Source organism: Pseudomonas sp. GL_135 (assembly GCF_057834665.1).
Genome location: NZ_CM174408.1, coordinates 2645208 through 3567953, shown reverse-complemented (window position 1 = coordinate 3567953; position 922746 = coordinate 2645208). Strand labels below are relative to the sequence as shown.

Sequence of the window (922746 nt, the reverse complement as noted above, 5' to 3'; positions counted from 1 at the left end):
CCTGCCGGGTTCGGCCCATATGGTTCCGCGCCTGACCTCCATCCGAACCCCGCGCGAACAGGTCGGCCAGCGCGCCGCGCAACTGTTGCTCGGCTTGCTGGACGGCACGGTCCACGTAGCACAGGTGGATCTGGGGTTTGAACTGGTGGTGCGGGAGAGCACGTAGGAACTTCGTGAGCAAGGTGGAACGCCACCCCGGTCACCCCGACAAATCCAGGATCAGCTCCGAAGCCTGAGTCGAATGCTGATCGTGTGGGAGCGAGCTTGCTCGCGAATGCTGACTTCCAGCCGGTAGAGATGCAGCGGCTGGACTGGCCCCTTCGTGAGCAAGCTCACTCCCACAAGTCCTCCATCCACCCCAAAGCTTGAGTCAGACGCTGAACCTGTGGGAGCGAGCTTGCTCGCGAAGGCATTCTGTCAGCCAGCCTGAGTGCTGCTGACCCAGCCCATTCGTGACTAAGTCACCTCCACTTCAAATCCCCAGCGCTTCCGCTCGATCAATGCTCCTTCTTGAACGCCAAGCGGAACTCGTGCAACAGCGGTTCGGTGTAGCCGCTCGGCTGTTCGCGGCCTTTGAACACCAGCGCGCTGGCGGCCTGGAAGGCCACTGATTTTTCGAAATTGCCGGCCATTGGCGTGTAAGCCGAGTCCCCGGCGTTTTGCCGGTCGACAACCTTCGCCATACGTTTCAACGCATCTTTCACATAGTCCTCAGAGATCACACCGTGGCGCAGCCAGTTGGCGATGTGCTGGCTGGAAATGCGCAGCGTCGCGCGGTCTTCCATCAGGCCGACGTTGTGGATGTCCGGCACTTTGGAGCAGCCAACGCCTTGCTCCACCCAGCGCACCACATAGCCCAACAGACCCTGAGCGTTGTTTTCCACTTCTTCGCGAATCTGATCCTCGTTCCACTCCGCCTTTTCGACGACGGGGATGCTCAGCAGGTCCAGCAGAATGTCTTCGCTGATGCTGTCCAGATCGACCTGTTCCAGCTCCTGCTGCACCGCTTTCACGTCCACTTTGTGGTAGTGCAGCGCATGCAAAGTGGCCGCGGTAGGGGACGGAACCCACGCCGTGGTTGCGCCGGATTTCGGGTGCGCGATCTTCTGCTCCAGCATGTCGGCCATCAGGTCCGGCATCGCCCACATGCCTTTGCCGATCTGCGCTCGCCCGCGCAACCCGCACGCCAGGCCCACCAGCACGTTGCTCCGCTCGTAGGCCTTGATCCACGGCGTGGCTTTCATGTCGCCCTTGCGCAGCATCGGCCCGGCTTCCATTGAGCTGTGCATCTCGTCGCCGGTGCGATCAAGGAAACCGGTGTTGATGAAGGCCACCCGAGAGGATGCGGCGTCGATGCACGCCTTGAGGTTGACGCTGGTGCGCCGCTCCTCGTCCATGATCCCCATCTTCAGGGTGTTGCGCGGGATTTTCAGCGCGTCTTCGATGCGGCTGAACAGGGTGTTGGCGAACGCGACTTCGTCCGGCCCGTGCATCTTCGGTTTAACGATGTAGACGCTGCCGGCGCGGGAGTTGGTGCGGTTGTGCAGGTCGTGCAGGGCAATCAGGCTGGTGATGACGCCATCAAGAATGCCTTCGGGGATTTCCTTATTGCCGTCGTAGAGGATCGCCGGGTTGGTCATCAGGTGGCCGACGTTGCGGATGAACAGCAGCGAGCGCCCGTGCAGGGTAATCGCGCTGCCGTCGGCCGCCGTGTATTGGCGGTCGGCGTTCAGGCGACGGGTGATGGTCTTGCCGTTCTTGACCAGCGCTTCGGTCAGGTCGCCTTTCATCAGGCCCAGCCAGTTGCGGTAGATCACCAGCTTGTCGTCGGCATCGACCGCGGCGACCGAGTCTTCGCAGTCGATGATGGTCGACAGCGCGGCTTCCAGCAGCAGGTCCTTGATTCCGGCCGGGTCAGTGGCGCCGATCGGGCTGGCGGGGTCGATCTGGATTTCGATGTGCAGGCCGTTGTTCTTCAGCAGGATTGCATTCGGCTGGCGCGGCTCGCCCTGATAGCCGATGTATTTCTCGGGCTGTGCCAGGCGCGACTGGCTGCCGTCGGCGAGGGTGACCAGCAATTCGCCGCTGTCCACCGCGTAGGCCTTGGCGCCGACATGGGAGCCGGACGCCAGGGGCGCGGCTTCATCGAGCAGAGCGCGGGCGAAAGCGATGACTTTCTCGCCACGCAGCGGGTTGTACCCGGCCTTGATTTCGGCGCCGTTGGCCGAGGAAATGGCATCGGTGCCGTATAGCGCGTCGTACAGCGAACCCCAGCGCGCATTGGCCGCGTTCAAGGCGTATCGGGCGTTGGCGGCAGGCACCACCAGTTGCGGACCGGCCTGTTCGCTCACTTCGATGTCCACCTTGTGAGTGGAAACCTTCACCTGCGCCGGCACCTGCTTCAGATAGCCGATGCTGTCGAGAAATGCGATGTACGCCGGCATGTCGGTGACCGGGCCAGGGTTGGATTTGTGCCACTTGTCCAGTTGAGCCTGTATGCGGTCACGCTCTTTCAGCAACTCGCGGTTGACCGGGGCGAGGTCGTGGACGAGCGAATCGAAATCGGCCCAGAACAGTGCCGGGGTCAGGCCTGTGCCGGGAATCACTTCCTCGTCGACAAAGCGCTTGAGGTTGGCCGCCACTTTAAGGTTGTGGCAATTGACGAATTCGGTCATCAGGGGTCTCCATCGTGAATAGGTGTTGGCACCCTTGGGCGCCGGCGCGTAGAGCGTTATCGCGGGTGGCGTTATTGCGCGCTCACCGCCGCCACCCCGGCCTTGGCCACTTGCGCATCCTGGTCGGCCTTCACGCCGGACACACCCACGGCGCCGATGGTCTGGCCGTCGATGATCACCGGTACACCGCCTTCCAGCGAGGTCAGCAGCGGGGCGGTGACGAATGCGGTGCGGCCGCCGTTGACCATTTCCTCATAGCCCTTGGATTCGCGACGCCCCAGCGCCGAGGTGCGGGCTTTTTCGATGGCGATGTAGCCACCGATGGGCGCGCAGCCGTCGAGGCGCTCGAAGCCCAGCAGGTGACCGCCGTCGTCCGTCACGGCGATGGACACCGCCCAACCGTTGTTCTGCGCCTCGGTACGGGCGGCAGCGAGGATCTGGGTGACTTCGGTCTGGGTCAGTACGGATTTGGTTTTCATGCAGTTCTCCTGAAGGGCAAAGGGTGTCATGCGTGTCGGTCTGATACGGAGCCAGGGCGCCTGCAATCAAATTGGAGGCAACGCGTCCTCGATGAGTTCGATCCAGTGTTTGACCGGCGTGCGGTTGGCGCTGGCCAGATGGGTCTGACAGCCAATGTTGGCCGTCGCGATCACGTCCGGGTTGCCGCTTTCCAGCGCGTTCATCTTGTTGTCCCGCAGCTGTTTCGCCAGCACCGGTTGGGTGATCGAATAGGTGCCGGCCGAGCCGCAGCATAAGTGACTGTCGGGCACCGGTGTGAGATTGAAGCCCAGCCGGGTCAACACCGACTCGACGGCGCCGCCGAGTTTCTGCGCGTGCTGCAGCGTACACGGGCAGTGGAAGGCCAGGGTCTGGCGGGTGCAACCGCCGAGCTGCTCCAGGGGTTCGGCGCGAAGCACTTCGACCAGGTCCTTGGTGCGTTCGCTGATGGCCGCGGCTTTTTGCGCGTAAGCCGGGTCGTTGCGCAGCAGGTGGCCGTAATCCTTGACGAAGGCGCCGCAGCCGCTGGCGGTCTGCACAATGGCTTCGGCACCGGCCTGAATGCTCGGCCACCACGCATCAATGTTCCGCCGCGCCCGCTGCAGGCCTTGTTCCTGGGCGTTCAAGTGATAATCCACGGCGCCGCAGCAACCGGCCTGAGCGATGGATGTGACGCTGATGCCCAGCCGATCCAGCACACGCGCCGTGGCCGCATTGGTGTTGGGCGACAAACCGGGTTGCACGCAGCCCTCGAGGATGAGCATCTGTCGCGCATGCTGACGGGTCGGCCGCGCTTTGGCCGGGCGGATGTTGCCGGGCAGCTTGGTCTTCAATGCGCCGGGCAGCAGCGGCCTGAAGGAGTTGCCCAACTGGGTCAGGGATTTGAACAGCCCGGCATTGGGAACAACGGCGCGCAGGCTGTCGCGCAGTAATCGTTGGCCCAGCGGGCGCGGTACGGCGGCGTCGACCACTTCCCGGCCAATGTCCAGCAGGTTGTGGTAGTCGACGCCGGAAGGGCAGGTGGTTTCACAGTTGCGGCAGGACAGGCAGCGGTCCAGGTGCAGCTGGGTTTTCTCGGTGACTTCCTTGCCTTCCAGCACTTGCTTGATCAGGTAAATGCGCCCGCGTGGCCCATCCAGCTCATCGCCGAGCAACTGATAGGTCGGGCAAGTGGCGTTGCAGAAACCGCAGTGCACGCAACTGCGCAGAATGCTTTCCGCCTCTTCGCCACGGGGCAGGCTTTTGGCGTGTTCGCTCAGGGTCGTCTGCATGGTTCAGATCTCCGCGTACATTCGGCCCGGATTGAACATTCCGTGCGGATCGAGTTGCGCCTTGAGCTGGCGGTGGTAGCGCAGCAAGGGCGTGGCCAACGGCTGAAAAGGACTGTCATCGAGGCCGTGGCTGTAGCAGGTGGCGTGACCACCTGCAGCGCTGGCGATGCGCCGAATCTCGCTGCCGCTGGCGTCGGATTTCAACCAGCGTTGCGCGCCGGCCCAGTCGATCAATTGATCCCCCGGCAGGTCCAGCGCCGCCGTGCTGACGGGCAATGACACGCGCCATAGCGGCCGGCCATCGGTGAAGAAATCCAGGCGGTGTTCGTTCAGCGCGCGCCAGTAAGCCGGGTCGATGGATTCGCCGCCGAGGCGGTCATGGGCCGCCGCGACTGAACCTTCACCGCCTTCAAGGCGCAAGCGCAGCACGCGGCCGTCGTGGCTGGCGGCGCTGATCGGCAGCGGTTGCTGACCCCACTGCGCGAGGCGGGCGAGGGCGGTGCTGCTGTCCATCTCCAGTGCGATGCTGGTGCACAGCCTCGGTTTGGGCAGGACTTTCAATGAGACTTCGGTGATCAGGCCAATGCAACCGAAACTGCCGGCCATCAGGCGTGACAGGTCGTAGCCGGCGACGTTCTTCATCACCTCGCCGCCGAAGCGCAGATGCTTGCCCAGGCCGGTGATCACCCGCGTGCCCAGCACGAAGTCACGCACCGAGCCTGACCATGGCCGGCGTGGGCCGGACAAGCCTGCGGCCACCATGCCGCCGACGGTTCCATCACCTGCGCCGCCATCGCTGTAGCTGGGTGGCTCGCAGGGCAGCATTTGACCGGCGTCTTCCAGCGCGGCGTTCAGCACCGACAACGGCGTGCCGGCGCGGGCGGTGATCACCAGCTCGGTCGGGTCGTAAGTGACGATGCCGCAGTGGAGGCGGGTGTCGAGCACCTCACCTGCCACCTCGCGACCCAGAAATGCCTTGCTGTTGGCACCTTGAATGCGAAGCGGCAGGGCGGATTGAATCGCCCGGTTGACCTGTTCCAGCAGCGCATCGCTGGCATCGCGCTCCTGGGCCACGAAGGGCGGCTGACGTTGGGCATCCATCAGAAACGCTCCAGTTCAGGGAAGGGCAGCTTGCCCATGTGCACGTGCATGGCACCGAATTCGGCGCAGCGGTGCAGGGTCGGGATGTTCTTGCCGGGATTGAGGGTGCCGGCCGGATCGAAAGCGGCTTTCACCGCATGAAACAACGTCAGCTCGTCACTGTTGAATTGCGCACACATCTGGTTGATCTTTTCGCGGCCTACGCCGTGCTCGCCGGTGATGCTGCCGCCGACTTTCACGCACAGCTCCAGAATCTTCCCGCCCAACGCTTCGGCGCGATCCAGTTCACCGGGTTGATTGGCATCGAAGAGGATCAACGGGTGCATGTTGCCGTCGCCGGCGTGGAAAACGTTGGCGACGCGCAGGCCGTATTCTTCCGACAGCGCGGAAATGCCCTTCAACACGCCGGGCAATTCCCGACGCGGAATGGTGCCGTCCATGCAGTAGTAATCCGGCGACAGCCGACCGACTGCCGGGAAGGCGTTCTTGCGCCCGGCCCAGAAGCGCACGCGTTCGGCTTCGTCCTTCGCCTGACGGATTTCGGTCGCCCCGGCGTTTTCCAGCACCGCGCGAACCCGGTCGCAATCGGCGTGGACGTCGGCTTCCACGCCATCGAGCTCGCACAGCAGGATGGCTTCGGCGTCCACCGGATAGCCGGCGTGAATGAAGTCTTCGGCGGCGCGAATGGCAAGGTTGTCCATCATTTCCAGCCCACCGGGGATGATGCCCTCGGCGATGATGTCGCCGACCGCGCGCCCGGCTTTTTCCACCGAGTCGAAGGCGGCCAGCAACACCCGTGCGACTTGCGGCTTGGGCAACAGTTTGACGGTGACCTCGGTGATCACGCCGAGCATGCCTTCGGATCCGGTGAACAGCGCCAGCAGGTCGAAGCCCGGCGAATCCAGCGCGTCGGAGCCCAGCACCATGTGCTCGCCCTCGACCGTCAGGATGTCGACCTTGAGCAGGTTGTGCACGGTCAGGCCGTACTTCAGGCAATGCACGCCCCCGGCGTTTTCCGCGACGTTGCCGCCGATGGAGCAGGCAATCTGCGACGAGGGATCAGGGGCGTAATAAAGGTCATAGGGCGCGGCGGCCTGGGAAATGGCCAGGTTGCGCACGCCAGGCTGCACGCGGGCAAAGCGCCCGGCGGGGTCAATATGCAGAATTTTGTTGAAGCGCGCCATCACCACCAACACGCCTTTTTCCAGGGGCAGTGCGCCGCCGGACAGTCCGGTCCCGGCACCACGGGCCACCACCGGCACGCCGCGCTCGTGGCAGACCTTCAGCAGCGTCTGCACCTGCTCGATGCGCTGGGGCAGCACCACCAGCATCGGCGTCGTTCGGTAGGCGGAGAGGCCGTCGCATTCGTAGGGGCGCAATTCTTCCTCCCGATGGAGGATGTCCAGATCGGGCAGGCGGGTTTGCAGCGCTTGGAGCAGCTGTTGTTTGTCGATGGCCGGCAGAACGCCGTCGACGCGTTCGTCGTACAGGATATTCATGGTGGGTTCGCAACCCTGTCTTGTTTTTATAGGAGGCCCGTTCCGTGACGGAACGTGAATGGCTGGCTTGCATCATTGGCTCAGCCGGGCTTAGTGTCTACCGGGTGGAGCAGTGGTCGAACCAGTTTCGCCATGAGGGAACAGCAAATTTTCCGCTAATACACATGAATATCAGTTAGATAGCGCCAGTCACGCTCTCTGCTGTTCAGGTTGATATCCGCGGTCATACCAGTGCGACGCCCGTGGCAGCAGTCGGCTTGCTGGCAAACCGGGCAATCCAGCTTGTTGGAACGCGACTGAAAAAATGTGTTCGCCAGCAAGCCGGCTCCTACCGATCGATTCGAGCGAACGGACTGGACCCAGCGCTAACCCGAGGAGCACTTAGTCATGGAAACTGCCCAAACCCAGCGCCCGCAGCAAGTCGCCGATGTCGTCAGCGAGCGCATCGAGCGGCTGATTGTCGACGGGGTGCTCAAAGTCGGTCAGCTGTTGCCTTCCGAACGGCGGCTGACCGAAAAGCTGGGGGTATCGCGCACTGCGCTGCGCGAAGGGCTGCAACTGCTGCGCGCCAGGGGCATCATCGAAACCCGTCATGGCAAGGGCTCGTTCGTCGCGCAGATGGGCGGGCTCGGGCTGACCGCTGCCTCGCCGCTGATGCATTTGTTCGCTTCCCAGCCGCGCACGCTGTACGACCTGTTCGAGGTGCGCAGCCTGCTGGAGGGGGAGTCCGCGCGGCTGGCAGCGTTGCGTGGTACCGACGCGGATTTCGTGCTGATCACCCGGGCCTACAACGCGTTGGTGGCCGGCCATGACCACCCGATGCCGGCGTCCGAACACGCTCGGCTCGACCATGCGTTTCATCTGGCCATCTGTGAAGCGTCCCACAACCCGGTGCTGGTGCAGACCCTGCGTTCGTTGACGGATCTGCTGCTCAACACGGTGTTCGCTTCGGTCAACAACCTCTATCACCGTGACGCCCAGAAGCGGCAGATCGACCGTCATCATGCCCGGCTGTACAACGCGGTCACGGGGCGCTTGCCCGAGCAGGCGCGCAAGGCGGCTGTGGCGCACATCCAGAACATCTGCGACAACCTGCGGGAGATCGAAAGCGAGGAGCAACGGCTGGTGCGCGCCACTCTGCGGCTGGAGGGCTGGGCTTGAGCCAGCTGGAGCTGAACTTGACAGCCATCCCGCATTGCCGCAGTTTACGCATTGCGTAAGTCGCTTACGCCGTAGTGAAAACCAAAACAACAATAACAGGCCATTCCCGTGGATCTTTTCACCTACTACCGATCGACCTCGAGCTACCGGGTGCGCATTGCCCTGGCGCTGAAAGGTCTCGCGTTCGACGCACTGCCGGTCAACCTGATCCGCGACGGCGGTGAACACCACCGGCCCGACTACCTGGCGATCAACCCCCAGGGCCGCGTTCCCGCTTTGAGGGTGGATGGCGGTGAGGTGATCATCCAGTCCATGGCGATCATCGAATACCTCGAAGAATTATCCCCCGAATTCCCATTGCTCCCCGAAGCGCTGCTCGCCCGCGCGGGCCATCGGCAGGTTGCCGCCCTGATCGGCTGCGACATTCATCCGTTGCACAACGTGGCGGTGCTGAATCGCCTGCGCGGCATGGGTCACGACGAAGGCGATGTGACGGCGTGGATCGGCCACTGGATCAACGAAGGCTTCGCCGCAGTGGAGGCCCTGATTGGCGACGCTGAGTTTTGTTTTGGCGCGGTTGGCCTGGCCGATGTGTATGTGCTGCCTCAGGTGTATGCGGCGCGACGCTTCAACGTCGACATGAGCCCGTACCCGCGTATTTGCCGGGTCGAAGCACTGGCGTTGCAGCATCCGGCGTTTCAGACCGCCCATCCCGATGCGCAATCGGACAAGCCGGAGTAATCTTTCCCCCATGAAAAGCTTCGGTCTGCAATTGATCTTCGGCGACTTCCTCGCCCGCAGCGTGCGGGGGATTTCCTGCGCGCCACCCGCTGAATCGTGATCCGAGCCGCTGTGCCTCTCACTTTTCAGCAGGAGCAAGACCGTGACTGATCTCTACGAAAATCCAATGGGCCTGATGGGCTTCGAGTTCATCGAATTCGCCTCGCCGACCCCCAACGTGCTGGAGCCTGTTTTCCAGATCATGGGCTTCACCAAAGTCGCCCAACACCGTTCCAAGAACGTGTCGCTGTACCGCCAGGGCGCGATCAACATCATCCTTAACAACGAGCCCAACAGCGAAGCGTCCTACTTCGCGGCGGAGCATGGTCCTTCCGTGTGCGGCATGGCATTTCGGGTCAAGGACTCGCAACTGGCCTACAAGCGCGCGCTGGAACTCGGCGCGCAGCCTGTCGAGATCGGCACCGGGCCCATGGAATTGCGTTTGCCGGCGATCAAGGGGATTGGCGGCGCCCCCCTGTACCTGATCGACCGTTTCGGCGAAGGCACCTCAATCTACGACATCGATTTCGTGTACCTCGAAGGCGTCGACCGTCACCCCAAGGGCGCCGGCCTGCAGTTCATCGATCACCTGACCCACAACGTATATCGCGGGCGGATGGCCTATTGGGCGAACTTCTACGAGAAGCTGTTCAATTTCCGTGAGCTGCGCTACTTCGACATCAAGGGCGAGTACACCGGCCTGACCTCGAAAGCGATGACAGCGCCGGACGGCATGATCCGCATCCCGCTCAACGAGGAATCGTCCAAAGGCGCCGGGCAGATCGAAGAGTTCTTAATGAAGTTCAACGGCGAGGGCATTCAACACGTCGCGTTCTTCACCGAAAATCTGATCGACACCTGGGACCGGCTCAAGGCGCTGGGCATGCGCTTCATGACACCGCCGCCGGACACCTATTACGAAATGCTCGAAGGCCGGCTGCCTAACCATGGCGAACCGGAGCACGAGCTGAAGGCGCGGGGGATTCTGCTGGACGGCAATTCCGAAGGCGGAAACAAGCGTCTGTTGCTGCAGATCTTCTCGGAAACCCTGATGGGGCCGGTGTTCTTCGAATTCATCCAGCGCAAGGGCGACGACGGCTTCGGCGAGGGCAATTTCAAGGCGCTGTTCGAGTCGATCGAGCGCGATCAAGTGCGACGGGGGGTGTTGGCAGTGGATTGAAGTAGGTGCACGCGCGCTGTTAGTGGGACCGGCTTCAGCCGGGAAGGGGCCAGTTTGAGCACCATCAAATGTGTGGCGTAAATGCCGACGCTTTCCCGGCTAAAGCCGGTCCCACCAGATGTACTCGGTCCTACAGTCGGGCTCACCGCTCATTTTCTGGGTGCATGCGATGTTTTAGTAGGACCGGCTTCAGCCGGGAAGAGGTCGGTTTGAACGCCATCAAGTTTGCGGTGTAACCGCCGAAGCCTTCCCGGCTAAAGCCGGTCTTACTATTTCCCCACCCATCCGCGCGCTGATCGCCTGGGCCGTCTGCAGCAGTTCCTGTGCCGCAAGGGCCTGACGCTGATCGGTAAACACCGATGCCGAGCCCACCACCGTCACCACACCCACCAGCTTGTTGCCCATGGCAAACACCGGTGATGACACCGCGTTGACCCCGGCCATCAACATCCCATGAATCTGATGCACCCCGGTGCTGCGGATTTCGCAGACGTGCCGGTCGATCTCCTGCAATTGCGCCGCGTTCAACGAGGCCGATTCCGCCTCCCTCAACCGGGCGGTTTCAGTCGCAGACAGAAAGGTCTCGAACACCAGCCCGGTGGACGAACTGAGCAGCGGCAGCACCGAGCCGATCTGCGTCACCAGCGTGACCGCGCCCAGCGACTGCTCGACGTACACCACCGTCGGGCCTTTGTTGCCCCACACCGCCAGAAAGCAGGTTTCGTTGAGTTCATCGCGCAGTGCGATCAGGGCTGGGGCAGACGTTTTCAGTACGTCCAGTTGGCTCAGTGCGGCCAGGCCGACCTGTAATGCCGAACGGCCCAGACGGTAATGATTGTTGGCCGGGTCCTGCTCGGCAAAGCCGCTGTCCACCAGCGCTTGCAGGTAGCGATGCACCTTGCTGGCGGGCATGTCGACGTACTCGGCGAGTTTCGACAGTGACGTGGCGGGGGCCAGTTCGGCCAGCGCCTTGAGGATGCCGACGCCGACTTCAGCCGACTGGACTTTCTGCTGGCGTGGCGCGGCGGCGGGGGTGGAATCGTCGGTCATGGCAAGGGAGGCCCCCGGTCTGGAAAGGCTGCTTTATAGCTTGACCCTTCTGCAAACTCAAATTACGTTATGCGTAACACGCTTACGATAAAAACAATAAGAGGTCGTCATGTCGACAGCACCCCGGTCCGACTCCTTGCGCTACCAGTGCGGCTTCGGCAATCAATTCAGCAGCGAGGCGATGCCGGGCGGATTGCCCCGCGGGCAGAACTCGCCTCAGCGTCATCCGCTGGGCCTGTATGCCGAGCAATTCTCCGGCACCGCATTCACCGTCCCCCGCGCCGAAGCCCGGCGGACCTGGCTCTACCGTATTCAACCGTCTGCCGCGCACCCTCGTTTTCAGCGACTCGAGCGGCAGATTACCGGTCAACAGCAAGGCCCCGTCACCCCCAATCGCCTGCGCTGGAATGCGTTCGACATCCCCGCCGAACCGACCGATTTCATCGACGGCCTGCACGCGCTGGCCAGCACCTCGTCTGCCGCGCAGGCCGAGGGCGTGAGCGTCTACGTCTACACGGCCAACCTTTCTATGCAGCGCGCGTTCTTCAACGCCGACGGCGAATGGCTGATCGTGCCCCAGCAGGGTCGCCTGCGCATCACCACCGAATTGGGCCTGCTAGACCTTGAGCCGCAAGAAATCGCCGTGCTGCCGAGGGGGCTGAAATTCAGCGTCGAGTTGCTCGACGGCGCCGCGCGAGGTTATATCTGCGAGAACCATGGCTGCGCCCTGCGTCTGCCTGACCTGGGTCCGATCGGCAGCAATGGCCTGGCCAATCCCCGGGATTTCCAGGTGCCCCACGCCTGTTTTGAAGACAGCGTGCAGCCCACCGTGCTGGTGCAGAAATTTCTCGGCGAACTGTGGGCGACCACGCTGGGTCATTCCCCCTTCGACGTCGTTGCGTGGCACGGTAACAACGTCCCGTATAAATACGACCTGCGCCTGTTCAACACCTTGGGCACGGTGAGTTACGACCATCCCGATCCGTCGATCTTCACCGTGCTGACGTCTCCGGGCGTTGTCGAGGGTCAGGCCAACGTCGATTTTGTGATCTTCCCACCGCGCTGGATGGTGGCGGAAAACACCTTCCGGCCGCCGTGGTTTCACCGCAACCTGATGAACGAATTCATGGGCCTGATCGACGGGGCCTACGACGCCAAGGCCGCAGGGTTCATGCCCGGCGGCGCCTCACTGCACAACTGCATGAGCGCCCATGGCCCGGACAACGCCAGCGCCGAGAAGGCCATGGCCGCCGAGCTCAAGCCGCACAAGATCGAACAGACCATGGCGTTCATGTTCGAGACCGGCAAGGTCCTGCGGCCCAGCTACCACGCGCTGGAAAGCCCACAGCTGCAAAGCGATTACGATGCCTGTTGGGATGGCATCGCCAGAACGTTCAAGCCTTTCGACACGGACAGCCAACGATGAGCACTTCACAGCACCTGCGCAGCTGGGTTGCCAGCGCCAACGACCATCCCGACTTCCCCCTGCAGAACCTGCCCCTGGGCGTGTTCAGCCGCCCCGGTTTCGGTAAGCGCGGCGGCGTTGCCATCGGCGATTTCATTCTCGACCTGCAAACAGCCCTTGAGGCCAGCCTGTTCAACGGCGCCGCGCGCGTGGCCGTCGAAGCCGCCTGTCGCGGGCAGTTGAACGATTTTTTCGCCCTGGGCGGTTCGTCGCGGCAGGCCCTGCGCCACGAATTGCTGCACCTGCTCGACGAAAAAACCTTGCAGCGTGAGCGCTTGCAAGCCATGGGGGATCGTTTGCTGGTGCCGATGGCTGACTGCCAGATGCACATGCCGGCACAGGTCGGCGACTACACCGATTTTTACGTCGGCATTCATCACGCGATGAACGTCGGCAAGCTGTTCCGCCCGGACAACCCGCTGTTGCCGAACTATAAGTACGTACCGATTGCCTACCACGGGCGGGCCTCGACGCTGGGTGTGTCCGGGATGCCGGTCAAGCGCCCCAGCGGGCAAACCTTGAAGCCGGGTGCCGAGGCGCCGGATTTCGGGCCGAGCAAACGCCTGGATTACGAACTGGAAGTGGGCGTGTGGATCGGGCAGGGCAACGAGGCGGGCGAGCCCGTCGCCATTGGCAGGGCGGGCGAGCACATCGCGGGTTTCTGTCTGTTGAACGATTGGTCGGCCCGGGACCTGCAAGCCTGGGAATACCAACCGCTGGGGCCGTTTCTGTCGAAGAGTTTTGCGACGAGCATTTCGCCGTGGGTGGTCACGGCCGAGGCCCTGGCGCCGTTTCGCGCGGCCCAACCGGCGCGCCCCGAGGGTGACCCGCCGCCGATGGCCTATCTGTTCGATGAGCAGGATCAAGCCGGCGGCGCGCTGGACATCGAGCTGGAAGTGCTGCTGCTCACCGCGCGGATGAAAGAGCAGGGTATCGCGCCCCAGCGTCTGTCCCTGAGCAACACGTTGAACATGTACTGGACCGTCGCGCAGATGGTGGCCCACCACAGCGTCAACGGCTGCAAGCTGCAAGCCGGCGATCTGTTCGGCACCGGCACCTTGTCAGGCCCGCAGCCCGGCCAGCTTGGCAGCCTGCTGGAAATGACCGAAGGCGGAAAGCGCGCCGTCGAGTTGCCCAACGGCGAGACGCGAACCTTTCTGGAGGCCGGCGATGAGGTGATCCTCAAAGCGCGCTGCCGCAAGGACGGAGAAGTGAGCATCGGGTTTGGCGAATGCCGTGGGGTTGTGATTGGGTGAACCCAGTCCTACGGACACAGCGCATGCTTTTAGCAGGACCGGCTTCAGCCGGGAAGAGGCCCGTGTGTACAGCTCAGATTTGCGGTGTGCCGCCCGACGCCTTCCCGGCTAAAGCCAGTCCTACGGACCCAGCGCATGCTTTTAGTAGGACCGGCTTCAGCCGGGAAGAGGCCAGTGTGTACAGCTCAGATTTGCGGTATGCCGCCTGACGCTTCCCGGCTAAAGCCAGTCCTACGGACACAGCGCATGCTTTTAGTAGGACAGGCTTCAGCCGGGAAGAGGCCAGTGTGTAAAGCCCTGATTTGCGGTGTGCCGCCTGGCGTCTTCCCGGCGAGCGCCAGTCCTACAGAGATTAGCTAAACCCACCCACCAGCGATCCGCTTCGCGGCAAGAACCGTCCTTGCCGTTCCCCGTGAGGCTTGCCCTCGGCATAGCTCAAATGCCCGTTGACCCACACTGCATCAATCCCCTCCGCCGGGCGCTTGGGCTCTTTGAAATCCGCCACATCGCGCACGGTGTCAGCGTTGAACAGCACCAGGTCTGCGCAATAGCCTTCGCGCACAAAACCGCGATCCGTGAGCCCGAAGCGCGTTGCGGTCAGTCCGGTCATCTTGTGCACGGCGGTGTGCAGCGGGAAAAGCCCTACGTCCCGACTGAAATGCCCCAGCACCCGAGGGAACGCACCCCACAGGCGCGGGTGCGGGAACGGGTCTTCCGGCAGGCCGTCCGAGCCGATCATCGACAGCGGGTGTTTCATGATGCGCTGCACATCCTTTTCGTCCATGCCGTAATACACGGCGCCGGCCGGTTGCAGTTTGCGCGCGGCGTCCACCAGTGAAAGGCCCCAGTCGGCGGCGATGTCTTTCAGCTCGCGGCCGCCTTGGTCCGGGTGCGGCGTCGACCAGGTGATGGTGATCGGAAACGCATCGGTCACCTGTTTCAAATCCAGCGTCGAAGAACTGGCCGCATAGGGGTAGCAATCGCAGCCCACCGGGTGGGTCAGCGCGGCGTTTTCCAGGGACGCCAGCAGCTGCGGACTGCGACCCCAATTGCCGGCGCCCGCGCATTTCATGTGGGAAATCACCACCGGCGATCTGGCGTGACGGCCGATCGCGAACGCCTCGTCCATCGCCTCCAGCACGGGCTCGAACTCGCTGCGCAAGTGCGTCGTGTACACCGCGCCGAACGCTGTGAGCTCCTCGGCCAGTTGTTTGACCTCGTCGGTCTCGGCGGAAAAAGCCGAGGCATAGGCCAGACCGGTGGAAAGCCCCAGCGCGCCGTCCGCCAGGCTGTCACGCAATTGCTCGCGCATGGCGCTGATTTCATCAGCGCGCGCCGTTCGAAAAAGATCGTCCATGTGATTGCTGCGCAGGGCGGTGTGACCGATCAGCGCCGCCACATTGACCGCCGGTCGCGCCGCGTCCACTGCGTTGCGGTAGTCGATGAAGCGCGGATAAACGAACGCGGAGGCGGGGCCCAGCAGGTTCATCGGATCCGGTGGATCCCCCGCCAGGGAAACGGGTGAGGCGCTGATGCCGCAGTTGCCGACGATCACCGTGGTCACGCCCTGGGTGATTTTCGGCAGCATCGCCGGCTGGCGAATCACCACGGTGTCGTCGTGGGTGTGCACGTCGATGAAACCCGGGGCCAGCACGCGGCCCGCGGCGTTGATTTCTTCGCGGGCGGAGACGTCGTGCAGGTCGCCGATGCGCTGGATGCGGCCGTCGCGCAGGGCCACGTCGGCGCGGTAGCCCGGCGTATTGCTGCCGTCGATCACCAGCGCGTCGCGAATGATCAGGTCGTAAAGCATGGGGTCAGTCTCCAAGGGGCAGGCCGTCGTCGCCGCCGCGGTAGTCATCCAGGGCGAGCTTGATCCGCCTTAGCCGTTCGCGGTTGGCGTCGGGCGCCGTCAGCGCCAGTTCGGTGGCCAGCACGTCGATGGTCAGCAGCATGCCGTAGCGCGCGGCGGTGGGTTTGTAGATGAAATGGGTTTCGGCGATCTGCAGTGGCAGCAGCACATCTGCGCGTTCCGCCAACGGTGAGCCGGGCAGGGTGATGGCGAGAATCTTCGCGCCATAGCTGCGGGCCAGATCCACTGCGTCGAGCAGTTCAGGGGGGCGCCCGCTCAGGGAGCAGACGATCACACTGTGCTCGGGCCCGAGGGTCGCGGCGATGAGCCGCATCATCACCGGGTCGCGGCTGGCGGCAATCGGATAACCGAGCCGCACCAGCCGGGTCTGCAGTTCTTCGCTGCACAGGCTGGACGCGCCGCCCATGCCGAAGCTGTGAATCATCCGGGCCGGCGCCAGCAGGGCCACCGCCGCCTGAAAGCGCGACTCGTCAAATCCAGCCAGGTGCTGCCGCAGGGTCGACTCGATGTCGCCAACGATCTGGCTGAAAAACGCTGACTGTTCCGGCGCCTGCTCCGCGGTCAGGAAGCGGTTGCCCACGGCGCTGGCCTGGGCCAGTTGCAAGCGCAGGTCGCGCAAGTCCTTGCAGCCCACGGTGCGGGCGAAGCGCGACAGCGTGGCACTGCTGACCTCGGCGCGGGCGGCGAGGTCGTCGAGGCTGGCGCTGGCGGCAAACGCCACGTCGCTGAGCACCAGCCTGGCGATGCGGCCTTCGCCGGCGCTGAACGACTCTTGGCGGGCACGGATCTGGTAAAGAATGTCCACTCAGATCACCTGCGCCAGCCCGAGGGTCAGGACGAAAGCGATCACCGAAATCAGCGTCTCCAGCACCGTCCAGGTCTTGAAGGTCTGTGCCACGGTCATATTGAAATACTCCTTGATCAGCCAGAACCCGCCGTCATTGACGTGGGAAAAAATCACCGAGCCGGCGCCGGTCGCGAGCACCAGCAGCTCCGGATGGGGATAGCCCAGACCCAGCGCCACGGGGGCCACGATGCCGGACGCGGTGGTCATCGCCACCGTGGCCGAGCCGGTGGCGATGCGCATCAATGCCGCAAACAGCCAGCCCATCAGCAGCGGCGACAGGTGAAAGTCCTGCGCCAGGCCGACGATCTCGTTGGTCACGCCGCTGTCGACGAGAATTCGGTTCAGACCGCCGCCTGCGCCGACCAACAACGTAATGCTGGCCGTTGGCGCCAGGCATTCCTGGGTGAATTTCAGGATTGAATCGCGGGAAAAGCCCTGGGCGATACCCAGTGTCCAGAAGCTTAGCAACGTGGCGAGCAGCAGCGCGATCACCGAGTTGCCGATGAACAGCAGGAAGCTGTTGAAGCCGCTCCCTGGCGTGGAAATCAGATTGGCCCAGCCACCCAGCAGCATCAGCACCACCGGCAACAGAATGGTCGCCATGGTGATGCCGAAACCTGGCAACTGGACGCGGGGTTCACGGTCGAGAAATTGTTTGGCGAGCGGGTTTTCGTCGGGCAAATGAATGTGCGGCACGATGAAGCGCGCGTAGACCGGGCCGGCAATGATCGCGGTGGGGATGCCGATGAGGATGGCGTAGAACAGGGTCTGGCCGACTGACGCCTGGTACGCCTGCACCGCCAGCATCGCCGCAGGGTGCGGCGGCACCAGGGCGTGGACCACCGACAGGCCGGCGACCATGGGCAGGCCGACCATCAGAATAGACACGCCGACCCTGCGCGCAATGGTGAAGGCGATCGGCACCAGCAGCACGAAGCCCACTTCGAAGAACAGCGGCAGCCCCACCAGAAACGCGATGCAGACCATCGCCCAATGGGCGTTACGCTCGCCGAAGCGGTCAATCATCGTGCGCGCCACCTGCTCGGCGCCGCCGGACTCGGCCATCATTTTGCCGAGCATGGTGCCCAGCGCCACGACCAGCGCGATGTGCCCCAGCGTCTTGCCGACGCCGCCCTCATAGGACGCGACGACGGCATTGGCCGGCATGCCGGCGACCAGCGCGAGGCCGACGGACACCAGGGTGATGACGATGAACGGATTGAGGCGAAAGCGCGCGATGAGCACGATCAGGGCGATGATCGCGACGGCGGCGTAGACCAAGAGAGACAGGCCGGTTGACGGAGGCATGCAACGGATTCCTTGCTGAGAATGAGGAGGTCAGGGCTTGGTGGCGACGGGGCTGGCCCGCTAGACGGGGTTAATCCCGGTGGATTAACCGGTGCGCAACCAGGCGGTGAAGACGAACTCGGCAGTGGGTGTTGCAAGCGCCATCAGCGGCGAAAGAGAAGCGGGGGCGGGACGATCACAGGCAGTCATTATTGTTATCTCTGATTTCGTGATGAAAATTAAATTACACGAAGCAGGATAAAAAGATCAATTCATGAAAATTAATTTCGCTCTGGTGTTTGTCTTCCGACCAGTCAATTTCGTGGGAGCGAGCTTGCTCGCGAAGGCGGTTTATCCGCAGCTGCTTCATGCCGCAGTGAACCGCTCCCGATACGCCTGGGGCGTCACTGATACCGCGCGCATAAAGCTGCGCCGCAACGTTTCTTCCGTACCAAACCCGCAGCGGTCGGCGATGCGCTTGATCGGCAGTGCACTGTCCCCCAACAGACGCCGCGCCGCTTCGACGCGCAATTGCTCGATCGCGCGCGCCGGCGTGTTGCCGGTGTGGGCGCGGTAGTGGCGCACGAAACTGCGCTCGCTCATGCCGACCTGCGCCGCCAGCGTGCCGACTGACAGGTCACTGGCCAGATTGTCGAGAATCCAGGCGTGCAGGTCGCCAAAGCGGCTGCCTTGATCGCGGGTCTGGTGCTGCATCGACAATGCCGTGCTGAACTGCGATTGCCCGCCCGGGCGCTTGAGAAACACCACCAGATCCCGCGCCACCGCCAGCGCGATGTCCCGCCCCAGGTCCGCTTCAACCATCGCCAGTGCCAGATCAATCCCCGCCGTCACCCCGGCGGACGTCCACAGTTGGTTCTCGTTGATGAAGATCGGGTCCGGATCGACGCGCAGGTGAGGAAAACGCCGCGCCAGTTCATCGCAACTGTCCCAGTGGGTGACCACCCGATGGCCGTCCAGCACGCCAGCGGCCGCCAGCAAAAATGCGCCGGTGCACACCGACGCTACGCGCCGGGCACTGAGGGATTGCGTTCGCACCCAGGCCACCAGAACCGGGTCGAGCAGCGCGGCATGGACCCCGCCGCCACCGGCGATGATCAGCGTGTCCGAAGGCGTGGACGGCAGCGGGTGAGTAAGCAGGCCGAGCCCGGCGGAAGACACGATGCTGCCGGGTTCGCTGGCAATGACTTCGGGCCGGTAGGGGATTTTTTTCAGGCCCGCTTCGTGCGCCATGACGTTGGCCGAGGCAAACACCTGCAGCGGTCCGGTGACGTCGAGCAACTGAACGTTGGGAAAGGCCAGAACATGAACCGGCCGGGGCTGATGAGGCATGGCGCCCTCGCTGTAAAAAATTGGCGTGAATTGTTGGCTTTATGGCGTATCCGCCAGAGGCTAGCTCGCTACAGTGGTTTCGTCCAGGCGCTGGCCCGAGTCCCATCGGCAGCGTCACTTCATACCGTCAGATGAATCACTTCTCGTACAAGGAAACACACCATGACCCTGCATATCGGCCTGCTGGTATTCCCCAACGTCCAGCAACTGGACCTCACTGGCCCTTACGATGTTTTTGCAACCATGCCTGGCGTGGTCGTGCACCTGGTCTGGAAGAACCTCGAGCCGCTGCAGTCCAGCACCGGCCTGACCCTGGTACCGACCGCGACCTTCGCCGACTGCATTGACCTCGATGTGATCTGCGTGCCGGGCGGGGTAGGCGTCGACGTATTGATGGAAGATGCGCAAACCCTGGCGTTCATTCAGCATCAGGCCGCCACGGCGCAGTACGTGACGTCGGTCTGCACCGGCGCGCTGGTGCTCGGTGCGGCAGGGCTGTTGAAAGGCCGCCGCGCCACCACTCACTGGGCGTCCCATTCGTTACTGGAGCAGTTCGGCGCGATTCCGGTACGCGAGCGCGTGGTGCGCGACGGCAACCTGATGACCGGCGGCGGCGTGACGGCGGGGATTGATTTTGCCCTGACGCTGATCAGCGAAGTGTTCGATGCCGATACCGCCCGGACCATCCAGCTGCAGCTGGAGTACGCGCCGGCACCGCCCTACGATTCGGGCCGCCCGGATTCGGCACCCGCCAATATCCTTGCCATCGCCACTGATCGCGCCATGCAGGGTTTGCTCGCACGCCGGCAGATTGTCGAGCGCGTTACGGCGGCCATGGATAACGGGACGGTTTAGGTCGAGGATTTATCCAGCGGGATTTCATACCAGCAGAGGAACAGGTCCAGCGCAGACTCGACCACTTCGCGCTGCTTGTCCGGCGCGAGCAGGGGTTCGTTGAGGGTGACTTGCGGCCAGAAAGCAAAGGCCTTGAGCAGCGCATGAATCTGCGACGCGGCGAACACCGGCTCGACGGCCTTGAGGCGGCCGTCCTGTTGGGCGCCGCGGACCCACACGGTGAAGGTTTCTTCCCGCTGATTGAGCCGGCTGACCCAGATCTGCGCGCGGTCGGGGGAGTGGATGGTCGCGCCGATGGCCACGCGAGCCAGGTCAATGAAGTTGCTGTCGCCGAGGGTCTTCATCTTCGCGTCGAGCAATTCGCGCAGTTGATCGCGCAGGGGCACCCCAGGCTTGTACACCGCATCAGTCTGCGTCGCGGCACTGGACCACAGGCGGTGAAGCATTTCGGAGAACAGTTCTTCCTTGCTGGGGAAGTGGTTGTAAACCGTGCGCTTGGAGACCTCGGCCCGTGCTGCAATCCGGTCCATGCTCGTGACCTCGAAACCGTTATCGCGGAACTCGGCTATCGCCGCCTGAACAATGGCTTCGCGTTTACGGTCGGTCAGTCGCAATGGGGCAGTCATGGGGTCTCTTCTGTGAGGTGAGCCGGGCAACCACGTCACCCCGCAAGAAAATTACACCGCGCAGTTTACTTCTCTTTGCCCATCGTGCAAGCTTGAAACTACACTGTGTAGTGTAGAAGCAGCCAAGAGCTTCAAGCTGTAAGCTTCAAGTCGCAAGCTTACGGCGTACGGCATGCTCTTTTTAGCTTGCAGCTTGCAGCTTGCAGCTCGCGCAACGCCACCTTCACCCGTTTTATGGAGTCAGCACCCCCATGGCCTCGATCGAAAAAAACCTGGATTCAAATCCTGCGCTGCCTGTCCTGACTCGGCGCGAAGGTCGCTATTTCAACATCAAGCCAATGGCGCGCTCAAGCGTTGGCAAGACCTTGCGTATCTTCTGGAACGCTTTATTCAACAAACCTCATCACACGCGCCCGGCCGGGGAAATCCCGGTGCAGCCGCTGTCACGCCAGCAGCTGTTTGCCGCGCCTGACAACACGGTGTACCGCCTCGGCCATTCCACGGTGCTGCTCAAACTGCGTGGCGAATATTTTCTGACTGACCCCGTATTTGCCGAGCGTGCGTCGCCGTTTCAGTGGGCCGGTCCCCAGCGCTTTCACCAGCCGCCGATCCTTCTGCAAGACCTGCCGCCACTCAAGGCGGTGATCCTTTCCCACAACCACTACGACCACCTCGATCACATGACCATTCAGGTGCTCAAGGACAAGGCCGAGCATTTCATTACGCCGCTGGGGGTAGGGGATACGCTGATCGAGTGGGGCGTGCCGGCGGCCAAGGTTCAGCAATTGAACTGGTGGCAGTCGACGGACATTCACGGCATTCGCTTTGTGGCGACCCCGGCGCAGCATTTTTCAGGCCGCACGCTGCGGGACGGCAACCAGACCCTGTGGGCGTCGTGGGTCATCCTCGATGGCGAGCAGCGGATCTTCTTCAGTGGCGACACCGGCTATCACGACGGTTTCAAGTTAATCGGTGAGCAGTACGGTCCGTTCGACCTGACCCTGATGGAAACCGGCGCGTATAACGAAGATTGGCCCGACGTGCACATGCAGCCTGAAGAAACGCTGCAAGCGCACATCGACCTGCGGGGCAAGTGGCTGCTGCCGATCCACAACGGCACCTTCGACCTGGCGATGCACGCCTGGCACGAGCCGTTTGACCGGATTCTCGCGCTGGCGTGGGACCGCAGCATCTCCATCACCACGCCAGAAATGGGCCAACCGTTTTACGTTCAGTACCCCAGCCGAGGCGAGGCGTGGTGGCTGAAAGTGGACAAGGCTGCCGAGCCGGCGGCAGGCCGCTGCGCTAAACAGCGGCACGATCGCCAGCAGGCCACCAGCCAGGGCTAGAGCGGCTGCCTCAAGGTTTGGCGTCCGTAGGATCTGCCGGGTGCTCGGTTTCCGGTGGTCGCTGTTGTTCACCACTTTGATTGGCTTGTTTGTGTTCCTCGCCGACCTTGCCTGCGTTTTCAGGCTTGTGGTCGAGGTCTTCGCGGTTGGATTCTTTATCAGGCATGGTGCCCTCCGGTGTGCGGGTGAATAAGGGATTTTCGTCGTGCATCTCAATCGTCGATCTGATTAATCAGCATGAGCGCTTCGTCTTTGAACAGCGGTTGTTTCATGCGTTCGGCGAGCATCGCCATCGGCCTTTCACGTTCACAGCTGACCACGGCCGCGACGACGCCTTGCTTGCAGATGAGCGCCAGGAAATCAAATCGCTCCGGCTCGCCGAGGTAGACGATGTCGTCCCAGTCTTCGGCGTGGCCGAGGTAGTCCAGACGCTTTTCGAAATGGTAGGTCCAGAAATACGGCACGTCGGCGTAGTGCAGGTCATCGCCGAGCATGTTGCCCGCTGCGATGCGTGCTTGCTGTTGGGCAAGGCGCCAGTGCTCGATGCGCCGTGGCTGATGACTAAGGGGGAAGGTGGCAATGTCGCCCGCCGCCCACAGATCCTTGCCCGCGCGCATGCCGTCGTCGACCGCCAGTGAGCCATCGTCTTCCAGCTGAAGACCGTCGATGAAATGCGTCACCGGGCTCACGCCGACGCCAACCAGGGCCAGGTCCACTTCCACCCGTTCGCCATTGCTGAGTACGGCTGCTCGCAGCACCTGCTGGCCATCTTGTTCATCACCCTCGAACCGGCTGACGTCGACGTGGGTGCGGAACAGCACGCCGTTTTGCTCATGCAGCGCGCGCAAGGCTTTGCCGACGCGCTCGCCTAACTGGCTGGCAAACGGCACCTCGTGATGGGCCAGAACGGTCACGTCGACACCCTGAGTGCGCAACGCCGACGCCGCTTCCAGCCCGATAAAACTGTCGCCGACGATCAGCGCGTGGCTGCCGGGATGGACTGCTGCCAAAATTCGGCGCGCGTCATCACGGCTGCGCAGGGTCAGCACTTGCGGCAGATCGGCGCCTTCCAGGGGCAACCCACGCGGCTCGCCTCCGGTGGTCACCAGCGCCGCGTCGTAGTCAAAGCGGCGCCCGTCCGCCAGGGTGACGCGCTTGTTGACGACGTCCAGTTTCATCACTTCGCCGTGCACCCGTTCGATGCGGTTGCTCAGGTAGAACCCGTCGTCGCGCAGGGCAGGGATCTCATCGGTTTCCATCTCGGCGGACAGCACAAATTTGCTCAGCGCGGTGCGGTCGTAGCCGGGCGCGGCGTCCCGGTCGATCAGCAGCAACCGACCGTTGAAGCCCTTTTCCCTGAGCGCGCAAGCGGCAGCTGTGCCCGCGGCGCCGGCGCCGATGATGACGAAGCAGCGGCTGTCTTCGGCCAGCGTCGGCGTGTCAGCGGTGACGGGCTGGTCATCGACGTGCACATGGCCATCGATGACGTGGACGGGGTAACGAGTCAGGGCATCCAGCGCAGGCGGTTCGCAGAGATGGCCGTCGTCGATGGAAAATTCGGCCTTGTGCCAAGGGCAGATGAGATGACCGTTGCAGATGGCGCCGTCGGCCAATGGCGCGCCGGCATGGGGGCAGAAGGCTTGAAACGCGCGGACTTCGTCGCCGTGCAGAACCAGCAGCGCCTTGGTTTCGCCAAACTCGACCTGGAGACCGCGATCTCGCTGAATGTCGGTCAGGCTGGCGACTCGATGCAGAGGCATGTGCGCTTCCTCGTGGGCTTTTTTATTGGGCTTAGGGGCTTTTAGTTCGGAGTCGGCGCTCAGGGAAGAGGTTCAGGGAATTATCGGGTGGTCGGTTGGGCGGGCGCTCCATCTGCATTAACTGCAGAAGGAACGCCCGGCGGCCCTGGTGACTTCACCCGGCCAGGCTACCGGGTCAATTTCAGCCGCTCATGCCAGTCGGCGATCGACTCTTCAGGGAATTCCTCGAACTGCTGGTCATTCGGCCCTGCGGCCACTTCCACCCAGGGCGCCTTGGAGTTCAGCAGCAAGTGCGTGTGCTCTGGCGGGATTGGCAACGGGGTGTCGATGGCGGATGCGAAGGGATGAATCAGCTCAGGCCACTCGGGGCTGAACAACCACAGCCCGCTGCCGCACCGTTTGCAGAAATGCCGTTCGGCACTGCTGGTGTGGGTTTGGTGACCCTCATCGTCGCGCATCTTCGCGTGGTAGATGGCGATGCTGTCCTTGCCTTTGACCTTGAGGCTTTTGGCATCGCCGCCCAGATTGATTGCGTAGCCACCGCCGCCTTGGGTCTTGCGGCAGATCGAGCAGTAGCAGCGTTGATAAGGGTAGGGATGGGCGCTTGTCAGGCTGAATTCGACGGCGCCGCAATGGCAGGAACCTTCCAGATGCATGATTCACCTCCGCTTAAATGTGTGATCGGGCTTAAGGGTCTAGACCGCTCAAGCGGGCGGGGTTCGATGTTTTCTCGAACGGGCGTTCGGATTCTTCACGTGCGGTTGGCTAAAGAAGCCTGCGGCAGCGTCGATAAGCGGTAGTCATCTGACGACTTTGCGTCCCGACCCTACAAGAATGAGCCGACCGTTATGAGCCTACGCAACCTGACCATCGCCCGCCGCGCCGGCCTTGGGTTTACCCTGATTTCCCTGTTGGTCGCGTTGCTCGGCTGGTTCGCCCTGAGCCAGATGTCGACGATTCGCCAGAGCGAGGTGGCCGTCGAAAGCAACTGGATGCCGAGCATGCGGCTGGTCAACGACATCCGCGAGGCCATGCTGCGCATTCGCACGATCTCGCTGCGGGTTGCTCTTGATGCCGATCCGAAAAACGTCAGCGTCTACAAGGGTCAGATGGACGCGCGTGCGAAGATCCTCGACGAGAAACTCACCAGCCTCGACGCCTTTATCGACACCCCGGAAGAGAAGGCGCTGTACGTCAAATTCCGCGCGACGCTGGTCGATTATCAGCGGGGGTTGACCCAGTCTTTTGTGCTCGCTGAGAGCGGAGACCTCAAGGCGCTGAACAAGCTGTTGCTGGTGGACATGAAGACGGCGGTCGACAACTCCGGCGCGCAATTGGGCGAACTCGGTGACTTCTATTCCCATCAGGTCGAGCTCGAAGGCGCCGCCGCAGAAACCCAATACGGCAACTCCCGAAACGTGGTGCTGGTGTTCGTGCTGATCGCGGCACTGGCCACCGTGGTGCTGGCGGTGTGGCTGACCCGCAGCATCGTCCGCCCGCTGCAGGAAGCGGTTGATGCCGCCGAATACGTGGCCAAGGGCGATTTGACCCATGACATTCGCGTCGAGGGCAATGACGAAGTCACTCGCTTGCAGAGCGCGTTGCAGCAGATGCAAACCAATCTGCGCTCGACCCTGAGCCTGATCGGTAACTCGGCAAGCCAACTGGCGTCGGCCGCCACCGAGCTGAATTCGGTGACCGAAGACAGCCATCGCGGCCTGCATCAGCAGAACGCCGAAATCGAACAGGCCGCCACGGCGGTGAACGAGATGACTTCGGCCGTCGAGGAAGTCGCACGCAACGCCGTGTCGACGTCCCAGGCGTCGAGCGAATCGACCACCGCGGCCCGCGACGGACAGAGCCGGGTCATCGACACGGTCAATTCGATCCAGACCCTGTCCGGCAACGTGCAGCACACCTCGGAACTGGTGCAGAACCTCGCCGATCAGTCCCAGGACATCGGCAAGGTGCTGGACGTGATTCGCTCCATTGCCGAGCAGACCAACCTGCTGGCGCTGAACGCCGCCATCGAGGCGGCGCGGGCGGGTGAGTCCGGACGCGGCTTTGCCGTGGTCGCCGATGAAGTGCGCGCACTGGCCCACCGCACCCAGCAGTCGACCCTGGAAATCGACAAGATGGTCACGACCATGCGCAGCGGTTCTTCCGAGGCGCTGGAATCGATGTCGATCAGCCGCACCCGCGCGACCGAAACCCTGGGACTGGCCCAGGGCGCCGGCGAGTCGCTGAACCGGATCACCACGTCGATCAACGAGATCTCCGAGCGCAATCTGGTGATCGCCAGCGCGGCTGAAGAGCAGGCGCAAGTCGCCAGGGAAGTGGACCGCAACATCGTCAACATCCGTGACCTGTCGATGCAATCGTCGTCCGGCGCCAACCAGATCAGCGCGTCGAGCAACGAGCTGTCCCGGCTGGCGGCGGAGTTGAATCAGGTGGTCACGCGGTTTAGGGTTTGATTGCAAAACTATGGTTGCTTGCTGCTTGCTGCTTGCTGCTTGGCGCTTGGCGCTTGGCGCTTGCAGCTTGCAGCTTGCAGCTTGCAGCTTGCAGCTTGCAGCTTGCAGCTTGCAGCTTGCAGCTTGCAGCTTGCAGCTTGCAGCTTGTAGCTGGCCAACCCTTTCACCTCATTCACTTGCCTGTCGCTGCCCTCGGCTTGCATGATTCGCCCCGACTAATAATTCCTGGCGGGCCGAACCTGCCGACGAGATAGGTGAAGGGCAATGGATGACGTGAATCGCGATTTCAGCAGTTGGCTGCGCTCCCCGGGTCACACGGCCTGGCTGATGCAGGAGGGCAATCGGCTGCTGGCGTTTGCCAAGGCCTCGAAGCTGCCCCAGGGCTTCGGCAATCTGGATGACCTCGGCCGGCTCCCCGCCGATGCCGTCGCCGAAACCATGAACACCGCACGCATGACCCACAGTTTTGCCATGGCCCACATCAACGGCATTCCCGGTTGCGCTGCGCTGGTTGATCACGGCATCGCGGCGCTGGCCGGGCCGTTGCGCGATGCCGAGCATGGCGGCTGGTTCGCCAGACCTCTGGAGCACAGCGCCGACACCGGCAAGAACGCCTACCTGCATGCCTTCGTTGCATTGGCGGCCAGCTCGGCAGTCGTCGCTCGACGCCCCGGCGCACAGGCGCTGCTGGAAGACGCGATTCAGGTGATCACCGGGCGTTTCTGGAGCGATGAAGAAGGCGCCATGCGCGAGTCCTTCGACCGCGACTGGCGCAACGAAGAAAGCTATCGCGGCGCCAACAGCAACATGCACAGCACCGAGGCGTTCCTCGCCCTTACCGACGTCACCGGCGATGCGCGCTGGCTGGATCGGGCGCTGAGCATCGTCGAGCGGGTCATCCATCAGCACGCCGCTGGCAACAACCATCAAGTGATCGAGCATTTCACCCTGCAGTGGCAGCCGATGCTCGACTACAACGTCGACAAGCCCGACGACGGTTTCCGCCCTTATGGCACCACGCCCGGCCACGCCTTCGAGTGGGCGCGGCTGGTGCTGCACCTGGAAGCGGCGCGGCGCAAGGCCGGGCTGGAAACGCCGGCCTGGCTGCTGGAAGACGCTCGCGGTTTATTCGAAAACGCCTGCCGCTATGGCTGGGACGTCGATGGCGCGCCGGGGATCGTCTACACCCTCGACTGGGAAAACCGCCCGGTGGTTCGCCATCGTTTGCACTGGACCCACGCCGAAGCGGCTGCTGCCTCTGCCGCACTGCTGCAACGCACCCACGAGCAGCAATACGAAGACTGGTACCGGACGTTCTGGGAGTTCAGCGAGACGCTGTTCATCGACTACGAAAACGGCAGCTGGCGCCACGAGCTCAACCCTGAAAACAAACCCAGCGCCGACATCTGGGCCGGCAAGCCGGATTTGTATCACGCCTATCAGGCGACGCTGTTGCCGGTGCTACCGCTGGAGCAAAGCCTGGCGACGGCGTTGGCGAGCCGGGCCTAGTTCGCGGGATCCTGCGCTCTCTGAAGGCCAACGCGACCTTTGTGGGAGCGACCGGGGTGGCGCTCCACCTTGCTCGTGAAGACGCCAGTACATCCGCTATATCTTTAGCGCCTGAACTGCCGCCTTCGTGAGCAAGCTCACTCCCACAGGTTTGTGCGGGTGATTTCTGTTGTGCGTCCGCCACAAAACCGGTGGTGCGCGCCACCGCCGCTACTGGATCAGGCGCAGTTCCATGTGGGAGCCGGGCTTGCTCGCGAAGGCGGTGTCTCAGCCGCTGAAGATGTAGTGCATGTCCCGGTCTCTTCGCGAGCAAGGTGGAGCCCCACCCGGGTCACTCCTGCAGGTTATGTGTTGTTTGAGGATTTGCGCATCTCGGTCAAACCTTCAACTCAATCCACGTCGGTGCATGGTCGCTGGCGTGGGGCAGGTCCCTGACCCAGCGGTCCACCCCCGCGTTTTTAAGCGTGGGCGCCAGGTCCTTGCTCAACAGCAGGTGGTCAATGCGCAGGCCTGAGTTGGTTTTCCAGTGGTTGCGGAAGTAATCCCAGAACGTGTAAATCCGCTCGTCCGGGAATTTCGCGCGCAGGGCGTCAGTCCAGCCTTGCTCCAGCAAACGCTCGAAGCACGCGCGGCTTTCCGGTTGCAGCAAGGCGTCCTTGAGCCATGAGCGGGTGTTGTAGATGTCGTTGTCGGTAGGGATGACGTTGTAGTCACCGGCCAGCACCACCGGATGCTCGCTCTTGAACAGCGAGTCGGCGTGTGTGATGAAGTGCTCGAACCAGTCCAGTTTGTACTCGAACTTCGGCCCGGGCTGCGGATTGCCGTTGGGCAGGTACAGGCAACCGACGATCACGCCCTGCACAGCCGCTTCCAGATAGCGGCTGTGTTTGTCCTTCTCATTGCCCGGCAAACCCCGGCGGATCTCGAGCGGCTCACTGTCCCGGGACAGGATCGCCACGCCGTTCCATGACGGCTCGCCCTGCCAGATCACGCCGTAGCCGGCATTGCGGATGTCGTCGGCGGGGAAAGCTGTGTCGGCGGCTTTGAGCTCCTGCAAACAGACGATGTCGGGCGCTTCCTTTTCCAGCCATTGCAACAGAATGGGCAAACGCGCGCGAATGCCGTTGATGTTGAACGTGGCGATTTTCAACTTGGCCATGGCGTTCGCCTCCAATGAGTGTGCAGCGTTGGAGGTCGCCGGCTCGCTGAAGATTCCATCGGCGTGCGTGCCGCTGGATTTGGCTGCGTGCTTTCAGGCGAAGCGTTGCGACACACGAATCACTTGCCGGGCGATGTACGCGCCCGTCACGATCACAGCGAACAGCCGCAGGGTCTGCATCGCCAGCACGAAACCGACGTCCGAGTGGGTGTCGATGGCAATGATCGCCATGGCATCAAGGCCGCCGGGGCTGGTGGCCAGATACACCGAGAGAAAGTCCTTGCCCATGATTTCCGCGATGCCCCAGGCCGACAGGGCGCAGAGCAGAATCAGCACCAGCGCGCCAGCGATCATTGCCGGCAGCCGCCGCCAGACATAGCTGATGGTCACCCGATCAAAGCGCAAGCCGATGTAACTGCCGATCGCGCCGTAGGCAATCGCCAGTACCCAGGTGGGCAGGGTGATCTGCAGCACGCCGCTCAGCTGCAACGCGCCGCCAAGCAACAAGGGCACCAGCAACGCCCCGGCTGGCAAGCGACTGCCGAGCGTCACGCCGACCCCGATCACCAGCAGGCTCAAGCCCAGATTGAGCAGGTTCATCCCGTGCAGCAGCGCATCGGTGCTGTGGGCCTCCGAACCGCCAGCATCGGCGCCGAGCAGCCGACTGACCAGCGCGCCGACCATTACCACGCAGACCACCCGCACGTATTGCATGGTGGCGACCACCCGCGAGTCGGCGCCGTAATCCTCGGACATCGCGACCATCGCCGACGCCGCCCCCGGCGAAGTGCCCCACGCCGCAGTGCTGCTCTGAATGCCGCCCCACCGCGCCATGGCAATCCCGACCACCGCGCTCAGCGCAACGGTGAGCAAGGTGGCGAAGACCATGACGTGCCACGACTGCATCGCCGCCAGCAGAACGCCGACCGTCATGGAATGGGCGACCAGCACCCCGACCGTGCCCTGACCGAGACGGAACACGTGCTTGTTCAGGCGAATGCTGGCCCCGGCGACGCCGAAGCCGATCGCCACCAGCATGGGCCCGAGAAACAGCGCGGCGGGTACGTGAAAGTATTTGAACAGTTGGCCGGCGCTACCGGCCATGAGGATGAGCAGCAACCATTGGATGAGCGGGTGCTGGTGGGCGAGGGCGAACGAGGTGGGGCGTGGCAACGCGGATCTCCAGAGCATTGGCGTTTCCTGGTAGGTGTTTTCCAATGACGCCCAGTATCGACAGCGCAATCGATCAAGTCTATTTTCTAATAATCATGAATTGATAACTTTGGTTGATATATGGACCTGCGTGACCTGACCTATTTCGAAACCATCGCCGAGCTCGGTCACCTGGGGCGCGCGGCGGAAAAGCTCAATCGCAGCCAGCCGGCGTTGACCAAAAGCATCCAGCGGCTGGAGGAATCCTTCGGTACCAAACTGTTCCAGCGCGACGGCCGCAGAATCAAGCTCACCCCCGTGGGCGAACTGCTGCAGGCGCGGGGCAAGGTGTTGCAGCAAAGCATCGCCCAGACCCAGCGCGAGGTGCGGGATTTTGCCAGTGGCGCGGTAGGGGATATCCGTCTGGGCTGTGCGGCGACCATGGCCGAGTACCTGCTGCCGGAACTGACCAGTGCACTACTCAAACGCTCGCCGCAGGTCACACTGAAGCTGGTGATCGGCCAGGACGACATGCTCCGCGAGCAACTGCGCTCCGGGCACCTGGACATGATCATCTGCGCCCAGCGCAGCGCCGAAGAGGAATTCACCTACTACCCGATCCTCACCGACGAAGCGGTGGTGATCGCCAGCCGCAATCATCCGATCTTCACTGCGCCATTCGAGATGCGCGACTTGAGTCGGTACCGTTGGGTGTTGCCGCCTGCGGGGGTGTCGTCGCGGATCTGGGTCGACGACGCCTTCGCCCGCCACGACCTGCCGCTGCCGGAAGTGCAGATCGAGTCCAACTCGATTTCCCTGCTGCCTCGGCTGATCGCCCAGACCAGCCTGCTGAGTTTCATCGCCCGGGAGACGCTGGAGTTCGGCAAGAACATGCAGGACCTGCGCGAGGTGCCGCTGGAACAGACCACCATGACCCGGACCATTTGCGTGATGCTACGCCGCGAGGGCTATTTGTCGCCTGCCGCCCACGCCATGGTGCAGATGCTGCGCGATGATGGCGGATCTTTCCTCAATTGGTCCTGAGCTGTGCTTTTAACCCGCCGGTTGGGTTAGCCTGCGTGGAGCCATTCACTTTCGGAGCGTCAATGATGCAGGTACAGATGCAAGTACAGACCCGCCAGCCAGACACCCAATCAATGGCCTATCTGGCACACGATGGCGATCATTTCGGCGGTGACCAATCGCCCCTCAACGACGCCGACTCCGACGAAGACCGCGATCCCGAGGGCGAGCTGGATTTAAGCGAACTGGACCTGGACGAGTTTGCGGACACTGACAAGCTGGACATCAGTTCGTCGAACCTGGAATAGAAGAGGGCGTCAGCGCTCGATTGTCGGATATCTCCAGTCTTAAACTGCTCCGCGGTCTCGCAGCAGATGCAAACCTTGTGGGAGCGAGCTTGCTCGCGAAGAGGCCAGTACATCCGCTGGATATTCAGTGGTAAATACGACGCCATCGCGAGCAAGCTCGCTCCCACAGGGATCTGCATTCAGCCAGGCAAATACGCTGCCAATGCTTCAACCGCCTGTTCCGCCGTCTCGCTACTGCCAGCCCAGGTACACGCCAGCATCAAATTGCGCGGCAGACCGAAATCTTCTACCTGAAACCCCTGCGCATCGAAGCCCGCCGCGTCATGTTCGATCTGGTCGCGTAGCGACCCGTTTGCTTCAAAATACGCCCAGACCGGCTTGCACAGCGCGACGGCCATGCCCACTTCGAAGGCGGTGCCTGAATCCGGCTCGGCACCACGAAATGCGTTTAGATTCGCCAGCACGCCGTCGCAGCGTTTGATCATTGCGATATTGGCCTTGCAAATGACCGCGGCCGCTTCTTCAGGCGTAAGCCCTTGGGGCACGTCGTTATCGAAAGGGTACAACCCCTCCAGACCGTGCTGATCGCACAACGCTTTCAACCTGCGGCCGTGGTCGATGGCATCAGCACGAAACACGTCGAAGCCCGCGAGATAAACAAGGGGTTTGCCGGTGGAAGGCATGGCGATCTCCTGAAAATACGTTGAGGGAGTGTAGCGGGTGGACAGGGCCCTTTGGTCTGCGCCGTTGATCGGGCCGGCGCCATCCTACAGCAGGCAAGGCTGGAATCTGTACGGATAACCAGTATCCTGACGCTCTTCCGTCAGCCTTTACGTGACCTCGCCGTGAGCCTTTCTCCCCTCGACAATCCGTTTTACTACCTGGAAAACTTCCGCCAGGTGCTGAACTGGATCGCCCAGCGCTACGACGACCTGCTCGATGAAGACGAGCGGCGTTTCATCAACGATTTTGCCCAGCTGCCGCAACCGGCACAGGCGTTGCTGGTGCGCATGGTCATGCGCAAAGGCACGCTGTTTCGCGCCAGCAAGCTGGATTACGCAGAAATCGGCGATGTCCGACTCGCCGCCGCGCCGTTGCTGGAAACAGGCTGGGTCGACGGCCAACCCCATTTGGACCTCCACGCCCTGTTCGCATTGCTGCGCAAAGATGAGCTGGGCGAGTGTTTCAAAGCCCACGGCGTCAAAAGCGCCGAGAAAAAATCCGACCTCTTGCAGCGCCTGTTGCCGATCTACGAAGCACCCCAGCGCCTGGAGCACTGGTTTGCCGGGTTCGAAGAAGTCATCTTCGCCCTCCAGGTCATGCCCCTGTGCGACCGGCTTCGCCTGCTGTACTTCGGCAATCTGTATCAGGAATGGTCGGAGTTCGTCCTCGCGGACCTGGGCATCTATCGCTACGAGACAGTCGAATTTTCCGTCGAGTCCCGCGGCATCAATCAACGCGCCGACATCGACATCTGCCTGCACCTGCACAACTGCCGACAGGCGCTAGACGACGGCATGGCACTGGCCGACCTGGCGCCTCAAGCGCTGGCGGTCGAGACCGACAACCCCTGGCTGGCCATGCGTCGCGCCAAGCTGTTGTTCAAGATCGGTCAGCAAGCCGAGCGCGAGCAGGACTGGCCGCTGGCGCTCAGTGTCTACGCGCAGTCCAGCTACCCCGGCGCCCGTGTGCGCAGGATTCGCGTGCTGGAACGCAGTGAGCAATTCCTCGACGCAATGACGTTGCTGCTGCAAGCGCAATCGGCACCGGAAAACGATGAGGAAACCCAGCACCTGCTGCGCATTCAGCCGCGTCTGAAACGCAAGCTGGGCGAAGGCAGTGTGCAGAAGAGATTGAAGCGTACGGTCAGCCGGCTTGATCTGAGCGTGCTGCCGCTGCCCGATCACAGCGTCGAACGGCTGATTCAGCAGCACCTGGCGGAAGAGGGGAGCGAGGTGCATTACGTCGAGAATGCGCTGGTCAATTCGCTGTTCGGTCTGCTCTGTTGGCGGGCGATTTTTGCGCCGTTGCCGGGGGCTTTTTTCCACCCGTTCCACAGCGCCCCCAGCGACCTCTACAGCCCGGACTTCTATCAGCGCCGCGCGGCCCTGTTCGACGAATGCCTGGCGCAACTCGACAACCAGCGCTACGAAGCGGTGATCCGCGACACCTACGCCAGCAAGTTTGGCCTGCAATCGCCCTTCGTGTTCTGGGGCACCCTGACCCCCGAATTACTGGACCAAGCGCTGCACTGCCTCCCGGCTCAACACCTGAAACGCTGGTTCCGCCGCCTGCTGCAAGACATTAAAGCCAACCGCACCGGCATGCCCGACCTCATCCAGTTCTACCCCGAACAACGCCGCTACCGAATGATCGAAGTCAAAGGCCCCGGCGACCGCCTGCAAGACAACCAACTGCGCTGGATCGACTTCTGCGCCGAACACAACATGCCAGTGGTGGTGTGTTACGTGAAATGGGCGGGAGAAGACGTGCGGGCGGCGGGGTGAGCGAGTGGCTGACGCGGGGACAGATTAATTGACGGTGAAGCGCTGTAAATAAATCAGTCCCCTTCAAACAGATCCAAAAAATCCAGCGCCTCAGCTGGCCTCTTCCCGGCTAAAGCCGGTCCCACTAAAAGCGCGCGTTGCATCAGTGAGACCGGTGACGCGGAGCGTCAGGGGATGCATCCCCACGCAGAGCGTGGGAACGATCAAATCAAAGGCTTCCCGGCTAAAGCCGGTCCTACTAAGCGTAAGCGCGCTTTTGATCTTCGTACGAAAGAAGACCAGTCACCGCCAATCGCGACTTTGGTGCAGGCCGAACGCAGACGACGCGGAGTGGGCCGAGCCGCATGGATGCGGCGAGAGCGCCGTCAGGACATGGATGTCCGTTCGGCGCGGGCCCACGGAGCGTCGTCGGAGTGAGGGTACCCTGACGAAGGAAGGGCCCAACCGAGAGCAAGCACCCTTGGTTACTTGGGGATGGTGCGACTTTCGACTTTTCCAAGTAACTCGCCGAAGGCGAAACAGTCTGCCCCCAGGCAGACGCTCTTGATCTTGATGTCCTTAGCGCTTCACCTTTTTGGCCACCACCGGCAACGGCGCAAACAACGCCGCAATATCCTCATCCTGCAACTTCCAGTCCCCGGCCTTGCGCCCATCCAGCACACCGGCCGCCAGCGCCGCCTTCTCCTGCTGCAAATGCTGAATCTTCTCCTCCACCGTCCCCCGCGCAATCATCTTGTACACGAACACCGGCTTATCCTGACCAATCCGATACGCCCGATCCGTCGCCTGATTCTCCGCCGCCGGGTTCCACCACGGATCGTAGTGAATCACCGTATCGGCCGCCGTCAGATTCAGCCCCGTGCCGCCCGCCTTCAGACTGATCAGAAAAATCGAATGCTTGCCGCTCTGGAAATCCTGCACCGGCACCCGCCGATCCCTGGTCTTCCCGGTCAACAGCGAATACGCGATCCCACGTTGCTTCAACTCCGCCTCGATCAACTCCAGCATCGAGGTGAACTGCGAGAACAACAGAATCTTGCGGTTCTCCGCAAACAACTCCTCCAGCATCTCCATCAGGCTATCGAGCTTGCCCGAACTGGACTGCCGCGGATTGACCGGCGTACTGTTGACCAGCCGCAAGTCGCAGCAGACCTGCCGCAGCTTGAGCAACGCTTCAAGAATGATGATCTGGCTGCGCCCCACGCCCTTACGGGTGATCTCGTCGCGGACCTTCTTGTCCATCGCCAGACGCATGGTTTCGTACACATCGCGCTGGGTGTCGTTGAGCTCGACCCAATGCACGATCTCGGTCTTCGGCGGCAGCTCGGTCGCCACCTGCTCCTTGGTCCGGCGCAGCAGGAACGGCTTGATCCGCGCGTTGAGGTGCTCCAGGCGCTGCTCGTTGCCCAGCTTCTCGATCGGCGTGCGGTAATTGCTGTTGAACTGCTTGGCATCCCCCAACCAGCCGGGCATCAGGAAATGGAACAGCGACCACAGCTCGCCCAGGTGGTTTTCCAGCGGCGTGCCACTCAGGCACAGACGCTGCCGGGCGTTCAACTGACGCGCCGCCTGGGCCGCTTTGCTGTTGGGGTTCTTGATGTATTGCGCTTCATCGAGCACCAGCACATGCAGCAGTTGCTGGCTGAGCACCTCGACGTCGCGGGGCAGCAGCGCGTACGTGGTCAGGATCAAGTCGTACTCCTGCAAACGCTTGAAGTCCTGATGGCGCTGGGTGCCGAATAGCGCCAGCACGTTGAGTTGCGGCGTGAAGTGCTTCGCCTCGTCCATCCAGTTGGGAATAAGGCTGGTGGGCATCACCACCAGCGCCGGCCGGTCCAGTCGCCCGGCCTGTTTTTCCAGCAGCAGGTGCGCCAGGGTTTGCAGGGTCTTGCCCAGGCCCATATCATCGGCGAGCACGCCGCCGACTTCCAGCTCGCGCAGTGCCTGCATCCAGCTCAAGCCCTCCAGCTGATAAGGCCGCAACGTCGCGTTGAGGCCTTCCGGCACCTCGCCGCGCACATCCTTGATGTTCACCAGTCGCTCGGAAAACTGCCGCAGCCGGTCGCCGCCTTGCCACACCAGCGGCAGGTCATCCAGCTGCCGGAGCCGCGTGGCGTCGGCGGTGCTCAGGCGAATGGCGTTGTTGCCGTCCTCGCGCCAGTAGAAATCGCCGAGGGTCGCCAACACCGGTTTCAGCCGGCCATAAGGCAGCGCCACCTGAATCGGCACGCCGCCACGCTGGGTGAAATGATTGAGTTGAACCAGCAACTGCTCGTCGTCTCGACGCTTGGCAATACCGCTGGCGGTCATCAGCTCGGGGTGGGTGCGCAGCAGGTTTATCAGGATCGGCAGCAGGCTCAGCCGCTCGCCGTTGACGATGATCCCCAGCTCCAGATCGAACCAGTCGCGCTCCGGTTCGTCGTCGACCACGGCGTACCAGTCGTCCACCGGGGTCACGTCGAAGCCGAAGTCTTCGCTCATTTCGATCTGCCAGCCTTCGGCGCGCAGCCGGGGCAACTCGTCGAGAATGAAGCTCAGCCAGGCCTTGTCGGTGGGCAGCTCGAACATTTCGCCGGCGCTGTCGGGCAGCGCCTTGCTCTGCCGGGTGGCGATGCGAAAGCCCAGCTCCTGCAGCTGCTTGCGGTACTCGCCTTCACGCTCCGGATGGCGGCGCGTGCGCAATATTTCGTCCGGCAGATGCCAGAGGATGTCGCCGCCACGGCCGGGTGCGGGCACGCCGGACACATAGGACTCGCGGTAACGAAACGCCAGGGCCGCGCGGTGCTGGATGTGCCGCTGCATCTTGCCGTTGCGCGGCTCGTAGGCGCTGTACTCGAAGCTGGCGAGAATCAGCCGCGGTTCGGGCTTGATGTTTTTTTCCAGGCGCTCGGGCAGCTTGGGTTTTTGCTCGACGACTTTCGGCCGGCGCGCAACCGATTCGCCGTCGACCGCTGCCAGAATCCCGGGGCTGTTTTCCGGGTCCTGCAAAAAGAACAGCGCCGCCGCACAGTGCTTGCAGTTGTTTCTGACCGGGCAGGTGCATTTGCCGACGATGAAATTGCGCGTGCGCTCCGGGTCCTTGAACAACAGCGTCTGGGTATAGATCTCCAGGCTCGAGCCCCGGCAGACCGTGCGCACGACGTCTGCGCTCAAGTGTTCGAGCATGACGCGCTGCTGCCGCGCGTACTCCAGACCGCGCTCGACCGACTGCGTTTTGAACAGCGGTTCCCACGGCAGGGCGAGGGCTTTTTCCAGGTTGGACGCCACGTCTAGGCCTGCGTCAACGGGGTGGCTGGACGGGAGAAACCTTGATCAGCATGGCGAGGCTTCCGTTGTCCATATAAGTAAGTTCTCCGTTTCTGACCCGGGTCGCCTGACGCATGCGCTCGCTGGTCACCAGCACGCCGTGGCTGTCCAGCTGATTGACCCAGAAGTTCGCGTCGATGTCGGTAAAGCGCGCCAGACCCAGGCTCACGGTTCCCTCTATGGGGAAGTGGCCGAACTGCTCCTGGCCGTCGCTGATCGCCACCTTGCTCGGCGTAGCACTGAGGTCCTGTTGCCAGGCTTTGTGCAGCAGCACGTTATAGCCGTCACTTGATTCCAGCTTGTTCGCCAGACCGTCCAGCGCTGTGGGCGTCTGGCTGTCCGTGCCCAGCTGTTGCGCCCCGGCGGCCCAGTCTTCCGGCGCGGGTTGATTGGTCGCCGCCGGTTCGCCGTTCTGGCGGAACAGGATCAGTTCAACCTGATAGGTGCCATCGGCGAAGGCCGCCGGGGCAAACAGCACCAGCAGCAGGGTGAAGGAGCGGATCAAACCCATGGTGAATCCTTAAGCCGATTTTTTGGAAGGCGGTGGGGTCAAGCGCTCGAACAGCGCCTCCAGCGTGGCGAAACGTTCCTCGGGGCGCTCCATCGGCACCATGAATTTGAACAGCGTTGCGCCTTCGAACTTGTAGCGTTTGGGCTGGCTCTGGATCAGCTTGATCAGCGTCAGCGGGTCGACCGGGGTTTCCGCCGCGAATTCGATGCGTCCACCCTGGGGCCCGGCGTCGACTTTCTTGATGCCCAGTTGCTCGGCCTTCAACTTCAGCGACGTCAGGCGCACCAGATTCTTGGTCGGCTCGGGCAACAGACCGAAGCGGTCGATCATCTCGACCTGCAGGTCCTTGAGACCCTCTTCGTCGGCGGCGTTGGCAATGCGCTTGTACAGAATCAGGCGCGTATGAACGTCCGGCAAATAGGCCTCGGGAATCAGCCCCGGCACTCGCAGATTGACCTCGGGACCGCCACCCAGCGGCTGGTCGAGGTTCGGCTGCTCGCCCTTGCGGATCGACTTCACCGCGCGTTCGAGCATTTCCATGTACAGGGTGAAGCCCACCGCCTGAATCTGCCCGCTCTGGCCGTCGCCGAGCAGTTCGCCGGCGCCCCGGATTTCCAGGTCGTTGGTGGCGAGCACGAAGCCTGCGCCGAGGTCCTGGGTGTTGGCGATCGCCTCCAGACGCTTTTCGGCATCCGGGGTGATCTGCTTGCGCGGCGGCGTCAGCAGGTAGGCGTACGCCTGGTGGTGACTGCGCCCGACCCGGCCGCGCAACTGGTGCAGCTGGGCCAGACCGAACTTGTCGGCGCGCTCAATGATGATGGTGTTGGCGCTCGGCACGTCGATGCCGGTCTCGATGATGGTCGAAGCAATCAGCACGTTGAAACGCTTGTGGTAGAAGTCGCTCATCACCTGTTCGAGATCGCGCTCGTGCATCTGCCCGTGGCCGATGCCAATGCGCGCTTCCGGCACCAGTTCGGCCAGGTCCGCCGCGCATTTTTCGATGGTCTTTACGTCGTTGTGCAGGTAGTAAACCTGACCGCCGCGCAGCAACTCACGCAGCAACGCTTCTTTGACGGTCGGCTTGTTCTGCTCCATGACGAAGGTGCGCACCGACAGACGACGCGCCGGCGGGGTAGCGATGATCGACAGGTCACGCATGCCGGCCACGGCCATATTCAGGGTGCGCGGGATCGGCGTCGCGGTGAGGGTCAGGATGTCGACCTCGCTGCGCAGGGCCTTGAGCTGTTCCTTCTGACGCACACCGAAGCGGTGCTCTTCGTCGATGATCACCAGCCCCAGGTTTTTGATCTTGACATCGTCCTGCAGCAATTTGTGGGTGCCGATGACGATGTCGATCTTGCCCTCGGCCAAGTCGGCCACGGCGGCGTTGATCTCTTTCGCCGATTTGAAGCGGCTCATGACTTCGACCGTCACCGGCCAGTCAGCGAAGCGGTCGCGGAAACTGTTGTAATGCTGCTGAGCGAGAAGGGTGGTCGGCACCAGAATCGCCACCTGGCGGCCGCCGTGCACGGCGATGAACGCCGCGCGCATGGCCACTTCGGTCTTGCCGAAACCTACGTCGCCGCAGACCAGACGGTCCATGGGCTTGGGCGCAAGCATGTCAGCGCGCACGGCCTCGATGGTGGTCTGCTGATCCGGGGTTTCTTCGAACGGGAAGCCGGCGCTGAAGGTGTCGTAGTCAAGCTTCGGATCGGCGAAGGCATACCCTTCGCGTGCCGCGCGGCGGGCATAGATATCGAGGAGCTCGGCGGCCACATCGCGCACCTGTTCGGCGGCCTTGCGCTTGGCTTTCTGCCAGGCTTCGGAACCCAGACGGTGCAGGGGCGCGAGCTCGTCATCGCTGCCGGTGTAGCGAGCGATCAGGTGCAGGTTGGCCACCGGCACGTACAGCTTGGCCTCTTCGGCGTAGGCCAGCATGAGGAACTCGGCGACCTGGTTCTCGACCTCCAGCGTAGCCAGCCCCAGGTAACGGCCGACACCGTGGTCGATGTGCACCACCGGGGCGCCTTCACGCAGCTCGGCCAGGTTCTTGATCACGGCATCGCTGGCGTGACTGTCGGCGCGCTTGTCGCGACGACGACGCTGCATCACCCGCTGGCCGAACAACGGGCTTTCCGCCACCAGCGCCAGCGCCGGCTCTTCCAGCACCAGGCCTTCGTCCAACGGCCCGATGGTAATCGCCAGACGCTCCTTGCTGTCGACGAACTCCTGCCAGCTGTCCAGGGTTTTCGGGCGCAGCTTCAGGCGTTCGAGCAGCTCCAGCAACACTTCACGGCGACCGGCGGATTCGGCCGTAAACAGCACGCGTCCCGGGAACTCGCCGAGGAACTTCGACAGCGCCGCGAGCGGTTGATTTGCCTTGGCTTCGATGGCCAGATCCGGCAGGACCTGCGCCGGAAAACGCTCGCGACCGACGCCGCTTTCGACGTCATCCTGGCTCGCGACCACTCGGGGCCAGTTTTTCAGGCGGGCAAAGCAATCGTCCACCGGCAGGAACAGCTCCGCCGGCGGCAGCAACGGCCGCTCGGGATCGACCCGGCGTTCTTCATAGCGGTTGCGCACGTCCTTCCAGAAGGTCTCGGCCGCCGCTTCGATCCCTGGCATCGAGAACACCTGGGTGTCCTGGGGCAGGTAGTCGAACAGCGTGGAGGTTTCTTCGAAGAACAACGGAATGTAGTACTCGATACCGGCCGGCGTGATGCCGCTGTTCAAGTCCTGAAAGATCGGGCTGCGCCGGAAGTCGACGTCAAAGCGTTCGCGGAAACGCGCCTTGAAACGCGTCACCGCTTCCTTCTGCAGCGGGAATTCTTTGGCCGGCAACAGACGCACCGAATCGACCTTGTCGATGGAGCGCTGTGTTTCCGGCTCGAAGGTGCGCAGGGTTTCGATCTCGTCATCGAACAGGTCGATGCGGTAAGGCAGTTTGCTGCCCATCGGGAACAGGTCGATCAGCGCGCCACGGACGGTGAATTCGCCATGCTCATACACCGTGTCGACATAGCGATAACCGCTGGCTTCAAGGCGGGTGCGCATGGCGTCGACGTCGAGCTTCTGGCCCACGTCGAGGACCAGGCTGCTGCCCAGCAGGAAACTGGTCGGCGCCAGGCGGTGCAGCGCGGTGGTAATCGGCACCACCAGCACGCCGTGCACCAGCTCCGGCAGCCGGTAAAGGCTGGCGATGCGCTGGGAGATAATGTCCTGATGAGGAGAGAACAGGTCGTAGGGCAGGGTTTCCCAATCGGGGAAATGCAGGACCGGGAGCTCGGGGGCGAAAAACTTCAGTTCCTGTTCCAGGCGCTCGGCGCTCTGGCTGTCTGCGGTGAGCAGCAGGGTGAAGCGTTTCGCGGCGCTGGCAGCCTCGGCAATGGCGAGACTCAGGGCGGCACCGGGGAGGTTACCCCAATGTTGTTTGCCTGCTGCAGCAGGCAGAATCGGAAGGCGCAGAACGGGCACGGAAGTTAAAGCTCCAGGCGTTGCGGCAAAGCCGGGGAGTGTAACTAATCCGCAGAGACGCTGTCAGTTTTGTGCGCTCGCAATTATGTAGTGCTCCAGGTCGTGGAAAGTCTGGATTGCTCATAAACAAAGGCCTGTGCATAATGTAGTCCCTTTTTTCAGCCCCTACATGTGGAAGGTTCCCGTGACTCAGAAGCCCGACCAGTGTCTTGGTGAATGGATCGATCGTGAAGCCCTCGCCGAGGCGATGATCCCGCTTATCGGTCAGCTCTACCGCAATAATAATGTGGTGAGTTCGATCTATGGCCGCAGCCTGATCAACCGTTCAGTCATCGCGATTCTCAAAGCACACCGCTTTGCGCGTCACCGCCAGGCCGACGCCAGCGAGTTGTCCGTACACGAGACGTTCCCCCTCGTCAAAGCCATGAGCGAGCTCAAACTGGGCGCCGCTTCGGTGGACCTGGGCAAGCTGGCGGTCAAGTACAAGGCCGAGGCCAATGGCCGCACCCCTGAAGAATTCATCCGCGAAGAAATGGCCGAAGTCATTGGCCAGCAGAATTCCGGCGAGCGCAAGGGCACTGACGTCGTCCTGTACGGCTTCGGTCGCATCGGTCGTCTGCTGGCACGCATCCTGATCGAAAAAACCGGTGGCGGCGACGGCCTGCGTCTGCGCGCCATCGTGGTCCGCAAGGGCGCTGAAAACGATCTGGTCAAGCGCGCAAGCCTGCTGCGCCGTGACTCGGTCCACGGTCCTTTCGACGGCACCATCACCATCGATGAAGCCAACAACACCATCTGCGCCAACGGCAACCTGATTCAGGTGATCTATGCCAAGAACCCGGCCGAGGTGGATTACACCCAATACGGTATCAAGGACGCGCTGCTGGTCGACAACACCGGCGTATGGCGTGACGCCGACGGCTTGGGCCAGCACCTGCAATGCCCGGGTATCGATCGCGTGGTCCTGACCGCACCGGGCAAGGGCAAGCTGAAGAACATCGTGCACGGCATCAACCACCAGCAGATCACCGCCGATGACAAGATCATCTCCGCGGCATCCTGCACCACCAACGCCATCGTGCCGGTGCTCAAGGCAGTCAACGACAAGTTCGGCATCGTCAACGGTCACGTTGAAACGGTTCACTCGTACACCAACGACCAGAACCTGATCGACAACTTCCACAAGGGCGATCGCCGTGGCCGCAGCGCCGCGCTGAACATGGTCATCACCGAAACCGGCGCTGCCACCGCTGCAGCGAAGGCGCTGCCTGAGTTGGCTGGCAAGCTGACCGGCAACGCGATCCGCGTTCCAACGCCAAACGTTTCGATGGCCATCCTCAACCTGAACCTGGGCACGGCCACCACCCGCGAAGAGATGAACGAGTACCTGCGCCACACCGCGCTGTATTCCGATCTGCACAAACAGATCGACTTCGTGAACTCCCTGGAAGTGGTCTCCACCGACTTCGTCGGCTCGCGTTACGCCGGCGTCGTTGATGCCGAAGCGACTATCGCCATGGATAACCGCGTTGTGCTGTACGTCTGGTACGACAACGAGTTTGGCTACAGCTGCCAGGTGGTCCGCGTGATGGAAGAAATGACCGGGGTCAACCCGCCGGCTTTCCCGAAGTAGGTTGAAAGCAGCGGTAAGCGGTAAGCCTCAAGCTGCAAGCTGCAAGCTGAACTGCGAAGTAAAAAAACGCCCCGACTGGTTCGGGGCGTTTTCATGTGCGAGCAAGTCCAGCGAACCGGCCGAAATCTCAGGCGCCGCACGATCCTGTGGGAGCGAGCTTGCTCGCGAAGGCTTAGTGTCACTTGCCAGAAAAGTGGCTGGCTGTCCTGGCCTCTTCGTGAGCAAGCTCACTCCCACAGTTCCAGCGAACCGGCCGAAATCTCAGGCGCCGCACGATCCTGTGGGAGCGAGCTTGCTCGCGAAGGCTTAGTGTCACTTGCCAGAAAAGTGGCTGGCTGTCCTGGCCTCTTCGTGAGCAAGCTCACTCCCACAGTTCCAGCGAACCGGCCGAAATCTCAGGCGCCTCACGATCCTGTGGGAGCGAGCTTGCTCGCGAAGGCTTAGTGTCCCTCCCCAGAAAAGTGGCTGGCTGTCTTGGTCTCTTCGTGAGCAAGCTCACTCCCACAGTTCCAGCGAACCGGCCGAGATCTCAGGCGCCCCACGATCCTGTGGGAGCGAGCTTGCTCGCGAAGGCTTAGTGTCCCTCCCCAGAAAAGTAGCTGGCTGACCTGGCCTCTTCGTGAGCAAGCTCACTCCCACAGTTCCAGCGAACCGGCCGAAATCCCGAGGCGACCCACGTCATCTGGAAATAAAAACGCCCCGAATCAATCGGGGCGTTTTGTTTGCTTGAGCTTATGGCTTGAAGCTTGAAGCTTACTGCTCTCGGCGATCAGCCAACCGCTGTCACGCCTTGAATCCGCGTCTGACCCTTGCGGAACAGCACGAGCGTGGCGATCAGGCCCAGCACTGCAGCGCCGCTTAGCCAGATGCCCGGTGCGGCTTTGTTGTCCAGCACATGAATCAAGTACGTACAGGCCGCCGGCGTGAAACCGCCGAACGTCGCGGTCGCCAGGCTGTAAGCAAGGGAGAAGCCGGTGGTGCGCACTTCGACCGGCATGATTTCGGTCAGGGAAACCACCATTGCGCCGTTGTACGAGCCGTACAGGAAGGACAGCCACAGCTCGACCATCAGCAGGTTGCCGAAGCTCGGGTTGGCAGTCAGCCAGGACAGGGCAGGGTACGCCGTGATGATCGCCAGAATGGTCGCCGCCAGCAGCAGAGGCTTGCGGCCGATCCGGTCCGACAGTGCGCCCATCACCGGCAGCCAGATGAAGTTGGAAATACCCACGCAGACCGTGACCAGCAGGCTGTCCAGATCAGACAGGTGCAGCTCGTTTTTGCCGAACGTCGGGGTGTAAGCGGTAATCAGGTAAAACGATACGGTGGTCATGACCACCAGCGCCATGCCCGCGATGACCAGACCGAAGTTCTGACCGATTGACTTGACCACTTCGCCCAGGCTTGGGCGGTGGTGTTGGGCACGAGCTTCGAACTCGGGGGTTTCTTCCAGCGAACGGCGAATCACGAAGATCGCCGGAACGATCAGGCAGCCGATCAGGAACGGCACACGCCAGCCCCATTGACCCATGTCTTCCGGGCTCAGCCAGTGGTTCAGGCCGACACCCAAAAGACCGGCGAAAACCACTGCCGCCTGTTGGCTAGCCGACTGCCAGCTCACGAAGAAGCCCTTGCGGCCCGGCGTGGAAATCTCCGCCAGGTACACCGACACACCGCCCAGCTCAACCCCGGCCGAGAAGCCTTGCAGCAGACGCCCGATCAGCACCAGCAGCGGCGCGGCGACGCCCAAGGTCGCGTAGCCCGGCACGCAGGCGATCAATACCGTACCCATGGCCATCATCGCCAAGGTAATGACCAGGCCTTTTTTCCGGCCGTGGTGGTCGATGTACGCGCCGAGGAAGATGGCACCCAGCGGGCGCATGAGGAAGCCGGCGCCGAAGGTGGCCAGCGACAGCATCAGCGATGCGAATTCACTGTCAGCGGGGAAAAAGGTTTTGGCGATAGCCGTGGCGTAGAAGCCATAGACCATGAAGTCAAACATTTCAAGGAAGTTGCCGCTGACAACGCGAAATATCGCCTTGCCTTTGCCTGGGGTCGAGGCCATCTGGAATTACTCACTTAAGCTGTCTAGCTGGGGGGATCCGTTGTATTTATGCGTCCTCTGCTGCGGCGCCCGAGCCTGGCCTCGCGTGCCGCAGATTTGTAACGATATGTGTAAAGCTGGCGGTTGGCAATCAGAACGCCCCGCCCATCGACCACGGACTTCCCGCTGCGCCCGCGTGAAAACAATATTTATGTATCCCATCGGTGCGCTCATTCCCGGTTTAACTCCTCGCAAATTCTCTCAGTGCCTGACAGGCCCCTGAGCGATCCTCAATCCATTGCACGAGTTAACTGGCCAATGAGCTCAACCCTTCATCTGATCGCTGGGGTTTCCCTGCGACCTACGCTGCATGACGTTGCAATCAAGCAGCTGCGTTCCGCACTGCAACAACAATTCCCGAACCTTGAAATCGATCCCGAGATTTGCGTCATCACCCGAGCCGGTTCTGACGGCAGTCAGCGCGCGGAAACGCTGTTCAGAAATCTGCAACAGGTATTCCTGACGGGCAAGACGCCACGCTGGCGCTCCGGGGTCAACACGCTGATCATCGATCCCGCCGCTCAAGGCTCGACCCCGACCCCGATCGATTTTGATCAGTTGAACATTCTGGTGGATACGGTTGCTCTGGAGCTGAACGAGCAGTTTCAGCAGGCGCTGGTGGACTTCTGGGGTACGCCGGCGGCAGATGGACAAACCCCATGGGCGCGACTGTCTGACGCACTGAAGAAAGGCTACCTGCAAGCGTTGAACGACACCCCCGCGCTGCATGACAACGAGCGCGATTTCCTTCGTCCCATCGCTTATTTTCCCGACCAGACCCAGCGCAATTTCATGCTGAGTATCAACGAGGCCCATCCGCACCCTGTCATTCGCGCCTGCATCCCTGAGGCGGTGGACGCTTCGAATCCGCTATCAGTGCTGCCCGTGCTGGCGGCGACCGGTGTCTGGGGCGGCAAGGAGATGTTTTTCACTTGGCAGACGCCGGGTGTCATCGTCAGGCATGGTTCGCTGGCTGATCTGATAGCCAGCCTCGGTACGTCTCCATCAGCCACCCAAGCCGAGGCCTGGACGCTGCGCGAGGTTGAGGGTGACCTGTTCAATGCGCTGGCCCAGTCGATGCTGGCCCTCCAGCTGCAGCAGGTTGCTCGACTGGACCACGCCGACGCGGAGGATTTTGCCGAGCTCGATCGCCGTATGGCCGCTGCCACCGACATCACGCCTTTTCTGCTCCCCGTCGTTCCGGGCCTGGAAAGCCCCGAAACGCTTCCAGACTGGTTGCGCCAGGCCAGCGTCGCCGACCGCATGGATATCAGCCGTCGAATGATTGCGTTGGCGGGCGCTCCAGCGGGCGCAGAGAGCACGTTCAGCGAGGACATTCCGCCGTTGCTGGATTACGCCAGCCAGCAACTGCAGCGCGAAATGCTCGCCGATCACCCGGAGGCGGCGGATCTGCTGATCGCCGATCTGGACGTGGTTATCCGTAAAGTGGTTGCCGCCGCGATTCCCGGCGGTGGTCAGGTGTTCGCCTCGGGCCTGGTCGAACCGATACGCATGAGCCTCGCCGAGTTCGCCCTGGAAAACCTGTCCGGCGAGCCAGCCGGTGCGCTGCACATCGTGCACAGGGACGGCACCCCGGCGCCGGACTGGTTCAGCGCCGATTACCTGCGGCTGCTGGTGTGTCAGGTCGACATCGGGCGCCACTACCCGGCGCTGCTGAAACGGACGCTGCTGACTGACCCCGTAGAGTCCGCCAAGCGTCAGGCGGCGTACATCGACCAGCTTCGCGCTCAACTGCCACTGCAGGCGCTGGTGCTGAAAATGCGTAGCGAGGGGCATTTTTGTGACAGCGCCTATCAGCGTGTTGCCGCCCTTGTTCAGCCGCTGGAGCGGCGCCCTTCAGCGCTGCGCAACACGACCCTGCGTCCGCTGGCCTTCCGGGCCACGGTTGGGGCGCAGGCAGATGAAGTCACCAATATGTTTGTGATCAGTGATCGCGATACGTCCAGGGGGCCGGTGGTGCTGTACCGACCGTTTTCCGCTCAGTCGCTGGTCGAATTTGAATCCTGGGCAGCCCTGCGCGCGGCCATCGTCGAACCCGGTGAGCTTCAGGACGAAGTGCTGATCTGGATGGCCGACCATGCACGCCAGGTGTATGCCAATGGCGGGTTTGATCAGCCCCATGTCGTGCGCTTCGGCCAGGGTTCTGACTTCGCGCCCCTCGAAATCCCGTCGCCTGCGCAGCTGGTGGTCGATGAAGCAGTGGGTGATCCACTGATTGCGCTGTTCAGGGCCAACGCGTCCGCGCTGATCCAACTGGCGGAGAGGCAGTCCACCTCCAACGCCGAAAGCCGCTGGGCATTGCTCAAACGCGGCGGCTGGCTGGCGCTGGAGTCGGTCATGCCTTTCATTTCGGGCCCGGTCGGCCACGCGCTGTGGCTGGTGCAATTCCTGAGCGAAGCCCAAGGGGCGCTGGCCGCAGACGGCGCCGGCGGCGCACGGGAAAGCACGGAATCCATGGGCAATGTGCTGCTGACGGTGGCGATGCTGTTGTTGCACAGCTCGCTGGGCGAGGGTGCCCGATCCGGTCGCCAGCACGCTGCCCAGCTGGCGCGCCGCAGGCTGGCTGATCTGCTCAAGGCACCTTCGACGCCTTCGATCACCTCGACCCCGATCATCCCGGTCCCCGCGCCTGATCCTGTTGTCATGACGGTCAACCTCGAAAGCCGCCTGGACTTCACGTGGTCGCGACCCGATCTGAACCTGACCGCCCAGCAGACCCTTGCGCTACGGTCGTTCGAAATCCTCCCGCCGCCCGAGCTGCCTGAGCCTTCGAACGCCTTCGGCACGCAAGGTCTGTATGAGCGGGACGGCGCCTGGTATGCGCGCGTCGACAACGCCGTATTCATGGTTCGTGTCGGCGAGGGTGACGTGCAGATTGTTCATCCCCACAACCTCGAGCGCACCGGGCCCTGGCTGACGCGCGAGGGTAAGGTCTGGCGTCTGGACCTCGGTCTGCGGCTACGAGGCGGAGGCCCCAAGCGCAGCGCCCGGCAGCTGGCCCTGGAAAATGCTGCCCGGCTTAAACTCGTCAACGCCGAGAAGTCCGAGCTGCTCAAGCGCCAGAACGACCTGTACATCCGGATAGTGGAAAACGACAACCGTATCGATGCCATGCCGCTCGAACGGCACCATGAGGTCATTGCGCTGCTTGAGACAGACATCCGCGCGGTGATGGAAATCGTCGACCGCAGAAACGCGCTCGACCTGTCCCTGCGTCCTGCCGACCGCACCCCTGACAAAACCTATGCCAGGGACCTGCAAGGCATCGCCCGGCGGATCTGTCTGCTGGAGGGCGTGCTGCTTCGCGACATGCTGATTGTCGCCAGAGAAGAGGTGGCACGGATGCGCGCGGTGTCCGGTGGAATTGCCTCCGAAAATGTCGGGATCTACTTGGGGGTGTTCGAGAAGTCACTGGTGTTGCAGGAGAGCGGGGTGCACTGGGCGCTGATCAGAGAAGGGTTGTGGCAAAGGCTGCGGGAGGTGCCGAAAGTCGGTGAGGCCTACTGGCGCACGGAAGCGCTGGAATTTTACAACAGCCGGATGTACTCCCTTGTCGATTGGCGCGCCAGTCGAATGTGGTCGTCACTGGAATTGTGTTTGAGTGCCGAGAGCATTCTGGATGCCCGCAAAGCGGTGGCGCTGAAGCGTCTGCTCAATGATGACCCTCTGCATGCCGCGCTGACGTCTCAGGCGGAGTTGGAAAAACCGCACGATTACACCATTGCCGAACAGATCGATGTGCTCGAGAGCTCGCTCAGACAGTATGACCGGGCCTCGATCGTCGCCCTGGCTGCCCTCGAGAGCGAGCCTGAGGTGGTCAATACTTCGCACTTTCACCGCTTTTTCGAAGACCTGTCGGCGATTTCCGACCGTGCCGAGCACCGGCTTTCGGACCTGATACGCGAGAGCGAGGAGCCTGCCGAGACGCCTGCGGAATATATCCCGAGGCTCAAGCAGACACGCAAGCGGTTAATCAAGACTCGAGGTCAGCGCACGTTGATCGGCCGGCTGCGTGAAGGCGAGGAGCCTTCACTGGGTGAAGTCGTTGAGGTCAAGGCGGCCACCGGTGATCGGGTCGTTGGCGCGTACCACCAGCACGCGGAGGGGGAATGGGTCGAAATCGAGGAACAGCCACGCAAGCCGGTCAATCGCGACAGCATCGTCCCACTGGCAGAGCTCATGCGTCGAAGCCGCGCCCTGCTGGATCGTGTGGAGCCCGAGATTGCCAGCGCGGTGCGCCAGTCTCGCCGTGCCAATGAGCCCGAGGACATGGAAGACATCCTGGTGCAAAAGGCCGACAAATTAGGTGAGCTGGCGGAGAAGCTGCAGATTCACCTTGAAGATCCCGATGGGGGAGGCAGCAAGGGTGAATCCGTACAGACCTGGCTGGACGAGTTGCGCGCAGCCGAGCAGCGATTCCGCGAGCAGGGACGTCAGCTGCGTATCGAGATGATAAAGCGCCAGCCGCCGACCGCCAGCCGGGTCAGCTATCTGGATCGACAGCAGGAGGTGCACATCGCCCGGGTTGAGGGGCGGAAAAACATGTCGGGTGCCCGCCGCAATGACTTCGTGCAGGAATATGCGATCAGCGACAAGGATGACCACCTGCTGTGGTGGGCGCATTTTCACTACGCCAGCGAGGACGCGGCGGCGGATGCCTTCACCGCCGCGCACCTTAAACTCCCGGAACAGCGGCTGATGGGTTACAGGGCGATGCTCAAGGCGGCCAAGGACAACAAGGAAGTGGTGAGCATTTATCGCAGCGCCATCGGCAAGGAACTCGCGCAACGTCTGTTTCTGCATCTGGCCGAGTGAATGCCTGGGGCCGCCGTAGAGACAGATGCCTGGGCGTGCGATTTTTTTAGGAATCGTCACGCAAGGGATTTATCATCCGCAGCAATTCTCTAGTCGAGTGAGGTTTCCAGCACTCGACCTGCGGCATAGCAGAGAGGTCTGCCGAGGGACGCGACCAAGGGTTAATGGTCGTTTGCCCTCGGTGAGACTAGACTGCGCCGCGAGTTTCGATCCTTCATGCCGCCCGGGCGGCATGATTCAGCCGGAGACACCAGAGTGGTGTCTCGGCCAGTTCTGAGGAGTACGCATGGCTGTCTACAACTACGACGTGGTAGTGCTGGGTTCGGGCCCGGCGGGTGAGGGCGCGGCGATGAACGCTGCCAAGGCCGGGCGTAAGGTGGCAATGGTCGACAGTCGTCGGCAGGTCGGCGGCAACTGCACACACCTGGGCACGATCCCGTCGAAGGCCCTGCGTCACTCGGTTAAACAGATCATCCAGTTCAACACCAACCCGATGTTCCGCGCCATCGGCGAGCCACGCTGGTTCTCGTTCCCGGACGTTCTGAAGAACGCCGAGAAGGTCATCAACAAGCAAGTGGCGTCGCGCACCGGTTACTACGCGCGCAACCGTGTCGACGTCTTCTTCGGCACCGGCAGCTTCGCCGACGAGCGCAGCATTGACGTCGTGTGCAACACCGGCGTTGTGGAAAAACTGGTTGCCAACCAGATCATCATCGCCACCGGCTCGCGGCCTTATCGGCCCGCCGATATCGACTTTTCCCACAAGCGCATCTACGACAGCGACACCATCCTCAGCCTGGGTCACACCCCGCGCAAACTGATCATCTACGGTGCAGGCGTCATCGGCTGCGAATACGCGTCCATCTTCAGTGGCCTCGGCGTCGAGATCGAACTGATCGACAACCGTGACCAACTGCTGAGCTTCCTCGACTCGGAAATCTCTCAGGGCCTGAGCTATCACTTCAGCAACAACAACGTGATGGTTCGCCACAACGAGGAGTACGAGCGCGTTGAAGGGCTGGACAACGGTGTGATCCTGCACCTCAAGTCCGGCAAGAAGGTCAAGGCCGACGCCTTGCTGTGGTGTAACGGCCGTACCGGCAACACCGACAAGCTGGGTCTGGAAAACGTCGGCATCAAGGCCAACGGTCGCGGTCAGATCGATGTCGACGAAGCCTACCGCACCAGCCAGCCGAACATTTATGGTGCAGGCGACGTGATCGGCTGGCCGAGTCTGGCCAGTGCGGCCTATGACCAGGGTCGGTCGGCCTCGGGCAGCGCGGTGGACAACGGCGCGTGGCGCTTCGTCAACGACGTGCCGACCGGGATCTACACCATCCCCGAGATCAGCTCGATCGGTCAGAACGAGCATGACCTGACCGTGGCCAAAGTGCCGTACGAAGTGGGCAAGGCGTTTTTCAAGAGCATGGCCCGTGCGCAGATTTCCAACGAGCCGGTCGGCATGCTGAAGATCCTGTTTCACCGGGAAACGCTGCAGATTCTCGGCGTGCACTGCTTCGGCGACCAGGCATCGGAGATCGTGCACATCGGTCAGGCGATCATGAACCAGCCGGGCGAGGCGAACACCATCAAGTACTTCGTCAACACCACGTTCAACTACCCGACCATGGCCGAGGCCTATCGGGTAGCGGCATATGACGGCCTGAACCGGCTTTTTTGAGCGGCTCCGGCCGGTGGCCTGAGCCGGCCGGGGAGACCGATTTCAGTACTTCCCAAGGGTGGCGCTGGCCAAACCGGGAAAGTCTGTAATCAGGCTGTCAACGCCGAAGTCGGCGAGTCTGCGCATGAGCGCGGGCTCGTTGACTGTCCACACCGACACATGCAGCCCTTGGTTCTGGGCTTTCTTCAAGCGCTCGGGCGTGCACAGCGTCCAGTTCAGCGCGAGTATTTCGCAGCCATACCCTTGAGCCACTTTCAGCGGGTCAAGCCAGGCGTATTCCGCCACCAGCCCTCGCGAAATATCCGGTGTCAGCTCCAGCGCCGCGCGCAGCACTTCCCGGGAACTCGACGTGATCGTCACTTTATCCAACAGTCCGTGGCGCTGAGCCATTTCACGAATGGCCAGCACGGTGGTTGCCGCGCGGGTGCGTGACGCGCTTTTGACCTCAAGCTGCCAGTGATCGAAGGCGCATTTCTCGAACAGTTCTTCCAGTCGGGGAATGGGGCAGGGCTGCACCCAGCCGGGTCCGCCCTTGCGCGCGTCGTAGGTCATGAGATCGGCGGCGTCGTGCTCGACGACCTTGCCGCGGCGGTCGGTGGTGCGCTTGAGGGTCGGGTCATGGATCACCATCAGCTCGCCGTCGCGGGACAGGTGCAGATCCAGTTCGCAGCGTTTGACGCCGTGTTTGAGGCATTCCTGAAAGCTGGTCAGGGTGTTTTCCGGTGCTTCGCCCTTGGCGCCGCGGTGGCCGTAAATAATGGTCACAATCACTCCTTGGTACGCATGGCGCTGGAATAGGTCGGGCTGAAATAAGGGGTGCCGGGGTCAGGTTGGCTTGGTGTCGGGGTCTGCCTGCTCACGGGCCAGCCGCCGCTGCGCGGCTTGTCGTTGCAGGATGTGTCGGGCGAGCAATTGGCGCTGGGCGTCAGTGAGGTCGATCCACTCCGCGCCGACGTCAAAATCGCCGATGGTCAACGCATGACACTGCGTCACCCGGGCCCGCAGCATCATCCCCGACGCCTGGGGCATCAGCACCATCTTCACCGACAACAGGGTGCCGGGCTGGAAGGGTTGAGGGGTTTCGAATTGCAGGCCACCCTCGGACATGATCACGCGCTGCGGCGCGCCCAGCTTGCCCAGTGCGGTGTGCGCTACCACTTGGCCGAGCAAGTCGATGCGCTTGCTCATCGCTCGAAGGAAGCTGTTGGTAGTGCGGTCTCGATCATCCAGCTGGCGGAGCAGGTGCTGGGATTCAAACTCGGCGACGTGCAATTCGCTCAGCAGATCGAAGAGCGTGGACGTGTCGTGATGGCCAGGTTCCTCTCCCGTGCCAGGCTCGGCGATGCGGTTAATTTCCAGTGCGACGCTGTCCTCGATACGGTAGTATTCGCGGCGTTCTTCTTCATCTAGTGTCGGCATGGCGAACCCATGGTAGCGGCGGTTGTCAGAGTGATTGCTCAAAATCATAGCTCAGCTTTTCGAGCGTGATCCGGTGGTGATCCGAGTGTAAAGCCGCTTGCCCAGGCCCGCCACAAGGACGTTCCCATTCCTCCGAACAAGCCCCTAAATGTTCAGACCTCTTTTTGTATTCATCGGCACGCGCTACACCCGTGCAAAGCGCCGTAATCACTTTGTCTCCTTCATTTCCCTGACGTCGATGATCGGCCTCGCCCTGGGCGTCGTCGTGATGATCGTCGTGCTCTCGGTCATGAACGGCTTCGACCACGAGATGCGCACCCGCGTGCTGGGCATGGTGCCCCACGCTACCATCGAGTCCGGCGAGCCGATCAATGACTGGCAGGCCCTGGCCTCCCGGGTCAAACAGAACAAACAGGTCGAGGCCGTTGCGCCGTTCACTCAGATGCAAGGCCTGCTGACCAACAACGGCAATGTGCAGAAGATCCTGCTCAATGCCATCGACCCGGCGCAGGAGCGCAAGGTGTCGATCATCGACGGTTTCATGAAGCAGGGCAGCCTTGACGACCTGGTCGCGGGCGGCTTTGGCGTGGTGATCGGCGACAAGGCCGCGACCAAGCTCGGTGTCGGCATGGGCGACAAAGTCACGTTCGTGTCCCCCGAAGTCACCGTGACCCCTGCCGGCATGTTCCCGCGCATGAAGCGCTTTACCGTGGTCGGCATCTTTCATGTCGGCGCCGGCGAGCTGGACGGCTACCTGGGCGTCACCAATCTGCAGGACCTGGCGCGGCTGCACCGCTGGAAGCCGGATCAGGTGCAGGGCTTGCGTCTGAAATTCACCGATCTGTTCAAGGCGCCACGCACGGCGTACGACATCGCCCAGAACCTCGGCGAGCACCAGTATTACTCCCGCGACTGGACCCGCACTCACGGCAACCTGTATCAGGCGATCGGCATGGAGAAATCCATCATCGGCCTGTTGCTGTTGCTGATCGTGGCGGTCGCGGCGTTCAACATCATTTCCACGCTGGTGATGGTGGTCAACGACAAGCGCGGTGATATCGCCATTCTGCGTACCCTGGGCGCGACCCCGGGCCAGATCATGGCGATCTTCATGGTCCAGGGCACGGTCATCGGTGTGGTCGGGACGTTGATCGGCGCCGGTGTCGGCATTCTTGCGGCACTCAACGTCAGTTCGGCGATTTCGGCGCTGGAAGGTCTGATCGGTCACAAGTTTCTCAACGCGGATGTCTACTTCATTGACTATCTGCCTTCGCAATTGATGGCCCAGGACGTGCTGCTCGTATGCGGCGCGGCGCTGGTCCTGAGTTTTCTCGCCACCCTGTATCCAGCCTGGCGTGCTGCGCGCACCCAGCCGGCGGAGGCGCTACGTTATGAGTGAGTCGGGCATGAGTGATAAAGCTGTACTGAGCTGCCGCAACCTGGGCAAATCCTACGAGGAAGGTCCGGAATCCGTGGTCGTCCTCTCGGGCCTGCAACTGGAGTTGCACCCGGGCGAACGCGTAGCGATCGTCGGCAGCTCGGGCTCGGGCAAAAGTACCTTGCTCAACCTGCTTGGCGGCCTCGACACGCCCACTGAAGGCAGTGTCTGGCTGGCGGGCGAAGAGCTTTCGGCGCTCAACGAGAAGGCCCGCGGTCTGCTGCGCAACCGTGCCCTTGGCTTCGTCTATCAGTTCCACCACTTGCTGCCCGAGTTCACCGCGCTGGAAAACGTCTGCATGCCGTTGCTGATCGGCAAGACGCCGATTCCGGAGGCCCGTCAGCGGGCAACCGCGCTGCTGGAGCGGGTAGGGCTCAAGCATCGACTGGCGCACAAGCCGTCGGAGCTGTCCGGCGGCGAACGTCAACGGGTGGCGATCGCCCGCGCGCTGGTTAACCAGCCGGGTCTGGTCATGCTCGACGAGCCCACCGGCAACCTTGACTCTCACACGGCGCAAGGGATCCAGGACCTGATGCTCGAGCTGAGCACGTCGTCGCGCACTGCGTTTCTGGTGGTGACCCACGACATGACGCTGGCCCGGCAAATGGACCGCGTGTGGCGTCTTGAAGAAGGCCGTCTGGTCGAAGCCTGACCCGTACGACCGGTGTCTTCAGGGCATCGGCTTTTTACTTTTAGCTGCTTAGTTACGGTGCTCCACGAATGTTCAGACCGTTATCCATCTTTATCGGTACGCGCTACACGCGGGCCAAGCGTCGCAACCACTTCATCTCGTTCATTTCCATGACCTCGATGATCGGGCTGGCGCTGGGCGTGCTCGCGATGATCGTGGTGCTGTCCGTGATGAACGGTTTCCAGCAGGAAATGAGTTCGCGGATCCTCGGCATGGTCCCCCATGCGGTGATCTCTGGCGTCAAGCCGCTCGACGACTGGCAGCCGGCGGCCAGGGCATCGCTCAAAGACCCACAGGTCACGGCCGCCGTGCCATTCACTGAAATGGACGGCATGCTGTCGTATAAGGGCTCGATGCAGCCGATACAGATCAACGGCGTCGATCCGGCCCTGGAATCCAAAGTCTCCATCGTGACCCAGCACATCGTGCAGGGCCGCCTGCAGGACTTGAAGGCGGGCGAATTTGGTGTGGTGATCGGCGAAATCACCGCCCGGCGCTTTCGTCTGAACGTCGGCGATAAACTGACGCTGATCGTTCCGGAAATCAGCAGTGCCCCCGGTGGCATCACCCCGCGCCTGCAGCGCTTGACGGTGGTGGGCGTGTTCAAGGTCGGTGCCGAACTGGACGGTTCAATGGCGCTGGTCAACGTCGCCGATGCCGCCGTCATCCAGCGCTGGCAGCCCAATCAAGTGCAGGGCGTACGCCTGGCGCTGACGGATTTGTACGCCGCGCCGCAGGTTTCAACGGCCATTGCCGCCGGACTCGGTGCGGACTACAAAGCGGATGACTGGACCCACACGCAGGGCAGCCTGTTCAGCGCGATGAAGATGGAAAAGACCATGATCGGCCTTCTGCTGCTGATGATTGTCGCCGTGGCGGCGTTCAACATCATCGCCACGCTGATCATGGTGGTGAATGACAAGGGCGCCGACATCGCCATCCTGCGCACCATCGGCGCCACCCCGAGCCAGATCATGACCATCTTCATGGTGCAGGGCACCGTTATCGGCATCGTGGGCACCGTGATCGGCGGCGTACTGGGGGTGATCGCAGCGATCAACGTCAGTCAGATCGTCGGCTGGGTCGAGCGCGTAACAGGCCAGCACATTTTCACCTCGGACGTTTATTTCATCAGCAATCTTCCGTCGAAGCTCGAAGGCAGCGATGTGGCGCTGATCTGCAGTGCCGGCTTTATCCTCAGCTTTCTGGCAACGATCTACCCGGCTTACCGTGCCGCGCAGATCCAGCCGGCCCACGCCTTGCGTTACGAGTAGCAGATGGATCAGGGGCCGACGCGCTGTGGGGAGTACGGCTCGGAACACGGCACCGCGGCCATGAAGCACGATGATTCCACTAGCGGGCTGTGCGAGCCGGGCATGGTCGGCGAGGTGGCGATCAGTCAGTAAACGCTGAAAACCCTGCGCGAACCCGATAAACTTCGCGGCCTTGGTTTTAACAGCCGCTTTTTTCAGGTCCAGGTCCCGCCATGCATCCCGCAGCCGAACACTCGCCGCTGGGCAAGTCCAGCGAATACATCGCCACGTACACCCCGTCTCTGCTGTTCCCTATCCCACGCGCTGCCAAGTGGGCGGAACTGGGACTGACCGCCGAGACCTTGCCTTATCAGGGTGTCGATTTCTGGAATTGCTATGAGTTGTCCTGGCTGCTGCCGTCGGGCAAGCCGGTGGTGGCCATTGGTGAGTTCAGCATTGCGGCGGACTCGGCCAATATCATCGAATCCAAGTCGTTCAAGCTCTACCTGAACTCGCTCAATCAGACCGCCTTTGCGTCTGAAGCCGAGCTGATCGCCACACTGGAGAAGGACCTGTCGGCGGCGGCTGGCAAGCCGGTTGGCGTCCGCATTCGCAGCCTGAAGGACATCGAGGCCGAGGGAATTGTTTCGGTGCCGGGTGTGTGCGTCGATGACCTCGACGTGACTATTTCAAGCTACGACCGCCCTCAACCCGAACTGCTGCGCTGCGATGAGTCGCGAGTGGTGGACGATGCGCTGCACAGCCATCTGCTCAAATCCAACTGCCCGGTGACGAGCCAGCCGGACTGGGGCAGCGTGGCGGTTGAATACCGTGGCGCGGCGCTGGATCACGCCAGTTTTCTGGCCTACATCGTCAGCTTCCGCCAGCATTCTGATTTCCATGAGCAGTGCGTGGAACGCATCTTCATGGACCTGCAGCGTTTGCTGAAGCCGGAGAAGCTGACGGTGTATGCGCGTTACGTGCGCCGCGGCGGGCTGGACATCAACCCCTACCGCAGCACGGAAGCGCTGACCCTGGAAAACGGGCGTCTCGCGCGGCAGTAAGGCATTGCTGCCCCATCTGTAGGTGCCGGTCTGCAGGTGAGCCCGAATGTTCAGACGATAGGGGTCACTGACGCACTGCGTTAGCCGGCAAGCCGGCTTTCAGAATCGAGCCGGCTGCTTCAATGAGGTGGGCCAGCAGACGCCTGAATCAGATCCCCATGCTCCCCAGCGTTACCAGGACATTGCGCAGCGTACCGGCGATGGTCGGGTGATCGACCTCAAAACGCTCGACCGCCAGGTTGACGCCATCGGCAATGCTCGGGTCTTGGGAGACGGTCTCGAGTTCGATCTGCGCCTGGATTTGCTCCATGACCTCGGTCAGGTTCGAGCGATCCTCTGCGGTCAGATCAGGATTATGCTCCAGCTGCTGGTTCAGGCTGTCGAGTTGTAGTTGCAAGTCACTGACGGACATGGGGTCTTCCTTAATCTGATTGGTCTCACGATGGACCGCAATACGCAGGCAAAGGTCCTTTACCGCTCTAGACTAATCCACTCCAAGCCACTGTGCATGACCTCAGTCAGCTCAAGGCTTCTCCGACTTCTGCCGGCGCAGAGTGATATCCGCCAGGCACGACTCCAGCTCGCCCAAGTGATCAATGACTGAATGTGCGCCGGCCGCATACAGCTCGAGGGTGGCTCGGCCGCGACGGCGCTCGCGATCCAGATCGCTCAATGCCTCCCATTGCTCAGGCGACACACCGCACAGCGGGCCGCAAGACGCCAGCCCCACCGTCCACAGCCCTGCGTTGATGCCCGCCATGAGCAGACGCGGATCGCCGCTCACCAATACGCAGCCGTCCAGTTGCTTCACGCCAAGGGTCATCAGCGCTTGCCAGCACGCATCAGGTGCAGGCCAACGGTGGGTCGGCGCGGGAGTGGGCAGAATCAGATTGCTGAGCGGTGCCGCCAGCTGATCGGTAATCGAGGAGGGGTATTCATCGAGCCAGGCGCAGGGAATGCCGTGCTGTTTGAGATGCTTCAGGGCGTTGATTGCACCTGGCGCGAGCGTCGCGAATGGCTGGGCGTCCCGGGAAGCCAGTGACCTGCCATCGCTGCCCAGCAGCGTGCGCGCCTGGGCGCCGAAGTCGACAAGGCAACCGCTCAGTCCGAACAAAACGGCAGTGAACGACGGAGCAGCGACGGCGACCGGGGCGAGCATGGCATTCCCTCTCAAAGCCGTTGACGCTAAGGGATTGCCATGACAAATCGATGACCGAACGATGACAGTGGTTCCAGATGTTTAGGGCCCTACAAAACACCCACCATTTCAGCGACGTAAATAGTCACAGAACGCTTTATACTCCCGCCTTTGGTTTGGGGCGTAGCGCCCGCTTGATTACTTTGACTGGGAGTCTCAGCTATGCCCGAGAACGGTGCTGGCATTATCAATCGTCTGGTTCGAACGTGCGTGTGGGCCAGTCTGGCCGTGGCGCCGATGGCTGCTAATGCGGCGGACGAAGATCCGTGGGAAGGCGTCAACCGTGCGATTTTCCGTTTCAATGACACCGTCGACACCTACGCGCTGAAGCCCATCGCCCAGGGCTATGAGTTCATCACGCCGCAGTTCCTTGAAGACGGCATCCACAACATGTTCAAAAACGTCGGCGAAGTCACCAACCTTGCCAACGATGTGCTTCAGGTCAAACCTGAAGCCGCGGGCGTCGATACCGCACGCCTGATCTTCAATACCACCTTTGGCCTGCTGGGCTTCTTCGATGTCGGCACCAAGATGGGCCTGCAACGCAACGACGAAGATTTCGGCCAGACCCTCGGTCATTGGGGCGTTCCAAGCGGCCCGTTCGTGATGCTGCCGCTATTTGGTCCGAGCACCGTGCGTGACACATTCGCTAAATACCCGGACACCTACACCCAGCCTTGGCGTTACATCGATCACGTCCCGACGCGTAACACTGCGCTGGCCGTGAGCGTTGTCGACACCCGGGCCAGCCTGCTCTCAGCCGAAAAGCTGATCAATGGCGACAAGTACATCTTCATCCGCAACGCTTACCTGCAAAACCGCGAGTTCAAAGTCAAAGACGGCAAAGTCGTCGACGACTTCTGATCCCGCTGCGCTGGAAAGCGATGCAAAAAAAGGCGACCTGAGGGTCGCCTTTTTATTTTCGCTATTTTTCGAAAATGTGATGGAGTTCCGGACTGACGTCACTTCATCGCCAGGATCGTCAGCCCCAGTTTTTGCTCGCCGCCCTCGATGTCGGCAATCCACACCACCTCGGTGTCGGCCTCCAGGCCCTTGAGCGCGGCATGCTCGGAATCAATCGTGACGCTGATCTTGTCGCCCACCTGGAACGAGCGGGGCGCTTGTATCTGCATGCCAGAGCTGGATAAATCCACGCAGACGGCCGGGATAATCTGGCCGGCGTAGATCAGGCTGATGTCCGCATCGACCCGCATGCGAATGTAATCTCGTTTTTCTTCGTAATCGCGATCGAGCTGGCCCATGACGCATCCTTCGTTTTGATTGCTGATTTAACGGTTCTTATAACTCCGGGCGATTTGCGATGTAAAGACGCCGTTCGGCAGCGGGGCCGCGCTTGAAACGCCAGGCGGATGGGAGTACCGTCTGCGCCTTGAAGGGCAGCTCTGTCATGTGAAGCGTTTGACCAAAAGTCCGCTACCTGAGCCAGAGAGGCTAGAAGCGAATCCAGTACGCGGGCTGACTGCAACCAGCCGCCTACGCCAACCTAATCTGGCGCCGTTTGCCCACATGCAAAAAACCAGTGCCACGCTGCTGATCATCGATGACGACGAAGTCGTGCGCGCGAGTCTCGCGGCCTATTTGGAAGACAGCGGGTTCAGTGTTCTGCAAGCCGGTAATGGCCTGCAGGGTCTACAGACTTTCGAGCGGGAAAAGCCCGATCTGCTGATCTGCGACCTGCGCATGCCGCAGGTGGGCGGTCTCGAGCTGATCCGTCAGGTCACCAGTCTTGCGCCGGAAACGCCGGTCATCGTGGTGTCTGGCGCGGGTGTGATGAGTGATGCCGTCGAAGCACTGCGCCTTGGCGCTGCCGATTACCTGATCAAACCCCTCGAAGACCTTGCAGTGCTTGAGCATTCGGTCCGACGAGCGCTGGACCGGGCGCGCCTGCTCCACGAAAACCAGGAATACCGGCAGAAGCTGGAGACCGCCAACCGCGAGCTCGAGGCCAGCCTGCACTTGCTGCAGGAAGACCAGGACGCGGGCCGTCAGGTGCAGATGAACATGCTGCCCATCAGCCCCTGGGCCATCGACGCGTTCGAATTCGAACATGAGATCATCCCGTCGCTGTACCTGTCGGGCGATTTCGTTGATTATTTTCGGGTCGATGAGCGACGCGTCGCCTTTTACCTGGCGGACGTGTCCGGTCATGGCGCGTCGTCTGCGTTCATCACCGTGCTGTTGAAATTCATGACCACGCGCCTGCTGTTTGAATCCAAGCGAGGCGGCAGTCTGCCGGAGTTCAAGCCGTCAGATGTGCTGGGCCACATCAATCGCGGGCTGATCAGCTGCAAGCTGGGCAAGCACGTGACCATGGTGGGTGGCGTGATCGACGAGGTCACCGGGCAACTGACGTACAGCGTCGGCGGCCATTTGCCGCTGCCGGTGTTCTACACCCCGGGGGACACGCATTACCTTGAAGGCCGTGGTCTGCCTGTCGGGCTGTTCAATGAAGCGACTTACACGGATCACGTCATCGATCTGCCTGCGTCCTTTAGTCTCACCCTGCTGTCCGACGGCATTCTGGACCTTCTGCCAGGTGATACACTCAAAGAGAAAGAAGCCAACTTGCCCGAACTGGTCAAGGCGGCGGGGGGCAGCCTGGATGGTCTGCGCCAGACGTTTGGATTGGCCACGCTAGGGGAGATGCCGGATGATATCGCCTTGTTAGTGTTGAGCAGGAACCTTTAATGAGTACCGGTAGAATCCAGTTCGCCGAGCAAGACGGCACATTCGTCCTCAAGTTTGTGGGTGAAGTGCGTCTGACGCTGTGCTCGGCGTTGGATGCGACAATTGAGCGGATCTTCACCTCGATGAATTTCTCGACGGTGGTCATCGATCTGACCGAAACCCGCAGCATCGACAGCACAACCCTGGGTCTGCTGGCCAAGCTGTCGATCCTCTCGCGCCAGAAGGCCGGGTTGTTGCCGACGGTCGTCACCACCCATGAAGACATCACGCGGCTGCTGCAGTCCATGGGCTTCGATCAGGTCTTCAACATCGTCGGGCGTCCTGTTCCGCGTCCCGAGGCCTTGAGCGATCTGCCGACCCAGGATCAGTGCGAAGACGTGGTGAAGGCCAAGGTGCTTGAGGCCCACAAGATCCTCATGGGCTTGAACGACTCGAACCGCGAAGCCTTCCGTGACCTGGTCAACGCACTCGAGCACCAGTAGTAGCGTCAGCAATATCGCCAGTCACATGCTGCGGTCCTGAACCGAGGCATAAAAAAGGGCGGCCCCTGTGAGGAGGCCGCCCTTTTTACATGCCTGACGATTTAGGCTTTGGCCGACAGCATCTTTTCCAGTGCAACCTGGTCACGGGCGAACTGACGAATGCCTTCGGCCAGTTTCTCGGTGGCCATGGCGTCTTCGTTGGAAGCCCAGCGGAACTGGCTTTCGTTGAGAGTCACGCGCGGCTCGCCGCCATTGCCTGGCTTGAGTTTCTGCTCAAGTGTGCCGTTGTCTTCCGACAGCTTATGCAGCAGGTCAGGGCTGATGGTCAGACGGTCGCAGCCGGCCAGTTCTTCGATCTGGCTGAGGTTACGGAAGCTGGCGCCCATGACCACGGTCTTGTAGTCGTTAGCCTTGTAGTAGTTGTAGATGCGGGTCACCGACTGCACGCCCGGATCCTCGGCACCGACATAGTCTTTGCCTTCGGCTTTCTTGTACCAGTCGTAGATGCGGCCCACGAATGGCGAGATCAGAAAAACGCCGGCGTCGGCACAGGCCTGGGCCTGAGCGAAAGAGAACAGCAGGGTCAGGTTGCACTGAATGCCTTTCTTTTCCAGCACTTCAGCGGCCTTGATGCCTTCCCAGGTCGACGCCAGCTTGATCAGGATGCGGTCGCGGCCGATGCCGAAATCTTCGTACAAACCAACAATGCGGTCGGCGCGTTCGATGCAGGCCTGGGTGTCGAACGACAGGCGTGCGTCCACTTCAGTGGAAACGCGGCCCGGGACCACTTTCAGAATTTCACGGCCGATGGCGACGGCGAAACGGTCGCTGGCGACGTTGATGTCGTTGTTGCTGCCGGTGAACGCCTCTTTCAACCGGTCGCTGTTGCTGTCGCTGGAAGCGGCCTTGAGCAAGAGGGAAGGGTTGGTGGTGGCGTCGACGGGCTTGAGTTTTTCGATGGCAGCGAAATCGCCGGTGTCGGCAACGACGGTGGTGAATTGCTTGAGTTGTTCCAGCTTGGAAGTCATGAGCGTGCTCTGTCCTGTGGTTGTGCTGACATTACCCGAGCGCCGCCGGTCACTCAAGGGCGTCAACCGCGACACACGCACCGGTTTAGACGCCTGCGTTTGCGCAAACGGCGTGCCTGCGTGTCAGCCATGATCCGGGCGATGCGCGCTTTTTAAAAGAGCGGCGCGGGGGCATGGTCTGTCGGTTCCCGAGGAGGGCGGATACTCGATCCAGACTGGTTGGAGCCCGGACCGGCCGGGATGTTCCCGGGCGCTGACATCTTATCCGCCGACGGTCTGCGACGGCCCGCAGCCATGTGCCCGATACGTGAATCCGCGCGCAGTGGTGTGGCCACAATCAACGAGTGGGCGTCTCGCCGCAGTCGCTGTCGACTGATTTGATCAGCGTGGTCCGATCGAAGACTTCCAGATGAACCTGACACGTCGCCTCGGCCGTGAGGCTCAAGCTCACGCTGTTCGCCGCGACCCCGCTCTGCAGATCGCCCTGTTGGTCGATGGCCGACGTGCCCTGGGCGCTGGTCTGCCTGACGGTCATTCGGTAGTGCAGCGTCAGCGGCGCCGGATTCTCGAGGTGGGGGCGGATCACCACCGTCGAGCCGCTGCGCTGGGCGTCAACCGTCACAACGAGCTGCGTGAAGTCCATCATCGTGATCACCGTTGGGTCGCGCTGGCTTTCATGTTGTCGCCGAACTGTTTGATGGACACGGCACCGCCGAATCCGGCCTGGGTGACGCTGGCCTGATTAGCCTGACCGTATTGCCCGACGAAGGCCTGGTTGTAGGCGCCGGTCTGCACCACGCTCGCGGCGTTGTCAGTGCCGTGCTGCGTCACGCCGGTCTGGTTGTTGGTGCCCGATTGGCTGACCTGCGCGGTGTTCGCCGTGCCGTTCTGCTGCGCGGTGACCGCGTTGTTCACCCCGCTCTGGTTGACCACCGCCTGGTTGCGACTGCCGGTCTGACTCACGGCCTGATTCTGTCGCGCACCGCTTTGATCGACGCGCGCGTTGTTATAGGCGCCGATCTGCAAGATGGTAGCGACGCTGTTGCCGACAGTGATGTCCGCATAGCGTGCCTCGCGCACCAGATCCTGGGCCTGTGCCTGGGCAAGCGTGCCGGTGAGCAGCAGTGCGGCGGCGACCCAGGCGAATCCTTTAGCGTTGCGTTCCATTCTTTTCTCCTGTCGTAACAATGTCCTGGTCCGCCTCAGCCAGCGGCAAGGTGGTCATTTGTTCGTCGTAGCTCTGCAGGTAACTCTGCAGCAGCGGCTTGTTCAGGTCAGCGGGGTTTTTCAGGTTCCAGCTACCGTCCCGGGCGCCTTGCGCAATCATGTGGATCAGCGCCGTTTCGATGGCTTCGCGCACGCATTGCTGCACGGGTTCGTTGCGCGACACGCCGGTCTCGACCTCCAGCAGGTGCTTGAGGGAGACGAAGCGGAAGATGCCGAAATCGACCTGAATCGAGAATATGGTCTTGGTGGTCGTGATGCTCTGGATGATGTCACCGGTGCGGATGTCCACCGCCCTCAGGTTGACGGTCACCTGATCCTGGCGGTAAAGCTCGGATGGCCCGACACCGAGATAGCGAACGCCGATGCCGCCGGTGCGCACGTTGCTTTCGTAGGCGACGATGGCGCCTTCGATGATCATGTTCGCCGGCCGCAGCGCAGGCAGTTGCACCTGGGCCTGATCCTGGGGCTGTTCCAGTGCGCGGATGATCTTGCGTTCGGTGAGCAGGTCTTGAAGGTTTTCGCGCTCCACCGGCTTGAACCAGCGTGAGTCGCGCAGGGCGCTGATCAGCAGCGACGCGGCGCCTTGGGTCACCGAGGTGGAAAACGAGCTGTCGGGGGACGGTTTGTACTGCCCGGTCTGGTCCCGCAGGCCGTAGACCGCGACGCTGATGGGACCCGCGGGCGGCGGCAGGTGGGTCAGGTCACGCAGGCTCTGGGTGGCAGGCGACAACGTGGCCGGGGAAATGGTCGCCGCAGGGCGAGACGTGGTGCAGCCGGCAAGCAGCATGACGGCAGTGAACATCAACATGAGGGGACGGACGCGCATACTTTCTCTTCCCGCAAGAAAACCCCGCCAGACCCTGGCGGGGTACATCATCTTAGTGTTGGTAGATCGTTGCCACGTTGCCGCTGCCGCCGTTCTGGCTGACGTTGGCGACCATGTTGTTGCCGGACTGGGTCAGGCCGACGATGTTGGAGGATGTGTAAGTGCCGGTGCCGGTCTGGCTAACGACCGCGCGGTTGTTGTTGCCGGTCTGGAGCAGGGTTTCTTCGTTGTTGACGCTGGTCTGGGTGCTGGACGCGTAGTTGTTGTTGCCGACCTGCTGGACGTCTGCGGTCAGTGAAGTGCCGTTCTGGGAAGCGCTGACGGTGTTGAAGTCGCCGCGCTGTTGCACGTTGGCGCTGGTGAAGATGGAGCCGGTCTGCTGTATCGAGCCAAGGTTGTTGTTGCCGTTCTGTTGCAGAGTGGCGACGGTCTGCGCCTGGTTACGCTGTTGCGAAACGGTGCCGGTGTTGCTGTTGCCCGCTTGTATGACTTTGCCGCCCACGCTGTTGCTGTTGCCTTGCTGCGAGACGCTCGCCAGGTTGTAGCTGCCGGCCTGGGAGATAGTCCCGCTGGAGCTCGAGTTAGCGGTTTGCGAGACGCTGGCGGTGTTGTTGTTACCGCCGCCCTGGGTGATGCTGGCGCTGGTGCTGTAGCTGCCCTGTTGATCAATGGTCGCTTTGCTGTAAGCGCCGGACTGATTCAGGCTGGCGATCTGCGGTTGAGGGCCGCCGGCATTCTGCGTGATCGAGCCGGTGTTGTTGTTCCCGGCCTGTTTGGCGCCGGCGATGTTGTAGTAGCCGGTCTGATTGATCGTCAGGTTGCTGTAGGTCGCGCTCTGGCTGACAGGAATGCCATTGAGGCTGGCGCCAGCGGTGTTACGGCCGCCGTTCTGATTGACCGTAACCGTCGACTGGGTGGCGCCTTGCTGCTCGACGCCCAACTTGTTGTCAGTACCGGCCTGGGTGGTGTTGACGGTGCTTGAGTCGGCCATGGCCGCACCGGATACCGCAAACAGGATAGCCAGAGACAGTAAGGATTTGCGTGCTTGCATGATGATCTTCCTTATTCAGTGTTGTTGTGGGGTGTTGCAGATATCGGATGCGACGGGTCTTACGGTTGATTCACTTGGAACTGGGTGGTCTGGCCGGTGTTTTTGTCGGTCGTGACGATCTGCAGCAGGCCGCCTTGCAGGTTGGTGATTGCGATGCGGAAATCAGTGGTTTCGACGGTGCCCGGAACCAGTTGGCCGTTGGCGCCAACGATGCTGGACGTCACCGCCGACGACACCCGGCTGAGGATGGCGCTCTGCAACATGCTGTTGAACTGGGTCAGCGCGGTCTGCCCGGAGTAGGCGCCGGACGATGAGGACTTTTCGACGTAATGGTTTTGCGCCTGGGCCTGATTGAGCAGCACCGGGCCGTTCAACGGGTTGCCGCCAAACGACGGGTTGTTCGGGACATAGGCCAGTTCGCTGGCCTGGACGCCTGAACACATGCCAGCCAACAAGACAAAGCTGGCGACAACCAACACGCGGCGGTTAATAGTGGGTGCTTTCATAGCTCGTCTCGTCCCATGTCCGGGTCGCCAAAGAATTGTGCCAATTGATAATCAAGAATGGCCTGGTACACCTGACCGGCCGCGTCGGCGGCAATGGCCGGAATAAGCGTGCGGTTGGGCGGGAGGAACATTTGAAACAAGCGGCGATTACCGTAATCCACGAAGACCTGACTGCCTAAACGCGCAGTGGGGCGCTCGGTAATGGTGACGGTAAACGTTTCCGCTTCATCTTTCTCGCGCCAGGTATTGGCGAAACTGTCATAAAACGTCCGGCCTGCCAGGGTCATGGTCTGCCCGATCACAATACCGCCGACGTCACGGTGGTTGAGCGTCCGGTGCTGCTCAACTGTCGCGGAAGTGTTCACGCTGGGCTGAGCAAGCGCCGTGGTTGCGGCGCACAGAGGCAGCAGCCATAGGCCAATAACGTTAAGGGTTTTCATGTGTGTACGATTATGGGTACGGGGTGTTACTTGTTATATCTCATTCAACTTGCTTTGCCAGTGGTTAATTAAAATAAAGTTCATTTATTTTGTTGGCGTCAACTTCCATTCTTATTTAAATACTCCTGTTTAAAAAGTAAGGGCGTAACAAGGCTGCGAATTTATGGCGTCAAATAATCTGCCGGAAAAAGGCTTAATAAAGCCAGCGCCTATGGATATGTTTAAAGCGAGCGTCTTGAAAGAGGGTTGTTAGCTTGCTAATGCTTAGGGTGGTCGTGAAGTTTAAGACCCTGTGGCAGTGATGAAGTTGTTTATAAGTTTCAAGCGACTGCTTCATTACTTACCGTATGAGTTCGGCTCTGCAGAGCGCGCGTGTTTTCACCATGACCCGCTTCAGCCGGGCGTGCGAGCTGTTAGAATGCGCGTCCTCTTCGCCCGACCTGCTCATTGCTGCCATGTTGCCTACCACAGAACCCCGTACTGACCGCCTTCCGTTCGAGCCTTCACGGCGTTTTTCCGTGGCCCCGATGATGGACTGGACGGATCGTCACTGCCGTTTTTTCCTGCGGCTGCTGTCGAAAAACGCGCTGCTGTACACCGAGATGGTCACCACCGGCGCGTTGCTGCACGGCGATACCGAGCGCTTTTTGCGCCACGACGAGACGGAGCATCCGCTGGCCCTGCAATTGGGCGGCAGCAACCCGGCTGACCTCGCCGCCAGTGCGCGTCTGGCTCAGGCGGCCGGCTACGATGAGGTCAATCTCAACGTCGGTTGCCCGAGCGATCGCGTGCAGAACAACATGATCGGCGCCGTGTTGATGGGGTATCCGCAACGGGTGGCCGATTGCGTCAAAGCCATGCGCGACGCGGTGACGATTCCGGTGACAGTCAAGCATCGCATCGGCATCAACGGCCGCGACAGTTACGAGCAGCTCTGCGAGTTCGTCGGCACCGTGCGCGACGCCGGCTGCACCAGCTTCACCGTGCATGCCCGCATCGCCATTCTCGAAGGCCTGTCGCCGAAGGAAAACCGGGACATCCCGCCTCTGCGCTATGACATCGCCGCGCAGTTGAAGCAGGACTTCCCCGAACTGGAGATCATCCTCAACGGCGGCATCAAGACCCTGGAGCAGTGCCAGGAGCATCTGAATACCTTCGATGGCGTGATGCTCGGCCGTGAGGCGTATCACAACCCGTACCTGCTGGCAGGCGTGGACCGCGAACTGTTCGGCAGCACCGCCCCGCCGATCACCCGCGCCGACACCCTGGCGCTGATGCGCCCCTACGTGGAAGCGCACCTTCGCGACGGCGGCTCGATGCACCACATCACCCGCCATGTGCTGGGCCTGGGCACCGGTTTCCCCGGCGCACGGAAGTTTCGGCAGATGCTCTCGGTGGACATTCACAAGACGGACGACCCGCTGGGTTTGCTGGATCGGGCAGGGGAGTTGTTGGAAGGGCGGTGATGTTCAGGGAGTCGGTGGGCTCCCTGATTGCTGGATGATCGGCAGTACCGGCGCGAAAGCGGCCGCTGCTTGAGTTGCAGCGACCGCTTTCGATTCACACCTTCATCGTCGGCGGCAACTCCATCAATTTGTCCAGGGTGATCGGCAGGTCGCGGATGCGTTTGCCGGTGGCGTGCGAGACAGCATTGGCCACCGCAGCCGCCAGGCCGGTGATCCCGATTTCTCCGATCCCGCGCGCGCCGAACTCATTGAGCTCAAAGTCGGGGTAATCCAGCAGGATCACGTCGATCTCTGGCTGATCGGCATGCACCGGCACCACGTATTCGGCGTAGTTGTTGTTCACCGGCATGCCGTTGCGCTCATCGAAATCGGTGGCCTCAAACAGCGCCATGCCGACGCCCATGACGATCGCGCCTTCGACCTGATTGAGGGCGGTTTTCTGGTTGATCACCTTGCCCACGTCAATGGCACTGACCACCCGCGATACCCGCAGCCGCGAGATGCCCGGGTCCCAGCGCACTTCGACAAAGTGCACGCCGAAGGAGCGGAACGAGTGCTTGCTGGTGTCGTTCATGCCGGTCTTGGCTTCACCGAAAGCACTGGCCTGCTTTTGCGCCTTGAGCACGTCAGCGATGGCGAACGTCTTGTCGCCACTTTTCAACTGGCCCTGCTCGAAGCTCACCTGATCGGCCTTGGCCCCGGCAAACACGCCCTTGGGCGCGGTCGCAAACGCCTTCAACTGATCGACGGCCTGGCGGGTGGCCTCGGCGATGGCGGGCAGTACGCTTGCGGTCGCCCAGGAGCCGCCCGACACCGGCGCCGGCGGGAACGACGAATTGCCCAACTCGACCTCGATCTTGTCCAGCGGGATGCCGGTGATGCTGCTGACCACCTGAGCAACGATCGTGTAGGTGCCGGTGCCGATGTCCTGCACACCGCAAATGGCCCAGGCCGTGCCGTCGGCGCGCAGCGCAACCTGCGCCTCTGCCGGCGTGCGATAGGCGTCCCAGTTACAGGCGGCCATGCCATAGCCGATGATCTCGGTACCGTCCTTCATCGAGCCCGGCGCCGGGTTGCGTTTGCTCCAGCCGAAGCGCTCGGCGGCCTTGTCGATGCACTCTTGCAGATGATTGCTTGACCACGGCAGGTTCTGGCTTTCGTCGCGCTCGGAGACGTTGAGCTTGCGGAACTCCAGCGGATCCATGCCGATTTTTTCGGCCATTTCATCCATGGCCGATTCCAGGGCGAACAGCCCCGGCGCTGCACCCGGCGCACGCATGGACGTCGGCGTGCCGCGATTGACCTCGATGATCTTGTGGGTCACCAGCACGTTCGCGCAGCTGTAGAGGCTCTTGGTCGAGGTGCCGCAGTTTTCCTTGTACGGGTCGGTAAACGACGTGGTGTTGATGGACTCGTGGCTCACCGATACCAGCTTGCCTTTGTCGTCGGTGGCCAGCCGCATGCGCTGACGGGTTTCCGGGCGATGGCCGGTGGTGGTGAACATCTGCTGACGCGGCACCACCAGTTGCACCGGGCGCTTGAGCACCTTGGCAGCGCCACAGGCGGCGACCGAATGGGGCCAGATCCACAGTTTGCTGCCGAAGCCCGAGCCAATGAACGGCGCGCGCACTTCGACCTTCTCCGGGATCATGCCGAAGATTTTTGCCAGGGAATTGCGGTGGGCGACCACGCCTTGGGTCGCCTCGTAAACGATCAGTCGCCCGTCTTCCCAACTGGCGACGGTGGCATGCATTTCCATCGGGTTATGGGTTTCGACCGGCGTCGAATAGGTGGCGTCGATGCTGTGGGCGGCGCTGTCGAAAGCAGCGGCGGCGTCACCCCGGCTGTGGTTCGGGCTGCCATCCTGCAGCGCGCCAGCTTTCAGGCCTTGTTCGAGGTTGGCCACGGCGTCGGTCTTGCTGTAACTCACTTTGATCTTGTACGCCGCCGCCCGCGCGTGCTCGAAGGTATCGGCCACCACCAGGGCGACGAACTGGCCGGCGTAATGCACGGTGTCGTCTTCGAACGGCAGGCGGCTTTCGTCGGACTTGGCTGCCTTGAGGATCTGGGCGAACGACATCGGCAGTGTCGAGTTGTGATAGAGCGCCGGGAAGTTGCCGTGGTGCAGAATCTCCAGAACGCCCGGCGATTTGCGCGCGGCGTCCAGTTCCAGGCCGGTGATCTTGCCGCTGGCGACGGTGCTGAACACGCCGTAGCCGTAGGCCATATTCTTCAGGTGGTGGTCGGACGCGTACATCGCGCTGCCGGTGACCTTACGTTGGCCATCGATGCGACGGGGTGCCGAGCCAATCATTGCGTCAGTCATGGTGAATCCTCCGGTCAGGCATTCAAGGTGCCGAGGTTGCGCACGATGGCCTGCTGCCCCAAGGCGATCTTGTAGGCGTTGTGGCGATAGGCTTTGGCGCCCTTGAGGGCGATGGCGGCGACCTTATCGAGGGTCTGCGGGCTCAGGCTCTGGCCCTTCAACGCCTGCTCGGCCTCAAGCGAGCGCCAGGGTTTGGTTCCCACGCCGCCCAGGGCGACCCGCGCGTCACGCACGGTGTTGCCGTCCATGACAACGATCACCGCGCTGGACGCCAGGGCGAACTGGTACGAGGCGCGATCCCGCAGCTTCAGATACGCGGACTTATTGCCGGCCAGCGGCGCGGCCAGCACCACATGGGTGATCAGCTCATCGTCCAGCAGCGCGTGTTCTTTCCACGGCGTCGCCCCAGGCAACAGGTGGAAGTCAGCGAAATCGACACTGCGCTTGCCCTTTGGGCCCTGCACCTCGACCGTCGCGCCAATGGCGATCATTGCCACGCACATGTCCGAAGGATGGGTGGCGATGCACTGGTCGCTGGTGCCCAGCACCGCATGCACGCTGCGATTATGGCCGTCGATGGCGGCGCAACCCGACCCCGGCTCACGCTTGTTGCAAGGTGAATAACCGTCGCGGAAATAGTTGCAGCGCACCCGTTGCATCACGTTGCCAGCCGTTGTGGCTTTGTTACGCAATTGAGTCGTGGCGCCGGACAGCAGCGCCTGGGACAGCACGGCATAGTGCTCGACGATGTGCGGGTGATGAGCGAGTTCGGTATTGCTGACCAGCGCGCCGATGCGCACGCTGCCATCCTTCTGCACCTCGATCTGCTTGAGCGAGAGGTGGTTGACGTCGATCACTTGGTCGGCCGGCATGATGTCGAGCTTGACCAGGTCGAGCAACGTTGTGCCGCCGGCGAGGAAGAAGGTCGTCGGGCTTTTCGCGTGGGTCGTCACGGCCTGTTCGACGCTGTTGGCGCGCACATAATCAAAGGCTCTCATCAGCTCACCTCCTGGACCTTGATGCGCGCCGACTGGATCGCCGCGAGGATGTTCTTGTACGCGCCGCAACGGCAAATGTTGCCGCTCATGGCTTCGCGCACGCTGTGATCGTCGGTGCCGATGTTTTTGTCTTTCAACAACGCCGCCGCGCTCATGATCTGCCCGGAGGTGCAGTAGCCGCACTGGTAGGCATCGTGTTCCCAGAAGGCTTCCTGCACCGGGTGCAATTTGCCGTTCTGCGCCAGACCTTCAATGGTGGTGATGTCGTCGCCTTCGTGCATCGCCGCGAGGGACAGGCACGAATTGATGGCCACGCCGTTGACGTGAACCGTGCAGGCACCGCACTGGCCGTGGTCGCAGCCTTTCTTGGTGCCAGTGAGTTGCAGGCGATCGCGCAGCACGTCCAGCAGCGCGGCGTTGGCCGGCAGGTTCAGGGTGTGGGCCTGGCCGTTGACCTTCAGGGTCATGCGCCGCTCGTCAGCGGCGGGCGGGTCGATGTCATCGGCGACAGCGGCCTGGGCTTCGAGCGCTTGCGTCCAGATCGGCGCCGTCGCGGCAGCGAGGCTGGAGACGCCGATGGACTTCAGGAAATTACGGCGGGAAGGGACGGTGAAGGCCTTGAGGTCACAAGACAGTTCTTCTTTGATGGGGCGATCAGGCTGATCGGTCATGAGCAGGTTCCTCGTCAGCATCGGGTCAGACCTGGCGGCCGACGGTGGGCGGACGCGCGGGCAGGGACGGCAGGTGGAGCGGCATGCGGTATGGCCAGTGGCAACGGCAATTTTCAAAGCGACGGCAGTCTTTAACGATAACCAATGCGCAGGCACTGCATTTCGTTGGATTTGTTCATGCACTTGTGAGTCGCGCTCTCTAATCCGCGGCGCTGGTGTCAGCAGCGAAGGCTGGTGCCTTATCGGGATCAGCATAAGCGGGCGGTGCTGGCCATGGCTCAAGGGTTGTGACCGAGGCACCGGAGGATGGTTGCGGATATTTCTCGAGCGGAAAAATCACAGAATGTTACGAGTGCCAGGGCCGGCGAAACCGGCCCCGGAACCCTCAGCGTCAGGCAGCCGACGCTTGTTCTTTCAATGTCGCCATGTCGATGACGAATCGGTACTTCACGTCACCCTTGACCATGCGCTCGTAGGCTTCGTTGATGTCCTTCATGTGGATCATCTCGATGTCCGAGACGATGCCATGTTTGGCGCAGAAATCCAGCATCTCCTGGGTTTCCTGAATGCCGCCGATAAGCGAGCCGGCGAGGCTGCGGCGTTTGAAGATCAGGTTGAACACGCCTGGCGACGGGTGCGGCTGATCCGGCGCGCCCACCAGGGTCATGGTGCCGTCGCGCTTGAGCAGGTTCAGGAACGGATCAAGGTCGTGCGGCGCCGCCACGGTGTTGAGCATGAAGTCGAGCTGATTGGTCTGGGTGGCCATTTCATCCGGGTTTTTCGAGACGATCACTTCATCGGCGCCGAGGCGCAGGCCGTCTTCCCGCTTGTTCGGCGAGGTGGTGAACAGCACCACGTGGGCGCCCATGGCGTGGGCGATCTTGACCGCCATGTGGCCGAGGCCGCCCAGCCCGACGACGCCGACTTTCTTGCCCGGGCCGACTTTCCAGTGGTGCAGCGGCGAGTAGGTGGTGATCCCGGCGCAGAGCAGCGGTGCCACGGCGGCCAGGTTGTCGCTGTGGGAAATCTTCAGCACGAACTTCTCTTTCACCACGATCTTGTCGGAGTAGCCACCGAAGGTGTTCTCGCCGCCAAACACCGGACCGTTGTAGGTGCCGGTGAAGCCGTTCTCGCAGTATTGCTCTTCGCCTTCCGCGCAGGACGCGCAGTGCTGGCAGCTGTCGACCATGCAGCCGACGCCGGCGAGGTCGCCGACCTTGAAGTGGGTGACGTTGGCACCGACGGCGGTGACCTTGCCGACGATCTCGTGGCCCGGCACCGACGGATACAGGGTGTTGTTCCATTCGTTTCGGGCGGTGTGCAGGTCCGAGTGGCAGACGCCGCAGAACAGGATGTCGATCTGCACGTCATCGGCGCCCGGGTCACGGCGCTCGATCTGAAACGGAGCCAGTCTGTCAGTGGGTTTTTGCGCGGCGTAGCTGTAAGTCTTGATCATTGCGTGATCATCTCCAGTGGGGCAAAAAGACGGGTAACAGCAATCAGTGACAGGCGAGGGCGCGCAAAGGTCAATGCCTAAGGATGAAACCTTCCCAGCCGGGCTGTTTGACGCGCTGTGTGAAGCGGGCTGCTTAAACAGAATGCCGGGTTAAATCTTTCGATTTGCAGGCCGCTATAGGGCCGTACGGCGGGTAATTCCAACAAATGTCGTGGAATTCGGTTTTTTCGTCGCGAATAGACCGCAAATGCGAATATCCCGCTTGCAACCTTCTGTCACACCCCATGAAGATAGCTCAGTCCGACGCTGGCAATGGAGCGCCTATGAATTCCCCACTTCTTACCCCCAGCGGGTACACGCCGATTGCCGACGAGCGGATCTCTGCACCCGACGATGACAGCGCGCTGGTCATGGGTGGGTTGACCGGGGAGAGTTCGCTGGACGCCTTGCTGCGCGCCGCCCGGCAGACCGCGCCGACGTTGAGCTGGGCCGCATACCGTGCCGGCCAGCAAATGCACTTGCTGGGGCAAGGCTGTTCCGCCACGGACTGGCCGACATTGATACCCCGTGAAGCATTCGATGGCTACTGCCGCCAGCATCATCTACAGCGCTGGGTGACCGGCCATGGCGAGTCAGCCCTCGGCTGGCTGTTAATGCCGGATGCCTATTCAAACGATCCATTTTTCGCCGAGCTGGCAGGGCGTCTCGGCCTGCGCCTGCAAACCGATGCGCTGGCGCGGGCCCAGGCGACCCAGCGGGTGCTTTATGAAATCACCTACCTGGCCAGCTCGACCCGTGACCGCGCGGCATTTTTGCAGGGCGTGCACAAACAGCTCTCGACCTTGATCGACGCAGAAAACTTCTACCTGGCGCTGTACGAAAGCCACAGCGGCAAAATCACTTACCCCTATTACATCGACATCACCGACCTCGACGCCCTTGAAGCGGAAACCTACGAGTTTCTCGATCCCGAGCGGCTGTCCATGACCGGTTATGTGCTGACCACCGAGCAAGCGCTGTTCGTCGATGCTGCCGGGATCGAGCGGGCACGGGCGCTGGATCGCTTTCATTGCGTGGGCCATCGCCCGGAATTCTGGATGGGGGCGCCGCTGAAAAACGCTTCCGACGACGTGTTCGGCATGCTGGCGATGCAGGTCTATGACGTCGAGCGGGTCTACAGCGTCGAGGATCAAGAGCTGTTTCTGGTGGTGGCCCGTCACGTGGCCATGGCCCTGGACCGCATTCTGCACCGCGCGCAACTGGAAGAAACCGTCGCCCGCCGGACCCTTGAGCTGTCTCGCCTCAATGACGCCCTGCGCAATGAAGTGGCCGATCGCGAACGCGCCGAGCACTTGCAGAGTGCGCTGTTCCAGATCACCGAGCTGTCGAGCCAGCCCGGCGACATGGCCGACCTGTTCAAAAGCCTGCACGGCATCGTCGGCGAGCTGCTGTTTGCCCTTAACTTCTACATTGCGCTGTTCGACGATGCCACCGCCGAGGTGACCTTCCCGTATTACGTTGACGAGCGCCTGACCCGACGCCCCGACCCGCGCCGTGGCGAGCGCGGCTTTACCGAATACGTCATCCGCCAGCGCCGGCCGTGCCTGATCGACGGTGCCGAGGCGCGCTGGCTGGAAAGCATCGGCGAGATCACCCTGCAGAACGAGGTCAACCGCTCCAGCTCATGGCTGGGCATTCCGTTGTTCGACGGCGACGTGGTGCGCGGTGTACTGGCGGTGCAGAGCTATTCGTCCCACGTCAGCTATTCCCTGCGGGATCAGGAACTGCTGACCTTCGTTTCTCGCCACATCGACACCGCGCTGTCCCGGCGCAGTGCCGCCGAGGCCATTCACACTGCCAATCTGCGCCTGGAAGCGCGGGTTCAGGACCGCACCCGGGAGCTGGACTACGCCAACGCCAAGCTGCAACACGAGAACGCCCACGACGCGCTGACCGGGCTGCCCAACCGCAGCTATCTGCAGCAGCGGCTCAAAGGCGCGTGGCAGGATTTCTGCGAGCGGGGCGAGGATCTGGCGGTGATGTTCATTGACCTGGACCGCTTCAAGATGGTCAACGACAGCCTGGGTCATCACTCTGGGGATCTGTTGCTGGTTCAGGCCGCCGAACGGCTGCGCCATTGCATGCGCGACAACGATTTGCTGGCGCGGCTGGGCGGCGATGAATTCGCAGTGCTGGCCTACGCGGCGCCGCCGGACGTCACTGTGGCCATCGCCGAGCGCATTCTGCTGGCCTTCGACGTGCCGTTCTTCATCGACGGCCACGCAGTATTTTCGTCGTGCAGTATCGGCGTTGTCGGCGCCGACCTGCAGTTTCACAGCGAGCCGGCCGACCTGTTGCGGGATGCCGACACGGCCATGTACCGGGTCAAGAATGCCGGGCGCGACAGTTACGCGGTATTCAACCAGGAAGTGCGCCGCGAGGTGTCCGACCAGATGGAGCAGGAGACGGCGCTGCGCAACGCCCTCAAGCGCACCGACGAACTGCTGCCGTATTTCCAGCCGATCATCGACGTGGCCAGCGGCCGGATACTGGCCCTCGAAGCGTTGATCCGCTGGCGTCAGGCCGATGGCCGGATCGTCGCGCCGGGGCAGTTTCTGCCGGCGCTGGAAGGCCTGCGCCTGATTGGCCGGCTGGACCTCTACATGCTGCAGCAGGTGGTGGTGATCCTCGCCCATCCCGACCACGCGCACTGGCCGACGGTCCACGTTAATTGCTCCAGCTACAGCATCACCCGCCCTGAATTTTCCAGCGAAGTCCTGGGTTTGCTGAGCCAGCACGGCGTGGCGCCGTCGCGCATCTGCCTGGAACTCACCGAAGGCGCGCTGGTGGCCGAGCCCGAGCTGGCGCGTCAGGCCATGAAGCATCTGGCCGACAACGGCGTGTCGGTGGTCCTCGATGACTTCGGTGCAGGTTTTTCATCCCTCAGTTACGTGCACCAGTACCACTTCAGCGGCCTGAAAATCGACAAGTCATTCACCCTCGAACTGACCACCAGTTCCCGCAGCCGGGCCATCGTTCGCGCCATTGTGCGCATGGCCGAATCCCTGGGGCTGACGGTGGTAGCGGAGGGCGTGGAAGACGCCGCGACCCTGGAACTGTTGCGGGACATGGGCGCGGGCCAGGCCCAGGGCTACTACTTCTCGATGCCGGTGCCCCAGGACAAGCTGGATTTGAGCGCGTTGCTTTAGAAAACCGCCCCGCAGGACGGATCATCGCCCCAGCATTTTCCTCAGCGCGCGGACGACATCCGTCTTGCACTGCTCTGTCACGCCGCCCGGGTGCAGATCGAACATGTGCGGCACGCCGGGATAAACGTGCAGCTCGACGGGCACGCCGCTGCGAGAGAGATGGCCCGCGTAGGCCATGTCTTCATCCACGAACAGGTCCAACGCACCGACAGCGATGAAGCTCGGCGGCAGGTGGCTGAGGTCAGTGGCCAGCGCGGGAGAAAACAGCGCCGCCTGCTCATCGTTGCAGAGGTACTCGCCGCGGTAGCACTGCCAGCAGAATTGGTTGGCCTCCCGTGACCAGCTGAACGTACCGGTGCCGGGGTTTTGCACGGGTGCATCGGCGGTGCCGGTGCGAGGGTCGAGCATGGGATAAATGAGCACCGAGCCGGCGACGGAAATCTCGCCACGGTCCCGGGCAAGCAGTGTCAACGCCGCAGCAAGTCCGCCGCCCGCGCTGTGCCCCATGATTGCGATGCGGCCAGCATCGACGCTCAGCGCAGCATGCTCTCGGTGAAGCCATTCAAGTCCGCGATAGCAGTCCTCCAGCGGCGCGGGAAACGGATGCTCCGGCGCGAGCCGATAATCGACGGCGACGATCACAGCGCCCAGCTCAATCGCCAGATCCGCCAGGTAGTCGTCGGCCATTTCCGGGCAACCCAGCACGTACCCGCCGCCATGCACGTAGAGAATCGCGGGGAGGTCGTGGGCATCAGCGCTTTTCCCAGGTCGGTGGAGGCACAGCCGCAGTGTGTGGGCGGCTGCGGGCTGACTGACCCAGCGCTGTTCACCGCGAGCAAGTCCGGCGGGTTTAAAGGTGGCGTGGATACGTGTGCGAATGTCGGCGAGATGGCTCAGCGTCCATTCGCTGGACACCTCGTCGCGGAAGCAGCCGTACTCGGGATCCAGCAGTTGGTCGGGGTCCACGAATAATCTCCTGGGCGAAGAGGGGGGACTCGAAAAGCCCCCCCGATGTTCTGCGCTTACAACCACGCCTTGATACGCGCGCACACCGCCGGGGTGGAAATCCCGTAGCGATCATGCAGTGTCGGCAGGGCGCCGGCGTCGAGGAAGGCGTCGGGCAGGGCGATCTGCCGGAACGTCGGCGTCACGCCGTTGCGCAAGAGCACCGTCGCTACCGCTTCACCCAGCCCGCCGATGATGGAATGGTTTTCCGCCGTCACCACCAACCGTCCGGGTTTGCGCGCTTCGGCGAGAAGGGTCTGCTCGTCCAGCGGCTTGATGGTCGGCACGTGCAGCACTGCCACATCGACGCCATCGGCTTGCAGTGCCTTCGCCGCTTCCAGCGCGCGCATGGTCATCAGCCCCGTGGAGATGATCAGCACATCGTTGCCGGTGCGCAGGGTCTTGGCCTTGCCGATCTCGAAGGTGTAGCCGTATTCGTCGAGTACCAGCGGGACATTGCCGCGCAACAGGCGCATGTACACCGGACCTTGATGGGCGGCGATGGCCGGCACTGCCTGTTCGATTTCCAGCGCGTCGCATGGGTCGACGATCATCAGGTTGGGCATGGCGCGGAAGATCGCCAGATCGTCGGTCGCCTGGTGGCTCGGGCCATATCCAGTGGTCAGGCCGGGCAATCCGCAGACGATCTTGACGTTGAGGTTTTCTTCGGCGATGGCCATGCAGATAAAGTCATAGGCCCGACGGGACGCGAACACCGCGTAGGTAGTAGCGAAGGGCACGAAGCCTTCTCGGGCCATGCCGGCCGCTGCGCTCATCAGCAACTGCTCGGCCATGCCCATCTGGTAGAAGCGCTCCGGGTGGGCCTTGGCGAAAATGTGCAGATCGGTGTATTTCGACAGGTCGGCGGAGAGCCCGACGATGTCCGCGCGTTGCTCGGCGAGGGCCGCCAGCGCGTGGCCGAATGGCGCCGGGCGTGTGGCCTGGCCTTCGGACGCAATGGACGCAATCATCGCCGACGTCGTCAGACGTTTTTTGCCGGGCTCGTTGTGGGTCAGTGCGCTCATGCCGTTCTCCCGATTTGCAAATTTTCCAGTGCCAGATCCCACTCGTTCTCATCGACGCGAATGAAGTGGGTTTTCTCGCGGGTCTCCAAAAAGTCCACGCCTTTACCCATTTTGGTGTCGCAGATGATCACCCTAGGTTGCGCCCCGGTGTGGTTGCGCGCGGCGTCAAAGGCGCTGACCAGGGCGTCGATGTCATTGCCGTCGACACGCTGGGTGAACCAGCCGAAGGCCTGCCAGCGGTCAACGATGGGTTCGAACGCCAGCACTTCACTGGAATGGCCGTCGGCCTGCTGGTTGTTCACGTCGATGATCGCGATGAGGTTGTCCAGCTTCCAGTGGGAGGCCGACATCGCCGCTTCCCAGGTCGAGCCTTCGTTCAACTCGCCGTCCGAGAGCAGGTTGTAAACGAACGAGGCGGAGTGCTTGCGCTTGAGGCCCAGGCACGCGCCGACGGCAATGCCCAGTCCGTGTCCCAGCGAGCCGCCGGTGATTTCCATGCCCGGTGTGTAAGCGGCCATGCCCGACATGGGCAGGCGGCTGTCATCGGAGCCGTAGGTTTCCAGCTCGTCGAGCGGAATGATCTCGGCTTCGATCAACGCGGCGTAAAGCGCGATGGCGTAGTGACCGATGGACAGGTAAAAACGGTCGCGATCTTCCCATTCGGGGTCCTGCGGCTGATAGCGCAAGGCATGGAAATAGGACACCGCGAGCAGATCGGCCGCGCCCAGCGCCTGACCGACATACCCCTGGCCCTGAACCTGCCCCATGCGCAGGGCGTGGCGACGAATATTGAAGGCGCGCTGGGCCAGCGACAAAGCGGCGTGTCCCGATGGACTGATGTTCATGTGAGTGGCTCCTTTTATTAGCGATTGACGGACGCGGCGGGGATGCGCAGCACCAGCAGGGCGCCGATGCACAACACGCCGGTGATCAGGTACATGCCGATGGCGCTTGAGCCAGTTGCGGTGGTGATCCAGCCGATCAGGTACGGCGAGCAGAAGCCGGCGAGGTTGGCGAAGCTGTTGATGCCGGCGATCCCTGCGGCGGCGGAAACCCCGCCCAGCAGCGTGGTCGGGAGCATCCAGAACAGTGACGATGCCGAGAGCACACCGGAGGCGGCGAGGCACAGGCTGAGCACCGACAGCAGCAGATTGCCCCCCAGCAACGCCGCCAGCGACAGGCCAATGGCGCCGGCGATCATCGGGGCCACCAGGTGCCAGCGCCGCTCGCGGTGCTTGTCGCCACTGCGGCCCATCAACAGCATGGCCGCGATGGCGCACATGTACGGCAGGCTGGTCAACAGGCCGATGTGCAGCGGGTCGGCGACGCCGGCGTTGCGGATCAGCGTCGGCAGCCAGAAGGTGATCGCGTACTGACCCATGACCACGCAGAAATAGATGCACGCCAGCAACCACAGGCGCCGATCACGAATGAACTCCCCGACTGACGCGTGGGTGACTTTCTGGCTGTTGTCCTCGGCAAGCTCCTTGTTGACCAGCTCCTTTTCCTCGTCGTTGAGCCAGGTGGCCTGGTGCACGCCGTCCTTGAGGTAACTGAGCACCAGCAGCCCGACGATCAGGGTGGGAATGGCCTCGATGACAAACATCCACTGCCAGCCGGCCCAGCCGTGCACGCCGGCGAACTGGGTCATGATCAGCCCGGACAGCGGCCCGCCGATCATTCCCGACAGCGGAATGGCGATGAACCACAGCACAGTCATTCGCGCCCGGCGGTAAGACGGAAACCAGTAGGTCAGATAGAGCAGCAGGCCCGGTGCGAGACCGGCTTCGGCGATGCCCAGCAGAAAGCGCAGGCCATAGAACTGCCAGGCGGTTTCAACGAAAGCGAAGAGGGCAGAGATAATGCCCCAGGAAATCATGATGCGGGCGATCCAGCGGCGAGCGCCGACCCGGTGCAGGATCAGGTTGCTCGGCACCTCGCACAGGAAATAGCCGAGGAAGAACATGCCGGCGCCGAGCCCGTACACCGCTTCGCTCAGGGCCAGGTCGTTCATCATCTGCAGCTTGGCGAAGCCGACATTCACCCGGTCCAGGTAGGCGCACAGGTAGCACAGCATCAGAAACGGCATCAGCCGCCACGCGGTTTTGCGGTAGGCATTGGTGCGGACGGAAACGACCGCATCCATAGAGAGGGTAGTCATGATGGTCTGATCTCTTGTTTTTATGGTCAGCTGCGGCTGAAACGTCGATTCAGAACAGCGCCGGCGACCTCGGCCGGCGCAGAAGGCATCAATGAATGAGCATGCCGCCGTTCACGTCCAGGGTGATGCCGGTCAGGTAGGACGACAGGTCGCTGGCCAGAAACAGCGCAGCGTTGGCGACATCCTGCGCCGCACCCAGGCGACCCAGAGGAATGCCGTCGATGATCGCGTGGCGGCGCTCGTCCTGCATCAGGCCGCCGGTGATGTCGGTGTGAATCAGGCCCGGCGCGATGGAGTTCACGCGCACATTGTCCGGCCCCAACTCCCGCGCCATCGCTTTGGCCAGGCCCAGTACGCCGGCTTTTGCTGCGCTGTAGTGTGGCCCGCCGAAAATGCCGCCGCCACGTTGCGCCGAGACTGACGACATGCAGACGATGCTGCCGGTCTTTTGCTCGCGCATCAGCGGAATCACCGCCTGGGACATCTGCAAGGTGCCGCGCAGGCTGACGTCGAGCACTTTGTCGTAGTCGCCGGGGCGAATGTCGAGGGTCTTGAGGGGCTGGGTGATGCCGGCGTTGTTGATCAGCACGTCGATGCGGCCGAAGTGTTCGATGACCCGCGCGACGGCTTGTTTGACCTGCGCTTCGTCGGCGACGTTGGCGGCGAGGCCCAGGTGACCTTCGCCCAGGGAAGCGGCGGCGTCGCGGGCGGCGGATTCGTCGAGGTCGAGGATCACCACGCGGGCGCCCTGTTGAGCGAAGGTGGCAGCGGTGGCGCGACCGATACCGCGAGCGGAGGCGGCGCCGGTGATGATTGCGATTTTGCCTTGAAGGAGCATGGGCGTGATCTCGTGTGATTATTGTTATGGGCTGGATCCGCGGGAAGCGAACCTTTTCGCTGTCCGAAGTCTCTGGCCGGATCAGCTTGAGCTCCGTGCAAGGGTCGAGCAATGACGCAAAAGTCATTGGATGCTGAAAAAAATTCAGCACTCGTCACGCCTCGTTCGGGGTGATTGAATGGCGGTTACCGACATAACAAGAACTCACCCGGAGCCGGCCCATGAGGCGTATCGACGAAGCACCTGCCAGCGTGCCACCGCTGAAAGCCATTCAGGCCTTCGAGCAGACCGCGCGCTTTGGCAACGTCGCCCGGGCGGCGGAAGTGCTGGACCTGACGCCCTCGGCAGTCAGCCATCAACTCGCCAGGCTGGAAGCGATGATTGGCCGCCAGCTGTTTGTGCGTGCGGCGCGCGGGGTCACGCTGACGCCGGTGGGCGAGCAGTACCTGAAGGATATTTCCGGGTTGCTGCACAGCCTGGCCATCGCCACGGAGCGGGCGGGCAGCGACGTCAGCCTCGACTGCCTGCGGCTGCATTCCTCGCCCAGCTTCGGGCTGCTCTGGTTGATGCCGCGACTGGAGGCCTTCCGCCTGAGCCACCCCGACATTCAGATCAATCTGTCGTGTTCCTATGAGTCGCTGCATTTCAGTCGCGACAAAATCGACGTCGACATTCGCCACGGCGAGCCCAACTGGCCGAGCTTCGAAGTGCGGACGGTGCGCAACGAAACCTTCGCCGTACTGGCTTCACCCAAGCTCGTCGCCCAGCGTGCGGTCGCTCAGGCCTCCGACTTGCTGGACCGGGATTTGATTCTCTCGGAAGCCACGCTGCTGCGCTGGCCCGCCTGGTTTGCCCAGCATGGTCTGGCGCGCCCGGAAAAACCTTACGCGCTGAGTTTTGACCGCTCGTACATGACGCTCGAGGCCGCCAGCCACGGCCTGGGTTTTGCACTCGAAAGCACGTTGCTGGCGCAGAAATACCTGGCAAGCGGAGCGCTGGTCGAGGTGGCGCCCGAAGCGCTGTCAGCCCCGGTCGCGGCTCATCATCTGGTATTCCCGAAAGCGCACTCCGGATTTCCCCGAGTGCGGCGCTTTCTCGAATGGATGGAGGGCGAGTTGGGGCATGGGTTTGTGTTCTAAGGGGCAGTCGGCGGAGGTGGATCATGTCTGTCATCACAACGCGTCATCCCAAATCGTGAAACATTCCGCAACATTTCCCGCCGTGGTGAGTCAACGCTACATCTCCCTGCAAAGAATTCTTCATGAAGACCCCTCGACCCACCGCCCGTATCAAGCCGCTCAATGAATTACGTAATCTGAAGATGGCCCGCTCGGCCCACGCGTATGTACGCGGCAGCACGGTGCAGTTTTACGAATGGCTGCACAGTCAATCCGGCCGACGTCTGCCCAGCGGCCCGCCGGTGTGGATCTGCGGCGACTGTCATGCGGGCAACCTCGGCCCGACCGGCGATTCGAAGGGTCGCATCGATATTCACATCCGCGATCTGGATCAGACGGTGATTGGCAATCCGGCCCATGACCTGGTTCGGCTGGCGCTGTCTCTGGCCACCGCAGCCCGGGGTTCGGATCTGCCGGGCGTCGCCACCGCGAGAATGCTCGAAGAGATGATGCAGGGTTATGAGCTGGCGTTCGAAGACGGCGCCGATGAGGAGCCCGCGCGCCCGGCGCAGGTGAAGGCGGGCATGCGCAGCGCGGTGCAGCGGACCTGGAAGCACCTTGCTCAGGAGCGCATTGAAGACACGCGGCCGACCATTCCGCTGGGCAAGCATTTCTGGTCGTTGTCCCGCGACGAGCGTCATGGCTTGAAGGACCTGTGCTCGACGCCGGAAATTCATGCGCTGGTCACCTCGTTGAAAGGCCGATCCAGGGATGACCGCGTCGAGATGCTCGATTGTGCTTACTGGGTGAAAGGTTGCAGCTCGCTGGGTCTGCTGCGTTATGCGGTCCTGTTGAGCGTGGGCGATGACGAAGATCAGGAATTTTGCCTGCTCGACGTCAAGGAAGCCGTCGCTGCCGCCGCACCGCGCACCCCGCGCGCGGGCATGCCCCGGGACAACGGCAAGCGCGTGGTGGAAGGCGCCCGACATCTGTCTCCGGGCCTCGGCAACCGCATGATTGCGACGCGCATGCTCGATCACGGTTTCTTCGTTCGGGAGCTGCTGCCCCAAGACATGAAGCTTGAGCTCGATCAACTGAGCGAACGCGAAGCCATGAAAGCGGCGGGTTACTTGGCTCGCGTCGTCGGTCTGGCACACGCCCGGCAGATGGACCTCGCCACGCGCACCTCGTGGATGCGCGACCTGCAGCTTAACCGCTCGCAGACCCTCGATGCGCCGTCGTGGCTGTGGAGCAACGTCGTGCATTTGGTCGGCAGCCACGAGCAGGGCTATCTGGAGCATTGCCGGCGGTATGCGCTGGAGAATTGATTCAAACGTCAGCGCCTGCTTGACCTCCACTTAGGTGGAGGTTCGAGACTGGGCGCCCTCACGTTCAGGATCACTGCCATGACGCAAACCCCCGCTGCTCCCTTCACGTTGTACAACCCACAAGGTTTGTACGATCCCGCCCCCAATGCCTATTCCCACCTCGCCGTCGTTGCCCCAGGCGCCGAGTGGCTGTTCGTCGCGGGGCAAGGCGGGGAGGATGCTCAAGGCCAACTGTCACCTGTCTTTGCCGATCAGGCAGCGCAAGCCATCGCCAACGTCCGCACCGCCCTGCAATCTCGCGGGGCCGACCTTCACCATCTTTTCAAGCTGACGCTGTTGATGGTTGATCACTCGGAAGAACGGTTGCGCGCATGGGTCGAGCAGGCTGATCTCGCATGGGCTGGCAATATGAAGCCGGTGTGCACACTGATCCCGGTCCCGCGCCTGGCGCTGGACGGAATGTTGATCGAGATCGAAGCGGTGGCGGCACTCATGCCCAGACACTGATGGGTTTTCAGTGGGACTGGCTTCAGCCGGGAAGAGGCTAGTGCGTGCGCCATCAATTCCGCAGCGTGACTGCCGACGCCTTCCCGGCTAAAGCCGGTCCCACAGTCGAGGTTTGCCAGTCCCACTGGGGGCACGCGGTCAATCAGTGGGACCGGCTTCAGCCGGGAAGAGGCCAGTGTGAGCGCCATCAATTTTGCAGTGTGACTGCCGACGTTTTCCCGGCTAAAGCCAGTCCTACAATGCGTACGCGGTCCTACTATGGGCACGCGGTCAATCAGTAGGACCGGCTTCAGCCGGGAAGAGGCCAGTGTGGACACCATCAATTCTGGATCGTGACTGCCGACGCCTTCCCGGCTAAAGCCAGTCCCACAGTCGAGGTTTGCCAGTCCCACTGGGGGCACGCGGTCGATTCGTAGGACCGGCTTCAGCCGGGAAGAGGCCAGTGTGAGCGCCATCAATTTTGCAGTGTGACTGCCGACGTTTTCCCGGCTAAAGCCGGTCCCACAGTTGAGGTTTGCCAGTCCCACTGGGGGCACGCGGTCGATTCGTAGGACCGGCTTCAGCCGGGAAGAGGCCAGTGCGTGCACCGTCAATTTTGCAGCCTGACTTCCGGCGGCTTCCTGGCTAAAGCCGGTCCCACAGTCGAGGTTTGCCAGTCCCACTGGGGGCACGCGGTCGATTAGTGGGACCGGCTTCAGCCGGGAAGAGGCCAGTGCGTGCACCATCAATTTTGCAGCGTGACTGCGGAAGTTTTCCCGGCTAAAGCCAGTCCCACAGTCGAGGTTTGCCAGTCCCACTGGGGGGACGCGGTCGATGAGTGGGACCGGCTTTAGCCGGGAAGAGGCCAGTGTGGACACCATCAATTCTGGATCGTGACTGCCGACGCTTTCCCGGCTAAAGCCGGTCCCACAGTCGGGGTTTGCCAGTCCCACTGGGGGTGCGCGGTCGATTAGTGGGACCGGCTTCAGCCGGGAAGAGGCCAGTGTGAGCGCCATCAATTTTGCAGTGTGACTGCCGACGTTTTCCCGGCTAAAGCCGGTCCCACAGTCGAGGTTTGCCAGTCCCACTTGGGGTACGCGGTCGATGAGTGGGACCGGCTTCAGCCGGGAAGAGGCCAGTGTGGACACCATCAATTCTGGATCGTGACTGCCGACGCCTTCCCGGCTAAAGCCGGTCCCACAGTCGAGGTTTGCCAGTCCTACTATGGGCACGCGGTCAATCAGTGGGACCGGCTTCAGCCGGGAAGAGACGCTTCACCTGCGCACCGCGGAAGTCTCACCGTGAAGGTTGTGCCTTCTTCCGCGTCGGACACCACGGATACATCACCGCCATGGGCCCGGGCGATTTCGCGGACGATGAACAGCCCCAGACCCACGCTGCGCAGGTCCGCATGGACGTCCGCGCCGCGGGTCAGCGGCTCGAAGAGGCGGGTGCGTTGCGCCTCGGGGATGACCGGGCCGAAGTTGTGCACGCTGATCGACACCGTCCCGACGTCCAGCGCAGAGGTAATGGTCACGGGTCTGGCATTGTCCCCATACGCCACGCTGTTTGCCGTGAGATTGCCGATCACCTGAAACAGACGGTCGTTATCCAGGGCCACCAGCCCGCTGCCGTTGGAGTGGTGCGCCAGCTCAGCACCCGGGAAGGCGACGCGCAGTTCATCAACGCAATGGCCGATGAAGGTGCGCAGGTCGACCTCTATAGAGTTGACGCTGATGCCGCGCCCGACCCGAATGACTGTCAGATCGAGCAGGTCGGCGATCATCCGGGTGGCGCGCTGCACCGAATCCCCGACGTGCTGCAACAGTCGGCTCTCCTGCGCCGTGCGTTGACCACGAGCGAGAAGGTCGGTGGCCATTTTGATCCCGGTGAGGGGGTTTTTCAGGTCGTGACTGACGATCGCCACCATCTGCTCGGCAAACGTCGCGCGCCGTTGAGCGGTTTCGTAAGCCTCGCTGAGTTCCGCCTGAGCCCGACGCAATGCTGCCTCGGCGGCGATTTTTTCCTGCAGCAGGTCCTCCGCCGCCTTGCGCGCCTTGAGCAGTTCGCGCTCGTATTTGTCTCGGTCAGCGGTGCCGAAAAAGGCCAGCTCGTTGTAGACCTTGCCTTCATGCTCCCGGCGCACGCCATTGAGCAGCATGATGATCTGGCGACGGTCGCGGTGAACGATGCTTAATTTCACCTCCGCCACCGAGCCCTGCAAGCGCATCAATGGCGCCCAGTGGGTCTGGTGGAAAATGCGCCCGCCGACCGTGAGCAGATTCTGGAAAGGCATGCCGCTCAACTCGGCGTCGGTGTAGCCCAGCCAGTCACAGAAGGTGCGATTGGCGCGCAGAATGCGCCCGTCTTCGTCGGTGACGACCAGCCCGCAAGGGGCGCCTTCGAACAGCTCGACGAGGTCCGGCGCTGCGACGACGTCACTCGCCACGGACGGTCGCCCACGGCCTGAGGAAGTCATCCATCGAGTCTGAACAGGCCGCCGGCGCACTCAGGTGCGGACAGTGCCCGACGTTGTCCACCAGACTCAGCGTGCTGTTCGGCAACGCAGCACGCAGGTATTCACCCACTGCAACGGGGGCGATCATGTCATCGGTGGATTGCAGGATCAGCGTCGGGGTGGTCAGGCCGTCAACGTCCCTGCGGTTGTCCGAGAGGAACGTGACGCGGGCAAACTGCTTGGCGATCTCCGGATCGGTGCGGCAAAAGCTGTTGGTCAGTTCTTCGCCAAGCGCCGGTTGACCCGGTGCGCCCATGATCACCGGGGCCATGGTGCTCGACCAGCCGAGGTAATTGCTGTCCAGCGTATCGAGCAGCGAATGCACGTCCTCTTCGGAAAAACCGCCGATGTAATCGCCGGAGTCAACGTAGCAAGGGGAGGGGCCGATCATCACGTGGGCGGCGATCAGCCCCGGGGTCTGGCGGTCCGCCAATACGCCAATCATTGCGCTGACCGAATGGCCGACGATGATCACCGGCCCGGTGGCAAATTCGTGGATGAGTTCGGTGAGGTCGTGGGCGTACCCGTTCAGCGTGGCGTACTTGTCCCGGTCGTAAGCCTCGATCGCCGAATTGCCCGCCCCCACAAGATCGTAGAGCACGACGTTGAAGCGGTCAGCGTAATGGGGGCTGAGCAAGCGCCACATGGCCTGATCGCAACCAAAGCCATGGGAAAAAATCAGGGTCGCCCGGCCTTCACCCATGACGTGCACGTTGTTGCGCTGCTGAAGGTTCATTGAGTGTCCGGAAAATAGCGATGGGCGCGAAAGGTGCCGAGCCTATAGGGTTACAGGGGATAAATCACCTGCAAAACCCATAACAGGCGAACCGCTTCAACCGCTTGCTGGTAAATTGGCGCACGCTTCATGTGTTGAGCCATCATGGGCGCCAGAAAGGCAGATTCGGGCAGGCACTCCAGCCCTTATCCTCGACGCTTGTTCTTGTTCAAACTCTCCTGCTAAAGGGATTTAAACCATGCGGCAATTTGCGGCCCTCGCTCTGTTTCTCAGTCTCAACGCCTTCGCCCAGGACGCACCCCAGCCGGTGGCCAAGTGGACGCTGCTGGATCAATTCGACAAGGCCTACACGCTGGACGACCAGGCCCAGGTGTTGTTGATCGCCCGCAGCATGTCGGCGGCGAAGATGGTCAACGCCGCCCTTGAAGAGGGGCCCGAGGGGTATCTGGAGCAGCGCCACGTCGTTTACGTGGCGGACATCGAGAAGATGCCGTCGCTGGTGAAAATGGTGGCAGTGCCCGCCATGCGTTCGGCCAAATACCGCATCTTGCTCGACCGCGACGCCCGGGTCGCCTCGGCCTACGACGGCGACCGCGACACGGTCCAGTGGCTGACGCTGAAAAACGGCGCGGTCGTGCGTCAGGAGCGCTTCTCCGACGGCGAACAACTCAAGCAGGCCATTGCCAAACTGGGTTCGCAGTCCGCTAGCCGTTGAGCGCGGCTTTCTCGAAGATCAGCCGCAGGTAGCCGGCGATGGTGGAGTCGTCGCCGTATACCTCACGCAGGGCCTGCTCGGCGCTGGACAGGTGCAGGGCCAGTTGCCGCTTGACCTTGTCCTCGCCGTACAGCGAAACGAAGGTGGATTTGCCATCGTCCTTGCCTTGATCCTTGTCACTGTCGGCGCATCGGTCGCGCAAATCGTCGTACATCTGGAAGGCCTGGCCCAGCTCCATGGCGAAGTTCTGCAGCAGCGGCCGCTGATCCTCCCGCGCGCCGCTGATCAGCCAGACCATGTCCATGATTGCGCCGAACAGCACGCCGGTTTTCAAGTTATTGGTTAAAGCGATCTCGTCCGCGTTACGGCTGCGCTGGCCGTCGCGCAAGTCCTGGAACTGCCCGCGCACCAGGCCCTGCATGCCAACGGTGTTGGCCAGCACTTCGACCAACTCGGTACGAGTGGTCGCGGCCAGATCACTGATGGTGGCAACGACACCGAACGCCCGGCTGAGCAGGGCGATGGCAGTCAGAACCGCCACGTCTTCACCAAACTTCAGATGGACCGTGGGCTGACCGCGCCGCAGCGCTGCGTTGTCCATGCAGGGCATGTCGTCAAGCACCAGCGACGCGGCGTGGATCATTTCGACAGCGCAGCCCAGGTCCACGGCCTGACGCCTGATCGTGCGGCTGTTTTCACGGCCGTCCTCGACCAGCCCTTCGGCAGCGAGCACCAACAGCACCGGGCGCATGCGCTTGCCCGGCGCCAACGTCGATTCGCGCATGGCCAGCGCCACCAGGTCACGCTCGTTGCCGGATTCGGGCAGAAGCTCCGAGAGCCGCGTTTCGATGGCCGCCCGGACGTCTCCCAGTCGCCCGGCAAAGCCCGATTTGATTGTTGTGTCGACGTTACCTGCCATCGGTCTTTCCCTATGCTTTAGCGGTAATACTGTTCGTCGCGGACCGGTGAGGGGGTGCGGGGTCGGTCGTCACGGAACAACTGCTGTTTCTAAATGCCTCAAGATACGGCAAAGTTGTACAGGAAAATCGGTTTTGTACAAGATTGCGTCTGCAGAAGACCGTATAGCCGGTTCAATAATTCAGCTGCATGGAGCGAGTATGACTCACAGCGATATGGGTCGTCGAAAAGACGATCACCTCGATATCGTGCTGGACAGGCGCGCCAGCGTGCGTTCCTCCTTCTCCGGACTGGACGACATCCGCTTCGAACACTGCGCGCTGCCAGAGTTGAATCTGGACGACGTTGACGTGAGCAGCTCGCTGCTGGGCATTGCCTTGCGCGCGCCGCTGCTCATCAGTTCCATGACCGGCGGGGCCGACCGGGCCACCGCGATCAACCGTCATCTGGCCGAAGCTGCCCAGGCGTTGGGCATCGCCATGGGCGTCGGCTCCCAGCGGGTAGCCCTGCAAAGCGGCGGTGATCAGGGCCTGACTCGCGAACTGCGGCGTCTGGCGCCGGACATCGCGCTGCTGGGCAATATCGGCGCGGCGCAGCTGATCGAGCCTGACGGCCTGGACATGGCCCGCCGTGCGGTCGACATGCTTCAGGCCAACGCGTTGATCATCCACGTAAACCCTTTGCAGGAAGCGGTTCAGGCCGGCGGCGACCGGCGCTGGCAGGGCATTCTCGAAGCGATCCATCGTGTGGTGCTCGACGTCGGTGTGCCGGTGGTGGTCAAGGAAGTGGGCGCTGGCCTGTCCGCCGATGTTGCACTGGCGCTGGTGAATGCCGGGGTGCAGGTGCTGGACATCGCCGGGCTTGGCGGCACCAGTTGGGCCGCCGTCGAGGCCGAGCGCGCCGAAAACCCGGCCGATCGCGAAGTCGCCATGGCGTTTGCGCAGTGGGGCATCCCGACCGCCGTCAGCCTGGCCATGGTTCGCCAGGCCTTGCCGGATACGCCGCTGATTGCCTCCGGCGGTATTCATAATGGCATCGACGTGGCCAAGGCCATTCGGCTGGGCGCGGATGTTGTGGGACAGGCGGCGGGCGTGCTGCGTAACGCAACGCTGTCCACTGCTGCCGTCATTGAGCATTTCGACATCGTTATCCGCCAGCTGCGTATCGCCTGCTTCTGCACCGGTTCGGCTGATCTTCGCGCGTTGCGCAGTGCCCGCTTGCTGGCGCCCAATACCCTGCAGTCGTTGCTGTCATGACGCATTTTGCCGTCGTGGCGCCGGCGTTCTACAGCCACTTTCAGGCGTTTCAGGCCCTGGCCGGAACGTTGATCGACCGGGGTCATCAGGTCACGTTTTTCCAGCAGGCCGATGCACGCCGCTGGCTGACCGATCCGCGCATCGGCTTCCATGCCCTCGGCGCCCTCAGTCATCCGCCGGGCAGTCTTGAAGCGGCGCTGCGCCGTGCCGCTTGTTCCAATAACCCGCTGCGCCTGCGCCGGGTGATCCGCGACCTGTGCGACACCACGCGCATGCTCAGCGCCGAGCTGCCCGCCGCGCTGGCGCTGCGGCAGATCGAGGCCTTGCTGTGCGACCAGATGGAAGCGGCGGGCGGGATGGTCGCCGAAGGGCTGGGCCTGCCGTTTGTCTCGGTGGCCTGCGCCTTGCCGGTCAACCGCGAGCCGCAATTGCCGCTGCCAGTGATGCCGTTTGCCTACGCCACCGATGAACGCAGCCGGCATATGTTCGAAGGCAGCCGCAAGGTGTACGACTGGCTGATGGGGCCGCTGAGCAAGGTGCTGCGCGACGCATCACGCCGCCTGGCCATCGAGCCCCGCGACGGGCTGCATGAATGCCTCTCACCCTACGCGCAGATCAGCCAGACCATCCCCGGTTTCGATTTCCCCCGACAGCATCCGCCCGCGAATTTTCACGCGGTAGGGCCACTGCGGGCGGCTCAAACCGAACAACAGGGCGAATGGCCGATTGACCCAAGCCGGCCCTTCATCTTTGCCAGCCTCGGCACGCTGCAGGGCAGTCGTTTTGACATGTTCAAGCGCATCACCACGGCCAGCCGACAGCTGAATGCGCAGCTGCTGGTCGCCCATTGCGGTGGGCTCGACCGCCGGCAGGAGCAGCGTTTGATTAAAACCGGCGCGACCTGGGTGACCGATTTCGCGCCGCAACAATGGGCGCTGCAACACGCTGATGCGGTGATCACCCACGGCGGCCTGAATACGGTGATGGACGCGATCGTCGCGCGCACGCCGATGCTGGTCATGCCCATCGCGTTTGATCAGCCGGGCGTCGCTTCGCGGGTTACCCACGCCGGGATTGGCCTGCAACTGCGTCGCGGCGCCGGGGCGGGGCAGATCCGCGAAAGGCTGACGCAGCTGCGCGGGTTGTCCACCGAGCCTTTTGATCGCCTCGCAACGGAACTGGCCCGGGCCGGCGGCACGACCCGCGCTGCCGACATTGTCGAAGCCGTGGTGCGCACGGGCGAACCGGTGCTGGCGGGGTTGGTGCCATGACCTATGACCTGATTCTCGCCGGCGGTGGCCTGGCCAACGGGCTGATCGCCTGGCGTCTCAAACAGCGGCGGCCAGAGTTGCGCGTGCTGTGCATCGAAGAGCAGACGTACCTCGGCGGCAACCACACCTGGTCCTTTCACGAAGGCGACCTCACCGCCGAGCAGCATCAATGGCTGCAGCCGTTGGTGGTGCAGCGCTGGGCGACCTATGACGTGCACTTCCCGCAACGCTCGCGACGGTTGAACAGTGGCTATGCCAGCATCACGTCGGAACGCTTTGCCGAGGTCATCGAGCCCGCATTGGGCGACGCGCTGCTGACCGGCCGACGTATCACCGAACTCACCCCGAACGGCGTCGTGCTGGACAGCGGCGAGCGGCTTGAGGCCCGCGCGGTGATCGACGGCCGCGGCGTGCAGGCCACGGCGCACATGGTGTTGGGCCAGCAGGCGTTTCTCGGACAGTTGCTGCGTTTGAAGGCGCCCCATGGCTTGACCGCGCCGATCATCATGGACGCCCGGGTCGCGCAAAGTGAGGGCTATCGCTTCGTCTACGTGCTGCCATTCTCAGCCGACACCTTGCTGGTCGAGGACACCCATTACGTCGACCAATATTCATTTACTTCTGACCAGCTTCGTCAGCACATCACTGATTACGCCGGGGCTCACGGTTGGGAAATCGCCGAGTGCCTGCGCGAAGAGCAGGGCGTGTTGCCGATCACCCTGGCCGGGGATTTCGCCGCGTTCTGGCGCGAAGCTGCAGGCCAGCCGCGATCGGGTTTGCGCGCCGGGCTGTTTCATTGCACTACCGGCTATTCACTGCCCCATGCCCTACGGCTGGCGGAGTGGGTTGCCGCTCAGCCAACGCTCCATTGCGACTCACTGGACGCAGGCATCCGCGCCATTGCGCAGCGTGCGTGGGAGTCCCAGCGTTTCTATCGGCTGCTCAACCGCATGCTGTTTCTAGCCGGGCGGCCGTCCAATCGCTGGCAGGTGATGCAGCGGTTCTATGGCCTGTCCGAAGGCCTGATCAGCCGTTTCTACGCAGGCCGCAGCACCCTGGCCGACAAACTGCGCGTGCTCACCGGCAAGCCGCCCGTACCGATCAACGAGGCGGTCAAAGCCGCGGTCCGTTACCTGCCCAAGCATTACCAGGCCAGGCATCACCTGCCTAAGCACAACGAGAATTGAAATGACTCAAGCAAAAAGCGCAATTGTGATTGGCGCCGGTTTCGGCGGCCTGGCCCTGGCCATCCGGCTTCAGGCGGCGGGCGTGCAGACGACGCTGCTGGAAAAACGCGACAAACCCGGCGGCCGCGCCTACGTCTACGAAGACGAGGGTTTCACCTTCGATGCGGGGCCGACGGTGATCACCGACCCGACGGCCATTGAGGAGCTGTTCACCGCCGCCGGCAAATCCATCAAGGATTATGTCGAGCTGCTGCCGGTGTCGCCGTTCTATCGGCTGTGCTGGGAAGACGGGACGAAGTTCGATTACGCCAACGATCAGCAGTCTCTGGACACCCAGATCGCAGCGATGAACCCCAAAGACGTCGCCGGTTATCAACGCTTTCTGGCGTACTCCAAAGCGGTGTTTGAAGAGGGTTATCTGAAGCTCGGCGCCGTGCCGTTCCTGTCGTTCCGCGACATGGTTCAGGCCGGGCCGCAGCTGGCGCGGCTGCAGGCGTGGCGCAGCGTGTACTCGATGGTGTCGGAGTTCATCGAGGACGACAAACTGCGCCAGGCGTTTTCCTTTCACTCGCTGCTGGTGGGCGGCAACCCGTTCGCGACGTCCTCAATTTACACACTGATTCATGCTCTCGAACGTCAGTGGGGCGTGTGGTTTCCCAAGGGCGGGACCGGTGCGCTGGTGCAGGGCATGGTCAAGCTGTTCCAAGACATCGGCGGGCAGTTCGAGCTGAACGCCGATGTCGCCAGTATTGAGACCAGTGGCCAGCGAGTGACCGGCGTGCGGCTCAAGGACGGTCGGCAGATCAACGCCGATTGTGTGGCCTCCAACGCCGACGTCATGCACACCTACGCCGAACTGCTCGGCGGCCATCCGCGCGGGGTCAAGGAAGGGGCGCGATTGAAGGGCAAGCGCTTCAGCAATTCGCTGTTCGTCATCCACTTCGGACTCAAGCGTCCGCAGCCTCAGTTGCAGCACCATACGGTGTGCTTCGGGCCCCGCTACAAGGCGCTGATTCAGGAGATTTTCAAGGGCGCGGCGCTGGCCGAAGATTTCTCGTTGTACCTGCACGCGCCCTGCATCACTGACCCGAGCCTCGCGCCGCCGGGCTGTTCCAGCCATTACGTGCTGTCGCCGGTGCCGCACCTGGGCAACGCCGATATCGACTGGGAAGTGGAAGGGCCGCGCTACCGCGATCGTATTTTCGAGTACCTGGAGAAGCACTACATGCCCGGTCTGCGCGAGGACCTGGTCACCAGCCGCATCTTTACGCCGCAGGACTTCAAGGGCGAGCTCAACGCGCACCTCGGTTCGGCGTTTTCCCTTGAGCCGATCCTGCGCCAGAGCGCGTGGTTCCGCCCCCACAACCGCGACGCGAGCCTGAGCAATCTGTATCTGGTCGGCGCTGGCACGCACCCGGGCGCTGGCGTGCCGGGCGTCATCGGTTCGGCCAAAGCCACGGCCGGACTGATGCTGGAGGAGCTGCACTCATGAGCGTCGCCGATCAGGCGCTGCTCGACCACGCCACCCAGAGCATCGAAGTCGGCTCGAAAAGCTTCGCGGCCGCGTCACGCCTGTTCGACCCGGTGACCCGTCGCAGCGCGGTGATGCTCTATGCGTGGTGCCGGCATTGCGACGACGTCATTGACGGTCAGGAAGCCGGGCACTCGGCCTCGGTGGTCAGTCAGCAGGAGGTCACCGAGCGCCTGCAACGGCTGATCGCCCAGACTCACGCCGTGTACGCCGGCACGCCGACCCACAGCCCGGCGTTCGAGGCGTTCAGGGAGGTTGTTCTGCGCCATGGCATCGAGCAGCGTTATGCCCTGCAGCATCTGGACGGTTTTGCGATGGACGTCAGCCAGCGCGAGTATCGGCGCATCGACGATACGCTGGAGTACTGCTACCACGTGGCGGGCGTCGTCGGCTTGATGATGGCGCAGATCATGGGTGTGAGCGATGAAGCGACCCTCGACCGTGCCTGCGATCTGGGTCTGGCGTTTCAGCTGACCAACATCGCGCGGGACATTGTCGAAGACGCGTCGGTGGGCCGCTGCTACCTGCCGGGTGACTGGCTGGATGAGTTGGGGATCCCCAGGGATCGGCTCGCGGATCCGCAGTATCGATCGCAAGTGGCCGTGCTTGCCCAGCGGTTGGTGAACATGGCAGAGCCGTATTACGAAAGTGCCAACGCGGGCCTGACCGCGTTGCCGTGGCGATCGGCGTGGGCGGTGGCGACGGCGGGCTGCGTCTATCGCGAGATCGGCGTGAAGGTCAGGGCGCGCGGCGCTCGGGCGTGGGATGCGCGGGTGTCGACCAGCAAGCTGGACAAGCTGCGACTGGTGTTGGTGGGGGCGTGGAAGGCTAGCGTGACTCGTGGTCGGCAGTGGCCCGCGCGGCCTGCGAGCCTGTGGCAACGTCCGGGTCGGATTTCTGCAACGGACCGTCGTGCAGGCGTCGAAGCTGGGCGCGCAATCGAGTGACGCTCGGCGCATAGAGAAAGCCGAACGACACACAACGCTCTTTGCCCGGCACCGCGTGGTGCATCAGATGCGCCTGGTACAGGCGCTTGAGGTAGCCATTGCGCGGCACGTATTTGAACGGCCAGCGCTTGTGCACCAGGCCGTCGTGGGCAATGAAATACAGGAAGCCGTACGCGGTCATCCCGGCGCCAATCCATTCCAGCGGGTGCGCGCCCTGGGTGCCGAGCGCGATCAGCACGATGGCGAAACCGGCGAACACCACGGCATACAGATCGTTCTTCTCGAACCAGCCGGTTCTCGGTTCATGGTGCGACTTATGCCAGCCCCAGCCCCAGCCGTGCATGATGTACTTGTGCGCAAACACGGCAAAGCCCTCCATGCCGATCACGGTGGCGAAAAATACGAGGGCATTGATCATCGGGTTCATCCGCGAGAGAGTCTCTACGTCAGACCGTAAAAGGGCCGACGGTGTTCGGTGCGTGATTGTCGCATGCCAGTGGCTGGAGGCGGAGGTCGGTTTGTCAGTTGCCGGTGGGGCGTGGCTGTCCGTTGTTTTGTAGCGTGACATCTGACGCCTTCCCGGCTAAAGCCGGTCCCACTATGAGTACGCGGTGTGCCAGTGGGAATGCAGTGCGGTCCTACTATGTGTACGCGGTGTGCCGGTGGGAATGCAGTGCTGTTCGTGGGACCGGCTTTAGCCGGGAAGAGGCCAGTGTGAGTACCATCAATTCTGCAGCGTGACTGCCGACGCTTTCCCGGCTAAAGCCAGTCCTACAATGCGTACGCAGTCAATTAGTGGGACCGGCTTCAGCCGGGAAGAGGCCGGTATGGGCGCTATCAATTCTGCAGCGTGACAGCCGACGCCTTCCCGGCTAAAGCCATTCCTACGGGTCGAACGCGTTGCTTTTAGTGGGACCGGCTTCAGCCGGGAAGAGGCCAGTGTGTGCGCCCTCATTTTGACGGCATGTTGTGGACGCACTGCGCCGAGCAACGGTATCTTCGCGCACTTTGTTCTCTGTCGTTCAAGGATGATCGATGTTGTCTACTCTCCCTGTCTCACGCCTGTTATTGATTCGCCCAATTTCTCCTTGGCTACGCTTGACCGCAATCCTCGGCGTTGCCTGCGCGCTGCTGGCCTGTCAGTCCCGGCAAGTGACGTCTCCTGCCGCTGCCCCGGCCGTCCCGAGCCCGGAAGACATCAAAAAGCAGCAATTTCACACCTTCGTCGCACGTTTCCAGTCCATTCTCGGAAACAGAGGCCTTGAGGCCAACAGCGAAGGCCTGACGGGTGAGGTTCGCCTGCGCATCAAGATCAATCGCAGCAATGAGGTGTTCAGCTGCGAAACCCAGGCGACGGGCCTTGCCACGGCGAATGCACGGCTTGCCGACCTTTCAAAAAAGGTGTGTTGGAGCGCGGTGTTCCCGGTCGTACCCGCAGACCGGTTAGACAAAGACGGCAACGTCGAAGTCGTCGCCCCTTTGATCTACCTGCCCATGAATGATACCCAGCGGTTGTCCATGCAGCCCCTTTATCAGCACTACGCGCAGAGCCGCTATTTTGCCGAGCGGACACTGCTGAAAGCGCCGCCGGATAGCATTGGCGTGGTCACGTTCGAGTATCTGGCGAACAAGCAGGGCAAGGTCGAGGCGTGCGTCGTCAACCTCCAACGCCATCGCGAACGCCCTGAGGCCTTCACCTACGACAACGTCTTGCAAAGCCGGCTGACCGAGCAATGCAAGCACTTGGACCTTACGCAGATGCCGGGTTTCTCCGTGGATGAAACCGGCGTGTCCAGAGGCGCGGTTGCATTCGAATACAGTCCCTGGATGGCCGGGCCAGGCTTGCGCTAACGACCTTTTTGATCCTGGCGTTGGGCACCGTGGGTCATAACCGACTGAACTGTGCGCGCCTCCTGCGGCCTCAGACTTACACCCGTTAAAGGAGGCCAAGGCCATGAACAACGACGAGTTCAATCAATACGACACAGAACGCTTTCACGGTCAGGTCGCCGAGCAGCTGGGCATCAGCGTGGAAGAGCTGAAAACCTGGATGATCAACGACATCGAGCGTGTCACCGAAGGCGGTGAAGAGGTGGGGCACATGGTGGTGTTCCGCGAGTCCACGCCGGATGAGGTGCTCGACAAGCTCAAGAATCCGCAGAGCCGTTTTACCGCGATGACCGGTGTGATCCATACCGAATAAGACCCGGGAGGTCGGTTCGGTTATCTCCGGCCGATCCCATCATCCCCATTCCAGCTATCCCGGCCGTGGTGTTCACTTAATGTTAAGTGGGCACCAGCGGTTGCCTGTCAGCAAGGCCCGTGTCCATCAGCGCCGCGCCGTCCGTACCCCTCGCGACACACCCATTTTGCCTTTCTCGCTCCTTTCGATTTATCGGTGGAGAAATAAGCCGTCATTCCTGTGGGTCAATCAATAATCGGTCTTAAATAACCGTTGGTAAGCGCCGATAAGATTTGCAGGGTGGCAATTTCTCCATCGATGAGCTGAGGCCTGATGATGTCAATAAAACTACGTCTTTTGCTTTTGACTGGCACCAGCGTGCTCGCGGTTCTGTTAATCAGTCTGGTCAGTTATTTGAGCAACGCGCGAACGGAAGCCTCGATGATCGACAGTGAGGTCAGCATGATTGCCCTGAGCAATCATCTGGAAGCCGACATGATGCACGACGCGCTGCGTGCTGACGTGCTGTTGGCGATGCTGGTCGGTCTAGGCAAAAGTGATACCGACCGGGATCAAGTCGTGGCGGGTCTGGCCGAACATGCTGCAGATTTTCGCAAGGTCCTTGCTGATAACCGTGCACTGCCCCTCAACCAAAGCCTCAAGTCAGCGTTGGAGAAAATCAAGCCCGGTTTGGACGCCTATATTGCCGCAGGCGAGCGAATTGTCGATCTGGCACTCAACAGTCCTGAACGGGCACAGCAGGAGCTGGCACAGTTCAGCAGCGCCTTCACCCGGCTGGAAGGTGAAATGTCCAGTTTGAGCGAGCTGATAGAGACTAATTCCAAGGCCAGTGGCGAGGGGACCCGTAACGCCAGCCGCAGTGCCAACATCGCCTTGGGTGTTGTGCTGTTGATCAGTATGCTGCTGCTGACCGCGCAGGGCTTTTGGGTGATGCGAAGCATCATGACGCCCTTGCATAATGCGCGACGGATCGCCGACAGCATTGCCCATGGCAACTTGAGCGAACCTATCGCTCAACCTGGTAACCGCGATGAAGCCAGCCTGCTGATCCTTAGCCTGGCAGCCATGCAGCGGGACTTGCGCGGGATGATTGAGGCGGTGCGCAATAACGCTCAAGGCGTCAGCACGATCAGCCAGCAGTTGGCGGGCAGCTGTCACGAAGTCGCCGGGAGCAGCCTGCAGCAGAGCGCCGCAGCCGGCGCCATGTCTGCGGCCACCAGCGAAATGACGGCGAGCATCGAGGAAATCACGCGGCATGCGGAGCAGGCGCTGGCCATGGCCAATCAGGCCGAAACCCTGGCCAAGAATGGCGGCCGTGTGATTCATCAGGTGGTCAGCGACATGGATGGCATCGCCCGATCGTCTCAGCAGTCGGCGCAAGTGATTCGTCTGCTGGACAAAGAGTCTGAAGGTATCTTCAACATTATTCAGGTGATCAAGGGCATTGCCGACCAGACCAATCTATTGGCGCTGAACGCTGCTATTGAAGCGGCCCGTGCCGGTGAGCAGGGGCGAGGTTTTGCGGTGGTTGCCGATGAAGTGCGCAGCCTTGCGGGACGCACCAGCGCCTCTACCCAGGAAATTGCCAGTATGGTGGCACGTATCCAGCAAAGCACTCGCGACGCCGTGATGAGCATGGAAGCGGGTGTTGCTCAGGTCGATAAGGGTATGGCTGTGACTGCCGAAGTGGAGCAGGCCATAGGCGAAATACTTGAGGCAACGCTGGGCACCACTCAGTTGGTCAATGACATTACCCGGACTATTGGTGAACAAAGTCTGGCCAGCAATGAGATTGCTCATCAAGTGGAGATGATCGCCAGCATGTCGGCTGGTAATAGCCAAGTGATTGGCCAGACGGCCAGTACCACCGATCAACTGGCAGTGCTCGCAGGCCAGCTCTCCCAATCGGTGGACCGTTTCCGGCTTTGAAGCAGGCGTCGGTTTACAAAGCACCGACCACCGCCATGCTTGAATGGCAGGCAACAAAAAGCCCGATCACTCGGGCTTTTTGTTGTCGCTCAGCCGCTGATTATCTCGACGGCAGGGCGTAGGCGATCAACGAGTCGCCCATCTTCGTGCCAAACGAGCCATGCCCGCCGGCCATGATCACAATGTACTGCTTGCCATTGCTCTCGTAGGTCATCGGCGTGGCCTGGCCGCCCGCTGGCAGGCGTGCTTCCCAGAGCAGGTCGCCGTTGGTGACGTTGAAAGCGCGCAGGTAGTTGTCCTGGGTACCCGCAATGAACATCAGGTTGCCGGCTGTGGAAATCGGACCACCCAGCATCGGTACGCCGATTTTCAGCGGCGGCAGTTGAATGCCCTTCAGGCTGTCGCGGATGGTGCCGATGCGTTTGCGCCACACCACATCGTGGGTCTTCATGTCCACGCCAGCCACATAACCCCAGGCCGGCTCTTTGCACGGCAAGCCCAATGGCGAGAGGAAGGCGTTGATTTCGACGCCATAAGGTACGCCGTACTGGGGCTGAATGCCCATTTCGGTACCGGAGCCGGTGGCACCTTCTTTAGGCCACAGCGGGTTGTTCGGGCCGCGTGGGATCAGCTTGGACACGAACGGCAGCGCCATCGGGTTCATCAACGCCACCTGACGGTCGGCGTTCACCGAGATACCACCCCATTCGAAAACACCCAGGTTGCCCGGGAACACCAGCGTGCCTTGCTCGGACGGTGGCGTGTACTGGCCGTTGTAGGACAGCTGCTTGAAGATCACGCGGCAGACCAGTTGGTCGAACATGGTCGCGCCCCACATCTCCTTGTCGGAGAGTGTCTGAATGGACGTCAGATTGAGGTCCGAGCGCGGCTGGGTCGGGCTGACCCGATCGCCTGGCGCGGCTTCACCGGCAGGCACCTGCATTTCATGGACGGGCACGATCGGCTTGCCATCGCGACGGTCCAGCACAAACAGGTTGCCGGCCTTGGTCGGCACGTACACCGCGGGGACGGCGTCGCCGCTGCCGGTCTTCACGTCAGCCAGGGTCGGCTGAGCCGGTACGTCCATGTCCCACAAGTCGTGGTGGGTGGTCTGGAAGCTCCATACCAGCTTGCCGGTGGAACCGTTCATCGCGACGATCGAGCTCGCATAACGCTCCATCACCGGAGTGCGGTTGCCGCCCCAGATGTCCGGTGTCGGGTTGCCGGTTGGCACATAAACCACATCGGTCTTCGCGTCGTAAGCCAGCGGTGCCCAGGCATTAGGCGAGTTGTTGACCAGGGTCTGGCCATCACCCGGAATTGCGTTCGGGTCTTCGGCACCGGTGTCGAAGATCCACTTCAGCGCACCGGTGTTGACGTCGTAGCCACGGATTGCGCCGGACGGCTCATGCACGGACAGGTTATCGGTCACCGAGCCACCGATGATCACGGTGGTACCTGTCACAACAGGCGGAGAGGTGGGTTCGAGGCCGCCCGGATACGGGTAGGGCTGCAGGTGCAGCAGATCGAGCTCACCGTTTTTGGCGAAGTCGGCGCAGGGTGCGCCGGTGTCAGCGTTGATGGCGAACAGGCGACCATCGTTGACCGGCAGGAACACTTTGCGCGGGCAGCTGGTGGCGACCGGCTGCGTGCCTTCCAGGCTTTTCGCAAACTGGGTGGTGTCCGCCTGATCGAAGTAGGCGACGCCACGGCAGGTCAAGTGCTGGAAGGACGGGTCGGATTTGAGCTTGGGATCGAATCTCCACTTCTCTTTGCCGGTGGCCGGGTCCAGCGCCACCAGAATCTGGTGGGTGGTGCAGATGTACATGTTGTCGCCGACCTTGATCGGCGTCAGTTCGTTGGTGGTTTCACCGGAGTCATTGGCGGTTTTCGATTCACCGCTGTTGAAGGTCCAGGCCACCTGAAGGTCTTTAACGTTGCCTTCGTTGATCTGGGTGAGCGGTGAATAGCGCGTGCCCGACTGTGTGCGGCCATAAGCAGGCCAGTCACCGTTGGCGATGCCCTCGACAGGCTGATGCTGGGCAGGTTGCGCCGTCGCCATGCTGCCGTTGATTTCCTGGGGGTCGTTGAAGATGGCGTAAACCATCACCACAATGGCCAGTGCCAATGTCGCGGATAAAAAGGTTTTGCCCGGCTTCAGACGCTCAGGGATATCACGGGTGACCCCCGGGATCAGCAGCCACAGACCCAACACCCCGAGGATGTCGAAACGCGGCACCAACGCCCAGAAGTCCGTGCCTGCTTCCCACAGGCCCCAGACCACAGTGATCAGCATCAGCGCGCCATAAAGCCAGAGCGATGCCGCGGAACGTCGCCACAACAGGACAGCGAACGCCAGCAGCGCGACGCCCAGGAACAGATAATAAAAAGAGCCGCCCAATGAGAGCAGCCAGATACCGCCCGCCAACAGAAACAGGGCAAAGATGCCTGCAATGATGGAAGTGAAACGCCTCAACCCTGAAGCTTTTGATAAGTCATTCATCGATGTTCCCCCTTGGGATGTAGTGCATGGACTGTGCGCGGTATAGGGGGTTCAACCCTCGGACGTGCCGTTTGGATGAAATTTTTCAGCACCACTACCACCCGCTCTTGCCAAGCATAGGTCGAGTTTATGATCTGATCCCGAGGGAAATGCATACACACGGCCAACGATGCGGCGTTCGGCCCATTCTTGCCATGGGCATATGACGGGAAGGGAGGGTGGGAAGCGCCCGTGCGGGCTGCCGCTGTTTTTGAAGGTTGCGAGGGCAATGGCTGCGTACTAGAGTCAAACCCACCCTGTTCGACGTCGCGTCAGGCAATGACATGCAGGCGCTTATGCGCATCGGTCTGCCAGTCAACCACGCGCTGGAAGTGTAGGTTCACTATGCAAAATGGAATGAGCGTAACGCGAGCCACGGCGTTGCTTATCGTGGCGGCTGCTGTCTCATGCGCGTCTGGCTGCGCGAGCAAGCATACGAGCAACGTGTCGCTGGTGGATTACCCGTCGGTGAGCGCCACGCCGCCGCCGGCCAGACATACAGGTCTGTGGGCCGGCCCCCATGCGGGGGGCGTGTTCTTTGTCGAGATTTTCGAAGACGGCAACTTGCGCACATGCCTGAGCGCGCCGCCCTATTACCACGCAATGGAGGGAAAATACACGGACCAGGCGCTGCACCTGGAGGATGGCACCCGAATCGAGTTTCGCCCCGTCGGCGCCCAGCGCATCACAATCTACTCGCCTCCCGGCAAACCGGTGACCACCCTGGAGCGCAAGGATCCGGGCGCCACGGCTGCGCAGTGCCTGACAGGTGCCGCTGACGGGCGGCGGCAAGTCTCCCATTGGGCCGCGCATTAGCTTGCCAGGTGTTGTCCGGTTGCTGACCGACGAGGGTCGACGCTCAGCCGTTATGTCGAACGCTACGGCGACCCGGACACGGACGGGTCCGGCATCACTGTGTACCGGTGGCGTACATGATTCGCTGGATGATCAGACAGAGTATTGCGGGATAAGCGGTGCTACTGGGGACGAATCTGCCCGAATGCCTGGCGCAGGAACCGGGCAATCAGAGCATCAGCGCTGCACCGCCACGCACTTGATTTCCACCAGCAGGCCGGGTTTGGCCAGTTCACTGACGCCGAGGCAGGTCCAGGCGCAGGTGCCTCTAGGGAAGACGCTGTCTTTTACCGCCCTGAACACCGGCATGTGACGGTGCAGATCGATGTGATAAGTCGTCAGGTCGACGACGTCTTCGAAGGTGCATCCCCCAGCGGTCAATACGAGTCGCAGGTTTTCCCATGCCGCGAGGAATTGCTGCTCCGGGTCTTCGATGACGGCCAGCTCATGGGTGCGCCCGACCTGACCGGCACAGTAGAGCGTTTTACCGACCTTGACGGCAGGGGCATAGCCCGCGCGCTCGGCGAGCAAACGCATTTCGTCCGGGACGATGAGTTGACGGTCGGTCATGGAGGGAGGCCTGGAAGTGGGTAGGAGCCGCACGCTATCTCAGGCGCGGGTATCCGTCCAGATCAAGGGCCTGAACGTGCGGTGGAGCGTGGTTGGCGCGCGGTTGGAATCGGCGGGGACAGAGTAATTTACGGTGAAGCGTTGTAAATAAATCAGTCCCCTTTCAGCGGAGGCTGCGCTCAAGACTCACATGCGCCGAATCAATGCACCGCCCACGAACGGGGTGCCGGGGTGTGGCTGAACTTAGAGATCCCTTTGACCCAGAAACGACGATGGGCCGTCTGGTCCGGTGGCAGCAGTGGCTCGCTCGACCACTGATGACGACGCTTGGCTTCATCGCGATACGCTTTCCACTCCATGGCTTCGGCGGTGTCCTGTGCGGCGCGTTCGTCATCGAACCAGCCCAACACAGACACTTCACCTTGATCGCGGCCATGCTCTACCAGCAGAAAAATGTTCGTGTACATACTTTTGCCTTTCACTGATCCGGTCCGACCCGACATTTCGGGCTCTACGAATAGCGTATCGACAGCAGCGGTCGAAAATTTAGCCTCGGGTTTGTCTGCCCGGTTTTGCAGTGCGTTGCCTGACGCTTTCCCGGCTGAAGCGGTCCAACGGATCGCCGCCATCCCACTGGAGGACCGGCTTCAGCCGGGAAGAGGCCGGTGTGATCACACTCAATGTCACTTCGGCAGCGGCGTGAGGATGTCGGCCTTTTCGTCCAGCAGGATGAACACCAGCAATTTCGCAGGCTTTGTCGCGCTGGCGTTTCGCGATTCGTAGTGCTTTGATCCGGCCGGCTCGTACCATGTCTGGCCCGTCTTGTAGGTAATCGCCTTGCCCTCGTTGACTCTCGAAATCACCTCGCCTTCCAGAACATAGGCAATCGCGCTGCCGCTGTGACTGTGGGCGATGGAGGCTTGGCCCGGCAGGTAATCGACGGTCAGCACCATGGCTTTTTTCCCGGGCGCATTGAGCATCGGGTGTTGTTCCAGCACGGTCACCTTTTCCTGTTGCGCAGCATGGGCCTGGGCGCTGCCGACAGAGATAAGGCCAGCGAAGGCCAGCCAGCATAGCAGGGAGGGGAAGTGATTGAGCGGTTTCATAGGCGGGTCATCCGGCGGCGATTGATGACTGCTACGCTAAGGCCGCGGAGGTACGGGGGCTACGTCCAATCGCCCGGAAGATGGGGAGGCCAATCGCCGCCCGCGCGACGGCTCCAAAATCCATTGGGTCAATCAAATGCCCGAAACGAAAAAAGGGCCGAATCAGATTCGGCCCTTCATCGTATTCAGTGCTGCCCCGGCGCGCTCGCGCTCAGGCAAACACGGTCATTACATCGCGTTATTTGCTACCGCTGGAGCCGCTCGCGCCACCACCCGTGCCGCCGCCGCTGCCGCCCATGCCGCTGCCGTTGGTCATGCCACCGCCGTCAGCGTCGCCACGGGTGGTCCCGTTAGTGCTGCCCATGCCTTTGGTGCCTGGAGTTGACGTGCCTGGGGAGCTGCCGTCGTTATTCTGACCGCTGGTAGACGTGCTTGGCTTAGGGCCGTTTTTGTCGACCGGATCGGTCGGGCCTGTGGAGCCGGCAAATGCAGAGCCCGTGGCAACAGCCATCAGGCCAGCGAGGGTCAGGGCAGTCAATTTTGTCTTGATCATGATGTGAATCCCTTTGTTGTCATGGATACCTATTGGTCAATCGCGCGACGCTAGAGGTGCATTCCACCCGACGAACGGTCATTCCATGTTCGACAAGGTTCAAGGGGGGGCGAACACTGCAGGATTCTCCTCCCGCCGAATCCCACGCCGCCATAAATACAAAAAGCCCCTGCAACGTTAGGCTCGTCGCAGGGGCTTTCTTCCCTCTGTTTGACTATTTCGCGTGCAGCTCGTATCCCACCGCCAGCGTCTGCAGATCGAAACGGTCCGAGATGCTTGAGCAATAACTGGTCCGCGCGAGGAAGGCGCCAGGCCCGCTGAGATAGGACTCGATGTCCTGCGCACCTTCGCACAGCGCAATGGTTCGCCCCTTGAGCAGCCCGCTGGCTTGCGCGGAACGCAATGCGCCGTTGGGCGTCCAGTCGGCAACGATCAGCGCGCCTGGCGGGGCCGATTGTTCGTAACTCTGGACGAAGGCCTCCGCCGACCGATCACGCAGGTACGGTGCCATGAAATAATGGATATCGTCACGGAAAGGCAGCGCTTCCTTGTGGGTCGGCAGCGCGACGACGCCACTGGTGTAAATCGCGTACACCGCGAGGATCGTCACCGGGCCGCTGAAGGGCAGGGCGTAGGCGACCACGGCGGCGTTGTGTCGCGCCAGCCACGCCTGCACATGAATCACGCCGATGATGCTCAACAGCACCGCCCCCGGCAGAAAAAAAGTGAAGCGGTCGGTGACGTTGTAAGACACAGCAAAGATGAAGTTCAGCACCGCCGCGCACCACAACAGTCGCAGGCGCCGGCTTTTTGGAAACAGCACCAGTGCCACCAGTTGCGGGCCGAGCAGCGACAGCATCAGCAGCACCACCGAGTTCTTCTCGTGCCACATGTCGTCGAAGCGAAACAGCGAGCCCTGCCAGCTCTGCTCGGTGGTTTTGTCGGGAATGCCAATCAGGTAACGGTGGCCGATGTCGATCAGGCTCAGGCCGTTCTGCAACTCCTGCAAGATGCCGGGGATCGCCACCGCAAAGCCCAGCACAAAGCCCGGAATCGTCAGCAGGACCCGCGCCCTGTGCTGCCAGACCAGTTGCACGTACAGCGGAAACAGCACGATGAACGTCAGTTGATGAATGGCGGCGGCAAGGCCCGTGAGCATGCCGATGACGAACAGCGCGGTGAGCAGACCCAAGCGCGATTTATCGCGAAAATGCACCATGTACGCCAAAGTCACCAGCAGCGTGTGCAGCAGGTACACCTCCGCTTTGGTCGAGACCCAGAACACGCAATGGCACAGCAGCGCGGCGGCAATCGCCAGCAAGGCTTGCTGCGACGTGGCGCCGACGCCCTTGGCCAGGCGGAAAATCGCCCAGCCCAGTGGAATCAGCAGCATCGAGTTCATGAAACTCAGCACCAGCGGCCCGAAATGAGCGAACAGCGCGGTGGTGACGAACAGGTACAACGGGTGATCCAGCGGCCCGAGGGTGTCGCTGAAATAGCGGCCCTCCGAGGCGTCGGCGATGAAGATCCCGTTGTCCATCCATTGAATCGGTCCGCTGGATGCCAGAAAGCTCCAGAGAACGGCGGCCACCGCCAATAACAGAGGAATGCCAAACAACGCTCGATAACGTACTGCTGCCACCATGACTTGCACTCCTGTCCCTTTAATCCCGTCGAAAAGCGTTATTGAATCGGTTGAACCCGAGGCGTCGTCGCCTCGCCTTTGAGTTTGATCAGCATCACCGCGCCAATGGCCACGGCGAACCACAGGGTGGCCAGACGAATCAGCACGGTGGCGGCCACGGCGTCGGCGCCGTCCATGCCTTTCCAGACCAACAGCCCGACCATCACCGCCTCCGCGCCGCCCAGTCCCCCAGGCATGAAACTCACCGCGCCGGCCAGCATCGCCAGGGCGTAGACGAACACCGCAAAGGTCAGCGGGATGTCGGCGCCCATCCATTTCAGAATCCAGTCGAACGCCAGGGCTTCGGCGCTCCAGGCGACAACGCTCAGCGCGGTCAGGCCGAGCATCAGGCGCAGACGATGGCATTGCTGCGCATGCATCAGCACCTGCAGCAGATGGCGAAGCAGCCCGAGTGCCTTGCCGCCACCGGCCGGCACCGTTTCGGTGATGCGCTCCAGCAGCCGACGTTGCGACAGCACGACCAGCCCGACCGCCACCAGCGCCACGCCGACCACAATCATCGGCCACGCCTGGGGGTACAGCGACAGGCCGAACAGGGTCAGCAGCACCACCGCAAACAGGTCCGACAGGCGCTCGCTGAAAAACGCCGCGAAACTCTGCGGGTAGGGCACGCCCCAGCGTTTCAGCAACACGCCGCGCAGGGCTTCACCGGCCTTGCCGGGTGTGGTGGTCAGGGCAAAGCCGGCCAGGTAAATGTTCAGGCTCGGGCGCCACGGCATCGGATGGCCGAGCACCTTCAGGTAGGTCTGCCAGCGCACGAAGCGCAGCCCGTAATTGACCGATGACATGAACAGCGCGATGACAATGCCGATCAGCCCGACCTCGCTCACCGCAGCGCCCACTGCTTGCCAGCCGCCCCACAGCGAAAAGGCCAGATAGCCCAGCGCCGAACCGACCACCGACAGCAGCACCGCGCGGTAGCGCCAGCCGGACAGGTGTGAAGTTTCGGGCACGGCTTCGCTCACAGGTTCAGCCTCTTGAACACCGGCTGCGGGATCGAACGGATGACCAGCATGATCAGCGCCCAGAAACCCGGTGCGTACAGCGTCGGCACCTTGTTGGCGATGCCCTTGACGATGCGCTGGGCGACCTGCGCCGGTTGTGCCAGCAAGGCCGCCGGCAACGACAGGCCCTGGGTCATCGGCGTATCCACGAAGCCCGGCTTGATGGTGGTGACGTGCACGCCGACCTTGAACAGCCGCGCCTGCAAGCCTTCGCAGTAGGTTGACACCGCCGCCTTGGCGCTGCCGTAGAGGTAGTTGGAAGGGCGGCCGCGATCAGCCGCCACCGAAGAAATGATCGCCAGACTGCCGCAGCGCTGGGTCTCGAACTGCATCGCCAGCACCGTCAGCAAGGCGATCACCGACGTGCAGTTGTTGGCGAATTCCTTCAGCGCCATGTGCACGTCACGCTCGCAGGCCTTCTGGTCGGGCAGTGTGCCGTGGGCGATCAGGGCGATGTCGATCTGGCCCAGGGCGGTCAGGCAGCGGCCCATCATCAAGGGGTGCGCCTCGATATCGTTGGCGTCCATCTCGTGCAGCGTGACGTTGGTCGCGCCACGCGCCTTGAGGTCGGCGGCGGTCTGCTGCAGCTTCTCGACGTTGCGTGCCACGAGGAAAAAATCGCTGCCTTCCGTGGCCCACAAACGCGCGCACGCACTGGCGATGGCGGAGGTGGCGCCGATGATCAGGACTTTCTTCACTGCAGTTTTCATAAGATCACACGGCTCCAGAAACGGGACATCAAAGAGGGATCGCGCAGCGCTTCCAGCTGCTCCCAGGCGGGGTAGGCGCGGCGGAAATCGGCGCCAGTCATGTGGGCGTCCTTGGCCGGATACAAGCGCCCGCCGGCGGCGCGAACGATGTCGTCCAGACGCGGGAACAGCACCTTTTCCAGGGCCTCGCTCTGGGCAAAATCCAGGGCCAGGGAAGTGCCTTCCATGGGGAATGACAGCAAGCCTGGCGAGGCCATATCGCCGCAGCGCTTGAGCACGGCGAGAAACGAACCCTGACCGGCCTCAGCGATGGTGCGCAGCAGTTCGCCCATGGCCGCTTCGGCATTCGCCGCAGGCACCACGCATTGGTATTGCTGAAAACCCCGACGACCGTAAATCCGGTTCCAGTGCAGGATTCGGTCGAGGGGGTAAAAAAAGGGTTCGTAGGCGCTGCGGCCCTGTTTGCGCTGGCTGGGGTGCAGGCGCCAGTACAGGCTGTTGAAAGCGCTGAGGGAGACGTTGTTGATCAGCGACACCGGCGGCGTCAGCGGCACGCTGAGCTTCTTGCGTTGAACGACGTCGAGGGAGCCGTATTGCGCGTGATCGCCGACGATGAATACGCCGCGTCCGGTCTCCGCGCCTCTGGCCAGACAGTCGACCCAGGCGACGCTGTATTCATGACCCGCGTCGAGTTCGGCAGAGAGCGCAAAGAATTCGGCCAGATTGGCGAAGCGCACCGTGGTGGTGTCAATCTGGCTGGCACGGATCGGCATCAACTGAATCTGCGCCCAGTGAATCACCCCGGTCAGGCCGAGGCCGCCGATGCTCGCGGCGAACAGCTCAGGGTGGACGTCAGGCGAGCAGATCACTTCCGGCTCGCCGTGGCGCAGCAGGCCGAAGCCCAGCACATGACGGCCAAAGGTGCCGCGCACGTGATGGTTCTTGCCGTGAACGTCGTTGGCGATGGCGCCGCCCAGCGTCGCGAACTGGGTCCCGGGCGTCACCGGCAAAAACCAGCCCTGGGGGATGGCCACGGCGAGCACTTCAGCGAGGGTAATACCGGCCTCCGCCTTGATCACCCCGGTGCTCCAGTCGGCCTCGATCAGCCGATCCAGCGAGCGCATGTGCAGCACCTGATCGCTGGCGGCCAGGCAACTGTCGCCGTAACTGCGGCCGTTGCCGTAGGGCAGGCTGCTGCGGTGGGCGCCGATCACGCGGTCCATCTGCGCAGGCAATTCGTCGAGCCACACACAGCCATGACCGCGTTGCGGGTGGCGGGGAAAACGTCCCCAGGAATACAACGGCGTGCTCATGCGGCGATCCAGAACATCATCAGAAACGCAGCGCCGATCAGCTGGCTGGTGCGGTCGCGGATGGCGAACACCACCGGGTCTTCATTCATCTGCCCGCGATGGGTCAGCATCCACACCCGCGTCACCCAGAACAGCAGCAGCGGGCAGGCCAGCCAGATGATGTGTGGCGTGACGTACAGTTCGGTGGTTTTCGCGTCCTGGATGTACAGCGCCAGCACCATTACCGCGAGGTAGCCCGAAGACGCCCCCAACGAAGCGATCATGTCCAGATCGCCCGGGTGGTAACCACGGCCGCGAGCGAGGGTATTGACCTCCCGGGCGCGGGCGTCACGCAGCTCGGCGTAGCGTTTGACCATCGCCAGGCTGAGGAATATGAACATCGAGAACGCGAGGATCCAGAAGGTCAACGTCAGGCTGAACGCCGCCACGCCGGCGATGATCCGCGCGGTATACAGCATCGCCAGGGCGATCACGTCCCAGGCCATCAGGCGTTTGAGTCTCAGCGAGTAGGTCAGGGTCAGGCCGTAATAGGCGGCCATCACCGCCGAAAATTGCCACGGCAAGAGCAAGAGCGCGGCGCCGAAGGCCATCGCCAGTAACGTCGGCACCATCACCAGACCGGCCTTGATGGACAGACGCCCGCTGGCGAACGGCCGATTGCATTTGCTTTTGTGATGGCGGTCGTCGCACAGGTCCAGCAGGTCGTTGAGGATGTAGACGCTGGAGGCGCACAGGCCGAAGCACAGAAACGCAATGACGCCGTCACGCATCAGTTCGAACTGGGCCAGCCGGTGGGACGCCAGCAGCGGCACGAAGATCAGCGCGTTTTTCAGCCACTGGTGCATGCGCAGGGCCCTGCGCCAGTCTCGCAAGCTCGGCGTGTTGCTGCGAATGGTTGGCTCAACGCGGACTTGCGCTTTTACGTTGGCTTCCACTCCGCGGTCGGGATTGACCACATAGGCCTGCCGAGACACGTTCCATATCGGCAAGTCATCTTTGGAGTTGCCGATGTAGTCGAAACCGCCCTCGCCGAAGTGCGCCACCAACAGGTCCCGCTTGTTGTGGCCGGACAAGTTGCGGTTGGCGTTGGACGCCAGCACAAGATCGAATAACTGAAGGTGATCGGCGATGCGCTCGGCGAGACTTACATGACTTGCCGTCGCCAGCACCACCATGCGTCCGGCGTCTCTTTCGCGCTGGATCATCTCGATGATCTGCGGATCGTAGGGCAGCACGGAGACGTCTATTTCGGTGTTGAGGGCCAGGCCTTCCTTCAGCGCGGCTTTGCCTTTGAACAGCCAGCCGAGCATTTTCAGGGCTTTCAGCGGCTGGCCGCGAATAAACGCCATGGCCGTTTCCATGAGCAGGTCCGAGCGCAATAACGTGCCGTCGAGATCAACTACCAAGGGAGGGGAAGTTTCAAGAACTCGTCCCTGAATTCTGGCCATAGTGAGTGCTCCTTTAGGGTCAACGGACTATAAACAAAATAAGATTTTCACCACTTTCATTTAAATTAAAGGGCTTGGATCAATACGTCGGTAGGGTGGCGTCAGAATGACGGGGGACATCTTTTACAAAAGTCCGCGGGGGTTACTTTTGATTGTTGGGACTGCCGCCGCCGTAGCGTTGGCGACCAACGAATGACTTCTAGAGAATGACGGTTTAATGCCGTCTTTAATCCGGCGATCTTTGCCTGGCGCTGTTCAGACCGCCCTCCATAGCGTCGGCAGGGGTAAGATCGGCCAGGGTGTTGTCGTTTAGACTCGCCCCGCCGTCATAATGACCTGCCCACCGCGCCTCCTTCCCATGACATGACCGGGAGCTTTGATGACTCATCCTCTACTGCTGGCGCTGATTCCGCTGGTCGCCGACCTGTCCCGGGACCTGCCGGACGATGAGCGCTATCGCCGGCTGCTGCGCTCGTTGCGACAGTTATTCCCCTGCGACGCGGTGGCGTTGCTCAAGCTGGAGGATGAGGCGCTGGTGCCGTTGTCCGTCGAGGGACTGAGCCCGGACACACTGGGGCGACGATTCCGGCGGGGGGAGCACCCGCGGCTGGACATCATTCTGCAAAACCGCGAACCCACGCGCTTTTCCACCGATTGCGATTTGCCAGACCCGTACGACGGCCTGGTCGAGGGCGTCCATGGCGATCTGGAAGTGCACGATTGCCTCGGCTGCCCGCTCTATGTGCAGAACACGCTGTGGGGCGTGATTACGCTGGACTCCCTCGATCCGGCGCGCTTTGGCCGGGTCGATCTGGGCGATCTTCAGGCGTTTTCCAGCCTCGCCGCGGCGACGGTAATGGCCAGCGAACGGATCAGCCAACTGGCGCGCAGTTTTGAGGATCAACGCCTGTTGGCAGAGGTTTACAAGCGCGCCGCAGGCGGACGCGGGCCCCGGGAGCTGATCGGGCAGAGCCCGGTGCACAAGCGTTTGCAGCAGGAAATCCAGTTGGTGGGCAACAGCCCGCTGACGGTGCTGATCACCGGCGAAACCGGCGTCGGCAAGGAACTGGTCGCCGAGGCCATTCACGTGCAGTCGCCCCGGGCGCAGAAGCCGTTGATCAGCCTCAACTGCGCCGCGCTGCCGGAGCTGTTGGTGGAAAGCGAGTTGTTCGGTCACGTCAAAGGCGCGTTTTCCGGGGCGGTCAGCGGCCGCAGCGGCAAGTTCGAGCTGGCCCATGGTGGTTCGCTGTTCCTCGACGAGGTGGGCGAGCTGCCGCTGCCAGTCCAGTCGAAGTTGCTGCGGGTGTTGCAGAGCGGCCAGTTGCAGCGGGTAGGCTCCGATCAGGAGCATCGCGTGGACGTGCGCATCATCGCCGCGACCAACCGTGATCTGGCAGAAGAAGTGCGCGCCGGTCGGTTCCGCGCGGATCTCTATCACCGCCTGAGCGTTTACCCGTTGGTGGTGCCGCCGTTGCGCGAACGGGGTCGCGATGTGTTGCTGCTGGCGGGGTATTTTCTGGAGGAGAACCGGGCGCGGATGGGGCTGCGCAGTTTGCGCATGAGCTCGGCGGCGCAGGCGGTGCTGTTGGCGTACCCATGGCCGGGGAACGTGCGGGAGCTGGAGCATCTGATCAGCCGCGCGGTGCTCAAGGCGCTGTCGGTGCATCGCGAGCGGCCGCGGATTTTGACGATCGAGGCGGATGCCTTGGGGCTGGATGAGTTGCGAGTGGCTGCGCCTGCTGTGTTGCAGGTGAGCGACGATATACCGGCGATAGAGCCGGGCGAGGGGCTGAAGGGGGCGGTGGACGGGTTTCAGAGGCGGTTGATTGGTGACGCACTGGAGCGGCATGGCGGGAAATGGGCGGATGTGGCGCGGGAGCTGGATGTTGATCGCGCGAATCTGAGTCGGCTCGCCAGGCGATTGGGGATTCGGTAGGTTTTTTCGGATCAAGATCCTTAAGATCAAGATCCTTAACGTCAAGAGCGTCTGCCTGGGGGCAGACTGTTTCGCCTTCGGCGAGTTACTTGATAAAGCCCCAAGTAACCAAGGGCTTGTGCTCCTGGTTGGGCTCCTCCTTCGTCGGAGTACCCTCACTCCGGTCCCGCTCCGTGGGCCCGCGCCGAACGGGCATCCATGCCCTGACGGCGCTCTCGCCGCATCCATGCGGCTCGGCCCACTGCGCGAGACCTGCGTTCAGCCCGCACCAAAGTCGCGATTGGTGGTGACTGAACTTCTTGTGTATGAAGATCAAGATCAGATGCAGATGCAGATGCAGATGCAGAGCGAAAGCTTCCCGGCTAAAGCCGGTCCTACAGTTGAGGTCGCCGCCACTTTTACTGAATACATGCGCTGTTGGTTAGTGGGACCGGCTTTAGCCGGGAAGAGGCCAGCCCAGGCGCCGACAGTATTGCGGATCAGCCACACTTCCTGTGGGAGCGAGCTTGCTCGCGAATGCTTTATCTCAAACACCAGATATCCGTCTGATCGTTCCCACGTTCAGCGTGGTAACGCCGCCTCGGACGCTCCGCGTTTCGTAAACAACGCGCATTCAGGCCTTGGGAGATGACGCGGAGCGTCACGGGATGCATTCCCACGCAGAGCGGGGGAACGATCAATTTCAAACACCAGATATCCGGTGGATGTCCTGACCCCTTCGTGAGCAAGCTCACTCCCACAAGTCCTCCGCGATTCATCTGCCCTTGACCTGCTCCTGATCTGCTTTTGATCTTCATACCCAAAAAGTCCAGACACCACCAATCGCGACTTTGGTGCAGGCTGAACGCAGACGACGCGGAGTGGGCCGAGCCGCATGGACGCGGCGAGAGCGCCGTCAGGACATGGATGTCCGTTCGGCGCGGGCCCACGGAGCGTCGTCGGAGTGAGGGTATTCCGACGCAGGAGGAACCTAGCCAGGAGCAAGCACCCTTGGTTACTTGGGGTGCTTTTCCAAGTAACTCGCCGAAGGCGAAACAGTCTGCCCCCAGGCAGACGCTCTTGATCTTCTCTCAGCCGCACCGCGAACCCTAGCGATGAGCAATATCTTCGAGCGCCAGATTCCGCGTCTTCGGCCCAAACCCGCCAATCGTAATGATCACGATCAACATACTCATCACAATAAACGTCAGCACCCCCGGCGTGCCGAAGTGATCCAGAAACAACCCGATCAACAGACTGCTGAACACCGTCGACAGGCGACTGAACGAATAACAGAACCCTACCGCCCGGGCGCGAATATTGGTCGGGAACAACTCACTCTGGTACGAGTGATAACTGAAACTCAACCACGCATTGCAGAACGTAATCATCACCCCGCAAAAGATCAGACCGGCCGCCGTCGTCTGCTGCGCGAACAGCGTGCCAAAAATCATCGAGCCCAGGGCCGAGCCCACAATTTGCCACTTGTTCTCGAAACGGTTGGCAAACTTCACGAACAGCAGCGGCCCGAGCGGATAGGCGAGGGTGATCACGAACGCATACGCCAGACTGTGGGTCACGCTCACGCCTTGACCCGAGAGCAACGCAGGCAGCCAGTTGCCGAAGCCGAAAAAGCCGATCGCCTGGAACACATGAAACACAATCAGCATCAGCGCGCGGCGACGATACGGCGGTTGCCAGATGTCGGCGAAGCGGCCTCGGCCTTCGACGGCCACATTGTGGGTTTCCGGTTCGTCCAGCGCCTGGCCGTGGTCCTTGACGCAACGGGCTTCGAGGTCATCCATGATCTTTTCCGCCTCGCTGAAGCGGCCGTGTTGCGCCAGCCAGCGCGGCGATTCGGGCAGGCGCGAGCGCAGCCACCAGATGAAAAGCGCGAACACCGCACTGGCCAACACCACCCAGCGCCAGCCGGCGACGCCGAACGGGTCCTGGGGCACCAGCCACCAGGACATCAATGCCACCGACGGCACTGACAGGAACTGCACGAAAAACGCGAAAGCGAACGCCGAGCTGCGCATGCGCTTGGGCACCAGTTCCGACAGGTACGCGTCGATGGTCACCAGTTCGATGCCAAGGCCGATGCCCACCAGAAAGCGCATGCAGATGATGCCCAGTGCGGAGGTCTGAATGCCCATCAGCACGGTGGCGACGGTGTACCAGATCAACGCGAAGGTGAAGATCGCGCGGCGGCCGTAGCGGTCGGCGATCGGGCTCAGCAGGCTGGCGCCGAGGAACAGCCCCAGGAACGTCGCCGACGCAAACGCCGCCTGGTCGGAAAAGCCGAAGACACCCTGCGCGCCGGTGGCAAAAAGCCCGTCGCGAATCAGGCCGGGGCTGATGTAAGCGGTCTGGAACAGATCATAGAGTTCGAAGAAACCACCAATGGACAGCAGCGCCACCAGCTTCCAGATCGTGGCGACGGCGGGCAGTCGGTCGATGCGGGCGGAAATTCGCGCAGCGCGTATCGGGTCGATTCCGTCCTGGGTCGGGCGGGCGTGATCAGGGCTATCAGAAGCGGCATGCATTATTGTTTTTTCCGAATCGGTGAGACGCAGCATGTTAGTGCCCCAGAGATTCAAGACAAAACATTTCTGCGCGTTTAAGCTCCGGGGCTGACCGCCACCACGTTTCGGATTCCCGTGAAGTACACACTCCCGACCACCGCCACCGCGCCATTCTGCCCGTCGGCGACCACCGACAGCGTCGCCATTCCCGCCAATGCGTCTTTCCTGCGCAAGCTGATGCTGTTCGTCGGCCCCGGGCTGTTGATTTCCATCGGTTACATGGACCCCGGCAACTGGGCCACCGCCATCGAAGCCGGTTCGCGCTTTGGGTATGCGTTGTTGTTCGTGGTTGTGCTGGCCAGTCTGTCGGGCATGGTGCTGCAGAATTTGTGCTCGCGCCTGGGCATCGCCACCGGCCGCGATCTGGCGCAGCTGTCCTCCGAGCGCTACAGCCACCGGGTCGGCATGGGGCAGTGGGTCCTTGCCGAGCTGTCGATCCTCGCCACCGATCTGGCGGAAGTGCTGGGTGCGGCGTTGGCGTTCCACTTGCTGCTGGGCGTGTCGATCACCACCGGCGTGGCGCTGACGGCGTTCGATACGGTCATCGTGCTCGCGTTACAGGGCGCCAATTTCCGGCGTCTCGAAGCCATCGTACTGGGGCTGATCGCGACCATCGCGACGTGCTTCTTTATCGAACTGGTGCTGATCAAACCGTTCTGGCCGGACGTCGTCGCGGGTCTCAAACCGTCGTGGGAGATGCTCAGCAATCAAGAGCCGCTGTACATCGCCATCGGCATTCTTGGCGCGACGGTGATGCCCCATAACCTGTACCTGCATTCATCGGTGGTGCAGACCCGCGTCAACGGCACGTCAGTCGAAAGCAAGGCCAGCGCCATTCGCTACGCCCGGGTCGACACCATCGCCTCCCTGAGCCTGGCGCTGGTGATCAACGCCGCCATCCTCATCCTGGCCGCCGCGGCGTTCCACGGCACCGGTCACACCGACGTCGTGGAAATTCAGGACGCGTACCATTTGCTCGACCCGCTGGTAGGCGGCGCCGTGGCCAGTGTGCTGTTCGGCGTTGCGCTGCTCGCGGCGGGGCAGAGTTCAACGTTCACCGGGACCATCGCCGGCCAGGTGGTGCTGGAAGGGTTTCTGAAAGCGAAGATCCCGTGCTGGCAACGCCGCCTGGCGACCCGTGGGTTGGCGCTGATTCCGGCGCTCATCGGCGTGATCTGGTTCGGCGATGGCGCGGTGGGCAAGATGCTGGTGCTCAGCCAGGTCGTCCTCAGCCTGCAACTGCCGTTCGCCCTGTGGCCGTTGATTCGCTTCACCAGTGACAAACAATTGATGGGCCCGTTCGTCAACAGCCGCCTGACCAAAACCCTGGCCTGGGGGCTGTTCGGACTGATCTCGGGCGCGAACCTGACCCTGATGTTCTTCTGGGTGACCTGACCGCTGGAGGTCTGGGCATCGGCTCAGGCCTCAACTCAGCAATATCCCCCGCGCCATGCCCGTGGCGGCGATGACGATGATGACCATCAGCAATGCCTCCATGTGGCTGATCCGTGCGAAGCGGCGCGACAGGGACGTATCAATGGGCTGGTTCTTCTTGAACGCGATGCGCCACTTGATCAGCGCAAACATCGGCACCACTTCCATCGCCAGCATGGCCACGAACGCTGCCATCTTCAGGTGAAACAGCGGCTGATGCAGGTAGTAATAGGAGCCTTTCTCCAGCCCGCCGAACGCCCGGAACGCCCCGGTGATCAGCAGAATCCCGGCCGAGACGCCCCAGATATTGTCGACCACGAACACATCCCTGAAGGATCGCGGATCGTCCGTGCGTAACCGTCGCAATGCCCGTCCTCTCGCCAGCACTGCGGCTATCGCAAAACCGAACGCCAGCAGGTGCAACGCAGCCAGTACCCATTTGATGAGCATGTTTGAACTCCCCCGAGCAATGTGCAAAACCAGCGTCACCTGCACAAGCTTAGCGGGTCGTTGGCGTTACGCCTTTGCCGAGCAGGCGCGGCGAAAAAATAATCCGTCGGGCGCGCCACCTGTCATTTCTGCGGGTTTTTGCGTTTGCGGTGGGGATGAACAAAATCAAAGTAAAACGCGGAAGCGCCAAACAGCGCGATCGCTGAAAGAATCATCACACCGATCACCGAGTTATCCATCACGCGTCATCCTGCTAATTGCCCAAGGGCCGAACGCCTATTCATTACGATCGCCTGTTCAACTGCAATCAATACGACGGGATCTTTACGCCAACAGCGCTTTGCCTGACGCCGTTTATATAAGCGACTGACCGTGTCGATATAAAACAACGGCCGCGCGAAGTTTGTCGGCGCCAAAACAACTCATGCCGGCGAACTCTTTATGACTGACCGGCATGTATTGGCAATCCATGGCCTGACGCTGTTGGCTGTGATCGATATCGGGGTCGTGCAAGTACACGAAGTCGTCATCGCAACCGGTGACCAACACCCAGTGCGGTGCTTTGGAACGAGTCAGTCGGTAGCTGCTGATCAACACCAGTGCCAGGCCATTGTCCTGTTGCAGTTGCCGGAGATTGAGCGGCGCACTGCCCAGCTGACGGACCGTGCTGTCGGCCAGTTCGCGGCTGAACTCCTCATGCACCAGGCGCATGACTTCGCGCTTTTCTTCGCTGCGCACGCCAGCCAGAAACAGCGGCCCGCGCACCGACACCTGCAGGCCGACCTCGAATCCCCGGCGCAACGCGGCCAGCGCCAGGCCCTGCGGGCTGCAACCGCCATGGCCGGAGGTCATGAACACCGTGGTCGCCTCGCGCCAGATCTGCAGTTCTTCGTGGCGCTGCATGGCGCGCGGCGGTTGCAGGGCTTTCATCGCCATCAGCAGGCACGCCGGGCCACAGCTGAAGTCCAGCGTTTGCGGGTAGTAGGGCACATGCCGGGCGACGCCGGTGGCGTGTTCGCGGATGCGTTTTTCGTAGCGCAGCGCCGGGGCGTGGTCTTCGTAGTAGTCGTCGATGCGGTCGAACAGGCGATAGCCGTTGCGCTCGTACAAGCGAATCGCCGGGGCGTTGTCCGGACGGACTTCGAGCCGCAAATAGGCACACTCACGCTCAAGGGCATGCTGTTCGGCCTGGGCCAGCAGTTGCTGCCCGAGGCCCTGGCCCCGGGCAGCGTCGCTGATCGCAAGGGAATAAAGCCGGCCCAGGGATGTGCCGCGATGAAACAGTACCAGCGCGTAACCGGCCAAGCGTTGTTCGGGCTGATCGCCCAGCGCCACGATCAATCGCGCATTGGCCCGCGTGACCATCCAGTGAAAGCTGCGGGCATTCAGGCGGTCGGATTCAAAGCACTGGTTTTCCAGCACCAACAGTTCATCCACATCGGCAGGCTGGGCGAGGCGATATATAAAGTTCATGTCCGACACCGTAAAGAGTGAGTAACGAAACGGGACATTTCTACAAAGCCATGTTTTATAGAAAGGACTGTTTCCCGAAGGATCAACTCATGAATGCGGTGCCGGTGAAGACCGACGAAGTATCAGCACAACCTCAGCGTTCGGCAACTTTTAATGTCAATCCGCTGAAACCTGTTTCAACCCGAAGCCAACTGTTGATTGTTGTGGAGCGGCTCGAAGACTGGTCGTCTTACTTGCCCAGCGAACACCTGATCAGCGCCCAGGACTACCTGGAAAACCCGCCCCAGAACACTGCCGGTCAGCGGGTGCAAGTGATCAACCTGTGCCGCAGTTACCGCTATCTGGGCCACGGTTATTACTGCTCGCTGCTGGCCGAAGCCCGGGGTCACCATGTGATTCCGTCGGTGAAAACCATCAGTGAGCTGACCCGCAAGTCCCTTTACGGCCTGGCCCTGGATGACCTCGACAAGCGCCTCGAACATGCGCTGCGTGACCATCCGTATGACGAAACCGAGGGGTTCACCCTGAGCCTGTATTTCGGTCAGACCGATCTCGCGCCGTTGCAGGATCTGGCCCGTCAGCTGTTCGAAGCGTTTCCGGCGCCGATCCTGCTGGTGGAGTTTCGCAAGCGCGACAACTGGCACATCGTCGGCATCAAGACCGGCGCCTTGACCCGCCTGCGCGATCACCAGCAGGACCAGTTCGCTCAGTCCCTGGACAGTTTCAGCCGCAAGATCTGGCGCCAGCCGCGCTCGCGCCGCACCTATCGCTACGACCTGGCGATTCTGCATGACCCCCAGGAAGCGTTGCCGCCGTCCAACCGCAAGGCGCTGGACAACTTCATCCGCGTCGGCCAGCAACTGGGCGTGGACGTTGAACTGATCGAGAAGAAGGATTACTCGCGGCTGGCCGAATACGACGCGCTGCTGATCCGCGAGACCACCAGCGTCGACAACCACACCTACCGCTTCGCCAAGAAAGCCGAAAGCGAAGGGCTGGTGGTGATGGATGACCCCGCGTCGATCCTGCGCTGCACCAACAAGGTCTACCTGACCGACCTGCTCAAAAGCCACAAGCTCGGCATGCCGGCCACGGAAATCCTCTACAAGGAGCGACCGGATGACCTGGAGCACGTCGCGGCACGACTGGGCTTTCCGCTGGTGCTGAAAATCCCCGACGGGTGTTTTTCCAAAGGCGTGATAAAGGTGCAGGACGCGCAGCAGTTGCAGGACGCGGCGCGGGAGCTGTTCGAGCACTCAGTGCTGCTGCTGGCCCAGGAATACCTCTACACCGAATACGACTGGCGCATTGGCGTGCTCAACCGAAAGCCGGTGTTCGCCTGCCAGTACTTCATGTCCAAGGGGCATTGGCAGATTTACAACCACAAGGCCATCGACGCGGAGATCAACGGCGAGTGCCGCACTCTGGCGGTTCATGATGCGCCGCGGGCCGTGGTGGACCTGGCGGTGAAGACCGCCAACCTGATCGGCGACGGCCTGTATGGCGTCGACCTGAAGCAGTCCGGCGACCGCGTGGTGGTTATCGAAGTCAACGACAACCCCAACCTCGACGCTGGCATCGAAGACGCCTGGCTGCAGGACGATCTGTACGCGCTGGTGCTGGAGGAATTCATTCGCCGCCTCGACATCAAACGTCGCGGTCTGGCGGGTTAGGCCGGTGATCAAAGGCCACCGCCTGGAGGCGGGCAGGTTATGGGAATGTTCTGAGGCCGAGGCGAGCGTGCTGTGGTTCAGCGACCCGGATGCGGCGGAGAAGACGCTGCTGCTGGAGCGCTTCAATCTGGACGACCACGCCCTGGCCTCGGCGCTCGACCCCGACGAGGTGTCGCGTATCGAGTTTCATCCGGACGCGCTGTTCATGATCTGGAAACGGCCGGAGAACTACTCGGGCAAAGACACCTTTTCCTTTGACGTGTCATCGTTCGGGGTGCTGCTCAGCCCCCATCACATGGTGCTGATCTGCGCCGACGAGAGACAGTTCGGCGACCTGGGACAGCATCGGCCGATGCACACGCTGCTGGACGTGTTGCTGGAGGTGCTGTTCCACAACATCCATCATTATCTGGGTCACCTGAAGGTGATCAAGATGATCGCCCGGGAATTGCAGCAGCAGTTCAATGCGTCGATGGACAGCCGCCATCTGGTGCAGATGTTTAACCTCAGCGAAAGCCTGGTCTATTACATCAACGCCATCGACAGCAACGGCTCGGTGTTGACCCGTCTGCGCAATCACGCCCACAAGCATCAGTTTTCCGGCGACAGCCTGGCGCTGATCGAAGACATGATCATCGAGAACGAGCAGTGCCACAAACAGGCGAATATCTACTCGACGGTGTTCGCCAGCCTGATGGATGCGCGGGGCAATCTGGTCAACAACAACACCAATAACCTGCTCCGCAAGCTGACGCTGATCAACGTGGTGTTCCTGCCGTTGAATCTGGTGGCGGGCATTGGCGGGATGTCGGAATACAGCATGATGACCACGCCGATTCCGTGGTGGATCAGCTACCCGGCGTTGCTGGTGGGCATGGCCGGGCTGGGCGTGGGGATGGTGGTGATACTCAAGCGCATGGCAAGGGCAAATCATTGATCAGTGGGCGCCCGGCGGGTGCCCACTGAATGCGGCGCGAAGGCTTATTCCGACGCCTGCAAACCCTTCTGCCGCATCACCTGGTTCTTCTCTTTCTTGTACTGTAGCGCGACTTCCGGCGCCGGACCGCTCTTGCCGGTTTCCATCCACAAGCGCATGCGGCTGGCATCGGCAAAATGGGTGTATTTGCCGAAGGCGTCGAGAATGACTACGGACACCGGACGATTGGCCATGCTGGTCAGCAGCACCAGACAGTGCCCGGCCTGGTTGGTGAAGCCGGTCTTGGTCAGCTTGATGTCCCAGTTGGATTTACGCACCAGATGGTCGGTGTTGCTGAAGCCGAGGATGTAGTTCGGCTTGCGGAAGGTCACGGTTTTTTCCGGAGTGGTGCTCAGCTCGCGCAGCATCGGGTAGTTGCGTGCGGCGAGGGCCAGCTTGGTCAAGTCACGGGCGGTGGAGACGTTGTAGACCGACAACCCGGTGGGCTCCATGTACACGGTATGGTTCATGCCCAGCGACTTGGCCTTGGCGTTCATCGCCCGGATAAACGCCGGATAGCCGCCCGGATAGCTGTGGGCAAGGCTCGCCGCGGCGCGGTTTTCCGATGACATCAGGGTGATGAGCATCATGTCATGGCGATTCAGCTCGCTGCCCAGCTTGACCCGGGAGAACACGCCTTTCATTTCGGGCGTTTGCGAGATATCGACCTTGATCATCTCGTCCATGGGCAACTTGGCGTCGAGGGTGACCATCGCAGTCATCAGCTTGGTCACCGAGGCGATCGGCACAACGATGTCGGGGTTGCTCGCGTACAGAACCTGACCGGTTTGCAGGTCGGTGATCATGGAGCTGCCGGAGGCCAGATGCAGATTGGCCGGGTCGCGCTTGAACGCCGCCGGCTCATTGGCCAGCGCCGTCGCGGAGAATGCGACAGTGGAAAGTGCGCAGCCTGTAAGTGCAAATAATAGGCCGATGACGGTTGGGCGAATTTTCAAGAGCCAAGCTCACTAATGATGGAAATAGCGTGGAACGTCGGACTTTTTTCAAGCACGACAACAAGTTCGGCGCATTTTAGGAGCAAGTTTCTGAAGTTGTCGATGGGGTGGTGCGGGGTTTCGGTAATAAACCGCGATTGTATAGCTCAGGTTCAGGTGGCGGATCCAAAAAGCCTGTATTTAAAAGGGTCAAATTGCCTTTCATGGCGCACCTGCCGAACAGGGTTTCGCATCAAAACCGGATCACCGCGCAAAAAAAAAGCCCGCGTCATTAAAGAGGCGGGCTAAAGGGGTGTGCGGAGCAACGCACGATTCACAGGGAAGAGCGAATAGGGTTTCAGCTGTTGAGCGAGCGGCATTCAAGTTGCTGGGACAGGGCCTGCGCTGCCGGCAGTGAAGGCAAAGGACCACTCACGGGCTCGCCGTTCTGCATCAGGTACCAGCACGCCAACAGCCCGCGCTCACGAAGCTGAGGGGGAACTGCGCTGCCGACAACCGACATGATTTGAACCTTGGTCATAAGTGCCTCCATCAATCTATGGCGCTACTGTACGGCGCGATCGCTTGAGGCAAAAATCACCGCTCTCGATAGTTGTCATTGATGAGCGGGTAGGGACGCTGATGGGGTGATGTGCGCACACCGGGCGTTCCGGCCTGAACGCCCCGGAAACAAAAACCCCGCCAGGGAGGCGGGGTCAGTGGTGGGTGAGGGCTGGCGACCACTGATCGACAGCCCTGCTGGCCGGAGCAGACCGCCGTTACCAGCGACCGCCACCGTGGTAGCCGTGGTAGTAGCCCGGTGGTGGGCCGTAATAACGTGGCGGACCGTAGTAACGCGGTGCGTAGACAACCGGGCGTTCAACGACATAAGCCGGCTGGTAGTAAACCGCCGGTGGCGGCGGTGGCGCGTAATAAACAGGCGCCGGGGCCGAGTAGTACACCGGCGCGGGCGATGCGTAAACCGGACCGGACGCCACTGCCGCGCCGACGACACCGCCGACGACCGCACCGATCACGGCGGCTCCACCCCAGCCCGGGCCGCCGCCATGGGCTTCAGCCTGGCCTGCGAGGGCGAGGGCGCCTAACAACAAGGCAACTTTGGGGATCTGACGAATCATGACTGTTCCTCGGTGTTCATTCCCGTTGTCGCGAGCCTGCGTTACGCTCAGGCACTGCCACGGGATAACTTCTCAGACAACGGTTTCGGAATTATCTGCGAGGCCGTTGGGTAAATTTTGTGTAAGGTATTCGACAACTTTCATGACAAGGGCTGGCGCCGTTGTAACGCGGTTATAAACGTGTAGCGCCAGAACGCCGCGATTCTACGCCTTTCCCCAGGCGTCTTCTAATACCACTCGGGAGATTTCATGTTGGTCACTGCCAGTAAGGAAACGCTGTTGTGCATATCGCTGGCCGGACGTCCGGGCAACTTCGGCGTTCGCTTCCATAACCACCTGTATCAACAGTTGGGTCTTAACTTCTATTACAAGGCCTTCTCGCCGAACGACCTGCCCGCCGCCATCGCCGGCATGCGTTCTTTGGGCATTCGCGGGTGCGGCGTGTCGATGCCGTTTAAAGAGGCCTGCATTGCACTCGTCGATGAACTGGACGCGTCCGCCGCCGCCATTCAATCCATCAATACCATCGTCAATACCGATGGCCACTTGAAAGCGTACAACACCGATTACATCGCCATCGCCCAACTGGTCGACACCCATGAAGTGCCGCGTACCCGCTTCGCCCTGCGCGGCAGCGGTGGCATGGCCAAGGCTGTCGCCTGTGCCCTGCGCGACGCAGGCTTCACTGACGGGCTGATCGTGGCCCGCAACGAGCAGGCGGGCAGGGCGCTTGCACAGACTTGCGGCTTCGAGTGGCAAGCCGAACTGGGCAGTGAGCGTCCGCCGCTGCTGGTGAACGTCACGCCGTTGGGGATGGCAGGTGATCAAGCCGAAGCGCTGGCCTTCGAGGTGTCCGCCATCGATCAGGCCGATACCGCGTTTGACGTCGTCGCCACGCCGGCGCGAACGCCGTTCGTTGTCGAGGCCGAACGGCTCGGCAAGCGCCTGATCACCGGCGACCAGGTGGCGGCGATACAGGCCTTGGAGCAGTTCATTCTCTACACCGGCGTGACGCCGAGTGAGGCGCAGTATCAGGCCGCGGCGGCGTTCGCCCGGGGTTGATGCTTGCGCTTGGGTAACGCCAGGGTGGGCCTGGCTACCGATCTTCAGGCAGCACGCTGTCGCGCGGCAGGGGACATGTGTGAGTGAGCTTGCTCACGAAGACGGCGTATCAGCCACCGGATATGTAGCGGATGTACCCGCCTCTTCGCGAGCAAGCTCGCTCCCACAGGTTTTGCACCAGGCTTAGGATTCCTCGGAGCCGCTCTCAACCTTCCAGCATTGCCAGCCGCTCTTCCAGGGCGGCGATGCGGGCTTCGAGGGCTTCGACCCTCTCCGCCATCGCCGAGCTGCCCGCGCTGCCCGAATTGCCGCTACCGCTGCGCTCCGCCGGGTTCGCGCGGGCGGCGAGGATGCTCTCCATGTCGGCCGGATCACCCAGCGCATGCAAGTAGCGGTCTTCGCGCTGGCCTGCCTGTTTCGGGATCAGCACCGCCAGCCTGCGCCCGATCAGCCGGTCCAGCTGATGCACGACTGCGTCAGTATCTTCGAAGTCGTGCATGCGGTGGCTGCGGGTCAGCAGCTCGTTGGCGGTTTGCGGGCCGCGCAGCAACAGCAGGCCGGTGAGGATGAGTTGCGCCGGCACCAGCTCCAGGGTTTTGTCGACGCGGTGTTCCCAGCGGTCGGCCCGGCTGCCCATCACCAGGCGTGTCAGTTGCAGGCTTTCCAGCGCGCGCAGGCTCTGGCCGACCTGGCCGGGCGTCAGGTTCATCACCGGCTCGCGACTGGTTTTCTGGTTGCAAGCCAGCACGAGCGCGTTGAGGGTGAGGGGATAGGTCTCGGGATGGGTCGCCTGCTTTTCGATCAGGCAGCCCAGAATGCGCACTTCGGTGCTGTTCAGCTGCAGCGCACCCGAGGCTTCAACGGTGTTTTCGGAATCCAGCTCGTCAGACATGACCCATTTCCCAGGCGTTGAAAAGGCTATGAGGGTAGGGGGTGGATGAGGTAAAAGACAAGCCGCGTCCGCCTCCGTGCGACTCATTTCCCCAGGAACTGCCATGACCCTTTCTCTTTACGCTGCCTCGATTCCTGTCTTCAAGCAAATGCTCACCGCCCTCAGCGCCGTTCTGGCGAAAGGCGAAGCCCACGCCACCGCCAAGAACATTCAGCCGGATGCCCTGCTGCAGGCGCGTCTGTTCCCCGACATGTTCCCGCTGGTGCGTCAGGTGCAGATCGCCGTTGATTTTGCCAAAGGCGCCGGCGCACGACTGGCCGGCCTTGAGCCGCCGAAGTATGAAGACACCGAAACCACCTTCGCCGACCTGCAAGCGCTGCTGACCAAAGTGCTGGCGTTCCTCGATGAGATCAAAGCCGAACAGGTCGATGGCAACGAAGCGCGCGAGATCGTGCTGCGCCCTGGCACCGAAAAAGAAAAGCGTCTGAGCACCCAGACCTACCTGCTGCATTACTCGCTGCCGCAGTTCTTCTTCCACGTCACCACGGCCTATGATCTGCTGCGCCACAACGGTGTGGAAGTCGGCAAGCGCGACTACATGGGCGCTTACTGACAGACCTCGCTGCCCGGCTCAGCGCGGGCAGCGACACGTGGCTCGTCCGGCGCCTGGCTCCCAAGCGCCTGGTTCTGATACCCTCCGCGTCCTGATTCAAGCCACATCCGGTCGACCGCTCCGCAAGGACCGGTCGTTTCGTCGTTCTGGAGATTTCATGTTTTTCCCCATCTACCTGCTGTCAGCTGCGGGCTTTACCGTGCTGACCACAGAGTTCGTCATCGTCGGCCTGTTGCCCGCCATCGCTCGCGACCTGGCCGTTACCATTCCTCAGGCCGGCCTGCTGGTCACGCTGTTCGCCTTCACGGTGGCCTGCTTCGGGCCGTTTCTGACCGCGTATTTTTCGCGCTTCGAGCGCAAGCGCCTGTTCATTTCGGTGCTGATCATGTTTGGCGTTTCCAACGCCGCTGCAGCGCTGGCGCCCACTATCTGGGTCATGGCGGCGGCGCGGCTGATCCCGGCGCTCGGGTTGCCGGTGTTCTGGGCGCTGGCCAGCGAAACCGCCGTGGACATCGTCGGCCCTGATCATGCCGGCCGTGCGATCGCCAAGATCGGCTTCGGCATCGTCTGCGCCACGGTGTTCGGGATCCCCGTTGGCACCTTGATCTCGGACGCCATCGGTTGGCGCAGTGCCTTCGCCATCCTCTCGGTGGTGGCCTTCGCCAAGGCGCTGCTGCTGTTCATCTATTTGCCCCATAGCGTGCACAAGGACCAAGCCTCGTTCCGCAGCCAGTTTCGGATTCTGCGCAGCCCGTTGATGCAGGGCCATGTGCTGCTCTCGGTGCTGGTGTTCAGCGGCATGTTCACGGCCTATACCTACCTGGCGGACATGCTCGAGCGCCTCGCCGGTTTCAACGGCACCGTGGTCGGCTGGTGCCTGATGGGCTTCGGTGCGGTGGGCCTGTTGGGCAATTCACTGGGCGGGCGGCTTGTGGATCGCCATCCGCTGATCGCCAGCCTGACCTTCTGCACCTTCATGATCGGCGGCATGGTCATGGTGGTGCCGAGCATGCACTCGCTGCCTGCGCTGGCCCTGGCGCTGGCCGTGTGGGGCGCGACCCAGGCGGCGCTGTTTCTGGTCAGCCACGTGCGGCTGATGAAAGCCGCGCCACAGGCCCCGGCCTTTGCCGCCTCGCTGAACATCGCCGGTGCCAACCTGGGCATCGGCATTGGCGCGATCATCGGCGGACGGGTGATCGACCATCTGGGCCTTGGCAGCCTGGGCTTCGCGGCGGCCGGGATTATCCTGCTGTCGATCCTGCTGGCCCTGCTGCTGATGACAGTCCGCCCACACCCGGCAGCCTGCAACGCCTAATCCGGAAACAACTGGCGGCGTGCCCCCTCGGTGATCGCAACGATGCCGGGGTGCTTGACCTTGCGCTCGACCGAGATCGCGTAGAACGACTCGGTCACGGCGTCGGTATGACCGATCAGCTCGACGTCGTATTGCTCGATCACTTCATCGGCGATGACGCTCGGCGCAATGAAAATCCCGCTGCCGGACTTGCCGAAGGCCTTCATCAGCGCGCTATCGTCGAACTCCCCGACAATCTTCGGCTGGATATTCTGCTCGGCGAACCAGCGCATCAGGCGGCTGCGCACCACCGTTTGCTGGCCGGGCACCAGCAGCGGCGCCCCTTGCATGCCGTGGGGAAAGTTCTTGCCGTACAGGGCAGCGAGGGCGCGGGTGGCAAAAAAACTCACGCCGCATTCGCCCAGCTTCTGGCTATAGCCTTTAATGTCCAGATGAGAGGGCATCGGGCTGTCGGAAATCACCAGGTCCAGGCGCTGAATCGCGAGGTCGGCCAACAAGCGTTCGAGCTGGTCTTCCCGGCAACTGATGCGCACCAGCTCGTTGAGGGCCATGCTCGGCGCGATGAGCCGATAGACGATAGATTTGGGCACGACATCGGCGACGCCAACGCGAAAGAGGATTTGCTGTTCGTCGGGCTGCGCGCGCAACACCGCTTCGAGCTCGCCACCGAGCTGGAACATCTGTTCAGCGTAGGGGAGGGCGACGCGGCCGGTTTCGGTCAGTTCCAGTTGGCGGCCGACACGCTTGAACAGCTCGACGCCGTAGGTCTGCTCCAGCAGGCTGATTTGTCCGCTGATCGTCTGTGGCGTGAGGTTCAATTGCTCGCAGGCCCGGACAATACTGCCGGTCTTGGCCACGACCCAGAAATAATGCAGCTGTCGATAATTGAGCATGGGGGACGTCACTTCGGGAAAACCGAAGTATACGCCTGAAAAATACGAATTTTACTGAAGTGTTTCCGTCCCTAAAATGCCGCCCTATCCCCTGAACTGATCCTGGACACTCGTTATATGGAATACCTTCTGGAACTGGCCGCAAGCCCAACGGCGTGGATCGCTCTGGCGACACTGGTCGTCATGGAAATCGTGCTCGGTATCGACAACCTCATCTTCATTTCGATTCTTACCAACAAACTGCCGGTTCATCAGCGCACCAAGGCGCGCCGGATCGGTATCAGCATGGCGCTGATCCTGCGTCTGGGCCTGCTGACCACCGTGGCGTGGATTGTCCAGCTGACCGCGCCGGTGGTCGAGGTGTTCGGCCAGACGTTCTCCTGGAAGGACATGATCCTGATTGCCGGCGGCCTGTTCCTGGTCTGGAAAGCCACCACCGAGATCCACCACAGCGTCGACATCAAAAGCGAAGCCGAGAAAGCCGCGTCGAACACCGTCACCCTGGGCATGGCTGCCGCTATCGGGCAGATCCTGATGCTCGACCTGGTGTTCTCCATCGACAGTATCGTCACCGCCGTTGGCATGACCGAGCACTTGCCGATCATGGTGATCGCCGTGATTGCTGCCGTGGTCGTCATGCTGGTGGCGTCGGAACCCCTCGCCAAGTTCATCAACGATAACCCCACCGTGGTGATGCTGGCGCTGGGCTTCCTGATCATGATCGGCATGACGCTGATCGCCGAAGGCTTCGGCGCCCACGTCCCGAAAGGCTATGTATACACCGCCATGGCGTTCTCGGCCCTGATCGAAGTGCTGAACATGCTGGTTCGTCGGTCCCGCCAGCGCCGTCTGGACGCCGAGGCGCAGGGCCAGAAGGTCTGACACTGAAGTAAGCTCCGCCTGCCGTTGAGGGCGGAGCAGGAACCGCGAAGCAGTCAAAGGCAGGGCAATAAAAACCGGTCGGGAATGGGATGCCATTACCGACCGTTTTCATTTGTACGGTGATTGATCAGTCCACAGCGGTATCAGTGCGCTGTGGCATGACGGAGCTTGCGTTGTGCACGCTCTACGGACTTCGCGGCTTCGGTTTCCCGATAATGCGGATGATGGCGACGCGAAATCCGCATCACCCCCCACAACATGGCGGCCGCAACGGCCATCCAGGCAGCGATCAACATCACAATGGTCATTCCGAGGCTCATGGCTTCCTCCGGCTCTTCTCTTCGTCTCTTAGTAACCGACAGTCTAGTCTTCCTGTTGTTGCCAAAAATTGACCGGTGGTAGGAATCTCGTGACCGTTTTGTTCTATCCACTCGCATTGACAGCGTTTCGGGCTATACCGCAACCAGTGACGGCTCTATCATCAGCCTTCCGGCCGGATCTCGTGATCCCTCGCCATCAGTCAAGTGAGTGAAGAACGTGCGGGCATTGACGCGATTGGATAGCGTTGCAGGTCGACGCAAATGGCTGGCGCTTGCGGCCGTGCTGGTCTTGGCAGGCTGCTCGAATGCCCATAACTGGAAGCCCGGCTACCCGCCGATGTACAAGACGCTGCCTGACCGGGTGGAAATCAACGCAGTGCCGTCGTTCCGGGGCAAGGATTATCAAAGCGCGCCATTCGCGCTGGCCAGTATGCTGACCGTGCATGGCGTACAGACGACGCCGGGCCTTCTGGAAAAACCGCTGAAACTGCCCGGCGCCGAAGACAGGCTCGAGCGCAGCATGCTGAACCTGGCGCGCGAATACGGGTTTGTGGTGTACCCCGTCGACCCTGGTCTGCCTGATCTGCTGGCCCAGGTGTCGGCGGGTTATCCGGTCATGGTGCGGTTCTCGGACGGTTCCATGTTCTGGAAAGAGCAGCGCTACGGCGTGCTGGTCGGGTTCGATCAGAACAAACGTACGGTGCTGATCTACACCGGGCCGGGGCGCGTGACGACGAGTTTTGATTCGTTTACTTCGGACTGGAATGACGCCGGCAACTGGGCCGTACTGATCCAGGGGCCACGACAAGTGCCGGTGCCGGTGGATCGTGAACGCTGGTTGAAAGCCGCCAATGATCTGGCCCAGGCCGGGCAGGAACAGGCGGCGGGCGAGGCGGTCAAGGCGCTGAACAATCCAGCTGCCCGTTAACGGTTGGCCGTTCATCGCCTCTGATTCAGAACCCCAGCTTGTCCCGCAGGCTGTAATACCAGGCACCCAATGCCGTCAGCGGCGTGCGCAATAGTTGCCCGCCGGGGAACGGGTAATGGGGCAGGCCGGCGAAGGCGTCGAAACGTTCTGCCTGTCCGCGCAACGCTTCGGCCAGCACTTTGCCCGCCAGGTGGGTGTAGGTCACACCGTGGCCGCTGCACCCTTGGGAATAGTAGATGTTGTCCCCCAGTCGCCCGACTTGCGGCAACCGCGACAAGGTCAGCAGGAAGTTGCCGGTCCAGGCGTAATCAATCTTCACGTCCTTCAGTTGCGGAAACGCCTTGAGCATCTTCGGCCGGATGATGGCTTCGATGTTGGCTGGATCGCGCGCGCCGTACACCACGCCGCCGCCGAAGATCAGACGTTTGTCGGCTGAAAGCCGGTAGTAGTCCAGCAAGTAGTTACAGTCCTCGACGCAGTAATCCTGGGGCAGCAACGTGCTCGCCAGTTCTTCGCTGAGAGGTTCGGTGGTGATGACCTGAGTGCCGCAGGGCATCGATTTGGCCGCCAGTTCCGGCACCAGGTTGCCCAGATAGGCATTGCCCGCGACGATGACGAACTTCGCCCGAACCTTGCCCTCGGCGGTGTGCACCACCGGGCTGGCACCGCGATCAATGCGCGTTGCCGCTGACTGCTCGTAAATGACCCCACCCAGCGACTCGACTGCCGCCGCTTCGCCCAGCGCCAGGTTCAGCGGGTGGATGTGACCGCCGCTCATGTCGAGCAGGCCGCCGATGTAATGGTCGCAGGCCACCACTTCACGGATGCGACGCTGGTCCATCAGCTCAAGCTGCGTGTGGCCGTAGCGTTCCCAGAGACGTTTTTGCGATTCCAGATGGCTCATCTGCTTAGGGGTGATCGCCGCAAAAACGCCGCCGTCTTTCAGGTCACACTGGATCTGGTACTTGGCGACTCGGTCACGAATGATCTGCGCGCCTTCGAAAGCCATGTGGCCGAGCAGTTGTGCCTCCCTGGGCCCGACGGTTTTTTCGATGGTGTCGATGTCGCGGCTGTAACTGTTGACGATCTGCCCGCCGTTACGGCCCGAGGCGCCGAAACCGACTTTGGCGGCTTCCAGTACCGTGACCTTGAAGCCGTGTTCGAGGAGAAACAGCGCGCTCGACAAGCCGGTGTAACCTGCACCGATGATGACCACGTCGGTTTCGACGTCCCCTTGAAGCCGAGGCCGAACCGGAACCGGATTGGCGGAAGCGGCGTAGTAGGAATGGGGGTATGGCGTGTTCGTCATCCTGGAAGCCCTGTTTTATATTTTTTACGAATGGGCGGATCCTACCTGAGATGAAATTGGCCGACCAGCCGAGGTCGCAGGTTGGAAGCGCTACTGGCGCTGGCGAGGCGCCGGTTGTTGAGGCATACACTCGATCCTATTCGCTCCCGTCGGCGCAAATAGCTTGGGCATTCAGAGGCTTAGGGATGAATCGACGTTGACAGCAATTCGATTCCCGGTAGAATGCCGCCCCACAGCAGGCACGTAGCTCAGTTGGTTAGAGCACCACCTTGACATGGTGGGGGTCGTTGGTTCGAGTCCAATCGCGCCTACCAAACAAATCCGCTCTGCTGGGCGGTAACGAAAAAGGGTGGCCCGAGAGGGTCACCCTTTTTTGCTTATGCATGTCTGAATACCTTAGGCGTTCGGTCATCCACCGCCCGTGTCACTCGGCCTTGGCGCGAGTAATGCGGCCCGCTCTGATCTCGTCCACGTAGGCGCGCAGGCGGTCAGCGTCCTTGTACTGCTGATTCATCAAGTGCAGCACCGCGACCACGTCCACATCGTTGACCCGTTCGGCCAGTCGGCTGATTTCCCCTGCGGTACTCTCCAGATTCGCCGCAATCGTACTCAGGTCACGCTTGAGTTCCAGCGCTGATTTCTTCATGCCCACGGTGCCGCTCTCCACTGTTGATGACGCCCGGTCCCGAGACCCTGGTTCAGGCGCGGCGGCGGCGCACTATATCAAAACACCACGGCCAGCCACGACATCCAGGCACGAAAAGGGCGCTGTTCAAGCGCCCTTTCATTTCTAAGATGTACGAGAGGCTTCAACCACCTGCGCCGCCCGCGCTCGACGAACCCGAGCCTTTGCTACCGCCACCATTGGTGGTGTCGCCACCGGGCAGGTCGGCATCGTTGTTATTGCCGGTGCCATTGCTCATGGACGTACCGCCGCCAATGCTGATGCCCTTCTTGGTTTGCGTGTCCACATCGGCGCCCTGGCGAGCGGCGTCACTGCCCTGGACGCGCGGGTCGATGCCGGTCTGTGACGGTGGCGGCCCCATGTCTGGCGATGTCGCGCCCGCCAGCGCCGCGAGGGAAGTGCAGGTCAGGGCGCAGCCGAGCGTGAGTGCAGCAAGTGATCTGTTCATCGAGTGATCTCCGTGTCGTGATTCCTTGTCATCGTTGGGCATCTGAAGTTCGTCCGAAGTGCCATGATGGCGACAGGCGGCATGTCGGTGCGCAAGTCGAGGGCCCTCATTGATTCACCCAAGCATCCGCTGGCGATCGGGAGGCCGGTCATGGCGTTCACCGCCCGAATCTCGCTGATCGACGGCGACGCTGTAGCTTGATCCGCCCATGTCGATGCTACGGGGAAATAATTTGCATATTCATAGGCTTAGTGGGCGAAAAAGACGTTGACAGTCATTTGAATATCCGTAGAATGCCGACCCACAGCAGGCACGTAGCTCAGTTGGTTAGAGCACCACCTTGACATGGTGGGGGTCGTTGGTTCGAGTCCAATCGCGCCTACCAAACAAATCCGCTCTGCTGGGCGGTGAAAAAAAGGGCTAATCGAAAGATTCGCCCTTTTTTATTGCCTGAAATTCCCTCGTCAGACCAGCCTTCCTCAATCCCGCCTCAGCCCCTATGGCCGGACGTTTTGACCCCATTTGATACCCGCGAGCCTCTGCGCGCCGCGAAATAAATCCGGTTTTTTCCCGCTACCGTCTGGACCTTTTCCCATGATGCGCGATCATCAGTGCATGGAAAACCAGAGGAGGTGTGTATGTTGAGCCGGTCGTTGACCCTTGCCGTTTTGTTCGCCGTGTCGAGCCCCTTGCTGGCTGCCGACGGTGATGGCCCACTTTCCCAGGAGCGCGGCAAGACCCGTCCACTGATCGTTATCGCGTCGAGTTCGGTGGACCCGACGCTGGTGAGTCTGAAGAAAAATCTGGACGAACCCGCCAACAAGGAGGGTTTCGCCAAGCGCGACATGGTGCTTTACACCATCATCAATACCGTGGGGCAGCGTAACGGCAAAGACCTTGATGCCCAGGCCACCATGGCCCTGATCCGCGAACTCAAGCTTGGCGCTCAGACAGAAAAGCAGGCGCAGGTGATTCTGGTGGGCAAGGACGGTGAGAAGAAAATGACTCACAACGGTCCCATCGATCCGAAGGACATTTTCAGCACCATCGACCAGATGCCGATGGCCGAAAAAGAAGCGGCCGCCGCTGCCCCACCTGCGCCGGTCGCCGAGCCGAAGGCCGCCACCCAGTCGGGCAAACCGGCCAAGCCCGGCAAGGCCGCTCCTGCTGCACCACCTGCCGGGCTGGATGATTAAGCGCTCAGACGGCTTAGCCATGGGGCTCGCTTGACGTTGCTGGTAACATCCCTCCTTTTTTAAGGAAGAGGGCGTTTGATGAACGGGACTGGCATGAAACGTTGGGCGGGCGCTGTGGCGCTGCTCCTGTTATCGGGTGGGTTAACGGGCTGCATGAGCTTGAATCAGACGCGCTCGGCACGGCCGGCGCAGGTTTACACCAGCCAGAAACCAGCAGTCGCCGTTGCCGAGTGCATCAAGGTCACGTGGGCCAACGTGCAACTGTTCGGTGACGTGGCCGACGTGTTCATGGCCAAAGGTGACCTTGGCGCGTTCACGGTCTATACCACCGAAGGCGAGTATTTCGCCGATGTCGCTGGCAAGGCGGGCATGACCAAGGTCAATTTCTACGCCAAGCCCGGCGCGAAGGCCATTGAGCAGCGTGGCGCGGTGCTCGCGACCTGTCTCTGAATCAGCCCTGCATTCATTGACCTGCGCGTGCTGACCGGTGCTGTTTCATCTACCGGCGCCACGCAGGTTTTGAACGCTACAAGCCCTGCACATTGGCCGCTTCACATTGGCGGCGTCACGCCATTTTCCCCCGCAGAAATCGACAGCGCCGTCAGCGCGTTGTCCGAACCTTTCTGCGCCTGCAGCACCACCTTCACACCGGGCTTGAGCAAGCTGCGATCGCCTGGCACCAGGTTGACGATCGGCACGTCATCAGGGATGACGATCTTCTTCTGCCCGCCCTTGTAATTCACCGTGATGGTGCGGCCATTACTGGCGACCAGATCGCCGACCGATCCGTTGGTCATCGTGCTGTCCGGCGTGAGGTCAAAGGCCCGATGGCCATCCCCCGTGCCCGCCATTTCCGGCGGGAACACATGCACCTCCAGCGCCTTCAACGAACCGTCCGGCAGCGGCACCGCGGCGGAGCCGATGTAGCTGCCTGGTTTGATTTCCGACACTTGCGCCAACGTGACGCCGCGAATCTGCGTGTCAGGGGTCAGTACGACTTGAAAGTCCTCCCCGCGATTGCTGTGAATCTTCAAAGCGTCCCCCTCGACCGCTGTGATGGCGCCGCGCACGCGGGTGGGTTTGCTGTCTTCGGCGTGGGCTGGCACGGCTGCCGATAGCAGTGCGCTGAGCAATCCCGATAGGAGGAGGGCGTGGCGGACGGTCTGGGATCTGGAGGTCTTCATGGGCGGCGCGAATCCGGTGATGGGTCGAGCACGCAGCATAGCGGTAGTGCACGAGGCGGTGCATGACATTGCCGTCAGCACGCACCCACTAGAAGCGTTGACGTTGTTGGGGATGCATAACAGTCACTATCGATAGATAGACTATTTGCATAGTCATATAGAACAAAAATGAATTTAATTAATTAAAAGGTCGGTGCTAATGTTTTAAGCAGTCGGCGAAACCCCAGAATTTGGTTATTAAAATTCTTGTTCGGCGACGACCATTTCACTCACCGGGTAAGGGAACACCATGGCCGTTTTCGATCAACTGAGCCGTCGGCGGGTGCTGGGCCTTGCCGGCGCCGCGCTGGCGTCACCACTTCTGCTGTCATTGCCGCGCGGCGTCTGGGCTGCGGACGAACACGCAGAGCATGCCGGACATGGGACCGACGCCAGTGGCGGGGCGAGCGAGCCCGCGGGCACGGGGGAGTTCATCAAACTCGATCAGCCCAGGGCATTGAAGCTCGCGATCAACTTGAACGCCGTGTGCCTGGCACCCGTGGTCATCGCACACGGGCAGGGCTTTTTCAAGAAGCACAATCTGGACGTCGAACTGGTCAATTTCGGCAATTCAACAGAGGTGCTGCTGGAAGCCATCGCAACGGGCAAGGCCGACGCCGGGATCGGCATGGCATTGCGATGGCTGAAAGCGCTGGAGCAAGGTTTTGATGTCAAGTTGACGGCCGGAACCCACGGCGGTTGCCTGCGTTTGCTCACGGCGGCCAGTGGCAACGTGGAGACCCTCGAAGACCTCAAAGGTAAGGCCATCGGCGTGACCGACATGGCCAGCCCTGACCGCAACTTCTTTTCCATCCTTCTGAAGAAACATGGCGTCGACCCGGTGCGCGACGTCGAGTGGCGCCTGTATCCGGCCGACCTGCTGGGCACGGCGCTGGAGCGTGGGGAGGTGCAGGCGGTCAGCGGCAGCGACCCGTTCATGTACCGATTGATCAACGCCGGCAAGGCCCGCGAGCTGTCGTCCAACCTGGTGGAGGACTACGCCAACCTGAGCTGCTGCGTGGTGGGCGTGACCGGCAAACTGGCGCGGGACGACAGACGCGTGGTGGCCGCGCTGACGCAGGCGATTCTTGAAGCCCACGATTACTCGGTCAAGCATCCGGAGGAGGTGGCCAAGGGATTCCAGGCGTATGCGCTGAACACCACGACCGAGGAAGTCGTCGCCATCCTTCACGATCATACCCATGGCCACCACGCCGTCGGCGCGGCGTTGACTGCGGAGATCGCCACCTACGTGCGTGATCTGAAAACCGTCGAGGTCATCCGTCAAAGCACCGATGCCAACGCCTTTGCTGCGGAGATCACTGCCGATGTCTTCAGTTGATCTGGTTGTTGAACTCGAACGGTCGAAACCCTCTGCAAGAATATTCTGGCTGCAGGGTGTGGTGGCGGCTGTGGTCTGGTTCGTGGCGGCGCTGTTGATCGTGTATCTGCCCAACGCTACTCGTCTCTGGCCGATGACCCAGGGCCTGGCGAATCTGTGCCTGATCATGACCGGGCTGATCCTGTTGGCGGTGGTGGCGGGGCGCTGGTCTCAGCGCGTTGTCACGCGTACGCACACACTCGGGCCCTGGCTGATCGCGCTGCCGATTCTGCTCACGATCTGGGAGCTGCTCACCGCCAAACTCGGCGTGTTGCCAGTGCCGTTTTTCGCACCGCCCCAGGCGTTACTGGACGTCTATGTCGAAGACTGGCCGCGCCTGGCCGACAGCCTGTTTCATTCGGCCATTCTGCTGGGGAGCGGGGTTGCAGTGGGTGCGCTGACGGGGTTCATCGCCGGCGTCGCCATCGGCTGGTCGCGCAGCATCGGCTACTGGCTGCACCCGGTGTTGAGAATTCTCGGCCCGGTGCCGTCCACCGCGTTGTTGCCGCTGTGCTTCTTTCTGTTTCCCAGCAGCTGGAGCGCCAGTGTGTTTCTCATTGCTCTGGCGACCTGGTTCCCGGTGACGGTGCTGACCTGGTCAGGGGTATCGAGTGTGGACAAGGCCTACTACGACGTGGCCCGTACCTTGGGCGCAAAGCAGGGGTTTCTGATTTTCAAGGTGGCGATTCCAGCAGCGCTGCCTCACGTTTTCGTCGGCTTGTTCATGGGCCTCGGCGCCTCGTTCTCGACCTTGGTCGTGGCCGAAATGATGGGCGTGAAGTCCGGCATCGGCTGGTACCTGCAATGGGCCCAAGGCTGGGCGGCGTACGCGAACATGTACGCGGCGTTGTTGATCATGGCGCTGGCCTGTTCAGGTCTTATCTCGGCGCTGTTTCTGATTCGTGACCGTCTGCTGGCCTGGCAGGAAGGAGCAATGAAATGGTGAATGCAGCCAGAGCGGCAAGCGCAGAGCCGAGTCGTGGCCTGGCGCTGCGGATCGATAATCTGAGCCACGGTTTCTCCCTCGAAGGGCACAAATTGCCGGTGCTGGAGCGGGTGTCGCTGGAGATTGAACCGGGGGAATTTGTTGCCCTGCTGGGCCCTTCCGGTTGCGGCAAATCTACCCTCCTGCGGCTGGTCGCGGGGTTGGAAGGTGCAGACAGCGGGAGCCTTACCGCGGACGGCGCTGCGATCACCGGACCGGATCCCACTCGGGTGGTGGTGTTTCAGGACCCGACCCTCTACCCGTGGCGTCGGGTGTGGGACAACGTTGCCCTCGGGCTGGAAGCCCAGGGCCTGCTCAAAACCACCAAGGGCAAAGTTGATGAGGCGCTGGCGAAGGTCGGCTTGAGTCAATTCGCGCGGGCCTATCCGCGACAGTTGTCGGGCGGCATGGCGCAGCGAGTCGCGCTGGCCCGGGCGCTGGTCAACGAGCCGCGGCTGCTGATTCTCGATGAGCCGCTGGGCAAGCTTGATTCGCTGACCCGGATCGCCATGCAGCAGGAGTTGATCGATCTGTGGCAGCGCCAGGGTTACACGGCGCTGCTGGTCACCCACGATGTCGAAGAGGCATTGCTGCTCGCCAACCGCGTCATTGTCTTCAGCGACCGGCCCGCGCAGATCAAGGCCGAGCTGACCATTGATCGTCCCTATCCACGGCACCGTGACGACCCGTATCTGGTCGACCTGCGCAAGCAGATTCTCGGTTTGTTGGGGTTGGGCCAGAGCTGGTAGGCAGAATGGGTATGCAGGATTGGCGGCCGGGCTGTGCGCATGTCGTCGACCGACGTCGCACAGCCCGGCGCAGGCCGTTACTGCTGAAGCGAAATGGACGTGTTTGCCAGTTTTGGCTGGTTGTACAGGCTGACCAGCACTTCATCCAGTACCGAAGAGGCTCCCCACGGCCGCGGGTCGTTGAGGATCGCGACCACCACCCAGGTGTTGCCATTGCTGTCGCGGCTGAACCCGGAAATAGCCCGTACGGTGTTCAGGGTGCCGGTTTTGATGTGGGCTTCACCGCGCAGCGCCGTACGTTTCAGCCGTTTGCGCATCGTGCCGTCCATGCCCGCCAGCGGCAGCGAACTCATGAACTCGGCTTGAAACGGGCTGTTCCACGCGGCCTGGAGCATCTGCGCCATTTCCCGCGCGCTGACCCGTTCGGCGCGGGACAGGCCTGAACCGTTTTCCATCACCAGGTGCGTCGCGATGATGCCTTTCTTCGCCAGCCATTGGCGCACGACACGCTGTGCGGCCTTGGCGTCGTCACCGTCTGCCTCGTTACGGAACTCCGACCCCAGGCTCAGGAACAGCTGTTGGGCCATGGTGTTGTTACTGAATTTGTTGATGTCGCGGATGATCTCCGCCAGGTCCGGCGAAAAGGCCTTGGCCAGCAGCTTGGCGCTGCCGGGCGTCACGTCCAGACGGTCTTTGCCGAGAATCGTCCCGCCCAGTTCCTGCCAGATGGCGCGCACGGCGCCGGCGGTGTAGGTCGGGTGGTCGAGCAGCGACAGATACGTCTGGGAATTACAGCCGTCGCCCAACTGACCGGACACGGTGACGGTGATGCCGCCATCGGCTGCCGGCACCGGGTTGTACAGCACGTCACCGGTGCACTTGCTGGACGACAGCGCCTTCACCTGGTTGTTGATGTGGATGGCGGCGATGGGCGGCTCCACCGAAACCAGAATCCTGCCGCCGTCGTTGCGGGTGACGAAACGCAGTGCCTTGAGATTGACCATCAAGGAATCGGGGCGCACCAGGAACGGCTTGTTCTTGTCGTTGCCATCGTCATCAAACACCGGCAGTTGCGGTTGCACGAAATGGCTGCGATCCAGCACCAGATCGCCGGTCACCTGCTGCACGCCGTTGGCCCGCAGGTCGCGCATCAGCAGCCACAGGCGTTCCATGTTCAGCTTGGGATCGCCGCCGCCCTTGAGGTACAGGTTGCCACGCAGAACGCCGTTGCTGAGGGTGCCGTCGGTATAAAACTCGGTTTTCCACTGGTGGGTCGGGCCGAGCATTTCCAAAGCGGCGTAGGTGGTCACCAGCTTCATGGTCGAGGCCGGGTTGACCGACACGTCAGCGTTGAAAACCGTAGGGGTGCCGGGGCCGCTGACCGGCAGCATCACCAGCGACAGCGCATCGTTCTGCAGCTTGCTGGCTTTAAGTGCTTCCTGAACCTTGGGCGGCAGGGCGGTGTTGATAGGGGCGGCGGCGATGGAGAACGAGAGGGGCAAAAGCAGGGTGGCGATAAATAGCGGACGCAAAGACTTGATCATTCAATAAACCCTACTGCAGCAAATGCGGAGATGAAGAGGGGGTGAATTCCCTCGCACGGTGAACGAACCACCAGAAATGCCCGATGGCAGGGCGTGACACTGGCGTTTCGGTAAAGCGGCATTATGCCCCAAGCTTTCGTGACTTGCGCCGGGGCACTGCCGTCAAACGGCGCTATTTTTTGCGCTTGTCCCTTCAAAGTCACGTTAAACCGTGATTTTTGCGGTTGGATCGGGCGCTTTAGGGGACTCGGCTGTTTAGTTCCGCAGATCTGGCTGAGGTTTGCTGGGGCGAGAAACGCCAAGCCTTGAATTTCAGGCACAAAAAAACCATCCCTGAGGATGGCTTTTTTGAGGGTATCAGCTTGGCGGGAAGGCCCGCCCGCTGATCAGACAGCCGCGTTGATCGGCTTTTCCGGGTACCAGGCGTCCTGCAGAGGGCTGACTTCAACTTCAGTCAGCTCGCTACGGCCTTTGAGCCATGCTTCGACAGCAGCACGTTGCTCTTCGCTGACCGAACCACGGTTCGCCAGGCAAACCAGGCCGAAATCGTCGCCGCCGACGTAGTCCAGACCGTTAGCGTCCATGGCCTCGGTCAGGAAAGCGTCGAGGAAGGCGTCGATGGCCTCGTCATCCAGGTCTTCTTTGAAGCCAAGCTTCAGCTCGAAGCCCAATTCCTGGAACTCGTCGACACAGAGTTTTTTGCGCAGACGTCGGGAGCGGTTAGTGGCCATGAAGCGTTCCTCTTAAGTAATTTCGGGGCGCAGTCTACCAGCTTCGTCCCGGCGGTGCCTGCTTCGTCGCTGCCTGGGGTGAGCGACGATAAAGCGAGAAAGGGGACAGATTAATTTGCGATGAAGCGTGTCAATAAATCAGTCCCCCATCAGCCCTCAGCGTTTACGCATCATCAGCAGCGCAACCACAATCGCCAAGGCCGCAATCCCGGTCGCAATCCATCCCAACGACCCGAGTCCGAGGTGTCCAATCCCCAGGCCGCCAAAAATCGCACCCAGACCAATCCCGGCGTTAGCCGCCGAGATGTTCATGGTCGCGGCCAATGCCTGTGCCTTGGCGCCGGCTTGCATGACCCGCACTTGGCACACCGGGAACAGCGCGGTGTACGCGACGCCCCACAGCACCAGCGCGGCAATCAGCCAGACGTGGTTGGTGGCAAGCGGAATCGCAGCGGCCATGCCGACACTCAGAATCACCAAAAACAGGACCATAGCCCCCAGCGGGCTGCGATCAACCAACGCGCCGCCCCATTGGTTGCCGATCATGCCCACGGCACCGAAGCCCATCAGCCACCAGCCCACTTGATTGGTCGGAACGTCAGCCAGGGTCTGGAGGATATCAGCCAGGTAGGTGTAGGCCGTGAACATGGCGGTGAACGCCAGCACTGACAGCAACACGTGGGCGAGAAAGCGCGGCTGCTTCAGGATGTCGGTCTGCTTTGCGCCGTGCTTGGCAGGCGAGGAAGGCAAGGTGCGCATGCACAGTTGCATCAGGATGGCGATCACCAGCGAGATGACGGCCAACACCCAGAAGCTGCCGCGCCAGCCGAGGGTGTCGGCGGCGACGGTGCCCAGCGGCACGCCGAATACGAGGGCGGCGGAGATGCCCAGGTACACCCGCGACACGGCCTGACCCGATTTGCCGGGCGCTGCCAGCTGCCCGGCGGTTTCGCTGGCGGTGCCCCAGAATACGGGCAAACCGAGCGCCGGGATGAAACGGGCGAGGGCCATGACCCAGATGTTGGTGGAAAGCGCTGCCAGCACGTTGGAGGCCGCGAACACCAGCAGGATGATGGTGAACAGCTTTTTGCGTTCCACACCGGCGAGCTTTGCGGTGAGGAACGGCCCGAATAACATCACGGTAAAGGCGAACAGTGTCACCACCTGGCCAGCCACGGCGATCGATACACCGAGGTCCTTGGCCATGGCCGGAAGCAGTCCGACGATCAGGAATTCGGTAGTGACGATGATAAAAGCAGCGACCGCCATGATCAGGATCTGAACACCTGATCGAGAGGTGGCATCTGGCGCGGACGCCGTTGCCGAGTGTGTAGGTTGCATAGAAGAAGCTCCAAAAGACGTAGCCATAGCCTATTGGAGATTTGCGTTCTCATCCGCGACATAAATGACTTACTATCGCGAATTCAGTTCATTAGTGGTGATCGCGATGTTTTCATCCGAACGGCTCAAGGGCATTGACGTGTTTGTGGCCGTGGCCGATTTCGGCAGCTTCGCCAGCGCCGCACTGAAGTTGAACCTGACGCCGTCGGCGGTCAGCAAAAGCATCGCCCGGCTGGAGCAGCGATTGGGCCAGCGCCTGTTCAATCGCACCACACGCCGCTTGGCCCTCACCGAAGCCGGTGTGAAGTTCTACGCCACCTGCAGCGGCGTGCTGGCTGACCTCGAAGAAGCTGAATTGGCGCTCGCGTCGGAGCGGCATGAGCCCCATGGCCGGGTGCGAATTGATTTGCCCGCCTCCTACGGGCGCCTCCATGTGTTGCCGCTGATTCTCAATTTCGTCAGGGAGTACCCGCTGCTGCAACCGCACATTTCCTTCTCCGACCGGTTCATCGATCCGGTGCATGAAGGCATTGATATCGTAGTGAGGATCGGCGGCCGCGACGCCTGGGCGGCGGGGCTGGGGCATCGGTTCATTGGCGCCCAGCGACTGGTGTTCTGTGCCGCACCGAGTTACATCGCCGAACACGGTCGGCCTGAAAATGACGCTGATCTGGAGGATCATCATTGCATCGCCTACGGCCAGTCCGACGGGCAGGTCCAACCCTGGTACTTTCGCGGGCGCGTGCCGGGGGATCAGGAGCGGCGGGTCATTCATCCGCGCATTGCGGTGGGGGACGGCGAGGGTGAAGTGTCGGCCACGCTGGCCGGGCATGGCATCGCACAGTTGCCAACCTGGCTGGTGCAGACCCATCTCAACGAAGGCCGGCTGGTGGAAGTGCTGCCGGAACTCGCCACCGACGGACTGCCGATGAACCTGGTCTGGCTGAAGACCAGGGAGGCGCTGCCGAAGGTGAGCATTTTACTGAAATACCTGAGCGAACACCTGGCGCCGTACGGCAGCGTTGATTCTGCTACCGCGCCGGCATGACCGCCGACGCATTCCGGCAGACTAGAAATCCTTGCCCATGGTCACTTCACTGACAGCCAGCCCCGACGTTTCGTACAGCTTGCGCGCCCCATGGTTGTCAGCGAAGACATTCAACTCCAAGCGCCGTATGCCGCGCTCGATGCCCCATGATTCGACGGCGCGCAGTGCTTGCCGGCCCAGGCCCTGACGCCTGAAGGCTTGATGAATCTCCAGGTCATAGATGAACAGTTTGGCCGGCAACGGCTGATCTTCCACAACGCCTAGCCAGAGGCTGCCCACCTCAACGCCTTCATCGGTGCATAAGCAGTAGAAGTCATGCCCCTCTGTCTCCAGGCCCTGCGGAACCAGATCATTGAAGTCAGCGCTGGCGCTTTTGAAGGCCAGCACTTCAGGCAGCCCGTAGGTGCGAACGATGTCCCTGGCGTACCCGGCGACCGACCGGGCAGCAAAAGCCTGAAAATCGGCAGCGCTCATTGGAATCAGCCTCATGCCAGCGGCCTCGCCTTTGGCGCTGGCGTCTTCCCACGATAAGCCACCAGTGCCTGCTCCAGGACTTCCATCGCTGCATCAAGCGCTGACTGCCGTTCGCCGACAGTGGCGTCCGGTGCGGCGGCTTCACAGGCAGCTTCCAGCGCTTCGCACGCTTCGATGACAGCCGTCGCGGAAATAATATTCGCCGCGCCGCGGACCTTGTGGCCGATGTCTTTCAACTGCTCCGGGAGCGTGCAGGCATTCAGCTCGACGCGATCCTGGCGAATGCTGTCGATAAGTTGATCGAGCAGCCGCGCATTCATGTCGGCCCTGCCACCGGTCAGCGCTTCGATGGTAAGCGGGTCGAACACTTCCTGCGGCGGTTTAGCGGTCCCAGTCGCCACCGCAACCACCGCGCCTTGCGCCGACGCAACCCGCAGCGGCATGACTTTGCTGAGGCGGTCGTTCAGTGCCGTCAGGCTGATGGGTTTGAACAGGCAGTCATCCATGCCTGCATCCTGGCAGCGTTGCTTTTCCTCCGGCTGGGCATTGGCGGTGTAGCCCAGCACGGTGCAGCGCGGACGTGCCTCACTTTGCTCCAGCTGGCGGAGGGCTCGGGTCAGGTCGTAACCGTTCATGACCGGCATGTTGCAGTCGGCGATGACCAGATCGAACCGCTCAGCCTGCCAGCGCTCCAGGGCTTCGGCGCCCTGTACCGCCATGTCGCAGCGATGCCCGAGAAAGCACAGTTGCTCGAATAGCAACAAACGGTTTGCCGGGTGATCGTCGACGATCAGGATGTGCAATTGGGCTGACGCGTGCGGCGCGGCTTCACGGGCGACGCTTTTTGCATCCAGCGGCTCGAGGGTGGTGAACTCGAAGGTCATCTCGATCCGCGTGCCATCCCCGGGACGGCTGCTCAACGTCAGGTGTCCGCCCATCATTTCGCACAGGCTGCGACAGATCACCAGGCCAAGGCCGGCGCCGGTTCGCGCCAGTTGCCCGGACTGGTCCACCTGAGCAAAGGGCGCAAACAGCCGCTGCTGGTCCTGCTCGGTGATCCCGATGCCGCTGTCGTGAATCACCACCTGCACGCGCATTTGCTGCGGGTTGCGCCCGGCTTCAGTCTGAAGCGTGATCTTGACCTGACCCCGTTCGGTGAACTTGATGGCATTGCTGATGAGATTGGAGAGAATCTGCTTGAAACGCAGCGGGTCGATCAGCACATCCGTGTTGGTCCGCGCGTCCAGATCCAGCGCCAGCGTGAGGCTCTTCTGTCGGGCCAGGCCGTCGAACACCCGCACCACGGATTCGACCAGCTGGCGCAGGTTGGCGCGCTCGGGACTCAGGCTCAAACGGCCTGACTCAATGCGGGCGATGTCGAGAATGTCACCGATCAGCTCCAGCAGATCCTTCGCCGAGCTGTAGGCCACTTCGATGGCCGGGCGGTCCAGGTGGCCGTGGTCGGCGCGCTTCAGGGCCAGTTCGAGCATGCCGATGACCGCGTTCATCGGCGTGCGGATCTCGTGGCTCATGGTTGCCAGGAAGGTGCTTTTCGCGCGGTTGGCATCATCGGCGAGGTCCTTGGCCGTCTGCAGTTGCTCGATCAATTGCCGCCGTTCGCTGATGTCGATCCAGCCGCCGATGATGCCTTGCACTTTGCCGAGGGAGTCGCGGAACGGCAGAATCCAATGGTAGATCGTCAACTCGCGACCGCCGATGTGCAGCGAGCGGTCGAGAATCAGCGGCTCGTTTTCGGCCATGACACGTTTGTAATCCTCGACGTAGCCCAGGGCCTCTTCGGTGTCGCTCAGTACACCGTCCAGAATGCTTTGTCCGATCACGTCCTCGCGGCGAGCGGCAAACGCGGCGAGGTAGCTCTCGTTGCACATTTTCAGCAGGCCGTCGCGGTCGCGGACATAGATGGGATGCGGCGTGCCATTTACCAGCGCGCTCATGAATTCGAACTGATCGTTGAGCGCCCGCTCGGCGCGCTCGCGCTGTTTGATCTGCCGACGCATCCAGGCATTCCAGGCCAGCGAGCCCAGCAGCAACAGGCTGGCGCCGCCGATGATCTGGTAGATCAGCAATTGATAGTCGTGCCAGGCGCCGCTGCTCGGCGGCGTGTAGGTGCGCCAGCGGTTGTTGATGGCTGCCAGGTCCTCCGGGGCAATGCTCGACAGCGCCTTGTCGAGGATCGAGGTCAGCTCGGTCGCGTTGCGTGACGTGGCCATGGCGATGCGCGCCGGTTCCTGCCCGACGGTGACGCGCATCTGCAGCGTGTCGTTCAGCGCCCGGGAGGAAAGGAAATAACTGGCGCTGAACAATGAGGTGATGGCGCCCTCTGTCCGGCCGTGGGCGAGCAGGTCCAGGGCTTGGGCGGGGTTGTCGACCTCCACCGGATAAATGCCCGGGTGCCGTTCGCGCAGGAAGGGCAGGATCGGGCTGCTGAGAGTGAGCGCCACCCGCTTGCCGTCCAGTTGATCGAGATTGGAGGGCGCCGAGGTTTCCTTGCGCGTGACCAGTACGAACACGTTGTCCATGTAGGGCCGGCTGAAATTGAAGCGATTCTGCCGCTCCTCGCTGGGGATCAACGCGCCGATCAGGTCGGCCTGGCCCTGGCTCAGCTGGTTGGTCATGTCGTTCATGCTGGCGGCGTGGCTGACCTTAAAGGTAAGCCCGGTGCGCAGACGGATGAGTTCGAGCAAATCGGCGGTGACGCCGCTGAAATTGCCGGCCCCGTCAAAAAAAGTCAGCGGTGCATAGGCCTCGTTGAACACCACGCGAACGGTCGGATGCTGAGCGATCCAGCGTTCTTCCCGCTGATTGAGCTGCAGCTTCTGGTCGGTGAGCATGAGGTCACTGCCAGCGCCCCAGCGTTTGGAAATGGCGATGCGCTCTTCAACCGGAATGCCTTTGAGCACCTGGTTGACGATGTCCAGCAGCACGGGGTTGGTAGCCTCTACGGCGAAGCTGAAACCGTTCGCCTCATGCTTGCCGAAATTGGCCATCTGCACGTTGTTCAGATAGCCCTTGTTGATCACGTAATGGGTGGAGATCGTGTCGCCCAGAAACACGTCAGCCTGGTTGAACGCCACGGCGTTGATCGCGCTTTGAAACGAGGGAAAGGTTTGCAGGCGCGCCTTGGGATAAAGCGCGGCAATTTCGTCGGGGGGCAGGTAGTGATAAACCATGCTCAGGCGCAAGCCGTTGAGGTCGCCGTTCAGCGGCCGCGCCTCTCCGGTGCGGGTCACCAGGACAGGCTGGTCAACGGCGTAAGGCGTGGACAGCATGATCCCGCGCGACGCCGCCTCGTAGCCATTGGCGCTGCCCAGCAGGTCGATTTCGCCCCTGCTCAGCGCTTGAATCGCTTCGTCGCGGCTGGCGAAACGCAGCACCTTCACCGGCAGGTCAAGCACGCGTCCGAGGATGCCGACGTAATCGGCGGTAAAGCCTTCGTAGTCACGCCCGGTCAGGGTCATGTCGAACGGCGGATAGTCCGGCGCGGAGGTGCCGACCACCAGCTCGCGTTTGTTGCGCACCCATTGCCACTGGGCGCGGTCCAGCGTCACGTCCATGTGCGCAGGGTTGGAGCGGCTCAGCAGCGTGTAGCGTTCGGGCGTCAGCGGGCCTGCCTGGGTATCGAAGCCAAGGCAGACAATGACGGCTGCTATGCAATAGTCCTTTAACGCCTTTGGCATCCTGTCTCTCACACTAGCGAATTGCGTTTTGCCATCTCGATAAGTTCTACCAGAGTCTTGGCCTTGAGTTTTTGCATTAAACGGGTTTTGTAAGTGCTGACCGTTTTGTTGCTGAGAAACATGCCCTTGGCTATTTCCTTGTTTGTCCGCCCTTGGGCAAACAGTTGCAACACCATCAGTTCGCGGTCATTGACGAGTTTGAAGCGCTCAAGCTCGTTTGGGTCACCTTCTTTTTTGATCGTCGCGGCAAGGGCCTGGCTGGGAAAGTAATTGTAGCCGGATAATACGGCCTTCACCGAGCTGACAAGTTCGCTGAGGTCTTCCTGCTTGCACACATAACCCGAGGCGCCCGACTGCATGCAACGGATGGCAAACAGGCTCGGCGCCTGGGCGGTCAGTACGAGAATCTTGGAGGGCAGGTTCATGGCGTTGAAGCGGGCGAGTACTTCGAGCCCGTCCAGCTTGGGGATACTGATGTCGAGGATGATCAGGTCGGGCATGCATTCGCGGACCATCTGCATGGCGTCGACGCCGTTGTCGGTCTCTCCGACCACCTCGTAATTTTCGTTCTCCAGGAGCATACGTATGGCCATGCGTATGACCGGGTGGTCGTCGATAATAAAAATAGAGTTCATGATCAGTCCATAACGGGTGGCAAGAAAGCGCGCACCTTATCCCAGATGTTCAAAGGCGCACATAAAGAGATCATGCCCGAAGGGCTATATAGGAATGTTCCTACAGAAATAAGCGTATGTGCGTACATGGATGCACACGGCGGTCATGAATGTTTAATACGTAACAGCGTTTACCGCTGATTTAATGCTATGTAGAAACGCGTGTTTATTTCGAATCGGAATAACCCTACGCATTTTTGAATCATGGCCTACCTGTTTAATGTCAACGGTTGCGCCGATAACAACAGGCCTCATGAAAAGCATACTCGGCAGCGCCCTGGCTTATTAAGGGTTATGCCCGGAAAGGACGCACGCGGGTGATGTCAGGCGGGCGCAGAGAGCAGGCTGATCAGCTCCAGAGTGTTGAGCGGTTTGCTCAGGCATCCCAGCAGCGGCAGACCCATCGCTCTGGCTTCGGACTCAAGGTTGGCCAGCGGATCTGCATCGAGGCCGCTGAGCAACACGGCGCGCTGGATCAATCCGCGCCGGTTCGCCGTCTGTATCAGCTCCAGGCCGCACATGCCTGGCAAACGCTGGTCGCAGAGCAGCAGGTCATAAGGCTCGGCGCTGCGCTCCATGGCGCCGAGTGCTTCGCTGGCATTGAGCGCCGGCGTGACGCGGTACAGCCCATGATTGTTCAGCAGGATCTGCAAGGCGATCAGCTGAAACGGATGATCCTCTACCAGCAGGATTCGGAAATCTTTAGTGAACATCGGCGGTTCCAGACGTAGGGGAAGTGAGCGCCGCTGTTTGAAGGCGGGCCGGCGGCGCGCTCGCAGGGCGGGCGGTGTCTTCGGGAGGTAATGGGTCGGGTTGTCCCAAGGCTCGGAAGGCGCGGATTATTCGGCAGGGATGTACGACCAGCGATAAGGGCATTCCGACGGTTGTGTAGGAAATATCCGAACTTGCTGTTGGATTGCCTGAAGCCCCAATGTGAAAAACCCGAATCCGGGCCCTGATTCAGGGCCGGGTTCGGGCTTTTGCCAAGGCCTTCGAAAAGGCGCGAGAGCTAAAAGGCGCCGCTAGACAGGGTTGGAATGGCCGGTCATTTCACGGGCCATTTCGCTGGCGTAGCTGTCGGTCATGCCGGCAATAAAATCGATGACCCTGAGAAAGGACGTGTGCAGCGGCCAGCTCGGGTCGGGTGCGTTATTGCCCAGCAGATCGAGAATCCGTCGGCTCTTGAACGACGGCTCATGCCCGCCGAACTGTTCCAGCGCCGCGCCGCAGAAGGCGTTGAGCAAAATCTCCAGCGTGGTGTAGGCACCGATTTCATGCAGCGTCTTGCGCTTGTCCTGAAAGATCTTCTTGCGCGCCATGTCCTTGGCATTGAGCACACAGCGCTTGGCCGGCCCGTGCATGTGTTCGACCAGATCGCCCTGCAGCGTGCCCGCCAGCAACGCGTCCTGCTGTTCAACAAAAGCGCGCGCGGCGGCGTTGGTCAGGTGTTCGATGGCCTTGCCCCGCAGAATCGCCAGCTTGCGACGGCGCGAGTCATTGGGGCCCAGCTGGCGGTAGGTCTCCGGCAGGTCATCGCCCACCAGACCCAGCAGCAGCGACTCCACTTCGTCGTAGGTGAGCAACTCCATTTCCAGGCCGTCTTCGAGATCGATCAGCGCGTAGCAGATGTCGTCCGCAGCCTCCATCAGGTAAACCAGCGGATGACGTGCCCAGCGTTGATCCTCGATCTGCGGCAGGCCGAGTTTGCCGGCGATCTGCTCCAGGATCGGCAGCTCGCTCTGGTAGCAGCCGAACTTGTGCTTCTTGTAGCCCAGCGAGTCGGCGTGACGGGCCGTCCACGGGTATTTCAGGTAAGTGCCGAGGGTGGCGTAGGTCAGCCGCGTGCCACCCTCGAACTGGTGGTATTCCAGTTGGGTGAGGACGCGAAAACCCTGGGCATTGCCTTCGAAATTGAGGAAGTCATTGCGCTCGACCTCGCTCATCGCGTCCAGCCAGCCACGGCCTGCCGCCTGTTTGAACCAGTTGCGAATGGCGTCTTCCCCAGAGTGTCCGAACGGTGGGTTGCCGATGTCGTGGGCCAGGCAGGCCGATTGCACGACCATGCCCAGATCGCTGGGGTCACACCAGTCGGGCAGGGCACTGCGCAGGGTCTCGCCGACGCGCATGCCCAGCGAGCGGCCGACGCAGCTGACCTCCAGCGAGTGGGTCAGGCGCGTGTGAATATGGTCATTGCTGGTGACCGGGTGAACTTGAGTCTTGCGGCCGAGCCGGCGAAATGCACCGGAGAAGATGATCCGGTCGTGGTCCTTGTGGAAAGGACTGCGCCCCAGTTCCTCAGGGCTGTGGAGGGTCTTGCCAAGGCGCTCGCGGGTAAGCAGGGTTTGCCAATCCAAGGCCGGTACTCCGTAGAATGATTACCACGCTAGCTTCCCGGTTCACCCCGTACGCTGCAAGCACAAGATCGCCGAAAGGGTATCCACAGACAGCCTCAAAACCCGGCCGCGTCGACATCGATCAGCAACAGTCGCTCGCCGTTGTCGAAGAACTGCCCGGCCGTCAGGCAGTACTGATTGCTGGTGGCGTCGCGGTAGGTGCTCGACAGCGTCAGGCGCCGCTCGTGCCAGCCTTCGGCCAGCAAGTGATAGAAATAGGGCCGCCAGGACCAGTTATGGCCCAGATACCGAGCATCCGGGCTCCACGCGCCGTTGCGCCATTCCAGATTGGGCGTCAGCTGCGTGCCGTGGCGGTCGCATTGATAAAAGCGCAGCAACCAGGGGAATTCCGTGACCTGGGGCAAGTCGCTCAGCGGGGCATCGTTCTCGGCCCAGCTCTGCAGCCGGGACATCAGTTGCGTGACCTGCTTGCGCAGCGTCATCAGCCGTTCACGCTCGGCCACTTTTTTCATCACGTAACGATCGCGCAGGGCAGCGAAGCGCTCGACGAACGCATCGGCCTCGAAGAAAGCCAACTGCGCCGGCGCAAACAGATAGCCCTGAACGTAGCGCGAGCCGCACTCAAGAGCGAAGTCCAGTTCGGCCTCGGTCTCGACACCTTCAGCGATGATCCAGCAGCCGGTTTTCTCGGCCATCTGCGCGAGGGCTTTGACCACATCGCTGCTGGGGCCGCCCCGCGCCGCGGCTTGAAACAGACGCATGTCGAGTTTGAGGATGTCGGGTTGCAGCGCAAGCACCCGGTCCAGCTGCGAATAGCCGGCGCCGAAATCATCGATGGCAATGCGTGCCCCGGCGTCGCGGTAGCGAGCCACGACGTCCTTCAGCCGCTGGCCGTCGCCGCTCAATTCGGTGATCTCAAAGACGATACGTTCTGCAGGAATGCCGTAGGTCTGCAGTTGTTTGAGGCTGGGCGGCGATTCATCGTGGCGCAGGCGGGTGATCCATCGTGGCGAGATGTTCAGGCTCAGAAACCAGTCGCCCGGCGCTTCGTGCAACCGGCTGAGGGCGTTGTCGCGAATCTGACGATCCAGCCGACGCAGTTGCACGGCCGGGCGTCGCGGATCCGCAAACAACGGACCGACCGATTGCAGACCGCCGTCTGCCTGGCGCAGGCGGCCCAGTGCTTCAACGCCGGCAATGCGGCCTGTCGCGGTGTCGATGAACGGCTGAAAACAGGCGAGCGGTTGCCCATCGAACACGGGGCCTCCTTAGTGACGATTGATGGAAGCGGTGCTGGCGAAGGCTTGGCTGTGGGATTTTCGCTCGACAAACACCGACGCCTTGCCCGATACGAATATCGGGCAAGGCGCGGATTGTTAGCAAGAATGCAGCCAGAAGGCTTTAGCGACGGCGGGACGAGTTCTGCAGGGCCATCTTGATTAACGGCAAAACAGTTGCGCTGAATTTGATCAGGCGGGTAACGCTGCCGGTTTTTTTGCTGCGCGTGCCCTTGCCAGTGAGAAACCCCAGCAAGGTGACAGCTCCGACGCCCCACAGCGGCCCGTGCTTGATGCCGAGGGAGCCAGGCAGGTCGGAAGCCATGCCGCGCATGCGTTGCAGGGGATGCATCAGGCGCGAGGATTCCTGACGGATTTCTTGCCGGTGCATCTCCATGCGCAGCCGGATCAGCGCCTTGCGCAACTCGCGACGGTTGTGGGTCTGGGGCAATTGAGGTGCGCTCATGGCATCAGTCGCTCGCGGTCGTTTGCCAGTTCTTCCAGTGTCGAATGGAAGGGTGAGGACTCATCGAAAACAGCTGCCTTGAGCCGCATTGCGCAGAACAATGCCGCCAGGGTGTATAACCCGCACAGGCCGATGATTCCGTAGAGGCGATAGCTGTCCCAGACCAGAATCAGCAGCAACGCGGACAGGCCGATGAGCAGCAGCAACGCGAAAACCAGCGCCAGGCCGGCGAACAGCAACAGCCTGACCGTACGGGCTTTCTGTTCCTGAAGCTCGATGCCGAACAGTTCGACATGGGTGTGCAACAGCCCCAGAAAAGCCGCACCCAGCCGCCGCGGCGAAGAGGATTGATCGGTCCCGGTTGGACCTGTCGGCTGCGTCATGGCCGTTAGCGCCGGGTGGCCAACAGGCCCAGCAGGAAGCCGACGCCAGCTGCGATGCCTACCGATTGCCATGGGTTGCTCTGCACATAGTCCTCGGTGACGATGACCGCTTCCTTGCCGCGGGCGCGGAGGGTTTCTTCGGTCAGTTTGAGGGTTTCGCGGGCACGGACCAGGCTTTCGCGGATCTGCTCGCGCAGTTCGTCGGCCTGTTCACCGGCCAGAGAGGCCGTGTGCGCCAGCAATTTTTCCGTATCGGCAACCAGCGTCTGGAAGTCAGACATCAATATGTCCTGGGCTTTGTCTGCTGTAGGTCGAGCCATGGTTTTCTCCTTAGGGGATGACGATATGGGGTTTCGAGTATGGCGCATTCCTGAAGGTTCATTCCAATCGCGTCAACAGGTCTGCCGTTTCGCTTGAAGCGGTTTTTGCGCTGTTCCGGTGCGCCCGCCGGACGTCGCGCTCCAGTGTGGGTGGGCGACGGGAGGGGGGCGGGAAGCCTGCGCAGGCTCGACGGTATTCGCGGCCAGCTCTAGACTTCCAGATCAAACCCTTGGAATCACAGCCACAGAGGGGCCCGGCCATGCCATCGGAATGTCAGCTGTTTGGAACGTTGGGGTGTCATGTGTGCGAGGTGGCCGAAGCCGAACTGATGCCGCTGGTGGAGCACGGCTTGATGGTGGAGCTGGTCGACATCGCCGAGAGCGAGGCGTGCTACGAAACCTACAGCCTGAGGATTCCCGTGCTGAGGCGGGCAGACACCGGTGCCGAACTGGACTGGCCGTTCGACACCGATCAGGTCGTGCTGTTTCTGAGCGACTGACGCGCGTGGGATGAGTGCATAACCGCGCGCGTCTTGACTGGCTTCAGAGGTATTGCGTGTCGACCACCATGGCTTGAGCGACGGCGGCTTTCTGCTCGTCGGTCATGCCGTCCCAGACGTGCACTTTGGCGTAGTAGCCAAGGCCGGCGACGATGTACAGGCTCAGGGTGAGTACGATGAACACCGACATGAACGTCCAGCGACCCACGTCATGGTCCTCGTTGGAAAACGACTGGGAGTAGTTTTCGTCGTTCTGCGAAGAAGTCCCGGTGGAGAGACGTTTGATCCATTGGAAGAATTGAACCAGCATGGGCGTAACCTCAAAAAGTGGCGAAAGAAAAAAGTCGTGGGCACTGGCGCTCTACGCGCGACACAAACGCTGAAAACGAAAAAAGCCCGTCGATGACGGGCTTTCTTTTTATGGGTTTCAGGTCTGGCAGGCGTTTTCGATTTCAGTCACGTAGAAGTTCGTGTCCGCTCGGATTCGCGCCTGCTTGCCGATTTCGAAACATTTTAGGACAAATCATTTTGCGCATCCAGCGCCGGACCGTGGTTGTCAGACAACTGGCGCCGGTTTTCCGTGCGGCATAACGTCGCGCACTTCTGTATCGCCCGGGCTAGAGCCCTCCGGCAAAGCCGTTATCTACGCGGTCGCGCAAAGGTTCTTCGGCGTAGATAATGCCAGCCTTGCTGCTATCACCACTTTTATTCTGAGCTGTTTATGTCCGCACCTGTATTTACCGCTGCCCACCGTCAAGCCAGCACGTTGTATCTGCCGCCCGGACCGTGGCTGACGGTGCTCGATTGCCTGTGCGAGCGCTTCAGTGCCATCAGCCGCGAGCAGTGGCTGGACCGGATCGCGCGGGGCAAAGTGCTTGATGCCGACGGCCAGCCGATCGCCGTGGACCTTAAGTACCGCGAAGGCCTGCGCATCCATTACTTTCGCGAAGTGCCCAACGAGACGCCGATCCCGGTGCAGGAGTCGATCCTGTATGCCGACGAGCATCTCGTGGTCGCTGACAAGCCGCATTTTCTGCCCGTCACACCGGCGGGCGGGTACGTTGAGCAGACCCTGCTGCGACGGTTGATCCGTACCCTCGACAATCCCGATCTGGTGCCTTTGCACCGCATCGACCGGCATACGGCAGGGCTGGTGCTGTTCTCGGCCAACAAGCAGACGCGGTCGGCCTATCAGGCGCTGTTTCCGACCCGGCAGATTGAAAAGCGCTACGAGGCGATAGCGCCTGCGCTCCCGGACATGGCGTTTCCGCGTGTTCACAAAAGCCGCCTGGTCGATGGCGAACCCTTCTTTCGCATGCAAGAGGGCGAGGGCCCGAGCAACACGGAAACCCGGGTTGTGGTCAGCGAAAAAAAGGGCGGGCTCTGGCGGTACGCGCTGTATCCGGTGACGGGGAAAAAACACCAGCTACGCGTGCACATGGCCGCCCTGGGCGCTGGCATCTGCAATGACCCGTTCTATCCCGACGTGCTCAAGGACGCCGTGGACGACTACGCCAACCCGCTGAAACTCCTTGCCCAGGGATTGCGCTTTGTTGATCCGGTGACGGGGCAGGAGCGGGTATTCGAAAGCCGGATCACGTTGGATTGGTAGCGCGCTAGATGGGGCTGCGGGTGATTGAAGGCAAAAAAAGACCCGCTCGATTGGCGGGTCTTTTGCTCTCTGCGACGGTGTGTTCAAACCCTCGCGATCAAGCCGGGATCACAGTTCTTTAACGGTGCGAACCTGATCCTTGTTGATGCGGGTTTCTTTGCCGTCCAGCTGCTTGAACTCGTAGAAGCCCGACTCTTCATCGAACTTCGGCTCGTCGGTTGCCTGGATTTCACGGCCGTCGTTCAGCGTGATCACGGTGGGCGACGAGCAACCGGCAAGACCGGCAAGGCTCAGCGCGAGCAGAAAGGCGGCAGGAAGAGTCCGTTGTTTCATTGCTGTGTCTCCGGGAATTTTATTTAGTGATGTGTCTGACGCAGAGTGTAACGGCAAAGTTCCATGAAACCTGCCCGCTGCGCTCAGGCCTTGATCTCGGTCAATAGATCCGGCGTGTTGAGGTTGGCGAGGCGCGGGTCGTCGGCCTCGCACTGCAACCCGACGGCGCGCAACTCTGCCAGGGTCCGGCGCGGGCTGCGCTGTCCTTCCCGCCAATGCTGTTCGAACACCTGTGCGTGGCAGGTGGGAATGCAACACAGAAGCGGTTCCCACTGCTCGCCCTGGCGGACCATGACTGGCGTTCCGGAAGTGGCCGCGCTCTGGCGCAGGCCGTCGAGAATCTCACGATCCAGCAGCGGCATGTCACAGGGGATGACCAGCAGATAGTCATGTCTGGCCACGGCAAGACCGGCGCGAATACCCGCGTAAGGGCCGGGGAAGTCCTGTTGCTCATCCTCCACCAGTTGGTCGGCGTAGCGCGCGTACTGCTCGCGGTTGCGGTTGCACGACACGATCACATGGTCCGTGAGCGGTCGCACCAGCCCGTATAAATGCTCGATAAAAGGCTTGTCGCGCCAGGTGATCAGGCCTTTGTCACGCCCGCCCATGCGCCGACCCTGGCCTCCGGCAAGCAGCAGGATAGAGCAGGGCGGGAGGGCTTCGGAAGGGGTCATGATCAGCTCGGTTGGCGCGGAAAAAAGCAGGTGCTGTGATATAACACCGCCCTGTTTCCTCTACAACCGGACCTCGCCATGAAAGCCAAGGCAGACTCGCCTTTCGTACCCCTGAACATCGCTGTTCTGACGGTCAGTGACACCCGTACTTTTGAAACCGATACCTCCGGCCAGATGTTCGTCGACCGCCTGACCGCTGCAGGTCATGGCCTGATCGAGCGCGTGTTGCTCAAAGATGACCTGTACAAGATCCGCGCCCAGGTGGCGACCTGGATCGCCGACGATGAAGTACAAGTCGTGCTGATCACCGGCGGCACCGGCTTCACCGGTCGCGACAGCACCCCGGAAGCCGTGGCCTGTTTGCTGGACAAACAGGTGGATGGCTTTGGCGAGCTGTTCCGCCAGATTTCCCTGCCCGACATCGGCACCTCGACCATTCAGTCCCGCGCCCTTGCCGGTCTGGCCAACGGCACGCTGGTCTGCTGCCTGCCGGGCTCGACCAACGCGGTGCGCACCGGCTGGGACGGCATCCTCGCCGATCAGTTGAACAACAGCTTCCGCCCGTGCAATTTCGTGCCGCACCTGAAGAAGGCCGAACCCTGCGCGACCCGCGGGTGAGCCTCCATGAGCGCAACTGAAATGAGTCGCCTGATGCCGGTCGAAGAGGCCATGCAGCGGTTGATGGATCTGGCCGCCAACGCGCCGATCAGCGAGCGTGAAACCGTGGCGCTGGCCGATGCCCAGGGGCGCGTGCTGGCTGAGGATCTGATTTCGACGCTGGATTTGCCGCCGTGGCCCAACAGCGCCATGGACGGATACGCGATGCGCGTGGCGGACTGGACCGGCGAGCCGTTGCCAGTGAGCCAGCGGATCTTCGCCGGGCAAGCGCCCGAGCCGTTGCAGCCGGGCACTTGCGCGCGAATCTTCACCGGCGCGCCGGTTCCTGAAGGGGCTGACTGCGTCGAGATGCAGGAAAATGCCGAGGTTCAAGCCGACGCGACCGTGCGCTTTCTCGAACCGTTGAGCACCGGTCAGAACATCCGCCCCAAAGGCCAGGAAACCACCGTCGGCGACAAGGTGCTGGATGCGGGCACGGTCCTGAACCCGATCGAACTGGGCCTCGCTGCGACCATGGGTTTTGGCCAAGTGCAGGTTGTGCGCCGCGCCCGGGTGGCCGTGCTGTCCACGGGCGATGAGTTGATCGAGCCGGGGCAGCCGTTGGGCCCGGGGCAGATCTACAACAGCAATCGCGTGTTGCTGTGCAGTTGGCTGGCGCGACTGGGCTGCGAAGTGGTCGATGCGGGCATCCTTCCCGACAACCTCGAGAAAACCCGCGCGGCGCTGGGCAGCCTCAACGACGTCGACCTGATCCTCTCCACGGGCGGCGTGTCCGTCGGCGAAGCGGATTTTCTCGGTCACGCGCTGCGTGAAGAGGGCGAGATCGCTCTTTGGAAACTGGCGATCAAACCGGGCAAGCCGCTGACATTCGGCCATTTCCGTGGCGTGCCGGTGATCGGCCTTCCGGGCAATCCGGCCTCCACGCTGGTGACCTTCGCACTGCTGGCCCGGCCCTATCTGCTCAGACGCCTCGGCGTGCAGGCCGTCAAGCCGCTGCAATTCCAGGTGCCTGCTGCGTTCGTCTGGACCAAACCTGGAAGCCGGCGCGAGTACTTGCGCGGACGCCTTGAACAGGGCCGCCTGGTTGCCTACCGCAACCAGAGCTCGGGTGTGCTGCGCAGCGCGGCCTGGGCCGACGGGCTGATCGAGATCGTGGAAGGCACGACGGTGGCGGAGGGCGACCTGCTCAACTTCATTCCGCTGAGCGAGGTCATGGGCTGAAGAGGTGAGCCTTCTTCAGAAGGCTCAATCTCACGAGCGGGGAGTTGGCGGAGTTTTCACCTGCACTGCATAACGTGTGGGAGCGAGCTTGCTCGCGAATGGGCCGTGTACGCTCCACCTTTCCGGAGGCTGAAACACTGCCTTGGTGAGCAAGCTCACACAGGAAGTGTCCGCAATACTGTCAGCGCCTGGGCTGGCCTCTTCCCGGCTAAAGCCGGTCCCACTAAACAGCAGCGCATGTATTCTGTGGGACCGGCTTCAGCCGGGAAGCTTTTGATCTTGATCGTTCCCCCGCTCTGCGTGGGAATGCATCCCGTGACGCTCCGCGTCACCTTCCCCGGCCTGAATGCGCGTCGTCTGCGGGATGCAGAGCGTCCGGGGCGGCGTTACCACGCAGAGCGTGGGAACGATCAAAAGGGGGATTTTGGCTTGATGACAACCATAGAATCTCCCACAGGTCCCATGCGCCGGTGATCGTGGCATGGGCCTGATCTTGCACGTCGATCCGCCGCTTAGCCTATTTCCTGGCCTTGGCGGCAGGCTGCGCGTCACTCGCTTCCTCATCGATCCGGTCGGATTCGAACAGCTCGGACAATTCAGTCCGGGCTTCCAGCGCGCTTTGCATGACCTTCGCGGCATCATCGTAGATCAGGTGCTGGCGATTCAGCACTTGTTCGTCGTGGCGCTTGAACCGATCAATGCGCGCGGCCGCCTGGGTTTCACTCAGGCCCAGGCCGATCAGCGTACGCCGGGTCATTTCCAGGCTCGAATAGAAGGTTTCCCGCACCGCCTCGGCATCCAGGTCCAGCAAGCGGTGAACGTGCTGGCGGTTACGAGCGCGAGCAATGATCTTCATGTGCGGGTAGAGCCTGCGCACCAGCTCGGCGGTCTTGATGTTGGTGTCCGGGTCGTCCGTGGCGATGACGAAATATTCGGCCTGGTCCACCTTCGCGGCGCGCAGGATTTCCGGACGCAGCGGGTCGCCATAGAACACCGGCACATTACCGAAACTGCGGGTGAACTCGATGGTTTCCACCGAGGTGTCCAGTGCAATGAACGGGATGTTCTGCGCGCGCAGAATACGCGCAACGATCTGCCCCATCCGGCCCATGCCCGCGATGACCACGCGCGGGTTGTCCGATTCGATTTCCTTGTACTCTGCCGGCACTTCCTTGATCACGGGCTTTGGCTTGAGCCAGCGCGACAGGGCCAGCAGCAGCAATGGCGTCAGCGCCATCGACAAGGTGATCGTCAGCACCAGCGTGTCGTACAACGCGGCATCGAACAGGCCCTGATCACGGCCGATCTTGAACACCACGAACGCAAATTCACCGCCCGCCGCCAGGACCAGCCCCAGGCGCAGCGCGCTCTGCTTGCCGAGGCCGCCCGCCAGACGTCCGACGAAGAACAGCAACGGCAACTTCAAGCCGATCAGCAGTAGCGTCAGGCCCAGCACCGTCAGTGGCGAGTTGATCAGCAGGCCGATGTTGGCGCCCATGCCGACGCTGATGAAGAACAGCCCCAGCAGCAGGCCTTTGAACGGTTCGATCTGCGCTTCCAGCTCATGACGGTATTCGGAATCCGCCAGCAGCAGGCCGGCAAGAAATGCGCCCAGCGCCATGGACACGCCCACCAGGTCCATCAGCCACGCCGTGCCGATCACCACCAGCAGAGCGGTCGCCGTGGAGACTTCCTGCAGTTTGGTTTTGGCGACGATGCGAAACACCGGCCGCAGCAGGTAACGACCGCCGACCACGACAATGGCGATGCCGCCGAGCACTTGCAGGCCGTGACGCAGGGAATCGCCGGAACCGGCATCGTGAGAACCGCCTGCCAGCATCGGCACCAACGCGATCAGCGGAATGGCGGCGATGTCCTGGAACAGCAGAATGGCGAAGGCCAGGCGACCGTGGGGTGCGTTGAGCTCCTTGCGTTCGGCCAGGCTTTGCAGACCGAAGGCGGTCGATGACAACGCCAGCCCCAGGCCGAGCACCACGGCGCTGTTCAGCGGCTGATTGAAGCCCAGCAACGCGACCGCGCCAATGACCACCCCCGTTAGCAGCACCTGTGCCATGCCGACACCGAACACCGATTTGCGCATGGTCCAGAGGCGTCGCGGCGACAACTCCAGGCCAATGATGAACAACAATAGCACCACGCCCAGCTCGGAGATGTGCGCGACGCTCTGCGGGTCGCCAATCAGGCCGAGGCAAGACGGGCCAATGATCACACCCGCGATCAGGTAGCCGATCACGGCGCCCAGTTGCAGACGTTTGGCCAGAGGAACCGTGAGAACGGCGGCGAGCAGGAACACGACTGCGGCCTGCAACAGGCTGCCTTCATGGGGCATTGGGGACTCCTTGTTGAAAGAGGGGGGAGGAAAAATCTGCGTTGTTGGCAGACACGTCCTACAGCCCTGAAATGCTTCAGCGACTAAAAAGTGCGCGTATTAAACCACGTGAAAGTGACGGAAATCAGCGGCCGAGACGCTTCGCCGCAGCGGGGACGTAGCCTGGCACAGCCCTGGCGCGGGCGGTGGCGTGCCAGCGCCGACCCGAGCAGGTACCATGTCCGCACATTTGCACTGCGGCCCACATCTCGACCCGTTTTCAGGAATCCCGTAATGACCAACAAACAGCGTCTGATTTATTCGATCATCATCGCCTTGAGCGTTCTGGCGATCATGCTTGGCCTGTCCCACCTACAGACCACTGGCGTGCTCAGCGAGAAGACCTTTCAATACATCGCGATCTTCGTTGCTGTTGTCGTGGTGGTGTTGAACGGTGTGCTGCGTCGCAAGGTCAAGCGCTGATCCGCGTTCGCGCAGTGTTAAACCGCTGTCTGCGGTGGTATCCATTCGGCAGCATCAAGCGGTTACAAAACCTCGGATGAACTTATTTTCCGGTCACGAACTCCAAAATTTCGCATTCAAAAAGCCCGCAAAGGGAAATGGAGTTCAATCATGATCAAGAAACTTACCGCTGCCGTTCTCGCCACCGCTGCCCTGACCACCGCACAGTTCGCCCTGGCGGACAAACCGGGCGCTGGCTGGATCACCATCGAAAAAGCGATCGAAAAAGCCAAGTCGGCGGGTTACACCGAGATCTACAAGATCGAAGCCGACGACAATGGCTACTGGGAAGGTGAAGGCCGCAAAGCTGACAGCCTGACCTACGAATTCCGCATCGACGGCACCTCCGGTAACGTCCTGCGCGATCAGAAGGACTGATCGACCCAGCGCTTTAGCGCATGTGGAGGCCCCCGGGGCTTCCACATCCCTTCTCACTGATTCCCTCTAGTCCGTTGCTTTAACCTCTCGCAGCTTTACTCCCTTCCGCATATCCGACAACCTTGGCGTCCCCATTTCCGTCAGCAGGAAGCGACGCATGAGTGTCCGTATCGAATTCAAATCCAACCCCTCCGAAGAAGAACGCCTGCAGATCCTTGAACCACTGAGGGCCTACAACGCGGCCATGGCAGGCGACGGCAAGCACGAAAAGTTTGCCTTGTTTGTCCGCGACGAACAGACCGACGCCGTGCTCGGCGGCCTCCACGGCCGTATTCTTTACAGCTGGCTGTTCATCGAACTGCTCGTGGTACCTGAACAGGCCCGGGACCAGCGCATGGGCAGCCAGTTGATGGCGATGGCCGAAGACCTCGCCCGCGAGCGGGGCTGCGTTGGCGTCTGGCTCGACACCTTTGATTTCCAGGCGCCGGAGTTCTACCGCAAGCATGGCTATGAACAGTTTGGTCGGCTGGATGACTATCCGCCCGGGCACCAGCGCCTGTTCTTTCAGAAGCGGTTGCAGGGGGAATAGTCAGCGGCGCGCCGAGGTTTACCCGAATCGGTCCGGGCTGTAAGGCGCGGGATCGGTAAAGGGCTTGGCGCCGCTCATCATTTCCGCCAGCAATCGACCGGTGACCGGGCCCAGAGTCAGACCGTGGTGCGCGTGCCCAAAGTTGAACCACAGCCCTTTGTGCGACGCCGCCGGTCCAATGACAGGGCGCATGTCCGGCAAACAGGGCCGACGACCCAGCCAGGGTTCAGCGTCCAGCCGCTCGCCCAACGGATAAAGCGTTCGGGCGATGGCCTCGCAGCGGCGCAGCTGGATCTCGTTGATGGGCGCGTCGGGTGCGGCGAACTCGACGCCGGTGGTCAGTCGGATACCCCGCGCCATGGGCGCCAGCACATAGCCCGCCTGGGCATCGATGATCGAGTGTTGCAACGGCGCATCCGGTTTTGCTGCGTAATGCATGTGGTAGCCGCGCTTGATCCCCAGGGGAATGCGGTATCCAAAGCGGGCGGTCACCTCCGTTGATTGCGGCCCCAACGCCACCACTGCGTTTTGCGCCCGCACCAGCCCCTCGCGGGTCTCTACCTGCCAGCTGCCGTCGTGCTGACAAAGACTGCGCGCGTCACCTTTGAGCAACAGGCCGCCGCGCTCAACGAACAACGCCGCATAACCGCGAACCAGTGCACCGGGATCGCTCACGCTTTTCGGGTCGAGCCAGTGGATGGCGCCCAATGCCCCGCTCAGATGCGGCTCGCGATCGCGCAACTGGCTTGCATCAAGCACCTCATAACGCAGCCCGTGACGGTCGTAAGTGCGAGCATCGGCCACTGCCAGATCAAATTCCCCCCGGTCGTGATAGAACTCGATCCAACCCTTGGCGCGGATCAGCGAGGTCATGCCTGAGGCCTCGGCCAGCAGGTCATGCTCACTGACGCAGCGTTCGATCAGCGGCAGCATTGCGCGGCTCGCGCTGGCCAGTTTGTCGGGCGAGGAGTTCTGCCAGTACTGAAACAGCCAGGGCGCGATCGTTGGCAGCCAGGCCGGGCTGAACCGCAGGGAAGACTGCCGGTTGAGGGCATAACGCGCCAGCCGCGACCACTCACGGGGAAAGGCGTACGGGACGATGCTGGAGCGCTCGATCAAGCCGGCATTACCGTGACTGGTGCCAGCTCCTGGCTCATCACGGTCCAGCAAGACCACCCGCTGGCCTGCCGCTTGCAGGTGCAGCGCAGAACAGACGCCGATGATACCGGCGCCGAGGACGACGGTCTGGCAATCAATGGTTGGGGAATCCATGGTGAGATCCTTGTTCGGTTGAGGGCAGGGCAGCCACTGCAGCAGGCCCGCAGTTTACCGGCTTGTTGCTGGGCATTACTCTTCAAACGAGCGTCTCCAGACACCTGTCTTTTCTGTTCCGCTTCCACATCCAATAATCACAAAGGAGCTTCAGATGCCTTCGATGCACGACAGCCAGACCACCCGGACCATTTCCTTTGCCGATCTGACAGAGCTGCTGCGGCAGATCTTCCTGCTCCATGGCACCTCGCCCGAGGTGGCGCGGGTACTGGCCGCCAATTGCGCGGCCGCCGAGCGCGACGGGTCCCACAGCCATGGCATCTTCCGCATCAAGGGTTATCTGTCGTCGCTGGCGGCGGGTTGGGTCGATGGTCAGGCTGAGCCAAAGGTCGAGGACGTCGGCGCGGCGTTTGTGCGCGTCGATGCCATGGGCGGCTTTGCCCAGCCGGCGATGCAGGCGGCGAAAGCCCTGGTGATCGAAAAAGCGCGGAACGCCGGGATCGCCATTCTGGCCATCCGCAACTCCCATCACTTCGCCGCGCTGTGGCCGGACGTCGAGCCGTTCGCTCAGGAAGGGCTGGTGGCCTTGAGCGTGGTCAATAGCATGACCTGCGTCGTGCCCCACGGTGCGCAAAAACCCTTGTTTGGCACCAACCCCATCGCCTTCGCCGCGCCACGCGCTGACGGTCAGCCCATCGTGTTTGATATGGCCACCAGCGCCATCGCCCACGGCGACGTGCAGATTGCCGCCAGAGAGGGGCGCATGCTTGCGCCGGGAATGGGCGTTGATCGCAACGGCGTGCCGACCGAAGACCCGAAAGCCATTCTCGACGGTGGCGCGTTGCTGCCATTCGGGGGTTACAAGGGTTCGGCGCTGTCGATGATGGTGGAGCTGCTGTCCGCTGCACTCACGGGCGGCAATTTCTCGTTCGAGTTCGACATGTCCATGTCGCCCGGCGCGCAAACCCCGTGGACCGGCCAGGTCATCATCGTCATCGATCCGGACAAGGGCAGTGGTCAGGCATTCGCCGAACGCAGCGAAGAACTGGTCCGGCAGATGCACGGCGTCGGCCAGCAGCGCATGCCGGGTGATCGCCGCTACGGCCAGCGTGAACAGTCATTGAAGGAGGGGATTGTGTTGTCGGCAGATGACCTTGAGCGGCTCGAAGCACTGGCACGCGTCTAAGCGTCTGGCTTCGGTTTCGGCCCGCGTGGCGCCAGGCAGGCAGCCATGAGTGATGACACTGTCGAGCCTGATCGCCATGACCATTCGTCGCGACAGGCCTTGCGCTCGGGGTTCGTTGAAAATACTGTATGTTTAAACAGTATCGAGAAGAAGAGAGCGCTCATGCAAACCAATCACTCCAATACCCGCCCGGAATTCGCTGCGCAAAAGAACGAGTCGTCGTTCAGCAGCGTTTGGGGCAACGAGATGCAGCGTGAGGATTTTCTTGCCCTGGCATCAGGGCTTCGCCAGTTCAGCGCCAGTCAGGCCGACCTGGCATTCGCGCCATCAAGCGCTGGCTACGCAACAGGCTATGCAACGGGCCACGCAAGTAGCTATGGAACTGAGCAGGGTCAGCTTGCGGGGGAGTGATGTGAGGGCGCGTGCTCCACGCAACACGGCCACAATCGATTCAGGGTTTGAATCGCACCAGAACCGGGACGGGCGTTTGACCGCGCACTGTGTCGTCTGCGTCAGGCTGGCGTGATTTACCGGTGCGAATCATGGCCAGCGCAATCAAGGTGCCGACGGCCGATAGCGCCAACCAACCCAGTAAGAAAGAAATCATCGTCTGGTTCTCCGAACTACAGAAATCGGGCTGCCATTCGAAAGGAATAGCGGTACATCAGAACCTATCGGCCATGGTGGGGATTCCTTGAGCCGTCAATTCGGAAGATTGACCAAATGGGCTCAAGGGCGCAACTCCCTCGGACCAATGGGGTCTTGCTCTTTGAACACAGTCAATTTCAGGACCCTCATTTATGAAAGATCTCGGCTCACGTCTGAAAGAAGAACGCAAACGGCTCGGGCTGTCGCAACAGGACTTCGGTTCCATCGGTGGCGTAGAGGCCAATGCCCAAGGCAAGTACGAGAGCGGTGAACGCATTCCGCGCTCCGATTACCTGGCGGCGCTTGGCAAAAAAGGCATCGACGTCATGTACGTGTTGTCGGGTGAGCGGACGCCCATCGCCACCGATACACTGAACGAGGCAGAGCGGGCGGTCATTACTCATTACCGGGCGCTTAGCGAAGACGACCGCGAGGCGATTTCGCAATTAGCCACGTCGCTTTCCGAGTGCGCGACCGAGTTCTCCCAATCCCGCTCAGCGTAAGGACGTTTGTCTTAAGAGATGCCCGCAGCGGTTGCGTGAAAATATATGAAACGTATATGCTCCGTATATTCTTCGCGAGGTCGCTATGGGACTGGTAAAAATTTCCGAACAGATGCACGCCAACATTCGCTGCGCCAGCGCGGCCCTGAGCCGCTCAATCAATGCTCAGGCTGAGCACTGGATGCGGGTGGGCATGCTGGCCGAACTTCATCCCGGTCTCAATTACAGCGAGATCTGCCAACTGCTGATTCGCGCTGAAACGTCCGGCGGCGCCGTGTTGATCCTTCAGGCCTGCGACCTCGTACCGGATCTGGCTCCGGCCAAGGCGGTGTCCCAGTGAGCATTACTATCAAGACTGAAACCGATCTGGTCGGCCTGCGTGTGGCAGGGCGTCTGGCCGCAGATGTATTGGCGATGATCGCAGAGCACGTCAAGCCAGGCATAAGCACCGAGGCGCTGGATGACATTTGCAACGCCTACATCGTCAACGAGCTGAAAGTGATCCCGGCCAACGTCGGTTACCACGGGTTCACCAAAACGACCTGCATCTCGCCCAACACCGTCGTCTGCCACGGCATTCCTTCGGCGGATGACGTGCTCAAGGATGGCGACATCGTCAATATCGACGTCGCGGTCATCAAGGATGGCTGGTACGGCGACACCAGCCGTATGTACTACGTCGGCGAGGTCAGCCCGCTCGCCCGGCGTCTGGTCGAGACCACGTACGAGGCCACGCTGGCAGGCATACACGCAGTGAAACCCGGTGCGACGTTGGGCGACATCGGTCACGCCATTCAGAGCGTGGCATACCGCGAAGGCTTCAGCGTGGTGCGCGAATACTGCGGGCATGGCATCGGTCGCAAATACCACGAAGAGCCTCAAGTGCTGCACTACGGCGCAGCGGGCAAGGGACTGAAACTCAAAACCGGCATGGTCTTCACCATCGAGCCGATGATCAACGCCGGCAAGCCGGGCACTTATGTGCTGGAAGATGGGTGGACAGTGCTCACCCGGGATCAGTCATTGTCGGCGCAATGGGAACACATGGTGGTGGTGACCGAGACCGGCTTCGAGCTGCTGACCCCATGGCCGGACGGCACAGGCGATTATCCGGCGGTCTGAGCGCAGGCGTTGGGCGCAACACCAGGCATCAGGGTCTGGACGCATGAAGTCACAAAAGCGGGCGTGACGAAAACAAGACTTGGCTTGTAGGCTTGTTCTCGTTCCCCTGTGGTGCTGCTTCCTGACAGGCTTAGGATGATCAGTGCAGGTAGCGCCAGGGGAGAACACCACTTTATCGGACACCTGAAAAAACCGGCCTTGGCCGGTTTTTTTGTTGCCTGCGCAAAACTTACTGTTTAGAAGGCTCAGCTTCCAGTTGCTTGGCAGCCACGACTCCGGAGGAACTCAGTTTTACGGGGTACTTCAGCGTGCGATCCCCGTCGGCAGGGCGGTTAACGCAACCGTCATGAATCAACCCGGCCTGTTGCAAATGCTCAAGGGTGTCTGCAACGGCGTTCTCCCCTCGGTAGTTGTCCAGAATTTCCTTACCCAGGCCTGCCGGGTGGGCATGCAGCAATCGGGTCAGGACTTCCTGCTTGAGTGCGTTATCGATGGTCATGTTTACCTCGCTTTGCTGGTGTAATGAGCGCTGCTTGTAAATTCCGACCACGTGAATCCACGTTTGTTTGCAGTTTTCCCGGATCAGGTGCGTTTCCATTGCACCTGTGTGACGCCCAGTCCCTCGGCGTATAGCAGCGCGCGTTTCACCGGGCCCGCGCAGATGTGGCCCTCGACCGCGCCCACCCCTGCATGCAAAGTCGCGAAATGCAGCGCGTCACTGTCGCAAAGATGGTTTCCCTGGTGGTTGAAACGCCGCGGCTCACCTTGAAACCAGTAATGAATTTCAAAATCCTTATAGTCATTCATTTGTCTCAGCCTGTGGGGGCGTGCGGTGACGCCGGTTGAGTGAGTACTTCCTTCACGTGCCTGACAGCATGGAGGTCGACTGCATCGTCGGTACCTTCACTTCAAGATGGATACAGGCTGATCAAATCCCGATGGCGTTGAATCCTAATGCCTTTTGACCGGGGCGGGACGTCCGCCAACAGGTTGCGGAGCGGCTGGCCCGGCAGAGAATTACACACCTTTGTGAGCGTTTAAAATCGCTCGCCGATGGGCGGCGATGTGCCATATCGATATGGATATTGGCCATGCATCCAAAAGCGTTGAATGAATAAAATGAGTCCCCTCGAAGCCTGAATTTACCCACCTGAGGAAGAGCTTGCACGAGGGCTGGATCCTGCAATCCGGTGCGTGAATGACTCAAGCGGTCATTCGGTTTTCGAACAGCTTTTCGTCGCCTGCCACTGTGTGTCTGGCGACGGAAACATGGACTCGTGTCTGCCGCTGCGGATCAATGGCAGTTGCCGGCCAAGTGGTAATGCTGCGCTTCGGCTGCCGCCGGGCTATTGAACTCAACCCGATTTTTCTCGGCGATCGCGTTGTACGAGGGGCAGTCCGGACGGTGGTAAACCAGGGTCTTCTTGTTGCCGCGAATCGCCAGCGTCAAGTTAGCTGCGCTGCCGCCGGCACTGGCAACGGGCTTTGTTGAATTGCTCGCCGTGGGCCGGGCCTGCGCCGTGATGGCAGACGCGCTGGCCGTCCCGTGGCCGCCGCTCAAGCTGGCGCTGAGAAAAATCGGAGCGTGGTCGGACACGCTGTTACGGCCCTTGGCGTGTGTCAGGCCGAGGAATTTCGGGTAATCGAACACCTCGACCTTGTTCACCCGGATCGCCGACTGCTTGCTGATGAAGATGTTGTCGTAAAGGTTGGCAAATTTGCCATCCTTGGTAGACAGCGTGCTGGCGCCATCAAGTACCAGCGGCCTGGCGCTGCTGTCGAGCTTGTCCCACGCGGGCGAGTTGGGCGGGGTGTTGAAGTCGCCCATCAACATGATCTGGTTGTTGCCGGGGTAGGTCTCCTGCAGCCAGGTCCAGTAATTGGACAGGGCGACGATCTCCGAAGCGCGATCCGCCTGGTTCTTGCCGTACAGGATGTGCACAGTAGCAACGACAAAGGTCTTGCCGTCCTTGAGCGACCGGAACTGCGCGGAGTAAGGCTCGCGTTCGAAGGTGTCGGTGCGGTCGAGGTAGCTCACGGCGCCGTCCTCATAGGCAACGGCGTCATCCCGCCAGACGAATCCGTACATTTCCTTGTAGGAAGAGCGGCCGACGGCATGGGAAGCCATCGAACTCCAGTGCTTGCCCGTCTGCCGAGTCAGCTCCTTGGCCAGCGCCTCCAGCGCGTCTTCGCTCATCAGCTCCTGAACGGCGAGAAAGTCGACCTTCTGCGCGACCTTGGCGATGCCTTGGAAGTCCTTGTTCGGGCGCACACTCAAGTGCTCCAGGTTCCAGGTGCCAATGTTGACGTCAGCAGAAGCGGTTTGCAGGAAGGTAAAAGCCAAAAGCAGTGCGACACAAAATCTAAGCATGTTTTCCAACTGGGTAATTCATCAAGGGGGTGGGGCGGTTTGCAGGTCAGTCTTCCTTGGGCACTGTCCAGAAAATCTGCACACCGCCGTCGTCTCGCCAGGCCAGGGTCACGTTGTCGTTCTCGTCGATCTCTTCCAGCAACTGTTTCCAGTCGTCCTCAAGCTCGTCCGCCAGCCGAAAAATCAGTGCCGCGCGGGCTTTCTGCGCGCTCTGGGAATTGATGATTTTCTGGACCCGCACCGCCATGCGCTCGTAGTGCCCTGGCGATGCTGCGGTTGCTGCATGGGTGTCAGACACGAAGTGACCCTCCTGTTCGCTGTATGCGCATACAGTATTTGAGTGTCGGACGTTTCGCAACTACGGATCAGACAAAAACCGTGATTGACTCAAGTCGCTGATTTTTCGTCTGATTGTTCGGGCCGCGAACCAAAGTCGATCCGGCTGATCTGATCTGCTACACGACGATTCAGCGCTCAAGCGCACTGCGCACGAGTCATGCAAACCAGGAGGCTTTATGAAGATTCAATCATTGCTGATGCCGGTCGCGTTCGCCTGCTGTGCAGCGTTGGCAGGTTGCTCCACGTCCACCGTGGTCACCCTGCAAAACGGTACCCAGTACGTGACCAAGGATGCGCCAAAGACCAAGAGCAAAGACGGCTTTTATGAGTTCGAAGACATCTCCGGCAAAACCATCCGCGTTCGCGCTGACGAGGTAGCCACCGTCAAAGAAGAGGATTGAGCCACGCCAGGGCCCGACTGGCATGGCCACCGGGCCCGGCTGTATGCAAAGTCGTGCCAATCTGAGTGGAACATATTCGCATTAACGTCGCTCTAAACGAGGCTATCTGCTCACGATATTTCCTGTCAGGCCCTAATTATGGATACCCCACCCAACACCGGGTTCAGCGCAGCACCCCTGCGTTTCCTTGCCAACGGCGGTGCGGTCGGTGATCTGCTTCAGTCCTCATTGCTGGACGGCTCGCCCCTCGGCCTGCCCTCTGACTGGCCGGACAGTCTAAAAGCCCTGATGGGCACGATTCTCCCTGTGCAGGCGCAGATCGTGCTCTTCTGGGGGCCCGATTTCGTGGCGCTCTACAACGACGCCTATGCGCCGAGCATCGGCGAGAAACATCCCCGCGCCCTCGGCCGTCCCGCCATCGAGAATTGGCGCGAGCTATGGGACGACCTCGAGCCGCTGCTGCGTGGCGTACGGGAAACCGGGCAAACCTTTGCTGCCAAAGATCGCCCGTTCTATATCGAGCGGCACGGTTACGGTGAGACCGTCTACTTTGACGTCTCTTATTCTGCGGTGCACCAGAACGATGGATCCGTCGGCGGTGTGCTTTGCATTGTCACTGAAACCACCGAGCGCGTTCATTTCGAGCGTCGTCAGGCGCTGCTGCTTGAGCTGGGCCAGTCTTTTCCGTCCATTCACGACCCAGAGCAGATCGAAGCGGACCTCATACGGCGTATCGGTGACGAGCTGGGCGCCACCCGTGTCCATATCGCAGAGGCTGACGAGGTCGGTGACTTCGGCGTACGCCGTGAATACCGGCAAGGTGAGGTGACGGCTCGATCAGGGCTGATCGTCGTCGGCGATGACACCTGTTCGGCGTTGCGTCAGGGTGTCACCGTGCAAGCGGCGGCAAGTGCCGATCCCGATCTGGCCGACTCGTACGCCGGCGCTCTTCAGCCAGACGGCACGGCGAGTCTGGTCGTGCATGTCCCGCTGATGCGCCATGACACGTTGGCCGGGGTGTTTACGGTCGAGTTCGAAGGGCTGCGGGTATGCAGCCCCCATGACATCCATATTATCGAAGAAGCGGCCAAGCTGGGCTGGCAGTGGATCAACCACATGCGGTCCGAAGCGGCGCTACACGCCAGTTCAGCGCAACTTGCCGGAATGTTCGAGCAGGCGGGTGCCGGGATTGCGCTGTGTGATCACCGAGGCGTCTTCCAGCAAGTCAATGATCGCTACTGCGAGATCATGGGGCTGCAACGTCAGGCGATTGCCGGCCGCTCGATCCTCGAGTTACAGAAAGACTTGCCGGCCAATTCGCAGCCGATGTTCTACGAGACATTCCTGACCGCCGAAGCGCCCTTTGAGCTGACCCAGCACCATGTCCTCGCAGACGGCTCCGTCGTCTGGGTGCAGACCCACGTGACGCCGCTGCTCGACGCGCAACAACACCTCAGCGGCTTGCTGTTTGTTTGCGTCGACATCACCGCCCGGGTTGGCGCCGAACATCAGTTGATCGAACTCAACGAGAGTCTCGAACAGCGCGTTGCCACGATAGTGGCCGAGCGCGAGGCGGCCATTTCTCTGCTCCACGAGTCGCGCAAGATCGAAATGGTCGGTCAGTTGGGCGGCGGCATCGCCCATGACTTCAATAACCTGCTGACGCCGATCATGACATCGCTGGAGTTGCTGCGGCGCCAGCCTGTCAGCAACGACCGCTCCCATCGGTTGATCGACGCTGCGCTGCAAGCGGCGGATCGCGCGCGAATCCTGGTAGGTCGTCTGCTGACCTTTGCCCGCAGGCAGACGCTCAAACCTCAAGTCGTGGCGCTGGACAGTCTTGTCAACGATATGCGCGACCTCATCCAGCGTTCGCTGGGGCCGACCATTGAAGTCATCGTCGAGATCCCGCCAGGATTGCCGAACATCCTCATCGATCCCCATCAGCTTGAGTTAGGCGTGCTCAATCTTGCGGTCAACGCGCGTGACGCAATCGCCGAACGCGGCTACCTGAAGATCAGTGCCTGCTCCGAGGTGGTCGCCGACGGTGCGGGCCTGGGTCCATCGCCGGCGCACGGTTGCTACGTCAGGCTGACGGTAACGGATAACGGCGGCGGCATGAGCGAGGACATATTGCAGCGCTGCGTTGAACCATTCTATTCAACCAAAGGCGTCGGCAAGGGCACCGGCCTGGGGCTGTCGATGGTGCAAGGGCTGGCCCTGCAATCCGGGGGCGGATTTGACATTCAGTCGGCGCCGGGTCTTGGTACGCGGGTCGACATCTGGCTGCCGATTTCCAGCGCCGATCTACAGACACCGGCAGCCGGCGATGTCGATGCAGACCCGGCGCCTGGCGCGGATCATCCCTTTCACGTGCTGGTGGTGGATGACGAAGAACTGGTCCGCTACACCGTTGCACTGCAACTGCGTGACCTGGGCTATCGGGTGACCGAAGCGGCGTCGCCCTCTGCTGCCGAACAGATGGTCAGCGCAGGCTTGCGGCCGGACGTACTTGTCACCGATCAACTGATGGCGGAGAAAAGCGGCACGCAGCTCGCCCTGAGTCTGCGCGAAGTCCTGCCTGCGCTGCCGGTGCTGATTGTCACCGGTTACACCAGCGAATCGTCCAAGCAGATTGCCGGTTTCGAGATGCTGGCCAAGCCGTTCAGCCGTGCCGATATCGCGACCAAAGTGGCGCAGGCGATCAGCGATCGGCGGGTGCCGGCGTTGATCAGGGAGCAGGCCGGTCACGCCTCTTGATGGTTTGAGCCCTTCACGCTGAGCCCTTCATGCCAGATACCGCATGGCATGAAGGGCGGCTGCGTCGTCTAGATGGCTCGGCCGATGGCCTGCTCGTAGCACGACAGAAAGTACTGCCATTGGGACTCATCCCAGAATGAATGCCTTCTGAGCTGCGGAATGTCGTGACGGGCAGCACCCATCGCGGTGATTCGCCCGTGGGATTTTTCCAGATCCAGCAGCGCCAGTTCGAAATCAAAGCGCGTGTCAGTGACGGTCGCCTTGATGAAAATGTGCTTGGAGCGCATGCAGCCGTGCTGCCACTTGCCCATGTGCATCTTAGCCAGCGTTTCAGCCAGACGCTTGAAAAGTCGCTGATGTTGCTCGGTGCTCAGCGTGGCGGCGCCGCCCTGTGCGTACCAGGTGTCGAGATCGATGAAGCCACCCAGATCCTTCGTGACCAGCACGCCTTGCCAGACTCCGGCAACCTTGCGAGTGCCATAGAACACCGGACGTGGCGCGTTGATGCCGAGTTCCTCGAGTTTTGTCAGCGCGATGCCTTCACGCAGTGCAGTCGGACGCCCGGTGGGGTAGCGCAAACTGCGAAACAGATGGCCGGTCTGGCGTTTGACATAGAACGTCTTGCCATCGTGAACCACGCGCTGCACGCCACTGGTCCCGCTGCGGCGTACATTCGGCGGCTCGACCCACGGGCCTGACGTGCCCCACCAGAACTCAAACTCGTTGTTGCCCCGACCCATCTTGCGCTCCAAATACTGTAGAAAGCTTGCTTGTGCAGCGACTGCCATGTTGCAGTGCGAGCCCCTCTGGCCGCCACGCGCGTAATTAGTTCACTGCCGCGCGACGATATTGGCTAATGGCCATTTCCGAGGCGCTCAGCTTACTGATTTGTTTCCTGCATGACGCCGTCAAACCCGTGTTATTTACGCCATCCAACCGGCTGAAACCGCAGCATTCAGCGGCGCGTTGTCGCGACAGCAATCCTCTTGAGAATTCAGGGGACGCATACTCGGTGATCTGCGTCATGTCCGTTCGTCCCATTCATGACAAACTCGTGGAATTGCTGGCACCGGTCGACATCCACCGTGCATAACTAAATAAGGAAATTTGCCATGATCTCCACACTTGAACTCTGCCATATCGTCGAATCAGGCTTCCTGCCTGCCAAATGCAAGTGCACCATCGATGCCAACGATCAAATAATGGTGCAGATATTTGATCGCGAAAGGGGCCACGCCGACCTCCTGGCCGGAGGTATTCCGGTCAGTTCGCTCAACTCCAGCCGCGCCATCGCCAATCTGATCGCCACCCTGAAAGAAGATCTGAAGCTCCACGCTGCCGGTCGACGTCCAACCGCCCGTCAGGAACGTGCGTGACTTAATCTGCACAATTGATCGTTCCTTTCTATCCTCCGATTCGGGGTGCGGGTCACCAGCGTCGCCACGGCAATCGGAGGAGCAGGGCGATACCTGGCCCGCTCTAAAATTCCTGCTTTACTGAGTTGACAAACGTCCCGGCGCTTCCCATAGTTTCGCTCACGCAAACGTTTGCGATTCCGTCTATCCTTCCCCTGACGCGTAAACGCTGCCGATAACAACAATCATAATGTCGGAGTGATCCATGAAGCTGCCATTCGCTGCACGTCTTCTTGCTGTTGCCATGCTTACCGCTTCTGCTGCATCCCTGCCTCTCTCATCTGCCTTTGCCGACGACGCGAAAAAGCCGACCGTTGCGCTGGTGATGAAATCCCTGGCCAATGAATTCTTCCTGACCATGGAAGACGGCGCCAAGGTGTATCAAAAAGAGCATTCCGCTGACTTTGATCTGATTTCCAACGGCATCAAGAACGAGTCCGACACGGCCGCGCAGATCGACATCGTCAACCAGATGATCGTCAAGAAAGTCGACGCGCTGGTCATTGCCCCGGCCGATTCCAAGGCCTTGGCGTCGGTCCTGAAAAAGGCCATGGACGCGGGCATCAAAGTCGTCAACATCGACAACCAGCTGGACGCCGACGTGCTGAAAAGCAAGGGCATGGAAGTGCCTTTCGTAGGCCCGAACAACCGCAAGGGCGCCAAGCTGGTGGGCGACTACCTGGCCAAGCAGCTGACGGCGGGTGCTGAAGTCGGCATCATCGAAGGCGTGCCGACCACCACCAACGCGCAGCAACGCACCGCGGGCTTCAAGGACGCGATGGACGCTGCGCAGATGAAGATCGTTTCCACGCAGTCCGGTAACTGGGAAATCGACAAGGGCAACGCGGTGGCGTCCGCCATGCTCAACGAATACCCGAACCTGAAAGCGCTGCTGGCGGGCAACGACAGCATGGCGCTCGGCGCGGTATCGGCCGTTCGTGCGGCAGGCAAGGCGGGCAAGGTTCAGGTCGTCGGTTACGACAACATCAACGCCATCAAGCCGATGCTCAAAGACGGCCGCATTCTGGCCACCGCTGACCAGTTCGCGGCGCGTCAGGCCGTGTTCGGTATCGACACCGCCCTGAAAATGGTCAAGGGCGAGAAGCTCGAGATCACCAACGGCGTGATCGAGACCCCGGTCGAGCTGGTGACCAAGCCGCAATAAGCCGGCCTGGTCTCTCAGTCAGTACATTCCAAACCCACCGTTTCCAAATATGTACCGCCTGCCCGTGAGGGCAGGTGCGTGGAGATCGTTATGTCAGCGTCTGCTCAGGCCGCTGTTCTATCTGTCAGTGGTATTGGCAAAACCTACGCCCAACCCGTACTCGGTGACATCGACCTGACGCTCATGCGTGGGGAAGTGCTGGCCTTGACCGGGGAAAACGGCGCGGGCAAAAGCACGCTGTCGAAAATCATCGGCGGGCTGGTCACGCCGACCACCGGCCAGATGCAATTTCAGGGGCAACCCTACCAGCCTGCCAGTCGCACCCAGGCCGAAAAGCTCGGCGTGCGCATGGTCATGCAAGAACTCAATCTGCTGCCGACGCTGTCGGTGGCGGAAAACCTGTTTCTCGACAACCTGCCCAGCCGCGCCGGTTTCATCAATCGTCGCAAGCTGCGCGAAGAGGCGATCAAGGCCATGGCCCAGGTCGGCCTCGAGGCCATCGACCCGGACACGCTGGTCAGCGAACTGGGCATCGGCCATCAACAGATGGTCGAAATCGCCCGCAACCTGATCGGCGACTGCCATGTGCTGATTCTCGACGAGCCGACGGCGATGCTGACGGCGCGTGAGGTGGAAATGCTCTTTGAGCAGATCACCCGTCTACAGGATCGCGGCGTTTCCATCATTTACATCTCCCACCGCCTGGAAGAACTGGCCCGCGTCGCCCAGCGCATCGCCGTGTTGCGCGACGGCAAGCTGGTCTGCGTCGACTTCATGGCCAACTACAACAGCGAGCAACTGGTCACGTTGATGGTTGGCCGTGAGCTGGGCGAGAAGATCGATTTGGGCGAGCGCAAGATTGGCGCAGTGGCGCTGTCGGTCAAAGGCCTGAATCGCGCCGACAAGGTCCGCGATGTTTCCTTTGATGTCCGGGCCGGTGAAATCTTCGGGATTTCCGGGCTGATCGGTGCCGGGCGTACTGAGCTGCTGCGGCTGATCTACGGCGCGGACGTGGCCGACAGCGGCAGCATCGAAGTCGGCAGCCCGCTGCGCAGCGTGCAGATCAAATCGCCGGTGGACGCCGTGGGTCATGGCATCGCCTTGATCACCGAAGACCGCAAAGGCGAGGGCCTGCTGCTGTCGCAATCGATCAGTGCCAACATCGCGCTGGGCAACATGGAGGCCATTTCCAGTGCCGGCGTGGTCAACGGCAATTCGGAGATCGCTTTGGCTCAGCGTCAGGTGGGCGCCATGCGCATTCGCAGTTCGAGCCCGACGCAACTGGTGTCGGAACTGTCGGGCGGCAATCAGCAGAAGGTCGTGATCGGCCGCTGGCTGGAGCGCGATTGCCAGGTGATGTTGTTCGACGAGCCCACGCGCGGCATCGACGTCGGCGCCAAGTTCGACATCTACGCGCTGCTGGGTGAACTGACCCGGCAGGGCAGGGCGCTGGTGGTGGTCTCCAGTGATCTGCGCGAGCTGATGCTGATCTGCGACCGCATCGGCGTGCTGTCTGCCGGGCGCCTGATTGACACCTTCGAGCGCGACACCTGGACCCAGGACGAACTGCTTGCCGCTGCCTTCGCGGGCTATCAAAAACGTGACGCGCTGCTGTCTGAAGCCGCGCCCAGGATCGACTGATGAAAACTTCTACTTCTCCTGCCGCGCTGCCGTCTCCGGGCAAGCGCAGCGGCAATTACTTCGGCCTGGGCACCTACCTCGGGCTGGCAGGCGCACTGCTGGCGATGATCGTGTTGTTCTCGTTGCTCAGCGATCATTTCCTGTCGTACGAAACCTTCAGCACGCTGGCCAACCAGATTCCCGACCTGATGGTGCTGGCGGTCGGCATGACCTTCATCCTGATCATCGGCGGCATCGACCTGTCGGTGGGTTCGGTGCTGGCGCTGGCTGCTTCGGCGGTCAGTGTGGCCATGCTCGGCTGGGGCTGGGGCGTGTTTCCGTCGGCGTTGCTGGGCATTGCCTGCGCAACGGCGGCCGGTACGCTGACCGGCTCGATCACCGTGGCGTGGCGCATTCCTTCGTTTATCGTTTCCCTCGGCGTGCTGGAAATGGCCCGCGGCGTGGCATACCAACTGACCGACTCGCGCACTGCGTACATAGGTGACTCCTTTGCGTGGTTGTCCAATCCCTTCGCATTCGGTATTTCGCCTTCGTTCGTCATTGCCCTGATCGTCATCTTCGCCGCCCAGGCCGTGCTGACCCGCACCGTGTTCGGCCGCTACCTGATCGGCATCGGCACCAATGAGGAAGCCGTGCGTCTGGCGGGGATCAATCCCAAGCCCTACAAGATCCTCGTATTCTCGCTGATGGGTCTGCTGGCAGGCGTCGCGGCGCTATTCCAGATTTCACGCCTTGAAGCCGCTGATCCCAACGCCGGTTCCGGCCTTGAGCTGCAAGTGATTGCAGCAGTGGTTATTGGCGGCACCAGTCTGATGGGCGGGCGCGGTTCGGTGATCAGCACCTTTTTCGGCGTGCTGATCATTTCGGTGCTGGCGGCAGGGCTGGCGCAGATCGGCGCGACCGAGCCAACGAAACGTATCATCACCGGCGCCGTGATCGTCGTCGCGGTGGTCCTCGATACCTACCGCAGCAATCGCGCGCGGCGGCGCGGCTGACATGGCAACCATCAAGGATGTAGCGGCGATTGCCGGGATTTCCTACACCACGGTGTCCCACGTCCTTAACCGCACCCGACCGGTCAGTGAAGAGGTGCGCAAGAAGGTCGAAGCCGCCATCGTGCAGCTGGATTACGTGCCCAGCGCCGTTGCGCGGTCGCTCAAGGCCAAGGCCACCGCGACCATCGGCCTGTTGATTCCCAACGGCATCAACCCGTACTTCGCCGAACTGGCCCGGGGCATCGAGGATTACTGCGAGCGCAACGGCTTCTGCGTGATCCTCTGCAATTCCGACGACAACCCCGACAAGCAGCGCAGTTATCTGCGTGTGCTGCTGGAAAAACGCGTCGACGGCCTGATCGTCTCGTCGGTGGGCGGCGGTGACAGCCTCGTCGAGGGCTTGTCCGCAGTTCGCACGCCTTTGGTTATCGTCGACCGGGACCTGGACGGCGTGACGGCTGATCTGGTGCGCATCGACCACGAGCTGGGCGCGTACCTGGCGACGTCGCATTTGCTGTCCCTCGGCCACCGGCACATCGCCTGTATCTGCGGCCCGGCCCAAACCAGCGTGGCGAAGATGCGTCTGGCGGGGTATCACCGGGCGATGCAGGAAGCTTCGGTCGACGTGCCGGAAAGCTGGGTGGTAGAAAGCGATTTCACCGGCCCCAGTGGCTATCTTGCTGCGGTGAAACTGCTGGAGCGGGATCCGCCGACCGCCATTTTCGCGGCCAACGACATGGTCGGCATCGGTGTATTGCGCGCCGCCGCCGAGCGTAACGTGCGGGTCCCGGCCGATCTGTCGGTCATTGGCTTCGACGACATCCAGATGAGCCAGTACGTTTACCCGGCCCTGACCACCGTCGGCCAATCCATTCTGCAACTGGGCGAGCGCGCTGCCGAGATGCTGCTGCGGCGGATCTCGTCGCGGGGCGAAACCGCTGTCGAACACTTGGTTGTTGCGCCGAGTATTGTGCTGCGCGAATCCACAGCGCCTCCACCCCAGGTATTTACCGAATTTCGTTAAGCCGAGCGCTCCGCGCGGTCTGAAAAGTGTTCTGAAGAGTAGACGTCATGCAAGCAAAAGTAGTGATAGTGGGCAGCCTGAACATGGACCTGGTGACGCGCGCGCCGCGTTTGCCCCGGGCCGGAGAAACACTGGCCGGGCAGTCGTTCGTCACCGTGCCGGGCGGCAAGGGCGCCAATCAGGCCGTGGCGGCGGCGCGACTCGGCGCCAGTGTCGCCATGATCGGTTGCGTCGGCGATGACGCCTACGGCGAACAACTTCGCACCGCGCTGCTTGCCGAAGGCATCGATTGCCAGGCAGTCACCCGCGTCACCGGCGAGTCCACCGGCGTCGCGCTGATTGTCGTCGATGACAGCAGCCAGAACGCAATCGTCATCGTGGCGGGCGGCAACGGCCACGTCACCGCCTCCGTGGTGGACAGCTTCGATGCGTTGCTGTCCGGTGCCGACGTCATCATCTGCCAGCTTGAAGTGCCGCTCGACACGGTCGGCCACGTGCTCAAGCGCGGTCACGAACTGGGCAAGACCGTCATCCTCAACCCGGCGCCGGCCAGTGGCCCGCTGCCGGCCGAATGGTTCGCCTGGATCGATTACCTGATCCCGAATGAAAGCGAGGCCACCGCGCTGACCGGTTTGCCAGTCGACAGCACCGCCAGTGCAGACGCCGCTGCATCGGCATTGCTGAAAGCCGGCGTCAGCAAGGTGATCGTCACGCTGGGCGAGCAGGGTGCCCTGTTTGCCAGCGCGTCTCGCTCCGAGCACTTCCCGGCGCCAAAGGTCCAGCCCGTTGACACCACGGCGGCCGGCGATACCTTTGTCGGCGGCTTCGCGGCGGCGCTGGCCGATGGCAAATCCGAATCGGACGCCATTCGCTTCGGTCAGGTCGCTGCGGCGCTCTCCGTTACCCGTTCCGGCGCCCAGCCTTCCATTCCGACGTTCGCCGAGGTTCAGGTCTCTGCGGCACACTCCGCCGCACAAGGGCATCAATCATGAAAAAAACACCGCTGCTGAATATCGCCCTGTCCCGCGCCATCGCGTCCCTGGGGCACGGTGACATCCTGATGATCGTCGATGCGGGCATGCCCGTGCCGGCCGGCGTCGAGCTGATCGATCTGGCCCTGACCCACGGTGTGCCCGATTTCCTCAGCGTGCTGAATGTGGTGCTGACTGAAATGCAGGTCCAGAGTCATGTCCTCGCCGAAGAGATGCTGTCGAAACAGCCGCCAGCGTTGGCCACCGTTTCGAGCTTGCATGCTTCGGGCAGCCTCGGTGAGCAACGCCTGGTGACTCATGACGCATTGAAACAGCTGAGCCGTGGTGCTCGGGCTATCATCCGCACCGGCGAATGCCAGCCATACACCAACATCGCGCTGGTGGCGGGCGTGGTTTTTTAACGCCGTTTTTTCATCTTTAGCCGTCAGGAACAAGGAGTTCCCATGAACACAACCCGACATTTTTTCACCGGGCTGATCAGGAGTGCCGCGCTGTTGGCCATTTTATCCGCCACGTCCGTGCATGCCGCCGAGAAGCGCAACGTGATCATCGACACCGACCCGGGCGCCGACGACGTCGTCGCACTGCTCCTGGCGCTGGCGTCGCCGCAAGAACTCAATGTCATGGCGATCACCACCGTGGCGGGCAACGTGCGCATCGACAAGACCTCCCGCAATGCCAGGCTGGCTCGGGAATGGGCCGGCCGCGAAGAAGTGCCGGTGTACGCCGGTGCGGGCAAACCGCTGGTGCGTACGCCGATCTACGCCGAAAACATTCACGGCAAAGAAGGACTGCCGGGCGTGGAAGTGCATGAGCCGAAGAAGCCGCTGGCTGAAGGCAATGCCGTGCAGTACCTTGTCGATACCCTGAAGAAAGCTGCGCCCCACAGCATCACCATCGCCATGCTCGGGCCGCAGACCAACCTGGCGCTCGCGCTGATTCAGGCGCCGGAAATCACCCAGGGCATCAAGGAAGTCGTGGTCATGGGCGGCGCCCACTTCAACGGTGGCAACATCACCCCGGTGGCCGAGTTCAATATCTACGCCGATCCCGACGCGGCGAAGGTTGTCCTGGCCAGCGGTGTGAAGCTGACCTATGTGCCGTTGGACGTCACCCACAAGATCCTCACCAGCGAAGCGCGTATCAAGCAGATCGATGGCTTGAACAATCAGGCCGGCAAGCTGGTCAGCGGTATCCTCAACGAGTACGTCAAGGCTGACATGGTCCATTACGGCCTGCCCGGCGGGCCGGTGCATGATGCGAGCGTGATTGCCTGGCTGATCAAGCCGGAGCTGTTCAGCGGCCGGCAGGTCAATCTGGTGATCGATAACCGTGAGGGTGTGACCCACGGCCAGACCATCGCCGACTGGTACGACACCCTTGCTCAGAACAAAAATGTGTTCTGGGTGGAAAATGGGGATGCCCAAGGCTTTTTTGATCTGCTGACTCAGCGCCTCGGTCTTCTGAAGTAAATCCGCCGTGCTGCGCCGTGTGGCATCCCGATGCTCGGCGCAGAGCAATCAAGGTGCAAAACCGTGTCTATCGATCTCAATAATTCCGATTCCCTCACCCTCGACGCCGTCCGGCAAATGATCGCGGCTGCGCAGGATGGCGTGCATACCCAGTTGCGCGTCAGCCGGGACGGTCGCGCGTGGATTTCCAGCGACGCGGTGGGCGGCGTGGACATTGGGGGACTGCTGTTTCGTCTGGAGACCTGGGCGGCCGGTTCCGGTTGCGTGGGCCCGGTGGCTGCCAGCGATGCCGTATGGGTGACGCAGATCTACAATGCCCTTCGCGACAACTGGGCCAACCCCACCACGGATTACGTGGACGTCTACTGAGCCGCGCCCATCCTGCTCAATGGGTCCTGCGGGCGCTGTTTTAAACGTTTTGTCACGATTGAATGCGCCGGGCGAGTGACGCTTGGGGCAGACTCCTGCGCTGTCCTCGACAGAGGAGGTTTGCTCGCCCTGGTTTATCCATGGCGAAACGAAGCGGCTGGACCGCTGTCGCAGAGGTTCTGCTTTAGTTAAACGTTAGGAGGTTGTATGCCCTGGAAATACGCATCATCGGGTCTGGTGCTCGCCGCAGCGCTGCTGGCCGGTTGCAGCAGCACGTCGGAGTCTACGAGCCAGCCTGAGGAGAGCGTCGCCAGTTCCCCGGCCAGTTCCGCTGGTGGTTATGCCCGTTGTGACGCGGCAGCAGTGCAGTTCGCTGTTGGCAAGCCGGCGTCAGCGGCATTGCTGGATCAGGCGAAGGCCAAGGCCGGCGCGCAGACCGCCAGAGTGCTCGGGCCCCATGACATCGTCACACTGGAATACCGCTCGGATCGTCTGAACCTGAACACTGACGATTCAGGGAAGGTGAACCGCGTCAATTGCGGTTAACGCCGGCGCACCACGAAATTGCAGGCATAAAAAAACCCCGTCAGTGACGGGGTTTTTTCAGATCGCTGGGATTACTCCGCGCGAACCTGAGCAGCTTGCATGCCCTTTTGGCCTTTCTCAGCCACGAAGGAAACAGTCTGGCCTTCTTTCAAGCTCTTGAAACCGTCGGATTCAATGGCTTTGAAATGTACAAAAAGGTCGTCGCCGCCACCCTGTGGGGTGATGAAGCCGAAGCCTTTTTCATCGTTGAACCATTTTACGGTGCCGGATTGGCGATTAGACATGGTGTATCTCCAGGAACATAATTTTCAGTAGTGCTGTGTTGCTCAGGCCAACTGGGCACACGAGCGCTATCATAGTCGAATTGTGTGAATGCTGGACTTTTTCGATTAGAACTTTGCGTCAGCATCCTCGATATAACGCCCCAAAGGCGCTCCAGAGGCCTGTTTTCCATCATCAAAGGGTGCATCGGCAAACCCTTCTGGTATGCCTGAAACCCGCAGAATTCGTGGCCTTCAGCGTGTCAGCCTTGACCCGCTTCTTTACGCCCCGGTGTGGGGCATCAAGGAAATGTAAATTTTTTATTTTTTGCCGTTCAGGCAATTTTTGCTCACCGCAGCCTGCAGGCGAGAGGTCATATCGGTACTGGGAGGCGTCGTTTTGTCATTCAGCGACGCAATCTCCTTGTCGGAGAAGTTCTTGTCAATTTGTTGAGCGCCGCACTCGCAGTGCGCTTTAACTGCACTGGCGTCCATCGATGGATTGCTCTGGGTGGCTGCGGTGGTGCATTCGTTCATGTAGCTGGTCTTGGTTTTCGCATCCATCGCGGCATGAGCGCTGAGGGGCAGTGTCAGGGCCAGCGGGGCGAGAAGGGCGGCAACGCGTAGAAGCTTCATGGTGATTTCCTTTTTGTCGGTGGCCGTCGAGGTGTCAGGCCTTGAACAGGTACTACGGATAATCTGAGGTCCTTGAAGCGCACCAGTTCCGTGGCGCTGCTGCGGCTTGGTTCAATTGCTGATCCGCGTGCGACGCCAGCCACCGTTTAGCTGACCCTGCCGAAACGCTGTGATAGCATGCGCGCCTGCAGATTAGCTCGCGTCTCGCGGGGCCCCGGTGCCCTGCTGCAAGTTCTGTCGATTTCGTAAGTTCCAGTCACTCTGGTTCGGTCTTCAGGTTGGCCTTCGGGCTCCTGCCACTGTGAGGCAGGCATACCACCGAATCGCGTACTGGCTCTATCCCACCCACGTGACCTTTGGTAGGGGTCACCACTAGGAGAGGAGGCGCCATGCCAACTATTACTCTTCCCGACGGCAGTCAACGTTCTTTCGATCACCCGGTATCCGTTGCCGAGGTCGCAGCATCCATTGGTGCGGGCCTGGCCAAAGCCACCGTGGCCGGCAAGGTCAACGGTCAACTGGTTGATGCCAGCGACATCATCGACACCGATGCGAGCCTGCAAATCATCACCCCCAAGGATCAGGAAGGCCTGGAGATCATTCGTCACTCCTGCGCGCATCTGGTCGGCCACGCCGTCAAGCAACTCTATCCGACTGCAAAGATGGTGATCGGCCCGGTCATCGATGATGGCTTCTATTACGACATCGCCTATGAGCGTCCTTTCACGCCGGACGACATGGCGGCGATCGAGCAGCGCATGCAACAGCTGATCGAAAAGGATTACGACGTCATCAAGAAGGTCACGCCGCGCGCGGAAGTGATCGACGTGTTTACGGCCCGTGGCGAAGACTACAAGCTGCGTCTGGTCGAAGACATGCCAAACGAGCAGGCCATGGGCCTGTACTACCACGAAGAATACGTCGACATGTGCCGCGGCCCGCATGTGCCGAACACCCGTTTTCTGAAGTCGTTCAAATTGACCAAGCTCTCCGGCGCCTACTGGCGCGGCGATGCCAAAAACGAGCAATTGCAGCGCGTTTATGGCACGGCCTGGGCCGACAAGAAGCAGCTGGCGGCTTACATTCAGCGCATTGAAGAAGCCGAAAAGCGCGATCACCGCAAGATCGGCAAGCGTCTGGGCCTGTTCCATACCCAGGAAGAAGCGCCGGGCATGGTGTTCTGGCACCCGAACGGCTGGACGCTCTATCAGGTTCTTGAACAGTACATGCGCAAAACCCAGCGCGAGAACGGCTACCTGGAAATCAAGACGCCTCAGGTCGTCGACCGCTCCCTGTGGGAGAAGTCCGGGCACTGGGCAAACTACGCCGAGAATATGTTCACCACCGAGTCGGAAAACCGCGACTACGCCATCAAGCCGATGAACTGCCCTTGCCACGTGCAGGTGTTCAATCAGGGCCTGAAAAGCTACCGCGAGTTGCCGATGCGTCTGGCCGAATTCGGCGCTTGCCACCGCAACGAACCTTCGGGCGCACTGCACGGCATCATGCGTGTCCGAGCGTTCACCCAGGACGATGCGCATATCTTCTGCACCGAAGAACAAATGCAGGCTGAATCCGCCGCGTTCATCAAGCTGACCATGGCCGTCTACGCCGATTTCGGTTTCAAAGACATCGAAATGAAGCTGTCGACCCGGCCGGAGAAACGTGTCGGCTCCGATGAATTGTGGGATCGCGCCGAGTCCGCACTGGCTGCAGCCCTTGACAGTGCTGGCCTGCCGTACGATTTGCAACCGGGCGAGGGTGCGTTCTACGGTCCGAAGATCGAATTTTCTCTCAAGGATTGCTTGGGTCGCGTCTGGCAATGCGGTACTCTGCAGCTCGATTTCAACCTGCCGATCCGTCTGGGCGCCGAATTCGTGTCGGAAGACAACGGTCGCAAGCACCCAGTCATGTTGCACCGCGCAATTCTTGGCTCCTTCGAGCGCTTCATCGGAATCCTGATCGAGCATTACGAAGGCGCGTTTCCTGCGTGGCTTGCTCCAACTCAAGCAGTGATCATGAATATCACTGATAAACAGGCTGATTTTGCCCTTGAGGTGGAAAAAACATTGGCGCAAAGCGGATTCCGTGCCAAGTCCGACTTGAGAAATGAAAAGATCGGCTTTAAAATCCGCGAGCATACGTTGCTCAAAATTCCGTATCTCCTCGTGATTGGGGATCGGGAGGTTGAAACACAAACTGTCGCTGTGCGTACACGTGAAGGCGCAGACCTTGGCTCGATGCCGGTCGCCCAGTTCTCGGAGTTCCTTGCACAAGCGGTTTCCCGGCGTGGTCGCCAAGATTCGGAGTAATTATTATTAAGCGTGAAATGAGACAAGATAAACGAGCTGCACCGAAAGCCCCGATCAACGAGAATATCTCGGCACGTGAGGTTCGTTTAATTGGGGCTGAGGGTGAGCAGCTTGGGATTGTGTCAATTGAAGACGCGCTTCTTAAGGCTGAAGAGGCCAAACTGGATCTGGTGGAAATTTCCGCCGATGCAGTACCCCCTGTTTGCAAACTGATGGACTACGGCAAATCGATCTTCGAGAAGAAGAAACAGGTTGCTGCCGCCAAGAAGAATCAGAAGCAGATCCAGGTTAAAGAAATCAAGTTTCGTCCAGGGACGGAGGAAGGGGATTACCAGGTAAAACTACGCAACCTGGTACGTTTCCTGAGTGACGGGGACAGGGCCAAGATTTCCTTGAGATTTCGCGGTCGTGAGATGGCCCACCAGGAGCTGGGGATGGAACTGTTGAAGCGGGTCGAAGCTGACCTGCTCGAATACGGTTCGGTCGAACAGCATCCTAAGATGGAAGGACGCCAGCTGATCATGGTCATCGCCCCGAAAAAGAAGAAATAACCACCAGGGCACGGCAGGCCTTGCGGTTATGTTTATCAACTGAATGCGGAGTATCCGAACATGCCAAAGATGAAGACTAAAAGTGGTGCAGCTAAGCGGTTTTTGAAAACCGCGAATGGCATCAAGCACAAGCACGCTTTCAAGAGCCACATCCTGACCAAAATGTCGACAAAGCGTAAGCGTCAATTGCGTGGAAGCAGCTTGCTGCATCCGTCCGACGTGGCAAAAGTCAAGCGCATGCTGCGCCTTTGCTAATTTTGATCAAGAACAGAGGAATTAACTCATGGCTCGTGTAAAGCGTGGCGTCATTGCCCGTAAGCGTCACAAAAAAATTCTGAAACTTGCTAAAGGCTACTACGGCGCGCGTTCACGCGTATTCCGTGTTGCCAAGCAAGCGGTAATCAAGGCTGGCCAATACGCCTACCGTGACCGTCGTCAGAAAAAACGTCAGTTCCGCGCTCTGTGGATCGCTCGTATCAACGCTGGTGCGCGTATCAACGGTCTGTCCTACAGCCGTTTCATCGCTGGCCTGAAAAAAGCGTCGATCGAGATCGACCGTAAGGTTCTGGCTGATCTGGCAGTGAACGAAAAAGCGGCGTTTGCTGCGATTGTCGAGAAAGCTAAAGCCACTTTGGCCTAAGTCCCCGGCAATCACCGGACCCCGCTCGGGGTCTGGTGTTAAACGTCATAAATAGGGGAAGAGCCTTGTAAGCTCTTCCCCTATTTTGTATCTGGAGTCTGTACATGGAAAACCTGGACGCGCTGGTCTCTCAAGCACTTGAGGCTGTGCAAAGCGCCGAAGATATCAATGCCCTGGAGCAAATCCGGGTTCTGTACCTTGGCAAGAAAGGCGAATTGACTCAGGTGATGAAGACCCTGGGGAATATGCCTGCCGATGAGCGTCCGAAAGTCGGCGCGCTGATCAACGAAGCCAAGGAACGTGTCACAGAGGTTCTCAATGCGCGGAAGGCATCGTTTGAGGAGGCCGATCTTGCGGCCAAGCTCGCGGCCGAATCCATTGACGTGACCCTGCCTGGCCGTGGCCAGACCACTGGCGGTCTGCATCCGGTTACCCGCACTCTGGAACGAATCGAGCAATTCTTCACCCACATCGGCTACGGCATCGCCGAAGGCCCTGAGGTGGAAGACGATTACCACAACTTCGAAGCGCTCAACATCCCAGGCCATCACCCGGCCCGGTCGATGCACGACACCTTCTATTTCAATGCGAACATGCTGCTGCGCACCCATACCTCGCCGGTTCAGGTCCGCACCATGGAATCGCAGAAGCCTCCGATCCGCATCGTCTGCCCCGGCCGTGTGTATCGCAGTGACTCCGATATCACCCATTCCCCGATGTTCCACCAGGTCGAAGGCCTGCTGGTGGACCGCGATATCAACTTCGCCGACCTGAAAGGCACCATCGAGGAATTCCTGCGCGTGTTCTTTGAAAAAGAGCTGGCAGTGCGTTTCCGTCCTTCGTATTTCCCGTTCACCGAGCCTTCGGCCGAAGTCGACATGGAGTGCGTGATGTGCAGCGGCAAAGGCTGCCGCGTGTGCAAACAGACCGGCTGGCTTGAAGTCATGGGCTGCGGCATGGTCCACCCGAACGTGCTGCGCATGTCGGGCATCGATCCGGAAGAATTCCAGGGCTTCGCCTTCGGCATGGGCGTAGAACGTCTGGCGATGCTGCGCTATGGCGTCAACGACTTGCGCCTGTTCTTCGACAACGACTTGCGGTTCCTCGCGCAATTTCGCTAGGTCGCCCGTAACGAATTCTTTAGGAGAGCAGGATGAAATTCAGTGAACAATGGCTGCGTGGCTGGGTAAGCCCGCAAGTGTCCCGCGACGAGCTGGTTGCTCGTCTGTCGATGGCCGGCCTTGAAGTAGACAGCGTCACCCCGGCAGCGGGCGTTTTCAGCGGTGTTGTGGTGGGTGAGGTGCTGAGCACCGGACAGCACCCGGACGCTGACAAGCTGCGCGTTTGCCAGGTCAATAATGGCGCTGAGACCTTTCAGGTTGTGTGCGGCGCGCCGAACGTGCGCCCAGGTCTGAAGATCCCGTTTGCCATGATCGGCGCCGAGTTACCGGGCGATTTCAAGATCAAGAAAGCCAAGCTGCGGGGCGTCGAGTCCAACGGCATGCTGTGCTCGCAGGCCGAGTTGCAGGTGGGCGAGGGCAATGACGGCTTGATGGAGCTTCCGGCCGACGCGCCGGTGGGCCAGGATGTGCGCGGGTATCTGGAGCTGGACGACGCGAGCATCGAAGTCGACCTGACGCCCAACCGTGGTGACTGCCTGTCGGTCGCGGGTCTGGCCCGTGAAGTGGGTGCACTCTATAACGCAGTCGTCACGCGTCCTCAGGTTGCCGTGGTGCCGGCCGTGCACGATGAAGTTCGTCCGGTTGAAGTGCTCGCGCCTGCGGCGTGCCCTCGCTATCTGGGCCGCGTTATCCGCAATGTCGATCTGTCACGCCCTACACCTTTGTGGATGGTTGAGCGGCTGCGTCGCTCGGACGTGCGCAGCATCGACGCTGCAGTGGACATCACCAATTACGTGATGCTTGAGCTGGGTCAGCCGCTGCACGCGTTCGACCTTGCCGAAATCAACGGCGGCATTCGTGTGCGCATGGCGGAGGAGGGCGAGAAGCTCGTCTTGCTGGACGGTCAGGAAGTCAGCCTGCGCGCCGATACCCTGGTCATCGCCGACCACCAGCGTGCCCTGGCCATCGCCGGTGTCATGGGTGGCGAGCACAGCGGTGTGTCCGCGACCACCCGCGATATCTTCCTCGAAAGCGCCTTTTTCGATCAGATCGCCGTTGCCGGCAAGGCCCGTTCGTATGGCCTGCACACTGACGCTTCCCATCGCTATGAGCGTGGCGTTGACTGGCAGCTGGCCCGCGAAGCCATGGAGCGCGCCACTGGCCTGCTTCTGGAAATCACCGGTGGCGACGCCGGTCCGGTCATCGAGACTGTCAGTGACCAGCATTTGCCGTCCATTGAGCCGATCATCCTGCGTGCCGAGCGTATCGAGCAGATGCTGGGCATGAAGATGGACGCAGCGGAAATCGAGCGTCTGCTCACAGCGCTCGGCCTCACCGTCGCGCCTCACGCCAGTGAGCAATGGCGCGTTGAGGTGCCGAGCCACCGCTTCGATATCACCCTCGAAGTCGACCTGATCGAAGAGCTGGCCCGCCTCCACGGTTACAACCGTCTGCCGGTTCGTTACCCACAGGCGCGCCTGGCACCGCAACCGCGTGCCGAGGCTCGGAGCGATCTGCCGGCGTTGCGTCGTCTGCTGGTGGCTCGCGGTTATCAGGAAGCGATCACCTACAGTTTCATCGACCAGAAATGGTTCGAGCTGTTCAGCCCGGGCGTTGAACCGCTGTTGCTGGCCAATCCGATCTCGGCTGACATGTCGGCGATGCGTTCGTCCCTGTGGCCGGGTCTGGTGAAGTCTCTGCAACACAACCTCAATCGTCAGCAGGACCGCGTGCGTCTGTTCGAGAGCGGGTTGCGTTTCGTCGGTCAGCTGGAAGGCTTGAAGCAAGAGCCGATGCTGGCCGGTGTGATCTGTGGCAGCCGTCTCCCGGAAGGCTGGGCGCAAGGCCGTGATGTCGTCGATTTCTTCGACGTAAAGGCCGACGTCGAGGCCGTGCTGGGCTTCGCCGGTGCGCAAGATGACTTCCGTTTCGTACCCGGAAGTCATCCCGCGTTGCACCCGGGTCAGACCGCACGTATCGAGCGTGACGGGCGTGAAGTCGGCTACATTGGCGCGCTGCACCCGGAACTGTCGAAGACCATGGGCCTTGATCGTCCCGTGTTCGTCTTCGAGCTGGTTCTGGCTGAAGTGGCGACAGGCCGCCTGCCGAAATTCCATGAGCTTTCTCGCTTCCCGGAAGTGCGTCGCGACCTGGCGCTGCTGGCCGATCGTGATGTTTCTGCGACTGCCGTGCTGGACGTTATTCGAGAGAATGCAGGGGAATGGCTCACAGACCTCAGGCTGTTTGATGTTTACCAGGGTAAAGGCATTGATCCGCTTAGAAAAAGCCTTGCAGTCGGCTTGACCTGGCAACATCCATCGCGCACTCTTACCGACGATGAGGTAAACGCTTCGACGCAGCAAATTCTCACCTCGCTAGAGGCAAGGTTAAACGCCACGTTAAGGATGTAGCGTATGGGGGCTCTGACGAAAGCTGAGATGGCCGAACGTCTGTACGAAGAGCTAGGCCTGAACAAACGAGAAGCCAAGGAACTGGTCGAGCTGTTCTTTGAGGAAATCAGGCACGCTCTGGAAGATAACGAGCAGGTCAAATTGTCCGGATTCGGCAATTTTGATCTGCGCGATAAACGCCAGCGACCGGGCCGAAATCCCAAGACAGGGGAAGAAATCCCGATTACCGCTCGCCGTGTGGTCACCTTTCGCCCAGGGCAGAAATTGAAGGCCCGAGTTGAGGCTTATGCTGGAACCAAGTCATAACGACGAGCTACCGCCTATCCCCGGCAAACGCTACTTCACCATCGGTGAAGTCAGCGAGCTCTGCGCGGTCAAACCGCACGTTCTGCGTTATTGGGAGCAGGAGTTTCCTCAACTCAATCCGGTCAAGCGCCGTGGAAACCGCCGGTATTATCAGCGACAGGACGTGCTGATGATCCGCCAGATCCGCGCGCTGCTTTACGATCAGGGCTTCACCATTGGCGGCGCGCGTTTGCGCATGTCCAGCGATGAGGTCAAGGATGATTCACTGCAGTACAAGCAGTTGATCAAACAGATGATTGTCGAGCTGGAAGATGTGCTGGTGGTGCTGCGCAAGTGACATCGCGCGGTGCGTCGAAATACTTCCATCATTCAAAAGCTTAGGGTATATTCCTCGACGCTCTCGCAAGATAAGCGACGAAGAAGTAGCACAGAGTAACGCCTAGTCGGGGCGTAGCGCAGTCCGGTAGCGCACTAGCATGGGGTGCTAGGGGTCGAGTGTTCGAATCACTCCGTCCCGACCATATTTTGTAAAGGGAATCAGCCACTTACCGGTTTGATTCCCTTTTTCATTTCTGGCTTGCGCAAAACCCGCGCAAAACTATCCGGTGATTTCGCTGATATCGAATTCCGGAATGACCCCCGACCAGATCGCCTCGGCGTGCTCCTTTTGGTAGTTTTTGGTCATCTCCTTGCTGGAGTGCTCAGCGATCTTCTGCCCATCTTTCCCGGCTTTCTTGTACAGGTGCAGCGACAGTGCCCTGACTTTGTGGAATCCTGGCATCTCTTCTTCCTTCCATCCGTTGTAGCAATCCGCCGCCACCCTGGCGTCCTTAAATGCGCGCGTCAGGTACCGCTACTCAACCTTCTTGGTCCAGTGCTCTTTGGTCTCAGACTGCTTTTGCCTCTTCCGATCAGGTCTGCCCGGACACAAAGCGACACATCGAAACCGATTGCTCGCAAAACACCCAAAATATGTACGAATCCCATTGCTGGCTAAGCTGTCACTTCTTGCAACGCGTCTGCGGAGGCGCATCAGGCTCCATTCGTTTAGGTATCACGATCTTAGTACCAGGGAGAGATACGAGCTCGGCAATTCCGAATACGCAAGTAGGAGCTGGCGCTCCGTTTGCGTTAATGCTGAACCGGAGCCCTATCAATGCTTCGTAGTCCTTCCCAGGCTCCAGATGGTAAATGAGGGCCTGGCCAGGGCATGACGAGAAAGAGCGGCCATTATTACCAAAAGTTGCGCCCCTAGTTGCAAGCTGGAACGGCAGATCAGCTCTGACCCGATACTCGGTCACGATCTCCTTGTGGACGCCTTCAGCCATTCGAGTCGCAGGAACGTACTCAGAAAGTTCGGGTGCAACTCTTCCGGGTATCCCTATTTTTTTCGGGTTTAACGGGTATTGCACATAATTGATGCTGGGCTGTCCGTCACGCCCAAAACGCCCGGCCCGAGCCATTTCATGACGGATAGCCGGAGCGCAACTGCCGATGACGCTATCACCAAACGCATCTGAATTAGTGATGACCCGAACTCGAGCCAAGTTCTCAGTTTGAGAGGGTTCGTTGTAGGGGACTGAAGGTATTCCAGAGCAGCCGGAAAGTGCCCCAGCTATAAAACTTGCGAAAATGACCAGCCGCATGCCCATGTCCTTATGTTTTCCGAACTCTAAAAAAAACCCGACGAGATGGTCGGGTTGTATGTCGTTGGTCGCTGCGTATCACCGCACGCAAGATCGACATGTTGGGGCCAAATTACGGCCAACCGGCCATCATGGTCAAGCGGCATCGATGAATATTTGTTCGGCGTCGAAGACGTGGATCGCATGAATGACTGCCGACTCTTCCAGCTGTTCAAGGCGCTTGTGGATGCCGCCTCTACAATTGCGGCGGGTACGCTCCGGGGTGTTTATTTCGTAGAACTCGGCGGGCAGCACGATCATGTCCGTGGAGCGCTTGCCAGATCTTTGTAGATGCGTTGGAAGTGGTCGGCGTCCGCGTCGTATCAATCCTCGCGATAATTGGCGAGACAAATTCCGCCGCGACATACCCGCCAGATCACTCGCTTGGGTTGGGCCTCGGCGGCGGTTATCTTTTCGCTCATCAGCTCGACAGCGCGACGCATCTGGTCGAGGGTGAGCGGCTCAATCCACTGCGGCGTGCTGACATGAGTAGCGTGGCCGTAGCCTCCGTTTATTTCGAGCATGGAATTCCTCGCCCGCCGTATGCAGGCTCGCTTCAACGTGGAGGGGTGGACGGCGGCGGTGACAATGCACTACCGTCAGAAACGTAATTGAATTCGGTGGGTTGCGATGTTCGTGCTGCTGGGGGTTGCGCTATGGGCGATGGCTCTCTACTTGCTGTCCCTTGACCTGGAGGGTTCAGCGGCAGCCCTGTTCCTTTTCGGCCTGGCCATGATTTGGCCAAGCATTTTCTACGGTCGCGCCGGTAATTCCCGCTTCGTAAGCTGGTACGAGTCTTTGAAAATAATTTTGAGGGGCTGGCTCTGAGGACCGGTGCGCCAGGGTCTCTACCTGGCCGTACACCGGCAGGCATGTGGATAGATGGGAAGGGGTGGCTGAGCCTGGACGGCATGGTAGATTCCAGAGCATCAAATCTATGGATGGAGTCGACCAGTGTTTCTTTTGAGAAAGCGCGATATTCAAATCGCGAAGTGGTTCTTAGTTGCTGTCTTTATCGCCGACCTTACGGCTGCGTTATTTTGGGACCCGTCGAAGATGCCGGGTATCGCAATGAAGGCCGCATTTGTGTTTGTGCTTCTCGGTGGTGCAAAGATTGCGAACCGGCGCAGAGGCGAAGGGGACTGAGCCTCTGCCCACCGGGTCCGCAAATGCCCTTGTCCGTTTGAACTCGACGACCCAGACCCATGGGGACGCATCCCACGCGCCAGCGCCGTTGATTGATTCCCACCGCCCAGCGAATCAACAGCTTAGAAAATCGTCAATCATGGGGTGCCAGGGGTCGAGTGTTCGAATCACTCCATCCTGACCATATTCAGTTAAAAGGGAATCAGCCACTTAGCGGCTCGATTCCCTTCTTCATTTTCAACCTGCGCAAAAGCCGCGCAGCGCTGTCCTGAAACTGCGCTATCACGAAGTCGTTGAAGCCCTATTACTACAACATTCCAGCGTACATGGTCGAATCCCTGACCAAACTTCTCAACTCACCGCCATACTCGCCCTCAAATGACGGCCAATGGCTACCGCCCGTCCGGCCTTCGTGGCGTTTCGCAATGAAGCGTCAATTACGGGGTCAGAGTTATCCCTTCGTAACGAGCAAAGATATGCTTGCCTCAGATATGATCGCCGAAGATAGCGGGCGCCTGCTGGATGAGCTCAACCGAGCCACGGCAGAGCTGATGTCCATGGACAGTGCCGCTTTCGGGCGTGAGCAATGGCAGCTGGCGCATCGTCGTCAGCAAGCTGCATTTGCCGCGTGGCTGCTGTACATCAGAAAAGACCCTGTATTTCAGCACCGGTCAAACAGCATGCCGACAAACCGCTCATCAATCACCCGGCACTAATTCCCCTCAACCCACCTCTGTCCTATAAGCGCAGATTTCCTGCGTCTCGTATTGGAGATGATCATGGGTATCGAAGACAACGGGCCAGAGAACGCGTATCCAGGCCCTGCCGAGCCGGGTAGCGAAGAAGAGGTCTATCCCGACGCAAGCGCGGACTCGGCTGAAGGCATCGACAATGAAGAGGACGCAGCCATCGCCGCCCGCAACAAAGGGCTGGATGAGGTGGAGCTCCCTGACAATCCTGCCGTCGATGAGGATGAAGAGCCCTCTCCTGGCAACAGCTAGCGCCTGGCGTCACACCAAACCCCACCCCGTGTGGGGTTTTTTCTGCAACATGGCAAATGTGTAACATAAATGAGCCACTCGTCGGAACGCGCGCACTATCAACGAGTTGGCTACTCCATTCAGTAGCCAAAAAAAACGGATCGATTATGCGACCTCAGACTTTCGATATTCCTAACGCCCTCGACCTGATCAGCGAGCTGGATCAGGCTACCGAGCAAATGATGTCTATCCCTGTTGAGCACGTCGGAGGAACGCAGTGGGAAGAGGCGTTTGTCAGGCAGCAGAGCGCCTTCAGAAAGTGGCGCGACTATTTGTACTGCAAGGCTGATGAACGTCCCGCTGTCCGGCTGATGAATATCGCCTGACGCGCGCCTTTCTGGTGGGCGATCCTGCTCGCTCTTAGCTGCGCAGCTCGGGCGACTCTCTACCGACGCCCGGCAATACGCTCCACCGCAGCCAGCACCTTGGGCCGCTGTGTTTGCCATTCGGTTTTGGTGATGCCCAACAGCACCACGCCGACGCGTTTGCCGTCGCGAATGATGTTTTCACGTCGAACCCCCTCGATCACAAAACCGAATTTCTGATGCATCTTGATCACGGCCGGATTGATCTCCAGCACTTCGCAGTTGAGTTTCTCCAGCGCTGCGGCGCCGAACGCATGGTCGAGCATCCATAACTCCACCTGGCTGCCAAGGCCTTTGCCCTGCAGCGTGGTGTCGAGATAGAAGGCCCAATCTGCTGTGCGGTGGGTGGTGTTGATGGCGCTCAACGAGACAACGCCCGCCGCCACGCCCTCAATCAGCACGACGAACACTTGCTGGCGAGAACTGGCACGAAGCCCTTCTAGCCAGTTTAGATGCTCGGCCTCGCTGATCTCATGGTCGGTGTACATGAACTTACGCACGTCGGGTTGATTGCGCAGTTGCCGGACGTGGGCTTGCTGGTCAACGGGCAGCTCAAGGATCGGCACGATGTTCATGGAGTCTCTTTTTAAACAGATCATAAGGCTATTGAGTCCCGCCCCATGCCGGTCGGCGAGCGATGCTCATCACGCCAGGCGTTGCGAAAGGCGGTTTTTTAAAAGTCACTGGAACGAATCGATTCGCGCTTCAGTCAACCTTTCTCACACCCAGGAGGCAGAATTATTATGGCAAGCGATATCACTGAACAACTTCGTGAAGATCTTTATCAGAAAACCCGTTCCGAGCTGAACACTTTTCTCGATGAGACCAATGCCTTGCTGGCGGCAGGGGATGCCTTGAACGAGGATCGCACCACCCAGGCCCATGAGCGGCTCAAGGATTTCCTTGCCCGTGGCACCACTGCGGTGAGCGAAATCGAAATGGACGCCCAACCCGCGCTGACCCGAGCGGTGGGCAATGCCAAATCCTACGTGACGACCCATCCATGGGCCGCCGTCGGTGTGGCTGCGGGACTGGGCCTGGTGGCCAGCCTGCTGCTCAAACGCAACAGGGATTGAGGAGGCCATCGTGGTTCGCCGTCGATTTCCGGTGGATCCGTTAAGTCCGACCAGCGGCCGGCTGGCGTTCGTCGGCCTCTGCACGCCCGTCATTTACCCTCGTTACCGGCTGGTACTGTTCATGGCGGGTACCGTAGCGGACGATGGATTCGGCACCGCCTTGGCGCCGGCCAATGTCTTGCGCAAGCATAAATGGGGGATACGCATGAATGTCGACGAAGACACTGTTCGTCAGTTGGCCCAGTTGATCTGGGAGACCGAAGGCAAGCCGGAAGGGCAGGAATCCCGTCACTGGGAAATGGCCACGCGCCTGGCGGAGTCCGCCGCCATGGCCCCGGTCCGCACTTCCAGCAAGCATAAGGTCGATACCTTGTTCCCGTCGCCCGACGAGTCAGGCCCCGACGCATGAGAGGTCCAAAGCGCGCCCGGGCGCAGTGTCAGGGCGACGCTTGGATCAACGTCACAATCGGGCACCAGCGCTCAGCATCAAACTGACCCGGTCGGTTGCCTGACAACGCGGCGCTCGGCGTGCCGCGCATCCATCAGTGCCCAATACCACATTCCCAACCCGCCAAGGGTCAGCGCCGCTGCCGCATAGCCCGTGGCCGGCAGACCGTAGCCCGCCGCAATCACCAAACCACCCACCAGTGGCCCGATGGCGTTGGCCACGTTGAATGCGCTTTGCACCAGTGCGCCCGCCAGGGATTGCGCGTGGGGGGCAACGTCCATCAGGCGGGTTTGCAGAATCGCTGCCAGGCCCACACCGCACCCGATGAAAAACACCAGCGGAATGAGCAGCCACAGGTTACCGGTGGCCGACGGATAGAGCGCCAGCACCAGCGCGGTGAAGCCCAGCGAGACGCCCGCGGCGAGCATGGTTACGCGGTCGGCGGCCCATCCGCAGATCAGGTTGCCCACCGTCGTGCCCACGCCGAACACGGCCATCACCACCGGGATCATGAAATCGGAAGCGTGGGTGACCTCGATCAGCGTGGCCGCCAGATAGGTGTACACGCAGAAGATCCCGCCGAAGCCGATGCCGGCGATGCCCAGGGTCAACCAGACTTGCCGCGAGCGCAGGGCGTTGAGTTCGCGCAACGGGCTGGCGTCAGCTTCGGCAGGTGACGCGGGCGCGAGGCAGCGGATCAGTACCGCCGTGATCGCGGCGAGTCCGGCGACGATGGCCAAACCCCAGCGCCAGCCGAGGGTCTGGCCGATCCAAGTGGCGAACGGCACGCCGATGATAGTGGCGATGGTCAGCCCCAGGAACACGCGGGAGACCGCCTGGGCGCGACGGTTCTTCGGCACCAGCGAAGCGGCCAGCAGCATGGCGACGCCGAAATACGCGCCATGGGGAAAGCCGCTGAGAAAGCGGAAGAACACCAGCCATGGCAGCGAAGGCGCAATGGCACTCAGCGCGTTGGCGATTCCGATGAAGGCGGCGAGCGCTACCAGCAAGGCTCGACGGGGCAGGCGCACGCCCAGGACCATGATCACCGGCGAACCGATGACCACGCCCAGCGCGTAGGCGCTGATGGCATGTCCGGCGAGGGGCTGGGTCACCTGGAAGTCATTGGCGATAAAAGGCAGCAACGTCATTGACGCAAATTCGGAGGTGCCGATGGCAAACGCGCCCATGGCAAGGGCGAACAGCAGCCAGCCCATATTGAAGGCCGGGGGAGTGTAGGAGGTAGTCATGGGAGATCGAGGAGGGTTTCCGGGAAGAAGCATGCTGTGATGCCTGAAACCGATTTCAGTTCAACCCGTGACACACGCCGGCTGATGCGGGTGGCGCATCAGTCGGCGGTTCAGCTTGGTCAGTCCTTTGGTTTGGCGTCGGGCAGGGCGGCGCCCTTGGGCCACAGCATCCAGATCTGGCCTTGCTGCTTCATGTTGCCCGCCAGCTCGCCAGCCGCATCGCCGGTGCCCCAGAACATGTCAGCGCGGACTTCGCCGGCGATGGCGCCGCCGGTGTCCTGCGCCGCGACCGGGCGCACCAGCGGCGTGCCGTCGGGGCGGGTCGACGACAGCCACAACAAGCTGCCGAGGGGGATGACCTTGCGATCAATCGCCACGCTGTAGCCAGCGGTCAGCGGCACATTCAGCGAGCCGCGCGGCCCTTCGGTGCTGTCCGGGCGCAGGGTGAAGAACACGTAACTCGGGTTGCTGCCCAGCAGTTCATTCACGCGTTCGGGGTGCGCGATCGCCCAGTCGCGGATGCGGCCCATCGACACTTCGTCCTTGGTCAATTGCCCTTGCTCCACCAGCCAGCGGCCGATCGGCTTGTAGGGGTAGCCGTTTTGATCGGCGTAGGCGATGCGCAACTGACGGCCATTCTCCAGCTGAACCCGACCCGAACCCTGGATTTGCAGGAACTGCAGGTCGATGGGGTTTTCCAGCCAGGCCAGCACGGGGGCATTGGCGCCCTTGTTGCCGATGGTTGCGGCATCGTCGTAGGGACGCAGCACGCGGCCGTCAAGCCGCCCGCGCAGGCGCTTGCCCTTGAGTTCGGGATAGATGCTGTCGAGGTTGACGATGATCAGGTCATCGGGCACGCCGTACACCGCCACCGGGTGTGCGTCGTTGCGTTGCTCGGTGCCTTTGTAGATCGGTTCGTAATAGCCGGTGATCAGCCCGTTGGCGCCGTGCTCGGAGGAGCGCAGGCTGTAGACCTGCAGTTGATTCTTGAGAAAGTCGCGCACGGCAGCCGGGTTCTGCGGCACCTGGGCGGCGAGGGCGCAGGTGCCGCCCCAGACCGCGTCCTTGGCCAGACGCTTGCACGCCGAGAACCAGCTGTTGTAGCCGGCCATCAGGTCGGTGTCGTTCACCGCCGGCAGTTTGTCCCACTCGACGCTGACGTAGGTCGTCGCTTCGGAAGGCTTGGTCTTTGGCGCGCCGCCGTCGCAGGCAGCGAGCAGAGCGATCAATGGAGCGAGGCAGAATACGAAACGGCGCCAGTGCAGGCTTGTGGTCATCACGCGGGGTGTTTCCTGAAAATCATGCGAAGGCGGCTAGCTTGGTGAAAGCCGAGGGCTGCGTCAAATGGATGAGGGAATGATTTGCATGAAAGCTCACGTGACGGCGCAAGCGCCTTGAATGTGCGGTGGATTTGCGCGCGAATGCTTTATCTCAACCCCCGATATTCGGTGTGTGTACCGACCCTTAGGTGGACATATTCACTTCACCCTGTGCGTCGCACCTCATCCGCCCTTGATCGGCTTTGAAGGTTTTTAAAAAAAGACTAACCACTTCGCGCCCTTATTCGTCTTTCAGATAAGGCGCGCTTACCTGCGCCGTTCCAACACCATGAGGGTTTACACATGAGCTTCGACAGCGAAAGCACACAGTTCCGGGTCGTCATCAACCACGAAGAACAGTACTCCATCTGGCCCGACTACAAAGCCATCCCGGACGGCTGGAAAAGCGTCGGCGTCGAAGGCGACAAACAGACCTGCCTCAACCACATCGAAAGCGTCTGGACCGACATGCGTCCCCTCAGCCTGCGCAAGGCGATGGCCTGAATCCAACCCTTCAGCCACATCAGGAGCGTACCGCCCATGAACATGCGCATGCTCACCCCCGAACGCCTGCGCCTCGAAGCCGGCTTTCCCCTGCGCGTCCAGCCCGGCCAGGCCGGGGTTTCCCTGGCCGTGGAAATCGACGCCCTGCGCAGCATCGTCAACCAATCCCTGGAGCGCGACGGCGCCATCCTCTTCAGCGGATTCACCCCTGAAGGGGTCGAAGGCTTCCAGCGATTTGCCGCCGCCTTCGGCCACCCGTTGCTCAACTACGAATTCGGCTCCACCCCGCGCAGCCAGGTCGATGGCAAAGGCGTCTACACCTCCACCGAATACCCGGCCCACCGCTCGATCCCCCTGCACAACGAACAGGCCTACACCACCGAATGGCCCATGCGCATCTTCTTCTACTGCGCCAAAGCCGCTGTTAGCGGAGGCGAAACGCCGATTGCCGACAGCCGCCGCGTGTTCCAGCGCATCAGTCCGGCCCTGCGCAAACGCTTCGAAGAGAAGCGGCTTATGTACGTGCGCAACTACGGCAACGGCCTCGACTTGACCTGGCAACAGGTCTTCAACACCGACCGCCACAGCGACGTCGAGGATTACTGCCGCCCTCGGGGCATCCAGTGCGACTGGAACGAGGACGGCGACCTGCGCACCCGGCAGTTGGTGCAAGGCGTCGCTCAGCATCCGCGCACCAAAGACTGGGTCTGGTTCAATCAGGCACACCTGTTTCACCTGTCGAACCTGGATGAAGAGATGCAGGAAATCCTCCTCGACACCGTCGGTGAAGAAGGCCTGCCGCGCAACGTCTACTACGGCGACGGCAGCCCGCTGGAGGCCGACGCGCTGGCGGAAATTCGCGGCGTGCTGAGCGAATGCGAAGTGGTCTTCCCGTGGCAGACCGGTGATGTGCTGATGCTCGACAACATGCTCACGGCGCACTCGCGCAAGCCGTTCAGCGGCGAACGAAAAGTCGTGGTCGCCATGGCTGAAGGCGTCAGCGGCAACACCCTGCACACCCTTTCCTGAGTCCGATATTCATGCAGAAAACCAAGCTTGTTTACGTCTGGTCGTTGCGTAACGCAGCGGCGGACAAGGCCGGTCAATACGTCGATTACCACGGCGAACAGCGTTACATGACCTCGCCGCTGGAGTACCTGGTCAAGGCGCTCAATGAGACTGCCCTCGGCGATCACTTCTCCCTGGAAGCAATCATCTACGACGAGAACCCCGAGTCGGCACGCGATCGCGAGAGCATCAAGGATTACGGTTTCGCGCCAGGGCAGGGCGCCCACTGGTTCTACCCGCCGGGCCTGACGGTTCAAGGACGCAAGGTCGATGACCTGCTTGAAAACGTGCCGTCGAGCTACCGCGCCTTGCCCCTGGACCACAGCGCACGGCCGGCCGGCAAGTCGGATTTCGAACGACGTCTGGGCGAGCGGCTGCACGCGTTGGGCGCCGACATCGTGGTGCTCGACGGGCTGCTGGTGATCCTCGATGAACTGGTGCGTGAAGGCGCTGATTTCCATCGCCGCATCTTCAACGTGCACCCGGGCATCACGCGTCTGGAATCGCCTTACGAGCGGCGCGGCGCCTATGCCACCCTCGACGCGCTGTACGGCGCCCGGGGCAAGAAAGTGGTCGACTGGATCACCCGGGAGATGGTCGACATTCCGGTGGTGAACATGACTGGCGCGTCCTTCCATTACGTCGACACCGGCATCGATTCCGGTGAAGTGGTGTTCGACGTGCTCGATACGCCCATTGCGGCGGACGACACCATCCTCGAACTGCGTTGGAACAACTTCAACAACAGCCTGTTTCCGGCGCTGGAGCAGGGGTTGTGGGTGCTGGCGCGGCAGCGGTCCCATTGATCGTATGCGGGTGAACAGGTCGCCAGCGCAGCGAGTCGCCCCATGATTCCTGCGCTGGCGCCTTTGTTCATTGCCGATTTCCAGCACTATCGCGACGTCCTGGTGCTGACCGACGATCCCCGCGCCGGCGTGCCGTTGCGTACGATTCTGACCGGCGACGGTTTAAGCGACGTGCTCACGCGCTTCGGCAGCGCCTATCCGCCCAGCGACCCTCGAGGGCTGGCGTCGCTGTGGAGCAAGCACTATTTCATCAAGCTGATTCCTCCGGTGGTGGCGGCGTCGCTGATCCTCAACCGCCGCCTGCCACTGCACCTCGATCATCTGCAATTGATCCTTGATGACAATGGCCTGCCTGCGGCCTTCAAGCTGCCTCACTCGGGTCAGCAGTGGCTGCCCGCTCCAGTCGATCCCTTCGAGCGTTTTGATGATTTGCTGGAGCAACACCTCAGGCCCTTTATCGACGCCATCGCCCGCCATGTGCACCTGTCCCCGAAAGTGCTGTGGAGCAATGCCGGCAACTATTTCGAATGGCTGTTGGGCGTGCTCGCCAACGCAATGCCTCACGCCGATGTGCGTCACGGTCACCAGCTGTTGAACGCCCGACACCTGTCGGACGGACGTCGTAATCCGCTCTATCAACCGGTGCGCTACATCAACCTCGACGGCCAAGACAAACCAAAGCGCGAACGCCGCGTGTGCTGCATCCGTTATCGCGTCGACGGCCTCGACTACTGCTCCAACTGCCCGCTCTCCTGACTGACTGCGAACCCAATGTAGGACCGGCTTCAGCCGGGAAAACGCCAATGGTCACACCGCGAAAATGAGGGTGCTGCCACTGGCCTCTTCCCGGCTAAAGCCGGTCCTACTAAGGTTTCGCGTGCAGCCAGTGGGACCGGGTGGAGCCGCGATTTCTGATCGTTCCCACGCTCCGCGTGGGAACGCCGGGTCGGGCGCTCTGCGGCCCTGGGACGACGCACATTTCGGCCTTTGCGCAAGGCGACGCGGAGCGTCACGAGATGCGTGCCCACGCAGAGCGTGGGAACGATCATTAATAGCTGGATGCCCGATTTGTGGGACCGGCTTCAGCCGGGAAAGCATCGGTCGCCACACCGCAAAAGCCCGATCACGCCTCCCGTCCGCGTAACCCGCTGCGGCCATAAAACGCCACCACCACAAAACACCCCAGCGGCAGCAGGTACGCCAGCGACGTGGAGAAGTGATCCGCCACCAGGCCCATGAAATACGGCATCAGCGCGCCGCCGACGATGGCCATGATCAGGAACGAGCTGCCGCGTTTGGTGTGCGGGCCGAGGTTTTTCACGCCCATGGCGAAGATCGTCGGGAACATGATCGACATGAAGAAGAACACCGCGACCAGCGCCACCACCGACACGCTTTGCACGCCGCTGACCACCACCGCACACAGCGCAACGTTGATCCAGGCGTAGACCATCAACAACCGCTGTGCCGGGATGCGGCCCATCAGCCAGGTGCTGAAAAAACGCCCGCACATGAAGCAGATCATCGCCACCGACAGCAGATACGCGGCGTTCTGGCTGGTCATGCTGGCCCAATGCTCTGTGACGTAGTTGATGAAGAACGCGCCCACGCCGACTTGCGCCGCCACGTAGAAAAACTGCGTGACCACGCCGCCGACGAATTCTCTGTGCTGCCAGAGGGTCTTGTTGTCGTGGCGTTGAATGCTCGATTCCTGCTCGCGCAGATCGGGCATCGGCGTGCGGGCGAACAGCGCCGCCACCAGCAAAACGATCACTGCGATGACCACGTAGGTGGTTTGCAGCGAGCTGTTGTCACTGCCGGCGTTGCTGCCGCCGAAGAACAGCGCGCCCCCCAGCAGCGGCCCAACGAACTGGCCGAGGCCGTTAAACGACTGCGCCAGATTGAGCCGACGCTCCGCGCCTTTCGCATCGCCCAGGACCGTCGCGTAGGGATTGGCCGCCGTCTCCAGGCAGCCCAACCCTAAGGCGATGACGAACAGCGCAAACAGGAAAAACGGGAAGCTCGCCGCATTGGCCGCCGGCATGAACAGCAACGCACCGGCCGCATACAGGCACAGGCCCAACAGGATCCCGGCCTTGTAGCCGAAGCGGTCCATCAAGAAGCCGGCGGGCAGGGCGATGATGAAATACGCGCCGAAGTACGCGGCTTGCAACAACCCGGACTGGGCCTTGCTGACGTGCAGCGTTTCCTGAAAATGCTTGTTCAGCACATCCAGCAGCCCGTACGACAGGCCCCAGAGGAAAAACAGGCTGGTCACCAGCATCAATGCCACCCGCACCGACGGCTCAGCGTGTCGGTACACCGTGGTCTGGACTTTGCTTTGTTTGGTCAACATAACGCTCTCCTTTTTTGTTGTTGTTCAAGCGTGCAGCGTGATGAAGCAGATGTTCGGTCGCGCAGGGATCGAAGCCTTGCACTCGTACCTGTGGGAGTGAGCTTGCTCACGAAGACGGCGTTTCAGGCGGTGAAGATGTAGGAGGTGTTTCGGCCCCTTCGCGAGCAAGCTCGCTCCCACAATTGAAGGGCTTCAAGGCGGCTGATCCGACAGGCTGAAAATCTGCGCCATGGGCTGCCACTTATTCCCCGGATCCGTCCACGGCGTCGGTCTCTGAAACCGCCACATCAACGCCTCCCATTCCTGCACCTTGGGGTTGGCCGCCGACGCCTGGTCCATCGCGTCGGCGCTAAAGCCCGGGGCGGTGTCCATGACCATGAACAGCCGCGTGCCCAGTCGCCAGATCTGCATGTCCAGCACGCCCTGACTGCGCAGGTGTTCGGCAATCTCCGGCCAGATGCGCCGGTGCAGTTGCTCATACTCGGCAATCAACGCCTCGTCATCGGCAAGGTCCAGGGCCAGACAGAACCGCTGCGCGGCCATGCCGGTACTCATGTCAGCGCGCTCATGTCAGTGCCCGATCCAGATGCGTGTAGCCGCCGTCGACCACCAGCCACTGCCCGGTGGTGTGGGACGCGCGCGGGGACAGCAGAAACAGCACGCTGTCGGCGATCTCCGTCGGTGTGGTCATGCGCTGGCCGAGGGGGATCTTTCCGACGATCTTCGCCAGCTTCGCCTCAGGGTCGTCGAAACTGGCAATCCAGCGCTCGTACAGCGGCGTCATGACCTCGGCCGGGATCACTGCATTCACGCGCACGCCATCACTCAGCAGCGACGCCGCCCACTCCCGGGTCAGCGACAGTTGCGCGCCTTTCGACGCGGTGTAACCGCTGGTACCGCCCTGGCCGGTGAGGGCGGTTTTCGAGCCGATGTTGACGATGGCGCCCTGGCTGGCCTTCAGCGCGTCAACGCACACATGCGCCATGACGTAGTAGTGAATGAGGTTCTTCTCCAGGGACTCGATGAACGCGCTGCGACCGGCGTCCAGCCCAACGTTGTCGTTGACCCCGGCGTTATTCACCAGCCCGTCGATGCGCCCGAAACGCTCCAGCACATGGCTCACCGCCGCCGTACATTCGGCCTCGTCACGGAGCTCGACCTGCACGAACAGGGTTTGCGGCTGGCGTCTGTCCAGCTCGGCGGCCAATTTGGCAGGCAGCGGCTGATTGGCGAAGATCACCGGGATCGCGCCTTCTTCGGCCAGCCCCAGCGAGATGGCCGCGCCAATCCCCGAGCCGCCGCCGGTGACGATGATGATTTTGTCTTGCAGGTGCAGATTCATGGGCAGTTTCCTTGCAGGCCATAGAGGCGAATGGCGGTGCCGCCGCGCAGCGCGTTTTGCTCATCGACGGCGAGCGTGCTGATGGCGGATTCAAACAGCTGGTGAACGTCGCTGTAGCTGCCGGCGACCTGACAGACCGGCCAGTCGGAACCGAACATCAGTCGCTGCGGCCCGAACAATTCCAGCGCCAGATAGAAATACGGCAGCAGTTCCACCGGTCGCCAGCGCTGCCAGTCGGCTTCGGTAATCAGCCCGGAGAGTTTGCAGGCGACATGGGGCAGGGCCGCGAGGGGGGCGAGGCGATCGGCCCAGGCGATGGGGTCTTCTTGGGACAGGTCCGGTTTACCGAGGTGATCAAGGATCAGGTGATGCTGGTCGTGGCGTTGGCAGAAGTCAGTGGCGGCGTGCAGGTCTTTGTCTTTTATCAGCACGTCGTACGTCAGGCCGAGGGTTTGCAACTGACGCATGCCACGGGCAAAGGCCGGGTCCTGGAGGAACAGCGACGGCGCGGGTTCGTCCTGAATCAAGTGGCGAATGCCAACCAGTTTGGCCGCGTCGGTCCAGCGTGCCAGCTGGGCGTCGAGATCATGCGCCCGCAGATCCGCCCAGCCGACCACGCCTAGAATCCATGGGTGATTGGCGGCATGGCTCAGCAGAACGTCGGTTTCATCCAGGCTGTGCCGCGCCTGGACCGCGATGCAGCCGTCGATACTGTGCTGATCGAGCAGAGGCTTCAGATCGTCCGGCAGAAAGTCCCGTTGCAACACGCCATGGCGCTGGTCAATCCACGGGTAGTCCTGCGGGGTGTAAGTCCAGAAATGCTGATGGGCATCCACCCGCAAGGGCGGTGCCGGAACGCTTGAGTGTCGGGACGACATTGTTGTTGTACTCCGTCCGTTTCATGACCTGGCGCAATCTCTGCGGCGCGTGCATTTGTAGGAGCCGGCTTGCTGGCGGACTCGATGTGTCAGGCGAGTCAGCAGCGTCTGGACGGACGCATTCGCGGGCAAGCGTGCTCCTACGAGGGGCCGGCAGTGTGCTCAGCCCTTGTACGCGTACTGCTCCCGCGAAGCGGATTTCATCTGAATCGAGAACCCCGGCGCGGCCGGTGGCAGATACGCGGCATCGCGAATCACGCAGGGGTCTTCAAAATGCTCATGCAGGTGATCGACGTACTCCACGACCCGACCTTCATGGGTCCCGGCGATGCACAGAAAGTCGATCATCGACAGGTGCTGCACGTACTCGCACAGCCCGACGCCGCCGGCATGGGGGCAGACCGGCAGCTGGTATTTGGCGGCCATCAGCATCACCGCCAGCACCTCGTTGACCCCGCCGAGGCGGCAAGCGTCGATCTGCACCACGTCGATGGCCCCGCGCATGATCAGCTGCTTGAAGACAATGCGGTTCTGGCACATCTCGCCAGTCGCCACCTTCACCGGGTGCACGCCGAGACGAATGGTGCGATGGCCCTCGACGTCGTCGGGGCTGGTCGGTTCTTCAATGAACCAGGGCTTGGCGAACGCCAGCTCGCGGACCCAGTCGATGGCCTCGCCGACCTCCCAGACCTGATTGGCGTCAATCATCAAATGGCGGTCCGGCCCCAGCACTTCCCGGGCGATACGCACACGGCGGATATCGTCCTGCAGGTCGCGGCCGACCTTCAGTTTGATGTGGGAAAACCCGCCGTCGACCGCTTCCTGACACAGCCGACGCAGCTTGTCGTCCGGATAACCGAGCCAGCCCGCCGACGTGGTGTAGCAGGGGTAACCGTCGGCCAGTAGCATTTGCAGCCGTTGCGCCTTGCCCTCTGCACGCTCGGTTAGCAGGGTCAGGGCTTCGTCCGGGGTGATGCAGTCGGTGATGTAACGAAAATCGATGCAGCGCACCAGTTGCGCCGGGGTCATTTCCGCCACCAGTTGCCACACCGGCTTGCCCTCGGACTTGGCCCACAAATCCCATGTGGCATTGACCACAGCGCCGGTCGCCAGATGAATCGCGCCCTTGTCCGGGCCGATCCAGCGCAACTGGCTGTCGCTGGTGACGTGGCGCCAGAAACGGCCCATGTCTTCAGCGATCCATTCCAGTTTCAGGCCGATCATTACGCCTGCCAGCGCCTTGATCGCGGCACAACAGATCTCATTGCCGCGCCCGATGGTGAACGTCAGGCCATGTCCCTGGAGGGTCGGGTGATCGGTTTCGAGAATGACGTAGGCCGCCGAGTAATCGGGGTCTGGGTTCATCGCGTCGGAGCCGTCGAGAAATTGCGAGGTGGGGAAACGAATGTCTTCAACGCGCAAGGCGGTGATGGTGGTCATGGCGGGTCCCTTTGGCATTGTTATGGGCAGCGCGGCTTGCTTGGGAATTCGGTTAAAACTTTTCAGCTTGGCACCACAGTGATCTCAGTCCGGCGAAACCCTGTGATCTCAGGCACCCCATGATCTCAACTGGATGGAGATCTTAAGGGAGTTGAAATCCTGTGTTTTCAAGTCTCACATGATCTCAAGCGGATGGAGATCTTGTGGGAGTGAGCTTGCTCGCGAAGGCGGCATCTCTACCCACAGAAATTCAGTGGATGTACTGGCCTCTTCGCGAGCAAGCTCGCTCCCACAGGAACGGTGTTTGCTGCCTCAGGCGTCGACAGTCAACTGCTGCTGTTCGCCCAAGCCTTCGATGCCCAGACGCATGGTCTGGCCAGCGCGCAGGAACACCGGCTCCGGTTTGATCCCCAGGCCCACGCCCGGCGGCGTACCGGTGGAAATCACGTCGCCCGGCTGCAGGCTCATGAACTGGCTCAGGTAGCTCACCAGTTTGGGAATCTGGAAAATCATCGTGCGCGTGTTGCCGTTCTGATAGCGCTTGCCGTCGACTTCCAGCCACAGGTTGAGCTGATGGGGATCGGCGATTTCATCGCGGGTCACCAGCCACGGGCCGATCGGGCCGAAGGTGTCGCAGCCCTTGCCTTTGTCCCAGGTGCCGCCGCGCTCGATCTGGAACTCACGCTCGGACACGTCGTTGATCACGCAATAACCCGCCACGTGCTCCAGCGCATCGGCCTCGTCGATGTAGCGACCGCCCTTGCCGATGACCACGCCCAGCTCGACTTCCCAGTCGGTCTTCTTCGAATTGCGCGGGATTTCCACGTTGTCGTTGGGGCCGACGATGGCGCTGGTCCACTTGTTGAAAATGATCGGTTCTTTTGGAATATCCGCGCCGGTTTCAGCCGCGTGGTCGGCATAGTTCAGGCCGATGCAGATGAACTTGCCGATCTTGCCCACGCACGGGCCCAGGCGCGGATTGCCCTCAACCAGCGGCAGGCTGTTGACGTCCTGGGACTGCAAGTGCGCGATGCTTTCCGGGCTCAGGGCGGTGCCCGAAAGGTCGCCAATCAAATCGGTCAGGTCGCGAATGCGGCCGTTGCTGTCCAGCAGGCCAGGGCGCTCTTGACCGGGTTCGCCGTAACGCAGCAATTTCATGGGGTGTCCTCTAGAGGTGATTGATCAGAATTTGGTTTGATGTCGAAGCAAGGCTTGGCAGCCTCAGTTGCTCCAGCCGCCGTCGATGATCTGCGCGGTGCCAGTGGTAAAGCCGCTGGCGGAAGAGCCCAGGTACAGCGCCAGTTGAGCGATTTCCTCGGGCGTGCCCAGGCGCCCCATGGGCTGGCGTGCTTCGAACGCCGCGTAGACTTCCGCCTCTTCGCGGCCCTCGCGCGCCGCCTGATCGGCCACCCGCTGACGCAGGGAAGGGGATTCCACCGTGCCGGGGCAAATGCAGTTGCAGCGGATGTTCTGTCCGACGAAATCGGCCGCGACCGAACGGGTGATGCCGATCACGGCGGCCTTGCTGGCGCAGTAGGCGAAGCGGTTGGGCACGCCTTTGATGGCCGAGGCGACCGACGACATGTTGATGATCGAGCCGCCGCCATTGGCCAGCATCGCCGGCAGAAACGCGCGGATCATCTTGTACATCGCCGTGACATTGAGGTCGAAGGCGAAGCGCCAGTCGTCGTCGGAGCATTCGAGGATGTTGCCGCTGTGCACCACGCCCGCGCAGTTGAACAGCACGTCCAGCGCGCCCACTTCGGCGGCCAGCCGTTCGATGGCGGCGTGATCGGTGACGTCGAGGACACGCTTATGCACGCCTTGCAGGTGATCCAGCGCTGCGCCGTTGATGTCCACGGCAAAGACTTCCGCGCCGGCCTTCAGATAAGCCTCGACGCTGGCTTGACCGATGCCCTGGGCGGCGGCTGTGATGAGCACTCGCTTACCGGTGAGGTCCATGTTGATCCCTTGTTTTTATTGTTGAGACGACCCGGCTGTGGGGTCTGTTGATCTAACCGAGGCCGCGCGATGAGCTGGATTCGATGCACGCGAACCCTCGTGGGTTTGCTATGCTCCGCTCACTGCAGCGCTCCAATGGTCAGGCCATTGGTCCTGTTTTTAGCACTTGTCATGGACCGCAACAAGGTCATTTTTCGATCCGGTGCGCTGTAATTTTCCGAGCCGATTTCCGATGCCAATCCAAGTAATTGATAACCAGAGACTTTATCGTCAGATCGCCGATCAGCTCCGCGCGCTGATCGACAGCGGCGAATTTCCACCGGGCAGCCGGCTGCCGGCCGAACGTGAACTGGCGAAGATGCTGGGCGTGAGCAGGGCCTCGGTGCGCGAGGCGATGATCGCGCTGGAGGTGATCGGGCTGGTGGATGTGCGCGTCGGTAATGGCGTGCTGGTCTGCGAACCGCCGGTGCGGGTGCTGTCCGATGAACCGGTGATGACCCAGGTTACCCGGGACCAGTGGAAGGACGTCGACCCCGAGCTTGGCATTGAAGTGGATTTCAGCGCGGAAATCCCGCCCTTTGCCTTGCTCCAGGCAAGACGGCTGATTGAACCGGAAGCGGCGGCGCTCGCCGCGCATCACGCCAGCGATGAAGAGCTCGAAGCGATCCGGGAAGCCTTCGAACGCAATGCGCGGGACAACCGCGAGCATTCCCACACCCATCCCGGCGATCGCCTGTTTCACATCCGTATCGCCCAGGCCTCGGGCAATCCGGCGTATGCGCTGATGATCAAGCACCTGCTCGGGCATCAGTACGGCAGCATGTTCCAGCGCTTACAGGCGCACTACACCTCCGACGACATGCCGTTCCGCTCCGAGCACGAACACCGCCTGATCCTCGACGCCCTGCAAAACCGGGATGCAGAAGCCGCGAAGCAGGCGATGGCGGGGCATCTGGATGAAGTCATCCGTATCTTCAGCCGGGGCGGGGTGTAGCTTTCCAATCAGCCCCACATTTTCCCGGCTGCCGCCCAACCTATGGCGACCTTGTCTGGACACTGCAAATGAGCCTGATGACGGAGAACCTGTGGGAGCGAGCTTGCTCGCGAATGCTGACTTCCAGCCGCTCAAGATGCAGTGGCTGGACCTGAGCTTTCGTGAGCAAGCTCACTCCCACCAGACCGCGCATGGCCCACCTTTCCATGACGCTTCACCCATCCGTCGAGCGCGACACCTCTTCCCATTCCGCAAACTCGGCCTCCAGCTGCGCCAGCTTTTCCCGCACCAGCTTTAACGCATCGCTGCCGAGCAACAGATGCGCTGGCGGATTAGGGCTGTCGATCAGTTTGAGCATCGCATCTGCCGCCTTGACCGGATCGCCCGGCTGTTTGCCGCTGCGTTCTTCGCGGGCCTTGCGGATCGGGTCGAAGCTGGCGTCGTAATCGGTGATCTGCCGTGCAGTCCGTTGCATCGAACGGCCCGCCCAATCAGTGCGGAACGAGCCCGGCGCCACGGCCGTGACAAACACGTTGAACGGCTTCAGCTCCTTGCTCAGCGACTCGGAAATGCCTTCCAGCGCGAACTTGCTGCCGTGGTAATACGCGATGCCCGGCATCGTAATGAAGCCGCCCATGGAGGTCACGTTGAGGATGTGCCCGTTTCGACGCTGGCGGAACAGCGGCACGAAGGCCTTGATGATCGCGACCGCGCCGAACACATTGACGTCGAACTGACGACGCAGCTCATCCAGCGGCGACTCTTCCACAATGCCCTCATGGCCATAACCGGCATTGTTCACCAGCACATCGATGGGCCCGAATGCGTTGTCGGCCTCGGCCACCACGCGGTCGATGGCGTCGAAGTCGCTGACGTCCAGCAGCACGCCGTGGGCGCGGCCGGGTGCCTGGGCTTCGAATGTCTGAACGGCGTTTTCATTGCGTAGCGTGCCAATCACGGTGTGACCCGCGGCCAGCGCCTGTTGCGCCAACGCCTGGCCGAAGCCGCTGCTGACACCGGTGATGAACAGGGTTTTGGTTTTGCTCATTGCGCGTTTCCTCTCGGGGCCGAAGCCGTTGATCGATGGTCGATGCTTGAAGTTCCCCATGGTAGGAACCCTGCGCGCCAAACCGATCACCCAGTTCTACGCGATGATTGCCTGATCCTGCCTTGGCTCGGTGCTGCCAAGGCGTAACTGCTGTTCAACCTGTAGGAATGAGCGTGCTCGCGATCGCGGTATGTCATTGATCGGTGAATTCATTCACACACCGCGATCGCGCTCAAGCTCACGCCTACAAGGTGCAGACCGCCTGCTCACATCCGAGGATTGGCCGTGTTCTTCGTCACCAACCGCAAGCCGCTCGCCACACTGCCCACCGCCGCGAAGCCCGCGCCGATGCTCAACGCCAGCACCGGGCCGTGGGTGCTGGAAATGCCGAAACTCAAGGCTACCAACGCCGCACCCGTGGCCTGACCGATCAGGCGAGCGGTCGCAATCGTGCCGCTGGCGCCGCTGGAGCGTTCCTTTGGCGCGCTGGTCATCAGCGCTTTCTGATTCGGCGCCTGGAAGAACCCGAAGCCGATGCCGCACAGCATCATGCGCGCGATGATCGACATTACGCTGGCGTCAGCCGGCATGCTCGCCAGAGAAATCATCCCCAGGCACAGCATCGCCAGGCCGATCCCGCCCAGCAGCCCCGGCGGATAACGGTCAGACATGCGCCCGGCAAACGGCGCGATCATCGCCACCACCACCGACCACGGCGTCATCAGAAATCCGGTCTGGATCGGGTCGCGGCCCAGGGTGCTTTCAAAAAAGAACGGCAGCGACACGAACGCCAGACCCTGGGTGGCGAACGAACAGAACGCCGTCAGCGCCGACAACGCAAACATCGGCCGCTTCAGCAGATCCAGGGGGAACATCGGCGCAGGGTGCCCGACCTCGCGCTTGAGCATCAGCACGCCCCCCACCAGAAAGATCGCCAGCGCGATCAGCACGCTGGCCATCGAACCCAGCTGCGCCGCCTGACTCAGGGCGAAGATCAGGGCGCCGAAGGTGATGACGTTGAGCACGGCGGTGACGCGGTCGAAGGTCAGCGTGCCGAGGCGCGTCGCGGGCAGCGAATTCCAGGCGAACACTAGCGCGAACAGGCCGATGGGCAGGTTGATCGCAAACAGCCACGGCCAACTCGCCACCGACAACACCAGCGACGCGACGGTCGGGCCGATGGAGAACGATGTGCCGACCACCAGCGCGTTCATGCCCAGCCCGCGCCCGAGCCGTTCATGGGGGAAGATCGAGCCGATCAGCGCGGCGTTGACGCTCATGATCGCACTGGCGCCGATGCCCTGCAGCACGCGCGCTACAGTCAGCGTGGGCAACGACCAGGCGAGCGCGCACAACGCCGACGACACCACAAACAGAATCAGCCCGCCCAGATACACCTTGCGATGGCCAAGCACACCGCCCAGCGCCGCAAACGGCAGCAGTGTGGCGACGGCAGCGAGCTGATAGGCGTTGATAATCCACACCGACGCGGCGGGCGAGGCGTGCAGATCGGCAGCGATGGCGGGGAGGGCAGTGTTGGCGATGGCGGTGTCGAGGGTGGCGAGGGCGATCGACATCAAAATCGCCGCCATGCCGCGAAACTCGCGAGGGGTGAGTTTATTGCCGACGCGCGGCGCATCCTGAGTGGCGGGCTGGACCATTATCGACAACGCTCCGGGGGGATGAACTTCAGGCGGGTCTGCAGGCGCAGACGAAAGCGTGATGGTGCCGTTTTGGTAGGGGGCTATGCAATGAAAGATCCGCGAGAGTGAGCGCCGGGTGCCGCCTTCAAGTGCGAAGCTGCAAAATGGATAACGCTGAAATCTCCGTGGAGCGAGCTTGCTCGCGAAGACTTAGGCTAAACCCACGGAGATTCAGCGGCTGTAAGGACTTTTTCGTGAGCAAGCTCACGCCCACAAAGACTCATGAAAGTCGGACCCCGTGATCAGAGCAGAAACCTGATCGGGTATCCGACCTCAACCTCCCGCCGTATCAATATCCTTATCCAGCTCGCCGGTCTGCCGTTCCTCCTTGGTCGTGTCCGGCGACTCATGCTCCTCGGGCTCAAAATCAGGTGTGAAACTGTTCTCGCCCGTCAGGTTGCCGTTGTTCTCCTGACTTTGCGCGCCGTCCTCGGACTGGCTCTGCGACTCGCCCTGGTTCTTCAACGCATCGTTCTGCGCCAGGCTACTGTCCGGCGTCTCTGGATTAATCGCCGGGTCGTTGCGGTTGACGGTTTGATCAATGTTCTGGGTAGCCATATGCACCTCTTCTGTCATATCCCGTTTGCAGGACTTACAGATATCGAGGGCAACTAAGGGCAAGGGTTCGATCAAAGTGCTAACTGGCAGCGCGGCGGGGGAACGATCAGCTACGACAACAGCATTCGCGAGCAAGCTCGATCCCACAGGAGGGTGTCCGGTCAGCAACAATTTCGAGCGCCCACACCGGCCTCTTCTCGGCTAAAGCCGGTCCTACTAAAACGCCGCATACAGTCAGTGGGACCGGCGGCAGTCCGTAGGACTGGCTTCAGCCGGGAAGCCTTTGATCTGCTTTTGATCTTCAACCACCAAAAGTCCAGACAACACCAAACGCGACTTGGGTGCAGGCTGAACGCAGGTCTCGCTCCGTGGGCCGAGCGGCATGGATGCCGCGAGAGCCGCCCCCCGCCATGGATGGCGGATGGCGGCGGGCCCACGGAGTGAGACCGGAGTGAAGGAACCCGACGAAGTCGGGCCCAACCGAGAGCAGGCACTTTTGCTTACTTTTGGTGCTTTTCAAAAGTAAGTCGCCGAAGGCGAAACGGTCTGCCCCCAGGCAGACGCTTCTGATCTTGATCTGAAATCATAAGCGGCTTAGATAACCGCCAGGATCGCCTCAGTAACCGCCCCGATATTCCCCTGGTTCAACGCCGCCACACAAATCCGCCCGGTATCCAGCGCATAAATCCCGAACTCATTGCGCAACCGATGAACCTGCGCCGTCGTCAGACCCGAATACGAAAACATCCCCCGCTGCCGCGCGACAAAACTGAAATCCTGCCCCGCCGCATTATTCGCCAGACGCTGGGTCATCTCCTCACGCATCCCACGAATCCGCAGGCGCATCTCACCCAGCTCCGCCTCCCACTTGCCACGCAACTCAGGGCTGCTCAACACCGCCGCCACAATCGACGCGCCGTGGGTCGGCGGGTTGGAATAGTTCGTGCGGATCACACGCTTCACCTGAGACAACACCCGCGCCGTTTCCTCCTTCGAATCCGTCACGATCGACAGCGCGCCGACCCGCTCGCCGTACAGCGAAAACGACTTCGAAAACGAACTCGAGGCAAAGAACGTCAGACCGCTGTCGGCAAACAGACGCACCGCCGCCGCGTCCTCGTCAATGCCGTCACCGAAGCCCTGATACGCCATGTCCAGAAACGGCACATGACCCTTGGCCTTCAGCACCTCAAGGACCTTCTTCCAGTCTTCCAGGGTCAGGTCAACGCCGGTCGGGTTGTGGCAGCAGGCGTGCAGCACGACGATCGAGCCGGACGGCAGGTTCTGCAGATCTTCCAGCATGCCCGTGCGGTTCACGTCATGGGTGGCGGCGTCGTAGTAGCGATAGTTCTGCACCGGGAAACCGGCGGTTTCGAACAGCGCGCGGTGGTTTTCCCAGCTTGGGTCGCTGATCGCCACAACGGCGTCGGGAGAAAGCTGCTTGAGGAAGTCAGCGCCGATCTTCAGAGCGCCCGTACCGCCGACCGCCTGAACCGTCATCACCCGGCCCGATGCCAGCAGTGGCGACTCGGCGCCGAACAGCAAGGCTTGCACGGCCTTGTCATAAGCGGCAATGCCGTCGATGGGCAGATAGCCGCGGGGCAGGTGTTGGGCCACCCGGTTTTCTTCCGCTTCGACAACGGCGCGCAGCAGCGGAATTTTCCCTTCTTCGTTGCTGTAAACACCGACACCCAGATTGACCTTGGTCGTACGGGTATCGGCGTTGAATGCTTCGTTGAGGCCCAGGATAGGATCGCGTGGTGCCATTTCGACAGCGGAGAACAGGCTCATTGTGCGGGGGCTCTGAGTGGGGAGTGAATGGGTCGCGTCGCTCCAGCCGATTGCACTAGAGCGGTGCACAAACGGGGAGCTAGTATAAAGACCCGGGCCAGTGCGGGCGACAGGCAGGGGCGGGTTTTTCCCGTTTTTTGGCAAAATTTTTCGACCGTTAGTCCCGTGCTGCGGACTAATCTCGGGAGGGTGGCTTGAAAGGTGGCGCAGTCGACTCCACTTGTAGTCCCATCACTTCTTTTATGTACGTCTTTTCCCTGACGGGATCAGCCGTCCGTGCTCAATTGCGTTGCTGCAGGATTTATCTGGCAGTGGCCCCTCCAGAGGTACCTTATGTCCGAGTTTCAGCTCGTTACCCGTTTTGAGCCGGCCGGTGATCAACCGGAGGCGATTCGTCAGTTGGTTGAAGGCATCGACGCCGGCCTGTCGCACCAGACCCTGCTCGGTGTAACCGGTTCGGGCAAAACTTTCAGCATCGCCAACGTCATTCAGCAAGTGCAGCGCCCGACCCTGGTGCTGGCGCCGAACAAAACCCTGGCCGCGCAGCTGTACGGCGAGTTCAAGGCGTTTTTCCCGAACAACTCGGTCGAATATTTCGTTTCCTACTACGACTACTATCAGCCCGAAGCCTACGTGCCGTCATCGGACACCTTCATCGAGAAGGATGCGTCGATCAACGACCACATCGAACAGATGCGCCTGTCCGCGACCAAAGCGTTGCTGGAGCGCAAGGACTCGATCATCGTCACCACGGTGTCGTGCATCTACGGTCTGGGCAGTCCGGAAACCTACCTGCGCATGGTTCTGCACGTGGACCGCGGCGACAAGCTCGATCAGCGCGCCTTGCTCCGTCGCTTGGCCGACCTGCAATACACCCGTAACGACATGGATTTTGCCCGGGCGACCTTCCGTGTCCGTGGCGACGTGATTGACATCTTCCCGGCTGAATCGGACCTGGAAGCCATCCGCATCGAGCTGTTCGATGACGAAGTCGAGAGCCTTTCGGCGTTCGACCCGCTGACCGGCGAGGTCATTCGCAAACTGCCGCGCTTCACCTTCTATCCGAAGAGCCACTACGTGACCCCGCGGGAAACCCTCCTGGAGGCGATGGAAGGCATCAAGGTCGAGCTGAACGAGCGTCTGGAATACCTGCGCGGCGCCAACAAGCTGGTGGAAGCGCAACGTCTGGAGCAGCGCACCCGTTTCGACCTGGAGATGATTCTCGAACTGGGTTACTGCAACGGGATCGAAAACTACTCGCGCTACCTGTCCGGCCGTCCGTCCGGCGCGCCGCCGCCGACGCTGTACGATTACCTGCCAACTGACGCGCTGCTGGTGATCGATGAGTCCCACGTCAGCGTGCCCCAGGTCGGCGCTATGTATAAAGGCGACCGATCGCGCAAGGAGACGCTGGTGGAATACGGTTTCCGCCTGCCGTCGGCGCTGGACAACCGGCCGATGCGTTTCGATGAGTGGGAAAACGTCAGCCCGCAGACCATTTTCGTCTCAGCGACGCCGGGTAACTACGAAGCTGAACACGCAGGTCGCATCGTCGAGCAAGTGGTGCGGCCAACCGGGCTGGTCGACCCGCAGATTGAAATCCGTCCGGCGCTGACCCAGGTCGACGACTTGCTCTCCGAGATTCACAAGCGCGTGGCGATCGAGGAGCGGGTGCTGGTGACCACGCTGACCAAACGCATGTCCGAAGACCTTACCGATTACCTGGCCGACCACGGCGTGCGGGTGCGTTACCTGCACTCGGACATCGACACCGTTGAGCGCGTCGAGATCATCCGCGATCTGCGCCTGGGCACTTTTGACGTGCTGGTAGGGATTAACCTGCTGCGCGAAGGTCTGGATATGCCGGAAGTGTCGCTGGTGGCGATTCTCGATGCCGACAAGGAAGGCTTCTTGCGTTCCGAGCGTTCGCTGATCCAGACCATTGGCCGCGCCGCGCGTAACCTCAACGGCCGGGCGATTCTGTACGCCGACCGCATCACCGGCTCCATGGAACGCGCGATCGAAGAAACCGACCGTCGTCGCGAGAAGCAGATCGCGTTCAACCTGGCCAACGGCATCACGCCGAAAAGCGTGATCAAGGACGTCGCCGACATCATGGAAGGCGCCACCGTGCCCGGCTCGCGCAGCAAGAAGCGCAAAGGCATGGCCAAAGCTGCCGAGGAGAACGCCAAGTACGAAGCCGAACTGCGCTCGCCGAGCGAAATCACCAAGCGCATTCGTCAATTGGAAGAGAAGATGTACCAATTGGCCCGTGACCTGGAGTTCGAGGCGGCGGCACAGATGCGTGACGAGATCGGCAAGCTGCGGGAGCGGTTGTTGGCGGTTTGATCCGCGCAGGGGCTTGAATACTGGAGCCGCGCAGGCCGCGCCTGTTAACATTCGCGGCTTGTTCGACCTATCCGGGATTTTCCATGACCACCGTTCGCACCCGCATCGCGCCATCGCCCACCGGCGACCCCCACGTTGGCACGGCGTACATCGCGCTGTTCAACTATTGCTTCGCCAAGCAGCATGGCGGCGAATTCATCCTGCGCATTGAAGACACCGATCAACTGCGCTCGACCCGCGAGTCCGAACAACAGATTTTCGACGCTCTGCGCTGGCTCGGCATCGAATGGAGCGAAGGCCCCGATGTCGGTGGTCCCCATGGTCCGTATCGCCAGAGCGAGCGCGGCGACATCTACAAGAAGTACGTGCAGCAACTGGTCGACGCCGGTCATGCCTTCCCGTGTTTCTGCACCGCCGAAGAGCTCGACCAGATGCGCGCCGAGCAGACCGCCCGTGGCGAAACCCCGCGCTACGACGGCCGCGCGCTGTTGCTCTCGAAAGAAGAAGTCGAGCGCCGCCTGGCCGCTGGCGAGCCCCATGTGATCCGCATGAAGGTGCCAAGCGAAGGTGTTTGCGTGGTGCCGGACATCCTCCGTGGCGAAGTCGAAATCCCCTGGGACCGCATGGACATGCAGGTCCTGATGAAGACCGACGGCCTGCCGACCTACTTCCTGGCCAACGTCGTCGACGACCACCTGATGGGCATCACCCACGTGTTGCGCGGAGAAGAATGGCTACCGTCGGCACCGAAGCTGATCCTGCTCTACGAATACTTCGGCTGGGAAAAACCGGCACTGTGCTACATGCCGCTGCTGCGTAACCCGGACAAGAGCAAGCTGTCCAAGCGCAAGAACCCGACGTCGGTGACGTTCTACGAGCGCATGGGCTTCATGCCCGAAGCGATGCTCAACTATCTGGGCCGCATGGGCTGGTCAATGCCGGACGAGCGCGAAAAGTTCTCGCTGGACGAAATGGTCGAACACTTCGACCTGACCCGCGTCTCCCTAGGCGGCCCGATCTTCGACATCGAGAAGCTCTCTTGGCTGAACGGCCAGTGGCTGCGTGAGCTGCCGGTGGAAGAGTTCGCCAGCCGCGTGCAGAAATGGGCGTTCAACAGCGACTACATGATGAAGATCGCGCCCCACGTTCAGGGTCGCGTCGAAACCTTCAGTCAGATCGCGCCACTGGGCGGCTTCTTCTTCGCGGGTGGCGTGACGCCGGACCTGAAGCTGTTTGAGCACAAGAGGCTGTCGCCGGAACAGGTGCGTCAGGTTATTCAACTGATCCTGTGGAAGCTGGAATCCCTGCGGCAGTGGGAGAAGGACAAGATCACCGGTTGCATTCAGGCCGTGGTCGAGCACCTTGAACTGAAGCTGCGCGATGCCATGCCGCTGATGTTTGCCGCCATTACCGGTCAGGCAAACTCGGTATCAGTGACCGATGCGATGGAGATTCTTGGTCCGGACCTGACCCGTTTCCGTCTGCGCCAGGCGCTGGACCTGCTGGGCGGCGTGTCCAAGAAAGAGAATAAAGAGTGGGAAAAGCTGCTCGGCGCCATTGGCTGAACGACGCCGGGCCATGGGGCATTTGCCGGATGGCCCGGCGTGGGGCATTTTTGCGGGAGGCGGTAAGTGATTGTTATCCCGGAAAATTCTTTTGGAATTGTTTGAAAAAGAGTTTGACAGCTTTGTGGGTCGCACTTAATATGCGCCCCGTCCACACGGCAACGCAGAAACACGCGGTAACGCAGCGTTCTCTGCAAGTGTAATGTGGGGCTATAGCTCAGCTGGGAGAGCGCCTGCATGGCATGCAGGAGGTCAGCGGTTCGATCCCGCTTAGCTCCACCAAATTAGAAGCTTCAAGGGTCGCTTTACCGCCTTGAAGCTTGTACCGCTTCGGAACCAGCACCGATGCGGTACGCAAGGGTTACGTCCCCTTCGTCTAGTGGCCTAGGACACCGCCCTTTCACGGCGGTAACAGGGGTTCGAGTCCCCTAGGGGACGCCAGTTTCACCGAGTGATGCGTTAAAGCTGATCTCCGCCGAGAGGCGTAAAGTCGGGGCTATAGCTCAGCTGGGAGAGCGCCTGCATGGCATGCAGGAGGTCAGCGGTTCGATCCCGCTTAGCTCCACCAATTTCTGCCAGGGTTCGTCATGTTGTCACCGACGAATCTGCTCGAAGGTTTTGCGTCCCCTTCGTCTAGTGGCCTAGGACACCGCCCTTTCACGGCGGTAACAGGGGTTCGAGTCCCCTAGGGGACGCCACGATTTCTCGCTCTGCGAGACCAAGGGTCATTCGATTATTGAATGGCCCTTTTGTTTTTTTGGGGTCTGGTTCCAGACCTTGTCCTTAATATGTCTCTCCAGTCGTTCATCCACCGGTCGTTGATCTCAAACATCGGTTGCGTCCTTGCCAACGCACATGATGAGGATAATATTATCGCCATCATCCCGGAGGCGGTCATGAACGACAAAAAAGCACAGACCCGCGAACGCATACTCACTGCTGCAAGCACCGCGCTGATCGCGCGCGGCCCGATCGAACCCAGCGTCAACGAGATCATGGGCGCAGCGGGGCTAACCGTGGGTGGCTTCTACGCGCACTTCGACAGCAAGGAAGCGCTGATGCTGGAAGCCTTCAGCCAGTTGCTGGCCGAGCGCCGAGAGATGGTTGCGACGATCGACGATCAGTTACCGGGCGATGAGCGGCGCGCGCTGCTGGCGGCGTTCTACCTGTCGCGCAAGCACCGTGACGCGCAACAGCATGCATGCCCGTTGCCGACGGCGATCGGGGAGATGGCGCGTCTCTCCGCCGATTTCCGCAACGTCCTGGCGGAACATGTCGAACTGATGGTGGCGCAACTCGCTGCAAGCCCGGAGGAGGCCGACAAGACCCTGGCCGACATCGCCTTGATGGTCGGTGGTCTGGCGCTCGCCCGGGCCCTGGGCCCCGGCGAACTGTCGGATCGAGTGCTGAGGGCGGCGAAGTCGGCGGTGGTCTGAGTCAGGCAGGACATCCTTTGTCGCCAGCCTTTCCAGTAGTAGGACCGGCTTCAGCCGGGAAGGGGCCAGCATAAGCAACCTCAATCTTGCGGTGTTACGTCCGACGCCTTCCCGGCTAAAGCCAGTCCCACTAAATGTACGCGGTCAGTCAGTGGGACTGGCTTCAGCAAGGAAGAGGCCAATGCAGGCACCCTCAATTTCGCGTTGTGACACCCGACGCATTCCCGGCTAAAGCCAGTCCTACAAGATGCGCGCGGTCAGTCAGTGGGACCGGCTTCAGCCGGGAAGAGGCCAGTGCAGGCGCCCTCAATTTGCATTCTGACACCCGACGCATTCCCGGCTAAAGCCAGTCCCACTAAACACGCGCGGTCAGTCGTGGGACCGGCTAAAGCCAGTCCCACTAAATGCACGCGGTCATTTAGTGGGACTGGCTTCAGCCGGGAAGGGGCCGGCGGGGACACCTCAATCTTTGGTCAGGCAAGCCCGCCATCAGCTTTGTCCGATGCTTTTGGTTACACTGCCCGCAGGATGAACCGAGGAGGCAGGAAGAAATGGTCTGGGATCTGGCAACGCCGTTCGTCATCGATCTGCAGGTGGGCGAGGAGGACATCGATGGCTTGGGTCACGCCAACAACGCTGTGTACGTCACCTGGCTCGAACGCTGCGCATGGCGGCATTCGCAGCAACTTGGGCTGGACCTGACCGAGTACCGCCGACTCGACCGGGCCATGGCCGTGGTGCGTCACGAAATCGACTACCTGGCCAGCGCGTATCAGGATGACGAGCTGCAATTGGCGACCTGGATCGTCGACTGGGACCAGCGTCTGAAAATGACCCGGCGCTTCCAGCTCAAACGTCCCAGTGACGGCATGACATTGCTGCGGGCGCAAACCACCTTTGTCTGCATTGAACTGTCGTCGGGCAAACCCAAGCGCATGCCGAGCGAGTTCATCGACGGCTACGCCGCGGGGCTGCACAGCACAGTCTCCTGACGTCCGGCACGCTTGACCCGTATCCAATCCGCCGGCCTCTGCGTAAACTGCCTGACTTTTTTCCGAGTGTGACCCATGCAAATTGCCCTGGCACCCATGGAAGGCCTGGTCGACGACATCCTGCGCGACGTGCTGACGCAGGTCGGCGGCATCGACTGGTGCGTGACCGAATTCATCCGGGTGACCGAGCGCGTGCTGCCGGAGCATTACTTCCACAAGCTCGCATCCGAGTTGTTGCAGGGCTCGAAAACCCGCGCCGGCGTGCCGCTGCGTGTGCAATTGCTGGGTTCTGACCCGGTGTGCCTGGCCGAGAATGCAGCCTTCGCGGCCGAACTGGGCGCCCCGGTCATTGACCTGAATTTCGGCTGCCCGGCCAAGACGGTCAACAAGTCCCGGGGCGGGGCGGTGTTGCTCAAGGAGCCGGAGCTGCTGCACACGATTCTTAGCCACGTACGTCGCGCCGTGCCGGCACACATTCCGGTCACCGCCAAGATGCGACTGGGCTATGACAGCACCGAGCCGGCCCTTGATTGCGCCCGGGCGCTGGAAGCAGGCGGCGCGGAACACATCGTCGTTCACGCACGGACCAAGGTCGACGGCTACAAGCCGCCAGCGCACTGGGAGTGGATTGGCAAGATTCAGGACGTGGTGAAGATCCCGATCATTGCCAATGGCGAGATCTGGACCGTTGACGACTGGCGCCGCTGCCGGGAAATCTGCGGGGCCCGCGACATCATGATTGGTCGCGGTCTGGTGGCGCGTCCGGACCTGGGCCGGCAGATTGCCGCCGCGCAGGCCGGGCGTGAGGTCATCCCCATGACCTGGATCGAGCTGCAGCCTCTGCTGCGAGACTTCTGGCTGCAGGCCATGGCCAAGATGACCCGCGTTCAGGCACCGGGCCGGCTCAAGCAATGGGTGGTCCTGCTGACCAAAAGCTACCCCGAAGCGACGGTGCTGTTCGATGCCCTGCGCCGCGAAACCGACTGCGAGCGGATCAGCCAGATGCTCGGTGTGAGCGTGCCGGAAGCCGCCTGAAAATTTTTTTTGAGGACTCTTGAAACGCAAATGGCCGTCCCTATTTTGGGATGACGCGATGCCGAAGTCGGGTCGCGGAGATAACCACTTGCTGATTTATCAGGAGATTTTCAGATGACTACTGCATTTTCCCTGGCTCCACTGTTCCGTCACTCCGTTGGCTTCGACCGCTTCAACGACCTGTTCGAGTCGGCGGCGCGCAACGAGTCCGCCAGCAGCTACCCTCCCTACAACGTCGAGAAACACGCTGATGACCAATACCGCATCGTCATCGCGGCGGCGGGGTTCCAGGAGGAAGATCTGGAGTTGCAAGTCGAGAAGGGCGTATTGACCGTCACCGGCAACAAGCGCGAGAACACCGCGGAAGGCGTGACCTTCCTGCACCAGGGCATCGCCCAGCGTGCATTCAAGCTGTCGTTCCGCCTGGCTGACCACATCGAGGTCAAAAACGCTGCTTTGGCCAATGGCCTGTTGAACATTGACCTGCTGCGTCTGGTGCCTGAAGAGGCCAAGCCAAAACGCATCGAAATCAATGCTCAGAAAACCCTGACTCACTGATCCCGAGTCAGCGTAAGAAGGCGCCCTGCGGGGCGCCTTTTTTTGTGCGCGCTCATTGCGTTTGCAATGGCGTCAACCCGTAAGCCTGCGCATCCAGCAGCGCCATGAACGCCCGCGCGGCATTTGAAAGCGTGCGTTCGGTGTGGACGATATACCCCAACTGCCTGCGCAACTGGATTCCCGGCAGCGGGATGGCCGTGACTTGCTCGTCGAGCATCGTGCGCGGCAGCACGCTCCACGCCAGTCCGATGGACACCATCATCTTGATCGTCTCCATGTAGTTGGTGCTCATGGCGATATTCGGCTTCAGACCCTGGGCTTCGCAGAGTCCGCTGACGATGTGGTGAGTGAAGGTGTTCTCGCCCGGAAACACCGCCGGGTAGCCTGCGATGTCGGCCAGGCTGACGTTTTTCTGATTGGCCAGCGGGTGCTCGGGTGCGGCGACGAAGTCCAGGGGGTCGTCCCAGACCTTCACGGCTTTCACCAGCGCGTGGGGCTCGGGCGCCAACGTGATCACCGCCAGCTCCGCACGGCCATGGAGGATTTCTTCGTAGGCCACTTCCGAATCGAGAAACTGAATGTCCAGCGCAACGTCCGGATAAGTCTTGGTAAACGCCCTTAACAACGTAGGCAAACGGTGCAGGCCAATGTGGTGACTCGTCGCCAGGGTCAGGCGCCCGGTCACTTCGCCACTCAGGTTAGTCAGCGCACGACGGGTGTCGTCCAGCACATTGAGGATCTGATAAGCGCGGGGGAGAAGGGCGCGACCGGCTTCCGTCAGGCTGACTTCGCGGCCCAGCCGATCAAACAGTCGAACGTCGAGCTGCTGCTCCAGACCGGCGATGCGCTTGCTGACGGCGGGCTGAGTCAGGTGCAGTCGCTCTCCGGCCGCCGAGAAGCTGCCCGTCTCGGCGATGGCAATAAAGGCATTGAGGTTGGCCAGATCCATCTCGAATTCCTGTTGGTTATGCAAAGCATGAAAAATATGAATTTGAGTTATTTAATCATATTCCATAGCATCACCCCCACAAGCCAAGGGTCTTTACGGTGTCATTGCGACATCGGCGGCCGGGGCATAGAAATACGCTGATGAGGAACCGTCTGATGGCCGGCAAAACGCTCTACGACAAGCTCTGGGATTCGCATTTGGTCAAGCAGCGCGACGATGGCTCTGCGCTGCTCTACATCGACCGTCACATCATTCACGAAGTGACTTCGCCTCAGGCTTTCGAAGGCTTGCGCCTGGCCCGTCGCAAACCGTGGCGCATCGACGCCAACGTTGCGACCGTCGATCACAACGTGCCGACCACCCCTGACCGCAAGGACGGCGTCGACGCCATTGTCGATCAGGTGTCGCGCTTGCAGGTCAAGACCCTGGACGACAACTGCGACGAGTACGGCATCACCGAATTCAAGATGAACGATGTGCGTCAGGGCATCGTTCACGTCATCGGCCCGGAGCAGGGCGCGACCTTGCCGGGCATGACGGTGGTCTGCGGCGACTCGCACACCTCGACCCACGGCGCATTCGGCGCATTGGCCCACGGCATCGGCACTTCCGAGGTCGAGCACGTCCTCGCGACCCAGTGCCTGGTCGCCAAGAAGATGAAGAACATGCAAGTGAAGGTCGAAGGCAAGCTGCCGTTCGGCGTCACCGCCAAGGACATCGTCCTGGCCATCATCGGCAAGATCGGCACCGCCGGCGGTAACGGCCATGCCATCGAGTTTGCCGGCAGCGCCATCCGCGACCTGTCCGTCGAAGGCCGTATGACCATCTGCAACATGTCCATCGAAGCGGGCGCCCGTGTGGGTCTGGTGGCGACCGATGAAAAGACCATTGCCTACGTGAAGGGTCGTCCTTTCGCACCGACTGCCGAGCAGTGGGACGCAGCCGTCGAGGCCTGGAAAGACCTGGTGTCCGACGACGACGCGGTGTTCGACACCGTGGTCGAGCTCGACGCGACCCAGATCAAGCCGCAAGTCAGTTGGGGCACGTCGCCGGAAATGGTCGTGGCCGTGGATCAGAACGTGCCGGATCCGGCGCAGGAAGCCGATCTGGTCAAGCGTGGCTCCATCGAGCGCGCCTTGAAGTACATGGGCCTGAAAGCCAATCAGGCGATCACCGATATTCAACTGGATCGCGTGTTCATCGGCTCGTGCACCAACTCGCGGATCGAAGACCTGCGCGCCGCAGCGGACATCGCCAAAGGCCGTAAAGTGGCGTCGACCGTCAAGCAGGCGATCGTCGTGCCGGGCTCGGGTCTGGTGAAGGAACAGGCCGAAAGGGAAGGGCTGGACAAGGTGTTCATCGAAGCTGGTTTCGAATGGCGTGAGCCGGGCTGCTCGATGTGCCTGGCGATGAACCCGGACCGCCTGGAGAGCGGCGAGCACTGCGCGTCCACCTCCAACCGTAACTTCGAAGGCCGTCAGGGCGCCGGTGGGCGTACTCACCTGGTCAGCCCGGCGATGGCGGCAGCGGCAGCGGTCAACGGCCGTTTCGTCGACGTTCGCACCATGAGCCAGGCATAAGGAGCCCCGCATGAAGCCTTTTACCCAACACACCGGTTTGGTCGCTCCGCTGGATCGCGCCAACGTCGACACCGATCAGATCATCCCCAAGCAGTTCCTGAAGTCGATCCGCCGGACCGGCTTTGGCCCGAACCTGTTTGACGAGTGGCGCTACCTCGACGTGGGTCAGCCGTATCAGGACAACAGCAAGCGTCCGCTGAACCCGGATTTCGTGCTCAACGCCGAGCGCTACCAGGGCGCCAGCGTCTTGCTGGCCCGGGAAAACTTCGGCTGCGGCTCAAGTCGCGAACACGCCCCGTGGGCGCTGGAAGAGTACGGTTTTCGCAGCATCATCGCGCCGAGCTACGCGGACATCTTCTTCAATAACAGCTTCAAGAACGGCCTACTGCCGATCATCCTCAGCGAAAGCGAAGTCGATGAGCTGTTCAAGGTGGTCGAAGCCACACCGGGCTATCAGTTGAACGTGGACCTGGAAGCGCAGACGGTTACCCGCGAAGATGGCAAGGTGTACCGCTTCGAGATCGATGCCTTCCGCAAGCACTGCCTGCTCAACGGCCTGGACGACATCGGCCTGACCCTGGTGGACGGCGAGGCGATTGCAGCATTCGAGAGCAAGCATCGGGCTTCGCAGCCTTGGCTGTTTCGCTGAGGGGCAATTATCAGCTTCAAGCTTCAAGCTTCAAGCTTCAAGCTTCAAGCGACAAGTTGACCGCGGTGTGACTGCTGATTCTTGCCGCTCCCCGCTTGGAGCTTGCCGCTCCCGAGTTGGCACCATCTACCGGCTCGACGCATATTCTGAAACGAGGGTTTTATGAGCAAGCAGATTCTGATTCTTCCAGGTGATGGCATCGGTCCGGAAATCATGGCCGAGGCGGTCAAGGTGCTGGAGCTGGCCAGTCAGAAATACCAGCTGGGTTTCGAACTGAGCCACGACGTCATCGGCGGCGCGGCCATCGACAAGCACGGCGTGCCGCTGGCAGATGAGACCCTTGAGCTTGCCCGCTCTGTTGACGCAGTGTTGCTCGGCGCCGTTGGCGGCCCGAAATGGGACGCCATCGACCGCGACATTCGTCCGGAGCGCGGCTTGCTGAAGATCCGCTCGCAACTGGGCCTGTTCGCCAACCTGCGTCCGGCGATTCTTTACCCGCAGCTGGCCGATGCGTCGAGCCTGAAGCCCGAGATCGTGGCGGGCCTGGACATCCTCATCGTCCGCGAGCTGACCGGTGGCATCTATTTCGGTGCTCCCCGTGGCACCCGCGAACTGGAAAACGGCGAGCGTCAGTCCTACGACACGTTGCCCTACAGCGAAAGCGAGATTCGCCGTATTGCCCGTGTCGGCTTTGACATGGCCCGCGTGCGCGGCAAAAAGCTCTGCTCGGTGGACAAGGCCAACGTGCTGGCGTCCAGTCAGTTGTGGCGCGAAATCGTCGAGCAGGTCGCCAAGGATTACCCGGACGTCGAACTCAGCCACATGTACGTCGACAACGCTGCCATGCAGCTGGTCCGCGCACCGAAGCAGTTCGACGTGATCGTCACCGACAACATGTTCGGCGACATCCTTTCCGACGAAGCCTCCATGCTCACCGGTTCCATCGGCATGCTGCCGTCGGCATCGCTGGACTCGAACAACAAGGGCATGTACGAGCCTTGTCACGGTTCGGCGCCGGATATCGCCGGCAAAGGCGTGGCCAACCCGCTGGCAACGATTCTGTCGGTGTCGATGATGTTGCGTTACAGCTTCAGCGAGCACACCGCTGCCGACGCCATCGAGAAAGCCGTCAGCCTGGTGCTGGATCAGGGTTTGCGCACCGGCGACATCTGGTCCGAAGGCACTGCACGGGTCGGTACGCAGGAAATGGGCGACGCCGTAGTCGCCGCGCTGCGCAATCTGTAATATCTCGGGCCCACGACTGTCAGGTTGAGCCCGTTGGCTCTCTGCGGTCGGGGCCCCACTTTTAATTAAGGTGTAGTTGCGATGAAACGTGTAGGTCTGGTCGGTTGGCGCGGGATGGTCGGTTCCGTGCTCATGCAGCGCATGCTGGAAGAGCAGGATTTCGATCTCATTGAGCCGGTTTTTTTCACCACCTCCAACGTCGGCGGCCAAGGCCCGTCCGTGGGCAAGGATGTCGCGCCGCTCAAAGATGCCTACAGCATCGACGAGCTCAAGACCCTGGACGTGGTGCTGACCTGCCAGGGCGGCGACTACACCAGCGAAGTATTCCCCAAGCTGCGTGAAGCAGGCTGGCAGGGTTACTGGATCGACGCGGCGTCGTCCCTGCGCATGCAGGACGATGCGGTGATCATCCTCGACCCGGTCAACCGCAAGGTCATCGACCAGCAGCTGGACGCCGGCACCAAGAACTACATCGGCGGCAACTGCACCGTCAGTTTGATGCTGATGGGCCTGGGCGGGCTGTTCGAGGCCGGTCTGGTGGAGTGGATGAACGTCATGACGTATCAGGCGGCTTCCGGCGCCGGTGCGCAGAACATGCGTGAGCTGATCAAGCAGATGGGCGCGATCAATGCGTCAGTGGCCGACGAACTGGCAAACCCTGCCAGCGCGATTCTGGACATCGACCGCAAGGTGGCTGAGGCGATGCGCGGCGAGGGCTTTCCGACCGAGAACTTCGGCGTGCCCCTGGCGGGCAGTCTGATTCCGTGGATCGACAAGGAGCTACCGAACGGTCAGAGCCGCGAGGAGTGGAAAGGGCAGGCGGAGACGAACAAGATTCTGGGCCGTTTCAAGAGCCCGATTCCGGTCGACGGCATTTGCGTGCGCATCGGTGCGATGCGGTGCCACAGCCAGGCGCTGACCATCAAGCTGAACAAGGATGTGCCGATTGCGGACATCGAAGGGATGATCAGTCAGCACAACCCGTGGGTGAAGCTGGTCCCGAACAACCGCGAATCGAGCATTCAAGAGCTGAGCCCGACGTCGGTGACCGGCACCTTGAATATCCCGGTAGGGCGTTTGCGCAAGTTGAACATGGGGTCGCAGTATCTGGGCGCGTTCACCGTGGGTGACCAGTTGTTGTGGGGTGCGGCCGAGCCGTTGCGTCGGATGTTGCGCATTCTGCTCGAGCGTTGATTTTGCGGTGACTGCAGCTCTTCCTCGCGGCAGAGCTGCACCGCCTTCGGCGAGTTGCTTTTCAAAACCGCTGCACAGCCGGGATACCTCGTTTACACCGGTTCAAACACTTCGTTTACACATCATCAGTCATCGTCCGGGGCAGCCGATGGCAGACGCGGATCTTGAACAGCTCTTCGCTCTACGGGTTGGCTGGTATGGCGATTTCCTAGCCGTCGCGACCTGTAACGATGCGATGGCAACAGCCCTGTTGAATCGCAAGATGGCCTTCTGAATCCATCTGCCAGAGATCCTTCGGCGGTCAGGCCGCCCCATCCTCAGCCCCCACAGGCCCTCATCAAATAACTGATGATCCGCGCAACCTCCGGCGCGGCCCATGGTCGTATTGGCAGCTATCTATAAGATCAAAGGCGTTCAAATGAGCTCTGATGCAGAAAATGTCGTACTCATCGTCGAAGACGAGCCGCTCATTCTGATGCTGCTGTCCGATTACCTCTCGGGCGAAGGCTATCGGGTGTTGCAGGCGGAGAACGGGGAGCAGGCATTCGAAATTCTTGCCACCAAACCCCACCTCGATCTGATGATCACCGATTACCGCCTGCCGGGCGGGGTGTCGGGCGTGATGATCGCTGAGCCCGCCGTCAAGCTGCGACCGGAGCTCAAGGTTATCTTCATCAGTGGCTACCCGGCAGAGATCGTGGATTGTGGTAGCCCGATCACCAAAAAGGCGCCGATCCTGGCCAAGCCGTTCACCATGGAAACGCTGCATTTGCAGATCCAGACCCTGCTCAACTGAGCCTGCCACAACAAACAACAAAGCCGGCAATCGCCGGCTTGTGTGTCTAAACCCGTCCTGCTTCAGATCTCGATCATCTCCCGCACCTTGGCCGTCAGTTGGTCAAAGGCAAATGGCTTGGTGATCATCTGCATACCTTCCTCGAGAAAGCCCGAGCGGGCGCTGGCGTTTTCCGCGTAGCCGGTGATGAACAGCACTTTCAGGTCAGCCCGCAGCTGTCGGCCGATGTCCGCCAATTGACGTCCATTCATGCCGGGCAGGCCGACATCGCTGATCATGAGGTCGATACGCTGGCTCGATTCCAGAATCGGAATCGCCCCGACCGCATCACCGGCTTCCACGTACGCATAACCCAGTTCGCTCAGCACCTGGCTGACCAGCGCGCGCACGGCCGGATCGTCTTCAACCAGCAGAATGGTTTCGCCCTCACGGGCCTGGGGTGTGTCGCTGGGAAGGGCGGGGGCCTCTTGCTGTTCGGCGCCCTGATAACGCGGCAGGAACAGCTGCACCGTGGTGCCATCGCCCACTTGGCTCTCGATCGCGACGTGACCGTGTGACTGCTTGCTGAAGCCGTAGATCATCGACAAGCCGAGACCGGTACCCTGGCCGATGGGTTTGGTGGTGAAAAACGGATCGAACGCCCGGCTGATGACGTTCTCTGGCATCCCGCAGCCCGTGTCGCGGACGCTGAGCACCACGTAGTCGCCCGGCAGCAGGTTCTCGTAGGCGTTGGTGAACTCGCGGTCGAGATGGCGGTTGAAGGTCTCGATCATCAGCATGCCGCCGTCTGGCATGGCGTCACGGGCGTTGAGCACCAGGTTGAGCAGGGCGCTTTCCAGCTGGTTCGGGTCGGCCTCGGCGGTCCACAGTTCCGGGTCCAGGCACATGTCGAGGCGGATGCTCTCATTGACGCTGCGATTCAGCAGTTCGCCCATGGAGTTGACCAGGTCGTTCATCAAGACCGGCTTGGGGTCGAGCGATTGGCGCCGCGAGAACGCCAGCAGGCGATGGGTCAGGGCCGCAGCGCGGTTGGCCGACGTCACACCGAGGTCGATAAGGCCATCGAGATCGTCGGTGCGACCCCGTGCCAGACGCCGCCTCAGCAGCTCGAGGCTGCCGATGATCCCGGTCAGCATATTGTTGAAGTCGTGGGCGATACCGCCGGTCAGCTGGCCCACGGCTTCCATTTTCTGCGACTGACGCAGGACTTCTTCGTTATGACGCAACTGCGAGGTGCGTTCTTCGACTTGCTGCTCCAGCGTTTCGTTGAGGCGGCGCAGCTGGTGTTCCGCCAGCTTGCGCTCGGTGATGTCCGACGTCACACCGGAAAGCAGGCTGACGCGGCCGTTCTGCGCCCGAATCGCCCGTGCGCGAATATCGATCCAGTGCACCGACCCGTCCGGCCAGACGTTGCGAAACTCGATGATGAAGTCTGCGCCGCTGTCCAGGGTGTGCTGCAGAGCCGACTGCATGCGCGGCTGATCTTCGGCATGCACCGAACTCAGCCAGTCGTGGTAGGAGAGTGGGTCGCGCTCGGCCCTGCCAAAATGCGCCTTGGTGATGTCCGAGCACTCCAGCGCCAAAAATTCGGTGTCCAGCTGCCAGGAACCCAGGCGTCCAGCCTTCAGTGCATGCTGCAGCCGTTGTTCGCTTTCCAGCAGTTCTTCCAGGCGCGTGCGGGCTTCGTATTGTCGTCGACGGCCGCGCACCGCTGTGCTCACCAGACTGATAAGCGTCGCAGGATGAAACGGGCGCTCCAGAAATGTGACGTTGCCAAGCATTTTGCCCAAGTGGGCTGACGGATTCTGCTTCGGGCCTCCATGGTGGGTCAGCAACACGATAGGGAAGTCCGACCAGGCCGGCTGATGGGCCAGCAGCCTCAGCAGCGGGTTGATGTCCGCATTGCGCAGGGCCTCGTCGGCGATGATTGCCAGACCGGCACCGGCCATCAGCTCACTGCACAGCTGCGCAAGGTCACCGGTAATCATCGCCGGGTAGCCGGCTTCCTGCAGCATCGTCAACGCGATCTGGCTGTCCCGCCCAAGGGGGGCCAGGATAATGGCCCGCTCCGATAGCTGTCCCGGCGTGCTCACGCGTCAGTGTCCCGCAGCAGCGGATTGTTCTCACCGTGATACTGAGGGATGCCACGCAATACGCCCTGAAAGGCTTCCAGTGGTTCGCCGATGGTCATGCCGGACGAACTGATGCGATATTCACGAATGGTTGACTCATGGGTGCCTGTGCGTTTTTTGATGACAGAAATGGCCCGACGGACCTGACCCAGCGCTTCGAAGTAACGCAGCAGGATCACCGAATCGGCGAGGTAGGTGATGTCCACCGGGGTCTGCATGTCGCCGACCAGGCCGTGCTGGGCGACGGTCATGAACGTCGAGGCGCCATGACGGTTGAGGTAGAGCAGCAATTCGTGCACGTGCAGGACCAGCGCGTTCTCTTCAGGCATCGCGGCCTGGTAACCGTTCAGGCTGTCGATCACCACGGTCTGGATGCCCAGTTCGTCAACACAGCGGCGAACGCGGTGGGCAAATTCACCCGGGGACAGTTCGGCAGCGTCGACTTGCTCGATCAGCAGATTCCCGGTGGCTTCAAGGGCGCGCAGATCAATGCCGAGGTTGCGCATCCGCGTGTACAGCAGGCCCAGTTCTTCATCGAAAATAAACAGCGCTGCCTTCTCGCCGCGCGCTACTGCCGCCGCGGCAAATGTCAGAGAAATCAGTGATTTGCCGGTGCCTGCAGGCCCCAGAATCACCGTGCTGGAGCCGCTGTCCAGTCCGCCCCCGAGCAGGGCATCGATTTCCTTGATGCCGCTGCTGAGCTGTCGGCTGACATACCCGGCGCGGTGCTCGGCCGCCACCAGGCGAGGGAATACCTGAATGCCGCCATCCATGATGTTGAAGTCGTGATAGCCCCCGCGGTATTTCTGGCCGCGGTACTTCACCACCCGCAGGCGGCGGCGCTCGGCGCCGTAGGTCGGCGTCAGGCCTTCAAGGCGGATGACGCCGTGGGCCACACTGTGCACGGTTTTATCCAGGGACTCGGTGGTGAGGTCGTCGAGCAGGACAACTGTCGTGTCGTAGCGCGCGAAATAGTGCTTGATCGCCAGGATCTGCCGGCGGTAACGCAACGAACTCTGTGCCAGCAGACGAATTTCCGAAAGGCTGTCGATGATCACCCGGGATGGTTTGACCTTTTCCACAATTTCGAAAATCTGCTTGGTCGCCTCGCCCAGCTCAAGGTCAGAGGAGTACAGCAAACTCTGCTGATGGGCAGCGTTCAACAGGTCTTCAGGGGGCGTCAGCTCGAACACCGAAATGTTCTCGTCCAGCTCCCAGCCGTGGGAACGTGCGCCGTCGCGCAATTCGCGCTCGGTTTCAGACAACGTAATGTACAGACCCCGTTCGCCCGCTGCTGAACCCGCCAGCAGAAACTGCAGCGCGACGGTGGTCTTGCCGGTGCCGGGCTCTCCTTCCAGGAGAAACACGTGGCTGCGTGAAAGACCACCCGCGAGGATGTCGTCCAGGCCCACGATACCGGTTGCCGCTTTTGATGTAGTCAAGAATCGCCCTCTTGCGACCTGAGAAAGTGTCGGGCGCCAAAGCAGGTTCGGCTGCCCAGGCCGTCAGGGTCGTGAAAATCCGATCCCGTGTAGCCAACACTCTGGACCGTTACCGGGTAAGACCGTTCAGTTTTCTTACTGGCCGATCAGTGGCATCTGCTGGGGTTTCCGCCATATTCGCCGTCCGGCAAATGGCGCAACCGTGGCCTGCGAGCGCACATACTGACTTGCTATGATCCGGCGTCAAGGAATAAACCTCGTCTGACCCCGGAAGGATCAACATCGTGTCTGACTACAGTGCGTTCAAGGTCGAACTGGCCGACCACATTGCCCATGTGCAAATCAATCGCCCGGAAAAAATCAACGCGATGAACGCGGCGTTCTGGCAGGAGATCGTCAAGATTTTCCGCTGGATCGAGGACACCGACGACGTCCGCGTGGTCGTGCTCAGTGGCGCCGGCAAGCACTTTTCAGCCGGCATTGACCTGACGCTGCTCGCGTCGGTAGCCAACGAGCTGGGCAAGGACGTGGGCCGCAACGCGCGCCTGCTGAGGCGCAAGATCCTGCAGATGCAGGAATCCTTCAGCGTTGTCGACCGCTGCAGCAAACCGGTGCTCGCGGCCATTCAGGGCTACTGCATCGGCGGCGCCATCGACCTGATCAGCGCCTGTGACATGCGCTATGCGGCAGACGATGCGCTGTTTTCCATTCGCGAGATCGACATGGGCATGGCGGCAGACGTTGGCACGTTGCAGCGCCTGCCGCGCTTGATCGGCGATGGCATGATGCGCGAAATGGCCTACACCGGGCGTAACGTCGGTGCCGAAGAAGCGCTGCGTATTGGCCTGGTCAACCGCACGTTCACCGACCTGCCGCAGCTGCTCGACGGCGTGTTCGCCATCGCCCGTGACATCGCAAGCAAATCACCCATCGCCATCAGCGGCAGCAAGCGCATGATCGGCTACATGCGCGATCACAGCGTGGACGACGGCCTCGAATACGTTGCCACCTGGAACGCTGCCATGTTGCAATCGGCCGACCTGAAGCTGGCAATGGTGGCTCACATGAGCAAACAAAAGCCGGTCTTCGACAATTGACTGACCTATTTGAATGCATAACTGCCTGCCGCTTCTGAGCGCTTCATCAAGCTGCAGACGGTCAGGTCGGTGATCAGAGGAGTTGAGGCATGACACGCCCGAAGCGTTGGACCACCGCTGTGCTTGATGTTCAGGCACCCGGCGGTTGGGCTGTGGTTCAGAGTGACCAGGGCTTTTTGAAGGACAGCAACGGCGTGCTGTTCCCGCGCGAGTGGCTCAAGCGGCAGGATTTGTCCTTGATGCATGAGCACGGCATTGGCCATTTTGACGGCGAGCCGGTGTACGTGCAGACACTTCGAGATGCGCAGGCGTTGGATGTAGAGGGTGCGCAGTGGCAAACCCTGCGCCAGTTCATGCTCGCCGACGACGCCGAGGTGTTCCAGATGCTCGGTTACGCGGCGCAGATCAGCACCTGGGCCCGTGAACATCGTTTTTGTGGCAGTTGCGGCCAGCCGGCCCGGCAGGTGCCGGGGGAGCGGGCGATGTATTGCCCGCATTGCGATCTGCGTGCTTATCCGCGGATCTCGCCGAGCATGATCGTACTGATCACCCGCGGCGACGAAGTGCTGCTGGCGCGTTCACCGCGTTTCGTGACCGGGGTGTACAGCACGCTGGCCGGATTCGCCGAGCCCGGAGAGTCGGCCGAGGATTGCGTGCGCCGCGAGGTGATGGAAGAGGTGCAGGTGACGGTCAGGAACATCCAGTACAAGGGCAGCCAGTGCTGGCCGTTCCCGCACTCGATGATGCTCGGCTTTCACGCCGAATACGCCAGCGGCGAGATCGTGCCCCAGGCAGACGAAATCGAAGACGCCCAGTGGTTCAGCATCCACGACCTGCCGCCATTGCCGGCCAGTCGCTCGATTGCGCGCTATTTGATCGATCTTTACCTGGCCCAGCGCTCAGGCTCAGTTGAACCAGTGTTGCCAGGCCAGGCGGACGGTTAACCCCAGCACCACGGTGATGAACACCGGGCGGATGAACTTGGCGCCGCCCTTGATCGCGGTTCTGGCGCCCATGAAGGCGCCGGCCATCACCGCCACGCCCATCGTCAATCCGATCACCCAGTCCACCGAGCCATTGATGGCGAAGATCATCAGCGCAGCGGCGTTGCTCACGAAGTTCATGCTGCGCGCCACGCCGCTGGCTTTCACCAGATCCACCGGGTAGATCAGCAGCGTGCTGACGGTCCAGAACGCCCCGGTGCCGGGCCCGGCCACCCCGTCGTAAAAGCCCAGCCCGAGGCCTTGGGGCACCTGCCATTTGGTCTTGATCGGCGCGTTGCTGTCCAGCGGTGCTTTGGGCGTGCCGCCGAACAGCAGGTAAAGCCCGCAGCCGAACACGATCACCGGGAGCATCTGATTCAGCAGCTCGGCAGGCAGATAATGTGCGACGACCGCGCCGATCAGCGCTCCCACCGCCGTACCGATCAACGCGCGTTTCCACTGCGCCGGGTGAAACAGCTTGCGGCGATAAAAGGTGTAGCTGGCGGTCGCCGAGCCGAAGGTCGAGCTGAGCTTGTTGGTGCCCAACACCAGATGCGGCGGCAGGCCGGCAGTGAGCAGGGCAGGTGTGGTCAACAGACCGCCGCCACCGGCGATGGCGTCGATGAAACCGGCGACAAAGGCAACGACAGCCAGCACCAGCAGGGTGGTGGGTTCAACGGTGAGTTCGAAAGGCATGGGAAGGTGCTTATCGGGCAGATGGGCAGAATGGCTGCCCGGAAGCGCAGCATTCTACCTGCAAGGCGGACGGTGGAGTAGGACTGGCTTCAGCCGGGAAGAGGCCGGCGTGAACACAATCAATCTCGCGGTGTGGCACCTGACGCCTTCCCGGCTAAAGCCAGTCCCACTCACAGCGAGCGCGGTGTGTCAGGGGGTGCACGCTCTTGTTGTGGGACCGGCTTCAGCCAGGAAGAGGCCGGCGCGAACGCCCTCAATCTCGCGGTGTGCAGCCTGACGCCTTCCCGGCTAAAGCCAGTCCCACTAACAACGTGCGCGGTGTGTCAGGGGGTTCACGCTCTTATTGTGGGACCGGCTTCAGCCGGGAAGAGGCCGGTGTGAACACAATCAATCTCGCGGTGTGGCACCTGACGCCTTCCCGGCTAAAGCCAGTCCCACTCACAGCGAGCGCGGTGTGTCAGGGGGTGCACGCTCTTGTTGTGGGACCGGCTTCAGCCAGGAAGAGGCCGGTGTGAACACAATCAATCTCGCGGTGTGCAGCCTGACGTCTTCCCGGCTAAAGCCAGTCCCACTCACAGCCCGCGCGGTGTGTCAGGGGGTGCACGCTCTTATTGTGGGACCGGCTTCAGCCGGGAAGAGGCCGGTGTGAACACAATCAATCTCGCGGCATGACACCTGGCTCAAATATCCGAAAGACTCACCCAGCGCATCTCCTTCGCCGCCACGCGAATCGCTGTGGCCAGGCGCTCGACTGCCATGGCTTCGGCAAAATCGGTCCCGTTTGAACCCTGCCCACCCAGCGCCTGAATCAGTTCGTGCACTTCCAGCGTCTTGAGCTCGTTGTACCCCAGCTGATGTCCCGGCGCCGGGCAGAAAGACGCATACCCCGGTTGCGCGGGCCCCGCCAGAATTCGCTGAAATCCGTCGCGTCCGGGGGATCCTGCCCGGTACAACCGCAGCTCGTTCAAACGTTCTTGATCAAACGACAACGTGCCTTCGGTGCCGCCGATCTCGAAGCTCAAGTGGTTCTTGTAGCCGTGCTTGAGCCAACTGCTGCCGAACGTACCCCGCGCGCCGTTGGCAAAGCGCAGCAGGGCGTAAGTCTGGTCATCGATGCTGATCGCCCGTTGCTCTTCACTGCCGCGGGTGGCCGGGCGTTGTGGGTGCACCGTTTGCGAGTCCGCGCACACCGCGTCGACGTCGCCGAGCAGGTACCGCGCCATCGCCAGCAAATGGCTGCCGAGGTCGGCCAGGGCGCCGCCGGCATGGGACTCCTCGCAGCGCCAGGACCACGGCGACAGCCCATCGCCCATGAAGTCCTCGCTGAACTCCCCCTGAAAACTGACGATCCGCCCCAGCTCACCGCTTTCGATCATCTGCTTCGCCAGCCCGATGATCGGATTGTGCTGGTAGTTGTAGCCCACCCTCGTCACGACGCCGGCCTTGCGCGCCGCCGCCTGCATCTCCCGCGCCTGTTCCAGACTCACCGCCAGCGGCTTCTCGCAATACACCGCTTTGCCCGCGTCAAGGGCCGCCATCGCCATGGGGAAATGCAGCAGGTTCGGCGTGGTGATTGCCACCAGGTTCACCGCCGGATCACTGATTAACTGTTGCCAGTTGCCATGACTGCGTTCGAACCCCCAACCGGTTGCGCACTGTTCCGCGCGCACAGCATCCGCATCGGCCAGCGCGACGAGCTTGAGGTTGAAGGGAAGATCGAAGGTGGTGCGTGCGTTGTGGAACGCCAGGGCATGAGCCCGACCCATGAAACCCGTGCCGATCAGGCCGACGCCCAGTTCTGGAAGAGAATTCCCGCGCATGACAGCGTGTCCTTTGAGACCTGTTGTTGTGCGGAAAATGTAGGCGGTTGGAGGTTCCTGATGGAATCTTTATTCCATCAGGAACACCTCAGTTCACCTCAGCGGCTCAGGTGTGCTCAAGAGGCTCAGGACAGGAAACCGCCATCCACATTCAATGCCACGCCTGTCGTATAGCTCGACGCATCGCTGGCCAGGTACAGCACCGTCCCCGCCATTTCGCTCGGCGCCGCCACCCGCTTGAGCGGGATCTGCGCCAAAGCAGTGTTGAGGATCTTCTCGTTGCTCACCAGCGCCGAGGCGAATTTGGTGTCGGTGAGGCCGGGTAGCAAAGCGTTGCAGCGGATGCCGAACTGCGCGCACTCCTTGGCGAAGACCTTGGTCATGTTGATCACCGCCGCTTTGGTCACCGAATAGATGCCCTGATACACGCCCGGCGACACGCCGTTGATCGACGCGACGTTGATGATGCTGCCGCCGCCGTGCTCGCGCATCAGCTTGCCGGCTTCCACCGACATGAAGAAATAGCCGCGGATGTTCACGTCAACGGTCTTCTGAAACGCGCCGAGGTCGGTGTCCAGCACGTTGCAAAACTGCGGGTTAGTGGCTGCGTTATTTACCAGAATGTCCAGGCGGCCAAACTGCTCGCGGATCTGCGCGAACACTGCCGTGATCTGTTCCATTTCACCGATGTGGCAGGCGATGGCCGTCGCTTGACCGCCCTCGGCGAGAATCGCGTCCGCCACCTGCTGGCAACCGTCGATCCGGCGGCTCGAGACGATGACATGGGCGCCTTGTTGGGCCAGCAGTTTGGCGATCGCCTCGCCGATGCCACGGCTGGCGCCCGAAACGAAAGCGATCTTGCCATCGAGGTCGAACAGTTGAGTCTTGGACATTGTTGTTTTCCTTGTCGTGTCGCAATCAGAGGCTGGAACGCTCAATCACTTGCAGAGCCATGCGCTCCAGCAGGGCGTTCATGTGAATGAACTGGGCGAAGCGCTTGTCCTGGGTCTGGCCGTGGAAGAAGCGGAAGTAGATCTGCTGGACGATGCCGGCCAGACGGAACAGCCCATAGGTGTAGTAGAAGTCGAAATTGTCGATGGCGATGCCCGAGCGCTCGGCGTAGTACGCCACGAACTGCTCGCGGGTGAGCATGCCCGGCGCATGGCTGGGCTGACGCCGCATCAGTTGCACCGGCGCCGGGTCGTCCGCCTGAATCCAGTACGCCAGGCTGTTGCCCAGGTCCATCAGCGGATCGCCCAGGGTGGTCAGCTCCCAGTCCAGCACGCCGATGATCTGCATCGGGTTGTCGGGGTCGAGGATCACATTGTCGAAGCGGTAATCGTTGTGCACCAGGCTGGAAACGGGATGGTCCTCGGGCTTTTTCTCGTCCAGCCAGCGGGCGACCTTTTCCCAGCTCGGTGCGTCGGCGGTGCGCGCTTTCTCGTAGCGCTCGGTCCAGCCGCGAATCTGCCGCTCAACGTAACCTTGTGGCTTGCCCAGGTCGCCCAGCCCACAGGCGGTGTAATCCACCTGGTGCAGCTCGACCAGCCGATCGATGAAGCTCTTGCACAGGGCTTCGGTTTGCGCGGCGTTGAGGTTCAGCTCGGCGGGCAACTCCGAGCGCAGGATGATGCCCTTGACCCGCTCCATCACATAGAACTCGGCACCGATCACGCTATCGTCGGTGCAATGCAAGTACGCCTTGGGGCAGTAAGGGAAGGCGTCCCGCAGCTGATTCAGGATGCGAAATTCGCGGCCCATGTCGTGGGCGCTTTTTGCTTTATGGCCAAAAGGCGGGCGGCGCAGGACGAATTCCTGCTCCGGATACTTCAGCAGGTACGTCAGGTTCGACGCGCCACCGGGAAACTGGCTGACCTGCGCGCTGGCGCTCAGGCCGGGGATATGGGCTTTCAGATAAGGGTCGATCAACGCAGCGTCGAGTTCTTCGCCGGATCGAACCTGGGTGGACTGGTCGGTGAGCGGCATGCTTATCCCTGCAGATTATTATGGTTGGCCAGGATCATTGGCTAATCTAATGCGCTCCGGCGCCGGCGAACAAGGGCTATTGGCGTGGGTGTTACGGGGCAATCAGCCACCCTGATTCACGGCTTTCGCGAGCAAGCTCGCTCCCACAGTGTGCCGTGCTACACAGAATATGCACGCGGACACGCACCACGCTTTCGCGCATAAACACGGTCCCGGTGGGAGTGAGCTTGCTCACGAAGACGGCATTTCAGTCGCTGAATACTTAGCGGCCGTTCCCCTGTCTTCGCGAGCACAGTCCGGGCGAAAAAAAACCGAAGCCGGGCAGCTTCGGTTTTTGCAAGAACGGTGCGTTCTCAGGAAGGGAACAGCTCGCTCAGTTTCATCGCCAGCATCATGTCGCCTTCAGCGCGCAGTTTGCCGCCCATGAATGCCTGCATGCCGTCGGTCTCGCCGCTGACGATGCCTTCCAGGGTTTCGCCGTCCATCACCAGCGTGACCTGGGCGTCCGGGTTTTCGCCTTCCTGCAATTCGCAGGCGCTGTCCTTGACGATCAGGGAGAAGTTCTTGGTTTCGTCGATGCGAAAACCGAACACCAGGTCCAGGCCTGCAGCGGCGGCTGGGTTGAACTTGGCTTTCATGGCTTGAACGGCGTTTTCTACGGAGCTCATGGTGTGATCCTTTTATATGAGTGATGACGAGCACTTTGCGGGTGCGGTTGGCCGGGCTCAGCGGTAGGTGATGAGCTCCGGCGCCTTCATCAGTTGCAGGTGCGCGTAACTGTTGAAGGAAGCCAGGGACACCTCGCGCTCACGGAACTTCAGGTGGTTGAGCGAGGTGTTGACGATGTGCCAGTTGAGTTCGAAGGCCTGGGTGGCCGGCATTTGCGAGATCAGGTGGAGCAGGGCAGTGATGGTGCCGCCGGAGGTGAACACGGCGATGCGATCGCTTGGCCCGGCGCTGTCTAGAATCCCGCTCAGGCCCGCTTCAACCTCCTCCACGAACGCTTGCCAGCTCTGCAGCGCGGCGGCGTCGTGATCGCCCACCAGCCAGCGGCGAATGATCGCGGCAAACAGCCGCTGAAACTCGGCGCGGTTGTTGGCGGCGTCGCGCATGATCTCGAAGGCATGGGGCTCGTCATCCAGCATGGCCGGGAGCAGCGCACGGATCACGCCTTCGGCGTTGAATTCATTGAAGGCGATGTCGGTTTCAAGTTCGGGGGTGGGGAGGCCGGCGGCGTTGAGCTGGGCAATCACCGTTTCAGCCGTGTGGCGCTGGCGGTACAGGGCGCCGCTGATGCAGCGGTCGAAGGTCAGGCCGAGCTGCGCGAGGTGTGCGCCGAGGATTTCCGACTGGCGAAAACCGGTGGGCGACAAGACGTCGTAATCGTCCGCACCAAACGAGGCCTGGCCATGTCGTATGAGATAGATGCTGCCCACGACCGCGTCACCCTGGCACGTTGAAAGTGCTGGGAGGTTATGAGGACGGCCCGCGGTCTGTCAATGAAAAAACATACGCTCGTTTGAATTGGCCGATCTGTCCCGTATTCGCCCGTCTCGTCACTGGCCCGGCCACCGGCGCACCGGTATGCTTGGCCCCATTCGCGATCCTCTGCCGAGGATCTGCTGTACCGGTAAGGAGTTTCTGTGGAGTTCATTTTCGATTACGCCAGTTTCCTGGCAAAGACCGTCACCATCGTGATCGCGATCATCGTGGTGCTGGTGGTCATCGGCTCGATGCGAGGTCGAGGGCGCCGCGGTGCAGGCGGTCAGTTGCACGTCACCAAGCTCAATGACTTCTACAAAGGGCTGCGTGATCGCCTCGAAGGTTCGCTGCTGGACAAGGCGCGGCTCAAGGCGTTGCGCAAGTCCCAGGCAAAGGAACTGAAGAAGGACAAGAAGTCCACCGAGGTGAAGTCGCGTGTCTACGTGCTGGACTTCGACGGTGACATCAAGGCCTCGGCCACCGAGAACATGCGCAACGAGATCACCGCGCTGTTGACCCTCGCCACCCCCAAGGATGAAGTGGTGCTGCGCCTGGAAAGCGGCGGCGGCATGGTGCACAGCTATGGTCTGGCATCGTCGCAACTGGCGCGGATTCGTCAGGCGGGCATTCCGCTGACCATTTGCATCGACAAGGTCGCGGCCAGCGGCGGCTACATGATGGCGTGCATCGGCACCCGGATCATCAGTGCGCCGTTCGCGATTCTTGGGTCGATTGGCGTGGTTGCCCAGCTGCCTAACGTCAATCGCCTGCTGAAGAAGCACGACATCGATTTCGAAGTGCTGACCGCCGGCGAGTACAAGCGCACGTTGACGGTGTTCGGCGAAAACACCGAGAAGGGTCGCGAGAAATTCCAGGAGGACCTGGACATCACCCACGAGCTGTTCAAGAACTTCGTCGCCAGTTACCGCCCGCAGTTGCAGATCGACGAAGTCGCCACCGGCGAAATCTGGCTGGGCATCGCCGCCAAAGACAAGCAACTGGTGGATGAGCTGAAGACCAGCGATGAATACCTGTCGGAGAAAGCCAAAACCGCCGAGGTGTTCCATCTGCACTACGCCGAGCGCAAAAGCCTGCAGCAGCGTGTGGGCATCGCGGCGAGCACCTCGGTCGACCATTTGGTGACAGGGTGGTGGGGCAAGCTGACGCAACAGCGGTTCTGGTGATTGATCGCTTGAACGCGCTGCGCGAAGGTTGCAGGAACCCATTGCAGGAACGGCTTTAGCCGGGAAGGGGCCAGAGCAGGCGCGACGTGGATAGTGTTCAGACTGACCTCTCCCCGGCTGAAGCCGGTCCCACTCAATGCAGCCCGTGCAGCTGTTGAGAATTTGAGTTAACACGAATGTGGGACCGGCTTTAGCCGGGAAGGCGTCAGGCGCCACACCGCAAAAGTGAGGGTGTTTGCACTGACCTCTTCCCGGCTGAAGCCGGTCCCACTCAATGCAGCGCTAGCAGAAATTAAAAAGCCCCGACTTCTCACGAAGGCGGGGCTTTTTGTTCAGCATCTTTTAACGTGGAGTCAGCAGCAGCGACTTAACGGCGCCGGAACAGCGGCAGCGGCTCGTCGGTGGCAGCTTGATACGTCACGGAAAAGTCCCTCAGACCTTCCAGCGCTTCGTACGGGTCTTTGTCCGCACGAATCGCGAACGCGTCGAACCCACAGCGGTGCAGGTAGAACAGTTGATCCCGCAGCACATCACCGATGGCCCGCAACTCGCCCTTGTAACCGTAGCGGTCACGCAACAGGCGGGCGTTGGAGTAGCTGCGGCCGTCGGTGAACGCCGGAAAGTTCAGGGCGATGACCTGAAACTGATCCGCGTCGTCGCCGATTTCCTCGGCTTCCTCATCGCTGTCCAGCCAGACACCCAGACCGCCGTCGCGGGCCTTTAGCGCATGGGCATGCTCGCGCCACAGGTTCAGCGGCACGATCAGGTCGTCGCAGTTGGACAAGCTGTCGAAGGTCGTGTCCTTGGGCAGCAGGTGCCAGGTCTCGTCGATGACCGCGTTGTTCTTAATGATTCGCTGCATAGACGCGCTCCTTGAAAGGGTCGATGCCAATACGCTGGTAGGTATCGATGAAGCGCTCGTCTTCGTTGCGTTTCTCGACGTAGACGTTGATCAGCTTCTCGATCACATCCGGCATGACGTCCTGTGCGAACGACGGGCCGAGGATCTTGCCCAGGCTGGCGTCGCGGCTGGCGCTGCCGCCCAGCGACACCTGATAGAACTCTTCGCCCTTTTTGTCCACGCCGAGAATACCGATGTGGCCAACGTGGTGGTGACCGCAGGCGTTCATGCAGCCGGAGATGTTGAGGTCCAGCTCGCCGATGTCGAACAGGTAATCAAGGTCGTCGAAACGGCGCTGGATCGATTCGGCAATCGGGATCGACTTGGCGTTGGCCAGCGAGCAGAAGTCGCCGCCCGGGCAGCAAATGATGTCCGTCAGCAGGCCGATGTTCGGCGTCGCGAAGCCTTGCTCGCGCAGCTCGCCCCACATCGTGAACAGTTGGCTCTGCTCAACGTCGGCCAGGATTATGTTCTGCTCGTGGGACGTGCGCAGTTGACCGAAGCTGTAGCGGTCGGCGAGGTCGGCGATGCCATCCAGTTGCTTGTCGGTGAGATCGCCCGGGGCAACACCCGTGGGTTTCAGCGACAGCGTCACCGCGGCGTAACCCGGCTTTTTATGGGCCAGGACGTTGCGCGAGCGCCAACGGGCAAAACCGGGGTGCTGTTTATCCAGCTCAGCCAGTTCGGCGCTGTAATCGGTCAGCGGCTTGTAGTCCGGGTCGACGAAGTGTTTGGCGACGCGATGCACTTCGGCCTCGGTCAGCGTGGTCTGGCCGCCGCGCAGGTGGGCCATTTCGGCCTCGACCTTCTCGGCGAACACTTCAGGTGTCAGGGCCTTGACCAGAATCTTGATGCGCGCCTTGTACTTGTTGTCGCGACGGCCGTAGCGGTTGTACACACGCAGGATGGCATCGAGGTAGCTCAACAGGTCTTGCCACGGCAGGAACTCATTGATGAACGCACCGACCACTGGCGTGCGGCCAAGGCCACCGCCGACCAGCACGCGGAAGCCCAGTTCGCCAGCAGCATTCTTGACCGGCTCCAGGCCGATGTCGTGCACTTCGATGGCGGCGCGGTCGGACGTCGAACCGTTGATCGCGATCTTGAACTTGCGCGGCAGGTAAGCGAATTCCGGGTGAAAGGTCGTCCACTGACGGACGATTTCACACCAGGGGCGCGGGTCCACCAACTCGTCGGCTGCCACGCCGGCGAACTGGTCCGTGGTGACGTTGCGCAGGCAGTTGCCGCTGGTCTGGATCGCGTGCATCTGCACGGTGGCCAGCTCGGCGAGAATGTCAGGGATGTCTTCGAGTGCCGGCCAGTTGAACTGCACGTTCTGGCGGGTACTGATGTGCGCGTAGCCCTTGTCGTAATCGCGGGCGATCTTCGCCAGCATCCGGGCCTGGCGTGAAGTCAGCTGGCCGTAGGGCACAGCGACGCGCAGCATCGGGGCGAAGCGTTGGATGTAGAGGCCGTTTTGCAGGCGAAGCGGGCGGAACTCTTCTTCGCTGAGCTCGCCGGCCAGATAGCGGCGGGTCTGGTCGCGGAACTGCTTGACGCGGTCCTCGACGATCCGCTGATCGTACTCGTCGTATACGTACATGGTGGTCCTGTCTCAGGCGGTTCACTGCTGCTGGGCCAGCCGGAAAGGCGATGCGTTGTCGTCTGCTTTCAGGCTACCGAACAAATCTGCGCGCACGGCCGCGCACTCCTTGCGGAGCCGGGGGAGGTTACCAGTTTGCAGATATGCGCAAAAGTGATGTTTGAGTATATGCACAGAACCGAAAGTGCTAAGCAGCACGTCGGCTAGGCATAGCCTCACTTGTGATAAGGGCATCCCTGAACTTTACTGAGGCGATGGCTGACGACGTCCGTCGTTGGCACGCGAGTTTTGCGATCACCCATAAAACAGACAAAAGGCGATGCAATGCGAAATCACCCGAAAGTTGCCAAATCCGAAAGCCATGTGGATGCATGGGCCATTCTTTTCATCATTGTGCTGGTTGTGGGGGCGGTGGCGTTCTGGGTGACGCACCAGTAGTGGACATGGCCTGCTCGGCGAAGAGTGCCGATGCCGCGGGAGCCCCGCCATTGAAGGTGGCGGGTCCATGTGCCAGACCGGACCGGACTGAGGGTACTCGGTGAAGTCGGATTAAACCGAGAGCAGCGCCCTGGATCCTGCTCTGCCCTCAGCCATTGATGCGAGAAGCATCATCGGTCCGCCGACCACGAAACAATCCCCGCCCCAAGCGCTCCCCAAACCGCACCCCAGGCACCTCGATGTAGCGATGAACCAACATCGAAAGGACCACAACCGCCACCACCACCAACAGCAACAACAGATTGTCGTTCAGGGCACTGCCTGTACTCAGATAACGCACCAGCGACCCCGGCATCTCGCCGGGCCTGTCCACCAACAGCGGGTAACCGCCGAACTTGGCCGCCACCGTCAGCCCGGTGGCGACCACGAAAATCACCGCCGCATGGGTCAGGTAAATCGACAGCCACAGCCTGCCCAGCGCCGGAAAGGGCCGCGGCTGCAACAGCCGCGAAACCGCTCCGGCTTCCCACGCAAACACCAGAATCGCCAGGCAAAACAGCAGCGCCAATTCAATCGTCAGCGGGGGCTCGCCGTCCACCATCACCCAGCCGATCGTCGCCAATATCCCCAGTTCAAGCACGCTGGCCAGTGCCACTCCCGGCACGAAATTCCGCAGCCGCGCATACAGCCTGTACGTCACCGTGCCCGCAAAGAAACACGCCGCGCCCCACAACACATAACGCGTCAGCAGACCGGAATCCGCGAACAGCCCGACAAACGCCAACCCGCCCAGCAGCGTGAACAGCATCCGCGCCATTCTCGGCAACGCGTAGCAGATCAGCCCGAAGATCAGCCACAGATAAAACACTACGCTGACCCACCACGACGGGTAGTTGAACGACAACGCATTGAAGCCCGGCCACCACGCCTGGATCAGCAGCACATTGGGCAGGATCTCCCCGGGCGCCCGGTCACCACTGAACGCCGGGAAATTCAACAGCAGCCCGTAGCGCTCCATGACTAGCTTCAAACACTCGAAACCGATGAAGAACAACAGTACCGCCAAGTGCAGCGGCATCACCCGGCAGGCGCGGGCCATCGTGAAGTCGCCGAGCTGGCGCGCAGTCGTAAGCGTGCCGACGTAGCGGCGGTACATCAGAAAGCCGCTGAGGGCAAAAAACAAACCGGCGAACTGGCTGGCATTACGGAAAAACGCCAGCTCTGTGATGCTTCGCTCGATGTGCGAGTGATGAACAATCAGGGTCAGGGCGCAGAGACCGCGCAGGCTGTCGAGCACGACGAATCGCTTCATCTTGAGGATCCTTTTTCAGATGAGTCAGGCGTGCGGGCACGCGAACAGGCGCCAGCAGGCGTGCAGGGCAGAGCAAACAATGAAAGGGTGCGACAGGCACGAAAGTTACCACCTTCGACACTGAGGCCGATGAGTGGGCAGGGCACATAAAAAACCGGTGAAAGGCACGGCGTGAGGCGAAGCAGACCCAAGGTCAACAAGCGTCGAGACGAATCCGGGTCTTCGTATAAGTGTCGCCAGCGACGGGCAGCAGTATGCCGAACCGCAAACCCGGACGGAACAGGCATTTATCGAATTTGCTTGCCGATCCGTTCGTCATCCCAATATGTGGGATCATCCGTTATATATTGAGATATCGCCATCAACCGGTTTATAGTCCGCCCCGCATTCACTCATTAATAACAATCAGGTGAAGCCATGCAGGCGCAATTGATCGCGCTCGATTGGGGGACGACCTCCCTTCGCGCGTATCGACTCGGCGAACACGGCCGGGTACTGGAACAACGTTCGCTCAGCGCGGGCATCATGCAGTTGCCATCGACACCCCGTTCGATCGGCGGGCAGCAGGTTTTCAACGGCTTCGAACTGGCTTTTGACGAAGCCTGCGGCGACTGGCTCGACGCCGAACCGACGCTGCCGGTGATCGCCTGCGGCATGGTCGGCAGCGCTCAGGGCTGGCGCGAAGCCGTCTACCAGCAGACGCCCGCCAGCGTCGCGGCCCTCAGTTCCGCGCTGGTCACGGTGCGCAGCGTGCGCGGCGTCGACGTTCACATCATTCCCGGCATCCTGCAGCGCTCCGAGCTGCCCAACGTGATGCGCGGCGAAGAAACCCAGGTCCTCGGCGTCCTCGACTCGCTGCCCGCCAGCGAAGCCGCCAAACCCCTGTTGATCGGCCTGCCCGGGAGCCACTCGAAGTGGGTGAGGGCGGTGGACGGTCGGATCGAGCATTTCGACACCTTCATGACCGGCGAGGTCTACGCGGCGCTGTCCAGCCACACCATTCTCGGCCGTACGATGCAGCGCAGCGAGACCTTCGACGCTGAAGCGTTTGACCGGGGCGTGGCAGTGTCTCGCTCGGCCAGCGGTGCGGCAGGTCCCCTGTCGACCATCTTCAGTTGCCGAACGCTCGGCTTGACCGGCGTGCTGTCCGGTGCCGCCCAATCCGATTACTTGTCCGGCCTGTTGATCGGCCATGAAATCGTCGCGCTGGCACAGCTGCTGCGCCAGGCCGATGCGCAGCTGCCTGCCGTGATCCTGATCGGCAGCGACGCGCTGATCGCCCGCTATCAGCGCGCCCTCGATGCCAACGGTTTTGCCAGAGTGACCCTGGCGGAACAGGCCACCGAGCGCGGTCTGTGGCAGGTCGCGGTGCAGGCCGGTCTGATTCAATCCTCCTCTTCGGCCGCTGCCCGGCCCCTTCACGTAGAGAACTGACATGCTCAAGCAAGCCCTCGTGCAAAACGGTCTGGTCGCGATTCTGCGCGGCCTGCGCCCCGAAGAAGCACCGGCCATCGGTGACGTGCTGTACACCGCCGGTTTCCGCGTCATCGAAGTGCCGCTCAATTCCCCGCAGCCGTACGACAGCATCCGTCTGCTGCGTCAGAGCCTGCCCGCCGATTGCCTGATCGGTGCGGGCACGGTGCTGACCCCGGAACAAGTGCGTCAGGTCAAGGAAGCCGGCGGTCAGGTCATCGTCATGCCCCACAGCGATCCGAAGGTGCTGCGCGCAGCCAAAGCCGAAGGCCTGTTTCTCTCCCCGGGCGTAGCGACACCGACCGAAGCCTTCGCGGCGCTGGCCGAAGGCGCCGACGTGCTGAAGATGTTCCCTGCCGAGCAAATGGGCCCGGCGGTGGTCAAGGCCTGGCTGGCGGTGTTGCCGGCCGGCACGGCGTTGATTCCGGTGGGCGGCATCACCCCGGACAACATGAAAGTCTTCCTCGATGCCGGCGTGTCCGGTTTCGGCCTGGGTTCGGGGCTGTTCAAGCCGGGCATGAGCGCCGAGGACGTCGCCAAGAGCGCCAAGGCCTACGTTGAAGCCTGGAACCAGCAAAAGCCTGCAAACAAGTGACCCACCCGCTCGTTGCGCCATCGAGGCTGTATTTTTTAAACAAGTGCGCCAACAGCATGTGTTTTTGAATAAGAGAGACAAGACATGAAAATCACCAAACTCACGACGTACATCGTTCCGCCGCGCTGGTGCTTCCTCAAAGTCGAGACCGACCAGGGCGTCACCGGTTGGGGCGAGCCTGTGGTCGAGGGCCGCGCCCACACCGTGGCTGCAGCGGTTGAGGAACTGTCCGACTATTTGATCGGCAAAGACCCGCGCAACATCGAAGACATCTGGACCGTGCTCTATCGGGGCGGCTTCTACCGCGGCGGCGCCATTCACATGAGCGCGCTGGCAGGCATCGACCAGGCGCTGTGGGACATCAAGGGCAAGGCGCTCGGCGTGTCGGTCAGCGACCTGCTCGGCGGCCAGGTGCGCGACAAGATTCGGGTGTATTCGTGGATCGGCGGCGACCGTCCGGCGGACACCGCCCGTGCGGCAAAAGAAGCGGTGGAGCGAGGCTTCACCGCGGTGAAAATGAACGGTACCGAAGAGCTGCAGTTCCTCGACACCTTCGACAAGGTCGATCTGGCCCTGGCCAACGTCGCTGCCGTGCGTGATGCCGTGGGCCCGAACGTGGGCATCGGCGTCGACTTCCACGGTCGCGTGCACAAGCCGATGGCCAAGGTGCTGATGAAAGAGCTGGACCCGTACAAGCTGATGTTCATCGAAGAGCCGGTGCTCAGCGAGAACTACGAAGCGCTCAAGGAGCTGGCGCCGTTGACCAGCACGCCGATTGCCCTGGGCGAGCGCCTGTTTTCCCGCTGGGATTTCAAGCGCGTCTTGAGCGAAGGTTATGTCGACATCATCCAGCCGGATGCTTCCCACGCCGGCGGCATCACCGAAACCCGCAAGATCGCCAACATGGCCGAGGCCTATGACGTCGCGCTGGCGCTGCATTGCCCGCTGGGCCCGATCGCTCTGGCCGCATGCCTGCAACTGGACGCCGTCTGCTACAACGCGTTCATTCAGGAGCAAAGCCTGGGTATTCACTACAACGAGAGCAACGACCTGCTCGATTACATCAAAAACCCGGAAGTCTTCGATTACGACAAAGGCATGGTGAAGATCCCGAACGGGCCGGGCCTGGGCATCGAGATCAACGAAGAGTACGTCAAGGAGCGCGCCGCCATCCTCCACCGCTGGCGCAACCCGATCTGGCGCCATGCCGACGGCAGCTTTGCCGAGTGGTGATTGACCTGCAAGTTTGACGTCGATTCGGCGTCAAGCCCATTCGCGAGCAAGCTCGCTCCCACAGGCACTGTGCATGACCCTGATATCGAGGGCGCTGACCATCCTGTGGGAGTGACCGGGGTGGCGCTCCACCTTGCTCACGAAGCTTTTGGCTACTCGTCCACACACGAAACACATAACGCCAGACCTCAGATAACCATAAAAAGAGGCACCTCCCTTGCGCACACAGACCGCAACCCAGGCGCGGGCGACCACCGCCACGCCGACCCGCAAACGCTTTTTCATCATGGTGCTGCTGTTCATCACCGTAGTGATCAACTACCTCGACCGCAGTAACCTGTCCATCGCCGCGCCCGCACTGACCAGCGAGCTGGGCATTGATCCGGTGCGCGTCGGCCTGATCTTCTCCGCGTTCGGCTGGACCTACGCCGCCATGCAGCTGCCCGGCGGCTGGCTGGTGGATCGCGTGCCGCCGCGCATCCTCTACACCGTGGCGCTGGCGCTGTGGTCCATTGCGACCATTTTTCTCGGCTTCGTTGGCAGCTTCATCGGCCTGTTCGTCTTGCGCATGGCCGTCGGCGCGCTGGAGGCCCCGGCGTACCCGATCAACAGCCGCGTCGTCACCGCCTGGTTCCCGGAAAAGGAACGCGCCACCGCCGTCGGCTTTTACACCTCCGGCCAGTTCGTCGGCCTGGCGTTCCTGACCCCGGTGCTCGCCTGGCTGCAAACCCGCTATGGCTGGCACATGGTGTTCGTGGCCACCGGCGGCGTCGGCGTGCTCTGGGCGGCGATCTGGTACATGGTTTACCGTGAACCCCGTGATTTCAAAGGCATCAATCAGGGCGAGATCGACTTGATCAAGGACGGCGGCGGACTGGTCGACATGCAGACCGACGCCTCGAAACGCAAGAGCGGTTTCAGCTGGCAGGACCTGGGCATCGTGCTGACCAAGCGCAAGCTGTGGGGCATCTATCTGGGCCAGTTCTGCCTGAACTCGACGCTGTGGTTCTTCCTCACCTGGTTCCCGACCTACCTCGTCAAATACCGCGGCATGGACTTCATCAAGTCCGGCCTGCTGGCGTCGCTGCCGTTCCTCGCGGCCTTCGTCGGCGTGCTGTGCTCGGGGTTCTTCTCCGACTGGCTGATCCGTCGCGGTTACACCGTGGGCTTCGCCCGTAAAACGCCGATCATCGCCGGTCTGCTGATCTCCACCTCAATAATCGGCGCCAATTACGTCGACTCGACCCCGCTGGTGATCGCCTTCCTCGCCCTGGCGTTTTTCGGCAACGGCCTGGCGTCGATCACCTGGTCGCTGGTGTCGACCCTCGCACCGGCGCGGCTGTTGGGACTGACCGGCGGGACGTTCAACCTGATTGGCAATTTGGCAGCAATCGCCACACCGATCGTCATCGGCTTCCTGGCGTCGGGTGATTCCTTTGCGCCAGCGATCACCTACATCGCCCTTCTGGCGCTGCTCGGGGCGCTGTCTTACATCCTGTTGGTGGGCAAGGTGGAACGCATCGAGTTGTGATGACCCTTTCGATGCGTAATGAGGGACGTCAATCACTTGCCCGGTGACGAACGTTTCTTGAGGAAGGCATGGCAGCCGCCAATGCCTTGTTAAGAGCGTGCCTGAGAGGTTGTCTACATCAAAGAGAGCAACCTTTCGAGCACGTGCTCAGGCGCTCCACCGGATAACTGCTGAACCGTTTGGAGGGACAAAATCGACCCTTCAAACGGTTTTTAGTATCTGGCGAGAGCTCGCAAGCTGGCGCAGGCTTTCAGGCAGCGCTAGAGGTTAGAAATCCCAATTCAGCGACAGCCCCACGCCGTGGGTTTTATCCCGGGCACCCAGCAGCCCGTTGTAGTCCAGGTTGATCCGCGCATCCCGGTTCAAGGCAAGGCTGGCGCGGGCGCCCACCACGGCTGCGTCCCGGTCCATGGACACGCTTTGCACGCCAAAGGTATTCGCCCCGCTGGCAAAGGCCAGGTGCTGCTCGGCCGAGGTATCGCTCAGGTTATGCTGCCAACCCAAGGTGCCGGACACGTCCAGCTTCTGAGTGTCGGTGAGGTTGAAACGGCTACCGGCGCGTACGCCAAGGGTGGAAAGCACGGTGTCGCGGGTGTCGTCATCACCCTTGAGCGCCGTGGCGCCTCCCTTCTCGGTAAAGCTGTCGCTGTCGAAGTGCACATACGCAAGGTTGGCGAAGGGTTCCAGCGCCAGAGGCTGCATGTTCAGGCGATAGGCCGCTTCGGTGAAGACCTGGGTCGATTGCGCGTCGCGCTTGACCTTCAGGCGGTCGGCCGAAGTGCCCAGTTGCAGGTCTCGCTTGACGTCAATGCGGTGCCAGCTATGGGATGCACCTGCGGTCAGGCGCAACGCCCCTTCCTCGTGGCCAATGTAGGCACCCAGGTGGTAGCTATCGGCCGAGGCGCTGGAATGGGTGTCGTCACCCATGCCTAACGAGGTATCGCTGTAACCGACCATGGCGCCTAACCGGGTGTGCTCAGCCACCAGGCCGTCCACACCGGCGAGCAGGCCGCCCAAGGATGAGGTTGAACTGGCGCTGTCGCTGCTGCCGGCGTTCTTGCCCCAGGCGCCCAGGCCTTTCACCCACAGGTTGTTGCCTTCAACACCCTCCGCAGGCTGTTCGTACAGCCCTTCGACGCGCAGGCGATCACCTACGGCATCGCGTAGCTGGCGGCTGTCGTTGATCAACTGAGTGGCGATGGCCGGATGCACTTCGCCGGACAACTGGGTATAGGCACGCCGAGCGGTAGCCGTATCAGGGCTCAACAGCAGCTCTTCGTACACCGCATTACCGGCCCCTAATTGCTCGGCGGCGGCCGCTACGTTGGCTTGGTTGGCGGTCTGCGCGGCGCTGGCGAAGCTGTCCCCGTTGCGCTCCAGGGCCAGGGCAACGCCCGTACCGCTGTAGGCCAGGTTGCCATCCAGAAAGGCGTAGTTATCCAGCACCGACCCGAACTGGCCCTGCACGCCGCCAGCGGCTTGCAGCACGTTGAACTGCCGGCCGATCAGGCTGTTGACCTCGCCTGTGGTGAAGCCGGCGCCGTTTTCCAGCGAGAGGGCCATGGTCGCACCGCTCACCGTAGCCTGTCCGCCGGCGATGATGCGGTCGCTCCCAGTGGGCGACAACTCCACCGCATAAACAGCGCCGGGCGCCAGGTTAAGGTCGCCCGCCACCTGTAAGGTGCCCACGGAATTGCCCGGCGCTACGGTACCGCCACGGTTGGCGGTAAGGGACGCGACCCGGCCGTTGCCGCCAAGCATGCCGGTGTCGTTGACGGTCACCGCCGAGGCCAGCGAACCATTGACCGCCAGGCGCCCCTCATTGACCAAGGTTGGGCCGCTGTAGGTGTTGGCGCCGGTCAGCACCAAGGTGCCGATACCTGTCTTGGTCAAGCCGCCATGCCCGGAGATGTCATTGCTCCATGTGTCCCGCCCGCACTGTGGCCCGCTGCAGAGGCGCTGGGTTGGTTTACCGGCATCGACCACCGCGCCTATGCCTGGCAGGTTGGCCACGAACTGGCTGTCGCCATAGGCGCCGCTGATACGAAACTCAGCAGGAATATCCGCTTCGGTGACGAACATGCTCGGGCCGTTGACGGCCTTGCCCAGGTTGATCATGCCCCAGCCATAGAGCGCGTCCACGCCAGGCGCGCCGAGGTCGGTGGCGGTGGTTTTCAACACGTCGGCCACCTGTGCGCCTGTCATGTAGGGGAAGCGCTCCATCAGTACCGCCATGCTGCCCGCCACATGGGGCGCGGCCATGGAGGTACCGTTTTTGTTGGCCCAGCCCACGGTCAGGTCTTGCAGGCTGGTGCCGTTAAGCACCGAGCTGTAGATCCGCGTACCTGGCGCCGACACGCAGAAGCTGGCCGTGTAGCCGCAGCGAGAAGAAAAGGTGCTTAAGGTGTAAGGCGTGGCGCCAGCGGCCGTGGCGTTGGGGTTTTGCTGCAGGGCAGCAACCGTCAGCCAGTTGGGGGCGATCTCTGGCACGAAATACCCGAGTCCGGCCATGGCGTCCGGGTTGTTCAGGTTGTAGTCGTTGCCTGCGGCGAAAATGGTCACCACGCCGCTGCGCGCGGCATCGATGGCGCCCTGGTAAGCGCCCCCTGGGCGAGTGCCGAGGATCTGTTGGATCTGATTGAACTGCAGCTGCGCATCCTGCACGGTAAAGTGCGGAAAGGCCGGGTCGCGACCGCCCTGGTCAAAGCGGTCGGTAATGCCAATGCCCCAGCTGTTGTTGATGATGCGCGCGCCACTGCTGACCAATGCGTTCCAGCCAGCCTGGTAAACCGCGCCATCGTTGCCCAGCACAATACCGTCTTCCGGGCCTGGGTCGCCGTTGTCGGCGCTGATGATCTGGGCGTTGAAGGCCACGCCGTGCATGGGCCCGCCGTCTCGGTTGCCGCCAGCGATGCCACCTACGTGAGTGCCATGATTGCCCAGCCGGCCGTTGGAGTCAGGGGTAGGGGTGCCATCGTAGCGGAAGGCGTCGCCGGCCTTTACCGGAATATAGGGGTCGGTGTACTCGCGAATGCCACTGGTAACCAGATTGATCACCTTATCCGGGCTGGCGAATTCCGGGTGCGGTGCGTATACCGGCTGATCGAAAATCCCCAACTTCACGCCCTTGCCGGTGTAACCGGCCGCGTAGGCCTGGTCGGCGTTGATCGCGCCCAGCCCCCATTGGGCCGTGAACTCCGGGCTGCGCCAACTGGCGACATTCCCGGCCTGGCCGGCTTCTACGTAAGGCGCAGCCTGGGCTACACCGAGGGTGGCCAGGTAACAGGCGAGGGCGCCGCAAGAAGCGCGATTGGCTTGCCGAATAGCGTGCCGAATGGAGCTGACAGTAACCTGTCGAGTGGTGGATAGCTCTTTCATAGATATAACTGTCCTTAGTTAGCGCACACAAAACCCCGCGCGAATGCCGTCTTGGCATCCACGTCGTTCTTTTTCCAACAATGGGTAGGTTGAAACATTCAGCTTTATGCAAGCGGCGGGCGATGGCCTGGCTCGCCCTGCCGCTTTGCGTTTAGAACTGCCAGTTAAGGCTCAAGCCGATGCCGTGGCTTTTTTCACGGCTGGCCAATTGGCCGTTGTAGTCCAGGCTAACGCTGGCCTCACGGTTGAGCGCCATGCGGGCGTGGGCACCCACCAGGGCCGCGTCACGCACCAGGGGTGAACTTTCGATGCCAAAGCTGCTGCCGCCTGCCGCAAAGGCCATGTGCTGCTCTGAATCGGTGTCGCTCAGGTTGTGCTGCCAGCCCAGGCTGCCGGAGAGATCCAGCTTCTGACGATCAGTGATTGCGATGGTTTTAAGCGCCCGTACACCCAGCGTGCCGAGCACGGCTTCACGGGTATCGCTGCCGGACGCAAGCGCTGCGGCATCTCCCTTCTCGCTGAAGCTATCCGTGCCAAGGTGCACATAGGCCAGGTTGGCGAAGGGTTCAAGCACTGCGGGCTGCAACTGAATACGGTACGCCGCTTCGGTGAATACCTGTGCGGTTTGCGCATCGTGTTTGGTTTTCTCCCGGCCACTGGCGCCGCCGACCTGTACATCGCGCCTGCCGTCGATCCGGTGCCAGCTGTAGGCACCGCCGAAGGTCAGGCGCCAGGCGCCGATCTCATGGCCCAGGTAGGCGCCCAGATGGTAGCTGTCTACCGATGCACGGGAGTGGGTGCCCGAGCCCATATTGACCGAGCTGTCGCTGTAGCCGCCTATCAGGCCAAGGCGCGTGGCTTCACCTACGTCGCCGTCGACACCCGCCAGCATGCCGCCAATGGATGAGGTATAGCCAGCCGTATCGCTACGGGAATCGGTTTTGCCCCACGCGCCCAAGGCCTTGAACCACACATTGTCTTGCGCTGCCGTATTGGCGTCGGCACCGAACACGCTGGCGCCCAGACGCTCGCCAACGGCATCACGCACATAGCGGCTGTCGTTGATCAACTGGGTGGCGACTGCCGGGTAGATCTCGCCCGACAGCTGCTGGAAACTTTCCCGGGCCGAGGCGGCACTTTGAGCGAGCAGCAGGTTTTCATACACCGCGTTGCCCGCCCCCAATTGCTCGGCGGCCGAGGCCACGGCTGCCTGGTTAGGGGTTCGCGCCACGCTGTCGAAAGCCGCCGTGCGCTCGATATTCAGCGCAACGCTGTTAGCGGCGTAGTCCAGTTGGCCGCCGAGGAAAGCATAGTTGGAGGTGACCGCAGCAAACTGCCCGTTCACACCGTTGGCGGCTTGCAATACGTTGTACTGGCGACCGACCAGGGTTTGGCCAGGCGTTGCATTTAATGGTAGCGGCGTTGGGTCCAGGGCTAGGGCCATGTTGGCCCCCGACACCGTGGCACTGTCGGTGGCCACAATACGGTCACTGGCCGTTGGCGAAAGCTCTACCGCGTAGGTTGAGCCCGGCGCGAAGGTTAAGTCACCGTTCACCCGCAAGATGCCGATGGAGTTGCCCGGCGCAACCTGCCCGCCGTTCAACGCGGTGAGGTTACCGACCTGGCCATTGCCGCCCAGGGTGCCACCCGCATTGACCTGCACGGCGGACGCCAGGGAGCCATTGACCGACAGCACACCCCCGTTGACCTGGGTATCGCCGCGATAGGTATTGTTCCCTTCTAGGATCAACCGGCCCGCGCCGGACTTGATCAGGCTGCCCTGGTACTGGCGCTGAGCCGCTGCCGCTGCACGGGCGGTGCCTACGGCGTAGTCGGTCTGGTCCTGTTGGCTGGCGGTGCTGGCCACGCCGTTCTGCCAGCCTCTGCTGACCAGGGTTTGCTGCCAGGCGGTCTGTTCAGCAGCGTCCTCGGCCTGACGCTGGATCAACGCCTGATCAGAGATACCGTTACTCCAGACATCGGTTTGGCCAGCGCTCAGGTTGGCGTTGAAGGTCCCCAGCAACTGGCCTGGGCCGCGCATGGCCCGCTCCAGGTTGACCACACCCCAGCCCACAGTGCCATTGGGCGCCTGGGTGACCGAACCATCGAGCTGGGTCGCGGTGGTGAGCAGCACCTGCAAGGCCTGCTCGTTGTTCATGTACGGGTAGCGCTCCATCACCAGCGCCAATGCGCCCGTGGCATGGGGCGCGGCCATGGACGTACCGGACTTGAGCCCATAGCCGCCGCCAGGCACGGTGCTGTTGATCAGCCTCCCGGGCGTGGTGATGCACCAATATTTGGCAATGCCGCAATGGTTGTAGCGCTGGGTATTGGCGCTGTCCAGGCCAGACACCGCCAGCCAGTGGCCTTCCAGGTCTGGCTCGAAATACGGCAGCGCAGAACGCACACTGGCGTTGGCATAGCCGGTATTGCCAGAACTGAAGACGTTGATCACGCCCTTGCGCGACACGTTAGCCGCTTCATCCAGCCAGGTGCCCCGGTTGTAATGCTGGGCATAGGCAGCCTGTACGCCTTTCAACGTCGCGTAGGTCACATCCGGCGGCTGGCTACCCCAACTGTTGTTGATCGCCCGCACGCCGGCATCGGCCAGCGCGCCATAGGCCGCTTTGAAATACTGCGGATCCGGGCTCGGGCCAAACAGGAAGCTGTCGCTCTGGTTGGTGTTGGCGACATAGATTTGCGCGTTGTACGCCACGCCATGCATGCCAACGCCATCCCGGGCCGCGCCCATGGTCCCGGTCACGTGCGTGCCGTGGGTGTCGTTATTAGGGTTGATGGCACCCGTGATGCTAAAGGGCGAACCATTTACGTAGGTGCCGTTGGCCGTTACCGCATGGTAGCGGGATGGGCTGGCTTCGGGATGAGAGGGGTCGAATCCTGAGTCCATTGCGCCAATTTTTACCCCGCTGCCGGTGATGCCGGCAGCATAGGCCTGGTCAGCCTGGATACGGCCCAATCCCCAGTCACTCTGAAATTCTTCCGAGCGCCAACTGGCCGCGTCACCTAACTTCCCCTGTTCTGCATAATCGGCATAAGTCGAGCAGCCAAAGGTTAAAGACAACGCGCAAAGTGCGGTCGTGGTTGCGGGTTTAACGGAATAACGGACAGCATTGGACGGCTTGAACCTTTGCATCCCTGCACACCTTTTTTATTTGTTAGCTCCCTAGTGAGCGCCGTAAGAAAATAGTCCGCTCCACAGGGGATGGCAACTTATTTGTTTCAAATTTGATACAAAGCCAATAGCAAGAAAACAAGCGGATGATAAGGCACAAGGCGCTGTGATGAGGCATCCGGACGGAGCAGGCACAACTAAGGTGCGATCCGGAATAGTGGCATTCTAGTTCCACTGTAGAGAAGGTAGCGCGTCTTTAGTTGGTTCAGCGTGGGGCTTGGCGACCTCCGCAGTCGCATGACTACGCGGGATGAGTAATAGAGAGGTATTCAAGTAACAGATCGCGGGAACTTGAGCTGCGCCACTACTTAGCCACGACGCAAGATAGACTTGTGGCTCGTGGGACTTCGCGCTTACCCCGCGGCACGTTTGAATTTACAGAAATGGTCTTTAAGTGAAAGAGTGCCAAAGACTTCGCTGGCGCGATGATGACGTTCGCGCAATTTCCCGCAGTGCTGTTCACGGCAAACGATACTTCGTATGCAACCAGCGAATACACCGCAAGCGAATGGCTAATACACCCTGGATTATGGGGTAGCGCCCCATTGTTATGCTGACCGAGCAATCACAAGACGCGCCACCATGTTCAACGAGTTGTGGCGTGCAAGGTCAGCCATCGATGATCCATCACCTGTTCCAAGTCATCAGTCCTGCCCCCGGATACTGTCGGGAAGCAACAGCGCTCGCGTTTAGGAGAACAGCCTGTTCAGTAATCCTTCTATGTGGGTTCCTTGGTATGCAGACCGTAATTCTTTTAGCTTCATGACCCTACGCTCCCCGCCAAGCAGGCTGAGCCCGTGGAGCTCATTCAAGAGCTTCTGAGACGCTTCGACCTCAGGCTGCAGTGCAAGCCAGGCAGTATTCGCCCGACCCGCTAAACCTTCAGCCTTACGGCTCAGGCGTTGGGATTCGATTAGCGTGCCAGCACTCAACGTGTTGTTGAGTTCTGCCTGCGTGCGCTCTAGATCGTTAAGCAACTCCGTGAAAACTTCAGCTTGGTCAAGCGCCACGGAAAGACCGTCGACATAGAGGGTGTCGTCCTGGACGCAGTAAATCCCCAAAGGCCCGTCGCCGCCTCCGGTGCAATCCAGCGCGAGCACGTTGCCGAGGCGTAACGGCTCTGGAATCCATGTGTGACCCGTGCAAACACGCCAAACGCCGGCGACGCCTTGACGGTAATGTTTTTTGATCCGCTCTCGCCCCCAAAGGGCTATTTCTTCGACTTGCGCGTTGTCGATATCGTTGACGAACCGCTGCCAGGACAAGCCTCTCGGTACATCCCCGTGTATAACGCCCACGACCCCGAGGGGTGATTCGATCTCGATGAGGGTAGGGAGGGTCTCAAGCTTGACGATGATCATCTCTTTCGACTCATCGGCGACGGTTGCCCACCAACCCGCACCATGAGAGCCATAACGAGCGTCCGGGTTTTCACGGTAAGCCCGAATCAGCATCTGTTCATGGTTGCCCATTACGGTGAAAAACCACGGCTCGCCCAAAAGCTTAAGCCCATCGAGCACGCCCGGGCCGCGATCAATGAGGTCGCCGACGCCGATGACTCGGTCAGTCTTGCTGTCAAAGCCGAGTTTGCGCAGGCCTTTGTACAAGTCGGTGGTTTTGAAGTGAATGTCACCTACGACAAAGTCACGGCCAAGGTGATTTTGCGAAAGTCTCAGAACCTTTTGCCTCATGCCTGTGGAATCCTTCTTCAGCGAAACTGCTTGATTATCTGCCCTGGGAAGCGTGCTACCAAGGTGAATCTTGGGGAAAATGCGAGGGTCTTCGAGCGTGCGTACGGCGCGTTGTCCGACATGCTGTTGGTGGGCAAGGTCGAACGCATCGAGTGGTCATGACCCTGCGCCGACGCAGAGCAAATTCTGCACAACGCTGGCAGGCTTCAAGGCTGACGACGATAATGACGCCGGTTTTCTGATTCGATAAGGCGCGCCATGCAAGATGCACCCGACACCGCCGTCACTGGCAAAGACCCTGCACCCACCGGCACGCAAACGCTGATTCGCGGCCTGGGCGTGATTCATGCGGTCGCCAGCGGCGCCCGCGACCTCAAGGAAATCGCCCGGCTCATCGGCACCACCCGCAGCACCACGCACCGGCTTGCCAGCTGTCTGGTGGAGGAGCGCTACCTGCGAGTGGTGCCGCAAACCGGCTATCTCCTGGGGCCCAGGTTGATCGAACTGGGGTTCCAGGCCCAGGAAGAAGTGCCGCTGCTGGTGCTCGCCAAACCCTTCCTCGACGAATTGTCGGCGCTCACCGGCGACACTGTGCACCTGGCAATGCGCGATGGCGACGAGGTGCTGTACCTGCACAAGAATCCCGGCCGCAATGGTCCGGAGATGCGTTCGCGGGTGGGCCATCGCATGCCGCTGGCGCGCACCGGCATCGGCAAGGCGCTGCTGCTGGACAGCCCGGAAAGCGAATGGCAACGGCTGTATGAGATCAGCGTGCCAACCACCGGCAAAAATCCGCTGTGGCCTGCCCATGAAGAGCAGACCTGGGAGCAGGTGCGGGCGCGCATGCGTGAGTACGTGCAGGGCGGTTATGCGTTTGATCTGGAAGACAACGAACCGTCGATCCGTTGCGTGGCTGCGCCCGTGCGTGACGCCAGCAAACAGATCGTCGCTGGCATCAGCATCGCCAGCACGGTGCCGTACATGCCATTGGAAAAGATGGCCGACCTGGTGCCGGTGATCAAGGACGCCGCGGCACGGTTGTCTGCGGAGTTGGGTGGCTAGCGTGTAGATGAGCAGAGCAGGGAATAACGGGCGAAACGTTGACGCAATGGACGGCAATCACCCCTGTAGAAATCCTGGAAAGCGCCTGCTGGTGAAGCGATCGATGAAGCGGCTCGTGATCGACCCAACCATAACCCCGACCCGCGGTCTTAACTGTTCAGACGCCATTGGCCGACCGGCCAGGGCACAGGCGATTCGGGAAGGGGAGGCTGGTATGGCGAATAAACAAAAAACTGAGCTCACACCACTGCAGCTGCTTCAGGAGCTGGCCACAATCTTGCTGGAGCATTTTGAGCACGCCTGTGGGCAAGCCCTCGCCGGGGCGGAAAAAAAGCTCGCCAAGCTCGAAAAGAAACACAGCAAGGTGGAGAAGAAGCTTGGCAAGCAGCGGGACCGTCTCGACTCCGCGCCAGCCGGAAAACGCAAAAAACAGATGAAGCTGCGGGCCACTATTGCACTGCTGGAGACAGCTTTGGTTGACATGCAGCGTCAGGCTGATGAAACCCGGTACTACCTCCGCGACTTCAAGCACGACGTCCACGTAAGCCTGGCGTTATTGCAGGGCGTGGGCGAGGTGCGTGCAGCTGCCAGCGAAATGCTGCGCCAGCGCGAGCTCGGCCAACTCGAAATCAGCGGAGCTACCTCGCCAGCCGTACAAACGGAGGCGACCGCCAGGTCTGCCGTGAAGCCTTCGGCTGCGGCTCGCCGCGCCACGAGGGAGGCCACGGCACTGAAAGCCATGGCTAATGCGGTGGTCGCCACGCCTACGGTGACGGTGGTCAAGGGACGAAAGCATGCACCCAGCGAGGTTGCACCATTGGCCCACGGGGTCGCCGAGGCCAGCGCTGCGCCCGAGCCGGATGAGGCGCCTCATGCTGAATCAGCGCTCCAGCCGGAGTGGCTTGAACGCTCGCGGTAGGGGTGTCGCCGTTCGCCCCGCATTCCGCGGGGCGAACCGATGGATCAGGCCTTCAACGTGGCCATATCAATCACGAAACGGTATTTCACGTCACCGGCGATCATGCGGCTGTAGGCCTCGTTGATGTGCTTGATATCGAGCATCTCGATATCGCAGGTGATGCCGTGCTCGGCGCAGAAATCCAGCACCTCCTGGGTTTCGGCGATGCCGCCGATCAGTGAGCCCGCCAGCACGCGACGCTTCATCACCAGATTGGCGGCATGCAGCGCCGGGTCCACGGGTTCGATCAGGCCGACCAGAATGTGCACGCCGTCAAATCGCAGGGTTTCGAGGTAGGGATTCAGGTCGTGCTGCACCGGAATGGTGTCCAGCAGGAAGTCGAAATGACCGGCAGCCGCTTTCATCTGCTCGGCATCCGTCGAGACGATGACGTGGTCAGCACCCTGACGACGACCTTCTTCGGCCTTGCTCGCCGAGCGGGTGAACAGCGTCACTTCCGCGCCCATGGCCTTGGCGAACTTGATGCCCATGTGGCCCAGACCGCCCATGCCCAGCACACCCACTTTATCGCCGGCCTTGACGCCGTAATGCTTGAGCGGCGAATAGGTGGTGATACCGGCACACAGGATCGGTGCGGCAGCGGCCAGGTCGAGTTTCTCCGGGATACGCACGACGAAGTGCTCGCTGACCACGATGCTGTTGGAATAGCCACCCATGGTGTTGCTGCCGTCGACGCGGTCCGGAGTGGCGTAGGTCATGGTCGCGCCTTCGAGGCAATACTGCTCGAGGTCGCGGGCGCAGGCTTCGCACTGGCGGCAGGAATCGACCATGCAGCCGACGCCGACCAGATCGCCGACTTTGTGCTTGCTGACGTTGGCGCCGACTTCGGTGACCTTGCCGACGATCTCATGACCCGGCATGAGGGGGTAAACAGCGATGCCCCACTCGTTGCGCGCCTGGTGGATGTCGGAGTGGCAGACGCCGCAGTACAGGATCTCGATGGCCACGTCGTCCGGCCGCGGGCTGCGGCGGCTGAACGTCATGGGGGCGAGGGGGGTGGTGGCGGACTGGGCGGCGTAACCGATGGCTGTGTACATGAAGAACCTCGCAAAAACGATAACGGTTGAGGCGATGTATTGTCCTCAGGCAGGGCATCGGCGGCCATGGTCATTCCTCCGTCTGTCATGCCTGATCCTCCGGATTTCACAGATCGGGTAGGGCGTCACGCTGCTGATCTGCGATGATAGCGGTGTCAAATCCTCCGTATGGCTGCCCATGTCTCCTCTTTCCCATTCCGATGCCAACACTGCGTTGGTCTCCCTCATCAAGCCACTGGCACCGCGCCCGGGTTTCGTCGACACCCTCGTCCCGGGCGTGCAGGCGATGTCGTGGGATTACTACGTCGCCAGCAGCCCGCAGATCTACGAACCCAGCCTGGTGATCATTGCCCAGGGCAGCAAGCTCGCGCGCCTGGGCCCGCGAACCCTGGAATACGGCGCCGGTCATTATCTGGTGCAGGCGTTGTCCGTGCCGTTCATGTGCGAAACCTTCGCGACGGCCGAGGCGCCGATGTATGGCGTCGCCGTATCAATTGATCGGGCTCTGTTGGGTGAGCTTGTTCAGGCCATGGGCGAGGCGCCGAACGTCAAGGTCAGGGCGCAGACGCCGGAGTCCATGACGTCCGCCGAGCTGGATGCGCCGATGCGCGAGAGTGTCGAGCGGTTGTTGCGCTGTCTGCACGATCCACTCGACGCGCAAGTGATGGGCCAGGCCCGGGTTCGGGAAGTGGTGTACGCCGCGTTGCGCGGTCCGCAAGCCGGTGTGCTGCGGGCGTTGGTCGAGCAGACCGGTCACTTCGCCCGTATTGCGGCGGCGTTGCACTACCTGCGCGACCATTACGACGAGGCATTGAGCGTCGAGGATCTGGCTCGCTGCGCCAACATGAGCGCTTCAACCTTCCATGAGCATTTCAAACGCAGCACGCTGCTGTCACCCGTGCAGTACTTGAAGCGCGTGCGGCTGCTCAAGGCTCAACAGATGCTCATCGGCGAAGGCATGGGGGTGGCGCAGGTCGCGCACAAGGTCGGGTATCAGAGCACCTCGCAATTCAGTCGCGAGTACAAACGCTACTTCGAGCGCAATCCGGGGGATGAGGGCGAGCGGTTGAAGATATCGGCGTGAGGGTGGTTGCTGAACCTTAAAAGCTTCCCGGCTAAATCCGGTCCTACAAGGGTACGCGGTGTCTTTGTGGGACCGGCTTCAGCCGGGAAGAGGCCAGCGTGCACACCATCAATGGTGCGATGTGGCCGCCGACGCCTTCCCGGCTAAAGCCGGTCCCACTGAACACGCGCAGTGTCAGTAGGACCGGATTCAGCCGGGAAGCTTGCAGCTCAAAGCTTGAAGCTTGCCGCTTCCCTTACATATTGGGATAGGTCGGCCCGCCTGCGCCTTCTGGTGCTACCCACGTGATGTTCTGCGATGGATCCTTAATGTCGCAGGTCTTGCAGTGGACGCAGTTCTGCGCGTTGATCTGGAAGCGTTTTGTGCCGTCTTCCTGGGTCACCACCTCGTAAACCCCGGCCGGGCAGTACCGCTGAGCAGGCTCATCCCACTTGGGCAGGTTGACGCTGATCGGGATGCTCGGGTCCTTCAGCTTCAAGTGGCAGGGCTGTTCTTCTTCGTGGTTGGTGCCGGAGATGAACACCGAACTCAGCTTGTCGAAGCTCAACTTGCCGTCGGGTTTCGGGTAGTCGATCTTCTTCGAGTCGGCCGCCAGCTTCATGCAGGTGTAGTCCGGCTTGGTGTCGTGCAGGGTGAAGGGGATCTTGCCGCCGAACAGGTTCTGATCGATGAAGTTGAACGCGCCACCGAAGATGGCGCCGAACTTGTGAACAGCCGCGCCAAAGTTGCGGCTGGCGAACAGCTCTTCGTGCAGCCAGCTGGCTTTGAAACCTTCAACGTAGTCGTTCAGCGCGTCGCCACCCTCGCTGCCGGCAAACAACGCATCCGCCACTGCTTCAGCGGCGAGCATGCCGGACTTCATGGCGGTGTGGCTGCCCTTGATCTTGGCGAAGTTCAGCGTGCCCAGGTCGCAACCGATCAGCGCGCCACCGGGAAAGATCATCTTCGGCAGCGAATTCAGGCCGCCCTTGCAGATGGCCCGCGCGCCGTAGCTGATGCGCTTGCCGCCTTCCAGGTATTGCTTGAGGACCGGGTGGTGCTTGAGGCGCTGGAATTCATCGAACGGCGACAGGTACGGGTTGGCGTAGGACAGATCCACGATCAGCCCGACCACGACCTGATTATTTTCCAGGTGGTAAAGGAACGAGCCGCCGGTGTTTTCAGTGCCCATGATATCCAGCGGCCAACCGGCGGTGTGCACCACCAGTCCTGGCTGGTGTTTGGCCGGATCGACTTCCCAGATTTCCTTCAAGCCGATGCCGTAATGCTGGGCGTCGGCCTCACTGTCGAGGTTGAAGCGGTTGATCAGTTGCTTGCCGATGTGACCACGGCAGCCTTCGGCGAACAGCGTGTACTTGCCGCGCAGCTCCATGCCGGGGGTGTACAGGCCTTCTTTCGGATTGCCTTCACGGTCAACGCCCAGGTCGCCAGTGAGAATCCCGCGCACCACGCCGCTTTCATCGATCAGCGCTTCCTGAGCCGCGAAGCCCGGGTAGATTTCGACGCCCAGGTTCTCGGCCTGCTGCGCCATCCAGCGGCACAGGTTGCCCAGGGAGATGATGTAGTTGCCTTCGTTGTGCATGGTCTTGGGAACGAGTGCCCCCGGGACTTTCTGGCTGGCGTCGGCACCGGTCAGCACGTAGATGTCGTCGCCTTTGACCGGGGTGTTGAGCGGGGCGCCGAGGGCTTTCCAGTCAGGGAAGAGTTCGTCGAGGGCTCGGGGTTCGAACACGGCGCCGGAGAGGATGTGGGCACCGACCTCGGAGCCTTTTTCCACGACGCAGACGCTGATTTCCTGACCGGCGTCAGCGGCTCTCTGTTTCAGGCGGCAAGCGGCAGACAGCCCGGCGGGCCCGGCTCCGACGATGACGACGTCGAACTCCATAAATTCGCGTTCCACAGGCTATCTCCTACTCAAGGCTCAACGGCGTATTTTTAGACGTATTTTTATAGATGGCTAAAACCGACACCGGGAAGGTCGTTCACCCGGGCGTCATTGTGAAGGCGCGCATTATATCTACACCACCTCGCAGGTCCAATACAAACGTTTGTTTGAATCGGCCGAAACCCTGATAAATCATGGTGAGGCGGCTTGTGACTGGCGTTTATGTCGTATTGACCCGACCAGACGTTGCGGTCAAGATACGGGCGGTTTTGCACTCGCCCCAGCTGGCTGTTCGCCTCGGCTGCCGGTACAAACCCGTTGGCAGCAGAACACCGCTAAAAGCAACGTGAGCATCGCCTCCGCACCACCTTCAGCCCCACGCTGGCGGCGCGCTGCAGTTTACACGGGCGATCAACGTCTGGCTTGGATTGCCGCCGTAGCGTCGCCGCTTTTGCTGACATCCGCATTCGGCAACCGCGAATACGTTGTTTTCACAGGTGTTCTTTACACTGACGAGTACCCATCGCCGGGCATGGCCTGGCGATTTTCTTTTCACCGGAGAGAAACGAGGAATCCATGAAGGTTCTTGTAGCTGTCAAACGAGTGGTCGACTACAACGTCAAGGTTCGCGTCAAAGCGGACAACTCCGGCGTCGATCTCGCCAACGTTAAAATGTCGATGAACCCCTTCTGCGAAATCGCTGTAGAAGAAGCCGTGCGCCTGAAAGAGAAGGGCGTTGCGACCGAGATCGTTGTCGTTTCCATCGGTCCGACCACGGCTCAGGAGCAACTGCGCACCGCGCTGGCACTGGGTGCCGATCGCGCCATCCTCGTAGAATCCGCTGACGAACTGACCTCCCTGGCAGTGGCCAAGTTGCTCAAGGCCGTTGTCGACAAGGAGCAGCCGCAGCTGGTCATCCTCGGCAAGCAGGCAATCGACAGCGACAACAACCAGACCGGCCAGATGCTGGCTGCGCTGAGCGGCTATGCTCAAGGCACGTTCGCCTCGAAAGTCGAAGTCTCCGGCGACAGCGTCAATGTCACCCGTGAAATCGACGCGGGCGCGCAGACCGTTTCCCTCAAGCTGCCGGCCATTGTCACTACCGACCTGCGCTTGAACGAGCCGCGCTACGCGTCGCTGCCGAACATCATGAAAGCCAAGAAAAAGCCGCTCGAAGTGCTGACCCCTGATGCGTTGGGTGTTTCGATTGCGTCCACCAACAAGACCCTGAAGGTTGAAGCTCCGGCTGCCCGCAGCGCAGGCATCAAGGTCAAGTCGGTTGCTGAACTGGTTGATAAACTGAAAAACGAAGCGAAGGTGATCTGATGACGACCCTGGTTATCGCTGAGCACGAAAACGGCGCAATCGCTCCCGCCACCCTCAACACCGTTGCCGCGGCTGCCAAGATCGGTGGTGACATTCACGTTCTGGTCGCGGGCCACAATGTCGGTGCCGTTGGCGAAGCTGTTGCAAAAATCGCAGGCGTGTCCAAGGTCCTCGTGGCTGACAATGCGGCCTACGAACACCAACTGCCGGAAAACGTCGCCCCGCTGGTCGTCGAGCTGGCTTCGGCCTACAGCCACGTGCTGGCCGCTGCAACCTCCAACGGCAAGAACATCCTGCCGCGTGTTGCCGCCCAGTTGGACGTCGACCAGATCTCCGAGATCATCTCGGTTGAAAGCGCTGACACCTTCAAGCGCCCGATCTATGCGGGCAACGCCATTGCGACCGTTCAGTCGTCGGCCGCCGTGAAGGTCATCACCGTTCGGGCTACCGGCTTTGACGCCGTGGCAGCTGAAGGTGGTTCTGCGTCTGTTGAAGCCGTCAGCGCAGCTCACGATGCGGGCAAGTCGTCTTTCGTCAGCGAAGAGCTGGCCAAGTCCGACCGTCCGGAACTTACCGCTGCCAAGATCGTTGTTTCCGGCGGCCGCGGCATGCAGAACGGCGACAACTTCAGGCACCTCTACACCTTGGCTGACAAGCTGGGTGCAGCGGTCGGCGCTTCCCGCGCGGCCGTCGACGCAGGCTTTGTGCCCAACGACATGCAGGTCGGCCAGACCGGCAAGATCGTCGCGCCACAGCTGTACATCGCGGTCGGCATCTCCGGCGCGATCCAGCATCTGGCAGGCATGAAGGACTCCAAAGTGATCGTCGCGATCAACAAGGACGAAGAAGCGCCAATCTTCCAGGTGGCGGATTACGGTCTCGTCGCGGATCTGTTCGAAGCGATCCCCGAGTTGGAGAAGCTGGTTTAATCCACTTCCCTGACTTATAAAGAGAACCCGTTCGTTCGGGCTGCCGCAAGCGTGTTCACTTGATGAACCAGCGCTCAGGCAGTCGGATCTGACGGGTTTTTTTATGGGCTGAAAAAAGGACGTCGTCATGTTGTCGCCAAAGCAGACGCTGGCTTCACTGCTGGGCGGGTTGCTGTTGCTGCCGTCGCTGGCCTGGTCTGCGGGCAAGTGTGACCGGCTGATTGTCACCGGCAGCCCGGATGCGCCGCCGTACCTGTGGCGCGACCCCCAAGACCCCAAACACCTGATGGGCGCCAATGCCGACTTGCTCAAGGAGGTCGCGCAGCAGGTCGGCGTCAAGGTCGAGCTGTTGTATGGCGGCAAGCGCAGCCAGGCCCTTGAGGAAGTGCGCACCGGGCGCATGGACATGCTCGCCGACACGCCGTTCAACAGCGCCGAGCTGGAATCCCTGGACTTTATCCACCCGCCCATCGCCCAGAACGACATCATGGTCTGGACCCGCAACGGCCACGAGCAACCGTTCAACTCACTGGCCGATCTGCAGGGCCATCCTGGGGCCATGTCAGAGAAGACCCGGGTGACCGCCGAATTCGATCAGGCAATCAGAGCGCAGTTGACGCTGGAGAAGCAGGCCAGTCTCGTTCAGGCCTTTCAGAAACTGGCGGCGGGGCAGGTCGAATTTGTCCTGGCCGGCCGCTACGCCGGGATGGCTGTGACCCAGGCGCTGGACATCGCCAAAGACCTGCAAGCCCAGCCCGCGGTTCTCGATCATCCGGGGTTTTATCTGGCGTTGTCGTTCAATTCGGCTTGCAACGATCCATGGCTGCGCGGACAGCTGGCGAAAAAAATGACAGAATTGGCGGCTTCCGGTCGCTCCGGTGAAGCCGTAACGCGCAATCTGGACCTGTGGAAAAACCAATTGCAGCAGTCCGGCAATGCCCTCCATCAGTAGGAATGTGTTTTGAGCTTTCTCTTGAAAATCCAGCCTGTATTCGGCGCTGTTGTGCTCGCCGCCCTCGGCGGCTGTGCCAACGACCCGGCGCCCACCGAACAACTCAAACTCACCGAACAGGCGGTCGCCCAGGCCACTGCAGTCGGTGCTACAGATGAAGAACCGGACTTGGTGACAGCCCAGGCGAAGCTGACCCAGGCCCGCGCCGATATGGCGGACAAGTCCTACAAGGATGCGCGCATGCAGGCCGAACAGGCCGAGCTGGACGCGCGTCTGGCCGAGGCCCGAGTGTTGACCCAGAAGAGCGAAGCGCAGGTGGCTCAGGTCAACACCCGCCTTGAGCGCCTGCGCAAGCAGTTGGGGGCTGGCCAATGAATACCGTTGCGCGAAGCCTCAGTGTCGGTCTGTTACTGGCCAGTGCCGGTCTTGCTGGCTGTGCCGGCCACCAGAGCAGTGAGCAGTCGTTGCAGGGTGCCATTGCCGATTACCAGACGGTCAAGGAAGACACCAATGTCCTGCGCAGCGCGCCGAAGGATGTCATCCGCGCCGGCGAATTGCTCGGCCGGGCCGAGCGCCTGTCGAGCTACATCGGCAGCGCTGACGACGTCAGTCATTACGCGTACTTGAGCAGCCGTTACAGCGCGATCGCCCGGGAGCACAGCAAGCTGCTGTTGAATCAGGAAAAGCTCGCGCGACTGGAACTGGAGCGTCAGCGCCTGCAGCTGGCCTTGCGTGAAGCCAAGCTGGCCGGTGCCCAGCAACAAGGCAAGTGGGCGGAAGATCAGGTGATCAGCCTGTCGACACAGCAGAACGAGCGCGGGCTGGTGATGACCCTCGGCGACATGCTGTTTGATACCGGCCGCGCCGAACTGAAAAGCTCGGCCAACCGCACGGTGCTGAAGGTCGTGCAGTTCCTGCAATTCAATCCCAAACGTGTGGTGCGCATTGAGGGCTACACCGACAGCACAGGCGATGCTCGGGAAAACCTTGCGCTGTCGAAGGACCGCGCGCAGGCCGTTGCTGACGTGCTGTCTGATCTGGGCATCGAGGAAGACCGCATGCAGGTCGAAGGTTACGGCGATCAGTACCCGGTGGACGCCAACACCTCTGAAAGCGGCCGTGCCCAGAATCGCCGTGTCGAAATCGTCTTCTCGGACGACAAGGGACATTTGAGCGCGCCTCGCTAAGGCGCAGAGGAATGTCGGAATCCGAGTGATTCAAACGCCGCGCCCTCTAGCCGGAACAGGAACTGTCACCGTACACTTCCGAACTGTTCCGGTGATCCTGCTTTTTGATCAGCGGATGCGAGATCAAAGCACAGGATCGAGGGACGCGAAATGACCAGTCTGTTGCTGTACCAACGCATCGCCCAACAGCTGGCCGAAGACATTCGCCGGGGTGTGTATCAGCCAGGCGAACGCGTGCCGTCCGTGCGCAAGATGAGCTCCCAGCTCAACGTCAGTCATGCCACCGTCCTGCAGGCCTACGCCAACCTTGAAGACCAGGGTTTGATCCGCGCGCGGCCGCAGTCCGGTTACTACGTGCACCAGACCCCGGCCCTCACGGCGGCGACTCCCGATATCGCTCGGGTGGAGCGCCCCGGCCTGGTCACCCGCGCCAGCATCATTCAACAAGTGCTGGTCGAGGCACGGCGGGAAGGGGTGTTCGCGTTCGGCGCAGCGGTCCCGCACATTGATTACCTGCCCCTGCGCGCGTTGCACCAGCAACTGGCCAAGGTCACCCGCTTTCAAAGCCCTCGGGCATTCAATTACATGTTCAGCCCCGGCTTCGAGCCGCTGCGCCGTCAGGTGGCGATTCGCATGCGCGACGCAGGCGTGGTGATCGACCCGTCTGAAGTCGTGATCACCCATGGCTGCGTCGACGCGCTGCAAATGTCACTGCGGGTGCTGACCAGTCCGGGCGACCTGATCGCCGCAGAATCCCCGACCTACTACGGCCTGCTGCAGCTGGCTGATCTGCTTGGCCTGAAAGTCATCGAAATTCCCAGCGACCCCAACACCGGCATCAGCCTTGAAGCCTTGCAGCTGGCTGCCAATCAATGGTCGATCAAAGCGCTGGTGATGACCTCCCGGCTGAGCAATCCTCTGGGTAGCACCATGCCGGAAGAGCGGCAGAAACACCTGCTGCGCCTGGCGTCGGACTTCGACATTCAAATCATCGAAGACGACATCTACGGCGAGTTGATGTACGAGCAGAACAAGACCAAGGCCTTGAAGGCCTTCGACCGGCTGGGCCATGTCATCTACTGCTCCAGCTTCTCCAAGACCCTGTCGCCCGGGGTGCGTATTGGCTGGATGATCGCCGGGAAATACCAGGCTGAAATCCAGCGTCTGCAAACCTTCAGCACCCACTCAGCGTGCAGCGTGACGCAGATGGCGGTGGCGTCTTATCTCGAAAACGGCGGGTATGACCGGCACTTGCGCTTTATCCGCCAGGAGCACCGCAAGAATCTCAGCGCGTTTCAGCTGGCGGTGCAGCAGATGTTTCCGGAAGGCACGCAGATCAGTCGACCTGCGGGCGGGTTCATTCTGTGGATCAGCCTGCCGGGGCGGGTGAACACCCAGGAGTTGCACGTGCGTGCGCTGGAACAGGGCATCAGCATCGCACCCGGCCTGATTTTCAGTAATACGGAGCAGTTCAATCACTGCATTCGCCTCAATTGCGGTCTGCCGTGGAACCGTGAAGCGGAGAGGGCGTTGATGACAGTGGGCATGCTCGCCAAGCAGCTGTGCCAGGATGCCGGGCAATCCTGGTGAACTCGTAAGGTTGCCAGCTTTCCATACGTTACAGGGGGAGGCAGACAGGACCAACTTGTCAGTCGCCATGCAAAGGGCCAGCATATGGCCCTGTCTTACTTACTGCCGTTCAGACTATGAAATCACTGCGTTGTGTAAGTGTGATGTTGTTGGTGATGCTTAGCGCTTGTGATGCCGACAAAGCGCCCACGCCACCGGCGAAAGCCACTGCGTCGACGGCCGGCGCCCGTGCTGATGCGCGGGCTGTGTCGCACGAGTCCCCCGAGCCAGCGAAGCCTGTCTCTGGAGCTGAGCCTTCGTCTGCAGTGCCGGACAAGCCTGCGGTTGAAGCGCCAGAGGTCCACGCCCTTACGCCGAATATCAAGACCGTGCCGGTTGTCGCCTCGGGCAAGGCGTCGGTTGAAGCGCCGCGAGCGATTACCAACGCTAAGACGACTGACGATAAGGCAGCGGGCTCCAACGCCAAATCCGCCAAGGTTAAAGCGGACAATGCCGAAGTGGCGCGGCGTGCCCCAGTGGCCAGCAAGAGCAAATCGGCGTCCCAAGTGGTGAAAGAAACCAAGCTGAACAAAGTGCCGCTGGACCTTAGCCTGCCCCCTGAGATGGTCAAGCAGCTGACCCCGCCGGCTAACGTGATCAGCTCCGCGTCGAAGGCCAAGGCGCCCTCAGCTGGTGCCAAGCCCCTGCTTCCGAAAATGTTTCCTGACGCGAACGCTGACCCTGACTTCCAGATGCAAGGCCGTCTGCTGAGCAACGAAATGGACTTGCAGTTGCGCAATGAGGCGCGCAAGGACGTGGAAGGTGCTGCGCTGGATTTCACATTCAAGAAGTGATGAACCCGTGACCCGGTCTCAGCGCCCGATTTCAAACGTGTGTTTTAGCGCGTAAGATCCTGCCATCGTTCTCACCGCCACAGCAGGTTCTCTTCATGGAATGCCGTCCAGGCTGCGGCGCATGCTGCATCGCGCCGTCCATCACCTCACCGATTCCCGGCATGCCCAACGGCAAACCTGCGGGTGTGCGCTGTCTGCACCTGTCGCTGGACATGCTCTGCGGCATTTTTGGAAAGCCGGGAAGGCCGGCGGTGTGTGACCAGTTCGCGGCGGAGCCTGAGGTCTGTGGTACCAGTCCGCAGGAAGCGATCCGACTGATCGGCTGGTGGGAAGAGATGACATCGGTGGCATGAAGCGCGACCGGTCGTGACTGAACTTCAACAATAAGGAACAACCTATGAGTTCTCTGTACCGCATTGCTTTCGGGCTGGGACTGACTGTATGGGTCGCAGCGTCGGCCCAGGCTGAAGAGTGGAAAGTCGCGAAGAACGAGGAGGGCATCAAAGTCTCCCTCAGCGATGTGCCCGGATCGCAGTACAAGGCCTATCAGGGCGTGACCACCATTAAGGCGAGCATCGGCAAGCTCCGTGCTTTGCAGGAAGATGTGGCCAGCGCGTGTGCCTGGATTCACGAATGCAAGCTGCAGAAGATCCTCAAGCACGACGGCGACAAGACCTGGACGTACTCCCAGTTCAACACGCCGTGGCCGGTCACGCCTCGGGACTCGGTGCTGAAAGTGACGACGGTGGAAGGCGCCGATGGCAGTGTGACCCGTGAGCTGGAAGGCGAGCCCAAGTACATCCCGGAAGAGAAGGGCTTCGTGCGGGTCGCGCAGGTCGAAGGGTTCTGGAAGTTCGCGCCCAAGGGCGACAACCTGACCGAGGTCACCTATCAAGTTCACACCGAGCCCGGCGGCAGCGTGCCATCCTGGCTGGCGAACAAGTTCGTGGTGGACGCGCCGTTCAACACTCTGAAAGCGCTGAAGGATCGAGCCGAGAAGAATTGACCGGTTCGCTTGTCATGTTAAAGCCACACACTAAAAAGGCTGCCTCAGGGCAGCCTTTTTTGCGTCTTCGAGGTGGCTGTCGAGTTACTTGCGCTCGGCCAGCGGAACGATGTCGCGCGACACTTCACCGGTATACAGCTGACGTGGACGACCGATCTTGTACGGGCTCGACAGCATTTCTTTCCAGTGAGAGATCCAGCCGACAGTTCGCGCCAGGGCGAAAATCACGGTGAACATACTGGTCGGGATGCCGATTGCCTTGAGGATGATGCCCGAGTAGAAGTCGACGTTCGGGTACAGCGAGCGTTCGATGAAGTACGGGTCGGTCAGGGCGATCTCTTCGAGACGCATGGCCAACTCGAGCTGCGGGTCATTGGTGATGCCCAGCTCTCGCAGGACTTCGTCGCAGGTCTGTTTCATCACGGTGGCGCGCGGGTCGCGGTTCTTGTAAACGCGGTGACCGAAGCCCATCAGCTTGAACGGATCGTTCTTGTCCTTGGCCTTGGCGATGTAAGTGTCGATGTTGGACACATCGCCGATTTCATCGAGCATGGTCAGCACGGCTTCGTTCGCGCCACCGTGGGCAGGGCCCCAGAGTGCAGCAATACCGGCTGCGATGCAGGCGAACGGGTTGGCGCCCGAGGAACCTGCCATGCGCACGGTGGAGGTCGAGGCATTCTGTTCGTGGTCGGCATGGAGGATGAAGATCCGGTCCATGGCCTTGGCCAGCGTCGGGCTGATCGGTTTGATCTCGCACGGCGTGTTGAACATCATGTGCAGGAAGTTTTCCGCGTAGCTGAGGTCGTTGCGCGGGTACATCATGGGTTGACCCATGGAGTACTTGTAAACCATCGCGGCCAGGGTCGGCATCTTGGCGACCAGACGGATCGCGGAGATTTCACGGTGCTGCGGATTATTGATGTCCAACGAGTCGTGGTAGAACGCCGACAGGGCGCCGACCACACCGCACATGACGGCCATCGGGTGGGCGTCGCGACGGAAACCATTGAAGAAGGTCTTCAGTTGCTCGTGCACCATGGTGTGATTCTTCACGGTGACGACGAATTCGGCTTTTTGCTCGGCGGTCGGCAGTTCGCCGTTGAGCAGCAGGTAGCAGGTTTCCAGGTAGTCCGACTGCTCGGCCAGCTGTTCGATCGGGTAGCCGCGATGCAGGAGAATGCCGTTATCACCGTCGATGTAGGTGATCTTCGATTCGCATGAAGCGGTGGACATGAAGCCTGGGTCGAATGTGAAGCGTCCGGTGGCAGTCAGGCCGCGTACGTCGATAACATCGGGACCAACGGTGCCGGTCAGAATGGGCAGCTCGACGGGGGCTGCGCCCTCGATGATCAACTGCGCTTTTTTATCAGCCATGTGGCCTCCTAATTATGCTTCAAATCATCAGACAGACCCCCCACGCAGGGCCCGCATCACTATAGTGAGATAAATTCTAAAGTCAATTTGCCAAAAGTCTTGTAGCAGAAGGCTTTAACGGGGGATTTTCGTCGAAATTACGGGCCATTTACGCCAATTATCGGGCTAAAGCAATCCACCCTTGGGACGGGGTCTGCGCGTTGTCATTAGTTGGCTAACTGTCTATACTCGGCGTCCGACCGCCAGGGGCTTTCAGGCCCGATTCAACGGGGTTGGTCACTTCCTGGGTAGTGGGTACCTGACCAGTACACTTCCCAACAACTTGCCCTGAGTGTTAGGGCTCTTCAGTGTGAAAAAAAGCCGTGAAAAGCCAACGACCTGTAAACCTAGACCTAAGGACCATCAAACTCCCTATCACTGCTTACACGTCCATCCTTCATCGTATCTCCGGTGTCATCCTCTTCGTCGGCATTGCCATCATGCTCTATGCATTGGACCTGTCGCTCGACTCCGAGGAAGGCTTCGCGTCGGTGAAAGCAGGGCTGACCAGTCCGCTGGCCAAGTTTGTGATCTGGGCTCTTCTGTCCGCGCTGCTGTATCACCTGGTGGCGGGCATCCGTCATCTGATCATGGACTCGGGCATTGGCGAGACGCTGGAAGGCGGCAAGCTGGGCTCTAAAATCGTTATCGCCGTGTCTGTGGTGGTGATCGTTCTGGCAGGAGTGTGGATATGGTAACCAACGTCACCAACCTTTCTCGTTCGGGCCTGTATGACTGGATGGCGCAACGCGTCTCCGCCGTCGTACTCGCGGCTTATTTCATTTTCCTGATCGGGTACCTGATCGCTCACCCTGGCATCGAATACGCCACGTGGCACGCGCTCTTCTCCCATAACGCAATGCGCATCTTCAGCCTGTTGGCCCTTGTAGCCCTGGCGGCTCACACCTGGGTTGGCATGTGGACCATCGCGACCGACTACCTGACGCCGATGGCGCTGGGCAAGTCCGCGACAGTGGTGCGTTTCCTTTTTCAGGCGGTGTGCGGCATTGCGATGTTCGCTTACTTCGTCTGGGGTGTGCAGATTCTTTGGGGTATCTGATTCATGGCTAACATTAATACGCTTTCATTCGACGCCATTATCATTGGCGGCGGCGGTGCGGGCATGCGTGCCGCATTGCAGCTGGCTCAGGGCGGCCACAAGACCGCTGTCGTCACCAAGGTCTTCCCGACTCGCTCCCACACCGTTTCCGCCCAGGGTGGCATCACCTGCGCAATCGCCTCGGCCGATCCGAACGATGACTGGCGCTGGCACATGTACGACACCGTCAAGGGCTCCGACTACATCGGTGACCAGGACGCTATCGAATACATGTGTTCCGTGGGCCCGGAAGCCGTGTTCGAGCTCGAACACATGGGTCTGCCGTTCTCCCGTACCGAGCAGGGCCGCATCTATCAGCGTCCGTTCGGCGGTCAGTCGAAAGACTTCGGCAAGGGCGGTCAGGCTGCACGTACCTGTGCGGCCGCCGACCGAACCGGTCACGCGCTGCTCCACACCCTGTATCAGGCTAACCTGAAAGCCGGCACCGTATTCCTTAACGAGTACTACGCAGTTGACCTGGTGAAGAACCAGGACGGCGCGTTCGTCGGTATCATCGCCATCTGCATCGAAACCGGTGAAACCTCCTACATTCGCGCCGACGCGACTGTACTGGCCACCGGCGGTGCCGGCCGCATCTATTCCTCCACCACCAACGCCCTGATCAACACTGGCGACGGCGTGGGCATGGCGTTGCGTGCCGGTGTACCGGTTCAGGACATCGAGATGTGGCAGTTTCACCCAACCGGCATCGCCGGCGCAGGTGTACTGGTCACTGAAGGTTGCCGTGGTGAAGGCGGCTACCTGATCAACAAGCACGGCGAGCGTTTCATGGAGCGCTACGCACCAAACGCCAAGGACCTTGCTGGTCGTGACGTTGTGGCTCGTTCGATGGTTAAAGAGATCATCGCCGGCAACGGTTGCGGTCCTGACGGCGACCACGTAATGCTCAAGCTCGATCACCTCGGCGAAGAAGTGCTGCACAGCCGCCTGCCAGGGATCATGGAACTGTCCAAGACCTTTGCACACGTTGACCCGGCCGTTGCGCCGATCCCTGTCGTACCGACCTGCCACTACATGATGGGCGGCGTGGCCACCAACATTCATGGTCAGGCGATCACCCAGGACGCTGCCGGCGTCGACACCATCATCCCCGGCCTGTTCGCGGTCGGTGAAGTGGCGTGCGTCTCGGTACACGGTGCCAACCGTCTGGGCGGCAACTCGCTGCTCGATCTGGTGGTGTTCGGTCGTGCTGCCGGTCTGCACCTGGAGCAGGCGCTCAACGACGGCGTCGACTACCGTCGGGCTTCCGAAACCGACATCGACGTCGCGCTGGCTCGCCTCAATGGCTTGAACTCGCGTACCGATGGCGAAGACGTCGCAACCCTGCGCAAAGAGCTGCAGAGCTGCATGCAGAACTACTTCGGTGTGTTCCGTACCGGCGAATACATGCAGAAGGGTATTGCCCAGCTGGCTGACCTGCGCACGCGTATTTCCAATGTCAAGATCAACGACAAGAGCCAGGCGTTCAACACTGCCCGGATCGAAGCGCTGGAGCTGCAAAACCTGCTGGAAGTCGCTGAAGCAACGGCGATCGCCGCAGAGCATCGCAAGGAGTCCCGAGGCGCTCACGCCCGCGAAGACTTCGAAGATCGCGACGACGAGAACTGGCTGTGCCACACCCTGTATTTCCCGGGTGACAAGCGCGTAGCCAAGCGTGCCGTGAACTTCTCGCCGAAAACTGTTCCGACTTTTGAACCTAAGATTCGGACTTATTAAGGGTGACCGCCATGTTGCAAGTCAGTGTTTATCGCTACAACCCTGATCAGGACGCCGCGCCGTTCATGCAGGATTTCCAGGTCGACACCGGTGGCAAAGACCTGATGGTGCTGGACGTCCTGGCTCTGGTTAAAGAGCAGGACGAAGGCTTCTCGTACCGTCGTTCGTGCCGCGAAGGCGTGTGCGGTTCCGACGGCATGAATATCAACGGCAAGAACGGCCTGGCCTGCATCACGCCGCTGTCGGCGGTGGTCAAGGGCAACAAGCTGGTGGTTCGCCCACTTCCTGGTCTGCCGGTCATCCGTGACCTCGCCGTCGACATGAGCATCTTCTACAAGCAATACGAGAAGGTGAAGCCATTCCTGCAGAACGATACGCCGGCTCCGTCAATCGAGCGCCTGCAGACCCCGGAAGAGCGGGAAAAACTCGACGGCCTGTACGAGTGCATTCTGTGCGCTTGCTGCTCGACGTCCTGCCCGTCCTTCTGGTGGAACCCCGACAAGTTCCTGGGTCCTGCTGCGATTCTGCAAGCCTATCGTTTCCTGGCCGACAGCCGTGACACCAGAACGCAAGAGCGTCTGGCATCCATGGACGATCCGTTCAGTGTGTTCCGCTGCCGCGGCATCATGAACTGCGTCAACGTGTGTCCGAAAGGCCTTAACCCAACCAAGGCTATCGGTCACGTGCGCAACATGTTGCTCAAAAGCGGTGTCTGACTTCGCCACACCTGTAACATCGCAGCACCCGCTACTGCAGCACCCGTAAACGCTGCGGCGCAGGCTTCAACCGGCGCCGTAGTTTTAACCTGAGCAGTTGTCGTATGGCTTCAGCTCTTATTTTGAAGAAATGAAACCAGCAGGGGCATCCGGGCTGGTACCCGGACTATCTGCGTGATTCCTAGTGACTTGAAGTCGCTGCACATGGACTTTTCAAGTTTGCGCTGGCATCGACGCCGATGGTGTCCCCTAATCGAGGGTGACCAAGCATGCAAGAAAGCGTGATGCAGCGCATGTGGAACAGCGCCCACCTTTCCGGTGGTAACGCTGCCTATGTGGAAGAGCTCTACGAGCTCTACCTGCACGACCCTAACGCTGTGCCAGAAGAGTGGCGCACCTATTTTCAGACGTTGCCGGCTGACGGCAGCACTGCCACCGATGTATCGCACTCTACGGTTCGCGATCATTTTGTGTTGCTGGGGAAAAACCAGCGCCGCGCCCAACCGGTCTCTGCCGGCAGCGTGAGCAGCGAGCATGAAAAGAAGCAAGTTGAAGTGCTGCGACTTATCCAGGCATTCCGTATGCGCGGCCATCAGGGTGCGCAACTCGATCCTCTGGGTCTGTGGAAGCGTACTGCGCCAGCTGACCTGTCGATCAACCATTACGGTTTGACCAACGCTGACCTCGATACCACATTCCGTGCCGGCGACCTGTTCATCGGCAAGGAAGAAGCGAGCCTACGCGAAATCGTCGAAGCGTTGCAGCAGACATATTGCCGCACCATCGGCGCCGAGTTCACGCACATCGTCGATTCCAACCAGCGCAACTGGTTCATGCAGCGCCTCGAAAGCGTGCGTGGCCGTCCTGCCTATTCCGCCGACATCAAGAGCCATCTGCTCGAGCGTGTGACGGCGGGCGAGGGTCTGGAAAAGTACCTGGGCACCAAATACCCGGGCACCAAGCGTTTCGGTCTGGAAGGCGGCGAAAGCCTGATCCCGATGCTCGACGAGCTGATTCAGCGTTCCGGCTCCTACGGCACCAAGGAAGTTGTCATCGGCATGGCCCACCGCGGCCGTCTCAACGTGCTGGTCAACACCTTCGGCAAGAACCCGCGCGACCTGTTCGACGAGTTCGAAGGCAAGAAGAAGGTCGAGCTGGGTTCCGGTGACGTTAAATATCACCAGGGCTTCTCGTCCAACGTGATGACCACCGGCGGCGAAGTCCACCTGGCGATGGCGTTCAACCCTTCCCACCTGGAAATCGTGTCCCCTGTGGTCGAAGGCTCGGTGCGTGCCCGTCAGGATCGTCGCAACGACGCCACTGGCGAGAAAGTGCTGCCGATCTCTATTCACGGTGACGCTGCGTTCGCAGGTCAGGGCGTGGTGCTGGAAACCTTCCAGATGTCGCAGACCCGTGGCTTCAAGACGGGCGGCACGATCCACATCGTGATCAACAACCAGGTCGGCTTCACCATCAGCAAGCAGGAAGACTCGCGCTCCACCGAGTACGCGACCGACGTTGCCAAGATGATTCAGGCGCCGATCCTCCATGTGAACGGCGATGATCCTGAGGCTGTGCTGTTCGTGACCCAGCTGGCGATCGACTACCGCATGCAGTTCAAGCGTGACGTGGTCATCGATCTGGTTTGCTACCGTCGTCGCGGCCACAATGAAGCCGATGAACCGAGTGGCACCCAGCCGCTGATGTACCAGCAGATTGCCAAACAGCGCACCACCCGTGAGCTGTATGCCGATGCACTGGCCACCGCTGGCATTCTCAACGCCGAAGCCGCCCAGGCCAAGGTCGACGAGTACCGCAACGCGCTCGACAACGGCATGCACGTGGTCAAAAGTCTCGTCAAAGAGCCGAACAAGGAATTGTTCGTCGATTGGCGTCCGTACCTGGGTCACGCGTGGACCGCACGTCATGACACCAGTTTTGACCTCAAGACCTTGCAGGAGCTGTCAGCCAAGCTGATGGAAGTGCCGGAAGGTTTCGTGGTTCAGCGTCAGGTCCAGAAAATCTACGAAGACCGCCAAAAGATGCAAGTCGGTGGCCTTCCGATCAACTGGGGTTATGCCGAAACCATGGCCTACGCAACGCTCGCATTCGAAGGCCATCAGGTGCGCATCACCGGGCAGGACGTCGGTCGCGGTACGTTCTCGCACCGTCACGCCGTGCTGCACAACCAGAAAGACGGCGCGACCTACGTGCCTCTGCAGAACCTGTACGCCGGTCAGCCTCGTTTCGACCTGTACGACTCGTTCCTGTCGGAAGAGGCCGTGCTGGCGTTCGAATACGGTTACTCGACCACTCAGCCCAATGCGCTGGTGATCTGGGAAGCCCAGTTCGGTGACTTTGCCAACGGTGCGCAGGTCGTGATCGACCAGTTCATCACCAGCGGCGAGCACAAGTGGGGCCGTCTGTGCGGTCTGACCATGCTGTTGCCCCATGGCTACGAAGGGCAGGGCCCGGAGCACTCATCGGCACGTCTTGAGCGTTACCTGCAATTGTGCGCCGAGCACAACATTCAGGTCTGCGTACCGACCACCCCGGCTCAGATCTACCATCTGTTGCGCCGTCAGGTGATCCGTCCGCTGCGCAAGCCGCTGATCGTGTTGACGCCGAAGTCGTTGCTGCGCCACAAGCTGGCCGTGTCGACCCTGGAAGATCTGGCCCATGGCTCGTTCCAGACCGTCATCCCGGAAATCGACACCCTCGATGCCGCGAAAGTGACGCGTCTGGTGCTGTGCAGCGGCAAGGTCTACTACGACCTGCTGGAAAAACGCCGTGCCGAAGGCCGCGAAGACATCGCTATCGTGCGTCTCGAGCAGCTCTATCCGTTCCCGGAAGACGACCTGATGGAGGCCATCGCGCCTTACACCAACCTGACCAACGTGGTCTGGTGTCAGGAAGAACCGATGAACCAGGGCGCCTGGTACAGCAGTCAGCACCACCTGCGCCGCAGCATCGGCAATCACAACCGCAACCTCGTTCTCGAGTATGCCGGCCGTGATGCTTCCGCTGCCCCAGCTTGTGGATACGCTTCGATGCACGCCGAGCAGCAGGAAAAACTGCTGAAAGACGCGTTCTCCGTTTAACGCCTTCGCGCACTAGAAACCGAATTAAAGGAATTACAGATAATGGCTATTGAGATCAAAGCCCCCTCTTTCCCGGAATCCGTTGCCGACGGCACCGTTGCCACCTGGCACAAGAAACCGGGCGACGCCGTCAAGCGTGACGACCTGATCGTCGATATCGAAACCGACAAGGTCGTGCTGGAAGTATTGGCCGAGGCTGACGGCGTACTGGGCGCAATCGTTGCCGAAGAGGGCGCCACTGTCCTGTCGAACCAGTTGCTGGGCTCGATCGAAGCGGGCGGTGCTGCTGCCGCTCCTGCTGCCGCCGCTCCAGCCGCTGCTGCATCGGCTCCGGCTGCTGCGCCGGCCCAGGCTGCCGCTGCACCTGCTGGTGCCGGTGACGAAGACGCCATCGGCGCTCCGGCTGCCCGCAAGCTGGCCGAAGAAAACGGCATCAACCTGTCCAGCGTCAAAGGCACGGGCAAAGACGGCCGCGTGACCAAGGAAGACGTGGTTGCCGCCATCGAAGCCAAGAAATCCGCGCCGGCCGCTGCACCTGCCGCCAAACCGGCTGCTGCCGCTGCGCCTGTGGCTGCCGTTGGCGACCGCACCGAGAAGCGCGTGCCGATGACCCGTCTGCGCGCCAAGGTGGCAGAGCGTCTGGTTGAAGCTCAGTCGAACATGGCGATGCTGACCACCTTCAACGAAGTCGACATGACCGAAGTCATGGCGCTGCGTTCTAAGTACAAGGACCTGTTCGAGAAGTCCCACAACGGCGTACGCCTGGGCTTCATGTCGTTCTTCGTCAAGGCCGCGACCGAAGCGCTGAAACGCTACCCAGCGGTCAACGCTTCGATCGATGGCACCGACATCGTTTACCACGGTTATGCCGACGTCGGCGTCGCCGTATCGAGCGATCGAGGTCTGGTGGTTCCGGTGCTGCGCAATGCCGAGCAGATGAGCCTGGCTGAAATCGAAGGCGGCATCGCTACCTTCGGCAAGAAAGCCCGCGACGGCAAACTGTCCATCGACGAGATGACTGGCGGTACCTTCACGATCACCAACGGTGGTACTTTCGGTTCGATGATGTCGACCCCGATCGTCAACCCGCCGCAAGCGGCCATCCTGGGCATGCACAACATTCTGCAGCGTCCTATGGCGATCAACGGTCAGGTCGTCATCCGTCCGATGATGTATCTGGCGCTGTCCTACGATCACCGCCTGATCGACGGTAAAGAAGCCGTGACGTTCCTGGTGACCATCAAGAACCTGCTGGAAGACCCGGCTCGTCTGTTGCTGGACATCTGATTCAAGGACAGCTGCAAGCCGCAAGCGCCAAGCTGCAAGTTACAGCAGCCTGGCGCCAACGCTTGGGTCGTCGCAACATCCTAATGAACAGGCTGCAACTCGTCTGTAAAGCATCACGGATCAGCTTGCAGCTTGTGGCTTAAAGCTCGCAGCTAAAGAGGAACTCTTTTCTATGTCCCAGAAATTCGACGTGGTAGTGATTGGCGCAGGCCCTGGCGGCTACGTGGCCGCTATCAAGGCCGCGCAACTCGGTCTCACGACTGCCTGCATCGAGAAGTATCAGGATAAGGAGGGCAAGCTGGCCCTTGGCGGTACCTGCCTGAACGTGGGCTGCATCCCTTCGAAGGCGCTGTTGGACAGCTCCTGGAAATTCTACGAAGCCAAGAACCAGTTCGGTGTTCACGGCATCTCGCTCAGCGACCTGAAAATGGACATTGCTGCCATGATTGGTCGCAAGGCTCAGATCGTCAAAGGCCTGACCGGCGGCGTCGCCAGCCTGTTCAAGGCCAACGGCGTCACTTCCCTGCAAGGCCACGGCAAACTGCTGGCCGGCAAGAAAGTCGAGCTGACCAAGCCAGACGGCACCACCGAAGTCATCGAAGCCGAGAACATCATTCTGGCGTCCGGTTCGCGTCCGATCGACATTCCGCCGGCTCCGGTCAATCAGGTCACCATCGTCGATTCGACAGGTGCCCTGGAATTCCCGGCCGTGCCTGAGCGTCTGTGCGTCATCGGCGCTGGTGTCATCGGTCTGGAACTGGGTTCGGTCTGGGCTCGCCTGGGTGCCAAGGTAACTGTCCTCGAGGCCCTGGAGAAATTCCTGCCAGCCGCTGACGAAGCCGTTGCCAAAGAAGCGCAGAAGACCTTCACCAAGCAGGGTCTGGACATCAAGCTGGGCGCACGCGTCACCGGTTCCAAGGTCAATGGCGACGAAGTCGTCGTGACCTACACCGATAAGGACGGCGAGCAGAACATCACCTTCGACCGCGTGATCGTGGCCGTGGGCCGTCGCCCGGTGACCACCGAGCTGCTGGCTGCCGACAGCGGTGTCGACATCGACGAGCGCGGTTTCATCTTCGTCAACGAGCAGTGCGAGACCAGCGTTCCTGGCGTGTACGCGATCGGTGACGTGGTTCGTGGTCTGATGCTGGCGCACAAAGCGTCCGAAGAAGGCATCATGGTTGTCGAGCGCATCAAGGGTCACAAGACCCAGATGAACTACGACCTGATTCCGTCGGTTATCTACACCCACCCGGAAATCGCCTGGGTCGGCAAAACCGAGCAGACGCTCAAGGCTGAAGGCGTTGAAGTCAACGTCGGTCAGTTCCCGTTCGCGGCCAGCGGCCGTGCGATGGCAGCGAATGACACCGGCGGTTTCGTCAAGGTCATCGCTGACGCCAAGACCGACCGTGTACTGGGTGTACACGTCATTGGTCCGGGCGCTGCAGAGCTGGTACAGCAGGGCGCGATCGGTATGGAGTTCGGCACCAGTGCCGAAGACATCGGCATGATGGTCTTCTCCCACCCGACGCTGTCCGAAGCGCTGCACGAAGCGGCACTGGCTGTGAATGGCGGCGCCATCCACATCCAGAACAAGAAAAAACGCTGAAAATAACCACGACGGTCCGCCCGTCGTAGGCCCTGCTCGCAGGGCTTACCGCGGAAGGTCCGTTGGACTCGAACTCCTGGCAGCACAGGGCAGGCTTGATGCCTGACCGGCGTTCTCCGGGAGAAGCGGTCACAGGTGGTGCGGCACGCTTTGACGAGCAGCACCGAATGCGCAGTACCTAACGAAGACGGTAATAAGCATGAATCTTCACGAGTATCAGGGTAAGCAGCTGTTTGCTGAATACGGCCTGCCAGTTTCCAAGGGCTATGCAGTAGACACCCCGGAAGCAGCAGCAGAAGCGTGCGACAAGATCGGCGGAACCGAGTGGGTCGTCAAAGCCCAGGTTCACGCAGGTGGTCGCGGTAAAGCGGGCGGCGTCAAGCTGGTTCGCAGCAAGGAAGACGCCGCTGCGTTCGCTCAACAGTGGTTGGGCAAGCGTCTGGTCACTTACCAGACTGATGCCAACGGTCAGCCGGTCACCAAGATCCTGGTTGAATCGTGCACTGACATCGCCAAAGAGCTGTACCTGGGCGCTGTAGTCGATCGTTCGAGCCGTCGTATCGTGTTCATGGCGTCCACCGAAGGTGGCGTGGACATCGAGAAAATCGCTCACGACACGCCTGAGAAGATTCTCAAAGCCACCATCGATCCACTGGTCGGCGCTCAGCCATTCCAGGGTCGCGATCTGGCCTTCCAGCTGGGTCTGGAAGGCAAGCAGGTCACTCAGTTCGCCAAGATCTTCACCGGTCTGGCCAAGCTGTTCCAGGACCACGATCTGGCCCTGCTGGAAGTGAACCCGCTGGTCATCAAGGCTGACGGCGATCTGCACTGCCTCGACGCCAAGATCAACATCGACGCCAACGCCATGTACCGTCAGCCAAAGCTGAAGGCTTTCCACGACCCATCGCAAGATGACCCACGTGAAGCCCACGCTGCCAAGTTCGAACTGAACTACGTGGCACTGGAAGGCAACATAGGCTGCATGGTCAACGGTGCCGGTCTGGCCATGGGCACCATGGACATCGTCAACCTGCATGGCGGCAAGCCAGCCAACTTCCTCGACGTAGGCGGCGGCGCAACCAAAGAGCGCGTTACCGAAGCGTTCAAGATCATCCTGTCCGACACCAACGTCGCTGCAGTACTGGTCAACATCTTCGGCGGCATCGTTCGTTGCGACATGATTGCCGAAGGCATCATTGGCGCCGTGAAAGAAGTCGGCGTGAAAATCCCGGTGGTTGTTCGCCTTGAAGGCAACAACGCTGAGCTGGGCGCTAAAGTACTGGCAGAAAGCGGCTTGAACATCATCGCAGCTACCAGCCTGACCGACGCTGCTCAACAAGTCGTCAAAGCTGCGGAGGGCAAATAATGAGCGTCCTGATCAATAAAGACACCAAGGTTATCTGCCAGGGCTTCACCGGCTCCCAGGGTACCTTCCACTCCGAGCAAGCCATTGCCTACGGCACCAAAATGGTTGGCGGCGTGACCCCAGGCAAGGGCGGCACCACGCACCTGAACCTGCCCGTGTTCAACACGGTGTCCGAAGCAGTAGAAAAAACCGGCGCAACCGCTTCGGTCATCTACGTTCCGGCTCCGTTCTGCAAGGATTCCATCCTTGAAGCAGCGTTCGGCGGCATCAAGCTGATCGTCTGCATCACCGAAGGCATCCCGACCATCGACATGCTCGAAGCCAAGGTCAAGTGCGACGAACTGGGTGTGGTCCTGATCGGCCCTAACTGCCCAGGCGTCATCACCCCGGGCGAGTGCAAGATCGGCATCATGCCAGGTCACATTCACTTGCCAGGCAAGGTCGGTATCGTGTCGCGTTCCGGCACCCTGACTTACGAAGCTGTGAAGCAGACCACTGACGCCGGTTTCGGTCAGTCGACCTGCGTCGGCATCGGTGGTGACCCGATCCCGGGTTCGAACTTCATCGACATCCTGAAGCTGTTCCAGGAAGACCCGAAGACCGAAGCGATCGTCATGATCGGTGAGATCGGCGGTTCGGCTGAAGAAGAAGCGGCTGCCTACATCAAGGCACACGTGACCAAGCCAGTCGTTTCCTACATCGCTGGTGTGACTGCTCCTCCGGGCAAGCGCATGGGCCATGCGGGCGCGATCATCTCTGGCGGCAAAGGCACTGCAGACGAGAAATTCGCTGCGCTGCAAGACGCAGGCGTGAAAACCGTGCGTTCGCTGGCAGACATCGGCAAAGCCCTGGCTGAGCTGACCGGTTGGGAAGTGAAGAAGGCTTAATCCCTTCGTCTCACTGCTTGATCAACAAAAGCCACCTTCGGGTGGCTTTTGCGTTTCCGGCGTTTCGATTTGCGCTGATGCTTTGACCTTAATTCTGTAAGACATTTCTGATATGCGACACGAACGTGCGTTGAGTGGTCGCACCGCCCTGTATCGGTGCGCCAAATAGGGTAGGCTAGCCGCCGTTTTGTGCAGTCGGCTCCCACAAGGAGCGGCAGCGCGCTCAGGGTCTGTCTTAAAAGGGCGGGCAGCATTTCCCCCACCCTCAGGGAAATCCTCTTCTTAATTCCGATTCAGCAGTGTGGTTTCCTTAATGAAAGTGTTGAAAGGCCAGGACATTCTGGCATTGGGTTTCATGACATTTGCGCTGTTCGTGGGCGCTGGCAATATCATCTTCCCCCCGATCGTAGGCCTCCAGGCCGGCCCCAACGTATGGATGGCGGCCCTGGGCTTTCTGGTCACGGCCGTCGGCCTTCCGGTGGTGACGGTCATCGCGCTCGCCAAGGTGGGCGGCGCGATGGACGCGTTGAGCAGTCCGATCGGCAAGGTCGCCGGAACCATCCTTGCTGCCGTGTGCTATTTGTCGGTGGGCCCGTTGTTCGCCACGCCGCGCACGGCGACGGTGTCGTTTGAAGTCGGCCTGGCCCCGCTGACCGGTGAAAGCCCGCTGGCGCTGTTCCTCTATAGCCTGGTTTATTTCGTCCTGGTGTTCTGGATCTCCCTTTATCCGGGTCGTTTGCTCGACACCGTGGGCCGGTTCCTTGCGCCTCTCAAAATTATCGCTCTGGCCATCCTCGGCATTGCCGCCTTTGTCCTGCCAGCGGGTGAGGTTGGTATCGCCGAACCTGCCTATGTTGCGGCGCCGTTTTCCCAGGGTTTCATCAACGGCTACCTGACCATGGACACGTTGGGCGCGCTGGTTTTCGGCATCGTCATCGTCAACGCGATTCGCTCGCGCGGTGTCGAGTCGCCCCGGCTGATTACCCGTTACGCCATCATCGCCGGCCTGATTGCCGGTGTCGGTCTGGCGCTGGTCTACATCAGCCTGTTCCGCTTGGGCTCGGACAGCCATGCCGTTGCCGCCGGTGCAACCAATGGCGCCGCGGTGTTGCATGCTTACGTCCAGCACACCTTCGGCACCTTGGGCAGCAGCTTCCTCGCTGTGCTGATCTCTCTGGCCTGTCTGGTCACTGCGGTTGGCCTGACTTGCGCCTGCGCCGAGTACTTCAGCCGCGTGCTGCCGCTGTCCTACAAGACGTTGGTGATCCTGCTGGCGGCGTTTTCGCTGCTGGTCTCCAATCTGGGCCTGACCAAGCTCATCCAGTTCTCGATTCCGGTGCTGACCGCTATTTACCCGCCATGCATTGCGCTAGTGGCGTTGAGTTTCTGCAAGGATTTCTGGCACGAGCAAGGACGGATCGTCGCGCCGGTCATGCTGGTGGCGTTCCTGATCGGTGCGGGGGATGCGGTCAAGGGTTCCGCGCTGGGTGTGTACCTGCCGGATGCGCTGGCTCATCTGCCGTTGAGCGAGCAAGGCCTGGCCTGGCTGATCCCGTCGCTGATCACGCTGTTCATCGCGTTCGTGGTGGATCGTATGCTGGGCAAGCGCAGCGAAGCGCTGGCCTGATGAGGAGGTCGGCGCGTCGCAGAATAAACGCGCCGATCTTTTTCAAGCAGACAAAACAAAGCCCGCTAAATGCGGGCTTTGTTTTTTGAAACTCTGGAAACTTACTGCTTAGTTGCAGGTGCTGCCTGGTTCGCTTCTTTAGCGCGCTCTTGAGCGGCTTCAGCGTTCTTTTGAGCGGCTTCCTGACTTTCTTTGGCAGCGTCGTTCACTTTGTCTTGCGCTTTTTGCATCGATTCTTGCGACTGCTCGGCAGCCTTGTTTGCATCTTGCTGTTTATCTTCGGATTTTTTGTCACAGGCGGCGAGGCCCAGAGTGGCAGAAAGCATCAGGGCAATAGCTAAAGATTTACGCATGGGGTGTTTCTCCTTATTGGTCATCAACGTGGCTTCGAGCACTTGGTCGCAGGGTTAGTTCCATGTTCCTACGGGATTAATACATTGGCGTCTCAGCGGTGTAACACCTCAGCAGATCCAACGAGGCTAATCGTTAATGTTCCGTCGTCAGTCATCAGATCTATGGCCTTGGTGGTTTCGATGAGGAAGATTCTTCACTGACAGGATGTCTCTCCCTTGAAATCGTCTCCTCAGCCCCCACCTTGATGACAACCCGCTGCTCGGAGCCGTCCTCGGCGTTTCGCGCAGCAACCCCTATTTGTGTGGACTGATTGGAGTTTGATGACCATGAGTGTGGAAACTCAAAAGGAAACCCTGGGCTTCCAGACCGAGGTGAAGCAGCTGCTGCACCTCATGATCCATTCCCTGTACTCGAACAAGGAAATTTTCCTTCGCGAGCTGATCTCCAACGCATCCGACGCGGTGGACAAGCTGCGTTTCGAGGCGCTGTCCAAGCCCGAGCTGCTGGAAGGCGGCGCCGAGTTGAAGATCCGTGTCAGCTACGACAAGGACGCCAAGACCGTTACCCTGGAAGACAACGGCATCGGCATGAGCCGCGAAGATGTCATCACCCATCTGGGCACCATCGCCAAGTCCGGCACCGCCGATTTCATGAAGAATCTGTCCGGTGATCAGAAGAAAGATTCCCATCTGATCGGTCAGTTCGGTGTCGGCTTCTATTCCGCCTTCATCGTGGCCGACCAGGTTGAAGTGTTCACCCGTCGCGCCGGCCTTTCCGCCAGCGAAGGTGTGCACTGGTCGTCGAAAGGCGAGGGCGAGTTCGAAGTCGCCACGGTTGAGAAAGCTGATCGTGGTACCCGCATCGTGCTGCACCTCAAGAGCGGCGAAGACGAGTTCGCGGATGGCTATCGCCTGCGCAACATCATCAAGAAGTACTCCGACCACATCGCTCTGCCCATCGAGCTGCCGAAGGAGCAGGCGCCTGTCGAAGGCGATGCCGAGCCTGTTGAAGAGTGGGAAACCGTCAACCGCGCCAGCGCGCTGTGGACCCGTCCCCGTGCCGAGGTCAAGGACGAGGAATACCAGGAGTTCTACAAGCACATCGCCCACGATTTCGAAAACCCGCTGAGCTGGAGCCACAACAAGGTTGAGGGCAAGCTGGAATACAGCTCGCTGCTGTACGTGCCGGCCCGCGCACCGTTCGATCTGTACCAGCGCGAAGCGCCGCGCGGCCTGAAGCTCTACGTGCAGCGGGTGTTCGTCATGGATCAGGCCGAGTCGTTCCTGCCGCTGTACCTGCGCTTCATCAAGGGCGTGGTCGATTCCAACGACCTTTCGCTGAACGTGTCCCGCGAAATCCTGCAGAAAGACCCGATCATCGATTCGATGAAGTCGGCGCTGACCAAGCGTGTGCTGGACATGCTGGAGAAGCTGGCGAAAAACCAGCCGGAAGAATACAAAGGCTTCTGGAAAAACTTTGGTCAGGTGCTGAAAGAAGGCCCGGCCGAAGACTTCGCCAACAAAGAGAAGATCGCGGGCCTGTTGCGCTTTGCATCGACCTCCGACGACAGCGGCGAGCAAAGCGTTTCGTTGGCCGACTACCTGTCGCGAGGCAAGGAAGGTCAGGACAAGATCTACTTCCTCACCGGCGAAAGCTACGCCCAGGTCAAGAACAGCCCGCACCTCGAAGTCTTCCGCAAGAAAGGCATTGAAGTGCTGCTGCTGACCGACCGCATCGACGAGTGGCTGATGAGCTACCTCAGCGACTTCGACGGCAAAGGCTTTGTTGACGTGGCGCGCGGTGACCTGGACCTGGGCAAGCTTGATTCCGAAGAGGACAAGAAAGCCCAGGAAGAAGTCGCCAAGGACAAGGAAGGGCTGATCGAGCGCCTGAAAACGGCGCTGGGTGATGCCGTCAGCGAAGTCCGCGTTTCCCACCGTCTGACCGATTCGCCTGCGATTCTGGCGATTGGCGAGCAGGACCTGGGTCTGCAGATGCGTCAGATTCTGGAAGCGAGTGGTCAGAAGGTCCCGGATTCCAAGCCGATCTTCGAATTCAACCCGTCGCACCCGCTGATCGGCAAACTGGACCACGAGCAGAATGAAGACCGCTTCGGCGACCTGTCGCACATCCTGTTCGACCAGGCTGCGCTGGCGGCCGGCGACAGCTTGAAAGATCCGGCGGCTTACGTGCGCCGTTTGAACAAGTTGTTGGTCGAGCTCTCGGTTTAACATCCGCGTCACGGCAGAACCCGCTCCGGCGGGTTTTGTCATTTAATCTCCCTCCATCCTTGTCAGCAGGAGTTCGCTATGAGCAATGTGACTGTGCAGTCAATCGTCTATGAAATCGACGGCGTCAGCTACGAGAGCCGTCTGGCCTTCAGCGAAAGCGCTCAGGCCGCACCGGGTCTGGTGATGGCGCCTAACTGGATGGGTGTCAGCGTAGACGCCGAGCAGATTGCCAAAGATGTGGCAGCGAAGGGCTACGTGGTGTTATTGGCGGATTTGTACGGCCAGCAGGTGCGCCCGTCCAATGGCGATGAAGCGGCGGCTGCCATGATGCCGTTGAAGAATGATCGCGTGCTCTTGAACAAGCGCATGAAGGCCGCCCTGGATCAACTGACCGCGCAGACCATTGCCGCCGTCGACACGTCCCGGCTCGCGGCATTTGGCTTCTGCTTCGGCGGTTGCTGCGCGTTGGAGCTCGCACGTACCGGTGCGCCGTTGAAGGCTGCGGTGTCCTTTCACGGCACACTCGACACGCCGACCCCGGCTGACGCCAACAACATCAAGGGCAAGGTGCTGGTGATGCACGGCGCTTCCGACCCTTTGGTGCCAAAAGAGCAGCTGCCGGCATTTGAAGCCGAGATGAACGCTGCCAACGTCGACTGGCAATTGCTGAGCTACGGCGGGGCGTTCCATTCCTTCACCGACCCGCACGCCAACAACCCGGGCGTGCAGATGTACAATCCGACCGTTTCCAAGCGTGCGTTTACCTCGATGCACAACCTGCTGGACGAGGTGTTTGCAGGCTGATCACCTGAAGCAGGAGGCTGCTGACCGCTTGAGTTCCAATGTCAGCAGTTGCCTCGACTGAAGGGTTCGCCAGCAAGCCGGCTCCCGCAGGGTGTGTGACCCTGCGGCTATTTCCGGGGCGTTGGCAGTTCAATCCGCTCCACTTCCCCCGGCACGGTCGGCCAGTCCCCGGCCGCCCATTTTGCTCTGGCCTGTTCAATCAGCGCCGGGTGGCTGGCTACGAAGTTCCAGTTCATCCTTCTCGGCCCATCCAGTGGCGCACCGCCAATCAGCACCGCGTGACATTCGCTTTCCGCGCAAAGCGTCGGCTCGCTTCCAGCATCCAGTACCACCAGACTGCGCGCCTGCACCGGCTCGCCATCCAGCAGCAAATCGCCTTCGATGACGTACAACGCGCGCTGTTCGTGCTCGGCGGGTACACACAGCGTCGTGGCGGTCTGCAGGTTCAGTTCGGCGTAAAGCGTGGGTGACAGCACCGGCACCGGCGACTTCAGGCAGAAGCCTTCGCCGGCAATCAGGCGGATACGAATGCCCATGCCATCACTGACCGGCAGTGTATCGGCAGGGTGATGGCTGTAATGACCTTCGCCCTGCTCATGGGAGGTGGGCGATGCCAGCCAGACCTGCAAACCATGCAGGCGCGAGCCGATGGCGTGCAGGGCTTCGGGTGTGCGCTCGATGTGGGCGATGGCCCGGCCGGCGGTCATCCAGCTGACTTCGCCGGGTCTTACGTGCTGATCGCTGCCGAGGCTGTCTTTGTGTCGGATCTCGCCTTCAAAGAGGTAGGTCAGGGTCGACAGACCGATGTGTGGGTGCTGGCGGATGTCCATGCCGGTGCCGGGCGCATAGGTGGTTTCCAGCATGTGATCGAAAAACACGAAGGGCCCGACGCTCCGGCATTGCGCAGCGGGGAGGGGGCGCAGGATGGGTTGGCCTTCGACGTCCTCGGCGCGGGGAATGATGGTCAGCATGATGGCGCTCTCCTCTGGATAGGGCTCACAGGATATAGATCACTCGCGTACGTGGCTGGAATGCCGGTGCTACGCACTCTGTAATGAATTATTACGAAGTGCTCAAGGAATTGTCCTACAGAGCTTCATCTCTGAGCCGACATCACGAGCAACTGCTCTCTTCAGAGCGGAGTCTTGGGAAGGGACAAGGCATGACCGTGAGAAACATGAATATCGCACCCCGGGCCGCCCTCGGTTTCGGCGTGCTGGCCTTACTGGTGTTCGGTCTTGGCGCCTTTGCATTGATGCAGATGTCCAGCATGCGCAAGGAGTCTGACCAGGTCGAGAGCAAGTGGCTGCCCAGCGTCATGGAGCTTGGCACCATGGGCCAGGACCTCATGCGGATTCGCACCCTCACGTTGCGTCTGATGCTCAACCGCAGTCCAGAGGCTCTTCGCGAGAACACAGCCAAGCTCGATCAGCTCAAGGCAGGCCTGCAAACCACGCAGCAAAACTACGCGGCTCTGATCGGCTCGCCCCGCGAGCGTGAGCTGTACGAAAGCTTCTCCAGTGCGCAACAGGCTTATTTCCAGCGCCAGAACCGGGTCATGGAGCTCTCCGCTGCCAATCAGGTGGAGGGCGCAATGCAACTGGTCAATGGCGAGATGAACCAGTTCGCCGACAAGATGACCCTCGCCCTGACCGAGCTGACGGCGTTGAACAAGGAGGGCGCAGGACAGGCGAGTCATCTGGCGCGGGCGGTCTTCTCGAATGCGTTCGGCTGGGTCGTGGGCATGATGCTGTTGACGGCGTTGATTACGCTACTGCTGGCGTGGGGATTGACCCGCAGCATCGTCAGGCCGATCACCCAGGCGCTGGGCATTGCTCAGGTGGTGGCGGCGGGTGATCTTACCGCCGACATCGTCGTGCAGGGCCGTGATGAACCGGCCCGATTGCTGGAAGCGCTCAAGTCCATGCAGCAGAGTTTGCGCAGCACGATCATGCGCATCGCCGATTCGTCGAACCAGTTGGCGTCGGCGTCAGAGGAATTGAGTACCGTCACTGAAGACGCGACGCGCGGCCTTCACCAGCAGAGCCTGGAGATCGATCAGGCGGCAACGGCGGTCAATCAGATGACCGCCGCTGTCGAGGAAGTGGCGCGCAATGCGGTGGCCACCTCAGAGGCGTCCGGGGAGTCTGACCGGATTGCGCAGCACGGTCGTCAGCAGGTTCAGCAGACCGTGGCGTCCATTGCCCATCTGGCCGAAGACGTGACCGACGCCGGCGAGCAGGTACAGACCCTTGCGCAGAAGGTGTATGGCATCAGCAAGGTGCTGGACGTGATTCGCTCGGTTGCCGAGCAGACCAATCTGCTGGCGTTGAACGCAGCCATTGAAGCCGCGCGGGCAGGGGAGGCGGGACGCGGCTTTGCGGTGGTGGCGGATGAGGTTCGAGCTTTGGCCCATCGGACGCAGTCGTCAACCCTGGAAATCGAACAACTGGTGGGCGACATCCGTCAGGGCACCGATCACGCCGTGGCCGCCATGCAAGGCAGCAACAGCCGCGCCCAGACCACGCTGGAGCTGGCACAGTCCGCCGGGGTCGCGCTGGACGACATCGCTGCTGCCATTACGCTGATCACCGAACGCAACACGGTCATCGCCAGCGCCTCCGAGGAGCAGGCGCAGGTCGCGCGTGAGGTGGATCGTAATCTCACGAACATCCGCGACATCTCCCTACAGAGTTCGGCGGGGGCCAATCAGACCAGCGCCGCCAGCCACGAACTGTCGCGACTGGCGACAGACCTGAATGGCATGGTTGCAGCGTTTTCTGTGTGACCCCGGACGCCGTTCCACGGAATGCATGCGGTGCTTCTGTGGGACCGGCTTCAGCCGGGAAAAGGCAGGTTTGACCGCCATCAATCCCAATGAATGCACACGGTGCTTTTGTGGGACCGGCTTCAGCCGGGAAGGGACCGGTTTGGCCGCCATCAATCCCAATGAATGCACGCGGTGCTTTTGTAGGACCGGCTTCAGCCGGGAAGAGGCCGCTGTGGTCGTCATCAATTTTGCGGCGTGACGCCTGACGCCTTCCCGGCTGAAGCCGGTCCTACAACAATCGGGTCCGGGCCAATGCATTTACTTCGCCCACAAAAAAGGCGCCCCGAGGGGCGCCTTTTTTCTGCAACTGACTGGATTACTTACCAGTCCAGCGCTTCATCACCAGCGTGGCGTTAGTACCGCCGAAGCCGAAGCTGTTGCTCATCACCAGATTCAGCTCGGTGTTTTCGCGGGTCTTGGTCAGAATCGGCATGTCGGCAACGGCGGGGTCCAGCTCGTCGATGTTCGCCGAACCCGCCATGAAGTTGCCTTCCATCATCAGCATGCAGTAAATCGCTTCGTGAACGCCGGCGGCGCCCAGGGAGTGACCCGACAGGCTCTTGGTGGAGCTGATCGCTGGCGCCTTGTCACCGAACACTTCACGCACGCCTTCCATTTCCTTGACGTCGCCGACCGGAGTCGAGGTGCCGTGGGTGTTCAGGTAGTCGATGGTGCCGTCTACGGTGGACAGCGCCTGCTGCATGCAGCGGATGGCGCCTTCGCCGCTCGGCGCGACCATGTCATAACCGTCGGAAGTTGCGCCGTAGCCAACCAGTTCGGCGTAGATCTTCGCGCCACGGGCCAGAGCATGTTCCAGCTCCTCGACTACCACCATGCCGCCGCCGCCAGCGATGACGAAACCGTCACGGTCGGCGTCGTAGGCACGGGAAGCCTGTTCCGGCGTGTCGTTGCGCTTGCTGGACAGCGCGCCCATCGCATCGAACAGGAACGACTGGCTCCAGTGCTCCTCTTCACCACCGCCGGCAAACACGATGTCCTGCTTGCCCATCTGGATCTGTTCCATGGCGGTACCGATGCAGTGAGCACTGGTGGCGCAGGCAGAAGCGATGGAATAGTTCAGGCCCTTGATCTTGAATGGCGTCGCCAGGCACGCTGAAACAGTACTGCTCATGGTGCGGGTGACGTAGTACGGAAGAACCTTCTTGATGCCTTTCTCGCGCAGAATGTCCAGCGCTTCCATCTGGTTCAGGGTCGACGCACCGCCAGAGCCGGCAATCAGACCGGTGCGCGGGTTGGAGACCTGCTCTTCGGTCAGCCCGGAGTCTTCCACGGCGCTCTTCATGGCCACGTAAGCATAAGCTGCCGCCTGACCGACGAAGCGCAGGGTCTTGCGGTCGACCAGTTCCTTGAGCGGCAGATTTGGATCGATAGAGCCCGAGACCTGACTGCGCAGACCCATTTCGGCGTATTCCGGATTGAAACGGATGCCAGGGCGACTTGCACGCAAGTTGGCGGAGACGGTGTCTTTGTCATTGCCCAAGCAGGAAACAATGCCCAGACCAGTGATAACGACGCGGCGCATGCGAATACCCTTAGAAATTGTCAGTGGAAGTGAAGACGCCGACACGCAGGCCTTCAGCGGTGTAGATTTCGCGGCCGTCCACGCTGACCGAACCATCGGCAATCGCCAGGTTCAGCTTGCCTTTGAGGACGCGCTTGATTTGGATGTTATAGGTGACCTTGCTGGCGGTCGGCAGTACCTGACCGAAGAATTTCACTTCGCCCGAGCCCAGTGCGCGACCGCGGCCCGGCAGGCCTTGCCAGCCCAGAAAGAAGCCGACCAGTTGCCACATGGCATCGAGTCCCAGGCAACCTGGCATCACCGGGTCACCTTCGAAGTGACAGGCGAAGAACCACAGGTCCGGGTTGATATCGAGTTCGGCGACCAATTCACCCTTTCCGTACTTGCCGCCTTCTTCGCTGATATGAGTGATGCGATCAACCATCAGCATGTTGGGGGCGGGCAATTGCGCGTTACCTGGGCCGAACAGCTCGCCGCGACTGCAGCGCAGCAGATCTTCCCGGGTAAAGGCGTTTTGTTTGGTCATGCGAGCTCCTCGATAATCCTGTGCGGCAGGGTGTGGCGTTACTTACCCAATCTGGCCAGCGGGAAATCCCTCGGCTGGCAGCCTACTCATAGACTATTGCGTTGTAGTGAAAGTCACAGCACGGGTGAAATGAATGTACACCTGTGCACTGAAATATTTCGTCCGCGCGTTGGCGTGGGTCAAATCTGCGCACAAGACTGCCGCAATTTATCATTTACCGCCAGTCGCAGATGGCTTAATGGTCAGCCATCGCTGCAAAACCTGCTGTAAATCAGTACGTTTGAACGGCTTGGCCAGGTAATCGTTCATTCCGGCTTGCAGACAAATATCCCGGTCGCCGTGCTGGGCATTGGCGGTCAGGGCAATAATGGGCAACGTCGCCAGCCCCGGCAACAGCCGGATTCGGCGTGTCGCTTCGTAGCCGTCCATGACCGGCAGTCGGCAGTCCATCAGAATCAGCGCGAAGCTTTCCCGACTGGCCATGCTCACTGCTTCAACACCATCCGCCGCCACACTCACCTGCAGGCCCAGACTGCGCAGCATTGCGTCGACCACCGTGCGGTTCACCGGGTTGTCTTCGACCAGCAGCACGCAGGCGTCGCGGCTCTGGGGCAGCTCACCGACGGCGCCGGGCGCAGGCTCGATCACCGGCTGCTGAACCCGCTGCAGCGGGATTTGCAGCTGGAACACCGAGCCGAGTCCTTCGCTGCTCTGCGCCTGGAGCGACCCGCCCATGCGTTCGGCCAGATTGCGCGCGATGGGCAGTCCCAGCCCGGTGCCGCCGTAGCGCCGGGAGATGGAGTTGTCCGCTTGCTGAAATGCATCGAACATTGACTCCAGCAGATCCGGGGAAATGCCGATGCCGCTGTCGCGGACTGCACAGGTAAACAGGACGTGCTGCGGGTCGGGGCAGGTGAAACCCGCTTCGACGCGCACGCTGCCAAACTCGGTGAATTTCAGCGCATTGCCGATCAGGTTGACCAGAATCTGCCGGATTCGCGTCGGGTCGCCCTTGACCTGCAAGGTCTCTATCGAAGGCGGCGTATCCAGTTCCAGTGCCAGACCGCGCTGTTGGGCGTTGTGGGCAAACGCCTGAACCGAGGTGCTGATGAGGTCGGCGAGATTGAATGAAATGCTCTCCAGTTCCAGCGCATCGCGTTCGAAACGTGAGAAATCGAGGATGTCGTTGATGACCCGCAGCAGATGCTCGGTGGATTCCATGGCCAGCGCAGCGTATTCCGCTTGCTCGTCGGTCATCCTGGTGGTTTCCATTAACTGCAGCATGCCCAGCACGCCATTCATGGGCGTGCGCAGCTCGTGGCTCATCATTGCCAGAAATTCGGACTTCGCGTTGTTGGCGCGTTCGGCTTCTTCGCGGGTGCGGATGAGTTCGTCCATCGCCTGCTTCTGCTCGCGGCTCGCCTTTTCCAGCCCCAGGGCCAGATTGTTGATGTGCCGCGCCAGATCGCCCAGCTCGGCATCATCCGCAACCGGCAGCGGCGCTGAATAGTCACCGTGCTGGATGGCCTTCACCGCTGCGCTCATGGCACTGATCGGCTGGGACAGGCTTAGCGACAAGCGCCTCGCCAACATGTAGGTGAACAGAAGGGCGAACATCGCCAGCACACCGGCCTTCAGCAATATTTCCTGTTCTCGCTGGTTGAACGCATCACTGGACATGCCCACCAGCACCCGGCCCAGGTAACCTTCGACCGGCACGCTGGGATCGTCATCGGCACGTGCCGTATCGGCGTTTTCGATTAGCCGGGAGGACCTGTCAGGCTGTAGGCGAATCGGTGCCTGAAACACTTCCATCTGCCGCGAACGCCCCTGCTCCTCGGCAGGCTCGACATGCACCAGCACCACACCAGCGCTGTTGCGAACCTCGAGAAAACGCACGTGGGGCGTGTTCATCGTGGCCTTCATGAGGTTTTCCAGAACGGCATTGTTGCCGACGATGACGCCATATTCCGACGCGGGGGCCAGTTGGTTGGCGATGAGCTGCCCGGTGTGATTGAGCTCCTGTCGCAGGTCCTGAATGCGCACCACAGTAAAGAAGCTGATCAGCAGCAAAGTCAGCAACAGGGCCGGGCCCAGGCTGAGGATCTGCGTCCGGGTGCTGATGTTCCAGCCGCGCTGAGCTGTCACGAGGCGGTTCCGGCTGTCAGGGCCCGGAGGGTTTGCCGATGTTCAGGCATGGCGAAGCCTGACGGGGCACGGGAGGTGGACGCTTGGTGTCATGTGACGAATCTCTTCGGGAGCGACCTGACGATAGCTCATCGGCGCCGTTGAGGAATTTTCATTTCGGGTGCGCATCTTAACTGAGCTGTGGGCATTTTCCTCGGCAAGAGTGGGGGATCGGCTATAAGTTCGTGGGGGCAACGTTTGCCGCTGGCCGCGAGCCTGACGCTCCGTATAATGCCCGCATCGCCAGATGTGATGGCCCTGAATGGATTGTTTTATGACCCAGCAGCAACCAATAGCGGTCCTTGGCGGCGGCAGCTTCGGGACCGCAGTGGCCAATCTGTTGGCCGGCAACGGTCATCGGGTGACGCAGTGGATGCGCGATCCGGAGCAGGCCGAGGCGATCCGCGTCAATCGCGAGAACCCGCGCTACCTCAAGGGCATCAAGGTGCTCGAAGGCGTCGAGCCGGTCACTGATCTGCACGCTACCTTGCAGGGCAGTCAACTGGTCTTCGTCGCGCTGCCGTCCAGTGCGCTGCGTGGCGTATTGACGCCGCATGTCGATCTGCTCACCGGCAAGATGCTGGTCAGCCTGACCAAGGGCATCGAGGCCGACACCTTCAAGCTCATGAGCGAGATCCTTCAGGACATCGCACCTGCCGCGCGAATCGGCGTGCTGTCCGGCCCCAACCTGGCCCGCGAAATCGCCGAACATGCCCTGACCGCCACGGTCGTCGCCAGTGAAGATGAAGGCCTGTGTCAACAGGTTCAGGCCGCGCTGCACGGCCGCACCTTCCGCGTGTACGCCAGCGCTGACCGTTTTGGCGTGGAGCTGGGCGGCGCGCTGAAAAACGTCTACGCCATCATCGCCGGCATGGCAGTGGCGCTGAACATGGGCGAGAACACCAAGAGCATGCTGATTACTCGGGCGCTGGCGGAAATGACCCGTTTTGCGGTCAGTCAGGGTGCCAATCCGATGACCTTCCTCGGGCTGGCCGGGGTCGGCGATCTGATCGTCACCTGTTCCTCGCCGAAGAGCCGCAATTACCAGGTCGGTTTCGCCCTGGGCCAGGGCCTGAGCCTGGACGAAGCGGTTACCCGGCTGGGCGAGGTCGCGGAGGGCGTCAATACGCTCAAGGTGCTCAAGACCAAGGCGCAGGAACTGCAGGTTTACATGCCGCTGGTGGCCGGGCTTCACGCGATTCTGTTCGAGGGCCGTACGCTGGAGCAGGTCATCGAGCTGTTGATGCGCGCCGAGCCCAAGACCGACGTCGATTTCATCTCAACCAGTGGTTTCAACTGATCTTCACACGGAGAAGCTCTTGAACGAATCAAAACTCAAGCAACACGAACCAATCCTGCTGCGCATCCTGTGGATGGTGCTGTTTGTGCTGGTCTGGCAGGTGGCGGAGGTCGTGCTGGGCGTGGCGGTCCTGGTGCAGCTGGTTTACCGCCTGTTCAACGGCGCGCCGAGCCTCAGCGTGATGTCGTTCGGTGACAGCCTGAGTCAGTACCTGGCGCAGATCGGCCGCTTTGGCACCTTCCACACCGATCAGAAACCGTGGCCTTTTGCCGATTGGCCAACGCCGCGTGCACCGGAGGGCGAGGCGCCGCATGTTGTGGTTGATAAGCCGCAACCCGCGCCTTCTGCTCCGCAATCCGCTGCAGCCACGCCGCCACCGGCGCCTGTTACCCCGCAGCCGGTGCCTGCTGCGACGCCACCGGTTTCCGAAACCACATCACCGGTCTTCGAAGCGCCGTCGGTGGTTGCCGACACGTCGCACGGGGTTGCCGACGTACCGCCCTCTGCGCCGGTTACGCCGCCGTCCACGCCGGGTGAGGAGCCGAAACCGTGAAGGTCTGGATTCTGCGCCACGGCGAGGCGAAACCTCAGGCGCGTATGGACGCCGAGCGCGAGCTGACCGCCAAGGGCCGCGAAGAGGTCTTGCGCAGTGCCGCTCACCTCATGGGTCAGCCGTTGCAGCGGATCTTTGCCAGCCCGTATGTGCGTGCCCAGCAGACCGCCGAACTGGTCCGTCAGGCCCTCGGGTTCACCGATGCCATCGTGACCGTGCCGTGGCTGACGCCGGACGGCAATCCGCACAAGGTGCTGGAGCAGCTGGATGCGTACAGTGCAGAGAATGTCTTGCTGGTCAGTCATCAACCTTTGGTGGGCACGTTGATCGGGCTGGCGGTGCATGGCTCTTTGCAGCAAGCGCAACCGATGCACACCGCCAGTCTTGCTTATCTTGAGGCAGATCTGCCCCTTGCCGGCGCGATGCAACTGGTGGATGTTCGGCACGTTGAATGATTAAGCGGCGAGCGTTACTGCGTTCCCGGCTGTGGTGTGAGATGCAGTGCAAACCCTCAAATAACAAGGAAGAACCATGAGTGTATGGCGTAGCCCTCCAGACCTTGATGCGCTTAATGCGAAGCAGAAGAACACCATCGGTGAGGTGCTGGATATTCGATTTGAAGCCGTCGACGATCAGTCGCTGACGGCGAGTATGGCGGTGGATGAGCGAACTCATCAGCCCTATGGTTTGTTGCATGGCGGCGCCTCGGTGGTGCTGGCGGAGACGGTGGGTTCTACGGCCAGCTATCTGGTGATCGATACTGACCGGTTTTTTTGTGTAGGGATCGAGGTCAACGCGAACCATTTGCGCGGGGTGCGCAGTGGGCGGGTGACAGCGGTGGCGCACCCGGTGCACATCGGGCGTACGACCCATGTCTGGGATATCCGGCTGACGACGGAGGATGGCAAGGCGTGTTGTATTTCCCGGTTGACAGTGGCGGTGGTGCCCCATGGAGAGCAGCCGCCCGGTCGCTGAGCGAAGATCAAGAGCGTCTGCCTGGGGGCAGACTGTTTCGCCTTCGGCGAGTTACTTGGAAAAGCACCCCCCTCTCTGTTTTAAAGAGCAGCCAAGGGTGCCTGCTCCTGGTCGGGCCCGACTTCGTCGGGTTCCTTCACTCCGGTCTCGGTCCGTGGGCCCGCGCCGAACGGACATCCATGTCCTGACGGCGCTCTCGCCGCATCCCTGCGGCTCGGCCCACTCCGCAAAACCTGCGTTCAGCCTGCACCCAAGTCGCGAATGGCGTCGTCTGGGCGTTATGTGTGTGAAGATCAAGATCAAGAGCTTCCCGGCTGAAGCCGGTCCCACTGACGGCACGCGGTGTGCTTTTTAGTGGGACCGGCTTTAGCCGGGAAGAGGTCAGCCAAGGCGCCGACAGTTTTGCTGATCGGACCCCTCCCTTTGGGCGCGAGCTTGCCCGCGAATGCTGTAGCTGTGCCTCTTGATATTCGTACATAAAAAATTCGGACGACGACAGTCGCGACTTGGTCCCGCGAAGCGTCGTTGAGTGGGGGAACCCGACGTAGAAGGGGCCAGATAGGGAGCACGCACTTTGGTCGCCTTTAGCCTGATTGGGTGGCTTGAACATCCATCCTTACTGCTGCGTGATGGAGTTCATCACCTTGAGACAAACGTCAGAAAGTTAAGTTGGCCTTTATGGTCAAGACCTCGGCCGGCAGGGTCGGCCGAGGTCTTGAGGATGTCAGCTGAAGTTAGCCAGCAACCGGAGAGCGCCAGTCATCGGAACCCGAGGTGCCACACACTTCATGGGTCCAGGTGATTTTACGATAGGTGAACTCTACGTCTTCCAGATGAGTGAAGTGCGAGTTCGACGGGTCTTGGCAGTTATGCATGTAGTCTTTGATGTCGACGATAATCGCGTCTTCAAGTTTGGTGGTGTAGTAATGCTCCTGTGTACCCGCTGCGGAAGTGCGATACCACTGGATGGTAATTTCGGTCAGACGTTCGCCCGATGTCAAAGCTGCCAGTAACAGGGGTGAAGACTTGTCGAACACCTTGGTGATCTTGACCGGCTTGTGCACACGCTGACCGGTTGGCTGGCCGGATTGCGGGTCGCGGGGAATGATCATCTCATGCTGGAACCCTTGCACCATGACCTGGTCTTCGTGACCTTCCTGGTAAGTGTTGCCGACCGAGTCAGCAGTAAAGGCGCCTGCGGTGATCAGACCCTGCTTGGTGCCCGTGATGGACATATATGCTGGTGTCGCCATGGAGATGCTCCTTGCCTCATAAATAGAAATACCCGAGAGCCTATTCGCTCTGGGTGTATGAGGTATTCCAAACTTCGTGCCAATTTCAGAAATACTATATAAATCATATGCTTGCTGTGAAATTTAATGGTCAGGTCGTCATGAAGCCAGGCTAGCAGCTGTAATGTGCGCAAGAAGTTGCGCAGTAGTGCGCAACTTCTTGCGCACTCGCAGCAAAGGCCCGTCCGACAAGGCCGGGGGAGCATTATTTGCCGTTTCATGAGATCGAGAGTGCGCAACTTATTGCGCATAATGGCTGGATGCTATTCCGCAATTGCTGTGGCGCCAAGACCTTTTGAAGTTCAGCAGCCTTCGTTAGGTGCTGTGTGTGGCAGCGTGAAACTCTCTTTGACTACTCTTATATCTAGCTTTACGCGTTAGTGATCAGGAAACCGGATCGCTGGAACTCAACAGATAACTGTGAAGTCTGTGGAAATTTCCTACAGAGCATATGGAATTATCGCGTTCATGGATGGCTTGATAGTGATAAACACGCTGAGTATTATCTGCGGCCTCAGAAGGGTAGACGTTTTGTTACATATCAACCCGGCAGCAGTTTCTAAAATAATTCCGTTACATCAGCAGCTTTATTCGCTGCATTGACGGGGTTTTATATCGAAGATTATGCATGTCCTATTCAAGCCAGCTCTCCGCTCATTATCTTGAAGTCGCTCACGCCCCTATTTCCGTCGGAAGCTTTGCGGGCGAAGACGTTCGATTTTCAAATGAATACGAAGCGCTGGAAAGCGAGCTGAATAAAGCTCAATCCATGCATGTACAAGGTCAGCTCGACTGGCTGAAAGTGCGCGATCAATGTGAAAACCTGCTCCGCAACCTGTCCAAAGATCTGCGCGTTGGGGCATGGCTTGCCTGGGCCTTATATCAGCGTGAGTCGTTTCATGGGCTGTTGGCAGGACTTGAACTTCTTCACTATCTTTGCGTGCATCATTGGGCCGAAGTCCATCCCGCCAAAGCCCGCACGCGTTCCGCAGCCATGGGTTGGCTGATTCCCCGTATTGAACAAGTGCTCAACGACATCGTTTCGGTCGATGAGCAATCACTGCTATTCAGTCGCCTCGTTGAAATTCTTGAAGACCTTGATGCGGTATTTACACAGCACATGGGCGATGACGCGCCCTTGCTCCTGCCGATCTCCCGCCGCTTGAAGAACATGGCCCAGCGGGCGACCGACAACCTGCCGAACGCCGGGGCAGGGGCCGTTGGCGTGGCTGTACAGCAGGTCACGCAGGCTGCTACCCAGTTATTCGCCCCATCGGCAGTGATCAGCGATGAGAGAGACGCGCACAAGTCCCTGCGTCTCCAGCAGGAGAGCGCGCGTGCGTTGTGTGCCTGGTGGCTTAGTCAGAAACCTTGCGACCTGCGCGCGTTGCGCCTCAATCGCACAATGCTGTGGTTACCAATCGAGACGCTGCCCGAGCGCAACTCAGAGCAAATCACTGCGCTTCGTGGACTTCCTGCAGACAAGCTCAAGGGCTATCAGGACAAATTTGATCAGGGCAGCTACGCCGATTTGCTCCTTGAGCTGGAGGCGAGCCTGGCAAAGGCGCCATTCTGGTTCGATGGCCAGCGAATGGCCTGGGAGTGCCTGCAGGGGATAAGCGCTGAGACAGCAATGCGCGAGGTAGAACTTCACCTTGCGCTGTTGATTCAACGATTGCCAGGTGTGGTCGAGCTGCGTTTTCACGACGGCGTCCCTTTTGCGGATCAGGCAACCCGGGCCTGGATCACCGCTAGCGTCATGCCTCGCCTGCAGGCCGCCAGCGCGCCCCGCAAAGTAGAAATGGCCGACACGCAACCTGCCTGGGAGTTTGCCCTGGAAAACGCGTCGTCGGTGTTGCGCAAGGATGGCCTCAGAGCGGGGGTGCAATTTCTCAAGCAAGGCATGCACAGCGCCCAAGGCGGTCGCGCACGATTTTTCTGGCACTTAGCTCTTGCCCGGCTGTGTTTCACCGCCAGGAAATACGAACTCGCCAAGACCCAACTCGAAACCCTCGACCAAACCCTGCAGGACTCAGGCATCGATGCCTGGGAGCCTGAGCTTGCGCTGGAAGTGATGCATCTCTTGCACAGCTGTTTCGAGTTGCTGCCTCAGGATCACGGAGCCCGGCAGCGCAAGGAAGAGGTGTATCGCAGGCTGTGCCACCTCGACCTCGAAGTCTTACTTGAATAGGCCTCAGAGCCTTAATTAACAGGAGAACGGCCATGGCCAAAGAAGGATCGGTAGCGCCCAAAGAACGCATCAATGTCACGTTCAAGCCCGCGACGGGTGGTGCGCAGGAAGAGATCGAGCTGCCGCTGAAGCTGCTCGCCATCGGTGATTACACCCTGCGTAAAGACGAGCGAAAAGTCGAAGAGCGCAAGCCCATCAGCATCGACAAGATGACGTTTGACGAGGTGCTGGCCAAGCAGGCCCTGAGCCTCACGCTGAGCGTGCCGAACCGTCTTCAAGACGATGAAGGCAATGAAGAAATGGCGGTGCAACTGCACGTCAAGTCGATGAAGGACTTCAATCCCGCCTCGCTGGTGGACCAGGTACCCGAACTGAAAAAACTCATGGAACTGCGCGACGCCCTTGTGGCGCTCAAAGGACCGCTGGGTAACGCGCCCGCTTTTCGCAAAGCCATCGAAAGCGTCCTCGCCGATGACGAGTCCCGCGGTCGCGTGCTCGGCGAGCTGGGTTTGAATGCCGCCGCCCAGGACACCTGAGTCCATCCGCCAAGGAGCCAATATCATGAGTACCACACCATCGCAGCAGCAGAGCAAAGCGTCCGGCGAGCTCAGCATTCTCGACAGCATCATCGCCGAAACCCGTCTGCCTCGAGATGAGGATGCCTATGGCATCGCCAAGCGCGGCGTGTCCGCGTTTATCGAAGAGCTGCTCAAACCGCAAAACGTGGGTGAGCCGGTCAAGAAGGCTATGGTTGACCGCATGATTGCCGAGATCGACGCCAAGCTCGGCCGCCAGATGGATGAGATTCTGCACCACCCGGCCTTTCAGTCTCTGGAGTCGTCCTGGCGTGGACTCCAGTTGCTGGTCGAGCGGACCGACTTCCGCGAGAACATCAAGATCGAAATTCTCAACGTATCCAAAGAGGACTTGCTGGAAGATTTCGAAGATTCGCCCGAAGTCATGCAGGCCGGGCTCTACAAACATATCTACACCGCCGAGTACGGTCAGTTCGGTGGGCAGCCGGTAGGGGCGATCATTGCCAACTACTTCATGTCCCCGAGCTCGCCAGACGTGAAGCTGATGCAGTACGTCTCCAGCGTTGCCTGTATGTCTCATGCGCCGTTCATTGCCGCTGCGGGCCCCAGGTTCTTTGGCCTGGAAAGCTTCACGGGCCTGCCAGACCTGAAAGATCTGAAGGATCACTTCGAAGGCCCGCAGTTCGCCAAATGGCAGAGTTTCCGCCAGTCGGAAGACGCCCGTTACGTTGGCCTGACGGTGCCGCGTTTCCTGCTGCGCAATCCGTACGACCCGGAAGAGAACCCGGTCAAGTCGTTCGTCTACAAGGAAACCGTTGCCAACAGCCATGAGCACTATCTGTGGGGCAACACGGCGTACGCTTTCGGTACCAAGCTGACCGACAGCTTCGCCAAGTTCCGCTGGTGCCCGAACATCATCGGCCCGCAGAGCGGCGGCGCGGTCGAAGACCTGCCTCTGCACCACTTCGAAAGCATGGGTGAAATCGAAACCAAGATCCCTACCGAAGTATTGGTGAGCGATCGTCGTGAATACGAGTTGGCGGAGGAGGGATTCATTTCGCTCACCATGCGCAAGGGCTCAGACAATGCGGCGTTCTTCTCCGCCAGCTCGGTACAAAAGCCGAAGTTTTTTGGCACGAGCGCAGAAGGCAAGGCGGCGGAGCTGAACTACAAGCTCGGCACACAGCTGCCGTACATGATGATCGTTAACCGTCTTGCTCACTACTTGAAAGTCCTGCAACGCGAGCAGCTAGGTTCGTGGAAAGAACGCACCGACCTCGAACTGGAATTGAACAAGTGGATTCGCCAGTACGTCGCAGACCAGGAAAACCCGAGCGCGGAAGTCCGTGGTCGTCGTCCGCTGCGTGCCGCGCAGATCATCGTCAGTGATGTGGAGGGCGAGCCCGGCTGGTACCGCGTCAGCCTGAACGTGCGCCCGCACTTCAAGTACATGGGCGCCGATTTCACCCTGTCGCTGGTGGGCAAGCTGGACAAAGAGTGAAGGGATTCAACCCATGACTGGATACGGCACCCTTTTCGAACGCCTGGGTGGCGACGCAGGCAAGCGCGTCGGCTGGAGCCCCGAAGACTCTGCCACGGCTTCGGTGGCCGCCCATCTGGCCAAGATGCTCAGTACGCGGGCGGGCAGTGTTCAGACGCTTTCCGACTACGGGCTGCCGGATCTCAATGACATGCGCTTGAGCCTTCATGACGCTTTAACGAAGGCGCGGCTCGCCATTGAAGTCTTCATCGAAACCTACGAGCCACGCCTGAGTCGTGTCCAGGTCACCGCACTGCCCCATGACGGCGATCAGCTTCGGCTCGCCTTCCGTATCGAAGGGCTGCTGCAGGTTCAGGGCTTCAAGCGTCAGGTCACTTTCGCCGCACGCCTGGAGGGTGGCGGTCAGGTACAGGTCAACCACAGGAAAACCTGATGTCGGGAAAACCCGCCGCTCGTGGTTGCACCTGACGTCATAAGGCGCCAGCAGGCAGTGTTCCGTAACGCTCACCCTTGAATCAAGCAGCTCCACTCGAAGGTAAAACCATGTCCTTTAATCACTACTACCAAAGCGAACTCACCGCGCTTCGCCAGTTAGGTCGTCGATTCGCCGAGCGTAGCCCGGCATTGGCGCCCTTTCTGGGGCAGGCCGGTCGGGATCCGGACGTGGAGCGGTTGCTGGAAGGTTTTGCCTTTCTGACCGGACGCCTGCGCCAGAAACTCGATGACGAGCTGCCTGAGCTCACTCATTCGCTGATGCAGCTTCTCTGGCCCAACTACATGCAACCGCTGCCGGCCTTCAGCATTCTCCAGTTTGACCCGTTGAAGCTGGCCGCGCCTGCGCTGAGGGTCGAGCGCAATACGCCGGTGGACAGTGTGCCGATCGATGGCGTGCAGTGTCGCTTCCGTACCTGCTACCCAACCGACGTCCAGGCGCTGGGTCTGGTTGCGCTGACGTATTCGGTCAAGGGGGACGGCTCGCTGTTGAGCTTGCGTCTGGAAGTAAATGGCGAAGGCCATTTCGGCGAGTTGGAGTTGAGCCGGTTGCGGCTGCATTTTGCTGGCGAGCGCTACATAAGCCAGATGCTCTATCTAAGCCTGCTGCGTAATCTGGAGTGTGTCGAGCTGGTACCGCTAGACTCGGACGGCAACCCCCTGCACGGCGTCAACGGCACGCCCATGGCGTTCAGAATGCCTGGCGATCGTATCCAGCCCGTGGGTTTTGCCGAGGACGAAGCGTTGATTCCGTATCCGCTGAATACCTTCCGCGGTTATCGCTATTTGCAGGAGTACTTCGCCTTTCAGGACAAGTTCCTGTTCGTCGACGTAACCGGCCTCGACCTTCTTGCCGCATTGCCAGAAGACACGCTCAAGCAAGTGCGCGGCCTTGAATTGCGTTTCGACATTCGCAAAAGCGACGTCCAGCGACTGCGTCCCACGCTGGACAACGTGAGGCTGCATTGCACGCCGATCGTGAACCTGTTCAATCACGATGCCACGCCTATCCGCCTTGATGGCAAACAGGACGAGTACCTGCTGATGCCAGCGCTCTACGCCCCGGAAAACTGCGGCGTGTTTTCGGTCGAATCCGTGATCGGCTGGAAGCCCGGCGGCTTGGGTTACGAGACGTACGTGCCGTTCGAATCGTTCGAACATGACCCTAGTTTCGATGTGCCTGACCGCCAACCCCATTACAGCATTCGCCAGCGTTCGTCATCGCTTCACGATGGCCTCGACACCTACCTGAGCTTTGGCATCCGTCCCTCTGAAGCATCAGAAACGCTGTCGATCGAGATGATGTGCACCAACCAGAATTTGCCGCGCAAGCTCAAGTTGGGTGACATCTGCATTGCCTGCGAACAGACGCCGGAATTTCTGACCTTCCGCAACATCACCCCGGCCACAGCGTGTTACGCGCCGCCGCTGAATCAGGACTTCCTCTGGAAGTTGATCAGCAACATGTCGCTCAACTACCTGTCCCTCGCCGACGTCAATGCGTTGAAGGTGATCCTCGAAACATACGACCTGCCGCGCTATTACGACCCGCACGCCGCAAAGGTCAGTGAGCGCCTGCTGGGCGGACTCAAATCGATCCGGCATCAGCATGTCGACCGGCTGCACAGAGGGTTGCCGGTACGCGGGTTGCGCACCGAACTGACCATCGATCCTCAGGGCTATATCGGGGAGGGCGATGTGTTCGTGTTCGCCTCTGTTCTCAACGAGTTTTTCGCGCTTTACGCCAGCCTCAATTCGTATCACGAACTGCGCGTAAAAAGCACACAGGGAGAGGTGTACCAATGGACACCCCGTATGGGCCTGCAGCCCCTGCTTTGAGCGGGCTGACCCAAGGCATACGCGAATACTCGCTGTTTCAGGCCGTTTTGCTGGTCATTGAGCGACTGCGCACTGCACAGCCGCATCTTAACGATGACGACTTGTACGACCAGCTGGAATTCCAGGCCAACCCGAGCCTGGGCTTTCCGGGCAGTGATGTTGACTGTGTGGAGTTTTTTGAAGAGTCCGGGCTGATGCGTGCACGCCTGCGCTTCAACCTGCTGGGGCTTGTCGGGTCTGGATCACCCTTGCCGGCGTTCTACAGCGAGCAAGCCCTGGGTGACAGCGAGTCGGGCAATCCCACTCGCCAGTTTCTCGATCTGTTTCACCATCGCCTGCATCGGCTGATGCTGCCGATCTGGAAAAAATATCGCTACCGCGCGCGCTTTGAAAGCGGCGCGATCGATCCGTTTTCGTCGCAGTTGTTCGCGTTGATCGGACTGGGCAGCGAGGAAATTCGAAGTGCACGAGAGCTGAACTGGAAGCGACTGCTGCCGTACCTCGGTTTGCTCAGCTTGCGCGCGCATTCGGCAGCGCTGATTGAGGCGGTGCTGCGTTACTACTTCAAACACGCAGAACTGACGATTGAGCAATGCATGGAGCGTCGCGTGGAAATTCTCGAAGAGCAGCGCAACAGTCTTGGCCAAGCCAACAGCCAGCTAGGCGAGGACCTGGTGCTTGGCGAACACGTCCGCGACCGCAGTGGCAAGTTCCGCATTCATATTCGAGAGCTTGGCTGGCAGCGTTTTCACGAGTTCCTGCCGATTGGCGCGGGTTACCAGCCGCTGTGCGCATTGGTGCGATTCGCGTTGCGTGACCCGCTTGATTACGACGTTCGCCTGGCGCTGCGTCAGGACGAAATTCGCGAACTGCGCCTGGCCGAGCAGAACGCGTGTCGCTTGGGATGGACCAGTTGGCTGGGCCGCGAACGCGCGGACGGCGTGGTAACCCTGGCCAGCAAATCACTAAGGACAGCCGGATAATGAGTAACGTCAACCTGCAACAACTTATTCAGGCCCTCGACGCCGCAAGCCGTCGCGACCTGGAGCACGCCGCTGAACACTGTGTGGGACGCGGCGGTAGCAAGGTCCTTGTCGAAGATCTTTTGCTGGGCTTGCTGGAGCGCCCGCAGGGCCTGCTTTCTCGAGCGCTGCAGGATGCCGATGTGGACGCGGGTGAATTCCGCGCGGCGCTGCAGATGCGGGTGGAAAACAGCGCGTCACGCAACCCGGTATTCGCGCCGGAACTGGTGCAGTGGTTGCAGGACGCTCTGCTGGTGTCCAACCTCGAATTGGGCCAGACCCAGGTTGAGCAGGGTGCGTTAGTGCTCGCGCTGTTGCGCAACCCCATGCGTTACGCAGGCAGCCGGTATCAGGCATTGCTGGCCCGCCTGAATACGGAGCGACTGAAAGCTTTCGCCTTGTCGCAGCGGGAGCATTCCGACAGGACGAAGCCCGGTGCGGCCGACGAGTCATTGCTGGCGCGCTTCACCCATAACCTCACCCAACAAGCGCGGGACGGCAAACTCGATCCGGTGCTGTGCCGTGACGAGGCCATTCGGCAAATGGTGGATATTCTCGCCCGACGGCGGAAAAACAACCCGATTGTCGTGGGTGAGGCCGGCGTTGGGAAGACGGCGATCGTTGAAGGGCTGGCGTCGCGCATTGCCGCCGGTGAAGTGCCCCAGGCAATAAAAGGCGTTGAGCTGCTGTCGCTGGACATGGGCCTGCTGCAGGCCGGCGCCAGCGTCAAAGGGGAGTTTGAGCGTCGCCTCAAGGGAGTGATCGACGAGGTCAAAGCGTCGCCCAGGCCGATCATTTTGTTCATCGACGAGGCCCACACCCTGATCGGGGCCGGGGGGGAAGCGGGTGGTTCCGATGCAGCCAATCTGCTCAAGCCGGCACTGGCGCGCGGTGAACTGCGCACCATTGCTGCAACCACCTGGTCCGAGTACAAAAAGTATTTTGAAAAAGACCCGGCGCTCGCCCGTCGCTTTCAGCCAGTGCAGCTGCTCGAACCGACCGTTGATGAAGCGGCGACTATTCTCCGTGGCCTCGCGCAGGTCTACGAGCGAAGCCACGGCATCTATTTGCGTGACGATGCAGTGGTGGCCGCCGCCGAGTTGTCTGCTCGCTATCTGGCTGGCCGGCAGTTGCCGGACAAAGCCGTTGATGTGCTCGACACGGCGTGCGCCCGCGTTCGCATCAGCCTCGCTGCCGCGCCGCGAAGTCTTGAGCGTCTGCGCAGCGAACGGGCTGAAGGCAGCCGTCAGCGTCATGCGCTGCGACGCGACGCAGAAGCCGGTTTGCCCATTGATCTCCACGCACTGGATGCGCTGGAAGACCGTCTGCACGCTGCGGACGAAGAAAGCCATGCTCTCGAGGCTCTCTGGTCCGAACAGAAGGGGTTGGCCGAGCAACTGCTGGACCTGCGTCAGCGACTGGCGCTAGCGCGTGATCGGGCGAAGGTCGAACAGCACGTTACCGTTGAGGAAGGTACCGAAGGTGCTGCGATCGAAAACCGGTCCATCGATCAAGCGCAAAGTATCGGAGACCTGCAAGTCGAGCTCAACGAGACTCACCGCGCTTTGACTCAGGCCCAGGCCACAGAGCGGCTGGTGAGCTTCGAAGTGTGCCCTCGGCTTGTTGCCGAAGTGATCAGCGCCTGGACCGGCGTGCCCTTGGCGCAATTGGCGCGAGAACACAACGCCAGGGTCGCCAGCTTTGCCACTGACCTGGGCGCCCGCATCCGGGGTCAGGAGCCGGCTGTTCACGCCCTTGATCGTTCAATGCGCGCGACTGCTGCCGGCCTGAACAAAACTGACGCACCGGTCGGCGTATTCCTGTTGGTCGGACCGAGCGGGGTCGGCAAGACCGAGACAGCGCTGGCCCTCGCCGACTTGCTGTACGGCGGCCAGCGGTTCATCACCACCATTAACATGTCCGAGTTTCAGGAGAAGCACACCGTCTCGCGTCTGATTGGCGCGCCACCGGGTTATGTCGGTTATGGCGAGGGCGGCATGCTCACCGAAGCGGTGCGGCAGAGGCCGTATTCCGTGGTCCTGCTCGACGAAGTCGAAAAGGCTGACCCGGACGTTCTGAACCTGTTCTATCAAATCTTCGACAAGGGCGTGGCCAATGACGGGGAAGGGCGGGAGATCAACTTCCGCAACACGCTGATCCTGATGACCTCGAACCTTGGAAGCGACCTGATCAGCCACCTCTGCGCCGACGGCTCGCGTCCCTCTGCGCAGGTGCTTGAGGAGCATCTCCATCCGGTTCTCGCGCGGCATTTCAAACCGGCGTTGCTCGCACGCATGCGCGTCGTCCCGTACTACCCGGTGAGCGGGTCGGTGCTGCGTGAGCTGATCGAGATCAAACTGAAAGGTCTCGGTGAGCGTTTGAACAGCCGTCAGTTGGCGTTCACCTTTTCCGAGGCGCTGGTCGATCAACTGGCTGAACGCTGCAGCCAGGGCGACAGCGGCGCACGTCTGATCGACCACTTGCTGGAGCTTCACGTTCTGCCGCAGGTGGCTGACCGGCTGCTCGACGCCATGGCCGCAGGCCAACGTCTTACATCGGTGCACGCAACACTTGATCATGGCGGCGCCGTGACCTGCGAGTTTGCCTGAGATGGGTGCCATGTTCCTACAGGTGCCACAGCCGCTGGCTTATGCCGAAGTGTTGCTGGATCAGTTCACTCGCCTCGCACGTGCTGCAGACGATGCTGCACTGCTGGGCGGCCTTGTGCTGGGACTTGCCGAGTTGAGCGGGTGCGAGCTGACCCAGCTTTATCTGCTCGACGCGACACACACGAGTTTGGGCATGACGGCCGAGCGTCTTGAGGGCAGCGTGCAACCCCGTGGGGCACACAGCCTCCCAGCCGATTACAACGGCGAGCAACTGCTGCAGTTTGCGCTGTGCCAGAACCGCGTTGTGTGCATTGCCGATTTGCCAGGCAGCCTCCACGAAACCAGCTTCCTGCCGATCAGGGCGGCGCCCTGGCAGTCGCTGCTGTGTGTGCCCATCGTCAATGAGCAACAAACGGTCGAAGGCTTGCTCGTTTGCGCAAGCAGTCGACACCTTGAGCTACAGGCCTTTGCCGACTCCCTTGGTCGACTGGGCGCGTTCGTGCTGAGTCAACTGCACCTGCTCCACCGCTTGAGACGACGCGTCGATGATTCGCATCCGGTGCGCGTCAACGTGCCAAGCATCAGCGCCTACGGATTGATCGGCAAAAGCGCGCCAATACGTCAGACCTGTTCGATGATCAGCAAAGTCCTGCACAGCCCCTACACCGTTCTGCTGCGCGGGGAGACGGGCACCGGCAAGGAAGTGGTGGCCCGTGCCATCCATGACTATGGTCCGCGCCGCTCCCAGCCCTTTATCGTGCAGAACTGCGCGGCGCTGCCCGAAAGCCTGCTGGAAAGCGAGTTGTTCGGCTATTGCAAGGGGGCATTCACGGGGGCTCTGCGCAATCGCGCCGGGCTCTTCGACGCAGCCAACGGCGGCACCCTCTTGCTCGATGAAGTCGGCGACATGCCGATGTCGCTGCAGGCCAAGCTTCTGCGCGTACTCCAGGAGGGAGAGATCCGTCCACTGGGTTCCAACGACACGCACAAAATAGACGTACGCATCCTGGCAGCAACCCACCGGGATTTGTCAGTAATGGTCAGTGAAGGCACGTTTCGCGAGGACCTCTACTACCGCCTCTCGCAATTCCCCATCGAGCTGCCCGCCCTGCGCCAGCGCGGCGATGACATCGTTGATCTGGCCCGTCATTTTGCCGACAGGGCCTGCGCATTCCTACAACGGGACGCTCTGTGCTGGTCCGACGCAGCACTCGATCATTTGTCCGGTTATGCCTTTCCCGGCAACGTGCGCGAGCTCAAGGGGCTGGTCGAGCGCGCCGTTCTGCTGTGTGAAGGCGGCGAATTGCTTGCCGAGCATTTCACCCTGCGCGCGGATGTCGTGCCTAAACGCGCACGCCTGGACCTGCGCGAACGCCTTGAGCAGGTCGAGCGCGCCTTGCTGCTCGACTGCCTGCGCAAAAACCAAGGCAATCAGAGCCTGTCGGCGCGTGAGCTGGGCCTGCCCAGGCGCACGCTGCTGTACCGCCTTGGACGCCTCAACATCAATCTGGGTGACGTCAATGCGTAAGACAAACCGCCTTGTTCCCCGCTCGCTTTCCATAGCGCCCACTGTCGGAGCCTTGCGCTCACTTCTGGAGATCCTCTGATGTTTGCTCGTCACCGGCAAGCCGTTCTGCTGACCTTTGTTCTTCTCTGTGGCCTGTCGGGTTGCAGCGGCAATTACACGTTCAACGACAACACCTATCGCCCTCTGGGTGATCCGCAGGCGGTCAACCGCGGCAACTGACCGTAAGGAGCATCACCATGGAACTGGTTTTTGAAATGCAGAGTGCCCGGCAATTCGTGCCGGCGGACCTGTGCCAGAAGACCTTCATGCAGGCCGGTGGCGTGATCGGACGTGGCGCCGATTGTGATTGGGTCATTCCCGACCACAATCGGTATGTGTCCCACCACCACCTCACGATCAGCTACCGCGATGGCAGCTATTTTCTCACCGACACCAGCAGCAACGGCGTACTGAGTGGAGAGAGCGGGGCGCGGCTGCCCAAGGGCCAGGCCGTGCGCATCGAGCACGGCAGCCGGTATGTACTGGGCGATTTCGAGCTGCGTGCGCGATTCATGGGGGACCCGGCCTGCGTTGACGGTTTCGTGGGCCGTGCGCAGGCGGCCGGCAGCATCATCCCGGACGACTCGTTTCTGGACCTCGACCCGCTGACTGCGCTCGACCAGCAGGAGCGCGTCCACTCGGACATCGACGAGCTGATTTCGCCAGTTACCGTCATCAAGGACGGCCAACAACGCGCTGACTATGCCCGGGTGGAGATGGACAGCCTGCGCGTACCCGAGCTGGTTGCAGATCCAGCAGCACAATCCGCGGCGCCTGCTGCACCCACGCCCGCAGCGTTTGAAGTCGAGCACCAGGACGACGATTTCTGGACCCGGTTTGCCGAAGCGCTGGGCATCGAATTCGATGAGCTTGATCAGGATGCCCGGGAAACGCTGGCGCTCAATGCCGGTCGTTTACTCAGGCAGTGTGTCGGCGGGCTCCAGCAAAACCTGCACACGCGGAGCGAGCTGAAAAATGAATTGCGACTTTCCCAGACCAGCGTGCAGGGCGCTCAGCGCAACCCGCTGAAATCAGCTGTCGATGCTGGCGAAGCGCTGTCGGCGTTGTTGCGACCTGGCAAGCCCGGGCAGTTGCCGGCTGAGGGCGCGGTCACTCGAGCATTCCATGACGTGCAGGCGCACCAGGTGGCCCTGCTGGCCGCCAGTCGCGCAGCCATTCGCGCGACGCTGGAGCATTTTTCTCCGGAGCAACTCACCCTGCGGTTCGAGCGCGACAACCCGCCACTGCTCGCAACCTCCGGCAGTCGCTGGAGAGCATTTGGCCGTTATCACCAGGCGTTGCGTCAGGACAATGACTGGAGCGAGCGCCTGCTGGCGCGAGACTTCGCCCACGCCTATGAAGAGCAAATTCGTCTGATTTCCACCCTCCACACGGATCACCGGGGATGAAGCCCATGTTTCGCCGCTCAACTGTATTTCCCCATACGCTGACTGCGTTGATGGCCGTGCTGATGCTGGCAGGTTGTTCGACGTTTTCGCCGTTCTCACACCTGACCAAACTCAACCTCAGGCTCACGGCCAGTGATCAGCTGAATCCCGATCTGAATGGCCGTCCGTCACCGATTGTGGTGCGGCTGTACGAGCTCAAGCATGCGGTGGCCTTCGAGAATGCTGATTTTTTCAGCCTGTATGAACGAGCCAAAGAGTCCTTGGCCCCAGACATGGTCGCCACCGAGGAGCTTGAGCTGCGTCCGGGCGAAACGGTCGAGCTCAAGCTCAGTGTGCAGAAGGGCAGTCGCTACGTCGGCGTGGTCGCAGCGTACCGCGACCTGTCACAAAGCTCCTGGCGCTCCACGCTTTACCTCGCGCCGAAAACCGCTACCGAAGTGGATCTGACCCTTGACGACAGCGGCATTCACCCCTCACGCCAAGAGCTCGCCGAGGCGGTTGACCAGCCATGAACGCGCACAAAGTCATCTGGCAGGAGGGCATGTTGCTGCGCCCTCAGCATTTCCAACACAACGACCGCTATTACGACCACCAGCTGAAAATGCGCACTCGGTTAATGGGTGGCTACGCCTGGGGATTCCTTACGCTGGAGATCGACCTGCAGTTTCTCAACATGGGCAAACTGGTGATCAGCCATGCTTCCGGCATCTTCCCGGACGGCAGCCTGTTCGAACTGATCGGCAATACGGAGTCGTTGGCGCTTGACGTACCGCCCAATACCTGCAACATGCCTGTCTACCTGGCGTTGCCGTTGGTCACTGGCAATCTCGTGGAGGCGCGGCGACCGGAGCAGTCCGACGTGCTGGCCCGTTACACCGCCTATGAAGCGCAAGTCGCCGATTCAAACGCGGGCGATGACGCAGCGTGTCAGGTCAGCTGCGGTCGTCCGGATTTCAGATTGCTGCTGGGCGAACAGCAGAGCGATCACGCGTACGTGAAGCTGAAAATCTGCGAGGTGCTCGACACCAGCCCTGACGGCGTGGTCAGCCTCGCTCCGGATTTCATACCCACCTACCTGCAGTCCCACGCTTCCAGTTATCTGCTGTCGTGCTTGAAGGAAGTCATCAGCATGCTCAGTCACAGGGGCGACAGCATTGCCGAGCGTATTCGCTCAAGTGGCACGGTCGCCGGCACGGAAGTGGGGGATTTCATGATGCTTCAGCTGATCAATCGTGCCGAATTGCTGCTGCGTCACTACCTCGGCCTCGAACATGTGCATCCGGAAGAACTCTACCGCGCGCTGCTGACGCTGCTGGCCGATCTGGCGACCTTCTCGAGTGACAGCAAGCGCCCGCGGCTGGACAGCCGCTATCGGCACAGCAATCAAGGGGAGTGCTTTCGCAAGGTGATGGAAGCGCTTCGGCACATGCTGTCGATGGTGCTGGAACAACACGCCATTGAGCTGGTGCTGCAGCCGCGCCAATACGGCATCACTGTCTCGCCGCTGCACGATCGCACGCTGCTGGGTTCGGCCTCTTTTGTATTGGCGGCGAGTGCCCACTGCGACGCCGAGGAACTGCGCCATCGTCTGCCCGCGCATTTCAAGGTTGCACCGGTGGAGCGAATCCGCCAGTTGGTGAACCTGCACCTGCCCGGAATCAAACTCACCCCGTTACCGGTGGCGCCTCGGCAGATTGCATTCCATTCGAAAAAAACTTACTTCCTCCTCGAACTCAGCTCCGAGGACCTGGAGCAGCTCGAGCGTTCCGGCGGTTTCGCGTTCCACGTGTCCGGAGAGTTCGCCGAGCTTGAGCTCAATTTCTGGGCCATCAGGAACTGACCGCCATGATCCAAAATAACGACTACCGCCAGGACGACAAAACCGTCCTGGTCAGCCGGCACGGCCATGGCCCGGCGTCCAGGCCGATGACGGATTCCACGCCGCCGCCGCGCTTCGAGCAACTGGAAGAACGCATGGTCTACGCCGCGCGCCTGCAACCGGCGCAGACGTTCAATGTCGGCATGAACCCGCTGGTGGCAGCTGCATCGGAGTTGCTGTCCGAAGTGGTACGGCTCAAGAACGGTGACATCCCCCAGGACATGAGCGCGCTCCATGGGCATCTGGCGCAGGTGCTGAAAACCTTTGAAGCGCGCGCGCTGCACAATGGCGCCGAGAGCAGTCAGGTCGCGGGCGCCCGCTATGTGCTCTGTACTGCGCTGGATGAGGCCGTGGTAACGAGCGGCTGGGGCAATGAAAGCGAATGGTCGCAGATGAGCCTGCTGAGCCGCTTTCACCAGGAAACCTTCGGTGGCGAGAAATTCTTCCAGCTGCTGGATCGGCTCTCGAAAAACCCGGTCAAGCACCTGCCGATGCTGGAGTTGATGTACCTGTGCCTGTCTCTGGGGTTCGAGGGCCGCTACCGGGTGCAGACCCGTGGCGTGCAGGAACTCGAAAACATTCGCGACGCGGTTTACCGGCAAATTCGCCAGCTGCGGGGTGATGCGCCTCGCGAGCTGTCACCCCATTGGGAAGGCCTGAGCAATCAGCGCCGCAGCCTTGTTCGCATCGTGCCCACCTGGATGGTGGTGGGCTTCACCCTGGTCTGTCTGGTCGTGATGTATTCGGGCTTCGCCTGGGTGCTGGGTGAGCACCGCAATGCCGTTCTGCAGCCCTATCAGCCGTCTGATCAGCTTGCCGTTCACCCCCGATCGCAGCCCCAGCCCCAGCCGTAAACAGAGACGTGTGATGAAAAAACTTTTCGAGAAAACCCGCGCGCTTTTGCGTCAGACGTGGGTGTGGACGCTGCTGTTCGTATTGCTCGTGGCACTAATGATCTGGTTCTTGGGGCCGGCCCTGGCGGTTGACGACCGGAAGTTCTGGGAGGGTTCAACCTCTCGGCTGTTGACCATCAGTTCGCTGTTCCTGCTCTGGGGCCTTGCGATGGTCTATGTCAGCTGGCGCGCCGGGGAGCGCAGGAAGGCGGTCGAAGGCAGTGAAGAGGGTCAGGCACGCATCCTGCGCGATGATCAGATTGATGAGGAGCAGGCTGAACTGACGACGCGTTTCAAGGACGCGCTGAAAACGCTGAAGACCTCGAGCCTGTATCGCGGCCGCAGTGAGCACTGGCGCACCGAGCTGCCGTGGTACCTGCTGATCGGGCCCGAAGGCAGCGGCAAGACCAGCCTGCTGGACTTTTCAGGGCTCGAGTTTCCGCTCAACGGCGTCGAGCGCAAGCTCACCCGAGACACCCGGGGCACTCGCCACTGCGATTGGTATTTTGCCAACAACGCCGTACTCGTCGACACCGCAGGGCGGTACCTGACCCAGCCGAGCGCCGACATCGACCGCAGCGCCTGGTGCACGTTACTGGGTCTGCTGGGCAAATATCGCCGCAAACGTCCTCTGAACGGTGTACTCGTCACCCTCCCGGTCGACACGCTGCTCCACGCCAGTGACCCCGAACTCGAGACCCTCGCCGGACAGGTGCGTGCGCGTTTGCAGGAGCTGCGTCAAAAGCTGCACCTGGAGGTGCCGGTCTATCTGGTGCTGAGCAAGGCCGACAGCCTTGCGGGCTTCGACGCGTTTTTCGATCAACTGACCCGTGAGGAAAGCGATCAGGTCCTCGGTACCAGTTTCCGTAAAGGCCAGAGCGGCACCGATGCCGACGCACTGCGCAACGAGTTCGCCGAACTGTTGGTTCGGTTGAACAGTCAGGTCATCACTCGCATTCATCAAGAGCGTGATGCGTCGCGCCGTGGCAGCATTCTGGATTTCCCTCATCAACTCAGTCGCATCGGCGAGCGCGTATGCGTGTTCGTAGAACTGGCGTTCACAGGCAATCGCTATCAGTCGGCCAGCCAGCTGCGGGGCTTCTACCTCACCAGCGCAGCGCACCTTGATCAGGACATGCACGTGTCCGCTGTCGGCAGGGGTATGGGGCCGGGTATCAGCACAGAAACGCGGCCGACATTGGGCAGTGGGCGATCCCGATTCATCAACCACCTGCTCAGCAGAGTCATCTTTCCGGAGGCGGACCTTGCAGGCCTGGACATGCGCGAGCGTCGCCGTATCCATTGGGCACAGCGCGCACTGTATGTGGGGGCGCTGGCGTCGTTGGCGTTGTTCGGCACGCTCTGGGCCGTGAGTTTTTCCGGCAACTATGAAAGGCTCGACAGTGTGAGTGCGCTTGCCAGAGTCCGGGCCGAGCAACGGTCGGCGAACGAGGCCCCGAATGACCTGCTCGCAACGCTGAACGCTTTGGATACCCGCTATGCGGCGACCCAGGTCTTCCCTGACGAGGGAGCCGTAGGTTACCAGGTGCGTGGTGGCCTTTATCAAGGTGACGTGGTCAGTCCAGTCGTCGACACTGCCTACGAGCGCGAGCTGGAACGGCTGCTCTTGCCCCAGGTGGCGATGATGCTGGAGGGCCAGATTGCCGCCAACCTGGAGAACCGCGAAGGTTTGCTCAAAAGCCTGCGGGCCTATTTGATGATGGGCTTGAAAGACCGGCGCGATGCGGCCTGGCTCAAGGAGCGGGTCGCCGCTGACTGGTCTGAGTTGTACCCCGGCAACGTCGCCGTGCAAAACGGTCTGAACAGCCATTTCGAACGATTGCTGAAGCTGCCCTTCGTCCATGCCCTCAATGATCAACGCGTGGCGCAGGCACGGCAGGTGCTGCGCGGTGAGTCCCTGGCGAACGTCATCTACCGGATGCTGCGTGAGCAGGCGGATGCCTTGCCGGACTACAGTTTTGACCCGCACCTCGGCCCGAAGGCGGGGTTGTTCGTCGGTGCCGATTATGTGATACCGGGGTTCTACACCCGACACGGCTACGAGCAGTATTTCTCGGTGCAAGGCTCCCGGGTGGTGACCGATATCCTGCGGGACAATTGGGTACTGGGCGAAGGCGCCGACCTCAGCGACATGGACATGCGGCGTCTGATGGTCGAACTGGAACAGCTCTATTTTCGCGATTACGCCGACTACTGGGGCGAAGCGGTCAGCGCGGTCGAGCTGCCCGGGCCTTTCGATTTTTCCGACAGTGCGGAACAGCTGGCCAGCCTGACGTCGGCTCATTCTCCGGTCATCAACCTGCTCAGGGAGGTTCGAGAGAACACCCGTTTAACGCCTGTCGTTGCGCTGACAGATGCTGTCGATACCACTGCGCAGCTCGCGGAAACGGGCGCGAAGGCGGCCAAACTGGCAATCGCCGCATCCGGTAAAGCCTCTGAAGCGCTCAGTGCATCGGTACCGGTTACCGCACGCAAATCACTGCAGAACCGTTTCGATCCATTGCACCGCCTGCTTGACGACAAGGACGGCCCGGCCGCGGATCTGATCCCCGTTCTGGCCGCACTCAACGAGCTGCAAATGCAGATGGCCAGCCTCGGTCGAGCCAGTTCGCCCGAGCAGGCGGCATTTGACATGGCCAAGTCACGCATGGGCGGCCAGCGTGATGCCTTGAGCAGTGTGCGCGGTGCATCCTCTCGCCTGCCGCCTCCAGTAAGCGCGTGGTTCAACGCCTTGGCCGAGGACGCGTGGCGGCTGGTGCTTCACGACGCCTATCAGCACGTGAACCAGCACTACCAGAGTGAGGTGTACGGGTTTTACGCCAGGGCGATCAGCAAGCGCTACCCGTTCAACGCCGACAGTGCCAGCGATGTCGCGCTCAGTGATTTTCGCGAGTTCTTCAAGGTTCAGGGCGTTGCCGACCGCTTCTTCGACGGATTCCTGCGGCCGTTCGTGGTTGGCGAGAAGGGCAGCCATCGTCTGCGCAGTATTGACGGGCAAAGCCTGCCGATCTCCCGGGCGTACCTCGAGCAGATGAATGCGGCCCGGGTCATCCGGCAGGGGTTTTTCGCGGACAATCCGGGCGAGCCTCAAGTGCAGTTCAAGCTCGAGCCTCACACCCTGGACCCGTCGGTCAGTCGTTCCGAATTCAAGCTGGGTGACAAAACCCTCGAATATCGGCATGGCCCGATCGTTCCGGTGTCCTTCAAGTGGCCCACGGACGCCGAGGCCGGTCGAACAAGTCTGGTGCTCGACAGAATGGTTGGCCGACCTTTGGGCATCGAAGAAAGCACAGGGCCGTGGTCGCTGTTCCGTTTGCTGGATTCGCTGCAGCGGGAAGAACTGACCGGCCGCGACGTGCTGGTGCTGAAGGCCGATGTCGGCGGGCTGCGGGCCAGCTACCTGTTGACCAGTCAGCGCTCGCCAAACCCATTCGACATGACCGTGCTGCGCAGCTTCCGCATGCCGGCACAACTGTGATGGCGATTGCCGGCCCCTGGCGCAGCGCTGCCCGGACCCACAGCGGCAAGGTCAGGGCACGCAACGAAGATGCATTTCTGGCGCGTCCCGAGCAGGGACTGTGGGTGGTCGCCGATGGCATGGGCGGGCATCAGGGAGGTGATATCGCCAGCCAGATGATCGTCGCCAGTCTGGCGGAGCTCCCCGTCCATGAAGATTTCGATGACCGGCTCATCCGCATTCGACAATGCCTGCACTGGCTGAACCGTCGATTGGGCCAGGAGCTGACTGTCAGCGCAGCCCGACACGACAACATCATCGGCAGCACCGTGGTTGCGCTCCTGGCAGAGGAAAACCGGGCGGCGTGCGTCTGGGCGGGTGATAGTCGCTGCTATTTGTGGCGCGGTCAGCGCTTGTATCAGCTGTCCCGGGACCACTCGCTGCAACAGCAATTGATCGACGAACAACAGATGAACGCTCGGCAGGCCCAGGCGCATCCCGGCGCGCACGCCTTGACCCGCGCAGTGGGCGCTGCCGAGCAACTGACGCTGGAGGTGCTGGAACTTGAGGTGTTTCCGGGCGATGCCTTCTTGCTGTGCAGCGACGGTTTGTACCAAGGGTTGAGCAGTGATGCATTGGGCCACGCGTTGAACCACGCGCTGCCGGAAACAGCGCTCAAGCGTCTGTTCGATGACGCGTTGCGCGGCGCCGCCCGGGATAACCTGACTGCCGTGGTGATTCGCGGATGACCGATCCCGTGCACTCGAACCCGGACGGGCAGGCAGTGATTGATTCTCCCCGCGATGAACCGCCTGCCGACCTCACCTATTTCGCCTTTGCCCCCTCTGAGAAACCTGAACCGGCTCGGGTGCTCACTTCAGCCGGACTGAGCGCAATGCCCGATATTCTGGCAAATCGTTATCGCATCGAGCGCCTGCTCGGTGCCGGCGGTATGGGCGCGGTCTACCGCGCGCGCGATCTGCTGGCCGAGCAATACGGAGATCCCGATCCTTACGTCGCGCTCAAAGTCCTCAACCCAGACTTCGTCGAGTCGCCGGACGCCAGCGCGGTGCTCTACAGCGAGTTCTGCCTGACCCGATACCTGCGCCATGACAACGTGCTGCGTGTACATGGGTTTCACGTCGACACCTCATGCCAGCGGGCCTTCATCACAATGGAACTCATGCGAGGCCTGACGCTGGACAAATTACTCTGCGAGCGGCCGCTGGGACTGCCGTGGAAAGAGCTGCGGGAGATCGTTGTGCCGCTGTTGGACGCACTGGCATACGCCCACGCTCGCGGCGTCGTTCACGGCGACATCAAACCCAGCAACATCATGCTCAGTGAAGAGGGCGTGCGGCTGTTCGACTTTGGGCTCGGAAGGGCCGAGGAGGGCGTTCTCTCCAGCCTGCCGCACCTGAGCCGCGAGCGTTTCAACGCCTGGACCCCGGGCTATGCCTCACCTGAACTCCTTGAAGACCGGCAGCTTTCGGCTTGCGCTGACATCTACGCGGTGGCGTGTGTGATCTACGAGCTCGCTAGCGGCAAACATCCCTTTCGCCACCTGCCCTCGACCCAGGCCCGTGATGAGCATCTCGACTGCGGGTTGCAGGTGCCAGCCTGTTTACCAAACCCTTGCTGGCCGGCCTTGCGAACCGCGCTCGCTTTTGACGCCGGTGCACGCGCGACAACGGCCGGGCAGATGCGTCACGCCTTCGTCTCCCCATCGTCCTGGCCATGGGTCGGGAAAATCCCCAAGCCCTGGTGAGGCTGTCACTGGTGCAGTGTGAGACCCAGCGCCTTCCCGGCTAAAGCCGGTCCTACCAAGAGCTCGTGGAGTTGTCGCGGTCACCTGTGGCTTAAATCCGCCCGAGTTTTTCCAGCGCCGCATCCGCCAGGAACGAAGACCGGCTTTTGACGTTGTGGTCGCGAACATAACGGTCGATCCGCTGTATGACAAATCCCGGCAAGGTGACATTGACCTTCTCGGTCTTGCCCAGATAAGGGGTAATGTCGATCTCGACCATACCCCAGCCCATGCGTACGAAGTCGTCATGACCGTGATAAGCCCGAGCAGACGACGGCATGGGCACGGGTTGACCGTCGGCAACCAGCTCTTCAAGGCAGATGTGGGCAATTTCGACCGCCGCGTTGTAAGCCTCTTCAAACGTGTCACCAGCCGTCACCGCGCCGGGAATGTCCGGAATCTGTATGCCGATGGCCGTCGTATCGTCGCCCCATTCAATGGCGATTGGATATTGCATGGTGCGCTCCTGCATTGGGATTGATTGGGTTTCAAAAAGGTGCAACGAACCCCGCATCCTGTCACCGCGCCATGAAAGCCGCCAGCTCCTCGGGCGCGCCGTTCGGAAACGCTCGTCTCAGATAATCGAGAAACGCCGAGACCCGCGCGCTCAATAATCGTCGCGACGGATACAGGGCCCACAGTGCGACTGGCGTTGCGTCGATGTCGCCCCAGTGCACCAGCGTTCCATTGCGCAGGTCCTGACCCACCAGTGACACCGGTAAGCGGCCGGCGCCTACGCCCGCCAACACAGCGTCGCGGACCATGACCAGCGAAGACAGACTCAGCACCGGGTCTATTGCCATAGCGGTTTGGCCTTTGGGAGTTGCTACAGCCCACACGCGCTGACGGTCGCCGGGCCCTCTTGTCACCGCCGCTACCGGTACGTCCGGCTTGGGGCTGGCAAGGTGTGGACTCGCGACGACGACCAGTCGGTCGTGCAGAAAGATGCGACCGATCAGGCTTTCGTCGACCTCCGGATTGACGCGAATCACCAGGTCATAACCTTCTTCGATCATGTCGACAGCGCGATCTTCCGTCGTCACCTCGAGCCGTACTTCCGGATGCTCAAGGGCAAAGCCTGCTGCCAGCTTGCCCATGGCGGTCTGGGCAAAGAACAGTGGGGCGCTGATGCGCAATTTACCCCGTGGTCGCGCTCCGCCGGACGCGATCGCCGCAGCCGTCTCATCGAGCTCGGTCAGTAGCGCTCCCGTGCGTTCAAACAGCGCGCGGCCTTCCTCGGTGAGCTTTAGGGTACGCCCGCCGCGCTCGAACAGGCGCAAATCCAGGCTGCGCTCCAGCTCTGCAACCCGACGTGACAACGTTGCTTTGGGCCGCTCGGCGGCACGTGCCGCGCGGCCGAACCCGCCATGCCGGGCGACGAGATTGAAATCAGCAAGGGCAAGCAAATCCATGGTTCACCTGAAAACAAAGCAACGGTTGCGAATGAGCGATAGCGCCGGCCGCCGAGCGACAGGGCTGATGCTGGAATGAGACTGTTCCATACATGGAACGCCGTGTCTAATATCGGCGTCTAGCGGTTCATTCATGATCCACCGATAGTGGCGTCTCCAGTTAAATCCACCACGGTGAACCACCATGACTATCCTCGTAACGGGCGCTACCGGCCGAGTTGGCAGCAAAGTCGTTGAACAGCTCCTCAAGCGCGATGCCCACGTACGTGTCCTTGTACGTGACCCTTCGAGCACACATTTCCCCACGCAAGTGGACGTCGTCCAGGGCGAAATGCTCGACATCGAATCCCTTCGTCGTGCGTTCGTGGGGGTTTCCACGTTCTTCCTGCTCAACGCCGTAGCGGCCGATGAGTTCACCCAGGCGCTGATCGCGCTCAATATCGCGAGGGAGGCCGGCGTCAACCGCGTGGTTTACCTCTCGGTTATTCACGCCGACCGCTTCGTCGACGTGCCGCATTTCGCGGTGAAATCAGGCGCTGAGCGGATGATTGAGCAAATGGGCTTCAATGCCACGATCCTGCGTCCGAGCTACTTCATCGACAACGACGAAATGGTCAAGGAAGCCATCTTCGAGCACGGTGTCTATCCGATGCCGATTGGCAGCAAGGGCCTGGCCATGGTCGATGCCCGGGACATCGCCGAAGTGGCGGCCATCGAGCTGTTGCGGCGCGATCAGACCTCGGACGACCTGCCCAACGGAGTCATCAATCTGGTTGGCCCGGATACGCTGACGGGCGAGGGGGTTGCCGCGATCTGGACGCAAGTCCTCGGACGTCCGGTCGTTTACGGGGGCGATGATCCGTCGGGTTTCGAGCAAAACGTCGCGACGTTCATGCCCACGTGGATGGCCTATGAGATGCGCCTCATGGCCCAGCGTTTTGTCAGCGACGGAATGATTCCGGAAACCGGCGATGTGGCACGCCTGACGCAAATCCTGGGACGCAAGCTTCATTCCTACCGAGACTTCGCGACCCGATTGGCGCGGCGGGTCTGACCAGGCGGTCAACGATAGGCTGCTGGACGACGTTGATCGGCATTTCGCTGGCCGTACCCTCGGTAGCTTCTGCATCAAGCGCGGCGCCGTACTCATGGAACCTCGCTGAGATGATTGGAATAGAGCCATCTCACGAAAAAAATGTGTTTATTTTCATCCACAACCTGCGATACCCGAGCGCCCAGTTCCTCTACCCCGCAGACGATACAACCGGGCACGTTGTCGCACCTTTAGCAACGTTGGCCGGTTGTGATTAATCGTTTCATCTGGCATAAAAAGCGGGCTACGGGCTCGAAAATCTAGAAAAACATAGATTAATGGGTCGACGATAGCGGCTGCACATCCGACCCCCGCGCGCTACTCGTCAAGCCAGTTTTGCTCGCTGCCCGAAGCGGAAATCTGTGCCACCCCCTCTGCCTTTCAACCTCATCGAGGCCACTCATTGGCGCGCCCAAGCGTCCTGCATCAAAAAGGAACGGAAAATTGAGCGATCAATCCACTCCGAACACTCCACTCTCACGATTCTGCGACAAAGTAGGCATTCCCTATCCCATGTTCTGGGGCTTTGTCGGCCTGCTGATCTTCATGATCGGCGATGGCGTAGAACTCGGTTACCTTTCGCCCTTCCTCAGCGAACGCGGCATGCCCGGCGATGAAGTCGCCATGATCTTCACCCTCTATGGCGTCACGGTCGGGATTTCATCCTGGCTCGCCGGCGCGCTCTCCAACATCTGGGGCCCGAAACGGGTGATGTTCCTGGGCTTGGTCATCTGGAGTGTGTTTGAGGTGCTCTTCCTGATCTATGGACTGCAGGACCTGAGCTACTCAATGATTCTGCTGACCTACGGCCTGCGCGGCTTCGGCTATCCATTGTTCGCTTACGGCTTTCTGGTATGGATCGCCGCGTCCACGCCCTCTCGCAAAATGGGCATGGCCGTGGGCTGGTTCTGGGTGGCTTACGCGGCGGGCCTGCCGATGCTGGGCTCTCTGGTGGCAAGTGTCGCTATCCCGCTGATCGGCGCATTGCAGACCTTCTGGCTGTCCTTTGCACTGGTGGTGGTCGGCGGCGCGATTGGTCTGATCGGGATGCGTGAAGCCCACGGCATGCGTCGGCTGGCGCCCGAGGGTGAGCGGCCGCTCGTGTCGATGGCCAAGAACATCACCATCATGTGGACGCGTCCCAAAGTGTCGCTGGCCGGTATCGTTCGGGTGATCAACACCTCGTCGATGTTCGGTTTTCTGGTGGTCATGCCCGGGTTCTTTATGCACACCGTCGGGTTCACGCTAGAAGAATGGCTGCGCCTGCTGACCATCGTCTTCGTGTTCAACATCATCGGTAATCTGGGCTCTAGCGTGATCAGCACGAAGATCGGTTATCGCAACACGATCCTGTGGTTTGGCGCGGTGGGCAGCACGATCAGCACCCCGTTGTTCTTCTTCATGCCGCAGGCGTTTCCCCACGACTTCCTGATCGCCTCGATCTTCGGCGCCTTCTACGGCCTGACATTGGCGTGTTTCGTGCCGCTCTCGGCGCTCGCACCCGCATTGGCGCCGAACAACAAGGCCGCTGCATTGTCGGTGTTGAGCCTCGGGGCAGGGGCGTCGACCTGGGTGGGCCCGGCGGTGGTCGCGATCTTCAATGACAGTTACGGGATTGAAGGCGTGGTCTGGGCCTTTTGCGGGCTGTACGCGCTGAGTGCCGTGCTGACCGTCTTCCTGAAAGATCCGGAGCCCGTGCATGACCCGATCCTGATCAAGATCAAACGCCGGATCAAAGTGTTCGCGCCGCGTCTGGATTATCGTTGGGCCCATGCCGAAGACCCGAACAAAAACGTAAGCTGAGTCCGGTGGTCGCGCGGCGCGACAGTCATGCAACGGTCGACTGCCGCGCCGCGTGTCTCAACGGGGCGGGGTGATCACTCCGCTGCCGCCGGCGGCTGTTCCTTGCCCAGCCCGTCGTTGATCAAGACCATGCTCTGCGGTGCCGACAGGGCGATGCCCATTTCCCGCAGGCGACCCAACACGGTGAACAACAGGTCGCTTCGCGCACCGCCCACCGAGCGCGGGCTGTTGACGTAACCCGTGGCGCTGATGATAAGGCCGGTGTTGGTCAGGTCTTTGAAGGTGACCGAGGGCGCTGGCGTATCCAGGACGGCTTCGTGCTCGGTAAACGCCTGCAACAGCAGTTCGCGGATCTGCAAGACATCCGTTTCCAGCGGCAACGTCAGGGAAATCCCGACCACGCCGAGTGCGTTGCCCATGGTCACGTTGCGTACGTTCTGGGTAATGAACTGTGAGTTCGGCACAATCACCGTGGAGCGGTCGGACATCTGGATCTCGGTGGCACGCACGTTGATCCGGCGAATGTCGCCCTCGACCCCCGCCAGACTCACCCAGTCTCCCACCTTGACTGGCCGCTCGGTCAGCAGGATCAGGCCGGAGATAAAGTTCTGCACGATGGCCTGCAAACCAAAACCGATCCCCACCGACAGGGCGCTCACTACCCAGGTCAGGTTCGTCAGGCTGATGTGCAGCGTGGACATCACCACCGCAATCACCAGCACAAACCCGATGTAGCCGATCAGGGTCACCAGGGACGCCTGCATGCCGGCGTCCATGTTGGTTTCCGGCAGCAGGCGCTCGCCGAACCATTCCTTGAGCACGCGCACGCCCAGCATGCCAAGTACCAGGCAACCCAGCGCCATGAGGATGTCGCTTGGAACGATGTTCAGGGCGCCCAGGGATTTGTCGGTCACTTCCATCCGGGTGAAGCTTTCGAGCAACTCGCCCGGGCTTGAACCCGAGGGCAGAAAGGCCAGCAGCACGGCGGCCAGCAGCAGCAAACTGCGGCCAACGCCCGCCAGAATGGTGCTCGCCTGGGCCTGATGGCGCGGCGACAGGCCGAGTGCCGAACCCAGTGCCATGCCACCCGGTTGCTTGGGCGACAGGAGGGTTTCGCAGACGTCGCCAAAGAACGCCACCAGCAGATAGGCGGTCGAGGCCACCACGCTCATCCACAGCAGCTTGACGGCGAGGAAGTAGGCCAGCGTCAGGTAGCCGCTCAACAACGCCAGCAGGCTCAATCCGACCCAGACCGCGACGACGAAGGGGATCAACCCGGCGAGGCCGCCGGGACGTTCGATGGCAAAGCGGCGGCGGGTGCGGCGGTAGCGCACCAGGCCGAAGAAGAACATCAGCGAAACGGCCAGTGCGGTCAGGCCGTTGACCGCGACGGTCAGTGCCAGGCTGCTGGCGATGACGCTGTTGATGCGTTCCTGGGTGCCGATGACCATCAGCGCCAAAGCCAGCACGGGCGGGAAGCGGCCCATGGCGGTGGCAATTTCATCCGGAATTTTCGGCAGGCGCCACGAAGGGTGCGGCAGCATCAACAGCGCGCGGCCCAAGCCGACGATGAAGGCGCAGAAGGTGATCAGCGTCTGCAGTTGGTCGAGCAGGTTGACCACGTCGTTGCTGAGCACCGCATTGCTGACGATGCCCCAACGCAGCAAGGACGTGGCGGCGGTGATGGTGACCACCGTCGACAGCCCGACGGCCAGTGCGAGGGCGCTGCGACGCAGACGGCCTTCGGGCAACCAACGGACCATCAGGCGGATCAGCAGGCTCTCCAGCAGGCGGCGCACCACCACCCAGATCAGCAGCGCGCCGATCACCACGCTGGCAAACAGCATGCGGTTGCCGGGCGCCAGTGCGCTGATGAACACGCTGCGGACGTCGTCCAGCAGCCCGTTCATGCGCCGGAGGTCGTCATCGGTCGGGCGAATCAGGGTCGACCAGAACGCCGAACTCAACGGGCTTGCCGTACGGGTGCTGATTTGGGAATCGAACAGGCTGCGACGCAGGCTGAAGATCTGGGTGGCCAGGTCCCGTGCCGACTGACTCAACGTATTGGTCTGCCGCTCGTCGCTGACCAGCGCGTTTTTCTGGGCCGTCAACGCCTTGCGCTGGCTGGTCAGGGCAGGCGCTTCGTCGGGTTGCACCGGGCCAAGGATGTTCAGCTGATCGTTCAGGTGCTCGATGTCAACGGCCTGTTTGGCGATAAGCTCATCGGCTTGCTTCTGCACCTGCAACGCGGCCTGACGCAGGCTCGACAGCAAGTCGTCATTGGCACTGACGGTAACTTTTTGCCGGATCTGGTCAAGCTGCTCGTTCAGATCATCCAGGCTCGGTGCCTCGACTTCAGGCGCTGCATCGCCTTGGCTGGCGGCCTGCGGCGCGGCCTTTGGGGCCGGCGCGGCCTGAGCAAACGCTGGCAGGGTCACGCACAGCAGCAACAGGGCCAGCAGTCCAGCATGGAAACGGTTCAACGTAGCGTGCTGCATTCGGGTTCCTTCGGGGCGTTAACCGGTTTTGCGACCTGATCATGTGGCGCAGTCGTCGAAAGACAGGCGGGGGGCTCGACCCTTCGTGTGCGCGGGGGCGGATGATAGCAAGGATTGTGGCGGGACAACTTACGCTCGATGTCCATTGCCGGCAGTGGTGCGGCTGATGGGAGATCAAGGGCGAGACTGGTTCGCTCCACCCAAGTCGCGATGGGTGTCGTCTGGACTTTTTGTGTACGAAGATCAAAAGCGCTGCGCAGATCAAGGGCTTCCCGGGTACCACCGCTCACCGATACCCACCATGCTCTCAGGTCATGTGATATTCACACTCAGCGGCACATGATCGTGTTCGTTGTATCAACAGGGCCTGCGAAGGGCCTTCTTCAATCAGGAGGTAGCAGGATGCCGACACATAACCCTCAGGTGGATCTCGCCTATCGCCCCCGTCTGGCTGATCTTCATCCCGTCACGACCGAACCGTCATCCCATGCCACCGCCCTGCGGTCAGCCTCGCAGGCGCGGATCACGCCGGCAGCGCAACTGGAAGGTCGATCGGGCTATAGCGGTGATTTTCTCGGGGAGTTCGTCGTGCCCTGGCCGACCACCTCGACGCCGGATGACGTATTTCCGGTGGGAAATCCCGGCAACCGTCTGGACTACACCCATTTCTCCATCAGCATGTCCCGGAGTCGGCGCATTGCGCTGTACGTCGGCGTGAACATCGAGGGTGGCAGCAGCGTCGAGATTGTGCGGCGCCAGGACATCTGGGCCTATGACGGCCGCCTGCCGGTCGAGGCGCAGCTTGGCGAGGATTTGTACCGCGACAATTTGCTCGATCGCGGTCATCTGGTGCGGCGGCAGGACCCCAACTGGGGTAACGAGGCGCAGACCGCCAATCAGGACACGTTTCATTTCACCAATTGCTCGCCGCAGATGTCCGCCTTCAATCAGAAAACCTGGCTGGAGCTCGAAGACTTCATCCTGGAAAACACCCGCCGCTGGAAAGAGCGCGCAACGGTGTTCACCGGACCAGTGCTGCGCAGTGACGACCCGCTGTACCGAGGGGTGCAAATCCCCAGAGCGTTCTGGAAAGTTGTCGCGTTTCTCGGCGATGACGGCAAGCCTTCGGCCAGCGCGTACGTGATTGACCAGACCCGCGAGCTGGGCAAACTGGAGCTGGTATTTGGCGCGTTAAGGACGTATCGACGCAGCGTCACGCAGATTGAGGCGCTCACGGGCATCAGCTTCGGGGAACTGGCGCGGTATGACGGTTTCTCCAATGAAGAACAGATCACCGGCACACGGATCGAAGCGTTGATTCAGCGCCCCGAGGATATTCGTCTCTAAGCCCATGACGCCAAGGCTCAGCGCCGAGCCTGGGCATCACGCTCTGGCCCGGCCTGATCCCGACGGCAAGTGAGCGGTATCGCGCAAAACCGCAAAATAACGGGATCCAAACGGAATTTATGGGCGCGCCAGCTATCTAGCATCACGCGTACAAACGGTGCAGCGGCATCGGCAAGCTGCCGACTGAACCCGCACGCCGTACCACCGTGAGGCACGATTTCTCTGCCAACGGCGTTTTTTCACTTCCTGGAGATCCACCGACAATGACCGTCTCATTCAGCCGCCACTGGTTACTCGCCCTCGCACTGCCGCTGCTCCTGACCGCCTGCGGCAGCAGCGAGCCTGACCAGCGCGCCGCGTTCAAGCAGTTCCTGCAAACCCGCATCATCGACAAGCCGGGTGTCCACGTCCCCACACTGACGCCGGATGAATCGAAGTCCTTCGGTGATTACACCCAGCACTACGCCGTGATCACTGACTTCAACAAGGGTATGGACGCCAGCACCCAACCCCTGAACGGTTTCGTGCAGAAAGGCGCGTTCCGCTCATTGGGCGACGTGATCGCGCGCCGCGATGATCTCAAGACGGTGCAAGCCGGCGTGAACGACCTCGTCGTGCAGCTCAAGCAAACGTTGGCGAAAGCTGATGCAGCCCATGCCCAGCTCAAACAGCCGGACGATCTGAAAGCCGTGTATGACAGCGCCTATGATCGCACCGTCAGCGTACCGGCCAACACGCTCCTGACCGTCATGCCGCAAGTCAACGGCACCTTCGAATCGGGCCTGAAAGTGGCGGACTACGTCGACGCTCACAAGGCGCAGATCCAGATCAATGGCTCGGTGGTTCAAGTGACGGACCCCAAGGTGCAGGCTGAGTTGAACACGCTGTTGCAGGACCTGAATGCCAAGGCCAAGGTGGTTCAGGAAGCGCAGACACGCATGCAGGCGGTGTTGCTGGGTCGTTGAATCCACACCTGACAACGGCACTCGGCGCAGTAAAGTTTCGCTGACGCCTTCCCGGCTAACCCGGTCCTGCAACGTGCATGCAGTCAGTAGGACCGGGTTTGGCCGGGAAGCGCCTTGATCCTGCGGCGGAGGGACACAGGCAAAATCCAGGCGTGATTGCCCACCGCCTGTCTTATATCCCGTCAGATAACCCGCTTTTCACACGACATCCCCATACTTCCCCCCGTCTTTTCAGTTGAAAACGGAGCACGTTATGACACTGCAATTCAATGTCCGGGATTTCGGCGCTGTGGGTGACGGACATACGTCTGACACCGCAGCCATTCAAGCCGCCATCGATGCTGCGGCCAAAGCCGGCGGCGGCGATGTGTATATTCCCGCGGGCACCTGGACCCTGACCCCGGCCGGAAAGCCTGCCGACGGCGCGCTGATGCTCAAAAGCAATGTGTTCATCAAGGGCGAGGGCATGGGCGCCACGGTGCTCAAGCTGGCCGATGGCACCGACCAGGCGGTCACCGGCCTCATCCGCTCGGCGAGCGGCGAGGCGACCCACGATTTCGGCGTCAGCAATCTCACCCTCGACGGCAACCGGGATTCGACCACAGGCAAGGTGGATGGCTGGTACAACGGGTTTCTGCCAGGCCAGCCGGGTCAGGACAGCAACGTCACGCTCTCCGGCGTCGAGATCCGCGACTGCTCGGGCTATGGCTTCGATCCCCACGAGCGCACGGCCAACATGCTCATCGAAAACAGCGTGTCCCATGGCAACGGGCTCGACGGTTTCGTTGCCGACTACCTGATCGACAGCACCTTTCGCAACAACCTGGCGTACGACAATGACCGCCACGGTTTCAACGTTGTCACGACCACTCACGACCTGGCGCTGCTGAACAACGTCTCCCACGACAATGGCGGCGGCGGCATCGTCGTCCAGCGCGGCAGCGAAAACATCCCCTCGCCGCATCACATCACCATCGAGGGTGGCGAGGTGTACGGCAATGCGGCGGAAGGGGTGTTGGTGAAACTGTCCAACGGCGTCGATATCAGCGGCGTGGACATCCACCACAACGGCACCTCCGGCGTGCGTGTCTATGGCAGCACGGACGTTGAAGTGCGCGGCAATCTGATTCACGAGAACGCGCAGAAGGCCGGCATTCCTGAAGTGCTGATCCAGCCATTCGATGATCGCGGCGGCGTTTCCGGGAAGCTTCATCCGGCTGACCACAACACCTTCGCGGACAACATCATCACAGGCGGCGACAAAAGCACCTTCGGCGTGGCCGAGGAGAGCGGCCAGTCAGGCAGCAACTCCGTTTACGGCAACACCTTCGCTCATCTGCAGCAGGGCGCCGTATCGCTGCAAGGCGCGGGTGACCACGTCGGGACCAACCCGATGCTGAACGCCATCGACGGCGGGAATGGCAGCGATGTCCTCGTCGGAACGGCCAAGGCCGACTCGCTCAACGGCAAGGACGGAGCAGACACATTGAACGGTGGGTCGGGGGCGGATCTGCTCTGGGGCGCCGCCGGCCATGACCGCTTGCTCGGCGGCAGCGGCAACGACACCCTGATCGGCGGCGCCGATGCCGACGTGCTGTTCGGCGGCGCAGGTTCTGATCTGTTTCTGCTTACCTCGGTGTCCGACAGCTACCGGACGGCGACTGCCAGCCATGCAGACCGCATCGGCGACTTCGATGCCGCCCACGACACAATCGACGTCTCGGGCCTCGGCTTCACCGGATTCGGCGACGGCCATGACGGCACCCTGAAGTTCACCGCCAACGCCGAGCACACCCGGGTCTACCTGAAAGACCTTGATCCTGATGTGCAAGGGCATCGCTTCGAACTGGTGCTGGACGGTGATTTCAACGGCGGTCTGCCTTCAAAAGCCATGGTATTTGCCGACGCCCCAGCGTTGCTGGCCAACACATCAACGGCAGCGGATGCCGTGTCAGTGGAGCTGGTAGGCGTGGCTCAGGATCATCCGGAGATGGGGCTGGTTTGACGTAACGTCAGGACCGTCCTTGCCCCTGCGCGAGCACGGGCGGTGAACCGAGGGTTGCACGCGCCGTGGGGCAATACTCACGGCGCGATGCCGTTCAATTCTGGGACCCAATTCCCGCGCCAACCTTTGCATCCTCAAGACCTTCCCGCTAAAGTCGGCCTCCGGGCGTCTGCTGCGCCTGCGGTCCGCGCGAAGGGGTTCCCCAAGGCAAGCGTTTCCCCAATCATTCATTCCAGCTCCCGGCTTGTCGGCGGACCGAGCCCTGTAAGGAGTTGGCATGCCTGCCATTAATGCGTCCCGTCAACACGGTCTGCTCGATCTGCCTGCGCTGCGTAAGCACGCAAAACGTCTGCTTAAATCACTTAAAACCGGCGAAGCCGATGACGCCCGGGCGCAACTGCGCGCAATGGGCCTGCCCGGGCCCGACTACCGGCTCGCCGACGCCCAGTGGCTGGTGGCCCGCGAGGCAGGTTTCGCCAGTTGGCCCAAATTGATCGCCCATGCCGACGCCGTCGCGTTTGCCGCCCGCCATCCGGATTTTGCGGCGACGGGGGAAGCACAGGTTCAGCACTGGCGCTGCGGCAACGACATCGAGCGCAGCCTGCGCGTTGTCGGCTTCGCAGGCTCGTTCCAGATGTTCGACGACCCGATGGTCATGGGACCGGTGCCTGCGCTGCCCGACGATGAGTACTGGGCGGTACGTGCCGCGTTTGCCGAGCAGGCGTTTGGACTGTCACCCCGTGACGTTCAGCAACGCCAGGCGATTCAGCGTGAGGCATTGGCACGCCTGAATGCCGACAGTGAACTGGTCCTGTGGTGCGAGGCCGATGCGTACGATCAGCTGTTTCTGGTGCGTTTGCTGGCGAGTCTGCCTACCGTGCCGCGCAGGCTGGAGCTGATCGAGATCAATCGCGTGCCCGGCGTCGAGCGATTCATCGGCATCGGGCAACTGAACCCGGACGTGCTCGCCTGGCTCTGGCCCCAGCGGCGCGCTATCGGTGAAGACGCTCTGGCACTGGCCCGGCAGGTATGGGCCGCCTACACCGCAGCGGACCCGACGCGCTGGGCCGAGCTCGCGGCACAGCACCATTGCGCGCTGCCGCTGCTCGGTCCCGCGTTGGCGAGACAACTGCAAGAACTGCCCGGCGCAGAGGATGGCCTGGGCCTGACTCAGCGACTGACCCTGCGCATCCTTGCGGAGAAAGGCGAGATGGCGGCCGGCAAGGTCTTCGGCCATCTCATGCACACCTATGAGCCACTGCCGTATCTGGGCGACATGATGTTCAACGCGCTGCTCAGGCCGCTCATCGAGGCGCCCCGGCCGCTGGTTCACGAACAGCCGGGCAGTGAATGGCCCAGGCGCCTTGTCCGGTTGACCGCGCTGGGTGAGCGCGTGGTGCGTGGCGAGTTGAACTGGCTTGAGCTCGGGCCGGCAGAGCGCTGGGTCGGTGGGGTGCAGATTGTTGCCGATCGCTCGCCCTGGGTGGTCAGTGCAGAAGGCCGGGTGTGGCGTCGCTGACTAAGCCGGAGATATCAGCGACTTCTCCATGATGATCGTCCGCTCCTCGCCGTGGTATTCATCCCGAACGGTCGAGTAGCCCAGTGATCGGTAGAAGCCCTCTGCCGTGATGGAAGAGGGCACGCGCAACTGAAGGACGCCGTGGGTGGCGGCGGCTGACTCAACCGCCGCTATCAACGCGCGCCCGGCGCCCTGGCCCTGGTGTGTCGGCGCGACGAATACGCTTCGGACCGTGGCCTGATCGAGGCTCGCCGTTGCAATGATCTCTTCGCCGAGAGTCGCCACGTACACCTGCCGCTGCGCCAGCAAGCGCAGGATCGCCGGCGGGGAAAAACTCAGCTCAACCTGCGCGATGACGGCTGCTGAATAGTCCTGGCTGTTGGACTCGCGCAGCGCCGCCACGATGACCTCGCTGATTACGGTGGCGTCCTTGTCCGTTGCCTGGCGGATCAGGTAGTTCATGGGGCTGTGCTCCTGCATAAAACTGATAGTCGCGACGAGTCCTGCCGCCTGAAGTGTGCACTGGACGTCATCGCGAAAATTCCTTGATTGCTCCCATGGCCGGGCAATTTTCTTTAAGTCCACCCAAAAAATATTGGGTTTGGGCAGTTTTGCCGAATTTCTTTTAATTGGGAGCACACCTTTGCGCGGCCTTCAGTGACAGGAGGGCGCGCCTGGCCCCTGCGGTTACGCCGCGGACAAGTGCTCGTACAGGATCGTCGCGCCAACCAGCATCAGCACGATGCCTCCAATGATTTCCGCGCGTTTGCCCACCACGGTCCCCAGCACGCGGCCCAGCATCACGCCAATCGTGACCATCACCGTTGTCGCGACGCCGATGGCCGCGGCAGCCACAAGGATATTTACATTGACGAAGGCCAGGCCAACGCCCACGGCCAGCGCATCAATGCTGGTGGCGAAGGCCGTCACGGCCAGTATCAGGAACGAGTGCTGGTTGGGTTTTTCATCTTCGGCGTCCTCATGCTTGAGGCCGTTGTAGATCATGTGCACGCCAAGCACCACCAGCAGGGTGAAGGCGATCCAGTGGTCCCAGTTCTTGACGTAGGACGTGGCGGCCTGGCCGATGCCCCAACCGATCAGCGGCGTGATGCCTTCGATCACGCCAAAGATAACGCCGGTGCGCAGCGCTTCGATAAAACGAGGCTTATGCAGGCTTGCGCCTTTTCCGATGGCCGCTGCGAAAGCGTCTGTGGACATGGCCAGAGCAAGAAGGATGAGGGAAATCGGGTTCACGGTTATGTTCCAGTCGGGCTGTGAGTCAACGACGCAACCACACGCCCGACTTTAGGCATGGATGCATCGTTGGTCTCGCCAACCCGAAGGTGTTCGTGCCACGGCAGGCCGCCGAGAATGTTGACACGAACGCTCTGGGACAATGAGTCCAGAGCAGGCTACTCCCCAACAAGGGCCGCCACTATAGCGCTTGAATGTAAAAGAAATGTCGTCGCGTATGATTTTGCTTCGGCCGGGCAGGGGGCGGACCTGTGTACCGCCACGTACAGGACAAATCGTTACGGGCCGAAGCGGCACGCTTGCGCATGCGATGTGATGGCGGCTATACCGCTTCCGATGTCGCGATACAGCCCAGGATTCTCAGGTACAGGCTCACGGTCGTACCGGCGCCGGGCGCTGTGTCGATGCGCGCATCGCCGCCAGATTTGATCGCAAAATCCCTGACTTGGGCCAACCCCAGCCCCGTACCTTCGCCAACCGCTTTGGTCGTAAAGAAGGGCTCGAACACCTGGTGGGCGACTTCGGCAGTCATGCCGGGGCCGTTGTCCCGAACACTGACGACCAGGTAGTCGCCCTGCTGGAGCGACAGATCATCTTCCACGTGCACCCATCGGGTAGACACATGAACCTGACCGGAACCCTTGAGCGCATCGCGCGCATTGGTGAGCAGGTTCATGACCACGGCGTGGAGTTGGGCCTCCATGCACAGCACACCCCAACCCCACTCAGCGAAATCGAAGCTCAGATCGATGCGTTCGCTCATCGAGTGGCGCATCAGCGACTGCGCCGCGTGAAGGCGTGCGGTCACGTCGATACAGATGAGCTCAGGCCCGTCACCGCGTACGCTGGACATCAAATAACTGATGAGCTGCCGACCTTGCTCTACGGCTTGCAGACCGGTCTCGGCGAAGCGCTCGACGTCGGTAGGCCGGCGGGAACGCAGGCGGGTCATTTGAAACGCAGCGCTGACGCTCTGCAGCAAGTTGTTGAAGTCATGGGCAATGCTTGCGGTGAGCATGCCCAGCGATGAAATGCAGCGCGAGTTCTGCAGCAGCGGGGTCACTTCGCTGGGGTTCTGCTCGGCTTGCTTGAACTGTTCCTCAAACTGCGCGAGCTGCCGTGCGCGCTGCTTGCCCAGCAACCGGGCTTCCAGCAAGGCAGCGGCTTGCCGGGCCAAGGCCTGCAACGCAAGGGATTGACGTTCGCTCAGCTGCCGGGTCTGGGTATCGATCACGCAGACAGTGCCGAGGGCGACACCGCTTTCCGTAACGATAGGGGCGCCTGCATAGAAACGAATGTAGGGCGGGCCGAGCACCAGCGCGCTGGAAGCGAAGCGAGGGTCCAGGGCGGCGTCTTCAACCACCAGCACCTGCGCGGGGTCGAGAATCGCATGGCCGCAGAAGGCCAGATCCCGATGGGTCTCCTGCACGCCGAGGCCGATGCAGGCCTTGAACCACTGGCGATCTCGATCCACCAGGGACACCAGCGCAATGGGCGCGTCGCACAGGGTGGTGGCCAGTAGAACGATGTCGTCGAATGCCTTCTCGCTGCCGGAGTCCAGCACATCCAGGTGCTCGAGGGACAGGGCGCGCTCTTCCTCGTTGAAAGGAAAGGGGGCGGGATGATGGGACATTGATAATCTGCGTGGAGAAAAAAGGGATCGTGCATCATGCGCTGTGCCTCTTCGCCCCGCAAGGGGACCGCTCTGTCGCTGGTCGGCGCGGTCCAGAGGCTTTGTGCTCAACCACGCTCGCAATCGCCCGCCGTTTCAATGTCGGGCGGCGTGCGTGGTGTGTACATGACAGGCGACACCGGGCGCCCGAGGGACGTCATCACTACGCAAGCTGTCCTTCAAAGCCCCGCTGCCACCGATTCGATCATGCCGCGCAACCATTCCTGAGCCGGGTTCCCATTGCCACGACGATGCCAGATGAGATGAAAGGTGATCTCCGGCAGGGCTACCGGCGGCGGGAACAGGATCAGTTTTCCTCCCGTTGGCGAGCTGAGGGCAATGCGTTTCAGGACGGTGGCGGTCATGCGGGAGGACGCGACGATCGCCGGCACTGCAAACATCTGTGGCAGCGTCAGTGCCAGGGTGCGCTGTTTGCCCAACTGAGCCAGCGCCTGATCCACCAAGCCGTGTCGTTCACCCTCGGGCGAAACCAGTACATGGGGCAGCGAGAGGTAAGTGTCCATGTCCATGCCGCTCCGGGCTGCCGGATGGCCATGGGCGATGAGGGTGACGAACACGTCACGCAGAATGGGTCGCGTGAAAATGCGACCGTCTTGATGGCTCGGCAATACACCAATTGCCGCATCAATCACTCCCGCATCCAACATGTCCACGGCATGGTCGCGGTCATTCACTGCGTGAACGTTGATCGACAGGTGTGGCGCGTGTTCGCTCAAGGTCTGCAGCAGCGTGGGAAGCAGCACGAAGGCGGGATAGTCCGACAAGCCGAGATTCATTGTGAGCACGGCGTCGGCCGGAACAAAACCAGGCATCGTCAACAGCGCAGCTTTGATCTGGCTCAGCGCCTCGGCGACAGGTTGGGCCACCTCACGGGCACGGGGCGTTGGAAGGAGGCCGTCAGGGCTGCGCAAAAAAAGCGGATCGCCCAACAGCTTGCGCAAGCGCGAAAGCGCCGCACTCATGGCCGGTTGGCTGACGCCGACCTGGGTGGCGGCGCGCGTGACGTTGCGCTCGTCCATCAGGGCATTGAATGCGGCAAGCAAGTTCAGATCGATGCCATGAAAATCCATAAATCAAATAAACCTATATACGAGCCATTTGTTATACGGATGGTAGCCCTGCGCTCACACTCTCGCCACACCCCACGACGAGAGCAGCCTCATGACAAACGCAGAACTTGCCACCCGCCTGCACACCGAACGCCAGGCCGTTGAAACCCTCTACCGCGCGTTCAGCGAGAACAATCCCGACCTCGTCGACAGCGTGCTGGCTGCCGACTGGGATGACATCCCCCTGGCACCCGGGCAAGGCCCAGGCCCCGAGGGCATCAAACCAATTATCCGCAGCCTTGCCGACGCGTTTCCCGATGTGCGTATCGTCATCCACGACATGGTTCAGGCCCCCGGCCAGATCGCCGTGCGCGCTGAAATAACCGGTACCCACCTCGGCGAATTATTTGGCATTGCCGCCACCGGCAAACAGGTGAGCTTCCGACTGCATGAGTTCCATGCGCTGGAGAACGGCCGCGTGGTCACCACGTGGCACATGGAGGACTGGTTCGGCCTGTTCCTGCAACTCGGTCAATTCCCTCAAGCCTGAAGACCACGAGAAAGCCATCATGAAATCAGCCTCAATTTCTGTATTCGGCGGCCCCGAGGTCGTCACGTTGCACAACCACGAACTGAGCAAGCCAGGCGCGGACGACGTCCTCGTGCGGGTCGAGGCGGCGAGCGTCAATCCGCTGGACCTGAAGATCATCGCCGGGTACATGCAGCCGGTGTTTCCCATTGAGCTGCCTTACATCCCGGGCACCGATTTCAGCGGCATCGTCAGCGGAGTAGGCGAGCAGGTAACGCACCTTAAAGCCGGTGATCGCGTGTTCGGCCGCAGCACCCCCACGGCAGGTGGCGCCTTTGCCCGGCAGCTGGTAATCGCTGCCACCGAGCTGTGTCTGATCCCGGCTGCCATGAGCTTCGAGCAGGCGGCGGCGTTGCCGACGTCGTTCGGTACCGCCCGGCAGGCGTTGTTTGAGGTGGGGCAACTGAAGCCCGGCCAACGCGTCTTGATTCATGGTGCAGCGGGAGGCGTCGGCAGCATGGCGGTGCAGTTGGCGCACCTGGCGGGCGCTTACGTCATTGCCACGGCTTCCGCACGCAACATCGAACGGGTGAACAGCCTGGGCGCGGACGAAGTGATCGATTACCGCACTCAGGATTTCACCAGGCTGCGTGACATCGACCTGGTGCTCGACACGGTGGGCGGCCCGACACTGGACAGCTCCTGGTCGGTGCTCGGGAAGGGCGGACGGATTGCGACCCTCGTGGAGTTCGACATCGAATCCCGCGAAGACCATGCCGGGGAGGCTGTGTTCTTCGCCAGCGCCACCCCGCATCTGCCGGCTGCCGTCCGGCAGTTCAGTGCAGGGCAGTTGCAGATCGTCACGGACTCGATTTTCGCCCTGGACGAAACCCGCGCCGCGCTGGAGAAAGTCGCCACCGGGCACGCCTGCGGGAAGGTCATCATCCGTACCGCCTATTGATCCGGGGAGCCGTGTCCTGACTCGCACCGCTTCGTGATGAAGACCCGAATGTCGGCTGCGAGCGTCCTTCCTTGACAAGCGGGTCGACGCTCCGCATATTCGGAGCGGCGTTCCGTTCGTGCGGATTTACTCTCAGGCAGGATGAAAACGATGACCTTTTCTACGATGAAAGCGGTTCGACAGCACGCCTATGGTGGCCCTGAAGTGCTGCGCTACGAGGATGCACCGGTGCCGACGCTTATGCCGGGTGAGGTGCTGGTTCGCGTGCATGCGGTGGGCATCAATCCACCTGACTGGTACCTTCGCGACGGCTACAAGGCCCTGCCGCCCGAGTGGCAGCCGCACGTGCCGTTTCCGATCATTCTGGGGACAGATATCTCTGGGGTGGTTGAAGCCCTCGCCGACGACGTCACGGGGTTTGCCGTCGGCGACGAAGTGTATTCGATGGTTCGCTTTCCAAGCTTCGGACCGAGCAAGGCCTACGCAGAATATGTCAGCGTCCCGGCGTCGGAGATCGCCCTAAAGCCACGTGCCATCGATCACGTGCACGCTGCTGCGGCGCCCATGTCGTTGCTGACTGCCTGGCAATTCATGATCGAACTGGGGCATGACGAACCGAACCCGCTTCAACCCTACAGGCACGAGCCGGTGCCCCTCGAAGGCAAGACCGTGCTGGTAAACGGCGCGGCAGGCGGCGTCGGCCACTTCGCCGTGCAACTCGCGAAATGGAAGGGCGCGCGGGTCATTGCGGTCGCCTCCGGCGCGCATGAGGCGTTCCTGCTGGGCCTCGGTGCCGACGCGTTCATCGACTACAGCAAGACGACACCCGAGGATGCTGTGAAAGACGTCGATCTGGTCGTCGATTCCGTCGCCGGGCCAACCACTGGGCGGTTCCTCAAGACACTCAAAGCCGGAGGCGCACTTTTTCCGGTGTTTCCGTTGGGTTTCTCCGACGCCGAGGAGGCCGAGAGACGGGGCGTCACGGTGTCTGCGACACAGGTGCGCTCAAGTGGCGCTCAGCTTGCGGTACTCGCAGGCCTGCTTGATGCGGGGACGATACGCGTGGAAATCGACAGCGTTTATGCACTTGCCGATGCGCGTAAGGCCCACGAGCGAGCCGCCCATGGGCACATCCGCGGCAAGCTGGCGCTTACTGTTCGCTGACCGGAAAGCCACGTGGTCACTGCGACCGCGCTAACAGGGAAGCTTGAAGAAGAGGGGCAGGCACCAGCCCGTCCCCTCATTCAAAGTGCATGAATAATACGGTGACACCGTTGGCGGTTGATGGAACATCCGACAGCGTCAGATCGCCGCCTCAGGATTCGTCGGTTTTCTGATGAGCCCGCTCGCACACCCAGCCTGTCAGCCGTGCGTGACCTCGCTCGCCATGCCCACCAGGGTCACTTCCTCCGCTTGCGCAAAGATCATGTCGGAATTGCCCAGGTCCTGGGTCCAGTCGCCGGTCAAGCCGATTTCGAACCGGTGGCCCTGAGCGTCGGCTTCCACATCCTTGAGGTAGGTGCGGTCCAGGTCGTGGTTGTAGACCACCTTCAGCGTAGTCCCGGTACCGTCACCGAAACCGGTGTAGCCCAACGCCGACACGTCGATTTTGTCGTTGTTGTTGGCGAACCGGACAATGAGGTCCACAAAACTCTGGCTGTCCGTGCGGTAGCTGTCCGTGGCCGCCGTGTAGCGGAACACGTCAGCGTCATTGATGCCGTTACGGCCATAGACCGAGAGGTTCGGGTCGTCGCCACCGCTCAACTGGTCGGCACCTGCTCCTCCGATGATCACGTCGGAGCCTCGGCCGCCGTCGATCCGGTCGTTACCCGCCAGACCGTAGATCACTTCCGACAGGGCGGTTCCTGTGATCACGTCCTTGCCTGCAGTGCCTTCGACGGTGGGGGCGGTGAACAGCACATTGGTGCTGTTCAATTGCCCGGTCAGATTGCCTTCGAATGCCAGTTCAAAACGCTGCCCGTCAGCGTCGGCGTCGAAGCTTTTCAGGTAAGTGCGGGTGCCGTCAGCATTGGCCTGGATCGCCAGCGTGCCATTGTGGCCGTCGCCAAGGCCGGTGAAACCCAGTGAAATCAGGTCTACACGGTCCTGGGAGACGTCGAAGTCCAGAATCCGGTCGCTGCCGGTTTCAGTCGCGGTACGGTAGCTGTCGCTGATCTGGGTGAAGCGGAATATGTCCGAGCCGAGTCCGCCTGCCAACACGTCACGGCCACCGGCGCCTTGCAATACATCGTCACCACCCAGGCCACGGATGATCTCGGCCGTGTCGTTGCCAATGAGGTAGTTGGCATCACTGGAACCATCGACATGGTACTGGCCGTCCTGGCTGCCGAAGGTGGTGTCCAGGCTGCCATCGGCGTTCAGCCGGGTGATCACGTCGCCAGCGATGAGGATTTTGCCATCGGGCTGAACGATCGCCGAGTGGGCATAGTTCTTCTCGCCTTGGGGCACCTGAATCGTGAGCTTGCCGTCCTCGCTAAAGGAGGTATCGAAGGAACCATCGGCATTCAGCCGCAGTACGTTGAAGGCGGTGTTGTCAGAACTCTCGCCGGCAATGATGATCTTGCCATCGGCTTGCACGGTTACCGCAGCGCGGTAGTCCAGCCCCAGCGCGGCATCGAAGTACACCACGCCGTCCGCCCCAAACGCGGTATCCAGGTTGCCATCTGCGGCAAGTCGCTGAACGGCATAAACCGGATCGCCCGGGTCGTGGGGCCCGTCGGAGCCCACGTACAGCCAGCTGCCGAGCAATACGCTGCCGTCGGGCTGCACAACGGTGGCGATATTGCCGGTGCCGTAGTGCCCGGTCGGGTTGAGGACGAGTGTGCCGTCGACACCGAAGTTTTCCGCCGGCGTACCGCTGCTGTCCAGCTTGAACACCACGGCTTGCGAGGTGCCGCGGAGGCTGACGAATATCGAGCCATCTGCTGTGGCGTAAATCGCCATGCCATCGGTGCTGATCGGTACATCAAGGGCAGCGGCGCCGCCTTTGCCGAACGTGGTGTCCAGGGTGCCATCGAGGTTGAAGCGTTCGACTTTCAAACCCCCAAGCCCTGGCTGCGCCGACAGCACTTTACCGTCGGCCTGTACTGCCATGACGTAGTAAGCCTCGTCTTCCGGGTCCAGGCTGGCAGGCACGAGGGCGATCCCGTCCTGGCCGAAACTGTTGTCCAGGCTGCCGTCACTGTTGAGGCGCACCGCCGTAAAGCTGCCGCGTGTGCCATAGCTTTCATCGCCCGGCGAGCCCGGATAACCAATGGCGGTCTGGAAGCTTTCGCCGCCGACGATGATCTTGCCGTCAGGCTGGAGAACGATGCTCCAGGTTTGATCGCCCCCGGTGGAGGGGTCCACCTGCACGGTGCCCGGACCGGTTCGTACGGTGTAATCGATGGTGGGCTTGCTGTCGGTTGAAGCCATGACATTTTCCTTTTGACATGGAGGATTAAGGGTTTGAAGGCGTGACACCCTGGGTGTGTTGACCGTGGCGGCATCCATAAATGCCAACGATTTTCCCGTCGGCAGAAAGCCATCAAGGCTGTGCTAGAGGGATCGCTCGACAGACCTGCATTGCGCTGGTCGAACGTCTGGCGGGCCTCACGCGATGTGACGTCAACCCTGTTCACATTGCTTAAATATTGCTGTGACACAGTTTCACGTCGCTTGATCAAGCATCCGACAGAATCAGCTGTGCAGCCCTGAGCTCCGGGCGGTTGGCGGGTTCTGTAACAAGGACTCATGAAATGAACGTCACGGTCTCACGCTCAGGGTATGCAGGACTCAATCAGGCTGCTCGCCGCCGGCCGGCACTCGCGCAATGACGGTGCTGATCACCGGGGTAGCGGGGTTTATCGGCTTTCACATGGCCAGGCGGTTGTGCAGCCAGGGCGTTCAAGTGGTCGGCATCGACAACGTGAACGACTACTACAGCGTTGACCTCAAGCGTGCCCGGCTGGCGCAGCTTGAACACTTCCCCTCTTTTCAGTTTCAGCCCATCGACATCGTCGACCCGCAGGCTTTGCTCGGGCTGTTCGGTGCGTCTGGCTTCAGCGAGGTCATTCATCTGGCAGCCCAGGCCGGTGTCCGGTATTCCATCGATAACCCGAGTGTGTACGCCGATGCCAACCTGGTCGGGTTTCTCAACGTCCTGGAAGGCTGCCGGACGTACCCCGTGAAGCACCTCATTTATGCGTCGAGCAGTTCGGTCTACGGCGCCAACACCAAGATGCCGTTTGCCGTGGAAGACGCCGTTGAACAGCCCGTTTCCCTGTACGCCGCGACCAAGCGCGCCAACGAGCTCATGGCCTACAGCTATTCGCATCTGTACCGGATTCCGGCGACGGGGCTGCGTTTTTTTACCGTGTACGGGCCATGGGGACGGCCGGACATGGCGCTGTTCAAATTTACCCAGGCCATCCTCCAAGGCGAGCCCATCGATATCTACAACGACGGCGAGATGGCGCGGGATTTCACCTACGTCGACGACATCATCGAGTCGATGACCCGGCTCCTGCCGCGGCCCCCGCCGCTCATGGACGGGGTCGCGCCGTGTCAGCTGTTCAACATCGGGCGAGGCGCGCCGGTGAAGCTGCTCGACTTTGTCCACTGCCTGGAGTCGGCGCTGGGAATTCAGGCCCGGCGCAACTACCTGCCGCTTCAGCCGGGCGACGTGCTGCAAACCTGGGCGGATGTCTCCGGCCTGGCGAAATGGATCGACTTCAGCCCGCAGGTGGGGCTGGAGCAGGGCGTGGCTGAATTCGTGCGCTGGTATGGCGATTTCTACCCGGGCACACAAGCGAAACAGGCCAGTCAATCAAAACAAGAGAAGCGGTGGGCGTGATGAGTGAATCGGTGTTCGTGTCGGTGTTGATCCCGGCAAAAAATGAAGCGCAAAATCTGCCTTCATTGCTCAATGAAATACGCACCGCGCTGGCTGGAGAGCGATACGAGGTGTTGGTGGTCGACGACGGCAGCACCGACGACACGCTGCGGGTTCTGCAGCAGATCAAGGCTTCAGGTTTTGAGCCCCTTCGAATCCTCCACCACGGGGTGTCCCTCGGACAGAGCACCTCGATCTGGCATGCCGCCCGCGCTGCCCGCGGTGAATGGCTGGCAACGCTGGACGGCGACGGCCAGAACGACCCTGCGGACCTGCCCGGCATGCTGGCGCTGGTGCGCAATACGGGGCAGGTCAACGACCGGACCCCGGGCCAGCCGGTGACCTTGGTCGCAGGGCACCGCGTCAACCGCCGAGACACCGCGAGCAAGCGCTGGGCGTCCCGCTTCGCCAATGCCTTGCGCAGCCGCATGCTCAAAGATGCCACGCCCGATACCGGTTGCGGGCTGAAACTGATCCAGCGAACGGCGTTTCTGCAACTGCCTTACTTCGACCACATGCACCGCTTCATTCCCGCGTTGATCCAGCGCCATCACGGCCGAATGATCGTCCACCCGGTCCACCACCGTCATCGCCAGGCGGGCGTTTCCAACTACGGCAATCTGGACCGCGCGCTTGTCGGCATTCTCGACCTGTTCGGCGTCTGGTGGCTGGTGCGCCGCACCCGACTCAATACGCAGCCCGAGGAGATGAACGGATGAATTTCACGCGCGAAGCGCTTTGGCTCACGGTCGGGTTTCTCGGTCAGGCGGTCTTTACCGGCCGCTTCGTGTTGCAGTGGCTGTACAGCGAAATCAAGAAACGCAGCGTGATTCCGGTGGGTTTCTGGTACCTGAGCATGGTCGGCAGCGCGTTGTTGCTGCTCTACGCCATCTACCGCGAAGACCCGGTGTTCATCATCGGTCAGTCATTTGGCTTTGTGGTTTACCTGCGCAACCTGCAGCTGATTGCCAAACACAAAGACCTGAAGGAATAGCCGGTGGGACGTTTTCAATCTCCCGCGTGGCAGTGCCTGGCGCTGGTTGCGCTTGCGCTGATTCTGGTCGGCGCCGGCTTTGGCATCCGGCAGCCGCTCAATGTCGACGAAGAACGCTTTCTGGGCGTCGCCCTGGAGATGCTGCACAGCGGCAGTTGGCTGATCCCCCATCGGGCCGGTGAAATCTACGGCGACAAGCCGCCGTTGTTCATGTGGACGGTGGCGTTCTTCACCTGGCTGACCGGCTCGCCGTCACTGGCACTCTTCATCCCGGGCCTGCTCTCGGCAGCGACCGCTACGGCGGTGTTGTACGACCTGGGCCGGCGCCTGTGGTGTCGCCGGGTGGGCCGCATTGCCGCGCTGCTGTTTCTGGCGACTTACCAGACCTACAGCATCCTGCGCACCGGCCAGATCGACAGCTTCCTCTGTCTATGGGTCGCGCTTGGTTTCTACGGCATGGTCCGGCACCTGCTGCTGGGCCCGGCGTGGGGCTGGTTCTACCTTGGGTGTCTGGCCATGGGCCTGGGCATCATCAGCAAGGGGGTGGGTTTTCTGCCGGCGCTGATGCTCGTGCCCTACGCCTATGCCGTGCGAAAGGGATGGCCGGGCGTGGCCGTCATGCCGGGGCAGGGGAGACGCTGGGCGACCGGTTTTCTGGTGGTGCTGGCGGGCTGCGCGGTCTGGGTTGTCCCGCTGCTCGCCACCTCCTGGCTCAAGGGTGGCGCTGACGAAGTGGCGTACCTGAAGGAAATCCTGTTTCACCAGACCGGTGGCCGCTACGCGTCGGCCTGGGATCATCGCGAACCGTTCTGGTATTTCCTGACCGTCATTCCCCAGTACTGGCTGCCGCTGGTGCTGACGTTGCCGTGGCTGGTACCCGCCTGGCGTCGCCAACTGCGAAAGCACGACGCACGGATATTGCTGTTGCTCGGCTGGGTGGTTCTGGTGGTGCTGTTTTTCTGCCTGAGCACCGGCAAGCGCAAGATCTATATCTTCCCTGCGCTGCCCGGCCTGGTGCTGGCCGCGGCGCCTTTGATTCCCTGGTTGCTTCGACGCTGGTTCGGCCATCGTCCGAAGGCCCGCGCCGTGTTTGGCGTGGCGGTGGTGGCGTGGTTTTGCCTGTGGTTCGGCCGTGGCTTCGTCGAGCCATTTACCGACGGCCCCAATCCCCACAAGGTGCTCATGGGCGAAGCGGCCCGGCTGACCGACGGCGCCGAATTGGTGCTGGTCGGCTGGCGAGAAGGCCACTGGCTGTTCGCCCGCCAGCCGGTGGTGCATTTCGGGTTCGCCGATCAATCGGCCGCCGAACACGCGGCGCTCTGGCTGCGCACCCATCCATCTGCCTTTGCTCTGGTGCCCGCTGCCGAGCTTGAGCGGTGCTTCGTGGTGGACAAGGCTCGCCGGTTGGGGTCGACGTCCAGGGCCGAATGGTTGATTGTCGGGGCCGATGCGGACAATGGTCGCTGCCAGCCGCCGGCGCCTGTGCGCGTTTATCGCTTCTCATGGGGTTCCGACGCGCTCTAGGCCCGTTTCGCGCACGGGCCTTTCGTTAGAAGCGGCAGCTCGGCGTCTCTACGGATCATTCACCGTCGTTCAAAACACCCTTTGAGATCCTCAATCAAACCCGGCCCGGTCGGCACCCAGCCCAACCGTTCACGGGTTTTGCTGCTATGGCTCGCCATGTCTCGCCCGACAAAGCTCGACAGCCAGCCGAACCTTGCCATCGCCTCGTCCGCCGGCACCGACACAACGGGCAGTTCCAGGCCTTCACCCAGGGCTTCGGCGATGAGGTGGAAGGGGACGTGGCTTTCGGCGGCCGCGTGATAGCGAGCGCCCGGTTGGTGTTTGTCCAGCGCGAGTCGGTACAGCTGAGCAGTGTCTGAAATGTGCGCGGCGGACCAGCGATTCCGGCCTTCATCGACGTAAGCCGAGACGCCTGTTGACACCGTGCGCGTCCTGTAGGACCGGCTTCAGCCGGGAAGGCGTCGCAAGTCACGCTGCGAGATTGGTGGCGTACGCATTGGCCTCTTCCCGGCTGAAGCCGGTCCTACTGACACCCCGCGCGTCCCGTAGGACTGGCTTTAGCCGGGAAGGCGTAAGCAGTGGCGCTGCTAACTGAGGGCGTTCAGACCGGCTCGGAAGGGCTGGCCGCTCCGGGCGCGGATTCGGTTGTGGCTTCAGCGCTGGATTCAGCATTAGCCTCAGCCAGCTTCAACCGATCGGCCTTGCTGACGTAGGTGTCTTTGTTCTTCGGCGCCAGTTTGGCACTCGCCTTTTTTGCGTTGGCTCTGAGTATCTGGTTAAGTTTCTTGCGACGGTTCATGCCTGTTTACCCGGTGTGCAGAGGCTGGACGGTGAAAAGGCAGGCAGTGAATCAGATCGCCGCTCAATCTGCCACATGCGTCGGGCACTATTGCCCCTAACGGGCATGAAGCGTCACTGCATTCCGACCCTTTTCATTCAAGAAGAAACCGCAGAGAACCACGATGGATCTTGAAGACAGCTCGAACGTGACAACCGTGCAGGCGCTGGAAGCAATTTATGGCCCGATCGCGCCGCCGTCGCTGGTCAAAGAAGTCGACCACATTCATCCGGTTTACCGGCCGTTCATCGAAGCGGCGTCCTTTCTGATTCTCGCCTCGTCGGGGCCTGGGGGACTGGATGCTTCGCCCCGGGGCGATCAGCCAGGCTTTGTGCACATCGAAGACAGCAAAACGCTGTATTTGCCGGACCGACGCGGCAACAACCGCATCGACACCCTGCGCAACATCGTCGAAGACCCGCGGGTCGCGCTGCTGTTTCTCGTACCGGGCGTCGGCGAAACCCTGCGCGTCAACGGCACGGCGCAGATCTCCATCGCGCCCGACCTGTTGGAGCGTTTTGCCGTGGACGGAAAGCCGCCGAAATCGGTGCTGCGCATCAACGTCACCAGCGTGTATTTCCAGTGCAGCCGGGCGGTGATCAGGGCAGGGCTGTGGGATGCGTCAAAGCAGGTACCGCGCAGCGCACTGCCGACGGCGGGGCAGATTCTCAAAGAGGTGTCCCAAGCGGCCATCGACGGCGAAGCGTATGACAAAGCGCTGCCGGGCCGGATCGCCGACACGCTGTATTAAATAATCCGTTCCGATCCACGCCAGCGGTGCGCCATCAGACTCGCCCGGGGGATGGCTCGCGAATGGGTTGCGCCTTACCATTGATGCCCGTCTTCGATCAAAGCGACGCCTTGCCGTGAACATTAATTTCGACCTCAATGACCTCCAGGCTTTTCGCGCAGTGGTTGAAAACCAGGGATTTCGCCGGGCCGCCGAGTCCATCCGCATCACCCAGTCGGCCCTGAGCCGCCGCATCGAAAAGCTCGAGTCCGCCCTGGGGGTCAAGCTGTTTGAGCGGACCACGCGAAAGGTCTCGTTGACCAACGTCGGGCGGGCGTTTCTGCCTCAGGTCGAACGTCTGCTGGATGACCTGGATCTGGCCCTGCTCAGCATCGGCGATGGCGGCGCGAACCGCCGGGGCACGTTGACCGTGGCCTGCGTGCCTTCAGCGGCCTACTACTTCTTGCCCCATGCGATACGCAGCTTTCACGGGCAATACCCGCTGATGAAGATCAGACTGATCGACGTGTCGGCCAATGAGGTGAGTGCGGCGGTGGCTGCTGGCGAGGCCGATTTCGGAGTGAGTTTCACCGGCAACCTCGCGCCGGAAATCGAGTTCAGCCCGCTGCTCGAAGAGCACTACGTCGTTGCCTGCCGCCGCGACCATCCGCTGGCGACCCTCGACGCCGTCACTTGGGCTCAGGCGTGCGAGCACGACTGCATCACGCTGGACAAATCTTCGGGCAATCGCCTGGTGCTGGATCGCGCGCTTTCCGGGCTGCAGCCGGGCAAGCACAGCGTCTGCGAAGCACGCCACGTGACCACGGTGCTGGGGCTGGTCGAGGCGGGGCTTGGCATTGCGGTGGTTCCGTCCATTGCCATGCCGATCTCCGCCCACCCGATTCTGGCGAAAGTGCGGCTGGTGGAGCCGGAGGTGGTCAGGCAGATGGGGGTGCTGAAACGCCGCGGACGCACATTGACGCCCGCGGCACTGGCGCTGGAGCAGCGCATTCGCGCGCTGCCCGGGACGTTAACGCGGGACTGAGTCCAGGCCGGTTTCGCGAATGCTGGCCTGGGCGTCGGGGGACGACAAAAACTTCAGCAGCTCCTTCGCTTCAACGGGGTGATCGGCATTTTTCGGAATGCCGGCGGCATAGCGGGTCACCGACTGCACGTCTTCCGGGATCTTGCCGACGAAAGTGACCCCCGGGATCGGCAACAGCTCGGCGACCTGCTGGAAGCCGAGCTGATAGTCACCCTTGGCCACAACGGAGGCCACCGGAATGCGTTCGATCATCTTGCTTTTGGGCGCCATCTGCGGCTGAACGCCGAGTTTCTTGAACAACTCTTTCTCGATGTAGACGCCGCTTGCGCTGTCTGAATAGGCCACTGAACTGGCCGCCAGCAAGGTGTCTTTCAGCTCCGCCTCCGTGGTGATGGCAGGTTTGTCTGCGCCGGCCTTAACCACCATGCCGATGCGCGAGTCCGCCAGTTCGACACGCGAGGCGGCGTCAACCTTGCCTTGCTTGATTAAGTCATCCAGGGCGTAGCCCACCATGATCACCACGTCGGCGTGCTCGCCGCGACTCAACCGGTTGGGGATGGCCTCCGCCGCTTTGCCCATCGACGGGCCGAGTACCGTTTTCAGCGTGTTACCGCTGTGCTCGGCGTATTGCGGTCCCAGGTGTTGATAGGCGGCAGTGAAGCCGCCCGAGGTCATGACGGTCAGCTCTTCGGCGTGCACGAGGTTGCCGTAGGCGCAGAGAGTCAGCGCCATAACGCAGAGGGGTTTTACTACGGAGTTCATGACAGGGTCCTTCAAGCAGTGGCAAGTGACTGAGTGGCGAGACGGCGGTACAGCACCAGCGTCGCGGTAAAGGCGCACAGGGCGGCGAAGATCATCCAGTAGGCCGGCGCTGCCTTGTCGCCGGTCAGGTGAATGAGCCAGGTGGAAACAGCCGGCGTGAAGCCGCCGAAGATCGCCGTCGCCAAGCTGTAGGCGAGGGAGAAACCGGCCACGCGCACCTCGACGGGCATCATTTCGGTGAGGGCGGGAATCATTGCGCCGTTGTAAATGCCGTAGAGAAATGAAAACCACAGCAGCACTTCGAGCATGTGGGCAAAGGTCGGCGCCTGGGCCAGAAATGACAGCGCCGGATACGCCGTGACCAGCGTCAGCAATGACATCGCCAGTAGCAGCGGCTTGCGCCCCAGGCGGTCGCTCAGCGCGCCGCCGATGGGCAGCCAGCAGAAGTTCGACACGCCCACCAGCAGGGTCACGATCAGCGCATCGCTGGTGCTGAGCTGCAGAACCGAGCGGCCGAACGTCGGGGCGTAAACGGTGATCATGTAAAATGCGGTGGTGGTCATCGCCACCATCAACATGCCGAGGATGACAACACTGGCGTTGCCGAGCAGTGTTGCGAACACTTCCTTCATCGTCGGGCGGTGTTTGCGCGTGGTGAACTCAGCGGTTTCTTCGAGGCTGCGGCGCAGCAGGAAGATGAACGGGATGATCAGGCAGCCGACGGCAAATGGAATGCGCCAGCCCCACGCCGACAGCTCGGCCGGGGCCAGCCATTGATTGAGGCCGTAACCCAGGGCGGCGGCGACAACGATGGCCACCTGCTGACTGGCTGATTGCCAACTGGCGTAGAAACCTTTGCGCCCCGGCGTTGCCATTTCGGCGAGATAGACGGACACGCCGCCCATCTCTGCGCCTGCGGAGAATCCCTGCAGCAGCCTCCCGAGCAAGACCAGCGCCGGTGCCCACAGGCCGATCGTGGCGTAACCCGGCACCAGGACAATCAGCAAGGTGCCACTGGCCATGATCGCGAGGGTTACGATCAGGCCGCGGCGGCGCCCGACATCATCGATGTACGCGCCCAGCAGCACAGCGCCCAGTGGCCGCATCAGAAAACCTGCGCCGAAGACAGCGAAGGTCATCATCAACGAGGCGAACTCGTTGCCGGCGGGAAAGAAGGCGGAGGCGATCTGGGTGGCGTAGAAGCCGAAGAGGAAGAAGTCGAACTGTTCAAGAAAGTTTCCGGAGGTGACCCGGAAGACCATTCCTGCCCTGGACTTCCCGGAGGAGGTCTGGCTTGGCGGCTGATGCATATTGTTCTCCAGCGTTTTTTTTGAGTTTGTAAGCGCTTGTAACTGGAGATTCTGTGGCAATTTTCAGACGACGATAATCGTTATTTTTTCATCCTTTGATGCATGGATCAGATCAATCCTGAGGCGGCAGGGGGTGCTCCAGGTCATGAAATTGTCGGCAGCCGTGAGCCACGGCCACCGACAGCAACCACTAGCGGGCCTGGGTGCCTTTCAGCATCAGCGCTTCAACATCGGGCTGAACCTGGTTCACCGCCCCCAGGTATTCGATCAGCTCGGCTGCCCGACTGCCGCGCAATCCTGCGGTGGTCAGGGACTTGTCGCGCACGTAGGTGTAGAGCCCGGAGACGGCGAACGTCTTGAGCTGGGCAATGTGCTTCGACTGCTCAGGCAAGGTGTTCTGGAATACGTCACTCTGGAAAAAACGACGACGCGCCAGCGGCGAGGTAAACGCGATTTCCAGCACGGCCAATTCCGCGCGCGCCTTGTTGGCGAAGTGCGCAACGTTCGGCGCAGGTGGGTGCTGGCCATCGTTTTCGAAAGGCTCGCACAGGTGCAGACAGACTTTAACTACCCCTTCAGCGCTTGCCAGAAGCGGGCCCAGGTTCGACTTCAAGTAGGCATGCAACTGCGGCAGTGTTTCGCGGGGACTGAAGTGCACGTGAATGCGGTCGAAGGTGTCGGTGCCGTTGAAGCGCTCATCCTCCAGCGCGTTGGTCAGGGTCAGCGAGCCTTGGGGCAGGGCGTAGGCCAGGGTTTCGTCGAACATGTTCTGCTCGTCCGAAAACAGGATCGGGCTGGCTTCCTGAAACTGCTTCTGGTCCGCAGCGGATTCAAAACCGATCTCCACCCCACCGTCCAGTTCGTAATCCTGAATCTCGCTGATGCCATCGGCAAGGGGCCAGAGGTGCGCATCCTGCTGCCGGGAGAAATGGTGCTGGATGTACAAGCCCAGGCCAGGCAGTCGCGAGCACAGCGGGCCATGGACATCGCGCCAGTAGTGGGCGAATACATCATGGGGCACGCGCTCCCGGCGTTTCACGGTGGTGTAGCTGTTGATCTCGATCATGGGGCACCTGTCAGTCGGGAAATGTTCAGTCGTAGTGATCGGATGCAGGTGCCGCTGCAGGGTTCAACGTTTCTACACGGCGTCGTCGTTCGCCGTTTGGGTGACGTGAATGTCCGTCAGCCCGAGCTGGCCGGCCAGCTCGATGATCTCATCTGGCAGGGCATCGGCATTGGGCATGATCAAGCTGTTTTCGCTGTCGCCGAAATGCAGCTCAAGCAGGTGCATCGCGGCTTCGCTCACCGACAGCTCAGGCTGATTCAGCTCGAAGCGGTGGTGGCGGGGTTGGTCTTTGAAGCGATAGTCGACTGAGAAGAGGGGCATGGAAGTCTCCATAAATGAAAAAAACGCGGATTGGGTTATTTACCGTTTTGTTTGTGCCTGACGTACATCACCGCTGTGCCACTGGACGCCGGTCTGCCCTGCAGCTCGAACGCTTGCGGGTAGCCCTTGATCAGGTCGCTGAGCTTTTTGTAGCCGTGGGTGCGCGGGTCGAATTCCGGCCGCAGTTTGGTGATGTTGGTGCCCAGGGCGCCGAGCTGGACCCAGCCGTCTTCGTCGGCGATGTCGTCGAGGATTTTCGCGATAAATCCGATAGGTGCTTTGGGACGTTTCGGGGTTTCTGCCGCTGCGGGCTTCGCCACATCTGACTGCGCGGGGGCATCGAGGGTTTGCTCTGCGCTGGCGGCGGCGATTACCTCTTCGCGCAGCAGTTCGATGTAGATGAATTTGTCGCAGGCCGCCACGAACGGCCTGGGCGTTTTCTCTTCTCCAAAGCCGATCACGGTCAGGCCCTCTTCGCGCAATCGCGAGGCCAGGCGGGTGAAATCGCTGTCGCTGGAGACCAGACAAAAGCCGTCGAAGCGCCGCGTGTAGAGCAGGTCCATGGCGTCGATGATCAGCGAGCTGTCGGTGGCGTTCTTGCCCTTGGTGTAAGCGAACTGCTGGATGGGCTGGATCGAGTGGTCCAGCAGGACCTTTTTCCAGCCGCCGAGCTGCGGCCCGGTCCAGTCGCCATAGATGCGCTTGACGCTGGCGACGCCATATTTGGCGATTTCTTCGAACAAGCCTTCGACGATGGCGGCGGGGGCGTTGTCTGCATCAATGAGAACGGCGAGGTGCTTTTGAGCGTGGCTGGAGGGATTCGTGGCCATGGATCTTCCTTGGCAGGGGAAAGCCCACACCATACCGCCAAATTCTCACTGCCAACAGGCAACGAGTGCCGTCTTCTGCGACTGGTTTTTCAATTCAGCCAGCCGCTGCCGACATCGGCTTATCCCGGTACGGGGGTGGGCAAGTCTGCGCCGCTGTGCCAGGCGTGGAGGTTGGCCATGACCAGATCGGACATCGCCTGCCGGGTGTCCCACGTGGCGCTGGCCATGTGCGGGGTGAGCAAGACGTTGTCCAGATCAAGCAGCGCAGCGGCGGGGTGCGGCTCGTTTTCGTAGACGTCCAGTGCCGCGCCCGCCAGACGACCCTCGGCGAGGGCTTGGGCGAGGGCATTTTCATCAACCACGCTGCCACGGCCGACATTGATCAGATACCCCTTCGGACCCAAGGCTTCGAGCACCTCCGCATCCACCAGATGGTGGGTGCTGGCGCCGCCGCCGACCGCGACCACGAGGAAATCCACCGCTGCGGCCAGTTCTACCGCCGACGCGTAATACGTGAACTCGACGTCCTGAGGCCGTCGCCCGGTGTAGGCGATCGACATGTCAAAACCCTGGGCCCGGCGGGCGATGGCGGCCCCAATACGGCCCAGACCAATGATGCCCAATCGCGCCCGGCTGACTTTGCGACTGAAGGCGATGGGGCCGCTTGCCCAGGCGCCCGAGCGAGTGAAACGGTCGGCCCCGCGCAGGTTGCGGGCGATGCCCAGCATCAAGGCGATGGCGAAATCCGCCACGTCCTCGGTGAGTACGTCGGGGGTGTGGGTGACACGAATGCCCCGATCACGGGCCGCCGCCATGTCGACGCCGTCGTAGCCCACGCCGAACACGACGATGACTTCCAGCGCAGGCAGGCTGTCGATCAACTGACGGCTGACCGTGGATTCACCATTAGCGACCATGGCGCGGATGTCGGCGGTGGATTGGCCGACGCCAGTGCCGTCCTGATCGGCTTCCACCACGTCGTAGGTCGCGTTCAGCGCGTCGTTGAGCATGGCCGGCAAGCGGGCGATTTTAAGGAGCCTTGGCTTCATCTAGACCTCTTGGGACAGGGGCAGCAGCGGGAGCTGTTGCGCGGGCGGTGACGGGTGCGGCACGGGGCGCCCGGGCCAGAAACAGCCCCAGCACACCGCCGGCCAACAAGGCTGCGGAAACCAGCAACAGCGCGTAGTCGTAACTCTGCGTGGCGTCCTTGATCCAGCCCATGACGGGCGGCAGGCCAAGGCCGGCGATGTTGGCGATGGAGTTGATCAGCGCGATGGACGCCGCGGCCGCAGCACCCGAGAGGTATTCGGTCGTCGTCGCCCAGAACACCGGCGTGGCCGCCCAGTTCAGGCCGACCGCCACCACCAGCAATCCGTACGCCAGCCACGGGTTGCTGGTCCACACCGCCAGCGCCAGCAACACGCCGGCGGCCATCAACGGCAGCGCAAGGTGCCAGCCGCGTTCGCCTTTGCGGTCGGAATGGGTGCCATTGAAGTACATGAACACGCAGGCAAACAGGAACGGCAGCGCCGACATCACGCTGACGGTGAAAGACTCCTGGCCCGACACCGACTTGACGATCAGCGGTAGAAACAGCGTGATGCCGATGGTGCCGAACGCCTGCAACAGCCAGAACAGACTCAGCAGCCAGACCTGACGGCTGCGAAACGCAGTCTGCCAGGCGGCATGGTGGGAAATCGGCGAGTTCGCCTGTTCAGCCGCGATGGTGCGGCTCAGCCATTCCTTCTGATCAGCCTGCAGCCAGTGTGTGCTTTGCGGCGAATCCGGCAGGTAACGCAACACGACGATGCCGAGGATCACCGCCGGCAGGCCTTCCAGCAGAAACAGCCAGCGCCAGCCGCTGACGCCGAAATACCCGTCCAGGTGCAGAAACGCCCCCGACAGCGGCAAGCCAATCACTGACGCCAGGGCGGCGCCGATGTAGAAGAACGACATGGCTTTGGCCCGATCGGTCTTCGGGTACCACTGCGACAGGTAATAAATGATGCCCGGGGTAAAACCCGCCTCGGCGGCGCCCAGCAGCAGGCGCATGCCGTACAGCTGATTCGCGCTCTGCACGAACGCCATGCCCGCGGCGACGATGCCCCAGGTGATCATGATCCGCGCAATCCAGCGCCGCGCGCCGACCCGCGTGAGGATGACGCTGCTGGGGACTTCAAGAAGGATGTAGGTCAGAAAGAAAAGCCCCACGCCGATGCCGTACATGCGTGCGGTTAGGCCCAGCTCGGCATTCATCTGCAATGCGGCAACGGAAATGTTCGACTTGTCGATGTACGCGACCATGTACAGCAGCATTAGGAAGGGGATCAACTTGAGGTTGAGGCGCTTCATGGTGCTGGCGTGCAGGCCCGAATCCAGAGATGGCGTGGGCATGGGACTTCCTGTTGTTTTTATAAAGGGAGCTGATAGGGAGCACTGGCGTCCACCATAGACGACATGTCCTGATACCTCAATATGTGATTGCCAGTCCCACATAGTGGGATTTTTCGAGGTGAGGCTGACTCGAGATCTCGAGCCACGCCCAAAACGTGCGGGAGTGAGCTCGCTCACGAAGGGGCCGGGACATTTGGCCACTTTCTCCGCGGACTGAAGATGGCCTTCGCGAGCAAGCTCGCTCCCACGGGATCGAGGAACGGCTCGAGATTTCGAGTGATGGGCAAGGCGTGTGGGAGTGCTTCCACGGGATCGCGGAACGGCTTGAGCTTTCGAGTCATGGGCAAGAGGTGCGGGAGTGCTCCGACGGGATCGCGGGACGGCTTGAGATTTTAAGCAATGCGCAGGACGTGTGGGAGTGAGCTTGCTCACGAAGACGGCATTTCAGCCGCTGAAGATTTATCGGTTGTTGAGGGCGTTCTTGCCCAGGAAGCGATCGGGGTGATCCGCAGCGGGCAAGCGACACGTGTCGTAACGGCCAAACAGCTGGTAGCGGTTCAGCGCGATCTTGTCGTACAGCCAGTCCCGTAAGACCCTCGGGAATAGCCGTGCCAGAAGCAGCCAGTGCCATCGCGCGGGCAGGTGGGCAAGGATCTTGAACATCGCGTCCGAGCGCACATAGAAGCGGTCGTTTTCCACCAGCACGATGGTGTTGAACTGATCCTGGGGCAATCCCGCCCATTTCAGCAGCGCCTGACCCTCGGGCGACTGCACGGCGGCCAGCGTCAGTCGGTGCTCGCGGTCCTGGCGGATGATGAAAGTCGCCCAGCCATTGCAGAGCTTGCAGGTGCCGTCGAACAAGACGACGGCCCGGCCGGTGGCAAGCCCGGAATGACCGTTGGGCTTCACGCGAAGCCCGTCACGGCGTGAGGAACGTAGGGCGCCTCAAGGCGTTTCACTTCGTCATCGCTGAGGACCAGCTCCAGCGCCGCGATCGCATCGTCCAGATGGTGCGGCTTGGAAGCCCCGACTATTGGCGCCGACACGCCACGCTGGGCCAACACCCACGCCAGCGCGACCTGCGCCATGGGCACGCTACGCTCGCCGGCAATCTGCTCGACCACGTCGATGACGCGACCATCCTCGGCTTCCGTCCCCTCGTAAAACGACTGGCCAGAGATGTCGGTCTTGGTGCGTTCGGTCTGCTGACCGTGGGGCCGGGTGAGTCTGCCACGGGCCATCGGGCTCCATGGCATCAGGCCGACGCCCTGATCCAGGCACAGCGGAATCATTTCGCGCTGTTCTTCGCGGTACACCAGATTGAGGTAGTTCTGCATGGACACAAAGCGGCTCCAGCCGTTGGCCGCCGCGACCTGCTGAGCCTTGGCGAACTGCCAGGCGAACATCGACGACGCGCCGATGTAGCGCGCCTTGCCGGCCCGTACCACGTCGTTCAGCGCTTCCATGGTTTCTTCGATGGGGGTGTGATAATCCCAGCGATGAATCTGGTACAGGTCGACGTAGTCGGTGCCCAGCCGCGTCAGGCTGGCGTCGATGTTGGCCATGATGGCTTTCCTCGACAGTCCCTGTTCGTTGGGCCGTTTGGAGCCTTCCCACATGTTGGCCGGAAAAAACACCTTGGTCGCGATGACGGTTTCTTCGCGACGGGTGAACTCCTTCAGCAGCTTGCCAACGATGACTTCCGAGGTGCCCGCCGAGTAGCTGTTGGCCGTGTCGAAGAAGTTGATGCCTTGCTCGACCGCGTGCCTGATGATCGGACGGCTGGCGTCCTCATCCAGCGTCCACGGGTGCGTGCCGGCGTCCGGGTCGCCAAACGTCATGCACCCCAGGCACAGCCTCGACACGTCCAGCCCCGTGGAACCCAGCTTCACAAACTTCATGCTTTCACCTCCGAAATCGTTTGATGCCGCAAACAGACGGCTCAGAGGTGCGATCACTCCCGTCCGATTAAGTTCTGAATTGCATCACCAGACCGTTCAGGCCCACCGCCAGTTGTGACAGCTCGTTGCTCGCTGCGGAAGTCTGATTGGCACCGGCAGACGTCTGCAGCGACAGGTCGCGAATGCTGGTCAGGTTGCGATCCACTTCCCGCGCGACCTGGGCCTGTTCTTCCGTGGCCGTGGCGATGCTGACGTTGCGCTCGTTGATCAGCACGATGGCGGTTTTGATATCGGCGAGGGCACGCCCGGCGGCACCGGCAACGTCCAGGCTGACCCGCGCGCGTTCGCTGCTCTGGCCCATGGCCGTGACCGCCTTGTGGGTGCCGCCCTGAATCGAGGCGATCATCTTTTCGATCTCGGCGGTGGACTGCTGGGTGCGGTGCGCCAGGGCGCGGACTTCATCGGCCACCACGGCAAAGCCGCGTCCGGCTTCGCCCGCGCGAGCGGCTTCGATGGCCGCGTTAAGGGCGAGCAGATTGGTCTGATCGGCGATACCGCGAATCACATCCAGCACGCCGCTGATGTTCTGCACCTGGCCGGCCAGCCCGTTGATTTCATCCGCAGTGGCGCCGACCGAGTCGTGCAACTCGTTGATCGCCGAAATGGTTTCGTTGACCCGCAGACGACCCTGTTCCGCCGAGTCGCTGGAATCGCGCGCCGCCGTCGAGGCCAGAGAGGCGTTATGGGCGACTTCTTCCACCGCGGCGCTCATCTGGTTGATGGCCGTAGCGGCCTGATTGATTTCGTCGTTCTGACGCTGAACCCCGCGCAGGGATTCCTCGGTCACGGCGGTCATTTCTTCGGAGGTCGAGGCCAGTTGATTGGACGAGTGGCCCAGCTCCGAGAGGGTGTGGCGCAGGTTCTGCTGCATTATCGACAGCGCTTGCAGCAGGCGACCCGGCTCATCGGAACCGTCCACCTGAATTGGCTTGCTCAAATCGTTGGCAGCAATGTTTTCCGCAACGGCCAGGGCTTTGGCGATCGGCGCCACCAGGCTGCGGGTGAACAGCGCGGCCAGGGCCAGGGTAGCGGCCAGCGCAATCACGATCGCGGCGATGATGACATTGCGGGCCTGATCGTAACTTTCCTCTGCTGCGACATCCGAGGCGTGCATTTTCTCGTTGGCCAGCTCGGCGATGGTGGCGATGTCTTTCGCGAGCGTATCGGCCGCGCGGGTCTGTTCGCCGGACGGCTCGGTCAATGAGACGATAATGTCATCGCGCTTCTGCGCCACAGCGTCGAGAAAGCGCGCGTGCACCGCGAGGTAAGCCTGCATGTCGCGCTCCATCTGCGCGTAGGCATTCAAGCCTCGCTCGCTGATCAGCAGTGATTTGAGGCGCTTTACATCATTCTCGAGATCACCGCGGCCTTGGCTGACGCGCTTCATGGCGGACTCGTTACTCGCGGCACTTTGCGCAGCACGCAGGCTGGTGTTGCCAAGACGGATGGTCAACAGGTCGTTTTTGATGTCGGCGATGGCGAGAAGGGTGGGGAGCACGTTGTCCTGCAGGGCATCCCGGGCGTCTTTGAGGCGGGAGGATTGCATCAGTGAGAACAGGCCGACGGCAGCGATCAATACGGCAAAAAAGCCGAAGCAGATCAGCGAGCGGGGGGCGATGTTGAGGCGTCTAAGGTTCATGTCGGGGCTGTCCATAGGAAGAGAGATCACCGGGATATCGACCTGAATCGGTTCAGCTTGATGACGAATTAACCTCTTTCTTGGCAGAAATGCACTGCTCGACGGTTGGGTGAGGTCGACTTGCCCCAATTGGCACCCCGGATTCGGGGTGCCAACGTCAGGGATTCAGCCTTGGGCCTGGCCTGCTGCGACCATCGCCTGCCAGGTCTGGACGCTGGGACGTTCATTCATCCGTGCGTGCCAGGCCCGCAGCGCCGTGCATTCTGCGGGCACCGCGAGATCCACCAGCGAAGCGAAGATCATTCCGCCAAAGACCGCGATATCGGCCATCGAAAACGAATCGCCGGCCACAAAGGGCTGCGTCTTCAGCACACTGTCGAAATAGCGCATGCCTCGGACCGCCTTGTCGCGCATTCGGTTGCCCCATTCGGCGTTCTGGTACAGCTCGACCTCTGGGCCAAGACCGGGCGTGCCGTGATGGAAATAAGTGCTGACCGCGTCGAGAAACTCGATCTCTGCGCGCTTGGTCATCATGTGAATGCGGCCTTTCTCCAGCGGCGTTGCGCCGGTGAGGTCGGGGCTGCCAACGAGAGCGTCCAGGTACTGGGTGATGGCGGTGCATTCGGCGATCAGCGTGCCGTCTTGCAGCTCAAGCACGGGCAACGTGCCGGAGTAATTGATGGCGAGAAACTCAGGTTTCTTGTGCTCGCCTTTCCACAGGTTTACCGATACGAATTCGATTCGCGGGAGCAGGTTTTTCTCTGCCAGGGCGATGCGCACTCTGGCCGGGTAAGGGCCATTGAACCAGTCGTGGATTTTCATCATGGGAAGAGCGGAGGTATCGGATTGCAGTATGGAGGAGGTCATAATGTGTCTGCCTGTCAGTTGGTAGGCAAACTTTGAGCGCGTTCGAAGGCGCTGTCAACCCCTACCTGTCAATTGGCAGGTTGAAGTGTTTAGGAGTAGGATGCGTCCCCTCAATCGACCCTTGGAGGAGTTCAGCGTGAGCGAAAATGCGCGCGAGGCCATTCTGGCCGCTGCGAAAACGGCGGCGCAGTTGCACGGGTACAGCGGCATCAATTTCCGCAGCATCGGCGAAACGGTCGGCATCAAAAATGCCAGCATCTACTACCACTTCCCGAGCAAGGCCGAGCTGGGCGCTGCGGTGGCGGCACGTTACTGGCAGGACACCACCAGCGCGCTTGAGGCGATCCGCGAGGCGAACCCGGACCCGCTGCGCTGCCTGGAACTGTATCCGTCGATCTTTCGCGACTCCCTGCAAAACGGCAACCGGCTGTGCCTGTCCAGCTTCATGGCGGCTGAGCACGAGGACCTGCCGGAAGAAATCCGCCGCGAGGTAAAAGCCTACGCCGATGCCAGCGTGGCCTGGCTGACCGACAGGCTGATGGAGGCGGGAGTGGGCAGCGCAGAGCAGTGCGAGCGGCGGGCGCTGGCGATATACACCGCGGTGGCCGGGGCGCAGTTGATTGCCCGCACGCGTTCGGACATCGAGCTGTTTGATGCGCTGATTCAGGACTACCGCGACGCCGGGCTGATCCCGACGGTCTCGCGCCGGTAACGTCCTGGCGATTGGCCGTGCACGCGGCGGAAGGCCACACCAAACGCCGCATCGGACAAATAGCCCAGCGACGCAGCGACTGTCGCGACACTGTCCACGCTGTCGAGCAAGCGTGTGGCCGCGACCTGCATGCGCCAGCGCGTGGCGTATTCCACCGGTGCCTGGCCCACCACGTTTTTGAACAGGGCCGCGAAGCTGGAGCGCGACAGGCACGCCAGGCTCGCCAGTTCAACCAGAGTCCATGACCTTTCCGGCGCGCGGTGAATCGCCCTCAGTACGGGGGCGATCGACGGGTGGCGCAGCCCGCCCAGCCATTTCAGCTCGGCTGCGTTGGCCGTCGAGATGTGGTGACGCAGCGCATGGATGAAGATCAGTCGGAGCAGGTCGTTGCACATGGCCTGGGCGCCCGCCAACCCTGATTGCCATTCCCGGTCCAGCTCGTCCAGCAGCCAGCCAAACGAGGTCGCGGCGCCATTTTCGGCGTGAATGATCAAAGCGGGCGGCAGGATGTCGAGCAATTCGACGGCGCCGGGGCTGACCAGCGAGACGCTGCCGCCGAGCAGCTCCACCTCATCACCGACACCGAAGCGCGCCGACTCGCCCGACGCCGAAAACACCTCGGCGGCGTCCAGCGCCTCCACCTCCGGCCCGCTCGCCAGGACGAAGGGCGTACGCGACACCACGAAGCAGTCGCCGGTGCGCAGCCGTCGGGGTGGCGCGTCGTCCATCCGCAGCCAGCATTCGCCCCGGCGCACGACGTTGAACTTCAGCTCAATAGGCCTGAAGCGCAGCGCCCAGGCGCCACCGGCCTGAAGCCGAACGGAACAGGCCGCGCGCAAACCGGCCAATGCCAGTACGTCGGAAAGAGGATCAGATTCAGGTTTTTGGATGATCACGACAGAAAACCGGATTCAGGTGACTGGTTCGTCCTGGGAGCTTAGCCAAGAATTCCCTCTCGCGATACTCATCCGGGAGAACAGCATGTCCACGCCTCAGCAACCCATCGACACACCCTTCAATGCCGCCAGCACCGCCGACGAAGTCATGGCGGGCATCGACCTCACGGGCCAGCTCGCCATCGTCACCGGCGGTCATTCCGGTCTTGGCCTCGTCACCACCCAACGTCTGGTCACCGCAGGCGCTCGGGTCATTGTTCCGGCCAGAGACCTGCAGCGCGCCCGTGTCGCGCTGGCTGCGATTGCTGGCGCCGACCTGGTCGACGTTCGCGAGATGGACCTGTTTCACCCCGATTCGGTGAGCGCCTTCAGCCGTCTAATCGTTGGGGAAGGCCAGCCCGTCGCGCTGTTGATCAACTGCGCCGGCGTGATGGCCTCGCCTCTGTCACGGGACGTCGACGGCCACGAGAGCCAGTTCGCGACCAATCACCTCGGGCACTACCGGTTGACCTGTGGGCTTTGGCCTGTGCTGGTGGCCGCCGGCGGCGCGCGGGTGATTTCGGTGTCTTCACGGGGGCACCAGATTGCCGGGATCGATTTCGATGACATCGATTTTCAGCACCGACCCTACGACAAATGGATGGCCTACGGTCAGTCCAAAACCGCCAATGCGCTGTTTGCCGTTGCCCTTGATGCCCGTGGGAAAGATCACGGCGTGCGCGGGTTTTCGCTGCATCCGGGGCAGATACTGACTGACTTGGGCCGCCACCTCAGCACCGAGGAGATCGCAGCGTTCGGCGTGCTGGACGAGCAGGGCAACCAACGGCTGGACCCTCACGCGGGGCTCAAAACAATAGAGCAGGGCGCCGCGACGGGATTGTGGTGCGCGACCAGTCCCGTGCTGGACGGCAAGGGCGGCGTGTATTGCGAAGACTGCAACATCGCCGCCCCGCATGACGCGCAAGCGGGCCGCGCCGGTGTGGCGAACTGGGCGAGCGATGCCGGACTCGCTGAACGCCTGTGGGTACTGTCTCAACAATGGACGGGACTGACCGTGCCGGAGTGATGCCATCAGTGGGACTGCGCATGCTGGGTGGGACCGGCTTTAGCCGGGAAGGCATCATTTGTCAGGCCGCAAAATTGAGGGAGTTTGCGCTGGCCTCTTCCCGGCTAAAGCCAGTCCTACAGGAAACCGCATCCAGTCAGCGGGTTTTGCGGTGATCCCACCGACACGACGCATGCTTGGTGGGACCGGCTTTAGCCGGGAAGGCATCATTCGTCACACCGCAAATTGAGGGTGTTTGCGCTGGCCTGTTCCCGGCCAAAGCCGGTTCCACACAACAGCAGCACGTGTATGCTTTCGGCCGCGCCCTGATCGAGTACGTCCCATGCTGCACAAAAACCTCATCCGCCGACTCGACCTGATTACCCTCAAGCTGTTCGTGGCAGTGTACGAAGAAGGCACCCTGACCCGGGCGGCGGCGCGGGAGGCGATTGCGGTGTCGGCTGCGAGCAAGCGGCTGATGGAGCTGGAAGAAGTGCTCGGCATTGGCCTCTTCCTGCGCAATGCCAAGGGCATGCTGTTGACCGCAGCAGGCGAGACGATGCTGCACCATGCCCGGCGGATGCTCTCCGATCTGGAAAAAATGGGCCTTGAACTCGACGAGCACCTGCAGGGCATGCGCGGTTATGTGCGCATGTTGGCCAACCTCTCGGCCATCATTCAGTTCTTGCCGGAAGACCTGCACGCCTTCGTCGCCACTCATGAGTTGGTCAAAGTCGATCTCGAAGAGCGGCCCAGCAACGGCGTCGTGCAGGGCCTGGTCGACGGTGTCGCGGACATCGGCATCTGCTCTGAAGACACCGACACTCAGGGCCTTCACAGCGCACCGTATCGCCGCGACGAACTGGTCGTCGTGATGCGTGACGATCACCCGCTCGCCGGGCATCAGCAGGTAGCGTTCGAGGACACACTCGGCAGCGACTACATCGGCCTGCACGCCGCCAGCTCCATCAACATGCGTACCCAGAACGCCGCCCGCGCCCACGGCAGGCCGCTGCGGGTGCGCATCCACGTGCCGGGTTTCGATGCCATGTGCCGGATGGTCCAGGCCGACATGGGCATCGGCGTGCTGCCACGCAAGGCGTTCGATCTGCTCGGTCCGTCGCTGGGCCTCAGGGCCGTAGGCTTGAGCGATGAGTGGGCCCGGCGCACGCTGATTCTGGTGATGCGCGACACCGCCGCACTGTCGCCGGTCAGCCAGTTGCTGTTCGATCATCTGCAGAGCCACGGAGGCTGAGCGTTCGCGTTTTGCGAACGGTCGTTGCCAACTGACGGTTGGATTTGCCCAACCCCGTTCCTCTAGTCTTGGCGACAAATTCCAAGAAAGACTCGAGGTAACCGCTATGACAGGCCCCCTTCAAGGCGTGCGCGTCATTGAAATCGGCACGCTGATCGCTGCACCCTTTGCCGCCCGCCTGCTGGGCGAGTTCGGTGCCGAGGTGATCAAAATCGAATCCATGGGGCAGGGCGATCCGCTTCGTAAATGGCGAAAGCTGCACGAAGGCACCTCGCTGTGGTGGTACCTGCAGTCGCGCAACAAGAAGTCCCTCTCCCTGAACCTTAAATCTCCCGAAGGTATCGACATCGTCAAGCGGCTGGCTGAAAGCGCCGACGTGCTGATCGAGAACCTGCGGCCCGGAGCCCTCGAAAAGCTGGGTCTTGGCTGGGAGGTGCTCCACGCGCTGAACCCCAAACTCACCCTCGTGCGAATTTCCGGCTACGGTCAGTCCGGCCCGTACCGCGACCGCCCCGGCTTCGGCGCCATTGGCGAAGCCATGGGTGGCATCCGCTACACCACCGGCACGCCGGGTTCGCCCCCGGCGCGGGTCGGGGTCAGCCTGGGGGATTCGCTGGCGTCGATGCACGCGGTGATGGGCGCGCTGATGTCGCTGTTGCGGGTCAAGACCGGCCAGGGCGATGGTCAGGTGGTCGACGTGTCTCTGGCCGAAAGCGTGTTCAACGTCATGGAAAGCCTGGTGCCGGAGTACGACATGCTCGGCCACGTCCGTGAGCGCAGCGGCGGCGCGCTGCCGGGCATTGCGCCGTCCAACACTTACCCGACTGCCGATGGTGCCTATGTGGTCATCGCCGGCAACAGCGACCCGATCTTCAAGCGCCTGATGCAGACCATTGGCCGCGCCGATCTGGCCGAGGATCCCGAGTTCGCTCACAACGATGGCCGCGCCGCCCAGAGCGATATGCTCGACGGGGCGATCAGCGCGTGGTCGTCGGCCTTGCCCATTGATGACGTGCTCAAGGCGCTTGAAGCGGCCGAGGTGCCGGCGGGACGGATCTACAACGTCGCGGACATCGTTGCCGATCCTCACTACCAGGCGCGCGGAATGATTCTTGACGCCGATCTGCCCGGCGGGGCCAAGGTGAAGATGCCGGGCATCGTGCCGAAACTCTCGGAAACCCCAGGCTCCGTGAACTGGCAAGGCCCTGCGCTGGGGCAGCACACTGACAGTGTGCTCGGCGAGCTGGGCATGAGCGCCGATGACATTGCGCAGCTCAAGCACAGTGGGGTGGTGCAATGATCACCGACTTCTCCCAGCGCCTGATCGTGCAGGAAGTGTCCCCGCGCGACGGTTTGCAGATCGAGCCGACCTGGGTGGACACCGCTGACAAGATCGCCTTGATCGACCAACTTTCTCTCGCCGGTTTCAGCCGCATCGAAGCCGGTTCTTTTGTTTCTCCCAAAGCCATTCCAGCCTTGCGTGACGGGGATGAGGTGTTCCGCGGCATCCGGCGCCAGCCCGGTGTGACCTACGTCGCCCTGATTCCCAACCTGCGCGGTGCCCAGCGGGCCATCGAGGCGGGTGCCGATGAGCTGAATCTGGTGATGTCCGCCAGCCAGACCCACAACCTGGCGAATATGCGCATGGGTTGCGAGCAGTCCCTGGCGGGCTTCGCCGAGGTGGTCTCGCTGGCCTCGGGCACTGGGCTTAGCCTGAACGGCTCCATTGCCACCACGTTCGGTTGCCCGTTCGAGGGCCGCATCGATGAGGACCGTGTGCTGCGGATCGTGGATGAGTATTTAGCGTTGGGCATGCACGGCATTTCCCTGGCCGACACCACTGGCATGGCCAACCCCCGCCAGGTGTTTTCGCTGGTGCAGCGCGTGCTGACCCGTGTCCCGGCATCGGCGCTGACGCTGCATTTTCACAACACCCGCGGCCTGGGGCTGAGCAATGTGCTCGCTGCTTACGAAGCGGGGGCGAGGCGCTTTGATGCCTCGCTGGGCGGGCTCGGTGGCTGCCCGTTCGCGCCGGGCGCCTCGGGCAATATCTGCACCGAGGACCTGGTGAATATGTGCGATGAGATGGGCATCGAGACGGGCATTGACCTGGAGCATCTGCTCGTCCTGTCGCGCGGTTTACCGGGGCTGCTGGGCCATGAAATGCCGGGGCAGGTGGCCAAGGCCGGGCGCAACCGTGATCTTCACCCGGCGCCGGAAAACCTGCCCGGCTAACACGCCGCCTGTCCCGGTTTCCCACACAAACGCGCGCGCTCCGCTGCGTGCGCGTCCAGACAACAAAAACAATAGGGCTCTCTCAGGGAGTCGATCTGGAGTATCGCAATGACTGTCTCTGTTCTGACCCCGAACAGCAGCCTCGCCGAGGTTGTGAGCGCCGAAAAGGCACTGATCCGCAAGGTCGCGTGGCGCTTGATGCCGTTGATCATGGTTTGCTACCTGTTCGCGTTTTTTGATCGCATCAACATCAGCTTTGCCAAGTTCCAGCTGCAAACCGATCTGAGCCTGAGCGACACCGCGTACGGGCTGGGGGCGAGCCTGTTCGTCATCGGCTACGTGCTGTTCGAAGTGCCGAGCAACATCATGCTGTACAAGGTGGGTGCGCGGCGCTGGATTGCCCGCATCATGATGTCGTGGGGCGTCGCCACGGCGCTGATGGTTTTCGTCACCGCCGAATGGCAGTTCTATGTGCTGCGTTTCATCATCGGCGCCATGGAAGCGGGTTTCGCGCCGGGCGTGCTGTTTTACCTGACGCTCTGGTTCCCGCAGACCTACCGGGGTCGCATCACCTCGATTCTGTTCCTGGCCTCGGCCTTCGCCGGGCTGCTGGGTGCACCGGTCTCGGGGCTGGTGCTCGGCCATATGGACGGCGTGATGCAGCTGCGTGGCTGGCACTGGCTGTTCCTGCTCGGCGGCCTGCCGTGTATCGCCCTCGGTTTTGCCGTACTGAAGATCCTCAAGGACCGTGTCGCGGATGCGCACTGGCTGACCGATGCCGAGAAGACGTATCTGTCGAGCCGCATCGCTCAGCATGAGCCGAACAAGCATGGGGGCTCCCTGCTGACCGCGCTGAAAATGCCGGGTTTCCTGATGCTCGGGCTGATTTATTTCCTGATTCAGGTGGCGTCCTACGGCCTGAACTTCTGGGCGCCGCAGCTGATTCGCAGCGCGGGTGTCGAAAGCCCGGTGATCATCGGGCTGCTCACGGCCATCCCGTACATCTTCGGCGCCATCAGCATGATCGTTGTCGGGCGTCTCTCGGATGCCAGCGGCGAACGCCGCAAATTCGTCTGCGGGCTGATGGTGCTTGGGGCTATCGGCTTCTTCAGCGCCGGATTTTTTGCCCAGCACACCAGCCTGTTGATCGTCTCCCTGGCCATGCTCGGTGGCGGGATTGTCGCCGCCATTCCAGCCTTTTGGACGCTCCCGCCCAAGCTGTTGGCGGGCGCAGGTGCCGGCGCGGCGGGCGGTATTGCGCTGATCAACACGTTGGGGCAGTTCGGCGGCATCGTCAGCCCGGTGATGGTCGGCGGGATCAAGGACCTCACCGGCACGACGACGCCTGCGCTGTACGTCATCGGCGTCAGCAGCCTGATCGCGGCTGGCCTGTTAATGTGGGCATTACCGCAGAAGTTGAGAACGCTGGACAAGAACGAACACTGAGGTCGGTGCCGAAAGACTGCCTGACGGTCGACCTCATTAGCCCACGGAGCGCACGCAAATGATTGATCACCTTGACAATCTGGTCCTGACCACCATCGATATTGAGGCCTGTAAAGACTTCTACGTGCGCGTGATGGGCATGGAATTGCAAACCTTCGGCAGCGGTCGTCTGGCGTTTCGCTATGGCAACCAGAAGATCAACGTTCACGAGCGCGGTCACGAATTCGAGCCCAAGGCCCACCTCCCGGTGCCGGGCGCGCTGGACCTGTGCTTCATTGCCAGCCAGAGCCTTGACGCGGTGATCGCGCATTTGCAGGCCGAGGCGTGGCCGATCGTGGAAGGGCCGGTTGAGCGCACCGGCGCGACGGGGCCGATTCGGTCGGTGTACGTGCGTGATCCCGATTTAAATCTGATCGAGATTTCAGAGCTGCGGTGACAGTATTCCTGCCGCTGAAGACATGCGGATGGACCGGAGTCTTCGCGAGCAAGCTCGCTCCCACAATTACCTCGTTCGCCTGTAACAGCTGCAGTGCCGGCATGTTTGATGAGTGACCGGGGTAGCGCTTCACCTTGCACACGGAAAGGACGTCAGATTTCCCGCTGCTGATCGACGTGCAAAGATTTGTAGCGCGCCATCGCATCGGTAAGCCGGCGATTCAAATAGTCATTGGTAGGCCCGAGCGCCGCCAGAATCTGCGCAGATTCCTCGTAATAAGACGCGCGCTTTTCCAGGGACCACGTCGATGGCGCGGACTGGAGGTTGGTGATCCGGTCACACAACTTGATCGCCGCCGCTTCCCGGGAATGCGCCGCGATCGCCTGGAAATAGCCCTCGTCCGAGAAGGGCACGATCAGGTTCTTGCTCAGGCAGGCGACGGTCGAGGCGACAGCGGCGCCGAACACCTCAGCCAGTGCCTCTTCCGAGGTCCCCGTATCCTCGATTACGTCGTGCAGAAGCGCGGCGGGCATCGCGATGGTCAGGTCACCAATGTCACTTTCCCGATCCGCGAAAATCAATTCGTTCGCCACCATCGCGACATGGGTCGTGTACGGCAGATCTGCCCCCTTCATCGTCTGCCCGACGTGGGCGTGGGAGGCGAACAGCCAGGCTTTGTTGTAAAGGCGCTGCAGATCGGTTGAAGTCAAGCGTTTCGCTCCTGAAGTGGGTGTTTGCTAATTAGGGATGCATCGCTTTTGTATCAGTTCTGCCAGTCCAGACACAATCAACCCAGAACCGTCCCCTCCAAACCCTCATGCCCCTGCACAATCAATTCCCTGACCAATCCCTCAAATTCCGCCTCAGTCCCGGCTTCCCGCACTTCGAACCCAGCACTCCAGCGCACCACACAACGATCGACCAACCCCGCAACCTCATCCACGCGAATCTGCGCCCGATACCCATCCACCGGCAACGGCGACTCCTCAAACACATAAGCCAACGCCCTGAGCCCATCGTCAAACTCAGTCAAATGCTCACGCAACACGGCACCGTCCGCAAGCTCTAGCCGCCTGATCGCACCTACCCGCAAACCCCCAGCCTCACCCTCAAGATGACTCTTCACAATCGCCGGATGCCAGTCCGCGATTCCGCCAAACCCCCGCAGCACCTTCCACGCCTCATCCGCACTGCACGGCAAACCTGCGCTGTATTCAACTAAAACCATCACGTCTTACTCCAAAAATAAACACCGCTACGACTCAAAAAACGCTCAATACCCAACTGCTAGAACCCGGCACGCAAGCCCGAGATCGAAACCCCGAGGCCTACGTCCAAAACAATCGCTGTAAAACCTACCCCTCAAACTGGTGATAAACCTTGGCAATCACCTTCCAGTCGCCATTGATCTTGATCAACGTCAGGTAGTCGTTGTAATCAGCGCCAATGGCGTCCTTCTCCATGTCCACCCGCACCACGGCCGTGGTCGGCGTAATCGCCAGCACATCCAGCCGCGTCGTGATGTCCGCTGCTTTACCGTTGCTTTCAACAAAGTCATACAAGTTGCTGATGTGCCCGCCCAGCAATTGGCCGTTGGTGAAACCGTACATCACCGCCTCTTCATGAAAGGCCTGCTTGATCGTCGTAACACTGCCTTCCCGCAGCCCTTCAACGTAGCGGCTGGCGGTGTCGATCACGGCGTTGTAGTCGTGGGTGGCAACGGCTTTGATGTTCTTGTTCATGTCTGTGTACTCCAGGTTTTGAGTTCGATAGGGCAAAGCGTCGAGCAGCAACAGCCGCGCACTCACCAGTCCTGTCGGGTAGGTGAAATGATCAGGTCATTGACGGTGACGTTGGCCGGCTGATTCAGCGCGTAGATGACGGCGCGGCTGATGTCTTCTGGCGCGATGGCAATTTCGTTCAGCGCTTGTGCCGCTTTGCGGCCGGCGGGGTCGGTGACTTTGTCGGCCCAGCCCGTGTTGATGACGCCGGGGCTGACGGTGTTGACGCGGATGCCGTGGTGCACGCCCAGCTCCTTGCGCATGGATTCGGTCATGGCCTGCACGAAGAATTTGGTCGCGCTGTAGACGCCGGCGCCGGGGCCGACTTGATGCCCGGCCACCGAATCCATGTTGAGGATCTGCCCGGATTTCTGTTCGAGCATGAAGGGCAGGGTGGCGGCGATGGTGTTCAGGTAGCCCTTGATGTTGACGTCGATCATGGCGTTCCAGTCCTGGGTCACGAGGTCAACCCAGTGGGAGAACAGCATCAGGCCGGCGTTGTTGACCAGGATGTCGACTGAGCCGTAGGTGTCTTTGGCGAACTGCGCCAAAGCGCGCGTCTGTTCAGCGTCGGTCACGTCGGTGACAAAGCTGGACGCCTCAAATCCCGCTGCGCGGAGTTCGCTGACCAGCGCGGCAAGGCCTTTCTCATCCAGCGCGGCAGCAACGACGTTAACCCCTTGGGCGGCCAATGCTCGGGCGGTTGCAGCGCCGATGCCTGACGACGCGCCGGTGACGATGGCGGTTTTCTGGTCCAGATAATTCATCTTCATGTTTCCTCAAATTCAAGGCGTGCGGGCAGCGTCGGCTTTCCTGAGAAAGCCTTGCCGTTCAGCCGTTAGTGAATGCGGTGTCTGAAAGCGCTGCGGTTGCCGGCGCTGTTAGTAAGTGCCCAGCGGCCAGTCGGTGTAGCCCTTGGCGCCTCCGCCGTAATAGCTTTCACGCGGGGCGATGGTCAGCTCGGCGCCGTGGCGCAGCCTCGCGACCAGGTCCGGGTTGGAGATGAACAGACGACCGAACGCGACGGCGTCGATCTTGCCCTGGGCGCGGCGCTCGACGGCCATGTCCAGGTCGTAGTTGTTGTTGCCAATGAACGGACCGTTGAACTGGGCACTCAAGGCATCCATGTCGACGCCTGCCGGCACTTCACGGGAGGTGGCGGTCGCGCCTTCGACAAAGTGCAGGTACGCCAGATTGAAGCGGTTCAACTGCTGAATCAGGTAACCGTGCAATGCCATGACGTTGCTGTCCGGCGGCGTGTTACCCGCATCCGGCGTGACGGGCGACAGGCGAATCCCGACGCGATCGTGGCCCCAGATGTCGACGATGGCCTGGGTGACTTCCAGCGTCAGTCGCGCGCGGTTTTCAATCGACCCGCCGTATTGATCGGTGCGCTGATTGGTCGAGTCGCGCAGGAACTGGTCGAGCAGGTAGCTGTTCGCCGAGTGAACCTCAACGCCGTCGAACCCTGCGCGCTTGGCGTTCTCGGCAGCGAGTTTGTACTGCTCGATGATGCCGGGGATTTCGTCGGTCTCCAGTGCACGGGGCATCGACACCGGGACGAAGCCGTTGGCTGTGTAAGTGTTGCCCTCGGCCTGAATGGCGGACGGCGCGACCGGGGCTTCGCTGTTGGGCTGCAGGTCCACGCTGGAGAATCGGCCCACGTGCCAGAGCTGGCTGACGATCTTGCCGCCGGCCGCGTGCACGGCGTCGGTGACTGTGCGCCAGCCGGCGACCTGCTCTTCGCTCCAGATCCCGGGCGTCGCTGCATAGCCGCGTCCCTGGGCCGAGATGTTGGTGGCTTCGGCCACGATCATCCCGGCGGTGGCGCGCTGGGCGTAGTAGGTGGCGTGCAGTTCACCCGGCACGCCGTCTTCTTCATAGCGGCTGCGGGTGACGGGGGCCATGACGATGCGGTTGGCCATTTCGATGGCGCCCATTTGCACGGGGGAAAACAAGTCGGTGTTATTACTGATATCGCTCATTGAGAATTCCTCGCATATTTGACCGGTCGTCTACCAGTCTTTGAAAAAAAAGCGCCTGCTACCGCAGCAGGCGTTGGGTCAGGCTCATGGCCGTGTCGAAGGACGTGGTGGACTTGTTGACCTTCACCAGAAGGGAAGCGCCCAGCCACAGTTGGTACAGGGTTTCGGCGAAGGCTTCGCTGCCTTCTTCGATGTGCAGACTGCCGTCTGCCACGCCCATGTTCACGCAGGCGGTGATGCGCTTGATGATCTTCGCCGTACCAGCCTCCAGTACCGTGCGCATGTCTTCGGACAGGTCGCAGACTTCCGGGCCCAGCTTGACCACCAGGCATTTGCCTTCTGGATGATCGGTGCCCTGGGTCTCGATCCAGTAGTCGAAGTAGGCCAGCAGCTTTTCAGCGCCGCTGCCTGATCGTGTCATGACGGTGTCGACGCGGCCCAGGTACTCGGAGAAGTACTCATCGAGCAACGCGGCGCCGAACTCTTCCTTCGATTTGAAGTAGTAGTAGAACGAGCCCTTGGGCACGCCCGCCGCGCTCACCACTTCAGCCAGGCCCACGGCGGTGTAGCCCTTATGGGTCATCAACGACTTGGCGACGTCGATGATGTGTTGGCGCATTTCCAGGTTGGGTTTCTTCATAATGCGCAGCACCTTAAAACAAAACTGACCGGTCGTCTACAAAGTGGCAGGTGCCCGCGATGAACGGTGCTCATGTCAGGCGCATGCCCATTTCAAACGCCCGCGTCTCGAAGCCAAGCTCTTCATACAACCGCCGCGCATGGGTGTTGAAGCCCCACACCGACAAGCGAATGTCCCGCGCGCCGCGCTCCTGCGCCCACCCTTGCACTCGCTCAATGAGCCCACGGCCCAAGCCTTTGCCCCAGAAAACCTCGGCCACGCACACCGAACCGATCCGCGCGAATGCCATCGGCTGCAGCAATGGCCCGCCCGCTGAAAACATCCCTGCGCTGACAAAACCCGCCGCTCGATCCCCGACAAACGCCAGGAAAATAACCTGCTCTGGATTGTTCAGAAACCCGCTCCAGTGAGGGGCATCGCGCAGGTAATCCCGGCTTTCAGCCGCATAAATATCAGGACGTTCTGCATGGTGAATGGCGTTAAGTAGCTGCCCCAGTTCGCAGATCGTCGCCACGTCCTCGACCGTGGCTTGTCGGTAACTGATCACTTCATCCATTGCGCGTCGCTCCTTGTACAACCGTTGCGGAAGATCGGCTTTTGTACCCGTCGCCCATCAACTCCACAACCCAGTCGATGAACACCCGAAGCTTGAGGCTGATATGCCGGTTGGGCGGGAAGGCCACGTACATGGGCATCGATTCCAGCTGCCAGTCCTCGAACAACGCGATCAACTCACCGCTATGCACGGACGGCTGAGCCATGTACTGCGGCAGCCAGAGTGCGCCCATGCCGGCAAGACCTGCCGCGAGGTAGGCGTTGCCGTCGTCCACCGTGAGCAAGTAGCGGCTTAGCACCTGAACCCGTTCGCCGTCCCGTTGCAGCACCATCGGGAACGGCTGCCCGGTGCGCGCCCAGCGGAAACCGACGATGCGGTGCTGAAGTGCTTCGAGGTCACGGGGATGAGTCGGCGTGCCCGCGCGCTGCAGATAAGCAGGCGACGCGTAGACGCCCAGCTGCAAGTCGGTGATGTGCCGGGCCATCAGCGATTGGTCAGTCAGCTCGCCGCCGCGCACCACGCAGTCGACGTTCTCGCCGATGAGGTCGATCATCCGGTCGCTCACGCCCAGGTCGATCTGGATGTCGGGGTAGCGGGCGTTGAAGTCCGGCAGCGCCGGGATCAGCACCATGCGCGCGAACGGACTGGGCACGTCCACACGCAACCGCCCACGTGGCGCAGCGGAGGCAGCGGAAAGGCCGGTCTCGGCGTCGTCCAGATCCGCCAGCACGCGCAGCGCACGTTCGTAGAACACCGCGCCGTCGGCCGTGACATTGACCTTGCGCGTGGTGCGGTTGAGCAGCTTGACCCGCAGCCGCGCTTCAAGCTGCTGCACCAGTTGCGTCACCGTGGTTTTGCTCATGTGCAACGTACCGGCGGCCTTGGTGAAGCTGCCGGTTTCCACGACTCGGACGAACGCCTGCATCGCGTCGAAACGGTCCATCGCGTCACCTGATTGTTTGGGGAATGCAAACAGTCTTGATCAAGGCTGCTGGTTTATCCAGCGAATCCGCCGCCCTACAGTCTGCCCATCGAAACGACGGAGCATCCCGCTCCGCTGAAGGAGAAGCACATGACTGTTCGTGACGTTGTATTCCCGCCCGGCCGCCACGCGTTGTATGAGCGCAATCGCTACTCGCCGGCGATCAAATCCGATGGCCTGCTGTTTGTCTCGGGCCAGGTCGGGAGCCGCGAAGACGGCTCGCCCGAGCCTGATCTGCGCGCTCAGGTCCGGCTGGCATTTACAAATCTGAATGCCATCCTCAACGCCGCCGGCTGCACCTTCGATGACGTGATCGACGTCACCGTGTTCATGGTGGATCCGCAGTCGACCTTCGAAAAAGCCTGGGAAGTGGTGCCGGAGTTCTGGGGCCAAGCGCCGCACCCGACCATCACGGCCGTCGGCGTCACCTGGCTGTATGGCTTCGATTTCGAGATCAAGGTCATCGCCAAGCTGCCTTAGTACCCGCAGCGCAATCTGCCGGCCACTCGCCAATGCAGTTGAAATCCTCGCCACCGCCCGACAGACTCACGCCCCGTTTCGGCAGGTCGTGCCGGGCGGTGGCGAGAGAAGGGGCTGCAAACGTTGAACGAACACACATTGTCCAGGCGTCTGGAGCGGGTGGCGGCGCTGGTGCCGGCCGGCGCGCGACTGGCCGACATCGGCTCCGATCATGCCTATCTGCCGGTGGCGTTGATGCGCCGTGGGCTCATTGCGATGGCCGTGGCGGGGGAGGTGGCGGCGACGCCGCTCAGGGCGGCCGAGCGCACGGTGCGCGAGAACGGCTTCGAGGAACGAATCCGCGTGCGCCTGTCCGATGGCCTTGCTGCGATTGAGGCGGAAGACCGCATCAGCGCAATCAGTATCTGCGGCATGGGCGGCGAGACGATTCGCGACATCTTCGAGAAGGGCAAATCGCGTCTCAATGGAAGCGAGCGCCTGATCCTGCAGCCCAACGGCGGCGAGCCTGAGCTGCGCCAGTGGTTGATGGACAACGGTTACCGCGTCGTCCATGAAGAAATCCTGCGGGAGAACCGCTTCGACTACGAAATCATCGTTGCCGAACGCAGCGGGCCAGTGGTGTACAGCCCTGAAGCGCTGTACTTCGGGCCGCTGTTGATGCTCGAACGCAGTCCGGCGTTCCTCGACAAATGGCGGCGCCTGCTGCGTTTCAGGCAGCGCACGTTGGCCAACTTGCAACGTGCGCGGCACGCGGTGTCAGAGCAGAAACTGCACGACACCGAGCAGCAAGTACGCTGGATCACCGAATTGCTCGGCTGAATGTGCGCGGTCTCAGCCCTCTGGTCTTAGCCACTCGGTTTCAAAGTCCCGGACGCAAGGCCCGGCACTCGAAACCTCGTCTCACAGCTCCTTCTTCATGTGCTTCTCGATTTGCTCAAGGGACTTGCCCTTGGTTTCCGGCAGGCACAGGAAGACGAAGATCAGCGAGCCGATGTTGATCGCCGCAAACACGTAGAAGGTCGGGTTGCCGAGGGTGTCCACCGCGATCGGGAACAGGAACGCGACGGTTGCGTTGAACAGCCACTGCATCGACACCGCCGTGCCGGTCAGCAAGCCACGGACCTGCATCGGGAACAGTTCGGACATCAGCAGCCAGTACACCGGCGAGATGCACATCTGCATGAACAGCAGGAACACCAGAATGCAGGCCAGCGCCGCATAGCTCTGGGTCAGGTTCTGCGGCATGAACATCAGCACGCTACCCAGCGCCGCCTGCATCATGATCACGATGACCAGACCGGTCATCAGCAGGTGCCGACGCCCGTAACGGCCGATGGCCCAGATGCCCAGCAAGGTCGCGATAACCGAGACGATGCCGTTGCCGATGGTCGCGGTCAGCGCAGCGTTGGTGCCCATGCCGGTGTGTTTGAGGATGATTGGCGTGTAGTACATGAACGCGTTGACGCCGGTGAACTGAGCGGTAAAGCCCAGCCCGACACCGATCAGCAACAGCTTCAACACCCATGGCTGGCGCAGCAACTCGCGAGCGGCGACGTGCTTGTGGGCCTGTTTTTCCTGGGTTTTCATTTCCTCGACTTCGCGCTTGGCGGCGTCTTTGGTGTCACGCAGTTGCTCAAGCACGTGCTGCGCTTCATCGAAGCGGCCTTTGGAGGCCAGCCAGCGCGGCGAGGGCGGCACGAAGAACGTACCGATCAGCAGCAAAACGCCCGGGACCATGGCGATGGCCAGCATGTAGCGCCAGATGCCGGGGGTGTGCAGCAAGGCCGCGAGCACCGCGCTCAGCACGTAGGCCAGCAACTGCCCGCTGACGATCATCAGCTCATTGCGGCTGACCAGTCTCGCGCGACGGGAAGGCCCGGCGATTTCGGCGATGAACACCGGCACCGTGGCCGACCCACCGCCAACGGCGATGCCCAGCAGAAAGCGCGCGGCGACCATGAACGGCACCGACGGCGCAGTGGCTGTACCGAGGGCGCCGACGATGAACAACAGCGACAGCATGCGCAGGGTCACGCGTCGGCCAAAACGGTCGGACAGGTAACCGCTGGCCAGCGAGCCGAAGGCGGCGCCGACGATCAGCGATGCAGTGATCAGCCCTTCGCTGACAGGGTTCAGGCCTAGACCGCCCTGATCGAGGGGCAAAGTCATGAAGGGCAGGGCGCCCGCGATGATGCCCGTGTCGTAACCGAAAGCGAGTGCGCCCATGGTGGCGACAAGGACCGAGATGAAAATCAGACGACGCGGCGACGTGCGCTGCTCGTCTGGTTGGCCTATGGCGGCGGATGGGGTGCTGGAAGACATGGAAACCTAAACCTCTCGTGGAACCGGCGTTTTGCCGGATCGCTGACGTCGTGGTTAGGGGCATGCCGGCCCTGTGAGTTCCGTGGCAAGGCGAAAAAAACTGACTGATTGGTCGGGGGCGGATACGCCGGGCCAAAGCCCTGCATTCTCCGTGCGACGGGCGCTATCGGATGACCTTGCCCGGGGCCGACCGGATTCAGCAGCCGTCCACGACATCGCAGGTGGCTTGGGTGGTGTCCCGGGGCGCCGCTGCTGCGAGGATTTCGCCGACCTTTTGCGCGAACCTGTCCATCCCGAACGGCTTGAGCAACACGGCCATGCCGGACTCCAGTTGATCGCCGCCCACCGCCGAATTTTCCGCGTAACCGGTGACAAACAGCACATCGAGGGAAGGCAGCAGGGCGCGGGCCGCGTCGGCGACCTGTCGACCATTCATGCCGCCGGGCAGGCCGACATCGGTCACCAGCAGATCAATCGATGCCATCGAACGGAGCATGTGCAAGCCCGATGGCCCATCCATGGCTTCGCTGACCTGGTATCCGCGTTCGCGAAGGGCGTCGCACATCAACATGCGCACGTGGGGCTCGTCGTCAATGACCAGCACCGTTTCGCCGCGGCTGCGGGTTTGCGACGGGCAGCGCGCCGGGGTCTGCTGGCGGTCACCCAGGTAGCGCGGCAGGTAAAGCGAGATCGTCGTGCCGGCGCCTTGGGTCGAGCGCACCTGAATAGTGCCACCGGACTGGTGAACGAAGCCGTGGATCATCGACAGCCCCAGGCCTGTGCCCTGGCCGATGGGTTTGGTGGTGAAGAACGGGTCGAAGATCCGTTCGAGGATGCTCGGGGCAATGCCGGTGCCAGTGTCGCTGACGCTGATTTCGACGAAATCGCCAGCGGGCAGCTGCGCCGCCACCCCCGGGACGCTGTCAGCCGAAACGTTGCGGGTCTGCACGGTGAGTTCGCCGCCGTTGGGCATGGCGTCGCGGGCGTTGAGCGTCAGATTGACCAGCGCGCTTTCGAGCTGCGGTGCGTCGATCTTGCTGAGCCACAGGTCGCCGCTGGCGATGGTCCTTATGCTGATGGAAGGGCCGATGGTGGAGGCGATGAGCTGACCCATGCCTGCCACCAGCCGATTGACGTCGGTAGGCTTGGCATCAAGGGTCTGACGACGGGAGAACGCCAGCAGCCGTTGGGTGAGGGTGGCGGCGCGACTGGCCGAGTCGTGGGCGGCGTTGACGTAGCGGTCAAGGCCATCGACCCGGCCGTTGGCGATACGTCGTTCGATCATTTCGAGGCTGCCGATGATACCGGCGAGCAGGTTGTTGAAGTCATGGGCGATGCCGCCGGTGAGCTGTCCCACGGCTTCCATCTTGTGCGCCTGACGCAGTGCCGAATGGGCTTCGGACAATTCCTGGGAACGGGCCAGCACCCGCTGTTCCAGGGTTTCGTTAGCGCTCTGAACCTGTTGAAACAACGTGGCGTTATCGATGGCGATGGCAGCCTGCGCGGCCAGGGCCGACATCAATTTTTCATGGCGCGGGGTGAATTGGCCGGCCTCGGGATGGCCGTAAAACAGGCCCCCCAGCACGTCGCCGGAGCGAGACACAACCGACACCGCCAGATAACTGCGCAGCGGCACATGCCCTGTCGGCAGGCCGAAATGCGGGGAAATTCGCCCATAACGCGGGTCCAGCAGTAGGTCGTCGGAACGCATGACGCCGGCGGTCAGGAATGCCGGCGAGAACACCGGGCTGGCGCGCGGGCCCGGCAGCCGCGCCAGTTCCGGCGACTGGGCACCAGACAGTATGAACAGCTCAAAATGATCGCTCGCGGCGTTGTGAAAATACCCGCCGATCTCGGCGCCGGTCATCTCGCGGCCGGCATCGGTCACCGTTTGCACCAGCCGCTTGAGGTCCAGCTCCAGGGCCAGCTCCGCATTGACCCGGTTCAGCGTTTCCAGGGTGCGGGTTTCCTCGCGCAGCGCGGCCTCGCTGGCTTCCAGTGCTGCACGGGAGAGATGCGCTTCGGTGACGTCGTAGCCTTCGCAGAAAATCCCCGTGACCTGGCCTGCGTCATCGTGCAGCGGCTCATAGATGAAATCCAGATAACGCACCTCGCACGGGGCGTCGGGATGACTGAGCTGGATCGGCGTGCGCTGATGCACCAGGCGCTCGCCGGTGGTGTAGACCGCATCGAGCCACTCGTAGAACCCCTGGCCGCCCAGCTCCGGGAACGCCTCGTAAATGGTTTTGCCGATGTAGTCACGTTCGCCGAACAGCCGGGTGTAGGACTGGTTGACGAACTCAAAGCGGTGCTCGGGGCCGGCGAGGATGGTGATGAAACCGGGCGCCTGCTCAAACATCTTGCGTTGGCGAACGAGTTCTTCCGCCCGACGACGCTCGGCCAGAATCCGGTCAGTGACCTCGTGGCCCTGATTGAGGATGCCCGCGATGCGGCCGTTTTCGCCGCGAATGGGCGTCAGGCTGTAGTTCCACCAGCTTTCCTGCGCCCGCCCGCCGCGTTCCATCATCAACAGTTGGTCGAACGTCGAGAAGCCTTCAGCGTTTTTGTAGGCCGCGTCGAACTGCGGCCCGACGACGTCCCAGATGGCAGACCAGACTTCCCGCGCCGGGCGCCCAAGCACTGCCGGATGCCGGTCTGCCGGAATCGGCGCCCAGGCGTCGTTGTACAGCAGGCAGAAATCCGCGCCCCAGTAGATGGCCGTCGGGAAGCTTGAATGCAGGCAAATGCTGATGGCTGAGCGCAGCGACTGCGGCCACGATGCCGGTTCACCCAGAGCCGTCGACGCCCAGTCGAAATCCCGGATCAATTGCCCCATTTCGCCGCCGCCAAGGAGAAAATCCAGGGCGCCGATTTGTACGTTGTCCGACTTCATAGGCGACTTCTCGACGCTGTCATTCGAAAAAAGATGGACTTGGCGCGACGGGATAGATGTCGGCGACTGGATAAACGGCAGCGAGTACGCAGCCATTGCTGCCGCGTCGGCAGCGTATGGCAGGTCCTTTACCGGGCCGCCTGAGTTAAACGGATATATAGCCCGAAGCCATCATTTTGCTCGGCGGTCGCCAGTGTGACAGTAATGCGAAGGGATGTGTGGCCTATCGAGCGACGGCCGCGATGGGTGAGGCTGTTTGCGCGACGGAGCCTGCAAGTTGGCGCCAGCCATAGAAGGCAAGGGCGGTGAGCAACGCACCGATCCACACAATCACGCCGGCCCAGAACGTGTGCGACATGAAATGCCAGCCCTGCAGGACCCGCGTCGTGCCGTAGATCGCACCCAGAACCATTGATGCGTAAAGGATCACCCGGGCGTGGCGCCACTGATGACGCCGCGCGACGAAGTACAGCGCGACCATGGTGAAGCCACCGGAGGCGTGCCCACCCGGCCAGCAGCGACCGGCGCCGGCTTCATGGAAGAGGCTGAAATTCTCGAACCACTCCTTTTTCTCCAGGGTCCCGCCGTACAGCGTGGTTTCGACCGGGCAATAGATGCTGGTGTGGCTTTTGAAGAAATGGATCATGCCGGTGATGACCGCAAAGGATACGACGATGTACAGGAAGTCCCGCCGGTGGCGAGTCGTGAAGCGCAGCAGCGGGGCGATGCGCAATGTCTCCAGCGACCTGATAAGACGGTCGTGTTGCCCCGGTTTCAACAGCGGCCAGGCAAACGACAGGATTGATCCGGTGATGGCCGCTTCCCCGGTCAGGTCAGGAATGATCCGAGGCCAGCGGTGGGTCAGGTTTTCGAACAGACGATTGTGGCCATAGGGAAACGCGTGGTCAGGGTAGTACAGCCAGTTGCTGATCATCTCGTCCAGGGTCGTAAGGTCAAAGACCACGAAGATGGCCAGCGCAATCGCCAGCGGCAAACCCAGGTTCCAGGCATAAAATCGTGATCGTTCGCTTAGCACGTTGGCGTGTCCCGTTAGGCATGAATTATCAACTTCGCCGGGCTGTGGCCGGCCGCTGACGGAACTTAGACAGGCCCAGGTCAAGCGGCAGTGAAGGCCATGTGAAAACTCTATTTGAAGTGATTGTTGTTAGTTGTTTATTGAGGCGTGTCTTTTTGCAGGGTGAAACATATGAAGCATTACGCATCCGGCGAGAATGTATGACAGTCACCGCCACTGTTTTTTTCACGCACCGTTTACCAAATAATCATGCATCGCTGATTACGCTTGTCGTTATTCAATGACACAGACTTCCATCTGCCGATGGGCTCATAGTCGGAGCAACACGATGCGCGATTATTCCAATGCCCTGCTTGCACTCTGGGCGGGCACGTTACCTCGAAACCGTCACACATTTAGAGTGCTGCTGACCGCTGCGGCCATGGGCGTTTCGCTCCTGTTGTTGACGGGTTACACGTACTGGCCCCGTTCGCCCATTGAACTCGCCAGCGGGCAAAACATGAGCAGGGCGGGGCTTTACGCGAGCTGGAAGAAAGGCGAGGTGGTTGTGCTGGTGCGCCACGGCGAGCGCTGCGACCGCTCTGACAATGAATGCCTAGGGCCAGAAGACGGGATCACGCGCAACGGCAACCAGGTGTCTGCCCAGGTGGGACGATCATTAGGCCAGCTCGGGCTGGGCCAGACCGATGTCATCGCCAGCCCGTCCACGCGCACGGTGCAAACCGCCGCAGCCTTGTTCGGCCATCCGGTGGCGTCCCAGGACTGGTTGTTTGACTGCGGGAAGATGAACCTCGGCCAGGTCATGGCGCACAAGGCAAACGACCGTAATCTGGTGGTGGTGACCCACAGCGGTTGTATCGGCCAGATAGAAAGTCAGCAGGGTTATCCCCATGCCGAAATGAGCGAATACGACAGTGCGGTATTTATATCGCTGGATAAACGCAGTCGGCCTGTTATCCGAGGTGTGCTTAATCCCGAGGACTGGAAGCGGTTGGCGATAAAGGGCGGTAAGTAAGCCGACGTGTGCGGCTATTTACACAGTTGATAGCCGACGCCATACACCGTATGTACCAGCGGGAAGGCAAAACCGTCGTCGACTACTTTTCTGATTTGATGCACGCGAGTCCCGAGGCCGGTGCTCTTGTGAGTGCCTTGTTCGCCCCAGAGCATTTTGGCGATCTCTTCCTTGCTGACAATAGCGGGACTTCTGAGCATCAGCAGCGCCAGTATGTCGATGTTGGTCGGATTGAGTTTGAGGTGTTTGTCCGCGCGGAACGCCCGGTACTTCCCGGTATCCAGCACCAGATCTTCAACAACCAGCATATAAATGATCCCACCCTCGCGACAGTGGCGGGATAGTAGGGCCGCGATTGTCAAAAATTGGTTTGAGGGGTGTGAAGAACTCGTGGGACTGACGCCGGAATTAATTCTGGACTGGCGCCGTACTCAATGATGGGACAGGCACTGAACACCTTGTGGGACCGGCTTTAGCCGGGAAGGCGTCAGACGTCACACCGCAAATCTTGTGGCGCGAACGAGGGCCTCTTCCCGGCTGAAGCCGGTCCCACTAAAAGCATCGAGTGCATCAAATGGGACTGGCGGCGTACCTCATTGTGGGACCGGCTTTAGCCGGGAAGACGTAAGGCGTCACACCGCAAATCTTGTTGCGCGCATGCGGGCCTCTTCCCGGCTGAAGCCGGTCCCACTAAAAGCATCGAGTGGATCCAGTGGGACTGGCGGCGTACCTCAGTGTGGGACCGGCTTTAGCCGGGACGGCGTCAGACCTCACACCGCACAATTTATGGCGCGAACGAGGGCCTCTTCCCGGCTGAAGCCGGTCCCACCAAAAAGCATTGTGTGCATCCAGTGGGACTGGCGGCGTATCTCATTGTGGGACCGGCTTTAGCCGGGAAGGCGCCAGCGGCTACACCATCGACCCCCCCGCGACGTTTTTGTACGGCAGCCACTGCTTTTGCGGGATCGGCAGTTCGCAGGACTCCCCGCGCCCGATCGGGAAGTAGTGGAACCCGCTGCGCGCCAGCCGTTCGGTGTCGTACAGGTTGCGGCCGTCGAAGATCACCGGCGCGGCGAGGCGTTGCTGGATCAACTCGAAATCCGGGGCCTTGAACTGTTGCCATTCGGTGCAGATGATCAGCGCGTCCGCGTCGTTCAACGTCGACTCCGGCGTACCCATCAAAATCAAATCCCTGCGGTTGCCGTAAAGGCGCTGCGTCTCTTGCATGGCCTCGGGGTCGAACGCGCGCACGGTGGCGCCGGCGTCCCACAAGGCTTCCATCAGCACCCGGCTCGGCGCGTCGCGCATGTCGTCGGTGTTCGGCTTGAACGCCAGGCCCCACAGCGCGAATGTCTTGCCGCGCAGGTCACCCTCGTAGAACGCCTTGACCCGTTCGAACAGTTTGTTCTTCTGCCGCTCGTTGATCGCCTCGACCACCGCCAGCAGGTCGTTGGAGCAATGGGCTTCCCGGGCGCTGTGGATCAGCGCGCGGATGTCCTTGCCGAAGCACGAGCCACCGTAACCGCAGCCGGGGTAGATGAAGTCGTAGCCGATCCGTGAATCCGCGCCGATGCCCAGCCTGACCGACTCGACGTCTGCGCCCAGGTGCTCGGCCAGTTCGGCGATCTGGTTGATGAAGCTGATCTTGGTCGCCAGCATGCAGTTGGCCGCGTATTTGGTCAGCTCGGCACTGCGCAGGTCCATGAACATGATCCGGTCGTGGTTGCGGTTGAACGGCGCGTACAGCTCACGCATGACCTTGCGCACGGCGTCGTTGTCGCAGCCGATGACGATCCGGTCCGGGCGCCGGCAGTCATTGACCGCCGAACCCTCTTTGAGAAACTCGGGATTGGAGACGATATCGAACTGCAGCAAGCGCCCGGCCTGGCGCAGGGCTTTGTCTATGTGTGCACGCAGGGCGTCGCCACTGCCCACAGGCACCGTGGACTTTTCAACGATGATCAGCGGTTCGGAGCGGTAAGTGGCGATGGCTTCGCCGACCGCGAAAAACCCCCTCAGGTCCGCGGAACCGTCGTCGCGGGACGGGGTGCCCACGGCGATGAACAGCACCTCGGCGTGCTCGACCGCAAGCCGGGTGCCGGTGGTGAACTGCAGGCGTTTGTTTTCCAGATTCTCCCGCACCAGGCTGGCCAGGCCCGGTTCGAAGATATGCACCTGACCCTGCCGCAACTGCTCGACCTTGGCCTGATCGATGTCCATGCAGACCACGTCGTGGCCGACTTCAGCAAGGACGGTGGCTTGCACCAGCCCGACATACCCGCTACCGAAAACGCTGATTTTCATGAAGAAAAGCCCTGTGGAGGAGTGCTGGAAAGGCGCCGAAGGTTGATGGTCAGCACGCCCATCACGATCAGCATGACGCCCAAAGTTTTCGATACCGTGAACGTCTCGTTGAAAAATGGCAGCGCTGCGGCGAGGGCTTATGCCAGCACGTCGGTCAGGCTGAGCAGGGCATAGGCTCAGTGGCGTTTGGTCGAGCGATTCCAGCGAGCGACTCCAGCGAACGCCGCGCGTTTTTGCGGATACCGCACCAAATGTCGACATCAATGCGCTTGTTGCCCCCCGACAGCGTCAGCCATTGCGGACACCTGCGTCCGAAGAGAGCGGATCCACGCCCCGTTTTTCCTCCTGGGCCATTGCCTTAACGTGGCGCCAGATACTTAATCGGAGCTGAACATGAAGCACCCAATGTTGTTTTCCCCTCTTCACATCGGTCCCCATTCACTGTCCCACCGCGTGGTCATGGCGCCGCTGACGCGCATGCGTTCCGAGCCCGGCGACCGGCCCGGGGCGTTGATGGCCGAGTACTACTCCCAGCGCGCGACCCCCGGTGGGCTGATCATTTCCGAAGCCACGGTGGTGTCGGAAACGGGCAACGGCTATCTCGGCTCGCCCGGCCTGTACGACGACGCGCAGATTCCCGGCTGGAAAACCGTCACCGACGCCGTGCATGCCAAAGGCGGACGAATCTTCCTGCAGCTGTTCCATGCCGGGCGTCAGTCCCACAGCGACATGCAGCCCGGCGGCGCGCAACCGGTGGCGCCGTCGGCGGTTGATTACGACGGTGTGGCTTACACCGCCAACGGCTGGGTGCCGAGCACGCCCCACCGAGCCCTTGGCGAAACCGAAGTCGAGGCGCTGGTGGAAGACTTCCGCCGCGCCGCTGAACGGGGTCTGCTGGCGGGATTCGACGGCGTGGAGATCCACGGCGCCAACGGTTACCTGATCGACCAGTTTCTCCAGGACGGCAGCAACCTGCGCACGGATGCGTATGGCGGCAGCATTCCCCGGCGCGCGCGGTTTCTGCTGGACATCACCCGCACGGTGAGTTCGGTCTGGGGCAGCGAGCGGGTGGCGGTGCGGCTGGGTCCGAGTGGTGCGTTCGGCGACATGAAAGACAGCGACCCACAGGCGTTGTTTATCTATGTGGCAGAGCAGTTGGCGACCTTGAAGCTGGCGTATCTGCACCTCATCGAACCGCGGGTGCTGGGTAACGCCATCGACGTCAGCAAAGACCAGAATCCGGTGGCGGCGCAGTTGATCCGCGAGCATTACGACGGCCTGATCATGGCCGCCGGTGGCTTCGATGGGCAGTCCGCCGAGGCGATTCTTCAGGCAGGGGATGCGGACCTGGTCGCCTTCGGCCGCGACTTCATCGCCAACCCCGACCTGCCGGAACGCATCCGCCGCGGCCTGCCGCTGAATGCCTACGACCGCGACACGTTCTACGGCGGCACGGCGGCGGGGTTCACCGACTACCCGTTCTACTCGCAAAGCGCCTGACGCGAATCCGCACCGCGCCTCCTACTGAAAACGCCGCCATCGTGAGCACCACGTTGGCGGCGTTTCTGTTTTCAATCCAATTTCATTGGATGCATGCAGTGCTTTTAGTGGGACCGGCTTCAGCCGGGAAGAGGCCAGTGCATTCACCCTCAATTCTGCAGCGCGCTACCCGACGCCTTCCCGGCTAAAGCCGGTCCTACAATTCCCTGCGCACCCAATTGCACTGGATGCATGCAGTGCTTTTGGTGGGACCGGCTTCAGCCGGGAAGAGGCCAGTGCATTCACCCTCAATTCTGCAGCGCGCTACCCGACGCCTTCCCGGCTAATGCCGGTCCTACAATTCCCTGCGCACCCAATTGCACTGGATGCATGAAGTGCTTTTAGTGGGACCGGCTTCAGCCGGGAAGAGGCCAGTGCATTCACCCTCAATTCTGCAGCGCGCTACCCGACGCCTTCCCGGCTAAAGCCGGTCCTACAATTCGCGGCGCATCCAATTGCACTGGATGCATGAAGTGCTTTTAGTGGGACCGGCTTCAGCCGGGAAGAGGCCAGTGCATTCACCCTCAATTCTGCAGCGCGCTACCCGACGCCTTCCCGGCTAAAGCCGGTCCTACAATTCGCGGCGCATCCAATCTCACTGAATGCATGCAGTGCTTTTAGTGGGACCGGCTTCAGCCGGGAAGAGGCCAGTGCATTCACCCTCAATTCTGCAGCGCGCTACCCGACGCCTTCCCGGCTAAAGCCGGTCCTACAATTCGCGGCGCATCCAATCTCACTGAATGCATGCAGTGCTTTTGGTGGGACCGGCTTCAGCCGGGAAGAGGCCAGTGCATTCACCCTCAATTCTGCAACGCGCTACCCGACGCCTTCCCGGCTAATGCCGGTCCTACAATTCCCTGCGCACCCAATTGCACTGGATGCATGAAGTGCTTTTAGTGGGACCGGCTTCAGCCGGGAAGAGGCCAGTGCATTCACCCTCAATTCTGCAGCGCCCTACCCGACGCTTTCCCGGCTAAAGCCGGTCCTACAATTCGCGGCGCATCCAATCTCACTGAATGCATGCAGTGCTTTTAGTGGGACCGGCTTCAGCCGGGAAGAGGCCAGTACATTCACCCTCAATTCTGCAGCGCGCTACCCGACGCCTTCCCGGCTAAAGCCGGTCCTACAATTCGCGGCGCATCCGAGAACACACCGTGCGGCGATAGCAGTCCTGCTGCATGTCCGCGATACTCCAGCGGAATAACCTCTAGCTTCAGCCCCCATCCACCCAAGAGCACACCCCCCATGATGGACAGTCTCAGCGGCATCACGGCGTTCATGACCGTGGCGGAAACCCGCAGCTTCACCGAAGCGGGGCGTCTGCTGGAAATCTCCGCATCCGCCGTGGGCAAGAGCGTGGCGCGCATGGAGGAGCGCCTGGGCGTGCGCTTGTTCCATCGCAGCACCCGCAGCGTGACCCTGACCACCGAAGGCGAGCTGTTTCTCGATCGCTGCAAGCGCATCGTCAGCGAGGTCGAAGCGGCTGAGCTGGAGCTGCTCGAACTGTCCGCCACCCCGCGCGGCAAAGTGCGCATCAGCGTGCCGATTCAGAACGTGCTGATCATGCCGGTGCTGGCCGGGTTCATGCGCGCGTACCCGGACATCGAGCTGGAAGTGGACATGTCCGACCGCATGGTGGACGTGATCGAGGAGGGTTTCGACGCTGTGATCCGCACCGGCGCGCCCCAGGATTCGCGGTTGACCGCACGCAAGCTCGGCGGCTTCCGGCTGCAACTGGTGGCATCGCCCGCGTACCTGGAACGCTGCGGAGAACCGGCGCACCCCGACGAGTTGATTCGCCACACCTGCCTGCTGCACAAGTTTCCGGCCACCGGGATGATCGAGCGCTGGCCGTTGCGCGTCGGCGACACCCATATTCAGCCGAACCTTTCGCGGGCGTTGACCTGCACGACCACGGATCCGCTGGCGCATCTGGCGATTGACGGCGTCGGAATCGCCTGCCTGCCGGACTTTTCCATCCGCGCGCCGCTGGCGGACGGCAGGCTGAAGGTGGTGCTTGGGGACTACACCGACCACACCGGCAACCTGTGGATGCTCTGGCCTGCGTCGAAGCAGACGGCACCCCGGTTGCGGGTGTTGATCGACTATTTCAAGGACAACATTCTCAAGGACTGACTCAGCGCTGCAACGCCTGAGCGATGGGCGCCCGGGCGACACCGAAGCTGAGCATCACTGCCAGGCCCAGCAACCCCAAACCCGCGCCCAGCCACAGCGCCGCCGAGACGCCCTGGTGATCGACCATCAGCCCGCCGAACAGCGAGCCCGACGCGATCGCCACCTGGAACGTGGTCACCAGCATCGCCGAACTGGCTTCCGGCAATTGCGGCGAGGTCAGTTGCATCCAGCTGCTGACACCCAGGGGAATCGCGCCATAGGCCACGCCCCACATCAGCACCGCCAGTATTACGCCGAGACCTTGCAGATGGGGCAACGCCAGTTGCGCCAGCACCATCAGCACAATTACGGCGCCCAGCGACGCGCGCAAATGGGTGGTGAGAGTCCCGGCCATGGCGAAGTTCGCCAGCATGCCCACCAGCCCGAAACCCAGCAGCACCCCGGTGATAGCGTTTGGCGAGAACCCGGCGTACTGGCCAAGAAACGGCGCGACGTAGGTGTAGGCGGTGAAGTGCGCGGCGACCACGGTGCCGAGCAACAGCATGCTGCGCCGGGCCGTGCCCCGGGACAGAAATACCCTTAGCGCGCGGGCGTTGAGCCCCTCACTGGAAGGCAGCGAGGGCAGGGTGTACGCCTGCGCCGCCAGAGCGATAAGGCCCAGGCCGGCGGTGACGACGAAGGACATCCGCCAGGAAAAGGCCGTGCTGACGAAGGTCCCGAACGGCACCCCGAACACCGTCGCCAGTGTGATGCCGGCGAAGATCAGCGCCGTGGCTTTCGCTGCCCTCGACTGGCTGACCAGACGCCCGGCCGCCGCAATCGCCACGGCCCAGAAACCGCCGAGGGAGATCCCCAACAAACCGCGACCCAGCAGCATGATCGCCAGCGACGGCGCCACCGCGCAGATCAGGTTCGAAAGCACCAGTAACAGGCTCAACAACAACAGCAGAAGCCGGCGGTTCATGCGCCCGGCACCGAGCATGATCGCCGGCGCCGAGATGGCCGCGACGATGCCCGGCACGGTAACCATCAGCCCGGCCACGCCGTCGGTCACGTCGAGGCTGTCGGCGATCTGCGGCAGAACGCCGACGGGCAGGTACTCGGAGGTGACGAAGGCAAACGCACCCAAGGCGACGGAATACACCGAGAGCCAGTCGCGCCAGGAAGAGGACGCCGCAGGTGCGGGCGCCGCGGGGGTCGAAACAACGTGCGAATCGTGCATGGGCAAAGCTCCACCGTAATGAGTGGAGCCATGCTAGGGAGCGGGCGCGTGGGGAAAAACAGGCTGAGGTTCCGATCACTGCGGATCAGTCAGTCCTCAATCAACGAAGTGGGCGGGGCGTCACCCGACCTGAGTCCAGTGGGTTTTCGGCGGCTCTGAACCGGGGACGTGTTCGGGCAGGCGCACGAAAATGCTGTAGTGGGCCTTGTTGTCGATGGCCTCGAAGGCCGCCAGCTTTTCGATCAGCGCGGCGTTGACCACTTTGCCCGCATTGAGCAGCAACATGCCGTTGTCCGCATTCAAGTTGCGCACCAGGGTCATGCCCGGCACCAGCTCTCGGGTGGTGACGGCCTTGACAGTCGGGTCGTTGAGCACCGCGTCGTCCAGGTACGCCGCGCAGGCCTTGGCGAAGTCTTCGATCAACTCCGGGTCGTAGAGCTTGCCGGCGTAGCGGCGGATGAACAGCAAGGCCTCGCCGCTGCTCAGGTGCCGTTCCAGAATCAGCCCGCGCTGCAGTTCGATGAAGTCCACAGCCAGCTTGAGCAGCCGTGCGCCGTAGGGAATCGCTACACCCTTGAGGTGCGCCGGAAAGCCGCTGCCGTCCCAGCGCTCCTGATGATGCAGGATCAGACTGGCGGCGTCCTGGATGGGTTCGAGGGTCATTAGCAACGATTCGCTCTGCCGCGGGTAACTGCGCCAGGTCTCGCGGTCGGCGTGGCTGACCATGTCCGACGGGGTATTGATCAGCGCGTCGCTCCAGCCCAGTTTGCCGATGTTGTACAGTGCGGCGGCCATGCACAGGTCGCGGCGGGTCGACTCGTCCAGATTGAGTTGGCTGCTGCACGCGTTGATCAGGTCGATGACGTCGCGATTGGTCTGCTTGTCCACGGGCAGGCGCTGATTGACCAGCATCGAAAACACCTCGGTGCCGGTGGCGTAACTGTGCTTGAGCTCGTCGTAGGCCAGATCGAGCATGTCGGCGGTCTGCCGCAGCTCCGCGGTGCGCGCCAGCACGCGTTTTTCCAGGGTGGCGTTGAGGCTTTTCAGCTCGTCGTTCTGCCGCTGGGTGAGCTGTTCGAGGCGCTGTCTTTCGCGTTCGGAAAACTGGAATGCCAGGGACTGACGCAGGGTCAGCACCAGCTCTTCGTCGGTCCAGGGTTTGGCGATGTAGCGATGCACATGGCCTTGGTTGATGGCTTTGACGATGGTTTCGAGGTCGGCGTAACCGGTCAGCAGGATGCGCGTGGTGTCCGGGTACAGGCTGTAAACCCGCGCCAGCAACGCCGCGCCGTCCATGCCCGGCATGCGCGCATCGCTGACGATCAGATCGACCGGCCGTTCGGCCATGATCGCCAGGGCCTGTTCGCCGCTGGTGGCCAGCAGCACGTCATAAGGCTGCTCGCGGAGCAGGCGGCGCAGGCTGTTGAGAATCGATTCTTCGTCGTCCACCAGCAGGACGGTGGGGCGGTGCTGCAACGAAACACTGGTTGAGGCTTCCATGATTGACCCTCTCGTCGTCGCCATCGTGACCGACACGGACCGCTGAATGCCGCAAGATTAGTTGAGATATCGCCACTCTTCGCGGCTTTCGCGCAATATAAATCGCCCCTCAACTTCACCTTCGGCAGGCCGACACAAGGGCATGAGTCTACGGATTGAGGCGCTTGGTCGATCATGTTGCTGCTGCAGATATTCTCGATCATTTCCGTCTGCCTGCTGGTGCTGTTGGGTCGCTGGCTGCTGCACAGCTATCAGGTGATCAACCGGGTCAACGAGGACCTGCAGGCGGCGAACGAAAGTCTCGAACAGCGTGTCGAGGAGCGCACGCGGGCATTCAAGCAGGCCAGTCATGCGTTGCAGGTCGAGATCGACGAGCGCAAGCAGCTGGAGAGCCAGTTGATCGGCGCTGAAAAGCTCGCCTCACTGGGGCAGATGGCGGCGGGCATCGCCCACGAGATCAACAACCCCATCGGCTTCATTTCGTCGAACCTTGGCACGCTGGCGGTCTATTTCGCCAAGCTTGAGGAGATACTGGAGGCCTACAAAGCCGCCGAGGATCAGTTTGGATCGGCTGAGGTTCTCCAATCGCTCACGGCCTTGAAAACCCGTCTGGACCTGGCCTTCGTCGAGGCGGAAATCCCCTTGCTGATTCAGGAATCAAGGGACGGGGTGGCCCGTGCCGCGCAAATCATCAAGGACCTCAAGGAGTTCTCCCGGGCCGACCCCAACCCGCAATGGCAATGGGCAAGCCTGCAGCGTGGCATCGATTCGACGCTGAACATCGCGACCAATGCGGTCAAGTACAAGGCCGACATCGTTACGCATTACCAGCCACTGCCCGACATCGAATGCCTGCCGGCGCAGCTCAATCAGGTGATCATGAATCTGCTCGTCAATGCCGCCCAGGCCATCGGCCCGGAGCGCGGCACCATTACGCTGCGCAACGGCGTGCAAGGGGACAGCGTGTGGCTTGAGATCAGCGACACCGGGGCCGGCATTGCCCCGGAGGTGCTGCCGAAGATTTTCGATCCGTTCTTCACCACCAAACCGGTGGGCCAGGGGACCGGGCTGGGGCTGTCGCTGTCGTACGGGATCGTGCAAAAGCATCGCGGTACGATCAGCGTGCGGAGCCTGGAAGGGGTGGGTACGACGTTTCGTGTGGAGCTGCCGATTCAGCAGCGCTCTGACCAGAGCGCCGTCTGTTGAGACTCAGGCGCGGGCCATGCCGGGTACGTCCATGTTGATCCGGCGCCACGCCGCCTCGGCGAAGCTGTACACCGAAAACGCGATCAGGCCGAGCGCCATGACCATCAGCACCACGCCGCCGGCGGGCAGGTTTTGCAGGGCGTTGAGCGCGTCTTTCAGACCGGGCGGGTGCATGGCCTGATAACTCGAACCGCTGATGGCCAGCAGCACGCCCATTTCGACGAACGCCACGCCGCGCGCGATCAGGCCGAAGCGGGACACCGGGGTCACGTATCTCATGACCTCTTCGTCGGCCTCGAAATACTTCTCGAACGAGGCTTTCCAGCCCTTGAAGAAGTGCGCGATACCGACGCCGAGCGGCACCAGCGCAACGAGGTAGACGACCAGGTTGGAGTGTTTCCACGACAGCAGTTGCGCGAGCAGGTCTTGGGTCTGACCGCCGCCGGACCCACCGGAACTGCGCAGGCCATCGATCAGCAGGCCCAGCGCAAAAAACGCCAGCGCACCGTTGACCAGCCCGCCCGCGAGCAGCCCGCCACGGATCACCAGGCCCTTGAATTCGTTGCCGTGATGGTCGACGTCCCGCGTTGCCTGCAACACGCGCCAAGCGGCGAATGCAAGCAGGCCCGCGACCACCAGACCGACCAGAAAGTGGCCGAAGGGCTGGCTGAACAGGGCTTCGAGGCTGCTGTGGCTGTCTTTGGGGCGTGATGAATCACGGGCGGCGAGCAAGGCGAAAATGCCGATGATCAGGTACAGAACGCCGCGGGCGGCGTAACCCGATCGGGCGAGCAGGACAAGGGTGTGGTGCGGCGACATCGAGTGTTCTCCGGTTAAGCAATAGATCAGCAGACCCGGGAGCGCGCGAGGGGTTCGATCGGGTTGCTTTTTGCAGGACCGGCACCACCGGAAATCCCAATCGCTGCACGCGACGCTTTTTAGTGGGACCGGCTTTAGCCGGGAAGAGGCCGGTGCATACACCATGATCGTTCCCACGCTCCGCGTGGTAATGCATCCGCCGACGCTCCGCGTCGCAGCGATGGACGCGGAGCGTCCGGGGCGGCATCCCCACGCGGAGCGTGTGGACGATCATCAATCCATTTTGCGGTGTGGCTACCGACGCCTTCCCGGCTAAAGCCGGTCCCACTAGAGAGCCATGTGCAGTCAGTCGAATTCGGTCAACCCGCAGCAGATTGAATGCGCTGACGAATCCAGGCGCGGCTGTGCTCCAGCACGCGGTCGGCCATCATGGTGGGGAAATGGATGAAGCCGTGGGGGGCCTCGGGCAACAGGTGCACTTCAACCCCGGCAGTCTTCGCCCAGCGATCGGCCAGTTGCAGCGTGTCATCGCGCAGCGGGTCCAGCGCGCCGACCCACATGAGTGCCGGCGGGAAGCCTGTGAAATCGCCATACAGCGGTGACAGCGGCGGCGCCTGACGCTGCACGTCGCTGATGTCCGGCGTCAGCATGCGCAGGGCGTCGACCATGCCCGGGCCGTCCAGTACCAGCGTATCGGGCCCCGCCGTACGCACGCTCGGTGTGCCGGTCAAGTCGTAAACCCCGTAATACAGGAGGGCGCCGCACACGCGCTTGAACAGCTCCGGCCAGACCTTGAGCTGCAACAGCGTCGTGCCGGCCAGATGCCCGCCCGCCGATTCGCCGACGACCATCACCGGCAGCCCGGCAAACTCCGGGCAACCGTCACCCAGCAGCCAGCGCGCTGCAACCAGACAATCCTCCATCAGCCCTTGCACAGGCGTCGACCCGGCGAGCCGGTAATCCACCGAAACAACGGCCACATCGCACGCCCGGACCATGGCCATGTTCAGGTCGTCGTTCATCTGCGCGTTGCCGATCACCCAGCCGCCGCCATGAATGTCCAGCACCACGCCTTTGGCCTTGCCCTTGGGCCGGATGATCCGTACCGGCACGCGGTGACCGTCGACACTCACCGTGGTGGTTTCAGCGTGCAAACCATGGCGGGCCAGCTTGGCCGCGCCATTCAGCTGACCGACGCGCAACAGCGACTGAATCAAAAGAGGGGTGAAGCGGTTGCGGATACGAAATCGCGGCAGCCAGGCCAGCTTCTTGTTAAAGCGCCGCGCCTGCGCCAGTTCGTCGTCGTGAAAATGCAAACCGTCGTTGCTGTCCAATTGAGTGCTCTCTCTCGGGCTCACACCCGCCAGTGTTGGGTACTGTCTTGGTGTGCGCGGGCGGCCCAGAGTTTCACGTGCGCGAGTAAAGCCATTTGAGGCCGGCCGTGGCGTAAGCAACCGCGCGATCGTGCATGCCCACTGTGTATCTGATCGTGCCCACGCTCTGCGGGGGCACGCATCCCGTGACGCTCCGCGTCGCCTCGCCCGCAATTCTATTACCGAGTGAGGGGGGAACGCGGAGCGTCCGGGGCGGCATTCCCACGCGGAGCGCGGGAACGATCAACACACTACCGGGCACTCATCGGCGGCGTGGGTTTGATCAACTGCAACTGCTGACGGTAGTCATCGGTCACTTGCCGCGCCTGGCTATTACTGGTGATGACCCGTGGGGTGATCAGCACGACCAGTTCGGTGCGTTTCTTGCTCTTGGTGGTGTTGCCGAACAGCCAGCGCAGGCCGGGAATGGCGCCCAGGTAAGGCACGGCAGACACGGTGTCGGCGTTGTCCTGTTTGATCAGGCCGCCCAGCAACACCGTCTGGCCACTTTGCACCGCCACCTGGGTTGAGACGGAACGCGTCGAGATGCGCGGATTGCCGTTGGCGTCTGTGGACGTGTCGTTGGCGTCGCTGACCTGCTGCTGAATGTCCATGTACACCAGACCGCCCGGATTGATGCGCGGCGTGACGTCGAGGATGACCCCGGTCTGCACGTATTCAACGCTGCTCAGGGTGGCGGTGGTGGCCGAAGTGTTGACCGTGGTCTGGCTGATCGGGATGTTGTCGCCGACCTGAATCTGCGCCTGCTGGTTGTTCATCACCACCAGCGACGGCGCCGACAGCACCTGCGTGCGGCCGCTGGTTTCCAGGGCGTGAAGGGCGACCTGCAGGTTGTTGCTGACAAACGAATAAAACAGCGACTCGGCACCAAGGCTTGCGCCGCCACCGCCCAGAGCGCCCTGACTGCCAGGGGTGTTCGCCACGGTAGTGCTGGTGGAGTTGCCGGCCAGACGGCCGAGGTACCACTGCACCCCAAGGTCCAGCTCGCCGGTCAGGTTCACTTCGAGAATCCGCGTCTCGATCTGCACCTGCATCGGTGCGTTGTCCAGACGCTTGATGGCCGATTCGATCTCGGCCCACTGGGCCGGGCGCGTGCGGATCAGTAACTGGTTGCTGCTCTGCTGGGCGGTGATCCGCGTGCTGTCGTCCAGGCGCTTGCTGGCGCCCGAGCCGCTGGCTGCGGCATCCAAACTGTCGCCCTGAGTGCTGCTGTCAGCGCTGTCCTCAGAGGATTCGCCGTCCTGCTCCTCTTCACCTTGCTGAGAGCCGTTCTGCAAACCTCCGTTGGCGCCACCCATGCCCGAACCCAGGCCGCCGCCCATGCCGCCGCCCATCCCCGAGCTACCGTTGAGGCCCTGACCGCCCACGCCCATGCCGCCGCTGCTGCCGGTGCCACTGCCGTTGAGCGATGACAGCGAGCGCGTGCGCAGGCCCGGCGCCACCTTGGCGGCGCTGTCGTCTTTGATCTGGCCGTTGCCGTAGATCTGACGCAGGTATTTGGCCAAGTCCGAGGCTTTCATGTTGCGCACGTCGTAGACGTACATCTGCGGCTCGTTGCCGCCGCCTTCGTCGATGGTGTGAATCCAGTCACCGACTTCGCTCAAGTAGCGCGGCTGGGAAGAAATCGCCACCACCGAATTGGTCCGCTCAATGGGCAGAAACTTGACCATGCCGGCCAACGGCATGCCGCTGTCCGGGCCGAACATCTTCTGAAGTTCGGGCATCAGCTCGCCGACGCTGGCGCGTTGCAGGCCATACACGGCGATGGACATGCCCTTGAGCCAGTCGACGTCGAAGGTGTCGATGGTGTCCTGGTAGTTGGCCAGTTCATCCGGCGTACCGGCCAGGCTCAACACGTTGCGCGCCGGATCGACCAGCAGGAACGCGTTGTCACGGGCGAAAGGTTTGAGCAGCTTTTGCATCTCGGTGGCCGAGATAAAGCGCAGCGGGAACAGCCGCGCCGACAGCCCGGTGGACGGTCGCGCCACCGGCATTTCCGGCACCAGCTTGCCGGCCACGGCCTGATTGGCCGGGAGGATCACATAACGGTCGCCCTGGCGGATCATCGCGTTGTCGGTCCACGACAGCAGCGTTTCCAGAATCGACAGCGCCTGCTGCTTGTTCACCGGTTGCGAGGTGGAGAAGCTGACGTCGCCTTTCACGCCCTGATTGATGCTGTAGTTCTCGTGCAGCAAATCGCCGAGCACGGTGTTGATCACCGCTTCGATCGGCTGATTGGCGAAGTTGAAGGTGATGTCACCGGCGGCGGCCGACGCACCTTTCGCACCCGCGCCAGTCTGCGCCGGTCCCGCACCGCGCACGAACGTCTGGTTGCCGCGAATGATCTGTTTGCGCGCAGGCGCAGGCCTGGCGCCAGGGTTGTTCGGGCTCGGCGTTTCGACCGGATCGCTGACCGGGCCGCGCTGCGAGCCGGTGCCATTGAGTGCTTCCTGCATCAGGGCCGGATCGTTTTCGAAACGTTCCGGGGTGGACGCGCATCCGGCCAGGGCCACGGCGGTGGCCAGGCACAACAACGGGCTGCGTAAACGGAAAAACTCAGAGGTGCGATTGTTCATGGTGTGGGTACGTTTGGAAGAGTAATAGGGGGCACTTTCGACGGCGGCGGAAGGCGCAGCAGGGGCAGTCGCAATTCGCGGGTCTGGCCCTGATGGCTGAAAGTGGCGTTTTGCGGCGTGACCGACTCCAGGGTCCAGCCGTTGTCCAGCGTGCTGCCGACGGCCAGCTTGAGGCGACGCTTCTGCGGCAGTTGCAGCAGCACCCAGCGCGAAGCGCCGTCGATGATCACGCCGTTCAGGCTGATGCCATCCAGGGACGAGGCCTGGGATTTACCGGTGACCAGATCAGGCTTGCGGTCCGGGCTGAACATCGATTGCTGCCAGGTTAGCGTGAGCGCCTGAGCCGGCAGCGCCGGCAATGCGGCGGGCCTGGCGGTTGGCGCGGCTTCACGGGCTTCGCCGGGCGGCAACCAGTCGATGTCCTGACCGGCGCCCATGCTCAGGCTGACGGCGACGGCGGCGAGGGCAACCGTGGCCGCGCCGAGCGCGAGAGTGAGGGCGTCGAACTTCATGCGTCAGGCTCCTCGGACGGTGTCGGTGGTTCAGGTTGCTCATCCAGATCGGCTTGCTCGGCGGGATCAGGTGGCTGCCGGGATTCGGTCTCTGGCTCGGCGGCGGGGTTGGACGGCTGCGACTTGTGCGGCGCGGCCTGTTGCAGATACCCGCGCAACAGCAGATGAACCTGCAAGCGTCCGGCGCCGCCAGTGGCGGGCGCCGAGGTGGCGCGGCGAATGCTCAGGTTGTCGATGAACAGAAACGGCTGGCCGTATTCCAGTTCGTGCAGCAAAGCCACCAGCGGCTCCATGGCGCAGTCCAGGGTCAGGCTGACTTTGACCTGACGATACGGCTCGGCACTGTCGCGCTCGGGGGTGATCGGCATGCGCTGGGTGACCTGGCAGCCGGGGCCTTGATCGGCGTGGGCCTTGACCAGATCGAGGCTGCGTTGCATCAGATCGGCGGCCACGGCGCTGGGGTCTTCGCCGGGTAACAGGCTGCTGCGGCTCGACGGGTCGCGGCGCGCCGCCTGCAACTGCTGCTCAAGGCTCTCGCGCTGGGCGAGGGCGCCGGCATAGCGCTGCTCCTGGTGGCGCAGGGTGTCGGCCTGATCTTGCAAGTCGCTCAACGGGTCGAGAAACCAGCTTTGCACCAGCAGCCACCAGGCCGCCCACAGTACCAGGGCCAGGGCAATCAGCGCGGCGCCGCGACGTTCACGGGGTGTCAGTTCACGGCGCATCGGCGGCCTCCTTGCGCAATTGGGCCCGCAGGGAAAAGCGCTCTTTACCGGTTTGTGCGTCGGGCTGAATGATCCCCTGGAACTGCGCGTCGGTGAGGGTGCGGCAGTCTTTCATGCGGCTGATGAGGGCGCTGGCCTTGGCGCTCTGGCCGGTGATCGACACGCTGCCGCCCTCGGCAATCTCCAGCTGCTCGACCCAGGTGTCGGCGCCCAGGCAGCCAGTGAGGTCGGCGAGCACGCTGGAGGTGGTCGGCTGCGCGGCCTTTTGCTGAGCGAGGTAACGCGCGGCGCCCTGGGTATTGATCAGTTCGCGGCGCAGGTTCTGCACGGCCTGCACCTGGCTGCGTTGCTCGTCGACGTGCTGTTGCATCGCCTCGACCTGTGCCGTGCGCGCGTCCAGCCACAGCACCATGCAGGTCAGCAGCAAGGCGCCGCAGATCATGGCAAGGAAACGCGGCAAGCGTGCGGAGCCTGCCACCGCTGGCTTCAGCTGGGCGGGCAGCAGATCGACATTCAGCCGCTCGCCCTTGGCGTTGCGCGCATCCACGGCGTACAGCGGCAGGCCGCGTGCCGTGCAGGTGTCGATGACCGGCTGCAAACGCTCGCGCAGCACCGCCACCAGCAGCACCTGCGCTTGGGTTTTGCCCTTGGCGGTGACGCGCGCGACGTACTGCATCTGCTCGCGGGGGTAGGGCGTGTACTTGTCGAGCTCGAAACCCACCACGCTGTGCAGATCGCGCAGCGCCGCCAGCGGCAATTGCAGCGGTTGCGCCAGGACCATGCCGGCGGGAAGCATCAGGATCAGTCGCTCGCCGGTCTCGTGGGCAATGTGCTCGGGCAAGGGCCAGTCGATCAGCCGCTCGCGCACCTGGGGCATCAGCCGTGCGCGGACGCCGGCGGGCAGCAGGGCCTGCAATTCGTCCAGCCAGGCCTGCCACAGAGGCTGCGCCGGGCTGTCGCGCCACTGACTGCGCACCCGGGCCTGCAAGGGCGCCAGCTGCTGTAAAAGTGATTGCTTCATTCTTGCCAACGCAGAACGCGATACGGTCGCGCTCCCTCCTTCGATGGGTTCAATAACAACGTGACGTTGAGCGTCGTGGTGTAACCGCCGGGCAATGTCGCCTGGCTTCGAATACTGATGACCGGGCCTGCTTCTTCGGTCGCGGGCCCGGCCTGAGGCAAACCCAGCGCTTGCCGCAGCCAGGGCGAGGCCATGCGCGGATCGGGCGCGCTCATGCCGCTCCATAACGTGACGTGTGAGCTGACGCACTGGTAAAGCGGCTGGCCGATGCCCGGCAGCTCGCGCACTTCCTCGACCATCCGCAGCGGCGCTCGACCGCCGCCGCGACGCTGTTCCAGGCCTTGCGCCACTTGCCGCGCCAGGTCCGGATTCGCCCCGCACGCCACCAGCAGGCGGGCGAAGGATTCCGCCGGCGCCGCGTTAAGGTCGAGCTTGCCGGTCTCGCTGCCCAGACTCACTGCCAGCGCGGCCTCGTCGAAACGCAGTCCGTGGGGCTGGTTGTCGGCTTTCCAGTGTTGCTGCGGGTCGCGATCCAGCTGCGCCAGCACCGCCATGCCGATCCCGGCTTCTGCCGCGAGCACCGCCTGGGTGTGCTGGCGTTGCCACAGGGCCTGGCGGTTCTGCAAATGCACCCAGCCAAGCAAACCGGCGAGCAGGGTGCTGAGTAATGCCAGCACCCACAACACCAGCAGCAACGCCACGCCGCGCTGATTTTGCCGACCGCCGTTCATAACGTGTGCGCCTCGCCGGACAGGTCCAGGCGCAGGTTGATGCTCTGCAACGGCCACGGCACGGGGCCGGCCAGCTGCGCGTCGATGCGCACACTGACGGGCAGGCGTCCCGGCCACGGCCAGTGATCAAGCCACGCGGTGGATTCACCGGTGGGCGACACCCCGCGGTAACTCAACTGCAGCGAGCGCACCTGATGCAGCAGCACCTGAGGCTCTTCGGCCGGCAGCAGCGCCTGACCGCGCAAGCGCTCCAGGCTGACCTGCAAACGCTGACCGGCCGCCAGCGTCACGCTGTGCCGGTACAAACCGCCGCCCAACGTCGCGGGCAGCGGCGCATAAAAGCTCATGGCCTGGGCGTCGCCCTCAAACACCGGCGCCTGACCGGGCTCGGCACCGCTGGCCGCCAGGGGCAGCGCCTGCGCGATGGCGCTGCGCAGAAAATTCTGCGTCGATCGTATTTCGTCGAGCCGCGTGCTGTAGCGCTCGGCCTTGGCCATGGCGCGGTTGGCCCCGGTGATCGCCGCGCCGACCATGGTCAGCAGCACGCCGAGCAAACTCAGCACCACCAAAACTTCGAGCAGCGTGAAACCTTGGCTTCGGCGCGTCATTGCCCGGCTCCGGAGTCGGCACTGCGCACTTGCAGGCTGCTGTAATGGGCGCGGCGCGCTCCGTCGCTCACCTCAAGGTCCAGCCGCCAGGCCGTGGCCGGCGCATTGCCGCGGGGCAGCGCGCTGACCTCCATCTGCCAGGTCACGCCGCTCCACTTGCCCTCGGTGCGACCCGGCTGCAAGCGGCCGGCGCTGGCTTCATCGATCAGCGAACGCGCCGCCAGACTCAGCCGGTCGCTGCGTTGCGCCTGCTGCAAGGCCCGCGCGCTCTGCCCGAACGCCACCACCAGCACGCTGCTGCACACCGCCAGCACGGCGAGGGCGGCAAGCATCTCCAGCAGTGTGAAACCGCGCTGACGCCTCAATTGAGCGTGCGCAACTGAACGTTGCCGGTCAGCCAGTTGATGTCGACGCGCCAGTGTTTGTCGCCCCGGGCCAACAGCAGATGGCCGCCGCTGGAACCGCCGTCCGGGTAGAACTCGAACGCCGGGCCCAGGCCGTCAGCGGTCTGCAGTTGCACGCGCATGTCGGTGGGCAGCTGCACCGGTTTCAGGTGCGGGCCCTGAAGGCGCCCATGACCCAGATCAAAGCGCGTCTGGGCCGGTTGCCCGGTGACGATCGCCTGCACCCGCGCCGCCCGCAGCGACTGAACCACTTCGCTCAGCGCGCGACGTTCACTGGCCGCGTGCAAACCCCGACCCACGCCAAAGCTCACCAGGCCGACGCTGATGCCGATCAGAACGATCACCACCAGCAATTCGAACAGGGTGAAGCCGCGGGCGCGGGGCAGGGCGTGCATGTTATTCCCAGTTACCGATGTCGGCCTTGTAGCCGTCACCGCCAGGCTGGCCGTCCTGACCGAAGAAGATCAGGTCAAAGCTGCCGTGCTCGCCCGGGTAGCGGTAGCCGAACGCGTGACCAAACGGGTCTTTCAGGTCCGACGGCTTGGCGTACGGGCCGGCCCAACCGGTCGCATTGGCCGGCTTGGTCACCAGCTGCTGCAGATTGGCCGGCGGCGTGCCGACGTCCAGGCCGTAGCTTTCGACCTTCATGCCGAGGCTGGCGAGTTGCGCCTTGCCTGCGCCGTATTTGCCCTTGTCGACGTTGCCGCCGACCTGACGCACGACGATGGTGGCGACGATGCCCAGCAGCACGATCACGGCGAGCATTTCCAGCAGGGTGAAACCGCCCTGGCGACGGCCTCGGGCAGCGTTGAATCGGGACATGTGTATTTCCTCAAATGTTACTGGTAAGGCTCATCAGCGGCAGCATGATGGCGAGCATGATCACCGCCACCATCACCGCCATGACAACGGTCAGGCTCGGCACCAGCGCGGCGAGCAGACGGTCGATGCCGCGCTTGGCCTCGACGTCGAATACGTCGGCGACCTTGAGCAGCATGCCGTCCAGGTTGCCGGCCTGTTCGCCGACTTCGATCATCTGCAGGGCCAGTTCCGGCAGCAGCGGTTGCTCGCCGAACGCCTGGGCCAGCGTGCCGCCACCCTTGACCCACTCGGTGGCTTGCTCGACCTGGGCGCGCAGGGCGTAGTTGCCGCAGACCTGACGGACGATGGTCATCGCCTGCAACAACGCGACACCGTTGCTCAGCAAGGTGCCGAGGGTCCGCGCCAGACGCGCGGCTTCGATCCGCTGCAACAGCGGGCCGATGACTTTGATAAACAGCAGGCGCTGGTCATGGCGCTGGCGTCGTTGCGGATCCCGGCGCAGGACCGCGACGGTCCAAATCAGGCCGACGATGGCGCCGAGCAACAGCAACCCATAGGCGCTGAGGAATTCCCCCAGCCACAGGATCGCCTGCGTAATGAAGGGAATCGGCACGCCCAGGTCACGAAAAATCGGCACGAACTGCGGCACCACGTAGGCCAGCAGCAAGGCCAGCGAACCGAGCACGCCGACCACCAGAAAGATCGGGTAGATCAGCGCGTTAATGACTTCGCCGCGCAGCATCTGACTGCGTTCCAGGTATTCGCTGAGTTGACGCAGGGTGTTTTCCAGGGAGCCGCCGGCTTCGCCTGCGCGGACCATGCTGATGTACAGGCTGGAAAACTGGCCGTGCTCTTCTTCCAGCGCCTGACTCAACGGCTTACCGGCCTTGACCTGTTCACGAATCCGTTCAAGCAGCGCCTGGCGCTTGGGCTCGTGGGTCTGCTTGAGCAGGATGGTCAGGGCGCGCTCCAGCGGCTGGCCGGCACCGAGCAGGGTCGCCAGTTGCTGGGTGAAACTCACCAGCGCCGCGCCGTTCATGGCACCCCGGCGCATGGCCGCGCGCAGGCCGCTGTTGGCACTGGCTTCAAGGCTGAGCAGCAACAGACCACGCTTGTGCAGGGCCGCTGTCGCCGCGTTTTGATCGGCAGCTTCGAGGGTGCCGTGTTGGGCGACGCCGTCGGCATCCAGCGCACGGTATTTGAAATGGGCCATGGTCAGTCGCCGCGCGTCACGCGCAGCACCTCTTCAAGGGACGTCACGCCGGCCACCGCCTGGCGCAGGCCTTCCTCATATAAGGTGCGCAGGCCACCGCGACGGGCGGCTTGCTCCAGCGTTGCCGCGTCGGCCTGGCGCATCAGCAGGCCGCGCAGTTCTTCATTCATCACCAGCAATTCGGTGATGGCGCTGCGGCCGTGATAACCGCCGCCGGGCAACTCGCTGGCGGGGCGATACAGGGTGATCGGGCGCTGATCGGTGAAGCGCTCCAGACCGTGCTCGGCGACCAGTTCCGGCGGCGCTTCGAAGGCGATGCGCGTGAGCGGATCGAGCCTGCGCACCAGGCGCTGGGCCAAAATGCCTTTGACGGTGGAGGCGATCAGGTAGCTCTCGACGCCCATGTCCAGAAGACGCGTGATACTCGCGGCGGCGCTGTTGGTGTGCAGGGTCGAGAGCACCAGGTGACCGGTCAGCGACGATTGAATGGCGATGCGGCAGGTTTCCAGGTCACGCATCTCGCCGATCATGATCACGTCCGGGTCTTGGCGGACGATGGAACGCAGGGCGCCGGCGAAGTCCAGGCCGATGGCCGGCTTGACCTGAATCTGGTTGATGCCCTCGAGCTGGTACTCGACCGGGTCTTCAACCGTGATGATCTTGCGCTCGGCGGTGTTGAGCCGTGACAGCGCGGTGTACAGCGTGGTGGTTTTGCCGGAACCGGTGGGGCCGGTGACCAGCAAAATGCCGTGGGGGTTCTCCAGCACGTCGAGGAAGTTCTGCAGGCGCTCGCCGTCCATGCCCAGGCTGGGGAAGTCGAAGCTGACGGTCTGCCGATCGAGCAGACGCATCACCACCGACTCGCCGAAACTGGTGGGCACCGTGCTCACCCGCAAGTCCAGCTCTTTACCCTGAATGCGCAGCATGATGCGGCCATCCTGGGGCAGGCGACGCTCGGCGATGTCGAGCCGCGCCATGATCTTCAGTCGCGAAATGATCGCCGCCGATGAACTGGACGGCGGCGCTTCGGCTTCGTGGAGCACGCCGTCGATGCGGTAACGCACTTTCAGCTGGCTTTCAAACGGCTCTATATGAATATCGGAGGCGCGTTGCTCGACGGCACGTTGCAGGATCAGGTTGACCAGTCGAATGACCGGCGCCTCGGACGCGAGGTCCTTGAGGTGCTCGATGTCTTCTTCGGCGCCGCCGTGTTCGTCGAGGGTCTCGATCAGGGAGCCCATGGCCGAACGGCCCTGGCCGTAATAACGCTCGATCAACCCGTCGACCTCACTGCCCGCACCGACCGACACGTACACCGGCGCCTGGCAGGCGTAGGCCACGGCATCCAGCCCATAGGCATTGCCCGGATTGGCCGCCAAGACATGCACGCCATCGGCATGGGTGCCGATGGGCAGCAGGCGATAGTGCCGCAGGAAGCGCTCGCTCAACTCCGGCAAAGGATCGCCGGACAGCGTCACGTTTTCCGCCAGCAGCAACGGCGCTTGCAGCGTCGAAGCCCATGCCTTTGCCAGGTCCAGTTCAGAGACCAGGCCCAGGCGAGTCAGCAATTCCGTCAGCGAACTGCCTTCCGATTCCTGGGCCAGTCGCTGTGCCCGCTCCAGATCACCTGTCTTCAGCCCGGCATTGGCCAACAGCCAGGCACACAGCGCTTCGGCCGAGTGCGCGGTGAGTTGTTGGCTATTGATAGGGGACAGATGAATGGACACAGCACCGGTTCAAATAAGAGAGGCCTCTGACGAGACCTCTGGGGTGAATACATAATGTGCAATAACAGTATGCTGCTTAACAGCAACTAAACGGCAGTGCGTTAGTTTGTCGCAGACGAAGTGTTGGCGGTTGGACGACCGCGCTTGTTTTCATCGGCCTGATTCTGTTTGGTGGCTTTCTTTACGGCTTTTGTATCTTGTGTCTGGGTCATGACAGTGGAATCTGCTGCGCCAGAAATAGTTTCCTGAGTGTCGGAGTCAGCGGCCATAGTTGCAGTTGCAAACGACAGAGTCAGTGCAGCGATGGCGCCCAGTGCTGGCAGTTTCATGTGATGTTTCTCCAATGTTTGTCATGTGTTTGAAATGATCCCGACGCCGGTGTCCAGCGCTGGCTCACCGCCTTCCCCATGACTGAAACCCTGTATTTACGGGGTTTAAAGGGTCCAGCGGTGAAAATTGCTAAACCTACAGACCTGTAGGTTTAGCAAGAGTTCAGATGATGTATCAAAAAATGTCGAGTTTGTTCGAGATTGATTTTTTTGTTTGACATCACTTGAAAACAATTGCCTTAATTTAAACGTCTCGGGCAACGCTCGTGCAGTTCGGTGGCTCATCGCCATTAACGTTAGTTACAGAAGATCAAATTGCCCACACTCATCGTCACGTTGTAACGCCACTTTCCCGTTCACCGATGTTCTTTCGAGAACTTCGGTATAGGCCGAGTCATGCCTGAAACAAAGGCTTGTGGCGTGTCAACTGCGACAAATGAGCGCGGGTGATACTTGGAGAGCGTCCCCTATGCGAAACCGTAAAACTTTCGGTGCCCACTCGGCACTGGCTTTGTTGAGCCTGGCCATCTGCCACGCCAACGCAGCCGACACCACGACCCAAGAGCAACTGGCGGCCAAGGAACTGCGCGCTGACAAAGCGGCAGAAAAAACCCTGGCGAAGATGACTCAGGAAGAAAAGCTGGCCTACATCGGCGGCATCGGTGGTTGGGACGTCAAGCCGCTGACCCAGTACGGCGTGCCACAGATCCACGGCGCCGACGGTGGCGCGGGCATCCGTTACACCAGCGAAGGCAACGATCCGGGCGTGGTCTATCCGTCCGGCCCGAACCTGGCGGCCACCTTCAACCCGCGTCGCGCCATCGATTTCGGTCGCGCCCTGGGCTACGACACCGCGAGCGGCGGCTACCAGTTCGTCACAGGTCCAGGCATGAACCTGTACCGCATGCCGTGGAGCGGCCGTGCGTTCGAATACCTCTCCGGTGAAGACCCGTTCCTCGGCGCCAGCCTCGGCCCTGCGGTGATCAACGGTATTCAGCAGCGTCGCGTCTGGGCGGAAGCCAAGCACTACGCCGGTAACGATCAGGAAACCAACCGCTTCATCCTCAATCAGGTCATGCCTGAGCGCGTCCTGCGCGAGATGACCCTGCCGCCGTTCGAATCCGCCACCAAGAACAGCGCCGTGGCGATGATGATGTGCTCGTTCCAGAAAGTGAACGGCGAGTACGCGTGCGAGAACAAGCACCTGATCGCCGACATCCTGAAGAAGGAATGGGGCTTCAAGGGCCTGGTACAGAGCGACTACAACGCTGTCGTGCACGGTCTGCCAGCAGCACAGGCCGGCACCGACCTGGACATGATGGGCGGCCAGATGAACAGTTCGGTGCTCAAGCCGTACCTGGACAGTGGCGAGCTGGACATGGCGACCATCGACGACAAGGTCCGCCGCATCCTGAAGAACATCTACCTGTACCAGTTCGACAAGTTTGCACCGCTGACCACGCACAACATGAACAGCGCCACCAGCAACAAGGTCGCCCTGAACATCGCTCGCGAAGGTATCGTGCTGCTGAAAAACCAGGGCGACGTGCTGCCTCTGGACAAGAACAAGGTCAAGCGCATCGCCGTCGTTGGCGACCTGGCCAAGTACGCACCACCGACCGGTTTCGGCAGTGCTCACGTTGACGCTACCCGTTACATCAGCGAGCTGAGCGGTCTGCGCCAGATCGCTCCGGGTGCTCAGGTCGAGTTCCTTGACACCCTGTCCCTCGACCCGACAGCCATGCACTGGACCACCACCGACAGCAAAGGCAACAGCGTCGCTGGCATGAAGACCGAGTACTTCAACAACGCCACCTGGTCCGGCGACCCGTCGGCCACCCAGATCGACACTTACGTCAACCTGGACTGGTCCAGCGACAAGGTGCCGAGCAACGGCGACACCGCCAACACCTCGATTCGCTGGAGCGGTCAGGTCACCCCGACCATCAGCGGCGACCAGGTCTTCAAAGTCCGTGCCGACGGCGCCGTGCGTCTGTGGGTCAACGGCGAGAAGGTCATCGACAACGGCGACGGTGAGAACATCACCAACAAGAGCATTCCGCCGACCATTCCTGTTTCCGGCAAGATCAAGCTGGAAGCCGGCAAGGCTTACGACGTGAAGCTTGAGTACTCGCGCCGTGACGGTTACCTGTCGACCATGGGCGGCCTGGTGGGCGTGCAGATGTCGACCGCTTCGCTGACCGCACCGTCCGACCTGTCGCAATACGACGCGGTCGTGGTTGCCGTGGGTAACAGCGCTGAATACGAAGGTGAAGGTTTCGACCACAGCTTCGATCTGCCTGAGTACCAGAACGAGCTGATCCAGAACATCGCCAAGGCGAACCCGAACACCGTGGTGACCATGCACGGCGGTACCGCGCTGAAAATGAGTGACTGGATCGACCAGGTGCCGGCTGCGCTGCACGCCTTCTACCCGGGTCAGAACGGTGGTCAGGCCCTGGCCGAGATCCTGTTCGGCAAGGTCAACCCGTCGGGCAAGCTGCCGATCAGTATCGAGCGCAACATCGAAGACAATCCGCTGTACAAGGATTTCCCGAACTTCGATAACACACGCACCAAGGTCAAGGAAATCAGCTACGCCAACGACCTGACCATGCTCGGCTACCGTGGCTACGACAAGACCAACACCAAACCGCTGTTCGCGTTCGGTCACGGCCTGTCGTACACCCAGTTCACCTACAACAACATCTCGGTCACCCCGGGCGTTGCAGTGGGCAACACGCCGATCAAGGTCTCGTTCGACCTGACCAACAGCGGCAAGCGTGCCGGTTCCGAAGTCGCCGAGCTGTACGTCGGCCAGCAGAACCCGAAAGTCGAACGTGCCGTCAAAGAGCTGAAAGGCTACAAGAAGGTCTTCCTGCAGCCGGGCGAAACCCGTCACGTCACCATCGAACTGAACGACCGTTCGCTGGCGTACTTCGACGAGGCGAGCAAGCAGTGGGTGATCGATGCCGACACCTTCAACATCAGCCTGGGCGCGGCCTCGGACGACATCCGTCTGAATGCCAAGCTGGTCAACTCGTTCCGTCAGGAACTGTCGACCACCACCAGCAACCCGCTGCCACGTTCGGCGCTGAACTCGGTCAAAGTGACCCTGCCAGCGGTGAAGACCGGCGGTGTGCTTGATCAGGCCGAAGACACCGACGCAGCCAATGGCAACACGGACTACGACGGCAACACCGAGTACTGATTGATCACAGCGGGAAAGGGCTGAGCAGTGGGCTGGCGTCGGGCGTTTCCGCGGCGCTGGCCAGGCCCGGCCCCCGAGTGACCATCCGAGCTTGAGTAACAGAGAATGAGGCGATCCGGCCAGCCCGGATCGCCTCATTTTTTATGCGCGGATGTCGCGCTCGACCTGAGCCATGTAACTGTCGAAACGCTGCACCAGATCCACCGTCTCCGGGAAGCGCAGCCATTGCAGCTGCAGCCCGTCCATCATCGCCAGAATCTGGTGAACGATCGCGTCCAGATCCACATCCCCCCGCACTTCGCCGGTCACGACCAGATGATCGAGCCGTGCGCGCATGCGCCCGTGAATCGTTACGTAGCGGGACTGAAACCACTCCCACCCCGGGTGACTGTCCACCAGGCTTTCGGCATTGAGCATGCTGAACGCGCGAATCACGCCGGGCGCTGTTGCGTTGGAACGGTTGATCTGCCGCAGGCCGCTGACGAAGCCCTGTAGCGTCGGCTCGCTGTGCAAGCTGCTGATCACTTTGTGATTGACCTCGTCGCGGCGCGCGAGCACGCCCATCAGCAGGGCGACCTTGTTCGGGAAGTGATGCAGCACGCCCGCCACCGAGATGCCGACGATGTCGGCGATGCGGGCAATGGAGGCGCCGGTGTAGCCTTCCAGTGAAAACAGTTGCAGCGCGGCGTCGAGCAGTTCTTCGCGGCGCTTTTCACCCTTGGGTGCGCGACGGGTGCGGGGGAGTGTGTCTGACGTATTTCCTGTCATCGGGTTTACCTGGCGTCTCCATGCTTTGCAGGTGTCTGGGCGTTTCGGCAGGCCTGTTACGACGCCGGATTGCGAGGACGCAATGGGCAGAAAACGCGTGGCACGTCGTCGCAGGTGCTGAAACGGCACGCTCTGTTTAAGGGGGCAACCGGATTTTGGCAAGCGAAAACTGATATTCAGGCGCCCCGGCATAAGGGTTCCACCGTTCGGAGGAGCCCGGTCCAGAAAATGGGAACTCCCGCCGCGCCTGCCTCTCCTTTGAAGTAACTGACCTACAAGGAGGATCCATTGTGAACGAACAAGCCAGTCCCGGAATTGCCTATCTGATCGAATGCGCCGAGGAGACGACGATTGATTCGCGGCTGTTTGCCATTTACGAAGCCTTGGCCGAAGCGGGCGGGCTTATCCCTCAGGAATATTTGATCAAGGTGGCCCGCGAGACCACGGCAGGCCCCAAGCAGCAGTTGTTGATCAGACTGATTGGCAGAGCCAGCCGCGCGCAGGTCCATTGATCAGTCGTCGCGCCCCGTGTGTGCCCACCGATGCTGAATAAACCCTTTCACGACTCGGAGCCCTTGCCCCGTCGGCAACGCTCCGAGCAGTAACGCACCTCATCCCAGCAGCGCGCCCATTTCTTTCTCCAGGTGAACGGCAGCCCGCAGACGGCGCAGGTTTTCACCGGCAGTTCACTCTTCTTCAAATCGCCTCTCCGGCGTCGAGCTTGCTCAGAAGCGACTCGCCCCTTTGCCACAGCGCGTCCTGTTTCGCTTCGGTCATCCGATCAAGATTCTTGTAGACCATGCCCATGCGTTGATTGGCACGCAGCAGGTTGCTGTGGCGCATCACGAAATGCCAGTACAGCGAATTGAAGGGGCAGGCATCTTCGGTTGTGCTTTCCTTGACCTTGTACGCGCAGCTGCCGCAGTAGTCGGACATGCGCTTGATGTACTGGCCGCTGGCGCAATAGGGCTTGGAGCCGAGGTAGCCACCATCGGCATGCATGACCATGCCGAGGGTGTTGGGCAGCTCGACCCACTCGAAGGCGTCCATGTAAATTGCCAGGTACCACTCGCAGATCTGCTTGGGCGCGATGCCGGCGAGCAGGGCGAAGTTGCCGGTGACCATCAGCCGCTGTATATGGTGGGCGTAGGCGTGCTCAAGGCTCTGGCCGATGGCCTGGCGCATGCAGTTCATGTTGGTTTGCCCGGTCCAGTAGAACGCCGGCAGAGCCCGGGTATTGCCGAACGAGTTGCCTTCGGCGTAGTCCGGCATCTTCAGCCAATAGACGCCGCGCACGTATTCCCGCCAGCCGATCAGTTGGCGGATGAAGCCCTCGGCGGCGTTCAGCGCGACGCCGCCCGACCAGTAGGCTGACTCGACGTCGCTGCACAGCTGGCGCAGGTCCAGCAGCCCGATGTTCAACGCCGCACTGATCCGCGCATGGAAGAGGAAGGGCTCATCCATCGCCATGGCGTCCTGATAATCACCGAACGCGCCCAGCCCGTAATCGAGAAAGTACTGCCACAGGGCCTGGGCGTCGGCGTGGGTCACCGGGTAGTCAAAATTGTCCAGCGAACCGTAGTGACTGGCGAACCGCTCACCTACCAGCGCCAGCACATCGCGTGTGATGGCGTCCGGTACGAAACGCGCCGGGTAGGGCGCCGAGACCTTCTTCGGCAGCGCCTTGCGGTTGTCGGCGTCGAAGTTCCAGGCACCACCCACGGGCGTACCGTCGCTGTTGAGGAGCAGGCGTTGCTTGCGGCGCATCTCGCGGTAGAAGAATTCCATGCGCAGCTGAACCTTGCCGCTGGCCCACTGGGCAAATTCCTCCCGGGAGCAAAGAAACCGCGTGTCGCTGTGCCAGATCAGCGGCAGTCCGCATTCCCTGACCGAGTGCTCCAGACGCCAGTCGCCGCACTCGGTGGCGTGGACTTCTTCGGCCTGCAACGAGGCGTGCCAGCGCTGTAACTCGGTCGGCACCGAGCCGGTGTTCAGCGGGTCGTCCAGCGTTACGTACTGAACGATGATGCCGCGCTCCTGCAGCGCCTGGGCGAAATGGCGCATGGCGCTGAAGATCAGGGCGATTTTCTGCGGGTGATGGGCGACGTAGGTGGCTTCTTCCATGACCTCGACCATCAGCACGGCGTCGCGCTGGGGGTCGAGGTCGGCAAGAGAGGCCAGGTCGAAGGACAACTGATCGCCCAGGACCAGGCACAGGCGGCGGACAGGCATCATCGGTCCGTGCCCTGTGATGTGCAGGCAGCGCCTGCTGTGAGCGTGGACCGAGGAAAGAGAGATGAGAGAAGGTTGGGCACGGGATTCCTGATGGGCAGGGAGTGATGGCGCCGAGCTAGCGGTGTGCCCGGCGCGCGGTCATGGGGCTAGCCGGACACGTGCCGCCTGACGCATTGCATCAGGCCCTGCAGCGGGCCGGATTCCACCGGGGCCGGGACGCATACCGTGCGCTCCCGGTCGCCTTCGCTGATGGTCAGCGTGTAATGCTGCATGCCGCGCAGCGCACGGGCCGGGCGCCGACCTTCAGGCAGCGCGAAGAACCGGGACGCGTCGACCAGCTGCCGCAGCTCTTGCTGATCGGGTTCGGGCAGGGCGTCCACTTCAATGGTGTTGGGCTTGCTCAGCCCGGGAAAAAACGCGACCCCGCCGCTTTCGCTGAATGAGATACGCATGTTCGTGGCTCCTTCTTTTGCCAGATGGCCATGGCGGATCATTGCGCGTTGATGCCCACGGCCGCCCAACCTTCTTTTACCGCGATTTGAGCGTCTTGGCCTACACCGTACAGCCGGCCGGCCACATCGTGGGTGATCCGCGCAAAGCGCACGAAGCCGGCATTGGGGCGCAGACGTGAATCGCGCAGCGCGTCGTACCAGATGCGCCCGGCTTTTTCCCAGGCATGACCGCCAATGCGCGTCGCCACTTGATAGAACGCATGGTTGGGGATGCCTGAGTTGATATGCACGCCGCCGTTGTCGTCGTAGGTATGGACGAAGTCGTCCATGTGCCCGGGTTGCGGGTCCTTGCCCAGCACTTTGTCGTCAAAGGCGGTGCCGGGGGCTTTCATCGAGCGCAGGGCGCTGCCGGTGATCTGGTCGGTGAACAGCCCTTCACCGATCAGCCAGCTGGCCTGCTTGGCGGTTTGTTTCAGGGCGTACTGCTTGATCAGTGAGCCGAACACGTCGGACATTGATTCGTTCAGGGCGCCGGCCTGGTTGAAGTAGACCAGGCCCGCTTCGTCTTCGGTGACGCCGTGGGCCAGTTCGTGGCCGATCACGTCCAAGGCAATGGTGAAGCGGTTGAACAGTGACTGATCGCCGTCGCCAAAGACCATCTGGGCGGAGTTCCAGAAGGCGTTGTTGTAGCCCTTGCCGAAGTGCACGGTGGCGTCGAGCGCCATGCCGGCGTCGTCGATGGAGTTGCGGTCGAAGACGTCGAAGAAGAAGTCGAAGGTGGCGCCGAGGCCGTCATAGGCTTCGTCGACGGCGATGTCGCCGCTGACGGACTGGCCTTCGCCGCGGACGAGGGTGCCGGGCAGGGTTTCGCCACCGTCGGCGGTGTAGATCGAACGGCGTTTGCCGGTGGGTGCTGCAGCGGCCAGGTGCACGACGCGTCGGTCGGGTTGCGCGCTGAGGCGCAGGGAGCGAAAGGTGTTGTCTTTGGCCCGGGTGCGCAGGGCGGCTTCGCGCTGGGCCTTGTTGCCGTTGCGGGCGATTTGATCCAGCAGGTACGGCGGGATGAGGCAGAGGATGGGGTTACGCGTGTGGTTCCTGCACATAGGCAATACTCCAGGGTGGCGTCGTTCAGTTGAGCGACGCGTCGCGGTCTCGTTTTAATCGACAAGCGGAGGTGATCTCGCGTTCCCCACAGCGACACTGCGGTGCGGCTGAGATGGGTCTGCCTAATGGCAGACATTTCGCCTTCGGCGAGTTACTTGGAAAAGCACCCCAAGTAACCAAGGGTGCTTGCTCCTGGTTGGGTTCCTCCTTCGTCGGAATACCCTCACTCCGACGACGCTCCGTGGGCCCGCGCCGAACGGACATCCATGTCCTGACGGCGCTCTCGCCGCATCCATGCGGCTCGACCCACTGCGCATCGTCTGCGTTCGGCCTGCACCAAAGTCGCGATTGGCTGTGACTGGGCTTTTTGCGCAGGAAGATCAAAAGCAAATCAAAAGCAAATCGAGAGCAGATCTAGGGCAGATCAGGGGCAGATCAGTCGTCAGGGACTTGTGGGAGTGAGCTTGCTCACGAAGGGGGCGGTACATCCAACAGATATCTGGTGTTAGTGATAAAGCATTCGCGAGCAAGCTCGCTCCCACAAGGAGGGGGACTATCAGCAAAAATGTCGGCGCCTGAACTGGCCTCTTCCCGGCTAAAGCCCGTCCTACAAAACACCGCGTACACTTGTGGAATCGCCTCCGACTGTAGGACCGGCTTCAGCCGGGAAGCCGTTGATCTGCTTTTGATCTTGATCTTCATATGCAAAAGGCTCAGTCACCGCAAAACGCGACTTGGGTGCAGGCTGAACGCAGGTCTCGCGCAGTGGGCCGAGCGGCATGGATGCCGCGAGAGCCGCCCCCCGCCATGGATGGCGGATGGCGGCGGGCCCACGGAGCGAGACCGGAGTGAAGGAACCCTGACGAAGGAAGGGCCAAACCGAGAGCAGGCACTTTTGCTTACTTTTGGTGCTTTTCAAAAGTAAGTCGCCGAAGGCGAAACAGTCTGCCCCCCAGGCAGACGCTCTTGATCTTCCCTCAGTCCCCTCCAAACCGATGCCGCGCCGGGTTTTTCAGCCACAGTTGCAGTTCGGCCTCGGCCTGTTCCAGCGCGGTGCGGTTGAGGAGGCGGCGGAGCAGGGCGACGTTGACGGCGCGGGCGCGGAGGTTGAAGGCGGTGCTGCGCTCGCCGGCCGCATCGGGCTGGTAGACGCCGAGTTTTTCGTAAAGCTGCTGCAGCCGGTTCTGCACGCTGCGCAGCGACAGGTTGCGGCGGGTAGCGATGGTGCGGTCGGTCAGGCCGAGGGCGATGTCCTGCAGCACTTCGTATTCGCCGTCGCTCAGCCCGGACAACTGATCGTGGGCCTTCAGTTGCACGCCACGAATCTCGCGGTCGATCACGCACTGCTGCTCAATGAACAGCCCCCGCAAGGCCAGACGCAAGCGCTCTTCCGAGGCGGTTTTGAGGATGTAACCGTAAGCGGCCCCCTGGGGCACGATCCGCGCGATGCCGCGCACATAGGCCTCGTCCGAGTAATTCGACCAGAACAGAATCGACGTGTCGGGCTGCAACCGCCAGATCGTCTTGGCCGCTTCGACGCCGGTGCGGCAGGGCATCTGCAGGTCCATGACCACGGCATCCACCGGGCTCTCGGTGAACAGCCTCTCGCCGATCTGGCCGTCTTCGGCCTCCAGCAAACGGGTGCATTCCGGCAGGGCCACTTCGATCACTTCGCGCAGGAACGCCCGGTGCACCGGGTCGTCTTCAATCAGCAGGACGTGCATGGCGTCTCCGTTAAACGCGCAGGCCCGGAAACACCCGCCGCCTCATCCACTACAGCGAGGTCAGCCAGCGGCAGGCACACCCTGACCCGGGTGCCTCGCCCGTGTGGACCGCGTTCGATGGTCAGCTGCGCCGCCATCAGTTGCGCGCGCACCTGCATGTTCTGAATACCGCCGCTGTTGAACCGATGCCCCACATCCAGCCCAAGGCCGTCATCGTCGATGGTCAGCTGCAAAAGACCGCAGGTGTGGCTGATGTGGATGACGATGCTGTCGGGCATGGCGTGCTTGATCGCGTTGTTCACCGCTTCCTGAATGATGCGGAACACCGCGACCTTCACCGACTCCGGCAAGCGATCGCCCATGCCGTTGGTGCTGTCCTGCAACCGCGTTTCGATGCTCAGGCCGCTGTCGCGCACGCTGCGCCGCAACAGGTCTTCCACGCCTTCTTCAAAGCCGAACAACTGCAGCACCGTCGGCTTGACCGCATCAATGAGCTGCCGCAACTCCTGCATGCTGTCCTTGAGGGCGCGGGCAATTCCGCGCAGGTCCTCGCCCGGCACGCTGGGCAGGGTTTGCAGGCGGGCGATGCGCCGGTGCAGGCGGGTCATGTCGGCGAGGGTCTGGTCATGCAGATCCATGCCGACCCGCTGACGTTCACGCTCCAGTTCCTCGGTCAGGCGCAGCGCGCCCTGGCGCAGGCCTTCTTCTCGGGCACGCACTTGGGCCTCGGCGATTGCCAGTTGTTTGGCCTGTTCGGTCTGGCGCAGGGCGTACACGTACGAGGCGAGCAGGTCGGCGACGTGCTGGGTGTGGCGCACGTCGTCCAGGGTGTAGAAATGCTCGGTGTGTTTGGAACAGCTCAGCGCGCCGATGATTTCGCCACGGGCGCGCAAGGGCACGTGCAGGCGGCTGCGCAAACGGGCGTCGAAAATCGGGTGGTTGATGGCGCCGGGGAAGGCGAAGCGTGCGTCGTTCATGGCGTCGTGGGTCAGCAGAAAAGGCTGCTCGCCCAGCAGCACCGTGCGAATGGGGCTGGTGTGCACCGGCATCGGCTGGGCCACGTCGCCCCATAGGGTGTGTACGCCGCTTTCATAGGTAATGTGCTCGCGTCTGTCGAGGACGAACAGGCACACGTCGAGGTGGTCGTGGGGCAGGATCGGGCTGATTTCCCGGGAGACGGCATCGATCATCGACTGGAAATCCAGCTGGCCGGCAAGGGCGCGGGAAATGCCGAGAAAGTGATGCAGCACGTCTTCGGCGAGGGTGTGCGGTCGCTGTGCCATGGGCTCCAACCTGTTTTTATTTTTGGGATCGAACACGTTCTCGAACTGAGCATTTTTTGAAACTGCAGGAAGCAGTCGGGTCATTATGGGCCCTGCGTGGCAAAAAGAACGCACGTTCCAGCAGGTCGCTTGCGGGATCCCGCATCAGGTCTGCACGATTGACCACTGACGCTCCGCACCGGCCAGTGCAGACTCGCCGCGTACTGTTCGTAATAAGGTGCGACCGACGCCGTCGGCCACCCTGCAGCCCCCATAAAAATAACAAGGGTTCAACTATGAAAAGTCGTCGTCACCCGCTACGCCGTTCGTTGCTCTGTGCCGCACTGGCCGTGGCGCCCCTGATGGCTCTGCCCGTCGCTTCCCACGCCGATACGGCCGACAAGAAAATCGCACTCTCGAACAATTACGCCGGCAACTCCTGGCGCCAACTGATGCTCGCCAGCTGGCAGCAGACCACCGACAAAGCCGTCAAGGACGGCGTGATCGCGGCGGCCGACAGCTTCACCACGGCGGAAAACCAGGCTACCGAGCAAGCCGCGCAAATCCAGAACCTGATCCTTCAGGGTTATGACGCCATTGTCATCAACGCCTCATCGCCGACGGCGCTCAACGGTGCGGTGAAGCAAGCGTGCGACGCCGGCATCATCGTTGTCTCCTTCGACGGCACCGTCTCCGAACCCTGCGCCTATCGCATCTCCATGGACTTCAAACAGACCGGCATCGAGCAGATGGATTATCTGGCCGGGCGCTTCCCTCAGGGCGCCAATGTGCTGGAAGTCCGCGGCCTGGCCGGCGTGTCGGTGGACGAGCGTATTCACTCCGGTATCACCGCCGGCGCGCAGAAACACCCGAACCTGAAAGTGGTCGGCGAAGTGAACGGCAACTGGTCCCCGACCGTGGCGCAGAAAGCCGTTTCCGGCGTGTTGCCGAGCCTGCCGAAAGTCGACGCCGTGGTGACCCAGGGCGGCGAAGGTGTCGGCATTGCCCAGGCCTTTGTCGCGGCGGGCCGTCCGTTGCCGGCGATCATCTTCGGCAACCGCGAAGAAGAGCTGAGCTGGTGGAAAAAGCAAAGCGACACTCAGGGCTATCAGAGCTTCTCGATCAGCAGCGGGCCGAGCATTTCCAGCCTGGCATTCTATGTCGCCCAGCAGCTGCTCGACGGCAAGCAGATGCCCCATGACCTGCTGTCGCCAGCGGTCACCGTCACCCAGCAGACCCTCGACGCCAGCCTGAAGGACCTGCCCAAGGGCGGGATCGTCAGCGAGACCTACAGCGTCGACGACGTCGCCAAGCTCAAGCCCGCCGCTTCCCTGTGAGCTTCTTCCAGTAAGCATCGCGGGCCGCACTGTCTGCGGCCCGCCAAGGAATTTCGACCATGAACGCAAATGGACCTGTGCGGGTGGCCTTCGCTGGCGCCGGCAAATCGTTCGGCGCCGTGCGTGCCCTGAGTGACGTCGACCTGAGCGTGCGCGCCGGCGAATGCCTGGGGCTGATCGGCCACAACGGCGCGGGCAAATCGACCCTGATGCAAGTGCTCGCCGGCACCCTGGCCGCCGACTGTGGCCAGTTGCTGATTGAGGGCCGCGACCTGCGTGAAGGCTATTCAGTGCAAGTGGCGCGTCAGCACGGCATTCGCTGTGTGTTTCAGGAGCTGTCGCTGTGCCCGAACCTCGACGTGGCAGAGAACACCCGGTTGATGTCACCGGCTCTGCGCGGCTTCGGCTGGCGGCGTCGGGCCGGGGCGCTGATCGAAGCGATGCTGGAGCAGATTTTCCCCGGCCACGGCATCGACGCCGATGACATCGTCGCTGACCTGTCCATCGGCAAGCGGCAGATGGTGGAGATCGCCCGGGCGTTCATCAACGTCGACGAGCGCCTTGACCTGATCATCCTCGACGAACCCACCTCATCCCTCGACGCCCGCGTCGCCCAGCAGTTGCTGCAGCATGTGCGGCGGTTCGTCGAGGGCGGCGGCAGCATCGTGCTGATCAGTCACATCCTCGGCGAAATGCTCGGCACCTGTGACCGCATCGCGGTGATGCGGGACGGCAGAATCGTCGAAACCCGCGCCGCGCGAGACTTCACCCATGATTCGCTGGTGGAAGTCATGGGCGGCACGGCCCGCGAACAGCAACAGGCCACACAGGCATTTGCGTCCCGCCGTGAGCAAGGCAGCCCTCGCGTGCAGCAGCGCCCGGCGCGTCAGGCGGATGGCCGCTCGGTACAGGCCTTTGCCGGCGAGATCGTCGGGCTCTCCGGCTTGGCGGGCCATGGTCAAAGCCAACTGCTGACCCAGGTGCTGCGCGACTGTGTCAAGCACGGCACCGGCGCCAGTTTCGTGGCCGGTGACCGCCAGACCGACGGCGTGTTTGCGCTGTGGTCCATCGGCGAGAACATCACCATCGGCTCCCTCAACCAGCTCAAGCGCGGCCTGTTGCTGGACCCTGATGCCGAGCAAGCGATGGCCAATGACTGGATGAAGCGCATGAGCATCCGCACCCCGGACATGGGCAATCCGATCCTCTCTTTGTCCGGTGGCAATCAGCAAAAAGCCTTGTTTGCCCGGGCGCTGGCATCCGACAGCCAGATCATCCTGATGGACGACCCCATGCGCGGCGTCGACGTCGGCACCAAGCGCGAGGTGTATTCGATTCTGATGGAGGAGGCGGCCCGTGGCCGCACCTTCATCTGGTACACCACGGAGCTGGAAGAGCTGACCTATTGCGATCACGTGTATGTCTTCCGCGATGGGCAGGCCGTGCTCGACATGCCGCGCAGTGAATTGAGCGAGGAGCGCATCCTGCGCAGCTCCTTCGCCGAGGAAACCCCATGAATGCCCCGCTGAATTCCGTTGCCCGCGCACCCGTTGCGCCGCGCAACAACGCCGCGCGCCGTGCCCGTATGCTCCGCGCTGCCTTGCCGGCGGTGTCGCTGGTGGTCTTGCTGGCGACTATTTTCATCATGCAACCCCGGGCCATGAGCTACATGGGCCTGAACCTGATGCTCAACCTGGCGGTGCCCATCGCCCTGGCGACCATCGCGCAGATGCTGATCATCAGCGTCAACGACCTCGATCTCTCGATGGGCAGTTTCATCAGCTTCGTCGCCTGCGTGGCGGTGACGCTGCTCGATCAACACCCGTTCCTCGGCTGGCTGGCACTGGCCGGGTGCGTGGGCGTGTATGCGCTGCTCGGCGCGTTGATTCACAGCCGCAACCTGCCGTCGATTGTTGTCACCCTGGGCATGTCGTTCATCTGGGTCGGCGGCGCGATTCTGTTGCTGCCGTCGCCGGGCGGGACGGCGCCGCAGTGGCTGCAAGCGTTGGTGCGAATCAAGCCGCCGCTGATTCCGCTGGCAATCATCGTGTGCCTCGTGCTCGGGCTGGCGATGCACTTTTTCCTGATGCGCTCCACCGTCGGCGTGGTGTTGCGCGGCGCCGGCGGCAATCCGCTGGCGATCGCCAAGGCCGGCTGGTCGCTGCTGCGCATCAAGGTGGCAATGTACGCCATGGCCGGCAGTTTCGGCGTGCTGTCGGGGCTGTTTCTGGTGGGGCTGACCACCTCGGCCGACGCCAACGTGGCGCTGCGTTACACCCTGTTGTCCATCGCCGGGGTGATTCTCGGCGGCGGCGAATTCGTCGGCGGGCGCGTGTCACCCATGGGCGCAGTGCTCGGCGCGCTGACCCTGGTGCTGGCCGGTTCGCTGCTGTCGTTCATCCGCATCTCGCCTGACTGGCAGATCGGCGCCCAGGGCGCGATTCTGATTTTCGTGCTGGCGCTGCGTGCGGCGGTCAATCGTCTGGAGGTACGCCCGCTATGAGCACTTCAACTGTCGCAGCGCTGCGCGGCAAGCCGTGGCTGTGGTCCTTCCTCGCCGCATTATTGATCTGGGTAGCGACGCTGGTGTTTACCGGCGGGCAGGGCGCAGGCGCTTTACTGTCTGGCGCGCTGGCGTTCTCGACGTTCTTCGCGATTGTCGGCATCGGCCAGATGTTCGTGATCAGCACCGGGCCGGGCAACATCGACCTGTCTATCCCGGCCAACATTGCCCTGAGCGGCGCGCTGGGGATGAAGCTCATGGACGGTCAGGACGCGAACATCTGGCTGGGCGTGCTCGGCGTGCTGGGCATCGGCGTGCTGGTGGGCTGCGGCAATTTTGCGCTGATCCGCCTGCTGCGCATTCCGCCGATCATTGCCACGTTGTCGGCGAGTTTTATCCTGCAATCCCTGGCCATTGCTTATGGCCGCAGCGTGCGGGTGCCGCCGCCGGAGGGTTTCTACACCTTCGCCACCGGCAGCGTGTTCGGCGTGCCGTATCTGGCCCTCGTGGTGATCGCCGTGGCGGTGCTCATGGGTTATGTGCTGACCCGCACCCGCTACGGGCGTTCGGTGCTGGCCATCGGGCAAAACGCCCGCGCCGCCGAACTGGCCGGGATTCGTGTCGGAAGAATGCGTTTCGCCACCTACGTGCTCTGCGCGGTGTTCGGCAGCCTGTGCGGGCTGACACTGGCCGGGTTTTCCGGCGGTGCCTCCCTGGGCATGGGCGAGGAATACCTGCTGGCGTCCATCGCCGTGGTGGTAATCGGCGGCACCTCGGTGGCCGGCGGGTTTTCCAACGTGCCGGGCATCTGGGGCGCATCGCTGTTTCTCTACCTGCTGGTGAGCATGCTCAACACCTTCGGCGCCAGTGCCGGGGTGCGGCTGATCCTCACCGGCCTGATCATTATCGCGGTAATTACCGCTGTCAGCGGACGCAAAAATGCCCGCGCCTGAAGCAAGGATCGACCCCGTGTCCGACGACCTCTATGAATGCCATGACAAGCGTTTCCACCGCCTGATCCTGCCCAACGCCCAGCTTGAGCGCCTGTACGATCAGTGCCGCTGGGCCGAGGGGCCGGTGTGGTTCAACGACGGCGGCTATCTGCTGTGGAGCGACATCCCCAATCAGCGCATGTTGCGCTGGACCCCGGAGCAGGGCGTGTCGACGTTCCGCACCCCGTCGAATTTCGCCAACGGCAACACCCGCGACCTCCTTGGCCGGCTGATCACCTGCGAGCACGGCACCCGCAGCGTCACCCGCACTGAACCGGACGGGTCGATCACCGTGCTGGCCGAGCGCTTTGAAGGCAAGCGCCTGAATTCGCCGAATGATGTGGTGGTGCACCGTGATGGCGCGGTGTGGTTCACCGATCCCAGCTACGGCATCCTCACTGATTACGAGGGTTATCAGGCCGAGGAAGAGCAGCCGGGCCGCCACGTCTATCGCATCGACCCGGACAGCGGCGAGGTCGCCTGCATGGCCAACGATTTCGTGCAGCCCAACGGCCTGGCGTTCTCTCCGGACGGGCAGACCTTGTACATCGCCGATTCCGGTCGCTCCCACGATCCTGACGGGCCCCATCACATCCGCGCATTCGAGGTCATCAATGGACGTGAATTGGGGCAGTCTCGGGTGTTTGCGGTGATCGAGCCGGGCGTGCCGGACGGCATGCGCGTGGACGTGCAAGGGAATGTATGGACCAGTGCCGGCGACGGCGTTCAGTGTTTCGCCGCCGACGGTACATTACTGGGCAAGATTCGCCTGCCGGAGAAGGTCGCTAACCTGACCTTTGGCGGCCCGCGCCGTAACCGCTTGTTCATCACCGCCAACACATCGTTGTACTCGGTGTACGTGGCGGTGGCGGGGGCTCAGGTCCCTTGAGCGATGCAGGGCAGGGCGTGTGTCGTTTTACGGAACGCGCCCCGGTGCTCAAAGCTTGAAACGACCGACCACAGTGCGCAGTTCGCCGGCCAGCAGCGACAGTTCGTCCGCCGTTACCGCGTTGTCCTCGATGCCTTCCATCAACATGAAGGTGCCATTGCGGATCTCGGTGACATTGCGGTTGATGTCTTCGGACACGGCGTGCTGCTGAACGGCAGCGCTGGCAATCTGGGTGTTCATGCCGACAATCGATTCCACGCCTTCGTTGATCGCGTTCAGGCTTGAGGACGTCTGATCGGCCGACGTCAGGCAATCCTGCGCCCGGTCCTTGCCCGCTTTCATCTGCTCCACGGCAGCGCCGGTCGCCAGTTGCAATTGCTGGATGATCCGCTGGATTTCGGCGGTGGAGTTCTGCGTCCGTGAAGCCAGGGTCCTCACTTCGTCGGCGACCACGGCAAAGCCACGGCCTTGCTCACCGGCGCGGGCGGCTTCGATGGCGGCGTTGAGGGCGAGCAGGTTGGTCTGGTCGGCGATGTTACGGATCACTTCAATGACCCCGCCGATCTCCTGACTGTGCAGCGCGAGCGCTGCGACCTTTTGCGCGCTGAGGTCGACTTCGCCGGCCAGTGCCTCGATGGTCTGGCGGGTCTGCTGCATGACGACCAGGCCTTTGCCTGACGCCTGACTGGCCTGTTCCGCTGCACGCGCTGCGCCTTCTGTGTTCTGGGCGACGTCGGCGACACTGGCGGTCATTTCGTTGATGGCGGTGGCGACCTGTTCGGTTTCGCCTTGCTGGGCGTTCATCGACACTTTGGCGCGGTCGATGGACGCAGTCAGGCGAGTGGCTGCGTCGGACACCGAACTCGAGCTGCGCTCGACCTGAGCCAGGGATTCACCAAAGGCCTGGACCATGTGATTCAAGCCGGTGCCGATGTCGGCCATTTCGTCTTTGCCGACCACATTGACACGGGCAGTGAGATCGCCCTGAGCGATGCGGCGGGTGGCGCTCAACATGTCTTCCATGGCCCGGCGCATGGCGCTGTAGATCCCGCTGAAGGCGTAGATCAGCAACAGTCCGGCGATGGCGAACATGGCCAGCATGGCGGCGCGGTCAGCCGATTTGTCCTGAAGGCGCTGTTCAAGCTCTGCGGACAGCGCTGCCTGCAAGGCGTCCTGTGCCTTATACAGCTCGGCGACCACGGCATTGCCTTTCGCTGGCAGCCCCTGCATGCCGGTGATGGTGGTTTCCGGTGAGGTGACCAGGGTTTGCAGGTCGCTGCGAAAGCTGTCGAGGCTGGAGAGCGCGCTGCTCACAGGAGACTGAATGCGATCAGTAAGGGTCGGTTCCTGACGCCGTAGCAGGCTGAGACTCTGCAGCAGCTCCTGGCGAATCTGCGCTTCTTGCTTGAGCAGCGATTTGATCGTGCCACGCAGGGTGTCCGTGAGCGGCTGACCCTCGTGCAGACCGCTGGCCAGGCCGCGCAACTGTCCGACCACGTTGATCTGGCGAGGCAGACGCAGGGTGCTTTGATCGATCAGGAACAGCGAGGCGTAGTCTTCGTCGAGCACCATCCCGGAGGTGGCGGAGACGAAGTAGATAAAATTCAGCGTCTGGGTCATCTGATCGCTCCATGCGTCAAACAGGGTCGCCTGATCGGCCCCGGTTTTAGTCTGGCTGATCAGCCCTTCGGCACCGGAGCGCAAGCGCTGCACCCGATCTCCGGTTTCAAGCCCCGCACCCAGCTGTCGGTCGGTGGTCTCGAGTCTGGTGTACGCCTCCAGCAGTTTGGCCTGGTTGGCGGCGAGGTCAGGTTGGGCGGTCTGATCCCCGCTGAGCAAGCGGTTGGTCAGAGCGCGTTGAAGCATCGACAGGCGCAGCACGGGGGTAACGTCCGTCAGATAGCGCTGGCCGACTTGTTCGGAATGGATGTTATCGATGCTGGCGTTGAGTTGATTGAGCAAGCGCGCGCCCAACAGGGCCAGCGGCAGCAGAACGATGATGGCAAGCACCGCGAACTTGGCGGGAAAGCGCAGGCGGTTGGTCAGGTACACGGCAGGGGCAAGAATATTCATGGGGCTCTCACAGCCCCTAAGTGGGGCGATTAGGATTTTGTCGGTGAGAACGGTCCTTTTTCTCGGAAGTCAGTGGCGCTGACGACTTTTCTGCAGGAAGCGTTATGGCTGCCTGCGGGTCGCTCTGATCCATCTGTCGGCGCCGATCGTATTAACTTTACTAAAACTTGTACAAAACTTTATTTCTGTATAGCTTTGGAACTGAAACGATTAGCTGATGTCTTTGTGATATCACTTTTCTCAACTCGGCCGAAGTCTGTTTTAAGGCTGTTATCACCGCTTCGCACCTTCCGTCATGAAGCAGTGTCAGCAGTAGTGGCCATGAGATATCATTCAATCCGTATTTTTAGAACCGAGGGCGCAGGTCATGAACTGTTCGCTGCAAATTGAGCAGAAGCGCCTGTCCGCGGTTCATGCTTTGCAATGGCTGGAAACCGCACACAGTGAGGATTTCGACCGCCTGTGTCGCCTGGCTGCTGCGCACTTTCGCGTACCGACGGTGTTGGTATCGCTGGTGGAAAAAGACCGCCAGTGGTTCCCCGGTCGGGTAGGTTTCGACGCGAGTCAGACGCCTATCGAGCAGTCATTCTGCCGCTACACCATTCAGAATTCCGGCGTCATGGTGGTCAATGACGCCACGCTTGACGTGCGCTTCGCCGACAACGCGCTGGTTACCCGACCTGATGGCATCCGTTTCTACGCCGGGGCGCCGTTGTGCAATCAGCACGGCGATGTGCTCGGCAGCTTTTGCCTGATCGACACAGTTCCCCGCGAGCTCCAGCCCGACGAAGTGGCTGTCCTCGAAGATTTTGCGCAACTGGTCATGGGGCAGGTCGAACAGTGCCAGGTGATGCGTTACCGCCACCCTGTCAGCCGCCTGCCCAACTTGCAGCAGTTCCTGCTGGACACCCAGGGCGTTGAGGTGACCGCAAGCCAGGTGAGACTCATGGTGGTAATCCGCACCCAGCCGGTGATGAGCGTTGCGGATATCAGCGTGAGCAGCAATCTGGATGCGCAGCAGACGCGTCGCGACATGGCTCGCTGCCTGCGTCGTCGCCTGGATGGCATCGCCGAGCTGTACCACGTCAGCGACCAGGATTTCTGTGTGCAGATGAGCTGCGACCGGTCTCGCCGCGACGACCTGGTTCGCATGCTGTTGGCCCTGATCACAGAGCCTTTTACTCATCAGCAGATTGCCGTGGGGCTGGCCTGCTGTGACGACGGTCAGAACTCCGCCGCTGCACTCATGGGCAAAGCGACTCACGCGGCGGGGAGGGCGGTCTATCGACAGGTGCCGTGGGCGGCGTATGACGAAGCGGAGGATTGCGCCCAGCGGCGCGCCTTGACCCTGCTCAACGAACTCGCCGAGTCGTTGGTCAGTGGCGACATCTATCTGGAGTACCAGCCGCGTTTCAGCCTGCAGGATGGCCGTCTGCTCAGCGTCGAGGCGTTGATTCGCTGGACCCATCCGATGCTGGGCAAGATCTGGCCAAGCGAATTCATTCCGTTGATCGAGAGCGCTGGCAGGATCAGCACGGTGACCCGATGGGTCATTGATCGGGCGCTGAGCGACCTCAGCGGCTGGATCGATGAGGATGTACGCCTGTCGCTCAACCTGTCGCCGCTGGACTTCGCCGATCTGGACATCGCTTTGACGCTGCAAAGCGCCTGCGACCGGCACGGCGTGAAACCGGCTCGGCTGGAAGTCGAGATCACCGAAGGCGAGTGGATTCGTGCCGACAAGCGCGTCATTGCCCAGCTCACTCGTATTCGCGAGTTGGGCGTTGACGTGGCCATCGACGATTTTGGCGCGGGGTACAGCAACTTTGCCTACTTGCACGAAATCCCGGCCAATATCCTCAAGCTGGACAAATCCCTGGTCACGGACCTCGAGAGCAACCCGCGCAACCGCATCATTGCCCGATCCGTGCTGCACCTGGCCCGCGAGCTGGGCTATCGCACCGTCGCGGAAGGCGTCGAAACGTTCCGTTGCATGAGCCTGGTGCGTGAGTTCGGCTGCGAAGAAGCGCAGGGGTATTTCCTCAGCCGGCCGCTGAAGCTGCAACAGCTCAGAGAGCAGTGCCAGAACATTGCGCTGACGTTCACCCCTGAGCCGTCGAACGCGCAGCTTTATGCGGATCTGGCTGATACGGATCAGGTGATAGAAGCAGCGTGACCCTTGCCGGGTTCCAGAGTGGGACCGGCTTCAGCCGGGAAGAGGCCGGTGTGAACACCCGCAATCCTGCGGTGTAACCCCCGACGCCTTCCCGGCTAAAGCCGGTCTACGGGACGCGCGCGGTTTCATAGTGGGACCGGCTTTAGCCGGGAAGAGGCCGGCGTGAACACCCACAATCTTGCGGCATGACGCCTGACGCGTTCCCGGCTAAAGCCGGTCCTACAGAAGACGTCAAAGCCGGTCCCACGGTTGGGGTCAATGCCGGTCCTGTCCCGATCAAGGCAATCCCTACTGATCGAGCGAGATTACTCGCCCGATACCGGCGTCGGCTGGATGATTTCGACCCAGTAGCCATCCGGGTCCTTGATGAAGGCCAGGCTTTTCATGCGGCCGTCAGTCAGGCGTTTCTGGAAGTCGACGCCCAGTTCCTCAAAGCGCGCGCAGGCAGCCTTCACGTCGGGCACCGAAATGCAGATATGGCCGAAGCCACGCGGGTCGGTGTTGCCGTTGTGGTAGGAAAACGCGGGGTCCTTCTCGGTGCCGTGGTTGTGGGTCAGTTCGAGCACGCCGGGGATACCTTTCATCCAGACGTTGCGCGCGGCGTCGTCCTGTGGAATCTGCGCCTTGTCCACCAGCGCCAGGAAGTAAAGGCTGAATTCGGCTTCCGGGAAGTCGCGTTTTTCCACCAGGCTGAAACCCAGCACGCGGGTGTAGAAATCCAGGGAAGCGGTGATGTCCTTGACCCGCAACATGGTGTGGTTGAAGACGAATTTTGCGGTCGATGCGTCCGGGGTGGCCGTGACGCCGGGGAAGGTGTTCAGGTCGTGCAGACTCATGGTTGTCTCCGGGTTAACGCTAAAATGTTGCGTAATGATACGGACTCATGAACGACTCGCCAAACCGAAGGCGCATAAATCGCGGCTTTCGGCTTGTGGGCAATGGATGACCGGCTCACACTTCGCGGCTCGACCTTCAGGTACCGCCCATGCATCTCTCATTGCGCCCATGCGCCCGCGTTGCTTTCTGTCTTGTGCTGATGATTCCGGGCGTCGCGTCTTCGGCTGACGCCATGATCATCTGGCCCCAAGGCTGGGAAGTGGAAGCGCTGCCCCAGCCGCCGGCGAGCGAAGGGCAGCCCGCCGTGCAAATACGACAGCGTGCGGTTAAAAACGATCAGAACGGTGATCCGGCCATGGTGGTCGAGCTGACCCAGACGCAGCTGCAGCCCGGTCACTCCGTCAATGTGCAGAGCGTGCTGCTGGAGATGCGCAAGGCGGTGCAGGTCAATTTCGCCCGCGGCGGTTTTCAGAGCGTCTGCACGCGGATGAAAGACAGCACGCTGAGCGACATCCCGGCAATGGAGACCACGTGCACGATCACCCAGAACGGCAACCACGTCATGACACAGACACTGGTAGCAGCGGCGAGTCCGCAATTGGCGTGGTCGTTGTCGTATGCCGGCTCGGCGCAGGGCTATGCAGCCCATAAAGACGAAGTGCTGCGAATCAGGGACAGTCTGCGCCTCGGATCGGCGCAGTAGGGTCGAGGCAGGGTATACACAAATCGCGGGCATAAAGAAGCCCGCCGAAGCGGGCATTGGGGCACTAATCCTTTAGTAGCCTCCATCCTCTACAACCCGGTGTGAAAAAAATGTGAAGCTCACGAGCCGTTCAGCCGCGGAGGGAAAATTCGTCTGTCGATGCATGAAGGCTCATGGCCAGCCTCAACGCCCCTCACGTCCATATTTAGCGTGATAAATAACGCGGGTGAAACTCGACGATCAAGCATGCTATAAGCCAACCGTGTATTGAAAGCGGTATATCCCTTTAATACGAATCTGTTCAGCTAATTGTCAGGTTTGATATTCAAAGCGTGCCTGCGCCGGCTTGCATTATTTAAAATACCTCACCGTTGGCTGGCTGTTATCAGCGCTGAGCGCACATGTTTCATTGCCATACAGACCGACTTGCAGAGAAGCCCCGCGAGCAGAGCTTCCTCTCAATGTTGCAGGCCAATGTTTAAGGGCGCAGTGGATTAGCGGCCGCGCAACCACGAATCAACGGTTTCGGCACCGTATTGTATTTTCCAGTTTTTCAAACCACGATGGTTGCCGCCTTTGGTCTCGATCACTTCGCCGGTGTGCGGGTTTTGATAGACCTTGACGACCCGCGGACGGCGGCGTTTCGGAGCTGCTGGTGCGGAGGTGGAGGCGCCGGTGTGGGGGTCGAGGATGGCAATGATGTCGCGCAAGGTCTTGTCGTACTTGCTCATCAGGGCCTGCAACTGCTGCTCGAACTCGATTTCCTTCTTCAATCCGTCGTCGTTCTTCAGGTACTCCAGCTGGGCCAGCTGCTCCTGAAGGGCTTTTTCTGCTGCGCGATATTCGGCAAGTCTGGACAAAATGATACTCCGGCAATTAATGGCTGTTGTCAGCTCAATGCAAGCAACCTTCCACGCACTACGATGCGCATCGGGTTCTGCTGCTTTTGGTTTCACCACGTTCTACCGTGTCCTTGACATCAGGATCGGCCGTCGACACTAACTTCTGAGGATGAGCGTTGGTATCAAGACGGGTAGTTCAATTGTGGCGCGAGTAAATAATGCACGTTTTTTACGCTTTGTAAAATAGCGGATTTACTCATCGCTAAGTGAAACACCTCGGAGACGATAAGCGGGTCTGACAAAAAAACAATAATAGGCGCAAAGCGTTGTAAGTAATTTCTTATACTTTAGCGCCGTTGGAAACAGTCCCGTCTTAAAGGCCTTGCTGCAGGGCAGGATCATCGGCGTTGAGCTGCTCCAGTTCCGCGAGCAGCACCTGCACCTTCTGCAGCTGCCCGGTCTCGGTCCAGTAACGAATCAGCAAAATCCGCGCGCGGCGGTCGGCGGGTGCGCGCTGCAGGATGTCCTCCAGCTGACGCTGCGCGGCTTCGAGCTGGTCCAGGTCGTGAAGCGCCACGGCAAGGTCGTAACGGTAGCCGGTATTCTCCGGGTCCAGCTCAATGGCCCGAGTCAGCGGGAGCAGGGCGTATTCGTTCTGTTTGTGACGCAGCAGCCATTGGCCGAGTGCGTGTTGCGCCAGGGACGACTGGGGCTGTTTCTCCAGCCATTGGGCGAGCAACTGGCGCGAACGATCGGCCTGACCCTGACCGTCGAGCAACTGCACCAGCGCCAGGCCGGTGTCGAGGTTGTCCGGCTCCAGTTTTGCGGCCAGTTCCAGCGCCTCGATCGCCTTTTGCGGCGTGCCGTTGTTGAGGTAGAGCTGCGCGAGCGCGAGCTGACGTTGCGCGCTCGGCGGCTGGGCGGTCAGCGCCTGCTCATAGTGCTGAGCGGCCTCTTGCAGCGCGCCGTAATACAGGCCCAGTTCATCCGGGCTCAGCGGCAGCAAGGCGCGCACCGCGCTGAAGCGCACCTGATCATCGGCGGCGTCCAGCAGCGGGCCGATCAGCGTGCTGCGTTGATCTTCAGGAAGCATGGCGGTGACTGCCTGGATGGCCGCCTGCTGAACCAGCGGCGCGGGGCGCTTGAGATCGCCGCGCAGAATTTTCAGGGCCTGGGGGCCCGGGTAATTGACCAGCTCAGCCAGCAGGCCGGCGCGGCGAATATCCGACAGGTCAGTGCGGGTGAATTGCTGATAGAGCACGCGCGCGGCGCCGGGCTTGCCACCGTGGGCCTGCTCCAGTGCTTCGGCATAGCTGTGATTGACCTGCGGTGCGGCCGGCGGCGCGTGCCAGTTTCGCACCAGCATCGCCATGGCGATGATCAGCAGCAACAGCGCCAGCGCAATTGCCACCTGCCAGCGACGTCGAGCCTTGAGCTGGGCGGGTGTGCGCCGGGAAGACGACTCAGACATATCGGTTTCCGTGTGGGCGTGTGCAGCAGCTTCGGGGAGAGACCGCCGAGTGTCAAACGCTGTGGGGAGTGATGGCCCCCTCGGGCGCTCGCTGGTTGTTTATCAACGGTCCAGAAAAAAGCCCCGAACCTTGTGGGTCCGGGGCCTCGTACAGCGGCGGAGGGTGGCCGCAGATCAGCGCTGCAGATCCGCCGCCGCTTGAGCAATCCCGCCGTTCATCCCATGACCTCAGGCGTTCGGCTGCCAGCCGCCGCCCAAGGCTTTGTAGATGGCGACGATGCCGCGATACAGATCGATTTCGGCCAGGGCCTGGCTGTCTTCGGCGGCCAGACGCTCACGTTCGGCGTCCAGCAGGACGAGGAAGTCGGCCGTGCCTTCGCGGTACTGGATGTTCGCCAGATTGGCCGCCGATCGACTGGCTTCACTCTGCCGCACCAGCGACACCAGACGCTGCTGACGCTTGTCGTAGTCGCTGAACGCGTTTTCTGTTTCTTCCAGGGCCAGCAGCACTTGCTGCTCGTAATTGGCCAGAGCGCCTTCGGCATCGGCATTGGCGCCGCGAATCCGCGCCCTGACGCTACCCAGGTCAAATGCCGCCCAGGTGATGCTCGGGCCGAGGCCCCACGCTTGTGCTGCGCCGGACCCGATCTGCGAACCACGGCTGGCGGTAAACCCGAGGAAACCGCTCAGGCTGACCCGCGGGAACAGGTCGGCGGTCTGCACGCCGATTCGCGCGGTTTGCGCCGCCAGTTGCCGCTCGGCGCTGCGCACGTCCGGACGGTTTTCCAGCAGCTTGGTCGGATCACCGATCGGCAGAGCTTTGGAGATCGCCGGCAGCTTGGCCGGAGCGAGGGTCACGGTCATGGCGTCCGGTCGCTCGCCGAGCAGGGTGGCGATGCGATTGCGTTGGCGCACCTGCTCGGCCTGAAGCTGCGGAATGGTGGCTTCCACCGCCGCCAGACGCGCGTCGGAACGCACGACATCAAGCTCATTGCCCACGCCTTCATCACGCAACTGCGCGGTGACGCTGCGCGACTCCTGCTGATTTTTCAGGTTGTCCCGGGCGATGTTCTCGCGCAATTGGGCGCCGCGCAGCTGACCGTAGGCGTCGACCAGTTCGGCGATCATCGTCACCTGCAGCTGATAGAGGTTGGCTTCGGCAGCCTGCTGGTCGGCGTCACTGGCTTCCAGCTCCCGCTGGATGCGGCCGAACAGGTCCAGTTCCCAGGCCATGTCCAGGCCGAGGTCGTAACGTTCCTGGTTGACCCTGTGTTCGGTCTCACCCGGTACCTGCGAGCGGCCGATCTGGCTGCTGGCGCGGCTGGTCACGACGGGCATCGCGTCGTTGCTGATGTCGTCACGAATCGCGCGGGACGCCTTCAGCCGGGCGAAGGCGACGCGCAACTCGCGGTTGCCCTGCAGCGATTCGGCGACCAGGTTGTTCAGGGTCGGGTCGTCGAACTGCTGCCACCAGACGGTTTCGATGTGGCTGCGGTCATAGGCCCGCTGGGTGGCGGCCTGGATGTTGGCCGCCGCGGTTTCCGGCTTCTTGTAGTCCGGGCCGACGGCGCAGGCCGCCAGCGCCAGCACCAGCAGGCTCGGCAGAAAGAGTTTTGCAGCTTTCATCAATGAGCCTCCGGGGCGGTGGTCTGAATGCGTTGAGCCTTGGCCGCCTGGCGTGCCTCTTTGCGTCCAACGTAGTTACGAATCAGTACATAGAAGACCGGCGTCAACAGCAGACCGAAGAAGGTCACACCGAGCATCCCGGAGAACACCGCCACGCCCATGGCATGACGCATTTCGGCACCGGCACCGCTGGACAGCACCAGTGGCACCACACCCATGATGAACGCGAAGGAGGTCATCAGGATCGGCCGCAGACGCAGGCGGCAGGCTTCAAGCACAGCTTCCAGCGGGGTTTTGCCCTTGTCCTGCTCATCCTTGGCGAACTCGACGATCAGGATCGCGTTCTTGCACGCCAGGCCCACCAGTACGATCAGGCCGATCTGGGTGAAGATGTTGTTGTCGCTCCCGGCAATGATCACACCGGCAATGGCCGACAGCAGGGTCATGGGCACGATCAGGATGACTGCGAGTGGCAGGCTCCAGCTTTCATACAGCGCGGCCAGTACCAGGAAGGCCAGCAATACGCAGAGCGGGAAGACCAGCAAAGCGGTGTTGCCTGACAGAATCTGCTGGTAGGTCAGGTCGGTCCACTCGTAGGTCATGCCGTTGGGCAGTTCTTCCTTGAGCAGTTTCTCCATCGCTGTCTGCGCCTGACCCGAGCTGTAACCCGGTCCCGCGGCGCCGTTGATCTCGGCGGTGATGAAGCCGTTGTAGTGCATGACGCGGTCCGGGCCCGAGGTGTTGGTGACTTTCAACAGCGTCGCCAACGGGATCATTTCGCCGCGGTTGTTGCGCACTTTCAACTGACCGATCTGTTCAGCGTCCTGGCGGAACTGCTGCTCAGCCTGCACGTTGACCTGATAGGTCCGGCCGAAACGGTTGAAGTCGTTGGCGTACAGCGAGCCCAGGTAGACCTGCAGGGTGTCGAAGATGTCGCTGATCGGCACGCCAAGGGTCTTGGCTTTTTCACGGTCGATGGCGGCATCGACCTGGGGCACGTTCACCGTGTAGCTGGTGAACAGCGCCGCCAGTTCCGGCACGCTGCGGCTCTTGCCGATGACGTTCATCGTTTCTTTGTACAGCTCGTCGTAACCCAGGTTGCCACGGTCTTCGATCTGCAGGCGGAAACCGCCGATCGTGCCCAGGCCTTGTACCGGCGGGGGCGGGAAGATCGCCATGTAGGCTTCCTCAATCCCGGCATACTTGGCGTTGAGGGCACCGGCAATGGCGCCCGCAGACTCACTGGCCTGCTTGCGCTCATCGAAGGACTTGAGGGCGACGAAGACAATGCCGGAGTTCGGGCTGTTGGTGAACCCGTTGATCGACAGGCCAGGGAAGGCGATGGCGTTCTCCACACCCGGCTGTTCCAGGGCGATGGACGACATCTTCTTGATCACGTCCTCGGTGCGATCCAGGCTCGCGGCATCCGGCAGTTGCGCGAAGGCGACCAGGTACTGTTTATCCTGTGCCGGTACGAAGCCGGTCGGGGTGTTGGAGAAACCCAGCCAGGTCATCACGATCAGGCCGGCGTACACCACCAGTGCCACGCCGCTGACGCGGATCACTCGGCCAACCGTGCTCACGTAGCCGTTACTGGCCTTGACGAAGAAACGGTTGAACGGGCGGAACAGCCAAGCGCCAAACAGCTTGTCGAGGAACCGCGAGAAGCCGTCCTTCGGTGCATCGTGGGCGCGCAGCAGAACAGCGGCCAGCGCAGGCGACAGGGTCAGCGAGTTGAAGGCCGAGATCACCGTCGAGATGGCGATGGTCAGCGCGAACTGTTTGTAGAACTGCCCGGTCAGGCCGGAGATGAACGCCGCCGGAATGAACACCGCACACAGCACCAGGGCCGTGGCGATGATCGGGCCGGTCACTTCTCGCATCGCAATTTGCGTGGCCTCCATCGGCGGATGGCCAAGCTCGATGTTCCGCTCGACGTTCTCCACCACCACGATGGCGTCGTCCACAACGATACCAATCGCCAGTACGAGCCCGAACAGCGACAGCGCGTTGAGGGAGAAGCCGAACAGGTGCATGACCGCAAACGTACCGATCAGTGACACCGGTACGGCGACCAGCGGAATGATCGAGGCGCGCCAGGTCTGCAGGAACAGAATCACCACGAGTACGACGAGGATCAGCGCTTCAAACAGCGTGTGAACCACCGCTTCGATGGAGCCGCGCACGAAGATCGTCGGGTCATAGACGATGCTGTAGTCCATGCCTTCCGGGAAGTTTTTCTTCAGCAGTTCCATCTCGCCGCGCACTTCGTTGGAAATGTCGATGGCGTTGGAGCCCGGGCGCTGGAAGATCGGGATCGCCACCGCTGGCTGGTTGTTCAGCAACGACCGCAAGGCGTACTGGCTGGAGCCCAGTTCGACGCGAGCGATGTCTTTGACCCGGGTGATTTCGCCGTTGTCGCCGGCGCGAACGATGATGTTTTCGAACTCTTCCTCAGAAACCAGACGGCCCTGGGTGTTGATCGACATCTGGAAGCTGGTGGCGCTCGGGGAGGGCGGTGCGCCCAGTTGACCGGCGGCCACCTGACGGTTCTGCTCGCGAATGGCGTTGACCACGTCGGTCGCCGTGATGTTGCGCGATGCGGTCTTGTTTGGATCGAGCCAGACCCGCAGCGAGTAGTCGCCCATGCCGAAAAGCTGAACGTCGCCGACACCGCCCAGGCGTGCCAGCTCATCCTTGATGTTCAGCACCGCATAGTTGGACAGGTACAGCATGTCGTAACGCTGATCCGGCGAGGTCAAGTGGACCACCATCGTCAGGTCAGGCGAGGCCTTGTCCACGGTAATACCGATGCGCGTCACTTCTTCCGGCAGCTTTGGCTCGGTCCGGGTGACCCGGTTCTGTACCTGCACCTGCGCGGTGTCGAGGTTGGTCCCCAGCGCGAAGGTGATGGTCAGGGTCAGCTTGCCGTCGGCGGTCGCCTGAGAAGACATGTAGAGCATGTTCTCGACGCCCGTGATCGCCTGTTCCAGCGGCGCGGCGACGGTCTCGCCGATCACTTTCGGGTTGGCGCCGGGGAAGTTGGCGCGCACGACAACGGTCGGCGGCACGACTTCGGGGTATTCACTGATCGGCAGCTGGAACAGCGAGATCGCGCCGGCGATCAGGATCAGCAGCGAAAGCACCGCCGCGAAGATCGGTCGCGTGATAAAGAACTTGGAGAAATTCATCGAGTGTGTCCCTTAACCGCGTGGCGTGGCGGAAGCAGCAACCTTGGCGTCCAGCTTGGACTGCGCCTTGGGCTGGTTGCTGGCTTCGAGCGCCTGGCGTTGTTGTTGCAATGCGGAGAGTGTTTCGGGGCTGGCCATCGGCGTGTCCTGCGGGTCAACCGGTGAGCCCGGACGCACGCGTTGCAGGCCGGTGACGACGATGCGGTCGTCTTTGCTCAGGCCGCTGCGCACGATGCGCAAGCCTTCAAGCTTCGGCCCCAGATCGACGCTGCGGTAGATCGCCTTGTTGTCCTTGTCGACTACCAGCACGAATTTCTTGCCCAGATCGGTGCCCACCGCTTCGTCCTTGATCAGCATGGCTGAGTAGGTGCCGCTGCCGACCAGCTTCAGGCGCGCATACAGGCCCGGGGTGTATTCGCCCTTGCTGTTGTCGAATACGGCGCGGCCACGGATGGTGCCGGTGCGCGGATTGACCTGGTTGTCGACGAAGTTCATCTGACCCAGGTGCGGGTTTTCCGCTTCATTGGACAGACCCATGTACACCGGTGTGGTCGCGCCGCGTTTGCCGTCGCGAGCCAGCTGGTTGTACTTGAGGAACACGCGCTCGTCGGCGTCGAAGTAGGCGTAGACCTTATCGGTGGATACCAGGCTGGTGAGGATGGTCTGGTCGGCAGTGACGATGTTGCCGGCGGTGATTTCCGCACGGCTGACGCGGCCGGTGATCGGCGCCGTGACGCGGGTAAAGCTCAGGTTCAGGCGCGCCAGATCAAGCTGTGCCTGGATGGCAGCAACGGCAGCTTTGGATTCCTGGGCGGTGGTGGTACGAGAGTCGGCGAGTTCGGCGGAGATCGCATTGTTGGTGCGCAGACGTTCGCCGCGCTGGGCTTCATTGGTGCTGCGCTGGGCCGCGGCCTTGGACTGTTGCAGTTGCGCTTCCAGACGGTGGACTTCCGCTTCGAACGGGCGGGGGTCGATCTGGAACAGCAGGTCGCCTTTTTTCACCAGCTCGCCGTCAGTGAACGCAACCGAGTCGATCTGGCCGGAAACGCGCGGGCGAACCTGAACGGTTTCCGGCGATTCAAGGCGGGCGGTGACTTCGTCCCACTCGTTGACCGGTTGCTCGATCACCTTGGCCACGTTGACTTTCGCCGCCGCCGGCGCAACCGTCGCCTCAGGCGTCCGGCCGCACGCGCCGAGGACCACAAGGGTCAACGCGGCGAGGGGATAGCGCAAAGGAGTTAAAGACTGAAGCATGGGAGAATCCGCCGATGTTATTGAGATGGGCGGATAATGTTCTCGGGGGTGTTATTGCACGAATCGAATGACGCGAAGGTAACTATCAGTCGTAATGATGTTCGGCGTAATAAAAGGTCTGCAATCAATACCCTGCACCGTCATGTGGCATCTGTTCATGAAGCCACGTGGCTTTGAGCTATTGCGCAGAGACGTCCTTCAATCGACCTAAGCTTCCCGGTGTGACGTCTGGCGCTTTCCCGGCTAAAGCCAGTCCCACTGGGACGCAGGGTGCTTTTAATGGGACCGGCTTCAGCCGGGAAGAGGCCGGTTCATACGCCTCAAAATCTTCAGCAACGTTGCACAATCAGAAATGGTGAGTTGAGTTTACTGGTGATTCACGGCCTTCGCTGCGGCCAATAGCATTGAGCCTGAACCCACTCATGAAGGTCTCCCAATGACTCGTTCCGATTCGGTCAATTCCTCGAACAGCCAGCCCGGCTTCAGCCGCCGCGGTATCTTGCAGGCGTCCGCGGTGGGAGCGGCGTCTGCCGTGGCTGCATCATTTGCCAGCACGGCCTCAGCCAGCTCACCTCCTTCCGGCCGGCACAGCAACGCCGAGTTCGACGATGCCTTCCGTGTCAGGTTCCACACGCAAAAGGTCGGCGACGTCGAGGTGTTCTACCGCGAAGTCGGCGCGAAGGATGCGCCAGTACTGTTGCTGCTCCACGGCTTCCCGAGCGCAAGCCACATGTTCCGCACCCTGATGCCGCTGCTGGCCAGTCAGTACCGCCTGATCGCGCCGGACTTGCCCGGTTTCGGCAACACCCTGGCGCCGCCGCGGGGTCAGTTCGATTACACCTTCGACAACCTCTACAAAGTGGTCGAGGGTTTCACCGAAGCATTGGAGCTGACCCGATACGCGCTGTACATCTTCGACTACGGGGCGCCCACCGGCCTGCGCCTCGCCGCCGCCAACCCGGAAAAGGTGACAGCCATCATCAGCCAGAACGGCAACGCCTACCTTGAAGGTTTCAGCGATCAGTGGGACCCGTGGCAGGCTTACTGGCGTGATCCTTCGTCGGCCAACCGTGAAGCCTGTCGACCGTCGCTGTCGCCCAAGACCATCCGCGACTGGCAGTACGGCACCGGTGCGGATCCCGAGAAACTCTCGCCCGACGGCTACAACCTCGACATTTTTTACATGGCCCGGCCCGGCGCGGAGGAGATACAGCTGGACCTGATTCTCGACTACCACACCAACGTCGCAGCCTATCCCGCGTTCCAGGCGTATCTGCGCAAGCATCAACCGCCCTTGCTCGCGGTCTGGGGCAAACACGACCCGGCCTTCATTCCGCCGGGCGCGCTGGCGTTTCGCAAGGACATCCCCAATGCCGAGGTGCATCTTCTGGACGCCGGGCACTTTGCGCTGGAGACCCATGCGCCCGAGATTGCGCAGTACATCCGGGACTTCCTGTCACAGAAGCTACAGCGGTGACAACACCGTTTTACCTGACTGGATGAGCTTTGAAGCGGCTGCCGACGATGCCGTGTCTCACGTGCAATCAACGGAGGGCCTGGAGGATTACTTCTGCGCCGCCAAGGCTTTCCTTTGGGATTTCTCAGTTTTCATCGCGGCGATCTCGCGCTCGCAGGCCTCGACGTCGAAGGAGTTGTCCCACTTGGCGATGGCGATGGTGCCGATTCCATTGCCGATCAAATTGGTCACGGCCCGCGCTTCGTTCAGGAACCGGTCAATGCCCAGCAGCAAAACAAGCCCGACCAGAGGAATGGAGTGGATGGTGGTCAGGGTCGCCGCCAGCGTCACGAACCCTGCACCTGCCACCCCTGCCGAACCTTTGGACGTCAGCAGGAACACTCCGAGCAAGATCAACTGATCGGCAAAGGTCAGCGGGGTATTGGTCGCCTGGGCGATGAAGATGGCGGCCATGGTGAGGTAGATGCAGGTGCCGTCGGCGTTGAACGTGTAACCGGTCGGTAGCACCATGCCCACCACCGATTTTTTGCAGCCCAGTTTTTCCAGTTTTACCATCATGCGTGGCAGCACCGCTTCGGTCGAGCAGGTGCCCAGCGTGATGAGAATTTCATCCTTGAAATAACGCAGAAATTGCATCAGCGGCATGCCCGACCACCGTGCCACGGAACCCAGCACGACGACGATAAAGATCAGCGTGGTGAGGTACAGGGCGATCAGCAGCTGACCGAGCGAGAGCAGGGTGCCGATGCCGTACTTGCCGATGGTGAAAGCCATCCCTGCACCCGCACCGATCGGCGCCAGTCGCATGACCATGGCAACGATCTTGAACAGGCCTTGCAGAAACAGATCAATGGTGTTGATCAGCGGCTTGCTGGTTTCGCCCATTTGCACCAACGCGATGCCCATCAACACAGAAAGCAGGATGACCTGAAGCATGACCCCGTTGGAAAAGGCGCCGAGGAACGTGTGAGGAATGATATTGAGAAAGAAATCAATGGTCCCGCCCTGTTCACTGGCAGCCTGGCTGTACTTGCTGATAGCACTGCCATCAAGGGCGCTGACGTTGATATTCATGCCGACGCCCGGCTTGACGATATTTACAACGACAAGGCCGATGACCAGCGCGATGGTGGACAGAATCTCGAAGTAGAGCAGGGCCTTCACACCGATTCGGCCCACCTCTTTGATGCTGCCCATCTTCGCGATACCCACGACGACGGTCCCGAAAATGATCGGTGCCAACAGCATCTTGATCAGTTTGATGAAACCATCGGCGAAGGGCTGGAGCTTGGCACCGATGTCTGGCAAGAAGTAACCGATGGCGGCGCCGATCACGATGCCGATCAGCACTTGCACATACAGCTGGCTATACCAGCGTGATTTGGACGTTTCCACGGAAGCACCTCATTTTATTGTTGTGATGGGCATGTGGCGTGGCGTCAGGAATGACGCGTGTGTCTGCGGCCTCTTTCAAAAAGGGCCGCAGACGCGGTCTGATCAGCCCTCACCCAACTCGCGCATGACGGCGTACAAGGCGGACTTCGCTTCAAACCCGACACCTGGAATATCCGGTAATCCGACGTAGCTGTTTTCCACCTTGATCCCGTCGGCAAAACCGCCGAAGGGCTGGAACACGTCCGGGTAGGATTCGTTGCCGCCCAGGTGCAGGCCGGCGGCGATGTTCAAGGACATCTGGTGACCACCGTGGGGCACCACGCGGCGGGACGACCAGCCCATGTCTTCCATTACCTTCAGCGTGCGCATGTATTCCACCAGCCCGTAGGACAGCGCGCAGTCGAACTGCAGAAAGTCGCGATCAGGGCGCATGCCGCCGTGGCGCAGCAGGTTGCGGGCGTCCTGATGGGAAAACAGGTTTTCACCGGTGGCCATGGGCAGCTCGTAGTGATTGGCAAGCTCGGCTTGAAGCGCGTAGTCCAGCGGGTCCCCGACCTCTTCGTACCAGAAGAGGTTGTACTTCTTGATGGCTTCGGCGTAAGCAATGCCGGTTTCCAGATCGAAACGGCCGTTGGCATCCACCGCCAGACGACGTCCGTCCCCGACCACCTCTAGCACTGCCTCGATGCGGCGGATGTCTTCGTCCAGGGGCACGGCGCCGATCTTCATTTTGACCACGTCATAGCCGCGATCCAGGTAGCTCTGCATTTCCGCCTTGAGCTTGGTCTGGTCCTTGCCTGGGTAGTAATAGCCGCCCGCGGCATAGACCCAGACTTTGTCGTCGGCCACGCCGTTGCGGTAACGATCAGCCAGCAGGCGATACAGCGGTTTGCCTTCGATCTTGGCGACCGCGTCCCAGACCGCCATGTCAATGGTGCCGACGGCGACCGAGCGCTCTCCGTGACCGCCTGGCTTTTCGTTGGTCATCAGGGTTTTCCAGATGGCGAACGGGTCGAGGTTGTTGTTTTCATGATCGACAAGGGTGTCGGGGTCGGCTTCGGTGATGCGCGCCAGGAAGCGATCACGCATCAGCGCGCCCTGGCCGTAGCGACCGTTGGAGTTGAAGCCATAGCCGATAACAGGTTTGCCGTCGCGGATCACATCGGTGATCACCGCCACGACCGAGCAGGTCATTTTGGAAAAATCGATATAGGCGTTGGCAATGGGCGAGGCAATGGAAACGGTTTTTTCACGGATGTCCACGATGCGCATGACGGGTTCCTCTTGTTGTTCGTGGCCCCACGTTAGGCTTTGCGACGACACCCGCCCAATGCTATTAATGCCGCACCCTATGCACAGGAGGCATGGCCCCGTGGAACTCGTCTGGCTTGAAGATCTCTCGGCGCTTGCGGAGTACGGCAGCTTTGTCCGTGCCGCCGAGGCACGGCACGTTACCCAGCCGGCCTTTAGCCGCCGGGTTCGCTCGCTGGAGAACTGGATGGGGGTGGAACTGTTCGTGCGTACGCCTCAGGGCGCAACGCTGACGGAGGCGGGAAGGCAAATTCTACCGAGCGCTCAGGAGGCGGCCCGGCACCTGTACCGGATGCGCAACGAGGCCCAGGAAGTGGCCGGAATGGCGGCGCGCTCACTCAAGTTCGCGGCCACGCATTCCCTGTCGTTCACTTTCTTTCCCAAGTGGCTGCGAAGCTCGGAAAACGCCGCGCTCATCGAGGCCGTGCAGCTGCACTCCGACAGCATGGCCGTCTGCGAGCAGATGCTGATCCACGGCCAGGTGCAGTTCATGCTCTGCCATCGCCACCCCGACGTGCCGCCGCTGCTGGCGCCTGATCAGTTCATCAGCAAGAAGGTCGGTGAGGACGTGCTGGTGCCCCTGGCGAGCACATCGACCCGCTTTGGCACCACGCCGGCGGCGTTGCCGTATCTGGCGTACACCCATGAATCCGGGTTGGGGCGTATCGTCGCCCACCGACTGCGGGGCAAGGAAGATTACCTTCACCTCAAACCGCTCTTCAGCAGCCACCTTGCAGCCGTACTCATGTCCATGGCCCTGGAAAGCAAAGGCGTGGCGTGGCTGCCGAAAAGCCTGACCGAGCAGGAAGTGCTGGAAGGGCGACTGGTCCGAGCGCTGGATGAAAGCTGGGACATTCCGCTGGAAATTCACCTGACCCGGCCGAAGGCGCAGCTGAGTCAGGCGGCGGAGGCGTTTTGGGGGGAGGCGGGCGGTGGTGGCGGGTTGGCTTTGGGCGGACGGGCGGGTTGAATCGATCAGCCTAATGGACCGGCACCTGGCGTTTTAAAAGACCGAGACATCAGGTTGAAGATCACTCTTCGCTGCGGCCCGATTCTCGTTCTTCGAATGTCAGTCTGCCCAAGCCTCCATCAAGACTCCGTATGCGGCTGGAAGATTTTGCTGACCACCGCCCACTTGCCTTCCACTTTCAGCAGTTGAAAGAAGTCAGTGAAAGAGAGGCCCGACATGTCATTTGCATCTATCCGTGCGCTGGCGGCAGTCCCGACGATTTCGATACGGGTTATAGCGGCCTGGGCGTTCGGTGACGGACGAAAGTCTTCGTCGATTCCCTTGAACAGAATTGAAATCGCGCCGCCTGCGAGTTTGCCATCGGCGCCGACGCTGTACATCGTCGCATGTTCGTTGAACGCGGGTTTCATGATGCTACTGTCGGCCTGCCTGCAGCCCTCGATGTATTTATTCAGCACGTCGGTGATGGCTTGGTATTCATCTACGTAGGTAGGTTTATTCACGATCGTATGACTCACTTGTTTGTCATGGGGTTGGGTATCTGCCTGGGCAATCGTGCCCAAACTGGAAATCAGGGCGACCAAAAGCCAACGCTTCATGGAAGTCATTTTCATGTCTCAACTCTTATCAATTAGCAGTGGTATCCAGCCAGACAGATCCATAACGAGTGTAGGCGACAGGAATCTCGATCATTTCTTTTAGATCATCTGCAGCGCTACGAACCCAAAATGGATCTCGCAGCATTTGCCGGCCTACAAACACCAAATCAGCCTGGCCGTTTTGCAAAATTTCTTCGGCCTGACGTCCGTTCTGAATCACACCGACAGCACCTGTCGCGATATGCAGTTCTTTGCGCAGCAATTCAGCGGCCGGTACCTGGTAACCCGGGTAGGTCTGGACCTTGACCATTTTGATACCGCCGGAACTGCAGTCGATCAGGTCAACACCTTGCTCTTTCATCCAGCGACCGTACTCAAGGAACGACTCGGGCGTGTTGCCGCCTTGCGCGTAATCAGAGCTGGATATGCGGACAAACAGTGGGCGATCCCCCCAATGGATTTTGACTTCCTCCAGCACTTCCCGAAGGAAGCGATAGCGTCGCTTGGGATCGCCGCCATATTCGTCGTCGCGGGTATTGGCCAGCGGCGAGAGAAACTCGCTCAACAAGTAGCCGTGGGCGGCATGAATCTCGAGGACATCGAAACCGGCGTCGCGGGCACGTCGTGCGGCATCGCCGTAAAGTTTGACCAGACCCGGAATTTCATCCGCCGCGAGTGCGCGTGGAACAGGGCTGGTATCCGTGAAGGGTATGGCGGACGGCGCGATGTGAATCAGATTGGGCAGATCAGCGTTGCGTCCGGCATGGCCGATCTGGGCGCCTGCTTTTGCGCCAAAGCCATGAAGCAGCTCAACCAGCGCTTTCAAGCCACCAACGTGTTCATCGCTCCAGATGCCGAGGTCGCCTGGGCCGATACGGCCGTCAGCGTGGACAGCCAATGTTTCTGGAAAAATCAGCCCTGCCTGACCCAACGCGCGAGCGCCGTAATGAACGCGATGCCAGTCAGAGACGAAGCCATCGTCCGCTGCCATGTGCATGCACATAGGGGACATGACAACGCGGTTTTTCAGTGTGAGGCCTTTGATTGTGTGGGGGGACAGCAACAAGCTCATCTGGCGGATTCCATAGTGGTTAATATGGAATGATGCTAGCGTACGCAGCACTGGCGAGTAAGTACGCACAATAATGTGCTGTAGGCACACTTTTTATACCGTGGTGATCACCGTGAAGAAATGTAATCCCCAGGATGAACTCGAAGCGTTCGCGTGCCCCGTCGCGTTTACCGTCGATGTCATTGGCGGAAAGTGGAAGTCGCTCATCCTCTTCCACCTGATGTCAGGAACCCAACGGTTTAATGAGCTGCGGCGCTCGATACCTGACATCACGCAGAGGATGCTGACATTGCAGTTGAGAGAGCTGGAAACTGATGGGGTTATTCATCGCGAGATCTATCGCGAAGTGCCGCCTAAAGTTGAGTATTCGCTCACGCAACTGGGCAACTCTCTGGTGCCTCTGGTGAGTGCCATGCGCGAGTGGGGAGCTGTGCATGAGCGCACGATTCTGGAACTGCGGCGATCTGCAGTCGATGTTGACAAGCTCGAATCTCTGGCTTGAGTCTGCGCAGTAGCCCGTGCGGTGCCGGGCCCGCGCTAGCCCCCTACAGGCTATCCGGATCCCCAAAAAACATCTGAATCCGCGACCTTAACCATCTCTCCCCCGGATCATTGTCCTGCGACCCCCGCCAGGCCATGTGCAGCTCAAACGTACGCGATTCAATCGGCAACTCTTCCGAGCGAACACCCCCCGCAGCAGTCAGCACCGCGGCGGCGTAGTCCGGCACGGTCGCGACAATGTCGGTCCCGGCAATCAGCGTGGCCAGACCGTTGAACTGCGGAACCGCCAGCACGACGTGGCGTTTGCGGCCGATTTTTTCCAGGTGTTCGTCGATGAAGCCGCCGAGGTCGCCGGCGAAGGACACCAGGGCGTGGGGGCGGGCGCAGAAGTCGTCCAGGGTGATCGGCCCCGGCATGGTGTCGGCGCGCAGCAGTTTGGGTTTGCTGCGGCGCAGCACTTTGCGCTTGGCGTTGGCGGGGAGGTCGTCGGTGTAGCTGACGCCGATGGAGATTTCACCGGAGGAGAGCAGCGCCGGCATCAGGATGTAGTTGGTGCGGCGCACCACCAGCACGATGCCCGGGGCCTCCGAACGCAGGCGCTTGAGCAGTGACGGCAGCAGGGCGAACTCGACTTCGTCGGACAGGCCAATGCGGAATACGGCGGTGCTGGTGGCCGGGTCGAAGTCGGCGGCGCGGCTGACGGCGGTGGAGATGGAGTCCAGGGCAGGGGACAGCAGGCCAAAGATCTCGATGGCCCGCGCGGTGGGCTCCATGCTGCGTCCGGTGCGCACGAACAGCGGATCGTCGAACAGCCCGCGCAATCGCGACAACGCCGCACTGATCGCCGGCTGACCGAGGAACAGCTTCTCCGCCGCGCGGGTGACGCTGCGTTCGTGCATCAGAGTTTCGAAAACGATGAGCAGATTGAGGTCGACGCGACGCAGGTCGTTGCGATTCATGACGGGGGTCTCGGGGGCATTGGTCGATACATTGGCGGCCCAGACGCGCGCCACGTGTTCAGCTCAGGCAGGGATATTACGGGTAAATACCGGTTGTCTGCATTGTTGAATTTTCCGGGACCGCTGTAAATGTGCTCCGAGGCGCACCCAATGGTGGTAGCTGATGAAACCTTGACCCGCAAAAACACACCAATGGCAACGTGCTGGCCCTTTGTAATCCGGTGCGTCGCAGCCAGCGCGTAGCACGGGATGCATCGATCTTCAGGCTTCGGGTTGCAATGTCGCGGTGAGCACCCAACAATGTGCGCCCAGCAGGCCCGGGACGGCGGCGCAAGATTCAGCAGCTGCCTGCGCCATCAGAATCGATGGCAGGCATGTCGACTATTAATAGCCACTGATAGTGTTACCGGCGGCGCCCGGATAGAGTTCATGGCATCAAGGTTCATAAGGCGAGGTTCGAAATGTCCCGCACGATCCGTTTTCATCAGTTCGGTCCGGCCGAGGTGCTCAAAGTAGAAGAGCTGCCGGTCGCGTTGCCTGCACCCGGTGAGGTGCAAGTGCGCGTTCAGGCGATCGGCGTTACCTGGTACGACGTGCTGTGGCGACAAAATCTGGCTTCATCCCAGGCTCGCCTGCCGGCCGGTCTGGGTTCCGAAATGGCGGGCGTCATTACGGCCATCGGCGATGGCGTGACCGATCTGAAAGTGGGCGACAAGGTTGCCAGCTTTCCTTCGGCAGACGTCAATGTGTACCCGGTCTACGGCGAGCTGATTCTGCTGCCCCAGACTTCCGTGACCCGCTATCCAGACGTGCTGACCCCCAATGAGGCGGCCGTTCATTACACACCGATGCTGGTGGCGTATTTTGCGTTCGTTGAACTGGCGCGGGCAAAATCAGGGCAAACGGCACTGGTCACCGACGCTAGCCATTGCGCGGGCCCTGCGTTCCTGCAACTGGGCAAGGCGCTCGGCATCAAGGTGATTGCCGCGACCAAGACCGAAGCGTGCCGCGACTACCTGCTGAAAATGGGTGCGGACAAAGTGATCGTTACCGAAGAAGAGGATTTGCTTCTGACGATCAACCGCTACACCGACAACCGCGGCGTGGACATTGTCCTCGACGGTCTGGGTGGCCCGCAGATGTCGATTCTGGGTGATGTGTTGGCACCCCGTGGCAGTCTGATTCTTTATGGCCTGCAGGGTGGTAACCAGACGCCGTTCCCGGCGTGTGCAGCGTTTCAGAAGAACATTCAGTTCTTTGTGCACTGTGTGGGTAACTTCACCGGCAAGCCGGAGCTGGGCATCAAGCAGGACGAAGAAGCGATCAAGCGTGCCTTGCGCGACATCAACCAGATGACGGCGGACGGCATGCTGTTACCGCAGATCACCAAGGTGTTCCCGTTTGATCAGTTGGTCGAAGCCCACCGTTTGATGGACGGTTGCCCGGTAGGTGGTCGTGTAGTGGTTGAGGTCGATCCATCCTGAGCGCAGACCATCGCGCTCGTTGAATGCCCGACGCTTTTGACCTGGCGTCGGGATTGAGGTGCCGGAGACCGGGTTCCAGGTATCCGCCCTGTCAGTCACCGGTCACGTTGTATCACTCAAGCCTTCCCGAATGTTCTGGAAGGCTTTTTTGTTTATTGGGTGTTTAATTTATTGATCAATCCTCCCAGGGTGTGTGGTTGATAAGTCTTTTTGAATCAATGGACTGTTCGTTTTAATAAACTTTTATTTAAACGTCCTCGTTTAATTGCTGTTCGGATTTGTCGAAAATAGAACCTTCACGTGTCGGTAGTGGCTGGCTTGTAATTGTTTCGCATGCGTCGATAATAGTTTCAACAATTACATGCTCAAGGAACGAGTCGATGCCTGTTGACCTGCCGCCCTCTGCTTTGCGTGATAACCGGTCTGCTGCATCCATCACTAGCGGAACTGCCTCATGTATGGATATCAAGCCGCCAATAGGGAACAGTGCTACCGCGCTGATAAGTCGCCGGGTATTGAAGCCATGAGTTCAATGCACGAACAAGCCATGAACTACGTCTATCAGCAAGTGCTGCAGCGGCTCTCGGGTTATTTGAATCGAAACGAACGAACAGCGTTGCAGTTGTTGATACAGCGCTTGATCGTTGCAGCGGGCGGGATTGAAAGGATCGGCGGCTACAAAGTGCTGGTCCCGTTCAGCGGCGGTAAGGACAGCGCCTATACCGTCGCCATGTTGCGTGCAGCTCAACTGAGTATCGCCGCACGGGGGCCGGCAACGTTCAGACTACGGGTCGCGAATATGCGCCATGCGGGTATTACGTCGGCGGTGATGGGCAACATTGATCGCTGCTATTCGGCGCTGTTTCTGCACGACGACCCGAGGGTCGAACTGCTGGTGATCGATCATCAGTACGTACAGATTTTCGAGCCCGACTTACCGTTTTCGACGGCGGGTCGTGAGCAGAATCGCTCCGACGTGCTGCTGGGCGGGCATCTGACGGCTGGCGATGCGCGGACCACTTTCTGCAACAGCTGTTATCTGGGCATGGCGGATTTTCTGGTCCGTGCCGCCTGCTGGGGAGACGGCGTCAATGCCGTGATCAGCGGCGACTCGCTCAAGGAGCAGAAGCAGTACGCGACCTGGATCATGCGTCTTGCGCGGCACGGGGGGCAGAAAATCGAGCCCTGGCACACCCTGGGTTTCAATGGGGCATTGAGCGTCATCGACAGCCTCGGGCGCGCCTATTACGAAGAGCTGTACGGCGAATCCGCAGAACCGTCGGGCTACAGCCGGCCACCGGTGTACCCGAACCGAACCATCGCCCCGACCTTGCTGACCGCTGCGGACCTCATCGGCTACCGCGCGGAGGAACACTGGGGGCTGCTGACTGACTTCCTGGGCTTCCGGTTTGATGACCTGGCGTTCAGCTTCAGCGAGTCGGACTGCGCCAATCCGTTACTGATGGCCCACCTGCGCGGGCTTAAGGCCGAATTCATCGAAGGTCGAGCATACGCCGACGGCATCGCAGAGTACCTGGAACTGGCAGCCGTCATGATGCGCCGCAAACGCATGCCTGTACGCCTGATCAAGCAGGCGCTGGCAGCCTACGACAGCCCGGAGAAAATCGCGGATCGCCGTCAGCTTGCCGAGGGCTATGGCCAGGAGGCATTTGGCCTGAGCGAAACGCAGTGGGTTTGCCTGCTGTTTTCGCCGTTTGTCGACGCCGGCGCGCGGCTCGAGGATTTCCTGCGCCGCTATCACCCCGGCATGCTGGTCGGGCTGAGCGATCTGCACAAGACGCTTGCCGGGCAGTTGGCCCCGGACCTGGTGCCGCACTGGCTGGTGGAAGTCAGCGGTCTGAGCCTGAAGGGGCTGCAATCGCTATACGCCAAGCGCCATGTGGACTTCAACGACGAGCGTTCGATCATCGCTCGGGTTCGCGCAAGCGACCCCGACAAACGGCGGGTGACGACAGTCGATCCGCACACCGGCGCCCTGACGACGGAACTGATTTCGGGGCGTTGAACGCTGTGAGGTGAACTGACGCGCAGTGATGCGCTGAGCCTCGGGCGGTCCACGCGGCGCTTTTTCAATGACCCTGCGCCTGGCGCACGGATGGGGTATTCGATGAATAACAACAAGACTGATTTTGCCTACCAGATGGTGTATCGCTACCTGCTCAGGTTGACCAACGAGCTGTCCGCCGGGCCCGCCGCGCGCATGCCCTCGTTGCGGCTCCTGGCACGACGGCTGCGGGTGTCGATTTCCACGGTGCAGAATGCCTATAGCCTTCTTGAGAAGGAAGGGCGAATCTGCTCCGTGCCCAAGTCCGGCTATTTCGCGCTGCCCAACCCTTGCAACGACATGCCCCTGGAAGGTGATGACGTGTTCACGCGTTTTCATGCCAGTGCCCGGCGTCCGGACATGTTTGTCTTCGGCGCCGATGAGCCCACCCTGCTGGTGTCGCTTCACGGTGCGCTGCTCAGTGTTGAACGCGACCTCATGCGTCACTATCCCTGCCAGCCCGATCCGCGCTTTGAACCCTTCGGCGATATCGAGCTGCGCACGGCGCTGGCCGGCCACTACACCTCATCGACCGAGCATTGCTGGCACCCGGACAATGTGTTCATCGGGCCGGACAAGACCGGCGTCTTGAAGACCGTCATCGAAGCGCTGCAGCTACGCGACTGTGCCGTGCTGGTGGAGTCGCCATGTGGCTGGAGCATTCTGCGTACGCTGCAGACATACGGAATTCGGGTGATTGAGGTTTGCACGGATGCGCAGGGTGGTATCAACCTTGATGAGCTGGGTGCGTTGATCCGGCGCGAGGATGTGAAACTGGCGATTGTGTCGTCGCGGATGGACCCGATTCGCGGCCAGAGGATGCCTTACGCCCAGCGTGCGCGGATGGCGGAGGTGCTGAACCTGCAGGGGGTGTGGGTGCTGGAGAACGATACCCATGGCGCTTTGTGTTTCGAGGACGACAGTTCGCCGTTCCGGGATTTGATTGATCCGGAGCGGCTGTTGGTGGTGGGTGCTTTTGACAAGATGATCGGGCTGGAGGCGCCATTCGGGTATCTGTTGAGTCGGCATTCACGGGCGCTGTTGCATCAGCAGTGGGTGTTGCGCTCGTTTCGCCTGCCGCCCGTCCGGCAGAAGGCGATTGCGCGGTTGTACGCTTCGGGGCAGTTCGATCGGCACTTGCGGGAGTTGCGTGGTTGTCTCGAGCAGCGGGTCGGTGAGTTGGCGAGCGGGGTGGAGCAGTATCTGGGTGATGAGGTGCAGTTTGAGCTGCCCCGAGGCGGGGCGTCGATCTGGCTGGAGAGTGTGCATCGGGTGGATACGGCGCGGGTGTTCAATCGGTTGCTGGAGCAGCGGATCGTGGTGGCGCCGGGGGAGTTGTTCAGTGTGCGGGGGTTGCATCAGCAGTGTTTGCGGATCAGCGGGTCGGTGGATTGGGGGCAGAATATTGAGTCGATGCTGGTGATTGTTCGGAATGCTTTGGTGCAGGAGCGGTTGGGGTAGGGTTTTTTTTCAGATCAAGATGGAGATCAAGATCAAGATCAAGATCCTTAAGATCACAAGCGTCTGCCTGGGGGCAGACTGTTTCGCCTTCGGCGACTTACTTTTGAAAAGCACCAAAAGTAAGCAAAAGTGCCTGCTCTCGGTTGGGCCCGACTTCGTCGGGTTCCTTCACTCCGGTCTCACTCCGTGGGCCCGCCGCCATCCGCCATCCATGGCGGGGGGCGGCTCTCGCGGCATCCATGCCGCTCGGCCCACGGAGCGAGACCTGCGTTCAGCCTGCACCCAAGTCGCGATTGGCGGTGACTGAGCCTTTTGCGTAGGAAGATCAAAAGCAGATCAAAAGCTTCCCGGCTGAAACCGGTCCTACGGGGCGTGCGCGGTGCATTTGTAGGACCGGCTTTAGCCGGGAAGGCGTCAGTGCTGACACTCCCCCATTTGATCGTCCCCACGCTCGCGCCGAAATCCGGCCGCCAATCCATTTCCGTTTGCCTCGATCGCGTTGAGCTGTTATCTGTACGTCCGTCCAGTGTTCCGATTGACGGCCAGCCTTTTCAGTGACTTCCATTTCCACTATTTCCCCCGATAACCGCGCAGTTTCTGTCGAGACTGTGGCGGTTGCGGCTGTCGATCCTGAAACGGGTTATCGGGTCGCGGTGCGGGAGTTGTGTGAGTTCACGGCGAAGGCGGGGGATCTGGATTTGCGCTTTACCCCGTCGCCCACGGCGCAGGAGGGGATTGCCGGGCATCGGACGGTGGCGGCGCGGCGGGGGCCGCAGTATCAGGCTGAGGTGGCGTTGAGCGGGGTGTTTCATGAGCTGAGGATTCGGGGCAGGGCGGATGGCTACGATGCGGCGCTGAACCAGCTCGAAGAGATCAAGACCTATCGCGGCGACCTGAGCAGCCTGCCCGCCAACCATCGGCAGCTGCACTGGGCCCAGGCCAAGGTGTATGGCTGGTTGCTCTGCCAGCAAATGCAGTTGGCCGAGGTCAATCTGGCGTTGGTGTATTTCAACATCATCAGTGAGCAGGAAACCCTCATTCAGCAGCGTTTCACGGCCGCCGAGTTACAGGCGTTTTTCGAAATTCAGGCGGGAATCTTCCTGCAGTGGGCGCGGCAGGAACTGGCCCATCGCGACGCCCGAGACCGTGGGCTCACCGCCCTGAAGTTTCCCCACGCCGGTTTTCGTACCGGGCAGCGAGTGTTGGCCGAGTCGGTGTACAAGGCGGTCAGCACCGGACGCTGTTTGATGGCCCAGGCGCCCACCGGCATTGGCAAGACCATCGGCACGGTGTTCCCGATGCTCAAGGCCGCGCCGACGCGCAAACTGGACAAGGTGTTTTTCCTCACTGCAAAGACGCCGGGACGCAAGCTGGCGCTGGATGCGCTTAGCGTGATTGGGCGAAGTGCCCCGGAGCTGAGCCTTCGGGTGCTGGAGATGGTGGCGCGGGACAAGGCCTGCGAATACCCGGACAAGGCCTGCAACGGCGATTCATGCCCGCTTGCCAAAGGTTTTTACGACCGGCTGCCGGCGGCGCGCAGCGAGGCGATGATCAAGCCCTGGCTTGATCAGGCAGGCGTGCGTGAGATTGCGCTGGGCCATCAGGTCTGCCCGTATTACCTGAGCCAGGAGCTGGCGCGCTGGTCGGACGTGGTGATCGCCGACTACAACTACTATTTCGACCTCAGCGGCATGCTGTTCGGGCTCAGTCAGTTCAATCAGTGGCGCGTCGCGGTGCTGGTGGACGAGGCGCATAACATGGTCGAGCGGACGCGGTCGATGTACAGCGCAACCCTCGATCAGTACAGCATGAATCAGGTGCGGCAGAGCGCGCCGGAGCCGGTGAAAAAAGCCTTGCAGCGGCTCAACCGCGACTGGAACGCCCTGCACAAGGAGCAAGTCGCGCCGTATCAGGCCTACGCCGCCACGCCCGGCAAGTTTCTGAACAGCCTCAATCTGTGCATCACGGCGTTCGGCGACTATTTCAACGAGCACCCCCACGCGGCCAACGGTGAGCTGCAAAGCTTCTATTTCGAGGCCATCCAGTTCGGTTGTATTGCCGAGCTGTTCGACGAGCACTTTTTGTTCGACATCAGCAAGCGTGAGCTGGGCAGCAAGTCGCTGTCGCGCCTCTGCCTGCGCAATGTCGTGCCGGCGGGTTTCGTGCGTCCGCGCCTGACCGCGGCGATCAGCGCGGTACTGTTTTCCGCGACCCTCAATCCACGGCACTTCTACCGTGACCTGCTGGGCCTGCCCGACACCACGGCGTGGGTCGACGTCGAGTCTCCGTTCCAACGCTCGCAGCTGGATGTGGAAATCGTCAGCCGCATTTCCACCCGCTACACCCATCGGCAGGCCTCGCTGGCGCCCATCGTCGAGCTGATGGCGCGGCAGTTCGAGGCGCGGCCGGGTAATTATCTGGCGTTCTTCAGCAGCTTCGATTACCTCCAGCAAGTGGCAGATCTAATGGAGCGCAGCCACCCTGATGTGCCGGTGTGGAAGCAATCCCGGGGCATGGCCGAGGCGGAACGGCAGGCCTTTCTCGAGCGGTTTACGCCGGACAGTCAGGGCATCGGTTTTGCGGTGCTGGGCGGGGCATTCGGCGAGGGCATTGACCTGCCGGGAGCGCGGTTGATCGGGGCGTTCATCGCCACCCTGGGACTGGCGCAGATCAACCCGGTCAACGAGCAACTCAAGCAGCGCATGAGCCTGTTGTTCGGCGCCGGTTACGACTACACCTATCTCTACCCCGGCATGCAGAAAGTGGTACAGGCCGCGGGCCGAGTGATTCGCGGCCTGGACGATCGCGGTGTCGTAGTGCTGATCGACGATCGCTTTGCTGAGCGCAAGATTCAACAGCTGTTGCCGGCGTGGTGGCAGCTATGACGTGGTTCAGCTAATTGTCTCAGGACGTTACGGATCGATAGCCGAGCGGCACGGTCCAACTGCCAGTAAACTGCCGCGGCACTGTCATTTCAGGCGGCGTTTCAGGTTGTTTCCCGCTGGGTCGGGACCTTTTCTTTTTTGTCTTTTCCTATTTTTCATCCACGGAGGTTTCGCATGAGTATCAGTCCATTCGCGGGCAAACTGGCGCCTGCAGAATTGCTGGTCGATCTTCCTCGTCTGGTGACGGCCTATTACACCGGCCAGCCCGACGCGTCGGTGGCGACCCAGCGGGTTGCCTTCGGTACCTCCGGGCACCGCGGCAGCTCTTTCGAATTGAGCTTCAACGAGTGGCACGTGCTGGCCATCAGTCAGGCGATCTGCCTGTACCGGCAGGCCAACGGCATCGATGGCCCGCTGTTCCTCGGCGCCGACACCCACGCCCTGTCAACCCCGGCGGCCGCTTCGGCGCTGGAGGTGCTGGCAGCCAATGGCGTCAACGTGATGATCTCCGAGGGTGACGAATACACCCCGACGCCGGCGATCTCCCACGCCATCATCTGCTACAACCGCGGGCGCACGACCGGTCTGGCCGACGGCATCGTCATCACGCCTTCGCACAACCCGCCTGAAAGTGGCGGCTTCAAGTACAACCCCACCAACGGCGGCCCGGCTGACTCGCACATCACCAAGTGGATCGAGAACAAAGCCAACGAATTGCTGGCCGAGCGCATCGTCAACGTCCAGCGCATCACCCACGAAAAAGCCCTGCGCGCCGACACCACCCATCGCCACGACTACATCAATACTTACGTCGCGGACTTGAAAAACGTCATCGACATGGACGCCATCCGCGGTGCCAGTCTGCATCTGGGCGTTGACCCGTTGGGCGGGGCAGGCGTGCGGTACTGGTCGGCCATCGGTGAGCACTACGGGCTGAACCTGGAAGTGGTGAACAAGTTCGTCGATCCGACCTTCTGTTTCATGAGCGTGGACTGGGACGGCAAGATCCGCATGGACCCGTCGTCCAATTTCGCGATGCAAAGCCTGATCGGTCTGAAGGACCGCTTCCAGGTGGCCTTCGCCTGCGACCCCGACCACGACCGTCACGGCATCGTGACGCCGACCGGCGGCCTGCTGGCGCCGAACAACTACCTGGCGGTCTCCATCGATTACCTGTTCCAGAACCGTCCGGATTGGCGCGCCGATGCAGCCGTCGGCAAGACCGTGGTGAGCAGCGGGATGATCGACCGCGTGACCCAGCGTCTGGGCCGCCGCCTCTACGAAGTGCCGGTGGGCTTCAAGTTCTTCGCCGAAGGCTTGTACGAGGGTTCGCTGGGCTTTGGCGGTGAGGAGAGTGCCGGTGCGTCGTTCCTGCGTCGCGACGGGACGGTCTGGACGACGGACAAGGATGGTTTGATTCCGGCCTTGCTGGCGGCGGAAATCCGCGCACGCAAAGGTCGCGACCCGAGCGAGATGTACAAGGCGTTGACCGATGAGTTGGGCGAGCCGGTGTCGACCCGCGTCGAGGCAAAGGCCAACTTCGAGCAGAAGGCGCTGTTGAGCAAGCTGTCCCCGGAGCAGGTGACGTCGACGGAGCTGGCGGGGGAGAAGATCCAAAGCATCCTGAGCAAGGCGCCGGGCAATGATCAGGCGATTGGTGGTTTGAAGGTCATCACCGAGAACGGGTGGTTCGCGGCGCGGCCGTCGGGCACTGAGGATATTTACAAGATCTATGCCGAGAGCTTCAAGGGCGAGGATCACCTCAAGCGCCTGGTGGCTGAGGCACAAGTGCTTGTTGACGGCGCGATAGCGCCTTGAGGCTTTGTGTCGACCCTGAGTTCGTGGTGCGGCTGAGAGAGTCTGCCTAACGGCAGACATTTCGCCTTCGGCGAGTTACTTGGAAAAGCACCCCAAGTAACCAAGGGTGCTTGCTCCTGGTTAGGTTCCTCCTGCGTCGGAATACCCTCACTTCGACGACACTCCGTGGGCCCGCGCCGAACGGACATCCCTGTCCTGCCGGCGCTCTCGCGGCATCCATGCCGCTCGGCCCACTGCGCGTCGTCTGCGTTCAGCCTGCACCCAAAGTCGCGATTTGTGGTGTTAGACCTATCGCGTACGAAGATCAAGATCAAAGGCTTCCCGGCTAAAGCCGGTCCCACTGAAAGCACGCGGTGTCTTGTAGGACTGGCTTCAGCCGGGAAGCCCTTGATCTGCCTTTGATCTGCTGTTGATCTTTGTACACAGAGGGTCCAGTCACCGCGAAACGCGACTTGGGTGCAGGCTGAACGGAGGTTTCGCGGAGTGGGTCGAGCCGCATGGATGCGGCGAGAGCCGCCCCCCGCCATGGATGGCGGATGGCGGCGGGCCCACGGAGCGGGACCGGAGTGAAGGAACCCTGAGGAACGAGGGGCCAAACCAGGAGCAGGCACTTTTGCTTACTTTTGGTGCTTTTCAAAAGTAAGTCGCCGAAGGCGAAACGTCTGCCCCCAGGCAGACGCTCTTGATCTTGATCTTGATCTTGATTTACGGCTTTTTAAGCCACATCCACCAGGACGATCTCGCTGTCTTCGATGGCCGTCACCCGCAACACACGCTCATCCTCAACCGCCACACCATCCCGTGCCTCGGCACGGAGACCGTTGATCTCGATGACACCAGTGGCAGGCACCAGATACGCCCGGCGGCCAGCGTCCAAGGCATATTCAGCCGTCTCACCGGCCTTCAGATTCGCCGCCACCAACCGGGCATTGGCCCGAATCCGCAACTCGATGTCATCGTCCGCCTTGCCGCTCGCCAGCGTCACGAAGCCTTCGCGGTCGCCTTTCGGAAACGGCTTGGCACCCCAGGACGGCGGAGCACCGACCTCGTCCGGCATGATCCAGATCTGGAAAATCCGCGTCTCCTTCGACTCCAGATTGTATTCACTGTGCGCCACACCCGTGCCGGCACTCATCACCTGCACATCGCCCGCTTCGGTACGGCCGCGGTTACCCAGACTGTCCTCGTGAGTGATGGCGCCCTCACGCACATAGGTAATAATCTCCATGTCCCGGTGAGGGTGACGCGGGAAGCCCGTGCCGGCCTCGATCACGTCATCGTTCCAGACCCGCAGTTGGCCCCAGTTCATCCGGCGCTCGTCGTAGTAACTGGCGAACGAGAAATGGTGATGGGCATTCAGCCAGCCGTGGTCTGCGCCGCCAAGGGATTTGAAAGGTCGAAGTTGCAGCATGATCAGTTCCTCCGTAGCAGGGCCGGGCCTGTGGCAGGGCGCCGCTGGTGATGACTTGTCAGTCGATGGGGCAATGATCTATCAACTTATCATCGATAAAAAGCGTAAGTTCTGCATGATTACAATCGGTTAATTCGATGCTTGCACGTTCGTGCGGGCTACAAACCCTCTGCCCTTGATCGGCTAACTCCCTGACGTGAAAGCATTTCACTGGAGCTGAATGACGAATGGGGCGACCATAGGCGCCCTGTCGATAACGCCGAAACCCGGAGCCCGCGTGCCTCACGATTTTTCCGCCGAGCTACCCCCTCAATCTTCCAGCCAGCCCTCCCACCAGCTGCCGCCTGACCTGAACGTCCCCGAACGTCTGCCGTTCTTCAAACGGCTAATGGCTCGCATGATCGGAGGCGGCTTGTCGCGCATGCAGGCGCAGCACGTCCCGTCGTGGCAGCAGGGTCATGCCGATGGTTATCTCAACGGCCATGCCGAAGGCGTGAACGAGGGCTACAACGAGGGCCGCTTCGATGGCATCGAAGAAGGTCGGCAGGTGCTGGTGATCCGCGACACGCGGCCATTGGAGCACCGCGGCCCGAGGGTTGACGATCACTTGTTCGACGACTGGCGCCTGCCCCTCACCAACGAGCTGAAAAAGCGCATCAAGGCGGACGTCGCCGAGAAGCTGGCCGCTCACGCGCAACCCACCACCGCGCAGTGGAAAATGATTTTCAGCGACACACCCTCGACCTACGTGATTGCCGGCGCCGGGGCGGGTAAGTCGACGTCGCTGGTTCTGCGCGTGCTGTTGCTCAACCACTACCTGGGCTTCGAGCTGGACTCGATGACCGTGGTGACCTTCACCCGCGAATCGCGCAAGGACTTCATCAACAAGCTGGTCGAGATCATGGCGCTGTGGGGCCATGAGCTGACCCTGCGTCAGGTCCGCGAGGTGGTGCGCACGTTCCATTCGCGCATTCTGCCGTTGGTCCGCAGCCTGCCGGGTTTCGAGCAATTGCAGGCCTTCGAGAACCTCAGCAGCCAGTCGGGCCAGCTGTTCGACGACAGCGCCGACAGCAACCCTTTCGACCTGCGCATCAATGACGCCCAGCGCCATCAGTTGAACCTCTGCTACCGCGATCTATACGCCGCCAGCCCGCGTTTTCGCGATGTCATGGCGCCTTTGTACCGGCAGTCCCTGCAACTGAAGGAGCTGGACCGCGATCACCCGGACGTGCAGAAACGCATCACCGTGATGGGCCTGTCGTCCAAGCGCGACGAGGAGCTGTGCGACATCATCGAAGACTTGTGGATTCGCGCTGGCGCCTGGCCGATTCAGGGTGTCGAGCCGATGCGCCAGACCGTCGAGGTCAGCGGCCTGAGCTTCCACGTCCACGGGTATGCCGCCGAGCTGGATGCCTGGATCGTCCTCGGCTTCGACCCCGGCGAAGACCAGCACCTGCGCCGCCCGGATGCCAAGCTGCCGGTGTGGGCGGAGTGGGTGATCAAGCGCACGTTGTTCCAGGCGTTCTGCCGCAAGCCGGTGATCTGGCTGGAAAACTACCAGGCCTCGCGGGGCATGATGCAGTCGTTGTCCGGCGCGGCCGTGGCGGGGCCGGGCTTCGATTACAAGGTCAAAGGCGAGCTGAGCGCGGCGCCACTGCTGGATTGTTTCGTGGCAGCCGCCAGTTTCATCGAAAACCTCGGGCTGGATGTGCCGAACGCCGTGGCGCAGATGAGCTTTTCCGAGCAGGACCCTGACCGGTTTTTCTTCGAAGCGCTGAGCCTGTTCTGGAAAGCCTTCGAGAATCACCTGCTGGACCAGTCACCGCCGGTGATGACCTACAACCGGATGTTTTCGCTGTTTGGCGAAAACTCGCCGGAGAACCTCAAGCTGGTCAGCGATGCAGGGCTGCGCCCGCTGTCGCATTTGATGATCGACGAGTTTCAGGACGTCTCGCCGCAGATCGTCTCGTGGATCCGCGCCAGTCTGCGGGAGATACGCAGTCGTGGCCCGGCGCTGCATGTGGGGCGCGGTGCCCAGCGTTCATCGCTGCTTTGCGTCGGCGATGACTGGCAATCGATCTACGGCTGGCGCGGCAGTTCGCCAAAATTCTTCATGGAGTTCCCCAAGGAGTTTTCCTCGCCCGCGACCACCAAGGTCATGCTCAGCGACAACTTCCGCAGCCACCAGCACATCATCGACGCCGCCGAACACATCGTCCGTGCGGCACCGGCGATCAGCGGCAAGAAAGCCCGCGCCAGCGGCCCGGTGCAGGAGCTGCTGCCGGTGACCGTGCTCGACCGCGACGACGACCGGCTGCTGGCCAGCCTGACCGAGCACTACCACGCCGGCGATTCGGTGCTGCTGCTGTACCGCAAAGGCAGTGAACGCAGCCGCTTGCCGGAAGCCTTGCAGGCCCTCGCCGATGCCGACTTCAGGCTGCCACCCCAGGACCGTCGCCTCAAGCAACTGACCTATCACAGCGCCAAAGGCCTACAGGCCGACGCGGTGTTTCTGCTTGGGGATTGCCAGCATCTGACGCAATCGCCGTACAAGAATCAGGTCTATCAGTTGGCGGGGCTGGGCCGGGAAGGGGATCTGGAAGCGTTCGACAACGCGCAGAAAGATGAGGTCTTGCGTCTGGCGTACGTGGCCATCACTCGCGCCGTTCGCCACTGCTACTGGTTCATTGAGTCTGCTGGCAATGACGATGGGAACATCCCACGTGCGTCGGCCCGGGTGGCGGGGGACAAGGCGTTTTTCGATGATCGCCGAGGGGCCTCTTGCCCTGGCACTTCATCCGGCGAATCTCTCAGCACTTCAGTTGAATAAGTTGAAACGCACAGGCGCTCAGGCCCGATTGAGGTACAGCGAGCGCCTCGGAATGAAGGTTTCCACCTCAAGCTCAATGGCTTCGATGATGCGTTCAACATCTGTGGCATTCATCACCGTGGCGCAGGGGATGGCGGCGATCGCGATCACTGTCTCGCCGCTGGCCCTGTCGAACAGGCGGGCCACCATGCTGCCGGGCGCATCCATGTTGGCTTCGAAGCCCACCGGATGAAAATGCCAGCGCATCAGCTGGCAGGCGTTCGGGAATGTCACTTTATTCATGGACCCACCTCGTTCAATCGAGCACTTCACAAGCTCCGCAGGGTAGGAAAACGGCAGGTCTGTTCAGGCTTCGGCGATCGACACGTCGCGTGATGAAGCCTGACCCGCAGACCACGAGTCAGGTAAAGGTAGCACCGAGTTCTGACAGTGTCGGGAAATAAATCCTACAGAACCGAGAATTTCATTTTGTAATGATCTTTGTCAGGAATCGCTTATATACAGGTTCATCGTTTAACAAAGCGCTGAATCGTTATAGCGATCTAATACCTCTGGGTAAAAGTGGGTTGGCAGAAATATATATCTCAAACCGCTTTAAGCGCCCCCCATGAAAGTTAAGGTGCTGCCCATAGCAAGGCGAACGTCAATAATCAGACTCGGTGCAGCATCAGCCTTCCAGAGAGATCGTTCATGTCGATAAGAAACATGAACATCGCGTCTCGCGCATTCCTCGGGTTCGCTTTTATTGCCACACTGGTTATTGGTTTAAGCGTGTTCTCGGTACTGACTGTACTCGCACCACGCTGAGCCTGGCCAATTCGGCGGGCGATGCGCTGCAGGTGATCAGCGAAGCCATTGCGCAGATCAACCAACGCAACCTGGACATCGCCAGTGCATCGGAAGAACAGGCACAGGTGTCGAGGGAGGTGGACCGCAGTCTGGTCAACATCTGCGACCTCGCCCCGCAAACGGCGGCCGGGGCAGACCAGACCAGCGCCGCCAGCCATGAGCTGTCGAGACTGGCGGTGGATCTGAAGGCGATGGTGGCGCGGTTTGTGATTTAAGCGGCTGATTTGTCGAGGGTCACAAGTCTCAACGACTGGCGCAATCGTGTGGGGCCGAACTTGCTCGCGAAGGGAGTGGCAGGGCTGCTAAATCTGTAACGCCTGAACCCCAGTCTTCGAGAGCAAGGTGGAGCGCCACCCCGGTCACCCGCGCAAGTCCTGCGGCGTGCCCAAAATCTTGAGTTGATCTCAATTTTGTGGGAGCGAGCTTGCTCGCGAATAGAGTCGCAAAGCCGCTAAATCTTCAGCGGATGTACCTCAGTCTTCGCGAGCAAGGTGGAGCGCCCCCCGGTCACTCCCGCATGTGATGCTGTTCAGTTCTTCCAGGCACCGGGGTTGACCAGATTCTTCGGTCGCTCCCCGGCCAGGGCCGTCAGCAGATTATCCACGGCACAGCGGGCCATCGCCTCGCGGGTCTCGTGGGTAGCCGAGCCCATGTGCGGCGTCGCCACCACGTTGTCCATCCTCAACAGCGGCGAGTCCGGATTCACGGGCTCCTGCTCAAAGACATCCAGACCCGCCGCGCGAATCTGGCCGTTCTGCAGCGCGGCAATCAGCGCCTGCTCGTCCACCACCTTGCCCCGGGCGATGTTGATGAAGATCGTCTCCGGCCGCATCTGCGCAAACTGCTCGGCACCGATCAGCCCCTCGGTTTCGGCGGTCAGCGGCACGGTCAGGCAAACGAAATCCGCTTCGCGCAGCAGGTCTTCCAGGCTGCGATAACGGGCATCAAATCGCGCCTCCACGGTCGGCTTCGGTGAATGGCTGTGATAGATCACCGGCATCCCGAAGCCGAAATGGCCCCGCTGGGCGACCGCCTCGCCAATCCGGCCCATGCCGATGATGCCCAGGGTCTTGCCATGCACATCGGACCCGAAATGCTTCGGCCCGATGTTCTGCTGCCACTGGCCGTCGCGGACCAGAGTGGCCAGCTCCACCACCCGACGGGCCGTCGCCATGATCAGCGCGAAGCCAGTGTCGGCGGTGGTTTCGGTCAGCACATCCGGGGTGTTGGTGAGCAGAATGCCGCGCCGCGTCAGGTACTCGATGTCGTAGTTATCGACGCCCACCGAAACGCTGGACACCGCCTTGAGCTTCGGCGCCAGGTCCAGCAGTTCGGCGTCCAGTTTCACGCTCGCGCCCAGCAAGGCGTCGGCATGGGGCAGGGCGTCGCGAAGGCGTGCCAGGCCGTCGCTGGATTTCGGGTCTTCAATAAGCGTGACCTCGGCCTGAGCTTGCAGGCGCTCCATCAATGGCGCCGAGAGTTTTTTGTACAGCACAACATGGTGAGTCATCGAAAGGATTCCCGATCAGGAGTGGGCTGGCGCAGGACCAACGCCAGGCTTATCGCTCAGCGGCCGGGCCTTGCTGTCCGGTTTGAGCAGCAGCGTCAGCACCACCGACACCAGCAGCGCGCCGCTCATGAACAGGTATGAAGCGCTCAAGGTGCCGGTGACGCCGTTGAGATAACCGACCAGGTAGGAGCCGGCAAACGAGCCCAGCGCCCCGAGGCTGTTGATCAATGCCATGGCGCCGCCCGCAACGTTGGCCGGCAGAATTTCCGGGACGATGGCGAAGAACGGACCATAGGGTGCGTACATGCAGGCGCCGGCAATGACCAGCAGCGAGTACGACCACCAGAAGTGCTCGGTGCCCAGCGCGTAGGAGCCGTAGAACGCGACGGCGGCCAGCAGCAGCGGTGGCCAGACAAAGGCTTTGCGCTTCTGGGTTTTATCCGACGCCCACGACACCAGCACCATCCCGATCACCGCGGCCAGGTAGGGCAGGGCCGAGAGCCAGCCGGCTTCGACCATGTCCATCTGCATGCCTTTCTTGATGATGGTCGGCAGCCACAGCACGAAGCCGTAAACGCCAATGCTCCAGCAGAAATACTGCGCGGCCAGCAGCAGCACGCGCGGCGAGCGGAAGGCTTCGGCGTAGTTTTTGACCGGCTTGATGCCGACCTGCTCGGCGTCGAGGCGCGATTGCAGTTCGGTCTTTTCTTCAGCGGTCAGCCATTTGGCCTGGGCCGGACGCTCGTCCACCAGACGCCACCAGATAAATGCCCAGATCACCGCCGGCAAACCTTCGACGATAAACATCCAGCGCCAGCTGAAGTGCGCCACCAGATAGCCGGACACCACCGACATCCACAGCATCGTCACCGGGTTGCCGAGGATCAGCACGGTATTGGCGCGCGAGCGTTCGGCCTTGGTGAACCAATAGCAGAGGTACACCAACATGGCCGGCATGACGGCCGCTTCGACCACGCCGAGCATGAAGCGGATACCGATCAGCATGTAGGCGTTGGAGACGATGCCGGTCAGGGTGGCCAGGCCGCCCCACAGAATCAGGCTGACGAAGATGAGTTTCTTGACACTTTTTTTCTGCGCATAGATGGCGCCGGGCACCTGAAAGAAAAAGTAACCGAGGAAGAACAACGCACCGAGCAATGACGACATGCCCGGGGTGATATTCAAGTCTTCGGCCATCCCCGACGCAGCGGCGAAGCCGTAATTGGCACGGTCCAGGTACGCCAGGCTGTAGGTGATGAAGACGATGGGCATGATCAAAAGCCAGCGACGTTTGAGGCCGGCGTGTTTGACGGATTCGAGCAGCTTTTCCATTTCAGGCTCCCTGAGCATGTTGTTTTTGTCGCAGCAGGTGATGCAGGTTCGGTGTGTGTGAAAGCGAGCGTTCAGGCGCTCTGTCGTCGCACGCCTGCCGAGACGTCGGCGGCGTCGAGTGCGGCGCGGGTGGGCAGGCCCTCCATGTCGCCACGGCTTTGCACAGCCTGGCTGCCGACCCAGTTGCCCCGGGCAGTGGCCTGTTCGAAGCCGAGGTTTTCCAGCAGCGCGCTGATCACGCCCACCGCAAAACCGTCGCCTGCGCCTACCGTGTCCACGACCTCGGCCACCGGCACGCCGGGCAAGAACGCCTCATTGAGCTGGGTGCGGTAATACGCGCCCTTGGCGCCGAGTTTGATGATCACCGCCTCGACGCCCATGTCCAGATAAAAGCGGGCGATGTCCGCCGGGGTGTCGAAACCGGTGAGCAACTCACCTTCGGCCAGGCCCGGCATGACCCAGTGGGCGTGGCTGGCGAGGTGATTCACTTCGCGGATCATCGTCGCCTGGCTCGACCACAGCGAAGGCCGCAGATTGGGGTCGAACGACACGCTGCGACCGGCCTCGCGCATTTGCGTCATCAGCACGTGGGAAAGCTCCCGGCAGGTGTCGGACAGCGCCGCCGGAATCCCCGTGGCGTGCAAGTGCCGCGCCTTGAGCAGTTCCGGGACGATGTCGTTGACCGACAAGTGACTGGCTGCCGAGCCGCGACGGAAGTACTCGACCACCGGGTCGGCGCCTTCGAGCTCCAGGGACTTGAACTGAAAACCGGTGGGGTGCGCGGCGTCCACGGTAACGTGAGCGCAATCGACGCCTTCCTGTTGCAGGCTGTCGGTGACGAAGCGGCCCATGGAGTCGTTGCCGACCCGGCTCAGCCACGCGACCTTGAAGCCCAGCCGCGACAGACCGATCGCCACGTTGCTGTCAGCGCCAGCGATGCGTTTCTCGAAGTGGCGAACCTGCGCCAGATCCCCGGTTTGCTCGGCCACCAGCATGGTCATGGTTTCGCCGAACGAGAGAATATCGATCTCAGACATGGCTCAGCGCCTCCGCGTCGGTCGCGTTCGATTGAGTGGATCGCGACTGGCCAAGGCGGGCGAGCAGGGCAACCTGCTGGCGCGTCACCTGCAGCAGGTCATCGCCTTGCAGCGGGTATTCGATGGCGCGGGGCAGGTTAACCGGCATGTGCGTGATGAGCTGCTCCCACGCTTGCAGATCGGCGGGCGCTGGCGGCACGGCAATGAGCTTGCCCGCTGCATTTACCCTGATCGCTTTGCAATGCAGGTACTCAACGTAACGACCCAACTGCTGCGCGGCGTCGCTGGCGGCCTGTTCCTGCCAGCGCCAATTGCCGATGTCGAAAGTCATGCCGATGGGCATTTGCAGCGCGGTGATCTGCGCGAAGAACTGCACGAAGGGCTCGATGCGGCCGCCTTGCTTGGTCTGGTCGTTTTCCACCAGCACGTGAACGTCGTAGGGCGCAAGACGATCGGCGAGGGCGGCGACATCGCAATGTTCGCCAAAATGGCCCAGCGAGACCTTAAGCCAGAACGCACCGCACGCCGTGGCGCGCTCCAGGGTCGGTTTCAATTCGGGGTTCGGTTGCGTGTCGCCTTCGAGCCACAACTCAAGGGGCGCCGAGTACAGGCACTCCAAGCCTTGAGCCTGAATGGCACGGGCGAGGGCAGGAAAGTCCTGGGCATCCACGCTGGGGCTGAACAGCTCTTCGCGCAGCTCGATGCGCTTGACGCCGGCATCGACGAGTAGAGGTATGAAACTGGCCTGGCCTTGCTCGCGTACAAGGTCTGCACCGAAGGCGCCGAGGCTGATGGCAACGGATGGTAGGGTCATTATTATTGTCCTCTGAAACCGGTTACATTTTTGTTCGAACGAGCGAACCGAGAAAAAGTTCGCGTCAGTGTGCAGGGCCTGACCTGCGGTATCTGTGTGGGATGTCAGGTCTGTCGTCGGGTCGAGCCCCGCGCGATCAATTGCGCAGGGAAGTCGTACAGCCGCACCGGCTCCAGATCGCCGCGCAGGCGATTGAGCAGGCACTCGAAAGCGGTGATGCCCATTTCATGGGTGGGTTGGGCGAGAGAGGTGATGCCGCTGCCGACCAGCGGGTACCAGTCCAGTTCGTCAAGGGCGATCAGGCCGACTTCGTTGAACAGATGGCAGCCCAGCTCATGCAGCTGGCGGGTGGTGATCAGGGTCGCGACGCCGTTGGCAGTGAACAGCGCTTTGGGGCCGGGGCCTTGCTGAGCGAGGAAGTGGCGCAACCGATCGCGCAACGCCTCGCCGGTTTCGCAGACCTGGCCATGCATGTCGGCGCGCTGGGCAATCTGGTGTTTGAAAGCGTCGACCCGCTCGATCCGCGAACTGGTGCCGTCCTGGGGTTCGGTGACCATCAGCACATCGCGATAGCCGGCGTTATGCAGATGATCCAGCGCTTGCCGGATCGCCGCGACGTTGTCGAGGCCGACGAGGTCGCTGTGCAGTTCATCGACCTTGCGGTCCACCAGCACCATCGGCAGCTCGCGGTGCAGTTCGCGCAGTTCATCGAGATGATGGCCGAGGGTGTTCACGATCAGGCCTTCGATGTTGTAGGAGCGCAGGGCCGCGAGATGCAGGCGTTCCTGTTCGTCGTCGCGGTCGGTGTTGCATACCACGAGGCTGTAGCCGTGCTTGCGGCAGGCGGTTTCGACGCCGTGCATGACGGCGATGGAGTAGGGGTTGCGGATGTCGGCGACGAGCATGCCGATCAGGCGGGTGCGGCCGCGTTTGAGGCCGCGGGCCATTTGGTTGGGGCGATAGCCGAGGGTGTCGATGGCCTGTTCGATGCGTTTGGCGATGGCGTCGGACAGCAGTTGGCGGTCATCGCCGATGAAGCGCGAGACGCTGGCCTTGGAGACGCCGGCGAGGTCGGCGACGTCGTTCATGGTGACGCGGGTGCGCGGCGTCGGGGTGGAAATGCTGTTCACGGCCTGGACCTTATTGGATTTATCAGCAGGCTTATGGGGGGAGCTCTTTGGCTTTGAAACCGGTTTCAGGAGACACCAGATTGGTGCGTTGCGTCAACATCGCGTTTAGAGCATCTGCCTAACGGCAGATATTTCGCCTGCGGCGTTTTTTAGATCTAGGGCGTCGGCCTAACGGCCTCGGGTTTCGCCTTCGGCGAGTTACTTGGAAAAGCACCCCAAGTAACCAAGGGTGCCTGCTCTCGGTTGGGCCCGACTTCGTCGGGTTCCTTCACTCCTGTCTCGCTCCGTGGGCCCGCGCCGAACGGACATCCATTTCCTGACGGCGCTCTCGCCGCATCCATGCGGCTCGGCCCACTGCGCGAGACCTGCGTTCAGCCTGCACCCAAGTCGCGATTGGCGGTGTCTGGGCATTTTATGTACGAAGATCAAAAGCGCTTTTAAAGCAGATCAAAGGCTTCCCGGCTGAAGCCGGTCCTACAGTCGAGGTTGCCGCCACTATTTCTGATTGTTCCCACGCTCCGCGTGGTAACGCCGCCCCGAACGCTCCGCGTCTCGAATACAGCGCGCATTCAGGCCTGGGTGACGTGACGCGGAGCGTCCTGGGATGCATACCCACGCGGAGCGTGGGCACGATCATCACGCGAGAGCATGCGGTCCAATCGTAGGACCGGCTTTAGCCGGGAAGCCTTTGATCTTGATCTTCAACCGAGATAGTTCAGACACCGCACAACGCGACTTTGGTGCAGGCTGAACGGAGGTCTCGTGGAGTGGGCCGAGCCGCATGGATGCGGCGAGAGCTGCCCCCCGCCATGGATGGCGGATGGCAGCGGGCCCACGGAGCGGGACCGGAGTGAAGGAACCCTGAGGAACGAAGGGCCCAACCGAGAGCAGGCACCCTTGGTTACTTGGGGTGCTTTTCCAAGTAACTCGCCGAAGGCGAAACCGAGGCCGTTAGGCCGACGCTTTAGATCTTGACCTTGATCTTAGCCCCTAAAACTATCCCGCCAGGCCAAACACCGCCGTTCGAGCATCGCCAGCACCCCATCGGTCAACTTGCCCAACACCGCCAATACAATGATTGCCGTCAGCACAATATCGGGCCGCGACGTCTCGCGCCCATCACTCAGCAAATACCCCAGCCCCTTCGTCGCGGCGATCAACTCTGCCGCCACCAGAAACATCCACGCCAGACTCAATCCCGATCGCAAGCCCGTGAAGATGCCGGGCAAGGCGGCGGGCCAAAAGACATGCACAACCATCTGCCACCGACTGAAGCGATACATCTGGCCCACCTCCACCAGCTTGCGGTCGATGTTGCGGATGGCCGCGACACCGTTCAGGTACACCGGAAAGAAAGCCCCAATGGCAATCAGCACTATCTTGGACGTTTCCCCAATCCCCAGCCACAACAGCAACAGCGGCACCCAGGCCAGGCTCGGGATAGAGCGCAGGCCGGCGAATGTCGGCTCCAGATAGGCTTCCGCCTCGCGGCTGAGTCCAACCCACGCCGCAAACACCAGCGCCAGCCCCGCCCCAATGACGAACCCCGACAGCACTCGCGTCAGGCTGGCGCCGATGTGCTTCCATAGCGCGCCGTCGGCCAGGTCCATCAGTGTCGAGGCGATCTCACTGGGCGCCGGCATCTGGTAGGACTGCACCCAACCCACCCGCACGGAGATTTCCAGCAACAGTAAAATGACCACCGGCATGGCAAAACCCTTCAAGCGGGTCCGCCCATTCCCACGTGCTCGCCGCACAGTCGGTTGGGCATCAGGTGCCTCGCGCTCCAACCTCTGCGCTTGGGGGCTGACGCTGCTTTCGATACCGCTGCCACCGGCTTCTCGACCCCGCGCGCTGCTCATGGCTTGGCGACGACCGCGTTGCCGAAGCCCGGGTCGATCAAGCGGTCGATGACCTGGTCGACGTTCGTGCCTTTGCGCACCAGCTCTTCAGAAACCAGAATCGGCGCGGCGGCTTTCGAAGCGGTGATGTCCTTGTCGGTCAGCAGCGGGCTGCCGAGGTCAGTGCGGGTCAGCTGCAGCTTAGCGACATCCAGCGGCAGGCCTGACTCGGTGGCGAGCAATTGCGCCAGCTCGTCCGGATTTTTCAACGACCATTCCCGGGCTTTTTCGTACGCGCCCAGGACGGTTTTAATCGCTTCCGGGTGCTCGTTCGCATAGCGCTCGGTCACGCTCACCACGCCAAAGCTGTTGAAGTCCTTGTTGCGATAGAGCAAGCGCGAGCCGGCCTGTATTTCGCTCGCCGCCATGTGCGGATCGAGCCCGGCCCAAGCGTCGACGTCACCTTTTTCCAGCGCAATACGGCCGTCCGGGTGTTGCAGATGCAGCAGCTCGACGTCGTCCTTGGTCAGCTTCGCCTGCTGCAAGGCGCGCAGGGTAAACAGATAAGGGTCGGTGCCTTTGGTGGCGGCGATTTTCTTGCCCTTGAGGTCGGCGACGTTTTGCAGGGACGAATCCTTGCGCACCACCAGCGCGGTCCATTCGGCGCGACTGTAGACGTAGATTGATTTGATCGGGCTGCCGTTGGCCCGCGCCAGCACCGCGGAGAGACTGGCAGAGGAGGCGAAGTCGACGCCGCCGCTGTTGAGGTATTCCAGCGAGCGGTTGCTGCCCTGGCTGAACACCCAGCTGATTTTGCTCGTTGGCAGCGCTTTTTCCAGCCAGCCAAAATGCTTGAGCACCAGACTGACCGGTGAATAGTAGGCGTAATCCAGATGTACCTCGGCGGGTGGCGCCTCGGCAGCCTGGGCCAGCGGTTGCAAGGTCAGTGCAAGCGCGCCGACGAGTACTTTTAACGAGGTCGGGAGGCGAGGAAACGAAGTCATGGTGAGTGTCCAATCAAAGGGCGGAAGCTGCGTACGGCTGCTTGAGACGACATCGACAGTCGGAGCGAATCGGTTAGCTTGATTGGAGCAGTGCAGGCTTTGTGCCATGGGCGGTGGCCCTGTGGAGACCCGGATTCACAGGACTTCATGGCTTTTAATGCTGCGTATGGCACAGCAGTCTGATGATCAGGTGTTGCTGGGCAAACAGTTGCGCCGGGTTATTTACGCTCTGGGTAACTCCCTGCGAAACACACGGCCAGGACCGTTGGGCGATTAATTCGGCAAATCATGCGGTTGCGTGCAACCTCTTGAGCGTTTTCTGATCTGATGGGCATTCGTTATACGGAAATATTCGCTCGCCATACTGCACCGAGCCGCACGCTGACAAGGACGTTGCATCGGGCATCATGCCCATCACGAGCCATCAGAATTTCATGCCCATATGAGCCTTTCAACGCCACCTCTGTTGTCCCGCGCGATGCAGCGCATGACCTATTTTCTATTGCCGACCCTGCTCATCGCTTCCGCCATTTTCTGGTTCGCAGCGGGCAAGGGTGTGCATGCCGAGCCCAAGAACGGCACCCAGACCCTGGTGTTTCTGCGCCACGCCGAGAAGCCCGAAACCGGCTTGGGCCAGCTGAACTGCCAGGGCCTGAACCGCGCCATCGACCTGTCCACCGTGCTGCCGAACACCTTCGGCAAGGCCGACTTCATCTTCGCCGCGAACCCCAGCCGTCATGTGGAAGAGGGGGAGCACGATCATTCCTACAGCTACCTGCGCCCGCTCATGACCGTGGGACCCAGCGCGATCAAGCTGGGCCTGCCGGTCAATATCGACTTCGCCGCCAATGACACCGGCGATCTGGCCGATGAGCTGATGCGCGACAAATACCACGACGCCACCATTTACACCGCCTGGTCCCACGGTTACCTGCCGGAGCTGATCAACAAAGTCGCTCAGGAGGCATCGGGCGAGAAACTCAAACTGGTCGACGACTGGGTCGCCGAGGACTTCGATTCCGTGCTGGTCCTGACCCTCAAGTGGAACGACGGCAAAGCCACCCTGCAGTATGAAAACTACAAGCAGAACCTTGATGGCGGGGCCGTGGGCTGCCCGAGCTGATGGGGATCCATCGGATCTCTTAGTGGGACCGACTTCGAGCCGGGAAGAGGCCAGTGTGATCACCCTCATTCTTGCGTTGTGACACCTGACGTCTTCCCGGCTAAAGCCAGTCCTACACTTAGAACGCGATCTCTTAGTGGGACCGGCTTCAGCCGGGAATAGGCCGGTTTGCTCACCCTCAATCACAGGTTCCCGCCCGAAAAATTTGTGCCCCTCCATCGATTACGCTAGCGTCAGCCGACCCTGACTGCCGGCACCTCCCCATGCGTCAAGCTCTCCAGCCCCATGCCTCGCGCCTGATCGCCTTCAATCCGCCGTTCGACTGGCAGCGCATGCTCGATTTCTTCGCGGCGCGGATGACGGCGGGGGTGGAAGCGGTGGTCGGGGGCGTTTACCTGCGCAACATCGAGTTCAAGGGCAGCCAGGGTGCCTTGACGGTGGAACTGGCGCCGGGCGGGCATCAACTGCTGGCGACCGCCCACGGCGAGGTGAGTCAGCACATTGATGAGCTGATCGTGCCGGTTTCACACATGTTCGATCTGTACGCCGAACCGCACATCATCGACCAATCCCTCTCGCAAGACCCGTGGCTGGCATCGCTGGTGCAGCGTCGTCCGGGGCTGCGCGTGCCCGGGGCGTTTTCCGGGTTCGAGCTGGCGGTGCGCACGATCGTCGGGCAGCAGGTCAGCGTGAAGGGTGCGACGACGATTGTCGGTCGCCTGGTGCAGCGCGCCGGGGTTCAGGTCAACGAGGGGTTGCATCCACAATTGGCCTGGCGCTTCCCGACGCCTGAGGCCTTGGCGCAGGCCAACCTGGACAAGATCGGCATGCCCGGCAAGCGCGTCGACACCCTGCAGCGTCTCGCGGCAGCGGTGGCCAGTGGCGAGCTGTCCCTTGACGTTCGCCATGGCGACCTCGGCGATGTGCGGCGACAGCTGCTGGCCATGCCCGGCATCGGCCCCTGGACCGTGGAGTACATTGCCATGCGCGCCTGGCGTGACCCGGACGCCTGGCCCGCCGCCGACCTGGTGCTGATGAACCTGATGACCCAGCAAGAGCCATCGCTGCTCCGTTTGCCGCAGCACAAGGCGCGGGCCGAAGCCTGGAAACCCTGGCGCGCCTACGCCGCGATTCACATCTGGAATTCCGCAGCGGACGCGGCAGGCAAGCAGAAGGGCGGTTGACCGGGGAGTTCGAGCGCAAGAACCGGGTGGTTCGGGAGGGGCGCGCGAGTAGTATGACGGCGTACGGCCCATGCCCGGACGATTCCAGATAACCCCCGCGCGCCCGTATCGACAGCAAAAATCAGAGCAGGAGCCAGACGATGATCTTCACCTACCGTTTCATCGATTCCCCGGTCGGTCAGCTGAAACTGATCGCCAAAGGTCCGCGCCTGGCCGCCGTGCTGTGGGAAAACGACCGCCCGAATCGCGTGCTGCTGGGGGCGATGAGCGAAGACACCGGCAGCGATATCCTTGACCGGACTGAGCGCCAGCTCGCCGAATACTTCGCCGGGCAGCGTCAGCGCTTCGACCTTGAGCTCGAATTCCATGGCACAGCCTTTCAGCAGACAGTCTGGCAGGCCTTGTTGAGCATTCCCTTCGGTGAAACCCGCAGTTATCTCGACGTTGCCCTGCAGATCGGCAACCCGGCGGCCGTGCGCGCGGTCGGTGCCGCCAACGGCAAGAACCCGATTTCCATCATCGCTCCCTGCCATCGGGTCATCGGCAGCTCCGGAGCGCTCACTGGTTTTGCCGGTGGCCTCGACGCCAAGCATCTGCTGCTGACGCTAGAGGGTTATCAGCCCGCACTCCGGGAAAAGCGCGTCAAGGCAGTGGCTTCGACCCAGGCGTCACTGTTCTAGACTGGCCCACGCAATCACGCACACGCACACCGTAAAAGTAAGCACCCGCCCCGAAACCGACTCAATGGAGATGATCATGCCCGGTTCCGCTCAGACGTTTCGCTCGTTGCATCACCAATCCACCGTTTTGCGCCTGCCCAATGCCTGGGATGCGGGCAGCGCTCGACTGTTCGAAAGCCTCGGCGCCACCGCCATCGCGACCACCAGCGCCGGGGTCGCCTGGGCCCACGGCTATGCCGATGGCCGGGTGTTTCCGGTCGACATTGCCGTCAGCGTTGCGGCCGGCATCGCCCGGGTGATCAAGGTGCCACTGTCGGTCGACATCGAAAACGGTTACGCGGACGACCCGCAAACCGTCGCGGAAAACGTCAAGCGGGTGCTGGACGTCGGCGCGGTCGGGATCAATATCGAAGATGGTTCCGACGCGCCGGCGCTTCTCGCCCGTAAGATCGAGGCGATCAAAAACATGGCGGCCCGCAACGGCCTGGACGTCTTTATCAATGCCCGCACGGACGTGTACCTGGCGAGTCTGGTCCCTGATGAGCTGCGTCTGGAAGAAAGCCTGAAGCGCGGCCAGCTGTACAGGGAGGCGGGCGCGGACGGCCTGTTCGTCGCGGCCCTGGTGGATGTCGAGCAGATCAAAGCCGTCGTTGCAGGCATCGGTCTGCCCATCAATCTGCTGGCGCGACAGGGACTGCCCGCCGCCGACGTACTGGCCGAGTTGGGCGTGCGCCGTTTGAGCGCCGGGTCGAGCATTGCCCAGACGCTGTGGGGACAGGCTGAACAACTGGCGCGGGATTTTCTGCAGGAGGGCCGCTCAGAGACAGTCACCGACACCAGCCTCGCATATCCGCAGATTCAGGCGCTGTTTGAGCGCTAGGCAGGGCTTTTGAGCAGGGTGGCGATTCCCCGGATTCGCCGCTCTGTTACAAAAATGGCAGCCGGATCGACAAGAGGCGCTGGTCAGGGTTAATCGAAAAGAGTACAAATGTGCTCCATGACGACCCTATCCCCCAAACGCGCTGCTATCCTCACGTTCATTCGAGATCGCATCGCCCAGAATGGCCAGCCTCCCAGCCTGGCAGAAATTTCCGAGGCCTTCGGATTTGCGTCCCGCAGTGTTGCGCGCAAGCATATCGTGGCCCTGACCGACGCCGGCTTGATCGAAGTCGTCGCCAATCAGGCCCGCGGTATCCGCCTGCTGGACACTCGCCCACGTCCGCAGATGCTCGACATACCCGTGCTCGGCCGAGTGGCCGCCGGTGCGCCCATCGGGCCCGATCTCGATCACCACGACACCTTCACGCTGGACAGCCGCACCTTCATGCGCGTCCCGGATTACCTGTTGCGGGTGAACGGGGACTCGATGATCGACGACGGCATCTTCGACGGCGATCTGGTGGGCATCCTGCAAAGCGCCGAGGCCCGCGACGGGCAGATCATCGTCGCCCGACTGGATGGCGAAGTGACCATCAAGCGCCTTGAGCGCGGCGATGATCAGTTGCGCCTGCTGCCGCGCAACCCTGCCTACCAACCGATCATCGTGCGGCCCGACCAGGACTTCGCCATCGAAGGCGTGTTCTGTGGCCTGGTGCGGCGGGAATGATGGGCGCGGTGGTCAGCCTCGACGCGCTGCTGGACGAGCGGCGCGTCTGGAAGGGGCGTCAGCAGGTTGCTTCGGTGGCCGCGCAGCCCACCGGCCACGCGGCCCTCGATGCAGCGTTGCCTTTGGGCGGCTGGCCACCTGCAGCGATGACCGAAGTGCTGGTGGCGGCCAACGGCAGTGGCGAGTTGCGGCTGATGTGGCCAACCCTGGCGCGGCTCGCTGACAGCGGCGAGCGCATCGTGCTGGTTGCGCCTCCTTTTTTGCCCTATGCCCAGGCCTGGCAGATGGCGGGCATCGACCTGAAGCAGTTGTCGATCATTCATGCCAACGAGCGCGATGCCTTGTGGGCGGTGGAGCAATGCCTGCGTTCGGGCAGTTGCGGCGCTGTGTTGTGCTGGCCCACCAAAGTCGACGACCGCGCCTTGCGGCGGTTGCAGGTGGCCGCCGAAACCGGTGAAACCCTGGCCTTTGCCTGCCGCGGGCATGAGGCGGCGGCCAATCCGTCACCGGCCGCGCTGCGCATTGCGATCGATGCACGCCCCAGTCAGTTGCGGGTGCTGAAGTGTCGCGGCGGGCTGGCGCCGTCTTCCCCCGTTCCGTTCACTGCTGACGCCTGAGGTTGTCATGCTCTGGGCTTGTGTCCTCCTCCCGCAGCTGGCGCTGGACGGCGTCATGCGTCGTCGCGAAAACCCTGAAGAACCGCTGGCACTGATCAGCGGCACGGCCCAGCGCCGGGTGCTGCAAACGGTCAACCCGGCGGCCCGAACCATAGGCCTGCGTGCCGGCCAGTCGTTGACCGCAGCCCATGCTATGACCCGTGAATTCGCCACGGTCGAATACGACCCGGACGAAACCGAGCGCTGGCATCGTTTGCTGGCGGCCTGGGCCTACCGTTTCAGTTCCCACGTCAGCCTCAAGTACCCGCGCGTGCTGTTGATGGAGGTCGAATCCAGCTTCGGCCTGTTCGGGCCATGGCCGGTGTTCGAAGCGCGTCTGCGTCAGGAACTGACCGAACTGGGCTTCACCCACCGCATCGTTGCGGCGCCCAACCCGCTGGCGGCCCGCATGCTCGCCAACGCCCATGATAGGCTTGCCGTGACCGATGGCGACACGCTGCACGAGGTGCTGGCACAGATGCCGGTCAACCGTATCGGCCTGCCAACCGAAGTCGCCACTGCACTGGCGCGCATGGGGCTGCACCGCGTGCGACAGGTTGAGGCGTTGCCCCGCGACACCCTGGCCCGGCGTTTCCCGGCGGCCGTGCTGCAACACCTCGACACGCTGTTTGGGCGCAGGCCCATGGGGCTGGAGTGCTATGTGCCGCCGGACCGTTTCGATACCCGCATCGAGCTGAATTTCGACGTCGAATCCCATCAGGCGCTGTTGTTTCCGCTCAAGCGCATGATTGCCGATCTGGCGGTGTTTCTGGCCGGGCGCGACAGCGGCGTTCAGCGTTTCGTGATTCATCTGGAGCACGTGCCGAGCGTTGGCAGCGTTGCGCCGGACACGCAGATTCCCGTCGGCCTGCTCAGCGCCGAGCGCGAAGCCAACATGCTGTTCGAGCTGGCGCGTGGCCGTCTGGAGCAAGTCGAAGTGCCTTCGCCGGTGCGCGCACTCAGATTGCAGGCCAAGGATCTGCCGGCGTTCGTGCCCACCCACCGCGAACTGTTCGACGACCGCCCGCAGCAGACCATGCCCTGGGAGCAGCTGCGCGAACGCCTGCGTGCCCGGCTCGGAGATGAAGCGGTCGCAGGGCTGGGTTTCAATGCCGACCATCGCCCGGAACACGCCTCGCTGTCAGCATCCCCCAGCAAACCGCTGGCGCTGACCCTTAAAGTGCCACGCCCCGGCTGGCTGTTGCCTGAGCCGGAGTTACTGACCGAGCCCGGCCTGCGCGTGTTGGCCGGGCCGGAGCGCATCGAGTCGGGCTGGTGGGACGGCGGCGACGTGCGCCGCGACTACTACCTCGTCGAAACCCGCAACGGCCAGCGCGGCTGGGCGTACCGCAGCGTCGGTGACAGCAACCTGTTGCTCCACGGCTGGTTCGCATGAGCGGGGGATACGCTGAGCTGCATTGCCTATCGAACTTCAGCTTTCAGCGCGGGGCGTCGAGTGCGAAGGAGCTGTTCGAGCGCGCCAGGCTGCACGGCTATCAAGCGCTGGCGATTACCGATGAATGCACCCTGGCGGGGATCGTGCGGGCGTGGCAGGCGGCGAAGGAGTGTGCACTGCCGCTGATCATCGGCAGCGAAATCACTGTCGAGAACGGGCCGAAAATCGTCTTGCTGGTGGAGAATCTTGCCGGTTACCAAGCCTTGTGTCGCTTGATCACCCAGGGTCGGCGTCGAAGCAAGAAAGGCGAATACCGCTTGCTGCGCGAGGACTTCCAGCCGCCGCTCTCGGGGCTTTTGGCGCTGTGGCTGCCGGATCTTGATCAGGACGTTCCGACGCGGCGGGAACAAGGCGCATGGCTGCGTGGGATTTTTCAGCAGAATCTGTGGCTGAGCGTCGAGTTGCATTGCGGTCCGGATGACCGAAAGCGCCTTAACACTCTGCTCGGTATGGCGCGGGCCCTGGCGATTCCAGCCGTCGCAAGCGGCGACGTGCACATGCACGCTCGCGGTCGTCGGGCCTTGCAGGACACCATGAGCGCCGTTCGCCACCACACCACCGTGGCCGAGGCGGGGCATCGGCTGTTTGCCAACGGTGAGCGGCATCTGCGGCCGCTGTCGGTGCTCGGCGAGGTGTATCCGGCAAGCCTGCTGATCGAAACCGTGAACATCGCCCGGCGCTGCACCTTCGACCTCAGTGAATTGCGCTACGAATACCCCCATGAACTGGTACCGCCAGACCAGTCCCCCAGCTCTTGGCTGCGGCATCTGACCGAGCAGGGCGCAAGCCGTCGCTGGCCTCAAGGCGTGCCGGAGGTCGCCCGCAGCAACATCGAAAAAGAGCTGAAGGTGATCGCGGCCAAGCGGTACGAGAGTTACTTCCTTACGGTGCATGACATCGTCAGCTTCGCCCGCGACCAGCACATTCTTTGCCAGGGCCGAGGCTCGGCGGCCAACTCCACAGTGTGTTTCGCCCTGGGCATCACCGAACTGGACCCGTCAAAAAGCAATCTGCTGTTCGAGCGTTTCATCTCCGAAGAGCGCGACGAGCCCCCGGACATCGACGTCGATTTCGAGCACGAACGGCGGGAGGAAGTCCTGCAATACGTGTTCCGTCGATACGGACGGGGCAGGGCGGCGCTCACTGCCGTTGCCAGTACCTACCACGGTGCGGGAGCGGTCCGCGATGTGGCGCGCGTCCTCGGTTTGCCCCCCGATCAGATCAACGCTTTGGCCGACTGCTTCAGCCGCTGGAGCGACAGCATGCCGCCCGCCGAACGCCTGCGCGAATGCGGTTTCGAACCCGACAGTCCGATCCTGCGGCGGGTACTGACGCTGACCGGCGAACTCATCGGCTTCCCGCGGCATTTGTCCCAGCACCCCGGCGGTTTCGTGATTTCCGAGCACCCGCTGGAAACCCTGGTGCCGGTGGAAAACGCCGCCATGGCGGACCGGACCATTATTCAATGGGACAAGGACGACCTCGATCTGGTGGGCCTGCTCAAGGTCGATATCCTGGCCTTGGGCATGCTCAGCGCGCTGCGCCGGACCTTCGATCTGGTCAGGGGCTATCGTGGTTACGACCTGACCATCGCGACCATTCCTTCCGAGGACAAACCGACCTACGACATGATCACCCGCGCCGACACCATCGGCGTCTTCCAGATCGAGTCGCGGGCGCAGATGTCCATGCTGCCGCGCTTGAAACCCAACACCTTCTATGACCTGGTGATCGAAGTCGCCATCGTCCGCCCCGGGCCCATTCAGGGCGGCATGGTGCATCCGTACCTGCGCCGCAAGAACGGCGAAGAGGCAGTGACGTACCCGTCCGAAGAACTGAAAGTGGTGTTCGAGCGCACGTTGGGCGTTCCGCTGTTTCAGGAGCAGGTCATGCAGCTGGCGATCGTCGCCGCCGATTACTCCCCCGGGGAGGCGGATCAATTGCGCCGTTCCATGGCGGCCTGGAAGCGCCACGGCGGTCTCGAGCCCCATCGCATTCGCCTCAGCGAGCGCATGAAGGAAAAGGGCTACCCCGACGAGTTCATCCAGCGGATTTTCGAACAGATCAAGGGCTTCGGCAGCTATGGCTTCCCGGAATCCCACGCCGCCAGTTTCGCGCTGTTGACCTACGCCAGTTGCTGGCTCAAATGCCACGAGCCGGCGGCGTTCACCTGCGCACTCATCAACAGTTGGCCGATGGGCTTTTACAGCCCTGATCAATTGCTGCAAGACGCCCGGCGCCACCACATCGATGTGCATCCGGTGGACGTGCGTTACAGCGACTGGGACTGTTCGCTGGAGCCGGTGGCCGGCCGAGAATACAACCAGAACCTGGCGATCCGCATGGGCCTGCGCATGATTCGCGGCTTTCGCGAGGAAGACGCCAGACGCATCGAACAGGCGCGGGGCGTACGGGATTTCAAAGACGTAACCGACCTGTGCATTCGCGCCGAGCTGGACAATCGGGCCCGTGCTGCGCTGGCGGATTCCGGTGCACTGCGGGGGCTGGTGGGGCATCGGCATCGGGCGCGCTGGGAAATCGCCGGCGTCGAGATGCAACGGCCGTTGTTCGGGGATGACTGTTTTGGCGAAGAGGCCCAGGTCGCGCTGCCGTTGCCGAGTGTCGCCCAGGACCTTGCAGCCGATTACGACACCCTCGGCACCACCCTCGGCCCACACCCGTTGGCCCTGCTGCGCCATAAACTCGCCGCGAAGCGTTTTCGCAGTTCTAAGGATTTGCTGGATGAAGAACATGGTCGGAGCTTCAGCGTCGCCGGTCTTGTCGTCGGTCGACAACGGCCCGGTACCGCCAGCGGCGTGACCTTTGTCACCCTGGAAGACGAACACGGCATGATCAACGTCGTGGTCTGGCGTGATCTGGCCGAGCGTCAGCGCAAGGTGTTGGTGGGGTCGCAGTTGATGCAGGTGTTCGGCAAGTTCGAATACCAGAAGGGCGTGCGCCACGTCATCGCCCAGCGATTGTTCGACCTCACGCCGATGCTCACCGGGCTCGACGTGCGCAGTCGGGACTTCAAGTGATGGGCAGGGACACATCGAACATGACGTTATCGCCGAGCTACCGGTGATAAACAGTGTGGGAGCGAGCTTGCTCGCGAAAAGGACAGTCCATCCGCAGAATCTTTAGCGACTGGAATGCTGTCTTCGTGAGCAAGCTCACGCCCACATGGACCGCGTCTGCTCCGCGATACCGTGGCGTCTTGACGACGGGCAATCCCCTACAGAAAGTTCACCTGCCCGATCCTGAGTTCGGGCGACAAGTGCCTCCGCGACTCAGATTTCCACCTTCACCGCCCGCCCGGTCTTGATCGACTCAATGGCGCAGTTCGCCAGATGCAAAGCTTTCAAGCCATCGCGGGCGTTGCTCGGCAGGGGCTGGTTGCCGCGCACCGCGTCGATGAACTGATTCAGTTCGATGCGGTAGGAAGCGGCATAACGCTCGAGGAAGAAGTTCTCCAGCGGCTCGCGCATTTCGGTTTGCGTGGCGCTGTAGCTGCGCACCGTGCTCGGGCGATGGTTGTCGTTGAGGATCATCCCCTTTGAACCGAACACTTCCAGGCGCTGATCGTAGCCGTACACGGCCTCGCGGCAGCAATTGATGTGGCACTGTTTGCCGGAGGCGGTGCGCAGCAGGACCATCACGCTGTCGTAGTCGTCGATCTGGGCGAGCGCGGGCTCCACCAGTCGGCTGGCGATGGCGATCACTTCGATGGGTTCTTCGCCGAGGAGTGTGCGTGCGGTGTCGAAATCATGGATGGTCATGTCGCGGAAGATGCCGCCGGAGTGGGTCAGGTACTCCACCGGTGCCAGCCCCGGATCACGGCTGGTGATCACCACTTGGCGCACCTCGCCGATGTCCCCCCGTGTAATGGCTTTGCGCATCTGCAAGGTGTCCGGGTCGAAACGGCGGTTGAAACCCAGCATCACTTTGCCGTTCAGGCGCTCGATCTCTTCCACTGCGCGGGCGGCTTTGGCGAAATCCAGGTCAATGGGTTTCTCGCACAGCACCGGTTTGCCCAGCTTAACCGCCCGCAGCATCAGGTCGATGTGGGTGTCGGTCGGCGTGCCGATGACAATCGCGTCCACATCGTCCCGGGCAATGGCCTCGGCGCAATCGTAGGCCGCCGCGCAACCCAGCCTCCCGGCCAGGGTGTCGACGCCTTCGCGCCATGGATCAGCGATCAGCACGAGTTGCACGTCGGGGTTGGCAGCCACGTTGGCCGCGTGAATGTTGGCGATACGGCCTGCGCCGAGGACAGCAATGCGTAGCATGGGTGGATCTCCGGGATTGTTGTTATGGGGTGATCGGCGTAAAGGCGCGACTGCGCGTCAGTGGGTCAAGTTGAACGGTGTCACCACCTGCACGTGGGACACGGGAATCGGCATCGCCTTCCACAGGCGATGAAACTGCAGGATGTGCAGAAACGCGTTGCGGGCGTCCACGTGCAGGTTGTGATCGATGATCGCGGCCATCTTTTCTTCCGCCAGCAGTTGCCGGTTTTCCTGATCGAGGTCGTGCCCGATGAACACCTCCAGGGGCCGATCGAGTGCGGCGAAGGCTTCGACGATGGCTCGGTTGCCGCCGCCGACGCTGTAAATGGCCTTGATCGACGGATTGTCCCGCAGCGCCCGAGTCACGTTTTCAAAGGTCGGCTCATGCACCCCAAACCCTCCGGTGACGTCGACCACGCGCAGGTGCGCCGCACGGCTGCGCAGCCAGGTGCGGAAACCCATTTCCCGTTCTTCCTCGCCCCGAAACAGCTCACTGCTGATCACCACCGCCACGTCTTGCGCTTCTTCGGCCAGCCAGCGCGACATCAGGTACGCCGCGGTTTGCCCGGCGGTGCGATTGTCCATACCGATGTAACCAATGCGCTCACTCTGGGGCAGGTCGGAAACAAATGTCACCACCGGCACACCCGCCGCCGTGGCCTGATTCACTGCCTCGTTGATCGGTAACTCATCTGCGGCCTTGATGATCAGGCCCTGACTGCCTTTGCCGACGCAACGCAGGATCAGGTCGTGCATCTGCTGCGTGCCGATGGCCTGATACAGGTGAAAACGCGGAAAGACACGAAACGGCGCCAGATTGCCGAGCTGCGCGAGAATCGCCTCCTGCACTGCATCGCTGAAGCGCTTGGGTGTGTGGAGGATGACATCGATATGAAAGGTGCGGCCCACCGCAGGCCCGGACTTTTCCTGGGCTTCGAGTTCTTCGAGGGCTTGATGAATGCGGCGGTGGGTCTGGTAATGCACGCTGCCGCGCTGGTGCAGGACGCGATCGACCGTCGCTTTGCTCACGCCGGCCTGAGTCGCGATCTGCTTGATGGAAAAACGTCTGGCGCGGTCGAGCATGTGAATCCCCTGGCGCCTCTGGATGAGGTCTTGTTGAGGTCGATTCGGGGCCTCGGTGAGGCTGTCGCAATGCTAGCCGCAGTTCTATTGCTTGTACAGATGGAAATTAAATTCCAAATAACAGGTTGTCGCTGTGCGTGTTGAATGCCACACATCCCTTGGCACGGGCTGTGCTGTGCTCAACGCATCAGCTGAAAACCCACTCGCCCGGAGCCCCCATGTACAAAGACTATCCCGCTGCTTATCAGGTCAGCAAAGGCTCGGCCCTGCAGGTCGACACCGCCTTTTATCAACGCATTCGCGACGCGCAGGACAGCCGCACCCTGGTCGAGCAATTCGAAGTGCCCATCCGCACCGGGCGGGCGTGGAAGGTCACGGCCGGGCAGGTGTTCCGTGTGACCACCCCGGTGGGCCCGCAAGTGGGCGACTTCAATGTCTGGAGCGCCGACGACCCGCGCGAACGCATGTGGGCCGCGCGCACCCGGCAACTGCAGGGCGCCCATGTCACTACCCACGACCGCCTGTGGTCTAACCTGCCGTTCCTGCGGCCGATGGTCACCATCACCGACGACAGCCTCGCCAGTTACGGCATCGACGAACACGGCGGCAGACTGCATGACCTGCTCGGCACCCGCTGCGATCCCTATGTGAACAAAATGCTCACCGGCGAAGACTTTCACCACCACTGCCATTCGAACCTGACCCGCGCCGTGTTGCCCCATGGCCTGACCGAGTTTGACGTCCACGACGTGCTGAACATCTTCCAGTGCACCGGCTTGAATCACGACGACCTGTATTTCATGAAAGCCTGCCCGGCCAAACAGGGGGACTACCTGGAGTTTTTCGCCGAGATCGACCTGCTCTGCGCGTTGTCAACGTGCCCGGGTGGTGACCTGTCCCTGCCGATGTGGGGCCCGGATGCTCAGGACCCGCTGACCGTTTGCCGGCCATTGGGCGTCGAAATCTACGACCTTGATGCGGCGTTGCTGCAAGGCTGGGAGCAGCCCAAGCGCGCGGCCTACAATGGCTTGCACGGGTTGAAGATCGCCAAGGCGGACTGGGAGAAGTAAGGCCGTAGATGCAGGTGCTGCAGTGACAGAGCCTGCGGGCAGGTCACCGCGATCAGGCATCCCGCAACAAGTCGTGGGCGTCGAGCAGGCGCCAGGCGATTTCGGGGTTTCTTTCCAGGCCGCGGCGGATGGCGGCGGGGATGGCGGCGCGGGTCTTGCGGCACATGCCGGGCAGTGCGGCGATGTCGATGACCATGCCGCGCATGCTGCGCACCTCATTGAAGCCGGGAGCGATGTCCAGGCGGATGCCGAGTTGGTCGAACATTCGCGTTTGCAGGCGCTGCAGATCTTCCAGGCTGGCGATATTTTCCAGGCGATCGAGCAGGCGTTTCTCTTCCTGGCGGGTCAGGCGAAGGATGCGCACATCTGCCCCGTCCAGCGCCAACAGTTGGTCGCGGTCGCATTGACAGGCGCCGGGCGGGCAGGGCGAGCGGATCGGCAATGGGGAAGTCATGGGCTCCGATCATAACCATCGGCTGTAGGGATTTACAGCGGTAGCACGGGCCTTCGCGCCGGAACATCGAATCTTGAATCTGGTAAGGCCAATAGCTTGATTTGTTGATTGGTCTTGCCAATGATCGGGCGGCTGTGTAGTTTTTTCCTGAGCCGCAGGGCGAGCCATTCAGCTGCGGCCCGCGCTTTCAGCATTCATCAGCCACCTCACAACAACAAGATCATTGCCCGGCAACAAACGGCTTCGGCCCTCCCAGTTGCGCCGGCGTGCCTGGTCTGGAGAAAGAAGATGCTCACCGTCGTCTGCGAAAAACCCGGATCCCTCCTGGCCCTTGACCGTCCGAAACCCGAACGCGCCCCTGGCGAAACCCTGGTCCGCATCAAGCGGGTAGGCGTCTGCGGCACCGACCTGCATATCTTCAACGGCAACCAGCCGTTCCTCGAATACCCCCGGGTCATGGGCCACGAGTTCTCCGGCATCGTCGAGCAAAGCGAGGCGGGCAGCGGGCTTGAGCCTGGCGACGTGGTGTATGTGATGCCGTATCTGTCCTGTGGCGACTGCGTCGCCTGTCGCCAGGGCAAGACCAATTGCTGCGTGCGCATTCAAGTGCTGGGCGTCCACCGCGACGGCGCGTTCACTGAATACCTGAGCTTGCCCCACGGCTTCGTGCTCAAGGCCGACGGTGTGACGCTGGATCAGGCGGCCATGATCGAATTTCTGTCCATTGGCGCCCACGCGGTGCGTCGCTCGGACGTGCAATCCGCCCAGCGCGCGCTGGTGGTTGGCACCGGCCCGATCGGCATGGCGGTGGCGATTTTCTCCCGCCTGCGCGGGGCGAAAGTCACCGTGCTCGACACCCGCGAGGACCGCCTGACGTTCTGCAAGCAGCACCTGCAGATCGACTCGGCCGTGCTGATCGGCGCGGACGACAAGCAGCAACTGGAGCAACTGACCCAGGGCGAGTTCTTCGATGTGGTGTACGACGCCACCGGCAACGCCAAGGCCATGGAGCGCGGTTTCGAGTTCATCGCCCATGGCGGCAAATATGTGCTGGTGTCCATCGTTCGCGACACCATCAGCTTCTCCGACCCTGAATTCCACAAGCGCGAAGCGACGCTGATGGGCAGCCGCAACGCCACGGTCGAGGACTTCCGCTACGTCGAGCAATGCCTGCGCGACGGCCTGATCCCCGACGCAGCGCTCAACACCCACCGCATGGCCCTGAGCGAAGTGACTGAGCGCTTCACCACGCTGCTCGACCCGGCGCAGCGCGTCGTCAAAGCCATCGTCGAATGCTAGGAGGCGCGGGCATGCGTGCGACCCCGTTTACCCCGATCTTGCAATTTGGCACCAGCCGTTTTCTTCAGGCCCACGTCGATCTGTTCATTTCCCAGGCGCTTGAAAAGGGCGAAGCGCTGGGCAGAATGACTGTCGTGCAAACCACATCCAGCGCGGACAGTGCCCGGCGGGTGCAGGCGCTGGCCAGCGGCTTGGGGTATCCGGTGCGCATTCAGGGCATGGAAGACGGCCGAACAGTAGATGAAGAGTATTGGTCGACCTCGATTGCCGGGGCGCTGCACGCCGACCCCGATTGGTCAGTGATTCGTCAGGCGATGCGGCACGACGTGAAGGTGGTGATTTCCAACACCGGCGACAACGGTTACGTGCTGGACGCGGCGGACACGGCGTCTTGCCTGGCCGCTGATGCCCCGACGCCCCGGAGTTTTCCGGCGAAACTGCTGGTGTTGCTCCATGACCGCTGGCAGGTGAATCCTGATGCAGCGTTGTCGCTGTTCCCCTGTGAGCTGGTGTCGCGCAATGGCGACGTGCTGCGCGACCTGCTCAGTCAACTGGCGGCGCAGTGGGGCATCGACGCCGGCTTTGCCCACTATCTGCGAGGCACCTGCCGCTGGGCGAATTCCCTGGTTGATCGCATCGTCTCGCAGCCCATTCAACCGGTTGGCGCCATTGCCGAGCCGTACGCGATCTGGGCGATTGAGCGGCAGCCGGGGCTGGTGCTGCCGTGTACGCACCCTTGCGTGGTGGTGACGGATCAACTGGAACAGTACGAGCAGTTCAAATTGTTCATGCTCAACCTCGGGCACACCTGGCTGGCCGAGCGCTGGTTGAAGGATGGCCGGCCGGCGGACGAGACGGTGTTTCAGGCGATGAACGACCCACGGCTGCGTGAGAGCCTGGAGGATCTTTGGGAGCAGGAGGTGCTGCCGGTGTTTGCGGCGAAGGGCCGACTGAATCAGGCGCGGGATTATCTGGCCATCGTTCGCGATCGGTTTCTCAACCCGTTTTTGCAGCACCGCATTGCAGACATTGCGCAGAACCACGAGGAGAAGAAACGCCGCAGGTTTTTGCCGGTAGTGGAGATGGGACGTTCAATTGCGGGGTTTGAGCAGCCGCAGCTTGGCGGAGCGTTGGCCGATTGATCCCCAGCTGACACACCGAGAATCCATAGTGGGACCGCTTGCATCCAGTGGAGCGCCGCGCGCGAAGATCTGCGTCCATCAAACTGACACACCGCGCCCTAAATAGTGGGACCGGCTTTAGCCGGGAAGGCGTCGGTGGTCACACCGCAAAATTGAGGGTGTCCGTGCTGGCCTCTTCCCGGCTGAAGCCGGTCCCACTAAACGCTCGCGTGCATCCAGTCATGACCGCATCTCTGGCCACGCCACAAGGCGCCCTAACGCCTGTGATATCCTCCGGCGCATCTTGATGGAACGTGATTGATGACCGCGCCAAACCCAGCACCCGAACGCCGCCTGTACCAGATCACTGCCGACCGATTGCGCGAGCACATTCGCAAGCATGGCATCGCCCCCGGCGCGCGGTTGCCCCCCGAGCGTGATCTGGCCCAGTTGCTCGGCGTCTCTCGTCCGTCTCTGCGCGAAGCCCTCATCGCTCTCGAAATCGAAGGCAGCGTCGAAATCCGCATGGGCTCCGGGATCTACGTCTGTGAGCACCTGCTCGGCGTCAAAGGCAAAACCCGCACGTTGGGTGAAAGCCCGTCAGAGTTGATGCAGGCCCGGGCGTTGATCGAAGGTGAGAGCGTGATGCTGGCTTGCCTGCACGGCAGCAAGGCTGACTTTCGCTACCTGCAGGGGTGCATCGACAAGATGCGCGAAGGCGCGCTCAAAGGTGTCCCAGCGCTGGACGACGATCGCAAATTCCACCAGCGGCTGGCGAAAATGAGCGGCAACTCGACCTTGGTGCGCATCATCACCTCCCTCTTCGAAGAGCGTTACAGCCCGCTCACGGCCCACGTCAGCGAACACTCCGAAACCCGCGAAACCTGGGCCATGGCGGTGGCCGAGCACGAAGCCATTCTGCACGCCGTCCAGACCCGCGACCTGATCGGCGCCCAGACCGCCATGCGCGAACACCTGCGACGTTCTGAAGTGCGGTGGCTGGACGGAATGGAAGCCGAGTTGCGTTAACAGGCGTCAGATCAAGGTCAACGCTGCCGAGCAGCGAACACGGACATTGTGGGAGCGAGCTTGCTCGCGAAGGGGTTGGTGCATCCGCTAACCGTCATTGGCCCGGATACCGTCTTCGTGAGCAAGGTGGAGCGCCACCCCGGCCACTCCCAAACGGTCAGTGTTCGCCACTCGTCAACGTGCACCCTGAGCTGACGCTTCACGCCATCGTCTTGCGAATCCCTTCCCACAACCCGTTCAAATACACCGCCCCTAGCGCCCGGTCGTACAGGCCGTAGCCCGGTTTGCCGGTTTCGCCCCAGATCATGCGCCCGTGGTCGGGGCGGTAATAGCCCTCGAAGCCGGTCTCGACGTAGGCCTTGACGATCTCGGCCATGTCCAGCGAGCCGTCTTCCGAGCGGTGCGCGGTCTCAAAGAAATCACCGGCGTCGTTGACCTTCACATTGCGCAGATGGGCGAAGTGAATGCGTCCCTGACCACCGAATTCCCGGACCAGCGAAGGGATGTCATTGCCCAGGTCGGCGCCGAGGGAGCCTGAACACAGCGTCAGGCCATTGGCCGGGTCATCGACCATCGCCAGAATGTGCGCCAGGTCCTCGCGGTTCTTCACCACCCGTGGCATGCCGAACATTGAGCGCGGCGGGTCGTCCGGGTGCAGGGCCATCTTGATGCCCGCATCCTTCGCCACCGGAATGATCCGCTCGAGAAAGTACGCCAGCCGTTCTCGCAGGGTGGCTTCATCGACCTGCGCGTATTCGTTGATCAGCGCGCGCAGGACGTCCGGCTCATAGCTGACGTCCCAGCCGGGCAGGCTGATGCCGTTATCGAGATTGGCCTGCTCGATCACCGCCACGTCGAACGCCAGGGTGGTCGAACCGTCGGGCAGCTCCATGGCCAGAGTCGAGCGGGTCCAGTCGAACACTGGCATGAAGTTGTAGCAGACCACCTTGATCCCGCAGGCCGCCAGGTTGCGCAGGGTCTGGCCATAGTTGTCGATCAACTGATCGCGGGAAGGCAAACCGCGTTTGATGTCCTCGTGGACCGGCACGCTCTCGATGACCTCCAGCTCAAGCCCGTGGGCATTCACCGTAGCCTTGAGGGCGGCGATCTTCTCCAGCGGCCAGACCTCGCCCACCGGGATGTCGTAGATGGCCGAGACCACGCCGGTCATGCCGGGGATCTGGCGGATGTAGGGCAGGGTGACGGGATCGCTGTCGCCGTACCAACGGAAGGTCATTTTCATTGCGCAGTCCTTGTTGTTATGGGGAGCGGGCCGCTCAAGACCGCCAGTGCTTCGTTGAAGCCGGGCGGAGCGTGGCGTGCGCAGCAGCATAGATTGGTCAGGCCAAATTATGCAAATCCCGACCGTCGAGCCGTAATTCAGCAAATAAATCGCCTTTTCGATTTCCCTAACCCGATTTGCGGGTCTAGTATCCGCTGCATTCGGATATTTGGTCAGGCCAATTCTGCGGTCTTTGACGGATGCTCAATCCATCAGTGAACAGCGCGCAGATCAGGGACTGGGCGCTAGACGAGGCTCTAACGACGTCTTACTCATAAAAATAATTAGGAGGACTCGCCATGCAGAAAGGGCGCTGGTTGGTAATTTTTCTGTGCTTCCTCGCGGTGGCCATCAACTACATCGACAGGGCCAACCTCGCGGTTGCCGCCCCCTACATCCAGAAAGAACTCGGTCTTGGCTCAGGGCAAATGGGCCTGCTGCTCAGCGGCTTCTTCTGGACCTACGCACTCATGCAAATGCCCTTTGGCTGGTTCGTCGACAAGGTCGGTGCGCGCATCGCGCTGCCCCTTGCGGTCGCCTGGTGGTCGCTGTTCACGGCGGCCACGGCGGCGGCCAGCAGCCTGGCGTCGATGTTCGGTTGCCGGCTGATGCTCGGCGTGGGAGAGGCGGGGGCATATCCGTCCTGCGCGAAAATCGTGAGCCAGTGGTTCGACATCAAAGAGCGCGGCTTTGCCACCAGCATCTTCGACAGCGGCTCGCGGGTCGGCTCGGCGCTGTCCATTCCACTGGTGGCGTTGATCATCGAATTCTGGGGCTGGCGCGCATCGTTCATCATCACCGGCGCGGTGGGCCTGATCTGGGTCGTGGGCTGGTTCTTGATCTACAAAGAGCCTCAGGCCGTGGCCGCCATCGAGCAGCATGAAGCGGGCAAGGCAGCGACTCTGGCTGCGCGGCCGAAGGTCAGATGGGCGTCGCTGTTTCGTCACCGCACCTTGTGGGGAATGATGCTGGGCTTCTTCTGCCTGAACTTTGTGATCTATTTCTTCATCACCTGGTTTCCGACTTACCTGGTCACCGAACGCGGGTTCTCGCTGAAATCACTGGGCACGCTGGGCACTATTCCGGCGGTGGCGTCCATCGTCGGCGGCTGGATCGGCGGGCTCACTTCCGACGCGCTGTATCGCCGGGGCTGGAGCCTGACCGCCGCGCGCAAGACCTGCATCGTCGGCGGCATGCTGATGTCGTCGAGTATTTCCCTGTCGGTGTTTGTCGACAGTACCTGGGCGATGCTCGGCTTTTTCAGCCTGGCCTATGCCAGCCTGGCGTTCGCTGGCGCGAGCATCTGGTGCTTGCCGGCTGACGTGGCGCCGTCTCCGGCCCACGTGGCGTCGATCGGCGGGATACAGAACTTCGCGTCGAACACCGCCGGCATTTTCATCACCACGTTCACCGGCTTCATGCTGGTGATCGGCAACGGCTCGTTCACCGCGCCGCTGCTCACCGCCGGGGCGTTTGCGCTGTTGGGGGCGTTCAGCTACCTGTTTATCGTCGGGAAGATTGAGCCGTTCTCGACCACGCCGGAGGATGCCGCGCCTCTGGATGTGTCGGCAGCCGCCCAGCGCACCTGAGTGCTGAGCCGGATGCGGACGTCACTCTTGCGGTGTGACCTCCGACGCTTTCCCGGCTAAAGCCGGTCCCACAAGTCGGCGTTCCAGCCAGTCCCATTGAATGCACGCGGATGGTTTAGTGGGACCGGCTTTAGCCGGGAAGAGGCCAGCGCAGGCACCGTCACCTTTGCGGTGCGCCCACTGACGCTTTCCCGGCTAAAGCCGGTCGCACAAGTCGGCGTTCCAGCCAGTCCCATTGATTATGGGTTTCCGGCTGCATCCGCTTCACACCCCTTCGGCTTTCACCGCCGCGCGAATCGCCTCCAGCAGCATCTGACACGCCGGGTTGTCGTTGTCCGAGCGCCAGACCAGGTGCAGCTCGCTCTGCACCCCTTCACCCAGATCGATATCGCGGAACGTCACGCCCTTGAACACCACATTGGCCGCGCAGCGCGGCACCAGCGCCAGGCCCATGCCGGCATTCACCAGCGCCAGAATGGTCAGCGACGAACCCAGCCACTGCACGTACTCGGGCGCCACTTGCGCCGAGCGAAACATGCCGGTGAGCAGTTCGTTGAACGGCGGGTACGCCGAGTGCGAGTACATCAGGAAGGGCTGCGCGTCGAGGTCTTGCACGCTGATGTTCTGTGCGCTGGCCAGCGGATGACTGCTGGGCACCGCCAATACGAACGGCTCGCGGACCAGGCATTCGGTCTCATAACCGGGCTGCAGCAGCGGCGCCCGCACGATGCCCAGATCGATGCGCCGGGCGCGCAAGGCTTCGTGTTGCTGGTAGGTGTTGAGCTCGGTCAGGGAGATTTTCACGTGGGGCTGGTTCTGCCGGGCTTCGGCGATGACCCGTGGCAGAAACTCGTACACCGCGCTGCCGACGAAACTGATGGTCACCGAGCCGATGTCACCCTCGGCAAAGCGCCGCGCCGCGATAGCCGCCTGATGCGCGCGCTCGAGCAGCGTCTGCGCTTCGATGAAAAACGCCCGACCTGCAGCGGTCAACGCGACGCTGCGGGTGTTGCGGTTGAACAGCTGAACGCCCAGCGAATGCTCAAGCAACTGGATCTGCCGACTGAGCGGCGGCTGGGTCATGTTCAGGCGTTCGGCGGCGCGGCGAAAGTTGAGTTCGGTGGCGACGGTGGTGAAGCAGCGCAGCTGGGCAAGCTCGAACATTGATCTATTCCGGGTATCAATCAACAGTCAATCTAGATTAGACGGGAACAATGCGCCGGTCCATGATCGGTTCATCACCTGCATTTCCCATCCCAAAAAAAATCACAAAGACCGGGAGTCGCACCTTGAACCGCACAGTTCCCCAGAGTGAACCCATCGGCGGCGCCGATCCCACCGTACTGGCCCGCGCGGCCGCGAAGGTGAAGCGTCATGTGTTGCCGTTGTTCGTCATCATGTTCATCGTCAACTACATCGACCGGGTCAACATCGGCTTCGTCCGCAGCCACATGGAAACCGACCTGGGCATCGGCGCTGCGGCGTACGGTCTCGGTGCCGGGTTGTTTTTCGTCGGCTACGCGCTGTTCGAAGTCCCGTCGAACATGCTCCTGCAACGCTTCGGCGCTCGCGCCTGGCTGACGCGCATCATGTTCACCTGGGGCGCTGCGGCGATGGCGATGGCCTTCGTGCGCGGTGAAACCAGCTTCTATGTGCTGCGCTTCATCCTGGGCGCGGCGGAAGCGGGGTTCTTCCCCGGCATCATTTATTACTTTACCCAGTGGCTGCCCTCCAGCGAACGCGGCAAGGCCATGGCGATTTTTCTCAGCGGCTCGGCCATTGCGTCGGTGATCTCCGGACCGGTGTCCGGCGCCTTGCTCGGCGTCAGCGGCCTGAACCTGCACGGCTGGCAGTGGATGTTCATCATCGAAGGCTTTGCTTCCATCGCCCTGTGCGGATTCGTCTGGTTCTGGCTGCAGTCCCATCCCCGCGAAGCCAAATGGCTGAGCGAAGAAGAGAAGGGCGCACTGATCAGCGCGATCGACGCGGAACAACGCGCCCGTGAAGCGGCTCAGGTGATCAAACCGTCCATCTTCAAGCTGCTCGCCGACCGACAGATCATGCTCTTTTGCTTCATCTACTTTTCCGTGGCCCTGACCATCTACGGCGCGACGTTCTGGCTGCCGAGCATGATCAAGAAGATGGGCAGCCTCATCGATTTCGAAGTCGGCCTGTTCAACTCGATCCCGTGGATCATCTCGATCATCGCCATGTACGGCTTCGCCGCGCTGGCCGCTCGCTTCAAGCATCAACAGGCGTGGGTTGCGGTCACCCTGGTGATTGCCGCGTGCGGGATGTTCATGTCCACCGTCGGCGGGCCGATCTTTGCCTTCGTCGCCATCTGTTTTGCCGCCATCGGTTTCAAGGCAGCTTCGGCGCTGTTCTGGCCGATTCCCCAGGGGTATCTGGACGCGCGCATCGCCGCGGCTGTCATCGCGCTGATCAATTCCATCGGCAACCTCGGCGGCTTCGTGGCGCCCACGGCGTTCGGTTTTCTGGAGCAGAAAACCGGCTCCATTCAAGGCGGCATGTACGGCCTGGCGCTGACCTCGCTGGTGGCGGCCGTGGTGATCTTCTTCGCCCGCACCACGCCCAAAGGCGACCCGCACCGCCCCAAGCCTGAAGACGCTGCAACCCTTCGTACAGCGACCTCGCTCAGCTCAAATCCAAGCCTGAAACCCTAAGCTCACACCCTGATTGACCGGGAGAAGTCATTTGAAAATCACACGCGTCACCGTCACCCCGATTGCCTTCCGCGATCCGCCGTTGCTCAACGCCAGCGGCATCCACGAGCCCTTTGCCCTGCGCTCGATCATTGAAGTGGAAACCGACAACGGCTACCTCGGCCTGGGCGAAAGTTACGGCGATGCGCCTGCGCTGGCGATCCAGCAGCAGTTGCAGAGCCAGTTGATCGGCATGGACCCATTCAACCTCAACCACCTGCGCGCGGTGGTCAAAGCGACCGTGGCGGCCAGCAAGCCTGCGTCTGTCGCCGGGGCCGAATTGGCGCCGGGCTCCCACGCCAGCAAGGCGGTGAGCAATGCCTATTCGGCGTTCGAAGTCGCGTTCCTGGATGTGCAGGCGCGCTCGATGAACCTGCCGCTGGTTGATTTGCTCGGCGGTGCCGTTCGCGACCGCGTGCCGTTCAGTGCGTACCTGTTCTTCAAATACGCCCAGCACGCCGACTCGCCCTACGCGCCGGACAGCTGGGGAGAAGCGCTGAGCGAAGAACAGATCGTCGCCCAGGCGCGGCGCATGATCGAAGCCTACGGCTTCAAGAGCATCAAACTGAAGGCTGGCGCGCTGGACCCGGAGCACGAAGTGGCGTGCATCAAGGCGTTGAAAAAGGCATTCCCGGGCTACCCGCTGCGCATCGACCCGAACGGCAACTGGTCGCTGGAAACTGCGATCCGCATGGCCGAACTGCTCGGCGACGACCTGCAATACTACGAAGACCCGACCCCCGGGCTGGAAGGCATGGCCGAACTGCACAAACGCACCGGCCTGCCGCTGGCCACCAACATGGTCGTCACCGACTTCGACGAATTCCGCCGCAGCGTCGCGCTGAACAGCGTGCAAATCGTCCTCGCCGACCACCATTACTGGGGCGGCCTGCGCGACACCCAGGCGCTGGCAAAAATGTGCGACACCTTCGGCCTCGGCGTCTCCATGCACTCCAACTCCCACCTGGGCATCAGCCTCATGGCCATGACCCACGTCGCCGCCGCCGTCCCCAATCTCGACTTCGCCTGCGACACCCACTACCCGTGGCAAGAACCGGACGAAGAAGTCATCAAAGGCGGCAAACTCCCCATCGTCGACGGCTGCGTCCACCTCACCCGCGAACCGGGGCTGGGGCTTGAACTGGACTACGACCAGCTGGGCAAACTCAATGACCAATTCCTGACGTGCGGCATTCGCCAGCGGGACGATGTCCGGCAGATGCAGAAATACAAACCGGAGTGGAAGGCGGTGAAGCCGCGGTATTGAGGTTGGGGGTGGGGCTGCATGACCGGGGGTGTTTGATATACCGCATTCGCGAACAAGCTCGCTCCCACCAATACGGTTCAGGCCGGAGATCCTCGAGCGCCTGAACTGGCCTCTTCCCGGCTAAAGCCGGTCCCACTAAAAAGCAACGCGTGCAGTCAGTGGGACCGGCTTCAGTCGGGAAGCTCTTGATCTGCTCTTGATCTGCTCTTGATCTGCTGTTGATCTTCATGCGCAGAAGGTCCAGACACCGCCAATCGCGACTTTGGTGCAGGCCGATCGTAGACGACGCGGAGTGGGCCGAGCCGCATGGATGCGGCGAGAGCGCCGTCAGGACATGGATGTCCGTTCGGCGCGGGCCCACGGAGCGTCGTCGGAGTGAGGGAACCCGACGGAGTCGGGCCAAACCGAGAGCAAGCACCCTTGGTTACTTGGGGTGCTTTTCCAAGTAACTCGCCGAAGGCGAAAACGAGGCCGTTAGGCCGACGCCGTTGATCCTGGCGCCCTCAGCCTCAACAGACGAGCCCCGTCAAACGGATCAACCAACCAATGCCCCCGCACCCCAAAAACGTCCCCCAACAGCTCTGGCGACAACACCTCAAACGGCGAACCCAGCGCCACCAACCGCCCGCCATCCATCACCGCCAGACGATCACAGCCCAACGCCTGATTCAAATCATGCAACGCCACCACCGTCGTCACCGGCAAATCCTGCACCAACTGCAAAATCGACAACTGCTGCTGGATATCCAGATGATTCGTCGGCTCATCCAGCAACAGCACCTGCGGCCGCTGCGCCAAAGCCCGCGCAATATGCCCGCGCTGCTGCTCCCCACCCGACAACGTATGCCACGACCGATGCACCAGAGGCTGCAAACTCACATCCGCAATGGCCTTCGCCACAATCCCGTCATCCATCTCGCCCCACGGCGCCAGCGCCGACAGCCACGGCGTACGCCCCAGCTCAACCGCCTGCAACAGACTGATCGAATCACCGGTCTGGGCATGCTGCTCCACCACCGCCACCTGCCGCGCAATGTCCCGCCGGCTCAGCGCCGACAAGCGCTTCCCGCCCAGGCGAACTTCGCCCTGAGACGGCGTCTGAATCCCTGCCAGCAACTTCAACAGCGTCGACTTGCCTGAGCCATTGGGCCCGACGATCCCCAGATTCTCCCCCGGCCGAATCGCCAGGCTCACGCCACTGAGCAGTGGCGCGCCCTTGACCGAATAACTCAGGTCACTGCCTTCGAGCATGGGCCCGGGCACCTCCTGACGGGCGTTCATCGAGGACGATTCCCGCGGACCAGAATCATGGCAAACACCGGCGCGCCCACCAGCGCAGTGATCACCCCGATCGGCAACACCTGACCCTTGATCAGCGTGCGCGACAGCACATCGGCGGCGATCATGAACAGCGCGCCGATCAACGCGCTCAGGGGCAGCAGCCGCCCATGGCGTACGCCGGCGATCAGCCTCACCGCATGGGGAATCACCAGACCGACGAAGCCGATGGAACCGACGATCGACACCATCACCGCCGTCATCAGCGCGGCGGTGAGGATCAGCACCGCCTGGACGCGGCGCACCGGAATGCCCAGCGAAGCCGCCGAATCGCTGCCAAACGTGAAGGCATCCAGCGCGCGCCGATGCCACAGGCACACCAGCAAACCGAGCACCACGACCGGCACCGACAGCGCCACCGACGACCAGCGCACGCCGCTGAGATTGCCCAGCAACCAGAACATGATCCCGCGGGCCTGCTCGGCATTGGCCGACTTGGTGATCAGGAAGGACGTCAGGGCGTTGAACAGCTGCGACCCGGCAATGCCCGCCAGGATGATCTGGCCGGCAGCGGTCTGGCCCCGCGAGGAGCGGGCGAGCAGGGCGACCAGCGCGAACGCGGCGATCGCGCCGGCAAACGCTCCGGTCGAGAGAGAAATCGTACCGGCGCCGATGCCGATGATCGCCACCAACACTGCGCCGGTCGACGCGCCCGCAGAAATACCCAGCAAGTAGGGATCGGCCAGCGGGTTGCGCAGCAACGATTGCAGGACCACGCCCGACACCGCCAGCCCTGCGCCGCAGGTGGCGGCAACGATGGCCCGGGTCAGGCGGTAGTTCCAGACGATGCCCTCGTCGATCGGGTCGAGGGGATAGCCTGCGGCCCACAGCTTGTTCGCCAGCACCTGAACGATCACCGGCAGGCTGATTGATGTCTCGCCAATCGCCACGCCCGCCAGCACCGCCAACGCCAGCAACGCGGCGGCCCAGGCACCGTGGCCGAAGATTCGGACGATGCTCGACCGGGGCATGCTGAATGACGTCATTGCGCTTGAGTGGCCTGAGCCAGTTGCTCGATGCCGTCAAACAGTCGCACGCTGGACTCCATGGCGCTGGCGTCCATGATCACGATGCGATTGTTTTTCACCGCATCCATATTGCGGGTGACCGGGTCAGAGCGGAGAAACGCCAGCTTCTTCTCGTGATCGTCGGCCGGGAAGCGGCGACGGTCCATGCGCGCGATGACCAGCACGGTCGGGTTGGCCTTGGCGATGGTTTCCCAGCCCACGGTCGGCCATTCCTCGTCGGAGTCGATGACGTTGCGCATGCCGAGGGTGTCGAGCATGAAATTGGGAATGCCCTTGCGCCCGGCCACGTAAGGGTCGACGTTGATGTCCGGGCTGGAAAACCAGAACACCGCCGAGAGGGGTGGATTGGCATGGGCTTTCGCCTGCGTCACCGCCTGGGCCAGCCGGGTTTGGTAACCCGTGATCAAGTGCTCGCCACGGTCCTGCACATCGAAGATCTGCGCCAGCTGTCGCAGGCTTTTGTACAGGGTGTCGATGCGGAAGGCTTCGAGGCGCGTGCCGTCGGCGCCCACCCGGTTGTTCTTGCCCTCGCAATCGGACGGCAGGATGTAGGTCGGGATGCCCAGATCGCGAAACTGCTCGCGGGTGCCGACGGCGCCCTGGGGCCCGACCATCCACTCAAACTGCACCGGCACGAAATCCGGGCGTTTGCCGATCACTGATTCAAAACTCGGCGCGTTGTCGGCCAGGCGCTCGATGCCGTCGTTGAGGGTTTGGTACTGGGGCAGCACGGGATTGAACCACAGCGAAGTGCCGATGACGTTCGGGCCCAGGCCGAGGGCGTAGAGCATCTCGGTGGCGGCCTGGCCAATGGTCACGGTTTTCTGCGGGGCGTGGGTGAAGGTCAGCGGTTCGCCGCAATTGTCCACGGTCAAAGGGTAGGCGGTCGACGCCGCAAAACCGGCGGTGGGCAAGGTCAGCGTGACGAGCAGGGCGGCGAGGCGGCGCAGCGGCATGAACAGCGATCTCCAGAAAGCCTGAGTGCTTGGCGAAGCAGGCGCTGGAAAGTCCACCCGACGGGCGCCCTAAGATGAGGGCGAGCACAGCGTGCGCGAGCGACGCGCGAACGGGAGTCCTTCCCCGGACACCCCGCCGGTGAATGAATATGCTGGCCGGCAGGTCTCCTGACTGGCGCATCATCGCCATGCTTCGGCCTTCCCGGGGTGACCCAGTGGCAAACAGGAAGCAGGGCTCAGCGCCTACAGTTGCGGGGACAGTTCCGTTTCAGCGCGCAGCGCGCTTGGGGATTCCCTATTAATTCCGAGTGGAAACCGGCGGCGGGGATACTAAACGATTCGGCGGGGAGAGGCGAATGCGGCGGCGGTGCATCGTTGGACCGAGCGACCTTCGACACCGGGCAGCAGCTGGACCGACGCAAAACTTTTGGGAGATGCAAACCTGTGGGAGTGACCGGGGTGGCGTTCCACCTTGCTCACGAAGAGGACAGTACATCCGCTAAATCTTCAGCGGCTGGAATGCAGCCTTCGTGAGCAAGCTCACTCCCACAGGGTATGTGTTTGCCATTCAATCTGGCGTGGGTCGGACACTGGGCGTTTAAAACTTGAACGGCCAACCCACGATCTTCTTCGGCCGTGGCGTCGAGTAGGTCCGCACTTTCGAGGTCTTCAACCCCAGACGCACCAGCGATTCGGCCAGCGCCACCGCTGCGGTGACGCCATCCACCACCGGCACGCCGGCACGGTCGCGGATGAGTTGATCCAGCCCGGCCATGCCGCCGCAGCCCAGGCAGATCACTTCGGCCTTGTCGCGGATCACCGCTTCGATGGCCTGCTCAACGATGGCTTCGACCGCACGCTCGGGCGATTCTTCCAGTTCCAGCACGCTCATGCCGCTGGCCCGCACCGACGCGCAACGCTCGTACACGCCGGCCAGCTTCAAACGGTCTTCGATCAGTGGCACGGTTCGGTCCAGCGTCGTGACCACGGCGTATTTATGCCCCAGCAGCATCGCCAGGCTGGCCGCGGCTTCGGTAATGTCCACCACCGGCACGTCGAGCAGTTCCTGCAAGCCCTCGCGGCCGTGCTCGCCGTAGCCGGCTTGAATCACCGCGTCATAAGCCCCTTCGTAGGACATGACCCGATCCATCACCGCAATGGCCGCCAGGTAACTTTCGAAATTGCCTTCCACTGACTCGGCGCCGAAGCGCGGGGTCAGGCCGATGATTTCGGTACCGGGGGAGGCCACGCTGCGGGCCTGTTCGGCAATGGTCTCGGTCATGGATGCGGTGGTGTTGACGTTGACGATCAGAATTCGCATGGACAGATCTCGCGCAGAAAACAAGGCCGGGCGTCTGGCCCGGCGTCGTTGCCCACGATATCAGTCTTTCATCGGCACGGGCGCCTGCAGGGCAATGAAGCCCTGATCGCGCATGGCCTGCCAGAAACCATCCGGCACCTGTGCGTTGAGCGCGGTGACGTCTTCGATGATCCGCGAGGGCCGGCTGGCACCTGGAATCACCGCTGCCACCAGCGGGTTGGCGAGGACGAACTGCAGCGCCGCCGACTTGATGTCGACCTGATACTGCCGGGCGATCTCCTGAATGTGCGCCACCTTGTCGAGCATTGCCGGCGATGCTTCCTGATACTCGAAATGCTTGCCGCCCACCAACACGCCGGAGCTGTAAGGCCCGCCGACCACGAACTCGGCGTTGTGCTGGCGGGCCTTGTCGAACAGCCGTTGCAGCGGCTGGTCATGGTCGAGCAGCGAATAACGACCGGCGAGCAGGAAGCCGTCGGGCTGGGCCTCTTCCAGGTCCAGGGTCAGTTCGCACGGCTCGACGCGGTTGACGCCAAGGCCCCAGGCCTTGATCACGCCTTCTTCGCGCAGTCGGGTGAGGGCACGGAAAGCGCCGGTGCGAGCGATGTTGAAATGCTCGATCCAGGCATCGCCGTGGGCGTCCTGGGCGACGTCGTGAACAAACACGATGTCCAGCCGATCGGTGTTCAAGCGTTTCAGGCTCGCTTCAATGGAACGCAGCGTGGCATCGGCGGAGTAATCAGTGACGATCTTGTTTTTCAGGCCTTCAGCGAACGGACCGCTGCGGGTCTCGGTGTCGATCTCGTCGGAAATCAGCCGACCGACTTTGGTGCTCAGGGTGTACGCGTCGCGGGGGACGCCGGCGAGGGCCTTGCCCAGACGCTGTTCGGACAGCCCGGCGCCGTAGATCGGTGCGGTGTCGAAGTAGCGAATGCCCTGGTCCCAGGCGGATTGAACGGTGGCCGCCGCTTCCTCTTCGTCGATGGTGCGGAACATGTTGCCCAGCGGCGCGGAGCCGAAGCCGAGGCGGCCGATGATCTTGTCGTGCAAACTCATGAGGGGTGTCCTGTGCGGTGGGGCGGGTCTGGATGTCCAGGCTGCATGGCGCTGCGCTCGCCTGGGCAAAGCAGCGCGATGAAACCGGCGAAGCTTCTTTACTGACTGTTGATTGCCCCAGGGGTTCTTCGGAATGCGCGGCGGTGGACTTTCACATGCCCGGCGAGCGGCTATCCTCAGCCCATGCAAATTTAGCTACGCGTGCGAATTTCAACATTTCAGATAGATACGTCGAGGCCACAGATTTGAGGGTTGCCCATAGCCTGTCTTTGCGGAGTGGCGTCCGACGCCTTCCCGGCTGAAGCCGGTCCTACGAAGGCGCCAGGGTCCTTGGTAGGACCGGCTTCAGCCGGGAAGAGGCCCGAATATCCACCCTCCATCTTCAGCGGCGCCAGCTTTCAGGGTGACTGCACAGCGAGGCCGCCGATGAGCGAGCACATTATTCATTTCCACTGCGGGGTCGATCAGGCGAGCACCGAGCATTTTCGTGATCGCTGCCTCGAAGCCCTCGGCAAGGGCGCGACCGGGTTGCTGCTGAATCTGTCGACCGCTGGCGGCAGCACCGCGCTGGGATTCACCCTGTACAACTTCCTGAAGTCCCTGAAAGTGCCGATCCGCGCACTGAACAGCGGCAACATTGAATCCATGGGCATCGTCATCTACCTGGCGGCTCAAGAGCGGATCGTCTGCCCTCACTCGCGTTTTCTGATCCATCCCATGAGCTGGTACTTCAATCAGAGCTCGGTGGATCACTCACGCATGCGCGAATACCTGCGCAGCCTGGACAACGACCTGCAGCGCTACGTGAATATCTACGAAAGCGAGACCGTGAGCGCCGTGCACCCGCTGGACATCGGGCGCTGCCTGTCGGCGGAGGAGAAGGTGATCCGTGCCGAAGATTCGCTGGCCTGCGGCATTGCCCACCGTGTCGAGCAACTTCAGTTTGCCGAGGACGCCGTGCACTGGACCGTCAGCGCCAGCTAAGCTCGATCCATTGAACCGGGTCGTTGTTGAGCCCTCTGATTCTAGTGTTGGCCCCATTGAAACGAGAGGTAACAGCCATGCAATCCCATACGCCTGATGCTGCACCCGTCGCGCCGCGCCCCGCCCCTCAGCCGGGTGACGAAGAAACAGGATTCGACGCCGACCTGGATCCGGGCAATGAAGACCCGGGTTCCCAGTTTGATCGGGACGCAACGGTGCCGCTGATCAATCCGGATAAATGAGGGGGAGGGTATCGCTGGCAATGTGCGCCTGCCATGAGGCGCACGTCGTTTGTTTAACCGCTGATCAAACAAAAGAGCGAGAGCCCAGGCCCTCGCTCACTTGACTCACCTGCACGCCACTACGACTTGCCGCCTGAGCCGCCTTTCTTGCCAGTGCCGCTCGCGCCTGCACCCAATTCTCTCTTCATATCGCTTCCGGCATTGCCACTGCCTGAAGCCTGTCCGCCTTTCTTGCCGGCTTCGGACGCTTTTTCTTTATCGTTCGCAAAATTGCCAGGGTTCGACTTTCCGGTGTTAGCCATGATCGCAGACCTCTTGTTATTGATAAGGCGAAGCCTGTGCCTCGCCTTAAATGTGATGGGTCGTTCACGCAATGGTTTAACCCAATGGTCCGCTTGCAGACCAACGGCGGCGGTGATGAACGGCCGTTGCTACATATGCACTTCCACCGCCAGCGGCAGGTGGTCGGACAAATGCGTCCACGGGCGCGTGCCGAGAATTTTCGGATGGTGGCTGGTGGCGTTGCGCAGGTAAATACGGTCCAGGCGCAGCATCGGGAAGCGCGCCGGGTAGGTCTTGGCCAACCGCCCCTGACTGCGCTCGAAGGCCTCGTGCAGGTAGCCGCAGCGCTGAAGACGCTTGTTGCCCTGCAACTGCCAGTCGTTGAAGTCACCGGCAATGACCACCGGAGCGTCTTCGGGCAATGAGTCGAGCAGGTCGCACAGCAGATTCAGCTGCAACTGACGGTGGCTTTCCAGCAGGCTGAGGTGCACGCAGATCGCATGGACTTCCGCATGCCCCGGCACCTGCAGCACGCAATGCAGCAGGCCGCGGCGTTCTGGCCCGGTGATCGAAATGTCCAGATTGCGGTGATGCAGGATCGGGTATTTGGACAACAACGCATTGCCGTGATGGCCGTCAGGGTAGACCGCGTTGCGGCCATAGGCGAAGTCCGTCCACATGCTGTCGGCGAGAAATTCGTAGTGCGGCGTGTCGGGCCAGTCTTCGTACTTGGCGGCGTGGCGGTCGTGGCCGCCGAGGACTTCCTGGAGAAACACCAGGTCGGCACCAGTGCTGCGCACGGCTTCACGCAACTCCGGCAGGATAAAGCGCCGGTTCAGTGCGGTGAAGCCCTTGTGGGTGTTCACGGTCAGCACGCGCAGTTTGTGGACTTCGCGCAACGTGGCCGGGTCCGGAGGGGTAGCGTTAGAGCCAGCGGGATCGGGGGTCACGCCCTCACTCCTGTTCGGGGGATGTGCTATTCCGACCGGGAGGCGAGGCGGCAGTTCAGCTTTTAGGTTGGACGGGCTCTGGCCGGGGGATGTCCGAGCGTTGAGACCTGCTGCAGGATCGCCGGCCTTTTCCCTCTGTAGGACCGGCTTCAGCCGGGAAGCTCTGAGGCGCTGCGCTCGCTAGACCCGCGTGTCGACCGGCGCCCTGCGCGACAGCACCACCGCCAGCGTCAATGCTGCCACCGACAACAGCGCCGCGAAGAAGAAAATCCAGCCATAACCCATGCCCAACGCCACCGCACCCATCAGCGGGCCGGCAATGGCCAGCGCCAGGTCAAAGAACACCGCATAGGCACTGAGCCCGGCACCGCGACTGCTGTTGGGCACTTGCTTGATGGCTTCGACGCCCAGCGCCGGATAGACCAGCGACAGACCAAACCCGGTCAGGCCTGCGCCGATCAAGGCGAAGGTGGTGTCAGGCGCCAGCCACAGCAGCAACAGACCGAGGGTTTCGACCGTGATGCAGACGATCGCCGAGCGAAAGCCGCCAAAACGGTTGATTGCGTTGATGAACAGCAGCCGCGCGACGATGAAGCAGATGCCGAATACCGTCAGGCACCAGGCCGCGCCTTCCCAGCCGCGGGCCACGTAAAACAACGTGATGAACGTCGTCAGCGTGCCGTAGCCGATGGAGGACAGGGTCAGGCTCAGGCCAAACGGCGCCACCCGGCCAAACACCGAGAAGAACGGCATACGCTCGCCTCGCACCACCGGGATCGCCGGTTTCTTGCGGATCAACAGCAGCGCCCCGGCTGCCAGCAAAAACAGCACCACGCCCAGGCTGGCAAACCCCAGCGCGCCGACCATCACCACCCCCAGCGGTGCGCCAATCGCAATGGCGCCGTAGGAAGCGATGCCGTTCCATGAGATCGAACGGGCGGTGTGTTCCGAACCGACCTGGCCGATGCACCAACTGATGGTGCCCACGCCGATCAAGCCTTGGGACGCACCGAGGAACAGGCGAGCGATGATCAGAATCGTCAGGCTGACCCCGGCGAAGCGTTCCAGCAGGATCGCCGCCAGGGTGAGCACGCCGCTCAGCGCGATGCCGGACAACCCGTACACGATGGCGCGCTTGGTGCCGATGGTGTCGCAGATGCGTCCGGCCACCGGACGGCTCAACAGCGTCGCGAGGTACTGCGCGCCGATTACCAGCCCCGCGACCACCGCGCTGAAGCCCAACTGGTTGTGAACGTAGCCGGGCATCACTGCGATGGGCAAACCGATGCACAGGAAGGCGATGAAGGTATAGATGACGATGGAGACGATTTGCAGCGTGATCGCCATCGAACTGGCGTCGCTGACAGGCGAGTTGGCAGGCGTATCGGGCGGCAGGGCGGCTGACATGGGGACGCTTCGCTGGAGCGGTGGGAGTGCCGCATCATCGCCCGTGGTGTCAGGAAATGAAAGCTGGCTAACGGTTTTTATCCGGGATCAGATGGCGCCCGGACTTGCCGCTTCCCGGCTGAAGCCGGTCCCACCCACTCACCGCGTGATTCCAGTGGGACCGGCTTTAGCCGGGAAAGCGGCGGATGTCACACCGCAGGATTGGGGGCGCTTGGTCTGGCGTCTTTTCGGCCAAAGCCGTTCCCACTGTCACAAAAAAGCCCCGTCACTGTGGACGGGGCTCCTTGTTTTCCGCATCACTCTGTCAGCGCAGGGCCTTGATCAGAAGGCGACGCCCTGGCTGCGCAGGTAATCGTCGTAGGTGCCGCTGAAGTCGGTCACGCCACTTGGGCTCAGCTCAATGATGCGGGTGGCCAAGGACGATACGAACTCGCGGTCGTGGCTGACGAAGATCAGCGTGCCCGGGTAGTTCTCCAGCGCCAGGTTCAGCGCCTCGATCGACTCCATGTCCAGGTGGTTGGTCGGTTCGTCCATGATCAGCACGTTCGGCTTCTGCAGGATCAGCTTGCCGAACAGCATGCGACCTTGCTCACCACCGGAAATGACTTTGACCGATTTCAGGATCTCGTCGTTGGAAAACAGCATGCGGCCCAGGGTGCCACGAATGACCTGCTCACCTTGAGTCCATTGCCCCATCCAGTCGAACAGGGTGACATCGTCTTCGAAGTCGTGGGCGTGGTCCTGGGCGTAGTAACCCAGTTCTGCCGCATCGGTCCACTTGATGGTGCCGGCGTCGGGGGTCAGTTCATTGACCAGGGTGCGCAGCAGGGTGGTTTTACCGATACCGTTCGGGCCGATGATCGCCACGCGCTCGCCCGCTTCGACCTGAAAGCTGAAGTTCTTGAACAGCGGCTTGCCGTCGAAGCCTTTGGCCATTTGGTCAATGATGACCGCCTGACGGTGCAGCTTCTTGTTCTGATCAAAGCGGATGAACGGGCTCACGCGGCTCGAAGGCTTGACCTCGGCCAGCTGAATCTTGTCGATCGCCTTGGCGCGGGAAGTGGCCTGCTTGGCTTTGGAGGCGTTGGCCGAAAAGCGGCTGACGAACGACTGCAGCTCGGAAATCTGGGCTTTCTTCTTGGCGTTGTCCGACAGCAGCTGCTCGCGGGACTGGGTCGCCACGGTCATGTACTCGTCGTAGTTGCCCGGGAACAGGCGCAGCTCGCCGTAATCCAGGTCAGCCATGTGGGTGCACACGCTGTTGAGGAAGTGACGGTCGTGAGAAATGATGATCATCAGGCTGGAGCGCTGGGTCAGGATGTTTTCCAGCCAGCGAATGGTGTTGATGTCCAGGTGGTTGGTCGGTTCGTCGAGCAACAGCACTTCAGGATCGGAGAACAGCGCCTGGGCCAGCAAAACGCGCAGCTTCCAGCCAGGGGAGACCTCGCTCATCGGGCCGAAGTGCTGCTCGATGCCGATGCCCAGACCGAGCAACAGCTCGCCGGCACGGGACTCGGCAGTGTAGCCGTCCATTTCAGCGAATTCGGTTTCCAGCTCGGCCACGGCCATGCCGTCTTCTTCGGTCATTTCCGGCAGCGAGTAAATGCGATCGCGCTCGGCCTTGACCTTCCACAGCTCTTCGTGACCCATGATCACGGTGTCGATGACGGTGAAGTCTTCGTAGGCGAACTGGTCCTGGCGCAATTTACCCAGACGCACGTTCGGCTCGAGCATCACCTGGCCGCCGGACGGCTCCAGATCGCCGCCGAGGATCTTCATGAAGGTGGACTTGCCACAGCCATTGGCGCCGATGAGGCCGTAGCGATTGCCACCGCCGAATTTGACCGAAACGTTCTCGAACAGCGGCTTGGCGCCAAACTGCATGGTGATGTTAGCTGTGGAAATCAATTGCTTATCCTGGATTGTTTACAAAGGGCTGACTGGCGATGGCCTTCGACGCCTGGTGGCGATTGCTCGTGATCCAACCAGCAGCCTGCACGTCACCGGTGACGGGGACATGACCTGATGAAGATGGGTGAACGGGAGCAGCGTCCGATAGGGTTCAGCGGGTGACCGACATGCATCGGCCACGCTTGCTGTGCGCCGGAAGACGGAAAGGTCTGGCCGCGCGCCGCGACCCCACGAAAGGCTCAAGCAGCGCAGGCTAATTCAAGGCGCGGCAGTGTAACACCGTCTTGGTTATCCACCTACCGCCGCTCGCCCGGTGAGCATCACCTGATCAGGCGTGCTCGACCTGAGTCCTGACTTTGTTCACCGTTGAATGATGGGAGAACACGATGCAGCCGATGAGACGGGAGAACAGACCCAGTGTCTCGACGAGGTCCGGGTTGTCGAAGGAGCTGGCTTTGGAATCAAGCAGGCACAGCGCCCCGAACAGCTGGCCGTCCGGGAGGCTGATCGGCACGCCGATATAGCTTTCGATGGCGTATTTCTTGACCACCGGGCGACCTGCATAGCGCTCGCTTCTGCTGATGCTGGGGATGATCAGCGCCTGCGGGTTTTCGATCAGCTCGTTGCACAGGGTCGTTTCCAGCTCCAGGACTTCGCCCTCCTGGATACCGATGTGAATCTCGTCATAGACCGCGCAGGCGACCCATTCGGAGTCGGTGAACTTGGCGATGCCCGCAAAGCGCATGCCGGTCAGCCGGGTCACCAGCTTGAGGATGTTTGTGGTCGCTTCAACCTCGGCAATCGCCGAACGCTCTGCAATGGTCAGCAAATCCGGGCAGAGCAGGGAATCCAAAGCCATTGTCGGCTCCATGTCAACGTGGGGTGGCATACCGGATGGGGCCACATCTGTCGCGCAGATTAGCATTTTGTAGGGCAAGCGTATCTCCCGCTCAGCGCGCTGCGACCATTTGCCATGGGGCACCCGGGCACGAGGCGAGGGCGGCCGACGTCAGAGCTGGTGGCTAAATCGCTGTACCGCCCCTACGACCTGCCGCGCCCCTTCCTGAATTTCCACGATCACGCTACCGGCCTGGTTCGCCAGCGACAGGCCCTGTTCGGCCTGAGCCCGCGTGCTGCCCATGTCCTTGACCACCTCATCCACCAGTTTCTGGTTTTGCTGCACCACCGCGACGATCTCCTCGGTCGCCGTGCTGGTGCGCCCGGCCAGTTGACGCACTTCATCGGCCACGACGGCAAAGCCACGGCCTTGTTCACCGGCCCGGGCGGCTTCGATGGCGGCATTGAGGGCAAGGAGGTTGGTCTGTTGGGCGATGCCGCCGATGGTTTGCACGATGGTGCTGATCAGCAACGACTGTTTGCCCAGGGCTTCCATGCCGTGGGAGGCGGAGAGCATCTGGTCGGCGATGCCGTTCATGGTTTCGACAGTGTTGTTGATCACCGCTGCCCCGCGCTGTGCCGAGACGTCAGTGCGCTGGGAAATCTCGAAGGCAGTGCCAGCCGCCACGTTGATTTCCGCCTCGCGGTGGACTTGATCCGTGATCACGGTGGCAAATTTGACCACCTTATAAAGCTCGCCCTGAGTGTCGTGCACCGGGTTATAGGTCGCTTCGAGCCAGACCTCTTCGCCGCGGCTGTTGATGCGCTTGAACCGGTCGGCGACGAACTCGCCGTTGTTCAGGCGTTTCCAGAAGGTTTTGTACTCATCGGTGCCTGCAAACTTCGGGTCACAGAACAGGCTGTGGTGTTTGCCGAGGATCTGATCCTGGCTATAGCCCATTTCCTTGAGAAAGGATTGGTTGGCTTTAAGCACGTGACCGCCAAGGTCGAACTCAATGACTGCGGTCGAGCGCAGCAGCGCGTTGATGAACGACTCGTTTTCCCGCGCCTTGTTGATTTCGGTGGTGACGTTGGTTGCCAGGCATTTGAGGGCGACGAGGCGACCTTGCTCATCTTTCAACGGCGACCACGTGGCGTGAATCCAGATCAGCGAACCGCTTTTGCTGACGAAGCGGTAGTCGTCGGTCACTGCCGTGCCGCTGGTCGCTGCCGCCCTGAAGTTGCGAAAGCATGGCATGGTCGCTACATAGGAAGGGACAAACGCGGCCATGGGGTGGCCGACCAGTTCATCCTGGGAGTAACCGATGGCTGCGCAGAACTTGCCGTTCGCATCCGTGATGCGCAGGTCGGAATCCACCGTCAGCGACAGCATTTCCTGCATGAGGGCGTCATGGAAATTTTTGAGCGTGACCAGCTCTGAACTCAGAGTGGTCACCTGCTTTTTGATTTTGGAATTAAACATCTGCCGCTCCGTGAATAGGCCCATGACTTGATGTCGGCGTTTGGATCCCGAAATTAAGTCCGACCGTCAGAATTCTTTATAGATCACGTCGCGCAGAAAGAGGGGCAGATCGAGGAATTCTGGACAAGAAAAAGCCCGCGATGGGGGGTGCGGGCTTAAAGTCAGTCTTGGAGGAGCAAGTGAAGACTACCGCCCCCGATGTGAAAAACCTGTGAACGCCTCTCAACAACACTTAATAAATTGCGTTGGTCAAAAACGCCTTCACGATCGACTTCGCTGACGGCCTGACCTTTTGGCCGCCCAACTCCTCAGTGGTAAACCATTTGCAGTCGGCGATTTCATTGTGCGGTGCGGGAGTGGCGATCATTGTCACTGAGACTTCGAAGACGTGATGCATCACCGCGCCGCCCTCAAACCGGCTGATGTACGCCAGGTCTTCCAGGATCAGCCCGGTTTCTTCACGTAACTCGCGTGCCGCAGCCTGCGCAGGTGATTCGTCGGCCTCGACCTTGCCACCCGGCAGATTCCAGCGAGATTTGGGTTTGCGCACGTAGAGTATCTGGTTGTCTCTGCGGCAGATGACTGTGGCTCGTTCTTTCATTGGCGTTCCTCCACCCTACAACTCGTAAAAGCGCCTGCCGTCCGTGCATGTTCATACGGTTGTCACAAAACTTTCATAAAGACGTTTGAAGCAGTAACGGTGCCAATGTTCCCTTGACCCCAGATAAATCGGCCGGTCATAGGAAAACCATAGCTTGTATGGGTGGAGTTTCGGAGTAACCGGCCCAACGGCATGTCGCGTCACGCTGGGCGGGATCTCAGATAGGTCCAAAGTGCCACTACTGAGCTGATGCGGTGGCTAGGGTGGCTTTCAAGGGAATCGTGCCCTTGGCACGATGAACGGTCACGCGATGTAGACCGTGATGCGCGCTCTTGGCGCAGGGTGCCCGCCGATGGGGCCCGATTCTCAACCCGTGGGGTGATCCGTAGCGCTGAATCCTGTTGGCTCGCGTGCGGCTTCATCCCGTACACACCTAGCTCGACGTCCATGTGGCTGAAAATAGCGGGATTTTTTTCGCCTTCTTTTACCGCCTGACTCTGTGGCACACTTTCTGCTGTCTATTCCGGTGTGGCACACAGCGTTCCGCTATAGCGGAATAAACACAACCGGCAGAGTTTCTCTCATGCGGCGCGGATCCCTTTCTTTGAAAGCTTGTGCATTGGCCTTGATAACGGCAGCGACGTTTGCAACGACGGCTTACGCCGCTGACAGCAAACTCGACAGCGTCCTGCAACGTGGTCATTTGATCGTGGGCACCGGGAGCACCAATGCGCCCTGGCACTTCCAGGGTGCAGACGGCAAGTTGCAGGGTTTTGATATCGACATCGGGCGCATCGTCGCCAAGGGCCTGTTCAACGACCCGAGCAAGGTCGAGTTCGTCGTGCAGTCCTCGGACGCGCGGATTCCGAACCTGCTCACCGACAAAGTCGACATGAGCTGCCAGTTCATCACCGTCACCGCCAGCCGCGCCCAGCAGGTGGCGTTCACGCTGCCTTACTACCGCGAAGGTGTGGCGCTGCTCCTGCCGACCAACAGCAAGTACAAGGAGATCGACGATCTGAAAGGCGCCGGGGACGGCGTCACTGTGGCGGTGCTGCAGAACGTCTACGCCGAAGAGCTGGTGCATCAGGCGCTGCCCAAGGCGAAAGTCGACCAGTACGACAGCGTCGATCTGATGTACCAGGCCATCAACTCCGGTCGTGCCGATGCGGCCGCCACCGATCAGTCATCGGTGAAATACCTGATGGTGCAGAACCCGGGTCGTTATCGTTCGCCTGCGTTTGCCTGGAGCCCGCAAACCTACGCGTGCGCCGTCAAACGTGGCGATCAGGACTGGCTGAACTTCGTCAACACCGCGCTCCATGAAGCCATGACCGGGGTTGAATTCCCGATGTATGCCGAGTCGTTCAAGAAGTGGTTCGGCGTGGACCTGCCGACCCCTGCGATCGGTTTCCCGATGGAATACAAATAATCCGCGCCGCGTGCGTCGCTCACTGAAGGGGGCGAGGGTGGCCGTGGTGCCGTCCCGCCCCAGGTACTGCTGACCATGAATTATCAGCTGAATTTTGCAGCAGTCTGGCGGGATTTCCCCAGTCTGCTGGCAGGGCTGGGGCTCGGCCTGGAACTGGCCCTGATCTCCATCGCCATCGGTTGCGTCATCGGCATGCTGGCCGCATTCGCGATGCTGTCCCGCTACCGTGCTCTGCGTATCGTGGCGTCGATTTACGTCACCGTGGTGCGCAACACGCCGATTCTGGTGCTGATCCTGCTCATCTACTTCGCTTTGCCAGGGCTTGGCATTCGTCTGGACAAGATCCCGTCGTTCATCATCACCCTGTCGCTGTATGCAGGGGCGTACCTGACCGAAGTGTTCCGCGCAGGTCTCTTGAGCATTCACAAGGGCCAGCGCGAAGCAGGGCTGGCGATCGGCCTCGGCGAATGGCAGGTGCGTGCGTACATCGTCGTTCCGGTCATGTTGCGCAACGTGCTGCCGGCGCTGTCGAACAACTTCATTTCGCTGTTCAAGGACACGTCGCTGGCCGCCGCCATCGCGGTGCCGGAACTGACCTATTACGCGCGCAAGATCAACGTCGAGAGCTACCGGGTGATTGAAACCTGGCTGGTCACCACGGCGCTGTACGTCGCGGCCTGTTACCTCATTGCCATGCTGCTGCGTTACCTCGAGCAGCGTCTGGCGATTCGCCGCTAGGAGGCCCGGACCATGTACGAACAACCCAGTTGGTTGCATGAATTGTGGATTGCCCGGGAAGCGCTGTGGGCGGGGTTTCTCACCAGCGTGCAGTGCGCCGGCCTGGCGATCGTGTTCGGCACGATGATCGGCGTGTTTGCCGGGTTGATCCTGACCTACGGCAAATGGTGGGCACGCCTGCCGTTTCGCGCCTACGTCGACCTGATTCGCGGCACCCCCGTGTTTGTCCTGGTGCTGGCCTGCTTCTATATGGCGCCAGCGCTGGGCTGGCAGATCGGCGCGTTCCAGGCCGGTGCGCTGGGGCTGACACTGTTTTGCGGTTCCCACGTCGCCGAGATCGTGCGCGGTGCCCTGCAGGCCATCCCGTGCGGGCAGCTTGAAGCCGGCAAGGCCATCGGCCTGACGTTCCGTCAATCCCTCAGTTATGTGCTGTTGCCTCAAGCGCTGCGGCAGATATTGCCGACCTGGGTCAATTCGTCGACGGAGATCGTCAAGGCCTCGACCCTGCTCTCGGTGATAGGCGTGGCCGAGCTGCTGCTCAGTACCCAGCAGGTCATCGCGCGCAACTTCATGACCCTCGAGTTTTACCTGTTCGCCGGCTTTCTCTTCTTCGTCATCAACTACGCCATCGAGCTTCTTGGGCGGCAAATCGAAAAACGGGTGGCCTTGCCATGACACAGACTCAAACCGCACCTGCCGCCCCGGCTCTGTTGAGCATCGAAGGGCTGCACAAATCCTATGGTCCGGTCGAAGTGCTCAAGGGCGTCGACCTGAAGATGAACAAAGGCAACGTGGTCACGTTGATCGGCTCCAGTGGCTCGGGCAAGACCACGCTGCTGCGTTGCGTCAACCTGCTGGAAGAGTTTCAGGGCGGTCACATTCGTCTCGAAGGCCAGGACATTGGCTACAGCGACGTCAGTGGCAAGCGCGTGCGTCATCCGGAAAAGCTCATCGCCCAGCACCGTGCAATGACCGGCATGGCGTTTCAGCAGTTCAACCTGTTCCCGCACCTGAGCGCGCTGCAGAACGTGACCCTTGGCTTGCTTAAAGTGAAGAAGCTGCCCAAGGATCAAGCCATCGCGCTGGCTGAAAAATGGCTGGAGCGCGTCGGCCTGCTGGAGCGGCGCAATCACTTTCCCGGCCAGCTGTCCGGCGGCCAGCAGCAGCGCGTGGCGATTGCCCGCGCCATTGCCATGAACCCGAGCCTGATGCTGTTCGACGAAGTGACGTCGGCCCTGGACCCGGAGCTGGTCGGTGAGGTGCTCAGCGTGATCAAGGGCCTGGCCGAAGAGGGCATGACCATGTTGCTGGTGACCCACGAGATGCGCTTCGCCTATGAGGTGTCCGATCAGATCGTGTTCATGAACCAGGGCCGCATCGAAGAGCAGGGCCCGCCCAAGGCATTATTCGAACAACCCGAGTCAGCGCGTCTGGCTGAATTCCTCAAGAACATTCGTTTTTAAGACGCTCAATCAAAGGAGATTTTCATGAGCATTACTCGTTATGGTGCCGGCAGTACCGCAGGTGGCGGCCAGCCACGTCCCTTCGCCCGCGCCGTCGAAGCCGATGGCTGGCTGCATGTGTCGGGTCAGGTGCCGGCTGAAAACGGTGAGATCATCAACGGCGGGATCGTCGAGCAGACCCACAAGACCCTGCAGAACCTGGTGGCGATCCTGACCGAAGCCGGCTACGGCCTGGAAGACGTCGTGCGCGTCGGTGTGTGGCTGGAAGACCCGCGTGATTTCTGGAGCTTCAACAAGGTCTTCGGCGAGTACTTCTCCCCGGAACACGCCCCGGCCCGCGCCTGTGTACAGGCCAACATGATGGTCGACTGCAAGGTCGAGATCGATTGCATTGCCTACAAGAAGAAGTAGGGAGCAGCGGCAAGCTTTAAGCTGCAAGCTGCAAGTCGGGAGCGCGCTGATGCAACACTTGCCGCTTGAAGCTTGCAGCTCAATTGCCTACCCCATTTTTAAAGGCTGAAGGCGGTTTTTGCATCCGCGCCGTTTAGCTTGGAGCCGCTCTTATGACCGAAGACATCAAACGCCGGGCCCGTGGTTTAGACCGAGCGTTCGATATTCTCGATTTTCTCAAGGAAACCGGCACGCCGATGCGGCCCAACGAGATCGCCAGCGGCATCGGCAGCCCGAAATCGACGGTGTATGAGCTCGTCAGTTCGCTGCTGGAGCGGCGCATCCTCGAAACCGTCGGCAAGGACGGCCACGTGTACCTGGGCCGGCAACTGTACTTCCTCGGGCAGGCGCATCTGCGTCATTTCGATTTCACCCGCGAGGCCGAAGTCAGCCTGGGGGAGATCGTCGAGCAGACCCGGGAAACCGCACAGATGTGCCTGCTCAACGGCCGCAAATACACCGTCGCGCTGATGAAGGAGGGCGCGCGGCATTTCCGCATTTCGTCCGACATCGGCGAGGACGCGCCGATTCCGTGGACGGCCTCGGGTCGCCTGCTGCTCGGGCACCTCACCGATCAGGCGATCATCGACCTGATCGACGACGAGGATTTCATCCTTCCAGATGGCAAGCGCCTGCCCATCGAGACGTTTCTCGCCGAGATCCGCAAGGCCCACGACGAAGGCTTCTTTTCCTTCGACAGCATTGCCGACACCTTCACCCATTGCTTCGCCGCGCCGGTGCGGGACAAACAGGGCATCTGCATCGCGACCCTGTGCATCGTCGCCCCACGCGCCGACGCCACTGCCCATTACGATCATTACCGGCGCGTATTGACCGACAGCGCCAACGGCCTGGCCCGGCGCGTCATTGAATAGCGTCGCCGAACGTGCAGACGTGTCATGCACACGAACAAAAAATTCAGGAGAACAACATGAGCATTGCCGCGATTGAAAAAGGCGCCACACAACCCGGCGACCACCTGGTGCGCGACGTTAGCCTGCCCGCGCTGGTGATTCACGACACGGCGCTGGAGCACAACCTGCGCTGGATGCAGAAGTTCGTCAGCGACAGCGGCGCCGAACTGGCGCCCCATGGCAAGACCAGCATGGTGCCGGCGCTGTTTCTGCGGCAGTTGCAGCACGGCGCGTGGGGCATGACCCTGGCGACTGCCGTGCAGACCCGTGCGGCCTACGCCCATGGCGTGCGTCGGGTGCTGATGGCCAATCAGCTGGTCGGCGCGCCGAACATGGCGATCATCGCCGAGATGCTCACTGACTCCATGTTCGATTTTCACTGCATGGTCGATCACCCGGACAACGTCAAGGCGCTGGGCGAGTTCTTCGCCGCCAAGGGCCTGAACCTGAATGTGATGATCGAGTACGGCGTTGTCGGTGGACGTTGCGGTTGCCGCAGCGAAGCCGAGGTCATGGCCCTGGCCGACGCGATTGCTGCACAACCGGCGCTGAAGCTGACCGGCATCGAGGGCTACGAGGGCGTGATTCATGGCGACCAGGCCGTGAGCGGCATTCGTGCGTTCGCCACGTCGCTGGTGCGGCTGGCCGTGACGCTGCAGGACAAGGGCGCGTTTGCCCTGGATCGCCCGATCGTCACCGCCTCGGGTTCGGCCTGGTACGACCTGATCGCCGAAGAGTTCGACAAACAACAGGTGCGCGAACGGTTTCTGAGCGTGTTGCGCCCCGGCAGTTACGTGGTCCACGACCACGGCATCTACAAAGACGCGCAGTGCTGCGTGCTCGACCGACGCCACGACCTGAGCGAAGGTTTGCGTCCGGCGATGGAGGTCTGGGCCCACGTGCAATCGATGCCGGAGCCGGGTTTTGCGGTGATCGCCATGGGCAAGCGCGACGTGGCGTTCGATGCCGGCATGCCCAACCCGATCAAGCGTTATGCGCCCGGCGTGGTACCGGCCAGTGGCGAGGACGTCAGCGCTTGCACCGTCACAGCGGTGATGGACCAGCATGCGTTCATGACCGTCGCGCCGGGCTGCGAGTTGAAGGTCGGCGATATCATTTCGTTCGGCACCTCGCACCCGTGCCTGACCTTCGACAAATGGCGCACGGGGTGCCTGGTGGGTGATGATTTGTGCGTCATCGAATCCTTCGATACCTGCTTCTGACAGGAGTCTGCAATGAGTGAGATGGTCAGTCACAGCTACCCGCGCGTCGCGCTGATCGGCGAATGCATGATCGAGTTGCAACAGCACGCCAACGGCACGCTCAAGCAGAGCTTCGGCGGCGACACGCTGAACACGGCGGTGTACCTGTCGCGTCTATTGGGTTCGGCGGCGCAGGTGGATTACGTCACGGCGCTGGGCGACGACAGTTTCAGCGACGCCATGTGCCAGGTCTGGACCGATGAGGGCATTGGTCTGAGTCGGGTACAGCGTCTGCCGGGGCGGCTGCCGGGGCTGTATTGCATTCAGACCGATGCCAGCGGCGAGCGGCGATTCCTGTATTGGCGCAACGAGGCGGCGGTGCGCGAATGCTTCACCACGCCAGCGGCCGAGCCGGTGCTGGCCGCGCTCCCGGATTACGACGTGCTGTATTTCAGTGGCATCACTCTGGCGGTGCTGGGTGAAACGGGCCGGGCGCGGTTGCTGTCAACTCTTGGCGACGCCCGAGACCGTGGCGCGCGGGTGGTGTTCGACAACAACTACCGCCCGCGCTTGTGGCGCAGCATCGAGCAGGCGCGCCAGGCGTATCGCGCGGTGATGCACGAAGTGGACCTGGCGCTGTTGACCGAGGAGGACGAGCAGGCGCTGTTCGACTACAGCGACGGCGATCAGATTCTGCAGACCTATCGGGCCATGGGCGTCAGCGAGGTGGTGGTCAAGCGCGGGGCGCAGAGCTGTCTTGTGAGTGTCGACGACCGGCGTTATGAGGTGCCTGCGCATACCGTGCAGAAAGTCATCGACACCACGGCAGCGGGGGATTCGTTCAGCGCGGCGTATCTGGCTCGGCGTTTGCGCGGCGGCAGTCCAAAAGATGCGGCCGACGCCGGGCATCAGTTGGCGAGCCTGGTGATTCAGCACCCGGGGGCATTGATACCGAGGAGTGTGATGCCGGTTTGAGGCAGGGCCGAGAACCCTGCGTAGGGCCGCGCACACCCTGTAGGACCGGCTTCAGCCGGGAAGGGGCCAGGCGACACACCGCAAAATCGAGGGTGCTCAATCCGGCCTGTTCCCGGCTAAAGCCAGTCCTACTAAGGCAAGGGGCCAGAACGACCACTACACATTCCGGCCCCAACCCTCAATCCCGATAAAACACCTGCACCAGGTGATACCCGAACTTGCTTTTGACCGGCCCGTGCACGGTCCGCAGCGGCTTTTTGAAGATCACCTGATCAATCGCGCCGACCATCTGGCCCGGGCGCACCTCACCCAGATCGCCGCCGCGCTTGCCGCTCGGGCAGGTCGAATACTTCTTCGCCAGCACGTCAAAGGCCTCGCCTTTGGCAATGCGCTGCTTCAGTTGCTCGGCTTCTTCAGCGGTCTTGACCAGAATATGGCGGGCTTGGGCTTTCATGATGGTCCGGACGTCTCGATAAAAAAGCCGCGCATTATGCCTTTGCTACGCGATTTCGGGTAATTTCCCACACCTTGGCCGGACGAACGTGTAAATCGGCACTGAGACACGCCCGACCCGGCCAGTCAAACAGCCCGAACGTTGAAACCGGCCGAAGGTCGACACACTGTAGGCCTGCAGTCTCCTCAAACCTCTTGTGCGGTGTTGCCTTATGGATTTTCCGGCGTTGTTGAAGGTGCTTGCCACCCAGGATGGATCGGACCTTTACCTGTCCACGGGCGCCCCCCCCTGCGCCAAGTTCAATGGCGTGCTCAAGCCGCTGGGCACCGAAGCGTTCAAGCCCGGTGACGTCGCGGTGATTGCCAACGGCATCATGGACGCCGAGCAGCGCGTGGATTTCGAACGCGAGCTGGAAATGAACCTGGCCTTTTCCCTGTCTGGCGTCGGGCGTTTCCGGATCAACATCTTCAAGCAGCGCAACGAAGTGTCGATCGTGGCGCGCAACATCAAGCTCGACATCCCCAAATTCGAGGACCTGCACCTGCCGCCGATCCTGCTCGACGTGATCATGGAGAAGCACGGTCTGGTGCTGTTCGTCGGCGCCACCGGTTCAGGTAAGTCCACCTCGCTGGCGGCTTTGATCGATCATCGCAACCGCCACGCCAGCGGCCACATCATCACCATCGAAGACCCGGTGGAGTTCATTCATAAGCACAAGCGATCGATCATCAATCAGCGCGAAGTGGGCGTCGACACCCGCAGCTTTCACGCCGCCCTGAAGAACACCTTGCGTCAGGCGCCGGACGTGATCCTGATCGGCGAGATCCGCGACCGCGAGACCATGGAGCACGCCTTGGCGTTTGCCGACACCGGCCACTTGGCGATCTCGACATTGCACGCCAACAACGCCAACCAGGCGCTGGACCGCATCATCAATTTCTTCCCCGAAGAGCGCCGCCCGCAGTTGCTGCATGACCTGGGCAACAACCTCAAGGCGTTCGTCTCCCAGCGGCTGGTCAAGACCACCGACGGCAAGCGCCGCGCGGCCGTGGAGGTGATGCTCGGCACGCCGACCATTCGCGACCTGATTCACCGCAACGAGCTGACCGAGCTCAAGGGCATCATGGAAAAGTCCACCAACCTCGGCATGCAGACCTTCGACAACGCGCTGTATGACCTGGCGGTCGAAGGCGCGATCACCGAAGACGAAGCCTTGAAGAACGCCGACTCGGCCAACAACGTGCGCCTGCGCTTGAAATTGCACAGCGAGGACGGGCCGTCGACCATCGCTACGGCGCCGCGCGCGCCCCAGCCGGCCGCGCAGGTGGACGTCAAGGATTGGGGGTTGGTGGACGAGCGGGACGAGCCGGGGAGTTGAGGTCTCCGAGGCGATGATTTGCGGTGTCATCACCGACGCTTTCCCTTGTAGGACCGGCTTCAGCCGGGAAGAGGCCGTTATGAACACCACACACTTGAGGTGTAACAACCGACGCCTTCCCGGCTAAAGCCAGTCCCACAAAATGTCCGCGCACCATGGTGGGACCGGCTTTAGCCGGGAAGAGGCCGGTTTGAGCAACACACATTTAGAGATGTAGCGACAGACGCTTTCCCGGCTAAAGCCGGTCCTACTGGACCTACCGCGCCAGCCACCCCCCATCAATATTCCACGCCGCGCCACGCACCTGCGCCCCGGCTTCGCTGCACAGAAACAACGTCAGCTCACCCAGCTGCGAAGGCGTCACGAATTCCAGCGACGGCTGCTTCTCCGCCAGCAGGTCATGCTTGGCTTGCTCCACATCACCTGTCTGCGCAGCCCGATCATCGATCTGCTTCTGCACCAGTGGCGTCAGCACCCAACCCGGGCAGATGGCATTGCAGGTGACATTACTGCCGGCCGTCTCAAGCCCGACCACCTTGGTTAGACCAATGACGCCATGCTTGGCCGCCACATACGCCGCCTTGCCCGTCGACCCCACCAGGCCATGCACAGACGCAATGTTCACGATTCGCCCCCATCCCTTGGCACGCATGCCCGGCAGGCACAACCGTGTGCTGTGGAACACCGACGACAGGTTGATGGCAATGATCTTGTCCCAGCTCTCGACGGGGAAATCCTCCACCGCGTCGACGTGCTGAATCCCGGCGTTGTTCACCAGAATGTCGACGCCGCCGAATTCACGTTCGGCGTAGGCCATCATGTCGGCGATCTGCGCGACATCGCTGACGTCCGCCGGGTGGTGGCCGACTTTGCCGCCGTACTGCTTGATCTGCTCGATCACCGCCGACGCATCGCCGAAACCGTTGAGCAGCAGATTTGCGCCGGCATTGGCCAGCGTCAGCGCGATGCCCAGGCCGATGCCGCTGGTGGAGCCGGTGACCAGTGCCGTTTTGCCTTGCAGACTCATGTTCAATTCCTCATACGATGCCGGTTGCATAGAAAACCCCGATCACCACGAACACCGCCAGGGTCTTGATGATCGTGATGCCGAAGATGTCCTTGTAGGCCTCCCGGTGAGTCAGGCCGGTGACCGCCAGCAAGGTGATGACCGCGCCGTTGTGCGGCAGCGTGTCCATGCCGCCGCTGGCCATGGCCGCGACCCGGTGCAACACCTCCAGCGGAATGTTCGCCGCGTGGGCCGCCGCGATAAAGCTGTCGGACATCGCCGCCAGGGCAATGCTCATGCCCCCGGACGCCGAGCCGGTGATGCCGGCCAGCAAGGTCACGGTAATCGCTTCGTTGACCAGCGGGTTGGGAATGCTTTTCAGCCCGTCCGCCAGCACCAGAAATCCGGGCAACGAAGCAATCACAGCGCCAAAACCGTATTCCGACGCGGTGTTCATCGCCGCCAGCAGGGCACCGCTGACCGCACCTTTGCTACCCTCGGCCAGCTTCGATTTCACCGTGCGGAAGGCGAACAGCAGCACGAAGAGAATGCCCACCAGCAACGCCGCCTCCACGGCCCAGATCGCGGTAATTTTGGCGATGTCGGTCTGCACCGGCGTCGCCATACCCGGCAGCGCGAGGGTGTGGGTCTTGCCATACCACTGGGGAATCCACTGGGTGAACAGCAGGTTCATGATCCCGACCAGCAACAGCGGCGCCAACGCGATCCACGGGTTGGGCAGTGCGATATCGTCCGGAGTGTCCGGTTCGTTGCGCAGTTCGGTGCCATAACCTTCGCCGGCACGCTGGGCCCGGTTGCGCTGGCGCTGCAGAAACAGCATGCCGACGCTGAACACGAACGCTGTGCCGATCAGCCCCAGCCAAGGCGCCGCCCACGCCGTGGTGTTGAAGAAAGTTGAGGGGATGATGTTCTGGATCTGCGGCGTGCCGGGCAGGGCGTCCATGGTGAACGAAAACGCGCCCAGGGCGATGGTCGCCGGAATCAGCCGTTTGGGGATGTCGCTTTGACGGAACATCTCGGCGGCGAACGGGTAGACCGCAAACACCACCACGAACAGCGACACACCGCCGTAGGTCAGCAGCGCGCAGACCAGTACGATCACCAGCATCGCCTGGCGGGTGCCGAGCAGGCGTATGGCAGCCGCCACGATGGAGCGCGAGAATCCCGACAGCTCAATCAGCTTGCCGAACACGGCACCCAGCAGAAACACCGGAAAGTAGAGTTTGACGAAGCCGACCATCTTGTCCATGAACACGCCGGTGAAGGCGGGCGCCACGGCTGATGGGTCGGTGAGCAGCACGGCGCCGAGGGCCGCGATGGGGGCAAAGAGGATGACGCTGTAACCCCGGTAGGCAGCCAGCATCAGCAGCGTAAGCGCCGCTAAAGCGATGATCACACTCATCGAGTGTCTCCTGTTGTTTTTATTTTGGGTGCGGCGAGGCCGCGCAACAGGAGGTATAGCCAGTTTTATGCCATTACGCTAACTGCCTGATTCTTAACGCATTTTCTTGTCAGTGTGGGAACGAAGCGTCTGACCTGTCCAGGAAATGAGACCACTCCTGAGCAAGCGGGAGGATGACAAACCAGTTGCCCTGGCTCGCAACCGCTCTGGATCGTGATACCTGAGGTGCATTCCAGATTCGTAGACAGACAGTCTCTCTATTGAGACTCGGCGATCCCCAATGCCGCCATTTTCTTGTACAGCGTCGAACGCCCCAGCCCCAATTGCCGGGCCGCAAGGATCACGTTACCCGCACACTGCGCCAGCTTCGCCTGAATGAGCTCCCGGTCGAAATGCTGCCGTGCCTCGCTGTAGGTCTGATCATTGGAGGCCGAGGGGCCGGTTGCCGGCGGACTGGTCACCAGCACCAGCGTGCCGATGGCAGCGAGAATGTCGTTAGGGTTGAGTTGCAGATCGTCGCTGAGCAGCGCCGCGCGTTCGAGCACATTGCGCAGCTCGCGGATATTGCCCGGCCAGGCGTGTTGAGCGAGGGCGGCCATGGCTGAAGGCGCCAGTTCGTGCTGGCTGTGAAGGTCCTCGAGAATCGCCTCCGTCAGCGCCGGAATATCATCCAGACGCTCGCGCAACGGCGGCACTTTTATGGGCAGCACGCTCAGTCGGTAATACAGGTCGGCACGAAACTCGCCACGCTTGATCGCCGCTTCAAGGTCCGTCGAGGTCGCGGCGATCACCCGCACATCGCTTTTGACCATCATGTTGGAGCCCACCGGCTCGTATTCCTTTTCTTGCAGCACCCGCAGCAACTTGCTCTGCAGCGGCAGCGGCATGTCGCCGATTTCGTCGAGAAACAGCGTGCCGCCCTCGGCCAGGTGCAATTTGCCGTTGCGGCCCTTGCGATCGGCGCCGGTGAACGCACCCGGGGCCGTGCCGAAGAACTCCGCCTCAAGCAACGCTTCGGGGATCGCTGCGCTGTTGATGCTGATGAAGGGTTTGTGGGCGCGGGGCGAGCTGTTGTGCACCGCGTGGGCGAGCAGCTCTTTGCCGGTGCCGGTCTCACCCAGCAGCAACACCGGGGAATCGGTGCTGGCGCTACGCCGTGCGCGGCGTTTGACTTCCAGGCTGGCGGCGCTGGTGCCGATGAAGTGGGCAAAGCTGTATTTGGCCTGGCGTGCGCGCAGCAGCGAGCGGGTCGAAGCCAGTTCCTGCTGCATGCTGGAATAGCGCTTGAGCAGCGGCGACAAGGCCTGCAGCTCGTCGAACAGCGCGAAACCGATGGCGCCGATCACCGCGCCGCCGTCGTCATGGATCGGCAGGCGCATGACCACCAATGGGTCCTTCGCCGTGTCCATCATGTCCAGCAGAATAGGCTGGCCGTTGCTCGCCACCTGCCGCAGCAGGCTGCCGGGAATCACCTGCTCACAGGGCTGGCCCACCGCTCGGCCCGGGTCTTCGAGGCCAAAGCGACGGGCGTAGCGCTCGTTGATCCAGACGATTCGGGCGTCCCGGTCGACGATGACCGTGCCTTCGCTGGACTGCTCGATGATCTCGAAGAGCGAACGGATCGCCAGTCGCCGAACGCGTCGGTAGTCCTTCAGGCTCTCACTGTCTTTCATGAGCGGTTCCGTCAATCCTGTTTCTCGGCATCTGGCCGCACAGACTACTGGTTCGGACGAGCTTCAATTGAAACCGGGATGCGCCGCCGCCAGCAATTCCCGGGTGTAGGGGTGCTGCGGCGCATCGAATACGTCGTGGCTCGCGCCGCGCTCGACCACCTTGCCGTCCTTGACCACGATCAGGTCATGGGCCAGCGCCTTGACCACCGCCAGATCGTGGCTGATGAACAGGTAAGTCAGGCCATGACGTTCCTGCAACTGACGCAACAACGCGACAACCTGTTTCTGCACGGTGCGATCCAGTGCAGAGGTCGGTTCGTCGAGCAATATCAAGGCAGGTTTGAGCACAAGGGCGCGGGCAATGGCGATACGTTGACGCTGGCCACCGGAGAATTCGTGGGGATAGCGGTGCCGGCTCGACGGGTCGATGCCGACTTCCTCCAGCGCGCGAATCACTTCGGCCTCACAGCTGGCCTTGTCCAGGTCGCTGTGAACTTCCAGGCCCTCGCTGATGATCTGTGCCACCGACATACGCGGGCTGAGGCTGCCGTAAGGGTCCTGAAAAACCACCTGCATCTGCTTGCGCCACGGGCGCATCTGCTTCTGATTGAGGCTGTCCAGCGCATGACCCTTGAAGCGGATACTGCCACGGGACTCCAGCAAGCGCAGGATGGCCTGACCAAGTGTCGATTTGCCCGAGCCGGATTCGCCGACGATGCCTAAGGTTTTGCCGCGCTCGATGCTCAGGCTGATGTCGTCGACGGCTTTCAGGTATTCGTGGTGCCGGTTGAAAATCCCGCCGCCGAGGGAGAACCAGACCCGCAGATTATCGACCTCCAGCACCTTCTCGCGGGTGTCGCGGGGTAGCGGCTCGCCCGCCGGTTCCGCGTCCAGCAGCAGGCGGCTGTAAGGGTGTTGCGGGTTCTTGAACAACAGCTGGCAATTGGACTGCTCGACGATTTCCCCGGCGCGCATGACGCACACCCGCTGGGCGATGCTATGCACCAGATTCAGGTCGTGGCTGATCAGCAGCAGCGACATGTTCAGCCGTTGCTGCAGCTGTTTGAGCAGCAGCAGGATCTTGCGCTGCACGGTCACGTCCAGCGCCGTGGTGGGCTCATCGGCAATCAGCAGTTCCGGCTCACAGGCCAAGGCCATGGCGATCATCACCCGCTGGCGCTGGCCGCCGGACAACTCGTGGGGGTAGGCCTTCAGGCGCTTTTTCGGGTGTTGAATGCCGACCAGCTCCAGCAGCTCGATGATCCGCGCCTGGGCCGCCTTGCCCGCCAGCCCCTTGTGCAGCAGTAAGGTTTCGCCGATCTGCCGGGACACCGTATGCAGCGGGTTCAGCGAGGTCATCGGCTCCTGAAAGATCATCGCGATCTGATTGCCGCGCAGCTCGCGCATGACGTTGCCATCGGCCCCAAGCAACTCTTTGCCGCGATAACGAATGCTGCCGGTGCTCAGTGTGCCGGCCTGGGGCAGCAGTTGCAGAATCGAGTGGGCGGTCACCGATTTGCCCGAGCCCGACTCGCCAACCAATGCCAGGCACTCGCCGGCCGGGATGTCCAGGCTCAGGTGCTTGACCACGGTGTGGCCGTTGAACGACACCGAGAGGTCGCGGATTTCGATCAGGTTTTCGGACATCTCAGGACCTCGGGTCGAAGGCATCCCGCAGGGCCTCGCCAATAAACACCAGCAGCGACAGTATCAGCGCCAGTGTGAAAAATGCCGTGAAGCCCAGCCATGGTGCCTGCAGGTTCTGTTTGCCCTGGGCGATCAGTTCGCCCAGTGACGCGCTGCCGGCGGGCATGCCGAAGCCAAGGAAATCCAGCGCAGTCAGCGTGGAGATCGCCCCGGTGAGGATGAACGGCAGATAACTCAGGGTGGCGTTCATCGCGTTGGGCAGGATGTGCCGCAGGATCACCTTGCGATCACTCAGTCCCAGCGCCCGCGCCGCTTTGACGTACTCCAGGTTGCGCCCGCGCAGGAATTCGGCGCGCACCACGTCCACCAGCGCCAGCCATGAAAACAGCGCCATAATCCCCAGCAGCCACCAGAAGTTAGGCTCGACGAAGCCCGACAGAATGATCAGGAGGTACAGCACCGGCAGACCGGACCAGACTTCCAGCAGACGCTGACCGATCAAATCCACCCAGCCGCCGTAATAGCCCTGCAATGCGCCGGCGGCGATGCCGATCAGCGCACTGATGAAGGTCAGCGCCAGGGCAAACAGAATCGACACCCGCGCGCCGAAGATGACCCGGGCCAGCACATCCCGGGCCTGATCGTCGGTACCCAGCCAGTTGATCGAAGAGGGCGGGCTTGGTGCGGGTTTGTTCAGGTCATAGTTGGGGGTGTCATCGCTGAACGGGATCGGCGGAAACAGCATCCAGCCGTCGCCCTTGCTGATCAGCTGGCGCACGTAATCGCTGCGGTAATCCGGCTGAAACGGCAGCTGGCCGCCGAATTCCTGTTCGGTGTGACGCTTGAAGGCGGGGAAGTACAGCTCGTGCTGATAACTCAGCACCAGGGGTTTGTCGTTGGCGATCAGCTCGCCGCACAGGCTGAGCACGAACAGCCCGCAGAACAGCCACAGCGACCACCAGCCGCGGCGGTTATTGCGAAAGCGCTCGAAGCGACGTCGAGCCACCGGAGAGAATCTGCGCATCACGCGTTCCTCGCGCTGAAGTCGATTCGGGGGTCGACCAGGGTGTAGCAGATGTCCCCGACCAGCTTAATCAGCAACCCGAACAGCGTGAAGATGAACAGCGAACCGAACACCACCGGGTAGTCCCGGGACACCGCGGCTTCGTAACTCATGCGGCCGAGACCATCGAGGGAGAAGATCACTTCGATCATCAACGAACCGGCAAAGAACACGCTGATGAACGCCTGGGGAATGCCCGCCACGATCAGCAACATGGCGTTGCGGAACACGTGGCCGTAAAGCACCCGTCGCTCACTCAGCCCCTTGGCCCGGGCGGTCACCACGTACTGGCGGGTGACTTCGTTCAAGAAGGAGTTTTTGGTCAGAATGGTCAGCGTCGCGAAGCCGCCAATCACCAGGGAGGTCACCGGCAACACTAGGTGCCAGAAGTAGTCGGCGATCTTGCCCAGGGTGCTCAGTTGATCGAAGTTCTCGGACACCAGCCCGCGCACCGGGAACCAGCTCAGCGACGTGCCGCCGGCGAACAGCACCACCAACAGCATGGCGAACAGAAAGGCCGGCATCGCGTAGCCGATGATGATGGCCGTGCTGCTCCAGATGTCGAAGTGGCTGCCGTGCTTGACTGCCTTCCGAATACCCAGCGGGATCGAAACCAGATAGGTGATCAGCGTCGCCCACAGCCCCAGCGAGATGGAGACGGGCATCTTTTGCAGGATCAGGTCCGTGACCTTGGCGCCGCGAAAGAAGCTGTTGCCGAAATCCAGTTGCGCGTAATTCTTCAGCATCAGCCACAAGCGCTCATGCAGGGGCTTGTCGAAGCCGTACTGGCGCTCGATTTCCTTGATCAGCTTGGGGTCGAGGCCGCGGCTGGCCCGGGACTGACCGGCGTTCATGGTTTCGGTATGGCCTGCGCCGATGGTGCCGCCGGCCACGCCTTGCAGCTTGGCGATGGCTTGCTCGACCGGCCCGCCCGGCGCGGCCTGCACGATGAAGAAGTTGACCAGCAGAATGCACAGCAGCGTCGGAATGATCAGCAGCAGGCGCCTCATCAGGTAGCCGAGCATTACTTGACCTCCGAAGGAATGGCCGAAGCGCCCCGTTGCTGGGCGAACTCTTCATTGGTCAGGGCCTGGGGGCTGACTTCCCACCAGGTGTCGATGGCCTCGCTATTGCTGGCCTGTACCTTGGGAATACCGAAGCGGTTCCACCACACGGTGGACGAGCCCGGTGGGTAATAGTTGGGTATCCAGTAGAAGCCCCACTGCAGCACCCGGTCCAGGGCATGGGCGTAATCGACCATCGCGGGTTTGCTGTCGGCTTTGGCCAGGCCTTCGATCAGCGTGTCGACGGCCGGGTCGCGCAGGACCATGTAGTTGCTGGAGCCGGAATCGGTGGCGACTTTCGAGCCGAAGTTGTTGTACAGCTCCATGCCGGGGGAGGTCGAGACGCCGTAGCCGGTGACGATCATGTCGTAATCGCGGGCCATGACCCGGTTCAGGTACTGCGCCGAGTCGATGCGGCGAATTTCGAAATCGATGCCGATCTGCGCCAGATTGCGCTTGTACGGCAGCAGGATTTTCTCGAAGCCGCTCTGGCCGTTGAGAAAGGTAAAGCTCAACGGCTCGCCTTGGGCGTTGACCAGCTTGTCACCCTGGGGCATCCAGCCTGCCTCTTCGAGCAGCGCCAGGGCCTGCAGCTGTTTGTCGCGAATGAAACCGCTGCCATCGGTTTTCGGGGTTTTGAATACGGTGGTGAAGACTTCGGGCGGCACCTGACCGCGCAGCGGTTCAAGGATCTTCAACTCGGACCCGGTCGGCAATGCCGTGGCGGCCAGATCACTGTTGGAGAAGTAGCTGTTCTGACGCACATAGACGTTGCGCATCATCTGTTTGTTGGTCCATTCGAAGTCCCACAGCATTGCCAGCGCCTGACGCACGCGACGGTCCTGAAACTTCGGACGGTCTAGATTGAAGATGAAACCCTGAGAGCTCTGGACCGCGCCCTTGGCCAGGTGCGCCCGCTGCAGGCGGCCCTCGGTCAACGCCGGGCTGTCGTAACCGATGGAATAACCGGTGGCGGAATATTCGCGGTTGTAGTCGTAACCGCCACCGCGCAGCACCTGACGGGCGACATCGGTGTCGCCGAAATACTCGACGCTGAAATGATCGAAGTTGTACCGGCCGCGATTGACCGGGAGGTCCTTGCCCCACCAGTCAGGGTTGCGTTCGAAGGTGATGCTGCGACCCGGGTCGACCTTGCCGATGCGATACGGGCCGCTGCCCACCGGGATCTCGAAGCCGCCGCCGTTGGCGAAGTCGCGGTCCTTCCACCAATGCTCGGGAAACACGGGCAGCGTGGCCAGGTCCAGCGGCAGGGTGCGGCTCTCGTTGCTCTTGAAATCAAACCGGATTTGCGTCGGCGACTCGACTTCGACGCCTTTGACGTCCTGAAACTCGGTGCGGTACGACAGGCTGCCCTGGGTCATCAGCAGGTTATAGGTGTAACGCACGTCTTCGGCGGTGATGGCCGAGCCGTCGGAGAATTTTGCTTTAGGGCTCAGGTAGAAACGCAATGACAGGCCGTCGGGGGCGCGCTCCATCTTTTCTGCGATCAAGCCGTAAACGGTGTACGGCTCGTCCAGCGACTTCACCGCCAGTGGCGAGTACAGCAAGCCATTGACTTGAGCGACGCCGGTGCCTTTGTCGAGGTAGGGCATGATGTGATCGAACTGGCCGATCTCCTGGGCAGAGCGGCGCATGCTGCCGCCTTTCGGGGCGTCGGCATTGACGTAATCGAAGTGTCCGAAATTAGCCGGATAGCGCGGCGCCTCACCGTAAACGGTCAGCGCGTGTTGCGGGGCGGCGGACAAAACCTGAAAACCAGAAACGAAGACGAGTGTTGCGACCATCAGCGATGACAAAACAAAACGCATTGCACGAATCCTGACTGATATTGGCGAGCGATATCAGGGTTGAAGGTCATGACGGCGCGGGTGGCCGGTCCGGTTTTTTATTGATTACCCCGGTGGCAAGGTACCGCAAAGCCGGAGTCTTTGTAACCGGACAATACAGCTCTGGAGCAAGGATTCGATAAACAAACGGCCCGCTTTCAAGGGCGGGCCGTTGGTGCAGCAGCGCGCAGGATCAGTCCTGGCGGCTGGTCACTTCCAGCAGGTGATAACCGAACTGGGTTTTCACCGGGCCCTGGACCACGTTCACCGGTGCGCTGAACACCACGGTGTCGAATTCCTTGACCATTTGACCCGGGCCGAAGGAGCCCAGGTCGCCACCTTGACGGCTGGACGGGCAGCTGGAGTTGGATTTTGCGACTTCGGCGAAATCAGCGCCGCCTTCGATCTGCGCTTTGAGTTCGTTGCACTTCTCTTCGCTGGATACGAGGATGTGGCGGGCAGTGGCTTTGGCCATTTTGGGTGACTCCTGTGAAAAAAAGAAACGAGCGTACCGGAATAAGGGCCGCGTTTCCCGAGAAAGTTCAGGCCCCTTTGTCTGGTCGTGACAGATGACATCGTCGGTTAAAGCCCTTTGCTGAACAGCAGAGCGGCGTGGTCCACGTACAGCTTCACCGGATCGACCTGCTTGCGCACCAGGCCCGCGCTCTGGTTGATTGAGTCCACATGATCCATCGGGTAGTCGGAGCGGATCACCTTTCCCAAGTGGGAGCTGAAACGGCCGACCAAACCGTCATTGGATGCAGCCTCCTTCTCAAACAGCAGCGCGTAACTGCGCAAGGCCAGGTGCAGCGGGTCTAAGGCATTGCGGCCTTCGGAAAACAATGAGCCGTCGATGCAGCCGCTCCACGAGTAATAGTGAACGCCGTTGACCCGTTCAGCGCCTTCGCCGCCCCACGTCGATGGCAGCCCTTGGGGATACTTGCGGTTGAACGCCGCGACGCCCTCGGTCGTCAGCGCATCCAGCGCCTGAACCGGGTCTTGGGGAAGGTCCGGGTTGCCGCTCAGCAGCGCAAGGAAGTGAGCGAAACCTGCGGTCATCCGCGAAGCCACGGCTTCAGGCATCTCCCCGGGCGTCAGCGCCCGGCGCACCCGGTCTGCTACCTCCGAGCCGTGATTGGGGCCGCTCACGGAAGTGACCGACGCCACGATGTCGGGGCGCAGCGCGGCAGCATAACGTGAGGTCAACGCGCCCTGGCTGTGTCCGATCAGGTTGACCTTTAGATAACCGGTGCGGCGCAGGAAGCGTTCGATTTGATCAATCAACTGCTCGCCGCGGGTTTCGTTGTCGTGGACGCCAGACAACGCCGGCACGTGAACCCTGCAGCCAGCTTTCTCCAATGCCTGGGGGATGGCATGGAACATTTCAGCGTTGCCTATCCGGTCGAAACCGAACAAACCGTGGACCAGCAAGAGGGGGTACTTGGTGGTGACTTCCTTGTACATGTCGATCACTCCTTGGATATAAAAGAAGGATCGAGCTTAACCAGCGAACGTCTTGGGCGGAGGGGGGGTAGCGGGTGTGGACCTGCGCCGGTGAGTGCAGGCTGTGAGGAGCGTTGCACCGCTCCAGGCCTTATGTTCCGGAGAGGCTGGAAAAGGCGCTGGCGCTGCGGTGCAAATACACCCGACGCGCCGGGCGCTTTCCCACGACGGACGTCTTCGCTGCCACGGGCCGCCGCTGATGGCGACGACGATTAGGCGGGAAGCCGGCGACATGGCCGGCACCGGCTTCCTGTTTGCAGACGTTACTGGAAAAGCGGCTGGACACGTGACTGCATGAGTTACCTGTAGCGCAGTTTGTTCACGGCATCGCGCAGCAGGTGCTCGGTGGACGCCCAACCCAGGCACGCGTCCGTCACCGACACACCGTATTTAAGGGAAGCACTCAGCGGCTGGCAGCCTTCGAACAGATGGCTCTCCAGCATCATGCCGATCAGCGTTCGGTCGCCGGCCAGTCGCTGCTGCAGCACGTCGTTGAACACGGCCGGCTGACGCAGCGGATCCTTGCCACTGTTGGCGTGACTGCAATCGACCATGATGCGGGCGGCCATGCGGTGCTTCGCCAGGCTGGCATTCACCGCTGCAACGCTCGCCGCGTCGTAGTTGGGACCGCCGTGACCGCCGCGCAGCACGATGTGGGTGTCTGGATTGCCCGACGTCTCGACAATCGCCGGGTGGCCCTGGGAGTCCATGCCGAAATGGCGGTGGGCGTGGGCCGCCGAGCGAATGGCGTCGCACGCGACGGAAATGCCGCCGTCGGTGCCATTCTTGAAGCCCGTGGGCACGCCGAGGCCGCTGGCCATTTCCCGATGGATCTGCGATTCGGTTGTCCTTGCGCCAATCGCCACCCAACTCAGGACGTCATCGAAGTAACCCGCCGCCATCGGCTGCAGCAGCTCTGTGGCGATCGGCAGGCCGAGCCGGACCATTTCACGCATCAGCTGCCGCGACAGGGCCAGGCCCTCGGCCATGTCGTCACTGCCATCCAGCGCGGGGTCGTATGCGAGGCCTTTCCAGCCAACCGTGGTGCGGGGCTTCTCGACATAAGCGCGCATCACCAGCAGCATTTGGTCGCTGACTTCGGCGGCCAGGCGCGCCAGGCGCTCGGCGTATTCGAGGGCGGCCAAGGGATCGTGGATCGAGCACGGCCCGACAACGACCAGCAGGCGCGAATCTTCACCATTGAGAATGGCGCGGATCGACTGGCGGTGGGCCGCGACCTGGGCGGTCAGAGCAGCGTCCAGCGGCAGCTGATGCTTCAGCGCGAACGGAGTGGGCAGGCGTTTCGGGGCAGGGCGGCGGTCATCCAGGATGACGGCGCCGGACGGCAGATCGATGAGGGTATTGCTGACGACGGGCGAATTCATGTGCTGGCTTCCTGGTCGGCGGGTATTCCCGCGCGGACCTACTGGGGTGTTCGACAATTGGCCGGATTGGCTGTGAGCAGGGCGATGCCACCTGTCAGTAACCGATCGGAGGCGGCAGGCTGTCCCGAACGGAGGTTGCTAAATCGCCAGGCGAAGTCGGTGTCGTTGCGGTAATAGTGGTTGCGGTTCATGTGTTGCTCCTCGAATCAATCAGTCAAAAACGTGTGGCCCAGAAAAACAAAACCCCCGGTCGGGAAGCCGACCGGGGGTGAGAGTTATCTCTGGTGGGCGTCCCGAAGTTCAGGGCGCCGTATGGGTATCAGGCGCGCCAGTGGCTAAACCAATACCCATAAAAATAAGAAGCAGGAGCGCTAGACGTCGTCGCATTCCAGGCAGTCGCACGCTCAGCCAGACGTGAACCGTCGGCGGCGCTGAACAGCTGGGTGGAAAGGGAAGGCAACATGGTCTGTCTCCGTGGAATGCCGCCGAGCTTACTTCAGACCCGTTGGGTTCTTCAATTGGAAATTGCCATGGACGTGATTAGGGCCCCATAAGCAATGCTTAAAGCGGCAACAAGCCAATTCAATCCTCGGGCACTTCCGAAGACCCGGCTTCATGGGGTATCACGCCGATCTTCATTCCCAGCAGCACCGCGACTTTGTGCGACTCGCCCCGGCGCCCTTTCTTGCGCCCGGATAACACTTGATAGGTTGTCGCCGGGTCCACGTTGTGCTCCCGGGCAAACTCTTGAACGGATTTGCCTTGCTGTTCCAGCCATGCCTTGGCTTGTGCGGCGGTACGGATTCCGGGCATAGTTCAAAACCGTTCAAGTTCGTTCAAATTATTTCGATTCTATCACTCAAAAGAGTGGTGTCAACAAGGCTATGCATTCAAATGAGTGGAATAGGTGCCCGAATTAGGGAAGAGCGCGAGCGCTTGGGGCTTTCACAGCGCGCATTCGGTGAAATAGGTGGCGTGGAAGCCAACGCTCAGGGCAAGTACGAAAACGGTGAACGCACCCCCAAGGCCGATTATCTTGCCCGCGTCGCTCCTCGAGGTGTTGACGTGTTGTACGTGCTGACGGGTTCCCGTACGCCGGTGCCCATCGTCGGTCTGAGCGAAAACGAGGAGTGGATGGTGGGCAGTTATCGCACGCTGGGCAAGGAAGAGCAGGATGCCATCTGCCGGTTGACTACCACCCTGGCGGAATACCAGAGCAGCTACGCCCCAGACAAAAAATCATAGGGCAATTCGAGCGATGCAGCGGTCGGGCGTTTGAAGATTTTTATCAAGTTTTCGGGTCGATGATGATAGTTTGTCGGCACTGTTACAGATCATCTGGCACACATGCACAAGCAGTGCTCCAGAGCAGGTCGCTTACTTTCTTTTTGTTAACGTGGCGGGTAGTTGTCATGAATTGCTCGGTGAGGTGTCTGCTTGATTAGGGTGCTGGTTGTCGATGACCACGATCTGGTTCGGACAGGTATCACGCGCATGCTGGCCGACATTGAAGGCTTGCAGGTGGTGGGACAGGCCGAGTCCGGCGAAGAGTCGTTGCAGAAGGCCCGCGAGCTGAAACCCGATGTCGTGCTGATGGACGTCAAGATGCCCGGCATCGGCGGGCTGGAAGCGACGCGCAAACTCATCCGCAGCCACCCCGACATGAAGGTGGTGGCGGTCACGGTGTGCGAAGAAGACCCGTTTCCCACACGGCTGCTGCAAGCCGGCGCGGCGGGATACATGACCAAAGGCGCTGGTCTGACCGAAATGGTTCAGGCCATTCGCCTGGTGTTCGCGGGGCAGCGCTACATCAGCCCGCAGATCGCCCAGCAACTGGCGCTCAAGTCGTTCCAGCCGCAGACCAGCAATTCGCCGTTCGACCTCTTGTCCGAGCGGGAAATCCAGATTGCCCTTATGATTGTCGGCTGCCAGAAAGTGCAGACCATTTCCGACAAGCTCTGCCTGTCCCCCAAAACCGTGAATACCTACCGGTACCGCATATTCGAGAAGCTGTCGATTAGCAGTGACGTTGAGCTGGCCCTGCTGGCCGTTCGTCACGGCATGGTCGACGCCAGCGCATAAATGACCCAACCGTTTGATCCCAGTGCTTTTCTGTCCACCTGCAGTGGCCGCCCCGGCGTATATCGAATGTTCGATATCGACGGCAAGCTGCTGTACGTCGGCAAGGCCAAGAATTTAAAGAAGCGTCTCGCCAGCTATTTCCGAAAGACCGGCCATGCCCCGAAAACCGGGGCGCTGGTCGCGCGGATCGCTCAGGTTGAAACCACCATCACCGCCAACGAAACCGAGGCGCTGCTGCTGGAACAAACCCTGATCAAGGAGTCGCGTCCGCCGTACAACATCCTGTTGCGCGACGACAAGTCCTACCCGTATGTGCACCTGTCCGACGGCGAATTTCCCCGGCTGAGCATTCATCGTGGTGCCAAAAAGGCCAAGGGCCGCTACTTCGGGCCTTACCCTAGCGCCGGTGCGATTCGCGAAAGCCTGAGCATTCTGCAGAAGACCTTCCATGTTCGTCAGTGCGAAGACAGCTTCTACAAGAACCGCACCCGGCCTTGCCTGCAGTACCAGATCAAGCGCTGCAAGGCACCCTGCGTGAACCTCGTCGAGCCTCAGGTCTACAACGAGGACGTGCGTCACTCGGTGATGTTTCTCGAGGGGCGCAGCAATGCCCTCACCGACGAGCTCAACGCGCTGATGGAAAAGTCGGCGATGAATCTGGATTTCGAGCACGCCGCCGAGCTGCGTGACCAGATTGGTCTGCTGCGCCGCGTGCAGGACCAGCAGAGCATGGACGGCGGCACCGGCGACGTTGACGTGGTGGCGGCGTTCGTCAACCCGGGCGGCGCCTGCGTGCACTTGATCAGCGTGCGTGGCGGGCGGGTGCTGGGCAGCAAGAATTTCTTCCCCCAGGTCGGGATCGAGGAGGAGGTGGGCGAAGTCATGTCTGCCTTCCTGGCCCAGTATTTCCTGGGCGGCGGCGAGCGCGAATTGCCGGGCGAAGTCATCGTCAACGTGGTCAGCGAGGATTTTCCGGCGCTGATCGACGCGATTGATGCTTCGCGCGGCCGTGAAATCATTATCAGCCACCGGGTGCGTGGCACCCGCGCGCGCTGGCAGCAACTGGCCGTGACCAATGCCGAGCAAGCGCTGATGGCGCGGCTCGCTAACCGTCAGCACGTCACCGCACGCTTTGAAGCATTGGCTCAAGTGCTCAAGCTGGATGAACCGCCGCAGCGCCTGGAATGCTATGACATCAGCCATTCCAGTGGCGAAGCAACGGTGGCGTCGTGCGTGGTATTCGGTCCCGAGGGTCCGATCAAATCTGATTACCGCCGCTACAACATCGAAGGCGTTACGGCGGGAGATGACTACGCCGCCATGCACCAGGCGCTCACCCGTCGCTTCAGCAGAATCAAGGACGGCGAAGGCAAATTGCCGGACATCCTGCTGGTGGACGGCGGCAAGGGCCAGTTGAGCATGGCCCGTGACGTGATGAACGAGCTGGCCATCCCCGATCTGATTCTATTGGGTGTTGCCAAGGGCGCTACGCGCAAAGCCGGTTTCGAAACGCTGTACTTGAATGACGCGGCCCATGAGTTCACCCTCAAGGGCGATTCGCCCGCGCTGCACCTGATCCAGCAAATCCGCGACGAGGCGCACCGGTTCGCGATCACCGGGCACCGTGCGCGGCGTGGCAAAACCCGTCGGACTTCAACCCTGGAAGGGGTGGCAGGCGTAGGCCCGACCCGTCGTCGCGATCTGCTCAAGCACTTCGGAGGCCTTCAGGAATTGTCACGGGCCAGCATCGAAGAAATCGCCAAAGCGCCAGGAATCAGCAAAAAGCTCGCAGAGTCGATTTATGCAAACCTGCACAGCGAGTAGAATGCTCGCTCACCTCGTAGCCAGTTGTGCCGATGAATATCCCTAATCTGATCACCGTATTACGTGTCCTGCTGATTCCGATCTTCATTCTGTTGTTCTATCTGCCGTACCACTGGAGCTACATGGCCGCCAGTTCGGTATTCGCACTGGCAGCCGCGACCGATTGGCTGGACGGATACCTGGCCAGACGCCTGGAGCAAAGCACGCCGTTCGGCGCCTTTCTCGATCCGGTGGCCGACAAACTGATGGTGGCCGTTGCGCTGGTATTGCTGGTGCAAGCTCACGCCAACCTCTGGCTGACCCTGCCAGCTGCCGTGATCATCGGGCGCGAGATCGTTATCTCCGCTTTGCGCGAGTGGATGGCTGAACTGGGTGCTCGGGCACAGGTGGCCGTATCGAATCTGGGCAAATGGAAAACCGCTGCGCAGATGCTCGCGCTGGTCATTCTGCTGGCCAATCCGCCTGCGTTCACCTTTTGGGTTGTGTTGGGTTACGTGCTGTTGATGATCGCGGCGGGCCTGACGCTCTGGTCGATGGTGCAGTACCTGCGGGCCGCATGGCCGCATCTGCGCACGACCACGGATGAAAAATAAGTATTTTTAAATCAAGGGGTTGACGGGGTCATTTGAGTGTATAGAATGGCGCCCACACAAAGCGGGAATAGCTCAGTTGGTAGAGCACGACCTTGCCAAGGTCGGGGTCGCGAGTTCGAGTCTCGTTTCCCGCTCCAGTTTGTATGCGTTTAGCGGTAGTGGTTGGATCGTTGAGCGTTTGAGGCCGAGTAGCAAAATGGTTATGCCGCGGATTGCAAATCCGCTTACGCCGGTTCGATTCCGACCTCGGCCTCCACATTTAAAGCCCGTAAGATCAACGTCTTACGGGCTTTTTTGTGGGTGGCGTTTGGTGAATTGCTTCCGCAACTCCAACTATCGTCTCCGCAACACGCCAAGAAACGATAGCCCACATCTCAAGCCACTCTTCTCCGTTACCGGTTTAACTGACGCCAAGCGCGCTTTAGCTCGATCAGATAACACCGCACGCCATGCGATCACCGCCACCGCCCAATGGCATAGGCTTGTCGGAGTGGTTGTCGCCGCCGACATGGATCATGAGCGCGTGACCCTTGATGTCGGAAATCTTTTTCAGGCGGGGTGCGAGCACTGGATAGTTGGCCACCCCATCAGCGTTGACGTAGACCGCGGGCAGATCACCCAGGTGGCCATCGCCGTATGGCCCCAGATGCTTGCCGGTGCTGGCCGGGTCAAAATGGCCGCCTGCTGCGAGTGCCGCGACTTTTTTGCCGTCTTTCATGCCCGAATCGCAACTCGCCTTTTCGTGCACATGAAAACCATGAATCCCCGCGGGCAGCGATTTTAGCTCGGGGGTAAACACCAACCCGTAAGCGGTCTCGCTGATGGTCACCTCGCCAACAGGCTGTGGGGCGCCGTCAGCGCTCACCAGGTTCATCGGGACATTGAGCGACGCCGCCTGAGCGCTCACCGTAAATGCTCCAATCAGGCCAAGCCACAAAGCGGATTTCATAGACACCTCATTTGATTCTTCGAAGAAAGTAGCAAGACAGCCGCACAGCGGGTCGCCCTGTGTGGGGAGAGAGCATAGACAAGCTATCGCGCTTGCGACGACAAACAAACGTAACCAATTGAATCCGAAAGCTTTGAACTTGCCTCCAGGGCTTGGGGTGTATATATTCCCCACTCTTGTTGGCTGGCCTCGCGATACTACGCGCGAAGGTCAAGGCTGATATGTGCTACCGCCCTGATGGTGAAATTGGTAGACACACCGGACTTAAAATCCGTCGTCCGAAAGGATGTGCCGGTTCGACTCCGGCTCGGGGCACCATATTCGATTCTCATGCCCTCTCAGGCATGCTCAAAAGACCCCGCTAGCCCAGGCTACGCGGGGTTTTCTGTTCTTAAGCTTCCGCAACTCTTCTCACGCCTGCTCAAGATTTTTAGTACATTTACCAGCACATGTTCAATTCGATTAATCTGGTGATGTACTAATGCTCCTCACTGACACTGCCGTCCGGCAAGCAAAGCCCCGCGACAAGGACTACAGCCTCACTGATTCGGCCGGGCTGTCGCTTTTCGTTGCTGCAAAGGGGGCGAAGTCGTGGCATTTCAGGTTCTCCTGGCACGGCCGCCAACCGCGCATATCCCTCGGCACCTACCCTGAAGTCAGCCTCAAGCAAGCACGCGAACGCCGGGATCAGGCCCGCTCGCTCATAGCAAAAGGAATAGACCCTCGATCTGCCCGGCGTGAAGAAAAGCTGACCGCCAGCACCGGCGCAGTGAAAACCTTCGAAGTTGTCGCTGAAGAATGGCATGCCTTCAAGTCACCGCGCATGACGGCGGCCCGGAAAGGCGGTGCAACTCAATCGCGCATGTACTTGGACAAAGACCTCATTCCGTCGCTAGGCAAGTTGCCGATATCTGATATCCGTCGCAGCGATGTGCTGTCGACCATGCGAAGGGTTGAGGCCCGGGGCGCGCTGAATGTCGCGAGGAAGTGCCGCCCGTGGCTGAATGAGATCTTCCGGTTCGCGATCGCCTCCGGCTACATAGAGCACAACCCTGCGTCCGACCTGGACATCGTCGCGGTGAAGGAGCCGCCCGAGAAGCACAACCCGATGCTTCGACTGGCTGAGCTTCCTGAGTTTCTCAATTCGCTGCGGACATTCAACGGTGCCGAATACACGCGCAGCGCGGTGAGGATATTGCTGTTGACCGGCGTTCGCACGGGAGAGCTCCGGTTTGCGACCCGAGATCAGTTCGACCTGGACGGCGGTCTGTGGACGATTCCGCCGACAGGCGTGAAGCAGTTGCAGAAGCTTATTCGAGGAAAAGATGGGGCAAAGGTGCCGCCTTATCTGGTGCCGCTGTCGCGGCAGGCGGTGGAGGAGATACGCAACGTCATGGAAATGACCGGCGCCTACACATTGCTACTGCCGGGCCGGAGTGACCCGGCAAAGCCGATAAGCGACGGAACCGTCAACATGGCGCTGAAGCGTATGGGATATGAGGGCCGACTGACCGGGCACGGGATCCGCGCGACGATTTCGACTGCCCTGAACGAGATGGGTTACAACGAGGATTGGATCGAGGCGCAGCTGTCGCACGCCGGATCAAGCAAGATCCGGAAGACATACAACCATGCCGAATACGTGGAACAGCGGCGGGAATGATGCAGAACTGGGCTGACTACCTGGACAAGGTCGAGGCCATTTAAAGGCACGCGCTTGCGCGCCTCAGCCTTGCTTGCCGCCCATTGCTCGACCTCTGAGCGTATCCATGCCACGGCCTGCTCGCCAACCTTCGCCTGGCGGGGGAATCTCCCGCCGACGGCCATGCGGTAAATGGTTGCGGTGCTGAGCCCGGTGATGCGCCGCACTTCTGGCAAGCGGATGTACTCGATAGGCTCGGCTTTTTGAGCTGTGTTCATGTTGGCTACTCCGTCCCGGATCTATGCGGGGTTCAGTGTTTGTGCGGCAACCCACTTAATCAGGCGGGCCTCGTCATCCTTGTGGTGCTTCAGTTGGCTCCAGCTCAGGCCTTGAATAATGCCGAGGATTTCGCAGGCATTCATCCCGCCGCGTTCGGCTAGCCGCTGCAAAGACTGGCCATGATTGCGCAGCGCCTGCTCCTCAAAGGGCTGCAGCAGTCGCATCGGAATTTGCTTGATGTTGAGGCCGCGCATGACGGGCATGTTTTCGATGGGCATGAAAATTCCTCACCCGCCGTGAATCAGCAGGCATGTTGATAGATAGGGAAGGGGTTAAGAAAACAGGTCAGGTTTGGGGCGCTTGGCCCGGCGAAGCGGAAGGTTGTGTTTCGGCAAGAAGTTGCGGCGTGCTGCAAGCCACGTCTTGTAACCCCAGCCACTGCGCGAGCCATAGGGGTATGACTCGTCGATAACTTTGCTGGTCGCCAAAGCATCCAGTCCTTCAGCCTTGCACCGAGAATACATCGATTCCATTCGCTGCCCTTGCATTCGAACCTGCTAGGCGAGCTTTTGAGGTAGAGCTGGCAGATCGCGACGTCAACTCCCTCTGCTTCCGCCTGGTCGCCGGTTATGTCCTGCAGCCGCTCGACGCGCACTTCCGTGATCTCCGGCAAGATGCGACTGGCCCAACGCGGCATGTGGATACTGGGGCGCCATGCACCGTCATACTCCATGACTTCGGTATCTGGCTTCCATTCCGCTTTCGGTGGGATCTGTGTCAGGCCGTAGTCGCACGGCGGACAGCTCGCCCGGTAAATCCGAGCCGCACCACGCTCATCGCCTTTGATCAAGTTGTCTTGCCAGTCGATACAGTAGCCGTCCTCATTGCCGGGCAAGGCGAAAGTCTCGCGGACCCACAGCCGGTCGCCGGGTCTGCCGTAAGGGCAGCAGCCTGAGCGCGCCAGTTCTGCACCGCACGCCTTCGCGTCGTCCCCGCTTACTCCAAATCCCCACCGTGGATGACGTTGAGCGACTGCGAACCACCAGCCGTCATCTTCGATCTGAGGCTGTTGCCAGGCTTTAACGGCCCGTCGCGTGACTGTCTTCCTGCCTTCCAGGATGGCGCGCACCATCGGCGCCGAGAACAGGATGGGGCGTTCTTTGGCGCCGGTCATGGCGTCACCACCGGGAGCGCCCACCAGCAGACGGGGCCGTCGTCAGTGTCATGGATCGCCAAGCAGAACCAACCGTCACCCTCTGGACGGTCCGGCTCCCAGTAGTTGCAGTCCGGGCCGCCGGCCTCGAAGTACCGGTCGGATATCGCTTCGTCGCTTTCGTATTCCAGGCTACCCCATGGACCTTTACTTTCCCAAAGCAGGAAAGAACCCTGAAGAGGTAGATCAAAAGGGACTCGCCAGTATCCGAACGGAACCGGCTCCTCCACCACTGCGCGGAAATCCTGGGCAGGGGCGGAAAGCAAGGCGCGTACCTTTAGGCACTCGTCAATATCTGCATCTGAATTTTGGTTCGCTCGCTCAAGCCACGCACTGATGTTTTCCAGCAGCTCACGCGGCACGCTAACCAGTTCGACTTTATTGGTCATGGCTCGTCGTACTCCACCGGAGGGGTGTGCACGATGCCGATCATGCTGGAGTCGAGCATCGCGGCTGGCGGGGCTGGCGCATATACCCAGTCGTTGTATTCACGCAGCAGCTGATCAATTGGATTGTCGGGGATCCCGCGGCAAGCTTGAATCTCGCGGATTTCGTGCGGTGCCCCAGTCACTGCGATAAGCAATGCTCGGAGTGAAATTGGGTTGATCTCCAAGCGCTGGCCGCGAGCATGTTCAAGATCATTGATCTTCTGATCGGCGATGTTCAGGCGCCGCTGTAGGACGGCTACCCGATCCTTGCCCATCTGCTCCCTGGCAATAAAGATCGAATAGGCCTCCTGCGACACGCGAACCGATCTGCAATCGATACCGAAGTCGACGCCACCACCTGCCGGCGCAACATCCTCACGGCAGACTGTCAAGCGCTCTGCAGCGCAATTGCTCAAACGCTTTGATTGATTGCTCATAACCCCTCCTTCGGCGAGACGATGCCGCTTGCTTGAATGACAGCCATGCTGAGATGACCAGCGGGCTCGATTTCTAGTATTTGCCCTCAGACCGCAGCTATGATGTTTCTATGTTTGGTGATAGCCGGCTAGCCCAATCGTTAACTAGCTATTGATATGCAGGTAACATCTAGAGCTTATTTGTTGCCTGCAATACTCCTTGGATGGATGAGCAACTTATGACTGAACCTGTAGTAGATAACGTAGACGCGATGTCTAGCCCTGTATTTTTTGACAATGACGCTCTTCGCACTGCTTTAGCTAGAACGAGCGGGTTGATATTCGCAGACATTGAAACCCTTAACGTTGGGAACGATTCCGAGCAGGGTATAGTTATGCAGTTCGTTGCTCAGGCATTAGTTGCTATGAAGGCTCAGCCTGACGCATTTAATGCAGCGTGTTCATTTAATATAATCCACATCGGTGAGCGATTTAAGTCTGACGTCCAGCAGTACTTCAAGTACGACAAGGCGCTGATGTCTCAGCTTTTATCGAGCTGCTACCGATTCATTACCGAATTCGAAATCAAAGCTAGATCAGGCTTGCACGATTCCCTCTCTATAGCTTGGAATCGACTGCTATTAGTCGATCTTTCCACCTACTCCGAATCGTCATTTCAGATCAAATTTGCGCAATATCATATGCCAATTTACATAATGAGGGAGTACATTGCTCATCCCCACATGCAGGCCTTGAGCGAACTGCCGGCCGCGATTGTTTCTGCTAAGGTCACCACTGAAATTTACGAGCGTGAACTAAATGATCGAGAGGGCAGGGCTGATACTCTAGCCAAAAACCTAGAAGGTTACACTTCTCAACTCAACTTCCTGGGTTTGGTTAGAGGTTTTCAGCAGCTAAGGGATGTGAAAGATGAGGAGCGTAAGTGGAGTCTTCTATTTGTCCGTAGCTTGGGTGTTGTGCTAGTCGCTTTGCCCATAACAAAGATACTCAATTGGTTGCCTGTATCAGCTGATCCAGCTAAAGAAATAGCTAGCGGAATTGCCGTGGTCGCTCTTGAGCTTATGTTGATCTATTTTTTTAGAGTTACCCTCCAGAATTTTAGATCAGTCAAAGCGCAACTTCTTCAGCTGGACTTAAGGGTTACTCTGTGTCAATTCATTGAGGGGTATACCAAGTTCGCAAAAGAGGCAAAGAAAGATGATGATAAAGAGATTCTCACCAGATTTGAACAGGTTGTTTTTAGCAGCATTGTCACTGACGAGACCGGTATACCATCCACGTTTGACGGCATAGAGCAGATATCAGGGCTCATTGAACGACTAAAAAAGTGATGCAGACTTACGCAGCCAAATGACGCTTTGTCAGGGCCGACCACGGATCGTTGGCCCGCGCTAAGGCAGCCATCGGCGGCGGGCTGACACTGTTGCCGCACATGTGGACCTGCTCGGTCTTCGTGAACCGTTTGCCGTCTGCGCCGTGGGTGATGATGTAGTCCGGTGGAAAGCCCTGCGCCCGGTACAGCTCAGCCGGTTGCAGCATCCGCAGCCGGATGTCGACGATCACGTACGGCGTGCCCTTCACCATGACGGTGACCAGGCCGAGACGATCCTTTGTGGTGATCGTCGGGGCAGGCTGGTCGCAGCTGCTCATGTTCTCCGTGCCGTAGTAACTGATCAGGAATGCGGCAACGCGCAACGCACCTTCTTCGTGCTCCGGCGACAACTCAAAACTTACCAGCGAACTCTTGCCTCCGCCGCCGGCCGTGATGGTCGGTGCGGGTTCATCCAGGTGCTGGCCAACACTGGCGCCAAACTGACGCTCCATGAAAGCGGTGACGAGTCCGTGGTGTGTCCCGCCGGCGCTGACCGTGTGGAGTGGATCGGCGGCCGCCCGGGCGTCGCAGTTGCCGCGCAGGTGCAGAAGATGCGCCGTGGCGAGCATCTGGTGTTGGCCTGTCGTCAGCGTCGGTACCGGTCCTTGGATATCTGACGGGGCGTGGCCGGTTGTGTTGGTGACGAGCGTCGCCGTTACCAGCTGCTGTTGGCTGCCAGTGTTCGTCACTGTGCTTACCGGGTCTTCGAGGCTTTTCGCGACGGTGGTGTTGAAGCCGCCGTTCATCTGCGCCATGAAGGCCGTGGCAATCCCCATGGCGTGCGCCGCTCCGGCGGGGCGCTGATAGTTGCCGCCGCTCGTGATGGTAGGCAGGGGCTCGTCCAGCGCTTTGCCTTCGTCGTTGAACCTGAACTTCACCAGGTGCGCAGAGGCGAGCGCGTGCTTTACGCCTCCAGCAACGACGGTCCCCAGCGGTTGATCCAATCCAGGCACGCGCGGTTGCTGGCCCGCGCGCTCCCCGTAGCCGGTCTGAACCAGCGTAGGACTGATCAATGTCAGTTCGCCGCGGTTGGCGCAGGTCACAGTCGGCAGCGGCTCAAGTGGATCGTTGATACGGTCGCTGCCTTGATGCGTGGCTGGCGCGATGATGGGGCTCACCACCGAAAACGCCCCGCCTTTCGGGTAAGACGTCACGGTGCGCAGCGGCTCGTTCAGCGACTGCATCGTCTCAGTCGACCAGTTCGCGATCGGCACAATAAACGGGGCAGGGTGGTCGATGACGAACTTCCTCATGCCCTTGGCGATTCGGCGTTTGGTGGCATCGGCCAGCTCATCCTTGCGGCCGAAAATGCTCTTACCCAAATCGCTGAAGTCGATGCACTCGGCGGCGGTGCGGTACTTTAGCTGGCCCTTGCCGGGCTTCTTCGCGTGGGTCGGCTCCGGCCAGACGATCGGCAGCCCGTCGCAGCGAGCAATCATGAACAGGCGTTCGCGGCTGGTGGGCGCGCCGAAGTCGCACGCCTTGATGACACGCCATTCGACCACGTAGCCGTGCTGCTCCAGCAGCTCGACAAAACGTTTCCAGGTGCTGCCTTTGCGCTTGAGGTTTGGGACGAGGAACTGCTCACCGACAGGAACAATCTCGCCGGGCGCGGCAACCACCTTCACCAGGACTTCTTTGCCCTTTTTGTTCACGCTTGGCACCAGCTTGATGATGCGGCCGGTCGCTTTGTCGCGCTTGGCGATCAGCGGACCCCATTGCAGGATCTGCTTCACGTTTTCCAGGCTGATGACTCGAGGCTTCTTCTTGCCTGCCCACTTCAGACCGATCCACGACAGATTGCGGATCTCGCGCTTGCGCGGTTGCCCGCCGGCGGCCTGGCTGTGGTGTGTGCAGTCCGGCGACATGTGGAACCAGCCGACCGCCTTTCCACCACACTCGGCGTCCGGATCACCGTCGAACACGTCGGTGGTGAAGTGCTTGGCGCCGGGGTGATTGATGGTGTGCATGCTGATCGCTTTGGCGCTGTGGTTCTTCGCCACGCTGACCTTGCGACCGAGGCCCATTTCCAGCCCGGTACCGGCGCCGCCACCGCCGCAGAAGAAGTCCACGACGATCTCATCGTCTTGCGGGTCGAAGCCTAGGCCGTACTGAGTTTTGAAATCGAGGGGGTGTTTCTTCTGATGTGCGGACATAGGGGATCCTCGCGGGTATATTGCGATTTGGAATTTCTGAGGGGGAAAAGGATGTTGCCGAATTACGTGCAGTACCGCGTCGAGCTGTTTAAGCACCGGCGAGATGCCAATGCTCTACGCAAAAGCGAGCCGCCGGACAGCGAGCAATCTTACGAAAGCGGTGAAATGGCGGACTATGTTCGAAGGTGGGAGCTTTCTGAACAGTGGAGAGCTTCGATACAAACCAGTTATTACCGTAGAAAAGCCGAATCACTCCTAGTGCAAATGCCTGACGAGTCAGATTCATCTTTTTTTTCCCGTGTCGATTGGGATGTCCATCCTGACGAACCCTACTATCTGACGCCGCTTGGATTGCGAACGGTTAGGGATTTAATCAGAGCAGAGCAAAAGCAACGCAGAGAGTCGGTAGGGTATTGGTTCGGCATTGCTGTGGGTTTAATCGGAGCAGTTACTGGGTTGGTGTCTGCTTTCAAAGGCTGACGTAACCGACGCGGAAACACGCGATGGCGTCTTCGCGGTCGGCGGACATGTCGAATTGGGGGCGCGGAGGAATAGAGCATAATGCTGATAGCTCGGGTCTGCCGGAGCGGAACAGCGCGCCGTCCCTGGTCACGGCTGTGCTTGACACTGCGGCTGAAAGCTAACTGGAGTCATTTCGAACATCTCGTAAGGGTGACATAACGTATCCTCGCTTTTCGTAACCAAACTATCGGTCGGCTGAAATCATGGAGCTTGGAATTCTAATGAAAAATGGACGGTGTGGTCTCTGTAGAAAAGAGGGGGTTCTGCACAATAGCCATTTAGTGCCCAAGGCGGCATACAAGCTTGTACGTGATCCGAAAAGCCAAGGTGGCCATTCACCTTTGAAGGTCGATACTTCCTCACGCAAAGCAGGTAGGACGGATAAACAGGTTACCGCTCATTTTCTATGTGGTGCCTGTGAAATCAAATTTTCCAAATTTGGCGAGACCCCGGTGTCAAAACTTTGGGGGGGTTCGTTGATTTTCCTATGCTTGACATTTTAATTAGGCAAGGACCGTCCGCGCATCATCAGCGCAGAGCTATTTATGCGTCGGCTGATGTGCCGATTAATGTTGTGGATTCACTTTATTACTTTGCTTTGAGTATCTTCTGGCGAGCCGCTGTATGGCCTACGACTTTTGCAAAAGTGAATAGCTGTAAAGGAGCCATATCTCCACCAGTGCTGACTGCTATCGAAGAATTTCTGTTAGACCCTAAGGGGAGGGTGAGGGATATCTTCATGGTGGTGGATGTTAATACACACCAAGCGTTGAACGGGATATTTTCGTTCCCTGCTCGAATGACGGCCGCAGAAGTAGAAGGGTTTCAGTTTGACTTGCTTGGTTTTCGGTTCATGGTGTTCGTTGGGCCTATTTTCCCGAGCGAAATTCAGTTACTCATGAATAGCTTTGAGCGTGACATCTTATTTACAACTTCCAATCACATGGAGAGTAGCGCTACCAAGCAAATAGCGAAATATTTATATGAAAATGACATAGCTTAGGTGAGCAGCGTCTGCATCATTTCGATGCAGTCGCCGAACAAAATCTAATGATGCTGGATCATGGTTCGATTCCACGCAATTTATGCACGTTTGTGGGATTGAACGCCATGGCATGCCGGACAACTGTTGTTCGTAGGACTGTCATGAGTCCGTCGTATTGGCCATTGATGCGCTGCCTGCGATCCACTTATCACATGCTGGCGATGATGTCGGCTTCAGCAATTTCACAGGAAAAGGAGCAGGCTTGAATCTTCTCGTTGCGCCGCACCGGGCCCTCGCTCAAGTCTCTCAGCGAGTAACGCTCGTTTGTGGCGCGGTTCCTGTGGAGGTATGACTCCGGGCCCAGCAGATTCTGGACTTGGCAGAGCGATTCGAACTGTTCTGGGAAGTCTTCACGGATGGCTCGGAAATATCCTTCTCCGCCTTTCACACAGCCGATGCAGTTGGCGTTGTCGTAGCCAAGTCGGTACATGAAGGGCAGCTCTGTGCCAGCTCGTTCGACCATCGCCTTGCAGTCTTCCTTGCCCAGGCCGCGATCAATCAGCGGCGCGATGACAGGGCGATCAGGGTTCCGTTCTCGGAAATTTTCTAGCCGATCCCGCTCCTCAGCGGTGTAGCCGAAAGCCATGACGTCACCTAGCTGCTTCCATGTTTCGAGCAGCCGGCGCTTGAGTAGCTTGGTGCAAGGGGCTCCCGACTGATTTTTCACGTAACGCTCGCGCCGAAAAACTTCGATGATATCGGCGCCGTATTTGGTGTCACGCAGAACCGTGATCGGCCTGCCGGCCCAGGTTTCACAGTCGGCGAGGAATCGCCGATTGTCTTCGTGCTCGTTGGCAATGAAGGCATTGATGATCTGCACGTCATGCGTGCCGCCGTAGTCGGCGAGTGCCAGCCTGGATGCGACCGCAGATGCAGCGCCGCAGCTGAACTGGCAGACGATTCTCGTTGATTCTTTGGGCATAGTACGTACCTAGGATTATGATGGACCGACAGGCCCAATAACCATGGAGTAAGGTGTGAAGTACGAAACGTCAGTTGTTTATCTCGAACAGATTCCAAAAGTGGTCGTTGATACCGGATTCGATTGGTCGAATCTCTGGACCTTCTTAGGTACAGTCTGCATCTTTATGCTTGGCACCTATCTGACTATTCGGAATTTCAATAAAACTGTTCGAAGTCAAGAGAAAGTGGCTGCTCAGAACTTTACGCTTCAGCGAGCTGCGATAGCTACTCAGGAACGAATAGCCAACCAGAATTCTTTAAAAGCTAGTCGCCAGGACTGGATAAATGACCTGCGTAACACGTGCGCGGCCTATATAGCTGAAGCGCTTAACGTCCAACGACTGAATATTTACTGGGAGTCTGCGAAGTCCACGTATAGCTTGTATCTGGTGTCAGATCCCTCTATTGCCCATCAAATGCAGGCTGATTGGGCCGCGTCTCACGTCCAGGCGATGAAGGATTTGATAAGTTTGAAATCCAAAATTGAACTGCTTCTTAATCCTGCTGAGGTAGATTCGAAAGAACTTATGAAGGCGGTCATTCAGCTGCATATGGAGTGCGATCGGCCCGGTGGTCCCGCCAAGCAACTCGCTGAGAGTGTTGTTGACTGGTGTCAGCAGATACTTAAACAAGAGTGGGAAAAAGCTAAAGCCGGAAAGTGAAGCCGCTTCTACAACACCAATGCCTGCCGATGCCTTAATTCAACGAAAGGATCACGGGTCATCCGCCTTCGCCGAGGTCCAAGCCGATCTGACTTACTCGCTCTACACAGGCCGGGTTCATCCAGATGCATTCCGTGCGGCTTGCCGTGCCGCGCCCTGCGGATATCCGCGCCGACGTGCTGTAGCAGCGCCAGTCAGCAAGCAGGTCGCTGTACAGCCCGCTTGGGTAGCCAGACAGCACGACCATTCCTTCTAGCTCGAGCAAAACGCCGAGCAGCTTCCGGTGTTCTGTGTCGTTCATCTCATGTCGGTAATACCGTCCAGTTGATGCGCCTTTGTACCTGGTGTCGTGCACGTACGGCGGGTCGACGTAATGCAGTGTCGTCGCTGAGTCGTGTGCGGTAATGACCTCAATGGCAGGCCGGTTCTCGATCAAGACGCCGGCGAGCCGTTGGCCAACGGCCGCGAGCGAGTCGGGGTATTCGGCCCAGAGTGACTGGGCGGTACCGTACTGACGCTTCGTGTCTATGCGGAAGCCGGTGACGCCCTTCGTCGCGCCGGCTGAGCCAAAGCCCATCTGTGCTCGAATGATCGTGCGCCGCGCTCGTTCGATCGGATCAGTTGCCGGTTCCCACGAAAGCTCGAACTCGGCTCGCGAGTAGGGCGTCAGCACCAGTCGCTCGACAAGCGCCTTCCGCGTCGCCGGATCCTGAAGCATCCGGAACAGGTTCACGATGTCCCCATCCAGGTCGTTGTAAACCTCGGCGTAGGCTCGGGGTTTCTGCATGAGCACGCCGGCAGCGCCGCCGAATGATTCGACGTAGCAGGTGTGGTGCGGGAAGAACTGCAGCACCCACGGTGCAAGTCTGAACTTGGCGCCGTGGTACCGGATGACTGGAGCGGAAATGGTCATGACAATCCTTGAAGCTGCTCCACGGTTACCTCTCTACGCTGGCGCGCTTGATTTGATCGGTCAGAAGAGTCGGCACGCCGTTAATGACGAGCGTGTCATTGTTCTTGTCGTACTTCACCTTCGTGCCAAGCAGGTGCGCTTCAAAGCTGATCGACAGCCCTTCCACGCGCCCGGTGAAGCGTTGGAATCGGTTGAGCGTTCGCTTATCGGCAGGGATCGCCGGGGACAACCCATAGTCCTTGTTGCGGATATGGTCGTAAAAAGACCTGGGTTGATCTTCATCCACCAGCCCGGACAGTTCCTCAAGGATGATTGGCTGGCCCAATTTGGTCTGACTCATCGCATAGTCCACCAGGGTGCGTGTCTTCTCCCGTGCCGCCTCCTCAGGCAGATCCTCGTTTTCCACAAAGTCGCTGAACGCCCTGAGCAGGGTACGGGTTTCGCCGGGAGCGTCGATGGCTTCCTGACAGCCAATGAAGTCACGGAAGTATTCCGTAGCTTTCCTGCCGTTTTTGCCTTTGATAAACGATATGTACTGCCGAGACGCCGGATTGTTCTGCCATTCGGACAGGTTGATCCGCCCGGCCAGGTGGAGGTGATCGAGGTCTAGATATTTAGCTGTGATGGTCCGGAGGTCTTGGTCAACTGCGATGCCTTCCGATTGCTGAATAACCGCAATGGACAGGTACTCGGTCATGCCCTGCTGGTAGTGCACGAACAGGACGTGCCCTCCGATGGCGAGGTTTGACTCTTCCATCAAGTGCTGCAAATGCTCGACCGCAACCACGCTGAACTCGTGGAAGCTGATCTCGTCGGCGATGTACTTGCTCAGCCAGCCCCGCAGCGGGTGTGCGCCGGACTCAGCGTGGAACAGACCCCACGCCTTGCCTTGCTTGCCGTTGTAGCTCTCGCTCAAACGCCATAATAGGTCTTCGTTTGCTTGCGATTCGGGCAGCGGCTCGCTGGCGGTATGAAGCACGGCGGGGCTCCCATCGGGTTTTTTGTCGATCATGTGCATGATGATTTTGCGGATTGGCATTTCCATTACCTCAGACGAGTTGCTGCCTCCGAGAGTCCGGTGGCAAATATTTAGGTGGTGGGCTATACGTGATGGCCGGCATGGAGCCGGATTCAAGGAGTGCATCGTGGGGAAAGTAAAAGTTGATCGACTCACCATGCCGGTGACTTCGATGCGTAGCGCCGGCAATGCGTCCGGCGTTTTGCCTACAGCCTCGGCCGCTGACTCGCTCGGCTCATAGGCTTCCAGGTCTGCTTCGAATTGCTTCCAGCCAGCGACGAGCTTTGCGGCACGGCCGGGCACGGGGAAGTACTCCATAGAGACGAAATTCTCTTCGGTACCGTCGGAGCAGACGAAGATGACTTTTTCGGCGCCCGCGACGAGCAGTTGCTGCTCAAGCTGCCAGTAGTAGTGGGCGTCCAGCTCACCGGCGCGCACATCGGCCGCGAGCTGTTCGTTCCACATTTTGTGCTCGAACAGGATCTCGCCCAGCATGGTGCAGCCATCAAGGGAGGCCAGCAGGTCGCCTTCGGTACCGACGATGGGGAACAGGTCTTCATCCAGGCGGGCCTCAAGTATCGGCCGGGCGCTGGCTTCGGCTTCATGGCCTTTGTCGAAGAGGTACTTCTGGACCCACCACGAGATATCGCGATCGAGGCCGGTCTTCTTCGCGTGCAGCAGCTCGGTGCGTTTCAACTGCTTCGAAGCGCCCATCATCGCCGGGGCTTCCGATGCGGTGTGATAGTTGGCGCGCAGCGCGTGCCATTCGGGGCTTCCCTGCGCGACGTTGTGGATTTTCATGCGGATTCTCCTTCGATGGGCGCGAGGTTGTTGATCTGCTCGATCTGTTGCTCGCTCAGGGTGTATTTGCTGCTGATGGTGGCGATGAGGTGCCCCGGCGATGACTTGCGGTCGTCGACGGACTTCTGCCACTTGGGCAGGTTCTCGGCGAACTTGGCCTCCGGATAACCCCCTCGATTTTCACCTCCCAGCTGTATTCGCAAAGATGGCGGCGTAGCCCCGCCAGTCACCCATTTCTCAAGGATTGTCATATGCCCTGGTACAAGACCGGGACGGTTTCGGTCGTCCAAAATTCGAACGCCGTTACGGGCACTGGAACCGCGTTCATTGCCAACAGCCGGGTGGGGGATGCGTTCCTCGGCCCGGATGGGGGCTGGTATGAGGTGACCAACATCGCCAGCGATACAGCCCTGGCGATCTCGCCGAATTACCTGGGCCCCACGACAAGTGCAGGCAAGTACGCGTTGGCCCCGATGCAGGGCTACGTCAAAGACTCGGCCGACGCATTGCGGGCGTTGGTGAACGAGTTTGGTTTCAAGTTGGCTGCCCTGGGCAGCACCGGGAATTACGATACCCTCCCGGTCGCAAAAGGCGGTACAGGCGGATCGGATGCGCCTAACGCCCGCGTTAACCTCGGGCTTGGCAGCGTAGCGGTTGAGAACATCGTGCCGGTTGCCAAGGGCGGGACGGGCGGATCGGATGCAGCCAATGCCCGCGTTAACCTCGGGCTTGGCAGCGTAGCGGTTGAGAATATCGTGCCGGTTGCCAAGGGCGGGACGGGCGGGAACACGCCTTTAGCCGCGAGGACCGGGCTTGGATTAGGAGACGCAGCTGTAGCTGCAATATTGGGAACCATGTCGCTGGGCGGTAACGGAGCGCTGTTTCAGCTTGTCAGTAATCGAAACGGACGAGCACTGAAATTCCCTGACGGCACGATGATCTGCATCGGTCCTGTCCCCAACTTTTATGCAGCTGCGAACCAATCCACGGTGAAGAACGTTACCTTTCCTGTCCCTTTTTTTAGCGGCCAATACTGCCTGACCGCTGTGGGAACGCCGGTCGCTAACGTAGATACATATGGCTTCATTTACGCCAACGCACGGTCCGAGTCTTCGGCGGGTCTTGTGTGGCGAAACGGCGCCCAAGCACAAACAATCTCCGCCGGATTCTTCATGGCTACTGGAAGGTGGTTCTAATGAGAATTAAGCTTTCTCCGCAACTAAGGGATGACACTCTCGTCATCATCAAAACCGGATCAGTACTGAACATCAACGCAGAAGACTTTGATTTTACCCCTATGGGGGATGGCGACACCTTGCCCAGATCCGCTATCAGCTCCCAGTGGTTTGTTCGTGACGTGGAAAAGGAAGGAGGCGAGCTAATTCTCACCCTTTTATTTCCAAATCCTTGGAACTACAGCCAAGAGCAGGCGTTCCCCGTTGACCTTGTCAATGTCCCGGACGGCCCTGTCCGGCTCCCTCAGCCACTGCCCACCCTGCCCGAAGATGAGGTACATGCCGAATGAGCAACATCGATTGGTCCAAACTCATCACCAAAGAGATGAAAAACGCCGCCTCAGCTGCGCAATTTCTTGCCAGCAGTGAGTCGGACCTCGCGGCAAGGAACTCTGCGGCCGCTGCGCAGATTCTGCGAATTCAGGACCGAATAGACACAATCGATTACGGGAAAGAGGCCGGTGAAGCTACTGAAGAGGACGTGGCTGAGCAGGCTGCGCTGATAAATAACCTGAAGGTGTGGAAGGCTTACAAGTACGCGCTCGGGAAGGTCGCTACACAGGCTGCCTGGCCGTCGTCGCCGACCTGGCCCATCATGCCAGCAATCCCTGACATCGCCGCCGCGCCAGCAGCCGTGGCCTCTATCAGCGCTTGATCGCGACACTATGTCCAAATTACGATAATGCGAGAGTTTCGTTCTGCATAATGGTAGTTTGTGCGCTCCGGACTAGAGGGGTGGCAATGCAGAAACGATTTGAAGGAGCCGATGGCATAAGAGGCCTCGCATGTCTCATTGTAATAGTTATCCATAGCGTACAGATATTCCACAGTTCACTTGGTGTATATTTGTCAGGGACGGGGAAGATAGGTGTCTGGTTATTCTTTGTACTGAGTGCATTTCTGCTCACTGCTAAATTTGCGAGGTCGGGCTTCAGCGTAAGGTCATTATTTGAATATGCGCTTGGGAGGGTGCTCAGGATTCTACCTTTGTTCTTCATATCGGTTCTCATTTATTACTCCGCCGGAATGCTCGGCATTATTTCAATGCATGACGTTTTTCGGGTGATAAGCTTTCAGTCTATGGCTGGGCATTTATGGACTATACCGGTCGAATTCAAATTCTACCTCGCTCTTCCTTTTATTGCATCACTGCTAATATTTCTCTACCAGAGATTCGGCTGGGCGATATGCATGGTTGTGACAGTAGCGCTTATCGCAGTCGAACAAGCCATCTGGCCTTTTTGGCTGACCCCTGAGAATAGTTTGGATACGCGGTGGTATATCTCAAGCTTCACCATAGGCTCGTTCTGCGCCATTGCTCACTCTGAATTTAGAGATAAAATTACTGGTAGGTTATCCACAATTTTAGGCGGGTCGGTAATGCTGCTTATTGCTTTGAGTTTTCCGGTTCCAAGAAACGTCATCTTCGGCATGCCTATAGATAACTGGCTGATGAATAAGTTTGTCATCTACTCGTTGTTGTGGGCGGTATTTGTGATAGTCCTTGCTGATGGTAAAGGTTTTATTGGTTCACTTTTGCGAAGTGTGTTTCTCAAAAGGCTTGGCGCATGGAGCTATTCTATATACTTGATTCATATATTTGTTTTCTACGTGATTGTTGTAGGGCGCGCCGACAGCATTCCGTGGATGGTTGTTTCCATACTGGTGTCTATAGCTGTTGGTGCGTTAATGTTTTATCTGATTGAGAGTCCGCTTGAAAAGCTGCGACATCGCATGCAGAGGTCGGTAATCCGGATTTAGCACCATTTAATTAACTATGCCCGCCCTGTGCGGGTATTTTTTTGCCTGGAGAAAAGTGATGACCGTGACTGAAAAAGATCGTGATGTGCTGGCGCGCACGCTGTGGGGTGAGGCGCGCGGCGAAGGGCTGGCTGGGATGGTGGCCGTCGCCTGGACAATCCGGAACCGCGTGTACGACGGCAAGGACACATCGTGGTGGGGCGAGGGTTACGCGGGAGTTTGCGGAAAGCCATCTCAGTTCAGCTGCTGGAACAAGAACGATCCCAATAACCCGTATCTCACCGGCGCCAAGAAAATTCCGGCCGCCGAGTTTGCCAGATGTCAGCTGGCTGCGCAGCAGGTCATCGAGGGCATAACGCCGGACCCTACAGACGGCGCAACCCACTACTACTCGACGTCGATGACCAAGCCGCCGAAGTGGGTGTTGAGCGCGACGCAAACTTTGCAGCTGGGCCATCACATCTTCTTCAAGGACGTGCCGTGACTGAGGCTCAGTTGAAACTGATCGGCGCCGCTGTGATTGCGGTAGGCCTGTTCGCGGCCGGTGCTACCGTCGCCTGGATATGGCAGGCCAATGCATACGGCAAGGTTATCGCCACGAACGAAGCCAGCCGTCAGGCTGATCTCGCGTCTATCGCCACCGCTGGAGCAGAACAAGCTCGCAGGGCGCTCGCCAAACAGCGGAACGCCGAGCAGCGCCTTGCCTCTTTAGATCGGAACGCAACCGAAGAGAAGGTGAAAGCCAATGCTGAAAACGAAACTCTGCGCCGCGCTGTTGCTGATGGGACTCGTCGGCTGCGCATCGCGGGAAGTTGTAGTGCCGGTGGCCGGAACGTGTCCGGTGCCGCCAGCGCCTCCGGCTTGGGTGATGCAGCGTCCGTCGAACTCACTGCAGCAGCTGGACGAGCTGTTCTCGATATCCGCGCCGGGATCATTGCTGATCAAGCAGCCTTAAAGGCGGCTCAAAACTATATCCGGGATGTTTGCCTCTAACCACACTGAAGGAGTGTTGCGCATGACCAATGAAGCCTATAGAGTGCCTATAATACAAATATAGGCAATAGAGGTCGTTATCATGGCAGGTGAAAGCTTTTTTGAGCAGCAGTCGGTACGGGTAGTAGATATAGCAGCTGTAAAGCGGGCCAGCACGGAGCAGAAGGACATGATAAGTCGTCTTCGGCATGCGGCATTGGACGATCTTGTAACCTACGCTGGCGATCCGCAGCAGAGGGACGCGGTACTCGCCAAGGTTGCCAAAATCAACGAACTCGAGCAGATAGTAGCTACCACCGAGGCTAGTTTTGCTGCTTTGACGCCAGCAGGGGATAAAGGTCCTCTTCCTGAGGCAGCCAAGAGGGAAATCTTCGGGCTTTACCAGACTAACCGATACACCCAGGCTGACTTGGGCGAGCAGTTTAATGTTTCACAGCCGTCAATAGCTGAGATCCTCAAAAAGCAAAAGGCTCGCTTTTTGGCAGAAAACAAAGATTGAGTGACCCAACGGTTACGGATGTGATTTACGAGTCGGGGCGGGGATTAGCCTCAGACCCTGACTTTTAAAGCACCACACTTTGCGCCCTACGGCTGACCACTCTAAGCTGGGGGTATTTCTGCAGCAAGTCCTAGCGACCAGGAGGGCGCGCTCGGGCGAGGTGTCAGCATCAGGCCGTTCGTGGCGTGCTCAGTGCTCAGCACTACCGGGCGACTATCATGAATGTCGGCTATGCCTTTGATGGCTGTCGGCGGTGATGATCACGAAGCCGTCGTGCGGGTCGGGCTCAAGCCCCCAATGCATTTCCGCCAACGCGGCGAAGAACATCGGGCCTTCCTCTTTCAGCCTGATGAAGTAGCGATGCTTCTTCTTCGGGTCGCTCGGATCCTTGATCCATTCAAACCAACCGTTCGCCGGAGCGAGCGCACGGCCGTTCGGCCAGAGCTGCTTGTGTCATAACGTTTCGACCCTGGCATTGATCGGGGCGCGACCCTTCCCAACACCTTTAGCCCAAAACGGCGATCATCCCCACCGCACGTTGTCCACACTCAAGCCGTCCCCGGTCGGTCTGAAGATCTCGACGCGAGTCGTCGGCGCGAAGTTGTATCGCTCAATCGGCCAAAGATCATATCCATTGATGACCAACTGCTCTGGAGCAAGCGTCTTGAGGTGGTGGTCCATTGGCTCGTAGATCGAGTAGCGTCCGCACATGAGGTCACCTGTCGTAAATCGGCTTATACAGTGTTGACCGCAATCATTTCGCTTAGTTAACTGTACGTGTGTACAGTACGAACAAGCGAAGCCTTCCCATGTACGTCCTCATCACTCCGCGCCGCCAGATGGGCGTCGCCGTACCGAAAGACCAGCTCAGCAGGATCCCGCCGTTCAAAGGCGACGTGCAGATCGTTGAGTCTCAGTGCTCCGCCCTCGGCCGCATTATGCGAGAAGCCTTCATCTTGAACAGCGTCGGGTACGCGCGGGATGCTTTGCCAAGGCTTCTCGATGCCAGCGTGACGAGCATGGGTACCCAGGGCCTGATTATTTCTGGCATCGAGCAGATCGAAGAGGCGTTCTACTTCCAGTCGTGGTGGTGCCGCTTTGAATAACGACATGGCGCCTGATCACCTGGACATCTCCCTGGACGAGTTCTTGAACATCCGCGCTCCGGGCACTTACCTGGTGAAGGTTGAAGGCGACAGCATGGAGGGTGCGGGTATCTTCTGTGGTGATCGGCTGATCGTGAACAAGGGCATCGACGCCAAGGCAGGGCAGGTCATCATCGGAGCGGTTAATCAGCAGCCGCTGGTCAAGTACCTCGCCTTTGTAAGCTGTCACACGGTGCTGCGCTCGGCAAACCGAAAAATACCCCGACCGCTTCATCATGGAAGGAGACGACTTCGATATCTGGGGAGTGGTCACGCACAGCATCCGAGACCATGCGAAGAATTGAGCATGTACGTCAAAGAGCATGAACTGAAAATCAGGAATAACCTGCTCGAGCACGAGGCGCGACGCGAGCACGCAGTCGACCGCCGAGGGGAGGGCAGGCGAGTCGGCCATTCATGCCAAAGCATCGCAGCGGCTGGGCTTGGTTGACGAGCAGGAGTTATGGGAGTGCTCAAGTACGCGATGTGGCGTCCTCCCATGTTTCGGGAGATCCCGCCTACCGGAATTGGCTGAAGATTAGTGAAGCCTGAAATAATGGGGCAGTGAATATCGGCGGGACGCCGGCGAGGGGGCAAACAGTCCAGCGAAAGTGAAAAAGTACATCCATCAGTACATAAAAACGCTAAGCATCCAATAAGGCCTTTCAAATACTGGGCTTTGGTTAATCAGTTCGACTCCGGCTCGGGGCACCATTCAGAAAAAAGGCACTTGAGGGCAACCTCAAGTGCCTTTTTCGTCTTTACCCCCCCAACACCTTGCGCAAAAACGGCGCCGTCCGGCTCTCTGCCACCTCGGCAACCACCTCAGGCGTCCCACACGCCACCACATTCCCGCCCTTGTCCCCAGCGCCCGGGCCGATGTCGATCACCCAGTCACTCTGAGCCACCACGCGCATTTCATGCTCGACCACCACCACGCTGTGCCCCGCATCCACCAACGCATTCAACTGCGTCAGCAGGCGATCCACATCGGTGGGATGCAGGCCCGTGGTCGGTTCGTCGAGCACGTATAAGGTGGCACCGCGCTGACTGCGCTGCAGCTCCGTCGCCAGTTTGATGCGCTGGGCCTCGCCGCCGGACAGTTCTGTCGCCGGTTGCCCGAGACGCAGATACCCCAGACCAATATCACGCAGCACCGTCAGCGAACGCAGCACGCCTGGCTGCTCAGCGAAGACGTCCACCGCTTGCTCAACCGTCAGCTGCAACACGTCAGCGATGCTCAAGCCATTCCACTTGATCGCCAAGGTGTCGGGGTTATAGCGCGCACCATGGCAGGTCGGGCAGGGCGCGTAGACGCTGGGCATGAACAGCAATTCCACGCTGACGAACCCTTCGCCTTCGCACACCGGGCAGCGGCCTTTGGCGACGTTGAACGAGAACTGCCCGGCGTCGTAGCCAGCCTTCTGCGCGTCGGGCGTTGCGGCGAACAGTTTGCGCACGTTGTCGAACAGTCCGGTGTAGGTCGCCAGGTTGGAGCGCGGGGTGCGGCCGATGGGTTTCTGGTCAACCTGCACCAGCCGCTTGACCGCGCTGATGTCACCCCCAATGCGCCCGCCGGTGGGTTGCGGCGCGTCGTCTTCCAGGCTGGATTCTTCCGCTTCGACTTCCGCGACCGGGCGCCCCAACTCTGCGCCCACCAGCTCCAGCAATGCCTGGCTGACCAGACTGGACTTGCCCGAGCCGGAGATGCCGGTCACCGAGGTGAAGCAGCCCAGCGGGAATTCAGCGCTCAGTTCATTGAGGTTGTTGCGGGTAATGCCTTCCAGGCGCAGCCAGTCGGTCGGCTGCCTTCTTGTCGAACTCAGTGCGGAATGCTCGGCGAACAGATGACGACCCGTTTGCGAGGCTTCGATTTCGGCCAGACCTGCGGGAGGGCCGCTGTACAGCACATGTCCGCCATGCTCGCCGGCGGCAGGGCCGACATCGATCAGCCAGTCGGCGCGGCGCATGGTTTCCAGATCGTGCTCGACAACGAACAGCGAGTTTCCGGACGCCTTGAGTTGCTGCAACGCCGTGAACAGCGCTTCGCTGTCCGCCGGGTGCAGGCCTGCAGAAGGCTCGTCCAGTACGTAGATCACACCAAACAGCTGCGAGCCCAATTGTGTCGCCAGGCGCAGACGCTGCAGTTCACCGGACGACAGCGACGGCGTGCTGCGATCCAGCGCCAGGTAACCGAGCCCCAGTTCGGTGAGGGTGCTGACCCGCGCCAGCAAATCCTGAGCGATCCGCTGTGCGGCGAGGCGCTTCTCGACGGACAGGTTCGGCGTGGCGCGCACGTCGGGTGCGGCATCGTGGGCCGAGCCGCCTGCGCTGACCCGCTTGTTTTTCGCTTTCGCCCGCTGTTCGCGATCCAGCACGGCGGTGTCACGATCTTCATCCGCGAAGACTCCCGCAGCCACCGGGCGCAGGACTTCCGCCAACCGCAGCAGCGGCATTTGCGACAGCTCGCCGATATCGAGGCCAGCGAACGTCACCGACAGTGCCTCGCGCTTGAGACGCTTGCCGTCGCACAGCGGGCAGGGGCTGCCGCGCATGAACCGCGAGACGCGCTTTTTCATCAGCGCGCTCTGAGTGGTAGCAAACGTGTGTTGCACGTAGCGACGGGCGCCGGTGAAGGTGCCCTGATAGCTGGGTTCGAGCTTGCGCTTGATCGCCAGACGCGTCTCTTCAGGCGTCAGGCCGGCGTAGACCGGCACGTTGGGCTGTTCGTCGGTGAACAGAATCCAGTCCCGGTCTTTTTTCGGCAGGTCGCGCCAGGGCGTATCGACGTCGTAGCCCAGGGTGACCAGGATGTCGCGCTGGTTCTGGCCGCCCCATGCCGAGGGCCAGGCAGCAATGGCGCGCTGGCGGATGGTCAGGGAATCGTCCGGCACCATCAGCTCTTCGGGAATCTCATAGACCCGGCCCAGGCCGTGGCACTCGGGGCAGGCGCCCTGGGGCAGGTTGGGCGAAAAGTCTTCGGCGTAGAGCATGGGCTGGCCCGGCGGATACGTGCCCGCGCGGGAATAGAGCATGCGGATCAGGCTGGACAGGGTCGTCACGCTGCCGACGGAGGAGCGCGTGCTCGGCGTGCCTCGTTGTTGCTGCAGCGCGACGGCGGGCGGCAGACCTTCGATCGAGTCGACGTCGGGCACGCCCACCTGATCGATGAGGCGTCGGGCGTAAGGCGCGACGGATTCGAAGTACCGGCGTTGGGCTTCGGCGTACAGGGTGGAAAACGCCAGCGAGGATTTGCCGGACCCCGAGACGCCGGTGAACACCACCAGTGCATCGCGGGGGATGTCGACGTCCACGTCCTTGAGGTTGTGCTCACGGGCACCGCGGACCCGGACGAATCCGGGGCGGTTGGCATCTACGGTGAAGGAAGAAGGGCGGGTGTCGTCTGGCAGGTGCGGCGGTGTGGTCATGGGTGAGGCCTTTGAATCCTGAAATGCAAGAACGGGTTTACTCGGCGAGAGGCACCTTGGGGGTGTGCCCGGCGTCATCGTGGTCGCCGCCGGTCAGCGGCTCGTCTTCACGCACGTCATCGGTGCGGTCGCGGTCGTCGGCCACGTCGGCAGGGCGCGCGTCCGGGTCGTTGAGTTTTTCCCCGGGAATATGAGCGTCGTGGGGGGTCATGCTATTTCTCCTGTCAGTTCTTCGGATGCTTCACGAATGACCTCGGCGGCCTGCAGGCCCTGAAGGAAACCAGCCAGCGCCACTTCCTCCAGACGCAGACCTTTGCGCTGGCGAATGCGCGGCAGCTTGGCCAGTTCGCCCATCGCAAAGGCTTCCAGCACGGCCGGGTGGATGTAGCACTTGCGGCAGACGGCCGGCGTGTTGCCCAGCAATCGAGCGACTTCCTTGACCATGGACACGACGTGTTTCTTCGCGTCCGCTTCCGGCTCCCAGTGCAGCTTGCGCAGGGTCGCCAGGGCCATCGCGCTGCCGGCCCAGGTCCGGTAATCCTTGGCGGTGAAGTCCGCGCCGGTCAGTGTGTGCAGGTACTGGTTGATGTCGTGGGAGGAAACGGTGTGCCGTTGGCCGTCGTCGTCCAAGTACTGAAAAAGATTCTGGCCGGGCAATTCCATGCAGCGCTTGATGATGTTCGCCAGGCGCCGGTCGGTGACGCTGAGGCGGTGCTCGACACCACTCTTGCCGCGAAACTCGAAGAAGATCTTGCTGCCCTTCACGTCAACGTGCTTGTTACGCAGCGTGGTCAGGCCGTAGGAGCGGTTGTCCCGGGCGTACTGACTGTTGCCGATCCGGATCAGCGTCTGGTCCAGCAACGACAGCACCGCCGCCATGACCTTCTCGCGGCCCATGCCGGGTTTCGCCAGCTGGGTTTCCAGCTGTTTGCGCACTTTGGGCAGGGCCTTGCCGAAGGCGATCATCCGCGAATATTTGTTCTCGTCGCGAATCTCGCGCCAGCGCGGGTGGTAGCGGTACTGCTTGCGCCCGCGCGCGTCGCGGCCGGTGGCTTGCAGATGGCCCTGGCGGTCAGCACAGATCCACACGTCGGTGTACGCCGGGGGGATGACCAGCGCGTTGATGCGCTTGATCTCGTCTTCGTCGCGGATGCGCTGGCCGTCGGTGTCGAAGTAGGCGAACTTGCCGCGCAGGATCTTGCGGGTAAATCCGGGCTGGCTGTCGTCGACGTAATGCAGATCTTTGGGCAGGTCTTCGCTGTGGATTGTGTCCGGCATGAAAGGCAGTCCTGAATGCGGGTCTTTTTGCATTGACCGTTGCGCTGCGCAGTCGTGCCGAATAAATGTGTGCCTGATGAGTGCGATGGGTGATGGGCCGGGACTACGCCAGCAGCGCCACCGACTTGATCTGCGCCCAGAGCCGTTGCCCGGGCGCCAGTTGCAGCTGATCCCTTGAATACCGGGTGATCCGCGCCAGCAGCGGCGAGCCGTCGGCATCCAGGCGTACCAGCACATGGGCGGTGTTGTCGGCGGCGATCTCATCAATGACGGTCACCGGCAGGCGATTCAGGATGCTGCTTTGAGCGTCGGGTTGCAGGCTCAGGCTCACGTCCCGCGCCTGCACTTTAAGACGCAGCGGCTTGCCGGGCAGCAATGCAGAGTGGGCGACGCGGATGCTCAGGTCGCTGCGCGGCAAACGGACGGTGATGAGTTGATAGGCCGCATCGTAAGCCTGCACGCTTCCCTCGATCACCACGCCCGCGTCGTCGCCCATCGCCAGCGGCAGATCCAGCCGGGCCAGGGTTTCGCCGATGGGGCCGCTGGCCAGCGCTTTGCCGTCGCTGAGCAATACCAGATGGTCGGCCAGCCTGGCCACTTCATCCTGGGCGTGACTCACGTAGATCAGCGGAATATCCAGTTCGTCATGCAAACGTTCGAGGTACGGCAGGATTTCGCTTTTGCGCTGTGCGTCCAGCGCCGCCAGGGGTTCGTCCATCAGCAGCAGGCGCGGGCTGGTCAGCAGCGCCCGGGCGATGCCGACCCGCTGACGCTCGCCACCGGACAGTTTGTCGGGCGCGCGTTGGAGCAGATGATCGATGCCCAGCAGCGAGGTCGCCTGCTGCAACGTAATGCGCCTGTCCCGTTCAGGAATGCGCTTGAGGCCGAAGCGCAGATTGGCCTCGACGTCGAGGTGCGGAAACAGGCTGGCTTCCTGGAACACATATCCCAGAGAGCGTTTGTGTGGGGGGAGAAAGACGTTGTTGGCACTGTCCTGCCAGACCTCGCCGTTGACGCGGATATACCCGTCGGCGGCCTTTTCCAGCCCTGCAATGCAACGCAGGCAGGTGGTCTTGCCGGAGCCGGAATGGCCATACAGCGCCGTGACGCCGCGACCGGGCAGATTGAGGTCGACGTCGAGGGCGAACTCGGCGTAATCCACCTTCAGTCGGACATCGATCATCGAACTCATGCGCCGCTCCACGCCGAGCGGGCCTTGCCGCTGGAGTACAGCGCCAGCAGCACCACAAAGGAAAACACCAGCATCGCCCCGGCGAGCCAGTGGGCCTGGGCATATTCCATCGCTTCGACGTGGTTGTAGATTTGCGTGGACACGACGCGGGTTCTCTCCGGGATGTTGCCGCCGATCATCAGCACCACGCCAAACTCACCCACGGTGTGAGCGAAACCCAGAATCGCCCCGGTGATGAAACCCGGGCGGGCCAGCGGCAGGATCACCGAGAAGAATGTGTCCCACGGGCCTGCGCGCAGCGTTGCCGCCACTTCAAGGGGGCGAGGGCCGATGGCGGCGAAGGCGTTCTGCAAGGGCTGCACCACGAACGGCAGGGAATACAGCACCGAGCCGATCACCAACCCTGTGAAACTGAAGGTCAGGGTGCCGAGCCCGAGGCTTTGGGTCAGCTGCCCGATCGCGCCGTTCGGCCCGAGTAGCAGCAACAGATAAAAACCGATCACCGTGGGCGGCAGCACCAGAGGCAGCGCCACGATCGCGCCGATAGGGCCTTTGAGCCATGAGCGGGTGTGAGCCAGCCACAGCGCGATGGGCGTGCCGACGATCAGCAGAATCACAGTGGTCAGGGACGCCAGTTTCAGCGTCAGCCAGATGGCCGCAAGGTCGGCGCTGCCCAGCAGCATTTACAGCTGATACCCGTAGGACTTGATGATCGCGGCGGCTTTCGGGCCCTTGAGGTATTCCATCAGCGCCTTGGCGGCGGCGTTGTCTTTGCCTTTGTTGAGGATAACGGCGTCCTGCTTGATGGGCTCATGCAGGTTGGCCGGCACGATCCACGCCGAGCCACCGGTCAGCTTGCCGTCCTTGAACACTTGAGAGAGGGCGACGAAACCCAGTTCCGCGTTGCCGGTCTGCACGAACTGATAGGCCTGCGCGATGCTCTGGCCTTCGACGATCTTGCTTTTGGTCGCGTCGGTCAGGCCCAGTTTGTCCAGGGTCTGGGTGGCGGCGAGGCCATACGGAGCGGCTTTCGGGTTGGCAATGGACAAGTGTTGGAATTTGCCGGCTTTCAGCACTTGGCCCTTGTCATCGACATAGCCGTCTTTCGCCGACCACAGCGCCAGGGTGCCAACGGCATAGGTGAAGCGCGAGCCTTTCACCGTCTCGTTTTCGCTTTCCAGTTTCGCCGGGGTGGTGTCATCGGCGGCGAGGAACACTTCGAACGGCGCGCCATTTTTGATCTGGGTGTAGAACTGGCCGGTGGCGCCGAACGAGGCCACGAGTGTGTGGCCCGTATCCTTTTCGAAGTCCGTGGCGATGGCCTGGATCGGCGCGGTGAAATTGGCCGCGACGGCCACCTGGACTTCATCGGCAAACGCTGTGCCCGAGGACAGCGCGACAAAGGCGACGGCCAGTGAGGTGAGGGTGAAGCGGTGTGAAACTGCGCGCATGGAACGGCTCCGGGGTGGGGAACGGGCTGTGGCAAACGGGGGTGAGGAAGAACGCCAACCGGACGCCGGTAAAACGCTATGCAGCGAAATATATAGCGACTCTTCCCTGCGCGAAAGCCGGATCTTGCCGCGCTGCGTTTTAAATCGGCGGCTTAAGTCCCCGGCTTAGCGCCCGGCCAGCCGCTCCAGGGCGCCGATGGCCAGCGTCCGGGTGAGTTCTTCCGCCGACAGCGAGTGCTTGATGCCCACCGCCTGACCCGCCCAAAGATTCATGAAACCATCGTCGCCCCGGGCTTCAGCCTTGCTGCGCAGCGGCATCAGCGCGCCGCCCGCCGAGGGAAAAGCTGGCGCGGCATCGGACATGGGCCCTATCTCACGCATGATGCGGTTGACGATGCCGCGGGCCGGGCGGCCGGTGAAAATATTGGTGATGGCGGTCTGGCTGTCCTGGGCGCGGCTCAGTGCCGCCTGATGCAGCACCGACGTCTTGGCTTCCGGAGTGAACAGGTAGGCGGTACCGATTTGAACCGCTGACGCGCCGAGCATGAACGCCGCGGCAATACCGCGACTGTCGGCAATGCCACCGGCGGCGATGACCGGCACCGTCACGGCATCGACGATCTGCGGCACCAGCGCCATCGTTCCGACCTGGGTGTGCAACTGATCGCTGAGGAACATCCCGCGATGGCCGCCGGCCTCGTAGCCCATCGCGATAATGGCATCGCACCCCCGTGCTTCGAGCCACACGGCTTCTTCCACGGTGGTGGCCGAGGAAAGTACCTTCGCGCCAGTCGCCTTCACTCGCGCCAGCAACGCGGCATCCGGAAGGCCGAAATGAAAGCTGATCACTTCCGGGCGCAGCTCCTCGATCAAGGCGCACGCCGTCTCATCAAAAGGCGCGCGGTTGGAGGTGGGGGTGGGTGCATCGAAGTCGGCACCCCACTCGGCGTAGTAGGGCTTGAGCAGGTTTTTCCAGTCTGCATCCGCCTGCGGGTCGGCGGGCGGCGTCGAGTGACAGAAGAAATTCAGGTTCAGCGGCGCATGGGTGCCCGCGCGTATTCGCGCCACTTCTTCTCGAATTTGCGCCCGGGTGAGCATGGCGCAGGGCAGCGAGGGCAGGCCGCCGGCTTTACCCACCGCGACGGCCATGGCCGAGCCGGACGCACCGGCCATGGGCGCTTGCAGAATGGGCAGTTCGATGTCCAGCAGTTTGAGCAGGCGGGTGTCGGGCCAGGCGATCATTGGCAGAGTCTCCATAGCGAAAAGGCTGCTGAATAGCAGCACTTGAAAAGTTGCGGTTGATTTAATAGACGCTCGGTCTAATATGCAACCCCATGAACGACATCATTGCAAAACCCAGACGCCCCGGCCGTCCACCGAAAGTGGCACGCCCTGATGACTTCGACACCCGCGAGGCGCTGATCCGCTGCGGGGTCGAGGTGCTGACCGAGCAAGGCTTCATGGCCACCGGCATCGACGGCATCCTCAAGCGCGTCGGTGTGCCCAAAGGCTCTTTCTATCATTACTTCGCCAGCAAAGAGGTCTTCGGCCTCGCGGTGCTCGAAAGCTACGCCGGCTATTTCGCCCGGCGCCTGGATCGCTGGCTGCTGGATGAAACCTTGTCGCCGCTGGAACGGCTGGCCGGGTTCGTTCAGGAATCGAAGGTCAATATCGCCCGCCACGATTTTCGCCGCGGCTGCTTGGTCGGCAACATGGGCCAGGAAGTGAGCGTCCTGCCAGGGGGCTTCCGCGAAGCGCTGGAAAAGGTTTTCCTCGACTGGCAGGCGCGCCTGACGGTGTGCTTCAAGGCGGCCATCGCAGCGGGCGAACTGCCAGCGCGCACTGATTGTTCAGAGCTGGCGGCGTATTTCTGGATCGGCTGGGAGGGCGCCGTGCTGCGGGCTCGACTGGTGCAGAACGAGCAACCGCTCAACACCTTCATTATCGGATTTCTGCGCGGCTTACCGCGCTGATGTCTTCAGATCTGTTTATAGACGAGCGGTCTAAATAGGAGTGAGTGACATGTTCAAAGGCATCCTGATCAACAAAGACGAAAAGGGCTACCGGGCCGAGCTGACGGACATAGACGATGCTCAGTTGCCTGAAGGCAACGTCACGGTGCGCGTCAGCCATAGCACGTTAAATTACAAGGACGGCCTGGCGATCACCGGCAAAGGGCCGATCGTGCGACAGTTTCCGATGGTGCCCGGGGTGGACCTGGCCGGCACGGTCGAGGACAGCAGCGATCCGGACTTCAAACCCGGAGATCAGGTGTTGCTGAACGGCTGGGGCGTGGGGGAAGGCCATTGGGGTGGCCTGGCACAGAAGGCGCGGTTGCAAGGCAAATGGCTGATCCCGCTGCCGAGCGCCTTTACGCCAGCGCAGGCCATGGCCATCGGCACGGCGGGGTACACCGCGATGCTGGCGATCATGGCGCTGGAGAAAAACGGCGTGACGCCGGACAAGGGCGATGTGCTGGTGACCGGCGCCAACGGCGGGGTCGGTGGCTTCGCCATTGTGCTGCTGGCGAAGCTCGGCTATCGCGTCGTGGCCTCCACCGGTCGGGTAAGCGAGGGCGAATACCTCACCTCCCTCGGCGCCGCTGAAATCATCGACCGCGCGACCCTTGCCGAGCCCGGCCGCCCGCTGGCCAAAGAGCGTTGGGCCGGGGCGATCGATTCGGCAGGCAGCCACACCCTGGCCAATATCTGCGCCAGCACCCGCTATTGGGGGACGGTGGCAGCCTGCGGTCTGGCCCAGGGAATGGATTTTCCAGCGTCGGTGGCGCCGTTCATTCTGCGCGGCGTGACGCTGGCCGGTATCGACAGTGTCATGCGCCCGCGCCAGGACCGCATCGACGCCTGGGCGCGTCTGGCCCGGGATCTCGATGTCTCGCTGCTGCCGTTGATCAGCCGGGAGATCGGTTTGAGTGAAGTGGTTGAAACCGCGCAGCTGCTCATGGACGGGCAGGTGCGCGGCAGAATCGTCGTCGACACCCGGCGCTGATCAGCCGCAGGTGAAAGGGCGCACGTCGAGCACCCTGACCTGCGCCATGGCAGGGTGACGGGGATTGAGCAGCAGGTTGCGCGTGTGGGTGATGATTGCAGAGGGCACGATCAAACCCAGTTGCTCACGCCGCTCCAGCCAGGCGCTGCCGAAATCCATGCTGGGCCGGTCTGCCGGCGTGACGTCCCAGCCGGGCGGCAGTTGGGCGAGGGCAGGCTGCCAATACAGTGCCGGGTCATCCGGCAACTGCAGGTGAATCAGCTGGAAACCCGGTTGCGGCAGGCTCGCGCATTGGACGAGCGTGTCCAGCGCGCAGCCTGATGCGCTCAGCGCCAGGTAGACCGCAGGCTGGTCGGCATGATTCCAGCGCCCGCCGAACTGCGCGGCACCCAGGCCGGACAGATCGCTCGCGGCACTGTCTTTGCTGATCCTCCAGGCCTGCATCAGACGACCCCGCCGTGCTGCAGGGCGCTGAGCACCCGGCGTGCCTGCCGCGCGCCAATTTCGGTTTCGCACAGGGCAATCGGCGTCTGCCCGTTGAGCGCGCGGTTTGACGCCACCATCCAGCGGCGGGCGGTGTTCTGGTCTTCGAAGAGTTCGGCGGCGTGGGTGGCGAGCGCGGCAACCCGATCGAGGCGTTCGGAGCCGACAATGTCCAGCGGCCGTTGCTGGCGCTGGCGGCGTTCCAGGGTGGAGAGCGAGGTCGCCAGCAGTGCCTCAAGCTGGCTGTTGCTCAGGTGGAAGGCGTTACGCAACACCTTGACCCAGCCGGGCGGGAAGCCCGAGCGTATGTAGTCCAGCCGTTCGGTTTCGTTGCGTGCGTTGAGCTGGTCGGCGATCAACCAGAATGAGGGGGCGGTGTCGGTTATCGCTGCTTGAAGAGTCGAAGGCACGTCCATGCTCCTTGTGAGATCCGGTGCAGGGACCTTACGCCGCTGTCAGGGTTTCTCAAGCGAGAAGCTGTTACCGGCGTTTGCATGCTTTGCTTCCCGGGTGGGCCGGCTTTAGCCGGAAACGACTAACGGATGGCGTACAGCGCAATCCGACAGCTGACCCTTTTCTTGACGATTTTTAATGACTCACTATGATTAACTTTAAATCACTCTCCAATCAGGACCGTCCTATCATGGCAACTTCCGCAAAGACCCGATCGGTGACGGCTCACGTTCCTGAGGCGTTGGCACAAAAAGTCGATTTGATGGCGGAGCGGCTGGAACGCTCCAAAAACTGGATCGTCAAACAGGCCCTGTCCGCCTGGATAGATCAGGAAGAAGAGCGCAGTCGCCTGACTCGGGAGGCATTGGCTGATGTTGATGCTGGTCACGTAATTGACCACCAGACCGTTCAGACCTGGGCCGATAGCCTTAGCACCGACACGCCGTTGCCGGTTCCACGCTGATGGAACTGAAGTGGACGAGCAAGGCGCTTTCCGACATTGCCCGGCTCTATGAGTTTCTGGCAGCGGCCAATCAGCCTGCCGCCGCACGAACCGTGCAGCAACTCACGGCGGCACCGACTACGCTGCTCGTCAATCCACGCATCGGCGAACGCCTTGAAGAATTTGAACCGAGGGATGTGCGCAGAATCCAGATCGGCCATTACGAGATGCGCTACGAGATAGCCAATTCCACAATCTATCTGCTGCGTCTGTGGCACACCCGCGAGGATCGATAGGATCGTGAAAGCAGCGGAACTGAAGTTTGAGCTGGGCTGGAACCGATCAAAATAGCTCAGCGTGAATGCTGTGGTTCCGTTTCTTGACCTTCACGCGTGAGCAACGCGCGCTTGCGTTCGACCCCCCAACGATAACCCGACAACGCGCCGTCGCTGCGCACCACCCGGTGACAGGGAATGGCCACGGCGATGCGGTTTGCCCCGCAGGCCAGGGCGACCGCGCGGCTGGCGGTTGGCGCACCGATCCGTTGGGCGATTTGCGCGTAGCTGGCGGTGGTGCCCGGCGGGATCTGCGCCAGGGCCTGCCAGACCCTCTGCTGAAACGCCGTGCCCTGCAAATCGAGGGGCAGGTTCAGGCCCAGCTTCGGCGCCTCGATAAACCCCACCACCTCAGCCATCAGCCGCTCGAACTCGGCATCGCCGCCAATCAGCGTGGCGCTGTGAAACTGATCCTGCAGGTCTTGCACCAACTGGTTGGGGTCATCGCCGAGCAAAATGGCGCACACGCCGCGCGGACTCTGGGCCACCAGAATCGCACCGAGAAAGCACTCGCCGACGGCAAAACGAATCTTCAGCGTGGCGCCGCCCGTGCGGTAGTCCGTCGGGCTCATGCCCAGCAGGCCGGCACTGGCTTCGTAGAAACGGCTGTTGGAATTAAAACCGGCGTCATACAGGGCGTCGGTGATGCGCCCGCTGTCGGTCAGTTTGCTGCGCACCTTTCCAGCGCGGTGGGCGTTGGCGTAGCCCTTGGGCGTCAGTCCGGTGACGGCTTTAAAAACACGATGGAAGTGCCAGGGGCTCATACCGGCGTGGGCGGCCAGCTCGGTGAGGGTCGGCAGCAACTCCGCTTCGGCGATCAGTCGGCAGGCCCCGGCGACCACGGCTGCATGCTGCTCGGCCAGACCGGTGCGATCGGCGGTGGCGCGCTTACTCGGGCGGAACCCGGCGGCTTCGGCCTCGGTGGCGGTCGCAAAGAACACCACGTTTTCCGGGCGGGGCAAGCGTGCGCTGCTGCTCGGCCGGCAGTAAACGCCCGTGGTGCGAACGCCGTAGACGAACTCCCCGTCAGCGCTGGCGTCCCGTGACAACACGGCGTTCCAACGCGGATCGAGCTCGACGTTTTCGGCGGACGGACGGCTCGGCTGACGGCTCATTTTCGGCGGCTCTCTGACGGTTCAATGGCCTGTAGGTTAGCGGCGTCGATGGCGGACGACACTCCGAGTCTTGCGCTCAAACTCTTGCTTTCAACGTCAGCCCAGCATCGGCGGCAAGGTGCCGAGCAACGAGACCGCCGCCAGCGCACCTGCGCCGAGCAGGCCTTCCAGCAACACGCTCAGCCTCAGGCGCCTCACCGGCAGATCATCCGCCTGGGCCAATTGCCGGTTCAGTGCCGCCAGCACCAGCATGCCCAACACCATCGTTACTTTCACGGCGAGCACCAGGCCAAACCCGGCAAATGCAGGCTCAGGCCAGAACCCGCCGCTGAGGGCACGAACGTTGATCAGGCCCGTGGCGATGATGACCGCCACCAGCCCGTAGCCGATGCCGCTGAAACGCCGCAATACAGCTGCGAGGTCGACGCAATGATCATCCTTCAGCAGCACGGCCAGCATCAGTAATCCGCCGAGCCAGGTGCCGACGCCGAGCAAATGCAGCATCTGGTTGAGGATCAACAGCTGGCCCTTCAGCCCATCGAACATCGCGCCGTGGCCGACCGGCGCCAGGGTCAGCAGCAACAGCGTGTTGAGGACCAGCAAAATGCCTGGCTTGACCCGGAGGTGGAGGATGACCACCAGCGCGTTCAGCAGTAGATGAATAACCCACACGTGCCCAAACCAGGTGTTGCCCAGCACCCGCCCGACGGTGGACGGATTAATTGCGCCGTTCCAGTCGCTGCTCAGGTAAGCAGCCGTCAGCATCAGCCAGGCCAGCGCGCTCGCCAGCGCAACAGCGGCGAGCCAGACGAGCAGCCGACTCAATCGACGTACCCCCGGGCTGGCCTCAAAACCCAGCAGGTACGGGACGAACAACTGGCTGCGAAACACGCCGACACCGAACAGCAACAGCACTGCGCCGAAGTGAAGGAAGCGGCACAGGATCAGTCCTTCGTGCATGGGGTTATGGCGTCACCTGAAAGCGGTAGGTGCCTTCGCTTTTGTGGGTGTCCACCGACACGGCGTGCCATTCCACCTTGTACTTGCCCGGGACCATCGGCACGGCCGGGGTCACGATCAGGACTTTCTTGTCGTTGGGATCGGTTTCGACGCTGCGCGTCTGGATGATTTCAGTCGGCGTATCGGGCGCGTCCAGGCTGATCACGACTTTGGTGAATGTGTCTTCGACGCCTTCGGTGAAGACCAGGCGCAGCTCTTTGGGCGCGCTCACTTCGCTGTCGGCAGCGGGCTGCTGGCTTTCAAGATGGGCGTGGGCGAAGGCAGCCGTGGAGGTCAGACAGGCCAATAGGGAAAGGCAGGAGAGGGCGTGCTTGAAACGTTGGGCAGACATCGGCGGGACCTTTGCTTGGGCGGCAGTTGCAGCGAATGGATGACGGCATCGACGAGGGGCGACTTGCGATGATCGGATCACTACTAGACCAGAAAGTGCAGAGGGACTCCAGCGATTAAGCCGGGTGCGGCGTCAGGATCAAGACGTCTTGAACGCGCATTACAAGGCGGCGGGTGATGGCGTAAAAGGGCCACGCCGCCTGCGCGGCGCGGCCCTGTAGGGTCAGACCTTGAAGAAGCTTACGCGGTCGGTCAGCACGTCGGCCAGGGTCGACAGCTCGCGGCTTGAACGCGCCACCTGATTGGAGCCGACGGCGGTTTCCAGCGCCGCGTCGTGGATGCGGTTGATGTTAACGCTGACGTCATCGGCCACCGCCCGTTGCTGCGCGGCGGCGCTGGCGATCTGCGCGTTCATGTCGTTGAGCGCGCCGACCTCGTGGCGGATTTTCACCAGCGCAGTTTGCGCTTCGTGGGTCTGCTCGACGGTGCGCTGGGCCATTTCACGGCTTTCCCGCATCAGGTCGGCAGTCTTCACCGCACCGGTCTGCAACTGACCGACCATGTCACGGATTTCCTGGGTCGACTCCTGGGTGCGGTTGGCCAGGGAGCGAACCTCGTCGGCGACCACCGCGAAACCGCGGCCTGCTTCACCGGCACGGGCGGCTTCGATGGCAGCGTTGAGCGCCAGCAGGTTGGTGCGTTCGGCGATGGAGTTGATCACCGCCACCACGTTTTCGATGGCGCGGCTGTCGCTGGACACCTGGCCCACCGAGTCAGCGGCGCTTTCCAGCTTGCGCGCCAGTTGGTCCATCGCCTGGGCGGTGCCTTCAACCACGCGCTTGCCATTTTCAACTTCGTTATCGGCGGTCTGGGTGGCATTCGCCGCCTGATCGGCGTAGCCCGCGACTTCTTTTACGGTGGTGGCCATCTGATTAATCGCGGTAGCCATTTGCTGGGTTTCGCTGGCCTGCAGGCGCATCTGCTCGCTGTTGCTGTCGGAGCTGGACAACAGCTGGGCGGAGGAGTGGGTCAACGCCGCAGCAGCCGAGCGCACTTCGGTGATGGTGGCCGACAAGTGCAGGTTGGTCGCTTTTAACGCGCCCATCACGCTGTCGGGGTAGGCCGTTTCGATCTTGTCCGTCAGCTCGCCGGCCGCCAGACGACGGATCGAGGCCGCAACCTGGTGAGGTTCGGCGCCGAGGGTCGACTTGAGGCTGCGGATGATCATCAACGAGGCGATGATGCCCAACACCACGGCGATGCCGGTGGACAGCAACATCAGTGAAGCGAATTGCGCGGCAGTGACTCGCACCGAAGTGATGTGCCCGCCAATGGACGCTTCTTCAAGGTCGATCAATGCGTTGATGCGGGCGAGCCAATCCTTGTAGGCGCCGGACACCTGCTCCATCAGCAGCGTCTGGGCCTGATCGATCTCGCCTTGCTGGCGCAGCTTCAGCAGTTTTTCGGTCGCGCTTAGCGCAGTGCGTTCGGCCGTCTTGATGTTGGCCAGCAGCTCTTGCTCACGGGGCGACGCGCCCTTGGCCTGGTAGATGCGGTCCATGGGCGCGGCGGAGGCTTGATACAGGCCGTCGAGGCGCTCTATGTCACGCAGGTGCGTGGCGAGGCCGGCGTCGTTGCGCACCAGCACGGCATCGCGCAGGGCAATGGCCCTGTCATGCACGCTGCCGCGGAAATTGATCGCGTAACGCTGTTTGACGGTGGCGTCCTCACTCACGTCGGTCAGGGCGGATTCCATCAGGTGAACCCGGTTAACGCCGACCAGTGTGACGAGAATCATCAGCGCGAGAACAAGCCCGAAGCCCAATCCCAGGCGCTTGGCAATTGATAGGTTTTTAAACATGGTGTGCACCTGAAATGAAAGCGTTCGTGATATTAGAACGCTATTACTTGGTGCGCTTTATATCGGAGTTTTATTGGGACCGGTGAGTTATTTTTACTATGAACGCAATAGCGCCCGCCGGTACTTTGCGATGGAATTTTTACCCGATTGCGCGTTCACTCGAAGTCGGTAGAGCCGCGCATGGTAAAGGGACGAAAAAAAGCCACCGCACTGACGTGAGGTGGCTAAAAGTCTTACCAAAGGAATGATGAAGCGGAGCATGATTCGATTGCCAGACGCTGCGGAGTCATCCGGCAATTGATTCGTGTTCTTCATCGCCGACGACGGTAACACCGGCGTAAAGTTTTCAACTATTACGAAAATTGATAGTGACTATCAAGACGTGTTGGGAATCCCGTCGGTCGGATAGTGCTACAAGATTTTCGGCCCTCAAGTGCGTGGTATACCCTGAGCAGAGCGGTCATCAACAATAATCAATGTGCTCCTTTGGCTGGAACAGCCGTCCAGTCACTGGCATGTGTGTTTCTTTTCCATCTGCCGCAACGCCCGCTCCAGTGCTGAATCATCGTGTGAGTTTGAACCAGTGCCCCGTATTCAAGGGGCGCGCGCGCTGGGCCTTAATCGAGACAGGGGATAGCAATGACTTTCGTGAAATGGAATCTGATGACGCTGGCGGTTTCGCTGGGTGTCAGTCAATTGGCAACGGCAGGGGTTGTCAGTGATCAATCGGCGGCCAAGGGCTTCGTCGACGACAGCAGTCTGACCGTTCACCTGAAGAACTACTATTTCAACCGGGACAACAAGAACAGCAAGGACGACAGCAAGGACTGGACCCAGGGTGTGCTGGGTAATTTCAGCTCCGGCTTCACCCAGGGCACCGTGGGTTTTGGCGTTGATGCTTACGGTTATTGGGGCCTGAAGCTTGATGGCGGCGGCGGGACCACCGGCACTGGCAACCTGCCGGTGGACAGCCATGGCAATCCGCAGGATGAATACGGCACGGCCGGCGGGGCGCTGAAGATGCGCATCTCGAAAACCGAATTGCGTTACGGCAATCTGCAGCCCCAGGCGCCGGTGTTTGGTGCGGGCGGTTCCCGACTGTTTCCGCAAACCGCGACCGGCTTCAACCTGCTGAGCAGCGACATTGCCAATCTGGAACTCGACGGCGGCCACTTCACCGGCAGCAACGGCCCGGTCACCACCAACAATGATCACGGCATCTGGGCGGCGTATGCCAACGTCGAAGCCAGCAGCATTGACTACGCCGGCGGTAAATACGCACTCACCGATAATCTGTCGGTCAGCCTTTACGGCTCGGACCTCAAAGATGTCTGGCATCAGTACTACGGCAATGCCAACTACACCTTGCCGATCTCTGATCAGCAGTCGTTGAACTTCGATTTCAATATCTATCGCACCAACGACAGCGGTGCCGCCAAGGCGGGCGATATCAGCAACACGACCTGGTCGCTGGCCGCTGCGTATTCTTTCCTGACCGCCCACACGGTGACCCTGGCGTATCAAAAAGTGCATGGCGACACGCCGTTCGATTATGTGGCCTTCGGTAATAACGGCGCGGGCGACACCGGTGATTCGATACTGCTGGCCAACTCGGTTCAGTATTCCGACTTCAACGGTCCGGGCGAAAAATCATGGCAGGCACGGTATGACCTGAACATGGCGAGTTACGGCGCGCCGGGTTTGAGCTTCATGGTCCGTTATATCCACGGTGACGACATCGATGGATCCCATATCCCGTCGAACAGTACTTACACCGGTTATGGCGATGACGGCGACCATCACGAAACCAACCTTGAGGCGAAGTATGTGGTGCAGTCCGGCCCGGCAAAGGACTTGTCCCTGCGCATGCGTCAGGCCTGGCACACCGCCAACGGCGATCAGCCTGATGGCGACGTGAAGGAATTTCGTTTGATTGCGGATTACCCGATCAATATTTTCTGATCGGTCGCGGAGTCATTTAGAAGCTCCATCCTAGAAGAAAGCCAGGCTGTCCGAGAGGAGGCCTGGCTTTTTTGCTTGTGTCACTGGCCCAGAAATGTGTCGGCAGGACGGGCCTCTTCCCGGCTAAAGCCGGTCCTACACAGTACATGTCGCTGCTTTCAATGGGACCGGCCTCAACCGAGAAGCAACGGCGTGCACATCGTAGGACCGGCTTCAGCCGGAAAGAGGCCGGTACGTACAACACACCTTTCAGTGCCGGTCAGTCGGGCCTGTGATCCCCGCGAATTGAAAAATTCGCCATGTGCTCCAGCCCTTTGATCAGCCCAGAGTGATCCCAGCCACTCCCGCCCAAGGCCGCGCAGGTGCTGAACACTTGCTGGGCGTTGGCCGTGTTGGGCAGGTTCAACCCCAACTCCCGCGCGCCTTCGAGCGCCAGATTCAAATCCTTCTGATGCAGCGCGATCCGGAAGCCCGGGTTGAACGTCCCCTTGATCATCCGCTCGCCATGCACCTCGAGAATCTTCGACGAAGCAAACCCGCCCATCAATGCCTCTCGCACCTTGGCCGGGTCGGCGCCGTTTTTCGACGCAAATAGCAGGGCTTCAGCCACGGCCTGGATGTTCAGCGCAACGATGATCTGGTTGGCGACCTTGGCGGTCTGGCCGTCACCGTTGCCGCCGACCAGGGTGATGTTCTTGCCCATGGTCTGGAACAGCGGCAGGGCGCGCTGGAAAGTGGCCTGTTCGCCGCCGACCATGATGCTCAGCGTGGCCGCTTTGGCGCCGACTTCACCGCCCGACACCGGTGCGTCGAGGTACTGCGCGCCGGTGGCGTTGATCTTCTCGGCGAAGGCTTTGGTTGCCGAAGGGGAGATCGAACTCATGTCGATGACCACTTTGCCGGCACCGGTGCCTTCGCTCAGACCGTTTTCGCCGAACAGCACGTCGTTGACCTGCGGGGTGTCGGGCAGCATGACGATGACGAATTCCGCTTCCTGTGCCACTTCCCGCGGGTTGGCCAGCACGGTCGCGCCGCCGTCCACCAGGGACGCGGGCGGGGCAATGAAGTGCCGGGAGAGAATCAGTTGATGACCTGCTTTCTGCAGGTTTTCTGCCATGGGCAGACCCATGATGCCGGTGCCGATGAATCCGATGTTAGCCATAGAAGATGCCTCTGGTTGTTGTTGGGGAGCAAGCGGCAAGCGGCAAGCGGCAAGCTTCAAGCCGCAAGCTAGAAGCCTGACTGCGTTCGTCCGGCTGGCAATGCGTGAAGCTTGAAGCTTGCCGCTGACTTCAGATCAAATTATGGGTTTTCAGCCACCCAAGCCCCGCTTCGGTGGTGGTCAGCGGCTTGTACTCGCAGCCGACCCAACCGCGATAACCCAGCCGGTCCAGGTGCTTGAACAGAAAGCCGTAGTTGATTTCGCCGGTGCCCGGTTCGTGCCGGCCGGGGTTGTCGGCCAGTTGCACGTGACGGATCGTCGGCAGGTGATTTTCGAGGGTGCGGGCCAGGTCGCCTTCCATGATTTGCATGTGGTAGATGTCGTATTGCAGCGACAGATTGCGGCTGCCGACCTTCTCGCGAATCGCCAGCGCCTGGGCGGTGGTGTTCAGGTAGAACCCCGGAATGTCCAGGGTGTTGATCATCTCCATCACCAGATCGATGCCCTGGGCGTGCAGGCGGTCGGCGGCGTATTTGAGGTTGTCGACGAAGGTCTTCTCGATCAGCCCGTCGTCGAACCCCTGGGGCTTGATCCCCGCCAGGCAATTGATCTGGGTGTTGCCCAAGACCTTGGCGTAGGCGATGGCCAGGTCAACGCCGGCGTAGAACTCCTCGACCCGATCGGGGTGACAGGCGATGCCGCGCTCGCCCTTGGCCCAGTCCCCGGCTGGCAGGTTGAACAGCACTTGAGTCAGCCGGTTGCGGTCCAGCTCGGCCTTGATCTGGGCGGAGCTGAAGTCATAGGGAAACAGGTACTCGACGCCACTGAACCCGGCGTCGGCGGCGGCTTCGAAACGTTGCAGAAATTCCAGTTCAGTGAACAGCATCGACAGGTTGGCGCATAAACGTGGCATGACGTACTCCTTCTTGTTCTGGGCTCTTTTTCTTGGATTAACCGAGCGATCAGTCCAGCAGGCTGAGGGCGGTGGGAGCGTCGGCGCGGCACTCGGCCAGGGATTCGAACTCGTTGATCGCGTTGATTTCGGTGCCCATCGCAATGTTGGTGACGCGCTCGAGAATGATCTCCACCACCACTGGCACGCGGTACTGCTGCATCAGGCTCGTAGCTTCGGCGAAGGCGGTCTGGAGGTGCGCCGGGTCAAGGACGCGGATTGCCTTGCAACCCAGGCCTTCGGCAACCGCGACGTGATCGACCCCATAGCCTTCCAGCTCAGGCGCATTGATGTTGTCGAAGGCCAGCTGCACGCAGTAGTCGATGTCGAAATTGCGCTGGGCCTGACGGATAAGGCCCAGGTAGGAGTTGTTCACCACCACGTGGATGTACGGCAGCTTGAACTGCGCACCGACGGCGAGTTCTTCGATCATGAACTGGAAATCGTAATCCCCTGACAGCGCGACAACCTGGCGGCTCGGGTCCGCCTTGACCACGCCCAGTGCCGCCGGAATGGTCCAGCCCAGCGGCCCGGCCTGACCGCAATTGATCCAGTGCCGCGGCTTGTAGACGTGGAGGAATTGCGCGCCGGCGATCTGCGACAGGCCGATGGTGCTGATGTAGCAGGTGTCCTTGCCGAAGTACTGATTCATCTCCTCGTACACCCGCTGCGGCTTGACCGGGATGTTTTCGTAGTGAGTCTTGCGCTGCAGCGTGCGCTTGCGTTCCTGGCAGCTCGCAAGCCAGTGGCGGCGGTCCTTCAGCTTGCCGGCGGTGTGCCACTCGCGCGCCACTTCGATGAACATCGCCAACGCGGCGCCGGCGTCGGAAACGATGCCCAGATCCGGCGTCAGCACACGGCCGATCTGCGTCGGTTCGATGTCGACGTGGATAAATGTGCGGCCTTCGCTGTACACCGACACGGTGCCGGTGTGGCGGTTGGCCCAGCGGTTGCCGATGCCGAGGACCAGATCGGCCTCCAGCATCGTCGCATTGCCGTAGCGGTGAGACGTCTGCAGACCGACCATGCCAGCCATTTGCGGGTGGTCATCGGGGATCGTGCCCCAGCCCATCAGCGTCGGAATCACCGGAATACCGGTCAGCTCGGCGAATTCAACCAGCGCGTCCGAGGCATCGGCATTGATGATGCCGCCACCGGCAACGATCAGCGGACGTTCAGAGGCGTTGAGCATCGCCAGGGCTTTTTCGATTTGCTTGCGGCTGGCGTGGGGCTTGACCACCGGCAGCGGTTCGTAGGCGTCGATGTCGAACTCGATCTCGGCCATCTGCACATCGAACGGCAGGTCGATCAATACCGGACCGGGCCGACCGCTGCGCATCAACTGAAAGGCTTTCTGAAACACGTACGGCACCTGGCCCGGCTCCATGACCGTGGTTGCCCACTTGGCCACCGGCGCGGCGATGCTGGCGATGTCCACGGCCTGGAAGTCTTCCTTGTGCATCCGAGCGCGCGGCGCCTGGCCGGTGATACACAGAATCGGAATCGAGTCGGCGGAGGCTGAGTAGAGACCAGTGATCATGTCGGTGCCGGCCGGGCCCGAGGTGCCGATGCACACGCCGATGTTGCCGGCGATGGCGCGTGTATAGCCCTCGGCCATGTGCGAAGCCCCTTCGACGTGGCGCGCCAGTACGTGGTCAACGCCGCCGAGTTTCTTGAAGGCGGCGTACAGCGGGTTGATCGCGGCACCCGGAATACCGAAGGCGGTGTCGACGCCTTCGCGACGCATCACCAGAACGGCGGCTTCGATGGCTCTCATGACGGTCATTTGTTAGTCTCCTGAACTCGATAGTTTTTGTACGTAAACAGCCTGATTTGAATCCGATGTTTTGTGAATGGCTGTTTTTATCCGTTCTATCGGTATCTGGAGTATCGAATGGATCGCTATACGGAATTGCGCAGCTATGTCTTGGTGGCCACCCGTGGCAGTTTTGCCGCCGCGGCGCTGGTAGAGGGCGTGACGCCGGTGATCATGGGCCGGCGACTGAGCGCGCTGGAGGATCGGCTGGGGGTGAAGCTGATTCATCGCTCGACGCGGGGCCTGACCCTGACCGATGCGGGGGAGTCGTATCTGGAGAATGCGAAGCTGGTGCTGCAGTCGTTCGAGGAGCTGGACGCCAGCATCAGCGAGAACGAAACCAGCGTGCGTGGGCACTTGGTGGTGTCGGCACCGGCCGGGTTCGGCCGTCAGCACGTCGCGCCCCATGCGCCGGAATTCCAGGCGCGGTTCCCGGATTTGCAGCTCTCGTTCAACCTCACCGACAACGTGGTGGATCTGGTGCGCGAGGGCTATGACATGAGCATCCGCATCGGCGAGGTGCTGGACCCGAACTACGTCGCTATCAAGCTGTACGCCAACAAACGCGTGGTCTGTGGTTCGCCGGCGTATTTCGCCGAGCATGGATTTCCCCAGGTGCTTGAGGATCTGGCGCAGCACAATTGCCTGTCGTTCAACCTGCAGGGTGGCCAGCATCGCGGCTGGACGTTTCAGCGCGAGGGCAAGCCGGTGGCGATCAAGGTGGCGGGCAATCTGTACTGCAACGATGGCGAGTTGCTGTATGACTGGGCCAAGCGCGGGCTGGGCCTGAGCTGGCGTTCGACGTGGGAGATTCAGAACGAGGTTGAAAGCGGCGCGCTGCTCACCGTGCTGGATGAGTTCGCCTTGCCCAGTTACGACATCCAGGGCGTGTACCCGCAGCAGCATTACCTGCCGGCGAAAGTCCGGTTCTTTATCGCGTTTCTGAAAGAGGTGTACAACCGGCCGGGGTACTGGCGGCAGGGGTGAGCCTTCACCCCGGAAGCACCCGGATCAAACGCTTCCCGGCTAAAGCCGGTCCCACAGGTCGTGCGCGGTCGGTAGGACCGGTTTCAGCCCAGAAAGCGCACGCTGCTTTTGGTATGACCAGCGTCGGCGGGAACAGGGCAGAAAGCACACGATGCTTTTAGTGGGACCGGCTTTAGCCGGGAAGGGACCGTAACTGGCGCTGAAGGTAGGTTGGATGCACCGACGTCTTCCCGGCTAAAGCCGGTCCCACCAATGGCGAGCGAGAAACCTAAATCAACTCCACCGACACCGCCGGCAGTCCCCGAATCTGCCCGACCGCCTGGCCCGGCCCGCTGGTCTTGTACATCCCGGTGTAGGAACCGGTGGTGATCACCATCTCCGGCGTCACGCTCAAGCCATTCTGTGTGTGGTGATTGACCAGCCACGGCAGCAAACGCCGCGGGTCGCCGGCCGGATTTGCGCCGTCGCCCGGCACGATGTCTTCATCGCCATAGGTGAAGCTCAGCGCCGGTTCAACGAAAGGGAAGTTGGCGTCGTATGGGATGAATTCGCCGATGACCAACGCCCCATGGTTGAGCAGGTCGCCCAAAGCCAGCAACGGCTCGATCTTCGGCCAGCCCGCGAAACGACTCGACACCACTTCAATGGTCGCGCCCATCGTCGCGATGCTGTTCAGCACTTCTTCATCCGAATACGCCTCTTCGCGAGGGGTGAATTCGCGGCCAAGACGAAAAGCGATTTCCAGCTCCAGAATCGGCGAAGGGTAGTCGACGCACTCGACCTGACTGCCGCTGGCGAAAATACCATCGTCCGGCAGCAGCGCACCGTTGATGGGCCCGGTCGGCGATTTGGCGCCGACCTTCCACCCGCCCACAGTGGTGTCGCGCAGACGCAGAATCTCGCGCTGGAGCGCGTAGGCACTGGCCGCATCGGCAGGGACGTATTCAGGGATAATGTCGGTGATTTTCTGACCGGCGCCCATGGCGGCGACGATCAGTTCGGCAATGTTCGCTGGGTGAGACGATGGATTCACGCGAGTCTTCCTTCAGGTGATTGATGGAAAGCGCCCCGTTCCTTGTGTTGCTGTGGCGAAGGATGACGGAGCCAGCGCGACCACTCTAACCCTATTTCAGTGGGTAGGTAGAGACTGGGGTGTCCGGTGCGAGTGAACTTGCTCACGAAGAACTCGGTGCATTCAGCCACTTTTTTGGGACTGAAAGTAAGCCTTCGCGAGCAAGCTCGACTCCCACGGGAGGGTGGGTTGACTCGATATTTCGGGTAGTCCGTCCCGCCCTCAGCCCGGCCCGGCGCTGTACTCCAGATCAGCGCGCAACCGCTGGACGCAGAAATCTACGAACGAGCGCACTTTGGATGACCCCCGTCGCCCTTCGACGTAGACCACGTAAACCGGCATCGGCCTGACCTCGAAATCTTCGAGCACGGCGCACAACGTGCCCGCCTGCAAGTGTCGGCGGATCTGGTAGGACGGCACCTGGGTCAGGCCCCAGCCATCGACCGCCGCATGAATGGAGGCGGTAAAGGACGTCATCGACAACCGCGACCTGACTTTCACTTCCTGATGCTGGCCTTCGATGCGGAAGGTCCAGTCAGGGCTGCGGCCGGTGATCATCACGGAAACGGTTTCGCGCTCGATGAGCTCGCTGGGATGCTGTGGCGTGCCATGGGCCGCGAGGTAGGCCGGGGAGGCGCAGACCATGCGGCGGACGGTGCCGACCTGAATGGCGGTCATCGACGAATCGGGTAGGTCGCCGATGCGCACGGACACGTCAATGCCTTCCTCCAGTTGCCCGGCGATCCGGTCCATCAACAGGCCCCGGATCTGCACCTGAGGGTGCTGAGTCAAGTAGTCGGTCATGATCGGCGTGACGTGCAGATCGCCAAACACCTGCGGCGCGGTAACGGTCAGTAACCCGCGCGGCGTCCCATGAATGCCGGCGGCGGCGTTTTCGGCTTCGTGCAGATCGGCCAGCAGGCGGCGGCAATCGTCGGCGAAGCGCACGCCGGCTTCGGTCAGGCGCAACTGGCGGGTGGTGCGCACGATCAGCAAGGTGCCGAGCCGCGCCTCCAGCTGCGCGACGGCGCGGGTCACCGTCGCCGTGGACACGTTCAGGTTGCGCGACACGGCCGCGAAGCTGGGGCCTTCGGCGACGGCGGCGAAAAGGGTCATTTCCTGAATGCGGTCCACTGAGCGTCCCTTTCCGAGCCAACGAGAGCGGCAGTCTGCGGCAAATCCGGGCAAGCGGAAAGGCCTGACCCAGGCAGTCAGAAAAACACCTGCCTGGTCATGTTTGCTTGGTGCTCCGGCGACGGGTTCTATATTCTTGCTGAGGCTGGGCTCCTCGAACGAAAGCCGGCGCTCGACACGGCAAGGGACAGACCCGCATTCACGCAAGGCCAAAGGAACGCAGATGAGCACCACCAGCACGCCGCTCTCCGGCGTCAACCAGCCGTTGAAAGGCATCGCACTGATTCTGTTTGCGACCTTTCTGTTTTCCAGTCACGACACCCTGTCCAAGTACCTCTCCGGTATCTACCCGATCATGATGGTGGTCTGGGTGCGCTACGTGGTGCACACCGGGCTGATGGCGTGCATTTTCATGCCGTCATCGGGGTTGCGTGTGTTGCGCACCAAGCGCCCGGGTTTGCAGGCGTTGCGCGCCGTGTGCCTGCTGGGCACGAGCCTGCTGTTCACCAGCGGCCTGATGTTCATTCCGATTGCCGAAGCAACGGCGGTCAACTTCCTCGCGCCGCTGCTGGTGACGGCGCTGTCGGTGCCACTGCTCAAGGAGACGGTCAGCCGCGGGCAATGGATCGCCGTGCTGGTGGGCTTCAGCGGGGTGCTGGTCATCGTCCATCCCGGGGGCGAGCTGTTCCGGCCAGCGGTGCTGCTGCCGTTGGGCTCGGCGTTCTGTTTCGCCTGCTACCAGTTGCTGACCCGTCTGGTCGCGGCCCACGACAGCCCGACCACCAGCAACTTTTTCGCCGGGCTGTTCAACAGCCTGTTGATGAGCGCGATCGTGCCGTTCTTCTGGCAGTCGCCGGAGTGGAAGCACATTCCGTTCATGCTGGCGCTGGGCACTTGCGGCATGGTCGCGCACTTGATGCTGACCCAGGCGTTCCGCTTCGCCGCGCCGGCCATGCTCGCGCCGTTCGGTTACTGCCAGATCGTCTTCGCCGGGCTGTGGGGCTACATCGTCTTCAACCACTCGCCATCGCTTGCCGCCCAGGCCGGCATCGCAATCATCTGCCTCAGCGGGCTGGCAGCTGCCTGGCAACAGCGCAAAAAAGGCGGTTGATGCCCGCGATGCTGTGAGTGGGGCGGGGTTCAGCGAGTGATGTTGGATGCACGCGATGCCGTGGGTGGGACCGGCTTCAGCCGGGAAGAGACCGGTGTGTACACCCTCCATTTTGCGGTGTGCGTGCTGACGCTTTCCCGGCTGAAGCCGGTCCTACACGGTAAATGCTGACCCAGCGTTCGAGTTTCAGCCAGTTAGGTTGGATGCACGCGATGCTTTCAGTGGGACCGGCTTCAGCCGGGAAGGGCCCCCTGAGTACGCCATGCATAAACAAACGGCCTCCATTGCGGAGGCCGTTTGGTTTTCAGGCGATCAATCAGGCAACGAAGTCAGTCACGTGCAGCTCCTTGACGCCGACCAGCTGGATTTCGAAGTCCGGCGTCGCATCGGCGTTGACGCTGCCGTAGAGGATCCCGTCGGCGAAGCGCAGTTGCCCGGTCGCGTCGTTGCTGTCAAAGGCGTTGCTGCCAATGAAGGTAAACGCGTCGATGCCCGGTGTCTGCGGGTTGGCGTCCAGGGCGCTGAAGTCGAGCAGATCGCCCTCGGCACTCTTGAAGCCATTGATCACGTCGCGCAACGCGCCAACGCCCATGTCGGCAACGGAGTCGAAGACATAGGTGTCCGCGCCGGTGCCGCCGGTCAGCGAATCGGTGCCTGCACCGCCGATCAAACGGTCGTTGCCCGAACCGCCGATCAGCGTGTCGTTGCCCGCACCGCCGTTGAGCACGTTGGCGCCGCTGTTGCCCGTCAGGCTGTCCGCGAATGCGCTGCCGATCAGGTTTTCGACGCTCTTGAGCGTGTCCAGACCCGAGCCGCCGGTGTTCTGTTGGGCCGAGGTCGACAGGGTGGCGGTGATACCGGCCTGCGCGTTGAAGTAGGACACCGTATCGTTGCCGTCGCGACCGTCCAGCACGTTGTTGCCGATGCCGGCGAACAGTACGTTGTCCAGCGCGTTACCGATGCCATTGGCCGCATCGGCACTGTCGATGTACAGGTTTTCGACGTTGGCGCCCAGGGTGAACGTCGCCAGAGTGCTGTGCACGCTGTCGATGCCGCCCGAGACGCGATCAGCGTTGGTTTCAATCACACTGTCGCCGCTGTTGTCGACGTAGTACGTGTCGTTGCCATTGCCGCCGCTCATGCTGTCGGCACCGCCTTCGCCGTCGATCACGTTGGCCGCCGCGTTGCCAGTGATGAAGTTGCGCAGCTCGTTGCCATTGCCGTCGATGGCTGAAACGCCGGTGAGCACCAGGTTTTCCAGATTCGCGCCGAGGGTCCAGCCGACCGACGCCTGCACGGTGTCGATCTGCGACGGCGAGTCGCTGCTTTCAGTGACGCTGTCGAAGGCGTTATCGACGATGTAAATGTCGTTGCCGTCGCCACCGCTCATGCTGTCGGCGCCGAGGTCGCCGTCCAGCGTGTCATTGCCGGACGAGCCCACCAGGGTGTCGGCCTGGTCGGTGCCGAAGATCATGCCGCCTTCGTTCTGCGCACCGTCGAAGATCGCCTGCACGCTGTTGTTGTCGCTCGGGTCACCCTTGAAGCCCAGGTCGTCGGCGATGTAGTCGGCCAGACGCTGACCGACAATCTCGGCAGACTCTTCGTGCAGGTGCCAGACGTCATCGGGGTAGACCAGCGGGTCGACTTCGTGGCGCAGGGGCAGGTCGGTGTAATCCACCGCAATCTTCACGTCGTCACGCTGTGCGGCAATCGCTTCCTGGGTGGCACGGACATAGCCGACGCCTTCGACGATGCCGGCGATCTTCTCTTCCGAGAAGCCACGGGCGCGGGCCGCGTCCTGGTCGTAGTGACCGGTTTCCATCATGTACACGTTGAAGTTGCCGAACTGCGCGTGCAGGTAATCGAACACCGACAAGGTCGCCGCCTTGTACGCCGCCGCGGCCGCTTCCTTGTCCGAAGCGCGGGCGATTTCCTGCGCCGCTTCCTCGCCCTGGCCCCAGATGATGCCCATGGTCACGTTGTCGATCGACTTAAGCTCGGTGAGCTGGTCGTTCAACAGGGCCACGGCGCGCAACAGGGCCGGGCCGGGTTGGTCGATGTCGGTCAGCCACCAGCACAGCTTCAGTTCTTCGGCGCCGAGGGTCGACATGCCGTTGACCGTGCTGCCGCCCACCGCGATGTCGATGCCATTGCCGTCCGCATCGTTGAACTGGCTGCGCACGTCGTAAGTGGTGTACTTGCTCAGGCCGTCGACCAGCATGGTGGTGCCGGACTGGCTGTCGTCTTCGGTCATGCGCAACAGACGTGCGTTGGATTGACCGAGGGTCGGCAGGAACAGAATGTCCTGGTCAGCCCGCGAGCCGAACACGAAGTCGTCGGCCGTGAGGATGTTCAGGTAGTTGCCGCTCAGGGCGATCTCGAAGCGGTGACCGTCAGCGTCGGGCACGCTTGATTTGATGTACGTCTTGTCGCCGGCGGCATTCAGGCTCAGGTAAAGCGTGCCGTTGCTGCCATCGCCCAGCCCGAGGAACCCCAGGGTCGATACGTCGATCTTGTCCACGCCGTGGGTAAAGTCGTAGATCGTGTCGGTGGCCGTGACGCCGCCGGTGTTGTAGTCCCGGTAGCTGTCCTGCACGCTGGTGTAGCGGAAGGTGTCGGCACCGTCGCCGCCGTACAGCGAGTCGCGCCCTGCGCCGCCGTCGACGATGTCCGGGCCTGCGCCGGCGCGAATGGTGTCGTTGCCGCCCAGGCCGAGGATCAGGTCCGCGCCCACCGTGCCGGCGATGGTTTCTGCATTGTCAGTGCCGGTGATGGTGCTGGCCGGTGCGTCGGCCACGGCCAGGGCAAAGCTGTCACTGACCGACGCGCCGGAAGGGTCGGTCGCCTTGATCAGCAGCGTGTAGGTGCCCGAAGCGGTGCTGGTCGGGGTGCCGCTGAAGGTCAGGCGGGTGCTGTCGAAACTGAGCCACTCGGGCAGGGCACTGCCGTCGGCCAGGGTCGCGGTGTAGGTCAGCGCGTCGTTATTGCCGTCGGAGAAGCTGTTGCTGGTGACCGCGTACGTGAATGGCGAGTTCTCCGTGGCGTTCTGGTCCAGCAGCGGAATCACCACCACCGGCGCGACGTTGCTGGGCACGTTCTGATCGGCGAAGACGAAATGGCTGGCGTTGAGGCTGCCGGCCAGGTTGCCCGCAAGCGACAGCTCGAAACGGTTGCCGCTGGCGTCCGCCACGTTGTCTTTGACGTAGGTGCGGTTGGTGCTGGCGTTGTAGGTCACTTGCAGCGTGCCATTCAGGCCGTTGCCCAGACCGGTGTAGCCCAGGCCCGAGACGTCGATTTTGTCGGCAGCCACATCGAAATCGAGAATCTGATCGCTGGCGCTGGTGGTCGCCGTGCGGTAGCTGTCTTGGGTAGAGGTGAAGCGGAACACGTCTGCCCCCGCACCGCCGGTGAGTTTATCGGCACCGGCGCCACCGATGAGGATGTCGTTGCCGTCGCCGCCATTGAGGGTGTCATTGCCCGCGCCGCCGAAGAGTTGGTCGTTGCCGGTGGTGCCGGTCAGCGTGTCGTTGTTCGGCGTGCCGTTGATGACGCCCGGCGTCACAGGGACGTCCTGCACGGCGAGGGTGAAGCTGTCGCTGACAGTGGCGTTGCTCCCATCGCTTGCAGTGATTTTGATCGCGTAGGTGCCCGAGGCGGTGTTGCCCGGGGTGCCGCTGAAGGTGCGGGTTGCGGCGTCGAAGATCAGCCAGGCCGGCAGGGCCGTTCCGTCAGCCAGGGTCGCGGTGTAGCTGAGGGTGTCGTTGTCAGGGTCGGTGAAGCTGGTGCCTGGCACGACGTAGCTGAACGGCGTGTTTTCGGTGGCGTTCTGGTCCAGCAACGGATTGGCCACCACGGGCGCCTGATTCACCGTCGGCGCAGTGGCGAACACGAAGTTGGCGCTGGTCAGTTTGTCGAGGTAGTTGCCCACGAGCGCGACTTCAAAACGATTGCCCTCGGCATCGGCGGTCAACGACTTGATGTAGGTCTTGTCGCCGGCGTCGTTGAGCACCGCGTACACGGTGTTGTTCATGCCGTCGGCAAGGCCGGTGAAGCCCAGCTTGGAGAGGTCGATCTTGTCGGCGGTGACGTCGAAGTCGGTGATGACGTCGCCCAGATTCGCGCCGCCGGCGTTGTAGTTGCGGTAGCTGTCGGTGCGACTGGAGAACACGAAGGTATCAGCGCCGGCGCCACCACTCAGGGTGTCTTGCCCGGCGCCACCGTCGAGACGATCGTCACCACCGCCGCCGGCCAGGCTGTCAGTGCCGGCAAGGCCCAACAGTGTGTCGGCCCCGTCAGTGCCCTGCAGCGAATCATTGCCGGTCGTGCCCGTAAGGGTTCGATTGAAGATGAAGTTGTCGGCGGTCAGTGCGCTGACCAGATTCCCGGCGAGGATCAGTTCGAAGCGATTGCCGTTGGCGTCGGCATCGTAATCCTTGATGTAGGTGCGGTCGTTGCTGGCGCTGTAGCTGATCTGCAGGGTGCCGCCACGGCCGTTGCCCAGGCCGGTGAAGCCCAGACCGGCGAGGTCGATCTTGTCCTGGGTCGGGTCGAAGTCGGTGATGGTGTCATCAAAGCTGGTGGTCGCGGTGCGGTAGCTGTCGGTTTCGCTGGTGAAGCGGAAAATGTCCGCGCCTGCGCCGCCGGTCAGCTTGTCGACCCCGGCACCGCCGATGAGGATGTCGCTGCCGCCACCGCCGTTGACGATGTCATTGCCCGCGCCGGCATAGAAAATCTCGTTGGCGTCACTGCCCAGCAGGGTGTCGTTGCCGTCGGTACCTTGGACGGCCACCACGGGCACGGTCGCGCTGACGTAGCTGCCATCGCCATACACCAGGGTGTCGCCCTTGGTGGTATGGGTGATGGTGTTGCCGATGATGGCGTTGCGGTCGGTGCCGTCTTCGTTGCGCTCGGCCACGCCATAGGTCGACAGGGCGCTGCCGTTGATGGTGTTGCCTTGGACGGTATTGTCGCTGCCGTTGAAATACTTGCCGGAAACGCCCTTGGTGTCGTCGTAGGACTGGATGACGATTTCCGGTACGCCGCCGCCCAGTGAGTTGTTGCTCAGGGTGTTGTTGATGACGTCGACGTTGTTGCTGCCGTAGATGCGAACGCCGGCGCTGGCGTTGTCGTGGATGTCGACGCCGGTCATGGTGACCTCGCTGGACAGCTTGATCAGCACGCCTTCGGCGCCGTTGCCATAGACCTCACCGCCGGTGATGGTGATGTTGTTCGGCGAAGGGATGTTCTCGCTGCCGCGCTGCACGACGATGCCGCCACCGCCGTTGCCGTAGGCGACGTTGTTGCTCAGGGTGAAATCGTGGCTGCTGGTGACCACGTTGAAACCGTGGCGATCGTTGTCGTAGGCGATGTTGTTTTCGAAGGTGCTGTCGCTGAGGAAGTCAGCGACAAAGCCGTCCAGGCCGTTGCCGTGGGACACGCTGTTCTTGATGACCATGTTCACGGTCTGTTCGTGGGGGTCGAAGCCGTAACCGGAGCAGTCCTTGATTTCCACGCCATCGAGGGTGACGTTGGAGTCGTAACCTTCCTTGCCCGGGATGTAGCCGTTGAACCAGCCGTCGATCTTGCCGGTGGTGTTGTCCCGGTTGCCGTCAATGGTCAGGTTGCTCAGCCCGAAGTCGTGGGTCTCTTCGCCGTAGGCGGAGCGAATGACACCGGTGATTTTCGTGTCGGAACCGTCCGCGACCTTGATGTTGGAGACGCCCATGCCGTCGCCGTACATGTAGACGTTGCTCTTGAGCATGAGGCAGCCGTCGGACGGTTCCTCGCCGCCTGACACGATGTAGGTCCCGGGGGGTACATAGACTTGTCCTCCGCCCGCCGCCGCAGCTGCATCGATCGCTTGTTGGATGGCTGCGGTGTCGTCAGAAACGCCATCTCCTTTGGCGCCAAAATTTTGGACGTTAAAAATCATGTACTTATCTCCGGTCACAGGCTGAGGTCTCGCTGCGTGCCAATTTCCAATCGGCGTGCACGCAGGTATGACCTAGCGGAACGGAAAAGTTGTAGCCGTACGTCGGGAAACCGTCGTTTTGTGACGGTCGGCACATTTGAGTGGTTTGTGTTGTCACCTATTTGACGTTTAGAGGGTTGTGGTTTTCTGGCACTTTGGTGAGCAGGAGGGTGGATCTCGGTCCCACAGGTTTCGCGTTCAGCCAGCGGCTCTGGATGCATGCGATGCTTTTTAGTGGGACCGGCTTCAGCCGGGAAGAGGCCCGGATGCGCACCGCAGATCTTGCGGCATGAATGCCGACGCCTTCCCGGCTAAAGCCGGTCCCACAAAGTTGGCGTTCAGCCAGTGACTCTGCATGCACGCGTTGCTTTTTAGTGGGACCGGCTTCAGCCGGGAAGAGGCCCGTGTGCGCACCGCAGATTTTGCGGCATGAATGCCGACGCCTTCCCGGCTAAAGCCGGCCCCACAAGGTTCGCGTTTAGCCAGTGACTCAGGATGCGCGCGATGCTTTTTAGCGGGACCGGCTTCAGCCGGGAAGAGGCCCGTGTGTGCCCCGCAGATCTTGCGGCATGAATGCCGACGCCTTCCTGGCTAAAGCGGGTCCCACAGGGTGTTCGCAGTCATTCAGTCGGGACCGCGGTTTGCTGGCAGGGCTCGTTAGGCTACTTCAGCAGGGGCGCAGCGCAGGCAGTCACGGCCTTCGCCTTTGGCGGCATAGAGCGCCTTGTCGGCCATGGCGATGAGCACTTCGGCGCTGGTGTGCGTTGCGCTGGCAATGGCGAGACCGAGGCTGATGGTGACCCTGGCTCCATCGCCCAGCACCGGGTGGGGAACGTTCAGCGCGGCGACTGCTGCACGGAGGTTTTCGGCCAGCGCCCTGGCCTGGGCCGGGTGGGCGTGGGTCATGAGCACGAGGATTTCTTCGCCGCCAAAGCGGAAGGTCAGGGCATCGGCCTTCTGCGCGGTGCGCTGGATTACGCCACTGAGCAGCCGCAGGCAAGTGTCGCCCTGCAGGTGTCCGTAGTTGTCGTTGTAGGATTTGAAGTGATCAATGTCCAGCAGGATGACCGCGACGTTCATGTGCGTCTGCGCGGCTCGGCTCCACAGTGACGCCAGCACCTCGCCCTGAAAACGCCGGTTGAATAACTGCGTCAGTGAATCGATGCGCGCCAGTTCCACCAGCTGCGCGCGCAGCAACCGCCCGCGCAACGCAAACAGGTAGCTCAACCGACTGCCGTGCTCCAGAAACCACGACGCCATCATCAGCAACGCGCCCGCTGAGAAGAAAAGCAGCGCGTTGGCCTGCCAGATTTTGTAGTCGGCGAAGTCTGCGAGATAAGTCGTTACCAACTGGATGACCAGCATGCAGGCCATGGCCACCGCTGCGCAGCGCACCGGCACCTGCTGGATCACCGTGCAATACACCATGATCAGCAGCATCCCCAGCTGGTAGTGCAGGCGGAACGGGCTTTCGCTGTAAACCATTGCCACCAGCGGCATCACCGAACACGTCACGGTGCCGATGGCTGCCGTTATCTCGACGACTTGTCGGGTAGTGGCGCGCCGCGCGATGATCAGCAGAATCATAAAGATCGGCGTCATCAGGCAGACACGGCCCAGCGCCACGTAGGTAAACATGTCGTTCAGGCTCAGCCAGTCGCTGACCATGAACAGGTTGTAGATGAGGATGCCGCCGATGCCCACGGCGGTCAGAAATTGGCGGCGTTGCTCGAGCGTCTCGACTTCGTAACGGCTCTCCAGCTCGGTACTGAACCGCAGACTGCGGAAACGCGACAGAATGGTGCGATCGACCTCGGCGAGAAGTTGCGCGTCGTTGGGACCGGGTCGATCAATGACAAAGGAAAGCATGTTGCACCAAAAGGGTGGGGTGACCGGACTATGACATCACCGGTGATGTCTTAGTGCCATCATTTCGTCGGAGCGCTGTTTTCGCAAGGACTGACCGATCAAGCGTCGGATTTGCGATGAACTGCGCCCCGTCGGACCTCAGATACGGAAACTGCCCACCAACTGTGTCAAGCGCACCGACTGACGTTCCAGGTCGGAGCAGGCGCGCAAGGTGGCTTGCAGGTTTTCCACACCTTCCTGATTCAGCGTGTTGATCTCGGTGATATCCACATTGATCGCTTCGACCACCGAGGTCTGTTCCTCGGTGGCCGTGGCGACCGACTGGTTCATCGCGTCGATCTCGCCAATCCGCACCGTCACGCTTTCCAGGCTGGTGCCGGCCTGATTGGCAATGCTCACGCTTTCGTGGCTCTCACGCTGGCTGTCATTCATGATCGCCACCGCTTCACGGGCGCCGTGCTGCAGCTCTTCGATCATTTTCTGAACCTGGCTCGCTGACTCTTGGGTGCGGTGGGCCAGACTGCGGACCTCGTCAGCGACCACGGCAAACCCGCGTCCCGCTTCCCCGGCGCGCGCCGCTTCAATGGCAGCGTTGAGCGCCAGCAAATTGGTCTGCTGGGAGATGCCGGTGATCACTTCGAGGATCTGGCCGATGTTGGCGGTCTTGGTGTTGAGCTGTTCGATCTGCTCGCTGGCGCCGCTGATGCGGGTCGACAAGCGATTCATTGCCTGAATGTTCTGACCGACCACGGCCTGACCACTGGACGCCATATTGCGCGCGTCGCTGGAATGCCCGGACGCCATGGCGGCGTTCTGCGCGATTTCCTGCGCCGCAGCACCCAGCTCATTGATGGCCGCCGCGACGCTGCTGGTGCGGTTGGCTTGCTGGTCAGAGTTGAGCATCGAGGAGTTCGACGCGCTGACCACGCGCAGCGCGACTTCGTTGAGTTGCACGGTGGAGGAGGCCACTTCGCGCATCGAGTTATGGATCCGCTCCACGAACAGGTTGAAGCCGTCGCCCAGGTAACCAAACTCGTCCTGGCTGAGGATTTCCAGGCGTTTGGTCAGATCGCCTTCGCCTGCCGCGATGTCGTGCATGGCGCGGCCCATGGTGTTCAGCGGACGCATCAGCACGTTGAGCAACACGCCCAGCAGCAGGATGATCAGGACCACGGCGATGATCGTGGCGACGATGGCCGAGTTACGGAAATCCCCCAGTGCCGCGTAGGCCTCGCTTTTGTCCACGGCGATGCCGACGTACCAGTTGACCGACGGCAGACCGTCAACGTGGGCGAAGGTAATGATTTCGGTCCTGCCGGCGTGCTCGCTTTCGCTGATGTCCCTGGACAAACGCGGCGTCGCGCTCGGGTAGACCTCGGCCAGGGTTTTCATCACCAGCGAGGTGTCTGGATGCACCAGAATGCGGCCATTGGCATCGACCAGGAAGGCATGGCCGTCGTTCTGCAGGCGCAGCGCGCCAATCATTTTCACCAAGACGTCCAGACTCAGGTCGCCGCCCGCGACCCCGGCGATGCCGGAAGCGCCTTTGACCGGCGTGGCGATCGTCACGATCAGGCCCTTGGTCACGGCGTCCAGGTAGGGTTCGGTCAACGTGGTCTTGCCGGCTTTCAGCGCATCGGTGTACCACGGACGGGTGCGCGGGTCGTAATCGCCGGGCATGTCGTCGGGCGGCTGCGTCACGAACGAGCCATCGGCCTTGCCCAGATAGATGCTCATGAACGTCGAGATCAGCGTCGGCTGACCGAGCAGGCGGTTGAATACTTCAGGCGACGGCGAAACGGCAGCGCCCTCGGCGACGTTTTCCACGAGCAGGATGCGTCCCGACATCCAGTTCTGAATATTACCGGCCGTACTTTCGCCCATCTGGTTCAGACTTTCCCTTAACTGATCCCGGATGGCATTACGTTGCAGATAATCGTTGTAGAGGGTGAACAAGGTAAATGCGGCGATTACCACCAGCGAGGCCGCTAGCAGAATCTTGTGGCTGAATTTCAGGGATTTTGTCATGCCGTACGGGCCTTCAAGCAATTGCGGGGAAAGAATTACGCTGTGTCTGCCGGTCTATCGGCGGGCGCTGCGATAGATGGATGCCTTTCCGGCAAAAAGAGGCCTTATATGAATGGAATCAGACAATCGGTCGACAATTGCTCCGTTCACTCGCGTGAGCCTCAGAAGCGTCCCGGTAAGCTGGAGCGAATTATCAAGGCCGAAGCGAGGTGTCGGAAAAGCTTGAGGGCGGGCGCGATTGATCAAAATTCCCGGGGCTCAGCAGATAAAATATCCGCTTTAGCCTTGGATGATTTAAGTCAACAATCCACCCGTATTCCTCCAGACCCAAGGACCCGCACATGAGCCTCTCGCCATTTCACCTCGCCATTCCTGTCTATGACCTCGCCGCCGCGCGCCACTTCTACGGCGACGTGTTCGGTCTCTCGGAAGGTCGCTCCAGCGAGCAATGGGTCGATTTCGACTTCTACGGCCATCAACTGGTCATCCACGAGCACCCGAAAACCACCTCTCAGGAATCCGTGCATTCCAATGCAGTGGACGGCCACGACGTGCCGGTCCCGCATTTCGGCATCATCTTGCATTGGGCAGAATGGGAGGCGCTGGCGGAGCGTCTGCGCACCCGCGAAACAAAGTTCGTGATCGAACCCTACATCCGCTTTCAGGGCCAGGTGGGCGAGCAGGCCACCATGTTTCTGTTCGACCCGTGCGGTAACGCGCTGGAATTCAAGGCGTTCAAAGACATGAGCCAGCTTTTCGCCAAATAAGCGGCTGCCAGGTGGCGGTCAGCCCGCCGGGTGTTCCAGGGCATCGATGACGCAACGGCGAAACAGATCCAGCAGCGGCGTGTCCCGCTGCAGGTACTTGCTCACCAGCACGATTTCGCGGAAGAACGTCATCTCGCCCAAATCGATGATCCGCACGTCTTCCGCATGCTCCAGCCATAACCCGGCCATCGGCACCAGCGACACGCCGAGCCCGGCGCGGACCATCTTGACGATAGCGTCCAGTTCGTCGAGCTCCAGGGTTTGTTGCACCTCAAGCTTGCGCTCGCGCAGAAACTGCGTGACCCGGCGCCCGCCGAACGAGCGCTGGTCGTAGCGAATGAAGGGGTTGTCGCTGAGTATCTGCCGCGGATCGTCGCCCTGTATGTTCGCCGGCATGATCAGCACGAAGGGTTCTTTGGCGATGACCTCGGCGTGCAGCTCTTTAGGCAGGGAGAAGGGCGGCTTGATCATGATCGCCAGGTCGAGCTCGCCGGCGTCCACTTGACTGAGCAGGTTCAGCGACACCCCCGGCACCAGGCTGGCTTCGATGAACGGCGCTTTGCTGCGCAGCAACACCAGGGCTTGCGGCAGAATGCCGGTCTGCGCCGTGCTGATGGCACCGATACGCAGCGCGCCGCGGAAATCATTGGCGCTGTCGGGGCTGCCCATGCGCCCGAACAACTGCAGTATTTCGTCGGCCAGTGCCACGGCGCGTTGCCCGGCAGCGTTGAGGGTGGCGGCGCGGCCGGTGCGATCGAAGAGGGCGACGCCCAAGGTATCCTCGAGGTTCTTGATTTGCGCGCTGACCGCCGATTGCGTCAGCCCGACCTCACGTCCGGCCGCCGCAAAGGTGCCTCGGCGCGCGACGCAGACGAAGGTTTTCAACTCTCTGATCATCGTCAGGTCCTGGAAGGGAATTCAAATCGGGGCAGGGCGCATCCACAGGCGGCCGGCAGCGGATAGTACCCAGTGCCGCCGACAAATAAAAATGCCGCCTCAATGGGCGGCATTTTGTATCGCGTGACGCTTAACGGTAGCGTTCAAGCCAGTGCGCGTAAGGCGCGGGCAGGGTCCACGAGGCTTTCTCGACGCCCAGTTCTTTGGCGGCGAAATAAGCCCAATGCGGATCCGCCAGATGAGCACGGCCGATCGACACCAGGTCCAGCTGACCGTTCTGCACGGCGGCTTGAGCCAGCTTCGGATCACCAAAGCCCCACGCCGAGGTCACCGGGATATCGGCTTCACGGCGTACGCGTTCGGCGATCGGGCCCATGAAGGCCGGGCCCCATGGGATGTTGGTTTCCGGGATGGTGAAACCGACGCTGACGCTCAGCAGATCAAGACCGCCGGCCTTGAAGCGGCGCGCCAGTTCGATGGATTCGGTGAGGGTCTGCTCGTCACGGCCGTCGTACTCGATCACACCGAAGCGCGCGGTCAGCGGCAGGTTTTCCGGCCAGACTTCACGCACGGCGGCGAGGGTTTCCAGCAGGAAGCGGCTGCGGTTGTCGAAGCTGCCACCGTAGGCATCGGTGCGCTGGTTGGAGTGTTCGGAGAAGAAACTCTGGCCCAGGTAACCGTGGGCGAAGTGCAGCTCGATCCACTCAAAGCCGACTTCACGGGCACGGCGTGCAGCGTCGACGAAGTCCTGCTTGACCCGGGCGATGTCGTCCAGGGTCATTTCCTGCGGGACTTTCGGCAGGTTGGCGCCGAAGGCGATGGCCGAGGGTGCGATGGTCTGCCAGCCGCGGGCATCATCGGCGGCCATGTGGTCATCACCTTCCCATGGACGGTTGGCGCTGGCCTTGCGACCGGCGTGGGCGATCTGGATGCCCGGAACCGAGCCGGCTGCCTTGATCGCCTGCACTGCAGGAATGAACGCCTTGGCGTGTTCGTCGCTCCAGATGCCGGCGCAACCCGGGGTGATGCGGCCCTCAGGGGAGACGGCAGTGGCTTCGACGACCACCAGGCCCGCACCACCGCGGGCCATGCTCGCGAGGTGAACGTGGTGCCACTCGTTGATGACGCCGTCGTCTGCCGTGTACTGGCACATTGGAGGGATGGCAATGCGGTTACGCAGGGTCACGTCCTTCAGCGTGAAGGGTTCGAACAATGCAGACATGGAAATAACTCCTGATGATTGAATTCGCTTGTTCGATAGTATTCGAAATATAGCGAAGAATGAAACCCCTCGCTATGATGCGCGGCATGCGCGCCTTCAAACATCCGTTACCGACCGAACTCACACTTGAGCGTTTGCTTTACGCATTAAGTGACCCTGTACGCCTCGAAATCGTTCGCTGTCTTTCCTCGGTGGCCGAGGCCACATGCGGCGAGCTCGACGGCGGTCGGCCGAAGTCCAGCATGTCCCATCACTTCCGGGTCTTGCGCGACGCCGGCCTGGTGCACACGCGCAACGTCGGCACCACGCACATGAATTCCCTGCGCACCGATGAGCTGGATATCCGCTTTCCGGGGTTGCTGGGGTGCATTCTGTCTCAGGATTGAGCCTCGCAATTGCCGATGGACGGGGGAGAATGGCCCGCGCAACGAAAATGGCCCGATCACAGGATCGGGCCATTTTTTTGCGTGACGCGCGACGCTTAGACGGCGCCGACGATCTTCGCAGCCGGTTGGGTACGACGACCCATTGCACCGGCACCGGCTGCCACCAGGGCAGAAACCACAAGAGTGATCAGCAGGATCCAGGCGGCGCGGGAAATGTTTTTCGCCGCGACGTCAGCCGCTTCACGGGCTTTCTGTTCGGCCTGGGCTTTCAGCTCTTGATATTTGGCATACGCCTGGCGGTAGCTGGCCTGGGCCTGATCGACGATCTGGTTGGCTTCGGCGTCGGTCTTGTTGCCACGGGCCTTGATCAGGTTGACGAACGCCTGACGGTCAGCCGCATCCCACGCCTGATCGCCCTTGGCTTTCAGACGGTCGAGCAAGCCGCTCAGTTGCTCGTCGGCCTGTTGCGGATCTTGCGCGCTGCGTTGCGCCGTGTTTTTAGCGTCTTGCTGGGTGGTGGCGACATCCTGCTTGACCTGGTTCGGGTCCAGCTCAGGCTTACCGGTCTGACGCATGGCTTGTTCGATTTCACCCTGGATATCGTCCAGATTGAAGTCGATGCCCTGGGCACGCAGCTGCTCCTGAATCTTGCCGCCGACGGCCGGGGCCACTTGCGCGATACCGTTGCCCACCGCCGACAGGCCGCTGCCGGTCAGATTCAAACCGCCTCGCACGACGCCGGTCACGGCGCTGGACACCAGGTAAACGCTGATCAGCGAAACACTGGCCCACACCAGAATACCGTGGAAGGCGCCCTCACGATGGGCCAGCCGGCCGGCGGCCCAACCCCCAACGAACAGGGAAATGACCATACTCACACCCAGCCAGATGCCGGTGCCTTTGCCCATGCCCGCCAACGGGTCGGCTTCCTGCAGCGGGTCAATGCTGGCGCTGCCGATGGCGGTGCCCAGCAGACTGAGCATCAGCGAGACCACCAGCGCGAGCACCACACCGGCCAGAATGGCGCCCCAGGAAATACGTTTGAGCAAAGGGGCAACAGCAGTGCCTCGGTAGACGGGATCGTCGTAGCCAGCGGGTGTTACTCGGTCATCGCGAATCATGGTGGCAGTTCCTTTAGTCATTGACTGAACGCAAGAATCCTTGCGCTTACTTCAATGACCTTCGCGCTTTTTAATTAGTTTTATGCGGGCGAAAAATAAAATGGTGGCAAAATGCCTAGAACTTAAAAATGGTGAAGATTCAACGGTCTGCAAGCAGATTAAATTGGAATCAACGCTATTCCCAGTCGCGATATGGCGTCACCCCGGACGCTGTCCTTAGCTACCTTCTATACCACCGTACTTATATTTTCCGAGACAGCCCGATGAATACCCTCACCGCCGATGACCGCACTCAGGTCACTCGCGAAGCCACCGTTGAATACTGGAAACACATCATCCCGATCGTGCAGATCGCGTTCGCGATACACGTGCTGCTGCTGGGCCTGTTCCTGATCGTGGATCTGCCCGTGATGTGGGTCACCAACGCGGCGAGCGTCATGGCCTACATCGCGTGTCTGCTGGCCATCAAGCGCCGGCTGTATCGATGCGCCGGCATGCTCATCTGCATCGAAATCATCGCCCACGCCGCCATCGCCACCTGGAGGCTCGGCTGGGACAGCAACTTCCACCTTTATGTGTTCTGCATTGTCCCGATCATCGCCTTCGGCTTTCATTCATCACCTGTGCGCCGCAGCTGCCTGAGCGCTGCGGTGCTTATCGTCACGGTGGGCGGGTACCTCATGCGCAACAAAGTGCCCGTCGTCAGCATCAGCGAAAACGTCCAGGACCTGTTCGGTGCGGCCAACGCGCTGACCGCGACGGCGTTGTTGCTGCACGCCACGGCATTGTCGGTGCGCTTCAACCTGTCGATGCACATGAACCTTTACCACTCCGCCCATCGCGACAGCCTGACCAACCTCTATACCCGGCGGCGCGTGCTGCAGCGCCTGCGCCAGCTGGGCGGCGGGCGACGCGAGGTCCCTACGGCACTGGTGCTGATTGACATAGATCATTTCAAACAGATCAACGACCAGCACGGCCACGACATGGGCGACGTGGTGTTGCAGCAGGTGGCCGACGTCATCGCCGGGTGCGTGCGTACCACCGACATCGCCGCGCGCTGGGGCGGCGAAGAGTTTCTGGTGCTGATGCCCAACACCACCTTCGAAGAAGCCCGGCTGATCGCCGAGCGGATACTCATGCGCATCAGCGAGCAAGCGGGCGAGATCAGGCAGGTGAGCCTGACCCTGACGGCGACCCTAGCGGTGGCCATTCTCAAGGATGGCGAGGCCTTCCGGGATGCGCTGAACCGGGCGGATCAGCGCTTGTATGAAGGCAAGCAGGAGGGGCGCAATCGGGTCATGCTCGCGGAGTAAGTCCGGTGCGACAATGAATAATGGCGGCAGGACCGGCTTCCGCCAGGAAGAGGGCGTTGCGGGCGCCATCGATTTGCGCAGTGACCACCTGCGCCTTCCCGGTTAAAGCCGTCCTGCCAGTCCGCGCTCGACCTTCGGCAAGGCGCCAGCGTGCGCCGGGTGGTCCGATACATCCATAAACACATTCACAACCAACGCTGACTCGTGGACTATAGGCGCCATTTGGCGCGCTCCGCATGGGGCCGGCGCTCGTAGTTTCAGGATCCTGTGAATGAACATCAAGATTGACGCGCTGATCGCCCGCAAGATCGGCTTCGCCTCCCACCAGAATGCCGTGCCTCTTGTCCGCGAATTGAGCCTCTGGAACCAGGAAGAAACGACCCTCGAAGACCTTGTGCTGACGCTGAGCACCGACCCGAATTTCGTTGAAAGCCGAAGCTGGAATATTGACCGCATCCACCCGGGTGATCGACTCAGTATTTCGGATCGCGACATCAAGCTGAACGCCGCCTACCTGTCCGGCCTGACGGAAAGCCTTAACGCCGACGTGGTGATGCGCGTGTCCCAGGGCGAGAACGTCCTCGTCGAACAGCGCGTCCCCACCGAGCTGCTTGCCCGGACCGAATGGGGCGGCTTGAGCGCCATGCCGGAACTGCTCGCCGCGTTTTGCATGCCCAATGATCCTGCGGTAGACCGGGTGCTCAAAGCCGCGTCTCAAGTGCTGCGCCGTGCCGGCAAGAAAGACGGCATCGACGGCTACGAAAGCAAATCGCGCACGCGCACCTGGGAGCTGGCTTCGGCCATCTGGTCGGCGGTGTGCAGCTTTCAACTGAGTTATGCGTTGCCACCGGCGAGCTTTGAGCAGCAAGGCCAGAAGATCAGACCGCCGAGCGTGGTGCTGGAAAACGGCGTGGCGACCTGTCTCGATACCGCACTGCTGTTTGCGGCCGCGCTGGAGCAGGCCGGACTCAATGCCCTGCTGGTCATGACCAAGGGGCACGCATTCGCCGGCGTCTGGTTGCAGCCTCAGGAGTTTTCCCAGTTGCTGACCGATGAAGCATCGGCCGTGCGCAAGCGTCTCGATCTGAAAGAAATGCTGGTGTTCGAGACGACCCTGGCGACCCAGATGCCCGCGCCGAGTTTTTCCCGGGCGGTGGCCGCCGCTGAACGGGAGCTCAACGATGAGCAGTTCATCATGGGCATCGATGTGCATCGCGCGCGGATGCAGAAGATTCGTCCGATGGCGCTGGTGTCAGCCGTCGGTGCAGTCGATGGGATGGACGCAGCACCGCCCGTGGCGGAAGGGCTGGAGGAAGCGCCGTCGCTGCCGGGCTTCGATGTCGAGATCAATGAAGACGCCGAGGGCCCTGCGGGAAAGCTGACGCTTTGGCAGCGCAAGTTGCTCGACCTGACCACGCGCAACCGTCTGCTGCACTTGCCGGACAGCGCCAAGGGTGTGCGTCTGCTGTGCCCTGATCCGGCAGCCCTTGAAGACCTGCTCTCCAGCGGCCAGCGCATCCGCGTGGTGGCCGTGCCTGATCTGAAAAGCAGCGGCCGCGATGAGGCCTTGTATGAACAGCAGAACAACGAAAGCCTGGTCGACGAAGTGGCCCGTCAGGCACTGGCACGCGGCGAAGTCCTTGCCAGTCTGGAGAAGGTCAAGCTGGAAGCCACCCTGATCGACCTGTTCCGCAAGGCCCGCGGCGATCTGGAGGAAGGCGGCGCCAACACGCTGTTCCTGGCCATCGGCTTCCTGAAATGGAAGAAAAGCGCCGACGACCCGAAAACCTACTCAGCCCCGCTGGTGTTGCTGCCGGTGAAACTCGAGCGCAAAAGCGCCATGTCCGGGGTCACACTGAGCCTCCTCGACGAGGAGCCGCGTTTCAACCTGACTTTGCTTGAATTGCTGCGCCACGATTTCGAACTGGTGATTCCCGGGCTGGACGGTGAGCTGCCCAGCGATGGCAGCGGCATTGATGTGGCGGGCATCTGGAACACGGTGCGCCGGGCTGTGCGCGATATTCCCGGTTTCGAGGTGAGCACCGAACTGGTGCTGGGCACCTTTTCGTTTGCCAAATACCTGATGTGGAAAGACCTGAACGCCAACGCGGCGCAGCTGCTGCAGAGCCCTTTGGTCAAGCATCTGCTGGACCCGGACGCCGCAGGAGAAGGCTTTGCCGGTTCGGCCGAATTCCCCCGGCCCGAGCGTCTGGATGCGACAGTGACGCCTGCGCAACTGTTCGCGCCGTTGCCGGCTGACTCTTCGCAAGTGGCGGCGGTCGTGGCATCGGCCAACACCCACAGCTTTGTCATGGACGGACCGCCCGGCACCGGCAAATCACAGACCATCGCCAACATGATTGCCCACAACCTGGCCCTCGGCCGCCGTGTGCTGTTCGTGGCCGAGAAACGCGCGGCCCTTGACGTGGTGTTTCGGCGCCTGGCGGAAAAGGGCCTTGGCGAATTCTGTCTGGAGCTGCATTCCAGCAAGGCGTCCAAGGTTGAAGTGCTCAAGCAGCTGGACCGCGCCTGGGACGTGAGTGAAGCGTTGAGCGCCGAGGAATGGGAGCGGGAAGCCGCGCGCCTGCAGACCCTGCGCTCACGGCTCAATCAGTTGGTCGATGTGCTTCACCGACGTTGGGATAACGGCTTGACCCTGCACCAGTCGATCGGTCGGGTGGTGCGCGACCACAGTGCGCAGACGCCAAGGGTGGCCTGGGAAACCGGCACGCAACACAATGGAACCGAGTACGCCGGCTTGCTGGATCTCGCCCGTCGCCTTGGCCTCAATGGCACTGCCGCTCGCGAGTTGTCCGGCGCGTTTGGCGCTCTCGCGCAGACGCAATGGTCGAACGCCTGGCAGGCTCAAATCGCCAGCGTTGCCCGCGAGGTGCCCCAGGCCCTTGATGAGTTGGATGCGGCGAGCGAACGGCTGCTGGCACTGACTCACGTGCCGTTGCCCTTGGCTGAGGTGGATCAGGTCCGGCAGCTGAATGAGCTGATCGCCCTGACCCTTGAAACCCATGGCCTGAACCTGTCATTTGCCTTTGCCCCCGATGCTGCCGCACGTATCGAAGCGGCCCGGCGCAGTTGCCAGTTGCTCGAGAGCTATCGGGAGCTCGAAGAAACCCTGTCACTGGATTACGCCGACGAGGCGTGCCGTCGTGTGCCGGTCGCGCAGCTGCGCAATGAGTGGCAGGAAGCTGAGGGCAAGTTCTGGTTCCTGGGGACACTCGCCAAGAAAACGGTCGCGAAGAAACTCGCCTCCCTGGGGGGCGCGGCGGGCCTGCCGGACACCGTCGGCGACCTCGCCATTTTTGAGCGCCTCCAGGCTCAGCTCGTGGAACTGGACAGGTTGGCCAGCGACATGCAATCGATCCCTGGCTGGCAGGGCCTGAAGAGCGACCCGGTGCGCACGCTGCAGGCCGTGGCAATGGCCGAGCATTTGCGCAAAACGCTGATCGGGTTGGCCGAATCCCCCGAAAACCTGGTTGCCTTGCGCGGCGCCGTTGCACGTCTGGTGATCGACGCGAACGACATGTTGGCGCCGAGCGGCCAAATCGCTTCCGCCTGCTTGACGTTGCAGCAGGCGCTGTCGCGGTTTGAGGACGCTGCGCGGTTGTTCGCCGGCCAGGCGGGCACGGATACCGAGACCCACCCGAGCGTGACCGTTCTTCGGGCGACGTCACTCGCCATCCGGCAGCAGGAAGAGCAGCTCAAGGCGTGGTGCGACTGGTGCCGGGTGCGCGAACAGGCGGCGCAAGCAGGCCTTGCCCGTCTGGCCGAGGCGCTGGAAATCGGCAGCCTGTTGCCGTCTGCCACCGAGCAGACCTTCGTCACGGCCTATGCCCATTGGTTCGCCACCCAAGGCATCGACGGCGAACCGTTGCTGCGTAATTTCGTCACGGCCGAGCACATGAGCGACATCAGCACCTTCGTGCGCCTGGACGACGAACTGGCGAAGCTGACGGTGCGCTATATCCGCGCCAGACTCTGCGGCCTGATTCCCTCCAAGAACGACATCCCCAAAAGCAGCGGCTTTGCGATTCTCAAGCATGAGTTGCAGAAGTCTCGGCGACACAAACCGGTCCGGCAGCTGGCGATCGAGATGGGCGATGCGCTGAATTGCCTGGCCCCTTGCATGCTCATGAGCCCGTTGTCGATTGCGCAGTTTCTGCCCGCCGATCAGCCGCCGTTCGATCTGGTGATCTTCGACGAGGCGTCGCAAATCGCGCCGTGGGACGCCATCGGTTCGATTGCCCGGGGCAAGCAGGTGATCATCGCCGGTGACCCTCGGCAGATGCCGCCGACCAACTTCTTTAACCGTGGCCCGAATGCCGGCGACGACGACACCGCCGAAGACATGGAAAGCATCCTCGACGAATGCCTGGGGGCAGGGGTGCCGAGCCACAGTCTGAGCTGGCACTACCGCAGTCGCCATGAAAGCCTGATTGCCTTCTCCAACCACCGGTACTACGACAGCAACCTGATCACTTTCCCGGCGGCGGAAACCCGCGCCAGTGCGGTCGAGTGGCGCAAGGTCGAGGGCGTGTATGCGAAAGGCAAGGGGCGTTACAACCAGGCCGAAGCCCAGGCCATCGTCGATGAAACCGTCAAGCGCCTCACCGACCCTGCGTTCGTGGCGGCGGGGTATTCCATCGGCATCATCACCCTCAACTCGGATCAGCAGAAGCTGATCAACGACCTGCTGGACGCGGCCCGCAAGCAATACCCGCAGATCGAGCCGTTCTTCCAGGACACCCAGACCGAGCCGGTGGTGGTCAAGAATCTGGAAACGGTCCAAGGCGACGAGCGCGACCTGATCATGCTCGGCATTGGTTACGGCCCCACTGAAGCCGGTGCGCCGGTGATGTCGATGAACTTCGGGCCGCTCAACAAAGACGGCGGCTGGCGTCGGCTCAACGTCGCCATCACCCGGTCCCGGCGGGAAATGCTGGTGTTCACCTCGTTCGATCCGTCGATGATCGACCTCAACCGCACCAACGCGCGGGCCGTGCGGGACTTGAAGAACTTCATCGAGTTCGCTCAGCGTGGGCCGAAAGCGCTGGCCGAGGCGGTTCAAGGTTCGGTGGGCGGTTATGACTCGCCGTTCGAAGAAGCCGTTGCCGAAGGCCTGAGGCGTATGGGCTGGCAGGTGGTTCCGCAGATCGGCGTGTCACGGTTCCGCATCGATCTGGGCATCGTTCACCCGGATCGCCCCGGCGATTACCTGGCGGGTGTCGAGTGCGACGGTGCCACGTATCACAGCGCGGCCACTGCTCGGGATCGGGACAAAGTCCGCGGGGCGATTCTCACCGGTCTGGGCTGGAACCTGCTGAGGCTGTGGTCCACCGACTGGTGGGTGGATAAAGAAGGGGCCTTGCAGAAGCTGCACGCCGCGCTGAACGAACTGCTGGATCAATCACGACGAGACGTCGCTGTCGAACAGGGCGTTGAGGGGCAACTGATCGTGGGCAGCTGACCCGTCCGACGCGAAAAATGATAACGGCTCGCGGTTGTCGTCATTTGCCTCTTTACTGCGGGTTCAGACGTTGTACAGAAACGTCCTTTCCACTCAGTGCACTGCAGAGGTTAATGAGATGAAAATCGACTTTACGGGCCGTCACGTTTTGGTCACCGGCTCCACCAGCGGCATTGGCTTCGCCGCCGCCAAGGGTTTTCTTGAGGCCGGCGGGCACGTGGTAATCAACGGGCGAAGCCAGGGCAGTGTCGACGCGGCGTTGCAGCGGCTGGGCCCGTTGGCAGAGAACGCCACCGGTTTTGCCGGCGATCTAAGTGAGGAGGGCGCCTGTCAGCAGCTGCTGGCGCACCATCCTGACTTCGACGTCGTCATCAACAACATGGGCATCTTCAACCCTCAGGACTTCTTCGAGATCCCCGACAGCGAATGGCAGCGGTTCTTCGACACCAACGTGATGTCCGGCGTGCGCATCTCCCGGGCCTACGCGCCCGGAATGGTAGAGCGCAAATGGGGGCGGATTGTCTTCATCTCCTCGGAGTCGGCGATCAACATCCCGTCCGACATGATCCACTACGGCTTCAGCAAAACGGCGCAACTGGCGATCTCCCGAGGTCTGGCCAAACGCTTGGCCGGCACCGGCGTGACGGTGAACTCGGTGCTGCCCGGGCCGACGCTGTCAGAGGGCGTCGCCGAGATGCTCAAGCCTGAAGTCGAAAGCTCCGGCAAAAGCCTGGAGCAAGTGGCGGCGGATTTCGTCGTGGCCCATCGCGGTTCATCCATCATCCGCCGCGCCTCCCATGTGGACGAGATCGCCAACATGATCATCTACATCAGCTCCGAGCAGGCGTCGTCCACCACCGGCGCAGCGCTGCGGGTGGATGGCGGAGTGGTTGACAGTATTTTTTGATCTCCGGAAATGCCGGAATCACTCGTCCTGCACCTGTGCAGTGGGGCCGGCTTCAGCCGGGAAGAGGCCAGTGTAAGCGCCATCACTTTTACGGTGTGGCGCCTGACGCTTTCCCGGCTAAAGCCGGTCCCACATTCAAGTTCACACTCAATCTCACTGACCTCACGCGGTTTCGTAGGACCGGCTTCAGCCGGGAACAGGCCATTGAAATCACCGCATTTTTGCAGCGTGGCGCCTGACGCCTTCCCGGCTAAAGCCGGTCCCACAGTCGAGTTCGCTCAATCTCACTGACCGCACACGGTGTCTTAGTAGGACCGGCTTCAGCCGGGAACAGGCCAGTGCGAGCGCCATCACTTTTGCGGCGTGGCGCCTGACGCTTTCCCGGCTGAAGCCGGTCCCACATTCAAGTTCACGCTCAATCTCACTGACCTCACGCGGTGTCTTAGTGGGACCGGCTTCAGCCGGGAAGAGGCCAGTGTAAGCGCTATCACTTTTGCGGCGTGGCGCCTGACGCTTTCCCGGCTGAAGCCGGTCCCACAGTCAAGTTCATGCTCAGTGTCACTGACCTCACGCGGTTTCGTAGGACCGGCTTCAGCCGGGAAGAGGCCATTGAAATCACCCGCATTTTTGCGGCGTGGCCCCTGACGCTTTCCCGGCTAAAGCCGGTCCCACAGTCAAGTTCATGCTCAGTCTCACTGATCTCACGCGGTTTCGTAGGACCGGCTTCAGCCGGGAACAGGCCAGTACAAGCGCCATCACTTTTGCAGTGTGGCGCCTGACGCCTTCCCGGCTAAAGCCGGTCCAGCAGTCCAGTTCACGCTCGTTCTCACTGACCGCACACGGTGTCTTAGTGGGACCGGCTTCAGCCGGGAACAGGCCAGTGCAAGCCCCATCACTTTTGCGCGTGGCGCCTGACGCCTTCCCGGCTGAAGCCGGTCCCACACTATTGCCTCAGCCCCTGCATACACTGGGGCCTGGCTTCGTCCGGCAGGTTAAAGATCAGTGATCTCTTTGTGGCGCGGTACCAGCGTCTTCATCACACTCCACGCCACCAGGTAGGCGAGGGCGCAGATCGCGAACATGATCATGTAGCCGGTGTGAATGTCGTTGATCGACTTGTAGTAGTCGAACACCCAGCCGCCGATCTTGGTCATGACCACGCCGCCCAGGCCGCCCGCCATGCCACCGATGCCGACCACCGACGCCACGGTCTTCTGCGGAAACATGTCGGAGACGGTGGTGAAGATGTTGCAGGACCACGCCTGGTGAGCGGACGCGCCGATGCCGATCAACAGGACTGGCACCCAGAAGCTGATGTAGCCGAACGGTTGCGCCAGCAGCACCACCAGCGGGAACAGCGCGATCACCAGCATGGCTTTCATGCGGCCGTCATAGGGCTTGTCACCGCGAGCCATGAAGTAGCTCGGGAACCAGCCGCCGCCGATGCTGCCGACCATGGTCATGCTGTACAGCACGAAAAGCGGCAGCACGATGGCCTGGCCTTTCATCCCGTACTGCGCCGACAGGTAGGTCGGCAGCCAGAACAGGAAAAACCACCACACGCCGTCGGTCATGAACTTGCCGAAGGCAAACGCCCACGTCTGGCGATAGGTGAGCAGTTTGAACCAGGAGACCTTGACCGCAGGCGCGCCCGGCAGCGGGGCCGCCTTGACGTGCTCAACCTCGTCGCTACGGATATAGGCCAGTTCCTCGGCCGTCAGGCGTTTTTGCTGATCCGGCTTTTCGTACAGCGCCGTCCACACGCCCAGCCAGACAAAACCCAGCAGGCCGACCACGATGAACGCTGATTCCCAGCCCCAGAATGCCGCGATCAGTGGCACGCAAATGGGCGCCGTGATCGCGCCAACGTTGGCGCCGGAGTTGAAGATGCCGGTGGCAAACGAGCGTTCTTTTTTCGGGAAGTATTCGGCGACCGCTTTGATCGCAATCGGAAAGTTGCCGGCCTCGCCAACCGCCAGTACGGCCCGCGACAGCATGAACCCTGCAATGGACACCGGAATGGCGGCGAACCCCAGGGCGGTGGTGATCGCGCCAATGCCTTGTCCCAGTGGCACCGCAAACGCGTGCATGACCGCGCCGGTGGACCAGATACTGATGGCCACCACGAAAGCGGTTTTGGTGCCAATCCTGTCGACCAGACGCCCGGCGAAAATCATCGAGATGGCATAGACGAACTGGAACACCGAGGCGATGTTGGCATAGTCGGTGTTGCTCCAGCCAAACGTCGTGGACAGCTCCGGTGCCAGCAGGCTGAGCACCTGACGGTCGAGGTAATTGACTGTGGTTGCGAAAAACAGCAGCGCGCAGATTGTCCAGCGGTATTTGCCAACGGACCGGGTGGCCGCCTGGGTAATGCTCTGCGGGTGGGTAGACTCGTTCGGGATCATGGCATCACTTTTTATTATTGGGGTTATCGGTTGCGATCGTCTGTTGTCGTACAACGCAGTACGTATAGCGAGCGTTTCAGCAGGCTGTCAATCGCTGGAAGCGAAACATATCTGTCCCATGCCCCGCGAGGTTTCAAATCTGACCCCGGGGATGCGCCGCGTTCGCGGAAAACAGCGAGGTGTGCCCGTTTTTGGGTCTTCGATGGGCATTGCCGCCGGCCTGAATATCAGACCGGCGTGTTGATCAGCTCGCGGACACGCGCCGCCAGCGTGTCAATGGCAAAGGGCTTGGTCAGCACATGCATGCCGGGCTCAAGCTGGTTGGCACCGATGGCTGCGCTTTCCGCGTAGCCGGTGATGAACAGCGTCCTCAGTCCCGGGCGCAGTTCGCGCGCCGCGTCCGCCATCTGACGTCCGTTCATCCCGCCGGGCAAACCGACATCGGTCACGAGCATGTCCACTCGCACGTCCGAGCGAAGCAGTTTCAGTCCGCTGGCACTGTCCGCCGCCTCCATGACGCTATAGCCAAGCTCGGCCAGCACCTCAGTCACCAGCATGCGCACCGAGGGTTCATCGTCCACAACCAGGATCGTTTCCCCAATGCCTGCAGTCTGAGTGGCGGGATCCGGCAGGTGCGCGTCATGGCAGCCGGCATTCCCGTGGTAGCGCGGCAGATAAATGCACAGCGTGGTGCCTTGTCCTACCACTGAGGTGATGCGAACCTGCCCGCCGGATTGCTTGGCGAAACCGTAGATCATTGACAAGCCCAGCCCCGTCCCCTGGCCGATGGGTTTGGTGGTGAAGAAGGGGTCGAACGCCTTCGCCACGATGCTCGCAGGCATACCGGTTCCGGTGTCGGTCACGCTAAGGGTCAGGTATTCGCCCTCAGTCACTTCCAGCGTTGCGGCGTCCCCGGCCTCCACGACTTGATGACCGGTTTCGATGGTGATGCTGCCGCCCTCGTGCATCGCATCCCGGGAGTTGATGCAAAGATTCAGCAGTGCGTTCTCTAGCTGACTCGCATCGACCAGCGCCACACAGCGGTCGGCCGACGCAATGGTCTGCACGTCAATGCTGGGGCCGACGGTGCGCTGGATCAGCTCGGTCATGCCCTCTACAAGGGCATTCACCTCAGTGGGCCGAGGATCCAGCGTCTGGCGACGGGAGAACGCCAGTAATCGGTGAGTGAGGGCAGCCGCCCGTTTGGTCGCGCCCTGTGCCGTCGTCAGGTAGCGATCGACATCCGTCAGACGGCCTTGGGCAAAGCGCGCACTCAACAATTCCAGCGAGCCCGAGATGCCCGCGAGCAAGTTATTGAAATCATGGGCAAGGCCGCCCGTGAGTTGGCCCACGGCCTCCATTTTCTGTGACTGGCGCAGCTTTTCCTCGGTCTGCATCAACGCCGCGGTGCGTTCCGCCACGCGCTGTTCCAAGGTCTCATTGAGGGTCCGCAGGGCGGCGGTGGCCAGGTCGCGCTGGGCTTCGACCGAACGCCGCTCCTCGACATCAATCAGCACGCCCGGAAAACTGAGTGGAACGCCGTCATCGCTGAAGTTGACGCGCCCGTTGGCCTCGATCCAGTAGTATTTGCCGTCCGCTCGACGAACCCGGTACTGATGGGCGTAGGCGCCGCCGCGACGGATGGCTTCGTCGATCGCCGTCATCAGACCCGCGCGGTCATCAGGGTGCACGGTTTCAACCACCTGCTCCAGGCTAAGCCCTTCGTGGCCCAGCAGCGGGTCAAGGCCAAAGGCTCGGGCGAACGCGTCGTCGACGGTGAAGCTGTCGCTGGGCAAGTCCCAGTGCCAGGTGCCGAAAATGGCCCCGGCGGCCAGGGCCAGTTGCACCCGCTCGACGTTCGCGCGGGCGACGGCTTCGCTCTGGCGCAGACGCTCTTCGGCATCACGCCGCCCGGTCACGTCGTTGAAAATGATCGCAATCTGACATTCGGCGGGATCGCCCACGGGGACCGCGCGCACGTCAAACCAGCGCTGGAAGGCTTTGGCGTAGCTCTCGAAAGTGGCGGGCACGCGGGTTTTGGCAACCCGTCCGTAGGTGTCGAACCAGAATTGCTCCAGATCCGGGGCAAATTCCCTGACCCATTTTCCGCGCAGGTTGACGCCAGCCTCACGTTCGAACGCCGGGTTGGCTTCAACGAAGCGATAGTCGACGGGGTAGTCATTTTCATCGAACTTGACCTGAACGATGGCGAACGCGGCTTCGATCGTTTCCAGAATGGTCCTGAAACGCTCCTCGCTTTGACGCAGTGCCGCCTCGGTGTCGCGGATCGGCGTGAGGTCCAGCATCGCGCCGATCATGCGCAAGGCGTTGCCTTGAACGTCGCGGATTACATGCCCGCGGTCGAGGACCTGGGCGTAGGAGCCGTCCACCCGGCGAAATCGGTACTCGTCACTCCAGCCGGTCTGCCTGCCGTCTATCACGTCATGGATCGAGGTGACGATACGTTGCCTGTCATCCGGGTGAATCTGTGCAATCCACCAGTCGCCAGTCATTTCGACGGTGGCGAGTGGATGCCCGTAAGCCCGCTCCAGGGCGTCGTTCCACAGGACGTGGTTTTCCTTGAGGTCCCAGTCCCAGATCGCATCGTTGGTGGCTTTGACCGCGAGGCGGTAGCGCGTCTGCGCGTCTTCGATCGCCTGCTCGGCCACCTCTTCGGCGGCGCGCTCGGCCATAGGGTCGAGGGCATCCACGACGGCCCTTGATGGTGTGCCGGTGTCAAGGCTTGCCAGCCTCAGGGCTTCGCTTGTCTTTAATGCCGACCGCAATTGCATGACTTCAGCCTCAAGGGCTTCCCGGGTCAAATCCTTCAAGTGTCCACCTGCAAACGTAACGTGATGACCTGAGGTCGGAGGGGCGTCATGCGCCATCCGGTACTGCGCGGGCCGGCTGATCCAGCAGTATCGGCGGCCAGCGTTTTACGCTGCATGCTGGCAGAATGCAATTTGGCTTCCAGAAAAGACTCAGGCGGCAAGACAAAGGTTCCGGCACCGGGAATGATTCGCCAGGCGGGTATGGGGCATTTGTTCAGTTCAGGGGTGAGCCTTTAGTGTTCTGACAGCTGGGCTTCGCCTGCGTCCCACCCGCCGCCCAGCGCCCGGAAAGTCGCGACCGCAGCGCGGGCGTCGTTGGCGTTGAGCCGGGCCATCTGATCGCGGGCCCGCAGCAGTTCGCTGTCTTCGTCGAGGACTTCGATCAGGCTCACGGCGCCGCCTTGATAGGCTTCACTCGCCGCCTGGCGGGCGGCCTGGCGTGCGGAGATTTCCAGCGCCAGATCCTGCCGCTGGCTTTCCAACTGCACAAGCGTCACCACGGCGTTCTCGACGTCTTCGCTGGCGCGTAGCATCGACTGCCGGTATTCGGCCAGGGCTTGCGCATTGGCGCCGTTGGCCTGGGCGACCTCGGCATCGACGCGGCCGAAATCAAACAGCCGCCAATGCAGTCCGAGCATGGCTTGAGGCTGAAACGCCTGATCGGTCAGCAGCGAACCGCCGTGCAAGCTGTTGAAACCCAGCAGGCCACCGAGGGACAGCTTGGGGTAGAACTCGGCCGTGGCCTGACCGATGCGTTCATTGCTGGCGGCCAGTCGGCGTTCGGCAGCGATCACGTCCGGGCGCCGACGCAGCATTTCGCTGGGGGCGATGTTGGCCGGGATCTGCGGCACTTGGTAGCTGTCGTCCTGGGGCGTGTTGCCGGCGAGGTCCCGTGCATACGTGCCAGGGGCTGCACCCATCAGCACATCGAGTCGGTTCAACTGCACGGCGAGTTCGGTGCGCAGGGGTGGCAGCGTCGTTTTCGCCTGCTGCAATACCGCTCGCGCCTGGGACGCTTCGCGCTGGGTGCCGATGCCTTGACCGAGGCGCTTGTCGACCAGACCGAGCAGGTCGGTCTGGTTGCCAATCTGTTGCTCGGCCACGCGAATCCGCTGCTGGGCGCCACGGATGCGCAGGTAGGCGTCCGCCGCCTCCGCCGCTACCGACACCCGCACACCAGCCTGGCTGGCCTGCGCCGCCTGGGCATCGTCCAGCGCCGCGCGTTCACCGCGCTTCAGCCCGCCGGCAAGGTCCAGTTCCCAACTGGCGCCTGCACCGATCGTGCTCAGGGTCTGGCTGCGGTCGTAACCGGGCTGATGACTGGCCAACTGACCTTCGGGGCTTTCCAGCGACTGACGTTGCCGCACCACCTGGCCGTCGAGGCTGCCCTGGGGCAGGCGGATGGCGCCGGCCTGCACTGCCACGGCCTGGGCTTGATCGACCCGGGCCATCGCGGCGGCGAGGTCAAGATTTTGCGCCAGCACCGTCTGGATCAGCCGCGTGAGCTGCGGGTCGTCAAACCCCAGCCACCATTTTTCCAGGGCCGGTGCCGGGCGGCTGCCGTCGCGATGCCGCAGGGCATCCTGTGCCATGAACTGCGCCGCTGCCTGATCGTCGGGCCGCTGATACTCAGGGCCGACGGTGCAACCGGTCTGCACCAGGGCCAGTGCGAGGGTGAGCGCCGCGACGGGGAAACGCATGACGGGGAGCAGGGTTTTCATCGAAAAATCCTCGAATGTCATCAATGGGCGTCGGCAGAGGGCTGCTGCGGCGGCTTGACCTTGTGCATCAACGGCACCATCAGCGTGGCGACGACGAAGCAGGCCATGATCATCAGAAAAGCGTCGGCGTAGGTCAGGGTTTGTGCCTCCCGCCAGGTCAGCGCCCAGAGTTGCCGCAGCGCCACCTGAGTGGCGTCGAGGCTGTTTTGTCCCAGGCTTTGCGCACTGCCGCTCAACTGTTCGAGCCAGGTGTTCATCGGCTCGTTGCGGGTGTTGAGGTTTTCCGCCAGGCGCAGGAAGTGCAGGTTGCTGCGGTCATTGAGCACGGTGGCGCAGGCGGCGATGCCAATGGCGCCGCCGAGGTTGCGCATCAGGTTGAACAACCCGGACGCCAGCTTGAGCCGGTCGGGCGCCAGCGCACCGAGTGTCAGCGTGACCACCGGGGGCACCGCCATCTGTTGGGCAAACCCGCGAATGGCCTGGGGCAGCAACAGCTCTTTGGCGCCCCAGTCATGGGTGATCGGTGAAAAGTCCCACATCGACAGGGCGAACAGCGCCAGGCCGAACATCAGAATCCAGCGCAGGTCGACGCGGTTGGCGAGCATGCCGTAGACCGGAATCGCCAGCAGTTGGAAGATCCCCGTGGAGAACACCGCCAGGCCGATGTCGAGGGAACCGTAACCGCGCACTCGGCCGAGGAACAGCGGGGTCAGGTAAATCGTCGCGAAAATGCCGATGCCGGTGATGAACGAAAACAGGCAGCCGAGGGCGAAGTTGCGGTCTTTGAGGGCGCGCAGATCGACGATCGGCTCGTTGATCTCCAGGCAGCGCCAGATGAACAGGCCGCCGCTGATCGCCGCGATCCATGCTGTTGTGGAAATGGTGCTGTCGCTGAACCAGTTCCAGCGCGGGCCCTCTTCGAGGGTGTATTCGAGGCAGCCGAGGAACACCGCCATCAGCGCCATGCCGATGTAATCCGCGCCCTTGAGCAGGCTCGGGTCGGGGCGGTCGATTTTGACCAGCATGGGCACGGCGAAGGTGACGAACAGGCCGGGCACCAGGTTGATGTAGAACAGCCAGTGCCAGGAGGAAATATCGGTGATCCAGCCGCCAACGGCCGGGCCCAGTGTCGGCGCCAGCGAGGCGATGGCGCCGATGGTCGACGCCGCGATCACCCGTTGCTTGCCGGTGAAATACATGAAGGCGGTGGTGAACACCAGCGGGATCATCGAGCCGCCGAGGAAGCCCTGCAAGGCGCGGAAGGCGATCATGCTCTGGATATTCCAGGCCAGCGCGCAGAGCAGGCTGGTCAGGGTGAAACCCGCGGCCGACACGGCGAACAGCCAGCGTGTGCTCATCACCCGCGACAGCCAGCCGGACATAGGGATGACGATGATTTCGGCAATCAGGTAAGCGGTCTGCACCCAGGCGGTGTCATCGGCGCCGGCGGAGAGGCCGCCGCCGATGTCCTTGAGGGACGCAGAGACAATCTGGATATCGATCAGCGCGATGAACATGCCAACACACATGGTGGCAAACGCGGCAACCTTTTGCGATGTGCTCAGGGTTGGCATCGGCGAGTTCATGGCTGCACCGCCACGGCAACGTCCTTGTGCTCGGGCGCTTCGGCGGTGTCGATTTTCGCGACCACCGACAGGCCCGGACGCAGGGCGCCGAAGCGAGCGTCGCTGCCGTCGAGGCGGATGCGCACCGGCACTCGCTGGACGATCTTGGTGAAGTTGCCCGTGGCGTTTTCCGCTGGCAGCACGCTGAACTGCGCGCCGGTTGCGGGGGCGAGGCTTTCGATATGGCCGTGGAATTCACGGCCCGGAAGAATATCCGCACGAACGCTGACGCTCTGGCCCACTTGCATGCGCGCCAGTTGGTCTTCCTTGAAGTTGGCATCGATCCACAACCCCTGGGCGGGGACCACCGAGATCAGTTGGCTGCCGGCGGCGGCATAGGCGCCGAGCCGGGCGCGGCGATTGCCGACATAACCGTCCACCGGTGCGCGCAATTCGGTGTAACCGATATTCAACTGGGCCTGATCACGCTCGGCCTGGGCTTGTTGCAGCGCCGCCCGGGCCTGGCCGCGCTGGCTCTCGATCACGTCCAGCTGCCGGCGAGCGCCAAGCAGGCCGGCTTCGGCACGAGCGTGGTCGGCACGGGCGGTCTTCCAGGTGGCGTCGACCCGTTGCGCGCTTTCGACGGACACCGCCTGGGTGCGCACCAGATTCTGATAGCGGGTGTGGTCGTCGCTCGCCCGCTGTGTTTCAGCGTCGGCGGCGTCCAGTTGCGCCTTGGCCTGGTTGATCATCGCCTGTTGCAGTTGCTCGGTCGCATCCAGATTGACCAGCGTCGCTCGCTGCGCCGCCACCGCACCGTCAGCCTTGGCCAGCGCCGCCTGATAGTCGCGCACGTCAATGCGTGCCAGCAGATCCCCGGCCTTGACGAACTGGTTGTCCTGCACCGCGACCTCGCTGATATAGCCCGGCACTTTGGCGCTGATCACGGTGGTGTTGGCGCCGACGTAGGCATCATCGGTGTCTTCGATAAATCGCCCGGTCAGCCACCAATGGCTGGCGTAACCCAGCGCGCCGATCATGGCGATGGCCAGCAGGCCGAGGCGCAGGACCTTCTTGCGCCGGGAGGCAGCGGGTGGTTTGCCGGTGGCGGGGTTTTCTGCAGCGGACGCGCTGACGGGCTCAGGACCGGGAGGGGTAGCGGATTGCGGTGCAGACGTGGCGTGGGTGTCCATGGCGAAAGGACCTCGTGGGAATCAGTTAGGGAAGGGGCTGACCAGTGCGTCGTTGTCGCGGTAGGCCTGACCGGCGCGGACACGCCATTGCGTCAAGGCGTCGGCATCGGGGCTGATGTGTACGCGGTGGCCGTCGCGAGTGATGCGCTTGCCGGTGTTGGCGTCGATCAGGGCCAGGTCTACCGGTTTGCCGGTTTCCTGATCGGCGAGATAAACCTTGTCGTCGGTGTTGGAGTGGCGGGCGCCCCACGCCATCAACGTGAGAATCACCTGACGCAGATCACGGCCGGCCTCGGTCAGGTGGTACTCGTGGCGCGGCGGATTGTCCTGATAAGGGCGACGTTCCAGCAGCTCATGGGCGACCAGATCATTGAGGCGGCGAGTGAGGGTGTTGGAGGCGATGCCGAGGCTGTTGATGAAGTCATCGAAACGGCGCAGCCCGTAAAAGGCATCGCGCAGGATCAGCATGCTCCAGCCGTCGCCGATGTGTTCCAGGGCGTTGGCAACGGGGCATGGCATGGGCTGGAAGGTGGCGCGTTTCATGGGTTTCTCCGGTCAGGTTCCGCTGAATGACGGTCATAATATTACACAGTGAATTTCATAATGAAAGTGACTTCGAGAAATGAGCGACGCCAGTGGTCGGGTGGGTGTTTTCGGGAGGAGGAAAGATCAGCGCACTGTGGTTATCGACGGTGCGCTGAGTACATGTGAACAGGACTGAGCGTTGCTGGCGGCACGCTGTTCCAGCTCGGCAAGCTCCTGCGGAGGCTGACGTCCCTCTGTCGGGTTTCAGGCTCTGGGTTCAGTCGCCTTGAAATCGGCTGCCCATCGTGGTGCGAAAATGCTCGACCAGAAAGTCCACGAACACCCGCGTCTTGGCGGGCAAGGCTTTACGGGCGGAAAAGTACACAGAAACCGAGCCCAGGTCCACGTACCACTCAGGCAGCAGCCGCACCAGTTCACCGGTCTGCAGCCAGGGCCAGGCGCGCTCCATCGGCACCAGGGCTGCGCCCATGCCCATTCGCGCGCAACCGCACAGGGCTTCGGGGTCGTTCATGATCGCCGCCGGGTCGAGTGTCAGATCAAAGGTTTCACCCGCAGCACTGCGCAGGGTCCAGGCGCGCAATCTGCCGGTGTCGGTCGAGCGCGTGACCACCCCCGGTTGCCCCTGCAGATCCGCCGGGGTTTGTGGCAGCTTGCGGCCTTCAAGCCAGTCGGGTGAGGCCACGGCCACCAGATGCAGCTTCGCCAGTTCCCGCGCGACCACACCGGGGGACAGCTCCATGCCGCCGCCGATGGCCACGTCGAATCCGTCGCCGACCAAGTCAGCGCGGGCCAGCGTCAGGTGCCAGTCGGGGATGACGGCCGGGTATTTTTCCTTGAAGGGCTTGAGCAACGGCAGCAAGTAGTCGTAGGCGAAGGAGGGCGCGACATTGACCCGCAGACGACCGGCCGGGACGTTGCGATTGTCACCCACCTGCGCGACTGCCGCCTGAATGGTCTCCAGGCTGTCGGCGACTTGCGCGTAGAAGGCTTCGCCTGCTTCGGTCAGGGTCAGGCTGCGGGTGTTGCGCTGAAAAAGCCGGGCGCCCAGGTTGCTTTCAAGACGCGCCACATTCTTGCTCACCGCCGCTGCCGAGACGCCCATGCGCCGGGCGGCCTCGGAGAAACTCCTGAACTGTGCAGCACGCACGAACGACTCCAGATTGCCCATGGTTTCCATGAGGGTCTCCAACGTTTGGTTGAAGCTGATTCTACCCATACCGGACTAATTCATCCGCTTGTGAGCGTGCACAGTGAGCGCTCTCTCAACGCCAAAAGGTGAATTCCAATGGGCAAGATTCTGGTAACAGGGGCTACGGGCCGACTGGGCAATGCAGTCGTGGACGCGCTTTTGCAACGGGGTGACGCCGGCGACGTCGTGGGGCTGGCCCGGGATCCGGGCAAAGCGCAGGCTTTGACCGCGCGGGGCGTCGAGGTGCGTTACGGCGATTACACGGATGACGACGCTTTGGTAAACGCCTTCCAGGGTATCGAAAAGGTTTACATGGTTTCGGCCGTGGCCTTCACCGACCGCGTCGCTCAGCACAAGAACGTCATTGATGCCGCACGCCGCGCCGGCGTCGACCACATGATGTACACCGCCATCCAGCGGCTGGACGACGTGCAGTTTCCGATCGAGGGCGTCACCGACAGCGACATCGCCACTGAGCAATTGCTGATGCAGTCAGGCCTGGCGTACACCGTGCTGCGGCATCCGTTGTACGCCAACGACCTGCCAATGTTCATCGGCGCCAACGCGATCAATGCAGGCTTCGCCGCGCCCGCCGGCAACGGCAGAATTGCGCTGGCCTGTTATCAGGAGCTGGCTGAAGCCGGTGCCGTCCTGCTCAGGCAGAGCGCCCATGGCAATCGCAGTTATCTGCTGAACAGCGGCAGCCCCTGGTCCTTGGCTGACATCGCCAACGCGTTGTCCGACCTCACGGGCAAGGCGATCGCCTATGAGCCGATTTCGTCGGCGGCCTTCGTCCAGGCCCGTGAGCGTGAAGGCTGGCCGCCACACGTCGCCCGATTTATCGCCGGCTGGTACGCGGCCATCGAAGGCGGCGCCTTCGACCAGACCAGCACCGACCTCGAAGACGTTCTGGGCCGCAAACCCAAACAGCTTTCGGCGCTGCTCAAGGACGCCTTCGGGCTTTGAGCGGACAGCGTAAAACGGCATTGGAGAATGCGCTTGACCTTGCCGCTATGGAAAGGTCTAGCCTGACGCCTTCGTCTCTACCCTCATCCAGGATGCTTCGTCATGAAAAAGATTGCCGCCGTTGTCAGCGTCATTGCTCTGCTTTCCGTCACCGCCGTCAGGGCCGACCAGGCGGAGGACGTCAAACAGATGCACGAGGCTTACCAGCAATCGATGGGCGCCATGAAAGACGACATGCACCACGGCATGATGAGCGACGACCCCGATGTGGCGTTTGCGGCCGGCATGCTGCCGCACCACGAAGGCGCGGTGGAGATGGCGAAGATCGAGCTCAAGTACGGCAAGGATCCAGAGATGCTGGAGCTGGCGCGCAAGATTGTGGCGGCGCAGGCGGCAGAAATCGCGCAGATGAAGGCCTGGCTGAAAGCGCATCCGGCTAAATAAACCTGCAAGGCCCAGCGCCCCTGGTCAGGGCCACTGGTAGTCAGCCCGCGTGGCGGCGGGGCAGGAAAGGGCGTTCGCTGCCGCGGGCGTATCAACCCGTGATATTCGAGTCGATTTTCTTGCCCATGCTGATACGCGGTTCGGTTGAGTAACCCATGGACTCATAGAACGCCTGGACGCTGGCATTGGTGCTGACGATCTGCAGGTTGATTTTCATGCACCCCCGCACTCTCAGGGCGTGCTCTGCATGACGAACCAACTGCATGCCTACGCTTTTTCTGCGATGGGAGGGGTGCACCGCCACCGCATACAGCCATCCGCGATGACCGTCGTAGCCGGCCAGAACGGTGCCCACCACCTCATTGTCCGTCAGGGCAACAAAAAAGAGTCCGTCTGGTACAGCCAGCTTTTTGTCGATGGCAAGGCCGGGCGTGTTATGGGCGGTTTCGTAGCCGAATACGGCGTCCCAGAGTCCGATCACGGCTTGGCGATGAAGCGTGTCCGAATAGTCGGTAATGGCAGCCATGGTGAGGCTCCTTATTCAGCGGAATGGCCCATGGGATTTTCTGCGCTGGCAATCGCCACCTTATCTTCCCGAGACCAGTGCCAGCCGGCAGGCCAAACCGAGAGATCAATCATCACGTCCCTTCCCGAGGTTATGTAAAAGGCGAGTGCAGGCACGCATGTTATCGGACGGTGGCGCTTTTCTCGAGGGCTGTGCGGGATGACGTCACTCAGTGGCGCCACGAGCCATGGGGCAATTCAACGTGCCTCTCAGCCGTGGCCAGCGCGGTCTTAAGCGCCTCCTTGTTCAATGGAATGCAGTAAGCCGGCTTGGCCCGTTCGAATCGCCAGCTCTCGTCAAGATTACCGGCGTCAACCGCGTCGAATCCCACCTCGTCCAGTAGCCGGACCGCCAGCGCCTTCGCCCCAGGGTCATCGGCGGCCACCGGCAAGGCGCGTCGGTCGTGCGCCGTAATGGGGCGAGCATCCCTGATGAGGTCATCGGCCAAGATCGCATTGAACACCTTCACCACGCTGGCGCCAGGCAAATGCTCGGCGATCAGCCTGCTGGTGGTGGTCTCAAACCTGTCCAGCGCCGGGACAGGGCCGTCTCGGTCGGGGTAGTAGTTGTTGGCATCCAGTACCGTTTTGCCCGCAAACCATTCGGCCGGCAGGGTTGGGTAGCGGTTGAATGGAATGGCCACCAGAACCACATCGCCAAAGCCAGCAGCGTCTTTGATCGTGCCGACCTGAACGCCGGGTATCTCGACGAGCAGGCCGTTCAGGGTTTGCGGCCCACGTGAATTGCTGAGCATGACTTCATGGCCTGCCGTGATGAACCGTTGCGCCACTGCCTGCCCAATAAAGCCTGCTCCGATGATGCCAATGCGCATGTGATAACTCCGATGATTTGCTGGAAGCGGCCATGATGATTGCGAACCAGCAGCAGATAAATAATCATCGGGCACTTAGTCTCGCTACCAGGAGTGTTGAATCATGGACCGTCTGAGCAGCATGGAAGCCTTTGTCATGGCGGCGGAATGCGGCTCGTACGCCAAAGCGGCCGAGCGTCTGGAGTTGTCGCCGCAGATGGTCGCAAAGCACGTTGCCGCGCTCGAGCATCGACTCGGCGCGCGACTGCTGAACCGCACCACGCGGCGCCAGAGCCTGACCGAACTGGGCCAGGCGTATCTGGAACGCTGCAAACACATCCTCAGTGAAACGAAGGCGGCTGACTCCCTTGGGGAGATGATGAACGACACCCCGCGCGGCAAGCTGAAAATCAGCGCGCCCATCACCTTCGGCTCCTCTCGCCTGATGCCCTTCGTCACGACATTCCTGCGGCTGCACCCCGAGATTGAAATCGATCTGCAGCTGACCGATCGCTTCGTTGATCTGGTGGAGGAGGGGTTCGACATCGCGTTCAGGATCGGCCCGCTGGAGGTGTCCAGCCTCACCGCCCGGCCGTTGGCGCCTTATCAACTGGTCGCTTGCGCAGCGCCTGGCTATCTGGGCGAACGCGGCGTGCCGCAATGTCCGCAGGACCTGAGCAATCATGAGTGTCTGGGGTATGCCTGGTGGTCGCGGCCAACTGACCGCGAGTGGGTCTTCTGCAAAGGGTCAAAGGTGGAGCGGGTTCAGGTGGCGAGTCGATTGAGGGTCAACGAGAGCCGCGCGCTGCTTTCGGCCGCGCTGGACGGTTTCGGCATCGTGCTCGGCCCGCTGATATTTTTGGAGCCCGCCTTGCGCAGCGGCGAGCTGGTTCGAGTGTTGCCTGACTATGAGGCGCCGAGCCGGCCCCTGCATATGCTGTACACCGGCAGCCGGCAGCGAACGGCCAAGCTGCGTCGATTCATTGATGCGGCACTGGCGCGTTTTGGTTAAGCCTGAGCGGGCGAGTACACCCAGGGATTGCCAGGGATCAAATCGCAGCCGGGTCTTTCATCGGAGCGTCGATGCGCAGCCCGTCCCACACGCCCATGACGTGCGTAATTGCAGCGTCCAGTGTTTCAAACGTCGCGCCGTCGCGCGCCAGTACCGACATGCCCAGCATGAAGCTGTCGAACACCGTGGCCAGCGCGGCTGGCGCCACCTTTGCGGGCAGTTCTCCTGCGGCGATGGCTCGTTCGATGCACGCGACAATGGCGGCACGGTTCAAGGCTCGCGCATCTGCCAGCGGCTGGGAGATGGTCTTGCTTTCTTCGGTGGACGCACTCAGAAAACCCAGCGACACCAGGCAGCCCTTGGGATGACCCGCCTCGCATTGCATTTTCGCCGAGCACCGCAGCGTGCGCTCGATCGCTTCCCTGGGGGCAAGGGCGGTGTCGAACAAACTGTCGGTCACGCGTCCGTGGGTGTTCAGGTAGCGCTGCATGACTTCGTTGAACAGCGCCTGCTTTGAGCCAAACGCCGCGTAGAAGCTCGGCGCGGTGATGCCGCCACCGATACTCGCCTTGAGCTGGCTGAGTGACGTTGCGTCATAGCCATGTTCCCAAAACAGATGCAGCGCCTGGGTGATTGCCACGTCACGGTCGAACGTGCGCGGTCGTCCCATCTGAGCCATGTGACCCTCCTTTCAAGTGAGATAAATACTAGTCGATACATAAGTGATTGACTACCCGGCTTGGGCTCTTTAGATTGCTACCGATCAGTATATTAGTCGGAGGATCGAACGATGTCCCATGAGGGAAAGGCCACAAAACTGCCGTATGGGGCGCTGCTGGCGCTGGCGATGACCGGTTTTATCTGCATCGTCACGGAGACGCTGCCGGCAGGGCTGTTGCCTGAAATAGGCGATGGTCTGGGTGTATCGGCGTCACTGGCAGGGCAGATGGTCACGGTGTACGCCTTGGGCTCGTTGCTGGCGGCCATCCCGCTGACCATCGCCACGCGCAGTTGGCGGCGCAGAACGGTGCTGCTGCTCACCGTCATCGGGTTTCTGCTGTTCAACTCCATCACGGCGCTGTCTTCGGTGTACTGGCTGACGCTGATTGCGCGATTTTTCGCAGGGGTTTCAGCGGGACTGGCGTGGAGCCTCATTGGCGGCTACGCGCGGCGCATGGTTGAACCCGCGTCACAGGGCCGCGCCATGGCAGTGGCGATGGTGGGGACGCCCATCGCATTGTCACTGGGCGTGCCCCTCGGTACCTGGCTCGGCGGAGCGATCGGCTGGCGGATGTCGTTTGCCGTGATGTCCGGACTGACCCTGGTGTTGATCGCCTGGGTGCTGGTCAAAGTGCCGGACTACCCGGGTCAATCGTCCTCGCAGCGCATGCCGCTGCGTCAAGTGCTGATGACGCCGGGTGTGCGTCCCGTGCTCGGCGTGGTGCTGACGTGGATGCTCGCCCACAACATTCTCTACACCTACGTCGCGCCCTTTGTTTCCCTGGCCGGGCTGAGTGCCCATGTCGATCTGGTGCTGCTGGTGTTCGGCATTGCCGCACTGATGGGCATCTGGGTCGGGGGGCGTCTGGTCGATCGTCATCTTCGCACCGCGGTGTTGCTGAGCCTCGCCACCTTCGCCGGGGTTTCGGTGTTCTTCGGGATGTTCTCGGCCTCTGCCACGGCGATTTACCTCGGCGTCTTCGTCTGGGGCCTGACCTTCGGCGGCGCCGCCACACTGCTGCAAACCGCGCTGGCTGACGCCGCAGGTGAGGGCGCCGACGTGGCCCTGTCGATGAACGTGGTCGTCTGGAACAGCGCGATTGCCGGCGGCGGGCTTCTGGGTGGCGTGCTCCTTGGTCACTGGGGCGCGGGGGCCTTTGCGTGGGTGATGGTGCTGGTGCTGCTGATCAGCCTGGCGATTGCGTTTCGTGCGCGGGCCCATGGGTTTGTGCAGGGTGAGAGGGTTGCCGGGCAAGTGGTTGGGGCTCATTAAGATTTGCGCCGCTTAACCGGTTGACCGGGCGGCGCTCTTCCCGTCGGGCAACGCCGGCTCGCGCACCAGCGTGATACTCAGCAGCACCGCGGCGCCCAGGCAGAGCGCGATGCACGACAGCGCGATGGTAAATGCGTGAGTGATGGCTGCCGGGTCAGTGCGTCCATCCAGGATCGCGTAGAACACCCCGCCGATCACTGCAACGCTCAACGCTGTGCTGATTTGCAACGTCGAGCTGGCGACCCCGGCGATCATGCCCGAATACGCCGGCGCCACGCGGCCCGTCACCATGCGCATGAGAGTGGGAAGCCCGAGCCCCTGCCCGAAACCGATCATGAAGAGCAGGGCAGCAAGCAGGGCCGGCGCCGGGTACACGCCGGCCGGCGTCGCACTGAGCAGCCACATCATGCCGATAAAGCCGGCCGACTCCAGGCCCATACCCGTTGCATTGACGTACACGCCAAGCGCCCGTTTGCAGGCGGGCGCCAAGAGTGGCCCGAGTAGAAATCCGGCGCCGAAAGGCAGAAACACCAGCCCCGCGCTCAGTGCCGATGTGCCGAGCGCGCCTTGCAAGTAGATCGAGAACAGCAGGAAAAACGGCGCGATCGTGTAAAACAGCAGCGCGATGACGAGTGCGCGACCCAATCCCGGAACGTTCAGTGCGTGGGGATCCAGCAGCGGCGAGCCACCGGCATCTCTCAGTCGCGCTTCGTAGCGCCAGAACATCCACGCCAACAGCGGCACTGCCATCAATGAAACCCAGGCCCACAGCGGCCATCCTGTTTCTCGCCCTTTGATCAGCGGCACGATCAGCGCGGCCAGGGTCAGGATCGAAAGGGCCACGCCCCCCAGATCGAGTGTGTTCGGATTTCGCGCACGGATTTCCTTAAGCACAGGTATGCCGAACAGCAAAACCAGCGCGGCAACTGGCAGGTTAACGAGGAAAATGACCCGCCAGCCCAGGCCGAACAGGTTCAGCGAAATCAGAATCCCGCCCAAAGCCTGCCCGATGACCGACGCCAGTCCGAACACCGCACCGTACAGACTGAGCGCAAGGGGCTTTTCCGAATCCGGGAAGATGGCCTGCACCGATGCCAGTGCCTGTGGCGCCATCACAGCGGCTGTTATGCCCTGCAATACGCGTCCTGCGATCAACGACCAGGGCGACCAGGCCAGCCCGCACAACAATGACGCCCCCGCGAAGCCAGTCAGACCGATGAAAAACACCCGGCCACGGCCATAGATGTCACCGAGCCTTCCACCGGTGATCAGGGTCACCGCATAGAACCCGGCATAGGCGGAGATGACCAGTTGCTCAGCGGAAGCGCCGGCACTCAAGTCCTGCTTGATCGATGGCAGCGCGACGTTGACGATAAAAAAGTCCAGGGGGGGCAGGAAGGCACCGACCAGCAGAATCAAAAACATCGCCCAGCGTCGCGGATCAGGCGACAACGTATCCTTCGCGAACATGGGTAAACCTCCATACGCAACGGCGGCGCTGCGATCGGATAAGAAGGGGGTCAATCAATCGAGGCGCGCATCGCCGCTGCAAGGCGTGATGCGCTGTTCAGGCAGAGCGGTTTCAGGCGCGCTCGAACGTTTCCGAACCCGCGATCGGCGTCCAGTTGAGCAGCGGCGTCAGGAAGTGCAATTCGAAACGACGGGCGCTGAATCGCCACTGATCGTCGCGCCGCTCGAAGCGGTCGTGGTAAAGGCCGCTGACCTGTACCGGACCCTTTTCGCGATCATGAAACAGGCAGTCTGCTGCGACTGTTGCGGTCGCCATCGTCCCCTGAATCTGGATCATGGGATTGGACATCCAGTGATGCATATGCGGCAACTTGATCCAACTGGTGTGCGCCATGGCGGCGATCTCTTCAAGGTTTCGTCCAACGCCGAAATCCGGCAGGTCCAGCGTCGCGTCGGGGTGCCAGAGGCTGCGCAACAGATCGATGTCCATCAGGTCGTAGGCGTTGGCGTAGCCGGAAATGAGCGATTCGATCGCCGCGCGGCTTTCCAGCGCTTCAAGCCGCGCAGCGAGCATTTCAATGGTCATGGTGTTTCCTCGGTAGCGTATCGGTTGGGTGCCCAACGGGCGGGGTTGCGCGATGGTGGCGAAGGCGGACCAGTCTCGATCGCCCAGGCCCTGGGTGATCGCCGCTGACATGCCCGCGCGTACCACCCTCGCGGCAGGCAGCTCCAGGGCAACGGCTTCGGCGGCCCTCAGCGCCAAGTCCACATCTTTCAGGCCCAGGGACAGCTTGAAGCCGGGCTCGTGCACGCGGTTGGCGACGTAATGCCCATAGCGCTGGTAACTCGGGCAGGCGAACAGGGTTTGAGTGACGGTTTCAACGAGCGCCGAAGGGGGCAGACCGTAGGCCTCTACCAGGCGTGTCGCTTCGCCCAGGGATTCAATGGCCTGGGTGATCATCATGTTGCCGGCGATCTTGGCGATGCAGGCCTGCACAGGCCGGTCGCCCATTCGCCAGGTCTTCTTTCCGAGCACATCCAGCAGCGGCTGGGTCTTCTCGATTGCGTCAGCGGCGCCGGACGCGAGGATGTTCGCCTCACCCTGAGCCACGACCGCCGGCACCCCGAACATCGGGGCCGCGACCAACGCGATGCCTGCCTGCTCGTGACTGTGTTGCAATTCGTTGATCAAGGCAGGTGACAGCGTTGACATCACAATGTGAATGCAGCCCTTGCCGGCACGCGCCAGCGCATCGGAAGACAGCAGCACCTGCCGCACCGCCCGATCATCGGCGAGCATGCTGATGACCACTTCCTGCTCAAAAGCCAGTGCGGGGTCAGTCAGTGCGATTACGCCCTCAAGATCTGCCAGCGCCTGAGGGCTACGGTTCCAGGCCCTCACGTGATGACCTGCCGCCATCAGCCGCAGGATCATCACCCGACCCATGGTTCCCACTCCGATAAACCCGATGTTCATCAATGCCCCTCTGCCTATGGCTGTTTTGCTCGAGGCGCCATTGTGCGAGTCGTGCAGTTGCTTAGGGACTGCCATTACTGCATCTTCGGCGTTCACTTTTGTACGAGGTACGCCATGGACTGGAATGACCTGCGCGTCTTTCTGGCGGTCGCCCGCGGCGGTTCACTGGGGGCCGCTGCAAAGCTGTTGGGCGTCAGCCACCCCACCGTCGGGCGGCGCCTGCATGTGCTGGAACAGAGCAGTGGCGAGGTGTTTTTTCGTCGTACGTCAACCGGCCTGGTGTTGACCGACAGCGGTGAGCGCATCTTCGAGCTGGCCCAGGAGATGGAGCGCAGCGCGCTGACGATCGAACGGCGCATCGCCGGCGGAAGCGAACAGTTCGAAGGCCTGCTGCGCATCTCCTCGGCTGACTGGTTTGCCGGCTATGTGCTTGGGCCAGTACTGGCCGAACTGCTCCGGCGCCACCCCCTGATCGTGCCGGAGCTGATTGCCGGACAACGGCTGTCCGACCTGACACGCAGAGAGGCGGACATCGCGTTTCGGATCGTCCCTTTCACCGAGCCGGACATCGTCCAGCGTCGCTTGACCACGCTGAACTACGGTCTATACGTGGGCGCCCAGCAACCGTTCTCTCCGGACGCGCACGGTGAGGGCGTCGGGCTGATCACCATGGACACCGCGCAATCCCATTACCCTGACGTCGTCTGGCTGCGAGGTTTGTACCCGCAGGCGCGGGTGGTTTTCACCAGCAGCAGCCGAACCGTGCAAGCCCGGATGTGCGCCCTTGGCCTTGGCATTTGCGTACTGCCGTGCGCGCTGGGAGATCAGAGCCCCGCGCTCAGGCGGCTGGACGTTGGACAGGCGCCGCCCGGGCGGGACATCTGGATGGGCTACCACCACGACATGCGGCAGATGGACCGGCTTCGCGTATTCGCGGAGCTTGCCGGGCAGATCATTGGCGAAGACTGATCCTGGGTGATCTCAGGCATCAGCCTCCGGCACATAGGAAGCGACACCGTTGCCGAATGACCAGTCATGCTTATCGTTATTCGAGATGAACACTTGGATGTCCTCGCGGCGCATGCCGGGGCGGGCAGTGAGTTGATCGGCGATGGCGCGGTAAAGCGCTTGCCTTGTCGGCGTGTCGCGCCATCGGTTGGCGAGGATGTGTATGAACACCACGTCATCTGTGCGCTTGACGTTCAGAAAACTCGGGTCATAGAAAAACAGGCCTTTCTCGTATTGATCGATGACCTGAAATCGGTCGTCTGGCGGCACGCTGTAAGTCTCGACAAGCGCGTGGTGAACACCATCGGCGATGGCGCGAAGTTGGGCAGGGGTTTTGCCTTTGAGCAGCGATATTCTTACGAATGGCACGGCAGCATTCCTTGATGTGAGTGCGAGCATTGAGATTGTTCGCTCTGTCCATATCGGAATAGCAGTAAGATCCGTCGGATATCATCAGGTATCCCGGTAGATCGACATGCACGGATTTGACATCGAACAATTGAAGACCCTCGTCGCTGCGGTGGATGCGGGCAGTCTTACGGCAGCGGTGCCCCTCCGGTATCGATCGCAGTCGGCGCTGAGCGAACAGCTCAACAAGCTGGAGGAAGCCGCGGGTGAACAGCTTCTGGTGCGCAGCAAGCAGGGCGTACGCCCCACCGCGGCAGGTCAGCGCCTGATTGGCCATGCTCGTCAGATACTGGCGTTGTCGGATGCGGCCTGGCGAGACATGCACCGCGTGCCCCTTGAGGGCGAGGTCCACATCGGTATTTCCGATTACGTCCGGCCGAGCCAGCTGGCGACTTTATTGGCGCGCATCGCTGAGCAATACCCCGGTTTGCGGATGCGCACCCAGATCGACAAAAGCGACGTCATCGCCAATGCCCACGGCAGCGGCGCGCTGGATCTGGCGATCATCCTGCGCACGACGGGGTCGCCTTCCTCATCATCCGAAGAAGCCCAAGTGCTGCGCACGGAATCCCTGATGTGGGTGGCCGCCCGCAGCAAGCCACTTCCGCCTAAAGACAGGGTTATCGAACTCGCGCTGCTGCCTGAAACCTGCTCGCTGCACAGGCTGGCACGCAACGCATTGGACGCACACGGCATTGCCCACGTCGTCGCTCATATGGCATCCGGTGTGGCGGGGCTTCAGGCGGCAGTCGCGGCGGGGTTGGGCGTGGCGTGCCTCAATGCCTCCGCGATCATCGAGGCCGACATGCTGGAGGTCACCGGTCTCAATCTGCCCGCGCTGCCCGCTGTGGACATCGTTTTATTGCCGGCTCGCTGCCGGGGAGGTGTCAGTGAACGATTGCAAGCGGTGGCGCAGATCATTGCAGCGACGCTGGCGCCTTAGCCTGCGCCCGATGCCGCTTGACCTGCCCTTGGATGAACCTGCCGAACAGCGCTGATCGGCCACACTTGCGCGACGGCGAACAGCACCTCAAACACCGTAAACCCGAGAATCAGAACACTCGCGCCCTGGGCAACCGCGTAAAGCTGCCAGGTGGCGAACAGCGTTCGCGCCAGTGCGTCATACAACCCCACGCGTCGGCTCGGTTGCGCCAGGCGCCAGAGCGACCAGACCACGACCACGCTGCCGAGCAGGTTGGCGAACAGCATGCCGCCGACGTCCAGCACAGGCACCGGCCGCTCCAGTGCCAAAGCGCCCGATAACGTGGCGAAGCCGGTGAGCACCCATGCTGCCGTCCAGGGCGTCATGAAGCCCGCTGTCACCACCAGGTCGTAGATGGCGCTAGTTTTGACGATGCCCAGATTGTTTTTTGCGCTGATCATGATCTTCCCTCACAGTTGAGCCCGCAGGCTAAAGCCTGGTCTTAGGTCCAGAGTCAACGTGAGCATTGAACGTCATGAAAATAGGCGAAGTGGCGGTGCGTGCGGGGGTGTCCGTGGATGCATTGCGGTTTTATGAAGAGAAAGGCCTGATCAAGCCGCAACGCAGTGCCAATGGCTATCGGCATTATCCGCAGGAGACGCTGCAGCTGGTGGGGTACATCAAGCTGGCGCAACAGCTGGGGTTTTCGCTCAAGGAAATCGGCGAAAACCTGCCGCTACTATGGAACAGCGAGCAGGTCTCCAGCGACCTGCTGGCGCGATTATTCGCCGAGAAAATCGCGTTGCTGGACGAGCGGATCGGGCAGATGCACGCGCTGCGCAATCTGTTGGCCGAGCGGGCCGGGCAGGTCTGTCCGCTGGTGGGCGCTGGCGCCGCTGACGTGCCCTGAAGGACACGTCACCTCGCAATACACCGACGTCAGTGACGAGGCCTTCAGTCGCACAACGCTTGGCTGCGACGCATCGCTATCGGCCGCACCAGGCTCAGCAAGCCCGCCAGAGCCATCGCCGCACCGACCCAGAGCGGTGATCGCAATCCCAGGCCCGCGTCGATTGTCACACCGCCCGCCCAGCTGCCGAACGCCAGTCCGGCGGTGATGACCGAGGTGTGCATGATGTTGACCAGCGCGCCGGGCTCGGCCGCTTTCATGACCCGCGCGACCATCGCAGGGTTCAGCGCCACACCGGTCAGCCCGAGGGCGAGGAAGCACATCAGGTTCAGCCACAGGTGATGCCCGGCCAGGGCAAAGCCCGACAACGCCAGCACCATGATTGCCAGGCCCCAACCGACGATCGCCATCATGTAGCGATCCGCCAGTCGGCCCACCACCCAGTTGCCCAACACGTTCGCGACGCCATACAGCGCCAGCAACGGTGCAACGAATTTCGGCGCGACGCCGACTTCCTGAATCAGGATGGGCGTGCAGTAGCTGAATGCGGCAAAGGTCGCGCCGATGATCAACCCGCTGGTGACGTAAGCCGCCCAGAGGGGCGCATTCTTCATGTCCGCGACTTGTTGGCGCAGCGGCGGTTCGCTGCCATTGGCGCTCGCGGGCAGTCGCTTGCTCGCCAGCACCGTGCACAGCATCGCCAGCACCACCACGAGCCAGGCGCTGGCACGCCAGCCGAAGTGTTGCTCGACCCAGGTGGTCAGCGGCACGCCCACGACGGGGGACAGCATCAGCCCGGCGAGGACCACCGACACCGCGCGACCGCGTCGTTCCGGGGTGACGAGGGCTGCGCACACGGTCATGCACAAACCGATGCACACGGCACTGGAAATGCCCATGACCACGCGAGCAGCGGCAAGCACCAGATAACTTTGAGCGGCGGCTGCAATGGCGCCTGCTACCACGTAACAGATGAGCAGCGCGATCAACGAGCGTTTGTTGCTGACGCCTCTGGACAGCAGCAGGACGGTCACGAGCGGACCGCCGATGGCCATGCCCAGGGCGTAGAAGGCGATGAGGTTGCCGACCTGGGCGAGACTGACCGAAAACGCATCGGCCAGCGCCGGCATCATGCCGGCGACCATGAACTCGGCCGTCACCAGCGAGAAGATCGTCAGGCCCAGAAGGTAGACGGTGGAGGGGAGTGTACTGCGGCTGGACATGGGGTTCCTGAGGGGTAAAGAAGGCCGGCTACCCTAGGGATTGAGACGGGGCAGGTCAACAGGCAATCAAGCCACTGTTCCTGAAAACCAGTGCCTGCTGCATCATCCCGAGGTCCGTGCTTTGATCGCCAGCCATTCATCGCGCGTCAACTCCCAGAGCTCCTGAACCATCGGGCCAGACACAAAGTGTCCGTTCCGGCGCTGGATCATGCGCATGCCCTCGCGTTTTGAAATCCTTTTCGATGCCTCGTTACCAGCGGCTTTGGGCACCTGCATCACCGGCCGCTGCAGGGTTTCGAACCAGAAGGCGTTGATCACTTCGCACGCCTCCTGCATATAACCGTGACCTCTCCACGGCGGCGCCAGCCAGAACCCCCGATGGTTCTCGGGCTGATCGTGGAGGCTGATGCAGCCGATCACCCGCGCCGGCTCTGGTGTCAGGCGTAGGGTCCAGTGCCATTCGCGCCCCTCTGCCATGGCAGGAAGCGCAAGGTCGCGGAGGTAGGTGAGCGCGCCGTCGTCGGGATAGGGCCATGGCACATGGCTGTCCAGATACCGGACCACGTCCCACTGGGGAAACAACTGTTGAATGACGGGCGCATCGGTTAACCGCAGCGGGGCGAGTGTCAGTCGGGGAGTCTGGAACGTGGGGCTGTCCATGCGGGTTTGTCCTTCGGAGTCGCTGAAGGGCGGACGCTAACGCGTTGCAGGGACGCAGTCCACTGCACCGGCGGCGCGCAGCCAGAGTGTCGAGGGGCAGGAGCGGTGCGGGAACACAGATTCCCACACCTTTCGGTGTCAGCCCAGGTCGTCAAGCACGCCACTCATGCGCGCTTCCACCTCATCCCGAGTGGCCGCCCATGCCGGTACGGTGTCGAGCAGACGCTGTTGCCAGGCCATCAGATTGGGGAATTCATTGAACGGCGCGCCTGTCCGCTGGTACTGCGAAAAGGGCGCTGCAATATCGATGTCCGCAAGGGTCAGGGCATCACCGACGATGTATTTCCGGGACGCCAGTTGGGCATCCAGCACCATAGCAGCGTTGCGGATATTGCTCATGGCCAGCTCAACCACGGCGTCGGTCGGCGGCTTGCCTGTCAACGTCTTGCCGGCCCATTCGTTGAAGAGAAAGGTCGAGAATACCCGCCATTGTTCACCCGACCAGAACATCCACTGCAGAACCTCGAACCTCTCTGCTTCTGTTCGTCCAAGCAGGTTTAAATCCGGGCTCGCTTTTGTGGCGAGATAGAGGTTGATCGCCGATGTCTCCCAGATGACGGTATCGCCGTCCTGAAGCACCGGCGTCAGGCCGTGGGGGTTGAGATTTAAAAACTCAGGGGTATGACTTTCTCCCTTGAATAAATCGACGTTGATGCGTTCGATGTCGACGCCCATGACCGCGGCCGCAGCCGTGACGCGCCGAAGACTGCCCGAGCCCGGATCGCCGTAGAGTTTGATGGACATGATTTTCCTCGTGGTTCGATGATGGAACTGGCCGGCGTTGGCATTGGCGCCCATGGTATGAAGCGGGCCATGAATGAATGTCAGCCGTAAGCTCCGTTGAATGACGAGACCACGGTAGACTCTTGCCTCGCACAAAATAATGCCGCCGTTTCGCAGAACACTTATCTGGAATTCAAATGACTGATCGCTGGCTGGAGATCGAGGTTTTCACCCGCGTGGCCGAATCGGGCAGCTTCTCCCGCGCCGCTCAGGCGCTCGGGCTTTCTCAGCCTTCGACTTCACGAATCGTCACCGGACTGGAAGCTCGGCTTGGCGTGAAGCTGTTGCTGCGCACGACCCGAAGTGTGGCCCTGACGGAAGCGGGCGCGGCGTTTCTGGACAAGGCACGCCAGGCGGCGGCCGATCTGCAGGACGCTGAAGACGCTGCCCGTGGCATCGATTCCTTGCGTGGCACCCTGCGTCTGGCGGTGCCCATTGCGTACGGCACCCTGGCAGTGATTCCCGCACTGCCCGATTTTCTCGAGCGATATCCCGAACTGCGCGTCGAGATCAGCATGCGCGACGAGCGGCAGAACCTCGTGGCAGCCGGCGTCGACATGGCCATTCGAATGGGTACCCTTGAGGATTCCACATTTGGCGCTCGGCGGATTGCGTCAGTGCCGCGCGTGTTGGTGGCGTCCCCGACCTACATCGGCAAACGAGGGCTGCCGGAAGCGCCCGAAGACCTGGCGCTTCACGACGCGCTGTTGCACGAACAAAGCTATCCGGCCAAAAGCACGTTAAAGCTCGTCAAGTCAGGCGTGGAGCAACGGGTCACGCTGCACGGCCGCGTCAAAATCGATGCGGCCCCGGGCGTTCTGGCCGCCGCCACCGCAGGCCTCGGGGTTGCCAACGTCACGACGCTCATGGCGGCCGAACACCTGCGCAATGGCAGCCTCATTCACCTGTTGCCCGACTACGAACTTGAGCCCTTGCAGGCGTTCGCCGTATTTCCCTCCGGCCCCAGACCTTCGGCCAAGGTGCGGGCGCTCGTTGCACACCTCATTGACGTCTTGGGCGGCTAGCTCGGCCGGGATGAGTGCGCGCGTAGGTGATACGCGTCTGAACGCACGTGATCAGATCGAACTCCTGGGAATCAGTCCCGGTCAGAGCATGACGGATGCACCGTCACCCCTTATTCAATAAACGGCACTCGTTTGCCAAAGGATCTGATCATGCTCGGAAAGAAATTCCTCCCTCATCTGCTGTTCACCGCAGTATGCGCAGTCAGCAGCTTTTCCTACGCAGCCGAACAGCCAAGTGTGACGATGGATCGCCCGGGTGCAGGGGTCAAGGAAATCAAGGAAGGCGACAACGTCCCTGATCAATACCAACGTCCCAGCCTGGCGCTTAAAGACTGGAAAGCACGTCACCTGAGCGCGCCGGACGAAAATCAACAGTGGGTGGAGATCAAGGACCAGTACCTGTTGGTTGATATTCCGACGGGCACGATCAAACAGATGGTGCCCAAGGGCAAGGCGCATAAATAACGCCATTGGCCGAGACCCCATTCCTCAGCCAACGAATGGTAGCGTGACGTCTGACGCCTTCCCGGCTAAAGCCGGTCCTACACCGGAGTACATCGCTAATGACACTGGATGCACGCGGTCTTTCGTAGGACGGGCTTTAGCCGGGAAGAGGCCTGTCGGAGCACTATCAATCTCGCGGCGTGACACATGACGTCTGTCCGGCTAAAGCCGGTCCTGCAGTGGGTTCACCGCTAGCGTGACTGGATGTGTGTGGTCTGGTAGGACCGGTTTCAGCGGGAAGTGGCTTGTCCGATGTCCTCATGGGCAAATCCCCATCCAGATAAAACTCATCCAGTTGTGGCGGCGGTATGCGGGTATCGGACAGCATGGCGTGAACCTGTCCACGATGGTGAATCTGGTGCTGGAACAGATGTAGCAACAGGCGATCCACGCGTTCCGGAATAATGCCCGTCGCCCGCACCACACCCGCTAGACGACAAAGCGCGTGCTCATCCAGATCTTCGCAATACGTAACTAGTCGGTCGTCCGCTTCCGTTTGGAGCTGGACGATTGCCTGCAGCGACAGATGCTCGGGCAGATCCTTTCGTTGACCCTCCAGATCAAACGTCAGCGCGGCCAGGTAGAACTGATCGACATCCAGTATGTGCCGCAGCGTCAGCTCAATTGAGGGAAAAAAACCTGTTCGCGGCGCCAGGTATTCTTCGTTGCTCAACCCCAGGCATGCCGAGAGCAGGCGCCGGTTCGACCATCGATTATTGTGTGCCTGCGCCAGATAGCTGTTCATCGGAGAGTGCGCGCATTAAGTGGCTGGAGTGACGAATGTTAGTAAGTTCGCGCAGGGTCAGTCATCCCACGTTGCTTTCCCGCGAGTACCGCCCCGGCGCGCGCCCTGTGTAGCGGGTAAATGCCACGCTGAACGCACTTACCGAGCCGTAACCCACGCGCTGTGCAATCCCGGCAATGTCCTCCACGCGCTCACTCAGCAGTTTCTTCGCCAGCGCCATCCTCCACGCCAACAGATACGCCATGGGTGGCATGCCCAATGCGTTCTGAAAACGCTCAAAGAACGTCGAGCGTGAAAGGGCAGATTCCCTGGCCAGTTCTTCAACGGTCCACTGCCTGCCCGGGTGCTCGTGCATCTGCCGTAACGCCATCGCCAGGCGCTCGTCACTCAGCCCGCGCAGCAACCCCGGTGGCGCGGCGTCGGTGGCGGTGCAACGCAGCGCTTCGATAAACAGGACTTCCAGGAGACGGGCGAGGATCACGTCCCTCGCTGGCCGCTGAGCGCGGGCTTCCTCGGTCACCAACTCCACCAGCGTCGCAAGCCGGGGCTCGCCGCGCACATGAATCAGTTGCGGGAGCAGCGAGACCAATAAAGCAGCGTCCGGCGATCCGAATGTGCAGTGACCGACCAACAACTGAACGTCGACGGGCGCGTCCAGCGGGCCGACACGTATGTCCCGAGGACGGACCTCGAGAGGAGCGCGCTCGCCGTCGCCGTCTGCCAGCGGCTGAAGGCTCATCATCTCGAAATCGTAAGCTGCCGGGATCAACACGAAGTCGCCCGCCTGCAGGCTGATCGGCGAATGTCCGGCCGCCGAAAGCCGAGATCCCCCTTGCAGGATCGCGCAGTAAAACGGCTGGCCGTACACCGAGCGCTGTACCCGCCATGCCCCTGCGCCGCTGACGATTTTGGACAGCGAAGCACTGGGTTGCAGCAGGGTGACGACCTCAGCAAGCGGATCGAACATGCCGGACTCCTGCAAAAGAAAAGCGGACGGGGGATGATATTAAGTCCGGTTACCACAGCTTATCGTGGCGTCCCTGTCAATCACGCGATGGAGACACATCCATGAACACCATTCTGATCACCGGCTGCTCTTCGGGCTTCGGCCTGGCTACCGCCCGATATTTCCTCGACCGAAACTGGAAGGTCATCGCGACCATGCGCACGCCCGATGCAGCGCTTTTCGAAGCGTCCGAACATCTGAGCGTGCTCGCCCTGGACGTCACCGACCCAGACAGCATCCAGAAGGCGATCGACGCCGCAGGGCCGATCAATGTGCTGGTCAATAACGCCGGCATCGGACTGCTGGGCGCTCTTGAAGGCTGCTCGATGGACAAGGTCCGCAGCATGTTCGAGACCAATACCTTTGGCACCATGGCGATGACTCAGGCCGTGCTGCCGCAGTTCCGCGGGCGCAACGCGGGGGTCGTCATCAACGTCACCTCCAGCGTGACCCTCAAATCCCTGCCATTGCTTAGCGTGTACACGGCGAGCAAGGCGGCGGTGAATGCGTTCACCGAATCCCTGGCGCTGGAGCTTGAGCCGTTTAACGTTCGTGTCCATCTGGTATTGCCGGGCCGCGCACCGGGGACCGACTTCGGCAAAAATGCACAGCCGCGCATGCAGGGCAGCATTCCGGACGCCTATGCCGATCTGGCTCAACACGTGTTTAGCGAATGGTCGCACTCGACCCTGGTGACCGAGGCCCAGGACGTCGCCGAGGCGATCTGGCGTGCAGCGAATGAACCTGCGTCGCCGATGCGTACTGCCGCTGGCACCGATGCAGTTGCATTAATGGGGCAGGCGGGCTGAACAACCGCCGTTATCGCCGATCGTGCTGTCCATCCGACGAAAGCCCATGGAAAGGTACTAACAATCAGGAAATCCGCCGGTCCAACCTGTTCGCCGAACCGGTTGCGACAACGGGTTCACAGGTCGTCAGTATTCCAGGCAGGAGCAGCGCATGAGCATCAGCCCCACTTTTGATATCCGCAATTATGGCGCCAAGGGCGACTCCGTCACTGACGATACCGTCGCCATTCAACAGGCAATCGATGCCGCAAGCGCTGCGGGTGGGGGCAAGGTTTACATCCCTGGCGGCACCTGGCTTGTCGCCGACAGCGACGGTTCGGGCAACGCCCTGGCGCTGAAAAGCAACGTCACCCTCACCGGCGATGGCGCCGGTGACAGCGTGCTCAAGCTGGCCGATGGCGCCGGGTCGAATACCGCCTCTCTGCTGGGCGTGGTAGCAGGCAGCACCGTTCGAGACGCGACCGTCAGCAATCTCTCGCTGGATGGCAATCAGGTCAACGGCGGTGGGCAGGTCAGTGGCTGGTCGCAGTCAGGGGCGAGCAGCACCAACTTGGTGATCGATGGCGTCACCGCTACGCACTTCAGCGGCAGCGGTTTCGACCTGACCGGCGCGTCGGTGCATTTGACGGTGCGCAACAGCACGGCCACGGGCAACAGTTCCGACGGCTTCGCACTGGGCGGGTCGCTCCCCGCATTGACCTTTCAGGACAACCGCGCGCTGGACAACAGCGGCAACGGCATCAATGTCGGCCTGGGCAGCGTGGCGATGTCGCTCACCGACAACCTCGCTTCCGGCAACGCTGGCGACGGGATTCACGTCCATGAAGAAAGCGGCGTCGACACCGGCTTTTTCAGCGTCATCGGCGGCGACGTCTATGGCAACGGCGGTGATGGCGTGCACATGCGCGGCATCGAATACGGCGGCGTGTATCGCCTCGACATCCATGACAACGGCGGGTCGGGCGTCAATCTGCAAGGCACCACGCACATCGAAGTGTCCAACAACGTCATTCACGGCAATGCGCAGAGCAACGACGTGCCGGAAGTGGCGATTCGAAATCTGGGCAGCGAAAACGGCACGCAGAATTTCGTCTACGACAACCTGATCACTGGCAGCGCCGGATCGACCTTTGGCGTGGCCGAGGTGCCGTCGGACGCGGCGAGCGTCGAGGGCAGTGTGATCTTCGGCAATGTCATCAATGGCACCCATGCCGGTGACATCAGCGCGGCGGGAAACCAAACCCAGGTCTACAACAACAGCGATGTGCTGATCGTGCGCGGCAGTGCCGGCGCGGACACATTGATCGGCAGCCGCTCGGACGAACTCATCAGCGGCGGCGCAGGCCGCGATCGCATCGATGGCGGCGCAGGTGACGATGTGATTCATGGCGGCGCAGGCGCGGACCGCCTCAGCGGCGGCACGGGCAGCGACGTGTTTCGGTTCAGCTCGGTCAATGACAGTTATCGCACGGCAACGACATCGTTCACTGATCGCATCACCGACTTCAACGATGCCAGTGACCGTCTCGACCTGACACTGTTGGGATTGTCCGGCCTGGGCAATGGCCACAACGGTACCCTCAAGGCGACCTATAACGCTGGCACCGACATCACCTATCTCTCCAGCCTGGACGCGGACGCTGCTGGCAACCGCTTCCAGTTGGCACTCGACGGCAACCACCTGAGCACGTTGGGCGCGGCGAATTTCTTCTCGTCGATTACCGGCACGTCCAGTGACGACAAGCTTCTCGGCACGGCCGCCGATGATGTGCTGATCGGCGGCGCAGGGCGCGACAACCTGTCCGGCGACGGTGGCGCAGATCGCCTGCTCGGTGGCAGCGGTGGTGACACGCTGACGGGTGGGGCCGGCGCCGATACCTTCGTCTACACCCGCGTGAGCGACAGCCTGCGCAACGACGCCAGCGGCAGCTACGCCCAACGTGATGTGATCACGGATTTCAACAGCAACGGCCATGATCGCCTTGACCTCACGGCGCTGGGTTTCAAAGGGCTGGGCAACGGTTACGACGGCACGCTCAAAGTCGTGCTGAATCTGGCAGGCGATCAAACGGCGCTGAAGTCGCTGGAGCCTGATGCCGACGGCAACCGCTTCGAAATCCTGATCAACGGGAATCACCTCTACGACCTGACCGCCAGCAATGTGCTGTTCGCCAACCCGGACGACACCCGCGTCGATTCCTCCCAACCGCTGACGTCGGTGAACGCCACCGGCACGGCGGGCGCCGATACGCTATATGGCGACTGGGGCAACGACACCTTGTTCGGCATGGCGGGCAATGACGTGCTCGCCGGCAGTGTCGGCGATGATTTGCTGGTCGGCGGTGCTGGCAGCGATCGACTCACGGGCGGTTCCGGGGCGGACACTTTCCGCTTCGATCACATCAGCGACAGCTACGTTGGCGCGGCAGACCTGATCACCGACTTCACCACCGGCCACGACATCCTGGACGTGTCCGCCTTGGGTTTCACCGGCCTGGGCAACGGCCGCGACGGCTCCTTGCAGGTCAGCTACAACGCCAACAGCGACCGCACCTACGTGCGCAGTCATGAAGCGGACAGCGCGGGTCAGAAATTCCAGGTCACCCTGGCGGGGGATTACAGCCACAGCCTGCACGCCGAAGACTTTGCGTTCACTGCGGCACCCAATGCGGCTGAGATCAAAGTGGTGGGTGTGCCCGCGGCGATGGACCATGTGGTGCTGTCCGACGCCTGACCTCACGGGATGCATGCTTTCTATTAGTGGGACCGGCTTCAGCCGGGAAGAGGCCAGTCCAAACACCCGTGGATTTGCGGTGTGACACCTGACGCGTTCCCGGCTAAAGCCGGTCCCACAATGTGCGCGCCGCCAGTGCCGGTTGCATGCGGTTTGTTAGTGGGACCGGCTTCAGCCGGGAAGAGGCCAGGTCAAACACTCGTGGATTTGCGGTGTGACACCTGACGCCTTCCCGGCTAAAGCCGGTCCCACAAAGGGGTTACCGCCAACCCACCGGATGCATTCGGCCCAACAAAGGGCTCGCCGCCAATTCCACTGGTTACATCCGGTCCCACAACTCGTCCGCAGCCAGTCACATGCAAGGGGGCGCAGTCAATGCCACCGCACCCACTGACTCCAATCTGTCACACCCCAGCCCCTGAAATGCCACATTGACGCCGTAATGTCCTCGCCAATGAGATCGATCTCAAGCGAGTGAACATGAGTGACCTGAAAGACGTCGCACGGGTGGCCGGGGTGTCCCGTGCGACCGCCGCCCGGTGTTTCGCCTCCCCCGACGTGGTGCGTCCCACCACCCGAGACCAAGTATTCGCCGCCGCGCGGGAACTGGGTTTTCGCCCCAATCTGCTGGGCCGCCAGCTGCGCCTGCAAACCACCCAGCTCATTGGGGTGGTCGTACCGAGCCTGCTCAACCCGGTGTTCGCCGAACAATTCCAAGCCATGGAGCGCGCCGCGCGGTTGCGCGGCTACAACCTGCTGCTGGCGACCACCGATTACAGCGCCGAGCGAGAAAGCGCCGTGGTGGAAGAATTGTTGCGCCAGCGGGTCGACGGTTTGGTGCTGACAGTCACCGACGCCCACAGCAATCGCGTGCTGCAAAGCCTGAGCACAGAAGACACGCCCTTTGTGCTCGCCTATCACCAGCCCGGTAGCACCGAATACAGCGCCGTCTCGGTGGACAACCGCGCCGGCATGGCCCTCGCCACGCGTTATCTGCTGGACGCCGGTCATCGCCGCATAGGCATGGTGGCGGGGCCGACGCTGCAGTCCGACCGGGCGCGGCAGCGTTACGCGGGCTATTGCGACGCAATGGCTGAACACCGCTTGAACGCCATGGCCATCATCGAGATGCCCAGCCACACCGAGGCTGATTTCAGCGCCCTCGCGCCGTTGTTGAGCGGCCCTGACGCGCCGACCGCGCTGGTCTGTTCAAACGATTTGCTGGCGATCAGCCTGATCGCCGAGCTGCGCCGTCACGGTTGGGCAGTGCCCGAGCAGCTGTCGATCATCGGTTTCGACGGCATTGCCATCGGCACCCAGATGCACCCGACCCTGTGCAGCGTGGTCCAGCCCATCGCCGCGCTGGCGACCACTGTCATCGATCAATTGCTGGCGCAGATTGCCGGCGCCGCCCCGACTTCCCATTGCCTGCCGTGCCACATCCGGCCGGGCGAAAGTACTCAGCCCTACGAGGAGACGCTCCATGATCCGCTTCAGTAAAACCCTGGCCGCCCTGCTGCTGTGTGGCGTGGCCAGCCTGACCCAGGCCGCCGAAACCGCGATCTGCTACAACTGCCCGCCGGAATGGGCGGACTGGGGCACCCAGCTCAAGGCCATCGCCGACAGCACCGGCGTGCAGGTGCCGCTGGACAACAAGAACTCCGGCCAGTCCCTGGCGCAGCTCGTAGCGGAAAAAGCCGCCCCGGTAGCGGACGTGGTGTATTACGGCGTGACCTTCGGTCTGCAGGCGCAGAAAGCCGGTGTCGTCGGCACCTACAAACCCAAGGGCTGGGAGCAGATTTCCGCAGGCCTGAAAGACCCGGAAGGCCACTGGTTCGCGATCCACTCCGGCACGCTCGGCATCATGGTCAACGTCGATGCACTGGGCGGTTTGCCGGTCCCGCAGAGCTGGGCTGATCTGCTCAAACCCGAATACAAAGGCATGGTCGGTTACCTCGACCCGTCCAGCGCGTTCGTCGGCTACGTCTCCGCCGTAGCCATCAACCAGGCCATGGGCGGCACCCTGGATAACTTCGCGCCGGCCATCGACTACTTCCAGAAACTGGCGAAGAACGCGCCGATCGTGCCCAAGCAGACGGCCTATGCGCGGGTGCTCTCCGGCGAATTGCCGATCCTGGTGGACTACGACTTCACCGCCTACCGCGCCCGCTACAAGGACAAGGCCAACGTGGCATTTGTCATCCCTAAGGAGGGCAGCATCAGCGTCCCTTACGTGATGAGCCTGGTCGCCAATGCTCCGCATCTGGCCAACGCTGAAAAGGTGCTGGATTTCGTGCTCTCCGAGCAGGGCCAGGCGTTGTGGGCCAAGGCCTATTTGCGCCCGGTCCGCGCCATGAAGATGCCGGCGGACGTCGCCGCGCAGTTCCTGCCGGACAGCGATTACGCCCGCGCCGGCGTGGTGGATTACCAGCACATGGCCGACGTGCAGGAAGCCTTCGCCGCGCGTTACCTGAGCGAGGTCAAGTAAGTGAGCAGTACGGTATTGGAGGCGCAGGACGAGGCCGCGGGTGGGTTGTTGAAACGGCGTTTGCGCCCGACGGCCGCCTGGGCCCTGGCACCCGCGGCGGCCGTGTTGGCAGCGTTCTGGCTGTTGCCGCTGGCGCACCTGATAGTGCTCGGCGGGCAGCAGCGGGACGGCGCCGGCAGTGGTTATTGGCAAGTGCTCAGCAGCCCGCAGTACCTGGGCAGCCTGGCGCAAACCTGCGTGCTTGCTGCGGTGGTCACTTTTGCCGCGCTGCTGGTCGGCGGTATCACCGGCGTGTTTCTCGCCCGTCAGCGCTTTTTCGGGCGCTCGACACTGGTGGCGCTGCTGACTTTTCCGCTGGCGTTTCCCGGCGTGGTGGTGGGCTTTCTGGTGATTCTGCTGGCAGGGCGGCAGGGGCTGTTTGCGATGCTGGGCCTGAAACTGGCCAGTGAGCGTTGGGTGTTTGCCTATTCCCTGGCGGGGCTGTTCCTCGGTTACCTGTATTTCTCGATTCCGCGGGTGATTCTCACGGTGATGGCGGCCTGCGAAAGCCTCGACCGCAGCCTGGAAGAAGCCGCGCATTCCCTCGGCGCCGGGCACTGGCGGGTGGTGTGTGACGTGATTATTCCCGGGCTGGCGCCGGCGCTGGTGTCCTGTGGCGCGATCTGTTTCGCCACGTCCATGGGCGCGTTCGGCACGGCGTTCACCCTGGGCACACAGCTGAATGTCACCCCCGTGGCGATCTACAACGTGTTTACCAACTACGCCAACTTCACCGTCGCCGCAGCGCTGTCGGTGGTGCTCGGCGCGCTGACCTGGGCGGTGTTGCTGCTGGCGCGGCGCATGGTCAAGCAATCGAGGACGGTCCTGTGAAGCGTTCTTCGCTGTTCATCGCGCAGCTGCTGTTCACGCTGCTGGTCTGCGCCTTCATGTTGGTGCCGGTGCTGATGTCGCTGGTGGCCGGGCTGACCCGCAATTATTTTCAGGGCGTGTCCAGCGGACTGACCTTCGACTGGATCGCCCAGGTCTGGCAGGCGTACTCGCCGACGGTGTGGCTGTCGCTTCAGCTGGCCCTGGCCTGCGCGGTGTGCGTCTGTGTGATCGGCGTCCCGGCAGCCTATGCGCTGGTGCGGATGAACAACCGCTTCAGTCGCGCCTTCGAGGAATTGATGGTCTTGCCCGTCGCCATGCCCGGCCTCGCCAGTGCCCTGGCCCTGTTGCTGACCTACGGCCAGTTCGGCAGTTTCCGCAGCAGTTGGCTGTTCATCCTCGTCGGCCACGTGCTGTTCACCCTGCCGTTTCTGGTGCGGCCGGTGATGGCGGTGATGCAGCGTCAACATCTGCCGACGCTGGAGGAGGCCGCTGCCAGTCTGGGTGCCGGGCCATTTCGCCGTTTTTTCAGCGTCGTGGTGCCGAACTGCCGGGCGGGGATTCTCGCCGGCCTGTTGATGGTGGTGACGCTGTCCCTGGGTGAATTCAACCTGACCTGGATGCTGCACACGCCCATGACCAAAACGCTGCCGGTGGGTCTGGCGGACAGTTACGCCTCGGCGCGGCTGGAAGTCGCGAGCGCCTACACACTCATATTTCTGTTGATGATCGTGCCGCTGCTGGTGGCGTTGCAGGCCATCAGCGCACGCCTTTCCCGTGGAGAGCAAAAATGACTGGAACCACGCTGCGCCTGATCGGTTGCCGCAAGGCTTTCGCCGACGGCACCGTTGCCGTTCACGACCTCAACCTGACCATCGAGGCGGGGGAGACGCTGGCCATCCTCGGCCCGTCCGGTTGCGGCAAAACCACCACGCTGCGGATGATCGCCGGACTGGAACGGCCGGACGTCGGCCAGGTGTTCTTCGGCGATCAGGACGTAACCCGGCTGCCCATTGAGCGTCGTGATGTCGGCATGGTTTTTCAGAACTACGCACTGTTCCCCAACCTCACTGTGGAAGGCAACATCGCGTATGGCCTGAAGGTGCGCGGCGTGGCCGTCGCGGAGCGCAACAAGCGCTGCGCCGAGCTGCTGGAACTGGTTGGGTTGCAGGAACACGCCAAACGCGGCATTCATGAGCTGTCGGGCGGGCAGCGTCAGCGGGTGGCACTGGCCCGAGCCCTGGCCCCACGGCCAAAAGTCCTGCTGCTCGACGAGCCCCTTGCCGCACTGGACGCGCAACTGCGTGAACGCTTGCGCAGCGAACTCGATCAGCTGTTGCGCGGATTGGGCATCACCTCGGTGTTCGTCACCCACGATCAGGGCGAAGCCATGGCCCTGGGGGACCGGATTCTGGTCATGCAGCAAGGGCGCATCGCCCAGCTCGGCACCCCGCGGGAAATCTATCAGCAACCGGCGAATCCGTTCGTGGCCGGTTTCGTTGGCAATCTCAACGCATTCACAGTGGCCGGGCGTACCGCCAGCGGCCTTAAGGTCAGCGGCGGCGTACTCCCATGGGGGGAGGCGGGCGAGCCGACAACGGTGTATTGCCGGCCCGAGCATCTGCGGGTGGTGAGCAGCGAAGGGCACCTGCACGGGCGTTTGCTGGGGCAGTTCTTTCAGGGGGCGCAAAGCCGCTTGTTGATTGAGGTCGGCGCGGCGCAACCGTTGCTGGTGGACAGCGCCGACAGCGTCATTCACGCGCCGGGCGATCACATTGCCCTGGCCATCGAGCCGCGCGCGCTGTTCGCCCTGCACCCGTAATTCTTGCCTGGATAAGTTGAATGTCGAATGCCCCGTTTCTCATCGCGCAGATCAGCGATCTGCACCTTAAAGCCGGCAACAAACTGACCTATGGCGTGGTCGACACCCTGGGTGCATTGCGTCGCGCGGTCGACCATCTGAATGCCAGCCACCCGCGCCCGGACATCGTGGTGATCAGCGGCGACCTGGTGGATTTCGGTCGGCCGGATGAATACGCCGTCTTGCACCCCGAGCTGGCGCGCCTGAGCATGCCGTACTATCTGGTGCCCGGTAATCACGACGTCCGCGAGCACCTGCTGGCTGAATTTGCCGACCACGTGTACCTGCCGATCTCGGCCGAAGCACCGCTGGACTGGGTGGTCGAAGCCCATCCAGTGAGGCTGATCGGTCTGGACTCGACGATCCCCGGCGCCCACGGCGGGCGAGTGCTGGACAGTCAGATGGCCTGGCTGGATGAAGTGCTCGGTCGACGCCCCGCCGTGCCAACCCTGCTGATCATGCACCACCCGCCCTTTGTCACCGGCATCGGCCACATGGACCGCGAAGCGTTCATCAACGGTGCTGCGCTGGAAGAAGTCATTGGACGCCACCCGCAGGTCGAGCGGGTCTTGTGCGGGCATCTGCATCGACCGATGCAACGACGCTTCGCCGGTAGCATCAGTTGCACCTGCCCGGGCACCTCGCACCAGATTGTGCTCGACCTGCGCGATGACGCTCCGGCGCATTTCAACCTCGAACCGGCAGGCTACCTGCTGCATCGCTGGGACGCGGAGGAGGGCCTTGTGACCCACAACGGCGTGTTCGGTGATTACCCTGGGCCGTACCCGTTTTATGACGCGCAGGGGTTGATCGATTAGCTCGCACCATCCCGGAGATTGTCCTATCGTCCTGGCCCGGCAGGGCCTGGATGGTTGCGGGCCTGAGGGTGCCGCTGCATCGCTAAAATCACCTCCTCTATAATCAGTCTATAGTCACTCTATAATCCGCTATAAACGTAGAGTTTTTACCTTTCTATAATTGGTCTATAGTCACTCTATAATTGCCTATATAGCTGTGCCTGAGGTCTACCGATGCCTGAAATCTTCTACCACCGCCCCGAGCTGGCCGCCCGACTCTCAAAGCTGATCATGCAGATATCCGTGGGCAGTTCCGCGAGCTCCGGCGTCTTCCTGGCAGCGCCCCGGCGTACAGGAAAATCCACCTTCGCCCGTGAAGACCTGCGCCCTGCGCTGGAAAAGGCGGGGGCGATTGTGCTGTATGCAGACCTCTGGCAAGACCTGACCAAAGACCCTGGCCTTGTCATCGTGGAAGCCATCCGCGAAGCGGTTGGCCAAAACGATGGCTTCATCACACGGCTGGCCAAGGCTTCCGGGATAGACAAGGTGGCTGTTGGCGGCTTGAATTTCAGTCTGGATAAAATCGGCCTCGGCAAGGACATCGACCTCACCACGGCGCTGGTGGCGCTCTCGGACGAATCGCAGAAGCTCATCGTTCTGATGATCGATGAAGCGCAGCATGCGATCACAACCGAGGCGGGTGTGGCAGCGCTGTTCGCGCTCAAGGCGGCGAGGGACGAACTCAACAGCTCCCGGCACCATGGCCTGCGCATCGTCTGCACCGGCTCGAACAGGGACAAGCTGGCCATGCTGCGCAACAGCAAGGATCAGGCGTTCTTCGGGGCATCGATGGTGCCGTTCCCGACGCTCGATCAAAACTACATTGACTGGCTGTGCGCCAACATTGATCTGCCATCCCCGCTTGATCCGGCGGAGGTGTTCCAGCTGTTCAAAGAAAGTGGCTATCGCCCCGAATTGCTCGGTGCTGCAGCTGATGCCATCCGCTTTGACTTTTTCATCGACCCTGAAAACGTACGTGAGCGGTTTGCCGAGCTGGTTCGGGCGCAAGCGGATGAGCTGAACGCGAATCTCAAGAAGGTGATCCACAGCCTCACCCCGATCCAGTCCGCCGTGATTCGCGTCATGGGGAGCATGGGCGAAAGCTACGCCCCCTTCGAGGCGCCCACCATGGCACTGTACGTCGCGGCGCTGAAGCAGGCGGGGATTGCCGAAAGCGACATCAAGGTCGAGGTGCCGGGCGTGCAGCAAGCCCTCATTGCCCTGCAGGAAAAGAACCTGGTGTGGAAGGCTTCACGGGGTGTCTATGCGGTGGATGAGCACGTGATCGTTGATCTGCTTCGTGCCGACGGGCTGTTGGAAGGCTTGTAGCCTCGCGGCAGCCCGGAATGGTTACCGCTTAAGGGCGATGGCCTCCTGGACAAGGCACTCAAGGGCAAACTGCTCGGTGTAGGTCATCTGAATGGGCGTCGTTTCGCCCTTGACGGTGCGTTCGCCATCAAGGATGTAGCGGATGCGCTTGTCAGTGACCCCGATACGTTTGGCGATCCACGAAGGTGTTTGGCCAATCCGCGAAATCAGCTTGTCGGCGTATTCGGTGGAAGGGTTATAGAGTTCTGCGTTGGGTGTCATGTGACGTCCGGATAGAGGTTAGGCGCTGTGTGTTCAGGCGAATGCCGCACAGTGTGCCAATAACCGGGCTGCGTCGCGACCCCAATGGTGTTCGCCAGCGCTGCGATGGTTCTAGAGGGGGAGGCCCCCGGGGAAGAGATTCACCCTGGGCTCAAGCGCCGCTGCCCGTCCCTGGTGCTCGTGCAAATGCGGCAGAGACTGACTCAGGCAAAATCAGGTTCCGAAAATTTTATAGCCAACGTGCGTGAAGATTTAATCATGGCGGCACACTCATCACTCGTGACGGGCTTACTGAAAAGGTAACCCTGAATTTGATCGCAACCATGTTTGACAAGCAGCTCTAGCTGGTCGAATGTTTCGACACCTTCGGCAATGACGTTCAAATCGAGTTCGTGTGCCAACACGATGACCGCTCGGGTGATCGCCGCGTCTTCATGATTGCTTGTTATATCTTTTATGAACATTCTATCGATTTTAAGCGTGTCGATAGGGAATCGCTTCAAGTAGGCCAAACTGGAATAACCCGTTCCGAAATCATCCACCGAAAGCCCTATGCCATATGACTTTATCTCTCGAAGTATTTCAACCGCCGACTCGGGTTCAATCATCAACACGGATTCAGTGAGCTCGAACTCTAAAAGAGCGGGGTTGATACCGTATTCTTCCAGGATATGCCTGACGATTTTAGCCAGCCCTTTTACCTGAAGCTGCCTGGCTGAAAGGTTGATGGCGATCGGCACCACCCCGAGATTGTTATCTTCCCACCCTTTCAGGGTTTCACAGACTTTCCGGATGACCCATTCGCCCACGGGAATGATCAGGCCGGTGTCTTCAAGCATCGGGATAAAATCGGCGGGAGAAACCAGGCCGAGCTCTGGATGATTCCACCTCAGTAAAGCTTCCAGACCACTGATACTGCCATCGGTGAGGCTGACCTTGGGCTGAAAATGCAGAATGAACTCGTCGCGATCAAGCGCGCCCCGCAATAGCGTTTCAGTTTGCAAACGCTTGACGGCACTTTGATTCATCTCGGCAGTGTAAAACTTGAAATTATTACGACCGCTCTTTTTTGCATGGTACATGGCGGTATCAGCGTGCTTGAGGATGACGCCAGCGTCATTCCCGTCAAAAGGGTAATTGGCGATGCCTACGCTCGCTGAAACGAATATATCCTGACCACGAAGATTAAAGGGTTTTGCCAACGCGTCGACAACATGGGTCGCAAGCGATTTTATGGAGCTCGCCGAATAAACAGGCTGTGTCACCACAACCGAAAATTCATCGCCCCCCAGCCGCGCAACCAGGGTGTCGTCGTCAACGTATTTTTCCAGGCGCCGGCTCGCCTGGATGAGCAACTCATCCCCTACGGAATGCCCCATGGTGTCGTTCACGGTTTTGAATCTGTCCAAATCGATGAACATGACGCTTATGGCACATGGCGCGGATGCAGAGCGGCTGATTGCAGCGTGCAGGTAATTATTCAGGAACCAGCGATTGGGCAGATGTGTAAGCGAATCATTTTCGGCCAGAGAGGTAAGCCTTTTCTTTGCGTCATCCCGTTCAAGCGCAGCTGCCAGCAGGTTTGCCAACGTTTGGAGGTAGCTAACGTCTTCAGGTGTAAAGGCGTGCCCTGTGGTGGCATAAACCCCGAGCACACCTTTAAAGGCATCCCCGCAAGGTATATCGACCTCAACACGGCTTCTGATGCGCTCAGCTCCCACTGTGTCAACCGACAGCAATTTGTATTTCGCATCCGGCGTATCGGAAATATCGAGCCCGGCAGGAGAACCCGTACTGCTCAAGAATGCATTTGTGTCGCCATTTCGGATATCAATGTTGGTCAAGCCAGTTTCAGCGTTGAGGATGACTCCGTGACTCACGCGATCAACGACTAATAAAGCGGCCTTACTCATGCTCAACCCTTGCGCCGCTGTCAGTGCGGCCAGTTCACCCAGGGCGCTGACGTTTTCCTCTGTCAATGCCTGCTGGCCAAACAAGGCGATCAGGTGTTGCCTTCTGGCGTTATCCAGAATCGCCAGCTCAAACTCTTTTCGATCGGTGATATCGATGTCGATGCAGATATATTTTTCAACGCCGCCCCTGTCATCGAGAATAGGGATGATGGTGCGTTGATGCCATTTCTCCGCACCGGCCTGACCTGTAAGCCTGACCTCACCGTTCCGCACTTCACGTTCAGGTGCCCACTGCCACGGCTGAGTGGCTGAAGACATGCCGTTCCAGACTTGATCAATCGTCAGCTCTAAAAGCTCGGCGCGGGAACGCTGTGAGCTGGTTACGAATCGTTCGTTGACATAGGTGATGCGACCGGAGGGCGAACATTCGCAGACGATTGAAACCTCGTCCAGGGCGTTTTTATGCTGCACCAGGGTGTTCATCAACGATTCGATGCGCTGACCAAAGTGATTACGCATATTCGCCGCAGTACGGTTTACCGCTTTGATTGCCTCCTGTATTTCGACGGGCGCATCCGCGACCAGCATGGCTTCTGCTGCCACTGCGCCGGACGCGATTTCCGCTTCATAGGAGTGAAGCTTGTCCAGGTGGGCGAGCGAACGCTTGATCACCCATCCCATCAACAACAAACTTGTGAGCAAAAAAAGCACCGCCAGTACCGTCGCTTGCACCACCAAATTACACAGTTCGGTCGCTATTTTCTCGGCGTTGAATGACAGGCGCATCACCCCATAATCTTTTCCACCGATCGTAATCGGTCGGTTGACATCGAATAATCGTGCAGCGACCTCGGCCTCTATCCACGCGGGGGCTCTGCCAGCCGGCGCACTGGGCGCCTGCAGGCGAATGACGCCACCCGACAGGTCAATAAACATGGCGGATTGGAACGGCGAGCGAGCCAGGGTCTTTTCGAGGGTTCTTTTGATGGTGTCGTAATCGCCGATGACGACACTTTCCTCCACGGCCTGTGCGGCAACCTCTATCAGCATGTTGGCGGTGTCTTGGATTTCCTCGATATGCTGAAGAAGCTGATTTTTATAAAACAGACCCAGCCCGGCCGTAAGGAACACCACTATCAGAATAGACAGCATCCCCAATATTTGCGACGTCAGTGATTTGGGCAGCAGGCTTTTAAAGAAAGTCATTAATAGCCTCTTCAGCTAATGTCAGATTATTTACTTGAGGTTTGCCGGCAAGCCGCTGTAAAAATCACGATAGGAAGCGTAATCCGCTGCCGTCGCAGGAATAAAGGTAATCGGTGCGGGTGCATGGACCAACTCGGCCGCCTCATGAAGAATCTTGCTGCCGTCTTTGTCGTACTGCATGTTGAAAAATGCGTTGGCTACCGCATCAAGTTCTTTTTGTGAAATACGAGGGGAGACCATGAGGGCTAAATCATTGAACGAGGACGAATTCCACAATACGCGGAACGACTTACCTTCTCTCTCCGTGTAGCCGCTGACAAGCTGTGAGTTGACCCCCATCGCCTGAGCCTTGCCGCTGAGCAGCTGGCTGAAGGCGCCGTCCATGTTTCCTGCAAATACCGTAGACGTGTGTATCCCTTTCTTTACCAATTCCGAGCTGGTGACTTTATAAGCAATGAACGCTTCGGGCCCGGGGTACACGACCTCTTTGCCTTCCAGTTCAGAAAGGCTATGGATGGGCGAATCGGCAGGGACCACGATTTGTCCTTCAAGGGGAGGCGCGTCACGGCGACCAAATACCTTCCAGCCCATTTTGTCGCGCTCAGGGCTAAAGAGATGATTGGTGAAAGCGAAATCAACTTCTTGTGCGAGCACATAACTGGTTGTGTCAGAGGATGTGCGCCCTAATTTCAGCGTGAGATTCACGCCACTTTTTTCGGACACATACCGTATGATCGGGTTCCAGAAACTGGCAGAAAGATTAAGGTTGTATTGATTGACGGGCGAAAAGTTGTAGACTTTGAGATCTTCAGAGACAGCCATATTTGACAGCCCTAAAGACAGCGCAATAATAATAGCTTTGCAGGTTACGCGTAACGTCACGTGTTCACTCCAGATGGTGGCTGACTTATCACTCAAAGGCCTTTAAAGCCAGATTTAGCTCGGCAATCTAAATCAATCGGCTGAAGAGCGAGGATCTGAAGCACCTGTTGCATAAATAAATAGTTAACTCCCTTGGATCCACTAAGCCGCATAGGTCCCATGGATACCGAGCGCCATGATTGCATTCGGTGCAGATCGTCTTGAGTCATCCAGACTTCAGCGCCTGTTCAAGATGTTCAAGCAGCACGCGCACCCGGTTGGGTACGTAGTGACGAGTAGGAAGTACTGCTGCTATGGACAGTTGCTCAGGCACCCCATCTTCCAGCTCGACGAGAACCAGACTGGCCTCCGCGAGGGCGGTGCGTACGTCCCAGTACGTCAGCATGGCCAGACCGAGTCCCAATTTGCTGGCCGCTCTGACGGACTCGACACTATTGGCCGAGAAAGATGCTTCGGCACGGATGGACACCTCTTCTCCCTGATGGATAAATGGCCAATAAGGCATGCCATGCAGGCCGATGCATTGATGACGCTTAAGGTCTTCAAGGTGGGTAGACGCCGCGCTGACGCTACTTCTGGATCACATGTGATCGCGAGTTGCACACACGACTAGTCAGCGCTGCCGCGCAGTGCCGGCACCCGGCCGCGCAAGAGGCGCTTGTTTGAAGTCATCGAATGCCCAATCGTCTATCGAGAGAAAATGTACCGGCACCCTTGGCGATGATAACCAGCAGTAATCCGATCCATGACAAATGAGTCGGCCAGGCGTCGGGGTAGACAAATATCTCGATCACCAACGTCATGCCCAGCAGGGCCAGGGCCGAAAGACGACTGAACAGACCAAGAATCAGCAGGGCAGGGAACAGATGCTCGGCATAGGCAGAAAGATGGGCAGCCAGTTCCGGAGCAATCAACGGCAAGTTGTATTCAGTGCGAAACAACTCGTAAGTGCTGTCGGTGATGGTTAAAAAGCCCTCCACCTTGGTCCGGCCGGACATGATGAAAATCGCGGCAATCGAGATCCGCGCCACCATTGCCAACACCGAATCATTGATCAGGTGATGCATACGGTCGGCGAGGCTGTTCCACAGTGTGAGCAGGCGAGGTGCATTCACGGTGTTCTCCAATGCTCAATGAGCGGCAAATACGTCGGCAGCGATCAGACGGCTGAGCATGTTCATCAGGTCCAACTCGGGTTCGGCCTGTGTTGCGCATTCGGCGGCCTCGTCCAGGGGGAGATGGGCTGCGCAAGCGTCCAGAAAAGCGCACTCGCCCATGCTCAACGGATACCAGGCAACGACGGCGGCGCTGCGGCTGATCAAAACGCCTTCGCCGATCCAATCCAGCTCGGCCGGTACGTCGATCAGTTCGCGATTGCACCGCCAGAGCGTGTAGGCCGGTTGGTCCGGGAACCATTTCCAGCGTGCCGTGGCGCGCACTTTGAGCCTTACGCCGGCCAACAGCGCCGGCTTGATGGCGGCAAAGGCGGTGACATCGAGGGCAAGGTCGTCTTCGGCGCCATGGGCTTCACTCCATAGCAGATTGATGCGCGCCACATTGCCCAGATAAGGCAGATCCCGGGCGTGCTCGAAAGCGTCAAGGAAGTCCGGAAAGCCTTGGCCGTAATGAAGCAACCGCGCATCGGCAGGCGGGAATTGGCGGACATAGCGCGCGGCGACGGCCTGCAACCATTCGCTGCCTACCAGACGCTCCACGGTGGGAAAGTTCGCCAACAGGGCATCACTGGCGCCTTTCATGACGGTGTTGCGATACACCAGAAATCCCGACTGCTCGGTCAACACCGGCAAGCTCTCGGGGTCATTGCCATACAAGGCGCTGATAAAGGCGTCCTGAAAGCCGGCCAGTGACAGATTCATTACGCAGTCTCCATTTGCAGGTGACGATGGGTGTCCAGGACGCCCTGAGCGCGGCTGCGCTCGATCATCAATTGATCAAAGGCGGGAATCTGGTCATCGCGTTCGATCAGCGTCGGGCGTGGGCCAATGCGCGTGATCAAGCGTTCATAGAGGGACCAAACCGATTCGCTGATGGCACTGTCGTGGGAGTCGATCAGCAGGTTTGAGTCGCCAGGGTCAGGGGTATGACCGGCCAGATGGATTTCCATGACCGCTTTGGCGGGGAAGGCGTCCAGATAACCGGCAGCGTTGAAGTCCTGGTTATGGGCGCTGATAAACACGTTGTTCACGTCCAGCAGCAGCCCGCAACCGGTTCTGTCGCTTAGCTCGGTGAGAAAGTCGAGCTCGCTCCAGTCATGGCCGTCGAGCTTTAAATAGTGGGTCGGATTTTCAATCGCAATCCGGCGCCCGAGGGTGTTCTGGGTGCAATCAATGTTGTCGACGATCCGTTGCAGCGCTTCATGGGAACGGGGAAACGGCAGCAGGTCGGGGTGGTACTGGCCTCGCCAGGTTGACCAGGCCAGGTGTTCCGACATCAGGGCCGGTTGAACGCGATCGGCGAGCACTTTCAGCCGTTGCAAGTGGGCCTTGTCCGGCGGGCAATCGGCCGCCAGTGACAGAGATACACCGTGCAGTGACAGCGGGTGACGACTGCCGATGGCTTCAAGCCAGGCCAGTCGGGGGCCGCCGTCAACCATGTAATTTTCCGGATGGACTTCAAACCACAGGCCGCTGGCGGTGCAATCGAGTGCATCCTCGTAATGCTCTGCCTTGAGGCCAAGTCCAGCGCCCATCTTTGGGGAAGTTTTCATGATTGACGTGTCCCGTGATGTGGCGGGTTACATGGCTTCGAGAGTACCGTGGCCGTTTGGCGTCTTGATCGAGGTGCACGTGCCGGCCGGAACGTTTTTCCACGAGTTGGCCTGGTAGTCAGTCTTCGAAGTGCCAGCACACGTGGTGCCTGCGCCTGCTTTGCAATCGTTCTTGCCCGCCATGGAAACGCCGTAGCACTTCTCCATGGCCGCTGGTTTTTCGGCCGCCATCACTGAGCCGGCAGCAACGGAAGACAGGGCAATTGCGATAGCGGCAATGTTCATGGTTTTCATGGTATTTCTCCGAGGATCTGGGTAGGTTGGTCGACAGTTCAGCGATTTTTCGCTTTGCTTGCGATCCGGGAAGTAATTCGTCGCCAAATGCCAACCGGTTACAGCGATCGAAAAAATATTTGAAATATCGTGAAAGAATTTGCGCCGCCGGGGGTTTCTCAGTTCACTGCCCACCGTGCGTTCAGTCGGTGCGCGCTCTTAACGCGCCTGATGAGAAGAACAATTAAAAAATCTCTAACTGTTGTGTAACCAGGGCGATCGATGGACCGAACTACACATAACGATTCGTTGCGCAGGCGAGAGATCGATCTTCAGACGCTCTTTCTGTCAGGGCTCAAGGGCCATCAGGCTGATTACGCGCGTTTTCTGCGGGAGTTGAGCACGCACCTGCGTGGTTTTCTCAGGGCACGGCTGCTGCGTCAGCCAGATGAAATAGAGGATCTGCTGCAAGAGATTCTGCTGGCGGTGCATAACGGCCGTCAGACCTATCAATCCGATCAGCCTTTGACGGCCTGGGTCTTTGCCATTGCCCGCTACAAGCTGGCTGATTTCTATCGTTCCCGATCGCGGCACGATGGGCTCAACGATTCCATTGATGACGCCGAGGAGCTGTTTGCCGAGCCCTGTCTGGAACCCGCTCAGGCGAGTCGCGATCTGGACAAGTTGCTCGAAGAGCTGCCGGACAAGCAGCGGCTGCCCATCATGCACGTCAAGCTTGAAGGGCTTTCCGTGGCGCAGACGGCGCAGTTGACCGGGCTTTCCGAGTCTGCGGTAAAGATTGGCGTGCATCGCGGGCTCAAGGCCCTGGCGGCCATGATCAGAGGTAAATGATGAACACAGACGATCTTGTTTCCATGCTCTCCACCGGGGTCGAACCCGTCGATCCCAAGGCGATCGCCAAGCGTTTCAGCCTGGCGATGCTGATTGGCGGAGTGGGGGCGCTGTTGGTGATCCTGCTTCGCTTCGGCGTACGGCCTGATCTGGCCGAAGTCGCGACGACCCCGATTTTCTGGGCCAAGATCGCCTTTCCCCTGAGCCTGATGGTGGGCGCTTTGCTGATGGTGACGCGTCTGGCTCGTCCCGGCATGAGTGCGGGAGGCGGCAAGCTGTGGGTGACCCTGGGGGTGGCGGCGATCTGGGGCGGCACGTTGTACGGACTGGCTGTCGCACCTGCAGATGATCGAATCGCTATGGTCTTGGGCACAACCTGGAAAGTGTGCGCCTTCAACATCACCGTGCTCTCGGTGCCAGGCGTTGTTGCGGTGTTCTGGGCCTTGCGCGGCCTGGCGCCAACCCGGCCGAAGCTTGCGGGCGCCTGCGGCGGCCTGCTCGCCAGCTCCCTGGCGACGCTTGCCTACTGCCTGCATTGCCCTGAAATGGCCGTACCGTTCTGGGGTATCTGGTACTTTCTGGGGATGCTGGTGCCGACCTTGATGGGGGCTGCCATGGGGCCGCGGTGGTTGCGTTGGTCGTGATTGATCAGAGCGCTAGGATCGAGCTGGGCCTGAGTTTGAGCAAGATAACGAGCGTGCATGTTTGGAACAATTGCGGCCGCTCGGCACTGTTGGAAGTCGGCCAATAGCCACCGGTCATCAATAGCGGTTTTCGAGCGCTCTAACCGCTGCCGCACCGAACCCTGAATCCATCGCTAACTTCAACGCCTTCAAACGCACGCTTGCCCTTTGTACCGCCGCCATTTTTTCAGGGCGCTTCATGCGCTTCCACTTTCTGATGTCGTCCTTGGTCCGCCCACAACTCACACACAGATCGCCCCTGAGCTGGCACACAGCGATGCACGGATTTTCGATTTCCTTCGCCACGTCAGTGATCCTTACCCAGTCGCTTCTGCCAATTGCCATCCTGAGCGCGCTGGCATTCTTCCTCGGAGTCAAAGCGGACATTGCGATTCGAGAGCTTCAGATCAATACAGGCCTCTTTCAACGCGGTGGCCGTCAGCTCAAAAATGCGGACCTTCGCTTCAACCTCGGCAAGCTGTCTGTCCGCCAGCGTGTCGAACACCCAGATCACCTTCAGGGTCTTAGCCAGTGCGTCCAGGTCAGCCATATGGGTTAGCCAGGTGAAGCCTTTGATTTCACCTTTTGCTGCTTCGCACGCTTCGGTCAGCGTGGCGATTAACCGGCGTTCAATTCGCGCCAGTTCACGTTTGCCGGGTGGCATCGCAATTTCCTTTGGAGTAGGGCGGAGGTGCTCAATCAGGATCAACAACGGATCACCCGCGCAACGCACGGCGGACATAGCGGCGCACATCGTCCAGCGCGGGTACAACGGCCAACACGCCAAGCACCAGCGACAGCGGCACAGTGGCGATGTACCCGACGAGCTTGAACCCGTACGCACCAGCCACACCGCCGACGAAAAAGCTCAGTGCCAATACGGTCAATAACGTGAGGCGCGGCCGATTGGCAAGCACTCGCGGCTGCTTCGACGGTGTGGCGCCATTCCAGTAGAAGAGCTTGCCGAGCTCAATACCGATGTCGGTGACGATACCGGTAATGTGCGTGGTTCTGATTTCAGCCTTGGAGACCTTTGTGATCAAAGCGTTTTGCAGGCCCATGATGAAACACAGCAGCATGACCGTCAGCGACACGATCAATCCGTCCACTGCCGCCAGCCTGGCGCCCAGAAAGCCGAAGCAGAGCAGTAAAGACGCCTCGAACAACAGGGGCAGCGCGAAGGCGCTGTGCAGACGTCTACGACGGGAGTAGTTGACCATGACGGCCGAACAGGCCGCGCCGGCGATGAAAGAGAGCAGGGCGCTGGCGCCACGTAGCAACAGGTCATACGCACCCAGAACCGTATTGTCAGCCATTGCCGAGACGATGCCGGTCATGTGCGACGTGTACTGCTGCACGGCCAGAAACCCCCCGGCGTTGATGGCCCCGGCCACAAAGGCCAAGACGAAACCAAGGTGCCGGTTGGCGACGACGGTGCGTCTTCGGCCGGTCAGGCTGCGGATGTATCTGATCGCCATGTGAGAGTCCCGTGGTTGCCGACGTGTTGGGCGGGTGCTGACCCGCCGGAGGCAATGACCGCCCGGATTCGCCAGTAAGCAACACACGCATAGCGGTCGTACAGCGCTTCTTCGTGTTCGCGCCTCAGGTTCACCGGCGAACAGCCGATAGCACTCAAGTAACCTTGGAACACTTGCATAACTAAAACACCACGCTCGCCTTCAATTCTGCCCAATAACGCTTAAAACCGATGCGGAAGGTCTCATGAACATCAAACAGAAGCTGACGTGGGGCTTCGCAGCCATCGCCTGTGTTCCGGTGCTGGTGGTGGCGGGGTTGGTGGTGTTTAACGCGCGCGAAGCCGCCGAAGCGAATTTCGTGGACAGCAGTGGCCGCGAGATCCGGCAGATCGATAACGGCATGACGCAGTTCTTCGACGCCATCAGCCAGAACGTCGATTACCTGGCGAAAGATCCGCGGATCGTGTCGGCCAAGGACCTCAAAAACTACTCGGGCGCCGACGCTGCGCAGCTTCCACTCACCGACAACAACCGCCGCCTACTGGAGATTTTCGACGGCTTCGCCAAAACCCATCCGACCACGGCGTATCTGTCGTTGGGCTTGAGTGACGGCGGCTACGCCAGCTGGCCGGATGATCCCAAGATCAGCAAGTACGATCCCCGCGAGCGCCCGTGGTACAAGGCCGCCATCGCCGCACCGGGCACCACCGTACGCACCGGCGCCTATTACTGGGCGCCGGACGACGTGTCGCTGATCGGCACCGTTCACACGGTTTCCGATACCAGCGGCGCCGTCGTTGGGGTAGTGGGGCTGGACGTGTCCCTCAAGCAGCTCACCGAGCTGGTCAAGAACATCAAACTGGGCGACAGCGGCTACCTGATGCTGGTGGAGGCCAACGGCAACGTGCTGGTCGACCCGAGCAACGCCGGGCATAACTTCAAGCCGCTGACCGGTCTGGGCGCCAACTATGCCGAGCTTGCCAAGGCCGACGATGGCGCGACGCAGATTGAAATAGACGGCAAGGTCTATATGGGCAACGTGATCAGCTCCAAAGGGCTTGGCTGGCGCTTTATCGGTCTGATCGAGCGCGACGAAGTGATGGCGAAGGCCTCCAGCCTGACCTGGTTGATCGCCGGGATCGCCGCCGCGCTGGCAATCATTTTCGCCATCGTCGGTGCCACCTTCGCCGGGGTAATCGTGCGCCCGATCCGGGGTGTGGCCGATGGCTTGCAGGAAATCGCCGAAGGCGAGGGCGATCTGACGCGCCAGCTCAAGGTCCACGGCAGGGATGAAACGGCCACATTGGCGGGATGGTTCAACCAGTTTCTCGGCATGATCGCGCAACTGATGCAACGCATTGGCGGCGCCTCCTCTGACCTGCAGAGCGCAGCGGCGGACACCCGCGAAGTCGCGCGCAACATGGACGAAGCGGCCGGGCGTCAACGCGAGGCGGTTGAACTGGTGAGCACCGCGTTCAACGAAATGGTCGCCACGGCCAACGAAGTGGCGCGTTCCTGCAGCCAGGCAGCGTCCAGCGCTGACGCCGGTTATCGCGACGTACACGCCGGGCAGCAACACATCAGCGAAGCCAACGGCAGCGTCTTGAAACTGAGCAAGGAGCTGCAACAGTCCACCGAGACCATGCAGCTGCTTGAGCAGGACAGCAAGAACATCAACGGCATTCTCGACACCATCCGCTCGATCGCCGAGCAGACCAACCTGTTGGCACTTAACGCGGCGATCGAAGCAGCGCGTGCCGGGGATCAGGGTCGGGGTTTCGCGGTGGTCGCCGACGAAGTTCGCGCCCTCGCAAGACGCACCGCCGATTCCACCGGCGAGATCGACAGCCTGCTCGGCAACCTGGCCAGGCGTACCCAGGAGGTGACGGTGCAGATGCGCGGCAGTCTGGAGGTCTCCAACAGCAGCGTCGAGTGCATCCAGCAGGCCCGGGACAGCTTCGACAAGATCCGCACGTCCGTGGATTCCATCCGTGATCAAAACACCCAGATCGCCACCGCTGCCGAGGAGCAGCATCAGGTGGCCGAAGAGATCAACCGCCACATCGCCCAGATCCACACTGACGCGCAACTGGTCGAAGAATTCGCCCACACGGCGCAGGCGGGCTCGGGTCGTTTGACCGACATTTCCGGTCAGCTCAATGGATTGGTGGGACGCTTCAAGTTCTGACGCCGATCAAGGCATGGCCAGGGATGGCCACACAAACATCCGGATTGGCAGCAAGCCGACTCCTGCTGGCGCGTGCTGCCCGGCGCTCACTCCACCGCCACCCAATGATCCGCCGCCACCGCCGAAAACCGCTGCGCGGGCGCAACAAAATCCGCTGCCTTGATCGGGTCAGGCCGTTCCAGCTCTTTCAGCAGGCTCTTGAAATCCCTTCGCCGGCCCACTTCGGGCACCGGCACTGCCGCCAGCAAACGTCGGGTGTAGGGGTGTTGCGGGTTGTGCAGGACCTGATCACGGGCGCCGATTTCGACGATGCGCCCGCCATACATCACCGCCACGCGGTGGCAGATGCGTTCGACCACGGCCATGTCGTGGGAGATGAAGAGGTAGCTCAATCCATGCTCGGCGCGCAGCCGTTCCAGCAACTCCAGCACTTGCGCCTGAACCGAGACGTCCAGCGCCGAGACCGATTCGTCCGCGATGATGACTTTGGGGTTCAGCGCCAGCGCCCGGGCAATGCAGATGCGTTGGCGTTGCCCGCCGGAAAACTGGTGGGGATAGCGTTCCAGGGTGTCCCGGGGGAGGTCGACCTGTTGCAGCAATTGCGCCACACGCTCGCGCCGCTGGGGCTCGGGCATCTTGTCGTGAATCAGCAGCGGCTCGCCCACCAGATCGAACACGGTCTTGCGCGGATTGAGCGCCGCATACGGGTCCTGGAAGACCATCTGCACGTCACGGCGCACCCGCTGCAGCGCGTCGCCCTGCAAACCATTGAGTTCCTGCCCCAGCAATTTGACGCTGCCCTGATAGCCGAGCATGTTCATCAAGGCTTTGCCGGTGGTGGATTTGCCGCAGCCGCTTTCGCCCACCAGCCCCAGGGTTTCGCCCTGACGCAGCTCGAAACTCACGCCCTCGACGGCATGCACCGTGCGCGGCGCTTCGAACCAGCCGTGGCGCAGAGGGAAGCGCACGCTCAGGTCCTTGACCGCGAGCATCACGGGCTGCTCGGTCATTACATCAGGCGGCGGCGCGCTGCCCAGTACCGGCACCGCGGCCAGCAATTTGCGCGTGTAGGGCGCTTGCGCTTCGGTGAAGACCTGATGCAGAGAGCCGCGCTCTTCCATGCGGCCCTGATTCATCACCACCACTTCATCGGCCATTTCGGCGACCACGCCCATGTCGTGAGTAATGAGTAAAAGGCTGGTCGCGAACTGCTGCTGCAACTCGCGCATCAGCTCGAGGATCTGCGCCTGAATGGTCACGTCCAGCGCGGTGGTGGGCTCGTCGGCGATGAGGATTTCCGGCTGGCAGAGCATCGCCATGGCGATCATCACCCGCTGGCGCATGCCGCCGGACAGCTCATGGGGGTACTGGGTCAGGCGCTTGTCGACCTGGGGCATGCGCACGGCGTCGAGCATGGCCCGGCAGCGCTGCCGAATCTCGCTGCGATTCAGTGCTTCATGCCGGCGCAGGGTTTCCGCCAGTTGTTGGCCCACGGTCAGCAGCGGGTTCAGCGATGTCATCGGCTCCTGAAAGATCATGCCGATGCGCTTGCCGCGCAGGCGTTGCAGCTCTCGCTCCGGCAGGCTCAGCAGGTCGCGGTTGTCGAACAGGATCGCGCCACCGGGGACGCTGGCCGCCTTGGGCAGCAGGCCCATGATCGCCAGGGACGACAGCGATTTGCCGCTGCCGGATTCGCCGGCGATGCACAGGGTACGGCGCGGATACAGGGCGAAACTCAACTCATCGACCACCCGACGCCGTGACGCGCCGCCACCGACGTCGATGCTCAGCCGCTCCACCGACAGACTCGGCTGCTCGGCTGGCTTCACTGGAACACCACTTTCGGGAAGTAGAACGACACCACCCAGTTGGGCAGGTCGACGATTTCGCTGATGCGCAGATCGCCGCACACCGAGCACAGCATGTAAGCCTGTTCCGCCGGCATGCGGTGCTCGCGGCACAGCCAGTCGATGGTGTTGGCGACGGCCTGGCGGGCGGCTTGCATCAGGTCCGGGCCGATGCCGGTGAAGGCTTCGTAGCCGGCGCTGTCCAGGTGCCCCGTCACCGGGCCGGGGGTGCTGAAACGCGGCGTGGCCAAGGGCGTTTGCTTGATCAGGTCGAGCTTGACTACCACGTCCATGGCGCTCTCGATGGCGGTGCCGCAGACCTCGCCATCGCCCTGGGCCGCGTGGGTGTCGCCGATGGAAAACAGCGCGCCAGCGACTTCCACCGGCAGGTACAAAATGCTGCCGGCCGCCAGGTCGCGGATGTCCAGATTGCCGCCGACCCGACGCGGCGGCACGATGGAATGCAAGCCTGTTTCGGCCGGCGCCACGCCGACCGTACCGGCGAACGGCTTGAGCGGCACCTTGGCGAAGTCACCGAAGGCGGCGGGGGCGAGGGTTTGCGTGTCGTAATGCCACAGGGCCAGGGCGGGCGCCTGAAACTGGTCGGCGAGCAGGCCGAAGCCGGGGATGTTGGCGGTCCAGCCGAAGCCCCCGGGCTTGAAGCTGTCCAGAGTGATTTTCAGGATGTCGCCGGGTTCGGCACCTTCGACGTAGATCGGCCCGGTGACCGGATTGATCTGGTCGAAGGGCATGACGCTGACGTCGGCCACTTGCGATTGCGCAGTGAAATAGCCGTTGGACGAATCCCGGCAGTTCATCTGCAGGGTGGTGCCGGGCGCCACGCGCTCGACCGGGGTGAAGCTGTGGTCCCAGCCGAAATGGCTGTTGACGCTGTGAATGGTCTTGACCAGGCAGTTCTGGCACATGGGTGCGGTCCTCGTTGCAAACAGGCAATGGGGCAAGGGAAAGGTGACCTGTGACCCGGCGCTTGCCGGCACAGGCCAGCGCAAATCACTTCACCCAGATGTAGTCATAGTTGACCGGCACGTGGACCGGATCGACGTACAGCGCGTCGTCGCCGCCCATGCGCTTGGAGCGCACGGTGAAGCGTTGCTCGTTGAAGATCGGCACCCACGGCGCGTCGGCCATAGCGTCGGTGAAGATCTTCTTCCACGCTTCGGTGCGCTCGGCCTGTTGTTCCGGGCGGGCCATGGCGTCGGCTTTGGCGGCGCGTTCGTCCAGCGCCTTGTTGCAGTACAACGACCAGTTCCAGCCGCCTTCAACCGCGCCGGTGCAACCGAGAATCGGGCCGTAGAAGTTTGACGGATCCGGGAAATCGGCGATCCAGGCCATGCCGCCGGACCACACCATCGGCGCCTGATCCTTGGAGCTGCCGGCGGCAATCACGTTGGCCTGGGCCAGGGATTTGATCTGCACGCGGATGCCGACCTTGGCCAGGTCTTGCTGGATCGACTGGGCAATGCGCGGCTGCGGGTCGGTGTTCATCACGTACAGCTCGGTGTCGAAACCCTTGGCGAGACCGGCATCGGCCAGCAGCTTTTTCGCGCCTTCGACGTCGTAGGGCAAGCCCTTGTACTGCGTGTCATAACCGGGCATCGCCGGCGGTAGCGGCTGGTTCGCCGGGACCGCGCGACCATTGATGATGCGCACGATGCGTTCCTTGCTGATGGCCATGTTGATGGCCTGGCGCACCTTGAGGTTGTCGAACGGCGGCAGGGTGGTTTTCAGCGTCACGTAGCCGGTCTGCAACTGGTTGCCGGTGACCAGCAACTGCTTGGACGCCGGGTCGTTCTTGAACTGCAGGAATTGCGCGGGGGGCACGCCGTCGCCGGCAATGTCCACTTCACCCTTGTTCAGGCGCAGCAACGCAACGGTGGGGTCCTGGCCGATTTCGAAGGTGATCTTGTCGACGTAGGGCAGGCCCTTCTGGAAGTAATTCGGGTTCTTCACCAGCTCGAGCTTCTGCCCCAGTTTCCACTCGGCCAGGCTGAACGCGCCGCTGCCGACCGGGTGTTTGCCAAAGTCGGCGCCCCATTGCTCCACCGCTTCCTTGGGCACCACCGAGGCAAAGTTGATCGCCATGATGTGCAGGAAGGTCGCGTTCGGCGCGCTCAGCGTGATGGTCAGGTGTTGGTCGTCGACCACCTTGATGCCGCTGAGGGTGGTGGTCTTGCCGCCGGTTACGTCTTCATAACCGACGATGGAGCTGAAGAAACCGGCGCCCGGGCTCTGGGTTTTCGGGTTGACGGTGCGCTCCAGGGAGTACTTGACGTCATTGGCGACCAGTTCACGGCCGTTCTGGAATTTCACGCCCTTGACCAGGGTGAAGCTGTAGACCAGACCGTCGGGGGAAATGCTGTAGTCCTCGGCTAGGCTTTTCACCAGTTCAGTGGTGCCGGGCTTGTAGTCCATGAGGCGGCCGAACAGGCTTTTGATCATTGACCAGTTCTGCCAGTCGTAGCCAATCGCCGGGTCCAGCGTCGCGACATCGTTCTGGTAGGTCACCACCACATCGCCGCCGCTTTTCGGCGTGTCGGCCCACAGTGGCGTGGTAAACAGCGTGGCCGCCACGGCCAGGGTCAGCGCGTTGATCTTCATTGTTGTGCCCCGTGTGTTGATGGAATTCAGTGCTGCTTGATGTCGATGCGCGGGTCCACCAGCGGGATCACCAGATCCGCCAGCAGGTTGCCCAGCACGATGGCCACCGCCGACAGCGTGGTGACGCCGACGATGACCGGAATGTCGACTTGCTGAATGGATTGCCAGGCGAGCTGACCGATGCCTGGCCAGCCGAACACCGACTCGACCACCACCAGCCCGCCCATAAACACGCCGATGTCGATGCCGATCATCGGGATCACCGGGACGATCGCGTTGGGCAGCACGTGCACGAACACGATCCGTGCGCGGCTCAGGCCCTTGGCCCGCGCCGTGCGGATGAAATCCTGGTGCAGCACTTCGATCATCGACGAGCGGACCATGCGCGAGTACCAGCCACTGCCGAGCAGGCCGAGGGTCAGCGCCGGCAGCATCAGGTGGCTGGCACCTCCATAGCCCCCCAGCGGGAACCAGCCCAGTTGCACGGCGAAGAAGTACAGAAACAGCATGGCGGCGATGAACTGAGGCGCCGACACGCCGACAAAGGAAAACGCCATCAGCAGCTTGTCGGCGAAGCTGTCGCGCTTGAGCGCCGCGAGCATGCCCAGGCTGATGCCGATCAACAGCTCGAAGCCGATCCCCGCCGCCATGAGTTCCAGCGAAGGCCGCAATCGCGCGCCGATCAGCTCACTTACCGCGGTGCGCTGGATGTACGAGCGGCCAAGGTCGCCGTGGAGCAGGTTGCCCAGGTAACTCAGGTATTGCTGATAGAAGGGCAGGTCCAGCCCCAGCTGCGCACGAATCGCCGCGACCACTTCAGGGGTCGCGCTGCGCCCGGCGATTTGCCGCGCCGGATCGGCGGGCAGCAGGAACAGCAACAGGTAGGTAATGAAGGTCACGCCCAGCAGAATCAGCAGCGCGTAACCGACCCGTCGGCAAATGAACGGCAGCATCAGCGACGCCCCTTGAGTGTGGGGTCGAGTTCGTCGCGCAGGGCGTCGCCGACCAGGTTGAACGCCAGGGACAGGAGGATGATCGCCGCGCCCGGAATGAACACCAGCCAGGGCGCCGAGGTGAAGTACGTCTGGCTCTCGAAAATGATGTTGCCCCAGCTTGGCGTCGGCGGTTGTACGCCCACGCCCAGGTACGACAAGGTGGCTTCCAGCAAAACGGTGGTGGAAATCCCCAGCGTCGCCCACACCAGAATGGTCGGCAGCAGATGGGGCAACAGGTGCGAGAACAGAATGCGCAGGGAGCTGGCGCCCAGGGTGCGCTCCACGGCAACGAAATCACGCGCACTGAGCGCCACGGTTTCGGCATAGATCACCCGGGCGATCTGCACCCAGTTGACCATCGCGATGACCATGGCAACGATCCACACGCTGGGCTGGAAAATCGCCGACAGGGCAATCGCCAGCAGCAGCGCGGGGAAGGCCATCATCAGATCGGTCAGGCGCATCAACACGCTGCCCAGCCAGCCGCGCACAAAGCCTGCGGTCAGGCCCACCAGCGTACCGATCAGCACCGCCAGCCCGTTGGCGAGCACACCGATGAACAGCGAGGTGCGCGCGCCGAAGATCAACCGCGACAGCAGGTCACGGCCGAGCAGGTCGGTGCCCATCCAGTACGGCGTCGCCGGGGCCATGGGCGCGCCTTCCAGGGTCAGGCCTTCGACGAATTGCTCATCGGGATCGAAGGGGCTTATCCACGGGGCCAGCGCCGCGAGCAACACCACAGTGACAATAAACAGCAGTGAAACGGCCACCGCGGGCCGACGCAGCAGGGCTTTAAGGGTGTTCATGCACGGTCCTCGTCCCGCGCTGCAAGCAAGTCAACACACAGCGCTTCGATTGGCCGGTTGAGCTGCATCGACAGACTGCGCAAGCGCTCGTATGCCGTCGCCTCGTTGATGCGCTGGGTCACCATCAAGCGCGCCAGGGCCTGGGCCATGAGCGGACGCAGCGCAAGCCGCTGTTGCAGCTCGTTGAGTTGTTCGGCATCGGCGCGCTGACGGTCACGCAGTCCCACCGCCATCATCAGCGTGGTGTAGACCGAGCCCTGGCTGATGGGTTTGTTGAGCAAGGCCGTGGCGCCGAGCTGCAGTGCGCGCTGGATTTGCGACAGGGTTTCGTGGGCGGTGAGTGCGACGATGGGAATGCTGGCCGCATTCAGCGCCTCAACGGCCAGCGGACTGGCGAAATGCTCGATTTCGAGAATGGCGGCGAAACAGCCTTGGGTGTCGCACGGTCCGTCGTGATCGAGCACCTGCGAGTGAATCCCCAGGCGGTGCAGGCTCTTGCCCAGGTTGGCCTGACTGCGTTCATCGCAGTCGATCAGCAGCAAGTGACCCTGGTCGAAAGCTGGAAAGGCGCGTGTGTTCATTTGACGATCCTCAAGCGCGGCGCCGGGGTGGCGTGTCGGTCCACCACGTCGGCGTGTACATCCGTAACAGTGAGATAGGGGTCGGCGGCGATCGGGTGGGGCGCCGAGTGCACGACTTCGAAGCGTCCCCCGCGCAGTTCGGCAATATGACTGGCCAGCGCGCTGTGATGATTGCGCGCCGACAGGCTGACAGTGCCGAGGACGCTGGCGACAGGATGTCGGTAAAGGTGCTCGCAAATCGCCTTGGGCGACGCATCGTCGCTGGCGTGCAAAGCATCGGCGAACACCCTCAACGCCGTGTAAGCGCTGGTGTAGTAATGCGAACAGGTGCGCGGGCCATGGCGCTGCTGGCCCTCGCAAAACGCCGGGTTGAGGGTCTCAAAAAACGGCCCGCAGGACAGCAGGCGCAATGCCTGCATCGGGCCTACGCCATCAAGCTCCGCTTCGGTCAGGTTGCAACTGAGCACCGGCAGGCGCAGGCCTTCGCGCTGGCACGCACGGTCCAGTTGCTGCAAGAAAGCGTAGGACGACTCGCCCACCAGGTTGTTCAGCACGAACGCGGGCGGGTCCTGAATCAGCCCTTCGATCAACGGGTCGAAGCCGGTCGCGCCCAGGTGCCAGTACTTTTCCCCAGTCACTTCAGCGCCGTTGGCTTCCAGCACCTCCCGGGCGATGCGGTTGCTCTCCCAGCCCCACACATAGTTGGAACCGAGCAGAAAGGCCCGATTACCGAACTCGCGCAGCGCGTAGCGCAACAGCGGCAACAGCGTCTGGTTCGGGCATCCGCCGAGGTACAAGACGTTCTCGCTGCTTTCGTAACCTTCGTACGGGCTCGAATACCAGAGCAGCGCGCCGTGCTGGTCCAGGTCCGGGATGATTTCCTTGCGGCTCGCCGACAGCGTGGTGCCGAAGATGTGCCGGACGCCCGCACCCAGCAGCTGCGCAATGCCACTGCTGTAGCGTGCCGGATCGCCTTGGGGGTCGACGCAAATGGCTTCCAGTTTCAGGTGGCGGCGGCCGTCGGCGTTGATCTCGGCCAGCGCATCCTGCAACCCGAGCAAGGCACTGCGGCCCATGCGCCGATAGGTGCCTTCGGTTGAGAGCAGGAAGCCAACGTGAACAATGGGACGAGAGTCGTGCATGAACAGCATCCATAAAAAAAGCCCGATCAACCCGGTGGGGGTCGATCAGGCTTCGATACCTGGCGCATTCGAGGCGCGTATGTGGGCGAGACTTAAGGACCTGGGTCCGGCTTGCCGTTTGTTTTAACCATGAAATAAGCGTGCCAAGTGAAAGCCGCCGCGCTGTGATGGCTTTTACCGGCATTGGCCTCCTGCGGTTGCTCCGGGGTGGAGCATTTGTGTGTGATCAGGCCTCAAAGCGGAGCAGGACAAGTGGGTTGTGCAGTGGGACACCTGACGCTTTCCCGGCTAAAGCTGGTCCTACATCCGAGTACACACTCGATGTCACTGACCGCACGCGATGCTTTCGTGGGACCGGCTTCGGTCGGGAAGAGGCCAGTTTGAACGCCATTAGCCTTGCGGTATGGCACCTGATGCTTTCCCGGCTGAAGCCGGTCCTACATCCGTATGGGCGGCGGTGCTCAGGCGTTCAACCGCGCTTTCATGAAATCAATGAACGCGCGCAGTTTCCGTGGAACGTGGGTACGGCTCGGGTAATACAGATAGAACGGCGAGACGTCGGGCCAAAAAGGCTTGAGCAGCGCTATCAGCTGTCCGCTGTCGATCTCGTCTTTCACCTGGGCTTCGAATGCGCCACCAATGCCCGCGCCCGCGCGAATGGCCTGCATCAAGGTGTCGCCATCATTGGTGATCAGCACGCTGGGCGGAAGAATCTCCATGGCAACGCCTTCGTGGATGTACTCCCATCGGTACACACCGCTGGCCAGGCGAATGTTGAGGCAGCGATGCAGATGCAGGTCTTGCGGGGTGCTCGGGTGTTCGCGGCCCCGCAAGTAGCCGGGCGTTGCAACGGTGGCGATGCGGTGAGCGCCGCCCATGGGAATTGCCACGACATCCTGGGCCAGGTAGTCGCCAACCCGGATACCGGCATCAAAGCCGCCGGCCACCAGATCCAGCAATGCGTTGTCGCAGTGGACCTCCAGGGTGATGTCCGGATAGGCGTCCATGAACGCCGCCAGGTGCGGCATCAGGACGATGTCTGCAGTGGTACGAGATAGGTTGAGGCGTAACACGCCGGTGGGCTTGTCCCGCAATTCATTGACGTCCTCGACGGCGGAGGCCAGGGCGGCCAGACCCGGCTGCGCGTATCCCAGAAAACGTTGCCCCAGTTCAGTCAGGCCCACCTTTCGGGTGGAGCGGTCGAGCAGCCGCACGCCGAGCCTGCCTTCCAGCGTCCGCAGGGTTTGCGACAGGGCAGAGGGCGACGTACCCATGACCGCCGCCGCTTTGGTGAAGCTGCCGTGCTGGGCGATCTGCACGAAAGCCGCGATGCCGGGCAGCAGGTCCGGCCGGATGACGCCGTTTTGAAGCAGTGCTTCATACTGCATGCCGATTGCACCTCTGAATAAACGGGATCGCCGAGCCTACCATGCGCCCTCACATTCATTCACAGGGGCAGCAAACATGGGTCAGTTAGCAGGCAAGGTGGCGATCGTCACAGGGTCTTCAAAAGGTATCGGCGCAGGCATCGCCGAGCGATTGGCGGCAGAGGGCGCAAAGGTCATCGTCAACTATTCACGAAGCGTCGAAGACGCAGAGCGTGTCGTTGCCCGTATTGTGGCAGCCGGTGGCGAAGCGATGGCGCACAAGGCGGACCTTTCAGGGCCTTCCGAGATCGGTCCCTTGATAGACGCAGCGGTTCATGCGTTTGGCCAGCTGGATATTCTGGTCAATAACGCCGGCATCTATAAACCCGATTCCCTGGAGGAGTTGACCGCTGAAAGTTTCGATGAGCATTTCAACCTCAACGTGCGCGGCCTGTTGCTCACCACACAGGCCGCCGCTCGGGTCATGCAGGCGGGCTCGGTCATTATCAATATCAGCTCGGGTCTGGCCCACAGCCCTTTTCCCCAAGTGCATGTTTATTGCGCCACCAAAGGCGCGGTCAACACGCTGACCCGCTCTTTGGGCATGGTGTTGGGGCCGCGGGGCATCCGCGTGGTGGGCATCGCGCCGGGGTTTGTCCACACCGAAGGCAACGCGGAATCCGCGCAGGGCATGGATGAGTTCTTCATCGCCAAGACCCCGTTGGGACGCATCGGCAAGCCGCGGGATATCGCGGCGGCGGTAGCGTTTGCCGTGTCCGAGGACGCCGCCTGGGTGACGGGCACCACGCTGGATGTCGCAGGCGGTATGGTTTTCTGAGGCGTCCCGACTGTTCCCGATTCGGGTGAATGCTCTACCATGAGCACTCACTCATAATCGGGGCGGCTCGCGCTCTGCTTGCAGAGGCGCATTGAAATGAGAGACCTGCCACCCACCGCCACCTTGCGCGCCTTCGAAGTCGCCACCCGTCACGGGACATTTACCTCCGCATCGGAGGAGCTGCACGTGACCCAAAGTGCGGTGAGTCACCAGTTGAAAAATCTCGAAGACATCTGGGGCGTGCAGCTGTTTCAGCGCGGCAAGACGCTGAGACTGACGCCCGCCGGAGCGGCGCTGGCGCCGATTGTCCGGACGTTTTTCATGAACCTGGAGGCGACGCTTGCAGACCTTCGCGAAGAGAAAGGCCGCGTCAGGCTCAAGGTCAGCACCACCTATTCCTTTGCGCTGAAATGGCTGTTGCCGCGCTTGCCCACTCTGGCCGAACGGCACCCGGAAATCCTCGTCTCACTGGACGGTACGGACACCACCATCAACTTCGCCAGCGGCGAGGCGGACATTGCGATCCGTCTGGGCGGCGGCAATTACCCCGCGCTGCATTCGGAATTCATGTTCAGAGAGCACATTTTTCCGGTGGCGAGCCCTGACCTGCTCAAGCGCTTCGGCGTACCACGGGAACCGGCGGAGCTGTTGCGCTATCCGCTGCTGGCGCGGGACGGCTCCGACCTGGTGCCGAATTGGGAAGTGTGGTTTCAGAACATAGGCCTTGGCGTGACCTCGCTGAAGGAAAGCGTGCGTTTTCCCGACACCAACATGACCGTCGAAGCGGCTTTGCTGGGGCAGGGCATTGCCCTCGTTCGCAGCGGGCATGTGGAAAAAGAACGGCGCGACGGCAGTTTGATCAGGTTGTTCGAGGTACCGTTTCCCTCGCCGGTTGCCTATTACTTCGTGTGCCCGAAGGGGGTGGAAACCCAGCCCCACGTGGCCAGTTTCCGCGACTGGTTGCTCGAAGAATCAACCGCAGCCGGAATTTCCTACGAATGACCCATGAGGATTTATTCATGGTCGGATGAGAAGCCTTCGCTTTAATTTCGAATGAGTCACTGACTAGAATCCGACATGCCTACTTACATCATCCTGTTGATCCTCTTCGCCGCCTTGCTGCACGCCAGTTGGAACGCCTTGTTGCGTGGCGGCACCGACAAGCTCTGGTCGATGACCATCATGTGCGTGGCGGTGGCCATCGTCAGCACGGTCGCGGCTTTCTTCATGCCGGCGCCGGCGCAGGAAAGCTGGTTTTACGCGGGGCTCTCGGCGCTCCTGCATGTGGGTTACAACCTGTTTCTGGTACGAACTTACCGCAGCGGCGACCTCGGCCAGACTTACCCGATCTCACGGGGCTCTTCACCGGTGTTGATCACCCTGTGCGCTTCGATCTTTGCGGGGGAGGTGGTGCAGACCGGCACGATGATCGGCATCGCGCTGGTCTCGGCAGGCATTATTTCCCTCGCCTTCAAAGGCCGAAAGCTCCACGTCGCCAACCTGCCGTATGCCTTGGGCACCGGATGTTTCATCGCCGCCTACAGCGTGACCGACGGGATTGGCGGGCGCCTGTCCGGTGCGCCGATGGCCTACACCGCCTGGATGTGCGCGCTGTGGGGGGTGTTGATGCCGATCACGTACGTTTGTCTGCGCGACGTTCGCAGTCTGGTGAGCGTCCGGCCCGGACTGGTCACGTCGTTAGGCGGGGGCGTGGTGTCGCTGCTGGCTTACGGCATCGTCATCTACGCCATGACCCTGGCCCCCATGGGGGCGGTGTCGGCCCTGCGTGAAACCAGCGTGCTGTTTGCGGCATTGCTGGGGTATCTGTTTTTGGGCGAGTCGCTCACGGCGCGGAAGATCCTGTCGTGCGCGGTCATTGCTGCGGGCACGATCATCATCGGTTGAGCGGCGCAGGCTCATTCGCCCAGGCTGCTCACGCCGGATCATTTGCGCAGCCTGGGTTTCACGGCCTTCAACCGCGCTATCGCCAGGTTGTGCAGGTATTGGCGAACGGCATCGTGGTGCTCTGTGCTGACGTGGTAGCTGTCCAGCAGACCCAGCAAATAGCCTTCGGCCATGGCGTGGTAGCGCGAGACGCTTTCTTTGGTGTCACTGGTTTTGAGCTTGGCGATCAGCTCGTCGATGCGCCCGCGGTGCTCGATGGAAAACCAGTCCTGCTGGGGCGGGGATCCCGCGTCGTCGCTCAGGGTCGTGTCCGGATTCATTGGGCCTCCAGGGGGACAGATCGGTTGCGTACTGTATCGGCGCGGGGCTTTTTATATGATCAATTTGCGCTTACGGGCTTGGACACCCTTTCAACCGATAAATCCTCCTCACTCAAATGCCACGCACAGTAGGACCGGCTTCAGCCGGGAAGGGGTCAGCGTTCACACCCTAAATCTTGCAGTGAAGCCACCGACGCCTTCCCGGCTAAAGCCAGTCCTACAAAACGAATCCTGCGAACGCCCATGCCCGTGATTGCTGTCCTCTGAAACCAGTCCCGGCTATAGTCATCGGAACACTGATCCGAATACAGCCGGTGTTGCTCCACTTTTGAAGAATGGGTTGTTAATGAGAGCTGACGCGCAAAAAAACTACGAACACATCCTGGTGATCGCCCGTGATGTGTTCACCGAGCAGGGCGCCGATGCGTCGATCAGGGACGTCGCCCGCAAAGCTGACGTCGGGCTGGGCACGATGTACCGGCACTTTCCCACACGGGAGGCATTATTCGAGGCGCTGCTGCGTACCAGTTTTGACGAGCTGAGGGTCAAGGCCGGCGAGCTTGAGTCGGTTGAACCCGCCGACGCCGCGCTGATTACCTGGTTGCGCGAGATTGTCGGCGTGGCGCGCAGTTTGAGAGGCGTGATCGCGGTGATGGTCGCGGCCATCGAGCAACCGGATTCCGCGCTCCATGCGTCATGCGTCACGATGAAGGCCTCGGGGACTCGGCTGTTGCAGCGGGCCCAAGCGGACGGGCTGGCCCGCGACAACATGGACGGTGCCGACCTGTTCGCCCTTGTCGGGGCGCTGACCTGGGTGAACGATCAGCCCGCCCTCGCGGCCCGGGCCGACCATCTTTTCGATTTGATTTCGAGTGCGATTCTGGTCAGGGCGTGAAGGGTGGGCGCCAGCGAATAAACAGTCTGCGTCCGTCTAAATCCATCACTGCGCCGGCGCGATCTGTTGCATTTTCTGCAGCAACGGAGCGTATTGCGCGTGGCCGACCGGGACGATTCCCGAGGCTTCCTGGGCATCAAGAAAGCCGCGCAAGCCTTGGTTATTCACCAGCATTGCGTCGCGGATCTTGGCCTTGATGTCGGCGCAGAGCGCGCCACGGAAGACGAACGGGTCGTAGTAGATGGGTTCCGAGCGCCACAACACGCTCAGGGTTTCGCGGCTGATCACGCCTCTGTTGAGGTATTCATCCACCCGGACACTGGACACAAAGGCGGCCTCGACCTTGCGGTCCAGCACTGCGTCCAGCGACTTGTCGTGTGAGCCGGAGTACACCACCGAGCTGAAAAACTGCGGCAGGGGCATGCCGATCCGCGCGGAGAACTCCGCGTTGGGGATGATGCTGCCCGAGGTACTGGCGGGGTCCGTGAGCGCCACCCGCTTGCCGCGCAGACCTTCGGTTTGCCGGGCAACGTCCTGGCGGGCCACGAGCAAGGCCTGATAATGCTGGCCGGCAGGGGTGAAGAAGCCTTTGGCGATGGTCAGGCTGGCGAACGGTTCGATGCGCGGATCACGTTGATACGCCAGGATGTAGGAAGCCGGCCCGAGCCAGGCCAGGTCCACCCCGCCCGATACGATGGCATCGACCACGCTTTCGTAAGAAGACGAGGGCACGATCTCCACCGGGATGCCCGTCGCCCGACGCAGGTGTTCTATCAGCGGTTGCTGCTCGCGGAGCAGCACCTCCATGCTTTTCTTAGGAATCACGGCGATGCGCAGGCTCTGCTGCGAACATTGGCCATACGCCGGCTCGATCAGCATCACGCTCGCCAGCAGAGCCGCCAGAATTTTCACTGCACGCATGCTTCGCCTACCAGGTTCATGAAGGGTGGGTACTCTTGCAACTGTGCGACGCTGAGGGGCCGGCTGAAATGGTAGCCCTGAACGATGTCACAGCCGGCCAGCTTCAGGCACACCACTTGCTCGCGGGTTTCCACGCCCTCGGCCACCACTTCAAGCCCCAGGCGCTTGGCCAGAATGATGGTGGAGGAGACGATCGGGTTGTCATCGGGGCTATTGGAGAGTGGGGCGATCAACGCGCGGTCGATCTTCAGTGTGTTCAACGGCAACAGTTGCAGGTGCGCGAAGCCTGCGTAGCCGCTGCCGAAATCATCGAGGCTGATGCGCACGCCCGCCAGGCGCAGGCGCTGGAGGTGCTCAACGGCCAGGCCTTCAGGGTCGAGCAGGGAGGTTTCGGTGATCTCCACCTCCAGAAACTGCGGGGCAATGCCCCGTATTGCCAGCTCACGCAAGAACCTGTCGCTGTAGTCCGCCTGATGCAGCTGGATCGCGGAAACATTGACGGCGACCTTCAGCGCCCGGCCCTCGGCGTGCCAGCGCATCAAGTCCTCGCAGCTCAGGCGCAACACTTCCCAGCCGAGGCCGACGATGAAACCGTTGCGCTCAGCCATCGAAATGAAGCGGTCCGGATACAGCAGCCCGAACTCTGGATGCTGCCACCGCACCAGCGCTTCATAACCCTCGACCTGCAGGGTGTCGAGCCTGATCTGCGGCTGATAGTGCAGAACGAACTGGTGATGGTTCAATGCCTGGCTGAAGGACTGTTCCAACATGAATTCCTCGACGTCGGCGACGTTCAGCGACGGGTCAAAGAAGCGGTACTGGCCGCGACCGGCGCGCTTGGCGGAGTACATCGCCGCGTCCGCGCCGCGAATGAGCTCTTCGACGTCCTGACCGTCCCGGGGGCAGATGCTGACGCCAACGCTGGGGCTGGTCATGACTTCATGGTCGTTGAGTGAGTAAACCGCCGACAACTTGTCGACCAGCGCCCGCGCCCAGCCATCGATCTGTTCTTCACTGCGCTCGCCTGCCAGCAGGATGACGAACTCGTCACCGCCGAACCTCGCGGCTTCATCGCCGGGTTCAAGCATGCGGGAGATGCGCCCCGCGACAGCCTGCAGCAGCATGTCGCCGACCTTGTGCCCCAGCGAGTCGTTGATGGATTTGAAGCGGTCCATGTCGATGAACAGGATGGCCAGCAATCGGCGCCTGCCGCGCTGTCTGGCGAGTACTTGCGTGGTCAGCTCCATGAACTGGCGTCGGTTGTGCAGGCCACTCAGGTGATCCGTCGCAGCGGCATGGCTGCTGCGCCGATGTTCGTCCTCAAGTCGGCTGATCAGTTGCTGATTGATGAGCTGGGCGTCTTCAAGGGCGGTGAACGCTTCCTGACGCTTGCGCAGCACCCGCAAGGTCCAGAACAGGGCGCCCAGAATCAGCACGGTCATGGACAGGTTCAGCCAGAATTGCTGTCGCGAGGCGAGCAGGGAGGACGCAAGGATTTCGTCCTCCGCCTGGCTCACGACAACGCTGAAACCCCGCTGTGGCACGCGCAGGTACAGGCTTTGAAAAAGGCCGGCCGGGGAATGTTGAGGCAGCATTCCCGCCACCGGGCCGTCACCCGGCAGCTCGGGCGTCATCGGTGCGCCGGAGAACACCACGCCGCTGCTGCTGATCCGCACGCGCTCTCGGCCGATGTTATCGATCAGCCGCATCATCCCGCTCTGGCCCAGATCGATGTGCTCGAACAGGGCCGCGAGGTAGCCGATGTCCAGTTGGATCAAGAGGACGTTATCCAGCCTGCCGGTGAACGGATCGGTAAGCGGCAAGAGGAATGGCAGACGCCAACTGGGCCCAAGGGGCGTTGTCTGTGGGCCGAGGGAAGAGGGTAGAAGCGCCTTGAAACCGTACCGGGCCGAGTGATCCTGCAACTGGGTGAGCCACAGAGAAGGTAATTGGGCGGGCTCATCGCTGTGGCTGGCAGAGATCAACTGGCCGTCGACGGCATACAGGCTCATGCGTTTGAAAACCGGGTCCTCAGCCAACATCCGCACCAGGCCTTGATGCTGCACGCCCAACGCCTGCATGTCGCTGCGGGCGACCCCGCCGATGGCCTGGGCCCTGTCGACCAACTGACGCAGGTTTTCGGCAGCGATGGTGGCCAGGTTCAAATGCTCGGCCGCCTTGGCTGCCAGCGCCTCCTCGCGAGACGAGGCTTTTTGCTGGAAATGCAGTCCCCACAGGAACAGCAAGGTCGCCGCGCAGAGCAATACCAATAGCGATTGAATGAAACGGAGCGAGGACAACGATCGAGGGATCACTGGGTGCTTCCGGCAGAAGATGGTGGCACTTTAATACCAGATTGTTGCCATCCCGTGACGGTTTCTTCCTGCGCACTTATGGACGGTCATGGCAACGCAGGTTTCGCCGCTAGAATGCGTAGGACAACCCTTTCGGACTTATCCCATGGCTTTCGACTGGCACAGCGATCCGCTTTCCCGAAACACCCCTGTGACTCAGGAGTACCGCAATACCCAGAACGTGCGGCGCTTCATGACCGGGCAGTGCGGACCGGCCTTTAAATTCGACCGCGACTTCATGGCCTGGATACGCAACGACACCCGCAAAACCCTGGGCGATGTGGCTGATGAATGGCAGCGCCGGCATGCCCATAAAGCCTGATGACAGAGGGGAACGCATGTTCACGTTATTTGGGGCCGAGAGATCCGGCTCGGCCGCCATCGAGATGGCACTCACGCTGTGCGGCGCCGAATACCGCCTGGTGCCCGCCAGTTCGTGGGAAGCGGGCGCCGGGCAGGACGAGTTGAAACGCTTGAATCCGTTGATGCAGGTGCCGACCCTGGTCATTCCCGGCGGTGGCGTGCTGACGGAGAGCGCGGCGATCCTCACCCATCTGGGCCTGGCATTTCCGCTGTCCGGCCTTTTGGCTCACGACGTTCTTGAACGTGCCCAACAACTCCGTGCGCTGGCGTACATCACCACCAACTGCTATGCCTCCATCGGCCTGATCGACTACCCGGAACGGTGGCTGCCTGACGCCGATCCCGATCAACTGGATCGCTTGGTGGCAGGCGCCCGGCGCAAATTGCACAGTCAGTGGGAGGTTTTCAGCGATGTGTTTGACAACCCGGTGACCTGGCACCCGCAGGCACCTGGCGCAGTTGAAATGCTTGCTGTCGTAGTCAGCCAGTGGAGCGGGACGCGGGATCATTTGCAGAGGGCTCGGCCCGGATTTCACTCGTCTTTAGAGACGGTTGACCGCCATCCCGTTGTCAGTGCGGTTCTGCAGCGGTACGGCTGGTGACTGGAAGATGAGTCATCACCCCCACTGACTGCGCCATTTCGCCGGGCTCGTGCCCAAACGGAGCCGGAAAGCGGTCGCCATATGGGCCTGGGAGCTGAAGCCGCAGGCAGGGGCGATCTCTGCCAGTCTCGCGTTTGAGTCGCGCATCAGGGCCCGTGCCTTGGCCAGGCGCCTGTCGATCAGGTAACTGTGCGGACTTTTGCCCGTGGTGTTCTTGAAGGCCCGAATGAAATACCCCTCGGACAACCCCAGCATATCCGCCATGGCGTGCACCCCCAGCGGCCCGTCGATGCCCGCGTCGATGAACTCATCCAGCCTGCGCATCCGGCTGCCGTTGATCGAGCCTTGCAGCGGCGTGTCGTGGGGGCTTCGGTCAGCGACCCGTTCAGCCAGCGCCAGCGCCCAACCCTCCCAGTCGTCCGCAGGCGAGGACTGCAGCAACGCGGCGCGCAGCTTCATCGCCAAAGGGATCGCCTGTGCATCGATGCGGTTGTTAAAGGCTTGGTCGCCCGTCAGCGCAAGCTCGTCCGTGCGCAGCAGCCGCAGGTATTCACCGCCCGTGGGTGACTCCGACAACACGTCGCAACCGGCGGGCACGAACGCGAGGCCGTTGGGCAGCGCGTCGAAAGGCTGCACCCGATCGCTGCCGATGGCGTGCAGCCCGCGCTGGCTTTCGAAGGCGAAACCAATCGCTGCCTGAGCCGCCACGTAACGAGTGGCGTAACCGGCGGCGGGGAGCAATTCAATCATCCACGGGCCTGCTTCGACACGGCGAACCGGTTCAGGCGGGGGCGGGCGAGGCGGGCGTGTTGTCGGGTTCATAGCATTGATACTAATGAAGTGGGCGGCAAAAAGTCAGGTCAGTTTTTTGAAAGCCGGCGCGGTGGGGCTCTGCCTAAACTGAGCCAAATTTTCGAGGATACGGCCATGCACGGACTGACACGCGAGGATATCGAACAGGCCGCTCGCCAGGTGTATGCGGTCATGCCGCCGACCGCTCAATATGCCTGGCCGTTACTGGCCGAGCGGCTGAACACCATGGTGTGGGTCAAACATGAAAACCACACGCCCACCGGCGCGTTCAAAGTGCGCGGTGGAATTACCTTCATGCACTGGCTCAAACGCACTTACCCGGCCGTCAAAGGCATCGTCACCGCGACGCGCGGCAATCATGGTCAGAGCCTGGCGCTGGCCGCCACGGCATCGGGCTTAAGTGCGTCGATCGTGGTGCCGGAAGGCAATTCGCCGGAAAAGAACAACGCCATGCGCGCCCTCGGCGGCACCGTGATCGAATGCGGCCGGGATTTCGACGAAGCCCGGGAAGAGGCTGCGCGGCTGGCGGACGTGCATGGGCACTATCTGGTCCCGCCTTTCCACATCGAGTTGCTCAAGGGCGTGGCCACGTATGCACTGGAGTTGTTCATGGCTGTGCCGGAGCTGGACACGGTTTACGTGCCGATCGGCTGCGGGTCGGGGATTTGCGGCGTTATTGCGGCCCGCGACGCGTTGGGCCTGCAGACAAAGGTGGTCGGCGTGGTGTCCACCGAAGCAGCGGCTGCCAAGTGGTCGTTCGAAGAAGGCACCCTTTTGCAGACCTCGTCGGCGAACACCTTTGCCGACGGCCTTGCCGTGCGCCAGCCCATTCCTGCCGCCTTCGCGATCTATCGAGCAGGTGCAGAGCGCATCGTTGCTGTCAGCGAGGAAGAAATCGCCGACGCCATGCGCGTCTATTACACCGACACCCACAACCTCGCGGAGGGTGCAGGCGCCGCTGCACTGGCGGCGCTCATCCAGGAACGCCAGGCCATGGCAGGGAAGAAGGTCGGGGTCATTCTGTCTGGCGGGAATGTGGACCGGTCAGTGTATGCGCGGGTGATAGGCTGAAGCGGCAAGCGGCAAGCGGCAAGCGGCGGCGGTTCAGCGGGGTAGTGGGTGGAAGATGTAAGCGTCGCTCGGTGAGTCAGCCAAGGGCACGGACTGGGTGTTGAGATACGCCCTCAACGCCGGGTCTTCTGCCTTGATCTGCCAGGCTTGAGCAGTTGGGCCGGCATTGATCTCAGCGGTTTCGCAGGCGGCGAGCAGTGTTTCGACCGAAGGCTGGTGAATCACCAGGCCGTTGCCTTTCCAGCCGGCGACGGTCAGACCAAGGCTTTCGCATACCGCCACCTTGCGCCGGGCATCCTCGCGGTCGGACTGGCGCGATTGCTGGACCAGCATCGCCAATCCCTGATCCGACGCCAGCAGGCTGCCCTGTTGCCAGGCTTCCGGCGGGCAGTCCTTGGCTTGGGGTTTCAGCTCAATGAAAGGACTGATCTCCATCGGGTAGATCCGGCACACCAGCGGACGTTCCAGGTAGACGGAACAAAGCCCGTTCTGCTGAAGGTTCGGGCACTCAGGCAGGGCATTCGCCGCCAGAATCACCGTTACCCGCAGGGTGCCCGAACCGCCGGTGACCGGCGCGGATCGCCCGGCGTTGTAGGCGTACTCGGGCGATCCGACCAGCCAGAGCGACTCATCGAACGCCTCAAGCAAAACCCCGACAGAATGGCCGCGTTTTAGCCAGGTCACTGCTTCACTCAGGGTCAAGGGGACGAAGCGGCCGCGGCAGCAGGCGCCGCAGCCGACGCACTCGAAGCGCACGTCGGGGTCTACGTTCGGAGGGTTGGCTGTTGAGGGAATCGTTGAGTCGTTGATGTTTAGGTCGCCTGCGCCGCTATTCGTTGAACGGGAATCATACGGCGGTTAGCTCAATCCGGTTAGTCCCGTGTGCGGCCCATCAGTGGGGCGAGCCATTCCCACTGACTGACGCGATGGATCAGCGCCCCGCGTTTTCCCCGGCCTCAACTCATCCAGTTGCCACCGTCGACGTTGTAGGTCTGGGCGACGACATAATCGCTCTCCGCTGACGCGAGAAAGATCGCCATGCCGGTCAGGTCCTCGGCGGTGCCCATGCGACCGTAGGGCACTTCTTCGCCGACGAGCCTTTTCTTCTCCCCCAGCGGCCGGTTCTCGTGTCTGGCAAACAGCGCGTCGACGCCGTCCCAATGCTCGCCATCAACCACGCCCGGTGCGATCGCATTGACGTTGATCCGGTGTTTGATCAGGTTCAACCCGGCGGACTGAGTCAGGCTGATGACCGCGGCCTTGGTCGCGCAGTAAACGCCCACCAGTGCCTCGCCGCGCCGCCCGGCCTGGCTCGCCATATTGATGATCTTGCCGCCATGACCCTGGGCGATCATCTGCTTCGCCGCCGCCTGGAGGGTGAACAACGTGCCGGACACATTGATGGAGAACAGGCGCTCGTAGCTCTCGCGGGTGATGTCCGTAATAGGCGCGAGATCAAACAGCGCGGCGTTGTTGATCAGGATATCCAGCTTACCGGTGGTGGCGATGACGGCCGCCATGGCAGCGTCAATGGACGATTGATCGGTGACATCCATCCTCACCGCGTAGGCACTGGCCCCCAGTTCGGTGGCCGTCTGGGTCGCGCGCTCCAGGTTGATGTCGGCGATGGCGACCGTCGCGCCCTCGCGAATGTAGGCTTCGGCGTAGGCCCGCCCGATACCTCGCGCCGAGCCGGTGATCAGCGCGCTTTTACCTTCGAGTCGTTTCATGGGAAGAGTCATCCGTCATGCGGTGAGATCCGGCCGACATCCGTCGGCGGTGGGTTTATTTCTTTGGGTAGCCAGCGCGCTTCATTTCCCGCTCCGTCGTCGACTGCGCGGCAGCCAGTGCCTGCTCGACGGAGGTCTGGCCGGTGAGTGCGGCGGAGAAGAGCTTGCCCACCGACGTGCCGATGGCCTGGAATTCCGGGATGGTCACGTACTGAATGCCAACATAGGGCACAGGCTTGGCCGACGGGTGCGTCGGATCGGCGTGCTTCATCATCTCCAGTGTCACTTTGGCGAACGGCGCAGCCTTGAGGTAGGCGTCGCTGTAGGTGGAGGTGCGGGTGCCGGGCGGCACGTTGGTGATGCCGTCTTTTTGCGCCACCAGCTGGATGTATTCCTTGGAGGTGGCCCAGGTGGTGAAGGCCTTGGCGGCGTCTTTGTGTTGGGAGGTTGCCGGGATTGCCAGAGACCAGGCGTACAGCCAGGACGAACCCTTGTCGGTCACTTCAACGGGTGCTGGCGCGAAGCCCACGCTGTCCACGACCCGGCTCTGTTCCTTGTCGGTGGTGAACGAGCCCGCCACGCTGGCATCGACCCAGATCGCGCATTTGCCGCTGTTGAACAGGGCGAGGGTTTCGTTGAAACCGTTACTGGAGACGCCGGGCGGCCCATAGTTTTTCAGCGTGTTGACGTAGAAATCGGCAGCGGCCTTCCACTCGGGGCTGGTCAGCTCGGGTCGCCATTGCTCGTCGAACCAGCGGGCGCCGAAGGCGTTGGCCATCGTTGTCAGCAAGGCCATGTTCTCGCCCCAGCCGGCCTTGCCTCGCAGGCACATGCCGTACTGACCCTGATCCGGGTGATGCAGTTTGGCGGCAAACGCCCCGAGTTGGGTCCAGGTCGGGTGCTCGGGCATGCTCAGCCCGGTTTGCTTGAACAGGTCGGTCCGGTAATAGGTCACCGTGCTCTCGCCGTAGAAGGGCAACGCATACAGCGTGTCGTTGACCGACAGGCCCTGGCGCACGGAGGGAATGATGTCGTCGAGGTCGTAGCTGGCGGGCAGGTCCTTCATCGGCTCCAACCAGTTTTTTGCGCCCCACAATGGCGTCTCGTAGGTGCCGATGGTCAACACATCGAACTGGCCGCCCTGGGTTGCGATGTCAGTCGTCAGCCGCTGGCGCAGGACGTTCTCTTCGAGCACCACCCAGTTGAGTTTAATGTCGGGGTGCTGCTCTTCGAACACCCTGGAGAGCCGCTGCATGCGGATCATGTCGTTGTTGTTGACGGTGGCGATGGTGATCGTCTCGGCAGCCTGACTGATGCCCGCCAGGGACAGGCCGGCAGCCAGCAGCAGCGCGTGATGGGTGATCTTCATGGTGATCTCCATTCCACGCCGGTGGCGCGGAATCGTTATTGTTGTTTTTAACCACTGCCATCCGAGTGACTCCGGGCAGTGGCAAGCCGATTACAGCAGCTTGCACGCCCTGCAACAAACGCGCTGAGGATGGGCCACTGATGCTTTTTTAACCGCGCAGCCCGGCCCTGCGCCCGGCTAAAAAAGTATCAGCGCGCAGCGACAGGCGAGGTGGAGCAGGGTGATGCAATGGGCGTATGGTGCGTCGATGCACGCGCCACCAACGACAAAAAAGGGGCAGACCATGCCTGAAAGCCGAACCGCCTTATTCGAGCAGTTGCCTGCCGAACTGGAGATCATCCTGCCGGCGCCCCAGCAGAGTTTTCGCTGGTACGAGCACGACTATCCCTATGCCCTCGCGCGCTGGAATCATCACCCTGAATACGAAATTCATCTGATCCGCAAAGGCAGCGGCAAACTGGTGGCGGGCGATTACATCGGCGCCTTCGGCCCCGGCCATGTGGCGCTCATTGGTCCCGATTTACCCCATGACTGGATGGGCGATCTGGCGCCGGGGGAGCACCTGCAAGGCCGTGACGTCGTACTTCAGTTCGACGGTGCCACCTTGCTGGCGCTGCGCGAGACGATGCCTGAGCTGGGTGAATTGCAGGGTTTGTTTGATCGTGCCCGCCGTGGGCTGGAATTCACCGGCGAGACCGCGCTGCGGGCCGCCGACCTGCTTGAACGCATAGGCTCGGCGAACGGATTACAGCGCTTGCTGCTGTTTCTTGAGCTGCTCCATACCCTGAGCGGAGCGTGTGACAGGGAAGCCCGGACGTTGGCGAGTTCGTGTTACGCACCGACCCTCGATGCGAAAAGCGCCGAGCGGGTCCACCGGGCATTCGACTACCTGCAGCGGGAGCTCACTGGCGATATCCGGCTCTCAGTGATTGCCGAGCGCCTGCACATGAGCGAGCCGGGGTTTTCACGATTCTTCAAGCGCGCCACCGGGCATGGGTTCATCGACCTGATGCGCAAGCTGCGCATCCAGCGGGCCTGCCGCTTGTTGCTGCAGACGCAAATGTCCATCGCCGATGTCTGCTTTGAAGTGGGCTACATCAACCTGTCGAACTTCAATCGACACTTCCGTCACGAGATGAAGCAGACGCCGTCGGACTATCGAAGCGGCACGGCGGCGACGTTGTTCAACTTGAATACGTCGAAGGCGTCTTAGTCGTTCTCTCCCTCGACCCTTACCGCGCGGCCATGAACCCAAGGCCACGCCCGACGGCGTACCCGGCGTGTAGGTTGTGTCAGTCAGCCTTGAACCATTTGGGATGCAACGCGGGAAAGTGTTCACGCAACCAGTCGGCAAAGGCATGCACCTGGGGCGCGAGGTGCGTCCGGCTGGGATAAAGCACTGACACCTTGCGCCGGGCCGGACGAAAAGGCTGCAGCACTTCGACCAGTTCGCCGCTGGCGAGAAACGCATCCACGGTGATGCCGGGCGCCTGAATGATGCCGAAGCCCGCCAGCCCGCAGTGAACATAGGCGTTGGACTCGTTGACCGTAATGGCTCCGCGGCTCGGGTAAGGCCGATCTTCGCCGCCGTCCTGGAAATACCAGGGCAGGGGCCGGTTGCTCTGTCCCGAGAGAAAATCGACGCCCTGATGCTGGGTCAGATCGCCGAGCGTTGTAGGTCTACCCCACGTGTCGAGGTAGGAAGGCGCCGCGCAGGTGACCATCTCCACGGTACCGATCTGCCGCGCGACCATGCTTGAATCGCGCAGCTCGCCAATCCTCAACACACAATCAACGCCCTCAGCCACCAGATCCACCGCCCGATCGGTGACGCCCACCACCAGTTCGATGGCGGGAAACGCGCCCGTGAATCCCTTCAGGCTTTCGATGAAACTGCGTTGGGAGAACGCCGTGGGGATGTCCACCCGAAGTCGCCCTTGCAGGGTGACGCCGCTGCGATCGAACATCGACGTGGTGTCCGAGATGTCGGCGAGGATGCCTTTGACCCGTTCGTAAAACTGCTCGCCTTCGGCCGTCAGCTTCACCGTGCGCGTGGTGCGTTGAAATAGGCGCACGCCGAGGGAAGCCTCCAGCGTCTGAATCGATCGGGTGATGTGCGGGCGGCCCAACTGAGTGGCTTCGGCCACTTTAGTGAAGCTGCCGAGCTCCGCCAGCCTCGCGAACACCTGCATCGACTGCAAAAGGTCCATCGGTTCGCTCCTTGGAAATCGCGATGACTGTTGCGCATCAGGATAACAATCCTGTGCGTGGCCGGGCATTTATCCATTCGCTCATAACAGAAACAATGCCCCCAGCACACTGACGGCCGACCCCGGCCTTCTGGTAAACACTTCAGCGGAGATACACCATGAAAGCCTGGCTTCTGAAAGATTTCGGCCTCGACCACCTGCAGCAGGGTGAAACCGCAACGCCAACCCCCAAGGCCGGCGAGCTGCTGGTCAAGGTGGGCGCGGTGTCCCTGAACTTCCGCGACAAAGCCATCGTTGACGGAATCTACGAACCGCACACGGTGCCCAAGCCCCTGATTCCGGTGAGCGACGCTGTCGGCACGGTGGTCGCCGTGGGCGAGGGCGTCAGCCGCTTTGCGGTGGGCGACCGGGTCAATTCGCACCTGTACTCGCGCTGGCTCGACGGCATGCCCGCCTCCGACGAACCCGACTACTGCTTCGGCTCGCCACTGCCCGGCGGGCTGGCGGAATTCATGATCATCCACGAAGACAGCGCGGTGCGTGCGCCGGATGACATGACCGACGAAGAGGCGTCGACGCTGCCTATTGCCGCGTTGACCGCCTGGTACTCGCTGGTGGATTACGGCCAGATCGAGCCTGGCCAGACGGTGTTGGTGCAAGGCACCGGCGGCGTGTCGATCTTCGCCGCACAGATCGCCATGGCACTGGGCGCCAAGGTGATCGTCACTTCCAGCCGCGACGACAATCTGGACGCCGTGATCAAGCTCGGCGCAATGGCGGGCGTGAACTACCGCAAGACCCCGGACTGGGCGGCAGAAGTGCTGAAACTCACCGACGGCAAAGGCGTGGACCTGCTGCTGGATGTGGCCGGCGGGGAGGGCGTCAACGCGTCCGTTCAGGCGACAAAAGTGGGTGGCAAGATTGCCCAGATCGGTTTCCTGACCGGGCAAACCACCGCGCTGAACCTGATGCCGCTGATCTTCCGTCAGACCACCCTTCGCGGGATTGCCGTGGCGCCACGCTCTTCGTTCGACCGCATGAATGCTTTCCTCGACACCCACCACATTCGTCCGGTCATCGACCATGTCTACCCGTTCGAGCAGGCCCGTGAGGCGTACGAACATCTGGCTCGGGGGCCGTTTGGCAAGGTGGTGATCAAGGTCAGCTGAGGGCGAGGACAACCAGTTGTTCGAACCGCTCATAGGCACTCATCAGCCGCCACTGGGCGCCCAGGTGCTGGTCGGATGATGTGTCGGATTTTGGGTGGTTGATGGCATTGCCGCGCATGATCGGGCCTCCCTTTCTAACCCTCGCTGGCAGCAGTAGACGGGCTCCTGTCCGATTGATACCGAAGACAGACACCCAACATAGGTATCAGGGGAAAGCTTTCAAGAGAAAACAGCCGGCTTTTCACGGGTCCGGACTGACGGACCGAAAACACAAACGCAGAGACAGGTTCATGGCCTGTCTCTGCGTTATGTTTACTGCCGCATCACACGGTTATCGGATCGACTTTCTCAACGTCAATCTGCATCTCGGCCAGCGCGCGGGCGACCACTTGCCGGTCGATTGCGCCCTCGTCAGCCAAGGCTGTCAGCGCTGCCAGCACGACAAACTGACGGTCCACTTCGAAGTGCCGGCGCAGCGCTTCGCGGGTGTCCGACTGCCCGAAACCATCGGTGCCCAGTGCCACGAAGCGACGGTTGCCGATCCACGGACGGATCTGGTCTGCGTGGATTTTCATGTAGTCCGTCGCGACCACCACCGGGCCAGGGTGCCCTTCGAGCACCTCGGTCAGATACGGCACTTTCGGCTCTTCCAGCGGATGCAGCAGGTTCCAGCGTTCGGCCTGCTGCGCTTGACGGCGAACCTCGGTGAGGCTGGTTGCCGACCAGACGTCGCTGCTCACCTGGTACTCGCTGGCAAGGATCTCCGCCGCTGCGATGACTTCGGGGAGGATCGAGCCACTGCCCATCAGCTGAACGTGGCGACCGGGCTGGGCCTCGTGTTCGATCGGCAGTCGATACAGGCCCTTGAGAATGCCTTGTTCGGCGCCTTCGGGCAGTTCGGGGTGCGGGTAGTTCTCGTTGAGCAGGGTGATGTAGTAGTAGATGTCCTCCTGATCGACGTACATCCGGCGCATGCCGTCGTGGACGATGACCGCCAATTCGTAGGCATACGTCGGGTCGTAGGAAACGCAGCACGGCACGGTGGCCGACATCACGTGGCTGTGACCGTCGTCGTGCTGCAAGCCTTCACCCATCAGGGTGGTACGCCCGGAGGTTGCGCCGAGCAAAAAGCCTCGAGCCCGCGCGTCCCCTGCGGCCCAGAGCAGATCACCGACCCGCTGGAAGCCGAACATCGAATAGAAGATGTAGAACGGCAGGGTCATCACGCCATGGTTGGCGTAGGAGGTACTGGCCGCGATCCAGGATGACGTCGCCCCGGACTCGTTCAGACCTTCCTGCATGATTTGCCCGTCAGTGCTTTCCTTGTAGTAGGACAGCGTGCCGGCATCCTGCGGCGTGTAGAGCTGGCCGACGTGGGAATGAATGCCGATCTGGCGGAACAGGTTTTCCATGCCGAAGGTGCGCGACTCGTCAGGCACGATGGGGACGATGAGCTTGCCGATGTTCGGGTCCTTCAGCAGCGTGGCGAGGATCCGCACGAAGGCCATGGTGGTGGAGATCGCACGGTCACCGGTGCTCTTCAGCTGCACCTCCAGCGCCGCCAACGGCGGGATCTGCAACGGCTCGACCTGGGCGTGCCGGGCGGGAATCTGCCCCCCGAGGCTCGCGCGTCGGGCGCGAAGATACCGGGCTTCGACGCTGTCTTCGTCCGGTCGCAGGTAAGGCATTTCGCCCAGCAGGTCATCGCTCAGCTCAAGCCCGAAACGGTCGCGGAATGCCTTGACCGCGTCGCCCCCCATTTTTTTCAGTTGATGGTTGATGTTCTGGCCTTCGCCCGCTTCGCCCATGCCGAAGCCCTTCACCGTTTTGGCGAGGATCACCGTGGGCCGGCCGGTCTTGCGGGATGCCGCGGCGTAGGCGTTGTAGACCTTGACCGGGTCGTGGCCGCCACGGGTGAGTTTCCAGATCTGGTCGTCGGTCATGTCGCTGACCAGCTCGAGGAGCTCGGGGTATTTGCCGAAGAAGTGCTCGCGCACATAAGCGCCGTTCTGGGACTTGTACGTCTGGTACTCGCCGTCGACGCATTCCATCATGCGCTGGCGCAACAGGCCCGATTTATCCTTGGCCAGCAGTTCGTCCCAGCCACCCCCCCAGATCACCTTGATCACGTTCCAGCCGGCGGCCCGGTACAGGCTTTCAAATTCCTGGATGACTTTGCTGTTCCCGCGCACCGGTCCGTCAAGGCGTTGCAGGTTGCAGTTGACGACGAAAATGATGTTGTCGAGCTTTTCGCGCCCGGCGAGGGAAATGGCGGCCAGGGATTCCGGCTGGTCCATTTCGCCGTCGCCCAGAAACGCCCAGACCTTGCGGCCCTGATGCTCCTTGAGGCCACGGTTTTCCAGATAACGCATGAAGCGCGCCTGGTAGGCGGCCGTGATCGGGCCCAGGCCCATGGACACGGTCGGGAATTGCCAGAAGTCGGGCATCAGGCGGGGGTGAGGATAGGACGACACACCGTCGCGATCGGTTTCCCGGCGGAAGTTATCGAGCTGCGCCTCGGTGAGACGGCCCTCGGTAAAGGCCCGGCCGTAGATGCCCGGCGCCGAGTGACCCTGGATATACACCAGATCGCCGGCGAAGGTGTCTGTCCGGCCGCGGAAAAAATGATCGAAGCCCACGTCGTAGAGCACTGCCGCCGATGCGTACGTGGCGATGTGACCACCCACGCCGGAATGCTTGCCGGCCCGCAGGACCATGGTCAGGGCGTTCCAGCGGATGAAGGCGTTGAGGCGCTTTTCGATGCCGAGGTCGCCCGGGTAAGGCAACTCGCGCTCGGGGGGAATGGTGTTCACGTACGGCGTGGTGACGCGTCCATGGAAGTCACCATGAACAGAAACGTCGAAATCGAGCAATTGGTCGATCAGGAAGTGGGCCCTGGGGCGGCCTTCTGCCTCGACGACGGATGCGATCGAGTCAATCCATTCGCGGGTTTCTTGTGGATCCTCGTCGCGAAGCAGGTAGCTCTGTTCCATCATTACATCTCCTGAAAATGGCATCAGCGGGCCGTTGTTCAACCCGCTCATCGTTGCAATTGCAATTGAATCTAGCGTCATTGCCGCTATGATTGCAACTGCAATCAACCCTAGGATTTGGAGATACCATGGCCACCCCATCGCCAGACCTCTGGTACAACTTCATTCGGGCGCACCGCTGCCTGATCAAGGAAATCGAGCGGCGGCTGGCCGAAGAACAGCTGCCGCCGTACGACTGGTATGACGCGCTCTGGGGTATCGAAAGCGGGCAGGACGGCGCCAGGAGGATGCACGAACTCGCTGACGTCATGGCCATCGAACGCTACAACCTCACCCGGCTGGTTGACCGTCTGGAGAAGGAAGGGTTGGTCACCCGGGAGAAGTCCCTCGAGGACGGGCGCGGCGCCATCGCCCGGATCACCGACGCCGGCCGGGTTCTGCGCAAGCGGATCTGGCAGGTCTACAAGCAGGCCGTCGAAGAACTGTTTCTGGTGGAGTTCGATGACGATCAGAAACGCCTGTTTGCGGACGCGCTGGAAAATGCCAGCCGCAACGCCCGCCAGTCCCGAAAAGTCTCTCAGACCAGCCGGTAACGTTCCAGCGCCTTGCTGACAAGCGCAGTGCTGATCTGCTCGAGATTCGCCAGTTCGCGCAGGGCCGTCATCGCGATCCAGTGCCGGTCCAGGCGTTGATGGGGTTCCAGGCTGTCGGCGCCCAGCGCGGTGAAAGGTCCCCGCACATGGGCGGCCAGTTGTGCCGCGACGAACTCCGCGTACCCGGTCACGGCAACCACCGGTGTTTGCGAGCTGCCGAGGCAGTCCCGCAGATGGCTGGTCCTCGGTGCCTCGCCGCGCAGAAGGCGTTTATGCCGGGACTGGCGTTCCGCGTCCCGCGCCAGCTTGGTGTAGCTGGGGCAGCTCCACACTTCGGCGGCGATGCCCCAGTCATCGTGGAGGATCTGCGCGGCGGCTTGCACCTCCCGCAGCATGAGTCCTGCGCCAAGCAACCGGACTTGCTGTGCCGCGGGGGTCGGGTTGTCCAGCCGGTACATCCCCATAAACGCCTGGGTCCGATCACACGCCAGCCCATCGCCGCTTTCATCGTGCAGCGTCATGTAGCAGAAGCCGGGCGCCCCTTGCACATAGAGTTCGTCAAGCGCACCGATAAGTATCGCCCTGGCTTCATCGCCACTGGCGGGGTCGAAAGGGATGCAGTGCCGATTGGAGGCCAGCCACAACGGCAACCACGGGTGAGCACCTTTTGCCCAGCGCGAGGGGGAAGACTCAATGTCATTGAGCACAATGCCCCGCTGCCCGGTCTGGGACGTGAGCATCGAGAGGTGCGCGGAGGTGGCTGACTGAGTCATGTAGAACAACGGCCGCTCATCGTTGCGCGCCGGTTCGCTGAACCACAGCGGCCACGCACTGATCGCCGTGCCGGTTGATGGCTCGTGGGCACGGTCGTTGACCTTCCAGAATTGGCCGCGGGTACGCTGATCGCTTTCCAGGCGCTTGATCAGATCGACAACGGTAAAGAGCGGAGAACTCTGGGTGACCACTCCCGACAGGTGGCTGTGCTCAATGCACTCGATGCACGCCTGGGCGGCCGATTCGGTCCTGGCGGTGCGCTGTAAACGAAGGCTATCCATGAAGATGAAACTCCTGTGACTGTCTTGCGGGGTGCTAAAGGAATAATGCAGACTCATTGTAAATGCAACCACAAGGACGGAACCTTTGATGAATACTGCCTCGCCTCACCTCTACACGGCCGACACTCCCAACGGCCAGAAAATCCCCATCGCCCTCGAAGAACTCGGCCTCGACTACACCCTGACCCCTGTCGATCTGAACAAGGGCGAGCAGAAAGCCCCTGGCTTCCTGGCCCTCAACCCGAACGGAAAAATCCCGGTCCTGATCGATAACGACAAAGGCGTGACGCTGTTTGAATCGGCAGTGATCCTGACCTATCTGGCCGATCAGCACGCTGCACTGGGTGGCGAGACCCCGGCAGAACGCCTGCAGGTCCAGCAATGGCTGAGTTTCCAGATCGCAAGCGTGGGGCCGATGCTCGGACAGCTGTGGTGGTTCCGCCATGCCAGCACGATCGCCAACGACCAGGCGCTGGATCGCTACCGTAAAGAGTCGCTGCGGCTCTACGGGGTGGTGAACAGTCAACTTGCCGATCGCGAGTACATTGCCGGCCAGCGCTACACCATTGCCGACATTGCGCTGTTCACCTGGCTGCGCACCTATGAAGAACTGGACCTGGACATTTCGCTGTTCCCGGCGGTGCGCGCCTGGTTGCAAACCATCGAGCAGCGCCCGGCCGTCAAGCGAGGGCTTACAGCCTCTCGCCAGGAACGCTGAACCCCATCCGCCTGATGCCAACAAAAAGAAGATGCTGATCATGCATTTCAACGCTCCGCTTTTCGTCAGGCCGGGCCAGGATCCAAACCTGGCCACCCTGATCGAGCATCTGCCCTCTGAAATAGACTGCCCGTTCACCTACGCCACCATCGACAAGCGCACCTTTGGCCTGTCGAACTTCCTGTCCAGCTTCCCCATTGCCTGGCAGCGCAAATACTGCGGCGAGGCACTGCACCGCGTCGATCCGATCATTTCCCACGGCGTGCAAAGCGTCGCGCCTTTTCACTGGACCGAAGCCTACCGGCGCAAGCCCGTGCAAGGGCAGGGCGCGTTCGAGCAGCTCACCCGAGAGTTCTCGATGCAGGACGGCTACACCTTCGTCGTCCACGATCCGCAACAGCGCATGGGGCTGTTGAGTCTGGTCAACCGCGAGCAGAGTCCGCACTTCCACCACCAGATCCAGCACATCAAAGGCACGCTGCAACTGGCATTGGTGGCGTTTCACAGCGACATGAACCCGGGCGCGATGTCGCAGAACACCGCAGAGCCGCCACTCACTGTCCGCGAGCACACGATTCTGGGGTGGGTGTCCCTCGGCAAGTCCTACAGCGAGATCGCCTGCATCTGTGACATCCGTGTGCGCACGGTCAAGTTCCACATGGCCAACATCGTGCGCAAGCTTGAGGTCGACACCGCCAAGCAGGCGGTCTTTGCGGCGTCCCGCCTGGGATTCGCGTGACGGGGTGCCGGTGCGCCTTCTGCACTGGCGCACTGGCATCGGTGCATCGGTGCATCGGTGCACCGGGCAAGGCTGCGCGGGCAAGCGTTGCCTGTACTAGGTACAGTTTCGGGGCGAAAAGGAATACAGAATGATTGCCGGGCAGCCCTGATAACACACCCACAATGAGAGGGATCCCTCATGACGTTCTCTGCCCAGCCCGTCAGTACGCATGAAGCACGTGTCCTGGAAGACATTACTCAGCACGAAATTACCGCCCTCAAAACCCGGTACAACCTTGCCGATGCCCACACCCACCAGAACCAGAGCAGCACCCAGGCCGACATCGTCCGAAAGCTCCCCCAGTTGTGGCAACGCGCGCAGACGCTGACCCAATACGAGAGTGAGCAAGCGTTCATCAAGGCATTTTTTCAGTTTCACGGTCAGCACCATGCGCTCAAGCGCAGCGATGAGATTTACCTGGTGTACGCCGCCTCGGTGGCGATGCACATCACCGCCACCTTTCTGCGCAAGCACGACATGAGCGTCGCCCTGATCGAACCCTGCTTCGACAACCTGCACGATCTGCTCAAGCACATGGAAGTGCCGATGACGCCGCTGCCGGAGGCTATCCTGGCTGACCCTACCCAGGTCTACCGGCTGCTGGAGAAGACCGCATCGTCGGTTGACGCGATTTTTCTGGTGGACCCGAACAACCCGACCGGCACGTCCATGTTCGCCGAGGGCCCGGAAACCTTTATCGAAGTCGCGAAATACTGCCGCGATCACGACAAGATCCTGATTCTGGACTTCTGCTTCGCCTCGTTTCTGAAAGTGGCCGGCGGTCAACGTGTCGACGCTTACGCCATCCTCGATGAGATCGGCACCGATTACCTGGTGATGGAAGACACCGGCAAAACCTGGCCGCTGCAGGACACCAAGTGCGCGACATTGATGAGCAGTCGCCGCTTGAACCCGGAGATCTACAGCATCGTCACCAGCGTGCTGCTCAACGTTTCGCCCTTCATTCTTCAAGTCGTCACCGAGTACATCAACGACAGCGAAGCCGATGGCTTTGCCTCCGTTCGCGACGTGCTGCAGACCAACCGCAGCGTGGCACGGGAATACCTTGAGGGCACGATGCTGCGTTACATCGAGCCGGCCATTGAAACCAGCGTCGCCTGGTTTGAAATCCAGCGCGATGACCTCTCGGGCGATGACCTGCAAGCCTACCTGCTGACCCATCAGGCCTACGTCTTGCCCGGTCGCTATTTCTTCTGGAGCCATCCGGAGCAAGGTCGCTCTTTTGTGCGCCTGGCCCTGGCACGCGACCCTGACGCTTTCGAAGCAGCTCTGCAGGTTATCCGCCAGGCGCTGGAGGCTTACGATGCTTGAAGAGGCGCCGATGATTGATGCGACGGTGTTCATGGGCATGCACCACAAAAATGCCGACATCCGCGCCAAGTCGCTGGGATTCTTCACCCGGCGCTATGACAGCCAAGTGCGCATGAGCTTCAGCCAGGTTGGCGTCTGCGATGCCATTATCTGGAAGAAGCCCCGCGCGCTTCAGGACGTTTACTACCCCTTTATGGATGTCCTGCACTCCGACATGAAAATTCTGCGCGCGGGTTACAGCGACGCAGCGCTGACCCGGGCGGCGAGCAGCCCGGAGCTGGCCGGGCTGCCTGCGGAAAAACGCCTGCAGGCGGCGCAGGTGCTTGAGGCCGATTGCCTCTTCTACACCCATGACCGCGACTACCAGAACTGCGCGGCGCTGAAACCGCACCTGGCCTCATTTGACGCCGCGTCCGGCGTCCATGGGTTTCCCGACGGTCTGCAGCGGCTGTACAACGCGTCCCTTGACCTGGTCATTGCCGAAGAGGATTACCAGCATGTCTAGACATCAAGTGCTGGTGCCCCTGGTGACGCCGCTCGACGCACACGCCAATGTCTGCCGGCAAAGCGTGAAGCAGCTCGTTCGTGCCTGCGCGCCGGTGGTTGAGGGATTTATCCCGTGTCTGACCTCGGGCGAAGGCTGGAACCTGTCCGTTGCGCAGTGGACCGACATGCTCCGGTACACCCTGGAGTTTGCCGGAGACACCCATCGCGTTGTGGCGGGCATTGAGCCCCCCACCACTGAGGAGGTGATTGAACGGGCCGAACTCGCGGGGGAGCTTGGCGCCAGGGAAATCATCGTGACGTCACCCTTTGCCGAAGGCATCAGTCAGGCGCACATTCTGGCCCACTACCAGGCCATTCACAGCCGCACCCCGCTGGACCTGTTGGTCTACAACGAATCGGCGCTGTCGGGTAATGAAAAGAGCTTCGACACGCTGTTGAAAATTGCTCGGCTGGAGCGTGTGACCGGCCTCAAGGACTCGCCGAGCCAGGCGCGGACGCAGGCGCAGATCGACCGGATTCGGGGGGAGGGCGTGGATTACTTCATCGGCTGGGAGCGGGAGCTGGCCGGCGCGTTGATCAGCGATGGAAACGTTGTCTCCCTTGCCAACCTCGAGCCGGCCCTGTGCCGGGTGGCCTGCCTCGCACAGCAGCCAGACGTTGCGGCCATCGTGGCCCGGCTGAATGACACATTCTGCCTGGGTGAGGATGACTGGTACGCACACGTGAAGCGCGAACTGGCGGCTCGCGGGGTCCTGCGTTCGTCGCTCACGACGCAGAAACAGAGTGCTCACGAGCGCGTTGCTCTCGAGCCAGTCAGTGCGGAGTACGCCAGATGACCGTTTCCCAGAAATCGCTGTTTCGCGCAAACCGGGCACTGATCGAGAAGCTTCAGCCCATCCCCGCCGAGCTGCTGCAGTTCGAGCAGCAATGGCTTGACGCTGCGATCCGCGACAGCATGACCGAGCAGCAGCCGGCCAATCTGGGCGAACTGCGCACCATGCTCGCGGCGCTGGTGGATGAGGACAAGGCAGAGGAACCCGAGACGGCGCGCTACGTGGCCGAACATATGAGCCTGGACGAATTCAAGATCCTTGTGCAGGAGTTCGCCCTCGACGGTCTCACCGAAGCCCAGGTGTTTTATCACCTCATGCCGCGTCTGAGCCTTGAGGCCCAGATGCCCATGCTGCGGATGATGATCGACGAGTTCGGCTCGGGGAACATCAAGCGTTCGCACACCACGCTCTATCAGGTGCTGCTGGATGAGCTGGGCATGCCGACGGATCTGGAAAGCAATATTCAAGCGAACGCCGAGGCAGGCTGCACGTTTCCCAACATGTTCTGCTGGCTGACCATGCGTGCCCGGGATCCGTCGTATTTCGCTGGCGTCATCACTTACTTCGAGACGGTGGTGCCGTTCTTCTTCGGTTGCTACACCACGCTGTGCGACAGGCTCGGGATCAAAGCCCATACCTATTACAGCGAACATGTGCACATCGACGTCTTCCATGCCCTTGAAGGTCAGCGGCTGCTCAAAGCGATGGACAACGACAAGCAACTGAACCACGCCAATGCCTGGCAAGGCATCTGCATGGGGCGGTTGATCACCAACCATGCGTTCGATCAGGCGGTGTACAAGGCTCAGTCGATCAAAATCGGCGAGGGCGTTGCCCATGCTTGACGAAGGGGAAGTGGCACTCAGGCCGGCGACCTTCGTGATTCAGGCCGGGGACAACCTCTACGAAGTGCCCAGTCTCTGCCCGCACCGCGAGGGCTGGCTGGAGCATGGGACCGTCAATCACAACCGACGGACGATCGCCTGTCCGCTGCACTTCTCGGTGTTCAGTCTGGAAACGGGCGAGCAGTTGAGCGGCCCTGCCTGCGGGAGTCTGACCTGCCGCAAATTGACGTGACGGCTTGCAGGGACGCGGATTCGCGTGGCGTGGTTTGGCTTGAGTTGGGTTGGGTTGGCGCGGAATTCGCAGGATTGGGGGGCGGGCGTCCGTGCGGCGGCGACTGACGTTCGTCAGCGCCGCCAGACGCTGGGTCTCAGCTCAGGTCAGTGCCTGATTCACGCCTGTTCGTCTTGCTCGGTCGCATCTTCGTCGTGCTTGAGCGCAGGCTTCATGCCGGGCTGGGGGGCGTGCACGGCATCCGGCGCGACTTCTTCGCCGTGGTTCTTTTTCTCTTGCTGCACTTTTTTGTCGTGGGCGACGTTACGTGGATCAGTCATGGGAATTCCTTGGGTGGGCAGATGATTCGAATGCCTGCCGACGCGGCACGGTGGCCGTGGGCGTCGGGACAAGGTTTGGAGTCAGTGCCGGGTCCAGCGTTCAGTGCATTTCGATCCGCGATGACTGAGCCCCATGACCCGGTCGCGCGGGCGGACGATGTCGACACGGGAAATGCTGGCGAACCCTCAGCATGCTTGCTGCACAAAAGATGAATGCGTGTAGCAGAACAGGCTCGAGGCCGGCTTCGGACGGCCATAAAGGTAGCCCTGGGCGTAATTGCATCCGCTGTTCGCCAGCCACGACGGCAGATGGGGCAGGTGAAATTCCTCGACCCCTTCGGCCGTGACTTGCATTTTCAGGCTGCGGGCCATGCCCAGAATCGCTTCGACCATGGGCAAGTGATCGGTCTGCCCGGGTTCAAAGAACGACCGGTCTATTTTGATCTTGTCGATCGAGAGGCGGGTCAGGTGATAAAGACTCGAGTAGCCAATGCCGAAGTCATCCAGCGCGACCGTAATGCCGTGATCATGCAACTTGCTCAGGTTCCGCTGTGCCGCGTCGAGATTGCCGACAAGGGCCTCCTCGGTGATTTCGACTTCGAAGCGATGAAACGCAAAGTGTTCTTCCCGCAGCTGGTTCAGCAACTGATCGGGAAACAGCACGTCGGTGACCATGGTCGCGCTGACGTTCATTGAGAGGCGCAAGCGGTCGTCCCAGCGGTTGGCGGCGCGACAGGCTTGCCTGATCAGAGAGCGGGTCATGACGGGAATCAGCCCCAGGCGCTCGAGCACAGGGATGAACTCCGCCGGCGTGCCGGTGCTGCCGTCGGGTTTCAGCCAGCGTGCGAGCACCTCGAAACCCACGACCTCCTGCGAGGGGAGCGCCACGATTGGCTGAAAGTAGGGCACGATTTCGTCTTCTTCAACCGCCCGCTTCAGCGCCAGTTCGAGGTCGGCCTGGGCCCGGCGCTGCCGTTCGTATTCGCTGTCATAAAAGTTGAAGGTCGAGCGCCCGCTTTTCTTGCCCCGGTACATTGCCGTATCAGCGCAGTGCAGCAAGGCCGATGCCTCTTGCGCATCTGTCCATGACCGGGAAATGCCGATCGTGGCGCCCAGTGCCGAGGGCTCGACTGCGGTAGACAACGGCGCACTGAGCTGAACAACCACGGCTTCGGCGATCTGGCACAGCTCAGTCTGGTGTTTGAAGTTGAGAAACAGCAGGCAAAACTCATCACCCCCCAGACGCACCGCCACCCCGCCGTTATCGTCGGCGATGGATTCCAGCCTGCGGGCTATCTCGAACAGCACAAGGTCGCCGGCTGCGTGACCGTGCTGATCATTGACCGCCTTGAAATGGTCAAGATCAATGAGCATGACCGCCGCAGGCCGCCGCAAACCGAGCTGATTGCGCACCATGTTCATGAAAATACGTCGATTGACCAGACCGCTCAGCGAGTCATAAGTGGCCAGGGTTTCTGTCTGCGCCTGCGCCTGCTTCAGTCGACGGAAGCTCGACTGGGCGTTGGCAATCAGGCGTCTGAGCAGAATGGTCGGGACGATCAGTGAAATCAGCGAAAATCCGGTCGAGGTCAGGACGAAACGCCACCTTTCGGCGTCTTCAAAGTCAGCGTCGTAGGGCAGGGCGAGCCAGTGCATGACCCAGCCTTCGAGCTTGAATTCCCACAGGACGGACAGGCCAATCACAGTGGACACTGCGATCATTAGCAATATAGGCAGGCGACAAGGGTTGCGGCGGTGCAGGTCATTCATGTCAGGCCTCACTGGGCCAGAAAGGGAATTGTGATGTCAGACTGCCATCTTCGCACATAGGTTCGTACCGTTGATCGCAGAATCTTGCCTGGACGCCGAACGGTGGTCTGCGTGTAATCGAAAAAGGGTAAAGGCCGCAGTGTGATGATCCCTCGGAGGCCACTGCCTTGAAACGAAAGCGGAAATCATGACTGAATCATTGGCCGCATGCTTTAAGGTGTCCGTGCAGTCCGACCACTGATCCTCGATCACAGACCACTCACCCGGCGATAGCCAACTCAGTAACGAAGGAGCTAACCATGACCGATTCTCTGTACGACATTCCCCTCAAGCAAATCGATGGCACGCCAGCCAGCCTGGGCCAGTACAAGGGTAAAGTGCTGCTGGTGGTGAACGTGGCCTCCAAATGCGGTCTGACGCCGCAATACGAGGGGCTCGAAAGCCTTTACCAGAGCAAGAAAGACGCCGGGCTCGAGGTGCTGGGTTTTCCGGCCAACAACTTCAAGGAACAGGAGCCGGGCAGCGACAGCGACATCCAGTCCTTTTGCTCGACTACCTACGACGTGCACTTCCCGCTGTTCTCGAAAATCTCCGTCGCCGGCGACGACACCCATCCCCTCTACCGTGAACTGACGGCCGCCCAGCCCGCTGCCACCGGCGACGGCCCGTTCCGTGAACGCCTCAAGGGCTACGGTATCGAAAGCGGCGCAGGCACCGAGGTCCTGTGGAATTTCGAGAAATTCCTGATCGGACGCGATGGCAAGGTGATTGGTCGCTTTGCGCCGGATGTGACGGCCGATGATCCACGGCTGACTGCGGCCATTGACGAAGCCCTCGCTGTTTGACGCATGAGTCGTCCGCTGTTTGTGTCTCTGGATGGGCCAAAGGGTGTCGGTAAGACGACGCTGCTGGAGGCCGTCACCCAGTCACTGAGGGCTGACGGCCAGAAAGTGATCCGGTTGTGCGAGAGCAAACGTGATCCCCACCGGGGTGAAACAATGGCCCTCGTTAACCGGCTGGCCAGACAGCCCGATCGCGATCTGGAATGGGAGGTGTGTGAGCGTCTGGCGGCCAGCCGTGGCTGGATCTCCCGGCATGTGCTGACTCAACAGCCAGCCGACAGCATCATCCTGATCGATCGCTGGTACCCGTCGGACGCCGCGTTTCGCCGGATGGTCCCGTTCGCAGAGATCCTGCAGTTGAACATTGACCAGGACGTGCGAGCGCCGGACGTGCATGTCGGTGTCGTCACTGCGGCCGGGATTTCATGGGCGAGGGCAGCGGCACGCCGGCGTGGGTTAAGCAGTACGGTGATTCATACGCTGGAGGAGCACACCGCTTGCACTGAAGCCTTTGAGCGGGCGATATCGGATAACGGCTGGGTGCTGTGCCGAAACGAAGGGCTGATCGAACATGCAACGAGGCAGGTGATCGCAGAGATCGACAAAGTGCGTGAAGTCGCTTTGCCGTAGCAGGCACCGAGGTGAATGACTCGAATACGGCAGTTTCTATACCCATAAACGCAGTTCGGGACCGAAGGGGACAAATCCCCTCCAGTCCCGATGGCCTGTCTACGCGCTGCGTTGACGGATTACCCGGCAGCGTTACGCCGATGGCTTGAGCACGACTTTGGTCCAGCCGTCGTCGCGCTGATCAAAGTGCTTGTAGGCGTCCGGACCTTCGGACAACTTCAGGCTGTGAGAAATGATCTGCGATGGCTTGGCGCGATCATGGTGAATCAGCTCGGCGAGGCGACGGTTGTACGCCTTGACGTTGGCCTGGCCGGTACGAATCTGCTGACCCTTGAACCAGAAAGAGCCGAAGTCGAAGGCCATCTTGCCTTCTTTTGCGAGATCGCTGGCGGCGTTCGGATCCTGTGGCACAAAGACACCCACGACACCGATACCGCCGGTTGGCTTGGTGGAGGCAACGAGGTTATTCATGGTCTCGTGATTGGCTTCGTGGCCGTGCTTGTCGCAGCACTGATAACCCACGCATTCGCAGCCACGGTCCGTTCCTTTGCCGTTGGTCAGGTTCATGATCTGCTCGACGGCCTGGGTCTGCGCCGTGTTGATCGGCGTGGCGCCCAGCTTGGCCGCCAGGGCCAGACGGTCTGGATGGTTGTCGACCACGAAGACTTGCGAGGCGCCTTTGATCATCGCCGAATGGGCAGCCATCAGTCCGACCGGGCCTGCGCCGTAGATCGCGATGCTTTCACCCGGCAGCAGGCCGGACAATTCTGTCGCGTGCCAGCCGGTTGGAAGGATGTCCGACAGCATGACGTAATCGTCTTCTTTTTCCTTGGCATCTTCAGGCAGCACCAGGCAGTTGAAGTCACCATACGGCACGCGCAGCAGTTCGGCCTGGCCGCCCTCGTAAGGCCCCATCTCGGCAAAACCATAGGCGCCACCGGCACTGCCAGGGTTGACGGTCAGGCAGTAACCGGTCAGGCCGCGCTCGCAGTTATCGCAGAAGCCGCAACCGATGTTGAACGGCAGGCAGACCATATCGCCCACTTTCACGCGATCGACTCCGGCACCGACTTCGATGACTTCGCCCATGTTTTCGTGACCCAGAATCCGGCCTGTTTCAAAGCTGGTGCGGCCTTCGTACATGTGCAGGTCGGAACCACAAATGTTGGTGGTGGTGATGCGGACCAGGACATCGGTCGCTTTTTCAATTTTGGCATCGGGAACGTTCTGAACGCTGACGTCGTAAGGACCGTTGTAAATAATGGCTTTCATGGGTTCTCCAGAACAATGAGATGCAGATACGGATAGTTCGCCAGTTTTAGTACGACCGTACTGACCTGCCGTTCAAAGAGATTTGCCGCGAGTGACGAACGGTAGATGCTGGCAAAAGGCTCTGGAACGGGCCTTGTGGCCCGCTGATGATGAGAAGCTCCACCCCAACTGTGCAATTCGTGGCAGCTCCACCAGGGTGACTTGCGTCTCATCAACCTGATGTGACGGAGTGGAGATGAACATTCAACCGAATACAAAACTCGCACGGGTCACCGCGTCGACCGGCGGCATCGGTTCTGCGATTGCCAGGCGGCTTGTCATCGCCTTTTCGCAACCAGCAGTGTCAGAACATCCTCGGCCAGCACTGGCGGGCTGAGCAGAAAGCCTTGAGCATAGGGACAGCCCAATTCCCTGAGCTGGTCCATCTGACCAGGGGTCTCAACGCCCTCGGCGACAATCGCCAGATCCAGCGCTTCGCCAAGGGACAGGATACTTTTGACGATGGCGACGCTGCGTTCATGTTTCATCATGCGGGTGACAAAGGACCGATCTATCTTGATGGCGTCAATGGGGTAGCGGTCGATGTAGCCGAGGGAGCTGTAGCCCGTTCCGAAGTCGTCCAGCGCAATCCGGATACCCTGGGCGCGAAGGTCTTCGAGGGTCTTGGCAACGATTTCCGGCTCATGCAGGAATACTGACTCGGTGATTTCGATCTGCAAGGCGCGGGCATCGAATCCGGTCTCTGCAATAATCCCGGCGACCTGAAGGGCGAAGTCTTTGCGGTTGAGCTCGACCCCTGACACATTCACGTTCAGCTTGATACCGGCCGGACCGGTAGCGTCACCCCACCGCTTGACCTCGCGACAGGCGTTGCGCATGACCCACTGACCCAGATCGCAAATGACGCCAATGTCTTCAGCCACGCTGATGAACACATCAGGCGCGACGATCCCCAGGGTCGGGTGGCGCCACCTTACCAATGCTTCAACGCCCACCACCGCTTCAGTGGTGATGGAGAATATCGGCTGGTACACCAGGTAGAACTCATCGCGAGTGATCGCGTGCTTGAGCGCGTTCTGCATCACCAACAGGTCGATGGATGCCTGGCGCATGGAGAGGTCGAAGACGGCCCAGCTGCCACGGCCTTTCTTTTTCGCCGCGTACATGGCCACGTCCGCATCCCGGATCAGGTCTTCGGCGGTGGTGTGCTGAACGTCCAGCGTTGCAATGCCAATGCTGCAGGAGATGAAAAGCTGTTGCCCGTCGATGGCGGTCGGCAAGCTGAGGGCGTGGGTCACGCGCTTGGCGGTCTCGATCGCCTGCTCCTGATGGCCTTCGTCGGTCAGCAATATCGCGAACTCGTCGCCCCCGATGCGGGCGATCACCGCCGTGGGCTCAATGCACTCGCTCAGGCGCTCTGCCACGCTTTTGAGCAAGCTGTCGCCCGCATGATGCCCCATGCCGTCGTTGACATACTTGAATCGGTCCAGGTCCAGGTACAACACCGTGGCCGCACCGGGATTACCGGCGTTCCCTCTGCTCAACGCCGAATGGATGCGAGCCATGAAATACCCGCGATTCTTGAGCCTCGTCAACTCGTCGTGGAATGCCGCGTAGGAGAGTTCGTCCTGAATACGCTCCCGCTCGATCAGCCGCGACTCAAGCGCCACGCGCTCCTCGCGATCAAGCTGGGCCTGGCGAAAATTCTGTTCTGCGTCTTTACGCTCTGTGATGTCGCGCTGTACTGAAACCCAATGAGTGAACCAGCCTTTCTCGTTGGCCACCGGCACGATACTGAGCTGCACCCAGAACTTGGTCCCGTCACGACGCGTGTTGATCAGTTCGACCTCGACGGGATCCCAGCGCTGCAGCGCGGCCCTGATTTGCTGCAGCGTGGCACGGTCAGTCTCAGGGCATTGCAGGATCCGCGGCGTCTTTCCCATGACTTCTTCGAGGCTGAAACCGGTAGTGGTGAGAAACGCCGGATTGCAATACACGATGCGCGGTCCGGGCAAATCGATCGGTTCTGCTTCGGTGATCAGGATGGCGTCCTTCGCGTTGACCACCACCGACTCCAGCAAGCGCAGGCGCTCGATGACGGCTGATCCGCCGGCCGCAGGTGTGGGGTCCGTCTTGAGGGAGTCATAGAGGTCGGCTGCATGGGTTTGCACGCCATAGATATGCGCGGCGCTGAGTCGCTTGTGGGGGAGCGGGATCGTCATCAAAACCGCACCGGTCAGGGCAGCGTCGCCATCCCGAAGGGCGACGCAGACCAGTGACTCGTTGACCACTCGATCCAGCCCGGCAGGCAGCGCAGCGTCAGCGGGCATGGCCTCGCCAACGTCGACGACGTCCCCGTAGGACAACACCATCTTTAACCAGCCGCCGGTGATGTCGTCTGCGCGCACCTCCGGCGCAGTACCGTAGGTGGCCACCGTGCGCCACTGCTCTTCGTCTCGCACTATCAGGATGGCGCCCGTCGCCCCGGTCAGGTGGGAAGCAGCGTCGAGAAAATGACCCAAAACTTCATGATTCTTCAAACCGGGGTGAGCCTTGGCGGCCATGTGCATTACCTGAAAAAAGGGGACGAAGTGCCAGGCGGTTATTCGACACGCGTAACGATCGTGAACCTGGAGCGGCTGGGTGGGAGAACTGCTGCACCTGCAAGCCGGTAGCACTTTCGGTATCGGCGTGTCGACGAAGTTCAACAGGGCAATGTGGGAACGATTTGCGCGTCAGACGGCGATCACCAAGGCAGGCTTTCCCATGGTCTCGCCATGCCCTGGGAGTGCGCCGACCCGCAGGGAATGTCGCTCAATGGCGCGGCGGGAGCGACGACACTACCACGGGCTGGACAGGCAAACCGAAGGTCTTCAGCAGGGACTTGCTTTTCGCACCGAAGGTTCAAACTTGTACAAGATTAAATAAATGTACAACCTTGCCTAAAGTTTCTGGCAGCTGCTGCCGATCGATTATCTGAAACGTCAACATTACAAGACGAGAACACTTGCGCCCGGCCCGAGCGCGCCTCTGTATGAGGCGTCTCACGAACAGTGAACCGCGGTCGCCGAACGCTTTTCAGGGAAGGAGCCCCGCCCACTCAACATCATTTTTTGCGGACCTGCCCCATGAACAATAACTCCAATTCGACTGCCGAACTTGCCCAGACCGGCGCAGACCTGAACTCCCTCCTCAGCGCTATCGACCGTTCCCAGGCCGTGATCGAATTCGATCTGCAAGGGAACGTGCTGTATGCCAACCAGAACTTTCTCGAGTGCATGGGTTACGACCTCGAAGAAATTCGTGGGCGCCATCACCGGCTGTTTTGCATGCCCGACTATGCGACCAGCAAGGAATACCTGATGTTTTGGGAGAAGCTGGGCACCGGCAAGTTCGATGCCGGCCAGTACCAGCGTCAGGCCAAGGACGGACGGCAGATCTGGCTGCAAGCTACCTACAACCCGGTGATGGACAACAATGGCAAGCCTTTCAAAATCGTGAAATTTGCCAGCGATGTCACCGAAGTGCGCAATCGCAATGCCGAATGGGAAAGCAAAATCGAGGCGATCGAGCGTTCACAGGCGTTGATCGAATTCAGCCCTGAAGGCTATGTGTTGACCGCCAACAGCAAGTTCCTCTCGGCCTTGGGCTACACGCTGGACGAAGTCGTGGGCCAGCACCACCGGATGTTTTGTGAACCCGAATACGCCGCGTCTTTGGCATACCGCGAATTCTGGGAGAAGCTGAGCAAGGGCGAGTACGACGCCAACGAGTACAAGCGGCTGAGCAAGGACGGTCGGGATGTCTGGATTCAGGCGTCCTATAATCCGATCCTTGATGCCCAGGGCCAGGCCTACAAGATCGTCAAGTTCGCCACCGACGTGACGGATACCAAAGTTCGCACAATGGAGCACGAAGGCAAGGTCAACGCCATTAACCGCGCCCAGGGCGTGATCGAGTTCGACCTGAGCGGCAATATCCTCTCGGCCAACGCCAACTTCCTTGATCTGGTCGGTTACCGGATGGAGGAATTGAAGAACCGCCATCACTCGCTGTTTTGCGAACCCGAGTACGTCAAGACCACGCCTTATCGTGAATTCTGGGGCGCGCTGAGCAGCGGCAAGTTTTTCACCGGGCGCTTCATGCGCATCAGCAAGTACGGTCAGAAAATCTGGATTCAGGCGACGTACAACCCAGTGTTCAATGCGGTGGGGCAACCCTACAAGGTGGTCAAATTCGCCACCGACATTACCGCTCAGGTCGAGCTGGAAGAAGCCATTGAAGCCAAGACCCAGGCGATGGATGAGTCCGTCACGCGTCTGATGCAGGCCATCGACGAGGTGGTCAAAACCACTGGCGACGCCAACGATCAGGCGCGCATTACCCAGGATGAAGCCCAGCGCGGATCCCAGACCCTCAGCGAGGCGTCCGCGGCGATGGACACCATCGGCAAATCGGCAGAAGACATTCAGGAAATCATCGAGGTGATCAGCACGATCGCCGGTCAGACCAACATGCTCGCGTTCAACGCCGCGATTGAAGCGGCGAGGGCGGGTGAGCATGGCCTGGGCTTTTCAGTGGTGGCCGACGAAGTGCGCAAGCTCGCTGAAAAGTCTTCGCAAGCCACCACCAAGATCAACAAATTGATCCAGGAGACGGTCCGCCGCATCAACTCCGGCAGCGAGATCTCCCGCAGCGCAGGGAGCGCGTTCGAGCGGATCGTTGCCGGGGTGGAAAAGACCAATGGCGCGATGACGACCATCGGCGCGGCGACGCAAGAACAGCATCATCTGGCTGAGCGGGTCGCTGACCTGATCGGCGAGCTCAACCGTATCAAGCTGGCGACCGGGTTGGGCAAGGGCTTGAGCGCCCCAGGCCAGGTTGAAACGCTATGAGCGACGCCCTGGCGTTTGGAGTAATCAAGCTGGGCGCTCTGGAAGTTGCGATTGAAGCTCAGGCACTGGAGCAGGTGATCAACTGGCCCACCCGGCTGCAGCCCCATCCGCTGCAAGGCGGGGCATTGCTCGGCATGTTCAGCCTGCGCGGGAAGGCGCTGCCACTGATCGAGCTCCGCTCGTTGTTCGGCGAGCACGATGTGTCCCGGCACGATCCGCTGGAGATGGTTGCCATCGTCAATCATCAAGGCCGACGCCTGGGCATTGCGGTCAGCGGCGTCAGTGACGTGATGAAAGTCGAGGCGCGAAACCTGTGCCGTCTCGGCGGGGAGGGCACCGCGGTTGCGCTGCTGCCAGAACTCGTGATGCTGGAACATGAACGAATGATTTACCGGCTCGACCTGGACGCGTTGTGTGGCTTGCCGCAGGTGTTGACTGCGCACGCGGGCGATGTCGCCCATCCAGTACAGGTGCAGGACCTATCCCAGGCGCTGCGTCACTTGCTGTTGTTCGAGTGCGAAGGAAAGCGCTACGCCGTGGACGCGAAAGCCATCACCGAACTGGTCGACCGCCCGGACATGCTGCCGAGCAAGCTGGGGGGCGATTATTGCCTGGGCGTCGTGAACCGGCGCGGGGTTGATGTGCCTGCCTTGAGCCTGAACCGGATACTGGGCATTGATCGTCCGGCAATGGCGCAGCCCCAGAATCAATTGCTGGTGTTGACCTCGGCAGAAGGCTATCGCATCGGTCTGGTCTATGACCGAATGATCTCGATCGTGTGCAAGCGTGCCCATGAAATCCTGCCGCTGCCCCGCTATGGATTACGAGAGCCCGGGATGTTTGCCGGTGTTGTCGGGCTGGAGAACGGAGACCAGGCATTGTTGCTTGAACATTGCGATTTGCTGGAACGCTCGGAGACGCTCAGTTTCGCCAGGATCTATCAGACCGGCCCGCCAAAGCAGGACGCGCTAGGCGATCGCCTCGCGCAGATGAACCAGACGTGCCTGCTATTCCAGGCGGCGCAGCAGTTTGTGGTGCCGCTTGATCAAGTGTTGGAAATCCTTGATATGCCCGAGCACTTTGTCCGGTTTGCGCAACCGGACACCCATTTGCTGGGCAGTTTCAATTTGCGCGGCGAGCAAATTCCGCTGGTCTGCCTGAGCAGTCTGGTAGAAGGCACCACGCCTCCCGGCAATGCCCTGGAACGGGTGCTATTGGTTAAAGGCGAGGTTAATAACTTCGGGCTGGTGGTCAACCGTACTGACTCCATTGAAACCTTCACCCACCCGGCCTCCGAGCATCCCGAAGGGTGGGAGCGAAGCGCGAGCATCAGGGGGTCGGTCAATGACCGCATGCGCAGCCTGGTGAGCATCGGCAAGGGCGATCAGGTCCGCTGGATGACGCTGATCAATTTGAGCAACGTCGTCAAAGGGCTGGAAAAGGCCGAGGCTCAGGAAGACACCCAACGCCGCGCCGGCTGAGCAACAGATGATGGCCCCCAAGCCCACTGAGCAGCCTGGTCGCTGCTATTGGATGGACTGTCCAACTGTTTGCCTGGCAACACGTATCCAGCAAAACGTTGTTTGCCAGGCTTTCGATAAATACTTTGCCGGCGGGTTAACCCGCTGAAATTTATCTAAATTATGAGCTGGCACAGTTGCTGCTATTGCCACTTCAGGAAGGTGTTCAAACCGTACCTGGCGACCACGCCAGGCGGCTCCCTTGCTCTGTCTGGAGATCGGTAGATGAGTCAGAACGCAATTAAATTCGCTTACTGGGTACCTAACGTCAGCGGTGGCTTGGTCGTCAGTAAAATCGAGCAGCGCACCGACTGGGGCATCGAGTACAACCGCAAGCTGGCACAAATTGCCGAGCAGTCGGGCTTCGAGTACGGGCTCACGCAAATCCGTTTCACGGCCGGATACGGCGCCGATAACCAACACGAGTCCGTCGCGTTCAGTCATGCGTTGTTGGCGGCGACCGAGAAACTCAAGGTGATCGCGGCCATCCTTCCCGGTCCCTGGACGCCCGCCGTTGTCGCCAAGCAGCTGGCGACAATAGACCAACTGACGGCAGGCCGCGTGGCGATCAACATCGTCAGTGGCTGGTTCAAGGGTGAATTTCAAGCCATTGGTGAGCCATGGCTGGAGCATGACGAGCGCTACCGTCGTTCGGAAGAGTTCATCCAGGCGTTGAAAGGCATCTGGACAACAGATAATTTCACCTTCAAAGGTGATTTCTACCGCTTCCACAATTACACACTGCGCCCGAAGCCCATCCAGCAACCCCATCCTGAAATTTTTCAGGGCGGCAGCTCCCGCGCCGCCCGCGACATGGCTGCGCGGGTGTCCGACTGGTACTTCACCAACGGCAATACGCTAGAAGGCATCAAGGCTCAGGTGGATGATATTCGCGCGAAGGCAGCGGCCAACGGGCATTCAGTGAAGATCGGCGTCAACGCGTTCATCATCGCTCGTGAAACCGAAGAGCAAGCACGCGCGGTGTTACAGGAAATCATCGATCAGGCCGACCCTGAAGCCGTGAATGCGTTTGGCGATGCGGCAAAACAGGCCGGCAAGGCCAGCCCTGAAGGCGAGGGGAACTGGGCCAAGTCCACCTTTGAAGACCTGATTCAATATAACGACGGGTTTAAAACAAACCTGATTGGAACGCCCAGGCAGATTGCCGAGCGCATTGTGGCGTTGAAAGCCGTGGGCGTGGACCTGGTGCTTTCCGCATTTCTGCACTTTCAGGAGGAAGTTGCGTATTTCGGTAAACAGGTACTGCCACTTGTACGTGAGCTGGAAGCCTTGAATCACACTGCTTCTCTTGCTCAAAGCGCCTGATACGTTGATGAGCGAGAGACATTCCAGACGCTGGAAACAGAAAAGCCCGGCGAACCGGGCTCTCTTGAACCGAAGGCTACTTATTGAGCGGCTTTCAGTTTGATCACGTCACCGGATACAGTCGTGGTGTAGCCATTCAGAACCCAGGCCCAGAACCACTTTTCCTGCACTTGAGTATTGATCAGCGCATCGCCACCTTTGGCCTGGATGGCGTAACTCTGAGCGCGGACAAAACGGTCGTTCTGACGAATCGGGATCAGGCCGAAAAGCATCAGGCCAGTGGCGCTTGCCTCACTATGGCCAACGACGGTGTACTGGCTCCTGTCATATTGCTGAGTCTTCATGGCGGTGCCGGTGCAACCCGCCAGAACCAGACCACACACTGCAGAAGCGATGATTTTGCTAAAGGACTTCACGTAAAACTCCATTGACTAAAGCCCGAATCCAATTATCGGGCGGCGACACTTTACCCGAAGGGATAACACTTAGACACATCTTCAATCTCATTCGAGGTGTCTATTAAATCCGGGGCGATTCAGATCGCCCCAATGACCTGAATGACCGATGCCTGTGACGGGAAAACATTGTTGCAGGGAAAGCCTAAAGCAAGCGCTGCATGGGCGAATGCTCTTTGCCCCAGGCATGAAATGACGCTAGATACTCCCATCCTCGCTTTGCGTAATAGTCACGTCGGTCATGTGAATCCTTGAGAGGAGCAGGTTTGCAGAGTCTGATTCAGGTGTGCGTGCTGCGTCGCTAGCCACGGCTGCCGCAACGTAGTTGCAGGCATTCAAACCGTCGCCCAGCGGTTTAGCGATGCCGAGCTGACAAAACAGTCGTGGCAGCCAGTCGGGCGATATCACTGTTGCGGCGCCCGCCGTTCGGCGGTGCTTAGGGAAACCAGGCGAATGACTGATGACCGGCGTTCGGCTAACATCGGCCATATCAAAACGACCTTGGAGATTTAAATGTCCCGCCTTGCTGAATTCCGCAAACTTGAACAACAGCTCGCCGCCCAGCTCGCCGAACTTGAAACCCTGAAAAATGATAGCGGTTTGAAGAAAGAAATCGAATTTGAAACCAAACTGCGTGGCCTGCTCGGTGAGTACGGCTTCAGCTTGAGAGAGATAGTCGGCATTCTCGATCCGCAGGGATCCAGCGGTCGGCAGTCTGCTCCAGTGGCTGGCGAGAAAAAAACACGTAAGGCCCGAGAGATGAAGGTTTATAAAAACCCGTTGACAGGTGAGGTCGTAGAAACCAAGGGCGGCAACCACAAGCTTTTGAAAGCCTGGAAAGGCCAGTTCGGCGACGAGGTTGAGAACTGGTTGGTTAAATGACCCGGTGAAGCTGAAACAGCCGTCGTGAGACGGCTTTTTTATAACTGCGATTGCGCCCTGACGTGAGCCATGAAGCGCCTGCAGACGCTTTCCAGGGCAGGGCTAGCAAGCCTGCGAGCTTAGAACTCAGCCCGCGAACATGTAATCACCGCCTTTTTCGATCGCACTGATATAGGCCGGCCGCGCCTGGAACCGGTCGATCCAGGCCGCCAGGCCAGGGTAGTCCTGAAGCATGCCTTGTGACTTCGCAAACTCACCAATAAAGCTCATCTGGATGTCCGCGCCGCTGATTTCTTCGCCCAACAAGTACGGGGTAAGTTTCAATGCGGTTTCCAGATACCCCAGATAGTTGGTCACTTCAGATTCGATTCGCGGGTGCAGCGGCTTGCCGGCTTCCCCAAGACGCCCGACATACAGGTGGAGCATCAGCGGCAGCATGGCCGACCCTTCTGCGAAATGAAGCCACTGCACGTATTCGTCGTAGGTTGCGGTGGCCGGGTCAGGTTGCAAACGGCCGTTACCGTGGCGGCGGATCAGATAATCGACGATAGCGCCGGACTCGATCAGTACATGAGGGCCATCCTGAATCACCGGTGATTTCCCCAGCGGGTTTATAGCTTTCAGCTCTGGGGGCGCCAGGTTGGTTTTGGGATCTCGTTGGTAGTGCTTGATCTCGTAGGGAAGGGCGAGTTCTTCCAGTAACCAGAGGATGCGCTGCGAACGGGAGTTATTGAGATGATGAACGATGATCATGAAATGCTCGATGAGGCTTAAGGGTGTGTAAGGACAGACTCTTGGGGCGCACCGTGGTTCTAAATGGTTGTCAGCGTTGGCTTGATCGTTTGGCGAGGCGAGCACTTGGGACGTCTAAGCCCATGGCGGTTACAGGCGCAGAATTGGTTAGCCGTCATGCGCAGGAGCCCGGAGGCTGATCGTCGCTGAACTAATCACTGCCCCTGGCCCCTAATTCTGCGCACGTTGCCCCATTCCCAGGCTGATCCTGGGTCACTCACACACGAAGGTTTGGTGAATCATGAAGAGCGAACAGGTAGAAGGCGTTGTAGAGCAGGTGGCCGGCAAAGCACAGAGCGCAGTAGGGAAACTGTTTGGTGATTCGACGCTGGAGGCGGAAGGTACCGGTCGCCAGGCTTCCGGTCAGTTGACCCAGGCCTATGGCGATGCCATGGACAGCATCTCTGGGTTTGTTAAAGAAAAACCAGTCGCTGCAGTGGCAATTGGTGGGATTGCTTTGCTGATTCTAGACCGTCTCTTTCGCCGTTGAGTGAGGAGAAAGGGACGTTCCGATAGGGGCGTCCCTTTTAAGTCTGGATCTGCCTGCCCCCGACGCTGTCAGTCAGGAGAACTGCCTGACGGGTCTTTCGCATATTTCGACGCAGCGCGCGCCTTGCAAAAGCGGCGTTATTCCCGCACATCGCGCGGGAAGGTTCGCGTGTGCACACGCCGGATCAGCGACGACCCTGCGCGCCCGTCGGATGGCATGGCTGAGTCAATACGCGCGCAGCGGGGAGGGGGCAGCCGTCGAAACGGACGACGACGTGTAGCCGGTCATCTCGGCCAGCCAGTCCTGCCTTAGTTGCGGTACCGCCTCGATCAAGCGCCGGGTGTAGTCATCGAGCGGGGCACTGAGCGCTTCATCAACCCGGCCCTGGCGGATGATGCGCCCCTCGCACAACACCGCCACATCATGGGCAATCTCTTTCACAACGTGAAGGTCGTGGGTGATGAACAGATACGACACGCCCGTATCCTGTTGCAGTTGCCGCAGCAGAGCCAATACGTCGCGCGCAACTAGAGGGTCCAGCGCCGAGGTCGGCTCATCACAGACGATCAACTCGGGCTCCGCTGCGAGCGCTCGCGCGATGCAGACGCGCTGTTTCTGCCCGCCGGAAAGCGCGTGGGGATAACGTTGCGCAATTGTCCCGTCCAGCCCGACCCGGTCCAGCAGCGCCATGACACGTCGTTGGCGCTGATCTCGGTTCAGCGTGGTGAAAGTGCGCAGTGCGCGGTCCACCTGGTCACCAATCAGCAGTTTGGGATTGAGCGCGTTATCGGGTATCTGATGAATCATCTGTATTCGCTGCAGATGGTCTCGGGTGCGCTGGCGCAGCGTGGAGGGCAGCGTCATGCCGTCAAGCTTCATCGAGCCTGCGTCAGCCGCCAGTAACCCGCAGACCACTTTGCCGAGCGTGGACTTGCCGGATCCCGACTCTCCAATGAGCGCCAACGTACGACCCTTCGCCAGATTCAGGCAGATACCGTGCAAAACCGGTTGATGGTGATACTTGGCGCTGAGGGACTGAATCGTCAACAGCGTAGCTGTCTCGGATTGCACTGTCTGCGGGCGATTGCCTGCACGCTCGGCGCCGAGCAAGTCACGGGTGTAGGCGTGAGCGGGAGCATGCAGAATCTGGCCGGTCGTGCCGTACTCCACCCGTCGTCCATGGCGCAACACCATGATGTGGTCAGCCAACTGAGCGACCACCGCCAGATCGTGACTGATGTAGATTGCCGCGACGCCGGCCTCGCGAATCACCCCGGCGATGGCCTGAAGAATCCCCAACTGCGTGATGACGTCCAGCGCGGTCGTGGGCTCATCGAACACAATCAGATCAGGCCCGCTGCACAATGCCATGGCGATCATCGCCCGTTGCAACTGCCCCCCTGACACCTGATGGGGATAGCGCAGAAAAAACTGTTCAGGATCGGGCAGAGAGAACCGTCGGAACAATTCCAGTGCTTTTTCCCTGGCCGCCTGTGCATCCATCAGTCCGTGCACCCTGGCGGCTTCGACCACTTGCTCGCCGAGGGTGAGCGCCGGGTTGAAGGCCGCGCCGGCAGACTGTGCGACGTAGGCAATACGCTTGCCGCGAATCCGGCGCAGTTGCGCTTCAGACAAGCGCAGCAGGTCCTGGCCCGCGAACAGAATCCGTCCACCGGTGACGGCCATGCCTTCGCGCTGATGACCCAGTATCGCCTGCCCGATGGTAGACTTTCCTGCTCCGGACTCACCAATCAAACCGAGCACTTCGCCGGCGTTGAGGGTGAAGGAAATACCCTCGACCAGTGTCCGTTGTGGCTTGCCGCTGGCGACGATATGGAGCTCCTCAACAGCCAGCAGCGGCGGCGCAATGGTGCCTGAAGAGTCAAGCATGATGGCGGGCTCCCCAGGCACGGGTATTGGTGCCGAGCAGCCAGTCAGCCAGCGTATTGATACACAGCGCCAGTATGGCGATAGCGGCGCCCGGTATGAGCGCAGCCCAGATCCCGAACAGAATGCCATCTTTGTTATCGCGCGCCAGCCCGCCCCAGTCGGCGGTAGGCGGTTGAATGCCCAGCCCCAGGAAAGACAACGCAGAAAGAAACAGCAGAATGAAGACAAATCGCATGGCGAATTCGGCGATCAATATTGGCAGTGCATTGGGCAAAATCTCCCGCAGCAGGATCCAGACCAGCCCTTCGCCACGCAGGCGCGCCACCTCGATGAATTCCATGGCGCCGATGTCTGCCGCGAGTGCGCGGGCCACCCGAAGAATGCGGGTGGCTTCCAGCACCCCGAGCACAAGAATGATCACCCCGAGGGTCTTGGGCAGCGTCGCCAGAATGACCAGCGCCAGTATCAGCGTCGGGATCGCCATCAGTACATCGTTGACACGAGAGATCAATTGGTCGATCCAGCCACCGCATACGCCGGCGATGAATCCCAATGTGGTACCTGCCAGGAACGCGATAAGCGCCGCCACGGCCGTCACCGACAGCGACGTGCGGGTGCCCCAGATCAGCCGGGAAAGCAAATCTCGACCAAGATTGTCGGTGCCCAACGGCGCGAGGGCCGACGGCACATCCCAGGCCATACCGATCACTTGGTCAGGTGCGTGGGGAGAAAGCCAGGGCGCAAAAAGTCCGATGGCCATGAACAGGATCAGACCGACAATGCCGGGCAGATGGGAAATTTTTAACGCGGGCATGGACTATGTTCCGTGGCGGATGCGCGGATTGGTCAGAAGGGCGACTGCATCGGCGAAAAGATTGAGCAGGATGTAAACGGCTGACAGCACCAGCGCGCACCCCTGCACGACGGGAATGTCACGCTTGCTGATGCTGTCGACCATGTATTGACCCAGGCCCGGGTAGACAAAGACGTTTTCCACGATCACCACGCCCACCATCAGGTACGCCATGTTGAGCACGATCACGTTGATGATCGGTCCCCAGGCATTGGGCAATACGTGGCGCCACAGCACCCGCATGGGCGAGAGCCCCTTGAGGACCGCGGTATCGATATAACTGCTGCGCTGGGCACTGAGCAGCGCGGCACGGGTCATGTTGCTCATGTGGCCCAACACTGCCAGAACCAGCGTCAGCACCGGCAGGGTGATCGCCACCAACCGCGCCGACAGCGTCATATCCACTTGCACGCTGCTGTTGCTGGGCAGCCAGGCGAGGCTCATCGAAAAAATGAAAATCAGCAGATAGCCCGAGAAGAACTCAGGCAAGGCCACGGCTGCGCGGGTGAGCAGATTCAGCAGAGTATCGACCCAGCCACCGTGAAAACGGACCGAAACGAAGCCAATGGTCAAGGCCACAGGTACTGCCACAAGCGCGGTACTGCCGGCCAGGAACAGGGTGTTTTTCAGCCGCTCCCACAAGGCGACGGAGATGTTTTCACGGGACGTCAGGCTGACGCCGAAGTCCCCCTGCACCACGCCGCCGAGCCAATGCAGATAACGCCAACCTGCGGGTTGGTCCAGGCCCAGTTGCAATTTCAGCGCCTGGACCGCCGCGGGTGTGGCGGACTGGCCAAGAATCGCCGTGGCGGTGTCACCGGGCAGCAAGTTCAGGCCCGCGAAGATCAACAACGAGATCGCCAACAGCATCAGCAGCCCGGCGACCAGACGCCGGGCAATCATGCTGGTCAAACGGTTTCGCCCGGTTGCGCGACCGAAAAACGGCAGTGTCAACGCCATGAACATTATCCTTCCAGCCAGACTTTCTCGGCGGCGCGGTTGCCGCTAAGCGGCACGCCCGGCACCGACGTAAAGCCCCGCACGTTTTTGCGCGTTGCTGAAAGCGCATCGGCGTACAGCGGAATGATTTCGCTGCCTTGATCGACCAGCATCACCTGGACGTCGTGGTAGATCTGTCGGCGCTTGACCTCGTCGGTTTCCCCACGCGCCGCCTTCACCAACTGGTCGAAGGCGGGCACTCGCCAGGCCGATTCATTCCATGGGGCGTTACTGGTAAACACCAGAGACAGCAGCGCATCGGCGGTAGGGCGGGCACCCCAGTTGGACGTGCATAACGGTTTTTTCAGCCAGGTGTCGGTCCAGAAAGCGTCGTCTGGCACCCGCTCGACGTTAAGCACAATGCCCGCTTTTTTCGCCGATTGCTGATACAGCTGGGCAGCGTCCACCGCGCCGGGGAAACCGGCATCTGCAGCAGAGAGCACCAGCGGGCCATCGAAGCCAGCCTTTTGCCAATGGAACCGCGCTCGGTCAGGGTCGTAAGGCCGCTGAGGAATGTCCCGTGAGAAATACTTGCTTGAAGGAAAGACCGGATTGTCGTTGCCCAGCGAGGCGTAGCCTCCCAGCACGGTGTCGATCATCTGCTGTCGATCAACGGCGTATTTCAGTGCGAGACGCCCATCCAGCGAAGTGAAGGGCGCAAGGTTGGCCAGCCCGGGCAACGTGAATATCTGGCTGTCCTTGTCGCGAACCAGCTGGATCGAAGGCATTTTCTCGATTCGTCCGACGATGCGTGGATTGACCCGATTGATGATCTGCACCGAGCCGCTGATCAACGCAGCCACCCTGGCTGTCGAATCGTTCATGGCCAACGTCTCGACCGAGTCCACATGGCCGCGCTCGGGGTTCCAGTGATTGGGGTTGCGCTTGACCAGCATGCGCACGCCGGGCTGGAAACTCTCGAGGATAAAAGCGCCGGTGCCGATGCCTTTTTCAAACGCTTCGTTCTCTGCGGTGATGACAAAATGCACCGCCGACAGCAGGGAAATAAACTCGACGTTGGGCTCTCCCAGCGTGATCGTGACCTCATGCTCGCCGGTGGCCGCAAGGCCTGTGACAGGCTCCAGATAACCCTTGACCGGGGAGGACGATTTTTCGTCGCGATGATGGTTGAGCGACCAGATCACGTCTTTCGCGCTCAAAGAGCGGCCGTCATGGAACTGCACGCTTTTGCGGATGTTGAGCACCCATTTGCGGCCGCCCTCGCTGCTCGACCAGGACTCGGCGAGTGACGGTACGATTTCGCCCTTGTCGTCGATCTCGACCAGAGCGTTGAACAGCTGGCTCCCGGTGAAATACATCCAGCTTTCAAACCAGAACGCCGGGTCCAGCCGATCGGTGGTGGAGGCGTTGTCCAGTCCGATAATCAGGTGTCCGCCCTTTTTGGGAGGTGAAGGCTCGTCGGCAAAGGCGCTCGACAGTGACCACGAAGAAGTCATCGCGGCGGTCATGGCGATCGCCCCAGTACCCTTGATAAAAGAACGACGATCAATCATGCCGGGCATCCAGTGATTCGGTTGAAGAGTCAGCGAGGTCAAAGGCAGCCGACAGCGCTGCAATGTGTTCAGGGCCTATGCCGCAGCAGCCGCCTACGAGACTGGCGCCCTGATCAACCCATTCTTTTGCCCAGCGTAGATAGTTGGGTGGCTGAGTATCCCGACGCAGTTCACTGATCCCCTCATTGGCACCGCGCTTGTTGTCCGATGGCTCGAAGGCATTGGCGTAAACCCCCAGCGGCAGTTCGCTGTGGGCCGCCGCTTCAAGCAGGGCCGCGCTCATGACTTCCGGCGGGCTGCAGTTGAAGAGGATGGCGGCTGCGTTGAGTTCGCTCGCAGCGACCACGGCATCCCGGATGCGCTCACCGGATCGCAGCCGGGCCTTGCCCTCTGTATCAAGGGCATCGTCGAGGGTGAAGGAGAACCAGCGCGGTCGCGGATCATCCTTCAACAACTCAGCCACCAGCCGCACTTCAGCGATGGAGCTTTGCGTTTCGGCCAACCACAGATCGACATGTTCACTCAGGGCCTCAATCAGCACGCGCAGGATCCTGGCTGCCTCTACGGGCTCGAAGAGATCAGGACGGTAGGAACCGAGCGGGGGAGGGAGCGAGCCCGCGACGCGCACGGGATTGACGCTGGCGGCAGCCGCAGCCCGTGCTATCGATCCTGCCAGACGTGCCAGCGAAGCACCGTTTTCTTGAAAGCGTGGCTCGCCAATGTGAAACGGCACCACGGCATAGCTGTTGGTAGAAATGACGTGGGCGCCGGCGTGAATAAACGCGTCATGGGCCTGCCGCACATATTCCGGGGCCTCAATCAGCGCCAGCGCCGACCACTCCGGCTGGCGGAACGGCGCACCGTTGCGCGACAGTTCCCTGCCCATGCCGCCGTCCAGAATTTGAATATGTTTTGCCATTGTATTCACCAGAATTCTTGATTATTAATGCACAACTAAGGTCGCATCGTTTGCTCGTCCCCTGAAACAGATCCAACGCTTCCCCGTTTATTTCCAGAAGGTCAACGTAACTTACGTCCTGTTCCGGCGCGGGGAATAACGATTGCAGGGGAGCGGCTTTTGCACGCCGCGCACTGAGCAGCAAGTGACGATGTAATCCACCCACTTCAGCAACGGTCATAAATGCATCCAAAGATCTGTTGGAAGGAAGAATTGCTTAGATTGAAACGCAATATAAAATCCGCTGCAACTTCTGTAATTGCATAAAGAACTGCCGTTTTGGCATATCCAGTGGGTGCTCCCCTGATCAGGGCAGAGGCTCAAGGGCGGGCCTGGCCGGTGACCCGGAGGCGAAAATCCGCCCGGCGGAGGTCCACGAGCGTCACTTCAGTTGGCTGCAAGGTGGTCTCGCGCAGGGGTCGAAACTTTGTGCCTATCCATGCAACTGTCTTGATTCAAACAGCAATTCATCAGTATGTGTTATTCGCGACTCAGTCGCGTAAATCTTCAATCAGCGTTTCAGGGTTCATTACCACAAGAGTCGGAAGTTCTACCGTTTCCACCTTGAGGATGAAATGCTCTGGAGGGTTGTAAAAGTGTCCGACGCGTCTGGCAGTATTGAGATGCGCTGATGAATTCTTCATAACGTTTAATGCCAGTTACGAATTGCATCGGGACTTTCTGCTCTGGGCCAAACCTCACTGGACCTTGCTCGATACACAGGCAACCCTACAGCGCGCCCGTGATGATTTCGCTGACGCCACCGCGGAGAAAAAGTACTTTCTGCTGGACCGAGGCGAAGCGCCCGCGGTTGTCGGATGTGTCGGACTCCGGCCCATGGCCGGTGGGGCTGCGGGCTACGAAATCGGTTACTGGGTCAGTCAGGTACACGCCAATCAGGGGTTGATGAAAGAGGCACTGAGGGCGTTGGTATCGAAGCTTTCCGGGCACACGCTGCGGCTGACCGCGTCCTCGGCCAACCTGGCGAGTCAGCGACTGGCCGAGGCGGTCGGTTTCGAGCTCATTCAGACGATTTCTGATGCACAAACCTCGGGTCGGTACGGCGTGTGCGACACACTGGTTTATCTGCGCGGTGCGACGTGAATGCTTCCGAACCTCAGCTGAAACCCTGATCAACGCCGCCTGACCCAACCTTGCCCGGCTGATTCGAGAGAGAGCGGGTGGACGGGACAGCTTTGAACTGTTCCAGCAGATCGAGCAACTGAGCGCTTGACGGCGAGCTGATCAGCGACTGGCCGCAATGATCAGCATCATAGGGCGGTGCAGTTCATCAGCCAGGGTCGGACGTTGCTGAAGATCCTGGGGCGAAGGTCCCCACTCATTGACATGGTCGAGGGTGAAGCCGGTCTTGATCAGCAGGTTCAGCAATGTCCCTAACGTGCGGTGCTGTTTGATGACACCTTCGGCAAGCCAGTGGGTGGTGCGAGGGCCTTCAACCTGATAGTGGTCGACACGCCAGGAGGTGTGGCCTTGATCATCAACGACCCAGCCCGGGTGCAGCGAGGCCATGAAGATCGGGTGTTCGATGGAGAACACCAGTTTGCCGCCAGGGACTAGGGCGTCGTGCAGAGTGCGCAGCAAGCCGGGCAGGTCGACGATGTAATGGAAGGCAAGGGAACTGTACGCGAGGTCGAAGCCTGCGCTGGGCAGTTCCAGCTGTTCAAGATCCGCCCGTCGGTAGGTGATGCGCGGATCTTGGCCATCGGCAGCGGCGCGTTGCAGCATCTTTTCGGAGACGTCGAGCCCCAGCACGTGCCGGGCGCCGTGCTCCACAGCCCAGCGGGCAAACCAGCCATACCCGCAGCCCAGATCGACCAGCTTTTTTTCGTTCATTCCTGGCAGCAACGCGCGCAAGGCAGGCCACTCCGGAGCGCCATTCAGCCCCTCCACCGAGCGCGGTAACTGGCTGTAGCCCTCAAAGAATTGGGCGGTGTCGTAGATGTTCTGTGTCACGAATCATCTCTCCTGCAATCAGTATTCAGGTATTGCCTTAAAAGACGGACAGGGCCACGCAGGCCCTGTCGTGGTCCAGGATCAGACGGTTAGTAGCGGAACTCCACGCCCACGTAAGCGCCGATGCCGTCGCCCGGATACAGCGAAGCGGTGTCCTGACCCGCAGCGTTGTAGAGCGGCTGGACGGCGGTCACGTACTTCTTGTTCGCCAGGTTTTTCAGGTCCAGCGACACTTTCCAGTCTTTCTCCGGCGTTTCGTAGCCCACGTTCGCGCCGAAGATGGTGTAGGAAGGCGCATAGAACGTATTGGCGTAATCAACTGCGGTGCGGGAGGCGGACTGCACGTTCACGCCGGTGTAGAAACCTTGAGGGTGCTGGTATTGCACTTCGCCTTGGTAGATGTGCTTAGGGATTCCCGGCAGTTGGTTGTCGCCAAAGGTCGGGTCGTGGCGGTAGTAGAAGTCGTTGTAGGTGTAGACCTGACGCCAGGTGACTTTTTCACCGGACTCACTTTCCCACAACCGGGTATTCAGGCCGGCCTCGATGCCCTGGTGGATGGTAGGTGTGGCGTTGAAGGCGCCTGTGACCGCCGCCGCCGTGGAGGTCGCAGGAATCAACTGAACGTTGAGCAATTCGTCGCGGACCCACGAACGGTAGATCGCCAGACTGCCGTCAAAGATGCCGGATGCGCCTTTGACGCCGATTTCCACGGTATTGGCTTTCTGCTCAACCAGCGGCCGCACGTAAGGCGATGTCGGCCCTGACCCTGAGTATTCCCATGAAGCTGGCGGATCGATGGATCGGCTGAAGTTGGCGAACACTTGCAGCTCAGGGGTGAACTCGTAGCGCACGCCGATACGCGGTGCCAAGCTCCAGTTGTCGTAGGTCACATCGGTGGGATAGGCGGTGGTGTTGGCGACCAGCGACTCTTTCACCTCCGCGTGGCGACGCACATTGATGGCTGACACACCGCTGGTCAGCCACAGGCCGTCGACCAGCTCCAGGTCATTGCCGAACGAGAACACGTGATCGAACGAAGAGCCGTAGTCGACGAACTTGCGGGTCTGCTTGTTGGCGAAGGTGGAGTTGACCTCGCCCTTGAGGTGTTCGGTGGACGTGAACGCCAGGCTGGTGCGGCTTTCATGGCCGAAGAGTTTGTCGATGCGGTCATAGCCGAGCACGAAGCTCAGGTCATGCCAGTCCCAGTAGCTCGGATTGCTCGGGCTGTTCGGGCTGTTGTTGTGGGCGTACTCATAGTAGGAGAGGCCGACCGACAGTCTGGAGTCGTCATCGAAGGTGTAGGTGGTCTTGCTCCCGGCCCAGACGCTGCCTGGGCGACGGCTGCCGGCGCCGCTGCTGGCCGCGGTGGCGCTGGCGTCGCGGGTGTGGTGCTTGACCGAATCAAGCGTGGTGGCGCTCGGGTCGTTGTGGTACTCGTCTCGGTAACGCAGCATCAGCTCGGTTTCAAGCTTGGGGCTGAATTTATAACCGAAGTTGGCGACGATGCCCTGGCTCTTCGACAGGCTGTAATCGCGGTAACCGTCGCTGCGATAGTTGTCGGCGTTGAGGTAGTAATCGAAGTCGCCTTCTACGCCGCCCACGCTGACGCTCTGCTTGTTGTAGCCATAGCTGCCGGTTTCGGCGCGCACGCGCAGGCCGGGCGCTGTGTAGCCGGTCTGGTTGACGAAGTTGATCGCACCACCCAGGCTCAATGCGCCGTACTGGAAGGCGTTGGCGCCACGCAGGATCTCGGTGTAGTTAATGCCGGAGCCGTTGAGGAACTCGTACGGCGTACCGCCAGGCCCTGTGATTGGCAGGCCGTTGAAGAGAAACTTGATGCCCTCGCGGAAATAGCCCGGCGAGGTATTGGCGCCGGAGCCACGGATGGAAATCTTCGCCGCGTCGTTGCCGCCGGTGGACTGCACGAATACACCGGGCTGATACGCCAGAGTGTCCTGCAACGTCGCGGTACGTCCCTTGGCGACCTGCTCGCTGTCAACAACGCTGGTGCCGCCCGGCACCTCATCGAGCTGACTTTTCGCGGCTTCTGCCGGCGTGATCTTCGCGCCCTGAACCGTCACGGTATTCAGGCGTGGCGTCTGGGCGGGATCGGCAGACGATGACTGCACCACATCGTCTGCCAGCGCGACCCCTGACCACAGTAATGCCGACCCCAGCCCCACTGTGGTCAGCAACGTTGCACGGCGGATCGCCAGCGGCAACGTGTGTAACTCTCCCCGAAATACCGAATGCATCTAATGTGTTTCCTTATGAATAGATAAATGTGTGCCAGCTTTCTATTCGTATAGTCATGCCTGATTCGCTCTCAGCAGTTTCTGTGCCAATGTTTTTATTCCATAAAACAGGCAGTTGCGCGGCGGGCTTCGGTCATTGCGCTGTGCATGGCTGAACTTAGTTCTGAACAGGTTTTGGATTTTCAACAGGGCCGGTTAGTGGTGCTGCTCTCCGGGGTATTTATCCCTTTGTGTTTGAAAAGCAACAGCGAATGAGCAGTCTGTTAGTGCGCGGACAATGAGCAGCGCCGGTACTGATATAAGGTTATAAGCATTTTTCATTAATGTTCAGGCTCCTGCAGGTGCGGGCTTGGCAAGGGGACTCCGAGAGTGGAACTGTAATGGCCGGCTGGCGGCATTGCGCACCCTTTAATTGCCCTGTCCGGCCTGGGTTGTGCGATGCCTGGCTAACGACTTAATGGGTTTATTTACTAGCGCTGGCATGTTCACTGCATAACCGTTGATGAAGTTACACCGTCTTCGCGTTCGCTAACTTCTTTCAAGTGAGTTCTTTCAAGGAAGCTTCATTGACAGCCATTTTTAAACTGACGGGCATTCTTTGCTTATATATGGCGATCGCCGCCTGTTCGCCCCCGACAGCTCCGCAACCTGGCGCCCCCCACGCCGACGGCACCGTGAACAACGGTGTCATCACCTATCCGGCCTCCGACTTTCATGAGCAATCGCCAGGTCGCAGCGGCGGAACATTGCGCGTATCGGCAGCCTCGGACGCCGGCAGTTTCGATATCCATGCCTTGTCCAACGGCAACATCCAGTGGATGGGCCGAATCCTGTTCGACTGCCTGGTGTATCAGGACGAGCAGGGCAGCATCAGTCCATGGCTGGCGAAGTCCTGGGAGGTGTCCGAGGACGGCAAAACCTACACCTTTCATCTGCGCGACGACGTGACCTTCAGTGACGGCGAGAAATTCAATGCCGTCGCGCTGCAGACCAACCTGGAGCATATGCGCGATCCGGCAACCAAATCACCGTTGGCCGCTGCGTACATCGCGCCGTATCTCGACGGCAAGGTCATCGACGAATACACGTTCGAAGCCCATCTGCGTGAGCCCTACACGCCGTTCCTCGACGTACTGGCGCAGTCTTGGCTGGGAATGGTCTCGCCTAAACAGATTCGCGAAGCGCCCAGAACGATCGCTGAGCATCCTGTCGGCAGTGGCCCGTTCTTGTTGGAAAGCTACAAGCGCGATCAGGGCGCGGTCTTCGTTAAACGCTCCGGTTATCACTGGGCGCCGCCGGTTACGCGCCATCAGGGCGAGGCTTATCTGGATCGCATCGAGCTGAGCTATGTCCCCGAGGCGATGATTCGGTTCACCGCGCTTGAGTCCGGGCAGTCGGATTTTGCTCTGGATGCCCCGGCGCAGAACGCTGCGGCCATTCGCGCCAATCCCGAATTGGTCATGCGCAGCCGCATTCGCAAGGGCAACCCGAGCCGCAGCATGACCTTCAACGTCGAGCAGGCGCCGTTCAATGACGTGCTGGTGCGTCGCGCCGTCGCCAAAGCCATCGACCGCGAAGGACTGGCATGGATCTCGGGCTTCGGCGAGTTCATCGGCAAGGCTGATTTCCTCGCCGCCAACACACGTTTCTATCAACCGAACAACGACGCGCTGGCCTATGACGTCAATGCCGCCAATGCGCTGCTCGATCAGGCTGGCTGGACCGGACGCGATGCCCAGGGTTACCGGACCCGAGACGGGCAGCGTCTCAGCGCCACGTTACTGACCTACGACAACCCGGCGTTCCCGGCCAGCGTGTCGGTGGCCATTCAGGCGGACCTGAAAAAGATCGGCTTCGCTATGCCGATCGAGATGCTGCCGCTGTCCCGGGTGACTGAACGCCGGTACGCCGGCAAGTTTCAGGCGCTGGCAGCCGGTTACTGGCACACCAACACGCCGGACGGTCTGTTTGTGCTCTATCACAGCCAATCGATCAGTACCCCAACGTTAATCGGCCAGAACGCGGGCAAGTTCCGCGATGCCGAGCTGGATCGGGTGCTCAGTGCGGCACGCCGCTCACGGGACCCGGTTGAGTTGCAGGCGCTGTATGCCGAGGCGCAGAAACGCCTCACCGAAACCGTGCCAGCCGTGCCTTCGGTGGAGAGTCAGGTGCTGACCGCCTACGGGCGTCAGGTCAAGGGCGTGATTTTCGACACTTCCCACAACGTGCCGTTTTTCACCAGCCTCTGGCTGGACAGGGGTCAACCATGACCACGCTCAAACGTATTTCCCTGCGCCTGCTGGCAGGCATCGGCGTGGTGTGGGGCGCTGCGACGCTGACTTTTCTGGCGGTCAACTTCAGCGGCGGCGACACGGCGCTGGCGATTCTGGGTGGCCCGGAAGCGCTGCCCACTCCGGAACTGTTGGCCAGGGTGCGTGCCGAGTACGGGCTGGACGATCCATTGATCGTGCAGTACGGCCATTACATCGCGCGTCTGGCCCATGGTGATCTGGGTCAGTCCTACCGCTTGCGTATTCCGGTGCTGCAGGCGATCTCGGAGCAGATCGGCGCGACCATTCAGTTGTCGATCAGCGCCGCCGTGCTTGCGGTGGTGTTGGCACTGGTCTGCGCGATCCTCACTGCCCATCGCTCACGCTGGGTTCGCTCGGTCGCGTCGGGCAGCGAACTGGTGATCTCCTCAGCGCCGTCCTTCGTGATCGGCATCCTGCTGTCGCTGGTGTTTTCGTTCCATTGGCACTGGCTGCCGCCTTCCGGCTCGGTGGGCTGGCGATCACTGATTCTGCCATCGGTGGCGCTCGCATTGCCGGTGGCGGCGGTGCTGACTCAACTGCTGCGTCAATCGCTGGAAGACACCCTTGAACAACCTTTTATCGCCATGGCCCGGGCACGCGGCCTTTCCGACGCCGCTGTGCGCCTGCGTCACGCCTTGCGTCATGCCCTGGTGCCGCTGGTGACGCTGGCCGGGTTCATCTTCGCCAGCCTGCTGGGCGGGGCGGTGGTCATCGAGCTGCTGTTCGCCCGGCAAGGCATCGGCCGCCTGATGCTCGATGCCACGAGCAACAAGGACGTTCCGATGGTGCTCGGTGTGACTTTGCTGGCCGCTGCGGTGTACGTGGTGGTCAACCTGGCCGTGGATCTGATCAACCGCTGGATCGACCCCCGGGCGGCTCAGGAATGAGCGCGTTACCGGGAGGTGGCCGATCCAGTGCAAGCGTTAACGAAGAAGGAAAAACAATGAGTTCCTCGATACCCCCTGATGTGACGTTTCACTCCCTGCATCAGCGTTTTGCCGACGTGTTTGCCCGCATTGCCGACAGCGCTGTCGCCCGTGAACAGACGCGCGAACTCGCCTTCGAAGCCGTGCAGTGGTTGCGTGACGCCGGCTTCGGTGCGCTGCGGGTGCCGCTTGCGCAGGGCGGCCTGGGCGCAAGCCTCCCGCAGTTGTTCGAGCTGGTGATCGCGTTGGGTAAGGCCGACTCCAACTTGCCGCAGATCGTGCGTGCGCACTTCGGTTTCGTCGAAGGCCGGCTGTCTGCGCGCAATGAGAAGTCTCAGGATGACTGGCTGGCCAAGGTTGCCGACGGCCAGCTGTGGGGCGCCGCCATGGCCGAGCGCAGCGACACCACCCGCAACTCGGTGACACTCACGGCGATTGAACCGGGTAACCGTGCAGCGGGCTGGCGGCTCAATGGCGAGAAGTATTACTGCACCGGCACGTTGTACGCCGACTGGATCGCCGCCGTGGCCCTGGATGGCGATGACTTCGTCAGCGTCTCGGTGCCCACTGATGCGACCGGCGTGACGGTCGAGGACGACTGGGATGGTTTCGGCCAGCGCCTCACGGGCAGTGGCACCACGCGCTTCAGCGAGGTGAAGGTGCCGGAGCAACACATCCTGCGCCGCTTTAAGAAAGACGAATTACGCGCCGAGTCCTACCTCACTGCGTTCTACCAACTGTTTCATCTGGCGACCCTGACCGGCATCGCCGACGCCGTCCTGCGCGACGCCACCGAGTTTGTCAGGGGCCGCACGCGTGCCTTCGGAATTCCGGGGCAATCCAGCCCCAAGGACGACCCGCTGGTGCAGCGGGTGATCGGCCGTCTGTCGAGCCTGGCTTACTCAGCCCGCACACAGGTGCTGGCTGTCGCGCAGGTGCTCCAGGACGTGTACGAGGCGGAGCAGGGGGGTTACGCCATTGAGCAGCATTACACCGAAGCCGAGATTCGGACCTATCAGGCGCAGCAGATCGTGCTTGAACAGGTTCTGGAGGCGACCACGCTGTTGTTCGAGGTGGGCGGTGCTTCGGCCACCAGCGAGACCCGCCGTTTTGACCGCCACTGGCGCAATGCCCGCACGCTGGCTTCACACAATCCGGCGATTTTCCGCGAACGTGCGCTGGGCAATTTCTACCTCAACGACATCACCCCTAACGCTGCGTGGCGCAGCCTGCACGCGGCCGATGCCGACACGCAGGCCAGCGGCGCCCGTGACGAAGCGAGTGCCGTATGAGTACCGCGACGGGCAAAAACAGCCGCGAAGGGCAGATGAGCATCGGCATGAACATCCTGGGCTTCGGCTCGCACTCGGGTGCGTGGCGTAGCGCCGAGGTGCCAGCCAACGCTTATCTGGACGTCGAGTACTACCGCAACATCGCGCGCATTTCCGAACGTGGCTGTCTGGACGCGATTTTCCTCGCGGACGGCCCGGCCCTGGCAGGCGATGTCTCAAAGCAGCCGGCTGGACGCCTTGAGCCGACCGTGTTGCTGACCGCGGTCGCACTGGCTACCCAACACATCGGCGTGATCGCCACGGCGTCCAGCACGTACAACGATCCGTTCAACATCGCCCGCCGTTTTGCGTCGCTGGACCATATCAGCGGCGGGCGTGCAGCCTGGAACGTCGTCACCAACGCGGGGGACGCGGCGGCGCAGAACTTCGGACTGGCCGGTGCGCCGTTGCACGTTGATCGTTATGCCCGGGCCGACGAGTTCATCGACGTCACGGTCAAGCTGTGGGACAGCTGGGAGGATGACGCCATCATTGGCGACGCTCGCTCGGGGCGGTTTGCCGACCCGACAAAGGTCCACACCATTGACTTCGTCGGCAAGCACTTCTCGGTCAAAGGGCCGCTCAACGTGCCGCGTTCGCCCCAGGGACGTCCGGTGCTGGTTCAGGCCGGTTCTTCGGAGGGCGGCAAGGCCTTGGGCTCACGTTACGCCGATGCGATTTTCACCACCCAGACCACGCTTGAGGACGGCCAGCTGTTCTATCAGGAGATGAAAGAGCGCGCTGCCGGCTGGGGACGCAATCCCGATCACCTGAAGATCATGCCGGGCCTGTCCACCGTCATCGGCAGCACTGAGGCCGAGGCCCATGCGCGATTTGATGCGCTCAACGCCTGGAACGGCGAACACGGCCTGCTTGAGCAGGTCGCGGGTCGCATCGGGATCGCCGCCAGCGAGTTGGACCCTGATGCGCCGTTGCCGTGGGAGCGCATCGGTTCGGTCGCTGATTTTGAGCGCGGATCCCAAGGCTTTCTGGAAGCGCAGCTGAATCTGGCTCGCCGGGAAAACCTCAGTATCCGCCAGCTGTCGCGGCGCATCCTGGTCGGTCATCGGCTGCTGGTCGGCACACCGGAACAGGTCGCCGACACGCTGACCCACTGGTTTCTGGCCCATGCCGCGGACGGCTTCAACATCATGCCGGACATGTTTCCGTCTGGCGTCGAGATCTTCGTCGACGAAGTCGTGCCGCTGCTGCAGAAGCGCGGCGTGTTCCGTCATGCGTACACCGGCAGCACCTTGCGCGAGCACCTGGGCCTGCCGTTTCCGACCAATCAGTACGCGCTGCGGGCCTGATCCGTGGCGCTGCCGTCTTGAAAAAAGGATCAATCATGCGTTACCGCAAGCTGGGCAACAGCGATATCGAGGTCAGCGTTCTGGGGCTGGGCACCATGACCTGGGGGCATCAGAACAGCGAGCGCGATGCGCATCAGCAACTGGACCTGGCGCTGGCCCAAGGCATCAACCTCATCGACACCGCCGAGATGTACCCCACGCCCACCAAGGCCGAAACCTGGCGCACCACCGAGCGTTACATCGGCACATGGCTTGCCGGCAGCGGTCGGCGGTCGGACGTGGTACTCGCCAGCAAGATCGCCGGGCCTGCGCGGGATCCGAAGGGGCAGGCCCACATTCGCGACGGCCTCAGTCACCATGATCGACGCAACATCGTCGAAGCACTGGACGGCAGCCTGACGCGGCTGAAAACCGATTATCTGGACCTGTATCAACTGCACTGGCCGGATCGCAAAACCAACATTTTTGGCCAGCGTGAATACCCCTATCAGGAGGACGCGGACGCCGTCGCCATCGAAGAAACGCTGTCAGTGCTGGCCGATCAGGTCAAGGCAGGCAAGGTGCGTCACATCGGTGTGTCCAACGAAACCCCGTGGGGCGTGGCCGAATTTCTCAAGCAGAGCGAGCGTTTGGGCCTGCCTCGCATTGTCAGCGTGCAGAACCCCTACAGCCTGTTGAACAGATTGTTCGAAGGCGGTCTGTCGGAGTTCAGCCACCGCGAAGGCGTCTCGCTGCTGGCTTATTCGCCACTGGCGTTTGGTGCACTGACCGGCAAGTACCTCAACGGCGCATTGCCGGAAGGTTCGCGGCTGTCAGCGGTGTACCGCACCTTCAATCGCTACGACAGCGCGTCCGCCCAGGAAGCCATTGCCGGTTACGTGCAGATCGCTCGACAGCATGGCCTGGCCCCGGCGCAACTGGCGCTGGCCTGCGTCATCGACAAGCCGTTTGTAGCGAGCGCGTTGACCGGCCAGACCACCCTGGCGCAACTGCGCGAAAACCTCGGCGCGCTGGACGTGACCCTGAGCGATGAGATCAAGGCGCAGATCCAGGCGGTTCATCAGCGTGTGCCGAATCCGGCGCCGTGAAGTGCACCCGGTTATCAATCAGAGGATCAGCCGCAAGGAGGCTGTGAATGTCTCAGGCAATTGAAACGGTCATCGTCGGCCCTGCGACGGGCGTCGGCGGGTCGCGTCCATTGGGCCTTGCCGGTCTCACGCGGTTGCGTCCGGGGCTGTGGGCGGCGGGATTTTTTGTTGCGCTGTTGCTGCTGGCGGCGGCCCTGCCGCACCTGATCGCACCTTACGATCCGCTGGACGCCTCGGCACGTCTGGCTTTCCAGCAGCCCAACGCGCTGCACTGGCTCGGCACCGATGAAAACGGTCGTGACGTGTTGAGCCGATTGATCTACGGCGTGCGCTCATCGCTGTTCATGGGGCTGGCCGCCACGGGGCTGGGCCTGGCCTGGGGCACACTGCTGGGGCTGGTGTCAGGCCTCGGCCCTCGCTGGCTGGATGCCGGCATCATGCGTGGCGTCGATGTGCTGCTGGCCTTCCCTGACCTGTTACTGGCGCTGGTCATCATCACCTTCTTCGGACAGGGCGCGGCCAACCTGATTCTCGCCGTGGGCATCGCCGGTGTGCCCCGATACGCGCGCCTGGTGAGGGCGCAGACGCTGAACGTGCGCAACGCCGGCTACGTCGAAGCGGCCATCACGCTGGGGCAGTCGTACCTGGCGGTGGTGCTCCGGCACATCCTGCCCAACGCGTTCAAACCGGTGTTGATTCTGGCCACCATCGGCATTGGTGGCACCATCACGGCAGGTGCCGCATTGAGCTTTCTGGGTTTCGGCGCGCCACCTCCGGCGCCGGAGTGGGGCGGCATGATGGCCATCGGTCGCAGCTTCCTGGCCAACGCGCCATGGCTGGTGGCCTGGCCCGCCCTGAGCATCACCTTGACCGTTGTTTCCATCAGTGCCATCGGCCGTGAACTGCTACGGCGCAGCGAAGGAAAACCCCTATGAGTGCGAACATCCCGTCACTGGGGCCATTGGTTGATATCCGCGACCTGACCGTACGCTTTGGCACCGCCGAGCCGGTGCTGCACGGGGTCAGCCTGAACATCCATCGTGGCGAATGCCTGGCACTGGTGGGTGAGTCCGGTTCCGGTAAAAGCGTGACGGCACGAACCCTGGCCGGGCTGACAGGCAAGGGCGCGCAGGTACAGGCGGCCAGGCTGGCGTTTCAGGGCATCGATCTGCGTCATCTGGACGAGCGGTCCTGGCAGCGCCTGCGTGGGGCCAGCATCGGTTTTGTCATGCAGGATGCCCTCGGCGCGCTGGACCCGTTGCGTCGGGTCGGTGCCGAGGTCGAAGAGCCGCTGCAGTTGCACACCGGTCTGGCGGCTGAAGCCCGGCGCGTGCGCGTGCTTGAGCTGCTGCGCGACGTCGGCATTCCCGAGCCCGAACTGCGCGCCAGCCAGTACCCGTGGCAACTGTCCGGCGGACTGCGGCAGCGGGCACTGATTGCGTCGGCCATTGCCTGCAACCCGCGCCTGATCATCGCCGACGAACCCACCACGGCGCTCGACGCCACGGTTCAGGCCCAGGTGATCACGCTGCTGGAAAGTCTGCGAGGGGAGGACAACGCGCTGTTGATGGTCAGCCACGATCTGTCGGTGGTGTCACGCCTGGCCGATCGGGTTGCCGTGATGCGCCATGGCGTGATCGTCGAGCAAGGCACCAACGAGCAAGTGCTGCAGGACCCGCAGCATCCTTACACTCAGTTGCTGCTGCGGGCGGCTCGTGCGGTGCATTTCAGACCCCAGCGCCGGCCGCTGGCGGCCGTCGAACCCGAGCCCCACGCTCAGGGCGAGGTCCTGCTGGAAGCTCGCTCCCTGAGCAAATCCTTCGTCGGCCCGGACGGTCGCCGTCGTACCGTGCTCAACCAGGTGTCGTTGCAATTGCGCCGCGGCGAAACACTGGGTGTCGTGGGCGAGTCCGGTTCGGGCAAGACCACCTTGACCCGACTGATTCTTGGCCTGGAAAGCGCCGATGCGGGCGACGTGTGGGTGGCCGGGCAGCAATGGTCGACACTGGATGCCGGGCAAAAACGTCAGGCACGCCGAGCGGTTCAGGTGGTGTTTCAGGACCCGCTGAACTCGTTCGATCCGCGTTACACGGTGCAGCGGGTGTTGTTCGAGGCGCTCTCGGTGGCGGGTTTGCCCCGAGGTGAATGGCGGAGCAGGGCGCTGCAACTGCTGGAGCTGGTGCGACTTGACGCCAGCGCGCTCACACGTCGCCCCATCGAGCTGTCCGGTGGCCAGCGTCAGCGGATTGCGATTGCCAGAGCCCTGGCATCGACCCCTGAAATCCTCATTTGTGATGAGCCGGTGTCGGCGCTGGACGTCTCCGTGCAAGCGCAGATCCTTGAGCTGCTCGACGATCTGAAGCGGCGTCTGGGGCTCGCCTGCCTGTTCATCTCCCACGATCTGGGCGTGATCAATCATGTCAGCGAGCGAGTCCTGGTGATGAAGGATGGCGAGGTCGTGGAGTCTGGCCCCGTGCGTGCAGTGTTCGATCGCCCGGCCCATGCCTACACCCGCGCGCTGATCAATGCGATTCCTACGCTGGAAGAGCAGCGCGAGCGCGCCGAGGTCTATCTGCAAATTGCCATCTGAGGCCGTGGCCTGAGTGTTTAAAAAGTGTGTTTAAAGAGGAGTGCCCGCGGTGCCCAAGCAGTTGCACGTCAACCTGTTCGAGATGAATTGTGTCAGCCACATCGTCCATGGCCTGTGGGTACACCCTCAGAACAATCGTCATCGCTTCAACGACCTGGATTACTGGACCGAGCTTGCGCAGTTGCTCGAATACGGGACGTTCGACGGTGTGTTTCTGGCTGATGTGATTGGCACCTACGACACGTTCCGCGATGGCCCGGAAACGTCATTGCGCGAAGGTATGCAGATTCCCAGCAATGACCCGCTGCTGGTGATTCCGGCGATGGCGGCCGTAACGAAAAACCTCGGTTTCGGCGCTACGTTTTCGACTACCTACGAGCCGCCGTTCGCGTTTGCCCGGCGCATGAGCACCCTTGACCACCTGACCAAGGGGCGAGTGGGCTGGAACATCGTGACTTCGTATCTGCCCAACGCCGCGCGCAATTTCGGTCATGACACGGAGGTGGTTCACGATCACCGCTATGAGATCGCCGACGAGTACCTGGACGTGCTGTACAAGCTGTGGGAAGGCTCGTGGGACGATGATGCGGTGATTCAGGACCGCGAGCGGCGGGTCTACACCGATCCGGAAAAAGTGCGCTACATCGATCACGTCGGCGAGCACTTCAAGGTGGCCGGGCCGCACCTGTGCCAGCCTTCGCGCCAGCGCACGCCGGTGCTGTTTCAGGCCACCGGCTCGCCCGCCGGCATCGAGTTTGCGGGGCGCCATGCGGAGGTGGTGTTTACCGGCGGCATGGATACGGCAGCGGTGCAGGCCAATATCCGGGCCATGCGGCAGAAGGCGATTGCTCACGAGCGTGATCCGGCGGGGCTAAAATTCATCGTCATGGCCGGGGTCATCGTGGGCCGGACCGATGAAGAGGTCAGCAACAAGCTCGACAGCTACCGCAAGCTGATGAGCGTCGAGGCGTCCCTGGCCCACGCGCAGTCAGCCGTCGACCTGACCGCGTACCCTCGGGATGTGCTGATCAGTGATCTGATCGAACGACAGATCAAAGGCTGGCAGAGTCTGGCGCGTTTCAAACCGCAGTCCACTGTCGGTTCGGTGCTGGCCCAGCTCGAAGGCTTCAACCGCGAGCGCTTCTTCGTCGCGGGGACGCCGAGCGTGGTCGCCGATGAAATCGAGAAATGGCTGGATGTCGATGGCATCGACGGCATCAACCTGCGGCAGTACCTGTCGTTCGAAACCGCTCGGGACTTCATAGAACTGGTGATCCCGGAACTGCGCCGCCGCGGCCGCTTCCGCGAACGCTACAACGACGGCGAAACCTTGCGCGAACGTCTGTTTGGCGAGGGCCAGGCGCGCTTGCCGAACGACCACTTCGGTGCTCGCTATCGCGACCCGGCAGCCCTGAGTCAGCCGGCCAGACCGCTGAGGTTTCCAGGATGACTGTTGGCTCGCCAACAGTGACTGCACAGATTGTCGTTTCCAACACCTGCGACTCCCCGTTTGAACCCGTGTTTATTCGCCGGAAAACCCGGCATGCCTTGTGCAATAGCCCTGTTCCCGGACTAAAGGCATCAGGACCCATGCGAGAACCCGCCCCGTATTTGCGACTTCCAGGCACACGATCGCGATCGTTGCTCACCCACAGCTCTATAGTCGGTCTCGCTGCACTGTGTGGCGTACTGGTTGGCTGCGGCCAGAGCACATCGACGGTTGCCCACAGCGATCAGCCCGTCAGTGGCGGTACGCTGGTGTACGCCACTGACCGCGAGCCGACCTGCCTGGACCCCCATGTCGGTGGTGACATGCCCCAAGTGTTCGTCGCGCAACAGTATCTCGATTCGCTGGTGTCGATGGACGCTGACGGGCGCATCGGTCCCTGGCTGGCCAAACGCTGGGAGGTGTCCGACGACGGCCTGACGTACACCTTCCATCTGCGCAACGACGTGCATTTTACCGATGGCACGCCGTTCAACGCGGCGGCGGTCAAGGCCAACCTCGATCACATGGCCAATCCGAAAACCCAGTCCAGCACCGCAGGCGGCTACATTCGCCAGTACCGCAGCACGGACGTGATCGACGACGACACAGCGGTGGTCCATCTGGCCAGCCCTTATGCTGCGTTTCTCGAAGTGCTGGCCCAGGGTTTTCTCGGCATCGAATCACCCACCGCGTTGCAGCGGCCTCGCGATGTGAACTGTGAAAGCCCGGTGGGCACTGGCCCGTTCAAGGTCGTGCGTTGGGATCGGCAGAGTCAGGTCGAGCTGGTGCGCAATCCCGACTACAACTCGGCGCCGCCCACCGCCAGGCATCAGGGGCCCGCGTGGCTCGACCGTATTGTCTGGAAATTCATTCAGGAGCCGTCCGTGCGTTTTGCCTCGCTGCAGGCGGGCGAGGTGGACGTGATCGAGGCGCTGCCGCCCGAATCCCATGAGGCCGCGCGACGTAACCCAGATCTGACACTGATCATCGCCCAGCGCCCGGGCAACCCCACCAACGGCACGCTGAACATTACCCGAGCGCCTTTCGACGACATAAAGGTGCGCGAAGCCTTCGTCCGCAGCGCCGACATCGACGGCGCATTGAAGAGCGTGTACTTCAACGAGTTTCCTAGAGCAGGCGGGCCGCTGAGCCCGGCGACACGCTTCTACAGCCCGGACTTCCAGCACGCCCAGGATTACGACCCGGCCAAGGCCGCGCAATTGCTTGATCAAGCGGGCTGGACCCAGCGCGACAGTGAGGGCTATCGCACCAAAAACGGCAAGCGCCTGCAGGTTCACGTGGTCATGGGCAACCGCACGCCGCCTTCCGAATACACCCTGTGGGAACAGGTGCAGGCGACGACCCGGCAGGCCGGGTTCGACTTGATCGTCGACCAGATGAGCGATGTGCTGGCGACCAAACGCCAGGCGGACTGGGACTATGACATTCGCCTGGGCTACTGGAACACCAACACCGCCGACGTGCTACGGATCATCTTTGGCAGTGAGTTCATTCGTCCGGCAGGCGTCGGCGGCTATCACCAGAACACCGCAGGCTTCAGTGATCCGGCGTTCGACAGCCTGATTCAGCAGGCACTGGCCACTCAGGACGCCGAGCAGCGCCGTGCCCTGTACTACAAGGCCCAGCAGATCGCGTCGAGCCAGTACCTGCAACTGACCACGTACCCGCAGAGCACGCGGCTGGGGATCTACAAAACCACTCAGGGCGTGCGCCTGGAGCCTTCGTTGGCCGTGACTTACCTCTATGACGCATGGGTGAACAAATGACGAATCCGACAGTTGCCCGCGAACTGGCCCATCCACGGCGCGAGCGTTTGCAGCAACAGGGGAGGCGCGCATTGTGGCGTCTGGGCGGCGGCATTCTGGTGCTATGGGCCGTCGCCACGCTGACCTTCTTTGCCTTGCGGCTGATGCCGGGCGATCCGGTGCAGGCGATCCTCGGCGGACCCAGTGGCAACCCCACGCCTGAAACCATCGCTGAAGCCACCCGAGAGTACGGTTTGGACAAGCCACTGCCGGTGCAATACGCCTTGTATCTGGGGCGTCTTGTGCAGGGCGACCTGGGTGTTTCCTATTCCCAGCATCTGCCGGTGACGCGGGTGCTCGCCGAGCAATCCTGGCCGACCCTTGAACTGACCTTCACGTCTCTGGCGCTGGCCTGGATTCTGGTATTGGCGCTGACTGTGCTGACGGCCGGCCGTCGACGCTGGGTCGGCAGCCTGGCCTCGCTGGCGGAAACCCTGTCTGCCGCGTTGCCGCACTTCTGGCTCGGCATCCTGCTGCTGGCGGTGTTCGCCTTCGGCCTGCGGCTGTTCCCGCCTGCGGGCAGCGATGGCTGGCGAACGCTGGTGTTGCCGTCGTTTGCCCTGGCCATTCCGCTGGCGGGATTCATCGCCCAGGTCACCCGCGAATCCCTTGACCTGACCCTTGAGCAACCCTTCGTACTGACCGCCAGAACCCGAGGCCTCAGCGATTTCAATGTGCGCTTCAAGCACGCGTTGCGTCACGCCGTGCTGCCGGGGATTTCGTTGTCGGGCTGGGCCATCGGCGCGCTGATCAGCGGGGCGGTGGTGATCGAGGTGATCTTTTCCCGCAAGGGCCTGGGTCGCCAGCTGTTCCAGGCCGTGCAGGCTCAGGACTTGCCGCTGACCATTGGCATCAGCCTGGTGGTCGCCGCCGGTTACGTACTGGCCAACATGCTCGTCGACCTGCTGTACCTGTGGGTCGACCCTCGTCAACAAGGGAATTCGGTATGAGTGAACTGACACTGGAAGCCCCGTTGGCTGCGCGCAGGGTTCAGCGTACGCGCAGCACACTGCGTCCCGGACCGCTGCTGGCGGTCACTTTTCTGCTGCTGGTGATCGTCGCGGCATTGGTCCCGCAGCTGTTCGCCCACAGCGACCCGCTGGCCATCGTGCCCCGCGACGCGTTCCATCCGCCCAGCTGGGGCCACTGGTTCGGCACCGACCAGTCGGGGCGCGACATCTTTTCCCGCGTGATTTACGGCACGCGGCAATCGCTGTTCATCGGCCTGGCGGCAACCGCCATTGCCATGAGCATTGCCATCGTCCTCGGCCTGCTCGGTGGCCTGGGCGGTGCGCGTATGGATCGAGGCGTCGGCTGGTTGCTGGAAGTGCTGTTCGCGTTTCCCAGTCTGATTCTGGCGCTGCTGTTCGTCGCGATTTTCGGCAGCGGCATCGGGCCGTTGATCGTCGCCACAGGTCTTGGGGGCGCGCCGGGCTATGCGCGGATGGTGCGCGGCCAAGTGCTGGCGGTGCGCAACGCCGGCTACATCGAGTCAGCCAGGGCGCTGGGACATCCGCCATTGCGCATCATCACTCGTCAGCTGCTGCCCAATGCCATGCGCCCGCTGATCGTGACCCTGACCATGGGCGTCGGCCAGGCCATCGTCTGGGCGTCGGCCCTGAGCTTTCTCGGTCTCGGCGCACGTCCGCCGGCGCCCGAGTGGGGAACCATGTTGTCCATGGGCCGTGACTTCATCGCCAATGCCTGGTGGCTGACGTTCTTCCCCGGGCTGTTCATCGTCCTCACCACACTGTCCACCACGGTCGCGGGCCGTTACCTGCAACAACGTCTGGAGGGGCGTCTTTTATGAGCGACCAGAAACGCTTGATCGTCGAAGGGCTGTCCGTCGAGTTCGCCGGGCAGTCGGTGGTGCGTAACCTGTCATTCACCCTGGAGCCGGGCAAGACCCTGGCGCTGGTGGGCGAATCCGGTTCCGGCAAAAGCGTCACGGCCCGCAGCCTGATCGGCCTGGCCGGTGAAGGCGCCCGGGTAACGGCGCGCAGGTTGAGTTACGCGGGACAGGATCTGTTGAGTCTGTCGGAGCGCGGCTGGCGCGACCTGCGCGGCAAGGACATCGGATTCGTGTTGCAGGACGCGCTGGTTTCGCTGGACCCGCTGCGCCCTGTGGGCAAGGAAATTCTTGAGGTGCTGGAAACCCACCGCTGGGGTAACCGGCGCAGTCGCAACGAACGGGTGATCGAGCTGTTGCAGACCGTGGGTGTGCCGGAACCGGCATTGCGTGCCCGCCAGCGGCCTGATCAGCTCTCCGGCGGCTTGCGTCAGCGCGCGTTGATCGCCAGCGCACTGGCGCTTGATCCCGGTCTGGTCATCGCCGATGAGCCGACCACCGCACTGGACGCCACCGTGCAGGCGCAGATTCTTGAGGTGTTGCAGCAGATCAAGGCCCGCGGCGATTCACTGCTGATCATCAGCCATGATCTGGCGGTCGTTGCGCAACTGGCCGACGAGGTGCTGGTGCTGCACCAGGGCGAAGTGGTCGAGCAGGGGCCGATGGAACAGGTCCTGCGCCATCCTCGACACGCCTACACCCGTTCGCTGCTCGACGCCGTGCCCGCCGAGCACGCTCGCGGTACACGGCTTTCCCCCGAGCGCAGCACCCTGGTTGCGCAACCACGTCCCGGTGCCGATTCGCCGGTGCTGCTCAAGGCCTCCGGGCTGGGCAAGCGTTATGTCGGTCCGGACCAGCAGTCGCGTCAGGTGGTCGATGGTGTCAGCTTCGAGCTGCGCGCCGGCCGCACGCTGGGCATTGTCGGTGAATCCGGTTCGGGCAAGACGACTGTGGCGCGGATTGCACTCGGCCTGCTGGAGCCTGACGCCGGTGACGTGCAGTTCCTCGACGTCCCCTGGACCGGCGCCGGCCACGCACGGGTGGCGGAGAAGACGCGGCGCCTGCACCGTCGCGACATCAGTGTGATTTATCAGGACCCGTTGAGCTCCTTTGATCCGCGCTGGAGTGTCGGACAGATTCTCGCCGACGCCCTGGACGTTGCCGGCATTGCGTTCGAGCAGCAGCGCCCGCGTATCGCCCGGCTGTTGCAGCAGGTCCGCCTGCCGGCTGATCTGGCGAGCCGTCGGCCGTTGCAGCTGTCGGGTGGACAACGCCAACGGGTGGCCATCGCCCGGGCAATTGCCAGCAACCCGAAAGTCATCATCTGCGACGAACCGGTGTCGGCGCTGGACGTGTCGGTCCAGGCCCAGGTCCTCGACTTGCTGGCCGATCTACAAGCCTCGCTGGGGCTGGCGTATCTGTTCATTTCCCATGATCTGGGGGTGATTCGCCACGTCAGCGACGAGGTGCTGGTGATGCGTCACGGCAAGGTAGTGGAAAGCGCTGAGGTCGAGACCCTCTTTGAGCACCCGCAACACGAATACACCCAACGCTTGCTGGGTGCGGTACCGCGTTTGCCGGGCGCGGGCAGCGAGCTGGTGGTGCCGCCACTGGAACCGGAAAGCGCGGTGCTGCTGTTTGATGAATCCCGGCTGTGGAAAATCGCCATTTAAGTTCGATGCTGAACAAGGAACTGCCATGAGCACGTTGTCTGCTGTACCCAAAACGCCTGTCACTTCGGTGGAAGAACTCAATCGCCGCGCCGACGCGTTGCTGCCGCAGATCGCGGCCGGCGCCGCACAGCGCGAGCGCGACCGGCAATTGCCTTATGACGCCGTGGCGCAGATCGCCAGGGCCGGGCTGTTCACCACCCGGATTCCGACCCGATACGGCGGAGCGGGCGGCTCGGTCAAGGACGTGATCGCGCTGTTGATTCGCATCGCCTCGGCGGACTCCAACGTGGCCCAGGCGCTGCGGCCCGGTTTTGGCTTCATCGAGGGGCTGCTGGCCTCTCGTGCCGAGGGCGCGGAAGGCGAGCGTGAACGCTGGTTCGAGCGCTATCTGCAAGGCGCCGTCGTGGGCAATGCGGGTTGGGAAGTCGGCGGCGCCAACGGATCGATCAGCGCGCGCATCGTGCGTGATGGCGAGAACTACCGGGCCACCGGCAGCAAGTACTACAGCACCGGTTCGTTGTACGCCGACTGGGTCAGTGCGGTGGCACTGGACGAAGACGACCAGCCGGTCTCGTTCATTTTGCCCCGTGATCGCAAGGGGCTTGAGTTGCTGGATGATTTCGACGCCATGGGCCAGCGCCTGACGGCGAGCGGTACCACGCACCTGCACGACGTGCTGGTCAGGCCCGAAGAAATCCGCACGCGCACGGTCGAGGAGGGGACGCGCACGATTGTGACGCCGTTCCTGCAGGTGTTCCTGGCTTCGGTGCAGGCAGGCATCGCGCGCAACGCCTTGAACGATGCCGTGACGTTCGCCAATCAGCACGCCCGCCCGATCAAGCACAGCACAGCCAGCCGCTCGGTTGACGACCCGTATGTCGAACTCAGTGTGGGCGATATTTCTGCCCGGGCGTTTACCGCCGAAGCGGTGGTGCTGCGAGCTGCCGAATCCATTGATCGGGCATGGGCTGCCGAGCTTGATGCCGACGCAGTGGATCAGGCCGCTGTCGATGTGGCGCAGGCGCAATACATCGCAGCGGAATCCGCGTTGAAAGCCGCAGAATTGATCTTTGATGTCGGCGGCGCCTCGACGACCGGTCGCGCCCATAACCTGGACCGGCACTGGCGCAATGCGCGCACGGTTGCCAACCACAATCCTCGGCATTGGAAAGCTGCAGCGGTCGGCGCCTGGCAACTCAAGGGCACGCCACCGCCGAAGTCCGGGTTGTTTTGAAGGGGGCCGCGAAAGCAGCGTGAGCGCACATGTTTATCCAGACGAGACCTCGGGCAGGCCATGGGCATTGATCAAGGCATCAGCGCCGATAACCGCGACTCTGCGGCTCTGATCCGACGCGTCAGCGAATGCCCGACCCCCTCCAACCTGCGCCGCATCCCCATGATCATCGGCTGCGCGCTGTTCATGGAGCTGATCGACGCGACCGCGGTGCTCACGGCATTGCCGCAGATGGCGCGGGATTTCGGTGAGCCCAGTGTGCGCATGAACCTGGTGGTGTCGCTGTATCTGCTGGCGGTGGCGCTGTTCGTACCGGTCAGCGGATGGGCGGCCGATCGTTTCGGGCCCAGGCGGGTGTTCATCAGCGCCATCGTGCTGTTCACGCTGGCGTCGGTCGGCTGTGCCTGTTCGAGCTCGCTGTTTCAGCTGTCGATGGCGCGCATGGCCCAAGGCGCGGCAGGGGCGATGATGGTGCCGGTGGGGCAGGTGATCCTGCTGCGCTGGTCGGCCCGGGAAAATCTACTGCGCGCCATGTCGTACCTGACGATCCCGGCATTGATCGGGCCGATCCTGGGGCCGCCCCTGGGTGGCGTGCTGGTCACGTTCCTGTCGTGGCACTGGATTTTTCTGATCAACCTGCCCATCGGCATTCTCGGTGTGGCGCTCGTCCTGCGCTATATCCCGGATTACCCCGGCACGCCGGGAGAGGTACTGGACGTCCCGGGTCTGCTGCTCAGCGCGGCGGGACTGGGTGGGCTGGTGTTCGGTTTCGAGGCGTTGGGCCATGGCTTGCTGCCACGCAACGGGGCGCTGCTATTGATCGGCTTTGGCGTCGTTGCCGCCTGTTTGTACGTCTGGCACGCCCGGCGCGCGGCCCACCCGTTGATTGACCTTTCCCTGCTGCGAATCCCCACATTCGGCGTGACCTTCTGGGGCGGCAATCTGATGCGCATCGGCAGCGCGTCCCAGCCTTTTCTGCTGGTGCTGCTGTTTCAGCTGTGCTTCGGACTCAACCCGCTGGAGGCCGGATTATTGAGCTTTGTCGGTGGCGCGGGGGCATTCCTGATGAAACTGCTGGCGGTGCGCATCGTCAGCCGCTTGGGCTTCCGGCGAACCCTGATCGGCAACGCCGTATTGACGGGACTGACGCTGGCCGCCTGCGGCATGTTCAGCATTTCCACCCCGTACTGGATCGTCGTTGCGGTGCTGTTCACCAGCGGCATCATTCGCTCGTTGCAATTCAGCACCCTCGGCGCACTGACCTATGCCGACGTGCCGCCCGGCCAATCGAGCGCCGCCAGCAGCCTGTCGGCCATGACCATTCAACTGACCATGAGCCTGTCAGTGGGCATCGCCGCAGCCTTGCTCGGCCTGATCATGTCGGTTCGCGGGCACGCGACGGTTGCTGAAGGCGACGTGGCGCTGGTGATGGGCCTGGCGGGGTTGCTGTGCGCCGTGTCGGGTCTGGTCTACCGCAAACTGGCGCCCCAGGCGGGCGCTTCGGTTTACGCAGCACGCAGCCGGTGATCTTCCACGAGGATCCAGCTCCCATCACCCATTTTTGCCTGAAAGCTGCGCGGCTACAGGCGTCATTCAGGAATGCTATCTGTCATGAGCTCATCTTTCTCACCCTTTGCACCCCGTGATCGCCGGTTACTCAGCTGGAGGGTGGAACATCTGCCGTCCACGCCGGCGGCCTTCGTCCGATTTTTCATTGGCAACTTCAAGGGCTGGTACGTCGCGATTCTGCTGCTGCAAATCGCGGCAGTGGTGTGCTCGATCCTGATTCCATGGGGGCTGGGGCAAATCACTCGCACGGTCAGTAACGGGCTGGACGCCGAACACGCCTTCGAGGTGTTGCGCTGGCCGTTGACGGCCTTTGCCTTGCTGCTGGTGTGCGAGGTGCTGTTCACCCGCGCGGCGGCCGGCTGCCACATTCACGTGCTGCCGTTGCAGCGCCGGACGGTGACCCACGTGGTGTTTGCCTACCTGCAGCAGCACTCCCATCGGTTCATCAGCAACGAGTTTGCCGGCGCCCTGGCGCACCGGGTTTCCGAGGTCGCGATGGGGGTGAACCAGACGCTGAGCATTTTGCTGTTTGATCTGATTCCCTTGCTGGTGACGCTGAGCCTGGCGACGGTGCTGTTGTGGACGGCCTCACCCCTGCTGGCGGTGTTCATGGCGGGTTGGTCGGCGTTGTTCATCGCCGTGTGTTACCTGCTGGCGCGTCGCAGCCACCCACTGGCTCAGCAGTACTCGGCCGCGCGCAGCATCAGTTCCGGCAAGGTGGTGGATGCGGTGTCGAACCTGGCCAACATCCGACTGTTCGCCCGGCACGCGTTCGAGCACAACTACCTGGGCACGTTTCTGGACAAGGAGGTCGCCGCGGCCTATCGCTCGCTGGGCTACATGGAGAAGATCCGGTGGTTCCAGACCAGCTGCGGGGTGCTGCTGAAACTGGGCCTGTTGATGCTGGCGCTGTACCTGTGGCGCAGTCATCGCATCGACATTGCCGCGTTCGTCATGGCCACCAGCCTGTCGCTGCTGATCATCAGCGATGTGGGCAACCTGTCCCGTCGCTTTCTCGAATTTTTCGAAGCCACCGGCAACATTTCGAACGGGGTGCACACCTTGATTCGGCCCCATGAGGTCATCGACAGACCGGGTGCCAAGGCGCTGCAGGTCAAGCGCGGAGATCTCGAATTTCGTGACGTCGGTTTCAGCTATGGGACCGACCAGCCGATCTTCGAGCACTTGAACATCGTCATTCCGGGGGGGCAGAAAGTCGGTCTGGTGGGCGCTTCGGGTTCGGGCAAATCAACCCTGTTGAGTCTGCTGCTGCGGCTGTACGACGTGCAGAAGGGCGGGGTGCTGATCGATGGCGTGGACGTGCGCAATGTCACGCAGCACTCGTTGCATCAGCAGATCGGTCTGATTCCCCAGGAACCGGGGCTCTTCCACCGCAGCATTCGCGAAAACATTCACTACGGTCGTCTGGATGCGTCGATGGAAGAAGTGGCCGAAGCGATTCATCGCGCAGGCGCCAGCGAGTTCATCGACAGCATGGAACACGGTGACGAGTCGCTGGTGGGCGAACGCGGGGTCAAGCTCTCGGGTGGCCAGCGTCAGCGCATCGCCATCGCACGGGTGCTGCTCAAGAACGCACCGATCCTGGTGATGGATGAAGCCACGTCGAGTCTGGACTCGATTACCGAACGCTTCATTCAGGACAAGCTGGACGAAATCATGGAAGACAAAACCGTGTTGGTGGTGGCGCACCGTCTCTCGACGGTCGCGCATCTGGACCGGATTCTGGTGTTCGACAAGGGCAGGGTGATCGAGGACGGCAACCATCAACAGCTCTTGCTGCTGGGCGGGCAATATGCGCGGTTGTGGAATCGCCAGTTCAGCGATGCATTGCAGCAGGAGGCGGTCTGACGGGGGCGGTTGCAGCGATGCGGTGGGTAACGCACACCGCATCGTTGCCTCAGAACCGGGCTGGACTTGGTAAAGGTTTGTTGAATGGTGTAACGATATTTTTAGTTTGATGAGAGTGACTGTGCTCACCAGTGCGCCAGTACAGGCGATCTATAGCACCGTCTGTACTGGCGCTTTTGTGAGCGAGCTCACTCGCACAGGTCCATCCAGGGTCCGATCATCTATTTCGCGGTGATCACTGACAACTTGGTAATCCCGGCCTTTTCAATCGATGCCATCGCTCGCGCCACTTCGCCGTAATTCACGCCGTTGTCTGCTTGCAGTTGCACGCGCACGTCGGCGTTCTTGTCCTTGGCGGCCTTGAGGTTGGTTTCCAGCAGATCCGGCTGGATCTCGTCTTTGTTGATGAACAGCTTGCCCTTGTCGTCGATGCTCACTACCAATGGATCCTTCTGTTCCACCGGTGCGACGGATTCGGTCTTGGGCAGGTTGATCGGGATCGAGTTGGTCAACAGGGGCGCTGTGACGATGAACACCACCAACAGCACCAGCATCACGTCCACCAGCGGCGTAACGTTGATCTCGCTCAGCACTTCATCGCTATCCTGGGTTGAGAAAGCCATTTCAGGACGCCTCCTTCACTTTCTGGGCTGTGGCAGTAGCGCCCGACTTGTTCAGCACCGGATGCAGCAGCACGCGGAACGCATGTTTCTGCGCCAGGCTGTAGAAGTCATGGGCGAAGTCGTCCAGGTCAGCGGCGGTCAGCTTCAGGCGGCGCAGGTAATAGTTGTAAACCAGCACCGCCGGCACGGCGACGGCGATACCCACGCCTGTGGCCACCAGCGCGGCACCAATCGGCCCGGCGACTGTTTCAAGGCTTGCCGAACCTGCAGCGCTAATGCCCTTGAGCGCCGACATGATGCCCCAGACCGTACCGAACAGGCCGATAAAGGGCGAGGTGCTGCCGATACTGGCCAGAATCGCAAGGCCGGTTTCCAGCGAGCGGCGTTCACGGACAATCTGCTGGCGCAGCGCGCGTTCCAGACGGTCCTGATGATTGATCGCCTGGCTCAGGTCAGCGGCCTGACCGCCTTCCGCCACTTGAATCGCGGCGTAGCCTGCCAGGGCGACACGGGCTGCGGCGCCTGGTTGGGTCTGGGCCAGTTCCGCCGCGGAATCCAGGCTGGATGCGGCCCAGAACTGCTTGTGGAATTTCTTGTCTTGCCCCTTGAGCCGGGCGAACTGAACACCCTTGAGCAGGGCCAGTCCCCAGGTGGCAACGGAAAAAACGATCAGCAGCCAGATGACCGCGTGTTCAATGGATTCGAAAGGCGAAGCGATAAGGTTCATGTGAGTACTCCAACAAGGCGTTCAAATCGTGTAGCGATGCGCCTTTGGTCAGGTAGCCCGCAGTGTGGTGAAGCGAAATCAGGGTTTATTGCAATTTGAAATCGATCGGCACGCTGACCCAGCCATCGACCGGGTTGTTGCCCTGTTTGGCTGGCGCAAAACTCCAGCGCTTGACGGCGGCCAACGCCGCGTCGTCGAGCTGATCGCGACCGCTGCTTTTCTGAATCTGGATCTCGCCGGGCTTGCCGGTGGCCAGCACGTGCACGCGCAGCAAAACGGTACCTTGCCAATTGCGGCGCATGGCCAGGGCCGGGTATTCCGGGGCCGGATTGTGCAGATAGCCGGCGTTGGCCGAGGCCGGTGTCACGGGGGCGGGCGCCGGTGGTGCAGGCGGAGCCGGAGCAGCGACCGGCATTGGCGGCGCAAGGGGTGGCGACGGCTCCACAGGTTTGTCCACCGGCCTGGGCACCGGCTTGACCACCGGCTTGACCACCGGTTTTGGCTTAGGGGTCGGCTTCGGGACCGGCTTGGGCGGCGGCTTCACGGCCAGCTCGTCCTCGACCGGCGGTGGCGGCTCAACGGCGGGCTCAGGGATGGGGGCGGGCGGTGGTGGTTCGACAACTGGCGGCTCGGGCTGGGAAAACTCGATGGTCATCGGCGGGATTTCCGGCGGCACGACAGGCAACGGCGGCGTCGATGAACTGTTGACCCAATAGATGACAGCACCATGCAGCACCAGCGCGAAGACACCGAGCAGTACCGCTTCGCGGCGACTCAGGATGCGCCCGGGCGTGGTGTGCAGCCTCGACAGCGCCAAAGGCCCTCGATAGACCCGACCCAGATCGAGCAACTCGCCGCCCGGCGCCTGGCGCCAGAGCACATCCAGTGCGCTCGCTGTTTGGGCATTGGCCATTGATTTACTCCTGGATGTTTAACAAAACCGGAACTCGGGTTCCGTTATTAACGGCAGGTGACGGAAGAGATTCTCCGCATGCCTTTGATGTCACACCCGAGACTAGAGCAAGAGCCATACCAATTAGTGAACACCTGCAAACCGGGCGTTTTTTTCACGGCGGGCTGGCATGAAAGTATGAGGAATACACGTTTTGTCGTTGAGCTGTTGGCAGGCAAACAGTCGCTGTTATGAGCAGCTGCTTTTCAGCTATATCAGAAACAGGGCAGGTGTCTATTCAGAGGGTTGTGGGGGGATGCGCGCTTTCTGGCAACTGTTGTTGATCCGACAGTGGAAACACAAAATGCCCGTTGCGTTACGGGGCTACTTAATAAAACCGTACTTAAAACAGCTAATAACGGGTGGCACGAACTCTGCTAAGTGTCTCGAGAGCGCAACTATACGAATAGATGCTCCCCTGTCTATGACCCATTGGAGCAAGTATCCCGATGCTGCAGAAGTTTGATGTAAGCGCTCTGCGTTTTGATTCACTGGCCACGGCTTCCAGCCTGGGCGTATTGCTGATGCTGGTCCACGGCACTTCACTCGCCGCTGATGACCCGAATGCCCAGGCCCCTCGACTTTCCACCGTGACCGTGACCGGCACTCAGGCCAGTGAGGCGCAGAAAGCCGAAAGACAATTGGCGAAGGTGCCGGGCAAGACGGCGGTCATCGACAACCACGAAATTGAAAAAGGCCGTGCCTCCAATGCCGAGGATGTACTGGCGCTGCAACCGGGTGTCTTTGCCCAGGCCACCAGCGGTTCAGCCGCCAACAAGATTTCGATTCGTGGTTCAGGCCTGAACACGTTTTATCAAGGCTATGTACTGGGCATAAAATTCCTCTTCGACGGTTTGCCGCTCACCGGGCCCGGCGGTACGCAGGAAGACATGCTCGACATGGCCGGGGTCGATCACACGGAAGTGCTGTACGGCGCCAATGCGTTTAACTATTCGGCGTTGTCCCTGGGCGGCGCGATCAACTTTGTCAGCAAGACCGGACGCACCGATCCCGGCAATTACGCGCGCTTCGAAGCCGGGAGTTACGGCTATCGCAAACAGGTGTTGAGTACCGGAGGCGTCGAGGGCAATGCCGATTATTACGTCAGCCTGCAGCACAACGAACGGGACGGTTATCAGGACGATACTGCAAACAAAGGGCAGGGCATCGTCGCCAACTTCGGCTATGTCTTTAATCCGAAACTGGAGACGCGTTTCTTTCTGCGTTACCGGGAGGAGACCCTGAGCCAGGGCAATACGCTGACCAAGTACCAGATCAAGCACGACCCCACCAGCAACGCTGTACCGTTCGGTCGCAAGAAGGACGGCACCACACTGCTGGGCAGCAAGACCACTTACACCTTCGACGACAACGCCAGGCTTGAAGTCGGACTGGGCTACAACGACTATCCGCTCTACAACGGCTGGCGTTACTCGGCCACGCCCCAGGACTGGCGCTCCAAGGACATCAACCTGACCCTGCGCTACCTGCGCACCGGCGACACTTTTCTGGGCCTGAACAGCGACAGCACCGTGACCTTCAGCACCACGCGCGCTTACCTCGCCGACGTGAAATCCCATAGCAAGGCGACGAAAATCAAGCAGCAGGAAGCCAACTACACCGGCTCGCGCGACACCGTGTTCTCCCTGGGCAACGAGCTGCAGCTGACCGACGACCTGTGGCTGTCCTCGGGGCTGTCGTTCATCGACATCAAGCGCAAGGCCGACATCGAATACACCACCGGGGTCAACACCACGGCGTTTCCCAATAGCGTGGAATACGAAGAGCGTGACGTCGCGCCCCGTATCGGCCTGCGCTACGCGCTGACACCGGAATTCGAGCTGTTCGGCAACGTCAGCCGCTCCATCGATCCGCCGGTTACCTGGCAACTGGGCAGCACCGGCACACCTTACCTGCGCGACGTACGCCCGCAAAAAGCCAACACCGTAGAGTTCGGAATTCGCGGTGGCCATGGGATTTTCGATGGCAGCCTGACGCTGTACCGGTCGTGGGTGCAGAAAGAATTGCTCTCTGTCGTGGTGCGCCAGGCCACCGCCACCCAGGATCAGCTGGTGGCGACCTCCAACGGCAGCGCAACCCTTCACCAAGGGATCGAAGCGGGACTCAACGCGTTGTTGTGGGAAGGACAGGGCGGCGACACCGTGACCCTGCGCCAGGCCTTCACCTACAACGATTTCCACTACCGCCACGACGCCACCTTTGGTGACAACGAGCTGCCCGGCCTGCCGCGTCAGGTCTATCAGGCCGAGCTTGAATACCGCCAGGCCGCAGGCTTCTATGCGCAGTTGAATGCGCGCTCGGCATCGAGTTACTACGTCGACTTTGCCAACTCGCTGGGCGCACCGTCGTACACCCTGTGGGGCGCCAAATTCGGTTACGAGGCGCCGAACCGCCAGTGGGAGGTCTTCGTCGACGCCCGCAACCTGACCAACGAGCGTTACGCGACGGCGTCCAACACGGCCTACGATGCCAAGGGCGAGGACTCGGCAAACTTCTATCCGGGCGATCCGATCAACGTGACCACTGGCGTGTCGTACCGCTTCTAGATGCGCCGGTCAGGTTGACCTTCAGAAAGGCTTGCCAGGAAATTCCGTTGCTTCATATGTAGCAGCGGAACGTTACGCATCAGAGGGAAGGGGACTCGTCACCTTGTTGAATCAGATCAGGCGTAATTGATTGTGTGGCCAGCGCGGCGCCGCAATGGGCGCTCGGGGTTCAAGCCATCGCGGGCCGTTTCACCTTGCGACTCAATCCAGGTGTTTTGCCCGTAACGCGCTTGAACGCACGACTGAACGCAGCCTGGGAGGTGTAGCCCAGACGTTGTGCCACCTCTTCAATCGGCAGCCCTTCAAGGCTCAGCCACTGGCTCGCCAGGCGCATTCGCAATTCAGTGACGTAGCGCAGCGGCGTCATGCCGATCGTCACCTGGAAGCGGTCCGCGAAAACCGAGCGCGAGGTATTGCAGCGCTCTGCCAACTGCGCGACGGTCCACTCGCGTCCCGGTTGTTGATGGACCGCCAGCAGTGCACCGGCCACGCGTGGATCACGCAAGGCGGCAACGAGGCCAGAGGCATTCCCGCAGGCGCACTCGACCCAGCCGCGGACGATCATGGCAGCCACCACGTCAGCCAAGCGTGCGAGGATACCGGCGAAGCCGACACGGGCCGCACTGACCTCGCGCTCCATGGTGCTCAGTATCGGCACCAGCCCGGGGTAACGCTGGCCGCCAGCATCAATCACCATCAGGCCCGGCATCAGCCGGCCAAGGCCATGGATGCTGCCTAGTTCGAACTCCATGCAACCACTGAACAAAAGGGTGCTCGGCGTGGCGTTGGCATCGGTTCCGGCATCCACTGCACTGACGGTGTCACCCAAGGGTGCACCATCCAGACGATCGATGTCTTGAACAGGCGCTTCCGTATGGGAAAGCAGCCGATGGGCCGCGCCATGGGAGATGAACACGGCGTTGCCGGCAGACAGCGCGTAGGTGCTGCCGTCCTCCATTTGCAGCACTGCATGACCGAAGGCCAGGAAGTGGAACCAGGCGTGCCCGGGTGTTTCCGCGAAACCCAGACCGAAGGCAGGACCCGTCTGGATACGCCGGTACTCGACGCCGCGCAGGCGCATGCCACGCAGCAGTTCGTTGATGAGGTCGGAGGAGAGAGCAAACTGATCTGCAGGCATCATTCAGGTGTTTCGGTCAAAAAGTTGAGACCGAGGATCATAGATCATCCGGTTTTCGGCGCCTAGACTCTGTCTCCCAATGACGATCGGGAGATCCTGCAAATGACTGACTGTGTATGTAACGCCGCATCCGACCCCCAGCCGGGCATCGGCGCGGACGTGGCGCCTGCGACACCCGCGTGGATGGCCGTCTTCTCGTTGGCGATGGGCGTGTTCGGATTACTGACCGCCGAGTACCTTCCGGCCAGCTTGTTGACGCTGATGGCGACCGACCTGGGCGTGTCGGAAGCGCTGGCTGGCCAGGCGGTAACAGTGACAGCCGTGGTGGCGCTGTTCGCCGGGCTGCTGGTGCCAGGCCTGACCCGCAGCATCGACCGACGTTGGGTGTTGCTGGGTTTTTCAACGTTGATGGTCGCCTCCAACTTGTTGGTCGCCGTATCCTCCAGCTTCGTGGTGCTGTTATTGATGCGCATTTTGCTGGGCATCGCCCTTGGCGGGTTCTGGAGCATGGCGGCGGCAGTGGCGATGCGCCTGGTGCCGAGTGCGTTGTTGCCTCGGGCGCTGTCGATCATTTTCAGCGGCATCGCCATCGGCACGGTAGTGGCGGTGCCGCTGGGCAGCTACCTGGGTGGGCTGTATGGCTGGCGCAGCGCGTTCTTTGCAGCGGCGGCGGTAGGCATGGTGACCCTGGCTTTCCAGTCGTTCACGCTTCCGCAGCTCGCGCCGCGCCGGCCAGCCAGACTTCGCACCATTTACGAGGTGTTGCGGCGTCCGGGCATCGCCATGGGCATGTTCGGTTGCGTGCTCGTGCACAGCGGGCACTTCGCGATGTTCACCTACGTGCGGCCGTTCCTTGAAGGGACGACCGGCATCGGCTCCCAAGGGCTGTCACTGATGTTGCTGGGGTTCGGTGCGGCGAATTTCGTCGGCACGCTGTTGGCCGGTAAGTTGCTGGAACGAAACCCACTGGCCACCCTGGTGCTCATGCCCGCGCTGGTCGGCGTTGCAGCGCTGGCGTTGGTACTGTTACCGGCCTCAGTGCCGGGGCAGGCGGTACTGCTGGCGATCTGGGGTTTGGGCTTTGGTGGTGTGCCGGTGGCGTGGTCTAACTGGGTCGCCAGCGCGGTCCCTGATCAGGCGGAAAGCGCCGGAGGCATGGTCGTGGCATCTGTGCAGTCAGCCATTGCCACCGGCGCCGCTGCGGGCGGCGCCATGTTCAACCTCGGTGGCAGTGCAGGCGTATTCGTCGCGGCAGCCGTGCTGATGCTGCTGGCTGCGTTGATGATTGCGCTGCGCGTCCGCGTTCCTTCTGTCCAGGGCGATCGCGAGCCCAAACCCGCGTTCCATCTTTGATCCGGGGCGCCAAACTACCTCGCTGTTGTACTACCGCTAGGATCTCGGTCCCGATGCCTGTCTGGGTTGGGCCCGACGATGGGTGGAGCAGGGCGCAGGCCTCGTTGGCGGCAGCGGAGGCATCGGCTCCGAGCACATCCCCGGCTACACGGCGACCTGATGCCAGCCGCCAACGCCAGGCTGTCGCAAGGCAACGGATGACATGAACTTCGATGTTGATTTGCGTTGTCCACGCTGCCAGCGTTTTTCGCTGTTGCTGTCGTCACGTTGCAAAAGGTTGGTCTGATCGCCAGCGCCACCTTGCTGTACGTGGCGCTGATCAACGCAGCGGTTGCAACGTTGAGCGTTCCGGTCCTGCAACCGCTTGTGCGTTACGTACAGCTAGCATGAAACACGCCGCTGTTAATTCAGCTGTTGTTCATTTACTTAGCGCGGGCCGCCTGTGCTGGGCATCAGGATCTCCGGGGTCGCATCGGCGATTATCGGCGTGACCTTGCCAGGCGGTGCGATCCGGCAACTGGCTCAGGTTTTGTGAAAGGGAAGCTATGGACTATGGATTGATGAATGCGATTACAAAGCATCGACGCCCTGACACATAATTTAACATAATATACATTATGCGTAACACCATATTACGCATTTGGGGTGTGGTCTCAGACAATCGAACGTGGCGTCTCTCTATTCTGGGATCCTCTGTCATGCCATGAAGCTTCACGCCGATACCAACGCTTGGTCTTCGATGCTCACAGCTCACACCGTCCACTCCAAACCCGATGATCCAACAATAACGATCACCGCTTACCTGCAGCGCACCGCCAGATCAAGCTCAGCCTTCGAATCCAAAGCGAACATCTCGTGCGCCATGCCAGCGCTCAGTCACCAGAATCAATATCTGATCCTCACTCACGCGGATGTCGATACCTGACCGCCGCCAGTGATATGCCTCACAGATGACACGCCACAAGCGCAGATCCCGAGACCTACGACAATGCAGCTCAGCGATATCCAGCTGACCGCCAGCGCCTGACCACCCGGGATCTTGTGCAGCGACTTCATGACTGCAGGCATCAAACTCGACCCCAGATTCACCGTCCCAGGCCTATGCCAGGGAGAATCCCGATGACTGTCACTATGACCACGTGAACCAGCAGCTCGCTAACGCGTTTCCTGCGTGCTCACCAGCGCTTGAACACCCCCAAAGCCTCGTAAAATAAGGCCTGCCGAGCAACGACGCTGCCAAAAAAGCGCCAAACAGCCAGGAGGATCGCCACATTTGCGTAGCATAACTTGCTGAAAGCCCGCGAAACCAAATACCGATACCCGAAGACATGACCTGGATCGCTCTGAATAGCCTAAACCAACTCATAAACCCCAAATGGCTTAAAGCGACCCCGCTAACACACCCCAACTCAAAAATGCAATATCCGATAACTGTCAGACCCGGATATTGCATCCACGCCCATCCTGCCTGATCATGCCGGCACTTTCCGCGTTGCCACCAAGCGAATTCAAATGCCCGCGCCCTCGTCACCTCATCCCTTGTTCGAAACCTACGCGAAGTTTGGCGAGCTCAACTTCAGTTCCTTAAAGGAAGAGCTTCCCGCGATCCGCGATTATCTCGAGCAATTCCCCGCCGAGACTCAGGCCATCGAAGGCTACCGCGCCGTGCGCAGCTTTCTCAAATCCTACGCGGGCAATGAATCCACGTTTAATTCCTACCGCACCCACGTCGAGCGATTGCTGCTCTGGACCCTGCTCAAATCCAGAACGCCCCTCCTCGCCATGCGCCGCACCCAGGCCGAGAGCTTCATGGAATTTTGCCTGGCGCCTGACCCCGCCTGGGTCGGTCCGGTGGTCAAATCCCGCTTCACCCGCCTGGGTGCACGCAAGAAAACCGCGACGGACACCTACGTGCTCAACCCCGACTGGCGGCCGTTCAGCCAGACCGTCGCCAAGGAAGAACGCAAGCGCGCGCAGGAAGAAAACCGGCCCGCCCTCCAAGACACTTACCGGCTGGCCCAAGGCTCTATCGCGCAGATCTTCGCCGTATGCGGCAGTTTTTTCCAGCACGCGATCGACGAAGGTTTCTGCGAGCAGAACCCGTTTCGCGCGGTGAAGCAAAAGAGCAAATACAAGGAGCGCAACACCGATAATCAGGACACGCGCATCCTGACCTCGCTGCAGTGGGATTTCGTGCTGGAGACCGCCGAGTTGCTGGCCGCCGAAGACACCAAGTACGAGCGCACGCTGTTTATCGTGGCGACGATCTTTGCCATGTACCTGCGGGTGTCCGATCTGGTGGGCCGCGACAACTGGAAACCGACCATGGGCGATCTGCGCAAGGACAGCGCCGGCAACTGGTGGTACCACGTGGTGGGCAAAGGCAATAAAGCCGGCAAAATCAGCGTGCGCGACGATTATGTCGAAAACTACCTCAAGCGCTGGCGCCTGCATCAGGGGCTGTCTCCCCTGCCCGGCTTCCGTGAAAGCACGCCGCTGATCGCCACTCAGCGCGGTCGCGCCGGGCTGTCGGACCGGCATATCCGCGTACTGCTGCAGGAGGTGTTTGATCGCGCGCTGCAGCGTATGCAAGCCGAGCACTGGCCCGATGAAGACGTCGGCCGTCTGCGCGCTGCGTCCTTGCACTGGCTGCGGCACACTTCGGCCACCTTCGACGCGCCGCACCGCGACATGAAGGATCTGCAAGTCGATCTGCGCCATAACAGCCTCAGCACGACGCAGAACGTCTACTACAACTCCGAGGACGAAAAGCGGGCGTACTCGGTCAAGCGTCTGCCCATGAAAGAGCGATCGTGATCGGTCATTGCCTGGCCGTAAGCTGAAGGCCGGCGGCCAGGCTAGCCGTTCAGTATCGCCTGATGAATATGCTCCAGCGGCATGATCCGCTGGGCAGCGTTGAGCTTGATGGCCTCCTTGGGCATGCCGAACACCACGCAGCTCGCTTCATCCTGGGCAACGGTCGCGGCGCCGGCGTCGAGCATCTCCTTGAGGCCGCGCGCGCCGTCATCGCCCATGCCGGTCATGATAATCCCGGTGGCGTTCTTGCCAGCGAACTTGGCCACCGACCGAAACAGCACATCCACTGAAGGTCGATGGCGATTCACCTGCGGCCCGTCGATCACTTGGGCGTGATAATAAGCGCCACTGCGGGTGACCATCAGATGCCTGCCACCGGGGGCTATCAGCGCCAGGCCGGGCAGGATGCGGTCGTTGTTACGTGCTTCGCGCACCTCGATCGCACAGATGCTGTTGAGCCGCTCGGCAAAGGAGGCCGTGAACTTCTCGGGCATGTGCTGCACGATCACAATGCCCGGGCAGACCCTTGGCAGAGCCTTGAGCACGGCTTCCAGCGCCTGGGTTCCGCCGGTGGAGGTGCCGATGGCGACGATGCGTTCGGTGGTCTGTGCCATGGCGTGGCCACTGGCGGCCGGCAGGATGGCATCGGCAGTCAGCTTGCCTGTCGGCGCGGCTAACGGCGCCGGGCTGGCGCTGCGCTTTCCCAGGTTTCTGACGTTGGAATGTGCAGCAGCACGTATCGCTGCAACGAGCTCTGCTGCCGATTCGATCAGGAAATTCTTCAATCCGGTCGTGGGCTTGGTGATGATCTCCACAGCCCCTGCCGACAGCGCCTGCAGAGAGGTTTCGGCGCCTTTCTGGGTCAGTGAGGAACAGATGACGACCGGCGTCGGCCGCTCGCTCATGATTTTCTTGAGAAAGGTAATCCCGTCCATCCGTGGCATTTCCACGTCCAGCACGATCACGTCGGGCCATTCCCGGGCGAGCTTGTCCATGGCGAAAATCGGGTCGGACGCCGCGCCCATGACATGGATGTCGGGTGTGTCGCTGAGGATGGCCATCAGCACCTGGCGCACCACGGCCGAGTCATCGACCAGCAGAACGCTGATTTTTTTTGTTGGCATCGTGTTGAGGTGTTCCCATTGGTTGGTGCCGAACCCAGACGTTGCCGTTCCACACGTCGAACATGATCGTGCGGTGACCGGTGCTGCCCATGTCCTGAGCCGTCAGATGGAGGTGGTAACGCTCGGCCAGGTCCAGCGCTGCGCGAATATTCAGGCTGGCCACATCTTGCGTGCGCAGGTCGCGCGGCTGATCGGGAAACATCCTGCCGCCGCCGAACAGCTTGATCTGGTAATCCTGGACCTGAGTACCGTTGATAAGGGCGTGTCTGAGCAGCAACTCCAGCGCCTCGTCGCCATATCGGCCGTCCAGCGGCTGATCGTGACGCAGGCGTCCTGGCAGCATGAAGTGACACATGCCGCCGATCAGCCGCTGCGGGTGCCAGAAGGTGATCGCGACGCAGGAACCGAGCAGCGTGCGCAAGCGCGTCGGACGCGTCGCGAAACTGACCTGGCCCGGGGCCAATACCACTTCGGCGGCGCCGACAGGCATTTTCATGGCTTGCGATAAATCGAGGGCGCCACCAGCTTCAAGGTGTCGTTAACACCGTTGAGGCTTTCCGAGTGACTGATGATCAAGTAGCCGCCCGGTTTAAGCAGCGGCAGCATGCGTGCGACGACCTGGGTCTTGGTCGGCTGGTCGAAATAAATCATCACATTGCGCAGGAAGATCACCTCGAACTCACCCAGGGCGGGCAGCGTTTCGTTGAGGTTGACCTGGACAAAGTTGACGCGGCTGCGCAATGCCTTGTCGATCAGGAAGGTGCCCTCCTGGCGACCGATGCCTTTCAGGCAGTACTTGACCAGCAACGGCTGAGGCAAGGTCTCGGCACGGCCCATGGCGTAATGGCCGCTGCGCGCCTTGGCCAGCACTTGGGTACTGATGTCCGAGCCGACCACTTCCCAGGGCGTGGTCCCCAGGCCTTCGGCCAGGGTCATCGCCAAGCTGTAGGGTTCCTCGCCTGAGGAACTGGCCGCACTCCATACGCGAAACACCTTGCCCGGCGTGGCCTTGGGTAGCACCTGCTGACGCAGGAAGTCGAAGTGCTTGGGCTCGCGAAAGAAATAGGTCTCGTTGGTGGTCAGCAAATCCAGGGCAACCTGCAGTTCGCCCTTGCGTTCGTCCTTCATGATCAGCTTGAAGTACTCGCCATAGCTCTGCAGCTCGTAATGCTTGAGGCGCTTGAACAGGCGCCCTGCCACGAGTGCTTTCTTGGCGGGCGACAGGTTGATGCCGGCCGCGCGGTATAGCCAGCTCTGGAACTGACCGAACTCACGATCATCGATGGTAGCGGTGTCTGCCATGTTCGGGCCTCAACGTGGGTCGAGATCAAGGGCCGGGGCCTGACCGGCTTCGGCAAGGCTGGACATCTCATCGATGGACAGCACGTTGTCCACGTCCAGCACAATCACGAACTTGCCATCGACCTTGGCCATGCCGCTGATGAAATCGGATCGAATACGCGCGCCAAAGCTGGGCGGGGGTTCAATCTGTGTGGACGGAATCTCCTGCACCGCAGACACGGTGTCGACCAGCAAACCGATGTCCTGCGCCTGCCCCTCGTCGGTGCTCGCCTCAATGATGATGACGCAGGAGCGCCGGGTGATTGCGGAGTTGGCCCGTCCGAAGCGCGCCGACAGATCAACCACCGGCACCACCGCGCCGCGCAGATTGATCACCCCGCGCACAAACGCAGGCATCATGGGCACCACGGTCAGGCTGCCGTATTCGATAATTTCCTTGATCCCCAGAATGCCGATGGCAAACATTTCGCCGCCGAGCATGAAGGTCAGGTACTGCGCGTCCTCATCCACCGCAACCGCGGTGTGCCGAGTGGTCATCACTGCGCCCATGTCGTTCTCCCTGTAATCCCGCATCGATGCTTTGTGATCAGAAGCGGGTGAATTCCGATTCGTCCGGGGCGCTGGCCATGCTGTACGCAAACGCTTTGCGCGGCGGCTGCGGTTTTACCCGTGGCGGCTGATGGCTCGGCTTGCTGCCGGCGTTGTCCACGCTGCTGCTTTGGGCAGCGGGCCTGGGTGTTGAATCAAGCACGAAGAAACTCATGGCCTGTTGCAGCTGTTCGGCCTGACTGCTCATTTCTTCGGCGGTGGCGGCCAGCTCCTCGCTGCTCGACGCATTCTGCTGGGTCACCTGATTGAGCTGGGTCATCGCCGTATTGATCTGCGCGACGCCGGCGGCCTGCTCCTCGGAGGCCGCGCTGATTTCCTGCACCAGGTCGCTGGTCTTGTTGATGGACGGCACCATCTCACCGAGCAACTTGCCGGCCTTTTCCGCCATGTCCACGCTGCTGGAAGACAGTTCGCCGATTTCCTGGGCGGCGACCTGGCTGCGTTCGGCCAGCTTGCGCACTTCGGCCGCGACCACCGCGAAACCCTTGCCATGCTCACCGGCCCGAGCGGCCTCGATAGCGGCGTTGAGGGCCAGCAGGTTGGTCTGGTAGGCGATGTCATCGATGATGCTGATGCGCTGGGCGATTTTCTTCATCGCGACAACGGTCTGCTGGACCGAATCGCCACCTTCGGTAGCTTCCTTGGCGGCCTTGCTGGCCATGCCATCGGTCACTTTGGCGTTTTCGGTGTTCTGGTTGATGCTGGCGCTCATCTGCTCGATCGAGGCACTGGTTTCTTCGACGCTGGCGGCCTGTTCACTGGTCGCCTGGCTCATCGATTGCGCAGTGGCGCTGACCTGCTCGGAGGCGCTGGCCAGGTTGTCAGCGGCGTTGCGCACTTCGCCGATGATGTGTCCCAGCTTGCCGACCATGTTGCGCATGGCGTTGAGCACCATGCCGGTTTCGTCTTTCGTCCCCGGTTCGATAGGCGTACTGAGGTTACCTTCAGCCAATTGCTCGGCGGCGGTGGCGGCTTGTCTCAGCGGACGCGAGATGATGCGCGCGATAAACACGGCCAGGCCCAGGCCGATCACTAACGCAGCGATCAGCGCCGCAATGATCGCCCAGCGGGCGCCTTCGTACAGCGCAGAGCCCTTGTCACCGGCAGCCGTCGCGCCGGCGTCATTGAGCTCGACCATTTTCTGCAGGCGGTTGGTCACGTCTTCGAAACGCACCTTCGACTCACCCCTGAGCAAGCTGCGCGCCTGGTCTTCCTGGTTCTGCCGGGACAGGTCGAACAGCTGATTGCTGGTTGCGAGGTAGGTAGCCCAAGCGCCTTTCGCCGCCGCCAGGAGCTGACGATCTTCCTCGTTCGAGAGCAGATTCTCATAGGTGCCCATGCGGGCTTCAAACTGCTGGCGGGCTTCGGTGGCTTCCCGCTCGGCCTGGGCCTTCTCTTCGGCGACATCGGTACCGATGGAGCGATTTTCTTTCAGGCGATAGCTGGCGGCAAAAAAACGCATGCCTGCCGCTGCGCGCATGGAGGGCATCCAGTTGCCCCGGATGTCCTGAGCCGCCTGGTTGACGCCCCCTAGCTGATGAATGGCGAAGACGCCCATTGCGGCAGTGAGCGCCAGGACCACCAGGAATGAGCTGATCAATTTGGTGGAAATCTTTAGATCGTAGAACCATTTCATCGTGAAACCTCCATGGTGTTGCAAATACGTCAGCGAGCGACAACGGTCGGCGAATAAGGCGCCTGGGTCGTGCGGGCTTCCAGTTGTACGATTTGATTGAGCAATGCCGGTATGTCGAGGATCAGGGCCACCGCGCCACTGCCCAATATGGTCGAGCCGCTGATGCCGCGCAGTGCGCCAAACAACTTGCCCAACGGTTTGATCACGGTCTGAAACTCTCCGTGCAGGTCATCGACGACCAGCCCGGCCTTGTGCTCGGCGTAGCGCACCACCACCACATTCTGGCGTCGGCCGGCGCTGCCTTCTTGGCTGAAGTGGTCACGCAGGTCCACCAGCGGCAGCACCTCGCCACGCAGGTCCAGGTAGCCCTTGTCACGGCTTGACTGGCGCTGGTGTTCGTCCAGTTCGATGCATTCCTGAACCATGTCCAGCGGAATCACGTAGGTGGATGTATCGATGCCGACCAGAAACCCGTTGATGATCGCCAGGGTCAGGGGCAAACGAATGCGCACCACGGTGCCCTGCCCCGGGCGACTGTCCAGATCGACGGTGCCGCGCAGCAGCGTGATGTTGCGCTTGACCACGTCCATGCCGACGCCACGGCCCGACAGATTGGTCACCGCCTCGGCGGTGGAGAAACCCGGCTCGAAGATCAGGTTGTAGATCTCCTGATCGGAGAGCACTGCACCGCTGGCGACCAGTCCGCGCTCTTGAGCCTTCTCCAGGATTCGTTCGCGGTTGAGTCCGTTGCCGTCGTCGGCGATTTCAATGACGATGCTCCCCGAGTCGTGGTAGGCATTCAGGCTCAGATGGCCCTTCCCCGCCTTGCCGGCAGCGCGCCGGGCATCGGCGCTTTCGATGCCGTGGTCCATGGCGTTGCGCAGCAGGTGCATCAACGGGTCGCCGATTTTCTCGACAACAGTCTTGTCCAGTTCGGTTTCGGCACCGCTGATGCTCAGCTCGATGTCCTTGCCCAGCTCCTGACTGATGTCGCGCACCACGCGGCGGAAGCGGTTGAACGTGTCGCCGATGGGAATCATGCGCAGGTGCAGTGCGCCATCGAGGATCTCCTCCACCAGTCCCGATACCGTTGACGTCGCCTCTTGCAGCGGGTCGTTGTGACAGGAACGGGCCAACAGGCTGGCACCGGCGCTCGCTATCACCAGTTCGCCGACCAGGTTGATCAGTTCGTCCAGCTTGTCGGCATTGACGCGCACGTAGTTGCCGTCCCGGGCTTTCGGCTCACTGGCCGCCGGCAGACGCTGCACCGAAGCGGTCAGTGGGCCCTGCTCGGCCTGAGCAACCAGCTCGCTGCCGATGGCCACCGCGCTGTGGGGCGCTTCGTCGATGGCCTCGATGCGCACCTCACAGTCGTCCCGCACAAAGTCGAACACTTCGTTGAGGGTGGCGTGGCTGGCCGTCGAGCGCAGGTCGATCTCGAAACCCAGATAGCAGCTTTCCGGGTCCCAGCTGTCCAGTGCCGGAATAGTGTCGGTGAGGGTCGTGACCTGTGTTATCTGCCCCAGGATTTCCAGGTAGCGCAGGAACGACAGCGGGTCCATCCCATTGCGAAACACGTCCACGCCGAAGCGCAGGGAGATATGCCAGAGCACCTCGGCGGACGTGTCTGCGCCGCCATCAACGCCCTCTTCTTCAGTCTTTTGAGCGCTGGCATCGGGGACAGGGTGCGCCGCCTGATAGCTGCTCAACGCCTCGCGCAACGCCGCTTCACGCTCCAGGGCCGCAGGCTCAAGCGTCTCTCCGCGACTGGCGACAACGTTGATCAGCTCCAGCATATGATCGCCGCACTTGAGCAGCACCGCGATCAGCCGAGAGTCGACTGCCACACTGCCGTCGCGCAGTCGGTCGAGTACGTCCTCGACAATGTGCGTGAAGCTGACCACCGGGTGCAGGCCGAACAGGCCGGCCGAACCCTTGATGGTGTGCGCGGCACGAAAAATCGCACCGATGGCATCCTGGTCGTCAGGTTCGGTTTCCAGTTGCAGCAGGGATTGCTCCATGACCTGCAACAGTTCGTGGGCCTCGACGATGAATGTCTGCAATGCCTGGTCGAGATTGATGCTCACCTGGACCTTCCTTGTCTATCAATGAACGTGCAATGAACGTGGCTGGGGTTGGCGCGGCGGCGGCCTGGCTATGAGGCCGCTTTGCGACACAGCTCAAGGGCCTGCGTGACCGCCAGGCTCTGGCCGATGACACTTAAGGCGGTGCCAGCGTTCTCGGCTTCACGCTGGATGACCGCGAGCAACTGCAGCCCCGCGCCATCCATTTCTGTGACCTGCGAGAGGTCCAGCATCAGGCGCGGCGCGCCGCCCATCTGCGGCAACAGCTCGCCCGCCAGCTCGGCGACGGTGTAGATCGTCAGCTCCCCGTCAATGCTGACGCAGGTGCTGTCGTCGAGTGTTTCGAGGGTGATCGGCATCGCAGCCTCCTCCGCGCAAGGATTCAGGGCAGGATCAGTTTCGACACCGCTGCCAGCATCTGTGCGGGCTGAAACGGCTTCACCACCCACGCTTTTGCGCCCGCCGCCTGCCCCTCGGCCTTCTTCGATTCCTGGGACTCGGTGGTCAGCATGATGATCGGCGTGAACCTGTAGCTCGCCAGTTTCTTGACCTCCTTGACGAAGGTGATGCCGTCCATGTTGGGCATGTTCACGTCGCTGATGATCAGGTGCACTTTCTGCCCGGTGAGCTTGCCCAGCGCATCCTTGCCGTCGCACGCCTCGATCACGTCGTAACCGGCGCTTTTCAAGGCAATGCCTACCACTTGCCGCACGCTGCTGGAGTCGTCGACCACTAATACATTCTTCGCCATGATGAGCTCCTAAAAGAAGGTGATGTCTTGAGAGTTCTGCTGCACGGGCGTCTCGCCACGGTGGGTGCGCCGCTGCTCGTCAGTGGCGTAGGTGGCGTCCATGCGCGCCAGCCATTGGCGGGCATCAAGGGACGTCGCCTGGTCCGGGGTCTCGTTCGCCTGGAGCAGGTGGACATGCAAATCTTCCATGTTGTCCCGCACGTGGCTGAGGATCTGGCTCACACGGTCCTGGAATTGCAGGTCGACCAGCACCTGCGTCATCTCATCGCCAATGCCACGGCTTTCCTGCTTGAGCAGGTCCGCCGATTCGGCCAGGCGCCCGGTGATGTTATGGAAGCGCTCGAGCACGACTTGAATGCTGTTTTCCGACGCGGCCACCGATTGGCTGTCCTGATCGGCGCTGCTCGATGCGGCGTGCACCAACTGCGTGATGCCGTTATTGATGATGTCGACCTTGGCCGACATCTGCTGGCCGGTTTCACTGGATTTGCTCGACAGGCTGCGCACTGCGTCGGCCACCACGGCAAAGCCGCGACCGGCTTCACCGGCACGCGCCGCTTCAATGGCTGCGTTGAGGGCCAGGAGGTTTGTTTGCGCGGCGATAGCCGCTACGTCCGCGGCCATGGTGCGCAGTTCGCCGGTGTACGCCGTGAGGCCGCGCACCTGGGCCAGGGTCTGGTCACGGCTGGTCTGAGCGGCCTTGAGCGAATTGATCACCTGGCTTAAATCGCTTTCGCTGAGGGACAGCACTTCAAGCGCCCCGTCTGCGGTTTGCCCGTCAAGTTCGCCGGCAGCGCGCTGGGACGCCTGAACCGTTTCCTGCAATCGCGCGGCGATCCCGATGAACCGGTTGGTCAGATTCACAATCGCTTCTTCGGTCTGATACCGAGAGCTTTCCACCTGCCGGGCCCAGATCGGCATGGCGCCCAGCAACACCTCATTGAGTTGTACGCCCGAGGTCATGCCGTTGCTCGCCGCGTCCGCCTCTGACTGCTCCGCCTGCGCCAGAGCCGTGGCTCCCAGCACCACGGCACGCTGGGAAGCAGCACTCCAGGCACCTGCGCCAAAGCCGATCAGAACCAGCGCCGCGCACGCGATGAGGTTCGGGAGAGAGGTTGACTGGGCGAGTATCCATGCAACGGCAGGCACGACCGGAATCAAAGCGAACCAGAGAACACGCGGATGAAGAGAAGGGGCAATGCGAATGGATTGACGCTGGGTCATGGGTTCGATCCTTGAACAAACTTGCGTATGTAACTGACATCACGGTTATCTGCCCAGTGCGTCACAACTTGAGTCATCCCCCTCTGCCTTCCGTCCGGTTTATGACCGTCGCGTGACGCTGAAGAGGCCTGCGCTCCTTGTAACCGCCGGCCACGATGACCCGATTGAGAGCAATTCCAACGTGCAAAATCCTAGACTTTTTTGTTGCGGCACGATGCGCAACGTGTCGGAACCCCCTGCTATCGCGTTGGCAGGATGATGGAATCAGGGCTCGGCAAAGATCGACCATCGTAAACATCCTGATTAAGACTTATATAAAGTCTTGAGATTGAAACGCCCTTCCCCGGGCAACTGGCGCGCCCTGCCCTGCAACTTTCCGGCATTGGTGAAGTTTATTCATAAAAGCATTCTGGAGAGCCGTATGGTTCAGGCCAATACCCCGACGTAGAGTGGTGTGACAGCAGGTATCCGATGGGGATTGGACGCGAAAGCAATGAGATCGCTGACCACTTACTCCATCACGGCTGATCAACTTTCTCCGAATAACCCTACTGCATAAGGTGCCCACAGGATGCGCAACAATGGATTCGCCCTCTTCACCCAAGCTCATGTCGGGGGCGCAAGGGGACTGACGCGGGCCTTCGGACTTCTGTTGGGCCTGACAGCGTTGAGCGACAGCAATGCCTCGCCTGCGACCCCCGTGGGCCCTGCCCCCGCGGCCACGTCAGCCACCGCGCAGCTTCCGGAATCCCGTATCTGGATGACGGTTCGCGACACGCGCTTCGCGATCACCCTGGCGGATACACAAGCGGCACGCGCATTTGCCGCCCTGCTCCCACTCTCCATCGACATGCCTGACCTGAACAACAACGAGAAGCACGCCGAACTGCCGACATCGCTGCCGACAAGTACGATTCGGCCCGGCACGATCCACAGCGGCGATCTGATGCTGTACGGGTCACGCACGCTGGTCGCGTTCTACGCTACTTTCTCATCGCCCTATTCGTACACTCGTTTGGGTCGCATCGACAATGCCGCCGAACTGGCCCGCGTCTTCGGCAGGAATGCAGTACGCATCACTTTTTCAAAACAATAACGTCAGACGATTTTGCTCAATCGGCTGCGCTTTTTGACGGCCCACGGGTGGATATCGTTTTTATAATGAAAGCACTCACGTTGCGATTCTTGAGTGACAGCGCCTGCCGTCATGTCGAGCGCCGCGGGCGAAGCGTTGTGCGCGTTAAATATTTAAAGACATTAACCAATTAATGAACGGGCACTCCATGAAATTACTTACTTTTGCGACAGCTTTATTGTCTGCCGCGGCGATAGCCGGCTGCACCACTGGAACACCGCGCGCTGAACCTGGAAAGTCCATCGTCGACATTGAGGCCCATGCAGGAGACGACATGATCGCAAGACGTCTCGACGGAAATCAGGCCAACAGTTTGAATCACTTCATTGTTTCGCCAGGCAGGCATTCGATGGAACTGGGGATTGTGATGATCGGGTATCAGAACAGTCATCGTCGCTGCAACGCGACACTCGATTACGACGGGTTTGCAGCCGATGAACGCTATACATTGGTACAGAGCCGAGCGGATGCAGAGGTCAAGGTGTCGCTGCTGGACAGTCGAGGCGTTGAGGTGGCTCAAGCCGGCAAGGTGCCTTGCCTTTAATCAGCCAATCCAGCCAATCGGTCCGGCAGGCACTAGGAACTGAACCCGTCGAGCGTGGCACCCAGCAAATGTGTGGATGCCACGCTGCCGTTTCAGGGTTCGGGCGCCGGCAATGCGAACGCCACAATCTTGTTGCTCAGCCGCGTTTTGAGCGCCTTCTTGCCCCCTGCCGCAATCACCACGAACTGCCTGCCGCTGCGGGGACCGATATAAGTCACGGGGCTCGCATTGCCTGCGCCCGGCAGCCGCGCCGACCAGAGCTCTTCACCGCTGTGCACATCCAGTGCGCGAATCGTGCGTTCGGCGGTCGCTGCAATGAAGATCAGACCACTGCGGGTGCTGACCGAGCCGCCGGTCATTGGCGTACCCACCGTCACAGGCAGCATCGAGGGAATGCCCAGCGGACCGGTGTCCCTTGCCGTCCCCAGCGGTCTGGACCAGAGCAGTTTGCCGCTGGCCAGGTCCACTGCCGAAATCAGTCCCCACGGCGGCGCATTGCAGGGCGTGCCGAGTGCGGACAGGAAAGTGGTGCCGTACGCGCCGTAAGGCGTGTTGAGCATGGGCCGCTGGGCATCACCGCCCGGGCTCTGGCCGTCCGACAGCCTGAACGTGCGTTCAACCGCCTCCTCCCGGCTGACCAGTTCGACGCGGTCCACCATTCGCAGCCAGTTGACAACCATCACGCCATGGTCGAGGTCCACCGACACACCGCCCCAATTGATCCCTCCGGCCGAACCCGGCGCGATCAGCACGGGCTTGCCCAAGGTAATCGGCGTCAGGTGCCCCTCGTAGCGAGACTGGCGAAACTGAATCCGGCACAGCATCTGGTCCAGCGGGGTGATGCCCCACATGTCACGTTCCTGCAGCGTCGGCTGGCGAAACGCAGGCAGGCCGATCGACGCAGGCTGAGTCGCCGACAACCGCTCGCCCTCTGCTATCCCGCCCTGAGGCACTGCCTGCTCTTGAACGGGCGCAATCGGTGTGCCCGTCTCTCGATCGAGAACGAAGACCTCGCCTCGCTTGGTCGCCTGAATCAGCGCGTGGCGGATGACGCCGTCCACGGGCAAATCCACCAGCGTCGGCTGAGCCGGCACGTCGTAATCCCAGATGTCGTGATGGGTGGTCTGGAAATGCCAGCGCAACCGACCGGTTTCAGCGTCCAGCGCAATGACCGAGCTGGAGACCTGATCGTCACCCGGCCGACGCAAACCGCCAAAGTTGTCGGGGGTTGCATTGCCCATGGGCAGATAGACCAGGCCGAGGGTTTCATCGGCGCTGATCGGTGCCCAGCTGTTCGGTGAGGACGGTGAGTAAACCTCGCCACTGGGCGGAGCACCCTTACGATCAGGCTGCTCGGAGTCGTAGGCCCATGCCAGTTGGCCGGTCTCTGCATCGAAAGCGCGGATGACTCCGGACGGCCCGCCCCAGTACTGACCGTCCGGAATTCCGCCCCCGACGACCACCTTGCCGCGAATGATCTGCGGCGCCGAGCTGACGTAATACAGGCCGTGGGGGTAGGCCTTGATGCCCTCTCTCAGGTCGACGAAACCCTTGTCGCCGAAGTGCTCGCAGAACTCACCAGTGCGCGCATCAAGGGCCACCAGCCCGGGCATCTGATTGGGTGCGATGATCCGTTGAGCGCAGGGTCCTTCGGCATTAGGCACCTGGTAAAAAGCGACGCCTCGGCAGGGTTTGCCGGATGCCGCCGTGCCGCCTGAAATGTCCTGATGCCAGCGCTCTTTGCCGGTTTCCGCATCAAGCGCAGTGACGCGATTCTGATCGTTACACGCATAAAGCGTATCGCCGACCATGATCGGCACCACTTCCAGACCACCTTCCGGTCCCGGCCCCATAGGGCCTGTCTCAGCTTCCCAGGCGACTTGCAATTGCTGAACGTTGTCGGGCGTGATCTGCGTCAGCGGGCTGAACCGTGTGCCGCCCTGATCATTGCCGAAAACGGGCCAATCCTGGCGAGCGGCCGCCTCGGTCATGGCGTTTGCCGGGGGATAGCGGCTCGATACGCCTGCGCGCAGCAGCGGGTCAGGTGCCTCGACCGACTGGCCATGCAGCACAGCGCCCACCGCCACGCTCACCAGTAAAACCGCCAGCGAGCCGAGCCATGCCGATCGGCGCGGAGCTCGAAGCCCCACGGTGCTGGCGACCAGCAGAACGACCAGCAGCACAGGCAGTCCGAGCCGTGGCAGTAACTGCCAACCGTCAAACCCCGCTTCCCAGACACTCCACGCCACCGTCGCGGCCAATAAAACGCCGTAGAGCGGGATGACGCGATGGTCGCGCCGGAACACGCCGATGGCACAGATGACCCAGACGATGCCTGCCACCCCGTACCAGGCAGATCCGCCGTCACTGAGCAACACGGCACCGCCCAAGGCCATGGCGACACCCAAAATGGCCAATAATCCGCCAACGCCCTGTCTGAAGAGACGGGCTGTTCTGTTTTCCATGCGCATGATGTGCCTGTCTGTGATGGTCTGTTGTGCTGCGGTCGGGGCGGGGCTGGGCTTCGAAGCCGGTTTCAGCCGCGCAAGCGAGTGCCATTACCGACGATCATGGCGCCCAGCACCAGCAATGCGGCGGCGCCAATGAATGTCGCGGCAATGGACACGTGGTCCAGCAGCAAGCCACCCAAAGCGCCACCGACCATGATCGACAGCTGGATCGCCGCAACCAGCAAGCCGCCGCCACTTTCCGGGTCATCACTGACGCTTTTGCTGAGCCAGGTCGACCAGGCCACCGGAATCGCGGCGTTCAGCCCGCCCCAGCAAATCATCGCCACGACGACGCCAGGCTTGAGGTGGCCGAACAGCAGCATCAACAGCGTCACCGTTGCCAGCAGCAATGGCAGCCAGCGCAACAGCGCATACATCCGCTCATTCACCAGCGCCGTACCCGCATAGGTGCCGGCAAAACCCGCGACACCGAGCCCCAGCAGGAACAGCGACAGCTGCGGGGTGGTCGCGTGCGTGTAAGTTTCAAGGAACGGCCGAAAGTAGGTGAACGCAGAGAACGCACCGGCGAAGGTCAACATCACCGCCATCATGCCGAACGCCACGTGGCGACGACGCAGCAGCGCGAACAGTTGACGGACCGAGCCCGCCGACTTGGGCGGCATCGACGGAAGGCTGATCCACTGCCACAGCAGGTTGATCAGCACCAGCGGGACCAGCCCCCAGAACACGCCTCTCCAGCCGATGATGCCGCCCAGGTAGCTGCCGATGGGTGCCGCAAATGCCGTGGCGATGGCGTTGCCGGTGAAAATGATGCCGAGGGCCTTGGGCACGGTATCGGAAGGAACGAGCCGCATGACGGTCGCCGTGGACAGTGCCCAGAACCCGCCGATGGCGATCCCCAGCACGGCGCGCGCAATCATCAGGACCAGGAAGCTCGGCGCCTCGGCAATCAGGATCAGCGAGGCCAGCATCAGACTGGTCAAGCCGATCAACACGTACCGACGATCAATGCGCCCGGCGATGACCGACATGAACAGGCTGGTGAAGACGGCAAACAGTCCCGAAATCGAGATCGCCTGGCCGGCCATCCCCTGGGTCGCGCCGAGGTCCGAGGCAATCGGTGTCAGCAGGCTGACCGGCATGAATTCGGATGAGATGAGCATGGCCACACACATGGCCATTGCCCCTACGGCGCTCCACACACCTCGATCAGGCCTGGCTATTTCAGGCTCGGCTCTTTGTAGCTCAGCAGTACGCATTGATGCCCTCGACACGTGTCCGGCCCGTGCAATCGCCTCACGCCAGGGTGATGTGCGACGAGCGCCGGTTTTGATGGATTGAGTGGCGTCACGGTACAGGCGACGTCAGCCCTCGCCTATCGGGGTGCGTGTGATGCGGTGATGAGCATTGCTCATTAATGACGGGAATCGGGAGCACCCTGTTGGACCGGCTTTAGCCGGGAAAGCGTCAGGCGTCCCGGTCTGAGCCGTAGCGGATCACCCCAGCGGGGCAATATCCCGGATCATGTCAATCAGGAGGCGCAGCCCCAGCGGTTGCTGGCGATAGCTGGAATAGTAGATATGGAACCCCGGACTCACACTCGCCCAGTCCTCAAGCACCAACTCAAGGGAACCGCTTTTCACGTAAGGCGCGAGGATCGGTTCAGCGGCGTATATCAGTCCACTGCCCTCGCAGGCCAGTGCAATCGCCATCCGCGTCTCGTCGAGAATCACGCCACCGAAGACCGGGACCGCGAGCTGAACGCCTTCTTTTTCGAACTCCCAGTCGTATATCTTGCCGGTGCCGACCTTGAACTTGAGGCAGCGATGTTGCTTCAGGTCTTCAGGGTGAACGGGAGTGCCCCATTTGCGCAGGTAGTCGGGCGTGCCGGCGACCACCCAGCGCACGTCCGGGGACAGGCGATGCGCGATCATCCCTTCAGGCACCGTTGCGCCAAAGCGCATGCCGGCGTCGAAGCCGCCTTCCACGACGTCGACCATGCTGTTGGAGATCGAAATATCCACTTCGATGTCCGGGTAACGCTCACCGAACAGCGGTAATACCGGCGCCAGCAGCAACAGCGCGGCATCGCTGAACACATTCAGCCTGATCCTCCCCGTCGGCTCGTCCCGATAGCGGTTGAGCACGTCCATCGCCTGGTCGATGCGGTCGATGGGTTCACGAATCGACGCCAGCAGCTCCTGACCGGCATCGGTCAAGGTGACATTGCGGGTGGTCCGGTTCAACAAGCGCACGCCAAGCCTGGCTTCCAGCGCCTTGATCGCATGACTGAGGGCCGACGGGCTGATGCCGACCTCCAATCCCGCACGGCTGAAACTCAAATGTCGGGCGACGGCCAGGAAGTACATGAAATCGGCGAGGTTGGCACGGGTGAGCTGCATCATTTACCTACGCAAGGGCGTCTCGAACGGCAAGGGACGGGTTGATCCCGAACACGCGGATTGGACGGAGTATATCCGGGTTCGCCGCATTCCTTGGATGAGCGCAGGTCATAAGTGAGCTGAGCATCGCTCAGCAGTCAACGCGTGTCGGGCGAGGATCATCGGGAGGCCTCGTACTGGGCATCGGAAACGGGCTCCATCCATTCCACATTCTTGCCATCGAGGAATTCCTGGATCGCCATGTGGGTCATACCTGTCTGTGCCGTGGCGCCGTGCCAATGCTTGACGCCCGGCGGCGTCCAGATGACGTCCCCCGGACGAATCACCTGTTTCTCCCCGCCTTGCTGCTGCACCCAGCCCGTGCCTGCGGTCACCACCAGCGTTTGCCCCAACGGGTGCGTGTGCCAGGCGGAACGCGCGCCGGGCCCGAACGTGACATAGGCCGCCGAGACCCGGGACGGCTCATTCGCGGAGACCAATGGATCGATGCGCACCGTGCCGACAAACATCGCCGGGCTCCCGAGAATCGAAGCTTGCGAGCCGTTCGGGACCAGGGTCATGGCGGGCGTGCTGCCGTCCGCCTGAGCGTTGGCGACCATCAGCATCATCACCAGTGTCGAGAGTGCTGCAACTGCGTTCATGGGCGAGCTCCTGGGTGAAAGAGGTTTGGCCTTCAACCTAATTCACGCGTTACCGATGTACTACAGGGCCCTGTGACAAACAGCAGTGAGCGATGCTCATGAATCCCTGTTCGGAAATGGAACCAGGAATGACACTGACCGCCTCCGCCCTCATCAATCTGGCCTTACGCAACCAGGCTCGTGTGCAGCGGTGGGTCGCAGCCCGGTTCGGCACTGAATACCCGCCGCTATGCGCATGAATCAGAACCCATTGAGAGAGTAAGCAGCCCCTGCCTCTATCGTCGCGAGAAACCTGCGGGTCTGTCGGTTTGAGCGCAGTCGGACTACCCGGCACCCCGGTGGAGCTGTGGCGACGAGTTGCTGCATCTTTTCCCGCGACACCTTGCGGGTCGTCCACATGAACCGGAATAACTCCCCAAGTTTGTCAAGCTGCTCCGGGCAATCCGCGGGAAGGTCTGGCCGAGTCCGTCCCCGGTGCCTCACAGCGCGGACCAGCACGCGCCAGAATCGCAGCACCGTTGAGCGATCAATCCATACCAGTAGATCCGCCCGGCCAACGCGGTGGGCCCACGTGGTCGAGTGTCCCCCTTCAAAAATCCACTGATCGCGAGCTTCAACCTCAAGACACAGGCGAGTCTTCTCGGCCGCGCTTCGCTCGACCCACCGAGGTTGCCAATGGATGGTGTCGATGTGAACGACGGGAATCCCGGTCAGCTGGCCCAATCTCCGGGCCAACGTGCTTTTGCCAGACCCCGGCTGCCCCACAATCATGATGCGCTGCATGCGAGCCCCCTTTCTCGGCGTAAAAACTGGCTGAAGTTTAAAGATTTCTGAAGGGATCTGACGTGCTTAATGCTCTGGATCCGTCGAAGAACTGGCTGCAGGTTTAAACACATAACACCCTTTTAAAAAACATGACGTCAATTTACCGACTGCCAAACGACGCGCTAATCCACAAAAAGTCCAAAAGCGTCATATTCCCGACGAAATGCATTGAACCGCCATTGCCTTCTGCCATTACCACCCCTCAAAATCGCTTCACACCCGCTGTCCCGCGCCGTGATTGCCTGAAAGGAATGTGAGCAATGAAGAGCATTTTTGTGGTTGTAATGAGTATGTGTTCCGGTGCGGAAGGATGTCTGGACGAGAACCAGCCGACGGCGTATTCGACCCGCGCAGAATGCATGGAGAGCGTCGCGCTGATGCCGACGAGGAAAGGCATCAAATACCACTGTTCATCGGTGCCTCAGGTGCTGATCACGCAACAGCGTCGCACCACCAAAAACCACCTCGTCACCAACTCCGCCGAAGCGTCTGTCAGCCCTTGAGCGGCAACGCCGGGTCGGAGGCAAGCCCCGGCCCGGCGCAGTTCATTCCTGCAGCAGCTGACTCAGCCCGCCGCAACCACGGTGATTTCCACCAGCAAATCCGGCGCTGCCAGACGTGATTCCACGGTGGCCCGTGCGGGTGCGTGCCCTTCCGGTGCCCAAGCGTCCCAGACTTCATTCATGCCAGCGAAATTCGCCGCGATGTCCGAGAGCCAGACCTGGGCGGTGAGAATCCGCGTCTTGTCCAGGCCGGCCTTGGCCAGATAGTTGTCGATCTTCTCCAGCACTTGCGCGGTCTGCCCTTTGATGTCGAGGGAGCGGTCCGTTGCGGTCTGGCCGCCGAGGAAGGTAAAGCCATTGCACTGCACGACACGGCTCATGCGTTGGTTGGTTTCGATACGATTGATTTCCAGCATGTGAACTCCTGATGTGTTGGGAGGGTGTGAGGCATTAACGGGCAACTAAAGGTAAGTGTGTCGGGATGTGGGAGCCGCCTGAACGCGGCTCATCGAGCCTTGCGGTATCAAAACGTCCTATGTCGAACGCCTCCAGCGAAATGTCCGAGTGCTCGCCGAGGATCTGCTGGGCCAGGCGCTTGCCGGTACCGGGGCCCATCTGGAAACCACTGCCGCAGAATCCGAACGAGTAACTGAGGTTACTGGCCTTGCGGCTCGCACCAATCACCGGCAAGTCGTCAGCGGTAAAGGCTTCAACACCGGCCCAGACCCGATTGACGCCCAGGTGTTTGAGGTGGGGAAACAGGTCGGTGACGGTCCTCGCGCTGATGCCCAGGCGCGCCAGATCCACTTCACCATGGCGCGCCGGGAAATCCACGCTGCCAATCAGCTTGCCGCCAATCACCACCGTGCCGTTGGAGAATTGCTTGAACGACAGCGAGCGGCCAGTCGCCCCCAGCACTGGCGCGCAAAACGGCGCGACGCGGTGGGTCACCATCAGCATCAGGCCTTCGGGGTGGGCCGGCACCGACTCGCCGATCTGTTCTGCCAGCTCCCGCGCCCAGGCGCCGGCGGTAATCACCAGATGCCCCGCGCTGTACACCCCAGCGGGCGTGGTGACCTGCCACTCACTGCCGCGTTGCTCGATGCGCTGGGCCGGCGTCGTTTCAAGCACTTTCACGCCGAGCTTCCCTGCGGCCAGCCGAAAGCTCGTCACGGTTCTGTAGGGAATGGCATAGCCGTCATCCTTGACCCAGATGCCGCCCACCACATGCCGGGCAACCGTAGGAATGATTTCAAATACCTGTTGAGCGTCGATCAGCACTTCGTGGGTGAAACCCAGGCGCTGCAAGTGCTCGACGCGCTGGCGGCACTCGTCGAGTTCTGCAGCGGTTTCCGCAAGCTTGAGCTGGCCGCTGGGCACGAAACCGCCGTCGTCGTCCAGCGTCTGGACAAGGTCGTGCCAGAGTTCGCGGGACGACAGCGCCAGCGGGATTTCCGCCTCGTGACGGCCCAGGGTTCGAACCCCGCCCGCATTGACCCCAGAGGCATGCCGACCGCAGTAATCAGCCTCCAGCACCGTGACCTCAACGCCACGCTGGGCCAGATGCAGTGCGGTGCTCAGGCCATGGATGCCGCCGCCTATCACCAGCACGTCGCTGTGCCTTGCCCGCGCCTCACTCACCGGCCAGTTCCCCCAGGGTGATGGGCTTGATCGGCGGACGAATGCGGTAGTAACCCACTTCCGCCGCCGACACGCCGCGAGCCTTGGCGATCACCTCCGTCACCGTCAGTCCGCACATCCTGCCCTGACAGGGCCCCATGCCACAGCGCCCAAACGATTTGGCCTGGTTGGGGCCGGCGCAGCCCAGGGCGACGAACTTGCGCAGGTCCCCCGCCGTGACTTCCTCGCACCGGCAGACGATGACCTCATCGGCGGGGATGCGGTTGGCTTCCTTCGGCTGGTACAGCGCATCGAGAAACGGCCGGATGCGCAGGTTCAACGCCAGCTTCTCACGCAATGCATCGGCTCGCTGATCACGCTGACCTGCATCCAGCGTGCCCAGCCGTTGGGCAATGCCCAGCGCCGCCAACTCGCCCTGCACGGCCGCGGCCTGAGCCCCGCCAATGCCGGCGCCGTCACCGGCGACGAACATCCCCGGCACGTCCAGCTCACCCCAGGGATCGATCACAGGGCTGAAGCACAGTTGGTCCACATCCCAATGATGCCGTGCGCGCAACGACTGACTGAATTGAATGTTCGGCACTACGCCTTGATGCAGCAGTATGCAGCGCGCGGCGATACGCTGAGCCTGGCCGCCGACGGTGAAGGTCAACGCAGCGGCGGCTTCGTCACCCTCGATCGCCAGTTGCTCGGCGCCGGTGTGGTGCGGGATGCGCGCGCTGCGCAGGCTGCGCATCAATTCCAGCCCCTTGCGCAAATACGGCCAGGCGCGCAGCGCCGCGAACAGATGACGCCGCGCCCGCCAGTAATCTTCCGGCCGCGTGGTGTCGACCAAGGCCTTGATCGGCACGCCCGCGCGCAGGTATTGCCAGCCCAGCAGGTACAACAGCGGGCCGCACCCGGCCAGTACCACCGGCTCGGTCGGGGCGAGCCCTGCGCTTTTCAGCAGAATCTGCGCGGCGCCTGCGCTCATCACGCCGGGCAAGGTCCAGCCCGGAATCGGAAACGGTCGTTCCATCGCCCCGGTCGCAAGCAACACCGCCTTGGCCTGCAGCGTGCGCAGACGCCCGTCATGCAGGTAGCTGACCTGATGGTCCCGGGTCACCTGCCAGACCGCCGCGCCCTTTTCATAGCGCACCGATGACGACGCCAGGGCCTGAGCCAGCACGTTGCCGTGGGCGTAATCCGCGCCGAGGAGATCCCTCCGCGACAGCGGCGCGAGGGTGATGCCCCGATAAATCTGTCCGCCCGGGCTGCCCTGCTCGTCCAGCAACACCACCTGCAACCCGAGCCCGGCCAGGGCCACGGCGCCTGCCATGCCGGCGGCACCTGCGCCCACGACGACCACGTCCACCGCTTCCGCGACGCTGCCAAAAAGACCATTCATGGCTGCACCTCGACGGTCTGCACACTGGCGGTTTGCTCATTGCCGGTTTGCACGTTGCCGCCCTGAAAAATCAGGTCCCGTGCGCCTTCTTGGGAGTGGATGCGCATGCCCTGCGCCACTTCGATCAGGCAGCTCTGGCGATTGGGCACGCCGTCGATGTCCACCAGGCACTCGAAGCACACGCCCATCATGCAATACGGCGCCCGGGGCGATTCGCTCACCGGCGTCGCGCGGAAACGGTTGATGCCCGACATGAGCAGTGCCGCCGCGACGCTGATGCCCGCCGGCACCTCAAAGGCTTGATCGTTGAAGCTGAGGCTGACAGTCCGCGTCGACCTGACCTCATTCATGACCGGTTGGAACTGCGGATCAGTGCGCATGGGAAAACACCTTGTCAGTCAGGAAACGCTCACCGGCGAACGCGCCGAGCTCGTCAGGCATGGCGCCACCCATCACCCACGGCGCGATGCGCAGGGCGTGGGCAGCGGCCAGGGTCACGCCACTGTGGCAGGTCACCACGAAGGCGCCCGGGTGGCTGGCCGATTGCTGATAAATGGGGAAGCCGTCGGGGCTCAGGACGCGCAGCGCCGCCCAGGCACGGATAAGCCGCACCTCCCGCAACAGCGGAAACGTCGCGACCCCACGCCGGGCGATGGCTTCGAGCACCTGGGTGGAGGTGCTGTCGTCGTAACCCACCTCCTCCATGGAATCGCCCAGCTGAACGGTGCCTTCGTCGGTTTGCCGGACATGGACCGTCGGGTGGTCGAGAAACGGCCGGACCCGCTCGCTCACCAGGACCTGGCCACGATTGGGCGCCACCGGCGCGTGCAGGCCGACTTGCCGGGCCAGCCCTGGATTGCCCAGTCCGGCAGCGAGCACCACTCTTGGCGCGATGAAGCGTTGATGGCCGGCGGTGACGCAGAACTCACCGGTGGCGCCGTCGATGTCATCCACCTGAATGCCGCCGTAAAACCGCGCCCCTTTGGCCTGGGCCGAGGTGTGCAGCGCGCGCAACAGCTTCAATGGATTGACGTGGCCGTCCAGGGGGGTGTAGCTGGCGCCCACCACAGTCGGGCCGATCAACGGCAGGCGCGCTTTGAGTTCAGCGGCGTCGAGCATCTGGAACGGGTAATCGCCAAGGGCGTCCTGCAGGGTTTGCAGACGCGATTGCCGCTCGATCAACTCCTCGTCGTTGAAGCACATATGGAAGCCACCGGGCTGGTGGAGCTGCACGTCCACGCCGCTGTCGGCCATCAGCGCCCGAGCGAAGTCAGGCCAGCGGGTCGCCGACGACTGCGTCCAGCGCGAATAGTCCGGCAAGTCGTGGCCCTTGCCCTGGACCCAGACCAGCCCGAAATTGCCCCGTGAAGCACGAAACGCATCGTCGCCCTGGTCCAGCACCACGGTGTCGGCGCCGCTGCGGGCCAGGCCGTAAGCGACTGCCGTGCCCACCAGCCCGCCGCCGATGACGATCACGTCCGATTGAATGTCCCTCTGTGTGCCCTGGCTCATTTGCCTTCTCCGATCAACACCCGGTCCAATCCGACCATTCGGTCCAATATCAGCATCAGCAGCAACGTGCCGACGATCAACACCGTTGAAACCGCGGTAATAAGAGGGTCAATGGTCTGGGAAATCTGGTTGTACATCGCCACCGGTAGCGTGGTGGTACCGGGGGTTGCGACGAACACGGTCATGGTCAGTTCGTCGAAGCTCTGGATGAATGCGAGCATCCAGCCGCCGACCACCCCGGTGCGAATCCGCGGCAGCACCACCCGGTAGAACGCGGTCCAGCGACTGGCGCCCAGGGACAGCGCGGCTTGCTCGATGTCGCGCTCAAGACCGATGGTGGAGGCCAGCGTCAGGCGCAGCGCATAGGGCAGCACGACAATCACATGGGTCAGGGTCAGTGCCCAGAACGAGCCGCCGATCTGCGCCAGGGAAAAGAAGCGCAGGAACGCGATGCCCAGCACCACTGACGGAATCATCAGCGGCGACAGCAGAAACCCGGTCACCGCGCCCCGGCCGGGAAAGTCATAACGGCTGATGGCCAGTGCCGCCGGAATCGCCAGCAACGCGGCAATGGTCGCCGAGGCCAGGCCGAGTTTGATCGACAAGGCGAAGGCGTCGAGCATTTCCTGGTTGTCCGTCAGCGCCCGAAACCAGCGCAGTGACAGGCCGTCAGTGGGCAGCGACAGGTAGCCCTTGCTGGTGAACGCCATGGCCATCACCACCACCAGCGGCGCGACGATGAAGGTGACGAACAGGGCATGGAACAGCAGCGAGAAAAATCCGTTCTTGTGCATGGTCGGCTACTCGAAGACTTGCTTGAACCGGCGCTCGGCCAGTTTGCTGCAACCCAGAATGATGATCAGATTCGCCAGCAGCAGGAGCATCGCGATGGCCGCGCCGAGGGGCCAGTTGAGGGTGCCGAGGAACTCGTCATAGGCGGCCGTGGCCACCACTTTCAGGCGCCGACCGCCGATGATCGCCGGGGTGGCGAAGGCCGAAGCGGCCAGGGCGAAGACGATGATCGAGCCGGACAAAACGCCGGGCATGATCTGCGGCAGGATGATCCGGCGGAACACCGTCAGCCGCGACGCGCCGAGGGACAGCCCCGCCCACTCGACCTGAAGGTCCAGCCGTTGCAGGGTTGCCCAGACCGCAATGACCATGAACGGCACCAGCACATGGGTCAGGGCAATGACCACGCCGACCTGGGTGAACAGCATTTTCACCGGTTGATCGGCGATGCCCAGGGCTTGCAAGGCATCGTTGATCAGGCCGTTGTTGCCCAGCAGAATCGCCCAGCCCAGGGTCCGCACCACCACGGAAATCAGCAGCGGCCCCAGCACCACCAGCAGGAAAAGCGACCGCCAGCGCGGCGCCATACGCGCGATGATGATGGTTTCCGGAATGCCCAGCAGCACGCACAGCACCGTGACGGCCAGCGCCATGCCGCCGGTCCGCAGGAATATCTCGTGGAAGTAATCGTCCTTGAACACCTCCAGGTAATTGCCAAGGCTGTAGCTCGGCACCACGCCGTCGGTGTCGTTGAACAGGTTCAACGACAGCACGGCGGTCAGCAGCAAAGGCGCCAGTAACAGCGCGATGAACACCAGTAACGCCGGCCCGCTGAGTAGCCAGGGCGCCACGCCCACCCGTTCGGCGTCATACCTGGCCATGGGCGACCTCCCGGTCCAGCAGACGCAGGTCATCGTCGGACCAGTCCAGCCCGACCTCACTGCCCTCCTCCGGGGGCGGCGTGCCGAGGTTTGGCAAGGTCATGTGCACCAGCCCCAGGCGACTTTCCACCGCCATCAACCACAGATTGCCGAGGAACACCCGCAGCCTGACGCGCCCGGAAAACCGCCCGCTGCCGACCGCCACCAGACGGATTTTTTCCGGGCGGATGTAGACGTTGACGTCATTGCCCAGCGCGCGGTCTTCGTGGGGCACGTGCATCAACGTGTCGTGGACCTGCACGTGGCAGCAGCGATCGTTGCGCAATTGCACCGCGCCGGCGAAAGCGTTGGTCTTGCCGAGGAACGCCGACGCGAAAGGCGAATGCGGCCGCTCGTAGGCTTCGAACGGCGTGTCGATCTGCACGATGCGGCCCTTCTGCATCACCGCGATGCGATCGCTCATGGTCATCGCTTCGACCTGATCGTGGGTCACCAGAATGGTGGTGATGCCCAGCTCGCGCTGAATCGCCCGCAGCTCGATGTGCATCTCTTCGCGCAGCTTGGCGTCGAGGTTGGACATGGGCTCATCAAGCAGCAACAGGTTCGGCCGGATCGCCAGGGCGCGGGCAATCGCCACCCGCTGGCGCTGACCGCCCGAAAGCGCTTTCGGGTAGCGCTCACCGAGGCCGGCCAGCCGCACCAAGTCCAGTGCTTCGTCGACCCGCTTGCCGCGCTCGGCCTTGGGCACGCCGCGCATTTCCAGGCCGAAGCTGATGTTCTGCGCCACGGTCATGTGCGGAAACAACGCATAGCTCTGGAAGACGATGCCCAGCCCGCGCTGTTCAGGGCGCACGTGGGTGATGTCGCGACCGTCCAGAACGATGCGGCCTTCGGTGGGCTGCACGAAGCCTGCGATGGACTGCAGCGTGGTGGTCTTGCCGCACCCGGACGGGCCGAGCAAGGCGATGAACTCGCCGTGCCGGACTTCCAGGTTCAAACCGTCAATGGCCCGGAACGTGCCGTAGGTCTTGACGATGCCTTCGAGGGTGAGAAATGCCATGGGCGTGCCACGCAGGCGGACCTGCGTCTCCAGAAGGGTGCTCGGGACGATCGGCGCGTAGGTCGATCAGCGACTGTCAGTCAGCGCAAGCGATCGGTGACCCTAACGCTCGACGGTGCGGTTCCAGCGCGTGGTCCACTCGCTGCGCTGCGGGTTGATGGTTTCCCAATCGACCTTGATCAGCGCGTTGACCTTCTCCGGCCCGTACGGCATGCGTGCGGCGACGTCGTCCGGCAGCTTGACGGTCTGGTTCACCGGCGCAAAACCATTCTCCCGCGCCTGGATTTCCTGCACTTCAGGTGACAGCACGTACTGAATGAACGCCTGGGCCAGCTCGGATTGCGCGTTGGGTGTCACGCTGCACGCGGCGACCTGCAAGGCGATGCCGCCTTCCTTCGGGTAGATGAATTTGAGCGGGAAGCCGGTGCCCTGCAACGCCACGGCCCGACCGCTGCCGTACACCGCCATGACGATGTCGCCATTCTGCATCATGCCGTCCATCTCGCCCGGGGCCGACACCCACGCCAGCACATTGGGGCCGATTTCGTCCTTCAGCGCCTTGAAGCCGGGGTCGATGTTTTTCTCGCCGCCGCCCCTCAGCCGGGCCATTTCCACCAGCGTGTGCAGGCCATAGGTATTGGTCACCGGCGGCATGCCGAGCAATTGCTTGAAGCGTGGGTCGGTGAGGTTTTCCCAGGAATCCGGTGCCGCCCAGCCGCGCTTCTTGAACGCGTCTTCGTTGTAGCCGATGCCGGTCGCCACCACGCCAATCCCCGTGGCCTCAGGGCTCAACCGCGCCAGCGGATAGAGGTCCTTGTAGATCGGCGCGTCGCTGAGCTTTTCGCACAGGCCCATCTGCAACGCCTGGTACATCGGGCCGTCGTCCATCATCGCGACGTTGATCTGCTGACGGCCTTTCTGCGCCTGAAGCTTGGCCAGGGTCTCCGTGGAGTTGCCAGCGACGTAGACGACCTTGACGTTGTGTTGCTTTTCGAAGGCCGGGATGACGCGGTTTTTGTACATCTGCTCGGTGGAGCCGCCGACGCCGGCGACGTACAGCGTGGTCTCGGCGAAGGCCGGCGCACTGCCCATGGCGGCGAGCGTCAGGGCAATGGCCACGGCACTGCGATGGAAGGGACGAAACGGTCGTGCTGCTGAGGGAAGGTCAAGGCTATTCACAGACTATCTCCGAAGTGCATGGGGGCAGATCGAACAATGCGTCAGTCGCTTCGGCGTGAACCGAAGCCTTGCATGCAGCGTGCATGCTCCCGGCGAATCCATCGCGGGGTGGCGCATCTTCATGTGCGCTATGGGTGGCGGGTTCGAGTATTGCGACGGGGTGTCCATATGGTCAAATACGGATATACGGCTTAGTTATTCATATTTGATATGGGGCACCCCATGAACCTGAGACAGATCGAAGCCTTCCGCAGCGTCATGCGCCTGGGCTCCATGACCGCTGCCGCCGAGGTGTTGTTTACCTCGCAACCCAACATCAGCCGGCTGATCGCCCAGCTGGAACTCAGCACCGGGCTGACCCTGTTCAAGCGCGCCGGCGTGAGGTTGATTCCGACCCAGGAGGGCCAGGCGTTTTTTCAGGAGGTCGAGCGCGCCTATGTCGGGTTGGACAGCCTCAAGCTGTCGGCGAAGAACATCCGCAACCTCGGCACGGGGCGCTTGCGGGTGGCGGCGGTGCCGTCGACCGGGCTGAGCATGATTCCCCGGGTGCTGAAAGCGTTCACCGAGACGCGACCGGAGCTGACCGTGTCCCTCCACGTGAACTCCTCGCCCACTGTGGAGCAGTGGGTGAAGTCGCAGTTCTGCGACGTGGGGATTGTGGTGCACCCCGGCGATGTCGACAGCCAGCAGATCGAGCTGCTGAGCGAAGTGGCGGCGGTCTGCGTGCTGCCGGCGTCCCATCCGTTGGCAAGCCGAACGCAGATCACCTTCACCGATCTGGAGGGAGAGACTTTTGTTTCGCTGTGCCACGGCGATGGCACCCGCGCACTGGTCGACGGCCTGTTCGAGCAGGCCGGCGTTGAGCGGGTCATGACCGTGGAGGCCCAGTACAGCGCGATCAATTGCGAGATGGTGGCACTGGGCATGGGCATCACCCTCGCCCACCCGCTGGTGGCCCGGGATTTTCGCCACCGCGACATCGTCATCCGCCCGTTCGTGCCGCAGATCCTCTTCCCCACCTACGTCATGTGGGCACCGGCCCAGACGCGGACGAAATTGTCCGAAGAATTCGTTGATACGTTGAAGGCTTTCTACCGGAACATCGTTTTTTAGGGCTGAATGCGGCTGCATTGCGGGAGCGCCGCTGCCCGGTGATGCGACATATGCAGCAGGCTAGGACCGCATACCCCTAGTAGGACCGGCTTCAGCCGGGAACAGGCCAGAGTGGGCGGCACATATTCAGCGGTGTGACATCCGCCGCCTTCCCGGCTAAAGCCAGTCCTACAGGGCGAACGCATACCCATAGTAGGACCGGCTTTAGCCGGGAACAGGCCAGCGTAAGCGGCACATATTCAGCGGTGTGGCATCTGACGCCTTCCCGGCTAAAGCCAGTCCTACAGGGCGAACGCATACCCATAGTGGGACCGGCTTCAGCCGGGAAGACGCCGGTGTGAGCACCCTCGGATGTGCGGGATGCCATCACAAAAAAGACCGTGACGCACCACTGCGTCACGGCCCTGGTCGCACGTCAGTCAATCAATCCAGGCGGAACGCGATCACGCTGTCGCCCAAGGTGGTGCCGAGCGAGCCGTGCCCGCCGGCCGAGATGACGACGTACTGCTTGCCGTCGCTGCCCAGGTAGGTCGAAGGCGTGGCCTGACCGCCGGCTGGCAGCTCCTTCTCCCAGAGCACGTCACCGGTGTTGATGTCGTACGCGCGGATGAAGTTGTCCGCCGTGGCGCCATGGAACACCACGCCGCCCGCCGTCACCAGCGGACCGCCATGGGCGACCATGCCCATCGGGAAGCCAATCGGGAAGCGGCCCGGCAGGAAGGCGGTCTTGAGGTTTTTAGTGGTGCCGGTGCGACGCATCCACGCTGTTTTGCCGGTGCTCAGGTCAACCCCGACCATGCGGCCCCACGGTGGCGCAATGCACGGCACGCCCAGCGCCGATGCGAATTGCTTGATGCGAATCGCATAATCGCCCTTGAAGTTCTCGTTCCAGTACGGCGTGCCGTCCTGGGTGAACAGCCGCTTCTCGGCGGTTTCCGGGGTGCGCTTGATCAGGTTGTAGGTGTAGGCCAGACGCACCGGCGCAGCGATGAGGATTTGCCGATCCGGATCAACCGCCACCGAGCCCCAGTTAAACGCCCCGATGTTGCCCGGGAAGATAATCGAGCCCTGCTCGGTGCTCGGCGTCCACGGATTACCGTCGTAGCGCAGCTTGTTATAAGTGATCCGGCAGGACATCTGATCGAACGGCGTCAGGCCCCACATGGATTTTTCGCTCAGCGCTTCCGGGATGAAGTTGATCTTCGACACCGGTTGAGTCGGCGCGAACTGCTCGCCCGGCACGCCGCCCCGGGTCGACACCTTGACCTGATCGACCGGCACAATCGGCTCGCCGGTCAGTCGGTTCAGCACAAAGATGTTGCCCACTTTGGTCGGCAACAGCAGCGCCGGCTGCTTGCTGCCCTCCTTGCCCACGTCCATCAAGGTCGGCTGCGACGGGTTATCGCGGTCCCAGAGGTCGTTGTTCGAGGACTGGAATTTCCACTTGAACGCACCGGTGTTCAGGTCCAGCGCCACCAGCGTGTCACGGAATTTTTCCGTGTTGCTGTTCGGATCACGGTTGATGCCGAGTTCGTCCGGCGAGGCGTTGCCGAACGGCACAAACACCAGGCCATTTTTCATGTCGGCGCTCAACGTGCCCCATGCCACTGGCGTGTCCTGCGGGTAGTTCTGGTCGGCTGCGATGGGTTGGGTCATCTCAGGATTGGCCGGATCGAAATTCCACACCAGCTTACCGGTCACGGCGTTGTAGGCACGGATGACACCCGACGGGTTGCCGTCGTTGAAGCCGTTGTCCATCACCGAACCGCCGACGATGACCAAGTCGCCGGCGATCAGCGGCGCGGCGGTCTGCATCAGCGCATGGGGACGGATCTCGCCCATGTTGGCGCTGAGATCGACCACGCCATTTGTACCGAAATCGCTGCACAGCGTGCCGGTGTCAGCGTCCAGGGCCACCAGTCTTGCGTCTGCGGTGGCAGTAATGATGCGCTTGGCGCATTGGCTCGGTGAGGTATCGGCCGCAGCGGTTGCCGCCGGGGCGTAGTAGCTGACGCCACGGCAGGTCTGGTGCTGCTGCAGGTACGAGCGGTTCTTCTCCGGCGCCCACTTCCAGTCCAGCGTGCCGGTTTCAGGGTTCAGCGCGTGCACTTCGTTGTGCGCGGTGCAGAAGTAGACTCGGTTGTTGACCTTCAGTGGCGTCGCTTCGAAGGTGTACTCGCCGGCGTCTTTGGCGGCATCACGCAGGTCGCCGGTGTGGTATTCCCACGCCACGGTCAGCTTCTTCACGTTACCCGCATTGATCTGGTCGAGGCTGGAGAAACGCTGACCGTTGTTCGTGCCGCCGTAGGCCACCCAGTCACTGCCGGCTTCGCCCGTGCTGCGCGCTGCCAGCGGGGCGTCGATTTTGCCGGCTACCGGGTACGGGTCGTAAACCATCACCGCCAGCACGATCAGCATCATCACGCCCACGGTGCCACCCAGAAACGGGTGGAAGCGACGCGTGTCGCCCGGGTTCTGTGCCTTGTACAGCGGACGCACCACCCAGGGCAGCGCCAGCCACAGACCCAGCAGTGCGAACAGGTCGCCGCGCGGAATCCACTGCCATTTGTCGAAGCCGACCTCGTAGAGGATCCAGATCAGAATCGCCCACATCAGCAGCGCATACACCGTCAGCGCCGACTTCTTTTTCAGCATCAGCAGCACCGCCGAGGCCAATACCGCCAAGGCGATAATCGAGTACGCCGCCGAGCCGCCGGCGGCCACCAGTTGCGCACCCATGTACAACAGGGCAATGGCGAAAATCGCCATCACCACCCCAGTCACTCTCAAGATCATTGTTGGTTTTCCGTGTGGGGGCCGGTGATGGCGCCCGGGTGGGAAGTGGGCGAAAGCGGGAGGTCCGAGCCACCCGTTCGCAAGCGTTCCCGCCCATATTAACGCCCACACCCCGCGCCCCGGAAAACTTTGTTACACCTTTGCAAGCGTCTAGCGCAGGGCTTGTGGGGCACCGGCGCCGTTCAACAGCTGCATCTGCTGACGATAATCGTCGGTGACCTGGCGCGCCTGGCTGCTGCTGTTGATGACCCGCGGGGTGATCAGCACCAGCAACTCGGTGCGGTCTTTGGATCTGCTGCGATTGCCGAACAACCAGCCCAGCCCGGGCACCCGGCCCAGATAGGGCACGGCGCTGACGCTGTCACTGTTGTCCTGCTTGATCAGCCCGCCGAGCAACACGGTCTGCCCGCTTTGCGCCGCCACCTGGGTCGACACCGAGCGCGTCGAAATGCGCGGGTTGCCGTTCACCGTCACCGTGCCGTCGGCGTCGCTGACCTGCTGCTGAATGTCCATGTACACCAGCCCGCCCGGGTTGATGCGCGGCACGACATTGAGGATCACGCCGGTCTGCAGGTACTCGACGCTGCTCAGGGTGGTGTTCGAGACGCCGGTGTTGACCGTCGTCTGACTGATGGGGATGTTGTCGCCAACCTGAATCTGCGCGTTTTCGTTGTTCATCACCACCAGCGACGGCGCCGACAGCACCTGGGTGCGGCCGTTGGTTTCCAGGGCATGAATCGCCACTTGCAGGTTGGTGCTGACAAAGGAATAGAACAGCGAATCAGTGGCCCCGAGACCGGCCCCGCCGCCACCGAGCGCACCTTGACTGCCGGCGGTGTTAGCGACGGTGGTGCTGGTGGAATTGCCGGCCAGGCGGCCGAGGTACCACTGAACCCCCTGATCCAGCTCGCCGGTCAGCTTGACTTCGAGAATCCGCGTCTCGATCTGCACTTGCAGTGGCGCATTGTCCAGGCGCTTGATCGCTGCTTCGATCTCCTTCCACTGCGCCGGGCGCGTACGCACCAGCAGTTGGTTGCTGCTTTTCTGCGCCGAAATGCGGGTGGTTGAGTCGAGGCCTTTTTGCCCATTACCCGAGGCCGCAGTGGCCGATGAGCTGCTGTCGTCGGCACCGCTGTCACTGCTGGCGTCCGCGTCTTGTTCCGGCTCGTCGTCCGAAGCTGCCGTGCTTTGAAGCCCGCTTTGGGACATGCCGCCCTGGCCGCTGCTGTTCAAACCGGCGCTGCCGCTCAATCCGCTGCCCGAACCCAGCCCTCCAGAAGTACCGCCTGACGTGCCGCCTGTCAGCGACGACATCGAGCGCGTGCGCAAACCCGGCGCCACCTTGGCAGCGCTTTCCTCTTGTACCGCGCCCGTGCCGTAGATCTGCTTGAGGTATTTCGCCAGGTCGGTGGCCTTCATGTTGCGCACGTCGTACACGTACAACTGCGGCTCGTTGCCGCCGCCTTCATCAATGGTGCGAATCCACGTGCCCACCTCGTTCAGGTACTCCGGCTGGGAAGAAAACGCCACCACCGAGTTGGTCCGCTCAATGGGCAGGAAGCGCACCATCCCTGCCAACGGCATGCCGCTGTCCGGTCCGAACAGCTTCTGCAGCTCCGGCATCAGCTCGCTCACCGAGGCCCGCTGCAGGCCGAACACGCCCACCGACATGCCCTTGAGCCAGTCGACGTCGAAGGTGTCGATGGTCTGTTGATAGTTCGCCAGCTCCTCGGTGGTGCCCGCCAGGCTCAGCACATTGCGGGCCGGGTCCACCAGCAGGAACGCGTTCTCCCGGGCAAACGGCTTGAGCAGTTTCTGCATTTCGGTGGCGGAGATATAACGCAGCGGAAACAACCGAGCCGACAGCCCGGCAGACGGCTGGGCAACGGCCATTTCCGGCACCAGCTTGCCGGCAATCGCCTGGCTGGCCGGGAGGATGACGTAGCGATTGCCCTGACGAATCATCGCGTTGTCGGTCCACGACAGCAGGGTCTCCAGAATTGACAGCGCCTGCTGCGGGTTGACCGGCCGGGACGTGGAGAAGCTCACCTCGCCCTTCACCCCTTGGGCAATGGTGTAGCTCTCGTGAAGCATGTCGCCGAGGATGCTGTTGACCACCGCTTCGATGGGCTGGTTGGCGAAGTTGAAGACGATGTCGCCTTCCGCCGCCTGGGGCGTTGCGGCTGTCGGCGCCGGTGTTTTCACGAAGCGCTGGGTGCCCCGGATGATCTGCCGTGTGCCGGTAGTCGCCGTCGAGCTGTCCGCGGGGCTGGCTTGCGCCTGAACCGGCATTTGCTCGCTGCGCGGGTCGACCGGCCGCCGCTGGGTGCCGGTTCCGTCCAGCGCCTCGCGCAGCATGCCGTTGTCCGGCTCAAGGGCCGTCGGCGCGGTGGTGCAGCCGCTCAAGGCGACGGCCGCTGCCAGGCACAACAAGGGCGAACGCAGCGTCGCGACGGGTTTCGTGCTAGAGGCACGGCGCAGGGAAGGATTACGGGGCAGGTTCATGGAGGTCTTCACGGGAAAGGGAAAGCGGTGGTTGAGTCGACGGCGTTGGCAATCGCAGGCGCCGAACAGTGAGGGTTTCGTTGCGCTCGCCGAGGCCAAACGTGGCACTCGTCGGGCTGATCGCGCGCAGGGTCCAGCCGTTGGGCAGCGGCCCGTTGAGGCGAACTTTCAGCGCCGGGCCGGTGGCCGGTTTGATGAATGCCAGCTGCACCGTGCCGTCGAGCAGCACACCGGTCAGGGTCAGCCCGGCCAGGCTGGACGCTGCCTGAGTGCCAGACTGTTGCAGGTCCGGACGGCGATCGACGCTGAACAGCGGGGTCTGCCAGCTGCTGGCCAGACCGGGCAATTCCACGCGCGCTAATGTCGGCGCTTTTGCCGCGAAGGCCGGGCGATGGTTCGCTTCGACAGGCAGCCAGTCCGCGGACTGCCAGGTGCCGGTGAGCACCAGGGCGATCAGCGCCAGCAATACGAGAGCGACGGCCATCAGCACGCGCTCGACCGTGATCGGGAAGCGCGTCATGGGGCGGCCTGCGCTGGGTCGGTTTGATCGGCCGTTGCCTTTGAAGCAACCGGCTGCAGATAGCCGCGAATCAGCAGTTGCACAGTCAGTCGCCCTGCCCCGCCTTTGCCCGGCGCATTGCTCGCGCGACGCACGCTCATGTGATCGATGAACAGCAACGGCCGCTGATATTCCAGCCCGTGCAACACCGCCATCAGCGGCTCGATGGCGCATTCCAGGGTGACGCTGACCTTGACCTGGCGAAACGGCTCGCTGCCGTCCTGTTCCGGGGTGATCGGCATCCGTTGAGTGAGCGTGCAGCCGGCGCCTTTCGCGCCTTGGGCCATGATGACGTCCGCGACGTGCTGCATGAGATCGGCGGCAACAGCGCTGGGGTCTTCGCCGGTCAACAGGCTCGCGCTGCTGGCCGGGTCCTGCTCGGCGCTTTCCAGCGCTGCGCTCAGGCTTTCGCGCTGTTGCACCAGGCCAACGTAGCGTTGTTGTTGGGACCTGAGCTGCTCGGTCTCTTCGCCCATGTCCCGCAGCGGGCCGGCGAACCAGCTGTCGATGAGCAGCCAGTAGCCTGCGCCCATCACCAGGGCGAGGACGATCAACGCAGCGCCGCGACGCTCACGGGGCGTCAATTCACGGGGTATCAGCGTTCGGCGCATCGGCGGCCTCCTGATGAAAGCGTGCGTGCAGGGCGAAGCGTTCTTTGCCGCTGGCAGCGTCGGGCTGGATCACGCCCTGGAACTGCGGGTTTTCCAGGCTGCGGCAGTCTTTCAAGCGGCCGATCAGCGCACTGGCACGCACGCTCTGGCCGGAAAACGACACGTCGTCAGCGTCGATTTCCAGTTGCTCCAGCCAGGTGTCGTCGGGCAGGCAGGCGGTCAATTCACTCATCAGCGCAGCCATGGTCGGGCGCGCGGCCTTGTGCCGGGTCAGGTAATCGGCGGCGCCGAGGGTGTTGGTCAGTTGCTGACGCAGCTGCTGAACCTGCGCCACCTGGCCTTTCAGCGACTGCACTGTCGCGCGCATGCCTTCCAGGCGTTGCTGACGATCGTGCAGCCACAGGCCCATCAGCGTGGCGAGCAGCACGGCGCATAAGCCGACAAGCACACGACGCCGGTCCACGCCCCCGCGCGGGTTCGATGGGCGCGCGGACTCGGGCAGCAGATCGATCCCCAGCGGGGTGCCGTCCTCTGCGCACACGTCCACCCGTTGCGGCGTCAGGCCCTGGGCGGCGCACTCCGCCAGAATCGCGTGCATGCGCTCGCGGAGGATGGCAATCAGGGTGATCTGCAACCCGCCCGCGCTGCGTCCGTCCTGGCGCACGACATAGAGCAATTGATCGCGGGGATACGGCGTGTATTTGTCCAGCTCATAGCCGACCACGGCAGTGAGAGCCCGCGCGGCCGCTGTCGGCAATTGCAGGCGATGGATCATCACCACAGTGGTCGGCAGCATTAGCACTTGGCGGGCGCTGGCCTGGATTTCAGGCGTGGGCGTCACGATCGGCCAGCGATGGGTCTGCACGGCTACCTGGGGCCTGAGCCGATGACGCCACCGCGCCGGCACGCAACCGCGCAATTCGGCCAGCCAGCGCTGCCAGACACCTTGCGCCACGCTGCCCTGCCAGCGCCGTTCAACATTAGCCAGATACGCCTGAAGCGGCGCTGGGACTGAAAAGAGTAAATTCATTCTTGCCAACGCAGCACCCGATACGGCTGAGCGTTACCCTCCGATGGGGACAGTAGAACGGTGGTCTGAAGCCGGGCGATGACGCCGTCCGGCAGTTGTGCCTGGCTGTCGATGCTCAGCACGCTGCCAGGGTCGGTGCCCGTGGCTGTCTGTGTTGCCAGGTCCAGGGCGCTGCGCAGCAATGGCGAGGCGAATGCAGCGTCTGGCCGCGACAGGCCGCTCCACAGCGTCACTTCCGGCGCCATCCGTTGGTACAGGCGTTGGGTCATGCCCGGGACTTGACGCAGTTCTTCAATAACCCGCAACGGCGCGGCGCTCCCGTCGCGACGTGCCTGCAAGCCTCGGGTCAGCTGCGTCGACTGATCGCGATCAGCGCCGCAGGCCTGGGCGACGCGGGCGATGTCCTCGTTGCTGGCCGCATTCAGATCGAGCTTGCCGCGCTCGCTGCTGACGCTGAGCACAATCCGCGCGTCGTCGAAGGCCAGCGGCACCGCGCGGCCATCGGCGATCCAGCGCGGTCGGTGATTCCCGTCCAGCAATGCCTGCAACGCCAGATTCATGCCGGCCTGGGCGGCCAGCAGCGCCTGGGTATGCTGTCGCTGCCATAACGCCTGGCGCGTTTCGAGCTGTACCCAGCCGGCCAGACCGCCGAGCAACAGGCTCAGCGTCGCCAATGCCCAGAGCACCAGCAACAGGGCCACGCCGCGCTGCCGATTCATTGCCCGCCTCCCGCAGTTGATGCAGCACCGGAAGCCCCGCCGGACAGGTCCAGGCGCAGGGCAATCACTTCGCCGGGCCAGTTCACCAGGCCGTCCATCTGCACCTCGACGCGCACGGCGTGAGGCAAACGGTTGGGCCACGGCCATTCATTCAGCCAGCCGGTGGCCTCACCTTTTGGCGTCATGCCGCGATAGCTCAAAGACAAGCCTTTCACGCCGTGAAGCAGCACCTGCGGCTCGCCCCAGGCGCGCAATACATTGTCCTGGACCTGGGCGAACGCGATCTGCAAGCGACGGTCCGCTGGCGGACCGGACACTTCCACGGTGTGCCGCTGAATGCCGCCCCCCAGGTTGCCCGGCAGGGTCGCTGCAAACTGCATGCGTTGCGCCGTACCCACGAACAGCCCTGCGCCGGAATGGTCGTTTTCCGCCAAATCCAGCGGCAGCGCCTGGCTGATGGCCTGACGCAAAAAGCTTTGGGCAGCCCGCCGCTCATCCAGGCGTGAGGTGTAGTGATCGGCCTTGATCACCGCGCGGTTGGCACCCACCAGCGCGCCGCCGACCAGGGTCAGCAGCACCGCAAGCAGGCTTAGCACGATCATGATTTCCAGCAGCGTGAAGCCGCGTTGTTGACTGTTCACTGGGCGCCCGCCTTCGCCGGATTGACCAGCCGCAGCGTGCTGAAGTGTGCCTCACGCCGCCCTGCGCTGACCGTCAGCTCCACCCGCAACAGGCGTGGCTGCCCAGCGTTGGCAGGCAACGCCGAGACGCCCATGGCCCACCGGATGCCGCCGTCCATCACGCCGTTGCTCTGCCCCGGCTGCAACACGCCGACGGCCTGATCATCGAGCACCGAACGCGCCGCCTGGCTGAGCCGGTCCGCGCGATCAACCTGCTGCAACGAGCGAGCGCTTTGCCCGAACGCCATCAGCAGCACGCCACTGCACAGGGCCATGATCACCAGCGCGGCGAGCATTTCCAGCAGCGTGAAACCGGCCTGACCGATGTGGGCCTTCATGGCAACGCGCGGCTCTTGACGCTGCCGGTCAGCCAGCCAACGTCAATGCGCCAACGCCGATCGCCCTGGAACACCTGCAGATTGCCGCCGCTGGAACTGCCGTCCGGGTAAAACGCGAACGCTGCATTCAGATCCGCCGCCGTGTTCAGCTGCACGCCCACCTCGGCGGGCCATTGTTGCGGCCGTCTGCCGGGTGCCTTAAAGCTGCGGCGGTCTAGGTCGAATGAGGTCTCGCGAGTCTGGCCGCTGATAATCGCCGCACTGCGGGTTGTGCGCAGGGCCTGAACCATTTGCTCGAGCAACTGGCGATCAGCCGCCTGCTGCAAACCCTTGTGCAAGCCGAACCCGACCACGCCGATGCCGATGCTCATCAAGACGATGACCACCAGCATCTCCAGCAGGGTAAAACCACGGCTTGCCCCAGGTGCGTTCATGCTCGCCGGTTACTCCCAGTTGCCCAGGTCGGCGTTGTAGCCTTCACCGCCGGGCTGGCCGTCCTGACCGTAGAAAATCAGGTCGAACGCACCGTGCTGACCCGGGGAACGGTAACCGAAGGCATGACCGAACGGGTCCTTGAGGTCCGACGGCTTGGCGTACGGCCCGGCCCAGCCTGAGGCGTTGGCCGGTTTTTCCACCAGTTGCTGCAGGGTTTTCGGCGGCGAACCCAGGTCCAGGCCATAGCTTTCAATCTTCATGCTCAGGCTCGCCAGTTGCGCCTTGCCGGCACCGTATTTGCCCTTGTCGACGTTGCCGCCGACCTGGCGCACGACGATGGTCGCCACGATGCCCAGCAGCACGATGACCGCGAGCATCTCCAGCAAGGTGAAGCCGCGCTGGCGGCGGGTTGCAGCGGTAAACGGAGTGCGGCGCATCGGTCTGGTTCTCTGATTGAAAGGGTTGGGCTTCAGATATTGCTGGTCAGGCTCATCAGCGGCAGCATGATGGCCAGCATGATCACCGCCACCAGCATCGCCATGACCACGGTCAAGGTCGGCACCAGCGCGGCGAGCATGCGGTCGATGCCGCGTTTGGCCTCGACGTCGAACACGTCGGCCACCTTCAGCAACATGGTGTCCAGCTCGCCGGCCTGTTCGCCGACCTCAATCATTTGCAGGGCCAGGTCCGGCAGCAGCGGCTGCTCGCCGAACGCGCTGGCCAGCGTGCCGCCGCCCTTCACCGACTCACTGGCCTGCTCAACCTGCTGCTGCAACGCCCGGTTGCTGCACACTTGCCGGGCGATGACCAGCGCCTGCAAAAGCGCCACGCCATTGCTCAGCAACGTGCCGAGGGTGCGCGCCAGCCGGGCCGCTTCGATGCGCTGCAGCAAGGGGCCAATCACCCCCATGCCCAGCAGACGCCGGTCACGTCGCAACCGCCGTTGGGGGTCGCGGGCTCGCAAGGCGATGACCCAGATCAACGCAATGCTGCCGGCCAGCAGCATCAGCCCGTAGTCACTGAGGAACTGCCCTAGCCAGAGAATCGCCTGGGTGATGAAGGGAATCGGCACGCCGAGGTCGCGGAAGATCGGCACGAACTGCGGCACCACGTAAGCCAGCAGCAGCGCCAGGGAACCGAGCACGCCGACCACCAGAAACGCCGGGTAGATCAGCGCATTGATTACCTCGCCGCGCAGCAGTTGGCTGCGCTCCAGGTAGTCGCTGAGCTGACGCAGGGTGTTTTCCAGCGCCCCGCCGGCTTCGCCGGCCCGGACCATGCTGATGTACAGCGGCGAAAACTGCCGGCCCTCTTCTTCCAGGGCCACGGACAGCGGCTTGCCGGCCTTGACCTGCTCGCGAATGCGCTCGATCAGCGCGCGGGTCTGAATCTGGTTACGGGACTGACCGGGTTGGCGCAGCAGAATGGTCAGAGAACGTTCCAGCGGCTGGCCGGCACCGAGCAGGGTCGCCAGCTGCTGGGTGAAGCTCATCAGCGCAGCGCCGCTCAACGTGCCGCGGCCCAAAGCCTGACGCAGGCCGCCCAGGCTCGACGGCTCGATCTGCAACACCATCAAGCCGCGCTTGTGCAGCAGGGCGATGGCCGCGTCGCGATCGGCGGCATCCAGCAGCCCGTTCTGTTCAGTGCCCTGTCCGTCCAGCGCGCGGTATTTGAACGGCGTCATGTCATTCGCCTCGGGTCACGCGCAGGACTTCTTCGAGCGAGGTAATCCCCGCCACCGCCTGCCGCAAACCCTCCTCGTGCAAGGTGCGCAACCCGGCGCGCCGCGCGGCGTGCTCGAGGGTCGAGGCATCGGCGCGGCTCATCAGCAGGCTGCGCAGTTCTTCGTTCATCACCAGCAATTCAGTGATTGCACTGCGGCCGCGATAACCGCCGCCCGGCGCGTCGCTGCGCGGGCGGTAGAGAAGAATCGGACGCTCGTCGGTGAAGCGCTCCAGCTCGTGTTCGTCGATCAGCGCCTGAGGGGCTTCGAAGGCTTCGCGGGTGAGCGGATCGAGGCGGCGCACCAGGCGCTGGGCGAGAATGCCGTTGACCGTCGAGGCGATGAGGTAGCTCTCGACGCCCATGTCCAGCAAGCGCGTGATACTTGCCGCCGCGCTGTTGGTGTGCAGCGTCGACAGCACTAGGTGCCCGGTCAGCGAAGACTGAATGGCGATGCGGCAGGTTTCCAGATCGCGCATTTCACCGATCATGATCACGTCCGGGTCTTGCCGGACGATGGAGCGCAGCGCCCCGGCGAAGTCGAGGCCGATGGCCGGCTTGACCTGAATCTGGTTGATCCCTTCGAGCTGGTATTCCACCGGGTCTTCGACGGTGATGATCTTGCGCTCGGCCGTGTTGAGCCGCGACAGCGCGGTGTAGAGCGTGGTGGTCTTGCCCGAACCGGTCGGCCCGGTCACCAGCAGAATGCCGTGGGGCCGTTCGAGCACCGCCAGAAAGGCATCAAGGCGCTCGCCGTCGAAACCCAGGCTGGGGAAGTCGAAATTGATGGTCTGCCGATCCAGCAGACGCATGACCACCGACTCGCCGAAACTGGTGGGCACCGTGCTCACCCGCAGGTCCAGTTCCTTGCCCTGAATCCGCAGCATGATCCGGCCATCCTGGGGCAAGCGCCGCTCGGCGATGTCGAGGCGCGCCATGATTTTCAGGCGGGAGATCACCGCTGCCGAAGAACTGGACGGCGGCGCTTCGGCTTCGTGGAGCACGCCGTCGATGCGATAACGCACTTTCAGCTGGCTCTCGAAGGGCTCGATGTGAATGTCCGAGGCGCGCTGCTCGACGGCCCGCTGCAGGATCAGGTTGACCAGGCGAATCACTGGCGCTTCAGAGGCCAGGTCTTTCAAGTGCTCGATGTCTTCGGGCGACCCGTTGTGGTCGTCGAGGGATTCGATCAGCGTGCCGATGGCGCTGCGACCCTGGCCGTAATAGCGCTCGATCAGCGTGTCGACGTCATTGCGCGAACCGATCGACAGCCACACCGGCACCTGACAGCAATAGGCAATGGCTTCAAACGCATAGGGCTCGCAGGGGTTGGCCGACACCACGTGCAGACCGTCTTCACGCCACGCCAGGGGCACGACCTGGAAATGCCGCATGAAGCGCTCGGTCAAGGCCGGCAACGGATCAAGCATGTCGGCCGCGGCGTCAAGTGTCAGAAGCGGCGTCTGCAGCAGCGCTGCCCAGGCCCGAGCCATCTCGGTTTCCGAGACCAGCCCCAGGCGGGTCAGCAAGGCCAGCAGCCCGGCGCCTTCGGATTCGGCCATCAAGCGCCGCGCCCGCTCCAGGTCAGCAGCCTTCAGCCCGGCGTTCGCCGACAGCCACGCGCAGACCTGCTCGGCGTCCGGAATCTTCAGTTGTCTGGCGTCGAGCGGCTTTAGGGGCATGGTGGTTTAAGGTCTGGATGGATAACGGCGTGAGGCACTTTATTAACTAATAAACGGTTAACTCGTTTAATCGCGCCCACGGGTTATAAGCCGCGGACAATTCATCCAGCGGCTGACAATCAATTCGGCTTTAACTTTAATGCTGTAAACGGCTTGCTCATCAACAAGCAAGTGCTAATAACCGCCAAAGCTGGCGACTGTGTACCGGCAACTAAGGCGGCTATGCAGTCGTCTGATTTGTCGAGGATTACTCAGCGCCGGGAGAGCTTACCAGCAAGCTAAACCTAATAGCAATTAGGTTTTCTACATAGCAATTTCTAACCACGATTGGCGATGACTACGCCTACTTACTGAATTTTTAGCGATTATATTGGATTTTTATTGCGCAGAAATCCGGTTTTTCATCTCGCTCCCAGCGCCGGACCCTGCTCAGAAACCGAGATCAAGGTGCCTTTTCACTCACCGCTCGTCTAATTAAAAAATAATCTTGCAAACCCTGAACTAATCAGTAGATTCCCCGGACTTAACGTTCGTCCTGTTCCCCTCTGGACGGGTTTGCACGTTTATTTAATTTCCACACCCCATCAATCGAGAAACAATCGATGAATAGACCCCTGCTGTCTGTTTGCAGCGTCGTGCTTTTCGGCGCCTGCAGTTTTGCTGCTGTTGCGGCGGACTCCACGTCCAGTCAAAACGCAACTTCTGCAGAAACCGTTCGCGCCCAGGTTGAAAAACAGCGCGACCAGCTTTCTGGCGTCGACAAGGTAGCCGTGCCGACCACCAAGACCTCCTCTGCGGTGCTTGATGCTCCCGTCGACACCGGTGATGCGCCGGTACTGGTGCAAAAGCCATGACCGACCGCCACGACATCACGAACTGCCACCCGCCCACGAGGACGTTGCCCTTGTCAGCTTTCAAACAGACTATGGCGTTGAGCCTGCTGGCCATCAGCGTTGCCCAGGCCACCCTCGTTCACGCCGCCACGCCGATGACCGGCAACGAGGTTGAAGCCCGCGTTGGCGCGGTGCTCGACAACATGAACATCTCGGAGAAGATCAACTTCACCCGGGTTGACGACGGCCACATGATCCCCCGACTGCCCAAGTGGGGCATGGAAGGCACCATCGCCTACGACTCGTCGATGGGTGTGCACGTCAACAACGCCACGTTCGGCGCGCAATACCCGGCGCAGTCTGCCCTGGCCGCGACCTGGAGCATCAACCGCGCCAAGGAATTCGGTCTGGCGATCGGTTACGAAACGCGGATCTCCGGCGGTCAGCAAATGCTCTCCCCGGGTGTCAACCTGTACCGCACACCGTTTGGCGGTCGCTCCGCCGAATACGTCAGTGGCGAGGACCCGTTCCTCGGCGCCGTCATGGGCCCGGCCATCGCCAACGGCATCCAGGCCCAGGGCATTCAGGCAGCGGGCAAGCATTTCCTGGCCAACGAGCAGGAAGCCAACCGTCACTACGTCAACATCAAGGCCGACGAGCGCACCTTGCGCGAGCTGTATCTGCCGGGTTTCGAATCGCTGGTGAAGAACGCCAACGTCGCGTCGATCATGTGCGGCTATAACAAGATCAACGGCGATTACGCCTGTGAAAACCATCATTTCCTGACCGAAGTGCTCAAGGGTGAATGGGGCTATCAAGGCAACGTAATGAGCGACTTCAACTCGGTGCAGGATGCGTTCAAAGGCGCCTGGGCCGGTACTGACATCGACATGCCGTCAGGCCTGCAATTCACCGAAGCCAAGCTGCTGCCTTACCTCTGGAGCGGTCAGCTGACCCAGAACGTCATCGACGACAAGGTCAAGCGCAACCTGCGCGCGCTGGTGAGCTACGGTTTCGACAAGCAACTGAACAAGGCCCAGACACTTGATCATCCGGAATACGGTCAACGTGCGGCGCTGAACATGGCGCGCGAATCCATTGTCCTGCTGCGCAACGAGAAGACCTCGGCGGGCAAACCCCTGCTGCCGCTGGCACGCGATGCGAAGATTGCCGTGATCGGCGACCTGGCCCTGCAGCCGCCGACTTCGCCATTCGGCACACCCAACTCGCCACCGAACACCTACGTCACCGAACTCAGCGGCCTGCAGCAGTTGGCCTCTAAGGGCGCGAACGTCGAGTACCTGCGCGAGATGAGCCTCAATCCCAAAGCATCCGTCTGGTATCAGCCGAGCACCGGGCAGAACGGCATCAGCAACACCGGTGTGAAGGCCGAGTACTTCTCCAACACTGAGCTGGCCGGTTCTCCTGCCGCGACCCGCGTCGAGCCGGGCGTCAATCTGAGCTGGACCACCAACACCAACACCACCGATAGCGGCGTCACTGCGGTGTCTGGCTTCAACACCACGCCAGGCGCGTTCTCCGCACGCTTCACCTCGAAGATCAAGCCGAGCATTTCCGGCGAGCAGGTCTTCAAAGTGCGTGCCGACGGTGCGTTCAAGTTGTGGGTCAACGACGAACTGGTGCTGGAAAACGACGGCACCCAGAAGTCCTTCGACCTGATCAACGCACTGGTCACCTCCGGCAAAACCGCGCGACTGCAAGCTGGCAAGGAATACACGGTCAAGCTGGAATACCGTCGCCTGCAAGGCAACTTCACGCCGGTATTGGGCGGCATGGCGGGCGTTCAAATGAGCTGGGCGTCTCTGCGTCCACCGAAGGACCTGTCCAAGTACGATGCCGTGGTGATCGCTGCCGGTACCAATTTCGAGTACGAAGGCGAGTCCAACGACCACGACTATGCGTTGCCTGAGTACCAGTCCGACCTGATCACCTACGCCACCAAGGCCAACCCCAACACCGTGGTGGTCTTGCACAGCGGCGGCGCGCTGGACATGCAGCCTTGGGCGAACAAAGTGGGCGCCAGCCTGCACGCCTGGTTCCCGGGTCAGCAAGGCGGTCAGGCTCTGGCCGAGATTCTCTATGGCAAGGTCAACCCGTCGGGCAAATTGCCGATCACCATCGACAAGAAGATCGAGGACAACCCGAGCTACCCGTCGTACTCCGACCCCAAGCAGTACCTGGGTGACAACGCGCTGACCGAGATGAACTACAGCGAAGGCATCTACCTGGGCTATCGCGGTTATGACAAGAAGCACGCCAAGCCGCTGTATCCGTTCGGCTACGGTCTGTCCTACACCACGTTCGACTACAGCAACCTGAAGCTGTCGACCAATGTGATGGCGCCGGGCAGCACGATTGACGTGAAATTCACCGTCACCAACAGCGGTTCCCAGGCCGGTTTCGAGGTCGCGCAGCTGTACGTTCACCCTGCAAACCCTGCGGTTGACCGTCCTGAGAAGGAGTTGAAGGGCTTCACCAAGGTTTACCTGCAACCGGGCGAAAGCAAGACCGTGAGCATCCCGATCGATTCGCGCTCCCTGGCGTACTACGTCGAGAAAACCGACAGCTGGGATGTCGACGCCGGCAAGTTCAAGATCCTCGTAGGGCCTGATTCCGAGGACCTGCCGCTGGATCGCACCTTGATCACGCTGTTCCCGGAACACCTGACCACCCGCGACAGCAACCCGCTGCCGTCACCACTGCGCAAAGCAGTGCAGGTCAGCACCGCCCAGACCTACTAAGCCGCACCATTCAAGCTCAGGGACGAGCTTGAATATCCGCTTTCAGGCGCCGTAGATAGATATCGAACACGGCCATCACATCCACTTCATCGGGTGCCCGCAGCCACTGGATCTGCAAGCCATCCATCACCGAGAAAATCTCCTGAGCCATCGCGCTCACCTCAATGTCCTCACGAATTTCTTTCGCCTCGATCAACGCCTTCAGGTGGCCCTGAGCGTGATGATGAGTGATGTGAAAGCGCTCTTTGTACCAGTTGAATGCAGGGTGCAGATTCGACAGGCTCTCCGTGTTCAGCACCATCGCTGCCTGGCACTCCCCGGCACTCTCCACACTGAAGCTCATGCTTTGCTTCAGAAAGCGCACGAACCCCTCCAGCGTCATCTCCATGGTCAGTTCACTGAACCGCGACACCACCCGCTGATCCCGACGCTCCAGCAGCGCATTGAGCAGCGCTTCCTTGTTCGGAAAGTGATGCAGCAGGCCGACGGTGGTAATGCCGGCGAGCTGCGCGACATCCTTCATCGACGCGCTGGAATAACCGTTGCGGGCGAAGATCACTGTCGCCGCGTCGAGCAAGGCGGCACGACGCATTTCACCTTTGGGCGCACGACGCCGTTTCGGTGAGGCCACCTCGGGCGAGTCATTCCCTGATTCGTCGTCTGTCATAACACCTTGTCTCGTTGATTCGGATAAAGCCTGAACGAGCGCGGCAACGGCCTGCTCACGCCACCGCCTGCGCGGCGCTCCGGCGCTGGAAAAACCGTCTGGCGGTCAGGGACGCGATTGTAATCGAAGTCACGGCGATCAATGCGTTACCGGTCAGCATGGCCGGGAACGCACCGGCCGCGCCGAACAGATGAATCCCGCCGAGCACGAACGGCACGGTGCCCAGCGTCGCCCGCAGCCAGGCGAACAGCGCCACCAGCCAGGGCCGGCCCAGGGTGACGAACATCGCGGTGGCGACGAAGTCCAGCCCGATCAGCGCCCACAGTCCGCCGCCGACGTGGCAGAACGCCAGAAAGATTGCTCGCCCGACCCCATCCATTTCATAGGTGTCGGCCAGTGGATTGGCTGCCAGCAGCAGCACGCCCCAGACCAGCAGGCCATAAACGATGACCAGCTTGCGGCTGAAACCGATGGCCGAGGCAACGCGAGCGTTGCGCTGGGCGCCGATGTTCTGCCCCAGCACGGGCGCCAGCGCGCTGGGCAGGGAAAAGAACACGCAGTAGGCGAACTGCATGACCCGGTCCATCACCGACATGGCCGCCAGCGCCGACGTGCCATAGGCACCGATCGACGAGACCAGATAGGTCAGGCCCACGGGCGTGGCCAGATTACCGACCATCGCCGGCAAGCCGACCTGCATGACCTTGCGCGCGTGCAGGCGTAGCAGCCGCCAGCGGAGGGAAAACGGCATCGCCAGTTGGGCGCGCAACCAGTAAATGCCAAGCCCGAGGGACACCAGGGCCGACAGCGCATAGGAAATCCCCGCGCCCTCCAGGCCGAGGCCAAAACCAAAAATGAACAGCGGGTCCGCCAGGGCCAGGGTTGCCGCACCTGACAATACGACCCACAGGGCGCGGCGACTGTCGCCGGCGGTGCGCAGAATCTGCGCCGACATCTGCATGGCCGATTGCAACACGCTGAACGGCAGGGTCAGCCAGATGAAAATTCGCGCGGCTTCGTAGGTGCTGGCGTCCGCGCCGAGCCAATGGGTGAGCGGCACCAGCAGCGCCAGTTGCAACGCCGCCGCCGCGCCTGCCGCGATCACCACCATCAGCATCAAGTGCGTGATCAGCCGGGATGACGCTTTCGAGGCGCGATGGCCGATCCGCTCGGACAGTACCGTCGCCGCGGCAATGATCAGTCCGCTGGACACAGCGCTGTTAAGGAAGATCAAGACCTTCGCCACCCCCGTCGCGGCGAGCAGCAACGGATCGTGGAGCATCGAGACGTAGAGCAGCGTGAAGATGTCCACCAGGAATACCGCGAGCAGGCTCAACGCACTGGTGCTCGACATCACCAACACGTGCCGGGCCACCGAGCCTTCGGTGAAAACAGCGCGCGGTCGGGTCATGAACACTCCAGAAATAAACAGTGGCCGGGTGCGGCAGCAGGTGTGATGCAAGAAGCGCTGCGAGGGCAGCGCGCGCACTTTATACGTTTGTGCCCAGCGCCGCCGTATTTCTCGCTGCCAACAGCGCGTGGAAGTCCGAGGCGGTCAGCGGGTGACTCAAGAAATAGCCCTGACCCTCCTCGCACTGCACTGACTTGAGCAATTGCAGGTCCTCAGCGGTTTCGATGCCCTCCGCCGTGACAGTGAGCGAAAGCGCCCGACCCAGTCCGACGATGGCCTGCACGATGGAGCGGTCGCCTTCGCTTTCGCTGAGCCGGGTCAGGAAGCTGCGGTCGATTTTCAGCCCGTCGAAGGGGAACGTACGCAGGTAACTCAGCGACGAATACCCGGTGCCGAAGTCATCCATGGCGATGCGCACCCCCAGCTGCTTCAGGGTCCGCATGACGTCCAGCGCGCCGACAGCGTCCTCGATCATCACCCCTTCGGTGATTTCCAGTTCGACCCGCGACGGTTCGATGCCGGTGGCCTTGAGGGCCGCTTGAACACGCGCGGGCAAATTGCCGCGCTTGAACTCGGCAGGCGACAGGTTGATGGAAACGAACAGCTGTTTCGGCCAGCGCGCGGCTTCGCTGCATGCCTGCTTCATGACCCAATCGCTGAGGGGGATGATCAATCCGCTTTCTTCGGCGATGGGAATGAAGGTGTCCGGCGGAATCAGGCCGCGCTGGGGATGCTGCCAACGCACCAGCGCTTCGGCGCCGACCATTTCGCCGTCGGCAATGCGAAAGCGTGGCTGGAAATGCAGACGCAGCTCGTCGTGTTTGATCGCGTAGCGCAAGTCGCTCTCAAGACGGCGGCGTTCGATGATCCTGGCGTTCATGTCGCCTGCGTAGAACCGCCAGGTGCCACGGCCGCCAGCCTTGGCCTCATACAGCGCGATGTCCGCGTACCGCAGCAGTTCGGCAGCTTCGCGGGCATCGGTGGGCGCCATGGCGATACCAATGCTGGCGCTGACGAAAATCTCCTGGTCGTCGATCAGCACCGGGCGTTCGATGGACTCGATCAGTCGCCGGCACAGCGATTCGACTTCGTCCTGAGTCTGGGCCTCGCTGAGGATCAGCACGAATTCGTCGCCGCCGACCCGCGCGACGAGATCGCCATGGCGCACGCAATCAGACAGCCGACTGGACACGTCATTAAGCACCCGATCGCCGGCGGCGTGGCCGAGCAGGTCATTCACCGGCTTGAAGCGGTCAAGGTCGATGCTCAGCATCACCAGTGGCGAGTCGAGTGTCGGCAGCGCTTTCAGTTTGCCGTCGAGAAACTCCTGCAGCCGGACCCGATTGGGCAGCCCGGTCAGGGCGTCGTGCTGGGAGAGAAATTCGATGCGTCGGCGGGCTTCCACTTCTTCGGTGACATCGGTGGCCGTGCCACGGAATCCGCCCGCCGCCATCGAACGCGCCGAGAGGCGGCTGATGCGTTCGCGGCCGCAGGTCTCCAGATAGCGGCACTGGATGGTGATGTCAGGGCGACGGTTAGGGATCGCCAGCCACTGGGACACTTGGCCGAGTTCGGTTTGCAGCAGGTCGTCCATCAGGGCACCGATCCACTGCGTACGGTGCAGGCCGGTCACGCTTTCGAAGCGGTCAGAGAGGTAAGTGAACCGGCCTTCGCTGTCGATTTCCCAGACCCAGTCCGAACTGGCCTCGACCACGTCACGAAAGCGCGCTTCACTGGTGGCGAGCGCGCTCTCGCTTTTCTGTAGGGACGCATAGCTGTCGTCAAGGGACCGCGCGGCAGCGGTGGTGCGTCGCAAAATCGCCCAGGTCATCAGGCACACCAGCGCGGCGGCCAGCCCAATCAGTGGCAGACCGAGGGCCAGCAACCGCTGCCCCGGCGCGGGCGGCGTCCAGTGCAAAGCACCCGCAGCCCCGCCTTCACCCAGCGGGAAGATCGACACTTGCTGGCGCTCGTCCGGCGTGGCGACGTGCAGCCCCTCCACGCCGTACTCCTTGCCCAGAACGGCCAGCTTGGCGTCGTCCAGCACGTCGACGAAGATCAACACCGAGTGCAGCCGGTCGTCCGCGCTGACGCTTGGGTCGGTGCCGGGCGTGATGGCGGCTGCGGCGACGAGCGCGGGTGTACCGTTCAGGTCGATGAAAGCGGTGAACGGGGTTTCTGTCTCGGCGCCCTCCCGAGCCCTGGCCAGCAGCAGGTCCTTGGCAGGGCCCAGCCACGGCTCGGCATCGGCCTTTTCCAGTTCGCCTTCAACCACGGCATACACCGTGCGATCGGCGTCATCAATGACAAACACGCCTTGAAACCCGAAATCGCTGTACAGCGTCGATCCGATGTTCTGACGGACAAATGCCCAGTCGGGGTCGACCTTCAGATGCAGGTAGCGGTAGGCATCGCCCCAGAAGGCGTAGTCCTTGACCGTGACGGTCAGGGTTTTCTGCAGGGAGCGCACTGCTTTTTCGGTATAGAACGCGCTTTCGAGTTCCTCGGTGTGATCAAGGTCGTGGGCGAGGAACATCAACAAGTAAGCGGCCAGCAGAAACACGCCTGCCAGCAGGAACACAAACTTGAACAACGAGCCCCGCGCCAAGGCCACGGTCGAGGGAGTGGCGGGCTTGATGACATCGGGGTTGGGCTGATAGGACATGGATTTCCGCAAGCTGAAGACCGGTGGGTCGCTTACGGCTGTATCGGCGGCGGTGTGGCAATGTTGAGCTGCACCTGAGCGCGCAGGCTGTCGTTGTCCTCGCTCAGAACCGCAAGCCGCTGATTGGCCTGCGCCCATTGCTCATTGGCCAATGCCAGCGCTTTCGCCAGGGATTTACTTTCCGCTTTTATGGCCGCCAGTTGCTCTTGCAGCTGCTCACGGGCGCCGTCGGCTTTCGCGGTGGCCATTTGGGCAGTGCGAAGTTCCGCAGCGAGGCGCTGCGCCTGGTCGTGCTGATCCGTGAGCACCCGCGCCTGTTGGCGCAGTTCGCCGAGCAGACGCTCGTTGTCGCGGGTCAGGCGCGTGGATTCATCCTGCTTGATGATCAGCGTCTCCTGGAGTTTTCGTTGCTCAAGCTGAATCTGCTGAAGCTGGGCGTCGTGACGACGCTGATCCTGCTCGCGCTGTTCCTTGATGGCCTCGCGGTAGTGCTCCAGCGCCGCGCGGGCGTGCACATGCTTTTCTTCGAGGGACTGGATTTGCACGTCCCTGTCCCGTACCCGCACCTCAAGGTCCTGACACTGCTGACTGAGACCGGCATTTCGCGTCAGTTCCGACTGCCATGAGGAATGGGTGATATGCAGCTGAGCGCCCTGATCGGTCAACGCGGCATGTTGCGATTCGCACTGATGCCTGGCTGCTTTGAGCTCCACTTCAAGGGCTTCCAATCGGGTTTCCCAACCTGCTCGCTGGTGATCGAACTCCGCCTGTGCCTGGGCAATGACCTCCGCGCCCTCCTCCGTCAGTCGATCAAGCAAACCCTCAACCAGCGCCCTTAGCTCATCGCCCATGCGCTCCCGCGAGGATGCTTCGGCAGGCGCCTGGACGTCGAGTTCCTTGAGGTACCGGGCAATGGTGGTTTTCGAACCCGTATTGCCCAGCTCTACGCGCACGGCGTCGATGCTGGGATACGCGCCCTTGCTCAGCAACGCCAGTCGCGCGCGCTCTACCAGTGCCTTGTTGATCCCGCCGCGTGCCATGTCCGCTCCTACAATTTCGTACCGTGTTACGTAACACGTTATTACAGGCTACGTTATCAGCTAAAACGTTGTGTGGAAATGTTTCTTACAGCAGCCGATAATAGTGCTTTATCGCCTCTCAGATGGTTAAGCGGCGACCAAAGCCGGCAAAGCGCCTGTGTCACGCCGATCGAGGGATACATGGAAAAAGCAGATCGATACCTGTCAGCAGGCACCCGAGCCAACACACGTCGCAGCTATCGGGCCGCGATCGAGCATTTCGAAGTGGCCTGGGGCGGTTACCTGCCCACCACGGGCGATGGCATCGTGCGTTATCTCGCCGAGTACGCGGACAAGCACGCCATCAGCACGCTGAAGCAGCGTCTGGCGGCCCTCGCCCAATGGCACGTTACCCAGGGATTCCCGGACCCGACCAAAACGCCCACCGTACGGCAACTGCTCAAAGGCATCCGGGTCGTGCATCCGGCGCAGGCCAAACAGGCGGCGCCTTTGCTGTTGCGTCACCTTGAGCAAGCGGTCGCCTGGCTGGAGAACGAGGCCGACGCTGCGTGGCAGCGCGGCGATCACAAGACGCTGATGCGCCATCGGCGCTCCATCGCCCTGGTGCTGATCGGTTTCTGGCGAGGGTTTCGCGGCGATGAGCTGGCCAGGCTGGACATCGGCAACACCCAGGCGCAGGCCGGCGAAGGCATCAGCTTCTACCTGCCGTACAGCAAAGGTGATCGCCAGCATGAGGGTGCCACGTTCCGCACCCCGGCACTGAAGACACTCTGCCCGGTCAATGCCTATATCAACTGGATCACCGTGGCCGGCCTGACTCAGGGGCCAGTGTTCCGGCGGATCGACCGCTGGGGTAACGTGTCCGTAGAGGCAATCAATTCACACAGCCTGGTGCCGATGTTGCGGCGCATCTTCAAAGACGCCGGTTTGCCCGACGACCTTTACAGCAGCCACTCCATGCGCCGAGGATTTGCAACTTGGGCGTCTGGCAACGGCTGGGATATTAAAAGCCTGATGAATTACGTCGGCTGGAAAGACATTAAGTCGGCCTTGCGGTATGTAGACCCCACCACCTCGTTTGGCGGACTGGCATTGAAACCCGCATTGAACCCGGCCGTGCAGCCTGCAGCGCTGGCTCAACTCTGATCGGCTCACATGTTTTAAAGCAACCTGAGGCCCAGCCGTCGACAACCCTGGAGTTAAGTCAGAAAAGTTTGCTGTTAGTGCTGGCATCCATGCGCCCACTCGCACTACAGTGTCTACGGTTACACCAGTAACCACCGTGCGCTCCAATGTTCGCCAGTGCTAACGCCGCACGTCAGTATCAACAAACCGAAACATGGAGTTCCAATGTCAAAACTTGCTGAATACCGCCAGCTTGAACGTCACCTTGCCGACCAGCTCGCTGCCCTCGAAGCCATGAAAGGTGATAAAGGCCTGGAACAGGAAATCGAATTCGAAGGCAAATTGCGTACGCTGCTCGGCGAATACAACAAGAGCCTGAAAGACATTATTTCGATCCTGGATCACCCAACCGGATCCAAGCAGGGCAAGCACACCAGCGCGCCCGAGAAGACCACTCGCAAAGCCCGCGCCGTTAAAGTCTACAAAAACCCGCACACCGGTGAAGTCGTCGAGACCAAAGGTGGCAATCACAAAACCTTGAAAGAATGGAAAGCCGAACACGGTTCCGACACAGTCGAATCCTGGGTTTCCTGATCGGCCTGTCAACGGGGAACGGGATATAGACCGTCGCTCCATTGCTGATCTCCCGATGCGCGCGCCTGTTGCGCGAGCATCGGTGACTGGATGAGCGCACTCTCGTTAGTCTGCAATTGCCAATCGCGCAATTGAATCGCTCGAACCTATACACCTCATACATAAGCCCGGCATTCGCCAGGGCTTCGCTGGTACTGTCTGCTGGAGTACTCCCGTGAAGAACATAGTGGCTGGCGTGCTGAATGTTTCCTATCGCGACATGGGCCCTGGCGATGGCCCTGTTGTCGTATTGCTCCACGGATTTCCCTATGATATTCACGCGTACAACGAGGTGTCGGCGCGGCTTGTCCAGGCGGGCTGTCGCTGCATCGTGCCGTACCTGAGGGGGTATGGCCCAACCCGCTTTCTTGATTCAGCCACGCCCCGCTCGGGTGAACAGGCGGCACTGGGGGCAGATCTGCTGGCGCTGCTGGATGCATTGAAAATCCCGAAAGCGATTCTCGCCGGTTATGACTGGGGTGGGCGCGCCGCGTGTGTGGTAGCCGCGCTGTGGCCGGAACGGGTGACGGGGCTGGTCAGTTGCGACCCTGGCTACAACATTCAAGACATTGCCTCGGCAAACACCCCGGCATCGCCCGAAGCCGAGCGACGCCTGTGGTACCAGTTTTACCTCCACGGCGAACGCGGCCGCGCGGGCCTTGCGGCCAATCGGGCTGAGTTCTGTCGGTTGCTGTGGAAGCTCTGGTCGCCGACCTGGCCATTCGCAGAATCCACCTTTACGGATACCGCGCAGTCGTTCGAAAACCCAGACTTTGTTGACGTCGTGGTGCACTCCTATCGCCATCGCTATGGACTGGCGCCGAGCGATCCCCAATATGGCGTTCTTCAGGAGCGGCTTGCGCGAAAGCCACAGATCACGGTGCCTGCAGTAGTTCTGGCGGGTGCAGACGATGGGGTCTCATCGAAACGCGATGAACGTTCTGCGGTGAAGGGCTTTGCAGGGCCAGTACGACGGCTGGTGATCGCGGGAGTGGGCCACAATGTGCCACAAGAGGCGCCGGCAGAATTTACCGATGCGATATTAAGCCTGCTTATCAATGAATGAGTGCAGACAGCCCGAACGCCTGGTGATTCAGGACTGCTCGGCGTCGCTTAACTCAACCGCCGACTTGGCCGCTTCAACTTCATCGTCAAAATACAGTTCAGCGCCCTGATCATCTTTGACGCGAAAGACAGCAGTAGCACCTGACTGCCGGTGTTCGAGGGGAATATCTTCACCTTCCAGTCTGACAACGGCCACAGCCATTATGAATCTCCTGTAAGCAATACTGACAGCAACCGAACCCGCTCACGCTTGAGCCCCTTCCAATCTACTATCAGCTTTATGGTTCAATGCCACCGCTCATCACGCACGGTATTCAGCGTACGACCGAAATTGAGGGTGTATCGGTGACGCGCTAAACATCTGTGCACTTTGAACAGTGACAGGCAGCGGGCGATATTCAAGATCGATCAGGCGAACGCCGTTGATCAGGGGCTGCCCACACGGCAATGCGCCAAATGCCGTGGCCAGCAGAATCTGCTCGGGATCAAACAACACAATGGTCTCTGCGCTGTCCGCGTCCATATACAGCGAGTACGGACAGGGAACGTCCGGACAGACGTGATGACGAAGTTCGTTCAACGCGCGCAAGCGGCGGTAGACAACGGTGCCTTCACCCAACGATCTGCTGTACCAGGTATTCATTGCACTGCCCATCTCGTAAGCGTTATCAGTATCGACCCTGGGCTGAATCGATTCGTTCAACAGCAATGACGATGGACGGGGAGAACGTCACAGGCGAGCTTTAAACAGGGCGTGAATCTTGTCGATGACCTGGTCTATATCAAATGGCTTTTCAATCACTTCGTCAAACAGGTCTGGCCGTTCGGCCCCCATGTAAGCCTGTGCGCCACTCATGAGCATGATGGGCGTCAGGGCGTGCATCGCGCGGGCCTTGATGCTCTCGGCGAGTTCCAGGCCGGTCATGCCCGGCATCATGAAATCGGTGATGATCAGGTCGGGCCGCTCGCGGTCCAGAATGTCCAGCGCCTTGTGCCCGCTGCCGGCCACCACCGTCTGAAAGCCCTCGTCCTCCAGTGCGAAGCTGAGGATATCGGCAATCAGGTATTCATCATCAATGATCAGAATGGTCGGCATCAGATGAGCACGTCCCACACTGTCGCGAGGGTCGGGCGCCTGCGTGAACAACTCACTGGTAGTGACCACCCCCACGTTGCGAATCGCATATCTCAGACCTTCTTCATGGTGATTCCAGCGTTGCTCATCACGACTTCAAGTGGCGAGGGATCGTAGGCATTGTCTCTGATCTTCAGAATCGAAACCTGCCGTTGAAGTTCAGTCCGATGCTGTACGAACTGGACGAGCAGCAGGTTATCCACGGCGCCGGAGATATCCGTTGCAGGAAAGCTCACGGGGCCGTCAAACAATCGCTGCGCTTCCCAGGCCGCCATCACCGTGACTCCGCGGGCGCGAAGTTCGCTGAGCAAGGCGTCAAGCACGTCTGGCACTCGGCTCTGATCGGCGGCCGCCCGGCCCAGGGCGTTGAGGCTGTCGATGAACACGCGTTTGATCTGTAGTCGCTCTACCCTGTCGAGCAAGTCGTAACAGGCGCGATCAATCAGACCTGCCGAGGCTGGGGACCAGACGATGTGCAGCGCGTCCGACGCCTGCAGTGCCGTCAAGTCCACGCCGAGCGAACGTGCTTTGCTCATCGCCCGCTGCGGCGACTCGTGAAAACCAAAGTAAAGCCCTGGTTCCTCTGCGCAACAGCCGCCCAGAAACTGGATGCCCAGTGAAGTCTTGCCCGCCCCTGAAGGCCCCATGATCAGCGTGACCGAAGACCGGACCAGACCGCCACCGATGTGGGCGTCCAGCCCCTTGATGCCGCTGCTCAGCATGGCGTGGGGGTATTCGGGCATGGCGTCGTTTCGGGTCAGCATGCATTCGAGACGCGGGTAAATGGAAATGCCCTGCTCGTTGATTTCGAATTCATGTGCGCCCGGGATCGCGCCGCTGCCCCGCGTCTTGCGCATCTTGATCCGACGCACCGTCCTCGACCCGACCGTGTCTTCGCCCATCTCGATCACGCCGTCGACCATGGTGTGCTCGGGACTGCCGTCGTCCAGTTGCGAGCTGGTCAGGAACAGCACCGTGCAGCCCGCGAAGGCGGCGTGCCCCTGCAGCTCGGAGATGAATTGTTTGGTGTCCAGAGGCGTTTCTGCCCTGGAGCGCGCGTTGAGCAGACCGTCCAGAATCAACAGACTGGAATGCTGGCGGGTGATCTCGCGGCGCAGCAACTTCACGACTTCGTCCAGACCATCGTTCTCCAGGGTGTCAAACGCGCTGACAAACTGGATGCTCTGGCCCACCGCCGCGCGATCAAAGAAGCTCAGGGTGGAGAGGAAATGAAACAGCCGGTCATGGGGTTCGGCAAGCAACGTTGCGAACAGCACGCGGCCGTTTTGCCGGACATGGTTGAACCCCAACTGATTGGCAAGGATTGTCTTGCCCGACCCCGGGCGCCCTTGAATGATGTACGAGGCGCCGGCAACGAGGCCTCCTTTGAGCAGTGCGTCGAAGCCCTTGATCCCGCTTTCAAGGCGTTTTAGCTGATTCAAATCCGCTCCCTTTCCCGATGTGCATCAGGCCTGAAAATACGCATTGCTCACGCGCGAAGGCCGATACAGTGGCGGGTAATCGCGGATCAGTCCAGCGTGTCGCAACGCAGCGGATTGCGGGAGGTGCCGCTGCTGCTTCGGGATCCCGTTCCGCGCCCTCGACAGACACAAAAAAAGCCCGCTTTCGCGGGCAAAACCGATGGAGTCATAGGGGATGAAACAGTCCAGTCCGCAAGCGCTACTGTGAAATAGCCACAGAAACGCCGAGGCTCAATGAAGGCTGTCGACCCCTTTCACGGATTTCGGCAATAGTCCGGCCTTGGATTGCTGAACGAACAACGCCGTTCTGAATCCACGCCCCAGCGTCGCTGCTTCCGCTTCAAAGCGAGTCAAACATGAAGTGAAGTCCGGCTGGGCTTTATCGCTGAACAATTCGCTGGCTCCATTGAGCGTCGAATCTTCAAGTAAACGGCTCATCAGAAATCTCCAGGCTGTACGCGGTTGTGATCACATAGACCGTATGGCCGGCTGTGCACCGACCCTACTCTCAAGCTTTACTCCGCTTTGCCCTGTGCCAGACCTGATCCGAGATCAGCACCGGTCATCGGTTCAGCGTCCAGGTCAGACTTCAGTCGCTCTTTCATCATAGTCAGGGTGACCGAATCGTCTTCGCTCAACGTGACCGAAGCGGTGCCGTCACCACCGTCTACTGCCGGCTTTGGATTCTCGACGTATTCGAAATCAGCGTCGCTGTTCCATGGCCCGCGTACGTTCGGCTCGCCGTTGGACATACTGAAGTAAGTCCGGGAGAACTCTGGCATGCCTGGCAGCTTGCCTTGCGGGAAGTTAGGCTGGATCGAGTGCAGCGCTTTCTCGAAGGAAATCTGATGCGCGATTTCACGGGTCATCAGGAAGCCCAGCGCGTCCTTGATGCCTGGATCGGTGGTCACGTTCATCAGGCGTTCGTAGACAATCTTCGCCCGTGCTTCGGCAGCGATGTTCGAACGGAAGTCCGCCGTCGGTTCACCAATGGTGTCGATGTAGGCCGCAGTCCATGGCACCCCGGCGGAGTTGACCAGCGGTGCACCACCGCCGTACAGCAGGCTGGTGATGTGTGAATCATTACCGGCACCGTTGATGTCACGGTACAACTCGCCTTCGGCTTGCACGCCTTCGGCCAGTTTGCCCTTGGCGCCCTTGTTGAGCATCACGATGATCGAGCCAATGATCTCAAGGTGGCTCAGCTCCTCGGTCGCGATGTCCAGCAACAGATCTTTACGACCTGGATCTTCTTCAGCCAACGCTTGGGTGAAGTAACGTGTGGCCGCTGCCAGCTCGCCTTGGGCGCCGCCAAACTGCTCCAGGAGCAAATTGGCCAGACCCGGATTAGGCTCGGCGACGCGAACGGTGTATTGAAGACGCTTATTGTGCAGGAACATAGTGTTACTCCCTTCTCAGGCTAATTCGTATCAGGGTTTTTAACGACAAGTTCATGTTTCGATTACGGCGATCGGTCAACTAAGCAGAACGCACAGATATAAAGAGACGTGCCTGAAGCTCGAATTCAGGAAAGCGAAGATGGACCCGACAAGTGGTTTGGCGCTGAAAGTTTAATAACGGTCGATTGTGTTCCGACAGGCGGCGTGTTGATGTCTTGAAGGCCCCGTTAAACATGGAGGGGTTACCGCAATCGACCTGAAGCAGCGCAGAGCAGTGCGAAACCGACGGCATTGCACCGTCGATTTCTCCGTGTTTTTTTGCGAGACCCTTCGGTGACCAGTGCAGTTTGATTTCAGCTGGTAACGGCGCCCTTTGGGCCACTGGCAATGAGCGCCGCACCACAGGCGGTTTTCATGCCGTCCAGCGCAACGGAGATTCCATCCACCGCGTACGTGCTGCTGCCTTCGGCGATGGGGAAAATACCTTTGCATAACGGGCAACTGACGTTGTGCCCTACCCCGGCGATGGGCTTGCCGTTGAGGTCGGTGTGCGAAAAGGCCTGAAGCACAACGCCGCCGTGAGTGGTGAGGTCGCCTAGGCGGATGATGTCTTTCATAGTTGTGAAGACTCTCGGTTAGTTTGATTGAGTAATTATCGCAAGCGGCGTCTTGGAACGTTGACAATCGATTTACCAACTTCCATAAGGAATGCCGTGCTGGTCTATCCACGCTTGTGCCGCTGGATTTGGTGCTCTGTAATACAGCCCTTTATTGTTCAGATAAGGGCCGCGAGGCTCAACTTCGGCCTGAAAGCGGCCGACTTCTTTGAAGCCCAGACATGATCCGCCTAACCAGACTTTGACGATCCCGCCAGGTGCCATGCCTAGCGTGATCGTCTCTCGATAGTCTTCCTTTCACTCGGCTGCCCATCGACAAAACGCTCGCTCTGGCCGAATCATCTCTTCGCGTACCCACTGGGGTATTTGTATTTTGATCTTGTAAGCCTGAGGCTCTACCAGTGACTGCCAACGCAGGAAAATCTGGTCGGGTAGATCGACGTTATTTATAGGTTTTCCTCCCGACACCCCTTGTTGCCAGCCCTCGACTTTCCCTGTATAACTCGCGACGCCGCCGTGCACCCTGAAGAAAGCGAGTCCACGCGTATCCAGAACGTCGACGGTTTCCACCCAGACTTCCATGTGCTTGGGTGCAGCGAAACCTATGTACCAGGCCGGATACGGCAGCTTGGGGGCTGGTGGTAATCTTGGCCCACTCGCGTAGGCACTGAGATTGATCAATAAACCAACCGCAAATATCAGATGCCTCATTCGGGGTAACCTTCTTGCGGACGGTTGAAATGCACATTCCTAGGATTAAGTGGTGCCGGTTTGCTGAAAAGGAAGGGACCCTCAGGGGTCCAGTGCGCGGATATGTGGATGTAACGCGCTCGTAGCAATGCCTCTTGTGCAGGCTCAAGGCGTACGAGTCGGTCCGTCATTACCTGCTGCAAGATTCGCTTCGAGATTGGCACGAGTTCATCCGGTAACTTGAAGCGTTTATCCGTATCGGTGATGACGTCGAATGCCACCCCGTGACGCACGCCTAGCTCACGCATGACACGCAGTGCGATCAGACTAAGTTCGCCATGCACCGGGCGTTCAAGGATTACGGTTATCCAGTAGTGCTCCATGGCCGACGCAGCTTTGCCGCGAGGGTTAGTTGCTGCTGGCCAGGCTTTCACAGCAACGTTGCCATCGCGCGCAACGCTTGACTCCCGCAAGACCTTGGCGTCCGCCTCTGCACGAGCCCATGCGGCATGAGATTCAACCCTTTGACCAGTCGGAACGCTGGCCTTGCAGGGCGGCGTCATACACAGCTTTTTTCGTGCTCGTGGGAGATAGCCTCCGCCGACATCGGAGTGAGCGCCGCACTGGATTCTGAGACGTTCATTTGTGCGGTGGCGCGATGGGTGCGAGGCCGCATCAGCATTACCAACTGCCATACGGAATGCCGTGCTGGTCTATCCAGGCTTGTGCCGCTGGATTTGGTGGTCGGTAATACAGGCCTTTATTGTTCAAGTAAGGGCCGCGAGGCTCAACTTCGGCCTGAAAGCGGCCGACTTCTTTGTATCCCAGGCAAGATCCACCCACCCAGACTTTAACAATTCCCCCCGGCGCCATTCCAAGGGTGATCGCGTCGCGATAGTCCTCCTCCCATTTGCCTGCCCATAAGCAAAAGGCTTGCTCTGGCTTGATCATCTGATCGCGCACCCACTGCGGTATCTGAATACTGATCTTGTAGGCTTGCGGCTCAACCAGAGATTGCCAGCGCAGAAAGATACGCTCAGGAAGATCGACGTTGTTGATAGGCTTCGACTTGCCCGCGCCATTTCCCCAGCCCTCCGGCTGACCGGTGTAACTCGCGACTCCGCCATGCACTCGAAAAAATCTCAGTCCTCGCTGATTGATCACATCAACCGTCTCCACCCACACCTCCATATGTTGGGGGGCCGCCAGACCGACATACCATGCTGGATATGGCAATCTGGGGGACGGTGACATTGAGGGGCTCATTGCGCAGCCACTCAGACCGATCAGTAACCCAGCCCCTAAGACCAGGCGCTTCATTCTGGGTACCCCTCTTGCGGGCGGTTGAGATGCACATTCCTACGATTTCGCGGTGCCGGCTTGTTAAGTAAGAAGGGGCCTCGTGGGGTCCAGTGCGCGGACATATGGATGTAACGCGCTCGTAGCAACGCCTCTTCCGCCGGTTCAAGTCTTACGAGCCGGTCAGTCATTACTCGCTGCAAAATTCGCTTGGCGATAGGCAGGAGTTCATCCGGTAACTTGAAGCGTTTATCCGTATCGGTGATGACGTCGAATGGCACCCCGTGACGCACGCCTAGCTCACGCATGACACGCAGTGCGATCAGACTAAGTTCGCCATGCACCGGGCGTTCAAGGATTACGGTTAGCCAGTAGTCCTCCATGACCGGCGCCGCTTTGCCGCGAGGGTTAGTTGCTGCAGGCCAGGCTTTCACCGCAACGTAGCCATCGCGGGCCACGCCTGATTCGCGGAGTACCTTGGCGTCCGCCTCTGCGCAGGCCCAAGCGGCGTGGGATTCAACCCTTTGACCGGTTGGAACGCTGGCCTTGCAGGGCTGCGTCATCCACAGCTTTTCTCGCGCGCGTGGCAGATAGCCCCCGCCGACATCGGAGTGGGCGCCCGGCAGTCCGATCTGGAGGTGCGTGTGGTGCACGTTGTTAAGAGAAAAGTCGGCGCGGTACTCGTCGAGCGCCTGTAGCTGAATGACCTGCCGCGCGCAGTCGGGTGGCAGGTAGAGATTGACGCCACGATTAACGTCGTCGCCAGGACTAAAGTCCCCATGCAGAGGGTCTGAGATGGCCGCAACAGTATCGAACAGGCCAATCAGATTAATGCTGACGTCAGATGCTGCATCAAAACTCTTCAACAGCCCGAACCCGCCGCCTTTGAGCATATCTTCAAATATTCCACGTGCAGGCTTCAGCAGTTCATTGGCACAATGCCGGGCAGCCGCCGCGCCGCGACTGAAACCGAAAATATCGAACTCGATTTGCTGGATGTGAACCCCAGGATTTGTTTGGCGAAAGCGCTCCAGCTCTTTCGACGCCAAAGTTGGCGCTTGCAGAACTCGTGCTACGACACCCGTTTCACCCTGCCCGAGAGCTTGACCAACCAGCATGTCGTCCTCCCCGCCACTACGAGTGCCGATCCCTGCTATGTAAGCGGAGATGTAGGCGATCGTTTGGTCTACCTTGAGTGGAGTAGTACTGTTGTCCGGATACAAGTCATACAAATACGCCACGTTACTTGGCGCATTCCCATAACTGTTATCTGGAGCGCTGTTAAACGCGCTCCCGTCAAACTCCCCAAACCCATACTGCTTGCACGTCGCCGCAATGCTCTCAAGCTCTTCACGACTGAAACTGTCCAAATCCGATTGTCGGCACTGTGCGGTCGCTGCCGCATTGCTCTGGTTATTCCCCGTACCGTCAAAGAAAAGCCCGATACGCAGAGTGATGCCCTCGGTGATTTCTTCTTCCTCTTCTTCCTCCTCAAGTGGCTCGGGCTGTTCAACCGGCGCGGCATTTTTGATCATGCTCCGCTCGTAATGAATATTGCCGCCGCTGAAGCTAGGCCAGAATTCGTGCAGTTCAGGCGGAATATCCAGCAGGGGCGGCAGGACTGGCATTTCAATCGGCTGTTCCGCTTTCGCTTTGAAATCGAAGTGCGCGGCCTTGATCAGGTAGTCGCCGGCGGTGCCGGATTCGATGCTGCACCGCTCGATGGCTAGGTAGCTGCCGCCGGCGTTCAGGACGATTCGCTTCTTCGCGGCGATGTGGATTTCGTCTTCGGTGCTGGTGATGTTTATTCCCTGGCGAGCGAGCAGTTCAAGCGTGTCGTTCTGCGCCTGGATGCTCACCGGGCCTTCGTTGGAGATCAGCTTGAGCCCGACCTTGCGCACGAACAGGCTCAGGCCCTGGCCGATACCCATGAAGAGTTTCTTGACCACGCTGAGGTCGGCATGGCCGCCCGCGTTGAGCATCAGGTTTTCTTGCGCGGCCAGTTGCAGGTGCTTGCCGCTAGTCAGGGCGATGCCATCCGGAGCGCTGAGCAGCAGGACCGAGGATTTGAGCGCGTCCAGGTCCTGTTTCAGCAGATCGAGTTGCGCCTGCACGTCCGCCGGGGATGCGTGGCTAACGGCAGCATCTGCCGAGATTTTTTCCAGCTGTTCTCCGGCACTCTGCAAGCGACCGACTGCAGCAGACATATCGAGCTGTTTACCCTGCGCTTTGGGTTGTTCATCCGCACTAATAAACACCCCGCGCCCGGCCCGAATCGCACCCCAGCCATCGGTGCGCAATTCAAACCCTTCGCCGCGCTTATCCTTCTCGTTGTCGACCAGATGCCCAAGGTTTAGCTGGCTCTTGCCGCTGTGCTCGGTGCTGAGTTTGATGTGCTCCTTGCCGCGATCATCTTCCATGCGCAGCTTGTTGTTCGCCGGGGTCCGCAGCACGTTGCGTTTGTAATCGCTGCGCGTGAGGGTGACGTGATCGGGATGGCGACTGTCATGAAGCGCATGGGCTATGTAAGGCCGATCCGGGTCGCCTTGCTCGAAGGCAATCGCCACTTCGGTGCCGCAGATCAGCGGCAAGTGCAGGCCGTGGGTATCGCCCGCATAAGGTCGGGCGAGGCGCAACCAAAGGCTTTCCTCACCCAGCTCCCAACTGTCGCGGTCAAACAGAAAGCTGACCTTGTAGCGGCCTTCGCGGTCGATGTGACTGTAAGGATCGTTGGCCAGCGAGCTGGTGACCCGCGCCGGGACGGTTCCGGCACTTTGCGGTTTCGCCAGCAACGGCGGCCGAAAGCAAACGCTCTCGGAATAGGGAATCGCTTCAAAGCTCAGTTCGAAACTGCGATCCCGCGCCGCACGCAACCGTAGCCTTGTGATCACCGCCCCCGGTTCAAAAGCCTGAGGCGCCCCACCGGAAATCGCCAGCACCTGCGCCAATTCCAACGAAGCACTGCTGCTCACGCCACTTAAGCGAGTCTGGTTATTCAGATACCGCTCATGCCGCAGTCGACCATAGAAAAACCCGCTTTCCCCCAGCAGATCCTCATCCTGATCCAGCTTGTCGCCCAATACGCGATACGGCTCCGCATAGTGATACGCCTCGCCATAGGTCGTCGAATCTCCCCGGGTCTGATCAACATCCCCATCCAGCCACGCACCAGCATCCCGATAGTGATAAGCCCGAAAGTGAACGTTCTTCTCCACCACTTCATGACTGACCTGCAGCCCCCAAACTCCATCCTGCCCGCTGCTGCCCAACCCCGACGGAGGCCTGAGCGGCAAACTGATCCGAGGGCGAACGTAATGCCGCTGATCATCACCAAACTCGACGACCGCAATACCCAATCGCTCATCGTTGCTAAAGCGGTACCAGATCCCCACCTCCGCCAGTAGCCGCGAAATAAACGCCAGATCGCTCTCGCCGTACTGCATCACCTGCTCGCGCTTCGGGTAGTCCCGCACCAGCGTGAACAGAAAATCCTGCCCTTCGAAATCATGCCGAGTGCGCAAAATACTCTCGACAATCTGCGGCACCGACTGATGCTGATAAATCCGGAACTGCCGCCCACGACCCAGCAACGCCAGCCGCGGCTGCAAAGTAATCTCGTATCTGGCCTCGTCAGCCGAACCGGAAAGCCGCTTAAAACCCGTGACCACCCCATGCAACGTTCGCAACGGTTTAAACGACGGGACCGGCAAACCACGAACCGCCACCGGCAGGGTGTGAGGCGCAGCATGCAGACTGAACTGCGCTGTCTTCCCCAGCATCCGCTCGGCGCCGATGTCCTGCTCGACGGAAGTAAACTCCACGCGATAAAGAAACGGCTGACTCAGCTGTTCCTCGCCCTCGAAGGCAAGAACATCGAGCGCAATGGGCAGACGATGAATAACAAGTGTGTGGCGACTGTGATCGAAGAAAGGCGGCATTGCGTTAAGCATGAATGAGCGTCCCTGGCAGGAAAATGCGCCCCCGACCGGTCCATAAAGAACCGATCAACTCATCCATGACAGGGGCTGAAGCGGGCGAAGATGCGGCATTTCAAAGTGTGACTCCAGAGGGGGAGGCACGAAGGAGACGGTTCCAGCGGCATTTACGGACTAATCCTACAAACCCAAAATCGGCAGCAAACCCAACCCCGCTTTCTCTGGCACAATCCCCTCTTTTTTCGAGCAGGACAGGCCAGGACATGGATCTGAATAACGTTTTTCAGCGCTTGAACACCGGCAGCAAGAAGTGGAGCCAGTACCCCGAAGATGTGCTGCCGATGTGGGTCGCAGACATGGATTTCCCCGTGGCCACGCCCATTGTGCAGGCGCTGAAGAATCGTCTGGAGCACCCGCTGCTGGGTTATTCCGTGCCCCAGCAAGCGTTGCGGGAAACCCTGGTCAAGCATCTCGCTGACCGGTACGGCTGGCAGATCGAGGCGCACGACCTGGTATTTCTACCCGGGGTCGAGCCCGGCGTGAACATGGCGCTCCATGCACTGGTCTCGCCATCCAGCGCGGTGCTGGTGCAGACGCCCAACTATTCACCGCTGCTGCACGCGCCGGCCAACTGGAAACTGCCGCGCATCGATCTGCCCTTCCAAGTTGACGCCCAGGGCGAATACCCCACCGACGTCGCGGCACTGGAACGCGCCCTGCCCGACCATGGCGCGCTGCTGCTGAGCAATCCCCACAACCCGCTGGGCAAAGTCTTTGAACGCGACGAATTGCTCGCCATCGGAGAAGCCTGTGTGCGGCGTGATGCGCTGATCATTTCCGATGAGATCCACGCCGACCTGCTGTTCGACGGCCGTCAGCACACGCCGATCGCTTCCCTGAGCCCGGAGATCGCGGCGCGCAGCGTGACGCTGATGTCGGCGAGCAAGGCGTGGAACATTGCCGGGCTGAAAAACGCGTTCGCCGTGGTGCAGAACGCCGAGTTGCGACAGCGTTTCAATGCCGGGCGCCTGGGGCTGGTGGACAGCGTCAACGCACTGGGCCTGGAGGCTACCGAAGTCGCTTATCGGGAAGGCGCTCCGTGGCTGGAACAAGTCGTGGCGTATCTGCAGGACAACCGCGATTACCTGGCCGATGCCATCAAAAACCGCTTTCCGGGGATCACGATGCACCTGCCCCAGAGCACGTACCTGGCGTGGCTGGATTGCTCCGGCCTGGGGCTTGAGAGCCCGCAGCAGTTCTTCCTCGAACGCGCCAAAGTTGCGCTCAGCGACGGACTGGAATTCGGCGACGACTGCGGCCAGTTCGTGCGCCTGAACTTCGGCTGCCCACGGCCAATGCTGGAGGAAGGCTTGGCGCGCATGGAACGCAGCCTGCGCGACATCTGACACCTTCCCGGCTAAAGCCGGTCCTACATGGCCGTGGTCAGAAGTACTTGAGCCAGGCGATGTCCCGGCGACGCGCCTTGAGCGCGGCGAACCAGTTCACCGCCGGCCATAGCACGACGGTGAGCACCGCGGCGCAACCCCACAGGCCCAGTACCGAAGTGAACCCAAAGTACTGGCCTTGGGTGGTGCCCCAGATCGCAACTGCGCCGAGGTAAAGCAACTTCAGCACATACAAGTGCATGAGGTAGAAAAACATCGGCGCCGCACCAAAGGTCACCAGCGGTCGCAGCCAGGCCCGGCCCTGTTGTCGCTCAAGCCAGGCCAGCACCAGCAAGCCGACACCCAGCGTGAGGCTGATGAACAGCAGCGACGGCGGGTACTTGGTGACGTTGAGCACGCTCATCAGGGTCTGCGTGGTGGTGTCACCTTCCACCCAGGGTTTCTCGCCATAGCCGTTGATGCCGCGCAGGGCGAGAAACAGCGTCAGTGCGCCAAATCCCCAGGCAATCAGGTTGATCTCGCGCTTTTCTGCACTCGCGTCGCGGCCAAACCACGGCCCGGCGGCGTAGCCCACGGCAATCACGCCGATCCACGGCAGCAGCGGGTACGACGTGCGCAGGCGCAGACTGTCGCCGACCTCGATCCAGCCGCGGTCATGCAGAATCGCCCACGGGATGTGCATCGCCGAGCCCGCGGCAAAGTGCACGTCATCCAGCAGGTTATGCCCGGCGATGATCGCCAGTCCCAGCGCCGCCAGCACCCCGCGCGGCAGTATCACCATCGCTGACAGCGCGATCATGCTCAAGCCAATCGCCCAGATCACCTGCAGGTAAATCACCGTCGGCGGAAACTGGAATGTCCAGGCGAAGTTCACCAGCGTCAGTTCAAGCGCGATCAATACCAGCCCGCGCTTGAACAGAAACCCCGACAGCGCGCCCTTGCCCGCATGCCGTTCGCCGTACAGCCAGGCTGAAAGACCGGTAAGGAACACGAACAGTGGTGCGCAGAAGTGCGCGAGGGTGCGGCTGATGAACAGGTCGACGCTGGTGTGGGCGACGTCCATCGGGTCGCTGACCTGATGGTGCAGAAAGAATGTCTCGCGCACGTGGTCCAGCAGCATGAAGATGATGATCAGCCCACGCAGGGCATCGATCGATTGCAGGCGGCCGGGGTGAGCGATGGGCGTGGCGGGAGATTGCAGAGGGACAGACAGGGTTTGCATACGCAGTGGACTCTCGAAGCGCGATAACCGACAGGCCCATGTCAGGCCTGTAAAAAGCGAGTTATAACATAACACTTCAAGGTGTCCTACGCGCAACCAAAATCATGCGCAGGATCTTGCCTGAGGAACACCGCAGCACACGTCACCGGACGCGAGCACCCTGCCCGTCCGGTGACTCGGCTCGCGCTCCGATCAATAACCGAGGGACAGGCCGGTGCTGCGACGCGGATCGTTGGCACCGTAGAAACGGTTGTTGCCCACTGGCGTCCCACCCAGCGCCGGCGCGCCGACGAGAATGGCAGCCAGATGATTGGCGTCCTGAGGACCGGCGAACTTATGGCCCCAGCTTTCCAGGATCTTCTGGGTATCCGGACTGACAGCGAAGGCCTCCAGATTGGTGGTTTCCGGCATCCATTGCTGATGGAAACGTGGCGCATCAACGGCTTCCTGGATGTTCATCCCGTAGTCGATCACGTTAAGCATGGTCAGCAAAGTAGCGGTGATGATGCGGCTGCCGCCCGGCGTGCCGACCACCATCACCGTCTTGCCGTCCTTGGTGACGATGGTCGGGCTCATCGACGACAACGGCGACTTGCCCGGCGCGATGGCGTTCGCTTCACCCTGAATCAGGCCGTACATGTTCGGCACGCCGACCTTGGAGGTGAAGTCGTCCATTTCATCGTTGAGGATCACGCCGGTGCTGCTTGCCATCACGCCAGCGCCGAACCAGTCGTTGAGGGTGTAAGTGACAGAAACCGCGTTGCCCCACTTGTCGACGATGGAATAGTGGGTGGTGTTGTTGCCTTCGTGGGGCGCGACGCCGGGCTTGATGTTCTGGGAGATGCCGGCTTTCTGCGGTTCGATGGCGGCGCGCAGCTTCGCGGCGTAGTCGCGGTCAAGCAGATGGCTGATCGGGTTTTTGACGAAATCCGGATCGCCCAGGTAGCTGTTGCGGTCGACGTAGGCGTGACGCATGGCCTCGATCTGGTAATGCAGCCCTTGGGCGGAGTGATAGCCCAGTTCCTGCATCGGGTAGCCTTCGAGGATGTTCATGATCTCGCAGATGACCACGCCGCCGGAGCTCGGTGGCGGCGCCGAGACCACGTGGTAGCCGCGGTAATCACATTCGATCGGCGCCAGTTCGCGGGTTGCGTATTTGTCGAGATCGGCCTGGGTGATGATGCCCTTCCCTGCCTGGCTCGAATCGACGATGGCCTTGGCCACCCAGCCCTTGTAGAAACCATCGCTGCCTTTGGCGGAGATTTCCTTGAGGGTTTTGGCAAGGTCTTTTTGCACAAGGGTGTCGCCAACCTGCAGTGGCTGGCCCTTGTTCAGGAATATCGTGCCCAGGTCCTTGGCGTCGGCCTTGAATTCGTCGGTGGCGGTGCCGAGCAGATCGACATCACCTTGCTCCAGGGCGAAGCCGTTTTCAGCGAGTTTGATCGCCGGCGCAATGACTTCGGCGCGTTTTTTGGTGCCGTATTTGCTGAGCGCCATCTCCATGCCGGACACAGTGCCGGGCACGCCAACGGCCAGGTGCCCCTTCGAACTCAGGTCCGGCACGACGTTGCCGTCCTTGTCCAGGTACATGTTGGCGGTGGCGGCCAGAGGCGCTTTTTCGCGGAAGTCGAGGAAGGTCTTGCGCCCGTCCGCCAGCTGGATGGTCATGAACCCGCCCCCACCCAGATTGCCGGCGGCGGGATAGACCACCGCCAGGGCGTAACCCACGGCAACGGCTGCATCGACTGCGTTGCCGCCGGATTTGAGCACGTCGACACCCACATGGGTGGCCAGGTGCTGCGCGGTGACGACCATGCCGTTTTCAGCAGCGGCCGGGGCCACGGAAGCGGCGTGGGCGCAGGACAGACCAAGGGCAAGCACCGTCGCAATGAGCGACTGGGCGAAGGGTTGGTACTTCATGGGCAGTTTCTCTTTTTTCTTGTGGTGGGAGACAGCGGTGGGCAGAGGGTGCCCCGCACTAAACTAGCGCATGGGGGAAAAGTTGCCAGTTATTGCCAAGGACGCGGGCCAGGTTTTTGCCCAAGACCCGGGATAAGACCCGGCATGGGGAATGCCGGGTTCAGTGCGCGTGCAGAAGGTAGGACGAAGCGGACTCAGAACCAGCGATCGTTGCGCTTGCGGCCCTTGGTCAGGGACGGGAGGATCAGGCCCAGCAACAGGCCGGCGCCGGCGATGCTGCCGCCGTACACCATGTAACGCATCAGCACCTGATTGTTTTCGTCACCCAGCTTTGCCTGGGTCGTGCGCAAATCCGACTGGGCGCTGGCCAACTGCGCGTTCAGGTCCTTGGTCCGTGCTTCGAGCTCGTCGACCAGTTTTTTGCGCGACTCCAGGGTTTCCTGCATGCCCTGAACCTTGGTCTTCCAGTCGTCGTCGATGGTCTTCAGTTGCGCGCTGAGGTCCGCGGCCTTCTGGGTCAATTGCGGCAAGCGCTCGGCCTGCCCCGGCACTTCTTGCAGGTCCGCGGTGGGAATCCAGACGTTGTCGCCAGCGCTGCCGCGCACTTGGCTGTAGTCGCCCTGGGTGTTGATCAGCTCGACTTTCTGTCCGGACTTCAAGGTGCCGACGATGCGGTAGCCGTCGGTGGGACCGCTGCGTACGTAAGTGCTCAGGGTGTCACTGACCCAGCGATCCTTGCTCGTGGTTTCGGCCAGCGCGAACGGGCTGGCAACGGCGGCGGTTATCATGGTGGTCAGCAGGCCGGCATTGAGCAAACGGCGTCGAACGCCCGGCACAGGGGTCAAGGGAAGGGAGGCATCGGAGGGAGAAATAGGCATGGATAATCTTCGACAAATTGAAAAGAAGGCCGATGGGCGGGCCGCATGCATGGGAATAACGCCTGATCGAACAGCGCCGAACAACGCGCTGCAACTGCGGAAATAGGCATCTGGCGCGGGCGAGATTCAGCCGAACGTCGAGGGCCGTAACCCGGGCGTACTGCGCGCGCAGTGGTCAACAGACCATTGAAAAGATGTCAGGTTCAGTGGCGAGGGATGACATTCGTTAGGGAAAGGTCCCACAACGTCTGTTGGAAGGGCTGAAACGACTGTGGGAGCGAGTCCGCTGACGAATGCTCTATCAGACGATCATGTCGACTGAAAGAAAGCTATTCGGGAGCAAGCTCGCTCCCACAGGTTTGCTACTCAGTTGCTACTCGGCCATTGCGCTGCGTCGAGAAAAGCACGGCTCGGCGCAAGGCGTTATCACTCATCGTGCTGCAACTGCTCAACCGTTGGCTTGAGAATCACCACGCCCAGCGGCGGCAGGTTCAAGGACAACGAGAACGCCTGGCCGTGACTCTTGATCTCGTCGGTGCGCACGCCGCCGCCGTTGCCAAAGTTGGAACCGGCATAGACCCCTGCATCGCTGTTGAACAGCTCGGCCCACTTGCCGCTGAACGGAACGCCAACGCGGTAGGCTTCGCGCGGCACCGGCGTGAGGTTGGCGACCACCAGCAACGGCTCGCCCTCCTTGCTCCAGCGCAGGTAGGCATAGACGCTGTTACCGGCGTCGTCACCAATCACCCACTGGAAACCCTGTGGCTGACAGTCCTGCTCGTGCAGCGCCTTTTCCGTGCGATACAACCGGTTGAGGTCGCTGACCAGCGTGTGCACGCCCTTGTGCTCGGCGTACTGCAGGAAATGCCAGTCCAGCTCGGTGTCGTGATTCCACTCGCGCCACTGGGCAAACTCGCAGCCCATGAACAGCAGCTTTTTGCCCGGGTGGGTCCACATGAACGACAGGTACGCGCGCAGGTTGGCGAATTTCTGCCAGCGGTCGCCTGGCATTTTATCGATCAGCGAATGCTTGCCGTGCACCACTTCATCGTGGGAAATCGGCAGCACGAACCGCTCGGACCAGGCGTAGACCAGGCCAAAGCTCAGCTGTGAATGGTGGTGCTGGCGATGGATCGGGTCCTGCTCGATGTACTTGAGCGTGTCATGCATCCAGCCCATGTTCCACTTGTACGAGAAACCCAGACCGCCTTGTTGGGTGGGTTGCGAAACGCCCGGCCACGAGGTCGATTCCTCGGCAATGACCAGCGCGCCAGGCGCTTCGATCGCAACCACGTCGTTGAGGTGGCGCAGGAAATCGATGGCTTCCAGGTTTTCGCGACCGCCGTAACGGTTCGGCACCCACTCCCCGGCGTTGCGGGAGTAGTCGCGGTACAGCATTGACGCCACCGCATCCACGCGCAACGCATCAACGTGGAAGTTCTTCAGCCAATGGATACCGGAGGCAATCATGAAGCCATGGACTTCGGTGCGACCCAAGTTGTAGATCAGGGTGTTCCAGTCCTGATGGAAACCTTCATGGGGGTTGGCGTATTCGTACAGCGCGGTCCCGTCGAACTGGGCCAAACCGTGTGCATCGGTCGGGAAGTGCGCCGGCACCCAATCGAGAATCACGCCGATGTCGTTACGGTGGCAGGCATCAACGAAGGCAGCGAAGTCTTCCGGTTTGCCGTAGCGCGCACTCGGTGCAAACTGCGACAACACCTGATAACCCCATGAACCGCCGAACGGGTGCTCCATGATCGGCATCAGTTCGATGTGGGTAAAGCCCAGGTCCTTGATGTAAGGAATCAAATTCTCGGCCAGCTCGCGCCAGTCGTACGGGCGATCCGGCTCGTCATCGCCGCCGTGGTGCCACTGCCACGAGCCAGCGTGCAGCTCGTAGATCGACAGCGGCTGATGAATGTCGTGCTTGTCGCCCCGAGACTGCATCCACTCGTGGTCCTGCCATTCAAACGCCAGCGGCGCAGCGACTTTCGAAGCGGTAGCGGGTGGCAGCTGAGTGGCCAGGGCCATCGGATCAGCCTTGAGCGGCAGAACGCCATGCTGGCCGAGGATCTCGTACTTGTACGCTTCGCCCGGGCCGATGCGCGGGATGAAGATTTCCCACACGCCGGTCGGGTGACGGAGGCGCATCGGGTGACGACGGCCGTCCCAGCTGTTGAAGTCGCCGACCACCGAAACCCGGCGGGCATTCGGAGCCCACACCGAGAAGCGCACGCCGTCGACACCGTCGACATTCTTGACCTGCGCACCCAAGGCGCTGCTCAGGTCGCGGTGGTTGCCCTCGGCGAACAGGTACAAGTCCATCTCGCCCAGTTGCTCGCCGAAGCTGTACGGGTCTTCGGTGATTTGCTCGCCGGTGGCCCAAGAGATTTTCAGCAGATAGGGTTCGCGCACCGCAAACTGCCCGGCAAAGAAGCCCGGCTTGTCGGTCATGCTCAGCTCGCCGAGGTCACGTTCGCCGTCGCGAGACAGCACGCGCACCGCCAGTGCATTGGGCAGATAGGCGCGGATTACCTGGCCTTCAGCGCCATCGCTGTGGGGGCCGAGCATCGAGAACGGGTCGCGGTGCTCCGCACGGATCAACGCGTCCAGGTCGACGGCGCTGGGCAATATCGCGTGGTTGCCATTACCGAATTGGTCAGACGCACTCATTTTCATTCTCCATCAGACAGGTCTAGAAGCCCGCGCAAGCCTTGAAGCGGAACCGACAACCATGTCGGCCGATTCTCGGCCTCGTAGGCCACTTCATAAGCGGCTTTTTCCAGGGTGAACAGCGCCAGCGCAGCAGCCTCACCTTTGGCATCTTTCCAGTCGTGGCCCACTTCGACGGTGGCCTTGCGATAACCGTCGAGGAAGGCTTCCCGCGCCTGCTTCAAATACGTTTCGGCCACTTGCTGGCGAGCGGTTTCAGCCTGTGCCGAGGTGTCGGCGCTTTGCGCGTTGCGCATGGCCATCGCTGCAGCGTAATCGAAGGAGCGCAGCACGCCGCTGACATCTTTGAACGGGCTGTACTTGGCCCGACGTTCCTGTAGCGGACGCGCCGGTTCACCCTCGAAGTCGATCAGGTAGGCATCGCCCTTCACCACCAGCATCTGACCGAGGTGCAAGTCGCCGTGGACGCGCATTCTCAGGCCGCCAACGGACTGTTTCGCCAGGGTCTTGACCTGAGCCAGCAGCGCCTTGCGCGTGCCCAGCAGCTCGGTGATGAGCTGCTGATCCTGGGCTTCCAGGGAGTCGCGATGCTGTTCAAGCAGCTGCAAGGCACGCTCGATCTGCGCCGACACACTTTTCGCCGAGGCTTCGCTGTCCTTGACGCTGGTGACTTCGGTCTTGAAGTCCGGGTTGTCCGTCGGCGCGCCGAGGATCACATGCATCTCACCCAGCCGTTGACCCAGCAGGCCGGCGAAGTCTTTCAGTTCGATCAGCGCGTTGGCTTGCTGCTCCAGCGCCGATTGACCATGGGCCATGTGATCACGCACGGCGCGTTCGAGGTTGTTCTGAGTCCATTCCCATGCGTCGCCCTGATTGCTCAAGTAACCCTGGGCGATCATCAGCAGGTTCTTCTCGCCCTGCCCGTCGACGCGCACCACCGCGCCCAACAGCGGCGAGATGTGCGGATAGCCGGCTTCGGTCAGGTACGCGCCCATTTCCAGCTCCGGGTGAGTACCGGCCGCGACACGGCGAATCATTTTCAGCACCAGCTTCTTGCCGACCACCACCGAGCTGTTGGACTGCTCGGCCGAGAGGTAACGCACCTCGGCGTCTTCGTTCAGCCCCAGTGGCGCCAGTTGCGACGTGCTCTGGAACTGCAGTTCACCGTCCGGCGTCGCCAGCACGGTGTTGTCCTGCATGCCTTTGATGACGTTGCGAATGAACGGCTCGAGCGTAAACGCATCGGTGATCAAGCCGACCTGGCGGCCACGACGCACGCGGGACAGGGCCAACTGTTGCGGCAAGGCGCTGCTGATGTCGTCTTCCGGCAACAGGCCAAACGGCAACTGGTAGCGCACCGTTTCGCCGCCAGAGGTGACTTCGATTTCGCTCAGCAACGCCGGCCGCACCGTGGAGCCAAAGCGCACGGCGTAGGCGATGTGAATGCTGTCGATGGCGGTGCCCTTGCCGGCGAACCAGCGTCGTTTCGGCAGATAAACCGACAGCGACTGCTGTTCCATGGTCTGGCGCAGGGGTTCTTCGAGCAGTTCTTCCAGGCGCTGCTTGAGCACCAGGGTCGGGAAGTCCGGCATGCTCTGGGCCGGTTCAACGTGCCAGCTGGGCATTTGATTCTCCGCGGCCAGCAAGAACCAGTAGAAGCCATAAGGCGGCAACGTCAGCAGGTAATTGAGCTGGCCAATAGGTGGAAAGGCGCTGCCGCCGAGCATTTCGACCGGCACTGTCCCGGCGTACGGCGCCAGTTCAAGCTCCGCAGCCTGGGACGCAGCCGAGACGTTGGCGACGCAGAGGATGATTTCAGTCTTGCCGTCCGGCCCGGTGTATTCGCGGGTGTAGGCCAGGATACGGCGGTTGCTTGGCGAGAGCATTTTCAGGGTGCCGCGACCGAAGGCTTTCTGCTGCCGGCGCACGGCGAGCATGCGCCGGGTCCAGTTCAGCAGCGAATGCGGGTCATGATCCTGCGCCTCGACGTTGACCGACTGGTAACCGTACAGCGGGTCCATGATCGGCGGCAGCACCAGGCTCGCCGGGTTGGCGCGGGAGAAGCCGCCATTACGGTCGATCGACCACTGCATCGGCGTCCGCACACCGTCGCGGTCGCCGAGGTAGATGTTGTCGCCCATGCCGATTTCGTCGCCGTAATACAGGGTCGGCGTGCCGGGCATGGACAGCAGCATGCTGTTCAGCAATTCAACGCGACGGCGATCACGTTCAAGCAGCGGCGCCAGGCGACGCCGAATGCCCAGGTTGATCCGCGCGCGACGGTCCGAAGCGTAGTAATTCCACAGGTAATCGCGCTCGCGGTCGGTGACCATCTCCAGCGTCAGTTCATCGTGGTTACGCAGGAAGATCGCCCACTGGCAATTCTCCGGGATTTCCGGGGTCTGGCGCAGGATGTCGGTGATCGGGAAACGGTCTTCCTGGGCCACCGCCATGTACATGCGCGGCATCAGCGGAAAGTGGAACGCCATATGGCATTCGTCGCCGTCCTTGCCCTTGCGATCGCCGAAGTACAGCTGGGTGTCTTCCGGCCACTGATTGGCTTCGGCCAGCAACATGCGGTCGGGGTAGTTCGCGTCGATTTCGGCACGGATCTGCTTGAGGACCTGGTGGGTCTCCGGCAGGTTTTCGTTGTTGGTACCGTCGCGCTCGATCAGGTACGGAATCGCATCCAGACGCAGGCCGTCGATGCCCATGTCCAGCCAGTAGCGCATGACCTCGATCACCGCCTTCATGACCTGCGGGTTGTCGAAGTTCAGGTCCGGCTGGTGGGAATAGAAACGGTGCCAGAAGTACTGCTCGGCCACCGGGTCCCATGTCCAGTTCGACTTCTCGGTGTCGAGAAAGATGATCCGGGTGCCGTCGTATTTCTGCGGGTCATCGGACCAGACGTAGAAATCCCGCGCCTTGGAGCCTTTCTTGGCGTGGCGCGCGCGCTGGAACCATGCGTGCTGGTCAGAGGTGTGGTTAATGACCAGTTCGGTAATCACCCGCAGACCACGGTTGTGGGCCTCGGCGATAAACTTCTTCGCGTCGGCCATGGTGCCGTAGTCGCTGTGCACGCCACGGTATTCGGAGATGTCATAGCCATCGTCGCGGCGGGGCGACGGGTAGAACGGCAGCAGCCAGATGGTGTTGACGCCCAGTTCGGCAATGTAGTCGAGCTTGGCGATCAGGCCGGGGAAGTCACCGATACCATCGTCGTTGGAGTCGAAAAACGATTTCACGTGGACCTGGTAAATCACCGCATCCTTGTACCAGAGCGGGTCTTCGATAAAGGCAGCGTTGCGGGGTTTCTTTGCCATGACCACATCCTTTGAATTATTGGTTTGTGGCTTTGATGCGCCAGATGCCGAACGGCTGGTAAGACGGGTCCAGGCGCATGAACTGGTACTTGCCATACCAGGTCCAGGAATGCCCGGTCATCAAGTCTTCGCCCAAGGTCGCGGCATCATCAGGCAGGCCCATTTCCCACAGTGGCAGCTCGAACGTCGCTTCTTGCACGTTGCGCGGATCGAGGTTCACGGCGACCAGAATGAAGTTGCTGCCATCCGCGGTGCGCTTGCCGAAGTACAGGATGTTGTCGTTGTACGCGGTGTATATCTTCAGGCCCAAATGCGTCTGCAGTGCCGGGTTCTGGCGACGGATGCGGTTCAACTGGGCGATCTCGGCAATGATGTTGCCGGGTGCGGTGAAATCGCGAGGACGGATCTCATACTTCTCGGAATCCAGGTATTCCTCTTTGCCCGGCACCGGCGCCGATTCACACAGCTCGAAGCCTGAATACATGCCCCACAAGCCCGAACCCATGGTCGCCAGCGCCGCGCGGATCAGGAAGCCCGGGCGCCCTGAATCGTGCAGGAACGGCGGGTTGATGTCCGGCGTGTTGACGAAGAAATTCGGGCGGTAACACTCGCGCCACGGCGACTCGTTGAGCTGAGTGAAGTACTCGCTCAGCTCGGCCTTGGTGTTGCGCCAGGTGAAATAGGTGTAGCTCTGGGAATAACCGACCTTGCCCAGGCGCGCCATCATCGCCGGTTTGGTAAACGCCTCGGCCAGGAACATGACTTCCGGGTGCTGGCTGCGCACGTCGGCAATCATCCACTGCCAGAACGGCAGCGGCTTGGTGTGCGGATTGTCGACGCGGAAGATCTTCACGCCCTCTTTCACCCAGCCGAGGATCACGTCACGCAATTCGGTCCACAGGCCCGGAATCGCGTCCGGCGCATAGAAATCGACGTTGACGATGTCCTGGTATTTCTTCGGCGGGTTTTCCGCGTAACGGATGGTGCCGTCCGGACGCCACGAGAACCAGCCCGGGTGTTCCTTGAGCCACAGGTGGTCCTGGGAGCACTGGATGGCGAAATCCAGGGCGATTTCCAGGCCGTGTTCAGCGGCTGCGGCGACCAGTTCGCGAAAGTCCTCGCGGGTGCCCAGTTGCGGGTGAATGGCGTCATGCCCGCCTTCAGCGCTGCCGATGGCGTACGGGCTGCCGACGTCATCCGGCCCTGCGGTCAGGGAGTTGTTAGGCCCTTTGCGGTGGGCGCGGCCGATCGGGTGGATCGGCGGGAAGTACAGCACGTCGAAGCCCATGTCGCGGATCATCGGCAAGCGCGAGTGGACGTCCTTGAAAGTACCGTGGCGCTTTTTGTCGTCGGTGATCGAGCGCGGGAACAGCTCGTACCAGCTGGCGAACTGAGCCAGCTCACGTTCGACGTCCAGCGGGAATTCCAGGCTGCGGCTGAGGAACGCGTGGTTATCCGCCTTCGCCATAATGGCAGCGGCTTCACTGCTCAATAGCAAAGCAACTTTGGCCTCGTTTTCCGTAGCTTCACCGAGGCGGTTGATCAGGCTGTCAAGCTGGCCGCGCAGTTCCAGGCTGCTGCGCTCGGCGGCGTGCACCAGGTGCAGGCGCCCTTCTTCCAGCTCCAGATCGATGGTCACGCCGGCAGCGTATTTCTTTTCCAGCTCGTAGCGGTAGCTGCCGAACTGATCGATCCAGGCTTCAAGGCGATAGACATAGCGGGTAAAGGTCGGCGGGGTGAATTCGCCCACCCAGCTGTCGTTGCCCAGCTCACGCATGGGCACCGACTGCCATTCTTCATCGTCAACGGCACGGTAGACGATCCGCACGGCCATCTTGTCGTGGCCGTCCGCGTAGATTTTGCTGGTGACCGTGACCGGCTGACCGACAACGGCCTTGGCCGCCAGCTGACCGTTATCGATCACCGGCTGGGTGTCCTCGATCACGATGCGCGGCAGCTGCAAGGCTTGGGTCAGGGGGATAGGGTGGATAGAGTGGAGAACATCGTTTGCCAGGGAATCCGGGCCGTACGGCTGATCAGCAGTATCATTCATCGAGCATCACTCCTCACGCCCAGGGACGCCCACCGTGGGGCGCCCATTGCTTCAGCGTCTTTGTTCATAACATAAGAGAGAGCCACGGGATCAACGCATCCGGACGTGGCAGCATAGGTTCCGAACGCCAGCGTCGGGCAAAAGTTCAAACAGCTTGCGTGACGTTTGATCAGGCCACCGCGGCCCTACTGGCAGGCCAAGTGCTCCGGCACCGCGGGGCGACCGGGCGGATTGAGTGAATCATTGTCAGGGCGCTGCGGTCGAGATGTTTGCGTGACGGCAGGTGTAATGCCGCGTCACTTGACACGCCCTTCTCGACGAACCCAAGGAAGCGACGACCATGAGCATTCCCGTTCCCGCAGAAACGCCCGATCCGAACATAGATGATCCCGAACTGCCGGTGCCCAAGCCAGAAGAGCCGCCTTCACCGCTGATGCCTCCGGTGATCGAGCCGCCTGTAGGTGATCCACCGAGCGGCGAGCCTCCGGCAATTCTGGATGACACGTTTCCTGAGTGATTCACTGACCCGACGCGGTGTTGTAGGACTAGTTTCAGCCGGGAAGCTTTTGTATGGCATGCCGCGAGATTCAAGGTGTGCCCACCGGCCTCTTCCCGGCTGAAGCCGGTCCTACAATTGAGCGGCGTGCGTTCAGCGGGAGCGCGACCATTCCCAATGGCGCAACGCGAGCTAGTGGGACCGGCTTCAGCCGGGAAGCTTTTGGATGGCACGCCGCGTTTTTGAGGGTGCGCCAACTGGCCCATTCCCGGCTGAACCCGGTCCCACTGTTAATCAGCATTCACTCCCGCGATATCCTGAATAACGACCGGTTTACGGCTCCTGCGCATCACCACCCGTGCGGCGAGCCGGGTCCTTGGCGCGTTCTTCCGGGGATTCAAAGCGCCTGACAATTCGCGGCATCAGACTGAAAATCCCCAACGCAAGCACCGTACTCAGCACCGCCGTCATTTCCCTGCCCATTCCCGCCGCGATACCGATGGCCGCCGTCATCCACAGGCCAGCTGCCGTGGTCAGGCCCTTCACTTGAGTCGCGTTGAGCGCATCGCCCTTGAGGATGGTCCCGGCCCCGAGAAAGCCGATCCCCGCCACAATGCCCTGCACTACACGGCTGAGTGCGGCGTCGTCGGCGCCGGCCATGCGGGGCACCAGCACAAACAATGCCGCGCCCATGCACACCAGCATGTGGGTGCGAACCCCTGCCGCCTTGCCCTTGTGCTCCCGCTCGAAACCCAGAATCCCGCCCAGCAGCGCCGCGATCACCAGGCGTATGGTCACGCGGGTGATTTGCCCGGCATCCGTGATATCAGAAAACTCGGCCTGCAGCGTTTCCACGACTTCTTCCCACCAGGCATTCATCAGTGCATTCCCCCTCATTCACCGTCAGTGCGGTATGGACCGCAGCGGGGTTCGAGAGTGCGGGAGGCCGTGTCGAGCCCTGGCGCCTGAGCCGGTTTTTGTGCGCCAATCTGCATCTGTACTAATCCGCGCGTCGCGAGCATATTTCGACACTGCAAACGGGTCATCCGCCCCTCCCGCTGGCCGGCCATGCATGGCTGCTGCACCCTGAAGCCACTCCGCACGAGCCCACCATGAAGCGTTATGAAAAGTTTGCCGATGACATTGCCGAGCTGATTCGCACCGGGGTGCTGGCTGCAGGTCAGCGCGTGCCGTCGGTGCGCTATGCCAGCCAGACCCACGGCATCAGTCCGTCGACGGTGTTCCAGGCCTATTATCTGCTGGAACGGCGGGGTCTGATCCGGGCCCGCCCGCGTTCAGGCTATTTCGTCAACGACAGCGTCCGCCTGCAAGGCCTGGGCGATCCGACTCCGGATCAGGACGCGCGCCCTGCGCCCCAGGTGAGCGAATCCACCGAAGTCGACGTCAGCGACCTGGTGTTCTCGGTACTTGAATCGATCAAGGACCCGAACATCGTGTCATTCGGCTCCGCCTTTCCCAGCGCCGGGCTGTTCCCGCTGCAGCGCCTGGCCCGCTCTCTCGCCAGCGCCACCCGCGACATGGACCCCAGCATGGTGGTCAGCGACCTCTCGCCCGGCAATCCGGCCCTGCGCCGACAGATCGCGCTGCGTTACATGGTCGCCGGGCAGATGTTGCCCATGGACGAACTGTTGATCACCAACGGCGCCCTCGAAGCCCTGAATCTGTGCCTGCAAGCGGTGACCGAGCCCGGTGATCTGGTGGCCATCGAGGCCCCGGCGTTCTACGCCTGCCTGCAGGTGCTCGAACGGCTCAAGCTCAAGGCGGTGGAAATTCCGGTGCACCCGCAACAGGGCATTGACCTGGCGGTGCTGGAACAGGCGCTGGAGCGTTACCCGATCAAGGCCTGCTGGAGCATGACCAGTTTCCAGAACCCGACCGGGGCGACGGTGCCCGAGTTGCGCAAGCGGGAGCTGGTCGAGCTTTTGCGCAAGCATGAAGTGCCGCTGATCGAGGATGACGTCTACGCCGAGCTGTATTACGGCCAGCACGCGCCGAAACCGGCGAAGGCGTTCGACACCGAAGGTTTGGTGCTGCATTGCGGCTCGTTCGCCAAGAGCCTCGCGCCTGGTTATCGGGTGGGATGGGTGGCCGCCGGGCGTTATGCGCAGAAGGTCGAGCGGCTGAAAATCATGACCTCGCTGTGCGCCTCAATGCCCGCCCAGGCCGCCATTGCCGATTACCTGCAACACGGTGGTTACGACCGCCACCTGCGCAAATTGCGCCACAGCCTGGAAGACCAGCAGCGGGCGATGCTTGGCGCCATCGCCCGGCACTTCCCCGCGCAGACCCGCGTCAGCCAACCCACCGGCGGGTATTTCCTTTGGGTTGAACTGCCGGAACAGATCGACTCGCTGAAAGTGTTCCAGGCCGCACTCGCCCAGGGCATCAGCATCGCGCCCGGGCCGATGTTCTCGCCGACGCGGCGCTTCAGGCACTTCATCCGCTTGAACTACGGCAGTCCTTGGGGTGACACGTCTGAACGGGCGATGGAGACACTGGGGAAGATTATTCGCTCGATGATAGGTTAAAAAGTGCCGGGCGAAGAGGCAGCGCTGCAAATCTTAAGTGCCAGGACCGGCCCCTTCCCGGCTAAAGCCGGTCCTACAAGGGACCGCGTGCAGTCAGCGGAATTGAATGTGAACGCGGATGTAGGACCGGCTTCAGCCGGGAAGACGGCGGCACATTCAGCGGTGACTACCGACCGCCGCCCAGGTCGATGAACGAACCCGTCGAATACGACGCCTTGTCCGACAGCAGCCACAGAATCGCTTCCGCCACTTCATCGGCCAACCCGCCACGGCCCATGGGAATGGTCGGCTCCAGTTTGCTGACACGGTGGGGGTCGCCGCTCAGGGCGTGGAATTCGGTGAAGATGTAACCGGGGCGTACGGCATTGACTCGTACACCCTCGCCCGCGACTTCCTTGGCCAGCCCGACCGTGAAGGTGTCCAGCGCGCCTTTGGACGCCGCGTAATCCACATACTCGCCGGGGGAGCCGAGCCGTGCGGCCACGGACGACACGTTGACAATGCTGCCGCCGCGACCGCCATGGCGAGGCAGCATGCGCAGCAGCGCGTGTTTGCTGCACAGCATCGGCCCGACGACGTTGCTCATCATGATCTTCAGCAGACGAAATTCGGACATCGTGTCCAGCCGCGAGGCCTCCCCCACCGTGCCGGCGTTATTGACCAATGCAGTGATCCGCCCCAGCTCCGAATCGACCCGGCCAAAGAGCCGAATGATCTCGTCCTCGTTGCTGACGTCTGCCTGCACCGCAATGGCATGCCCACCCGTTTCGCGAATCTGCCCGCACAGCCGCTCGGCCGACGCATGATCGGACAGATAGTTGATGCACACGCGATAACCCTGCGCCGCTGCCAGAACCGCCGTCGCGGCCCCGATGCCCCGGGAGCCGCCCGTGATGAGGAGATTTTTATCCATAAACGTTCCCAGTCGATCATTGCGTAAAGGTGGGGTGGGCATTGGCACTCAATCGGTGATTTCGCTGAGTCGACGCCGGGAGGCTTCAATGTCCGCCATAAACCGCTCAGGCGGCAACGGATACCCCAGCAGAAAACCCTGCAACGAGTCACAACCCAGTCGCGTGAGGAAACTTTGCTGGCTGGCGGTCTCGACACCCTCTGCGACGATGCGCAGATTCAGGGCCTGGCCCAGCGCAACGATGGCCGAGACAATGGCGGCGTCGTCGCTGTCGTGCTCCAGGTCGCGGACGAAACCGCGGTCGATCTTCAACTCGTTGGCCGGCAGGCGCTTGAGGTACATGAGGCTGGAATAGCCGGTGCCGAAATCGTCGATAGACAGGTCAACATCCATGTCCGACAGCTTCTGCAGCACGGTCATGCTGGCGTCGGCGTCACTCATCGCGGTGGTTTCGGTGATTTCCAGGGTCAGGCAATTGGCCGGCAGCCCATGGGTGGCCAGTGCGTCTGTGACGGTCTCGACCAGCCCGACGTGACTGAACTGCAGCGCCGACAGGTTCACCGCGATGCGCCAGTCAGTGTAGCCAGCGTCGTACCAGCGCTTCATCTGCCGGCAGGCCTCGTTCAGTACCCACTCGCCGATCGGGATGATCAACCCGGTTTTTTCCGCCAGACCCATGAATGTGTCCGGCATCAGCAGCCCGAGCTGCGGATGATTCCAGCGCATCAGTGCCTCGGCACCGATCGGCCGGTGGGTGCCTGCAGAGAACTTCGGCTGGTAATGCAGGCAGAACTGCCCTTCGCGCAGCGCCAGGCGCAGGTCCTGCAACAGCTGCAACTGATTGCGCGCGTTGGTGTTCATCGACGCGTCGAAGAAGCTGTAGCCGTTCTTCCCGGCACTCTTGGCGTGGTACATGGCGGCGTCGGCGTTCATCAGCAGTTCCTGCTGGGTGCGGCCGTTGCCCGGGTACAGGCTGATGCCGATGCTCACCGTCACCTGAAGATCATGTTCCTGCACGCTGAACGGCTGGCTGACCAGGGCTACCTGGCGCGAGGCGACGCTGACCGCCTCTTCGCCATCATCCAGTTCGACCAGCAGCACAAACTCATCGCCGCCGATGCGCGCCAGTGTGTCGTGGCGATGAAAGTTTTCGCGCATGCGCACGGCCACCGCCCGCAGGAGCTGGTCGCCGACGTGATGACCGAATGCGTCGTTGACCGGCTTGAAGCCGTCCAGATCCAGAAACATCAGCGCGAACATGCCGCCCTGGGCGTCCACTTTGTGCATGGCCTGATCAATGCGATCGGCCAGCAGAATGCGGTTAGGCAACCCGGTGAGGTTGTCGTGCAGGGCCAGTTGCGTCAGCTCGCGATTGGCTTCTTTCAGCGACAGCGACAATTGGGCGGTGCGCGCGGCCATGCGCGCATCCAGTACGGAGGTCAACAAGGTAATGCCCAGCACCGTGAGGCTGGTGATCAATACCAGCTTGTCCAGACCGTCGGGATGCAGGCCACCGGGCATCGCGCCGCAGAAACTGCCGGCCGGGAAGTTGGCGGCGGTCATGGCGGTGTAGTGCATGCCGAGGATGGCGAAGCCCATGATCACCGCCGCACCGCTGCGGGCCAGACGCACGTAAGGGGTTTCCTTGCGCAGCCGCACGGCGATGCTCAGCGCTGCGGCTGACGCGGTGACGGCAATCACCAGCGACAGGCCGAACAAGGTGGGGTCGTAGTCGATGCCCGGCTGCATGCGCATTGCCGCCATGCCGGTGTAATGCATGGTGCTGCTGCCCAGGCCCATGACGAATGCGCCGAAGACAATGTTCAACACCGGAACGCGATCGTGACTGACCAGCCACAACGCAAGACCGGAGGTAAAGATGGTGATCAGCAGCGACAGCAGTGTCAGCGGGATGTCGTACGCCAGCGGGATGGGCAGCGTGAACGCAAGCATGCCGATGAAATGCATGGACCAGATGCCGACACCCATCGAAAGCGCCCCGCCGCACACCCACAGCATTCTTGCCCGACCGCTGGCCGAGGCAATGCGCCCCGCCAGGTCAAGGGTCGTATAGGACGCGAGAATCGCTACCAGGACTGAAATCAGAACCAGCGAGTAGGTGTAATGGCCTATCAACATGGGCTGGCCCTTGGCTCAACGAAATTCGGCTTTTCAGCCCTGATGAATGGGGCGGCGATTGTACCGAAATTCGCGAAAAAGTCCCGACACTCCGTCGCAAAGATGGCACATCGCTACGCAAGCACCTAGCGTTCCGATATGTCCTTGCCCGGCGTCAGCCCGGTCGCCGCGTCCCAGCCACCGCCCAGTGCCGCGATCAGTTGAGCACTGGCGACCAGCCGGCTTTCAAGCACATTCAGCACGCTGCGTTCGTTGCTCAAGGCCGTGGTCTGCACGTTGACCACGTCCAGATAACCGATCAGCCCGGCTTTGTACTGGTTGTTGGTCAGGCGCAACGAATCACGCGCCGATTGCAGGGCCTCGTCGCGCACGCCCGCTTCCTGCTCATACACGCGCAACTGCGCCATGTAGTCCTCGACCTCCTTGAAACCGTCGAGCACGGTCTGGCGGTACTGGGCGACAGTCTGGTCGTAGACGGCTTCGGTGCGGTCCACTTCGGCAGCGCGCTGGCCGCCATCGAACAGGGTCATCGCCAACTGCGGGCCGACCGACCAGAAGCGGTTGGGCAGGGAAATCCAGTTGCTGACCGTGCTGCTGCTGTAGCCGCCGCTCATGCTCAGGGTCAGGTCCGGGTAATACGCGGCCTTGGCCACGCCGATATTGGCGTTGGCGGTCATCACTGATCGCTCGGCAGCGGCGATGTCCGGGCGGCGCTCAAGCAATTGCGACGGCAGCTGCGCCGGAATCTGCGGCACCGCCGGAATCGACGTTGTGGCCGCGAGGCTGAAGTCCGCCGGCGCCTGGCCCATCAGCACGGCAATCGCGTTTTCGAACTGGGCGCGCTGCCATTGCAGGTCGATCAGGTCGGCCTGGGTGCTCTTGAGTTGTGTCTGCGCCTGCGCGGTAGCATCCCGGCCGGAAATCCCGGCGCGGTACTGGTTCTGGGTCATGGTCAGCGAGCGTTGGTAGGCATCGACCGTTGCTTCGAGCAAACGTTTCTGCTCGTCGATCACCCGCAGTTGCAGGTAACTCTGCACCAGTTGCGACTGCAGGCTCAGGCGCATCGACGCCAGATCGGCGAGGCTGGCCTGGGCGCTGGCCTTGTCGGCCTCCAGGCCGCGGCGCAACTTGCCCCACACGTCGGCTTCCCAGCTCACGCCCAACTGCGCGTTGTAGGTGTCCCGGATGCCGCTGCTGGAACTGCTCAGGCTCGAACTGCTGCTGCCGGTGCCCTGGCTTGAGCGGTTTTTGCTGGTGGTCAGGTCCAGGGTCGGAAAAAACGCGCCACGCGCACTGCGCACCAGTGCCGCAGCCTGCCGGTACTGCGCCTCGTATTGCGCCACGGTCTGGTTGGACGTGTTGAGCTTCTCGACCAGGGCGTTGAGCTGGGCGTCGCCATAGATTTCCCACCACGCGCCGCGCGCTATCGCATCACTCGGGTTGGCCTGGGTCCAGCCCTCAGCCTGCTTGAAGTGCGCCGGGGTCGGCATGTCTGGCGTCTGGTAATCAGGGCCGACGGCACAGGCACTCAGCAGCAGCGCACACAGCGCTACGCCGAAGCTCCGGCGAAACGGCAACGTCCGCTGCAGGTCAGGCGTTTTCATCGAGTCGTTCATAGCGGAGTTTCCAGGGCAGCATCCGTCTGCACCCCGCGCCATGTGTTGAAACGATGGCGCAGACGGTCGAGATAAAGGTAAACCACGGGCGTGGTGTACAGCGTGAGGATCTGGCTGAGGATCAGCCCGCCAATAATGGTCAGGCCCAGCGGCCGGCGCATTTCCGCGCCTTCGGCGCTGCTCAGCAGCAACGGCACGGCACCGAGGATCGCCGCCAGCGTGGTCATCAGAATGGGCCGCAGACGCTGCAGGCAGGCGTTGCGAATCGATTCCACCGGGGTCATGCCGCCCTGGCGTTCGAGTTGCAAGGCGAGGTCGATCATCAGAATCGCGTTCTTCTTCACCACGCCGATGAGCAGAAACAGGCCCAACAGCGAGATCAGGCTGAATTGCCCGCCGGTGAGGTAGATGCTCAACAGCGCGCCGACCCCGGCCGAGGGCAGCGTCGAGAGAATGGTCAGCGGGTGGATGTAGCTTTCGTAGAGAATGCCCAGCACCAGGTACACCGCCACCAGCGCCCCGAGGATCATCCACGGCTGGCTCTTCTGGGTCGCGGCGAAGGCGTCGGAGGTCCCGGCCATCTTGGCGATCACGTCTTCGGGCAGGCCCACCGCCGCGACCGCGCGTTCGATGGCGAGGTTGGCCTGATCGAGGGTGACGCCATCGGCCAGGTCGAAGGAGATGTTTTCCGACGCGAACTGGCCGTCATGGCTGACCCGGTCGTCCTCCAGACTGCGCTCGTAACGGGCGATGGTCGACAGCGGCACCCGCGCGCCCTCCGCAGTGATCACCTGAACCTGCTCCAGCGTGGTCGGGTCGAGGGCGTATTTCGGGTTGACCTCCATGACCACCTGATACTGGTTCAGCGGGTCATAAATAGTCGACACCTGGCGCTGGCTGTAGGCGTTGTTCAGGACCGTGGTGACCATGTTCATGTCGATGCCCAGGCGCTTGGCCGCATCGCGGTCGACGATCAGCGTCACTTGCTGGGTGCCGCCGCCGTCGTTGGCGTCGATGGCAGTCAGTTCCTTGAGCGACTTCAGTGCCGCGACGATCTTCGGGTACCACAGGCGCAGGGTTTCCAGGTCGCCACTTTGCAGGATGTACTGGTATTGCGAAGTGGTCTGCTCGCGGCCGCCGCCCAACTGCAGGTCCTGATCGGGTTGCAGAAAGAGGCGCCCGCCCGGCACCAGGGGCATTTCCTTACGCAGCCGCTCGACCACTTCCATGGCGCCGATGTTGCGTTCCTTGATCGGCTTCAAACGGACGATGATGAAGGCGTTGCCGGTGCCGCCGTTGCCGCCGATGAAGCCCGCGACGCTTTCCACGGCCGGGTCCTTGAGGATCGCCGAGCGGAACGTGTCCATCTTCGGCTGCATCACCGAGAACGACAGGCCGTCATCGCCCCGCACAAACCCCATCAACTGGCCGGTGTCCTGCTGCGGCAGGAAGGTTTTTGGCACCACAACGTACAGCGCGACGTTGCCGACGATGGTCAACAGCAGCGTCAGCAGGGTCAGGCGCCGGTGGCGCAGCACCCAGCGCAGGCTGCGGTCGTAGCCTGCAACCATGCGGTCATTGACCCGCTGGCTCCAGCGTTGCAGGCGATTTTCCGTGCCCGGCACATGGGGCTTGAGCCAGCGCGCGCAGAGCATCGGCGTCAGGGTCAGCGAGACCACCAGCGAAACAACGATGGACACCGACAACGTGATGGAAAACTCGCGAAACAGGCTCTCCACCAGCCCGCCCATGAACAGGATCGAGATAAACACCGCCACTAGCGAGACGTTCATCGACAGCAGCGTGAAGCCGACTTCTTTGGCGCCGAGATAAGCTGCCTCCATGGGCGGCACGCCTGCGTCGATGTGCCGGGAGATGTTTTCCAGCACGACGATGGCATCGTCGACCACCAGCCCGGTGGCGAGAATCAGTGCCATCAGCGACAGGTTGTTCAGCGAGAAGCCGTACAGGTACATGATCGCGAAGGTGCCGACCAGCGACACCGGCACCGCCAGGGTCGGGATCAGCGAGGCGCGGAAGTTTCCGAGAAACAGGAACACCACCAGGATCACCAGGACCACGGCGATGAGCAAAGTCATCTCGGCTTCGTGCAGCGTGGCCTTGATCACCGGCGAGCGGTCCATGGCCAGGTCGAGCTTGACGCTCGCAGGGAGCACCGCCTGCAACGCCGGCAACTGCGCCTTGATCGCCGCCACGGTTTCGATGATGTTGGCGCCGGCCTGCCGGTTGATCACCAGCAGCACCGCGGCTTTGTCATTGAAGAAGCCGCTGTTGTAGCGGTCTTCCACCGAGTCCTTGACCTTGGCCACGTCTTTGAGCCGCAACGCCGCGCCGTTGGCGTAATGGATGATCAGCGATTCGTAATCCTTGGCCTTCTCCAACTGGTCGTTGGCCTGCACCTGCCAGTTGTGCTCGCTGTTCTCCACCGAGCCTTTCGGGCGGCGCACGTTGGCATTGGAGATGGTCGTGCGCACTTCATCCAGCGACACGCCGTACTGGGACAGCAGCTTGGGTTCCAGCTCCACGCGCACGGCGGGCAGCGAACTGCCGCCGATCTGCACTTCGCCGACGCCGTTCACCTGGGACAGGCTCTGGGACAGGATCGTCGAGGCCATGTCGTACAGCTCGCCCTTCTCCAGCACGTCGGAGGTCAGCGACAGCACCATGATCGGCGCCTGGGACGGGTTGACCTTCTTGTAGGTCGGCATGCTGCGCATCCCGCTGGGCAGCAGATTGCGCGACGCATTGATGGCCGCCTGCACTTCCCGCGCAGCACCATTGATGTCGCGGTCCATGTCGAACTGCAGAATGATCCGCGTCGAGCCCTGGCTCGAACGGCTGCTCATGGTGTTGACCCCGGCAATCACCCCGAGGGAGCGCTCCAGCGGCGTCGCCACGCTGGACGCCATGATTTCCGGGCTGGCGCCGGGCAGCGAGGCGCTGACCACGATCACCGGGAAATCCATGTTCGGCAGCGGCGACACCGGCAGCAAACCGAAGCTCATCCCGCCCAGCAGCATGATCGCCAAGCTCAGGAGCATCGTCGCTACAGGGCGTTTGATGAAGGGCCCGGACAGATTCATGGGCGGGAGCTCCAAGCGGCAAGCTTCAAGCTGCAAGGGAAGGCAAAAGCCCCGGCCTGCGCATGGCTGCTTCTAGCTTGCAGCTTGAAGCTTGAGGCTTGCAGCTGGCCGGTCATAGCGCCGCCTCGGTCTTGGGCTGCCGCGCAAACCGACGCCCCAACCGATCAAAGTACAAATAGATGACCGGCGTGGTGAACAGCGTCAGCACCTGGCTGACCAGCAGGCCACCGACCATTACCAGACCCAGGGGCTGGCGCAGCTCGGCGCCGGAGCCCGAGGCGAACATCAGCGGGATCGCGCCGAACAGTGCCGCCAGGGTCGTCATGAGAATGGGCCGGAAGCGCAGCAGTGCCGCTTCATAGATGGCGGTCTGCGGGTCGATCCCACGGTTACGTTCGGCGTCGAGGGCGAAGTCGATCATCATGATCGCGTTCTTCTTGACGATACCGATCAGCAGGATAATGCCGATGATGGCGATCATGCCCAGGTCGTTGCCGCTGATGATCAGCGCCAGCAGCGCACCGATGGCCGCCGACGGCAGGGTCGACAGAATGGTGATCGGGTGGATATAGCTCTCATAGAGCACGCCCAGCACGATGTACATGGTAATCACCGCCGCCAGCACCAACAGCAGCGTGCTGGACAATGAGGCCTGAAAGGCTTCGGCCGCGCCCTGGAATTCCGTCTGCACGCCGATTGGCATGCCGATGTCTTTCTGCACCTGCTCGATGACTTCCACGGCCTCGCCCAGCGCAACGCCTGGCGCCAGGTTGAACGACATCATCACCGCCGGAAACTGCCCGATGTGGGCGATTGCCAGTTGCGCCTGACGCTGCTCGACCCGGGCCAGACTCGACAGCTTGACCTGCCCGCCGTCGGTGGTCTTGACGTGAATCTGCTCCAGCGCCTCGGGGCCGAGTTCACTGCGCGAATCCGCCTGCAGCACCACGCGGTACTGGCTGGCCTGGGTGTAGATAGTGGAAATCTGCCGCTGGCCGAAGGCGTCGTATAGCGCGTCGGTGATGTTGGCAACGGTCACGCCGAGCCGGCTGGCAGCATCTCGATCGATGTTGAGAAACACCTGCAAACCCTTGTCCTGCAGGTCGCTGGCGACATCGGTCAATTCCGGACGCTGAACCAGCGCCTCAACCAGCTTGCCGCTCCACAGATTGAGCAGGTCGGCGTCCGGCGACGACATGCTGAACTGGTACTGAGTACGACTGACCCGGTCTTCGATGGTCAGGTCTTGCACAGGCTGCATGAACAGGCGGATGTCCGACAGCTGATCGACCTCGGGCTGCAAGCGCTGGATCACTTCGGACGCCGTGACATCCCGGTCGCCGTGGGGCTTGAGGTTGATCAGCATGCGGCCGCTGTTGAGGGTCGCGTTGTCGCCGTCGACGCCGATGTAAGACGACAGACTGGCGACAGCCGGATCCTTGAGGATGATTTTCGCCAGGGCCTGCTGACGCTGGCTCATGGAGGCGAACGACACCGACTGAGGTGCTTCGGAAATGCCCTGAATCACGCCGGTGTCCTGCACCGGGAAGAAGCCCTTGGGCACTGCCAGATACAGCAGCACCGTAATCCCGAGGGTGGCAATGGCCACCAACAGGGTCAATGGCTGATGCCTGAGCACCCACTGCAACTTGCGCCCATACGCGGCGACCAGCCAGTCGATCCACGCACCGCTGGCCCGGTAGAAGCGGCCCTGCTCTTCTTCTTTCGGCTCACGCTTGAGCAGGCGCGCGCACATCATCGGCGTCAACGTGAGTGACACCACCAGGGAAATCAGGATCGCCACCGCAAGGGTGATGGCGAATTCGCGGAACAGCCTCCCGACCACGTCGGCCATGAACAACAGCGGAATGAGCACGGCGATCAGGGAAATGGTCAGCGAGATCAGGGTGAAGCCGATCTGTCGCGCGCCTTTGAGCGCCGCCTGCAAGGGGGTCTCGCCCTCCTCCAGGTGCCGGGAAATGTTCTCCAGCATGACGATAGCGTCGTCCACCACGAAACCGGTGGCAATGGTCATCGCCATCAAAGTGAGGTTGTTGACCGAGAAACCAGCGAGGTACATGACGCCGAAAGTGCCGATCAACGACAGCGGCACGGCCACCGACGGAATGATCGTCGCGCTGAAGCGCCGCAGGAACAGAAAGGTCACCAGCACCACCAGCACGATGGAGATCATCAGCTCGTGCTGCACGTCGCTGACCGAGGCGCGGATGGTCTGCGTGCGGTCGGTCAGCACGGTGACATCCAGCCCGGCGGGCAGGTTTTCGGTGATGCTGGGCAGCAGCGCCTTGATCCGGTCGACCACGTCAATGACGTTGGCGCCCGGTTGACGCTGGATATTCAGCAGCACGGCCTGGTTTTCGTTGGCCCAGGCGGCGAGGCGATCGTTTTCGGCGCCGTCGACGATCTCGGCGACGTCCTTGAGCCGCAGCGGGCCGCCGTTGGCGTACGCCAGGATCAGGTTGGCGTACTCTTCGGGGGATTTGAGCTGATCATTGGCGTCGAGCATCGACACCCGCGTCGGGCCGTCGAAATTACCCTTGGGGGTGTTGACGTTGGAAGCGCTGACCAAGGTGCGCACGTCTGCCAGGTTCAGGCCGTTGGCCGCCAATGCGTCAGCGTTGACCTTGATCCGCACCGCCTGACGCTGGCCGCCGGCGATGGTCACCATGCCCACTCCGCTGATCTGCGCGATCTTCTGCGCCATGCGCGTGTCGACCAGATCGTTGAGTTTGGGCAGCAGCATGGTCTTTGAGGTAATCGCCAGGGTCAGGACCGGCGTGTCGGCCGGGTTGACCTTGTTGTACGTCGGCGGCGCCGGCAGGTCGCTTGGCAGCAGGTTGGTCGCGCCGTTGATCGCCGCCTGCACTTCCTGCTCGGCCACGTCCATGTTGATGTCGAGGCTGAAACGCAGCGTGATGACCGAGGCGCCGCCTGAGCTGGTCGAGGCCATCTGGGTCAGGCCCGGCATCTGCCCGAACTGGCGCTCAAGGGGCGCGGTCACGGCACTGGTCATCACTTGTGGACTGGCGCCCGGGTACAGCGTCATCACCCGAATGGTCGGGTAATCCACCTGGGGCAATGCCGACACCGGCAGCAGCGTGTACGCGATCAGACCCGCGAGCACGATGGCAAGCATGCTCAGCGTGGTGGCGACCGGCCTGAGGATGAACAGCCGTGACAGGTTCATACGTTGCCTTTCTTCGCCGTCCCGGCATTGGCCGACTCACCGGGCTCTTTCGACGGCTTGCCCTGCAACTGCTGGCCCGGCGTGGCCGGAACGTCCTTGCTGTCGTTGACCACGTCTACCGCGCTGCCGTCTTTCAGGCGGTCGGTGCCTTCGAGCACCACGCGGTCCCCGGCCGCTAGACCTTCAGTGATCACCGTGGAGTTCTCGTCGCTCGGCCCGGTCTTGAGCGGGCGAATGCGCACGGTCTTGTCGCCGTCCATCACGTACACAAAGGTGCCGTTGACGCCGAACTGCACGGCGGCCGACGGCACCAGCACCACGTTTTTCAGGGTATTGGCGAGCAGGCGCGCGTTCACGAACTGATTGGGGAACAGCGCTTCGTTGTCGTTATCGAAACGCGCCTTGAACTTCAACGTGCCGGTGGTGATGTCGATCTGGTTGTCAATGCTGGCGAGCACGCCGGTGGCCTGAAGCTTCAGGTCACCGCGATCCCACGCTTCGACGGGCAGTTTGTCACCGCTGCGGTAGCGGCTGAGCACCTCGGCCAGGTCTTTTTCCGGCAGCGTGAAGTTCACGGTGATTGGTTTGATTTGAGTGATCACGACCAACGGGTTGGTGTCATTGGCCGCCACCAAATTGCCGACGTCCAGCTGGCGCAGACCGATGCGACCCGAGATCGGCGCCCGAATCTGGGAGAACTCCAGATTGAGCTTTGCGTCGCCCACGGCCGCCTGATTGGTCTTGATGGTTCCCTGGTACTGGCCGACGAGGGACTCGGCCGTGTCCAGGGTTTGCTTGGCAATGCTGTCTTCTTTGTACAGGCCCCGATAACGCTGTACGTCGAGTTGAGCATTCTTGAGCAGCGCCTGGTTCTGCATCAGCGTGCCCTCCGCCTGCTGCAGCGCGATCTGGTAGCTGCGCGGGTCGATCACCGCCAGCAGATCGCCGGCCTTGACCTGCTGGCCTTCCTGGAAATTGATCTTCATCAATTCCCCCGCTACACGGCTGCGCACGTTGATCGTGTTCAGCGCGGTCACGGTGCCGAGGGCTTTGTAGTAGATGGGGAAATCACCGGTGGTAGCAGTCGCCACCCGCACCGGCACCGGAACGGTCGAGCCGCCGAAACCGGGACGCTTGGCCGCCGCTTTGCCGTTCCCGCTGCTGCGGCTCGCGCTGGCCTGGGCTTGATCGGTTTTCTGCGCGGCAGTGTCCGGCTTCGACGCAGAGCCTGGCCAGAAGCGCCAGCACAGGCCAGCGACGATCAACAGAACCAACAGGCTTATCAGCCAGCGACGGGAATTGCGGGGGCCAGACGATTGCATGAATAAATCAACCAGTGTGCGCGTGAGCGTCTTCGGGAAGCTGAACAATAAGCACAGAAATCAGCGAGGCAAAGGGCCTTTACCGGCAATTTACCTAGTGCTTACTTTGGATAAGGTGCTGACGTACCAATAAAAAACGGCCTGAGGGAGTCAGGCCGCCTGGAGGTTGCCGGGAACTGCAATCCGATGATGGCAATACGCCGTGAGGGAGCTTACTTCAATACGGCCAGCGCTGCGTCGTAGTTCGGCTCCTGGCCGATCTCCGGTACCAGTTCGCTATGCAGGACAATATCGTTTTCGTCCAGTACCACCACGGCACGGGTGGTCAGGCCCTTCATGGAGCCGTCGGCAATGGCAACGCCGTAATCCTGCATGAACTGCGCGCCGCGCATGGTGGACAGGTTCTTCACATTTTCCAGACCTTCCGCACCACAGAAACGTGCCTGGGCGAACGGCAGGTCGGCGGAGATGCACAGCACAACGGCGTTGTTGAGCTCGTTGGCCTGGGCGTTGAATTTGCGCACGGAGGTGGCGCAGGTCGGCGTGTCGACGCTCGGGAAAATGTTCAACACCTTGCGCTTGCCGGCGAAGGTTTCCAGGGTGGCGTCAGACAGGTCGCCCGCCACCAGCGTGAAGGCGGGCGCCTTGCTTCCAGCGTTCGGCAGTTCGCCGCTGATCTGTACCGGGGAGCCTTTACGAGTCACTTGTGGCATGAGCTGATTCCTTGTTTGAGGTGGCATGCAAGGGCGGAAGTTAACCATGAAAACACAGGGTCACCTACCGCCAGGAATGAATATTCTGACAGTGCCGCGGCTGTTAAAAATCACGCTTGTAAAAAATATCCAGAGAGCTCGCCACGCCGCCCGCGACCTCCAGATACACCTTCTTGCTCAACAGGTAACGCAAGGTCAGGGTGTTGGCCGGTTCGAATACCCCCACGCCATAGCGCAGGCTGAGCTTGTCGGTGATCTTGCCGCTGGCGACTACCGCTGTCTTGTCGCCGCTGCCTGAGGTGTCCAGATCGAAATCCCGAATGCCCAACCCGGACGCCAGCTTGCCCGCCGTCGACGAACCGCCGGCCAGGCCCAGTGCCAGCGCAGCCTGGGCGACCATGTTGCTGTCTTCACCATTGGTGCTCAGCGGACGGCCCAGCACCAGATAGGACAATGCCTGCTCCTGGCTCATGGCCGGTTCGGAAAACACCGTGGTGGTCGGCTGTTCGGCGCTGCCGCTCAGGCGGATGCCGGCAATCACGTCGTCGGTCTGACGGATGGCTTCGATGTCCAGATACGGCTGATCAACCGGTCCTGCAAACAACAGGCGGGCCTTGCGGATGGTCAGGCGCTGGCCGTACGCGCGGTAGCGACCGTCGTTGAGGTTCAACTCGCCCCGCGTGTCCATGTTGTCGCCGATGTGCACGTGGCCGGCGAGATTGGCGGTCAGGCCGAAGCCTGTGAAGCTCAAGGTCTCCTGGCCCACTTCGACATTGACGTCCATGGCGATGGCCAGCGGGGTTTTGCCCTGCTTGGTCTGCTGGCCGACGATCACCGTGTCATCGGAGACTTTCACGGTCGACGGCGGCAGCTGCCGCACAGTGATTTCGCCTTTCGGGATGAGGACTTTGCCCGACACCGCGAGCCGGTCGCCCTGCAGGGTGATCTTCAGGTCCGGGGCCGCCTCCAGCTTGGCGTAGGGTTCAACCGTTATCGGCAGGCGCGTACCTTTCAATGCTACGTCGACATCCAGTGCGTCGGCCCAGGCCACGTGCCCGCCAATGCTGCCCTGACCTGTCGGGCCGCTGTTCCATTTGCCGGTCAAATCGACGCGCTCGCCGGCAATCAGGGCTTGGACGTTGAGCTTTTCAAAGCTCACGGGTACCTCCGGCCCGGAGACTTCGCCGTCGGTGAGCGCCACATTGCCGTTGATCTGCGGCGCCAGCAGGCTGCCCGAAACCCGACCACTGCCGTTGAGCTTGCCATTGAGTTTTTCCACCATCGGCACAAACGGCCGAACAACCGACACGTCCAGGCCGCTCAGGGTGAAGTCCCCGGTGACGGGCTTGTTTTTGGCGATCGGGTCGATGCTCAATCGGGCCAACAACTCGCCGAGCTTGCCCCCACGAAAATTCAGGCTGGTGTCGACTTTCTTCGGCGTCAGGCTGCTGGTCAACTTAAGCGTGTCGTAGGGGAAGTCCAGCCACTGGCGCTTGTCCTTGACCCGCAGTGTTCCGCCACTGGCGTCGATGACCACCTGACCATTGGGGCCGGCAGCCGGCACGTCCAGCTGAATATCCGCATTCAATGCACCCTTCCAGGCGAAATCCTTGGGCAGCCATTGCGCCAGACTTTCCAGCGGGAAGCGCTTGAGGTGGTAACGCAGGCGCGGTTCCGGCATCAGACGCTGATCTTCGCCGCACAAACTCGCAGGCCCCGACACCCAGCAATGGGCACCGAAGTTGACCTTACCGTCTGCAAGGCGCTCCAGTTTGGCCGGCTGCTGCAACTTCCAGTCCTGCCCGCCGCTCTGGATGTCACCGCTGGCCAGACGCCCCCGCCAGTTGCCTTTGTCCAGGTTGCCGTCCAGCGCGAGGGCCAGTTTGAGCAGGGGCCCTTTAAGATCGAATTTGACTTGTTGACGCTTGATGTCGCCCTGGCCGTTCACATTCAAGGCACCCAGCGCGATGTCGCCCGCTTGAATGCCGGTGCTCTTCAGGTCAAGGGTCGCGCGCTGGGCGCTGTCGAGCTTGGCCGCCAAAGTAAGGGCTTGCAGCTTGTTCGCCTCAAAGGCCAGCTGAGTGCCCTGTAAAGTCAATTGCCCCTGGGGCGCCTGCACGGTGCCAGCAACGTCGACGCGCCCTTTCAGCTGCCCTTGCAACCCGGGCCACAGCTGACCGAGTCGCGGGAGGTTGATGTCCATCTGTCCGGCGATTTTCTGCTGCAGGCTGCCCGAGCCTTGAATCCGGTTGTCACCCAGGCGAATCTCAAGGGCGTTGAGATTCCATGTGTTGTCGGCGCCATCGGCCTTGGCCTGCAGCACAGCAGGCTGACCGCGCAGACGCCCTTTCAGATCCAGGTCGGCGTTCAGGTTCAATTGCTCGTTACGCAGCGACCCTTTGCTGCGCAGCGGACCCGCCAGCGAGCCTGGCAGCTCCGCGACCCAGTACGCGGGATCGATGGCACTGAGATCCAGCGCTGTGTCCCAGGCGATGCCGTCGGCAAATTGCAGGTTTAGATGACCGCTGGCCTTGCCCTGCCCGGCCGCCAGTTCGAGCTGGGGCAGAAAGACCTGCTGCAGATCGCCGCTGAACGGGCTCTGCAACGTGAAGGGGCCGGCCGGGCCTTTGAAGTCACCGGAGAAATGGCCGAGGTATTTGCCATCGGTGTAGGACACCTCACCAGTGAACGCATGCACGCTGACCTGCGGCTCGTCGATCAGCGGGTACAGGCGATGCCACGGGAAATCGAGCCAGTCGATTTTTGCGTCGGCGCGCAGGCCCTGTTGCCAGTCCAGCTTGCCGCTGGCCTTGAGACGCTGATTGTCACTGGCGGTCAGGTCAAGCGCTGCGATGTCCGCGCCCTTGGCGTCGACCCGGCCTTGTAACGCCAGCGCCACCGGGCCTTTTTCGGCGGGAAGGCTCGCGCTGCCGGTGATGGCATAGCCTTGAGAAAGGTCGCCCTTGGCGTTGAGAACCAACTGGTTGAGCTGCAGTGTGTCAGGCAAATCGGCACTGGGTTTGAAGGCGTTGCTGGTGATGGCGATATTGGCTGGCAGGTGCTCAACCAAGGGCTGCAGCTCGCCGACGAGATGAGCGTCAATGTAGCCCTTGCTCTGCGCATTGAGCGTCAATGTCTTGAGCAGATCGCCCTGAACATTAAGCGCCATAGATAACGGCTGACCGCTGACGTCTGGCAGCTTCAGCTGCCCCTCGGCCGTCAGCGGCCAGTCCCCCTCGGGTTTGAGCAGCCCTGTAAGATCAAGCGCGATGTCATCACGAGCAGCGTGCAGCGAATCGATCTTCAGGCCTTCAGCAGTCCAGTGGGCCGCCAGCTGCACGTCGCGAACCTGTTCGGTGCCGTCCAGGTGCAGGCTGCCGACCTGCACGCGGCCCAGTTGCAACGCCAGGGGCAGCTTGAGATCCGGCAGTTTAATGGGGCCGCTGCTGGCTTCGTCGCTCGAAGGCGGGAATTGCAGGCGGATGTCGCCGGTTTGCAGGTTGTCGATGCACAGCGTCATGCGGGCCAGGCACGCCGGGGACCAGTCGAATACTGGCGCGTCGATTTCGACCTTGCTCTGGTCGTGCTGCCAGACCAGGTGATCCGCCTGCCATGCGCCGCCCAGACGACCGGAAAACCCCTCGACCGACAGGCCCGGAACAAGCCCGAGAGCCCATCGACTGCCGCCTTGAGTGCCGAGAAGGAGCGTTAATGTCAGCCCCACGAAGATCACCAACGACAGCAGGGTAATCGCCGTTATGGCCAGGGTGCGCTTCAACAAAGCCATGTTCGTCACAGTTCAGGTCCCATCGAGAAGTGCAGACGAATACCGCCTTCTTCATCCAGCGCGTGGGCGAGGTCCAGGCGCAGCGGCCCGACCGGTGACACCCAGCGCACACCGATGCCCACGCCGGTCTTGAGGCTTGGCAGGTCCAGAGAATTGAACGAGTTGCCCTGGTCGACGAATGCCGCCACGCGCCACTTTTCGGCGATCGAGTACTGATATTCGGCGCTGCCGGCGATCATATAGCGGCCGCCAATTTTGTCGCCGTCGGAGTTTTCCGGTGACAGCGATTGATAGTCATAGCCGCGCACGCTCTGGTCGCCACCGGCAAAAAAGCGCAGGGACGGCGGGATGGATTTGTAGCCATTGGTGGCACTGCCGCCGACCTGCACCCGGCCGAGGAAGCGGTGATTCTGCGCCACGGTGGTCAGCCCTTTGAGCATGACTGTGCCGTGCAAGAGGTTGGCATCCGAGCCCAGCCCTTCCTTGGCGACCTGGGTGTCGAACTGCAGCCGGTAGCCATTGTGCGGGTCGATCCGGTTATCGCTGCGCAGGTATGAATAGCTGACACCGGGCATGAGCAAGGTGCTCAGGCCTTCGTCATTGCCCAGTCTGTACTCTTCGCGCTGCCACTTCAGCGAGATCACACGCTCCCAGCCGCTGGGCAGTTTGCTGTGCCATTCGGGGCCGACGGTCAGCAGTTTGCTGAGACTGTCGGTGTCGGCGATTTCTTCATACTGGTAGCCGCCGGCGAAACGCAGCTTGTCGGTCAAGGGCGGGTCCAGGGGGATGTCGTAGAACAGGCCGACGTTTTGCCGTGGCGCGGAGATTTCGGCTTCGGCGCCGTAACTGTGGCCTTGGGGATTGACCCAGTGTCGCGTCCAGTTGGCTTTTACCCGGGGGCCGACGTCGGTTGAATAGCCGACGCCCAGCCCCATGGTCCGGGGCTTGCGGGTCTGCAGCTGGACGTCCACCGGAATGACCTGGGCCTGGGCGTCTGTGGGCGCTGCATTGACTCGCACGCCTTCAAAATAGCCGCTTGCCTGCATGGCCTGGTTGAGTTCGGCGATGAGTTCGGAGTCGTAGGGCGTGTCCTGCTTGAAAGGCACCATTCGCTGCAGCAGGTCTTCATCGAACGGCGCGTCGCCGCTGAAGGTCACTTTACCCAAGGAAAAACGTGGCCCGCTGTCGTAAACCAGCTCGATGTCGGCGACGCCGGCACGGGGGTCAACGGACAGGCGCTGGGTCACAAACCGGCCATTGAAAAAGCCATAGCGTGCGGCCTGGGTTTCGATCAGGTGCTTGGCGTCCTCGTAGACACCATGATTGAGTACTGCGCCGGATTTCAGGGCGTCGCCTTTAGGCACGCGGAAGCTCTTGAGCTGGGTGGCCTGCCCGGTTACGCGGATGGACACGTTGCGCAGGTGGACAGGCTCGCCGGCCTCGACCTTCAGCAGCAGTTGAAGGTTGTTGTCGACGTGGCGGACTTCGCTGTCAATCTGCGCCTGGTAATAGCCAAGGGCCTGAGCAGCCTTCTGCGCCTGCTCGACGGCCCCCACGCTGAAGCGTTCGAGGGCCGGCTCGTCGCGCTCGCCGAGACTGCCCACATACCCTTCGATGTTGGATTTGAGCGCGGCGTTGGACGGCTTGATCCGGACCTCCAGCTGCGCATCGGCGAATGCCGCGCAGCTGGACAACATCAAGACAAAGCCACTGGTGTATCGACGGGGAAACTTCATAGGCGCGAATGCTACACGAGCAACGCGGGCTGCTGGAACCCGCTGAAATTGAGGAGCTTGCGTAGCTCAAGCCACAGAACCCAATGAAACATGAGGGTTTGGGTGGAAAAATATGCGTTCTCGGACAGGTCCTACTGCGACCTCACCGATTTCCTCATAGCCCTGTCGTTGATAGAACTCCAGATAGTGGCCATTACCGGTGTCGAGGACGATCCCGTCCGAGTTCTTGTCCTCGGCACACCAGTCATGCAGGGCATGCAACAACTGCTCGCCGTAGCGCTGGCCCTGGAAATCAGGGTGGACACCGAACAACGGCAGCACGTGAACCGCTTCGGACGGCGCGCAGGCCAGCACATCGTAGTAATACTCCAGATAGCGCTGGGTCCCGCGCAGGCCGGTGCTCATCAACATGCGAATGCGCCAGGCCCAGCTTTCGGTGATGCCCAGCCGCCGTTGCGGCGGGGCAATCAGCACAGCGCCTACCAGCCGGTCTGCGACGAACAGGCCCAGCGCCGGCATTTCCTGAAGAAAGTGCTGCTTGACCAGTTGGCGGATGGTCGACCTGACCCGGTGCTCGTAACCGGATCGGCCAGATTCGAAAAGGTGGGCGAAGCTTGGCTCCTGGCGGTAGGCGAGGTACAGCAGCGAGCGGGTTTCGCGGGAGTAGCCGCTGTCGAGCTGACGGATCTCCGCCGTTTCGCTAGGCAGTTCTGGCATGGTGTTCGTCCTTTTGATGAGCCCCGGGGCGGCCGCTCGGGTGGTGGTCTTCAAGGCTTCGAGTCGCCGCCTGCAAGCGCAGTTCCCGCGACGTGGCCATCGTTCAGAAATGCCCACCCGCCGTTTGCGATCCCGTCGAGTGAACCGGGCGCTGGCCGTCGCCCGGCAGGTCGGCTAGCATCGCCGTTTGTATTTGTAAGGAGCTGCCAGGAGCGCCGCCCATGAAAATTGTGTCTTTTAATATCAACGGCCTCCGCGCCCGACCGCATCAACTGGCGGCGTTGATCGAGAAGCATCAACCCGACGTCATTGGCTTGCAGGAAACCAAGGTCTCCGACGAGCAATTTCCCCAGGCCGATGTCGAAGCGCTGGGTTACCACGTGCATTTCCACGGTCAGAAAGGTCATTACGGCGTCGCCCTCCTCTCGCGTCAGGCGCCACTGTCGATTCACAAGGGCTTCGACAACGACGATGAGGACGCCCAGCGCCGTTTCATCTGGGGCACGTTCGCCGATCGCAACGGCAATCCGGTGACGGTCATGAACGGCTATTTCCCACAGGGCGAAAGCCGTGATCACCCGACCAAATTCCCGGCCAAGCTGCGTTTCTATGCGGATTTGCAGAACCTGCTGGAGACGCATTTCAGCAATGACCAGCCGCTGTTGGTGATGGGCGACGTCAACATTTCCCCTGAGGACAGCGACATCGGCATCGGCGCCGACAACGCCAAGCGCTGGTTGAAAACCGGCAAGTGCAGCTTCCTGCCGGAAGAGCGCGAGTGGCTCGGCAAACTCAAGAGTTGGGGTTTGGTGGACAGCTTCCGCCATTTGTACCCGGAAGTGGTCGATCAATTCAGCTGGTTCGATTACCGCAGTCGCGGTTTTGAAGACGAGCCCAAGCGTGGCCTGCGCATCGACCTGATCCTTGCATCCCACGGGCTGCAACCGCGCATCAAGGCAGCCGGCGTGGATTATCACCTGCGGTCGATGGACAAACCGTCCGACCACGCGCCGATCTGGCTTGAGCTGGAGTAACCGAACCTTCAAACGATGAGTCGCGCGGCGCCGTGCCTGCGGCTCGATCGTCCAACGCGCAACAAGGCGCGAGCTGTCATCTGGCCGTCATTCGCCTGTCTTATTCTCCGACCACTTCCTTTCCCATAAAGATGCCGCACATGCTGCGCACTCGTGTATTGGTTCTGCTCGCTTCGCTTTTCGCGATCGACACGCACGCGGCTGCCCTGCCCGCGCCCACTGACGGCTCACCCGCCTTGCGCATTCAGGGCTCGAACACGATTGGTGCGCAGCTGGGGCCGGCGCTGGTCAAAGGCTTGCTGGCTCAGCAAGGCGCGCAGGCAGTTCAGGAACAACCCGGCCCGAACCCCAACGAGATGCGTCTCATCGCCCGTTTGCCCTCGGGCCAGGACGTCAGCATCGACATCGCTGCCCACGGATCGAGCACCGGGTTTGTGGCGCTGAAGGACGGGCTTGCCGATGTGGCCGCGTCTTCACGCCCCATCAAGAACAACGAAGCGACCGACTTGGCGGCCCTGGGCGATCTGCGCAGTCATGAGGCCGAACAGGTGATCGCCATCGACGGCGTTGCAGTGATCCTTCACCCCGGCAACCCGCTGCGCGAGCTGAGCACGGCCCAACTGGCGAAAATCTTTTCCGGGGAGATTCGCGACTGGGAGCAATTGGGTGGCCCGTCCGGGCCTATCCACTTATACGCACGGGATCAGCAGTCCGGTACGTACGACACCTTCAATGAGCTGGTGCTGGCCAGGTCAGGGAAGACGCTGTCGAAGGAGGCCAGGCGCTTCGAGTCCGGTGAGGCATTGTCCGATCAGGTCAGCCAGGACCGTCAGGGCATCGGTTTCATCGGCCTCCCCTACATCCGCCAGGCCAAAGCCGTGGCGATCATCGACGGTGAGTCGAAACCGATGCTGCCCACGGCAAGCCTGATTGCCACCGAAGATTACCCACTGTCTCGCCGCCTGTATTTCTACCTGCCGCCCGACTCGAGGCAGCGCTGGGCCAAGGCGCTGGTGCGGTTCGCCCAGCGTCCACAGGGACAGTCCATCGTCGCGCAAAACGGGTTTGTGGCGCAGACGGTTCAAGCGGTGAAAGTGCGGGCGACAGCACAGATGCCGCTGGAATATCAGAACCTTGCCCGTGAGGCCGAGCGGCTGTCGGTGAATTTCCGTTTTGCCCAGGGCAGCGCGACGCTGGACACCAAGGCAATGCTCGATCTCAAGCGCGTGGTCGAGTACCTGAAGGCCCATGACAAGCTGGATAAGAAGGTAACGCTGGCGGGGTTTGGCGACGCCAAGAGCGACCCGGCGCGGGCGCAATTGCTGTCAAAACTGCGGGCCATGGCCGTGCGCCGGGAACTGCTGAAACATCAGGTGGTGCTGCGTGACGTGCGCGGGTTCGGCGACGAAATGCCGGTGGCTGGCAACGATGGCGATGAAGGCCGGATCAAGAACCGCCGGGTGGAGGTTTGGGTGGAGTGATGCGGTTGAGGCACGCAGTTACTGTGCAAACCATTCACTACCCTGTCATCGGGTACCTGCGCAATCGCGCTGCGAACGGGGTCTATGTGGGAGTGAGCTTGCTCACGAAGAAGGCATTTCAGGCGCTGAAAACTTGAACGATTTACCGACTTCTTCGCGAGTAAGCTCGCTCCCACAAATTGCTTGTCATCAGGAAGATTTGCAGTGCCGCCGCGCTTGATGAAGCTGGGCTCGCTGGCGACTCCGCCCATCGATCACCGATGTTCGCTGCGCATCATCTCCTTCGGCACATATTTGCCGATCTCAAACTTCCCAATCGCCGCGCGATGCACTTCGTCCGGACCGTCGGCCAGGCGCAGGGTGCGCTGCATGGCGTACATGTAGGCCAGCGGGAAATCGCCGGATACCCCGGCTCCACCGTGCATCTGGATTGCCCGGTCGATCACCCGCAACGCAACGTTCGGTGCGACCACTTTGATCTGTGCGATCTCGCTTCTTGCCACCTTGTTGCCGACGGTATCCATCATGTACGCGGCCTTCAACGTCAGCAGGCGCGCCATGTCGATCTCCATGCGCGAGTCGGCGATTTTGTCGATGTTGCCGCCCAGTCGGGCCAGCGGCCGCCCGAACGCCGTGCGCTGAACCGAGCGTTTGCACATCAATTCCAGCGCGCGTTCCGCCATGCCGACCGAGCGCATGCAGTGGTGAATCCTTCCCGGGCCAAGGCGACCCTGGGCGATTTCGAAGCCACGTCCTTCACCCAACAGAACGTTTTCGTACGGCACGCGCACGTTTTCGAACAGTACTTCGGCGTGACCGTGGGGCGCATCGTCGTAGCCGAACACTGGCAGCGGTCGCACGATTTTCACGCCGGCCGCGTCAGTCGGCACCAGAATCATTGAATGCTGCTGGTGGCGGGGGCCGTCCGGGTTGCTCAGGCCCATGAACACCATGATCTTGCACCGCGGGTCGCACGCACCGGAGGTCCACCATTTGCGGCCGTTGATGACCCACTCATCGCCATCGCGCACCGCTGTCGCGGCCATGTTGGTGGCATCCGAGGACGCGACATCGGGTTCGGTCATCGCAAACGCCGAGCGAATCTCGCCGCGCAGCAAGGGTTCCAGCCACTCTTGCTTCTGCGCGTCATTGGCATAGCGCACCAGCACTTCCATGTTGCCGGTGTCCGGCGCGGAACAGTTAAAGGGCTCCGGCCCCAGCAGCGAGCGGCCCATGATCTCCGCCAGCGGCGCGTATTCGAGGTTCGACAGCCCTGCCCCTAGCTCGGATTCGGGCAGGAACAGGTTCCACAACCCCTCGGCTTTTGCCTTGGCTTTCAGTTCCTCCATGATGGCGGTTGGCTGCCAGCGGTCGCCTTCGGCCACTTGACGCTCGAACACCGGCTCGGCGGGATACACGTAGGCGTCCATGAAGGCGGTCACGCGCTCGCGCAGTGCCTGAACCTTGGGGGAGTAAGCGAAATCCATGGGGCAGCTGCCTTCTGTGAGGTGTTGTCAGGTCGTGATCCGATGCTAGAACAGCGACCCCCATTTATCTAACCTATTCTCCGCGTGTATTAACATTCATAACCGATATATGATTCGGCGCATTCCAAACAACAAGAAACGCACGAGGCGCACAGCAATGAACCTGAGCAAGGTCGATCTCAATCTCTTTATTGTGTTTGACGCCATCTACACTGAAGCCAACCTGACCCGCGCCGGCCAGATCGTCGGCATCACACAGCCTGCCGTGTCCAACGCCTTGTCCCGCCTGCGCGAAACCTTCAACGATCCGCTGTTCGTGCGCACGGCCCAGGGCATGGTGCCGACGCCGATGGCGCAGAACATCATCGGCCCGGTACGCAATGCCCTGTCGCTGCTGCGGGTGTCGGTGCAGGAAAGCCGGATTTTCAATCCGCTGCAGGCCAGCAAGAATTACCGCATCAGCATGACCGACCTCACCGAAGCAGTGATTCTGCCGGCGCTTTTCCAGCGGCTGCGGCGTCTGGCGCCCACGGTCACCATCGAAAGCTTTCTGTCCAAGCGCCGGGAAACGACCAAGGAACTCGCGGCAGGCCGGCTGGATTTCGCGGTGGATGCGCCGCTGAACACCGACCCGCAGGTGCGCCACGTCAAGCTGATGGAAGACCACTATGTGTGCGCCATGCGTCGGGGCCATCCGCTGGCGAACAAGGACGCCATTAGCCTGGATGATTACCTCGGTGTCGCGCACATTCATATTTCCAGTCGACGCAGCGGCCTGGGTTATGTGGACCTGGCGTTGGGAAAAATGGGCATTCAGCGCAAGGTCGCGTTGCGGTCCCAGCACTACCTGATGGCTTCGCAAGTGTTGCAGCAGACCGACATGGTGATGACCGTTCCCGAGCGCTTCGCCCGACGCAATGACCTGCATTTCGTGTATCTGCCGGTAAACGACGTGCCGACCGTGGAGACGCACCTGTACTGGCACGAAAGCACCGACCAGGACCCGGCGAACCGCTGGATGCGCGAGCAGATCATCGAGCTCTGCCAGTTGGTGACGGCGCAGGAACGCAAGTTGGGCAAGACACTTGAAGCAGCGGTGAAGTAGACCTTTGGGTTCGAGCCAGTAACAACGGATGCACGCGGTCTTTTAGTGGGACCGGCTTTAGCCGGGAAGAGGCCCGTATGAACACCATCAATTTCAGGTGTGACTGCCGACGCCTTCCCGGCTGAAGCCAGTCCTGCAATTGGAATGCGATCATCAAGTGATGAACGCGGCGATCCAGTGGGACCGGCTTCAGTCGGGAAGAAGGTATTGATACGCCCCTTGACGTTAACGTAAAGCCCAACTTACGTTACGCCCATGCCTTCCGTATCGAGCACTGCCATGACCGCTACCACCTATAGCATTTCCGACCTCGCCCGCGAGCTGGACATCACCACCCGCACCATCCGCTTCTACGAAGAACAAGGCATGCTCAGCCCCGAACGCCGTGGGTTGGAGCGGATTTATTCGGCCCGCGACAAGGTCACCCTCAAGCTGATTCTGCGGGGCAAGCGCATTGGCTTTTCCCTCGCGGAATGCCGCGACCTCATCGGTCTGTATGACCCTGCCGGTGGCAATCACAAACAATTGAGCACCATGCTCGAAAAAATCGCCGAGCGTCGCGCGCAACTGGATCAGCAGCTGCTGGATATTCAGCAGATGCAGCTGGAGCTGGACACAGCGGAAGAGCGATGCAAGGCCGCGCTTGAAATAACCAACTGAATCAATTCATTAGAACAACAACCTAAAGCCAAACCTTTCAGGAACGATGCCGCTATGTCTCTCCCTCAACGTGTGCGTCTGGTTGAAGTCGGCCCTCGGGATGGCCTTCAGAACGAATCCCGCCCGGTCAGCGTCGTCGACAAACTTCAATTGGTGCAGGATTTGGCCGACGCGGGCGTGAGCTACATCGAAGCGGGCAGTTTCGTTTCGCCGAAATGGGTGCCGCAGATGGCCGGGTCCGCCGAACTGTTCGCCGGCATCCGGCCCAGGGATGGCGTGACCTACGCTGCACTGGCGCCCAACTTGCGCGGGTTCGAGGACGCTCTCGCCGCTGGCGTGAAAGAAGTCGCCGTGTTCGCTGCCGCATCGGAATCGTTCTCCCAGCGCAATATCAACTGCTCGATCAGCGAAAGCCTGGACCGTTTTCTGCCGATCATGGAGGCGGCGCGCCTGCACGGCATCAGCGTGCGCGGCTACGTGTCCTGCGTGCTCGGTTGCCCCTATGAAGGTGACATCGCGCCGAAGCAAGTGGCGGCAGTCGCCAACGAGCTGTTCGCCATGGGCTGCTACGAGGTTTCCCTCGGCGACACCATCGGCACCGGCACGCCGGGCGCCACCCGCACGCTGTTCGACGTGGTGGCCGGGCAGATTCCGCGCGGCAAGCTGGCCGGGCACTTCCACGATACCTATGGCCAGGCGCTGGCCAATATCTACGCCAGCCTGCTGGAAGGCATTCACGTGTTCGACAGCTCGGTGGCCGGCCTCGGCGGCTGCCCTTACGCCAAAGGCGCGACCGGCAACGTGGCCAGTGAGGACGTGGTTTACCTCCTGCACGGCCTTGGCATCGAAACCGGCATCGATCTGGACAAGCTCATTACCGCCGGTCAACGCATCAGCGACACCCTCGGTCGAGCAAACGGCTCGCGGGTAGCAAAGGCACGTTTGTCGGCCTGATGTGCGACAAGTTGTCACACAGTGTTACCCTGCCCGCCATCGCGTTCAGGGAAACGGGTAACACGGAAACACCTGGCGACAGATTCGGCCTTGAATCCACGTCGGTGAATTCCGGAAACCCCCGAGAACCGGGACCTCAGCAAAGTTGGCATGGCTTCTGCTATGCCTTACGTACAACAAAAATAACAAATGCAATAACCCAATAAAAACAAGACGTATCGGCTCTGACATAACAAGAACAACACGGACAGAGACGCAGCTAACTGATTTTTTTGGAGTGGATCGCTCCACTTGGGGCTTTGGCCTCACGACCGTACTGAGAACAATAAAACTGCGTTCAGGCAGCTACCAGACGAGTCGGATCGAAAGATCGAAGCGGATCAGCGCTCAAAAAAATACGTTTGCTCTTGGCCCCCTTTGGGGTCGCTCAAAAAAAGCAAAAAAGGCTGGCTGCCAAAAATAACAACAGGCCACCTAATAATAAAAAGAGCATGCAGTTGAAATTGAAGGGGAGCCCAGGCTCCCCTTCGTGCTATCCGGCATTCGTAAACCTCCCCTTCTACCTATTCCAGCGGCCAGCACCTCGCCCCCGTTGACATCAACCCGACCGCAGGCTTACGTTAACGTAAAGGTGACACCGTTTATTCCCTCCTGACAGCCCTCCAATAACAACACGGGATGCAGTTTATGAATTACCCCACGCTCAACTTCGGCCTCGGCGAAACCCTCGACATGCTGCGCGACCAAGTGCGCGCCTTCGTGGCCGCCGAGCTTGCCCCGCGTGCTGCACAGATCGATAAGGACAATCTCTTTCCCGCCGACATGTGGCGCAAGTTCGGCGACATGGGCCTCCTGGGTATTACCGTCGATGAGCAGTACGGCGGCGCGGGCCTTGGCTATCTGGCCCATGTGATCGCCATGGAAGAAATCAGCCGGGGCTCTGCCTCCGCAGCGCTGTCCTACGGTGCCCATTCCAATCTGTGCGTCAACCAGATCAACCGCAACGGCACGCCCGAACAGAAAGCCCGCTACCTGCCCAAACTGATCAGCGGCGAGCACGTCGGTGCCCTCGCGATGAGCGAACCCAACGCCGGTTCCGACGTGGTCTCGATGAAGCTGCGCGCCGACCGACGCGGCGACCGATTCGTCCTCAACGGCAGCAAGACCTGGATCACCAACGGACCTGACGCCAATACCTACGTGATCTACGCCAAGACCGACCTGGAGAAAGGTGCCCACGGCATCAGCGCCTTCATCGTTGAGCGCGACTGGCACGGCTTCTCCCGGGGCAACAAGTTCGACAAGCTCGGCATGCGCGGCTCCAACACCTGCGAGCTGTTCTTCGATGACGTCGAGGTGCCGGAAGAAAACCTGCTCGGTGCGCTCAACGGTGGCGTGAAGGTGCTGATGAGCGGCCTGGATTACGAGCGCGTCGTGCTCTCGGGCGGCCCGGTCGGGATCATGCAGGCGTGCATGGACGTGGTGCTGCCGTACATTCACGACCGCAAACAGTTCGGCCAGAGCATCGGCGAGTTCCAGCTGATCCAGGGCAAGGTCGCTGACATGTACACCCAGCTCAACGCCAGCCGCGCCTACCTGTACGCCGTGGCCCAGGCCTGCGAGCGCGGCGAGACCACGCGCAAGGACGCCGCCGGGGTGATCCTCTACACCGCCGAACGGGCGACCCAGTTCGGCCTGGACACCATCCAGATTCTCGGCGGCAACGGCTACATCAACGAATTCCCGGCCGGACGACTGCTGCGCGACGCCAAGCTCTACGAGATCGGCGCCGGCACCAGTGAAATCCGCCGCATGTTGATCGGGCGTGAGCTGTTCAACGAAACCCGCTGACAGCGCCGGAGGCCCCATGACCACTCTGCACACCCTGATCAACCCGCGCTCGCCGGAATTCGCCAGCAACATTGACGCCATGCGCACGCAGCTCGACGCCCTGCACAGCCTGCTCGACCACGTCCAGCGCGGTGGCGGTGCGAAAGCGCAGGAACGCCACACCTCCCGGGGCAAGCTGCTGCCCCGGGAGCGAATCAGTCGACTGCTTGACCTTGGTTCGCCGTTTCTCGAACTCAGCCAGCTGGCCGCCCATGACGTGTACGGCGAAGACGTCCCGGCTGCTGGGCTCATTGCGGGCATTGGCCGGGTCGAAGGCGTCGAATGCATGATCATCGCCAACGACGCGACGGTGAAAGGCGGCACCTACTACCCGCTCACCGTGAAAAAACACCTGCGCGCCCAGACCATCGCCCAGCAAAACCGCCTGCCGTGCATCTACCTGGTGGACTCCGGCGGCGCCAACCTGCCCCGTCAGGACGAAGTGTTCCCCGACCGTGAACACTTCGGCAGGATCTTCTTCAATCAGGCCAACATGAGCGCCGAGGGCATCGCCCAGATCGCGGTGGTCATGGGCTCCTGCACCGCCGGCGGCGCCTACGTGCCGGCCATGGCCGACGAAACCATCATGGTCCGCGAACAAGCAACCATCTTTCTCGCCGGGCCGCCGTTGGTGAAAGCCGCCACGGGCGAAGTGGTCAGCGCCGAAGACCTCGGCGGGGCCGATGTGCACTGCAAAATTTCCGGAGTGGCCGATCATTACGCCGACAGCGATGATCACGCGCTGGCGCTGGCACGGCGCTGCGTGGCCAACCTGAACTGGCGCAAGCTTGGCCAGTTGCAGACCCGCCCGCCCCAGGCACCGCTGTATGCCGATGACGAGCTGTACGGCGTGATCCCGGCAGACGCCAAGCAGCCGTTCGATGTGCGAGAAGTCATCGCGCGGCTGGTGGACGGTTCGGTGTTCGATGAATTCAAGGCGCTGTTCGGCACCACGCTGGTCTGCGGCTTCGCCCATCTGCATGGCTACCCGATCGCTATCCTCGCCAACAACGGCATCCTCTTCGCCGAAGCCGCGCAGAAAGGCGCGCACTTCATCGAACTGGCCTGCCAGCGCGGCATTCCTCTGCTCTTTCTGCAGAACATTACCGGCTTCATGGTTGGCCAGAAGTACGAGGCCGGTGGCATCGCCAAGCACGGCGCCAAGCTGGTCACCGCCGTGGCCTGTGCGAAAGTCCCCAAGTTCACAGTAATCATCGGCGGCAGCTTCGGCGCAGGTAACTACGGTATGTGCGGCCGCGCCTATGACCCGCGCTTTCTGTGGATGTGGCCCAACGCGCGGATCGGCGTCATGGGTGGCGAACAGGCGGCCGGGGTGCTGGTGCAGGTCAAGCGTGAGCAGGCCGAACGCAGCAGCCAGACCTTCAGCGCCGAGGAAGAAACCGCGCTGCGCCAGCCGATCCTTGATCAATACGAGCACCAGGGGCACCCCTGGTACTCCAGCGCCCGGCTATGGGACGACGGCGTCATTGACCCCGCCCAGACCCGCGACATTCTCGGCCTGGCCATCAGCGCCTCACTCAACGCCGCCATCGAACCGACCCGCTTCGGCGTGTTCCGGATGTGACCCGAGAGAATCGCCCCCATGAATGATTTTGCCACCCTCGACATCGCCCTCGACCCACGAGGGTTCGCCACGCTCTGGCTCAACCGGCCGGAGAAAAACAACGCCTTCAACGCGCAGATGATTCGCGAGCTGATCATTGCTCTGGATCAGCTGCAGAAGGACGACAGCCTGCGTTTTTTGCTGTTGCGCGGACGCGGCCGACACTTCAGCGCCGGTGCCGACCTGGCCTGGATGCAGGAGTCGGCCAACCTCGACTACAACACCAACCTGGGCGACGCCCGCGAACTCGGCGAGTTGATGTACAACCTGGCCAAGTTCAAGGCGCCGACCCTCGCCGTGGTGCAAGGCGCGGCCTATGGTGGCGCGCTGGGCCTGATCAGCTGCTGCGACATGGCCATCGGCGCTGAGGATGCGCAGTTCTGCCTCTCGGAAGTGAAGATCGGGCTCGCCCCGGCGGTGATCAGCCCGTTCGTGGTGCAAGCCATCGGCGAACGTCATGCGCGACGCTATGCGCTGACCGCCGAACGCTTCGACGGTGCCCGGGCGCGGGAGATCGGGCTGTTGGCCGAGTGTTACCCGGCCGCCGAGCTGGAACAGCACCTGGAACACTGGATCGCCAACCTGCTGCTCAACAGCCCCCAGGCCATGCGCGTCAGCAAAGACCTGCTGCGCGAAGTCGCCGACGGTGAGCTGACCCCTGCCCTGCGCCGCTATTGCGAAAACGCCATCGCACGGATTCGCGTAAGCGCCGAAGGCCAGGAAGGTCTGCGGGCGTTCCTGCAAAAGCGCGAGCCCGCCTGGCGCGGCGATCCGGACACTCCAAAAGCCACGCGCACCCCACAAGGAGAGTCGCACTGATGAGCGTCCCGCACATGCAACCATTGAATTCGGTGCTGATCGCTAACCGCGGCGAAATCGCCTGCCGGGTCATGCGCACCGCCAAGGCCATGGGCCTCACCACCATCGCCGTGCACAGCGCCACCGACAGCCACGCGCGGCACGTCCGTGAGGCCGACATCGCGGTGAACCTCGGCGGCAGCAAGGCCAGCGAGAGCTACCTGCAGATCGACAAGCTGATTGCAGCCGCCAAGGCCAGTGGCGCCCAGGCCATCCACCCGGGTTATGGGTTTCTCTCGGAAAACGCAGGCTTCGCCCGGGCAGTGGAACAGGCTGGACTGATTTTCCTCGGCCCGCCCGCCGCGGCCATTGACGCCATGGGCAGCAAGTCGGCGGCCAAGTCGCTGATGGAAACCGCTGGGGTGCCGCTGGTGCCCGGCTACCACGGCGATGCGCAAGACGCCGCAACCTTCCGCGAAGCGTCCGCCCGCATCGGTTATCCGGTGCTGCTCAAGGCCACGGCTGGAGGTGGCGGCAAGGGCATGAAAGTGGTCGAGCGCGATGAGGATCTGGCTGAAGCGCTGGCCTCGGCGCAACGTGAGGCGCAGTCGTCGTTCGGCGATTCGCGCATGCTCGTCGAAAAGTACGTGCTCAAGCCGCGCCACGTGGAGATTCAGGTATTCGCTGACCAGCACGGCCACTGCCTGTACCTCAACGAGCGCGACTGCTCGATTCAGCGCCGTCACCAAAAGGTCGTCGAAGAAGCCCCGGCGCCAGGCCTGACACCACAGATGCGTCAGGCCATGGGCGAAGCGGCGGTGCGTGCGGCTCAGGCGATTGGCTACGTCGGTGCCGGCACGGTGGAGTTTCTGCTGGACGCCGGGGGCGATTTCTTCTTCATGGAGATGAACACGCGCCTGCAAGTCGAGCACCCGGTGACCGAGGCGATTACCGGGCTGGACCTGGTGGCCTGGCAGATTCGCGTGGCCCAGGGCGAGCCGCTGCCGATCACCCAGGCCGAAGTGCCGCTGAACGGTCACGCGATTGAAGTGCGGTTGTATGCGGAAGACCCGGCCAACGACTTTCTGCCCGCCACCGGGACGCTGGCGCTGTATCGGGAATCCTCCCAAGGCCCGGGACGTCGCGTTGACAGCGGTGTGGCGGAAGGTGACGAGGTCTCGCCGTTCTACGACCCGATGCTCGGCAAACTGATCGCCTGGGGCGAAACCCGTGAACAAGCGCGCTTGCGGCTGCTGGCGATGCTCAACGAATTCGCCATCGGCGGCCTGAGGACCAATCTTGCGTTTCTGCGCCGCATTATCGCGCACCCGGCCTTCGCCCAAGCCGAGCTGGACACCGGTTTTATCCCTCGCTATCAAGACGATCTGCTGCCAGCGGCCCAGGGCTTGACCGAGGAATTCTGGCAGCTGGCGGCACAGGCGTACCTGAGCACTGCAGCGGTGACCATCAGATCCGACGACGCCCATTCGCCGTGGTCGACCCCCCGCGGTCTTCGCCTTGGCGGCCCAAGCGAAGTGACGTTGCACCTGGCGTGTGGCGCAGAGTCCCGAAGCATGGTGATGCGGAGTGGTTCGCAGCAAGGCGTTCGTTTGAACGGCGAGCACTTGCTGATCGAGCGGGATGGCGTGCGTCGCCAGACCATCGCGATCCGTCGGGCCGAAACGCTTTACCTGCAATGGCAGGGCGATGTGCATGCGATCCGCTCGGTTGACCCTATTGCCGAGGTGGATGTGAGCCACGGCCATCAAGGCGGCCTCACCGCACCCATGAATGGCAGCATTGTTAGGGTATTGGTCAGCGTGGGCGAACAGGTGCAGATCGGCACTCCGCTGGTGGTGCTGGAAGCCATGAAAATGGAACACAGTATCCGCGCGAACACCGCCGGCACCGTGGCAGCGCTGTATTGCGCCGAAGGTGAGATGGTCAAGGAAGGGGCAGTGCTGGTGGAGCTGGAAGCTGAATAAATGTCAAAACCCCGGTGGGATCGGGCGTGAACGCGAATGTAGGACCGGCTTTAGCCGGGAAGACGTCAGGTGGCGCACCGCAAAATCGATGGCGTTCACAATGGCCCCTTCCCGGCTAAAGCCGGTCCTACAACGATTCGTGTGTCCAATGAGATTGTGTGCGAACGCAAATGTAGGACCGGCTTTAGCCGGGAAAGCGGCAGTCGGCACACCGCAACATTGAGGGTGCGCACACTGGCCTCTTCCCGGCTGAAGCCGGTCCTACTAAAACAATGCGTCAGTGAGATCGGGTGCGAACTCGAATTGTAGGACCGGCTTCAGCCGGGAAAGCTTCAGTCGTCACGCCGCGAAATCGAGCGTGGCAATACCGGCGTCTTCCCGGCTAAAGCCGATCCTACTAAGCGATGCATCCAGTTCGATCAAAGGAGGCCTGAACGACCTCCTCCCATTTTTCACGCCGCTACTTCGTACAACTTAAGCACTTCAACTTCGCCACTGACCAGGCTCTGGCGCATCCGCGCCGCCTGCAGTGCCGCTGCCTTCATGGCGCTTTCCTTGACGTGACCGTAGCCGCGTATGCGCTCCGGCAGGCGCGCCAGGTTCAGCGCGGTATGCCGATTGCCGGCGCTCAGGTGGCCGAGGATCAGCTCGATGTCGCCCACGTACGCATCAATCAGCTCGCGCTCCTGGCGACGCTCGACGCTGCGGCCGAACGGATCGAGCGCGGTGCCGCGCAGGAATTTGAAACGCGCGAGCACATCGAACGCCTTCAGCATCCACGGCCCGAAGCTGCGTTTGCGCGGCACGCCGCTCTTCGGATCACGCTTGGCCAGCCACGACGGTGCCAGATGAAACTCGATGCGGTAATCCCCTTCGAACTGCGCTTCCAGCTGACGGGTGAAGTCGCCGTTGCTGTACAGCCGCGCCACTTCGTATTCGTCCTTGTAGGCCAGCAGCTTGAAGTAGTTGAACGCCACCGCCTCGGTCAACGCAGGCGGTTGCCCCGGGAACAGCCGCGCCTCAGCGTCCCGCACACGGTTCACCAGCGTCAGGTAGCGCTCGCTCAGCGCGCCGTTCTGATAAGCGATCAAGGCGTGGACGTTGCGGGTGACACGCTCTTCCAGGGTCAGATGCTCAGGGTCCGGCGTTGTCTGGCTCTGCGGATTGGCCGCCGCTTGCACCGCAGGGAGGTCAAACGCTGCACGGCGCCCCCACAGGAACGCTTGCTGGTTCAGATTGACCGCCACGCCGTTAAGCTCGATGGCCTTCTCGATGGCCGCAGAGGTCAACGGAATCAGCCCCAGCTGGAAGGCATACCCCAGCATGAAGAGGTTGCTGGCAATGCTGTCGCCCATCAGCTTGGTCGCCAGGTCCGTCGCCTGCACAAAGTGAGTTTTGTCGGCGCCGACGGCTTCGCGGATGGTCTGCATCATCGCTTCGGCCGGGAACTCCGCGTCGGGGTTTCGGGTGAATTCGGCGGTCGGTGTCTGCTGGCTGTTGATCACCGCATGGGTTTTTGCGCTGTTGAGCTTGGCAATGGCATCGGGGCCCGACGCTACCAACAGGTCACAACCCAGCAGCAGATGGGCCTCACCGGCCGCGATGCGCACGGCGAACAGATCTTCCTGGCGCGCGGCGATACGAATGTGGCTGACCACCGGGCCGAACTTTTGTGCCAGACCGGCCTGGTCGAGCACGCTGCAGCCCTTGCCTTCCAGATTCGCCGCATAACCCAGCATCGCGCCAACGGTGGTCACGCCCGTGCCACCCACACCCGGCAGCAGAATGTTGTACGGCTCAGCAAGGCTCGGCAGCGTCGGCTGCGGCAGTTCAGCGAACGCCTGGGCCTGCTTTGGCAACTGCGGCTTGCGCAGCTTGCCGCCATGCACCGTGACGAAGCTCGGGCAGAAGCCCTCCACGCAGCTGAAGTCCTTGTTGCACGCGCTCTGATCGATTTCGCGCTTGCGCCCTTCCGGGGTTTCCTTCGGCAGCACCGACAGGCAGCCCGACTTGACGCCACAATCACCACAGCCTTCGCACACGGCCGGGTTGATGATGGCGCGCTTGTCCAGATCAACCATAGTCCCGCGTTTGCGGCGGCGGCGTTTTTCAGTGGCGCATGTTTGGTCGTAGATGATCACCGACACGCCCTTGAACTCACGCAACTCGCGCTGCACGGCGTCCAGATCGCTGCGATGGTGGAAGGTGGTGATCGGCGCAAACTGTTCGCGGCTCGGGTATTTCTCCGGCTCGTCCGAGACTAGGGCAATGCGCTGCACGCCCTCGTTGAACACCTGCCGGCTGAGCTGATCGACGCGCAGCACGCCGTCGATGGGCTGGCCGCCGGTCATGGCGACAGCGTCGTTGTAAAGAATCTTGTAGGTGATGTTGACCTTGGACGCGACCGCAGCCCGCAACGCCAGGTGCCCGGAGTGAAAGTAGGTGCCGTCGCCCAGATTCTGAAACACGTGGGGCGTTTCGGTGAACGGCGCCTGGCCGATCCAAGTCACGCCCTCGCCGCCCATCTGGGTGAACGTCTCGGTTTCCCGGTCCATCCAGATCGTCATGTAATGGCAGCCGATACCGGCCAGGGCGCGACTGCCCTCCGGTACGCGGGTCGAGGTGTTGTGCGGGCAGCCTGAACAGAAGTGCGGCGTGCGCTGGGTCTTGAACAGCGGCGCGGCCAGGGCTTTCTCCTTGTCGGCGAGAAACTGCAGGCGTGCGTCGATTTTCGGGCTGCTGTAGATCGGCGCAAGGCGTTTGGCGATGACCCGGGCGATCATCGCCGGCGTCAGTTCGGCCAGGTTCGGCAACAGCGAGCGGCCTTCTTCATCAAACTCACCGACAACACGGGGACGCTGATCCACCGGCCAGTTGTACAGCTGGCCGGTAAGCTGATCCTCAATGACGCTGCGTTTTTCCTCGACCACGAGGATCTCGTCGAGGCCTTCCGCGAAGCCGTGCACCGACACCGGCTCCAGCGGCCAGCTCATGCCGACCTTGAGTACACGAATGCCCACCGAAGCGCACAGGTCTTCGTCGATGCCCAGCTCCTCGAGGGCCTGACGCACATCCAGATACGACTTTCCGGTGGTGATGATGCCCAGACGCGGCTGCGGCGAATCGATGACCACCTTATTGAGGTTGTTGGCCCGGGCGAACGCGCGGGCGGCGTAGATTTTATAGGTATTGAGGCGCGCCTCCTGGGCGAGGGGCGGATCGGGCCAGCGAATGTGCAGGCCGCCTTCGGGAATCTGGAAGTCTTCGGGGATCTGCGTCTGGATGCGCAGCGGATCGACCTCAACGACGGCCGAGGAATCGACGTTTTCGGCGATGGTCTTCATGGCCACCCAGCAACCGCTGTAGCGCGAAAGCTCCCAGCCGATGATGCCGTAATCGAGGATTTCCTGGACGTTGCTGGGGTTGAGCACCGGGATCATCGAGGCGATGAAGGCGTGCTCGCTCTGGTGCGCAATGGTCGAGGATTTACAGCCGTGGTCGTCGCCGGCGAGGATCAACACGCCGCCATTTTCGGCAACGCCAGCGGAGTTGCCGTGCTTGAACACGTCGCCGCATCGGTCAACGCCCGGACCTTTGCCGTACCACAGGGCGAAGACGCCGTCGTATTTGCCGTGTGGGAATAGATTGACTTGCTGACTGCCCCAGACCGCCGTCGCGGCGAGTTCTTCGTTGACGCCGGGCTGGAAATGAATGGCGTTCTGCTGGAGATAATCCTTGGCGTCCCAGAGGCTCTTGTCGAGGTTGCCCAACGGCGAGCCGCGATAGCCTGAGATAAAGCCGGCGGTGTTGAGCCCGCGGGCTTCGTCGCGCTGCTTCTGCAGCATCGGCAGGCGGGTCAGCGCCTGGGTTCCGGTCAGGTACAGATTGCCGGTTGCGAGTCGGTACTTATCGTCCAGACGAATATCAGCCAGGGACATTCAGGCACTCCTTTATTTTTATTAGTGCGTTTTGAATGCGGCGCCAGCGGCGTTTGCAGCCTTGCCAGCGCCTCGCCGTCAGGACGGTTCAGCCCAACGGTCACAGACAAAATACTGCCTGCCCGACGGAGGCTTTTCCTTCCTAAATCGATGCGAATCTGCTCATATCGTGCATGCCCGTTCCCGTTCAAGAATAAAAAAGGGTCAATTCATGCAGGTCAAGCTCAGCCCCATCGATCGCAAGATCCTCCGTCTGTTGCAGCACGACGCCAATCTCTCCGCCGCGGAGATCGCCGAGCGTGTCGAACTCTCCCAATCCCCCTGCTGGCGGCGCATCAATCGTCTGGAAGAAGAAGGCATCATCGAACGCAAGGTCGCCCTGCTCAACCCGGCCAAGCTCGGGCTGACCATGACCGTGTTCGTCGACGTCAAGCTGTCCGGCCACGGGCGCAAATACCTGACCGAATTTGAAGAGGCGATCACCGGATTTCGCGAAGTGCTGGAGTGCTACACCATGGCCGGCGACATGGACTTCCTGCTCAAGGTGGTGGTGCAGGACATCGCCAGCTACGAGCGATTCCTGCGTGATCACCTGCTGCAGAGCCCCCATGTGCAGGAAGCGCATTCGAACATTGCGATGAGTGTGGTGAAACGCACGACAGAATTGCCGATCGACTAGGCTGCCGATGGACTGAGGCGGAGGCAAAAACCGCCCACGGGAAAACTCTTTTCACAGGGGCGCGAAAAAAGCATTGACTCTCAAATGGGAATGATTATTATTGAGCGCAACCGGTCGCGAGACTGGTTGGTAACCCAGAAGCCTTAGGTCGGCTTCCGGATTATCTCCTCATCAGGCTAATCACGGTTTTTGACCCGGCTTAATAGCCGGGTCTTTTTTTTTGCCCTTTTCGGGTCTGGGTTCGGTCGGGTGTTGCGTCTTCAGGCTAATGAAGAGGGTTCGACAGTGATCTGTCTTTTCGATGGCGCGCATCATAGCAAATGGATCGAGCGATGGGCCGTTGCTGCTGTCAAAAATTGACACATTCAGTCAGAACTTCCGAATTCACGACGTTGTTTTCCGCGACCGCCGCTATTCAAACAGTGAGCAAGACGCCATGACTCAGCTCCTCGACTCGTTGATAACCAATTCTCCCGTGTCGCCCGCCTTGGGCACGAGCGCCGAAACCGACCTGTACCGACGCCGTCTGCAGCGTCTGCCGCGCAGGGTTCAGCAGGTCTTTCTGCTGAGCCGCCTCGACGGCCTTTCTTACACCGATATCGCCCGCCTGCTTGACGTAGACGCCAGCACCGTCGAACGCTGCATGACGGCGGCCCTTGAGCACTGCGTCAGCGAGCCCGCCGGACATGACCCGTCCCGTGGGATTCTGCTGCAAGCCTTGCGCTGGTACGTGCACCTGCAAAGTCCCCAGGCCACGGCCAGTCAGCGCATCGAGTTTCGTCACTGGCTCGACGCCGATCCCCGGCACCTGGCCGCGTTTCAGCACAGCGAGCAGTTCTGGCGCACGCTCCATGCACCGGCCGCGGTTCTGGGTGCCAGTGGTTGGCATCGGCGCAAACCGCGCGCCTACGTCGGCTGGTTGCTGGTGACGGTGCTGCTGTGTGGTCTGCTGGTCACCGCCGAGGCCTATAGCTGAGGCAAATCCTGACTCTTTCGCGAAATATTCTGTCGCCGTCCTTCAACCTGATGCGTGTAAAGTAACCGTCATAACAGCCCAGCGAGACAATCAGGCCCTGCGTCGATTGCCTCCCGATGGCGTTGCGACGGCCTCGCAATGATAACCACGTACTCAGGACGCTCCCGTGACTCAAACCGCCCTTACCATCTCCGCCGATTTCGACAGCGGTAACATCGTCATGCTCGACGCCAGCAACCCGAAAGCGGTGCAACTGGCGATTCGCCCTGACACCAAGAGCGCGCACTTCCAGTGGTTCCATTTCAAGGCTGAAGGCCTGCACATCGGCGAGCCCCACGGCTTCAGCCTGACCAACGCCGGCGAGTCCAGCTATAACGGCGCCTGGACCGGCTACAACGCAGTGGCCTCCTACGACCAGAAAACCTGGTTCCGCGTACCAAGCCAGTTCGACGGCAAGGCGCTGAACTTCGAGCTGACGCCCAGCGAATCCCAGGTGTGGTTCGCCTACTTCGAACCCTACAGCCGCGAGCGCCACGACTGGTTGGTGGAAGAGGCGCTGAACAAGGCCGGCACCGAGCTGCTGGCCACCGGCAAGAGCGTCGAGGGCCGAGACATTCCGCTGCTGCGCAAGGGCGACGGCGCTGCGGGCAAACGCAACCTCTGGATCATCGCGCAGCAGCACCCCGGCGAGCACATGGCCGAGTGGTTCATGGAAGGCATCATCGAACGGCTACAGGAAAACGACCCTGAGTTGCAGGCCCTGCTGGCCTCGGCGGACCTGTATCTGGTGCCGCACATGAACCCGGACGGCTCGTTCCACGGGCATCTGCGCACCAATGCCCACGGCAAGGACCTCAACCGCGCCTGGCAGGACACGACCCCCGAGCTCAGCCCGGAAGTGTTCTTCGTCAAAGAGCAGATGGAAAAATATGGCGTGGACATGTTCCTCGACGTCCATGGCGATGAGGAAATCCCCTACGTCTTCACCGCCGCCTGCGAAGGCAATCCGGGGTACACCGACAAGCAGGCGCAACTGGAAGCGGATTTCCGCGCGCGGTTAAGCGGCCTGACCCGGGACTTCCAAAGCAAATATGGCTATCCGAAATCGGCGCCGGACCAGGCCAACATGAACCTGGCGTGCAACAGCGTCGGCGAGCGCTACAAGTGCCTGTCGCTGACGCTGGAAATGCCGTTCAAGGACAACGATGACGCGCCGGATGTCGTCACCGGCTGGTCAGGCCAGCGCTCGAAACAGCTGGCCCGCGATGTGCTGACCACGCTGGGGCAGATGGTGTCGGTGCTGCGCTGAGGCGCGAGCTGACAGTTCTCAGCTTCCAGAAACACCATCGCCAGCAGGGTGTGCCCGCTGGCGATGGCGTCAATCGCAGTGACGACACGCATCAATCCCGCGATTTACCCCGCAGCATGCTGCCCAGCACCTCATCCCTCCTCACCCAGCCGTGAAACAGCGCGGCGGCGAGATGCGCCAGAATCGTCAGGAAAAACAGGTACGCCAAATAGGCGTGGGCCTTGCGCAGCAACGCGAAGGTGTCCGGGTTGGCCGCGACAATGGACGGCAGGCGCACCGAACTGCCGAGCATGACCGGATCCCCGGCGGCGGAAATCATCGCCCAGCCAATCAGCGGCATCGCCAGCATCAGCGCGTACAGCACGTAATGGGACAGCTTGGCCGCCAGTGCCTGCACGGCCGGCAAGTCAGCCGGGAGCGGCGGCGTCTGAGTGGTCACACGGACGATGATCCTGACGACGACCAGCAGCAGAATCGCGATGCCCAAGGGCTTGTGCAGGTTCAGCAGCCACTCGTGCCGCTCGGACACCGAGGCGACCATGCCGGCGCCGATGAACAGCATGGCGATGACCATCAGCGCCATCAGCCAGTGCAACAGCCGCGCCAGTGGGGCGAAATGCTTGACGGGCGTACTCATGGCTGTTTCTCCTGGGCAGGTTCGGCTTTCAACTGATCGACTTCAGCGGTACGGCGCATGTAGGACGCAGCGTAGGCTGCCGAACGCGCAGCGAGCAGCGGGTCATCCGAGCCTTCGATGCCGCTGGGCAAGATCAGCGGATCGTAATTGATGTCGCGGCAGTCGCCATCCAGTTGCGGGCTGTCGGAATTGACCACCAGGGTCCCGGCATCCACGGTCTTGTGCTCGCCGGTCCAGGCTTTGGACGCGTCGTTGGTCGGGTCCTGGGGGTTGGCCAGCGTCAGCATCAGCTTCCAGCGTTGTGGGCCGCTGGCTAGTCTGTCGCTCAGGTCTTTGTCCAGATATTCCTTGGCGTCAGGCGCGGTTGCCGCATCGGTGGCTTCCGGCACCAGACTCCAGCGCACAGGCTGGCGCTTGCCGCTGGCGTCCACCAGCACGAAGGCGTTGACGCTGTTGTAGGTCTCGGTGACGAAACTGGCCGAAGGCTTGGCCGTCTTGACCCACGCCAGAAACGGCTGGGCTTCCGGGTGCGCGGCAAAGAACGCCGGGGGTTTCGCCGGGTCGGGCTTGCCGGTCTTCGGGTCAGGCCCGGTGGCAATCTGCAGATCGACAAACGCCTCGGGCGTGCCGACCGGAAACACCGGCATGCTGTTCATGCCGGTGCGCCATTGCTGACCGTTGGGCTGGGTGAACTGCACGGCAAAACTGCGCAGGGGCGCGCCGCTGTCGGGGGAATACGGATTGCCGGTGGGCACCGCCAGACGACCAATCACTGGCGTGCGCCCGCTGGCGAAGACTTCGGCTGTGGACAGGCTGGCAGCGGCGCCGTTGCTCTCGAAGTACCCGGCAACACAGATGCCTTTCGGGTGGTTGCGACGGTAACCGGGGTGGACACCATTGTTGCGTTCGAACACGTCAACGACGCGCGCCGGCGTCAGCCGCTGTGGGTCGAGGCTGCCATTGACGTAGGCGAACGCGCCTGCAGCCACCAGTACGATCAGGCCAATGCCGCCCAGGCGCGCCAGTTTTGCCGATGTGCTCAACGGCGGTTTACGGGGGGATGGTGGTTCACGGTCAATCATCGATAACACTCCGGGCTTCTAGCCTCTTGAACTGCAGGGTGATGTGGGACGCACTGAGCACGTCGTTATTCCAGGCACCGAACTTTATTTCTGCAACAAGGGAATATCTTGCAGCGTTGTGCGTCTTTCTACTTTGCCAGGTCGCTACTACGGCCTACCGATCCTGTCGATCGCTCAGGAAACGCCCATGCACGATGTCGATGACCCACTACGCGAGTTGCTGCCACGCCTGCGCCGTTTCGCGGTTTCACTGACCCGTGACCCCAGCAGTGCCGATGATCTGGTCCAGTCGAGTCTCGAAAAAGCCCTGTCATCCTGGAGCGGCAAACGGCCCGAGGGTGACCTGCGTGCCTGGCTGTTCTCCATTCTTTATAGGCAATTTCTAGACGCCCATCGGCGCTCGCGCCGATATAGCCGGATGTTGGAGTTGTTTACCGGGAATTCGCACGACCCGCACACGCCGTCGGCGGAGCGCACGATCGTGGCTCAGACCACGTTGCAGGCGTTCGAGAGCCTGAGCGCCGAACAGCGCGCGCTGCTGCTGGCGGTTTCGGTCGAAGGCTTGAGCTACAAGGAAGTGGCGCTGATGCTCGATGTGCCCATTGGCACCGTCATGTCTCGTTTGTCCCGCGCGCGTCAGGCGTTGCGCCTGCTCAGCGAAGGCGAGATCACCACCCCTGCCCTGCGAATACTCAAATGATCACACTGCCCCCTAGCGAACGCGATCTTCATGCTTACGTCGATGGCCAGCTCAATGAGGCCGACCGGGCGACGATAGACACCTACCTCGCCGCAAACCCGGCGTTGTTGCAACGGCTTCAAGGCTGGCAGCAGGACGCCCACAGCCTGCGCGCCGGATTGAGCGGCGAGCTGCATCGGATGCCCAATCCGCAGCTGGACCCGAGCGCAATTCGCCGGCGGATCGCGCAGCAACGTACGCGTCGGATTGCAACAGCGGCGGTGCTGTTGGTTGCGGTGAGCGTCGGCGGCGCCGGCGGCTGGCAAGCGAGGAATCTGTCCATAGGCCACGCCAATCCGCCGATGGCCGATGCCGTGCAGGCTTACCGGTTGTTCGCGGGCAACGCGGAGATGGCAAGCGATTGGAGCGCCACGAAAACCCGCGACGTGCAGGGTTGGCTCGACACCCACTTCGCCCGGGCCAATCGGCTGCCGGATCTGGCGTCGGCAGGCTTTAAACCGGTCAGCGGACGCCTCACCACCACCGAACAGGGCCCGGCGGCCATGGTGGTGTACCGGGACGAACAGGGTCAGGCCTTGAGTTTTTACATCCGCCCGCCCGGCGAATTGAACAAGCTGCTCCCCCGCGGCTCCCGTCGCGACGGCGACCTGCAAGCGGATTACTGGTCAGGCGGTGGCTATAACTATGCAGTGGTCGGCCCCGCCGACGACCCGGCGGCGCAGGCGGCGCGCCGGGCTTTTTGAGCGGCGTTGGCCGGGAAGGTGTCGGACAGCGCGCTGTACAACCGAGGCTGTAGCGCTGTCAGCCATTGAGCCTCGACGGCTCGCTCTGCAGCAGCACCCTGGCATGAATCCCGGCCAGTGTGTCTTTCAGGGTCGAGGTCCCGCGGCCCTGTCTGGCTTCTTTGTCCTGTTGCAACGCCTGTTGCAGCACGCTGAGGAAGTTCTGGGTCTTGGAGGTGGAGATCGGCGTGTGCGTCTCTTTTTCCAGGCGGCCCAGCACATACTTGGAAATACGCGTCGACTGGCTGGCTGACTGGCTCACCGTCGCGTCCACCAGCTCGCCTTTCTTATAGCCGATGCTGGTCTTGCTGCTGGCCTGGTCGCTGATCTGGTAATACAGGTAATTCTGCGTTTTCGGGTCAGTGCTCAGGTCCAGCTTTTGCCCGCCTGGCAGTGGCTTGTGAAAACTCGCCGTGAGCTGGGATTGCTGGTCCTGGACAATGGTGCGATTCAATTGGTCGCGGCCTTTGGACTGGGTCGCCTGGGACAAGGTATAGGCAAAGGAATCAAGCTCACCGGGCCGACCCGGGTTGCCTTCGACACTCTTTTCGCTGACCGACGCGCTGAAGTCGCCCAGCCCGGTCAACAGGCCGTGGTCCGTGTCGGTCAGCTCGATGGAACTCACCGTCTGCGGCGCTGCTGAAACGCGGGTTTCGGGGTAATTGGAGTGCAGCGTTTTGAACGCGCCCTCGAACATGGACAGCAGCTGCGCGTCGCCGTCACCGCGCTTGCGCGCCGCTTCGATCTGGCTGACATAGCCCTCCAGCGCCTTGGCCTGCTGGCCGCTGTCACCACGAATGGCCGCGTTTTTCAGGTCCACCGAAAGATCGAGATTGCCCAGCGCGCCATTCATGCGCACCGAACGCTGGTCGGCATCGGCGTGCAGTTCAAGGGTCTGGGCGCTGCCGTCTTCAAGCTTGAGGCTGGTTTTCAAATCGACGGAGGCGAAAGCCTTGGCATCGAAATGGGTCAGAGCGTCCAGCTTCAGGGTCGGCGGTTTCGAGGCCAGGCCGTCGATGGCCGACTGAAAACCGTCCGCCATGGCGTTCAGTGCGCTCATCTCGTCGTCGCTGAGGTCGCCGCCGCTCACCTGGGCCTGCACCGCCAGACCGTCGTCCTGACTGGAAAGGCTCAGCTCGATGGTTTTGCCGCTGGCGGTTTTCAGGGTCAGGCTGATGCTGTTGGCCGGATTACTGTGCAGACGGTCCTGGGCAGCAGCGAGCTCTGCAGGTTCCAGCGCTTTACCGGTGGAGGAACGCAGCACCGATTGGGAAATATTCTGGCCGTTCTGGGCCAACTGACTGAGCAGCGTTGCGCCCAGGCCCTGGAAGCGACCCGCGGTGGCGGAGGTGCTGAAATTGCCGGTCATGGCCAGCGAGACGTTGTCCTGCCGGCTGTACTCCCAGGCCGGCGGGACGCTGGCGTCGGGCATCAGGCCTCGGACGTTGTAGACCAACGGGGCGCTGACCTGGTTGTCCTGGCCGAGCATGACAACGGACGACGGCGAGGCACTGGTGGTGGCAGCAGCGGCGTTGTCATTGAGCGCGACGGTGGCCGCCGGCTTGATCACCGGCATCAACTGGGCGGTTGAAATGACCGAAGAAATCGCTGACATGGCACTTCCCTGTTCAAGTGAGTAATAGACTTCCTGAACAGGGTGTCGGCGGACACTTTTGTAACTTGAGCGATACAAACCCGGGCCACACCGGCACACGGTGAGCGTCGTGCAGTGGGCCTCTCGAGATTGAAACCGGAGTCAACTCAGGACAGGGCCACCGGCGCCTCTTGACGCAGACGTCGCGCATCCTCTGCCGGTGGCACACCGAACAGGCGCCGGTAATCCCGACTGAACTGCGACGGGCTTTCATACCCGACGCGGTAGCCAGCGGCCGCCGCATCAACAGCCTGGGCCACCATCAGCCGTCGCGCTTCCTGCAGTCGCAATTGACTGCGAAACGCCAGCGGGCTCATGGACGTTACTGCTTTGAAATGCGCGTGAAAGGTCGAGCGGCTCATGCCTGCCACCTCGGCCATGTCCTCGATCCGACAGCCCTCTGTGTAATGCGCACGCAGCCAGGCGATGGCCTTGGCAATCTGGCGCAGACGGCTGTCGGCGTTGGCCAATTGGCGGAGTACGCCGTGGCCGCTGCCGGTCAGCAACCGGTAGAGAATCTCGCGCACGGCCAGGGGTGCGAGCTCGTCGATGTGTTGGGGCGTGTCCAACAGGCGGGCAAGCCGCACTGCCGCCTCGAACAGCTCGGGACTGGTGTCGTTGAGTTCGATACCGGCCGCCGGCACGGCGCTCCTGTCAGCGGGCGCCGGGTGTCGCAACGCCAGATCGCTCAGGGCCGTCATGTCCAGGTCAAGCACCAGGCACAGGTAAGGCTCGCGCTCGCTGGCCTCAATCACCGAACCCATGACCGGAATGTCGATGGAGGCCACCAGGTAACTGGCGGCGTCGTAGACAAAGGACCGGCCGCCCGCGATCACGCGCTTGCGACCCTGGGCGATGAGGCACAGCGTCGGTTCGTAGACCACTGGCATCGCCACGGTAGGCGCAGCGGCCCGCGCCAGGCTTACGCCCGGAATGGCCGTTGGATGCAGGCCGTCCTCTGCAGCATGGCGGCTGATGAGGTCAACCAGTGTGGACAACGCGGTCATGGTCGCTCCGTCGTACGGATAAAGGTGCAGAGGCCGGCAAAGAACCGATCGATCGGATAATCGTGCAAGAGCGCGGGACGATCCGCCTACGGCGTTATTCGCAGTGTTCGGCAGACTGAGGCCCTGAAGCATTCCACTCCATCGCTCAAGGAAGCCATCATGCCCACTCTCAATGCACTCGACCACTACCGCCTGCTCGGACGATCGGGGATGCGCGTTTCACCCCTCTCCCTTGGCACCATGACGTTCGGCTCCGACTGGGGCTGGGGTTCCGATGAAGCCGAGGCCCGGCAGATTTTCGACACCTACGTCGACCACGGCGGCAACTTCATCGACACCGCCGTCAACTACACCAACGGCGCGTCCGAGCGAATCCTCGGCCAGTTTCTCAAGCACAAACGGGATCGTCTGGTGGTCGCCACCAAGTACACCATGGCTCGCGACCCGGGCGACCCCAACTCCGGCGGCAATCACCGGATGAATCTCACCCGTTCGGTGGAGACCAGCCTGAAGCAACTGGACACCGACCGCATCGAACTGCTCTATCTGCATGCGTGGGATTTCACCACGTCTGCCGATGAGGTCATGCGTGCACTGGATGACCTCATTCGCGCCGGCAAGGTGCTGTACCTCGGCATTTGTAACACCCCGGCGTGGAAAGTCGCCGAACTGCAGACCCTCGCAACCCTAAGGGGCTGGGCGCCGCTGGTGGCCCTGCAAATCGAATACAGCCTGGTCGAGCGCAGTGTCGAGCATGAGCTGATGCCCATGGCCCAGGCGATGGGCCTTGGCGTGTTGCCGTGGTCGCCGTTGGGCGGCGGCATTCTGACCGGCAAATACACCCGAGAAGATTTGCAGCAAGCGAGCGAAGCCGGCGTATCCGCGACCCGCAAAGGCGTGATCAGCTCGTCGGGCCATATGAACGAGCGGTCCCTGCAGATCGCCAGCGCCGTGGTCGACGTCGCCCATGACATCGGCGCCTCACCCTCCCAGGTGGCTTTGGCCTGGACGCTGCTGAACCCGGCGGTGGTCGCGCCGGTCATGGGCGCAAGAACCCTTGCCCAGGCCCACGACAACCTTGGGGCTCTGACGTTGAGTCTGAACCCCGAACACGTCGCGCGCCTGAACGAGGCCAGCGCGCCGGAGCCGATATTCCCGGCCCGATTCGTCAACCAGCCGATGGTTCAGCAGTTGATATTCGGCGGCGCCCCCGTGCGCAAATAAACCGGAGCGCCCCCCTCACGTAGGGGGGCACTCGGTGACCCTCTTGATCGCAATAAAACGCCGAAAGCGATGGCAGCAAGGGGGATCACTTCATTATTTTGTTTCCGCTGGTGGGATCTGCGCCCTAACTCGGCCACAATACGCGCCGATCCCAGGCTCCAGGGCTTTACGCCTTTCGGTTCGCCGCAAAACCCGACACCCCCAGGACTCAACAATGCCTCAAGAGCGAATCGCTGCACTTCGGCTTCCCAAACCCATTCAAGGTGCGATCGACGATCTGGTGCGCGCGTTGAACGCCGCCACCACCAAGGAAGAACTCGAACGCGAGGCCGCCATGGAAATCAGCTTCATCCTCAGCCTTGAGACCAGCAAACGCCTGCGCCCGGCCGATGTAGAAACGCTGTACATGATCTTTGACGACGCCGTGCAGGAACGACTCAGCCAACTGGCGGATCGGTCCTGACCGGATTGGCCGCAACCCCCCTCACCTGCGCGTCGTAGCGTTCGCGCGCAGCCGTAAAGCCCTCCGCCTGTTCGATGACCCACGTCCACAGCGGGATCATCTGCACCAGCAAGCCCATGCCCAGTTCGGTCAGCCGGTACTCGACGCGCAAGGGTTTCTCGCCGAAGTCATGACGACTGATCAGCCCGTCGCGCTCCAACTGCCGCAGCGTGTGGGTCAGCATGCGTTGGGTGACGCCATGCAGCTGGCGCCGCAACTCGGCGTGACGCAACGGGCTGCTTACACCGAGCGCATGCACCACGCCCAGTGACCACCGGTTGCCGGAGTGGCCGAGGATATCGCGCTTGAGCCCGTCCTCATCGTCGCTGAGCGCACGACAGGCGTCCTGCGAACGCCGGACGATTTCCTGAGCATCCAGGCCGCTCGGTATCACCGCTGTGCCTACTTTTTGCCCGCCGATGTCCATGACAAGATCCCCAGCCTCACGTTAATTGCGTCAAACAGGGGCTCACCATGCAGGCTGGTATTTCAAACGTCAAACAACACATTCTGGTCCTCGGCGCCGGCGAACTGGGGCTTGCCGTACTGCGAGGACTGACCGCGCGCGGGACTGAATCAGGGAGTATCAGCGTGCTCCTGCGCCAGACCCGCGTGGAGAGTCCGTCTCTGGAAAAGCAAAAGGAAATCGCCGCGATCAGGTCTCTCGGCGTAGCCATTGAGGTGGCCGACATCGCCGACGCCTCGGTGGCGGAACTCGCGGTGGTGCTCGGCCGCTTCGACACGGTGATCAGTTGCGTGGGTTTCGGTGCCGGTCGGGGCACCCAGCGCAAGCTCACAGAAGCTGCCCTCGTCTCGGGCGTCAAGCGCTACGTGCCCTGGCAATTCGGTGTCGACTACGACGTGATCGGACGCGGCAGCCCGCAAGACCTCTTCGACGAGCAACTGGAGGTGCGCGACCTGTTGCGCGCCCAGTCCCGCACGGAATGGCTGATCATCTCAACCGGCATGTTCACCAGCTTTCTGTTCGATCCGGCATTCGGGGTGGTGGATCTGCAGGCTGGGCGGGTTAATGCCCTGGGTAGTCTGGACACGGCGGTGACGATAACCACGCCGGAAGACATCGGCACCCTCACCGCCGCGATCGTCCTGCACAGCCCTCGCTTGATCAATCAGGTGGTGTACACCGCTGGCGACACCCTGACCTACGATGATCTGGCGGATGTACTTGAGCGCGTCACCGGACGGACATTCAGCCGCCAAGCCTCCAGCGTGCAGCAGTTACTGGCGGCCCTTGAGGAAATGCCCGACGACAATCTGCGCAAGTATCGGGCCGTGTTCGCGCTGGGCCAAGGCGTGGCATGGGATGTGGCGCAGACGTTCAATGGGCGGCACGGTATTGCAGTGACCGATGCCGAGGGTTGGGCACGGTCTAACCTGGCTCGCGGCTGACTCGCGGTCAATCTCTCTGAGTACCCACAGGATTTTTCCTGCGCAGATGTATCCAATGCCGAGACGGCCCCACGGCCTGCACTTCGAATGGTTTCAGCAAAGGACCCCACATGACGTTCTATATCTTCCTCATCGCCTGCGCCGCAGCGGCCAGCACCGGCATCATTTTCAAGCCGGGCAGCTGGTATGAATCGCTGCAAAAGCCACGATTCACCCCGCCAAACTGGTTGTTTCCGGTGGCCTGGACGACGATCTATCTGCTGCTGGCCTGGGCCGGTTATCGCCTGACCCTGATTCCCGGCAGCGAAACCGTGCTGGCGCTGTGGGCCGCGCAGATTGCCTTGAACACGCTGTGGACGCCGGTGTTCTTTGGCGCCCACCGCATCCTGGCGGGCATGATCATCATTTCGCTGCTGTGGCTGGTGGTCGCGGCCATGGTCGTGCTGGGGATCCAGCTGGACCTCATCACCGGGCTGATCCTCTTCCCCTATCTGGTGTGGCTCACCGTAGCCTCGGCGCTGAATTTTTCGATTCTGCGTCATAATCGGTAACGCGGATCAGGCAGCCCTGGCCCGGCCGGCCTGCTGAATCAGCAGACCGGCCAGCGCCGACACCGCCAGCAAGACCACCACGCCACCGTAGACATTGGTGGTGGTCACCAGCCCCGCCGTTTTGATCGACACGCCGGCCAGCAGCGCCGGAATGCAGAACGCCAGATAACTCAGGGCCAGAAACGCCGCCATCAGCGCACCGCGCTCGTGGGCGTGGGCCAGCGGCAGCAACATCCGCAGGGCGCCGAGGAAACTTGCCCCGAAGCCGACCCCCGCCACCACGGCACCGGTGAAGAACAGCCACAACCAGCCCAGATTCACGGCCGCCAGAATCACCGAAACCCCGATCGCCAGAAAACTGCAGCCCACGAGCAACGCCAGCCGCGGCGCGCGCAGGCGCAGGGTATGGATAGAAATCGCGCCACTGAGGGTCAGCGCTGCCACGGCAAAGCCGCCGTTGAGTACCGAGGTCGAACCGGTCGCGGCCGTCAGCAGCGACGGCGCCAGTGACAGGAAAAATCCGCCCAGCGCCCAGGCCGCGATGTCGGCCGGCAACACCAGTAACAACGTTCCCCTCGCCTGCGCCGGCACGGCAAGCCGCGGGCGCAGGGTTTTCAGCACGCCTGGCTGCGGCGTCACGCTTTCAGCCACCCGCAGCAGGTAAAACGCCTGGCCCACGAATGCTGCGAGGAGCAAACCATAGGCCAGGACCATGGGCAGCGGCGCGTATTCCACCAGCGAACTGGTGCCCAGTGCACCCAGCGCCATGCCGAACATCGGCGTGATGCTGTTGAGCAGCGGTCCTTGCTGCGCGTCGCTGTCGAGCATCGCGGCGCCCAACGCGCTGGTGGCAATGCCGGTCGCTACGCCCTGCAGCACCCGGGCGGCGATCAGCCAGGTGACGTCGGTGGCGGCGATGAACAGCAGCATCGAGACGATCTCCAGCAGCAGTCCGATCCAGATGACCGGGCGACGTCCGAGATAATCCGACAGCGAGCCGAAGACCAGCAGCGTTGCCAGAAGGCTCAGGGCGTAGACCGCAAAAATCACCGTCAACAGCACCGAAGAGAAGCCCCACGCCTGTTGATAGAGGTGGTAAAGCGGCGTAGGCGCACTGGACGCCGCGAAGAAACACAGCAGCACGAACGCCAGGAATCCCAAGTGGCTCGTCCCCCGACCATCGACTTGCGGGTTCTGCAAAGAATCAGACACGAGTACACTCTCCCGAAAAAGCACGCCACAAAAGCTATGAATTAGCGTTAACAGTGTGCGAGCAGCGTCTGCTTAAAGCAAATACTTTGTGTTAGGGTCCGCAGCATGGCTATCAAAGAAGGCATTCGCACCGGCGGCCGCAGTGCCCGGGTGCAGACATCGATTCACGCGGCGGTTCGCGATCTGCTTCAGGAGCAGGAGCGTTCGGCCCTCAGCGTGCCCATGATTGCGGCCCGCGCCGGTGTCACGCCGTCCACTATTTACCGGCGCTGGGGTGACCTGACTTCGCTGCTCGCCGACGCCGCTGTCGAGCGACTGCGTCCGGACGAACCCGTGGACTGCGGCAACTTGCGTGACGACTTGCGCACGTGGGTCGAGGTCTATCTTGAGGAAACGAACTCCGCGCCAGGCCGCGAAATGATGCGCGATGTGGTCGCCAGCAGCGCGACCCTGTGCTCCGGCAAGTGCCTGAACATGGTTCGCGATCAACTGCAGATCATCATCGACCGGGCCCGGGAACGCGGGGAACAGAGTCCCTCGGCCGATGAACTGGTCGACGCTGTCGTGGCACCCATGGTTTACCGCATTTTGTACGCCGAGTCGGCACCGTCCCTTGAGCGGATGCATCAATTGCTGGACCGCTGCCTGAGCTGACTCGTCTCCCGTCGCGCCGCGACCAACGAGCACTGTCCCCGACGACTGGGTATCATGGCCGCTCATTGATTACTGGCGCCCTTCCCCCATGTACACCCTTGCAGACCTGCGTGCCGGCAAACTGGCAGGCATCACGCGGCTCACGCTCAGTGCCGACCTCGGCGAATTCCCCGAGGAAATCTTCAGCCTCGCCGATTCCCTGGAGGTGCTGGACCTCAGCGGTAATCGACTGACCGAACTGCCCGCCGACCTGCACCGCCTCAAGCGCCTGAAAATCCTGTTCTGTTCCAATAATCCCTTTACCCGCCTGCCGGAATGCCTGGGCCAGTGCGAGCAGCTGTTCTTCGTCGGGTTCAAGGCCTGCAAGATCGTCAATGTGCCTGCTAAAGCGCTACCACCCTCGCTGCGCTCCCTGGTGCTGACCGATAACTGCATCGAGACCCTGCCTGAAGCCATCGGCGACTGTGCGCACCTGCAGAAGCTGATGCTCGCGGGCAACCGGCTGCGGCAATTGCCCGAATCACTGGCACGCTGCCAGCGCCTGGAACTGGTACGGATCGCGGTCAACGATTTCCATGAACTGCCGCGCTGGCTGCTGGAAATGCCCGCGCTGGCCTGGCTGGCGTTTGCCGGCAACCCGCTGAACGACATCCACACCGAAGCGCCCATCCGGCAGATTCCGTGGCCGCAACTGGCGCTGCTACAGGTGCTCGGCGAAGGTGCGTCCGGGGTGATCCAGCAGGCGCAATGGCGTGCCAATGAAGAGGCCGCAGCGCTAGACGTCGCGGTGAAGCTGTACAAGGGCGACGTCACCAGCGACGGCTCGCCCATGAACGAGATGCAGGCGTGCATTGCGGCCGGGCGTCATGACCATCTGATTCCGGTGCTCGGGCAGATTCAGGACCACCCGCAGGGCGCTCGCGGCCTGGTGATGGCGCTGATTTCTCCTTCTTTCCTCACCCTCGCCCGCCCGCCGACCCTGGAATCCTGCACACGCGACACTTACGCAGGCACACGGCTGAGCGTTTCGACCGTGAAGCGCATGGCCGCCGGGATCGCAGCGGCCTGCGCCCATTTACACGGCCACGGCATCAACCACGGCGACCTGTATGCCCACAACATTCTCTGGAACGAGTCCGGCGACAGTCTGCTGGGGGATTTCGGCGCGGCGGCGTTCTACCCGGATGAAGAAACGGGCAGGAGGCTGGAGCGCATCGAAGTGCGGGCGTTCGGGATATTGCTGGGGGAATTGGTGGACTGCTGCGAGGCAAGCGATGGGGAAGCGGCGGGCCTGCGGGAGTTGCAGCGGCGGTGCGTGCAGGCTGTTGTGATGCAGCGGCCTGGTTTTGCGGAGATCGAGCGGCAGTTTAGTCAGTAGGACCCAGCCCTGAGGACGCCGCGCAACGTGTGGGACCGGCTTTAGCCGGGAAGAGGCCAGCGTGGACACCCTCAAATTCGCAGTGTGCCCACCGACGCCTTCCCGGCTAAAGCCGGTCCCACTAAGCCTGCGGCCTGACAGCGGTACCCAATCCAGAGCACGCCGCATAACTTGTGGGACCGGCTTCAGCCGGGAAGAGGCCAGCGTGAACACCCTCAATATTGCGGTGTACCGCCCGACGCGTTCCCGGCTAAAGCCGGTCCCACTAAAAGCACGGGATTCTCCAGTGGGACCGATTCAGTCAGCTGGCCCGGTCAGCCTTACCCCGCCAGACCGACGTAGACGTTTTGCACGTCATCATGGCTGTCGATGGCTTCGAGGAAGGCTTCCACCTCGGCCATCTGCTCTTCGCTCAAGCCTTCTACCGGGTTTTTCGGGCGGTAGCCGATCTTGGCGGATTCAACGGTGAAGCCGAACTTAGGCAGCGCCTTGCACACGGCGTCGAGGTCGGTGGTATCGGTATAAAACGTCGCGACGCCCTCTTCGCCTTGTTCAACGTCCTGAGCGCCGGCTTCGATGGCGGCATCTTCGGCGGCACCCTCATCTTGGGGGCCAACCGCGTCGATCATGCCCAAGTGTTCGAAATCCCAGGCAATTGAACCTTCAGCGCCCAGTTGGCCCTTGCGGAACAGCACGCGGATCTCGGAGACAGTCCGGTTGACGTTGTCGGTCAGGCATTCCACGATCACCGGCACTTTGTGCGGCGCAAAGCCTTCGTAGGTGAGTTTTTCGAAGTGCACGTGCTCGCCGAGCAATCCGGCACCTTTCTTGATGGCGCGCTCCAGGGTTTCGCGGGGCATCGACGCCTTTTTGGCTTGCTCGACCACCAGACGCAGGCGCGCATTCATGTCGGGGTCAGCGCCGGAGCGCGCGGCAATCATGATTTCCTTGGACAGCTTGCCGAAAATACGCCCCTTGGCGTTGGCTGCCGCTTCTTTGTGTTTGACCTTCCACTGTGCGCCCATGACTGTTCTCTTGTTCCGGTGGCGTTATATCGCTCGGATCCGACACGTCTTGCACGCCGGGTCGATGACGATAAACGCTGAAAATAGGGTGATCGATGATGACAGGCCGGGGGTGAGCCGCGGCGACCGGCGCATTTTATACAGGCTGAGGCCAGAAGACACCCCTGAAACGCGCCGCCACCCTGACCTGACTCAGCGGTGCTTGAACGCCGGCTCGCGCTTCTCGATGAACGCCGCCATGCCTTCCTTCTGGTCCTCGCTGGCAAACGCTGCATGGAACACCCGGCGTTCGAAACGGATACCCTCGGCCAGGCTGACTTCAAAGGCGCGATTGACGCTTTCCTTGACCATCATGGCCGCTGGCAACGACTTCGCTGCAATGCCGGCCGCGACGTTCATCGCCTCATCCAGCAGTTGATCCTGCGGCACGATGCGCGCGACCAGCCCGGCACGCTCCGCTTCGACGGCGTCGATCAGGCGCCCGGTCAGACACATTTCCATGGCCTTGGCCTTGCCGACCGCGTGGGTCAGGCGCTGGGTCCCGCCCATCCCCGGCAATACGCCCAGTTTGATTTCCGGCTGACCAAAACGCGCGTTGTCGGCGGCGAGGATGAAGTCGCACATCAGCGCCAGCTCGCAACCGCCGCCCAAGGCAAATCCCGAGACGGCGGCAATGATCGGCTTGCGGCGGTTGGCCACCCGATCGCTGTCGCTGAACAGGTCGTCCAGGTAGATCTGCGGGTACTTGAGCTCGGCCATTTCCTTGATGTCAGCCCCGGCGGCGAACGCTTTCGCCGAGCCCGTCAGGACGATGCAGCCGATGCCATGATCGCGTTCCAGCTCATCGAGGGCATGGTTGAGTTCGCTAATCAGCTGCGCATTCAGGGCGTTAAGCGCCTCTGGACGATTGAGGGTCAGGAGTGCAACGCGACCTCTCACTTCCTTGAGGATTGTTGTGTAATTCATTGTTTTATAGACCTTTTATTATGTTGAACGCTAGTCATCCGCTATTACAGATCCAACCTGCGAAACATGGCACAACCCATTGATATTAAAAGACAAGCTCGACCGCCATAGCCGTTGCCTCGCCCCCGCCGATGCAGATGGCCGCGACACCTCGCTTCAGTCCCCGCTGCTTCAACGCCGACAGCAAGGTCACCAGAATCCTCGCCCCCGATGCACCAATGGGATGGCCCAGCGCGCAAGCGCCGCCATGCACGTTGACCTTGTGATGGGGCAGTTCCAGGCGGGCCATGGTGACCAGCGCGACGACGGCAAACGCTTCGTTGATCTCGAACAGGTCGACCTCGTCCAGGGACCACCCGGTCCTGCTCATCAGCTTGTCGATGGCCCCCACCGGCGCGGTGGGAAACAAACCCGGTGCATTGGCGTAGGCGGCGTGGCCATGAATGACGGCCAGCGGCTTTAAACCGCGGCGTTGCGCTTCGGACTGACGCATCAGGGTCAAGGCCGCAGCGCCGTCGGAAATTGAGCTGGAGTTGGCCGCCGTGACGGTGCCGCCCTCGCGAAACGCCGGTTTCAACTGCGGGATCTTGTCCAGCTTCGCCTTGGGCGGCTGCTCGTCCTGGCGAATGGTCTTGCGCTCCTTGCCGACCGTGACTTCCACCGGGACGATCTCAGCGTCGAACCAGCCGCGCGTCATGGCCTCCTGCGCCCGGGTCAGCGAAGCGACTGCAAAACCGTCCTGGGCTTCCCGACTGAAATTTTCCAGCCCGGCGCACTCCTCGGCGAAGGTGCCCATCAAGCGGCCTCGGTCGTAAGCATCTTCCAGGCCGTCGAGAAACATGTGGTCGATGATCTGGCCGTGGCCCATGCGGTAACCGCTGCGGGCTTTTTCCAGCAGATAGGGTGCGTTGGACATGCTTTCCATGCCGCCGGCGATGACCACGTCGGCGCTGCCCGCCAGCAACATGTCGTGGCCGAGGATCGCGGCCTGCATCCCCGACCCGCACATCTTGTTCAGGGTCGTGCAGGTCGTGGCGTCGCTGAGCCCGGCACCCAATGCCGCCTGACGCGCCGGCGCCTGTCCCAGTCCCGCGGGCAATACACAACCAAACAACACCTCATCGACCTGCCCCGGCTCGATGCCGGCTCGTTCGACGGCAGCGCGAATCGCAGCGGCGCCCAGTTGCGGCGCGGTCAGGCTTTTGAGATCGCCCTGAAAAGCGCCCATGGGCGTGCGCGCAGCGCTCACGATCACCACGGGGTCGTCGTTCAACGTCTGGCGTTTGTTCAAAGACATAATGGTTTCCTCGATTAGCGAGCGGCCATGCGCAAGGCGCCGTCCAGACGGATCACCTCGCCGTTGAGCATGCTGTTTTCGATGATGTGTCGCGCCAGCGCGGCGTATTCTTCGGGCTGGCCCAGGCGTGGCGGGAATGGCACGCCGGCGGACAGGCTTTCGCGTACCTGGGGCGTCATGCCCGCCATCATCGGGGTTTCGAAGATGCCCGGAGCGATGGTCATGACGCGAATGCCGTAGCGCGCCAGCTCACGGGCGGCGGGCAGGGTCAGGCTGACAATGGCGCCCTTGGAGGCCGCGTACGCCGCCTGGCCGATCTGGCCGTCATAGGCGGCCACTGAGGCGGTATTGATGATGATGCCGCGCTCGCCGCCGGCATCCGCCGTGCCTTCGGCGATGGCCACGGCGGCCAGGCGCATCAGGTTGAAGCTGCCGATGAGGTTGACGTTGATCACCCGACTGAAACTGTCGAGGCCGTGGGGGCCTTCTTTACCGAGGATTTTTTCGGCGCCGACGATGCCCGCGCAGTTGATGACGCCGTTGATCTGGCCAAACGCACCGCGCGCCGCATCCACTGCGGCCTGAACGGCGCGCTCCTGGGTGATGTCGCTGACACTGGCGCGGGCGCTGCCACCGAGTTTTTCCACCTGAGCCGCGAGCGCTTCGGCGTTGACGTCCACCAGCATCACGCTGGCCCCTGCGTCGACGAGCATCCGTGCGGTGGCCGCACCCAGCCCGGACGCGCCGCCACTGACCAGAAACACCTTGCCTTCGATCTGCATGATTGTGTCGTCCTTACACTTTTATTGTTGGAGTGGCGAAATACTCCGCTCTGCCGCGCCGATGGGCAATAGTCAAAGCGCGCAGAACGTCTGGTGGTTTTGGCCAGTGGCGCGTGAGGGTCAGCGGGTTGCCGGCGGGTCAGGCCTTGGGTTGCAGCAGTGCGGCACCGGCCTGGGCCGAGACCCGTCGATTATCCAGCAGGGCCAGGGCGGCGATCAGCGCAACGCCAATAAAGGTCAGCTGGAAATCCGCCGTCACGGCGTGCCCGTCATTGCCATGCAGGACCATCGCACCACGCAAGAGTAAAGCGGCGATGGCGACACCCAGGCCCATGCTCAGCTGGAAGCACATGCTGAACATCGTCGAGGCATCGCTCATCTGCGGCTTGGGCACGTCGGCGAAACCCAGCGTGTTGAACGCGGTGAACTGCATCGAGCGCGACAGCCCGCCGATGAACAGAATCAGCAGGATCAGCGGCCAGCCCATGGCCTGATCGAGCAGCGCGCAGGCGGCAATCGCTGCCACGCCGATGCAACCATTGACCAACAGGACCTGACGAAAGCCCCAGCGCTGCATGATGCTGCTGGTAAACGGCTTCATCGCCAGATTGCCCGCAAACACGCCCAGCACCAGCAGCCCGGCGTCGAATGCGGACAGACCAAAGCCGAGCTGGAACATCAGCGGCAGCAGGAACGGCAACGTGCTGATAGCGACACGAAACACCGAGCCGCCCAGCAGGCTGACGCTGAAGGTGCGGATGTGCACCACCGCGACGTTCATCAGCGGCTGCGGGTGCCGGCGCATGTGTCGCCAGGCCAGCACGCCACAGATCACCCCGAGCGCCGTTATCAGTCGGCCGGGCCACTGACTGCCATGGCCCTGCCCCAGCCGTTCCATCCCGAACAACAGCGCCGTGCAGGCTACGCCCAGCAGCAGAAAACCTTTCAGGTCGAACGCCCGGTCGCTGACTTCATTGCGCTTGGGAATGAGCACCAGCGTGGCGATCAGAGCCAGTACGCCGAGGGGCAGGTTGAGGTAGAAAATCCACGGCCAGGATGCGTGGGTAACGATGAACCCGCCCAGCGGCGGCCCAAGTATTGGCGCCACCAGCCCGGGCCAGGTGATCAGCGAAATCGCCCGCACCAGGTCCTTCTTTTCGGTGGCACGCATGACCGCCAGGCGTCCGACCGGGACCATCATCGCGCCGCTCATGCCTTGCAGGACGCGGGCGACGACAAAGGTTTCGAGACTGTCGCTGAGGCCGCACAACATCGAAGACAGGGTGAACAACACGATGGCGCCGCCGAACACCCGCCGTGAACCGAGACGATCCGCGAGCCAGCCGCTGAGGGGAATGAACGCGGCGATTGCCAGCATGTAGGCGCTCATGCCGATATTCAGGTCCACCGCCGCGACACCGAACGTCCGGGCCATTTCCGGCATCGCCGTGGCGATCACCGTGGCGTCGAGGTTTTCCATGAAAAAAGTGACCGCCACCAGCAAGGCGATCAGCGTGGATTGACGTTGCGACATTGATGGGGTCCTCAGGCAGGCGTGGCGTTCCGACTCAGTGCTCGCCTGGTCACGGGATCAGATAGCGCACCACCGAGTCACAGATCATGGCCTTCTGGCGTGCCTTGATCTGCGCATCTTCGAGGTCGATCTGGAAGATTTCCGAGAAGGTGTGACGGTTGGAGACCCGATAGAAACAGAACGAGCTGATCAGCATGTGCAGGTCCACTGCCTGAACGCCCGGGCGGAAATCACCCTGCTGCTCGCCCCGGCGCAGCGTCTCGTCCAGCGCCTGCAGGACGTTGCGGCTGAGCGCGCGGATGGTCGAGGACTGTTTGACGTTGGCGCCGTTGTGGATGTTCTCGATGCACACGATACGCACGAAATCGACGTTCCGGTCGTGGTGATCGAAGGTGAATTCCACCAGCCGCCTGATCGCCTCTTCCGGCGCGAGGACGTCCAGCCTGAGGCTGCTCTCGGTGTTGCGGATGTCGCCGTACAGTTTCTCGAGCACCTCGGTGTAGAGCTGCTCTTTGCTGTTGAAGTAGTAATAGATCATCCGTTTCGAGGTTTGCGTGCGCTCGGCGATGGCATCCACTCGTGCGCCGGAAAGCCCCTGGGAGACAAACTCGGCGACGGCCGCCTGAAGGATGTCGTCGCGGGTTTTTTCCGGATTGTGCTTGCGGGTCTTGCGGGGCGGCTCTACGGGCAGGTCGGCGAGGCTGTCGTCAACGGTTTTCATGCGGGGCTCACAACCACGGGGTAATCGCGGGATTATGAGCTGCACCCGAGCGTTACGGAAGCGGCGCGTATGAACGCGGTGCGAGCCATCAGAGCGGGGCTGAATCGCTGCAGGCCCTGGCCATCGCTGCAAGGCGCACCGATGCATTCGCCTCGCCATAACCGGCGTAACCGTTCCTGCGATGAAGGATTTCAAAAAAGAAACGCTCCTCGAACGCCTGGGTGTAGGCGTGGAACAGCTCGCCACCGTCGGCGTCGCGGTCGTACAGCACGTTATGAGCAGCCAGCTTGCTGAGGAACGCCTGGTCAAAACCGAAGCGCGCAGCCAGGTCGTCGTAGTAGTTAAGCGGAATGGCCAGCCACGGCACGCCCGCCGCCTTGGCGCGGGCTGCTTGCACGAAGATGTCGTCGCAGGCAAAAGCAATGTGATGAACACCTGACCGGTCGTAGCTCGTCAACGCGCGGGCGATCGCGGTGTTGCCACGATCCGACGTGTTCAGCAGCAGGCTCATGCTGCCGCAGCGGCTGCGCACCGCCCGACTCCTCACCAGGCCATGAGGGTCGGACAGCAGCACGTCGGCATCGGCCTGGAAATCCAGCACGCTCTTGAAGAACAGGACCTGACTGTCCAGGCCGTCGGTCGGCAACGCCATGGTCACGTGATCGACGCGTTGCAAACCGTTGTGCGCCGAAGGTAGCGGCCTCACCGTGAAGTCCCTGTCCCATAACGATTGCGCCGGTGCGGCGGGCTCGACCAGATAAATCAGGCCGCCGTCCGGCGCGCGCATGGCCGGAAATCCTGGTTGATCAGGGCCGAGCGGACCGCCGCAGATCTCGGCGCTGAACTGACGCGCCCGCTCCAGCGCGGCAACGCTGTCATCCACCCGCAACGCCATTGAGCGCAGCGACGCGCCGTGGACTTCGAGGTCAGACTGGGCAAAGGGCGGTTGAGCGAAGGGCGACTGAGCGAGGGAATCATGCCCGGCGGTCAACACAATCCTGATATCGCCCTGCCCCAGCAAGGTCGCGGCGTTGCTCCAGTGGTGACCCAACGTGCAGAAGCCCAGGCCGTGCAGCCATTGGCTCAGCCGTGCGCCGTGGCCGTCATCCACGGCGAACTCGAGAAACTCCACGCCGTGGCAGGGGCTCGGCGCCGGCGGATGGAACAATAACGACGGCGCAACGGCTTCAGGCTGCACCTCCAGCAGCCCGCGTGTTTTCTCTTCCAGGTACAACAACGAACGCAAGCCGTCGGCGGCGGTTGCCTGAGCGGGCGCAGTGCGAAACACGTCGTTGAAAATCTCCAGTGACAGCGGGCCGGTGTATCCACTGCGCAGAATCGCCGCGAGAAAACCGGGACAATCGAATGCGCCCTGCCCCGGAAAACAACGAAAATGCCGGCTCCACTCCAACACGCCCATGTTCAGCAGTGGCGCATCGGCCATCTGCACGAAGAAGATCTTCTCAGCGGGGATCTGCGCGATGGCGCTCGGGTCACCGTTGAGCGACAGCGTGTGGAAACTGTCGAGCAGCACGCCGAGGGCCGGATGGTCGACCTGCCGGACCAGATCCCAGACCTGCTGCCATGTGTTGACGTGACGTCCCCATGCCAGCCCTTCATAGCCCACGCGCAGTTGACGCGCGCCCGCCCGCTCGGCCAGCAACCCCAAGTCCTCACGCAGTAGGTCGTGGTCGCCCAGCGAATCCGTGGCGGTGTTGCTGCACACCAGCATCAGGTCGGTGCCCAGTTCGTGCATCAGGTCGAATTTTTGCTCGGCGCGGTCGAGGTTGCGCTGCAGATGCTCGCGGCGACAGCCTTCAAAGTCGCTGAAAGGCTGAAAAAGCGTGATGGCGATGCCGAGATCAGCGCAAAGCTGCCGCACCTGGCGGGGGCCGCCGTTGTGATTGAGCAAATCGTTTTCGAAAATCTCCACGCCATCGAAACCTGCCGCGGCGATAGCGTGCAGCTTTTGCGGCAGGGTGCCGCTCATGGAAACGGTGGCGATCGAGCGCTGCATGCGGGGGAACTCCGGATAAATACAGGGCGCCCGGCACCTGGATGAGGCCCGAGCCTGGCGAGTGTGCGGGGGATTATTCGCGCCGCTGGACAGCAGATCAAATGAAATGAACCGTCCGGTTAGTTTTGCGCCTGTTCGGACGTTGCGTGTTCACCGCCTTGATCGGCGCCACGCGCCAGGCTGAGACAAAGAGTGATGTCGGGTGCCCGGCCTGTACGATCGGTGTGCATTCAGTAGTCGATCGAATCGAGAATCCAGGCCTTTCGTCCGGCGCAAGTGTCGATCATCGACTGTGCTGCAACTCGATGGAATTTTCGCGAACTGCCTCTCTCTGACCTACATATCAAGAAAAGTCAGCAGGCTACCCATGACCTCTTTACAGCTACTTTCCGAGCGTTCTGCCACGGCGCACTTATCCACCGGTGCCCATTACTCGCTGTACTCCCGTTTGCTGCGCGGACAGGTGGCAGCAGAGCGGGATAACGTCCGTGATTTTCTCCAGGAGCAGCTGGAAATCGCGAAAACGCTGCCCTCGAACCTGCCTGCTGACTTGAACGACCTGTCCACTTGGGTAGCCAGCAACAGCCATGCGGTGGCCGAGCGTTACCGCGTCTATTTGGAGGAACGCCGCGCCGGCGGGCCTCGACAATTCTTCACCAACAAAGCTCACGCGCTGTATTTCCTGCAAAGCGTTGCGCCAAGCAAGCTGGTGGATGGCGCGTGGCTGTATGGCACCGTCAAGCATGCGGACGATTGGCGCTACCATGGCTTGATCCGCACCTACCTCGAAGAGCTGGGTGACGGCGAGCCTGCGTTGAACCATGTGGTCCTGTACCGCAACCTGCTGACTGAACACGACTGTGCTCCCATCGCGCCCCTCGACGATGCCCTGTATCTGCAAGGCGCCATCCAGTTGGGCCTCGGCCATCTGAGCGACGAATTCCTGCCGGAAGTGCTCGGCTACAACCTGGGCTACGAGCAACTGCCGCTGCATTTGCTGATCACCGCCTTCGAGCTGAGTGAATTGGGTATCGACCCCTATTACTTCACCCTGCACGTGACCATCGACAACGCCAGCTCGGGCCACGCCCAGAAGGCGGTGCAGGCGGTGCTGGACCTGTTGCCGAATGACGACAGCAAGGATGAATTCCTCAACCGTCTGCGCGCCGGCTATTTGCTCAACGATCTGGGGATTGGCTCGACCGACATTGTCCGCGCCTTCGATCTGGAAGAAGAAGTGGTCTCGATGCTGGAGACCAAGAGCACCTTCGGCCAGCACATGCATTCCGACTACTGCCGCCTCGAAGGCCGCACGATCAATGACTGGCTTGCGACCCCAGGCCAGAGTCGTCAGCTGTTGAGTGCGCTGGAGGACCGTGGCTGGATCAAGCGCAACCAGGACCCGCAGGACAGCCGTTTCTGGCAGTTGATCGATGGACCCGGTGCGGTGATGTTCGGTGTATTCAGCGGTTATGAAATGCAGCTGCTGAAGGACTGGATCGCGGGCGACTGGCAGGCGTCGGAGCAAAGCAACCCGTTCCGCACGCGCTTCCGTCGTCGCCATGTGGGGAGCAATGACGCCCCACAGCCGCGTAACGCCTCTTCGCTGCCGTTCGAGAAACTGGTCGAGCTGATCGCGCCCGACGCTCACCCGACGCCGGAAGGTCTGGCGGCGACCCGGATCTACGCCCGCCAGCTGGCCCAAGGAAGCCTGACACGATGAGCACCCTGACTGCGCTTGAGAGCCCGTTCGATACCCTGGACACGACCGACGAAAACCATGATCTCGCCCTGCTGCAGCTGGGGCAACGTCTCCAGTCCGAGGATTATCGTTTCATGACCGTTACACCGCTGACCCATCAGCGGGTCAACGGGCGTGAGCAGAACCGCAAAGCGCGTAGCCTGCGGGATGTGTTTGGCTGGAGCCGCCCTTTCGAAACGGGCTTGCTGGACGAAGCCGAACTCGAAACGTTGCTGGCCGCCGGCGTGTTACGGGCCCACGCCGGGATGTGGGCCAGCGAAGTTCGCTGGTCGAGCCTGGACGACTTGCTGTTCGTCCATTCCGCCTTTCCTACTGTGGCTCACGATTCAGTGTTTTTCGGGCCTGATACCTACCGCTTCGCCCAAGCCATTGAAGAGCACTTGCGCACCTCGACGCATTCCATTCGCACCGCCGTTGATATCGGCTGCGGCAGTGGCGTCGGCGCGATCCTCATCGGGCGTGCCCGGCGGGATGCTCAGGTACTCGCTGTCGACATTAATCCGACGGCCCTGCGATTCACGGCGGTCAACGCATCATTGGCTAAGGCGAATAATGTGGTCGCCTATCACAGCGACATCCTGTCGGGCACCACAGGCGAATTCGACCTGATCGTCGCCAATCCGCCGTACATGAAGGACAGCCAGGAGCGCGCCTATCGCCACGGAGGCGATCAGTTGGGTTCGCAACTGTCCGTTCGTATTCTGGCGCAAGCCATCGCACGACTGGCGCCGGGCGGCAGTGTGTTGCTGTACACCGGTGCGCCTTCGGTGGATGGCGCTGACCTCTTCCTTGAACAGGCGCGCAAGCTCATCGACCGGGCTGACCTCGCCTGGTCTTACCGCGAGATGGACCCCGATGTGTTTGGTGAGGAGCTGGAAACCGAGACCTATCAAGAGGCTGACCGCATTGCGGCGGTGGTGCTGACGGTCACGCGAATCCAGTGATTTATCCGACCACGCCGGACGGTCGCTATTTTGTCGTCAAGGGCCAGCTGTGGCGCTGTAGCAATCCGGCACTTGACGAGGAAGCGCGCCAATCGCGGGTTAACGACCTGATGAAGGCTCGGCAGGCTGTCAAAGCCGCGAAACGCGCCGAGGATGACCCTGCACTCAAGGCAGCGCGGGGTTCGGTCAACGCTGCGAAGATTGCATTGGGTGAACGCGGTCCGGTCTGGTGGTCGGATGGCACACCCGACTTCAACCGTTACAAGGCGGTCAATACACCCTACCGGGACTGGTTTGAGGGACTGGAAGAGCAAGGTGCCTGACCGGACGCTGCAACTTGCCCATCCGCGTTGTTTTTTAAAAATTCTCTGAACGATTGGCCGTTGCTTCCAGTCGGAAACAATACGGGCACTTACCCCGCGTCACTTTAAAAGAAGAGGAACTTCACAATGACAAATCTATTCAAGACTTCTGCATTCGCATTGTTGATGGCTGTTGGCAGCCAAGGCGCTTTCGCGGCGCAGGACAATGATGACTTTGTTGAAGATGCATCCGCCAAAGGTGTGGCAGAAGTCGAAGCCGGTAAGCTTGCGCTGGAAAAAGGCACTTCCGCCGACGTTAAAGAATTCGCAAACATGATGGTCAAAGATCACACTGCGGCGAACGACAAACTGAAAGGCATTGCTGACACCAAGAAGCTGGAAGTTTCCGACAACGCCATGCTGATTGACAAAGCCAAGGCGATGATCCTCGAACTGCGCAGTTCCAAGTCGTTTGACCAGGCGTATGCGAACAACCAGGTTGTTGCTCACGAACAAACCATCGCGCTGTTCAAGAAAGAAGCGGCTGAAGGCAAAGATGCCGATCTGAAAGCGTTTGCGACTGCAACCCTGCCAAAGCTGGAAGAGCATCTGACCCACGCTAAAGCTCTGGCCAAGGCGCACGGTGGTGACGCTGCCAAATAATTCGGATCACGCCTTTCACAGGCGACTCGAATGCTTTAGTTGAGAAAGGCAGGGTCCAGAGACTCTGCCTTTTTCATATCTGTCATAGGGGCTTTACACGGCACGCTCGCCCTATTACGCGCTACTTTTACGCGCTACTTAAAAGTGAGGCCTGACATGAGCAATGCCACCCGCAATCAAATGGCTGTTGTCCTCAATCAATTAAACGAACTTCGCAGCAGCGTGAACGGATTGTTTCGGTTGGAGCTGTCCGAAGTCACGGAATTAACCGGTCACCAGACCGTGGACGACAAACAGAGCATCAACCAGTGTTTCGCGACCCTGGAAGCCTCCATTCTGGATATGGAGCAGACCCTGGCCATGTTGGCGGAAGCGACCGAGCAGCGTGGAGTTGTCTGAGCGGCATGACCGGAACTCTGCGAGGGCCCCGCACTCTGCGTTAGATAGACACTTGCCGCAGTGTGAGGGATTTCCATGAGCGCCGGACTGGACGAATACAACCGCAAGCGCGATTTCAACGCGACATCTGAGCCATCAGGCAACACGAAGAAAAAACGCGCTTCGTCCAAGAAGGCTGCCCATGCCCTGCAGTTCTGTATCCAGAAACATGACGCATCACGCCTGCACTACGACTTCCGCCTCGAAATCGACGGCACGCTGAAAAGCTGGGCCGTGCCCAAGGGTCCTTCGCTGGACCCAAAGGCGAAACGCTTGGCGGTGCACGTCGAGGATCATCCCGTTGAGTACGCCACCTTCGAGGGCAACATTCCCGAGGGGCATTACGGTGCGGGCGACGTCATCGTCTGGGACCGCGGTGTGTGGACACCCCTCTCCGACCCTGCCGACGCCTACGCCAAGGGCAAACTGAAATTTGAATTGCAGGGTGAGAAGCTTGGCGGCGTGTGGAACCTGGTCAAGACCCACATTCCCGGCAAGCAGGAACAGTGGTTTCTGATCAAGCATCAGGACGAATTTGCCCGGCCGGAAGCTGACTACGATGTGGTCAAGGCGCTGCCCGACAGCGTGCTCAGCGAGCGCACCCTGATTCCCAGAAAGCGCGGCGCAAAGCCAGCGTCGGCGAAGTCGGCGAAGTCCACGGCTGAGAAGCCCAAGCCTGTAGAGAAAGTCCCCGCCCCTCGAAAAAAATCTGCCAAGGCGCAGCTGGTGGGCGCCGAGCCCGCCGAACTGCCGGATCTCATCAAGCCCGAACTGGCCACTTTGGTGGAATCTGCCCCTGAAGGCGACTGGCGCTACGAGATCAAATTCGATGGTTACCGGGTCATGGCCCGGGTCGCCGGCGGCAAGGTGCAGCTGTTCACCCGCAATGGCCATGACTGGACCCACAAGCTGCCGCGCCAGGCCGAGGCCATCGCCGATCTGGGTCTTGAGTCGGCCTGGCTCGACGGCGAGATGGTCGTCGCCAACGATGACGGAGTTCCTGACTTCCAGGCCCTGCAAAATGCCTTCGAGGCCGGCCGCAGCGGCAACATCATTTATTATCTGTTCGACATGCCTTTTCTGAACGGCATGGACCTGCGTGAAGTGCCGGTGGAACAGCGCCGCGCCGCTCTGTCCAAGGTGCTTGAGCGGACTGACGACGAGGTGCTCAGGTACTCCGAAGACTTCGCCGAAGTACCGGAAGTCCTGCTCAACAGCGCGTGCCAGATGAAGATGGAGGGCCTGATCGGCAAGCGCGCCGGCAGCCCTTATGTGTCGCGCCGCAGCGGTGACTGGATCAAGCTCAAGTGCAAACGTCGCCAGGAATTCGTTGTCGTGGGCTACACCGATCCGAAGGGCGCACGCAGCAAATTCGGCGCATTACTGTTGGGTTTGCACGACGCCGACAGTGGCGAGCTGCGGTACGCCGGCAAGGTCGGCACCGGTTTCAATGAAGCGACATTGGGCACGATTTACGACCAGCTGACACCGCTCCACGCGAAGAAGGCCGCGGTGGTCAATCCGCCCACCGGTTTCGAGGCCAAAGGCGTGCACTGGCTCACACCGGCGTTGCTGGCGGAAGTCGCCTTCGCCGAGATCACCAAAGAAGGATCGGTGCGCCACGCGGTGTTCCATGGCCTGCGCACCGACAAACCTGCGGAGTCGATCACCGAAGAGCTTCCGGCGCCGGCGCCTTACGCCGATCAATCGTCGGAGCCCGCGCAAGCGTCGGACGTGCCAGAAGAGCAGCTGGACGACACGCCAACACCTGCGCCCCCACGCAAGCGCGCGAAGGCATCCAAGCCTGTCAAAGGGGAAGAGAGTCCGCATGAATCCGACACCACCGATACCAGAACCGGCAAGATCCGCCTGACCCACCCCGAGCGGGTGATCGATCCCTCCCGCGGCGCGACCAAGCGTGACCTTGCCGATTACTACCTGCGCATATCCGACTGGCTACTGCCGCAACTGGCCCAACGCCCCGTCGCGCTGGTGCGGGCGCCGGAGGGCATCGGCGGCGAACTGTTCTTCCAGAAAAACGCCGACCGCCTCGCCATCCCCGGCATCGAGACCATGGGCAAGGAATACACCGGTCACCCGGTCATGCTGATCAACAACCTTGAGGCGCTGATCGGCGCCGTGCAAATGAGCGCCATGGAGCTGCACACCTGGAACGCGGTTGCCAAGAACCTTGAGCGGCCGGACCGTTTCATTCTCGACCTCGACCCTGACCCGGCGCTGCCCTGGAAAACCATGGTGGAAGCCACCCAACTGACCCTCGCCGTGCTGGATGAGCTGGGGCTCAAATCGTTCCTGAAAACCAGCGGCGGCAAGGGCATTCATGTGGTCGTACCGCTGACGCCGAAGGCGGACTGGGACGCCGTCAAGGATTTCAGCCATGCCATCGTCAAGCACATCGCCAGGCTGCTGCCGGAGCGGTTTTCGGCAGTGTCGGGGCCGAAGAACCGCATTGGCAAGATCTTCATCGATTACCTGCGCAACGGCCTCGGCGCCACCACCATATGCGCGTACTCGGTCCGCACACGGGAGGGTCTGCCGGTGTCAGTGCCGATCTATCGCGAAGAATTGCTGGAAATCAAAGGTGCCAACGCCTGGGACATCCACACCGTCCACCAACGCCTCGCCGAACTCGACAGCGACCCTTGGGCGGACCTGGGCAAAACCCGACAGACCATCACGGCGGACATGCGCAAGCGGGTTGGCCTTAAATAGTCCAGCCGAGTGCATGTCCCTGTGGGATCGCATGCGGTTGCAGGACTGTCTTCAGCCGGGAAGACGTCGGCCTTCACACCGCAGAACTGAGGGTGCACACACCGGCCTCTTCCCGGCTAAAGCCGGTCCCACTAATTGACCGCGTGTTCATTGTAGGACCGGCTTCAGCCGGGAAAGCGTCGGCAGCCACACCACAGAATTGATGGCGCTTACGCAGGCGTCTTCCCGGCTGAAGCCGGTCCTAGTAATCGACCGCATGCTTATTGTAGGACTGGCTTTAGCCGGGAAAGCGTCGGAAGCCACACCGTTGAATTGATGGCGCTCACGCAGGCGTTTTCCTGGCTGAAGCCAGTCCCACTAATCGACCGCGTGTTCATTGTAGGACTGGCTTTAGCCCGGAAAGCGTCGGAAGCCACACCGTTGAATTGATGGCGCTCACGCAGGCGTTTTCCTGGCTGAAGCCAGTCCCACTAATCGACCGCGTGTTCATTGTAGGACTGGCTTTAGCCCGGAAAGCGTCGGAAGCCACACCGTTGAATTGATGGCGCTCACACAGGCGTCTTCTTGGCTGAAGCCAGTCCCAAGAATCGACCGCATGCTCATTGTAGGACTGGCTTTAGCCGGGAAAGCGTCGGAAGCCACACCGCAGAATTGATGGCGCTCACACAGGCCTCTTCCCGGCTGAAGCCAGTCCTACTAATCGACCGCATGCTCATTGTAGGACCGGCTTCAGCCGGGAAAGCGTCGGCATTCACACCGCAGAATTGAGGGTGCACACACCGGCCTCTTCCCGGCTGAAGCCAGTCCTACTAATCGACCGCATGCTCATTGTAGGACTGGCTTTAGCCGGGAAAGCGTCGGAAGCCACACCGTAGAATTGATGGCGCTCACGCAGGCCTCTTCCCGGCTGAAGCCGGTCCTGCTGGCACCGCGATCACATAGTGGGACCGCCCGCACCGCTAATCCCCCCGCTTCTGCAATGACCTGAACTAAATCCCCCGGCGCCTGCTCCGCTATTTAGATGTTCATTCCTAATCGCGGAGAAAAACCACAATGAGAGCACTTACCTACCACGGCGCCCATGATGTGAAAGTCGACACGGTTCCGGACCCGGTCATCGAGCAACCTGACGACATCATCCTGCGCGTGACCGCCACGGCGATCTGCGGTTCTGACCTGCACCTGTACCGCGGCAAGATCCCCACCGTTGAACACGGCGATATTTTTGGGCACGAATTCATGGGCATCGTCGAAGACACCGGTTCTTCCGTGACCGCCGTGCAGCGCGGCGACCGGGTCGTGATTCCCTTTGTCATTGCCTGCGGCGAATGCTTCTTCTGCAACATGGACCTGTACGCCGCTTGCGAGACCACCAACACCGGTCGCGGCGCGATCATGAACAAGAAGGCCATTCCGCCAGGGGCTGCGCTGTTTGGCTTCAGCCACCTCTACGGTGGCATTCCCGGTGGCCAGGCCGAATACGTGCGCGTGCCCAAAGCCAACACCGGCCCGTTCAAGGTCCCCGGCACGCTGTCGGACGAGAAAGTGCTGTTCCTGTCTGACATCCTGCCCACCGGTTATCAGGCGGTCCTCAATACCGGCATCGGCCAGGGGTCGAGCATCGCCATCTACGGCGCCGGGCCTGTTGGTTTGATGGCAGCGGCCGTGGCCCGGATGCTGGGCGCCGATCAGATTTTCATGGTCGACCACCACGCCTACCGCCTGGCATACGCCCAGGCGACCTATGGCGTGATTCCGATCAATTTCGATGAAGACGACGATCCGGCGGACACCATCATCCGTCAGACCAAGGGCATGCGCGGCGTTGACGGCGTGGTCGATGCGGTAGGTTTCGAAGCCAAGGGCAGCACCACCGAAACCATCCTGACCAACCTGAAAATGGAAGGCAGCAGCGGCAAGGCGTTGCGCCAGTGCATCGCGGCAGTTCGCCGTGGCGGCGTGGTCAGCGTGCCGGGCGTGTACGCCGGCTTCATCCACGGCTTCCTGTTCGGCGATGCGTTCGACAAGGGCCTGACCTTCAAAATGGGCCAGACCCATGTCCAGCGTTATCTGCCGGAACTGCTCGAACACATCGAAACCGGCCGCCTTGCGCCCGAAGCGATCATCAGCCATCGCCTGTCGCTGGAGCAGGCCGCCGAGGGTTACAAGATTTTCGACAAGAAACAGGAAGACTGCCGCAAGGTCATCCTGACACCGGGCAGCCCTGAAATCCCTCTGACCGAAACCGAAACCGTGACCCAAACCGGAACCGGAACCGTCACCGGCATCCCCGCCATGTGATGGGGCGCGCACCGAGGACAATGATATGGAAACGCTCTTCTCGATCGCCTTGGCGGTGATCATCCTTCTGGTCGACGTGTGGGCCATCGCCAGTGTCTGGCGCAGCACCAAATCGTCCGGCACCAAGTTCGGCTGGGCGGTGCTGATCCTTATCTTTCCGGTCATCGGCGTCGCCATCTGGGGCATCGCCGGGCCACGGGGGATCGCTGAAGCGCCGACGTCCAAGGAGCACAGCAAGGGCTGAGGCTGGCCCGTTTTACGGCGCACGGTCGCAATGACCGCGCGCCGATGCTGCCCTCACCTTCCCCTCATTCGAATCAACTCACGCCCGAACAGATCGATCATCGCCCCGCCGTTCCAGCGTTCGGATCAACAGCTCGACCGTCCGTCTTTGACCCCGAACTCCCGCTTCGCCAGGCCCCTCCACCCTTACACAGCGCGCAGATTCCTTGCCGCGTGAGATGGCCAGGTGCGCGCGTCACCGAGTGTGCCTTTGCCGCGAATGATGTCCCGATTGATTTAAGGATGATGATCAAATGCCTACATTCAGCGAAGACACCGCAGGCGCTCAACCGCGCCCCGCGTCTCCAGGCGAGGCGCTGCACACTCTGCAAGACAACGCAAAAGACTTGCTCGGCACGGCCCGCGAACACGGCACCGAGCAGTTTGGGGGTTACCGCGACAGCGCCGCCGAGCAGATCGAACACCTGGCGAAAACGGCGAGCGCTGCGGCGGAAGAGCTGCAGGACAAGGACACCCTGGGCATCTCCCATTACATCAGCGACATCGCCGAGAGCCTGAGCGCGTTCGCGACGAGCATGCGCGGCAAAAGCGCCGAGGAGATGCTGCAGCAGGCGAGTCGGCTGGCACGGGAAAACCCTGCGCTGTTTGTGACCGGCAGTGTGGCGGTGGGCTTCGGACTGTCCCGATTCCTCCGCGCCAGCAGCCCGGACCTGACCGCGTCGACTTCATCCACGTCGTCCTCCGCCCCCGACTCGCCGCAGTACCCTTCAGGGGAAAGCGATGGCGGCTTCAAGGCGGGCGAAGACCAAGGTCTGAATGCTCGTCACCCGTACGAAGGTGCTGCCTCCCGCGGCACACCGATCCAGACGCCGGATCCACTGGCCCCATACAACCCCACCGCCCAGCGTTCAGCCGCCGCAGATGATGACGGCGGAATTCAGCAATCCGGTTTAGAGCTGGGCAGCTTCAATGCAGACCCCGGAACAGCCTCCAGCCCGGCGCCCACCCATTCACCAGCGCCTGAAAAGCCCTCGCCACGGGGAGAATTCTAATGTCGATCAATTCTGAACTCCCGCCGCGCGGCACCGCCAGCCACAGTGGCGACACCGACACCTCGGCGCTTGGCCTCATCCGCCAGCTGGCCCACGAAGTCCCGGCGCTGATCAGCGAAGAACTTGCGCTGGCCAAGGCCGAAATCCGCACCTCGGTCGCCACTGCCAAAGCGGCAGCCGCGGCCCTCGCCGGCGGCATGGTCATCATGATGGCCGGATTGGTGATCCTGCTGCTGGCCGCCGTGTACGCGCTGGCGATGGTCGTTGCGCCCTGGCTGGCTGCGCTGATCGTGGGCGTGGCGGCAATGCTTGTCGGCTATTTGATGGTGCAATCCGGCAAGAAACACCTTGAAGCCACCCAACTGGCCCCTGAGCGCACGATGAACTCGCTCAGCAAGGACAAAGACGCCATTCAGAGGAAAGTCTCATGAGCATCGACAGCAGCTTTGCCAGCGAAGATGAACTGAACCGCGACGTCCCCGACCCGCTCCTGGCGAAAAGCCCGGACGCGATCGAGCGCAACATCGATGCGCGCAGGGCCAACATTGAAAACCTGGTCGACGCCCTGGAGAGCAAGCTGTCCCCCGGGCAACTGATTGATCAGGCGCTGGCATTCACTCGGGAAAACGGCGGCGAGTTTTTCGGCAACCTCGGCACCTCGATCAAGAACAACCCGATGCCGATGCTACTGACCACTGTGGGCATCTCCTGGCTGATGCTTGGGCAGAATCAAAAGCCCGGCCATACGTCAGGCAGCAGCGGTGACGCGTCAATGTTCGGGCAACTGGGCGAGAAGCTCAGCGGTGCTGCGCAGAGCGTGAGCGAGACGTTCAGCGGCGCGACGGATCACGCACGGGAATCGGCGCACCAGGCCAGCGACAAGGTCGGGCAGTTTGGTGAATCCGCCAGCCACACCCTGGACGATCTCAGGCATCAGGCCAGCGAGAAGACGGCGGCGATGAAAGACACGCTGTCATCGTCAGCCGGCAATGCCCAGGAAGCGCTTCTACGTCAGGGTCGTCATTTGCAAGGCACCTTCCAGTACATGCTGCGCGAGCAACCGTTGGCGCTCGCCGCGATGGGCATCGCGCTGGGGGCGGCCCTCGGCGCTGCGTTGCCGAGCACCGAGAAGGAGAACAAGGCGTTTGGCAAGGCCAGTGACAACCTCACGCAGAAAGCCAAGGCGACGGTTAGCGAGACATGGGAAACGGTATCGGACGCCGGCAAGAACATGGCCGACGACCTGAAGAACACTGCCAAAGGCGTTTGACGGCGAACGCAACGAGGGACGAAAAAAGGGGCTGCGTTGGCAGCCCCTTTTCATGCGCGCTACTCGCCGAGCAGGTATGCGCAGCGACTGGAGCCGTTACAAGATTGGCTTGCCGCCGGTCACGCCATAACGTGTCCCCGAGATATAACTGCCTTCGTCGGAGCCTAGCAGCACATAGATCGGCGAGACTTCAACCGGCTGACCCGGCCGCCCAAGTGGCGTTTCCTCGCCGAAGCTTTTCACGTCTTCATCGGTCATGGTCGACACGATCAGCGGCGTCCAGATCGGGCCGGGCGCGACGCTGTTTACGCGGATACCACGCTCACCCAACAACTGGGCAAGGCCCGCGGTGAAGTTGGCGATGGCGCCTTTGGTGGCTGCATAGGGCAGCAGCGTCGGCTTCGGCGAATCGGAATTGACCGAGCTGGTGTTGATGATCGAACTGCCCGCGGCCATGTGGGGCACGGCGGCCTTGCAGATGCGAAACATCGCGGTAATGTTGATATCGAAGGTCTTCACCCACTCCTCGTCAGGGATTTCCTCGAGGGTTTTGTGGGACATCTGGAACGCCGCGTTATTGACCAGCACGTCGATGCGGCCAAATTTCTTCACGGTTTCGTCGACGATCGACAGGCACTGGGCTTTGTCGGCCAGATCGCCCGGCAAAAGCAGGCACTGACGGCCCGCATCCTCCACCCAGCGGGCGGTTTCCTTGGCGTCTTCGTGCTCGTCGAGGTACGAGATCGCCACGTCGGCGCCTTCACGGGCATAGGCAATCGCCACGGCACGGCCGATGCCACTGTCGCCGCCAGTGATCAGCGCGATCTTGTTGCTCATGCGGCCTGACCCCTTGTAAGTGGTCTCGCCGCAATCCGGGTAAGGGTCCATTCTGCTCTGATCGCCAGGAACGGTTTGCTGTTGAGGTTTGAAAGGCGGTTTCGGGTAATCAGTCATGGGGCTCTCCTCGAAATAGTCCAACGCAAACGGTCAGTGTTAAGGGTGGACTGAACGACCGGGGGATGAGTTCGGAGTTTTTTGCAGCGGTGGCACCGTGCGGTTTCGCGAGGTGCGCCAGCGCGGGGGGCTCGATTATTTCCGCATCGGCAATACTGTATTGCGAAATGATAGCTAGCTAACGGTATACGCCACTGCTACTTTCAAACACGTTGAATCCGCCGATTTGACAACCCCCCCGGAGCCGCCTTCCCGTCAGAGATAACGTGAGGGCGGCTCGCTTTTGTACGCTGGCCCCCTTCGTCTATCCGCTAGCGTTCTGATCGGGTCCCGTGTCGAACCGGGCGGCTGCGACCCTGTCAAGCCTCCCTTTTCCCTTCCGAGTCGGACATCATGACCGCCGGCCGTTTCCCGGCCCGTCATCCACCGACTCGTTGAAGAGACCTCCTCCATGGCCAATCACGACATCACCTTCACGCCCGACCCAGACGCCGACTCGATCTCCTCGGACGTCGCCGGTTTCGGCGGTCTGCTGGTTTCAACACAGATCCCCACCCGCGCCGACGGCAGTCTGGAACTGGGCGGGATCGTCGAGCAGAGCGAATGCACCCTGCAGGCGCTGAAAGTGGCGCTGGAAAGGGCCGGCAGTTCCATGGACCGCGTCCTGCATCTGACCATCTACCTTACCGACATGGCCGATCGCGCCGCATTTAACGAAGTCTACACACGCTTTTTCGCCAAACCCTGGCCCGTGCGCGCTGCGGTTGGCGTTGCCGCGCTGGCCGTCGAAGGCATGCGCGTGGAAGTCACGGCGATGGCCGCCAAGGGCTGATCACGCGGTGATTCTGGCGCCCCGCTCAACCCGCAGGCGCCATCGGGCAGCAGACGGGTGCCGGTCAAGCGTTTCGCCGCTACAATGCGCGCCTTGACCGTGACCGTGCCGACTAAAAACATATGTCTCTGCCCAAACATCACCTGGAATTGCTCAGCCCCGCCCGCGACGTAGCCATTGCCCGCGAGGCCATACTGCATGGCGCTGACGCGATCTACATCGGCGGCCCGAGCTTCGGCGCGCGCCACAACGCGGCCAACGACGTCAGCGAAATCGCCCAACTGGTCGAATTCGCCCGCCGCTACCACGCCCGCGTCTTCACCACCATCAACACCATCCTTCACGACAACGAGCTGGAACCGGCACGCCAGCTGATCCATCAGCTGTACGACGCAGGCGTCGACGCTCTGATCGTGCAGGACCTCGGCGTGATGGAGCTGGACATTCCGCCCATCGAGCTGCACGCCAGTACCCAGACCGACATCCGTACGCTGGAGCGCGCACGCTTTCTCGATCAGGCTGGCTTCTCGCAACTGGTGCTGGCCCGTGAACTGAATCTGCAAGAGATCCGCGCCATCGCCGACGAAACCGATGCCGCCATCGAGTTCTTCATTCACGGTGCGTTGTGTGTGGCCTTCTCCGGTCAGTGCAACATCTCCCACGCGCACACCGGGCGCAGTGCCAACCGTGGCGATTGCTCCCAGGCCTGCCGTCTGCCCTACACGCTGAAAGATGATCAGGGCCGCGTCGTTGCCTACGAAAAACACCTGCTGTCGATGAAAGACAACAACCAGAGCGCCAACCTGCGCGCACTGGTGGACGCCGGCGTGCGCTCGTTCAAGATCGAAGGCCGCTACAAGGACATGGGCTACGTGAAGAACATCACGGCCTACTACCGCCAGCGTCTGGACGACATTCTGGAAGACCGCCCGGACCTGGCCCGCGCCTCCAGCGGCCGCACCGCGCACTTCTTCCTGCCCGACCCGGACAAAACCTTCCACCGGGGCAGCACCGACTACTTCGTCACCGACCGCAAGATCGACATCGGCGCGTTCGATTCGCCGACCTTCACCGGCCTGTTGGTCGGCGTGGTCGAGAAAGTCGGCAAGCGTGATTTGCAGGTGGTGACCCACGAGCCGCTGTCCAACGGCGACGGCCTTAATGTGCTGGTCAAGCGCGAAGTGGTGGGTTTCCGCGCCAACATCGCCGAGCCCAAAGGCGAGTTCGAGGATGACGGCGAGAAGCGCTATCGCTACCGCGTCGAGCCCAACGAGATGCCCAAAGGCCTGCAACTGCGGCCGAACCATCCCCTCAGCCGCAACCTCGATCACAACTGGCAGCAGGCCTTGCAGAAGACGTCGGCCGAACGCCGCATCGGTTTGTCATGGGTCGCGCGCCTGCGAGAAGAGCGTCTGGAACTGGTCGCCACCAGCGAAGAAGGCATCAGCGCCCGCGTCGAGCTGAACGGTCCGTTTGGCGTTGCCAATAAACCGGAGCAGGCGCTGGAGCAACTTCACGACCTGCTCGGCCAGCTCGGCACCACTGAGTACCACGCGACCGCCATCGAACTGGACGCGCCGCAGGCGTTCTTCATTCCGAACTCGCAGCTCAAGGCCTTGCGCCGTGAGGTTATCGAGAAACTGACTGCCGCTCGCATCCAGGCGCATCCGCGCGGAGCCCGCAAGCCGGAGACCTCGCCGCCGCCGGTTTACCCCGAGGCGCACCTGTCGTTCCTGGCCAACGTGTACAACGAGAAGGCGCGGCATTTCTATCATCGTCATGGCGTGCAGCTGATCGACGCTGCGTACGAGGCCCACGAAGAAAAGGGCGAAGTGCCGGTGATGATCACCAAACACTGCCTGCGCTTCTCCTTCAACCTGTGCCCCAAGCAGGCCAAGGGCGTGACCGGCGTGCGCACCAAGGTGGCGCCGATGCAGCTGGTGCATGGCGATGAAGTGCTGACGCTGAAGTTCGATTGCAAGCCGTGCGAGATGCACGTGATCGGCAAGATCAAAGGCCACATTCTCGGACTGCCGCACCCAGGCAGCGGCGTTCAGGTGGTGGGCCATATCAGCCCGGCGGACCTGCTGAAGACCATTCCCCGCGCGCCGCACTGATTCCGGATCGACCGGCTTATCGCGCTGCGCCCCTTCGGGCTGCGGCGCGATGGATCAGCGCCGCGCGACTTCGTGCTTGATGCAGCCTTCGTAATACACCTGTTTGACGCTTTCCGGCCGCAGCCGCGACGGGCTGTCGTAGGTTTGCTCGGTGATACCCAGCGCGCTCATGCGCATCCATTGCTGCGCAAAGTGCTGGGCCTGCATTTTCTTGCGAGCGCCATACAGCGTCAGGCCGGACAGTTTGTACCGCTGAGCGGTGGCTGCCATGCCGGCGCCCCAAGTGCAGACATCGCGTTCGTTCTTGCTGGGGCTCCGGGCCAGCGCTTGGGAAGTCACCGTGGCGAGGAGGCAGAAGGTTAATGCGATCCTGATAAACGACATGCGATTCCCTGCCTAACTGACTGATAAGACGCGGATTCTGAACGCATAGGTCAGAACGAGGGGCCAGCATTTTGCCTGCTTTCCCGATCAGCCGACCAATGACATCTGCGCCGCCGCAGTCTGAGGGCCTCGCGTCACATTTGAGTAACGAAAGCCTGCGCCGCCTGCTACCGTGTAGGGGCTACGTATGAACCTTATCGACCGATCCCCGGTCGATAGATGCACCTCTGGTTCTGTCGACCGCTGCCGTACCCGACCGAACCCGCTTATTTTCAGAAGGACCGTTCATGATTCCTATCCAACGCATCGCCTGGCTCAAGGCTTGGGGCGCCCATGGTTTTACCGCCACGGGGGTGGTGCTCGCCTTTCTCGCGACCATTGCCCTGTTCGATAACCAACCCAAGGCGTGCCTGCTGTGGCTGGGATTTGCCCTGATTGTCGACGGCGTGGATGGCTCACTGGCGCGCAAGCTGAACGTGCAGTCGGTGCTGCCGCATTTTGACGGCTCAGTGCTAGACCTGGTGATCGATTACCTCACCTACGTGTTCATCCCCGCCCTGTTCATATACCGCTACATCCCGCTGCCGGAATACACCCTGCTGCTGACCACCTCGATCATTCTGGTGTCGTCGCTGTTCTGTTTCTGCAACGTCGAGATGAAGAGCAAGGACAACTACTTTCAGGGCTTCCCCGCCGCCTGGAACGTCGTCGCCTTGTGTGTCTACATCCTTTCCCCGGCACCGTGGCTGACGTTTATCACCGTGATCTGTCTGGCGCTGCTGACCGTCACACGCATGAAGTTCCTGCACCCCTTCCGCGTTCGCCGATTCATGGCCCTTAATATCGCAGTCACCGCCGTCTGGTTCTTCTGCAGCTTCCTGTTGGTCATGAACCACCCGTACAACGCGTCGGTAACCTTGTTCGTCTGGCTGGCGATGTCGGCGTACTTCCTGGGGATCTGCATCTGGCGGACTTCGATGGAGTGGATCGACAAAGCCCGCGTCTGATTTCCCTCAAGCCATCTTCTTCCATGCCATAAAAAAACAGCCATCGTCGTATGGCTGTTTTTTTTGCGCGGGATTTGGACCAGGTGTTGTTAATTCACCGCGCTGCGACTCTCACGACGTGTAGCTCAGCGGCAGCTGGGTTGTGGACTTGATCTGCTCCATGGCGAAGCTGGAACTCATGTCGGTGATGCCTGACAGCTGAATGAGCTTTTTGTAGACGGCGTCGTAGCCTGCAATGTCCGGCACCACGATTCGCAGCATGTAATCGGTGTCACCCGCCATGCGGTAGCACTCGACCACCTCGGGCAACGTGGCGATCAGGTCGTGAAACCGACCCAGCCACTGGGCGTTGTGCTGATTGGTGCGGATTGCGGCGAAGACTGTCACCGCGACGTTCAACTGCGCCGGGTCAAGCAATGCAACCCGGCCACGAATCACGCCCTGCTCTTCGAGCTTCTGCACTCGACGCCAGCACGCGGTGCTGCCAAGCCCGACACTGTCGGCGACGTCTGCAATCGGGCGGGTGCAGTCGTTTTGCAGGATGCTCAGGATGGCCTGGTCGAATTTGTCCATGGAATGTGCGGTGACCTCAGTAATGCCATATGCCGGGAAGTGATAAAGATAGGTCAAAATGGACAGCGCCGGGAATGATATTCCGCCGAGCACGCCATTAACGAAAATAGATTCTACAAATACGGTAAATCTCCGTGGAGGAATCAATTTTTTTTCACCCTGACGCTAGTAGTATTTTCTGCACGACGGACAGCGCAGAAATTCCCATGAAAACACTTCCTTGCTATTTCGATTACGCCGCCACCACACCGGTGGATGACCGCGTCATCCAGGCCATGGTTACGTGCCTGGGCCGCGAAGGCACCTTCGGCAATCCGGCCTCCTCTTCTCACGCCTACGGCAATCAAGCCCGCCAGGCCGTTGAACTGGCCCGCCGTCAGGTTGCAGAACTGGTGGGCTGCAGTGCCGACGCGCTGGTCTGGACCTCAGGCGCGACCGAGTCCAACAACCTGGCGATCAAGGGTATCGCGCTCAACCCGCGCAACGGCCCCCGCCGCCACCTCATCACCAGCACCATTGAACACAAAGCCGTCATCGACACCGTGCGCCAACTGGAGCAGGCCGGTTGCCCGGTGACCTGGCTCGAACCCGACAGCCGCGGCCTGATTCACCCCGACGCCGTGCGCCAGGCACTGCGCGACGACACCCTGCTGGTCTCGCTGATGCTGGTCAATAACGAACTGGGCACAGTGACCGACATCGCCGCCATCGGCCAACAGGTCCGTGACCACGGCGCCCTGTTCCATGTCGACGCTGCCCAGGGCGCTGGCAAAGTGGCGATCGACCTGAGCACGCTGCCAGTGGACCTGATGTCCTTTTCCGCGCACAAAACCTACGGCCCGAAAGGCATCGGCGCGCTCTATGTCGGCGAACGCGCACAGCCGCTGCTCGAAGCGCAGATGCACGGTGGCGGCCACGAACAGGGTTACCGCTCCGGCACCCTCGCCACTCACCAGATCGTCGGCATGGGCGCGGCATACGCACTGGCCAGCGCTGAAATGGCCGAGGAAGTGAGGCGCATCAGCGCCTTGTCGGCGCAACTGCGTGAAGGGTTGCTCGGCTTGAGCGGCGTGAGCCTCAACGGCGATGCACAACAGCGCATTCCCCACACCCTGAACGTCTGCATCGACAGCCCGGGGTTTAACGTTGCCAGCCTTGCCAGTGAACTGGCGGTGTCCTCGACCTCTGCTTGCAACTCGGCGAGCAGCAGCGTCTCCCACGTGTTGCTGGCGCTGGGGTTGAGTCAGGCTCAGGCGGGCAGCAGCTTGCGGCTGAGTTTGGGGCGTTATACCGAAGTGGGTGATGTGGAAAAGGCAATTGCGGTGATTGGCGGTAAGGTGAATGCGCCCTCAGCGACGTTTTGGTAAGAGAGCTGGCTGGAGCGAAATGGGATTTTGAGCGAAAGGGGACTGATTTTTTTACAACGCTTCACCGTAAATTAATCTGTCCCCGGGGGCGCTGATCCAAGCCAACTCGAGGGCAGCGCCCCGCCCCTTTTCGTCTGCGCAATTAACAGGGTCGATCACGTCTTTGTCTAACCCAATGCATCATGTAACGATACTTCATGATCGAGATCGCCATCCTCTAGACATTCATATGGGGCCTCTCCTACCGCTGCCTTCAGCAGGTCATGTAACGCTGGAGTTCTAAGATTGACCTGAAGCCAAAGCGAATGGCGATCCTCCTGGATCACACGCACCTCGTAATGAGCTCCGTTTTTCAAGCTCCAATCTTTTAGATAGACAGATCCCTCGTGGTATTCAACGTAAAAAGCGCTGGACTTAAGAAAATCCATGACGTGCTGACAGATACTTTCGTCTGCCAATACCAGCCTATACTCATTACTCATAATGTTTTTAACCTCTACGAACTAACTGTAGGTCAGTGAATATCGCTGAAGAAAGCCTTCCGCTTATTTACTACGATTGTTTGCGGTAAACTTACTGAGATCTAAGCCATTCAGCCATTTTTTCGGTAATGTATTTCAACAAATCCACCCCAGCCATGATAACGAACTCGCAGCCCATACCTTTATCGCTATACAAAACAAATGATCAACATCCTCATCGAGAACTATTCCGAAATAAAGGGATCCGTCCCCTTTAGCCATTGGCTAGCCTTTCGTAGGTTCCACAACTTCACGGTTCAGGGCGATGAAATCTACATGAGTTTCATGGGAAAATTTTTCAACTATGTCTTGGAGGTGGAGGTGCTCCAAGCCGAACTGTGCCATTCCGTCCGCCGCATTGATTAGAAAATTCCCTAAAGCTCTCATGGTTTCGGAATCCGCGATAATTGATATCTCATCAAGTTGAATATTTTTATTACTGCCAATGGCCGTGCCATGTACGGTAAAAGCCGTAAGATTTTTCATAGGCTGAATACCTGTGATCGAAGGTAATCTTTCTCTTTACGCGTCAAATCATCCACATCACCACGTGAACCGTGACTCTGTGAGCCGTCTCGGCTTACAAAAATTTCTTTCTTTCTAGATAAAGAGATCCGCCCCCTTTATCCTTCATTGAGATTTAATCCACTTACACATTTCTTGTTTTATCTCATCCAGCAAAGCCACTTTCCCTACCAAGACGAGTTCACAATTCATTTCTTTGTCATGATACGACACCAGCGTGTCGATATCCTCATCAAGCACTATTCTTAGGATTTGACCGTTACTCTCATTTCTCGCAGAGAATATTGGGTTGCCGTCTTGGCACGGCGTCCCATCCGAAAATTTTGTATTGCAGTACGGCACTTTAAATTTGCCGGTGTCCAGCCCGTACACCTGTCCCTCCGAACTAAATAACTCATATAAATGTCTTTCCAGTTCAACGTAGGACTGCGCGTTATCTAAATAGCTGTTGAACATATATTTACTCCACGAAAGCCTTACCGGTGACAACCTCAATGTCCACCCGTTCATGTTTGGTGTCTTTCGCCATAAACGAATGGTTGATATACGAATCTGCTCCGCCACATCTGCACGCATTATCAATGTACTTGATGGCCTTTTTGAAAGCGTCCTCCCTGGCAGCAAGATCTTTCTTGTTAAGTTTCTCCTTTAGCTCAGACAGCATTTGCTTGGACTCACTCGCGGTGAGGGGTTTATCTTGGTTCCAAGCAACCGACTCCTCAAGCTTTGCGCCTTGAGCCTGGATCCGACCACGATGGGCAGCCAACCCCAACGGATCCGTCCAGACCAGGGGATTCGGGGCGTATTGGTAAACATTAATGCCACCCTCATAACAAATCGGATCCTTACTGATAAATCGCCCGACCCTTGGATCGTAGTACCGATGCCGGTTGTAGTGCAGGCCGGTTTCGTGGTCGTGGTATTGGCCTTGGAATCTGGTCGGGTTGGTCAGGCCGACTTGCTGTGCGAATTCAGAGCGCTGTTCGGTTGCCTCGCCCCACGCTTTGTACTGAGTTAAAGGGGTCTGTCCCCTTTATCCTGTACAAAAGTGCATCCGTATTTACCGCCGGCTCTTCCGACAGCAACATAACTTCGAGCTCATCTATGCTATACCGCAGAGTGGTAGCGCTCATTTTTTTATCTTCCCTTTGCTCATTACCATACCGGCTTATTTGAATGCCGATTGGTGTTCGCTATGCAAATCGCACCAGCAACGTACGTGCCCATGAAATTCCTTGTCTCCATTTGAGTTAAAGGGGTCTGTCCCCTTATCCTCCCTGTCGAACCCGCTCGCCTTCTTTAGCCTGCTGACCTTTTCCTAGTTGCGTAGTTTCTTTTCGCAAGACGAGCAACGCCCTCATTGTCGTCCTGAATAAGCTGCTCAAGTATCGCGTCGGGAGTTTTTTTATTCGACGCGATTCCAATTCGCACCGAAGAATTTAAGTCTCGCGAAAGGCTTTCAAATAGAGCAAGCGATAGCTTCCTTTTTCTGGCAACGAACGGCCTGCTATCCGAGTCGACCGCACACAGCTCCTCCAGAATCTCCAATGGGATTGTTTTATTGTGAACAACCCACCTCAGATAGTCAGGATAGTTCTTGATCACTTCTCGCCAAACGGAACATGGAGCTTCTTCCATGGCCGCTCTATCGTACTCAGCTTTTATCTCGCTACTTCGTAGCGCCACAAATTCTTCAGCAGACGTGATCATTTCTTACCCCTACACTTCAAAGATTTGAAGTTGATCTGTTTTCCAGTTTCGCTTTTGTGTTTATCCATGTGATCCCCAAAGACGTCTGTGTCAGCTATCCATACGCCATGCTCATCGTAGACTTTCCAGGCGCTCTGCCCATGGCCAGTTTTATCCGTCGACCACCAGTTACCGGTATCTGGATCTTGGTAATATCTCGCATAACCCACCCCAGCGACATTACCTTCGCAAACCCGGTCATAGCGGTTCACCTCCCATTTGTTTCTGCATGCCCGTTTACAGTTTTGATTCGGCTTATCAGACGTAGGCTTTCGCCCAGGTCCAACGGTCGAACTTGCCAGTCCTAACGGATCGACCCAGCTGATGGAGTTCGGCCCGTATTGGTAGATGTTCAGTCCACCTAGATACCCAATCGGGTCTTCGCTGATGAAGCGTCCGACCCTTGGATCATAGTATCGATGCCGGTTGTAGTGCAGGCCGGTTTCGTGGTCGTGGTATTGGCCCTGGAAGCGGATGGGGTTGGTCAGGCCGATTTGTTGGGCGAACTCGGAGCGCTGTTCCTGCGCCGCGCCCCACGCTTTGTATTCGGCGCTCCAGGCGGTGTTGCCGTTCTGGTCGGTGATTTCCTGAGGGGTGCCGAGGTGGTCGCATTGGTACCAGGCGAGTGCATCAATCGGTAGCGCGACGGGTTTGTAGTTCCACAGCGGGTCTTCTTTGAAGTTGTAGCGACCTTCGTAAATCGGTTGGCTTACGAGGCGGATGGTTTCGTGGCGGATGGCTTGGGCGACCGGGACGAAGGTGCCGGGTTCGTGGATGTAGTGGACGGTTCGGCCTAACCCGCCTGCATAGGGCGGCGGGCTGCTTTCCCAGGCGAGGTTGTCGCCGTCCCAGCCGTACAGGGTGAAGCCGCAGCCGAGCTCGCGTTCCTTGCGGGCGTGTTCGTTTTCATTCCAGCCGGTGCCGGCTTCTGGGCGCGGGCGGTAGTGGGCTTTGGAAAGTTTGTAGAGGCGACGTCCGAGGGGGTCGTAGCCGAAGTCGACGGTGAGGCGCGGATCTCGGAAGTGCGCCAGACGATCGAAGAGGTCCCAGTGCAGTTCGCTGCGCAGTCCGTTGGTCCAGCGCGTTGTCTGGTTGCCGCGTTCGTCGTATTCGTAGTGGTTGCCTGCATAGTCGCGCAGCAGGTTGTCGACCAGCTTGTGGCGGACTGGCTTCGGATCTAAAGGGCGGCGGACGGGTACGGCGCTGTCATCGAGCAGGTTGCTGGCCGGGTCGAAGGCGAAGGTTTCCACGCCCAGGCGGCTGGTGGCGCTGAGCAGGCGGCTGACCGGGTCGTATTTATAAGCAAGGACCCCACGGCGGCTGTCGTTGATGTCGGTGAGTTGGCCCGCGGCATCGTAGGTGTAGGCGCGTCTGATAAGCGTGGTTTTGTCGTCTGCTCGGCCCACTAGTTGGGCTTGCAAGCGTCCCGCTGGGTCCCATTGCTGGGTTTGCAGCAGTTGATTTCCCTGATGACGGGCGACTTCGCGATGCAGATCATCGCGCTCGTAACTGAGCAGTTCGTGCTCGTCCAGCTTCAGGCCGAGCAGATGACCGCTGCCGTAGGTGAGCCAACTGACGCGATGGCCGTCCGGGCGAATGGTGTCGACGCGGTTGTTCAGCGCGTCGTACTCGTGCTGCCAGACCGCAACCAGTGGTTTATCCAGGTTCGAGTAATGCTGGTGCTCGCGCACTATATTGCCGGCGGGGTCATGGAACCATTGCAGCCGGCTTACGGCGTTGGTTGCCATCACCAGATGGCCATTGCCGTCGTAGGCAAAGGTTTCGCTCTGGGACTTTTCGCCGAGGGTGGCACGGCGTTCGGTCAGGCGGCCCATTGGGTCGAAGGTCAGTGCGATGGTGCGCTGGCCGTTAAGCGTCTGAGCGAGCCGTCCCGTTTCTGGATCGTACCGGTATTGAGTCGAGCGATTGTCGAAGCCGCGTTCTTCAAGCAGCCTGCCGACCGGGTCGTAATGAAAATGGGCGCGGCGTTCGTTTTCGTTTTCCAGCGCAACAAGACGACCGAGTTTGTCCCAGCGATAGCGCAGGGTTTGCTCGGCGGCGTCGACGCGTTCGGCGATAAAACCGGCAGCGGTGTAGCGCCAAGTCGTACAGCGTTCAAGGCCATCGGAATGGGCCAGCAAACGACCTTCAGCGTCGCGGCTAAAGCGTTCTTCGGTCTTGTCCGGGTGCCTGATCAGGACAAGCTGACCGGCTTTGTATTCGTACGTGGTGCTGTGCCCGGCCGGGTCGGTGAAGCGAATCATCTGGCCGCGTTCGTCGTACTCCCAAACACTGACCTTGCCCGAGCAGTCGGTGTACTTAACGATTTGTCCGGCGTCGTTGTAGGCCAACGCCTTTGTATTGCCGTTAGCGTCCTTGATTGCTGTAGGAAGGCCAAACGAGTTGTAGGCGTATTCGGTAACGTTCTCGAGCGGATCGATCGCCTCAATCAGATTTCCGCGATGGTCGTAGTCGCGCTTCCACAACCCGCCCTCGCCATCGCTGATCTTGATCAGATGGCTTTTGTCGTCGTAGGCGTAATTCATCACGCTGTGGTCAGCGCGTGTGTGCTCCGTCAGGTTGCTCAGCTTGTCGTAGCGATAGCGGTCCGTGCTGCCATCGGTGTGGACGTGGCGAATGATGTTTTTTGCGGCATCGCGGAAGAACCATTCGGAGCGGCCATCGGCATGACAAATGCGGTAGGTGTAACCCAGGCTGTCGTAGTAATGCCGGGTTTCATGACCCAAAGCGTCAGTGACGTAGGTCAGACGGATGTTTTCATCCCACGTCAATCGCGTATCAAAACTGCCGTCGTCAGCCCACTCACGCACAGCCTTCGCATCGGGACCTGTTCCCTGCCATTGCAAATTCAACCCACGATTTGTGCGGTCGATGTAGCGGGTAATCAGGTGGTTTTGATACTGGTAACGCCAGGCCGAGCCGTTCTCGTCTTGGGCCAGAACAAGGTCACCAAAATCGTCGTACTGATACGCACAGAGTTGGCGTTTAACGTCGCCGTCACGAACTTCCCAAAGGCCGGTCAGACGCCCCTGATCATCAATCAAAGTACCCAGGCGAAGATGGACTTTGTTTACGTCCTTTTCGGAGTAAGTCACTAACTCGGAGAGCACCAACTGCCCATCATGGCGATGCTCGTAATGCAGCATCACCCCGGCGCCATTAGGCAAAATCTTGTTGATCAGTACAAAACGATCACCCCGCCGAACATAGGTTTCCCTGTGCTCAAGCCCCCGCATCAGCGCCAACCGATCCTTGCTGAGGCGAATGACGGTCAGGTTCTCAATGGCGTTGAAGTGAAAGAGTTTTACCTTGGGAAGAGGAAATTCATGACTACGCCCATCGGAGTCATGAAACACCAAACCGTCGCCGAAGAGATCAAACCGCGTAGTAAACGGCGTGATCCAACGCGCACCAATGACATCATGATCGTAGGCATCAAGACTCGAACAATAGGTACGCGTCCACTCAATGGGAAACGGCCCCGGCAAACTGAAATCGGTGTGCCGCACCGACTCCGAACCCATCGCAAAACTAATACTGTTGGCCGTAGAGGCGCAGGCACAATTCTTGAGCTCGTTAGGTCGACCCTTGGCAGGCTTCTCGTGCTGAACAACTTCAAGCTTGCCTTCACCCGCCCTGCGCTTGGCCTGATTAACCACCCCTGGCTTGATGTTGAACGACTGACCATGCCCATTGCGCGCACGCCAACTGACGACCGCTCCCTCCAAGGTCACCAGCAACGCAGCGATAGAATGCTGAGCCCCGGGATCCGCAAGCCCCTTAATTTGCGTGCGAACCTGAGGAGCCAGGTCACGCAATAACTTGGCCTGCCTGCCCACCTCCTTTTTAACCGCTTCAGGCACAAGGTGTTCGACGGCGCTATTCACCGCACCCTTGCCCGCAGCAACGCAAACATCCGCAGCCGCCGCAAAAATATTGCCAATGGCTGCCTGAGGGTCGTAGGCCCAAAGATCGCCTGCGGCATGAACCAGCTGCTCCGCCTCTAGCAAATCACCCTTGGCGTTCAGCTCCGGGTTAACCAGCTTCTCCAGACCGGCAGCAATTTGGAGGAGCACGCCTTCGCCCAGCTTCCCGGCATCCTCAAGAATCCCGGGCAGCTTCCCCTGCGCCTGGGTCACGAAATCATCAAGGGTCCCGACGATGGTGGCATTGAGGTGCCCGATCAGAATCTCGATCAGCGCGTCACCCAGCACCATCTTGCCGGCCTGCCGCAACTCCTGACGCACCAGAAACAGCATCGGCCGCAGGCTCATCCGCGCCGCCGCCATGGTCGGCGTTGGCAAGACGCCAATCAAATTGATGCCCAAACTGACCCAATCCAGCGGATCGCGCTTCTCACTCGTCGCCAGCCGAACGATGTCATTCAGCGCATCGACCAGCGCCATGATGTTGCCCACCACAGGCAAAAACCCGGCAGCGCTCTTGATCCGTTCAAGGGAGACGACCCCGCCGCTGATGTCCTGCAGCCAGGCATCGACGTTCGCCGCACCAAGACCAACGTCTTCCAACTGGATCTGATCAAGTGGAACGATTGCCACCTGAGGCTCGCCCGCTCCCATATTCGCGCTCATGACAACTTCTCGCCGGCCAGCAAGTCCGGAGCCTCAAGCAGGCTCTCCAGCCCAGTTGGCGTCGGCAGGCTCGGGAGCTCCCCGCTTTTGATCACGTCACTCAGAACGCTCGCAACAAGAGGCGCGAGTGCGGTGGCCTGCGCCGGTAAACTCGCTCCGGCGCCCTGCACCGCCGCCAATCCGTGCTCAAGCACATCCCAGTTCTTGCTCGGCAATACCTCCGTGACTGCTGCCTCCAACTGCGCCGGAACGGCTCCCGCACTTGGCGGCGTCGCCGGCCATTCGGGCTTGCCGATGACGCTGCCATCCGTCCAGGTGTCTGCAGGGTCTTTGCCAAAGGCCACCCTTCCCGGCCCCGGTGCAGCACCGGAAACGGTCATGAAACCCTTGCCGTCCAGCGCCCCTGTGACCCGTTTACCCAAGGCATCGATCACCTCGTAACCGCCGCCCTGAATGCCTTGCTGGCCCGCGTACTGGTTGAACAACTCAAGGTCGCCCTCGCCCGGCTTTGGTGGCTCGGGGAACACGCCCGCCAGGTTTTGCGCCGAGGTGTAGGCAAAGTTGGCGGCGTGGGCGGTGTACGGCCCGGTGGTGACGTGGGTGATGCCGGCCGCGTTGTAGGTGGTGGCGCTGCCGCCGCCCTGGATCACCAGTTCGGTTTTCGCGGTGAGGGTGATGCGCTCGGCGTTGGCGGTGATGTTGAGTTTGGCCAGCAGGTTGATGCTGTCTTTCAGGGCCCGCACGTCGATGTCGCCGGACGCCGCGACCAGGCGCCAGCCAAGGCTTTGCACGAACAGGCGCATGCCCTGGCTGGCGCTGGCGAGCAGGCGTTTACCCACGGAAAAACTGGTGTGCCCCGTGCTGCTCAACGCCAGGTGCTCGCCGGTGGCGATGTGGCTTGAGCGCGGTGTGGTCAGCGCAATGCCCGCCGGGCTGGCGAGCACCAGATGCGCTTCGGTGAACTCGGGGAACTCGTTGCCACTTGCGTTGGCAGGGCCGCTGCCGAGCACGCCCTGATGCTGGGCGTGCAGGGCTTTGGCGACGTCATCCTGATCCCCAGGCTCCTGTGCCTGGGATTCCTTGGCTTGCACCGCAAAGCCGTCTTGCTGATCGGCGGCAGTGGCCAGGCGTTCGGCGGTTTCCGGCAGGTCCTTGTGGTGCTTCGATTCGTGGGGACGCGGCTCGGTGGTGATCAACAAGCCAGCGGCGGCCCGGACAGCGCCGTGGCGGTCGGTGCGCAGCTCGAAACCTTCGCCCCGGGGCTGGCCGCCGGCGGGCCGCGGATGGGTCAGGTAGCCGAGGTTGATGGCACTGGCGCCATGATCGCTGCGCAGCGCAATGCTGATCTCGCTGGTGGTGTCGTCGATGCGCAATTCGTTAGCGCGGCTGCCCTTGTACTCCTTGCTCTTGACCGTAGCCAGGGTCTTGAAATCGGGCAGTTTGTACGGCGGCAAGTGGGCGCCGTGGTACAGGCAACCGGTGATGAGGGGCTGGTCGGGGTCGCCTTCAAGGAAGGTGATCAGGACTTCCATGCCGACCCGCGGCAGATTGATCGCCCCGAAGTGCTGGCTGGCCCAGTTCGACGCCACGCGCATCCAGCAGCTGGACTTGTCGTTGTGCTGCCCTTCCCGGTCCCAGAAAAACTGCACCTTCACCCGGCCGTGCTGATCGCAGTAAATCTCTTCGCCTTCGGGCCCTGTGACCACGGCGGATTGTGTGCCCAGCACCTTCGGCTTCGGATGCTCCAGCGGTGGCCGGTAATGAACGTCCCACGGCGTGGCGCTGAAACGGTTGCGATAGCCTTGATGGAAATCGCTCTTCAGGTCAGTGACGTCGCTGGTGATGACTTCTTCCAGTACCTGCGGCTGCTTACCCTCGTGGAAGACCTCGGTCAGCAGCCACAGGTCGTTCCACAGTGGGTTGGCGTGTCCGGTCAGGGCGAGAAAATGACCACTGACCAGCCGTGGCTGGTCGCTGCTGCCTTCGGCCAGCCGGTAGTCACTGCGGTGGCGCTCGAGGGCGCGATTGGCCAGATGGCGGCCACGTTCCCGATCGGCGAAACGGCCGGGGTAGTCGTAATCTTCGAGGTCCGGGATGGCCACATTGTTGGCGCTGCCTTCCAGCTGGAACTTCGGCTTGGTGAAGTCGTAATCACGCCGCGTCGTGCGGCTGGTGCGGGTGTTCATGCGCAGGCCGAAGCGCTTGATCACCTGGACGTCGGCGACCAGTCCGGTGTCCTGCTGATACAGCACCGGCGCCAGTTTCGGAAACACCGTCTGGTCGTCGCCGAACACCAACAGATGGCCCTTGGCGCTGTGCTGGAAATGAAAGTGAATGCCTTCCTCTTCGCACAAACGCTGGATGAAATGCAGGTCGGATTCGTCGTACTGCACGCAATAGACGCGCTCGGGATAGGTCGCGCCGAGCTGGAACCGGTAGTCGATGGAGAGGATGCCGTGCTCTTCCAGAATCTGGCTGATCATCTGCTGCACCGTCATCTGCTGGAAAATGCGCTGGTTGATCCGGTGGGCCAGGTACGCCAGCTGCGGCCGCAGGGAAATCCGGTAGCGAGTCAGGCGCTTGCCGGCATCACCCTGGGCGATGCTGTAGGCCAGCCCGTGGACCCCGGTGCCGTCTTCGGCCAGTTGCAGAAAGGTCTGCCCGTGCAGCAGGCTTTCAAGATCCAGCACGGCCTTTTCACTGACCAGCTCCACCTCGAATTCGAACGGTTGGTTGAGGCGCTCTCGGCCGGTGAAGGACAGCACTTGGAACAGCGTGTCCTGCCCATTGAGGGTCAGGCTGAATGAGGCTTGGTTGGCCGGTGCGAACATCCCGTGTTCCTTATGCGCTGTTGCGGCAGACGTCGATGCCAAGGGGGCAATCAACGACTGCAAATGCGTGGAAGGACAGCGAACCGCCTTGCCGTTGCCGGCGTCGACGGCGCTCTCCGCGTTCCGGAAATCGCGAGTGATCGGGTGTATTCGCGTTTCCAGAGGACGACGGAGATATCAAGGGGCGTGCCAGCGCGGGCGTAGCCCTTATGTCACGAGGGTTTGCGGTAAATGCTTAAGGGGATCAGGGGGTGATTCGGTGAGGAATCCGGGGAAATGTGCGCAAGAAGTTGCGCACCTCTGCGCAACTTCTTGCGCACTGCTCTGCAGGCCTCCAAATACGCGGCCTGCAGGGCGATGGTCAGGCTTTTTTTGCGCATGGACTGCGCAACTTTTTGCGCATGATGGCGATGGGGAATTACAGAGTTGTGAGCACGCGCACCGGCCGCTCAAGCGGCTGACCAGGATCGGCGGCATTGCACCGCCGATCTTCAGGACTGGATCAATACTCGGCGTCGGCATCCGCCAGATGGGTGTTGAATGCTGGCCGCGTGCCGCCTACGCGGGCCAGGAAGTACAGCGCCACCCCCACCAGCATAAGTGCCCCGGCACGCAGCCAGGTTTCGGCACTCTGCTGCGTCAGGAGGATCAGGCACGACACGATCGCCAATACCGGCACCCAAGTCGGCACGCGGAAGTGGTCAACGTCGACCACGTCTCGACGCAACACCAGCACCGCCAGATTGGTGCTCATGAACACAAACAACAGCAGCAGGACCACGGTCTCCGCCAAGGTTGCCAATGAGCCGGTGAGGGTCAGGATGATCGCGACCACTGTCGTCGCTACAATGGCCACCCACGGCGTCCGTCGTTCCGGCAGCACGTTCGACAGCGCGTGGGGCAGCAGGCCCTGGCGCGACATGCCATAGGCCAGGCGGCTGGACATGATCATGGTCAGCAGCGCGCCATTGGCCACGGCCACCAGCGCAATAAAGGCGAACAGCCGAGGCGGAATCCCGAGATTCGACGCCTTGACCACTTCCAGCAGCGGTGCCGACGAATGCACCAGTTGCTCAATGGGCATAACGGTGGCGGCCGCGACGCCGACACCCATGTAGATCGCCCCGGCAATCAACAGCGCACCGAACAACGCGCGGGGATAGACGGTGCGCACGTTGCGCACCTCCTCCGCCAGATTGGCCGAGGTCTCGAAGCCGACGAACGAGTAGAACGCCAGCAACGCCGCCCCGAGCACGGCAAACGCGGGGTTGACCCCCTCCTTGAATTGCACGGCGCGGGACAGATCCGCGTCGCCGGAGCGGAAGAACCAAATGGCCGCGACGATGACCAGGAGCAGGCCCGACACTTCGATCACCGTCATCACCAGGTTGGCGGACAATGACTCCTTGATGCCACGTGCGTTGAGCAAGGCGATGACCACCAGGAAGATCAACGCGACAACGTGAGCCGGCAGATCGATAAAGGGCGCCATGTAGTCGCCGGCAAACGCGAGGGACAAGCCGGCTGCACTGGTCACGCCTGCCGCCAGCATGCAGAAGCCCACCAGAAACGAGATCAATGGCGACTTGAAGGCTTTGCCGGCAAACACCGCTGACGCACCGGCGTGGGGGTATTTGGTGACGAGTTCGGCATAGGAACCTGCGGTGAGCATGGCAAAGCACAGCGCAATGAGGAGCGGCACCCAGATCGCGCCGCCCACTTCACCGGCAATCGTACCGGCCAACGCGTAAACCCCGGCACCGAGGACGTCGCCAAGGATGAACAGCAGCAGCATCGGGCCAGTGACGGCGCGCTTCAGTGACCTGCTTGGCGGGTGTGGAGGTGTGCTCATAGGGTCGCTCCGCTGTGCTGCGATAGTAAAGGAATGATTTTAAGGCTGACCCGTTGAGCACGGGGAAGTTGTGGCAGGGCGATACGGCGACGATGAGTGGTGATCTCCAAGGCCGACGTTCAAGCGCCGCCCAATGCGTTCACGCCCGACGCGCCCCCCCACCGCTGAGCTTCGGTCCATCTAACGCGGGGTTTCGACCAATCGCTGGTGACGGAGCGGGATCTGCTCAAGCGCGTACACCGCGGCCTGATGTTGCACCGACGCCCGATCTCCCGAAAACCGACGCTGCTCGCTGCAGACCCGCAGTTCCCCGTGATGCAGGAATCCCCAGGCAAAACACACCGTGCCGGCAGGAATGCCGTCCATGTCATCAGGCCCGCACACGCCCGTCGTCGCGACCGCGACATTGGCCGGGCTGTCGCGCAATGCGCCGACGGCCATCTCCTCGGCGACTTCAACGCTGGTGAGGTTGCATCGCTCGATGGTGTCAGGGCTCACATGAAGCAAACGCTGCTTGGCTTCGGGCGAATACACCACATAGCCGCACTCGACCAGCGAGCCGCTGCCCGGCACTTTCGCCAGCAGCGCCATGATCATCCCCGCAGTACAGGACTCGGCTGTGGCCAGCAAGAGCGCATGCTCCCGGAGATAGTCCAGAACGGATTCGGCAGACATCGTTAACCTCCCCCTGTCACGGCGGTATTGCCTTGCGGATTCAGACATCTGGAACCTGACCGCCGGTGCAGCGTTGCGATTGCGTGACGATCTGGAGATGAAAGGCAGTGGCCCACCTTAAACCGGCCAGTTCGGGGCGGCCCGGCACCTTCGCAGCAGATTTTCCAGAAGCGGCCTGCCGGCATCCGCCTCATCACCATGAGCTACTCGAACCCGCATCAGCGCTGCGGCGCCATGCTCTGCAGCTGCCACAGCGTGCGAAACTGACCCGGCGCCTCCCGCAGTGCTCGTGGCGGGCCGTCCTGAATCAGCTGCCCGCCTTCCAGAACCAGTACCCGGTCAAAACCGGCAATCGTCGACAACCGATGTGCCACCGCCAGCACCGTGCGCCCGCGCATCAGGTCGGCCAGAGCCCGCTGGATGATCGCTTCGGAATCGGAGTCCAGCGCCGAGGTGGCTTCGTCAAGAATCAGGATAGGTGCGTCCTTCAGAAACGCGCGCGCCAGGCCAAGGCGCTGCCGTTGTCCACCCGACAACATGACACCGCGCTCCCCTACTTGCGTGCGGTAACCCTGGGGCAGTGCGCGGATGAATTCATCGCAATAGGCCTGGCGCGCAGCGGCGACGATTTGCTCCTCGCTGGCGTCGGGCAGGCCATAACCAATGTTTTCCAGCACGGTGCGGTTGAACAGCGCCGGCTCTTGCGGAACCACCGCAATTTGCCGACGCAGGCTGTCCTGGCTGACCGAGCGGATGTCGCGTCCGTCGATGAGGATCGCGCCGTTGCCCACATCGTCAAGACGCTGCAGCAGGCTGATCAGCGTGGACTTTCCAGATCCAGACGCACCGACGATGCCGACGCTCTGCCCGGCAGGAATGTCCACGCCCAAGTGATTGAATACCTGCACGCCGCCGGGGTATGTGTAGCCGACGTCCACAAGTTGAATATGCCCACGGGGTGGCGCCAGTTCCTCGGGAGCATCGCTGAGCGCATGGGGCTGGGCGATGATGTTCAGGGTTTCGGCGATCACGCCCATTTGCTGCGATGTGTCCACCAGCGCCAGGGCCAGGTCCCGCGATCCGTGCAGAATACGGAATGTCAGGGCGCTGACCATCACCACATCGCCGGGTGTGATCTGCGCATCCAGCCATAACGAAATCGCCCAACCGAGCATGGCGCCCGCCATGATCGACAGGCAGATGTCGTGCAGCACCCGTGCTTTTTCCAGGTAGATCCAGCTGCGCCGTTGCGCCCGGACTTCCACGCCGATTTCCCGCTCCAGCCGGGCGCGCTCGCGATCCCGTCCCGAGAACGCCTTGATGGTCCAGACATTGGACACCAGGTCGACGATCTCACCGCCCACCCGCGCCGATTGCGAAGCGAAATCGATGTGCCGCGTCCGCCCGCGAATGCCGATCACGGTGATCAGCGCAGCGACCATGAACACGCAGACAATCAGTGCGAAGGCCATCGACAAGCGCACGGTGCACAGCACAATCACCGCGCCGACGAAATCCACGCAGGGCGGGATGATCTTCCACGCCAAGCCGCCGTAGATCGAGCCCGCCGCCGCACCCGCCGAAGACACCCGGTTGGCCAGTGCTCCGGCAAAATGCTGGGTGAAGTAACGCATGGGGTGGCCGGTCAGGTGAGTGAACAGGTCAATGCGCAAATCCGCGCAACTGCCTACCACGGTGCGACAGCCCAGCCAGCCACCGAGGCGCCAGAACACGTTCTCCATGACGATCAGGGCAATAAAAAGGGTGAACGGCCGCCAGACATGCGCGACGTGTTCCCTGCCGGCAGCCATGGCGTCGACCAGCAGCTTCATGCCGTACTGCACCGCCACCGCGCATCCGGCAGCGCCCACGACCAGCAACAGCATGATGAAGAAATGCCACGGCCGAACCCGAACGTAACGCCAGAGAAAGGCGATGGGCGTCAACGGCAGCGGCTGCCGGCGCCAGTGGT

Annotated in this window: 804 protein-coding genes, 10 tRNA genes, 25 pseudogenes and 2 riboswitches (3 of these 841 only partly in view); of the genes and pseudogenes, 391 read left to right on the top strand and 448 right to left on the bottom strand. The window is 61.4% G+C overall.

The window, feature by feature from the left end:
* Positions 1-166: the final stretch of an HTH-type transcriptional regulator GntR gene (gntR, locus tag AC3ISG_RS15855; RefSeq protein WP_489297404.1), read on the top strand. 851 nt of this gene lie to the left of the window's left edge; 166 of the gene's 1017 nt are visible here — the last part of the coding sequence; its start codon lies off the left edge, out of view; its stop codon occupies positions 164-166.
* Positions 167-497: 331 nt separating this feature from the next.
* Here gntR and AC3ISG_RS15850 read toward each other — a convergent pair whose 3' ends face one another.
* From AC3ISG_RS15850 to glcD, 5 genes are all read right to left on the bottom strand, one after another.
* A complete protein-coding gene (locus AC3ISG_RS15850; RefSeq protein ID WP_489297403.1) occupies positions 498-2675 on the bottom strand; it encodes a malate synthase G in 2178 nt (725 codons plus the stop codon).
* Positions 2676-2746: 71 nt separating this feature from the next.
* On the bottom strand, positions 2747-3154 hold the full coding sequence (locus AC3ISG_RS15845) for a heme-binding protein (protein ID WP_122625337.1): 408 nt from the start codon (positions 3152-3154) through the stop codon (positions 2747-2749).
* Positions 3155-3220: 66 nt separating this feature from the next.
* Positions 3221-4444 carry a glycolate oxidase subunit GlcF gene (glcF, locus tag AC3ISG_RS15840; protein WP_489297402.1) on the bottom strand — a complete coding sequence of 408 codons (1224 nt, stop codon included), beginning with the start codon at positions 4442-4444 and terminating at the stop codon, positions 3221-3223.
* 3 nt (positions 4445-4447) lie between these two features.
* Positions 4448-5545 (bottom strand): glycolate oxidase subunit GlcE, encoded by a 1098-nt coding sequence (gene glcE / locus AC3ISG_RS15835; protein ID WP_489297401.1) that lies wholly within the window; start codon positions 5543-5545, stop codon positions 4448-4450.
* Positions 5545-7044 (bottom strand): glycolate oxidase subunit GlcD, encoded by a 1500-nt coding sequence (glcD, locus tag AC3ISG_RS15830; protein ID WP_489297400.1) that lies wholly within the window; start codon positions 7042-7044, stop codon positions 5545-5547. Before glcD ends, glcE begins: the two co-directional genes overlap by 1 nt.
* A 387-nt stretch (positions 7045-7431) precedes the next feature.
* Between glcD and glcC the strand changes: the two genes are divergently transcribed.
* The 3 genes from glcC (at position 7432) to hppD (ending at position 10165) form a co-directional block, all read left to right on the top strand.
* A complete protein-coding gene (gene glcC / locus AC3ISG_RS15825; RefSeq protein WP_489297399.1) occupies positions 7432-8205 on the top strand; it encodes a transcriptional regulator GlcC in 774 nt (257 codons plus the stop codon).
* A gap of 108 nt (positions 8206-8313) precedes the next feature.
* Positions 8314-8946: a maleylacetoacetate isomerase gene (gene maiA / locus AC3ISG_RS15820; RefSeq protein WP_489297398.1), complete on the top strand. Its 633-nt coding sequence runs from the start codon at positions 8314-8316 to the stop codon at positions 8944-8946.
* A gap of 142 nt (positions 8947-9088) precedes the next feature.
* A complete protein-coding gene (gene hppD, locus AC3ISG_RS15815) occupies positions 9089-10165 on the top strand; it encodes a 4-hydroxyphenylpyruvate dioxygenase (protein ID WP_489297397.1) in 1077 nt (358 codons plus the stop codon).
* Positions 10166-10384: 219 nt separating this feature from the next.
* Here the strand turns inward: hppD and AC3ISG_RS15810 are convergent, their stop codons facing one another.
* Complete coding sequence (locus AC3ISG_RS15810; RefSeq protein ID WP_489297396.1) at positions 10385-11215, bottom strand: IclR family transcriptional regulator; 831 nt, start codon at positions 11213-11215, stop codon at positions 10385-10387.
* 109 nt (positions 11216-11324) lie between these two features.
* On the opposite strand from AC3ISG_RS15810, the gene hmgA reads away from it, so the two are divergent.
* Both hmgA and fahA read left to right on the top strand, forming a co-directional pair.
* Positions 11325-12641 (top strand): homogentisate 1,2-dioxygenase, encoded by a 1317-nt coding sequence (gene hmgA, locus AC3ISG_RS15805; RefSeq protein WP_489297395.1) that lies wholly within the window; start codon positions 11325-11327, stop codon positions 12639-12641.
* Positions 12638-13936: a fumarylacetoacetase gene (fahA, locus tag AC3ISG_RS15800; RefSeq protein WP_489297394.1), complete on the top strand. Its 1299-nt coding sequence runs from the start codon at positions 12638-12640 to the stop codon at positions 13934-13936. Before hmgA ends, fahA begins: the two co-directional genes overlap by 4 nt.
* A 352-nt stretch (positions 13937-14288) precedes the next feature.
* On the opposite strand, the gene AC3ISG_RS15795 is transcribed toward fahA, so the two are convergent.
* From AC3ISG_RS15795 to AC3ISG_RS15780, 4 genes are all read right to left on the bottom strand, one after another.
* Entirely contained in the window at positions 14289-15746 is a 1458-nt protein-coding gene (locus AC3ISG_RS15795) for an N-acyl-D-amino-acid deacylase family protein (protein WP_489297393.1), read from the bottom strand.
* 4 nt (positions 15747-15750) lie between these two features.
* The gene (locus AC3ISG_RS15790) at positions 15751-16611 is read right to left on the bottom strand and encodes a MurR/RpiR family transcriptional regulator (RefSeq protein ID WP_122537988.1); all 861 of its coding nucleotides are present in this window, start codon (positions 16609-16611) and stop codon (positions 15751-15753) included.
* Positions 16612-17961, bottom strand: coding sequence for a GntT/GntP/DsdX family permease (locus AC3ISG_RS15785; protein ID WP_489297392.1), 1350 nt, complete (start codon positions 17959-17961; stop codon positions 16612-16614).
* A 345-nt stretch (positions 17962-18306) separates the two neighbouring features.
* Positions 18307-19290, bottom strand: a complete 984-nt coding sequence (locus AC3ISG_RS15780) for a GlxA family transcriptional regulator (protein ID WP_489297391.1) — start codon at positions 19288-19290, stop codon at positions 18307-18309.
* 162 nt (positions 19291-19452) lie between these two features.
* Between AC3ISG_RS15780 and AC3ISG_RS15775 the strand changes: the two genes are divergently transcribed.
* Complete coding sequence (locus AC3ISG_RS15775; RefSeq protein WP_122625350.1) at positions 19453-20145, top strand: DJ-1/PfpI family protein; 693 nt, start codon at positions 19453-19455, stop codon at positions 20143-20145.
* On the opposite strand, the gene AC3ISG_RS15770 is transcribed toward AC3ISG_RS15775, so the two are convergent.
* Positions 20142-20771 (bottom strand): TetR/AcrR family transcriptional regulator, encoded by a 630-nt coding sequence (locus AC3ISG_RS15770; RefSeq protein ID WP_122625351.1) that lies wholly within the window; start codon positions 20769-20771, stop codon positions 20142-20144. The two genes, AC3ISG_RS15775 and AC3ISG_RS15770, sit on opposite strands and share 4 nt — an antisense overlap.
* A 251-nt stretch (positions 20772-21022) precedes the next feature.
* Between AC3ISG_RS15770 and AC3ISG_RS15765 the strand changes: the two genes are divergently transcribed.
* Positions 21023-22120: an MBL fold metallo-hydrolase gene (locus AC3ISG_RS15765; protein ID WP_489297390.1), complete on the top strand. Its 1098-nt coding sequence runs from the start codon at positions 21023-21025 to the stop codon at positions 22118-22120.
* Positions 22121-22130: 10 nt separating this feature from the next.
* On the opposite strand, the gene AC3ISG_RS15760 is transcribed toward AC3ISG_RS15765, so the two are convergent.
* From AC3ISG_RS15760 to AC3ISG_RS15750, 3 genes are all read right to left on the bottom strand, one after another.
* Entirely contained in the window at positions 22131-22286 is a 156-nt protein-coding gene (locus AC3ISG_RS15760; RefSeq protein WP_163022187.1) for a hypothetical protein, read from the bottom strand.
* A gap of 46 nt (positions 22287-22332) precedes the next feature.
* Entirely contained in the window at positions 22333-23880 is a 1548-nt protein-coding gene (locus AC3ISG_RS15755; protein WP_489297389.1) for an FAD-dependent oxidoreductase, read from the bottom strand.
* Between the two features lie 167 nt (positions 23881-24047).
* Positions 24048-24536, bottom strand: a complete 489-nt coding sequence (locus AC3ISG_RS15750) for a GFA family protein (protein WP_489297388.1) — start codon at positions 24534-24536, stop codon at positions 24048-24050.
* 192 nt (positions 24537-24728) lie between these two features.
* Here AC3ISG_RS15750 and AC3ISG_RS15745 point away from each other — a divergent pair.
* The 3 genes and pseudogenes from AC3ISG_RS15745 to AC3ISG_RS15735 all read left to right on the top strand — a co-directional run.
* Positions 24729-25496 (top strand): annotated as a pseudogene (locus AC3ISG_RS15745) (MCP four helix bundle domain-containing protein); the annotation flags it as partial.
* Positions 25491-26354, top strand: coding sequence for a methyl-accepting chemotaxis protein (locus tag AC3ISG_RS15740; protein ID WP_420793098.1), 864 nt, complete (start codon positions 25491-25493; stop codon positions 26352-26354). The pseudogene AC3ISG_RS15745 and the gene AC3ISG_RS15740, both read left to right, overlap by 6 nt.
* Positions 26355-26618: 264 nt before the next feature.
* Positions 26619-27863, top strand: coding sequence for a D-mannose isomerase (locus AC3ISG_RS15735; RefSeq protein ID WP_489297387.1), 1245 nt, complete (start codon positions 26619-26621; stop codon positions 27861-27863).
* Between the two features lie 376 nt (positions 27864-28239).
* Here the strand turns inward: AC3ISG_RS15735 and AC3ISG_RS15730 are convergent, their stop codons facing one another.
* Positions 28240-29022, bottom strand: a complete 783-nt coding sequence (locus tag AC3ISG_RS15730; RefSeq protein WP_489297386.1) for an exodeoxyribonuclease III — start codon at positions 29020-29022, stop codon at positions 28240-28242.
* Between the two features lie 93 nt (positions 29023-29115).
* Positions 29116-30213, bottom strand: coding sequence for an AbrB family transcriptional regulator (locus AC3ISG_RS15725; RefSeq protein ID WP_122538008.1), 1098 nt, complete (start codon positions 30211-30213; stop codon positions 29116-29118).
* 102 nt (positions 30214-30315) lie between these two features.
* Here AC3ISG_RS15725 and AC3ISG_RS15720 point away from each other — a divergent pair, with 102 nt between their 5' ends.
* Together AC3ISG_RS15720 and AC3ISG_RS15715 are read left to right on the top strand one after the other, a co-directional pair.
* Positions 30316-31218, top strand: coding sequence for a LysR substrate-binding domain-containing protein (locus AC3ISG_RS15720; protein WP_485618103.1), 903 nt, complete (start codon positions 30316-30318; stop codon positions 31216-31218).
* Between the two features lie 62 nt (positions 31219-31280).
* The gene (locus AC3ISG_RS15715) at positions 31281-31505 is read left to right on the top strand and encodes a hypothetical protein (RefSeq protein ID WP_122538012.1); all 225 of its coding nucleotides are present in this window, start codon (positions 31281-31283) and stop codon (positions 31503-31505) included.
* Positions 31506-31684: 179 nt separating this feature from the next.
* Here the strand turns inward: AC3ISG_RS15715 and AC3ISG_RS15710 are convergent, their stop codons facing one another.
* Positions 31685-32188, bottom strand: a complete 504-nt coding sequence (locus AC3ISG_RS15710; RefSeq protein ID WP_489297385.1) for a nucleoside 2-deoxyribosyltransferase — start codon at positions 32186-32188, stop codon at positions 31685-31687.
* Between the two features lie 162 nt (positions 32189-32350).
* Here AC3ISG_RS15710 and AC3ISG_RS15705 point away from each other — a divergent pair, with 162 nt between their 5' ends.
* Positions 32351-34012, top strand: coding sequence for a VRR-NUC domain-containing protein (locus AC3ISG_RS15705; protein ID WP_489297384.1), 1662 nt, complete (start codon positions 32351-32353; stop codon positions 34010-34012).
* Between the two features lie 558 nt (positions 34013-34570).
* Here the strand turns inward: AC3ISG_RS15705 and AC3ISG_RS15700 are convergent.
* The 3 genes from AC3ISG_RS15700 to mfd are packed head-to-tail and all read right to left on the bottom strand — an operon-like array spanning position 34571 to position 41303.
* Positions 34571-37279, bottom strand: coding sequence for a DEAD/DEAH box helicase (locus tag AC3ISG_RS15700; RefSeq protein WP_489297383.1), 2709 nt, complete (start codon positions 37277-37279; stop codon positions 34571-34573).
* A 13-nt stretch (positions 37280-37292) separates the two neighbouring features.
* A complete protein-coding gene (locus AC3ISG_RS15695; RefSeq protein ID WP_272634053.1) occupies positions 37293-37829 on the bottom strand; it encodes a peptidoglycan binding protein CsiV in 537 nt (178 codons plus the stop codon).
* A gap of 9 nt (positions 37830-37838) precedes the next feature.
* Positions 37839-41303, bottom strand: a complete 3465-nt coding sequence (gene mfd, locus AC3ISG_RS15690) for a transcription-repair coupling factor (protein ID WP_489297382.1) — start codon at positions 41301-41303, stop codon at positions 37839-37841.
* A 169-nt stretch (positions 41304-41472) separates the two neighbouring features.
* On the opposite strand from mfd, the gene AC3ISG_RS15685 reads away from it, so the two are divergent.
* The gene (locus AC3ISG_RS15685; RefSeq protein ID WP_122538023.1) at positions 41473-42936 is read left to right on the top strand and encodes a glyceraldehyde-3-phosphate dehydrogenase; all 1464 of its coding nucleotides are present in this window, start codon (positions 41473-41475) and stop codon (positions 42934-42936) included.
* 769 nt (positions 42937-43705) lie between these two features.
* Here AC3ISG_RS15685 and AC3ISG_RS15680 read toward each other — a convergent pair.
* The gene (locus AC3ISG_RS15680) at positions 43706-44998 is read right to left on the bottom strand and encodes an MFS transporter (protein WP_122538025.1); all 1293 of its coding nucleotides are present in this window, start codon (positions 44996-44998) and stop codon (positions 43706-43708) included.
* Between the two features lie 297 nt (positions 44999-45295).
* On the opposite strand from AC3ISG_RS15680, the gene AC3ISG_RS15675 reads away from it, so the two are divergent.
* On the top strand, positions 45296-49873 hold the full coding sequence (locus tag AC3ISG_RS15675) for a dermonecrotic toxin domain-containing protein (protein ID WP_489297381.1): 4578 nt from the start codon (positions 45296-45298) through the stop codon (positions 49871-49873).
* Between the two features lie 286 nt (positions 49874-50159).
* Positions 50160-51554: a Si-specific NAD(P)(+) transhydrogenase gene (gene sthA, locus AC3ISG_RS15670; RefSeq protein WP_122538030.1), complete on the top strand. Its 1395-nt coding sequence runs from the start codon at positions 50160-50162 to the stop codon at positions 51552-51554.
* Positions 51555-51596: 42 nt separating this feature from the next.
* Here the strand turns inward: sthA and AC3ISG_RS15665 are convergent, their stop codons facing one another.
* Positions 51597-52319, bottom strand: a complete 723-nt coding sequence (locus AC3ISG_RS15665; protein ID WP_122538031.1) for a glycerophosphodiester phosphodiesterase — start codon at positions 52317-52319, stop codon at positions 51597-51599.
* Between the two features lie 60 nt (positions 52320-52379).
* Positions 52380-52973: a PilZ domain-containing protein gene (locus AC3ISG_RS15660; protein WP_122538661.1), complete on the bottom strand. Its 594-nt coding sequence runs from the start codon at positions 52971-52973 to the stop codon at positions 52380-52382.
* Positions 52974-53121: 148 nt separating this feature from the next.
* On the opposite strand from AC3ISG_RS15660, the gene AC3ISG_RS15655 reads away from it, so the two are divergent.
* The 5 genes from AC3ISG_RS15655 to queF all read left to right on the top strand — a co-directional run bounded on the left by AC3ISG_RS15655 (position 53122) and on the right by queF (position 57419).
* Positions 53122-54372, top strand: a complete 1251-nt coding sequence (locus AC3ISG_RS15655; protein ID WP_122538033.1) for a lipoprotein-releasing ABC transporter permease subunit — start codon at positions 53122-53124, stop codon at positions 54370-54372.
* Between the two features lie 7 nt (positions 54373-54379).
* On the top strand, positions 54380-55063 hold the full coding sequence (gene lolD / locus AC3ISG_RS15650) for a lipoprotein-releasing ABC transporter ATP-binding protein LolD (protein WP_163022143.1): 684 nt from the start codon (positions 54380-54382) through the stop codon (positions 55061-55063).
* A 68-nt stretch (positions 55064-55131) separates the two neighbouring features.
* Positions 55132-56376, top strand: a complete 1245-nt coding sequence (locus AC3ISG_RS15645) for a lipoprotein-releasing ABC transporter permease subunit (RefSeq protein WP_122538037.1) — start codon at positions 55132-55134, stop codon at positions 56374-56376.
* Positions 56377-56379: 3 nt separating this feature from the next.
* Positions 56380-56508, top strand: a complete 129-nt coding sequence (locus AC3ISG_RS15640) for a hypothetical protein (protein WP_489297380.1) — start codon at positions 56380-56382, stop codon at positions 56506-56508.
* Positions 56509-56588: 80 nt separating this feature from the next.
* A complete protein-coding gene (queF, locus tag AC3ISG_RS15635) occupies positions 56589-57419 on the top strand; it encodes an NADPH-dependent 7-cyano-7-deazaguanine reductase QueF (RefSeq protein WP_122624660.1) in 831 nt (276 codons plus the stop codon).
* A 148-nt stretch (positions 57420-57567) separates the two neighbouring features.
* On the opposite strand, the gene AC3ISG_RS15630 is transcribed toward queF, so the two are convergent.
* Together AC3ISG_RS15630 and pcrP are read right to left on the bottom strand one after the other, a co-directional pair.
* A complete protein-coding gene (locus AC3ISG_RS15630; protein WP_122538041.1) occupies positions 57568-57831 on the bottom strand; it encodes a DUF4404 family protein in 264 nt (87 codons plus the stop codon).
* Positions 57832-57942: 111 nt separating this feature from the next.
* Positions 57943-58578: an HAD superfamily inactivated hydrolase PcrP gene (gene pcrP, locus AC3ISG_RS15625; protein ID WP_489297379.1), complete on the bottom strand. Its 636-nt coding sequence runs from the start codon at positions 58576-58578 to the stop codon at positions 57943-57945.
* Between the two features lie 201 nt (positions 58579-58779).
* Between pcrP and AC3ISG_RS15620 the strand changes: the two genes are divergently transcribed.
* Positions 58780-59481 carry an MlaA family lipoprotein gene (locus AC3ISG_RS15620; protein ID WP_172611646.1) on the top strand — a complete coding sequence of 234 codons (702 nt, stop codon included), beginning with the start codon at positions 58780-58782 and terminating at the stop codon, positions 59479-59481.
* A gap of 98 nt (positions 59482-59579) precedes the next feature.
* On the opposite strand, the gene AC3ISG_RS15615 is transcribed toward AC3ISG_RS15620, so the two are convergent.
* Complete coding sequence (locus tag AC3ISG_RS15615) at positions 59580-59879, bottom strand: PilZ domain-containing protein (protein WP_122538047.1); 300 nt, start codon at positions 59877-59879, stop codon at positions 59580-59582.
* Between the two features lie 265 nt (positions 59880-60144).
* Here AC3ISG_RS15615 and rssB point away from each other — a divergent pair, with 265 nt between their 5' ends.
* Together rssB and rssC are read left to right on the top strand one after the other, a co-directional pair.
* On the top strand, positions 60145-61326 hold the full coding sequence (gene rssB, locus AC3ISG_RS15610) for a two-component system response regulator RssB (RefSeq protein WP_122538049.1): 1182 nt from the start codon (positions 60145-60147) through the stop codon (positions 61324-61326).
* Entirely contained in the window at positions 61326-61808 is a 483-nt protein-coding gene (gene rssC, locus AC3ISG_RS15605; protein ID WP_122538051.1) for an anti-sigma factor antagonist RssC, read from the top strand. Before rssB ends, rssC begins: the two co-directional genes overlap by 1 nt.
* 101 nt (positions 61809-61909) lie before the next feature.
* On the opposite strand, the gene tal is transcribed toward rssC, so the two are convergent.
* From tal to AC3ISG_RS15570, 7 genes are all read right to left on the bottom strand, one after another.
* Positions 61910-62836, bottom strand: coding sequence for a transaldolase (gene tal / locus AC3ISG_RS15600; protein WP_122538053.1), 927 nt, complete (start codon positions 62834-62836; stop codon positions 61910-61912).
* A 337-nt stretch (positions 62837-63173) separates the two neighbouring features.
* A complete protein-coding gene (gene csgH, locus AC3ISG_RS15595) occupies positions 63174-63482 on the bottom strand; it encodes a curli-like amyloid fiber formation chaperone CsgH (RefSeq protein WP_489297378.1) in 309 nt (102 codons plus the stop codon).
* A gap of 5 nt (positions 63483-63487) precedes the next feature.
* A complete protein-coding gene (locus tag AC3ISG_RS15590; protein ID WP_489297377.1) occupies positions 63488-64003 on the bottom strand; it encodes a curlin-associated protein in 516 nt (171 codons plus the stop codon).
* On the bottom strand, positions 63987-64889 hold the full coding sequence (locus AC3ISG_RS15585; protein ID WP_122538057.1) for a CsgG/HfaB family protein: 903 nt from the start codon (positions 64887-64889) through the stop codon (positions 63987-63989). The genes AC3ISG_RS15590 and AC3ISG_RS15585 overlap by 17 nt, the downstream gene beginning before the upstream one ends.
* A 52-nt stretch (positions 64890-64941) precedes the next feature.
* Positions 64942-65940, bottom strand: a complete 999-nt coding sequence (locus AC3ISG_RS15580) for a hypothetical protein (RefSeq protein WP_489297376.1) — start codon at positions 65938-65940, stop codon at positions 64942-64944.
* A 59-nt stretch (positions 65941-65999) separates the two neighbouring features.
* Positions 66000-66446, bottom strand: coding sequence for a curli assembly protein CsgF (locus AC3ISG_RS15575; RefSeq protein WP_272634078.1), 447 nt, complete (start codon positions 66444-66446; stop codon positions 66000-66002).
* Positions 66443-66886 (bottom strand): CsgE family curli-type amyloid fiber assembly protein, encoded by a 444-nt coding sequence (locus AC3ISG_RS15570; protein ID WP_172611653.1) that lies wholly within the window; start codon positions 66884-66886, stop codon positions 66443-66445. The genes AC3ISG_RS15575 and AC3ISG_RS15570 overlap by 4 nt, the downstream gene beginning before the upstream one ends.
* A gap of 455 nt (positions 66887-67341) precedes the next feature.
* Between AC3ISG_RS15570 and dusA the strand changes: the two genes are divergently transcribed.
* Positions 67342-68352, top strand: a complete 1011-nt coding sequence (dusA, locus tag AC3ISG_RS15565) for a tRNA dihydrouridine(20/20a) synthase DusA (RefSeq protein ID WP_489297375.1) — start codon at positions 67342-67344, stop codon at positions 68350-68352.
* Between the two features lie 94 nt (positions 68353-68446).
* On the opposite strand, the gene AC3ISG_RS15560 is transcribed toward dusA, so the two are convergent.
* From AC3ISG_RS15560 to AC3ISG_RS15545, 4 genes are all read right to left on the bottom strand, one after another.
* Complete coding sequence (locus tag AC3ISG_RS15560; protein ID WP_489297374.1) at positions 68447-70678, bottom strand: xanthine dehydrogenase family protein molybdopterin-binding subunit; 2232 nt, start codon at positions 70676-70678, stop codon at positions 68447-68449.
* Between the two features lie 14 nt (positions 70679-70692).
* Positions 70693-71676: an FAD binding domain-containing protein gene (locus AC3ISG_RS15555; protein WP_272634083.1), complete on the bottom strand. Its 984-nt coding sequence runs from the start codon at positions 71674-71676 to the stop codon at positions 70693-70695.
* Positions 71676-72347 carry a (2Fe-2S)-binding protein gene (locus AC3ISG_RS15550; RefSeq protein ID WP_108121768.1) on the bottom strand — a complete coding sequence of 224 codons (672 nt, stop codon included), beginning with the start codon at positions 72345-72347 and terminating at the stop codon, positions 71676-71678. The genes AC3ISG_RS15555 and AC3ISG_RS15550 overlap by 1 nt, the downstream gene beginning before the upstream one ends.
* 391 nt (positions 72348-72738) lie before the next feature.
* Entirely contained in the window at positions 72739-73803 is a 1065-nt protein-coding gene (locus tag AC3ISG_RS15545; RefSeq protein ID WP_489297373.1) for an NAD(P)-dependent alcohol dehydrogenase, read from the bottom strand.
* Positions 73804-74126: 323 nt separating this feature from the next.
* Here AC3ISG_RS15545 and AC3ISG_RS15540 point away from each other — a divergent pair, with 323 nt between their 5' ends.
* Positions 74127-77012 carry a sensor domain-containing phosphodiesterase gene (locus tag AC3ISG_RS15540; protein ID WP_489297372.1) on the top strand — a complete coding sequence of 962 codons (2886 nt, stop codon included), beginning with the start codon at positions 74127-74129 and terminating at the stop codon, positions 77010-77012.
* Between the two features lie 21 nt (positions 77013-77033).
* On the opposite strand, the gene AC3ISG_RS15535 is transcribed toward AC3ISG_RS15540, so the two are convergent.
* From AC3ISG_RS15535 to AC3ISG_RS15515, 5 genes are all read right to left on the bottom strand, one after another.
* Positions 77034-77978 carry an alpha/beta hydrolase gene (locus tag AC3ISG_RS15535; RefSeq protein ID WP_489297371.1) on the bottom strand — a complete coding sequence of 315 codons (945 nt, stop codon included), beginning with the start codon at positions 77976-77978 and terminating at the stop codon, positions 77034-77036.
* 56 nt (positions 77979-78034) lie between these two features.
* Positions 78035-79042 carry a transketolase family protein gene (locus tag AC3ISG_RS15530; RefSeq protein WP_074884811.1) on the bottom strand — a complete coding sequence of 336 codons (1008 nt, stop codon included), beginning with the start codon at positions 79040-79042 and terminating at the stop codon, positions 78035-78037.
* Entirely contained in the window at positions 79039-79887 is an 849-nt protein-coding gene (locus AC3ISG_RS15525) for a transketolase (protein WP_122538075.1), read from the bottom strand. The genes AC3ISG_RS15530 and AC3ISG_RS15525 overlap by 4 nt, the downstream gene beginning before the upstream one ends.
* 17 nt (positions 79888-79904) lie before the next feature.
* Positions 79905-81203 (bottom strand): MFS transporter, encoded by a 1299-nt coding sequence (locus tag AC3ISG_RS15520; protein WP_489297370.1) that lies wholly within the window; start codon positions 81201-81203, stop codon positions 79905-79907.
* Between the two features lie 88 nt (positions 81204-81291).
* On the bottom strand, positions 81292-82041 hold the full coding sequence (locus AC3ISG_RS15515) for an SDR family NAD(P)-dependent oxidoreductase (protein WP_122624673.1): 750 nt from the start codon (positions 82039-82041) through the stop codon (positions 81292-81294).
* A 221-nt stretch (positions 82042-82262) separates the two neighbouring features.
* Here AC3ISG_RS15515 and AC3ISG_RS15510 point away from each other — a divergent pair, with 221 nt between their 5' ends.
* The 3 genes from AC3ISG_RS15510 (at position 82263) to AC3ISG_RS15500 (ending at position 84994) form a co-directional block, all read left to right on the top strand.
* Positions 82263-83180 (top strand): LysR substrate-binding domain-containing protein, encoded by a 918-nt coding sequence (locus AC3ISG_RS15510; RefSeq protein ID WP_074884800.1) that lies wholly within the window; start codon positions 82263-82265, stop codon positions 83178-83180.
* A gap of 122 nt (positions 83181-83302) precedes the next feature.
* On the top strand, positions 83303-84487 hold the full coding sequence (locus tag AC3ISG_RS15505) for a DUF2252 domain-containing protein (protein ID WP_122538079.1): 1185 nt from the start codon (positions 83303-83305) through the stop codon (positions 84485-84487).
* A 78-nt stretch (positions 84488-84565) separates the two neighbouring features.
* Complete coding sequence (locus AC3ISG_RS15500) at positions 84566-84994, top strand: RidA family protein (protein WP_272634101.1); 429 nt, start codon at positions 84566-84568, stop codon at positions 84992-84994.
* Positions 84995-86228: 1234 nt separating this feature from the next.
* Here the strand turns inward: AC3ISG_RS15500 and AC3ISG_RS15495 are convergent.
* The gene (locus AC3ISG_RS15495; RefSeq protein WP_489297369.1) at positions 86229-87422 is read right to left on the bottom strand and encodes a PAS domain-containing sensor histidine kinase; all 1194 of its coding nucleotides are present in this window, start codon (positions 87420-87422) and stop codon (positions 86229-86231) included.
* Positions 87412-88227, bottom strand: coding sequence for an alpha/beta fold hydrolase (locus tag AC3ISG_RS15490; protein ID WP_272634105.1), 816 nt, complete (start codon positions 88225-88227; stop codon positions 87412-87414). Before AC3ISG_RS15490 ends, AC3ISG_RS15495 begins: the two co-directional genes overlap by 11 nt.
* A 238-nt stretch (positions 88228-88465) precedes the next feature.
* Between AC3ISG_RS15490 and AC3ISG_RS15485 the strand changes: the two genes are divergently transcribed.
* Positions 88466-88942: a hypothetical protein gene (locus AC3ISG_RS15485; protein ID WP_122624677.1), complete on the top strand. Its 477-nt coding sequence runs from the start codon at positions 88466-88468 to the stop codon at positions 88940-88942.
* Here AC3ISG_RS15485 and AC3ISG_RS15480 read toward each other — a convergent pair.
* Entirely contained in the window at positions 88932-89861 is a 930-nt protein-coding gene (locus AC3ISG_RS15480) for a polyprenyl synthetase family protein (RefSeq protein WP_122624678.1), read from the bottom strand. The two genes, AC3ISG_RS15485 and AC3ISG_RS15480, sit on opposite strands and share 11 nt — an antisense overlap.
* A 199-nt stretch (positions 89862-90060) precedes the next feature.
* Here AC3ISG_RS15480 and fni point away from each other — a divergent pair, with 199 nt between their 5' ends.
* The 5 genes from fni to crtB are packed head-to-tail and all read left to right on the top strand — an operon-like array spanning position 90061 to position 96052.
* The gene (gene fni / locus AC3ISG_RS15475) at positions 90061-91116 is read left to right on the top strand and encodes a type 2 isopentenyl-diphosphate Delta-isomerase (protein WP_489297368.1); all 1056 of its coding nucleotides are present in this window, start codon (positions 90061-90063) and stop codon (positions 91114-91116) included.
* On the top strand, positions 91113-92387 hold the full coding sequence (locus tag AC3ISG_RS15470; protein WP_489297367.1) for a glycosyltransferase: 1275 nt from the start codon (positions 91113-91115) through the stop codon (positions 92385-92387). Before fni ends, AC3ISG_RS15470 begins: the two co-directional genes overlap by 4 nt.
* Complete coding sequence (gene crtY / locus AC3ISG_RS15465; RefSeq protein WP_489297366.1) at positions 92384-93574, top strand: lycopene beta-cyclase CrtY; 1191 nt, start codon at positions 92384-92386, stop codon at positions 93572-93574. The genes AC3ISG_RS15470 and crtY overlap by 4 nt, the downstream gene beginning before the upstream one ends.
* 1 nt (position 93575) lies before the next feature.
* The gene (locus tag AC3ISG_RS15460; RefSeq protein WP_122538097.1) at positions 93576-95066 is read left to right on the top strand and encodes a phytoene desaturase; all 1491 of its coding nucleotides are present in this window, start codon (positions 93576-93578) and stop codon (positions 95064-95066) included.
* Positions 95063-96052, top strand: coding sequence for a 15-cis-phytoene synthase CrtB (gene crtB / locus AC3ISG_RS15455; protein WP_272634114.1), 990 nt, complete (start codon positions 95063-95065; stop codon positions 96050-96052). The genes AC3ISG_RS15460 and crtB overlap by 4 nt, the downstream gene beginning before the upstream one ends.
* On the opposite strand, the gene AC3ISG_RS15450 is transcribed toward crtB, so the two are convergent.
* Positions 95934-96479, bottom strand: a complete 546-nt coding sequence (locus AC3ISG_RS15450) for a sterol desaturase family protein (RefSeq protein WP_489297365.1) — start codon at positions 96477-96479, stop codon at positions 95934-95936. The two genes, crtB and AC3ISG_RS15450, sit on opposite strands and share 119 nt — an antisense overlap.
* Before the next feature lie 608 nt (positions 96480-97087).
* Between AC3ISG_RS15450 and AC3ISG_RS15445 the strand changes: the two genes are divergently transcribed.
* The 3 genes from AC3ISG_RS15445 to AC3ISG_RS15435 all read left to right on the top strand — a co-directional run bounded on the left by AC3ISG_RS15445 (position 97088) and on the right by AC3ISG_RS15435 (position 100184).
* The gene (locus AC3ISG_RS15445; RefSeq protein WP_489297364.1) at positions 97088-97903 is read left to right on the top strand and encodes a hypothetical protein; all 816 of its coding nucleotides are present in this window, start codon (positions 97088-97090) and stop codon (positions 97901-97903) included.
* A 103-nt stretch (positions 97904-98006) separates the two neighbouring features.
* Entirely contained in the window at positions 98007-98255 is a 249-nt protein-coding gene (locus AC3ISG_RS15440; RefSeq protein ID WP_122538103.1) for a hypothetical protein, read from the top strand.
* A gap of 315 nt (positions 98256-98570) precedes the next feature.
* Entirely contained in the window at positions 98571-100184 is a 1614-nt protein-coding gene (locus tag AC3ISG_RS15435; protein ID WP_489299547.1) for a methyl-accepting chemotaxis protein, read from the top strand.
* Between the two features lie 100 nt (positions 100185-100284).
* Here the strand turns inward: AC3ISG_RS15435 and AC3ISG_RS15430 are convergent, their stop codons facing one another.
* Positions 100285-102687: a glucose/quinate/shikimate family membrane-bound PQQ-dependent dehydrogenase gene (locus tag AC3ISG_RS15430; protein WP_489297363.1), complete on the bottom strand. Its 2403-nt coding sequence runs from the start codon at positions 102685-102687 to the stop codon at positions 100285-100287.
* A 396-nt stretch (positions 102688-103083) separates the two neighbouring features.
* Here AC3ISG_RS15430 and AC3ISG_RS15425 point away from each other — a divergent pair, with 396 nt between their 5' ends.
* Entirely contained in the window at positions 103084-103542 is a 459-nt protein-coding gene (locus tag AC3ISG_RS15425; RefSeq protein ID WP_489297362.1) for a hypothetical protein, read from the top strand.
* Between the two features lie 216 nt (positions 103543-103758).
* Here AC3ISG_RS15425 and AC3ISG_RS15420 read toward each other — a convergent pair whose 3' ends face one another.
* From AC3ISG_RS15420 to AC3ISG_RS15380, 9 genes are all read right to left on the bottom strand, one after another.
* Positions 103759-104151, bottom strand: a complete 393-nt coding sequence (locus AC3ISG_RS15420; protein ID WP_489297361.1) for a RidA family protein — start codon at positions 104149-104151, stop codon at positions 103759-103761.
* A gap of 200 nt (positions 104152-104351) precedes the next feature.
* A complete protein-coding gene (locus tag AC3ISG_RS15415; RefSeq protein WP_122538111.1) occupies positions 104352-104618 on the bottom strand; it encodes a hypothetical protein in 267 nt (88 codons plus the stop codon).
* Between the two features lie 216 nt (positions 104619-104834).
* The gene (locus AC3ISG_RS15410; protein WP_489297360.1) at positions 104835-105257 is read right to left on the bottom strand and encodes a cupin domain-containing protein; all 423 of its coding nucleotides are present in this window, start codon (positions 105255-105257) and stop codon (positions 104835-104837) included.
* 238 nt (positions 105258-105495) lie between these two features.
* Positions 105496-105810 carry a hypothetical protein gene (locus tag AC3ISG_RS15405; RefSeq protein ID WP_122624690.1) on the bottom strand — a complete coding sequence of 105 codons (315 nt, stop codon included), beginning with the start codon at positions 105808-105810 and terminating at the stop codon, positions 105496-105498.
* Between the two features lie 214 nt (positions 105811-106024).
* The gene (locus AC3ISG_RS15400) at positions 106025-107455 is read right to left on the bottom strand and encodes a DUF2723 domain-containing protein (protein ID WP_489297359.1); all 1431 of its coding nucleotides are present in this window, start codon (positions 107453-107455) and stop codon (positions 106025-106027) included.
* 38 nt (positions 107456-107493) lie between these two features.
* Positions 107494-108468 carry a lysylphosphatidylglycerol synthase transmembrane domain-containing protein gene (locus AC3ISG_RS15395; RefSeq protein ID WP_489297358.1) on the bottom strand — a complete coding sequence of 325 codons (975 nt, stop codon included), beginning with the start codon at positions 108466-108468 and terminating at the stop codon, positions 107494-107496.
* An 8-nt stretch (positions 108469-108476) separates the two neighbouring features.
* On the bottom strand, positions 108477-109217 hold the full coding sequence (locus AC3ISG_RS15390; RefSeq protein ID WP_122538674.1) for an SDR family oxidoreductase: 741 nt from the start codon (positions 109215-109217) through the stop codon (positions 108477-108479).
* 8 nt (positions 109218-109225) lie between these two features.
* Entirely contained in the window at positions 109226-110542 is a 1317-nt protein-coding gene (locus AC3ISG_RS15385; RefSeq protein WP_489297357.1) for an FAD-binding oxidoreductase, read from the bottom strand.
* Entirely contained in the window at positions 110539-111990 is a 1452-nt protein-coding gene (locus AC3ISG_RS15380; protein ID WP_489297356.1) for a UbiA family prenyltransferase, read from the bottom strand. The genes AC3ISG_RS15385 and AC3ISG_RS15380 overlap by 4 nt, the downstream gene beginning before the upstream one ends.
* Before the next feature lie 379 nt (positions 111991-112369).
* On the opposite strand from AC3ISG_RS15380, the gene norR reads away from it, so the two are divergent.
* Entirely contained in the window at positions 112370-113926 is a 1557-nt protein-coding gene (gene norR, locus AC3ISG_RS15375; protein ID WP_489297355.1) for a nitric oxide reductase transcriptional regulator NorR, read from the top strand.
* A 1088-nt stretch (positions 113927-115014) separates the two neighbouring features.
* On the opposite strand, the gene AC3ISG_RS15370 is transcribed toward norR, so the two are convergent.
* Positions 115015-116451: an MFS transporter gene (locus AC3ISG_RS15370; protein ID WP_122624273.1), complete on the bottom strand. Its 1437-nt coding sequence runs from the start codon at positions 116449-116451 to the stop codon at positions 115015-115017.
* Positions 116452-116565: 114 nt separating this feature from the next.
* Between AC3ISG_RS15370 and AC3ISG_RS15365 the strand changes: the two genes are divergently transcribed.
* The gene (locus tag AC3ISG_RS15365; protein WP_122538133.1) at positions 116566-117885 is read left to right on the top strand and encodes an Nramp family divalent metal transporter; all 1320 of its coding nucleotides are present in this window, start codon (positions 116566-116568) and stop codon (positions 117883-117885) included.
* 30 nt (positions 117886-117915) lie between these two features.
* Here AC3ISG_RS15365 and AC3ISG_RS15360 read toward each other — a convergent pair whose 3' ends face one another.
* Both AC3ISG_RS15360 and AC3ISG_RS15355 read right to left on the bottom strand, forming a co-directional pair.
* Positions 117916-118374, bottom strand: a complete 459-nt coding sequence (locus AC3ISG_RS15360) for a DUF2214 family protein (protein ID WP_122538135.1) — start codon at positions 118372-118374, stop codon at positions 117916-117918.
* A 354-nt stretch (positions 118375-118728) separates the two neighbouring features.
* Positions 118729-119847, bottom strand: coding sequence for a GNAT family N-acetyltransferase/peptidase C39 family protein (locus AC3ISG_RS15355; protein WP_489297354.1), 1119 nt, complete (start codon positions 119845-119847; stop codon positions 118729-118731).
* Positions 119848-119936: 89 nt separating this feature from the next.
* Between AC3ISG_RS15355 and AC3ISG_RS15350 the strand changes: the two genes are divergently transcribed.
* Both AC3ISG_RS15350 and AC3ISG_RS15345 read left to right on the top strand, forming a co-directional pair.
* The gene (locus AC3ISG_RS15350; protein ID WP_489297353.1) at positions 119937-121520 is read left to right on the top strand and encodes a RimK family ATP-grasp domain-containing protein; all 1584 of its coding nucleotides are present in this window, start codon (positions 119937-119939) and stop codon (positions 121518-121520) included.
* Positions 121521-121524: 4 nt separating this feature from the next.
* Positions 121525-122457 carry a magnesium transporter CorA family protein gene (locus AC3ISG_RS15345; protein WP_272634135.1) on the top strand — a complete coding sequence of 311 codons (933 nt, stop codon included), beginning with the start codon at positions 121525-121527 and terminating at the stop codon, positions 122455-122457.
* Positions 122458-122501: 44 nt separating this feature from the next.
* On the opposite strand, the gene pbpG is transcribed toward AC3ISG_RS15345, so the two are convergent.
* The 3 genes from pbpG to AC3ISG_RS15330 form a co-directional block, all read right to left on the bottom strand.
* Positions 122502-123452: a D-alanyl-D-alanine endopeptidase gene (pbpG, locus tag AC3ISG_RS15340; RefSeq protein ID WP_122624185.1), complete on the bottom strand. Its 951-nt coding sequence runs from the start codon at positions 123450-123452 to the stop codon at positions 122502-122504.
* 337 nt (positions 123453-123789) lie between these two features.
* Positions 123790-123972: a hypothetical protein gene (locus AC3ISG_RS15335; protein WP_122538145.1), complete on the bottom strand. Its 183-nt coding sequence runs from the start codon at positions 123970-123972 to the stop codon at positions 123790-123792.
* Positions 123973-124210: 238 nt separating this feature from the next.
* Positions 124211-124570, bottom strand: a complete 360-nt coding sequence (locus AC3ISG_RS15330; protein ID WP_489297352.1) for a hypothetical protein — start codon at positions 124568-124570, stop codon at positions 124211-124213.
* A 249-nt stretch (positions 124571-124819) separates the two neighbouring features.
* Between AC3ISG_RS15330 and AC3ISG_RS15325 the strand changes: the two genes are divergently transcribed.
* A complete protein-coding gene (locus tag AC3ISG_RS15325; protein ID WP_489297351.1) occupies positions 124820-125632 on the top strand; it encodes a shikimate 5-dehydrogenase in 813 nt (270 codons plus the stop codon).
* Between the two features lie 205 nt (positions 125633-125837).
* Here AC3ISG_RS15325 and AC3ISG_RS15320 read toward each other — a convergent pair whose 3' ends face one another.
* On the bottom strand, positions 125838-126524 hold the full coding sequence (locus AC3ISG_RS15320; protein WP_122538151.1) for a DUF480 domain-containing protein: 687 nt from the start codon (positions 126522-126524) through the stop codon (positions 125838-125840).
* Between the two features lie 103 nt (positions 126525-126627).
* On the opposite strand from AC3ISG_RS15320, the gene AC3ISG_RS15315 reads away from it, so the two are divergent.
* On the top strand, positions 126628-127137 hold the full coding sequence (locus AC3ISG_RS15315; protein ID WP_489297350.1) for a DUF1993 domain-containing protein: 510 nt from the start codon (positions 126628-126630) through the stop codon (positions 127135-127137).
* 157 nt (positions 127138-127294) lie between these two features.
* Positions 127295-128452 carry an MFS transporter gene (locus AC3ISG_RS15310; RefSeq protein ID WP_489297349.1) on the top strand — a complete coding sequence of 386 codons (1158 nt, stop codon included), beginning with the start codon at positions 127295-127297 and terminating at the stop codon, positions 128450-128452.
* Here AC3ISG_RS15310 and nhaR read toward each other — a convergent pair.
* On the bottom strand, positions 128449-129345 hold the full coding sequence (nhaR, locus tag AC3ISG_RS15305; protein ID WP_272634142.1) for a transcriptional activator NhaR: 897 nt from the start codon (positions 129343-129345) through the stop codon (positions 128449-128451). The genes AC3ISG_RS15310 and nhaR overlap by 4 nt on opposite strands.
* Positions 129346-129462: 117 nt before the next feature.
* Here nhaR and AC3ISG_RS15300 point away from each other — a divergent pair, with 117 nt between their 5' ends.
* Positions 129463-130227: a TerC family protein gene (locus AC3ISG_RS15300; protein ID WP_122538159.1), complete on the top strand. Its 765-nt coding sequence runs from the start codon at positions 129463-129465 to the stop codon at positions 130225-130227.
* 143 nt (positions 130228-130370) lie between these two features.
* On the opposite strand, the gene AC3ISG_RS15295 is transcribed toward AC3ISG_RS15300, so the two are convergent.
* Positions 130371-130547, bottom strand: a complete 177-nt coding sequence (locus AC3ISG_RS15295) for a hypothetical protein (protein ID WP_163023169.1) — start codon at positions 130545-130547, stop codon at positions 130371-130373.
* Positions 130548-130773: 226 nt separating this feature from the next.
* On the opposite strand from AC3ISG_RS15295, the gene AC3ISG_RS15290 reads away from it, so the two are divergent.
* On the top strand, positions 130774-131475 hold the full coding sequence (locus tag AC3ISG_RS15290; RefSeq protein ID WP_241072764.1) for a peptidase C39 family protein: 702 nt from the start codon (positions 130774-130776) through the stop codon (positions 131473-131475).
* A gap of 25 nt (positions 131476-131500) precedes the next feature.
* Here the strand turns inward: AC3ISG_RS15290 and AC3ISG_RS15285 are convergent, their stop codons facing one another.
* On the bottom strand, positions 131501-132784 hold the full coding sequence (locus tag AC3ISG_RS15285) for an NAD(P)/FAD-dependent oxidoreductase (protein ID WP_489297348.1): 1284 nt from the start codon (positions 132782-132784) through the stop codon (positions 131501-131503).
* Positions 132785-133021: 237 nt separating this feature from the next.
* Here AC3ISG_RS15285 and AC3ISG_RS15280 point away from each other — a divergent pair.
* Positions 133022-133098: transfer RNA gene (locus tag AC3ISG_RS15280), tRNA-Val, on the top strand.
* Between the two features lie 110 nt (positions 133099-133208).
* Here the strand turns inward: AC3ISG_RS15280 and AC3ISG_RS15275 are convergent.
* Positions 133209-133430 (bottom strand): hypothetical protein, encoded by a 222-nt coding sequence (locus AC3ISG_RS15275; protein WP_241043642.1) that lies wholly within the window; start codon positions 133428-133430, stop codon positions 133209-133211.
* A 163-nt stretch (positions 133431-133593) separates the two neighbouring features.
* Complete coding sequence (locus tag AC3ISG_RS15270; protein WP_122624191.1) at positions 133594-133917, bottom strand: hypothetical protein; 324 nt, start codon at positions 133915-133917, stop codon at positions 133594-133596.
* A gap of 308 nt (positions 133918-134225) precedes the next feature.
* On the opposite strand from AC3ISG_RS15270, the gene AC3ISG_RS15265 reads away from it, so the two are divergent.
* The 3 genes from AC3ISG_RS15265 to AC3ISG_RS15255 all read left to right on the top strand — a co-directional run bounded on the left by AC3ISG_RS15265 (position 134226) and on the right by AC3ISG_RS15255 (position 135563).
* Positions 134226-134302 (top strand) — tRNA-Val (locus AC3ISG_RS15265).
* A gap of 253 nt (positions 134303-134555) precedes the next feature.
* Positions 134556-135113, top strand: a complete 558-nt coding sequence (locus AC3ISG_RS15260) for a DUF4174 domain-containing protein (RefSeq protein WP_122624192.1) — start codon at positions 134556-134558, stop codon at positions 135111-135113.
* 153 nt (positions 135114-135266) lie between these two features.
* Complete coding sequence (locus tag AC3ISG_RS15255) at positions 135267-135563, top strand: 2-oxoacid ferredoxin oxidoreductase (RefSeq protein ID WP_489297347.1); 297 nt, start codon at positions 135267-135269, stop codon at positions 135561-135563.
* 101 nt (positions 135564-135664) lie between these two features.
* Here AC3ISG_RS15255 and AC3ISG_RS15250 read toward each other — a convergent pair whose 3' ends face one another.
* Entirely contained in the window at positions 135665-136297 is a 633-nt protein-coding gene (locus tag AC3ISG_RS15250) for a DUF5666 domain-containing protein (protein ID WP_489297346.1), read from the bottom strand.
* A gap of 289 nt (positions 136298-136586) precedes the next feature.
* Here AC3ISG_RS15250 and AC3ISG_RS15245 point away from each other — a divergent pair, with 289 nt between their 5' ends.
* The 3 genes from AC3ISG_RS15245 to AC3ISG_RS15235 are packed head-to-tail and all read left to right on the top strand — an operon-like array spanning position 136587 to position 139451.
* The gene (locus AC3ISG_RS15245; RefSeq protein WP_489297345.1) at positions 136587-137678 is read left to right on the top strand and encodes an ABC transporter substrate-binding protein; all 1092 of its coding nucleotides are present in this window, start codon (positions 136587-136589) and stop codon (positions 137676-137678) included.
* Positions 137665-138663 carry an ABC transporter permease gene (locus AC3ISG_RS15240; RefSeq protein WP_485618016.1) on the top strand — a complete coding sequence of 333 codons (999 nt, stop codon included), beginning with the start codon at positions 137665-137667 and terminating at the stop codon, positions 138661-138663. Before AC3ISG_RS15245 ends, AC3ISG_RS15240 begins: the two co-directional genes overlap by 14 nt.
* A complete protein-coding gene (locus AC3ISG_RS15235; RefSeq protein ID WP_122538175.1) occupies positions 138657-139451 on the top strand; it encodes an ABC transporter ATP-binding protein in 795 nt (264 codons plus the stop codon). Before AC3ISG_RS15240 ends, AC3ISG_RS15235 begins: the two co-directional genes overlap by 7 nt.
* Positions 139452-139528: 77 nt before the next feature.
* Here the strand turns inward: AC3ISG_RS15235 and dacB are convergent, their stop codons facing one another.
* The 3 genes from dacB to AC3ISG_RS15220 form a co-directional block, all read right to left on the bottom strand.
* Positions 139529-140995 carry a D-alanyl-D-alanine carboxypeptidase/D-alanyl-D-alanine endopeptidase gene (gene dacB / locus AC3ISG_RS15230; RefSeq protein WP_122624197.1) on the bottom strand — a complete coding sequence of 489 codons (1467 nt, stop codon included), beginning with the start codon at positions 140993-140995 and terminating at the stop codon, positions 139529-139531.
* A 386-nt stretch (positions 140996-141381) separates the two neighbouring features.
* Positions 141382-141726: a YggL family protein gene (locus AC3ISG_RS15225; protein ID WP_065988787.1), complete on the bottom strand. Its 345-nt coding sequence runs from the start codon at positions 141724-141726 to the stop codon at positions 141382-141384.
* 156 nt (positions 141727-141882) lie between these two features.
* Positions 141883-143067, bottom strand: a complete 1185-nt coding sequence (locus tag AC3ISG_RS15220; protein ID WP_489297344.1) for an MFS transporter — start codon at positions 143065-143067, stop codon at positions 141883-141885.
* A gap of 106 nt (positions 143068-143173) precedes the next feature.
* Here AC3ISG_RS15220 and AC3ISG_RS15215 point away from each other — a divergent pair, with 106 nt between their 5' ends.
* Positions 143174-144115 (top strand): LysR family transcriptional regulator, encoded by a 942-nt coding sequence (locus AC3ISG_RS15215; protein ID WP_489299546.1) that lies wholly within the window; start codon positions 143174-143176, stop codon positions 144113-144115.
* A gap of 21 nt (positions 144116-144136) precedes the next feature.
* Here the strand turns inward: AC3ISG_RS15215 and AC3ISG_RS15210 are convergent, their stop codons facing one another.
* The 9 genes from AC3ISG_RS15210 to AC3ISG_RS15170 all read right to left on the bottom strand — a co-directional run bounded on the left by AC3ISG_RS15210 (position 144137) and on the right by AC3ISG_RS15170 (position 153761).
* Positions 144137-144589, bottom strand: a complete 453-nt coding sequence (locus AC3ISG_RS15210; protein ID WP_489297343.1) for a GNAT family N-acetyltransferase — start codon at positions 144587-144589, stop codon at positions 144137-144139.
* An 11-nt stretch (positions 144590-144600) separates the two neighbouring features.
* Positions 144601-148287, bottom strand: a complete 3687-nt coding sequence (locus AC3ISG_RS15205) for a transporter substrate-binding domain-containing protein (RefSeq protein WP_489297342.1) — start codon at positions 148285-148287, stop codon at positions 144601-144603.
* A gap of 8 nt (positions 148288-148295) precedes the next feature.
* Positions 148296-148922, bottom strand: a complete 627-nt coding sequence (locus tag AC3ISG_RS15200) for a response regulator transcription factor (protein WP_122624200.1) — start codon at positions 148920-148922, stop codon at positions 148296-148298.
* Between the two features lie 362 nt (positions 148923-149284).
* Positions 149285-149674, bottom strand: coding sequence for a response regulator (locus tag AC3ISG_RS15195; protein ID WP_122538186.1), 390 nt, complete (start codon positions 149672-149674; stop codon positions 149285-149287).
* A 309-nt stretch (positions 149675-149983) separates the two neighbouring features.
* The gene (locus tag AC3ISG_RS15190; RefSeq protein WP_122538188.1) at positions 149984-151315 is read right to left on the bottom strand and encodes a deoxyguanosinetriphosphate triphosphohydrolase; all 1332 of its coding nucleotides are present in this window, start codon (positions 151313-151315) and stop codon (positions 149984-149986) included.
* A 95-nt stretch (positions 151316-151410) separates the two neighbouring features.
* Positions 151411-152574, bottom strand: coding sequence for an EAL domain-containing protein (locus AC3ISG_RS15185; protein WP_489297341.1), 1164 nt, complete (start codon positions 152572-152574; stop codon positions 151411-151413).
* A 142-nt stretch (positions 152575-152716) separates the two neighbouring features.
* On the bottom strand, positions 152717-153058 hold the full coding sequence (locus tag AC3ISG_RS15180) for a hypothetical protein (protein ID WP_065991490.1): 342 nt from the start codon (positions 153056-153058) through the stop codon (positions 152717-152719).
* Positions 153055-153441, bottom strand: coding sequence for a phage holin family protein (locus AC3ISG_RS15175; RefSeq protein WP_122624202.1), 387 nt, complete (start codon positions 153439-153441; stop codon positions 153055-153057). The genes AC3ISG_RS15180 and AC3ISG_RS15175 overlap by 4 nt, the downstream gene beginning before the upstream one ends.
* A gap of 5 nt (positions 153442-153446) precedes the next feature.
* Positions 153447-153761 carry an ElaB/YgaM/YqjD family protein gene (locus AC3ISG_RS15170; RefSeq protein WP_489297340.1) on the bottom strand — a complete coding sequence of 105 codons (315 nt, stop codon included), beginning with the start codon at positions 153759-153761 and terminating at the stop codon, positions 153447-153449.
* A gap of 260 nt (positions 153762-154021) precedes the next feature.
* Here AC3ISG_RS15170 and AC3ISG_RS15165 point away from each other — a divergent pair, with 260 nt between their 5' ends.
* Positions 154022-154261, top strand: coding sequence for a glutaredoxin family protein (locus AC3ISG_RS15165; protein ID WP_122624203.1), 240 nt, complete (start codon positions 154022-154024; stop codon positions 154259-154261).
* A gap of 43 nt (positions 154262-154304) precedes the next feature.
* Here AC3ISG_RS15165 and AC3ISG_RS15160 read toward each other — a convergent pair whose 3' ends face one another.
* Positions 154305-154571 (bottom strand): hypothetical protein, encoded by a 267-nt coding sequence (locus AC3ISG_RS15160; protein WP_133771176.1) that lies wholly within the window; start codon positions 154569-154571, stop codon positions 154305-154307.
* Positions 154572-154982: 411 nt separating this feature from the next.
* On the opposite strand from AC3ISG_RS15160, the gene AC3ISG_RS15155 reads away from it, so the two are divergent.
* A complete protein-coding gene (locus AC3ISG_RS15155) occupies positions 154983-155873 on the top strand; it encodes an RluA family pseudouridine synthase (protein ID WP_489297339.1) in 891 nt (296 codons plus the stop codon).
* Between the two features lie 108 nt (positions 155874-155981).
* On the opposite strand, the gene AC3ISG_RS15150 is transcribed toward AC3ISG_RS15155, so the two are convergent.
* Complete coding sequence (locus AC3ISG_RS15150) at positions 155982-156206, bottom strand: YgdI/YgdR family lipoprotein (RefSeq protein WP_122538201.1); 225 nt, start codon at positions 156204-156206, stop codon at positions 155982-155984.
* 83 nt (positions 156207-156289) lie between these two features.
* Positions 156290-156880: a molybdenum cofactor guanylyltransferase MobA gene (gene mobA, locus AC3ISG_RS15145; RefSeq protein ID WP_122538203.1), complete on the bottom strand. Its 591-nt coding sequence runs from the start codon at positions 156878-156880 to the stop codon at positions 156290-156292.
* 78 nt (positions 156881-156958) lie between these two features.
* Between mobA and moaB the strand changes: the two genes are divergently transcribed.
* Together moaB and AC3ISG_RS15135 are read left to right on the top strand one after the other, a co-directional pair.
* Positions 156959-157498 (top strand): molybdenum cofactor biosynthesis protein B, encoded by a 540-nt coding sequence (moaB, locus tag AC3ISG_RS15140; protein WP_122538205.1) that lies wholly within the window; start codon positions 156959-156961, stop codon positions 157496-157498.
* Positions 157499-157504: 6 nt separating this feature from the next.
* Positions 157505-158719, top strand: coding sequence for a molybdopterin molybdotransferase MoeA (locus tag AC3ISG_RS15135; RefSeq protein WP_489297338.1), 1215 nt, complete (start codon positions 157505-157507; stop codon positions 158717-158719).
* A 517-nt stretch (positions 158720-159236) separates the two neighbouring features.
* Here AC3ISG_RS15135 and AC3ISG_RS15130 read toward each other — a convergent pair.
* Positions 159237-161069, bottom strand: coding sequence for a monovalent cation:proton antiporter-2 (CPA2) family protein (locus tag AC3ISG_RS15130; RefSeq protein ID WP_122624207.1), 1833 nt, complete (start codon positions 161067-161069; stop codon positions 159237-159239).
* A 273-nt stretch (positions 161070-161342) separates the two neighbouring features.
* Between AC3ISG_RS15130 and AC3ISG_RS15125 the strand changes: the two genes are divergently transcribed.
* From AC3ISG_RS15125 to AC3ISG_RS15115, 3 genes are all read left to right on the top strand, one after another.
* Positions 161343-161531 (top strand): hypothetical protein, encoded by a 189-nt coding sequence (locus AC3ISG_RS15125; protein WP_122538211.1) that lies wholly within the window; start codon positions 161343-161345, stop codon positions 161529-161531.
* A gap of 150 nt (positions 161532-161681) precedes the next feature.
* Complete coding sequence (locus AC3ISG_RS15120) at positions 161682-161948, top strand: PepSY domain-containing protein (protein ID WP_037010913.1); 267 nt, start codon at positions 161682-161684, stop codon at positions 161946-161948.
* Positions 161949-162105: 157 nt separating this feature from the next.
* A complete protein-coding gene (locus AC3ISG_RS15115) occupies positions 162106-162537 on the top strand; it encodes a GNAT family N-acetyltransferase (protein ID WP_489297337.1) in 432 nt (143 codons plus the stop codon).
* Between the two features lie 18 nt (positions 162538-162555).
* On the opposite strand, the gene AC3ISG_RS15110 is transcribed toward AC3ISG_RS15115, so the two are convergent.
* On the bottom strand, positions 162556-163794 hold the full coding sequence (locus AC3ISG_RS15110) for an NAD(P)/FAD-dependent oxidoreductase (protein WP_272629369.1): 1239 nt from the start codon (positions 163792-163794) through the stop codon (positions 162556-162558).
* 169 nt (positions 163795-163963) lie between these two features.
* Between AC3ISG_RS15110 and AC3ISG_RS15105 the strand changes: the two genes are divergently transcribed.
* The 6 genes from AC3ISG_RS15105 to map all read left to right on the top strand — a co-directional run bounded on the left by AC3ISG_RS15105 (position 163964) and on the right by map (position 167268).
* Positions 163964-164995, top strand: coding sequence for an Ldh family oxidoreductase (locus tag AC3ISG_RS15105; protein ID WP_489297336.1), 1032 nt, complete (start codon positions 163964-163966; stop codon positions 164993-164995).
* 45 nt (positions 164996-165040) lie between these two features.
* Entirely contained in the window at positions 165041-165406 is a 366-nt protein-coding gene (locus AC3ISG_RS15100; RefSeq protein ID WP_489297335.1) for a hypothetical protein, read from the top strand.
* A 131-nt stretch (positions 165407-165537) separates the two neighbouring features.
* Entirely contained in the window at positions 165538-165693 is a 156-nt protein-coding gene (locus tag AC3ISG_RS15095) for a hypothetical protein (protein WP_272628721.1), read from the top strand.
* Positions 165694-165795: 102 nt separating this feature from the next.
* The gene (locus AC3ISG_RS15090) at positions 165796-166146 is read left to right on the top strand and encodes a helix-turn-helix domain-containing protein (protein WP_122538217.1); all 351 of its coding nucleotides are present in this window, start codon (positions 165796-165798) and stop codon (positions 166144-166146) included.
* Positions 166147-166231: 85 nt separating this feature from the next.
* Positions 166232-166486, top strand: coding sequence for a ParD-like family protein (locus AC3ISG_RS15085; protein ID WP_122538219.1), 255 nt, complete (start codon positions 166232-166234; stop codon positions 166484-166486).
* The gene (gene map, locus AC3ISG_RS15080; RefSeq protein WP_489297334.1) at positions 166483-167268 is read left to right on the top strand and encodes a type I methionyl aminopeptidase; all 786 of its coding nucleotides are present in this window, start codon (positions 166483-166485) and stop codon (positions 167266-167268) included. The genes AC3ISG_RS15085 and map overlap by 4 nt, the downstream gene beginning before the upstream one ends.
* Before the next feature lie 229 nt (positions 167269-167497).
* Here the strand turns inward: map and AC3ISG_RS15075 are convergent, their stop codons facing one another.
* From AC3ISG_RS15075 to AC3ISG_RS15060, 4 genes are all read right to left on the bottom strand, one after another.
* Complete coding sequence (locus AC3ISG_RS15075) at positions 167498-167767, bottom strand: hypothetical protein (RefSeq protein ID WP_122538689.1); 270 nt, start codon at positions 167765-167767, stop codon at positions 167498-167500.
* 83 nt (positions 167768-167850) lie between these two features.
* Positions 167851-168075, bottom strand: coding sequence for a DUF6555 family protein (locus tag AC3ISG_RS15070; protein ID WP_122538223.1), 225 nt, complete (start codon positions 168073-168075; stop codon positions 167851-167853).
* Positions 168076-168562: 487 nt separating this feature from the next.
* Positions 168563-169612 (bottom strand): endonuclease/exonuclease/phosphatase family protein, encoded by a 1050-nt coding sequence (locus AC3ISG_RS15065; RefSeq protein WP_489297333.1) that lies wholly within the window; start codon positions 169610-169612, stop codon positions 168563-168565.
* A 73-nt stretch (positions 169613-169685) separates the two neighbouring features.
* A complete protein-coding gene (locus tag AC3ISG_RS15060) occupies positions 169686-169886 on the bottom strand; it encodes a DUF1654 domain-containing protein (protein ID WP_074887522.1) in 201 nt (66 codons plus the stop codon).
* A 268-nt stretch (positions 169887-170154) separates the two neighbouring features.
* Here AC3ISG_RS15060 and AC3ISG_RS15055 point away from each other — a divergent pair, with 268 nt between their 5' ends.
* A complete protein-coding gene (locus tag AC3ISG_RS15055; RefSeq protein ID WP_037010898.1) occupies positions 170155-170379 on the top strand; it encodes a YgdI/YgdR family lipoprotein in 225 nt (74 codons plus the stop codon).
* Between the two features lie 138 nt (positions 170380-170517).
* On the top strand, positions 170518-173139 hold the full coding sequence (locus tag AC3ISG_RS15050; RefSeq protein ID WP_489297332.1) for a PAS domain-containing protein: 2622 nt from the start codon (positions 170518-170520) through the stop codon (positions 173137-173139).
* Positions 173140-173207: 68 nt separating this feature from the next.
* Here AC3ISG_RS15050 and AC3ISG_RS15045 read toward each other — a convergent pair whose 3' ends face one another.
* The gene (locus tag AC3ISG_RS15045; RefSeq protein WP_489297331.1) at positions 173208-173879 is read right to left on the bottom strand and encodes a lipopolysaccharide kinase InaA family protein; all 672 of its coding nucleotides are present in this window, start codon (positions 173877-173879) and stop codon (positions 173208-173210) included.
* Between the two features lie 116 nt (positions 173880-173995).
* On the opposite strand from AC3ISG_RS15045, the gene AC3ISG_RS15040 reads away from it, so the two are divergent.
* The 11 genes from AC3ISG_RS15040 to AC3ISG_RS14990 all read left to right on the top strand — a co-directional run bounded on the left by AC3ISG_RS15040 (position 173996) and on the right by AC3ISG_RS14990 (position 182758).
* A complete protein-coding gene (locus AC3ISG_RS15040) occupies positions 173996-174232 on the top strand; it encodes a hypothetical protein (protein ID WP_489297330.1) in 237 nt (78 codons plus the stop codon).
* Positions 174233-174251: 19 nt separating this feature from the next.
* Positions 174252-174515, top strand: coding sequence for a DUF1652 domain-containing protein (locus AC3ISG_RS15035; RefSeq protein ID WP_122624216.1), 264 nt, complete (start codon positions 174252-174254; stop codon positions 174513-174515).
* Between the two features lie 244 nt (positions 174516-174759).
* The gene (locus tag AC3ISG_RS15030) at positions 174760-175719 is read left to right on the top strand and encodes a sugar ABC transporter substrate-binding protein (RefSeq protein ID WP_122538237.1); all 960 of its coding nucleotides are present in this window, start codon (positions 174760-174762) and stop codon (positions 175717-175719) included.
* Between the two features lie 90 nt (positions 175720-175809).
* The gene (locus tag AC3ISG_RS15025; RefSeq protein ID WP_122624217.1) at positions 175810-177360 is read left to right on the top strand and encodes a sugar ABC transporter ATP-binding protein; all 1551 of its coding nucleotides are present in this window, start codon (positions 175810-175812) and stop codon (positions 177358-177360) included.
* On the top strand, positions 177360-178355 hold the full coding sequence (locus AC3ISG_RS15020) for an ABC transporter permease (RefSeq protein WP_122538241.1): 996 nt from the start codon (positions 177360-177362) through the stop codon (positions 178353-178355). Before AC3ISG_RS15025 ends, AC3ISG_RS15020 begins: the two co-directional genes overlap by 1 nt.
* A 1-nt stretch (position 178356) precedes the next feature.
* Positions 178357-179379, top strand: coding sequence for a LacI family DNA-binding transcriptional regulator (locus AC3ISG_RS15015; RefSeq protein ID WP_122538243.1), 1023 nt, complete (start codon positions 178357-178359; stop codon positions 179377-179379).
* 47 nt (positions 179380-179426) lie between these two features.
* Complete coding sequence (gene rbsK, locus AC3ISG_RS15010) at positions 179427-180371, top strand: ribokinase (protein ID WP_489297329.1); 945 nt, start codon at positions 179427-179429, stop codon at positions 180369-180371.
* Positions 180368-180772: a D-ribose pyranase gene (rbsD, locus tag AC3ISG_RS15005; RefSeq protein WP_489297328.1), complete on the top strand. Its 405-nt coding sequence runs from the start codon at positions 180368-180370 to the stop codon at positions 180770-180772. The genes rbsK and rbsD overlap by 4 nt, the downstream gene beginning before the upstream one ends.
* 42 nt (positions 180773-180814) lie before the next feature.
* Positions 180815-181843 (top strand): nucleoside hydrolase, encoded by a 1029-nt coding sequence (locus tag AC3ISG_RS15000; RefSeq protein WP_205483987.1) that lies wholly within the window; start codon positions 180815-180817, stop codon positions 181841-181843.
* Between the two features lie 63 nt (positions 181844-181906).
* Positions 181907-182212, top strand: a complete 306-nt coding sequence (locus tag AC3ISG_RS14995) for a hypothetical protein (RefSeq protein WP_489297327.1) — start codon at positions 181907-181909, stop codon at positions 182210-182212.
* A 207-nt stretch (positions 182213-182419) separates the two neighbouring features.
* Positions 182420-182758: an I78 family peptidase inhibitor gene (locus AC3ISG_RS14990; RefSeq protein WP_205483986.1), complete on the top strand. Its 339-nt coding sequence runs from the start codon at positions 182420-182422 to the stop codon at positions 182756-182758.
* Positions 182759-182829: 71 nt separating this feature from the next.
* On the opposite strand, the gene AC3ISG_RS14985 is transcribed toward AC3ISG_RS14990, so the two are convergent.
* Positions 182830-183042 carry a cold-shock protein gene (locus AC3ISG_RS14985; protein ID WP_065991529.1) on the bottom strand — a complete coding sequence of 71 codons (213 nt, stop codon included), beginning with the start codon at positions 183040-183042 and terminating at the stop codon, positions 182830-182832.
* Positions 183043-183339: 297 nt separating this feature from the next.
* Positions 183340-183654, bottom strand: coding sequence for a hypothetical protein (locus tag AC3ISG_RS14980; RefSeq protein WP_122538255.1), 315 nt, complete (start codon positions 183652-183654; stop codon positions 183340-183342).
* A 389-nt stretch (positions 183655-184043) separates the two neighbouring features.
* Here AC3ISG_RS14980 and thrS point away from each other — a divergent pair, with 389 nt between their 5' ends.
* The 9 genes from thrS to AC3ISG_RS14935 all read left to right on the top strand — a co-directional run bounded on the left by thrS (position 184044) and on the right by AC3ISG_RS14935 (position 191516).
* On the top strand, positions 184044-185966 hold the full coding sequence (thrS, locus tag AC3ISG_RS14975; RefSeq protein WP_122538259.1) for a threonine--tRNA ligase: 1923 nt from the start codon (positions 184044-184046) through the stop codon (positions 185964-185966).
* Positions 185966-186517 (top strand): translation initiation factor IF-3, encoded by a 552-nt coding sequence (infC, locus tag AC3ISG_RS14970; RefSeq protein ID WP_172613086.1) that lies wholly within the window; start codon positions 185966-185968, stop codon positions 186515-186517. The genes thrS and infC overlap by 1 nt, the downstream gene beginning before the upstream one ends.
* A 60-nt stretch (positions 186518-186577) precedes the next feature.
* On the top strand, positions 186578-186772 hold the full coding sequence (gene rpmI / locus AC3ISG_RS14965; protein WP_003442181.1) for a 50S ribosomal protein L35: 195 nt from the start codon (positions 186578-186580) through the stop codon (positions 186770-186772).
* 28 nt (positions 186773-186800) lie between these two features.
* Positions 186801-187157, top strand: a complete 357-nt coding sequence (gene rplT / locus AC3ISG_RS14960) for a 50S ribosomal protein L20 (protein ID WP_007905879.1) — start codon at positions 186801-186803, stop codon at positions 187155-187157.
* 104 nt (positions 187158-187261) lie between these two features.
* Positions 187262-188278, top strand: a complete 1017-nt coding sequence (gene pheS / locus AC3ISG_RS14955) for a phenylalanine--tRNA ligase subunit alpha (protein ID WP_489297326.1) — start codon at positions 187262-187264, stop codon at positions 188276-188278.
* Positions 188279-188310: 32 nt separating this feature from the next.
* The gene (pheT, locus tag AC3ISG_RS14950; protein ID WP_489297325.1) at positions 188311-190689 is read left to right on the top strand and encodes a phenylalanine--tRNA ligase subunit beta; all 2379 of its coding nucleotides are present in this window, start codon (positions 188311-188313) and stop codon (positions 190687-190689) included.
* Positions 190690-190692: 3 nt separating this feature from the next.
* Positions 190693-190995, top strand: a complete 303-nt coding sequence (gene ihfA / locus AC3ISG_RS14945) for an integration host factor subunit alpha (RefSeq protein ID WP_002553164.1) — start codon at positions 190693-190695, stop codon at positions 190993-190995.
* Positions 190976-191332, top strand: coding sequence for a MerR family transcriptional regulator (locus AC3ISG_RS14940; protein WP_074887387.1), 357 nt, complete (start codon positions 190976-190978; stop codon positions 191330-191332). The genes ihfA and AC3ISG_RS14940 overlap by 20 nt, the downstream gene beginning before the upstream one ends.
* Before the next feature lie 107 nt (positions 191333-191439).
* A tRNA-Pro gene (locus AC3ISG_RS14935) sits at positions 191440-191516 on the top strand.
* 77 nt (positions 191517-191593) lie between these two features.
* On the opposite strand, the pseudogene AC3ISG_RS14930 reads toward AC3ISG_RS14935, so the two are convergent.
* The 3 genes and pseudogenes from AC3ISG_RS14930 to AC3ISG_RS14920 all read right to left on the bottom strand — a co-directional run.
* Positions 191594-191914: pseudogene (locus AC3ISG_RS14930) on the bottom strand (site-specific integrase); the annotation flags it as partial.
* Between the two features lie 862 nt (positions 191915-192776).
* The gene (locus AC3ISG_RS14925) at positions 192777-192941 is read right to left on the bottom strand and encodes a hypothetical protein (RefSeq protein WP_489297324.1); all 165 of its coding nucleotides are present in this window, start codon (positions 192939-192941) and stop codon (positions 192777-192779) included.
* A 62-nt stretch (positions 192942-193003) separates the two neighbouring features.
* Positions 193004-193204, bottom strand: a complete 201-nt coding sequence (locus tag AC3ISG_RS14920; RefSeq protein ID WP_122624222.1) for a hypothetical protein — start codon at positions 193202-193204, stop codon at positions 193004-193006.
* Positions 193205-193310: 106 nt separating this feature from the next.
* Between AC3ISG_RS14920 and AC3ISG_RS14915 the strand changes: the two genes are divergently transcribed.
* The 5 genes from AC3ISG_RS14915 (at position 193311) to AC3ISG_RS14895 (ending at position 195192) form a co-directional block, all read left to right on the top strand.
* The gene (locus AC3ISG_RS14915) at positions 193311-193508 is read left to right on the top strand and encodes a hypothetical protein (RefSeq protein ID WP_272628752.1); all 198 of its coding nucleotides are present in this window, start codon (positions 193311-193313) and stop codon (positions 193506-193508) included.
* 126 nt (positions 193509-193634) lie between these two features.
* The gene (locus tag AC3ISG_RS14910; RefSeq protein ID WP_122538269.1) at positions 193635-193826 is read left to right on the top strand and encodes a hypothetical protein; all 192 of its coding nucleotides are present in this window, start codon (positions 193635-193637) and stop codon (positions 193824-193826) included.
* Between the two features lie 425 nt (positions 193827-194251).
* Positions 194252-194542: a hypothetical protein gene (locus AC3ISG_RS14905; RefSeq protein ID WP_489297323.1), complete on the top strand. Its 291-nt coding sequence runs from the start codon at positions 194252-194254 to the stop codon at positions 194540-194542.
* A gap of 63 nt (positions 194543-194605) precedes the next feature.
* Entirely contained in the window at positions 194606-194827 is a 222-nt protein-coding gene (locus AC3ISG_RS14900; protein WP_489297322.1) for a hypothetical protein, read from the top strand.
* Positions 194828-194973: 146 nt separating this feature from the next.
* Positions 194974-195192 (top strand): hypothetical protein, encoded by a 219-nt coding sequence (locus AC3ISG_RS14895; RefSeq protein WP_122538275.1) that lies wholly within the window; start codon positions 194974-194976, stop codon positions 195190-195192.
* A gap of 59 nt (positions 195193-195251) precedes the next feature.
* On the opposite strand, the gene pseH is transcribed toward AC3ISG_RS14895, so the two are convergent.
* Entirely contained in the window at positions 195252-195806 is a 555-nt protein-coding gene (gene pseH / locus AC3ISG_RS14890; protein ID WP_489297321.1) for a UDP-4-amino-4,6-dideoxy-N-acetyl-beta-L-altrosamine N-acetyltransferase, read from the bottom strand.
* 168 nt (positions 195807-195974) lie between these two features.
* Between pseH and AC3ISG_RS14885 the strand changes: the two genes are divergently transcribed.
* A complete protein-coding gene (locus AC3ISG_RS14885) occupies positions 195975-196307 on the top strand; it encodes a glycine zipper domain-containing protein (RefSeq protein ID WP_122538278.1) in 333 nt (110 codons plus the stop codon).
* Positions 196308-196317: 10 nt separating this feature from the next.
* Positions 196318-196716 carry a DUF2934 domain-containing protein gene (locus AC3ISG_RS14880; protein WP_489297320.1) on the top strand — a complete coding sequence of 133 codons (399 nt, stop codon included), beginning with the start codon at positions 196318-196320 and terminating at the stop codon, positions 196714-196716.
* Between the two features lie 77 nt (positions 196717-196793).
* Here the strand turns inward: AC3ISG_RS14880 and AC3ISG_RS14875 are convergent, their stop codons facing one another.
* Together AC3ISG_RS14875 and mltA are read right to left on the bottom strand one after the other, a co-directional pair.
* Positions 196794-198005: an MFS transporter gene (locus AC3ISG_RS14875; RefSeq protein WP_489297319.1), complete on the bottom strand. Its 1212-nt coding sequence runs from the start codon at positions 198003-198005 to the stop codon at positions 196794-196796.
* A gap of 119 nt (positions 198006-198124) precedes the next feature.
* The gene (mltA, locus tag AC3ISG_RS14870) at positions 198125-199282 is read right to left on the bottom strand and encodes a murein transglycosylase A (RefSeq protein WP_489299545.1); all 1158 of its coding nucleotides are present in this window, start codon (positions 199280-199282) and stop codon (positions 198125-198127) included.
* A 345-nt stretch (positions 199283-199627) separates the two neighbouring features.
* On the opposite strand from mltA, the gene AC3ISG_RS14865 reads away from it, so the two are divergent.
* The 4 genes from AC3ISG_RS14865 to fhuF are packed head-to-tail and all read left to right on the top strand — an operon-like array spanning position 199628 to position 202458.
* Positions 199628-199828 (top strand): MbtH family protein, encoded by a 201-nt coding sequence (locus tag AC3ISG_RS14865; protein WP_122538284.1) that lies wholly within the window; start codon positions 199628-199630, stop codon positions 199826-199828.
* Positions 199829-199864: 36 nt separating this feature from the next.
* Positions 199865-200857 (top strand): TauD/TfdA family dioxygenase, encoded by a 993-nt coding sequence (locus AC3ISG_RS14860; RefSeq protein ID WP_489297318.1) that lies wholly within the window; start codon positions 199865-199867, stop codon positions 200855-200857.
* Between the two features lie 11 nt (positions 200858-200868).
* A complete protein-coding gene (locus tag AC3ISG_RS14855) occupies positions 200869-201702 on the top strand; it encodes a formyl transferase (protein ID WP_489297317.1) in 834 nt (277 codons plus the stop codon).
* Positions 201703-201744: 42 nt separating this feature from the next.
* The gene (gene fhuF / locus AC3ISG_RS14850; RefSeq protein WP_489297316.1) at positions 201745-202458 is read left to right on the top strand and encodes a siderophore-iron reductase FhuF; all 714 of its coding nucleotides are present in this window, start codon (positions 201745-201747) and stop codon (positions 202456-202458) included.
* 367 nt (positions 202459-202825) lie between these two features.
* Here the strand turns inward: fhuF and AC3ISG_RS14845 are convergent, their stop codons facing one another.
* The 7 genes from AC3ISG_RS14845 to AC3ISG_RS14815 all read right to left on the bottom strand — a co-directional run bounded on the left by AC3ISG_RS14845 (position 202826) and on the right by AC3ISG_RS14815 (position 209680).
* The gene (locus AC3ISG_RS14845; RefSeq protein ID WP_489297315.1) at positions 202826-204058 is read right to left on the bottom strand and encodes a sugar MFS transporter; all 1233 of its coding nucleotides are present in this window, start codon (positions 204056-204058) and stop codon (positions 202826-202828) included.
* A 192-nt stretch (positions 204059-204250) separates the two neighbouring features.
* A complete protein-coding gene (locus AC3ISG_RS14840) occupies positions 204251-204601 on the bottom strand; it encodes an L-rhamnose mutarotase (protein ID WP_489299544.1) in 351 nt (116 codons plus the stop codon).
* Positions 204602-204623: 22 nt separating this feature from the next.
* A complete protein-coding gene (locus tag AC3ISG_RS14835) occupies positions 204624-205400 on the bottom strand; it encodes an L-fucose dehydrogenase (protein ID WP_489297314.1) in 777 nt (258 codons plus the stop codon).
* Entirely contained in the window at positions 205397-206278 is an 882-nt protein-coding gene (locus tag AC3ISG_RS14830) for an amidohydrolase family protein (protein ID WP_489297313.1), read from the bottom strand. The genes AC3ISG_RS14835 and AC3ISG_RS14830 overlap by 4 nt, the downstream gene beginning before the upstream one ends.
* A gap of 162 nt (positions 206279-206440) precedes the next feature.
* Complete coding sequence (locus AC3ISG_RS14825) at positions 206441-207718, bottom strand: L-fuconate dehydratase (protein ID WP_489297312.1); 1278 nt, start codon at positions 207716-207718, stop codon at positions 206441-206443.
* A gap of 312 nt (positions 207719-208030) precedes the next feature.
* Positions 208031-208876, bottom strand: a complete 846-nt coding sequence (locus tag AC3ISG_RS14820; RefSeq protein WP_122538299.1) for a fumarylacetoacetate hydrolase family protein — start codon at positions 208874-208876, stop codon at positions 208031-208033.
* Positions 208877-208939: 63 nt separating this feature from the next.
* Positions 208940-209680, bottom strand: a complete 741-nt coding sequence (locus AC3ISG_RS14815) for an SDR family oxidoreductase (RefSeq protein ID WP_133771737.1) — start codon at positions 209678-209680, stop codon at positions 208940-208942.
* Positions 209681-209912: 232 nt separating this feature from the next.
* Here AC3ISG_RS14815 and AC3ISG_RS14810 point away from each other — a divergent pair, with 232 nt between their 5' ends.
* Entirely contained in the window at positions 209913-210674 is a 762-nt protein-coding gene (locus AC3ISG_RS14810) for a FadR/GntR family transcriptional regulator (protein ID WP_489297311.1), read from the top strand.
* 214 nt (positions 210675-210888) lie between these two features.
* Here the strand turns inward: AC3ISG_RS14810 and AC3ISG_RS14805 are convergent, their stop codons facing one another.
* The 4 genes from AC3ISG_RS14805 to AC3ISG_RS14790 form a co-directional block, all read right to left on the bottom strand.
* Positions 210889-211722, bottom strand: coding sequence for an oxidoreductase (locus AC3ISG_RS14805; RefSeq protein ID WP_489297310.1), 834 nt, complete (start codon positions 211720-211722; stop codon positions 210889-210891).
* A 266-nt stretch (positions 211723-211988) separates the two neighbouring features.
* Complete coding sequence (locus AC3ISG_RS14800) at positions 211989-213314, bottom strand: MFS transporter (protein WP_489299543.1); 1326 nt, start codon at positions 213312-213314, stop codon at positions 211989-211991.
* Between the two features lie 384 nt (positions 213315-213698).
* Positions 213699-213983 carry a hypothetical protein gene (locus tag AC3ISG_RS14795; RefSeq protein WP_489297309.1) on the bottom strand — a complete coding sequence of 95 codons (285 nt, stop codon included), beginning with the start codon at positions 213981-213983 and terminating at the stop codon, positions 213699-213701.
* Positions 213984-214577: 594 nt separating this feature from the next.
* Positions 214578-215774 (bottom strand): amino acid aminotransferase, encoded by a 1197-nt coding sequence (locus AC3ISG_RS14790; protein ID WP_489297308.1) that lies wholly within the window; start codon positions 215772-215774, stop codon positions 214578-214580.
* Between the two features lie 333 nt (positions 215775-216107).
* On the opposite strand from AC3ISG_RS14790, the gene uvrB reads away from it, so the two are divergent.
* The 10 genes from uvrB (at position 216108) to AC3ISG_RS14740 (ending at position 223709) form a co-directional block, all read left to right on the top strand.
* On the top strand, positions 216108-218123 hold the full coding sequence (gene uvrB / locus AC3ISG_RS14785; RefSeq protein ID WP_489297307.1) for an excinuclease ABC subunit UvrB: 2016 nt from the start codon (positions 216108-216110) through the stop codon (positions 218121-218123).
* A gap of 83 nt (positions 218124-218206) precedes the next feature.
* A complete protein-coding gene (gltX, locus tag AC3ISG_RS14780) occupies positions 218207-219688 on the top strand; it encodes a glutamate--tRNA ligase (RefSeq protein WP_489297306.1) in 1482 nt (493 codons plus the stop codon).
* 206 nt (positions 219689-219894) lie between these two features.
* Positions 219895-219970: transfer RNA gene (locus tag AC3ISG_RS14775), tRNA-Ala, on the top strand.
* Positions 219971-220053: 83 nt separating this feature from the next.
* Positions 220054-220129 (top strand) — tRNA-Glu (locus AC3ISG_RS14770).
* A gap of 51 nt (positions 220130-220180) precedes the next feature.
* Positions 220181-220256, top strand: a tRNA-Ala gene (locus tag AC3ISG_RS14765).
* Between the two features lie 54 nt (positions 220257-220310).
* Positions 220311-220386, top strand: a tRNA-Glu gene (locus AC3ISG_RS14760).
* Positions 220387-220584: 198 nt separating this feature from the next.
* The gene (locus AC3ISG_RS14755) at positions 220585-221124 is read left to right on the top strand and encodes a TetR/AcrR family transcriptional regulator (protein ID WP_489297305.1); all 540 of its coding nucleotides are present in this window, start codon (positions 220585-220587) and stop codon (positions 221122-221124) included.
* Between the two features lie 551 nt (positions 221125-221675).
* Positions 221676-222116, top strand: coding sequence for an acyl-CoA thioesterase (locus AC3ISG_RS14750; protein WP_122624241.1), 441 nt, complete (start codon positions 221676-221678; stop codon positions 222114-222116).
* A 75-nt stretch (positions 222117-222191) separates the two neighbouring features.
* On the top strand, positions 222192-223151 hold the full coding sequence (locus AC3ISG_RS14745; RefSeq protein WP_122624242.1) for a tRNA-dihydrouridine synthase family protein: 960 nt from the start codon (positions 222192-222194) through the stop codon (positions 223149-223151).
* Between the two features lie 114 nt (positions 223152-223265).
* Positions 223266-223709, top strand: a complete 444-nt coding sequence (locus AC3ISG_RS14740) for an Hsp20 family protein (protein ID WP_122538320.1) — start codon at positions 223266-223268, stop codon at positions 223707-223709.
* Positions 223710-223761: 52 nt separating this feature from the next.
* On the opposite strand, the gene AC3ISG_RS14735 is transcribed toward AC3ISG_RS14740, so the two are convergent.
* The gene (locus tag AC3ISG_RS14735; protein WP_489297304.1) at positions 223762-224658 is read right to left on the bottom strand and encodes a LysR family transcriptional regulator; all 897 of its coding nucleotides are present in this window, start codon (positions 224656-224658) and stop codon (positions 223762-223764) included.
* Positions 224659-224813: 155 nt separating this feature from the next.
* On the opposite strand from AC3ISG_RS14735, the gene leuC reads away from it, so the two are divergent.
* The 5 genes from leuC to AC3ISG_RS14710 all read left to right on the top strand — a co-directional run bounded on the left by leuC (position 224814) and on the right by AC3ISG_RS14710 (position 230122).
* Positions 224814-226238, top strand: coding sequence for a 3-isopropylmalate dehydratase large subunit (gene leuC / locus AC3ISG_RS14730; RefSeq protein WP_489297303.1), 1425 nt, complete (start codon positions 224814-224816; stop codon positions 226236-226238).
* Positions 226239-226248: 10 nt separating this feature from the next.
* On the top strand, positions 226249-226887 hold the full coding sequence (gene leuD, locus AC3ISG_RS14725; protein WP_122624245.1) for a 3-isopropylmalate dehydratase small subunit: 639 nt from the start codon (positions 226249-226251) through the stop codon (positions 226885-226887).
* A 162-nt stretch (positions 226888-227049) separates the two neighbouring features.
* Positions 227050-228132: a 3-isopropylmalate dehydrogenase gene (gene leuB, locus AC3ISG_RS14720; protein WP_272628778.1), complete on the top strand. Its 1083-nt coding sequence runs from the start codon at positions 227050-227052 to the stop codon at positions 228130-228132.
* A gap of 81 nt (positions 228133-228213) precedes the next feature.
* Positions 228214-229326 carry an aspartate-semialdehyde dehydrogenase gene (asd, locus tag AC3ISG_RS14715; RefSeq protein WP_489297302.1) on the top strand — a complete coding sequence of 371 codons (1113 nt, stop codon included), beginning with the start codon at positions 228214-228216 and terminating at the stop codon, positions 229324-229326.
* A gap of 418 nt (positions 229327-229744) precedes the next feature.
* Entirely contained in the window at positions 229745-230122 is a 378-nt protein-coding gene (locus AC3ISG_RS14710; protein ID WP_122538696.1) for a response regulator, read from the top strand.
* Between the two features lie 62 nt (positions 230123-230184).
* Here the strand turns inward: AC3ISG_RS14710 and AC3ISG_RS14705 are convergent, their stop codons facing one another.
* Both AC3ISG_RS14705 and AC3ISG_RS14700 read right to left on the bottom strand, forming a co-directional pair.
* The gene (locus AC3ISG_RS14705; RefSeq protein ID WP_489297301.1) at positions 230185-232215 is read right to left on the bottom strand and encodes a response regulator; all 2031 of its coding nucleotides are present in this window, start codon (positions 232213-232215) and stop codon (positions 230185-230187) included.
* A complete protein-coding gene (locus AC3ISG_RS14700; RefSeq protein ID WP_122538334.1) occupies positions 232212-233696 on the bottom strand; it encodes an ATPase domain-containing protein in 1485 nt (494 codons plus the stop codon). Before AC3ISG_RS14700 ends, AC3ISG_RS14705 begins: the two co-directional genes overlap by 4 nt.
* 284 nt (positions 233697-233980) lie before the next feature.
* Between AC3ISG_RS14700 and AC3ISG_RS14695 the strand changes: the two genes are divergently transcribed.
* The gene (locus tag AC3ISG_RS14695; RefSeq protein ID WP_489297300.1) at positions 233981-234793 is read left to right on the top strand and encodes a crotonase/enoyl-CoA hydratase family protein; all 813 of its coding nucleotides are present in this window, start codon (positions 233981-233983) and stop codon (positions 234791-234793) included.
* Positions 234794-234882: 89 nt separating this feature from the next.
* Positions 234883-235737: an NAD(+) diphosphatase gene (gene nudC / locus AC3ISG_RS14690; RefSeq protein ID WP_489297299.1), complete on the top strand. Its 855-nt coding sequence runs from the start codon at positions 234883-234885 to the stop codon at positions 235735-235737.
* Here the strand turns inward: nudC and AC3ISG_RS14685 are convergent.
* The 6 genes from AC3ISG_RS14685 to AC3ISG_RS14660 all read right to left on the bottom strand — a co-directional run bounded on the left by AC3ISG_RS14685 (position 235699) and on the right by AC3ISG_RS14660 (position 241714).
* The gene (locus AC3ISG_RS14685; RefSeq protein ID WP_489297298.1) at positions 235699-236472 is read right to left on the bottom strand and encodes a TSUP family transporter; all 774 of its coding nucleotides are present in this window, start codon (positions 236470-236472) and stop codon (positions 235699-235701) included. The two genes, nudC and AC3ISG_RS14685, sit on opposite strands and share 39 nt — an antisense overlap.
* Positions 236473-237152: 680 nt before the next feature.
* Positions 237153-238292, bottom strand: a complete 1140-nt coding sequence (locus AC3ISG_RS14680; protein ID WP_489297297.1) for a Gfo/Idh/MocA family protein — start codon at positions 238290-238292, stop codon at positions 237153-237155.
* A gap of 125 nt (positions 238293-238417) precedes the next feature.
* A complete protein-coding gene (locus AC3ISG_RS14675) occupies positions 238418-239185 on the bottom strand; it encodes an SDR family oxidoreductase (protein WP_489297296.1) in 768 nt (255 codons plus the stop codon).
* Between the two features lie 25 nt (positions 239186-239210).
* Positions 239211-240278: a phosphotransferase family protein gene (locus tag AC3ISG_RS14670; protein ID WP_489297295.1), complete on the bottom strand. Its 1068-nt coding sequence runs from the start codon at positions 240276-240278 to the stop codon at positions 239211-239213.
* Between the two features lie 353 nt (positions 240279-240631).
* On the bottom strand, positions 240632-240946 hold the full coding sequence (locus AC3ISG_RS14665) for an SCP2 sterol-binding domain-containing protein (RefSeq protein WP_489297294.1): 315 nt from the start codon (positions 240944-240946) through the stop codon (positions 240632-240634).
* 57 nt (positions 240947-241003) lie between these two features.
* A complete protein-coding gene (locus tag AC3ISG_RS14660) occupies positions 241004-241714 on the bottom strand; it encodes a histidine phosphatase family protein (RefSeq protein WP_489297293.1) in 711 nt (236 codons plus the stop codon).
* Between the two features lie 207 nt (positions 241715-241921).
* Here AC3ISG_RS14660 and sohB point away from each other — a divergent pair, with 207 nt between their 5' ends.
* Complete coding sequence (sohB, locus tag AC3ISG_RS14655) at positions 241922-242944, top strand: protease SohB (protein ID WP_122538352.1); 1023 nt, start codon at positions 241922-241924, stop codon at positions 242942-242944.
* A gap of 367 nt (positions 242945-243311) precedes the next feature.
* On the opposite strand, the gene AC3ISG_RS14650 is transcribed toward sohB, so the two are convergent.
* From AC3ISG_RS14650 to AC3ISG_RS14640, 3 genes are all read right to left on the bottom strand, one after another.
* Positions 243312-243806 (bottom strand): DUF934 domain-containing protein, encoded by a 495-nt coding sequence (locus AC3ISG_RS14650; RefSeq protein WP_074887803.1) that lies wholly within the window; start codon positions 243804-243806, stop codon positions 243312-243314.
* Positions 243790-245448: a nitrite/sulfite reductase gene (locus tag AC3ISG_RS14645; RefSeq protein ID WP_485617923.1), complete on the bottom strand. Its 1659-nt coding sequence runs from the start codon at positions 245446-245448 to the stop codon at positions 243790-243792. The genes AC3ISG_RS14650 and AC3ISG_RS14645 overlap by 17 nt, the downstream gene beginning before the upstream one ends.
* A 586-nt stretch (positions 245449-246034) precedes the next feature.
* Positions 246035-247198, bottom strand: coding sequence for an acyltransferase family protein (locus tag AC3ISG_RS14640; protein WP_489297292.1), 1164 nt, complete (start codon positions 247196-247198; stop codon positions 246035-246037).
* A gap of 417 nt (positions 247199-247615) precedes the next feature.
* Between AC3ISG_RS14640 and AC3ISG_RS14635 the strand changes: the two genes are divergently transcribed.
* The 4 genes from AC3ISG_RS14635 (at position 247616) to AC3ISG_RS14620 (ending at position 252030) form a co-directional block, all read left to right on the top strand.
* Positions 247616-248632 (top strand): 2-dehydro-3-deoxygalactonokinase, encoded by a 1017-nt coding sequence (locus AC3ISG_RS14635; RefSeq protein ID WP_489297291.1) that lies wholly within the window; start codon positions 247616-247618, stop codon positions 248630-248632.
* A 1-nt stretch (position 248633) separates the two neighbouring features.
* Positions 248634-249266 carry a 2-dehydro-3-deoxy-6-phosphogalactonate aldolase gene (locus AC3ISG_RS14630; RefSeq protein WP_489297290.1) on the top strand — a complete coding sequence of 211 codons (633 nt, stop codon included), beginning with the start codon at positions 248634-248636 and terminating at the stop codon, positions 249264-249266.
* Between the two features lie 84 nt (positions 249267-249350).
* Positions 249351-250499 carry a galactonate dehydratase gene (dgoD, locus tag AC3ISG_RS14625; RefSeq protein ID WP_489297289.1) on the top strand — a complete coding sequence of 383 codons (1149 nt, stop codon included), beginning with the start codon at positions 249351-249353 and terminating at the stop codon, positions 250497-250499.
* Between the two features lie 217 nt (positions 250500-250716).
* Positions 250717-252030 carry an MFS transporter gene (locus AC3ISG_RS14620; RefSeq protein ID WP_489297288.1) on the top strand — a complete coding sequence of 438 codons (1314 nt, stop codon included), beginning with the start codon at positions 250717-250719 and terminating at the stop codon, positions 252028-252030.
* Between the two features lie 267 nt (positions 252031-252297).
* On the opposite strand, the gene AC3ISG_RS14615 is transcribed toward AC3ISG_RS14620, so the two are convergent.
* The 3 genes from AC3ISG_RS14615 to AC3ISG_RS14605 all read right to left on the bottom strand — a co-directional run bounded on the left by AC3ISG_RS14615 (position 252298) and on the right by AC3ISG_RS14605 (position 260292).
* Positions 252298-255408, bottom strand: coding sequence for an autotransporter domain-containing protein (locus AC3ISG_RS14615; RefSeq protein ID WP_489297287.1), 3111 nt, complete (start codon positions 255406-255408; stop codon positions 252298-252300).
* A 151-nt stretch (positions 255409-255559) separates the two neighbouring features.
* Entirely contained in the window at positions 255560-258562 is a 3003-nt protein-coding gene (gene eprS / locus AC3ISG_RS14610) for an autotransporter serine peptidase EprS (RefSeq protein ID WP_489297286.1), read from the bottom strand.
* Between the two features lie 728 nt (positions 258563-259290).
* The gene (locus AC3ISG_RS14605; RefSeq protein WP_489297285.1) at positions 259291-260292 is read right to left on the bottom strand and encodes a metallophosphoesterase; all 1002 of its coding nucleotides are present in this window, start codon (positions 260290-260292) and stop codon (positions 259291-259293) included.
* A 258-nt stretch (positions 260293-260550) separates the two neighbouring features.
* On the opposite strand from AC3ISG_RS14605, the gene AC3ISG_RS14600 reads away from it, so the two are divergent.
* The gene (locus tag AC3ISG_RS14600) at positions 260551-261354 is read left to right on the top strand and encodes an IclR family transcriptional regulator (protein WP_489297284.1); all 804 of its coding nucleotides are present in this window, start codon (positions 260551-260553) and stop codon (positions 261352-261354) included.
* Positions 261355-261568: 214 nt separating this feature from the next.
* Positions 261569-262273 carry an AlgP family protein gene (locus AC3ISG_RS14595; RefSeq protein WP_489297283.1) on the top strand — a complete coding sequence of 235 codons (705 nt, stop codon included), beginning with the start codon at positions 261569-261571 and terminating at the stop codon, positions 262271-262273.
* Positions 262274-262317: 44 nt separating this feature from the next.
* Here the strand turns inward: AC3ISG_RS14595 and AC3ISG_RS14590 are convergent, their stop codons facing one another.
* Positions 262318-263370 (bottom strand): NAD(P)-dependent alcohol dehydrogenase, encoded by a 1053-nt coding sequence (locus AC3ISG_RS14590; protein WP_172611782.1) that lies wholly within the window; start codon positions 263368-263370, stop codon positions 262318-262320.
* Between the two features lie 178 nt (positions 263371-263548).
* Between AC3ISG_RS14590 and AC3ISG_RS14585 the strand changes: the two genes are divergently transcribed.
* Positions 263549-264454, top strand: a complete 906-nt coding sequence (locus AC3ISG_RS14585) for an AraC family transcriptional regulator (protein WP_489297282.1) — start codon at positions 263549-263551, stop codon at positions 264452-264454.
* 235 nt (positions 264455-264689) lie between these two features.
* On the opposite strand, the gene AC3ISG_RS14580 is transcribed toward AC3ISG_RS14585, so the two are convergent.
* Positions 264690-266354: an electron transfer flavoprotein-ubiquinone oxidoreductase gene (locus tag AC3ISG_RS14580; RefSeq protein ID WP_489297281.1), complete on the bottom strand. Its 1665-nt coding sequence runs from the start codon at positions 266352-266354 to the stop codon at positions 264690-264692.
* Between the two features lie 561 nt (positions 266355-266915).
* Here AC3ISG_RS14580 and AC3ISG_RS14575 point away from each other — a divergent pair.
* From AC3ISG_RS14575 to AC3ISG_RS14535, 9 genes are all read left to right on the top strand, one after another.
* Positions 266916-267665 (top strand): electron transfer flavoprotein subunit beta/FixA family protein, encoded by a 750-nt coding sequence (locus AC3ISG_RS14575; protein ID WP_065986283.1) that lies wholly within the window; start codon positions 266916-266918, stop codon positions 267663-267665.
* A complete protein-coding gene (locus AC3ISG_RS14570; protein WP_122538382.1) occupies positions 267665-268594 on the top strand; it encodes an electron transfer flavoprotein subunit alpha/FixB family protein in 930 nt (309 codons plus the stop codon). Before AC3ISG_RS14575 ends, AC3ISG_RS14570 begins: the two co-directional genes overlap by 1 nt.
* Before the next feature lie 130 nt (positions 268595-268724).
* A complete protein-coding gene (locus tag AC3ISG_RS14565) occupies positions 268725-269546 on the top strand; it encodes a substrate-binding periplasmic protein (RefSeq protein WP_489299542.1) in 822 nt (273 codons plus the stop codon).
* A gap of 21 nt (positions 269547-269567) precedes the next feature.
* A complete protein-coding gene (locus tag AC3ISG_RS14560) occupies positions 269568-269921 on the top strand; it encodes a DUF4398 domain-containing protein (protein ID WP_489299541.1) in 354 nt (117 codons plus the stop codon).
* Entirely contained in the window at positions 269918-270733 is an 816-nt protein-coding gene (locus AC3ISG_RS14555) for an OmpA family protein (protein ID WP_122538387.1), read from the top strand. The genes AC3ISG_RS14560 and AC3ISG_RS14555 overlap by 4 nt, the downstream gene beginning before the upstream one ends.
* Before the next feature lie 150 nt (positions 270734-270883).
* Positions 270884-272323 (top strand): aminotransferase-like domain-containing protein, encoded by a 1440-nt coding sequence (locus tag AC3ISG_RS14550; RefSeq protein WP_122538388.1) that lies wholly within the window; start codon positions 270884-270886, stop codon positions 272321-272323.
* 155 nt (positions 272324-272478) lie between these two features.
* Positions 272479-273156, top strand: a complete 678-nt coding sequence (locus AC3ISG_RS14545) for a hypothetical protein (protein ID WP_489297280.1) — start codon at positions 272479-272481, stop codon at positions 273154-273156.
* 95 nt (positions 273157-273251) lie between these two features.
* Entirely contained in the window at positions 273252-273509 is a 258-nt protein-coding gene (locus tag AC3ISG_RS14540; RefSeq protein ID WP_489297279.1) for a YkgJ family cysteine cluster protein, read from the top strand.
* A 44-nt stretch (positions 273510-273553) separates the two neighbouring features.
* Positions 273554-274162, top strand: a complete 609-nt coding sequence (locus AC3ISG_RS14535; RefSeq protein WP_122624266.1) for an START domain-containing protein — start codon at positions 273554-273556, stop codon at positions 274160-274162.
* A gap of 84 nt (positions 274163-274246) precedes the next feature.
* Here the strand turns inward: AC3ISG_RS14535 and gltA are convergent, their stop codons facing one another.
* Positions 274247-275536, bottom strand: coding sequence for a citrate synthase (gltA, locus tag AC3ISG_RS14530; RefSeq protein ID WP_037009384.1), 1290 nt, complete (start codon positions 275534-275536; stop codon positions 274247-274249).
* A 362-nt stretch (positions 275537-275898) separates the two neighbouring features.
* On the opposite strand from gltA, the gene sdhC reads away from it, so the two are divergent.
* The 10 genes from sdhC to brnQ all read left to right on the top strand — a co-directional run bounded on the left by sdhC (position 275899) and on the right by brnQ (position 289004).
* The gene (gene sdhC / locus AC3ISG_RS14525) at positions 275899-276273 is read left to right on the top strand and encodes a succinate dehydrogenase, cytochrome b556 subunit (RefSeq protein WP_122538396.1); all 375 of its coding nucleotides are present in this window, start codon (positions 275899-275901) and stop codon (positions 276271-276273) included.
* Positions 276267-276635 carry a succinate dehydrogenase, hydrophobic membrane anchor protein gene (sdhD, locus tag AC3ISG_RS14520; protein ID WP_122538398.1) on the top strand — a complete coding sequence of 123 codons (369 nt, stop codon included), beginning with the start codon at positions 276267-276269 and terminating at the stop codon, positions 276633-276635. Before sdhC ends, sdhD begins: the two co-directional genes overlap by 7 nt.
* Before the next feature lie 3 nt (positions 276636-276638).
* Complete coding sequence (gene sdhA, locus AC3ISG_RS14515) at positions 276639-278411, top strand: succinate dehydrogenase flavoprotein subunit (protein ID WP_489297278.1); 1773 nt, start codon at positions 276639-276641, stop codon at positions 278409-278411.
* 11 nt (positions 278412-278422) lie between these two features.
* On the top strand, positions 278423-279127 hold the full coding sequence (locus tag AC3ISG_RS14510) for a succinate dehydrogenase iron-sulfur subunit (RefSeq protein ID WP_122538402.1): 705 nt from the start codon (positions 278423-278425) through the stop codon (positions 279125-279127).
* 269 nt (positions 279128-279396) lie between these two features.
* Positions 279397-282228, top strand: coding sequence for a 2-oxoglutarate dehydrogenase E1 component (locus AC3ISG_RS14505; protein ID WP_489297277.1), 2832 nt, complete (start codon positions 279397-279399; stop codon positions 282226-282228).
* Between the two features lie 42 nt (positions 282229-282270).
* Positions 282271-283515, top strand: coding sequence for a 2-oxoglutarate dehydrogenase complex dihydrolipoyllysine-residue succinyltransferase (odhB, locus tag AC3ISG_RS14500; RefSeq protein ID WP_272628838.1), 1245 nt, complete (start codon positions 282271-282273; stop codon positions 283513-283515).
* Between the two features lie 172 nt (positions 283516-283687).
* Complete coding sequence (gene lpdA / locus AC3ISG_RS14495) at positions 283688-285124, top strand: dihydrolipoyl dehydrogenase (protein ID WP_122538408.1); 1437 nt, start codon at positions 283688-283690, stop codon at positions 285122-285124.
* A 199-nt stretch (positions 285125-285323) separates the two neighbouring features.
* Positions 285324-286490 (top strand): ADP-forming succinate--CoA ligase subunit beta, encoded by a 1167-nt coding sequence (sucC, locus tag AC3ISG_RS14490; RefSeq protein ID WP_004882574.1) that lies wholly within the window; start codon positions 285324-285326, stop codon positions 286488-286490.
* A complete protein-coding gene (gene sucD / locus AC3ISG_RS14485; protein ID WP_037009399.1) occupies positions 286490-287377 on the top strand; it encodes a succinate--CoA ligase subunit alpha in 888 nt (295 codons plus the stop codon). The genes sucC and sucD overlap by 1 nt, the downstream gene beginning before the upstream one ends.
* A 313-nt stretch (positions 287378-287690) precedes the next feature.
* The gene (gene brnQ, locus AC3ISG_RS14480) at positions 287691-289004 is read left to right on the top strand and encodes a branched-chain amino acid transport system II carrier protein (RefSeq protein ID WP_489297276.1); all 1314 of its coding nucleotides are present in this window, start codon (positions 287691-287693) and stop codon (positions 289002-289004) included.
* 101 nt (positions 289005-289105) lie between these two features.
* Here brnQ and AC3ISG_RS14475 read toward each other — a convergent pair whose 3' ends face one another.
* On the bottom strand, positions 289106-289357 hold the full coding sequence (locus tag AC3ISG_RS14475) for a hypothetical protein (RefSeq protein WP_065986299.1): 252 nt from the start codon (positions 289355-289357) through the stop codon (positions 289106-289108).
* 327 nt (positions 289358-289684) lie between these two features.
* On the opposite strand from AC3ISG_RS14475, the gene htpG reads away from it, so the two are divergent.
* Positions 289685-291589 carry a molecular chaperone HtpG gene (gene htpG, locus AC3ISG_RS14470; protein WP_489297275.1) on the top strand — a complete coding sequence of 635 codons (1905 nt, stop codon included), beginning with the start codon at positions 289685-289687 and terminating at the stop codon, positions 291587-291589.
* Positions 291590-291667: 78 nt separating this feature from the next.
* Positions 291668-292393: a dienelactone hydrolase family protein gene (locus AC3ISG_RS14465; protein ID WP_489297274.1), complete on the top strand. Its 726-nt coding sequence runs from the start codon at positions 291668-291670 to the stop codon at positions 292391-292393.
* Between the two features lie 107 nt (positions 292394-292500).
* Here the strand turns inward: AC3ISG_RS14465 and AC3ISG_RS14460 are convergent, their stop codons facing one another.
* Positions 292501-293364, bottom strand: coding sequence for a pirin family protein (locus AC3ISG_RS14460; RefSeq protein ID WP_205483864.1), 864 nt, complete (start codon positions 293362-293364; stop codon positions 292501-292503).
* A gap of 83 nt (positions 293365-293447) precedes the next feature.
* On the opposite strand from AC3ISG_RS14460, the pseudogene AC3ISG_RS14455 reads away from it, so the two are divergent.
* A pseudogene (locus AC3ISG_RS14455) lies at positions 293448-294323 on the top strand (MCP four helix bundle domain-containing protein); the annotation flags it as partial.
* Complete coding sequence (locus tag AC3ISG_RS14450; protein ID WP_485618255.1) at positions 294318-295181, top strand: methyl-accepting chemotaxis protein; 864 nt, start codon at positions 294318-294320, stop codon at positions 295179-295181. The pseudogene AC3ISG_RS14455 and the gene AC3ISG_RS14450, both read left to right, overlap by 6 nt.
* Positions 295182-295539: 358 nt before the next feature.
* Here the strand turns inward: AC3ISG_RS14450 and fabB are convergent, their stop codons facing one another.
* The 4 genes and pseudogenes from fabB to AC3ISG_RS14430 all read right to left on the bottom strand — a co-directional run.
* Positions 295540-296766, bottom strand: a complete 1227-nt coding sequence (fabB, locus tag AC3ISG_RS14445) for a beta-ketoacyl-ACP synthase I (protein WP_122538419.1) — start codon at positions 296764-296766, stop codon at positions 295540-295542.
* Between the two features lie 10 nt (positions 296767-296776).
* Positions 296777-297292 carry a 3-hydroxyacyl-[acyl-carrier-protein] dehydratase FabA gene (gene fabA, locus AC3ISG_RS14440; RefSeq protein WP_122538421.1) on the bottom strand — a complete coding sequence of 172 codons (516 nt, stop codon included), beginning with the start codon at positions 297290-297292 and terminating at the stop codon, positions 296777-296779.
* Positions 297293-297502: 210 nt separating this feature from the next.
* A pseudogene (locus AC3ISG_RS14435) lies at positions 297503-299002 on the bottom strand (response regulator); the annotation flags it as partial.
* Positions 299003-299070: 68 nt separating this feature from the next.
* A pseudogene (locus tag AC3ISG_RS14430) lies at positions 299071-299440 on the bottom strand (hybrid sensor histidine kinase/response regulator); the annotation flags it as partial.
* Positions 299441-299753: 313 nt separating this feature from the next.
* Between AC3ISG_RS14430 and AC3ISG_RS14425 the strand changes: the two are divergent.
* From AC3ISG_RS14425 to AC3ISG_RS14410, 4 genes and pseudogenes are all read left to right on the top strand, one after another.
* Entirely contained in the window at positions 299754-300779 is a 1026-nt protein-coding gene (locus tag AC3ISG_RS14425) for an NAD(P)H-dependent glycerol-3-phosphate dehydrogenase (protein WP_489297273.1), read from the top strand.
* 19 nt (positions 300780-300798) lie between these two features.
* Positions 300799-301119, top strand: a pseudogene (locus tag AC3ISG_RS14420) (DUF4389 domain-containing protein); the annotation flags it as partial.
* Positions 301120-301328: 209 nt separating this feature from the next.
* Positions 301329-301787 carry a phosphohistidine phosphatase SixA gene (gene sixA, locus AC3ISG_RS14415; protein WP_489297272.1) on the top strand — a complete coding sequence of 153 codons (459 nt, stop codon included), beginning with the start codon at positions 301329-301331 and terminating at the stop codon, positions 301785-301787.
* Between the two features lie 76 nt (positions 301788-301863).
* The gene (locus AC3ISG_RS14410) at positions 301864-302307 is read left to right on the top strand and encodes a hotdog fold thioesterase (protein WP_122538429.1); all 444 of its coding nucleotides are present in this window, start codon (positions 301864-301866) and stop codon (positions 302305-302307) included.
* 734 nt (positions 302308-303041) lie between these two features.
* Here AC3ISG_RS14410 and AC3ISG_RS14405 read toward each other — a convergent pair.
* Positions 303042-303560: an Hcp family type VI secretion system effector gene (locus AC3ISG_RS14405; RefSeq protein WP_122534661.1), complete on the bottom strand. Its 519-nt coding sequence runs from the start codon at positions 303558-303560 to the stop codon at positions 303042-303044.
* Positions 303561-304227: 667 nt separating this feature from the next.
* Between AC3ISG_RS14405 and tssA the strand changes: the two genes are divergently transcribed.
* The 16 genes from tssA to AC3ISG_RS14325 all read left to right on the top strand — a co-directional run bounded on the left by tssA (position 304228) and on the right by AC3ISG_RS14325 (position 324783).
* Complete coding sequence (tssA, locus tag AC3ISG_RS14400; RefSeq protein ID WP_489297271.1) at positions 304228-305790, top strand: type VI secretion system protein TssA; 1563 nt, start codon at positions 304228-304230, stop codon at positions 305788-305790.
* A 32-nt stretch (positions 305791-305822) separates the two neighbouring features.
* A complete protein-coding gene (gene tssB, locus AC3ISG_RS14395; protein ID WP_489297270.1) occupies positions 305823-306326 on the top strand; it encodes a type VI secretion system contractile sheath small subunit in 504 nt (167 codons plus the stop codon).
* 25 nt (positions 306327-306351) lie between these two features.
* A complete protein-coding gene (gene tssC / locus AC3ISG_RS14390; RefSeq protein WP_122623831.1) occupies positions 306352-307827 on the top strand; it encodes a type VI secretion system contractile sheath large subunit in 1476 nt (491 codons plus the stop codon).
* A gap of 13 nt (positions 307828-307840) precedes the next feature.
* Entirely contained in the window at positions 307841-308260 is a 420-nt protein-coding gene (gene tssE, locus AC3ISG_RS14385; RefSeq protein WP_489297269.1) for a type VI secretion system baseplate subunit TssE, read from the top strand.
* Positions 308261-308370: 110 nt separating this feature from the next.
* Positions 308371-310158, top strand: a complete 1788-nt coding sequence (tssF, locus tag AC3ISG_RS14380) for a type VI secretion system baseplate subunit TssF (protein ID WP_489297268.1) — start codon at positions 308371-308373, stop codon at positions 310156-310158.
* The gene (gene tssG, locus AC3ISG_RS14375; protein WP_489297267.1) at positions 310122-311141 is read left to right on the top strand and encodes a type VI secretion system baseplate subunit TssG; all 1020 of its coding nucleotides are present in this window, start codon (positions 310122-310124) and stop codon (positions 311139-311141) included. Before tssF ends, tssG begins: the two co-directional genes overlap by 37 nt.
* Positions 311141-313789 carry a type VI secretion system ATPase TssH gene (tssH, locus tag AC3ISG_RS14370; RefSeq protein WP_489297266.1) on the top strand — a complete coding sequence of 883 codons (2649 nt, stop codon included), beginning with the start codon at positions 311141-311143 and terminating at the stop codon, positions 313787-313789. Before tssG ends, tssH begins: the two co-directional genes overlap by 1 nt.
* 10 nt (positions 313790-313799) lie before the next feature.
* A complete protein-coding gene (locus AC3ISG_RS14365) occupies positions 313800-315317 on the top strand; it encodes a sigma-54 interaction domain-containing protein (protein ID WP_489297265.1) in 1518 nt (505 codons plus the stop codon).
* 78 nt (positions 315318-315395) lie between these two features.
* Positions 315396-315536: a type VI secretion protein gene (locus AC3ISG_RS14360; RefSeq protein ID WP_122623836.1), complete on the top strand. Its 141-nt coding sequence runs from the start codon at positions 315396-315398 to the stop codon at positions 315534-315536.
* Positions 315537-315553: 17 nt separating this feature from the next.
* Positions 315554-316765: a type VI secretion system-associated FHA domain protein TagH gene (tagH, locus tag AC3ISG_RS14355; protein WP_489297264.1), complete on the top strand. Its 1212-nt coding sequence runs from the start codon at positions 315554-315556 to the stop codon at positions 316763-316765.
* 5 nt (positions 316766-316770) lie between these two features.
* The gene (gene tssJ / locus AC3ISG_RS14350) at positions 316771-317277 is read left to right on the top strand and encodes a type VI secretion system lipoprotein TssJ (RefSeq protein ID WP_122623914.1); all 507 of its coding nucleotides are present in this window, start codon (positions 316771-316773) and stop codon (positions 317275-317277) included.
* Positions 317274-318605 carry a type VI secretion system baseplate subunit TssK gene (gene tssK, locus AC3ISG_RS14345; RefSeq protein WP_122623838.1) on the top strand — a complete coding sequence of 444 codons (1332 nt, stop codon included), beginning with the start codon at positions 317274-317276 and terminating at the stop codon, positions 318603-318605. Before tssJ ends, tssK begins: the two co-directional genes overlap by 4 nt.
* 5 nt (positions 318606-318610) lie before the next feature.
* Positions 318611-319498: a type IVB secretion system protein IcmH/DotU gene (icmH, locus tag AC3ISG_RS14340; RefSeq protein WP_489297263.1), complete on the top strand. Its 888-nt coding sequence runs from the start codon at positions 318611-318613 to the stop codon at positions 319496-319498.
* Positions 319499-319511: 13 nt separating this feature from the next.
* The gene (tssM, locus tag AC3ISG_RS14335) at positions 319512-323036 is read left to right on the top strand and encodes a type VI secretion system membrane subunit TssM (RefSeq protein ID WP_489297262.1); all 3525 of its coding nucleotides are present in this window, start codon (positions 319512-319514) and stop codon (positions 323034-323036) included.
* Positions 323036-323764, top strand: coding sequence for a PP2C family protein-serine/threonine phosphatase (locus tag AC3ISG_RS14330; RefSeq protein WP_122623840.1), 729 nt, complete (start codon positions 323036-323038; stop codon positions 323762-323764). Before tssM ends, AC3ISG_RS14330 begins: the two co-directional genes overlap by 1 nt.
* Positions 323761-324783 carry a serine/threonine-protein kinase gene (locus AC3ISG_RS14325; protein WP_489297261.1) on the top strand — a complete coding sequence of 341 codons (1023 nt, stop codon included), beginning with the start codon at positions 323761-323763 and terminating at the stop codon, positions 324781-324783. Before AC3ISG_RS14330 ends, AC3ISG_RS14325 begins: the two co-directional genes overlap by 4 nt.
* A gap of 91 nt (positions 324784-324874) precedes the next feature.
* Here the strand turns inward: AC3ISG_RS14325 and AC3ISG_RS14320 are convergent, their stop codons facing one another.
* Together AC3ISG_RS14320 and AC3ISG_RS14315 are read right to left on the bottom strand one after the other, a co-directional pair.
* Positions 324875-325279 (bottom strand): type II toxin-antitoxin system HicB family antitoxin, encoded by a 405-nt coding sequence (locus AC3ISG_RS14320; RefSeq protein ID WP_489297260.1) that lies wholly within the window; start codon positions 325277-325279, stop codon positions 324875-324877.
* A 61-nt stretch (positions 325280-325340) separates the two neighbouring features.
* On the bottom strand, positions 325341-326234 hold the full coding sequence (locus AC3ISG_RS14315) for a LysR family transcriptional regulator (RefSeq protein ID WP_489297259.1): 894 nt from the start codon (positions 326232-326234) through the stop codon (positions 325341-325343).
* A 184-nt stretch (positions 326235-326418) separates the two neighbouring features.
* Between AC3ISG_RS14315 and AC3ISG_RS14310 the strand changes: the two genes are divergently transcribed.
* Together AC3ISG_RS14310 and AC3ISG_RS14305 are read left to right on the top strand one after the other, a co-directional pair.
* Positions 326419-327288: an SDR family oxidoreductase gene (locus AC3ISG_RS14310; RefSeq protein ID WP_489297258.1), complete on the top strand. Its 870-nt coding sequence runs from the start codon at positions 326419-326421 to the stop codon at positions 327286-327288.
* Positions 327289-327771: 483 nt separating this feature from the next.
* Positions 327772-329130: an MFS transporter gene (locus tag AC3ISG_RS14305; protein WP_489297257.1), complete on the top strand. Its 1359-nt coding sequence runs from the start codon at positions 327772-327774 to the stop codon at positions 329128-329130.
* 74 nt (positions 329131-329204) lie between these two features.
* On the opposite strand, the gene AC3ISG_RS14300 is transcribed toward AC3ISG_RS14305, so the two are convergent.
* On the bottom strand, positions 329205-331628 hold the full coding sequence (locus AC3ISG_RS14300; RefSeq protein ID WP_172611820.1) for a DUF3772 domain-containing protein: 2424 nt from the start codon (positions 331626-331628) through the stop codon (positions 329205-329207).
* A gap of 402 nt (positions 331629-332030) precedes the next feature.
* Here AC3ISG_RS14300 and AC3ISG_RS14295 point away from each other — a divergent pair, with 402 nt between their 5' ends.
* The 4 genes from AC3ISG_RS14295 (at position 332031) to AC3ISG_RS14280 (ending at position 337464) form a co-directional block, all read left to right on the top strand.
* Positions 332031-332975: a DNA/RNA non-specific endonuclease gene (locus tag AC3ISG_RS14295; protein WP_489297256.1), complete on the top strand. Its 945-nt coding sequence runs from the start codon at positions 332031-332033 to the stop codon at positions 332973-332975.
* Positions 332976-333238: 263 nt separating this feature from the next.
* Entirely contained in the window at positions 333239-333940 is a 702-nt protein-coding gene (locus AC3ISG_RS14290) for a DUF3053 domain-containing protein (protein ID WP_489297255.1), read from the top strand.
* A 253-nt stretch (positions 333941-334193) separates the two neighbouring features.
* Positions 334194-335945 (top strand): right-handed parallel beta-helix repeat-containing protein, encoded by a 1752-nt coding sequence (locus tag AC3ISG_RS14285; RefSeq protein WP_489297254.1) that lies wholly within the window; start codon positions 334194-334196, stop codon positions 335943-335945.
* 277 nt (positions 335946-336222) lie between these two features.
* On the top strand, positions 336223-337464 hold the full coding sequence (locus AC3ISG_RS14280; RefSeq protein ID WP_489297253.1) for a DUF1835 domain-containing protein: 1242 nt from the start codon (positions 336223-336225) through the stop codon (positions 337462-337464).
* Here the strand turns inward: AC3ISG_RS14280 and AC3ISG_RS14275 are convergent, their stop codons facing one another.
* The 4 genes from AC3ISG_RS14275 to AC3ISG_RS14260 all read right to left on the bottom strand — a co-directional run bounded on the left by AC3ISG_RS14275 (position 337465) and on the right by AC3ISG_RS14260 (position 341481).
* The gene (locus AC3ISG_RS14275) at positions 337465-337926 is read right to left on the bottom strand and encodes a GNAT family N-acetyltransferase (protein ID WP_489297252.1); all 462 of its coding nucleotides are present in this window, start codon (positions 337924-337926) and stop codon (positions 337465-337467) included.
* Between the two features lie 225 nt (positions 337927-338151).
* Positions 338152-338718, bottom strand: a complete 567-nt coding sequence (gene mntP / locus AC3ISG_RS14270; RefSeq protein WP_122623851.1) for a manganese efflux pump MntP — start codon at positions 338716-338718, stop codon at positions 338152-338154.
* A 12-nt stretch (positions 338719-338730) separates the two neighbouring features.
* Positions 338731-338892: riboswitch (yybP-ykoY riboswitch) on the bottom strand.
* A gap of 148 nt (positions 338893-339040) precedes the next feature.
* Positions 339041-340351 carry an ATP-binding protein gene (locus AC3ISG_RS14265; RefSeq protein WP_122534677.1) on the bottom strand — a complete coding sequence of 437 codons (1311 nt, stop codon included), beginning with the start codon at positions 340349-340351 and terminating at the stop codon, positions 339041-339043.
* A 218-nt stretch (positions 340352-340569) separates the two neighbouring features.
* Entirely contained in the window at positions 340570-341481 is a 912-nt protein-coding gene (locus AC3ISG_RS14260; RefSeq protein WP_489297251.1) for a LysR family transcriptional regulator, read from the bottom strand.
* A 91-nt stretch (positions 341482-341572) separates the two neighbouring features.
* On the opposite strand from AC3ISG_RS14260, the gene AC3ISG_RS14255 reads away from it, so the two are divergent.
* From AC3ISG_RS14255 to AC3ISG_RS14245, 3 genes are all read left to right on the top strand, one after another.
* On the top strand, positions 341573-342010 hold the full coding sequence (locus AC3ISG_RS14255; protein WP_205483799.1) for an ester cyclase: 438 nt from the start codon (positions 341573-341575) through the stop codon (positions 342008-342010).
* Between the two features lie 19 nt (positions 342011-342029).
* Entirely contained in the window at positions 342030-342950 is a 921-nt protein-coding gene (locus AC3ISG_RS14250; protein ID WP_489297250.1) for an NADP-dependent oxidoreductase, read from the top strand.
* 150 nt (positions 342951-343100) lie between these two features.
* Complete coding sequence (locus AC3ISG_RS14245; RefSeq protein WP_489297249.1) at positions 343101-344114, top strand: NADP-dependent oxidoreductase; 1014 nt, start codon at positions 343101-343103, stop codon at positions 344112-344114.
* A 198-nt stretch (positions 344115-344312) separates the two neighbouring features.
* Here AC3ISG_RS14245 and AC3ISG_RS14240 read toward each other — a convergent pair whose 3' ends face one another.
* On the bottom strand, positions 344313-346385 hold the full coding sequence (locus AC3ISG_RS14240; protein WP_489297248.1) for a calcium-binding protein: 2073 nt from the start codon (positions 346383-346385) through the stop codon (positions 344313-344315).
* Between the two features lie 397 nt (positions 346386-346782).
* Between AC3ISG_RS14240 and AC3ISG_RS14235 the strand changes: the two genes are divergently transcribed.
* From AC3ISG_RS14235 to AC3ISG_RS14220, 4 genes are read left to right on the top strand one after another with little or no spacing between them, the layout of a single operon-like run.
* On the top strand, positions 346783-347805 hold the full coding sequence (locus AC3ISG_RS14235) for an NAD-dependent epimerase/dehydratase family protein (RefSeq protein WP_489297247.1): 1023 nt from the start codon (positions 346783-346785) through the stop codon (positions 347803-347805).
* Positions 347805-348563 (top strand): glycosyltransferase family 2 protein, encoded by a 759-nt coding sequence (locus AC3ISG_RS14230; RefSeq protein ID WP_489297246.1) that lies wholly within the window; start codon positions 347805-347807, stop codon positions 348561-348563. Before AC3ISG_RS14235 ends, AC3ISG_RS14230 begins: the two co-directional genes overlap by 1 nt.
* Positions 348560-348838, top strand: coding sequence for a lipid-A-disaccharide synthase N-terminal domain-containing protein (locus tag AC3ISG_RS14225; protein WP_489297245.1), 279 nt, complete (start codon positions 348560-348562; stop codon positions 348836-348838). Before AC3ISG_RS14230 ends, AC3ISG_RS14225 begins: the two co-directional genes overlap by 4 nt.
* A gap of 3 nt (positions 348839-348841) precedes the next feature.
* Positions 348842-350362: an ArnT family glycosyltransferase gene (locus AC3ISG_RS14220; protein WP_489297244.1), complete on the top strand. Its 1521-nt coding sequence runs from the start codon at positions 348842-348844 to the stop codon at positions 350360-350362.
* A gap of 59 nt (positions 350363-350421) precedes the next feature.
* On the opposite strand, the gene AC3ISG_RS14215 is transcribed toward AC3ISG_RS14220, so the two are convergent.
* Together AC3ISG_RS14215 and AC3ISG_RS14210 are read right to left on the bottom strand one after the other, a co-directional pair.
* Positions 350422-350784, bottom strand: a complete 363-nt coding sequence (locus AC3ISG_RS14215) for a hypothetical protein (RefSeq protein WP_241043515.1) — start codon at positions 350782-350784, stop codon at positions 350422-350424.
* Between the two features lie 179 nt (positions 350785-350963).
* The gene (locus tag AC3ISG_RS14210) at positions 350964-351161 is read right to left on the bottom strand and encodes a DUF2986 domain-containing protein (protein ID WP_122534686.1); all 198 of its coding nucleotides are present in this window, start codon (positions 351159-351161) and stop codon (positions 350964-350966) included.
* A 163-nt stretch (positions 351162-351324) separates the two neighbouring features.
* Here AC3ISG_RS14210 and AC3ISG_RS14205 point away from each other — a divergent pair, with 163 nt between their 5' ends.
* The gene (locus AC3ISG_RS14205) at positions 351325-351951 is read left to right on the top strand and encodes a pyridoxamine 5'-phosphate oxidase family protein (protein WP_122534687.1); all 627 of its coding nucleotides are present in this window, start codon (positions 351325-351327) and stop codon (positions 351949-351951) included.
* A 115-nt stretch (positions 351952-352066) separates the two neighbouring features.
* Complete coding sequence (locus AC3ISG_RS14200) at positions 352067-352975, top strand: LysR family transcriptional regulator (RefSeq protein WP_122534688.1); 909 nt, start codon at positions 352067-352069, stop codon at positions 352973-352975.
* On the opposite strand, the gene AC3ISG_RS14195 is transcribed toward AC3ISG_RS14200, so the two are convergent.
* The 11 genes from AC3ISG_RS14195 to AC3ISG_RS14145 all read right to left on the bottom strand — a co-directional run bounded on the left by AC3ISG_RS14195 (position 352961) and on the right by AC3ISG_RS14145 (position 364125).
* Positions 352961-353707, bottom strand: coding sequence for a substrate-binding domain-containing protein (locus AC3ISG_RS14195; RefSeq protein ID WP_241072748.1), 747 nt, complete (start codon positions 353705-353707; stop codon positions 352961-352963). The two genes, AC3ISG_RS14200 and AC3ISG_RS14195, sit on opposite strands and share 15 nt — an antisense overlap.
* Before the next feature lie 41 nt (positions 353708-353748).
* Entirely contained in the window at positions 353749-355047 is a 1299-nt protein-coding gene (locus tag AC3ISG_RS14190) for an MFS transporter (protein ID WP_122623863.1), read from the bottom strand.
* Between the two features lie 190 nt (positions 355048-355237).
* Positions 355238-356113: an EthD domain-containing protein gene (locus AC3ISG_RS14185; RefSeq protein ID WP_489297243.1), complete on the bottom strand. Its 876-nt coding sequence runs from the start codon at positions 356111-356113 to the stop codon at positions 355238-355240.
* 72 nt (positions 356114-356185) lie between these two features.
* Positions 356186-356434, bottom strand: a complete 249-nt coding sequence (locus tag AC3ISG_RS14180) for a hypothetical protein (protein WP_489297242.1) — start codon at positions 356432-356434, stop codon at positions 356186-356188.
* Between the two features lie 35 nt (positions 356435-356469).
* Entirely contained in the window at positions 356470-357264 is a 795-nt protein-coding gene (locus tag AC3ISG_RS14175) for an NYN domain-containing protein (protein WP_489297241.1), read from the bottom strand.
* A 119-nt stretch (positions 357265-357383) separates the two neighbouring features.
* Positions 357384-358313, bottom strand: coding sequence for a 2-hydroxyacid dehydrogenase (locus AC3ISG_RS14170; protein ID WP_489297240.1), 930 nt, complete (start codon positions 358311-358313; stop codon positions 357384-357386).
* The gene (locus AC3ISG_RS14165; RefSeq protein WP_489297239.1) at positions 358294-359658 is read right to left on the bottom strand and encodes an MFS transporter; all 1365 of its coding nucleotides are present in this window, start codon (positions 359656-359658) and stop codon (positions 358294-358296) included. The genes AC3ISG_RS14170 and AC3ISG_RS14165 overlap by 20 nt, the downstream gene beginning before the upstream one ends.
* 459 nt (positions 359659-360117) lie before the next feature.
* Positions 360118-360567, bottom strand: a complete 450-nt coding sequence (locus AC3ISG_RS14160; protein ID WP_489297238.1) for a thiol-disulfide oxidoreductase DCC family protein — start codon at positions 360565-360567, stop codon at positions 360118-360120.
* Positions 360564-361559, bottom strand: coding sequence for an aldo/keto reductase (locus AC3ISG_RS14155; RefSeq protein WP_489297237.1), 996 nt, complete (start codon positions 361557-361559; stop codon positions 360564-360566). Before AC3ISG_RS14155 ends, AC3ISG_RS14160 begins: the two co-directional genes overlap by 4 nt.
* Before the next feature lie 67 nt (positions 361560-361626).
* A complete protein-coding gene (locus AC3ISG_RS14150) occupies positions 361627-363258 on the bottom strand; it encodes a methyl-accepting chemotaxis protein (protein WP_489297236.1) in 1632 nt (543 codons plus the stop codon).
* A gap of 165 nt (positions 363259-363423) precedes the next feature.
* Positions 363424-364125 carry a glutathione S-transferase gene (locus tag AC3ISG_RS14145; RefSeq protein WP_489297235.1) on the bottom strand — a complete coding sequence of 234 codons (702 nt, stop codon included), beginning with the start codon at positions 364123-364125 and terminating at the stop codon, positions 363424-363426.
* Positions 364126-364261: 136 nt separating this feature from the next.
* Between AC3ISG_RS14145 and AC3ISG_RS14140 the strand changes: the two genes are divergently transcribed.
* The gene (locus tag AC3ISG_RS14140) at positions 364262-364837 is read left to right on the top strand and encodes a TetR/AcrR family transcriptional regulator (RefSeq protein WP_489297234.1); all 576 of its coding nucleotides are present in this window, start codon (positions 364262-364264) and stop codon (positions 364835-364837) included.
* On the opposite strand, the gene AC3ISG_RS14135 is transcribed toward AC3ISG_RS14140, so the two are convergent.
* A complete protein-coding gene (locus AC3ISG_RS14135) occupies positions 364795-365733 on the bottom strand; it encodes an AraC family transcriptional regulator (RefSeq protein ID WP_489297233.1) in 939 nt (312 codons plus the stop codon). The two genes, AC3ISG_RS14140 and AC3ISG_RS14135, sit on opposite strands and share 43 nt — an antisense overlap.
* A gap of 85 nt (positions 365734-365818) precedes the next feature.
* Here AC3ISG_RS14135 and AC3ISG_RS14130 point away from each other — a divergent pair, with 85 nt between their 5' ends.
* The 6 genes from AC3ISG_RS14130 (at position 365819) to AC3ISG_RS14105 (ending at position 372150) form a co-directional block, all read left to right on the top strand.
* Positions 365819-366799, top strand: coding sequence for an oxidoreductase (locus AC3ISG_RS14130; RefSeq protein ID WP_489297232.1), 981 nt, complete (start codon positions 365819-365821; stop codon positions 366797-366799).
* Between the two features lie 322 nt (positions 366800-367121).
* Positions 367122-368033 (top strand): LysR family transcriptional regulator, encoded by a 912-nt coding sequence (locus AC3ISG_RS14125; protein WP_122623873.1) that lies wholly within the window; start codon positions 367122-367124, stop codon positions 368031-368033.
* 106 nt (positions 368034-368139) lie between these two features.
* The gene (locus AC3ISG_RS14120; protein ID WP_489297231.1) at positions 368140-369333 is read left to right on the top strand and encodes a CaiB/BaiF CoA transferase family protein; all 1194 of its coding nucleotides are present in this window, start codon (positions 368140-368142) and stop codon (positions 369331-369333) included.
* Complete coding sequence (locus AC3ISG_RS14115) at positions 369330-370268, top strand: hydroxymethylglutaryl-CoA lyase (RefSeq protein ID WP_122623875.1); 939 nt, start codon at positions 369330-369332, stop codon at positions 370266-370268. The genes AC3ISG_RS14120 and AC3ISG_RS14115 overlap by 4 nt, the downstream gene beginning before the upstream one ends.
* Before the next feature lie 108 nt (positions 370269-370376).
* Positions 370377-371714, top strand: coding sequence for an MFS transporter (locus tag AC3ISG_RS14110; RefSeq protein WP_122534704.1), 1338 nt, complete (start codon positions 370377-370379; stop codon positions 371712-371714).
* 58 nt (positions 371715-371772) lie between these two features.
* Positions 371773-372150, top strand: coding sequence for a VOC family protein (locus tag AC3ISG_RS14105; protein WP_489297230.1), 378 nt, complete (start codon positions 371773-371775; stop codon positions 372148-372150).
* 152 nt (positions 372151-372302) lie between these two features.
* On the opposite strand, the gene AC3ISG_RS14100 is transcribed toward AC3ISG_RS14105, so the two are convergent.
* The 8 genes from AC3ISG_RS14100 to AC3ISG_RS14065 all read right to left on the bottom strand — a co-directional run bounded on the left by AC3ISG_RS14100 (position 372303) and on the right by AC3ISG_RS14065 (position 378055).
* Positions 372303-372860: an HD domain-containing protein gene (locus AC3ISG_RS14100; protein WP_205483754.1), complete on the bottom strand. Its 558-nt coding sequence runs from the start codon at positions 372858-372860 to the stop codon at positions 372303-372305.
* Positions 372861-372937: 77 nt separating this feature from the next.
* Positions 372938-373378, bottom strand: coding sequence for an SRPBCC family protein (locus AC3ISG_RS14095; RefSeq protein WP_489299540.1), 441 nt, complete (start codon positions 373376-373378; stop codon positions 372938-372940).
* Between the two features lie 127 nt (positions 373379-373505).
* Positions 373506-373892, bottom strand: coding sequence for a nuclear transport factor 2 family protein (locus tag AC3ISG_RS14090; protein WP_489297229.1), 387 nt, complete (start codon positions 373890-373892; stop codon positions 373506-373508).
* A gap of 62 nt (positions 373893-373954) precedes the next feature.
* Entirely contained in the window at positions 373955-374698 is a 744-nt protein-coding gene (locus AC3ISG_RS14085) for an SDR family oxidoreductase (protein WP_489297228.1), read from the bottom strand.
* A 114-nt stretch (positions 374699-374812) separates the two neighbouring features.
* The gene (locus AC3ISG_RS14080; protein WP_489297227.1) at positions 374813-375916 is read right to left on the bottom strand and encodes an alkene reductase; all 1104 of its coding nucleotides are present in this window, start codon (positions 375914-375916) and stop codon (positions 374813-374815) included.
* A gap of 58 nt (positions 375917-375974) precedes the next feature.
* Positions 375975-376556 carry a TetR/AcrR family transcriptional regulator gene (locus tag AC3ISG_RS14075; RefSeq protein WP_489297226.1) on the bottom strand — a complete coding sequence of 194 codons (582 nt, stop codon included), beginning with the start codon at positions 376554-376556 and terminating at the stop codon, positions 375975-375977.
* 70 nt (positions 376557-376626) lie between these two features.
* Positions 376627-377112, bottom strand: coding sequence for a GNAT family N-acetyltransferase (locus AC3ISG_RS14070; protein ID WP_489297225.1), 486 nt, complete (start codon positions 377110-377112; stop codon positions 376627-376629).
* Complete coding sequence (locus AC3ISG_RS14065; RefSeq protein ID WP_489297224.1) at positions 377105-378055, bottom strand: LysR family transcriptional regulator; 951 nt, start codon at positions 378053-378055, stop codon at positions 377105-377107. The genes AC3ISG_RS14070 and AC3ISG_RS14065 overlap by 8 nt, the downstream gene beginning before the upstream one ends.
* 129 nt (positions 378056-378184) lie before the next feature.
* Between AC3ISG_RS14065 and AC3ISG_RS14060 the strand changes: the two genes are divergently transcribed.
* A complete protein-coding gene (locus AC3ISG_RS14060; protein WP_122534714.1) occupies positions 378185-378574 on the top strand; it encodes a RidA family protein in 390 nt (129 codons plus the stop codon).
* 123 nt (positions 378575-378697) lie between these two features.
* Positions 378698-379393: a tRNA (adenine(22)-N(1))-methyltransferase gene (locus AC3ISG_RS14055; protein WP_489297223.1), complete on the top strand. Its 696-nt coding sequence runs from the start codon at positions 378698-378700 to the stop codon at positions 379391-379393.
* 81 nt (positions 379394-379474) lie between these two features.
* Here the strand turns inward: AC3ISG_RS14055 and AC3ISG_RS14050 are convergent, their stop codons facing one another.
* The 3 genes from AC3ISG_RS14050 to AC3ISG_RS14040 all read right to left on the bottom strand — a co-directional run bounded on the left by AC3ISG_RS14050 (position 379475) and on the right by AC3ISG_RS14040 (position 384825).
* A complete protein-coding gene (locus tag AC3ISG_RS14050; protein WP_489297222.1) occupies positions 379475-380896 on the bottom strand; it encodes a sugar porter family MFS transporter in 1422 nt (473 codons plus the stop codon).
* A 196-nt stretch (positions 380897-381092) separates the two neighbouring features.
* Positions 381093-383789 carry an ATP-binding protein gene (locus AC3ISG_RS14045; protein ID WP_489297221.1) on the bottom strand — a complete coding sequence of 899 codons (2697 nt, stop codon included), beginning with the start codon at positions 383787-383789 and terminating at the stop codon, positions 381093-381095.
* 223 nt (positions 383790-384012) lie between these two features.
* Positions 384013-384825: a phosphatase PAP2 family protein gene (locus tag AC3ISG_RS14040; RefSeq protein WP_489297220.1), complete on the bottom strand. Its 813-nt coding sequence runs from the start codon at positions 384823-384825 to the stop codon at positions 384013-384015.
* 328 nt (positions 384826-385153) lie between these two features.
* Between AC3ISG_RS14040 and pmrG the strand changes: the two genes are divergently transcribed.
* Entirely contained in the window at positions 385154-385840 is a 687-nt protein-coding gene (pmrG, locus tag AC3ISG_RS14035; RefSeq protein ID WP_489297219.1) for a lipopolysaccharide core heptose(II)-phosphate phosphatase PmrG, read from the top strand.
* A 14-nt stretch (positions 385841-385854) separates the two neighbouring features.
* Here pmrG and AC3ISG_RS14030 read toward each other — a convergent pair whose 3' ends face one another.
* The 3 genes and pseudogenes from AC3ISG_RS14030 to AC3ISG_RS14020 all read right to left on the bottom strand — a co-directional run.
* Positions 385855-386148, bottom strand: coding sequence for a winged helix-turn-helix domain-containing protein (locus AC3ISG_RS14030; protein ID WP_205483730.1), 294 nt, complete (start codon positions 386146-386148; stop codon positions 385855-385857).
* A gap of 601 nt (positions 386149-386749) precedes the next feature.
* Positions 386750-388144: a UDP-glucose dehydrogenase family protein gene (locus AC3ISG_RS14025; RefSeq protein WP_489297218.1), complete on the bottom strand. Its 1395-nt coding sequence runs from the start codon at positions 388142-388144 to the stop codon at positions 386750-386752.
* Positions 388122-388320, bottom strand: a pseudogene (locus tag AC3ISG_RS14020) (DMT family transporter); the annotation flags it as partial. The pseudogene AC3ISG_RS14020 and the gene AC3ISG_RS14025, both read right to left, overlap by 23 nt.
* A gap of 217 nt (positions 388321-388537) precedes the next feature.
* Here AC3ISG_RS14020 and AC3ISG_RS14015 point away from each other — a divergent pair.
* Complete coding sequence (locus tag AC3ISG_RS14015) at positions 388538-389644, top strand: alkene reductase (protein WP_489297217.1); 1107 nt, start codon at positions 388538-388540, stop codon at positions 389642-389644.
* A 1287-nt stretch (positions 389645-390931) separates the two neighbouring features.
* Positions 390932-391819 (top strand): LysR family transcriptional regulator, encoded by an 888-nt coding sequence (locus AC3ISG_RS14010; RefSeq protein WP_122623918.1) that lies wholly within the window; start codon positions 390932-390934, stop codon positions 391817-391819.
* 1 nt (position 391820) lies between these two features.
* Here AC3ISG_RS14010 and AC3ISG_RS14005 read toward each other — a convergent pair whose 3' ends face one another.
* Together AC3ISG_RS14005 and nosR are read right to left on the bottom strand one after the other, a co-directional pair.
* Positions 391821-393041, bottom strand: coding sequence for an MFS transporter (locus AC3ISG_RS14005; RefSeq protein ID WP_489297216.1), 1221 nt, complete (start codon positions 393039-393041; stop codon positions 391821-391823).
* Positions 393042-393161: 120 nt separating this feature from the next.
* Positions 393162-394541, bottom strand: a complete 1380-nt coding sequence (gene nosR / locus AC3ISG_RS14000) for a response regulator c-di-GMP phosphodiesterase, NosR family (RefSeq protein WP_489297215.1) — start codon at positions 394539-394541, stop codon at positions 393162-393164.
* Between the two features lie 300 nt (positions 394542-394841).
* Here nosR and AC3ISG_RS13995 point away from each other — a divergent pair.
* Positions 394842-395747: pseudogene (locus tag AC3ISG_RS13995) on the top strand (ATP-binding protein); the annotation flags it as partial.
* A 3-nt stretch (positions 395748-395750) separates the two neighbouring features.
* Here AC3ISG_RS13995 and AC3ISG_RS13990 read toward each other — a convergent pair.
* The 14 genes and pseudogenes from AC3ISG_RS13990 to AC3ISG_RS13925 form a co-directional block, all read right to left on the bottom strand.
* On the bottom strand, positions 395751-396566 hold the full coding sequence (locus AC3ISG_RS13990; protein ID WP_489297214.1) for a DUF1206 domain-containing protein: 816 nt from the start codon (positions 396564-396566) through the stop codon (positions 395751-395753).
* 359 nt (positions 396567-396925) lie between these two features.
* Positions 396926-397900 (bottom strand): alpha/beta hydrolase, encoded by a 975-nt coding sequence (locus tag AC3ISG_RS13985; protein ID WP_489297213.1) that lies wholly within the window; start codon positions 397898-397900, stop codon positions 396926-396928.
* A gap of 290 nt (positions 397901-398190) precedes the next feature.
* On the bottom strand, positions 398191-400536 hold the full coding sequence (gspD, locus tag AC3ISG_RS13980; protein ID WP_489297212.1) for a type II secretion system secretin GspD: 2346 nt from the start codon (positions 400534-400536) through the stop codon (positions 398191-398193).
* Positions 400533-401048: a general secretion pathway protein GspN gene (locus AC3ISG_RS13975; RefSeq protein ID WP_122534732.1), complete on the bottom strand. Its 516-nt coding sequence runs from the start codon at positions 401046-401048 to the stop codon at positions 400533-400535. The genes gspD (AC3ISG_RS13980) and AC3ISG_RS13975 overlap by 4 nt, the downstream gene beginning before the upstream one ends.
* Before the next feature lie 131 nt (positions 401049-401179).
* Positions 401180-401770, bottom strand: a pseudogene (gene gspM, locus AC3ISG_RS13970) (type II secretion system protein GspM); the annotation flags it as partial.
* Positions 401760-402791 (bottom strand): PilN domain-containing protein, encoded by a 1032-nt coding sequence (locus tag AC3ISG_RS13965; RefSeq protein ID WP_489297211.1) that lies wholly within the window; start codon positions 402789-402791, stop codon positions 401760-401762. The gene AC3ISG_RS13965 and the pseudogene gspM (AC3ISG_RS13970), both read right to left, overlap by 11 nt.
* On the bottom strand, positions 402788-403522 hold the full coding sequence (locus tag AC3ISG_RS13960; RefSeq protein ID WP_489297210.1) for a type II secretion system minor pseudopilin GspK: 735 nt from the start codon (positions 403520-403522) through the stop codon (positions 402788-402790). The genes AC3ISG_RS13965 and AC3ISG_RS13960 overlap by 4 nt, the downstream gene beginning before the upstream one ends.
* Positions 403519-404130, bottom strand: coding sequence for a type II secretion system protein GspJ (locus AC3ISG_RS13955; protein WP_172611892.1), 612 nt, complete (start codon positions 404128-404130; stop codon positions 403519-403521). The genes AC3ISG_RS13960 and AC3ISG_RS13955 overlap by 4 nt, the downstream gene beginning before the upstream one ends.
* Complete coding sequence (locus AC3ISG_RS13950; protein ID WP_489297209.1) at positions 404127-404495, bottom strand: type II secretion system protein; 369 nt, start codon at positions 404493-404495, stop codon at positions 404127-404129. Before AC3ISG_RS13950 ends, AC3ISG_RS13955 begins: the two co-directional genes overlap by 4 nt.
* Positions 404492-404929 carry a GspH/FimT family pseudopilin gene (locus tag AC3ISG_RS13945; RefSeq protein WP_122623905.1) on the bottom strand — a complete coding sequence of 146 codons (438 nt, stop codon included), beginning with the start codon at positions 404927-404929 and terminating at the stop codon, positions 404492-404494. The genes AC3ISG_RS13950 and AC3ISG_RS13945 overlap by 4 nt, the downstream gene beginning before the upstream one ends.
* Position 404930: 1 nt before the next feature.
* On the bottom strand, positions 404931-405356 hold the full coding sequence (gene gspG / locus AC3ISG_RS13940) for a type II secretion system major pseudopilin GspG (RefSeq protein ID WP_427685679.1): 426 nt from the start codon (positions 405354-405356) through the stop codon (positions 404931-404933).
* A gap of 10 nt (positions 405357-405366) precedes the next feature.
* On the bottom strand, positions 405367-406569 hold the full coding sequence (gene gspF / locus AC3ISG_RS13935; RefSeq protein WP_489297208.1) for a type II secretion system inner membrane protein GspF: 1203 nt from the start codon (positions 406567-406569) through the stop codon (positions 405367-405369).
* 2 nt (positions 406570-406571) lie between these two features.
* Entirely contained in the window at positions 406572-408290 is a 1719-nt protein-coding gene (gspE, locus tag AC3ISG_RS13930; RefSeq protein WP_489299539.1) for a type II secretion system ATPase GspE, read from the bottom strand.
* Between the two features lie 107 nt (positions 408291-408397).
* Entirely contained in the window at positions 408398-408625 is a 228-nt protein-coding gene (locus AC3ISG_RS13925; protein ID WP_122534740.1) for a hypothetical protein, read from the bottom strand.
* 469 nt (positions 408626-409094) lie between these two features.
* On the opposite strand from AC3ISG_RS13925, the gene AC3ISG_RS13920 reads away from it, so the two are divergent.
* Positions 409095-411836 carry a beta-glucosidase gene (locus AC3ISG_RS13920; protein WP_489297207.1) on the top strand — a complete coding sequence of 914 codons (2742 nt, stop codon included), beginning with the start codon at positions 409095-409097 and terminating at the stop codon, positions 411834-411836.
* Positions 411837-411977: 141 nt separating this feature from the next.
* Here AC3ISG_RS13920 and AC3ISG_RS13915 read toward each other — a convergent pair whose 3' ends face one another.
* Positions 411978-412604 carry a TetR/AcrR family transcriptional regulator gene (locus AC3ISG_RS13915; RefSeq protein WP_122534742.1) on the bottom strand — a complete coding sequence of 209 codons (627 nt, stop codon included), beginning with the start codon at positions 412602-412604 and terminating at the stop codon, positions 411978-411980.
* A gap of 290 nt (positions 412605-412894) precedes the next feature.
* On the opposite strand from AC3ISG_RS13915, the gene AC3ISG_RS13910 reads away from it, so the two are divergent.
* Positions 412895-413116, top strand: coding sequence for a hypothetical protein (locus AC3ISG_RS13910; RefSeq protein WP_122534743.1), 222 nt, complete (start codon positions 412895-412897; stop codon positions 413114-413116).
* A gap of 47 nt (positions 413117-413163) precedes the next feature.
* Here the strand turns inward: AC3ISG_RS13910 and AC3ISG_RS13905 are convergent, their stop codons facing one another.
* From AC3ISG_RS13905 to AC3ISG_RS13880, 6 genes are all read right to left on the bottom strand, one after another.
* Complete coding sequence (locus AC3ISG_RS13905; RefSeq protein WP_122534744.1) at positions 413164-413304, bottom strand: DUF2256 domain-containing protein; 141 nt, start codon at positions 413302-413304, stop codon at positions 413164-413166.
* A complete protein-coding gene (locus AC3ISG_RS13900) occupies positions 413301-414839 on the bottom strand; it encodes a cryptochrome/photolyase family protein (protein WP_489297206.1) in 1539 nt (512 codons plus the stop codon). Before AC3ISG_RS13900 ends, AC3ISG_RS13905 begins: the two co-directional genes overlap by 4 nt.
* A gap of 146 nt (positions 414840-414985) precedes the next feature.
* Positions 414986-415291 (bottom strand): protealysin inhibitor emfourin, encoded by a 306-nt coding sequence (locus tag AC3ISG_RS13895; RefSeq protein ID WP_122534746.1) that lies wholly within the window; start codon positions 415289-415291, stop codon positions 414986-414988.
* Between the two features lie 38 nt (positions 415292-415329).
* On the bottom strand, positions 415330-416394 hold the full coding sequence (locus tag AC3ISG_RS13890; protein ID WP_489297205.1) for a M4 family metallopeptidase: 1065 nt from the start codon (positions 416392-416394) through the stop codon (positions 415330-415332).
* Positions 416395-417372: 978 nt separating this feature from the next.
* Positions 417373-418119: a response regulator transcription factor gene (locus AC3ISG_RS13885; RefSeq protein WP_122534749.1), complete on the bottom strand. Its 747-nt coding sequence runs from the start codon at positions 418117-418119 to the stop codon at positions 417373-417375.
* Positions 418104-419402 (bottom strand): GAF domain-containing sensor histidine kinase, encoded by a 1299-nt coding sequence (locus AC3ISG_RS13880; RefSeq protein WP_489297204.1) that lies wholly within the window; start codon positions 419400-419402, stop codon positions 418104-418106. The genes AC3ISG_RS13885 and AC3ISG_RS13880 overlap by 16 nt, the downstream gene beginning before the upstream one ends.
* A gap of 275 nt (positions 419403-419677) precedes the next feature.
* Here AC3ISG_RS13880 and AC3ISG_RS13875 point away from each other — a divergent pair, with 275 nt between their 5' ends.
* Genes AC3ISG_RS13875 through AC3ISG_RS13855 form a run of 5 tightly spaced genes read left to right on the top strand, consistent with a single transcriptional unit; the run spans position 419678 to position 425102 of the window.
* A complete protein-coding gene (locus tag AC3ISG_RS13875; RefSeq protein WP_122534750.1) occupies positions 419678-420718 on the top strand; it encodes an ABC transporter substrate-binding protein in 1041 nt (346 codons plus the stop codon).
* A 59-nt stretch (positions 420719-420777) separates the two neighbouring features.
* On the top strand, positions 420778-422235 hold the full coding sequence (locus tag AC3ISG_RS13870; protein ID WP_489297203.1) for a sugar ABC transporter ATP-binding protein: 1458 nt from the start codon (positions 420778-420780) through the stop codon (positions 422233-422235).
* Positions 422232-423221: an ABC transporter permease gene (locus tag AC3ISG_RS13865; RefSeq protein ID WP_122534752.1), complete on the top strand. Its 990-nt coding sequence runs from the start codon at positions 422232-422234 to the stop codon at positions 423219-423221. The genes AC3ISG_RS13870 and AC3ISG_RS13865 overlap by 4 nt, the downstream gene beginning before the upstream one ends.
* On the top strand, positions 423218-424174 hold the full coding sequence (locus tag AC3ISG_RS13860) for an ABC transporter permease (protein ID WP_489297202.1): 957 nt from the start codon (positions 423218-423220) through the stop codon (positions 424172-424174). The genes AC3ISG_RS13865 and AC3ISG_RS13860 overlap by 4 nt, the downstream gene beginning before the upstream one ends.
* A gap of 16 nt (positions 424175-424190) precedes the next feature.
* Positions 424191-425102, top strand: coding sequence for an SMP-30/gluconolactonase/LRE family protein (locus AC3ISG_RS13855; protein ID WP_489297201.1), 912 nt, complete (start codon positions 424191-424193; stop codon positions 425100-425102).
* 48 nt (positions 425103-425150) lie between these two features.
* Here AC3ISG_RS13855 and AC3ISG_RS13850 read toward each other — a convergent pair whose 3' ends face one another.
* Positions 425151-427175 (bottom strand): methyl-accepting chemotaxis protein, encoded by a 2025-nt coding sequence (locus tag AC3ISG_RS13850; protein ID WP_489297200.1) that lies wholly within the window; start codon positions 427173-427175, stop codon positions 425151-425153.
* Positions 427176-427542: 367 nt separating this feature from the next.
* Here AC3ISG_RS13850 and AC3ISG_RS13845 point away from each other — a divergent pair, with 367 nt between their 5' ends.
* Complete coding sequence (locus AC3ISG_RS13845) at positions 427543-429351, top strand: sensor domain-containing diguanylate cyclase (protein ID WP_489297199.1); 1809 nt, start codon at positions 427543-427545, stop codon at positions 429349-429351.
* A 305-nt stretch (positions 429352-429656) separates the two neighbouring features.
* Here the strand turns inward: AC3ISG_RS13845 and gloA are convergent, their stop codons facing one another.
* On the bottom strand, positions 429657-430187 hold the full coding sequence (gene gloA, locus AC3ISG_RS13840) for a lactoylglutathione lyase (RefSeq protein ID WP_485620090.1): 531 nt from the start codon (positions 430185-430187) through the stop codon (positions 429657-429659).
* A gap of 200 nt (positions 430188-430387) precedes the next feature.
* Between gloA and AC3ISG_RS13835 the strand changes: the two genes are divergently transcribed.
* Positions 430388-430891 carry a DUF4946 domain-containing protein gene (locus AC3ISG_RS13835; protein WP_489299538.1) on the top strand — a complete coding sequence of 168 codons (504 nt, stop codon included), beginning with the start codon at positions 430388-430390 and terminating at the stop codon, positions 430889-430891.
* Between the two features lie 494 nt (positions 430892-431385).
* On the opposite strand, the gene AC3ISG_RS13830 is transcribed toward AC3ISG_RS13835, so the two are convergent.
* The 5 genes from AC3ISG_RS13830 to mexE form a co-directional block, all read right to left on the bottom strand.
* Complete coding sequence (locus AC3ISG_RS13830) at positions 431386-431751, bottom strand: histone-like nucleoid-structuring protein, MvaT/MvaU family (protein ID WP_122534759.1); 366 nt, start codon at positions 431749-431751, stop codon at positions 431386-431388.
* 355 nt (positions 431752-432106) lie between these two features.
* Entirely contained in the window at positions 432107-433204 is a 1098-nt protein-coding gene (locus AC3ISG_RS13825; protein WP_272629026.1) for a tetratricopeptide repeat protein, read from the bottom strand.
* A 228-nt stretch (positions 433205-433432) separates the two neighbouring features.
* The gene (locus AC3ISG_RS13820; protein WP_122534761.1) at positions 433433-434830 is read right to left on the bottom strand and encodes a TolC family protein; all 1398 of its coding nucleotides are present in this window, start codon (positions 434828-434830) and stop codon (positions 433433-433435) included.
* Positions 434830-438021, bottom strand: coding sequence for an efflux RND transporter permease subunit (locus tag AC3ISG_RS13815; protein ID WP_272629030.1), 3192 nt, complete (start codon positions 438019-438021; stop codon positions 434830-434832). The genes AC3ISG_RS13820 and AC3ISG_RS13815 overlap by 1 nt, the downstream gene beginning before the upstream one ends.
* A 12-nt stretch (positions 438022-438033) precedes the next feature.
* Entirely contained in the window at positions 438034-439275 is a 1242-nt protein-coding gene (gene mexE / locus AC3ISG_RS13810; RefSeq protein WP_489297198.1) for a multidrug efflux RND transporter periplasmic adaptor subunit MexE, read from the bottom strand.
* 436 nt (positions 439276-439711) lie between these two features.
* Between mexE and AC3ISG_RS13805 the strand changes: the two genes are divergently transcribed.
* Positions 439712-440752 (top strand): alpha/beta fold hydrolase, encoded by a 1041-nt coding sequence (locus AC3ISG_RS13805; RefSeq protein ID WP_489297197.1) that lies wholly within the window; start codon positions 439712-439714, stop codon positions 440750-440752.
* 87 nt (positions 440753-440839) lie between these two features.
* Here the strand turns inward: AC3ISG_RS13805 and dctA are convergent, their stop codons facing one another.
* Positions 440840-442147 (bottom strand): C4-dicarboxylate transporter DctA, encoded by a 1308-nt coding sequence (gene dctA, locus AC3ISG_RS13800; RefSeq protein ID WP_489297196.1) that lies wholly within the window; start codon positions 442145-442147, stop codon positions 440840-440842.
* Positions 442148-442249: 102 nt separating this feature from the next.
* Entirely contained in the window at positions 442250-443419 is a 1170-nt protein-coding gene (locus AC3ISG_RS13795; RefSeq protein ID WP_272629037.1) for a mandelate racemase/muconate lactonizing enzyme family protein, read from the bottom strand.
* Positions 443420-443519: 100 nt separating this feature from the next.
* Between AC3ISG_RS13795 and AC3ISG_RS13790 the strand changes: the two genes are divergently transcribed.
* A complete protein-coding gene (locus tag AC3ISG_RS13790; RefSeq protein ID WP_485620098.1) occupies positions 443520-444428 on the top strand; it encodes a LysR family transcriptional regulator in 909 nt (302 codons plus the stop codon).
* A gap of 119 nt (positions 444429-444547) precedes the next feature.
* Here the strand turns inward: AC3ISG_RS13790 and AC3ISG_RS13785 are convergent, their stop codons facing one another.
* Together AC3ISG_RS13785 and namA are read right to left on the bottom strand one after the other, a co-directional pair.
* A complete protein-coding gene (locus AC3ISG_RS13785) occupies positions 444548-444931 on the bottom strand; it encodes a nuclear transport factor 2 family protein (protein ID WP_122625258.1) in 384 nt (127 codons plus the stop codon).
* A 124-nt stretch (positions 444932-445055) separates the two neighbouring features.
* A complete protein-coding gene (gene namA / locus AC3ISG_RS13780; RefSeq protein ID WP_489297195.1) occupies positions 445056-446099 on the bottom strand; it encodes an NADPH dehydrogenase NamA in 1044 nt (347 codons plus the stop codon).
* A gap of 112 nt (positions 446100-446211) precedes the next feature.
* Between namA and AC3ISG_RS13775 the strand changes: the two genes are divergently transcribed.
* Positions 446212-446601, top strand: coding sequence for a winged helix-turn-helix transcriptional regulator (locus tag AC3ISG_RS13775; RefSeq protein ID WP_122534816.1), 390 nt, complete (start codon positions 446212-446214; stop codon positions 446599-446601).
* Positions 446602-446644: 43 nt separating this feature from the next.
* Here the strand turns inward: AC3ISG_RS13775 and AC3ISG_RS13770 are convergent, their stop codons facing one another.
* Entirely contained in the window at positions 446645-447559 is a 915-nt protein-coding gene (locus tag AC3ISG_RS13770; protein ID WP_065990323.1) for a LysR family transcriptional regulator, read from the bottom strand.
* Positions 447560-448020: 461 nt separating this feature from the next.
* Between AC3ISG_RS13770 and AC3ISG_RS13765 the strand changes: the two genes are divergently transcribed.
* From AC3ISG_RS13765 to pgm, 5 genes are all read left to right on the top strand, one after another.
* A complete protein-coding gene (locus AC3ISG_RS13765; RefSeq protein ID WP_489297194.1) occupies positions 448021-449043 on the top strand; it encodes a zinc-dependent alcohol dehydrogenase family protein in 1023 nt (340 codons plus the stop codon).
* A gap of 523 nt (positions 449044-449566) precedes the next feature.
* Positions 449567-451069, top strand: coding sequence for a hypothetical protein (locus tag AC3ISG_RS13760; RefSeq protein ID WP_489297193.1), 1503 nt, complete (start codon positions 449567-449569; stop codon positions 451067-451069).
* A gap of 102 nt (positions 451070-451171) precedes the next feature.
* On the top strand, positions 451172-452569 hold the full coding sequence (locus AC3ISG_RS13755) for an aminotransferase-like domain-containing protein (RefSeq protein ID WP_489297192.1): 1398 nt from the start codon (positions 451172-451174) through the stop codon (positions 452567-452569).
* Positions 452570-453177: 608 nt separating this feature from the next.
* Complete coding sequence (locus AC3ISG_RS13750) at positions 453178-455454, top strand: ATP-dependent DNA helicase (RefSeq protein WP_489299537.1); 2277 nt, start codon at positions 453178-453180, stop codon at positions 455452-455454.
* Positions 455455-455628: 174 nt separating this feature from the next.
* Positions 455629-457272 (top strand): phosphoglucomutase (alpha-D-glucose-1,6-bisphosphate-dependent), encoded by a 1644-nt coding sequence (gene pgm / locus AC3ISG_RS13745; RefSeq protein ID WP_489297191.1) that lies wholly within the window; start codon positions 455629-455631, stop codon positions 457270-457272.
* 715 nt (positions 457273-457987) lie between these two features.
* On the opposite strand, the gene AC3ISG_RS13740 is transcribed toward pgm, so the two are convergent.
* Positions 457988-458683 (bottom strand): pirin family protein, encoded by a 696-nt coding sequence (locus AC3ISG_RS13740; protein WP_489297190.1) that lies wholly within the window; start codon positions 458681-458683, stop codon positions 457988-457990.
* 388 nt (positions 458684-459071) lie between these two features.
* Here AC3ISG_RS13740 and AC3ISG_RS13735 point away from each other — a divergent pair, with 388 nt between their 5' ends.
* The gene (locus tag AC3ISG_RS13735) at positions 459072-461513 is read left to right on the top strand and encodes a UvrD-helicase domain-containing protein (protein WP_489299536.1); all 2442 of its coding nucleotides are present in this window, start codon (positions 459072-459074) and stop codon (positions 461511-461513) included.
* An 18-nt stretch (positions 461514-461531) separates the two neighbouring features.
* On the opposite strand, the gene AC3ISG_RS13730 is transcribed toward AC3ISG_RS13735, so the two are convergent.
* Entirely contained in the window at positions 461532-461795 is a 264-nt protein-coding gene (locus AC3ISG_RS13730; RefSeq protein WP_197983975.1) for a DUF1652 domain-containing protein, read from the bottom strand.
* Between the two features lie 509 nt (positions 461796-462304).
* Between AC3ISG_RS13730 and AC3ISG_RS13725 the strand changes: the two are divergent.
* Positions 462305-462577, top strand: a pseudogene (locus tag AC3ISG_RS13725) (methyl-accepting chemotaxis protein); the annotation flags it as partial.
* 314 nt (positions 462578-462891) lie between these two features.
* Here AC3ISG_RS13725 and AC3ISG_RS13720 read toward each other — a convergent pair.
* From AC3ISG_RS13720 to AC3ISG_RS13690, 7 genes are all read right to left on the bottom strand, one after another.
* Positions 462892-463872: a 2-hydroxyacid dehydrogenase gene (locus AC3ISG_RS13720; RefSeq protein WP_489297189.1), complete on the bottom strand. Its 981-nt coding sequence runs from the start codon at positions 463870-463872 to the stop codon at positions 462892-462894.
* Between the two features lie 15 nt (positions 463873-463887).
* A complete protein-coding gene (locus AC3ISG_RS13715) occupies positions 463888-465204 on the bottom strand; it encodes an MFS transporter (protein WP_489297188.1) in 1317 nt (438 codons plus the stop codon).
* A gap of 71 nt (positions 465205-465275) precedes the next feature.
* Positions 465276-466241: a sugar kinase gene (locus AC3ISG_RS13710; protein ID WP_205483659.1), complete on the bottom strand. Its 966-nt coding sequence runs from the start codon at positions 466239-466241 to the stop codon at positions 465276-465278.
* On the bottom strand, positions 466234-467055 hold the full coding sequence (locus tag AC3ISG_RS13705; RefSeq protein ID WP_489297187.1) for a sugar phosphate isomerase/epimerase family protein: 822 nt from the start codon (positions 467053-467055) through the stop codon (positions 466234-466236). The genes AC3ISG_RS13710 and AC3ISG_RS13705 overlap by 8 nt, the downstream gene beginning before the upstream one ends.
* A 104-nt stretch (positions 467056-467159) precedes the next feature.
* Positions 467160-468143 carry a LacI family DNA-binding transcriptional regulator gene (locus AC3ISG_RS13700; RefSeq protein ID WP_489299535.1) on the bottom strand — a complete coding sequence of 328 codons (984 nt, stop codon included), beginning with the start codon at positions 468141-468143 and terminating at the stop codon, positions 467160-467162.
* Between the two features lie 1025 nt (positions 468144-469168).
* Entirely contained in the window at positions 469169-469942 is a 774-nt protein-coding gene (locus AC3ISG_RS13695; RefSeq protein ID WP_489299534.1) for an ABC transporter permease, read from the bottom strand.
* Positions 469943-470043: 101 nt separating this feature from the next.
* Entirely contained in the window at positions 470044-471030 is a 987-nt protein-coding gene (locus tag AC3ISG_RS13690; RefSeq protein ID WP_489297186.1) for an aliphatic sulfonate ABC transporter substrate-binding protein, read from the bottom strand.
* 478 nt (positions 471031-471508) lie between these two features.
* Between AC3ISG_RS13690 and AC3ISG_RS13685 the strand changes: the two genes are divergently transcribed.
* From AC3ISG_RS13685 to AC3ISG_RS13650, 8 genes are all read left to right on the top strand, one after another.
* Positions 471509-472153 carry a hypothetical protein gene (locus AC3ISG_RS13685; protein ID WP_420793094.1) on the top strand — a complete coding sequence of 215 codons (645 nt, stop codon included), beginning with the start codon at positions 471509-471511 and terminating at the stop codon, positions 472151-472153.
* A 263-nt stretch (positions 472154-472416) separates the two neighbouring features.
* Positions 472417-473337: a DNA-3-methyladenine glycosylase family protein gene (locus AC3ISG_RS13680; protein ID WP_489297185.1), complete on the top strand. Its 921-nt coding sequence runs from the start codon at positions 472417-472419 to the stop codon at positions 473335-473337.
* 140 nt (positions 473338-473477) lie between these two features.
* Positions 473478-474017: a methylated-DNA--[protein]-cysteine S-methyltransferase gene (locus tag AC3ISG_RS13675; protein ID WP_122537246.1), complete on the top strand. Its 540-nt coding sequence runs from the start codon at positions 473478-473480 to the stop codon at positions 474015-474017.
* A 76-nt stretch (positions 474018-474093) separates the two neighbouring features.
* Complete coding sequence (locus tag AC3ISG_RS13670; RefSeq protein ID WP_489297184.1) at positions 474094-474897, top strand: isocitrate lyase/PEP mutase family protein; 804 nt, start codon at positions 474094-474096, stop codon at positions 474895-474897.
* Positions 474898-475005: 108 nt separating this feature from the next.
* On the top strand, positions 475006-475623 hold the full coding sequence (gene lexA, locus AC3ISG_RS13665) for a transcriptional repressor LexA (RefSeq protein WP_122537244.1): 618 nt from the start codon (positions 475006-475008) through the stop codon (positions 475621-475623).
* Positions 475623-476240 (top strand): translesion DNA synthesis-associated protein ImuA, encoded by a 618-nt coding sequence (imuA, locus tag AC3ISG_RS13660; RefSeq protein WP_205487507.1) that lies wholly within the window; start codon positions 475623-475625, stop codon positions 476238-476240. Before lexA ends, imuA begins: the two co-directional genes overlap by 1 nt.
* Positions 476241-476247: 7 nt before the next feature.
* Positions 476248-477675 (top strand): Y-family DNA polymerase, encoded by a 1428-nt coding sequence (locus AC3ISG_RS13655; protein ID WP_489297183.1) that lies wholly within the window; start codon positions 476248-476250, stop codon positions 477673-477675.
* Positions 477672-480773: an error-prone DNA polymerase gene (locus AC3ISG_RS13650; protein ID WP_489297182.1), complete on the top strand. Its 3102-nt coding sequence runs from the start codon at positions 477672-477674 to the stop codon at positions 480771-480773. Before AC3ISG_RS13655 ends, AC3ISG_RS13650 begins: the two co-directional genes overlap by 4 nt.
* 252 nt (positions 480774-481025) lie before the next feature.
* Here the strand turns inward: AC3ISG_RS13650 and iolG are convergent, their stop codons facing one another.
* Together iolG and AC3ISG_RS13640 are read right to left on the bottom strand one after the other, a co-directional pair.
* Positions 481026-482024 carry an inositol 2-dehydrogenase gene (gene iolG, locus AC3ISG_RS13645; RefSeq protein ID WP_489297181.1) on the bottom strand — a complete coding sequence of 333 codons (999 nt, stop codon included), beginning with the start codon at positions 482022-482024 and terminating at the stop codon, positions 481026-481028.
* 57 nt (positions 482025-482081) lie between these two features.
* Positions 482082-483107, bottom strand: a complete 1026-nt coding sequence (locus AC3ISG_RS13640; protein WP_122625441.1) for a LacI family DNA-binding transcriptional regulator — start codon at positions 483105-483107, stop codon at positions 482082-482084.
* A 218-nt stretch (positions 483108-483325) separates the two neighbouring features.
* On the opposite strand from AC3ISG_RS13640, the gene AC3ISG_RS13635 reads away from it, so the two are divergent.
* Positions 483326-484177 (top strand): urea carboxylase-associated family protein, encoded by an 852-nt coding sequence (locus AC3ISG_RS13635; protein ID WP_489297180.1) that lies wholly within the window; start codon positions 483326-483328, stop codon positions 484175-484177.
* A 52-nt stretch (positions 484178-484229) separates the two neighbouring features.
* Here AC3ISG_RS13635 and AC3ISG_RS13630 read toward each other — a convergent pair whose 3' ends face one another.
* Positions 484230-484631 carry a hypothetical protein gene (locus AC3ISG_RS13630; RefSeq protein WP_122537237.1) on the bottom strand — a complete coding sequence of 134 codons (402 nt, stop codon included), beginning with the start codon at positions 484629-484631 and terminating at the stop codon, positions 484230-484232.
* A 288-nt stretch (positions 484632-484919) separates the two neighbouring features.
* Here AC3ISG_RS13630 and AC3ISG_RS13625 point away from each other — a divergent pair, with 288 nt between their 5' ends.
* From AC3ISG_RS13625 to AC3ISG_RS13615, 3 genes are all read left to right on the top strand, one after another.
* On the top strand, positions 484920-485930 hold the full coding sequence (locus AC3ISG_RS13625) for a zinc-binding alcohol dehydrogenase family protein (protein ID WP_489297179.1): 1011 nt from the start codon (positions 484920-484922) through the stop codon (positions 485928-485930).
* Positions 485931-485941: 11 nt separating this feature from the next.
* Positions 485942-487072, top strand: coding sequence for a mannitol dehydrogenase family protein (locus AC3ISG_RS13620; RefSeq protein WP_489297178.1), 1131 nt, complete (start codon positions 485942-485944; stop codon positions 487070-487072).
* A 300-nt stretch (positions 487073-487372) separates the two neighbouring features.
* A complete protein-coding gene (locus tag AC3ISG_RS13615) occupies positions 487373-488080 on the top strand; it encodes a FadR/GntR family transcriptional regulator (protein ID WP_489297177.1) in 708 nt (235 codons plus the stop codon).
* 199 nt (positions 488081-488279) lie between these two features.
* Here AC3ISG_RS13615 and uxuA read toward each other — a convergent pair whose 3' ends face one another.
* Positions 488280-489323 carry a mannonate dehydratase gene (gene uxuA, locus AC3ISG_RS13610; RefSeq protein WP_489297176.1) on the bottom strand — a complete coding sequence of 348 codons (1044 nt, stop codon included), beginning with the start codon at positions 489321-489323 and terminating at the stop codon, positions 488280-488282.
* A 338-nt stretch (positions 489324-489661) separates the two neighbouring features.
* Here uxuA and AC3ISG_RS13605 point away from each other — a divergent pair, with 338 nt between their 5' ends.
* A complete protein-coding gene (locus AC3ISG_RS13605; RefSeq protein WP_122537232.1) occupies positions 489662-490951 on the top strand; it encodes an MFS transporter in 1290 nt (429 codons plus the stop codon).
* A 264-nt stretch (positions 490952-491215) separates the two neighbouring features.
* On the opposite strand, the gene AC3ISG_RS13600 is transcribed toward AC3ISG_RS13605, so the two are convergent.
* Entirely contained in the window at positions 491216-492115 is a 900-nt protein-coding gene (locus AC3ISG_RS13600) for a LysR family transcriptional regulator (RefSeq protein ID WP_272635313.1), read from the bottom strand.
* Between the two features lie 233 nt (positions 492116-492348).
* Here AC3ISG_RS13600 and AC3ISG_RS13595 point away from each other — a divergent pair, with 233 nt between their 5' ends.
* Both AC3ISG_RS13595 and AC3ISG_RS13590 read left to right on the top strand, forming a co-directional pair.
* On the top strand, positions 492349-493635 hold the full coding sequence (locus AC3ISG_RS13595; protein ID WP_489299533.1) for an MFS transporter: 1287 nt from the start codon (positions 492349-492351) through the stop codon (positions 493633-493635).
* A 31-nt stretch (positions 493636-493666) separates the two neighbouring features.
* The gene (locus AC3ISG_RS13590) at positions 493667-494941 is read left to right on the top strand and encodes a glucarate dehydratase family protein (RefSeq protein ID WP_489297175.1); all 1275 of its coding nucleotides are present in this window, start codon (positions 493667-493669) and stop codon (positions 494939-494941) included.
* Between the two features lie 474 nt (positions 494942-495415).
* Here AC3ISG_RS13590 and AC3ISG_RS13585 read toward each other — a convergent pair whose 3' ends face one another.
* The 5 genes from AC3ISG_RS13585 to AC3ISG_RS13565 form a co-directional block, all read right to left on the bottom strand.
* Positions 495416-496222 carry an ABC transporter ATP-binding protein gene (locus AC3ISG_RS13585; RefSeq protein WP_489297174.1) on the bottom strand — a complete coding sequence of 269 codons (807 nt, stop codon included), beginning with the start codon at positions 496220-496222 and terminating at the stop codon, positions 495416-495418.
* Entirely contained in the window at positions 496219-497250 is a 1032-nt protein-coding gene (locus AC3ISG_RS13580; protein WP_489297173.1) for a FecCD family ABC transporter permease, read from the bottom strand. Before AC3ISG_RS13580 ends, AC3ISG_RS13585 begins: the two co-directional genes overlap by 4 nt.
* A gap of 11 nt (positions 497251-497261) precedes the next feature.
* Positions 497262-498263 carry an ABC transporter substrate-binding protein gene (locus AC3ISG_RS13575; RefSeq protein WP_489297172.1) on the bottom strand — a complete coding sequence of 334 codons (1002 nt, stop codon included), beginning with the start codon at positions 498261-498263 and terminating at the stop codon, positions 497262-497264.
* Between the two features lie 141 nt (positions 498264-498404).
* Positions 498405-498598: riboswitch (cobalamin riboswitch) on the bottom strand.
* A gap of 263 nt (positions 498599-498861) precedes the next feature.
* On the bottom strand, positions 498862-499584 hold the full coding sequence (locus AC3ISG_RS13570; RefSeq protein ID WP_489297171.1) for an aspartate/glutamate racemase family protein: 723 nt from the start codon (positions 499582-499584) through the stop codon (positions 498862-498864).
* A 60-nt stretch (positions 499585-499644) separates the two neighbouring features.
* Positions 499645-500640: an aldo/keto reductase gene (locus AC3ISG_RS13565; protein ID WP_122624562.1), complete on the bottom strand. Its 996-nt coding sequence runs from the start codon at positions 500638-500640 to the stop codon at positions 499645-499647.
* Positions 500641-501066: 426 nt separating this feature from the next.
* Here AC3ISG_RS13565 and AC3ISG_RS13560 point away from each other — a divergent pair, with 426 nt between their 5' ends.
* Positions 501067-501624: an ATP-dependent Clp protease proteolytic subunit gene (locus AC3ISG_RS13560; protein ID WP_122537224.1), complete on the top strand. Its 558-nt coding sequence runs from the start codon at positions 501067-501069 to the stop codon at positions 501622-501624.
* Between the two features lie 77 nt (positions 501625-501701).
* Positions 501702-501866: a hypothetical protein gene (locus AC3ISG_RS13555; protein ID WP_489297170.1), complete on the top strand. Its 165-nt coding sequence runs from the start codon at positions 501702-501704 to the stop codon at positions 501864-501866.
* Between the two features lie 119 nt (positions 501867-501985).
* Here AC3ISG_RS13555 and AC3ISG_RS13550 read toward each other — a convergent pair whose 3' ends face one another.
* The 8 genes and pseudogenes from AC3ISG_RS13550 to AC3ISG_RS13515 form a co-directional block, all read right to left on the bottom strand.
* A complete protein-coding gene (locus tag AC3ISG_RS13550; protein WP_489297169.1) occupies positions 501986-502168 on the bottom strand; it encodes a con-10 family general stress protein in 183 nt (60 codons plus the stop codon).
* 129 nt (positions 502169-502297) lie between these two features.
* Complete coding sequence (locus AC3ISG_RS13545) at positions 502298-503047, bottom strand: endonuclease/exonuclease/phosphatase family protein (protein WP_420793101.1); 750 nt, start codon at positions 503045-503047, stop codon at positions 502298-502300.
* Positions 503048-503278: 231 nt separating this feature from the next.
* Entirely contained in the window at positions 503279-504505 is a 1227-nt protein-coding gene (locus tag AC3ISG_RS13540) for an MFS transporter (RefSeq protein ID WP_489297168.1), read from the bottom strand.
* Positions 504506-504826: 321 nt separating this feature from the next.
* Positions 504827-506413 carry an ABC-F family ATPase gene (locus AC3ISG_RS13535; protein WP_122537220.1) on the bottom strand — a complete coding sequence of 529 codons (1587 nt, stop codon included), beginning with the start codon at positions 506411-506413 and terminating at the stop codon, positions 504827-504829.
* A 331-nt stretch (positions 506414-506744) separates the two neighbouring features.
* Positions 506745-507275, bottom strand: coding sequence for a GAF domain-containing protein (locus AC3ISG_RS13530; RefSeq protein ID WP_122537219.1), 531 nt, complete (start codon positions 507273-507275; stop codon positions 506745-506747).
* A 150-nt stretch (positions 507276-507425) separates the two neighbouring features.
* A pseudogene (locus AC3ISG_RS13525) lies at positions 507426-507857 on the bottom strand (methyl-accepting chemotaxis protein); the annotation flags it as partial.
* A 150-nt stretch (positions 507858-508007) separates the two neighbouring features.
* Positions 508008-508646, bottom strand: a pseudogene (locus tag AC3ISG_RS13520) (PAS domain-containing protein); the annotation flags it as partial.
* A gap of 322 nt (positions 508647-508968) precedes the next feature.
* Entirely contained in the window at positions 508969-509337 is a 369-nt protein-coding gene (locus AC3ISG_RS13515; protein ID WP_122537217.1) for an NUDIX hydrolase, read from the bottom strand.
* Between the two features lie 583 nt (positions 509338-509920).
* On the opposite strand from AC3ISG_RS13515, the gene AC3ISG_RS13510 reads away from it, so the two are divergent.
* The 8 genes from AC3ISG_RS13510 to kdgK all read left to right on the top strand — a co-directional run bounded on the left by AC3ISG_RS13510 (position 509921) and on the right by kdgK (position 516511).
* Complete coding sequence (locus tag AC3ISG_RS13510; protein ID WP_122537216.1) at positions 509921-510769, top strand: transporter substrate-binding protein; 849 nt, start codon at positions 509921-509923, stop codon at positions 510767-510769.
* 75 nt (positions 510770-510844) lie between these two features.
* Positions 510845-511507: an amino acid ABC transporter permease gene (locus AC3ISG_RS13505; RefSeq protein WP_122537215.1), complete on the top strand. Its 663-nt coding sequence runs from the start codon at positions 510845-510847 to the stop codon at positions 511505-511507.
* Positions 511508-511519: 12 nt separating this feature from the next.
* A complete protein-coding gene (locus tag AC3ISG_RS13500; RefSeq protein WP_489297167.1) occupies positions 511520-512182 on the top strand; it encodes an amino acid ABC transporter permease in 663 nt (220 codons plus the stop codon).
* Complete coding sequence (locus AC3ISG_RS13495; RefSeq protein WP_489297166.1) at positions 512179-512970, top strand: amino acid ABC transporter ATP-binding protein; 792 nt, start codon at positions 512179-512181, stop codon at positions 512968-512970. Before AC3ISG_RS13500 ends, AC3ISG_RS13495 begins: the two co-directional genes overlap by 4 nt.
* Before the next feature lie 24 nt (positions 512971-512994).
* Entirely contained in the window at positions 512995-513381 is a 387-nt protein-coding gene (locus AC3ISG_RS13490; protein ID WP_489297165.1) for a RidA family protein, read from the top strand.
* A gap of 152 nt (positions 513382-513533) precedes the next feature.
* Positions 513534-514295, top strand: coding sequence for an IclR family transcriptional regulator (locus AC3ISG_RS13485; RefSeq protein WP_489297164.1), 762 nt, complete (start codon positions 513534-513536; stop codon positions 514293-514295).
* Positions 514296-514351: 56 nt separating this feature from the next.
* Complete coding sequence (locus tag AC3ISG_RS13480; protein WP_489297163.1) at positions 514352-515557, top strand: amino acid deaminase; 1206 nt, start codon at positions 514352-514354, stop codon at positions 515555-515557.
* A 12-nt stretch (positions 515558-515569) separates the two neighbouring features.
* Positions 515570-516511 (top strand): 2-dehydro-3-deoxygluconokinase, encoded by a 942-nt coding sequence (kdgK, locus tag AC3ISG_RS13475; RefSeq protein WP_489297162.1) that lies wholly within the window; start codon positions 515570-515572, stop codon positions 516509-516511.
* A 178-nt stretch (positions 516512-516689) separates the two neighbouring features.
* Here the strand turns inward: kdgK and AC3ISG_RS13470 are convergent, their stop codons facing one another.
* Entirely contained in the window at positions 516690-516965 is a 276-nt protein-coding gene (locus AC3ISG_RS13470; protein ID WP_037009819.1) for a peptidylprolyl isomerase, read from the bottom strand.
* Positions 516966-517176: 211 nt separating this feature from the next.
* On the opposite strand from AC3ISG_RS13470, the gene AC3ISG_RS13465 reads away from it, so the two are divergent.
* On the top strand, positions 517177-518343 hold the full coding sequence (locus AC3ISG_RS13465; RefSeq protein ID WP_122537209.1) for a PilT/PilU family type 4a pilus ATPase: 1167 nt from the start codon (positions 517177-517179) through the stop codon (positions 518341-518343).
* Positions 518344-518599: 256 nt separating this feature from the next.
* Here the strand turns inward: AC3ISG_RS13465 and AC3ISG_RS13460 are convergent, their stop codons facing one another.
* The 12 genes from AC3ISG_RS13460 to AC3ISG_RS13405 all read right to left on the bottom strand — a co-directional run bounded on the left by AC3ISG_RS13460 (position 518600) and on the right by AC3ISG_RS13405 (position 531767).
* Positions 518600-519370 (bottom strand): 3-hydroxybutyrate dehydrogenase, encoded by a 771-nt coding sequence (locus AC3ISG_RS13460; RefSeq protein WP_489297161.1) that lies wholly within the window; start codon positions 519368-519370, stop codon positions 518600-518602.
* Positions 519371-519380: 10 nt separating this feature from the next.
* Positions 519381-520772, bottom strand: a complete 1392-nt coding sequence (locus AC3ISG_RS13455; protein WP_489297160.1) for a GntP family permease — start codon at positions 520770-520772, stop codon at positions 519381-519383.
* 257 nt (positions 520773-521029) lie between these two features.
* Positions 521030-522445, bottom strand: coding sequence for a sigma-54 interaction domain-containing protein (locus tag AC3ISG_RS13450; RefSeq protein ID WP_489297159.1), 1416 nt, complete (start codon positions 522443-522445; stop codon positions 521030-521032).
* 63 nt (positions 522446-522508) lie between these two features.
* Positions 522509-524092, bottom strand: a complete 1584-nt coding sequence (locus AC3ISG_RS13445) for an ABC transporter ATP-binding protein (protein WP_122624573.1) — start codon at positions 524090-524092, stop codon at positions 522509-522511.
* A 1-nt stretch (position 524093) separates the two neighbouring features.
* Positions 524094-525116 (bottom strand): ABC transporter permease, encoded by a 1023-nt coding sequence (locus AC3ISG_RS13440; RefSeq protein WP_122624574.1) that lies wholly within the window; start codon positions 525114-525116, stop codon positions 524094-524096.
* Positions 525116-526180 carry a microcin C ABC transporter permease YejB gene (locus AC3ISG_RS13435; protein ID WP_122537204.1) on the bottom strand — a complete coding sequence of 355 codons (1065 nt, stop codon included), beginning with the start codon at positions 526178-526180 and terminating at the stop codon, positions 525116-525118. Before AC3ISG_RS13435 ends, AC3ISG_RS13440 begins: the two co-directional genes overlap by 1 nt.
* Entirely contained in the window at positions 526180-528048 is a 1869-nt protein-coding gene (locus AC3ISG_RS13430) for an extracellular solute-binding protein (protein WP_489297158.1), read from the bottom strand. Before AC3ISG_RS13430 ends, AC3ISG_RS13435 begins: the two co-directional genes overlap by 1 nt.
* A gap of 211 nt (positions 528049-528259) precedes the next feature.
* Positions 528260-528541 (bottom strand): peptidylprolyl isomerase, encoded by a 282-nt coding sequence (locus AC3ISG_RS13425; protein WP_027898593.1) that lies wholly within the window; start codon positions 528539-528541, stop codon positions 528260-528262.
* A 107-nt stretch (positions 528542-528648) separates the two neighbouring features.
* On the bottom strand, positions 528649-529530 hold the full coding sequence (locus tag AC3ISG_RS13420; protein ID WP_122537202.1) for an esterase/lipase family protein: 882 nt from the start codon (positions 529528-529530) through the stop codon (positions 528649-528651).
* Between the two features lie 338 nt (positions 529531-529868).
* Complete coding sequence (locus AC3ISG_RS13415) at positions 529869-530954, bottom strand: 3-deoxy-7-phosphoheptulonate synthase (RefSeq protein ID WP_489297157.1); 1086 nt, start codon at positions 530952-530954, stop codon at positions 529869-529871.
* Positions 530955-530992: 38 nt separating this feature from the next.
* A complete protein-coding gene (locus tag AC3ISG_RS13410; protein ID WP_163022134.1) occupies positions 530993-531145 on the bottom strand; it encodes a hypothetical protein in 153 nt (50 codons plus the stop codon).
* A gap of 391 nt (positions 531146-531536) precedes the next feature.
* Positions 531537-531767: a DNA-binding protein gene (locus tag AC3ISG_RS13405; protein ID WP_122537200.1), complete on the bottom strand. Its 231-nt coding sequence runs from the start codon at positions 531765-531767 to the stop codon at positions 531537-531539.
* 81 nt (positions 531768-531848) lie between these two features.
* Between AC3ISG_RS13405 and AC3ISG_RS13400 the strand changes: the two genes are divergently transcribed.
* From AC3ISG_RS13400 to AC3ISG_RS13375, 6 genes are all read left to right on the top strand, one after another.
* Positions 531849-532199, top strand: coding sequence for a helix-turn-helix domain-containing protein (locus tag AC3ISG_RS13400; RefSeq protein ID WP_122537199.1), 351 nt, complete (start codon positions 531849-531851; stop codon positions 532197-532199).
* Between the two features lie 192 nt (positions 532200-532391).
* Positions 532392-533036: a response regulator transcription factor GacA gene (gacA, locus tag AC3ISG_RS13395; RefSeq protein ID WP_065990451.1), complete on the top strand. Its 645-nt coding sequence runs from the start codon at positions 532392-532394 to the stop codon at positions 533034-533036.
* Positions 533037-534860: an excinuclease ABC subunit UvrC gene (gene uvrC / locus AC3ISG_RS13390; RefSeq protein ID WP_122537198.1), complete on the top strand. Its 1824-nt coding sequence runs from the start codon at positions 533037-533039 to the stop codon at positions 534858-534860. It abuts the gene before it with no gap.
* 32 nt (positions 534861-534892) lie between these two features.
* Positions 534893-535453, top strand: a complete 561-nt coding sequence (gene pgsA / locus AC3ISG_RS13385; RefSeq protein ID WP_065990459.1) for a CDP-diacylglycerol--glycerol-3-phosphate 3-phosphatidyltransferase — start codon at positions 534893-534895, stop codon at positions 535451-535453.
* A 61-nt stretch (positions 535454-535514) separates the two neighbouring features.
* Positions 535515-535590: transfer RNA gene (locus tag AC3ISG_RS13380), tRNA-Gly, on the top strand.
* A gap of 45 nt (positions 535591-535635) precedes the next feature.
* A tRNA-Cys gene (locus tag AC3ISG_RS13375) sits at positions 535636-535709 on the top strand.
* A gap of 174 nt (positions 535710-535883) precedes the next feature.
* On the opposite strand, the gene sodC is transcribed toward AC3ISG_RS13375, so the two are convergent.
* Positions 535884-536402 carry a superoxide dismutase family protein gene (gene sodC / locus AC3ISG_RS13370; protein ID WP_122624579.1) on the bottom strand — a complete coding sequence of 173 codons (519 nt, stop codon included), beginning with the start codon at positions 536400-536402 and terminating at the stop codon, positions 535884-535886.
* Between the two features lie 231 nt (positions 536403-536633).
* Here sodC and AC3ISG_RS13365 point away from each other — a divergent pair.
* Together AC3ISG_RS13365 and AC3ISG_RS13360 are read left to right on the top strand one after the other, a co-directional pair.
* Positions 536634-536720: transfer RNA gene (locus tag AC3ISG_RS13365), tRNA-Leu, on the top strand.
* A 163-nt stretch (positions 536721-536883) separates the two neighbouring features.
* Positions 536884-538109, top strand: a pseudogene (locus AC3ISG_RS13360) (tyrosine-type recombinase/integrase).
* A gap of 36 nt (positions 538110-538145) precedes the next feature.
* Here the strand turns inward: AC3ISG_RS13360 and AC3ISG_RS13355 are convergent.
* From AC3ISG_RS13355 to AC3ISG_RS13335, 5 genes and pseudogenes are all read right to left on the bottom strand, one after another.
* Positions 538146-538322: pseudogene (locus AC3ISG_RS13355) on the bottom strand (helix-turn-helix transcriptional regulator); the annotation flags it as partial.
* 21 nt (positions 538323-538343) lie between these two features.
* A complete protein-coding gene (locus AC3ISG_RS13350; protein WP_489297156.1) occupies positions 538344-538601 on the bottom strand; it encodes a hypothetical protein in 258 nt (85 codons plus the stop codon).
* Positions 538602-538624: 23 nt separating this feature from the next.
* The gene (locus AC3ISG_RS13345; RefSeq protein WP_489297155.1) at positions 538625-539497 is read right to left on the bottom strand and encodes a hypothetical protein; all 873 of its coding nucleotides are present in this window, start codon (positions 539495-539497) and stop codon (positions 538625-538627) included.
* Positions 539494-539925, bottom strand: coding sequence for a hypothetical protein (locus tag AC3ISG_RS13340; protein WP_489297154.1), 432 nt, complete (start codon positions 539923-539925; stop codon positions 539494-539496). Before AC3ISG_RS13340 ends, AC3ISG_RS13345 begins: the two co-directional genes overlap by 4 nt.
* On the bottom strand, positions 539922-540401 hold the full coding sequence (locus tag AC3ISG_RS13335; protein WP_489297153.1) for a hypothetical protein: 480 nt from the start codon (positions 540399-540401) through the stop codon (positions 539922-539924). Before AC3ISG_RS13335 ends, AC3ISG_RS13340 begins: the two co-directional genes overlap by 4 nt.
* Before the next feature lie 218 nt (positions 540402-540619).
* Here AC3ISG_RS13335 and AC3ISG_RS13330 point away from each other — a divergent pair, with 218 nt between their 5' ends.
* Positions 540620-541732 carry a hypothetical protein gene (locus tag AC3ISG_RS13330; protein ID WP_489297152.1) on the top strand — a complete coding sequence of 371 codons (1113 nt, stop codon included), beginning with the start codon at positions 540620-540622 and terminating at the stop codon, positions 541730-541732.
* A gap of 7 nt (positions 541733-541739) precedes the next feature.
* On the opposite strand, the gene AC3ISG_RS13325 is transcribed toward AC3ISG_RS13330, so the two are convergent.
* Positions 541740-543929 carry a DNA cytosine methyltransferase gene (locus tag AC3ISG_RS13325; protein ID WP_489297151.1) on the bottom strand — a complete coding sequence of 730 codons (2190 nt, stop codon included), beginning with the start codon at positions 543927-543929 and terminating at the stop codon, positions 541740-541742.
* A 51-nt stretch (positions 543930-543980) separates the two neighbouring features.
* On the opposite strand from AC3ISG_RS13325, the gene AC3ISG_RS13320 reads away from it, so the two are divergent.
* Together AC3ISG_RS13320 and AC3ISG_RS13315 are read left to right on the top strand one after the other, a co-directional pair.
* Positions 543981-544409, top strand: coding sequence for a hypothetical protein (locus AC3ISG_RS13320; RefSeq protein WP_489297150.1), 429 nt, complete (start codon positions 543981-543983; stop codon positions 544407-544409).
* Positions 544410-544938: 529 nt separating this feature from the next.
* Positions 544939-545454 carry a hypothetical protein gene (locus tag AC3ISG_RS13315; RefSeq protein WP_489297149.1) on the top strand — a complete coding sequence of 172 codons (516 nt, stop codon included), beginning with the start codon at positions 544939-544941 and terminating at the stop codon, positions 545452-545454.
* Positions 545455-545644: 190 nt separating this feature from the next.
* Here the strand turns inward: AC3ISG_RS13315 and AC3ISG_RS13310 are convergent, their stop codons facing one another.
* Positions 545645-546418 (bottom strand): hypothetical protein, encoded by a 774-nt coding sequence (locus AC3ISG_RS13310; protein WP_489297148.1) that lies wholly within the window; start codon positions 546416-546418, stop codon positions 545645-545647.
* Between the two features lie 55 nt (positions 546419-546473).
* On the opposite strand from AC3ISG_RS13310, the gene AC3ISG_RS13305 reads away from it, so the two are divergent.
* Positions 546474-547121 (top strand): hypothetical protein, encoded by a 648-nt coding sequence (locus AC3ISG_RS13305; protein ID WP_489297147.1) that lies wholly within the window; start codon positions 546474-546476, stop codon positions 547119-547121.
* 58 nt (positions 547122-547179) lie between these two features.
* Here AC3ISG_RS13305 and AC3ISG_RS13300 read toward each other — a convergent pair whose 3' ends face one another.
* The 4 genes and pseudogenes from AC3ISG_RS13300 to AC3ISG_RS13285 form a co-directional block, all read right to left on the bottom strand.
* Positions 547180-548034: a DNA adenine methylase gene (locus AC3ISG_RS13300; protein WP_489297146.1), complete on the bottom strand. Its 855-nt coding sequence runs from the start codon at positions 548032-548034 to the stop codon at positions 547180-547182.
* A gap of 25 nt (positions 548035-548059) precedes the next feature.
* Positions 548060-549073 (bottom strand): nucleoid-associated protein YejK, encoded by a 1014-nt coding sequence (gene yejK / locus AC3ISG_RS13295; RefSeq protein WP_489299532.1) that lies wholly within the window; start codon positions 549071-549073, stop codon positions 548060-548062.
* Between the two features lie 357 nt (positions 549074-549430).
* A pseudogene (locus tag AC3ISG_RS13290) lies at positions 549431-549853 on the bottom strand (YqaJ viral recombinase family protein); the annotation flags it as partial.
* Positions 549850-550056: a hypothetical protein gene (locus tag AC3ISG_RS13285; RefSeq protein WP_489297145.1), complete on the bottom strand. Its 207-nt coding sequence runs from the start codon at positions 550054-550056 to the stop codon at positions 549850-549852. The gene AC3ISG_RS13285 and the pseudogene AC3ISG_RS13290, both read right to left, overlap by 4 nt.
* A gap of 48 nt (positions 550057-550104) precedes the next feature.
* Between AC3ISG_RS13285 and AC3ISG_RS13280 the strand changes: the two genes are divergently transcribed.
* The 7 genes from AC3ISG_RS13280 to AC3ISG_RS13250 all read left to right on the top strand — a co-directional run bounded on the left by AC3ISG_RS13280 (position 550105) and on the right by AC3ISG_RS13250 (position 554341).
* Positions 550105-551049, top strand: a complete 945-nt coding sequence (locus AC3ISG_RS13280) for a phage tail protein (RefSeq protein ID WP_489297144.1) — start codon at positions 550105-550107, stop codon at positions 551047-551049.
* Entirely contained in the window at positions 551049-551378 is a 330-nt protein-coding gene (locus AC3ISG_RS13275) for a hypothetical protein (RefSeq protein ID WP_489297143.1), read from the top strand. Before AC3ISG_RS13280 ends, AC3ISG_RS13275 begins: the two co-directional genes overlap by 1 nt.
* Positions 551375-551743, top strand: a complete 369-nt coding sequence (locus AC3ISG_RS13270) for a phage tail protein (protein WP_489297142.1) — start codon at positions 551375-551377, stop codon at positions 551741-551743. The genes AC3ISG_RS13275 and AC3ISG_RS13270 overlap by 4 nt, the downstream gene beginning before the upstream one ends.
* A gap of 50 nt (positions 551744-551793) precedes the next feature.
* Positions 551794-552849: an acyltransferase family protein gene (locus AC3ISG_RS13265; protein ID WP_489299531.1), complete on the top strand. Its 1056-nt coding sequence runs from the start codon at positions 551794-551796 to the stop codon at positions 552847-552849.
* A gap of 58 nt (positions 552850-552907) precedes the next feature.
* Positions 552908-553333 carry a cell wall hydrolase gene (locus tag AC3ISG_RS13260; protein WP_489297141.1) on the top strand — a complete coding sequence of 142 codons (426 nt, stop codon included), beginning with the start codon at positions 552908-552910 and terminating at the stop codon, positions 553331-553333.
* Positions 553330-553842: a lysis system i-spanin subunit Rz gene (locus AC3ISG_RS13255; protein WP_489297140.1), complete on the top strand. Its 513-nt coding sequence runs from the start codon at positions 553330-553332 to the stop codon at positions 553840-553842. The genes AC3ISG_RS13260 and AC3ISG_RS13255 overlap by 4 nt, the downstream gene beginning before the upstream one ends.
* A gap of 82 nt (positions 553843-553924) precedes the next feature.
* Complete coding sequence (locus AC3ISG_RS13250; RefSeq protein ID WP_489297139.1) at positions 553925-554341, top strand: hypothetical protein; 417 nt, start codon at positions 553925-553927, stop codon at positions 554339-554341.
* Positions 554342-554353: 12 nt separating this feature from the next.
* Here the strand turns inward: AC3ISG_RS13250 and AC3ISG_RS13245 are convergent.
* Positions 554354-555052, bottom strand: a pseudogene (locus AC3ISG_RS13245) (SOS response-associated peptidase).
* Positions 555053-555150: 98 nt separating this feature from the next.
* Between AC3ISG_RS13245 and AC3ISG_RS13240 the strand changes: the two are divergent.
* Positions 555151-555447, top strand: a complete 297-nt coding sequence (locus tag AC3ISG_RS13240; protein ID WP_489297138.1) for a hypothetical protein — start codon at positions 555151-555153, stop codon at positions 555445-555447.
* Positions 555440-555937, top strand: coding sequence for a LexA family protein (locus AC3ISG_RS13235; protein ID WP_489297137.1), 498 nt, complete (start codon positions 555440-555442; stop codon positions 555935-555937). The genes AC3ISG_RS13240 and AC3ISG_RS13235 overlap by 8 nt, the downstream gene beginning before the upstream one ends.
* A 310-nt stretch (positions 555938-556247) precedes the next feature.
* Here the strand turns inward: AC3ISG_RS13235 and AC3ISG_RS13230 are convergent, their stop codons facing one another.
* The 7 genes from AC3ISG_RS13230 to AC3ISG_RS13200 form a co-directional block, all read right to left on the bottom strand.
* Positions 556248-558914, bottom strand: a complete 2667-nt coding sequence (locus tag AC3ISG_RS13230) for an excinuclease ABC subunit UvrA (RefSeq protein ID WP_489297136.1) — start codon at positions 558912-558914, stop codon at positions 556248-556250.
* A 37-nt stretch (positions 558915-558951) separates the two neighbouring features.
* Complete coding sequence (locus AC3ISG_RS13225; protein WP_346625953.1) at positions 558952-559125, bottom strand: hypothetical protein; 174 nt, start codon at positions 559123-559125, stop codon at positions 558952-558954.
* The gene (locus AC3ISG_RS13220) at positions 559122-560192 is read right to left on the bottom strand and encodes a DNA topoisomerase IB (protein ID WP_489297135.1); all 1071 of its coding nucleotides are present in this window, start codon (positions 560190-560192) and stop codon (positions 559122-559124) included. Before AC3ISG_RS13220 ends, AC3ISG_RS13225 begins: the two co-directional genes overlap by 4 nt.
* A gap of 103 nt (positions 560193-560295) precedes the next feature.
* Positions 560296-561375 carry a molybdenum ABC transporter ATP-binding protein gene (gene modC, locus AC3ISG_RS13215; RefSeq protein WP_489299530.1) on the bottom strand — a complete coding sequence of 360 codons (1080 nt, stop codon included), beginning with the start codon at positions 561373-561375 and terminating at the stop codon, positions 560296-560298.
* A gap of 5 nt (positions 561376-561380) precedes the next feature.
* Positions 561381-562067, bottom strand: coding sequence for a molybdate ABC transporter permease subunit (modB, locus tag AC3ISG_RS13210; RefSeq protein ID WP_122537194.1), 687 nt, complete (start codon positions 562065-562067; stop codon positions 561381-561383).
* Positions 562068-562835, bottom strand: coding sequence for a molybdate ABC transporter substrate-binding protein (modA, locus tag AC3ISG_RS13205; protein ID WP_489297134.1), 768 nt, complete (start codon positions 562833-562835; stop codon positions 562068-562070).
* A 165-nt stretch (positions 562836-563000) separates the two neighbouring features.
* Positions 563001-564077, bottom strand: a complete 1077-nt coding sequence (locus tag AC3ISG_RS13200; RefSeq protein ID WP_489297133.1) for an NAD(P)H-dependent flavin oxidoreductase — start codon at positions 564075-564077, stop codon at positions 563001-563003.
* 92 nt (positions 564078-564169) lie between these two features.
* Here AC3ISG_RS13200 and acuR point away from each other — a divergent pair, with 92 nt between their 5' ends.
* Together acuR and acuI are read left to right on the top strand one after the other, a co-directional pair.
* Positions 564170-564808 (top strand): acrylate utilization transcriptional regulator AcuR, encoded by a 639-nt coding sequence (gene acuR / locus AC3ISG_RS13195; RefSeq protein ID WP_489297132.1) that lies wholly within the window; start codon positions 564170-564172, stop codon positions 564806-564808.
* A gap of 49 nt (positions 564809-564857) precedes the next feature.
* Positions 564858-565841, top strand: a complete 984-nt coding sequence (acuI, locus tag AC3ISG_RS13190; protein WP_489297131.1) for an acrylyl-CoA reductase (NADPH) — start codon at positions 564858-564860, stop codon at positions 565839-565841.
* On the opposite strand, the gene AC3ISG_RS13185 is transcribed toward acuI, so the two are convergent.
* Both AC3ISG_RS13185 and AC3ISG_RS13180 read right to left on the bottom strand, forming a co-directional pair.
* Positions 565842-566285, bottom strand: coding sequence for an RES family NAD+ phosphorylase (locus AC3ISG_RS13185; protein WP_489297130.1), 444 nt, complete (start codon positions 566283-566285; stop codon positions 565842-565844).
* Positions 566285-566734, bottom strand: a complete 450-nt coding sequence (locus AC3ISG_RS13180; protein ID WP_254074823.1) for an Xre family toxin-antitoxin system antitoxin — start codon at positions 566732-566734, stop codon at positions 566285-566287. The genes AC3ISG_RS13185 and AC3ISG_RS13180 overlap by 1 nt, the downstream gene beginning before the upstream one ends.
* A gap of 233 nt (positions 566735-566967) precedes the next feature.
* On the opposite strand from AC3ISG_RS13180, the gene AC3ISG_RS13175 reads away from it, so the two are divergent.
* Both AC3ISG_RS13175 and AC3ISG_RS13170 read left to right on the top strand, forming a co-directional pair.
* Positions 566968-567240 (top strand): CopG family ribbon-helix-helix protein, encoded by a 273-nt coding sequence (locus AC3ISG_RS13175; protein ID WP_272634622.1) that lies wholly within the window; start codon positions 566968-566970, stop codon positions 567238-567240.
* Positions 567240-567515, top strand: coding sequence for a type II toxin-antitoxin system RelE/ParE family toxin (locus AC3ISG_RS13170; protein ID WP_122537187.1), 276 nt, complete (start codon positions 567240-567242; stop codon positions 567513-567515). Before AC3ISG_RS13175 ends, AC3ISG_RS13170 begins: the two co-directional genes overlap by 1 nt.
* Positions 567516-567571: 56 nt before the next feature.
* Here the strand turns inward: AC3ISG_RS13170 and ada are convergent, their stop codons facing one another.
* The 5 genes and pseudogenes from ada to AC3ISG_RS13145 form a co-directional block, all read right to left on the bottom strand.
* Positions 567572-568669: a bifunctional DNA-binding transcriptional regulator/O6-methylguanine-DNA methyltransferase Ada gene (ada, locus tag AC3ISG_RS13165; RefSeq protein ID WP_489297129.1), complete on the bottom strand. Its 1098-nt coding sequence runs from the start codon at positions 568667-568669 to the stop codon at positions 567572-567574.
* Positions 568670-568765: 96 nt separating this feature from the next.
* Positions 568766-569629 carry a copper homeostasis membrane protein CopD gene (gene copD, locus AC3ISG_RS13160; protein ID WP_489297128.1) on the bottom strand — a complete coding sequence of 288 codons (864 nt, stop codon included), beginning with the start codon at positions 569627-569629 and terminating at the stop codon, positions 568766-568768.
* Positions 569630-569633: 4 nt separating this feature from the next.
* Positions 569634-570020: a copper homeostasis periplasmic binding protein CopC gene (gene copC, locus AC3ISG_RS13155; protein WP_489297127.1), complete on the bottom strand. Its 387-nt coding sequence runs from the start codon at positions 570018-570020 to the stop codon at positions 569634-569636.
* A gap of 222 nt (positions 570021-570242) precedes the next feature.
* Positions 570243-570947, bottom strand: coding sequence for a methyl-accepting chemotaxis protein (locus AC3ISG_RS13150; protein WP_489299529.1), 705 nt, complete (start codon positions 570945-570947; stop codon positions 570243-570245).
* A gap of 423 nt (positions 570948-571370) precedes the next feature.
* Positions 571371-571880, bottom strand: a pseudogene (locus AC3ISG_RS13145) (MCP four helix bundle domain-containing protein); the annotation flags it as partial.
* Between the two features lie 639 nt (positions 571881-572519).
* On the opposite strand from AC3ISG_RS13145, the gene AC3ISG_RS13140 reads away from it, so the two are divergent.
* Entirely contained in the window at positions 572520-573842 is a 1323-nt protein-coding gene (locus AC3ISG_RS13140; RefSeq protein WP_489297126.1) for an OprD family porin, read from the top strand.
* A gap of 259 nt (positions 573843-574101) precedes the next feature.
* On the opposite strand, the gene AC3ISG_RS13135 is transcribed toward AC3ISG_RS13140, so the two are convergent.
* The 3 genes from AC3ISG_RS13135 to gcl form a co-directional block, all read right to left on the bottom strand.
* Positions 574102-575004: a 2-hydroxy-3-oxopropionate reductase gene (locus tag AC3ISG_RS13135; protein ID WP_489297125.1), complete on the bottom strand. Its 903-nt coding sequence runs from the start codon at positions 575002-575004 to the stop codon at positions 574102-574104.
* A gap of 130 nt (positions 575005-575134) precedes the next feature.
* Positions 575135-575917, bottom strand: a complete 783-nt coding sequence (hyi, locus tag AC3ISG_RS13130; RefSeq protein ID WP_489297124.1) for a hydroxypyruvate isomerase — start codon at positions 575915-575917, stop codon at positions 575135-575137.
* A gap of 49 nt (positions 575918-575966) precedes the next feature.
* The gene (gene gcl / locus AC3ISG_RS13125; protein WP_272634584.1) at positions 575967-577742 is read right to left on the bottom strand and encodes a glyoxylate carboligase; all 1776 of its coding nucleotides are present in this window, start codon (positions 577740-577742) and stop codon (positions 575967-575969) included.
* A 108-nt stretch (positions 577743-577850) separates the two neighbouring features.
* Here gcl and AC3ISG_RS13120 point away from each other — a divergent pair, with 108 nt between their 5' ends.
* Complete coding sequence (locus AC3ISG_RS13120) at positions 577851-578759, top strand: LysR family transcriptional regulator (protein WP_172612088.1); 909 nt, start codon at positions 577851-577853, stop codon at positions 578757-578759.
* Between the two features lie 268 nt (positions 578760-579027).
* On the opposite strand, the gene AC3ISG_RS13115 is transcribed toward AC3ISG_RS13120, so the two are convergent.
* Positions 579028-579792, bottom strand: a complete 765-nt coding sequence (locus AC3ISG_RS13115) for a 2-keto-4-pentenoate hydratase (protein WP_489297123.1) — start codon at positions 579790-579792, stop codon at positions 579028-579030.
* 261 nt (positions 579793-580053) lie between these two features.
* Entirely contained in the window at positions 580054-580965 is a 912-nt protein-coding gene (locus AC3ISG_RS13110) for a LysR family transcriptional regulator (RefSeq protein WP_489297122.1), read from the bottom strand.
* Between the two features lie 223 nt (positions 580966-581188).
* Between AC3ISG_RS13110 and AC3ISG_RS13105 the strand changes: the two genes are divergently transcribed.
* Entirely contained in the window at positions 581189-582076 is an 888-nt protein-coding gene (locus AC3ISG_RS13105; protein WP_122537176.1) for a DMT family transporter, read from the top strand.
* 316 nt (positions 582077-582392) lie between these two features.
* Here AC3ISG_RS13105 and AC3ISG_RS13100 read toward each other — a convergent pair whose 3' ends face one another.
* From AC3ISG_RS13100 to AC3ISG_RS13085, 4 genes and pseudogenes are all read right to left on the bottom strand, one after another.
* Positions 582393-588008, bottom strand: coding sequence for a putative Ig domain-containing protein (locus AC3ISG_RS13100; protein WP_489297121.1), 5616 nt, complete (start codon positions 588006-588008; stop codon positions 582393-582395).
* Positions 588009-588704: 696 nt separating this feature from the next.
* Positions 588705-589916, bottom strand: a complete 1212-nt coding sequence (locus tag AC3ISG_RS13095; RefSeq protein WP_489297120.1) for a GGDEF domain-containing protein — start codon at positions 589914-589916, stop codon at positions 588705-588707.
* A gap of 138 nt (positions 589917-590054) precedes the next feature.
* Positions 590055-590819 (bottom strand): methyl-accepting chemotaxis protein, encoded by a 765-nt coding sequence (locus AC3ISG_RS13090; RefSeq protein WP_489299528.1) that lies wholly within the window; start codon positions 590817-590819, stop codon positions 590055-590057.
* A gap of 93 nt (positions 590820-590912) precedes the next feature.
* Positions 590913-591944: pseudogene (locus tag AC3ISG_RS13085) on the bottom strand (HAMP domain-containing protein); the annotation flags it as partial.
* 341 nt (positions 591945-592285) lie between these two features.
* On the opposite strand from AC3ISG_RS13085, the gene AC3ISG_RS13080 reads away from it, so the two are divergent.
* A complete protein-coding gene (locus AC3ISG_RS13080; protein ID WP_122537172.1) occupies positions 592286-592711 on the top strand; it encodes a VOC family protein in 426 nt (141 codons plus the stop codon).
* Between the two features lie 18 nt (positions 592712-592729).
* Here the strand turns inward: AC3ISG_RS13080 and AC3ISG_RS13075 are convergent, their stop codons facing one another.
* Entirely contained in the window at positions 592730-593608 is an 879-nt protein-coding gene (locus AC3ISG_RS13075; protein ID WP_489297119.1) for a LysR family transcriptional regulator, read from the bottom strand.
* Positions 593609-593738: 130 nt separating this feature from the next.
* On the bottom strand, positions 593739-594830 hold the full coding sequence (locus AC3ISG_RS13070; RefSeq protein ID WP_122537170.1) for an NADH:flavin oxidoreductase/NADH oxidase: 1092 nt from the start codon (positions 594828-594830) through the stop codon (positions 593739-593741).
* 86 nt (positions 594831-594916) lie between these two features.
* Between AC3ISG_RS13070 and AC3ISG_RS13065 the strand changes: the two genes are divergently transcribed.
* Positions 594917-595216, top strand: coding sequence for a winged helix-turn-helix domain-containing protein (locus AC3ISG_RS13065; protein WP_122537274.1), 300 nt, complete (start codon positions 594917-594919; stop codon positions 595214-595216).
* A 95-nt stretch (positions 595217-595311) separates the two neighbouring features.
* On the opposite strand, the gene AC3ISG_RS13060 is transcribed toward AC3ISG_RS13065, so the two are convergent.
* On the bottom strand, positions 595312-596337 hold the full coding sequence (locus AC3ISG_RS13060; RefSeq protein ID WP_489297118.1) for a hypothetical protein: 1026 nt from the start codon (positions 596335-596337) through the stop codon (positions 595312-595314).
* A 263-nt stretch (positions 596338-596600) separates the two neighbouring features.
* Here AC3ISG_RS13060 and AC3ISG_RS13055 point away from each other — a divergent pair, with 263 nt between their 5' ends.
* From AC3ISG_RS13055 to AC3ISG_RS13045, 3 genes are all read left to right on the top strand, one after another.
* Positions 596601-597653 carry a GGDEF domain-containing protein gene (locus tag AC3ISG_RS13055; RefSeq protein ID WP_272634564.1) on the top strand — a complete coding sequence of 351 codons (1053 nt, stop codon included), beginning with the start codon at positions 596601-596603 and terminating at the stop codon, positions 597651-597653.
* 271 nt (positions 597654-597924) lie between these two features.
* A complete protein-coding gene (gene proA / locus AC3ISG_RS13050; RefSeq protein ID WP_489297117.1) occupies positions 597925-603135 on the top strand; it encodes an anti-phage protein ProA in 5211 nt (1736 codons plus the stop codon).
* Between the two features lie 118 nt (positions 603136-603253).
* Positions 603254-604042, top strand: a complete 789-nt coding sequence (locus AC3ISG_RS13045; RefSeq protein ID WP_122537165.1) for an SDR family oxidoreductase — start codon at positions 603254-603256, stop codon at positions 604040-604042.
* A gap of 992 nt (positions 604043-605034) precedes the next feature.
* Here AC3ISG_RS13045 and AC3ISG_RS13040 read toward each other — a convergent pair.
* The 7 genes from AC3ISG_RS13040 to AC3ISG_RS13010 form a co-directional block, all read right to left on the bottom strand.
* The gene (locus AC3ISG_RS13040) at positions 605035-606450 is read right to left on the bottom strand and encodes an MFS transporter (protein WP_489297116.1); all 1416 of its coding nucleotides are present in this window, start codon (positions 606448-606450) and stop codon (positions 605035-605037) included.
* A gap of 227 nt (positions 606451-606677) precedes the next feature.
* The gene (locus tag AC3ISG_RS13035) at positions 606678-609143 is read right to left on the bottom strand and encodes a PAS domain-containing protein (RefSeq protein WP_489299527.1); all 2466 of its coding nucleotides are present in this window, start codon (positions 609141-609143) and stop codon (positions 606678-606680) included.
* Between the two features lie 371 nt (positions 609144-609514).
* Positions 609515-611002, bottom strand: a complete 1488-nt coding sequence (locus tag AC3ISG_RS13030) for an efflux transporter outer membrane subunit (RefSeq protein ID WP_489297115.1) — start codon at positions 611000-611002, stop codon at positions 609515-609517.
* Between the two features lie 20 nt (positions 611003-611022).
* Complete coding sequence (locus tag AC3ISG_RS13025; RefSeq protein WP_489297114.1) at positions 611023-612588, bottom strand: DHA2 family efflux MFS transporter permease subunit; 1566 nt, start codon at positions 612586-612588, stop codon at positions 611023-611025.
* Positions 612585-613760 (bottom strand): HlyD family secretion protein, encoded by a 1176-nt coding sequence (locus AC3ISG_RS13020; protein WP_489297113.1) that lies wholly within the window; start codon positions 613758-613760, stop codon positions 612585-612587. Before AC3ISG_RS13020 ends, AC3ISG_RS13025 begins: the two co-directional genes overlap by 4 nt.
* A gap of 21 nt (positions 613761-613781) precedes the next feature.
* A complete protein-coding gene (locus AC3ISG_RS13015) occupies positions 613782-614303 on the bottom strand; it encodes a winged helix-turn-helix transcriptional regulator (RefSeq protein ID WP_489297112.1) in 522 nt (173 codons plus the stop codon).
* Between the two features lie 259 nt (positions 614304-614562).
* Complete coding sequence (locus tag AC3ISG_RS13010; protein WP_489299526.1) at positions 614563-615483, bottom strand: LysR family transcriptional regulator; 921 nt, start codon at positions 615481-615483, stop codon at positions 614563-614565.
* Between the two features lie 108 nt (positions 615484-615591).
* On the opposite strand from AC3ISG_RS13010, the gene AC3ISG_RS13005 reads away from it, so the two are divergent.
* Both AC3ISG_RS13005 and copM read left to right on the top strand, forming a co-directional pair.
* Positions 615592-616461, top strand: coding sequence for an SDR family oxidoreductase (locus AC3ISG_RS13005; protein WP_489297111.1), 870 nt, complete (start codon positions 615592-615594; stop codon positions 616459-616461).
* A gap of 102 nt (positions 616462-616563) precedes the next feature.
* Entirely contained in the window at positions 616564-616905 is a 342-nt protein-coding gene (gene copM / locus AC3ISG_RS13000; protein ID WP_122537158.1) for a CopM family metallochaperone, read from the top strand.
* 91 nt (positions 616906-616996) lie between these two features.
* Here the strand turns inward: copM and AC3ISG_RS12995 are convergent, their stop codons facing one another.
* Entirely contained in the window at positions 616997-617431 is a 435-nt protein-coding gene (locus tag AC3ISG_RS12995; protein WP_489297110.1) for a GNAT family acetyltransferase, read from the bottom strand.
* Between the two features lie 208 nt (positions 617432-617639).
* Positions 617640-618302: an NADPH-dependent F420 reductase gene (locus AC3ISG_RS12990; RefSeq protein ID WP_489299525.1), complete on the bottom strand. Its 663-nt coding sequence runs from the start codon at positions 618300-618302 to the stop codon at positions 617640-617642.
* A 103-nt stretch (positions 618303-618405) separates the two neighbouring features.
* Between AC3ISG_RS12990 and AC3ISG_RS12985 the strand changes: the two genes are divergently transcribed.
* A complete protein-coding gene (locus tag AC3ISG_RS12985; RefSeq protein WP_489297109.1) occupies positions 618406-619293 on the top strand; it encodes a LysR family transcriptional regulator in 888 nt (295 codons plus the stop codon).
* Positions 619294-619330: 37 nt separating this feature from the next.
* Here AC3ISG_RS12985 and AC3ISG_RS12980 read toward each other — a convergent pair whose 3' ends face one another.
* A complete protein-coding gene (locus AC3ISG_RS12980) occupies positions 619331-619972 on the bottom strand; it encodes a TetR/AcrR family transcriptional regulator (RefSeq protein ID WP_489297108.1) in 642 nt (213 codons plus the stop codon).
* Between the two features lie 111 nt (positions 619973-620083).
* On the opposite strand from AC3ISG_RS12980, the gene AC3ISG_RS12975 reads away from it, so the two are divergent.
* Positions 620084-621286: an MFS transporter gene (locus tag AC3ISG_RS12975; RefSeq protein ID WP_489297107.1), complete on the top strand. Its 1203-nt coding sequence runs from the start codon at positions 620084-620086 to the stop codon at positions 621284-621286.
* Between the two features lie 12 nt (positions 621287-621298).
* On the opposite strand, the gene AC3ISG_RS12970 is transcribed toward AC3ISG_RS12975, so the two are convergent.
* Together AC3ISG_RS12970 and AC3ISG_RS12965 are read right to left on the bottom strand one after the other, a co-directional pair.
* Positions 621299-622756 carry an MFS transporter gene (locus tag AC3ISG_RS12970; RefSeq protein WP_489297106.1) on the bottom strand — a complete coding sequence of 486 codons (1458 nt, stop codon included), beginning with the start codon at positions 622754-622756 and terminating at the stop codon, positions 621299-621301.
* 112 nt (positions 622757-622868) lie between these two features.
* Positions 622869-624233: an NAD(P)-binding domain-containing protein gene (locus AC3ISG_RS12965; protein ID WP_489297105.1), complete on the bottom strand. Its 1365-nt coding sequence runs from the start codon at positions 624231-624233 to the stop codon at positions 622869-622871.
* A 114-nt stretch (positions 624234-624347) separates the two neighbouring features.
* Between AC3ISG_RS12965 and AC3ISG_RS12960 the strand changes: the two genes are divergently transcribed.
* A complete protein-coding gene (locus AC3ISG_RS12960; protein ID WP_489297104.1) occupies positions 624348-625202 on the top strand; it encodes a LysR family transcriptional regulator in 855 nt (284 codons plus the stop codon).
* A 12-nt stretch (positions 625203-625214) separates the two neighbouring features.
* Here the strand turns inward: AC3ISG_RS12960 and AC3ISG_RS12955 are convergent, their stop codons facing one another.
* The gene (locus tag AC3ISG_RS12955) at positions 625215-625610 is read right to left on the bottom strand and encodes a tautomerase family protein (RefSeq protein WP_489297103.1); all 396 of its coding nucleotides are present in this window, start codon (positions 625608-625610) and stop codon (positions 625215-625217) included.
* A 106-nt stretch (positions 625611-625716) separates the two neighbouring features.
* Here AC3ISG_RS12955 and AC3ISG_RS12950 point away from each other — a divergent pair, with 106 nt between their 5' ends.
* Positions 625717-626592, top strand: coding sequence for a LysR family transcriptional regulator (locus AC3ISG_RS12950; protein WP_489297102.1), 876 nt, complete (start codon positions 625717-625719; stop codon positions 626590-626592).
* Here the strand turns inward: AC3ISG_RS12950 and AC3ISG_RS12945 are convergent.
* Positions 626589-627032 carry a hypothetical protein gene (locus AC3ISG_RS12945; RefSeq protein WP_489297101.1) on the bottom strand — a complete coding sequence of 148 codons (444 nt, stop codon included), beginning with the start codon at positions 627030-627032 and terminating at the stop codon, positions 626589-626591. The genes AC3ISG_RS12950 and AC3ISG_RS12945 overlap by 4 nt on opposite strands.
* 74 nt (positions 627033-627106) lie before the next feature.
* Here AC3ISG_RS12945 and AC3ISG_RS12940 point away from each other — a divergent pair, with 74 nt between their 5' ends.
* Entirely contained in the window at positions 627107-627481 is a 375-nt protein-coding gene (locus AC3ISG_RS12940; protein ID WP_489297100.1) for a MerR family transcriptional regulator, read from the top strand.
* 44 nt (positions 627482-627525) lie between these two features.
* On the opposite strand, the gene AC3ISG_RS12935 is transcribed toward AC3ISG_RS12940, so the two are convergent.
* The 3 genes from AC3ISG_RS12935 to AC3ISG_RS12925 all read right to left on the bottom strand — a co-directional run bounded on the left by AC3ISG_RS12935 (position 627526) and on the right by AC3ISG_RS12925 (position 630168).
* Positions 627526-628704 (bottom strand): MFS transporter, encoded by a 1179-nt coding sequence (locus tag AC3ISG_RS12935; protein WP_489297099.1) that lies wholly within the window; start codon positions 628702-628704, stop codon positions 627526-627528.
* A 102-nt stretch (positions 628705-628806) separates the two neighbouring features.
* Positions 628807-629364, bottom strand: coding sequence for a GNAT family N-acetyltransferase (locus AC3ISG_RS12930; protein ID WP_489297098.1), 558 nt, complete (start codon positions 629362-629364; stop codon positions 628807-628809).
* A 138-nt stretch (positions 629365-629502) separates the two neighbouring features.
* On the bottom strand, positions 629503-630168 hold the full coding sequence (locus AC3ISG_RS12925) for a glutathione S-transferase family protein (RefSeq protein ID WP_489297097.1): 666 nt from the start codon (positions 630166-630168) through the stop codon (positions 629503-629505).
* A 176-nt stretch (positions 630169-630344) separates the two neighbouring features.
* Here AC3ISG_RS12925 and AC3ISG_RS12920 point away from each other — a divergent pair, with 176 nt between their 5' ends.
* Together AC3ISG_RS12920 and AC3ISG_RS12915 are read left to right on the top strand one after the other, a co-directional pair.
* Complete coding sequence (locus AC3ISG_RS12920; protein WP_272634519.1) at positions 630345-631232, top strand: LysR family transcriptional regulator; 888 nt, start codon at positions 630345-630347, stop codon at positions 631230-631232.
* Positions 631233-631382: 150 nt separating this feature from the next.
* A complete protein-coding gene (locus tag AC3ISG_RS12915; RefSeq protein WP_489297096.1) occupies positions 631383-631697 on the top strand; it encodes an RcnB family protein in 315 nt (104 codons plus the stop codon).
* 166 nt (positions 631698-631863) lie between these two features.
* Here AC3ISG_RS12915 and AC3ISG_RS12910 read toward each other — a convergent pair whose 3' ends face one another.
* Both AC3ISG_RS12910 and AC3ISG_RS12905 read right to left on the bottom strand, forming a co-directional pair.
* Positions 631864-632481 (bottom strand): DinB family protein, encoded by a 618-nt coding sequence (locus AC3ISG_RS12910; RefSeq protein WP_489297095.1) that lies wholly within the window; start codon positions 632479-632481, stop codon positions 631864-631866.
* A gap of 61 nt (positions 632482-632542) precedes the next feature.
* On the bottom strand, positions 632543-633448 hold the full coding sequence (locus tag AC3ISG_RS12905; RefSeq protein WP_489297094.1) for an AraC family transcriptional regulator: 906 nt from the start codon (positions 633446-633448) through the stop codon (positions 632543-632545).
* 101 nt (positions 633449-633549) lie between these two features.
* Here AC3ISG_RS12905 and AC3ISG_RS12900 point away from each other — a divergent pair, with 101 nt between their 5' ends.
* The 9 genes from AC3ISG_RS12900 to AC3ISG_RS12860 all read left to right on the top strand — a co-directional run bounded on the left by AC3ISG_RS12900 (position 633550) and on the right by AC3ISG_RS12860 (position 644432).
* Positions 633550-634296 carry an SDR family oxidoreductase gene (locus tag AC3ISG_RS12900; RefSeq protein WP_489297093.1) on the top strand — a complete coding sequence of 249 codons (747 nt, stop codon included), beginning with the start codon at positions 633550-633552 and terminating at the stop codon, positions 634294-634296.
* Between the two features lie 151 nt (positions 634297-634447).
* Positions 634448-637030 carry a M10 family metallopeptidase C-terminal domain-containing protein gene (locus AC3ISG_RS12895; RefSeq protein WP_489297092.1) on the top strand — a complete coding sequence of 861 codons (2583 nt, stop codon included), beginning with the start codon at positions 634448-634450 and terminating at the stop codon, positions 637028-637030.
* A 480-nt stretch (positions 637031-637510) separates the two neighbouring features.
* Positions 637511-638530, top strand: coding sequence for a LacI family DNA-binding transcriptional regulator (locus AC3ISG_RS12890; protein ID WP_489297091.1), 1020 nt, complete (start codon positions 637511-637513; stop codon positions 638528-638530).
* A complete protein-coding gene (locus AC3ISG_RS12885) occupies positions 638514-639518 on the top strand; it encodes an ABC transporter substrate-binding protein (RefSeq protein WP_489297090.1) in 1005 nt (334 codons plus the stop codon). Before AC3ISG_RS12890 ends, AC3ISG_RS12885 begins: the two co-directional genes overlap by 17 nt.
* A 48-nt stretch (positions 639519-639566) precedes the next feature.
* On the top strand, positions 639567-640388 hold the full coding sequence (locus tag AC3ISG_RS12880; RefSeq protein ID WP_163022180.1) for an ABC transporter permease: 822 nt from the start codon (positions 639567-639569) through the stop codon (positions 640386-640388).
* Positions 640385-641179, top strand: a complete 795-nt coding sequence (locus AC3ISG_RS12875) for an ABC transporter permease (RefSeq protein WP_489297089.1) — start codon at positions 640385-640387, stop codon at positions 641177-641179. The genes AC3ISG_RS12880 and AC3ISG_RS12875 overlap by 4 nt, the downstream gene beginning before the upstream one ends.
* Positions 641176-642207, top strand: a complete 1032-nt coding sequence (locus AC3ISG_RS12870; protein WP_489297088.1) for an ABC transporter ATP-binding protein — start codon at positions 641176-641178, stop codon at positions 642205-642207. Before AC3ISG_RS12875 ends, AC3ISG_RS12870 begins: the two co-directional genes overlap by 4 nt.
* A gap of 20 nt (positions 642208-642227) precedes the next feature.
* Positions 642228-643064 carry a phosphodiesterase gene (locus AC3ISG_RS12865; protein ID WP_489297087.1) on the top strand — a complete coding sequence of 279 codons (837 nt, stop codon included), beginning with the start codon at positions 642228-642230 and terminating at the stop codon, positions 643062-643064.
* A 213-nt stretch (positions 643065-643277) separates the two neighbouring features.
* On the top strand, positions 643278-644432 hold the full coding sequence (locus tag AC3ISG_RS12860; protein WP_489297086.1) for an ATP-binding protein: 1155 nt from the start codon (positions 643278-643280) through the stop codon (positions 644430-644432).
* 21 nt (positions 644433-644453) lie between these two features.
* On the opposite strand, the gene AC3ISG_RS12855 is transcribed toward AC3ISG_RS12860, so the two are convergent.
* The 8 genes and pseudogenes from AC3ISG_RS12855 to AC3ISG_RS12820 all read right to left on the bottom strand — a co-directional run bounded on the left by AC3ISG_RS12855 (position 644454) and on the right by AC3ISG_RS12820 (position 651716).
* Positions 644454-644693 (bottom strand): hypothetical protein, encoded by a 240-nt coding sequence (locus AC3ISG_RS12855; RefSeq protein WP_065988840.1) that lies wholly within the window; start codon positions 644691-644693, stop codon positions 644454-644456.
* 203 nt (positions 644694-644896) lie between these two features.
* Positions 644897-647812 carry a putative bifunctional diguanylate cyclase/phosphodiesterase gene (locus AC3ISG_RS12850; protein ID WP_489297085.1) on the bottom strand — a complete coding sequence of 972 codons (2916 nt, stop codon included), beginning with the start codon at positions 647810-647812 and terminating at the stop codon, positions 644897-644899.
* Positions 647813-647842: 30 nt separating this feature from the next.
* Positions 647843-648694 carry a phosphate/phosphite/phosphonate ABC transporter substrate-binding protein gene (locus tag AC3ISG_RS12845; RefSeq protein WP_489297084.1) on the bottom strand — a complete coding sequence of 284 codons (852 nt, stop codon included), beginning with the start codon at positions 648692-648694 and terminating at the stop codon, positions 647843-647845.
* A gap of 205 nt (positions 648695-648899) precedes the next feature.
* Positions 648900-649247 (bottom strand): annotated as a pseudogene (locus AC3ISG_RS12840) (LysR substrate-binding domain-containing protein); the annotation flags it as partial.
* Positions 649248-649362: 115 nt separating this feature from the next.
* Positions 649363-649761 carry a DoxX family protein gene (locus tag AC3ISG_RS12835; RefSeq protein ID WP_489299524.1) on the bottom strand — a complete coding sequence of 133 codons (399 nt, stop codon included), beginning with the start codon at positions 649759-649761 and terminating at the stop codon, positions 649363-649365.
* A gap of 63 nt (positions 649762-649824) precedes the next feature.
* Positions 649825-650571 carry an HvfC/BufC N-terminal domain-containing protein gene (locus AC3ISG_RS12830; RefSeq protein ID WP_489297083.1) on the bottom strand — a complete coding sequence of 249 codons (747 nt, stop codon included), beginning with the start codon at positions 650569-650571 and terminating at the stop codon, positions 649825-649827.
* A complete protein-coding gene (bufB, locus tag AC3ISG_RS12825; RefSeq protein ID WP_489297082.1) occupies positions 650571-651422 on the bottom strand; it encodes an MNIO family bufferin maturase in 852 nt (283 codons plus the stop codon). The genes AC3ISG_RS12830 and bufB overlap by 1 nt, the downstream gene beginning before the upstream one ends.
* Before the next feature lie 27 nt (positions 651423-651449).
* Complete coding sequence (locus tag AC3ISG_RS12820) at positions 651450-651716, bottom strand: BufA1 family periplasmic bufferin-type metallophore (protein WP_073163725.1); 267 nt, start codon at positions 651714-651716, stop codon at positions 651450-651452.
* Positions 651717-651977: 261 nt separating this feature from the next.
* Here AC3ISG_RS12820 and AC3ISG_RS12815 point away from each other — a divergent pair, with 261 nt between their 5' ends.
* Together AC3ISG_RS12815 and AC3ISG_RS12810 are read left to right on the top strand one after the other, a co-directional pair.
* On the top strand, positions 651978-652547 hold the full coding sequence (locus tag AC3ISG_RS12815; protein WP_122625104.1) for a sigma-70 family RNA polymerase sigma factor: 570 nt from the start codon (positions 651978-651980) through the stop codon (positions 652545-652547).
* Positions 652547-653191 carry a DUF1109 domain-containing protein gene (locus tag AC3ISG_RS12810; RefSeq protein ID WP_489299523.1) on the top strand — a complete coding sequence of 215 codons (645 nt, stop codon included), beginning with the start codon at positions 652547-652549 and terminating at the stop codon, positions 653189-653191. The genes AC3ISG_RS12815 and AC3ISG_RS12810 overlap by 1 nt, the downstream gene beginning before the upstream one ends.
* A 117-nt stretch (positions 653192-653308) precedes the next feature.
* On the opposite strand, the gene AC3ISG_RS12805 is transcribed toward AC3ISG_RS12810, so the two are convergent.
* Genes AC3ISG_RS12805 through AC3ISG_RS12795 form a run of 3 tightly spaced genes read right to left on the bottom strand, consistent with a single transcriptional unit; the run spans position 653309 to position 654708 of the window.
* Positions 653309-653536, bottom strand: a complete 228-nt coding sequence (locus AC3ISG_RS12805; RefSeq protein ID WP_489297081.1) for a DUF1289 domain-containing protein — start codon at positions 653534-653536, stop codon at positions 653309-653311.
* A gap of 1 nt (position 653537) precedes the next feature.
* Positions 653538-653894 carry a hypothetical protein gene (locus tag AC3ISG_RS12800; protein WP_489299522.1) on the bottom strand — a complete coding sequence of 119 codons (357 nt, stop codon included), beginning with the start codon at positions 653892-653894 and terminating at the stop codon, positions 653538-653540.
* A 52-nt stretch (positions 653895-653946) separates the two neighbouring features.
* Positions 653947-654708 carry a YoaK family protein gene (locus tag AC3ISG_RS12795; RefSeq protein WP_489297080.1) on the bottom strand — a complete coding sequence of 254 codons (762 nt, stop codon included), beginning with the start codon at positions 654706-654708 and terminating at the stop codon, positions 653947-653949.
* Between the two features lie 244 nt (positions 654709-654952).
* On the opposite strand from AC3ISG_RS12795, the pseudogene AC3ISG_RS12790 reads away from it, so the two are divergent.
* Positions 654953-655987, top strand: a pseudogene (locus AC3ISG_RS12790) (cache domain-containing protein); the annotation flags it as partial.
* A gap of 54 nt (positions 655988-656041) precedes the next feature.
* On the top strand, positions 656042-656896 hold the full coding sequence (locus AC3ISG_RS12785; protein WP_489299521.1) for a methyl-accepting chemotaxis protein: 855 nt from the start codon (positions 656042-656044) through the stop codon (positions 656894-656896).
* A gap of 86 nt (positions 656897-656982) precedes the next feature.
* Here the strand turns inward: AC3ISG_RS12785 and AC3ISG_RS12780 are convergent, their stop codons facing one another.
* The 8 genes from AC3ISG_RS12780 to AC3ISG_RS12745 all read right to left on the bottom strand — a co-directional run bounded on the left by AC3ISG_RS12780 (position 656983) and on the right by AC3ISG_RS12745 (position 666274).
* Positions 656983-658725, bottom strand: coding sequence for an ABC transporter ATP-binding protein (locus AC3ISG_RS12780; protein WP_489297079.1), 1743 nt, complete (start codon positions 658723-658725; stop codon positions 656983-656985).
* Positions 658722-659669: an acetamidase/formamidase family protein gene (locus AC3ISG_RS12775; protein ID WP_489297078.1), complete on the bottom strand. Its 948-nt coding sequence runs from the start codon at positions 659667-659669 to the stop codon at positions 658722-658724. Before AC3ISG_RS12775 ends, AC3ISG_RS12780 begins: the two co-directional genes overlap by 4 nt.
* Before the next feature lie 85 nt (positions 659670-659754).
* Positions 659755-661362 carry an ABC transporter substrate-binding protein gene (locus AC3ISG_RS12770; RefSeq protein WP_346625767.1) on the bottom strand — a complete coding sequence of 536 codons (1608 nt, stop codon included), beginning with the start codon at positions 661360-661362 and terminating at the stop codon, positions 659755-659757.
* Positions 661363-661388: 26 nt separating this feature from the next.
* Positions 661389-662315, bottom strand: a complete 927-nt coding sequence (locus AC3ISG_RS12765) for an ABC transporter permease (RefSeq protein WP_065988863.1) — start codon at positions 662313-662315, stop codon at positions 661389-661391.
* Complete coding sequence (locus AC3ISG_RS12760; protein WP_237253915.1) at positions 662315-663163, bottom strand: ABC transporter permease; 849 nt, start codon at positions 663161-663163, stop codon at positions 662315-662317. Before AC3ISG_RS12760 ends, AC3ISG_RS12765 begins: the two co-directional genes overlap by 1 nt.
* The gene (locus AC3ISG_RS12755; RefSeq protein ID WP_272631627.1) at positions 663160-663744 is read right to left on the bottom strand and encodes an ANTAR domain-containing response regulator; all 585 of its coding nucleotides are present in this window, start codon (positions 663742-663744) and stop codon (positions 663160-663162) included. The genes AC3ISG_RS12760 and AC3ISG_RS12755 overlap by 4 nt, the downstream gene beginning before the upstream one ends.
* The gene (locus AC3ISG_RS12750) at positions 663741-664886 is read right to left on the bottom strand and encodes a transporter substrate-binding protein (RefSeq protein ID WP_489297077.1); all 1146 of its coding nucleotides are present in this window, start codon (positions 664884-664886) and stop codon (positions 663741-663743) included. The genes AC3ISG_RS12755 and AC3ISG_RS12750 overlap by 4 nt, the downstream gene beginning before the upstream one ends.
* Before the next feature lie 461 nt (positions 664887-665347).
* Entirely contained in the window at positions 665348-666274 is a 927-nt protein-coding gene (locus AC3ISG_RS12745) for a LysR family transcriptional regulator (protein WP_489297076.1), read from the bottom strand.
* Between the two features lie 76 nt (positions 666275-666350).
* Here AC3ISG_RS12745 and AC3ISG_RS12740 point away from each other — a divergent pair, with 76 nt between their 5' ends.
* From AC3ISG_RS12740 to AC3ISG_RS12730, 3 genes are all read left to right on the top strand, one after another.
* The gene (locus AC3ISG_RS12740) at positions 666351-667091 is read left to right on the top strand and encodes an SDR family NAD(P)-dependent oxidoreductase (RefSeq protein WP_489297075.1); all 741 of its coding nucleotides are present in this window, start codon (positions 666351-666353) and stop codon (positions 667089-667091) included.
* A 96-nt stretch (positions 667092-667187) separates the two neighbouring features.
* On the top strand, positions 667188-668093 hold the full coding sequence (gene gcvA / locus AC3ISG_RS12735; protein WP_489297074.1) for a transcriptional regulator GcvA: 906 nt from the start codon (positions 667188-667190) through the stop codon (positions 668091-668093).
* A gap of 75 nt (positions 668094-668168) precedes the next feature.
* Positions 668169-668996, top strand: coding sequence for a DMT family transporter (locus AC3ISG_RS12730; protein ID WP_272631636.1), 828 nt, complete (start codon positions 668169-668171; stop codon positions 668994-668996).
* A gap of 38 nt (positions 668997-669034) precedes the next feature.
* Here the strand turns inward: AC3ISG_RS12730 and AC3ISG_RS12725 are convergent, their stop codons facing one another.
* Positions 669035-669316 (bottom strand): hypothetical protein, encoded by a 282-nt coding sequence (locus AC3ISG_RS12725; RefSeq protein WP_489297073.1) that lies wholly within the window; start codon positions 669314-669316, stop codon positions 669035-669037.
* Between the two features lie 346 nt (positions 669317-669662).
* Here AC3ISG_RS12725 and AC3ISG_RS12720 point away from each other — a divergent pair, with 346 nt between their 5' ends.
* Positions 669663-670211 (top strand): TetR/AcrR family transcriptional regulator, encoded by a 549-nt coding sequence (locus AC3ISG_RS12720; RefSeq protein ID WP_489297072.1) that lies wholly within the window; start codon positions 669663-669665, stop codon positions 670209-670211.
* 45 nt (positions 670212-670256) lie between these two features.
* Here AC3ISG_RS12720 and AC3ISG_RS12715 read toward each other — a convergent pair whose 3' ends face one another.
* Positions 670257-671132 carry a phosphate/phosphite/phosphonate ABC transporter substrate-binding protein gene (locus tag AC3ISG_RS12715; RefSeq protein ID WP_489297071.1) on the bottom strand — a complete coding sequence of 292 codons (876 nt, stop codon included), beginning with the start codon at positions 671130-671132 and terminating at the stop codon, positions 670257-670259.
* A complete protein-coding gene (locus AC3ISG_RS12710; protein ID WP_489297070.1) occupies positions 671120-673447 on the bottom strand; it encodes a putative bifunctional diguanylate cyclase/phosphodiesterase in 2328 nt (775 codons plus the stop codon). The genes AC3ISG_RS12715 and AC3ISG_RS12710 overlap by 13 nt, the downstream gene beginning before the upstream one ends.
* Positions 673448-673592: 145 nt before the next feature.
* Here AC3ISG_RS12710 and AC3ISG_RS12705 point away from each other — a divergent pair, with 145 nt between their 5' ends.
* Both AC3ISG_RS12705 and AC3ISG_RS12700 read left to right on the top strand, forming a co-directional pair.
* Positions 673593-673808: a DUF6434 domain-containing protein gene (locus AC3ISG_RS12705; RefSeq protein ID WP_489297069.1), complete on the top strand. Its 216-nt coding sequence runs from the start codon at positions 673593-673595 to the stop codon at positions 673806-673808.
* Between the two features lie 16 nt (positions 673809-673824).
* Positions 673825-674451, top strand: a complete 627-nt coding sequence (locus AC3ISG_RS12700) for a glutathione S-transferase family protein (protein ID WP_489297068.1) — start codon at positions 673825-673827, stop codon at positions 674449-674451.
* 15 nt (positions 674452-674466) lie between these two features.
* On the opposite strand, the gene AC3ISG_RS12695 is transcribed toward AC3ISG_RS12700, so the two are convergent.
* The gene (locus AC3ISG_RS12695) at positions 674467-675273 is read right to left on the bottom strand and encodes a helix-turn-helix transcriptional regulator (RefSeq protein ID WP_489297067.1); all 807 of its coding nucleotides are present in this window, start codon (positions 675271-675273) and stop codon (positions 674467-674469) included.
* 105 nt (positions 675274-675378) lie between these two features.
* Between AC3ISG_RS12695 and AC3ISG_RS12690 the strand changes: the two genes are divergently transcribed.
* Positions 675379-676335, top strand: a complete 957-nt coding sequence (locus AC3ISG_RS12690; protein WP_489297066.1) for a threonine dehydratase — start codon at positions 675379-675381, stop codon at positions 676333-676335.
* Positions 676336-676368: 33 nt separating this feature from the next.
* Here AC3ISG_RS12690 and AC3ISG_RS12685 read toward each other — a convergent pair whose 3' ends face one another.
* From AC3ISG_RS12685 to AC3ISG_RS12675, 3 genes are all read right to left on the bottom strand, one after another.
* Positions 676369-677091, bottom strand: coding sequence for a YkgJ family cysteine cluster protein (locus AC3ISG_RS12685; protein WP_489297065.1), 723 nt, complete (start codon positions 677089-677091; stop codon positions 676369-676371).
* Between the two features lie 200 nt (positions 677092-677291).
* On the bottom strand, positions 677292-678065 hold the full coding sequence (locus AC3ISG_RS12680) for an L-iditol 2-dehydrogenase (protein WP_489297064.1): 774 nt from the start codon (positions 678063-678065) through the stop codon (positions 677292-677294).
* 55 nt (positions 678066-678120) lie between these two features.
* Complete coding sequence (locus AC3ISG_RS12675; protein WP_489297063.1) at positions 678121-679434, bottom strand: ABC transporter substrate-binding protein; 1314 nt, start codon at positions 679432-679434, stop codon at positions 678121-678123.
* Positions 679435-679717: 283 nt separating this feature from the next.
* On the opposite strand from AC3ISG_RS12675, the gene AC3ISG_RS12670 reads away from it, so the two are divergent.
* Positions 679718-680647, top strand: coding sequence for a cupin domain-containing protein (locus AC3ISG_RS12670; protein ID WP_489297062.1), 930 nt, complete (start codon positions 679718-679720; stop codon positions 680645-680647).
* A gap of 79 nt (positions 680648-680726) precedes the next feature.
* On the opposite strand, the gene AC3ISG_RS12665 is transcribed toward AC3ISG_RS12670, so the two are convergent.
* Complete coding sequence (locus AC3ISG_RS12665; RefSeq protein WP_122537266.1) at positions 680727-681626, bottom strand: LysR family transcriptional regulator; 900 nt, start codon at positions 681624-681626, stop codon at positions 680727-680729.
* A gap of 176 nt (positions 681627-681802) precedes the next feature.
* On the opposite strand from AC3ISG_RS12665, the gene AC3ISG_RS12660 reads away from it, so the two are divergent.
* Entirely contained in the window at positions 681803-682813 is a 1011-nt protein-coding gene (locus tag AC3ISG_RS12660) for a zinc-dependent alcohol dehydrogenase family protein (RefSeq protein WP_205483492.1), read from the top strand.
* Here AC3ISG_RS12660 and AC3ISG_RS12655 read toward each other — a convergent pair.
* Together AC3ISG_RS12655 and aceE are read right to left on the bottom strand one after the other, a co-directional pair.
* Positions 682806-682931, bottom strand: a complete 126-nt coding sequence (locus AC3ISG_RS12655; RefSeq protein WP_277395275.1) for a hypothetical protein — start codon at positions 682929-682931, stop codon at positions 682806-682808. The genes AC3ISG_RS12660 and AC3ISG_RS12655 overlap by 8 nt on opposite strands.
* A gap of 205 nt (positions 682932-683136) precedes the next feature.
* Positions 683137-685806, bottom strand: coding sequence for a pyruvate dehydrogenase (acetyl-transferring), homodimeric type (gene aceE, locus AC3ISG_RS12650; RefSeq protein WP_489299520.1), 2670 nt, complete (start codon positions 685804-685806; stop codon positions 683137-683139).
* A 128-nt stretch (positions 685807-685934) separates the two neighbouring features.
* Here aceE and AC3ISG_RS12645 point away from each other — a divergent pair, with 128 nt between their 5' ends.
* The gene (locus AC3ISG_RS12645; RefSeq protein ID WP_122625078.1) at positions 685935-686399 is read left to right on the top strand and encodes a MarR family transcriptional regulator; all 465 of its coding nucleotides are present in this window, start codon (positions 685935-685937) and stop codon (positions 686397-686399) included.
* On the opposite strand, the gene AC3ISG_RS12640 is transcribed toward AC3ISG_RS12645, so the two are convergent.
* Positions 686384-687454 carry a transketolase-like TK C-terminal-containing protein gene (locus AC3ISG_RS12640; RefSeq protein ID WP_489297061.1) on the bottom strand — a complete coding sequence of 357 codons (1071 nt, stop codon included), beginning with the start codon at positions 687452-687454 and terminating at the stop codon, positions 686384-686386. The genes AC3ISG_RS12645 and AC3ISG_RS12640 overlap by 16 nt on opposite strands.
* Before the next feature lie 88 nt (positions 687455-687542).
* Between AC3ISG_RS12640 and AC3ISG_RS12635 the strand changes: the two genes are divergently transcribed.
* From AC3ISG_RS12635 to AC3ISG_RS12605, 7 genes are all read left to right on the top strand, one after another.
* Positions 687543-688172: a glutathione S-transferase family protein gene (locus AC3ISG_RS12635; RefSeq protein WP_489297060.1), complete on the top strand. Its 630-nt coding sequence runs from the start codon at positions 687543-687545 to the stop codon at positions 688170-688172.
* A 40-nt stretch (positions 688173-688212) separates the two neighbouring features.
* Complete coding sequence (locus tag AC3ISG_RS12630; RefSeq protein WP_489297059.1) at positions 688213-688911, top strand: LuxR family transcriptional regulator; 699 nt, start codon at positions 688213-688215, stop codon at positions 688909-688911.
* Positions 688912-689091: 180 nt separating this feature from the next.
* A complete protein-coding gene (locus AC3ISG_RS12625) occupies positions 689092-690285 on the top strand; it encodes a pyridoxal phosphate-dependent aminotransferase (RefSeq protein WP_489297058.1) in 1194 nt (397 codons plus the stop codon).
* Positions 690278-690790, top strand: coding sequence for a DUF6190 family protein (locus AC3ISG_RS12620; protein WP_489297057.1), 513 nt, complete (start codon positions 690278-690280; stop codon positions 690788-690790). Before AC3ISG_RS12625 ends, AC3ISG_RS12620 begins: the two co-directional genes overlap by 8 nt.
* Entirely contained in the window at positions 690783-691628 is an 846-nt protein-coding gene (locus tag AC3ISG_RS12615) for a dihydrodipicolinate synthase family protein (protein ID WP_489297056.1), read from the top strand. Before AC3ISG_RS12620 ends, AC3ISG_RS12615 begins: the two co-directional genes overlap by 8 nt.
* Entirely contained in the window at positions 691625-692470 is an 846-nt protein-coding gene (locus AC3ISG_RS12610) for an iron-containing redox enzyme family protein (protein WP_489297055.1), read from the top strand. The genes AC3ISG_RS12615 and AC3ISG_RS12610 overlap by 4 nt, the downstream gene beginning before the upstream one ends.
* On the top strand, positions 692463-692702 hold the full coding sequence (locus AC3ISG_RS12605) for a Rieske (2Fe-2S) protein (protein ID WP_489297054.1): 240 nt from the start codon (positions 692463-692465) through the stop codon (positions 692700-692702). The genes AC3ISG_RS12610 and AC3ISG_RS12605 overlap by 8 nt, the downstream gene beginning before the upstream one ends.
* Positions 692703-692860: 158 nt before the next feature.
* Here the strand turns inward: AC3ISG_RS12605 and AC3ISG_RS12600 are convergent, their stop codons facing one another.
* Both AC3ISG_RS12600 and AC3ISG_RS12595 read right to left on the bottom strand, forming a co-directional pair.
* Positions 692861-693022 carry a hypothetical protein gene (locus AC3ISG_RS12600; protein WP_122537087.1) on the bottom strand — a complete coding sequence of 54 codons (162 nt, stop codon included), beginning with the start codon at positions 693020-693022 and terminating at the stop codon, positions 692861-692863.
* 186 nt (positions 693023-693208) lie between these two features.
* Positions 693209-694744 (bottom strand): EAL domain-containing protein, encoded by a 1536-nt coding sequence (locus tag AC3ISG_RS12595; protein WP_241043617.1) that lies wholly within the window; start codon positions 694742-694744, stop codon positions 693209-693211.
* 347 nt (positions 694745-695091) lie between these two features.
* On the opposite strand from AC3ISG_RS12595, the gene AC3ISG_RS12590 reads away from it, so the two are divergent.
* Entirely contained in the window at positions 695092-695637 is a 546-nt protein-coding gene (locus tag AC3ISG_RS12590; protein ID WP_485618390.1) for a glutathione peroxidase, read from the top strand.
* Between the two features lie 3 nt (positions 695638-695640).
* Positions 695641-696264 carry a dTMP kinase gene (locus AC3ISG_RS12585; RefSeq protein ID WP_489297053.1) on the top strand — a complete coding sequence of 208 codons (624 nt, stop codon included), beginning with the start codon at positions 695641-695643 and terminating at the stop codon, positions 696262-696264.
* Between the two features lie 132 nt (positions 696265-696396).
* Here the strand turns inward: AC3ISG_RS12585 and AC3ISG_RS12580 are convergent, their stop codons facing one another.
* Positions 696397-697536, bottom strand: coding sequence for a glutathione-independent formaldehyde dehydrogenase (locus tag AC3ISG_RS12580; protein ID WP_122537083.1), 1140 nt, complete (start codon positions 697534-697536; stop codon positions 696397-696399).
* A gap of 317 nt (positions 697537-697853) precedes the next feature.
* Positions 697854-700100, bottom strand: coding sequence for a putative bifunctional diguanylate cyclase/phosphodiesterase (locus tag AC3ISG_RS12575; RefSeq protein ID WP_489297052.1), 2247 nt, complete (start codon positions 700098-700100; stop codon positions 697854-697856).
* Positions 700101-700664: 564 nt separating this feature from the next.
* Here AC3ISG_RS12575 and AC3ISG_RS12570 point away from each other — a divergent pair.
* The 3 genes from AC3ISG_RS12570 (at position 700665) to sfnG (ending at position 705277) form a co-directional block, all read left to right on the top strand.
* Positions 700665-702431, top strand: a complete 1767-nt coding sequence (locus AC3ISG_RS12570; protein ID WP_489297051.1) for a methyl-accepting chemotaxis protein — start codon at positions 700665-700667, stop codon at positions 702429-702431.
* Positions 702428-703912, top strand: a complete 1485-nt coding sequence (locus AC3ISG_RS12565; protein ID WP_489297050.1) for a chemotaxis protein CheW — start codon at positions 702428-702430, stop codon at positions 703910-703912. The genes AC3ISG_RS12570 and AC3ISG_RS12565 overlap by 4 nt, the downstream gene beginning before the upstream one ends.
* Before the next feature lie 264 nt (positions 703913-704176).
* Positions 704177-705277 (top strand): dimethylsulfone monooxygenase SfnG, encoded by a 1101-nt coding sequence (gene sfnG, locus AC3ISG_RS12560; RefSeq protein ID WP_489297049.1) that lies wholly within the window; start codon positions 704177-704179, stop codon positions 705275-705277.
* A gap of 80 nt (positions 705278-705357) precedes the next feature.
* Here sfnG and AC3ISG_RS12555 read toward each other — a convergent pair whose 3' ends face one another.
* The gene (locus AC3ISG_RS12555) at positions 705358-705693 is read right to left on the bottom strand and encodes a hypothetical protein (RefSeq protein ID WP_122537078.1); all 336 of its coding nucleotides are present in this window, start codon (positions 705691-705693) and stop codon (positions 705358-705360) included.
* Positions 705694-706245: 552 nt separating this feature from the next.
* On the opposite strand from AC3ISG_RS12555, the gene AC3ISG_RS12550 reads away from it, so the two are divergent.
* The gene (locus tag AC3ISG_RS12550) at positions 706246-706614 is read left to right on the top strand and encodes a histone-like nucleoid-structuring protein, MvaT/MvaU family (RefSeq protein ID WP_489297048.1); all 369 of its coding nucleotides are present in this window, start codon (positions 706246-706248) and stop codon (positions 706612-706614) included.
* Between the two features lie 126 nt (positions 706615-706740).
* Here the strand turns inward: AC3ISG_RS12550 and AC3ISG_RS12545 are convergent, their stop codons facing one another.
* Positions 706741-707367: a glutathione S-transferase gene (locus AC3ISG_RS12545; protein ID WP_122537076.1), complete on the bottom strand. Its 627-nt coding sequence runs from the start codon at positions 707365-707367 to the stop codon at positions 706741-706743.
* Between the two features lie 280 nt (positions 707368-707647).
* On the opposite strand from AC3ISG_RS12545, the gene AC3ISG_RS12540 reads away from it, so the two are divergent.
* On the top strand, positions 707648-707896 hold the full coding sequence (locus tag AC3ISG_RS12540; protein ID WP_489297047.1) for a CsbD family protein: 249 nt from the start codon (positions 707648-707650) through the stop codon (positions 707894-707896).
* Between the two features lie 225 nt (positions 707897-708121).
* On the opposite strand, the gene AC3ISG_RS12535 is transcribed toward AC3ISG_RS12540, so the two are convergent.
* Genes AC3ISG_RS12535 through AC3ISG_RS12515 form a run of 5 tightly spaced genes read right to left on the bottom strand, consistent with a single transcriptional unit; the run spans position 708122 to position 714071 of the window.
* Positions 708122-709786 (bottom strand): ABC transporter ATP-binding protein, encoded by a 1665-nt coding sequence (locus AC3ISG_RS12535; protein WP_489297046.1) that lies wholly within the window; start codon positions 709784-709786, stop codon positions 708122-708124.
* A complete protein-coding gene (locus tag AC3ISG_RS12530; RefSeq protein ID WP_489297045.1) occupies positions 709779-710600 on the bottom strand; it encodes an ABC transporter permease in 822 nt (273 codons plus the stop codon). Before AC3ISG_RS12530 ends, AC3ISG_RS12535 begins: the two co-directional genes overlap by 8 nt.
* A 3-nt stretch (positions 710601-710603) precedes the next feature.
* Positions 710604-711599, bottom strand: a complete 996-nt coding sequence (locus AC3ISG_RS12525) for an ABC transporter permease (protein ID WP_489297044.1) — start codon at positions 711597-711599, stop codon at positions 710604-710606.
* 5 nt (positions 711600-711604) lie between these two features.
* Positions 711605-713152 (bottom strand): ABC transporter substrate-binding protein, encoded by a 1548-nt coding sequence (locus AC3ISG_RS12520; protein WP_489297043.1) that lies wholly within the window; start codon positions 713150-713152, stop codon positions 711605-711607.
* Positions 713145-714071 carry a homocysteine S-methyltransferase family protein gene (locus AC3ISG_RS12515; RefSeq protein WP_489297042.1) on the bottom strand — a complete coding sequence of 309 codons (927 nt, stop codon included), beginning with the start codon at positions 714069-714071 and terminating at the stop codon, positions 713145-713147. Before AC3ISG_RS12515 ends, AC3ISG_RS12520 begins: the two co-directional genes overlap by 8 nt.
* Positions 714072-714728: 657 nt before the next feature.
* Here AC3ISG_RS12515 and AC3ISG_RS12510 point away from each other — a divergent pair.
* Positions 714729-715214, top strand: a complete 486-nt coding sequence (locus AC3ISG_RS12510; protein WP_489297041.1) for a GNAT family N-acetyltransferase — start codon at positions 714729-714731, stop codon at positions 715212-715214.
* A 141-nt stretch (positions 715215-715355) separates the two neighbouring features.
* Here the strand turns inward: AC3ISG_RS12510 and AC3ISG_RS12505 are convergent, their stop codons facing one another.
* Positions 715356-716084, bottom strand: a complete 729-nt coding sequence (locus AC3ISG_RS12505; RefSeq protein ID WP_489297040.1) for a class I SAM-dependent methyltransferase — start codon at positions 716082-716084, stop codon at positions 715356-715358.
* An 89-nt stretch (positions 716085-716173) separates the two neighbouring features.
* Positions 716174-718339 (bottom strand): TonB-dependent receptor family protein, encoded by a 2166-nt coding sequence (locus AC3ISG_RS12500; protein ID WP_489297039.1) that lies wholly within the window; start codon positions 718337-718339, stop codon positions 716174-716176.
* Positions 718340-718905: 566 nt separating this feature from the next.
* Between AC3ISG_RS12500 and AC3ISG_RS12495 the strand changes: the two genes are divergently transcribed.
* The 15 genes from AC3ISG_RS12495 to AC3ISG_RS12425 all read left to right on the top strand — a co-directional run bounded on the left by AC3ISG_RS12495 (position 718906) and on the right by AC3ISG_RS12425 (position 739405).
* Complete coding sequence (locus tag AC3ISG_RS12495) at positions 718906-720609, top strand: ABC transporter substrate-binding protein (protein ID WP_489297038.1); 1704 nt, start codon at positions 718906-718908, stop codon at positions 720607-720609.
* Positions 720606-721538 carry an ABC transporter permease gene (locus AC3ISG_RS12490; RefSeq protein WP_489297037.1) on the top strand — a complete coding sequence of 311 codons (933 nt, stop codon included), beginning with the start codon at positions 720606-720608 and terminating at the stop codon, positions 721536-721538. Before AC3ISG_RS12495 ends, AC3ISG_RS12490 begins: the two co-directional genes overlap by 4 nt.
* A gap of 56 nt (positions 721539-721594) precedes the next feature.
* A complete protein-coding gene (locus AC3ISG_RS12485; RefSeq protein ID WP_122537065.1) occupies positions 721595-722869 on the top strand; it encodes an acyl-CoA dehydrogenase family protein in 1275 nt (424 codons plus the stop codon).
* Positions 722866-724218, top strand: a complete 1353-nt coding sequence (locus AC3ISG_RS12480) for an LLM class flavin-dependent oxidoreductase (RefSeq protein WP_122625019.1) — start codon at positions 722866-722868, stop codon at positions 724216-724218. Before AC3ISG_RS12485 ends, AC3ISG_RS12480 begins: the two co-directional genes overlap by 4 nt.
* 35 nt (positions 724219-724253) lie before the next feature.
* A complete protein-coding gene (locus AC3ISG_RS12475) occupies positions 724254-725306 on the top strand; it encodes an NADP(H)-dependent aldo-keto reductase (RefSeq protein WP_489297036.1) in 1053 nt (350 codons plus the stop codon).
* A 47-nt stretch (positions 725307-725353) separates the two neighbouring features.
* Entirely contained in the window at positions 725354-726241 is an 888-nt protein-coding gene (locus AC3ISG_RS12470) for an ABC transporter permease (protein ID WP_489297035.1), read from the top strand.
* The gene (locus AC3ISG_RS12465; protein ID WP_489297034.1) at positions 726238-727896 is read left to right on the top strand and encodes a dipeptide ABC transporter ATP-binding protein; all 1659 of its coding nucleotides are present in this window, start codon (positions 726238-726240) and stop codon (positions 727894-727896) included. The genes AC3ISG_RS12470 and AC3ISG_RS12465 overlap by 4 nt, the downstream gene beginning before the upstream one ends.
* 49 nt (positions 727897-727945) lie before the next feature.
* Positions 727946-729346 (top strand): LLM class flavin-dependent oxidoreductase, encoded by a 1401-nt coding sequence (locus tag AC3ISG_RS12460; RefSeq protein ID WP_489297033.1) that lies wholly within the window; start codon positions 727946-727948, stop codon positions 729344-729346.
* Between the two features lie 140 nt (positions 729347-729486).
* Entirely contained in the window at positions 729487-731172 is a 1686-nt protein-coding gene (locus tag AC3ISG_RS12455; RefSeq protein WP_489297032.1) for an ABC transporter substrate-binding protein, read from the top strand.
* On the top strand, positions 731169-732161 hold the full coding sequence (locus AC3ISG_RS12450; RefSeq protein WP_122537262.1) for an ABC transporter permease: 993 nt from the start codon (positions 731169-731171) through the stop codon (positions 732159-732161). Before AC3ISG_RS12455 ends, AC3ISG_RS12450 begins: the two co-directional genes overlap by 4 nt.
* Complete coding sequence (locus AC3ISG_RS12445; RefSeq protein WP_489297031.1) at positions 732158-733021, top strand: ABC transporter permease; 864 nt, start codon at positions 732158-732160, stop codon at positions 733019-733021. Before AC3ISG_RS12450 ends, AC3ISG_RS12445 begins: the two co-directional genes overlap by 4 nt.
* Positions 733018-734733 (top strand): dipeptide ABC transporter ATP-binding protein, encoded by a 1716-nt coding sequence (locus tag AC3ISG_RS12440; RefSeq protein WP_489297030.1) that lies wholly within the window; start codon positions 733018-733020, stop codon positions 734731-734733. Before AC3ISG_RS12445 ends, AC3ISG_RS12440 begins: the two co-directional genes overlap by 4 nt.
* Before the next feature lie 25 nt (positions 734734-734758).
* Entirely contained in the window at positions 734759-735967 is a 1209-nt protein-coding gene (locus AC3ISG_RS12435; RefSeq protein ID WP_489297029.1) for an acyl-CoA dehydrogenase family protein, read from the top strand.
* Between the two features lie 162 nt (positions 735968-736129).
* The gene (locus AC3ISG_RS12430; protein ID WP_489299519.1) at positions 736130-737494 is read left to right on the top strand and encodes an MFS transporter; all 1365 of its coding nucleotides are present in this window, start codon (positions 736130-736132) and stop codon (positions 737492-737494) included.
* A gap of 84 nt (positions 737495-737578) precedes the next feature.
* Positions 737579-739405 (top strand): ABC transporter ATP-binding protein, encoded by a 1827-nt coding sequence (locus AC3ISG_RS12425; protein ID WP_489299433.1) that lies wholly within the window; start codon positions 737579-737581, stop codon positions 739403-739405.
* Positions 739406-739626: 221 nt separating this feature from the next.
* On the opposite strand, the gene AC3ISG_RS12420 is transcribed toward AC3ISG_RS12425, so the two are convergent.
* From AC3ISG_RS12420 to AC3ISG_RS12410, 3 genes are all read right to left on the bottom strand, one after another.
* Positions 739627-740028 (bottom strand): ExbD/TolR family protein, encoded by a 402-nt coding sequence (locus AC3ISG_RS12420; protein ID WP_122537054.1) that lies wholly within the window; start codon positions 740026-740028, stop codon positions 739627-739629.
* 1 nt (position 740029) lies between these two features.
* On the bottom strand, positions 740030-740755 hold the full coding sequence (locus AC3ISG_RS12415) for a MotA/TolQ/ExbB proton channel family protein (RefSeq protein WP_205483438.1): 726 nt from the start codon (positions 740753-740755) through the stop codon (positions 740030-740032).
* Between the two features lie 85 nt (positions 740756-740840).
* Positions 740841-741668, bottom strand: a complete 828-nt coding sequence (locus AC3ISG_RS12410) for an energy transducer TonB (protein WP_489299432.1) — start codon at positions 741666-741668, stop codon at positions 740841-740843.
* A 488-nt stretch (positions 741669-742156) separates the two neighbouring features.
* Between AC3ISG_RS12410 and AC3ISG_RS12405 the strand changes: the two genes are divergently transcribed.
* Positions 742157-744274, top strand: coding sequence for a TonB-dependent receptor family protein (locus tag AC3ISG_RS12405; RefSeq protein ID WP_205483434.1), 2118 nt, complete (start codon positions 742157-742159; stop codon positions 744272-744274).
* Between the two features lie 169 nt (positions 744275-744443).
* Here AC3ISG_RS12405 and AC3ISG_RS12400 read toward each other — a convergent pair whose 3' ends face one another.
* Positions 744444-745412, bottom strand: coding sequence for an AraC family transcriptional regulator (locus tag AC3ISG_RS12400; RefSeq protein ID WP_489299518.1), 969 nt, complete (start codon positions 745410-745412; stop codon positions 744444-744446).
* A 102-nt stretch (positions 745413-745514) separates the two neighbouring features.
* Here AC3ISG_RS12400 and AC3ISG_RS12395 point away from each other — a divergent pair, with 102 nt between their 5' ends.
* The 3 genes and pseudogenes from AC3ISG_RS12395 to AC3ISG_RS12385 all read left to right on the top strand — a co-directional run bounded on the left by AC3ISG_RS12395 (position 745515) and on the right by AC3ISG_RS12385 (position 749582).
* Positions 745515-746765: an MFS transporter gene (locus tag AC3ISG_RS12395; RefSeq protein WP_489299431.1), complete on the top strand. Its 1251-nt coding sequence runs from the start codon at positions 745515-745517 to the stop codon at positions 746763-746765.
* A gap of 225 nt (positions 746766-746990) precedes the next feature.
* Positions 746991-747273: pseudogene (locus tag AC3ISG_RS12390) on the top strand (amino acid ABC transporter permease); the annotation flags it as partial.
* Between the two features lie 1004 nt (positions 747274-748277).
* Positions 748278-749582, top strand: coding sequence for a tyrosine-type recombinase/integrase (locus AC3ISG_RS12385; protein ID WP_122625006.1), 1305 nt, complete (start codon positions 748278-748280; stop codon positions 749580-749582).
* A 41-nt stretch (positions 749583-749623) separates the two neighbouring features.
* Here AC3ISG_RS12385 and AC3ISG_RS12380 read toward each other — a convergent pair whose 3' ends face one another.
* The 9 genes from AC3ISG_RS12380 to AC3ISG_RS12340 all read right to left on the bottom strand — a co-directional run bounded on the left by AC3ISG_RS12380 (position 749624) and on the right by AC3ISG_RS12340 (position 758009).
* Entirely contained in the window at positions 749624-750706 is a 1083-nt protein-coding gene (locus AC3ISG_RS12380; RefSeq protein ID WP_489299430.1) for a protein-glutamate methylesterase/protein-glutamine glutaminase, read from the bottom strand.
* On the bottom strand, positions 750669-751202 hold the full coding sequence (gene cheD, locus AC3ISG_RS12375) for a chemoreceptor glutamine deamidase CheD (protein ID WP_489299429.1): 534 nt from the start codon (positions 751200-751202) through the stop codon (positions 750669-750671). Before cheD ends, AC3ISG_RS12380 begins: the two co-directional genes overlap by 38 nt.
* On the bottom strand, positions 751199-752008 hold the full coding sequence (locus AC3ISG_RS12370; RefSeq protein WP_122537045.1) for a CheR family methyltransferase: 810 nt from the start codon (positions 752006-752008) through the stop codon (positions 751199-751201). Before AC3ISG_RS12370 ends, cheD begins: the two co-directional genes overlap by 4 nt.
* Before the next feature lie 9 nt (positions 752009-752017).
* Positions 752018-752557 (bottom strand): chemotaxis protein CheW, encoded by a 540-nt coding sequence (locus AC3ISG_RS12365; protein WP_122625003.1) that lies wholly within the window; start codon positions 752555-752557, stop codon positions 752018-752020.
* A gap of 37 nt (positions 752558-752594) precedes the next feature.
* Complete coding sequence (locus AC3ISG_RS12360; RefSeq protein WP_489299428.1) at positions 752595-754253, bottom strand: methyl-accepting chemotaxis protein; 1659 nt, start codon at positions 754251-754253, stop codon at positions 752595-752597.
* Positions 754254-754282: 29 nt separating this feature from the next.
* Positions 754283-756340, bottom strand: coding sequence for a chemotaxis protein CheA (locus AC3ISG_RS12355; protein ID WP_489299427.1), 2058 nt, complete (start codon positions 756338-756340; stop codon positions 754283-754285).
* Positions 756341-756408: 68 nt separating this feature from the next.
* A complete protein-coding gene (locus tag AC3ISG_RS12350; protein ID WP_122625001.1) occupies positions 756409-756696 on the bottom strand; it encodes an STAS domain-containing protein in 288 nt (95 codons plus the stop codon).
* Positions 756697-756719: 23 nt separating this feature from the next.
* Positions 756720-757088, bottom strand: coding sequence for a response regulator (locus tag AC3ISG_RS12345; protein ID WP_122537040.1), 369 nt, complete (start codon positions 757086-757088; stop codon positions 756720-756722).
* Between the two features lie 9 nt (positions 757089-757097).
* On the bottom strand, positions 757098-758009 hold the full coding sequence (locus AC3ISG_RS12340) for a methyl-accepting chemotaxis protein (protein ID WP_489299517.1): 912 nt from the start codon (positions 758007-758009) through the stop codon (positions 757098-757100).
* Positions 758010-758883: 874 nt separating this feature from the next.
* On the opposite strand from AC3ISG_RS12340, the gene AC3ISG_RS12335 reads away from it, so the two are divergent.
* Both AC3ISG_RS12335 and AC3ISG_RS12330 read left to right on the top strand, forming a co-directional pair.
* On the top strand, positions 758884-759408 hold the full coding sequence (locus AC3ISG_RS12335) for a cyclophilin-like fold protein (RefSeq protein WP_489299426.1): 525 nt from the start codon (positions 758884-758886) through the stop codon (positions 759406-759408).
* A gap of 187 nt (positions 759409-759595) precedes the next feature.
* Positions 759596-759991: a PA0061/PA0062 family lipoprotein gene (locus AC3ISG_RS12330; RefSeq protein ID WP_489299425.1), complete on the top strand. Its 396-nt coding sequence runs from the start codon at positions 759596-759598 to the stop codon at positions 759989-759991.
* 92 nt (positions 759992-760083) lie between these two features.
* Here the strand turns inward: AC3ISG_RS12330 and AC3ISG_RS12325 are convergent, their stop codons facing one another.
* From AC3ISG_RS12325 to AC3ISG_RS12305, 5 genes are all read right to left on the bottom strand, one after another.
* Complete coding sequence (locus AC3ISG_RS12325; protein ID WP_489299424.1) at positions 760084-762456, bottom strand: pyrroloquinoline quinone-dependent dehydrogenase; 2373 nt, start codon at positions 762454-762456, stop codon at positions 760084-760086.
* Positions 762457-762527: 71 nt separating this feature from the next.
* Entirely contained in the window at positions 762528-763637 is a 1110-nt protein-coding gene (locus AC3ISG_RS12320; protein ID WP_489299423.1) for an MFS transporter, read from the bottom strand.
* A gap of 321 nt (positions 763638-763958) precedes the next feature.
* Positions 763959-764864 (bottom strand): LysR family transcriptional regulator, encoded by a 906-nt coding sequence (locus tag AC3ISG_RS12315; protein ID WP_489299516.1) that lies wholly within the window; start codon positions 764862-764864, stop codon positions 763959-763961.
* Between the two features lie 158 nt (positions 764865-765022).
* Positions 765023-765505 carry a (R)-mandelonitrile lyase gene (locus AC3ISG_RS12310; RefSeq protein ID WP_272631773.1) on the bottom strand — a complete coding sequence of 161 codons (483 nt, stop codon included), beginning with the start codon at positions 765503-765505 and terminating at the stop codon, positions 765023-765025.
* 240 nt (positions 765506-765745) lie between these two features.
* The gene (locus AC3ISG_RS12305; RefSeq protein WP_489299422.1) at positions 765746-766288 is read right to left on the bottom strand and encodes a P-loop NTPase family protein; all 543 of its coding nucleotides are present in this window, start codon (positions 766286-766288) and stop codon (positions 765746-765748) included.
* A 302-nt stretch (positions 766289-766590) separates the two neighbouring features.
* Between AC3ISG_RS12305 and AC3ISG_RS12300 the strand changes: the two genes are divergently transcribed.
* The gene (locus tag AC3ISG_RS12300) at positions 766591-766833 is read left to right on the top strand and encodes a hypothetical protein (RefSeq protein WP_122537034.1); all 243 of its coding nucleotides are present in this window, start codon (positions 766591-766593) and stop codon (positions 766831-766833) included.
* Positions 766834-766895: 62 nt separating this feature from the next.
* Here AC3ISG_RS12300 and AC3ISG_RS12295 read toward each other — a convergent pair whose 3' ends face one another.
* The 9 genes from AC3ISG_RS12295 to AC3ISG_RS12255 all read right to left on the bottom strand — a co-directional run bounded on the left by AC3ISG_RS12295 (position 766896) and on the right by AC3ISG_RS12255 (position 775285).
* Complete coding sequence (locus AC3ISG_RS12295) at positions 766896-767246, bottom strand: RidA family protein (protein WP_420793043.1); 351 nt, start codon at positions 767244-767246, stop codon at positions 766896-766898.
* Positions 767247-767283: 37 nt separating this feature from the next.
* The gene (locus tag AC3ISG_RS12290) at positions 767284-768444 is read right to left on the bottom strand and encodes an NAD(P)/FAD-dependent oxidoreductase (protein ID WP_489299421.1); all 1161 of its coding nucleotides are present in this window, start codon (positions 768442-768444) and stop codon (positions 767284-767286) included.
* A 22-nt stretch (positions 768445-768466) separates the two neighbouring features.
* The gene (locus AC3ISG_RS12285) at positions 768467-769861 is read right to left on the bottom strand and encodes an FAD/NAD(P)-dependent oxidoreductase (protein ID WP_489299420.1); all 1395 of its coding nucleotides are present in this window, start codon (positions 769859-769861) and stop codon (positions 768467-768469) included.
* Positions 769858-770241: a (2Fe-2S)-binding protein gene (locus AC3ISG_RS12280; RefSeq protein WP_489299419.1), complete on the bottom strand. Its 384-nt coding sequence runs from the start codon at positions 770239-770241 to the stop codon at positions 769858-769860. Before AC3ISG_RS12280 ends, AC3ISG_RS12285 begins: the two co-directional genes overlap by 4 nt.
* Positions 770231-771373 carry an NAD(P)/FAD-dependent oxidoreductase gene (locus AC3ISG_RS12275; RefSeq protein WP_489299418.1) on the bottom strand — a complete coding sequence of 381 codons (1143 nt, stop codon included), beginning with the start codon at positions 771371-771373 and terminating at the stop codon, positions 770231-770233. The genes AC3ISG_RS12280 and AC3ISG_RS12275 overlap by 11 nt, the downstream gene beginning before the upstream one ends.
* Positions 771370-772167 carry an ABC transporter permease gene (locus tag AC3ISG_RS12270; RefSeq protein ID WP_489299417.1) on the bottom strand — a complete coding sequence of 266 codons (798 nt, stop codon included), beginning with the start codon at positions 772165-772167 and terminating at the stop codon, positions 771370-771372. The genes AC3ISG_RS12275 and AC3ISG_RS12270 overlap by 4 nt, the downstream gene beginning before the upstream one ends.
* Positions 772168-772173: 6 nt before the next feature.
* Entirely contained in the window at positions 772174-773046 is an 873-nt protein-coding gene (locus AC3ISG_RS12265; protein ID WP_489299416.1) for an ABC transporter permease, read from the bottom strand.
* The gene (locus tag AC3ISG_RS12260) at positions 773033-774106 is read right to left on the bottom strand and encodes an ABC transporter ATP-binding protein (protein ID WP_122537026.1); all 1074 of its coding nucleotides are present in this window, start codon (positions 774104-774106) and stop codon (positions 773033-773035) included. Before AC3ISG_RS12260 ends, AC3ISG_RS12265 begins: the two co-directional genes overlap by 14 nt.
* A 102-nt stretch (positions 774107-774208) precedes the next feature.
* Positions 774209-775285 carry an ABC transporter substrate-binding protein gene (locus AC3ISG_RS12255; protein WP_489299415.1) on the bottom strand — a complete coding sequence of 359 codons (1077 nt, stop codon included), beginning with the start codon at positions 775283-775285 and terminating at the stop codon, positions 774209-774211.
* 222 nt (positions 775286-775507) lie between these two features.
* Here AC3ISG_RS12255 and AC3ISG_RS12250 point away from each other — a divergent pair, with 222 nt between their 5' ends.
* Complete coding sequence (locus AC3ISG_RS12250; RefSeq protein WP_489299414.1) at positions 775508-776398, top strand: LysR substrate-binding domain-containing protein; 891 nt, start codon at positions 775508-775510, stop codon at positions 776396-776398.
* A 423-nt stretch (positions 776399-776821) separates the two neighbouring features.
* Here AC3ISG_RS12250 and AC3ISG_RS12245 read toward each other — a convergent pair whose 3' ends face one another.
* From AC3ISG_RS12245 to gspE (AC3ISG_RS12190), 12 genes are all read right to left on the bottom strand, one after another.
* Positions 776822-779194 carry a membrane-bound PQQ-dependent dehydrogenase, glucose/quinate/shikimate family gene (locus tag AC3ISG_RS12245; RefSeq protein ID WP_489299413.1) on the bottom strand — a complete coding sequence of 791 codons (2373 nt, stop codon included), beginning with the start codon at positions 779192-779194 and terminating at the stop codon, positions 776822-776824.
* A 150-nt stretch (positions 779195-779344) separates the two neighbouring features.
* Positions 779345-781699, bottom strand: coding sequence for a type II secretion system secretin GspD (gspD, locus tag AC3ISG_RS12240; RefSeq protein WP_489299412.1), 2355 nt, complete (start codon positions 781697-781699; stop codon positions 779345-779347).
* Positions 781683-782219: a hypothetical protein gene (locus AC3ISG_RS12235; protein WP_489299411.1), complete on the bottom strand. Its 537-nt coding sequence runs from the start codon at positions 782217-782219 to the stop codon at positions 781683-781685. The genes gspD (AC3ISG_RS12240) and AC3ISG_RS12235 overlap by 17 nt, the downstream gene beginning before the upstream one ends.
* Positions 782216-782854, bottom strand: coding sequence for a type II secretion system protein GspM (gene gspM / locus AC3ISG_RS12230; protein WP_489299515.1), 639 nt, complete (start codon positions 782852-782854; stop codon positions 782216-782218). The genes AC3ISG_RS12235 and gspM (AC3ISG_RS12230) overlap by 4 nt, the downstream gene beginning before the upstream one ends.
* Entirely contained in the window at positions 782844-783899 is a 1056-nt protein-coding gene (locus AC3ISG_RS12225; RefSeq protein WP_489299410.1) for a PilN domain-containing protein, read from the bottom strand. The genes gspM (AC3ISG_RS12230) and AC3ISG_RS12225 overlap by 11 nt, the downstream gene beginning before the upstream one ends.
* The gene (locus tag AC3ISG_RS12220) at positions 783896-784618 is read right to left on the bottom strand and encodes a type II secretion system minor pseudopilin GspK (RefSeq protein ID WP_489299409.1); all 723 of its coding nucleotides are present in this window, start codon (positions 784616-784618) and stop codon (positions 783896-783898) included. Before AC3ISG_RS12220 ends, AC3ISG_RS12225 begins: the two co-directional genes overlap by 4 nt.
* Positions 784615-785259 carry a type II secretion system protein GspJ gene (locus tag AC3ISG_RS12215; protein ID WP_489299408.1) on the bottom strand — a complete coding sequence of 215 codons (645 nt, stop codon included), beginning with the start codon at positions 785257-785259 and terminating at the stop codon, positions 784615-784617. Before AC3ISG_RS12215 ends, AC3ISG_RS12220 begins: the two co-directional genes overlap by 4 nt.
* Positions 785256-785636, bottom strand: a complete 381-nt coding sequence (locus AC3ISG_RS12210) for a type II secretion system protein (protein ID WP_489299407.1) — start codon at positions 785634-785636, stop codon at positions 785256-785258. The genes AC3ISG_RS12215 and AC3ISG_RS12210 overlap by 4 nt, the downstream gene beginning before the upstream one ends.
* Positions 785633-786070, bottom strand: coding sequence for a GspH/FimT family pseudopilin (locus AC3ISG_RS12205; RefSeq protein ID WP_489299406.1), 438 nt, complete (start codon positions 786068-786070; stop codon positions 785633-785635). Before AC3ISG_RS12205 ends, AC3ISG_RS12210 begins: the two co-directional genes overlap by 4 nt.
* A gap of 9 nt (positions 786071-786079) precedes the next feature.
* A complete protein-coding gene (gspG, locus tag AC3ISG_RS12200; RefSeq protein WP_122537017.1) occupies positions 786080-786508 on the bottom strand; it encodes a type II secretion system major pseudopilin GspG in 429 nt (142 codons plus the stop codon).
* 32 nt (positions 786509-786540) lie between these two features.
* Positions 786541-787755: a type II secretion system inner membrane protein GspF gene (gspF, locus tag AC3ISG_RS12195; RefSeq protein WP_489299405.1), complete on the bottom strand. Its 1215-nt coding sequence runs from the start codon at positions 787753-787755 to the stop codon at positions 786541-786543.
* A gap of 1 nt (position 787756) precedes the next feature.
* On the bottom strand, positions 787757-789475 hold the full coding sequence (gene gspE, locus AC3ISG_RS12190) for a type II secretion system ATPase GspE (protein WP_489299404.1): 1719 nt from the start codon (positions 789473-789475) through the stop codon (positions 787757-787759).
* A 602-nt stretch (positions 789476-790077) separates the two neighbouring features.
* Here gspE (AC3ISG_RS12190) and AC3ISG_RS12185 point away from each other — a divergent pair.
* Both AC3ISG_RS12185 and AC3ISG_RS12180 read left to right on the top strand, forming a co-directional pair.
* On the top strand, positions 790078-790329 hold the full coding sequence (locus tag AC3ISG_RS12185; protein ID WP_122624976.1) for a hypothetical protein: 252 nt from the start codon (positions 790078-790080) through the stop codon (positions 790327-790329).
* Between the two features lie 71 nt (positions 790330-790400).
* Positions 790401-793070, top strand: coding sequence for a beta-glucosidase (locus tag AC3ISG_RS12180; protein ID WP_489299514.1), 2670 nt, complete (start codon positions 790401-790403; stop codon positions 793068-793070).
* 16 nt (positions 793071-793086) lie between these two features.
* Here AC3ISG_RS12180 and AC3ISG_RS12175 read toward each other — a convergent pair whose 3' ends face one another.
* The 4 genes from AC3ISG_RS12175 to AC3ISG_RS12160 all read right to left on the bottom strand — a co-directional run bounded on the left by AC3ISG_RS12175 (position 793087) and on the right by AC3ISG_RS12160 (position 798853).
* Complete coding sequence (locus tag AC3ISG_RS12175) at positions 793087-793737, bottom strand: TetR/AcrR family transcriptional regulator (RefSeq protein ID WP_489299403.1); 651 nt, start codon at positions 793735-793737, stop codon at positions 793087-793089.
* Positions 793738-793792: 55 nt separating this feature from the next.
* The gene (locus AC3ISG_RS12170) at positions 793793-795148 is read right to left on the bottom strand and encodes an MATE family efflux transporter (protein WP_122624974.1); all 1356 of its coding nucleotides are present in this window, start codon (positions 795146-795148) and stop codon (positions 793793-793795) included.
* A gap of 79 nt (positions 795149-795227) precedes the next feature.
* Positions 795228-797813, bottom strand: a complete 2586-nt coding sequence (locus AC3ISG_RS12165; RefSeq protein WP_489299402.1) for a bifunctional diguanylate cyclase/phosphodiesterase — start codon at positions 797811-797813, stop codon at positions 795228-795230.
* A gap of 32 nt (positions 797814-797845) precedes the next feature.
* Positions 797846-798853, bottom strand: a complete 1008-nt coding sequence (locus tag AC3ISG_RS12160; RefSeq protein ID WP_489299401.1) for a DNA-binding protein — start codon at positions 798851-798853, stop codon at positions 797846-797848.
* A 180-nt stretch (positions 798854-799033) separates the two neighbouring features.
* On the opposite strand from AC3ISG_RS12160, the gene AC3ISG_RS12155 reads away from it, so the two are divergent.
* The 3 genes from AC3ISG_RS12155 to AC3ISG_RS12145 all read left to right on the top strand — a co-directional run bounded on the left by AC3ISG_RS12155 (position 799034) and on the right by AC3ISG_RS12145 (position 801677).
* On the top strand, positions 799034-799999 hold the full coding sequence (locus AC3ISG_RS12155; RefSeq protein WP_489299400.1) for a tyrosine-type recombinase/integrase: 966 nt from the start codon (positions 799034-799036) through the stop codon (positions 799997-799999).
* Positions 800000-800203: 204 nt separating this feature from the next.
* Positions 800204-800572: a histone-like nucleoid-structuring protein, MvaT/MvaU family gene (locus tag AC3ISG_RS12150; protein WP_122537008.1), complete on the top strand. Its 369-nt coding sequence runs from the start codon at positions 800204-800206 to the stop codon at positions 800570-800572.
* A 259-nt stretch (positions 800573-800831) separates the two neighbouring features.
* Positions 800832-801677, top strand: a complete 846-nt coding sequence (locus AC3ISG_RS12145) for an alpha/beta fold hydrolase (protein ID WP_489299513.1) — start codon at positions 800832-800834, stop codon at positions 801675-801677.
* Between the two features lie 27 nt (positions 801678-801704).
* On the opposite strand, the gene AC3ISG_RS12140 is transcribed toward AC3ISG_RS12145, so the two are convergent.
* The 12 genes and pseudogenes from AC3ISG_RS12140 to AC3ISG_RS12085 form a co-directional block, all read right to left on the bottom strand.
* On the bottom strand, positions 801705-801878 hold the full coding sequence (locus tag AC3ISG_RS12140) for a hypothetical protein (RefSeq protein WP_163022165.1): 174 nt from the start codon (positions 801876-801878) through the stop codon (positions 801705-801707).
* A gap of 99 nt (positions 801879-801977) precedes the next feature.
* Positions 801978-802319 (bottom strand): hypothetical protein, encoded by a 342-nt coding sequence (locus AC3ISG_RS12135; RefSeq protein WP_489299399.1) that lies wholly within the window; start codon positions 802317-802319, stop codon positions 801978-801980.
* An 87-nt stretch (positions 802320-802406) separates the two neighbouring features.
* Positions 802407-802772 carry a response regulator gene (locus tag AC3ISG_RS12130; protein ID WP_122537251.1) on the bottom strand — a complete coding sequence of 122 codons (366 nt, stop codon included), beginning with the start codon at positions 802770-802772 and terminating at the stop codon, positions 802407-802409.
* 92 nt (positions 802773-802864) lie between these two features.
* Positions 802865-804253 (bottom strand): ATPase domain-containing protein, encoded by a 1389-nt coding sequence (locus AC3ISG_RS12125; RefSeq protein ID WP_489299398.1) that lies wholly within the window; start codon positions 804251-804253, stop codon positions 802865-802867.
* Between the two features lie 270 nt (positions 804254-804523).
* Entirely contained in the window at positions 804524-804730 is a 207-nt protein-coding gene (locus AC3ISG_RS12120; protein ID WP_489299397.1) for a hypothetical protein, read from the bottom strand.
* A 77-nt stretch (positions 804731-804807) separates the two neighbouring features.
* On the bottom strand, positions 804808-805692 hold the full coding sequence (locus tag AC3ISG_RS12115; RefSeq protein ID WP_346626006.1) for a manganese catalase family protein: 885 nt from the start codon (positions 805690-805692) through the stop codon (positions 804808-804810).
* Positions 805693-806045: 353 nt separating this feature from the next.
* A complete protein-coding gene (locus AC3ISG_RS12110) occupies positions 806046-806309 on the bottom strand; it encodes a PAAR domain-containing protein (protein ID WP_489299396.1) in 264 nt (87 codons plus the stop codon).
* Between the two features lie 72 nt (positions 806310-806381).
* Positions 806382-807020, bottom strand: a pseudogene (locus tag AC3ISG_RS12105) (DUF2931 family protein).
* Positions 807017-807694 (bottom strand): hypothetical protein, encoded by a 678-nt coding sequence (locus tag AC3ISG_RS12100; protein WP_489299395.1) that lies wholly within the window; start codon positions 807692-807694, stop codon positions 807017-807019. The pseudogene AC3ISG_RS12105 and the gene AC3ISG_RS12100 overlap by 4 nt, the downstream one beginning before the upstream one ends.
* Entirely contained in the window at positions 807681-808190 is a 510-nt protein-coding gene (locus AC3ISG_RS12095) for a DUF2931 family protein (protein ID WP_489299512.1), read from the bottom strand. The genes AC3ISG_RS12100 and AC3ISG_RS12095 overlap by 14 nt, the downstream gene beginning before the upstream one ends.
* 125 nt (positions 808191-808315) lie before the next feature.
* Positions 808316-809137 (bottom strand): annotated as a pseudogene (locus AC3ISG_RS12090) (phospholipase effector Tle1 domain-containing protein); the annotation flags it as partial.
* 774 nt (positions 809138-809911) lie between these two features.
* Positions 809912-812248: pseudogene (locus tag AC3ISG_RS12085) on the bottom strand (type VI secretion system Vgr family protein); the annotation flags it as partial.
* A gap of 248 nt (positions 812249-812496) precedes the next feature.
* On the opposite strand from AC3ISG_RS12085, the gene AC3ISG_RS12080 reads away from it, so the two are divergent.
* A complete protein-coding gene (locus tag AC3ISG_RS12080; RefSeq protein WP_489299394.1) occupies positions 812497-813639 on the top strand; it encodes a MalY/PatB family protein in 1143 nt (380 codons plus the stop codon).
* A gap of 37 nt (positions 813640-813676) precedes the next feature.
* Here AC3ISG_RS12080 and AC3ISG_RS12075 read toward each other — a convergent pair whose 3' ends face one another.
* From AC3ISG_RS12075 to AC3ISG_RS12050, 6 genes are all read right to left on the bottom strand, one after another.
* Entirely contained in the window at positions 813677-814861 is a 1185-nt protein-coding gene (locus tag AC3ISG_RS12075) for an acetyltransferase domain-containing protein (protein ID WP_489299393.1), read from the bottom strand.
* Between the two features lie 192 nt (positions 814862-815053).
* Positions 815054-816781, bottom strand: a complete 1728-nt coding sequence (gene ggt, locus AC3ISG_RS12070; protein ID WP_489299392.1) for a gamma-glutamyltransferase — start codon at positions 816779-816781, stop codon at positions 815054-815056.
* Between the two features lie 194 nt (positions 816782-816975).
* Positions 816976-817569 (bottom strand): TIGR04211 family SH3 domain-containing protein, encoded by a 594-nt coding sequence (locus AC3ISG_RS12065; RefSeq protein ID WP_489299511.1) that lies wholly within the window; start codon positions 817567-817569, stop codon positions 816976-816978.
* 516 nt (positions 817570-818085) lie between these two features.
* Positions 818086-820335: a 1,4-alpha-glucan branching protein GlgB gene (glgB, locus tag AC3ISG_RS12060; RefSeq protein ID WP_489299391.1), complete on the bottom strand. Its 2250-nt coding sequence runs from the start codon at positions 820333-820335 to the stop codon at positions 818086-818088.
* A 2-nt stretch (positions 820336-820337) separates the two neighbouring features.
* Positions 820338-823658, bottom strand: a complete 3321-nt coding sequence (gene treS / locus AC3ISG_RS12055) for a maltose alpha-D-glucosyltransferase (protein ID WP_489299390.1) — start codon at positions 823656-823658, stop codon at positions 820338-820340.
* Positions 823659-823674: 16 nt separating this feature from the next.
* Positions 823675-825711, bottom strand: coding sequence for an alpha-1,4-glucan--maltose-1-phosphate maltosyltransferase (locus AC3ISG_RS12050; protein WP_489299389.1), 2037 nt, complete (start codon positions 825709-825711; stop codon positions 823675-823677).
* A 340-nt stretch (positions 825712-826051) separates the two neighbouring features.
* On the opposite strand from AC3ISG_RS12050, the gene AC3ISG_RS12045 reads away from it, so the two are divergent.
* A complete protein-coding gene (locus tag AC3ISG_RS12045) occupies positions 826052-826228 on the top strand; it encodes a hypothetical protein (RefSeq protein ID WP_163022162.1) in 177 nt (58 codons plus the stop codon).
* 312 nt (positions 826229-826540) lie between these two features.
* On the opposite strand, the gene AC3ISG_RS12040 is transcribed toward AC3ISG_RS12045, so the two are convergent.
* Positions 826541-827086 (bottom strand): MgtC/SapB family protein, encoded by a 546-nt coding sequence (locus tag AC3ISG_RS12040; RefSeq protein WP_122535244.1) that lies wholly within the window; start codon positions 827084-827086, stop codon positions 826541-826543.
* 233 nt (positions 827087-827319) lie between these two features.
* Here AC3ISG_RS12040 and mapR point away from each other — a divergent pair, with 233 nt between their 5' ends.
* Positions 827320-828756 (top strand): GntR family transcriptional regulator MpaR, encoded by a 1437-nt coding sequence (mapR, locus tag AC3ISG_RS12035; protein WP_489299388.1) that lies wholly within the window; start codon positions 827320-827322, stop codon positions 828754-828756.
* 166 nt (positions 828757-828922) lie between these two features.
* Here the strand turns inward: mapR and AC3ISG_RS12030 are convergent, their stop codons facing one another.
* From AC3ISG_RS12030 to AC3ISG_RS11985, 10 genes are all read right to left on the bottom strand, one after another.
* Positions 828923-829669, bottom strand: coding sequence for an SDR family oxidoreductase (locus tag AC3ISG_RS12030; RefSeq protein WP_122535241.1), 747 nt, complete (start codon positions 829667-829669; stop codon positions 828923-828925).
* Positions 829670-829717: 48 nt separating this feature from the next.
* Positions 829718-831808: a bifunctional diguanylate cyclase/phosphodiesterase gene (locus AC3ISG_RS12025; RefSeq protein ID WP_122535239.1), complete on the bottom strand. Its 2091-nt coding sequence runs from the start codon at positions 831806-831808 to the stop codon at positions 829718-829720.
* 125 nt (positions 831809-831933) lie between these two features.
* Positions 831934-833412, bottom strand: coding sequence for an efflux transporter outer membrane subunit (locus AC3ISG_RS12020; protein WP_205487447.1), 1479 nt, complete (start codon positions 833410-833412; stop codon positions 831934-831936).
* 8 nt (positions 833413-833420) lie between these two features.
* Positions 833421-836528 carry an efflux RND transporter permease subunit gene (locus tag AC3ISG_RS12015; protein ID WP_489299387.1) on the bottom strand — a complete coding sequence of 1036 codons (3108 nt, stop codon included), beginning with the start codon at positions 836526-836528 and terminating at the stop codon, positions 833421-833423.
* Positions 836529-836640: 112 nt separating this feature from the next.
* A complete protein-coding gene (locus tag AC3ISG_RS12010) occupies positions 836641-839736 on the bottom strand; it encodes an MdtB/MuxB family multidrug efflux RND transporter permease subunit (protein ID WP_489299386.1) in 3096 nt (1031 codons plus the stop codon).
* Complete coding sequence (locus AC3ISG_RS12005; RefSeq protein ID WP_489299510.1) at positions 839733-841073, bottom strand: MdtA/MuxA family multidrug efflux RND transporter periplasmic adaptor subunit; 1341 nt, start codon at positions 841071-841073, stop codon at positions 839733-839735. Before AC3ISG_RS12005 ends, AC3ISG_RS12010 begins: the two co-directional genes overlap by 4 nt.
* A 197-nt stretch (positions 841074-841270) precedes the next feature.
* Positions 841271-841771: a thiol peroxidase gene (gene tpx, locus AC3ISG_RS12000; RefSeq protein WP_489299385.1), complete on the bottom strand. Its 501-nt coding sequence runs from the start codon at positions 841769-841771 to the stop codon at positions 841271-841273.
* A 103-nt stretch (positions 841772-841874) separates the two neighbouring features.
* Positions 841875-845558 carry a translocation/assembly module TamB domain-containing protein gene (locus tag AC3ISG_RS11995; protein WP_489299384.1) on the bottom strand — a complete coding sequence of 1228 codons (3684 nt, stop codon included), beginning with the start codon at positions 845556-845558 and terminating at the stop codon, positions 841875-841877.
* Positions 845559-845563: 5 nt separating this feature from the next.
* Positions 845564-847294 carry an autotransporter assembly complex protein TamA gene (locus AC3ISG_RS11990; protein ID WP_489299383.1) on the bottom strand — a complete coding sequence of 577 codons (1731 nt, stop codon included), beginning with the start codon at positions 847292-847294 and terminating at the stop codon, positions 845564-845566.
* A gap of 66 nt (positions 847295-847360) precedes the next feature.
* Entirely contained in the window at positions 847361-848011 is a 651-nt protein-coding gene (locus AC3ISG_RS11985) for a GNAT family N-acetyltransferase (RefSeq protein ID WP_489299382.1), read from the bottom strand.
* A 221-nt stretch (positions 848012-848232) separates the two neighbouring features.
* On the opposite strand from AC3ISG_RS11985, the gene xthA reads away from it, so the two are divergent.
* Positions 848233-849045 carry an exodeoxyribonuclease III gene (xthA, locus tag AC3ISG_RS11980; protein ID WP_489299381.1) on the top strand — a complete coding sequence of 271 codons (813 nt, stop codon included), beginning with the start codon at positions 848233-848235 and terminating at the stop codon, positions 849043-849045.
* 140 nt (positions 849046-849185) lie between these two features.
* Positions 849186-850526: a substrate-binding domain-containing protein gene (locus tag AC3ISG_RS11975; protein ID WP_489299380.1), complete on the top strand. Its 1341-nt coding sequence runs from the start codon at positions 849186-849188 to the stop codon at positions 850524-850526.
* A gap of 254 nt (positions 850527-850780) precedes the next feature.
* On the opposite strand, the gene AC3ISG_RS11970 is transcribed toward AC3ISG_RS11975, so the two are convergent.
* Positions 850781-852013 (bottom strand): acyl-CoA dehydrogenase, encoded by a 1233-nt coding sequence (locus AC3ISG_RS11970; RefSeq protein ID WP_122624946.1) that lies wholly within the window; start codon positions 852011-852013, stop codon positions 850781-850783.
* 157 nt (positions 852014-852170) lie between these two features.
* On the opposite strand from AC3ISG_RS11970, the gene AC3ISG_RS11965 reads away from it, so the two are divergent.
* The 7 genes from AC3ISG_RS11965 (at position 852171) to AC3ISG_RS11935 (ending at position 861029) form a co-directional block, all read left to right on the top strand.
* On the top strand, positions 852171-853118 hold the full coding sequence (locus tag AC3ISG_RS11965; RefSeq protein WP_122535220.1) for a LysR family transcriptional regulator: 948 nt from the start codon (positions 852171-852173) through the stop codon (positions 853116-853118).
* A gap of 279 nt (positions 853119-853397) precedes the next feature.
* A complete protein-coding gene (locus AC3ISG_RS11960) occupies positions 853398-853778 on the top strand; it encodes a MerR family transcriptional regulator (RefSeq protein WP_122535218.1) in 381 nt (126 codons plus the stop codon).
* Between the two features lie 54 nt (positions 853779-853832).
* Positions 853833-854732, top strand: a complete 900-nt coding sequence (locus AC3ISG_RS11955; RefSeq protein WP_489299379.1) for a hydroxymethylglutaryl-CoA lyase — start codon at positions 853833-853835, stop codon at positions 854730-854732.
* Positions 854733-855419: 687 nt separating this feature from the next.
* On the top strand, positions 855420-856583 hold the full coding sequence (locus AC3ISG_RS11950) for an isovaleryl-CoA dehydrogenase (RefSeq protein ID WP_122624943.1): 1164 nt from the start codon (positions 855420-855422) through the stop codon (positions 856581-856583).
* Positions 856584-856599: 16 nt separating this feature from the next.
* Positions 856600-858207, top strand: coding sequence for a carboxyl transferase domain-containing protein (locus tag AC3ISG_RS11945; RefSeq protein ID WP_489299378.1), 1608 nt, complete (start codon positions 856600-856602; stop codon positions 858205-858207).
* Positions 858208-858225: 18 nt separating this feature from the next.
* Positions 858226-859065, top strand: a complete 840-nt coding sequence (locus tag AC3ISG_RS11940; RefSeq protein WP_489299377.1) for a gamma-carboxygeranoyl-CoA hydratase — start codon at positions 858226-858228, stop codon at positions 859063-859065.
* Positions 859065-861029, top strand: a complete 1965-nt coding sequence (locus tag AC3ISG_RS11935) for an acetyl/propionyl/methylcrotonyl-CoA carboxylase subunit alpha (RefSeq protein WP_489299376.1) — start codon at positions 859065-859067, stop codon at positions 861027-861029. The genes AC3ISG_RS11940 and AC3ISG_RS11935 overlap by 1 nt, the downstream gene beginning before the upstream one ends.
* A gap of 452 nt (positions 861030-861481) precedes the next feature.
* Here AC3ISG_RS11935 and AC3ISG_RS11930 read toward each other — a convergent pair whose 3' ends face one another.
* Positions 861482-864967 carry an indolepyruvate ferredoxin oxidoreductase family protein gene (locus tag AC3ISG_RS11930; RefSeq protein WP_489299375.1) on the bottom strand — a complete coding sequence of 1162 codons (3486 nt, stop codon included), beginning with the start codon at positions 864965-864967 and terminating at the stop codon, positions 861482-861484.
* 211 nt (positions 864968-865178) lie between these two features.
* Between AC3ISG_RS11930 and AC3ISG_RS11925 the strand changes: the two genes are divergently transcribed.
* The 3 genes from AC3ISG_RS11925 to AC3ISG_RS11915 all read left to right on the top strand — a co-directional run bounded on the left by AC3ISG_RS11925 (position 865179) and on the right by AC3ISG_RS11915 (position 867931).
* Positions 865179-865646, top strand: a complete 468-nt coding sequence (locus tag AC3ISG_RS11925; RefSeq protein WP_065990584.1) for an Lrp/AsnC family transcriptional regulator — start codon at positions 865179-865181, stop codon at positions 865644-865646.
* A gap of 436 nt (positions 865647-866082) precedes the next feature.
* Entirely contained in the window at positions 866083-866622 is a 540-nt protein-coding gene (locus AC3ISG_RS11920; protein ID WP_489299374.1) for a FecR/PupR family sigma factor regulator, read from the top strand.
* A 166-nt stretch (positions 866623-866788) separates the two neighbouring features.
* Positions 866789-867931, top strand: coding sequence for a M14 family metallopeptidase (locus AC3ISG_RS11915; RefSeq protein WP_489299373.1), 1143 nt, complete (start codon positions 866789-866791; stop codon positions 867929-867931).
* A gap of 91 nt (positions 867932-868022) precedes the next feature.
* Here the strand turns inward: AC3ISG_RS11915 and AC3ISG_RS11910 are convergent, their stop codons facing one another.
* Both AC3ISG_RS11910 and AC3ISG_RS11905 read right to left on the bottom strand, forming a co-directional pair.
* The gene (locus AC3ISG_RS11910) at positions 868023-868568 is read right to left on the bottom strand and encodes a cytochrome b (RefSeq protein WP_489299372.1); all 546 of its coding nucleotides are present in this window, start codon (positions 868566-868568) and stop codon (positions 868023-868025) included.
* Positions 868565-869650 (bottom strand): catalase family peroxidase, encoded by a 1086-nt coding sequence (locus tag AC3ISG_RS11905; RefSeq protein ID WP_122535207.1) that lies wholly within the window; start codon positions 869648-869650, stop codon positions 868565-868567. Before AC3ISG_RS11905 ends, AC3ISG_RS11910 begins: the two co-directional genes overlap by 4 nt.
* Positions 869651-869837: 187 nt before the next feature.
* Here AC3ISG_RS11905 and AC3ISG_RS11900 point away from each other — a divergent pair, with 187 nt between their 5' ends.
* Complete coding sequence (locus AC3ISG_RS11900) at positions 869838-870350, top strand: RNA polymerase sigma factor (RefSeq protein WP_122624937.1); 513 nt, start codon at positions 869838-869840, stop codon at positions 870348-870350.
* A complete protein-coding gene (locus AC3ISG_RS11895) occupies positions 870347-871093 on the top strand; it encodes an anti-sigma factor family protein (RefSeq protein WP_489299371.1) in 747 nt (248 codons plus the stop codon). Before AC3ISG_RS11900 ends, AC3ISG_RS11895 begins: the two co-directional genes overlap by 4 nt.
* A gap of 58 nt (positions 871094-871151) precedes the next feature.
* On the opposite strand, the gene AC3ISG_RS11890 is transcribed toward AC3ISG_RS11895, so the two are convergent.
* Together AC3ISG_RS11890 and AC3ISG_RS11885 are read right to left on the bottom strand one after the other, a co-directional pair.
* A complete protein-coding gene (locus AC3ISG_RS11890) occupies positions 871152-872747 on the bottom strand; it encodes a lactate dehydrogenase (protein ID WP_489299370.1) in 1596 nt (531 codons plus the stop codon).
* Between the two features lie 146 nt (positions 872748-872893).
* Complete coding sequence (locus AC3ISG_RS11885; RefSeq protein WP_489299369.1) at positions 872894-873793, bottom strand: AraC family transcriptional regulator; 900 nt, start codon at positions 873791-873793, stop codon at positions 872894-872896.
* Positions 873794-873952: 159 nt separating this feature from the next.
* Here AC3ISG_RS11885 and AC3ISG_RS11880 point away from each other — a divergent pair, with 159 nt between their 5' ends.
* A complete protein-coding gene (locus AC3ISG_RS11880) occupies positions 873953-875017 on the top strand; it encodes an aldo/keto reductase (RefSeq protein WP_489299368.1) in 1065 nt (354 codons plus the stop codon).
* A gap of 214 nt (positions 875018-875231) precedes the next feature.
* Positions 875232-875480, top strand: coding sequence for a hypothetical protein (locus AC3ISG_RS11875; protein WP_122535199.1), 249 nt, complete (start codon positions 875232-875234; stop codon positions 875478-875480).
* On the opposite strand, the gene AC3ISG_RS11870 is transcribed toward AC3ISG_RS11875, so the two are convergent.
* Positions 875455-875946, bottom strand: a complete 492-nt coding sequence (locus AC3ISG_RS11870) for a winged helix-turn-helix transcriptional regulator (protein WP_272631896.1) — start codon at positions 875944-875946, stop codon at positions 875455-875457. The genes AC3ISG_RS11875 and AC3ISG_RS11870 overlap by 26 nt on opposite strands.
* Before the next feature lie 47 nt (positions 875947-875993).
* On the opposite strand from AC3ISG_RS11870, the gene AC3ISG_RS11865 reads away from it, so the two are divergent.
* A complete protein-coding gene (locus tag AC3ISG_RS11865) occupies positions 875994-876929 on the top strand; it encodes an aromatic alcohol reductase (protein WP_489299367.1) in 936 nt (311 codons plus the stop codon).
* A 110-nt stretch (positions 876930-877039) separates the two neighbouring features.
* Positions 877040-877480 (top strand): tryptophan-rich sensory protein TspO, encoded by a 441-nt coding sequence (gene tspO, locus AC3ISG_RS11860; protein WP_172612262.1) that lies wholly within the window; start codon positions 877040-877042, stop codon positions 877478-877480.
* A gap of 6 nt (positions 877481-877486) precedes the next feature.
* Here the strand turns inward: tspO and AC3ISG_RS11855 are convergent, their stop codons facing one another.
* Complete coding sequence (locus tag AC3ISG_RS11855) at positions 877487-878692, bottom strand: MFS transporter (RefSeq protein WP_489299366.1); 1206 nt, start codon at positions 878690-878692, stop codon at positions 877487-877489.
* A 105-nt stretch (positions 878693-878797) separates the two neighbouring features.
* Between AC3ISG_RS11855 and AC3ISG_RS11850 the strand changes: the two genes are divergently transcribed.
* A complete protein-coding gene (locus AC3ISG_RS11850; protein ID WP_122624928.1) occupies positions 878798-879346 on the top strand; it encodes a TetR/AcrR family transcriptional regulator in 549 nt (182 codons plus the stop codon).
* Positions 879347-879434: 88 nt separating this feature from the next.
* Complete coding sequence (locus AC3ISG_RS11845; RefSeq protein ID WP_489299365.1) at positions 879435-880724, top strand: leucine-rich repeat-containing protein kinase family protein; 1290 nt, start codon at positions 879435-879437, stop codon at positions 880722-880724.
* 320 nt (positions 880725-881044) lie between these two features.
* Here the strand turns inward: AC3ISG_RS11845 and AC3ISG_RS11840 are convergent, their stop codons facing one another.
* From AC3ISG_RS11840 to AC3ISG_RS11810, 7 genes are all read right to left on the bottom strand, one after another.
* Positions 881045-881749, bottom strand: a complete 705-nt coding sequence (locus AC3ISG_RS11840; RefSeq protein WP_489299364.1) for a YebC/PmpR family DNA-binding transcriptional regulator — start codon at positions 881747-881749, stop codon at positions 881045-881047.
* 192 nt (positions 881750-881941) lie between these two features.
* Positions 881942-882715 carry an enoyl-CoA hydratase gene (locus AC3ISG_RS11835; RefSeq protein ID WP_489299363.1) on the bottom strand — a complete coding sequence of 258 codons (774 nt, stop codon included), beginning with the start codon at positions 882713-882715 and terminating at the stop codon, positions 881942-881944.
* A gap of 85 nt (positions 882716-882800) precedes the next feature.
* Positions 882801-884012, bottom strand: coding sequence for an acetyl-CoA C-acyltransferase (locus AC3ISG_RS11830; protein WP_489299362.1), 1212 nt, complete (start codon positions 884010-884012; stop codon positions 882801-882803).
* Positions 884013-884026: 14 nt separating this feature from the next.
* On the bottom strand, positions 884027-884794 hold the full coding sequence (locus AC3ISG_RS11825) for an SDR family NAD(P)-dependent oxidoreductase (protein WP_489299361.1): 768 nt from the start codon (positions 884792-884794) through the stop codon (positions 884027-884029).
* A gap of 139 nt (positions 884795-884933) precedes the next feature.
* Positions 884934-886328, bottom strand: a complete 1395-nt coding sequence (locus AC3ISG_RS11820; protein ID WP_489299360.1) for a DHA2 family efflux MFS transporter permease subunit — start codon at positions 886326-886328, stop codon at positions 884934-884936.
* 49 nt (positions 886329-886377) lie between these two features.
* Positions 886378-887049, bottom strand: a complete 672-nt coding sequence (locus tag AC3ISG_RS11815; protein WP_489299359.1) for a TetR/AcrR family transcriptional regulator — start codon at positions 887047-887049, stop codon at positions 886378-886380.
* An 88-nt stretch (positions 887050-887137) separates the two neighbouring features.
* A complete protein-coding gene (locus AC3ISG_RS11810) occupies positions 887138-889066 on the bottom strand; it encodes a bifunctional sugar phosphate isomerase/epimerase/4-hydroxyphenylpyruvate dioxygenase family protein (protein WP_489299358.1) in 1929 nt (642 codons plus the stop codon).
* A gap of 367 nt (positions 889067-889433) precedes the next feature.
* Here AC3ISG_RS11810 and AC3ISG_RS11805 point away from each other — a divergent pair, with 367 nt between their 5' ends.
* The 11 genes from AC3ISG_RS11805 to AC3ISG_RS11755 all read left to right on the top strand — a co-directional run bounded on the left by AC3ISG_RS11805 (position 889434) and on the right by AC3ISG_RS11755 (position 900774).
* On the top strand, positions 889434-890789 hold the full coding sequence (locus tag AC3ISG_RS11805; RefSeq protein ID WP_489299357.1) for an iron-containing redox enzyme family protein: 1356 nt from the start codon (positions 889434-889436) through the stop codon (positions 890787-890789).
* Positions 890786-891772 carry a methyltransferase gene (locus AC3ISG_RS11800; protein WP_489299356.1) on the top strand — a complete coding sequence of 329 codons (987 nt, stop codon included), beginning with the start codon at positions 890786-890788 and terminating at the stop codon, positions 891770-891772. Before AC3ISG_RS11805 ends, AC3ISG_RS11800 begins: the two co-directional genes overlap by 4 nt.
* Positions 891772-892095, top strand: a complete 324-nt coding sequence (locus AC3ISG_RS11795) for a hypothetical protein (RefSeq protein WP_489299509.1) — start codon at positions 891772-891774, stop codon at positions 892093-892095. The genes AC3ISG_RS11800 and AC3ISG_RS11795 overlap by 1 nt, the downstream gene beginning before the upstream one ends.
* A 126-nt stretch (positions 892096-892221) precedes the next feature.
* The gene (locus AC3ISG_RS11790) at positions 892222-892737 is read left to right on the top strand and encodes a DUF4142 domain-containing protein (protein ID WP_489299355.1); all 516 of its coding nucleotides are present in this window, start codon (positions 892222-892224) and stop codon (positions 892735-892737) included.
* A gap of 156 nt (positions 892738-892893) precedes the next feature.
* A complete protein-coding gene (locus AC3ISG_RS11785; RefSeq protein ID WP_489299354.1) occupies positions 892894-893136 on the top strand; it encodes a hypothetical protein in 243 nt (80 codons plus the stop codon).
* Positions 893137-893211: 75 nt separating this feature from the next.
* Positions 893212-895908, top strand: coding sequence for a DNA ligase D (ligD, locus tag AC3ISG_RS11780; protein WP_489299353.1), 2697 nt, complete (start codon positions 893212-893214; stop codon positions 895906-895908).
* 1053 nt (positions 895909-896961) lie between these two features.
* The gene (locus tag AC3ISG_RS11775) at positions 896962-898209 is read left to right on the top strand and encodes a zinc-dependent alcohol dehydrogenase (RefSeq protein WP_489299352.1); all 1248 of its coding nucleotides are present in this window, start codon (positions 896962-896964) and stop codon (positions 898207-898209) included.
* 25 nt (positions 898210-898234) lie between these two features.
* Positions 898235-898453, top strand: coding sequence for a PLD nuclease N-terminal domain-containing protein (locus AC3ISG_RS11770; protein WP_489299351.1), 219 nt, complete (start codon positions 898235-898237; stop codon positions 898451-898453).
* A 292-nt stretch (positions 898454-898745) separates the two neighbouring features.
* Positions 898746-899504, top strand: coding sequence for a hypothetical protein (locus tag AC3ISG_RS11765; RefSeq protein WP_489299350.1), 759 nt, complete (start codon positions 898746-898748; stop codon positions 899502-899504).
* Entirely contained in the window at positions 899504-899935 is a 432-nt protein-coding gene (locus AC3ISG_RS11760; RefSeq protein WP_272631934.1) for a phage holin family protein, read from the top strand. The genes AC3ISG_RS11765 and AC3ISG_RS11760 overlap by 1 nt, the downstream gene beginning before the upstream one ends.
* Positions 899932-900774, top strand: coding sequence for a DUF3618 domain-containing protein (locus AC3ISG_RS11755; RefSeq protein WP_489299349.1), 843 nt, complete (start codon positions 899932-899934; stop codon positions 900772-900774). Before AC3ISG_RS11760 ends, AC3ISG_RS11755 begins: the two co-directional genes overlap by 4 nt.
* A 96-nt stretch (positions 900775-900870) precedes the next feature.
* On the opposite strand, the gene AC3ISG_RS11750 is transcribed toward AC3ISG_RS11755, so the two are convergent.
* A complete protein-coding gene (locus tag AC3ISG_RS11750) occupies positions 900871-901728 on the bottom strand; it encodes an SDR family oxidoreductase (RefSeq protein ID WP_489299348.1) in 858 nt (285 codons plus the stop codon).
* 451 nt (positions 901729-902179) lie between these two features.
* On the opposite strand from AC3ISG_RS11750, the gene AC3ISG_RS11745 reads away from it, so the two are divergent.
* Both AC3ISG_RS11745 and AC3ISG_RS11740 read left to right on the top strand, forming a co-directional pair.
* Positions 902180-902560, top strand: a complete 381-nt coding sequence (locus AC3ISG_RS11745; protein ID WP_485618524.1) for a RidA family protein — start codon at positions 902180-902182, stop codon at positions 902558-902560.
* Between the two features lie 122 nt (positions 902561-902682).
* Positions 902683-904677: a peptidase U32 family protein gene (locus AC3ISG_RS11740; protein WP_489299347.1), complete on the top strand. Its 1995-nt coding sequence runs from the start codon at positions 902683-902685 to the stop codon at positions 904675-904677.
* 54 nt (positions 904678-904731) lie between these two features.
* On the opposite strand, the gene AC3ISG_RS11735 is transcribed toward AC3ISG_RS11740, so the two are convergent.
* Complete coding sequence (locus AC3ISG_RS11735) at positions 904732-905061, bottom strand: hypothetical protein (protein WP_122536230.1); 330 nt, start codon at positions 905059-905061, stop codon at positions 904732-904734.
* A gap of 287 nt (positions 905062-905348) precedes the next feature.
* Here AC3ISG_RS11735 and pcsA point away from each other — a divergent pair, with 287 nt between their 5' ends.
* Positions 905349-906068: a phosphatidylcholine synthase gene (gene pcsA, locus AC3ISG_RS11730; RefSeq protein ID WP_122536229.1), complete on the top strand. Its 720-nt coding sequence runs from the start codon at positions 905349-905351 to the stop codon at positions 906066-906068.
* Between the two features lie 111 nt (positions 906069-906179).
* Here pcsA and AC3ISG_RS11725 read toward each other — a convergent pair whose 3' ends face one another.
* A complete protein-coding gene (locus AC3ISG_RS11725) occupies positions 906180-906641 on the bottom strand; it encodes an Lrp/AsnC family transcriptional regulator (protein ID WP_122536251.1) in 462 nt (153 codons plus the stop codon).
* Between the two features lie 206 nt (positions 906642-906847).
* Between AC3ISG_RS11725 and AC3ISG_RS11720 the strand changes: the two genes are divergently transcribed.
* A complete protein-coding gene (locus AC3ISG_RS11720; protein WP_489299346.1) occupies positions 906848-908008 on the top strand; it encodes an aminotransferase class V-fold PLP-dependent enzyme in 1161 nt (386 codons plus the stop codon).
* A 746-nt stretch (positions 908009-908754) separates the two neighbouring features.
* On the opposite strand, the gene AC3ISG_RS11715 is transcribed toward AC3ISG_RS11720, so the two are convergent.
* Positions 908755-909015, bottom strand: coding sequence for an Imm32 family immunity protein (locus tag AC3ISG_RS11715; protein ID WP_489299345.1), 261 nt, complete (start codon positions 909013-909015; stop codon positions 908755-908757).
* Between the two features lie 144 nt (positions 909016-909159).
* A complete protein-coding gene (locus AC3ISG_RS11710; protein ID WP_489299344.1) occupies positions 909160-909510 on the bottom strand; it encodes a hypothetical protein in 351 nt (116 codons plus the stop codon).
* 4 nt (positions 909511-909514) lie between these two features.
* Positions 909515-909820, bottom strand: a complete 306-nt coding sequence (locus AC3ISG_RS11705) for a hypothetical protein (protein ID WP_489299343.1) — start codon at positions 909818-909820, stop codon at positions 909515-909517.
* Positions 909812-910066, bottom strand: a pseudogene (locus tag AC3ISG_RS11700) (RHS repeat-associated core domain-containing protein); the annotation flags it as partial. The pseudogene AC3ISG_RS11700 and the gene AC3ISG_RS11705, both read right to left, overlap by 9 nt.
* Positions 910067-910353: 287 nt before the next feature.
* Entirely contained in the window at positions 910354-910764 is a 411-nt protein-coding gene (locus AC3ISG_RS11695) for a hypothetical protein (RefSeq protein ID WP_489299342.1), read from the bottom strand.
* Positions 910761-915416 (bottom strand): RHS repeat-associated core domain-containing protein, encoded by a 4656-nt coding sequence (locus AC3ISG_RS11690; protein ID WP_489299340.1) that lies wholly within the window; start codon positions 915414-915416, stop codon positions 910761-910763. Before AC3ISG_RS11690 ends, AC3ISG_RS11695 begins: the two co-directional genes overlap by 4 nt.
* Positions 915413-918247 carry a type VI secretion system Vgr family protein gene (locus AC3ISG_RS11685; RefSeq protein ID WP_489299338.1) on the bottom strand — a complete coding sequence of 945 codons (2835 nt, stop codon included), beginning with the start codon at positions 918245-918247 and terminating at the stop codon, positions 915413-915415. The genes AC3ISG_RS11690 and AC3ISG_RS11685 overlap by 4 nt, the downstream gene beginning before the upstream one ends.
* A 502-nt stretch (positions 918248-918749) precedes the next feature.
* Complete coding sequence (locus tag AC3ISG_RS11680; RefSeq protein ID WP_206079331.1) at positions 918750-920099, bottom strand: amino acid permease; 1350 nt, start codon at positions 920097-920099, stop codon at positions 918750-918752.
* Between the two features lie 180 nt (positions 920100-920279).
* Positions 920280-920774: a CinA family protein gene (locus AC3ISG_RS11675; protein ID WP_489299337.1), complete on the bottom strand. Its 495-nt coding sequence runs from the start codon at positions 920772-920774 to the stop codon at positions 920280-920282.
* 218 nt (positions 920775-920992) lie between these two features.
* Positions 920993-922746 carry the 3' portion of an ABC transporter ATP-binding protein gene (locus AC3ISG_RS11670; protein ID WP_489299336.1) on the bottom strand. It continues 10 nt past the right edge of the window, so only the last 1754 of its 1764 coding nucleotides appear in the window; its start codon lies off the right edge, out of view — the gene reads right to left on this strand; its stop codon occupies positions 920993-920995.
* A protein-coding gene (locus AC3ISG_RS11665; RefSeq protein WP_489299335.1) for a beta-glucosidase crosses the window boundary here: on the bottom strand, position 922746 shows a 1-nt sliver of it. The gene runs 1208 nt beyond the window's last position; just 1 of its 1209 coding nucleotides falls inside the window; its start codon lies off the right edge, out of view; the stop codon is cut by the window's right edge — 1 of its three bases falls inside, at position 922746. Before AC3ISG_RS11665 ends, AC3ISG_RS11670 begins: the two co-directional genes overlap by 11 nt.

Excerpts from the sequence above, each read along its gene's own strand:
- AC3ISG_RS15850 (WP_489297403.1), bottom strand. The coding sequence starts at position 2,675 with ATGACCGAATTCGTCAATTGCCACAACCTTAAAGTGGCGGCCAACCTC.
- AC3ISG_RS15845 (WP_122625337.1), bottom strand. The coding sequence starts at position 3,154 with ATGAAAACCAAATCCGTACTGACCCAGACCGAAGTCACCCAGATCCTC.
- glcF (WP_489297402.1), bottom strand. The coding sequence starts at position 4,444 with ATGCAGACGACCCTGAGCGAACACGCCAAAAGCCTGCCCCGTGGCGAA.
- glcE (WP_489297401.1), bottom strand. The coding sequence starts at position 5,545 with ATGGATGCCCAACGTCAGCCGCCCTTCGTGGCCCAGGAGCGCGATGCC.
- glcD (WP_489297400.1), bottom strand. The coding sequence starts at position 7,044 with ATGAATATCCTGTACGACGAACGCGTCGACGGCGTTCTGCCGGCCATC.
- glcC (WP_489297399.1), top strand. The coding sequence starts at position 7,432 with ATGGAAACTGCCCAAACCCAGCGCCCGCAGCAAGTCGCCGATGTCGTC.
- AC3ISG_RS15810 (WP_489297396.1), bottom strand. The coding sequence starts at position 11,215 with ATGACCGACGATTCCACCCCCGCCGCCGCGCCACGCCAGCAGAAAGTC.
- hmgA (WP_489297395.1), top strand. The coding sequence starts at position 11,325 with ATGTCGACAGCACCCCGGTCCGACTCCTTGCGCTACCAGTGCGGCTTC.
- fahA (WP_489297394.1), top strand. The coding sequence starts at position 12,638 with ATGAGCACTTCACAGCACCTGCGCAGCTGGGTTGCCAGCGCCAACGAC.
- AC3ISG_RS15795 (WP_489297393.1), bottom strand. The coding sequence starts at position 15,746 with ATGCTTTACGACCTGATCATTCGCGACGCGCTGGTGATCGACGGCAGC.
- AC3ISG_RS15785 (WP_489297392.1), bottom strand. The coding sequence starts at position 17,961 with ATGCCTCCGTCAACCGGCCTGTCTCTCTTGGTCTACGCCGCCGTCGCG.
- AC3ISG_RS15780 (WP_489297391.1), bottom strand. The coding sequence starts at position 19,290 with ATGCCTCATCAGCCCCGGCCGGTTCATGTTCTGGCCTTTCCCAACGTT.
- AC3ISG_RS15775 (WP_122625350.1), top strand. The coding sequence starts at position 19,453 with ATGACCCTGCATATCGGCCTGCTGGTATTCCCCAACGTCCAGCAACTG.
- AC3ISG_RS15770 (WP_122625351.1), bottom strand. The coding sequence starts at position 20,771 with ATGACTGCCCCATTGCGACTGACCGACCGTAAACGCGAAGCCATTGTT.
- AC3ISG_RS15765 (WP_489297390.1), top strand. The coding sequence starts at position 21,023 with ATGGCCTCGATCGAAAAAAACCTGGATTCAAATCCTGCGCTGCCTGTC.
- AC3ISG_RS15760 (WP_163022187.1), bottom strand. The coding sequence starts at position 22,286 with ATGCCTGATAAAGAATCCAACCGCGAAGACCTCGACCACAAGCCTGAA.
- AC3ISG_RS15755 (WP_489297389.1), bottom strand. The coding sequence starts at position 23,880 with ATGCCTCTGCATCGAGTCGCCAGCCTGACCGACATTCAGCGAGATCGC.
- AC3ISG_RS15750 (WP_489297388.1), bottom strand. The coding sequence starts at position 24,536 with ATGCATCTGGAAGGTTCCTGCCATTGCGGCGCCGTCGAATTCAGCCTG.
- AC3ISG_RS15740 (WP_420793098.1), top strand. The coding sequence starts at position 25,491 with ATGCAAACCAATCTGCGCTCGACCCTGAGCCTGATCGGTAACTCGGCA.
- AC3ISG_RS15735 (WP_489297387.1), top strand. The coding sequence starts at position 26,619 with ATGGATGACGTGAATCGCGATTTCAGCAGTTGGCTGCGCTCCCCGGGT.
- AC3ISG_RS15730 (WP_489297386.1), bottom strand. The coding sequence starts at position 29,022 with ATGGCCAAGTTGAAAATCGCCACGTTCAACATCAACGGCATTCGCGCG.
- AC3ISG_RS15725 (WP_122538008.1), bottom strand. The coding sequence starts at position 30,213 with ATGCTCTGGAGATCCGCGTTGCCACGCCCCACCTCGTTCGCCCTCGCC.
- AC3ISG_RS15720 (WP_485618103.1), top strand. The coding sequence starts at position 30,316 with ATGGACCTGCGTGACCTGACCTATTTCGAAACCATCGCCGAGCTCGGT.
- AC3ISG_RS15715 (WP_122538012.1), top strand. The coding sequence starts at position 31,281 with ATGATGCAGGTACAGATGCAAGTACAGACCCGCCAGCCAGACACCCAA.
- AC3ISG_RS15710 (WP_489297385.1), bottom strand. The coding sequence starts at position 32,188 with ATGCCTTCCACCGGCAAACCCCTTGTTTATCTCGCGGGCTTCGACGTG.
- AC3ISG_RS15695 (WP_272634053.1), bottom strand. The coding sequence starts at position 37,829 with ATGGGTTTGATCCGCTCCTTCACCCTGCTGCTGGTGCTGTTTGCCCCG.
- AC3ISG_RS15685 (WP_122538023.1), top strand. The coding sequence starts at position 41,473 with ATGTGGAAGGTTCCCGTGACTCAGAAGCCCGACCAGTGTCTTGGTGAA.
- AC3ISG_RS15680 (WP_122538025.1), bottom strand. The coding sequence starts at position 44,998 with ATGGCCTCGACCCCAGGCAAAGGCAAGGCGATATTTCGCGTTGTCAGC.
- AC3ISG_RS15675 (WP_489297381.1), top strand. The coding sequence starts at position 45,296 with ATGAGCTCAACCCTTCATCTGATCGCTGGGGTTTCCCTGCGACCTACG.
- sthA (WP_122538030.1), top strand. The coding sequence starts at position 50,160 with ATGGCTGTCTACAACTACGACGTGGTAGTGCTGGGTTCGGGCCCGGCG.
- AC3ISG_RS15660 (WP_122538661.1), bottom strand. The coding sequence starts at position 52,973 with ATGCCGACACTAGATGAAGAAGAACGCCGCGAATACTACCGTATCGAG.
- AC3ISG_RS15655 (WP_122538033.1), top strand. The coding sequence starts at position 53,122 with ATGTTCAGACCTCTTTTTGTATTCATCGGCACGCGCTACACCCGTGCA.
- lolD (WP_163022143.1), top strand. The coding sequence starts at position 54,380 with ATGAGTGATAAAGCTGTACTGAGCTGCCGCAACCTGGGCAAATCCTAC.
- AC3ISG_RS15645 (WP_122538037.1), top strand. The coding sequence starts at position 55,132 with ATGTTCAGACCGTTATCCATCTTTATCGGTACGCGCTACACGCGGGCC.
- AC3ISG_RS15640 (WP_489297380.1), top strand. The coding sequence starts at position 56,380 with ATGGATCAGGGGCCGACGCGCTGTGGGGAGTACGGCTCGGAACACGGC.
- queF (WP_122624660.1), top strand. The coding sequence starts at position 56,589 with ATGCATCCCGCAGCCGAACACTCGCCGCTGGGCAAGTCCAGCGAATAC.
- AC3ISG_RS15630 (WP_122538041.1), bottom strand. The coding sequence starts at position 57,831 with ATGTCCGTCAGTGACTTGCAACTACAACTCGACAGCCTGAACCAGCAG.
- pcrP (WP_489297379.1), bottom strand. The coding sequence starts at position 58,578 with ATGCTCGCCCCGGTCGCCGTCGCTGCTCCGTCGTTCACTGCCGTTTTG.
- AC3ISG_RS15620 (WP_172611646.1), top strand. The coding sequence starts at position 58,780 with ATGCCCGAGAACGGTGCTGGCATTATCAATCGTCTGGTTCGAACGTGC.
- AC3ISG_RS15615 (WP_122538047.1), bottom strand. The coding sequence starts at position 59,879 with ATGGGCCAGCTCGATCGCGATTACGAAGAAAAACGAGATTACATTCGC.
- rssB (WP_122538049.1), top strand. The coding sequence starts at position 60,145 with ATGCAAAAAACCAGTGCCACGCTGCTGATCATCGATGACGACGAAGTC.
- rssC (WP_122538051.1), top strand. The coding sequence starts at position 61,326 with ATGAGTACCGGTAGAATCCAGTTCGCCGAGCAAGACGGCACATTCGTC.
- tal (WP_122538053.1), bottom strand. The coding sequence starts at position 62,836 with ATGACTTCCAAGCTGGAACAACTCAAGCAATTCACCACCGTCGTTGCC.
- csgH (WP_489297378.1), bottom strand. The coding sequence starts at position 63,482 with ATGATGGACTTCACGCAGCTCGTTGTGACGGTTGACGCCCAGCGCAGC.
- AC3ISG_RS15590 (WP_489297377.1), bottom strand. The coding sequence starts at position 64,003 with ATGGAACGCAACGCTAAAGGATTCGCCTGGGTCGCCGCCGCACTGCTG.
- AC3ISG_RS15585 (WP_122538057.1), bottom strand. The coding sequence starts at position 64,889 with ATGCGCGTCCGTCCCCTCATGTTGATGTTCACTGCCGTCATGCTGCTT.
- AC3ISG_RS15580 (WP_489297376.1), bottom strand. The coding sequence starts at position 65,940 with ATGCAAGCACGCAAATCCTTACTGTCTCTGGCTATCCTGTTTGCGGTA.
- AC3ISG_RS15575 (WP_272634078.1), bottom strand. The coding sequence starts at position 66,446 with ATGAAAGCACCCACTATTAACCGCCGCGTGTTGGTTGTCGCCAGCTTT.
- AC3ISG_RS15570 (WP_172611653.1), bottom strand. The coding sequence starts at position 66,886 with ATGAAAACCCTTAACGTTATTGGCCTATGGCTGCTGCCTCTGTGCGCC.
- dusA (WP_489297375.1), top strand. The coding sequence starts at position 67,342 with ATGTTGCCTACCACAGAACCCCGTACTGACCGCCTTCCGTTCGAGCCT.
- AC3ISG_RS15560 (WP_489297374.1), bottom strand. The coding sequence starts at position 70,678 with ATGACTGACGCAATGATTGGCTCGGCACCCCGTCGCATCGATGGCCAA.
- AC3ISG_RS15555 (WP_272634083.1), bottom strand. The coding sequence starts at position 71,676 with ATGAGAGCCTTTGATTATGTGCGCGCCAACAGCGTCGAACAGGCCGTG.
- AC3ISG_RS15550 (WP_108121768.1), bottom strand. The coding sequence starts at position 72,347 with ATGACCGATCAGCCTGATCGCCCCATCAAAGAAGAACTGTCTTGTGAC.
- AC3ISG_RS15545 (WP_489297373.1), bottom strand. The coding sequence starts at position 73,803 with ATGATCAAGACTTACAGCTACGCCGCGCAAAAACCCACTGACAGACTG.
- AC3ISG_RS15540 (WP_489297372.1), top strand. The coding sequence starts at position 74,127 with ATGAATTCCCCACTTCTTACCCCCAGCGGGTACACGCCGATTGCCGAC.
- AC3ISG_RS15530 (WP_074884811.1), bottom strand. The coding sequence starts at position 79,042 with ATGAGCGCACTGACCCACAACGAGCCCGGCAAAAAACGTCTGACGACG.
- AC3ISG_RS15525 (WP_122538075.1), bottom strand. The coding sequence starts at position 79,887 with ATGAACATCAGTCCATCGGGACACGCCGCTTTGTCGCTGGCCCAGCGC.
- AC3ISG_RS15520 (WP_489297370.1), bottom strand. The coding sequence starts at position 81,203 with ATGACTACCCTCTCTATGGATGCGGTCGTTTCCGTCCGCACCAATGCC.
- AC3ISG_RS15515 (WP_122624673.1), bottom strand. The coding sequence starts at position 82,041 with ATGCTCCTTCAAGGCAAAATCGCAATCATCACCGGCGCCGCCTCCGCT.
- AC3ISG_RS15510 (WP_074884800.1), top strand. The coding sequence starts at position 82,263 with ATGAGGCGTATCGACGAAGCACCTGCCAGCGTGCCACCGCTGAAAGCC.
- AC3ISG_RS15505 (WP_122538079.1), top strand. The coding sequence starts at position 83,303 with ATGAAGACCCCTCGACCCACCGCCCGTATCAAGCCGCTCAATGAATTA.
- AC3ISG_RS15500 (WP_272634101.1), top strand. The coding sequence starts at position 84,566 with ATGACGCAAACCCCCGCTGCTCCCTTCACGTTGTACAACCCACAAGGT.
- AC3ISG_RS15490 (WP_272634105.1), bottom strand. The coding sequence starts at position 88,227 with ATGAACCTTCAGCAGCGCAACAACGTGCACGTCATGGGTGAAGGCCGG.
- AC3ISG_RS15485 (WP_122624677.1), top strand. The coding sequence starts at position 88,466 with ATGCGGCAATTTGCGGCCCTCGCTCTGTTTCTCAGTCTCAACGCCTTC.
- AC3ISG_RS15480 (WP_122624678.1), bottom strand. The coding sequence starts at position 89,861 with ATGGCAGGTAACGTCGACACAACAATCAAATCGGGCTTTGCCGGGCGA.
- fni (WP_489297368.1), top strand. The coding sequence starts at position 90,061 with ATGACTCACAGCGATATGGGTCGTCGAAAAGACGATCACCTCGATATC.
- AC3ISG_RS15470 (WP_489297367.1), top strand. The coding sequence starts at position 91,113 with ATGACGCATTTTGCCGTCGTGGCGCCGGCGTTCTACAGCCACTTTCAG.
- crtY (WP_489297366.1), top strand. The coding sequence starts at position 92,384 with ATGACCTATGACCTGATTCTCGCCGGCGGTGGCCTGGCCAACGGGCTG.
- AC3ISG_RS15460 (WP_122538097.1), top strand. The coding sequence starts at position 93,576 with ATGACTCAAGCAAAAAGCGCAATTGTGATTGGCGCCGGTTTCGGCGGC.
- crtB (WP_272634114.1), top strand. The coding sequence starts at position 95,063 with ATGAGCGTCGCCGATCAGGCGCTGCTCGACCACGCCACCCAGAGCATC.
- AC3ISG_RS15450 (WP_489297365.1), bottom strand. The coding sequence starts at position 96,479 with ATGAACCCGATGATCAATGCCCTCGTATTTTTCGCCACCGTGATCGGC.
- AC3ISG_RS15445 (WP_489297364.1), top strand. The coding sequence starts at position 97,088 with ATGTTGTCTACTCTCCCTGTCTCACGCCTGTTATTGATTCGCCCAATT.
- AC3ISG_RS15440 (WP_122538103.1), top strand. The coding sequence starts at position 98,007 with ATGAACAACGACGAGTTCAATCAATACGACACAGAACGCTTTCACGGT.
- AC3ISG_RS15435 (WP_489299547.1), top strand. The coding sequence starts at position 98,571 with ATGTCAATAAAACTACGTCTTTTGCTTTTGACTGGCACCAGCGTGCTC.
- AC3ISG_RS15430 (WP_489297363.1), bottom strand. The coding sequence starts at position 102,687 with ATGAATGACTTATCAAAAGCTTCAGGGTTGAGGCGTTTCACTTCCATC.
- AC3ISG_RS15425 (WP_489297362.1), top strand. The coding sequence starts at position 103,084 with ATGAGCGTAACGCGAGCCACGGCGTTGCTTATCGTGGCGGCTGCTGTC.
- AC3ISG_RS15420 (WP_489297361.1), bottom strand. The coding sequence starts at position 104,151 with ATGACCGACCGTCAACTCATCGTCCCGGACGAAATGCGTTTGCTCGCC.
- AC3ISG_RS15415 (WP_122538111.1), bottom strand. The coding sequence starts at position 104,618 with ATGTACACGAACATTTTTCTGCTGGTAGAGCATGGCCGCGATCAAGGT.
- AC3ISG_RS15410 (WP_489297360.1), bottom strand. The coding sequence starts at position 105,257 with ATGAAACCGCTCAATCACTTCCCCTCCCTGCTATGCTGGCTGGCCTTC.
- AC3ISG_RS15405 (WP_122624690.1), bottom strand. The coding sequence starts at position 105,810 with ATGATCAAGACAAAATTGACTGCCCTGACCCTCGCTGGCCTGATGGCT.
- AC3ISG_RS15400 (WP_489297359.1), bottom strand. The coding sequence starts at position 107,455 with ATGGTGGCAGCAGTACGTTATCGAGCGTTGTTTGGCATTCCTCTGTTA.
- AC3ISG_RS15385 (WP_489297357.1), bottom strand. The coding sequence starts at position 110,542 with ATGAGCACGCCGTTGTATTCCTGGGGACGTTTTCCCCGCCACCCGCAA.
- AC3ISG_RS15380 (WP_489297356.1), bottom strand. The coding sequence starts at position 111,990 with ATGGCCAGAATTCAGGGACGAGTTCTTGAAACTTCCCCTCCCTTGGTA.
- norR (WP_489297355.1), top strand. The coding sequence starts at position 112,370 with ATGACTCATCCTCTACTGCTGGCGCTGATTCCGCTGGTCGCCGACCTG.
- AC3ISG_RS15370 (WP_122624273.1), bottom strand. The coding sequence starts at position 116,451 with ATGCATGCCGCTTCTGATAGCCCTGATCACGCCCGCCCGACCCAGGAC.
- AC3ISG_RS15360 (WP_122538135.1), bottom strand. The coding sequence starts at position 118,374 with ATGCTCATCAAATGGGTACTGGCTGCGTTGCACCTGCTGGCGTTCGGT.
- AC3ISG_RS15355 (WP_489297354.1), bottom strand. The coding sequence starts at position 119,847 with ATGAACTTTATATATCGCCTCGCCCAGCCTGCCGATGTGGATGAACTG.
- AC3ISG_RS15350 (WP_489297353.1), top strand. The coding sequence starts at position 119,937 with ATGAATGCGGTGCCGGTGAAGACCGACGAAGTATCAGCACAACCTCAG.
- AC3ISG_RS15335 (WP_122538145.1), bottom strand. The coding sequence starts at position 123,972 with ATGACCAAGGTTCAAATCATGTCGGTTGTCGGCAGCGCAGTTCCCCCT.
- AC3ISG_RS15330 (WP_489297352.1), bottom strand. The coding sequence starts at position 124,570 with ATGATTCGTCAGATCCCCAAAGTTGCCTTGTTGTTAGGCGCCCTCGCC.
- AC3ISG_RS15325 (WP_489297351.1), top strand. The coding sequence starts at position 124,820 with ATGTTGGTCACTGCCAGTAAGGAAACGCTGTTGTGCATATCGCTGGCC.
- AC3ISG_RS15320 (WP_122538151.1), bottom strand. The coding sequence starts at position 126,524 with ATGTCTGACGAGCTGGATTCCGAAAACACCGTTGAAGCCTCGGGTGCG.
- AC3ISG_RS15315 (WP_489297350.1), top strand. The coding sequence starts at position 126,628 with ATGACCCTTTCTCTTTACGCTGCCTCGATTCCTGTCTTCAAGCAAATG.
- AC3ISG_RS15310 (WP_489297349.1), top strand. The coding sequence starts at position 127,295 with ATGTTTTTCCCCATCTACCTGCTGTCAGCTGCGGGCTTTACCGTGCTG.
- nhaR (WP_272634142.1), bottom strand. The coding sequence starts at position 129,345 with ATGCTCAATTATCGACAGCTGCATTATTTCTGGGTCGTGGCCAAGACC.
- AC3ISG_RS15300 (WP_122538159.1), top strand. The coding sequence starts at position 129,463 with ATGGAATACCTTCTGGAACTGGCCGCAAGCCCAACGGCGTGGATCGCT.
- AC3ISG_RS15295 (WP_163023169.1), bottom strand. The coding sequence starts at position 130,547 with ATGAGCCTCGGAATGACCATTGTGATGTTGATCGCTGCCTGGATGGCC.
- AC3ISG_RS15285 (WP_489297348.1), bottom strand. The coding sequence starts at position 132,784 with ATGACGAACACGCCATACCCCCATTCCTACTACGCCGCTTCCGCCAAT.
- AC3ISG_RS15275 (WP_241043642.1), bottom strand. The coding sequence starts at position 133,430 with ATGAAGAAATCAGCGCTGGAACTCAAGCGTGACCTGAGTACGATTGCG.
- AC3ISG_RS15270 (WP_122624191.1), bottom strand. The coding sequence starts at position 133,917 with ATGAACAGATCACTTGCTGCACTCACGCTCGGCTGCGCCCTGACCTGC.
- AC3ISG_RS15260 (WP_122624192.1), top strand. The coding sequence starts at position 134,556 with ATGTTGAGCCGGTCGTTGACCCTTGCCGTTTTGTTCGCCGTGTCGAGC.
- AC3ISG_RS15255 (WP_489297347.1), top strand. The coding sequence starts at position 135,267 with ATGAGCTTGAATCAGACGCGCTCGGCACGGCCGGCGCAGGTTTACACC.
- AC3ISG_RS15250 (WP_489297346.1), bottom strand. The coding sequence starts at position 136,297 with ATGAAGACCTCCAGATCCCAGACCGTCCGCCACGCCCTCCTCCTATCG.
- AC3ISG_RS15245 (WP_489297345.1), top strand. The coding sequence starts at position 136,587 with ATGGCCGTTTTCGATCAACTGAGCCGTCGGCGGGTGCTGGGCCTTGCC.
- AC3ISG_RS15240 (WP_485618016.1), top strand. The coding sequence starts at position 137,665 with ATGTCTTCAGTTGATCTGGTTGTTGAACTCGAACGGTCGAAACCCTCT.
- AC3ISG_RS15235 (WP_122538175.1), top strand. The coding sequence starts at position 138,657 with ATGGTGAATGCAGCCAGAGCGGCAAGCGCAGAGCCGAGTCGTGGCCTG.
- dacB (WP_122624197.1), bottom strand. The coding sequence starts at position 140,995 with ATGATCAAGTCTTTGCGTCCGCTATTTATCGCCACCCTGCTTTTGCCC.
- AC3ISG_RS15225 (WP_065988787.1), bottom strand. The coding sequence starts at position 141,726 with ATGGCCACTAACCGCTCCCGACGTCTGCGCAAAAAACTCTGTGTCGAC.
- AC3ISG_RS15220 (WP_489297344.1), bottom strand. The coding sequence starts at position 143,067 with ATGCAACCTACACACTCGGCAACGGCGTCCGCGCCAGATGCCACCTCT.
- AC3ISG_RS15215 (WP_489299546.1), top strand. The coding sequence starts at position 143,174 with ATGTTTTCATCCGAACGGCTCAAGGGCATTGACGTGTTTGTGGCCGTG.
- AC3ISG_RS15210 (WP_489297343.1), bottom strand. The coding sequence starts at position 144,589 with ATGAGCGCTGCCGATTTTCAGGCTTTTGCTGCCCGGTCGGTCGCCGGG.
- AC3ISG_RS15205 (WP_489297342.1), bottom strand. The coding sequence starts at position 148,287 with ATGCCAAAGGCGTTAAAGGACTATTGCATAGCAGCCGTCATTGTCTGC.
- AC3ISG_RS15200 (WP_122624200.1), bottom strand. The coding sequence starts at position 148,922 with ATGAACTCTATTTTTATTATCGACGACCACCCGGTCATACGCATGGCC.
- AC3ISG_RS15195 (WP_122538186.1), bottom strand. The coding sequence starts at position 149,674 with ATGTTCACTAAAGATTTCCGAATCCTGCTGGTAGAGGATCATCCGTTT.
- AC3ISG_RS15180 (WP_065991490.1), bottom strand. The coding sequence starts at position 153,058 with ATGAGCGCACCTCAATTGCCCCAGACCCACAACCGTCGCGAGTTGCGC.
- AC3ISG_RS15175 (WP_122624202.1), bottom strand. The coding sequence starts at position 153,441 with ATGACGCAGCCGACAGGTCCAACCGGGACCGATCAATCCTCTTCGCCG.
- AC3ISG_RS15170 (WP_489297340.1), bottom strand. The coding sequence starts at position 153,761 with ATGGCTCGACCTACAGCAGACAAAGCCCAGGACATATTGATGTCTGAC.
- AC3ISG_RS15165 (WP_122624203.1), top strand. The coding sequence starts at position 154,022 with ATGCCATCGGAATGTCAGCTGTTTGGAACGTTGGGGTGTCATGTGTGC.
- AC3ISG_RS15160 (WP_133771176.1), bottom strand. The coding sequence starts at position 154,571 with ATGCTGGTTCAATTCTTCCAATGGATCAAACGTCTCTCCACCGGGACT.
- AC3ISG_RS15155 (WP_489297339.1), top strand. The coding sequence starts at position 154,983 with ATGTCCGCACCTGTATTTACCGCTGCCCACCGTCAAGCCAGCACGTTG.
- AC3ISG_RS15150 (WP_122538201.1), bottom strand. The coding sequence starts at position 156,206 with ATGAAACAACGGACTCTTCCTGCCGCCTTTCTGCTCGCGCTGAGCCTT.
- mobA (WP_122538203.1), bottom strand. The coding sequence starts at position 156,880 with ATGACCCCTTCCGAAGCCCTCCCGCCCTGCTCTATCCTGCTGCTTGCC.
- moaB (WP_122538205.1), top strand. The coding sequence starts at position 156,959 with ATGAAAGCCAAGGCAGACTCGCCTTTCGTACCCCTGAACATCGCTGTT.
- AC3ISG_RS15135 (WP_489297338.1), top strand. The coding sequence starts at position 157,505 with ATGAGCGCAACTGAAATGAGTCGCCTGATGCCGGTCGAAGAGGCCATG.
- AC3ISG_RS15130 (WP_122624207.1), bottom strand. The coding sequence starts at position 161,069 with ATGCCCCATGAAGGCAGCCTGTTGCAGGCCGCAGTCGTGTTCCTGCTC.
- AC3ISG_RS15125 (WP_122538211.1), top strand. The coding sequence starts at position 161,343 with ATGACCAACAAACAGCGTCTGATTTATTCGATCATCATCGCCTTGAGC.
- AC3ISG_RS15120 (WP_037010913.1), top strand. The coding sequence starts at position 161,682 with ATGATCAAGAAACTTACCGCTGCCGTTCTCGCCACCGCTGCCCTGACC.
- AC3ISG_RS15115 (WP_489297337.1), top strand. The coding sequence starts at position 162,106 with ATGAGTGTCCGTATCGAATTCAAATCCAACCCCTCCGAAGAAGAACGC.
- AC3ISG_RS15105 (WP_489297336.1), top strand. The coding sequence starts at position 163,964 with ATGCCTTCGATGCACGACAGCCAGACCACCCGGACCATTTCCTTTGCC.
- AC3ISG_RS15100 (WP_489297335.1), top strand. The coding sequence starts at position 165,041 with ATGAGTGATGACACTGTCGAGCCTGATCGCCATGACCATTCGTCGCGA.
- AC3ISG_RS15095 (WP_272628721.1), top strand. The coding sequence starts at position 165,538 with ATGGCCAGCGCAATCAAGGTGCCGACGGCCGATAGCGCCAACCAACCC.
- AC3ISG_RS15090 (WP_122538217.1), top strand. The coding sequence starts at position 165,796 with ATGAAAGATCTCGGCTCACGTCTGAAAGAAGAACGCAAACGGCTCGGG.
- AC3ISG_RS15085 (WP_122538219.1), top strand. The coding sequence starts at position 166,232 with ATGGGACTGGTAAAAATTTCCGAACAGATGCACGCCAACATTCGCTGC.
- AC3ISG_RS15075 (WP_122538689.1), bottom strand. The coding sequence starts at position 167,767 with ATGACCATCGATAACGCACTCAAGCAGGAAGTCCTGACCCGATTGCTG.
- AC3ISG_RS15070 (WP_122538223.1), bottom strand. The coding sequence starts at position 168,075 with ATGAATGACTATAAGGATTTTGAAATTCATTACTGGTTTCAAGGTGAG.
- AC3ISG_RS15060 (WP_074887522.1), bottom strand. The coding sequence starts at position 169,886 with ATGGCGGTGCGGGTCCAGAAAATCATCAATTCCCAGAGCGCGCAGAAA.
- AC3ISG_RS15055 (WP_037010898.1), top strand. The coding sequence starts at position 170,155 with ATGAAGATTCAATCATTGCTGATGCCGGTCGCGTTCGCCTGCTGTGCA.
- AC3ISG_RS15050 (WP_489297332.1), top strand. The coding sequence starts at position 170,518 with ATGGATACCCCACCCAACACCGGGTTCAGCGCAGCACCCCTGCGTTTC.
- AC3ISG_RS15045 (WP_489297331.1), bottom strand. The coding sequence starts at position 173,879 with ATGGGTCGGGGCAACAACGAGTTTGAGTTCTGGTGGGGCACGTCAGGC.
- AC3ISG_RS15040 (WP_489297330.1), top strand. The coding sequence starts at position 173,996 with ATGGCCATTTCCGAGGCGCTCAGCTTACTGATTTGTTTCCTGCATGAC.
- AC3ISG_RS15035 (WP_122624216.1), top strand. The coding sequence starts at position 174,252 with ATGATCTCCACACTTGAACTCTGCCATATCGTCGAATCAGGCTTCCTG.
- AC3ISG_RS15030 (WP_122538237.1), top strand. The coding sequence starts at position 174,760 with ATGAAGCTGCCATTCGCTGCACGTCTTCTTGCTGTTGCCATGCTTACC.
- AC3ISG_RS15025 (WP_122624217.1), top strand. The coding sequence starts at position 175,810 with ATGTCAGCGTCTGCTCAGGCCGCTGTTCTATCTGTCAGTGGTATTGGC.
- AC3ISG_RS15020 (WP_122538241.1), top strand. The coding sequence starts at position 177,360 with ATGAAAACTTCTACTTCTCCTGCCGCGCTGCCGTCTCCGGGCAAGCGC.
- AC3ISG_RS15015 (WP_122538243.1), top strand. The coding sequence starts at position 178,357 with ATGGCAACCATCAAGGATGTAGCGGCGATTGCCGGGATTTCCTACACC.
- rbsK (WP_489297329.1), top strand. The coding sequence starts at position 179,427 with ATGCAAGCAAAAGTAGTGATAGTGGGCAGCCTGAACATGGACCTGGTG.
- rbsD (WP_489297328.1), top strand. The coding sequence starts at position 180,368 with ATGAAAAAAACACCGCTGCTGAATATCGCCCTGTCCCGCGCCATCGCG.
- AC3ISG_RS15000 (WP_205483987.1), top strand. The coding sequence starts at position 180,815 with ATGAACACAACCCGACATTTTTTCACCGGGCTGATCAGGAGTGCCGCG.
- AC3ISG_RS14990 (WP_205483986.1), top strand. The coding sequence starts at position 182,420 with ATGCCCTGGAAATACGCATCATCGGGTCTGGTGCTCGCCGCAGCGCTG.
- AC3ISG_RS14985 (WP_065991529.1), bottom strand. The coding sequence starts at position 183,042 with ATGTCTAATCGCCAATCCGGCACCGTAAAATGGTTCAACGATGAAAAA.
- AC3ISG_RS14980 (WP_122538255.1), bottom strand. The coding sequence starts at position 183,654 with ATGAAGCTTCTACGCGTTGCCGCCCTTCTCGCCCCGCTGGCCCTGACA.
- thrS (WP_122538259.1), top strand. The coding sequence starts at position 184,044 with ATGCCAACTATTACTCTTCCCGACGGCAGTCAACGTTCTTTCGATCAC.
- rpmI (WP_003442181.1), top strand. The coding sequence starts at position 186,578 with ATGCCAAAGATGAAGACTAAAAGTGGTGCAGCTAAGCGGTTTTTGAAA.
- rplT (WP_007905879.1), top strand. The coding sequence starts at position 186,801 with ATGGCTCGTGTAAAGCGTGGCGTCATTGCCCGTAAGCGTCACAAAAAA.
- pheS (WP_489297326.1), top strand. The coding sequence starts at position 187,262 with ATGGAAAACCTGGACGCGCTGGTCTCTCAAGCACTTGAGGCTGTGCAA.
- pheT (WP_489297325.1), top strand. The coding sequence starts at position 188,311 with ATGAAATTCAGTGAACAATGGCTGCGTGGCTGGGTAAGCCCGCAAGTG.
- ihfA (WP_002553164.1), top strand. The coding sequence starts at position 190,693 with ATGGGGGCTCTGACGAAAGCTGAGATGGCCGAACGTCTGTACGAAGAG.
- AC3ISG_RS14940 (WP_074887387.1), top strand. The coding sequence starts at position 190,976 with ATGCTGGAACCAAGTCATAACGACGAGCTACCGCCTATCCCCGGCAAA.
- AC3ISG_RS14925 (WP_489297324.1), bottom strand. The coding sequence starts at position 192,941 with ATGATCGTGCTGCCCGCCGAGTTCTACGAAATAAACACCCCGGAGCGT.
- AC3ISG_RS14920 (WP_122624222.1), bottom strand. The coding sequence starts at position 193,204 with ATGCTCGAAATAAACGGAGGCTACGGCCACGCTACTCATGTCAGCACG.
- AC3ISG_RS14915 (WP_272628752.1), top strand. The coding sequence starts at position 193,311 with ATGTTCGTGCTGCTGGGGGTTGCGCTATGGGCGATGGCTCTCTACTTG.
- AC3ISG_RS14905 (WP_489297323.1), top strand. The coding sequence starts at position 194,252 with ATGAAGCGTCAATTACGGGGTCAGAGTTATCCCTTCGTAACGAGCAAA.
- AC3ISG_RS14900 (WP_489297322.1), top strand. The coding sequence starts at position 194,606 with ATGGGTATCGAAGACAACGGGCCAGAGAACGCGTATCCAGGCCCTGCC.
- AC3ISG_RS14895 (WP_122538275.1), top strand. The coding sequence starts at position 194,974 with ATGCGACCTCAGACTTTCGATATTCCTAACGCCCTCGACCTGATCAGC.
- pseH (WP_489297321.1), bottom strand. The coding sequence starts at position 195,806 with ATGAACATCGTGCCGATCCTTGAGCTGCCCGTTGACCAGCAAGCCCAC.
- AC3ISG_RS14885 (WP_122538278.1), top strand. The coding sequence starts at position 195,975 with ATGGCAAGCGATATCACTGAACAACTTCGTGAAGATCTTTATCAGAAA.
- AC3ISG_RS14875 (WP_489297319.1), bottom strand. The coding sequence starts at position 198,005 with ATGACTACCTCCTACACTCCCCCGGCCTTCAATATGGGCTGGCTGCTG.
- mltA (WP_489299545.1), bottom strand. The coding sequence starts at position 199,282 with ATGACCACAAGCCTGCACTGGCGCCGTTTCGTATTCTGCCTCGCTCCA.
- AC3ISG_RS14865 (WP_122538284.1), top strand. The coding sequence starts at position 199,628 with ATGAGCTTCGACAGCGAAAGCACACAGTTCCGGGTCGTCATCAACCAC.
- AC3ISG_RS14860 (WP_489297318.1), top strand. The coding sequence starts at position 199,865 with ATGAACATGCGCATGCTCACCCCCGAACGCCTGCGCCTCGAAGCCGGC.
- AC3ISG_RS14855 (WP_489297317.1), top strand. The coding sequence starts at position 200,869 with ATGCAGAAAACCAAGCTTGTTTACGTCTGGTCGTTGCGTAACGCAGCG.
- fhuF (WP_489297316.1), top strand. The coding sequence starts at position 201,745 with ATGATTCCTGCGCTGGCGCCTTTGTTCATTGCCGATTTCCAGCACTAT.
- AC3ISG_RS14845 (WP_489297315.1), bottom strand. The coding sequence starts at position 204,058 with ATGTTGACCAAACAAAGCAAAGTCCAGACCACGGTGTACCGACACGCT.
- AC3ISG_RS14840 (WP_489299544.1), bottom strand. The coding sequence starts at position 204,601 with ATGGCCGCGCAGCGGTTCTGTCTGGCCCTGGACCTTGCCGATGACGAG.
- AC3ISG_RS14835 (WP_489297314.1), bottom strand. The coding sequence starts at position 205,400 with ATGAATCTGCACCTGCAAGACAAAATCATCATCGTCACCGGCGGCGGC.
- AC3ISG_RS14830 (WP_489297313.1), bottom strand. The coding sequence starts at position 206,278 with ATGTCGTCCCGACACTCAAGCGTTCCGGCACCGCCCTTGCGGGTGGAT.
- AC3ISG_RS14825 (WP_489297312.1), bottom strand. The coding sequence starts at position 207,718 with ATGACCACCATCACCGCCTTGCGCGTTGAAGACATTCGTTTCCCCACC.
- AC3ISG_RS14820 (WP_122538299.1), bottom strand. The coding sequence starts at position 208,876 with ATGAAATTGCTGCGTTACGGCGAACCCGGTCAAGAGCGCCCTGGCCTG.
- AC3ISG_RS14815 (WP_133771737.1), bottom strand. The coding sequence starts at position 209,680 with ATGGACCTCACCGGTAAGCGAGTGCTCATCACAGCCGCCGCCCAGGGC.
- AC3ISG_RS14810 (WP_489297311.1), top strand. The coding sequence starts at position 209,913 with ATGCCAATCCAAGTAATTGATAACCAGAGACTTTATCGTCAGATCGCC.
- AC3ISG_RS14805 (WP_489297310.1), bottom strand. The coding sequence starts at position 211,722 with ATGAGCAAAACCAAAACCCTGTTCATCACCGGTGTCAGCAGCGGCTTC.
- AC3ISG_RS14800 (WP_489299543.1), bottom strand. The coding sequence starts at position 213,314 with ATGGCGGCGATTTTGATGTCGATCGCCCTCGCCACCCTCGACACCGCC.
- AC3ISG_RS14795 (WP_489297309.1), bottom strand. The coding sequence starts at position 213,983 with ATGGCTACCCAGAACATTGATCAAACCGTCAACCGCAACGACCCGGCG.
- AC3ISG_RS14790 (WP_489297308.1), bottom strand. The coding sequence starts at position 215,774 with ATGAGCCTGTTCTCCGCTGTCGAAATGGCACCACGCGATCCTATCCTG.
- uvrB (WP_489297307.1), top strand. The coding sequence starts at position 216,108 with ATGTCCGAGTTTCAGCTCGTTACCCGTTTTGAGCCGGCCGGTGATCAA.
- gltX (WP_489297306.1), top strand. The coding sequence starts at position 218,207 with ATGACCACCGTTCGCACCCGCATCGCGCCATCGCCCACCGGCGACCCC.
- AC3ISG_RS14755 (WP_489297305.1), top strand. The coding sequence starts at position 220,585 with ATGAACGACAAAAAAGCACAGACCCGCGAACGCATACTCACTGCTGCA.
- AC3ISG_RS14750 (WP_122624241.1), top strand. The coding sequence starts at position 221,676 with ATGGTCTGGGATCTGGCAACGCCGTTCGTCATCGATCTGCAGGTGGGC.
- AC3ISG_RS14745 (WP_122624242.1), top strand. The coding sequence starts at position 222,192 with ATGCAAATTGCCCTGGCACCCATGGAAGGCCTGGTCGACGACATCCTG.
- AC3ISG_RS14740 (WP_122538320.1), top strand. The coding sequence starts at position 223,266 with ATGACTACTGCATTTTCCCTGGCTCCACTGTTCCGTCACTCCGTTGGC.
- AC3ISG_RS14735 (WP_489297304.1), bottom strand. The coding sequence starts at position 224,658 with ATGGATCTGGCCAACCTCAATGCCTTTATTGCCATCGCCGAGACGGGC.
- leuC (WP_489297303.1), top strand. The coding sequence starts at position 224,814 with ATGGCCGGCAAAACGCTCTACGACAAGCTCTGGGATTCGCATTTGGTC.
- leuD (WP_122624245.1), top strand. The coding sequence starts at position 226,249 with ATGAAGCCTTTTACCCAACACACCGGTTTGGTCGCTCCGCTGGATCGC.
- leuB (WP_272628778.1), top strand. The coding sequence starts at position 227,050 with ATGAGCAAGCAGATTCTGATTCTTCCAGGTGATGGCATCGGTCCGGAA.
- asd (WP_489297302.1), top strand. The coding sequence starts at position 228,214 with ATGAAACGTGTAGGTCTGGTCGGTTGGCGCGGGATGGTCGGTTCCGTG.
- AC3ISG_RS14710 (WP_122538696.1), top strand. The coding sequence starts at position 229,745 with ATGAGCTCTGATGCAGAAAATGTCGTACTCATCGTCGAAGACGAGCCG.
- nudC (WP_489297299.1), top strand. The coding sequence starts at position 234,883 with ATGACACGCCCGAAGCGTTGGACCACCGCTGTGCTTGATGTTCAGGCA.
- AC3ISG_RS14685 (WP_489297298.1), bottom strand. The coding sequence starts at position 236,472 with ATGCCTTTCGAACTCACCGTTGAACCCACCACCCTGCTGGTGCTGGCT.
- AC3ISG_RS14680 (WP_489297297.1), bottom strand. The coding sequence starts at position 238,292 with ATGCGCGGGAATTCTCTTCCAGAACTGGGCGTCGGCCTGATCGGCACG.
- AC3ISG_RS14675 (WP_489297296.1), bottom strand. The coding sequence starts at position 239,185 with ATGTCCAAGACTCAACTGTTCGACCTCGATGGCAAGATCGCTTTCGTT.
- AC3ISG_RS14670 (WP_489297295.1), bottom strand. The coding sequence starts at position 240,278 with ATGCCGCTCACCGACCAGTCCACCCAGGTTCGATCCGGCGAAGAACTC.
- AC3ISG_RS14665 (WP_489297294.1), bottom strand. The coding sequence starts at position 240,946 with ATGAGCTCCGTAGAAAACGCCGTTCAAGCCATGAAAGCCAAGTTCAAC.
- AC3ISG_RS14650 (WP_074887803.1), bottom strand. The coding sequence starts at position 243,806 with ATGCAGCGAATCATTAAGAACAACGCGGTCATCGACGAGACCTGGCAC.
- AC3ISG_RS14645 (WP_485617923.1), bottom strand. The coding sequence starts at position 245,448 with ATGTACGTATACGACGAGTACGATCAGCGGATCGTCGAGGACCGCGTC.
- AC3ISG_RS14640 (WP_489297292.1), bottom strand. The coding sequence starts at position 247,198 with ATGAAGCGATTCGTCGTGCTCGACAGCCTGCGCGGTCTCTGCGCCCTG.
- AC3ISG_RS14635 (WP_489297291.1), top strand. The coding sequence starts at position 247,616 with ATGCAGGCGCAATTGATCGCGCTCGATTGGGGGACGACCTCCCTTCGC.
- AC3ISG_RS14630 (WP_489297290.1), top strand. The coding sequence starts at position 248,634 with ATGCTCAAGCAAGCCCTCGTGCAAAACGGTCTGGTCGCGATTCTGCGC.
- dgoD (WP_489297289.1), top strand. The coding sequence starts at position 249,351 with ATGAAAATCACCAAACTCACGACGTACATCGTTCCGCCGCGCTGGTGC.
- AC3ISG_RS14615 (WP_489297287.1), bottom strand. The coding sequence starts at position 255,408 with ATGAAAGAGCTATCCACCACTCGACAGGTTACTGTCAGCTCCATTCGG.
- eprS (WP_489297286.1), bottom strand. The coding sequence starts at position 258,562 with ATGCAAAGGTTCAAGCCGTCCAATGCTGTCCGTTATTCCGTTAAACCC.
- AC3ISG_RS14605 (WP_489297285.1), bottom strand. The coding sequence starts at position 260,292 with ATGAGGCAAAAGGTTCTGAGACTTTCGCAAAATCACCTTGGCCGTGAC.
- AC3ISG_RS14600 (WP_489297284.1), top strand. The coding sequence starts at position 260,551 with ATGCAAGATGCACCCGACACCGCCGTCACTGGCAAAGACCCTGCACCC.
- AC3ISG_RS14595 (WP_489297283.1), top strand. The coding sequence starts at position 261,569 with ATGGCGAATAAACAAAAAACTGAGCTCACACCACTGCAGCTGCTTCAG.
- AC3ISG_RS14590 (WP_172611782.1), bottom strand. The coding sequence starts at position 263,370 with ATGTACACAGCCATCGGTTACGCCGCCCAGTCCGCCACCACCCCCCTC.
- AC3ISG_RS14585 (WP_489297282.1), top strand. The coding sequence starts at position 263,549 with ATGTCTCCTCTTTCCCATTCCGATGCCAACACTGCGTTGGTCTCCCTC.
- AC3ISG_RS14575 (WP_065986283.1), top strand. The coding sequence starts at position 266,916 with ATGAAGGTTCTTGTAGCTGTCAAACGAGTGGTCGACTACAACGTCAAG.
- AC3ISG_RS14570 (WP_122538382.1), top strand. The coding sequence starts at position 267,665 with ATGACGACCCTGGTTATCGCTGAGCACGAAAACGGCGCAATCGCTCCC.
- AC3ISG_RS14555 (WP_122538387.1), top strand. The coding sequence starts at position 269,918 with ATGAATACCGTTGCGCGAAGCCTCAGTGTCGGTCTGTTACTGGCCAGT.
- AC3ISG_RS14550 (WP_122538388.1), top strand. The coding sequence starts at position 270,884 with ATGACCAGTCTGTTGCTGTACCAACGCATCGCCCAACAGCTGGCCGAA.
- AC3ISG_RS14545 (WP_489297280.1), top strand. The coding sequence starts at position 272,479 with ATGCTTAGCGCTTGTGATGCCGACAAAGCGCCCACGCCACCGGCGAAA.
- AC3ISG_RS14540 (WP_489297279.1), top strand. The coding sequence starts at position 273,252 with ATGGAATGCCGTCCAGGCTGCGGCGCATGCTGCATCGCGCCGTCCATC.
- AC3ISG_RS14535 (WP_122624266.1), top strand. The coding sequence starts at position 273,554 with ATGAGTTCTCTGTACCGCATTGCTTTCGGGCTGGGACTGACTGTATGG.
- gltA (WP_037009384.1), bottom strand. The coding sequence starts at position 275,536 with ATGGCTGATAAAAAAGCGCAGTTGATCATCGAGGGCGCAGCCCCCGTC.
- sdhD (WP_122538398.1), top strand. The coding sequence starts at position 276,267 with ATGGTAACCAACGTCACCAACCTTTCTCGTTCGGGCCTGTATGACTGG.
- sdhA (WP_489297278.1), top strand. The coding sequence starts at position 276,639 with ATGGCTAACATTAATACGCTTTCATTCGACGCCATTATCATTGGCGGC.
- AC3ISG_RS14510 (WP_122538402.1), top strand. The coding sequence starts at position 278,423 with ATGTTGCAAGTCAGTGTTTATCGCTACAACCCTGATCAGGACGCCGCG.
- AC3ISG_RS14505 (WP_489297277.1), top strand. The coding sequence starts at position 279,397 with ATGCAAGAAAGCGTGATGCAGCGCATGTGGAACAGCGCCCACCTTTCC.
- odhB (WP_272628838.1), top strand. The coding sequence starts at position 282,271 with ATGGCTATTGAGATCAAAGCCCCCTCTTTCCCGGAATCCGTTGCCGAC.
- lpdA (WP_122538408.1), top strand. The coding sequence starts at position 283,688 with ATGTCCCAGAAATTCGACGTGGTAGTGATTGGCGCAGGCCCTGGCGGC.
- sucC (WP_004882574.1), top strand. The coding sequence starts at position 285,324 with ATGAATCTTCACGAGTATCAGGGTAAGCAGCTGTTTGCTGAATACGGC.
- sucD (WP_037009399.1), top strand. The coding sequence starts at position 286,490 with ATGAGCGTCCTGATCAATAAAGACACCAAGGTTATCTGCCAGGGCTTC.
- brnQ (WP_489297276.1), top strand. The coding sequence starts at position 287,691 with ATGAAAGTGTTGAAAGGCCAGGACATTCTGGCATTGGGTTTCATGACA.
- AC3ISG_RS14475 (WP_065986299.1), bottom strand. The coding sequence starts at position 289,357 with ATGCGTAAATCTTTAGCTATTGCCCTGATGCTTTCTGCCACTCTGGGC.
- htpG (WP_489297275.1), top strand. The coding sequence starts at position 289,685 with ATGAGTGTGGAAACTCAAAAGGAAACCCTGGGCTTCCAGACCGAGGTG.
- AC3ISG_RS14465 (WP_489297274.1), top strand. The coding sequence starts at position 291,668 with ATGAGCAATGTGACTGTGCAGTCAATCGTCTATGAAATCGACGGCGTC.
- AC3ISG_RS14460 (WP_205483864.1), bottom strand. The coding sequence starts at position 293,364 with ATGCTGACCATCATTCCCCGCGCCGAGGACGTCGAAGGCCAACCCATC.
- AC3ISG_RS14450 (WP_485618255.1), top strand. The coding sequence starts at position 294,318 with ATGCAGCAGAGTTTGCGCAGCACGATCATGCGCATCGCCGATTCGTCG.
- fabB (WP_122538419.1), bottom strand. The coding sequence starts at position 296,766 with ATGCGCCGCGTCGTTATCACTGGTCTGGGCATTGTTTCCTGCTTGGGC.
- fabA (WP_122538421.1), bottom strand. The coding sequence starts at position 297,292 with ATGACCAAACAAAACGCCTTTACCCGGGAAGATCTGCTGCGCTGCAGT.
- AC3ISG_RS14425 (WP_489297273.1), top strand. The coding sequence starts at position 299,754 with ATGACCCAGCAGCAACCAATAGCGGTCCTTGGCGGCGGCAGCTTCGGG.
- AC3ISG_RS14410 (WP_122538429.1), top strand. The coding sequence starts at position 301,864 with ATGAGTGTATGGCGTAGCCCTCCAGACCTTGATGCGCTTAATGCGAAG.
- AC3ISG_RS14405 (WP_122534661.1), bottom strand. The coding sequence starts at position 303,560 with ATGGCGACACCAGCATATATGTCCATCACGGGCACCAAGCAGGGTCTG.
- tssA (WP_489297271.1), top strand. The coding sequence starts at position 304,228 with ATGTCCTATTCAAGCCAGCTCTCCGCTCATTATCTTGAAGTCGCTCAC.
- tssB (WP_489297270.1), top strand. The coding sequence starts at position 305,823 with ATGGCCAAAGAAGGATCGGTAGCGCCCAAAGAACGCATCAATGTCACG.
- tssC (WP_122623831.1), top strand. The coding sequence starts at position 306,352 with ATGAGTACCACACCATCGCAGCAGCAGAGCAAAGCGTCCGGCGAGCTC.
- tssE (WP_489297269.1), top strand. The coding sequence starts at position 307,841 with ATGACTGGATACGGCACCCTTTTCGAACGCCTGGGTGGCGACGCAGGC.
- tssF (WP_489297268.1), top strand. The coding sequence starts at position 308,371 with ATGTCCTTTAATCACTACTACCAAAGCGAACTCACCGCGCTTCGCCAG.
- tssG (WP_489297267.1), top strand. The coding sequence starts at position 310,122 with ATGGACACCCCGTATGGGCCTGCAGCCCCTGCTTTGAGCGGGCTGACC.
- tssH (WP_489297266.1), top strand. The coding sequence starts at position 311,141 with ATGAGTAACGTCAACCTGCAACAACTTATTCAGGCCCTCGACGCCGCA.
- AC3ISG_RS14365 (WP_489297265.1), top strand. The coding sequence starts at position 313,800 with ATGTTCCTACAGGTGCCACAGCCGCTGGCTTATGCCGAAGTGTTGCTG.
- AC3ISG_RS14360 (WP_122623836.1), top strand. The coding sequence starts at position 315,396 with ATGTTTGCTCGTCACCGGCAAGCCGTTCTGCTGACCTTTGTTCTTCTC.
- tagH (WP_489297264.1), top strand. The coding sequence starts at position 315,554 with ATGGAACTGGTTTTTGAAATGCAGAGTGCCCGGCAATTCGTGCCGGCG.
- tssJ (WP_122623914.1), top strand. The coding sequence starts at position 316,771 with ATGTTTCGCCGCTCAACTGTATTTCCCCATACGCTGACTGCGTTGATG.
- tssK (WP_122623838.1), top strand. The coding sequence starts at position 317,274 with ATGAACGCGCACAAAGTCATCTGGCAGGAGGGCATGTTGCTGCGCCCT.
- icmH (WP_489297263.1), top strand. The coding sequence starts at position 318,611 with ATGATCCAAAATAACGACTACCGCCAGGACGACAAAACCGTCCTGGTC.
- tssM (WP_489297262.1), top strand. The coding sequence starts at position 319,512 with ATGAAAAAACTTTTCGAGAAAACCCGCGCGCTTTTGCGTCAGACGTGG.
- AC3ISG_RS14330 (WP_122623840.1), top strand. The coding sequence starts at position 323,036 with ATGGCGATTGCCGGCCCCTGGCGCAGCGCTGCCCGGACCCACAGCGGC.
- AC3ISG_RS14325 (WP_489297261.1), top strand. The coding sequence starts at position 323,761 with ATGACCGATCCCGTGCACTCGAACCCGGACGGGCAGGCAGTGATTGAT.
- AC3ISG_RS14320 (WP_489297260.1), bottom strand. The coding sequence starts at position 325,279 with ATGCAATATCCAATCGCCATTGAATGGGGCGACGATACGACGGCCATC.
- AC3ISG_RS14315 (WP_489297259.1), bottom strand. The coding sequence starts at position 326,234 with ATGGATTTGCTTGCCCTTGCTGATTTCAATCTCGTCGCCCGGCATGGC.
- AC3ISG_RS14310 (WP_489297258.1), top strand. The coding sequence starts at position 326,419 with ATGACTATCCTCGTAACGGGCGCTACCGGCCGAGTTGGCAGCAAAGTC.
- AC3ISG_RS14300 (WP_172611820.1), bottom strand. The coding sequence starts at position 331,628 with ATGCAGCACGCTACGTTGAACCGTTTCCATGCTGGACTGCTGGCCCTG.
- AC3ISG_RS14295 (WP_489297256.1), top strand. The coding sequence starts at position 332,031 with ATGCCGACACATAACCCTCAGGTGGATCTCGCCTATCGCCCCCGTCTG.
- AC3ISG_RS14290 (WP_489297255.1), top strand. The coding sequence starts at position 333,239 with ATGACCGTCTCATTCAGCCGCCACTGGTTACTCGCCCTCGCACTGCCG.
- AC3ISG_RS14285 (WP_489297254.1), top strand. The coding sequence starts at position 334,194 with ATGACACTGCAATTCAATGTCCGGGATTTCGGCGCTGTGGGTGACGGA.
- AC3ISG_RS14280 (WP_489297253.1), top strand. The coding sequence starts at position 336,223 with ATGCCTGCCATTAATGCGTCCCGTCAACACGGTCTGCTCGATCTGCCT.
- AC3ISG_RS14275 (WP_489297252.1), bottom strand. The coding sequence starts at position 337,926 with ATGAACTACCTGATCCGCCAGGCAACGGACAAGGACGCCACCGTAATC.
- AC3ISG_RS14265 (WP_122534677.1), bottom strand. The coding sequence starts at position 340,351 with ATGTCCCATCATCCCGCCCCCTTTCCTTTCAACGAGGAAGAGCGCGCC.
- AC3ISG_RS14260 (WP_489297251.1), bottom strand. The coding sequence starts at position 341,481 with ATGGATTTTCATGGCATCGATCTGAACTTGCTTGCCGCATTCAATGCC.
- AC3ISG_RS14255 (WP_205483799.1), top strand. The coding sequence starts at position 341,573 with ATGACAAACGCAGAACTTGCCACCCGCCTGCACACCGAACGCCAGGCC.
- AC3ISG_RS14250 (WP_489297250.1), top strand. The coding sequence starts at position 342,030 with ATGAAATCAGCCTCAATTTCTGTATTCGGCGGCCCCGAGGTCGTCACG.
- AC3ISG_RS14245 (WP_489297249.1), top strand. The coding sequence starts at position 343,101 with ATGACCTTTTCTACGATGAAAGCGGTTCGACAGCACGCCTATGGTGGC.
- AC3ISG_RS14240 (WP_489297248.1), bottom strand. The coding sequence starts at position 346,385 with ATGGCTTCAACCGACAGCAAGCCCACCATCGATTACACCGTACGAACC.
- AC3ISG_RS14235 (WP_489297247.1), top strand. The coding sequence starts at position 346,783 with ATGACGGTGCTGATCACCGGGGTAGCGGGGTTTATCGGCTTTCACATG.
- AC3ISG_RS14230 (WP_489297246.1), top strand. The coding sequence starts at position 347,805 with ATGAGTGAATCGGTGTTCGTGTCGGTGTTGATCCCGGCAAAAAATGAA.
- AC3ISG_RS14225 (WP_489297245.1), top strand. The coding sequence starts at position 348,560 with ATGAATTTCACGCGCGAAGCGCTTTGGCTCACGGTCGGGTTTCTCGGT.
- AC3ISG_RS14210 (WP_122534686.1), bottom strand. The coding sequence starts at position 351,161 with ATGAACCGTCGCAAGAAACTTAACCAGATACTCAGAGCCAACGCAAAA.
- AC3ISG_RS14205 (WP_122534687.1), top strand. The coding sequence starts at position 351,325 with ATGGATCTTGAAGACAGCTCGAACGTGACAACCGTGCAGGCGCTGGAA.
- AC3ISG_RS14195 (WP_241072748.1), bottom strand. The coding sequence starts at position 353,707 with ATGGCGCTGACTCTCTGCGCCTACGGCAACCTCGTGCACGCCGAAGAG.
- AC3ISG_RS14190 (WP_122623863.1), bottom strand. The coding sequence starts at position 355,047 with ATGCATCAGCCGCCAAGCCAGACCTCCTCCGGGAAGTCCAGGGCAGGA.
- AC3ISG_RS14185 (WP_489297243.1), bottom strand. The coding sequence starts at position 356,113 with ATGATCGAGATCAACAGCTACACCACCGTGAAACGCCGGGAGCGCGTG.
- AC3ISG_RS14180 (WP_489297242.1), bottom strand. The coding sequence starts at position 356,434 with ATGCCCCTCTTCTCAGTCGACTATCGCTTCAAAGACCAACCCCGCCAC.
- AC3ISG_RS14175 (WP_489297241.1), bottom strand. The coding sequence starts at position 357,264 with ATGGCCACGAATCCCTCCAGCCACGCTCAAAAGCACCTCGCCGTTCTC.
- AC3ISG_RS14170 (WP_489297240.1), bottom strand. The coding sequence starts at position 358,313 with ATGAAGCCAAGGCTCCTTAAAATCGCCCGCTTGCCGGCCATGCTCAAC.
- AC3ISG_RS14165 (WP_489297239.1), bottom strand. The coding sequence starts at position 359,658 with ATGCCCACGCCATCTCTGGATTCGGGCCTGCACGCCAGCACCATGAAG.
- AC3ISG_RS14155 (WP_489297237.1), bottom strand. The coding sequence starts at position 361,559 with ATGAAGTTTGTGAAGCTGGGTTCCACGGGGCTGGACGTGTCGAGGCTG.
- AC3ISG_RS14150 (WP_489297236.1), bottom strand. The coding sequence starts at position 363,258 with ATGAACCTTAGACGCCTCAACATCGCCCCCCGCTCGCTGATCTGCTTC.
- AC3ISG_RS14145 (WP_489297235.1), bottom strand. The coding sequence starts at position 364,125 with ATGACCTCCTCCATACTGCAATCCGATACCTCCGCTCTTCCCATGATG.
- AC3ISG_RS14130 (WP_489297232.1), top strand. The coding sequence starts at position 365,819 with ATGTCCACGCCTCAGCAACCCATCGACACACCCTTCAATGCCGCCAGC.
- AC3ISG_RS14125 (WP_122623873.1), top strand. The coding sequence starts at position 367,122 with ATGCTGCACAAAAACCTCATCCGCCGACTCGACCTGATTACCCTCAAG.
- AC3ISG_RS14120 (WP_489297231.1), top strand. The coding sequence starts at position 368,140 with ATGACAGGCCCCCTTCAAGGCGTGCGCGTCATTGAAATCGGCACGCTG.
- AC3ISG_RS14115 (WP_122623875.1), top strand. The coding sequence starts at position 369,330 with ATGATCACCGACTTCTCCCAGCGCCTGATCGTGCAGGAAGTGTCCCCG.
- AC3ISG_RS14110 (WP_122534704.1), top strand. The coding sequence starts at position 370,377 with ATGACTGTCTCTGTTCTGACCCCGAACAGCAGCCTCGCCGAGGTTGTG.
- AC3ISG_RS14105 (WP_489297230.1), top strand. The coding sequence starts at position 371,773 with ATGATTGATCACCTTGACAATCTGGTCCTGACCACCATCGATATTGAG.
- AC3ISG_RS14095 (WP_489299540.1), bottom strand. The coding sequence starts at position 373,378 with ATGGTTTTAGTTGAATACAGCGCAGGTTTGCCGTGCAGTGCGGATGAG.
- AC3ISG_RS14090 (WP_489297229.1), bottom strand. The coding sequence starts at position 373,892 with ATGAACAAGAACATCAAAGCCGTTGCCACCCACGACTACAACGCCGTG.
- AC3ISG_RS14085 (WP_489297228.1), bottom strand. The coding sequence starts at position 374,698 with ATGAATTATCTGGACCAGAAAACCGCCATCGTCACCGGCGCGTCGTCA.
- AC3ISG_RS14080 (WP_489297227.1), bottom strand. The coding sequence starts at position 375,916 with ATGAGCGATATCAGTAATAACACCGACTTGTTTTCCCCCGTGCAAATG.
- AC3ISG_RS14075 (WP_489297226.1), bottom strand. The coding sequence starts at position 376,556 with ATGAAGAAACCCAACCTGGAAATGCGCCAACACATCATCGACGTCGCC.
- AC3ISG_RS14070 (WP_489297225.1), bottom strand. The coding sequence starts at position 377,112 with ATGGATGAAGTGATCAGTTACCGACAAGCCACGGTCGAGGACGTGGCG.
- AC3ISG_RS14065 (WP_489297224.1), bottom strand. The coding sequence starts at position 378,055 with ATGGACCGTTTCGACGCGATGCAGGCGTTCGTCCGAGTCGTGGAAACC.
- AC3ISG_RS14060 (WP_122534714.1), top strand. The coding sequence starts at position 378,185 with ATGACTGTTCGTGACGTTGTATTCCCGCCCGGCCGCCACGCGTTGTAT.
- AC3ISG_RS14050 (WP_489297222.1), bottom strand. The coding sequence starts at position 380,896 with ATGTCTTCCAGCACCCCATCCGCCGCCATAGGCCAACCAGACGAGCAG.
- AC3ISG_RS14045 (WP_489297221.1), bottom strand. The coding sequence starts at position 383,789 with ATGAAGTCGGACAACGTACAAATCGGCGCCCTGGATTTTCTCCTTGGC.
- pmrG (WP_489297219.1), top strand. The coding sequence starts at position 385,154 with ATGCGCGATTATTCCAATGCCCTGCTTGCACTCTGGGCGGGCACGTTA.
- AC3ISG_RS14030 (WP_205483730.1), bottom strand. The coding sequence starts at position 386,148 with ATGCTGGTTGTTGAAGATCTGGTGCTGGATACCGGGAAGTACCGGGCG.
- AC3ISG_RS14025 (WP_489297218.1), bottom strand. The coding sequence starts at position 388,144 with ATGAAAATCAGCGTTTTCGGTAGCGGGTATGTCGGGCTGGTGCAAGCC.
- AC3ISG_RS14015 (WP_489297217.1), top strand. The coding sequence starts at position 388,538 with ATGAAGCACCCAATGTTGTTTTCCCCTCTTCACATCGGTCCCCATTCA.
- AC3ISG_RS14010 (WP_122623918.1), top strand. The coding sequence starts at position 390,932 with ATGGACAGTCTCAGCGGCATCACGGCGTTCATGACCGTGGCGGAAACC.
- AC3ISG_RS14005 (WP_489297216.1), bottom strand. The coding sequence starts at position 393,041 with ATGCACGATTCGCACGTTGTTTCGACCCCCGCGGCGCCCGCACCTGCG.
- nosR (WP_489297215.1), bottom strand. The coding sequence starts at position 394,541 with ATGGAAGCCTCAACCAGTGTTTCGTTGCAGCACCGCCCCACCGTCCTG.
- AC3ISG_RS13990 (WP_489297214.1), bottom strand. The coding sequence starts at position 396,566 with ATGTCGCCGCACCACACCCTTGTCCTGCTCGCCCGATCGGGTTACGCC.
- gspD (WP_489297212.1), bottom strand. The coding sequence starts at position 400,536 with ATGAACAATCGCACCTCTGAGTTTTTCCGTTTACGCAGCCCGTTGTTG.
- AC3ISG_RS13975 (WP_122534732.1), bottom strand. The coding sequence starts at position 401,048 with ATGAAGTTCGACGCCCTCACTCTCGCGCTCGGCGCGGCCACGGTTGCC.
- AC3ISG_RS13965 (WP_489297211.1), bottom strand. The coding sequence starts at position 402,791 with ATGAAGCAATCACTTTTACAGCAGCTGGCGCCCTTGCAGGCCCGGGTG.
- AC3ISG_RS13960 (WP_489297210.1), bottom strand. The coding sequence starts at position 403,522 with ATGAACGGCGGTCGGCAAAATCAGCGCGGCGTGGCGTTGCTGCTGGTG.
- AC3ISG_RS13955 (WP_172611892.1), bottom strand. The coding sequence starts at position 404,130 with ATGACGCGCCGAAGCCAAGGTTTCACGCTGCTCGAAGTTTTGGTGGTG.
- AC3ISG_RS13945 (WP_122623905.1), bottom strand. The coding sequence starts at position 404,929 with ATGCACGCCCTGCCCCGCGCCCGCGGCTTCACCCTGTTCGAATTGCTG.
- gspG (WP_427685679.1), bottom strand. The coding sequence starts at position 405,356 with ATGTCCCGATTCAACGCTGCCCGAGGCCGTCGCCAGGGCGGTTTCACC.
- gspF (WP_489297208.1), bottom strand. The coding sequence starts at position 406,569 with ATGGCCCATTTCAAATACCGTGCGCTGGATGCCGACGGCGTCGCCCAA.
- AC3ISG_RS13925 (WP_122534740.1), bottom strand. The coding sequence starts at position 408,625 with ATGAAACTGCCAGCACTGGGCGCCATCGCTGCACTGACTCTGTCGTTT.
- AC3ISG_RS13920 (WP_489297207.1), top strand. The coding sequence starts at position 409,095 with ATGCGAAACCGTAAAACTTTCGGTGCCCACTCGGCACTGGCTTTGTTG.
- AC3ISG_RS13915 (WP_122534742.1), bottom strand. The coding sequence starts at position 412,604 with ATGACAGGAAATACGTCAGACACACTCCCCCGCACCCGTCGCGCACCC.
- AC3ISG_RS13900 (WP_489297206.1), bottom strand. The coding sequence starts at position 414,839 with ATGATGCCTGTCCGCCGCCTGTGCCTGGTCCTGGGCGATCAGTTGTCC.
- AC3ISG_RS13895 (WP_122534746.1), bottom strand. The coding sequence starts at position 415,291 with ATGCGTATCTCATTCAGCGAAAGCGGCGGGGTCGCGTTTTTTCCCGGG.
- AC3ISG_RS13890 (WP_489297205.1), bottom strand. The coding sequence starts at position 416,394 with ATGTGCAGGAACCACACGCGTAACCCCATCCTCTGCCTCATCCCGCCG.
- AC3ISG_RS13885 (WP_122534749.1), bottom strand. The coding sequence starts at position 418,119 with ATGCACGTCCTGCTGATTGAAGACGACCCGGTGCACCGGGCGTTCCTG.
- AC3ISG_RS13880 (WP_489297204.1), bottom strand. The coding sequence starts at position 419,402 with ATGGCACAGCGACCGCACACCCTCGCCGAAGACGTGCTGCATCACTTT.
- AC3ISG_RS13875 (WP_122534750.1), top strand. The coding sequence starts at position 419,678 with ATGAAAAGTCGTCGTCACCCGCTACGCCGTTCGTTGCTCTGTGCCGCA.
- AC3ISG_RS13870 (WP_489297203.1), top strand. The coding sequence starts at position 420,778 with ATGAACGCAAATGGACCTGTGCGGGTGGCCTTCGCTGGCGCCGGCAAA.
- AC3ISG_RS13865 (WP_122534752.1), top strand. The coding sequence starts at position 422,232 with ATGAATGCCCCGCTGAATTCCGTTGCCCGCGCACCCGTTGCGCCGCGC.
- AC3ISG_RS13860 (WP_489297202.1), top strand. The coding sequence starts at position 423,218 with ATGAGCACTTCAACTGTCGCAGCGCTGCGCGGCAAGCCGTGGCTGTGG.
- AC3ISG_RS13850 (WP_489297200.1), bottom strand. The coding sequence starts at position 427,175 with ATGAATATTCTTGCCCCTGCCGTGTACCTGACCAACCGCCTGCGCTTT.
- AC3ISG_RS13845 (WP_489297199.1), top strand. The coding sequence starts at position 427,543 with ATGAACTGTTCGCTGCAAATTGAGCAGAAGCGCCTGTCCGCGGTTCAT.
- gloA (WP_485620090.1), bottom strand. The coding sequence starts at position 430,187 with ATGAGTCTGCACGACCTGAACACCTTCCCCGGCGTCACGGCCACCCCG.
- AC3ISG_RS13835 (WP_489299538.1), top strand. The coding sequence starts at position 430,388 with ATGATTCCGGGCGTCGCGTCTTCGGCTGACGCCATGATCATCTGGCCC.
- AC3ISG_RS13825 (WP_272629026.1), bottom strand. The coding sequence starts at position 433,204 with ATGTCTGAGTCGTCTTCCCGGCGCACACCCGCCCAGCTCAAGGCTCGA.
- AC3ISG_RS13820 (WP_122534761.1), bottom strand. The coding sequence starts at position 434,830 with ATGAAAGCTGCAAAACTCTTTCTGCCGAGCCTGCTGGTGCTGGCGCTG.
- AC3ISG_RS13815 (WP_272629030.1), bottom strand. The coding sequence starts at position 438,021 with ATGAATTTCTCCAAGTTCTTTATCACGCGACCGATCTTCGCGGCGGTG.
- mexE (WP_489297198.1), bottom strand. The coding sequence starts at position 439,275 with ATGCTTCAGTCTTTAACTCCTTTGCGCTATCCCCTCGCCGCGTTGACC.
- AC3ISG_RS13805 (WP_489297197.1), top strand. The coding sequence starts at position 439,712 with ATGACTCGTTCCGATTCGGTCAATTCCTCGAACAGCCAGCCCGGCTTC.
- AC3ISG_RS13795 (WP_272629037.1), bottom strand. The coding sequence starts at position 443,419 with ATGCGCATCGTGGACATCCGTGAAAAAACCGTTTCCATTGCCTCGCCC.
- namA (WP_489297195.1), bottom strand. The coding sequence starts at position 446,099 with ATGAGCTTGTTGCTGTCCCCCCACACAATCAAAGGCCTCACACTGAAA.
- AC3ISG_RS13770 (WP_065990323.1), bottom strand. The coding sequence starts at position 447,559 with ATGAATCGCAACGACCTGCGTCGCGTCGACCTCAATCTGCTCATCGTT.
- AC3ISG_RS13765 (WP_489297194.1), top strand. The coding sequence starts at position 448,021 with ATGTCCCGCACGATCCGTTTTCATCAGTTCGGTCCGGCCGAGGTGCTC.
- AC3ISG_RS13760 (WP_489297193.1), top strand. The coding sequence starts at position 449,567 with ATGAGTTCAATGCACGAACAAGCCATGAACTACGTCTATCAGCAAGTG.
- AC3ISG_RS13755 (WP_489297192.1), top strand. The coding sequence starts at position 451,172 with ATGAATAACAACAAGACTGATTTTGCCTACCAGATGGTGTATCGCTAC.
- pgm (WP_489297191.1), top strand. The coding sequence starts at position 455,629 with ATGAGTATCAGTCCATTCGCGGGCAAACTGGCGCCTGCAGAATTGCTG.
- AC3ISG_RS13740 (WP_489297190.1), bottom strand. The coding sequence starts at position 458,683 with ATGCTGCAACTTCGACCTTTCAAATCCCTTGGCGGCGCAGACCACGGC.
- AC3ISG_RS13735 (WP_489299536.1), top strand. The coding sequence starts at position 459,072 with ATGGCTCGCATGATCGGAGGCGGCTTGTCGCGCATGCAGGCGCAGCAC.
- AC3ISG_RS13730 (WP_197983975.1), bottom strand. The coding sequence starts at position 461,795 with ATGAATAAAGTGACATTCCCGAACGCCTGCCAGCTGATGCGCTGGCAT.
- AC3ISG_RS13720 (WP_489297189.1), bottom strand. The coding sequence starts at position 463,872 with ATGACTCACCATGTTGTGCTGTACAAAAAACTCTCGGCGCCATTGATG.
- AC3ISG_RS13715 (WP_489297188.1), bottom strand. The coding sequence starts at position 465,204 with ATGGAAAAGCTGCTCGAATCCGTCAAACACGCCGGCCTCAAACGTCGC.
- AC3ISG_RS13710 (WP_205483659.1), bottom strand. The coding sequence starts at position 466,241 with ATGTCTGAGATCGATATTCTCTCGTTCGGCGAAACCATGACCATGCTG.
- AC3ISG_RS13705 (WP_489297187.1), bottom strand. The coding sequence starts at position 467,055 with ATGACCCTACCATCCGTTGCCATCAGCCTCGGCGCCTTCGGTGCAGAC.
- AC3ISG_RS13700 (WP_489299535.1), bottom strand. The coding sequence starts at position 468,143 with ATGAACGACGTCGCCGACCTCGCCGGCGTCTCCAAGGCCAGCGTCTCG.
- AC3ISG_RS13690 (WP_489297186.1), bottom strand. The coding sequence starts at position 471,030 with ATGACTTCGTTTCCTCGCCTCCCGACCTCGTTAAAAGTACTCGTCGGC.
- AC3ISG_RS13685 (WP_420793094.1), top strand. The coding sequence starts at position 471,509 with ATGCAGCGCATGACCTATTTTCTATTGCCGACCCTGCTCATCGCTTCC.
- AC3ISG_RS13680 (WP_489297185.1), top strand. The coding sequence starts at position 472,417 with ATGCGTCAAGCTCTCCAGCCCCATGCCTCGCGCCTGATCGCCTTCAAT.
- AC3ISG_RS13675 (WP_122537246.1), top strand. The coding sequence starts at position 473,478 with ATGATCTTCACCTACCGTTTCATCGATTCCCCGGTCGGTCAGCTGAAA.
- AC3ISG_RS13670 (WP_489297184.1), top strand. The coding sequence starts at position 474,094 with ATGCCCGGTTCCGCTCAGACGTTTCGCTCGTTGCATCACCAATCCACC.
- lexA (WP_122537244.1), top strand. The coding sequence starts at position 475,006 with ATGTGCTCCATGACGACCCTATCCCCCAAACGCGCTGCTATCCTCACG.
- imuA (WP_205487507.1), top strand. The coding sequence starts at position 475,623 with ATGGGCGCGGTGGTCAGCCTCGACGCGCTGCTGGACGAGCGGCGCGTC.
- AC3ISG_RS13655 (WP_489297183.1), top strand. The coding sequence starts at position 476,248 with ATGCTCTGGGCTTGTGTCCTCCTCCCGCAGCTGGCGCTGGACGGCGTC.
- AC3ISG_RS13650 (WP_489297182.1), top strand. The coding sequence starts at position 477,672 with ATGAGCGGGGGATACGCTGAGCTGCATTGCCTATCGAACTTCAGCTTT.
- iolG (WP_489297181.1), bottom strand. The coding sequence starts at position 482,024 with ATGCTACGCATTGCTGTCCTCGGCGCAGGCCGTATCGCCAACATTCAC.
- AC3ISG_RS13640 (WP_122625441.1), bottom strand. The coding sequence starts at position 483,107 with ATGCTCGACCGCGCCAGACGTTTTTCCATCAAGCAGATCGCGACTCAG.
- AC3ISG_RS13635 (WP_489297180.1), top strand. The coding sequence starts at position 483,326 with ATGTACAAAGACTATCCCGCTGCTTATCAGGTCAGCAAAGGCTCGGCC.
- AC3ISG_RS13630 (WP_122537237.1), bottom strand. The coding sequence starts at position 484,631 with ATGACTTCCCCATTGCCGATCCGCTCGCCCTGCCCGCCCGGCGCCTGT.
- AC3ISG_RS13625 (WP_489297179.1), top strand. The coding sequence starts at position 484,920 with ATGCTCACCGTCGTCTGCGAAAAACCCGGATCCCTCCTGGCCCTTGAC.
- AC3ISG_RS13620 (WP_489297178.1), top strand. The coding sequence starts at position 485,942 with ATGCGTGCGACCCCGTTTACCCCGATCTTGCAATTTGGCACCAGCCGT.
- AC3ISG_RS13615 (WP_489297177.1), top strand. The coding sequence starts at position 487,373 with ATGACCGCGCCAAACCCAGCACCCGAACGCCGCCTGTACCAGATCACT.
- uxuA (WP_489297176.1), bottom strand. The coding sequence starts at position 489,323 with ATGAAAATGACCTTCCGTTGGTACGGCGACAGCGATCCCGTCACCCTG.
- AC3ISG_RS13605 (WP_122537232.1), top strand. The coding sequence starts at position 489,662 with ATGCAGAAAGGGCGCTGGTTGGTAATTTTTCTGTGCTTCCTCGCGGTG.
- AC3ISG_RS13600 (WP_272635313.1), bottom strand. The coding sequence starts at position 492,115 with ATGTTCGAGCTTGCCCAGCTGCGCTGCTTCACCACCGTCGCCACCGAA.
- AC3ISG_RS13595 (WP_489299533.1), top strand. The coding sequence starts at position 492,349 with ATGTTCATCGTCAACTACATCGACCGGGTCAACATCGGCTTCGTCCGC.
- AC3ISG_RS13585 (WP_489297174.1), bottom strand. The coding sequence starts at position 496,222 with ATGAACGCCCGTCAGGAGGTGCCCGGGCCCATGCTCGAAGGCAGTGAC.
- AC3ISG_RS13580 (WP_489297173.1), bottom strand. The coding sequence starts at position 497,250 with ATGCCCCGGTCGAGCATCGTCCGAATCTTCGGCCACGGTGCCTGGGCC.
- AC3ISG_RS13575 (WP_489297172.1), bottom strand. The coding sequence starts at position 498,263 with ATGCCGCTGCGCCGCCTCGCCGCCCTGCTCGTCACGCTGACCTTGCCC.
- AC3ISG_RS13570 (WP_489297171.1), bottom strand. The coding sequence starts at position 499,584 with ATGCGAATTCTGATCGTCAACGTCAACACCACCGCATCCATGACCGAG.
- AC3ISG_RS13565 (WP_122624562.1), bottom strand. The coding sequence starts at position 500,640 with ATGAGTTTGCACGACAAGATCATCGGCCGCCTCGGCTTCGGCTCCGCG.
- AC3ISG_RS13560 (WP_122537224.1), top strand. The coding sequence starts at position 501,067 with ATGAGCGAGCACATTATTCATTTCCACTGCGGGGTCGATCAGGCGAGC.
- AC3ISG_RS13555 (WP_489297170.1), top strand. The coding sequence starts at position 501,702 with ATGCAATCCCATACGCCTGATGCTGCACCCGTCGCGCCGCGCCCCGCC.
- AC3ISG_RS13550 (WP_489297169.1), bottom strand. The coding sequence starts at position 502,168 with ATGGCTAACACCGGAAAGTCGAACCCTGGCAATTTTGCGAACGATAAA.
- AC3ISG_RS13540 (WP_489297168.1), bottom strand. The coding sequence starts at position 504,505 with ATGTCAGCCGCCCTGCCGCCCGATACGCCTGCCAACTCGCCTGTCAGC.
- AC3ISG_RS13530 (WP_122537219.1), bottom strand. The coding sequence starts at position 507,275 with ATGGCTTTGGATTCCCTGCTCTGCCCGGATTTGCTGACCATTGCAGAG.
- AC3ISG_RS13515 (WP_122537217.1), bottom strand. The coding sequence starts at position 509,337 with ATGAAAGAACGAGCCACAGTCATCTGCCGCAGAGACAACCAGATACTC.
- AC3ISG_RS13510 (WP_122537216.1), top strand. The coding sequence starts at position 509,921 with ATGCGGCGCGGATCCCTTTCTTTGAAAGCTTGTGCATTGGCCTTGATA.
- AC3ISG_RS13505 (WP_122537215.1), top strand. The coding sequence starts at position 510,845 with ATGAATTATCAGCTGAATTTTGCAGCAGTCTGGCGGGATTTCCCCAGT.
- AC3ISG_RS13500 (WP_489297167.1), top strand. The coding sequence starts at position 511,520 with ATGTACGAACAACCCAGTTGGTTGCATGAATTGTGGATTGCCCGGGAA.
- AC3ISG_RS13495 (WP_489297166.1), top strand. The coding sequence starts at position 512,179 with ATGACACAGACTCAAACCGCACCTGCCGCCCCGGCTCTGTTGAGCATC.
- AC3ISG_RS13490 (WP_489297165.1), top strand. The coding sequence starts at position 512,995 with ATGAGCATTACTCGTTATGGTGCCGGCAGTACCGCAGGTGGCGGCCAG.
- AC3ISG_RS13485 (WP_489297164.1), top strand. The coding sequence starts at position 513,534 with ATGACCGAAGACATCAAACGCCGGGCCCGTGGTTTAGACCGAGCGTTC.
- AC3ISG_RS13480 (WP_489297163.1), top strand. The coding sequence starts at position 514,352 with ATGAGCATTGCCGCGATTGAAAAAGGCGCCACACAACCCGGCGACCAC.
- kdgK (WP_489297162.1), top strand. The coding sequence starts at position 515,570 with ATGAGTGAGATGGTCAGTCACAGCTACCCGCGCGTCGCGCTGATCGGC.
- AC3ISG_RS13470 (WP_037009819.1), bottom strand. The coding sequence starts at position 516,965 with ATGAAAGCCCAAGCCCGCCATATTCTGGTCAAGACCGCTGAAGAAGCC.
- AC3ISG_RS13465 (WP_122537209.1), top strand. The coding sequence starts at position 517,177 with ATGGATTTTCCGGCGTTGTTGAAGGTGCTTGCCACCCAGGATGGATCG.
- AC3ISG_RS13460 (WP_489297161.1), bottom strand. The coding sequence starts at position 519,370 with ATGAGTCTGCAAGGCAAAACGGCACTGGTCACCGGCTCCACCAGCGGC.
- AC3ISG_RS13455 (WP_489297160.1), bottom strand. The coding sequence starts at position 520,772 with ATGAGTGTGATCATCGCTTTAGCGGCGCTTACGCTGCTGATGCTGGCT.
- AC3ISG_RS13450 (WP_489297159.1), bottom strand. The coding sequence starts at position 522,445 with ATGAAAGACAGTGAGAGCCTGAAGGACTACCGACGCGTTCGGCGACTG.
- AC3ISG_RS13445 (WP_122624573.1), bottom strand. The coding sequence starts at position 524,092 with ATGTCCGAAAACCTGATCGAAATCCGCGACCTCTCGGTGTCGTTCAAC.
- AC3ISG_RS13440 (WP_122624574.1), bottom strand. The coding sequence starts at position 525,116 with ATGCGCAGATTCTCTCCGGTGGCTCGACGTCGCTTCGAGCGCTTTCGC.
- AC3ISG_RS13435 (WP_122537204.1), bottom strand. The coding sequence starts at position 526,180 with ATGCTCGGCTACCTGATGAGGCGCCTGCTGCTGATCATTCCGACGCTG.
- AC3ISG_RS13430 (WP_489297158.1), bottom strand. The coding sequence starts at position 528,048 with ATGCGTTTTGTTTTGTCATCGCTGATGGTCGCAACACTCGTCTTCGTT.
- AC3ISG_RS13425 (WP_027898593.1), bottom strand. The coding sequence starts at position 528,541 with ATGGCCAAAGCCACTGCCCGCCACATCCTCGTATCCAGCGAAGAGAAG.
- AC3ISG_RS13420 (WP_122537202.1), bottom strand. The coding sequence starts at position 529,530 with ATGTACAAGGAAGTCACCACCAAGTACCCCCTCTTGCTGGTCCACGGT.
- AC3ISG_RS13415 (WP_489297157.1), bottom strand. The coding sequence starts at position 530,954 with ATGAATTCGCCCGTCGTCAGCAATACCCTCATCGATCTGCCGTCCGGC.
- AC3ISG_RS13410 (WP_163022134.1), bottom strand. The coding sequence starts at position 531,145 with ATGAACCGCAACCACTATTACCGCAACGACACCGACTTCGCCTGGCGA.
- AC3ISG_RS13405 (WP_122537200.1), bottom strand. The coding sequence starts at position 531,767 with ATGCCCGGAATCCGTACCGCCGCACAAGCCAAGGCATGGCTGGAACAG.
- AC3ISG_RS13400 (WP_122537199.1), top strand. The coding sequence starts at position 531,849 with ATGAGTGGAATAGGTGCCCGAATTAGGGAAGAGCGCGAGCGCTTGGGG.
- uvrC (WP_122537198.1), top strand. The coding sequence starts at position 533,037 with ATGACCCAACCGTTTGATCCCAGTGCTTTTCTGTCCACCTGCAGTGGC.
- pgsA (WP_065990459.1), top strand. The coding sequence starts at position 534,893 with ATGAATATCCCTAATCTGATCACCGTATTACGTGTCCTGCTGATTCCG.
- sodC (WP_122624579.1), bottom strand. The coding sequence starts at position 536,402 with ATGAAATCCGCTTTGTGGCTTGGCCTGATTGGAGCATTTACGGTGAGC.
- AC3ISG_RS13350 (WP_489297156.1), bottom strand. The coding sequence starts at position 538,601 with ATGCCCATCGAAAACATGCCCGTCATGCGCGGCCTCAACATCAAGCAA.
- AC3ISG_RS13345 (WP_489297155.1), bottom strand. The coding sequence starts at position 539,497 with ATGACCGGCGCCAAAGAACGCCCCATCCTGTTCTCGGCGCCGATGGTG.
- AC3ISG_RS13340 (WP_489297154.1), bottom strand. The coding sequence starts at position 539,925 with ATGACCAATAAAGTCGAACTGGTTAGCGTGCCGCGTGAGCTGCTGGAA.
- AC3ISG_RS13335 (WP_489297153.1), bottom strand. The coding sequence starts at position 540,401 with ATGAGCAATCAATCAAAGCGTTTGAGCAATTGCGCTGCAGAGCGCTTG.
- AC3ISG_RS13330 (WP_489297152.1), top strand. The coding sequence starts at position 540,620 with ATGACTGAACCTGTAGTAGATAACGTAGACGCGATGTCTAGCCCTGTA.
- AC3ISG_RS13325 (WP_489297151.1), bottom strand. The coding sequence starts at position 543,929 with ATGTCCGCACATCAGAAGAAACACCCCCTCGATTTCAAAACTCAGTAC.
- AC3ISG_RS13320 (WP_489297150.1), top strand. The coding sequence starts at position 543,981 with ATGTTGCCGAATTACGTGCAGTACCGCGTCGAGCTGTTTAAGCACCGG.
- AC3ISG_RS13315 (WP_489297149.1), top strand. The coding sequence starts at position 544,939 with ATGCTTGACATTTTAATTAGGCAAGGACCGTCCGCGCATCATCAGCGC.
- AC3ISG_RS13310 (WP_489297148.1), bottom strand. The coding sequence starts at position 546,418 with ATGCCCAAAGAATCAACGAGAATCGTCTGCCAGTTCAGCTGCGGCGCT.
- AC3ISG_RS13300 (WP_489297146.1), bottom strand. The coding sequence starts at position 548,034 with ATGACCATTTCCGCTCCAGTCATCCGGTACCACGGCGCCAAGTTCAGA.
- yejK (WP_489299532.1), bottom strand. The coding sequence starts at position 549,073 with ATGCCAATCCGCAAAATCATCATGCACATGATCGACAAAAAACCCGAT.
- AC3ISG_RS13280 (WP_489297144.1), top strand. The coding sequence starts at position 550,105 with ATGCCCTGGTACAAGACCGGGACGGTTTCGGTCGTCCAAAATTCGAAC.
- AC3ISG_RS13275 (WP_489297143.1), top strand. The coding sequence starts at position 551,049 with ATGAGAATTAAGCTTTCTCCGCAACTAAGGGATGACACTCTCGTCATC.
- AC3ISG_RS13270 (WP_489297142.1), top strand. The coding sequence starts at position 551,375 with ATGAGCAACATCGATTGGTCCAAACTCATCACCAAAGAGATGAAAAAC.
- AC3ISG_RS13265 (WP_489299531.1), top strand. The coding sequence starts at position 551,794 with ATGGTAGTTTGTGCGCTCCGGACTAGAGGGGTGGCAATGCAGAAACGA.
- AC3ISG_RS13260 (WP_489297141.1), top strand. The coding sequence starts at position 552,908 with ATGACCGTGACTGAAAAAGATCGTGATGTGCTGGCGCGCACGCTGTGG.
- AC3ISG_RS13250 (WP_489297139.1), top strand. The coding sequence starts at position 553,925 with ATGGCAGGTGAAAGCTTTTTTGAGCAGCAGTCGGTACGGGTAGTAGAT.
- AC3ISG_RS13240 (WP_489297138.1), top strand. The coding sequence starts at position 555,151 with ATGTACGTCCTCATCACTCCGCGCCGCCAGATGGGCGTCGCCGTACCG.
- AC3ISG_RS13230 (WP_489297136.1), bottom strand. The coding sequence starts at position 558,914 with ATGACCACACCGCCGCACCTGCCAGACGACACCCGCCCTTCTTCCTTC.
- AC3ISG_RS13225 (WP_346625953.1), bottom strand. The coding sequence starts at position 559,125 with ATGACCCCCCACGACGCTCATATTCCCGGGGAAAAACTCAACGACCCG.
- AC3ISG_RS13220 (WP_489297135.1), bottom strand. The coding sequence starts at position 560,192 with ATGCCGGACACAATCCACAGCGAAGACCTGCCCAAAGATCTGCATTAC.
- modC (WP_489299530.1), bottom strand. The coding sequence starts at position 561,375 with ATGATCGATGTCCGACTGAAGGTGGATTACGCCGAGTTCGCCCTCGAC.
- modB (WP_122537194.1), bottom strand. The coding sequence starts at position 562,067 with ATGCTGCTGGGCAGCGCCGACCTTGCGGCCATCTGGCTGACGCTGAAA.
- modA (WP_489297134.1), bottom strand. The coding sequence starts at position 562,835 with ATGCGCGCAGTTTCACACCGCTTCACCCTCACCTCACTGGCCGTCGCC.
- AC3ISG_RS13200 (WP_489297133.1), bottom strand. The coding sequence starts at position 564,077 with ATGATCGCCTGGCCCGACACCCGCCTGCTCAAACTGCTGGACATCGAA.
- acuR (WP_489297132.1), top strand. The coding sequence starts at position 564,170 with ATGAACGACATCATTGCAAAACCCAGACGCCCCGGCCGTCCACCGAAA.
- acuI (WP_489297131.1), top strand. The coding sequence starts at position 564,858 with ATGTTCAAAGGCATCCTGATCAACAAAGACGAAAAGGGCTACCGGGCC.
- AC3ISG_RS13185 (WP_489297130.1), bottom strand. The coding sequence starts at position 566,285 with ATGCAGGCCTGGAGGATCAGCAAAGACAGTGCCGCGAGCGATCTGTCC.
- AC3ISG_RS13175 (WP_272634622.1), top strand. The coding sequence starts at position 566,968 with ATGGCAACTTCCGCAAAGACCCGATCGGTGACGGCTCACGTTCCTGAG.
- AC3ISG_RS13170 (WP_122537187.1), top strand. The coding sequence starts at position 567,240 with ATGGAACTGAAGTGGACGAGCAAGGCGCTTTCCGACATTGCCCGGCTC.
- ada (WP_489297129.1), bottom strand. The coding sequence starts at position 568,669 with ATGAGCCGTCAGCCGAGCCGTCCGTCCGCCGAAAACGTCGAGCTCGAT.
- copD (WP_489297128.1), bottom strand. The coding sequence starts at position 569,629 with ATGCACGAAGGACTGATCCTGTGCCGCTTCCTTCACTTCGGCGCAGTG.
- copC (WP_489297127.1), bottom strand. The coding sequence starts at position 570,020 with ATGTCTGCCCAACGTTTCAAGCACGCCCTCTCCTGCCTTTCCCTATTG.
- AC3ISG_RS13150 (WP_489299529.1), bottom strand. The coding sequence starts at position 570,947 with ATGGCCACCACCGTAAAAGAAGTCGCGGGCTACGCCGATCAGGCGGCG.
- AC3ISG_RS13140 (WP_489297126.1), top strand. The coding sequence starts at position 572,520 with ATGACTTTCGTGAAATGGAATCTGATGACGCTGGCGGTTTCGCTGGGT.
- AC3ISG_RS13135 (WP_489297125.1), bottom strand. The coding sequence starts at position 575,004 with ATGGCTAACATCGGATTCATCGGCACCGGCATCATGGGTCTGCCCATG.
- hyi (WP_489297124.1), bottom strand. The coding sequence starts at position 575,917 with ATGCCACGTTTATGCGCCAACCTGTCGATGCTGTTCACTGAACTGGAA.
- gcl (WP_272634584.1), bottom strand. The coding sequence starts at position 577,742 with ATGACCGTCATGAGAGCCATCGAAGCCGCCGTTCTGGTGATGCGTCGC.
- AC3ISG_RS13120 (WP_172612088.1), top strand. The coding sequence starts at position 577,851 with ATGGATCGCTATACGGAATTGCGCAGCTATGTCTTGGTGGCCACCCGT.
- AC3ISG_RS13105 (WP_122537176.1), top strand. The coding sequence starts at position 581,189 with ATGAGCACCACCAGCACGCCGCTCTCCGGCGTCAACCAGCCGTTGAAA.
- AC3ISG_RS13100 (WP_489297121.1), bottom strand. The coding sequence starts at position 588,008 with ATGATTTTTAACGTCCAAAATTTTGGCGCCAAAGGAGATGGCGTTTCT.
- AC3ISG_RS13095 (WP_489297120.1), bottom strand. The coding sequence starts at position 589,916 with ATGCTTTCCTTTGTCATTGATCGACCCGGTCCCAACGACGCGCAACTT.
- AC3ISG_RS13090 (WP_489299528.1), bottom strand. The coding sequence starts at position 590,819 with ATGCTCAACTCTGACCAGCAAGCCAACCGCACCAGCAGCGTCGCGGCG.
- AC3ISG_RS13080 (WP_122537172.1), top strand. The coding sequence starts at position 592,286 with ATGAGCCTCTCGCCATTTCACCTCGCCATTCCTGTCTATGACCTCGCC.
- AC3ISG_RS13075 (WP_489297119.1), bottom strand. The coding sequence starts at position 593,608 with ATGATCAGAGAGTTGAAAACCTTCGTCTGCGTCGCGCGCCGAGGCACC.
- AC3ISG_RS13070 (WP_122537170.1), bottom strand. The coding sequence starts at position 594,830 with ATGTCTGCATTGTTCGAACCCTTCACGCTGAAGGACGTGACCCTGCGT.
- AC3ISG_RS13065 (WP_122537274.1), top strand. The coding sequence starts at position 594,917 with ATGCGCGCCTTCAAACATCCGTTACCGACCGAACTCACACTTGAGCGT.
- AC3ISG_RS13060 (WP_489297118.1), bottom strand. The coding sequence starts at position 596,337 with ATGATTCGCGATGACCGAGTAACACCCGCTGGCTACGACGATCCCGTC.
- AC3ISG_RS13055 (WP_272634564.1), top strand. The coding sequence starts at position 596,601 with ATGAATACCCTCACCGCCGATGACCGCACTCAGGTCACTCGCGAAGCC.
- proA (WP_489297117.1), top strand. The coding sequence starts at position 597,925 with ATGAACATCAAGATTGACGCGCTGATCGCCCGCAAGATCGGCTTCGCC.
- AC3ISG_RS13045 (WP_122537165.1), top strand. The coding sequence starts at position 603,254 with ATGAAAATCGACTTTACGGGCCGTCACGTTTTGGTCACCGGCTCCACC.
- AC3ISG_RS13040 (WP_489297116.1), bottom strand. The coding sequence starts at position 606,450 with ATGATCCCGAACGAGTCTACCCACCCGCAGAGCATTACCCAGGCGGCC.
- AC3ISG_RS13035 (WP_489299527.1), bottom strand. The coding sequence starts at position 609,143 with ATGGCCGAGCGCGCCGCCGAAGAGGTGGCCGAGCAGGCGATCGAAGAC.
- AC3ISG_RS13030 (WP_489297115.1), bottom strand. The coding sequence starts at position 611,002 with ATGAAAACCCTGCTCCCCGTCATGCGTTTCCCCGTCGCGGCGCTCACC.
- AC3ISG_RS13025 (WP_489297114.1), bottom strand. The coding sequence starts at position 612,588 with ATGAACTCGCCGATGCCAACCCTGAGCACATCGCAAAAGGTTGCCGCG.
- AC3ISG_RS13020 (WP_489297113.1), bottom strand. The coding sequence starts at position 613,760 with ATGGACACCCACGCCACGTCTGCACCGCAATCCGCTACCCCTCCCGGT.
- AC3ISG_RS13015 (WP_489297112.1), bottom strand. The coding sequence starts at position 614,303 with ATGAAACGCGCCACCTTCCAGCCCATGCCATGCCCCGTTGCCAACGCC.
- AC3ISG_RS13010 (WP_489299526.1), bottom strand. The coding sequence starts at position 615,483 with ATGGAAACCATGGGCAATCTGGAGTCGTTCGTGCGTGCTGCACAGTTC.
- AC3ISG_RS13005 (WP_489297111.1), top strand. The coding sequence starts at position 615,592 with ATGGGCAAGATTCTGGTAACAGGGGCTACGGGCCGACTGGGCAATGCA.
- copM (WP_122537158.1), top strand. The coding sequence starts at position 616,564 with ATGAAAAAGATTGCCGCCGTTGTCAGCGTCATTGCTCTGCTTTCCGTC.
- AC3ISG_RS12995 (WP_489297110.1), bottom strand. The coding sequence starts at position 617,431 with ATGGCTGCCATTACCGACTATTCGGACACGCTTCATCGCCAAGCCGTG.
- AC3ISG_RS12990 (WP_489299525.1), bottom strand. The coding sequence starts at position 618,302 with ATGCGCATTGGCATCATCGGAGCAGGCTTTATTGGGCAGGCAGTGGCG.
- AC3ISG_RS12985 (WP_489297109.1), top strand. The coding sequence starts at position 618,406 with ATGGACCGTCTGAGCAGCATGGAAGCCTTTGTCATGGCGGCGGAATGC.
- AC3ISG_RS12980 (WP_489297108.1), bottom strand. The coding sequence starts at position 619,972 with ATGGCTCAGATGGGACGACCGCGCACGTTCGACCGTGACGTGGCAATC.
- AC3ISG_RS12975 (WP_489297107.1), top strand. The coding sequence starts at position 620,084 with ATGTCCCATGAGGGAAAGGCCACAAAACTGCCGTATGGGGCGCTGCTG.
- AC3ISG_RS12970 (WP_489297106.1), bottom strand. The coding sequence starts at position 622,756 with ATGTTCGCGAAGGATACGTTGTCGCCTGATCCGCGACGCTGGGCGATG.
- AC3ISG_RS12965 (WP_489297105.1), bottom strand. The coding sequence starts at position 624,233 with ATGAACATCGGGTTTATCGGAGTGGGAACCATGGGTCGGGTGATGATC.
- AC3ISG_RS12960 (WP_489297104.1), top strand. The coding sequence starts at position 624,348 with ATGGACTGGAATGACCTGCGCGTCTTTCTGGCGGTCGCCCGCGGCGGT.
- AC3ISG_RS12950 (WP_489297102.1), top strand. The coding sequence starts at position 625,717 with ATGCACGGATTTGACATCGAACAATTGAAGACCCTCGTCGCTGCGGTG.
- AC3ISG_RS12945 (WP_489297101.1), bottom strand. The coding sequence starts at position 627,032 with ATGATCAGCGCAAAAAACAATCTGGGCATCGTCAAAACTAGCGCCATC.
- AC3ISG_RS12940 (WP_489297100.1), top strand. The coding sequence starts at position 627,107 with ATGAAAATAGGCGAAGTGGCGGTGCGTGCGGGGGTGTCCGTGGATGCA.
- AC3ISG_RS12935 (WP_489297099.1), bottom strand. The coding sequence starts at position 628,704 with ATGTCCAGCCGCAGTACACTCCCCTCCACCGTCTACCTTCTGGGCCTG.
- AC3ISG_RS12930 (WP_489297098.1), bottom strand. The coding sequence starts at position 629,364 with ATGGACAGCCCCACGTTCCAGACTCCCCGACTGACACTCGCCCCGCTG.
- AC3ISG_RS12925 (WP_489297097.1), bottom strand. The coding sequence starts at position 630,168 with ATGTCCATCAAACTCTACGGCGATCCGGGCTCGGGCAGTCTTCGGCGC.
- AC3ISG_RS12920 (WP_272634519.1), top strand. The coding sequence starts at position 630,345 with ATGACTGATCGCTGGCTGGAGATCGAGGTTTTCACCCGCGTGGCCGAA.
- AC3ISG_RS12915 (WP_489297096.1), top strand. The coding sequence starts at position 631,383 with ATGCTCGGAAAGAAATTCCTCCCTCATCTGCTGTTCACCGCAGTATGC.
- AC3ISG_RS12910 (WP_489297095.1), bottom strand. The coding sequence starts at position 632,481 with ATGAACAGCTATCTGGCGCAGGCACACAATAATCGATGGTCGAACCGG.
- AC3ISG_RS12905 (WP_489297094.1), bottom strand. The coding sequence starts at position 633,448 with ATGTTCGATCCGCTTGCTGAGGTCGTCACCCTGCTGCAACCCAGTGCT.
- AC3ISG_RS12900 (WP_489297093.1), top strand. The coding sequence starts at position 633,550 with ATGAACACCATTCTGATCACCGGCTGCTCTTCGGGCTTCGGCCTGGCT.
- AC3ISG_RS12895 (WP_489297092.1), top strand. The coding sequence starts at position 634,448 with ATGAGCATCAGCCCCACTTTTGATATCCGCAATTATGGCGCCAAGGGC.
- AC3ISG_RS12890 (WP_489297091.1), top strand. The coding sequence starts at position 637,511 with ATGAGTGACCTGAAAGACGTCGCACGGGTGGCCGGGGTGTCCCGTGCG.
- AC3ISG_RS12885 (WP_489297090.1), top strand. The coding sequence starts at position 638,514 with ATGATCCGCTTCAGTAAAACCCTGGCCGCCCTGCTGCTGTGTGGCGTG.
- AC3ISG_RS12870 (WP_489297088.1), top strand. The coding sequence starts at position 641,176 with ATGACTGGAACCACGCTGCGCCTGATCGGTTGCCGCAAGGCTTTCGCC.
- AC3ISG_RS12865 (WP_489297087.1), top strand. The coding sequence starts at position 642,228 with ATGTCGAATGCCCCGTTTCTCATCGCGCAGATCAGCGATCTGCACCTT.
- AC3ISG_RS12860 (WP_489297086.1), top strand. The coding sequence starts at position 643,278 with ATGCCTGAAATCTTCTACCACCGCCCCGAGCTGGCCGCCCGACTCTCA.
- AC3ISG_RS12855 (WP_065988840.1), bottom strand. The coding sequence starts at position 644,693 with ATGACACCCAACGCAGAACTCTATAACCCTTCCACCGAATACGCCGAC.
- AC3ISG_RS12850 (WP_489297085.1), bottom strand. The coding sequence starts at position 647,812 with ATGACTTTCTTTAAAAGCCTGCTGCCCAAATCACTGACGTCGCAAATA.
- AC3ISG_RS12835 (WP_489299524.1), bottom strand. The coding sequence starts at position 649,761 with ATGCATCACCTGATCAATGATTCGGTGTTGGCAATGGTGGCGCGGATC.
- AC3ISG_RS12830 (WP_489297083.1), bottom strand. The coding sequence starts at position 650,571 with ATGAATCTGTCACTGGCCGGCTTTCAGGACGCCTTTATCAGCGCCTTG.
- bufB (WP_489297082.1), bottom strand. The coding sequence starts at position 651,422 with ATGAAAACTTCCCCAAAGATGGGCGCTGGACTTGGCCTCAAGGCAGAG.
- AC3ISG_RS12820 (WP_073163725.1), bottom strand. The coding sequence starts at position 651,716 with ATGAAAACCATGAACATTGCCGCTATCGCAATTGCCCTGTCTTCCGTT.
- AC3ISG_RS12815 (WP_122625104.1), top strand. The coding sequence starts at position 651,978 with ATGGACCGAACTACACATAACGATTCGTTGCGCAGGCGAGAGATCGAT.
- AC3ISG_RS12810 (WP_489299523.1), top strand. The coding sequence starts at position 652,547 with ATGAACACAGACGATCTTGTTTCCATGCTCTCCACCGGGGTCGAACCC.
- AC3ISG_RS12800 (WP_489299522.1), bottom strand. The coding sequence starts at position 653,894 with ATGCCACCCGGCAAACGTGAACTGGCGCGAATTGAACGCCGGTTAATC.
- AC3ISG_RS12795 (WP_489297080.1), bottom strand. The coding sequence starts at position 654,708 with ATGGCGATCAGATACATCCGCAGCCTGACCGGCCGAAGACGCACCGTC.
- AC3ISG_RS12785 (WP_489299521.1), top strand. The coding sequence starts at position 656,042 with ATGATCGCGCAACTGATGCAACGCATTGGCGGCGCCTCCTCTGACCTG.
- AC3ISG_RS12775 (WP_489297078.1), bottom strand. The coding sequence starts at position 659,669 with ATGTGCCAGAACTGCCTGGTCAAGACCATTCACAGCGTCAACAGCCAT.
- AC3ISG_RS12770 (WP_346625767.1), bottom strand. The coding sequence starts at position 661,362 with ATGAAGATCAACGCGCTGACCCTGGCCGTGGCGGCCACGCTGTTTACC.
- AC3ISG_RS12765 (WP_065988863.1), bottom strand. The coding sequence starts at position 662,315 with ATGCTGCCGTTCATTTGCCGACGGGTCGGTTACGCGCTGCTGATTCTG.
- AC3ISG_RS12760 (WP_237253915.1), bottom strand. The coding sequence starts at position 663,163 with ATGAACACCCTTAAAGCCCTGCTGCGTCGGCCCGCGGTGGCCGTTTCA.
- AC3ISG_RS12755 (WP_272631627.1), bottom strand. The coding sequence starts at position 663,744 with ATGAACACACGCGCCTTTCCAGCTTTCGACCAGGGTCACTTGCTGCTG.
- AC3ISG_RS12750 (WP_489297077.1), bottom strand. The coding sequence starts at position 664,886 with ATGCACGACTCTCGTCCCATTGTTCACGTTGGCTTCCTGCTCTCAACC.
- AC3ISG_RS12745 (WP_489297076.1), bottom strand. The coding sequence starts at position 666,274 with ATGCAGTATGAAGCACTGCTTCAAAACGGCGTCATCCGGCCGGACCTG.
- AC3ISG_RS12740 (WP_489297075.1), top strand. The coding sequence starts at position 666,351 with ATGGGTCAGTTAGCAGGCAAGGTGGCGATCGTCACAGGGTCTTCAAAA.
- gcvA (WP_489297074.1), top strand. The coding sequence starts at position 667,188 with ATGAGAGACCTGCCACCCACCGCCACCTTGCGCGCCTTCGAAGTCGCC.
- AC3ISG_RS12730 (WP_272631636.1), top strand. The coding sequence starts at position 668,169 with ATGCCTACTTACATCATCCTGTTGATCCTCTTCGCCGCCTTGCTGCAC.
- AC3ISG_RS12725 (WP_489297073.1), bottom strand. The coding sequence starts at position 669,316 with ATGAATCCGGACACGACCCTGAGCGACGACGCGGGATCCCCGCCCCAG.
- AC3ISG_RS12720 (WP_489297072.1), top strand. The coding sequence starts at position 669,663 with ATGAGAGCTGACGCGCAAAAAAACTACGAACACATCCTGGTGATCGCC.
- AC3ISG_RS12715 (WP_489297071.1), bottom strand. The coding sequence starts at position 671,132 with ATGCGTGCAGTGAAAATTCTGGCGGCTCTGCTGGCGAGCGTGATGCTG.
- AC3ISG_RS12705 (WP_489297069.1), top strand. The coding sequence starts at position 673,593 with ATGGCTTTCGACTGGCACAGCGATCCGCTTTCCCGAAACACCCCTGTG.
- AC3ISG_RS12700 (WP_489297068.1), top strand. The coding sequence starts at position 673,825 with ATGTTCACGTTATTTGGGGCCGAGAGATCCGGCTCGGCCGCCATCGAG.
- AC3ISG_RS12695 (WP_489297067.1), bottom strand. The coding sequence starts at position 675,273 with ATGAACCCGACAACACGCCCGCCTCGCCCGCCCCCGCCTGAACCGGTT.
- AC3ISG_RS12690 (WP_489297066.1), top strand. The coding sequence starts at position 675,379 with ATGCACGGACTGACACGCGAGGATATCGAACAGGCCGCTCGCCAGGTG.
- AC3ISG_RS12680 (WP_489297064.1), bottom strand. The coding sequence starts at position 678,065 with ATGAAACGACTCGAAGGTAAAAGCGCGCTGATCACCGGCTCGGCGCGA.
- AC3ISG_RS12675 (WP_489297063.1), bottom strand. The coding sequence starts at position 679,434 with ATGAAGATCACCCATCACGCGCTGCTGCTGGCTGCCGGCCTGTCCCTG.
- AC3ISG_RS12670 (WP_489297062.1), top strand. The coding sequence starts at position 679,718 with ATGCCTGAAAGCCGAACCGCCTTATTCGAGCAGTTGCCTGCCGAACTG.
- AC3ISG_RS12665 (WP_122537266.1), bottom strand. The coding sequence starts at position 681,626 with ATGCAGGTGTTCGCGAGGCTGGCGGAGCTCGGCAGCTTCACTAAAGTG.
- AC3ISG_RS12660 (WP_205483492.1), top strand. The coding sequence starts at position 681,803 with ATGAAAGCCTGGCTTCTGAAAGATTTCGGCCTCGACCACCTGCAGCAG.
- AC3ISG_RS12655 (WP_277395275.1), bottom strand. The coding sequence starts at position 682,931 with ATGCGCGGCAATGCCATCAACCACCCAAAATCCGACACATCATCCGAC.
- aceE (WP_489299520.1), bottom strand. The coding sequence starts at position 685,806 with ATGGAACAGAGCTACCTGCTTCGCGACGAGGATCCACAAGAAACCCGC.
- AC3ISG_RS12645 (WP_122625078.1), top strand. The coding sequence starts at position 685,935 with ATGGCCACCCCATCGCCAGACCTCTGGTACAACTTCATTCGGGCGCAC.
- AC3ISG_RS12640 (WP_489297061.1), bottom strand. The coding sequence starts at position 687,454 with ATGGATAGCCTTCGTTTACAGCGCACCGCCAGGACCGAATCGGCCGCC.
- AC3ISG_RS12635 (WP_489297060.1), top strand. The coding sequence starts at position 687,543 with ATGAATACTGCCTCGCCTCACCTCTACACGGCCGACACTCCCAACGGC.
- AC3ISG_RS12630 (WP_489297059.1), top strand. The coding sequence starts at position 688,213 with ATGCATTTCAACGCTCCGCTTTTCGTCAGGCCGGGCCAGGATCCAAAC.
- AC3ISG_RS12625 (WP_489297058.1), top strand. The coding sequence starts at position 689,092 with ATGACGTTCTCTGCCCAGCCCGTCAGTACGCATGAAGCACGTGTCCTG.
- AC3ISG_RS12620 (WP_489297057.1), top strand. The coding sequence starts at position 690,278 with ATGCTTGAAGAGGCGCCGATGATTGATGCGACGGTGTTCATGGGCATG.
- AC3ISG_RS12615 (WP_489297056.1), top strand. The coding sequence starts at position 690,783 with ATGTCTAGACATCAAGTGCTGGTGCCCCTGGTGACGCCGCTCGACGCA.
- AC3ISG_RS12610 (WP_489297055.1), top strand. The coding sequence starts at position 691,625 with ATGACCGTTTCCCAGAAATCGCTGTTTCGCGCAAACCGGGCACTGATC.
- AC3ISG_RS12605 (WP_489297054.1), top strand. The coding sequence starts at position 692,463 with ATGCTTGACGAAGGGGAAGTGGCACTCAGGCCGGCGACCTTCGTGATT.
- AC3ISG_RS12600 (WP_122537087.1), bottom strand. The coding sequence starts at position 693,022 with ATGACTGATCCACGTAACGTCGCCCACGACAAAAAAGTGCAGCAAGAG.
- AC3ISG_RS12595 (WP_241043617.1), bottom strand. The coding sequence starts at position 694,744 with ATGATCGCAGTGTCCACTGTGATTGGCCTGTCCGTCCTGTGGGAATTC.
- AC3ISG_RS12590 (WP_485618390.1), top strand. The coding sequence starts at position 695,092 with ATGACCGATTCTCTGTACGACATTCCCCTCAAGCAAATCGATGGCACG.
- AC3ISG_RS12585 (WP_489297053.1), top strand. The coding sequence starts at position 695,641 with ATGAGTCGTCCGCTGTTTGTGTCTCTGGATGGGCCAAAGGGTGTCGGT.
- AC3ISG_RS12580 (WP_122537083.1), bottom strand. The coding sequence starts at position 697,536 with ATGAAAGCCATTATTTACAACGGTCCTTACGACGTCAGCGTTCAGAAC.
- AC3ISG_RS12575 (WP_489297052.1), bottom strand. The coding sequence starts at position 700,100 with ATGGCCGCCAAGGCTCACCCCGGTTTGAAGAATCATGAAGTTTTGGGT.
- AC3ISG_RS12570 (WP_489297051.1), top strand. The coding sequence starts at position 700,665 with ATGAACAATAACTCCAATTCGACTGCCGAACTTGCCCAGACCGGCGCA.
- AC3ISG_RS12565 (WP_489297050.1), top strand. The coding sequence starts at position 702,428 with ATGAGCGACGCCCTGGCGTTTGGAGTAATCAAGCTGGGCGCTCTGGAA.
- sfnG (WP_489297049.1), top strand. The coding sequence starts at position 704,177 with ATGAGTCAGAACGCAATTAAATTCGCTTACTGGGTACCTAACGTCAGC.
- AC3ISG_RS12550 (WP_489297048.1), top strand. The coding sequence starts at position 706,246 with ATGTCCCGCCTTGCTGAATTCCGCAAACTTGAACAACAGCTCGCCGCC.
- AC3ISG_RS12545 (WP_122537076.1), bottom strand. The coding sequence starts at position 707,367 with ATGATCATCGTTCATCATCTCAATAACTCCCGTTCGCAGCGCATCCTC.
- AC3ISG_RS12540 (WP_489297047.1), top strand. The coding sequence starts at position 707,648 with ATGAAGAGCGAACAGGTAGAAGGCGTTGTAGAGCAGGTGGCCGGCAAA.
- AC3ISG_RS12535 (WP_489297046.1), bottom strand. The coding sequence starts at position 709,786 with ATGCTTGACTCTTCAGGCACCATTGCGCCGCCGCTGCTGGCTGTTGAG.
- AC3ISG_RS12530 (WP_489297045.1), bottom strand. The coding sequence starts at position 710,600 with ATGCCCGCGTTAAAAATTTCCCATCTGCCCGGCATTGTCGGTCTGATC.
- AC3ISG_RS12525 (WP_489297044.1), bottom strand. The coding sequence starts at position 711,599 with ATGGCGTTGACACTGCCGTTTTTCGGTCGCGCAACCGGGCGAAACCGT.
- AC3ISG_RS12520 (WP_489297043.1), bottom strand. The coding sequence starts at position 713,152 with ATGATTGATCGTCGTTCTTTTATCAAGGGTACTGGGGCGATCGCCATG.
- AC3ISG_RS12515 (WP_489297042.1), bottom strand. The coding sequence starts at position 714,071 with ATGGCAAAACATATTCAAATTCTGGACGGCGGCATGGGCAGGGAACTG.
- AC3ISG_RS12500 (WP_489297039.1), bottom strand. The coding sequence starts at position 718,339 with ATGCATTCGGTATTTCGGGGAGAGTTACACACGTTGCCGCTGGCGATC.
- AC3ISG_RS12490 (WP_489297037.1), top strand. The coding sequence starts at position 720,606 with ATGACCACGCTCAAACGTATTTCCCTGCGCCTGCTGGCAGGCATCGGC.
- AC3ISG_RS12485 (WP_122537065.1), top strand. The coding sequence starts at position 721,595 with ATGAGTTCCTCGATACCCCCTGATGTGACGTTTCACTCCCTGCATCAG.
- AC3ISG_RS12480 (WP_122625019.1), top strand. The coding sequence starts at position 722,866 with ATGAGTACCGCGACGGGCAAAAACAGCCGCGAAGGGCAGATGAGCATC.
- AC3ISG_RS12475 (WP_489297036.1), top strand. The coding sequence starts at position 724,254 with ATGCGTTACCGCAAGCTGGGCAACAGCGATATCGAGGTCAGCGTTCTG.
- AC3ISG_RS12470 (WP_489297035.1), top strand. The coding sequence starts at position 725,354 with ATGTCTCAGGCAATTGAAACGGTCATCGTCGGCCCTGCGACGGGCGTC.
- AC3ISG_RS12465 (WP_489297034.1), top strand. The coding sequence starts at position 726,238 with ATGAGTGCGAACATCCCGTCACTGGGGCCATTGGTTGATATCCGCGAC.
- AC3ISG_RS12455 (WP_489297032.1), top strand. The coding sequence starts at position 729,487 with ATGCGAGAACCCGCCCCGTATTTGCGACTTCCAGGCACACGATCGCGA.
- AC3ISG_RS12450 (WP_122537262.1), top strand. The coding sequence starts at position 731,169 with ATGACGAATCCGACAGTTGCCCGCGAACTGGCCCATCCACGGCGCGAG.
- AC3ISG_RS12445 (WP_489297031.1), top strand. The coding sequence starts at position 732,158 with ATGAGTGAACTGACACTGGAAGCCCCGTTGGCTGCGCGCAGGGTTCAG.
- AC3ISG_RS12440 (WP_489297030.1), top strand. The coding sequence starts at position 733,018 with ATGAGCGACCAGAAACGCTTGATCGTCGAAGGGCTGTCCGTCGAGTTC.
- AC3ISG_RS12435 (WP_489297029.1), top strand. The coding sequence starts at position 734,759 with ATGAGCACGTTGTCTGCTGTACCCAAAACGCCTGTCACTTCGGTGGAA.
- AC3ISG_RS12430 (WP_489299519.1), top strand. The coding sequence starts at position 736,130 with ATGATCATCGGCTGCGCGCTGTTCATGGAGCTGATCGACGCGACCGCG.
- AC3ISG_RS12425 (WP_489299433.1), top strand. The coding sequence starts at position 737,579 with ATGAGCTCATCTTTCTCACCCTTTGCACCCCGTGATCGCCGGTTACTC.
- AC3ISG_RS12420 (WP_122537054.1), bottom strand. The coding sequence starts at position 740,028 with ATGGCTTTCTCAACCCAGGATAGCGATGAAGTGCTGAGCGAGATCAAC.
- AC3ISG_RS12415 (WP_205483438.1), bottom strand. The coding sequence starts at position 740,755 with ATGAACCTTATCGCTTCGCCTTTCGAATCCATTGAACACGCGGTCATC.
- AC3ISG_RS12410 (WP_489299432.1), bottom strand. The coding sequence starts at position 741,668 with ATGGCCAATGCCCAAACAGCGAGCGCACTGGATGTGCTCTGGCGCCAG.
- AC3ISG_RS12405 (WP_205483434.1), top strand. The coding sequence starts at position 742,157 with ATGCTGCAGAAGTTTGATGTAAGCGCTCTGCGTTTTGATTCACTGGCC.
- AC3ISG_RS12400 (WP_489299518.1), bottom strand. The coding sequence starts at position 745,412 with ATGCCTGCAGATCAGTTTGCTCTCTCCTCCGACCTCATCAACGAACTG.
- AC3ISG_RS12395 (WP_489299431.1), top strand. The coding sequence starts at position 745,515 with ATGACTGACTGTGTATGTAACGCCGCATCCGACCCCCAGCCGGGCATC.
- AC3ISG_RS12385 (WP_122625006.1), top strand. The coding sequence starts at position 748,278 with ATGCCCGCGCCCTCGTCACCTCATCCCTTGTTCGAAACCTACGCGAAG.
- AC3ISG_RS12380 (WP_489299430.1), bottom strand. The coding sequence starts at position 750,706 with ATGCCAACAAAAAAAATCAGCGTTCTGCTGGTCGATGACTCGGCCGTG.
- cheD (WP_489299429.1), bottom strand. The coding sequence starts at position 751,202 with ATGAAAATGCCTGTCGGCGCCGCCGAAGTGGTATTGGCCCCGGGCCAG.
- AC3ISG_RS12370 (WP_122537045.1), bottom strand. The coding sequence starts at position 752,008 with ATGGCAGACACCGCTACCATCGATGATCGTGAGTTCGGTCAGTTCCAG.
- AC3ISG_RS12365 (WP_122625003.1), bottom strand. The coding sequence starts at position 752,557 with ATGGGCGCAGTGATGACCACTCGGCACACCGCGGTTGCGGTGGATGAG.
- AC3ISG_RS12360 (WP_489299428.1), bottom strand. The coding sequence starts at position 754,253 with ATGAAATGGTTCTACGATCTAAAGATTTCCACCAAATTGATCAGCTCA.
- AC3ISG_RS12350 (WP_122625001.1), bottom strand. The coding sequence starts at position 756,696 with ATGCCGATCACCCTCGAAACACTCGACGACAGCACCTGCGTCAGCATT.
- AC3ISG_RS12345 (WP_122537040.1), bottom strand. The coding sequence starts at position 757,088 with ATGGCGAAGAATGTATTAGTGGTCGACGACTCCAGCAGCGTGCGGCAA.
- AC3ISG_RS12340 (WP_489299517.1), bottom strand. The coding sequence starts at position 758,009 with ATGCCGATCTGGGCCCGGCAGGTGGAAAGCTCTCGGTATCAGACCGAA.
- AC3ISG_RS12335 (WP_489299426.1), top strand. The coding sequence starts at position 758,884 with ATGCGCAACAATGGATTCGCCCTCTTCACCCAAGCTCATGTCGGGGGC.
- AC3ISG_RS12330 (WP_489299425.1), top strand. The coding sequence starts at position 759,596 with ATGAAATTACTTACTTTTGCGACAGCTTTATTGTCTGCCGCGGCGATA.
- AC3ISG_RS12325 (WP_489299424.1), bottom strand. The coding sequence starts at position 762,456 with ATGGAAAACAGAACAGCCCGTCTCTTCAGACAGGGCGTTGGCGGATTA.
- AC3ISG_RS12320 (WP_489299423.1), bottom strand. The coding sequence starts at position 763,637 with ATGTGTGTGGCCATGCTCATCTCATCCGAATTCATGCCGGTCAGCCTG.
- AC3ISG_RS12315 (WP_489299516.1), bottom strand. The coding sequence starts at position 764,864 with ATGCAGCTCACCCGTGCCAACCTCGCCGATTTCATGTACTTCCTGGCC.
- AC3ISG_RS12310 (WP_272631773.1), bottom strand. The coding sequence starts at position 765,505 with ATGAACGCAGTTGCAGCACTCTCGACACTGGTGATGATGCTGATGGTC.
- AC3ISG_RS12305 (WP_489299422.1), bottom strand. The coding sequence starts at position 766,288 with ATGCAGCGCATCATGATTGTGGGGCAGCCGGGGTCTGGCAAAAGCACG.
- AC3ISG_RS12300 (WP_122537034.1), top strand. The coding sequence starts at position 766,591 with ATGAAGAGCATTTTTGTGGTTGTAATGAGTATGTGTTCCGGTGCGGAA.
- AC3ISG_RS12285 (WP_489299420.1), bottom strand. The coding sequence starts at position 769,861 with ATGAATGGTCTTTTTGGCAGCGTCGCGGAAGCGGTGGACGTGGTCGTC.
- AC3ISG_RS12280 (WP_489299419.1), bottom strand. The coding sequence starts at position 770,241 with ATGCGCACTGATCCGCAGTTCCAACCGGTCATGAATGAGGTCAGGTCG.
- AC3ISG_RS12275 (WP_489299418.1), bottom strand. The coding sequence starts at position 771,373 with ATGAGCCAGGGCACACAGAGGGACATTCAATCGGACGTGATCGTCATC.
- AC3ISG_RS12270 (WP_489299417.1), bottom strand. The coding sequence starts at position 772,167 with ATGCACAAGAACGGATTTTTCTCGCTGCTGTTCCATGCCCTGTTCGTC.
- AC3ISG_RS12265 (WP_489299416.1), bottom strand. The coding sequence starts at position 773,046 with ATGGCCAGGTATGACGCCGAACGGGTGGGCGTGGCGCCCTGGCTACTC.
- AC3ISG_RS12260 (WP_122537026.1), bottom strand. The coding sequence starts at position 774,106 with ATGGCATTTCTCACCCTCGAAGGCATCGTCAAGACCTACGGCACGTTC.
- AC3ISG_RS12250 (WP_489299414.1), top strand. The coding sequence starts at position 775,508 with ATGAACCTGAGACAGATCGAAGCCTTCCGCAGCGTCATGCGCCTGGGC.
- AC3ISG_RS12245 (WP_489299413.1), bottom strand. The coding sequence starts at position 779,194 with ATGATCTTGAGAGTGACTGGGGTGGTGATGGCGATTTTCGCCATTGCC.
- gspD (WP_489299412.1), bottom strand. The coding sequence starts at position 781,699 with ATGAACCTGCCCCGTAATCCTTCCCTGCGCCGTGCCTCTAGCACGAAA.
- AC3ISG_RS12235 (WP_489299411.1), bottom strand. The coding sequence starts at position 782,219 with ATGACGCGCTTCCCGATCACGGTCGAGCGCGTGCTGATGGCCGTCGCT.
- AC3ISG_RS12225 (WP_489299410.1), bottom strand. The coding sequence starts at position 783,899 with ATGAATTTACTCTTTTCAGTCCCAGCGCCGCTTCAGGCGTATCTGGCT.
- AC3ISG_RS12220 (WP_489299409.1), bottom strand. The coding sequence starts at position 784,618 with ATGAATCGGCAGCGCGGCGTGGCCCTGTTGCTGGTGCTCTGGGCATTG.
- AC3ISG_RS12210 (WP_489299407.1), bottom strand. The coding sequence starts at position 785,636 with ATGAAGGCCCACATCGGTCAGGCCGGTTTCACGCTGCTGGAAATGCTC.
- AC3ISG_RS12205 (WP_489299406.1), bottom strand. The coding sequence starts at position 786,070 with ATGAACGCACCTGGGGCAAGCCGTGGTTTTACCCTGCTGGAGATGCTG.
- gspG (WP_122537017.1), bottom strand. The coding sequence starts at position 786,508 with ATGCGCCGCACTCCGTTTACCGCTGCAACCCGCCGCCAGCGCGGCTTC.
- gspF (WP_489299405.1), bottom strand. The coding sequence starts at position 787,755 with ATGACGCCGTTCAAATACCGCGCGCTGGACGGACAGGGCACTGAACAG.
- gspE (WP_489299404.1), bottom strand. The coding sequence starts at position 789,475 with ATGCCCCTAAAGCCGCTCGACGCCAGACAACTGAAGATTCCGGACGCC.
- AC3ISG_RS12185 (WP_122624976.1), top strand. The coding sequence starts at position 790,078 with ATGAATAGACCCCTGCTGTCTGTTTGCAGCGTCGTGCTTTTCGGCGCC.
- AC3ISG_RS12180 (WP_489299514.1), top strand. The coding sequence starts at position 790,401 with ATGGCGTTGAGCCTGCTGGCCATCAGCGTTGCCCAGGCCACCCTCGTT.
- AC3ISG_RS12175 (WP_489299403.1), bottom strand. The coding sequence starts at position 793,737 with ATGACAGACGACGAATCAGGGAATGACTCGCCCGAGGTGGCCTCACCG.
- AC3ISG_RS12170 (WP_122624974.1), bottom strand. The coding sequence starts at position 795,148 with ATGACCCGACCGCGCGCTGTTTTCACCGAAGGCTCGGTGGCCCGGCAC.
- AC3ISG_RS12165 (WP_489299402.1), bottom strand. The coding sequence starts at position 797,813 with ATGTCCTATCAGCCCAACCCCGATGTCATCAAGCCCGCCACTCCCTCG.
- AC3ISG_RS12160 (WP_489299401.1), bottom strand. The coding sequence starts at position 798,853 with ATGGCACGCGGCGGGATCAACAAGGCACTGGTAGAGCGCGCGCGACTG.
- AC3ISG_RS12155 (WP_489299400.1), top strand. The coding sequence starts at position 799,034 with ATGGAAAAAGCAGATCGATACCTGTCAGCAGGCACCCGAGCCAACACA.
- AC3ISG_RS12150 (WP_122537008.1), top strand. The coding sequence starts at position 800,204 with ATGTCAAAACTTGCTGAATACCGCCAGCTTGAACGTCACCTTGCCGAC.
- AC3ISG_RS12145 (WP_489299513.1), top strand. The coding sequence starts at position 800,832 with ATGGGCCCTGGCGATGGCCCTGTTGTCGTATTGCTCCACGGATTTCCC.
- AC3ISG_RS12140 (WP_163022165.1), bottom strand. The coding sequence starts at position 801,878 with ATGGCTGTGGCCGTTGTCAGACTGGAAGGTGAAGATATTCCCCTCGAA.
- AC3ISG_RS12135 (WP_489299399.1), bottom strand. The coding sequence starts at position 802,319 with ATGAATACCTGGTACAGCAGATCGTTGGGTGAAGGCACCGTTGTCTAC.
- AC3ISG_RS12130 (WP_122537251.1), bottom strand. The coding sequence starts at position 802,772 with ATGCCGACCATTCTGATCATTGATGATGAATACCTGATTGCCGATATC.
- AC3ISG_RS12120 (WP_489299397.1), bottom strand. The coding sequence starts at position 804,730 with ATGAGCCGTTTACTTGAAGATTCGACGCTCAATGGAGCCAGCGAATTG.
- AC3ISG_RS12115 (WP_346626006.1), bottom strand. The coding sequence starts at position 805,692 with ATGTTCCTGCACAATAAGCGTCTTCAATACACCGTTCGCGTCGCCGAG.
- AC3ISG_RS12110 (WP_489299396.1), bottom strand. The coding sequence starts at position 806,309 with ATGAAAGACATCATCCGCCTAGGCGACCTCACCACTCACGGCGGCGTT.
- AC3ISG_RS12100 (WP_489299395.1), bottom strand. The coding sequence starts at position 807,694 with ATGGCAGTTGGTAATGCTGATGCGGCCTCGCACCCATCGCGCCACCGC.
- AC3ISG_RS12095 (WP_489299512.1), bottom strand. The coding sequence starts at position 808,190 with ATGGAGGTGTGGGTGGAGACGGTTGATGTGATCAATCAGCGAGGACTG.
- AC3ISG_RS12080 (WP_489299394.1), top strand. The coding sequence starts at position 812,497 with ATGGATCTGAATAACGTTTTTCAGCGCTTGAACACCGGCAGCAAGAAG.
- AC3ISG_RS12075 (WP_489299393.1), bottom strand. The coding sequence starts at position 814,861 with ATGCAAACCCTGTCTGTCCCTCTGCAATCTCCCGCCACGCCCATCGCT.
- ggt (WP_489299392.1), bottom strand. The coding sequence starts at position 816,781 with ATGAAGTACCAACCCTTCGCCCAGTCGCTCATTGCGACGGTGCTTGCC.
- AC3ISG_RS12065 (WP_489299511.1), bottom strand. The coding sequence starts at position 817,569 with ATGATAACCGCCGCCGTTGCCAGCCCGTTCGCGCTGGCCGAAACCACG.
- glgB (WP_489299391.1), bottom strand. The coding sequence starts at position 820,335 with ATGAGTGCGTCTGACCAATTCGGTAATGGCAACCACGCGATATTGCCC.
- treS (WP_489299390.1), bottom strand. The coding sequence starts at position 823,658 with ATGGCAAAGAAACCCCGCAACGCTGCCTTTATCGAAGACCCGCTCTGG.
- AC3ISG_RS12050 (WP_489299389.1), bottom strand. The coding sequence starts at position 825,711 with ATGAATGATACTGCTGATCAGCCGTACGGCCCGGATTCCCTGGCAAAC.
- AC3ISG_RS12045 (WP_163022162.1), top strand. The coding sequence starts at position 826,052 with ATGAGCATTCCCGTTCCCGCAGAAACGCCCGATCCGAACATAGATGAT.
- AC3ISG_RS12040 (WP_122535244.1), bottom strand. The coding sequence starts at position 827,086 with ATGAATGCCTGGTGGGAAGAAGTCGTGGAAACGCTGCAGGCCGAGTTT.
- mapR (WP_489299388.1), top strand. The coding sequence starts at position 827,320 with ATGAAGCGTTATGAAAAGTTTGCCGATGACATTGCCGAGCTGATTCGC.
- AC3ISG_RS12030 (WP_122535241.1), bottom strand. The coding sequence starts at position 829,669 with ATGGATAAAAATCTCCTCATCACGGGCGGCTCCCGGGGCATCGGGGCC.
- AC3ISG_RS12025 (WP_122535239.1), bottom strand. The coding sequence starts at position 831,808 with ATGTTGATAGGCCATTACACCTACTCGCTGGTTCTGATTTCAGTCCTG.
- AC3ISG_RS12020 (WP_205487447.1), bottom strand. The coding sequence starts at position 833,412 with ATGAAAACGCCTGACCTGCAGCGGACGTTGCCGTTTCGCCGGAGCTTC.
- AC3ISG_RS12015 (WP_489299387.1), bottom strand. The coding sequence starts at position 836,528 with ATGAATCTGTCCGGGCCCTTCATCAAACGCCCTGTAGCGACGATGCTC.
- AC3ISG_RS12010 (WP_489299386.1), bottom strand. The coding sequence starts at position 839,736 with ATGAACCTGTCACGGCTGTTCATCCTCAGGCCGGTCGCCACCACGCTG.
- tpx (WP_489299385.1), bottom strand. The coding sequence starts at position 841,771 with ATGCCACAAGTGACTCGTAAAGGCTCCCCGGTACAGATCAGCGGCGAA.
- AC3ISG_RS11995 (WP_489299384.1), bottom strand. The coding sequence starts at position 845,558 with ATGGCTTTGTTGAAGCGCACCCTGGCCATAACGGCGATTACCCTGCTG.
- AC3ISG_RS11990 (WP_489299383.1), bottom strand. The coding sequence starts at position 847,294 with ATGAAGTTTCCCCGTCGATACACCAGTGGCTTTGTCTTGATGTTGTCC.
- AC3ISG_RS11985 (WP_489299382.1), bottom strand. The coding sequence starts at position 848,011 with ATGCCAGAACTGCCTAGCGAAACGGCGGAGATCCGTCAGCTCGACAGC.
- xthA (WP_489299381.1), top strand. The coding sequence starts at position 848,233 with ATGAAAATTGTGTCTTTTAATATCAACGGCCTCCGCGCCCGACCGCAT.
- AC3ISG_RS11975 (WP_489299380.1), top strand. The coding sequence starts at position 849,186 with ATGCTGCGCACTCGTGTATTGGTTCTGCTCGCTTCGCTTTTCGCGATC.
- AC3ISG_RS11970 (WP_122624946.1), bottom strand. The coding sequence starts at position 852,013 with ATGGATTTCGCTTACTCCCCCAAGGTTCAGGCACTGCGCGAGCGCGTG.
- AC3ISG_RS11965 (WP_122535220.1), top strand. The coding sequence starts at position 852,171 with ATGAACCTGAGCAAGGTCGATCTCAATCTCTTTATTGTGTTTGACGCC.
- AC3ISG_RS11960 (WP_122535218.1), top strand. The coding sequence starts at position 853,398 with ATGACCGCTACCACCTATAGCATTTCCGACCTCGCCCGCGAGCTGGAC.
- AC3ISG_RS11955 (WP_489299379.1), top strand. The coding sequence starts at position 853,833 with ATGTCTCTCCCTCAACGTGTGCGTCTGGTTGAAGTCGGCCCTCGGGAT.
- AC3ISG_RS11950 (WP_122624943.1), top strand. The coding sequence starts at position 855,420 with ATGAATTACCCCACGCTCAACTTCGGCCTCGGCGAAACCCTCGACATG.
- AC3ISG_RS11945 (WP_489299378.1), top strand. The coding sequence starts at position 856,600 with ATGACCACTCTGCACACCCTGATCAACCCGCGCTCGCCGGAATTCGCC.
- AC3ISG_RS11940 (WP_489299377.1), top strand. The coding sequence starts at position 858,226 with ATGAATGATTTTGCCACCCTCGACATCGCCCTCGACCCACGAGGGTTC.
- AC3ISG_RS11935 (WP_489299376.1), top strand. The coding sequence starts at position 859,065 with ATGAGCGTCCCGCACATGCAACCATTGAATTCGGTGCTGATCGCTAAC.
- AC3ISG_RS11930 (WP_489299375.1), bottom strand. The coding sequence starts at position 864,967 with ATGTCCCTGGCTGATATTCGTCTGGACGATAAGTACCGACTCGCAACC.
- AC3ISG_RS11925 (WP_065990584.1), top strand. The coding sequence starts at position 865,179 with ATGCAGGTCAAGCTCAGCCCCATCGATCGCAAGATCCTCCGTCTGTTG.
- AC3ISG_RS11920 (WP_489299374.1), top strand. The coding sequence starts at position 866,083 with ATGACTCAGCTCCTCGACTCGTTGATAACCAATTCTCCCGTGTCGCCC.
- AC3ISG_RS11910 (WP_489299372.1), bottom strand. The coding sequence starts at position 868,568 with ATGAGTACGCCCGTCAAGCATTTCGCCCCACTGGCGCGGCTGTTGCAC.
- AC3ISG_RS11905 (WP_122535207.1), bottom strand. The coding sequence starts at position 869,650 with ATGATTGACCGTGAACCACCATCCCCCCGTAAACCGCCGTTGAGCACA.
- AC3ISG_RS11900 (WP_122624937.1), top strand. The coding sequence starts at position 869,838 with ATGCACGATGTCGATGACCCACTACGCGAGTTGCTGCCACGCCTGCGC.
- AC3ISG_RS11895 (WP_489299371.1), top strand. The coding sequence starts at position 870,347 with ATGATCACACTGCCCCCTAGCGAACGCGATCTTCATGCTTACGTCGAT.
- AC3ISG_RS11890 (WP_489299370.1), bottom strand. The coding sequence starts at position 872,747 with ATGTCAGCGATTTCTTCGGTCATTTCAACCGCCCAGTTGATGCCGGTG.
- AC3ISG_RS11885 (WP_489299369.1), bottom strand. The coding sequence starts at position 873,793 with ATGACCGCGTTGTCCACACTGGTTGACCTCATCAGCCGCCATGCTGCA.
- AC3ISG_RS11880 (WP_489299368.1), top strand. The coding sequence starts at position 873,953 with ATGCCCACTCTCAATGCACTCGACCACTACCGCCTGCTCGGACGATCG.
- AC3ISG_RS11875 (WP_122535199.1), top strand. The coding sequence starts at position 875,232 with ATGCCTCAAGAGCGAATCGCTGCACTTCGGCTTCCCAAACCCATTCAA.
- AC3ISG_RS11870 (WP_272631896.1), bottom strand. The coding sequence starts at position 875,946 with ATGGACATCGGCGGGCAAAAAGTAGGCACAGCGGTGATACCGAGCGGC.
- AC3ISG_RS11865 (WP_489299367.1), top strand. The coding sequence starts at position 875,994 with ATGCAGGCTGGTATTTCAAACGTCAAACAACACATTCTGGTCCTCGGC.
- tspO (WP_172612262.1), top strand. The coding sequence starts at position 877,040 with ATGACGTTCTATATCTTCCTCATCGCCTGCGCCGCAGCGGCCAGCACC.
- AC3ISG_RS11850 (WP_122624928.1), top strand. The coding sequence starts at position 878,798 with ATGGCTATCAAAGAAGGCATTCGCACCGGCGGCCGCAGTGCCCGGGTG.
- AC3ISG_RS11845 (WP_489299365.1), top strand. The coding sequence starts at position 879,435 with ATGTACACCCTTGCAGACCTGCGTGCCGGCAAACTGGCAGGCATCACG.
- AC3ISG_RS11840 (WP_489299364.1), bottom strand. The coding sequence starts at position 881,749 with ATGGGCGCACAGTGGAAGGTCAAACACAAAGAAGCGGCAGCCAACGCC.
- AC3ISG_RS11835 (WP_489299363.1), bottom strand. The coding sequence starts at position 882,715 with ATGAATTACACAACAATCCTCAAGGAAGTGAGAGGTCGCGTTGCACTC.
- AC3ISG_RS11830 (WP_489299362.1), bottom strand. The coding sequence starts at position 884,012 with ATGTCTTTGAACAAACGCCAGACGTTGAACGACGACCCCGTGGTGATC.
- AC3ISG_RS11825 (WP_489299361.1), bottom strand. The coding sequence starts at position 884,794 with ATGCAGATCGAAGGCAAGGTGTTTCTGGTCAGTGGCGGCGCGTCCGGG.
- AC3ISG_RS11820 (WP_489299360.1), bottom strand. The coding sequence starts at position 886,328 with ATGTCGCAACGTCAATCCACGCTGATCGCCTTGCTGGTGGCGGTCACT.
- AC3ISG_RS11815 (WP_489299359.1), bottom strand. The coding sequence starts at position 887,049 with ATGAAAACCGTTGACGACAGCCTCGCCGACCTGCCCGTAGAGCCGCCC.
- AC3ISG_RS11810 (WP_489299358.1), bottom strand. The coding sequence starts at position 889,066 with ATGCAGCGCTCGATCGCCACCGTTTCCATGAGCGGCACCCTGCCGCAA.
- AC3ISG_RS11805 (WP_489299357.1), top strand. The coding sequence starts at position 889,434 with ATGACCTCTTTACAGCTACTTTCCGAGCGTTCTGCCACGGCGCACTTA.
- AC3ISG_RS11800 (WP_489299356.1), top strand. The coding sequence starts at position 890,786 with ATGAGCACCCTGACTGCGCTTGAGAGCCCGTTCGATACCCTGGACACG.
- AC3ISG_RS11790 (WP_489299355.1), top strand. The coding sequence starts at position 892,222 with ATGACAAATCTATTCAAGACTTCTGCATTCGCATTGTTGATGGCTGTT.
- AC3ISG_RS11785 (WP_489299354.1), top strand. The coding sequence starts at position 892,894 with ATGAGCAATGCCACCCGCAATCAAATGGCTGTTGTCCTCAATCAATTA.
- ligD (WP_489299353.1), top strand. The coding sequence starts at position 893,212 with ATGAGCGCCGGACTGGACGAATACAACCGCAAGCGCGATTTCAACGCG.
- AC3ISG_RS11775 (WP_489299352.1), top strand. The coding sequence starts at position 896,962 with ATGAGAGCACTTACCTACCACGGCGCCCATGATGTGAAAGTCGACACG.
- AC3ISG_RS11770 (WP_489299351.1), top strand. The coding sequence starts at position 898,235 with ATGGAAACGCTCTTCTCGATCGCCTTGGCGGTGATCATCCTTCTGGTC.
- AC3ISG_RS11765 (WP_489299350.1), top strand. The coding sequence starts at position 898,746 with ATGCCTACATTCAGCGAAGACACCGCAGGCGCTCAACCGCGCCCCGCG.
- AC3ISG_RS11760 (WP_272631934.1), top strand. The coding sequence starts at position 899,504 with ATGTCGATCAATTCTGAACTCCCGCCGCGCGGCACCGCCAGCCACAGT.
- AC3ISG_RS11755 (WP_489299349.1), top strand. The coding sequence starts at position 899,932 with ATGAGCATCGACAGCAGCTTTGCCAGCGAAGATGAACTGAACCGCGAC.
- AC3ISG_RS11750 (WP_489299348.1), bottom strand. The coding sequence starts at position 901,728 with ATGACTGATTACCCGAAACCGCCTTTCAAACCTCAACAGCAAACCGTT.
- AC3ISG_RS11745 (WP_485618524.1), top strand. The coding sequence starts at position 902,180 with ATGGCCAATCACGACATCACCTTCACGCCCGACCCAGACGCCGACTCG.
- AC3ISG_RS11740 (WP_489299347.1), top strand. The coding sequence starts at position 902,683 with ATGTCTCTGCCCAAACATCACCTGGAATTGCTCAGCCCCGCCCGCGAC.
- AC3ISG_RS11735 (WP_122536230.1), bottom strand. The coding sequence starts at position 905,061 with ATGTCGTTTATCAGGATCGCATTAACCTTCTGCCTCCTCGCCACGGTG.
- pcsA (WP_122536229.1), top strand. The coding sequence starts at position 905,349 with ATGATTCCTATCCAACGCATCGCCTGGCTCAAGGCTTGGGGCGCCCAT.
- AC3ISG_RS11725 (WP_122536251.1), bottom strand. The coding sequence starts at position 906,641 with ATGGACAAATTCGACCAGGCCATCCTGAGCATCCTGCAAAACGACTGC.
- AC3ISG_RS11720 (WP_489299346.1), top strand. The coding sequence starts at position 906,848 with ATGAAAACACTTCCTTGCTATTTCGATTACGCCGCCACCACACCGGTG.
- AC3ISG_RS11715 (WP_489299345.1), bottom strand. The coding sequence starts at position 909,015 with ATGAAAAATCTTACGGCTTTTACCGTACATGGCACGGCCATTGGCAGT.
- AC3ISG_RS11710 (WP_489299344.1), bottom strand. The coding sequence starts at position 909,510 with ATGTTCAACAGCTATTTAGATAACGCGCAGTCCTACGTTGAACTGGAA.
- AC3ISG_RS11695 (WP_489299342.1), bottom strand. The coding sequence starts at position 910,764 with ATGATCACGTCTGCTGAAGAATTTGTGGCGCTACGAAGTAGCGAGATA.
- AC3ISG_RS11690 (WP_489299340.1), bottom strand. The coding sequence starts at position 915,416 with ATGAGCGCGAATATGGGAGCGGGCGAGCCTCAGGTGGCAATCGTTCCA.
- AC3ISG_RS11685 (WP_489299338.1), bottom strand. The coding sequence starts at position 918,247 with ATGTTCGCACCGGCCAACCAAGCCTCATTCAGCCTGACCCTCAATGGG.
- AC3ISG_RS11680 (WP_206079331.1), bottom strand. The coding sequence starts at position 920,099 with ATGAGCACACCTCCACACCCGCCAAGCAGGTCACTGAAGCGCGCCGTC.
- AC3ISG_RS11675 (WP_489299337.1), bottom strand. The coding sequence starts at position 920,774 with ATGTCTGCCGAATCCGTTCTGGACTATCTCCGGGAGCATGCGCTCTTG.